Source organism: Aminobacterium colombiense DSM 12261, assembly GCF_000025885.1.
Classification (GTDB): domain Bacteria; phylum Synergistota; class Synergistia; order Synergistales; family Aminobacteriaceae; genus Aminobacterium; species Aminobacterium colombiense.
Genome location: NC_014011.1, coordinates 748,632 through 1,671,377, shown reverse-complemented (window position 1 = coordinate 1,671,377; position 922,746 = coordinate 748,632). Strand labels below are relative to the sequence as shown.

General features: G+C 45.1%; 893 protein-coding genes, 30 tRNA genes, 3 rRNA genes, 3 other RNA genes, 6 pseudogenes and 1 riboswitch (2 of these 936 running past the window's edge). Of the genes and pseudogenes, 669 read left to right on the top strand and 266 right to left on the bottom strand.

Annotated elements, in window-relative coordinates; genetic code table 11:
- The 6 genes and pseudogenes from AMICO_RS08335 to AMICO_RS08310 form a co-directional block, all read right to left on the bottom strand.
- Window positions 1-1,203 carry the 5' portion of a dipeptidase gene (locus AMICO_RS08335; RefSeq protein ID WP_013049012.1) on the bottom strand. The gene continues 441 nt to the left of window position 1, outside the view, so the window shows 1,203 of its 1,644 coding nt (coding positions 1-1,203); its start codon is at window positions 1,201-1,203; its stop codon lies off the left edge, out of view.
- A gap of 56 nt (window positions 1,204-1,259) precedes the next feature.
- A pseudogene (locus AMICO_RS08330) lies at window positions 1,260-2,429 on the bottom strand (succinylglutamate desuccinylase).
- 16 nt (window positions 2,430-2,445) lie between these two features.
- Window positions 2,446-2,610: a hypothetical protein gene (locus AMICO_RS10200; RefSeq protein ID WP_013047591.1), complete on the bottom strand. Its 165-nt coding sequence runs from the start codon at window positions 2,608-2,610 to the stop codon at window positions 2,446-2,448.
- 6 nt (window positions 2,611-2,616) lie between these two features.
- Window positions 2,617-3,945 carry a hypothetical protein gene (locus AMICO_RS08320; protein ID WP_013049009.1) on the bottom strand — a complete coding sequence of 443 codons (1,329 nt, stop codon included), beginning with the start codon at window positions 3,943-3,945 and terminating at the stop codon, window positions 2,617-2,619.
- 70 nt (window positions 3,946-4,015) lie between these two features.
- Window positions 4,016-4,600 carry a DUF6305 family protein gene (locus tag AMICO_RS08315; RefSeq protein WP_013049008.1) on the bottom strand — a complete coding sequence of 195 codons (585 nt, stop codon included), beginning with the start codon at window positions 4,598-4,600 and terminating at the stop codon, window positions 4,016-4,018.
- A gap of 19 nt (window positions 4,601-4,619) precedes the next feature.
- Complete coding sequence (locus tag AMICO_RS08310) at window positions 4,620-6,236, bottom strand: dipeptidase (protein ID WP_013049007.1); 1,617 nt, start codon at window positions 6,234-6,236, stop codon at window positions 4,620-4,622.
- A 322-nt stretch (window positions 6,237-6,558) separates the two neighbouring features.
- On the opposite strand from AMICO_RS08310, the gene rpoD reads away from it, so the two are divergent.
- From rpoD to AMICO_RS08290, 4 genes are all read left to right on the top strand, one after another.
- The gene (gene rpoD / locus AMICO_RS08305) at window positions 6,559-7,692 is read left to right on the top strand and encodes an RNA polymerase sigma factor RpoD (RefSeq protein WP_013049006.1); all 1,134 of its coding nucleotides are present in this window, start codon (window positions 6,559-6,561) and stop codon (window positions 7,690-7,692) included.
- A gap of 77 nt (window positions 7,693-7,769) precedes the next feature.
- On the top strand, window positions 7,770-8,045 hold the full coding sequence (locus tag AMICO_RS08300; protein ID WP_013049005.1) for a PQ-loop domain-containing transporter: 276 nt from the start codon (window positions 7,770-7,772) through the stop codon (window positions 8,043-8,045).
- Between the two features lie 24 nt (window positions 8,046-8,069).
- Entirely contained in the window at window positions 8,070-10,241 is a 2,172-nt protein-coding gene (locus AMICO_RS08295) for a PAS domain S-box protein (RefSeq protein WP_013049004.1), read from the top strand.
- A gap of 14 nt (window positions 10,242-10,255) precedes the next feature.
- Window positions 10,256-10,609, top strand: a complete 354-nt coding sequence (locus AMICO_RS08290; RefSeq protein WP_013049003.1) for a cupin domain-containing protein — start codon at window positions 10,256-10,258, stop codon at window positions 10,607-10,609.
- Window positions 10,610-10,685: 76 nt separating this feature from the next.
- On the opposite strand, the gene AMICO_RS08285 is transcribed toward AMICO_RS08290, so the two are convergent.
- Together AMICO_RS08285 and AMICO_RS08280 are read right to left on the bottom strand one after the other, a co-directional pair.
- Complete coding sequence (locus tag AMICO_RS08285) at window positions 10,686-10,859, bottom strand: DUF362 domain-containing protein (protein WP_013049002.1); 174 nt, start codon at window positions 10,857-10,859, stop codon at window positions 10,686-10,688.
- Between the two features lie 84 nt (window positions 10,860-10,943).
- Window positions 10,944-11,954: an NAD(P)H-dependent glycerol-3-phosphate dehydrogenase gene (locus AMICO_RS08280; protein ID WP_013049001.1), complete on the bottom strand. Its 1,011-nt coding sequence runs from the start codon at window positions 11,952-11,954 to the stop codon at window positions 10,944-10,946.
- A 105-nt stretch (window positions 11,955-12,059) separates the two neighbouring features.
- On the opposite strand from AMICO_RS08280, the gene AMICO_RS08275 reads away from it, so the two are divergent.
- Window positions 12,060-14,444: a diguanylate cyclase gene (locus tag AMICO_RS08275; RefSeq protein ID WP_013049000.1), complete on the top strand. Its 2,385-nt coding sequence runs from the start codon at window positions 12,060-12,062 to the stop codon at window positions 14,442-14,444.
- A 121-nt stretch (window positions 14,445-14,565) separates the two neighbouring features.
- Here the strand turns inward: AMICO_RS08275 and typA are convergent, their stop codons facing one another.
- Window positions 14,566-16,431 carry a translational GTPase TypA gene (typA, locus tag AMICO_RS08270; RefSeq protein WP_013048999.1) on the bottom strand — a complete coding sequence of 622 codons (1,866 nt, stop codon included), beginning with the start codon at window positions 16,429-16,431 and terminating at the stop codon, window positions 14,566-14,568.
- 569 nt (window positions 16,432-17,000) lie between these two features.
- Between typA and prxU the strand changes: the two genes are divergently transcribed.
- Window positions 17,001-17,723: a thioredoxin-dependent peroxiredoxin gene (gene prxU, locus AMICO_RS10325; protein ID WP_013048998.1), complete on the top strand. Its 723-nt coding sequence runs from the start codon at window positions 17,001-17,003 to the stop codon at window positions 17,721-17,723.
- Between the two features lie 416 nt (window positions 17,724-18,139).
- Here prxU and AMICO_RS08255 read toward each other — a convergent pair whose 3' ends face one another.
- From AMICO_RS08255 to AMICO_RS10195, 3 genes are read right to left on the bottom strand one after another with little or no spacing between them, the layout of a single operon-like run.
- Window positions 18,140-18,844 (bottom strand): cytochrome c biogenesis CcdA family protein, encoded by a 705-nt coding sequence (locus AMICO_RS08255; RefSeq protein ID WP_013048997.1) that lies wholly within the window; start codon window positions 18,842-18,844, stop codon window positions 18,140-18,142.
- A gap of 14 nt (window positions 18,845-18,858) precedes the next feature.
- On the bottom strand, window positions 18,859-19,092 hold the full coding sequence (locus AMICO_RS08250) for a thioredoxin family protein (protein WP_041459380.1): 234 nt from the start codon (window positions 19,090-19,092) through the stop codon (window positions 18,859-18,861).
- A 15-nt stretch (window positions 19,093-19,107) separates the two neighbouring features.
- The gene (locus AMICO_RS10195; protein ID WP_169302821.1) at window positions 19,108-19,269 is read right to left on the bottom strand and encodes a hypothetical protein; all 162 of its coding nucleotides are present in this window, start codon (window positions 19,267-19,269) and stop codon (window positions 19,108-19,110) included.
- A 157-nt stretch (window positions 19,270-19,426) separates the two neighbouring features.
- Here AMICO_RS10195 and AMICO_RS08245 point away from each other — a divergent pair, with 157 nt between their 5' ends.
- Complete coding sequence (locus AMICO_RS08245) at window positions 19,427-20,611, top strand: M20 metallopeptidase family protein (RefSeq protein ID WP_013048995.1); 1,185 nt, start codon at window positions 19,427-19,429, stop codon at window positions 20,609-20,611.
- Between the two features lie 18 nt (window positions 20,612-20,629).
- On the opposite strand, the gene AMICO_RS08240 is transcribed toward AMICO_RS08245, so the two are convergent.
- Together AMICO_RS08240 and larB are read right to left on the bottom strand one after the other, a co-directional pair.
- Window positions 20,630-21,850, bottom strand: a complete 1,221-nt coding sequence (locus AMICO_RS08240) for an HD domain-containing protein (RefSeq protein WP_013048994.1) — start codon at window positions 21,848-21,850, stop codon at window positions 20,630-20,632.
- Between the two features lie 132 nt (window positions 21,851-21,982).
- Entirely contained in the window at window positions 21,983-22,738 is a 756-nt protein-coding gene (gene larB / locus AMICO_RS08235) for a nickel pincer cofactor biosynthesis protein LarB (RefSeq protein WP_041459675.1), read from the bottom strand.
- 84 nt (window positions 22,739-22,822) lie between these two features.
- Here larB and AMICO_RS08230 point away from each other — a divergent pair, with 84 nt between their 5' ends.
- Window positions 22,823-23,239, top strand: coding sequence for a hypothetical protein (locus tag AMICO_RS08230; RefSeq protein ID WP_013048992.1), 417 nt, complete (start codon window positions 22,823-22,825; stop codon window positions 23,237-23,239).
- Between the two features lie 84 nt (window positions 23,240-23,323).
- On the opposite strand, the gene AMICO_RS08225 is transcribed toward AMICO_RS08230, so the two are convergent.
- A complete protein-coding gene (locus AMICO_RS08225) occupies window positions 23,324-24,490 on the bottom strand; it encodes a M20 family metallopeptidase (protein ID WP_013048991.1) in 1,167 nt (388 codons plus the stop codon).
- Window positions 24,491-24,628: 138 nt separating this feature from the next.
- On the opposite strand from AMICO_RS08225, the gene AMICO_RS08220 reads away from it, so the two are divergent.
- Entirely contained in the window at window positions 24,629-26,119 is a 1,491-nt protein-coding gene (locus tag AMICO_RS08220) for an AMP-binding protein (protein ID WP_013048990.1), read from the top strand.
- Window positions 26,120-26,182: 63 nt separating this feature from the next.
- Here the strand turns inward: AMICO_RS08220 and AMICO_RS08215 are convergent, their stop codons facing one another.
- A complete protein-coding gene (locus tag AMICO_RS08215; RefSeq protein WP_013048989.1) occupies window positions 26,183-26,656 on the bottom strand; it encodes a ferritin family protein in 474 nt (157 codons plus the stop codon).
- Window positions 26,657-26,797: 141 nt separating this feature from the next.
- On the opposite strand from AMICO_RS08215, the gene AMICO_RS08210 reads away from it, so the two are divergent.
- The 16 genes from AMICO_RS08210 to AMICO_RS08135 all read left to right on the top strand — a co-directional run bounded on the left by AMICO_RS08210 (window position 26,798) and on the right by AMICO_RS08135 (window position 40,504).
- On the top strand, window positions 26,798-27,817 hold the full coding sequence (locus tag AMICO_RS08210; protein ID WP_013048988.1) for a 2-hydroxyacid dehydrogenase: 1,020 nt from the start codon (window positions 26,798-26,800) through the stop codon (window positions 27,815-27,817).
- Between the two features lie 14 nt (window positions 27,818-27,831).
- Entirely contained in the window at window positions 27,832-28,740 is a 909-nt protein-coding gene (locus tag AMICO_RS08205; protein WP_013048987.1) for a DMT family transporter, read from the top strand.
- Window positions 28,741-28,862: 122 nt separating this feature from the next.
- Entirely contained in the window at window positions 28,863-29,648 is a 786-nt protein-coding gene (gene xth / locus AMICO_RS08200) for an exodeoxyribonuclease III (protein WP_013048986.1), read from the top strand.
- 15 nt (window positions 29,649-29,663) lie between these two features.
- Window positions 29,664-30,503: an alpha/beta hydrolase family protein gene (locus AMICO_RS08195; RefSeq protein WP_013048985.1), complete on the top strand. Its 840-nt coding sequence runs from the start codon at window positions 29,664-29,666 to the stop codon at window positions 30,501-30,503.
- Window positions 30,504-30,649: 146 nt separating this feature from the next.
- The gene (locus AMICO_RS08190; RefSeq protein ID WP_013048984.1) at window positions 30,650-31,420 is read left to right on the top strand and encodes an IclR family transcriptional regulator; all 771 of its coding nucleotides are present in this window, start codon (window positions 30,650-30,652) and stop codon (window positions 31,418-31,420) included.
- A 31-nt stretch (window positions 31,421-31,451) separates the two neighbouring features.
- On the top strand, window positions 31,452-32,306 hold the full coding sequence (gene panB, locus AMICO_RS08185; RefSeq protein ID WP_013048983.1) for a 3-methyl-2-oxobutanoate hydroxymethyltransferase: 855 nt from the start codon (window positions 31,452-31,454) through the stop codon (window positions 32,304-32,306).
- A gap of 76 nt (window positions 32,307-32,382) precedes the next feature.
- Complete coding sequence (locus AMICO_RS08180) at window positions 32,383-33,594, top strand: pyridoxal phosphate-dependent aminotransferase (RefSeq protein WP_013048982.1); 1,212 nt, start codon at window positions 32,383-32,385, stop codon at window positions 33,592-33,594.
- Between the two features lie 194 nt (window positions 33,595-33,788).
- Entirely contained in the window at window positions 33,789-34,346 is a 558-nt protein-coding gene (pyrR, locus tag AMICO_RS08175) for a bifunctional pyr operon transcriptional regulator/uracil phosphoribosyltransferase PyrR (protein ID WP_013048981.1), read from the top strand.
- Complete coding sequence (locus AMICO_RS08170; RefSeq protein WP_013048980.1) at window positions 34,346-35,275, top strand: aspartate carbamoyltransferase catalytic subunit; 930 nt, start codon at window positions 34,346-34,348, stop codon at window positions 35,273-35,275. Before pyrR (AMICO_RS08175) ends, AMICO_RS08170 begins: the two co-directional genes overlap by 1 nt.
- Window positions 35,272-36,582: a dihydroorotase gene (locus AMICO_RS08165; protein ID WP_013048979.1), complete on the top strand. Its 1,311-nt coding sequence runs from the start codon at window positions 35,272-35,274 to the stop codon at window positions 36,580-36,582. Before AMICO_RS08170 ends, AMICO_RS08165 begins: the two co-directional genes overlap by 4 nt.
- Complete coding sequence (locus AMICO_RS08160) at window positions 36,569-37,342, top strand: iron-sulfur cluster-binding protein (RefSeq protein ID WP_013048978.1); 774 nt, start codon at window positions 36,569-36,571, stop codon at window positions 37,340-37,342. The genes AMICO_RS08165 and AMICO_RS08160 overlap by 14 nt, the downstream gene beginning before the upstream one ends.
- On the top strand, window positions 37,329-38,264 hold the full coding sequence (locus AMICO_RS08155) for a dihydroorotate dehydrogenase (RefSeq protein ID WP_013048977.1): 936 nt from the start codon (window positions 37,329-37,331) through the stop codon (window positions 38,262-38,264). Before AMICO_RS08160 ends, AMICO_RS08155 begins: the two co-directional genes overlap by 14 nt.
- On the top strand, window positions 38,265-38,987 hold the full coding sequence (pyrF, locus tag AMICO_RS08150; protein ID WP_013048976.1) for an orotidine-5'-phosphate decarboxylase: 723 nt from the start codon (window positions 38,265-38,267) through the stop codon (window positions 38,985-38,987).
- Window positions 38,972-39,550, top strand: coding sequence for an orotate phosphoribosyltransferase (pyrE, locus tag AMICO_RS08145; RefSeq protein WP_013048975.1), 579 nt, complete (start codon window positions 38,972-38,974; stop codon window positions 39,548-39,550). Before pyrF ends, pyrE begins: the two co-directional genes overlap by 16 nt.
- Before the next feature lie 100 nt (window positions 39,551-39,650).
- Entirely contained in the window at window positions 39,651-40,022 is a 372-nt protein-coding gene (locus tag AMICO_RS08140; RefSeq protein ID WP_013048974.1) for a hypothetical protein, read from the top strand.
- A 20-nt stretch (window positions 40,023-40,042) separates the two neighbouring features.
- Window positions 40,043-40,504: a hypothetical protein gene (locus tag AMICO_RS08135; RefSeq protein WP_013048973.1), complete on the top strand. Its 462-nt coding sequence runs from the start codon at window positions 40,043-40,045 to the stop codon at window positions 40,502-40,504.
- An 18-nt stretch (window positions 40,505-40,522) separates the two neighbouring features.
- On the opposite strand, the gene AMICO_RS08130 is transcribed toward AMICO_RS08135, so the two are convergent.
- The gene (locus tag AMICO_RS08130) at window positions 40,523-41,032 is read right to left on the bottom strand and encodes an O-acetyl-ADP-ribose deacetylase (protein ID WP_013048972.1); all 510 of its coding nucleotides are present in this window, start codon (window positions 41,030-41,032) and stop codon (window positions 40,523-40,525) included.
- A gap of 327 nt (window positions 41,033-41,359) precedes the next feature.
- Here AMICO_RS08130 and AMICO_RS08125 point away from each other — a divergent pair, with 327 nt between their 5' ends.
- From AMICO_RS08125 to lpdA, 9 genes are all read left to right on the top strand, one after another.
- Entirely contained in the window at window positions 41,360-41,989 is a 630-nt protein-coding gene (locus AMICO_RS08125; RefSeq protein ID WP_013048971.1) for a GntR family transcriptional regulator, read from the top strand.
- A 59-nt stretch (window positions 41,990-42,048) separates the two neighbouring features.
- Entirely contained in the window at window positions 42,049-43,053 is a 1,005-nt protein-coding gene (locus tag AMICO_RS08120) for a thiamine pyrophosphate-dependent dehydrogenase E1 component subunit alpha (RefSeq protein WP_013048970.1), read from the top strand.
- 15 nt (window positions 43,054-43,068) lie between these two features.
- Complete coding sequence (locus tag AMICO_RS08115) at window positions 43,069-44,040, top strand: alpha-ketoacid dehydrogenase subunit beta (RefSeq protein WP_013048969.1); 972 nt, start codon at window positions 43,069-43,071, stop codon at window positions 44,038-44,040.
- Window positions 44,041-44,055: 15 nt separating this feature from the next.
- Window positions 44,056-44,532 (top strand): PPC domain-containing DNA-binding protein, encoded by a 477-nt coding sequence (locus AMICO_RS09985; RefSeq protein ID WP_013048968.1) that lies wholly within the window; start codon window positions 44,056-44,058, stop codon window positions 44,530-44,532.
- Window positions 44,533-44,666: 134 nt separating this feature from the next.
- Window positions 44,667-45,740: a DctP family TRAP transporter solute-binding subunit gene (locus AMICO_RS08105; RefSeq protein WP_013048967.1), complete on the top strand. Its 1,074-nt coding sequence runs from the start codon at window positions 44,667-44,669 to the stop codon at window positions 45,738-45,740.
- Window positions 45,741-45,806: 66 nt separating this feature from the next.
- The gene (locus tag AMICO_RS08100; RefSeq protein ID WP_013048966.1) at window positions 45,807-46,277 is read left to right on the top strand and encodes a TRAP transporter small permease; all 471 of its coding nucleotides are present in this window, start codon (window positions 45,807-45,809) and stop codon (window positions 46,275-46,277) included.
- A 13-nt stretch (window positions 46,278-46,290) separates the two neighbouring features.
- Window positions 46,291-47,589, top strand: coding sequence for a TRAP transporter large permease (locus tag AMICO_RS08095; RefSeq protein ID WP_211204274.1), 1,299 nt, complete (start codon window positions 46,291-46,293; stop codon window positions 47,587-47,589).
- A 22-nt stretch (window positions 47,590-47,611) separates the two neighbouring features.
- Window positions 47,612-48,868, top strand: a complete 1,257-nt coding sequence (locus AMICO_RS08090; RefSeq protein ID WP_013048964.1) for a dihydrolipoamide acetyltransferase family protein — start codon at window positions 47,612-47,614, stop codon at window positions 48,866-48,868.
- A gap of 27 nt (window positions 48,869-48,895) precedes the next feature.
- A complete protein-coding gene (lpdA, locus tag AMICO_RS08085) occupies window positions 48,896-50,383 on the top strand; it encodes a dihydrolipoyl dehydrogenase (protein WP_013048963.1) in 1,488 nt (495 codons plus the stop codon).
- 49 nt (window positions 50,384-50,432) lie between these two features.
- On the opposite strand, the gene AMICO_RS08080 is transcribed toward lpdA, so the two are convergent.
- From AMICO_RS08080 to AMICO_RS08055, 6 genes are all read right to left on the bottom strand, one after another.
- A complete protein-coding gene (locus tag AMICO_RS08080; protein ID WP_013048962.1) occupies window positions 50,433-51,788 on the bottom strand; it encodes a dihydrolipoyl dehydrogenase family protein in 1,356 nt (451 codons plus the stop codon).
- 82 nt (window positions 51,789-51,870) lie between these two features.
- Entirely contained in the window at window positions 51,871-53,334 is a 1,464-nt protein-coding gene (gcvPB, locus tag AMICO_RS08075) for an aminomethyl-transferring glycine dehydrogenase subunit GcvPB (protein ID WP_013048961.1), read from the bottom strand.
- On the bottom strand, window positions 53,331-54,677 hold the full coding sequence (gcvPA, locus tag AMICO_RS08070) for an aminomethyl-transferring glycine dehydrogenase subunit GcvPA (RefSeq protein ID WP_013048960.1): 1,347 nt from the start codon (window positions 54,675-54,677) through the stop codon (window positions 53,331-53,333). The genes gcvPB and gcvPA overlap by 4 nt, the downstream gene beginning before the upstream one ends.
- 3 nt (window positions 54,678-54,680) lie before the next feature.
- Window positions 54,681-55,082: a glycine cleavage system protein GcvH gene (gcvH, locus tag AMICO_RS08065; RefSeq protein WP_013048959.1), complete on the bottom strand. Its 402-nt coding sequence runs from the start codon at window positions 55,080-55,082 to the stop codon at window positions 54,681-54,683.
- A gap of 23 nt (window positions 55,083-55,105) precedes the next feature.
- Window positions 55,106-56,197: a glycine cleavage system aminomethyltransferase GcvT gene (gcvT, locus tag AMICO_RS08060; protein WP_013048958.1), complete on the bottom strand. Its 1,092-nt coding sequence runs from the start codon at window positions 56,195-56,197 to the stop codon at window positions 55,106-55,108.
- 20 nt (window positions 56,198-56,217) lie between these two features.
- Window positions 56,218-57,225 carry a lipoate--protein ligase gene (locus AMICO_RS08055; protein ID WP_013048957.1) on the bottom strand — a complete coding sequence of 336 codons (1,008 nt, stop codon included), beginning with the start codon at window positions 57,223-57,225 and terminating at the stop codon, window positions 56,218-56,220.
- Window positions 57,226-57,594: 369 nt separating this feature from the next.
- On the opposite strand from AMICO_RS08055, the gene AMICO_RS08050 reads away from it, so the two are divergent.
- The 3 genes from AMICO_RS08050 (at window position 57,595) to AMICO_RS08040 (ending at window position 61,496) form a co-directional block, all read left to right on the top strand.
- Window positions 57,595-58,605: an ABC transporter substrate-binding protein gene (locus AMICO_RS08050; RefSeq protein ID WP_013048956.1), complete on the top strand. Its 1,011-nt coding sequence runs from the start codon at window positions 57,595-57,597 to the stop codon at window positions 58,603-58,605.
- 79 nt (window positions 58,606-58,684) lie between these two features.
- A complete protein-coding gene (locus AMICO_RS08045; RefSeq protein ID WP_013048955.1) occupies window positions 58,685-60,379 on the top strand; it encodes an ABC transporter permease in 1,695 nt (564 codons plus the stop codon).
- 4 nt (window positions 60,380-60,383) lie between these two features.
- A complete protein-coding gene (locus AMICO_RS08040) occupies window positions 60,384-61,496 on the top strand; it encodes an ABC transporter ATP-binding protein (RefSeq protein ID WP_013048954.1) in 1,113 nt (370 codons plus the stop codon).
- Here AMICO_RS08040 and AMICO_RS08035 read toward each other — a convergent pair.
- Together AMICO_RS08035 and AMICO_RS08030 are read right to left on the bottom strand one after the other, a co-directional pair.
- Window positions 61,483-62,472 carry a lipoate--protein ligase gene (locus tag AMICO_RS08035; protein ID WP_013048953.1) on the bottom strand — a complete coding sequence of 330 codons (990 nt, stop codon included), beginning with the start codon at window positions 62,470-62,472 and terminating at the stop codon, window positions 61,483-61,485. The genes AMICO_RS08040 and AMICO_RS08035 overlap by 14 nt on opposite strands.
- Before the next feature lie 52 nt (window positions 62,473-62,524).
- Complete coding sequence (locus AMICO_RS08030) at window positions 62,525-63,316, bottom strand: 3'-5' exonuclease family protein (RefSeq protein WP_013048952.1); 792 nt, start codon at window positions 63,314-63,316, stop codon at window positions 62,525-62,527.
- Between the two features lie 149 nt (window positions 63,317-63,465).
- Here AMICO_RS08030 and AMICO_RS08025 point away from each other — a divergent pair, with 149 nt between their 5' ends.
- On the top strand, window positions 63,466-64,035 hold the full coding sequence (locus AMICO_RS08025) for a uracil-DNA glycosylase (RefSeq protein ID WP_013048951.1): 570 nt from the start codon (window positions 63,466-63,468) through the stop codon (window positions 64,033-64,035).
- 59 nt (window positions 64,036-64,094) lie between these two features.
- Here the strand turns inward: AMICO_RS08025 and AMICO_RS08020 are convergent, their stop codons facing one another.
- From AMICO_RS08020 to AMICO_RS07985, 8 genes are all read right to left on the bottom strand, one after another.
- Window positions 64,095-65,738, bottom strand: coding sequence for a bifunctional metallophosphatase/5'-nucleotidase (locus AMICO_RS08020; protein ID WP_013048950.1), 1,644 nt, complete (start codon window positions 65,736-65,738; stop codon window positions 64,095-64,097).
- A 27-nt stretch (window positions 65,739-65,765) separates the two neighbouring features.
- On the bottom strand, window positions 65,766-66,770 hold the full coding sequence (locus AMICO_RS08015; protein ID WP_013048949.1) for a BMP family lipoprotein: 1,005 nt from the start codon (window positions 66,768-66,770) through the stop codon (window positions 65,766-65,768).
- A 31-nt stretch (window positions 66,771-66,801) separates the two neighbouring features.
- Window positions 66,802-67,662: an ABC transporter permease gene (locus AMICO_RS08010; RefSeq protein WP_013048948.1), complete on the bottom strand. Its 861-nt coding sequence runs from the start codon at window positions 67,660-67,662 to the stop codon at window positions 66,802-66,804.
- A 3-nt stretch (window positions 67,663-67,665) separates the two neighbouring features.
- Window positions 67,666-68,721 (bottom strand): ABC transporter permease, encoded by a 1,056-nt coding sequence (locus tag AMICO_RS08005; RefSeq protein WP_013048947.1) that lies wholly within the window; start codon window positions 68,719-68,721, stop codon window positions 67,666-67,668.
- On the bottom strand, window positions 68,718-70,256 hold the full coding sequence (locus AMICO_RS08000) for an ABC transporter ATP-binding protein (RefSeq protein ID WP_013048946.1): 1,539 nt from the start codon (window positions 70,254-70,256) through the stop codon (window positions 68,718-68,720). Before AMICO_RS08000 ends, AMICO_RS08005 begins: the two co-directional genes overlap by 4 nt.
- 109 nt (window positions 70,257-70,365) lie before the next feature.
- Window positions 70,366-70,518 carry an anaerobic ribonucleoside-triphosphate reductase gene (gene nrdD / locus AMICO_RS10110; RefSeq protein WP_041459668.1) on the bottom strand — a complete coding sequence of 51 codons (153 nt, stop codon included), beginning with the start codon at window positions 70,516-70,518 and terminating at the stop codon, window positions 70,366-70,368.
- A 35-nt stretch (window positions 70,519-70,553) separates the two neighbouring features.
- Window positions 70,554-71,243: an anaerobic ribonucleoside-triphosphate reductase activating protein gene (locus AMICO_RS07990; protein WP_013048945.1), complete on the bottom strand. Its 690-nt coding sequence runs from the start codon at window positions 71,241-71,243 to the stop codon at window positions 70,554-70,556.
- A complete protein-coding gene (locus AMICO_RS07985; RefSeq protein ID WP_013048944.1) occupies window positions 71,240-73,276 on the bottom strand; it encodes a ribonucleoside triphosphate reductase in 2,037 nt (678 codons plus the stop codon). Before AMICO_RS07985 ends, AMICO_RS07990 begins: the two co-directional genes overlap by 4 nt.
- A 226-nt stretch (window positions 73,277-73,502) precedes the next feature.
- Between AMICO_RS07985 and AMICO_RS07980 the strand changes: the two genes are divergently transcribed.
- The 13 genes from AMICO_RS07980 (at window position 73,503) to AMICO_RS07920 (ending at window position 86,948) form a co-directional block, all read left to right on the top strand.
- Entirely contained in the window at window positions 73,503-75,164 is a 1,662-nt protein-coding gene (locus tag AMICO_RS07980) for a phosphoenolpyruvate carboxykinase (ATP) (RefSeq protein ID WP_013048943.1), read from the top strand.
- Window positions 75,165-75,207: 43 nt separating this feature from the next.
- Complete coding sequence (locus tag AMICO_RS07975; protein ID WP_013048942.1) at window positions 75,208-76,587, top strand: MATE family efflux transporter; 1,380 nt, start codon at window positions 75,208-75,210, stop codon at window positions 76,585-76,587.
- A gap of 133 nt (window positions 76,588-76,720) precedes the next feature.
- Window positions 76,721-77,551: an ABC transporter substrate-binding protein gene (locus tag AMICO_RS07970; protein ID WP_013048941.1), complete on the top strand. Its 831-nt coding sequence runs from the start codon at window positions 76,721-76,723 to the stop codon at window positions 77,549-77,551.
- A gap of 41 nt (window positions 77,552-77,592) precedes the next feature.
- Window positions 77,593-78,321 carry an ABC transporter permease gene (locus AMICO_RS07965; protein ID WP_244392398.1) on the top strand — a complete coding sequence of 243 codons (729 nt, stop codon included), beginning with the start codon at window positions 77,593-77,595 and terminating at the stop codon, window positions 78,319-78,321.
- A complete protein-coding gene (locus tag AMICO_RS07960; RefSeq protein WP_013048939.1) occupies window positions 78,318-79,007 on the top strand; it encodes an energy-coupling factor ABC transporter ATP-binding protein in 690 nt (229 codons plus the stop codon). The genes AMICO_RS07965 and AMICO_RS07960 overlap by 4 nt, the downstream gene beginning before the upstream one ends.
- Before the next feature lie 397 nt (window positions 79,008-79,404).
- On the top strand, window positions 79,405-79,875 hold the full coding sequence (nuoE, locus tag AMICO_RS07955) for an NADH-quinone oxidoreductase subunit NuoE (protein ID WP_013048938.1): 471 nt from the start codon (window positions 79,405-79,407) through the stop codon (window positions 79,873-79,875).
- 14 nt (window positions 79,876-79,889) lie between these two features.
- Window positions 79,890-80,258 carry a (2Fe-2S) ferredoxin domain-containing protein gene (locus AMICO_RS07950; protein ID WP_013048937.1) on the top strand — a complete coding sequence of 123 codons (369 nt, stop codon included), beginning with the start codon at window positions 79,890-79,892 and terminating at the stop codon, window positions 80,256-80,258.
- 14 nt (window positions 80,259-80,272) lie between these two features.
- Window positions 80,273-82,066 carry an NADH-quinone oxidoreductase subunit NuoF gene (nuoF, locus tag AMICO_RS07945; protein ID WP_013048936.1) on the top strand — a complete coding sequence of 598 codons (1,794 nt, stop codon included), beginning with the start codon at window positions 80,273-80,275 and terminating at the stop codon, window positions 82,064-82,066.
- A 21-nt stretch (window positions 82,067-82,087) separates the two neighbouring features.
- Window positions 82,088-84,112: an NADH-quinone oxidoreductase subunit G gene (locus AMICO_RS07940; protein ID WP_013048935.1), complete on the top strand. Its 2,025-nt coding sequence runs from the start codon at window positions 82,088-82,090 to the stop codon at window positions 84,110-84,112.
- A 3-nt stretch (window positions 84,113-84,115) separates the two neighbouring features.
- Window positions 84,116-84,655, top strand: a complete 540-nt coding sequence (locus AMICO_RS07935) for an NADH-quinone oxidoreductase subunit B family protein (protein WP_013048934.1) — start codon at window positions 84,116-84,118, stop codon at window positions 84,653-84,655.
- A 21-nt stretch (window positions 84,656-84,676) separates the two neighbouring features.
- Window positions 84,677-86,110, top strand: a complete 1,434-nt coding sequence (locus tag AMICO_RS07930) for a Ni/Fe hydrogenase subunit alpha (protein ID WP_013048933.1) — start codon at window positions 84,677-84,679, stop codon at window positions 86,108-86,110.
- A gap of 92 nt (window positions 86,111-86,202) precedes the next feature.
- The gene (locus AMICO_RS07925; RefSeq protein WP_013048932.1) at window positions 86,203-86,676 is read left to right on the top strand and encodes a hydrogenase maturation protease; all 474 of its coding nucleotides are present in this window, start codon (window positions 86,203-86,205) and stop codon (window positions 86,674-86,676) included.
- Window positions 86,664-86,948 carry a hypothetical protein gene (locus AMICO_RS07920; protein ID WP_013048931.1) on the top strand — a complete coding sequence of 95 codons (285 nt, stop codon included), beginning with the start codon at window positions 86,664-86,666 and terminating at the stop codon, window positions 86,946-86,948. The genes AMICO_RS07925 and AMICO_RS07920 overlap by 13 nt, the downstream gene beginning before the upstream one ends.
- A gap of 89 nt (window positions 86,949-87,037) precedes the next feature.
- Here the strand turns inward: AMICO_RS07920 and AMICO_RS07915 are convergent, their stop codons facing one another.
- Complete coding sequence (locus AMICO_RS07915; protein ID WP_013048930.1) at window positions 87,038-88,171, bottom strand: DUF362 domain-containing protein; 1,134 nt, start codon at window positions 88,169-88,171, stop codon at window positions 87,038-87,040.
- A 245-nt stretch (window positions 88,172-88,416) separates the two neighbouring features.
- Between AMICO_RS07915 and AMICO_RS07910 the strand changes: the two genes are divergently transcribed.
- The 14 genes from AMICO_RS07910 (at window position 88,417) to lepB (AMICO_RS07845) (ending at window position 104,284) form a co-directional block, all read left to right on the top strand.
- Window positions 88,417-89,538 (top strand): sodium ion-translocating decarboxylase subunit beta, encoded by a 1,122-nt coding sequence (locus tag AMICO_RS07910; protein WP_013048929.1) that lies wholly within the window; start codon window positions 88,417-88,419, stop codon window positions 89,536-89,538.
- Window positions 89,539-89,717: 179 nt separating this feature from the next.
- Window positions 89,718-90,131 carry an archease gene (locus AMICO_RS07905; RefSeq protein WP_169302820.1) on the top strand — a complete coding sequence of 138 codons (414 nt, stop codon included), beginning with the start codon at window positions 89,718-89,720 and terminating at the stop codon, window positions 90,129-90,131.
- A 15-nt stretch (window positions 90,132-90,146) separates the two neighbouring features.
- The gene (locus AMICO_RS07900; RefSeq protein WP_013048927.1) at window positions 90,147-91,541 is read left to right on the top strand and encodes an RtcB family protein; all 1,395 of its coding nucleotides are present in this window, start codon (window positions 90,147-90,149) and stop codon (window positions 91,539-91,541) included.
- A 156-nt stretch (window positions 91,542-91,697) separates the two neighbouring features.
- The gene (locus AMICO_RS07895) at window positions 91,698-93,365 is read left to right on the top strand and encodes a formate--tetrahydrofolate ligase (protein ID WP_041459665.1); all 1,668 of its coding nucleotides are present in this window, start codon (window positions 91,698-91,700) and stop codon (window positions 93,363-93,365) included.
- Window positions 93,366-93,385: 20 nt separating this feature from the next.
- On the top strand, window positions 93,386-94,231 hold the full coding sequence (gene folD, locus AMICO_RS07890; protein WP_013048925.1) for a bifunctional methylenetetrahydrofolate dehydrogenase/methenyltetrahydrofolate cyclohydrolase FolD: 846 nt from the start codon (window positions 93,386-93,388) through the stop codon (window positions 94,229-94,231).
- A 149-nt stretch (window positions 94,232-94,380) separates the two neighbouring features.
- Entirely contained in the window at window positions 94,381-95,916 is a 1,536-nt protein-coding gene (locus tag AMICO_RS07885) for a helix-turn-helix domain-containing protein (protein WP_013048924.1), read from the top strand.
- Window positions 95,917-96,023: 107 nt separating this feature from the next.
- Complete coding sequence (locus tag AMICO_RS07880) at window positions 96,024-97,184, top strand: M20 family metallopeptidase (RefSeq protein ID WP_013048923.1); 1,161 nt, start codon at window positions 96,024-96,026, stop codon at window positions 97,182-97,184.
- Between the two features lie 18 nt (window positions 97,185-97,202).
- Entirely contained in the window at window positions 97,203-97,745 is a 543-nt protein-coding gene (locus AMICO_RS07875) for a TRAP transporter small permease (protein WP_013048922.1), read from the top strand.
- A 15-nt stretch (window positions 97,746-97,760) separates the two neighbouring features.
- Window positions 97,761-99,038 (top strand): TRAP transporter large permease, encoded by a 1,278-nt coding sequence (locus AMICO_RS07870; RefSeq protein ID WP_013048921.1) that lies wholly within the window; start codon window positions 97,761-97,763, stop codon window positions 99,036-99,038.
- An 83-nt stretch (window positions 99,039-99,121) separates the two neighbouring features.
- A complete protein-coding gene (locus tag AMICO_RS07865) occupies window positions 99,122-100,165 on the top strand; it encodes a DctP family TRAP transporter solute-binding subunit (protein ID WP_013048920.1) in 1,044 nt (347 codons plus the stop codon).
- An 89-nt stretch (window positions 100,166-100,254) separates the two neighbouring features.
- On the top strand, window positions 100,255-101,175 hold the full coding sequence (gene ftcD, locus AMICO_RS07860; protein WP_013048919.1) for a glutamate formimidoyltransferase: 921 nt from the start codon (window positions 100,255-100,257) through the stop codon (window positions 101,173-101,175).
- A gap of 6 nt (window positions 101,176-101,181) precedes the next feature.
- The gene (locus AMICO_RS07855; protein ID WP_013048918.1) at window positions 101,182-101,805 is read left to right on the top strand and encodes a cyclodeaminase/cyclohydrolase family protein; all 624 of its coding nucleotides are present in this window, start codon (window positions 101,182-101,184) and stop codon (window positions 101,803-101,805) included.
- Between the two features lie 116 nt (window positions 101,806-101,921).
- The gene (locus tag AMICO_RS07850; RefSeq protein ID WP_013048917.1) at window positions 101,922-103,592 is read left to right on the top strand and encodes a formate--tetrahydrofolate ligase; all 1,671 of its coding nucleotides are present in this window, start codon (window positions 101,922-101,924) and stop codon (window positions 103,590-103,592) included.
- A 173-nt stretch (window positions 103,593-103,765) separates the two neighbouring features.
- Window positions 103,766-104,284, top strand: coding sequence for a signal peptidase I (gene lepB, locus AMICO_RS07845; RefSeq protein ID WP_013048916.1), 519 nt, complete (start codon window positions 103,766-103,768; stop codon window positions 104,282-104,284).
- Between the two features lie 90 nt (window positions 104,285-104,374).
- Here lepB (AMICO_RS07845) and AMICO_RS07840 read toward each other — a convergent pair whose 3' ends face one another.
- The gene (locus AMICO_RS07840; RefSeq protein WP_013048915.1) at window positions 104,375-105,397 is read right to left on the bottom strand and encodes an ornithine cyclodeaminase family protein; all 1,023 of its coding nucleotides are present in this window, start codon (window positions 105,395-105,397) and stop codon (window positions 104,375-104,377) included.
- A 486-nt stretch (window positions 105,398-105,883) separates the two neighbouring features.
- Between AMICO_RS07840 and AMICO_RS07835 the strand changes: the two genes are divergently transcribed.
- Window positions 105,884-106,873: a magnesium transporter gene (locus AMICO_RS07835; protein WP_013048914.1), complete on the top strand. Its 990-nt coding sequence runs from the start codon at window positions 105,884-105,886 to the stop codon at window positions 106,871-106,873.
- Between the two features lie 141 nt (window positions 106,874-107,014).
- On the opposite strand, the gene AMICO_RS07830 is transcribed toward AMICO_RS07835, so the two are convergent.
- Window positions 107,015-107,102 (bottom strand) — tRNA-Ser (locus AMICO_RS07830).
- Between the two features lie 137 nt (window positions 107,103-107,239).
- Between AMICO_RS07830 and AMICO_RS10065 the strand changes: the two genes are divergently transcribed.
- The 25 genes from AMICO_RS10065 (at window position 107,240) to AMICO_RS07705 (ending at window position 127,438) form a co-directional block, all read left to right on the top strand.
- Window positions 107,240-107,653, top strand: a complete 414-nt coding sequence (locus tag AMICO_RS10065; RefSeq protein ID WP_244392477.1) for a CoA-binding protein — start codon at window positions 107,240-107,242, stop codon at window positions 107,651-107,653.
- A gap of 144 nt (window positions 107,654-107,797) precedes the next feature.
- Window positions 107,798-108,214, top strand: coding sequence for an acyl-CoA thioesterase (locus tag AMICO_RS07820; protein ID WP_013048912.1), 417 nt, complete (start codon window positions 107,798-107,800; stop codon window positions 108,212-108,214).
- On the top strand, window positions 108,214-110,082 hold the full coding sequence (gene iorA, locus AMICO_RS07815) for an indolepyruvate ferredoxin oxidoreductase subunit alpha (protein ID WP_013048911.1): 1,869 nt from the start codon (window positions 108,214-108,216) through the stop codon (window positions 110,080-110,082). Before AMICO_RS07820 ends, iorA begins: the two co-directional genes overlap by 1 nt.
- A 4-nt stretch (window positions 110,083-110,086) precedes the next feature.
- Window positions 110,087-110,641 carry a 2-oxoacid:acceptor oxidoreductase family protein gene (locus AMICO_RS07810; protein ID WP_013048910.1) on the top strand — a complete coding sequence of 185 codons (555 nt, stop codon included), beginning with the start codon at window positions 110,087-110,089 and terminating at the stop codon, window positions 110,639-110,641.
- Window positions 110,642-110,705: 64 nt separating this feature from the next.
- The gene (locus tag AMICO_RS07805) at window positions 110,706-111,143 is read left to right on the top strand and encodes a hypothetical protein (RefSeq protein WP_148211350.1); all 438 of its coding nucleotides are present in this window, start codon (window positions 110,706-110,708) and stop codon (window positions 111,141-111,143) included.
- A 97-nt stretch (window positions 111,144-111,240) separates the two neighbouring features.
- Window positions 111,241-111,780: a signal peptidase I gene (gene lepB / locus AMICO_RS07800; RefSeq protein WP_013048908.1), complete on the top strand. Its 540-nt coding sequence runs from the start codon at window positions 111,241-111,243 to the stop codon at window positions 111,778-111,780.
- Window position 111,781: 1 nt separating this feature from the next.
- Complete coding sequence (locus AMICO_RS07795; RefSeq protein ID WP_013048907.1) at window positions 111,782-112,618, top strand: YlqF/YawG family GTPase; 837 nt, start codon at window positions 111,782-111,784, stop codon at window positions 112,616-112,618.
- Window positions 112,603-113,190 carry a ribonuclease HII gene (locus AMICO_RS07790; RefSeq protein WP_013048906.1) on the top strand — a complete coding sequence of 196 codons (588 nt, stop codon included), beginning with the start codon at window positions 112,603-112,605 and terminating at the stop codon, window positions 113,188-113,190. Before AMICO_RS07795 ends, AMICO_RS07790 begins: the two co-directional genes overlap by 16 nt.
- A 166-nt stretch (window positions 113,191-113,356) precedes the next feature.
- Complete coding sequence (locus tag AMICO_RS07785) at window positions 113,357-113,728, top strand: YraN family protein (protein ID WP_013048905.1); 372 nt, start codon at window positions 113,357-113,359, stop codon at window positions 113,726-113,728.
- Entirely contained in the window at window positions 113,725-115,227 is a 1,503-nt protein-coding gene (locus AMICO_RS07780) for a YifB family Mg chelatase-like AAA ATPase (RefSeq protein ID WP_013048904.1), read from the top strand. Before AMICO_RS07785 ends, AMICO_RS07780 begins: the two co-directional genes overlap by 4 nt.
- On the top strand, window positions 115,224-116,330 hold the full coding sequence (dprA, locus tag AMICO_RS09980) for a DNA-processing protein DprA (protein ID WP_013048903.1): 1,107 nt from the start codon (window positions 115,224-115,226) through the stop codon (window positions 116,328-116,330). The genes AMICO_RS07780 and dprA overlap by 4 nt, the downstream gene beginning before the upstream one ends.
- A 14-nt stretch (window positions 116,331-116,344) precedes the next feature.
- On the top strand, window positions 116,345-116,617 hold the full coding sequence (locus AMICO_RS07770) for a hypothetical protein (RefSeq protein WP_013048902.1): 273 nt from the start codon (window positions 116,345-116,347) through the stop codon (window positions 116,615-116,617).
- 14 nt (window positions 116,618-116,631) lie between these two features.
- Complete coding sequence (topA, locus tag AMICO_RS07765) at window positions 116,632-118,767, top strand: type I DNA topoisomerase (RefSeq protein ID WP_013048901.1); 2,136 nt, start codon at window positions 116,632-116,634, stop codon at window positions 118,765-118,767.
- 3 nt (window positions 118,768-118,770) lie between these two features.
- Window positions 118,771-120,087 carry a methylenetetrahydrofolate--tRNA-(uracil(54)-C(5))-methyltransferase (FADH(2)-oxidizing) TrmFO gene (gene trmFO, locus AMICO_RS07760; RefSeq protein WP_013048900.1) on the top strand — a complete coding sequence of 439 codons (1,317 nt, stop codon included), beginning with the start codon at window positions 118,771-118,773 and terminating at the stop codon, window positions 120,085-120,087.
- Between the two features lie 194 nt (window positions 120,088-120,281).
- Window positions 120,282-121,169 carry a site-specific tyrosine recombinase/integron integrase gene (xerA, locus tag AMICO_RS07755; RefSeq protein ID WP_041459661.1) on the top strand — a complete coding sequence of 296 codons (888 nt, stop codon included), beginning with the start codon at window positions 120,282-120,284 and terminating at the stop codon, window positions 121,167-121,169.
- The gene (gene hslV, locus AMICO_RS07750; protein WP_013048898.1) at window positions 121,162-121,704 is read left to right on the top strand and encodes an ATP-dependent protease subunit HslV; all 543 of its coding nucleotides are present in this window, start codon (window positions 121,162-121,164) and stop codon (window positions 121,702-121,704) included. Before xerA ends, hslV begins: the two co-directional genes overlap by 8 nt.
- The gene (gene hslU, locus AMICO_RS07745) at window positions 121,701-123,107 is read left to right on the top strand and encodes an ATP-dependent protease ATPase subunit HslU (RefSeq protein WP_013048897.1); all 1,407 of its coding nucleotides are present in this window, start codon (window positions 121,701-121,703) and stop codon (window positions 123,105-123,107) included. Before hslV ends, hslU begins: the two co-directional genes overlap by 4 nt.
- 21 nt (window positions 123,108-123,128) lie before the next feature.
- A complete protein-coding gene (gene codY / locus AMICO_RS07740; RefSeq protein WP_041459378.1) occupies window positions 123,129-123,974 on the top strand; it encodes a GTP-sensing pleiotropic transcriptional regulator CodY in 846 nt (281 codons plus the stop codon).
- Window positions 123,975-124,058: 84 nt separating this feature from the next.
- Window positions 124,059-124,421 (top strand): response regulator, encoded by a 363-nt coding sequence (locus AMICO_RS07735; protein WP_013048895.1) that lies wholly within the window; start codon window positions 124,059-124,061, stop codon window positions 124,419-124,421.
- 182 nt (window positions 124,422-124,603) lie between these two features.
- Window positions 124,604-125,023, top strand: a complete 420-nt coding sequence (locus AMICO_RS07730; protein WP_013048894.1) for a S1 RNA-binding domain-containing protein — start codon at window positions 124,604-124,606, stop codon at window positions 125,021-125,023.
- A 77-nt stretch (window positions 125,024-125,100) separates the two neighbouring features.
- Window positions 125,101-125,652 carry a DUF501 domain-containing protein gene (locus AMICO_RS07725; RefSeq protein WP_169302818.1) on the top strand — a complete coding sequence of 184 codons (552 nt, stop codon included), beginning with the start codon at window positions 125,101-125,103 and terminating at the stop codon, window positions 125,650-125,652.
- On the top strand, window positions 125,633-127,033 hold the full coding sequence (gene argH, locus AMICO_RS07720; RefSeq protein WP_013048892.1) for an argininosuccinate lyase: 1,401 nt from the start codon (window positions 125,633-125,635) through the stop codon (window positions 127,031-127,033). Before AMICO_RS07725 ends, argH begins: the two co-directional genes overlap by 20 nt.
- A 158-nt stretch (window positions 127,034-127,191) precedes the next feature.
- A tRNA-Lys gene (locus tag AMICO_RS07715) sits at window positions 127,192-127,267 on the top strand.
- A 4-nt stretch (window positions 127,268-127,271) separates the two neighbouring features.
- Window positions 127,272-127,347: transfer RNA gene (locus tag AMICO_RS07710), tRNA-Glu, on the top strand.
- 15 nt (window positions 127,348-127,362) lie between these two features.
- A tRNA-Thr gene (locus AMICO_RS07705) sits at window positions 127,363-127,438 on the top strand.
- A gap of 172 nt (window positions 127,439-127,610) precedes the next feature.
- On the opposite strand, the gene AMICO_RS07700 is transcribed toward AMICO_RS07705, so the two are convergent.
- Window positions 127,611-129,635 carry a serine hydrolase domain-containing protein gene (locus AMICO_RS07700; RefSeq protein WP_013048891.1) on the bottom strand — a complete coding sequence of 675 codons (2,025 nt, stop codon included), beginning with the start codon at window positions 129,633-129,635 and terminating at the stop codon, window positions 127,611-127,613.
- Window positions 129,636-130,209: 574 nt separating this feature from the next.
- Here AMICO_RS07700 and cobC point away from each other — a divergent pair.
- From cobC to AMICO_RS07545, 31 genes are all read left to right on the top strand, one after another.
- Window positions 130,210-130,866 (top strand): alpha-ribazole phosphatase, encoded by a 657-nt coding sequence (gene cobC / locus AMICO_RS07695; protein WP_013048890.1) that lies wholly within the window; start codon window positions 130,210-130,212, stop codon window positions 130,864-130,866.
- Between the two features lie 64 nt (window positions 130,867-130,930).
- The gene (locus AMICO_RS07690; RefSeq protein ID WP_013048889.1) at window positions 130,931-131,521 is read left to right on the top strand and encodes a sigma-70 family RNA polymerase sigma factor; all 591 of its coding nucleotides are present in this window, start codon (window positions 130,931-130,933) and stop codon (window positions 131,519-131,521) included.
- A 59-nt stretch (window positions 131,522-131,580) separates the two neighbouring features.
- Entirely contained in the window at window positions 131,581-132,210 is a 630-nt protein-coding gene (locus tag AMICO_RS07685) for a hypothetical protein (RefSeq protein WP_013048888.1), read from the top strand.
- A gap of 32 nt (window positions 132,211-132,242) precedes the next feature.
- On the top strand, window positions 132,243-133,979 hold the full coding sequence (locus AMICO_RS07680) for a BamA/OMP85 family outer membrane protein (RefSeq protein WP_013048887.1): 1,737 nt from the start codon (window positions 132,243-132,245) through the stop codon (window positions 133,977-133,979).
- Window positions 133,980-133,997: 18 nt separating this feature from the next.
- Window positions 133,998-135,242 (top strand): hypothetical protein, encoded by a 1,245-nt coding sequence (locus tag AMICO_RS07675; RefSeq protein WP_013048886.1) that lies wholly within the window; start codon window positions 133,998-134,000, stop codon window positions 135,240-135,242.
- A 13-nt stretch (window positions 135,243-135,255) separates the two neighbouring features.
- The gene (gene lpxD, locus AMICO_RS07670) at window positions 135,256-136,305 is read left to right on the top strand and encodes a UDP-3-O-(3-hydroxymyristoyl)glucosamine N-acyltransferase (protein WP_013048885.1); all 1,050 of its coding nucleotides are present in this window, start codon (window positions 135,256-135,258) and stop codon (window positions 136,303-136,305) included.
- A complete protein-coding gene (gene lpxC, locus AMICO_RS07665) occupies window positions 136,302-137,141 on the top strand; it encodes a UDP-3-O-acyl-N-acetylglucosamine deacetylase (protein ID WP_013048884.1) in 840 nt (279 codons plus the stop codon). Before lpxD ends, lpxC begins: the two co-directional genes overlap by 4 nt.
- A gap of 14 nt (window positions 137,142-137,155) precedes the next feature.
- On the top strand, window positions 137,156-137,614 hold the full coding sequence (fabZ, locus tag AMICO_RS07660; protein ID WP_013048883.1) for a 3-hydroxyacyl-ACP dehydratase FabZ: 459 nt from the start codon (window positions 137,156-137,158) through the stop codon (window positions 137,612-137,614).
- A 2-nt stretch (window positions 137,615-137,616) separates the two neighbouring features.
- A complete protein-coding gene (gene lpxA / locus AMICO_RS07655; RefSeq protein WP_013048882.1) occupies window positions 137,617-138,420 on the top strand; it encodes an acyl-ACP--UDP-N-acetylglucosamine O-acyltransferase in 804 nt (267 codons plus the stop codon).
- The gene (locus tag AMICO_RS07650) at window positions 138,413-138,910 is read left to right on the top strand and encodes a KdsC family phosphatase (RefSeq protein ID WP_041459377.1); all 498 of its coding nucleotides are present in this window, start codon (window positions 138,413-138,415) and stop codon (window positions 138,908-138,910) included. The genes lpxA and AMICO_RS07650 overlap by 8 nt, the downstream gene beginning before the upstream one ends.
- Window positions 138,900-139,997 (top strand): LptF/LptG family permease, encoded by a 1,098-nt coding sequence (locus AMICO_RS07645; protein ID WP_013048880.1) that lies wholly within the window; start codon window positions 138,900-138,902, stop codon window positions 139,995-139,997. Before AMICO_RS07650 ends, AMICO_RS07645 begins: the two co-directional genes overlap by 11 nt.
- Window positions 139,990-140,811: an LpxI family protein gene (locus AMICO_RS07640; RefSeq protein WP_052292815.1), complete on the top strand. Its 822-nt coding sequence runs from the start codon at window positions 139,990-139,992 to the stop codon at window positions 140,809-140,811. Before AMICO_RS07645 ends, AMICO_RS07640 begins: the two co-directional genes overlap by 8 nt.
- On the top strand, window positions 140,796-141,893 hold the full coding sequence (gene lpxB / locus AMICO_RS07635) for a lipid-A-disaccharide synthase (protein WP_013048878.1): 1,098 nt from the start codon (window positions 140,796-140,798) through the stop codon (window positions 141,891-141,893). The genes AMICO_RS07640 and lpxB overlap by 16 nt, the downstream gene beginning before the upstream one ends.
- Window positions 141,890-142,996, top strand: a complete 1,107-nt coding sequence (locus AMICO_RS07630) for a glycosyltransferase family protein (protein ID WP_013048877.1) — start codon at window positions 141,890-141,892, stop codon at window positions 142,994-142,996. Before lpxB ends, AMICO_RS07630 begins: the two co-directional genes overlap by 4 nt.
- Window positions 142,989-144,743: an ABC transporter ATP-binding protein gene (locus AMICO_RS07625; protein ID WP_013048876.1), complete on the top strand. Its 1,755-nt coding sequence runs from the start codon at window positions 142,989-142,991 to the stop codon at window positions 144,741-144,743. Before AMICO_RS07630 ends, AMICO_RS07625 begins: the two co-directional genes overlap by 8 nt.
- The gene (gene lpxK, locus AMICO_RS07620; protein WP_013048875.1) at window positions 144,727-147,000 is read left to right on the top strand and encodes a tetraacyldisaccharide 4'-kinase; all 2,274 of its coding nucleotides are present in this window, start codon (window positions 144,727-144,729) and stop codon (window positions 146,998-147,000) included. Before AMICO_RS07625 ends, lpxK begins: the two co-directional genes overlap by 17 nt.
- Window positions 146,975-147,832, top strand: coding sequence for a 3-deoxy-8-phosphooctulonate synthase (gene kdsA / locus AMICO_RS07615; protein WP_013048874.1), 858 nt, complete (start codon window positions 146,975-146,977; stop codon window positions 147,830-147,832). The genes lpxK and kdsA overlap by 26 nt, the downstream gene beginning before the upstream one ends.
- 3 nt (window positions 147,833-147,835) lie before the next feature.
- Window positions 147,836-148,843, top strand: a complete 1,008-nt coding sequence (locus AMICO_RS07610) for a KpsF/GutQ family sugar-phosphate isomerase (protein ID WP_013048873.1) — start codon at window positions 147,836-147,838, stop codon at window positions 148,841-148,843.
- 46 nt (window positions 148,844-148,889) lie between these two features.
- Window positions 148,890-150,095 carry a 3-deoxy-D-manno-octulosonic acid transferase gene (locus AMICO_RS07605; RefSeq protein ID WP_013048872.1) on the top strand — a complete coding sequence of 402 codons (1,206 nt, stop codon included), beginning with the start codon at window positions 148,890-148,892 and terminating at the stop codon, window positions 150,093-150,095.
- On the top strand, window positions 150,095-151,306 hold the full coding sequence (locus AMICO_RS07600; protein WP_013048871.1) for a deoxyhypusine synthase family protein: 1,212 nt from the start codon (window positions 150,095-150,097) through the stop codon (window positions 151,304-151,306). Before AMICO_RS07605 ends, AMICO_RS07600 begins: the two co-directional genes overlap by 1 nt.
- Window positions 151,303-152,037, top strand: coding sequence for a 3-deoxy-manno-octulosonate cytidylyltransferase (gene kdsB, locus AMICO_RS07595; RefSeq protein WP_013048870.1), 735 nt, complete (start codon window positions 151,303-151,305; stop codon window positions 152,035-152,037). Before AMICO_RS07600 ends, kdsB begins: the two co-directional genes overlap by 4 nt.
- Window positions 152,038-153,168 carry a mitochondrial fission ELM1 family protein gene (locus AMICO_RS07590; RefSeq protein ID WP_083775799.1) on the top strand — a complete coding sequence of 377 codons (1,131 nt, stop codon included), beginning with the start codon at window positions 152,038-152,040 and terminating at the stop codon, window positions 153,166-153,168.
- Window positions 153,165-154,175 carry a glycosyltransferase family 4 protein gene (locus AMICO_RS07585; protein WP_013048868.1) on the top strand — a complete coding sequence of 337 codons (1,011 nt, stop codon included), beginning with the start codon at window positions 153,165-153,167 and terminating at the stop codon, window positions 154,173-154,175. The genes AMICO_RS07590 and AMICO_RS07585 overlap by 4 nt, the downstream gene beginning before the upstream one ends.
- Before the next feature lie 21 nt (window positions 154,176-154,196).
- The gene (locus AMICO_RS07580) at window positions 154,197-155,249 is read left to right on the top strand and encodes a glycosyltransferase family 4 protein (protein ID WP_013048867.1); all 1,053 of its coding nucleotides are present in this window, start codon (window positions 154,197-154,199) and stop codon (window positions 155,247-155,249) included.
- 9 nt (window positions 155,250-155,258) lie between these two features.
- Entirely contained in the window at window positions 155,259-156,260 is a 1,002-nt protein-coding gene (locus AMICO_RS07575; RefSeq protein WP_013048866.1) for a glycosyltransferase family 9 protein, read from the top strand.
- A 30-nt stretch (window positions 156,261-156,290) separates the two neighbouring features.
- Entirely contained in the window at window positions 156,291-157,505 is a 1,215-nt protein-coding gene (locus AMICO_RS07570) for an O-antigen ligase family protein (protein ID WP_013048865.1), read from the top strand.
- A gap of 289 nt (window positions 157,506-157,794) precedes the next feature.
- The gene (locus AMICO_RS07565) at window positions 157,795-159,186 is read left to right on the top strand and encodes an S-layer homology domain-containing protein (protein WP_013048864.1); all 1,392 of its coding nucleotides are present in this window, start codon (window positions 157,795-157,797) and stop codon (window positions 159,184-159,186) included.
- Window positions 159,187-159,420: 234 nt separating this feature from the next.
- The gene (locus tag AMICO_RS07560; protein ID WP_013048863.1) at window positions 159,421-159,948 is read left to right on the top strand and encodes a hypothetical protein; all 528 of its coding nucleotides are present in this window, start codon (window positions 159,421-159,423) and stop codon (window positions 159,946-159,948) included.
- A 94-nt stretch (window positions 159,949-160,042) separates the two neighbouring features.
- Window positions 160,043-160,789, top strand: a complete 747-nt coding sequence (locus tag AMICO_RS07555; protein WP_013048862.1) for a hypothetical protein — start codon at window positions 160,043-160,045, stop codon at window positions 160,787-160,789.
- Between the two features lie 65 nt (window positions 160,790-160,854).
- Window positions 160,855-161,814, top strand: a complete 960-nt coding sequence (pfkA, locus tag AMICO_RS07550; protein WP_013048861.1) for a 6-phosphofructokinase — start codon at window positions 160,855-160,857, stop codon at window positions 161,812-161,814.
- A gap of 2 nt (window positions 161,815-161,816) precedes the next feature.
- Window positions 161,817-162,698 (top strand): DUF4392 domain-containing protein, encoded by an 882-nt coding sequence (locus tag AMICO_RS07545; RefSeq protein WP_013048860.1) that lies wholly within the window; start codon window positions 161,817-161,819, stop codon window positions 162,696-162,698.
- Here the strand turns inward: AMICO_RS07545 and AMICO_RS07540 are convergent.
- Window positions 162,652-163,146 (bottom strand): ECF transporter S component, encoded by a 495-nt coding sequence (locus AMICO_RS07540; protein ID WP_013048859.1) that lies wholly within the window; start codon window positions 163,144-163,146, stop codon window positions 162,652-162,654. The two genes, AMICO_RS07545 and AMICO_RS07540, sit on opposite strands and share 47 nt — an antisense overlap.
- A gap of 194 nt (window positions 163,147-163,340) precedes the next feature.
- On the opposite strand from AMICO_RS07540, the gene AMICO_RS09975 reads away from it, so the two are divergent.
- The 10 genes from AMICO_RS09975 to AMICO_RS07490 all read left to right on the top strand — a co-directional run bounded on the left by AMICO_RS09975 (window position 163,341) and on the right by AMICO_RS07490 (window position 173,957).
- The gene (locus tag AMICO_RS09975; protein ID WP_169302817.1) at window positions 163,341-163,760 is read left to right on the top strand and encodes a hypothetical protein; all 420 of its coding nucleotides are present in this window, start codon (window positions 163,341-163,343) and stop codon (window positions 163,758-163,760) included.
- 25 nt (window positions 163,761-163,785) lie between these two features.
- Entirely contained in the window at window positions 163,786-164,445 is a 660-nt protein-coding gene (fsa, locus tag AMICO_RS07530) for a fructose-6-phosphate aldolase (RefSeq protein WP_013048857.1), read from the top strand.
- Window positions 164,446-164,500: 55 nt separating this feature from the next.
- Window positions 164,501-165,811, top strand: coding sequence for a transcription termination factor Rho (rho, locus tag AMICO_RS07525; RefSeq protein ID WP_041459654.1), 1,311 nt, complete (start codon window positions 164,501-164,503; stop codon window positions 165,809-165,811).
- 35 nt (window positions 165,812-165,846) lie between these two features.
- Window positions 165,847-167,358, top strand: a complete 1,512-nt coding sequence (locus tag AMICO_RS07520) for a peptidoglycan DD-metalloendopeptidase family protein (RefSeq protein ID WP_013048855.1) — start codon at window positions 165,847-165,849, stop codon at window positions 167,356-167,358.
- A gap of 112 nt (window positions 167,359-167,470) precedes the next feature.
- The gene (locus AMICO_RS07515) at window positions 167,471-169,072 is read left to right on the top strand and encodes a CTP synthase (RefSeq protein ID WP_013048854.1); all 1,602 of its coding nucleotides are present in this window, start codon (window positions 167,471-167,473) and stop codon (window positions 169,070-169,072) included.
- Window positions 169,073-169,104: 32 nt separating this feature from the next.
- A complete protein-coding gene (locus AMICO_RS07510) occupies window positions 169,105-170,184 on the top strand; it encodes a hypothetical protein (protein WP_013048853.1) in 1,080 nt (359 codons plus the stop codon).
- Between the two features lie 44 nt (window positions 170,185-170,228).
- On the top strand, window positions 170,229-170,666 hold the full coding sequence (locus AMICO_RS07505) for a hypothetical protein (protein WP_013048852.1): 438 nt from the start codon (window positions 170,229-170,231) through the stop codon (window positions 170,664-170,666).
- A 76-nt stretch (window positions 170,667-170,742) separates the two neighbouring features.
- Entirely contained in the window at window positions 170,743-171,300 is a 558-nt protein-coding gene (locus AMICO_RS07500) for a hypothetical protein (RefSeq protein ID WP_013048851.1), read from the top strand.
- Entirely contained in the window at window positions 171,288-172,958 is a 1,671-nt protein-coding gene (locus tag AMICO_RS07495; RefSeq protein ID WP_013048850.1) for an LPS-assembly protein LptD, read from the top strand. The genes AMICO_RS07500 and AMICO_RS07495 overlap by 13 nt, the downstream gene beginning before the upstream one ends.
- A 42-nt stretch (window positions 172,959-173,000) precedes the next feature.
- Window positions 173,001-173,957 carry a D-alanine--D-alanine ligase family protein gene (locus AMICO_RS07490; protein WP_169302816.1) on the top strand — a complete coding sequence of 319 codons (957 nt, stop codon included), beginning with the start codon at window positions 173,001-173,003 and terminating at the stop codon, window positions 173,955-173,957.
- Between the two features lie 29 nt (window positions 173,958-173,986).
- Here AMICO_RS07490 and greA read toward each other — a convergent pair whose 3' ends face one another.
- The gene (gene greA, locus AMICO_RS07485; RefSeq protein ID WP_013048848.1) at window positions 173,987-174,478 is read right to left on the bottom strand and encodes a transcription elongation factor GreA; all 492 of its coding nucleotides are present in this window, start codon (window positions 174,476-174,478) and stop codon (window positions 173,987-173,989) included.
- A 95-nt stretch (window positions 174,479-174,573) separates the two neighbouring features.
- On the opposite strand from greA, the gene AMICO_RS07480 reads away from it, so the two are divergent.
- From AMICO_RS07480 to AMICO_RS07415, 14 genes are read left to right on the top strand one after another with little or no spacing between them, the layout of a single operon-like run.
- Entirely contained in the window at window positions 174,574-176,301 is a 1,728-nt protein-coding gene (locus tag AMICO_RS07480; protein WP_013048847.1) for a ribonuclease J, read from the top strand.
- Window positions 176,298-177,101, top strand: a complete 804-nt coding sequence (locus AMICO_RS07475) for an undecaprenyl-diphosphate phosphatase (RefSeq protein ID WP_013048846.1) — start codon at window positions 176,298-176,300, stop codon at window positions 177,099-177,101. Before AMICO_RS07480 ends, AMICO_RS07475 begins: the two co-directional genes overlap by 4 nt.
- Before the next feature lie 6 nt (window positions 177,102-177,107).
- Window positions 177,108-177,356, top strand: coding sequence for a DUF4321 domain-containing protein (locus AMICO_RS07470; protein ID WP_013048845.1), 249 nt, complete (start codon window positions 177,108-177,110; stop codon window positions 177,354-177,356).
- Window positions 177,341-177,946 carry a Maf family protein gene (locus AMICO_RS07465; RefSeq protein ID WP_013048844.1) on the top strand — a complete coding sequence of 202 codons (606 nt, stop codon included), beginning with the start codon at window positions 177,341-177,343 and terminating at the stop codon, window positions 177,944-177,946. The genes AMICO_RS07470 and AMICO_RS07465 overlap by 16 nt, the downstream gene beginning before the upstream one ends.
- Window positions 177,943-179,862, top strand: a complete 1,920-nt coding sequence (locus tag AMICO_RS07460) for a DUF5693 family protein (RefSeq protein ID WP_013048843.1) — start codon at window positions 177,943-177,945, stop codon at window positions 179,860-179,862. Before AMICO_RS07465 ends, AMICO_RS07460 begins: the two co-directional genes overlap by 4 nt.
- Window positions 179,859-180,878 (top strand): polysaccharide pyruvyl transferase CsaB, encoded by a 1,020-nt coding sequence (csaB, locus tag AMICO_RS07455; RefSeq protein WP_013048842.1) that lies wholly within the window; start codon window positions 179,859-179,861, stop codon window positions 180,876-180,878. The genes AMICO_RS07460 and csaB overlap by 4 nt, the downstream gene beginning before the upstream one ends.
- Window positions 180,862-181,701 carry a transketolase gene (locus AMICO_RS07450; RefSeq protein WP_013048841.1) on the top strand — a complete coding sequence of 280 codons (840 nt, stop codon included), beginning with the start codon at window positions 180,862-180,864 and terminating at the stop codon, window positions 181,699-181,701. The genes csaB and AMICO_RS07450 overlap by 17 nt, the downstream gene beginning before the upstream one ends.
- Window positions 181,698-182,651, top strand: a complete 954-nt coding sequence (locus AMICO_RS07445; RefSeq protein ID WP_013048840.1) for a transketolase family protein — start codon at window positions 181,698-181,700, stop codon at window positions 182,649-182,651. Before AMICO_RS07450 ends, AMICO_RS07445 begins: the two co-directional genes overlap by 4 nt.
- 2 nt (window positions 182,652-182,653) lie before the next feature.
- Window positions 182,654-183,349, top strand: a complete 696-nt coding sequence (locus AMICO_RS07440) for a cell division ATP-binding protein FtsE (RefSeq protein WP_013048839.1) — start codon at window positions 182,654-182,656, stop codon at window positions 183,347-183,349.
- Window positions 183,336-184,220 (top strand): cell division protein FtsX, encoded by an 885-nt coding sequence (locus tag AMICO_RS07435; RefSeq protein WP_013048838.1) that lies wholly within the window; start codon window positions 183,336-183,338, stop codon window positions 184,218-184,220. The genes AMICO_RS07440 and AMICO_RS07435 overlap by 14 nt, the downstream gene beginning before the upstream one ends.
- A gap of 27 nt (window positions 184,221-184,247) precedes the next feature.
- Window positions 184,248-185,462, top strand: a complete 1,215-nt coding sequence (locus AMICO_RS07430; protein WP_013048837.1) for a murein hydrolase activator EnvC family protein — start codon at window positions 184,248-184,250, stop codon at window positions 185,460-185,462.
- 36 nt (window positions 185,463-185,498) lie between these two features.
- The gene (locus AMICO_RS07425; protein ID WP_013048836.1) at window positions 185,499-186,707 is read left to right on the top strand and encodes a S41 family peptidase; all 1,209 of its coding nucleotides are present in this window, start codon (window positions 185,499-185,501) and stop codon (window positions 186,705-186,707) included.
- Window positions 186,708-186,722: 15 nt separating this feature from the next.
- Entirely contained in the window at window positions 186,723-187,754 is a 1,032-nt protein-coding gene (locus tag AMICO_RS07420; RefSeq protein WP_013048835.1) for a divergent polysaccharide deacetylase family protein, read from the top strand.
- Window positions 187,755-187,756: 2 nt separating this feature from the next.
- Window positions 187,757-189,043 carry an adenylosuccinate synthase gene (locus tag AMICO_RS07415; protein WP_013048834.1) on the top strand — a complete coding sequence of 429 codons (1,287 nt, stop codon included), beginning with the start codon at window positions 187,757-187,759 and terminating at the stop codon, window positions 189,041-189,043.
- A gap of 142 nt (window positions 189,044-189,185) precedes the next feature.
- Here AMICO_RS07415 and AMICO_RS07410 read toward each other — a convergent pair.
- Window positions 189,186-189,260: transfer RNA gene (locus AMICO_RS07410), tRNA-Val, on the bottom strand.
- Window positions 189,261-189,359: 99 nt separating this feature from the next.
- On the opposite strand from AMICO_RS07410, the gene AMICO_RS07405 reads away from it, so the two are divergent.
- Window positions 189,360-189,785 (top strand): hypothetical protein, encoded by a 426-nt coding sequence (locus AMICO_RS07405; RefSeq protein WP_013048833.1) that lies wholly within the window; start codon window positions 189,360-189,362, stop codon window positions 189,783-189,785.
- A 70-nt stretch (window positions 189,786-189,855) separates the two neighbouring features.
- Window positions 189,856-191,478, top strand: a complete 1,623-nt coding sequence (locus AMICO_RS07400) for a carbon starvation CstA family protein (protein WP_013048832.1) — start codon at window positions 189,856-189,858, stop codon at window positions 191,476-191,478.
- 48 nt (window positions 191,479-191,526) lie between these two features.
- On the opposite strand, the gene AMICO_RS07395 is transcribed toward AMICO_RS07400, so the two are convergent.
- Window positions 191,527-191,703, bottom strand: coding sequence for a TFIIB-type zinc ribbon-containing protein (locus tag AMICO_RS07395; RefSeq protein ID WP_013048831.1), 177 nt, complete (start codon window positions 191,701-191,703; stop codon window positions 191,527-191,529).
- 137 nt (window positions 191,704-191,840) lie between these two features.
- Between AMICO_RS07395 and AMICO_RS07390 the strand changes: the two genes are divergently transcribed.
- Genes AMICO_RS07390 through AMICO_RS07380 form a run of 3 tightly spaced genes read left to right on the top strand, consistent with a single transcriptional unit; the run spans window position 191,841 to window position 195,054 of the window.
- Complete coding sequence (locus AMICO_RS07390) at window positions 191,841-193,586, top strand: 2-oxoacid:acceptor oxidoreductase subunit alpha (RefSeq protein WP_013048830.1); 1,746 nt, start codon at window positions 191,841-191,843, stop codon at window positions 193,584-193,586.
- Entirely contained in the window at window positions 193,583-194,443 is an 861-nt protein-coding gene (locus tag AMICO_RS07385) for a thiamine pyrophosphate-dependent enzyme (RefSeq protein ID WP_013048829.1), read from the top strand. Before AMICO_RS07390 ends, AMICO_RS07385 begins: the two co-directional genes overlap by 4 nt.
- A 32-nt stretch (window positions 194,444-194,475) precedes the next feature.
- Window positions 194,476-195,054, top strand: a complete 579-nt coding sequence (locus tag AMICO_RS07380; RefSeq protein ID WP_013048828.1) for a redoxin domain-containing protein — start codon at window positions 194,476-194,478, stop codon at window positions 195,052-195,054.
- A 50-nt stretch (window positions 195,055-195,104) separates the two neighbouring features.
- Here the strand turns inward: AMICO_RS07380 and AMICO_RS07375 are convergent, their stop codons facing one another.
- From AMICO_RS07375 to AMICO_RS07360, 4 genes are all read right to left on the bottom strand, one after another.
- On the bottom strand, window positions 195,105-195,860 hold the full coding sequence (locus AMICO_RS07375) for a hypothetical protein (protein ID WP_013048827.1): 756 nt from the start codon (window positions 195,858-195,860) through the stop codon (window positions 195,105-195,107).
- A gap of 19 nt (window positions 195,861-195,879) precedes the next feature.
- Window positions 195,880-196,371 carry a 2-amino-4-hydroxy-6-hydroxymethyldihydropteridine diphosphokinase gene (gene folK / locus AMICO_RS07370; RefSeq protein ID WP_013048826.1) on the bottom strand — a complete coding sequence of 164 codons (492 nt, stop codon included), beginning with the start codon at window positions 196,369-196,371 and terminating at the stop codon, window positions 195,880-195,882.
- Window positions 196,371-197,594 carry a dihydropteroate synthase gene (gene folP / locus AMICO_RS07365; protein WP_013048825.1) on the bottom strand — a complete coding sequence of 408 codons (1,224 nt, stop codon included), beginning with the start codon at window positions 197,592-197,594 and terminating at the stop codon, window positions 196,371-196,373. Before folP ends, folK begins: the two co-directional genes overlap by 1 nt.
- Window positions 197,595-197,680: 86 nt before the next feature.
- Complete coding sequence (locus tag AMICO_RS07360) at window positions 197,681-198,331, bottom strand: histidine phosphatase family protein (RefSeq protein WP_013048824.1); 651 nt, start codon at window positions 198,329-198,331, stop codon at window positions 197,681-197,683.
- Between the two features lie 179 nt (window positions 198,332-198,510).
- On the opposite strand from AMICO_RS07360, the gene hrcA reads away from it, so the two are divergent.
- From hrcA to AMICO_RS07220, 28 genes are all read left to right on the top strand, one after another.
- Window positions 198,511-199,530 carry a heat-inducible transcriptional repressor HrcA gene (gene hrcA / locus AMICO_RS07355; RefSeq protein ID WP_013048823.1) on the top strand — a complete coding sequence of 340 codons (1,020 nt, stop codon included), beginning with the start codon at window positions 198,511-198,513 and terminating at the stop codon, window positions 199,528-199,530.
- 20 nt (window positions 199,531-199,550) lie between these two features.
- Window positions 199,551-200,162, top strand: coding sequence for a nucleotide exchange factor GrpE (locus AMICO_RS07350; protein WP_013048822.1), 612 nt, complete (start codon window positions 199,551-199,553; stop codon window positions 200,160-200,162).
- Between the two features lie 58 nt (window positions 200,163-200,220).
- Complete coding sequence (gene dnaK, locus AMICO_RS07345; RefSeq protein WP_013048821.1) at window positions 200,221-202,044, top strand: molecular chaperone DnaK; 1,824 nt, start codon at window positions 200,221-200,223, stop codon at window positions 202,042-202,044.
- A gap of 13 nt (window positions 202,045-202,057) precedes the next feature.
- Complete coding sequence (gene dnaJ, locus AMICO_RS07340) at window positions 202,058-203,200, top strand: molecular chaperone DnaJ (protein WP_013048820.1); 1,143 nt, start codon at window positions 202,058-202,060, stop codon at window positions 203,198-203,200.
- 103 nt (window positions 203,201-203,303) lie between these two features.
- A complete protein-coding gene (locus tag AMICO_RS07335; RefSeq protein WP_013048819.1) occupies window positions 203,304-204,170 on the top strand; it encodes a 50S ribosomal protein L11 methyltransferase in 867 nt (288 codons plus the stop codon).
- Window positions 204,167-205,471 (top strand): tRNA (N(6)-L-threonylcarbamoyladenosine(37)-C(2))-methylthiotransferase MtaB, encoded by a 1,305-nt coding sequence (gene mtaB / locus AMICO_RS07330; protein WP_013048818.1) that lies wholly within the window; start codon window positions 204,167-204,169, stop codon window positions 205,469-205,471. Before AMICO_RS07335 ends, mtaB begins: the two co-directional genes overlap by 4 nt.
- A 184-nt stretch (window positions 205,472-205,655) precedes the next feature.
- Window positions 205,656-205,997 carry a histidine triad nucleotide-binding protein gene (locus AMICO_RS07325; protein ID WP_013048817.1) on the top strand — a complete coding sequence of 114 codons (342 nt, stop codon included), beginning with the start codon at window positions 205,656-205,658 and terminating at the stop codon, window positions 205,995-205,997.
- Window positions 205,998-206,031: 34 nt separating this feature from the next.
- Window positions 206,032-206,220: a 30S ribosomal protein S21 gene (gene rpsU, locus AMICO_RS07320; protein ID WP_013048816.1), complete on the top strand. Its 189-nt coding sequence runs from the start codon at window positions 206,032-206,034 to the stop codon at window positions 206,218-206,220.
- A gap of 6 nt (window positions 206,221-206,226) precedes the next feature.
- A complete protein-coding gene (locus AMICO_RS07315; RefSeq protein WP_013048815.1) occupies window positions 206,227-206,691 on the top strand; it encodes a GatB/YqeY domain-containing protein in 465 nt (154 codons plus the stop codon).
- Window positions 206,692-206,762: 71 nt separating this feature from the next.
- On the top strand, window positions 206,763-207,224 hold the full coding sequence (nrdR, locus tag AMICO_RS07310) for a transcriptional regulator NrdR (protein WP_013048814.1): 462 nt from the start codon (window positions 206,763-206,765) through the stop codon (window positions 207,222-207,224).
- 133 nt (window positions 207,225-207,357) lie between these two features.
- Entirely contained in the window at window positions 207,358-208,491 is a 1,134-nt protein-coding gene (locus AMICO_RS07305) for an ABC transporter substrate-binding protein (protein WP_013048813.1), read from the top strand.
- A gap of 95 nt (window positions 208,492-208,586) precedes the next feature.
- Window positions 208,587-209,480 carry a branched-chain amino acid ABC transporter permease gene (locus AMICO_RS07300; protein ID WP_013048812.1) on the top strand — a complete coding sequence of 298 codons (894 nt, stop codon included), beginning with the start codon at window positions 208,587-208,589 and terminating at the stop codon, window positions 209,478-209,480.
- Window positions 209,480-210,526, top strand: coding sequence for a branched-chain amino acid ABC transporter permease (locus tag AMICO_RS07295; protein ID WP_013048811.1), 1,047 nt, complete (start codon window positions 209,480-209,482; stop codon window positions 210,524-210,526). Before AMICO_RS07300 ends, AMICO_RS07295 begins: the two co-directional genes overlap by 1 nt.
- Complete coding sequence (locus tag AMICO_RS07290) at window positions 210,523-211,311, top strand: ABC transporter ATP-binding protein (RefSeq protein ID WP_013048810.1); 789 nt, start codon at window positions 210,523-210,525, stop codon at window positions 211,309-211,311. Before AMICO_RS07295 ends, AMICO_RS07290 begins: the two co-directional genes overlap by 4 nt.
- Window positions 211,304-212,023 carry an ABC transporter ATP-binding protein gene (locus AMICO_RS07285; RefSeq protein ID WP_013048809.1) on the top strand — a complete coding sequence of 240 codons (720 nt, stop codon included), beginning with the start codon at window positions 211,304-211,306 and terminating at the stop codon, window positions 212,021-212,023. Before AMICO_RS07290 ends, AMICO_RS07285 begins: the two co-directional genes overlap by 8 nt.
- Window positions 212,024-212,149: 126 nt before the next feature.
- The gene (gene pgsA / locus AMICO_RS07280) at window positions 212,150-212,719 is read left to right on the top strand and encodes a CDP-diacylglycerol--glycerol-3-phosphate 3-phosphatidyltransferase (protein WP_013048808.1); all 570 of its coding nucleotides are present in this window, start codon (window positions 212,150-212,152) and stop codon (window positions 212,717-212,719) included.
- 16 nt (window positions 212,720-212,735) lie between these two features.
- Window positions 212,736-213,992: a M20 family metallo-hydrolase gene (locus AMICO_RS07275; RefSeq protein WP_013048807.1), complete on the top strand. Its 1,257-nt coding sequence runs from the start codon at window positions 212,736-212,738 to the stop codon at window positions 213,990-213,992.
- Window positions 213,993-214,041: 49 nt separating this feature from the next.
- Window positions 214,042-216,717, top strand: coding sequence for a preprotein translocase subunit SecA (gene secA / locus AMICO_RS07270; protein ID WP_013048806.1), 2,676 nt, complete (start codon window positions 214,042-214,044; stop codon window positions 216,715-216,717).
- A gap of 25 nt (window positions 216,718-216,742) precedes the next feature.
- Window positions 216,743-218,566 (top strand): hypothetical protein, encoded by a 1,824-nt coding sequence (locus AMICO_RS07265; RefSeq protein ID WP_013048805.1) that lies wholly within the window; start codon window positions 216,743-216,745, stop codon window positions 218,564-218,566.
- A gap of 21 nt (window positions 218,567-218,587) precedes the next feature.
- Entirely contained in the window at window positions 218,588-220,264 is a 1,677-nt protein-coding gene (gene argS / locus AMICO_RS07260) for an arginine--tRNA ligase (RefSeq protein WP_013048804.1), read from the top strand.
- A 4-nt stretch (window positions 220,265-220,268) separates the two neighbouring features.
- Window positions 220,269-220,574: a hypothetical protein gene (locus AMICO_RS07255; protein WP_013048803.1), complete on the top strand. Its 306-nt coding sequence runs from the start codon at window positions 220,269-220,271 to the stop codon at window positions 220,572-220,574.
- Between the two features lie 78 nt (window positions 220,575-220,652).
- Entirely contained in the window at window positions 220,653-220,937 is a 285-nt protein-coding gene (gene rpsF / locus AMICO_RS07250) for a 30S ribosomal protein S6 (protein WP_013048802.1), read from the top strand.
- Window positions 220,938-220,949: 12 nt separating this feature from the next.
- Window positions 220,950-221,441 carry a single-stranded DNA-binding protein gene (locus tag AMICO_RS07245; RefSeq protein ID WP_013048801.1) on the top strand — a complete coding sequence of 164 codons (492 nt, stop codon included), beginning with the start codon at window positions 220,950-220,952 and terminating at the stop codon, window positions 221,439-221,441.
- A gap of 15 nt (window positions 221,442-221,456) precedes the next feature.
- Entirely contained in the window at window positions 221,457-221,720 is a 264-nt protein-coding gene (rpsR, locus tag AMICO_RS07240; protein WP_013048800.1) for a 30S ribosomal protein S18, read from the top strand.
- A gap of 90 nt (window positions 221,721-221,810) precedes the next feature.
- Window positions 221,811-222,764: a YybS family protein gene (locus tag AMICO_RS07235; protein WP_013048799.1), complete on the top strand. Its 954-nt coding sequence runs from the start codon at window positions 221,811-221,813 to the stop codon at window positions 222,762-222,764.
- 2 nt (window positions 222,765-222,766) lie between these two features.
- Window positions 222,767-223,213, top strand: coding sequence for a 50S ribosomal protein L9 (gene rplI, locus AMICO_RS07230; RefSeq protein ID WP_013048798.1), 447 nt, complete (start codon window positions 222,767-222,769; stop codon window positions 223,211-223,213).
- Window positions 223,214-223,215: 2 nt separating this feature from the next.
- Window positions 223,216-224,568 carry a replicative DNA helicase gene (gene dnaB, locus AMICO_RS07225; protein WP_013048797.1) on the top strand — a complete coding sequence of 451 codons (1,353 nt, stop codon included), beginning with the start codon at window positions 223,216-223,218 and terminating at the stop codon, window positions 224,566-224,568.
- Window positions 224,569-224,655: 87 nt separating this feature from the next.
- A complete protein-coding gene (locus AMICO_RS07220) occupies window positions 224,656-226,314 on the top strand; it encodes an O-antigen ligase family protein (protein ID WP_169302815.1) in 1,659 nt (552 codons plus the stop codon).
- A gap of 49 nt (window positions 226,315-226,363) precedes the next feature.
- On the opposite strand, the gene AMICO_RS07215 is transcribed toward AMICO_RS07220, so the two are convergent.
- Entirely contained in the window at window positions 226,364-228,475 is a 2,112-nt protein-coding gene (locus tag AMICO_RS07215) for a glutamine synthetase III family protein (protein WP_013048795.1), read from the bottom strand.
- Between the two features lie 322 nt (window positions 228,476-228,797).
- On the opposite strand from AMICO_RS07215, the gene queD reads away from it, so the two are divergent.
- The 11 genes from queD (at window position 228,798) to AMICO_RS07160 (ending at window position 238,391) form a co-directional block, all read left to right on the top strand.
- Window positions 228,798-229,166, top strand: coding sequence for a 6-carboxytetrahydropterin synthase QueD (gene queD, locus AMICO_RS07210; RefSeq protein WP_013048794.1), 369 nt, complete (start codon window positions 228,798-228,800; stop codon window positions 229,164-229,166).
- On the top strand, window positions 229,159-229,944 hold the full coding sequence (folE2, locus tag AMICO_RS07205; RefSeq protein WP_013048793.1) for a GTP cyclohydrolase FolE2: 786 nt from the start codon (window positions 229,159-229,161) through the stop codon (window positions 229,942-229,944). The genes queD and folE2 overlap by 8 nt, the downstream gene beginning before the upstream one ends.
- Window positions 229,941-230,915 (top strand): 2-hydroxyacid dehydrogenase, encoded by a 975-nt coding sequence (locus tag AMICO_RS07200; protein ID WP_013048792.1) that lies wholly within the window; start codon window positions 229,941-229,943, stop codon window positions 230,913-230,915. The genes folE2 and AMICO_RS07200 overlap by 4 nt, the downstream gene beginning before the upstream one ends.
- 3 nt (window positions 230,916-230,918) lie before the next feature.
- A complete protein-coding gene (locus AMICO_RS07195; RefSeq protein ID WP_013048791.1) occupies window positions 230,919-231,848 on the top strand; it encodes an HlyD family efflux transporter periplasmic adaptor subunit in 930 nt (309 codons plus the stop codon).
- A complete protein-coding gene (locus tag AMICO_RS07190; protein WP_013048790.1) occupies window positions 231,842-232,546 on the top strand; it encodes a YggS family pyridoxal phosphate-dependent enzyme in 705 nt (234 codons plus the stop codon). Before AMICO_RS07195 ends, AMICO_RS07190 begins: the two co-directional genes overlap by 7 nt.
- 26 nt (window positions 232,547-232,572) lie before the next feature.
- On the top strand, window positions 232,573-232,974 hold the full coding sequence (gene sepF / locus AMICO_RS07185) for a cell division protein SepF (protein ID WP_013048789.1): 402 nt from the start codon (window positions 232,573-232,575) through the stop codon (window positions 232,972-232,974).
- Window positions 232,967-233,434 carry a DivIVA domain-containing protein gene (locus tag AMICO_RS07180; protein ID WP_013048788.1) on the top strand — a complete coding sequence of 156 codons (468 nt, stop codon included), beginning with the start codon at window positions 232,967-232,969 and terminating at the stop codon, window positions 233,432-233,434. Before sepF ends, AMICO_RS07180 begins: the two co-directional genes overlap by 8 nt.
- 5 nt (window positions 233,435-233,439) lie before the next feature.
- Entirely contained in the window at window positions 233,440-235,527 is a 2,088-nt protein-coding gene (gene recG, locus AMICO_RS07175; protein ID WP_013048787.1) for an ATP-dependent DNA helicase RecG, read from the top strand.
- The gene (locus AMICO_RS07170) at window positions 235,524-235,958 is read left to right on the top strand and encodes a regulatory protein RecX (protein ID WP_013048786.1); all 435 of its coding nucleotides are present in this window, start codon (window positions 235,524-235,526) and stop codon (window positions 235,956-235,958) included. Before recG ends, AMICO_RS07170 begins: the two co-directional genes overlap by 4 nt.
- 90 nt (window positions 235,959-236,048) lie before the next feature.
- Window positions 236,049-237,590 (top strand): ribonuclease Y, encoded by a 1,542-nt coding sequence (gene rny, locus AMICO_RS07165; RefSeq protein WP_013048785.1) that lies wholly within the window; start codon window positions 236,049-236,051, stop codon window positions 237,588-237,590.
- A gap of 12 nt (window positions 237,591-237,602) precedes the next feature.
- Entirely contained in the window at window positions 237,603-238,391 is a 789-nt protein-coding gene (locus AMICO_RS07160; RefSeq protein WP_013048784.1) for a TIGR00282 family metallophosphoesterase, read from the top strand.
- Window positions 238,392-238,461: 70 nt separating this feature from the next.
- Here the strand turns inward: AMICO_RS07160 and hypE are convergent, their stop codons facing one another.
- From hypE to AMICO_RS07145, 3 genes are read right to left on the bottom strand one after another with little or no spacing between them, the layout of a single operon-like run.
- Window positions 238,462-239,388 (bottom strand): hydrogenase expression/formation protein HypE, encoded by a 927-nt coding sequence (hypE, locus tag AMICO_RS07155; RefSeq protein WP_244392475.1) that lies wholly within the window; start codon window positions 239,386-239,388, stop codon window positions 238,462-238,464.
- Between the two features lie 20 nt (window positions 239,389-239,408).
- Complete coding sequence (hypD, locus tag AMICO_RS07150) at window positions 239,409-240,587, bottom strand: hydrogenase formation protein HypD (protein WP_244392394.1); 1,179 nt, start codon at window positions 240,585-240,587, stop codon at window positions 239,409-239,411.
- On the bottom strand, window positions 240,544-240,786 hold the full coding sequence (locus AMICO_RS07145) for a HypC/HybG/HupF family hydrogenase formation chaperone (protein WP_013048781.1): 243 nt from the start codon (window positions 240,784-240,786) through the stop codon (window positions 240,544-240,546). The genes hypD and AMICO_RS07145 overlap by 44 nt, the downstream gene beginning before the upstream one ends.
- A gap of 333 nt (window positions 240,787-241,119) precedes the next feature.
- On the opposite strand from AMICO_RS07145, the gene AMICO_RS07140 reads away from it, so the two are divergent.
- The 16 genes from AMICO_RS07140 (at window position 241,120) to AMICO_RS07055 (ending at window position 258,412) form a co-directional block, all read left to right on the top strand.
- Entirely contained in the window at window positions 241,120-242,457 is a 1,338-nt protein-coding gene (locus tag AMICO_RS07140) for a sodium-dependent transporter (protein ID WP_013048780.1), read from the top strand.
- A 160-nt stretch (window positions 242,458-242,617) separates the two neighbouring features.
- A riboswitch (glycine riboswitch) is annotated at window positions 242,618-242,735 on the top strand.
- A 102-nt stretch (window positions 242,736-242,837) separates the two neighbouring features.
- Entirely contained in the window at window positions 242,838-243,245 is a 408-nt protein-coding gene (locus tag AMICO_RS07135) for a GrdX family protein (protein ID WP_013048779.1), read from the top strand.
- Between the two features lie 79 nt (window positions 243,246-243,324).
- Complete coding sequence (locus AMICO_RS07130) at window positions 243,325-243,642, top strand: thioredoxin family protein (protein ID WP_041459637.1); 318 nt, start codon at window positions 243,325-243,327, stop codon at window positions 243,640-243,642.
- 27 nt (window positions 243,643-243,669) lie between these two features.
- A complete protein-coding gene (locus tag AMICO_RS07125; RefSeq protein WP_013048777.1) occupies window positions 243,670-244,956 on the top strand; it encodes a glycine/sarcosine/betaine reductase component B subunit in 1,287 nt (428 codons plus the stop codon).
- 49 nt (window positions 244,957-245,005) lie between these two features.
- Window positions 245,006-245,482 carry a glycine/sarcosine/betaine reductase complex selenoprotein A gene (grdA, locus tag AMICO_RS07115; RefSeq protein ID WP_083775795.1) on the top strand — a complete coding sequence of 159 codons (477 nt, stop codon included), beginning with the start codon at window positions 245,006-245,008 and terminating at the stop codon, window positions 245,480-245,482.
- A gap of 25 nt (window positions 245,483-245,507) precedes the next feature.
- Window positions 245,508-246,815 (top strand): glycine reductase complex selenoprotein B, encoded by a 1,308-nt coding sequence (gene grdB, locus AMICO_RS07110; RefSeq protein WP_083775794.1) that lies wholly within the window; start codon window positions 245,508-245,510, stop codon window positions 246,813-246,815.
- A gap of 81 nt (window positions 246,816-246,896) precedes the next feature.
- Window positions 246,897-248,426 carry a glycine/sarcosine/betaine reductase complex component C subunit beta gene (grdC, locus tag AMICO_RS07100; RefSeq protein ID WP_013048772.1) on the top strand — a complete coding sequence of 510 codons (1,530 nt, stop codon included), beginning with the start codon at window positions 246,897-246,899 and terminating at the stop codon, window positions 248,424-248,426.
- 19 nt (window positions 248,427-248,445) lie between these two features.
- Window positions 248,446-249,597, top strand: coding sequence for a glycine/sarcosine/betaine reductase complex component C subunit alpha (gene grdD / locus AMICO_RS07095; RefSeq protein ID WP_013048771.1), 1,152 nt, complete (start codon window positions 248,446-248,448; stop codon window positions 249,595-249,597).
- A 269-nt stretch (window positions 249,598-249,866) separates the two neighbouring features.
- A complete protein-coding gene (locus tag AMICO_RS07090) occupies window positions 249,867-251,258 on the top strand; it encodes an alanine/glycine:cation symporter family protein (RefSeq protein ID WP_013048770.1) in 1,392 nt (463 codons plus the stop codon).
- Between the two features lie 109 nt (window positions 251,259-251,367).
- Complete coding sequence (gene alr, locus AMICO_RS07085) at window positions 251,368-252,486, top strand: alanine racemase (RefSeq protein ID WP_013048769.1); 1,119 nt, start codon at window positions 251,368-251,370, stop codon at window positions 252,484-252,486.
- Between the two features lie 132 nt (window positions 252,487-252,618).
- Entirely contained in the window at window positions 252,619-254,565 is a 1,947-nt protein-coding gene (locus tag AMICO_RS07080) for a transketolase (RefSeq protein WP_013048768.1), read from the top strand.
- Window positions 254,566-254,572: 7 nt separating this feature from the next.
- Window positions 254,573-255,124 carry an epoxyqueuosine reductase QueH gene (locus tag AMICO_RS07075; RefSeq protein WP_013048767.1) on the top strand — a complete coding sequence of 184 codons (552 nt, stop codon included), beginning with the start codon at window positions 254,573-254,575 and terminating at the stop codon, window positions 255,122-255,124.
- Window positions 255,125-255,129: 5 nt separating this feature from the next.
- A complete protein-coding gene (locus AMICO_RS07070) occupies window positions 255,130-256,110 on the top strand; it encodes an AIR synthase family protein (RefSeq protein WP_013048766.1) in 981 nt (326 codons plus the stop codon).
- A gap of 15 nt (window positions 256,111-256,125) precedes the next feature.
- Entirely contained in the window at window positions 256,126-257,232 is a 1,107-nt protein-coding gene (locus AMICO_RS07065; RefSeq protein WP_013048765.1) for a M24 family metallopeptidase, read from the top strand.
- Between the two features lie 96 nt (window positions 257,233-257,328).
- On the top strand, window positions 257,329-257,490 hold the full coding sequence (rd, locus tag AMICO_RS07060; protein WP_013048764.1) for a rubredoxin: 162 nt from the start codon (window positions 257,329-257,331) through the stop codon (window positions 257,488-257,490).
- Between the two features lie 166 nt (window positions 257,491-257,656).
- Window positions 257,657-258,412 (top strand): transporter substrate-binding domain-containing protein, encoded by a 756-nt coding sequence (locus AMICO_RS07055; RefSeq protein ID WP_013048763.1) that lies wholly within the window; start codon window positions 257,657-257,659, stop codon window positions 258,410-258,412.
- 79 nt (window positions 258,413-258,491) lie between these two features.
- Here AMICO_RS07055 and AMICO_RS07050 read toward each other — a convergent pair whose 3' ends face one another.
- On the bottom strand, window positions 258,492-258,974 hold the full coding sequence (locus AMICO_RS07050; protein WP_013048762.1) for a hypothetical protein: 483 nt from the start codon (window positions 258,972-258,974) through the stop codon (window positions 258,492-258,494).
- Between the two features lie 154 nt (window positions 258,975-259,128).
- Between AMICO_RS07050 and miaB the strand changes: the two genes are divergently transcribed.
- The 11 genes from miaB (at window position 259,129) to fusA (ending at window position 273,361) form a co-directional block, all read left to right on the top strand.
- On the top strand, window positions 259,129-260,451 hold the full coding sequence (miaB, locus tag AMICO_RS07045; protein WP_013048761.1) for a tRNA (N6-isopentenyl adenosine(37)-C2)-methylthiotransferase MiaB: 1,323 nt from the start codon (window positions 259,129-259,131) through the stop codon (window positions 260,449-260,451).
- Window positions 260,444-261,076, top strand: coding sequence for a helix-hairpin-helix domain-containing protein (locus tag AMICO_RS07040; protein ID WP_013048760.1), 633 nt, complete (start codon window positions 260,444-260,446; stop codon window positions 261,074-261,076). The genes miaB and AMICO_RS07040 overlap by 8 nt, the downstream gene beginning before the upstream one ends.
- Window positions 261,073-262,497, top strand: coding sequence for a ComEC/Rec2 family competence protein (locus AMICO_RS07035; RefSeq protein ID WP_013048759.1), 1,425 nt, complete (start codon window positions 261,073-261,075; stop codon window positions 262,495-262,497). Before AMICO_RS07040 ends, AMICO_RS07035 begins: the two co-directional genes overlap by 4 nt.
- A gap of 35 nt (window positions 262,498-262,532) precedes the next feature.
- The gene (locus AMICO_RS07030) at window positions 262,533-263,300 is read left to right on the top strand and encodes a type III pantothenate kinase (RefSeq protein WP_013048758.1); all 768 of its coding nucleotides are present in this window, start codon (window positions 262,533-262,535) and stop codon (window positions 263,298-263,300) included.
- A complete protein-coding gene (locus AMICO_RS07025) occupies window positions 263,281-264,300 on the top strand; it encodes a tRNA dihydrouridine synthase (RefSeq protein ID WP_013048757.1) in 1,020 nt (339 codons plus the stop codon). Before AMICO_RS07030 ends, AMICO_RS07025 begins: the two co-directional genes overlap by 20 nt.
- Window positions 264,285-265,805: a lysine--tRNA ligase gene (gene lysS / locus AMICO_RS07020; protein ID WP_013048756.1), complete on the top strand. Its 1,521-nt coding sequence runs from the start codon at window positions 264,285-264,287 to the stop codon at window positions 265,803-265,805. The genes AMICO_RS07025 and lysS overlap by 16 nt, the downstream gene beginning before the upstream one ends.
- A gap of 17 nt (window positions 265,806-265,822) precedes the next feature.
- Window positions 265,823-267,877: an NAD-dependent DNA ligase LigA gene (gene ligA, locus AMICO_RS07015; RefSeq protein WP_013048755.1), complete on the top strand. Its 2,055-nt coding sequence runs from the start codon at window positions 265,823-265,825 to the stop codon at window positions 267,875-267,877.
- Between the two features lie 2 nt (window positions 267,878-267,879).
- Window positions 267,880-268,173: an Asp-tRNA(Asn)/Glu-tRNA(Gln) amidotransferase subunit GatC gene (gatC, locus tag AMICO_RS07010; RefSeq protein ID WP_013048754.1), complete on the top strand. Its 294-nt coding sequence runs from the start codon at window positions 267,880-267,882 to the stop codon at window positions 268,171-268,173.
- 1 nt (window position 268,174) lies between these two features.
- Window positions 268,175-269,644, top strand: coding sequence for an Asp-tRNA(Asn)/Glu-tRNA(Gln) amidotransferase subunit GatA (gene gatA, locus AMICO_RS07005; protein ID WP_013048753.1), 1,470 nt, complete (start codon window positions 268,175-268,177; stop codon window positions 269,642-269,644).
- On the top strand, window positions 269,644-271,116 hold the full coding sequence (gatB, locus tag AMICO_RS07000; protein ID WP_013048752.1) for an Asp-tRNA(Asn)/Glu-tRNA(Gln) amidotransferase subunit GatB: 1,473 nt from the start codon (window positions 269,644-269,646) through the stop codon (window positions 271,114-271,116). The genes gatA and gatB overlap by 1 nt, the downstream gene beginning before the upstream one ends.
- A 163-nt stretch (window positions 271,117-271,279) precedes the next feature.
- Complete coding sequence (gene fusA, locus AMICO_RS06995; RefSeq protein WP_013048751.1) at window positions 271,280-273,361, top strand: elongation factor G; 2,082 nt, start codon at window positions 271,280-271,282, stop codon at window positions 273,359-273,361.
- A 113-nt stretch (window positions 273,362-273,474) separates the two neighbouring features.
- On the opposite strand, the gene AMICO_RS06990 is transcribed toward fusA, so the two are convergent.
- From AMICO_RS06990 to AMICO_RS06980, 3 genes are read right to left on the bottom strand one after another with little or no spacing between them, the layout of a single operon-like run.
- Complete coding sequence (locus AMICO_RS06990) at window positions 273,475-273,690, bottom strand: hypothetical protein (RefSeq protein ID WP_013048750.1); 216 nt, start codon at window positions 273,688-273,690, stop codon at window positions 273,475-273,477.
- Window positions 273,691-273,732: 42 nt separating this feature from the next.
- Entirely contained in the window at window positions 273,733-275,148 is a 1,416-nt protein-coding gene (gltA, locus tag AMICO_RS06985) for an NADPH-dependent glutamate synthase (RefSeq protein WP_013048749.1), read from the bottom strand.
- The gene (locus AMICO_RS06980; RefSeq protein WP_013048748.1) at window positions 275,148-275,984 is read right to left on the bottom strand and encodes a sulfide/dihydroorotate dehydrogenase-like FAD/NAD-binding protein; all 837 of its coding nucleotides are present in this window, start codon (window positions 275,982-275,984) and stop codon (window positions 275,148-275,150) included. Before AMICO_RS06980 ends, gltA begins: the two co-directional genes overlap by 1 nt.
- Window positions 275,985-276,247: 263 nt before the next feature.
- Between AMICO_RS06980 and AMICO_RS06975 the strand changes: the two genes are divergently transcribed.
- From AMICO_RS06975 to AMICO_RS06960, 4 genes are all read left to right on the top strand, one after another.
- Window positions 276,248-276,484 carry a glutaredoxin domain-containing protein gene (locus AMICO_RS06975; RefSeq protein ID WP_013048747.1) on the top strand — a complete coding sequence of 79 codons (237 nt, stop codon included), beginning with the start codon at window positions 276,248-276,250 and terminating at the stop codon, window positions 276,482-276,484.
- Window positions 276,485-276,533: 49 nt separating this feature from the next.
- Window positions 276,534-277,931 (top strand): phosphoglucose isomerase-related protein, encoded by a 1,398-nt coding sequence (locus AMICO_RS06970; protein WP_013048746.1) that lies wholly within the window; start codon window positions 276,534-276,536, stop codon window positions 277,929-277,931.
- 71 nt (window positions 277,932-278,002) lie between these two features.
- Window positions 278,003-278,776 (top strand): ABC transporter ATP-binding protein, encoded by a 774-nt coding sequence (locus AMICO_RS06965; protein ID WP_013048745.1) that lies wholly within the window; start codon window positions 278,003-278,005, stop codon window positions 278,774-278,776.
- Window positions 278,760-279,707, top strand: a complete 948-nt coding sequence (locus AMICO_RS06960; RefSeq protein WP_013048744.1) for a SufB/SufD family protein — start codon at window positions 278,760-278,762, stop codon at window positions 279,705-279,707. Before AMICO_RS06965 ends, AMICO_RS06960 begins: the two co-directional genes overlap by 17 nt.
- A gap of 67 nt (window positions 279,708-279,774) precedes the next feature.
- Here the strand turns inward: AMICO_RS06960 and AMICO_RS06955 are convergent, their stop codons facing one another.
- Window positions 279,775-280,554 (bottom strand): tRNA 2-thiocytidine biosynthesis TtcA family protein, encoded by a 780-nt coding sequence (locus tag AMICO_RS06955; RefSeq protein WP_013048743.1) that lies wholly within the window; start codon window positions 280,552-280,554, stop codon window positions 279,775-279,777.
- Window positions 280,555-280,709: 155 nt separating this feature from the next.
- On the opposite strand from AMICO_RS06955, the gene AMICO_RS06950 reads away from it, so the two are divergent.
- From AMICO_RS06950 to AMICO_RS06910, 9 genes are all read left to right on the top strand, one after another.
- On the top strand, window positions 280,710-281,405 hold the full coding sequence (locus AMICO_RS06950; protein ID WP_013048742.1) for a response regulator: 696 nt from the start codon (window positions 280,710-280,712) through the stop codon (window positions 281,403-281,405).
- A gap of 58 nt (window positions 281,406-281,463) precedes the next feature.
- Window positions 281,464-282,036 carry a D-sedoheptulose-7-phosphate isomerase gene (locus AMICO_RS06945; protein ID WP_013048741.1) on the top strand — a complete coding sequence of 191 codons (573 nt, stop codon included), beginning with the start codon at window positions 281,464-281,466 and terminating at the stop codon, window positions 282,034-282,036.
- Entirely contained in the window at window positions 282,029-282,763 is a 735-nt protein-coding gene (locus AMICO_RS06940; RefSeq protein WP_013048740.1) for a nucleotidyltransferase family protein, read from the top strand. The genes AMICO_RS06945 and AMICO_RS06940 overlap by 8 nt, the downstream gene beginning before the upstream one ends.
- A 16-nt stretch (window positions 282,764-282,779) precedes the next feature.
- Complete coding sequence (locus AMICO_RS06935; RefSeq protein WP_013048739.1) at window positions 282,780-283,763, top strand: GDP-mannose 4,6-dehydratase; 984 nt, start codon at window positions 282,780-282,782, stop codon at window positions 283,761-283,763.
- Window positions 283,760-284,362 (top strand): DUF8042 domain-containing protein, encoded by a 603-nt coding sequence (locus AMICO_RS06930; protein ID WP_013048738.1) that lies wholly within the window; start codon window positions 283,760-283,762, stop codon window positions 284,360-284,362. Before AMICO_RS06935 ends, AMICO_RS06930 begins: the two co-directional genes overlap by 4 nt.
- Complete coding sequence (locus AMICO_RS06925; protein ID WP_013048737.1) at window positions 284,356-284,934, top strand: D-glycero-alpha-D-manno-heptose-1,7-bisphosphate 7-phosphatase; 579 nt, start codon at window positions 284,356-284,358, stop codon at window positions 284,932-284,934. Before AMICO_RS06930 ends, AMICO_RS06925 begins: the two co-directional genes overlap by 7 nt.
- A gap of 14 nt (window positions 284,935-284,948) precedes the next feature.
- Window positions 284,949-286,001, top strand: coding sequence for a lysylphosphatidylglycerol synthase transmembrane domain-containing protein (locus AMICO_RS06920; RefSeq protein ID WP_041459635.1), 1,053 nt, complete (start codon window positions 284,949-284,951; stop codon window positions 285,999-286,001).
- Entirely contained in the window at window positions 285,991-286,554 is a 564-nt protein-coding gene (locus AMICO_RS06915; RefSeq protein WP_013048735.1) for a methyltransferase family protein, read from the top strand. The genes AMICO_RS06920 and AMICO_RS06915 overlap by 11 nt, the downstream gene beginning before the upstream one ends.
- Before the next feature lie 372 nt (window positions 286,555-286,926).
- Entirely contained in the window at window positions 286,927-287,970 is a 1,044-nt protein-coding gene (locus tag AMICO_RS06910) for an NAD(P)-dependent alcohol dehydrogenase (protein WP_013048734.1), read from the top strand.
- A 64-nt stretch (window positions 287,971-288,034) separates the two neighbouring features.
- On the opposite strand, the gene AMICO_RS06905 is transcribed toward AMICO_RS06910, so the two are convergent.
- Window positions 288,035-289,276 carry an NAD(P)-dependent malic enzyme gene (locus AMICO_RS06905; protein WP_013048733.1) on the bottom strand — a complete coding sequence of 414 codons (1,242 nt, stop codon included), beginning with the start codon at window positions 289,274-289,276 and terminating at the stop codon, window positions 288,035-288,037.
- A 35-nt stretch (window positions 289,277-289,311) separates the two neighbouring features.
- Entirely contained in the window at window positions 289,312-289,863 is a 552-nt protein-coding gene (locus AMICO_RS06900; RefSeq protein ID WP_013048732.1) for a hydrolase, read from the bottom strand.
- A gap of 131 nt (window positions 289,864-289,994) precedes the next feature.
- On the opposite strand from AMICO_RS06900, the gene AMICO_RS06895 reads away from it, so the two are divergent.
- The 4 genes from AMICO_RS06895 (at window position 289,995) to ssrA (ending at window position 291,697) form a co-directional block, all read left to right on the top strand.
- Window positions 289,995-290,639 carry a hypothetical protein gene (locus AMICO_RS06895; RefSeq protein WP_013048731.1) on the top strand — a complete coding sequence of 215 codons (645 nt, stop codon included), beginning with the start codon at window positions 289,995-289,997 and terminating at the stop codon, window positions 290,637-290,639.
- A 42-nt stretch (window positions 290,640-290,681) separates the two neighbouring features.
- Window positions 290,682-290,759, top strand: a tRNA-Pro gene (locus AMICO_RS06890).
- Between the two features lie 124 nt (window positions 290,760-290,883).
- Window positions 290,884-291,345, top strand: a complete 462-nt coding sequence (gene smpB, locus AMICO_RS06885) for an SsrA-binding protein SmpB (RefSeq protein ID WP_013048730.1) — start codon at window positions 290,884-290,886, stop codon at window positions 291,343-291,345.
- Window positions 291,346-291,697, top strand: a transfer-messenger RNA (tmRNA) gene (gene ssrA / locus AMICO_RS10060).
- A 169-nt stretch (window positions 291,698-291,866) separates the two neighbouring features.
- Here the strand turns inward: ssrA and AMICO_RS06880 are convergent.
- Genes AMICO_RS06880 through AMICO_RS06865 form a run of 4 tightly spaced genes read right to left on the bottom strand, consistent with a single transcriptional unit; the run spans window position 291,867 to window position 295,537 of the window.
- Window positions 291,867-292,577, bottom strand: coding sequence for an ABC transporter ATP-binding protein (locus AMICO_RS06880; protein ID WP_013048729.1), 711 nt, complete (start codon window positions 292,575-292,577; stop codon window positions 291,867-291,869).
- Window position 292,578: 1 nt separating this feature from the next.
- The gene (locus AMICO_RS06875) at window positions 292,579-293,784 is read right to left on the bottom strand and encodes an ABC transporter permease (RefSeq protein WP_013048728.1); all 1,206 of its coding nucleotides are present in this window, start codon (window positions 293,782-293,784) and stop codon (window positions 292,579-292,581) included.
- Complete coding sequence (locus AMICO_RS06870) at window positions 293,781-294,932, bottom strand: efflux RND transporter periplasmic adaptor subunit (RefSeq protein ID WP_013048727.1); 1,152 nt, start codon at window positions 294,930-294,932, stop codon at window positions 293,781-293,783. Before AMICO_RS06870 ends, AMICO_RS06875 begins: the two co-directional genes overlap by 4 nt.
- Window positions 294,929-295,537, bottom strand: a complete 609-nt coding sequence (locus AMICO_RS06865) for a TetR/AcrR family transcriptional regulator (protein ID WP_013048726.1) — start codon at window positions 295,535-295,537, stop codon at window positions 294,929-294,931. The genes AMICO_RS06870 and AMICO_RS06865 overlap by 4 nt, the downstream gene beginning before the upstream one ends.
- A 548-nt stretch (window positions 295,538-296,085) precedes the next feature.
- Here AMICO_RS06865 and AMICO_RS06860 point away from each other — a divergent pair.
- Window positions 296,086-296,829: an SPL family radical SAM protein gene (locus AMICO_RS06860; protein ID WP_013048725.1), complete on the top strand. Its 744-nt coding sequence runs from the start codon at window positions 296,086-296,088 to the stop codon at window positions 296,827-296,829.
- A gap of 224 nt (window positions 296,830-297,053) precedes the next feature.
- On the opposite strand, the gene AMICO_RS06855 is transcribed toward AMICO_RS06860, so the two are convergent.
- Together AMICO_RS06855 and AMICO_RS06850 are read right to left on the bottom strand one after the other, a co-directional pair.
- Window positions 297,054-297,740: a C45 family peptidase gene (locus AMICO_RS06855; RefSeq protein WP_244392392.1), complete on the bottom strand. Its 687-nt coding sequence runs from the start codon at window positions 297,738-297,740 to the stop codon at window positions 297,054-297,056.
- 11 nt (window positions 297,741-297,751) lie between these two features.
- A complete protein-coding gene (locus tag AMICO_RS06850; protein WP_013048723.1) occupies window positions 297,752-298,318 on the bottom strand; it encodes a C45 family peptidase in 567 nt (188 codons plus the stop codon).
- A 746-nt stretch (window positions 298,319-299,064) separates the two neighbouring features.
- Here AMICO_RS06850 and AMICO_RS06845 point away from each other — a divergent pair.
- The 9 genes from AMICO_RS06845 (at window position 299,065) to AMICO_RS06800 (ending at window position 313,044) form a co-directional block, all read left to right on the top strand.
- On the top strand, window positions 299,065-300,093 hold the full coding sequence (locus AMICO_RS06845) for a TRAP transporter substrate-binding protein (RefSeq protein WP_041459372.1): 1,029 nt from the start codon (window positions 299,065-299,067) through the stop codon (window positions 300,091-300,093).
- Between the two features lie 8 nt (window positions 300,094-300,101).
- Window positions 300,102-300,626: a TRAP transporter small permease gene (locus AMICO_RS06840; RefSeq protein ID WP_013048721.1), complete on the top strand. Its 525-nt coding sequence runs from the start codon at window positions 300,102-300,104 to the stop codon at window positions 300,624-300,626.
- A gap of 1 nt (window position 300,627) precedes the next feature.
- The gene (locus tag AMICO_RS06835) at window positions 300,628-301,917 is read left to right on the top strand and encodes a TRAP transporter large permease (RefSeq protein ID WP_013048720.1); all 1,290 of its coding nucleotides are present in this window, start codon (window positions 300,628-300,630) and stop codon (window positions 301,915-301,917) included.
- 12 nt (window positions 301,918-301,929) lie between these two features.
- Window positions 301,930-302,664: a M15 family metallopeptidase gene (locus AMICO_RS06830; RefSeq protein ID WP_013048719.1), complete on the top strand. Its 735-nt coding sequence runs from the start codon at window positions 301,930-301,932 to the stop codon at window positions 302,662-302,664.
- 367 nt (window positions 302,665-303,031) lie between these two features.
- The gene (locus AMICO_RS06825) at window positions 303,032-304,171 is read left to right on the top strand and encodes an MFS transporter (RefSeq protein WP_041459371.1); all 1,140 of its coding nucleotides are present in this window, start codon (window positions 303,032-303,034) and stop codon (window positions 304,169-304,171) included.
- 511 nt (window positions 304,172-304,682) lie between these two features.
- Window positions 304,683-307,880 (top strand): helicase-related protein, encoded by a 3,198-nt coding sequence (locus AMICO_RS06820; RefSeq protein WP_013048717.1) that lies wholly within the window; start codon window positions 304,683-304,685, stop codon window positions 307,878-307,880.
- Complete coding sequence (locus tag AMICO_RS06815; protein ID WP_013048716.1) at window positions 307,877-311,323, top strand: Eco57I restriction-modification methylase domain-containing protein; 3,447 nt, start codon at window positions 307,877-307,879, stop codon at window positions 311,321-311,323. Before AMICO_RS06820 ends, AMICO_RS06815 begins: the two co-directional genes overlap by 4 nt.
- Before the next feature lie 75 nt (window positions 311,324-311,398).
- Window positions 311,399-311,527, top strand: a complete 129-nt coding sequence (locus tag AMICO_RS10390) for a hypothetical protein (protein ID WP_273015597.1) — start codon at window positions 311,399-311,401, stop codon at window positions 311,525-311,527.
- Between the two features lie 395 nt (window positions 311,528-311,922).
- Window positions 311,923-313,044: a HigA family addiction module antitoxin gene (locus AMICO_RS06800; protein ID WP_013048715.1), complete on the top strand. Its 1,122-nt coding sequence runs from the start codon at window positions 311,923-311,925 to the stop codon at window positions 313,042-313,044.
- Window positions 313,045-313,078: 34 nt separating this feature from the next.
- On the opposite strand, the gene AMICO_RS06795 is transcribed toward AMICO_RS06800, so the two are convergent.
- The 3 genes from AMICO_RS06795 to AMICO_RS06785 all read right to left on the bottom strand — a co-directional run bounded on the left by AMICO_RS06795 (window position 313,079) and on the right by AMICO_RS06785 (window position 317,117).
- Window positions 313,079-313,435 (bottom strand): DUF488 domain-containing protein, encoded by a 357-nt coding sequence (locus tag AMICO_RS06795; protein ID WP_013048714.1) that lies wholly within the window; start codon window positions 313,433-313,435, stop codon window positions 313,079-313,081.
- Window positions 313,436-313,534: 99 nt separating this feature from the next.
- On the bottom strand, window positions 313,535-314,704 hold the full coding sequence (locus AMICO_RS06790) for an FprA family A-type flavoprotein (RefSeq protein WP_013048713.1): 1,170 nt from the start codon (window positions 314,702-314,704) through the stop codon (window positions 313,535-313,537).
- 25 nt (window positions 314,705-314,729) lie between these two features.
- Window positions 314,730-317,117 (bottom strand): helicase HerA domain-containing protein, encoded by a 2,388-nt coding sequence (locus AMICO_RS06785; RefSeq protein WP_013048712.1) that lies wholly within the window; start codon window positions 317,115-317,117, stop codon window positions 314,730-314,732.
- 244 nt (window positions 317,118-317,361) lie between these two features.
- Between AMICO_RS06785 and AMICO_RS09970 the strand changes: the two genes are divergently transcribed.
- The 6 genes from AMICO_RS09970 to AMICO_RS06750 all read left to right on the top strand — a co-directional run bounded on the left by AMICO_RS09970 (window position 317,362) and on the right by AMICO_RS06750 (window position 323,721).
- Complete coding sequence (locus tag AMICO_RS09970; protein ID WP_013048711.1) at window positions 317,362-318,519, top strand: hypothetical protein; 1,158 nt, start codon at window positions 317,362-317,364, stop codon at window positions 318,517-318,519.
- 27 nt (window positions 318,520-318,546) lie between these two features.
- Entirely contained in the window at window positions 318,547-319,245 is a 699-nt protein-coding gene (locus tag AMICO_RS06775; protein ID WP_013048710.1) for an ABC transporter ATP-binding protein, read from the top strand.
- Window position 319,246: 1 nt separating this feature from the next.
- Window positions 319,247-320,419, top strand: coding sequence for an ABC transporter permease (locus AMICO_RS06770; protein WP_013048709.1), 1,173 nt, complete (start codon window positions 319,247-319,249; stop codon window positions 320,417-320,419).
- Entirely contained in the window at window positions 320,416-321,690 is a 1,275-nt protein-coding gene (locus AMICO_RS06765) for an ABC transporter permease (RefSeq protein ID WP_013048708.1), read from the top strand. Before AMICO_RS06770 ends, AMICO_RS06765 begins: the two co-directional genes overlap by 4 nt.
- On the top strand, window positions 321,687-322,427 hold the full coding sequence (locus AMICO_RS06760; protein ID WP_013048707.1) for an outer membrane lipoprotein-sorting protein: 741 nt from the start codon (window positions 321,687-321,689) through the stop codon (window positions 322,425-322,427). The genes AMICO_RS06765 and AMICO_RS06760 overlap by 4 nt, the downstream gene beginning before the upstream one ends.
- Before the next feature lie 208 nt (window positions 322,428-322,635).
- On the top strand, window positions 322,636-323,721 hold the full coding sequence (locus tag AMICO_RS06750; protein ID WP_244392390.1) for an Ldh family oxidoreductase: 1,086 nt from the start codon (window positions 322,636-322,638) through the stop codon (window positions 323,719-323,721).
- Between the two features lie 154 nt (window positions 323,722-323,875).
- Here AMICO_RS06750 and AMICO_RS06745 read toward each other — a convergent pair whose 3' ends face one another.
- The gene (locus tag AMICO_RS06745) at window positions 323,876-324,805 is read right to left on the bottom strand and encodes a hydroxymethylglutaryl-CoA lyase (RefSeq protein ID WP_013048705.1); all 930 of its coding nucleotides are present in this window, start codon (window positions 324,803-324,805) and stop codon (window positions 323,876-323,878) included.
- Window positions 324,805-326,001, bottom strand: a complete 1,197-nt coding sequence (locus tag AMICO_RS06740) for a CaiB/BaiF CoA transferase family protein (protein ID WP_013048704.1) — start codon at window positions 325,999-326,001, stop codon at window positions 324,805-324,807. The genes AMICO_RS06745 and AMICO_RS06740 overlap by 1 nt, the downstream gene beginning before the upstream one ends.
- Before the next feature lie 896 nt (window positions 326,002-326,897).
- Here AMICO_RS06740 and AMICO_RS06735 point away from each other — a divergent pair.
- From AMICO_RS06735 to AMICO_RS06710, 6 genes are all read left to right on the top strand, one after another.
- Entirely contained in the window at window positions 326,898-327,578 is a 681-nt protein-coding gene (locus AMICO_RS06735; RefSeq protein ID WP_013048703.1) for a GntR family transcriptional regulator, read from the top strand.
- A gap of 107 nt (window positions 327,579-327,685) precedes the next feature.
- Window positions 327,686-328,678 (top strand): DctP family TRAP transporter solute-binding subunit, encoded by a 993-nt coding sequence (locus AMICO_RS06730; protein ID WP_013048702.1) that lies wholly within the window; start codon window positions 327,686-327,688, stop codon window positions 328,676-328,678.
- 246 nt (window positions 328,679-328,924) lie between these two features.
- Window positions 328,925-329,446 carry a TRAP transporter small permease subunit gene (locus AMICO_RS06725; RefSeq protein WP_013048701.1) on the top strand — a complete coding sequence of 174 codons (522 nt, stop codon included), beginning with the start codon at window positions 328,925-328,927 and terminating at the stop codon, window positions 329,444-329,446.
- On the top strand, window positions 329,440-330,720 hold the full coding sequence (locus AMICO_RS06720) for a TRAP transporter large permease (protein WP_013048700.1): 1,281 nt from the start codon (window positions 329,440-329,442) through the stop codon (window positions 330,718-330,720). The genes AMICO_RS06725 and AMICO_RS06720 overlap by 7 nt, the downstream gene beginning before the upstream one ends.
- Before the next feature lie 54 nt (window positions 330,721-330,774).
- Window positions 330,775-331,629, top strand: coding sequence for an isocitrate lyase/PEP mutase family protein (locus tag AMICO_RS06715; protein WP_244392388.1), 855 nt, complete (start codon window positions 330,775-330,777; stop codon window positions 331,627-331,629).
- Between the two features lie 81 nt (window positions 331,630-331,710).
- Entirely contained in the window at window positions 331,711-332,631 is a 921-nt protein-coding gene (locus AMICO_RS06710; protein ID WP_013048698.1) for an isocitrate lyase/PEP mutase family protein, read from the top strand.
- Window positions 332,632-332,772: 141 nt separating this feature from the next.
- On the opposite strand, the gene AMICO_RS06705 is transcribed toward AMICO_RS06710, so the two are convergent.
- Genes AMICO_RS06705 through AMICO_RS06690 form a run of 4 tightly spaced genes read right to left on the bottom strand, consistent with a single transcriptional unit; the run spans window position 332,773 to window position 335,809 of the window.
- Window positions 332,773-333,717, bottom strand: a complete 945-nt coding sequence (locus AMICO_RS06705; protein WP_013048697.1) for a thiamine pyrophosphate-dependent enzyme — start codon at window positions 333,715-333,717, stop codon at window positions 332,773-332,775.
- Window positions 333,718-333,730: 13 nt separating this feature from the next.
- The gene (gene porA, locus AMICO_RS06700; RefSeq protein ID WP_013048696.1) at window positions 333,731-334,897 is read right to left on the bottom strand and encodes a 2-ketoisovalerate ferredoxin oxidoreductase subunit alpha; all 1,167 of its coding nucleotides are present in this window, start codon (window positions 334,895-334,897) and stop codon (window positions 333,731-333,733) included.
- A 16-nt stretch (window positions 334,898-334,913) separates the two neighbouring features.
- On the bottom strand, window positions 334,914-335,240 hold the full coding sequence (locus AMICO_RS06695) for a 4Fe-4S binding protein (protein WP_013048695.1): 327 nt from the start codon (window positions 335,238-335,240) through the stop codon (window positions 334,914-334,916).
- On the bottom strand, window positions 335,237-335,809 hold the full coding sequence (locus AMICO_RS06690; RefSeq protein ID WP_013048694.1) for a 2-oxoacid:acceptor oxidoreductase family protein: 573 nt from the start codon (window positions 335,807-335,809) through the stop codon (window positions 335,237-335,239). Before AMICO_RS06690 ends, AMICO_RS06695 begins: the two co-directional genes overlap by 4 nt.
- Before the next feature lie 334 nt (window positions 335,810-336,143).
- Here AMICO_RS06690 and AMICO_RS10430 point away from each other — a divergent pair.
- Together AMICO_RS10430 and AMICO_RS10425 are read left to right on the top strand one after the other, a co-directional pair.
- Window positions 336,144-337,243: pseudogene (locus AMICO_RS10430) on the top strand (SulP family inorganic anion transporter); the annotation flags it as partial.
- Complete coding sequence (locus AMICO_RS10425; RefSeq protein ID WP_420794733.1) at window positions 337,232-337,828, top strand: SulP family inorganic anion transporter; 597 nt, start codon at window positions 337,232-337,234, stop codon at window positions 337,826-337,828. The pseudogene AMICO_RS10430 and the gene AMICO_RS10425, both read left to right, overlap by 12 nt.
- 97 nt (window positions 337,829-337,925) lie before the next feature.
- Here AMICO_RS10425 and AMICO_RS06680 read toward each other — a convergent pair whose 3' ends face one another.
- Entirely contained in the window at window positions 337,926-339,005 is a 1,080-nt protein-coding gene (locus tag AMICO_RS06680; protein WP_013048693.1) for a C45 family autoproteolytic acyltransferase/hydrolase, read from the bottom strand.
- Between the two features lie 196 nt (window positions 339,006-339,201).
- On the opposite strand from AMICO_RS06680, the gene AMICO_RS06675 reads away from it, so the two are divergent.
- From AMICO_RS06675 to AMICO_RS06595, 17 genes are all read left to right on the top strand, one after another.
- A complete protein-coding gene (locus AMICO_RS06675; protein WP_013048692.1) occupies window positions 339,202-339,906 on the top strand; it encodes a FadR/GntR family transcriptional regulator in 705 nt (234 codons plus the stop codon).
- Window positions 339,907-339,995: 89 nt separating this feature from the next.
- Window positions 339,996-340,961, top strand: coding sequence for a C-terminal binding protein (locus tag AMICO_RS06670; RefSeq protein WP_083775829.1), 966 nt, complete (start codon window positions 339,996-339,998; stop codon window positions 340,959-340,961).
- Window positions 340,962-340,991: 30 nt separating this feature from the next.
- Window positions 340,992-342,242, top strand: coding sequence for a LeuA family protein (locus AMICO_RS06665; protein WP_013048690.1), 1,251 nt, complete (start codon window positions 340,992-340,994; stop codon window positions 342,240-342,242).
- Window positions 342,243-342,306: 64 nt separating this feature from the next.
- A complete protein-coding gene (locus AMICO_RS06660; RefSeq protein WP_013048689.1) occupies window positions 342,307-343,332 on the top strand; it encodes a TRAP transporter substrate-binding protein in 1,026 nt (341 codons plus the stop codon).
- A gap of 128 nt (window positions 343,333-343,460) precedes the next feature.
- Complete coding sequence (locus tag AMICO_RS06655) at window positions 343,461-343,943, top strand: TRAP transporter small permease (protein ID WP_013048688.1); 483 nt, start codon at window positions 343,461-343,463, stop codon at window positions 343,941-343,943.
- 15 nt (window positions 343,944-343,958) lie between these two features.
- On the top strand, window positions 343,959-345,233 hold the full coding sequence (locus tag AMICO_RS06650; protein ID WP_013048687.1) for a TRAP transporter large permease: 1,275 nt from the start codon (window positions 343,959-343,961) through the stop codon (window positions 345,231-345,233).
- Window positions 345,234-345,284: 51 nt separating this feature from the next.
- Window positions 345,285-346,544 carry a nickel-dependent malate racemase, LarAH6 family gene (larAH6, locus tag AMICO_RS06645; protein ID WP_013048686.1) on the top strand — a complete coding sequence of 420 codons (1,260 nt, stop codon included), beginning with the start codon at window positions 345,285-345,287 and terminating at the stop codon, window positions 346,542-346,544.
- Between the two features lie 512 nt (window positions 346,545-347,056).
- Window positions 347,057-348,232, top strand: coding sequence for an iron-containing alcohol dehydrogenase (locus AMICO_RS06640; protein ID WP_013048685.1), 1,176 nt, complete (start codon window positions 347,057-347,059; stop codon window positions 348,230-348,232).
- 31 nt (window positions 348,233-348,263) lie between these two features.
- The gene (locus AMICO_RS06635) at window positions 348,264-348,932 is read left to right on the top strand and encodes a GntR family transcriptional regulator (protein ID WP_013048684.1); all 669 of its coding nucleotides are present in this window, start codon (window positions 348,264-348,266) and stop codon (window positions 348,930-348,932) included.
- Window positions 348,933-349,009: 77 nt separating this feature from the next.
- The gene (locus AMICO_RS06630) at window positions 349,010-350,005 is read left to right on the top strand and encodes an isocitrate/isopropylmalate dehydrogenase family protein (protein WP_013048683.1); all 996 of its coding nucleotides are present in this window, start codon (window positions 349,010-349,012) and stop codon (window positions 350,003-350,005) included.
- A gap of 46 nt (window positions 350,006-350,051) precedes the next feature.
- Window positions 350,052-350,972, top strand: a complete 921-nt coding sequence (locus AMICO_RS06625) for a fumarylacetoacetate hydrolase family protein (protein ID WP_013048682.1) — start codon at window positions 350,052-350,054, stop codon at window positions 350,970-350,972.
- Window positions 350,973-351,058: 86 nt separating this feature from the next.
- Window positions 351,059-352,039: a tripartite tricarboxylate transporter substrate binding protein gene (locus AMICO_RS06620; protein ID WP_013048681.1), complete on the top strand. Its 981-nt coding sequence runs from the start codon at window positions 351,059-351,061 to the stop codon at window positions 352,037-352,039.
- Window positions 352,040-352,173: 134 nt separating this feature from the next.
- On the top strand, window positions 352,174-352,686 hold the full coding sequence (locus AMICO_RS06615) for a tripartite tricarboxylate transporter TctB family protein (protein WP_013048680.1): 513 nt from the start codon (window positions 352,174-352,176) through the stop codon (window positions 352,684-352,686).
- A gap of 23 nt (window positions 352,687-352,709) precedes the next feature.
- On the top strand, window positions 352,710-354,200 hold the full coding sequence (locus tag AMICO_RS06610) for a tripartite tricarboxylate transporter permease (protein WP_013048679.1): 1,491 nt from the start codon (window positions 352,710-352,712) through the stop codon (window positions 354,198-354,200).
- Between the two features lie 64 nt (window positions 354,201-354,264).
- Entirely contained in the window at window positions 354,265-355,572 is a 1,308-nt protein-coding gene (locus AMICO_RS06605; RefSeq protein ID WP_013048678.1) for a RidA family protein, read from the top strand.
- A gap of 167 nt (window positions 355,573-355,739) precedes the next feature.
- Window positions 355,740-356,108 carry a CidA/LrgA family protein gene (locus tag AMICO_RS06600; protein ID WP_013048677.1) on the top strand — a complete coding sequence of 123 codons (369 nt, stop codon included), beginning with the start codon at window positions 355,740-355,742 and terminating at the stop codon, window positions 356,106-356,108.
- Window positions 356,095-356,811, top strand: coding sequence for an LrgB family protein (locus AMICO_RS06595; RefSeq protein WP_013048676.1), 717 nt, complete (start codon window positions 356,095-356,097; stop codon window positions 356,809-356,811). The genes AMICO_RS06600 and AMICO_RS06595 overlap by 14 nt, the downstream gene beginning before the upstream one ends.
- On the opposite strand, the gene AMICO_RS06590 is transcribed toward AMICO_RS06595, so the two are convergent.
- Window positions 356,806-358,227 carry an MATE family efflux transporter gene (locus tag AMICO_RS06590; protein WP_013048675.1) on the bottom strand — a complete coding sequence of 474 codons (1,422 nt, stop codon included), beginning with the start codon at window positions 358,225-358,227 and terminating at the stop codon, window positions 356,806-356,808. The genes AMICO_RS06595 and AMICO_RS06590 overlap by 6 nt on opposite strands.
- Before the next feature lie 362 nt (window positions 358,228-358,589).
- On the opposite strand from AMICO_RS06590, the gene AMICO_RS06585 reads away from it, so the two are divergent.
- Together AMICO_RS06585 and AMICO_RS06580 are read left to right on the top strand one after the other, a co-directional pair.
- Complete coding sequence (locus AMICO_RS06585) at window positions 358,590-358,826, top strand: zinc ribbon domain-containing protein (RefSeq protein WP_052292813.1); 237 nt, start codon at window positions 358,590-358,592, stop codon at window positions 358,824-358,826.
- A gap of 99 nt (window positions 358,827-358,925) precedes the next feature.
- A complete protein-coding gene (locus AMICO_RS06580; protein WP_013048674.1) occupies window positions 358,926-360,224 on the top strand; it encodes a hemolysin family protein in 1,299 nt (432 codons plus the stop codon).
- A 47-nt stretch (window positions 360,225-360,271) separates the two neighbouring features.
- On the opposite strand, the gene AMICO_RS06575 is transcribed toward AMICO_RS06580, so the two are convergent.
- Window positions 360,272-360,463 (bottom strand): ferredoxin, encoded by a 192-nt coding sequence (locus AMICO_RS06575; RefSeq protein ID WP_013048673.1) that lies wholly within the window; start codon window positions 360,461-360,463, stop codon window positions 360,272-360,274.
- 283 nt (window positions 360,464-360,746) lie between these two features.
- On the opposite strand from AMICO_RS06575, the gene AMICO_RS06570 reads away from it, so the two are divergent.
- Window positions 360,747-362,237, top strand: a complete 1,491-nt coding sequence (locus AMICO_RS06570; RefSeq protein ID WP_041459367.1) for a potassium/proton antiporter — start codon at window positions 360,747-360,749, stop codon at window positions 362,235-362,237.
- 33 nt (window positions 362,238-362,270) lie between these two features.
- Here AMICO_RS06570 and AMICO_RS06565 read toward each other — a convergent pair whose 3' ends face one another.
- The 3 genes from AMICO_RS06565 to AMICO_RS06555 all read right to left on the bottom strand — a co-directional run bounded on the left by AMICO_RS06565 (window position 362,271) and on the right by AMICO_RS06555 (window position 366,298).
- Window positions 362,271-363,722, bottom strand: a complete 1,452-nt coding sequence (locus AMICO_RS06565; RefSeq protein ID WP_013048671.1) for a TrkH family potassium uptake protein — start codon at window positions 363,720-363,722, stop codon at window positions 362,271-362,273.
- 2 nt (window positions 363,723-363,724) lie between these two features.
- Entirely contained in the window at window positions 363,725-365,089 is a 1,365-nt protein-coding gene (gene trkA, locus AMICO_RS06560) for a Trk system potassium transporter TrkA (RefSeq protein ID WP_013048670.1), read from the bottom strand.
- Window positions 365,090-365,248: 159 nt separating this feature from the next.
- The gene (locus AMICO_RS06555) at window positions 365,249-366,298 is read right to left on the bottom strand and encodes a hypothetical protein (protein WP_013048669.1); all 1,050 of its coding nucleotides are present in this window, start codon (window positions 366,296-366,298) and stop codon (window positions 365,249-365,251) included.
- A gap of 256 nt (window positions 366,299-366,554) precedes the next feature.
- Here AMICO_RS06555 and AMICO_RS10420 point away from each other — a divergent pair, with 256 nt between their 5' ends.
- From AMICO_RS10420 to AMICO_RS06510, 9 genes are all read left to right on the top strand, one after another.
- Entirely contained in the window at window positions 366,555-366,818 is a 264-nt protein-coding gene (locus AMICO_RS10420; RefSeq protein ID WP_083775790.1) for an EamA family transporter, read from the top strand.
- A 58-nt stretch (window positions 366,819-366,876) separates the two neighbouring features.
- On the top strand, window positions 366,877-367,704 hold the full coding sequence (locus AMICO_RS06545) for a UDP-2,3-diacylglucosamine diphosphatase (protein WP_013048668.1): 828 nt from the start codon (window positions 366,877-366,879) through the stop codon (window positions 367,702-367,704).
- Between the two features lie 91 nt (window positions 367,705-367,795).
- Window positions 367,796-368,326 carry a chromate transporter gene (locus AMICO_RS06540; RefSeq protein ID WP_013048667.1) on the top strand — a complete coding sequence of 177 codons (531 nt, stop codon included), beginning with the start codon at window positions 367,796-367,798 and terminating at the stop codon, window positions 368,324-368,326.
- Window positions 368,323-368,847, top strand: coding sequence for a chromate transporter (locus AMICO_RS06535; RefSeq protein ID WP_013048666.1), 525 nt, complete (start codon window positions 368,323-368,325; stop codon window positions 368,845-368,847). Before AMICO_RS06540 ends, AMICO_RS06535 begins: the two co-directional genes overlap by 4 nt.
- 50 nt (window positions 368,848-368,897) lie before the next feature.
- On the top strand, window positions 368,898-369,968 hold the full coding sequence (corA, locus tag AMICO_RS06530; protein WP_013048665.1) for a magnesium/cobalt transporter CorA: 1,071 nt from the start codon (window positions 368,898-368,900) through the stop codon (window positions 369,966-369,968).
- Window positions 369,969-370,130: 162 nt separating this feature from the next.
- On the top strand, window positions 370,131-370,868 hold the full coding sequence (locus AMICO_RS06525) for an SIR2 family NAD-dependent protein deacylase (protein WP_013048664.1): 738 nt from the start codon (window positions 370,131-370,133) through the stop codon (window positions 370,866-370,868).
- Window positions 370,869-371,921, top strand: a complete 1,053-nt coding sequence (locus AMICO_RS06520) for a hypothetical protein (protein ID WP_041459365.1) — start codon at window positions 370,869-370,871, stop codon at window positions 371,919-371,921.
- A gap of 42 nt (window positions 371,922-371,963) precedes the next feature.
- Window positions 371,964-373,823: a YgiQ family radical SAM protein gene (locus AMICO_RS06515; protein WP_013048662.1), complete on the top strand. Its 1,860-nt coding sequence runs from the start codon at window positions 371,964-371,966 to the stop codon at window positions 373,821-373,823.
- A gap of 55 nt (window positions 373,824-373,878) precedes the next feature.
- The gene (locus AMICO_RS06510) at window positions 373,879-374,526 is read left to right on the top strand and encodes a hypothetical protein (protein ID WP_148211342.1); all 648 of its coding nucleotides are present in this window, start codon (window positions 373,879-373,881) and stop codon (window positions 374,524-374,526) included.
- Here the strand turns inward: AMICO_RS06510 and AMICO_RS06505 are convergent.
- The gene (locus AMICO_RS06505; protein WP_013048660.1) at window positions 374,510-375,430 is read right to left on the bottom strand and encodes a DMT family transporter; all 921 of its coding nucleotides are present in this window, start codon (window positions 375,428-375,430) and stop codon (window positions 374,510-374,512) included. The genes AMICO_RS06510 and AMICO_RS06505 overlap by 17 nt on opposite strands.
- Window positions 375,431-375,708: 278 nt before the next feature.
- Here AMICO_RS06505 and AMICO_RS06500 point away from each other — a divergent pair, with 278 nt between their 5' ends.
- Genes AMICO_RS06500 through AMICO_RS06435 form a run of 14 tightly spaced genes read left to right on the top strand, consistent with a single transcriptional unit; the run spans window position 375,709 to window position 384,019 of the window.
- Window positions 375,709-376,194, top strand: coding sequence for a Na+/H+ antiporter subunit E (locus tag AMICO_RS06500; RefSeq protein ID WP_013048659.1), 486 nt, complete (start codon window positions 375,709-375,711; stop codon window positions 376,192-376,194).
- 14 nt (window positions 376,195-376,208) lie between these two features.
- Window positions 376,209-376,451: a monovalent cation/H+ antiporter complex subunit F gene (locus AMICO_RS06495; protein WP_041459364.1), complete on the top strand. Its 243-nt coding sequence runs from the start codon at window positions 376,209-376,211 to the stop codon at window positions 376,449-376,451.
- A 1-nt stretch (window position 376,452) separates the two neighbouring features.
- The gene (gene mnhG / locus AMICO_RS06490; RefSeq protein WP_013048657.1) at window positions 376,453-376,836 is read left to right on the top strand and encodes a monovalent cation/H(+) antiporter subunit G; all 384 of its coding nucleotides are present in this window, start codon (window positions 376,453-376,455) and stop codon (window positions 376,834-376,836) included.
- Complete coding sequence (locus tag AMICO_RS06485) at window positions 376,829-377,092, top strand: Na(+)/H(+) antiporter subunit B (protein ID WP_013048656.1); 264 nt, start codon at window positions 376,829-376,831, stop codon at window positions 377,090-377,092. Before mnhG ends, AMICO_RS06485 begins: the two co-directional genes overlap by 8 nt.
- Entirely contained in the window at window positions 377,089-377,361 is a 273-nt protein-coding gene (gene mbhE / locus AMICO_RS06480) for a hydrogen gas-evolving membrane-bound hydrogenase subunit E (protein ID WP_013048655.1), read from the top strand. Before AMICO_RS06485 ends, mbhE begins: the two co-directional genes overlap by 4 nt.
- Window positions 377,358-377,840, top strand: a complete 483-nt coding sequence (locus AMICO_RS06475) for an MnhB domain-containing protein (RefSeq protein WP_013048654.1) — start codon at window positions 377,358-377,360, stop codon at window positions 377,838-377,840. Before mbhE ends, AMICO_RS06475 begins: the two co-directional genes overlap by 4 nt.
- On the top strand, window positions 377,830-378,177 hold the full coding sequence (locus AMICO_RS06470; RefSeq protein ID WP_013048653.1) for a sodium:proton antiporter: 348 nt from the start codon (window positions 377,830-377,832) through the stop codon (window positions 378,175-378,177). The genes AMICO_RS06475 and AMICO_RS06470 overlap by 11 nt, the downstream gene beginning before the upstream one ends.
- Window positions 378,174-379,739: a proton-conducting transporter transmembrane domain-containing protein gene (locus AMICO_RS06465; protein ID WP_013048652.1), complete on the top strand. Its 1,566-nt coding sequence runs from the start codon at window positions 378,174-378,176 to the stop codon at window positions 379,737-379,739. Before AMICO_RS06470 ends, AMICO_RS06465 begins: the two co-directional genes overlap by 4 nt.
- A complete protein-coding gene (gene mbhI, locus AMICO_RS06460; protein WP_013048651.1) occupies window positions 379,739-380,080 on the top strand; it encodes a membrane-bound hydrogenase complex subunit MbhI in 342 nt (113 codons plus the stop codon). Before AMICO_RS06465 ends, mbhI begins: the two co-directional genes overlap by 1 nt.
- A gap of 11 nt (window positions 380,081-380,091) precedes the next feature.
- Window positions 380,092-380,553 (top strand): NADH-quinone oxidoreductase subunit B family protein, encoded by a 462-nt coding sequence (locus AMICO_RS06455; RefSeq protein WP_013048650.1) that lies wholly within the window; start codon window positions 380,092-380,094, stop codon window positions 380,551-380,553.
- Entirely contained in the window at window positions 380,553-381,098 is a 546-nt protein-coding gene (locus AMICO_RS06450; RefSeq protein ID WP_013048649.1) for an NADH-quinone oxidoreductase subunit C, read from the top strand. Before AMICO_RS06455 ends, AMICO_RS06450 begins: the two co-directional genes overlap by 1 nt.
- Before the next feature lie 12 nt (window positions 381,099-381,110).
- Window positions 381,111-382,349: a hydrogenase large subunit gene (locus AMICO_RS06445; protein WP_013048648.1), complete on the top strand. Its 1,239-nt coding sequence runs from the start codon at window positions 381,111-381,113 to the stop codon at window positions 382,347-382,349.
- Entirely contained in the window at window positions 382,346-383,341 is a 996-nt protein-coding gene (locus AMICO_RS06440) for a respiratory chain complex I subunit 1 family protein (RefSeq protein ID WP_013048647.1), read from the top strand. Before AMICO_RS06445 ends, AMICO_RS06440 begins: the two co-directional genes overlap by 4 nt.
- Before the next feature lie 15 nt (window positions 383,342-383,356).
- Window positions 383,357-384,019, top strand: a complete 663-nt coding sequence (locus AMICO_RS06435) for a 4Fe-4S binding protein (protein WP_013048646.1) — start codon at window positions 383,357-383,359, stop codon at window positions 384,017-384,019.
- Window positions 384,020-384,065: 46 nt separating this feature from the next.
- On the opposite strand, the gene gltX (AMICO_RS06430) is transcribed toward AMICO_RS06435, so the two are convergent.
- Complete coding sequence (gltX, locus tag AMICO_RS06430; protein WP_013048645.1) at window positions 384,066-385,385, bottom strand: glutamate--tRNA ligase; 1,320 nt, start codon at window positions 385,383-385,385, stop codon at window positions 384,066-384,068.
- Between the two features lie 130 nt (window positions 385,386-385,515).
- On the opposite strand from gltX (AMICO_RS06430), the gene AMICO_RS06425 reads away from it, so the two are divergent.
- The 6 genes from AMICO_RS06425 (at window position 385,516) to AMICO_RS06400 (ending at window position 392,181) form a co-directional block, all read left to right on the top strand.
- Window positions 385,516-387,138 carry a putative manganese-dependent inorganic diphosphatase gene (locus AMICO_RS06425; protein ID WP_013048644.1) on the top strand — a complete coding sequence of 541 codons (1,623 nt, stop codon included), beginning with the start codon at window positions 385,516-385,518 and terminating at the stop codon, window positions 387,136-387,138.
- Window positions 387,135-389,699, top strand: coding sequence for a DNA polymerase I (gene polA, locus AMICO_RS06420; RefSeq protein WP_013048643.1), 2,565 nt, complete (start codon window positions 387,135-387,137; stop codon window positions 389,697-389,699). The genes AMICO_RS06425 and polA overlap by 4 nt, the downstream gene beginning before the upstream one ends.
- An 87-nt stretch (window positions 389,700-389,786) precedes the next feature.
- Entirely contained in the window at window positions 389,787-390,857 is a 1,071-nt protein-coding gene (locus AMICO_RS06415; protein WP_041459363.1) for a peptidylprolyl isomerase, read from the top strand.
- Window positions 390,858-390,942: 85 nt separating this feature from the next.
- Window positions 390,943-391,032: transfer RNA gene (locus tag AMICO_RS06410), tRNA-Ser, on the top strand.
- Between the two features lie 171 nt (window positions 391,033-391,203).
- A complete protein-coding gene (locus tag AMICO_RS06405; protein ID WP_013048641.1) occupies window positions 391,204-391,593 on the top strand; it encodes a (deoxy)nucleoside triphosphate pyrophosphohydrolase in 390 nt (129 codons plus the stop codon).
- Window positions 391,594-391,671: 78 nt separating this feature from the next.
- A complete protein-coding gene (locus AMICO_RS06400) occupies window positions 391,672-392,181 on the top strand; it encodes a C-GCAxxG-C-C family protein (protein ID WP_013048640.1) in 510 nt (169 codons plus the stop codon).
- 515 nt (window positions 392,182-392,696) lie between these two features.
- On the opposite strand, the gene AMICO_RS06395 is transcribed toward AMICO_RS06400, so the two are convergent.
- Window positions 392,697-393,383, bottom strand: coding sequence for an aspartate/glutamate racemase family protein (locus tag AMICO_RS06395; RefSeq protein ID WP_013048639.1), 687 nt, complete (start codon window positions 393,381-393,383; stop codon window positions 392,697-392,699).
- A 70-nt stretch (window positions 393,384-393,453) separates the two neighbouring features.
- Window positions 393,454-393,687, bottom strand: coding sequence for a hypothetical protein (locus AMICO_RS06390; RefSeq protein ID WP_013048638.1), 234 nt, complete (start codon window positions 393,685-393,687; stop codon window positions 393,454-393,456).
- Window positions 393,688-394,265: 578 nt separating this feature from the next.
- Between AMICO_RS06390 and AMICO_RS06385 the strand changes: the two genes are divergently transcribed.
- Complete coding sequence (locus AMICO_RS06385; RefSeq protein WP_013048637.1) at window positions 394,266-395,303, top strand: type II TA system antitoxin MqsA family protein; 1,038 nt, start codon at window positions 394,266-394,268, stop codon at window positions 395,301-395,303.
- A gap of 118 nt (window positions 395,304-395,421) precedes the next feature.
- Window positions 395,422-395,498, top strand: a tRNA-Arg gene (locus AMICO_RS06380).
- Between the two features lie 348 nt (window positions 395,499-395,846).
- Here AMICO_RS06380 and AMICO_RS06375 read toward each other — a convergent pair.
- Entirely contained in the window at window positions 395,847-396,839 is a 993-nt protein-coding gene (locus AMICO_RS06375) for an ornithine cyclodeaminase family protein (RefSeq protein ID WP_013048636.1), read from the bottom strand.
- 13 nt (window positions 396,840-396,852) lie between these two features.
- Window positions 396,853-397,629, bottom strand: a complete 777-nt coding sequence (locus tag AMICO_RS06370; RefSeq protein ID WP_013048635.1) for a transporter substrate-binding domain-containing protein — start codon at window positions 397,627-397,629, stop codon at window positions 396,853-396,855.
- A 130-nt stretch (window positions 397,630-397,759) separates the two neighbouring features.
- Between AMICO_RS06370 and AMICO_RS06365 the strand changes: the two genes are divergently transcribed.
- Together AMICO_RS06365 and pncA are read left to right on the top strand one after the other, a co-directional pair.
- Window positions 397,760-398,839, top strand: coding sequence for an NAD/NADP-dependent octopine/nopaline dehydrogenase family protein (locus AMICO_RS06365; protein ID WP_013048634.1), 1,080 nt, complete (start codon window positions 397,760-397,762; stop codon window positions 398,837-398,839).
- A gap of 139 nt (window positions 398,840-398,978) precedes the next feature.
- Window positions 398,979-399,560, top strand: coding sequence for a bifunctional nicotinamidase/pyrazinamidase (pncA, locus tag AMICO_RS06360; protein ID WP_013048633.1), 582 nt, complete (start codon window positions 398,979-398,981; stop codon window positions 399,558-399,560).
- 81 nt (window positions 399,561-399,641) lie between these two features.
- Here pncA and feoB (AMICO_RS06355) read toward each other — a convergent pair whose 3' ends face one another.
- The 4 genes from feoB (AMICO_RS06355) to AMICO_RS06340 all read right to left on the bottom strand — a co-directional run bounded on the left by feoB (AMICO_RS06355) (window position 399,642) and on the right by AMICO_RS06340 (window position 402,919).
- Complete coding sequence (feoB, locus tag AMICO_RS06355; protein WP_013048632.1) at window positions 399,642-401,675, bottom strand: ferrous iron transport protein B; 2,034 nt, start codon at window positions 401,673-401,675, stop codon at window positions 399,642-399,644.
- A 2-nt stretch (window positions 401,676-401,677) separates the two neighbouring features.
- Window positions 401,678-401,968, bottom strand: a complete 291-nt coding sequence (locus AMICO_RS06350) for a FeoA family protein (RefSeq protein WP_013048631.1) — start codon at window positions 401,966-401,968, stop codon at window positions 401,678-401,680.
- Window positions 401,969-402,036: 68 nt separating this feature from the next.
- Complete coding sequence (locus AMICO_RS06345) at window positions 402,037-402,258, bottom strand: FeoA family protein (RefSeq protein ID WP_013048630.1); 222 nt, start codon at window positions 402,256-402,258, stop codon at window positions 402,037-402,039.
- Window positions 402,245-402,919, bottom strand: a complete 675-nt coding sequence (locus AMICO_RS06340; protein WP_273312666.1) for a metal-dependent transcriptional regulator — start codon at window positions 402,917-402,919, stop codon at window positions 402,245-402,247. The genes AMICO_RS06345 and AMICO_RS06340 overlap by 14 nt, the downstream gene beginning before the upstream one ends.
- A 290-nt stretch (window positions 402,920-403,209) precedes the next feature.
- Between AMICO_RS06340 and otsB the strand changes: the two genes are divergently transcribed.
- Together otsB and AMICO_RS06330 are read left to right on the top strand one after the other, a co-directional pair.
- Window positions 403,210-404,805, top strand: a complete 1,596-nt coding sequence (gene otsB / locus AMICO_RS06335) for a trehalose-phosphatase (RefSeq protein ID WP_013048628.1) — start codon at window positions 403,210-403,212, stop codon at window positions 404,803-404,805.
- Entirely contained in the window at window positions 404,802-407,213 is a 2,412-nt protein-coding gene (locus AMICO_RS06330; RefSeq protein ID WP_013048627.1) for a glycoside hydrolase family 65 protein, read from the top strand. Before otsB ends, AMICO_RS06330 begins: the two co-directional genes overlap by 4 nt.
- A 91-nt stretch (window positions 407,214-407,304) precedes the next feature.
- Here the strand turns inward: AMICO_RS06330 and AMICO_RS10190 are convergent, their stop codons facing one another.
- Complete coding sequence (locus AMICO_RS10190; protein WP_013048626.1) at window positions 407,305-407,463, bottom strand: hypothetical protein; 159 nt, start codon at window positions 407,461-407,463, stop codon at window positions 407,305-407,307.
- 333 nt (window positions 407,464-407,796) lie between these two features.
- On the opposite strand from AMICO_RS10190, the gene AMICO_RS06325 reads away from it, so the two are divergent.
- The 8 genes from AMICO_RS06325 (at window position 407,797) to AMICO_RS06290 (ending at window position 415,410) form a co-directional block, all read left to right on the top strand.
- Window positions 407,797-408,684 carry an anion permease gene (locus AMICO_RS06325; RefSeq protein ID WP_013048625.1) on the top strand — a complete coding sequence of 296 codons (888 nt, stop codon included), beginning with the start codon at window positions 407,797-407,799 and terminating at the stop codon, window positions 408,682-408,684.
- 131 nt (window positions 408,685-408,815) lie between these two features.
- Entirely contained in the window at window positions 408,816-409,478 is a 663-nt protein-coding gene (locus AMICO_RS06320; RefSeq protein ID WP_013048624.1) for a helix-turn-helix transcriptional regulator, read from the top strand.
- Window positions 409,479-409,576: 98 nt separating this feature from the next.
- Window positions 409,577-410,827: a glycerate kinase type-2 family protein gene (locus tag AMICO_RS06315; RefSeq protein ID WP_013048623.1), complete on the top strand. Its 1,251-nt coding sequence runs from the start codon at window positions 409,577-409,579 to the stop codon at window positions 410,825-410,827.
- A 37-nt stretch (window positions 410,828-410,864) separates the two neighbouring features.
- Entirely contained in the window at window positions 410,865-412,295 is a 1,431-nt protein-coding gene (locus AMICO_RS06310) for an aminopeptidase (RefSeq protein WP_013048622.1), read from the top strand.
- A 110-nt stretch (window positions 412,296-412,405) separates the two neighbouring features.
- Window positions 412,406-413,839 carry an FAD-dependent oxidoreductase gene (locus AMICO_RS06305; RefSeq protein ID WP_013048621.1) on the top strand — a complete coding sequence of 478 codons (1,434 nt, stop codon included), beginning with the start codon at window positions 412,406-412,408 and terminating at the stop codon, window positions 413,837-413,839.
- A 54-nt stretch (window positions 413,840-413,893) separates the two neighbouring features.
- Window positions 413,894-414,085 (top strand): 4-oxalocrotonate tautomerase, encoded by a 192-nt coding sequence (locus AMICO_RS06300; RefSeq protein WP_013048620.1) that lies wholly within the window; start codon window positions 413,894-413,896, stop codon window positions 414,083-414,085.
- Window positions 414,086-414,128: 43 nt separating this feature from the next.
- On the top strand, window positions 414,129-414,437 hold the full coding sequence (locus AMICO_RS06295) for a DUF7990 family protein (protein WP_041459360.1): 309 nt from the start codon (window positions 414,129-414,131) through the stop codon (window positions 414,435-414,437).
- A 16-nt stretch (window positions 414,438-414,453) separates the two neighbouring features.
- Window positions 414,454-415,410 carry an ArsA family ATPase gene (locus AMICO_RS06290; RefSeq protein WP_013048618.1) on the top strand — a complete coding sequence of 319 codons (957 nt, stop codon included), beginning with the start codon at window positions 414,454-414,456 and terminating at the stop codon, window positions 415,408-415,410.
- A 9-nt stretch (window positions 415,411-415,419) separates the two neighbouring features.
- Here the strand turns inward: AMICO_RS06290 and AMICO_RS06285 are convergent, their stop codons facing one another.
- Complete coding sequence (locus tag AMICO_RS06285) at window positions 415,420-415,926, bottom strand: hypothetical protein (protein WP_013048617.1); 507 nt, start codon at window positions 415,924-415,926, stop codon at window positions 415,420-415,422.
- Window positions 415,927-416,018: 92 nt separating this feature from the next.
- Here AMICO_RS06285 and AMICO_RS06280 point away from each other — a divergent pair, with 92 nt between their 5' ends.
- From AMICO_RS06280 to AMICO_RS06240, 9 genes are all read left to right on the top strand, one after another.
- Window positions 416,019-416,459 carry a NanQ anomerase/TabA/YiaL family protein gene (locus AMICO_RS06280; RefSeq protein WP_169302812.1) on the top strand — a complete coding sequence of 147 codons (441 nt, stop codon included), beginning with the start codon at window positions 416,019-416,021 and terminating at the stop codon, window positions 416,457-416,459.
- Window positions 416,460-416,488: 29 nt separating this feature from the next.
- On the top strand, window positions 416,489-418,060 hold the full coding sequence (locus tag AMICO_RS06275; RefSeq protein WP_013048615.1) for a carbon-nitrogen hydrolase family protein: 1,572 nt from the start codon (window positions 416,489-416,491) through the stop codon (window positions 418,058-418,060).
- Window positions 418,061-418,063: 3 nt separating this feature from the next.
- Window positions 418,064-418,534, top strand: a complete 471-nt coding sequence (gene tadA / locus AMICO_RS06270) for a tRNA adenosine(34) deaminase TadA (protein WP_013048614.1) — start codon at window positions 418,064-418,066, stop codon at window positions 418,532-418,534.
- A 127-nt stretch (window positions 418,535-418,661) separates the two neighbouring features.
- On the top strand, window positions 418,662-419,198 hold the full coding sequence (gene rbr / locus AMICO_RS06265) for a rubrerythrin (protein ID WP_013048613.1): 537 nt from the start codon (window positions 418,662-418,664) through the stop codon (window positions 419,196-419,198).
- A 125-nt stretch (window positions 419,199-419,323) separates the two neighbouring features.
- Window positions 419,324-419,416: transfer RNA gene (locus tag AMICO_RS06260), tRNA-Ser, on the top strand.
- A 341-nt stretch (window positions 419,417-419,757) separates the two neighbouring features.
- A complete protein-coding gene (locus tag AMICO_RS06255; RefSeq protein WP_013048612.1) occupies window positions 419,758-420,963 on the top strand; it encodes a YkvI family membrane protein in 1,206 nt (401 codons plus the stop codon).
- Window positions 420,950-422,041 carry a pyridoxal phosphate-dependent aminotransferase gene (locus AMICO_RS06250; protein WP_013048611.1) on the top strand — a complete coding sequence of 364 codons (1,092 nt, stop codon included), beginning with the start codon at window positions 420,950-420,952 and terminating at the stop codon, window positions 422,039-422,041. The genes AMICO_RS06255 and AMICO_RS06250 overlap by 14 nt, the downstream gene beginning before the upstream one ends.
- A 347-nt stretch (window positions 422,042-422,388) precedes the next feature.
- Complete coding sequence (locus AMICO_RS06245) at window positions 422,389-423,894, top strand: L-lactate permease (RefSeq protein ID WP_013048610.1); 1,506 nt, start codon at window positions 422,389-422,391, stop codon at window positions 423,892-423,894.
- Between the two features lie 12 nt (window positions 423,895-423,906).
- Window positions 423,907-425,196 carry a lactate racemase domain-containing protein gene (locus tag AMICO_RS06240; RefSeq protein WP_013048609.1) on the top strand — a complete coding sequence of 430 codons (1,290 nt, stop codon included), beginning with the start codon at window positions 423,907-423,909 and terminating at the stop codon, window positions 425,194-425,196.
- A gap of 23 nt (window positions 425,197-425,219) precedes the next feature.
- Here the strand turns inward: AMICO_RS06240 and AMICO_RS06235 are convergent, their stop codons facing one another.
- Window positions 425,220-426,473 (bottom strand): arginine deiminase, encoded by a 1,254-nt coding sequence (locus AMICO_RS06235; protein WP_013048608.1) that lies wholly within the window; start codon window positions 426,471-426,473, stop codon window positions 425,220-425,222.
- A 171-nt stretch (window positions 426,474-426,644) separates the two neighbouring features.
- Here AMICO_RS06235 and AMICO_RS09965 point away from each other — a divergent pair, with 171 nt between their 5' ends.
- The 3 genes from AMICO_RS09965 to AMICO_RS06220 all read left to right on the top strand — a co-directional run bounded on the left by AMICO_RS09965 (window position 426,645) and on the right by AMICO_RS06220 (window position 427,657).
- The gene (locus AMICO_RS09965) at window positions 426,645-427,103 is read left to right on the top strand and encodes a universal stress protein (RefSeq protein WP_013048607.1); all 459 of its coding nucleotides are present in this window, start codon (window positions 426,645-426,647) and stop codon (window positions 427,101-427,103) included.
- Window positions 427,100-427,456, top strand: a complete 357-nt coding sequence (locus AMICO_RS06225; protein ID WP_013048606.1) for a cupin domain-containing protein — start codon at window positions 427,100-427,102, stop codon at window positions 427,454-427,456. The genes AMICO_RS09965 and AMICO_RS06225 overlap by 4 nt, the downstream gene beginning before the upstream one ends.
- Before the next feature lie 113 nt (window positions 427,457-427,569).
- Window positions 427,570-427,657: transfer RNA gene (locus tag AMICO_RS06220), tRNA-Ser, on the top strand.
- Between the two features lie 45 nt (window positions 427,658-427,702).
- Here the strand turns inward: AMICO_RS06220 and AMICO_RS10185 are convergent.
- Window positions 427,703-428,266 (bottom strand): GGDEF domain-containing protein, encoded by a 564-nt coding sequence (locus AMICO_RS10185; protein WP_169302811.1) that lies wholly within the window; start codon window positions 428,264-428,266, stop codon window positions 427,703-427,705.
- A gap of 812 nt (window positions 428,267-429,078) precedes the next feature.
- Between AMICO_RS10185 and AMICO_RS06210 the strand changes: the two genes are divergently transcribed.
- From AMICO_RS06210 to pepT, 28 genes and pseudogenes are all read left to right on the top strand, one after another.
- Window positions 429,079-429,717 carry a TetR/AcrR family transcriptional regulator gene (locus AMICO_RS06210; RefSeq protein ID WP_013048604.1) on the top strand — a complete coding sequence of 213 codons (639 nt, stop codon included), beginning with the start codon at window positions 429,079-429,081 and terminating at the stop codon, window positions 429,715-429,717.
- On the top strand, window positions 429,714-432,809 hold the full coding sequence (locus AMICO_RS06205; protein ID WP_013048603.1) for an efflux RND transporter permease subunit: 3,096 nt from the start codon (window positions 429,714-429,716) through the stop codon (window positions 432,807-432,809). Before AMICO_RS06210 ends, AMICO_RS06205 begins: the two co-directional genes overlap by 4 nt.
- On the top strand, window positions 432,806-434,107 hold the full coding sequence (locus AMICO_RS06200; RefSeq protein WP_013048602.1) for a TolC family protein: 1,302 nt from the start codon (window positions 432,806-432,808) through the stop codon (window positions 434,105-434,107). The genes AMICO_RS06205 and AMICO_RS06200 overlap by 4 nt, the downstream gene beginning before the upstream one ends.
- A 19-nt stretch (window positions 434,108-434,126) precedes the next feature.
- Window positions 434,127-435,287: an efflux RND transporter periplasmic adaptor subunit gene (locus tag AMICO_RS06195; RefSeq protein WP_013048601.1), complete on the top strand. Its 1,161-nt coding sequence runs from the start codon at window positions 434,127-434,129 to the stop codon at window positions 435,285-435,287.
- Between the two features lie 131 nt (window positions 435,288-435,418).
- Window positions 435,419-437,113, top strand: a complete 1,695-nt coding sequence (locus tag AMICO_RS06190; RefSeq protein WP_013048600.1) for a hypothetical protein — start codon at window positions 435,419-435,421, stop codon at window positions 437,111-437,113.
- Between the two features lie 132 nt (window positions 437,114-437,245).
- Window positions 437,246-438,769 (top strand): aminotransferase family protein, encoded by a 1,524-nt coding sequence (locus AMICO_RS06185; protein WP_244392386.1) that lies wholly within the window; start codon window positions 437,246-437,248, stop codon window positions 438,767-438,769.
- A gap of 35 nt (window positions 438,770-438,804) precedes the next feature.
- Window positions 438,805-439,760, top strand: a pseudogene (locus AMICO_RS06180) (TAXI family TRAP transporter solute-binding subunit).
- A 140-nt stretch (window positions 439,761-439,900) separates the two neighbouring features.
- Window positions 439,901-441,847, top strand: a complete 1,947-nt coding sequence (locus AMICO_RS06175) for a TRAP transporter permease (protein ID WP_013048598.1) — start codon at window positions 439,901-439,903, stop codon at window positions 441,845-441,847.
- A 19-nt stretch (window positions 441,848-441,866) separates the two neighbouring features.
- Window positions 441,867-442,574 carry a CoA transferase subunit A gene (locus AMICO_RS06170; protein ID WP_013048597.1) on the top strand — a complete coding sequence of 236 codons (708 nt, stop codon included), beginning with the start codon at window positions 441,867-441,869 and terminating at the stop codon, window positions 442,572-442,574.
- Window positions 442,558-443,259: a 3-oxoacid CoA-transferase subunit B gene (locus AMICO_RS06165; RefSeq protein ID WP_013048596.1), complete on the top strand. Its 702-nt coding sequence runs from the start codon at window positions 442,558-442,560 to the stop codon at window positions 443,257-443,259. Before AMICO_RS06170 ends, AMICO_RS06165 begins: the two co-directional genes overlap by 17 nt.
- A complete protein-coding gene (locus AMICO_RS06160) occupies window positions 443,256-444,440 on the top strand; it encodes a thiolase family protein (RefSeq protein WP_013048595.1) in 1,185 nt (394 codons plus the stop codon). The genes AMICO_RS06165 and AMICO_RS06160 overlap by 4 nt, the downstream gene beginning before the upstream one ends.
- Before the next feature lie 264 nt (window positions 444,441-444,704).
- Window positions 444,705-445,850, top strand: a complete 1,146-nt coding sequence (locus AMICO_RS06155) for a sensor histidine kinase (RefSeq protein ID WP_013048594.1) — start codon at window positions 444,705-444,707, stop codon at window positions 445,848-445,850.
- Complete coding sequence (locus AMICO_RS06150) at window positions 445,850-446,527, top strand: response regulator transcription factor (RefSeq protein ID WP_013048593.1); 678 nt, start codon at window positions 445,850-445,852, stop codon at window positions 446,525-446,527. The genes AMICO_RS06155 and AMICO_RS06150 overlap by 1 nt, the downstream gene beginning before the upstream one ends.
- A 217-nt stretch (window positions 446,528-446,744) precedes the next feature.
- On the top strand, window positions 446,745-446,906 hold the full coding sequence (locus AMICO_RS06145; RefSeq protein ID WP_013048592.1) for a Flp family type IVb pilin: 162 nt from the start codon (window positions 446,745-446,747) through the stop codon (window positions 446,904-446,906).
- Between the two features lie 45 nt (window positions 446,907-446,951).
- A complete protein-coding gene (locus AMICO_RS06140; RefSeq protein ID WP_244392379.1) occupies window positions 446,952-447,068 on the top strand; it encodes a Flp family type IVb pilin in 117 nt (38 codons plus the stop codon).
- Window positions 447,069-447,153: 85 nt separating this feature from the next.
- Complete coding sequence (locus AMICO_RS06135; protein WP_013048590.1) at window positions 447,154-447,630, top strand: A24 family peptidase; 477 nt, start codon at window positions 447,154-447,156, stop codon at window positions 447,628-447,630.
- Window positions 447,631-447,644: 14 nt separating this feature from the next.
- Window positions 447,645-448,049 (top strand): TadE/TadG family type IV pilus assembly protein, encoded by a 405-nt coding sequence (locus tag AMICO_RS09955; protein ID WP_013048589.1) that lies wholly within the window; start codon window positions 447,645-447,647, stop codon window positions 448,047-448,049.
- A 5-nt stretch (window positions 448,050-448,054) separates the two neighbouring features.
- Complete coding sequence (locus AMICO_RS06125; protein ID WP_013048588.1) at window positions 448,055-449,044, top strand: pilus assembly protein TadG-related protein; 990 nt, start codon at window positions 448,055-448,057, stop codon at window positions 449,042-449,044.
- 15 nt (window positions 449,045-449,059) lie between these two features.
- On the top strand, window positions 449,060-449,926 hold the full coding sequence (gene cpaB / locus AMICO_RS06120) for a Flp pilus assembly protein CpaB (protein ID WP_013048587.1): 867 nt from the start codon (window positions 449,060-449,062) through the stop codon (window positions 449,924-449,926).
- A complete protein-coding gene (locus tag AMICO_RS06115) occupies window positions 449,926-451,080 on the top strand; it encodes a type II and III secretion system protein family protein (RefSeq protein ID WP_013048586.1) in 1,155 nt (384 codons plus the stop codon). Before cpaB ends, AMICO_RS06115 begins: the two co-directional genes overlap by 1 nt.
- Window positions 451,077-452,192 carry a CpaE/TadZ family protein gene (locus AMICO_RS06110; protein WP_013048585.1) on the top strand — a complete coding sequence of 372 codons (1,116 nt, stop codon included), beginning with the start codon at window positions 451,077-451,079 and terminating at the stop codon, window positions 452,190-452,192. The genes AMICO_RS06115 and AMICO_RS06110 overlap by 4 nt, the downstream gene beginning before the upstream one ends.
- Entirely contained in the window at window positions 452,192-453,535 is a 1,344-nt protein-coding gene (locus AMICO_RS06105) for a TadA family conjugal transfer-associated ATPase (protein WP_013048584.1), read from the top strand. Before AMICO_RS06110 ends, AMICO_RS06105 begins: the two co-directional genes overlap by 1 nt.
- A 2-nt stretch (window positions 453,536-453,537) precedes the next feature.
- On the top strand, window positions 453,538-454,467 hold the full coding sequence (locus AMICO_RS06100; protein ID WP_013048583.1) for a type II secretion system F family protein: 930 nt from the start codon (window positions 453,538-453,540) through the stop codon (window positions 454,465-454,467).
- 12 nt (window positions 454,468-454,479) lie between these two features.
- Window positions 454,480-455,370, top strand: coding sequence for a type II secretion system F family protein (locus AMICO_RS06095; protein WP_013048582.1), 891 nt, complete (start codon window positions 454,480-454,482; stop codon window positions 455,368-455,370).
- 37 nt (window positions 455,371-455,407) lie between these two features.
- Entirely contained in the window at window positions 455,408-455,740 is a 333-nt protein-coding gene (locus tag AMICO_RS06090) for a DUF192 domain-containing protein (RefSeq protein WP_211204270.1), read from the top strand.
- A gap of 140 nt (window positions 455,741-455,880) precedes the next feature.
- On the top strand, window positions 455,881-456,747 hold the full coding sequence (locus tag AMICO_RS06085) for a hypothetical protein (protein ID WP_013048580.1): 867 nt from the start codon (window positions 455,881-455,883) through the stop codon (window positions 456,745-456,747).
- A gap of 281 nt (window positions 456,748-457,028) precedes the next feature.
- Entirely contained in the window at window positions 457,029-458,405 is a 1,377-nt protein-coding gene (gene mgtE / locus AMICO_RS06080) for a magnesium transporter (RefSeq protein ID WP_013048579.1), read from the top strand.
- A gap of 87 nt (window positions 458,406-458,492) precedes the next feature.
- A complete protein-coding gene (gene pepT, locus AMICO_RS06075) occupies window positions 458,493-459,728 on the top strand; it encodes a peptidase T (RefSeq protein ID WP_013048578.1) in 1,236 nt (411 codons plus the stop codon).
- A 32-nt stretch (window positions 459,729-459,760) separates the two neighbouring features.
- Here the strand turns inward: pepT and AMICO_RS06070 are convergent, their stop codons facing one another.
- Both AMICO_RS06070 and AMICO_RS10385 read right to left on the bottom strand, forming a co-directional pair.
- Window positions 459,761-460,639: an amidohydrolase gene (locus AMICO_RS06070; RefSeq protein ID WP_274531978.1), complete on the bottom strand. Its 879-nt coding sequence runs from the start codon at window positions 460,637-460,639 to the stop codon at window positions 459,761-459,763.
- A gap of 32 nt (window positions 460,640-460,671) precedes the next feature.
- On the bottom strand, window positions 460,672-461,055 hold the full coding sequence (locus tag AMICO_RS10385) for a zinc-binding metallopeptidase family protein (protein WP_274531977.1): 384 nt from the start codon (window positions 461,053-461,055) through the stop codon (window positions 460,672-460,674).
- Between the two features lie 133 nt (window positions 461,056-461,188).
- Here AMICO_RS10385 and AMICO_RS06065 point away from each other — a divergent pair, with 133 nt between their 5' ends.
- Window positions 461,189-461,641: a YbhB/YbcL family Raf kinase inhibitor-like protein gene (locus AMICO_RS06065; RefSeq protein WP_013048577.1), complete on the top strand. Its 453-nt coding sequence runs from the start codon at window positions 461,189-461,191 to the stop codon at window positions 461,639-461,641.
- Window positions 461,642-461,716: 75 nt separating this feature from the next.
- An RNA gene (gene ffs, locus AMICO_RS10055) (signal recognition particle sRNA small type) lies at window positions 461,717-461,815 on the top strand.
- Between the two features lie 26 nt (window positions 461,816-461,841).
- Here ffs and AMICO_RS06055 read toward each other — a convergent pair.
- The gene (locus AMICO_RS06055; protein ID WP_013048576.1) at window positions 461,842-462,180 is read right to left on the bottom strand and encodes a metal-sensitive transcriptional regulator; all 339 of its coding nucleotides are present in this window, start codon (window positions 462,178-462,180) and stop codon (window positions 461,842-461,844) included.
- Window positions 462,181-462,411: 231 nt separating this feature from the next.
- Between AMICO_RS06055 and rpsB the strand changes: the two genes are divergently transcribed.
- The 4 genes from rpsB to frr all read left to right on the top strand — a co-directional run bounded on the left by rpsB (window position 462,412) and on the right by frr (window position 465,186).
- Window positions 462,412-463,212 (top strand): 30S ribosomal protein S2, encoded by an 801-nt coding sequence (gene rpsB / locus AMICO_RS06050; protein ID WP_013048575.1) that lies wholly within the window; start codon window positions 462,412-462,414, stop codon window positions 463,210-463,212.
- Between the two features lie 21 nt (window positions 463,213-463,233).
- Complete coding sequence (gene tsf, locus AMICO_RS06045) at window positions 463,234-463,830, top strand: translation elongation factor Ts (RefSeq protein WP_013048574.1); 597 nt, start codon at window positions 463,234-463,236, stop codon at window positions 463,828-463,830.
- A 71-nt stretch (window positions 463,831-463,901) separates the two neighbouring features.
- Window positions 463,902-464,633 (top strand): UMP kinase, encoded by a 732-nt coding sequence (pyrH, locus tag AMICO_RS06040; RefSeq protein WP_013048573.1) that lies wholly within the window; start codon window positions 463,902-463,904, stop codon window positions 464,631-464,633.
- Window positions 464,626-465,186 (top strand): ribosome recycling factor, encoded by a 561-nt coding sequence (frr, locus tag AMICO_RS06035; protein ID WP_013048572.1) that lies wholly within the window; start codon window positions 464,626-464,628, stop codon window positions 465,184-465,186. Before pyrH ends, frr begins: the two co-directional genes overlap by 8 nt.
- A gap of 117 nt (window positions 465,187-465,303) precedes the next feature.
- On the opposite strand, the gene AMICO_RS06030 is transcribed toward frr, so the two are convergent.
- Window positions 465,304-466,605: an NCS2 family permease gene (locus AMICO_RS06030; RefSeq protein WP_013048571.1), complete on the bottom strand. Its 1,302-nt coding sequence runs from the start codon at window positions 466,603-466,605 to the stop codon at window positions 465,304-465,306.
- Window positions 466,606-466,848: 243 nt separating this feature from the next.
- Here AMICO_RS06030 and AMICO_RS06025 point away from each other — a divergent pair, with 243 nt between their 5' ends.
- Window positions 466,849-467,814: a 2-hydroxyacid dehydrogenase gene (locus AMICO_RS06025; protein ID WP_013048570.1), complete on the top strand. Its 966-nt coding sequence runs from the start codon at window positions 466,849-466,851 to the stop codon at window positions 467,812-467,814.
- 83 nt (window positions 467,815-467,897) lie between these two features.
- Here AMICO_RS06025 and AMICO_RS06020 read toward each other — a convergent pair whose 3' ends face one another.
- Window positions 467,898-469,088, bottom strand: coding sequence for a pyridoxal phosphate-dependent aminotransferase (locus AMICO_RS06020; RefSeq protein WP_013048569.1), 1,191 nt, complete (start codon window positions 469,086-469,088; stop codon window positions 467,898-467,900).
- Between the two features lie 149 nt (window positions 469,089-469,237).
- Between AMICO_RS06020 and hpf the strand changes: the two genes are divergently transcribed.
- From hpf to AMICO_RS05965, 11 genes are all read left to right on the top strand, one after another.
- Entirely contained in the window at window positions 469,238-469,777 is a 540-nt protein-coding gene (gene hpf / locus AMICO_RS06015; RefSeq protein WP_013048568.1) for a ribosome hibernation-promoting factor, HPF/YfiA family, read from the top strand.
- An 86-nt stretch (window positions 469,778-469,863) separates the two neighbouring features.
- Window positions 469,864-470,226 carry a hydrogenase maturation nickel metallochaperone HypA gene (gene hypA, locus AMICO_RS06010; protein ID WP_013048567.1) on the top strand — a complete coding sequence of 121 codons (363 nt, stop codon included), beginning with the start codon at window positions 469,864-469,866 and terminating at the stop codon, window positions 470,224-470,226.
- Window positions 470,210-470,869, top strand: coding sequence for a hydrogenase nickel incorporation protein HypB (hypB, locus tag AMICO_RS06005; protein WP_013048566.1), 660 nt, complete (start codon window positions 470,210-470,212; stop codon window positions 470,867-470,869). The genes hypA and hypB overlap by 17 nt, the downstream gene beginning before the upstream one ends.
- Complete coding sequence (locus tag AMICO_RS06000; RefSeq protein WP_013048565.1) at window positions 470,866-472,848, top strand: ATP-dependent helicase; 1,983 nt, start codon at window positions 470,866-470,868, stop codon at window positions 472,846-472,848. Before hypB ends, AMICO_RS06000 begins: the two co-directional genes overlap by 4 nt.
- Window positions 472,808-473,689, top strand: a complete 882-nt coding sequence (gene coaE / locus AMICO_RS09950) for a dephospho-CoA kinase (protein ID WP_013048564.1) — start codon at window positions 472,808-472,810, stop codon at window positions 473,687-473,689. The genes AMICO_RS06000 and coaE overlap by 41 nt, the downstream gene beginning before the upstream one ends.
- A complete protein-coding gene (locus tag AMICO_RS05990; RefSeq protein ID WP_013048563.1) occupies window positions 473,686-476,319 on the top strand; it encodes a CBS domain-containing protein in 2,634 nt (877 codons plus the stop codon). The genes coaE and AMICO_RS05990 overlap by 4 nt, the downstream gene beginning before the upstream one ends.
- 22 nt (window positions 476,320-476,341) lie before the next feature.
- Window positions 476,342-476,947, top strand: a complete 606-nt coding sequence (locus AMICO_RS05985; RefSeq protein ID WP_013048562.1) for a site-2 protease family protein — start codon at window positions 476,342-476,344, stop codon at window positions 476,945-476,947.
- Window positions 476,948-476,980: 33 nt separating this feature from the next.
- Window positions 476,981-477,763 (top strand): 5'/3'-nucleotidase SurE, encoded by a 783-nt coding sequence (surE, locus tag AMICO_RS05980; RefSeq protein WP_013048561.1) that lies wholly within the window; start codon window positions 476,981-476,983, stop codon window positions 477,761-477,763.
- Between the two features lie 355 nt (window positions 477,764-478,118).
- On the top strand, window positions 478,119-479,339 hold the full coding sequence (locus tag AMICO_RS05975; RefSeq protein ID WP_013048560.1) for an argininosuccinate synthase: 1,221 nt from the start codon (window positions 478,119-478,121) through the stop codon (window positions 479,337-479,339).
- Between the two features lie 52 nt (window positions 479,340-479,391).
- Entirely contained in the window at window positions 479,392-480,162 is a 771-nt protein-coding gene (locus tag AMICO_RS05970) for a transporter substrate-binding domain-containing protein (RefSeq protein ID WP_013048559.1), read from the top strand.
- Between the two features lie 134 nt (window positions 480,163-480,296).
- Window positions 480,297-480,494, top strand: coding sequence for a hypothetical protein (locus tag AMICO_RS05965; RefSeq protein WP_013048558.1), 198 nt, complete (start codon window positions 480,297-480,299; stop codon window positions 480,492-480,494).
- A gap of 11 nt (window positions 480,495-480,505) precedes the next feature.
- Here the strand turns inward: AMICO_RS05965 and purE are convergent, their stop codons facing one another.
- From purE to purC, 10 genes are read right to left on the bottom strand one after another with little or no spacing between them, the layout of a single operon-like run.
- Entirely contained in the window at window positions 480,506-481,051 is a 546-nt protein-coding gene (gene purE, locus AMICO_RS05960) for a 5-(carboxyamino)imidazole ribonucleotide mutase (RefSeq protein ID WP_013048557.1), read from the bottom strand.
- 11 nt (window positions 481,052-481,062) lie between these two features.
- Window positions 481,063-482,334: a phosphoribosylamine--glycine ligase gene (gene purD, locus AMICO_RS05955; protein WP_013048556.1), complete on the bottom strand. Its 1,272-nt coding sequence runs from the start codon at window positions 482,332-482,334 to the stop codon at window positions 481,063-481,065.
- A gap of 12 nt (window positions 482,335-482,346) precedes the next feature.
- Window positions 482,347-483,876 (bottom strand): bifunctional phosphoribosylaminoimidazolecarboxamide formyltransferase/IMP cyclohydrolase, encoded by a 1,530-nt coding sequence (gene purH, locus AMICO_RS05950; RefSeq protein WP_013048555.1) that lies wholly within the window; start codon window positions 483,874-483,876, stop codon window positions 482,347-482,349.
- Window positions 483,863-484,468 (bottom strand): phosphoribosylglycinamide formyltransferase, encoded by a 606-nt coding sequence (gene purN / locus AMICO_RS05945; RefSeq protein WP_013048554.1) that lies wholly within the window; start codon window positions 484,466-484,468, stop codon window positions 483,863-483,865. The genes purH and purN overlap by 14 nt, the downstream gene beginning before the upstream one ends.
- 2 nt (window positions 484,469-484,470) lie before the next feature.
- Window positions 484,471-485,463, bottom strand: a complete 993-nt coding sequence (gene purM, locus AMICO_RS05940) for a phosphoribosylformylglycinamidine cyclo-ligase (protein WP_013048553.1) — start codon at window positions 485,461-485,463, stop codon at window positions 484,471-484,473.
- Window positions 485,447-486,820 carry an amidophosphoribosyltransferase gene (gene purF / locus AMICO_RS05935; protein ID WP_013048552.1) on the bottom strand — a complete coding sequence of 458 codons (1,374 nt, stop codon included), beginning with the start codon at window positions 486,818-486,820 and terminating at the stop codon, window positions 485,447-485,449. The genes purM and purF overlap by 17 nt, the downstream gene beginning before the upstream one ends.
- On the bottom strand, window positions 486,821-488,974 hold the full coding sequence (gene purL / locus AMICO_RS05930; protein WP_041459608.1) for a phosphoribosylformylglycinamidine synthase subunit PurL: 2,154 nt from the start codon (window positions 488,972-488,974) through the stop codon (window positions 486,821-486,823).
- Complete coding sequence (purQ, locus tag AMICO_RS05925; protein ID WP_013048550.1) at window positions 488,974-489,681, bottom strand: phosphoribosylformylglycinamidine synthase subunit PurQ; 708 nt, start codon at window positions 489,679-489,681, stop codon at window positions 488,974-488,976. Before purQ ends, purL begins: the two co-directional genes overlap by 1 nt.
- 2 nt (window positions 489,682-489,683) lie before the next feature.
- Window positions 489,684-489,935 carry a phosphoribosylformylglycinamidine synthase subunit PurS gene (purS, locus tag AMICO_RS05920; RefSeq protein ID WP_013048549.1) on the bottom strand — a complete coding sequence of 84 codons (252 nt, stop codon included), beginning with the start codon at window positions 489,933-489,935 and terminating at the stop codon, window positions 489,684-489,686.
- Window positions 489,936-490,655, bottom strand: a complete 720-nt coding sequence (purC, locus tag AMICO_RS05915; RefSeq protein WP_013048548.1) for a phosphoribosylaminoimidazolesuccinocarboxamide synthase — start codon at window positions 490,653-490,655, stop codon at window positions 489,936-489,938.
- 350 nt (window positions 490,656-491,005) lie between these two features.
- Here purC and lepA point away from each other — a divergent pair, with 350 nt between their 5' ends.
- The 3 genes from lepA to AMICO_RS05900 are packed head-to-tail and all read left to right on the top strand — an operon-like array spanning window position 491,006 to window position 494,540.
- Window positions 491,006-492,817, top strand: coding sequence for a translation elongation factor 4 (gene lepA / locus AMICO_RS05910; protein WP_013048547.1), 1,812 nt, complete (start codon window positions 491,006-491,008; stop codon window positions 492,815-492,817).
- Entirely contained in the window at window positions 492,814-493,926 is a 1,113-nt protein-coding gene (gene hemW, locus AMICO_RS05905) for a radical SAM family heme chaperone HemW (protein WP_013048546.1), read from the top strand. Before lepA ends, hemW begins: the two co-directional genes overlap by 4 nt.
- Before the next feature lie 41 nt (window positions 493,927-493,967).
- On the top strand, window positions 493,968-494,540 hold the full coding sequence (locus tag AMICO_RS05900; protein WP_013048545.1) for a hypothetical protein: 573 nt from the start codon (window positions 493,968-493,970) through the stop codon (window positions 494,538-494,540).
- A gap of 25 nt (window positions 494,541-494,565) precedes the next feature.
- Here AMICO_RS05900 and yedF read toward each other — a convergent pair whose 3' ends face one another.
- Window positions 494,566-495,153: a sulfurtransferase-like selenium metabolism protein YedF gene (gene yedF / locus AMICO_RS05895; RefSeq protein ID WP_013048544.1), complete on the bottom strand. Its 588-nt coding sequence runs from the start codon at window positions 495,151-495,153 to the stop codon at window positions 494,566-494,568.
- A gap of 198 nt (window positions 495,154-495,351) precedes the next feature.
- Between yedF and selA the strand changes: the two genes are divergently transcribed.
- The 10 genes from selA to AMICO_RS05845 all read left to right on the top strand — a co-directional run bounded on the left by selA (window position 495,352) and on the right by AMICO_RS05845 (window position 503,592).
- Window positions 495,352-496,785 (top strand): L-seryl-tRNA(Sec) selenium transferase, encoded by a 1,434-nt coding sequence (gene selA, locus AMICO_RS05890; RefSeq protein WP_052292810.1) that lies wholly within the window; start codon window positions 495,352-495,354, stop codon window positions 496,783-496,785.
- A complete protein-coding gene (gene selB / locus AMICO_RS05885; protein ID WP_013048542.1) occupies window positions 496,778-498,718 on the top strand; it encodes a selenocysteine-specific translation elongation factor in 1,941 nt (646 codons plus the stop codon). The genes selA and selB overlap by 8 nt, the downstream gene beginning before the upstream one ends.
- A 96-nt stretch (window positions 498,719-498,814) precedes the next feature.
- Window positions 498,815-499,054, top strand: a complete 240-nt coding sequence (locus tag AMICO_RS05880) for a Veg family protein (protein ID WP_013048541.1) — start codon at window positions 498,815-498,817, stop codon at window positions 499,052-499,054.
- An 83-nt stretch (window positions 499,055-499,137) separates the two neighbouring features.
- Window positions 499,138-500,013 (top strand): 4-(cytidine 5'-diphospho)-2-C-methyl-D-erythritol kinase, encoded by an 876-nt coding sequence (locus tag AMICO_RS05875; protein WP_013048540.1) that lies wholly within the window; start codon window positions 499,138-499,140, stop codon window positions 500,011-500,013.
- Window positions 500,010-500,801 (top strand): phosphoribosyltransferase family protein, encoded by a 792-nt coding sequence (locus tag AMICO_RS05870; RefSeq protein WP_013048539.1) that lies wholly within the window; start codon window positions 500,010-500,012, stop codon window positions 500,799-500,801. Before AMICO_RS05875 ends, AMICO_RS05870 begins: the two co-directional genes overlap by 4 nt.
- Window positions 500,802-500,880: 79 nt before the next feature.
- Window positions 500,881-501,063, top strand: coding sequence for a ferredoxin (locus tag AMICO_RS05865; protein ID WP_013048538.1), 183 nt, complete (start codon window positions 500,881-500,883; stop codon window positions 501,061-501,063).
- Window positions 501,064-501,170: 107 nt separating this feature from the next.
- Window positions 501,171-501,247, top strand: a tRNA-Ile gene (locus AMICO_RS05860).
- 166 nt (window positions 501,248-501,413) lie between these two features.
- Complete coding sequence (locus AMICO_RS05855) at window positions 501,414-502,541, top strand: tyrosine-type recombinase/integrase (RefSeq protein ID WP_013048537.1); 1,128 nt, start codon at window positions 501,414-501,416, stop codon at window positions 502,539-502,541.
- A gap of 184 nt (window positions 502,542-502,725) precedes the next feature.
- Window positions 502,726-503,157, top strand: a complete 432-nt coding sequence (locus tag AMICO_RS05850) for a Panacea domain-containing protein (protein ID WP_013048536.1) — start codon at window positions 502,726-502,728, stop codon at window positions 503,155-503,157.
- 9 nt (window positions 503,158-503,166) lie between these two features.
- A complete protein-coding gene (locus AMICO_RS05845) occupies window positions 503,167-503,592 on the top strand; it encodes a hypothetical protein (protein ID WP_013048535.1) in 426 nt (141 codons plus the stop codon).
- A 90-nt stretch (window positions 503,593-503,682) separates the two neighbouring features.
- On the opposite strand, the gene AMICO_RS05840 is transcribed toward AMICO_RS05845, so the two are convergent.
- From AMICO_RS05840 to AMICO_RS10180, 7 genes are all read right to left on the bottom strand, one after another.
- Window positions 503,683-504,585: a DNA adenine methylase gene (locus AMICO_RS05840; protein WP_013048534.1), complete on the bottom strand. Its 903-nt coding sequence runs from the start codon at window positions 504,583-504,585 to the stop codon at window positions 503,683-503,685.
- Window positions 504,586-504,693: 108 nt separating this feature from the next.
- Window positions 504,694-506,385, bottom strand: coding sequence for an ATP-dependent nuclease (locus tag AMICO_RS05835; protein WP_013048533.1), 1,692 nt, complete (start codon window positions 506,383-506,385; stop codon window positions 504,694-504,696).
- A gap of 119 nt (window positions 506,386-506,504) precedes the next feature.
- Complete coding sequence (locus AMICO_RS05830) at window positions 506,505-507,584, bottom strand: endonuclease/exonuclease/phosphatase family protein (RefSeq protein WP_013048532.1); 1,080 nt, start codon at window positions 507,582-507,584, stop codon at window positions 506,505-506,507.
- A gap of 76 nt (window positions 507,585-507,660) precedes the next feature.
- Window positions 507,661-508,200 (bottom strand): hypothetical protein, encoded by a 540-nt coding sequence (locus AMICO_RS05825; RefSeq protein ID WP_013048531.1) that lies wholly within the window; start codon window positions 508,198-508,200, stop codon window positions 507,661-507,663.
- A gap of 29 nt (window positions 508,201-508,229) precedes the next feature.
- Entirely contained in the window at window positions 508,230-508,559 is a 330-nt protein-coding gene (locus AMICO_RS05820) for a LexA family protein (protein ID WP_274531983.1), read from the bottom strand.
- A gap of 6 nt (window positions 508,560-508,565) precedes the next feature.
- A complete protein-coding gene (locus AMICO_RS05815) occupies window positions 508,566-509,984 on the bottom strand; it encodes a PH domain-containing protein (protein WP_013048529.1) in 1,419 nt (472 codons plus the stop codon).
- Window positions 509,985-510,055: 71 nt separating this feature from the next.
- Window positions 510,056-510,736, bottom strand: coding sequence for an XRE family transcriptional regulator (locus AMICO_RS10180; RefSeq protein WP_013048528.1), 681 nt, complete (start codon window positions 510,734-510,736; stop codon window positions 510,056-510,058).
- A 150-nt stretch (window positions 510,737-510,886) separates the two neighbouring features.
- Here AMICO_RS10180 and AMICO_RS05805 point away from each other — a divergent pair, with 150 nt between their 5' ends.
- The 60 genes and pseudogenes from AMICO_RS05805 to AMICO_RS05520 all read left to right on the top strand — a co-directional run bounded on the left by AMICO_RS05805 (window position 510,887) and on the right by AMICO_RS05520 (window position 553,576).
- Window positions 510,887-511,147, top strand: coding sequence for a helix-turn-helix domain-containing protein (locus AMICO_RS05805; protein WP_013048527.1), 261 nt, complete (start codon window positions 510,887-510,889; stop codon window positions 511,145-511,147).
- Between the two features lie 399 nt (window positions 511,148-511,546).
- Window positions 511,547-511,822, top strand: a complete 276-nt coding sequence (locus AMICO_RS05800) for a hypothetical protein (protein WP_013048526.1) — start codon at window positions 511,547-511,549, stop codon at window positions 511,820-511,822.
- Window positions 511,812-512,036, top strand: coding sequence for a hypothetical protein (locus AMICO_RS05795; RefSeq protein WP_013048525.1), 225 nt, complete (start codon window positions 511,812-511,814; stop codon window positions 512,034-512,036). Before AMICO_RS05800 ends, AMICO_RS05795 begins: the two co-directional genes overlap by 11 nt.
- A 2-nt stretch (window positions 512,037-512,038) precedes the next feature.
- Complete coding sequence (locus tag AMICO_RS05790) at window positions 512,039-512,239, top strand: hypothetical protein (protein WP_013048524.1); 201 nt, start codon at window positions 512,039-512,041, stop codon at window positions 512,237-512,239.
- Window positions 512,236-512,391: a hypothetical protein gene (locus AMICO_RS10175; RefSeq protein WP_169302810.1), complete on the top strand. Its 156-nt coding sequence runs from the start codon at window positions 512,236-512,238 to the stop codon at window positions 512,389-512,391. The genes AMICO_RS05790 and AMICO_RS10175 overlap by 4 nt, the downstream gene beginning before the upstream one ends.
- Window positions 512,388-513,161, top strand: a complete 774-nt coding sequence (locus tag AMICO_RS05785) for a phage antirepressor (protein WP_013048522.1) — start codon at window positions 512,388-512,390, stop codon at window positions 513,159-513,161. The genes AMICO_RS10175 and AMICO_RS05785 overlap by 4 nt, the downstream gene beginning before the upstream one ends.
- A 103-nt stretch (window positions 513,162-513,264) precedes the next feature.
- A complete protein-coding gene (locus AMICO_RS10170; protein ID WP_013048521.1) occupies window positions 513,265-513,408 on the top strand; it encodes a hypothetical protein in 144 nt (47 codons plus the stop codon).
- Window positions 513,409-513,418: 10 nt separating this feature from the next.
- Window positions 513,419-513,778, top strand: coding sequence for a DUF4406 domain-containing protein (locus AMICO_RS05780; RefSeq protein WP_013048520.1), 360 nt, complete (start codon window positions 513,419-513,421; stop codon window positions 513,776-513,778).
- Window positions 513,779-513,867: 89 nt separating this feature from the next.
- Entirely contained in the window at window positions 513,868-514,305 is a 438-nt protein-coding gene (dut, locus tag AMICO_RS05775) for a dUTP diphosphatase (RefSeq protein ID WP_013048519.1), read from the top strand.
- A gap of 29 nt (window positions 514,306-514,334) precedes the next feature.
- Window positions 514,335-515,204 carry a helix-turn-helix domain-containing protein gene (locus tag AMICO_RS09940; protein WP_013048518.1) on the top strand — a complete coding sequence of 290 codons (870 nt, stop codon included), beginning with the start codon at window positions 514,335-514,337 and terminating at the stop codon, window positions 515,202-515,204.
- On the top strand, window positions 515,201-516,133 hold the full coding sequence (locus AMICO_RS05765) for an ATP-binding protein (RefSeq protein WP_013048517.1): 933 nt from the start codon (window positions 515,201-515,203) through the stop codon (window positions 516,131-516,133). Before AMICO_RS09940 ends, AMICO_RS05765 begins: the two co-directional genes overlap by 4 nt.
- The gene (locus tag AMICO_RS05760) at window positions 516,126-516,344 is read left to right on the top strand and encodes a response regulator transcription factor (protein WP_041459355.1); all 219 of its coding nucleotides are present in this window, start codon (window positions 516,126-516,128) and stop codon (window positions 516,342-516,344) included. Before AMICO_RS05765 ends, AMICO_RS05760 begins: the two co-directional genes overlap by 8 nt.
- A 5-nt stretch (window positions 516,345-516,349) precedes the next feature.
- Window positions 516,350-516,541 (top strand): Lar family restriction alleviation protein, encoded by a 192-nt coding sequence (locus AMICO_RS05755; RefSeq protein ID WP_013048516.1) that lies wholly within the window; start codon window positions 516,350-516,352, stop codon window positions 516,539-516,541.
- 257 nt (window positions 516,542-516,798) lie between these two features.
- Entirely contained in the window at window positions 516,799-517,227 is a 429-nt protein-coding gene (locus AMICO_RS05750; protein WP_169302809.1) for a hypothetical protein, read from the top strand.
- Window positions 517,228-517,766: 539 nt separating this feature from the next.
- Window positions 517,767-518,414: a tyrosine-type recombinase/integrase gene (locus AMICO_RS05735; protein ID WP_169302808.1), complete on the top strand. Its 648-nt coding sequence runs from the start codon at window positions 517,767-517,769 to the stop codon at window positions 518,412-518,414.
- Between the two features lie 358 nt (window positions 518,415-518,772).
- Window positions 518,773-519,297: a hypothetical protein gene (locus tag AMICO_RS05730; RefSeq protein WP_013048511.1), complete on the top strand. Its 525-nt coding sequence runs from the start codon at window positions 518,773-518,775 to the stop codon at window positions 519,295-519,297.
- Between the two features lie 43 nt (window positions 519,298-519,340).
- Entirely contained in the window at window positions 519,341-521,155 is a 1,815-nt protein-coding gene (locus AMICO_RS05725; RefSeq protein WP_169302807.1) for a terminase gpA endonuclease subunit, read from the top strand.
- An 18-nt stretch (window positions 521,156-521,173) separates the two neighbouring features.
- Complete coding sequence (locus AMICO_RS05720) at window positions 521,174-521,362, top strand: DUF6148 family protein (protein WP_013048509.1); 189 nt, start codon at window positions 521,174-521,176, stop codon at window positions 521,360-521,362.
- Window positions 521,356-522,840 carry a phage portal protein gene (locus AMICO_RS05715; protein WP_013048508.1) on the top strand — a complete coding sequence of 495 codons (1,485 nt, stop codon included), beginning with the start codon at window positions 521,356-521,358 and terminating at the stop codon, window positions 522,838-522,840. The genes AMICO_RS05720 and AMICO_RS05715 overlap by 7 nt, the downstream gene beginning before the upstream one ends.
- Window positions 522,821-524,746: a prohead protease/major capsid protein fusion protein gene (locus AMICO_RS05710; RefSeq protein ID WP_013048507.1), complete on the top strand. Its 1,926-nt coding sequence runs from the start codon at window positions 522,821-522,823 to the stop codon at window positions 524,744-524,746. The genes AMICO_RS05715 and AMICO_RS05710 overlap by 20 nt, the downstream gene beginning before the upstream one ends.
- Before the next feature lie 15 nt (window positions 524,747-524,761).
- Window positions 524,762-525,097: a DUF2190 family protein gene (locus tag AMICO_RS05705; RefSeq protein WP_013048506.1), complete on the top strand. Its 336-nt coding sequence runs from the start codon at window positions 524,762-524,764 to the stop codon at window positions 525,095-525,097.
- Between the two features lie 3 nt (window positions 525,098-525,100).
- Window positions 525,101-525,427 carry a hypothetical protein gene (locus tag AMICO_RS05700; protein WP_013048505.1) on the top strand — a complete coding sequence of 109 codons (327 nt, stop codon included), beginning with the start codon at window positions 525,101-525,103 and terminating at the stop codon, window positions 525,425-525,427.
- Complete coding sequence (locus tag AMICO_RS05695) at window positions 525,424-525,978, top strand: phage tail protein (RefSeq protein WP_013048504.1); 555 nt, start codon at window positions 525,424-525,426, stop codon at window positions 525,976-525,978. The genes AMICO_RS05700 and AMICO_RS05695 overlap by 4 nt, the downstream gene beginning before the upstream one ends.
- The gene (locus AMICO_RS05690) at window positions 525,979-526,422 is read left to right on the top strand and encodes a hypothetical protein (RefSeq protein WP_013048503.1); all 444 of its coding nucleotides are present in this window, start codon (window positions 525,979-525,981) and stop codon (window positions 526,420-526,422) included. It abuts the gene before it with no gap.
- Window positions 526,423-526,707 carry a hypothetical protein gene (locus AMICO_RS05685; RefSeq protein ID WP_013048502.1) on the top strand — a complete coding sequence of 95 codons (285 nt, stop codon included), beginning with the start codon at window positions 526,423-526,425 and terminating at the stop codon, window positions 526,705-526,707. It begins immediately after the preceding gene.
- On the top strand, window positions 526,697-528,145 hold the full coding sequence (locus AMICO_RS05680) for a phage tail sheath family protein (protein WP_013048501.1): 1,449 nt from the start codon (window positions 526,697-526,699) through the stop codon (window positions 528,143-528,145). Before AMICO_RS05685 ends, AMICO_RS05680 begins: the two co-directional genes overlap by 11 nt.
- A 12-nt stretch (window positions 528,146-528,157) precedes the next feature.
- Window positions 528,158-528,682 carry a phage major tail tube protein gene (locus AMICO_RS05675; protein ID WP_013048500.1) on the top strand — a complete coding sequence of 175 codons (525 nt, stop codon included), beginning with the start codon at window positions 528,158-528,160 and terminating at the stop codon, window positions 528,680-528,682.
- Between the two features lie 13 nt (window positions 528,683-528,695).
- Entirely contained in the window at window positions 528,696-528,977 is a 282-nt protein-coding gene (locus tag AMICO_RS05670; protein ID WP_013048499.1) for a phage tail assembly protein, read from the top strand.
- A 150-nt stretch (window positions 528,978-529,127) separates the two neighbouring features.
- Window positions 529,128-531,560: a phage tail tape measure protein gene (locus AMICO_RS09935; RefSeq protein ID WP_013048498.1), complete on the top strand. Its 2,433-nt coding sequence runs from the start codon at window positions 529,128-529,130 to the stop codon at window positions 531,558-531,560.
- On the top strand, window positions 531,553-531,771 hold the full coding sequence (locus tag AMICO_RS05660) for a tail protein X (protein WP_013048497.1): 219 nt from the start codon (window positions 531,553-531,555) through the stop codon (window positions 531,769-531,771). The genes AMICO_RS09935 and AMICO_RS05660 overlap by 8 nt, the downstream gene beginning before the upstream one ends.
- Window positions 531,768-532,781, top strand: coding sequence for a phage late control D family protein (locus AMICO_RS05655; RefSeq protein ID WP_013048496.1), 1,014 nt, complete (start codon window positions 531,768-531,770; stop codon window positions 532,779-532,781). The genes AMICO_RS05660 and AMICO_RS05655 overlap by 4 nt, the downstream gene beginning before the upstream one ends.
- Window positions 532,781-533,233, top strand: a complete 453-nt coding sequence (locus tag AMICO_RS05650; RefSeq protein ID WP_013048495.1) for a phage baseplate assembly protein V — start codon at window positions 532,781-532,783, stop codon at window positions 533,231-533,233. The genes AMICO_RS05655 and AMICO_RS05650 overlap by 1 nt, the downstream gene beginning before the upstream one ends.
- A 37-nt stretch (window positions 533,234-533,270) precedes the next feature.
- A complete protein-coding gene (locus AMICO_RS10315) occupies window positions 533,271-533,450 on the top strand; it encodes a hypothetical protein (protein ID WP_052292809.1) in 180 nt (59 codons plus the stop codon).
- Window positions 533,366-533,539, top strand: a pseudogene (locus AMICO_RS10415) (PAAR domain-containing protein); the annotation flags it as partial. The gene AMICO_RS10315 and the pseudogene AMICO_RS10415, both read left to right, overlap by 85 nt.
- Window positions 533,540-533,545: 6 nt before the next feature.
- Window positions 533,546-533,935, top strand: coding sequence for a phage tail protein (locus AMICO_RS05640; RefSeq protein ID WP_013048493.1), 390 nt, complete (start codon window positions 533,546-533,548; stop codon window positions 533,933-533,935).
- Between the two features lie 3 nt (window positions 533,936-533,938).
- Window positions 533,939-534,259: a GPW/gp25 family protein gene (locus AMICO_RS05635; RefSeq protein ID WP_013048492.1), complete on the top strand. Its 321-nt coding sequence runs from the start codon at window positions 533,939-533,941 to the stop codon at window positions 534,257-534,259.
- Window positions 534,246-535,355, top strand: coding sequence for a baseplate assembly protein (locus tag AMICO_RS05630; protein ID WP_013048491.1), 1,110 nt, complete (start codon window positions 534,246-534,248; stop codon window positions 535,353-535,355). Before AMICO_RS05635 ends, AMICO_RS05630 begins: the two co-directional genes overlap by 14 nt.
- Complete coding sequence (locus AMICO_RS05625; RefSeq protein WP_013048490.1) at window positions 535,348-536,004, top strand: phage tail protein I; 657 nt, start codon at window positions 535,348-535,350, stop codon at window positions 536,002-536,004. The genes AMICO_RS05630 and AMICO_RS05625 overlap by 8 nt, the downstream gene beginning before the upstream one ends.
- Before the next feature lie 11 nt (window positions 536,005-536,015).
- Window positions 536,016-537,701 carry a phage tail protein gene (locus AMICO_RS09925; protein ID WP_013048489.1) on the top strand — a complete coding sequence of 562 codons (1,686 nt, stop codon included), beginning with the start codon at window positions 536,016-536,018 and terminating at the stop codon, window positions 537,699-537,701.
- 133 nt (window positions 537,702-537,834) lie between these two features.
- Window positions 537,835-538,431 (top strand): DUF4376 domain-containing protein, encoded by a 597-nt coding sequence (locus AMICO_RS09920; protein WP_013048488.1) that lies wholly within the window; start codon window positions 537,835-537,837, stop codon window positions 538,429-538,431.
- A 74-nt stretch (window positions 538,432-538,505) separates the two neighbouring features.
- Complete coding sequence (locus AMICO_RS05610) at window positions 538,506-538,883, top strand: YcbK family protein (protein WP_013048487.1); 378 nt, start codon at window positions 538,506-538,508, stop codon at window positions 538,881-538,883.
- A gap of 9 nt (window positions 538,884-538,892) precedes the next feature.
- A complete protein-coding gene (locus AMICO_RS05605) occupies window positions 538,893-539,216 on the top strand; it encodes a phage holin family protein (RefSeq protein ID WP_169302806.1) in 324 nt (107 codons plus the stop codon).
- Between the two features lie 38 nt (window positions 539,217-539,254).
- Complete coding sequence (locus AMICO_RS10105) at window positions 539,255-539,539, top strand: hypothetical protein (RefSeq protein WP_169302805.1); 285 nt, start codon at window positions 539,255-539,257, stop codon at window positions 539,537-539,539.
- Window positions 539,481-539,813 carry a hypothetical protein gene (locus AMICO_RS05600; protein ID WP_013048484.1) on the top strand — a complete coding sequence of 111 codons (333 nt, stop codon included), beginning with the start codon at window positions 539,481-539,483 and terminating at the stop codon, window positions 539,811-539,813. Before AMICO_RS10105 ends, AMICO_RS05600 begins: the two co-directional genes overlap by 59 nt.
- Window positions 539,814-540,408: 595 nt before the next feature.
- Window positions 540,409-541,185 carry a Nif3-like dinuclear metal center hexameric protein gene (locus AMICO_RS05595; protein ID WP_013048481.1) on the top strand — a complete coding sequence of 259 codons (777 nt, stop codon included), beginning with the start codon at window positions 540,409-540,411 and terminating at the stop codon, window positions 541,183-541,185.
- Between the two features lie 59 nt (window positions 541,186-541,244).
- Window positions 541,245-542,240 (top strand): tryptophan--tRNA ligase, encoded by a 996-nt coding sequence (gene trpS, locus AMICO_RS05590; RefSeq protein ID WP_013048480.1) that lies wholly within the window; start codon window positions 541,245-541,247, stop codon window positions 542,238-542,240.
- Window positions 542,241-542,252: 12 nt separating this feature from the next.
- Complete coding sequence (locus AMICO_RS05585; RefSeq protein WP_013048479.1) at window positions 542,253-543,026, top strand: segregation and condensation protein A; 774 nt, start codon at window positions 542,253-542,255, stop codon at window positions 543,024-543,026.
- Window positions 542,998-543,540, top strand: a complete 543-nt coding sequence (scpB, locus tag AMICO_RS05580) for an SMC-Scp complex subunit ScpB (RefSeq protein ID WP_013048478.1) — start codon at window positions 542,998-543,000, stop codon at window positions 543,538-543,540. Before AMICO_RS05585 ends, scpB begins: the two co-directional genes overlap by 29 nt.
- A 3-nt stretch (window positions 543,541-543,543) precedes the next feature.
- Window positions 543,544-544,266 (top strand): pseudouridine synthase, encoded by a 723-nt coding sequence (locus tag AMICO_RS05575; protein ID WP_013048477.1) that lies wholly within the window; start codon window positions 543,544-543,546, stop codon window positions 544,264-544,266.
- A 104-nt stretch (window positions 544,267-544,370) separates the two neighbouring features.
- Complete coding sequence (gene cmk, locus AMICO_RS05570; RefSeq protein WP_013048476.1) at window positions 544,371-545,048, top strand: (d)CMP kinase; 678 nt, start codon at window positions 544,371-544,373, stop codon at window positions 545,046-545,048.
- The gene (locus tag AMICO_RS05565; protein ID WP_013048475.1) at window positions 545,045-545,671 is read left to right on the top strand and encodes a lysophospholipid acyltransferase family protein; all 627 of its coding nucleotides are present in this window, start codon (window positions 545,045-545,047) and stop codon (window positions 545,669-545,671) included. The genes cmk and AMICO_RS05565 overlap by 4 nt, the downstream gene beginning before the upstream one ends.
- Window positions 545,664-546,791, top strand: a complete 1,128-nt coding sequence (gene hflX, locus AMICO_RS05560) for a GTPase HflX (RefSeq protein WP_244392471.1) — start codon at window positions 545,664-545,666, stop codon at window positions 546,789-546,791. Before AMICO_RS05565 ends, hflX begins: the two co-directional genes overlap by 8 nt.
- A 26-nt stretch (window positions 546,792-546,817) precedes the next feature.
- Window positions 546,818-547,702: a YicC/YloC family endoribonuclease gene (locus tag AMICO_RS05555; protein ID WP_013048473.1), complete on the top strand. Its 885-nt coding sequence runs from the start codon at window positions 546,818-546,820 to the stop codon at window positions 547,700-547,702.
- A 5-nt stretch (window positions 547,703-547,707) separates the two neighbouring features.
- Complete coding sequence (locus AMICO_RS05550; RefSeq protein ID WP_013048472.1) at window positions 547,708-547,971, top strand: DUF370 domain-containing protein; 264 nt, start codon at window positions 547,708-547,710, stop codon at window positions 547,969-547,971.
- Window positions 547,955-548,539: a guanylate kinase gene (gmk, locus tag AMICO_RS05545; RefSeq protein WP_041459351.1), complete on the top strand. Its 585-nt coding sequence runs from the start codon at window positions 547,955-547,957 to the stop codon at window positions 548,537-548,539. The genes AMICO_RS05550 and gmk overlap by 17 nt, the downstream gene beginning before the upstream one ends.
- A 15-nt stretch (window positions 548,540-548,554) precedes the next feature.
- The gene (locus AMICO_RS05540) at window positions 548,555-548,806 is read left to right on the top strand and encodes a DNA-directed RNA polymerase subunit omega (protein ID WP_013048470.1); all 252 of its coding nucleotides are present in this window, start codon (window positions 548,555-548,557) and stop codon (window positions 548,804-548,806) included.
- On the top strand, window positions 548,787-550,013 hold the full coding sequence (gene coaBC, locus AMICO_RS05535; RefSeq protein ID WP_041459350.1) for a bifunctional phosphopantothenoylcysteine decarboxylase/phosphopantothenate--cysteine ligase CoaBC: 1,227 nt from the start codon (window positions 548,787-548,789) through the stop codon (window positions 550,011-550,013). Before AMICO_RS05540 ends, coaBC begins: the two co-directional genes overlap by 20 nt.
- A complete protein-coding gene (locus tag AMICO_RS05530; RefSeq protein ID WP_169302804.1) occupies window positions 549,989-551,824 on the top strand; it encodes a primosomal protein N' family DNA-binding protein in 1,836 nt (611 codons plus the stop codon). Before coaBC ends, AMICO_RS05530 begins: the two co-directional genes overlap by 25 nt.
- A 42-nt stretch (window positions 551,825-551,866) precedes the next feature.
- The gene (gene der, locus AMICO_RS05525; protein ID WP_013048467.1) at window positions 551,867-553,177 is read left to right on the top strand and encodes a ribosome biogenesis GTPase Der; all 1,311 of its coding nucleotides are present in this window, start codon (window positions 551,867-551,869) and stop codon (window positions 553,175-553,177) included.
- A gap of 123 nt (window positions 553,178-553,300) precedes the next feature.
- Window positions 553,301-553,576, top strand: coding sequence for an HU family DNA-binding protein (locus AMICO_RS05520; protein ID WP_013048466.1), 276 nt, complete (start codon window positions 553,301-553,303; stop codon window positions 553,574-553,576).
- 32 nt (window positions 553,577-553,608) lie between these two features.
- On the opposite strand, the gene rsmA is transcribed toward AMICO_RS05520, so the two are convergent.
- From rsmA to nifJ, 3 genes are all read right to left on the bottom strand, one after another.
- A complete protein-coding gene (rsmA, locus tag AMICO_RS05515; protein ID WP_013048465.1) occupies window positions 553,609-554,439 on the bottom strand; it encodes a 16S rRNA (adenine(1518)-N(6)/adenine(1519)-N(6))-dimethyltransferase RsmA in 831 nt (276 codons plus the stop codon).
- An 84-nt stretch (window positions 554,440-554,523) separates the two neighbouring features.
- Window positions 554,524-554,601: transfer RNA gene (locus AMICO_RS05510), tRNA-Pro, on the bottom strand.
- 132 nt (window positions 554,602-554,733) lie between these two features.
- On the bottom strand, window positions 554,734-558,294 hold the full coding sequence (gene nifJ / locus AMICO_RS05505; protein ID WP_013048464.1) for a pyruvate:ferredoxin (flavodoxin) oxidoreductase: 3,561 nt from the start codon (window positions 558,292-558,294) through the stop codon (window positions 554,734-554,736).
- A gap of 373 nt (window positions 558,295-558,667) precedes the next feature.
- On the opposite strand from nifJ, the gene trmB reads away from it, so the two are divergent.
- From trmB to coaD, 4 genes are read left to right on the top strand one after another with little or no spacing between them, the layout of a single operon-like run.
- A complete protein-coding gene (trmB, locus tag AMICO_RS05500) occupies window positions 558,668-559,615 on the top strand; it encodes a tRNA (guanosine(46)-N7)-methyltransferase TrmB (RefSeq protein WP_169302803.1) in 948 nt (315 codons plus the stop codon).
- Window positions 559,612-560,010 carry a tRNA (N6-threonylcarbamoyladenosine(37)-N6)-methyltransferase TrmO gene (gene tsaA, locus AMICO_RS05495; protein WP_013048462.1) on the top strand — a complete coding sequence of 133 codons (399 nt, stop codon included), beginning with the start codon at window positions 559,612-559,614 and terminating at the stop codon, window positions 560,008-560,010. Before trmB ends, tsaA begins: the two co-directional genes overlap by 4 nt.
- Window positions 560,007-560,516: an RsmD family RNA methyltransferase gene (locus tag AMICO_RS05490; protein WP_013048461.1), complete on the top strand. Its 510-nt coding sequence runs from the start codon at window positions 560,007-560,009 to the stop codon at window positions 560,514-560,516. Before tsaA ends, AMICO_RS05490 begins: the two co-directional genes overlap by 4 nt.
- Window positions 560,513-561,013: a pantetheine-phosphate adenylyltransferase gene (gene coaD / locus AMICO_RS05485; protein WP_013048460.1), complete on the top strand. Its 501-nt coding sequence runs from the start codon at window positions 560,513-560,515 to the stop codon at window positions 561,011-561,013. Before AMICO_RS05490 ends, coaD begins: the two co-directional genes overlap by 4 nt.
- Here the strand turns inward: coaD and AMICO_RS05480 are convergent.
- A complete protein-coding gene (locus AMICO_RS05480; RefSeq protein ID WP_013048459.1) occupies window positions 561,010-562,245 on the bottom strand; it encodes a tRNA(Met) cytidine acetate ligase in 1,236 nt (411 codons plus the stop codon). The two genes, coaD and AMICO_RS05480, sit on opposite strands and share 4 nt — an antisense overlap.
- A gap of 97 nt (window positions 562,246-562,342) precedes the next feature.
- Here AMICO_RS05480 and AMICO_RS05475 point away from each other — a divergent pair, with 97 nt between their 5' ends.
- The 14 genes from AMICO_RS05475 to AMICO_RS05410 all read left to right on the top strand — a co-directional run bounded on the left by AMICO_RS05475 (window position 562,343) and on the right by AMICO_RS05410 (window position 573,568).
- Window positions 562,343-563,539, top strand: a complete 1,197-nt coding sequence (locus AMICO_RS05475; protein ID WP_013048458.1) for an acetate/propionate family kinase — start codon at window positions 562,343-562,345, stop codon at window positions 563,537-563,539.
- Window positions 563,540-563,563: 24 nt separating this feature from the next.
- Window positions 563,564-564,133 carry a YceD family protein gene (locus AMICO_RS05470; protein WP_013048457.1) on the top strand — a complete coding sequence of 190 codons (570 nt, stop codon included), beginning with the start codon at window positions 563,564-563,566 and terminating at the stop codon, window positions 564,131-564,133.
- Between the two features lie 20 nt (window positions 564,134-564,153).
- A complete protein-coding gene (rpmF, locus tag AMICO_RS05465) occupies window positions 564,154-564,360 on the top strand; it encodes a 50S ribosomal protein L32 (RefSeq protein ID WP_013048456.1) in 207 nt (68 codons plus the stop codon).
- Window positions 564,361-564,520: 160 nt separating this feature from the next.
- Window positions 564,521-565,099 (top strand): transcription factor FapR, encoded by a 579-nt coding sequence (gene fapR / locus AMICO_RS05460; protein ID WP_013048455.1) that lies wholly within the window; start codon window positions 564,521-564,523, stop codon window positions 565,097-565,099.
- A gap of 18 nt (window positions 565,100-565,117) precedes the next feature.
- On the top strand, window positions 565,118-566,116 hold the full coding sequence (gene plsX, locus AMICO_RS05455; RefSeq protein ID WP_013048454.1) for a phosphate acyltransferase PlsX: 999 nt from the start codon (window positions 565,118-565,120) through the stop codon (window positions 566,114-566,116).
- A gap of 7 nt (window positions 566,117-566,123) precedes the next feature.
- Window positions 566,124-567,122 carry a beta-ketoacyl-ACP synthase III gene (locus AMICO_RS05450; RefSeq protein WP_013048453.1) on the top strand — a complete coding sequence of 333 codons (999 nt, stop codon included), beginning with the start codon at window positions 566,124-566,126 and terminating at the stop codon, window positions 567,120-567,122.
- Window positions 567,123-567,132: 10 nt separating this feature from the next.
- A complete protein-coding gene (locus AMICO_RS05445; RefSeq protein WP_013048452.1) occupies window positions 567,133-568,080 on the top strand; it encodes a nitronate monooxygenase in 948 nt (315 codons plus the stop codon).
- Window positions 568,081-568,098: 18 nt separating this feature from the next.
- Entirely contained in the window at window positions 568,099-569,052 is a 954-nt protein-coding gene (gene fabD, locus AMICO_RS05440) for an ACP S-malonyltransferase (protein ID WP_013048451.1), read from the top strand.
- A gap of 1 nt (window position 569,053) precedes the next feature.
- Window positions 569,054-569,794, top strand: a complete 741-nt coding sequence (fabG, locus tag AMICO_RS05435) for a 3-oxoacyl-[acyl-carrier-protein] reductase (RefSeq protein WP_013048450.1) — start codon at window positions 569,054-569,056, stop codon at window positions 569,792-569,794.
- A gap of 46 nt (window positions 569,795-569,840) precedes the next feature.
- Window positions 569,841-570,092 (top strand): acyl carrier protein, encoded by a 252-nt coding sequence (acpP, locus tag AMICO_RS05430; RefSeq protein WP_013048449.1) that lies wholly within the window; start codon window positions 569,841-569,843, stop codon window positions 570,090-570,092.
- A 105-nt stretch (window positions 570,093-570,197) separates the two neighbouring features.
- Window positions 570,198-571,436 carry a beta-ketoacyl-ACP synthase II gene (gene fabF, locus AMICO_RS05425; RefSeq protein ID WP_013048448.1) on the top strand — a complete coding sequence of 413 codons (1,239 nt, stop codon included), beginning with the start codon at window positions 570,198-570,200 and terminating at the stop codon, window positions 571,434-571,436.
- Window positions 571,437-571,440: 4 nt separating this feature from the next.
- Window positions 571,441-572,163, top strand: coding sequence for a ribonuclease III (rnc, locus tag AMICO_RS05420; RefSeq protein ID WP_013048447.1), 723 nt, complete (start codon window positions 571,441-571,443; stop codon window positions 572,161-572,163).
- 21 nt (window positions 572,164-572,184) lie between these two features.
- Window positions 572,185-572,730 (top strand): bifunctional pyr operon transcriptional regulator/uracil phosphoribosyltransferase PyrR, encoded by a 546-nt coding sequence (gene pyrR, locus AMICO_RS05415; RefSeq protein ID WP_013048446.1) that lies wholly within the window; start codon window positions 572,185-572,187, stop codon window positions 572,728-572,730.
- On the top strand, window positions 572,714-573,568 hold the full coding sequence (locus tag AMICO_RS05410) for a hypothetical protein (RefSeq protein WP_013048445.1): 855 nt from the start codon (window positions 572,714-572,716) through the stop codon (window positions 573,566-573,568). The genes pyrR (AMICO_RS05415) and AMICO_RS05410 overlap by 17 nt, the downstream gene beginning before the upstream one ends.
- On the opposite strand, the gene AMICO_RS05405 is transcribed toward AMICO_RS05410, so the two are convergent.
- Complete coding sequence (locus AMICO_RS05405; protein ID WP_013048444.1) at window positions 573,565-574,761, bottom strand: MFS transporter; 1,197 nt, start codon at window positions 574,759-574,761, stop codon at window positions 573,565-573,567. The two genes, AMICO_RS05410 and AMICO_RS05405, sit on opposite strands and share 4 nt — an antisense overlap.
- 75 nt (window positions 574,762-574,836) lie before the next feature.
- Entirely contained in the window at window positions 574,837-575,883 is a 1,047-nt protein-coding gene (gene selD / locus AMICO_RS05400; RefSeq protein ID WP_083775780.1) for a selenide, water dikinase SelD, read from the bottom strand.
- 228 nt (window positions 575,884-576,111) lie between these two features.
- Here selD and prfB point away from each other — a divergent pair.
- From prfB to glpX, 9 genes are all read left to right on the top strand, one after another.
- A protein-coding gene (gene prfB / locus AMICO_RS05395; RefSeq protein WP_013048442.1) for a peptide chain release factor 2 occupies window positions 576,112-577,219 on the top strand; the annotation gives its coding sequence in 2 pieces (ribosomal slippage) (window positions 576,112-576,183 and window positions 576,185-577,219; 1,107 coding nt in all).
- A gap of 29 nt (window positions 577,220-577,248) precedes the next feature.
- Window positions 577,249-579,069 carry a SpoIVB peptidase S55 domain-containing protein gene (locus AMICO_RS05390; RefSeq protein ID WP_013048441.1) on the top strand — a complete coding sequence of 607 codons (1,821 nt, stop codon included), beginning with the start codon at window positions 577,249-577,251 and terminating at the stop codon, window positions 579,067-579,069.
- 2 nt (window positions 579,070-579,071) lie between these two features.
- Window positions 579,072-579,683, top strand: coding sequence for a dTMP kinase (tmk, locus tag AMICO_RS05385; RefSeq protein WP_013048440.1), 612 nt, complete (start codon window positions 579,072-579,074; stop codon window positions 579,681-579,683).
- Window positions 579,680-580,450 (top strand): DNA polymerase III delta subunit-related protein, encoded by a 771-nt coding sequence (locus AMICO_RS05380; protein ID WP_013048439.1) that lies wholly within the window; start codon window positions 579,680-579,682, stop codon window positions 580,448-580,450. Before tmk ends, AMICO_RS05380 begins: the two co-directional genes overlap by 4 nt.
- Window positions 580,428-581,690 carry a PSP1 domain-containing protein gene (locus tag AMICO_RS05375; protein ID WP_169302827.1) on the top strand — a complete coding sequence of 421 codons (1,263 nt, stop codon included), beginning with the start codon at window positions 580,428-580,430 and terminating at the stop codon, window positions 581,688-581,690. Before AMICO_RS05380 ends, AMICO_RS05375 begins: the two co-directional genes overlap by 23 nt.
- Window positions 581,691-581,708: 18 nt before the next feature.
- Window positions 581,709-582,641, top strand: coding sequence for a signal recognition particle-docking protein FtsY (gene ftsY, locus AMICO_RS05370; protein ID WP_013048437.1), 933 nt, complete (start codon window positions 581,709-581,711; stop codon window positions 582,639-582,641).
- Between the two features lie 14 nt (window positions 582,642-582,655).
- The gene (locus AMICO_RS05365) at window positions 582,656-583,180 is read left to right on the top strand and encodes a DUF4416 family protein (RefSeq protein ID WP_013048436.1); all 525 of its coding nucleotides are present in this window, start codon (window positions 582,656-582,658) and stop codon (window positions 583,178-583,180) included.
- A gap of 5 nt (window positions 583,181-583,185) precedes the next feature.
- Entirely contained in the window at window positions 583,186-584,499 is a 1,314-nt protein-coding gene (gene purB / locus AMICO_RS05360) for an adenylosuccinate lyase (protein ID WP_013048435.1), read from the top strand.
- A 17-nt stretch (window positions 584,500-584,516) separates the two neighbouring features.
- The gene (gene glpX / locus AMICO_RS05355) at window positions 584,517-585,524 is read left to right on the top strand and encodes a class II fructose-bisphosphatase (RefSeq protein ID WP_013048434.1); all 1,008 of its coding nucleotides are present in this window, start codon (window positions 584,517-584,519) and stop codon (window positions 585,522-585,524) included.
- Between the two features lie 58 nt (window positions 585,525-585,582).
- On the opposite strand, the gene hypF is transcribed toward glpX, so the two are convergent.
- Window positions 585,583-587,883: a carbamoyltransferase HypF gene (gene hypF / locus AMICO_RS05350; protein ID WP_013048433.1), complete on the bottom strand. Its 2,301-nt coding sequence runs from the start codon at window positions 587,881-587,883 to the stop codon at window positions 585,583-585,585.
- 90 nt (window positions 587,884-587,973) lie between these two features.
- Between hypF and AMICO_RS05345 the strand changes: the two genes are divergently transcribed.
- The 5 genes from AMICO_RS05345 to AMICO_RS05325 are packed head-to-tail and all read left to right on the top strand — an operon-like array spanning window position 587,974 to window position 595,288.
- Window positions 587,974-588,510 (top strand): cob(I)yrinic acid a,c-diamide adenosyltransferase, encoded by a 537-nt coding sequence (locus AMICO_RS05345; protein ID WP_013048432.1) that lies wholly within the window; start codon window positions 587,974-587,976, stop codon window positions 588,508-588,510.
- Between the two features lie 32 nt (window positions 588,511-588,542).
- Window positions 588,543-591,074: a cation-translocating P-type ATPase gene (locus tag AMICO_RS05340; protein WP_013048431.1), complete on the top strand. Its 2,532-nt coding sequence runs from the start codon at window positions 588,543-588,545 to the stop codon at window positions 591,072-591,074.
- Between the two features lie 8 nt (window positions 591,075-591,082).
- Window positions 591,083-592,141, top strand: coding sequence for a tRNA 2-thiouridine(34) synthase MnmA (gene mnmA, locus AMICO_RS05335; RefSeq protein ID WP_013048430.1), 1,059 nt, complete (start codon window positions 591,083-591,085; stop codon window positions 592,139-592,141).
- Window positions 592,132-594,573 carry a Lon protease family protein gene (locus tag AMICO_RS05330; RefSeq protein WP_013048429.1) on the top strand — a complete coding sequence of 814 codons (2,442 nt, stop codon included), beginning with the start codon at window positions 592,132-592,134 and terminating at the stop codon, window positions 594,571-594,573. Before mnmA ends, AMICO_RS05330 begins: the two co-directional genes overlap by 10 nt.
- A complete protein-coding gene (locus AMICO_RS05325; protein WP_148211405.1) occupies window positions 594,548-595,288 on the top strand; it encodes an endonuclease III domain-containing protein in 741 nt (246 codons plus the stop codon). Before AMICO_RS05330 ends, AMICO_RS05325 begins: the two co-directional genes overlap by 26 nt.
- Window positions 595,289-595,304: 16 nt before the next feature.
- Here the strand turns inward: AMICO_RS05325 and AMICO_RS05320 are convergent, their stop codons facing one another.
- Together AMICO_RS05320 and AMICO_RS05315 are read right to left on the bottom strand one after the other, a co-directional pair.
- The gene (locus tag AMICO_RS05320) at window positions 595,305-595,616 is read right to left on the bottom strand and encodes a YerC/YecD family TrpR-related protein (RefSeq protein WP_013048427.1); all 312 of its coding nucleotides are present in this window, start codon (window positions 595,614-595,616) and stop codon (window positions 595,305-595,307) included.
- 18 nt (window positions 595,617-595,634) lie between these two features.
- The gene (locus AMICO_RS05315) at window positions 595,635-596,672 is read right to left on the bottom strand and encodes a pyridoxal phosphate-dependent aminotransferase (RefSeq protein ID WP_013048426.1); all 1,038 of its coding nucleotides are present in this window, start codon (window positions 596,670-596,672) and stop codon (window positions 595,635-595,637) included.
- A gap of 319 nt (window positions 596,673-596,991) precedes the next feature.
- Here AMICO_RS05315 and efp point away from each other — a divergent pair, with 319 nt between their 5' ends.
- From efp to AMICO_RS09910, 30 genes are all read left to right on the top strand, one after another.
- Complete coding sequence (gene efp / locus AMICO_RS05310; RefSeq protein ID WP_013048425.1) at window positions 596,992-597,564, top strand: elongation factor P; 573 nt, start codon at window positions 596,992-596,994, stop codon at window positions 597,562-597,564.
- A 19-nt stretch (window positions 597,565-597,583) separates the two neighbouring features.
- Window positions 597,584-598,003 carry a CD1247 N-terminal domain-containing protein gene (locus AMICO_RS05305; RefSeq protein WP_013048424.1) on the top strand — a complete coding sequence of 140 codons (420 nt, stop codon included), beginning with the start codon at window positions 597,584-597,586 and terminating at the stop codon, window positions 598,001-598,003.
- A 20-nt stretch (window positions 598,004-598,023) separates the two neighbouring features.
- Window positions 598,024-598,569, top strand: coding sequence for an Asp23/Gls24 family envelope stress response protein (locus tag AMICO_RS05300; RefSeq protein WP_013048423.1), 546 nt, complete (start codon window positions 598,024-598,026; stop codon window positions 598,567-598,569).
- Window positions 598,570-598,643: 74 nt separating this feature from the next.
- Window positions 598,644-599,132: a hypothetical protein gene (locus tag AMICO_RS05295; protein ID WP_013048422.1), complete on the top strand. Its 489-nt coding sequence runs from the start codon at window positions 598,644-598,646 to the stop codon at window positions 599,130-599,132.
- A gap of 3 nt (window positions 599,133-599,135) precedes the next feature.
- Window positions 599,136-599,612, top strand: coding sequence for a transcription antitermination factor NusB (nusB, locus tag AMICO_RS05290; RefSeq protein ID WP_013048421.1), 477 nt, complete (start codon window positions 599,136-599,138; stop codon window positions 599,610-599,612).
- On the top strand, window positions 599,569-600,834 hold the full coding sequence (xseA, locus tag AMICO_RS05285) for an exodeoxyribonuclease VII large subunit (protein ID WP_244392371.1): 1,266 nt from the start codon (window positions 599,569-599,571) through the stop codon (window positions 600,832-600,834). Before nusB ends, xseA begins: the two co-directional genes overlap by 44 nt.
- On the top strand, window positions 600,806-601,810 hold the full coding sequence (mtnA, locus tag AMICO_RS05280; protein WP_013048419.1) for an S-methyl-5-thioribose-1-phosphate isomerase: 1,005 nt from the start codon (window positions 600,806-600,808) through the stop codon (window positions 601,808-601,810). The genes xseA and mtnA overlap by 29 nt, the downstream gene beginning before the upstream one ends.
- Window positions 601,811-601,833: 23 nt before the next feature.
- Window positions 601,834-603,075, top strand: a complete 1,242-nt coding sequence (locus AMICO_RS05275; protein ID WP_013048418.1) for an adenosylhomocysteinase — start codon at window positions 601,834-601,836, stop codon at window positions 603,073-603,075.
- 3 nt (window positions 603,076-603,078) lie between these two features.
- Window positions 603,079-604,362: an amidohydrolase gene (locus tag AMICO_RS05270; protein WP_013048417.1), complete on the top strand. Its 1,284-nt coding sequence runs from the start codon at window positions 603,079-603,081 to the stop codon at window positions 604,360-604,362.
- 25 nt (window positions 604,363-604,387) lie between these two features.
- Complete coding sequence (gene alaS / locus AMICO_RS05265; RefSeq protein WP_013048416.1) at window positions 604,388-607,033, top strand: alanine--tRNA ligase; 2,646 nt, start codon at window positions 604,388-604,390, stop codon at window positions 607,031-607,033.
- Entirely contained in the window at window positions 606,993-607,451 is a 459-nt protein-coding gene (ruvX, locus tag AMICO_RS05260; RefSeq protein WP_244392370.1) for a Holliday junction resolvase RuvX, read from the top strand. Before alaS ends, ruvX begins: the two co-directional genes overlap by 41 nt.
- A gap of 27 nt (window positions 607,452-607,478) precedes the next feature.
- Complete coding sequence (gene mutS / locus AMICO_RS05255; RefSeq protein WP_041459581.1) at window positions 607,479-610,031, top strand: DNA mismatch repair protein MutS; 2,553 nt, start codon at window positions 607,479-607,481, stop codon at window positions 610,029-610,031.
- Window positions 610,018-611,739: a DNA mismatch repair endonuclease MutL gene (mutL, locus tag AMICO_RS05250; protein ID WP_013048413.1), complete on the top strand. Its 1,722-nt coding sequence runs from the start codon at window positions 610,018-610,020 to the stop codon at window positions 611,737-611,739. Before mutS ends, mutL begins: the two co-directional genes overlap by 14 nt.
- Window positions 611,736-612,695, top strand: coding sequence for a tRNA (adenosine(37)-N6)-dimethylallyltransferase MiaA (gene miaA / locus AMICO_RS05245; protein WP_013048412.1), 960 nt, complete (start codon window positions 611,736-611,738; stop codon window positions 612,693-612,695). The genes mutL and miaA overlap by 4 nt, the downstream gene beginning before the upstream one ends.
- The gene (ispH, locus tag AMICO_RS05240) at window positions 612,692-613,531 is read left to right on the top strand and encodes a 4-hydroxy-3-methylbut-2-enyl diphosphate reductase (protein WP_013048411.1); all 840 of its coding nucleotides are present in this window, start codon (window positions 612,692-612,694) and stop codon (window positions 613,529-613,531) included. Before miaA ends, ispH begins: the two co-directional genes overlap by 4 nt.
- Window positions 613,532-613,550: 19 nt before the next feature.
- Window positions 613,551-615,062, top strand: coding sequence for a 30S ribosomal protein S1 (locus tag AMICO_RS05235; protein ID WP_013048410.1), 1,512 nt, complete (start codon window positions 613,551-613,553; stop codon window positions 615,060-615,062).
- An 81-nt stretch (window positions 615,063-615,143) separates the two neighbouring features.
- Entirely contained in the window at window positions 615,144-615,638 is a 495-nt protein-coding gene (gene def, locus AMICO_RS05230; RefSeq protein ID WP_013048409.1) for a peptide deformylase, read from the top strand.
- Window positions 615,639-615,640: 2 nt separating this feature from the next.
- A complete protein-coding gene (fmt, locus tag AMICO_RS05225; protein WP_013048408.1) occupies window positions 615,641-616,573 on the top strand; it encodes a methionyl-tRNA formyltransferase in 933 nt (310 codons plus the stop codon).
- Complete coding sequence (locus AMICO_RS05220; protein WP_013048407.1) at window positions 616,566-617,327, top strand: DEAD/DEAH box helicase family protein; 762 nt, start codon at window positions 616,566-616,568, stop codon at window positions 617,325-617,327. The genes fmt and AMICO_RS05220 overlap by 8 nt, the downstream gene beginning before the upstream one ends.
- A gap of 23 nt (window positions 617,328-617,350) precedes the next feature.
- Window positions 617,351-617,569 (top strand): 4Fe-4S dicluster domain-containing protein, encoded by a 219-nt coding sequence (locus tag AMICO_RS05215; protein ID WP_013048406.1) that lies wholly within the window; start codon window positions 617,351-617,353, stop codon window positions 617,567-617,569.
- A gap of 24 nt (window positions 617,570-617,593) precedes the next feature.
- A complete protein-coding gene (gene vorB / locus AMICO_RS05210) occupies window positions 617,594-618,658 on the top strand; it encodes a 3-methyl-2-oxobutanoate dehydrogenase subunit VorB (protein WP_013048405.1) in 1,065 nt (354 codons plus the stop codon).
- 14 nt (window positions 618,659-618,672) lie between these two features.
- On the top strand, window positions 618,673-619,419 hold the full coding sequence (locus AMICO_RS05205) for a thiamine pyrophosphate-dependent enzyme (protein WP_013048404.1): 747 nt from the start codon (window positions 618,673-618,675) through the stop codon (window positions 619,417-619,419).
- A 12-nt stretch (window positions 619,420-619,431) separates the two neighbouring features.
- Entirely contained in the window at window positions 619,432-619,992 is a 561-nt protein-coding gene (locus AMICO_RS05200; protein WP_013048403.1) for a 2-oxoacid:ferredoxin oxidoreductase subunit gamma family protein, read from the top strand.
- A gap of 3 nt (window positions 619,993-619,995) precedes the next feature.
- Window positions 619,996-620,535: an NUDIX hydrolase gene (locus AMICO_RS05195; protein ID WP_013048402.1), complete on the top strand. Its 540-nt coding sequence runs from the start codon at window positions 619,996-619,998 to the stop codon at window positions 620,533-620,535.
- 55 nt (window positions 620,536-620,590) lie between these two features.
- Window positions 620,591-621,475, top strand: a complete 885-nt coding sequence (locus tag AMICO_RS05190) for a tyrosine-type recombinase/integrase (RefSeq protein ID WP_013048401.1) — start codon at window positions 620,591-620,593, stop codon at window positions 621,473-621,475.
- A gap of 17 nt (window positions 621,476-621,492) precedes the next feature.
- Window positions 621,493-622,326 carry a purine-nucleoside phosphorylase gene (locus tag AMICO_RS05185; protein ID WP_013048400.1) on the top strand — a complete coding sequence of 278 codons (834 nt, stop codon included), beginning with the start codon at window positions 621,493-621,495 and terminating at the stop codon, window positions 622,324-622,326.
- Complete coding sequence (locus tag AMICO_RS05180) at window positions 622,319-623,629, top strand: thymidine phosphorylase (protein WP_013048399.1); 1,311 nt, start codon at window positions 622,319-622,321, stop codon at window positions 623,627-623,629. Before AMICO_RS05185 ends, AMICO_RS05180 begins: the two co-directional genes overlap by 8 nt.
- A complete protein-coding gene (locus tag AMICO_RS05175) occupies window positions 623,626-624,558 on the top strand; it encodes a M23 family metallopeptidase (protein WP_013048398.1) in 933 nt (310 codons plus the stop codon). Before AMICO_RS05180 ends, AMICO_RS05175 begins: the two co-directional genes overlap by 4 nt.
- Before the next feature lie 10 nt (window positions 624,559-624,568).
- Window positions 624,569-625,063: an NUDIX hydrolase gene (locus AMICO_RS09915; protein ID WP_013048397.1), complete on the top strand. Its 495-nt coding sequence runs from the start codon at window positions 624,569-624,571 to the stop codon at window positions 625,061-625,063.
- A gap of 12 nt (window positions 625,064-625,075) precedes the next feature.
- Window positions 625,076-625,468, top strand: coding sequence for a translation initiation factor (locus AMICO_RS09910; RefSeq protein ID WP_013048396.1), 393 nt, complete (start codon window positions 625,076-625,078; stop codon window positions 625,466-625,468).
- A 70-nt stretch (window positions 625,469-625,538) separates the two neighbouring features.
- On the opposite strand, the gene AMICO_RS05160 is transcribed toward AMICO_RS09910, so the two are convergent.
- On the bottom strand, window positions 625,539-626,093 hold the full coding sequence (locus AMICO_RS05160) for a rubrerythrin family protein (protein WP_013048395.1): 555 nt from the start codon (window positions 626,091-626,093) through the stop codon (window positions 625,539-625,541).
- Between the two features lie 258 nt (window positions 626,094-626,351).
- Here AMICO_RS05160 and AMICO_RS05155 point away from each other — a divergent pair, with 258 nt between their 5' ends.
- Both AMICO_RS05155 and AMICO_RS05150 read left to right on the top strand, forming a co-directional pair.
- Complete coding sequence (locus AMICO_RS05155) at window positions 626,352-626,555, top strand: hypothetical protein (protein ID WP_013048394.1); 204 nt, start codon at window positions 626,352-626,354, stop codon at window positions 626,553-626,555.
- Between the two features lie 374 nt (window positions 626,556-626,929).
- Window positions 626,930-627,640 (top strand): SAM-dependent methyltransferase, encoded by a 711-nt coding sequence (locus AMICO_RS05150; RefSeq protein WP_013048393.1) that lies wholly within the window; start codon window positions 626,930-626,932, stop codon window positions 627,638-627,640.
- A gap of 178 nt (window positions 627,641-627,818) precedes the next feature.
- Here AMICO_RS05150 and AMICO_RS05145 read toward each other — a convergent pair.
- A tRNA-Sec gene (locus AMICO_RS05145) sits at window positions 627,819-627,917 on the bottom strand.
- Between the two features lie 150 nt (window positions 627,918-628,067).
- Here AMICO_RS05145 and AMICO_RS05140 point away from each other — a divergent pair.
- Both AMICO_RS05140 and AMICO_RS05135 read left to right on the top strand, forming a co-directional pair.
- Window positions 628,068-629,312: a Zn-dependent hydrolase gene (locus tag AMICO_RS05140; RefSeq protein WP_013048392.1), complete on the top strand. Its 1,245-nt coding sequence runs from the start codon at window positions 628,068-628,070 to the stop codon at window positions 629,310-629,312.
- 74 nt (window positions 629,313-629,386) lie between these two features.
- Window positions 629,387-629,875 carry a QueT transporter family protein gene (locus tag AMICO_RS05135; RefSeq protein WP_013048391.1) on the top strand — a complete coding sequence of 163 codons (489 nt, stop codon included), beginning with the start codon at window positions 629,387-629,389 and terminating at the stop codon, window positions 629,873-629,875.
- A 33-nt stretch (window positions 629,876-629,908) separates the two neighbouring features.
- Here the strand turns inward: AMICO_RS05135 and cysS are convergent, their stop codons facing one another.
- Complete coding sequence (gene cysS / locus AMICO_RS05130) at window positions 629,909-631,327, bottom strand: cysteine--tRNA ligase (protein ID WP_013048390.1); 1,419 nt, start codon at window positions 631,325-631,327, stop codon at window positions 629,909-629,911.
- Between the two features lie 100 nt (window positions 631,328-631,427).
- Here cysS and AMICO_RS05125 point away from each other — a divergent pair, with 100 nt between their 5' ends.
- The 35 genes from AMICO_RS05125 (at window position 631,428) to ribF (ending at window position 664,257) form a co-directional block, all read left to right on the top strand.
- Window positions 631,428-632,903: an excinuclease ABC subunit UvrC gene (locus AMICO_RS05125; RefSeq protein ID WP_013048389.1), complete on the top strand. Its 1,476-nt coding sequence runs from the start codon at window positions 631,428-631,430 to the stop codon at window positions 632,901-632,903.
- Complete coding sequence (gene ribD / locus AMICO_RS05120; RefSeq protein WP_013048388.1) at window positions 632,881-633,990, top strand: bifunctional diaminohydroxyphosphoribosylaminopyrimidine deaminase/5-amino-6-(5-phosphoribosylamino)uracil reductase RibD; 1,110 nt, start codon at window positions 632,881-632,883, stop codon at window positions 633,988-633,990. Before AMICO_RS05125 ends, ribD begins: the two co-directional genes overlap by 23 nt.
- A complete protein-coding gene (locus AMICO_RS05115) occupies window positions 633,972-634,631 on the top strand; it encodes a riboflavin synthase (RefSeq protein ID WP_013048387.1) in 660 nt (219 codons plus the stop codon). The genes ribD and AMICO_RS05115 overlap by 19 nt, the downstream gene beginning before the upstream one ends.
- A 32-nt stretch (window positions 634,632-634,663) precedes the next feature.
- The gene (locus AMICO_RS05110; RefSeq protein ID WP_013048386.1) at window positions 634,664-635,905 is read left to right on the top strand and encodes a bifunctional 3,4-dihydroxy-2-butanone-4-phosphate synthase/GTP cyclohydrolase II; all 1,242 of its coding nucleotides are present in this window, start codon (window positions 634,664-634,666) and stop codon (window positions 635,903-635,905) included.
- A gap of 21 nt (window positions 635,906-635,926) precedes the next feature.
- Window positions 635,927-636,412, top strand: a complete 486-nt coding sequence (gene ribH / locus AMICO_RS05105) for a 6,7-dimethyl-8-ribityllumazine synthase (RefSeq protein WP_013048385.1) — start codon at window positions 635,927-635,929, stop codon at window positions 636,410-636,412.
- Window positions 636,412-637,683 carry a serine--tRNA ligase gene (serS, locus tag AMICO_RS05100; protein WP_013048384.1) on the top strand — a complete coding sequence of 424 codons (1,272 nt, stop codon included), beginning with the start codon at window positions 636,412-636,414 and terminating at the stop codon, window positions 637,681-637,683. The genes ribH and serS overlap by 1 nt, the downstream gene beginning before the upstream one ends.
- Window positions 637,684-637,831: 148 nt before the next feature.
- Window positions 637,832-639,013, top strand: a complete 1,182-nt coding sequence (locus AMICO_RS05095; protein ID WP_013048383.1) for a M20 metallopeptidase family protein — start codon at window positions 637,832-637,834, stop codon at window positions 639,011-639,013.
- Window positions 639,014-639,355: 342 nt separating this feature from the next.
- Window positions 639,356-640,936 carry a WecB/TagA/CpsF family glycosyltransferase gene (locus AMICO_RS05090; RefSeq protein ID WP_013048382.1) on the top strand — a complete coding sequence of 527 codons (1,581 nt, stop codon included), beginning with the start codon at window positions 639,356-639,358 and terminating at the stop codon, window positions 640,934-640,936.
- Window positions 640,937-640,943: 7 nt separating this feature from the next.
- Complete coding sequence (locus tag AMICO_RS05085; RefSeq protein ID WP_013048381.1) at window positions 640,944-641,402, top strand: CBS domain-containing protein; 459 nt, start codon at window positions 640,944-640,946, stop codon at window positions 641,400-641,402.
- Window positions 641,395-641,742, top strand: a complete 348-nt coding sequence (locus AMICO_RS05080) for a hypothetical protein (RefSeq protein ID WP_013048380.1) — start codon at window positions 641,395-641,397, stop codon at window positions 641,740-641,742. Before AMICO_RS05085 ends, AMICO_RS05080 begins: the two co-directional genes overlap by 8 nt.
- A 52-nt stretch (window positions 641,743-641,794) precedes the next feature.
- Window positions 641,795-643,702, top strand: a complete 1,908-nt coding sequence (locus AMICO_RS05075) for a V-type ATP synthase subunit I (RefSeq protein ID WP_013048379.1) — start codon at window positions 641,795-641,797, stop codon at window positions 643,700-643,702.
- Complete coding sequence (locus tag AMICO_RS05070) at window positions 643,687-643,905, top strand: ATP synthase subunit C-like protein (RefSeq protein ID WP_013048378.1); 219 nt, start codon at window positions 643,687-643,689, stop codon at window positions 643,903-643,905. Before AMICO_RS05075 ends, AMICO_RS05070 begins: the two co-directional genes overlap by 16 nt.
- A 12-nt stretch (window positions 643,906-643,917) precedes the next feature.
- Complete coding sequence (locus AMICO_RS05065; protein WP_013048377.1) at window positions 643,918-644,556, top strand: V-type ATP synthase subunit E; 639 nt, start codon at window positions 643,918-643,920, stop codon at window positions 644,554-644,556.
- On the top strand, window positions 644,489-645,565 hold the full coding sequence (locus AMICO_RS05060) for a V-type ATPase subunit (RefSeq protein WP_169302802.1): 1,077 nt from the start codon (window positions 644,489-644,491) through the stop codon (window positions 645,563-645,565). Before AMICO_RS05065 ends, AMICO_RS05060 begins: the two co-directional genes overlap by 68 nt.
- 20 nt (window positions 645,566-645,585) lie before the next feature.
- Window positions 645,586-645,852: a V-type ATP synthase subunit F gene (locus AMICO_RS05055; protein WP_013048375.1), complete on the top strand. Its 267-nt coding sequence runs from the start codon at window positions 645,586-645,588 to the stop codon at window positions 645,850-645,852.
- An 11-nt stretch (window positions 645,853-645,863) separates the two neighbouring features.
- Window positions 645,864-647,630 (top strand): V-type ATP synthase subunit A, encoded by a 1,767-nt coding sequence (locus AMICO_RS05050; protein ID WP_013048374.1) that lies wholly within the window; start codon window positions 645,864-645,866, stop codon window positions 647,628-647,630.
- Window positions 647,627-649,006: a V-type ATP synthase subunit B gene (locus AMICO_RS05045; protein WP_013048373.1), complete on the top strand. Its 1,380-nt coding sequence runs from the start codon at window positions 647,627-647,629 to the stop codon at window positions 649,004-649,006. The genes AMICO_RS05050 and AMICO_RS05045 overlap by 4 nt, the downstream gene beginning before the upstream one ends.
- Complete coding sequence (locus AMICO_RS05040; RefSeq protein WP_041459346.1) at window positions 648,999-649,652, top strand: V-type ATP synthase subunit D; 654 nt, start codon at window positions 648,999-649,001, stop codon at window positions 649,650-649,652. Before AMICO_RS05045 ends, AMICO_RS05040 begins: the two co-directional genes overlap by 8 nt.
- Window positions 649,653-649,658: 6 nt before the next feature.
- Window positions 649,659-650,123 (top strand): 23S rRNA (pseudouridine(1915)-N(3))-methyltransferase RlmH, encoded by a 465-nt coding sequence (locus AMICO_RS05035; protein ID WP_013048371.1) that lies wholly within the window; start codon window positions 649,659-649,661, stop codon window positions 650,121-650,123.
- A 26-nt stretch (window positions 650,124-650,149) separates the two neighbouring features.
- Window positions 650,150-650,458, top strand: coding sequence for a YbaB/EbfC family nucleoid-associated protein (locus tag AMICO_RS05030; protein WP_013048370.1), 309 nt, complete (start codon window positions 650,150-650,152; stop codon window positions 650,456-650,458).
- Between the two features lies 1 nt (window position 650,459).
- On the top strand, window positions 650,460-651,074 hold the full coding sequence (gene recR / locus AMICO_RS05025) for a recombination mediator RecR (protein ID WP_013048369.1): 615 nt from the start codon (window positions 650,460-650,462) through the stop codon (window positions 651,072-651,074).
- Between the two features lie 6 nt (window positions 651,075-651,080).
- Complete coding sequence (locus tag AMICO_RS05020; RefSeq protein WP_013048368.1) at window positions 651,081-652,256, top strand: PIN/TRAM domain-containing protein; 1,176 nt, start codon at window positions 651,081-651,083, stop codon at window positions 652,254-652,256.
- On the top strand, window positions 652,253-653,440 hold the full coding sequence (ispF, locus tag AMICO_RS05015) for a 2-C-methyl-D-erythritol 2,4-cyclodiphosphate synthase (protein ID WP_013048367.1): 1,188 nt from the start codon (window positions 652,253-652,255) through the stop codon (window positions 653,438-653,440). The genes AMICO_RS05020 and ispF overlap by 4 nt, the downstream gene beginning before the upstream one ends.
- On the top strand, window positions 653,437-654,846 hold the full coding sequence (gltX, locus tag AMICO_RS05010) for a glutamate--tRNA ligase (protein WP_013048366.1): 1,410 nt from the start codon (window positions 653,437-653,439) through the stop codon (window positions 654,844-654,846). Before ispF ends, gltX (AMICO_RS05010) begins: the two co-directional genes overlap by 4 nt.
- A gap of 24 nt (window positions 654,847-654,870) precedes the next feature.
- Window positions 654,871-656,346 carry an IMP dehydrogenase gene (guaB, locus tag AMICO_RS05005; RefSeq protein ID WP_013048365.1) on the top strand — a complete coding sequence of 492 codons (1,476 nt, stop codon included), beginning with the start codon at window positions 654,871-654,873 and terminating at the stop codon, window positions 656,344-656,346.
- A gap of 184 nt (window positions 656,347-656,530) precedes the next feature.
- A complete protein-coding gene (locus AMICO_RS05000) occupies window positions 656,531-657,010 on the top strand; it encodes a ribosome maturation factor RimP (protein WP_013048364.1) in 480 nt (159 codons plus the stop codon).
- A gap of 15 nt (window positions 657,011-657,025) precedes the next feature.
- Window positions 657,026-658,114 (top strand): transcription termination factor NusA, encoded by a 1,089-nt coding sequence (gene nusA, locus AMICO_RS04995; RefSeq protein ID WP_013048363.1) that lies wholly within the window; start codon window positions 657,026-657,028, stop codon window positions 658,112-658,114.
- Window positions 658,115-658,129: 15 nt separating this feature from the next.
- On the top strand, window positions 658,130-658,408 hold the full coding sequence (rnpM, locus tag AMICO_RS04990; protein WP_013048362.1) for an RNase P modulator RnpM: 279 nt from the start codon (window positions 658,130-658,132) through the stop codon (window positions 658,406-658,408).
- A complete protein-coding gene (locus AMICO_RS04985) occupies window positions 658,405-658,737 on the top strand; it encodes a L7Ae/L30e/S12e/Gadd45 family ribosomal protein (protein ID WP_013048361.1) in 333 nt (110 codons plus the stop codon). The genes rnpM and AMICO_RS04985 overlap by 4 nt, the downstream gene beginning before the upstream one ends.
- Window positions 658,730-660,694 (top strand): translation initiation factor IF-2, encoded by a 1,965-nt coding sequence (gene infB, locus AMICO_RS04980; protein ID WP_013048360.1) that lies wholly within the window; start codon window positions 658,730-658,732, stop codon window positions 660,692-660,694. The genes AMICO_RS04985 and infB overlap by 8 nt, the downstream gene beginning before the upstream one ends.
- Window positions 660,694-661,038 carry a DUF503 domain-containing protein gene (locus AMICO_RS04975; RefSeq protein WP_013048359.1) on the top strand — a complete coding sequence of 115 codons (345 nt, stop codon included), beginning with the start codon at window positions 660,694-660,696 and terminating at the stop codon, window positions 661,036-661,038. Before infB ends, AMICO_RS04975 begins: the two co-directional genes overlap by 1 nt.
- On the top strand, window positions 661,010-661,402 hold the full coding sequence (gene rbfA, locus AMICO_RS04970; RefSeq protein WP_013048358.1) for a 30S ribosome-binding factor RbfA: 393 nt from the start codon (window positions 661,010-661,012) through the stop codon (window positions 661,400-661,402). Before AMICO_RS04975 ends, rbfA begins: the two co-directional genes overlap by 29 nt.
- The gene (locus AMICO_RS04965; protein ID WP_013048357.1) at window positions 661,386-662,375 is read left to right on the top strand and encodes a DHH family phosphoesterase; all 990 of its coding nucleotides are present in this window, start codon (window positions 661,386-661,388) and stop codon (window positions 662,373-662,375) included. Before rbfA ends, AMICO_RS04965 begins: the two co-directional genes overlap by 17 nt.
- Window positions 662,372-663,286: a tRNA pseudouridine(55) synthase TruB gene (gene truB / locus AMICO_RS04960; RefSeq protein ID WP_013048356.1), complete on the top strand. Its 915-nt coding sequence runs from the start codon at window positions 662,372-662,374 to the stop codon at window positions 663,284-663,286. Before AMICO_RS04965 ends, truB begins: the two co-directional genes overlap by 4 nt.
- A 20-nt stretch (window positions 663,287-663,306) precedes the next feature.
- A complete protein-coding gene (ribF, locus tag AMICO_RS04955) occupies window positions 663,307-664,257 on the top strand; it encodes a riboflavin biosynthesis protein RibF (protein WP_013048355.1) in 951 nt (316 codons plus the stop codon).
- On the opposite strand, the gene AMICO_RS04950 is transcribed toward ribF, so the two are convergent.
- The 3 genes from AMICO_RS04950 to AMICO_RS09905 are packed head-to-tail and all read right to left on the bottom strand — an operon-like array spanning window position 664,214 to window position 666,501.
- Window positions 664,214-665,518, bottom strand: coding sequence for a Y-family DNA polymerase (locus AMICO_RS04950; protein WP_013048354.1), 1,305 nt, complete (start codon window positions 665,516-665,518; stop codon window positions 664,214-664,216). The genes ribF and AMICO_RS04950 overlap by 44 nt on opposite strands.
- Complete coding sequence (locus tag AMICO_RS04945) at window positions 665,475-665,774, bottom strand: hypothetical protein (RefSeq protein WP_013048353.1); 300 nt, start codon at window positions 665,772-665,774, stop codon at window positions 665,475-665,477. The genes AMICO_RS04950 and AMICO_RS04945 overlap by 44 nt, the downstream gene beginning before the upstream one ends.
- Before the next feature lie 19 nt (window positions 665,775-665,793).
- On the bottom strand, window positions 665,794-666,501 hold the full coding sequence (locus tag AMICO_RS09905; protein ID WP_013048352.1) for a LexA family protein: 708 nt from the start codon (window positions 666,499-666,501) through the stop codon (window positions 665,794-665,796).
- A 122-nt stretch (window positions 666,502-666,623) separates the two neighbouring features.
- On the opposite strand from AMICO_RS09905, the gene AMICO_RS04935 reads away from it, so the two are divergent.
- The 5 genes from AMICO_RS04935 (at window position 666,624) to AMICO_RS04915 (ending at window position 673,221) form a co-directional block, all read left to right on the top strand.
- Window positions 666,624-666,699, top strand: a tRNA-Arg gene (locus tag AMICO_RS04935).
- 61 nt (window positions 666,700-666,760) lie between these two features.
- Window positions 666,761-667,291 carry a DUF1850 domain-containing protein gene (locus AMICO_RS04930; RefSeq protein ID WP_148211336.1) on the top strand — a complete coding sequence of 177 codons (531 nt, stop codon included), beginning with the start codon at window positions 666,761-666,763 and terminating at the stop codon, window positions 667,289-667,291.
- 57 nt (window positions 667,292-667,348) lie between these two features.
- Window positions 667,349-669,301 (top strand): TRAP transporter permease, encoded by a 1,953-nt coding sequence (locus AMICO_RS04925; RefSeq protein WP_041459570.1) that lies wholly within the window; start codon window positions 667,349-667,351, stop codon window positions 669,299-669,301.
- Between the two features lie 103 nt (window positions 669,302-669,404).
- Window positions 669,405-672,185, top strand: coding sequence for an isoleucine--tRNA ligase (ileS, locus tag AMICO_RS04920; protein WP_013048349.1), 2,781 nt, complete (start codon window positions 669,405-669,407; stop codon window positions 672,183-672,185).
- Between the two features lie 55 nt (window positions 672,186-672,240).
- Window positions 672,241-673,221: an RluA family pseudouridine synthase gene (locus AMICO_RS04915; protein WP_013048348.1), complete on the top strand. Its 981-nt coding sequence runs from the start codon at window positions 672,241-672,243 to the stop codon at window positions 673,219-673,221.
- Here AMICO_RS04915 and AMICO_RS04910 read toward each other — a convergent pair.
- Complete coding sequence (locus tag AMICO_RS04910; protein WP_013048347.1) at window positions 673,151-674,860, bottom strand: Rqc2 family fibronectin-binding protein; 1,710 nt, start codon at window positions 674,858-674,860, stop codon at window positions 673,151-673,153. The two genes, AMICO_RS04915 and AMICO_RS04910, sit on opposite strands and share 71 nt — an antisense overlap.
- 121 nt (window positions 674,861-674,981) lie before the next feature.
- Between AMICO_RS04910 and AMICO_RS04905 the strand changes: the two genes are divergently transcribed.
- From AMICO_RS04905 to AMICO_RS04885, 5 genes are all read left to right on the top strand, one after another.
- Window positions 674,982-675,056: transfer RNA gene (locus AMICO_RS04905), tRNA-Ala, on the top strand.
- Window positions 675,057-675,066: 10 nt separating this feature from the next.
- Window positions 675,067-675,144: transfer RNA gene (locus tag AMICO_RS04900), tRNA-Pro, on the top strand.
- A 112-nt stretch (window positions 675,145-675,256) separates the two neighbouring features.
- Window positions 675,257-675,601: a DUF3870 domain-containing protein gene (locus AMICO_RS04895; RefSeq protein WP_013048346.1), complete on the top strand. Its 345-nt coding sequence runs from the start codon at window positions 675,257-675,259 to the stop codon at window positions 675,599-675,601.
- Between the two features lie 163 nt (window positions 675,602-675,764).
- Window positions 675,765-676,961 (top strand): DUF819 family protein, encoded by a 1,197-nt coding sequence (locus AMICO_RS04890; RefSeq protein WP_013048345.1) that lies wholly within the window; start codon window positions 675,765-675,767, stop codon window positions 676,959-676,961.
- A gap of 43 nt (window positions 676,962-677,004) precedes the next feature.
- A complete protein-coding gene (locus AMICO_RS04885; protein WP_244392366.1) occupies window positions 677,005-678,051 on the top strand; it encodes a dipeptide epimerase in 1,047 nt (348 codons plus the stop codon).
- Window positions 678,052-678,734: 683 nt separating this feature from the next.
- On the opposite strand, the gene AMICO_RS04880 is transcribed toward AMICO_RS04885, so the two are convergent.
- A complete protein-coding gene (locus AMICO_RS04880; protein ID WP_013048342.1) occupies window positions 678,735-679,778 on the bottom strand; it encodes a hypothetical protein in 1,044 nt (347 codons plus the stop codon).
- Between the two features lie 107 nt (window positions 679,779-679,885).
- Here AMICO_RS04880 and AMICO_RS04875 point away from each other — a divergent pair, with 107 nt between their 5' ends.
- From AMICO_RS04875 to AMICO_RS04860, 5 genes are read left to right on the top strand one after another with little or no spacing between them, the layout of a single operon-like run.
- Window positions 679,886-680,107, top strand: coding sequence for a helix-turn-helix domain-containing protein (locus AMICO_RS04875; RefSeq protein WP_013048341.1), 222 nt, complete (start codon window positions 679,886-679,888; stop codon window positions 680,105-680,107).
- Window positions 680,108-680,109: 2 nt separating this feature from the next.
- Entirely contained in the window at window positions 680,110-680,577 is a 468-nt protein-coding gene (locus AMICO_RS04870) for a hypothetical protein (RefSeq protein WP_013048340.1), read from the top strand.
- Complete coding sequence (locus tag AMICO_RS10165; protein WP_013048339.1) at window positions 680,574-680,741, top strand: hypothetical protein; 168 nt, start codon at window positions 680,574-680,576, stop codon at window positions 680,739-680,741. Before AMICO_RS04870 ends, AMICO_RS10165 begins: the two co-directional genes overlap by 4 nt.
- A complete protein-coding gene (locus tag AMICO_RS04865) occupies window positions 680,728-681,555 on the top strand; it encodes an LvrA C-terminal domain-related protein (RefSeq protein WP_013048338.1) in 828 nt (275 codons plus the stop codon). Before AMICO_RS10165 ends, AMICO_RS04865 begins: the two co-directional genes overlap by 14 nt.
- 7 nt (window positions 681,556-681,562) lie before the next feature.
- Complete coding sequence (locus tag AMICO_RS04860) at window positions 681,563-682,753, top strand: DnaB-like helicase C-terminal domain-containing protein (RefSeq protein ID WP_041459345.1); 1,191 nt, start codon at window positions 681,563-681,565, stop codon at window positions 682,751-682,753.
- A 297-nt stretch (window positions 682,754-683,050) separates the two neighbouring features.
- On the opposite strand, the gene AMICO_RS10160 is transcribed toward AMICO_RS04860, so the two are convergent.
- On the bottom strand, window positions 683,051-683,287 hold the full coding sequence (locus AMICO_RS10160; protein WP_169302801.1) for a hypothetical protein: 237 nt from the start codon (window positions 683,285-683,287) through the stop codon (window positions 683,051-683,053).
- Between the two features lie 232 nt (window positions 683,288-683,519).
- Entirely contained in the window at window positions 683,520-684,455 is a 936-nt protein-coding gene (locus AMICO_RS04850) for a tyrosine-type recombinase/integrase (RefSeq protein WP_013048335.1), read from the bottom strand.
- A gap of 193 nt (window positions 684,456-684,648) precedes the next feature.
- Between AMICO_RS04850 and AMICO_RS04845 the strand changes: the two genes are divergently transcribed.
- From AMICO_RS04845 to AMICO_RS04825, 5 genes are all read left to right on the top strand, one after another.
- A tRNA-Gly gene (locus AMICO_RS04845) sits at window positions 684,649-684,725 on the top strand.
- 21 nt (window positions 684,726-684,746) lie between these two features.
- A tRNA-Arg gene (locus tag AMICO_RS04840) sits at window positions 684,747-684,823 on the top strand.
- Window positions 684,824-684,832: 9 nt separating this feature from the next.
- A tRNA-His gene (locus AMICO_RS04835) sits at window positions 684,833-684,909 on the top strand.
- A gap of 17 nt (window positions 684,910-684,926) precedes the next feature.
- Window positions 684,927-685,003, top strand: a tRNA-Arg gene (locus AMICO_RS04830).
- 27 nt (window positions 685,004-685,030) lie between these two features.
- Window positions 685,031-685,106: transfer RNA gene (locus AMICO_RS04825), tRNA-Lys, on the top strand.
- 274 nt (window positions 685,107-685,380) lie between these two features.
- Here AMICO_RS04825 and AMICO_RS04820 read toward each other — a convergent pair.
- Genes AMICO_RS04820 through AMICO_RS04810 form a run of 3 tightly spaced genes read right to left on the bottom strand, consistent with a single transcriptional unit; the run spans window position 685,381 to window position 686,658 of the window.
- On the bottom strand, window positions 685,381-685,845 hold the full coding sequence (locus tag AMICO_RS04820) for a protein-export chaperone SecB (protein ID WP_013048334.1): 465 nt from the start codon (window positions 685,843-685,845) through the stop codon (window positions 685,381-685,383).
- The gene (locus AMICO_RS04815) at window positions 685,814-686,245 is read right to left on the bottom strand and encodes a helix-turn-helix domain-containing protein (protein ID WP_013048333.1); all 432 of its coding nucleotides are present in this window, start codon (window positions 686,243-686,245) and stop codon (window positions 685,814-685,816) included. The genes AMICO_RS04820 and AMICO_RS04815 overlap by 32 nt, the downstream gene beginning before the upstream one ends.
- Window positions 686,246-686,256: 11 nt before the next feature.
- Window positions 686,257-686,658, bottom strand: coding sequence for a type II toxin-antitoxin system RelE/ParE family toxin (locus AMICO_RS04810; protein ID WP_013048332.1), 402 nt, complete (start codon window positions 686,656-686,658; stop codon window positions 686,257-686,259).
- Window positions 686,659-686,826: 168 nt separating this feature from the next.
- Between AMICO_RS04810 and AMICO_RS10380 the strand changes: the two genes are divergently transcribed.
- Window positions 686,827-686,949, top strand: coding sequence for a hypothetical protein (locus tag AMICO_RS10380; RefSeq protein WP_274531981.1), 123 nt, complete (start codon window positions 686,827-686,829; stop codon window positions 686,947-686,949).
- A 380-nt stretch (window positions 686,950-687,329) separates the two neighbouring features.
- Here AMICO_RS10380 and AMICO_RS04805 read toward each other — a convergent pair whose 3' ends face one another.
- Window positions 687,330-688,487, bottom strand: a complete 1,158-nt coding sequence (locus AMICO_RS04805) for a metallophosphoesterase (protein ID WP_013048331.1) — start codon at window positions 688,485-688,487, stop codon at window positions 687,330-687,332.
- A gap of 15 nt (window positions 688,488-688,502) precedes the next feature.
- Window positions 688,503-690,089, bottom strand: a complete 1,587-nt coding sequence (gene cls, locus AMICO_RS04800; RefSeq protein ID WP_013048330.1) for a cardiolipin synthase — start codon at window positions 690,087-690,089, stop codon at window positions 688,503-688,505.
- Window positions 690,090-690,287: 198 nt separating this feature from the next.
- Here cls and AMICO_RS04795 point away from each other — a divergent pair.
- Window positions 690,288-690,372: transfer RNA gene (locus AMICO_RS04795), tRNA-Leu, on the top strand.
- 438 nt (window positions 690,373-690,810) lie between these two features.
- Here AMICO_RS04795 and AMICO_RS04790 read toward each other — a convergent pair.
- Window positions 690,811-691,245: a hypothetical protein gene (locus AMICO_RS04790; protein ID WP_013048329.1), complete on the bottom strand. Its 435-nt coding sequence runs from the start codon at window positions 691,243-691,245 to the stop codon at window positions 690,811-690,813.
- 443 nt (window positions 691,246-691,688) lie between these two features.
- Complete coding sequence (locus tag AMICO_RS04785) at window positions 691,689-692,894, bottom strand: DUF6765 family protein (protein WP_013048328.1); 1,206 nt, start codon at window positions 692,892-692,894, stop codon at window positions 691,689-691,691.
- Between the two features lie 857 nt (window positions 692,895-693,751).
- On the opposite strand from AMICO_RS04785, the gene AMICO_RS10155 reads away from it, so the two are divergent.
- A complete protein-coding gene (locus AMICO_RS10155) occupies window positions 693,752-694,183 on the top strand; it encodes a site-specific integrase (RefSeq protein WP_169302800.1) in 432 nt (143 codons plus the stop codon).
- Between the two features lie 35 nt (window positions 694,184-694,218).
- Window positions 694,219-694,530 (top strand): tyrosine-type recombinase/integrase, encoded by a 312-nt coding sequence (locus AMICO_RS10100; protein ID WP_274531982.1) that lies wholly within the window; start codon window positions 694,219-694,221, stop codon window positions 694,528-694,530.
- Between the two features lie 180 nt (window positions 694,531-694,710).
- On the opposite strand, the gene AMICO_RS04770 is transcribed toward AMICO_RS10100, so the two are convergent.
- Window positions 694,711-695,151, bottom strand: coding sequence for a hypothetical protein (locus AMICO_RS04770; protein WP_148211334.1), 441 nt, complete (start codon window positions 695,149-695,151; stop codon window positions 694,711-694,713).
- A gap of 347 nt (window positions 695,152-695,498) precedes the next feature.
- Between AMICO_RS04770 and AMICO_RS09895 the strand changes: the two genes are divergently transcribed.
- The 6 genes from AMICO_RS09895 (at window position 695,499) to AMICO_RS04740 (ending at window position 700,899) form a co-directional block, all read left to right on the top strand.
- Window positions 695,499-695,993: a tyrosine-type recombinase/integrase gene (locus tag AMICO_RS09895; protein ID WP_052292803.1), complete on the top strand. Its 495-nt coding sequence runs from the start codon at window positions 695,499-695,501 to the stop codon at window positions 695,991-695,993.
- Between the two features lie 632 nt (window positions 695,994-696,625).
- On the top strand, window positions 696,626-697,351 hold the full coding sequence (locus AMICO_RS04760) for a DUF4238 domain-containing protein (protein ID WP_083775774.1): 726 nt from the start codon (window positions 696,626-696,628) through the stop codon (window positions 697,349-697,351).
- On the top strand, window positions 697,336-697,581 hold the full coding sequence (locus AMICO_RS04755) for a hypothetical protein (protein ID WP_041459342.1): 246 nt from the start codon (window positions 697,336-697,338) through the stop codon (window positions 697,579-697,581). Before AMICO_RS04760 ends, AMICO_RS04755 begins: the two co-directional genes overlap by 16 nt.
- Window positions 697,582-697,706: 125 nt before the next feature.
- Entirely contained in the window at window positions 697,707-698,906 is a 1,200-nt protein-coding gene (locus AMICO_RS04750) for an SIR2 family protein (RefSeq protein WP_013048323.1), read from the top strand.
- A gap of 55 nt (window positions 698,907-698,961) precedes the next feature.
- Complete coding sequence (locus AMICO_RS04745; protein ID WP_211204290.1) at window positions 698,962-700,665, top strand: ATP-binding protein; 1,704 nt, start codon at window positions 698,962-698,964, stop codon at window positions 700,663-700,665.
- A 21-nt stretch (window positions 700,666-700,686) separates the two neighbouring features.
- The gene (locus tag AMICO_RS04740; RefSeq protein ID WP_013048321.1) at window positions 700,687-700,899 is read left to right on the top strand and encodes a KTSC domain-containing protein; all 213 of its coding nucleotides are present in this window, start codon (window positions 700,687-700,689) and stop codon (window positions 700,897-700,899) included.
- Between the two features lie 329 nt (window positions 700,900-701,228).
- On the opposite strand, the gene AMICO_RS04735 is transcribed toward AMICO_RS04740, so the two are convergent.
- A complete protein-coding gene (locus AMICO_RS04735; protein ID WP_013048320.1) occupies window positions 701,229-702,734 on the bottom strand; it encodes a glutamate synthase-related protein in 1,506 nt (501 codons plus the stop codon).
- Between the two features lie 662 nt (window positions 702,735-703,396).
- Here AMICO_RS04735 and AMICO_RS04730 point away from each other — a divergent pair.
- Window positions 703,397-704,113, top strand: a complete 717-nt coding sequence (locus AMICO_RS04730) for a PDZ domain-containing protein (RefSeq protein WP_013048319.1) — start codon at window positions 703,397-703,399, stop codon at window positions 704,111-704,113.
- A gap of 165 nt (window positions 704,114-704,278) precedes the next feature.
- On the opposite strand, the gene AMICO_RS04725 is transcribed toward AMICO_RS04730, so the two are convergent.
- Both AMICO_RS04725 and AMICO_RS04720 read right to left on the bottom strand, forming a co-directional pair.
- Window positions 704,279-706,159, bottom strand: a complete 1,881-nt coding sequence (locus AMICO_RS04725) for a TRAP transporter permease (RefSeq protein WP_013048318.1) — start codon at window positions 706,157-706,159, stop codon at window positions 704,279-704,281.
- A 114-nt stretch (window positions 706,160-706,273) separates the two neighbouring features.
- Window positions 706,274-707,260 (bottom strand): TAXI family TRAP transporter solute-binding subunit, encoded by a 987-nt coding sequence (locus tag AMICO_RS04720; RefSeq protein ID WP_013048317.1) that lies wholly within the window; start codon window positions 707,258-707,260, stop codon window positions 706,274-706,276.
- A 251-nt stretch (window positions 707,261-707,511) separates the two neighbouring features.
- Here AMICO_RS04720 and AMICO_RS04715 point away from each other — a divergent pair, with 251 nt between their 5' ends.
- The 12 genes and pseudogenes from AMICO_RS04715 (at window position 707,512) to sdaAA (ending at window position 719,343) form a co-directional block, all read left to right on the top strand.
- Window positions 707,512-708,495: a helix-turn-helix transcriptional regulator gene (locus AMICO_RS04715; protein WP_013048316.1), complete on the top strand. Its 984-nt coding sequence runs from the start codon at window positions 707,512-707,514 to the stop codon at window positions 708,493-708,495.
- 76 nt (window positions 708,496-708,571) lie between these two features.
- Complete coding sequence (locus tag AMICO_RS04710) at window positions 708,572-708,904, top strand: ARPP-1 family domain-containing protein (protein ID WP_013048315.1); 333 nt, start codon at window positions 708,572-708,574, stop codon at window positions 708,902-708,904.
- A gap of 175 nt (window positions 708,905-709,079) precedes the next feature.
- A complete protein-coding gene (locus AMICO_RS04705; RefSeq protein WP_083775773.1) occupies window positions 709,080-710,036 on the top strand; it encodes a MurR/RpiR family transcriptional regulator in 957 nt (318 codons plus the stop codon).
- Window positions 710,037-710,129: 93 nt separating this feature from the next.
- Complete coding sequence (locus AMICO_RS04700; RefSeq protein ID WP_148211331.1) at window positions 710,130-711,119, top strand: ornithine cyclodeaminase family protein; 990 nt, start codon at window positions 710,130-710,132, stop codon at window positions 711,117-711,119.
- Window positions 711,120-711,296: 177 nt separating this feature from the next.
- On the top strand, window positions 711,297-712,217 hold the full coding sequence (gene dctP / locus AMICO_RS04695) for a TRAP transporter substrate-binding protein DctP (protein WP_148211330.1): 921 nt from the start codon (window positions 711,297-711,299) through the stop codon (window positions 712,215-712,217).
- A gap of 102 nt (window positions 712,218-712,319) precedes the next feature.
- On the top strand, window positions 712,320-712,832 hold the full coding sequence (locus AMICO_RS09890) for a TRAP transporter small permease (RefSeq protein ID WP_013048311.1): 513 nt from the start codon (window positions 712,320-712,322) through the stop codon (window positions 712,830-712,832).
- A 72-nt stretch (window positions 712,833-712,904) separates the two neighbouring features.
- The gene (locus AMICO_RS04685) at window positions 712,905-714,203 is read left to right on the top strand and encodes a TRAP transporter large permease (protein WP_013048310.1); all 1,299 of its coding nucleotides are present in this window, start codon (window positions 712,905-712,907) and stop codon (window positions 714,201-714,203) included.
- A 39-nt stretch (window positions 714,204-714,242) separates the two neighbouring features.
- Entirely contained in the window at window positions 714,243-715,541 is a 1,299-nt protein-coding gene (locus AMICO_RS04680) for an L-cysteine desulfidase family protein (protein ID WP_013048309.1), read from the top strand.
- Between the two features lie 77 nt (window positions 715,542-715,618).
- Window positions 715,619-715,996: pseudogene (locus AMICO_RS10240) on the top strand (Rid family detoxifying hydrolase).
- 75 nt (window positions 715,997-716,071) lie between these two features.
- Window positions 716,072-717,340 (top strand): aconitase X, encoded by a 1,269-nt coding sequence (locus AMICO_RS04670; protein WP_013048308.1) that lies wholly within the window; start codon window positions 716,072-716,074, stop codon window positions 717,338-717,340.
- Between the two features lie 2 nt (window positions 717,341-717,342).
- Window positions 717,343-717,756, top strand: a complete 414-nt coding sequence (locus tag AMICO_RS04665) for an aconitase X swivel domain-containing protein (protein WP_013048307.1) — start codon at window positions 717,343-717,345, stop codon at window positions 717,754-717,756.
- A 36-nt stretch (window positions 717,757-717,792) separates the two neighbouring features.
- Complete coding sequence (gene sdaAA / locus AMICO_RS04660; RefSeq protein WP_013048306.1) at window positions 717,793-719,343, top strand: L-serine ammonia-lyase, iron-sulfur-dependent, subunit alpha; 1,551 nt, start codon at window positions 717,793-717,795, stop codon at window positions 719,341-719,343.
- Between the two features lie 55 nt (window positions 719,344-719,398).
- On the opposite strand, the gene AMICO_RS04655 is transcribed toward sdaAA, so the two are convergent.
- Complete coding sequence (locus AMICO_RS04655; protein ID WP_013048305.1) at window positions 719,399-719,872, bottom strand: pyridoxamine 5'-phosphate oxidase family protein; 474 nt, start codon at window positions 719,870-719,872, stop codon at window positions 719,399-719,401.
- Between the two features lie 161 nt (window positions 719,873-720,033).
- Here AMICO_RS04655 and AMICO_RS04650 point away from each other — a divergent pair, with 161 nt between their 5' ends.
- From AMICO_RS04650 to AMICO_RS04630, 5 genes are all read left to right on the top strand, one after another.
- On the top strand, window positions 720,034-720,363 hold the full coding sequence (locus AMICO_RS04650) for a metallopeptidase family protein (protein ID WP_013048304.1): 330 nt from the start codon (window positions 720,034-720,036) through the stop codon (window positions 720,361-720,363).
- A 136-nt stretch (window positions 720,364-720,499) separates the two neighbouring features.
- Window positions 720,500-721,513 (top strand): ABC transporter substrate-binding protein, encoded by a 1,014-nt coding sequence (locus AMICO_RS04645; RefSeq protein WP_052292802.1) that lies wholly within the window; start codon window positions 720,500-720,502, stop codon window positions 721,511-721,513.
- Window positions 721,514-721,556: 43 nt separating this feature from the next.
- Entirely contained in the window at window positions 721,557-723,179 is a 1,623-nt protein-coding gene (locus AMICO_RS04640) for an ABC transporter permease (protein ID WP_052292838.1), read from the top strand.
- 3 nt (window positions 723,180-723,182) lie between these two features.
- Entirely contained in the window at window positions 723,183-724,265 is a 1,083-nt protein-coding gene (locus AMICO_RS04635) for an ABC transporter ATP-binding protein (protein ID WP_013048301.1), read from the top strand.
- Between the two features lie 59 nt (window positions 724,266-724,324).
- Window positions 724,325-725,251, top strand: a complete 927-nt coding sequence (locus tag AMICO_RS04630; RefSeq protein WP_013048300.1) for a DUF4236 domain-containing protein — start codon at window positions 724,325-724,327, stop codon at window positions 725,249-725,251.
- 132 nt (window positions 725,252-725,383) lie between these two features.
- Here AMICO_RS04630 and AMICO_RS04625 read toward each other — a convergent pair whose 3' ends face one another.
- Window positions 725,384-727,330, bottom strand: coding sequence for a DUF2207 domain-containing protein (locus AMICO_RS04625; protein WP_013048299.1), 1,947 nt, complete (start codon window positions 727,328-727,330; stop codon window positions 725,384-725,386).
- Window positions 727,331-727,356: 26 nt separating this feature from the next.
- Window positions 727,357-727,908: a LemA family protein gene (locus AMICO_RS04620; protein ID WP_013048298.1), complete on the bottom strand. Its 552-nt coding sequence runs from the start codon at window positions 727,906-727,908 to the stop codon at window positions 727,357-727,359.
- 208 nt (window positions 727,909-728,116) lie between these two features.
- On the opposite strand from AMICO_RS04620, the gene AMICO_RS09885 reads away from it, so the two are divergent.
- The 35 genes and pseudogenes from AMICO_RS09885 to AMICO_RS04435 all read left to right on the top strand — a co-directional run bounded on the left by AMICO_RS09885 (window position 728,117) and on the right by AMICO_RS04435 (window position 763,573).
- Window positions 728,117-729,268 (top strand): DVU_1551 family NTP transferase, encoded by a 1,152-nt coding sequence (locus AMICO_RS09885; RefSeq protein WP_013048297.1) that lies wholly within the window; start codon window positions 728,117-728,119, stop codon window positions 729,266-729,268.
- Window positions 729,225-729,572, top strand: a complete 348-nt coding sequence (locus tag AMICO_RS04600; protein WP_041459338.1) for a 2Fe-2S iron-sulfur cluster-binding protein — start codon at window positions 729,225-729,227, stop codon at window positions 729,570-729,572. The genes AMICO_RS09885 and AMICO_RS04600 overlap by 44 nt, the downstream gene beginning before the upstream one ends.
- Window positions 729,569-730,894: an amidohydrolase family protein gene (locus tag AMICO_RS04595; protein WP_013048296.1), complete on the top strand. Its 1,326-nt coding sequence runs from the start codon at window positions 729,569-729,571 to the stop codon at window positions 730,892-730,894. Before AMICO_RS04600 ends, AMICO_RS04595 begins: the two co-directional genes overlap by 4 nt.
- 10 nt (window positions 730,895-730,904) lie before the next feature.
- Entirely contained in the window at window positions 730,905-731,036 is a 132-nt protein-coding gene (locus AMICO_RS10375; protein ID WP_273015488.1) for a hypothetical protein, read from the top strand.
- 197 nt (window positions 731,037-731,233) lie between these two features.
- Window positions 731,234-731,437 (top strand): cold-shock protein, encoded by a 204-nt coding sequence (locus AMICO_RS04590; protein WP_013048294.1) that lies wholly within the window; start codon window positions 731,234-731,236, stop codon window positions 731,435-731,437.
- Between the two features lie 246 nt (window positions 731,438-731,683).
- Window positions 731,684-733,054, top strand: coding sequence for a trigger factor (tig, locus tag AMICO_RS04585; RefSeq protein WP_013048293.1), 1,371 nt, complete (start codon window positions 731,684-731,686; stop codon window positions 733,052-733,054).
- 45 nt (window positions 733,055-733,099) lie between these two features.
- A complete protein-coding gene (clpP, locus tag AMICO_RS04580; RefSeq protein ID WP_013048292.1) occupies window positions 733,100-733,681 on the top strand; it encodes an ATP-dependent Clp endopeptidase proteolytic subunit ClpP in 582 nt (193 codons plus the stop codon).
- A 100-nt stretch (window positions 733,682-733,781) separates the two neighbouring features.
- Window positions 733,782-735,071, top strand: a complete 1,290-nt coding sequence (clpX, locus tag AMICO_RS04575) for an ATP-dependent Clp protease ATP-binding subunit ClpX (protein ID WP_013048291.1) — start codon at window positions 733,782-733,784, stop codon at window positions 735,069-735,071.
- Window positions 735,072-737,411, top strand: coding sequence for an endopeptidase La (gene lon, locus AMICO_RS04570; protein WP_013048290.1), 2,340 nt, complete (start codon window positions 735,072-735,074; stop codon window positions 737,409-737,411).
- Window positions 737,412-737,443: 32 nt separating this feature from the next.
- On the top strand, window positions 737,444-738,007 hold the full coding sequence (gene yihA, locus AMICO_RS04565; RefSeq protein WP_244392457.1) for a ribosome biogenesis GTP-binding protein YihA/YsxC: 564 nt from the start codon (window positions 737,444-737,446) through the stop codon (window positions 738,005-738,007).
- A 62-nt stretch (window positions 738,008-738,069) separates the two neighbouring features.
- Complete coding sequence (locus AMICO_RS04560) at window positions 738,070-740,736, top strand: valine--tRNA ligase (protein ID WP_013048288.1); 2,667 nt, start codon at window positions 738,070-738,072, stop codon at window positions 740,734-740,736.
- 3 nt (window positions 740,737-740,739) lie between these two features.
- A complete protein-coding gene (locus AMICO_RS04555; protein WP_013048287.1) occupies window positions 740,740-742,074 on the top strand; it encodes a bifunctional folylpolyglutamate synthase/dihydrofolate synthase in 1,335 nt (444 codons plus the stop codon).
- Complete coding sequence (locus tag AMICO_RS04550) at window positions 742,074-742,844, top strand: purine nucleoside phosphorylase YfiH/LACC1 family protein (RefSeq protein ID WP_013048286.1); 771 nt, start codon at window positions 742,074-742,076, stop codon at window positions 742,842-742,844. Before AMICO_RS04555 ends, AMICO_RS04550 begins: the two co-directional genes overlap by 1 nt.
- Window positions 742,845-742,931: 87 nt before the next feature.
- Window positions 742,932-743,900, top strand: a complete 969-nt coding sequence (locus AMICO_RS04545) for a Gfo/Idh/MocA family protein (protein ID WP_013048285.1) — start codon at window positions 742,932-742,934, stop codon at window positions 743,898-743,900.
- Between the two features lie 192 nt (window positions 743,901-744,092).
- Window positions 744,093-744,293, top strand: coding sequence for a hypothetical protein (locus AMICO_RS04540; RefSeq protein WP_013048284.1), 201 nt, complete (start codon window positions 744,093-744,095; stop codon window positions 744,291-744,293).
- A 43-nt stretch (window positions 744,294-744,336) separates the two neighbouring features.
- On the top strand, window positions 744,337-746,022 hold the full coding sequence (locus AMICO_RS04535; protein ID WP_013048283.1) for an acyl-CoA mutase large subunit family protein: 1,686 nt from the start codon (window positions 744,337-744,339) through the stop codon (window positions 746,020-746,022).
- Between the two features lie 15 nt (window positions 746,023-746,037).
- Window positions 746,038-746,457, top strand: a complete 420-nt coding sequence (locus tag AMICO_RS04530; protein WP_013048282.1) for a cobalamin B12-binding domain-containing protein — start codon at window positions 746,038-746,040, stop codon at window positions 746,455-746,457.
- 2 nt (window positions 746,458-746,459) lie between these two features.
- Window positions 746,460-747,404, top strand: coding sequence for a methylmalonyl Co-A mutase-associated GTPase MeaB (meaB, locus tag AMICO_RS04525; RefSeq protein WP_013048281.1), 945 nt, complete (start codon window positions 746,460-746,462; stop codon window positions 747,402-747,404).
- Window positions 747,405-747,426: 22 nt separating this feature from the next.
- On the top strand, window positions 747,427-748,986 hold the full coding sequence (locus AMICO_RS04520; RefSeq protein WP_013047678.1) for an acyl-CoA carboxylase subunit beta: 1,560 nt from the start codon (window positions 747,427-747,429) through the stop codon (window positions 748,984-748,986).
- An 18-nt stretch (window positions 748,987-749,004) separates the two neighbouring features.
- Complete coding sequence (locus AMICO_RS04515) at window positions 749,005-749,412, top strand: OadG family transporter subunit (RefSeq protein WP_013047679.1); 408 nt, start codon at window positions 749,005-749,007, stop codon at window positions 749,410-749,412.
- A 77-nt stretch (window positions 749,413-749,489) separates the two neighbouring features.
- Window positions 749,490-749,895 (top strand): annotated as a pseudogene (locus AMICO_RS04510) (biotin/lipoyl-containing protein).
- A 22-nt stretch (window positions 749,896-749,917) separates the two neighbouring features.
- Window positions 749,918-751,039 (top strand): sodium ion-translocating decarboxylase subunit beta, encoded by a 1,122-nt coding sequence (locus AMICO_RS04505; RefSeq protein ID WP_013047681.1) that lies wholly within the window; start codon window positions 749,918-749,920, stop codon window positions 751,037-751,039.
- Between the two features lie 135 nt (window positions 751,040-751,174).
- Window positions 751,175-752,272, top strand: a complete 1,098-nt coding sequence (upp, locus tag AMICO_RS04500) for a uracil phosphoribosyltransferase (protein WP_013048279.1) — start codon at window positions 751,175-751,177, stop codon at window positions 752,270-752,272.
- 44 nt (window positions 752,273-752,316) lie between these two features.
- Window positions 752,317-753,174, top strand: coding sequence for a glycosyltransferase family 4 protein (locus AMICO_RS04495; protein ID WP_052292837.1), 858 nt, complete (start codon window positions 752,317-752,319; stop codon window positions 753,172-753,174).
- A 16-nt stretch (window positions 753,175-753,190) separates the two neighbouring features.
- Window positions 753,191-754,321 carry a non-hydrolyzing UDP-N-acetylglucosamine 2-epimerase gene (gene wecB, locus AMICO_RS04490; protein WP_013048277.1) on the top strand — a complete coding sequence of 377 codons (1,131 nt, stop codon included), beginning with the start codon at window positions 753,191-753,193 and terminating at the stop codon, window positions 754,319-754,321.
- Window positions 754,322-754,371: 50 nt separating this feature from the next.
- On the top strand, window positions 754,372-755,679 hold the full coding sequence (gene murA / locus AMICO_RS04485; protein WP_013048276.1) for a UDP-N-acetylglucosamine 1-carboxyvinyltransferase: 1,308 nt from the start codon (window positions 754,372-754,374) through the stop codon (window positions 755,677-755,679).
- A gap of 373 nt (window positions 755,680-756,052) precedes the next feature.
- The gene (locus AMICO_RS04475; protein WP_148211328.1) at window positions 756,053-756,907 is read left to right on the top strand and encodes an Asp23/Gls24 family envelope stress response protein; all 855 of its coding nucleotides are present in this window, start codon (window positions 756,053-756,055) and stop codon (window positions 756,905-756,907) included.
- Window positions 756,904-757,542 (top strand): uracil-DNA glycosylase, encoded by a 639-nt coding sequence (locus AMICO_RS04470; protein WP_013048273.1) that lies wholly within the window; start codon window positions 756,904-756,906, stop codon window positions 757,540-757,542. Before AMICO_RS04475 ends, AMICO_RS04470 begins: the two co-directional genes overlap by 4 nt.
- Window positions 757,543-757,546: 4 nt before the next feature.
- Window positions 757,547-758,233 carry an undecaprenyl pyrophosphate synthase gene (locus AMICO_RS04465; RefSeq protein ID WP_013048272.1) on the top strand — a complete coding sequence of 229 codons (687 nt, stop codon included), beginning with the start codon at window positions 757,547-757,549 and terminating at the stop codon, window positions 758,231-758,233.
- Window positions 758,214-759,038, top strand: a complete 825-nt coding sequence (locus AMICO_RS04460) for a phosphatidate cytidylyltransferase (RefSeq protein WP_013048271.1) — start codon at window positions 758,214-758,216, stop codon at window positions 759,036-759,038. The genes AMICO_RS04465 and AMICO_RS04460 overlap by 20 nt, the downstream gene beginning before the upstream one ends.
- Complete coding sequence (gene dxr / locus AMICO_RS04455) at window positions 759,035-760,237, top strand: 1-deoxy-D-xylulose-5-phosphate reductoisomerase (RefSeq protein ID WP_013048270.1); 1,203 nt, start codon at window positions 759,035-759,037, stop codon at window positions 760,235-760,237. Before AMICO_RS04460 ends, dxr begins: the two co-directional genes overlap by 4 nt.
- A complete protein-coding gene (rseP, locus tag AMICO_RS04450) occupies window positions 760,227-761,264 on the top strand; it encodes an RIP metalloprotease RseP (protein ID WP_013048269.1) in 1,038 nt (345 codons plus the stop codon). The genes dxr and rseP overlap by 11 nt, the downstream gene beginning before the upstream one ends.
- A 17-nt stretch (window positions 761,265-761,281) precedes the next feature.
- Window positions 761,282-762,352, top strand: coding sequence for a (E)-4-hydroxy-3-methylbut-2-enyl-diphosphate synthase (gene ispG, locus AMICO_RS04445; protein WP_013048268.1), 1,071 nt, complete (start codon window positions 761,282-761,284; stop codon window positions 762,350-762,352).
- A 23-nt stretch (window positions 762,353-762,375) separates the two neighbouring features.
- Window positions 762,376-763,326 carry an ornithine carbamoyltransferase gene (argF, locus tag AMICO_RS04440; RefSeq protein WP_013048267.1) on the top strand — a complete coding sequence of 317 codons (951 nt, stop codon included), beginning with the start codon at window positions 762,376-762,378 and terminating at the stop codon, window positions 763,324-763,326.
- A gap of 67 nt (window positions 763,327-763,393) precedes the next feature.
- The gene (locus tag AMICO_RS04435) at window positions 763,394-763,573 is read left to right on the top strand and encodes a TFIIB-type zinc ribbon-containing protein (RefSeq protein WP_041459337.1); all 180 of its coding nucleotides are present in this window, start codon (window positions 763,394-763,396) and stop codon (window positions 763,571-763,573) included.
- 45 nt (window positions 763,574-763,618) lie between these two features.
- Here the strand turns inward: AMICO_RS04435 and nikR are convergent, their stop codons facing one another.
- Entirely contained in the window at window positions 763,619-764,026 is a 408-nt protein-coding gene (gene nikR / locus AMICO_RS04430) for a nickel-responsive transcriptional regulator NikR (protein WP_013048266.1), read from the bottom strand.
- A 208-nt stretch (window positions 764,027-764,234) separates the two neighbouring features.
- Between nikR and nadE the strand changes: the two genes are divergently transcribed.
- From nadE to AMICO_RS04355, 15 genes are read left to right on the top strand one after another with little or no spacing between them, the layout of a single operon-like run.
- Window positions 764,235-764,981, top strand: a complete 747-nt coding sequence (gene nadE / locus AMICO_RS04425; protein ID WP_013048265.1) for an NAD(+) synthase — start codon at window positions 764,235-764,237, stop codon at window positions 764,979-764,981.
- A gap of 33 nt (window positions 764,982-765,014) precedes the next feature.
- Complete coding sequence (locus AMICO_RS04420) at window positions 765,015-765,764, top strand: YebC/PmpR family DNA-binding transcriptional regulator (protein WP_013048264.1); 750 nt, start codon at window positions 765,015-765,017, stop codon at window positions 765,762-765,764.
- Window positions 765,757-766,281 carry a crossover junction endodeoxyribonuclease RuvC gene (gene ruvC, locus AMICO_RS04415; protein WP_013048263.1) on the top strand — a complete coding sequence of 175 codons (525 nt, stop codon included), beginning with the start codon at window positions 765,757-765,759 and terminating at the stop codon, window positions 766,279-766,281. Before AMICO_RS04420 ends, ruvC begins: the two co-directional genes overlap by 8 nt.
- On the top strand, window positions 766,275-766,880 hold the full coding sequence (gene ruvA, locus AMICO_RS04410; RefSeq protein ID WP_013048262.1) for a Holliday junction branch migration protein RuvA: 606 nt from the start codon (window positions 766,275-766,277) through the stop codon (window positions 766,878-766,880). Before ruvC ends, ruvA begins: the two co-directional genes overlap by 7 nt.
- Before the next feature lie 10 nt (window positions 766,881-766,890).
- Window positions 766,891-767,949 carry a Holliday junction branch migration DNA helicase RuvB gene (ruvB, locus tag AMICO_RS04405; protein WP_013048261.1) on the top strand — a complete coding sequence of 353 codons (1,059 nt, stop codon included), beginning with the start codon at window positions 766,891-766,893 and terminating at the stop codon, window positions 767,947-767,949.
- The gene (locus AMICO_RS04400) at window positions 767,937-768,161 is read left to right on the top strand and encodes a DUF2905 domain-containing protein (RefSeq protein WP_013048260.1); all 225 of its coding nucleotides are present in this window, start codon (window positions 767,937-767,939) and stop codon (window positions 768,159-768,161) included. Before ruvB ends, AMICO_RS04400 begins: the two co-directional genes overlap by 13 nt.
- Window positions 768,162-768,193: 32 nt before the next feature.
- Window positions 768,194-769,624, top strand: coding sequence for a SpoIID/LytB domain-containing protein (locus AMICO_RS04395; RefSeq protein ID WP_013048259.1), 1,431 nt, complete (start codon window positions 768,194-768,196; stop codon window positions 769,622-769,624).
- Between the two features lie 17 nt (window positions 769,625-769,641).
- Window positions 769,642-770,691: a tRNA preQ1(34) S-adenosylmethionine ribosyltransferase-isomerase QueA gene (gene queA, locus AMICO_RS04390; protein WP_013048258.1), complete on the top strand. Its 1,050-nt coding sequence runs from the start codon at window positions 769,642-769,644 to the stop codon at window positions 770,689-770,691.
- Between the two features lie 21 nt (window positions 770,692-770,712).
- Window positions 770,713-772,020, top strand: a complete 1,308-nt coding sequence (gene amrA / locus AMICO_RS04385; RefSeq protein ID WP_013048257.1) for an AmmeMemoRadiSam system protein A — start codon at window positions 770,713-770,715, stop codon at window positions 772,018-772,020.
- 2 nt (window positions 772,021-772,022) lie between these two features.
- A complete protein-coding gene (amrS, locus tag AMICO_RS04380; RefSeq protein WP_013048256.1) occupies window positions 772,023-773,012 on the top strand; it encodes an AmmeMemoRadiSam system radical SAM enzyme in 990 nt (329 codons plus the stop codon).
- A gap of 16 nt (window positions 773,013-773,028) precedes the next feature.
- Window positions 773,029-774,033 carry an endolytic transglycosylase MltG gene (gene mltG, locus AMICO_RS04375; RefSeq protein ID WP_013048255.1) on the top strand — a complete coding sequence of 335 codons (1,005 nt, stop codon included), beginning with the start codon at window positions 773,029-773,031 and terminating at the stop codon, window positions 774,031-774,033.
- The gene (locus AMICO_RS04370; RefSeq protein WP_041459336.1) at window positions 774,030-774,308 is read left to right on the top strand and encodes a hypothetical protein; all 279 of its coding nucleotides are present in this window, start codon (window positions 774,030-774,032) and stop codon (window positions 774,306-774,308) included. The genes mltG and AMICO_RS04370 overlap by 4 nt, the downstream gene beginning before the upstream one ends.
- A complete protein-coding gene (locus tag AMICO_RS04365; protein WP_013048254.1) occupies window positions 774,305-775,687 on the top strand; it encodes a TldD/PmbA family protein in 1,383 nt (460 codons plus the stop codon). The genes AMICO_RS04370 and AMICO_RS04365 overlap by 4 nt, the downstream gene beginning before the upstream one ends.
- Window positions 775,674-778,037 (top strand): FtsK/SpoIIIE family DNA translocase, encoded by a 2,364-nt coding sequence (locus AMICO_RS09880; RefSeq protein WP_013048253.1) that lies wholly within the window; start codon window positions 775,674-775,676, stop codon window positions 778,035-778,037. Before AMICO_RS04365 ends, AMICO_RS09880 begins: the two co-directional genes overlap by 14 nt.
- On the top strand, window positions 778,024-778,761 hold the full coding sequence (locus tag AMICO_RS04355) for a thiamine diphosphokinase (protein WP_013048252.1): 738 nt from the start codon (window positions 778,024-778,026) through the stop codon (window positions 778,759-778,761). Before AMICO_RS09880 ends, AMICO_RS04355 begins: the two co-directional genes overlap by 14 nt.
- A 13-nt stretch (window positions 778,762-778,774) precedes the next feature.
- Here AMICO_RS04355 and rpmB read toward each other — a convergent pair whose 3' ends face one another.
- Window positions 778,775-778,969, bottom strand: a complete 195-nt coding sequence (gene rpmB / locus AMICO_RS04350) for a 50S ribosomal protein L28 (protein ID WP_013048251.1) — start codon at window positions 778,967-778,969, stop codon at window positions 778,775-778,777.
- A gap of 103 nt (window positions 778,970-779,072) precedes the next feature.
- Between rpmB and xseB the strand changes: the two genes are divergently transcribed.
- The 13 genes from xseB (at window position 779,073) to rsfS (ending at window position 790,244) form a co-directional block, all read left to right on the top strand.
- Window positions 779,073-779,297: an exodeoxyribonuclease VII small subunit gene (gene xseB, locus AMICO_RS04345; RefSeq protein ID WP_013048250.1), complete on the top strand. Its 225-nt coding sequence runs from the start codon at window positions 779,073-779,075 to the stop codon at window positions 779,295-779,297.
- Entirely contained in the window at window positions 779,287-780,189 is a 903-nt protein-coding gene (locus AMICO_RS04340; protein ID WP_013048249.1) for a polyprenyl synthetase family protein, read from the top strand. Before xseB ends, AMICO_RS04340 begins: the two co-directional genes overlap by 11 nt.
- 30 nt (window positions 780,190-780,219) lie before the next feature.
- Complete coding sequence (gene dxs / locus AMICO_RS04335) at window positions 780,220-782,085, top strand: 1-deoxy-D-xylulose-5-phosphate synthase (RefSeq protein ID WP_013048248.1); 1,866 nt, start codon at window positions 780,220-780,222, stop codon at window positions 782,083-782,085.
- Complete coding sequence (locus tag AMICO_RS04330; protein ID WP_338009586.1) at window positions 782,048-782,869, top strand: TlyA family RNA methyltransferase; 822 nt, start codon at window positions 782,048-782,050, stop codon at window positions 782,867-782,869. The genes dxs and AMICO_RS04330 overlap by 38 nt, the downstream gene beginning before the upstream one ends.
- Before the next feature lie 20 nt (window positions 782,870-782,889).
- Window positions 782,890-783,771, top strand: a complete 882-nt coding sequence (locus AMICO_RS04325; RefSeq protein WP_013048246.1) for an NAD(+)/NADH kinase — start codon at window positions 782,890-782,892, stop codon at window positions 783,769-783,771.
- Window positions 783,772-783,776: 5 nt separating this feature from the next.
- Window positions 783,777-785,429 carry a DNA repair protein RecN gene (locus tag AMICO_RS04320; protein WP_013048245.1) on the top strand — a complete coding sequence of 551 codons (1,653 nt, stop codon included), beginning with the start codon at window positions 783,777-783,779 and terminating at the stop codon, window positions 785,427-785,429.
- A gap of 116 nt (window positions 785,430-785,545) precedes the next feature.
- The gene (gene rplU / locus AMICO_RS04315) at window positions 785,546-785,857 is read left to right on the top strand and encodes a 50S ribosomal protein L21 (RefSeq protein WP_013048244.1); all 312 of its coding nucleotides are present in this window, start codon (window positions 785,546-785,548) and stop codon (window positions 785,855-785,857) included.
- Window positions 785,858-785,883: 26 nt separating this feature from the next.
- On the top strand, window positions 785,884-786,210 hold the full coding sequence (locus AMICO_RS04310) for a ribosomal-processing cysteine protease Prp (RefSeq protein ID WP_013048243.1): 327 nt from the start codon (window positions 785,884-785,886) through the stop codon (window positions 786,208-786,210).
- A complete protein-coding gene (rpmA, locus tag AMICO_RS04305) occupies window positions 786,210-786,491 on the top strand; it encodes a 50S ribosomal protein L27 (RefSeq protein ID WP_013048242.1) in 282 nt (93 codons plus the stop codon). Before AMICO_RS04310 ends, rpmA begins: the two co-directional genes overlap by 1 nt.
- A gap of 110 nt (window positions 786,492-786,601) precedes the next feature.
- A complete protein-coding gene (obgE, locus tag AMICO_RS04300) occupies window positions 786,602-787,918 on the top strand; it encodes a GTPase ObgE (RefSeq protein ID WP_013048241.1) in 1,317 nt (438 codons plus the stop codon).
- Between the two features lie 19 nt (window positions 787,919-787,937).
- Window positions 787,938-788,585 carry a nicotinate-nucleotide adenylyltransferase gene (gene nadD, locus AMICO_RS04295; protein ID WP_013048240.1) on the top strand — a complete coding sequence of 216 codons (648 nt, stop codon included), beginning with the start codon at window positions 787,938-787,940 and terminating at the stop codon, window positions 788,583-788,585.
- Window positions 788,586-788,590: 5 nt separating this feature from the next.
- The gene (locus AMICO_RS04290; RefSeq protein WP_013048239.1) at window positions 788,591-789,865 is read left to right on the top strand and encodes an LCP family protein; all 1,275 of its coding nucleotides are present in this window, start codon (window positions 788,591-788,593) and stop codon (window positions 789,863-789,865) included.
- A 19-nt stretch (window positions 789,866-789,884) separates the two neighbouring features.
- Complete coding sequence (rsfS, locus tag AMICO_RS04285) at window positions 789,885-790,244, top strand: ribosome silencing factor (protein ID WP_013048238.1); 360 nt, start codon at window positions 789,885-789,887, stop codon at window positions 790,242-790,244.
- A 374-nt stretch (window positions 790,245-790,618) separates the two neighbouring features.
- Here the strand turns inward: rsfS and AMICO_RS04280 are convergent, their stop codons facing one another.
- From AMICO_RS04280 to AMICO_RS04025, 53 genes are all read right to left on the bottom strand, one after another.
- Window positions 790,619-791,428 carry a DUF4198 domain-containing protein gene (locus AMICO_RS04280; RefSeq protein ID WP_052292801.1) on the bottom strand — a complete coding sequence of 270 codons (810 nt, stop codon included), beginning with the start codon at window positions 791,426-791,428 and terminating at the stop codon, window positions 790,619-790,621.
- Window positions 791,429-791,559: 131 nt separating this feature from the next.
- A complete protein-coding gene (locus AMICO_RS04275; protein ID WP_013048236.1) occupies window positions 791,560-791,886 on the bottom strand; it encodes a hypothetical protein in 327 nt (108 codons plus the stop codon).
- Window positions 791,883-794,411 carry a ferrous iron transport protein B gene (gene feoB / locus AMICO_RS04270; protein ID WP_041459335.1) on the bottom strand — a complete coding sequence of 843 codons (2,529 nt, stop codon included), beginning with the start codon at window positions 794,409-794,411 and terminating at the stop codon, window positions 791,883-791,885. The genes AMICO_RS04275 and feoB (AMICO_RS04270) overlap by 4 nt, the downstream gene beginning before the upstream one ends.
- Window positions 794,408-794,635: a FeoA family protein gene (locus tag AMICO_RS04265; RefSeq protein WP_244392450.1), complete on the bottom strand. Its 228-nt coding sequence runs from the start codon at window positions 794,633-794,635 to the stop codon at window positions 794,408-794,410. Before AMICO_RS04265 ends, feoB (AMICO_RS04270) begins: the two co-directional genes overlap by 4 nt.
- A gap of 472 nt (window positions 794,636-795,107) precedes the next feature.
- Window positions 795,108-795,920, bottom strand: coding sequence for a triose-phosphate isomerase (gene tpiA, locus AMICO_RS04260; RefSeq protein ID WP_013048235.1), 813 nt, complete (start codon window positions 795,918-795,920; stop codon window positions 795,108-795,110).
- 102 nt (window positions 795,921-796,022) lie between these two features.
- The gene (locus AMICO_RS04255; RefSeq protein WP_013048234.1) at window positions 796,023-797,216 is read right to left on the bottom strand and encodes a phosphoglycerate kinase; all 1,194 of its coding nucleotides are present in this window, start codon (window positions 797,214-797,216) and stop codon (window positions 796,023-796,025) included.
- A gap of 3 nt (window positions 797,217-797,219) precedes the next feature.
- Complete coding sequence (gene gap, locus AMICO_RS04250; RefSeq protein WP_013048233.1) at window positions 797,220-798,239, bottom strand: type I glyceraldehyde-3-phosphate dehydrogenase; 1,020 nt, start codon at window positions 798,237-798,239, stop codon at window positions 797,220-797,222.
- Between the two features lie 66 nt (window positions 798,240-798,305).
- Window positions 798,306-799,202, bottom strand: a complete 897-nt coding sequence (gene whiA, locus AMICO_RS04245; protein WP_013048232.1) for a DNA-binding protein WhiA — start codon at window positions 799,200-799,202, stop codon at window positions 798,306-798,308.
- A gap of 7 nt (window positions 799,203-799,209) precedes the next feature.
- Window positions 799,210-800,322, bottom strand: coding sequence for a gluconeogenesis factor YvcK family protein (locus tag AMICO_RS04240; RefSeq protein ID WP_013048231.1), 1,113 nt, complete (start codon window positions 800,320-800,322; stop codon window positions 799,210-799,212).
- Entirely contained in the window at window positions 800,322-801,212 is an 891-nt protein-coding gene (rapZ, locus tag AMICO_RS04235; protein WP_013048230.1) for an RNase adapter RapZ, read from the bottom strand. The genes AMICO_RS04240 and rapZ overlap by 1 nt, the downstream gene beginning before the upstream one ends.
- Entirely contained in the window at window positions 801,202-802,017 is an 816-nt protein-coding gene (locus tag AMICO_RS09875; RefSeq protein WP_041459334.1) for a MogA/MoaB family molybdenum cofactor biosynthesis protein, read from the bottom strand. Before AMICO_RS09875 ends, rapZ begins: the two co-directional genes overlap by 11 nt.
- Window positions 802,014-802,505: a cyclic pyranopterin monophosphate synthase MoaC gene (moaC, locus tag AMICO_RS04225; RefSeq protein ID WP_013048228.1), complete on the bottom strand. Its 492-nt coding sequence runs from the start codon at window positions 802,503-802,505 to the stop codon at window positions 802,014-802,016. Before moaC ends, AMICO_RS09875 begins: the two co-directional genes overlap by 4 nt.
- 6 nt (window positions 802,506-802,511) lie before the next feature.
- Window positions 802,512-803,489: a GTP 3',8-cyclase MoaA gene (gene moaA, locus AMICO_RS04220; protein WP_013048227.1), complete on the bottom strand. Its 978-nt coding sequence runs from the start codon at window positions 803,487-803,489 to the stop codon at window positions 802,512-802,514.
- Window positions 803,477-805,384 (bottom strand): substrate-binding domain-containing protein, encoded by a 1,908-nt coding sequence (locus AMICO_RS04215; RefSeq protein ID WP_013048226.1) that lies wholly within the window; start codon window positions 805,382-805,384, stop codon window positions 803,477-803,479. The genes moaA and AMICO_RS04215 overlap by 13 nt, the downstream gene beginning before the upstream one ends.
- A complete protein-coding gene (locus tag AMICO_RS04210) occupies window positions 805,378-806,604 on the bottom strand; it encodes a molybdopterin molybdotransferase MoeA (protein WP_013048225.1) in 1,227 nt (408 codons plus the stop codon). The genes AMICO_RS04215 and AMICO_RS04210 overlap by 7 nt, the downstream gene beginning before the upstream one ends.
- Before the next feature lie 15 nt (window positions 806,605-806,619).
- Complete coding sequence (locus AMICO_RS04205) at window positions 806,620-807,291, bottom strand: SPOR domain-containing protein (protein WP_013048224.1); 672 nt, start codon at window positions 807,289-807,291, stop codon at window positions 806,620-806,622.
- Between the two features lie 107 nt (window positions 807,292-807,398).
- On the bottom strand, window positions 807,399-808,562 hold the full coding sequence (ftsZ, locus tag AMICO_RS04200; RefSeq protein WP_013048223.1) for a cell division protein FtsZ: 1,164 nt from the start codon (window positions 808,560-808,562) through the stop codon (window positions 807,399-807,401).
- Window positions 808,563-808,584: 22 nt separating this feature from the next.
- A complete protein-coding gene (gene ftsA, locus AMICO_RS04195) occupies window positions 808,585-809,901 on the bottom strand; it encodes a cell division protein FtsA (RefSeq protein WP_013048222.1) in 1,317 nt (438 codons plus the stop codon).
- 34 nt (window positions 809,902-809,935) lie between these two features.
- Window positions 809,936-810,706: a hypothetical protein gene (locus AMICO_RS04190; protein WP_013048221.1), complete on the bottom strand. Its 771-nt coding sequence runs from the start codon at window positions 810,704-810,706 to the stop codon at window positions 809,936-809,938.
- Window positions 810,707-810,736: 30 nt separating this feature from the next.
- Window positions 810,737-811,636, bottom strand: coding sequence for a UDP-N-acetylmuramate dehydrogenase (gene murB / locus AMICO_RS04185; protein ID WP_013048220.1), 900 nt, complete (start codon window positions 811,634-811,636; stop codon window positions 810,737-810,739).
- A 3-nt stretch (window positions 811,637-811,639) separates the two neighbouring features.
- Window positions 811,640-813,055 carry a UDP-N-acetylmuramate--L-alanine ligase gene (murC, locus tag AMICO_RS04180; RefSeq protein ID WP_013048219.1) on the bottom strand — a complete coding sequence of 472 codons (1,416 nt, stop codon included), beginning with the start codon at window positions 813,053-813,055 and terminating at the stop codon, window positions 811,640-811,642.
- Complete coding sequence (locus tag AMICO_RS04175; protein WP_013048218.1) at window positions 813,056-814,144, bottom strand: UDP-N-acetylglucosamine--N-acetylmuramyl-(pentapeptide) pyrophosphoryl-undecaprenol N-acetylglucosamine transferase; 1,089 nt, start codon at window positions 814,142-814,144, stop codon at window positions 813,056-813,058.
- The gene (locus AMICO_RS04170) at window positions 814,141-815,241 is read right to left on the bottom strand and encodes an FtsW/RodA/SpoVE family cell cycle protein (protein ID WP_013048217.1); all 1,101 of its coding nucleotides are present in this window, start codon (window positions 815,239-815,241) and stop codon (window positions 814,141-814,143) included. The genes AMICO_RS04175 and AMICO_RS04170 overlap by 4 nt, the downstream gene beginning before the upstream one ends.
- Complete coding sequence (gene murD, locus AMICO_RS04165; protein ID WP_013048216.1) at window positions 815,238-816,611, bottom strand: UDP-N-acetylmuramoyl-L-alanine--D-glutamate ligase; 1,374 nt, start codon at window positions 816,609-816,611, stop codon at window positions 815,238-815,240. The genes AMICO_RS04170 and murD overlap by 4 nt, the downstream gene beginning before the upstream one ends.
- Window positions 816,612-816,643: 32 nt before the next feature.
- On the bottom strand, window positions 816,644-817,591 hold the full coding sequence (gene mraY / locus AMICO_RS04160) for a phospho-N-acetylmuramoyl-pentapeptide-transferase (protein WP_013048215.1): 948 nt from the start codon (window positions 817,589-817,591) through the stop codon (window positions 816,644-816,646).
- Window positions 817,588-818,994, bottom strand: a complete 1,407-nt coding sequence (locus AMICO_RS04155; RefSeq protein ID WP_013048214.1) for a UDP-N-acetylmuramoyl-tripeptide--D-alanyl-D-alanine ligase — start codon at window positions 818,992-818,994, stop codon at window positions 817,588-817,590. The genes mraY and AMICO_RS04155 overlap by 4 nt, the downstream gene beginning before the upstream one ends.
- A 1-nt stretch (window position 818,995) precedes the next feature.
- Window positions 818,996-820,498 (bottom strand): UDP-N-acetylmuramoyl-L-alanyl-D-glutamate--2,6-diaminopimelate ligase, encoded by a 1,503-nt coding sequence (locus AMICO_RS04150; RefSeq protein ID WP_013048213.1) that lies wholly within the window; start codon window positions 820,496-820,498, stop codon window positions 818,996-818,998.
- 34 nt (window positions 820,499-820,532) lie between these two features.
- Window positions 820,533-822,191: a peptidoglycan D,D-transpeptidase FtsI family protein gene (locus AMICO_RS04145; protein WP_013048212.1), complete on the bottom strand. Its 1,659-nt coding sequence runs from the start codon at window positions 822,189-822,191 to the stop codon at window positions 820,533-820,535.
- A 48-nt stretch (window positions 822,192-822,239) separates the two neighbouring features.
- Window positions 822,240-822,590, bottom strand: a complete 351-nt coding sequence (locus AMICO_RS04140) for a hypothetical protein (protein WP_169302799.1) — start codon at window positions 822,588-822,590, stop codon at window positions 822,240-822,242.
- Window positions 822,591-822,688: 98 nt separating this feature from the next.
- The gene (gene rsmH, locus AMICO_RS04135) at window positions 822,689-823,591 is read right to left on the bottom strand and encodes a 16S rRNA (cytosine(1402)-N(4))-methyltransferase RsmH (RefSeq protein WP_013048210.1); all 903 of its coding nucleotides are present in this window, start codon (window positions 823,589-823,591) and stop codon (window positions 822,689-822,691) included.
- The gene (gene mraZ, locus AMICO_RS04130) at window positions 823,591-824,016 is read right to left on the bottom strand and encodes a division/cell wall cluster transcriptional repressor MraZ (RefSeq protein ID WP_013048209.1); all 426 of its coding nucleotides are present in this window, start codon (window positions 824,014-824,016) and stop codon (window positions 823,591-823,593) included. The genes rsmH and mraZ overlap by 1 nt, the downstream gene beginning before the upstream one ends.
- Window positions 824,017-824,153: 137 nt before the next feature.
- Window positions 824,154-824,493: RNase P RNA component class A (gene rnpB, locus AMICO_RS10015), an RNA gene on the bottom strand.
- A gap of 81 nt (window positions 824,494-824,574) precedes the next feature.
- Window positions 824,575-825,198: a V-type ATP synthase subunit D gene (locus AMICO_RS04125; RefSeq protein ID WP_013048208.1), complete on the bottom strand. Its 624-nt coding sequence runs from the start codon at window positions 825,196-825,198 to the stop codon at window positions 824,575-824,577.
- Between the two features lie 15 nt (window positions 825,199-825,213).
- Window positions 825,214-826,635, bottom strand: a complete 1,422-nt coding sequence (locus AMICO_RS04120) for a V-type ATP synthase subunit B (RefSeq protein ID WP_013048207.1) — start codon at window positions 826,633-826,635, stop codon at window positions 825,214-825,216.
- Complete coding sequence (locus AMICO_RS04115; RefSeq protein ID WP_013048206.1) at window positions 826,625-828,421, bottom strand: V-type ATP synthase subunit A; 1,797 nt, start codon at window positions 828,419-828,421, stop codon at window positions 826,625-826,627. The genes AMICO_RS04120 and AMICO_RS04115 overlap by 11 nt, the downstream gene beginning before the upstream one ends.
- A 26-nt stretch (window positions 828,422-828,447) precedes the next feature.
- The gene (locus AMICO_RS04110; protein WP_013048205.1) at window positions 828,448-828,786 is read right to left on the bottom strand and encodes a V-type ATP synthase subunit F; all 339 of its coding nucleotides are present in this window, start codon (window positions 828,784-828,786) and stop codon (window positions 828,448-828,450) included.
- Complete coding sequence (locus tag AMICO_RS04105) at window positions 828,779-829,789, bottom strand: V-type ATPase subunit (protein ID WP_013048204.1); 1,011 nt, start codon at window positions 829,787-829,789, stop codon at window positions 828,779-828,781. Before AMICO_RS04105 ends, AMICO_RS04110 begins: the two co-directional genes overlap by 8 nt.
- Window positions 829,790-829,806: 17 nt before the next feature.
- Complete coding sequence (locus tag AMICO_RS04100) at window positions 829,807-830,388, bottom strand: V-type ATP synthase subunit E (RefSeq protein ID WP_013048203.1); 582 nt, start codon at window positions 830,386-830,388, stop codon at window positions 829,807-829,809.
- Window positions 830,389-830,412: 24 nt separating this feature from the next.
- Window positions 830,413-830,889 (bottom strand): V-type ATP synthase subunit K, encoded by a 477-nt coding sequence (locus AMICO_RS04095; RefSeq protein WP_013048202.1) that lies wholly within the window; start codon window positions 830,887-830,889, stop codon window positions 830,413-830,415.
- A gap of 41 nt (window positions 830,890-830,930) precedes the next feature.
- The gene (locus tag AMICO_RS04090) at window positions 830,931-832,937 is read right to left on the bottom strand and encodes a V-type ATP synthase subunit I (protein WP_013048201.1); all 2,007 of its coding nucleotides are present in this window, start codon (window positions 832,935-832,937) and stop codon (window positions 830,931-830,933) included.
- Window positions 832,924-833,250: a cell envelope integrity/translocation protein TolA gene (locus AMICO_RS04085; protein ID WP_013048200.1), complete on the bottom strand. Its 327-nt coding sequence runs from the start codon at window positions 833,248-833,250 to the stop codon at window positions 832,924-832,926. The genes AMICO_RS04090 and AMICO_RS04085 overlap by 14 nt, the downstream gene beginning before the upstream one ends.
- A 217-nt stretch (window positions 833,251-833,467) precedes the next feature.
- Window positions 833,468-833,543 (bottom strand) — tRNA-Gly (locus AMICO_RS04080).
- A 347-nt stretch (window positions 833,544-833,890) separates the two neighbouring features.
- Window positions 833,891-835,285 carry a 23S rRNA (uracil(1939)-C(5))-methyltransferase RlmD gene (gene rlmD / locus AMICO_RS04075; RefSeq protein ID WP_013048199.1) on the bottom strand — a complete coding sequence of 465 codons (1,395 nt, stop codon included), beginning with the start codon at window positions 835,283-835,285 and terminating at the stop codon, window positions 833,891-833,893.
- 78 nt (window positions 835,286-835,363) lie between these two features.
- Window positions 835,364-836,539: a cation:proton antiporter gene (locus AMICO_RS04070; RefSeq protein ID WP_013048198.1), complete on the bottom strand. Its 1,176-nt coding sequence runs from the start codon at window positions 836,537-836,539 to the stop codon at window positions 835,364-835,366.
- A 65-nt stretch (window positions 836,540-836,604) separates the two neighbouring features.
- Window positions 836,605-836,955: a P-II family nitrogen regulator gene (locus tag AMICO_RS04065; RefSeq protein WP_013048197.1), complete on the bottom strand. Its 351-nt coding sequence runs from the start codon at window positions 836,953-836,955 to the stop codon at window positions 836,605-836,607.
- Window positions 836,956-837,093: 138 nt separating this feature from the next.
- Window positions 837,094-837,654, bottom strand: a complete 561-nt coding sequence (locus tag AMICO_RS04060) for a 2-oxoacid:acceptor oxidoreductase family protein (RefSeq protein WP_013048196.1) — start codon at window positions 837,652-837,654, stop codon at window positions 837,094-837,096.
- Window positions 837,647-838,474 carry a 2-oxoacid:ferredoxin oxidoreductase subunit beta gene (locus AMICO_RS04055; RefSeq protein ID WP_013048195.1) on the bottom strand — a complete coding sequence of 276 codons (828 nt, stop codon included), beginning with the start codon at window positions 838,472-838,474 and terminating at the stop codon, window positions 837,647-837,649. Before AMICO_RS04055 ends, AMICO_RS04060 begins: the two co-directional genes overlap by 8 nt.
- Window positions 838,475-839,608: a 2-oxoacid:acceptor oxidoreductase subunit alpha gene (locus tag AMICO_RS04050; RefSeq protein WP_013048194.1), complete on the bottom strand. Its 1,134-nt coding sequence runs from the start codon at window positions 839,606-839,608 to the stop codon at window positions 838,475-838,477. It abuts the gene before it with no gap.
- Complete coding sequence (locus AMICO_RS04045) at window positions 839,601-839,810, bottom strand: 4Fe-4S dicluster domain-containing protein (RefSeq protein ID WP_013048193.1); 210 nt, start codon at window positions 839,808-839,810, stop codon at window positions 839,601-839,603. The genes AMICO_RS04050 and AMICO_RS04045 overlap by 8 nt, the downstream gene beginning before the upstream one ends.
- A gap of 169 nt (window positions 839,811-839,979) precedes the next feature.
- The gene (tsaB, locus tag AMICO_RS04040; RefSeq protein WP_013048192.1) at window positions 839,980-840,705 is read right to left on the bottom strand and encodes a tRNA (adenosine(37)-N6)-threonylcarbamoyltransferase complex dimerization subunit type 1 TsaB; all 726 of its coding nucleotides are present in this window, start codon (window positions 840,703-840,705) and stop codon (window positions 839,980-839,982) included.
- Window positions 840,702-841,202, bottom strand: a complete 501-nt coding sequence (tsaE, locus tag AMICO_RS04035; protein WP_013048191.1) for a tRNA (adenosine(37)-N6)-threonylcarbamoyltransferase complex ATPase subunit type 1 TsaE — start codon at window positions 841,200-841,202, stop codon at window positions 840,702-840,704. Before tsaE ends, tsaB begins: the two co-directional genes overlap by 4 nt.
- Window positions 841,199-842,725: an NAD(P)H-hydrate dehydratase gene (locus tag AMICO_RS04030; protein WP_013048190.1), complete on the bottom strand. Its 1,527-nt coding sequence runs from the start codon at window positions 842,723-842,725 to the stop codon at window positions 841,199-841,201. The genes tsaE and AMICO_RS04030 overlap by 4 nt, the downstream gene beginning before the upstream one ends.
- Complete coding sequence (locus AMICO_RS04025) at window positions 842,709-843,092, bottom strand: holo-ACP synthase (protein ID WP_013048189.1); 384 nt, start codon at window positions 843,090-843,092, stop codon at window positions 842,709-842,711. The genes AMICO_RS04030 and AMICO_RS04025 overlap by 17 nt, the downstream gene beginning before the upstream one ends.
- A gap of 309 nt (window positions 843,093-843,401) precedes the next feature.
- Between AMICO_RS04025 and AMICO_RS04020 the strand changes: the two genes are divergently transcribed.
- Window positions 843,402-844,445 (top strand): serine hydrolase domain-containing protein, encoded by a 1,044-nt coding sequence (locus tag AMICO_RS04020; protein ID WP_013048188.1) that lies wholly within the window; start codon window positions 843,402-843,404, stop codon window positions 844,443-844,445.
- 90 nt (window positions 844,446-844,535) lie between these two features.
- Here the strand turns inward: AMICO_RS04020 and AMICO_RS04015 are convergent, their stop codons facing one another.
- The 5 genes from AMICO_RS04015 to AMICO_RS03995 form a co-directional block, all read right to left on the bottom strand.
- Window positions 844,536-846,053: an ABC transporter substrate-binding protein gene (locus AMICO_RS04015; RefSeq protein WP_013048187.1), complete on the bottom strand. Its 1,518-nt coding sequence runs from the start codon at window positions 846,051-846,053 to the stop codon at window positions 844,536-844,538.
- Between the two features lie 84 nt (window positions 846,054-846,137).
- The gene (locus AMICO_RS04010) at window positions 846,138-847,097 is read right to left on the bottom strand and encodes an ABC transporter ATP-binding protein (RefSeq protein WP_013048186.1); all 960 of its coding nucleotides are present in this window, start codon (window positions 847,095-847,097) and stop codon (window positions 846,138-846,140) included.
- A gap of 86 nt (window positions 847,098-847,183) precedes the next feature.
- Window positions 847,184-848,140, bottom strand: a complete 957-nt coding sequence (locus AMICO_RS04005; protein WP_013048185.1) for an ABC transporter ATP-binding protein — start codon at window positions 848,138-848,140, stop codon at window positions 847,184-847,186.
- 27 nt (window positions 848,141-848,167) lie between these two features.
- Window positions 848,168-849,079 carry an ABC transporter permease gene (locus AMICO_RS04000; RefSeq protein WP_013048184.1) on the bottom strand — a complete coding sequence of 304 codons (912 nt, stop codon included), beginning with the start codon at window positions 849,077-849,079 and terminating at the stop codon, window positions 848,168-848,170.
- A 5-nt stretch (window positions 849,080-849,084) separates the two neighbouring features.
- Window positions 849,085-850,071: an ABC transporter permease gene (locus AMICO_RS03995; protein WP_244392448.1), complete on the bottom strand. Its 987-nt coding sequence runs from the start codon at window positions 850,069-850,071 to the stop codon at window positions 849,085-849,087.
- A 652-nt stretch (window positions 850,072-850,723) separates the two neighbouring features.
- Between AMICO_RS03995 and AMICO_RS10235 the strand changes: the two genes are divergently transcribed.
- A complete protein-coding gene (locus AMICO_RS10235; RefSeq protein WP_244392441.1) occupies window positions 850,724-850,867 on the top strand; it encodes a YibE/F family protein in 144 nt (47 codons plus the stop codon).
- Window positions 850,868-851,100: 233 nt separating this feature from the next.
- Here the strand turns inward: AMICO_RS10235 and AMICO_RS03990 are convergent.
- The 27 genes from AMICO_RS03990 to AMICO_RS03860 form a co-directional block, all read right to left on the bottom strand.
- Window positions 851,101-851,175, bottom strand: a tRNA-Val gene (locus AMICO_RS03990).
- Window positions 851,176-851,238: 63 nt separating this feature from the next.
- A complete protein-coding gene (gene proC / locus AMICO_RS03985; RefSeq protein WP_013048182.1) occupies window positions 851,239-852,054 on the bottom strand; it encodes a pyrroline-5-carboxylate reductase in 816 nt (271 codons plus the stop codon).
- On the bottom strand, window positions 852,044-852,940 hold the full coding sequence (gene rlmB, locus AMICO_RS03980; protein WP_013048181.1) for a 23S rRNA (guanosine(2251)-2'-O)-methyltransferase RlmB: 897 nt from the start codon (window positions 852,938-852,940) through the stop codon (window positions 852,044-852,046). Before rlmB ends, proC begins: the two co-directional genes overlap by 11 nt.
- On the bottom strand, window positions 852,918-855,761 hold the full coding sequence (gene uvrA / locus AMICO_RS03975; RefSeq protein WP_041459332.1) for an excinuclease ABC subunit UvrA: 2,844 nt from the start codon (window positions 855,759-855,761) through the stop codon (window positions 852,918-852,920). Before uvrA ends, rlmB begins: the two co-directional genes overlap by 23 nt.
- Window positions 855,685-857,733: an excinuclease ABC subunit UvrB gene (uvrB, locus tag AMICO_RS03970; RefSeq protein WP_013048179.1), complete on the bottom strand. Its 2,049-nt coding sequence runs from the start codon at window positions 857,731-857,733 to the stop codon at window positions 855,685-855,687. Before uvrB ends, uvrA begins: the two co-directional genes overlap by 77 nt.
- Before the next feature lie 105 nt (window positions 857,734-857,838).
- Window positions 857,839-859,758, bottom strand: a complete 1,920-nt coding sequence (gene ftsH, locus AMICO_RS03965) for an ATP-dependent zinc metalloprotease FtsH (RefSeq protein ID WP_013048178.1) — start codon at window positions 859,756-859,758, stop codon at window positions 857,839-857,841.
- Entirely contained in the window at window positions 859,758-860,336 is a 579-nt protein-coding gene (hpt, locus tag AMICO_RS03960) for a hypoxanthine phosphoribosyltransferase (protein ID WP_013048177.1), read from the bottom strand. Before hpt ends, ftsH begins: the two co-directional genes overlap by 1 nt.
- 1 nt (window position 860,337) lies before the next feature.
- Window positions 860,338-861,750 carry a tRNA lysidine(34) synthetase TilS gene (gene tilS, locus AMICO_RS09870; RefSeq protein ID WP_013048176.1) on the bottom strand — a complete coding sequence of 471 codons (1,413 nt, stop codon included), beginning with the start codon at window positions 861,748-861,750 and terminating at the stop codon, window positions 860,338-860,340.
- A gap of 71 nt (window positions 861,751-861,821) precedes the next feature.
- Window positions 861,822-861,898 (bottom strand) — tRNA-Met (locus AMICO_RS03950).
- Between the two features lie 4 nt (window positions 861,899-861,902).
- A tRNA-Met gene (locus tag AMICO_RS03945) sits at window positions 861,903-861,979 on the bottom strand.
- 40 nt (window positions 861,980-862,019) lie between these two features.
- A tRNA-Leu gene (locus AMICO_RS03940) sits at window positions 862,020-862,108 on the bottom strand.
- A gap of 78 nt (window positions 862,109-862,186) precedes the next feature.
- Complete coding sequence (locus AMICO_RS03935; RefSeq protein ID WP_013048175.1) at window positions 862,187-863,857, bottom strand: type II secretion system protein GspD; 1,671 nt, start codon at window positions 863,855-863,857, stop codon at window positions 862,187-862,189.
- Window positions 863,850-864,392 (bottom strand): hypothetical protein, encoded by a 543-nt coding sequence (locus AMICO_RS03930; protein ID WP_013048174.1) that lies wholly within the window; start codon window positions 864,390-864,392, stop codon window positions 863,850-863,852. Before AMICO_RS03930 ends, AMICO_RS03935 begins: the two co-directional genes overlap by 8 nt.
- Window positions 864,385-864,894: a hypothetical protein gene (locus AMICO_RS03925; protein WP_013048173.1), complete on the bottom strand. Its 510-nt coding sequence runs from the start codon at window positions 864,892-864,894 to the stop codon at window positions 864,385-864,387. Before AMICO_RS03925 ends, AMICO_RS03930 begins: the two co-directional genes overlap by 8 nt.
- Window positions 864,895-864,896: 2 nt before the next feature.
- Window positions 864,897-865,433 carry a hypothetical protein gene (locus AMICO_RS03920; RefSeq protein ID WP_013048172.1) on the bottom strand — a complete coding sequence of 179 codons (537 nt, stop codon included), beginning with the start codon at window positions 865,431-865,433 and terminating at the stop codon, window positions 864,897-864,899.
- Entirely contained in the window at window positions 865,418-866,209 is a 792-nt protein-coding gene (locus AMICO_RS03915) for a hypothetical protein (RefSeq protein ID WP_148211322.1), read from the bottom strand. Before AMICO_RS03915 ends, AMICO_RS03920 begins: the two co-directional genes overlap by 16 nt.
- 129 nt (window positions 866,210-866,338) lie before the next feature.
- Window positions 866,339-866,695: a hypothetical protein gene (locus tag AMICO_RS03910; protein ID WP_169302798.1), complete on the bottom strand. Its 357-nt coding sequence runs from the start codon at window positions 866,693-866,695 to the stop codon at window positions 866,339-866,341.
- 83 nt (window positions 866,696-866,778) lie between these two features.
- Entirely contained in the window at window positions 866,779-867,615 is an 837-nt protein-coding gene (locus AMICO_RS03905) for a hypothetical protein (protein WP_148211321.1), read from the bottom strand.
- Entirely contained in the window at window positions 867,608-867,928 is a 321-nt protein-coding gene (locus AMICO_RS03900; protein WP_013048168.1) for a hypothetical protein, read from the bottom strand. Before AMICO_RS03900 ends, AMICO_RS03905 begins: the two co-directional genes overlap by 8 nt.
- Entirely contained in the window at window positions 867,925-868,374 is a 450-nt protein-coding gene (locus tag AMICO_RS09865; protein ID WP_013048167.1) for a type II secretion system protein, read from the bottom strand. Before AMICO_RS09865 ends, AMICO_RS03900 begins: the two co-directional genes overlap by 4 nt.
- Window positions 868,375-868,389: 15 nt before the next feature.
- Entirely contained in the window at window positions 868,390-869,580 is a 1,191-nt protein-coding gene (locus tag AMICO_RS03890; protein WP_013048166.1) for a type II secretion system F family protein, read from the bottom strand.
- Window positions 869,581-869,596: 16 nt separating this feature from the next.
- Window positions 869,597-870,925, bottom strand: coding sequence for a GspE/PulE family protein (locus tag AMICO_RS03885; protein ID WP_148211319.1), 1,329 nt, complete (start codon window positions 870,923-870,925; stop codon window positions 869,597-869,599).
- A 521-nt stretch (window positions 870,926-871,446) separates the two neighbouring features.
- Window positions 871,447-871,562: ribosomal RNA gene (gene rrf, locus AMICO_RS03880) — 5S ribosomal RNA — on the bottom strand.
- A 62-nt stretch (window positions 871,563-871,624) separates the two neighbouring features.
- Window positions 871,625-874,603, bottom strand: a 23S ribosomal RNA gene (locus tag AMICO_RS03875).
- A gap of 89 nt (window positions 874,604-874,692) precedes the next feature.
- A tRNA-Ala gene (locus AMICO_RS03870) sits at window positions 874,693-874,767 on the bottom strand.
- A gap of 7 nt (window positions 874,768-874,774) precedes the next feature.
- Window positions 874,775-874,851: transfer RNA gene (locus AMICO_RS03865), tRNA-Ile, on the bottom strand.
- A gap of 75 nt (window positions 874,852-874,926) precedes the next feature.
- A 16S ribosomal RNA gene (locus AMICO_RS03860) occupies window positions 874,927-876,458 on the bottom strand.
- The 16S, 23S and 5S rRNA genes sit together here with 2 tRNA genes alongside, the layout of an rRNA operon.
- A 242-nt stretch (window positions 876,459-876,700) precedes the next feature.
- Between AMICO_RS03860 and AMICO_RS03855 the strand changes: the two genes are divergently transcribed.
- Complete coding sequence (locus AMICO_RS03855; RefSeq protein ID WP_013048164.1) at window positions 876,701-879,025, top strand: transglycosylase domain-containing protein; 2,325 nt, start codon at window positions 876,701-876,703, stop codon at window positions 879,023-879,025.
- Between the two features lie 83 nt (window positions 879,026-879,108).
- Here AMICO_RS03855 and ppsA read toward each other — a convergent pair whose 3' ends face one another.
- From ppsA to AMICO_RS03750, 21 genes are all read right to left on the bottom strand, one after another.
- Window positions 879,109-881,484 (bottom strand): phosphoenolpyruvate synthase, encoded by a 2,376-nt coding sequence (ppsA, locus tag AMICO_RS03850; RefSeq protein ID WP_013048163.1) that lies wholly within the window; start codon window positions 881,482-881,484, stop codon window positions 879,109-879,111.
- A gap of 15 nt (window positions 881,485-881,499) precedes the next feature.
- A complete protein-coding gene (gene ppdK, locus AMICO_RS03845; RefSeq protein ID WP_013048162.1) occupies window positions 881,500-884,166 on the bottom strand; it encodes a pyruvate, phosphate dikinase in 2,667 nt (888 codons plus the stop codon).
- A 37-nt stretch (window positions 884,167-884,203) separates the two neighbouring features.
- Window positions 884,204-885,019, bottom strand: coding sequence for a pyruvate, water dikinase regulatory protein (locus AMICO_RS03840; RefSeq protein ID WP_013048161.1), 816 nt, complete (start codon window positions 885,017-885,019; stop codon window positions 884,204-884,206).
- A gap of 5 nt (window positions 885,020-885,024) precedes the next feature.
- Window positions 885,025-885,828, bottom strand: coding sequence for a pyruvate, water dikinase regulatory protein (locus AMICO_RS03835; protein ID WP_013048160.1), 804 nt, complete (start codon window positions 885,826-885,828; stop codon window positions 885,025-885,027).
- 10 nt (window positions 885,829-885,838) lie between these two features.
- Window positions 885,839-887,902 (bottom strand): glycine--tRNA ligase subunit beta, encoded by a 2,064-nt coding sequence (gene glyS, locus AMICO_RS03830; protein WP_013048159.1) that lies wholly within the window; start codon window positions 887,900-887,902, stop codon window positions 885,839-885,841.
- Between the two features lie 22 nt (window positions 887,903-887,924).
- Entirely contained in the window at window positions 887,925-888,803 is an 879-nt protein-coding gene (locus tag AMICO_RS03825; RefSeq protein ID WP_013048158.1) for a glycine--tRNA ligase subunit alpha, read from the bottom strand.
- Window positions 888,804-888,856: 53 nt separating this feature from the next.
- Window positions 888,857-889,585 carry a DNA repair protein RecO gene (recO, locus tag AMICO_RS03820; RefSeq protein WP_013048157.1) on the bottom strand — a complete coding sequence of 243 codons (729 nt, stop codon included), beginning with the start codon at window positions 889,583-889,585 and terminating at the stop codon, window positions 888,857-888,859.
- 9 nt (window positions 889,586-889,594) lie between these two features.
- Entirely contained in the window at window positions 889,595-890,521 is a 927-nt protein-coding gene (gene era / locus AMICO_RS03815) for a GTPase Era (protein WP_013048156.1), read from the bottom strand.
- Window positions 890,518-890,961, bottom strand: a complete 444-nt coding sequence (locus AMICO_RS03810) for a cytidine deaminase (RefSeq protein WP_013048155.1) — start codon at window positions 890,959-890,961, stop codon at window positions 890,518-890,520. Before AMICO_RS03810 ends, era begins: the two co-directional genes overlap by 4 nt.
- A complete protein-coding gene (locus tag AMICO_RS03805) occupies window positions 890,948-892,234 on the bottom strand; it encodes a hemolysin family protein (protein ID WP_013048154.1) in 1,287 nt (428 codons plus the stop codon). The genes AMICO_RS03810 and AMICO_RS03805 overlap by 14 nt, the downstream gene beginning before the upstream one ends.
- 2 nt (window positions 892,235-892,236) lie before the next feature.
- Window positions 892,237-892,773, bottom strand: a complete 537-nt coding sequence (ybeY, locus tag AMICO_RS03800) for an rRNA maturation RNase YbeY (protein WP_013048153.1) — start codon at window positions 892,771-892,773, stop codon at window positions 892,237-892,239.
- 3 nt (window positions 892,774-892,776) lie between these two features.
- Window positions 892,777-894,849: an HD family phosphohydrolase gene (locus AMICO_RS09860; RefSeq protein WP_169302797.1), complete on the bottom strand. Its 2,073-nt coding sequence runs from the start codon at window positions 894,847-894,849 to the stop codon at window positions 892,777-892,779.
- A 19-nt stretch (window positions 894,850-894,868) separates the two neighbouring features.
- Window positions 894,869-895,867, bottom strand: coding sequence for a PhoH family protein (locus tag AMICO_RS03790; protein WP_013048151.1), 999 nt, complete (start codon window positions 895,865-895,867; stop codon window positions 894,869-894,871).
- 16 nt (window positions 895,868-895,883) lie between these two features.
- Window positions 895,884-897,365 (bottom strand): pyruvate carboxylase subunit B, encoded by a 1,482-nt coding sequence (locus tag AMICO_RS03785; protein ID WP_148211318.1) that lies wholly within the window; start codon window positions 897,363-897,365, stop codon window positions 895,884-895,886.
- A gap of 12 nt (window positions 897,366-897,377) precedes the next feature.
- Window positions 897,378-898,223 carry a nucleoside triphosphate pyrophosphohydrolase gene (gene mazG, locus AMICO_RS03780; RefSeq protein WP_013048149.1) on the bottom strand — a complete coding sequence of 282 codons (846 nt, stop codon included), beginning with the start codon at window positions 898,221-898,223 and terminating at the stop codon, window positions 897,378-897,380.
- 2 nt (window positions 898,224-898,225) lie between these two features.
- Window positions 898,226-901,303: a transcription-repair coupling factor gene (mfd, locus tag AMICO_RS03775; protein ID WP_013048148.1), complete on the bottom strand. Its 3,078-nt coding sequence runs from the start codon at window positions 901,301-901,303 to the stop codon at window positions 898,226-898,228.
- A gap of 121 nt (window positions 901,304-901,424) precedes the next feature.
- Complete coding sequence (pth, locus tag AMICO_RS03770; RefSeq protein WP_013048147.1) at window positions 901,425-902,015, bottom strand: aminoacyl-tRNA hydrolase; 591 nt, start codon at window positions 902,013-902,015, stop codon at window positions 901,425-901,427.
- A gap of 6 nt (window positions 902,016-902,021) precedes the next feature.
- Window positions 902,022-902,675 (bottom strand): 50S ribosomal protein L25, encoded by a 654-nt coding sequence (locus AMICO_RS03765; protein ID WP_013048146.1) that lies wholly within the window; start codon window positions 902,673-902,675, stop codon window positions 902,022-902,024.
- A 50-nt stretch (window positions 902,676-902,725) separates the two neighbouring features.
- The gene (locus AMICO_RS03760) at window positions 902,726-903,694 is read right to left on the bottom strand and encodes a ribose-phosphate diphosphokinase (protein ID WP_013048145.1); all 969 of its coding nucleotides are present in this window, start codon (window positions 903,692-903,694) and stop codon (window positions 902,726-902,728) included.
- On the bottom strand, window positions 903,694-905,106 hold the full coding sequence (gene glmU, locus AMICO_RS03755; protein ID WP_041459533.1) for a bifunctional UDP-N-acetylglucosamine diphosphorylase/glucosamine-1-phosphate N-acetyltransferase GlmU: 1,413 nt from the start codon (window positions 905,104-905,106) through the stop codon (window positions 903,694-903,696). Before glmU ends, AMICO_RS03760 begins: the two co-directional genes overlap by 1 nt.
- 70 nt (window positions 905,107-905,176) lie before the next feature.
- A tRNA-Gln gene (locus AMICO_RS03750) sits at window positions 905,177-905,251 on the bottom strand.
- A gap of 166 nt (window positions 905,252-905,417) precedes the next feature.
- Here AMICO_RS03750 and AMICO_RS03745 point away from each other — a divergent pair.
- A complete protein-coding gene (locus AMICO_RS03745) occupies window positions 905,418-905,678 on the top strand; it encodes a hypothetical protein (protein WP_013048143.1) in 261 nt (86 codons plus the stop codon).
- On the opposite strand, the gene ade is transcribed toward AMICO_RS03745, so the two are convergent.
- A complete protein-coding gene (ade, locus tag AMICO_RS03740) occupies window positions 905,649-907,382 on the bottom strand; it encodes an adenine deaminase (RefSeq protein WP_013048142.1) in 1,734 nt (577 codons plus the stop codon). The two genes, AMICO_RS03745 and ade, sit on opposite strands and share 30 nt — an antisense overlap.
- A 73-nt stretch (window positions 907,383-907,455) precedes the next feature.
- Here ade and AMICO_RS03735 point away from each other — a divergent pair, with 73 nt between their 5' ends.
- Complete coding sequence (locus AMICO_RS03735; protein ID WP_013048141.1) at window positions 907,456-908,520, top strand: hypothetical protein; 1,065 nt, start codon at window positions 907,456-907,458, stop codon at window positions 908,518-908,520.
- Between the two features lie 40 nt (window positions 908,521-908,560).
- On the opposite strand, the gene glmS is transcribed toward AMICO_RS03735, so the two are convergent.
- The 10 genes from glmS to dnaE all read right to left on the bottom strand — a co-directional run.
- A complete protein-coding gene (glmS, locus tag AMICO_RS03730) occupies window positions 908,561-910,393 on the bottom strand; it encodes a glutamine--fructose-6-phosphate transaminase (isomerizing) (RefSeq protein WP_013048140.1) in 1,833 nt (610 codons plus the stop codon).
- Between the two features lie 226 nt (window positions 910,394-910,619).
- A complete protein-coding gene (gene galU / locus AMICO_RS03725; RefSeq protein ID WP_013048139.1) occupies window positions 910,620-911,504 on the bottom strand; it encodes a UTP--glucose-1-phosphate uridylyltransferase GalU in 885 nt (294 codons plus the stop codon).
- Window positions 911,505-911,537: 33 nt separating this feature from the next.
- Window positions 911,538-912,914 (bottom strand): phosphoglucosamine mutase, encoded by a 1,377-nt coding sequence (glmM, locus tag AMICO_RS03720; protein WP_013048138.1) that lies wholly within the window; start codon window positions 912,912-912,914, stop codon window positions 911,538-911,540.
- A gap of 17 nt (window positions 912,915-912,931) precedes the next feature.
- Window positions 912,932-914,194: a CdaR family protein gene (locus AMICO_RS03715; RefSeq protein ID WP_041459331.1), complete on the bottom strand. Its 1,263-nt coding sequence runs from the start codon at window positions 914,192-914,194 to the stop codon at window positions 912,932-912,934.
- Entirely contained in the window at window positions 914,185-914,994 is an 810-nt protein-coding gene (gene cdaA / locus AMICO_RS03710; RefSeq protein WP_013048136.1) for a diadenylate cyclase CdaA, read from the bottom strand. Before cdaA ends, AMICO_RS03715 begins: the two co-directional genes overlap by 10 nt.
- A 20-nt stretch (window positions 914,995-915,014) precedes the next feature.
- On the bottom strand, window positions 915,015-916,091 hold the full coding sequence (locus tag AMICO_RS03705) for an alanine racemase (protein ID WP_013048135.1): 1,077 nt from the start codon (window positions 916,089-916,091) through the stop codon (window positions 915,015-915,017).
- A 7-nt stretch (window positions 916,092-916,098) separates the two neighbouring features.
- A complete protein-coding gene (locus AMICO_RS03700) occupies window positions 916,099-916,941 on the bottom strand; it encodes a deoxyribonuclease IV (RefSeq protein ID WP_013048134.1) in 843 nt (280 codons plus the stop codon).
- Complete coding sequence (locus AMICO_RS03695) at window positions 916,932-917,537, bottom strand: NUDIX hydrolase (RefSeq protein WP_013048133.1); 606 nt, start codon at window positions 917,535-917,537, stop codon at window positions 916,932-916,934. The genes AMICO_RS03700 and AMICO_RS03695 overlap by 10 nt, the downstream gene beginning before the upstream one ends.
- Window positions 917,538-917,550: 13 nt before the next feature.
- Window positions 917,551-919,302 carry a pyruvate kinase gene (gene pyk / locus AMICO_RS03690; RefSeq protein WP_041459530.1) on the bottom strand — a complete coding sequence of 584 codons (1,752 nt, stop codon included), beginning with the start codon at window positions 919,300-919,302 and terminating at the stop codon, window positions 917,551-917,553.
- 38 nt (window positions 919,303-919,340) lie between these two features.
- A protein-coding gene (dnaE, locus tag AMICO_RS03685) for a DNA polymerase III subunit alpha (protein WP_013048131.1) crosses the window boundary here: on the bottom strand, window positions 919,341-922,746 show its 3' portion. The gene runs 29 nt beyond the window's last position; the window shows 3,406 of its 3,435 coding nt (coding positions 30-3,435); the start codon falls outside the window, past its right edge; its stop codon occupies window positions 919,341-919,343.

The following is a 922,746-nucleotide window of genomic DNA, read 5'->3' as shown; positions in this document are numbered from 1 at the left end:
AGGCATGTACACTGTAGAATGGGGAGCGTCTTCTCCGAACCACAATATGCCGCCAATAGCATCGGGCAGCCAGTCCCGTGCTTGAGCTACGAAGCTGTAGGAGCAACGGAACATGGATATGGCCCGGGTCCAGTCAACGTTCTGTTTGTCTTCTGGTCGTACACTACTAGGAGTTGGGTAGCGGTTGGGGTTTCCGAAGGGGCCGGCTGCCATTCCCTGAGTGAGATCAAAGCGAGTCTCCTCGAGGTAATCTCGCTTCACAGCCATAAGGTCCCTTACAGAAATCTTCTTGTCAGGTTTTATCATTAGAGGATACATTTCAGCCGCATCTTCTTCGATCTTGAGGGAGGGGGCAAGAAGGCTGATGACTCTCCACTCGCGGCGCTGCTGGTAATAAGGCGTCCCATAGGGGACGGGATTGTATATTTTGTGGAAAACAAATTTTTCGCCCTCTTTCCACCAGCCCATTTCTTTTGCGAAATCTTTTACACTGGAAGAATATATGAAGTTCTCTTTATCATCCCAGTGGATTTCGCCAATTCGGGAACGGTTGGCTGTTACGGTGAAACAATCATCGGGCACGCGCTGGGCAACCCATATGGCGCCGGGCTTGCCGCTTTCAGGGGTCCAAAGGGGACCGGGGCCGCAAATATCGAACATCCAGGCTTCATTTTTGTCGATAACGGTCAAAGTCTCGCCGCCATCGCCATAGCCGTACTTTTCAGCAAGCTCGCCCATAACCTGGATCGCTTCCCGAGCTGTTTTTGCTCTCTGAAGGGCGAAGACCTCAAGCTGCTCGATCATCATCCAGCCAGCGTCACAGAAGTTTTCATCCCGTCCGCTCCAGGTATCTTCGCCTATGATGAGCTGATGTTCATTCATGAAGGGATACCCTACGTGGAAATAGGTGTACGTTTCTTCGGGCTGAGGAATTTCGCCAACCTCGACCAGGGGTTTGTCTGGTCGGGTTCCATGGCATATTTCTTTATAGACAGGAGTCATTTCTCCTGCTTTATGGGTTTCGCCGGGGATGATCCTGACACGGTTATCATACCAGCCGTCACACGTATGAGTTACCATGACAGATCCATCAACAGATGCTTTTTTCCCTACCATAATAGTGGTGCACGCTGATGCCAGCGTGCTGGCGAGGAAAATAGCAAGGGCCGCTATTGTTGCTATCCTGAGCATCCTGGAATTCATACTTTTTCCCTCCTTGTTTAGTAGTGGTGCCATTCCGAAAACCAATTATCTTCTCGCTAATCGTAGAAAACCTTCTCAGGCGGAGCTTGCTTTGGATCATGGAAATATGCTCCCAATGTATTCTCTATAACCTCCGTGTATCCCGGCACCCCTGAAATGACGATAGGACGGTCGGGAGCCTCCAAAGAGTAGAACTCAAGCATCTTCTGGAAGGTCGAGGAATGACGCCCCACCCGCACATCGATGGGCCAGCCCCGCTCGTCGATGGGAGCATAGAGCAACTTATGCTCCCCGGCCTTCATCACAAACTCGTCCCGGCCAGTCATGAGCAGATATTCATCTGTAATGCCACGGATACGGTCTATCATGGGTTCCGCCACCTCAACCAGCAGGGACATGGCGTCCGTATGGTCTCCGATCTCCCGGTGGGAGAGGCCGTGAAGGGCCTGAGGCGAGAACTCCATGCTCAGGGGCACTTCAAAGAGCTCCGCCGTGAGCACCATGGAGGTCATGGCCGCAACAGATTGCCCCTTCTAATGAGTTACGATGGTGTTTTCCACCGGATACTCGAGCTCCGCTTCATGAAGGTCTACGGCCATATCCACCTTCTCCCGGCGTATAAGCTGCGTCATTGCCCATGTCGTGCGCTCGGTAATGGCCCCGTTGGGCCGTCCCGGCCACGTCCGGTTCAAATTCCGTATATCCATATAGGCCAGCATCTGGCGGCTCGGATAGTGGAGGTAGACCTCAGGGTCAGGCCACGAGTCCAGGGGGTTGGTACACCGGTCTCCCATACGGAAACGCTTGTCGCCCCATGACGTCTTTACATGGTAGAAGGCAGGATAGGCTTCTCCCATGCGAGTGCAGGTGGATGCGCTCCGGTTCGCCCTGAGGATCACAAAGAGCCGTCCCTGTTCGACCTTCACGTTTTCGGCAACAAGAGCAGCCGTGAGGTTGGTTGCCGGTTCCTCGGCATGGGTTCCTCCAAAGAGAAAAGCTGTTCCACCGGGCACGCCGCTGTCGAAGACGTACACGTTGCTGTCGTTGGCTGTTCCTTTCAGGCTCGGTTCGTAATCAGAGAGCTTCTTCACTTCTGTTAAAGACGGCGATGGAACCACCGGCTCCATAAAGTGCCTGTGCTCGTAAAAATCTCGCCCGGCTATGGCCGCAAAGACCAGGGCTATGACTAAAGAAAGGATCTTGATGATTTTCAGATTATTTTTCATTCTCCCCACCTCACGTCTACTTCAACCGAAGGAGCCTCAGCACGAAGGGCATGAGGATAATGCAGTAGAGCACCGCGTCCTGGGCTTTTTCTGTCTTGATGAGGTTGTACACTATTGCCCCCCCGAAGAAGAGGGTTATGGCGTAATACAGGTACATAACGATGGTATTTGTAAGTATCATGGTCATCTAGCCTCCAAGAAATGACAATCTGGTGCTGAAGATGAGAAAGAGGGTCCCCAGCATGGCGATGAAGGCCATGGGCACCAGGCAGGCCTTCACAAAATCCTGAAAGTACCGCCCCGTATATCCCAGCTCCATCACTGTGGCCCGTCCCACAACGGCGGTGGGAGGCAGACAGTCGCCCAGAGGCCATATGACGGCCATGGCCGACAGGGCTATGATGGGATCTAAACCCCGCATGTTGAAAAGCATGATGAGGGGCACGCCGATAAGGGGGGCCACCGCATACTGCACCAGCCCTTCCGAAAGGGGGAGGATAATGAAGAGAGTGGCGAAGAGCACGCCCAGGGGAAGGGTGACCACCGCCAGGGAGATGAGCCCCCGGGCTCCGCTCAGGGCCATGATCTGGATCAGGATGCCCACCACCACCATGATCCCAACGAGGGTGGTCAGGTTATGGACGGTTGCGCAGGCGACTGACCAGACATGAAGGCGTTTGGGGCTCAGCAGCACGACGGCAAAGGACGCGACCATGAAAAGCAGGGGCAGCCCCAATACGGGCATGGAGAAAGGCCAGATCCGTCCCGCCAGAACAAGGGCCAGCAGCAGAGCGAAGGGGAAGGTCACCCTGAACCAGCTCTGCCCCTCCTGGACTTCAGGCAGGTTCGCCAGAGCCTTGTCGAGGTCAACCTGTCCCTCTCCCCGTCCCGCAAGCCAGAACATGGAGAAGAGGGCTCCTGCCACTGAAAGGACAAGAAGGGGTTTCCCAAACCCCACATAGGGCATGTTGGCGCCGGCGGCGGCCATCATGGCCCAGAGGTTGATGGGAGGCGCCGCGGCGCTCATGGCCGCTCCCAAAAAGATGATGGCGGCCCGTTTCGTCTCATCCACGCCCATAGCTGAAAGCACTGCTCCCACAAGGGCGCCTACGGTAAGAACCGTTGTCGCTCCCGACCCGGTAAGGGCTCCGGGAAGAAGGAGAACGAAAGTAAGGAGCAGAAGGCAGATTGTTCGTCTTTTGTGGAAGGTAGAAACGATCTTCCGTACAATGAAGGCCACCCCGCCGCTTTCACGAAGAAGGGCCATGAAGAAGGTGGCGGTGAGGAAGATGAGGCAGACGTCAAAGTAGGTGAAGGCCCCTTCCACAATATGCCGGATGGGAAGAATGGATACGGGATTGTGAGGGCTTCCTGTGACGCGGAGCATTACAGAGTGGGCGGCCGCTCCCGCAAGGGCGGCAACGAACATGGAAAGCTCAGTGCTCAGCTTCAAGACCTTCGGGAGAAAGAAGGCCACGGCAATTACAAGTAAAATTACTTCTGCATGTATAAACATGAGGTCATTTCCTTTCTTGATCTCTCGTTGTAGAGGAAACTAGCCCCCGATTCCATCGGGGGCTATGATGCTACTTATTCAATTCCTTCAGGCTTGACCCAATGGAAAGAGCGTCCTTTGCCTCAATAAGAGGCTTGTCATTGTCCTGCGCGAGCTTTGTGAAGTAACCGTCCGGGTTGCTGCCGGCTACGATGAGTATGGCGTCGCCGAGGGGGACTATTTCATCTATGGAAGCCTGGTCAGCGCTGTCCGTCCGCCGGGCCATTCCTTCCACGTGGGCTGTAATGACAACTATGCCTTCAGCTTTGGCGGCTTCGATGAGTTCTTTGCAGCGGGCTATTTCTTTGTTGACGTCTGTGCCCGCGGCTCCCATTCCCTTGCCGCTGGTTCCAGTGGTGACGATGAGGGTCTTATACCCTTTCCCGGCGAGTTCGCTGGCGATAATGGTGTTCTTATTCTCTGCAGGAGTTATCTGAGACTGCATAAGAGACATTTTTACCATGACGGCGCCCGGACTCTGTCCACAGGTTGTTACAATAACAGGAGGTTCAACGGTGGGCATTTCAGCTGCTATTAAAGCCCCAGCAATAGCAAAAAACATAGCGATAAGACATAGTATCGTCATATACAGGAATCTCTTAGGGATTATTTTCATGAAAATCTCCCTCCTTCGGTTATTTTTTCTTGTTGTTGTTATATGCGGATATTAACTGCCAGTTGAGGTCCCACCATGCTTTTTCTGCTTTTTTCATACAGCTTTGCGTATACTCTGTTACATACTCTTGAGCTGCTGCAGGGTCATTTTTAGCGAGGTCAAGGGCTTTTTCATCAATATCAGCCAGCTCCTTGAAAAAAGCTTCTTCAAGAGGTGTCCTGATCTTAACCAGATCTTGTATGGCTTCTTGATAACGATGGTTAACGAGATCATCGGCTAATATAAAAGCCCATTGAGCAGATCCGAGACTAAAAGCATTACGGTCAAAAACCCGCCAGCTCCCAAGGGTTTCTAAAACTCCCGAATAGATTGGGACATAACAGGTAGTATGAGGGTTGTCGTATCCAAACCAGAGCACAGTTCGAACAGGAGCCGGATAACCAGAACGAGCCTGGGAAACAAAACTGTAGGCACAGTCCCATTTTGCTACAGGGCGATTGTATGGAATCTTCAGGAGAGTGCGAAGGTTATTAGTAACAAAGGGAGTGGCAAGGGGGCTTTTGACCATCTTATCGCCTTCCGGCACCAACCAGGCTGCTTCGGCTGACATGTCAAAGGGTGTTCCTTCCATATGACTTCGTAAAAACGTCATTACATCCTGAACAGATAATTTTTTCTGGGGTTTTATGGCGAAGGGATATGACATGGTTTCTGCGTAGGGATCCCATTCCCGGGTTGGGTCAAGTTGACTGTATATGGTGTAGAGACGGTTGCGAATCCACATGGAGGAAAGGGACCAATCATCGTTTCCAGTAAGGGGGGAGTAGGCCAGCTGCCAGATAAAGGGTTTTCCGCTCGCTGGATCGTACCATCCGAGATCAATGGCCGGCTGCATGTAATCCTTAGAGGCTATAAAGTTCGCCGTATCATTTATGTCCACTTCTCGGATGCGGCTCATGTTGGGAACGACAACGACACAATCATCGGGAACTCTTTGAGCAACCCATACTGCCCCAGGTTTACCGCTCTCTGGTGTCCACATCATTCCCGTGCTTCGAATCTCAAAGATCCATGCCTCTTCAGAGTCTGTAATTGTAAGGCATTCTCCCTCACTTCCGCAGGAAGGGAGGAAACCATATTTTTCCCCAAGTTCACCGATGACCTTAATTGCCTCTCGAGCTGTTTTTGCCCTTTGCAGGGCGAAAACTTCAAGCTGTTCAATAGTCATAATAGCTTTAGCATCGGGGCGGAATGTCTTTAATTCATCCTTTTGTCCAACGGTTGTCTCTCCAATGGCGACCCCATGTTCATTCATAAAGGGGTACCCTACGTGGAAGTATGTATAAGTTTCTTCAACTTGTGGTATTTCACCGATTTTTTTGGGCTCGTAGTCTTCTTCCATAATAATGTTCCAAAACACGTCAGCTTTAGTTCCCGCTGGGTGTTTTTTGCCAGGAATTGTGCGAACCCTTGCATCGTAAAAAGCACCGTCAGCTGTATGAGAGGTGATAACAGAACCGTCTGCGGAAGCATTTTTGCCCACTACAATATCTGTGCAACTCTGGGCGGGAAAAGAAGCGACCACAAGGATAAAAATGGAGAAAAGTACCCATTTTGACCACTTTCTGAAACTCATTACTATTCATCTCCTCTCTTATTTGGAGACATAGAAGGTATATAAGAGCGGAATTGGCGAGGATTACGACATGTTTTTTAGAAGAGGATGTTATTTAGATTAAATTAACATTGATTTTAGTGACCTTTATTATACACCAATCAAAAATTTTTGGGCAGATATGATATAATAAACAGGCATTTTAATTTTCAAAAATTCCTTTAGAAAGAGATCAGGCAACAGTGTATATGTGTTGGCCTGTTCTTTTTTTGCGCTTTATTGCTCAAGGAAGAGTATGTATAATATCGTTATGTAATAAAACCAGAGGAGGATAATTCTCTTTATGGAGAGCAAAAATAAGCAGACCAAAAGAGACGCTACAAGAGAAGAACTTGCCACCTACATGGGGAAAGTCCGTGACCTTATCCAGGAAGGCCAGACCAAGGGATTTGTGACTCAGAAAGATATTGAGAAATTTATTCCTGTTGAGTTCTGGAGTGCGGATGTTCTTGAAGACGTTGTTTCAAACCTTATGGAAATGGGGATTGAAGTGACCGAAGAAGAGGGCAAGGAAAGAGCTCAGCATATTGCGGAGGAAGAAGCTCTTGCTCAGCCTGCCGATGGAGAAATCGGGAAGCTGGATGATATTCCTTTGACAGATCCTGTCCGTATGTACTTGAGAGAGATCGGGAAGGTGCCCCTTCTTGAGCCGGCACAGGAAGTGGAGCTTGCAAAGCGAGTGGAGGCAGGGGAAGAAGAGGCGAAGCAACAAATAATAGATGCCAATCTTCGCCTGGTGGTAAGTATTGCCAAAAAATATATAGGACGGGGAATGCTGTTCCTTGATTTGATCCAGGAAGGAAATTTAGGTCTTATCCGGGCTGTTGAGAAATTTGATTATAGAAAGGGCTTTAAATTTAGCACCTATGCTACATGGTGGATTCGCCAGGCAATAACCAGAGCAATTGCGGACCAGGCCAGAACGATCCGGGTACCTGTCCACATGGTGGAAACTATTAATAAAATGGTGAGGGTGTCGAGGCAGCTTGTTCAAAAACTTGGTCGAGAACCTACAGATGAAGAAATTGCGGCAGAAATGGAAATAGAACCGTCTAAAGTAGAGGAGATCAGGCGTATCGCCCAGTTGCCAGTGTCACTTGAAACTCCAATAGGTGAAGAGGAAGACAGCCAGCTTGGGGATTTTATTGAAGACAGGGATTTGCCTAGCCCGGAAGAAGCGGCAGCAAGTCATTTGTTGCATGAGCAGATAGACGAAATGCTTGAGGCCCTTTCAGAGAGGGAACGGGAAGTTCTCCAGTATCGCTTTGGCTTAGAAGATGGCCGTTCCTATACTCTTGAAGAGGTGGGCAAGCGTTTCGGCGTTACACGGGAACGGATTCGCCAAATAGAAGCAAAAGCTTTGCGAAAACTGCGACATCCTAGCCGTAGTAAAAAATTAAGAGATTTTCTTGATTGATAGTTATTAAGTCGCACTTAAGGACGCGCCTTGAAGGCGCGTCTTTTTTGAGCATTTATGCCAAGGAGGGAATATAAGTGGTTATTGGTAAACTTTTCGAAGCTCTCATGGTGGTTTGTTTTGGACTTGCATGGCCAGCATCTATTTATAAGTCATGGAAATCCAGAAGTACTGGTGGTAAAAGTCTGTCTTTTTTAATTATCATTTTAATAGGGTATGCTGCAGGGATTCTTCATGTTATCCTAGACTATGATGGGTTCAACTGGATTATTATTTTATACGGCATGAATGCTATTATGGTGGGAATCGATACATGTTTGTATTTCAGGAACAAAAGGCTTGAAACTCGATAATATAAAGATAAGCAGAGGTGCTTTATGATTGAGTTAGAGCAGAAACTTTCGCAAAAAGAATTGATGCTTCTTGTTGGGGAAGGTTTGGAAAAAGATCCAGCTCTGGAGCGCGTTCTTTTAGAGCGGGATTATTCTATGATCGCTGTTTCTAATCTCGAAGATGCTTCGATAGTGATAAAGCGAAAACCTCCCTTTATAACGTTCGTAAAGCTCTCCCTTGTTACAGACCAGAAAAAATTAGCCCTACTCAAGGGCCCTGAGGATTTTTTCTTCGGAAGAGTTGTTTTCATCGTAGATCTCTTTAGTGATGAGGCCTATCTTTTGGCGCGGGAGATCAAAAGCAGCATTTTTATCTTCCCTCCTTTCGATGGCGAAAAATTACGCTTGCTTTTGAGCACATTGCATCCTGAGAATAAAAACCCCCCGCCTGTCCCTCGCAAAAGCACTCTTAAGAAAAATACTGGTGATATCATACCTATAACACAATGGACACAGGATCTTTCCGCACAAAAGAAGTTTTTAGAAGAAAACATCCCTTTGAAGGCAGAAAAGGATGTACAGGCCTTTTTACTTGAAAACCACCGTCTTCTCCATGCATGCACAGCTCTTACACGTGTTTTAGAGGCAGATAGGAGCACTCTTGACTTCTTTTGCGTTTCGTCCCCGGAGGCTCTTCAGGTTGTTTTTCAAGACTCTTTTTCCAGTAAAAATGCCCATTTTTTTGCGACCCAGTGTGAGGCTCTCTTTGAAGAGAAGAGTTTTTTTCAAAAAAAGATTTTGCTTAACCTCACCGGTAGATCTACCGAATCCCAAATTCTTGTAAGATGGTCAATACCTTTCGATTCAACAGATTACTCGACTGTCCATGTAGTGGCTCTTGATATTTCCACCATTTGTCAAAATCTTAGAGAATTGGAACTTCAGAAGGGAAAATTTGAGAAAATTTTTCAAAGTTCCCCTGCCGGAATAGTCATTTCGGATCCCTCGCTGAAAACCCTTGAGGTAAACAACGCTTTTGTAAAAATGTTTGGGTTTGCCTCTAAAGATGAAGTTATGGGACAATTTCTTGGGGATCTCGTTATACCGCCTAAATATCACGCTCAGTTTCTTTCCATATGTCGAATGGCCCTTGATGGAAAAAGGGTTTTTATAGAAACCCAGCGTCGTCGAAAAGATGGCCGGATAATCGATGTTTTTTTAAATAGCTCCCCTTTGGAAATGCCTGGCGGCATTGCTGCTATCTGCTTTCTCTATATCGATATTTCTGAGAGAAAAAGGGAAGAGATGCTTTTAAAACGAAAACTGAAAATAGAGCAGATGGTTTCTGAAATTTCGGCGGATATTTTGAATTACCCCTCGCTAGAGAGTGCTTTGAGGGGTGCTCTTCCTAAAATGGCGTCATATATCGCAGCTGACCGCGTGAGCCACGTGATTGTGAGGAAAGGGGTCATGCGTTACTCATCAGAATGGTGCCGCCACAATGTTCCCTCTTTAAAAGCTTTGTATGAAGGTGAACGGGAAGCTTTGCCTCTTCAGAAGGATCCCTGGTTCTGCGCAAATCTTGAAACCGGAGACACTTTTAATATAGAATTTGATGAAAAAGCTGGACTAGCAGAAGAAGCCATGGCCATACAAAACTTTATGAGCCGGCATAAAATAGGCTCCTTTCTAGTGATCCCTTACCGTTTTAGGGGAGAGGTGGATGGTTTTATAGTTTTTGAAAAAATTAAAAGTTCTTTCAATTGGACTAATGAGGAAATAGGCCTTTTCAACCTTTTTTCAGAGATGCTCTCCAGCCTTAAGGATAGAGATGCGGCCTACGAAATGCTTCGTCAGGATAGAGAAAAGTATCGCCTTCTTTTTTGGCAGATCAGTGAGCCTTTTATGGTCTTTGACATCATATACGACGAGTTTGGAACCCCATCTGACGTGCGCTTTGTGGAGTTAAATGAACAGGCTAAACGTTTTTTAAAAAAGCATGGATATGATGAAGTGCTGGGCCGCTCTTTTCTTGAGATCTTTCCAGGGGCCGAGAGTGTTTTCAAAGAGAAATTGAATGATGTCATAGCGAAGGAAGAACCCCAAACTTTAAGCTTTTACAATGATCTTTTTAATTGTTCCATGACTATTAGTTATTTCGTTCCCCATAAGGAACAACTCGTTCTTCTTGTTTCTCACACGATGAAAGAGTCATAAAAGGAGGAATAAAAGTGATCATTTGCAAAGATAGGCAACAGAAGCTGAAGAAAGACAATCCTGCTGGAGGTACAGGTTCTCTCCATTGTTTGTATGCTATCCCCAAGGGAGAAGGTTTTTCTGGAAGCTCCTTTTCTATGATTGGAACCATGACCCTTGAACCGGGGGCTTCCATTGGAGCCCATCTGCATGAAAATGACGAGGAGTGCTTCGTTATTTTGTCAGGGGAAGGACTTTACGAAGAAAATGACGGGACATTGCATAAAGTTTGCGCTGGGGACGTGACCCTGACCTTCCGTGGTGAGAGACACGGCTTGAGCAATACAGGTAAAGAGCCCCTTGTTTTTATCGCTATGATCGTTCAATAAGGGAGTAAAAAAGGAGAATCCATTCATGGATTCTCCTATATCCTGCAATTCTATGTGTAATAGACAGGTTCCAGTTTTACTGGGAAATGGCGTTTACCGGGCAGACTGAAACGCAGCTTCCGCACTCAATGCAGGTATCGGCATCAACTTCTGCTTTGCCATCTACCATAGATATAGCTTCCACAGGGCAAGCACCTACACAGGTTTCGCATCCAACGCATGCATCTTTATCAACGACTGCTTTTGCCATTATGTATACCCCCTCTGTTAATTGATATTAGCTTCACAGAGCGGATTATATAATACTTTAATAACGGAGGCAACTCGAAGGCCCTTATGACCAGAAAATAGCAGGTGGATATTCTGGCTTGGGGTCTCGGGTGAGAAGATTCTCAAGTTCCTCCTTCGGAGAAGTACCCTCGTATAATAGTCGATACACAGAGTCGGCTATAGGGAGTTCAACGTCGTACTCACGAGCCAGATGCACTATGGCCCGAACAGTAAAAGCACCCTCGGCAACCTGTCCAAGTATCTTTTTGGCTTCTTCCAGGTTCTTGCCTTCTCCAAGCAGTTTCCCCAGCCTGAAGTTTCTGGAGTGAAAACTATAGCAGGTAACAACCAGATCCCCAACGCCAGCAAGACCTGCCAGTGTGAGGGGATGGGCTCCCATTTTTGCTCCAAGTCTCATGATTTCAGCAAGCCCTCGGCTTACAAGGGCCGCTGTAGCATTATCCCCGAGGTTCATTGCTTTAGCAATTCCAGAAGCAATGGCTATAATGTTTTTTACGGCTCCTCCTATTTCTACACCGGCTACATCGTTGCCAGTATAGACCCTGAACCGCGGCGAATTAAAGAGCCTCTGCCAGTATTGGCAGGTTTCAAAAGAAGATGAAGCCACAATCGTTGCGGTGGGGAAGCCTCTGACAACTTCTTCTGCGTGGCTTGGACCTGAAAGGACGGCGTAGAATGTATCTGGGAAAAAATCCTTTGAAATCTGGCTAATACACTTCAATGTTTCAATTTCAATCCCTTTAGCTACATTGCAAAGGGATATAGGGGGGGTAAATTCTTGCAAAGAGGTGAAAAGAGTGCGAATTGCCTGGGTAGGTACGGCAACAACCCAATTTTTAGAATATGTCGCAGCTTCATCTAATTGCCACGTTGCATAAATACCAGCGGCCAGGGGTATGTCTTTTAAATAATCAGGGTTCATTCTTTTTGAGTTGATGAATTCAGCTTGTTCTTGCCGACGGCACCAGAGGCAGACCTGATGCCCATTGCTGGCCAGAACATGGGCCAGGGCAGTTCCCCAGCTTCCGGCGCCGAAAACAGAAAGAGTTGTCATGTTGCATTCCTCCTTTTAAAATATAAACAAAAATCATATTCTCTAATTACCTTTTTCATTTAATGTTACAATGATAAATAAAAATACTACCTTGGAGGTAGTCTCTTGAAAGATTGGTTAGGCAGTATTCTTTTCCTCCTTGTTTCAGCCGCTGGATTTTTCTTTGGTAAGGGACTAGGCTGCGGAATCTTTCTTTTCCCAGCGACCCTCCTTGTGTTTCTTCTCGCTTTTTCCATATATGGAACAAAAAGAGCGAACGGAATTATGCTTTTATTTGTTTCAGTTTTAGTCCCCGCCCATATTATTTTTTTTCATTTCCCCCTGAGGATAGCTCTTCCATTATATGTCATGATCTTTGCTGTGTACTGTCTTTCGGAATTCCTTCGGCGCCAATCCGCAAAAGAAATGGCGGTCTTCCTTGACTACATTAAGCAGGCTGGCTCTGCCTCAACAATAGAAAAGGTGTGTGTTCCGGCATTGGATCTTATCAAGCGCCTCATGCCGGATAGCGCTCCTGCCGTTGCCCTTTATGACAAAAAAAGAAATCTTTTTCAGATATTAAGCGCTCACGATGAATATACGGGAGAAGGAGTGAGTCCTGACGGAACAGTTCCATTCGAGAACCATGTCTATTCGAGGGTTTTTGTTTCGGGAAAGCCTCTGATCGTAGATGATATTCGATCTCACCCTCCTTACGTAGAAGGGACGCCTGGCGCCCGATCCGGTTTGGTGGTTCCTATCGTCTGGAGAGATCAGAAAAGCGGAGTGATTGTTGTTGAATCGAGGAAACTGGCCCGGTTTTCATCCACAGATCTTCGTGGTCTTCAGTTTTTTGCAGTAATTTTAGGTGAAATTTTAACCCATTTGCAGGTGGAACAGAAATTGGAAGCCAATGTCGCAGAGCTGAAACGGACCAATGAGGCTTTCAGTTCTACACAGAAAGCCCTTTCCAATGCTCTTGACGTGTCGCGGGAACAGAAAGCAAACCTGGAGGTTTTGCTTAAAAAGTTTAGAGACCTTTTTGATATTGTGCAGGGGATGTCCCTTTGTCGTTCCGCGGAAGAGCTTTTCTCCCTTGTATCCTGGCAGCTTTCCCAGAGGCTTGGGTATAAAAACGTATACGTTTTTTCTAGAGAGAGTTTTTCGAAGGAAATAACGCTGCAGACATGGGTGGGAAAACTTCCCGAAGAATTAAAGGATTTGAAAGGACTAGAAAAGGGTATATTGCTTCATGTTCTCGAAACAGGGGAACCTTATCTTGCGACAGATGTTTCAAAGGACTCTCTCTATTTGAATCTTGACAGTGATGTGCGTTGCCAGTTGATAGTTCCTGTTATTTCAAGTAACGGCTTGTGGGGAGCCGTAGCCGTAGATGATGATGTGATAGGCGGCATAACCAATCAGGATCAGGAGCTTTTGGGAGTTATAGCGGCACATATGGCACTTGAGCTTGAAAACAAAGAATCCTTCGCCCGTCTTAACGTGGAAGTGAACCGCCTCAGGACCCTTCTTGACATCGTACAATCTTTTTCAGTAGAGAGGGCCGATTTTGAACAGGTGGCACCCCATGTAGTGCAGATGTTGACATCAGTTTTCAATTATGAAAAAATATCCATTTTTAGAGTGGAGAAGAAAGAAGACGCATCTTTTTTCCTCAGGGCCCTGGCTTCCAACTTTGTAAGTATGGCAGATCTGGACGAGTACTCGCAGAAACTATACGAGAATGGCGGCGGGCTTGTGATCAGGTGCGCTGAAAGGGGAGAGATCATTAATACGCCCAACCTGGCGGCTTCTTCCTATTATGTAAACCTTTCTTCAAAGAGCACCACTTCTCAGCTGGATATTCCGATTCTTTTCGGCGGGGAGGTTTTCGCCGTCATTTCTATGGAAAAAAATAGCCCCTTTGTTAAAAGTGACGAAGGTTTCTTCATGATCCTCTCAAAGCATCTTGCTGCCCTTGTGGCAGTACAGACGGCCATAGAAGAAACGAAAAGAAAAGCCCTTATCGATGATTTGACCCAGCTCTGGAACAGGCGGTTTCTTTCCATGCGTATAGCGGAAGAGCAATCTCGCCACGAACGTTTCGGGGATCCTGCCAGTATGGTTATGATAGATATGGCTAATTTTAAACTGATTAACGATACCTATGGACACCTTGTCGGAGACAAGGTGTTGAAGTCATTTGCCTCTCTTTTAAGTGAGTGTGTGAGGGCTGGCGACATAGCTGGCCGGTTTGGCGGCGATGAATTCCTTTTGATACTGCCGGGGACTGTTCAGAAGCAGGCTTTTCATCTTGTTAAGCGGTTGCAAAGCAGTCTTGAAGCTCTTCATGTGGAAGGAGTGCTCCATAATATTTCAGCTGATTTTGGAGTGGCCACTGTTCCGGAAGACGCGTCTTCTCTTCATGAAGCTTTGAAGATTGCTGACGATAGGATGTACCAGAGTAAAGTAGAAAGAAGACGGCGGCAGGAAGAAAACAAAGGAACTTAGCGTGGCTAGACTCCTTTAAGAGCGGCTCTTCACCATGGCGCAGAAAATAAGGCGCATTGAAGGATCAAGTAAAAAGCCCCCCTCAGATCTTTATTTCTGAGGAGGGCTTCCTTTTGTATTTTTAGCTTGCTTTTTTTGTGGATTTTCTTCGTTCCTGATAATCAAGAACAGCTTTTCTCATTCTTACAGATTGGGGTGTTACTTCCACTAGCTCTTCTTCTGCAATCCACTCCATTGCTTTCTCAAGGGACATTTTACGAGGGACATCCAGCTTGGTTGTCAAGTCTTTTGTCGCTGAGCGGTGGTTCGTAGCCTGCTTCTTTTTAGTTGGGTTGCAGGGCATATCTCCGGGGCGCGAATTTTCTCCCACGATCATTCCCTCATAAACAAGCTCTCCCGGTTCTATGAAAAGGGTTCCCCGTTCCTGGAGGTTCTCAAGCTGGTAACTTGTCGCTTCTCCAGTATCAAGGCTGACGAGGCTTCCTCGATTGCGTGGGGATATGGTGCCGACCCATGGGCCATATCCGGCAAATACGGTATTCATAATGCCAAGGCCTCTCGTGTCTGTAAGAAATTCTCCCCGATACCCAATAAGTCCCCGAGTAGGAATCTGAAAAGAGAGCCGTACGAGACCTGTTTGGGTATTATCCATAGAGACGAGTCGAGCTTTTCTTCGGGAGAGTTTTTCGAATACTACTCCCTGATATTCCTCTGGGACATCAATAGTGAGGTCTTCCATGGGCTCAAATGTTCGTCCATCTTCTTCCCTGGTAATGACTTCCGGTTTGGATACGCAAAATTCGAGACCTTCCCGTCTCATTTCCTCGATGAGAATGGAAAGATGAAGCTCTCCTCGTCCTGACACCTTTACTCCGTCAGGACGCCCAATATCCTCTACCCGAAGAGCGACATTGACATGTTTTTCTCTTTCAAGGCGGGCTTTTAATTGACGCAGAGTAATAGGTTGTCCTTCCTGCCCTGAAAAAGGTCCGGTATTGACCAAAAAGAACATAGATACGGTAGGTTCCTCTATGGCCAGGGGAGGGAGGGTCTTCCCTTCAAGCTCTGGCGAGCAGAAGGTGTCTCCGATGTTGATCTCCTGGGGGCCGGAGATCCAGACGATATCCCCTGCCGATATTTCTTCCACTTCCTGACGCTCTAGTCCTCGCGTAACCCACATTTTTACAGAGCGGGTCTGTTCTTCATCGCAAATCTCCCATTCTTCTCCTCTGAGATTGGGCTTTTTCCATTTTGTGGAGTAACGGATAAAATTTTCACCTTTACGAAGGGTTCCCTGAAGTACTTTACCGCACCCGATTCGCCCAGTGTACTCATTCCACGCAAGGGTACTTACCTGCATGAGAAAGGGAGCATGTAGGTTCACCTTTGGAGCAGGCACATACTCAGCAATAGTTTCGAAGAGGTGCTTCATTCCTTCATGGGCATATTTATTCAGATCTCTGACAGCCCATCCATCCAGGCCTGATCCGTAAAGAACAGGGAAATCCAGCTGCTCTTCTGCGGCTCCTAATTCTATAAAGAGGTCAAAGGTCTGATTTAACGCAGACATGGGGTTGGCGTGAGGGCGGTCCACTTTGTTGATAAAGACAATAGGACGCAGCCCCATGGCCAGAGCTCTCATGAGTACATATCGTGTCTGGGGCATGGGCCCTTCGTTGGCATCGACGAGCAGAAGGACAGAATCAACTGTTGAGAGGACGCGTTCCACTTCTCCAGAAAAGTCAGCGTGTCCCGGAGTGTCTATAATGTTTATCAAATATCCATTCCATTCGACAGTACAATGCTTGGCCCTTATGGTGATGCCTCGCTCTCTTTCAAGTTCATTGCTATCCATAACGCGTTCTTCTATATGGGCCCCTTTTCTAAAGATTTGTGCGGCCTTAAAAATAGAATCGATCAGCGTGGTCTTCCCATGATCAATATGGGCTATAATTGCCAGATTGCGAATTTTTTCAGCTTGAACCATCTATAACAACTCCCTAAAGTATACAGTTTCCTGAAAATAATCAGAAACAAATAAATATTTTACGCCAAATTTCTAAAAACAGCAACCGTAAGAAGCAAATGTTGCCATTTAGACAATATCTCTCTTTGACTGTCTTTTATTTTGTTGTTTAAAGTTTATAAATGAGAAACAAAAGTGGGAATATGAAAATCGCTTCGCAGGCTTTATGCTGGAATAATTGTCAACTGAGTCTGGAATCTATTAATGCCTTGAGCTCTTCCCATGAAGGAATTCCTTCGTAGATTTTCTCTCCTTCCAATATCCATATCGGGACATTGCACCTAATATTATAACGGATATTGTCAATAAATGATTAAGATGTTTCGTGGATTTACCATGGAGACCTCGATTTTATCTCCATAGGATTCTCGTATTTGAAAAATGGGAAATGCCAGAAATGAACGCTGTCGGTAAGAGAAGTGGCAGAGAATTGCAGATAGATCATATCTTTTTGTTATAAAAAGAATTCTTCTAAATAGCCTTTGATTATTGTGATATTATTAAAGAGATTTTTGAGAGGAGGGGAGTAAATGACAGAAAAAAAGAGCGGCTGCACTGTACCTATAGCAAAAATCGAGAAACAGGAATCTCAGAAAGAACAAGTTGAAGCAAAATCCTCACAGAAGGAGGAGGGTAAAATGACCATTATGGTAGGAAGAAAAGCTCCTGACTTCACAGCTCCAGCCTATTATAAAGGAACTTTTACGACCGTTACATTGTCTGATTTCGCAGGCAAATGGGTTTTGCTATGTTTCTATCCAGGAGATTTTACTTTCGTCTGAGCTACTGAAGTGTCAGCAGTTGCTGACAGATATGAAGAAATTAATGGCCTTGGCGTAGAAGTTATTTCCGTAAGTGTGGACAGCCAGTTTGTTCATAAAGTATGGAATGACACAGAGCTTTCGAAAATGGCGGAAGGCGGAGTTCCCTTCCATATGGCTTCAGATGGTGGCGGAAACATAGGGAGCGCCTACGGAGTATATGATTCCGTAGCCGGGGTAGATGTGCGGGGCCGTTTCATTATTGATCCGGACGGCGTTATACAGGCCATGGAGGTTCTTACTCCACCCGTGGGGCGCAATGTAGACGAAATGATTAGGCAAATAAAAGCCTTTCAACTTGTAAGAGAGACTGGTGGATCCCAAGTTACCCCGTCTGGCTGGCAGCCTGGCGGCAAAGTTCTTGAACCAGGTATTGAGCTCGTGGCAAAGGTCTGGCAAAAATGGAATCCACGTGACGTTTACAAGAAGTAATTTGAGTAATAAGGAAGAGCAGAGAAGTAAAGGGGTGCAGTGATCAGCACCCCTTTTATTTTGCTCCCACAGCGTGTAGCGCAAGTGTAATAATTCAAAAATATGCGATAATTACAGTTTTTGCGATCTTTGCCTAGTCTATAGGCTATTTCTTGCCCCTTAGAGCTCCAGGAGAAGCCGTGGAGCTTTTGCGCGTTGCCACAAAGGGGAATAGAATAAAGATGCTTAAAGGATCGGCGAAGGAGGGGATGGGAAAATAAGTGTAATGGAACCTTCTACGTACGAACAACTGAATAGAAGTCGACCTCAGGAAGAAATTCCTGATATATTCCCGGTAGGGAAAGGTTTTCGACGGAATGGTCGAAATGCCAGAAAGTGAAGAGGGGCGCAGAGTAAAATGAGCGTCCCTCTTGGTTTTATTGGGGAACTGTGTATATAAAATAAAGACCAGCCAGGAGAATGAGAACGCCGCAAATGTTATTAACGATAGTGAGCCCTTTTGAGTGTTCATCCCATTGAAGAAATTTAGAAACGAAATCTGCTGATGTTCCGGCAATAACGATGACAGAGCAGTGTCCCAGAGCATAAAACACCACTAGTGAGAGAGCGAAAACTAAATTGACAGCGGCAGTTTTTATGGTTAAGGCCAGCAGAGGGGCTACATAGGCAAAACTACAAGGGCCGAGGGCCAGGCCAGAGACAATTCCAAGAATAAGAGCTCCTGAAAGTCCTCTGTTTTTGCCCGCCTTAATCTCTTTTTGTCCAAACCAGGGAATTTGAATGACTTTGAGAAGGTGGAGGCCGATGAGAAAGAAGACACAGGCCACAATGTAGTTTGTATATTTGCCAATATCTGTCATTAAAATTCCCGTGGAGGTAAGCACCATGCCAACAAGGGCAAGATTAACGAATATTCCACTGGAAAAGGCCAGGGAGATTGTAAAAGCACTAGCACTTTTTTCAGTTCGGGTGCTTTCGATATACCCTACCACAAGGGGAATGGTCACCAAGTTGCAAGGACTTAAGAGTATGCTGAAAACGCCCCATACAAAAGCTGCTGTCAAGGCCAATCCGCTAGAAGCATGGAGGCTGCTGTAAATTGACTCAAATATTTGCTGCATGTTGGCCTCCTCGCCTACTTTGATGTCAGAGTTATTCCATACTCTTCCAATTTTATAATAATCTCTTCCAAAGACAGGTAGCCTACTTCTTTCCCTAAGATGTTACCATTCCCATCTTCAAAAACCAGGGTAGGAACATATCTGACCTCATATTTTTGAGCTAACTCTGAATTTTGCATTACATCTACCCTTTCCACGCGAACCTGATCACCATATTGAGCAGAAAAATCGTCCAAAACTTTGGACATCTGAACACACGCTGGTCAGCCTGCCGCACTAAGATCTATAATGACTGGCAGGGCTGTAGGCGCTTCTGCTATGATCACATTGTGCTCCTTTTGTTGTCTTCCGTTTTCCCGTATGTAAAATGTTCCTCCAATTGCTAGAAGGAGTATTGTAATGATAATAACATTTCGCATTTTCACAGAATATGCACCTCCGTTTTTATGATCTTGATTATACGGGACTTTGGGTACCCGTCAAGGGTATATGATCCCTATTGTAGTCTTTTTTACCGCAAAAATTTGATATGATACCGTAAAAAAGATAATTAATGTTCTTGGAACGGGTGGGAGGCTGGCCATGAGCTTTAAAGAACTGAATTCTTTAGCGCTGGAAAAGAAAGAATATCTTATTGCGTTACGTCGTAGGATCCACGAAAATCCGGAGCTGGACTTTAATTGTGAAAATACGGCAAGGCTTGTCGAGAAGGAACTCGATGACCTTGATATCCGCCACTTCCGAGTGGCGGGAACGGGTGTCGTTGGCGTGCTTCAAGGGGGTAATGGAGGCAAAACCGTAGCCTTTCGGGCGGATATGGATGCTTTGCCGGTTTATGAGGCCACAAAGGCTGTCTATGCTTCAAAAGTAGAAGGACGAATGCATGCGTGTGGACATGATGTTCATACTGCCTCTCTTCTTGGAACAGCATCCCTTCTTGCGGCCATGAGAGAAAAATTCAGTGGAACTGTGAAGTTCTTTTTTCAGCCTGCCGAAGAAACAAATGGCGGAGCTCTCCCCATGATAGAAGAGAAAATAATGGAGGCCCCAAAGGTGGATGCGGTCTTTAGTCTTCATTGTGATCCTGGGTTGGAAGCTGGAACCATTGGCATTGGCTACGGTAAGTTCAGGGCCGCTTCTGATATGTTCCATATAGTTATCCATGGTTCAGGGAGTCATGGAGCTGAGCCCCACAGGGGGATTGATGCGGTGGCTGTAGGATCAGAGATGGTAGGCGCCCTTCAGCACATAGTGAGTCGGCGTACTTCTCCTTTTGACCCTGTGGTGGTTACTGTAGGTTCTTTTCACGCCGGAACGGCAGGAAATATTATTGCGGACAGAGCTGAGATGAGGGGTATTATCCGAACAATGGATCCCGATACCCGGCTCTTTGTTAGAGCGCTCCTGCGCCGTGTCGCCCAGAATATTCCTGATGCTCTGGGTGCTATAGGAGAGATCTCTTTTACAGAAGGGTATCCTAGCCTTGTGAATGATGAGGATATGACACACCTGGTAGCGGCGTGTGGGCGAGAATTGTTGGGGGACGACAGGGTCCACGTGATGAAAGAGCCTAACATGGGAGTTGATGATTTTGCCTATTTTCTTCAAAAAGCGCCGGGATCATATTTTCTTTTAGGTACGGGCAACACAGAAAAGGGATTGGTTCATCCCCTGCACAGCCCTTTTTTCGATGTAGATGAAGCCTGCTTGCCAGTGGGATCAGCGCTAATGGCAGCAGTGGCTCTTCGTTTTCTTGAAGGTAGATAGAATAGTGGCAAAAAAGGATTACCAGAAGAAATCAAAGAGCATTCCCACAGGAAAACCGTAAAGCTTTTTATTGGCGTATCGTGCATAGAGTTTTCGTTTGGCTTCATCCAATGCCGGGGATGTAATGCCTGTCCGCATGGAAAGAGAGGCCTCTACAAAGGCAGAGAACTTATCGCATGCTTCGATAACTCTGCCGTCTATAGGGTTTTGCTCATCATTGTTCAGGGTTTCTTCTATTTCTTCAGACTGAAGAATCTGGGGAGATGAGTTATCTGCGGGCCAAATGCGATTTAAGAATTCATCTTCTGTAAAATAGCGAATCTCCCTTCGCCATTCAAAGGGAATCAAGGGGTAAACTTTTTCTTCCATGGCCTGACGTTCGTATTCCTTAATAAGGTCATCAAGTCCCTCCACTGAGTTTTTTACGGGAGAAATAATATCACGGGTGAGAACCTCTGGAAGGTCGTGGAAAAGCCCACCGAAGAAATCATTGTAGCTTCGCCTGGGACAGGCTCCTATTTCCAGGGCTATAAAATATGAAAGGATAGCAACTATAAGCAGGTGTCCCAGAACAGATGTTTCCGGGATCCTGGGGGTTTGAGCCCAGCGTTTTTGAAAACGCAGCTGCCCCACAAGAGCAATAAAACCATAGATCCCCTTTTCTGTATCAGGGAGTTCACGGTTCATTAACATAGTCTGTACCGCGCCGAGTTCGCGGTGTTCTTCTATTTGCCTGTTTATTTCGTCCTTTGTAGCGTCTATGCCGTAAAGAGGGCGGCTCCATTCGTAAATATAGTCAAATTCCCACTTTGTTGCGAGATAATGGGCTGCCCGCAGTATTTTACGCTCCCGGTTAGAATCGGGATCTGTCAGAAGGTAGTGGCTGAAACGGTTGAAAAGAGCGGGGGAAAGGGCTTCCAGATCGTTTTGCAACCGTTCCACAACCCATAAGTTCAATTTATCCCGTTCTTTTTTATGGGCCATCAGTTTATGGAAAACAGGTGGTTTTATGTCGGTGAGGATAACTCGGTGGAGAAATTCAAAGATACCTCCCTCGATCAAGGATTGCCAATGAAGAGATTTTCCACGATCCTCTTCATGTCGAGCAATAACATAAGCGATGATCATTTTATGGGCCTGTTTTGCCAGCTCTGTAAATTGAACGGGCCGAGGGTGATCGTTCCACCTTTCAATGCTTGCGGCAGCAAATATTTTTTCGATAAGTGACCTGCTGATCATACAGGCGCCACTCCTCCCCATAGAATCATTCATTAATCTTCTGTCCTTCGAATTATAACACTTCGCAGAAGCCTGTTCTTCTCCCCCCTCCCTCTCTTTTCAAGTTTGTCAATTTCTTGCTCCGGAATCAAGTCAGTTGGTGGACTGAAGTACAATTCGCCCGGCGAGATATCCAGCTCCGAGGCCGTTGTCTATATTGACTACCGAAACGCCGGTGGCACAGGAGTTGAGCATGGTTAGCAGGGGAGCTACCCCGCTAAGGTTGGCTCCGTAACCGGTGCTGGTTGGCACTCCTATAACCGGACAGGAAACGAGGCCTGCCAGGACGCTGGGGAGAGCCCCTTCCATTCCTGCCACAGCGACTATTGCCAGGGAGGACTGAAGGGTTTCAATATGGGCAAGCAGACGATGGAGTCCCGCGATGCCGATGTCGTACAGTCGTTTTGGGGCGCACCCCATATATTCTGCTGTTACTGCCGCTTCTTCTGCGACGGGGATGTCGCTGCTTCCTGCGCTGACCACTGTGAGGCCTGTAACAGTTGTTTGTGTTTCCCGGCGTTTTATGCCGATCATCTTGGCCTTTTCGTGGTAGTATGCATCGTGAAGTATAGAGAGAACTACCTCATATTGATGGGGCGCGGCTCGGGAAAAAAGAACATTTTCTTTTGTATTTGCAAGAGCGCGGGCAATATTCTCAAGCTGTTCATCACTTTTGCCTGGACAATATACGATTTCAGCGAAACCCTTACGGAGGGCGCGATGGGTGTCTAGTTTTACCTCTCCCAGATCCTGAAAAGGCAAACTCTTTATTTTCTGGATAAACTGGTCTGTGTCGAGAGTGCCGTCTATCAATTGACGAGTTAGTTTCTTGAGTTCTTGATCATCCATTTTAATCACCAAAACTTTCCTGTTTGGAATATATGCAAATGATTGTACTTGATCTGAAGAGCATAAAACAAGGAGGCGCTTCATATGGCAGAAAAGGTGTTCAGGGCCTTTTCCTTCTTTCATGAATTGAATGAAAGAAAGGATGTGTCTATTTTATGGATACCGCTCCGCGCGGAAAGGATCCGTGTTGCCCCCTATCATTTTTTGCTTCTCGACTATCATCTCATTCCTAGGCAGAACCATTCTCTCGCCAAAGGGTATTGTGACGAGTTCTTTGGCCTTCAGGAATTGACCCTTTTCCGAAAATTTATGACAGAGGAGCGTCAAATTATTGTTGAAGCTGAAGAATACACATTGCCCCTTTTATGGAAAGATGAAAACGAAAATCCTTATTACCCTATTCGATGCCACCCAGATTGGGAAAAAGTTATTTCTGTAAAGGGTAATGAAGTTATAGATCTTCCCTTTGAAGTGGATGGGTACTGGGAGATATTGAAATGAAATAAAGAAGAAATGGCGAAGATGTTTTACCATCTCTTTCTTTGAGGCCGTCCCTTTTAGGGGCGGCCTCTTTTTAATTAGCATTTATGAAAGAAATTCTGCCCTCATTTCTTCGCGAAAAAACGAATCGAGGAAGGTTCGAAGAGCTGCTCGTGCCAAAATACGAGCTCCTGTTTTCAGGGTCTCCCTGGCTTCGGGAGTTGTCACAGCCTCAGCAAAAGCTCTTGTATGGTGAGGCGTTGGCACTTGGGTAATGGCAAGTAACGGCTGAAGGGCGGGACAGTGTTGACTCACATTGCCCATGTCGCTGGAGCCTCCAGGTCCGGGAGCGCTCACTGTATCAACTCCACATTCTTTAAATATTTCTTCCATCATCTCTTCCGCAGTATGGTTTGGACGCATCTCATCAAAACTGAATTCCACATTTTCCCACTGTATCGACGTTTCACTGGCCATAGCCGCGCCTTTCGCGCAGTTAAAAGCTTTTTCCAAAACTCTATCAAGATACGTTCTCTCCATGGCTCTAAAATAAAATTTAGCAGAAGCTCTGTCTGGAACTATATTGGGAGCTTCTCCTCCGTGGGATATGATGCCATGCATTCGAACGGTTGGTTTCACATGCTGTCGAAGCATGTCAATGGCGTGAAAGAAAAGCTGCACCCCATTGAGGGCGTTCCGTCCCTCCCATGGAGCGCCGGCAGCATGGGCAGTTTGCCCCTTAAAAGTAAATTCAATGGCGTCCATGGCCAGGGATCGGTACTGCACATAGTTTGTGGTGTCATTGCAGTGGATCATCATGGCCAGATCCATGGAGTCAAAAACGCCATTTTTTGCAAGTGTGACCTTTGCGCCATTTGTTTCTTCCGAAGGGGTTCCAATGACGTAAAGAATGCCGGGAATTCTTTCAAGGAGCGGAGAGAGGGCGAGCCCGGCAAGCAGGGTCATGCCGCCATGAAGGCAGTGACCACAGCCATGGCCTATTTCAGGCAAAGCGTCATATTCTGCCAGAAGGGCCACAGACGGTCCCCTTTGCCCTCTTTGAGCGTTAAAGGAAGTCGGTATATTGCAGTATGGATAAGTTATTGCGAATCCGCTCTTCTCAAGCATGTCTTTCATTCGCCGGCTTGCTTCGTATTCCTGTCCCCCCAGTTCTGGATGGGAGGCCATGTAGAGGTTCAGATCCCAGACTGGATCTATATTTTTTTCTATGGCTTCGTCAATGAGGTCTGTATAATCACTGTAGTTTTTCATAGAAGCGCCTCCTTTTTATGTAAGAAAATCCTATCATATATTCCTCTTTTGCTCTTCTTGAGATTTCAAAGTAAAATTAGCACTGATTAGCGATGTTTTTGAACTTGGGACTCTTGATCTGGAGAATGGAGGGCTGAGATGGTTATAAGGTTAGAAAATGCAATATGGGACAGGCTTCAAGAAGATTGGGACAAACCGGTCTTGTGGTGGAGCGAAGAGTGGTGGACAGGCCAGAAACTTGGGGAATTGACAATTGAGTGTAAGAAAAAACTTGAAGATGAGGGTTTTGGCAAGGGTCATCGTTTGGCAGTGATGATGCCGAACTCTCCTATGGTTTTGGCACTTTCCCTTGCAGTGTGGTCTTTAGGGGGAGCTATTGTTCCCATTAATACAAAAGCCGGAGTTCCTACTTCCATAGGAATTCTAGAGCTTGTAGATCCCTTTGCTGTTGTGCTTGGTGCCGAAATGGAGGATTTAGAGCAAGCCCTTACAGAACATTCCCTAACCTGGTGTCTCTCTCCTCTCGACGCGCCCTTTACGGCTATTGCCGGGCGTCCTTCTCTGGCTGGAAAAGAAGACCTTGCCGTAATTTTTGCCACGTCAGGGACTACAGGCCTTCCCAAGGCGGTCCCCCTTTCTCATGGGAACCTTATGCATAATGCTCAGACTGTTTTCAAGGAGCTGACAGAACTGAAAGAAGGGGATATCCTTTTGAATGTCCTCCCCAATTTCCATTCCTTTGGTTTCACGGTGGCAGGGCTTATGCCCCTTATCTGCGGCATGAAACAGACAGTATTGCCTTCTTTCATGCCCCCTCATAAAACTCTTGAGACTATATGTGTGTCTCAGACCAATGTGTTGATCATTGTTCCTACAATGTTAACCTTCCTTACCTCTTCCATTGATCATGGAGCTCCTTGCCCAAAGGGTGTGAAGCTTATCGTAAGCGGAGGAGACAGACTCAACGTCCAGCTGGATAAAAAAGTGAAGGATTACTTTGGTGTCGGGGCCCTTGAAGGGTACGGCCTGACAGAGTGTTCTCCAGTTGTTTGTGTCAATCCATCTTATGAGCGGCGCAAGCTCGGGACAGTGGGGCCCTTTATCTCTGGTTACGAATGGCGTTTGACTAACGAAGCAAAAGAAGATGTAACGTTAAAAAGAGAGGGGATCCTATGGGTTAGAGGGGCTTCGGTGACGTCTGAGTACTTTAGAGATCCGGATAAATCCGCAGATCGCTTTGACGGCGACTGGTTCAACACGGGAGACTATGTGCGTATTGATAACGAAGGGTATGTACAGATCCTTGATCGTGTGACGGATATTATCATTGTTGGGGGTTTTAATGTATATCCTCAGGAGGTAGAGGCTATTCTGCAAACTCATCCTGCCGTTGAACAGGCAATTGTTGTGGGTATTCCTCACCAGGTCAATGGAGAAGTGCCCAAGGCGTTTGTAAAAAAAACCCAGGGGATGGATCTGACCCAAAGAGAAGTTATTGAATTCTGCAAGAAACATCTTGCCCACTATAAAGTGCCAAGAAGCGTTGAGTTTATGGATACTTTTCCTCTTTCCAACACGGGGAAGGTGTTACGCCGTCTTCTAAAGAAAGAAGCTTGTACCCGATCATAAATATAAAGGGCGGTCCGGCAATTGTCCTGGACCGCCTTTCTCTCCGAATTTAATTTCAAGTTTCTAAAAAGCTCTGAAACCTACAACGTCTTCCCTTATAGCCATATATCGTTTTTTCGTAATATCCATATGCCCTTTTTCCATATCTTTAAGTTTTCTGAAAATTAGAGCTGCTTCTCCTGAAGATTCTTTTTCTAGGCGCTCATAGAATTCCATGGCTTTCATTTCTGAAAGATAGGCTGCCCCGGCAATCCGCAGAAGGGAGGTGACTTCGCCAAAGTCCTTTGTCTGTACCTTGAGCTCAGGTGAAACGACCATATTGGGATCAATGGGGCACTCCTCTCCATACATTTTCAAATAGAGCTTTCTCAGATCGTCTTCATGGTTTTTTTCCCATTCGGCAAGCTCCAATAGTTCTTTTTTAAGATATTCTTCTGCGACGTGGTTAGCCCAGAGTGTATAAAAGTTTTTAGCCTCGATCTCAGCATGAATCCCGTATCTGAGCGCTTCTTTCATTTCAAAAGATTTCTCACTCATCCAGACCCCTCCTGTCTAAACCAAAACGTTATATTGTAAAGCAATTATACACTTATCATCTTGGTTCTACAATAAAAGCTCATGAGATAGAAATAGTGTATGATCAAAATACCGTAAGTAGTATGGAAAAGGAGGTAAAAGATGGGTAAAAAATTAGACTCAGTCGTCGTTACCTTCTCAGCGAACTCCGAAATCCGTGAGAGAATAGAACATCCCCTTGATTCTTGGGCCCATGTCCTTTATTTAGAAGATTTCCATGGATCTGCAAGGCGGCAGGTGTTACAGAATGCCCATGTACTTCTTTCCTTTTTCTTTAACAAAGAGATCGAGAGGGAAGAGTACGATTTTTTAAAAAAAGTCGGTCTCCTGCAAACAATTTCTACAGGTGTAGATTACCTTCCCTTTTTAGATATCCCTTCCCATATTGCCATAGCCTGTAATGCTGGGGGATGGGCGTACCAGATCGCTGAACATGTATTGGCCATGACCATGGCGCTGGTAAGGCGCTTGGTACCTCTCCATGAGAAATTGGCTCGGGGCGAATTTGATAAGGATACATGGTTGTTAAGAAACCTCAAGGGGATGACAGCGGGTATTGTGGGGTATGGCGGCATAGGCCGCAACACTGCGAATCTCTTCCGGGCGTTGGGAATGAGAATTATGGCCATCAATACCAGTGGCCGAACCCAAGATACAGTAGATTACGTCGGGACGTTAGAAAATTTGCCCTATGTATTGCAAGAAGCCGATGTAGTTGTTTTGACGCTGCCCCTTACAAAGCAGACCAAAGGGCTCATTGGGGGAGAACAACTGTTGATAATGAAAAGAGACGCAATTCTTATTAATGTGGCCAGAGCCCCCCTTATTGTTGAGAAAGATCTCTATGAGCATTTACAGCGGTTTCCAGATTTTCAGGCTGGAGCGGATGTCTGGTGGAATGAACCCACATGGGGGAGGGGCGAGTTTCAATTGAACTATCCATTTTTCGAACTTTCGAACTTCCTTGGATCTCCCCATAACTCAAATTATGTAGCCGGAGCTATGGAGGACGCATGCCAGGCTGCCGCGGAAAATGTACTTCTCTTCCTTCGTGGAGAACCATGGCATGGGAAAATCCGTCGTGGAGACTATATGGATATAGATAAAAAATGTAAATTTTAAGGAGAGGGAGTTTGGTGAGAGGCGGGAATATTAGCCATCAGGAAATGGCAGGATCTCTTCTGGTTCTTTTCGCTGGCGTTTTCTGGGGTACCTCTGGTACGGCACAGGCCTTTGCACCGTCTGGGGCTTCTCCCTTTACTGTGGGAGCTATCCGTATTACAGGCGGAGGCATATTTCTTTTCATCTTGTTGATTTTTCGAAAAGGCCTCTCATGGTTGAAGGGAGGATGCCCCCTAAAGGTTCTTCTTCCCGCATCCTTGGGAATGGCAGGTTTTCAGTTTTTCTTTTTTGTGGCTATTAAAATGACAGGAGTGGCAGTAGGAACAATGGTGGCTGTTGGCGGCGCACCCATGTGGGCAGGTTTGTTGGGTTATATTATTTATAAGGAGCCGCCGGAGAAAATGTGGTATTTTTCCACTTCACTGGCTGTAATAGGGTGTGTTTTGCTGAGTGCCGGCGGGGAAGGTTTACAGACAAGTCTGCCCGGTATTTTTATGGCCTTTTCCGCAGCTTTTTCTTATGCCCTTTGCGGTATGGGGTTGAAAGGCCTTCGATTTCTTTATGGTCCGATAGAAAGTGCCGCTCTTACTCTTTGCGGAGGTTCACTTTTTCTTTTGCCCCTGCTTTTTTTCTTTGATGTTTCCTGGCTGACACAATGGCGTGGAGTGGGTGTTGCGCTCCACCTTGGTATTGTTGCAACAGCCCTGCCTTATTCTCTTTTTTCCATGGGAATTGGAATCGTTCCCGTAGCAAAGGCTTACACCCTTACTCTAACAGAACCCTTGACAGCATGTATCCTGGGAGTGTTGCTTTTGGGTGAACGCCTTTCTTTCACTTCGATTGCCGGAATCTTTTTTATCTTTTCCGGGTTGGCCTTGCTTTCCTTGAAGAAGAAAGGCGAAATTAAAGATAATGGTGGCTAGTTAAATCTCCTTCGGTGGATAGTGTGATTACTCTATAATAAGCGGAGTCAATCAACGTCCCTGCGTTTGTGAAAATAGGTAAAGTGGATATTATTCGAGAAAGGCCGGTGAGAGCGGTGACGATGTTGAAGATTGCTACTTTTAATGTTAATTCAGTTCGGAGCAGAATGCATATATTGTCTCAATGGCTTCATGATAATAGAGTGGATGTTCTCTGTCTGCAAGAAACAAAGACTGAAGACCAGTTCTTTCCAGCCTCAGAATTCGAAGCTCTGGGATATGAGGCGGTTTTTAAAGGTGAAAAGGCTTATAACGGAGTAGCCCTTTTAAGTCTCCATCCCATCATGAATCCCCATTTCGGATTAGAAGATGGAGAAGAGCCTGATCCTGCCACTCGTATCGTGCGGGGAACAGTTCTGGGAGTTCATATAATAAACACCTATGTTCCACAGGGTAAATCTATAGATCATTCCGATTATCAGTACAAAATGCGTTTTTTCGATCGGCTGAAGACCCTTTTTGATAGAGAGTACTCCAAAGCAGACGATCTATTATGGGTAGGCGATATGAATGTTGCCCCTACGGATATAGACGTGACCAATCCTGGTAACAAGAGGGATCATGTTTGCTTTCATGAAGACATAAAAAAGAAGTTTGAAGAAATAAAAGCCTGGGGTTTTATAGACGTCTTTAGAAAATACCGGCCAGGAGAAGGAGAGTTTTCCTTTTTTGATTATAGGGTTAAAAATGCTTTAGAGCGAAATATCGGCTGGAGAATAGACCACATTTTAGCTACTTCTTCCCTTGCCCATCGATCAGAAGACTGTTATGTAGACAGAGGTCCGAGAGGTTGGGAAAAACCTTCTGATCATGCTCCCGTTGTTGGTGCTTTCAATATTGATGAATAGAGTGGTGATTGGCTCATGTATCGTCCCTGTATTGAAATTGATCCTGAAATAGAGGATTGGTGCTATCCTCCGTCTATGGAGGCCCTTGATTTTGTTTCGGAGGGAAGTCACCTTTACGGCGTGATCTATATAGCCCAGGGGATACCTCCTCATCCGACCATTCTGTTTCTTCATGGTTTTCCGGGCACAGAAAAAAATTTAGATCTTGCTCAGGTGCTAAGGCGGGCGGGGTTCAACACCGTGGTTTTCTCATATAGGGGGTGTTGGGGAAGCCAGGGCTTTTATTCTTTTTCCCATGTTATCTCTGACTCTATTAACGCCGTTCGTTACTTGCAAAGTGATTTCGCCCAGAAGAATTATGGGGTAGATCCCGAACGCATTCTCATCTTTGGGCACAGTATGGGTGGGTTTGCCATGGCTAAAGTTGCCGATGCCATGCCGGGTATACGGGACTTTTGTTTTATTTCAGGATGGAATCTTGGATTTGATGGAAAAAATGGTTTAAATGATTCTGAGAGCCAGAAAAAACTTGATCTATTATTGAAACTCGGCGCTCCTCCGCTCCATGGAACCAATAAAGAAGCATTGCTTGAAGAAATTCGCTGTCACTTACATGACTGGGACATAGTGAACTCTGCTTCTTCCTTTATCAACCGCAATATTCTTGTTTTAGGGGCGAAAAACGACAACATCACACCCTTGCGGACAAATCATGCCCCCTTCGTAGAAGCTCTCAGAAAATATAACAATGAAGGGACAAAAGAAATAATAATGAATACGGATCATTCCTACTCTGACTGTCGTGTAGCCCTGGCCGGGCATATTTTAGACTGGCTTGAAAGCCTTGGTTATTGACTGCACCTGATCAAGATTGCTTCCGTGGAATGATTTTTAAAAAGATGCCTTTCGGGGCATTTTTTTATATTTGAATACGAGGTGAGCATGTGATATAATCTCATTATATAAAATAACGTTCTCATGTTATGAGAAGAGGTGATGTGGTGCCTGCTAAGAAATCTGCACCTTCTTTTAAAAGCCTTCATCGTGCCCTGGCTATTCTTTCTAGTTTTTCCTTTAGTCGCCCGAGGCTTTCGGCATCTGATATTGCTTCCTATACGGATATTCCTAAATCTACTGTGCATCGTTTTTTACGAATTTTTGTGGAGCAGGGATTTTTAGAAGAAACAGAGTCACCAGGGCTGTTTGCTCCAGGACTTAAACTTTTTGAGCTTGGGAACATCGTTCATCAAAATCTTGATGTTCGGCTAAGCGCTAAATCTCCTATGGACTGTCTGGCAAAAGCGTACAACACAACAGTGCACTTAGTAATTCGAGACAGGGATGAGGGTGTATACGTAGAAAAAGTGGAGCCAGTGGGGCAACATGTTCATTATTCCAACATTGGCAAACGAATTCCCCTTTATTGTACCGCAGCAGGGAAAATACTTCTTTCAGATTTAACTGATGAGGCTATTTTTAGCCTTCTTCCTTCTCGACTTCCTTCCCTTACCCCCCATACTATTGTGGAAAGGGAAGTTTTGCTCAATGAGATCCATAAGGTGCAAGAAAAGGGCTGGGCGGAAGACAACCAGGAGCTGGAGCTGGGATTGTGCTGCGTAGCTGTGCCTATAAAAGATCATCAGGGACACATCGCGGCCGCCATGAGCACTTCTGGCCTGGCTGCTTCTTTCGGTCCAGAAAGAAAAAGTGAACTTATTAAGGGATTGCAAGGGGCCTCAATGGAAGTTTCAAGGCAGCTTGGCTTTCCCTGATCATTCAAATGAACTAAGGAGGCGAGTAATTATGGCAAAGAAAAAAGGACGTTTGGAATTTGTCAAAATGAAACAGAGTGGCGACAAAGTTGCATGGGTTACAGCTTACGACTTCCCAACGGCTTCATTCGCAGAGCAGGCAGGCATGGACATGATCCTCGTGGGAGACTCTCTCGGGATGGTTGTTCTTGGATACGAAGGTACGATTCCTGTGACTATGGATGACTGCATTCGCCACTGCCAGGCAGTCCGCCGCGGAGCCCCCAACACCTTCTGCGTAGGGGATATGCCCTTTTTGTCCTATCAGATCTCTGATGAAGATGCAGTAAGAAACGCAGGCCGATTTATGAAAGAAGCAGATATGGATGCTGTAAAACTTGAAGGCGGGCGTCGGGTTATCAGCCGTATCAAAGCTCTGGCCGATGCTGGCATTCTGGTAATGGGACATATTGGCCTGACTCCACAGAGCTCTGGTCAGCTTGGCGGATTCAAAGCTCAGGGACGGGATCCCGAGAGCGCAAGAGAGCTGATTAGAGATGCCTTGGCCATACAGGAGGCGGGAGCCTACTCTATACTCCTTGAGGCTATTCCACCAGAGTTGACAGAATATATTGCAAAGAAACTTGAGATTCCTGTGTACTCCATAGGAGCAGGTGCGCCTTGCGACGGCCAGCTTCTGATCTGCGGAGACATGTTAGGTCTTTTTGAGGCTTTCACCCCGAAATTTGTTAAGAAGTATGCTAATTTGGCAGAAGAAGAGATTCGAGCCTTTAAGGAATATGTTGAAGACGTGAAGACTGGAAAATTCCCCACAGATGACCACGTGTACCACATTCTGCCAGGCAAAGAAGAAGAATTTGCTGCCATGCTTAAGGAGTTCGAATAAGAACATACCTATAAGATAGAATAAAGGCGGTCAGGCATTTAATGCGGGGCCGCCTTTATTGAAAAGGAGGAGCTTTATGAAATTCTCTCAGCGGATTTGTTCAATGCAGGCTTCGCCTATCAGGAAACTGGCTCCCTATGCCGCAGAAGCAAAAGAAAAAGGGAAAAAGATATATTTTCTTAATATTGGGCAACCTGATATTAAGACGCCGCAAGCTTTTTTTGATGCGGTAGGGAATTTTAAAAACGAGGTTCTGGCCTACGGTTCTTCTGAAGGCGATACCCGACTCATAGATGCTATTTGTAATTATTATAAAGATTATGGTGTGGAGCTTGGAAGAGAGCATGTGTTCATTACAGCAGGAGCCAGCGAAGCCATTGTCTTCGCCTTTGCGGCTCTTTGTGATCCGGGAGATGAAATATTGGTTCCCGAACCCTTTTACGCCAACTACAATCCTTTTAGCCAATGTGTAAGCGCCAAGATTGTGCCCATTACTACACGGGCAGAAGAAGGGTTCAGGCTCCCATCTGTTGAAAGCATGGAAGAAAAAATTACCCCGCGTACAAAAGCCATAGTTATGTGCCACCCAGGAAACCCAACAGGGATTGTTTACACTAGGGAAGAGATGGAGCGAGTCGCTGCTTTAGCTCGTAAACACGATTTCTTTATCATCGCAGACGAAGTGTACAGGGAGTTTGTGTATAACAATCTTGAGTACGTCAGTTTTGGGAACTTGAAAGATGTGGAAGACCGTGTCGTTATTTTAGATTCCGTTTCAAAGCGATACAGCGCATGCGGCGCCCGGATTGGTTGTGTTATCAGTAAGAATAAGGAGCTTATGGCTCAGATTCTTAAACTTTGCCAAAGCCGCACCAGCCCTCCCACCCTTGACCAGGAAGGTGCCGTTGCCCTTTATTCCACCCCTAAATCCTATCTGCAAGAAGTGAACAAAGAATACGAGAAACGAAGAGACATCATGTACCGGGCACTCAAAGATATGTCAGGTGTGATTTGTGAAGAGCCTAAAGGCGCTTTCTACATGATGGTAAAACTCCCCGTGGACAATGCTGAAAAGTTTATTGTATGGATGCTTCAGGATTTTGATCTTAATGGAGAGACTGTTATGGCGTCTCCAGGTGAGGGCTTTTATGCAACGCCGGGGTTAGGCAGAGACGAAGTCCGCCTGGCCTATGTCTTGAAAGAACAGGATTTGTCCAGGGCGATGGAGATTCTAAAAGCAGGGCTCGAAGCTTACCCTGGAAGAACGGCGCCAGTTATAGCAAACTAGCAAAATTTTTTGTGCAACCGCTTGCATTAAATCTTTTTTCCTGTTACACTTTCTCAGAACATTTGAGGAGGATATGAGTATGACGGGAGTAAGGGGTTTATTCATTGCGGAAAGAAATAGATTGAACAAGGCCATGGGCCGTGAAAACGGCTTGTGGCCTTGTTTTTTGTTCTGTCAGGAAAAGGGGGATGGGAATGGCTCTTATTGAAAAAGCAATTGTTCTGTCAGAAGGAGATATGGAACGCATCCTTCGCCGAATCGCTGTAGAAATAGTGGAAAGGAATAAAGGCCTTGAGGATGTGGTGCTTTTAGGTATTCAGCGTCGAGGCGTTTATTTGGCTGGCCGCCTTCGCAGCATTTTGAAGGAAACAGAGGGAGTAAAGGTTCCCGCTGGAGAGCTTGATATCACCCTCTATCGAGATGACATTACAACATTGCAAGAACAGCCCATCGTGCATAGCACCTCTATTCCGGTAGATATTGCGGGGAAAAAACTTGTTCTTGTTGATGATGTGCTTTATACAGGCCGAACCATACGGGCAGCCCTTGACGCCCTGATGGATCTGGGGCGGCCTGATCGAGTGCAGCTTGTTATCCTCGTAGACCGGGGGCATAGGGAGCTTCCCATTCAGGCGGACTATATAGGTCGAACTGTTCCAACGTCTAAGGCTGAAACAGTTGAGGTTAGGGTCAGGGAGCTTGATGGTGAGGATAAAGTAGTGATTTGTGAAAGAAACGGGGGAGTAGCGTGATGCAGTGGAGGCATAGGCATCTTATTTCTCTTGAAGACTGGACAAGAGAAGAGCTTGAGTTCTTTTTAGGCCAAGCGGACTATATGGAAGAACTGATGAACCGTCCCATAAAAAAAGTTCCCGCTTTGCGAGGGAAGATGATCGTCAATTTCTTCTTTGAAAGTTCTACGCGAACAAGGGTTTCTTTTGAGCTCGCTGAAAAGATGCTTTCGGCAGACGTGGTCAACTGGTCTACTTCGGGATCAAGCGTGAGTAAAGGGGAGACTATGAGGGATACGGCCTGGACCCTTGAAGCCATGGGGGCTGATGCAGTGGTAATACGTCATTCGGCCGTAGGAGCGGCAGACTATCTGGCCAGAAAGCTTCATCGGGCCTCAGTTTTTAACGCGGGAGACGGAACAAATGGACATCCCACCCAGGCTTTATTGGATCTTCACGCGGCACGGCGCCGTTTTGGCAAGCTTGAGGGAAAAAGAATGGCTATTGTTGGCGACGTTCTTCATAGCCGCGTAGCTCGAAGCGACATTCAGGCCTTTAGTAAGATGGGAGTGGAAGTTGTTCTCTCCGGACCTCGTACATTAATGCCTTTGTACCATAACGAACTCGGAGCCGCTTACGAGCCCGATCCTAAAAAGGCCGTTGCAGGAGCCGATATGGTATATCTCCTCAGAATTCAGAAAGAGCGGCAGGAAGAAGGGTTGATACCCTCTATAGACGAATATCACAGACGATATGGAGCTACAGAAGAACTTGTTGCTCTGGCAGATGCCAATGCGGTGGTAATGCATCCTGGTCCCATCAACAGAGAGGTGGAAATAGCCTCATCTGTGGCAGATGGCGATAGGAGCATTATTTTGAAACAGGTTCGAAGCGGTGTCGCAGTTAGAATGGCGCTGCTTTATTTGTGTCTGGGAGGTGTACGCAATTGATCTTACTGAAAAACGCTCGCGTTTTTGATGGAAAAGAACTCAATGAAGAAAGCGCGGATGTATTGCTGAAGGGGACCACAATAGAGAAAATAGCACCTTCTATCAATATGGAGGAAGGAATGCAGGTTATAGATCTTGATGGGAAAATACTTGCCCCAGGGTTTATTGACCTTCATGTACACTTCAGAGATCCTGGTTTTGAATGGCGAGAAGATATAGAGAGCGGTTCGAAGGCCGCCGCCGCTGGAGGGTATACTACGGTTGTAACCATGCCAAACACTGACCCTGCTGTAGATACACCGGCCCTCGTAAAGTACGTATTTGAGAGGGGGCGCCAGGCCGGGGGCGCCAGAGTTTTGCCGGGAGCCTGTGTCAGTAAGGATAGAAAGGGAGAATTGCTGGCAGAACTAGGGCTTTTGCGTGAAGCCGGGGCAGTTCTTTTCACTGAGGATGGCGCCCCGGTTCGTACGTCCAAGCTTCTTCGTACAGCTCTTCTGTACTGTAAAGATATCGGTGCCATCATTATGGAGCACCCGGAGGAAATATCCCTCACCGAAAAGTGCCAGGTCAATGAAGGGCGAATTTCATCTCTGAGCGGCTTGAAAGGTTTTCCCCACTCCGCTGAATATATTGACATTGAGCGTGGAATAGCTTTATGCCGAGAGACAAAAGCCCCAATCCACTTCACCCATGTAAGCACATCTCTTGCTTTCAAGGCCATAGCAGAGGCAAAAAATGAAGGGTTGCCGGTAACGTGTGACGTAACCCCCCATCATCTCTCCCTTGATGAAAACAATGTTATCGTGAGCCGATATCATTCCGTATATAAGGTCAATCCCCCCCTTCGCAGCCGGGAGGATGTAAAAGCTGCGTGGGCAGCAGTAGCTGACGGCACCATTGATGCCATAGTTACCGATCATGCGCCATGGCATGAAAACGAAAAAGACCTCCCTTTCGAAGAGGCCCCCTTTGGCATTGCTTCCCTTGAGTGCTCTGTGGCCGTAGTGCTTGATACATGGCTCAAAATGGGGAAACCTGTTTCTTTGTCCAGAGTCCTTGAACTCTTCACATCCGGACCAGCGGCTATCCTTCCAGAAGAGTGGCGAGGCCTGGGGCATATCGCTGAAGGCGCCGTGGCGGATTTGACGGTTATCGACCTTGACGAATCAAAGGTGGTTGACGTGTCCACCTGGAAAAGCAAGGCCCGCATGACACCATGGAATGGGGAAATCCTGACTGGTTGGCCGGTCATGACCTTCATTGAGGGCCGATTGTTTGATGGGGGAGGGAGTTATGGAGAGAATTGACCATAACGGGACAATTTTAAAGGTAAGACTTATCAGTTCAGAAGTTATAGAAGTGGTGCTTCATTGTCCAGCTGTCGCCCTTTCTGCGAAGCCTGGCCAGTTTGTCATGCTTAGGCTGCGGGGAGTTCTTGACCCCCTGTTAGGGCGTCCTTTCGCTATAGCTGCTACTGAAGCGGAAACTGTGACACTCCTGGTCCAGGTTGTTGGCAAGTTTACACATCTTTTAAAGACACTTCCACCGGGGACAAAAGCGAATTTGCGCGGCCCCATGGGGAACGGGTATCTAGAGAGGCCATCGGATAAAAAAATTATTTTTGTTGCTGGAACAGTGGGGGCTGCCCCCCTTCTTTTTGCCTTGCAGTCTTTTCCTGAGCTTAAGAAAAGGGAGTTTGTTCTTGGAGTTCCAGGAAAGGGCTGGGGAGGTTTTGTCAGTTATGTAGAAGAGAAAACACAAAATATAAAGGTTTGTTCAGACGATGGAACTCTTGGAATCAAAGGAAACGCTCTTGCGGCATTGCCAGAAACCCTTGGTAATAATGAGGAAATATGGGCCTGTGGCCCTCTTCCCATGCTTAAGGCCATGGCCCGGAAGTACATAGAACAGGCAGGTCAGGTGAGGGTCAGCCTTGACATGAAGATGGCTTGCGGTATCGGCGGGTGTCTAGGGTGCGTTATTTCCACTGATAAGGGGCCTAAGCGTGTATGCGTTGATGGTCCTTTTTTCATGGCAAAGGAGGTCGACTGGAATGACATGGAGTAGGCTCTCAGACACTCTAGTTGGCATTCCTCTTAAAACGCCGGTAATTATTGCTTCAGGGGTCTGGCCCTACGATGCGGATCTTTGGGATAAAAACAATCTGGATGGTGTTGGTGCTATTTGCACAAAGGCGGTGAGCAATAAGTCAAGGCGAGGCAATACAGGAGTGAGGGTATGGGAAACATCCTGTGGCCTGTTGAATAGTATCGGTCTTCAAAACACTGGTGTTCACGACTTTCTGCAGAATGCTCTTCCCGTGATCAGAAAAGGTGGAATGCCTTTTTTTGTGAACGTTGTCATGGAAAGTATAGAAGAAACGCAGGAAACTCTGAAGGCCCTGGCTGAACATGATGACATTATTAAAGGAGTAGAATTGAACATATCCTGCCCCAACGTGGATGGCGATGGAATGGCATGGGGAGTTTCTCCGGAAAGTACGGCACAGGCGGTTGCGGCATCCCGATCAGTGTGGCAGGGGTCTCTTCTTGTAAAATTGACTCCCCAGTGCCACGATCCTTATGGCGTCGCACTGGCTGCTGAAGCTTCGGGGGCAGATGGGCTGGTCGTTGCGAACACCTGGCTGGGTATGGCTATTGATATTAATCAGTGCCGGCCTGTTTTTAACAGAACCTTTGCAGGTTTTTCAGGGCCGGCGGTTTTTCCCCTTGCATTACGGCTGGTCTGGCAGGTCTGCGAAGCCACCTCTCTCCCGGTTATTGGCTGCGGGGGTGTTTCCACGTGGCAGGATGCTCTATCTATGATCCTTGCTGGAGCGAGTGCCGTAGAGCTGGGAACAGCTATGTTTGTGCATTCAGATATGCCGCGGTCTATTTGCAAGGGGCTGGATGCCTACCTTGAAGGCCATAAGATTGATCATATTCGTGAATTAAGAGGTAGGGCCCAAGCTCGGAAAGGAGTTTTTTAAATGGAGGAGAAAGGCCAGGAGCGTCTCATATTGGCCCTTGACGTAGAAAACCTGGAGGAAGGCCGTCTTTTGCTTGGGGTTTTACAGGGCGAGCTGCGATACATAAAAATAGGACATCAGCTCTATGCAAAGGGGGGACTCCCCTTTATTAGAGAAGTAATGTCTATGGGCTATAAGGTGTTTCTGGATCTGAAAATGCACGATATTCCCAACACTGTCCGCATGGGGGTTGAGGCTTTGGCCAATGAAGGCATTTGGGCCCTTACCCTTCATGGAGCAGGAGGAGGGGCTATGCTTGAAGAGGCTTGCAACGGCCGGGACAATGTTGGTGGAGAAATGATCCTTTTAGGAGTTACTGTATTGACAAGCATGAATAATGAGCTTTGGCAGGAAGTCACTCCAGGATGTTCTATGGACCATGCCCTTAGAGCCAGATCCACTGTCTGTGCTGAAGCAGGTATTGATGGTCTTGTCTGCTCTCCTCTCGATCTGCCCATTATTAATGAAACGAGGGGGAAAGAGCTTATAAAGGTGGTGCCGGGAATCCGTCCTTCAGCGACAGGGGATGATCAGGCCCGTACAGCGACCCCCAAAGGTGCTATTATAGCAGGAGCAGATTTTCTTGTAGTAGGCCGTCCTATTTTAAAAGCTGAAAATCGTCTGGAAGCTCTACGTAACATACTGAGCGATATAGGGGAGGGGTTGCGATGGAAAGAGGATTAGTAGAAGAGCGTATTCAAGAAATGATGCGCGATAGCGGGGCCCTTCTAGAGGGGCATTTTCTTCTTACTTCTGGTTTGCACAGTGCTTTTTATTTGCAATGCGCCCTTCTTTTACGTTTTCCAGCCTATGCTGCTTTTGCAGGAAAAGAAATAGCCCGCTTAGTTCAAAAACTCCAGCCTACTGTGGTAGTGGCCCCGGCCATTGGTGGACTCATTATTGGCCATGAAGTTGCGAGAGCTTTGGATATCCCGTTCATTTTTTGTGAAAGAGAAGATGGGAAAATGCGTCTTAGACGTTTTCCTTTCCCCGAAAAAGCTGGAGTTGTTGTAGTTGAAGATGTTATCACAACAGGGGGGTCTGTGGAAGAGGTAGGCACCCTCATGGAAGAAAAGGGAGCGAAATGGCTGGCAACGGCTTGCATCGTCAACCGCAGCGGTGGAAAACATATTTTGCCCCATGATCCCCTTTCCCTTTGGAATCTTTCTTTTCCAGTTTATAGTCCGGAAGAGTGTCCCATGTGCTCTAAAGGAATTCCCTGTGTAAAGCCTGGGAGCCGAAAATAAAGAAAAAATCCAAACGATAGAAGATGTTCTCAGTGAAGGATTGGAGACAGAGCCCCAAGCACGTACAATAAATAGACCTTAAAGGAATACGGAGGCTTTTATGAAGAAAAAGCTTTTTATTGCGCTTGTCTGTATTGCCTGTACAGTGGTATTGTTCGTGGGTTTTACAAACAACAAACCAACTGATCGTTTCCAAGAAGGACCAGCAGGAACAGAATTCCTGCTAGCCAGGGCCGATAAAGCTTTAGCTCTGGCCGAAATTGTAAAAAGCGCGGGAGATTCAAATGTAGAAGGGCTTGACGAGGAATCTAAAGAAATCGTACAAACAATATTGCAAGAAGTTGAAAGCAAACGTCAGCAGCTTTTCAATGTGCGGATAAAAGTTTCTCCTGCTGCAGACACGAAACTTCTTCAGGATTTGGAGGAAAAAGTGATTGCCCTTGAAAATGAACTTGCCCCCCTAGTTCACTGATAAGAAAGGAGAAGTATGGAGTGCGGCCAGAAACCCTTGAGATAGCAAGAAGAACAAATAGCGTATTACGACAATACATGAACATTCAGAACGACCTTTTCAAACCTTCTCTTCGAAAATTAATACGTCTTCCCGGGATTTATACCCCCGTAGACTACCAGGGGAATCGTTTGGCCCTCACCGCTATTTCGGTAGAACTTGAGGACATTAAGCGCTCCATAAGGGATTTTCGTCCAGACAATGAATCGGAGGACGGAAAATTTCTCATTCTTCAACGAGCCTATGTTTCAGGAATGGCCAGAGCAGTTTCTTGTGTAAAACTCATAACTGAAAAACTCTATCAAAGAAGTATGGGAAACAAGGAATATTCAAAAAAAGACTATGGAGAAGACATCGAGGTCTTTAAAAAAGTCGAACTAGAATTTCTTGAAATAGGGTTGAAGTTAAACAAAATAATCCATGAGAAACAGCAGAGTCGTTAGTTCTTTAAATTTTAATATTTATTTCGATAGAATTTTGTTGTATAAATCGTAAGCTTCTTGGCTAAAGCATACGAAAATGACCTTTTCCAGTCTTGAGTCTTTTTGGATAAAAGAAGAAACCTCCCTTATGGCTATCTGAGCGGCCTGATCAAAGGGATAACCATAGACCCCGCAGCTTATCGATGGAAATGCAACAGATTTACATCCATTTTCCACGGCCAGTTCGAGACTTTTACGGTAACAGGAGGCCAGCAGATCGGGTTCCCCCTTTGTGCCTCCCCTCCAGACTGGACCTGGTGTATGGATAACGTATCGTGCAGGCAAACGGTAGCCCTTTGTTATCTTTGCATCCCCTGTGGCGCATCCGCCAAGGGTACTGCATTCTTCAAGAAGCTCCGGCCCGGCGGCTCTGTGAATAGCTCCATCAACGCCACCTCCGCCAAGAAGAGTGGTGTTTGCTGCATTAACTATGGCATCAACTTCAACTTTTGTGATATCGCCTTTTAACAATTCAATTTTTTCATTCATAATCCATCCCTCCCGATACAAAATTATATCTCAACATCAATACCTTATGTTATAAGCACTGTTTTCACAGTTAAAGTCAGCCCCTTGCGTCAAAAGGGCAACGGAAAAAGGCCATGAAGACTTTTAAAAGGCGGGACTTGAATTCTTAGAAAAAAAATGAATCTAAACAAAATAATTCATAAGAAATAACACGATTATTAACTCTTTAGATTTTAATGTTCTCTTATTAATTCGTCTTGACATGACATAGGATTCTAGATATTCTTTATAGTGTACAAGTTGTATGTTACTTGTATGCAGGCTTATATCGATAACAGAGGTGAGCTTATGTTAAAAATGAGAAAAAAAGATATAGCCTACGAAAAGATTAAAGAGTTGATTCTCGACAGAGAGTACATGAAAAACCACAATATTTCAGAAAACTTTCTTGCAGAGAAATTAGAGATGAGCAGGACACCTGTCCGTGAGGCCCTGCAAAGGCTGCAAGTGGAGGGCTTCATAGAAATATTCCCCAACCGTGGGATAGCATTGCGAGATGTAACAGTTCTCGAAGCAAACGAAATATTTGATCTGAGAATGGCCATAGAAGAATTTGTCGTTAAAAATGTTTCCCCACTGCTTACAGATAAGCACTTCAGAGAGATAGACCGTAACCTTTCATTTCAAAAGCAAGCAATAGAAAAAGGCGATGTAACGGAGTACCTTCAGTACGATCGTGATTTTCATGATTGCTTTTTGCAAATCTATTCTAATTCCCTCATTATTTTCACAGCCAAACGAGTGCAAGACCGCTTTTTTTCTGTCGGAGTCAATGTGTTAAAAGGTCCTGGAAGTGTAGAACGGTCTTTTCGCCAGCATTGCGAAATTGTAGAGGCTCTTCGCAAAGATGATTCGAAGATGGCTGTTGAAGCTATGCACCTTCATCTGCTCACTGGGAAAAGAAATCTGATGGCCTGATTTTATTTTTTTAAAAAATTATTTCAATATTCAAGACTGTATCGTGAGGAGGGGTCTGTATGCGTGCGGAAGTCGTTCGTAAAGAACCTGCGATTCCAGTCAGAGATTTTGACAAAGAGACCCTTCGATCTCTCTACGAAACGATGGTAAAGATCCGTCATTTTGAAGAGAAGGTCGAAGAGTTCTTTTTTGCTGGTGAAATTCCAGGTTTTGTCCATTTGTACATAGGAGAAGAAGCTGTAGCCGCTGGCGTTATGGCAAACCTGAGAAAAACGGATTATATCCAGAGCACTCATAGGGGACATGGCCATACTATAGCAAAGGGAGCCGATTTAAAGCCTATGATGGCAGAGATCTTCGGAAAAAAATCTGGTTATTGCAAAGGGAAGGGCGGCTCTATGCATATTGCTGATTTTAGCATAGGGATGCTTGGGGCCAATGGAATAGTTGGAGGGGGTTTCACCCTCGCGGCAGGAGCGGCCCTGGCCCAGAAAATGCAAGGAACAGATGGCGTTTCAGTTGTTTTTTTTGGGGACGGAGCTTCAAATCGCGGTACATTCCATGAGGGTATAAATTTGGCAGCGGCCTGGAAACTCCCCGTTATTTTTGTCTGTGAAAATAACCATTGGGCCTCAACAACGCCCTATCATACCACTACAGCAGTTGAAAACATCGCGGATAGGGCGCTTGGTTATGACATACCCGGAGTCATAGTTGATGGGAACGATGTTTTCGCAGTCTATGAAGCGGCCCAAGAGCTTATAGAAAGGGCCAGGCGAGGCAGCGGACCAGCATTGCTGGAGGCCAAAACCTATCGGATCAAAGGCCATTTTGTGGGAGATCCCGAAAAGTACAGAACGAAAGAGGAAGTGCAGAAGGTTTTTGATGAAACAGATCCCATCCCTCGTTTTGAACAGAAAGTAATTGAAGGGGGAGTGATGTCCAAGGAGGAGTTGACAGCCATTGAAGAGGCCGTGAAAAGGTCTGTTGCAGAAGCTGTCGAGTTTGCTCGAAATGCTCCTGAACCTGAGCCTTTCGAACTCTTTGAAGATCTCTATGTATAGGGCGGTGAATGAATAATGAAGATTATCAGCTTTTCTCAGGCGACCCTTGAAGCCATGGAAGAAGAAATGCTTCATGATGAAACCGTCTTCGTCATGGGAGAAGACATTGCCAGGCAGGGTGGCATTTTTGGACAGTTTAAAGGTCTCCCTGACAAATTTGGTACAGAACGAGTTAGAGACACCCCCATCTCTGAAACGGCTATTGTGGGGGCAGCGGTAGGAGCGGCCCTTGCGGGGATGCGTCCTGTTGCAGATATGCATTTCGCTGATTTTATTGGCGTTTGTATGGATGAAGTGTTTAACCAGATGGCCAAGGTCCACTATATGTTTGGAGGACAAAAGACTCTTCCCATGGTTCTTCGGGCTCCAGATGGGCTTATTAATCAGGCTGCGGCTCAGCATTCCCAGAGTGTAGAGGCGTGGTTCCAGCATATTCCGGGATTGAAAGTTGTGATTCCTTCAAATCCAGCCGATGCAAAGGGGCTTCTAAAGTCCGCGATTCGCGATGACAATCCTGTTATTTACTTTGAGCACAAGGCTTTATTCAGCATGAAGGGAGAAGTTCCCGAGGAAGAGTTTTTTACTCCCATAGGAAAGGCGAAAGTCATTAAAGAGGGTACAGATGTAACCCTTGTTTCTTATTCCATGACTATGAATCTGGCTGTCCAGGCAGCGGAAAAGCTTGAAAAAGAGGGAATAAATGTAGAGCTTGTCGACCTAAGAACCATTTCACCTATAGATAAGAAAACGATTTTAAATTCTGTAGCGAAAACGAATCGTCTTGCCATAGCCCACGAAGCGGTAAAGCAGGGTGGCGTTGGTGGTGAGATAGCGGCCATTGTCGCAGAGGAAGGTCTCGACTATCTTGATGCCCCCATCCTTCGAATTGGAGCCCCCTTTACCCCCATTCCCTTTGCCAAACCTTTAGAGCAGGCCTATCGTGTTACTGCCGACAAAATTTATGAGGGCGTAAAGAGCATGATGTAAGGGAGGGATTCAGAAGTGCAGGCCTTTTCCACAGATGTATCAAGAATGATCGTGGCTCGCTTTGGTCCTGATGAAGATATTTTTGAGTCACTAAGGCTCCTTTGCCAGAAAATGGATGTAGAGTCAGGGTGCATCAGCACCATGATAGGCAGTCTTCAATGTGCCACGTTGGTTTGTGTTACAGAGGATTTTCCAGGGGGACAGGCTCGTTACCTTGATCCGGTTCAAATGGCGGGTCCCCTCGAGTTTATCGGTGCTCAGGGGATTATTGGAAGAAATGAGGATGGAGAGATTGATATCCATCTTCATGGTGCTGTGGCAGGAGAGGATATGCATGCTGTTGCGGGGCATTTTGCCCCGTCGGGGAACAATAGAGTGCTCGCTACGGTGGAAGTGGTCATCAGCGTTTTTTCTGATGTGCAAATGCTTCGTTCCTATGATGAAGAAACCGGATTTAATCTTTTTAAAGTGACGGAGAAGAAGCGAGAGTAATGGTTGTTCATTCACATATAGTTCCAAGGCTAACTACCTACATAATGAGCGGGGGTGAAGGCTAGGGAACAGCTAATAGAGGAGCGCTGCGGGCGTGAGGTGTTTTTATTATCCTTAAAACAGGAGGGAAAAGGATGCGTAAGCTGATTGCTTTTTTAACTTTGTGTGTTCTTGTTTGTGGTCTGGCTGTCCCGGCTCTTGCTGCCTATAAAGACGAGTATAAGCTGACTTGCAACGTTGCTGCACAGAGTGCCTGGGGTAAAGGAGCAGGTAAGTTTGCGGAACTGGTGGCAGAGAAGTCTGGCGGTAAAATTAACGTTAAAGTCTACTATTCTGCCCAGCTCATGGCAGGAAAACAGACATCAGAGTTTATGATAGTACGCAATGAAGCGGCTGACTTTGCTCTTTCATCTACCATTAATTGGTCTCCTCAAGCAACAGAGTTGAACCTTTTTGCCCTTCCTTTCTTTATTTCCAGTCAGCCAGATCCCTATAAGGCACTTGACGCCATTGAGGCCGGCAAAGCTGGGAAGTTCATTGCCGATGCTTTGCAGAAAAAAGGTGTTACAGTTCTGGGCTGGGGTGAGAACGGCTTTCGCGAACTCACCAACGGAGTCAAGCCCATTTCCTCGCCCGAGGATATGGCCGGGATGAAAATTCGTGTAGTAGGAAGCCCTCTCTACCTCGATATTTTCAAGGCGCTGGGAGCCAATCCCATCAATATGAACTGGGGAGAAGCTGTAACCGCATTTCAGCAGGGAGTTGTTGATGGGCAAGAGAACCCTGTTAACTCTGTAATCCTTCCATACAAAGTATTCGAATTCCATAAATACCTTACAGATTGGCATTATGTGGTGGATCCCCTTCTGTACGCAGTAAACAACAGGGTGTGGACATCTTTTAGTTCAGAAGATCAGAAAATGATAATGGAGTGTGTGGAAGAAGCTTCCAAATACCAGAAGGCCCTTGCTCGTGTTGGTCTTGACGGTGATATTTCCCTAGCCTATCTCAAGGAGATCAATGAAGTGCCTCAGGTCATAGAACCCTACAAATACCTTGAAGAGCAGGGAATGATGATAACAAGGCTCAGCGCTGACCAGATAAAGGTTTTTGTCGAAAAGACAAAGCCTGTTTACGATACATGGAAAGAGAAAATCGGCAAAGACCTTGTGGAAGCCGCAGAAGCTGATATGGCTTCTGTAAAGTAGTCATACTCTGTAATAAGGAGGAGGAGCGCCTTTCCTCCTCCTTATAAAAAAGGGGTTGTTGGCCTTATGCTAAAAAAACTTTGGGACCACTTCGAAGAGCTTGTCGGCGCTGTGATGCTGATGATTATGGTCAGCATAGCTTTTATCAATGTTGTAACACGGTATTTTATTAAATACCCCTTGTCTTTTACAGAAGAGATAGAGGTCAATCTTTTTGTATGGCTCGTTATGCTTGGAACCTCTATGGCCTTTAAACAGGGGGCTAATTTAAGTATGACCTTTTTTTACGAGCGTTTGGCGCCCAAAAAACGCCTGATTTGCTTTGTTTTCTCTACGGCGGCATCAATTCTGTTTTTTGCTGTTCTTGCCTATTATGGATATGTGGAAGTCATAGATGAAATAGCTTTGGATGTTACTACAGAATCCCTGGATATCCCAGTCTGGATCTATACCATTGCTACTCCTGTTTTTTCGGTGCTCATTATTTTACGGCTTTTGCAGCATTCTATTCAAACCTATAAAGAACATCAGTTTTGAGGGGGCTTATATGATGACTGAAATTCTTAAAGACCCCGCTTTGTGGGCGCTTATTATTTTTGTAATACCCCTTTTGCTCAAGTTTCCAATAGCAGTGGCCCTTGGGGGATCGGCCCTTTTTGTATCGTGGCATTGGAGCCTGGGGCACCAAATGATTTCCTATAACTTTTATGCCGGCATAGCTAAATTCCCCCTTCTGGCCATTCCTTTCTTTATTTTAGCTGGGGTCATTATGGAAAAAGCTGGCATTGCGGTGCGGATCATCAATCTTATAAAGGAACTGGTAGGCTCCGTCACGGGAGGACTCGCGATAGCGACTGTAGGGGTGGCCACCTTCTGGGGAGCGGTCAGCGGCTCTGGCCCAGCAACTGTTGCTGCCCTCGGGTTGATCCTTATCCCCGGAATGGCGGCTGCCGGATACGATAAGGCTTTTTCTGCCGCTGTAGTGTCTGTTTCTTCTGGTCTGGCAATAGTCATTCCGCCAAGCATAGCATTTATTGTGTACGGCGTTGTTACAGAGACGTCAGTCAGCGCTCTTTTTGCGGCTGGTGTTTTCCCGGGTATAGTGGTGGCTCTATTTTTAATGCTTTTTGTTTATTTTATAAGTAAAAAACACGGATATCACGGAGAGCCCCGTGGGGGGAGAGAAAAGCTCTTAAAAGCATTTAAAGAATCATTTTGGGGTTTGTTGACTCCGGTTATTATCCTTGGAGGAATCTACGGAGGTATTTTTACTCCCACGGAAGCCGCGGCTGTCGCTGTTTTTTATGGTCTCTTTGTGGGTGTTTTTGTCTATAGAACCATAACTGTGAGAGTTATGTACGAAATTCTTGTTTCAAGTGTTATCTCCACTGCCGTTGTCATGATCGTCGTTACCTGTGCCGGTCTCTTCTCATGGGTAGGTGCCACAGTAGGGCTTATTGATAAGGCTGCGGATCTCCTTCTAAACCTTTCTGGTAACCCTATGGTTATTTTGTTGCTTATCAATGTTATTTTGCTTTTGGCGGGAATGGTTCTCGATGCCATTTCTATCTACTACGTTTTTCTTCCCATTCTCATACCTATTATGGCTCACTTTGGATGGGATCCTATCTGGTTTGGCGTCGTAATGACGGTTAACCTCGCTATAGGGCAGGTGACACCTCCTGTAGCTGTCAACTTGTATGTGGGAGCCAATATCAGTAAACTCTCTATGGAAGATATCAGTAAACCTGCAATGCCTCTGGTGTTAGCATCCATATTGGCCCTAATTGTAATTACGCTGTTCCCCACGATCTCTACGTTCTTGCCTAAAGCTTTTAATCTTTATTAAGCAATATGGAAGGAGGTTTATTATGGCTACGCTGGTAACCATGCCAAAATTAGGACTCACCATGAACAGCGGTTCTGTCTCTGAGTGGAAAAAAAAGGAAGGGGATGCTGTCAAGAAGGGAGAGATCCTATTTATCGCCGCTACGGATAAATTGACCTTTGATGTAGAATCGCCGGAAGAAGGATTCTTACTGGCCATTATTGTGAATATCAACGAAGAGGTCTCTGTGGGTTCTCCTCTCGCTGTCATAGGAGAAAAAGGTGAAGATTACTCGCCCCTTATAGGTGTTTCTCCAGAGCTGACTTCAAAAGGTTTCATCAAAGCATCCCCCCTGGCGAAAAAAACGGCCAGAGACCTTGGAGTTGATATATCTCAGGTTCATGGGAGCGGGCCAGAGGGGCGTATTGTAAAAAAAGATGTAGTAGCCTTCGCTGAAAGCCCATCTGCCTATGAGAAGGTCAAGGCGTCGCCAATGGCAGAACGTATGGCTGCAGAGCTTGGTGTGGATCTTGCTGCCATTGAGAAGCAGGGGCGTATTATGAAAGAAGATGTCATGACCACTGTTTCCTCTCTTCCATCTCGCATTTTAGCAGAGGACCGTCGTATTCCTCTGTCAAACATGAGGAGGGTCATTGGCGAGAGAATGCTTCTTTCCACAACGTCCATTCCGGCAGTCTCATACAATATGGAAGTTGACTTTACATTTCTTATAGCTTTCAGAAAGAGTGTGAAAGTGGCTGTTTCGAAACAGGGCGTGAAAATCTCTTACAATCATATTTTCATGAAAATATGTGCTCAGGCTCTTATGGAGCATCCCATGGCCAATGCCTCCCTTGAAGGGCAGGAAGTAATTCTTCACGGAAATGCAAATATCGGATTGGCTGTTGCTCTGGAAGGCGGCCTTGTAGTTCCTAATGTGAAGGGGGTTCAAACTAAATCCCTCTCCCAGCTTGCTGTAGAAACAGAAGATCTTGTGGCCAGGGCGCGTGCTAACCAGCTTGAACTGGAAGAGATTCAGGGCGGAACCTTTACTATTACAAATATGGGAATGTTTGGCTTACACAGTTTTACTCCCATAGTGAATCCACCAGAAGCATGTATTTTGGCTATTAATACTATTGTGGATCGTCCAGTAGTCATAGACGGAGAACTTAAGGTTCGCCCTATGGCCATGCTCTCCCTTAGCGCAGACCATCGCCTTCTGGATGGGGCAGATGCCGCTAAATTTCTCGCCAGGATTAAGGAACTTGCAGAAAATCCCTACCTGTTGCTTTTGTAGGGATAAGGAGGAGGTTGGCAGCGGCTTATGGCACATTCTATAACAATGCCGAAACCCGGCTTGACAATGACAGAAGGTCCAGCTCCCATAGCAGAACCCCTTCCTTCTGTTGGAGAGCAAAAGAAACATGTGGTTATCATTGGGGGAGGTCCGGGAGGGTATGTAGCAGCCATTCGCGCTTCTCAGCTGGGCGCCCGTGTGACCCTTGTGGAGAAAAAACGTCTTGGAGGAGTATGCCTTAACGTGGGCTGCATCCCTACAAAGGTTCTTCTACATTCAGTAGAACTTTTTACAGCCATCAAGAAGGCATCCCATCTTGGAATTGTTGCAGAGAAGGTTTCAGTGGATTGGAATGCCCTCATGAAGCGAAAAGAGAAGGTTGTGGATCACCTGACAGGCGGTGTTGGCATTTTACTGAAATCCAATGATGTAGAAGTAATTGATGGCTTCGCGAAGTTTTTATCCCCTCGCTCTGTGGGTGTAAAACTGAAGGATGGCGGGGAAACCAGAATTGAGGCCGATTCTTTTATTATCGCTACAGGATCCGAGCCTGTAATTCCTGCCATACGGGGGTTTGATATTCCAGGTGTTATTACCAGCAATGAGGCCTTAAGCCTGGAAAAAGTGCCTTCGTCAATGGTTGTAGTTGGCGGAGGAGTTATTGGGATGGAGTTTGCATCGATCTATGCTTCTTTGGGAACGAAAGTTACTGTGGTAGAAATGCTGCCAGACATTCTTCTTAATATGGATGAGGAATTGGTTCAGATCATTAAAGGAGTTCTCGCCCGTTCAAAGGTTGTTTTTCACACATCTTCTAAAGTGACAGAAGTAAAGGAGAGGGCGGGCGTGCTGGCAGTCAGCGTTGAAAGTCCTGATGGAACAGTGACCGTAGAGGCCGAAAAGGTGCTTGTATCTGTAGGACGCCGCCCTGTTATCAATGGCCTTGGGCTTGAAAAAGCCGGAGTCATAACAGAGAAGGGGCGTATCCGTGTTGATTCTTATCTCCGCACCAACGTGAGTCACATTTATGGAATAGGTGATTGCGCTTCTCCCATAATGCTGGCTCATGTGGCCTCTCGTGAGGGAATTGTAGCTGCGGAGAACATTATGGGAAGGTCTGTTACCATGGATTATAAAACTGTTCCCAGCGCAATCTACACCTCACCAGAGATAGCGTCGGTCGGGCTCACTGAGAGGCAGGCTCGGGAAAAGGGGTTTAAGGTGAAGGTCGGGCGGTTCCCCCTGGCTAATAACGGAAAGTGCATTATTATGAATGACATTGATGGATTGGTGAAGTACGTGATCCATGAGAAGTACAATGAAATTTTGGGTGTACATATCATAGGGCCAAGGGCCACAGATCTTATTGTGGAGGGAGCTTTGGCCCTTCGTCTGGAGGCCACGGCGGAGGAGATTATTTCTACAATCCATGCCCATCCCACCATAGGAGAAGCTTTGGCAGAAGGGGCTCTGGCAGCCTTGGGGCGGGTTATTCACCTGCCAGCAAAAAAATAGCGCAATGAATAAGCCGGAGGATGTAATTTCCCTCCGGCTTATTCATTGCCTACGAATCTTCTTCAAGGCGGAAAAGGGCATCTTTAAAACATTCAGTAAGGGTTGGGTGGGGGTGGATGGTTCGGGCCACGTCTTTTGCCTTCATTCCCTGGGCTACAGCGAGAGCTGCTTCGCCGATAAGAGAAGAAGCTTCCGGACCTATGATATGGACGCCAAGCAGACGGTCATCTTCCTGAGAAGCAATAACTTTGACAAATCCGTCTGTATTATTGAGGGCCTGTGCCATTCCGTTCCCCAGAAAGTACGCCCTGGCAACCTTTACAGAAATATTGCGGGCCTCAGCTTCGTCTTCCGTTATACCGGCTACAGCGATTTCAGGGTCGCAGAAGACGCACCATGGCACATGGTCAGGATTGATGACATATTCTCTTCCAAGGATATGCTCGATTGCGCTCAATCCGTGATACTCTGCCAGATGGGCGAGCATCATTCCGCCAGTAACGTCTCCGATGGCATATACCCCGGGAACATTTGTTTCCATATGCTTATCTACTTTTATGCCTTTTTTCGAGTATTCTATAGCCGAATCCTCAAGTCCGTACCCATCAAGAATGGGGATCATGCTCGAGGCAAGAATAAGGCGATCGCAGTTGATGTCAACAGCTCCCTTTGGCGTGGTTCCGCAAACCTTGACCTGTTCTCCTTCGAGAAGAGCCTTTTCAGGGGCAAAGTAATCTACCATGGTGATCTTCATCTTCTTGAGGGATTGAATGAGTTTCTTTTTCACATCTTTGTCGGCACGGCGCAGAACCTGGTCTGAGTGTTTAAGGATGGTGACTTCCTTGCCCATGCGTCTTAAGAGAACAGCGAGTTCCACGGCGATAACACCCGCTCCTATGACAGCTACAGATTTTACTTCTTCACAGTCGGGATATTTCCAGAGTTCTGGATAGGTTACAGCGTAATCCCCTGTAATGATGCCAGGGAGGTCTGCCCCTTCAAATTCCATGGCCAGGGAACGGGCACCGGTGGCAATAATAAGGTTTCTCCCTTCAATTTGCCGTATCCCTTCGCTGGTCTGAACTTCTACTATTTGGGTTTCTCCAGTGCTGATGATTTTTCCCGTACCCAGTACGACTTCCACGCCTGACATTTTCATGAGAGTGGAGATTCCACTGTTGAGTTTCTCAACGATTTGCTCTTTATGGTTCCACATTTCTTCAATGGTTCCATGGCCGCCTATGATTCGCGCAAAATATGCTTTTGTAGGAATGCAGCCGCGGTTCAGGCATGTTCCGCCGAGACGGGCTTTTTCTATCATCACTGTTTTTAAACCGTTTCTGGCTGCGAGCTCAGCTGCCTTATTGCCGCCAGGGCCGCCGCCCAAAACAATAACGTCGTACATATGCACACCTCCTGTTCTTAACTTTGAAATAAAATGGACCCGGCGAAATGGTATTCTGCCGGGTCCCCACGACGTACCGGTTTTACTCTGCTGGATTCCAGCGAAGAACTGGTTTTCTTGCGGCCAGGGTTTCGTCAAGCCGTGAAACAATTGTTCCATAAGGTGCTTCTTTGAAGCGTTCAGGATTCTCCTTGGCTTCCTTTGCCACAGAAATCATGGCCTCTATGAAAGAATCCACTTCTTCTTTGCTTTCGCTTTCAGGCGGTTCCACCATGATTGCTTCTTCCACGAGCAACGGGAAATACACTGTTGGCGGGTGGAAGCCATAGTCTATGAGCCGTTTGGCTATATCCAAGGTAGAAACGCCGCTTTCATGGTGCTGTTTTCTCCCTGAAAGCACAAACTCATGTTTGCAAATTCGCTTAAAATCGAGATCGAAGTATTCTTGCAGCTGAACCTGTGCATAGTTTGCGTTAAGCACCGCATTTTCAGCCACAGCCCTCAGTCCGTCTGGTCCCATGGTGCGGATATAGGTATAGGCCCGCACTAAGACGCTGAAGTTCCCGTAAAAGGAACGAACTTTCCCAATGGAAAGGGGGCTGTCATAGTCAAATTCGTAACCATTATCTTTTTTGACTATAGAGGGAACTGGTAAAAAGGGAACGAGTTTTTCACAAACACCCACCGGGCCAGATCCCGGACCGCCTCCGCCATGGGGAGTGCTGAAGGATTTGTGAAGGTTGAGATGGATCACGTCAAATCCCATATCCCCAGGTCGCGTTTTCCCAAGAATGGCGTTGGCGTTGGCTCCATCGTAGTATAAAAGGCCCCCTGCGTCGTGAACGATTTGGGCGATTTCAAGGATGTCTTCTTCGAAGAGACCGAGAGTGTTGGGGTTCGTTAACATGATTCCGGCAATCTCATCTGACATAAGGGCTTTGAGTGCCTCTACGTCAACATTGCCACGTTCATTGGATTTAACCTCAACCACATCAAAACCTGCAACGGCAGAGGACGCTGGATTTGTTCCGTGAGCTGTATCTGGGACGATCATTTTAGTACGTTTTGAGTCTCCACGATGTTCGTGGTAGGCTTTTATGATCATGACCCCTGTTAGCTCTCCGTGGGCTCCTGCCGCAGGCTGAAGAGATACGGCCTTCATTCCTGTGATTTCTGCCAGCATGGCAGAAAGCTCGTACATAAGGGCGAGGGCTCCCTGAACGGTATGAGGGCATTGCAGGGGATGTATCCCAGTGAAGCCAGGCAGATTAGCCATGTCTTCATTGATCTTAGGGTTGTATTTCATAGTGCATGAACCAAGAGGATATAGCCCTTCGTCCACGGCAAAGTTCAATTGAGAAAGGCGAGTGAAGTGACGGACTACATCCACTTCGCTTACTTCAGGTAAGCCGGCTTTCTCTTTCCTCAACATTGCTTCGGGAATGAGTTTTTCAAGCTTCTCTTGTGGGACGTCCATTTCTGGAAGAGAGTAACCTTTTCTTCCAGGAACGCTTGTTTCAAAAATAGGCGGCACAAGTCGAATCATGCCTTATCCCCCCTTGCTATCTTGGCAAAGCGGTGGATTTCTTCTTTGGTCCGTTTCTCAGTAACGGCTACAAGCCAGCTGTTTTTGAGTTCAGGGTAGTCCTTGGAGAGGTCATATCCACCAATGATTCCTTCCTTATAGAGTCGTTTGTTAATTGACACTGGAGCCTCTTCAGGCGTTACTACGAACTCTCTGAAGAAGGGGGCGTCAAAGGCTGATTTAAAGGTTCCGTTTTCTGTAAGAAGTTTCTTCGTATAGGCTGCTTTTTGCAGACATGCATTAGCGACCTCACAAAGTCCTTCTTTGCCCATAAGGCTCATATATATGGCTGCCATAACGATGTTAAGGTTATGGTTAGAGCAGATATTTGATGTGGCTTTTTCTCTGCGAATATGTTGCTCACGAGCCTGAAGGGTCAGAACGTAGGCAGTGTTTCCTTTCCTGTCCAGTGTTTGTCCTACGATTCGTCCTGGCATTTTCCGCATATATTTTTTTGTCACTGCAAAAAAGCCAAAACCAGGACCACCGAAATTCATGGCATTGCCTATGGGCTGTCCGTCACCAATGACCACATCTGCTCCGTAAACTGCGGGTGGCTCAAGGAGAGCAAGGGCCATGAGGTCAGTTGCCACTATAAAAACAGCACCGGCATTCTTGGCCGCTTCCCCTATGGCAGCAAGGTTTTCCAGAACGCCAAAAAAGTTCGGGCTTTGCACGATTACGGCTGCTGTGTTGGATGAAATTTGTTTGTTGAGATCCTCCATGTCAATGCTGCCGTTCTTAAAACCCACCTCTTTGACGGTAAGGTGCTGATAAGGGGCATAGCTCTTAAGAACCTTCCTGCTTTCAGGGTGGACGGATCGAGCAACGAGTACTTCGCTCCTTTTTGTAGAGGCTCCTGCCATAAATGCAGCCTCAGCCATTGCTGAAGCGCCGTCATACATGGAAGCGTTGGACACGTCCATTCCTGTGAGTTCGCAAATCATGGTCTGATACTCAAAAATAGTCTGAAGAGTACCCTGGCTCACTTCTGGCTGGTACGGCGTATAACTTGTAAGGAACTCCTGCCTGCTGACCAGATGGTTGACCACTGTAGGGATAAAGTGATCGTATATTCCAGCGCCAAGGAAATAAGCATATTTGTCCGCGCTGGCATTAGAGGCAGCCATAGAACGAATATGCCTGCCCAGCTCAAGTTCTGAAAGAGCGGAAGGAATGTTTAAATCTTCTTTTAGTTGAATTGATTCAGGGATGTCAGCAAACAGTTCCTGAATAGAGGAAACACCCACTCTATGGAGCATGTCTTTTTGCTGTTCCTCCGTGTTTGGAATATAACGTGCCATAAACTACGCCCCCTCTTTCGTTTCGAGGCTGTCACACAGCTTCTCGTAGGCCTCCCCGTCAAGAAGATTGTCAAGTTCTGAGGTATCGGACATTTCCAATACAACGATCCAGTTGGCGTAAGCGTCTTCATTGAGAAGTTCAGGTGAATCCTCAAGCCCTGAGTTGACTTCTACAACGGTGCCGCTTACAGGAGCGTACACGTCGTTAGCTCCTTTTACTGACTCCACTACGCAAAGGTCGCTGCCTGTTGAAAATTCAGCACCTTCTTCCGGGAGTTCCACATAAACAATGTCACCCATTGCATGTTGCGCGTAGTCTGTAATTCCTATACGAGCCTTGCCGCCTTCAACTTTCACCCATTCGTGACTTTCTGTGTACTTAAGGTCTTTCAATACTTTTGCCATTATCCGTAACCTCCTTTTCTCTTTTACCGTTTGTAGTGTTTTTGATAAAAAGGTCTTTTGATCTTTTTAGCTTTCTTTTCTTTCCCGTGAATAACAATGAACATTTCTTCTTCGTCAGCCGCAGAAGCTTCAACGAGGGCAGAAGCAATGCTCTTATCAAGGCTTGGGGAATAACCACCTGTAGTTACCCTGCCTACGGTTCGTCCCTGAGCTCTGACTTCATACTGCTCTCTGGGAATTCCCTTGTCTATCATTTCAAGGCCGACGATCTTGCGGGGAACGCCGTTTTCCTTGAGTGCGGCAAGAGCATGTCGCCCAATAAATTCTGTGTTGAGCTTCACAAAGAACCCCAACCCCGCCTCTAGAGGGGTAATGTAGGCTGCCAGTTCATGACCGTAGAGGGGGAGGCCAGCTTCAAAGCGAAGGCTATCGCGGCATCCCAGGCCTGCAGGAAGAATACCGAACTCTTCTCCCGCTTTCATTACAGCATCCCATACAGGGGCGCCTTCGTCCCATGGCATGTAAATTTCGAAGCCATCTTCTCCTGTATATCCGGTACGAGACACAAGAGCGTCTACACCTGCCACTTTGACATTCTCAACAAACCGGAAGAACCCCAAGCTGGCAGGATCGAAATTAGCTATCTTTTTCAAAATCTCTTCTGCTTTGGGGCCCTGGAGGGCGAGTTCACTGTACTGAGGAGATAAATTCTCAACAGTTACGCCTTCTGTAACATGGTCGTGGAACCAGAGGACGTCCTTGTCTGTGTTTGAAGCATTGATAACCAAAAAGTAGTTCTCTGTGGAAACCTTATAGACAAGAAGATCGTCTACAACCCCGCCATTGGGGTAGCACATAAAGGTGTAAATGACCTGTCCGTTTTCCATAGCTGTGATATCGTTAGTCATCATGTTCTGAAGCCAGGCTTCAGCTTTGGGTCCCGCGACTCTAACTTCTCCCATGTGGGAAACGTCGAAAAGACCAGCAGCAGATCTAACTCTCTTGTGTTCTTCGACTATACCTGCCGTGTATTGAACAGGAAGTTCCCAACCGCCAAAATCGACCATTTTCCCGCCGTGAGCGAGATGTTTCTCGTAGAATATTGTTCGTCTCACAACCTCACCTCCGTATGATGCTAAAACATATGGGCCCAATCTTTTTCGAGCCAACATGCCATTTCCTGTACCTCCTGGGGCATTGATTCTGGGAAGTTCCTTCTTAATGCCTTGGCAAGAACATCTCCTTGTAAAGGAACTCCCTTTAAAAAGGGAGCAAGGCTTGCTATAAGATCCCCGTCCATGGCATCAGAATATATATGGCACTGAGACACGCTCCCTTCTCTCACATGAAATCCCAACGCTACATGTCCCCAGTCAAAACGGTTTTCAATTTCTACGTCAAAATCTGGAGATAGCCCATATATCCATGAAGGATTACTATATTTTTTATAGAGGGTCTTAACTTCTTCTTTTTTCATGATATCTGAAAGGGAAATATTTTCACCTTCTCCGCCATATTCTTCCAGAAAAGAAGCCTTTATCGCTTTTTTGACCACATCGATAGATAGAGAAGTGTTAAATTCTTTGAGATTTGCAACACGGGATTTGACAGAATCGATCCCTTTCGCCTTTAACTTGGCTGCGGGGGGTTGAAGGTAACGGACCATCCGGTCAATGTCTACATCTATTAATATTGTACCATGATGATATCGCCCAGCTTTGCCTTGGTAAAAAGCATTGCCTGAAACCTTGCGATTTTCTACAAAAATATCATTTCTGCCGCTAAAGGAAGCTGGAATGCCTATGGAGCGAAAGGCAGCAACAAGAACTTTTATATGACGAATGAAGTCGTAACTAAGATGTGAAGCAAGAAAGGTGAAATTCAAATTACCCAAATCGTGATAGACGGCACCACCGCCCGAGAGCCTACGGACTAAAGTTCCCTTCTCTTCTGATAGAAGGCTTGTGCGGCACTCTTTCCAGGCATTCTGGTTTCTTCCGATGACAACGGTATGTTCATTTTGCCAAAGGTAAAGAATTACAGAATGGCTAGAAAGATGTGAGAGAAGATGTTCTTCAATAGCCAGGTTGATCCGTGGATCAACAAAAGGAGATTCAGCAAGAAAAGTCTTAACTTTTAGCATGGCGGTTAGCCCCCTTTGATGTAAAAAGCCCACAACAGAACAATACCTCCGTTGCAGGCTCCGATCCCCTAGAGAGACAAAACTAAAAAACCATCTCCATAACCTGGCCGTTGTTTAGATGATTCATACAGTGTCTCCTCGGCGCCTCATCGAGTCTCTTAGAACATGAAACGAAACTCGAATCGCTCTTATTCAATTTATTACAAGTCTATAAGATATGAGTATATAAAGTCAACAGAATGATGTTTAGATTATATATTCTTTAAGTTATGAAAATTCGCAAGAGATGCAAGGTGCTTTTTCTATGTTATATTGATTTTACCAGAATGAGTAGAGGTAAAAACTAAGGGTATGAGGAGGGATTTGCTAATGAAGAACAGGATTCAGATTTTCACAGTTTTTGCTGTTGTATTAGCAATGCTTTGTATGGTGCCATTCCGTGTTTTTGCCGGAGATCTCATTGTTTACTCAAGTGTGGACGAAGAAAATGCCCGTCATATTCTTGAGGCATTTACAAAAGAGACTGGAATAAAGGTCCAGATGGTTTTTCTATCTTCCGGGCCGGCTCTTAGCCGGATCGAAGCTGAAAAAGCCAACCCCCAGGCCGATGTCTGGTTTGGCGCCCCCAGTGAAAATCACATAGTAGCAAGGGAAAGAGGACTGACAGAGCCTTACGTTTCTTCAGAAGAGAGCCGCCTTGCCGCAAATTTTAAAGATCCGGAAGGGTACTGGCATGCTTTTTATATGAACCCCATTGGCATTGGAGTTCTCCCAGACGAACTGGCTGCCGAAAAGATTCCAGTTCCCCAGTCATGGGAAGATTTGAAGCATGAAGGTTTGAAAGGCATGATTCAAATGCCTTCACCCCAATCCTCCGGCACAGCCTTTGCTATTATGATGACCCTTATAAGCATTTATGGAGAAGATGAAGCCTATGCCTATATGAAAGCTCTTAATCCTAATATCCAGACCTATACGCAGAGCGGAACTGGACCCAGCAAGAACCTTGCTATTAAGGAAGCCAAGGTGGCCATTCAGTTTACCCCCGCTTTCCTGAAACTTGTAGACGAAGGATTCCCGGCAACGGTCATCTTCCCAAAAGAAGGCGTGGGTTATGAGGCGGCAGCCCTGTCCATCATTAAGGGTGTAAAGAATAAAGAAGAAGCCCACAAACTTGTTGACTGGATACTCTCGAAAAAGGGACAGGAGTCTTTAAGCGAAAACAAAACATATTTCTTCCCTGTGCGAAGTGATGTTTCAGCGGGAGAGGGCCTGCCACCCCTTTCTGAGATCAAACTCATCAATTATGACATAGAGAAAGCGGCTCAGGAAAAAAGCCGCCTTATTGATCGTTGGGTAACTGAAGTTCTCGGTCAATAAACAATAAGCGATTCTCATATTGCTATGGTCAACAATAAGGGGCTGGAGAGATCTGGCCCCTTTTTTCAGGAGGTTTTTTATGTCATATATACGTCGAGCTAAGCGGGAACTGCAGCTTCTTTGGCGTGACCCACTTCTTGCTTTTTTAGTGGGTATTGTGGCTTTTGCCCTTATTCTTTTTGTTCTTTTCCCCCTCATTTCTGTGCTGATTAGAAGCTTTCAAACTCAGGAAGGAGCATTTTCCCTCGTTAATTACCGCCGTTTCTTTACTTTTCGTTATCTTAGAAGTGCACTGAGTAATAGCCTTTTTGTAGGAATAGCTACAGGGGTTGCGGGTGTTGCAATTGGATATATAGCAGCCTTTACTATTACGAGGACAGCTATTCCCGGGAAGAAGGTTTTACATATCCTTTTTATTTTACCAATTATTTCCCCGCCCTTTACCAGCTCACTGGCCATATTGATGCTCTTCGGAGCGAATGGCCTTATTACGAAAGGATTATTAGGACTGAAGAATTTCAGTATCTATGGTTTTAAAGGAGTACTCCTTTCTCAGATATTTACCTTTGCTCCTGTAGCGTACCTAACACTGCGTGGGGTTCTTGAATCTCTTAACCCCACGTTGGAGGACGCGGCAATGAATGTAGGTGCTTCTCGCTGGCAGACTTTCTGGAAAGTAACTTTCCCATTGAGTCTACCGGGTATAGCCAGTGCTTTTCTAGTGGTGCTTATTGAGTCCTTAGCCGATTTTGGAAATCCCCTTGTTCTGGCGGGAAGCCGTTTCCCTATGCTTTCCATCCAGGCATATCTCGAGATTACAGGTTCCTTCAATCTTCCCCTGGGAGCGGCCTTAGCTGTTGTGTTGCTTATCCCATCTATAACAGCCTTTGCCATTCAGCGCTATTATCTTGAAAAACGGCAATATACGACCATTACGGGGAAACCTGTAGCTTCATCATCAAAGCTGGTGAGCCGCGGAGCACGAAAATGCCTGCAGACTTTTGTCGCCTTATTCGCTCTATTTGTGCTCCTTTTTTATGGAACGATTTTTCTCGGGGCCATGACTCGTGTTTGGGGATATGACTTTTCTCTTACAGCCAGGCACTTTGCCTATGCCCTGAGTGTAGGGTTTGATACGATAAAAGATACCTTAGTCATTGCTGCTTTGGCGACACCTATTTCTGGGCTTCTTGGCATGCTTATTGCTTTTATGGTGGTTCGCCTCTCTTTTCCTGGAAAAGGAACTTTAGAATTTGTTTCTATTCTTAATTTTGCCGTCCCTGGAACGGTTGTAGGTATTGGATATATTCTTGCTTTTAATAAACCGCCTCTCCTTCTTATTGGGACTCTCGTCATTCTTGTGCTCAATTTCATTTTTCGTTATATCCCTGTGGGAATTCAGTCGGGAGTTGCCGTTTTAAGACAAATAGATCCCACAATAGAAGAGGCGGCACAGAATCTTGGAGCTGATGGTATGACTACTTTTCGAAAAATTACGTTGCCTCTTATAGCACCGGCGTTCTTTTCTGGCCTTGTCTTCGCTTTTGTAAGGGCCATGACGGCCATAAGTGCCGCTATTTTTCTCGTTTCAGCCCGGTGGAACCTTCTCACGGTCCAGATACTCAACGAAGTTGGGTCGGGACGGTTGGGTGTGGCAGCGGCTTTCAGCGTTATTTTGGTGGCGATTGTCCTTGTAGCCATGGTCATTATCAGCCGCCTCGTTTCGGGTCGAGCCGGTGGAATGAAAGCCTTAGAGATATCAAAGGAGCTGTAGCCCTATGGAACTTTACATAAAAAAAATTGTCAAGGATTTTGGCAGTTATGATGATCCCTCCAATCGAGTTCGAGCGGTAGATCGGGTGGACCTTCATGTAAAAGAGGGGGAACTTATCACCCTTTTAGGGCCGAGCGGTTGTGGGAAAACAACGTTGCTTCGAATGATTGCCGGCTTTGAAGATCCCACAGAGGGAGATGTTTTTTTCGGGGATCGAAGGGTCAACGATGTGGCTCCCAACCATAGGAACGCTACCATGGTTTTTCAGTCTTATGCCATCTTTCCTCACCTCAATGTGTATGAGAACATTGCCTTTGGCCTGCGTCTCAAGAAAATGGAGGAGAGCAAAATCCGTGAAAAAATGGAAGGGGTCATTGATCTCGTTGGATTGACGGGGCTGGAATCCCGACAGCCCAGCCAGCTTTCCGGCGGTCAGCAGCAAAGGGTGGCTTTGGCCAGGGCCATTATAATGGAGCCGGCCCTTTTGCTTTTTGATGAACCCCTCTCTAATCTTGACGCAAAATTACGGGAGCAAATGCGTATAGAGATTCGCCATCTTCAGAAACGACTTGGCATTACCAGTGTCTATGTAACCCATGACCAGGCGGAAGCCATGAGTATATCTGATCGAGTGGTAGTCATGAACAAGGGGCGGATAGAGCAGGTGGGAACTCCCATTGAACTTTACGCAAGGCCGTCGAATTCTTTTGTTGCGGCTTTTATAGGAAAGGTCAACTTTATGCCTGCAAAAATAGAGGACAAAAAACATGTCCGCATTGGCTCTTCCCTTTTAGATGTTATGGCTATTCCTGAGGCGTGTCATGTTGGAGATATTGTTATAGCGACCCTTCGTCCCGAAGCGATAGAAATAGATAACATAAAAAGCGATGATGTACACCATGGAGAAGGAAGAATTCTCCGACGTACTTTTTTAGGAACCATAATTGAGTATGAAATTGAGGTTCACAATACGGTTTTTCACGATCATCTTATTGTTCATACTGTGAACCCCATAACGCAGACCCTTTTTGAAGTGGAAGAGGAAGTGTTCATTCGTTTTAAAGAAGAAGCCATACACCTTCTCGATGAGTCGGCATCTTCTTTTAGCCACAAATGAAAGAAACAAGCTCTTCTTTGGGTATGGAGGCGAAATATTTTTCAGTATCAATGGAAGCGAGCCTTTTTCTCAGGGCCTTTTCTTCATAGAGGCAATGTAAAAGATGACCTTCGAAAATATTAAGGTTCTCGTCGCCAAAGAAATCTCCGAAAAAACGACAGCCTGTTATAACCCCGTCTTTTATGTTAAAGCAGGCCTCCACTTTGCCGGCATTGAAACGCCGGCTCTTTTTTTCTGTAAATTCAGGGGATCTTCCCCAATTCCAGCTCCATGTACTGTATTTTTCTTCAATGAGCCTTTCAATGTTTTTACGGTCGTCTTGTGAGAGAAAGTAGGGCTTGAAACCCTCCTTTTTATCCATCTGGCGAAGAATTGCATCTTTAAAGGCTTCAATACTCATAGGGCGGGGAAGCCACTGAAGAATATTGGTAACTCGGCTTTTTACTGATTTAGCGGCTTTAGACTGGAATTTATCTTCTGAAACTTTCAATGCTAAAGAGAGCTTCTCCAGGTCTGAATTAAAGAGAAGGGTTCCATGATGAAGAAGCCTTTTTTTATCCATATGCTGGGCATTTCCAGAGAACTTTAGACCATTGATGGCCAGGTCATTCCGGCTGTTGAATTCAGCATATACCCCAAGGCTTTGCAGCACATCTACGATCGGCTGGGAGTGCTTTTGAAAATCGAAGGGATTGTCTGAATCGTTAGGTACGGCAAAGGTGTAGTTGAGATTTCCAAGATCATGATAGACAGCTCCCCCTCCGGTGATGCGGCGAATGACGTGAAGATTGTTTTCCCTTACAAAAGGCTCATTGACCTCTGCCGCTGTATTTTGAAAGCGCCCGACGATAATTGATGGGCTATTTCGCCATAGCAGCATAAATTTCTCTTTGTACGTTGAGAGAAGAGAGTAAACATATTCTTCAAGAGCAAGGTTGTACCGCGGGTCTGTGCAAATGTTCTCTATATAGTACATGTGAGTACCTCCAGATACTAAAAGTGCGGATAGCCTTTGTCTTTTTCTGACCTTAAACGTTGACTTTATAGTGTAGCGTATATAGATCTATCAGTGAGCGTATATGAAAGGCGTATTCAGTCAAGTTTGCTGAAAGGGCCAGTCCTTCGGCAAATAGAAGTCCGCGAATTACAAAAATATCAGGCGACGTGGGAAGAGGCATGAGGTAGTGTTTTTCCTGGGGTTTAATATAACGGTTTTTATAATGACGGAATGTCACCAGTTCGGGGCGGGAAACCCAGATACGCATGAAAATGCCATACAGTTCAAAACAGTCACTGAGAGAGTAGTGCCCTATTTCGGAAGGAAGAGCGTCTTCTATTGTTTTGACTATAGACGGAGTTTTAAGGTGAGTTATGGTCTTCATTTTCGCTTCATTGAGCCTGGGCCATTTGTACAGTGCGGCATTCTTAGGGTTAGGTATGGCGCACCAGTTCGTAAGGCCGATCATGGAACACCACCATTTCCAGTCTTTTACAGTTTCTCTGGGTAAAAATGACGTATCAAAGGCCAGATTATGTACCACGATTCCTGACACGTGCCACTTTTTCCAGAAAGAAAGAAGGGCGTCCACATCTTCAAGAAAATAGAGGGGATAGGGTTCTGTCTGACGGAACCAATGAATTCTTTCCACTGTCAAACCATGAATCTTTTCAGTGGCATAGTCTGGTGTTTCTGTGGGAAAGTAAAAGCGATTAAAAAAATCACGGATATGTCCTCTGTCATCAAAAACAATGGAGGAAGCTGAGACAACAGAACTTCCCTTCAGTCCGTTCGTTTCGAGGTCAAAGACAGCAAAATTCATGGCCTATCCTCCTTTCTCCAGTGTAGCAATTGATTTTAGCATGGATTACACGAAGCCGTGCCATCCTGTTTACGTACTATAAAAAACATAGTAACCTGAATATGGAAATAGAATTGTGAAAAGTACACGTTTGGAGGGAACAGCTGTCTATGGATGCCTTTTCTTTGCGACAACGTATAGAAGTTTGTGAGAAATGTGAATTATGCGGAATGAGACAGCAGCCTGTTATCGGTGAAGGCTTGGCGGAGTGCAGGGTTATGCTTGTGGGGGAAGCTCCTGGCGCTACAGAAGATGAAACGGGGCGCCCCTTCGTGGGACGGTCAGGGAATCTCCTGTGCCAGCTTATTGAAGAAGCAGGCCTTTCTCGAGAATTCTTTTTCATTACCAATATGGTTAAGTGCCGCCCACCGGAAAATCGAAAACCTACAAAGGATGAGCTGGATGCCTGCCGCCCTTTTTTGGAAGAACAGATACGCCTCCTTTCCCCGTTATTGATTGTAACGGCAGGCAATACGCCCACCCAGTGGTTTCTCAACACGAGGAAAGGGGTTACAGCCCTGCGGGGGCAATATTATCCCTGGGATTTTGAAGGGAGGAAAATAAAGATCCGCCCCCTCTTTCATCCAAGTTATCTGTTGCGGAACAGATCGAGGGAAAAGGGGCGTCCTCTCCATCAGACCCTTTGTGATCTGCGAGAAATAGCTTCCTTTTTGAAATAGAGAAAGGGGCTTGTATGAACGCAAGCCCCTTTATGTTCTCTTTTTTGAGTGAGAACCTATTACTGGAGAATAGTAATGCGTTCCTCAGATTGAAGCTTTATTTCCCCTAGATGGCGGATATATTGGGCCAAACTTTCTACATCCCCTACCTGCATGCTATAGGCTGTGGGAGCCGCCATCTTAAATACGTAATATTTATCGCCCCCTGGAGCAAGCCAGTCGGTAGTCGTCACTGAGTAGACTGTGCCAGGGTTGAGTGGGGCCCATGTTCCGTCATCGTTCTCAACCATAACCTCAACAACCCGATCCCCATTCTCCAAAAGATCCCCATCGTTATTGATCAGAGCGGGTTTTTTCTTGAGATCGTATGAGACCTTCAAACCCGATACCTGTAAGAATCCGCCGGTAGGGGTTCGAAGGTTTCCATCATACCCATCTCCCTCACGAATGAGGGCGGAGGCGGATACTTCTAAAATGTCTCGGATTTGCTCCCCAGTGAGATCAATTCGAACAAGGGTGTTTCCGTAGGGTAACATTTCGTAAAGGGTTTTGTATGAGATTTCTCCGGCGGGGTATACCTTATCGCCGCGGATGCTTCCTCCGTTCATAAGCCCTATCTGGGTCTGACCATTCCAGCGGAGGGAATCGGCGATAAAATTCCCAAGAGGGGCTTCCTTTCCCCTTACCGCTGCCTTTGTGGCGTCAGCATCCTGCGTCATGATCCCTATAGGCTCGCCGAGTTTTTCATCAAGCTTTTCCTGGAAAGGGTTAATGAGCCATGCGACACGCTTATCCATGGGGATGTCGCTGGTGAGCTCCCGCGCTTTCCATGAAGAATTGCCTTCATCAAGCTTGCCATTTTTCACTGCTACTGTGGCGATGCCTATATACCTGCCCATTGAACCGCCATGGGAGACCATTGTTTTCCACCCATTGGGTCCCGTTATTATCTCAGGAGTTTCAAGAAGTGTGTGGGAATGGCCGCCTGTGATGATATGGATGCCTTCTACTGCCTGGGCGATGGCCCGATCTGCGTAGATGCCCACATGGGTCATAGCGACAATGATATCGCATTGCTCCTCATGAAGGATCTTTACCATGTGTTGGGCCTCTTCCTTGAGATCCTGACCTACACGGAAACCGCGGCTGCCCTTGGTGACAGAGAAAAGTTCAGGGGCGATGAGACCGAAGAAACCGATCTTCAGCCCATTGGCAGCGTCTTTGATGACGTATGGGTGATAAAGGTTTTGAAAAGCGGGAAGGTCTGTATGAAGATTCGCTACGGTAAAGGGGAACCGCGCATATCTCATCAAGTCCTCAAGCACTGAAGGGCCGAGATCGAATTCATGATTTCCTAAAGTGGCAATATCAATGCCAGCCAGGTTAAGCCCTCTGATCTCAGCAAGTCCTTTGTAGAAAAAGAAAAGCGGCCCTTCATTGATATCACCCATTTCCAAAGCAAAGACATTGCCGGGATTTTGGGCCTTTTCTTTGCCTATAAGAGTGGAAGCGCGAGCAAGTCCGCCTACTTCAACCTTAACTTTTTCCCCCTTCACTTCTTTGCTGATTGTGTAAGGATAGATGTGGCTATGGATATCATTAAGGGTCATAAGAGTAATGGAGCCGTCAACGGCTAGAGCACCTGCAGAGAGGATGAGGAGAAGACAACACGCTATAAGCCCTCTGACAATTTTTTTCCTCATAACCTCAGCCTCCTTTCATTGATACTCTTATTTATACTCTTCCACAACTATTTTGCCTTCAACAACCTCTTGAGTAAGTTCTTCCAACCGATGCCGCACATCTTCGGGAACGAGCTTCAGAGCACTATCAGACCAGGAGAGCCCCACGCCGTTGTTTTTGAGATCGCAAGAGACAACCTGCCCTCTGGGATAGTTTTCCTCTTTTTTAGCCTTTATGAGGTCGTAAGCCGCGTTATCCAGTCTCTTTAACATGGAGGTGAGAACCACTTCCGGCGCAAGGTATTCCTGAGGAGAATCAACACCTATGGCATAGAAATTAGCTTCTTTAGCCGCGGCGATAACTCCTTCCCCTGTTCCCCCTGCCACCTGGAAGATCACATCTGCGCCATTATGGTACTGGTTCAACGCCATTTCTTTTCCCTTCGCGGGGTCAGACCAGCTCCCCACAAAGCCCGTAAGGACCTCGCAGTCGGGATTGATATATTTTGCGCCCTGTTCATATCCCACAAAGAAGTTGTGAATGACGGGAATGTCTTCTCCCCCCACTGCGCCGATAATGGCTTCCTTATTAACGAGAGGATCGTTTTCACGGGTGGTCATCATTGCCGCCAGAGCTCCTGCCAGGAAACTTCCCTCATTTTCTTTAAAGTCTACGTAAGTGACATGGACTGTTTTGCCAGAAACGTCGAAATAGGCGAAATCTGTGTTGGGAAATTCCGGGGCTACCTGTTCGATGGCATCAATAAATTCAAAGCCGACAACAAGCACAAGGTCAAAGTTTTTGGCGGCAGTTGCCAGATATGGAACATAGTTAGCGGGGTCAAAATTACATTCCACCACTTTCCCTACGATGTCCAGCTCTTTTTTGGCCCGCTCTAGTCCCGCATTGGCAGAGTCATAAAATGACGCGTCGCCTAATTTGTTTGCGATGACAAGGGCGACTTTGATTTTGTCGGCAGCGAGGGCTCCTCCGGATGCTATCCCGAAAAGCAGTAGGCCAGCTAATAAAAGACACCATGTTTTTTTATGCATACCCTATCACCTCATCTATATATATTTGGAATCAGGCTTTTTTAGCCAGTTTCACCCCTTTCCAGTTCTTGAAGACAAGGGCTATAATAACCAGAATATAAGGAAGCATAAGGGCGAGATGGCTTGAGAATCCAAAGGATTGAAGCTCTATTCCCGCGGCTTGAGCAGCCCCGAAGAGAAAAACCCCTACAATGGACCAGAGAAGATTGCCGTCACCAAAGATTACAGCCGCTACAGCGAGCCATCCCCGTCCAGCGCTCATACCGCTTACAAAGGCAACCAAATAGGATGTAGAAAGAAATGCGCCAGCCAATCCCACCATGATTCCATTAATGGCCAAAGCCTTAAAACGAAGGCTGACGGGAGAAATCCCCGCAGCTGAAAGGGCTTCTTCATTTTCTCCTGCCGCTTTAAGACGCATCCCGAAGACTGTTTTAAAATCAACGAACCAGAATATAAAAAAGAGAATAGCTGCCAGGAGGATAAGGAGGGAAAAATTTCCTATGTAGGGCAACGAAATGTCAGGAATACGTACCATCCGCGGATCCCGAAAGCCGCCTTTTACGTGAAAGACGCTCTTCATGAGAAGAATTGAAAGGCTGTCTGCCAGTATGTTGAGGGTCATACCAACTACCCATATATTAGCCCTGAGAAAAACACAAAGCAAGGCAAAAAGCATATTAAAAATAAGTCCCGCCGCCATACCTGAGAGAACGCCGGCAATCCAGCTTTGAAAGAAGTAATTGCCAAGGACGGCAAAAAAAGACGAGATGAGCATAGCCCCTTCCTGGCTTATGTTCAAAACCCCAGTTTGCCGAGTCCATGTTCCGCCGAGGGCAGTGAGGAACAGCGGCGTTGACATCCTGATGGTAGCTCTGAGAAAGTCAAACATGGCTTAATCCTCCCTGATCCTGTTTGCCAGGCGATTAGCTACCGAGATTCCGGCAGTTACAAAAAGCACGGCGCAGCAGACAATGATTGAAACAAGTTCCTGAGGAATGTCTGTGACGAGTTCCATCTGAAGGGCTCCGGAACTCATGATTGAATAAACAAAAGCCGCGAGAATCCCTCCGATAGGGGAGTATGTGACCATCATAGCCAGGATCATGCCTGTCCACGTATACCCTGGAGAAATATTAATGAGGAAACGGTAGTGATCTCCCATAACGAGAAGAGATCCAGCCAGACCGGCGAGGGCCCCGCTCAAAAGCATTGCTGCCATCTGACGATTTCGAACATCTATCCCTCCGTATTTGGCAAAGCGTGTGTTCATTCGGGAGCAGCGCCAATCGTAGCCCCATACAGATAAAACCATGAGCACAGTTACAATAAGAACTGCCCCAAGTGCTACATAGATACCTGTATTGAGGGTTCCAAAAACCTGAAAATGAGAGAAACGCATGGCTTCCGCAATTTTTTCAGTGCTTCCTGCACTTGTCCTTTCGCCAGCGTAGGGACCGGTGGCCAAATATGTAGTAAAGAGAATTGCTATAGAATTAAGCATTATAGTGAGAACGACAATATTGAGGCCTTGATCAAGATGGAGTTTCCCTGGGATCCATGCCCACAAAACCGCGGTTCCTATTCCAGCCGCGAGGCCAAGAGGAATAAGAATAAAGCCAGGAAGCCCGCCAAACTCTATGCCTGCAAAAGCAGCGGCAAAGGCTCCCAGAAACAGCTGTCCCTCGGCGCCGATATTCCACATCCCTCCATAAAAAGCAACAGCGATGCTCATGGTGGAAAGTATGAGGGGAACGGCCCTGGCCAGGGTTGCTAAAAGCGCGCCGGTATCTCCTAAGGCCCCAATGATCATTTCCCTGTAGGCTTCCATAGGGTTTGCTCCATAACAGGAAATGAGCACGGCGCCAATAAGAAGGCTCAAGCCGAAGGACACAAGGATAATGCACTGATCCCGATAACGTATCAGCCAGTCTTTTGAAAAAAGGATCATGATGACGCCTCCTTTCCGCGGACAAAGGAACCCTCCAGCATAAGGCGTCCGACAAGGTTGCGGGAGGCTTCTTTGCGGGGCAGAACGGCTACGATCTCTCCCCTGTTCATAACTGCTATTCTGTCGCTGAGAGAAAGGATTTCGTCGAGATCCGCAGAGATCATCAGAATGGCTTTCCCAGCTCTTCTTAAGGAGAGAAGTCTGTCATGGATAAAGGAGATACCCCCAATATCCACTCCTCTGGTCGGTTGGGATACGAGGAGGAAATCCGGCTGCTGTTCAAGTTCCCTTGCCATTACAAGGCGTTGCATATTCCCGCCGGAGAGAGTTCCTGCCTGTATATTTTCACTTGCCGCCATAATGTTATAGCGTTCCATAAGATGAAGGGCGAATTCTCTGATGGATCGAAAGTTTTGAAAGAAGTTCCTTTTTAAGAAGGGCGGTTTGTATTGATAGCCTAAAAGGGCGTTGTCTTTTAAGGAAGCGAGGGGGGCAAGCCCTGTCTTTATGCGATCTTCCGGGATATAGGCAAGTCCAAGTTTCCGCCGTTTTAGAGGTGGTAAATGTGTTATGTCCCGTTTGCCCATTAAGAGTTGTCCCTCTTTTACAAACCGAAGACCGGAAATAGCTTCTTCCAGCTCACTTTGCCCATTTCCAGTAATGCCCGCAATTCCAACAATTTCCCCTCTATGGACAGTAAGGGTGAGGTTTTTGACCACATCCTTGCCCCTGTCCCCGGAGACGGTCAAACGGGTCATTTCTAAAAAAGGCTTGAGCTCCCTGGAAGGAGTTTCTTCAAGTACCGGTATATGGACGCTGCGGCCTACCATAAGAGAGGCAAGTTCCTCGGAAGTGGCCTCTGAGCGAGGGAGGGTCGCAATATGTTTCCCCTTTCTCATAACGGTAATAACATCGGAAACAGCGAGCACTTCGTTGAGGTTGTGTGCAATGAAAATAATCGTTTTCCCCGCCTTGCGAAACTCTCTGATAATAGAAAAAAGCCCTTCTATCTCTCGGGGAGAAAGAACGGCAGTGGGCTCGTCAAAAATGAGAATTTCAGCTTTTCTGTAAAGAAGTTTCAGTATTTCCACACGCTGCTGTATTCCCACTGGCAATGAGTGGACGGGGGCGAGAGGATCTATATTTAGCCCGTATTGAGCAGAAAGGTGTCTTACGGCCTCTATTGCGCCATGGTGATTGAAGATAAGCCCCCTGGTGGTGGGTTCATCTCCAAGAACTACGTTCTTATAGACAGGGAGGGACGGAACAAGCATAAAGTGCTGATGGACCATTCCAATTCCATATTTCATTGCGTCTCGCGGGGTTTTTATAGTGAGGATTTTATTATCGATCTTGAACTTTCCTGCAGTGGGACTGTAAAGTCCATAGACGCATTTCACTACAGTCGATTTCCCCGCTCCGTTTTCGCCAACAAGAGAATGGACAGTGCCACTGGCAATTTCTAAAGAGAAATCATCGACCGCTCTGAGTGTTCCGAAGGTTTTGGTAAGGCGGGAAATCCATAGCGACGGCATCATGTCCCCTCCACTTCTGGTGGGAAATATTTTTTAAAAGACAATATTATTGTAACACGATTTTAATAGGTTCAAGAATGGGGATGTAAAAAAGCCGCCATATGGCGGCTTAAACGGTAATCTCATCTTTTTTGAGGAGGGTGTCGAAGGTCTTTCTATCTTTGAATTCCTCTCTTTTTCCTTTATTCCATTGTGATATTGGGGTTAAAAAACCCACAACCCGCGAGTATACTTCACATTTAGTCCGTTTTTCTTCACTCATCATTTACAGCCTCCTTTAAAAGGGTAAGACGCTTTCTAGTTTCTGACTCCTACAAAAGCTACATATTTTTCTGCTATTTTCTTGAATCGACTCAGTTCATGAAGAGAGAAGCTTCTTTCTTTTGAGAACTCTTCAGATAGGGTTCTGTAAGACCTGAAATTCTGAATGTAGTAAACCCTTGCCCCTTCTATCATTCTTGCAATCTTTTCCATCTCTTCTTCGTCGGTAAGACCAGGAACCACAGTAGTACGAAATTCCATTGCCACAGAGGTCTTTTTCAGTATTTCGATGGATTGAAGTATTGGTTCAATGGAACCGCCATATCCTGCTGTTACAGGATATTCTTCTGGCGATGCTTTGACATCCATAGCTACATAATCCACGAGGTCTTTTCCAATAAACGATTGAAGTCCCTTGGGGTCGCTGCCATTTGTATCAAGCTTGACGAGAAACCCCATATTTTTCACTTTTTCGATGAAAGGCAAAAGATCTGGCTGCAAGGTAGGTTCTCCTCCAGTGATAACAACGCCGTCAAGCAGCCCGATCCTTCTTTCAAGAAAATTAAAAAAGCCTTCTTCTGAGAGGAAATTTATTTCCCCTCCCTCAACGAGCTCTGGGTTCTGGCAATAAGGGCACCGAAAGTTACACCCTTTGGTGAAAACGACGGCAGCAATCTTTTCGGGATAATCAATGAGGCTCGATGGAACGATCCCTGCAAGAATCACAGCGATTTCACTTCTTCCATATATCCTTTTTCAGCATCACAGTAGGGACAGTATTCGTGGGCCCCCGGTATATACCCGTGGATTGGGCATACGCTAAAGGTTGGTGTGATAGTGAAATAAGGTAGATGAAAATTTTCAGCAATTCTTTTCACTAAACGTTTGGTGCTTTCCCCACTCGGCATACTTTCCCCTAGAAATCCGTGAAAGACGGTTCCGCCGGTATAAAGAGTCTGAAGTTTATCCTGGAGTTCCAGGGCTTCAAAAATATCATCTGTATATCCCACTGGTAATTGACTGGAATTAGTATAGTAGGGGTCAGCCCCTAATTGCCTTACGTTCTCTTCGTTTGCTGCATAGATACTGTTTCCATAGCGTTCTTTATCGAGACGGGCAAAGCGGTAGCTGGTCCCTTCCGCTGGAGTGGCTTCCAGATTGTAAAGATTCCCCGTTTCTTCCTGGAAGTCTGAAAGCCGCTGTCTCATAGCGGTCATGACACGGGTGGCAAAAAACATCCCTTCCGGATCCGCAATGGTTTTCCCCATAAAGTTCAGCAGTGCTTCATTCATTCCATTAATGCCAACGGTATTGAAATGGTTGTTCCAGTATGTTCCAGTTTCTTCTTTTATGGAGCGAAGGTAAAATTTAGAGTAAGGGTATAAATTCGCTTCAGTGAGACGCTCAAGCACTTTTCTTTTTATTTCGAGGCTTTCTTTAGCTATATCCATAAGTTCAAAGGTACGTTCTATAAAGTCATCTTCATTTTTCGAAAGATAGCCGGTTCGAGGCATATTGAGGGTTACTACCCCTATTGAGCCGGTCATAGGGTTCGACCCAAAAAGGCCACCGCCTCTTTTACGTAACTCCCTGTTGTCAAGGCGCAATCGGCAGCACATGGAACGGGCGTCGTCAGGGCTCATATCGGAATTGACAAAGTTCGAGAAATAGGGAATGCCGTAACGTGCAGTCATATCCCACACAGTGTTGAGAACATCGTTATCCCAATGGAAATCTCGAGTAATATTGTACGTTGGAATGGGGAAAGGAAAAACTTTTCCCGTGGCATCCCCTTCAAGCATCACCTCTGCAAAAGCCCTGTTCAGCATATCCATTTCCTTCTGGAATTCGCCGTAGGCCTTATTCATAGCCTTGCCTCCCACTATTGCCGGCAGGCCTTCCAGGATTTTGGGCGGAATAAGGTCCATGGTGATATTTGTAAAGGGAGTTTGGAATCCAACTCGCGTAGGGACATTGAGATTGAAGATGAACTCTTGCAGAGCCTGTTTCACATCTCGATACGTCAGATCATCGTAATAGATAAACGGCGCCAGATAGGTGTCAAAGTTAGAAAAGGCCTGAGCCCCGGCAGATTCTCCCTGCATAGTATAGAAAAAATTAACGATTTGCCCTAACAGGCTTCTAAAGTGTTTAGCAGGTTTGCTGCTCATTTTTGTCTGAACGCCGGTGAAACCGCTGACAAGAAGGTCATACAGATCCCATCCGCAGCAGTATACAGAAAGATTGCTCAGATCGTGAATATGCAGATCTCCTGAAATATGGCGCTCCCTCACCCTTGGGGAATATATTTCCTGAAGCCAGTATTGAGCTGTTAATTCAGAAGCAATATAATTGTTGAGCCCTTGGAGAGAGTAGCTCATATTGCTGTTCTCGTTCACTTTCCAATCTAGCTTTTCAAGATATTTGTTGATCATATCAGCGGCGCTGCCAAGAAGTTTTTTGGTGTCTCTCATTTTGGCATGCTGCTCCCGATAGAGGATATATGCCTTGGCAATAGAGGCATAACCCTTCTCTATGAGGATTTTTTCTACCAGGTCCTGTACTTGTTCTACTGTGGGCACCCCTTCTTCTTTGTAAAAAATTTCAAGAAGGGATACAATTTGGCGAGTTATTTCTTGCCCTACTTCCATAGGGTTCTGGTGATCAACAGCTTTTGCCGCTTTCATTACAGCCGTTGTGATCTTGGATTCGTCAAAGGGGACTTCATGGCCATCTCTTTTTCGTATGCGACGTATCACTTTGGCGGCCTCCTTAATGTTTTAGGTAATACTCGGGCTCAGATTATACCGCCCTTCATAGAAAAAGCCAAACGGAAATATAGGCTATATGGGGTTGTTAAAAATATTATAACTCTATATGTAGGGTTTTGGCTATTGTTTTTTTATTTTTTTCATTTTCTCTTCTGGCCGGAATCGTACGCATATTGTAAGATGGGAAAAACCTTTACTACTAAGGGGTGTTTATATGGCTACTGTAGGAAACTACACCGATAAAGAAACTTTTGGAAAGATATCTTCCAGAATTAGAACCACTATAGAAACGGCATTTTTGAGCAATAACGTACTCCATGTAACAACACCTCGTGAGGCCTATGAGCTGGCTAAAAGAAGTGTCGGGACTATCGAACTGACAGGCATGCCAGTGTATGAACCTGAGTGGCAGGGGCTTTCTAAAGGGTGCAACGTCCTTCTTTTCAATGATGGAGCTGTGGTAGGGCGATGCGCCGCTGCCAGGCGTATCCTTGGCGACCCAGAAGTGTCTCTGGATGAATATGCGGCTAAACTTCGAGAAGCGGTATATCATACCCGATACAGGAATCTCTATGCAGCGGAAGCTGTTATAGGGCTTGAAAAAGATTTTATGGTTCGAGCTCATCTGCTCATTCCTGAAGGTCATGAGAATTTGCTCTATAACTGGATCCTCAACTTCCAGTATATAAATAAGATTTATAGTGAAATGTATAAGGAATCCCATGCCTATCTTGATGGGGATATTTATATCCTGGCTGATCCTGATTGGAAGCATCCTGATCATCCTCTAGGACTTGCCCTTTTCGACCCAGAACATAATTGCGCGGCCATCTTAGGGATGCGCTATTTTGGCGAGTTAAAAAAGGGAACCCTCACGCTGGCATGGGGAACAGCTGTCCGCAACGGTTTCGCTTCCTGCCATGGCGGATTGAAACGGTATAATCTTTCTGGAGACCGTTCTTTTGTAGCAGCTGTCTTTGGATTATCAGGGTCAGGGAAGTCCACTATTACCCATGCACGCCACGAAAATCGCTATGATATAACAGTGCTTCATGACGATGCCTTTGTCATTAACCTGAAAGAGCGATATTCTATCGCCCTGGAACCTTCTTATTTTGATAAAGTACAGGATTATCCAATGGATTGCGAGGATAACAAGTTTATAGTTACCCTTCAGAATTGCGGTGCGGTTCGTAAGGAGAGCGGCTTGGTCTATGCCGTAACTGAAGATCTTAGAAATGGCAACGGGAGGGCTATCAAGTCAAAATTATGGTCTCCAACAAGAGTAGATCGGATTGACGAACCGATAGATGCTATATTCTGGCTCATGAAAGATCCTACTATGCCCCCTGTGCTCAAAATTACTGATCCTGTGCTGGGAGCCGCTATGGGGGCCACATTAGCCACTCGCAGAACAACGGCAGAGCGCCTTGCCCCTGGTGTTGATCCGAACGCTCTAGTGTTTGAGCCCTATGCAAACCCCTTCAGAACCTATCCCTTAGGGGTTGATTACGGCCGCTTTAAGACTCTGCTTGAAAGTGGAGTGGATTGTTATATCTTGAATACAGGAGATTTTATGGGAAAGAAAGTGCAGCCCCGTCATACCCTTTCTATATTAGAATCTATTGTAGAAGGGCGAGTTTCTTTCAGGCCTTTAGGAGCCTTGAGTGCGGTAGAAGTGATGGAAATGGAAGATTTTCCCCTCCACCTTGATGATGTTCAGTATAAAAAAGAAATTACTGCCCGCATAAAAGACAGGGTTGCTTTTGTAAAATCAAGGGAATCGGAGCGTGGAGGGGTAGATAAGCTCCCCCGGGAAGCTCTTGAGGCTTTGCAGAGAATGACAAGGGAACTGGGATATCCGGGAGAAGCTTGATCGACGGAGGCCCCTGTTTTTATCAGTTGGGTAGGAGGACAAGATGGAAAGAGCAAAAAGGATGGGGGAGGATTCAATCCCCCGTCTTCTTTTTCATTTTTCAGGGCCGGCCATTACAGGACTTTTGGCAAATGCCCTCTATAATATAGTAGACCGCATATTCGTCGGCCATGCTGTGGGTCCCACAGGCATAGCCTCCATAGGGGTGGCCTTCCCCTTTATGGTAGCAGTGATTGCGGTGGGGTTGCTCATAGGAGTGGGGTCTTCCGCCCTTATTTCAATTTCTCTTGGAGAAAAAAAGAGGCGGCGGGCTGAAATAGTTTTGGGCAACGCCATTGCCCTTCTCGCCATTGCCAGTATTGTGGGTTTCTTATTAGGCTGGCTTTTCCTCGATGAGATTTTGCGCCTTGGCGGAGCCACCGACCTTTTATTGCCCCACGCTCGGAAATATTTACGGATTATCATTATGGGAATCCCTTTTTCACTCTTCAGCTTTGGTTTTAATTATTTTATCCGGGCAGAAGGCGCTCCCCGTTTTGCCATGATGACTCTTCTCTTAGGCGCAGGCATCAATATTGTTCTCGATGCCGTCATGATCCTTGTATTTGACATGGGTCTTGAGGGAGCGGCTTTTGCCACGATTGTTGCTCAACTCATCGCGGCACTTTGGGCTGTTTCTTTTTTTGCAAGAAAAAAAGGATCATTGCGAATTCGGTTTATACATTTGCGTTTCCGTAAAAACGTGATAAAACGCATTATTTCAATAGGAACGGCGCCTTTTATTCTCGAGGCGGGCTTTACTTTTATTTTGGGAGTTTTAAATCAGACGCTGAAAATCTATGGTGGGGAAATAGCCATATCTGCTCTTGGTATATTTTTTAGTCTTGACTCTCTCTTTTTTCTTCCGGTACTTGGCATAGGAGAAGGAGCCCAGCCCATTATTGGTTATAATTTTGGCGCGAAACAGATAGAGCGGGTGAAGGCCACGATCAAATGGGCTCTCTTTGGGGCTTTATCCTTCTTTGCGTTAAGTTTTATCATGGTATATTTTTTCGCAGAACCTCTTGTCATGATCTTTAACACTACAAGTCCTGAATTGATAAAACTTGCGGCGAGAGGTTTGATGATCTCTTACAGCTGCGTTGTCTTTGCGGGAATTTCCATAGTTGCTTCCTATACTTTTCAGGCTCTGGGCCTGGGACGTCAGAGTCTGTTTCTCAATGTGCTAAGGCATGTCCTTTTCTTTATTCCCCCCATTCTTTTGCTTCCGCCTATGATGGGAACTGATGGGGTGTGGCTGGCATTTCCCATTTCTGATGTAGGAGGAGGGATCCTGGCTTCTTTTTTGTTGCGTCGTGAGTTCAGAGATCTCGATCGGTTCATGCTTAGAGAGGAACCTGAGGGAGAACTGAATCAGGCGTAGTCATTCTTTTTAATTTAACATTAAAATCCTTAACATTGAGTTTCAAAATGGATTGTGGTATGGTGTTTTAACGGAGTTATTTCTATAAAAATAATTAAATTTAATAGAGAAATAACAAGGGGGCAGGATTGTAATGGGTATTCCGCGAAAAAGATTAATGGCGTTGTTTTTGGCCTCGCTAATTATTTTTTCATGCTCTGCTGTCTGGGCAGATGCTCAAGTTTTGAGGATGGCTACAACAACCAGTACTGACAACACGGGATTGCTCGATTATTTAGCTCCTCTTTTCAAAGCAGAAACAGGAATAGAACTGCAGTGGGTTGCTGTTGGCACTGGAAAGGCGCTTGAACTTGGTAAGAATGGCGATGTGGACGTTTTGCTTGTTCATGCTCCAGACACCGAAAAAAAGTATGTTTCAGATGGTTACGGAGTGAACCGACGGGAAACTATGTACAATGATTTCATCATCATCGGCCCTAAAGCTGACCCCGCCAAAATCAAAGGGTTGGAAGCAGTAGAAGCCCTGAATAAGATTGCAAGCTCCGAAACGCCTTTTGCAAGCCGAGGAGACAAGTCTGGTACCCACATAATGGAGATGGATCTTTGGAAAGGCGCGGGGCTGGCCCCCGATAAGGAATCGTGGTATATCCAGACTGGCCAGGGGATGATTAACACCATTAATATAGCGGCAGAACGAAATGCCTATACCATGACTGACCGGGGGACCTTTATTAAATACGAAGATGTGAACAAGGAAAACTCCCCCTTCGCCATCCTCGTAGAAGGAGATGCCGTACTTAGAAATCAGTATAGCGTCATTGCTGTAAACCCCATGCGCTGTGAAAATGTCAAATATGATCTGGCCCTTGAGTTCATAGACTGGATCGTTTCCCCTGAAGTCCAGAAAAAAATTGGAGACTTTACGCTGCTTGGGAAACCGCTCTTTTTCCCCAACGCCCGCTAAAAGAGGATAATATGTGATGAAAAAGCGCTGCCTGACCTGAGGTGGCGCTTTCTTTTATGGGAGGAACAGCTGCCATGGATTACATTTCACAAGGAATTGCCACTGCCTTTCAACTGCTTGCCAGGGGAGATGCCGAAACATGGTCAGCAGTTATTACCACATTGAGGGTCTCTTCCCTTTCTATTCTCATATCTCTTCTCCTTGGAATTCCTGCGGGATTTTTACTTGGAAGCATTTCCTTCCCCGGGAAAAATAGTATTCGAACCCTGGTGGACACCCTTATGGCTCTCCCTACAGTTGTTGTTGGTCTATTGGTCTATTCCCTCATATCAAGAAGGGGGCCACTTGGCGAATTCGGTCTGTTGTTCACTCTTGAAGGAATTGTTATAGGCCAGGTTGTTCTAGGGTTGCCCATAGTGGTGGCTCTTACAGCATCAGCTATTGAAAGCCTGGAAATACAACTGCGTCAGACTCTTCTTACCCTTGGAACAACGAAAAAACAGTTGGTTCTAAGCACCCTGTGGGAGGCTCGATATGCCGTTACTGTTGCTGCTATTACTGCCTACAGCCGGATTATTTCTGAGGTTGGCGTATCTATGATGCTTGGTGGAAACATTAAATGGCATACACGAAGTATAACGACGGCCATGGCCCTTGAGACAGGTAAGGGAGAGTTCGCCATGGGCATAGCTCTTGGAATGGTTCTCTTGTTCATAGTTCTATTGGTCAATCTCTTTCTTGCTGAATTTAAACGGAGGAGCGCGGCATGAAGGCTATGTATCGATTAAAAAACATAAAGCATTTTTATAGTCAGCGGTGTGTTCTCCAGATCCCTTCATTAGAAATAGGGCAGGGGGAAATATTGGGTCTTTTAGGAGCAAATGGCAGCGGCAAGAGTACTTTGCTTCGTATCCTTGCCTTCCTCGAAACACCAACGGAAGGAACGGTCTATTTTAAAAAAGAGCGTGTTGAAACCGTATCAGTGAACTATAGAAGATCTGTGACCCTTTTGCTTCAGAACACCTACCTTTTAAAACGAGCTGTTTGGGAAAATGTGGCCTTTGGTTTGAAAGTCCGAGGAGTAAGGGGCAAAGAGCTAATGAAAAGTATGGAAGAGGCACTATATTTTGTCGGCCTGGCCCCCAGTCAATTTGCAAGAAGAAAGTGGTATGAACTCTCTGGAGGAGAAGCCCAGCGAGTTGCTTTGGCCAGTCGTCTAGCTATAAAACCGGAAGTTTTGCTGCTTGATGAACCTACAGCCAGTGTCGACAGGGTAAGCGCTGAACTTATAAAGCAGGGTGTCAGAATGTGCCGCGAAAAGTGGGGAACCACCCTTGTCCTCGTCAGCCACGATGTCCTTTGGGTAAAAAGCCTGTCAGATCGCCATCTTATCCTCACAGAAGGTGAGCTTTCCACCTCATCCAGCAGTAATAATCCTTTCTTTATGTTCGAGTAGAACAGGACGCGACTCGATATTTTTGAATAATGGACGCAATATACACTTTTCCTTCGGGTTGTACAGTCTTTGCCCATGTGATAGCATGAACGTGAAAATTGAAAACTCCTTTTTTTCTGATTACGACCTCTAAGGGATACATACGAGGGGTATTTAAATGAAGATAAAAACAGTATCCCCTCTAGAAAACAAAAGAGTAAGCCGCTTTCGGAGGGGAGCGGCTTTTATCTATATTTGCGGATTGAGATAAATTGTATAAAAAATACGCAAAGACTTTATCTCCTCAATTTGTGAAAGGGATAACGATTAGTAATAAGTTTCGTTCATATATATGTGATTAACGTTGAGAAATACTTCCCAGAAGCACCAATGGAAGTTCACAACAAGGAGGGGAATCATGTCACAAGTGGAGTTGAAAAAGATCCAGAAAACGCGGGAAATTGTGGCGCCCTGGAAGGGTAAGAAAGGTGGTCTTATTCCGATTCTCCAGGAAGCTCAGCATGAGTTCGGGTATCTTCCCCCAGAGGTGATGGAAACCATTTCCAAAGAACTTAAGATCCCGAAAGCTGAAATTTATGGGGTCGCGACTTTTTATGCTCAGTTCCATTTGAAACCACGAGGTAGACATGTAATTCGAGTTTGTAGAGGAACAGCCTGCCATGTTCGCGGAAGTCTCAAGATCCTTGAGAAAGTGAAAGAACTTACCGGCGTCAGTGAGAACGAGACGACTGATGATTTAAGGTTTACGATTGAGCCAGTCGCCTGCCTTGGCGCATGTGGACTAGCCCCAGTCATGATGGTGGACAGCCAGACCTTTGGACGTCTTGCTCCTGATATGGTGGCTGGAGTACTTGCAAAGTTTGAATAACAAGGAGGACGGCAATGGCTAAAATAACTAATCTGGAAGAACTGAAAAAAATTCGCGAGTCATCGAAGGATTTAACCTCTGCTCGTTCTGAGGGGAAAGTCGTTATTATTGTTGGAATGGGTACGTGCGGTATTGCTGCCGGTGCGCGAGAAATCATGACCGCTATTATGGATGAAATAGAAAAACGGAAACTCAATGAAGTAAATGTCCAAACGACTGGGTGCATTGGCATGTGCCAGGATGAACCTCTCGTAGATGTTATTCGTGACGGGAAACGTATCACCTACGGTAATGTGAAGCCCAGTGACATCCCTGTCATCATCACTGAGCACGTTGTCAATGGTCATATTGTTGAGAAACTGGCCATTGGCAGAGCCGACTAAGGGGGGTAGTGAGGATGCCAATCTATCGTTCGCACGTTCTCATCTGCGGAGGAACAGGATGTACCTCTAGTGGATCTCATGAGGTGATGGACGCATTCCGTGAAGAACTTCGAAACCAGAAGCTTGACAGAGAGGTTCTCATCGTTCCTACAGGCTGCCATGGCATGTGTGAAATGGGTCCAATCGTGGTGGTCTATCCGGAAGGGACCTTTTACTGCCGGGTAAAGGCAGAAGACGTAAAAGAAATTGTAAGTGAACATCTTTTGAAAGGACGAATCGTTCCCAGACTTCTTTATACTGTTTCAGAAGAAGCCCCTAAAGTCCCCCATTATAAAGAGATTCCTTTCTATGGCAAACAGCATCGCATTGCTCTTGAAAATTGTGGTTATATCAACCCGGATAACATTGAGGAATATATTGTCCGCCATGGATACGAAGCATTGGGCAAGGCTTTGACTGAAATGACCCGGGAGCAGGTTATAGAAGAGGTTAAAACGTCGGGATTGAGAGGTCGCGGAGGCGGCGGATTTCCCACCGGACTGAAGTGGAGCTTCTGTGCCAGAGCCCAGGGGGATAAAAAATATGTCATCTGCAACGCTGACGAAGGCGACCCAGGTGCCTTTATGGATCGCTCCATTCTGGAAGGCGACCCCCACTGCGTCATTGAAGGAATGATGATAGGGGCCTATGCCATAGGTGCAGATGAAGGCTATATATACTGCCGTGCTGAATATCCTCTGGCCATCCAGCGCTTAAAGACTGCTATCGAGAAAGCTGAAGCCTATGGACTTCTTGGAAAGAATATTATGGGCACAGATTTCTCATTCATAGTGCATATCAAAGAAGGGGCAGGGGCTTTTGTCTGTGGTGAAGAGACAGCTCTCATGGCCTCTATCGAGGGGCAGCGCGGAATGCCTCGTCCCCGGCCGCCATTTCCGGCCAATAAAGGTTTGTGGGATAAACCCTCGAACATCAACAACGTGGAAACATGGGCAAACATTCCTTATATTATCCTTCATGGCGGCGATCATTATGCTTCAATGGGGACTGAAAAATCAAAGGGGACCAAGGTCTTTGCTCTGACCGGTAAGGTTAAACATACCGGACTTGTGGAAGTTCCCATGGGAATTACCCTAAGGGAGATAATCTTCGATATAGGCGGCGGAATTCTTAATGATAAGAAGTTCAAGGCCGTTCAAATTGGCGGGCCAAGTGGCGGATGTCTCACTGAAGAACATCTTGATCTTCCCGTAAGTTACGAATCCCTCGCAGAGGTTGGCGCCATTATGGGATCCGGCGGTATGGTCGTTATGGATGAAGAAAACTGCATGGTTGACGTTGCTAAATTCTTCCTTGAGTTTACTCAGCGTGAGTCTTGCGGAAAATGTACTCCTTGCCGGGAAGGAACGAAGCAGATGTTGTTGCTTCTCAATAAGATCTCTGAGGGAAAGGGTACGATGGAAGATCTCGACACCCTTCATGATCTGGCGGTTATGGTTAAGGAAATGTCTCTTTGCGGATTGGGACAGACTGCGCCTAACCCCATACTTACAACCCTGCGGTATTTCAGAGATGAATATGTGGCTCACGTAAAAGACAAGAAGTGTCCCGCAGGTGTCTGTTCCGCCCTAATCGAGTACTCCATCGACCAGGACCTTTGCAAGCGCTGTGGTCTGTGTGCCCGTAACTGCCCGGTACATTGTATCCCCGGGGACAGAGCTTCGGGATACACTATCGACACAGAGAGATGTATCCGTTGCGGCACGTGTTTTGAAAAGTGCCCCTTCGGAGCCATTATCAAAGGTTAGAGTGGCAGGGAGGATGCGAATATGAGCGAAATAACTCTTAACATTGACGGAAAGGTTTGTAAGGGTACAGTTGGAGATACGATCCTTGATATAGCCCGTAAAAATGATGTCTATATTCCTACCCTTTGTTATTTAGAGGGTATATCAGCTATAGGTTCATGTCGTATGTGTGTCGTGGAAGTGGAAGGAAGCAACAAGCTGCTGACCTCCTGCACTACTCCCGCCACTGACGGCATGAAGATCCATACTCAAACAGAAAAACTGCGAGCCTACAGATTGCAGATACTTGAACTGCTCTTTGCTGGGCGCAACCATTTCTGTATGTTTTGTTCCCAAAGCGGAGATTGCGAGCTGCAGCGTCTTGCCATCGAGCATGGCATGGATAAAGTGAGATATCCCTATCTCTATTCTGATTTTCATAACGACGCTTCCGACGAAGACCTGCAGGTAGACCATAACCGCTGCATTCTTTGCCTTCGCTGCATCAGGGTTTGTGGTGAGAAAGTAGGAGCCCACACCCTTGATCTGGAAAAACGCGGATGGAATGCCAGCGTAGTATCTGATCTGGGGAAAGTCCTTGGTGAGAGCGATACTTGTGTTTCCTGCGGAGCTTGCGCTCAGGTTTGTCCTACAGGAACGATTACAATCCGGGATTTTGTCTATCGTGGACGCCGTAACGATTGTGACGAAGTAGTGGAAAGCATTTGCCCCCTTTGCCCCATAGGCTGCAAAATCAAAGCCTATGTAAGAACAGGAAGTGTTGCCAGAGTCGAAGGGGCTTCAATTGATACTCCTGACGGCGGACAGCTTTGCCACAAAGGCCGCTGGTGGCTTCCTGAATCTACAGAGAGAGAACGTCTCTCTGTGCCCATGGTCCGTGAGGGTTCAACCTTCCGAGAAGTATCATGGGATGAAGCACTTGACCTTGTTGCCGACAAATTGGGGAGGGCCAAGGCCGCAAATAGAGCGGGAGCACTTATATCCGGGCTTTCCACAGATGAAGAGCTCACAGTTCTTTCTGACTTCTTCCGCAAATCCTTGAAGATGGATAAGGTCGATTGCTTCAATGGAGATGTGCTTCGCGGCTTTGAAGAAGGTTTTCACCCATTTATAAGCCAGGGGGTTCAACCGTTTACAGCAGCCCACAACATACTTGATAGCGATGCAATCATAGTCATTGGCGCTGATCCTCAGAATGAAGCCCCTGTCGTTGCCAGTTATATCCGTGTGGCTACGGTGAAAAATGGAGCCAAACTGATCAATTTCTCGGCCAAGGACAATCCCTTCGAAGGGATTACCGATGTGGATATCCGCATTTCTCCCGAAGTCCTTCACGGGGCCCTTGTTTCCTTTACTGAAGCGGTTGCCGGAAAAGAAGATGCGGAGAACAGAATTTCATCAGTAGCGGATCTTGCCAATATGAAACCGGAAGAAATAGCTATAGCCGCTAAATACCTGGCTGATGCCAAAAAGCCGGTTGTTGTTCTTGGTTCAAGACTGGCCAAACACCCTCAGATAGTTATGGAGGCGGTGAACATGGCCATTACGGCACAAGGCTTCTTCGAAGACGGATTAGCTCTTGTTCCTATGGTTTTGAGCGGGAATAGCCTTGGTGCGTGGAATACAGTTTTGGGCAAAAAAGCGTGGCTTGAAACAGAATACCTTGATTTCCTTTATGTTAGTTCAACAGGCATGGTACCGGAAGATCCCAAGTCATTGGAAGCCGTCAATAAGGCTAGATTTGTAGTAGCACATGTACCCTACATGGTTAGTCCTCTGGTTAACATGGCGGACGTTTTGCTTCCCATGCCAGCCTGGTATGAGAGAAGCGGTCATTTCTGCACATTGGAGGGAGAACGCCGCCGAATGAACATGATTGTTCCCCCAAAAGAAGGGCTTCGTGGGCTTTCGAAGATTTTCCAGGATCTTGCGTCACGGATGGGCGTTTCTCTGGCAACTTCTTCTTCAGCATCGCCCTGTGAAAACGTATTTAAATCACATGTTTCACCTGATAAAGCCCAAGTGGTTTCTTCAGAGGAGGTGTAGGGTATGTCTAAACCGAAGGTAGCAACAGTCTGGCTTGAGGCATGTGCCGGGTGCCATATGTCTTTCCTCGATATTGATGAACGAATAATAAACCTCCTTGATTTGGTGGAAATAACGGCTACGCCCATAACAGACTTTAAAGAATTCCCTGAAGTAACAGTAGGAGTCATTGAGGGAGCTCTAGGGAACGAAGAGGAAGTACATCTAGCTAAAGAGATGAGAAAAAAGTGCAAAATTCTCATTGCATGGGGAGATTGTGCTGTTTTTGGCGGCATTAACTGTATGAGAAACTTTGCGAAAGTAGAGGATGTCCTCAAAGAGGGGTATATAAATACCGTTTCTACGGTGAACCCAAAAGGTATCCTTCCCGGAGAGGATATTCCTAAGCTATTGCCTCACGCAATCCCTGTGGACTATGAAGTAAAAGTTGATGTATACGTTCCAGGGTGTCCTCCGGATGCGGATACGATCTATTATGTTTTCGAGGAAATATTGCAGGGGCGTATCCCCAAAGTGCCGGTAGACATGATGAGGTACGACTAGGGAGCAGGGAGGAGATCGAAAATGTGTGCAGAAAAAGCAAAAACCATTGTTGTTAATCCTGTCTCCCGTATAGAGGGACATGGAAAGATCACGGTGACTTTAAATGAAAAGGGTGAAGTTCATGACGCTCGCTTTCATGTCACTCAGTTCAGGGGATTCGAGGCCTTTACCCAGGGACGGGATTTTCGGGAAATGCCTGTTATTACCCCTCGTATTTGCGGCATTTGCCCGGTAAGCCACCATTTGGCTTCTGCGAAGGCATGTGACGCTATTCTAGGTGTCACCATAACACCTACAGCCCATAAGCTTCGTGAGCTTATGCATATGGGGCAGTTCATTCAGTCCCATGCCCTTTCTTTCTTCCACCTTTCGAGTCCGGACCTGCTTTTTGGCTTTGATGCAGATCCAGCCATACGAAATGTGGCCGGTTTGGTCGCTAAATTCCCGGATTTGGCGGTTATGGGTGTGACCATGCGCAAATTTGGGCAGGAAGTTATAAAAACTCTTGGTGGAAAAAAAGTCCATCCATGGCATAGTATTCCCGGCGGCGTGAACCGCAGTCTGAAAAAAGAAGAACGGGAAACCATTCTGGCGGGGATCCCTAAAATTAAGGAAGACCTCCGCAAGGCACTTGATCTGATCAAAAACTATCTGGCAGAACATGGAGATGACGCAAAGGAGTTTGCCACTCTGGAGACCTCCTATCTTGGCCTAGTTCGCGAAGGAAACCTTGAACTGTACGATGGCCGCATTCGTTTGCGGGGGCCAAGGGGACGTATTACTGATGAATTTAACTCCGAAGAATACGTGAACTTTATTGGCGAGCACGTGGAACCTTGGAGTTATCTGAAGTTCCCCTTCTACAGACCGCTGGAATTTCCCCACGGAAGTTACAGGGTTGGACCTTTGGGACGTGTCAATGCTTGCGATACAATCTCTACTCCAGAGGCTTCTGCCGAATTGGCGGCTTTTAGAAAGCTGACAGATGATGGCATAGTGCACTATACTATGTATTATCACTACGCCAGATTAATTGAGATCATGTATGCAATTGAGCGTATGGAAGAGCTTCTTCACGATGAAGATATTGTAGGAAGCGAACTTAGGATCACATCTAACAGCCTTCAGCCTGAAGGTATCGGTGTCATTGAAGCACCTCGCGGAACCTTGATTCACCACTATCAGGTGAACGAGAAAGGTGCCATTACAAAGGTCAATCTCATTGTGGCCACTGGACACAACAACTATGCCATGAATAAGGGCGTAGAGCTTGTGGCGAAAAAGTACATTCATGGGGAATCTGTGGAGGAAGGCGTACTTAACAGAATGGAACATGTCATTCGTTGTTATGACCCATGCCTCTCTTGCTCAACTCATGCAGTGGGCAGAATGCCTTTGAAGCTGACAGTTGTAGATGTAAATGGACGAGAGATCCGTACCATAGAGAAACACTAAGAGAAGAAGCCTATCTCGTAACCTAAAGGGGATGACAGCGGGGCTGGGGACTTCTTCTGGCCCTGCTGTTTTTTCAAACAAAGGAGTTAAGAATGAAGGTATTCATCGCAGGATTTGGAAATCCTTTTCGTGAAGATGATAGTGTCGGGTTGCAACTTGCCCCCCAAATTGCAGAATGGCTTGAAGAAGAAGGATTTGAGGTTAACCTGTGGATAGGCCAGCAACTTCTTCCAGAATTGGCCTATGACCTTGAAGGCGCTGAGATTGCCCTTTTTATAGACGCTGATATGAGAGAACTTCCTGAAGGGTATATGCTGGAAAACGTTTTATCTGACGCAGCCCTCGAAGGATTGAATATACACTCCATGGGACCGGCCTGGCTGCTATCCCTTATGGATCGCCTTGAGATACCAAAACCTGAAGCATGGCTTCTGTCAATATCAGGGTATTCTTTTGATTTCTCAGAAACCCTTACAGAACAATGTTCTCTAAATGCTCACAAAGCTGAAGAAGCTTTTAAAAAATGGTGGAAGCAAAGAAAGGGAGGCTCATCATGTGTAAAGTAATAACCCCGCAATCATCAGAAGAACATCTTCATGTACATGGTCCATTAGAAGAAGCAGAGCTTCTTAGGGAGACCATCTGTGAAGAATTAGAAGGAATGACAAGTCTTGTGGCCCGTTGGCACGCCGTATCAGGGCATGAGGCAAAACATGCTTTTGTCCATGCTATCGAATCAAAAAAAACAGCTTTAAGAGACTTATGGAAAGCTCTGGAAGAACTGGAAGAAAACCTTTTCTCAGAAGAGAGCGTAGAACATCATCACCACCATCATTAGATCGGGCTAATTACCGGGGAAGAAAGAGAGCAGCCCCAGCATTTCAATGTCTGGAGCTGCTTTTTTGTAACCTATAGAGACTTAAGACACTATTTTTTAAAACTATCCATCAATTTAAGAAGGGCCCCTTTTTGAAATTCTATGGCGTTATTAGGGCATACTTCCTGGCAGCAGAAACAGCGAATGCATTTGTTGTAATTAAAATGGAGTTTCCCGTTCGAATCCAGAATGACGGCATGGGCGGCACAAATTTCTTCACATTTTCGGCATCGAATGCACAGGTCGGGATTTTGAACCGGTCGAGAAACAAGAAAGCGTTTCGAGAAAATATCAAGAAAAGCCGGGATCAGGTGAAGAGAGTCAAGATGAGGTATATCAAAATCATTAAAGGCAAAGGATTCTGGCGTATCGTGGGTAAAAAAGATACAGGGGCTGCTGACAATAAGGTTTCTCCGCTCTGCGGCTCTGTATAAGGGAAAGGATTCGGGAGTTGCGTGAAGAATGCGGCTAATTGCAATATCGAGATTAACTGCATCTTCTGATGCTGCGAGAAGACCTAAAAACCGTGGGGTTCCGTTCCCTGGCCCATGCCCTTCCATGCACCAGATGCCGTCAAGAATTGTAAAGGAGGAAGGGAGGGCCTGATAGATGTCAAGATGAAGTTCAGCAAAAAGGTCTCGATTAAGTCCGACATTGTAATGCCATGAAGCTTTCTGCTGACCTACAACTGTGCCGAATAGATTTTTTACCCCTAAAGTGAGAAGCATTTGAGCGTGGGTCTTAAGTTTAGGCAGATTAATAATAAGGTCTGCTTCTAATGCAAGCCGCGCCAGATCAATACGGTGGAAACGGGCAGAGGAAGAAACAGGTGCGGGTATGGGATCTGTCAGTTCTACTATAGGAATGCCAAGCTCATCGGCCACAGCTTTCATGCCGGTTTTCTCTGCTACGGAAGGAAAACGGTCAAGCCCGGGACTATCTCCTATGACAGGCTTGCCTAACCTGTCGAGAACAGCCTTTGCCGCCGTTTTCACAATTGCGGGGTCTGTAGTAATTCTCTTTTCAGGGGAAGAAGCAGAAAGAAGGTTGGGTTTTAATAGAATAATATCACCTGGGCGGATGGGATTTCCCTTATCAAAATGGAACTGAAAAATATCCTCTATCTTCTGTCGCAACGATGTTTCTTCATAGGTGTTTTGCTTCATAAGCGTAATAGTAACCATATTTTTTCCCCCTATAGATCTTTCTCCATTGACAAAGTATAGGGGTTAGATAGAATATCTTCCAGTATATACTACATCCTGAAGGGGAGTAGCTTGCGAGGGCAGGATCAACATCATGGCTTTACAGCCTGGTCCTGTCGTTGGTGAAGGCCAATAAGCGAGACCTTTGGTGTGGCGAAAGTCATGCTGAAGGTCTTTTTTTATGGCTATTATTTAAGAAGACGAAGACAGGAGAGTGAACTTGGTTGGGATTTATTTTCGAAGGCATTGCGTCGATAACAATTCAGCAAGGGGTCATGATAAGCTTGGGATTATTGCTTATCTATCTGGCAGTGGTGAAAGAGTATGAGCCAGCCTTACTTCTTCCCATGGGTTTTGGAACTATCCTTGTAAACATCCCTCTTACATCGGCTCTGACACAAATTGTTGCAGGGGTTTCTCATCCTGGAGCGTTGTCATTGCTCTTTGATATAGGAATTTCTACCGAACTTTTTCCCCTTCTCATTTTTATAGCAGTAGGGGCCATGATCGACTTTACCCCCCTTTTCCAGTCCCCACTTACGGCTCTTTTTGGTTTCACAGCCCAGGCAGGGATTTTCTTGACCATGGGATTAGCTCTGCTTTTCGGGTTCAATTTGAACGAAGCGGCTTCCATAGGAATTATAGGCGCTGCTGATGGTCCCACTTCTATCTATGTTTCATCCCGTTTCGCTCCCCATCTCCTTGGCCCAATTTCTGTGGCGGCATATTCGTATATGGCTCTTGTCCCTCTTATTCAGCCTCCAGTCATCAAGCTGCTTACAACATCAGAAGAACGCCGCATTCCTATGACCTACACAGAAAAACCCGTTTCAAAAACAGTGAAAGTGCTCTTCCCTCTTGCTGTTACTCTTGGGGCAGGAATATTAGCTCCAGCCTCTGTTTCCCTCATTGGCTTCCTTATGTTTGGCAATCTTCTTCGGGAAAGCGGGGTCGTTGACCGTCTCGCCAAGGGAGCTCAAAACGAACTGGCTAACATTGTAACAATCCTTCTCGGCCTGGGTATTTCCGCTACTCTGACTGCCGACCGTTTTTTGCAGCCTTCAACCCTTGCCATCCTTGCCATGGGACTCGTTGCCTTTATCCTTGATACAGCCGTAGGAGTGCTGTCCGCGCGCTTCATGAACCGCTTCCTTTCTCGAAAGATCAACCCTATGATCGGGGCGGCAGGCATTTCCGCCTTCCCTATGGCAGCGCGGGTGGCTCAGAGGATGGCCTATAATGAAGACAAGAATGTCTTTATTCTTATGCCGGCTGTGGCGGCGAATGTTTCGGGACAGATTGGGTCAGTACTTGCGGGAGGGCTTCTCCTTGCCCTTTTAGGGTAAAAAAGCCATCAACACTAAGCCCCCTCATTTGTTTTTAAAAAAAGATCGCACAAATCCTGATATAATATAGTTATTCACGGCGGATGATCGATGTGGAAGATTTTATTTTTCGCGGAATTTTATGGGCGGCCCTTAAAGTCGCCCTTTTTTATTACTTCTGTCGAGGAGGCGCGTGGTACATGGCTTGGAAAGAGATAGAACATACGGCAGACGTAGGTTTTGAAGTGGAAACTCAGTCTCTTAACGACCTCTTTATAGAGGCTGCCTTTGCTTTATACGGAGTCTGCTATGGAGATATATCTGTTTTAAGGGGCATTCGCCATGGGAGCCATGAAACGATTATGATCGATGGTATCGATCTGGAAGAGCTCATGGTATCGTGGCTAAACGAGCTTATTTATATTTGGGAAAGCAAAAACGTGCTCTTCATCCCTCTCCATGTCAATGTGAAAAGAGGTTCCTGGCATCTTGAGGCTGACGGTCTTTTTGCCGTATATCGCCAGATACAGCTGCCGATCAAAGCCGCGACCTATGGAGGACTGGTCATTCGAGGAGAACCCAGGCCTTTCCTTAGAATTTTCCTGGATGTCTGAATGAGAGGTGAGAGAATGAAAAATCTATTGAAGAGGATGGATAATGTTCGTTTGTTACTAGAAAAAGAGGCTTTCCCGGGCATGGCCGTACCTGGGTTGATCTACGCAGATCACTATATAGAAACCATGCTGGAACAGGATAGTGCTCTTGAGCAGGTTGCCCATGTGGCCTGCCTTCCTGGCATTGTAGGGTATAGCTACGCCATGCCAGACATCCATTGGGGGTATGGCTTCCCCATTGGAGGAGTAGCTGCTTTTGACGTGAATGAAGGAATTATCTCCCCAGGGGGAGTGGGGTACGATATTTCCTGTGGTGTGCGTTTGCTTTCTTCATATATAAAGCTTGCAGATATTAAGCCCGTTTTAGACGCTCTAACAACAGCTCTTTTTTCAGCAGTACCGAGTGGAGTGGGATCTTCGAGCGCAATAAGACTTTCCCTTAAGGATCTTGACGATGTCCTCCGCAAGGGGGCTCGCTGGGCGGTAAAAGAAGGTATGGGAATGCAGGACGACCTGGACCGCACGGAAGAGGGAGGCTGTCTTGACGGAGCTCTATGCGAATTTGTTTCTAGCAGGGCAAAGGAGCGGGGAAAGAATCAGCTGGGAACCCTGGGCTCAGGCAACCATTTTCTTGAGATACAAGTTGTGGATGAAATTTTTGATAAGGCAGCTGCTTCTCAAATGAACCTTGAGTCGGGAAGCATAACTGTGATGATCCATTGCGGCAGCCGCGGCTTGGGGCATCAGGTTTGCGATGACTATTTAAAGGTCATGCGGCGAGCCATGGCAAAATATAAGATTGATGTTCCGGATCGTCAGCTTTGCTGTGCTCCTATACAATCGGAAGAAGGACAGCAGTATATTGGATCGATGAAGGCTGCCGCTAATTTTGCCATGGCGAATCGACAAATAATAGGGTCAGTTGTACGGGATGTCTTCGCCCAGTTTTTCCCAGGAAAGCCTCTTTTCCCTGTCTATGACGTAAGCCATAACATGGCCCATATAGAAAAACATATATGGGAAGGGCGCAAACGTGAGGTTTGTGTCCATCGTAAAGGGGCAACCCGAGCTTTCGAAGGTCAGCCTGTGCTCATTCCAGGCAGCATGGGAACGGCAAGCTACGTTCTGGTGGGGACAAAAAAAGCAGAAATGGAAAGTTTTGCTTCAACTTGCCATGGCGCGGGACGCGTATTGAGCAGAAATGAAGCTGTAAAACGAACGAGAGGACAAAACCTGGTTCGAGAGATGGCTGACCGGGGAGTAACAGTAAAGGCAGATAGTTTCCGTACCTTGGGAGAAGAGATGCCGGAAGCTTACAAAGATATTTCTGCAGTAGTAGAAGTTGTTCATCAGGCTCAATTAAGCCTTAAAGTGGCAAAATTAAAGCCAGTGGCGGTGATAAAGGGGTAGTAACAGTTGCTTAATGGAGAGGCAAAACACAGCTTGCCTCTTTTTTTTTAAATGAGTACAATACGATGGGGATCAAAAAGCATCAAATATATCTATTCATTGCTGTATTGCTGATGATCTTGCATACGGTGAGTAGAGGAGGTAATGCTACGAATGATGCTGAGTGATATTGAGATAGCGCAAAATGCCGAGTTGAAGCCAATTGTAGAGGTGGCTGCGCAGCTGGGAATCAATGAAGATGAGCTTGAGTATTATGGAAAATACAAGGCGAAGGTGACTTATGGTCTTTGGAACAGGATCAAGGATCGCCCCGACGGCAAGCTTGTATTGGTGACGGCCATCACGCCAACGCCAGCTGGAGAAGGCAAGACAACCACAACGGTTGGCCTTGGCCAGGGATTGGCGAAGTTAGGTAAAAGGGTATGCATAGCGCTAAGAGAGCCCTCGCTGGGCCCGAGTTTTGGGGTGAAAGGCGGAGCTGCTGGAGGAGGTTACTCTCAGGTTGTTCCCATGGAAGATATCAACCTTCATTTCACAGGTGATCTTCACGCCATAACATCTGCTCATAACTTGCTTTCCGCCCTGATCGACAACCATCTCCATCAGGGGAACCCATTGAATATCGATCCTCGCCGTGTTGTTTTCCGCCGAGTTGTGGATCTGAACGAACGAGCCCTCCGTCACGTTATCGTTGGCCTGGGAGGCAAAGCTGACGGTGTGCCTCGGGAGTCAGGGTTTGATATCACAGTGGCATCGGAAGTTATGGCCATTCTATGTCTTTCGGCAAACATCAAAGAGTTGAAAGAGCGCCTATCCAAAATTGTTGTGGGCTATACTTATAATGGGACGGTTGTAACGGCAGGAGATCTGAACGCCCATGGTTCTATGGCGGCGTTATTGAAAGACGCATTGAAGCCAAACCTTGTCCAGACCCTGGAGCATGTTCCGGCTTTTGTTCATGGCGGTCCTTTCGCCAATATCGCTCATGGCTGCAACAGCCTTCAGGCGACGAAGTATGGTCTTAAGCTTGCCGATTACTTCATTACGGAAGCAGGTTTTGGCGCGGACCTCGGCGCGGAGAAGTTCTTTGATATAAAATGCCGCATAGGCAATCTTACCCCATCGGCAGTAGTCATTGTGGCTACAGTCCGTGCACTGAAGATGCATGGCGGAGTGGCGAAGAACGAGCTTACCGGGGAAAACCTTGAGGCACTCTCCAAGGGCATCCCGAACCTTGAGAAACATATAGAGAATATGAAGAGGTTTGGAATTCCGGTTGTTGTGGCCATTAACCGTTTCCCCACCGATACTGAGGCCGAATTGGAACTTGTAAAGGAACACTGTGTCGCGTTAGGTGTTCAGCAGGTATTGTCTGAAGTCTGGGCAAAGGGTGGCGAAGGCGGCATTGAGCTTGCGGAACGGGTTCTTGAGGCGGTAGAGAAACCCAACACCTTCCACAAGTTGTATGATGCTTCCTTGAGCCCTAAGGAGAAGATAGAAAAGATAGCCAAAGAAATCTACGGTGCGAAGAGCGTTGCCTATATGGCTCAGGCGGAGAAGGATCTTGAAGAGATCCACCGTCTGGGGAAGGATAACCTGTTGGTATGCATGGGTAAGACCCAGGCATCCATTTCCGATAATCCGGCCCTCATTGGGCGTCCGGAAGGATTTGAACTGACGGTTCGTGAAGTGAGGCTGTCAGCAGGCGCGGGATTCATTGTTCCCATAACTGGATCAATAATGACAATGCCCGGTCTTCCCAAGGTTCCTGCAGCAATGAAGATCGATGTAGATGACGACGGCAATATTACAGGACTGTTCTAGTCAAGGGAGGATCTGTTGTAATGAAAGCTCATATATTGGATGGAAAGAAAGTAGCAGCTGATGTAGTCGCTTCTATCAAAAAAGAAGTGGAAGAAATAAAGGCCCAGGGAAAGCATGTTCCGGGCCTTGCCGTGGTTCTTGTTGGTGAAAACCCAGCATCAAAGGTCTACGTTGGGCAAAAGGAAAAGAAATGCAAGGAAGTGGGTTTCAACTCCTTTCTCCATAAACTGCCTGCGTCTACAACAGAAGAAGAACTGTTGAAGCTTATAGACACTTTGAATAATGACAGGGCGATAGATGGAATTCTTGTTCAGCTTCCTCTTCCAGAACAAATTAATACTGACAAGGTGCTCATGGCAATCGCTCCCTCTAAGGATGTTGATGGATTCCATCCTGTAAATATGGGAAATCTTGTGACAGGACTGCCGGCAGTACATCCCTGCACTCCTAAGGGAATTATGTACATCCTTGATGCCTACAATATAGACATCGAAGGCAAACACGCAGTAGTTGTAGGAAGAAGCAACATTGTAGGTAAACCTATTGCCCATCTTCTTCTTGACCGCAACGCTACTGTTACCATCTGCCACAGCCGTACAAAAGATCTTGCGGCTATCGTACGGCAGGCTGATATCGTTGTGGCAGCGGTGGGACGTCCCCGCATGATCACCGCTTCTATGGTTAAAGAGGGGGCAGTGGTCATTGATGTGGGTATTAACCGCCTTGAAGATGGCCTTGTGGGAGATGTAGACTTTGAAGGGGTCGCTGAAGTGGCCTCCTGGATTACACCAGTACCAGGCGGGGTAGGCCCTCTCACTATTGCGATGCTGCTTCAGAATGCTCTGGAAGCGGGGCTGAAAAAGTAGCGCCCGCCACAACACATACGATTGGCAAGAGAGAAAACGATAGAAGGGTCTCCTTGTAATTAATTGTTAATTATAAGGAGACCCTTTTTTATTCTTTCCTCTTCATGTTACAATACTACAATCTTTTTTTTGAGGAGTGAGATCCTTTTTTGTCTACAGTACGTACGTGTAAGACTCTAGCCAGTTTTCCCCTGCTCGCAGGAGAAAAAGGTCTTGATAAAAAAATAGATAAAGTTATGCTTTTGGATGATGTTAGAACTGGGCGTGAGTTTTCTTTAGGATCCTTCATCGTTGGAAGATGGGCTGGAGATAATGGAAAAAGTGACCTGGTTCTTTTAACAAAAGTTTTTAATTCCGGCGTAGCTGGTGTTGCCTTTCAGGGAAACCTCCCCCTCGAACTTGTTCGTTTGTCAGACGAGCAAGGGATTCCTTTGTTTCACATCTCTTCCGATCACGTGCTCCTCGATGTCCTTTTCGACCTCCGCAATGAATTGGTGGCCGAAGAAAAAGGATTGTATTCTTCCTTTTCGCCCTTTGCCGATATTTTATTGGACGACGGCGACATAGAACGCATTCTCTGGGCCCTCCGTGACGCCATAAAATACGGCGTAGCCTATCGAGACATGATTCAGAAGAAATTGTTCGTCGCTTCTTATTCCGACGAATTCAAAGAACATGTAAAAATATACCCTTTAAAAGAAGTAATGCGGCTTCACGAGCATGTGGAAGTGCGCGTGGGGGGCGCGGTAAGCGGGTACCTTATCCTTAACCGCTCCCATCAGCCCAAGAGAGAGCTCACCATTTTTGAGAGATCCGCAGTGGAAAACACTCTCATTGCGGTGAAGCTTGCCATAGAGAAAAAAATATCAGCTCAGAAGGTAGAGCGAAACTATATCGACGAATTTGTGAGAGACCTAATTTATAACAAAGTACAAAGAATGGAAGAACTAGAGAGCCGGTCGCGGACCTTTGGCTGGAGCCCCGTTAACGGTGTTGTGGCAGTGACCCTTGAAATGATAACCGAGAGCGGCGAATCAGGAGAGAGAGAACTACAGGTTTTCTTTTCCACATTGCGATCCAAATTCCTGGCTTTTTTCCCAAAGTCCATTTATACGTTGTTAACAAAGTCGGTGGTCTTCCTTCTTTCCCCGCCAGATCCGGACAGTGGCGCTAAAACCTTTCAAAATAACATCGTCAAAGTGGCGGAACATTTGAACGAAGAGGCCATGCGAGAGCTTCGGTGCCAAATCCTTGTCTCCGTGGGGGGCTACAAGCCAGATCCGTTAAACACTCATGAGAGCTATCGAGAGGCTATTGGGGCTCAAAGAGTTGCCAAACTCTTATCCCATGCTCAAAATGTGGTGTTTTGGGAATTCTTGGGGGCTATGAAACTGCTCTCCATGATATCCCAAAATCATGAAGCGGCTCTTTTCTGCCATAACATGCTGGATAAAGTTATAGAGCACGATTCGGGATGCAATGGAGAGCTTCTCGAAACGCTCAGGGTTCTAAGCAAGTGCAACTGGAATATTAAGCATGCTTCAGAGGCAATGAAGTTCCATTACAATACAATTAAATACCGGAACAAGAAGATAAACGAACTCCTGAATTTTGATCCTGAAAACAGCGATCATCGCTTTGATATAGCCCTGGCCCTTAAATTATATGACCTTGGCGTATTCTGAGTTTTTGTCAAAACTTGACAAAAAGACGAAATAAAACTTATCAATTTACAATAATGCCCCGAAGGTTTTCATCCTATACAATTCCCACGAAAGGTGGGAGTCTGGTGATGAAAGAAAGTTTTACGTTAAGCGAAACGGTCATCCCTATTCTACAGCAACTTATACGTATACGTACCTCTCAGCCCTCTGGCGATGAGCGTGACGCCGCGATTTATATTTCCTCATTATTCCCGGAAGATCGTGTTGAAAAAAGAATAATAAGTCATGGAAACAATAGGGCTTCACTCATAGTCACTATTCCAGGAATGGATCGGAGTCGGGGTGTTGCCATCTTAGGACACCTTGACACTATACCCGTAGGGGACGCGAAGGAGTGGACCCACTCACCCTTTGGAGCAGAAATCGTGGATGGTCTTATATATGGTCGGGGTTCAGCAGATATGAAAGGCGGCTTGGCCTCGATTATTTTCGCAGCGTTATCCCTCCTTCAGGAAGAGTCCAAGCCTGCCGTGGACATTCTCTTTTGTTTTACGGCTGATGAGGAAGATGGGGGAACAGGGGCACTCTCTCTTGTAGGCGGCGGTTTTTTGGACAAAGTAGAGGAAATTATTATTGTTAAACCCACCAATGGGAAAATAGGGTTGGCTGAACGGGGTGCTATTTGGCTTCGTGTTAAAACTGAAGGAAAATCAGCTCATGCCGCAATGGCTGATGCTCAAATTAACGCTCTTTTTGCTTTTAATAAAATCGCAGAAACTATAAAAGCCTTATTTTCAAATGAAAAGAAACACGATCTTCTCGGTTATACCACGTGTTTAGTAACGTCTCTTCATGCTATAAGCGATCAATGCAACGTTGTTCCACATTATGTGGAAGGTACGTTGGACATCAGAACTCTCCCTAGCGTAGATCATGATTGGCTCTGTCGAGAAATGAATGAATGTGCGAGCTGCGTTGAAAGTGAATGCAGGGATGTTCGTGTTTTTCTGGAAGTCATTCAAAATAGACAGCCAGTGGGCATGGATGAAGGGGCTCCTCTCGTCCAATCATTGAAGAACATTTATCGGGATCTGAATATTCCATGGAAAACTACAGGACTGAATTATTTTACCGATGCTTCTATTCTTATTCCTTCTCTAGGAGTTCCATTTGTAATGTTTGGGCCAGGGGATGAGCTTTTTTTCCATCAACCAGATGAGTATGTACGAATCGACTCTGTTATTCGCATGGGAGAAGTCCTTGCGCTCTATGCGAAAACCAGACAGTGAAAATGGGGGATTTTTATAATGAAATATTTTAGCTTGTTGGATACCCTTTGTGAACGGTTTGAAAGATTCGCTGTTTCCTGGAGCATTATCGTTATGGCGTTCGTAGCCATCGCCAATGTTCTTAGCCGCAACCTTTTAAACCATAGCTTCACGTGGGCTGAAGAGGTAACCCAGTTTACCATTGTCTGGGTCACCTTTGTTGGCATGAGCCATGCGGCGCGAAACGGCGCACACATACGAATGTCGGCCCTTTCCGACTTTTTAGGACCAAAGGCCCGCAAGGTTTTAATGATCATTGTTTGTATTGGGACCGCAGCTCTGATGTTCTATCTGAGCTGGTACGGATACATATATGTAGCCAAGCTTGCCCAGATCAAAAAACAGACGCTAGGTCTTCGCATACCCCTCTATCTAATCATGCTGTGGGTTCCTGTGGGTTTTGTTATGACTGGCGTCCAGTATATATTAGCAGCCATAAAAAATATGACTCATGAAGGGATTTATGTTTCAAAAACTGTACTGGAAGGGCACGCTGAGGACCAAGAGTCCTTCGACTTTTAGGGGGGAAACCTTATTATGCTATTGACTCTTATGGGCACAATGATAATTTTGCTGCTATTGGGATTTCCTATGATGGTGCCCCTTGCAGCGGGAGCGTTCTTAACGCTGATTCTAAACTTTCCGAATGTTAACCCATCAATGCTTATACAGCAGATAATAGGCGGCGTCCAGCCGATCTCTCTTACCGCAGTTCCTATGTTTATTTTAGCTGCGGATATTATGACCTCTGGCGAAATTGCAAATAGGCTGCTGTCATTCGTTGTTAAGATTGTAGGGCATAAAAGAGGCGGGCTTCCTATAGCTACAGCGACAGCCTGTACTCTCTTTGGAGCCGTTTCAGGTTCTACTCAGGCTACAGTTGTTGCCATAGGCGGACCTCTTCGTCCCATGCTTATTAATGCCGGGTATACCCCCTCCTTCTCTACAGCACTCATAATTAATGCAGCTATAATTGCTCTGCTCATTCCACCAAGTATCTATATGATTGTCTATGGCGTTGTAGGTGGAGCCTCTGTAGGCGAGCTCTTTATCGCTGGTGTTGGCCCGGGCCTTCTCATCCTGTTGTTCTTTTCTATCTATTGCTGGTTTATCTCGGGAAAGGAACACAGCATGCAAAGAGCGACCTCCCAAGAAAGGTGGCAAGCGTTTAAAGAAGCCATACTTGGCTTTACCTTCCCCATAATCATTTTTGGAGGCATTTATTCTGGAATATTTAGTCCCACTGAAGCGGCGGCAGTTTCTGTGCTGTACGCTTTCGTTCTTGAATATTTCATCTATAAATCTATAAAGCTGTCAGATATCCCTAAGCTTGCGTTACGAACGGGCATCGTTACGGCTATTGTATTTATCCTTATAGCGGTGGGACAAGCCTTCTCCTGGACAGTCTCCTTTGCCAGAATCCCCAATTTGATTCTTCCCCCGCTGCTGGGAACGGATCCATCTGTTCTTCGTGTTCTGGCTGTTCTCTCCATCGCTTATTTCCTGGGATGTATGTTTGTTGACCCCATTGTGGTAATCATGATCCTCACGCCAATCTTCAAGCCGGCCATAGATGCTACGGGTCTTGATAACGTATTAGTAGGTACAATTGTCACCCTGCAGGCTGCTATTGGGTCTACAACGCCCCCTTTTGGGTGCAATATTTTTACTGCCATAGCGATCTTTAAGCAGAAATATACAGACGTTGTGCGAGGTGTACCTCCGTTTGTGTTCATTCTGATACTGGTGTCCGTCTTGCTTGTGCTTTTCCCTCAAATAGCGTTGTTCTTGCGGGATATGGCAGTTGCTAGATAAATAAAGTAATAGCTGGGGAATGTAGGTAGTTTAGTGTAAGGCATAGAACAATGCCTTAAATTAGTAAACAGGAGGTAATAGCTATGAGGAAATTACGTGTTTTAGCTCTGGTTTTTGCATTTGTTTTCGCGCTCTCTGGTGCGGCTGTAGCAGCCGAGTACAACTGGCGTCTCGCCTGTGAGGAAATTGCAGGAAGTGTTGCTGATCTTTATGCAAACGAGTTTGCCCGTCTTCTCGCTGAGAAATCTAATGGAAGGATTCACCTTGATGTGTACCCTTCAGGTACCCTGGGGACTCCTACAGAAATGTTCGAGCTCTGCCTGAACGGCGCTATTGAATTCGGACTTGTTGGCCCTGGGCAGTGCGGCGCTATTGTTCCAGAAAACCAGATCTTCGCTCTTCAGTTTCTTTTCTCCGATGACGATATGCTCAACGAGAAGGTACTTGCGTCAAGCAAAGCGTTGAATGTCGATCTTGCGGCCAAATATGAAGCAAAGGGGCTCAAAGTACTCTCTTACTTCAGCGAAGGTGCTATGTACTGGTCTTCCAACAAACCCCTCCTTACTCCAGAAGATTTTGCCGGTTTCAAAATTAGGGTTATGCCTTCCGAAATGCTTGTAGAAACTTACAAAGCCTATGGTGCTAACCCAACACCTCTTTCCTTTACAGAACTGTACAGCTCTCTTCAGCTTAATATGGTTGAAGGACAGGAAAATGCTCCTTACATCATTCAGGAAATGAAATTTATGGAAGTCCAGAAATATCTTGTTGCTTCCAAACATAATTACTACATTATGCACAACCTTGCTAATGCCGATTTCTACAACGGCCTGCCCGAAGATATCAAGGCGATTGTAGAAGAGTGCGTTGCCGAGCTTCGTCCCTACGTCTACAAAGTTCAGCAGGAACTCAACGACCAACGTCTCGACATGATGGTCAAAGCCTTTAAGCCTGGCCAGGAGCTTCTTGTTCTTGATCAGGAACAGAGAATGCGCTTCCGTGAAATAGCTAAAAAGGCAGACGAAACGTACTTTAAACTTTCTGGCGACCCCGAGTTTGCGAAAAACCTTCTTGAAACTTTCCGCGCGGAGATGGCTTCGGCAGAAAAGGAACTGGCAGGGAAATAAGCAGGATTCTTCTGAAATATACGGGAGAGAATCCGTATAGCAACATGCAGTTTATTTTAGATTTAAAGAACTGATTGGAGGAACTAGAATTGGCAAAGAAGCAGTATGTACATGCAGTACCTAATTTTAGCAACGGGAGAGACAAGGAGGTTTACGAGGCCGTTGTTGATCAGATTCGCAACGCGAAAGGCGTAAAACTCATAGGCTATTTTCCTGATGCTGACTTTAATAGAACAGTTATTGAGTGCCTTGGAGAGCCAGGGCCTTTGAAAGAAGCGCTTTTAAATATGGCCGCAAAATCCTACGAGCTTATCGATATGGAGAAACAGGAAGGGAAACACCCTCGTATCGGTGCTCAGGATACAATTCCTATTTTCCCTCTTCATAACATTACCCTTGAGGAGTGCACGGCTCTCGCAGAAGAAATTGGCAAGGAAGTTTGGGAGAGATTTCAGGTGCCTGTCTATTTTAGCGGCGAGAATGCCAGAACACCAGAGCGCAGAGAGCTTGCCTACATCCGTAAGGGGCAGTATGAGGGATTGAAAGAGGTTGCCCATACTCCTGAGCGTTGCCCAGACCTTGGTCCTGCAAAACTTCATCCAACAGCAGGTGCTACTATCGTAAGTGCCGCACCTCGCAATCTTGTGGCTGTTAATATGATTTTAAATACAACGGACTTGGAAATTGGCAAGAAAATTGCTAAAATGCTGAGGGGGCCAAGTGGCGGCTTCAGTACAATCCGTGCCGTTGCCTTCAAACCTGATGGTTATGATAATGTCGCGGTTTCCATGAACATGTTTGATTATGTCAACACTCCAGTCTACCGGGCCTTCCAGGTTATTGAAAATGAGGCTAAAAGATATGGACTGTGCATAATTGGAACTCAGTTCTGTGGTACACTTCCTCAGGAAGCCCTTTTGAACTGTGCTCATTATTTCCTTCGAGTTGTAGATTTTGATCCGAACCAGATTTTAGAGAACAATATCCTTGCTCTTGATGATGGGGAGTAGAGTGGTATGTTGGTAGAAATGAATTTACAGGCTTTTGTAAAAGAATTAGCATCTGATTCGCCGGCTCCAGGCGGCGGAAGTGTTGCCGCTCTCTCAGGAGCTTTAGGAGCAGGCCTTATCTCTATGGTTTGTAATTTGACCATTGGTAAGGAAGGATACGAAGCCTATGAATCGGATATGGTTGAGGTGCGGGCAAAGTCAGAGAGCCTCTATGCCAGCTTGCTTGAAAGAATTGATAACGATACAGAAGCCTTCAACAAAGTAATGGCTGCCTTTAAGATGAAAAAAGAGACAGATGAAGATAAAGCTGCTCGAAAGGCTGCCATTCAGAACGCTTTTAAAGGAGCTTGTGATTCTCCTTTTTCTATCGCTGAAGAGTGTCTTGCCGTGATCCGCCTGGCTGATAGTATTGTGGATAAAGGCAATATCAACGCCGTGAGCGACATGGGAGTAGCAGCAGCTCAGGCCCTTGCAGGCCTTGAAGGTGCTGTTATGAATGTGCGGATAAACCTTCCTTCCATCAAAGATGAAGCGTATGTGGAAGAAAAAAAGGCTGCCGTTCAGAAAATGCTTGATGAAGGCATGAGCCTTCGCCAGGCAGTCCAAGAAAAAGTAGACGCCAAGTTATAAGTTATTTTTAAAGCGTTTTCACGTTTGTTCCCTATTAAGGGGCAGAATTAATTCTGCCCCTTAATGTCCTTTATGGGGTATATAAGCTGTAACAAACAGAGGAGGTAGTGCTACTAATGATGCTGAGCGATATTGAAATTGCGCGAAGTGCCAAAATGAAGCCCATCGTTGAGGTGGCCGCGCAGCTGGGAATTGACGAAGAAGAACTGGAGCTTTATGGGAAATATAAGGCTAAGGTAACCTATGGCCTTTGGAATCGGATCAAGGATCGTCCCGATGGCAAACTTGTGCTGGTTACTGCTATTACGCCGACGCCAGCTGGTGAAGGCAAGACTACTACTACAGTAGGATTGGCTCAGGGACTTGCGAAGCTAGGGAAAAAAGTGAGCATCGCCCTTCGGGAGCCCTCACTTGGCCCAAGCTTTGGAGTGAAGGGAGGAGCGGCAGGCGGAGGCTACTCTCAGGTTGTTCCCATGGAAGACATCAACCTTCACTTCACTGGCGACCTTCATGCCATAACGACAGCTCACAACTTGCTAGCAGCCTTGCTTGATAACCATTTGCATCAGGGCAACCCATTGAACATCGACCCGCGCCGAGTTGTTTTCCGCAGAGTTATTGACCTCAATGAACGGGCCCTTCGTTATGTCAATGTTGGTCTGGGCGGCAAAACAAACGGAGTTCCCCGTGAGTCAGGTTTTGATATCACAGTGGCTTCGGAAGTTATGGCTATACTGTGTCTCTCTGAGAGTATTAAAGAACTGAAAGAGCGGCTTGCCCAAATTGTTGTGGCCTATACCTATGATGGCACGGCCGTTACCGCTGGAGATCTGAATGCACAGGGATCTATGGCAGTGGTGCTGAAAGATGCATTGAAGCCCAACCTTGTGCAGACCCTTGAGCACGTTCCGGCCTTTGTCCACGGTGGCCCTTTTGCCAATATTGCCCATGGATGCAACAGCATTCAGGCAACAAAGTATGGGCTTAAACTTTCTGATTATTTTATTACAGAAGCGGGTTTTGGAGCCGACCTCGGCGCAGAGAAGTTTTTTGACATTAAATGCCGTGAGGGAAACCTTCATCCCTCAGCTGTAGTCATAGTGGCCACGGTCCGTGCGCTGAAGATGCACGGCGGAGTAGCGAAGAGCGAACTTACCGGAGAAAACCTTGAGGCACTGTCCAAGGGTATTCCTAACCTTGAGAAGCACATCGAAAACATGCAAGGGTTTGGAGTTCCGGTCGTTGTGGCCATTAACCGTTTCCCCACCGATACAGAAGCTGAACTGAAGCTTGTTCACGAGCGCTGTGCTGCTTTCGGTGTCCCAGTAGCTCTTTCAGAGATCTGGGCAAAGGGAGGCGAAGGCGGAATAGAACTTGCAGAGCGGATTCTTGAAGCGGTAGAGAAACCCAATTCTTTCCACCCGCTTTACGACGTGGCCCAGAGTCCGAAAGAAAAGATCGAAAAAATTGCTAAGGAAATTTACGGAGCGAAGGGTGTCACCTATACAGCTCAGGCGGAAAAGGATCTTGAAGAGATTCACCGACTTGGAAAAGACAATCTTGTAATATGTATGGCGAAAACCCAGGCCTCTATTTCTGACAATCCGGCCCTCATCGGGCGTCCGGAAGGATTCGAACTGACTGTCCGCGAAGTACGACTGTCAGCAGGTGCGGGATTCATTATTGCCATAACCGGATCAATAATGACGATGCCCGGTCTTCCCAAGGTTCCTGCTGCGATGAAGATCGACGTAGATAACGACGGTAATATTACTGGACTATTCTAAGTTGAGATACTAGAATGTTTTTTAGAGGCGATTGGCATCGTTATAATGATGCCAATCGCCTTTTTTTATGTTTTTGTGGTAGTTCTAAGAATTACCGTCAAAAAAACCACTAAAATCTTCTAGGAAGGGATAAAATAGAAGGCATAATACATAATCGAGGTGGAGGTATTTCTATGGCTGTAAAACCCTGGTGGCGCGAGGCCCTCGAAACAGTACTCTGGGCCGTAGCTCTTGCGCTTGTTCTTCGTACCTTTGTCGTTCAATCATACTGGATCCCGAGTGGATCTATGATTCCCACTCTGCAGATACGTGATCGTGTTATGGCTGCAAAGTTCTGGTATCGGTTTTCTGAACCTCAACGGGGCCAAATCGTTGTCTTTAAATTTCCTGATGACCCTAAAAAAGATTTTGTAAAACGGATAATTGGATTGCCAGGGGAAACGGTGGAGATTCGAAATGGGGCAGTGTATGTTAATGGAGAAAATCTTAATGAACCCTATGTGAGGAATCATGATTCAATGTCGATGGAACCAACGATTGTTCCTGAAAAACATTACTTTATGCTTGGAGACAACAGGCCCAACTCATGGGATGGACGTTTCTGGGACCACCGTTTTGTTTCCAGGGATGAACTGAGGGGCCCTGCATTTTTCCGCTTCTGGCCTTTATCTAGAATAGGAATTCCCAAGTAGAAGACAATAGAATGGCGGCAATGGCAAAGCATATAAGGGGCTATAATGAATTATTTGTCCAATTCATTATAGCCCCTTATATTTTAATGACTATTCCCAATAAGGAACCTTCGTGCCAACACCTTGCTCCAGAGCCTTTCTGTATGCACGGGTAACTACGGCTATGTCCTCTATTCCCATACCCACTGCGTTGAAATAGATGGTTTCATTATTGTTTTCGCGCCCAGGCTTTTTACCGTTAATAATCTCTCCGATTTGTGCAGTTATATCTCCATCGGTTATGAGCCCCCTGTCGTACATAAGGGCGACAGTACTGATCTTCCGATGTTTTATGTTCTTCCAGTTATCCACGACGATTTTATCTGCCAGCCTTACGCAGTCATCGGTAAACTCGTAGTCGGCCATGTTCATCATCAGTGCGCCTTTCTTGATCCAGTCTGCATGAACGATGGGCTCAGAGGCGATGGTGACCGTAATGATAATGTCGCTCTTTTTACAGTATTCCCCAGGTTCCTTTACCGCGGTAACTGCCACACCGTATTTTTCGCTCATCTCGTTGGCAAAGGTCTCTGCGCGCTCAAACATGACGTCATTGATATAGACGGTTTTAATGGAAGGACGAGCCAGCAATGCCGCCTCGAGCTGTGTTCTGCTCTGTGCGCCGGCACCGAATATGGTCATTGTGGTCGCATTTTTAACCGAAAGATATTTTACGGCAATTCCGCCAACAGCACCTGTTCGTTTCGCGCTGACTGTGGTGCCGTCAGAAATAGCGACGGGAATCTTGGTGATAGGATCATTCAATATTACAAGAACCGTTGCTCTTGGCAGTCCGATCTTGTAATTCTGAGGGCTGCTTCCAATCCATTTGATGCCAGCCATATCATACTCGCCGCCTATATATCCAGGCATAGCATTAAGTCTGCCTAGAGTGTTTTCATCCTCAATGGTCTTTCCCCATGGCATCACGGCTTTGTCAGGGCACATCGCATCTCCGCTGTCAAAGAGAGAAAGAACTCTTTCCATATCATGCATTACTTCTGACATGTTGTTTGCTGCGAGTTCATTTACTTGTTTATCGCTCAAAAAAAGTATCTCAAGTTTGTTGGTCATCGTGATTAATTCCTTTCTTTGTTCATATAGTTGTGCAGTCTATGTTAGACCGTTTCAAATTGGGAAATAATCTGCTATGCCGTTATTTTTCCAGATTAAAGCTCTTAACAAGTTAATATCCTGTCATCCGTTCATTGATACGCCGTAACTTGCCTACGCACACTGCCTGTTTGTTCTTCTAGCATCTAGTATCTGCCATTTTAGAGTGGTAGTATGAAGTCTGTAAAGGGCCCCTTCACGGCATTTTTATAGGTCATTTCCTCCTTTCTTATAATGATGTGAAGCACATCAATTGTATTACTGCGGTCTCTTTTGCTCTGGCTTAATCAATCTTTTTTATCTATTGGGTGAAGCTTTTTATATATCTTACCCTAATTTTCTTGCAGAATCCTATTGAACCTTTTAAGTATTCTGTAAAAAATCATAGGATAATTGGCTTAGAAGCAAGGGGCGCAATATGAAATATCGTTGATTGGAGGGAAGTTTATGTTATTAAATTCCCAGCTTGTTAACGATCATATAACCTTTGAAACCGCTGCCCAGCATGCTTTCATGCAAGTACCGATTGTGTTGCCCAATCAGAATGCTGGTGAAGTACGCCAGATGATGGCAGGGCGGCAGTATGAGATAGCTAGCCATGTAGTAGTCTGTGGTGAAAAAGGTCTATTCCTTGGTGTTATCAGGATAGAGGACCTATTTGCCGCTCAATGCGAAACTCTCATGGGGGAAATTATGGATCGGAAGGCGCCGGTTGTCGCTCCCGGAGTAGACCAGGAGGTTGCCGCATGGAAAGCTGTCCAGAGCAAGGAGTCTGCCCTCTCGGTTGTAGACCAGAATGGGCTTTTTGTTGGCATTATCCCCCCTCACCGACTTCTTGCTGTTCTGCTAGCAGAACATGAGGAAGACCTATCGCGCTTGGGAGGTTTCACAAGGAGTACTGAAGAGGCTCGCTCCACTAGTGAAGAACCGGTGCAGCGCCGATTTCAGCATCGTGTTCCATGGCTTCTGGTTGGCCTCGGAGGGGCACTGCTTGCGGCAGATTTTGTTGGCTGGTTCGAGGTACAGCTTCAGCAGAATGTAATGCTTGCTTTTTTCATCCCGAGCATTGTTTATCTGGCGGATGCAGTGGGTACTCAAACTGAAACCGTTGTAGTACGGGGGCTTTCGGTAGGTGTTGAAATGAAAAGAATGGTAATGAGAGAACTATTGGCAGGGCTGGCGATTGGTTTGGCTCTGGCCGCGGTAGCGGGTCCATTGGTGTGGTGGCGTTGGGGAATCCCTAGCATTGCTTTATGCGTAGGATTATCGGTTTTCGCCGCCTGTTCCACAGCCACATTGGCAGCTATGATGCTTCCATGCTTGCTGAACACCCTCTCTCTTGACCCTGCCTTTGGAAGCGGGCCTTTGGCAACTGTAGTTCAGGATCTCTTATCTATTCTGAGCTACTTTTGCATTGCGACAGCGCTCTTGAGATAAAAGAAAACAGTCAGTTTGTATTTTGCGGGTTTATTTGCAATTGAAAAGAAAGTGTTTCTAGAGGCAATTAATTCACGCTAAAACAAAATGGGTTATCAAGATTTTTCTGATCGATCTTGATAACCCATAATATTTCTAAAATGGCGGAGGACAGAGGATTCGAACCCCTGGAGGCTTGCACCTCAACTGATTTCAAGTCAGCCGCCATCGACCACTCGGCCAGTCCTCCGCAATGGGCATGTGCCCGGGCATGTATTATACACATTGCTTATGCGGCCGACAACCCTTTTAGTTATAAAGAAAGGATATAATGTAAAGAATTTCTTGCGAACCATAGAGAAACAGAGGGGGATTAATGTGGAGAAAATGGACATAGTAAGGATGTATCTTTGTAAGCCATCTGCTATTGCGATTATAGGAGCCTCCCTGAAGGAAAATAGAATTGTGTATAAGGTTATGAAATATCTCCAGGCAGCTGGACATAGACTTTATCCAGTGAATCCAGCATACAAAGGCCAGATGATACTCGATTGCCCCTGTGCAGGTTCTGTTTCAGATTTATCAGAACCCATTGATATAGTTGTTTTTTTCCTCTCTCCTTCTTTGCAGCAGCCTATAGCTGAAGAACTGGAAGGAAAGAAAGAACACCCCGTTGTCTGGTTTCAGCCAGGAACAGAAAATGCAGCCTTGGAATTATGGCTCAAAGACAAGGGGTTTTCTGTTGTGAACCATGATTGCATAATGGCCGCCCATATCAAGCATTGTAAATTTACTTTGTAAGTTAGAATACTTTATACAAACTTTTTCCAAGCTTTTAATTTTCACACTTTTTGTGTCTATGGTATATAATTCTAGAAAGGACGGTTTTTTTTAATCATCCTGAAATCCTTTGCACATTACTTTTCCGTCTAAGGAGGTTCCTCTTTGTCTCAGGAAGTCACCATTTCTTTACGAGTCCGTTATAGTGAAACAGATCAAATGGGAATTGTGTATTACGCCAACTATCTGACCTGGTTTGAAGTTGGGCGAACCGAGTATTGCCGTATTCTTGGCACCCCTTACTCTCATTGGGAAAAAGAAGGGATTCTTTTGCCTGTGGTAGAAGCTTCCTGCCGCTATAAGGCCTCTGCCCGTTACGATGACCGTATCAATATCACTACATGGGTCGATGAGCTTAAGGTGTCCAGCATACGTTTTAGCTATCGAGTTACGAGGGAAGGAGATGGAAGATTGTTGGCTGAGGGTGCTACTCGTCATGCTTTTATTAATAAAGAGGGGAAACTGCTTAGGGCAAAGCATCCATTTTACACCATGATCCAATCATTTATGGATGAAAAATAATGGAGGTGGCATGTACTGTGAGCACAAAAGCAATACTCTTGGGCAATGAAGCTATAGCTCGCGGTATTGTGGAAGCCGGCTGTGGAGTGGCTACGGCTTATCCAGGAACTCCCTCTTCGGAGATTCTGCCAGCAGTAGCCAAATTTGCAGACGAACTGGGGACTTCCACTGCTGTTGAGTGGGGCGTTAATGAAAAAGTAGCTTTTGAAATGGCGGCATCAGCTGCTTTTTCAGGAGTGCGGTCTTGTGCGATTATGAAGCAGGTGGGCCTTAATGTTGCGGCTGACCCTTTTATGAGCGCAGCCCATTTTGATATGAAAGGCGGAATGTTGCTGGTTGTGGCTGACGATCCGGGCCCCCACAGTTCTCAAACTGAGCAGGACAGTCGGTTTTTTGCATATTTTGCAAAAGTGCCTTGTTTTGACCCTGCTACAGCAGCTGAGGCCAAAGAGATGGTTTTCGATGCATTCGATCTTTCTGAAAAGTACCATATCATCACAATACTCAGGCCGAGCGTTCGTGTAGACCACTGCCGGCAGGATGTAGATCTCAACGAAGTAATCAAGCTTGATAGAGAAATACGGTTCGAAAAAGATCCTGCCCGGTGGGTCTGCCTTCCTGCGAGCGTGCGTATAAATCACCCTAAATTGAATCAGAAGAACGATGAAATCCGGGAAGACTTTGAAACAAAGTATAGCAAATACAATTATGAAGTTCCTGCGAAAGGAAGGGCGAAGCTCGGCATTATCGCTTCTGGCGTTTCCTTTTCTATTGTTGTTGATATTCTTAAAGCAATGGGAAGAGATGACGTTTCTGTATTAAAAATAGGGACTCCCGTTCCTCTCCCTATTAAGATGGTTTCTGATTTCATTGATCGCCATAGCAATGTTCTCGTTCTTGAAGAAACCTACCCGGTTGTGGAGATGCAGCTTCTTGATCGCACGAAGGTTAAAGGCCGATGGAACGGGTATGTGCCGAGAGCAGGAGAGCTTCTGCCGGAAGTAATAGAAGAAATTATTCTTAAATCTCTTGGAGAAGAAAAACAGATAGGTGCCGACAGTGATTTAAAGGCTGCTCTAGAGGATCTTAAAATAACGCCGAGGAAACCGATGCTCTGTCCCGGATGTCCCCATCGAGCGAGTGTCTTTGCTATTCGTCAGGCCATTCCCAGTGCCATCAATCCTTCAGATATTGGCTGCTATACCCTTTCAGTTAACCAGAAAGGGGCAGATGCAGTTATGGATATGGGTGCTTCTGTGACTATGGCGTCGGGACTCTATCTTGCTCATAAGGTGGCAGGTAAAGAACAGCCCATCGTTTCTACCATTGGGGATTCGACCTTTTTCCATATGGGTATTCCTGGGCTTGTCAGTGCCGTTTACAACAAACATGCCTTTGTATTGTGCATCCTCGATAACAGGACCACGGCTATGACAGGAGCTCAGTCTAACCCATCTGTGGGTGAAAAGCTCCGAAAGGGGGACGAGGGCAGGGTTGTAGAAATAGATTCGGTTGTAAGCGGGTGTGGCGTGAATTACGTTAAAACCCTTGAAGCCTATGATGTAGAGGAAGGGAAAAAACTTGTAAAAGATGCGTGGGAGTATGCTAAAGCCCACCAGGAACCAGCGGTGCTTATATTCAAACACCCCTGTATGCTACTGCGGGAAAAACAGGATAAGATTCCTATGAAGGTCGATCCTGAAAAGTGTATTGGATGTAAGTTCTGTATTAATTTCTTTAATTGCCCTGGGCTTGTATTCGATGAAGCCGGTAAGAAGGCATACATCGATGAACGGTTCTGTGTCTCTTGTGGCGTTTGCTCGAAGGTGTGTCCACACGGGGCCATAGTTGCTATGGAGGAGGTGTAGGCCCATGCAATATGTCATCGTAGGTATAGGTGGACAGGGAATTTTGTTTTCCACAAAAGTATTGGGTCATATTGCCATGTCCCGCAACGAAAAAGTTATGGGAAGTGAAGTTCATGGCATGGCTCAGCGTGGTGGGTCTGTTATCAGTCATTTTAAAGTGGGAGATTACCAGAGCCCCCTTGTAAAAACTGGTGAAGCGGACATCCTTCTTGCTTTTGATCAAAATGAAGCCATACGAAACCTTCACTTTCTAAGGGAAGAAGGAAGCCTGTTAGTAAATATTTTTGACGAAAAGGCCCTTGAAAATACCCATCTCAACGAGTATCTTAAAAAGAGAAATATTAAGGTATTCAAAATAAAAGGGTACGATATACTCAAAGAGCACATGGGCGGGAATTTCCTTTTTCTGAACGTTCTTATTCTTGGAGCTCTTTGCGCATGTGACGTAAGCACCGTAAAAATAGACCAGGTTCGACAGGCTATTCAGCAGTTATCCCCAGAAAAATTTGCAGACGCTAACCTCAAGGTATTAAACCTCGGTTACGATGCCATTTTTTAACAAAAAAAGGAGCATTTTGCGAGGGGGCTCTTTTGAGCTCCCTCCCTTTGCTCACCGCGGAACAATGCTTATAGAAGTAATTCTTGTTCTTGCCATCACCCTGGCAATATCAGGGGCAGTAGTTACACGTTTCCGCCCTCTCTCTGTTTTGGGGTCTCCTGAACAACAAGCGCATAAAGAAGCGGAACGCCTTGCTTTATGGTTCGAGTCCCGTCTGTGTAAAGGGAGATTGCAGCAACATTCCTGTGAAATTCGCCTCTTACCGGGAGATCGCCCTGTGGATCAGGTAAGAATCACTTGGGACACAGGAGAAAGGGAGATCTTTGATTCTCGTGGAAAAGCCTGGTTTCAAATGGCATCATTTAATCGCGTGTGTACCTATAGTCCGCGATGGCACACAGTTTCTCCCGCTTTTGCTCTAGAGGTGATGACCGCACCCCAGTCAGGTGAAACAGTTTGTTCAGTCGTTGTTTCCCTTCACAGTTTTATCAGCATTAAATAAAAGTAAAAAATATATTTATTTCTATTGAAATCTTGAAAGCACAGGAGTATAAAAAAACAATTCCAACAGCGCTTTTATAGAAAAGGGGGACAGTTGGATGGCAGAGGGGAAGCCTTGGTGGAGAGAGTTTGTTGAGACTATTTTATGGGCTCTTGTTATCGCTCTTATTTTACGGACTTTTATAGTACAGGCTTTTTGGATTCCCAGCGGATCCATGGTCCCTACCCTTGAGCCGGGAGATAGGGTTCTTGTGGCCAAGTTCTGGTATTCTTTCCGAAAGCCAGAACGTGGAGATATTTTTGTCTTTAAATTTCCCCTCGACCCGAAGCGTGATTTTGTAAAACGAATAATTGGTCTTCCTGGAGACTTCCTCGATGTTAGAGACGGGATCGTTTACATCAATGAAAAGCCCCTTCATGAAAAATATGTGAAGTGGAGAGATGATTTTTCACTTTTCCCAAACATTCTCTTTCCTCAGGTTCCCATAAGAATTCCCGAGGGAAGGTATTTTGCAATGGGGGATAATCGATCGCATTCACAGGACAGTCGTTATTGGGGGTTTGTCCCAGAAGAATATATTCGAGGTCCAGTTTTTTTCCGATACTGGCCTTTTCGCAGAATAGGAGTTGTGCATTAATATGCCACGTACAGTCTGGTACCCGGGCCATATGGCAAAAGGGAAACGCAAATTAGAAGAACTGGTTCAAAAGCTCGATCTTATATTAGAAGTTCGAGATGCGCGGGCTCCTCATCTTACCTCTTCGCCAATGTCAGATCAGCTTTCCAGAATTTGTCCCGTCTACATTGTACTTTCACGAGCAGACCTTGCTGAGGAAGGGGCTACAAAAGCATGGCTTCAGTTTTTTTCGTCTATTAAGCAAAAGGCCTGGGCATTCAATTTTCTTGAGGGGAGAATACAATTATTGCGTCGGGACCTTGCGAAACTTCGGCCTGCTCACCGTGAACTTCGTCTTGCTGTTGTGGGAATCCCCAATGTGGGCAAATCCCTTTTCCTAAACCTTCTAGTAGGTAAAAAACGAGCTCCCGTTGGAGGAGTTCCTGGCATTACCAGGGGGGTTTCATGGTATAAAGGGCAAGATATCCTTGCTGTAGATTCTCCAGGCATTCTTGACCCCCGTTCACATAACGAGGTACACCGCCGCCTTGCCTGGCTCGGCTGCAGCAAAGCGGAAGTTATTGGCGGCACGGATGTCGTAGCACTTTCCCTTATTGAGCATTTAAAAGAGCGAGGACATTGGCATCTTGTTGAAAAAAAGTGGAATATAGAAAATGTGGAAGAAGAGCCACTCGTTACTCTTGAGAAAATAGGCCATCGTTTAGGATGTCTTGTCAGCGGCGGCCGTGTTGATCTTTTATTGGCAGGGCAGCGTTTTCTCGATGCCTTTTCTACGGGTAAACTTGGGCGAATAACATTGGAGTGGCCAGGGGAGCGATATCCATGGGAAATAGAGTAATAGCTGGTGTAGACGAGGCAGGCCGCGGCCCTTTAGCTGGTCCAGTTGTAGCGGCGGCTGTTGTTCTAACACCCTCTCAGCTTGATGCTTTGGCAGCGTTAGGATTAAATGATTCAAAAAAGCTTACGCCCTTAAAGCGTGAAAAAATCTTTAAGGCAATGGTAAGCCTTGGAGTAGCATGGAGAGCCCAGGCTGCTTCCCCTCGGCGTATCGACCAAATGAACATCTTGCAGGCTACCTTATGGGCCATGAGCAGATCAGTGAACAAGTTACCTCACGTTTTTGAGGAAGTCATTGTAGACGGCAGTGTCCTTATCCCCGGGCTTAGGAGTTATCCACAAAAGGCGATACCCAAAGGCGACAGTCTCGTACCAGAAGTGGCGGCAGCCTCTGTTGTAGCTAAAGTTCTTCGAGACAGAGCTATGGTTGCTCTGGATATGGCCTATCCTCAATATAATTTTGCCAAACACAAAGGTTACCCCACAGAGGATCATCGTCGTCGTATTACTGAGTTTGGGCTGTCACCCATTCATCGCAGAAGCTTTACGTGGAAGACTGTTTCTCCTGAGTAATCTGGGGCGTTTTTCTGGCATGGTATTAAGCAACCATCCCGGTTATCCCTAAAAGGATAAATCCTAATCACCAGGGTTAAGCTCATACTGTGAAAGGCGCTGCGGATACAAGGCCGTAGCGCTGTTCTTGCTTTTCAACAACTTGACAAAGGAGATGGATAAAACCATGGATCATGTTGCACTTGGCCGTTGGGGTGAAGAAACAGCCAGTGCGTTCCTTCAGAAAAAGGGGTGGCGCATTATTGAACGTAACGTTTCATTTCCTCGGGGAGAGCTGGACATTGTAGCCATGGATAAAAAAGAACTTGTCATAGTGGAAGTCCGCACCCGATCTGTAGGACGCATTATGCCTCCGGAAGAATCTGTAGGGCCTGTAAAGATCAGGCGACTTATCAGAACCGGCTTTCTTTATATAGATCAGGTTCAATGGTCAGGAATATGGAGAATAGATCTCGTGGGGATCACTTGCCATAATAATATGTCCTCCTATACGGTAAAACATTATTCTGATATTACCAATGGAATGATGTTATCATGAAACCTGTTTACGGCATCACCCTCCAGGGAGTGCGGGCTCTTAAAGTAGAAGTGGAAGTAGAGATAACGGGAGGACTTTTTGTCATTGGTATAGTTGGGCTCCCGGATGCGGCGGTACGGGAATCTCGCGAGAGGGTTCGAGCCGCGTTAAGGAACCTTGATATACCTGTCCGCGGCCGTGTAACCGTCAATCTTGCCCCCGCCGATTGCCCCAAAGAAGGGGCTTTTCTAGATCTTCCCATTGCTATTGGCATCGCTCAACAACTAGGCGTCATTTCACTGCAAAGCCCCACCCTTTTTATGGGGGAACTGTCCCTTGACGGCAGATTGCGAAAAACGAGAGGGGCAGTCCCTGCTGCCTTTTTGGCACGAGACCTTGGAATGCCTCTTTTTGTTCCCAGGGGGAATGCTTTTGAAGTTTCTCTGGTTCCAGGCGTAGAGGCCTATGCCCTGTCAACTCTAAGCCAACTCTTTGATCATCTGCAAGGAGAGGAGATTTTGCTGCCCCTGGAAAAACAGCGTTTGCCTTCGCAGAAAAATATTCCCAATCCAGACCTTGCGGATATCAAAGGACAGGCCGGGGCAAAAAGAGCCTTGGAAATAGCTGCGGCCGGTCATCATAATTTGCTTTTTATCGGATCTCCAGGGAGTGGGAAGACCATGCTTGCCAGAGCAATCCGGGGGATTGTCCCTCCCCTTTCCCATGAAGAGCTCTTAGAAAGCCTTCAGATACACAGCTCAGCAAGGCCAGATTATAAGCCGTCCCTTGAGCCTCCTTTTCATATAGTCCATCCCACAGCGAGCACTGTGGCCATATGCGGCGGAGGAGCCTCCCTGCGTCCAGGAGAAATAAGTCTTGCCCATCGAGGTATACTTTTTTTAGATGAGTTTACGGAGTTTCGACGGGATCTTCTGGAGGCACTGCGGCAGCCCCTTGAAGATGGAAGTATCGTTGTTAGCCGGGCGGCTGGAAGGGTAGAGTTTCCTTGTCGCGTATTGCTTTTGGCAGCATGCAATCCTTGTCCTTGCGGCTGGGCTGGTGACCCGGTGGAGTCATGCAGCTGTTCAGCTTATGAGAAAGAAAGATATAGCAAGCGCCTTTCCGGCCCAATACTTGACCGCATTGACCTGCATGTTTCAGTTCCGCGCCTTCTGCCCAAAGAATTGATTTCTTTTGAAGATCAGAGTGGGGAAGATAGTGAAACTGTCCGCCAAAGGGTGTGTGAGGCAAGGGAAAAACAGCGATTGCGATGGAGAAAGTATGGTTTTCACTGCAATGCTGAACTTCCAGAGCGCATCATTAAAAGAGAGCTCAACCTCGGCACCGACGTTCGCCCATTTTTAATCCGGATGGCAGACAACCTGCGTCTTTCGGGCAGAGGCATAAGCAGGGTTTTAAAAGTGGCCAGGACCATTGCTGATCTTGATAATTCTTCTCGGGTACGGGTTCCGCACATATCAGAAGCTCTCGCCTATAGGGGAGGGGGGGGTTCTTCATGACGCCGCGGCAACAAGCCCTTTTATTGATGAACGCATTGGAAGCAGATAGCCGTTTATGGAATAGGCTGGTTGCCACAGAAGAAAGTATGGAGGCTCTGCTTTCCGCAAATCTCACAGAAGAACAACGGGGAGCTCTTTCACCGGGAGCTTGCGAGCGCATTGTTTCTTTAATTAGGTCTAAATGGGTGAAAAGACAAGAAAATAGATGGCATTCCATGGGGATTCAGGTGCTATATTATGGAGAAAAGGGATACCCCCCTTCTCTCCAGACCATGGAAAATGCCCCCTTGGTTCTTTTTGTACGAGGACGCTCGAGACTTGAAAAACCTATGCTGGCAGTTGTGGGAACTCGCAGAAGTACGTTTTATGGCCAGCAGGTAGCTCGTGCTTTAGGACGTGTTGCGGCTGAGCGGGGTTGCATCTTGTTGAGCGGCGGCGCTCTTGGCATCGATGGGGCGGCTCACGGTGGGTGTCTTGAGTCTGGTGGAGAAACAGCAGTAATTCTGGCTCATGGGCACAACCGTATTTATCCAAGGCAGCATAAGGACCTTTTTAGCAAGATTGTTGGTTCGGGGGCCCTTATTACTGAATATGGGTTAGGGGTTGATGCTAAACCCTGGCATTTCCCGAAACGAAACCGTATTATAGCTGGGTTGGCAGATGTAATTGTTGTGGTTGAGGCTCCTGTTCGAAGCGGAGCCATAGTAACAGCCCAATTGGCCCTTGACCTGGGAAAAGAAATCTGGGCTGTTCCAGGACGTATTGATGAAAAAGTGTGCAAGGGTTCTAACAAACTTCTTTTTGACGGAGCTAACCCCCTTATCGATGTTTCCGATTTTGCTGAAACCCTATGCTCGAAACAGCTTGATCTTTGGGGTTCTGATGTGCGGAAAAACAGGCAAAATCAATTGGATATAACAGAAAAAGAGCAAAAAATTCTCAATCTTTTTCAAATTCATGGAGATCGGACAGTTGACAACCTGTCTGCTGAATGTAAAATGACTGCCGCCGATGTTATCTCTTGCATAAGTCATTTGTCGGCGTTAAATCTTATCTATCAATCTGGGCCCGGTCGCTGGAGGGCCTCTATCGATCCCAAGTAAAGGAGCGTATCGTATTGACGCGATTGGTACATGATCTTGAAAGAATGTTTCTAACTGAAGATGCTCTAGACCTTATACACTACCTTCTTATGACTGAAGAATATCCACGAAAAGTCATAGAAATAGCTATTGAAGATGCCATCATGATCGGACAAATTCGGGGCGGGCATATTGATGCCCCATCTTTTTTGAACATTATTCAGAGGGCTGTCGATTCCAGCCTGGCAAGTTTTGACCTCATGGGTTCTCTTTATGACTCAGTTAAAGGTCAATATTTCGTTCATTAAACAAGGAGGATCTTATGACGAAGAAAGAATCGGGAAAAACCCTTGTTGTTGTTGAGTCTCCTACGAAAGCAAAAACTCTATCGAAAATATTAGGTTCAAAATATACGGTTAAAGCGAGTATAGGCCACATTAAAGATTTGCCTAAAAGCCGTATCGCCATTGATGTGGAGAACAACTTTCAACCTGAATATATTCTTGTAAAAGGTAAAGCCAAGATTAAAAACGAGTTGGTGAAACTAGCCCGGGGAAGTCAAAAGATTTTGCTTGCCTCAGACCCCGACCGGGAAGGAGAAGCTATTGCATGGCATCTTTGCAACATTCTTGATGTTGATCCTCAAACGTTATGCCGCATCCGCTTTTATGAGGTAACTCCAAAGGCTGTTAAAGAAGCTCTTAAAAAACTAGAACCAGTGGATATGAATCGGGTGAATGCTCAACAGGCCAGGCGGGTGCTTGATCGCCTCGTTGGCTATACTCTCAGTCCTCTTCTTTGGAAAAAAATTCGTTATGGTCTTTCTGCCGGCCGGGTTCAATCTGTAGCTCTCAATCTCATCTGTGAACGGGAACGGGAGATAATTAGTTTTGTTCCCTCTGAATACTGGCACATTAGCGTATTGGCCTCATCCCTTGATAAAACGAGGAATTATGATCTGAAAGTGATGAGCTTCAAAAATAAATCTTTCTGGAAAGAAGGCAAGCCTCTTCTTATTTCCAGCTCAGAGCAGGCGGAGAAAATAGCGTCAGATATTGCTAAACAGGAGCTTGTGGTAAAGGAGTATAAGGTCAAGGAAGGGAAAAGAGCCCCCTTGCCCCCTTTTAAGACGAGTACTCTACAGCAGGAAGCCGCTCGCCGCCTGGGTTTTTCTCCTCGCCGGACCATGAGGATTGCTCAGAGTCTTTTTGAAGGTGTCAGCGTACCTGGGCGAGGTCCAGTGGGCCTAATAACCTATATGCGCACTGATAGTCTTCGCATTGCCCCGGATGCCATTAATGGGGCCAGAACCTTTATTTCGGAAAGATATGAGGCAAAATATCTTCCAGCGAAGCCAAACTTCTTTGCGTCAAAGGCGAGAAGCCAGGATGCTCATGAAGCTATCCGGCCTACCGACGTGACATTAACGCCAGAGATATTAAAAAATGTTTTGAATTCCGAACAGCACCGTCTCTATACCCTTATCTGGAACCGTTTTGTCGCTTCTCAGATGGCCTCGGCATTAGTTGCCAATGCCATTCTTGATGTAGCGGCCGGTTCCTATGGTTTGCGCCAGACAGGAGAATCACTTATATTTGATGGCTGGGGAGCGGTATGGCCCCTTGAGTTGAAGGGGGGACAGCTTGATCCAGCACAGCCTGAAGAAACTCTTTTGTGTCAAGAGATTGAAAAAGAACAGCGTTTTACCAAGCCGGCCGCCCGTTATTCCGAAGCGACTCTCATCAAAACCCTTGAGGAAAAGGGAGTTGGCCGCCCATCGACCTATGCCACCATTGTAGAGACCCTTTACGATAGAGGATATGTGGAAAAAAATGAAGAAAAACGTATTGAGCCCACACAGTTGGGTATGACTGTAGATGACTTTTTACTCCAATATTTTGATTCTAAAAGTCAGTCCCCCATAGTTGATACTGGATTTACGGCCCAGATGGAAGAACAGCTCGACCTTATCGAAGAAGATCAACTTCAATGGGTAGAAGTAGTGCGATCCTTTTGGAATGGATTTACTAACACCCTTGAAGAGGCTAAGAAAGCTTCCGCTGTTGAATTGCCTGAACCGGAACCGATCGGTGAGGATTGCCCCGAATGCGGCAAGCCCTTAGTTAAAAAAAGAGGCCGTTTTGGGGAATTCATAGCCTGTTCCGGATACCCGGAATGTCGTTATACCAAGCCAATATTAAAAACTATAGGTGTTAAATGCCCTCTCTGTGGAGAAACAGAGGGTGGGGAAGTAGTTCGGAGAAGAAGTAAAAAAGGGAAATTCTTTTATGGTTGTTCTCGTTACCCTGAATGTAAATATGTTTCATGGAATGAACCAACTGGAGAAAAATGTAAGGAATGTGGCGCTTCTCTCATTCGCAAGAACAAGAAAAGTCTTCCAGAATGCCCTGAGTGTGGCTGGAAGAAAGAAAAAAAGGGCAAAAAGGAGAATAAGTAATATATGAGAAGATCTGATGAGATTCTAATTGTCGGAGGAGGGCTTGCAGGAAGCGAGGCAGCATGGCAGCTGGCTCAAAGGGGTTACTCTGTTTGCCTTGTAGAAATGAGGCCAGTTGCTACCACTCCTGCCCATCAGACCGATATGATGGGCGAGCTGGTATGCAGTAATTCTTTAGGAGCAGATAATTTGACAAGCCCAGCCGGGATATTGAAAGGGGAGTTGCGCTACCTTAACAGCCTTATTATGGAAGCGGCTGATCATTCTTCTGTCCCAGCAGGGAAGGCTCTTGCCGTAGATCGGAATGTCTTTGCTGGCTATATTACAAAAAAACTTTCGGGGCATCCCCAAATTCGAATTGAGCGGCGAGAAATAACTGAGCTGCCTGAAGAGCCTGCCATTATAGCCACAGGCCCCCTTACGAGTCCAATTTTTGCTGAAAGACTTCGGCAAGTGACAGGCCAGGAATATTTTTCTTTTTTTGATGCCATCGCGCCAGTGGTCTTTTATGACACCATTGATATGAATAAGGCCTATCAAGGTGGTCGATATGGTCAGCAAGCAGACTATATCAATTGCCCTATGAATGAAGAAGAGTACATAAAATTTTGCCAGGCCCTCCTAACGGCAGAACAGGCTCCCCGTCATGAGTTTGAAAAAGATGTCCGATATTTTGAGGGATGTCTGCCTGTGGAGGTCATAGCCTCCAGGGGAATTGATACTCTTCGTTTTGGTCCCCTCCGTCCGGTAGGACTTCCAAACCCCTCTACCGGAGCAGAACCCTACGCAGTAGTCCAGCTTCGCCAGGATAACGCAGATGGGACACTCTTCAATCTTGTAGGTTTTCAGACAAGCTTGAAGTGGGGAGAGCAGAATCGGGTTTTCAGAATGATTCCTGGCCTTGAGAACGCGGAGTTTGCCCGTTATGGCGTAATGCATCGGAACATATACGTCAATGCGCCTAAAGTGCTTGACGGTTCCCTTCGTCTGCGAGGGAGCAAGGCGTTGTTCCTTGCTGGGCAGATAACCGGCGTCGAGGGATATCTTGAAAGTACAGCTATGGGACTCGTCGCAGGACTTCACGTGGCTTTCTGTGCAGCCGGTTTGCAAATCCCCCTTTGGCCTAAGGAAACAGCCATTGGTTCCCTTCTTCGATATCTTGCGGAAACCGACCCAAAGGTATTCCATCCCATGAATGTTAACCTGGGCATATTCCCCTCCCTCGATGTTAAAATCCGCCCAAAAAGCTTGCGATGTCAAAAGGTGGGAGAACGAGCCCTCCGCGCCTTGGAAGAATTTGATAAAAACTGTTTGAAATAGGACTTCCCCCCTATTTTCCTAATAGACTATTGTTGTATAATGTATAATAATCAATTCCAATGATTGTTAAACTTTTTCGTTGTTGTATCCTTGGCATTTTTCTGACAATTCAAGTTGCAAAAGTTGCAATTTTATGGCATTCTGATTCTTTAGAAAAGTATCAAGTAGCAGGAAAAGAATGATAAAATATGGTTATGGTTGAAAAGTTATCTTTTGCGCTGGATTATTATTTGGAACAGATGCGTTTTGCCAAAAGTATGTCAATGTATACAATAGAGAATTATGCTGTTGATCTCAATCAGTTTGTCAATTACCTTCTAGAACAGAATGTTACCCTTCTGTCTGAGGTCGATACTCGCATTATTCGAGAATACTTGCGTGTTCTTGCCTCTTTTGGATATGCAAGATCCTCTGTTGCGAGAAAGCTTTCAGCTATAAAAAACTGGTTTGCCTTTCTTGTAGATAAAAAACTGGTGGGGAAGGATCCGGCAAAAAATGTTAAGGGGCCGCGTCTGCCGGGACGGTTGCCTCGCGCGTTAAGTGTTGAGCAGGTATCAAGGCTTATAGAAGTGGGATGTGCAAAGAGCGCTGATCCTCTTCGTGATAAAGCTGTTCTGGAATTGCTCTATGGCTGCGGCCTCAGGATCGGCGAACTAGTGGTCCTTCGCTGGGAAGATATAGATTTTGCGGAGAGATGGGTGCGTGTGCGGGGCAAGGGGAATAAGGAACGCATGATCCCTGTCGGAAAGATGGCTATAAAGGCTCTCTATAACTGGCGAGATAGTTGCCAAATGGGTATTTTTCTTTTTACCGGAGAAGAAGGGAGTCATCTTACAGTTCGAACAGTTGGCAGGATTGTCGATCGAGCCGCTAAACGCGCAGGCCTATCTGGTGTGACGCCCCACATGTTGCGCCATAGTTTTGCCACTCACATGCTTGAAGGAGGCGCCTCTATCCGTGTCGTGCAAGAGTTGTTGGGTCACGAAAGTCTTATCACCACCCAACGGTATCTCACAGTAACGGCCGAGCATTTAAAACAAAGTTATATAGAGGCTTTTCCGAGAACTAGGGGAGATGATTAAGCTGTTTAAAGGAACTACGATTTTATGTGTAAGACAAGAAAATTCAGTGGCAATGGCCGGTGATGGACAGGTTACCCTGGGAGACCAGATTATAAAAGCGGGGGCCCGTAAGGTCCGTCGACTCTATAAAGGCAAGGTTCTCGCCGGTTTCGCGGGAAGCACAGCTGATGCCATGACCCTTTTAGAGCGTTTTGAGGCCAGGCTGGAAGAAAATAGCGGAGATCTAATGAGAGCAGCTGTCTCTTTGGTAAAAGAGTGGCGTTTGGACAGGGCTTTAAGAAAACTTGAGGCTCTTATGCTGGTGGCAGATGAAGAACATACGCTCTTGCTTTCTGGTGCTGGAGATGTCCTCGAGCCTGAAAATAATGTGGCTGCTATTGGATCTGGTGCTGGTTTTGCCTTGGCCGCCGCACGGGCCTTTATGGAGTCCAGTGACAAAAAAGCGTCTGACATAGCTCGCAGGGCCATTGAGATTGCGGCGGATATTTGTATTTATACAGATAAGGAAATAACGGTAGAGGTGATTGGAGAATGATCATTCTGGCCGATGACAAACAGGATCTGACGCCCCGCATGATTGTGGAGTGCCTCGATAGATATATCGTGGGGCAGGAAAAGGCGAAGAGAGCTGTTGCCATAGCTCTTCGTAACAGAATGCGCCGGCGAAATTTGCCCCGGGATCTTGCAAATGAAGTGGCGCCGAAGAATATCCTCATGGTGGGGCCTACAGGTGTAGGAAAAACAGAGATTGCAAGGCGTCTGGCCGATCTCGTTTTGGCCCCATTTGTGAAAGTGGAAGCGACGAAATTTACTGAAGTGGGCTACGTTGGACGGGATGTAGACTCCATGATACGCGACCTCGTAGAAACAGCAGTAGCCATGGTGAAGAGGGTAAAAATAGAAGAAGTTCAAGGTCCTGCAGAGGAACGGGCGGAATGGCGGCTTGTGGATGCCTTGCTGCCACGGCCGGAGCGAAAGACATCTATGCCGGATTTTATGAAAATATTTTCAGGTAAGGAAGCTGAAGAAACGCCGCCTCAGGAAGAAGACACCATCCGGGAGTCTACAAGAAATAAGGTCTATGCCCTTCTTAAGGCTGGAAAGCTTGATGAGCGGGAAGTAGAGCTGGAAGTTGCTGAGAGCGCGTCCATGGGCATTCCTATTCTTGGAGGAGCAGGGATGGATTCCATGGGTATGAATATAAATGAAATGCTGAGTGGATTGCTTCCTAAAAAAACAAAAAAGCGTCGAATGAAAGTATCAGATGGAAAGAAACTCCTACAGGCAGAAGAAGCAGAAAAACTGATAGATATGGAGTCTGTAGCCAGAGAAGCACTGGATAAGGCCCAGGAAGAGGGCATTATATTCATTGATGAGATAGATAAGGTGGTTGCTCGAGGAACTTCCAGCGGTCCTGATGTAAGTCGAGAAGGAGTGCAACGAGACCTTCTCCCTATCGTAGAAGGATCTACCGTGCAGACAAAATACGGCACGGTAAAAACAGATCATATCCTCTTTATTGCAGCAGGGGCATTCTCAAGTGTTAAGCCCTCAGACCTGGTACCGGAACTCCAGGGCCGTTTCCCCATTCGGGTGGAATTGCAGCCCCTTGGGAGAGAAGAGTTGGCCCGCATACTTGTGGAGCCCGAAAACAGTTTAATTAAGCAATATCAGGCACTTTTAAGCACAGAGCGCATTGAAGTGCGGTTTTCAGAAGATGCCATTGAGGAAATAGCGGCAATGGCCGAAAAAATGAATGCTGAGATGGAGAATATAGGAGCCCGGCGACTCCATACCATGGTGGAGCAGCTTCTCGAAGAAATTAGTTTTACTGCGCCAGAGCGGCAAGGTGAAGTGGTTGATATTAACGCTCAGTTTGTAAAGGAGAGGCTTTCGCCTCTTATGGAAGACACAGACTTACGAAAGTATTTGCTTTAAATCATGCAGGAGGGATCGGAAATGGTAAAAAGTGACAAAAAAGTAGCAGAGAATAAGATTGGAATAGTTGATGACCCAGCAATGAAAGATTTGCTTGATAAGACTCGCCAGGTAGGCAGGGCCCTTCAGAGTCGGCGGGAAGGGACGAAACCAGATTATAGCAAACTGGCAAAACTTCTTTGTGAATTCTCAACAGCCAATGTCTATATCATTAACAGAGAAGGGCGGATACTAGTGCATTCATGGGTTAGCGAGTATCATTCAGAAGCAGTGGCGAATTTCCTTGAAAGGGGATATATGCCAGAAAGTTTTGTGGAAAAAATGAACCAGCACAGAGAGTCCATTTTGAGTGAAACAGATGGATATCTTTTCGATGATGAGGTCGCCTCGAAGGAAGCTCCAGAAAAGCATCTATTGTATGTTCCTATCTATAGCGCGGCAGAACGGCTGGGGACATTGCTTCTCGTAAGGTTCTTCAACCCCTTCTACATGAAAGATCTCATTTTGGCAGAATATCTTGCCACTCTCGTAGGTATCGAAATACTCCATGATCGAACACGAAGTATAGAAGAACGGGCGAGAGAACGCCTTGTGGTACAGATGGCTATGCGTGCTCTATCCTACTCCGAAGTAGAGTCTGTAAAGCATATCATCGCAGAGCTTGGAACTTATGAAGGAGTCGTCATTGCAAGCAAAGTGGCGGATCGTGTGGGAGTTACAAGAAGTGTCATTGTAAATGCCTTGAGAAAGCTGGAAAGCGCTGGGATTATCGAAAGCAGAAGCCTTGGCATGAAAGGAACCTTTATTAAGATATTAAGTCCTCTTTTTATAGAAGAACTTGGGATGGTTCTTACCCAGAATAATTAACAATAAAACAGTGAAAGGGGCTGATCAGCCCCTTTCACTGTCCTTTCCCTTTCGAGTGGAGCACAACACAGGAGAGATGAATGCATGGGAAAAAGAGTGCTCGTAGTTGACGACGCCGTTTTTATGAGGATAATACTGAAAGATATTCTTTTAAATAATAATTTTGAGGTTGTAGGAGAAGCTGAGAATGGGAAAGTTGCGGTGGAAGCTTATCAGAGGCTTCATCCTGACATCGTGACAATGGATATATCAATGCCGAAGATGGATGGCATTGATGCGCTCAGGGCCATAAGAGCTTTAGATCCTGAGGCCAAGATTATTATGGTGAGTGCCATGGGACAGCAACCTATGGTCAGAGAGGCGATCAAAGCCGGAGCGCTGGATTTTATTGTGAAGCCTTTTCAGCCGGATCGGGTAGTGGAAGCTTTGAGCAGGGCCTTGGCCTAGATTGTTCCATAGTTCACCAATAGAGGCACGGTATCTATATAATATAAATTGCTTCGAATAAGAATGGGATATTAAAGAGACTGGAACGCCGGTAATTTGGTATAATTCCAAAACAGATCTTTTTTGTCTAACTAGTTTTTAAAAAAGATTTTATATTAGCCTTCTGGAGGGTAGAAAAACTGATGGTAGAAGATAAGAGGAGTGACCAGGCTCCCGTGAGTGTCGGGGATACGGTCGAATGTGAAGTGGAGCAGATCATGCCTTATGGTGCTTTTGTACGCCTTTCCACGGGACAGAGAGCGATGATTCACATTTCAGAACTCTCGTATAGCTATGTTAAGAAAGTGGAAGATGTTCTTGAGGTCGGCAAGAAGGTAACGGCGAAAGTGATCAAGATTGACGAAAAAAACCGGATTGATCTTTCCTTGAAAAAAATGGAAGAACGTCCTCCTGTTGCTCCTTCTGCTCCTAAAGAGACAGAGGATAACTTTGAAAAAAAGCTATCAAATTTCCTAAAAATTAGCGATCAGAAAATAGCGGATCTCAATAGCAAGTTAAATAATGCGAAAGCGAGCAAAAAACGGAGCAAAAGAAGCAAATGACCCGAATAATAACAAAGCAGGGGAGCTTAAGCTCCCCTGCTTTGTATTGGAGCCTTACGAAAGAAGATACTGAAATTGTGAAGCGTCAAATGGTTCATCGCAAGTTTAAAAACGACATCGTGGCAGGAGTAACCTATTACTGCCAATGGGGGGCTCCACAAGTTCTCCTATGCAGGCCAATGGTGAAGAAAAGGCCTTTCCCCACGTCTTTTTGGTTAACGTGTCCCTATCTCATTCAGAAGTGCGGCGAACTTGAATCTCAACAGGGCGTGAAGGCTTTAGAAGAATATCTACAGAAAAGGGTTTCTCTCCATGATTGGGTTCTTTACCATGTGCTTCATATGAATATACGCATGTCCCTTTTTCCTCCGGCCCAAAGAATGTACCTTCAAAAAAGACGGCCTTCATTATGGAAGGCTTTGCGTCGGGGAGGGGTAGGAGGGATTCAGGATAAAAATTCTTTTAAAGTAAAATGTCTTCATCTTCATGTCGCTTCATGGCTAGCGCTGAGAACACACCCTGCCGGAGAGTGGCTTCATCAAAACCTGCAACAGGTTAGCTGCCCCGTTCCAGAGTGCTACCCATGTTTTATAAAAGGAGGGGGAAGGAATGTGGAAAGGGCGCTTTAGTGAAGAAACAGCAGAAATCGTTTTGAACTACACCCAGTCTCTTGATCTGGACTGGTGCCTTGCTCCCTTTGATATCCAGGGGAGCATCGCCCATGGGAGAATGCTTGTTTCTGCCGGTCTTTTGTCCCCTGACGAAGGAGAAAAAATAGAAGGCGGACTTCGTCAGGTCTTACAGGAAATAGAAGAGAAAAGTTTTACCCCCTCTATTGAATTAGAAGATGTGCATATGAACATAGAGCACCGTCTTACCCAATTGCTCGGACCTCTGGGGGCGAAGCTTCATACTGGGCGTAGCCGCAACGACCAGATTGCTACGACGTTGCGCCTTTATTTGCGTGATAGACTGCAAAAGGTTCAACAAGGCATGTTCACCCTTCTTGAGGCTATTCTGGAAAGAGCCCATGCTCATCGCCATATTGTTGTTCCGGGATACACTCACTTGCAGCAGGCTCAGCCAGTAAGCATGGGCCATTACTGGATGTCCCATTTTCAGGCATTTCGAAGGGATTGCATCCGTCTTCGGGCTGCTCTGGGCTCACTGGAAGATTGCCCTCTTGGCGCAGGGGCCCTTGCGGGTTCAACATTGCCTCTTGATCGTTTTTATACTGCAAAGGAGCTTGGATTTAAGAACCCGACGGAGAACAGTCTTGATTCTGTAGCCCATAGAGATTATTTATTTGATTATCACTATTTTGCGGCGGTGTTTGCAATACATTGCAGCAGATTGGCCGAGGATTTTATTATTTACAATAGTCAGGAATTTGGCTGGCTTAAACTTCCTGACGCTTTCTGCACGGGCTCAAGCATGATGCCCCAGAAGAAAAATCCTGACGTATTGGAGCTGACCCGTGGAAGGACAGGACAAATCATAGGACACTTCGTTGATTTGCTTGTTATGCTAAAAGGACTGCCCATGACATATAATCGGGATTTGCAGGAAGATAAACGAGGTCTTCTGGCATCTCTTGCCGTTATTCTCTCGATTATAGAAATTCTGCCAGAGTTTTTGTCTCGTGTAGAAGTTGATGAAAAAAGAGCTGTTTTAGGAATGGAAAATGGTATGATCCTTGCTACCGATGTGGCCGAGTATCTGGTTAAGGAAGGTGTTCCTTTCAGAGACGCTCATTGGAAAGCCGGACAGCTTGTTCGCTATTGTCTCGATAACGGGCGGTCTCTTCTGGATCTGACCCTGTCTGAATGGAAAGCTATTATTCCAGAAGCGAAAGAAGACCTTTTATCCATTCTTTCTCTTAAAGAGAGTGTCGCCAGGCGGCAAACCTATGGAGGAACAGGTTTTATATGTGTAGAGCGGCAAATAGAAGAAGGGGATGGGTGGCTCGCGTATCAAAAGAAGAGAGATAACGCCTGCTCTTCCAGTTGAATATGAAACCAAATAAAGGCAGGCAAAAGCTATTTTACAGGCCGAGATTCCCCTTGTCAGAAAACTTTCAATCCTGAGATTTTTAAAAAGGGCTTGACTTGCGGCGTTTTTTCTGTAGAATAAACCCTTGCGTAACGGCAGTAACAGGTCGAATGCACGAGCCGTTAGCTCAGTCGGCAGAGCACCGGACTTTTAATCCGGGCGTCGTGGGTTCGACTCCCACACGGCTCACCATAGCGGTCCCATCGTCCAGTGGTCTAGGACACAGCCCTTTCAAGGCTGCGACACGGGTTCAAATCCCGTTGGGACCGCCATTTTTCAATTTATCTGCCGGTGTAGCTCAGTTGGTAGAGCAGCGCACTCGTAATGCGCAGGTCGGCGGTTCGAGTCCGCCCGCCGGCTCCAGAGTTAGCATAAGTATGTTCCCCATGTGAACCCTTTCGTTCTCGTAAGCCCTCTGCCGATCCGAAGCATATTGAAGGCGCCATCGCATCTCGCTAAAAAAGCACCCAGAAGTATACTCAGCCAATCGAATTTATTGCCGCCGTTTTTGTTGGAAACGAGAAAAACGGACAAATTACCGCACTATTATCGAAAAAGAATCTCCCGGTTCTCCCGCCAGGAACACCAGGCTTCCCCCGGGTACGGATATTTCGCTGCTGTCTATAATGCTGTCGTAAACTTTCTCTACCTGCCGTCTGGGAAAAATGATCACCCTGCCATTTGCGGGCTTTTCGATGGACATAATTCCTCCTTGTTCGACTTTCCTCCATTCGTTTTCGCCCTCAGATCCGATCACTATGGTATTTTCCCCTGGTACTAGCGTTCCTGCGATATCTTCGCTCGAATAGACGAACTGGATTGCCTTCAAACGGATTGCGCCGTCTTTCTTAAAAAGCTGGATATTGCACTGATCGCGAAAGCCTGTTGCGGCAATTGCCCCAAAATCGGGGGTTTCCACCCTGTTCACTCCAAAGAATTTCACATACCCGGGAAGATCGCCGTACTCTTCAGATTTTACCAACAGATCGTCAGGAAGCTGCGCAAAGGGAGAGGCGTTGCGTATAAGCCAAAACCTGCCGTCCATTACCACCGACAGACTTTCTGGTTTTTCTACTGGATCAATCTTCTGGTACATGGGAATATCTGCCCCGTACTGCGGGACTTCTTCCATGACAAGATAAACTGTCTTTTCTCCCGTGAGAAAGTAATATCGGTAACCAGTTGCAAAATCATGAAATAAGCCTCCGTTGTGAACCAGTGAAAGAATCGGCTTCTCTTTATTCTCTTTCGCTTCTTCGTCTTCCGAAGGAGAAGCGAGGGAGTAGACGTTCAGCGTATGACTCTCATTGTCAAAGATCATGCGAACAGCTTCTTGTGTGTTTACATAGAATCCCGCGAGTTTCAAAAACTCATCGGGAATGGGCTGTGGTTCTGGAGGTTTGACTGGAGAAACCGGTTTCGGTCCGGGGAGCCCCTTGTCCTTCATGAGCGCCTCCATAATACGGTGCGTAGCTTTTGCGGCGCCAGCTTGTCCGGAGTACGTCACTGCAATCGCCAGCCGTTCCTGTGGAAGGATCTGGAGATTGGTTGAATAGAACAAGGTCCCGCCGCTCTTGCCCAGAACCTGGTACCCGTTCTCCCGGTAGGCTGGAAGGAGTGCATAATCCCAACCGAAGGCATCTAAAAGGGCATCCCCCTTCAATAAAGAAGAAAAGGGGGTGGGCTGTTCCTTCAGAACATCCTTTAGCGAGGAATCTGAAAGAATGTTCATTCCGCCGGGGGCAAAACTGTCTCCAAACCGGCAGAGGTCCTCCGGAGTGGAGGAGAGCCCGCCTGCGCCCAGCACCGTAACTACCTCTGGGGGATATTTATTTCCCTCTTCATCGTAGAATTCGGCAATCTTTCCTCCAGTAACGCCAACACTCTCACCCGAGTTCCGCATTTCAAGGGGAGAAAATATCCTTTCGGTGACAAACGAGGCGAATGACTTTCCTGAAACACGCTCAACGATTATCTCGGCCAGGGTAAAACCATCATTGCAGTAAATACTCATTTCACCTGGGGTGTGCTTGAGAACCGCATTCTTCAATGTTTCAAGCAATAGGGTCTGGTGATCCTCGTCAGCCCTGTACCCAAAAACAAATGTGGAGCCAGGCAGGCCTGAAGAATGATTGAAAAGCATCCGCACCGTAATGTCCCGGTATCGGGGGTCCTTCATTACGAATTCAGGTATATGCTTTACCACGGGGTCTTCAAGGCTTAATTTACCATCATCTGCCAGCAGCAGAATTGCTACGGCAGCGAACATTTTGCTCGTCGAACCTATATTGAACCTGGTGTCTCTGTCCACGAGACGGTTAAGTGAGCGGTCTGCCGGTCCGAATCCCTCCGAATACACTATATTGCCCCTGTCCATCACTGCTACCGATGCGGAGTTTCCCCCTCCGGATATAATAGTTTTCCATATTATTTCTCTCGCGGTCGAAACTGTGTTCGGGTAATTAACGACATTGCCAGAACACGGCAAGATGAAGATGAAAAGAATTAATACAACACACGAAAGACTCATAAGAACAGGCAACGCCTTACGGGTTCTCATTAATGTTTCCTCCCTTTCACACGTTTTACTGCTTCAAGTTTGAAATCCTGTGTGTAATATTTGCACCTCTCTAATCTCCACTATATCGTCTCTTTGTACTGTCCATTAATTCGGGGGCTCTGCGATCAGGTATGCCCTTAACCCGAGTTTTCGCATCAAGTGCTTTTTGTGATAGGATGTCTGTAGCAAACGTACTTTATTTTTCTCCACTCATTTCGACCTGGTACGCAATCGGCCTTTTTACTGGTGTCTCCGTTAATTTCATTTTGACACCTTCTATGTATGTCGCATAATACAGCCAAAGTAAAATAAAAACAATAAAAGCGCAAGGCAATTAAAATCTATCTATTTTACGTGGGGATTTTTAAGATGGCTTGCAAATGGCAACGTTCCTCGGCTTGTAATCGCACTTGTAATGCGCAGGTCGGCGGTTCGAATTTGCCCGCTGGCTCCAGGTCCGCAGAGAGAATATAAAAGGCTTTGAGTCTTATTGCTGTTAGAGCAAAAGCCCAAAGCCTTTTTTATTGCGCAACGGTATAATGGCACAGAATGAAAACATAAAAGGGGATTTCAAATGGCACTGAAAAAGCAGATACTATTTATTCGTCACGGACAAACAGATTGGAATAATGAGATGAGGTATCAGGGGCAAAGCGACGTGCCTCTCAATGCGGAAGGCCTTGAGCAGGCTGATCGGGTTTCCCTTCGCCTGGCGGCATCCTTTGAGGCAGATCTTATCGTATCAAGCCCTTTGCTCAGAGCACGACGGACTGCAGAAATAATAGCAGCGCGGCAGAGCTGCAATGTGCTTCACGTGCGTGAAGGCCTAAAAGAAATTGCTTTTGGCGAATGGGAAGGACTTTCTGTCTCAGAGGTTGAAGCGCGGTTTTCTGAAGAGCATAGCCAATGGAGAAAAGATCCTTCAACCCTTGTCCCAAGGAGCGGGGAATCCTTTAACGAGGTTCGACAGCGAGTTGCGGAAATCCTTGATGAAATATTGAAAAGGGATGAAGAACGAATCCTTGTAATAGCCCACGGAGGTTCTATACGTACGGCCCTTGTTGAACTTCTAAAGGTCAGCTCTTCCCTTGTATGGCGTATGCGTCTCGATAATTGTTCTATTTCTTCCATACACGCTTACAGAAGTGTAATGATGCTTTCTTTTCTGAACGATGCTATGCATCTTTACGTACCGAGGGAAATCATTCAACAACTTCCCCTTTCTTCTTAGACAAGATAGAAACTAACTGGTAAAATTCCCATAGTTATGTCTGCATAGGGAGAGGAGGCTTTTTTTGAGCGGGAGATGGGATGAAGAACAGAACCAGTTACGTCTTTCTCCAGAGAAAGAAGAGATGCTTTGGGCCCGTTGTCATTTAGATGACGATGCCCGGGAGGAACTGATTATTTCTTATCGGCCTCTTGTTTTCTGGCTTGCTCAAAAATTCTATGTCTCTCCTTCACTCTACCCCGATTTAATTCAGGAAGGTATGGTTGCGCTTATTAAATCCGTAGATAAATTTGAGCCGGAGCGCCAGCTTAAATTTACCACCTATGCCTTTTACCGCATAAAAGGACAAATGGTTAATTTTCTCCAGAGAAGTGAGGCCAAGGCGCCTATTCCCATGGACGATGAAGACATGAGAATACAAGACAATTTTTCTTATGAGACCTACGATCTCCTTCTTACCCTTTCTCAGGAAATAAAGAATTTACCTGACCGTGAAGGGGAAATAGTAAGGGAGATGTTTTATAAAGGACGCGAGGCAAAAGAGGTTGCTGACAAACAGGATCTTGATATTAGCCACGTATATCGTCTCAGACGAAATGCTGTAGCACGGCTTCGGAGTTGGATTTTTCCCGACCATACCACTAAGAAGACCTAAAAAGTGATAAGTAAAGAGAGGGTTATAATGACGGCAGTGTCTTCAGGAGTGATGGCAGTATGGAAAAACGCATCGCAAGGGTTGTAAGATGGCTTGAAAGGTGTGTTTCTGCGTCAAAAAGCAAAGCGTGGCATAATGCGCTGACAGAAATGGAGTGCGCCAGGGCTGAGCTTGAAGAGGCAAGAAGGGAACTGTGGGAATTGGCTGCGGAAAATGAGCAGCCGAAAAGAAATATGTTTGTTGTTGATTTAAGTCGGGTCGCGGCCCTGGCTATATTTTTCCTGTGTGTTCTTTCTGTCCCCCTTTCGGCTCCCATAGGCAATAGTCAGAGAAACATTGTTATGAATAATGATGATCTTATATTGGAATGGGTAACTTCTGATGAAAAAGCAGTTTTAGCAGGCTTGCGGAAAAGTCTGAGCGAAAGCAACCTTGAAGCTTTAAAAAGAGAGCAAAAAAACGAGTTGGAAAAAATTCCTTTGCCTTCCGCTACAACTGTGTCAAGTTTTAAACTTGTTCCTGTCCAGCCCAAAAAACAGATTTCTTTTGAACCTGAACAGCATGTTTTCCAGGATCAGAAAAAAAGCGATGAAAAACCTGTTGCCCTAGAACGTATTTTGACCCTTATGCAAATTGGGCAAAATGCCTTGCGAGAAGAAGGGCCTGCTATAATCATTAATAGACAATAAAAACTTCACCTTCCCGGAAGGAGAGATTACGTGTGAAACGACCAGTTTTTATATCGATAATGTGTTTCTTTTTTATGATGTTCATGTCTCTGGGAGTTTGGGCTCAAGAGCCTCCTGTCGTTTCGCGGGATGTACGAGGTAATGAGCATGTGGTATCAGAGCACATCCTTTCGGCTACTGGAACGAAAATAGGAGAACCATTAAACCGTGAACAGCTTCAGAAAGATGTAGAGGCAATTTATGAGTTAGGATTTTTTTCTTTTGTAGATGTGGATCTCGCCGTTGTGGAAGGTGGCGTTGGAGTTACCTATGTGGTGAAAGAAAACCCAGTGGTAGATAAAATTGAGTTCTCAGGCAATACTGTTTATAGCGATGAAGATCTGTTAAAACTGGTTTTCACCGCGCCTGGAGCTGTGTTTAACAGGGTCTTTTTCCGTCACGATCTGGAACGCATACAAGAAAAATATCAGAAAGATGGCTACGTCATGACTCGAATTGCCGATGTGCAGATTGAGGGCGGCATTATTAATGTGCAGATTATGGAACCTATTGTAGGTGACATTATTATTCAGGGTAACACAAAGACGAAGAGCTACGTCATAGAGCGCCAGATCAAGGTTAAAAAAGGCGACCTTTTTAATGCCACTGTGCTTCGCCACTCCATTAACAAAATTCAGCAGATGGGCTTTTTTGAAGATGTGAACGTGGGCTTTGAACCTGGAGATACTCCCCTTGCTACAAATGTTGTGGTAACGGTAGAAGAGAAAAAGACAGCTGCTGTTGGGCTTTCCATAAGCCATGGCACTGAAAGCGGCTGGTCAGGCGGACTATCTTATGGAGATTCCAACTGGAGAGGAAAAGGGCACAATGCCGAAGTAGGCTTTGAAACGGGAGATAACGAGCAGTACTGGCTGACATATACAGAGCCCTATATGGATGATATATATTATGCTTGGAAAGTGGGCGCCTACAAGCGTGTATATGAGGAGCGAGGCTTTTACAGAGCGGGAGCAAAGCGCCTTGAATACGATGAGGAACGGGTAGGGTTCTATATTGGCGCCGGTAAAAAGTTCAGTTTCGATCCACGCCTAAGCTGGTATCTGACCCTTGATTGGCATGATGTTGATGTTTCTAATGTCGTAAAACTGCCTGCCGGAACCCAGGAAGACCTTGATGACCTGACCACGGGAACCACCTTTGCCGTTATCGGGACATTGACCTGGAACACGTTAGATGAATACCTCAGTTATTCCAAAGGCCACATTATTGATTTAAGTGTTGAACATGCCCTGGATATGTTGGGCGCTGACTGGACCTACACTAAATATTGGGCCCAGGGTCGCTACTATATTCCTGTCATGGGATTAGGGGATTTTTTGGATTTCAATTTAGGGAAAGAAGACAATCCACCTATTTTCGCTACCCGCATCAAGGCCGGCTTTTCTTCCGGTGTCCTTCCTTCTGCCGAAAGGTATTCTTTAGGGGGATCGAACTCTCTTCGAGGATACGATGGCGGCGAGTTTGAGGGGGATGAAATGTTTCTCGCGAACGTAGAAGCCCGCATTCCTATAGAGAGTGCCTTTGGATTTGTGCTTTTTTACGATATAGGCAATGCGTGGCGTGGAGAAGACAACTTCAGTTTCTCAGATCTTCATGACTCATGGGGTGTGGGGGTAAGAGTGAAAACCCCCCTTGGGAACCTTCGTCTGGATTACGCGCAGGGAGAAGATGAGAACAAGACCCACTTTGGTTTTGGAGAACTTTTCTAAGGGGTGAGATCGCCCATTATGACAAGAAAGAGCAGGGCTGTAGCCGCTGCGTTTCTGGCTGCGGCCCTTCTTTTTATGTCGCTCCCTCTTTACGGAGCCGTTCATATAGAGGGAATGCCGGCATGGATGGCAGAAAGCGCGGAAAAAAGCCTGAGTGCTGTCTGGGGGGAGATGGATACTTCCATCTCTTTGTCAGAGCGCTTTAAGATGCTTACTCTCGTTGCGGACCGATTGCTAACGGGGTACGTGTTCAGGTCGCCTCGTTATCGTAACAACCAAGTTGAAGTAAAAGCCCATGCTGAAGAAGCCCTGGCCTGGGAGGTGGAATTGCAAATGCCATCCCTTCCTTCCCCTGGCGATAAATGGTTTCAGGAGGATACCGTTTCTCTCCCAGCCCTCATCCATTCCCACATCGATGGGGTGCCCCTTGCTGCCCTGGCCTGGGCGGATACGGCATTGAAACGGGAGATACGAAGTCTGACAGAAACCCGTGCTCCAGGTTGGGATATCGCGGTTTTTGTGGAATTGCCGGCAAATGCCAAGTCAAACATCCTTAAAGTTTCCTTTCTTCCGCAACAACCCTTTGTTCTGGCTGTAACCCCATCCGTCCAATCGGGATCCCTCCCTGTTGCATTTCAGTCTGATCTGAAAGATAATTTGCAGTCGGGCCTTTTTCCCATTGTAGGTCTGCCAGTAGAATGGGTTTCCCACCACAAGAACGATATTGAAAAACTGGCAGAAAAAGCCTTGGAAGACCGCAACATAGTGGTCAATTCAAAAGCCAAGGTTAGTGTAGATTTTCGCCCTGCGCAGATCTCACGAGCAGATGCTCTTGTAGAGAGTTCCCGGTTTACTGTTCAGGCGTGGGCAGCCGCCTACGGTGGAACGGATGATAAATATCCCGAGGTGGGACTTCACATAGGCAGAAAATCCCTTCCTGTAAGTGGCTGGGATGTTGAACTTTATGGCGAGTGGATTCTTTCCACCAATGATTTTGATCTTGAAAGTCGCTGGGGGGCGCGGTGGAAGGTTCATCCACGAATGCTCCTAGGGGCAGAACTGGCCTATCCTGGAGGAGAAGTATGGTGGAGATTCTGGTTTACTGGCAAGGTCAAGGAACCCTACGCATGGTGGCGGTTTAGTGAGGATAGTTACAGTAATTTTGGCGTAGGCTATCGAATAAACGAGTTTTTATCTATTGAATTGCATTATGACGAACGTGACGAAGATCAATGGAGTATTCGCGCGGTCGGCAACTTGTAAGGGGGCAGCAAAAGTGGACAAAATATCTGACACACCCATGACTCTTGGTCAGATTGCAGCATATATTGGAGGGAAAGTTATTGGGAACCCTCATATTTCAGTAAAGGGACTTGTTTCTCCCGAAAAAAGCGGAGAAAAGACCTTGAGTGTGGTCTGGGAAGAAAAAGAGCTGGGGATGCTGTCTGCAGAAGCTTTTTTAGCAGCCCCTGAAAAATTTTTTACAGAATCCCGACAAGGTATTGTCACAGAAAAACCCAGGGAAGCCTTTGCAAGGTTGCTTTATCTTTTTAAGATTCCCCAATCCTTCCCTTATGGGATTCATCCCTCAGCGGTGGTTTCTGAAAATGCTCGCATTGCAGATACGGCATATGTCGGGCCTCTTTGTGTTATAGAGGAAAATGCTGTAATTCATGACGAGGCTATTTTGGAAGCTCAGGTTTATGTGGGTGCGCGATGTTCTGTCGGAAAGGGTACGCATATTGAGCCCATGGCAGTGCTTTATGAGAATGTGACCATTGGAGAGAGGGGATTGATCCACAGTGGCGCCATTATAGGGTGCGACGGCTTCGGCATTATTCCATCCTCCCATCCTGATGAGCGCCCGCAGAAAGTGCCTCAGATCGGGGGGGTCGTTATAGACGATGATGTGGAAATAGGGGCTTGTACCACAATTGACAGAGGGACTCTCGACGATACGTATATAGGAAAAGGAACCAAAGTAGACGACCACGTCCATATTGCCCATAACGCTCGCATCGGTGATAATTGCATTGTTGTAGCCATGACGGGCATTGCGGGAAGCGCAGAGATCGGCGAGGGGGTTATATTGGCGGCTCGAAGCGGTGTGCGCGACCACGTTAAGATAGGGAATCGAGCTCAGGTAGCTGCCAATGGCGGAGTCATTAAAGATGTTCCTCCTGGTGAAATAGTATCAGGATTTCCCGCTCGTCCCCATAAAGAGCAATTCAGGGCCCAGGCCCTCTATCTTCGTCTGCCGGAACTTTTTTCGCGAATTAAGGCTTTGGAAAAAAGATTGGCAGAATCCGGGGAAGATTCTAAATGAGCTTTTTGCGCACCATAAAGACCCCTGTTTTTTTTCAAGGGACGGGTCTTCATTCCGGGGAACCGTGCAGGGCAGAAATAATTCCCTTTTACCATAAAAGGGGAATAGTTTTTGAAATTGGAGGCCGCCGCTACCCCTTGAGGGATGCAGTCTTTGAAGGAAGCGGCCGAGGGACGGAAATAATTTTCCCTGATAACACAGTAGTCAGGACCGTAGAACACCTTATGGCAGCCCTTTATGTTTTGGGTATTGGCCAGGCTTTGATCAGGATAAGTGGGCCTGAAATGCCTATTCTTGACGGCGGCTCCCTGACATTTGCGCAGAAGCTCAGCGAGGTGGAACTGGTAGAAACAGAGCATCACGAAGATCCGCTCTGCCTCTTTGTGCCTGTTGTAGAAAGAGATGAGACTCAAAAAAAGATCATCTGTGCATTGCCCGGTGAGGGTCTTTCTATTACCTATGTGATCGAATATGAAAATCCGGTCATCGGCACTGAAATCTATGACTTCAGGGTGACTGCGGAAGGTTTTTTAAAAGAGATAGCTCCATGCCGCACCTTTGCTCTTGAAGAGGAAATGGATACTCTAAAAAAGCGAGGGCTCGCAAAGGGAGGAAGTCTCGACAATGCGGTTCTTGTGACTTCACAAAAGGCGCTAAACAAAAGAGGCCTTTATTTTTCTGATGAATTCGTCCGTCACAAGATTCTTGACCTTATCGGCGATATAGCGTTGTTGGGGCGGCCTTTACATGCCCATATAGTGGCTATTCGAACGGGGCATGACATGCACCTTCGCCTCCTTCGCCGATTAAAACAATTAGAAAGCCGGCAACAATGAAAGGAGATAATATAATGATCGATATTGATAAAATTATGAAAGCCCTTCCACACCGCTATCCATTTCTTCTGGTAGACCGCATCTTGGAAGTAGGGGAAAATCGAGTGGTTGGCCTCAAAAATGTTTCAATTAACGAACCTTTCTTTACCGGCCACTTTCCTGACGAACCGGTGATGCCCGGTGTTCTTATTCTTGAAGCCATGGGGCAAGTGGCGGCCATGATGATCGTTTGCCGACCAAACATGCAAAATATGGTGACATACCTGACAGGAGTGGACAAGGCCCGTTTTCGCCGCCCTGTAAGACCTGGAGATCAGCTCATTACCACAGCTGAAATGGTCAAGTCGCGGGGGCTTATGGGAAAAGTGAAAGCAAGATCGGGAGTCGACGGAGAGCTTGCCGCAGAAGCGGAGTACAGCTTCTTCATGGCAGAGAGGCTTTCCAAGAAAGAAGCTATGGAGGAAAGGATTTAGCCATGTCCGTAACCATTCATCCTACGGCAATAGTATCGCCAAAGGCGGTTCTTGAAGATAATATTGTTGTGGGGCCCTATTGTATTGTGGGAGACCTGGTACATATTGGCGAAAACACCACGCTGGAGGCCTTTGTTCGTATCCTCGATTTCACCCGAATCGGGGCAGGATGCCACATCTATGAAAATTCCATCCTTGGCCGGGAACCGCAGGATAAAAGTTTTGGCAATGAAGAAAGCTGGGTTCATATTGGGGATAGGGTGGTTATTCGAGAAAATGTGACAATACATCGCGCCTGTGGTGAGGGAGCGATTACAGTGGTGGGCGATGACTGCTTCATTATGGAAGGTGTCCATCTGGGCCACAACGTACAGATAGCAAAACGTGTTACCATTGCAAACAAAGCAGGTTTCGCCGGCTACGTTTCTGTGGGAGAGGGTACAGTCGTAGGCGGCCTGGCAGGTTTTCATCAATTTGTCCGGGTTGGCCGCTACTGTATGATAGGGGGTCTGTCGAAAGTTGTGAAAGATGTAGCGCCATTTTTGCTTGTTGACGGCCATCCGGCCCAGGTACACGGTATAAACAGCGTGGGTCTGAAAAGGGCTGGTTTTTCTTCCTCTGACAGGAAAGATATAAAAAATCTATATCGGCATCTTTACCATAGCGGTCTTCCAATCAGAACGGCGGCTCAAAGTCTTGCTGCCGGTGAAAACGCTCTTGCTGCCGAGATCGTTGCATTTGTGGCACAAGCACACCGGGGGCTGGCGCCATGGCCCCATGGTTCTAAAGGAGAGACAGATGATTAAACTCCTTGTTCTTGACGTAGATGGAACTTTGACTGATGGCGGAGTATATCTTGATGGGCGGGGCAACGAGTTTAAACGTTTTGATATACAGGATGGCATGGGCATTTCCCGTCTTCGCCAAGGGGGCGTAGAAGTAGCCATTATAAGCGGCCGTTACTCACCTGCCACAGAAGGGCGGGCAAAAGAGCTTGGCATAGCCCTCCTTCAGAATGGCGTAAAAAATAAATATGAAGCATTGAAAAAACTGGCCTCTGATCTCGCTCTCCCATCCTCTCAGATTGCTTATGCCGGCGATGATGTGAACGATGTTGAATGTCTTCAGTGGGTCGGTCTTGGTTTTGCGGTGGCCAATGCCGTATCAGAGGCCAAAAAGGCGGCAGACAGGGTTACCACCAAAGAGGGCGGCCGGGGCGCTATTCGCGAAGCTGCCGAATACATACTCGCATACAATAAAGAATGGGTAACAGGACGTGGGGATAGTGGGAAATAGAGGAATTCTCGATCGTTTTATATGGAAAGAAATGGCTGGATCCTTTGTTTTTGGCGTCATGGCCTTTACCATGGTGTTTGTAGCGGGCGACCTGCTTTTCCAAATTGCCAGCATGATTATAGAAAAAGGGATATCCATTGGCGTTGTCTTGCGGCTTTTTATCTACAGTTTGCCGGAAGTGATCATTCTGACACTGCCCATGGCGTGTCTGCTCTCGGCACTCCTTACCTTTGGCAAACTTTCTACAAACAGTGAAATAGTGGCGCTGAAAGCCTCCGGAATTTCCTTTCAGCGAATTTTGAAACCTGTCATTGTGGGATCTCTCCTGGTAGGGCTTTCTGCTCTTATCCTTAATGAAACAGTGGTGCCTTTTTCAAATCGTGCCGCGGAAAATCTCATGAGATTCGAAGTGATGCGAGAGAAGCCCTCCGTTCTCAAAGAACAAGTTTTTTTACGGGACGAAAGCAATGGGCAGCTCAACAGGGTTATTTACATAGAAAAGCTTCAGCCTCGAAAAGGAACTATGACCAATGTGCTCGTTCAGGAGTTCGAAAAGGGAAAGCTCAAACGGATAACCGTGGGCAAGACCGGCCTCTGGAAAGATGGAAAATGGTGGATTGATGATGGTGAAGTATTTCAGGTAACGAATGGTGGAAAAGTAGAACTCCTTTTTCGTTTCGAGCGTCAGCAATTCGATCTAAACCTCTCGCCTCAGCAGGTTGAGCAGGCTTCCCGCAAACCGAGTGAAATGAGCGCCCTGGAACTTATGGCCCAGATACGCCTTCTTCAGGCCCAGGGTGGGAACCTTGCGCCGTTGTGGGTTCTCTTCCACCTTCGATTCGCTGTTCCATGGGCGAGCGTTGTTCTCGCCATATTAGGAGCCAGCCTTGGCGTAAGATCCCATAGAACCGGGTCCGGCGTGGGGTTTGGCCTCAGCGTCATGATTGTTTTCGTCTACTATGTAGTGATGTCCCTTTGCAAAGCCTTTGGGGAAACAGAACATATGCCCCCGCTCTTGGCTGCTTGGGTGCCTAACGTCCTCTTTTTGCTTGTAGGAGGATACTTCGCACGAAAGGCGAATGATTAATATGAAAAGAACACTTGCTATTATTGCCGGGGAGGGCTGCCTCCCTGAAATAATTTGTGCCAGGCTTTTCAAAGAGGGAATGCCCCCTTATGTTTTTTCAATGGGAGCGGATATAGAGCGCCTCGCTCCTTTTGCAAGGCAAATTTGGACAGTGGCAACACCTGATCTTGAATGGATTTTGGGTCAGATGCTTTCCCATAAAGTAGAGACCATGATACTGGCAGGTCAGGTTCCCAAAAGTCTCATGTACCAGCGAGAAAACCTCGACGTATTGCTGAAACAGTCTCTTGATGCAGAAAACAACGATGACCACGCTCTTCTCAGTCGTATCGTCCGTACTATAGAAAAAACTGGAATTAAAGTAGCAGGGTACAGACAGATCCTTTCTGATCTCCTCACTCCTGAAGGGCAAGTCTCAGCCCGAGGCCTTTCAGATCAGGAAGCAAAGGATGTAGCCTATGGCTGCTCAATCCTTTTTCATCTTCTGCCCCTTTCTTTTGGCCAGAGCATCGTCATACACAGCGGCGCGGTTGTGGCAGTGGAAGCTATGGAAGGAACAGATGCCATGCTTCAGCGGGCTGGAACATTGGTCCATGGAGGCTCTGTGATAAAAATGATGCGGGCAGACCAGGATGAACGCTTTGATATCCCTGTAGTGGGAACTCATACCCTCCACATGATGGAGAAAGCCGGACAAACCTGCCTGGCTCTCGAAGCCGGCCGTACCCTCATGCTTGAGAAAGAAGCTTTTCTTGAGCTTGCTGCCCGGCTGAACATCGCAGTGGTGGGAGTGCCCCCATGTCTATCTATATAAGTTGCGGCGAACCTTCAGGGGATCACTACGCAGGCTCTATCATCCGGTATCTTCGCAAACAAACTGACGAGCCCATCATGGGGATGCTTGGTCCCAGGGGAGTCGCAGAACAGGGGGAGGCTCTCTGGACAATCGACCAACTGAGTCTTATGGGCAGCACAGATATCCTGGCGGCTATCCCCAGGCTCCTTCGCCTTAAAAATACCATGGTGAAGTTTATTCTCAAAGAGCAGCCCAGGCGGGTCATTGTTATAGACAGCCCGGATTTTCATCTTCCACTTATCCGGTCGCTGCGAAAGAAGGGGTTTGAGAATCCTATTTTCTACGTGGCCCCGCCCACTGTCTGGGCGTGGAGAAAAAAACGAGTCAGGACACTGCGGCGGTATTGCACTCTTCTGCTGCCCCTGCTGCGCTTTGAACACCTCTATTTAACAGAACATGACGTTCCATCCCTTTGGATCGGCCATCCCTTCCTTGATGAGACCAGTTCCTCTGGTGTCACAGAACCGTCAGGCCGAATCATTGCCCTTCTGCCAGGAAGCCGCACTGGGGAAGTGAAAAGGCTGCTGCCCATACTTGTGGAAAGTGCCCGACAATTTCAAAGTATGGGATATGAACCTGTCTTTTCAATTGCCCCAGGCCTTTCTTCTTCTATCCGTGAAAAGATGAAAAGAGACTTGCGAAAGTGGACTCTTTTTGAAGGAAGGGGAAAGGAACTTATGGAACGGAGCCGGATGGTAGTGGGGGCGAGTGGAACAGCCTCCCTTGAGGCCATGATGGCAAACCGTTTCATGATCGTCGTGTATAAAGGGTCATGGCTATCGTGGCGCATCTATAAGAATTTTGTTAAGACTCCCTGGGTTTCGCTTCCTAATATTATGGCCCACGAAACAGTTTATCCCGAGCTTCTGCAAAAAGAGGCCTCTTCTTCCCGTGTTATGGAAGAGGCGATCCTTTATCTTGATGATCCCGAGGTGGAAAAGCAGAAACACGAAGCTCTTATGAGAGGCAGAAAGGATTTGGGAGTGCCTGGAGCTACGGAACTTTGGACTCAGGCTATTCTCAAGGGGGGGCTGCCATGAATTCCGTGACTCTTCTTGTCAATGGCCCGGGCGAACTTTGGGGATGGTGCCGCCCCCTTACGAGAGAACTTAAACGCCGTAATAAAAATGTTACAATCTGGATTCTTCCATGCCAATTTGCCAGTGGGCGGGAAGGTCATGCGGCCATGGCACTGGGAGCGGATGAAGTGAAGGGGCCTTACTCTTCGGCAAATACTTTGCGGGCTATGAACCATCATGAAACTGATGGTATTATTCAACTGGGCGGCGATCTCTTTTTTGGGCGCCATATGGGCCAAAAAGGAAAAGTCCCTCTTTTCTGCTACACTTATGGCCGTAAAAAAGGATTGGAACACTGTAGTGGTGTCTTTACCGCCTTTGAATCCATGGCCCGGTCCATATCTCCTAATGCGGCAGTAGTTGGCGATCTTGTTAAAGAAGGGATCCTTATGGATGACGGCCCTTCTCCCTGGCTGGATAGGCAAGGTCTTAAACTGGTTTTATTCCCGGGAAGCCGCCCTGCCATACGCGCCAAGGCTCTGCCCTATCTTATGGAAGTGGTCTCTTTGCTGCGGGAACAGACAGGGCCGCTTCAGGTTGCAACTCTCCTCTCTCCCTTTTCGAAGGCTGAAGAGCGGGAAACCTGGCGTTCCGCGGGTTTAAACCCGGCGATGGCTGGAACAGGTGTGGTTCTTAAAAATGCGGACATGGCCTTAACCCAGCCTGGAACAAACACCCTTGAGCTTATGCATATGGGAATACCCGCACTCGTTGCCGTTCCCTTCGCTTTTTTGAGGGAAATCCCCATAAGCGGCTTAAAGGGGCTCATTGCATCCTTGCCGATTTTTGGTCCGGCTGTTAAAGAGAAAGTGCTGCGGTGGAAAGCGAATCATAGAACCTCCTACCTGGCGTGGCCTAATCGGCTTTCTCAAAGCCAGATAATGAAGGAAGTAGTTGGAGAACTGAGCTCGAAAGATGTAGTTAGGGAAATAAGCGCCCTCTGGTTCGACCACGAAGAACGGAGAGCCCAGAAAATAAAATTATGCCAGCTATCCGGGCGGTCTATAGAAACACCTTCGAAAAAGTTATGTGACATGATCGAAAGGCTGTGTATCAATGAATAAGAAGCATATTTACGTACGTCTTTTAGAATATACCCGGCCATATTTCCCGAGGCTCTTTGCCGCCCTTGGGTGTATGGTTCTGGCCTCTGTCTTTACTGTCATTCCCCCGTGGCTTTTAAAAAACGTGGTGGACGATGTTCTCATCGCTAAAAAGATGGATGTTCTCAATGTGCTTACCATTGGTCTGGTGCTCCTTTTTACGGGCAAAGGTATCGCTTCCTACGGCCACCAGTATCTTATGAACTGGGTGGGGCAGCATGTGGTCATGGACCTTCGTGTGGGCCTCTACGATCATATGCAGAATCTATCCCTGCGATATATATACGGCAAGCGGGTAGGCGAGCTGATGTCGCGCATCACCAACGATGTCAATGTACTGCAGAACATGGTTACTACTGTCATAGTGGATCTTGTGGTACAGGGCATCACCTTTTTGGGCATGCTTGGGTTCCTCATATATATCAACTGGCGTCTTACCCTTATCACCTTTGCCATTCTGCCCCTGACCTTTTTCATTCTTGACCATGCCTCCAAAAAACTTCGCTTTGTCGGGCATGCGATCCAGGAAGAGCTGGCCAGGCTGTCTGCCATCATTCAGGAAGCCCTGTCGGCCATACGCATCGTGCGTTCCTTTGTGACGGAAGCCATGGAATCTCAACGCTTTAAGGACCAGAACAGAGCGAACTTCAAGGCCCTCATGCATGGAGTGCAGGTACAGGCTGCCCTCTCAGGTGTTATCGAAGTGGTGCTCATTGCGGCCCTTGCCTTAATTCTCTGGATAGGGGGGAGAGATGTTATAAATGAAAAACTCACTCCTGGTGAACTCATCGCCTTCTTGGGATATCTTGGTTTTCTGGTTCACCCTATCCGGGTCTTTACCCGCGTGGTCAGCAGCATGCAGCTGTGCCTGGCTTCGGCGGAACGCATCTTTTCAATTTTTGATACCCCTTGTGAAATACGTTCGCCAGAACATCCCGTTCCCCTGGGAGTCATACAGGGTGCGATCAAAATGGAAGATGTCTGGTTTGCCTATAAAGACGAACAGTGGGTGTTAAAAGGGGTCGCTCTCGAGGTCTGTCCTGGAGAAAGGGTTGCCGTTGTCGGCGAAACAGGCGGCGGGAAATCTACTCTCATGGACCTTATTCCCCGCTTTTATGACCCTTCCCGTGGGAAAGTAAGCGTTGATGGTTGCGATGTGAGAACCCTTGATCTCACAGAACTGCGGAAACAGATTGGCATTGTACCCCAAGACCCGGTTCTCATGAAGGGAAGTCTGGCCTTTAACATCAGCTACGGTTTTCCCCAGGCTACAGAAGAGGATATAGTGAAGGCGGCTCAGATTGCCGGTATCCATACCTTTATAACCAGCCTTCCCGAAGGATATGACACTGAAGTGGGAGAACGGGGAGTTACCCTCAGCGGCGGCCAGAGACAGCGCGTGGCCATAGCTCGTGCCATTATACGGAATCCCCGCATCCTTATTCTTGACGAGGCTACATCATCTCTTGACGTGGCCGTTGAAAGCCAGATACAGGAAGCTATGGAAAAAGCCATGGAAGGCCGAACCTCCTTTGTCATCGCCCACCGCCTGTCCACTGTGCGGAGTGCGGACCGCATTCTTGTCCTCAGTAAGGGGCACATTGTGGAAAGCGGCACCCACGACGAGCTCCTTGAAAAGGGTGGAATCTACCGCCACCTGTACGAGTTGCAATTTGGGGGAGAGAAGAACAATGAAACTCGTCCGTAGTTATCTTGAATGGGCCAGGGGAGAGCGGCAGTTCAGCCCCTGGGCCTTGCTCGTCCCCTTGGCCTGTGTTTCTCAAAGTTTTGCCCGGTCGCGTAATTTTGCCTTCGACCATGGTCTTGTGGCAAGCTATGAACCGCCTATTCCCGTTATCAGTGTAGGAAATATTACCCTTGGCGGAACAAACAAGACGCCTTTCGTAGAAATGCTTTCCCGCCATTTCTACAATATGGGGGTTCGTGTGGGCATTGTAAGCCGGGGTTATGGAGGGCGGACAAGCGAGCCTGTTGTAATAAAGGGTACTTCTTCTGAAAGAGAGATCGTTGGAGACGAGCCCCTCCTTCTGGCCTCCCGTCTTCCCCATGTGCCAGTGGCAGTTTCGAGAGATCGTTTAAAAGACGTGGAAGCCTTGCAGAAACACAATGTGGAACTCATTGTCGCCGATGACGCCTTTCAGCATCGCCGTTTAGGGCGGGATGTGGATATAGTGCTCGTGGACGCCTGCTGCCCCTTCGGAAACGGACGCCTTGTACCGGCGGGCATTTTGAGGGAACCTCCAAAAGCTATTCAAAGGGCCCATATAGTGGTCATAACAAAGGCCGATCAGGTTTCAGAAGATGAGCTGCGAAGCCTCCGCCAGAAGCTTTTGCAATATATTCCGGCAGACCGTCTGTTCACATCGAGGCTGGAACTGCGATGCTGGTCTTTATGGGACGGTTCCTGGCAGGATATGGAAGATTTTACTGTGAAGTCCCTGCCTGTGGTGGCCTTCTCCGCCATTGGAAGCCCGGAAAGTTTTAGGCGGACACTGGACCAGGCAGGTTTGCGCGTGCTCAGGGAACAGCGCTTCAAAGACCACCACCGTTTCGACCTGAGAGATATGGAACGGCTTGCCGCCCTCAAGGAGGAGCTGGGGGCCCGATATCTGGTCTGCACTGAAAAAGACGTCTACAATCTTCCCAAGGAGCCCCTTATCTCTCCTCTTCTTGTGCCTATAATCTCAACAGTCATAGACGAAGAAGACCGTTTCTGGAGTATTGTTGCAGAAAAACTTCGACCTCGGCTGGTAGTGGCCTCCAACGGATATGGAGAAGATGCCATGGGAGCTCTTTTGGCTCAAAAAGTGAAAAAGCGGTTCCCGTGCGCTTACGTTACGTCCTTCCCTATTGTGGGAAAGGGAGAGCAGTACGAGAATGCCGGCATCTCTGTGGACTCTGTACCTTCTGAATCCCCCTCAGGAGGGGTAATCAAATATCACATTTCAGATTTGCTAAAAGATCTGAAATCGGGGCTTGTCCGTCATATATTTTCCCAGCTCAAAGCCTGGAAAAAACTGCGCGGCGAGGTGCGCACCCCTCTCTGTGTTGGAGATGTCTATCTTTTACTTCACACCCTCTGGGGGCAGGGACAACTTCCAGTTCTCGTAGCCACGGCCAAAACCGTCTATCTGAGCGGCCATTGGCGACTTGAGCGGTTTCTTTTAAAACATCGTTGCCGCCGGGTTTGGACACGGGATTCCGAGACCGCTAAAGAGCTTGTACGTTCCCACGCCGACGCGGTGTTTGCGGGGAATCCAATAATGGACCTCACATGTGATAATAATAGTGGATATTTTCAATGGCCCAAAGAAAAGGGAGCCAGGGTGCTTTTGTTGCCGGGCAGCAGACAACGTGCCTATGATGATATGAAAATGCTGCTCGACGCTGTGGAGATCCTTAATAAAAAGACGTCGTGCGTATTTGTGGCAGTTATTGCCCCCTCACTGGACATAGAGCAATTGGTGGCAGCGGCCCCTGGGTGGCGGCTGGCTGACGATGGACGAGGCATTGTAAAGAACGGATTACGGGTATTGTTCTATTTAGGTCCTCTTGTATCAGTCGCAACCGACGCCCATATCCTTATAGGTCTTGGAGGAACGGCTAATCAGGTCTGTGCAGGCCTTGGAGTTCCCGTTGTTTCCATAAGGGAGAAAGGGAAGCTAGTGCAAAAAAAACTTCTTGGAGACTCTGAAATCCTTGTTTCCCCCGATCCACAGGTTCTTGCTGATACGGCTTTCGTCATTCTGTCCGATTCAGAACTTCGTCAATCTATGGGAGAAGAAGGCAAAAAGCGCCTTGGCGGTCCAGGAGCATTAGACAATGTAGTAGAGTATGTGGCACGAGAATACGGTTGGGATCTCCGATGTCGCGTCTATCAGAAAATATCCCGCATTATAAATCAGGGAGATGACATTCATGGTTCATACAGTACCAATTCATAATTTTTTTGTAGGTGGAGAAGCCCTTACAGTCATTGCTGGTCCCTGCTCTCTCGAAAGCCTGGATTTGGGTCTGGAAATAGGGCAGACAGCAAAGGAAATATGTGATCGTCTAGGCATGAACTATATTTTTAAAGCTTCTTATGACAAGGCAAACAGAACTTCCATTCACAGCTATCGCGGTCCAGGCCTTGAAAAAGGCCTTGCCCAGCTGGCAGAGATAAAAGAAAAGCTTTCAGTGCCGGTACTGACCGATATCCATGAGTCATGGCAGGCAGAGCCTGTGGCAGAGGTGGCTGATATCTTGCAGATTCCCGCTTTCCTCTGTCGCCAGACAGACCTTCTCGTAGCTGCCGCCCAGACCCGGCGCGCCCTTCATATAAAGAAAGCCCAGTTCCTGGCCCCCCAAGATATGAAGCAGGTTGTGGAGAAATGCAGAGAAGCGGGAAACGAAAAGATCTTGTTGTGCGAAAGGGGCACCACTATGGGCTATAACCAGCTGGTTGTGGATATGCGTTCTCTTGTTTTGATGCGGAGTCTTGGATGTCCTGTTGTCTTTGATGCCACCCATAGCGTACAGATGCCTGGCGGAAAGGGAACGTCCAGCGGCGGAGACCGGCGTTTTGCCCTTCCCCTGGCAAGGGCTGCTGCCGCTATCGGCATTGACGGCCTCTTTATTGAAACCCACCCTGATCCGGACAAGGCGAAAAGTGACGGACCCAATATGGTCCCCCTTAAAAAACTTGAGTATTTTCTCTTTCAGATAAAAGAAATATGGAATTTTGTAGAAAACACCATCGAAAAGGTAAATCTTGATTGGGCGGAGGAGGCGTAGAAAATGGTCTGTCTTCCCAGAGATCGGGCAGGGATCGATCTCGATGACGAACGGCTGCTTTCCATAGGCCGAGATGTATTAAAACAGGAAGCGAGCGAATTGTTGCGAGTGGCCGACGAAATGGGCCAGGAAATTGTTAAGGCGGCAAGGGTTATTCATTGCAGCAAAGGCCGTCTTGTTGTGATAGGCATGGGCAAATCGGGGCTTATCGGCAGAAAAATAGCGGCAACCCTTGCATCCCTGGGGACGCCGTCTTTCTTTCTTCATGCTGCCGAAGCGTCCCATGGCGACCTCGGCATGGTTTGCAGAGAAGACGTTGGCCTTTTTATCAGCAATAGCGGAAAAACAAAAGAAGTGGTGGCCCTCCTTCCTTTCTTTAGGCGGTTAGGAGCGCCTGTTATATCCATCACTGGCGGAATATCTTCTCCCCTTGCTAAAAACTCTGACATAGTCTTGAACTCAAGTGTCAGCAGGGAAGCGGATCCATTGAATCTGGCCCCGACGAGCAGCACCACTGTACAGCTTGCAATTGGCGATGCCCTTGCAGGCATGGTAACGGAACTCCGGGGGCTTGAAGAAGATGATTTTGCCCTCTTTCACCCAGGGGGTGCCCTTGGCCGAAGGCTTTTGACTAAGGTCGAAGATGTTATGGGATCTGGAGATAAGCTGCCGGTGGTCATCGAGCATGTCAAGGTAAGCGACGCCCTTTTCGAGATGACGAGCAAGGGATACGGGGCAACGCTCATTGTTGACGAAGAGGGAAAACTTGCCGGAATATTTACAGATGGCGATTTGCGTCGCCTTATTGAGCGGTGCGGAGTGGAATGTCTTGAGTCTGATGTGTCCAGTGCCATGACAAAAAATCCTGTCACGCTGGAAGCTGGCCGTTTAGCTGCGGAAGCCGTCCATATAATGGAAGAAAGGGAAATTTCAGTGCTTATTGTTGCGAAGGCAGGCAAGCCCATTGGAATTATTCACCTTCACGAACTGCTTAAAGCGGGGGTGGCCTGATCTGAACTATTCTGCGTACAGGGCCCTCATATCAGCAGCCTATCTCATGGCGTACCCATGGCTGGCGCATAAATACAAAACGGGGCTGAATGAGCGGAAAGCTCTTTATACAGAAGAAAAAAAACAATTGTTTCGTAGAAAAAACCCACTTTGGGTTCATTCCGTTTCAGTAGGAGAGGTTCAATCGGCCTGGCCCCTTCTTCTTGCGGCCCACGAAGATGTTCCGGATCTTCCTGTAGTGTTGTCTACGACAACCGTTACAGGAAAAGATATGGCCCATCAGCTGGTATCAGAACTATTTGACGCCCATATCTATTACCCCTGGGATACTCCGTGGATCGTGGCTCGCGCTCTTGACGCCATACAGCCCAAAGCCTATGTGGTTATAGAAACTGAGATTTGGCCCAATTTGCTCAAAGAGCTGGTAAAACGGCAAATTCCGGCATTTCTTGTGAATGGCCGGTTTTCAGAAACGACATCGTTAAAGGGAAAAAACCACCCGGATTTCTGGCGGAATATTTTTTCATGCTTTACCCGCCTTATGGTTCGCTCAGATAAAGATGAGGAATATCTGCTTTCTTTAGGGCTGGAGCCAGAGAAAATCGCAGTGACGGGAGACTGCAAAGTTGACGCTCTCAGATTGAGGCAAAAAAGTGCGGACTTCAGCTGGGCTAATAAACTTATTGGCCGCCGAAAACCGGTTTTTTTAGCCGGCAGCACCCATACAGGAGAAGATGAAATTGTCCTTGAGGCCTATTCACAGGTCAAAAAGCAAATACCAGAGGCCCGGCTCATCATAGTTCCACGCCATCCCGAACGGGCCGAGGCCGTCACTGCTTCAGCTCAGAAAATTGCCAAGGCGGAGCGCCTCTCTGCTGTAAAAAATGGATGGGACATCCTTATAGTCGATAAAATAGGGGTTCTCTTCGACCTCTACGGTGTTGCTGACAGTGCCTTCGTGGGAGGAAGCCTGGTTCCTAAAGGGGGGCAGAACCTTATGGAGGCCGCAGTCTTCGGCATACCGGTCTGTCATGGTCCGAATATGGAAGATTTTCCCGAAGCGGCAGCAGGTCTGGCAGCACACCATGGGGCAGTAACTGTGCGAAATGCGGAAGAAATGGCTGAATGGTGGCAGAAAAGCCTCTCTCCCTCTATGAGGGAAAGAGTAAAACAGGGAGCGGCACAGTATTTTGAAGGAGTGGGGGGAGCGGCATCCTTATCCTGGAAAGAAATACGTGAGGTGATGGGTTGATGAAAATAAATGAAAAGCTTTTAAATTCCTTTTATCAGGAATTAGACGAAAGATCAAAAGCCAGTCTGGACGAAGCTGTAAAAATAATGACGGCAGTGAAGAAAAAGGGCGGCAAAATAATGGTAGCCACAGGCAGCGGCCCTAACATTCACGAAGGTGTCACCACCCTCATAGCAGAGCTTATGGATAAAGGGATCATTGACGGAGTAACCACCAGCTCGGCCGTTGTGGGGCACGAAATGGCAGGTGCTCTCGATAAGGTAAAAATGAGCAGCGGGACGGAGTTCGGATTTGATGAAAAGTATATGCCTCGGGGAAACGTATTCGAATTTACCCAGCTTACTCCCCAGGAAATGAACACCCTACGGCGCGAAATGGTTCTTGACGAAGAACTGCTTAAACGGGGCGAAGAAATAGATGGCCGCATTGTTTTGAAAGCGGCAGGCAACATGGCTTATCCTATGGGGTTGCGCAACGAAATGCTGGCTGCGGAAATATTGAGCATATGCAAGGTCTATGGCCTTCCCTTCGAAGTTGTTGCCGGATGGGGAGCCGACCGGCGCACCATGATCGGAATTGGCGCTGAAAAGGGGTTGCCTGTTCTCGTCAGCATTCCTCAGATGATAGGAAGCGGCCATGTGGGCATGGCTATTGGCGACAGTATTTCTGTTTTTGAACGGTCACAGAGAGTGGCCAGAATGCTTGATGAGGCCGATGTGATCATCGAATCGGCAGTGGCCCTTACCCAGGAAATCCACGATGGGCCTTTCGAATGCTACACTGGCCATGGCATCTGGTCGTGGTGGAAAGGCCTTCATACCTACAGCCTTAGGGACAAGAAACTCATTCGCATCGATCTTGATGAAAACCTTCGCAAAGCCCAGGATCTGCAGAAACAAAGCGCCATGATACAAGAGGCCATTAACAAGGGATTGCCCAAAACAAAGATCTCTAAAATCCCTTTCCGTATGGAAATGTCGGCCTTTGCCAGGCACGAGGGAAGCATCCCCATCATTGGCGATATTGGTCAGGTGTGGCCTGTCATGGCCTGGCGTGTGGCTCAGGAACTGAATGTTAAACTTGACTTTATGAGCTACTCCCAGGAAACTGAGGATGGCAAAGCCATGAGAGAGTGGATAGTCAGGGAGATTTCCTTCCTTGACCGTGATAAATTACTACAAAAAGCGAAGGAGCATCGTATAAAGCTATGAATATACTAGGCGTAATACCTGCTCGGTACGGATCAACCCGTCTTCCGGGAAAACCCCTTGCCGATATTTGCGGCAAACCTCTTATACAGCATGTTTATGAGAAGGCGTCCAGTTCTTCTCTTGGAGCCTTGATAGTAGCCACTGATGACGAACGGATCATCAAAGCCGTACAGGCCTTCAATGGCAATGCCGTTCTAACTTCAGAAAAACATCCCAACGGAACAAGCCGGGCGGCTGAGGTGGCAGAAAAGATGAATGTGGATTACGTCATCAACATTCAGGGCGATGAACCCCTCCTCGACCCACGCATGATCGATGAGGTGATCCATGCTCTCACAGAGAATGAGGACGTTGTCTCCGCGACCCTTTGCGCCCCCATTCTCGATAAGGCGAGTCTTTCAAACCCCAATGTGGTTAAAGTGGTGAAAGACCGTCGGGACTTCGCACTCTATTTCAGCCGTTCTCCCATCCCCTATATGAGGGTTGAAACAGCCCTTCCAGTGTACGAGCACATAGGGATATACGGCTATCGCAAAGATTTTCTTATGAAATATGTGGAGCTTGAGGCTACGCCTCTTTCTACGGCGGAATCTTTAGAACAGCTCAAGATCCTTGAGCATGGCTACTCTATGAAAGTGGTGGAAACGGCTGTGACCCATCGTGGTCCCAGTGTGGATACCCCCGAAGACCTCGATGCCGTTCGCCGTATCATTGGCTGCTCAAAGGAATAGATGAAAAATATGAAGGGCGGGCCAGGGCTGGTCGTCATCTTAAGCGACGGAATACGGGGCCATCTCTTTCAGAGTAGGGGCATTGCGGGCTGGCTGGCCCAGGAAACGGGGACGATTGTAGAAGAATTGGAGGTTCCCAAAGTATCTGGATTTCGAAAACTTTGCCTTCTTAAACTCAAGGGGCGGCATCTTCCGTCCATGGACAAAAAGAGCCTTGAAGATTGGCTGGCAAAGACTGGCGCCACGCAATTGATGGAGCAGTGTCAGACTCTTTTAACTCGACATAGTGCAGAACCCCATGAAGTGCTTTTTATCTCTGCTGGAAGCGGCACGGCTGCCTTTAACCTCGCTCTTTCCTCTTATTTGGCGGCGAAGAGCTGCGCCCTCATGACGCCATCATTTATTGGCTCAAACCCCTTCGATTTTGCCATTGTGCCTTTACATGACAGGCCGAAAGACATACAAAACGTACTGCCAACCCTTGGGGCGCCGAACTCTATTTTCCCTGAAAAGCTAAAGCAGGCCGCAGAAGAGCTAGCCACGCTGTATCCACAAGAATCACAGGATCGATGGGCCCTGCTCATTGGCGGAGACGATGGGAACTATCGTATTAGCGGACGATGGGTTGAAGAAAATGTGAAACCTATTGTCAGCGCTTCAGCGGCCAAGGGGGCGGATCTGTACATAACCACTTCCCGGCGCACTGCCCAAGACGCTGAAGACGCCCTTGTTCATATGGCGGCGAACCAGCCTCACGTTAAAATGCTGCTTCTCGCGTCCCAAAACCCCCTTAACCCCGTGCCTGGGATGATGGGGTTGTGCAACAGGGTGTTTTGCACAGAGGACTCCGTTTCCATGGTATCTGAAGCTATTACGGCGGGACATCGTGTTATATTGATGGGGGTTGAGCATCGCAAGGGCATTAAGGGAATTCTTCAACAGGTGGCGAGCCCCTTTTATTTATGGGGAATTCCTCGCTTTAACACTCTTTTCGATGCCTTTAAAAAAAAGGGATGTCTTGTTGAGTATTCCCCACAGTTTCTGGAAAGCGGCGAAGGCCTTAAGGGGATTAAAGATTTTAATGAAGCCAGACGGGCGGCTTTATGGATTATAGAGAGGTGGAAAGAATGAAAATCATTCAGCTCCTTCCAGAATTTATAGAGGGGGGAGTGGAGCGCCATGTTCTTGGCCTTTCAAACGAATTGTCAAAAATGGGGCACACCGTTCTAGTTGTTTCCGGCGGTGGAAAACTTCAGGAGAAACTTGAAAATGTGGAACACTGGGCACTTCCCGTGTATCAGAAAAATCCTCTAACAGTCATATACGCAGCGATTAAAATAGCAATGCGGATCAAGAGGGAAGGCTGGGAGCTCATTCACGCCCATTCCAGAGTTCCCGCGTGGATCGCGTGGTGGGCCAGCCGCCTTTCCGGAATTCCATTCATTATTACCGCCCATTCCACTTATTCAAAAAATATGGGTATCGCCCCTTTTAAAAAAGCTTTGGGAGCTATTTCGATCAGCAACTGGGTTCAAGACTATCTGGATCATTACTTGCCTCAAAAAAGAGTCGTTATTTTTAACGGGATGCCGCCCCTTCAAAACCAATGGAAGGGGAGTCTTCAATCGACCCCGTTCTTATTTTTGTTTATCGGCCGTCTGACAAAGATAAAGGGACTTCATATAATAATGGAGGCCTTAAAAGATTGCTCATTCCACGATTGGCGCCTGAACGTCGTGGGAGACGGCCCTCAGAGAGAAGAGCTTGAGACTTTTTGTCACGAAAACCATCTTTCAGAGCGTGTGTCTTTTTATGGTTTTCAAAACAACCCGGATAAATGGATGGCGCAATGTTCGTGCCTGCTTTTTCCGTCACTGTCTGAAGGTATGGGGCTAACGTTAATGAGGGGCATTCAAATGGGAGTGCCTGTTCTTGCTTCAGACCTCCCTCCCGTGAGGGAACTATGTAAAAATCCTGAAGAGCTGATTCCCCCTGGTAAGGTGGAACTATGGAAAAACGGCCTCCTTGAGATACTTAAATCGCGAGAGACAAGGCAACATTTTTTTCAAGAAAAAATATCAGGTGAAAAAGAAATGGCTGAGCGTGTAGCAAGCTTTTATCGTAAGATTATTTTTTAAGTCTGCGCGGGAGTGATTTGTATGAGGGTATTGCACTACGTCAACGAAGGGAACTTATCGTGGGCTATCCCCTGGATTCAACTTATACTAGGCATGCAATCAAAGGGCATTGATAACGTAGTGCTTTGTCCCGGGCAGGGAACACTGTCAGCTCAGTTTCAGGAAAGAGGAATCCCCGTTTTTCCCTACAAGCCCGTTGTTTCCTGGGCTCCATGGGTGTGCCAGGGGTTTGGGCAGCTTTTGAAGCGGCTTTCTCCCGACCTTATCCATACCCGTCTTTTTTCCGCCGCTGTCATAGGCGGATATTGGGGGAAAAAACTTGGAATCCCTGTGGTGGGCACCATAGATTCAAGACCGAAAAGCAAGTATTTTCGCTTTGTAGATAGAACCATTGCTATTTCTTCTTATATCAAAGAGCAAGCCATAGAGAGCGGCATGGATTCGCAAAAGATTGATGTCATTCCTAATGCCATAGATGCTCATTATTATCACAGACCTCCTGGCTTTAACCCCCAAACAGTCAGGGGCAAGTATGCTATAGTCCCAGAAGACAAGATCATTATCGGGGCGGGGCGATTTGTTGATTGGAAGGGTTTTGATGTTCTGATCGAAGCCTTTAAAAAACTTGATCGTGAAGATACATGGTTGTTGTTGGCAGGTACTGGTGAAGAAGAAGAAAAGCTGAAGAACCTCGCTGGTTCAAATCCGCGAATAATCTTTTTGGGCTTTGTCGATGATATTCGCCCCTATTTCTGGGCCGCAGATGTATATGTGTTGCCGTCTCGTTTGCCAGAGCCCTTTGGCCTATCCCTTTTGGAAGCCATGGCATCAGGGTTGCTTTGTGTTGCCACTCATATGGGAGGTCCGCTCGACATGATAACCCACTCCGCAGAGGGCTGGCTGGTTCCGCAAGACAGCGCCGCCTCCATGAAAATCACTCTGGCTCAGGTTTTGGATGCAGATACGGCCACTAAAAACCTTATCCTCGAAAAAGCTAAACAGAAGGTTTCTTCCTTCGATGTAGAAAGAATTTCTTCCCTGTACGCCGGCTATTACAAGTTCTTAGTGAAATAGGAGAAAAATATGCGTATAGACCCTGCTCACATCTCCCGCGTGTTGGTTATAGGTCTTTCATGCATTGGAGACATGTTGCTCTCAATGCCGGGAATTAATAACCTAAAGCATTATTTGCCAAAGGCGCGTTTTACCCTTTGGGCTGGGCCTACCGTTGTCAATGTTTTCAAACATGATCCCATGTGGAGTGATCTGGTTCCCTATGACCGCTGGTCTCCGACATCTGAGTTCTACGGTTTCAAAGGGCGGCTTCGGGCACTTCGTATTATGAGAAAGGGACATTTTGACCTTGTGGTAGACCTTCGTGAAACCCTTATGCCTCTTTTTATCGGGGCCCGTTACGCTCCTCTTCTTCTCTTGAAAAGGCCCTTTTTGCCGAAAACGATTCATGAGGCGGAGCGGGTTATACAGAAGATATATGCTCTGGGAGTCCCTATCGTTTCCCGTTCAATGAGCTATTATGTTCCAGAAGAAGAACGACAGTATGCAGAAGAAACGCTCTTATCTTTTCCTCAAAAAAAGCTCGTAATTGCAAATCCTGGCGGTCGGGAACATAAGCGCTGGCCAGTTGAAAATGTTATAGAGCTTTCTCAAAGGCTTATAGAGAAGCGTCAATGCCTCATTGGAATTATGGGATATACAGAAGAGGAGCAAACCATTGCTTCTCGTATTGTCAAGTCGTTGCCGTCAGACTATACTCTTAATTTGTTTGGGCGTGTTCCCATGCCTCGAATAGCTGCTATATTGCAAAAGGCCGACCTTTTTGTAACCAATGATTCAGGCCCCCTCCACCTGGCAAGCGCTATGGGGACTCCTACTGTGGCAATATATGGGCCTTCTCTCCCCGATAGATTTGGACCATGGGGAAACCGCCATATTGTTCTTCTTCCACAGCTTCCTTGTGCGCCATGTGACGAAGGGAAAAAATGTCTTTTAGGCAATCGTCTTAAATGTCTCGGGCATATAAGTGTGGAAGATGCTTTGCAGGCATGTGACAATCTTTTAAAATAGTTTTCACAACACTTTCAAAGGAGCATTGCAATGGTTGCAGATCGCATTATTGAATTTGGCTTTTTATGGTCTCTTTTCTGGTCCCCCTGGGGGCCTGTCCCAAGATATCTGGGATGGCTTTTGGTGTTTATAGGGCTGGCGCTGAAGGCTATTAAAAGAGAATCGCTGCCGGCTGTATTTGATAGATCGGTTTCCTTTGTGTTTATAGCCCTTCTCATATGGGGAGGAGTTGTCACCTGGTTCGCAAAAAACGACTTTGCTTTATGGGGCCGCGGTTACTCGATGCTCGTGGAGTTTGTTTTTGCGTGCTGGTTGGCTGCCTACGTGTTGCGAAAAGAGAAAAATGTAAATAGATGGGTTCATGTCTGGTACATGACCGTTATTGTTACCATGGCCTTTTCCTTCTTCAAAATAGCCCAGAACCCCCTGGGTGAAGGTGTTTTTTCCAACATCAATTCCCTTGGGCTTTACGTATGCCTTATTTTCCCCTTTGCCCTCTTATATCCAGGCAGCGCCAACATGGTAGAAAAATCCCATATTAAATCCTTTGGTTATATTGCTGTAAGCATCCTGGTTTTTATAGCCCTTATAATAAGTTTTACGACAGCAGCCTGGATGGCCTGTGTCTTTAGCTTGTTTTTCCTCCTTTACTACAGTAAAAGGGTTAGAAAGATAACGGCACTTTTTATTCTTATCTTTATATGTGTCGCGTTAGTAGGGCACGTCACCGCGGACTCTACCTTTAAGAAAGTTTTTCATCGTTTCTCGAAAGAGGTTCAACAAATTACGAGTTTTCATGATATTTCACATTTAACCACAAACAGGTCTGATATATGGCAAGTTGCCTATTATATGGTGAAGGAAAAACCGATTACTGGGTGGGGATGGGGCAGATCCCGAGAAGAATTTCAAGAAGTGAAAAAACGCTACGTTCCGGAAAATCACATAAAGGAAGCCCCTGATGCACATAATATGTATTTAAACTTGTTAATTTACGGAGGGATTCCAACCCTTATAGGAATGCTCTATCTATTTGGGGTTGCTTTGAAAAAAGGGTTTCAGCGTTTTAAAACCGGCGCTGACAAGTGGCGGTGGCTTTTTCTTGTCTGTTGGGTTACAATATTGTTAATACTTTTATACAGTATTGGAGGGGATGTCTTCTCCTTCCGATATAAGGCGGCCGTGTTATTCTGGACTGTTCTCGGATTCAGTCTACAACGGGAGAACTATGGAATTGAGTCTTAGGGCCTATTCCAATCGTAGGGATTTCACGGTAGCATAGTCAGCGAAATTACTGAGTCCTTTGACAATTTGACTTGGTTCACTAGCTTCATTCATCCGTAATAATCTCTGAAGGCAAGAAAGGAGGTGCCGACAACCCCCAGCCAAAAAGAGGGAGCGGATGTTGAGGGCGGAGAAAACACAGTTCTTGAGTGAGGACACCAAAGAAGGAAACGAGGAAACTTCTCACTAGTCTTCCGATAAGAATGTGTGATCCCGCAAATATAAAGACAACCAAGGGGGTTGCACAAATATGAAAAAGATTCTTGCACTCGTAGCAGTAGTAGCATTGGTTGCTTTCGCCGCACCGGCGTTCGCTGCCAATCCTTTCATGGATGTACCTATGAACCATTGGGCCTATGACGCAGTAGGCCAGCTTGCTTCTCGCGGTGTCGTTTCCGGTTATCCCGATGGTTCCTACAAAGGAAACCAGCCCATGACCCGTTATGAAATGGCTTCTCTTGTAGCCCGCTCATTGGCCGTAGTTGACATGGAGAAGGCCAGCAAGCAGGATGTTGAGATGCTGAAGAAACTTGTTGTTGAGTTCAAAGACGAGCTTGACGCACTTGGCGTGAAGGTCGACAAACTCGACGGCAGAGTAGCCGTTCTCGAAGAGAACCTTGGCGGCTGGAAATTCTGGGGCGAATTCCGCTTCGACGCGAAGTTTGCTGATCGGGCAGGCGGCCTTTACACAGATCGCAGCGATGTAGACTTCAACCTGAACCGTTACCGCATCTGGATGAGCAAAAAGGTTGATGATAAAGTTAAGTTCACAGCTCGTCTTGGAAACAACGCAGGAAACGTTTCCTGGCAGCGCTACTGGATCGACGTGGCCCTTCCCTGGGACGTCAATATGATGGCAGGTCTCTGGGCATTCGACTGGGAAGACGACGATGGTCTCTATACAGACAACGATGCCTGGTTCACCGACCGTTCTCTCAATGGTTTCTACTTTGGCAGACCCTTCAGCATGGGCGATTTCGCGATGTATGTTGCACGTAATGACGATCCAGCAGCATTAGATGAATACTATGAGTACGCTGGCCGTGTGAAGTTCAACTTCAACGAGAACTTCTGGATGTCTGGAAACTACATTGCACGCGACTATGATGTAGCTGATGACGAGTCAGTCTGGTGGGCAGCTCTTGGATTCAACTTTAATTCTGACTGGGGATTCAAGGGAGCTTACTACAAACAGGATCTCAATGTTGCCGCTGGCGAAGATAGCCCAGCAGCATGGCAGGCCATTCTTGATGTGAAACAGGCCGCTCTTGGCTTCACTTCTCTTTGGGTTGAATATACAGACTTTGACGAGAACTTTGCAGCATGGACAGATGGCCCGTGGGATAACTACGGTACAGTTACCGGTACAGGCCTTGGCGCATATGACAACATTCTTTTCGTAAGCCTGAACCAGAAATGGAACGACAAGTGGTCAACCTTCCAGCGCTACCTGAGCGGAAGCGCTCGTGCAACAGGTGCGGGCTTTGACGATACAACCAACTGGACCGTTGGCGTGAAGTACTACTACACACCAGCTCTTTCTTTCGAGCTTGCCTATGATAAGATCGAAAATAGCCAGACCCGGACTGCGGCTGCCAACGACGACAACGTCATCAGACTTCGTACCCGCGTAACATTCTAATTGAACTGAAGAACGTTGCTTGTTAATCAAAAGGGTCTCCCGTACGGGAGACCCTTTTTTTATATTTTCTACTTGCAAAAAAAGTGATAATTTAGTACCTTATTAAAGTAGGGTTTTTGTTTTATTAAAGAAATTAAATAATTTAGAGTGTAATTGAGTTGAGCGTACGCGGTAAAAAAGAAGAGCCGACAGCTTTTAGCCGCAAGTATAAAGACAACCGGGGGGTGCGCAACTATGAAAAAGATTTTTGCACTCGCAGCAGTTGTCGCATTGGCCGCTTTCGTCGCACCGACGTTTGCTGCGAGTCTTTCTATAGATGTACCAATGATCCACCGGGGCTATGACTGGGAAGGTGACAATGCCCTTGGGTTCACTTTCCTTTGGCGTGAGTACGTGAATTTTGATGAGTACTTTTATGTTTTGACATCCGGGCCATGGGATGATTATGGCGCGGCGGCATATAATGCAGCCCTTTACTTTGCTGGTGCTCCTGATCTTTATTATAGGGGAGAGTGGGACAATGTATTTTCTGTCCTTTTGACCCGGAAATGGAATAATCAGTGGACGACCTTCCACCGCTATTTTGCGGGCAAAGCCCGCTATGTTGATGCAGAAAACATGAAGAACTGGACCTTTGGCGTTAAATACTACTACACGCCGGGCCTTTCTTTCGAGCTTGCCTATGACAAGATCGAAAACAGCGGGATAACGCCTGGCAAGGATGACAGGGTTATCAGACTTCGTACCGTAGTAACTTTTTAAGGGTCCTTCCGTAATGTGGGGAGGTCCTTTTTTCATGGGCTTTTCCAGTGTATAATGACATTCAGCTTGTGTAGAACCTGAGGAGGGACTTTCTGTGAAGCTAAAAAAATGCCTTGTGTGTATATGTGCTGCCGTGCTTATATTGAGTATTATGGCACCAGGCTTTGCCGATGAGAAGATATTGCGGCGATGGTCGAAGACAAACCATTATAAGGATGATATGGGAAGCGAAGTATGGATTACCGCAACCTATTATGCCGCAGAATATATAGAGGCCCTGGTGCAGAGTGAAGCTAATAAGAATCTGTGGACGTCTGATGAGGCAGAGCAGTATAAATATGAACTTCTGAAGACACTAACTTTAGAAGAGTACATTCCTATTTTTATTGAGTTTGACAATAGGGGGCCGTCCATGCACATGGCGCCTTTTGGCGACCAGCTTACGCTGTGGGTGGGCAAGAACAAACTGAAACCCGTGGACTACGATAAGCGTTTTAACTTTAAGTTGCAGGGCAAGCGTGACGGCTTTATCTATTTCCCCCGGTTTGACGAGAAGGGCAAGCCCATTCTTGAGGGGGTAAAATCCATTCGCCTCGTAGTAAACGGCGGGATTAGTTCTGTGACCATGAGCAAAACCATTGAATATATATGGGATGTGGTGGATGATAACCCCGAGAGGCTCTATGCTGGCAAGGCCGCGGCCCGCCTTGAGCTTGACCGCCTTATAAAGCGTCTTGATGTGCTCAATGGCCAGAAGAAAGACCTTGAAGGACAGCTGGCAGAAGTGGAAGAAGAGTTGCGGCAGGTACAGAAACGTGTGGAAGAGTTGCAGCATCAGTAATATTTTGTGACAATAGGGGACGGCATAGCCGTCCCTTTTTTATTTGTAGAGGAGGAAATGACGACGTGAAAAGGGTTGCAGTGCTCACGAGCGGAGGAGACGCCCCAGGTATGAACGCAGCTATCCGGGCAGTGGTACGAACGGCCATTTATCACCATCTCGAGGCGGTAGGCGTTATGCGGGGGTTTGAAGGGCTGATCGATGGCGATTTCGTGCCTTTGAACAGGGCTTCTGTGGGGGGAATCATCCATAGGGGCGGTACGATTCTTAAGACAGCCCGAAGCGAACGGTTTAAAACAGAGGCTGGATTGGATCGGGCCCTGTTCCAGTTAAAGAATGCGGCAATTGACGGACTTGTCATTATTGGTGGAGACGGATCGTTCAGAGGGGGGCAGAAACTTTACGAAAAAGGGGTTTCTGTCATAGGAGTGCCCGGTACCATCGATAATGACGTGGCGGGCACAGATGAGACCATAGGCTTTGATACGGCCGTTAATACAGCTCTTGAAGCCGTTAAAAAGCTTCGTGATACGGCCAGCAGCCATGATCGGCTTTTTATTGTTGAAGTAATGGGACGGGAAGCGGGCTTTATTGCCCTTGAAGTGGCTGTTGCCAGCGGAGCTGAGTATCTTGTGGTGCCCGAACTGCCTTTCAGCCTGGGGCGCCTCTGCGACAAGCTTCACGATACGAGGGCCCGGGGCAAGACCCACTCCCTTATTATAGTAGCGGAAGGGGCCATGTCTGCGGCGACCCTTCGCAGTGAGCTTAAGGATACGGCAGGATACGATGCAAGGGTTACGGTTTTGGGATATATTCAGCGAGGGGGCAGCCCAACGTCCTTTGACGCCATTCTCGCCTCTCGTATGGGAGCCTTTGCTGTTGAATCCCTTCTTGATGGCAAAAAGGGGATGATGGTGGGGACTGTTGCCCATCAGATGAGTCTCTGTTCTCTCTCCGATTCATGGCAGGTTAACAAAATATTGAGTCCCGAAAAATTGGAACTCGTTGAGAAGCTGAGCATATAAAAATGAAAAACCTCGCTGATCTTTGTTCCCTGGTGGGTGCTGACAAGGGTGGAAGGTCTGCGTCCAGATTATGTAAGCCTCTTTATCTGTCGAAAGCACTGAACCTGCTGGCGGGCTCTTCTTCTGTGGCTATTGTAACGGGGTTCTATATTCCTTCAGCCCGGGCGGCAGAAACCGATGGCCCTTCTGGCGCTGCTGTGCTGGGGCGGGCTCTTGTTTGGTCTGGCCGCTCTGCGGTGATTTTTACCGACCCCCTTTGCAGTTTGGTGGTGGAGGCGGCAAGCAAGGCCATAGATGGACCGCCGGTAGTTGCGGTTTCCACGGCCGAAGAAATAATGGAATATGCCTCTTTTGATGTCTTCATCTATATTGAGCGCCTTGGAAAAACTTCCTCTGGCGGCTATCACAATATGCGGGGAGAGGATATAACCCAATGGACAGCGCCCCTTGATGATGGGATATTTCTTGCTCAGCAGAAAGGAATTCCAGTCCTCGCCGTTGGCGATGGCGGAAATGAGGCGGGGATGGGACTTCTCTTTTCAGAGCTTGCCCGCCTTGTGCCAGAGTATGAAAGCTCTTTATCTGTAACCCAGGCAGACATAGCTTTGCCGGTGGATGTGTCAAATTGGGGAGGATATGCCTTGACAGCCCTTCTTTCTCTACGGGAGTCCCGATGGCTCGGGCAATCATTGCAAGAGGAAGAAGATCTCCTTACGGCGGTTTTTAAGGCAGGGGCTGTGGATGGCGTAACGAAAAGGAGGGAACCCTCTGTTGACGGATTCCCCCTTAATGAACATCTTCGGTTGGTAAATGCCTTACGCGACTGGTGGCAGGCTGCTATGAGTTTGAGAGAAAAGAAGGCTTCAGACGTTTCTCTATCATAGGCGACAACACCAACGCAACGATGGCGCCTATGCCTGTCTGCAGAAGATCGGTGGCCAGCTCCACTGGGGCGGCCTTTGCGCCATAGAGAATGGCGGCCATGGTGGTGTACCCTGTGATCATAACGGAGGCGCCGGCTGCGATGGCAAGAGTCTTATTCTTGTTGCGAAGCTTTCCCGCGACATAACCTTCCAGTCCCTTAATAACAAGGGTAAAGGGGGCCCACAGAGGATAGCCTAAAATGAGATCTGCAATAGAAGCGCCAAGACCCCCGCATAATGCGCCATATCGAGGGCCGAAAATGAGAGCAATAGTGTAGATCACTCCTTCTCCCATGTTAAAATAGAGCCTGAATCCTGGCATGGGAATACTTATGAGGGTTGCCACAGCTACTATGGCGGCCATTACAGCTCCAAAAGAAACACTTGATGCCTGAGATCTTTTTTTCATAACACGATCAGCTCCGTCCTGAGGAGAATGTTTTTATATTGTATAAGTGTATTACCGCTGGTATTAGTACCAGATCAGGCATAATTAACGACATTTCTGGATCTGAATAAAATCTTTTTATATTACGAACTTGTCATATTCGAGGGGCGATGGGTATAATGTCTAGGAATGGGAGATTTTTTCTCCTTCTGGTAATGTCTTGTATTGTGCTTCTTCTCGGCTTTTCCTGTTGGGCTGTTAAACACAATCGGCGAACGGCAGATTCTTCCTTCCAACTCGAGAACATGGTGCTCTGCGACGAAGTGGACGAAAAAATGCGTCCTCTCCATACGGGAACGCAGTTTATGTCTGGAATACGTCAGCTTTGCCTGTGTTTTGACTATAGTCTTGCCAGCAAAAGAAGTGACATTCGAATAAAGTGGTATTATGGAGATCACCTTGTCTATTCAGAAGTTCTTCTGCTTTCTCCAGGAAAGGGATCAAAGGTGTTTTGCCTTTTGCGGGAAGATGGTTCGCCACTGCCCGTTGGAGCCTATGATGTGCGGGTCTGTTACGAGGGAACAGTGTATTCCAGCCTGAATTTCGAAATTTCCAGTTTGGTAAAAGTTCCATAATAAATAGAGTGAAGAGGGGATATAGGTGCAATTTTTCCTTGATACGGCTAATCTTGATGAGTTAAGACAGGCTGCTGCCTGGGGAGTTATATCAGGAGCGACAACAAACCCTTCTCTTGTAGCCAAAGAGGGGGCTGTGGATTTTCATCAGCTGATCCGGACAATTACAGGTATTGTGGAAGGTCCTGTCAGCGCGGAGGTTATAGCAACAGATACGGAAGGTATGATTCGAGAAGGGCTTCAGTTGGCTGCACTCTCGCCTCACGTTGTAGTGAAGATTCCAATGACGCCACAAGGTATGGGAGCTGCTAAGGCGCTTTCAAAAGAAAAGGTTTCTACTAACGTGACCCTGGTGTTTTCACCTCAGCAGGCCCTGCTTGCCGCCGCTGCCGGGGCAACATACGTGAGTCCCTTTGTCGGACGACTTGACGATATCGGCGAAGAGGGTTGCGGTCTTCTTCGAAATATCGCAGATGTGTTTCATATACATTCCATTGCAACAAAAATTATAGCAGCCAGCGTTCGCCATCCAGCCCATGTGCTGGAGGCCGCCCTTGCTGGCGCTCATATTGTGACGGTGCCTTTCAAAGTTATGAAGCAGATGTTCAATCATCCATTAACAGAAAAAGGCTTGCAGCAATTTATTTTAGACTGGGAGGGGTATCGGAAAAGCCATGACAGATAATCAGAATCCAGAGAATAATATTCTCGATGTTATACCTGAGGTGGAGACACCTGAGATGAACGAAACAGAAGCAGAGGCGGAGACCGAAGTGACTGAAACCAAGACAGTCCCGAAACCGAGATATAATTTTGCAAAGCTCTCTTCACAGCTCATAACTGAACTTCGTAAGATAGCAAAAGATATAGGAGTAACCGGCTTCTCTAATCTTCGCAAAGATGATCTCATCATTTCTATACTTACAACACAGGCAGAACAGCTGAATTATCGCTTTGGCGGTGGAACCCTTGAGATATTGAACGAGGGTTACGGTTTTTTGCGGCCAAAGGGATTGTTGCCCAGCGATCACGACATATATGTTTCTGCTTCCCAGATTCGGCGTTTTGGACTTCGCAACGGCGATGTCATCTGGGGAATGGTGAGGCCTCCAAAGGATCAGGAACATTATGAGGCCCTCTTACGGGTAGAAATGGTGAATTTTGCCGATCCTGAAGCCGCACGGAAGAGGCCCCATTTCGGAACCTTAACCCCCATATTCCCCGATTCCAGATTGACGCTAGAGACAGACCCTGACGAAATCTCTACTCGACTGATAGATCTTTTTGCTCCTATAGGAAAGGGGCAGCGTGCCCTTTTGGTTTCTCCCCCCAAGGCAGGGAAAACCACGGTTTTGAAAAAGATAGCTAATGCGGTGACCGTCAACCACCCCGATATCATACTCATGGTGCTGCTTATTGATGAACGCCCTGAAGAAGTTACGGATATGGCCAGATCTGTGGATGGAGAAATAATCGCATCCACCTTTGACCGTCCTGCTGAAGAGCACCTTCGCGTAGCTAATCTCGCCCTTGAAAAAGCGAAAAGGCTTGTGGAGACAGGCAAGGATGTAGTGCTCCTTTTAGACTCCATTACCCGTCTGGCAAGAGCTTCAAACCTGGTTGTTCCTCCTTCTGGGAGAACACTGTCAGGCGGTATGGATCCCGCGGCCCTCTATTTTCCCAAACGATTTTTTGGCGCGGCCAGAAATATAGAAGAGGGCGGGAGTCTCACAGTTATAGGAACAGCTCTCGTGGATACGGGAAGCAGAATGGACGATGTCATTTATGAAGAGTTTAAAGGTACAGGCAACATGGAGCTTCATCTTTCACGAAAACTTGCGGAACAGAGAATATTCCCCGCTGTTGACATTACCAAGTCTGGAACACGCCGGGAAGAGCTGCTTATGGGTGAGGAAGACCTGGGCAGAATCTGGCTTTTACGGCGCAGAATGGTGAATGTGGACGAAGCGGGAGCCTTATCCCTTATCATAGACAAACTGAAGAAATCGCCAACAAACCGAGATTTCTTGTTGACCATTAAGATGGCGTAGTATAGAGTAGTAGGAGTGTTTAAGGAGGGACAAGGATGAAGGATTCTCCAGCCAACAGCAACCACTCTAAGTCTGGCCGTATGGGCTTTATGATTGTTATGCTCCTTATGTTCAGTACGGCCATATTCATCACTGTCTGTGCCAGTAATCGTTCAGCGGGCGTGGCATGGGGAAATCTTCAGGATGACCAGGAAAACAAAGATGATAATGCGCAATTTCCGGCAGGTTTTGTTGTAATAGATATGTCTGGTGCCGTTGCCAATGATATGGATCTCACTGATGAAACCATAGGGATAGGTCCCCTTCCCGAGGAAGAAGGCCTTTCAGACTATGGTTATGGCGGTGAGGTTCTTATGGCCAGCAGTGAAAGTTCTGATTTTGCCACAGATGATGTAGATCCAGAAGTCGATGTCATTGCTCCTGAAGAGGAGAAAGAAGTTAGAGTAGAAAAAGAAAGTGCTGAAAGCGCAGATAAAGCAGAGGGCGCAGAAAAAGCAAAGGTGCCGGAAGGGACAAAAGAAGTCAGTGAGGTTGTCCTTTCTGAAGTCAAGACGAAATGGGAAGAGTATACGGTAAAAGCAGGAGAAACCCTTATAGATATCGCCTCCCGCTATAATGTTACGGTGGAGGATATCACCAAAGCAAACGAGTTGAAAAATCCCAATCGTTTGACGCTCAATCAGAAGCTTCTCATTCCTCATTCACCAGATGATGTGGAGATAGTTCTTGAAGAAGTGAGAACTCGAAAGGCCAGACTGGCAGAGAAACAGCGGAAAGTGAAACCACTGGAGGTGACCACATACACTGTGGCAAATGGGGATAGTCTCTGGTCTATTTCCAACACTTTCAGTCTGGAAATTGATACCCTTTTCGGAAGCAACGACCTAAAGGATCCCAACGTTTTAAAACCTGGAAAGCAGCTGAGGATTCCTAATCAGGATGGAATCTTCTATACTGTGAAAAAGGGAGACACCTTAGATTCCATAGTAAAGAAATTTCAGATTTCGATTGATAAGGTCAAAGAGATCAATGAATCTCGTGTGGATCTTGCGATATTGAAGATCGGTGAAGAGTTGTTTCTTCCCGAAGCCCGTCCAGAAGTTTCAGCCTTTGGTTCTTCTTCTGGCAAGGGATCCTCCTCAAAATCCGGCGCCACATATTCAAGATCTTTCAGATGGCCGGTGGTGGGGCGTATTAACAGTCCCTTCGGGTGGCGGCGTCATCCTATTACCCGCCGTAAAAGTTTTCATACGGGAATCGATATAAAAGCGTCCCGTGGATATCGCATAAGGGCAGCAAAGGATGGACAAGTCGTTTACTCCGGATGGATGGGCGGTTACGGACGTGTTGTGGTGTTAAGTCATGGCCAGGGCTATTCAACCCTTTATGCCCATTGTTCGAGTTTGAGCGTTAAAAAAGGCCAGCGGGTCAGCCAGGGACAGGTGATTGGTCTCGTGGGCACTTCGGGACGGGCTACAGGGCCCCATCTTCACTTTGAAGTGCGAAAAAATAACAGCCCGATAAATCCCTTAAAGGTGCTTCGATAGGCTGGTGGCCCCATGACAAGGGAGTGTAGATTCGATAAACTGGACCAGGGGGTTCTTGCGGCCCTGGTCCATCTTTTTTGATATTTTTATTTCCTAGGCGGAGGATTATTCCATGACAAAGTTTATTTTTGTGACAGGCGGCGTAGTTTCTTCTCTCGGAAAAGGTATTACTGCGGCGTCTTTAGGGGTGTTGTTGAAGAAGAGAGGGTTTAGAGTTTCCATTATTAAACTTGATCCCTATTTGAATGTTGACGCTGGTACAATGAATCCTTTTCAGCACGGAGAGGTTTTTGTTACTGACGATGGGGCTGAAACAGATCTGGACCTCGGCCATTATGAGCGTTTCATAGACGAGTCCCTTTCTGCCGATAACAACGTAACTACGGGAAAGATCTATTCAACAGTCATATCAAAGGAGCGCCACGGCTGTTATCTCGGAGGGACAGTGCAGGTTATTCCCCACATAACAAACGAAATTCAGGATCGAATCCTTAAAGCCGCGGATGACAACGATATAGTTATTGCCGAGATTGGGGGAACTGTGGGGGATATCGAGGGGCAGCCCTTTCTTGAGGCCATTCGCCAGATGGCGACACGTGTTGGACGACAAAATGTTCTGTATTGCCATGTGACCCTTGTTCCCTATCTTGAAGCAGCCAGGGAACTTAAGACCAAACCCACCCAGCATAGTGTGCAGGAACTGAGGCGAATCGGTATTCTTCCCGATATTATAATTTGCCGTTCACACTATCCTATATGTGACGAAATGAAAGAAAAAATCGCACTCTTCTGCAACGTTCCGAAGGAGGCAGTTATCGAAGCTCTTGATGAGCCTACAATTTACCAGGTGCCCCTGAGCCTACAGGCCCAGGAATTCGATCGCCTTGTTATGAGATTGCTCTCCTTTACCAGTACTCTTGAACCCAACCTTGACGATTGGAAGCAAGTTGTAAAAACCTTCTGTGATCCGGAAGGCGAAGTGGAAATAGCTATGGTGGGCAAGTACATTAATCATAAAGATGCCTACTTGAGCGTAGTGGAATCTCTCAACCATGCTGGCATTCAAAACAAGGTGCGGGTTCGAATTCGAGCGGTAGAGGCTGAAGAAATTGAAGAAAAAGGAGCCGAAAAAGTACTGTCAGGAGTCCATGGAGTGATTGTCCCAGGGGGCTTCGGCGCACGGGGCATAGAAGGCAAGATAGAAGCGGCACGTTACGCAAGGGAAAGGCGCATTCCCTATTTGGGGCTTTGCCTTGGCATGCAGGTAGCAGTTGTCGACTTTGCCCGGAATGTCTGCGGCATAAAAGATGCAAGCAGCGCTGAAATAGATGAGTCGGCTGAGCATCAGGTGATCCATCTTATGGAAGAACAGCGCGAGCTGGATGAGATGGGGGGAACCATGCGCCTGGGAGCCTACCCCTGTACCCTTGTTAAAAACACACGTTCTTATGAAGCCTATAATGTAGAGGTAGTAAATGAACGACATCGCCATCGCTACGAATTTAATAACGCCTACCGCCAGAAAATGGAAAAGGCAGGCCTTAAAATAGCGGGAGTATATAAAGAAAAAGATCTTGTAGAGATCGTTGAAATACAAGATCACCCATGGTTTGTGGGGGTGCAGTTTCATCCGGAGTTTCGGTCTAGACCGGTTAAACCCCATCCCCTTTTTGTTGGGTTTATTCGGGCGGCTGTGGATTTGGCGAAAGAATAATTTGATTAAAAAGGTGCGAAGGAGGGACCACAATGAAGAAAATGCTGAAGTTGTCTACGGCGGTAATGGTTCTTATAGTCCTGTTCTTAGGGGTTTCCAGTTCTGCTGTCTGGGCACAGTCCGATGATGGGACATCTACCTTTCAGACGTTGAGTCATATTGAAGATATTTTATACGGCAGAACAAAGTCAGGCGGCTTGATTGAGAGGCTTGGTAATATTGAAAAAGACCTTTTTGGCCGGGAACTGCCAGGAAGCATCGCCGAACGTCAGAGAGCAATTCTTGATTTTCTTGAAAAAGGAACCTCCGGCCAGCCTTCTATGATTTTTAAACTGGGAGTGGCCGAGTGGGCTATTAACCAGAAAGTGGATGCTTATGGTCCGGTAAATAGGCGTGTAGACTCTCTTGAGACCATCCTCGAAGGGACAGCTCATCCAGATAAGCCTGTGGCCATGAGATTGGAACGCATTTTAGGACTCATCCTTTCTGAAAATGTCACGTGGCAAGATGCAGAAATACCTCAGGGACAGGTATTGCGGGTAAAGTTTAAGGATACATTATCCCCGGCAGCTGTTAAAGCAGGTGACAATGTGCACCTGGAACTTGCGGAAGATCTTGTTTCGGGAAGCATGTTGTTGGCTCCAGCTGGCAGTCGCGCTTTAGCCCATGTAGAATCTGTAACAAAGCCTCGAAGTTTCGGACGCCCGGCGGAAATAAAGATTGGAGCGGACACCCTTCTGCCTTTAGGGCCAGAGATGATTGCCCTCACCATCGGAGAGAAGGCAGATAAGGCAACAAAAGCGGAATCTGCTCAGATTGCGGCAGCCGGCACGAGTTTCATAGGGGCCATTCTTCTTGGTCCTGTTGGCCTTGCAGGCGGAATGCTTGTTAGAGGTGATGCGAAAGAAATTGCTGCGGGCACCGAGCTTTTTGTAGAAACAGCAGAAACAGTTCGCATATCGGCCTACCCCGTTCCTGCGGGGCTGCAGGGGATGGTGCGCCCCGCGGCGGTTTCGGAAGAAGGATCATCTGATACGGTGTCGACAAACGAAACTCAGGGAGTAGCAGAGGCACCAGCGACAAATGATGACACGTTAACGCCGATCAACTAATAGTTTCTTACGAGGTGTCGTCAGCAGTGAAGGAGTTGAAGTATATGATGAAATACGGAAAGAAGAAATTGGCGGCTGTGGTTCTGGCCTTCGTTATCTCTTTGTCCGGCATGGCCTGGGCTATAGACCTGGGCGATCTCATTGGAGTAGTGGGCGGAGGGTTTATTGTTTCTCAGGTGGCGGGTCCCCTTAACGATTTCATCAACACTGTCACCTTTAATAAAGGGGCAAAGGTTGAGGGCCATACGAAGGTGGTTCCCATCGTATCTCTTGGTTCTGGAACCCGTATTGGAGCAGCTCAGGTGGCTGGCCCGCGTGGAGAAGCAATACAGAAGACGAAGGCTGTGGCTCAGCTTGAAGTAACTTTTAGAGACAGACTCAGAACGAAGATACTGATCCCTATAGATTCAGAGAACCCTGTGAAGCAATTCAAGAGGGTTCAGGGGGTAGGAGTGTCGGCTATAATTGATTTCAGACTATAATATCCTGAAGAATCGGTAAGCCCTGGGTCGATTTTACATCGGCCGGGGCTGCCATGTTCTGTAGGGGAGGAAAATGATGGCTGGCAGGTTCAGCGGTAAAAAAAAAATCTATATCTTCCTATTGGTTCTTGCTGGCCTTATGGCCTTTTATGGGTGGATAGCCTGGAGAGACCTTCACCTGGATCCTGATTCCATTAAGAAAGTGGTAAAAGAGGGACCAGCTATTGTGGTTGAAAGTCTTTCTATGGAAAAAGAAGTTTCTGGCGGCATATGGCATATCCATGCAGAGCGGACAGAGCGAAAATCCGGTCTCATTGCGGCAGAACAGATTACGGTTACGGGGAAGATCTCTGAGGGCAATCGCTGGAGAGTTATCGCTCCTTCAGGAGTTTTTGATGAGGGCTCTTCAGACGGCGTGTTATATAATCCGGAAGGTGTAACTGAGAGTGAGACCTTTACTGTGAGCTGGGAAGCACCTGAGGCTCAGTGGAACAGCGCCAAGGCAGAATGGATTTTCCCAAAAGGAATTTCGGCCGACCACACTCAGGGAACATTAAGGGGAAACTATGGGCGCGCCACAGAAGATGGTGTATTTTATGTGGAGAAGGGGGCCGCTCTGACGTGGAGAGAATAGCTCGTGGCAGTGCAGTCGGAATAGCATTCATACTGGCCCTCGCTGTTATTATGGCAAAAGGTATCTGCTGGGCTGCACAGCCTTCAGAAGTGTTTCTGGAAGCAGAAACAGTTGCCTACAATGAAAAGGGATCCCTGGCCACCGCTGAAGGGAACGCCTTGCTTCGTTATGGAGCCATTAGAATATATGCCGATTCCATAGATTTTGATATTGCGTCTCAGGAGGCACTGGCGAAAGCGTTGCCTGGCAAAAGCGTCTCTATTATTTCTGGGACACAGAAGCTGTACGGTGAAAGTCTTTTCTACCACCTTCCAACAGAAGAAGGCGTTCTGGAAGGTGCAAAAGGAGAGATGCCGGCAGGTGTGGGGCAATTGTTTGTGCGGGGGGAAAAGCTGGAGTTCGCCCCTACAGAAAAGGCTGCTGAAAAAGGTTGGATCAGCAGCAAGTCAGCCCGCCGAATAAAAGAAAAGGTCACCATTGGAAAATGGAGCGACATCGAGCTGACCACGTGCCCTGAGAAAAATCCCCACTACCGTGTTGTCACAAAAAAACTGACCATTATACCGGGTAAAAGCATTGTAGCTAAAAAACCAAAGGTTTATATAGGAAAATCATATCTTTTTACCTATCCTTTTGACTATGTGGTTAGTCTGAATAAACTTGAATCTGAACTTATGCCCTCTATAGTTTATGATTCAGATAAAGGCGTGGGGTTGGGTTATAGCGGCCCCATTGTCTGGGAAGATGGCGGCGCCCATGTGGGGGCTGTCTTCTGGACGAAAAATAATATGGAATGGACAGTTTCAGCCCATCAGAATCTTGATTTTTTAGGCTTGGATAACGCTTCCTTCTTCGGTGATCTTGAATATTCCTGGGAAGAAACTACCGATGAAGAGACATTCAGGCCTTCCTGGGGGGTAAAAGGCAGCTGGAACGGCTGGTCGGCTAAGGTCTGGTGGTCTCAGCGGGAGGCTCTTAATATAGAAAAGGGCGGCGGTGAAATCTATAAGAACCTTCTTTACCGCGAGCCGGAGATCTATATTTACAGCCCGTCATGGCCACTGATGTCGTGGGTCAACACCAAATGGCGGCTGGTTGGCACCTACGGAAGCTATGAAGAGAGGCGGGGACGTCGAACTCTTGAAGCGGATCGCAGCGGGCTGGGAATAATTGTTTCGGGAGTCGGGAATCCGGCACCAATACGCCCCTTCTGGACCTCAAGTTACTGGCATTATAGTTATGATGGCGGCGACGATGAGCAGAAGATTGCATGGTTATCTCTGGGAGCCGGATACAAACTGGGCTTTTTAGATATGAGGACGGCGTACCGCAGACGGTGGGTAGATGGTAGATCCCCGATGAGATGGGATAACTATGGCGAATTGGAAGAGCTTTATCAGCAATTTGCTTTCCCTATAGGAAGAGACCTCTCTCTTACTGTACGCGGCGCTTATAATATACGCACCGAGAAATGGTTTGAACGTGCCTACATCTTGACATATGACACGAGTGACTGCCTGAAATGGCAGCTTTTTTACCGGGACGACCTGAGTCGGACAAATGACGACTGGGTAAGTATGAAGCTGATCATTAATGCTTTTCCTGACAAGCCCATGGCACTAGGAGATAAAAATCTTTCCAATCCCTTCCCATTTTAGCGGGGGAGCTGTTTGCTGGGTCAACGAAACGAGGATGACATTGTGGATAAAAAGTTGAATGTTGCGGTATTGTATGGCGGGGATGGGCCGGAAAGGGAGGTTTCTCTCAAGAGCGGTGCAGCTGTGGTTTCTGCTTTGGAAGAAGCGGGATTTAAAGTTGTCCCCTTTGACATAACAGATTTGGGTCAACTGTCGGATTTAAGAAAAACAGGTCATATTGATAGTGTTTTTATCGCTCTCCATGGAAGCTGGGGGGAGGATGGCCGAGTGCAGTCAGCACTTGATGCGCTGAGGTTGCCCTACTCCGGGTCAGGGTCTCTTGCCTGTTGCCTCTCTATGGACAAGGCTGCTACGAAGGGGTTGTTGAATCTTTTTGGGGTTCCTACTCCAGAAGGGGTTCTTGTTCTTAAAGGGTCGTCCTTTTCTCTTGAGAAGGCGCGGCATTTTGCGGAAAGGCACCACTCAGTCGTTGTGAAGCCTTGCAATGGTGGAAGTACCCTGGGAGTAACAGTTGTTCATAACAGCCAGGGGCTTTCTGATGCTTTTAACGAGGCCTGGAAATATGATAGTCGATGCGTCATTGAAAAATATATTGATGGGGTGGATCTGGCTGTTACTGTCTGGAAACAGAAAGGGTATCTGGAAGCTTTGCCTGAAGTAATGATTTGCCCGGAAAAAGGGTTTTATGATTACGATTCAAAATACACGCCGGGAAAGACTCGCTATATAGTACCGGCGCCCTTTGATCCTTCAATACGTTCAGATATCCATCAGATGGCCTGCCGTGCCTTTGAAGCTCTTAGTTGCGAAGGATACGCACGTGTGGATTTTAGAGTTGAAGAAAAGGGCACTCCCTGGGTTCTGGAGGTTAATACTGCTCCAGGAATGACAGGAACAAGCCTGACCCCTAAAGCTGCAGCGGCGGCAGGTTATGATTTTCCAGCTTTTCTGTCTCATGTTGTTTGTCTGTCCCTTGAAAAAAAGAGCGCCTGCCGTTAAGTGCGGCAGAGATGCGCCCTCTTAATTGATTACATTACAGCGATGCTGACGATTTTCAGATTCCTTATTCCCCTAGGAACTTTGACCTGGACTTCTTCTCCTATTGTTTTCCCAAAAAGGGCTTTTCCTACGGGACTGGAAGATGAAATGTGATTCATTTTAGGGTCTGCTTCTTCTGAGCCAACGACAGTATATGTGAAAACTTTTTTGTGTGTGATATCTTCTATTGTGACGGTAGTTCCGAGGGTGACACGGCTGGTATCCACATCTGAAGTATCTATTACTTTAGCTTTGCTCAACTGAAATTCTAGCCACGAAATGCGTGATTCTAATTTGGATTGTTCGTCTTTTGCGGCGGCGTACTCTGCGTTTTCGCTTAAATCGCCAAAGGATCTTGCTTCTTCCAGTTGGCGTGATATTTCCGCCCGTCCATCGCTTCTGAGTTCAACAAGCTCGGCAGTGAGCTTTTCGTAGCCGCTTCGTGTCATTACAGGTGCACCATCAAAATCAATTCGACTCAAATTCTCCAACCTCCTTTAGAGGGACGAATCTACAGTAACTTGGAATAATACCAAAAAATGCTGATTATGGCAATAAAAATATTGGAGGTGAATGAATGCCGGATAATAAAAAAGTGCGGCGACGCCCAAGAAAGCAGAAAAAATCGGTACAGCTTAAGGTTTTTGCCCTCGGTGGACTTGGCGAAATTGGTAAAAATATGTATGTATTTCAATATGGAGACGACATTCTCGTTGTGGATGCTGGGCTCATGTTTCCCGACGAAGAGATGTTAGGCATAGATTTTGTCATACCTGATATTTCTTATCTTGAAGAGAATCGCGAAAAAATTAAGGGGATTATTATTACCCACGGCCATGAAGACCATATTGGCGCTCTTCCCTTTGTGTTGCCCCGCCTCAACGTCCCGGTCTATGGAACTCGTCTTACCCTTGGAATGGTGCGCCATAAACTACAGGAGGCAGTGCCCGACTACAATGCTAATTTTGTGGAGGTAAAGGCGGGGGAAGAGGCGGGGCTTGGCAGTTTCAATGTTCAGTTCGTTTCAGTTTGTCACTCCATACCAGATGGTGTGGGGCTAGTCATTCAGACCCCCCAGGGCTGCATTGTACATACAGGGGATTTCAAGCTTGATCCTACCCCCATTGATGGACGGCTCACCGATTACGCGGCTTTTGCCGAAGCTGGGAAAAAGGGCGTTCTTCTCATGCTTTCAGACTCTACCAATGCAGAAAAGAAAGGTTTCACATCATCAGAATTTATTATAGGCGGAACCCTCGATCGTATATTCCGCCTCCATCGGAATAAGCGTATTATTATAGCGGCTTTTGCCAGTAACCTTCACAGGGTGCAGCAGGTTGTGGATGCGGCGAGCCGGTTTAACAGAAAGGTCGCTTTTGTGGGGCGCAGCATGATTAACTACGTAGCCCTTGCGAGAGAGCTTGGCTATCTGTCAGCAGATGATAAGATGATTATCCCTGCGGCTGACGTGTATAAGTATGCGCCGAACCAGGTTGTTGTGATGACTACGGGAAGCCAGGGGGAACCTTTCTCCGGACTTGTTCTTATGAGCAAGGGAGAGCACAAACAGATAGAGCTGAGTGCGCGAGATGTGGTGGCCATTTTTGCCTCTCCCGTGCCGGGTAACGAAAAACTCGTAAGCAGCACTATTAATCGCCTGTTTGCCTGCGGCTGTGAAGTGATCTATGAGGGAGATAAGGAAATACATGTTTCCGGGCACGCCGCCCGGGACGAATTGCGTCTTATGATCAATCTCGTGAGACCCAAATACTTTGTGCCTATCCATGGCGAATACCGGCATCTGGTTCGACACACCCAGATAGCTCAGGAAATGGGAATCTCCCCCAAAAATACATTTGTATTGCAGAATGGCGATGTGCTTGCCATATCAGGCACCAGGGCCCAGGTGCGTGAGCATGTGGCGGCAGGAAGGATCATGGTCGATGGGGTGGCCATGGGAGAACTGGAAGGCAGCATTATGAAAGAACGTCATGAATTGGCAGAAGATGGTTTTATTGTTGTTTCAGCGGTGGTTGATAAATATTTGAATCTCCTTTCTATCCCTTATATAGAAAGCCGAGGATTTATCCACATAGAAGACGCGTCCAGTCTTCATGAAGACCTTCTTGCCGCTATTAAAAGAGTCTTTGAACATTTTGCAAAGAGAAAAAGAGCGGTGGAGAAAGATGTTCTTGAGCTGCGAGTGAAAAGCAGAGTGCGGGATGTGGTGCGTCGGCGCTATGTACATGCAAGACCGATGATTTTACCTATCATAACCATGGTGGAGGAGCGACCTGAAAAATGAGTTTTGAATCGCTTATTCTTGGAATAGTTCAAGGCCTCACAGAGTTTCTTCCTGTAAGCAGCTCTGGCCACCTTGCCCTTCTGCAAAACTTGTGGGGTATCACTGAAAACAGCCTGACCTACGATTTGCTGCTTCACTTTAGTACGATGGTTGCCACGGCCTGCTTCTTTTGGCGAGATATTCTTTATCTCTTCCGTGAGTGGCTTGTTGGTTTTGTTTCCTCTTCTGGTCGTCAGTCAGAAGGTTGGCGCCTGGGGTGGGCCGTTATTTGCGGTACCTTTGTAACGGCATTTATCGGTTTTCCTCTCAAACCTCTTGTTGAGCGCTGGATGGTTGTTCCTTCCCTTGTGGGAGCGGCGCTTCTGGTGACGTCCCTTCTTCTCTGGTATGCTTCCACATTGCCCAGAGGACAGGGGAAAATATCTTTGCTGTCAGGTCTTTTGATCGGAGTGGCTCAGGGGCTGGCAGTTATTCCCGGAATCTCCCGGTCTGGCTCTACCATTGTTATGGGGCTGAAACGGGGTCTATCTCCAGAAGAGGCATTCCGCTTCTCTTTTCTTCTCTCTCTTCCCGCTATTTTGGGGGCAAATATACTCCAAATTATGGATATAACCAAAAATGAAAGTCTGGTAACCCAACTGCCTGATTTCTGGTATGGTGGGGTTATTATAGCTTTTATTTCGGGGTATGGAGCGCTTATCTGTTTGCGAAAGATGGTAACGTTGGGTCGCTGGCGCATATTCGCTTTTTATTGTCTTATTCCTGCCAGCGTGAGTCTTTTGTCGGTTTTATGGAGGTAGGTAGATGTGGCTATTGGAAAGTATAGTTCCAAACGATGGTGGATGCTCATCGTTTCCATAGTAATCGGAACCCTCATCGGAATTTATTTACAGGGATTTGCCTCTACAGCATCGTATTTTCGTAATATAGTATCTGTAGGCTTTAATTTTCGCGACGTGAATCTTGCCGTGATTGATTTTGGCCTGAAATTCTACTTCCACGCTAATTTGGGAACACTGATCGGAGGCATTGCGGGATTGTGGATCATACGATAAAAAAAGTGATATTAGCTTCGGGGAGTCCCCGGCGAAAAGAATTACTGGTGTCCCTGGGATGGCCTTTTGATGTCATAGTTTCAGATGTAGATGAACATTTATTGCCTAAGGAAGACCCCGTGGCTATGGCGAGGCGACTGGCAGAATCAAAAGCCCTATCGGTGTCTGTTGATTTTCCTGAAGCCTACGTAATAGGTTCGGACACTATTGTAACCATCGATGGTCAGGTATTGGGCAAACCGGCTGACAGAGAAGAATCTTTGAAAATGCTCCGTCTGCTGAATGGAAAAACGCACCGTGTCTATTCCGGGGTGGCCTTATGTTCTGGCGACAGGATGTTTTCTGATGTAGAGTGTACGGAGGTGACCTTTCGCCAGCTTGATGAAGATGCCCTGTCGGCCTATGTCGAAAGTGAAGAAGGTCTTGATAAGGCTGGTTCCTATGCCATACAGGGACAGGGCGCCCTTCTTGTACAATCTATTCATGGCTGTTATTTCAACGTGGTCGGGTTGCCTTTATATGCTTTAAGCTGTCTTTTTGAGAAGGCGGGGCTTTCTCTGGCAGATCAGTGGAGGATGAGGGAGAAATGACTTTTACGAAACGCAACTTTACGCTGCTTATTCTTGTGTTGGCCGTTATCTGTGCCGGGCTGGCCCTTACCCCCCGTTGGAAAGGGGAAAAAGAGCATAGAGATGCAGGCATTATTATCGAATATAAAGATGTGCTCTCTCTGGCTCAGAAAAATAGCCAGAGCCCTGAAATAGTCTTTGACCGTCTGAAAGAGGCCGGTGTTTCTGGTCTGATCGTATCCGAAACAGTAGGAAAAGATCTCTCTTCCGGCTCTCTTCCTCTTTATTACGGAACCGTCGCGGGTCTGCCGGACGGTTTGGGGAAAGACCTCCATGAACCCTTTGGCGCGGCCGCTTTATGGATTCCGTCAGACATTACTGCCTCCCAATGGTATGATTCCGCACTTCAGGTGAGGTTTCCGGAGAGCCGCAGATATGTCAAAGAACAAGGAGTTGTCTATGTTCTTCCCCATACTCTAGAGGAACTTTTAGAAACAGGAGTGTTGCCTGATTTTTCGGGACTCCTTTTTGCATCTTCTGCGGGAATTCCTGTCATGTACAGAGTTGCGCCGGTCGCTGTCCCCGATACTCAAAATGAAATGGCCCTTTTAGAAGGGCTTCTTGATAACTTTTCTGCTGTGATTCGAGCCGTTTCTCCTTCCGGGCTTTTTGCTGCCGGTTATCCAGATCTTCGACCACTGGCCGATGTGTTGAAAGAGGCGGGTATACCTGTGGCAATGGTTGAGTTTTCCAGACAATTCGGAGCCCACCAGCTGAATTGGCTTATGTATCCGGGATTGCTTTCCCTTCACAGTGTCACCACCGAAGAGATTATTAGCCGCAGTATTTCTCGTTATACCCTCTATGAGCGGATGATGAGAGCAGCGAAAGAGCGTGGCGTGCGCCTTCTACTCATGCGTCCGTCAGCTATTGAAGCGACTGACGACCCTCTTGCGGCTTTCGAAAAAGAAATCCAGCGTTTATCTCAGGGACTGAGGGGTCAGAAGATAGCGGTACAATGGCCAGACCCTTTCTCATCGTGGAACATGTCCCTATTCGGGGCTATTGCCTGTTCCCTTGTGTTTCTTCTCATGATAGCCCGCTTGGGCGATCGCTTTCAAATTCTTGAAATGACTACGGTCAGCTTCATTCAGACCGCCGCTTTTATTGTTATAGGACTTTTTCTCGGGGTGGGGGTCTGGAAGATCCTTTTCATTGCCAGGATCGTTGCGGCTTTCACCGCGGGGCTGCTTGCTTCTGAGGCCTCTCTTATTGCTCTTGAAGAATGGAAAAAACCTTTAAAAGGCCTTGTGGGTGGGTTTCTCGTCGCCCTTGTTGGCGGCCTTGCCATTGCAGCTCTTTTTAGTTACCCCGTTTACATGTTGAGGCTGCGGACGTTTTCTGGTGTTAAACTGACGTTGTTTTTACCCCTTCTTATCGTCCTTCTCCATGATCTGCGTCGGCGAGTCCACCCAGAATCTTTAAAAGATGTGATTTTCAGACCGCCTCTCTGGGGGGAACTTATGCTTATAGGAGGTCTTCTCGCTGCCGCTGCTATAGTCCTGCTCAGAAGTGGAAATGCCCAGTTTGTTCCTGGTTGGGAAGTGACAATGCGTGACATGCTTGAGAGATTCCTGATAGCTCGTCCAAGGAATAAGGAGCTTTTTGCGGGGTATCCGGCCCTTCTTCTTTGGTATTACTTTAGAAGGAGCCTGTTATGGGAGCGGTATCGTGAAATTTTCAGATTAGTTGCGACCCTGGCCTTTTCATCCCTGGTCAATAGTTTCTGCCATTTCCACACCCCCTTGTATTTTATTCTATGGCGAGAGTTTAATGGGTGGTGGACAGGTATTATTTTAGGAACATTAATGCTTCTTGTCTTCCACTACATCCTTTGCCCCTTTTGGAAACGATGGCGAGGAGTGATTATGGATTGAGCCGTCCCTTCGCAGCAGCTCTTGCAGGGTACTATGGTTTCAACAATTTAGGAGACGAACTTTTAGCAACGTCAGCGATTCATTACCTTGAAAAGAATGGCGTTCCAAGGGAGAGAATAGTAGTGCTCTCTGCCTCCCCTGAGGAAACAGCGTCTTCCTTTGGAACTCATGCGGTGGATCGGTGGAGTTTTCTGGAGGTGTACCGTACCCTTCGACGTTCAGAAGTTCTTCTTTTTGGAGGGGGGGGGCTTTTTCAGGATTCCACAAGTCTCCGATCATGTGTATATTACTGGGGACTCCTTCATATGGCTAGGATAGCAGGGTGTCCTTCGGCAGTTCTGGCCCAATCTATCGGCCCTTTTCGTACCGGGATGGGGGCCTGGCTGGCCCGCAATGCCCTGACCCTCTGCAAGGTCAGAACAGTTCGGGATCAGAGATCGCTTGATGTACTTCACTCCTGGGACCTTGCCGGAGAGCTTGTTCCTGATCTTGTTATGGGGCTGTCCTTTTCTAAACAAGAAAATGCACCTTTGGCATTGCTTGTGAATCTTCGTCCTTGGGAAGGGGATTTATCAGTTCTGACCGCAAAGACTGTGGCACGGTATGCCCGGCAACACGCTCTTCCTGTAATAGGAGTAGGTATGGCGCCTGAGGATGTACAGCTGTTACGATCTTTTTCCGCTTCAGGACTATTGCCCTGTAAAGATATACGCCTTGTGCGAAATTGGAGGGAGATAGAGGAAATCTGGAGTCTGGGAGGACAGGCGGTGGGAATGCGCTTGCATTTTTGCATGATTTCCCTGTTAGCCGGATGTCCAGTTGTCGCAGTTCCTTACGATCCCAAAGTCGAAGCTTTTGCTAAAAATTGGGGGATTCCTCTTCTCAGTAATAAAGACCTGCCCCTTGTTCCATGGCCCGTATCAGGCCTTGAGCGGGTCGCTTACGTCAGGCAGGAATGTGGCCGATCAATGGAAAAAACTTGGAAGGAGATGAGCTTCCATGAAAAAACTTCCTAAGGAAGAACAGGTTTTACTCGAAGAAGCCGCGGCTTTGATTCGGAAAGATGTGGTTCGGATGATCGGGGTTGCCCGTTCTGGCCACATGGCGTCATCCCTTTCTATCGTGGATATAATGGCCTGGCTGTATTGGAAGGTTCTGAAAACGAATTCTGAAAATCCGAACTGGGAGGAGCGGGACAGGCTTGTTTTAAGTAAAGGCCACGGTTGCCCCGCTTTATACTCTGCTCTTGCTAACCGCGGTTTTTTTAGCAGAGATGAACTATGGAATTATAGGCGGCTCGGCGCCATGTTGCAGGGACACCCCCTGGCGAAACGAACGCCAGGGATAGATGCGTCGAGTGGCTCCCTTGGCATGGGGTTAGGTGTGGCGAATGGCATCGCTCTCGGCCTCAGGCTGAGGGGTTCTCAAAGCAGGGTCTTCTGTCTGGCAGGGGATGGGGAATTGCAGGAGGGGGCCATTTGGGAATCCGCTATGTCTGCAGCCCATTATCAGCTTGATAATCTTATTATGATCATAGATCGCAATGAAGTTCAAATGGAAGGCATAGTGGAAAAAATTTTGTCTATCGAGCCTCTTAATGCTAAATTTCAGGCTTTTGGCTGGCATGTTGTTTGTGCCGACGGTCATGATTTTTCAAGTTTGGATTATGCCCTCTCCTGTGGCGTACCAGGCAAGCCTCTGGTCATTATTGCAAAAACGGTAATAGGAAAAGGGGTCTCCTTTCTGGAGGGACAGCTTCTTGACCGGTCGGTTGTTATAACCCGGGATCTTGTAGACAAGGCTCTTGGTGAGCTGGATTCAGGGGGGATGAAGCTATGACGGAAACATTGAACAAGAGCACGCGGGATGCCTATGGGCCAGCGCTTGTGGAACTTGCCGCTCTATATGATGATCTCGTTGTTATAGATGGAGATGTTGGTGCGCCGGCATTCAAAGACGCAGCTCGCAATCTTCGCTCCAACCGTTATTTCAATATGGGTATTGCCGAGCAGAATATGATACTTACTTCCGCAGGTCTGAGCCTCGCTAATTTTCGGGTATTTGTTTCATCATTAGCGTCATTTCTTGTTGGAAGGGCCTATGATGAAATTAGAGAGACTATTGCCATTCCCGGTCTTCCAGTGAAGCTCATAGCTTCTTATGGAGGAGTCACTGTGGGGGAGGACGGCGCTACCCACCAGATGCTTGAAGACATAGCTTTAATGCGAGTTTTGCCTGGTATGGGTGTTTTGGTTCCATCAGATTACAACTCGGCTTTTGCTCTTATTAAAGGGGCGGCAGAACTTAATAGACCGGTTTACATACGTCTTGGGCGTCCCGAATTGCCCCTTTTATACGATAATGACGACGCTAATTTTTCTTTGGGAGGCGGCCGAGTCTTAAAAGAGGGGACAGAAGTGACCATTTGTGCGTGTGGTATTATGGTTCACGAGGCATTGAAGGCAGCAAAAATATTGGCACAGCAGGATCTGTGTGCGGAAGTGATAGACTGTTATAGTGTCAACCCTCTTCCAGCCCAGCAGATATTGGAATCTATCCATCGAACAGGATGCTGTGTAGTAGCGGAAGAGCATTTGCTTCATGGCGGATTGGGCGATGCCATTGCCAGTCTTGTCTGTCGAAGTTACCCTGCTCCGGTTAAATTTGTGGCAGTTGATAACAAGTTTGGGCAAAGCGGAAGAGCCGAAGAATTGCAGGAGTATTATGGCCTCACTTCCAGCCAGATAGTTAGTGCGGCTGTACAGGTATGGACGATGCGCAGGAGGTAAGAATGGATATACGTCTCGCAGGGGTCACTAAAATATTCCAACCGGACATTGTAGCTCTCGAAGATGTCTATCTTTCCATAATGCAGGGAGAATTTGTATACCTTGTGGGAACCACGGGATCTGGAAAAACGACTCTTATGAGGCTTATAACCAGAGAACTCATTCAAACTCGTGGTCAGGTGACCGTTGGTGACCAGAACTTGAGAAAGCTCAGGGCTTCACAGTTGCCCTACTATCGCCGGTATCTTGGCGTTGTCTTTCAGGATTTTAAACTTCTTCCCCATTTGACAGCCTGGGAGAATGTAGCTTTTGTTCTGGAATCCATGGGAATGCCTCGAAGAATGGTACAAAAACGCACCAACGAGGTAGTCGACCAGGTTGGATTGTGGCGACGCCGTTTTTTGTACCCCCCCCAGCTTTCGGGAGGAGAACAGCAGCGGGTGGCGATTGCCAGGGCAATGGCTAACTCTCCCGCTATTTTTATAGCGGACGAGCCTACAGGAAACCTCGACATCCATACGGCAGAGGATGTTATGAGGCTGCTTGTGGCGTTGAATGCCGCCGGAGCCACTGTCATAATGGCCACCCATGATCAATATCTTGTGGATGCCTACCGTCAGAGAGTTGTTGAACTTCAGGAAGGCCGCATTGTCCGAGATGAAGAGAAAGGGAGGTATCTTATAGATGGCGAGCTTTAGATACGCCCTTCGTGATACATTCAGGTTGGTTTTTCGACACTGGGGACTTAGCATTCTTACGCTCATTACCGCAGGGGCAGTGATTTATTTGCTAGGGATGTCCGCTCTTTTTTCTTTGAACGTCCGATCTATGGTATCCAAAGTTGAAAGTGAGCTGGTGGTTCAGGTCTATTTTAAAGAGGGCGGTCAGATTCAGAAAACGGCAGAACAAATTAAAACAATTCCCTATGTAACCTACGCCAAGGCCGTATCTCCCGAGGAAGCCCTTGAGCGTTTACGGGCCAAATTAGGCACCAAGGCCAGGGCAGTAACCCTTTTAGGAGAAAATCCATTGCCATGGAGCGTAGAAGTTAAAGTGAAACGGGCTGGGGATGTGGCTCCTCTTGTTCGAAAACTGACAGCTATGCCTGAAGTTGATGAACTTGTATATGCGGGAAAATTAGCAGAAAAGCTATCTCGCATTTCCCTCATGGTATCTAAAATATCCGTCGTTGTCTTGAGCCTTGCACTGATCATCAGCGCTCTTGTGGTTTATAACACCATCAGGATCTCTTTATATTCCCGTAAAGAAGAGATACAGGTAATGGTATTGGTGGGAGCGACTAAGACATATATTTCTCTCCCCTTTGTCTTGCAGGGCATGATCCTGGGATCTTTGGGAGCGTTACTGGCAGCTCTCGCTGTTGCTGGATCCTATTCGACTGCGAGAGAAGCCATATGGACGACTCTTCCCTTTGTCCAGCTAATTGCCCAGCCGGAATTTCTTTTAAAATTCTACCTGCTCCTTTTGGGAATAGGAACAACCCTAGGCTGGGTTTGCAGCTGGTTTGCAGTGAGTCGTTTTGTGCGTGTGGCAGAAAAACCTCTTTAATGTGAAGGAGAAAGGGGGAGTGATCCCTTGAAGTGCTTCACAAAAAAACTTTTATTCGGTATCCTTCTAGCGGCTTTTTATATTTTTTGTTGTTTAACACCACCTATTTTCGCTCTTACCACTCAGGAGCTTGAACAGCAGATAGCAGAAGAAGAGCGGCGTATGACGATTATTGAACGGAGAGCTGCTTATTACGAAGACCTCATTAAAAAAGCAGGAGAAAAGGAGAGGGGCATCCTCGGCCAGATTACCCAATACGATCAGAAAAAGCAAAAGACAGAACAGCAGATCAAGGTTTTGGAATTAAAGCAGGCCAAGGCACAGCGAAGAATAAAGGAACTGAACGAAGACATAAAAAAAACAGATGCTCGAATAGAGGAAATAAAAGGATATTTGAGAGAGCGTTTTGTTGCCATCTACAAATACGGAGGAATGGCAGAAATAGATCTTCTTTTAACAGCATCAACGGCTCATGAAGCTATGTCTACTTCTATACTTCTTGGTAAAATAGCCAGAGAAGATGAAAATATGATCGATGACCTGGCCCTTAGCCGGGAGAAAATAGAGGCATCTAAAAAGGAACTTGAGGAACAGAAGGCCCTTTTTGAGTCTCAGGAGAAAAAACTGCAGGGCGAACGGAAGCGTTATAAGGCAGAGATAGAGAAAAGAAATGCCCTTTTGGGAAAGTTAAGGAAGGAAAAAGCTCTTCATGAGCAGGCGGCCCGGGAACTTCAGCAGGCCCAGCAGGAAGTAGGAAATACGATTCGCCGTCTTATGCGTCAGAAACAGGAGCTTATTGCCAAAGAACGCGAACGTAATGAGAAGCCTACAAGAGTTATTGCCTATGTCCCTGTCGGGGGACGGCTGGATTGGCCTCTTCGAGGAGAAGTCTCAGAAACCTTTGGCAAGAGGGTTCATCCTGTTTTTAAAACAACGACTATGCATACGGGGATCGATATCAGGGCACCAAGAGGAACAGCGGTAAGAGCAGCAGGTCCCGGAGAAGTTCTCTATGTTGGGTGGCTTCGAGGCTACGGACAGATCATTATTATAGATCATGGCAGGGATTTGAGCACTGTATATGCCCACCTATCCAGCACAGGTGTAGATGAAGGACAGGGAGTGTCAAAGGGGCAAGTGATCGGCCATGTTGGAAGTACCGGGGTGAGTACGGGGCCCCACCTCCATTTCGAAGTGCGTGTTAATGGCGACGCGCGGGATCCGATGAAATATTTGCAATAACCATCTCAGTAACGAGAAAAGGAGCAAAGACATAGCATGTTCAAACGATTAAGAGGCGTTGCCTTCGGACTGATTTTAGGGGTAGTTCTTACAGGAGTTCTTTTGGGAGCCCATGCTTCAGACTTGGAGGATCTGGCCCGTTTCGTGCCTTTCAAACTTGAAAACCTCTGGCTTATAAAGCAGGCCCGGGCTATTATAGAAACTTACCAGATAGATAGCGAAGAAAAGAAAAAAGAAGAAAGGGACCTTGTCTACGGTGCAATGAAAGGCCTTGTTCAGGCCTACGGCGACCCTTATACCCGATTCGTAAGCCCCGAAGAACTGAAGGAAGAAGAGATTGAAATGGAGGGTGAATACGGGGGACTCGGCATTTATCTTGGTCATAGGGATGGAAAGACCTTGGTCATTAGCCCCATAGAAGATACGCCTGCTGACAGGGCCGGATTGAAGCCGGGAGACGAAATAGTCAAGATAGGCGAAGATGTTATTATTGGCTGGGAATCCCAGCAAGTGGTAAAACGTCTTCGTGGCGCGGCAGGTACCTCTGTGATTATCTGGGTGCGCCGCGAGGGCGAAGAAAAATTGCTTCGTTTTGATTTGATGAGAGAAAACATTAAGCTTGTTTCCGTCCGTTCGGAAATGTTTGAAAAAGACACAGGATATATAAGACTTTCACAGTTTAAGCAGAAAACAGGGGATGAAGTGCGATCCGCCATTGTTGAGCTTGAGGGAAAGGGCGCTAAGGGGCTGATCCTTGACCTTCGCAACAATGGTGGCGGCCTTCTAAGCGCTGCAGTGGATGTAAGCGATCTTTTCCTCGATGGGAGCCTGGTGGTGGGAATGGAAGGCCGTGTAGAACGGGCGAACGATAAGCTGTATGCCCGGCCGGGGGTATTGACAGAGCTCCCTCTGGTTGTGTTGATCAACGAAGGCAGTGCGAGCGCATCCGAAATAGTGGCAGGAGCCCTTATGGACCATGAGAGAGCAGTGGTCGTTGGAAAGAAGAGCTTTGGGAAAGGGTCTGTACAAACCCTCTTCAACCTGTCAGACGGTTCGGGGCTTTATGTTACCATAGCTCGATATCACACTCCTTCAAATAAGGTGATAGACAACATCGGCTTGACCCCTCAGATTGCTGTGGAGGGGGAATACAATCCGGATCGCAAAAAGGACGTGCAGTTGAAACGTGCTATAGAAGAGCTCGTGAAGCTTGAAAAAGGAACGTCTCCTTTTTTGAAGAAGTAATCAGAGGAAAAATTTATGGTGAAAAAAAGATGGAAAAAAAGGGGGAGGTCCATTGACCTCCTCTTTATCCTGTCTAGCGTTTTTGTTTTATTTTTAGCTCTTTTTCTTTTAACATCGACTAAACAAGAGAAAAAGCATGATGTGCGGCAAGTGCCGATCCCTATATCATCAGAAAAGAAGACTGAGCCTCTGTCTGCTGATCTATGGAAAGACAAGAAGAGCGTGATGGAATCACAATCTGAGCCTGCATTTGGTTCTGCCTCTAGTGGTGATATTGTTACACACTCTAACTTTGACCGCGAAAAAGAGATTAATACAGAAATCAAGGCAGAGGCAGAAGGTGAGAATAGAGATGAGGGGGAGCCGCTTCCTGTAATTGCTATCGTAATTGATGACTTTGGTTTTTCCTATTCGCTGGCAGAAAAAATTGCGGCTATAGATCTCCCTGTTACGTGGGCCATTATTCCCTATCAACGATTCACTCATGAAACAGCCCGGCTTGCCGCGTCAAAAAATATTCCTTATTTAGTGCACATGCCTATGGAAGCATTGGCAGACAAGTCCCAGGGAGCCTCACTTATAGGAGTTGGTATGTCGGCTCCGGCGCTCTCTAAAGTGGTGCGGGACGTTTTTGCCCTTTTGCCAGGTGCAGTGGGGATGAACAATCACAGAGGCTCGAAAGCCACAAGTGATAAGAAAACAATGGAAGCCTTGATGGAAACCCTTAGGCCATTAGAAAAGGTTTTTGTTGACAGTCGCACCTCTTCGTGTTCTGTTGCCTATGATATGGCCCTTTGTTATGGGATTCCAGCAGTGTATAATTCAGTGTTTCTTGACCATGAAAAAGATATTGAATTTATGAGAAAACAATTTCAGAGGGCGATTACTATCGCGAAGAGAAGAGGATGGGTTTTGGCAATATGCCATAACAGACCTGATACAATCCCTTTTTTACAGGAACTTTGCGATTCTAATATAAACGTCGTAAAATTTGTAACGGTGCCTGAACTTCTCGAAGAAGAAAAGGGCACGATGAGGAGGCCTTGAAAGTGAAAGGACGAGTAGAGATTATTATAGGAGCCCAGTGGGGTGATGAGGGTAAAGGGCGTGTAGTTGACGCTCTGGGGAATCGGGTGGAGGTTTTCGCCCGTTACCAGGGAGGGGCCAACGCCGGGCACACGGTGATTGTCGAAGATGAAAAATACGTATTCCACCTTTTGCCGTCAGGGATGCTTTATCCTTGTAAATTATGTGTAGTGGGAAATGGAGTCGTGGTGGATCCGGAACAGCTCCTTAAGGAGCTCCACACCCTTCAGGAACAGGGAAAAGATAGGGCTCGTCTGATGATAAGCGGGTCGGCTCATGTAGTAATGCCTTACCACAAAATACTTGATAAAGCTGACGAGCAGTTCAGGAGCAAGGATAAAAAGATAGGGACAACGGGACGGGGCATTGGACCCTGTTATGTTGATAAATTCAATCGTTGCGGAATTCGCATTGAAGATCTTTTTGATCCCGATATATTGCGGGAAAAACTTTCCTTTAACCTTGAGCTGAAAAATCTTTTGCTGACGAAAGTCTATAATGCGGAGCCAGTAGCCTTTGATGACATATATGCCCAGGCCCGAGCCTGGGGCAAAGCCCTGGAACCCTATGTTGCCGATGTATCCTTGGCATTGAGGGAAGCGATGCTTGAAGGTAAAGGGATTTTATTCGAAGGAGCCCAGGGAACCCTCCTTGACGTTGATCACGGAACATATCCCTTCGTAACAAGTTCTTCCCCCATTGCTGCTGGAGGCTGTGTAGGATTAGGAGTAGGTCCGTCAGATGTTGACAGGGTTATCGGTGTCGTTAAGGCCTATTGTACAAGGGTGGGGGAAGGCCCCTTCCCTACAGAGGACCTTGGGGACCATGGCCAGACTTTACGGGATAGGGGCGGAGAATATGGTGCGACCACAGGTCGACCACGCCGTTGCGGATGGCTTGATATGGTAGCTCTTAAATACGCAGTGCGTGTAAATGGCATGAGTTCCATAGCTCTCACGAAACTTGATGTTTTGACAGGTTTTGAAAAAATCAAGATATGTACTCATTATGAGGTGAATGGGGAGAAGCATGAAAACTATCTGACGAATACTTCCCTGCTAGCAAAAGCTTCGCCAGTTTACACCACTTTGGACGGCTGGAAAGAGGATATCTCTGGATGCAGAGACTTCGAAAAGCTGCCCGAAGCGGCTCGACGATATGTAGAGTATATAGAAAAAGAAACAGGGGTTCCGGTACAGCTCATAGGCGTTGGGCCAGGGCGAAGCCAAACTATACTCAGAGGTCTTTAATAAAAAGGCTGGATAAAATGCGGACTCCCATATCATATGGGTGTCCGCATTTTATATGTGCGCTATTTTTATAAAAAACTAAAAAAGATAAATATTTCTATCGAAATGGAGTTATAATAAATTAGTACATTTAAAAAAGAAATGGTGGGCGACACAGGGTTCGAACCTGTGACCTCTTCCGTGTGAAGGAAGCGCTCTTCCACTGAGCTAGTCACCCACGACAGAGCGTATTATAGCTGTCTTGCTTCATTATTTCAACCCACAGCGAAAAAAATTATTTGTATGTTGTATAATATTCGCACAGGGGTGATCGTAGATGGTTGACATGTCTTTTTTAGATAAAAGCATGGATTTATGGACCTATTGGGGATTCGAACCCTGGTCTTATAAGCAGATGAAGGGTGTATCTCGAAAGATAACCTTCGTAAAAGATTCCTTTTTAGGAGAAGTCGGCCGATACTACGCATACGACTATGTAGTCTGGGCCCATCAGGGAGTACGTGATGCAGCAGATATCTTTTCTACGTGGAAGCCCTTGCCTGATGTAATGACCCAAAGATTTCTTTTCATCGAACAGATCCCGACCTTTAAAAAGAAAGTCAAAACATTTTTTTGGGGTTTCAGAGGTTTTCTTGAAGTGTATTCTTATGTGCCCGGTGCAGTCTGGGATCCCAAAATTAAAGACCTTGCTCCTTTAGTCAATAAGGCGAAGGACATGGTTAATTCTCAAACTTGGGGGTGATGGCGCCCACAGAATCAGGGATTTGTGCGGATAGTTTTTTATTTCCAAATCTTTTGGGAGGTGAAGAAAAATGTTAGCGATGCTATTTATTTTTTCATTAGTGTTTTTTGCAGTCGTATATCGTATTCATGGACGGTATATGGCTCGAATTTATGACCTTAATGACGATAATCCTACCCCAGCTGAAACTATGTATGATGGCATCGACTACTGTCCTGCCCATCCGGCAGTATTGCTGGGACACCACTTTGCATCCATAGCGGGGGCGGGACCGATTGTTGGCCCCATAACTGCAGCCAGTATGTTTGGGTGGCTCCCGGCGTATTTGTGGTGCCTTCTTGGCTCTGCTTTTCTCGGTGGTCCACATGACATGGGGGCTCTTGTTTCTTCTATGCGCCATAACGGCAAGTCAGTAGGTGAGGTTGTTGACCATTGGGTGGGCAAGCGCGGAAAGTTCTTCTTCCTTGTTTTTACTATTTTAACTCTTATTCTCGTTGTCGCGGTCTTTTTGCAGCTCTCTGCCAATACCTTTGCCGCTGACACTGCTGTTGCCTTTTCGAGTGTTCTTTACATCTTTATGGCTGTTATCTTTGGTGTTCTTGTCTATAAATACAACACTCCCCTCTGGCTTATGACGCTGGTCATGGTACCTGTTGTCATTGGAGCCTGCTGGTACGGAAACTATGCCACCTGGGTTGCGGGGGTTTTCACATACTCTATGCCCACATGGCGATGGATATTGGCTGTTTATATTCTTCTCGCATCTGTATTGCCTGTATGGCTTCTGTTGCAGCCACGGGACTATCTTGCATCATTCTTCCTTTATTTCGCAGTTATTGTTGGGGCTATCGGAATGGTTTTCGGCGGAAAATTCGAAGTTCAGCTCCCCGCTTTCAAAGGATTTGTCGCGGGCGATCAATATATGTGGCCCATGCTTTTTGTCATAGTGGCCTGTGGTGCCATTTCCGGATTTCACTCTCTTGTAGGAAGCGGTACGACTTCAAAACAGCTTCGGCGTGAAACAGACAGCACCCTGGTCGGGTTCGGATCGATGCTTCTTGAGGGGGTTGTGGCTGTCATCGCTATCGGGACAATTATGATTAGCGGGAAAATATTAGAAGGAGGACCCGTTGTTACCTACGCTAACGGCTTTGGCCAATTTGCGGGGCTTCTTGGCATTGATCCAAAAATAGGAGCATCTCTTGGAGGATTGGCCATTAACTCTTTCTTGCTGACATCTCTTGACACGGCAACCCGTCTGACTCGGTATCAGATACAAGAGCTTACGAATATGAAAGTCGATAAATATACGTCAACCATTGTAGCCATAGCTGCCGCCATGGCTTTGCTGCTGGTGAAAACCGTTGGTCCGGATGGAAAAGCAATTCCGGCCTGGGCTGCTATTTGGCCTATGTTTGGAGCGGCGAACCAGCTAGTTGCTGCCCTGGCTCTTTTGGCAGTGGGGGTCTGGGTGGTTAAGGGATTGAAGAAGGATAACTCTTTCCTTATGATTCCCATGTGGTTTATGTTGGCGACTACAGTTGCCGCCTTGCTCTTCATGATCAAAGAAAAACTGACTGGAGTTCCGAACTATCTACTGGTATCCATTTCTATTATCCTTCTAGTCTTGGCTATCCTTATGGTTCGAGAATCCTTCCGCGCTTTAAAAGTAAAAGATGAATCAAAAGCGTAAATAGAAAGGGGTCGGAACTTTCTCTAAAGTTCCGACCCCTCTCATATGTCAATTGTTAGGGCCGCCAACGCTGAATGATTTACTGTTCCAGGATTTGCCTCGTTTTAAAGGCTCTCCTTCTAGTTTCGAAAGATAACGACTTCCGCAATAGACACATTTCATAACGACTTCTGTCGTTTCCAATTCGAATTCTTTTTTGCATTCAAGGCACTTAAACTTGGCCACACACAAACACCTCCGTTTAGATATTCTATGATGGCTTCTCTATTATAGTAGATTTTCTTTTTTCATAAAGTGCTTTAGCCTGAATAGTGTAAACTTGTACTATAACAATATGCCACAAAAGAGAGAGGAGGCGTCACATGAGCAGAATCCCTTTGCGCAAAGCTGCAAAAGATATTTCCATCGTACTGTGCGGAGCTGCTGGACAAGGTGTTCAGACAGTGGAGGAGTTGTTGATAGGAGCTTTTCGGCAAGCGGGGTATAGTGTCTTTGCCAGCAGGGAATATATGTCTCGAGTCAGGGGGGGAAACAATTCTACAGAAATCAGAATATCTTCGTGGCCAATACGGGCCTTTGTTGACCGTATCGACATTCTAATGCCCTTAAGCCCTGGTATTCGCGATAACATTCTGCGACGCATCTCAGAAGAGACGGTGATTATATGCGACAGTAAAGAAATGGGCGGGGAAGGAGAGAGCCTGGGAGGTTCTTTGGTCGATGTAGACATTGTCCAGATTGCCAAGGACATTGGAGGTAGGATTTTTGCAAACTTTGTTGCTGCCGGGGTGATTATAGGCCTTATAGAGGGAGGCCTGGAATGGGCAAAAGGTTTTTGCGACGAGAGATTTGCCGGAAAAAAAGAAGATATCGCGGAAAAGAACAAAATTGCTCTAGAGAGAGGATATGAAGTGGGGCGTGCCCTTGTAAAAGGAGATTCCATACTCCTTCCACCAGAAGCAGTTATGCGTTCAGCTCATAGAGTGGTGATGAATGGCACCGATGCCATTTCTCTGGGGGCTCTTGCCGGAGGATGTTCTTTTATAACAGCCTATCCCATGTCCCCAGCCACGGGAGTTTTAACCTACATGGCACAAAAGGCAGAGGAAATGGGGATTGTTGTAGAACAGGCTGAGGACGAATTAGCAGCGATCAACATGGCTTTAGGGGCTTCCTATGCAGGAGCGAGGGCAATGGTTTCCACTTCAGGAGGCGGTTTTGACCTCATGTGTGAAGGAATTAGCCTGGCGGGAGTGATGGAGTCACCTGTGGTTATACATCTTGCGCAACGTCCTGGCCCGGCTACTGGGATGGCTACTCGAACGGAACAGGGAGATCTGGATGTGGCATTATGCGGGGGCCATGGAGAGTTTCCAAGGGCTGTACTGGCACCAGCCACTCTGGAAGAAGCTTTCAGGTTGGGAGCAAAAGCTTTTTATCTGGCTGAAACATATCAAATTCCTGTGATACTTATGACAGATCAATATTTTCTCAATTCTTATTACGATATCCCCATTCCTGATGTGAAAGCTGCCGTAATCCCCTCTGCGATTATTGAAACGGAAGAAGATTATCGGCGTTATGAAATTACAAGTAACGGCATTTCTCCAAGAGGCATTCCTGGCTATGGCAAAGGCATTGTAGGTGCAGATAGTCACGAACATGATGAGGTCGGACATGTGTATGAAGACTTTGATCTTCGTGAACGTATGGTGCGAAAGCGTTTCAGAAAACTGGAAAAGATGAAGGTTGAAGCGGAAGAGCCATTATTTGTGGGCCCATCGGACTATAGAACTCTTATTATAGGGTGGGGTTCAACTTTTCATATTCTTGAAGAGGCTCTTGATTATATTGGGCGTTCGGATGTGGCTCTCATGCATTTTCAGCAACTTTACCCCCTTCCGGAAAATCTAGGAGAGAGACTTGAACAAGCTCAAAGGATCGTTGTTGTAGAGGGAAATAATAGAGGGCAATTTGCCCGCCTTTTAAAGAGTGAAATTGGCAGGGAGCCAGACTATGTGCTTGGATATTACTCTGGTTTGCAATTTTCAGTAGAACAGATAGCGAGAGATCTGGACTCATGTTTTATAGGGGAGGTGTTGTCGTGAACTCGACAATCTTTGATCTTCCGTCTGCTGATATGTCATGGTGTCCCGGATGTGGAGATTTCCTCATACTTGATGCCTTAAAGATAGCTTTTACAAGGTTGGGATGGAAACCTGCGGATGTGGTTATCGTTACTGGAATTGGACAAGCGGCAAAGACTCCTCATTTTATGAAATGTCATTTTTTCAATGGACTTCACGGCAGGGCACTCTCAAACGCTACAGGAATTAAAGCGGCAAACCCTTTATTGAATGTTGTCGCTATTGGCGGTGATGGCGATATGTATGGAGAAGGAGGAAATCACTTTATCCATACTATTCGAAGAAACCCTGACATTACAAACATTGTTTATGACAACATGGTTTATGGCTTGACAAAAGGTCAGGCGTCCCCAACAAGTTTTCTCGGTTTTAAAACGCCTGTTCAGGTACATGGTGTAATGTCTGTGCCCTTTAATCCCTTAGCTGTGGCCATTGTTCTTGGTGCCACCTTTGTGGCCCGGGCTTTTGCCGGTGATGTAGAAGAAACGGCGTTTCTTATAGAGCAGGCTGTTCAACATAAAGGATATGCTTTGCTTGATATTTTTCAACCATGCGTATCCTTTAACAAGGTGAATACGTATAAGTGGTTTAAAGAGAATACCTATTATATTGGCGACAGCCATAATTCTGCCGATCAGAAAGCAGCCCTGGCTCTGGCCCTTAAAAGTGATAGCTTTCCCCTTGGGGTTCTATATCGCCAGGAAGGCAGAGCTGCCTTTGAAGAGAATATGGACGCTTATAAAGGGGATAAAGCTCCTTTGTTTAAGAGAATGGCAAAAATTAAGACTATTGAAGGTTGTATTACATCTATGGCATAATAGGTGTACTTTTTAAAGGGGGGGAAGTCCATATGCTAGATCTGATCCAGATGGGGTATGAAGGTCCCGATTTTTGTCTGAAAGATCAATTTGGAACATATGTAACCCTTTCTTCGCTAAAAGGAAGAAATATACTGCTTTCATTTCATCCTTTAGCCTGGACAGAGGTCTGTCAAGCCCAGGTTAACTCTATAGATGCTCATATAAAGCTCTTTGAAAGGCTTAACACCCTGCCCTTTGCCCTGAGTGTAGATTCCTTTGCGGCGAAAAAAGCCTGGAGTGATGCCCTTGGCATAAAAAAACTTCAATTTCTTTCTGATTTCTGGCCCCATGGAGATGTTGCCAGGCAATATGGGGTGTTTGTAGAGAAAGAGGGGTTTTCAGCGAGGGTAAATATCATTCTTAATGAGAAGCACGAAGTGATCTTTGCCAAGGGCTACGAATTAGGGGAAGTTCCTAATCTCCGGGAAATAATTTTTCTGCTTAAAGACTACACCCAGACTGAGATCCCTAACCTTGATATGGAGATACAGAGATGTCTGAAAGACGCTGTGGGGAGAACAGTCTGTATGAAGGACAGCCGGTCAAAGGGAATTGACGCCACAAATTAGCGTTACTTAAATACGTATAAGCACAGTGAATCCCCCGGCGCAGCCGGGGGTTAGTTTTGCCAGTTTATGCTGAGAATCTTTTTCCAATTAAAATTAATGATCGCTTCTCTTGAAGGTGATTGCCCCTTCCCCATTTTCTCAAAATCATCATAAAGCCTGCCATAGCACGATCGTATGGTGCTGTTTATTTCAGCTTTGCGAACGAGATCAGCAATGGGCAGAAGCTGGCGATAAACTTCTGGGACGAGGACAAAATTAGGCCCGTCTAGTGTGAGTCCAACAGTGTATACAAAAGTCAGAAGGGGTAATTTGTTTTGTTCCAGGTCTCCCAGTTCAGCATAGGCAGGAAGAGTAGGAGACATGTAAAGAAAGACATCGTCTGGTATGGTTAAATGAAGAGGCAATGAGTCCCAGCGAGACCGTCCTGCCGGCGTGACGGCAAGCCATGCCCTTGGAGTTTCCGTAAGGGCAGTGATCCAGAGGAAATAACTTTTTGTCGTATCAGGATCTGTAAAAGAAAGTTTCCAGATGAGATCTGCGCATAAGTCATTGTCCGCTATAGGTAAACACCAGGTGCTGTCTGTGATTCGCTTGCCCTGAAGGATCTTGAGGGGATGGAGGCCCGCAGGAGATCTAAGCCAGGCCTCTTCTATGATCCCTTTTCTATTCTGAACTGTCAGCGCAAGGGGATGTCCTGGCACTGAGTATACCTGGAGCGGATTTGCCGCTGCCAGGGCAGAGAGAGAAAGAAGAAGGCTAGCTGCCGCTACTATGATGGCAATTCTACAAATCTTCTTACATTGCATAAACGCCAAACACCTCCTGCTACAGACTGGATATTTTTAGCAATGTTTCATCTTGCGAGTGAATATCTTCTGCCAGTTTTTTTACAGAAACCTTCAACAGGGGATGTATCCAATCCGGAGCTATTTGCGCAAGGGGCATAAGAACAAAAGCTCTTTTATGCATTTCCGGGTGGGGAACCTTGAGCGTTGAGCTATCCAGCACTTCACCGTTTTCCAGAAGTAAAAGATCGATATCTATTTCCCGGGGTCCCCATCGCAATCTGTGGACACGTCCCATTTCCTGTTCTATAGACTTTACAACGGAGAGTAACTCTTCAAGATCAAATTTTGTATCAACAACGATACAGGCGTTTAAAAAACGGGGTTGATCTGTCACTCCCATAGGCGCCGTTTCAAAAATGTCACTTTTAGCAATGATGACAACGCCCTTTTCCTTGAGAAGCTGTACTGCTTTCCTCAAGTTATTCATTCGGTCGCCGACGTTGCTTCCAATACCTAGCGCTAGGCGCATCACAATTCTGCCTCCCTTATGGCATCGATCACTTCTAAAACGTCATGGCTTGCCTCTACGTCATGAACCCGCACAAGTTCAACCTTTTCTCCAGCACAATAGGCAGAAACGGCCATGGTCCCATAAAGGCGTGACTCAGGGTTTTCTTTATTAAGGATGTTCTTGATAAATCCTTTCCTTGAATGACCTATAAGAAGTGGGCGCCCAAGACTTCGAAAGGATTGGATAGACTTAAGGATACGGAGATTGTCCTGTAAACGTTTCCCAAATCCGATCCCAGGGTCAATTATAACGCGATCTGCCGAAACCCCCACATTTTCCAGTTCTTGGAGTTTCTTTTCAAAATAATCAATGGATTCTTCAACGACATTGTTGTAAAAAGGATTTGACTGCATGGTTTGGGGTGTGCCTTGGATATGGGACAACACATAGGGAAGCCCTGTTTCGGCAACTGCCTGAAGCATGTCGCTGTCGAGGGTAAACCCTGATATATCATTAATGATATCTGCTCCATTCTCTGCTGCGACCCTTGCGATATTCCCTTTATACGTGTCTACAGAGATAACCTGTTCAGGAAATTTTTTTCTAAGAGCTCGAAGTACTGGGAGCAGACGGCCTTTTTCTTCTGTTTCTGAAATTGGTTCGGATCCGGGTCGGGTAGACTCTGCCCCTATGTCGAGGATATGGGCGCCCGCGTCGATCATTTTTTGAGCCCTTATAAGAATCTCTTCTATGTCGGCAGTGAAAAGCCGGCTGTCTGAGTAAAAGGAATCCGGAGTTATGTTAAGGATGCCCATGATCTTCGTTTTCCCTTTGCCGAGACCAAGGGTGCGGCCGCCTGGCAGGGTAATGTCCCACGCGGCAATATGGCTTTTCCGAAAGGCGGCATAAAGGGCTTTGCGCAGTGTATCGAGTCCCCAGCATGACATGGCTTCCAGCTTGGGGAAGATAGCCTTGTACTGGCCTTCTGTTCCAATTAACAGAACGTCGCTTCTCTTCGTTCTTCCATCAATAACGTTGCGGTGCACTATAGCATCGCCCCCTCGGGCGAGCATTTCCTGCTTTAAATAGGCGGCTGCGCGAAAATCGACCTGGGGGATCCAAAAGGAAAGAACTTCCCTTTTGGGCAAAAAGTACGCCGCGGATCGGGGGTCAGCCCCGATCTTTGCTATTAATGATAAAAGATCGTCGCTATTAAGTATCTTTAATTCGTATGTAGCCAATGCACAGATCCCTTTCTCAGAATATTTTTAAAGAAGGTGAAGCACAAAGATAATAAGTCCTCTTGATGAGGAGGTCAAGAAAAAGGTTAAATCCACTCGGTGACAACCTTCTTTAAATGGGATGTCTGATTTAAACAGAAAAGGCCGTATCCTCGTTTAGGGTCATAGATAAGGACGCTGTATGAAGCGGTGTCCATATGTATTTTCCAGAAATAGGGTACAGGTATTCCCAGACAAGCGGCGATAAGGGGTTTAAGAACAGTGCGGTGGGAAACGAGGACAAAGGTTGTTCCTTCATGTTTTACCACAAGTTCCTTTAGAGCAGCAAAAGATCGCTGCTGTATCTCAATGAGTGTTTCGGCCCCAGGCAGGGCAAGCCTTTCAGGGCTGGTCAACCATATATTCCATTCATGGGAGTATTCAAAAGCAATCTCTGATTTGAGACGTCCTTCCCAGCTGCTAAAATATATATTGTTGAGCCCTTCATGAATCATAACTTCATTCTTGCTGCAGGCGTCAGCTATTTCAGAGGCTGTCTGCCGTGCCCTCAATAGCGGACTCGAATATATAGCCGAAGGGGAGAAGGGGATGATGGCTTTCCCAAGATCTCTTGCCTGTTCCAGCCCCCGTTCATTCAGTGGGTAGTCGATCCGACCCCTGAATCGTTCCTCTCTGTTCCCTTGGCATTCTCCGTGCCGGGCTAAAAGAATTGTCGTATGTTTATATTGGGTAGCCATCATAAAGCCTCCTTATTGTTATCTATGTCAACCTTTATAACAGAAAATTGAAGGAAGAACAAAAAGGTTGACCAGTCTTGACAATACTTCTAAGGGTTGATAATCTACCTTTTGTAAATAGTGAGGCTAGCACTCATTGACACAGAGTGCTAATACACCCTCAAAAGGAGGGGAGATTCATGCTTACCGAGCGGCAACTCGAGATTGTTCTAGCCGTTGTATATGAGTATATCCAGACTGGAGAGCCTGCTGGTTCCAGAACTATTGCCCGTAAATATCTGAGAGGGTGCAGTGCCGCTACTGTTCGTAATGAAATGTACGATCTTGAGCAGATGGGGTACTTCTATCAGCCTCATACTTCTGCAGGGCGTCTTCCTACATCCAGGGCCTATCGCCTTTACGTTGATTCCATATTACATAGAAGAAGGGTTCCCCCAATAGGATTTGAACACTGGCGGAATGGCATAAGCGATCAGAAGCAGGGGATAGAATCCCTTCTTTCATATGCCTCTCAACTTCTCGGTCGTGTTACAAATTATGTGGGAGTGGCTGCTATTTCTTCCCTTCACGAAGTGGAGATACAGAGGGTTGATTTTTTGTGTCTTGGTGGCAATGCCGTTTTGGTCATACTTATTCTCGAAGGCGGGCTTGTCCACCATAATATGGTAACGTTACCTTGCGAACTCTCACAGGATTCTCTGGATGAGCTGGCTAGGCGGATTAACATGGTAGCTGTGGGGCATCCGTGGTCAGAAGTCCGCGAAGTGTTGTACTCTTACGTACTCGAGGGGCTTGAAAAGCTTTCCAGTGCATGCCGTGCCGCAATCCTTCAGATGGACGCCTTATTACAAAAATATAATTACAAGCTCTTTACTGGCGGCGCTCAGCATATTTTAAGCTTGCCGGATTTTCAGGATGTCAGCAAACTTCAGGCCGTGATATCCCTTCTCGAGGAAGAGTCGTCCCTCGTTGAAATGGTGGGGCGATGCTCAGTTGGCGGAGAAGTCTGCGTGACTATCGGGGACGAAAACCCGGAAGTCGGCATGCAAAATTGTTCTGTTCTTATGGTTCCGTCCCGCAAGAGAGGGCGCAAAACTGTTTTGGGCATTATTGGCCCCATGAGAATGGATTATGAAAAAACCATTGCTGTTCTTGAAGCGATGATGGCAGATATTGAAGAAGACGATACGAATTCATAAAATAAGGAGGTTTGTGTTCTATGACCCCTGGAGATAAGGATTTTCAGGCTCAGGATTCTCCTATGGAAGAGGCAGTAGAAAAGGTAGAGACTGCAGAGCTTCCTCAAGAAAAGATCCTTGAAATTGTAACAAGGGAAAAAGAAGAAATGGAAAAAGTTATAGAAGAGCTTAAAAGTGAGAATGAAGCATTGAGAACTGCTGCCGCCTCAGCCAGAGCCGATTTCCATAACTTCAAAAATAGAGTGGATAGAGAAAAGGAACGGTACATTCGTTTGGCTGGAGAGCGGATTGTTTTGCTGCTTTTGCCAGTTCTCGATAACCTCGACAGGGCTTTGAGCCAGTCAGAGAAAACTGAGGAACAGGATATTCGAACGGGAGTTGCTATGGTTCGCCGCCAATTCCTATCGGTGCTTGAGAGTGTTGGGGTTTCTGAGATCCCTACAGAGGGAGAAGTTTTTTCTCCGGCTTGCCACGAGGCCGTAGGAATAGAGGATGTGGAAGATCCTGAAAAAGATGGGATTGTTATATTGGAACTTCAGAAAGGCTACAGAATGGCCGACAAGGTGATTCGAGCCTCCAGAGTTAAGGTTGGCAAATATAGAGGAAACAAAGAAGCGAATCAAGATGCTTAGTATAGAGCTCAATTAAGAATTTCGCAGAAAATTATACTCTTTTCTAGAGGTGATATGTATGTCAAAGGTAGTGGGAATAGACCTAGGAACGACCAACAGCTGTATAGCTGTTAAAGAAGGAGATAACATAACTATTATATCGAATGCGGAGGGGGCGCGAACAACGCCCTCAGTGGTAGCTTTCACTAAGGATGGGGAACGGCTCGTTGGTCAGCTGGCCAAACGGCAGACCATCGTTAATGCGGATCGCACCATCCTTTCTATTAAAAGGGACATGGGAAGTGAAAAAACAGTTCAGATTGACGGCAAAGCCTACACTCCACAGGAGATTTCTGCCATGATACTGCAGAAATTGAAACGGGATGCTGAGGATTATATTGGCGAACCTGTGACAAAGGCAGTTATAACGGTTCCGGCTTATTTTACCGATGCTCAGCGCCAGGCGACGAAGGATGCCGGTACCATTGCCGGACTTGAAGTGCTTCGGATTATCAATGAACCCACCGCGGCAAGCCTTGCCTATGGAGATTCAAAGCAGGGAGAAAGCAAGCTGCTTGTTTTTGACCTGGGCGGCGGAACCTTTGATGTATCCATTCTTGACGTAGGTGAGGGCGTGTGCGAAGTGCTTGCCACCTCCGGCGACAATATGTTGGGCGGCGACGATTGGGATAGTCGTATCGTAGGGTGGATGGTCGCTGAATTCAAGAAGCTGGAAGGCATCGACCTGAAGAATGACCGCATGGCGCTGCAGCGCTTGCGAGAAGCGGCGGAGAAGGCCAAGGTGGAACTTTCCTCCATGCCGGAAACTACCATATCCCTGCCCTTTATTACGGCAAATGAAACTGGGCCTAAACATCTCGAAATGTCCCTTTCCCGGGCCAAGTTCGAAGAGCTGACCCAAGACCTTATGGCCAGGGTGGAAGGCCCTGTAAATCGGGTATTGAGCGATTCTGGCCTTTCCGCAAAGGATTTGGATAAAATATTGCTCGTTGGCGGTTCCACCCGAATGCCCATGGTGCAGAAGAAAATTAAGGATCTTCTTGGCAAAGAACCCACGAAAGGCATCAATCCAGACGAATGTGTTGCGGCTGGCGCCGCTCTTCAGGGTGCTATTATGACGGGAGACCATCATGATATAGTTCTCGTGGACGTAACCCCTCTCTCTTTAGGTCTCGAGACCCTTGGCGGTGTATTTACCAAGATCATCGAACGAAATACAGCCATCCCTACATCACGGAGCCAGGTCTTTACCACTGCGGCTGATAATCAGAACCAGGTAGAGATCTTGGTATTGCAGGGAGAGCGCCCTATGGCGGCAGATAATGTAAAACTTGGAAGCTTTGTGCTCGACGGGATTCCGGCAGCCCCTCGCGGCGTTCCCCAGATAGAAGTGACTTTCAATATCGACACAAACGGAATCCTTAACGTTTCAGCAAAAGATAAAGGCACGGGCAAGGAGCAGCGGATCACCATTCAGTCCTCACGGCTTTCTGATGAAGAAATAGAGAAGATGAAAAGCCAGGCAGCAGAGCACGAAAGTGAAGATAGGGAGAGAATAGAAGCAGCTGAACTCAAAAATGAGGCAGACGGCATAATATATCAGGCAGAAAAACTTATCCGGGATCATGGCGACAAAATCTCAGCTGAAGAGAAGGGCAAGATCAATACCGCTGTTGAAGAGATAAAGAAAGCTCTTGAAAGCGGCGATCTGGAGAAGATGAAAGCTGCCAAGGAAACCTTGATAAAAGAAATTCAGGAGTTTTCTGAGCGGTTGTATAGCCAGGCAAATGCCTCCTCCAGTGCCGAAGGAGAAGGAACTCAGGAAGCTTCAGGCGCCGGAGAGACCGTAGACGCAGAGTTCAGCGATCAGGGTCAGGCGTAAGGGGTGATTTGAAGTGCCATCTCCCGGTACGCAGGAAGATCTATACGAAATACTTGGCGTTCCCCGGGATGCCTCGTCAGCTGATATTAAAAAGGCCTATCGTCAGCTTGTTCGGAAATATCACCCTGATGCAAATCCAGGTAATGCCGATGCTGAGGAGAAATTCAAGAAGATCAATATGGCCTATGAGGTCTTAAGCGACTCTCAGAAGCGTGCCCAGTACGATCAGTTTGGTACTGTGGGCGATATGCCTCCAGGCGGCAGTCCCTTCGATGGTTTTGGCGGTATGGGGGATGTTTTCGGAGATCTCTTTGAAAATATATTCGGTGGGGGAATGGGGCGGCGCCGAGCCGACCCCCGAGCACCCCGCCAAGGCGCGGATCTTGAAATGAGAGTTACAATCAGCCTCAAAGACGCTGCTCTTGGGCTAGATCATGAAGTGGAGATCCCCCGATGGGATAATTGCGCTCGGTGTAACGGAAGCGGCGCAGAACCAGGGACGTCGCCAGAGAGATGTTCACGCTGTGGAGGTACGGGCCAGGTGGAAATTCGCCAGCAAACTCCTTTTGGGCAGTTCGTTTCTGTTTCTCCCTGTCCTGAATGTGGCGGGTCTGGCCAATTTATCAGGAATAAGTGTTCTTCTTGTAACGGCCAGGGACGGACGCGGAACCTCCATCGTGTTAAAGTGAAAATTCCAGCCGGTGTGGACGTTGGCACAAGGTTGCGCATCCATGGTGAAGGCGAGGCTGGCATTAACGGCGGTCCGCCAGGGGATCTTTATCTTGTCGTTAACATAGAAGACCATCCCGTCTTTAAGAGAGACGGGTCAGATCTTCATAAGAAAGAGGCCATTGCTTTTCCAACGGCAGCCCTGGGAGGGATGATTCGCCTGGAAACGTTGATAGATGGGGTAGAGGAATTGGAGGTTCCTTCGGGAACCCAGCCAGGAAAAGTCTTCCGTATTCGCGGCAAAGGAATGCCCAGACTTAGAGGAGGCCGAGGCCGGGGAGACCTGTTCATCCATGTAACGGTAGAAGTTCCCACCCGTCTTACAGAAAAACAAAAAGCGTTGATTGAAGGTTTGGCCAAGGAGATGGAGCTTGAAGTAAAGGACGAAGGTCTGTTTTCTAAGTTTAGAAACCTTTTCGGTTCTTGAGAAAGGGCTGCATTTTTGAATTCTTCGTGGTAGACTCAAAACTTGCCGGGGGGGCCTACGCCTCCCCGTTTTTTACCAAAGTTTTTATAGAGGAGGACGAATTATGGCCGGAGCAGAAAGTTTCTGGTGGTATATAACCCTGGAAGGAGAAACAGGACTTGAAGAGGAAATGGTTTCTCTCGCCGATCTTTCTGGCGGAATAGGCTCTGAAGAGCATGAAAGCCCCGAAAAGATTCTTCTCCGCATCTATTATCGAACCTCCCATGACCTAGGCTACTGGCTTGATGAGCTCAATCGTATTATTGAGCCTCTATCAGGCATAACTGCCGTCGATATGGGGAAAATAGAAAATCGGCAATGGCATACTGAATGGAAAGAGGCTTTTCCTCCTTTGCCGGTAGGGGAGGAGTTTGTTGTCCTCGCACCCTGGCATCGGGGTTCGGAACCCAGGGACCGCATACCGCTTTACATCTATCCTGGCTCCGCATTTGGCACAGGGTATCATGAGAGTACTCAAATAGCTTTGACCCTTTTGGAACGCCATATGAAACCACACTGGGATGTGGCTGATATCGGAACAGGGTCAGGCATTCTCTTTATTGGGGCGATCCGCCTTGGTGCCGGCAAGGTCTATGCGAGGGACCTGGATCCCGCTGTTTTGGACGAAGTGCTGAATAATATGGAGCTGAACGGCATATTCAGAGAAGAAGTAGATTTGAAAGAAGGAGACTTGCTTAAAGATTTTAACCACCAGGTCAACCTGTTAATGGCGAACATTATCATTGAGCCCCTTATTTCGATGGTGCCTCATGTCCCCGCAGTGTTAAAAGATGACGGGATTGCTATTTTTTCAGGACTTCTAGTTAAAGAAAAGATAATGTTTACGGAGGCCATTGGCAAAGCGGGTTTGAAGATCATAGATGAACTTGAACAAAATGAGTGGTGGGGAGTGGCAGTAACCAGAAAATGAAGGGCGCCTTGCAAGGAAAAAAGATCAATATTATGGCCATGGGGTGCCGCTCCAATCAGTCTGAAGCGGATTCCCTGGCCTCCATGTTAAAGAGGACAGGTGCCGAAATAGTGAAGGCGCCGCCCTATGATGCCGCAGTCCTGATCACATGTACTGTGACGGCAATTGCGGATAAAAAAAGTCGCCAGCTTCTCAGGCGGCTGCGAAGGCAATCTCCTGAAGCTCTTCTTGTGGCTACGGGCTGCTGGGCTCAAAAGGCAGACCCTAATCTTGCCCAGCGCCTTGGGGTTGACCTTCTTGTGGGCAACAGGCAGAAATGGCAGATTCCCTCACTGTTGAACCACGCTCTCGGGGAAAAAAGACCATTACCCTTAACTATTGTGAGAAATGATATTCTTCATAGCGAAGAATGGGATCATCTTTTCCAATTCCAGCCCCTTCTTCACAGCAGGGCCTTTGTCAAGATTCAGGACGGATGTAATCATTTTTGTTCCTATTGTGTCATTCCCTTTGTTAGGGGGGAACCTGTAAGCAGGCCATTGAACAGCGTGCTTGAAGAGGTTCGCTCCATAGCGGATTCAGGATGCACTGAAGTTGTACTTACAGGCGTCCATCTCGGTCTCTACGGCCAGTTCGGGGAAGTTTCCCTAGGGGAATTGGTACGACAGGCAGGAGCAATTCCGGGGGTCGAACGTATTCGTTTCGGATCCCTGGAACCCTTTGGGATAAATGACGAATTGCTTTCAGCGCTGGCTGAGACGCCTCAGTTTTGCCCCCATCTCCATCTCCCCCTCCAAAGTGGCGATGACACTGTATTGCAGAGAATGAGACGGGGATACTCTCCATTGGAATATATGGCTTCTGTGGAGAGGGCGCGGCATTATCTCGGCTCTCGAATACATATCAGTACAGATGTTCTTGTGGGTTTTCCAGGAGAGGATGAAAGGGCCTTCGCTAACACCCTGTCTTTTATGAAAGAAGTCGCTTTTGGAAAGGTTCATGTTTTCCCTTACTCCTCTAGAGAGGGGACCAGGGCGGCATCTTTTGATGATCACCTTCCCAGACATGTTGTGCAGGAACGGGTCCATAAGGTCATGGAAATGGGAGAACAGCTTTTTAGAGAATATTGTTCTCAGTGGGTTGGAGAAGAAATTTCTGTGTTCATAGAAGATGCTGCGGAAACTGGATCCACAGGCCTGACCCCCTTTTTTGTGAAAGCGGTTGTTCCCCAAATGGTCTCGCCGGGGCGCATTATAAAAACTTTGACCAGGTCATATGATTCAGAACAACTTTATGGATAGTACTTATTTATAGTTTATGATTAATTTTTGACTGGTATAATAAAGAGTGTAAACGAACTGATTTGTTGAAGTCTTGAAAATTATTTCTTAGTTTGCCTGTTTTAAAGGGAACAGTTTGGGTTAAGTCTATTGTCCAGAAGAAAAATCTAGTATAGAATAACCTGAAGTTGAGAGGTGGGTTTTAGTGAGCAGGAATTGTCTCTTCTGTAAAATAGCCGAAAAAGCTTTGGACGCCCGAATAGTTTATGAAAATTCTAAGGTTATAGCTTTTGAAGATGTTAATCCTCAGGCTCCTGTTCACGTGCTTGTTATTCCCAAAAAGCACGTAGGGTCTGCTGCCGAAGTTCTCGAAGGTGAGGTTTGGGCAGATCTTATGGGAGCAGCAACAGAAGTTGCCCGGGAACTTGATCTGGGTGATGGCGGTTATAGGCTGGTTATTAACTGTGGTGCACAAGCCGGACAAACAATCCCCCACCTTCATGTTCACCTGTTGGCGGGACGATCGTTCCGCTGGCCACCAGGTTAGTCAATGTGGGTGGCATAGAAAGGGGGGATCCTGTATGACAACGATCATTCGGAAAGATAACGAGTCCCTTGAAGATGCGCTCAGGCGCTTCAAGCGTGAGGTTTCGAAAGTTGGAACCCTTCGAGAGGCACGGAAACGTGAGCATTATGAGAAACCGAGCGAAGTGAAAAAAGCAAAGAGGGCCGAAGCGGCCAGAAAACGACGGAGCAGATCCAGGGGGTAAGTTAAGGTGAGCAATCTGTCGGAACGTATTCAGAAAGATCTCGTTGCAGCTATGAAAACAAGACATGAGCTTGAGCTTTCTGTGTTACGAATGTTGAAATCAGAAATACAAAAGGCTCAGACGGAAAAGGGCCGTACGACGGAACTTGCTGACGATGATATTGTTGCCCTTATCCAGCGTCTCATTAAACAGAGACAAGAAGCCGCGGAGCAATATACCGCAGGGGGAGCTGCCGAGCGAGCCGCAGAAGAGTTGCGTGAAGCTGTGTTTCTTGAAACATATCTTCCAGAGCAGCTTTCTGACAAAGAGCTTGATGAAATGATTGAAAGGGCTGCAGCTGCTGTCAAAGCTACGGGTCCCAAGGATATGGGCCGTGTAATGGGCCGTTTAATGGGGGAAATCCGTGGTAGGGCAGAGGGGAAAAGGGTCAAATCCAGGGTCCAATCCTATCTGCAGTCTCTTGTAGATTAGTTCTTCATGTAAAATAAAAGCCGGGTTTGTGCCCGGCTTTTATTTTTACAGATATTGGAGGAGAGTTATCTATGAGATGTCCCAAGTGTGGAGCTATGGAAACTCGGGTAATTGAGACTCGTACCGCGGACGAGGGACGGGTGGTGCGCCGTAGGCGAGAATGCCCTGAATGCCTGGCCCGATTTACAACCTATGAAAAGGTAGAGGAAAAGAGAACGTTGCGGGTCATTAAAAAAAATGGCAGCAGGGAAATTTTCGACCGTGAAAAAATCACTAGAGGAATCAGCAAGGCCTGTGAGAAGCTTCCCGTATCTTTAGAACAGATTGAAGAAGTAGCTTCCAGAATAGAAGAAAGTTTTCGGTCTGGCGGATATGGTGAAATTCCGGTTTCTCTCATAGGGGAGCGAGTAATGGAGGAACTGAAGCAGTTAAATAAGGTTGCCTACGTTCGTTTTGCTTCTGTTTACCGTGAGTTTACAGATCTGTCAAGCTTTCAGCGAGAGATATCCCGGCTTTCCGGGGAAAAAGATTAGCTGCTTTATCATAAGTTACTTCCCAGTGGGAATTTAATCCATTGCCAGACTCAATATTCGTGTATAATTATATAGGCTTTATGTGTCATAGATTCTTTCTCTTTTAATAATATTAAAAGGAGGGGTTTGATTTATGAAGCTGCGAAGGATTGGGTTAGCGTTAGCAATGGTTCTGCTGTTGGGAGGAATGGCCTTTGCTCAAGACACGATTCGCATAGGAGTTTTTCTTCCTCTGACAGGGCAAAATGCTTTTGGCGGCCAGCTTGAGCTGGATGGCGTGAGAATGGCTCACGAAGAAGTCGCGGAAGTGTTAGGCAAGAAAGTAGAACTCATAGTAGTGGATAACAAGTCAGACAAAGTCGAGTCCGCAAATGCGGTAAAAAGACTGATCGAGAAAGAAAAAGTTGTTGCCATTATCGGAACCTATGGATCCTCTCTTGCTATGGCTGGCGGAGAAGTGGCAGAAAAAGCAGGGATCCCCGTTATGGGGACATCTTGTACAAACCCGCTCGTAACCCAGGGTAAAAAATATTATTTCCGCGCATGCTTTATAGATCCCTACCAGGGCGCCGCCGCCGCAACTTATGCTATCAGGGAACTCGGGGCGAAAAAAGCCGCAACTCTCGTTGATGTTTCTAATGACTATAGTGTAGGTTTGGCTGGATTTTTTAAACAGTCCTTTTTGAAATTGGGGGCAGAGATTGTTGCAGAGCTTAAGTACAACACAGGCGACCAGGATTTCACGGCGCAGCTTACAGAAATAATCAGCAAAAAACCTGACATTATGTTTATTCCTTCTTACTTCGCCGAAGGCGCTATCATTATGAAACAGGCTGCCGAACTTGGTGCAGAATTCAAGATCATGGGCGGCGATGCCATGGATAACCCCGAAATAGTCGCTATTGGTGGAGAGGCCGTTGAAGGTTTCATGCACACCACTTTCCCCTATGACCCTTCAATGACTGACATGAACCCCCTCGCGAAACAATTTACCGAAAACTGGAAGAAAGGTCACCCAGACAAAGATCCCAACGTCAATGCCGCTCTTGGATACGATTCCTACCTTTTGGTTATCGACGCTATCAAGCGAGCCGGCGCTGCGGAGCCCGAAGCCATCACCAAGGCTATGGCTGAAACCAAGGATTTCCCGGGTGTAACTGGAAACACTACCATCAACGAAACTCATGATGCTGAAAAAGAAGTGGGTATCGTTATGATCAAGGATGGTAAAAAGACCTTTATCGGAACAGTAAAACCTGAAATGTAATAGTTCCTTTCGTGTTGCTTTTCAGATTATTTTAATTTCTATGAAGGCAGGAAGGAAACCTTTCCTTCCTGCCTTTTCTCAAGGGGGATGTTGCTGTGAGCCTGAATATGTTTATTCAGCATCTATTTAATGCCATTACCCTCGGCTCTCTTTATGGCCTTATAGCAATAGGTTACACCATGGTTTATGGCATCTTGCGACTTATTAACTTCGCCCATGGTGATATTTTTATGCTTGGTGCCTATTTTGTGTTTTTCTCTGTCTCCCTAGCCAAGTTGCCATGGGGTATTGCGGTTGCTCTCGCAGTTATCCTTTCTACGTTCTGCGGGATTCTGGTAGATAGAATTGCCTATCGCCCTCTTCGAAACGCGCCCCGAATATCCGCCCTTATCAGCGCGATTGGCGTTTCCTTCTTTATAGAGAATTTGGGCCTTGTGGTCTTCACAGGTCTGCCGCGACCTGTTGTGCAGCCTGCTTGGCTGGTGAAGATCATTAAGGTGAGTGGAGTTCGTATACTGCCTTTGGCTATAGTTGTTCCGGTCGTTACCTTCTCGCTTGTTTTGGGGTTGCTCTGGATTGTCTATAAAACCAAGCCAGGACTGGCTATGCGGGCCATCTCTAAAGATATTGAAACAACGCGGCTCATGGGGGTTTCGGTGGATAAAGTCATAGCTCTTACCTTTGCCCTAGGTTCAGCTTTGGCAGCGGCTTCAGGGATTATGTGGGCCTTGAGATATCCCCAAATCCACCCATTTATGGGAGTAATTCCAGGATTTAAGGCATTTATAGCTGCTGTTTTTGGTGGCATAGGTTCCATTCAGGGAGCAGTCCTTGGGGGTATGATCCTCGGCATCATTGAGATTATGGTGGTCGCATTCTTCCCCGCTCTTTCTGGATATCGGGATGCTTTTGCCTTTATTCTTCTGATCGTTATCCTCCTCATAAGGCCGACTGGTCTTATGGGGGAGAAGTTGGAGGACAAGATCTGATGGATAAAAAGACGAGAAACTTCATATTGAATTTATGCGGCATTGGTGTGCTGGGTCTTTTCCTTTACTGGGCACAGGGAAATCTGGATGGCTACAAGATACAGGTTCTTAATCTAGTTGCTGTCAATGCTATTCTGGCTCTCAGTCTTAATTTGATTTATGGGTTTACGGGGATGTTTTCCCTTGGCCATGCTGGTTTTATGGCTATTGGCGCCTATGTGTGCGCCATATTGATCTTAAGCCCGGCTCAGAAACAGGCCTTGTGGATTCTGGAACCGATCATATGGCCATTTTCAGTCATAGGCGCGCCTTTTGTTGTTGCAGTCTTTATTGGGGGGCTTATTGCCAGTTTCTTCGGTCTCCTTATCGCTATTCCGGTTTTGCGTCTTGGTGGCGACTATCTTGGTATTGCAACCCTCGGCTTTGCAGAAATTATCCGTGTTGTCTTGACGAACCTGACCCCTATTACAAACGGGGCTCTTGGAATTAAAGGCATTCCGTCCTACGCGAACATTTGGTGGAACTACGGATGGTTGCTCTTTACCCTCTATTTCATGGTTAAGTTTCTCAACAGCAATTTCGGTAATGTTTTGAAGGCCATTCGTGACGATGAGATTGCCGCAAAGAACATGGGTATAGATACTTTTAGGTATAGAGTCATCTCCTTTACCATCGGGGCCTTTTTTGCTGGCATTGGAGGCGCTCTTATGGGAAGCCTCATCACCACCATTGATCCCAAAATGTTTATTTTCTTGCTGACTTTCAACGTGCTCATGATTACTGTCGCTGGGGGGTTGGGGTCTCTTTCCGGGAGTATTCTGGGCAGTTTTATCATTACTATCTTGCTTGAATGGCTCCGTTTTGTCGAAAATCCCCTCACCATAGGATCCTTTGAAATTCCTGGCATTCCGGGGATGCGTATGGTTATTTTCTCCCTCGCTCTGATCTTCATAATCCTCTTCAGGCGGGAAGGCATAATGGGGATGAGAGAGATTACATGGGATGGCATCTTTGCCCGCTTCAACAAAGGGGGGAAGACGGAATGAACCAGCCTAAAGCTGTGCTTGAAACAAAGGGGCTCACCATGTGTTTCGGCGGGTTAACGGCAGTAAACTCTTTTAATATGGCAGTTCCGAAGGGAAGCATTGTTGGGCTGATAGGTCCTAATGGCGCAGGGAAGACTACTGTTTTTAATATGATTACAGGTTTTTATAAGCCCACAGAGGGCAATATCTTCTTCAATGAAGATAATATTACAGGTTTTCCTCCGAACAAGGTATGTGAGTCGGGCATTGCCCGAACATTTCAGAATATACGTCTTTTTTCCAATGAGACGGTTTTGCAGAATGTTATGATAGGCTGCCATGTACGGCAGAAAAGCAAGTGGTGGATGGCTCCTTTCCCAGTGCCATCCATGATTCAGGAAGAGAAGGAAATTCGTGAAAAGTCTATGAAGTTGCTGCAATCTGTGTCTTTGGCTCAAGATGCCAACGTACTTTCGAGCTCTCTGCCTTATGGAGCGCAACGTCGTCTTGAAATAGCCAGGGCTCTCGCCACAGATCCGAGCTTCTTGCTTCTAGATGAACCCGCAGCCGGCATGAACCCACTGGAAACTGTTGACCTCATGTCCTTTATACGCAGAATTCGCGACGAGTTTAATTTAACTATCCTTCTTATCGAACATGATATGAAGGTTGTTATGGGAATTTGTGAATATATCTGGGTTCTTGATTACGGCAAACTCATAGCGGAAGGAAATCCAGACGAGATACAGTCTAACCCTAGGGTTATAGAAGCCTACCTTGGAGAGGAGTACGTGAAAAATGCTTAAAATAGAGGAACTTCACGTTTACTATGGAGGAATTCATGCCGTAAAAGGCATAAGTCTTCATATTCCCAAGGGGAAGATAGTTACGTTGATTGGCGCAAATGGAGCCGGTAAGAGCAGTACTATTCGGAGCATAGCCGGCCTTGTCCGGTCTGCGAAGGGAAAGATTCTCTACACCAGTAATGAAGGGGTTGAGGAGAATATATTAGGGAAGACTCCTGAATTCATAGTAAAAAAAGGCATTGCCATGAGTCCTGAGGGGCGGCGTATCCTTCCCCATCTCACAGTGGAGGAAAACCTTCTTTTAGGTGCTTACATCAGAGATGATAAGGAGGGAATTGAAAAGGATATGGACCACGTGTATTCTCTTTTCCCCCGCCTTAGAGAGAGGGCATGGCAGAAGGGGGGAACCCTATCGGGAGGGGAACAGCAAATGCTTGCCGTGGGCAGAGCTCTTATGAGCCGCCCAGACCTTGTGATGATGGACGAGCCCTCCCTTGGCCTTGCCCCCATGCTTGTTAAGGAAGTTTTTGATATAATTCGGGAAATAAACGCTCAGGGGAAAACAGTTCTTCTTGTTGAGCAAAATGCTTTTGCCGCGTTGAAAGTTGCCCATCATGCTTATATTCTTGAGGTAGGAAGCATTGTTCTCTCTGGCCCGGGCGAGGATTTGCTGAAAAACCCAAGAGTTAAAGAGGCATATCTAGGCGGCTAAGAATAGGTAATATAATATTTACAGCTACAAAGCAGGGGCCGAGTCTTGCCGGCCCCTGCTTTGTGTCATAATATGGAGAAGCGCGGTATGGCGCCGATAATTTGGTTGAGGAGGCGACAAGACTAAATGTCTGCCCTGAATGTTCCGAACATGTTAAGTCTGTTACGAGTTTTTTTGACTCCCTTAGTGGTCATCTTTTTGACCCTAAAAATAAGCACTCCAGTTCTTATCCTTGAAAAACTGGGGGTCGAGGTAAGCTATGGAGACCTTATTGCTGGATTTGTCTTTATTCTTGCGGCTCTCACCGATACTGCCGATGGCTACATTGCCCGTAAGAAAGGCATCGTTACCAATCTTGGCAAATTTATAGACCCTCTGGCGGATAAGATTCTTGTGGTTGCGGCTTTAATCTCCCTCGTAGAATTACAACGTTTACCTGCATGGATAGTGGTGGTCATTATCTCCCGGGATTTTGTTGTTACGGGCATCCGTCTTGTAGCTGCGGCAGAAGGGATAGTTATCGCCGCCTCACCTATGGGTAAACTCAAAACGGTAAGTCAGATCATTGCCATATCGCTGTTAATATTCAATTTTCCAGGGGGGCTCCTCGCTATGTGGGTGGCCATGATTCTCACAGTGTGGTCTGGCATGGAATATCTCATAAAAGGGCGAAACATCATTTTTGACGCTTCGTAAGAAGGTGGATTTCCATATGGGAGAAAATATAGTTGCCTATATAGACAGAATGAAAAATCAAATGGTTGAAAGTCTGGCTCAGCTTATTGGCTTCCCCGCTATCTCTCCTCATGACGGAGGGATAGGAGAGGTGGAAAAAGCGCGCTTTATTGCGAAGCTTCTACTAGAAAAAGGCCTTCCGGAAGCAGAATGGCATAATGCCCCTGATGAGAAGGCGCCAGAAAAGTATCGCCCTAATCTTATAGTGCGTATTCCAGGCAGAACAAAAAAACGCCTTTGGATCATCACACACATGGATGTGGTTCCAGAGGGAGATTCCACCCTTTGGAACACTAGCCCCTTCAAGGCTTCTATAAAAGATGGCCGTATATTTGGGCGGGGCAGCAGTGACAATGGACAAGAGCTCATAGCCAGTATTTTTGCCGCTGCGGCATTGAAAGAGCAGAATATTGTGCCGGAATACGAGGTATGCCTCTGCTTTGTAGCGGATGAAGAGCTGGGCAGTCTATACGGCATACAGTATCTTATCAAAGAAGGGCTTTTCAGTTCAGATGACCTTGTGGTTGTTCCAGATGGTGGAAATGAACAGGGAGATTTTATTGAAGTTGCTGAAAAAAGCATCCTGTGGGTCCAATGGACAGTGACAGGGAAGCAGGTTCATGGAAGTAGGCCTGACCTTGGCCTTAACGCTTGCCGAATTACCAACGAATTTGCCATGAAACTCGATGGGGCCCTCCACGAAGCCTTCCCAGAAAAGAATGAGCTTTTTTCTCCCCCCCTTTCCACTTTTGAGCCTACTCGGCGATTAGCTAACGTGAGCAACGTAAACACTATTCCCGGCAAAGAGGTCTTCTGTCTTGATTGTCGTATACTGCCTTCGATCAATGTAGATGGAGTGTTGAAGGTTATGGAGCATATTGCCCATTCGGAGGAGCAGAAAAGTGGCGCCGAAATCGACATAACCGTACTCCAGCGAACCGATTCCACAAGCCCCACCCCATCTGATGCGCTTGTGGTTAAGCTTCTTTCAGAAGCAGTTAAGGAAGTTTATTCTTTTGCGCCGGTGATAGGCGGAGTAGGGGGCGGGACCTGTGCTGCCTATTTTAGAAAAAATGGCATTCCGGCAGTTGTCTGGGGGCAAGAAGCTGATGTGGCCCATATGCCAAATGAATATTGTGAAATTACCCATCTCGTGAATGAGACAAAAGTTTTTGCCCTTATGATGGCAGGCAGTAAAAATACTTTTGACCCGTTACTCCCGGACGGCATATAATAAACTCTTGTGGAACGATCATCGTATATTATTTATTGAGGTGAAGTAAATGTTGAAAGGCCTAAAGCGCGTTCTTGGTTTAGACCCCAATGAACGGGCGCTGAAAAGATATCGTCAGATAGCTGATGATATCAACGGGCTGGAGCCAGAGTATAGTGCGAAAAGTGATGAAGACCTTCGCTCTTTGGTTGCAGACTTCAAAAGACGAGCTAACGAAGGAGAAAGCCTTGACAATCTTCTTGTAGAGGTTTTTGCCCTTGTAAGGGAAGTTTCAAGGAGAACTCTTGGCCTCCGCCATTTCGACGTACAGCTAATGGGAGGCATGGCTCTTCACGAAGGCAAGATAACAGAAATGAAGACTGGCGAAGGGAAGACACTTGTGGCCACCCTTGCGGTAGTGCTTAATGCCCTTTCCGGCAATGGAGTACATGTGGTTACAGTGAATGACTACCTTGCGAAGCGTGACGCAGAATGGATGGGACCTATCTATCGTTTTCTCGGTCTCTCAGTAAAGTGTATTTATGCTTATATGGATCAGAAAGAAAGAAAAGAAGCGTATCTTTCTGACGTAACTTACGGAACGAACAGTGAGTTTGGCTTCGACTATCTTCGAGATAACATGGCTGTGGCTAAAGATCAGCTTGTCCAGCGGGGGCATCATTTTTGCATTGTTGACGAAGTTGACTCTATTTTGATTGACGAAGCTCGAACCCCTCTTATCATTTCCGGCCCATCAGAAGACAACGTAGAGATGTACACTACTGCGGATCAGATCGCAAGGCAACTCAAAGAGGGTCGGGATTTCGAAAAAGACGAGAAAGAGCGGAACGTAGCCTTTACAGAAGATGGAATAGCTCGCTGTGAGAACTTGCTTAAAATGCCCGGGCTTTTTTCTGATGCTGCCAATTCAGATCTTGCCCACCGAATAGTGCAGGCCGTTAAAGCCCACGTGCTTTTTCAAAAAGACGTTCATTACGTTGTAAAAGATGGGGAAATTATAATCGTAGATGAATTTACCGGCCGGCTAATGTTTGGCCGGCGCTATTCTGATGGGTTGCATCAGGCCATCGAGGCGAAGGAAAAAGTCAGAGTTGGCAGAGAAAGCCAGACTCTTGCCACCATAACTTTGCAGAATTATTTCCGGATGTACAGGAAACTGGCGGGAATGACCGGTACTGCTGTTACTGAATCAGAGGAGTTTAAAGAGATCTATGGTCTGGATGTCATTGTGGTACCTACCAATAAGCCTATGGTGCGAAGCGATTTCCCTGATGTAATCTACCGCACATCCCTTGAAAAATTCCACGCCGTGGCAGAGGAAGTGGAAGAGACCTATAGTAATGGTCAGCCGGTACTTGTGGGAACAACATCCATTGAGAACTCAGAACGCATTAGCAAGTTGCTGAAAGCCCGTAAAATTCCTCACCAGGTCCTGAATGCCAAATATCACGAAAAAGAAGCTCAGATCGTTGCGCAGGCGGGGCGGTTTGGAGCGGTTACCGTGGCGACGAACATGGCTGGCCGAGGTACTGATATTGTATTGGGCGGGAACCCAGATTTCCTGGCAAAAGAAACTCTTCGAAAAGAAGGCAATGTTGAAGATCTGGATCCTTCAAAATATCAGCAGCTTCTTGAAGAGTATCGGCAGATATGCGCTAAAGAACGGGATGAGGTTCTTGATAAAGGCGGTCTCAAGATCATAGGTACGGAGCGTCACGAATCGAGAAGGATTGATAACCAGCTGAGGGGCCGGTCCGGCCGACAGGGAGATCCGGGATCAAGCCGTTTTTATCTCTCCCTTGAAGATGATCTTTTAAGACTCTTTGGTTCCGAGCGTATTCAGGGCATAATGGAAAAATTAGGTATGGAAGAAGGGGAAGCTATAGAACACAACCTTCTTACGAAAGCTATCGAATCGGCCCAGAAGAAAGTGGAGCAAATGCATTTTGATATACGCCGTCAGCTTTTGTCCTACGACAATGTCATGAACCAGCAGCGGGAAGCCGTGTATGGTGAGCGTCATAGAATTCTCGAAGACAAAAACATTATTGACCACACACGGGATGTGGCAACTGGTGTTGTAGATGATGTGCTGAATCATTATTTCCCCGAAGAAGGGGAACCTGAACCAGAGCGGGCGGAAGCGAGGCTAAGGGGACTTTTCGGCCCGGGTTTCGAACCCTATTTAAAAAGTGTTGACAGCAGCCGCCTCTTACCGGAAGTGTCTGAACAGATAAAGCAGGAAGTGGAGTCCCGTTTCATTCGGAAGATAGAGAATCTTGGCCCTTTAGTGGCGGATGAGCTGATGAGATTCATCGTCCTCCATACCCTTGATACGAGCTGGAAAGATCATCTCCTTGCAATGGACGAGCTGAGAAGGGGTATCGGACTGCGAGCCATAGGTCAAAAAGATCCTCTTCTTGAATACCAGTTTGAATCATATAACCTTTTCCAATCTATGATGGGACGGGTGCGAGAGTCTATTTCCGAGCTGGCTTTCAGGGTTACGGTTGTTTCTGAGGAAACTCGCAGAAGTCCTGATCGGCAAAGCCTTAGAGAGAGCAGAGACTTTGCTATGCCAATCCTTTCGAGGGAGGTTCCCGGAGCCGGAGTGGGTACAGAAAAACATCAACCCATACGGAAGGGGCCCAAAGTTGGGCGCAATGATCCTTGTCCGTGCGGCAGCGGCAAAAAGTATAAGTATTGCTGCGGCAAAAATGCCTAATGATAACAAGAGGAGGGTAACGGGTATGGGCCGGAACATTTTAAAAATAGCTTTGAATGTGGCCATTCTGGCGATTTTAGCGGGGACAGTGTTGCTTTCACCAGCTATGGCGGCTTCGGATATTGACATACAGCGACTTGTTCAGGAAGCCCCGGATTTTTCCCTTTATGAAAAGGCGCAAGGTATCGTCTGGTTGAAGGACCACCACTACACATTGCTTGCCGATGGCAGTATGGAAACTGATATCTGCTGGGTAGTGCTTGTGCGGGATACTATTGACCCTTCCTGGCAGGATTGGTCTTTGCCAGCTCCCGAAGGAGGTTCTGTCGAAATTATGAAGGCGGAAGTGTATGATCCTGCTTCCGCTCTGTTGATAAAAACGGCAGAGGTTTCTTCTCAGGAAGTGGAAGGCCGTTCCCTTTATCATGTGCATTTCCCTGCAAGAGATGAAGTTATCTGGGTTCTTTCCTATAGGGTCCGATCTCCTCGAAAACTAGGGGTGGATGGCTATGTGAGAACAGGCCTGACCCTCCCCCTATGGGAGCAGTTCATTACAGTGGATGTGCCCGCTGGTTCATCATTCTCCTGGCTTGCCAGTGAGAACGACGAACCAGTACTCCAGAAACAGGCCGGGCGAGATCGATATCTATGGCATATAGTCAATCGCCCCATATGGCGAGGGACATCTCTTCTAAGCTCTTTCGAACCTTTTATAGCCTTTAGCATGCAGCAGGGGGAAGATGCTTATTATCGCCTTTTTCAGTCAATGGAAGGTGTTACTGTACCCGATGCCCCTGCATCGGTGGTTTCCATAGCAAAAAATGCAAACCATATGAAAGCCGGTAATGAAATTATTCAGTATGTAAAGAATCAGCCGTCCTTTCCGGATTTCGTGGCGGATAATCTTTTGAGGACAGTGATCCCTGAGAAAGGTGCCTGGTCGGATTGGGAAAAGACAATCATTCTCGCCCGATGGCTGCCCCTCGCGGGGTGGCAGGTGAATCTGAAATGGGTTACAGCGGCAGACATTGCAAAGGATACGCCTGTAACCAGGGGTTTTCTTCTAAAGCCGATCCTTGAAGCTTCTATCCCTGGCAGCGGCACTTTCTATTTCGACATTCGGCAGGGGCTTTCTTTGGGCAACACCCCTCCCTCTCTATGGGGCAGCAGGATATGCGGCATTGTTGACAGAAAACTTACATCCGATGTTATTCAGGGAGGCGGCGCAGCGGATCATCGACTTTCCCTTCGCTGGAATCTGAACCTTGACGAGAGCGGTTATCTTTCCGGGCATGCCTCTTTCTTGTTGCGAAACGGATGGGCGGGACTTTTCTTTGGAGGGAAGACACCTGATATTTCAACGGCTGCCTCTATTCTTTCAAACAGCACGGGGCTCCAGTTCGATAGCGGACAAGGGGAAATAAAGAAGCTGAAATATGGCTATGAAATAATCTTCCCCGTAAAGGTGTTTGGAGCGATTACTGGAGCTTCAGGTAAGCAGATGCTGGTAAAGCTTCCAACTTTTACTCCGCGATGCCTGAAGGAACTAGTGACTGTCCGCTCTCCTTTTTCCGTGCAGTTTCCATTTGCTGTAGAGATGGAATATGACCTTCGCATTCCTGATTCCATGAGCGTTCTTGCCCTTCCAGGTACGTCAGGTAAAGATATGGGAAAAGTAAAGTATTATGAAAATCTGACCTATAAAAAGAAAAAACATACAGTGAATGGTAGCGCCAGAGTAGTTGTGTCTGTGGATCGTTTTGATGGTTCCTTGGCCTCTGCCCTTAGCGAATCCCTGCGGCGTTTTGCCGATTTTAATACGAAGACACTGCCCCTGCGTGCAAAGTAAGTCTTTATCGGAGGTGTAAGAATGGCAGATGTATTGCGGACCCTTCGCCAGCTTCTGGATGAAGCGGTCCTATCCATGGCAGAAGAAAAAAATGTTGCAATTGATGATATTCCTGAGTTTGCTATTGAAAAACCGAAAAACGAGGGGCACGGAGATTGGGCAACAAACGCGGCCATGCAGCTGGCGAGAATATTCCATGACAATCCGAGAAAACTGGCCGAGCAAATTGTGAGCCGGTTGGCTGATTGTGATTATTTTACGGCGGTAGAAATTGCCGGTCCAGGTTTTATCAATTTTCGCCTCTCTAAAAAGTGGATGGGGGAAGTTGTAAAAGATATTATTACCCTTGACGATGATTACGGTCGCCAGAATATAGGCGGAGGAGAAAAGGTTCAGGTGGAATTTGTAAGCGCCAATCCTACCGGCCCCCTTCATGTGGGTCATGGTCGGGGTGCCGCTGTTGGTGACATTATTGCAAGGATCCTTGACTTTACCGGGTGGCAGGTGGAGAAAGAATATTATATTAATGATGCCGGATTGCAGATGGAGATTCTGGGGCGTTCAACACAGTCCAGATACTTCAAGCTTCTAAACTGCCCGGAACGTGCTCCATTTCCGGAAGATGCCTATAAAGGCGAGTATATATACGACCTAGCGAGGGAGATCATCGACCAGGAGGGGGACCGTTTCCTTTCTTTGCCCCTTGAAGAGAGCCTCGGTTTCTTTCAGACCTACGCAGCAGGCCGCATCCTGGAAGGCATTAAAAAAGACCTTGCAGATTTTGGCGTTGCATATGATGTCTGGTTTTCAGAGAAGAGTCTCTACGACAGGAATTTAGTTCCCCAGGCTATGGAGATGCTCAATAAACATGGGTACGCCTATGAGGAAGAAGGGGCGCTCTGGTTTAGGGCCACAGCCTTCGGAGATGAAAAGGATCGCGTTCTCATTCGGAATAACGGTGTGCCAACCTATTTCGCCTCAGATATTACCTATCATATGGAAAAATTTAGTCGGGGCTTTCAAAGGGTGATTGACGTTTGGGGAGCTGACCATCATGGATATGTCCCCCGAATGAAAGCGGGAGTGGAGGCTCTGGGCAAGGAAAGAGGAAGTCTTGAAGTCGTACTGATCCAGTTCGTAAATCTTTTGCGAGGCGGCGAACAAGTTGCTATGTCTACCCGTTCAGGACAATTTGTAACATTAAGGGACGTTATGGATGAAGTCGGTGTAGATGCAACGAGATATTTCTTTGTTATGAGGCGGAGCGACAGCCATCTTGATTTTGATCTGGAGCTGGCCAAGCAATCCTCTAATGAAAATCCAGTGTACTATGTTCAGTACGCCCATGCGCGCATTTGCAGCGTTCTCAAAGAGGCAGAAAACAGGCATATCCCAATGCCCGGTCTTGCTGGGTTTAACCCAGAGCTTCTTGTTTCTGACGAAGAGAAAAAACTAGTCAATCGTCTTTCCCTCTTCCCCCAGGAAGTGAAACGGGCTGCTTTGGACCGCGCTCCCCATGTGATTGTAAGTTTTGCCTATGATCTGGCAGCGGACTTTCATTCTTTTTATAATGCCAATCGCATACTTGGGGAACGTCAGGATATTATGGATATGCGGCTTTTGCTTGTGCAAGCATCGAAGTCTGTGCTTTCCCGCTCTTTAAAACTTCTTGGAGTGAGTGCTCCGGAAAGGATGTAAAGGCATGCCGCGGTTACGGTGGGTTCTTTTAACGGTTGTCCTGTTTCTTATAACAGCCATTATGGGAACAGCCTATATCGTGGAACTTCGCGACATACGCCGCCTTTCAGTTTTAGTGGATACCCGAATGAACTATTTAATGGAAAAAAGCCGGACGATCCAGGAATGCCGTGAAAAGATCGAATTTTATAAAACTCAGGAAGGGATGGCCCATCTGGCGAGAGACCAGTATAACCTGGTTTTTCCAGGTGAGCGGATCTATAGAATTGTTGTAACGTCAGATGATACCTTGCCCGAGAATAAACAGTAGCGTATAATACACGGGCATGTGTCCCTGTCTCTTTTTAAGAAAAGAGACCACTTAGACCAAAGGGAGGAGGTGAGTTACGTGCGGCCATACGAAATGATGATTCTTGTCAATGCAGATCTCGAAGAACCTAAAGAAGAGGTTTCTAAAGTGGAAGAGGTCGTACGAAGCCTCGGTGGAGAGCTTTCAAAAACCGATATATGGGGAAAAAGAAAGCTGGCTTATCCAGTAAATGAGCACACCGATGGTTTCTATGCTGTCATGACCTTTAAGCTCAACCCTGACGAAATAACAGAGCTTGAACGATTGCTGAGCTTGCGGCAGAATGTGCACCGGCAGATGATCGTCCGTCTTGACGAAGAATAAGGAGGAGATCTTTTGGCCAGGGGATTCAACAAAGTCATACTTATGGGAAATCTGTCTCGTGATCCTGAAATTCGTTACACTACGTCCAAACAGGCAGTAGCAAGGTTGAACGTAGCTGTTGACCGTCAATGGAAAGGCCGAAGCGGAGAAGTGCAGAACCAGGTCGATTTTATCCCAGTTGTTGTCTGGGGGGCTCAAGCTGAGAACTGCGAACGGTACCTCCGCAAGGGACGTCCGGTTTTGATAGAGGGACGTCTCCAGGTGAGGAGTTACGATGACAAATCAGGTGAACGCCGCTGGATGACCGAGGTAATCGCTGCTTCAGTAATCTTTTTAGGCAGTGCTCCCAGAGATGATGAGAATAAAGGAAGCCCTTATGGTGGAGGAAACGATAATTTTGGAAGTATCCGCGATAAAGGTTTCGGTGGAGAAGAGTTCCCTCTTGACATCTCCGAAATGGGAGAACCTGATTCCGGGGATGATGAAGCAGATATTCCCTTTTAGAGAGGAGGAACAACTATGGCTGTAAGTGGAGGCGCTTCAAAGGGGCCAAGAGCTCCGAGAAGAGGCGGCAAGAGACGGCCAAAGGTTTGTTTTTACTGTGTCGACAAAATTGATTATGTTGACTATAAAGATGTAGAACGCCTGAGGAAGTACATTAGCGAACGAGGCAAGATCATGCCGAGACGAGTTACCGGAAATTGCGCCAAACATCAGCGGCAGCTGACAACAGCAATTAAAAGAGCTCGTTTTATGGCGCTTTTGCCCTACTCTGTAGATTAAACGGCAGAATAATAAGATTTTTCAGGGGGGTGGCCGCGGCTTCTCCCCTTCTTTTTTAAGCACAACTAGTGCGTGAAAGGATGTTTTTGCGTGACACCAACGAGAAGCCTTGTGGAATCATCCCTTCTTGTAGGGCTGGCAGTCGTACTTTTTCTCGCGGCTCAATTTCTTCCTGTCGTCGGAATTGTTTTTTCCTTTCTTTGTCCGGCCCCTCTCGTAGTAATGGGCCTGAGACACGACATAAAAAAGGCCCTTCTTGGTGTAGCTGTAGCTACAGGTCTTATTACGATCTTTATGGGGCCCATAGGTGCGCTGTTCTTTATTCTTGGTTTTGGTGTATTAGGGGTGGGGCTTGGCATTCTTGCAAAACGTTTTACCAGGGGAGTTGAGATTATTCTTTATGGAATACTTCTCTCTCTGGGAAGCAAGTTGCTTCTCATGGTTATCGCGAGCAAAGTAATGGGAGTAAATCCTTTTTCCATAGATCCTGTAGAGGTGGAAACCATGTTCAATAAGATATTCGCCTTCTACGCAGGAAAAGGGCTTTCCCCGGAGACAATTGAATCTATGAAGCAGCAGGTAATGATGTCTCTGAAGATAATTCCCCTTGTTTTTCCCGCACTTCTTACATTAGCCGCCTCTGTTGATTGCTATCTTAGCTACGTCATTAGCAGTGCGGTGATAAGGAGGGTTGGAAGCGGGGTTCTTCCGCCTTTGCCGCCTTTCTCCAACTGGCGGTTCCCAAAAAGTATTTTTTGGGCTCTGCTAGTATCTATGGTTTTTTCTATGGTGGGAATGCAACAAGGGCAGACTAGCCTGCTATTCCGTATGGGGATGAACTTAAAACTCCTTGTCAATATTATTTTTCTACTTCAGGGGTTGTCGGTCATCTGGTATTATCTTTCATTGAAGGGTATAGGGGCTGTTGTTAAATGGATTGCGCTACTACTTATAGTTTTTATCCCATTCCTTTCGAATGTTTCACTGATCCTTGGAGTGGCAGATATGTGGTTTGATTTCAGGTCACGAATCAGGAGGGAATAGCAATGAAGGTGATCTTGAAAGAAGATGTTGCAAAACTTGGCAGTAAAGGCGACCTTATCGAGACATCCGACGGATATGCTCGAAATTACCTTTTTCCAAGAGGTTTGGCGGAAGAGGCAACACCCGCCAAGCTGAAAGAGTGGAAGAAAGTGAAGGAAGCCCGAGAAAGAAAAGAAGAAAAAATGCTGGCCGAAGCTCAGGCAAAAAGCCGGAAGCTTCAAGGGAAGCGGGTTATTGTAAAAGCGAGCGCCGGAGAATCGGGGAAACTTTTTGGAAGCGTAACAAATGGTCATATAGAGGAAGCCCTGAAAAATCAGCTGGATGTATCAATTGATAAGAAAGACATCAGGCTTGATGAAAATATTCGAAATACGGGAAATTATTCCTTTACGGTCAAGCTCTATCAAGGGGTAGAAGCTCGTATGACCGTCAAAGTTGAGGCTGAATAGTAGTGGGTGAAAATATATATAATCGAGTGCCTCCGTCAAGTCTTGAGGCAGAGCGCGCCGTATTAGGGGCTTGCCTTGTTGATAGGGAAGCCCTCAACATGGTGATGGAGACGCTTGTCCCTGATGATTTTTATGATTTAAACCATCGCCTGGCCTTTGATATTATTTGTGATATGGCACAGCGGGATAAACCTGTAGATGCCCTGACCTTCCTGGAAGAGTCAACCAAGCGCGAACTAGTAGAAAAAATCGGAGGGCAGCCCTTTATAGCAGGACTTGTCAACGGTGTGACCACCACTGCAAATGCGGAGTATTATGCCTTGATTGTGAAAGATAAGTCTATACATCGCCGTCTGATCTCTGCTGGAAACACCATTGTTCATCTCGGCTACTCTGAAGAGCGGGAAGTGGACGAGATTCTGGAAGAGGCGGAAAAAGCAGTTTTCGAAATAGCTCAGAAGAGGAACAGAACGAATTTCAGACCCATCTCTGATGTGTTAGGCAAAACATTCCAGATCATAGAAACCCAGTATCGAAAATCCGATCAGGATGTAACCGGTTTTTCTACCGGTTTTTATCAATTCGACAGAATGACAGGAGGCCTGCAGCCTGGCAGCCTTAATATCATAGCTGCCCGTCCCTCTATGGGGAAAACGGCATTGGCCTTGAATATCGCCCAATATGGTGGAGTTGAACGAAAGGAGCCTATCCTCATTTTCAGTCTTGAAATGAGCGCTGAGCAGCTTGTCCAGAGGATGCTCGGATCTGAAGCCAAGGTGAATATTCATGACATTAGAAATGGTTCCTTTGCTGAAAAGGACTGGGAAAAACTTGCCGATGCCGCTGGCCGTCTCTCTCAGGCCCCACTTTTTATAGACGATAGTTCAATGCTTTCCACTCTCGAATTTAGGGCCAGGGCCAGACGGTTCAAATCCCGTTTTGAAAATCTGGGACTCATAGTGGTTGACTACCTTCAGCTCATGAGTTTTGCTCGCCGCATCGATAGCAAACAGCAGGAAGTCGCGGAAATATCGAGGGCCTTAAAGGGAGTGGCTCGTGAGCTTGATGTTCCAGTTATAGCCCTTTCCCAGCTTTCCCGCGCAGTGGAACAGCGAAACGAGAAAATGCCCCAGCTGTCTGACCTTCGCGATAGTGGCGCTATAGAGCAGGACGCCGACTTGGTCATGCTCTTATACCGGCCTGGATATTATGACACGGCAGCCTCTCCAGAAGAAGAAGATAACAGGGCAACCATCCGGATAGCCAAACATCGTAATGGGCCTACAGGCGACGTGAATCTTGTGTTCTTAAAAGAATATACAAGATTTGTAAATGTTGAAAGAACCTTCATGTAGCAGGTCAGTAAGTTGCGAAGACAGGCTATGGATAGAATAAACAAAATGAAAGATCCGTCTTTCTCTAATGAAAGCCCCTCATTTTTAATGGAGGGCTTTTTATTTTCCTGCTTTTTTGCCATGCTCATTTTCCCAAATATGGTTTTCTCAGGCAACCACTGGTTTCAGAGCTTACATCTTCTAAAATGGGTTACGGCTTTTGTTCCCATTGCTCTGATAGTATTGGTTCTTTGGGCCAGTTCTTTTAATAAAAGGGTCGTTTTTTTCTTTTCTGTTGACTTCTTCGCCCTTATATGGCTTGCCTTTTTGGTTTATATAACATTGCAGCCTCTTTGGGTTCCCATATCTTCCCCCCCAACATTCTTGCGAAGCTGGTTCTTCTTCGCCGGGCTTTGGGTTCTTTATGTTGTTGCTTCGAATTTTTTCTCTATGGAGTTTCTCTCTTTTATGTTGTGGGGAAGTGCCATTAGCGGTACTTTGAGCGTTTTTTTCGCAGAATTGCAGCTTCGGGGAATGAATGGCTTCTTTCCTTTTATTCTAGCTACACCAGGACATTACATCGCTAATACCGGTCAACAAAACATGTTAGGGCTGTGGCTGGCTATTTGTGTACTTAACACCATGTATCTTTATATAAAAAAGAAAACTATTGTTTCAGGTATCCCGATCATCATTTTTATGGCGGTGATAGAGTGGGGGCTTTGGAATACCACAAGCCGCTCCGCAATTTTTGGAATTGGGGCGGGCATCATCTTTATGCTGATAATGTCATTGAGGACCCAGTCTAGGGAGATTCAGAAGAAATCTTTAGCAGTGATTCTTATTTTTTTTGTCATACTGGGAGTTACCATTGAAATGAATAAGGGGAGAATAGGGACCCTGAGGCAAAAATTTGCAGATGTTCTTGAGAATCCGGCTTCCGTTGGCAAAAGAGACAGCATCTGGCTTACTTCTTGGTATATGTTTCGATCCCACCCCCTTCAGGGGGTAGGTCTAGGCCAGTATAAATGGCATTATCTAGAAGCTCAGCGCTCTATGCGTGCTCTTCACCCTGAAAAAGCCTGGCAATTCACTTACTGGGCCCATAATGAATACCTTCAGTGGTTATGTGAAACAGGGATTGTGGGGGGATTGTGGCTTTTGCTTCTTGCAGGTTGGTGGCTCTGGAGTTTTGGGGGGATAATATGGAGAAAAATTCGTCTCCCTCATGAGATTTTGTGGGGAACATCTCTTATCGCTCTTATTTTAGGCACAGGTCTATGGACCCGCCCTTTCCATCGTATCGAAAACGTTCTATGGATGGTTGTGGCTTTTGCGATAGCCAATAAGGAGATTCTTGGCACCCAGCCGTTGTTTTCTTTTTTTAGAAAAAGCAAGAAAGCTTTTTTTACTCTGCTTGGCGTGGGTGTCCTTTTGGGGCTTCTATTCCTTGGTCAAGGTATGTACGGGGATTATCTTTTGAGCTCTTCCTTCAATGTTAAGGACGTGGATTTGCAGAGAGACTATCTAGAAAGGGCCGGCAAATCTTTTATGGTGCAAGATCTTGCTCAAAAGCAATTGGCCTATCATTACTTAAATACGGGAGAGCGTCTGCGGAATCCGCAAATGGTCTCCGCGGGGCTCAACCGTCTTTATGATGTTTTTCAACACGAACCTCATGGAAAGGATCTAGGTATCCTTTTAAACTGGGGGCACAGGTTGAATAACGAAACCCTTCTCAATGAACTGTCTCCTTATACCCAATAAAGGGGACAGAAATATATCCATCACTGTCCCCTTTATTACGTTGCCTGGTTTATGAAATGTAAAGCAGATCCCTATAGGTAGGATAGGGCCAGACACTGGCTGCAGTTATAGACTCGGCAGCATCGCACATGCCCCTGATGGCTTCGTACAGGGGCAGGCCCTCTTCGGTGAGTACCTGGGCCTGCTTCTCTATGGGCTTGTCCTGAATGGTTTTGCGCAGGTTGTCAAGGTGTTCAATAGAGGTGAGAAGTCCGCTTTTCAATGTGCAGAGACGTTCGGTAAACCCCATCCAGGGCTGAGTATCAATATTGATCTTGCCCTCAATGGCAGAAAGGGACTGGCCTTCTAAAACTATCTGTTTTGTAAGGGCTGGCAGAATTCCTTCCCATACCATAGAGTGCAAAATTCCCATCTCGATCTCCACAGTCTTTATATATTGTTCAAGTCTTATTTCATAATAGGCTGACGTTTCTCTGTCTGTCATAACATGAAGATCAGATAAAAGTTGACGGTGTTCTGGCACAAGATAGAGGGCCAGGGCCTCAGGCGTAGTGTTGGCAATGGAAAGGCCTCTCCTTCGCGCTTCGTCATGCCACTCCTGGCTATAGGCATTTCCTTCAAAACGGATGTTCCTGCTTTCTTGAGCGGCATATCGAATGGCTTCAAGGGCCGCATCCACCACATCTCCCCCACCAAGGCGCGCTTCGATCCTAGAGCACATCTGGTCAAGCCCCCACGCCCAGATGCTTAAGATCATGGTGAGAGGGCCGGCGATGGATTGCGATGCTCCAGGGGCCCTGAACTCAAATTTGTTGCCGGTAAAGGCTATAGGCGCCGTTCTGTTCCTATCCGTATTGTCAGCCCGAATCTCTGGCAAACGATTGAGTCCCAGGTCTATAAGGCTTTTCCCTGGAAAAGACTCAGGAAGACCCTGTTCGATTCGTTCCATAATCGTGGCAAGGGTGTTTCCAAGATATACGCTCATAATAGGCGGCGGAGCCTCGTGTCCGCCAAGACGGTGCATGTTTCCCGGCGAGGCTATGGATGCCCGAAGCAAAGGGCTGTAGCGGGAAAGCCCAAGAAGAAGAGCGGAAAGAAAGGTCAAAAACTGAATGTTCTTCCGATGGTTGGTAGACGGTTTCAAAACGTTCTTCCCATCGCTGTCCTGTATTGAGAAATTAATATGCTTTCCGCTCCCATTCAGACCAGCGAAAGGTTTTTCATGAAGCAGGAGCATAAGATCGTGGCGGCGGGCCATCTTCCGCATGGTTTCCATAACAAGTTGGTTCTGATCGCAGGCGAGGTTCGCTTCAGAGAATTGAGGGGCAAATTCGAATTGGCAGGGAGCCGCTTCGTTATGGCGAGTGGTGATAACGACCCCAAGACGATAGAGATCGCGCTCTACATCTTCCATATAGGCGAGGACCCTGGGGGGGATGGCTCCAAAATAGTGATCTTCCATCTGTTGCCCTTTAGGGGGTTGGCAGCCAATGATCGTGCGGCCGCAGAATTGAAGATCTGGGCGCTTGCGAGCTCTTTCACCATCCACAAGAAAGTATTCCTGTTCAGCCCCTACCGTAACCTTGGCCCACCGTAATCCGCGGTTCCCAAAAAGCTTGAGAAGACGAAGGGCCCTGCTTTCTACCGCATCGAGAGATTTCATCAGAGGAGTCTTGAGGTCAAGGGGGGTGCCATCGTAGGATATAAAGACAGAGGGGATGCACAGTGTTCCCCCTTTACGGCTAGTGACAACAAATGCTGGACTTGTGGGATCCCAGGCGCTGTATCCTCGCGCTTCAAAGGTGGAGCGAATGCCGCCGGAAGGGAAAGACGAGGCATCCGGTTCACTTTGTACTAATTCCTTTCCCTTAAAAGACTCCATGGGCAGCCCATTTTCATCTGCTGAAAGGAAAGCCATGTGTTTTTCAGCGGTGAGATCTGTGCGGGGGTGGAACCAGTGGGTATAGTGAGTGGCTCCTTTTGATAACGCCCATTCTTTCATGGCAGCTGCCACCATATCCGCAATACTGGCATCTAGTTTCTGCCCAACCTCGATAGATGCGATGAGAGTATCGTATATATCCCTTGGGAGGCGCTCTCTCATGGCTCTTCTGTCAAAAACATACATCCCGAAAATATCCCGCGGCTTATCGTATGGCATCATAATCCCTTCTCACTTATAGAGTGGATATTACAAAAAAATGATGCTGATTTATAGCACCAAAAATAAACGGAGTCAATAGTTTTCATATTTAATGTTTAAAAAATAGATTGGTGCGTATAAAAGGTGGATAAAGAGGTTTTTGGAGTATAAGGAGCTATGATTAATCATGTTATTTGAGAAAATTCATGCTTAAAGAAGAGCCTATGATTTCATGCTTGCCCTGAAAACCATGAAGGTATATTTTCTCAGCGAGGGAGAGGGGGTTTTTTGGTGTAAAATCTAATAGACAATATATTAGAAAGAAAGGAGCTTAGACACAATGCTTCTTAAAAAAGAATTTGTATTCGATGCCGCCCATAACCTAATCCATTACAAGGGGAAGTGCGAAAAACTTCATGGCCATACCTATCGCATGGTAGTGATCATTGAAGGCATACCGGACCATGAAGGCATGGTCATTGATTTCTGTGAAGTTTCTTCCCTCGTTAAAGAGCGGGTCATTTCACGTCTTGACCACGCGTATATCAATGATATTATCCCCCAGCCTTCGGCGGAAAATATTGCGGTATGGGTCTGGAAAGAAATAGAGGGTTTTCTGCGACGACCTAACTGCCATTTGGAGGCAGTAGAAATTTGGGAGACAGCGACCAGTGGAGTAGTCGTTAGAAAGGAAGACATCAATGCGTGACGTGCAGAACGAGCGAGACTCAAGAAAAATTCCCATTGACCTTGTGGGGGTGAGAAACCTCTCTTACCCCATTATAGTTCTCGATAGACAGCAGAATGAGCAGCGAACAGTGGCGGAGATCTCCATGGCTGTTTCCTTGCCCCATCACTATCGGGGCACACATATGAGTCGTTTTATTGAAGTTCTTGAGGAATTCCAGGGGAAAGTGACACTTTCACAAATGGAGCATATTACGGAGCATCTTCGGAAGGTCCTTCACGCAGACCGGGCTGAGATCACTTTTCAATTTCCCTATTTTATGCGCCGTTACGCCCCGGTAACCAATCTTCCAAGTTATTCCCGTTATGATGTGACATTCTGGTCTCAGAAATCGGATACCTTTGATCTTGTGACCACAGTTTCAGTTCCTGTACAGACACTGTGTCCCTGCTCAAAAGAAATCTCTGAGGCGGGTGCCCATAATCAGCGGGGCAGAATAGACATATCAGCCCGCATGAAAAATTTTGTCTGGATCGAAGAGCTTGTTGAAATTGCAGAACGCTGCGGTTCTGCTCCTCTTCACACTTTGCTGAAAAGAGAAGATGAAAAATATGTAACAGAGGAGGCCTATAACAACGCTAAATTCGTAGAAGACGTGCTCCGTGACACGGCCTTGGCACTTGAAGCTGAACCCCGCATATCCTGGTACAAAGTGAGAGTGGTCAGCTCTGAAAGCATTCATAATCACGATGCTTTTGCAGAGCTTGAAAGACATGTGGCTCATGGGGGGTCCATATGAATATACTCTTTGGGGACAAGGCCTTTCTGCGATTGAGGGATAGTCTTTTTCCTGCTTTTAAGGAACATTCTCTGGATGTGGCAGGCGACGGAGAACTCGAGCAGAAACTTCCATGGGCGGATGTGCTTGTCATCCGTCCTATGAATATTACAAAAAGTCTTCTCCAACATGGAACAAACCTTAAAATGGTTCAGCAGTGGGGTGCGGGTGTGGAAGGCCTTAACATTCAGGACTGTACGGATTTGGGCATATATGCCTGCAACATACCATCCAGGGGCACTGGTAATGGGGAAGGAGTTGCAGAAATGGCCATTCTCCATATGATGCTTCTAGGAAGGCGATATCATCGATCCCGAGAAAAACTCTTGGAGGGCAAGGTCTTTACACCTCCAGGGACAGTTCTGTGGGGCAAAAAAGCCTGTGTCATCGGTCTTGGCAATCTGGGACACTGTCTGGTAGAGCGTTTGAAGGGCCTTGGGATGACTGTGGCAGGAGTCAACCGCACCTATAGGGACGAGTTCTTCCAATGGGGCGTAGACACCTTCCACCTTTTGACAGAAATAGAAAAGGCAGTGACTGGATGCCGGTTTGTCATTGTTGCCCTGGCATTGACGCCCGAAACGAGGCATACTATTGGCGAGTCTTTTTTTCAGGCTATGGACAGAGATGCCTTTTTTATTAATGTAGCTCGTGGAGATATTGTGGAACGGGAAGCTTTTGACAAGGCTATCCAAAATCAATGGATTGCCGGGGCGGGGCTTGATGTATTTTGGAACGAGCCGCCCGATATTGCCGACCCCATCCTTCACCATCCTCTCATAACAACTACTCCTCACGTTGGCGGGGTAACAGATGCTTCCTTTCAGGGTGCCGTTGACTTTATAGTAGAAAACATCAAAAGGCTGTCAGATGGACGTGAACCATGTTCTTGTCTCAATGTCCAAGATATTAACAGAAGGAAGACGCTGTAATCGATGAATTTTAATTTTGGGGAAAAAAGAAAAGCCGTTGCCTATGGAGTTATGGTTTTATGTTTTATAACGGCAGCCATATGGGTTTATGGGCTTTGGTGGCGTAATTATGAGGTGACCCACCCTCGTATCACTCAGGCTGTTCCTCATTCTTATGAGGAAGAAATGCCTTTTTCAGGAATGCTTTTATGGGAAGAAATCATTGTAACCACCCCAGTTGGGGGAAATGTGGCCTATACTGTTCCTGAAAGTGGTGGGAGAGTGAGTCAGGGAGATGTCATAGCAACTGTGGGTGAAGAATCACGTCAACAGCTTCGCGCGCCCCTGACAGGCTACTTTGTTCCCGGTCTCGATGGCTTTGAGGGGAGATTAAGTTATCAGTCCCTTTGGGCGGGAGAAGACAGGATTCCCCAAACCCCAGAGCTTTCGCTCTTTTCAATGGGACATACAGCAGAGAGGGGTGGCTTTATTGGAAAGCTTATCCCCATGCCTCAGGAGTTAAGAGCGGTAGGGTATGCGGATTTGACTCCAGCCCTTGATAAACAGTTAAAGCGGGGATTGATATCTTTACGTCGCGGTCCTAAAGACCCTCTGTACCAAGCGGAAGTACGGGTTGTGAGAAAAATGGGACATAGGGTGAAATTATATCTTTCCCTTCCCTTTTTTCCTGTTAATATTGTTAAAAAACGTTCTGTATCGTATCTTATTTCTACAGAAGAGCATGTTGGCGTGTCCATTCCCCAATCTGCTGTCATTTCGCGAGAGGGCAAATTAGGCGTCTTTATTGTGGAGGGAAATTACGCCAGATTTAAAGAGGTCAAAGGCATTCCCCTGACAGATCATCTTTTTTTCATTACAAGTGGACTTCAGCCAGGGAATATCGTTATTCTTAAAGCAGATCATGCCAGGGAGGGCAGAGTAGAGCTATGGTAACTATAGACATACGTAAAAATGTAGAACTTATTCGCAACAGTATCGAGGAAGGCGCTGCCAAAAGTGGGCGCCAGGCTCATGAGATAAAACTTATTGCCATAACAAAAAACCACGCGGTGGAAGAAATGGTAACGGCCATTCGGGATGCTGGCATTATGTACATTGGAGAGAACCGGGTTCAGGAGGCCCAGACAAAAATATGTTCGTGGCCTGAGGAGGTTCAGGCTCAATGGCACCTTGTGGGCCATCTTCAGCGGAACAAGGCGCGGAAGGCCCTTGAAATATTTCATACGATACAGTCATTGGAGTCCGAATCCCTTGCAGAGAGACTGGAACGCATATGTGTAGAAATGAACCGCACCGTCCAGGTGCTGCTAGAGGTAAATACGTCTGGAGAAACATCTAAACATGGTGTTGCGCCAAAGGATGTACAAGCACTTCTTGATTTTGTAATAGAAAAGTGTCCCTCTCTACATGTAGCTGGTTTTATGACCGTCGGCCCCCTTACAGATGATGAAAACAGAGTAAGGGAGGCTTTTGCGCTGCTCAGGAACCTGCGAGATGATCTGAGCTCTTCCACGGGAGTGTCCTTGCCGGAGCTTTCCATGGGTATGAGTGGAGATTTTCAGTGGGCCATTGAGGAGGGTAGTACCATGGTTCGGATCGGGACGGCTATTTTTGGTCCCCGATCATATTGACCGCTCTAATTACAGGAGGTGGTTCAATGTTTGAGCGCCTGATGGCTATGCTGGGGCTTGCCGAATACGACTATGATGATGTGGGGAACGAGGCAGCTCTGGAAGTACCGGTTCGTACCGAAGAAGATCTGGAGGAACGGCAGAAAAGGGTATTAAAAACTCCTCCCACCCAGGCACAAATAGTGATTTGCCGGGGTGAACTCTGCCTTGACCGGAGGGAAGAACTTGGAGAAGCTCTTCATAGAGGACTTATGGTCATTGTGGATTTGCGAAACATGGAACGGGATGTTGGGCAAAGCGTACTTGATTTTTTATGTGGAGTTGCATTTGCAATGCGTGGAGATGTGGTGCGAGTGTCGCCTGGAGTTTTTATAGCTTCTCCGCGTAAGGGGATAACAGAGGAATGGAAGGAGGAACATCGTGCCTGATCTTATAACGGCCCTTGATATTGAAAGTAAGACTTTTTCAAGATCTATTCGCGGGTATGACCCCGATCAGGTTGATGAATTTCTCGATCAAATAGCAGAAACTCTTCGTCTGATGGCTCAGCAGATAACAGACCTGGAGCGGGAAGCCTTGCTCTATGAAGGGCAATTAAAAGAGTATAACAATCTGAAAGACACATTGCAGGAAACTCTTCTTATGGCTCAGAAAAGTGCTGAAGCCAAAACGGAAGCGGCGAAACAGGAGGCCGACGCGATTATTTCTGAAGCTCGGGCCAAAAGTGAGCGCATAGTGTTCGAGGCTATGAACGAGCGGGATCTTCATCGGCGGGAAGCTGCTAGTTTTGCAGACCTGAAGCGGGTATTCAAAGGAGATATGGTGGCTCTTTTATCGAAATTCTCTTCCATACTTAACTCCATTGAAGACAAACCGGAGGAGAGTTAAAGGGAGTGACGGAGAAAAAATTGCATCAGCAGTCTGTGCGCTATATTAAAGGGGTAGGGGCGGTAAGAGAAAAGCAATTGAACCGCCTTGGCATTCAGACTGCTGAAGATTTGATTCTATTTTTCCCACGCCGTTACGAAGACAGAAGAGGTTTAACCTCTTTGGCCAAATTGAGGCCGGAAACCACAGTTTCACTTCTTGTCCGCGTCGTAGCGGTAGAAAAGCGTCAAACATCCAGGAAAGGATTTGTCATTATTCAGGGACTTATGACAGACGGTCAGGATTTTCTTCGCGCAGTCTGGTTCAATAGAAAAGGACTGGAACGCTTGCTTACGCCAGGCAAAGAGGTTGCCTTGTATGGTCCAATAGATTGGAAATACGGACATCTTCAGATCACAAATCCTGAATTTGAAATCATAGAAGAAGGGGAAAGCCCTGAATCTATTGGTCAAGTGGTGCCAATCTATCCACTTACTGCTGGATTGCATCAGCGGTGGTTTCGCAAGCTCATTCGTTTTTGTCTTGATAATAGCCCATTTATTTTTGATCCGTTACCTGATTTTTTACGATTGAAACATGCTTTCCCTCCCCTCTATGACTCTATTCTAGAAATGCATTACCCCCAGGGGCGTGAAAGCTGGAAAAAGGCGAGAGATCGCCTGGCCTATCAGGAGCTCTTTGTGCTTCAGACAGGTATGGCTCTCCGACGAGGAGAGCGGTCCCGTCTGGCTGAAAAAGCTCCAATACTGCCAGAGAGCGGAAGACTGAAAGAGCGTTTCCTGAAAGAAATCTTTCCCTACCCTCTCACGGAAGCTCAGAAGAAAGTTTCTCTAGAAATAAGTCAGGATATGGCCCTTAATATCCCCATGCATCGCCTTCTTCAGGGGGATGTGGGGTCTGGCAAAACAGCAGTAGCTGTTCTGGCCCTCCTTCAAGCTGTGGAGGGAGGGTACCAGGGGGCTTTTATGGCTCCTACAGAAATATTGGCTCAACAACACTACTACAGGTTGCATTCTTTTCTGGAGCCCTTGGGGGTTTCGGTGGTGCTGCTCATAGGTTCTTTGAAAAACAGGGCGAGGGAATTGACATTGCAAAAGATCAGCACAGGTGAGGCCCACGTTGTGGTAGGAACTCACGCCCTGTTTTCTGACCCCGTCACCTTTTCAAATCTAGGGTTTGCCGTCATAGATGAACAGCATCGGTTTGGCGTGCTGCAAAAAAACGCCCTTCGCGCCAAGGGGGCCAATGAGGGGCAAGCTCCTCATATATTGGTCATGACAGCTACGCCTATTCCACGGACCCTCACCCTTTCAGTCTATGGGGATCTTTCTGTTTCAGTCATTGATGAAATGCCGCCAGGCAGAACACCCATACAGACGAGATGGCTTAAGAAAAAAGAAGAGGGACGGTTGTGGGCCTTTATACGGGAGAGGTGCTCCGCCAGGGAAAGGATATACTGGGTTTGCCCTCTCATAGATGAAAGTGAAACCCTTTCAGTGGCTTCGGTAACTGAGAGGTACGAATATCTCAAGAAACTTTTCCCGGATCTGAACGTAGGTCTTTTGCATGGTCAGCTTCCATCGAGTGAAAAAGAAACCATAATGAGGAGTTTTGCGAGGGGGCATCTTGACTTAATCGTTTCTACCACGGTTATTGAAGTAGGAGTTGATGTCCCCCAGGCCACTGTGATGGTCATAGAAGATGCTGATCGTTTTGGTCTCTCCCAACTTCATCAGCTTCGCGGGAGGGTGGGAAGGGGCGGGAACCAGAGCTACTGCGTTCTATTGAGCAATCCAACCACCAGGGAAGGTGTAGAAAGACTCAAGGTTATGTGTGCCACCACCGACGGTTTTAAAATAGCGGAAGCTGATTTGAGGCTTAGGGGACCGGGTGAGGTGTGTGGCGTCAGGCAGCATGGAATTACAGATTTCAGAGTGGCAGATCTCTTAAAGGATCGTTCTCTGCTCGACATGGCTAGAAAAGATGCTTTCAGTCTTGTGGAATGTGACCCTCGCCTTTCTGAAGAACAGGGACTTCTAGATTATGTTTTGAGAACGGTGGGAAAAAACCTTGAATTGGCGGGAATAGCATGAGTGACCGGAATCTTGAAAACTATCTTCAGCGATTGTTAACCCGTGGAGCCTATACATGTTGGCAAATACACGATAAACTCGTAAAAAAGGGTGCAGCTGAAGAAGAAGCGAATAAATTAGTTGAGCAGTACAAAGAATTAGGCTTTCTTGATGATGAAGCTTATAGTATTCTTTTTGTGGCATCCCATAGAGGCTGGGGTGACCGGAAGTTGCGGGATGAGTTGCGCAGGCGAAAGGTGGCTCGCTGCGTGATTGAGAAAGTGCTTGAGGAGGCAGAGTCTGACGAAGTTCAGCGAGCCTGCATCTTAGCAGGAGAATGGAAAGACCATGATATTGACCCTCGTAGAATATGGGGGCGGTTGGTTCGTCGGGGTTTTTCTCCCAGTTCTTGCAGAATTGCTTTAGAAAGGACTTGTGAGCCCTTCTTTTGACCTGTAAAATAGAACCCTCAGCACTACGTGTGCAGTCTCCATTAAATATGACAGCACCTTGATAATAAAATGAGGAGTGATTGGCCAATTATGCAAATTATGACTGCTATTATAGGAATAGCTGCAGGCCTTGCTGCTGGAGTTGCAGCAGGGTTTATGCTTTCAAAAACTATCGGAGCAAAACATCTTGAAAACGCCAAACTAAGGGCAGAAACAATTCTTAAAGAGGCGGTTCAAGAAGGGGAACAGCGTAAACGGGAGAAATTGACAGAGGCCAGGGAAGAATCTTATAAACTTCGCCAGGAACTGGAAAGGGAGAACAAAGAGCGCCGATCGGAGCTGCAGAGAGCAGAACGGCGACTCGAACAAAAAGAAGAGAACCTCGATAAGAAAATTGACCGTATGAGCCATAAGGAAGAAGAGCTTCGCCTCCAAAAGGAGGAAGTGGAGAAGCAGTCGGCAGAAATAGAGCTTATTCGTCTTGAGCAAGTCAAACGCCTTGAAGAAATCGCTGAAATGTCCGGAGAAGACGCTCGTCAGGTTCTATTAAAAGAGACAGAAGAGAATGTCCAGCATGACTTGGGGATGTTGATTAAAGATCTGGAAGAAAAGACACGGCGTGATGCGGATAAGAAAGCTAAAGAAGTGCTCGTAACAGCAATACAGAGGTGTGCGGTTGAGCAGACATCAGAAGTAGCGGTAAGCGTAGTTCCTTTGCCTTCAGATGAAATGAAGGGTCGTATTATCGGACGGGAAGGTCGAAACATCCGTTCTTTTGAAACTCTGACAGGAGTGGACCTCATAGTGGACGATACGCCTGAAGCTGTTACGTTAAGCAGTTTCGATCCAGTGCGAAGAGAAGTAGCCCGTCTTTCACTTGAAAGGCTTGTGGCTGATGGGCGCATTCATCCAGCCCGAATAGAAGAACTTGTTGAAAAAGCGACCAGCGACGTCGAAGAGCAGATTCTTGAAGCAGGAGAAACGGCCCTTCTAGAAACTGGCATTAAAAACATGCACGATGAGTTGGTATGTCTTATTGGCCAGCTTCGATTCCGTTATAGTTATGGGCAAAATGCCCTTCAGCACAGCCTTGAGGTTTCTCACTTATCGGGAATTATAGCAGGAGAACTGGGGCTGGACGAAGAGATGGCCCGACGTGCCGGGTTGCTCCATGACATAGGAAAAGCTGTGGACCATCAGATTGAAGGCCCTCATGCTCTCATTGGATCTGATCTGGCAAAGCGCTACGGAGAAACACCAGAAATCATCAATGCCATAGCTGCCCATCACGAGGATGTGGAGCAGACTTCTGTATATGATGTTATAGTTGCTGCAGCTGATGCGGTGAGCGCATCTCGCCCAGGGGCCAGACGAGAGAGTCTTGATGCGTATATACGCAGACTTGAAAAACTTGAGGAAGTGGCAAAGTCATTTAAAGGGGTAAGCAAGGCCTTTGCCATTCAGGCTGGACGAGAGGTGCGAGTCATTGTTTCACCGAATGTAACGGATGAAGGGGTGGTTTACAAGACGGCCTATGACATTGCTCGAAAGATAGAAGAGGAAATGAAGTATCCCGGTCAGATTAAAGTTACAGTGACCAGGGAGGTTCGGGCAACAGAGTACGCGAAATAGGCCCTTTATGCTATGAGGATACTTTTCGTTGGTGATATTGTAGGGCGGCCGGGACGAAAGATCTTTTCGGCCCTGTTGCCTCTCCTAAGAAAAGAGTTTTCCAAAATTGATTTCGTGATCGTAAACGGAGAAAATGCAGCTGCTGGCAAAGGACTGACCGATAAGATCATGAATGAACTATTTGCTGCCGGGGTGGATGGCATTACCTCTGGCAACCACATATGGGATCGGTCCGATTTCTTTACGGTTCTTGATGGAGAGCCAAGAGTAATAAGACCGGCGAACTATCCTCCGGGATGTCCGGGGTTGGGATGGACCGTTCTTTCTAAGAATGGAATGAAGTTAGGACTCATAAACTTGCAGGGACGGGTCTTTATGCCTGATATAGATTGTCCCTTTCGCAAGGCTGACGAAGTTCTAGAAACGTTTGCAGACGTGCCGGTGCTTGTAGATTTTCATGCAGAGGCCACTTCTGAAAAGCGAGTGTTGGGATTTTATCTGGACGGCAGAGTTTCGGCTTTTCTGGGAACTCACACCCATGTTCAGACAGCTGATGAAGAGATTCTTCCAGGGGGAACGGCCTATATTTCTGACGTGGGGATGACGGGATCCTTTCAAAGCGCCATAGGTATGACACTTGAAAGTGTTCTACCCCGGTTCCTTACGAGTCTTCCATCCCGTTTTCAGGTGGCAAGTGATGACCTCCGTCTCAATGCTGTGATAGTCGATGTGGATAATGAAACAAAAAAGGCTGTGTCAATACAGCGAATAGCCAGGTCCCTTTGTGAAACAGAGGCCTGATGGAAGTAAAATATAAAAAGGGGAACTCTCCAGACTAGGAGAGTTCCCCTTTTTATATTTGTTGCTTTCTTTAGCAAATGCGCGGCAGCATTTCACCAACAGGCATATCCACAACCCTCATTCCGCCTATTTCCGTTTGAAGGGCCACCATCCCTGCGTGATCTTCTGTCACAGTTCCAATAACAGCGGCTTCCTCGCAGAGAGAGCTTTCTCGCAAAAGCCCCAAGGCCCTGTCAGCGTCATCAGGAGCTACCGCAATGGCAGCGCATCCTTCGCAGGCAAGGTAGAGAGGGTCGAAGCCTAGAATATCACAAATTGATTGTACGGCTATCCTTATAGGAATCTGTTTTTCCACCAGGGTGATTCCTATATTGCGCCCTTCTGCCCACTCGCACATAACAGTTCCTAATCCGCCTCGGGTACAATCCCGCATGCACCGCAACCCTTTCAGGGCTAATAAGGGCTTTAAAGCTGGCCAGAGAGGGGCGCAGTCGCTTTTCAGGTTTTCTGGATTGAGATTGAACCGACTGGCGCCTATGGCCGCTCCATGTCGTCCTATGGATGTGCTTGCAATAATCTTATCTCCCGGCTGCAAGCGGTCCATTCCCAAGGATTCTTCCGTAATCTGTTCCCCCACAGCGCAGGTGGTAATGAAAAGACCTTCCACATGCCCTTTAGGAACAACTTTTGTATCACCGGCAACCAGCTGAATGTTAAGATCTTCGCAAATGCGAGCGGCGCTCTTCATATACCGCGAGAGCTCAGCCATGTGAAGTCCTTCCTCTGCGACTACGCTCATGGCTATAAAACGAGGAAGCACCCCTCGTACCGCCAAATCATTGGCACTTCCGCAAATCGCTAGTTCCCCAATATCACCGCCAGGGAAATCCCTGGGAGAAACTGTAAAGCTGTCAATTGTGACGCCAATTTTCCCCCAGATGAGAGCACAATCCTCCAGGTTTGATGTAAGATTCTGCTCAGGGAAAACTGAAAGAATGGTCTGTATTAGATTTTGTGTTAGTCGTCCGCCGCTTCCGTGGCCGAGGGTGACCTTTTCCAGGGGGATGCACCTCCTCTATTATATTTATAATAGGCCGAACATGATCCTTCACTTGAAACCATACATGGGCCCACAGGTGTCATGGGGGTACATGCAGCAGCAAAAAGAGGACATTTCAAGGGGGTTATGTGTCCAGCCAACACATCCCCACAACAACAGCCTGCAGGCGGTTTAGGAGTGGGAATGGTTATTCCAAAGCGAAGAAGGGCATCAAAGGCTGCAAACTCTTCTTTCAGGGCGTATCCGGAAGATGGAATGAGCCCTAATCCCCGCCATCGAGCGGAACAAGGAGTGAAAACTTTTGAAATTAAATCCAGGGCTTTCTGGTTTCCTTCTGGTCTCACTGCTCTGGGGTAGAGAGAATGGAGGGCCGACTCTCCATTTGAATGCTGAAAGACCAGATCCGCTATGGCTAAAAGAATATCCATTGGTTCAAAACCTGCAATGGCACAGGGGACGCCATAGTGATCGGCTAGAAAGCGATAGGCTTTGTGACCTAAAATAACACTTACATGGCCAGGCAGTATAAAACCGTTAATCTTTAGATCAGGGTCTTTGACCAGTTGCTCAAGTACTGGCGGCGTCTGTTTATGATAGACAAGGATTGAAAAGTTTGTGATATTCTTTTCTGCAGCTTCTAGTATGGTTGCGGCAGTGGCAGGAGCTGTCGTTTCAAAACCGACGGCCAGAAAGACGATCTCGCGCTCTGGATTGTCCTCGGCAATTGATAAAGCCTGGGCAGCACTTGTTATAAGCCTGACATCTTTTCCCTCGCTTTTCCGTTCCGAAAGAGAGCCTCGTGTTCCCGGTACGCGAAGCATGTCCCCATATGTTGCCATAGTAATATCAGGCATGTCGAGAAGGTTTATGGCACAATCTATTTCCCCCTGATCTGTTACGCAAACAGGGCATCCCGGTCCAGAGATCAGAGAAAGGTCTGGAGGAAGAACAGAGCGAATGCCAGAGCGAAAAATAGAAACGGTATGAGTGCCGCAAACCTCCATAAAAGTCAGTGGTTTTGTGAGACGCTGGCCGATGGCTTCTATTACATGGTGCGCCGTATAAGAAGCTTTGATCTGGCCGGGCTCCCTATCAAAGGGTGACATGGCTTTTTTCTGAGTAGAGATGTATTTCATTCCAGAGGGCCTGTAATTCTATAGAGTCATTTTCTTCAAGTTTTTCGATGGCAAATCCGGCATGAACAAGCACTGTATCGCCAATATCAGCAGAGTCTATCAAGTCAACGCGAACTTCTACCTGTACAGAACCGGCAGTAGCTAAAACGGTATTATGGTCTAAAATTCTTTCAATAGTGTGGGGAACTGCGAGACACATCTTGCCAATCACTCCTTTCAGTGTATAATTCTACTCCATATTGCCCCTAACGCAATGCACAGAAAAAACAATCGGATATTTCAATCCTATATTTTTCAATGAAGGACTACAATTTTTAACCTCTTGATGTATAATTAAAACACCTTTTATATTTCTTGAATAATGTCAATTTTTGCTATTTTGCATACTTGGCAGTGTTTCTGAAAATTCATGCGGGAGGTGAGGGAGCAAAAAATATCATATTTATTTATAGACGAGTGTCGATGGTTATGAGAGATCACCGGCGCGAGCTGGTGAAAGAGGACCAAATGAAAAAGGGGGGTTATGCGGAACATGAGCAATAATGGAGAAAGAGAACAGTGGGGAAGTAGAATAGGATTTATTCTTGCAGCGGCCGGCTCAGCCGTAGGACTTGGTAACATTTGGAGGTTTCCTTATATTACCGGTCAATATGGTGGTGCGGCCTTTGTTTTTCTTTATGTAGCACTTGTTTTCGTTATCGGTTTCTCAGTTATGCTTGCGGAAATAGCCATAGGTCGTCGTGCCCAGCTCAATGCCGTGGGCTCCTTTAAAAAACTTAAGGGGGGCGCGTGGCCTCTCGTGGGTTGGATGGGTGTTGCAGCCGGGTTTATAATTCTGTCTTATTATGCTGTCATCGGCGGCTGGACCATTAAGTACTTTATTATCACGTGGACGGGGCTTATGGAGGCCGGCGCAGCAGGGAAGGCTGGAGATGTATTTGGTGGTTTTGTTACGAATACGCCCCAGGTCATTCTATACCAGGCCATTTTCATGCTGGCTACCATATGGGTTGTTTATCGCGGCATTGGTGAGGGTATTGAAAAGTACTGCAAAATCTTAATGCCGGCCCTGTTTGGCATTCTTTTGATTCTTATCGTCCGCTCAGTGACTCTTGAAGGGGCCGGGAAGGGATTGGAATTCTATCTTAAACCTGATTTTTCAAAAATTACCGGTGATACGTTCCTGGCAGCTTTGGGGCAGGCGTTCTTCTCACTATCCCTGGGAATGGGATGTATGATCACCTACGGCAGTTATCTGACAAAAGATACTACGATCCCAAGTGCAGTGGGGCAGATTTGCTTCCTTGACACCATGGTGGCCTTACTCGCCGGTCTCGTTATATTTCCGGCTGTTTTTGCCTTTGGCGTGGAAGCGGGAGCGGGTCCCGGCCTGACGTTTGTTACATTGCCGTCTGTCTTTTCGCAAATGCCTGGCGGTCCGATCTGGTCATCACTTTTCTTTATACTCCTGTTCATTGCAGCCTTGACATCTGCCATTTCACTGCTTGAAGTTGTTTCCGCCTACTTTATTGACGAAATGGGATGGGGGCGTCCTAAAGCTGCATGGCTAATGGGACTGGCAATTTTCATACTGGGCATCCCTTCCTCTATATCACTTGCGGGCAACTTGAAGATTGCAGGCAAAGACTTTCTTGACGCCGCGGACTTCTTGGCTTCTAACGTTCTGTTGCCTTTAGGGGGTATGCTGATTGCTCTCTTTGTAGGCTGGGTGTGGACAGAATCAGCCCGAAAAGAGGTTTCCAATGACGGCACATATGAGTTCGGGCTGATGGATGCATGGATTTGGGTTTGCAGAACAATTGCTCCTTTGGCCATTGCTGTTATTTTCTGGAAGGGCTTGAAGTGGTAAAAACCGTTCATATTTAGAGAAAAGATGTGAAGATAACCTGTTGCGGGGAGGGTTAACCCTCCCCGCATTTTGCATAATATAACAAATAGGAAGAAAGTTTTGTGTTTCACAAGCTATTGACTATCATGCCATATAGTGTAGAATCATTACGGATTACCGGAGGAAGGCCGCAAGAGAGTCCTTTTTTACATTAAGTAGAGGGGCGCCGAAGGGGCAATGTTTTCAGGTTTGGGAGCCTGAAAACGGAAACTCTCAGGCAGAAGGATTGTGGCTGGACGGGTCTCTGGAATAGTTAGCCGCCCTTCTTGTAGACGTTGTTCGCTTTGGGGCTATGCGACAGAGATTGTCTAACCTATAGTAGTAATATAGGAGGCAGAACGATGGGTCGCATGCTCCTCGTTACAAATAATAGAACTCTTTGCAAAAGAGTAAAAAATGTCGAATTAGTAGAGGGAACGTCTTTCGACGTTCTTGTTTGTGTCCGCAATTACATCCACAAGGGTTGGTCTCTTTTAACACACCCTCTTTATGGGAATTTGCGTCCCTACCAGCATCCATTTCGCTCCATCCTATTACAGGTTCCGTCTGGGGCATTGCCCAGAAACGTCGATACTTATTCTCTTGAACTTATTGAAAATGCCATTTCCATATATGATTCCTGTAAAGAGAGGATACTTCTAGTTTCGTCTCTCACAGATGAAATGATAGATGATTATTCATTTCTTGATAAGGAACTCATAAAAGAAAGCCTGGAAAAATATTCAATGTTTCTCTCTGCTCATGAATAGGCAGGGATAAATAGGGGTTAGTGTTATCGTAATAGTGAGATTTTTAACAATAGCGGAAAGGAGGTGAGAATGTATGGCAATGGTAGAGTTGACGAAAGATAACTTTGATGCAGAAGTGAAGGGGAGCAGCCTTCCTGTGCTGGTTGACTTCTGGGGCCCTAAATGCGGACCCTGTATGGCTCTTCTTCCCAATGTCCACAAGATGGCAGAAGAGTTTGAAGGAAAAGTTAAGTTCTGTTCCGTCGATGTTTCTCAGAATCGCCGTGTAGCCATCAATTGCAGGGTGATGGGGTTGCCCACATTCCTTTTCTGGAAAAATGGAGAGGAGGTTGCACGTATCAGTGGTGCTGAGGTTACTCTTGAAAAAATCAAAGAAAACGTAGAGAAACTGCTGTAAGCAAATCCGCGAAAGGGGGGGAGTTATTTGAAATTAGAACTCCATAACGTAAAAGTCAATAAACTTGCGTGGGGTGACAAGACGACTGTTAAAGACGGCGTTCTTTATGTCAATAAAGAAGAGCTTTTAGCCAAGCTTTCTGATGACGAACGCCTTGTTAAGGTGGATGTCGATCTTGCCATGCCTGGCGAGAGCGTCCGCATTCTTCCAGTGAAGGATGTTATCGAGCCCCGATGCAAACTTGAGGGTTCCAATGAAGTTTTCCCCGGATTTGTCGGCGATGTAGACACCGTTGGCGAAGGCAAAACCCTCGTTCTGAAAGGTGCTGCCGTTGTGACAACCGGGCAGATCGTCCGTTTCCAGGAAGGCATCATTGATATGATGGGCCCTGGCGCAGAGTACACGCCATATTCCAAGACCAACAACGTTGTGCTTGTCCTTACTCCTGTAGAAGGTCTTGAGAAGCATGATCACGAAGCCGCATGCCGCATGGCCGGCCTTAAGGCAGCTGTCTATCTCGCCCAGAGTTGTACAGAGGTTAAGGCTGATGAAGTGGAGGCTTTTGAGCTTCCGTCCTTAGATAAGGCTATGAATGCATACCCGGAGCTTCCAAAAGTGGCTTACCTTTACATGCTCCAGTCCCAGGGACTTCTTCACGACACCTATGTTTATGGTGTCGACGCTAAAAAGATTCTCCCGACACTTATCAATCCTACAGAGGTCTTTGATGGAGCTATCGTTTCGGGAAACTGCGTTTCCGCCTGTGATAAGAACAACTCCTATGTTCACATGAACAATCCGATTATCAGGGCTATGTTTGATCGGCACGGAAAAGACTTCAATTTCATTGGCTGTATCATTACCAACGAGAACGTTACTCTTGGCGATAAAAAGAGAAGCTCTTCCTACGCAGTCAAGCTTGCCAGAACCCTTGGCGTAGATGGTCTTCTCATTTCCGAAGAAGGTTTTGGTAATCCGGATGCAGACCTTGTTATGAACTGCTGGAAAGCTGAGCGGGCGGGCATCAAGACCACTCTTCTTACAGACGAATATGCCGGACAGGATGGAGCAAGCCAGTCTCTTGCCGATTCCTGCAAAGAGGGGGATGCCTGTGTTACTGCTGGTAACGCCAATGAGGTAATAGTACTTCCTCCCATGGAGAAAGTCATTGGCTTCCCTGAAGAAGCAAATGTCATTGCCGGCGGCTGGCAGGGTTCTCTTGCTGAAGATGGCACGATCACTGTTGAGCTGCAGGCAATTCTTGGCGCAACAAGCGAGCTTGGCTATACAAAGCTTGGGGCCTACACAATCTAATAAGCTATTTAAAAAATTTAAAACAAATATTAAGAAGGAGGTGTGAAGCATGGGCAAATTGGCTGGAAAAAAAGTGCTTTTTCTCGGTGAGCGCGATGGCGTGCCGGGACCTGCCATGGAAGCATGCTTCAAAAACAGCGGCGCTGAGGTTATCTTCTCAGTAACCGAGTGTTTCGTCTGAACGGCTGCAGGAGCCATGGATCTGCAGAACCAGCAGCGTGTTAAAGATGCTGCTGAAAAGTATGGCGCTGAAAACGTTGTGGTCATTCTTGGTTCTTCCGATGCGGAAGGCGCAGAAATTTATGCAGAGACCGTAACGAACGGCGATCCTACATTTGCAGGTCCCTTGGCAGGAGTTCCGTTGGGACTCCCAGTCTACCATGTATTTGAGCAGGAAATTCGTGATGAAGCCGATGAAGCGGCTTGGGAAGATCAAATCAGCATGATGGAGATGGTTCTGGATCCAGAAGCCCTTTCCGCTGCTGTGAAATCTATGAGAGAACAGTTTAGCCAGCATACGCTGTAAATCCTTAATGAAAGGAGGGGGGCATATGACTTACCGTGTCGTTCATTATATAAATCAGTTCTTCGCAGGAATTGGCGGTGAGGAAAAGGCAGACTATCAGCCGGAACTTCGTGAAGGTGTAGTAGGTCCGGGTATGGCCCTTAACGCTGCATTTAAAGGGGAAGCTGAGGTTATTGCTACCGTCATTTGCGGAGATACATACTTTGCTTCCAATATGGAAGAAGCAACAAAAACAATTCTTGATATGGTCAAGCAGTGCAACGCCGATGCTTTTGTAGCTGGCCCGGCATTTAACGCCGGCCGTTACGGCACTGCCTGTGGAGCGATCTGTTCTGCCGTATCTAAGGAGCTGGGTATTCCTGTAGTTTCCGCTATGTACCAGGAAAACCCCGGCGTAGAAATGTACAAAAAGAACCTCTACATTGTGGAAGCTGCCGATAGTGCTCGTGGCATGGGCAAAGCAGTTCCAGCCATGACCGCACTTCTTCTTAAGCAGCTTAGGGGAGAAAAGATCGGTCTTCCCGCAGAAGAGGGTTACCATGAGCGCGGTGTTCGAGTAAACAAGTTCTACGAAAAACTTGCCGCTGAGCGCGCAGTTGATATGTTTGTGGCCAAGCTGCAGGGCGAGCCCTTTACTACAGAGTATCCTATGCCTGTTTTTGATAGGGTTGCGCCTCAACCTGCCGTTAAAGATCTTAAAAATGCCACAATAGCCCTTGTTACTTCCGGCGGCATTTGTCCAAAAGGCAACCCTGATCACATTGAAGCTTCCAGCGCCAGCAAATATGGCGAATACGACATTACCGGAGTAGATGATCTTACAGCTGATGAGTATTGCACTGCTCACGGCGGATATGATGCTACCTACGCAGACCAGGATGCTGACCGTGTTCTTCCCGTGGACGTCTTAAGAGAAATGGAGAAAGCGGGAGTATTCAAGAAGCTTCACAATAAGTTCTATACAACTGTTGGTAACGGAACAGCCGTTGCCAGCGCAAAACGTTTCGGTGCCGAAATTGCTGAAAAACTTAAGAAAGACGGCGTCGACGCGGTTATTTTAACATCCACCTGAGGAACTTGTACTCGTTGCGGTGCAACGATGGTAAAAGAAATTGAACGTGCCGGTTTCCCGGTTGTTCACGTATGTACAATAGTTCCTATTTCTTTAACTGTTGGAGCCAACAGAATAGTACCTGCAATTGCTATTCCTCATCCACTGGGTGACCCAACGAAGCCTTTTGCTGAAGAAAAAGAACTTCGTCGGCACCTTGTAGAGAAAGCTTTAAAGGCCCTTCAGACAGAAATCGACGAACAGACAGTCTTTGCAGACTAGTTTTAACTGTAACAAAGGGCCCAGGGTTCACCCTGGGCCCCTCTATTATAAGAGAATGCGAATGAGGAGGTTTTTGCAGCCATGTCCAGTGTTGGTATTAAAGGTTACGCGTACTGCCTTAACCATGCCCCCGAACTTGGTCTCCATTATGGTAATACCCCTTATGTAGAGAGACACCATCATAAAGGAGAGAGTGAGTTTTTAAAGGCCCTGCCCAACCATATGCAGTCCTTTGAAGATGCAAGGGATTTTGCTCCGAACCAGGCCTATATCGGCGGCATTACCCTTGAAGAGTTTGAGGCGAAGCAGCAGCCCTGGATCGAGAATCGTTTGACAGGGTCTAGCCGTTACGGTAAATTTGGAGAAATCATGCCTGAGGATGAATTCCTTGGACTCATTGATATATGCGACGTATTCGACATCATTTGGCTTGAGAAGGATTTTGCCGCTTCAGTAAAAGAGAAGCTGGCCCAGGATCCTGTTATCAATGAACACGTCCTCGCCAGACTTGAGACTGGCCACGATCTTTCTGAGATTGAGAACGAAGTTGAAAAACATTCAGCTTTGCCCCTTTATTTCAACAACAAAGTAGTGGGATGCGCACGAAGCGGTCACGAAGTGGATGAGTGTCTTTTCCCCTATGTATTGCTCGAGAATATCGCCTGTAAAGCCGGTGGCGTTCTATCCCTTCTTCATTTGTTGAAAAATACGGGAGTTGCTCCAGAAGACATCGATTTTGTTATCGAATGTTCGGAGGAGGCTGCTGGTGATATGAACCAGCGAGGGGGCGGCAATTTTGCCAAGGCCATTGCAGAGATTGCCGGATGCGCCAATGCCAGTGGTTGCGACGTTCGAGGTTTTTGTGCCGGTCCTGTAAATGCCATGCTTACAGCGGCATCACAGGTTGCTTCAGGTCTCCGAAAGAACTGTGTGGTCGTAGCGGGTGGTGCTATTCCCAAGCTGTATATGAACGGCCGCGATCACGTTAAAAAAGACATGCCTGCCCTTGAAGATTGCCTTGGGAACTTTGCAGTTCTTCTCGTTCCTGACGATGGGACAAACCCGGTCATGCGCCTTGATGCCGTAGGGAAACACTCAGTGGGATCAGGAGCTTCTCCCCAGGCTGTTACCTCTGCCCTTGTCTATGAACCCCTTCAACAGCTAGGCATTTCCTTTGCAGATGTGGATAAATACGCTGCCGAACTTCATATTCCTGAAATCACTCTTCCTGCCGGGGCTGGTGATGTCCCCCTTGCCAGCATTAAGATGATCGCAGCTTTGGCAGTGATGAAAAAAGCTATAGAAAAAGCAGATATGATGGATTTTGTAAAAGAGAGAGGCCTTAAAGGCTATGCTCATACGCAGGGACATATTCCATCGGGAGTGCCTTTTGTCGGGCCGGCATGTGAAGCAATTAAGGCGGGAACAATGAAACGGGCCATGATTATCGGTAAAGGAAGTCTATTCCTTGCCCGTTTGACCAATCTGGCTGACGGAGCTTCTTTCTTTATAGAGCCGAGCAGCGGTGGTGCTGGAGCTGCCGTGAGCAAGGAAGATGTGAAAGCGCTGATTCTCGAGGTTCTTTCTGAGATCACGGAAAAGCTCCAGTAAAAGGAGCGAGGTGAGCTGTATGAGTGAGATCAGGCGTCTAGTCGGAGAAGCGCTCTCTGAAATAGTAGAAACTGCTGTAAGTGGCGGACCGCGCATAAGCGTCGGACTTATGGCAACGGGTAGTGAACATGGAGCGGAAGAACTGGCACAAGCCGGTCTTCTGGCTCAGGGACAGTATCCTAACGTTAAAGTTGTAATGATTGGACCGAAATGTGCTGGATATGATGATCTAGAGTGGATCGAAACTCCTAATTGTGATGCGGACGTCGCTTCGGCAATGGAAAAAGCCCTTAAGGAGGGAGTTATCCAAGGGGCAGTGGCCATGCACTATCCTTTCCCCATGGGTGTAACGACCATAGGACGGGTTGTAACACCTGCTAAGGGAAAAGATATGATTATAGCTTCTTCTACCGGTACCACTGCTATACAGAGGGTGGAAGCCATGGTCAGGAATGCCATCTATGGTATAGCGGTGGCAAAATCCATAGGGAAGAGAAATCCCACTGTGGGTATATTGAATGTAGAAGGAGCACAGCTTGTCTTCAGGGCCCTGTGCCAATTAAAAGAAAAGGGGTATGACATTACCTTTGGCACAAGCATTCGGAAAGATGGAGGCTCGGTGCTGAGAGGAAATGACATCCTTGCTGGAGCAGTCGATGTTTGTGTGGCAGATACACTGACGGGAAATGTTCTAATGAAGATGTTTTCTTCTTTCAACTCAGGGGGGACCTATGAAGCTCTTGGGTGGGGGTATGGGCCTTCAGCCGGGGAAGGCTGGCCCCATGTCATCTCTATCATTTCAAGGGCTTCAGGCGCTCCTGTCATAGCCAATGCCCTGGCCTATAATGCTGCTGCTGTTCATGGTAACCTTCCGGCACAAGTAGCTGAGGAAATGGCGAAAGCGAAGCGTGCGGGTTTTGATGACATCATTGCCGGATTGCAGCCCAAGCCTTCAGCCGCGGCTGAGGAGATAGCCCCTCCTCCAGCTGAGCCAACTGACGACGAAATACACGGTATAGATGTTCTTTCAATAGAGGATGCTGTGAGGGTTCTATGGAAAGAAAAGATTTATGCGGAATCAGCCATGGGCTGTACCGGTCCAGTAGTTAAATTGCCAGCAAAATATACGGAGAAAGCAAAAGAGATATTGAAGGCCAACGGATATTTGTAATACATTTGTGGTAATTGTTCAATAAAAACAGGAAAACGGGAAAATGAGAAATCATTATCCCGTTTTTTTTATGCGTAATTTAGTGATATAATTTTATAAGTTTAGATTGTTTTAAATCTAACGAAATGTGGGAGGTGATGTAAAGTTCAGTGTAGCACATGCTTTTCGCTCCTTGGTTAGTGTATCACTTAAAGTGGTGTATTTGCGCAGAGAGAAAGAGTTGTTATAAAATCAGGCTTTCTCTCATGACGAAAGGGGGAATTGCATCAATGGACGCTATTATGAAACTGAACGGAGTTGTTAATGGTATCGTTTGGGGACCGTGGATGCTAACGTTATTAGTGGGAACGGGTGTTTACCTGACTCTGATTCTCGGTTTTCCGCAGATAAGGTATTTTGTTTTTATGTTTAAAGAAGTATTTGGGAACCTTGGAAAAAAGAAAGAGGGAGAGGGAACCATCTCTTCTTTCGCCGCTCTTTCCACAGCTCTTGCCTCCACTATTGGAACCGGTAACATTGCCGGTGTCGCGACAGCCCTCCATTTAGGCGGGCCCGGAGCCCTTTTCTGGATGCTTGTTTCCGCAGTGTTTGGCATGACTACGAAGATGTGTGAAGTCATTCTTGCCGTTCATTTCCGCGAAAGGGATGAGCTGGGGAACTGGCGTGGCGGCACCATGTATATCCTTGAAAAAGGCGCCAAACAAAAATGGCTCGCCTGGCTCTTTGCCCTCTTCGCATTTTTGGCTTCCTTCGGCATAGGCTGCGCTGTTCAGTCCAACTCTACGGCAGAAGGTTTTTTCCTTGGCTTTGGAATTCCTCCAATCTGGACAGGTGTTGCTGTGGCAGTTTTAACAGCCCTTGTTATTGTTGGTGGATTAAAACGAATCTCTGATGTTACAACCTACCTTGTTCCCTTCATGGCTATTTTCTACATTATCGGCGGCATCATCGTTGTCTTTGTTCATATTGGAGAAGTTCCGGCGGCGTTGTCAAGTGCAGTCAAATACGCTTTCAGCGACCCAATGGCCATGCCTGGAGCGGTAGCTGGCTGGACTGTTAAATTAGCTCTGACCAAGGGCATTGCCAGGGGTGTTTTCTCCAACGAAGCTGGCCTGGGATCCGCCCCCATGGTTCACGCTACGGCCATTGTTGACCATCCTGTCCGTCAGGGAATGTATGGTTTGTTCGAGGTATTTGTGGACACCATCGTTATCTGCTCGCTCACATCTTTGGCCATTATTACAAGCGGTGTTCTTACAGGAAAAGCCGAACTGTCCGGTGCACAGCTGACCCTTTCCGCATTCCAGGCAGTTCTTGGCGGAACCGGAACCATGATTCTTTCTATAGGATTGGCTCTTTTTGCTTTCTCGACCATTCTGGGTTGGTATTGGTATTGTGAAACCGCTGGTGAATATATTTTTGGAGCCAGAGCCATTCCCGGAATAAAAATTGTATGGATTATCATCGTATTCCTCGGAGCTGCCGGCGGAACCCTTCTTGGCGACGCTGCTGCGTTCCTAACAAACCTTTGGGACCTTTCTGATACTCTGAATGGACTCATGGCGGCCCCCAACCTCGTGGCTTTGTTGCTGCTTTCGAACGAAATTCGACGCCTTGTCAAAGATTTTGACGCAAAGAAAAAATCCGGAGCGCTTAAATAAACTGAGATTTTGACAAATTTCTCAACTCTTGTATCATGTGAGACAGGGGCGGTAAAACCGCCCCTGTCTCATGTAATAAAAACTAATAAAAGGTTAGGGGGGAATAGCTGTGTTTCTTCGCCCAACGAGGATGGAGGTCAATCTAGCTAACATTCAGTCTAATTTCAAGACGATCCGCCGGCATGTGGGAGCTGGCCCCCAGATCATGGCAGTAGTGAAAGCGGATGCCTATGGTCACGGAGCTGTAGAAGTGGCAAAATCTCTTATCGAGGCGGGCTGTCAGCGTTTTGCAGTAGCTACACCTGATGAAGCGGTAGTGTTGAGAGAAGCGGGGATAAATGACCCTATTTTGGTTCTGGGCCCCTCTCCTTACGACGCGGCATCAGCCTATGTTAAACACGATATTTCAGCAGCCCTTACAGATTTGGTTTTCGCACAAATGATGAGCCGTGAAGCGGTGAATCAGGGTAAAACTGCCTTGCTTCATCTGAAGATCGATACGGGGATGGGGAGAATAGGGTTTTTGCCAGAACAGATTCCAGGCATCATTGATGATATTTTAAAATTGCCCGGCATAAAGATAGAAGGGCTCTTCACTCATTTTGCAACGGCAGATGAGAAACGTCTCGATTATACAAATCAACAGTTTGCCCGTTATATGAAGGTCTATCATTTTCTGGAAAGCAAGGGGGTAAGAGTTCCTTTGCGCCATGTGTGCAATAGCGCAGCCGTGTTGAATTCTCCAGAAAAACATCTTGATGCCGTTAGACCGGGAATTATTCTCTATGGCATGTACCCTTCAAGCGAGTGTATCAGGCCCATAGAGCTTAAACCCACTTTTGAAGTTAAAACGGCCATTGCAGCCGTTAAAGAAATTTCTTCTAATAGCGGTGTGGGCTATGGACTTCGATATATGTCTCGGGGAACAGAAAAAATAGCTGTTTTACCAATAGGGTACGGCGATGGTTTCTCTCGATGCCTTTCTATGAAAGTTCCAGTTCTTGTTCACGGTAAAAGAGTTTCCTTGGTTGGAAATATCTGTATGGATCAGACAATGATCGATGTTACTGACATAGAAGATGTGAAAGTTGGCGATGAGGTGGTAATTGTTGGCCGGCAGGGGGAGGAAGCCATTACACCGGAAGAAATAGCCCCGGCGCGAGGTACCATAAACTATGAAATTCCCATAATGTTCTCAAAGAGGGTCCCCAGGGTCTACATTCGCTGATTACCGTAAAATAATGAGAGTAAAGGCTGCCTCAAAAAAGGGGCAGCCTCTTTTTTACATATAAAGTATGCCGAAATGGAAAAAATGGATATAATCTAACAAGTAATCAGACCAAAGGAGGACTTAAAATCAATGGAGAATAATCTACCGTCTCTTCGCGATTTTTCCGCAGAGTCGTTGAGCCATGGAAACGTAAAACTTCTAGAAGAAGCAGCCCGAAAGGCCCGTATAGACGTTCTCACAATGGTGACCCTTGCAGAAAGCGGCCATCCCGCGGGCTCTCTTTCCAGTTTGGAAATGTATCTGACAACATACGGAGTTGCCAATCTGACCCCAGAAAATTGTAATAGTGTCGATCGTGATTATGTGGTTATCAGCCATGGACATACCTCGCCCGGGGCTTACGCAACATTAGCCGCATGGGGTTTTTTCAAGCCCCTTGATGCCGTTGCCAACTTCAGGTTATGCTCAAGTCCTTTCCAGGGGCACGTGGAGCGAAATGTTCCGGGCATAGACTGGGGGAGCGGGAACCTCGGACAGGGGCTTGCGGCGGGGGTAGGTTTCGCTCTCGCTCAGAAGGCTAGAGCCCACGATGGCCGGGTTTTTGTTTTGATGGGCGATGGGGAGCAGACAAAAGGGCAAGTAGCAGAAGCTCGCCGCATCGCGGCTAAAGAAGGGCTTTCAAATATTACCGCTCTTATCGATTACAATCATATTCAAATCTCTGGCCGCACAGAAGAAGTAATGCCTGTAGATGTGAGAGCTTTGTGGGAAGCTGACGGCTGGGGAGTTTTAGAATGCGACGGCCATTCTTTTGAAGAACTTTACACGGCTTTGCGAGATGGTGTAAATGACGAAGTTCCCACGGTGATAATTTGTCATACTCAAATGGGGAAAGATGTTTCTTATATGGAAGGGGTTCCTGACTATCACGGAAAGGCTCCAAACAGAGACCAGTATGAGAAGGCTGTAAGGGAACTTGGCGGGAACCCAGACTACCTTGAAAAGGCTAAAGCCCGTCGTGGGAACCCTGTCCCTTCAGGGAGGAAGATCGTTACTACGATAAATAACCTCCTTTACGGAGAACCTCGCACCTATGGCAGTGAGAAAAAGACTGACAATAGATCGGCTTTTGGAAACGCTTTGGCAGATGTAGGGACTTTAAATTATAAAAGAGAGGGGAGTATGCCCCTTCTTGTTTTCGATTGCGACCTGGCCGGATCGGTCAAAACATCGGATTTCGCAAAAAACTGTCCGGAATGGTTTGTTCAGACTGGCATACAGGAGCATGCCACGGCTACAACAGCAGGAGCAGCCTCAGTAGCCGGCGTGGCCAGCCTTTGGGCCGGATTCGGCGTGTTCGGTCTGAGTGAAGTGTATAATCAGCAGCGATTGAATGATATTAACAAAACAAACCTCAAACTGGCATTAACCCATGTGGGTCTGGATGTGGGAGAAGACGGTATGACCCACCAGGCCATTGATTACGTTGGCCTGATGCGGAATATGTTTGGATGGAAACTCCTGGTTCCCGCCGACCCCAACCAGACCGACCGGGCTACGCGATGGGCACTCCGCGAGGCAGGAAATGTATGTATCGCCATGGGAAGGAGCAAGCTCCCTGTTATTACCAATGAAGGGGGAGAACCTCTTTTCGCTGGCGACTACTCCTTTGAATATGGAAAGGCCGCCAAGGTTCGGGATGGAGAAGAAGGGGCCATTTTTGCTCTTGGCGCAATGACGTGGAGAGCCCTTGAAGCATGGGAACTCCTCCGAAATAAAGGATTGAACTTCAAACTCTTCTCTGTCGCTACGCCCCTTGAAATAGATCAGAAGGCTCTCGAAGAGGCATCTGCTACTGGCCTCATCCTTTCGGTGGAAGATCATCACTATCATAACGGTTTAGGTGCAAGTCTCGCCTTGGCTATGGCGGAAGGGAATCTCCATGGAAAACTTGTTCCTCTTGGAGTCCGTTCTTATGGCGCTTCTGGCAGGTCAGAAGATGTAGTGGCAGCGATGGGCCTTGATGGAGCAAGCATAGCGGCGAAAGCGGAGGCTTGCTTGAAGGAGAGGAAATAAATATAGGATGAAGAGCCTGTTGCTTCATATTTGCTGTGCTCCAGATGGGACTATTCCATGGACAGCTCTCATAGAAGAAGGATACGATGTAACGGGGTACTTTTATGGCCTTAATATTCATCCTGAAGCAGAATATATACGACGGAAAGAGGCAGTGGAAAAACTTGCCTCTTCCCTGTCGCGACCACTGGCAATAGAACCCTATGACCCTCAGATCTGGTTTAAACGAACGGCCATTCTGGCTTCTGAGCCTGAAGGCGGGGCGCGATGTACGTTATGTTTTGAACTTCAGTTGGAAGGCGCGGCAAAAAAGGCGGCAGAACTCTCTTATTCCTGGTTGTGCACCACGTTGACTATAAGTCCCCACAAGGATCCGGAAAGAATCAATGCTTTGGGAGAGGCCGTAGCAACCCGTTATGGGCTGCGTTGGCTCCACAAGGTATGGAGAAAGAACAATGGTTTTGTGCGGTCCGTCAAGGCAAGTCACGAATTGGGCCTATACCGTCAGAACTATTGCGGCTGTTCTTACAGCGCTAAAACTACAGAAACGAGGAGATGACCTTTATGGAGGACGGACTAAGGAAGTTACCTGTAGGAAAACTTCCACCAGACATTCTTGAACAACATATATTGCAATTCAGCGGAGCCAGTCGACCGGATGTCCTCGTAGGTCCCGGCATAGGCGAAGACGCCTCTCTTATTCGTTTTCCAGAAGGGAAACTTTTAGCTGTTTCTTCTGACCCCATAGTGGGAGCTTCAAAGGGTGCAGGAACCTTTCTCGTCCATATAAATGCAAACGACATTGCCTGCAAAGGCGGTGATCCGGCTTATTTTATCATTACCCTTATTATCCCTGTGGAGCAGGGGCTTCCCTTCGCCAAAATGATCATGGAAGAGATCCATCATGCGTGTAAGAAAATGGGGATCGCAGTGATAGGCGGACATACGGAACTGACAGATCGATATAAAAAACCGGTAGTAGTGGGAACCATGATGGGGCAAACGTCCTATCTTTATCGGGCAACGGATATTTGCGCAGGAGATGGCGTTATCATGACAAAGCATGTAGGGCTTGAAGGAATGTCCATACTTGCCCATGATCGTCCCGACCTTCTCAAGCCTCATTTATCCGATGCAGAAATACAAAGCATCACGTCGTGGATATCCTCTATTTCAGTGTTGAAAGAAGCTGCAGCTGTGCGGGACCTAGCCCGTTTCATGCATGACCCCACAGAGGGGGGGCTTTTCGGAGGTTTGGCGGAAATATGCCGTTTAAGCGGGTTGAATCTTCATCTTGATATGGAGGCTATTCCAATACACCCCTTGACCCGCAAAGTAGGAAAAGCTTTAGGTGCGGATATTTACCACCTTATCTCCTCGGGCGTGCTTGTGGTGGTCGTCCCTGAAGAGAAGATTGAAACGGCCTTGAAGCGACTTGAGGAGAAACAGATTCCAGCAGCTCTTATTGGAAAAATAGTAGAGGAAGGACGAGGAAACTGCGAGCTGGATAGCAAAGAGGAGCTTTGGAGACTCCTTGCCCTGTAGAAGGAGGCGCGATTATTGAGAACAGAAAACATTCTCCGCCGTACAGAAAGGTTGCGAAAGGCCTTTCCTTCTCTTGCCATAGACGGGGTAGTCCTTTTTGTCTTTGAAAGCGCCAACTGGCAGAGTGTCTATTATATTTCCGGGTTTCGCGGAAGCAGTGCAGGCGTTCTTATAACCGAGCAAGAAACCTGTCTTATTACAGATGGCCGCTATATGACCCAAGCCTCTGAGCAATCGCCCTTTACACTGATTCCCCAGGGGCAGCGATCACTGGTCGAGGCCATGGGCGATCTTCTTAAACAAAAAGATTGTAGACGCGTTGGTTTGGAAAAAGAGAAAGTATCAGCCAAAACTTTCGAACAGATCCAGGGTTTTGTAAAGGACGTGGAATGGAAAGATGCTTCTCAACTATTGCCAATGTTGAGGCGCGCAAAAGACAGCGACGAAGCAGATCTGATAAAAAGAGCCGGAATGATAGCTTCAAATGCCTACAGAGCTGTTATCGCTAAGGTCAAAGAGGGAATGACAGAAAAGGAATTTGATGCTCTTCTTGAATACACGGTGAAAAAACTTGGCGCTGAAGGCGGTTGGGGAAATCATGGTTTCATAGTTGCTTCAGGTCCTAGAAGCGCATTACCCCATGGGGTGCCTACAGATAGGAGCTTCCAAAAGGGAGACTGGGTAACCGTTGATTTTGGAGCCTTGGTGGGTGGGTATCTTTCAGACATTACCCGTAATTTCTGTCTCGGAAAGCCAGACACCAGGGCCAGGGAGATAGAGATGGTTTTGCTCAATGCCCATAAAGAAGCTGCTATAGCCTTAAAGCCTGGTGCAAGTGGTAAGGAAATTGATGGAATAGCCCGAAGAATAATTGCGGATGGGGGTTATGGAGAATATTTTACCCACGGTCTTGGCCATGGGCTCGGGTTGGAAATTCATGAAAACCCACGATTATCGCCATTGTCAGAAGATTTTCTTCAGGTTGGCGATGTGATAACAGTAGAACCGGGAATATACATTCCAGGTTTCGGCGGCATGCGTATTGAGGACGATTATCTTATTACAGAGTCAGGAGCGGAGCGGCTGTCAGGGAATTTGGAACAGGGCCTGATCCTTCTCTAACATCTTAATGAGATCCTTTTAGATATTGCATTTTGAAGAGAGTCAAAGATATAATATGGTGGACACTATAGCTATACCATGAAGGAGGGGAAAGGCATGCAAAGGTACGTCTGTACTGTTTGTGGTTATATCTATGATCCTGCAGAAGGAGATCCCGATAACGGAATAGCCCCAGGAACTTCTTTTGAAGACCTTCCGGATGATTGGGTCTGCCCCGTTTGTGCTGTGGAAAAGGATATGTTCGAGCCCGAAGAATAAATTTCAATCTGCCTTGTAAAGAGAAGTCTTTTTAATAAAAAGGAGGGGGAATTGCCCCTCCTTTTTTCTTGACTTCTTCGTTTTATAAACTATAATAGAGCGACGTTAAACAAATGTTTTAATTTTTGAACATATTTAACTTCAGTTTATACGAGGAGGAAAGGTTATGAAGAAATTAGTGGTTCTGCTTGCTTTTATTTTTGTATTTGTAAGTGCTGCTGGTGCTATGGCTGAGTCTGCTCTCGATAAAGACGTAATTCGTGTTGGAACGGAATCCACTTTCCGTCCCTTTGAATTTAGAAATGTCAAGAATGAAGTGGTTGGGTTTGACATCGATCTTATTAATATGGTTGCCGAAAAATTAGGGAAAAAGGTGGAAATTGTAGATGCAGCCTTTGATTCCCTTATTCCTTCACTATTGACTAAAAAAATCGACATTATAGCAGCGGGAATGAGTGCAACAGAAGAGCGGGCCAAGCGTGTTTCTTTCTCCCATGTATATTACATTACACCCTCAGCAGTTGTTGTTAAGGCTGAAGAGACGGGTATAACTGCTGAAGAGGATCTGAAGGGCAAAATTGCTACCGTTCAGATGGGGACGATTCAGGATGTTTATGTAACTCAGCTTGATCTGAAAGAAGTGAAACGTTTTGCAAAAACTGACGACGCCTTCAGGGAAGTCCTTCTTGGCCGGGCAGATTTTGCCGTGGTAGATGGAACGGTAACGAAAGAAAACCTGAAGGAGAACAAAGATTTTACAGGAACGCTCAAACAGGTTTTCGAACTTCGCATTGATAAAGGCATGGCCCTTGCGCTGCGCAAAGACGATCCCCAGTTCCTTGAGGCAGTCAATAAGGCTCTAGATGAACTTAAAGAATCCGGAACTCTTGCCGAACTGGAAAAGAAGTGGATGGAAGAATAAGTTTATCACTGTAAAAATTTTTTAAAGAGAGATAGTTTAAGAGGAGAATCTGCGCATAAGAGCAGTTTCTCCTCTTTTTTTATAAGGTCTTTTCTACTTCAGTGATGACTTTTTTCATTATCGCTATAAGTTCATCTTCAGAAAGGCATTTGCTCTCTACAATGAGGGTGGTCTGTTCAGGAAGACGAACAGAAAGGGCACCGCCTATATGGGGATACCATTCAAGCAAGGCCTCATATTTTTCTACCGAAAGGGTTCGATACGTAGCGCCAAAACCTATAGGACGGTCGTTTGTGTCAATTTGGGCATCTGGGAGGTAAAGATCGCCACTTCCGGTACCGGAGAGCAAAATGACGTCAAAATTTCGTCTGTCTTGTGCGACATAGGATCTTTTCAGCCAGATGCCATAATTTCCTGAGGGAGCTGTCAGAGGCTGAGAAAAAAGGGGGCCGCCTGCCCACCTTTCCAGTTCTGGCAGATCTGTGACTTTTGCCCAACCCGTTCCTGATACGGCCATGAGCGTTATAAGAGTTAAAGTAATAATCTTGCGAAAAAATGTCATTATTTTCCCTTCTTTCATGAATACTTCTTTGTTGCCATTCTATCAAAAAAGTTGTTCCCCTTCCTTTTGTCCATCTTAAAATCATGCTATCATTTTCCAATTTAGTATTTGTCATGTTACAATATTAGAATTTCTATGACCAGGAGGAATACCTGTGTATCGTTTTATTTTAAAAGTATATGGCTGTCAGATGAATGTCTATGATGGCGATAAGCTTCGTACAGCCCTGATCCGGAACGGTTGGCAGGAAACATCAGAAGAGGAAGCGGATATTGTTATTTTCAATGGTTGCAGCATTCGAGCCAAGGCGGAGCATAAAGTGTGGAGTGAACTCGGCCGTTATGGAGAGAGCTGGAGCGATAAAAAGAAACCCTTTGTTGCCGTAACAGGATGCATTGCCCAGCGCCTGGGAAGTGCCATGATGACTCGTTTCCCATGGGTGCGCCTGGTGGGCGGTCCTCGCCATATCGGCGATCTTCCTGAAGCACTTGAGCGTGTAATGGCAGGAGAGAGAGTGAGCCTTCTTGATGAAGACTCAAGGGCTTTTGTAGACCTTGCAGTTCCTCCTATAGAGAGGGTAAATCCATGGAAAGCCTATGTAACCATTGCCCATGGTTGCGATAATTTTTGTACCTATTGTATTGTGCCCTATGTAAGGGGGCGCTTTGTATCCCGCTTTCCTGAAGATATACTTGTGGAAATACGGGGACTTGTAGAGGATGGGGTAAAAGAGATTACCCTTCTCGGACAAAATGTAAATAGTTACGGTCAGGATTTTAAGAATGGTTACACTTTTTCTTCCCTCCTGCGGGATGTAGCCGCCATTGACGGATTGCCTCTTATTCGTTTTGTAACGTCTCATCCAAAGGATTTCACTCCAGATATAGTGGAAGTGATGGCCCATCATCCTAAAATCTGTCCATCGATAAATCTTCCCATTCAATCGGGCAGTGACCGTATTCTGAAAAAAATGAATCGAAAATATACTCTTGCCAAATACAGAGAAACTGTTTCTGTTATCCGAAACGCCCTTCCCGAAGTAGGCCTTACAAGTGACCTTATCGTAGGGTTTCCAGGAGAGACAGAAGAAGATTTTCAGGCTTCTGTAGCTGCATTGCATGAATTTAGGTATGACCTTGTCCATACGGCCGCTTATTCCCCACGGGAAGGAACAGCGGCTTCGACAATGGAAGATCAGATTGACCAGGACGTAAAAATGAAACGGCTCAATACTGTAAACGCGGTACAGTCAGAGATTGCCCTTCAGATAAACCGGGGTCTTGTTGGTAAAAGATATAAAATTCTCATTGATGACTGGGCCCCTAAGGGAGAATCTCTTGTTCAGGGGCGGACACCTGGCGATAAAGTCGTAATAATGGAGGGGACGGAAGAGTTCATTGGCCGGTTTGCCCTGGTTTCCATTACATCTGCAGAAAATTGGTGTCTTCATGGAGAGGTGATTTCGATCATTGATTAATGAAAGAACGAAAGCCCTGCTTTTTTTTGCGGCGGGTGTTCTCTGTCTTGCCTTAGCCGGCCTTCTCATAGTGACCTTTAAGGGACGATGGGAAGCTGGCTCACCTACTGTTGTTGCTGGGGCTCTGCCTGTAACTTCACCAGCAACAAAGGAGTCAGCAGATGCTCTTCCCCAAAGCAGTGAATGGGTAGTATATATTACTGGACACGTACAAAGACCTGGCGTCTACCATGTCTTACCGGCATCAAGGGTTTATCATGCCGTCGATATGGCTGGGGGATTTGCATCATCAGCTGATCCTGAGGCAGTCAACCTTGCCACCCCTCTAGAGGATGGGATGCATATACATGTTCCCGGCAAAGGAGAAGGCGCCGGGCAAAAGCCGGCATCGCCATCGTCGAGGCAGAACTCAGATTCTTCAGCTATGAAAAAAGTAAACATAAACAGAGCTTCAGAAGAAGAGCTGCAGGCTCTTCCTGGAGTAGGGCCTTCCACAGCTGGTTCTATTGTGCGTTATAGAGAATCTCAGGGGTTATTCAATGGGATAGAAGATTTGTTGCGAGTTCGGGGTATAGGCCCGGCTAAATTTGAAAAAATACGTCACATGGTAACAGTGAATCAATGACGGCTCCCGGCAGGATGCCGGCCCTATTCTCTCTTGCCGGCATTTGTCTGGCTCTCTTGGTACTGCAACAGGGAATACCCCTTTTTATCTTTCCCCTTGTAGCCATGTCTGGTACTTTGGCACTCGTTCTCCTTTTTACCACTCAGGAAAAACCAGGCTATTGGAAAGGAGTTACGTTAGTTGTTCTTGTCGCAGGGGTTGGGAGCGCCTACATCTCTTCAAGGCTTTCTACAGATTTTCTTCACCCCGGGGAAACATTTCAAGGGCAAGGGTACATTTTACTCGAGCGCCCCTGGGGGAGAAGACGTGCCCTCCTAATACGAACTAAAAAAGGAACGTTCCTGGCGAAGATACCATCACAACATGGATTTATTGCCGGAGACACTGTAGAGGTAGCTGGAACGATGCTCTCTCTTCCCTCTTCGAAAAAAAGCCGTTCTTTTCATGAAGATAGATACTGGAAGGCGAGAGGGGCGATGGCCGAGATCGTTATAGGCAAGGTAGAGAAAATAGAATCCTGCCGTCAGTTTTCTCTGTCAGGCTGGCGGAATATGCTAGTAAAAAGAATACTCCTGACTCAGCCCCCCCGCACTCGGGGATATCTTGCAGCTGCCTGGACAGGAATGAAATCGCCCTTGCTGAGCAGCCAGCATGAGAGGTGGGGGACAAGCCATCTTCTTGCTGTTTCCGGTTTTCATGTTTCCCTCTTTGTTTCCGGCCTGCTCTTTCTTTTGCGTTCATGCTTAGGAAGAGGATTTATTATTTCTTGGGCAATGTGGGGCTATGTATTGATAGCCGGAGCAGCGCCGAGCGCTCTGAGAGCTGCTTTAATGATGCAAATCGCCCTTATTGGGCGATGTCGCGGCAGGCCGTCGCAAGCTGTCAATACTGTTTCTTTGGCAGGAATGGCCCTCCTTTTTTGGCGCCCATGGTGGTTTTGGGACCTGGGGTGGCAGCTTTCCATGGTGGCTGCTCTTATTATAGCTGCCGCCCTCGAACGGGGCCTTTCCCCTGTGTGGTGGCTGAGTGTGGGGCCAGCTATCTGGGTAACTACCCTTCCATTGGCAGCGCCAATCTTCGGAGATGTGCCTCTGGCCGGCATTGTTACCAATCTTTCTGCCGGACCGGTGTTCGGGGTCCTTTATCCTCTGGCTTCCTTTTTGGCATTGCCTTCCCTTTTGGCTTTGCCATGGGGAAATTGGGCGTCACAAGGGGCGGAAGGACTTTTTATTCTTTGGGAAACCTGGGCAGATTCCATTAGTCGGCTTATTCCGGTCTATGTTCCATGGACTCCCTTCTGGACTGCCTTTGCGGCAGGGCTTCTGCCTCTTTTGATAGCTCGTTCCCTGAGGCTTTCATGGAGGCATTCTCTGGCGGCATCATTGCTGTTACAATGTGTTATGTTATGGATAGTGATGTAATGTTTTAATCAAAACTCCCCTGGGGGGTGACGAGGATGCTGCTTGTTTTAGACGTAGGCAATACAACCACTGTTGTTGGTGTTTATAGTCAAAAAACCCTAATAGTCCATTGGCGCCTTGTTTCTGAAAGGCACACTTCTGATGAATTGGGAATATATTTGCGGAACTTGATGCAATTCGCGTCTATCCCTCATGGAGATATCCATGGGGCGATCTCATCGAGTGTCGTTCCCTCCCTTGACTGTGTCATTCAAGAGGGAGTTTCGCAATATTTCAATGGCATTGAATGTTTGCGAGTTTCCTCCACCCTCGACCTGGGCATGGAAGTGCGCTACGCAGCCCCTCATGAAGTTGGGGCAGACCGTCTGGTCAACGCAGTGGCAGGCCGAGACCGTTACGGAGCACCACTTATCGTTATTGATTTTGGAACGGCCATAACTCTCGACATCATTTCACCAGATGGAGCTTATCTTGGAGGAACTATTTCCCCGGGACTGGTTTCTGGAATGGAAGCTCTTTTCGGTCGTACTGCTAAATTGCCTCAGGTTTCTCTGGAGGCTCCGTTAAATGTTATAGGCAAAAACACCATGGAGTCCATACAGGCTGGACTTATGTACGGAAATGCCGGCCTCGTGGATTTTCTTGTACGTAAAACCTGGGAAAGCCTGGGTACCCGTTGTAAAGTAGTAGCTACCGGCGGTCATGCGGAAGCTATTGCTAAAATATCAGAAACCATTGAAACGGTAGATCAGTGGCTAACGTTGGAAGGATTGCGAATCATATATGAAAGAAACATTTCCTAAGGCGGTAGGCGGCATAACTCTTGAATCTCCTCTTATTTTAGCCCCCATGGCAGGGGTAACCATTCCTCCTTTGAGGCTATTTTTTAGAAAGCTCGGGGCAGCCGCAACCCATACAGAGATGGTAAGTTGCGCGGGGCTGATGCGAAGCAACACTAAATCCGGGAATATGCTCGAGATTTGCCATAAGGAAGAACCTGTGATCCTGCAGCTCTTTGCCGGTGATACGAAAACTCTTTTAACAGCGGCGGAGAAGGCCATGTCAGAAGCGCCTGGCAGATTTGCCGCTCTAGGGATCAACATGGCCTGCCCTATGCCCAAAGTTCTTAAAAAGGGGGCAGGTTCCCGTTTGCTCGAAGACCCAGAAAAAGCGACATCTATGGTGAAATCGCTGAAAGAACTGGGTGCCCCTGTCTGGGTTAAAACCCGAATATATTCGGAGCGGGGATTTTCTATGACGGCGTCATTTTGTGAAAAACTGCTCTCTGCCGGAGCAGATAACGTCTGTGTGCATGGTCGTACCCCTTCCCAGCGGTATGCGGGGGTGGCTAATCGCCAGAGTGTATTTGACCTGGCTGAAACCTTTCCAGATATGATTAGTGCCAGCGGGGATGTTTTTACCCCCCAAGAAGCCTTGGATTATCTGGAAAAAAGATGCGTTTCCGTTTTTATAGCCCGAGGGGCCTTGAAAGATCCATTTATTTTTCCACAGACACTGGCAGCTTTGGGCTTTTCGGTAGATAATAGATTGTTATGTCCTTCAATAGGGTTGCAAATATCTTTGCTTGTTGAGTTGGGGGACCATATAGCAGAAATGGCCAGCCCCAGACTGGCTGAAATTTTGATAAAGCGGCTTCTCTCCGGTATGTTTAAGAGCATTCCTGGAATAGCAGAACTTCGAAGGGACTGCGCATGTCTACATGGCTGGAACGCACTTCGGGATCTCATGAGCGGCTGCGAGCACTATTTCGAAAGGAGAGACATGTTGTGTCGGCCAACTTAGAAATCAAAACAGAAGAAATTGCTCTGCCAGAGGAAGAAATTTTTCGTCAAAGAAAAGAAAAACTGGCAAGGCTAAGAGAAGAGGAGGGCTATGATCCTTTCCTTATAGAGCGATGGGAGCGGTCAGATCTATTGAATGATGTTCGCCAACGCTTTGATCATCTTGAAATAGATGAAGCAGATGAGGATGCAATCCTTTCTGTAGCAGGCCGTGTAATGACCCTCCGCAAACACGGAAAGGCCATGTTTGCGAACCTCCAGGACGAAACAGATACCATGCAGCTTTATTTCCAGCTTAATGCCATGGGAGAAGAAGCTTATGACTTCGCGAAAAAATGGGTGGATAACGGAGATTTTGTTGGCGTTGTCGGCATCCCCTTCAGAACAAGGCGGGGTGAGCTCACAATTCTCGTAAAGGAGAGCACCCTTCTTTCCAAGGTCCTCCGTCCTCTTCCGGAAAAATGGCATGGACTGAAAGACACAGAGGTTCGCTATCGTCAACGGTATCTCGATTTAATGGTTAACACTGATGTAAGGGATACTTTCAGAAAGAGATCCGATATTATTGCTTCTATGAGAAAGACCCTTATAGATCATGGGACTCTGGAAGTTGAAACGCCCATTCTTTCTTTTTTGGCTGGAGGAGCGAATGCCCGTCCCTTCCAGACCTACCATAATGCCCTTGATGCGAACATGTACCTTCGCATTGCTACGGAGCTATACCTCAAACGTCTTGTGGTGGGGATGTTTGGCCGAGTCTTTGAAATTGGCAAAAACTTTAGGAACGAAGGCATTGACACGATGCACAATCCTGAGTTTACTCTCATGGAAGTATATTGGGCCTACGCTGATTACTCCGACATGATGGATCTTACTGAAGAGCTCGTTCGAAATGCGGCGTTGGCAGTTGATGGTCTTGTTGTCAATTATCAGGGAATCGAGCTTGATTTCAGCAAACCCTTCCGCAGGGTGTCCATGCTCAACCTTGTTAAAGAGTATACGGGAATAGACTTTAAAACCATAAAGACTGATGAAGAAGCGCGGAAAATTGCCAATGAAAAGGGAGTGGAGCTCAAGGGCTCGGAGAGCCGGTTTGCAGTACTGAACGAAGTTTTCGAAGCCTACGTAGAAGATAAACTTGTGCAACCTACGTTTGTTATAGGTCACCCCACAGAGATTTCCCCTCTGGCGAAGAGAGATCCTGAAGATCCTGATTACACCCATCGTTTTGAGCTTTTTATTTGTGGTTCAGAAGTGGCAAATGCCTATAGCGAACTGAACGACCCCCTCGATCAGAGAGAGCGTTTCCTTGACCAGCTTCGTAAAAAAGAAGCGGGAGATGAGGAGGCCCACGTTTTCGATGAGGACTTCATTAACGCAATTGAATGCGGCTTGCCTCCTACAGGGGGACTTGGCATAGGGATTGACCGTCTTGTCATGTTCTTAACGGACTCCCGCTCAATACGAGACGTCATTCTCTTCCCAGCCATGCGTCCAAAAGCGTAAAGGGGAGGCTTGTTTCAGTGGATCGGAGGGAAGCTCTGCAACGTATCGAAGCTCTGCGGGAAGAAATCAATCGCCATGCCCATCTCTACTATGTTCTCGATACCCCGGAAATAGCAGACCATGAGTATGATGCTCTCTTCAGGGAATTGGCCTCTTTAGAAGAAGCTTTCCCTGAATTTGACGATCCTGATTCTCCCACACACCGCGTTGGAGGAGCCCCCCTTGACCGTTTCGAGAAAGTGATTCATGAGAGCCCCCTTCTCAGCCTTGATAATGCTTTGTCTAAAGAAGAGGTATGGTCGTTCTGTGACCGTGTCTTTTCTGGGTTGGGACTTGGCAATCTGGAGTATCTTTGCGAACTGAAAATAGATGGTTTGGCTGTTTCTCTTATTTATGAGGATGGTGTTTTTATCCGGGGAGCCACTCGCGGCGATGGGCTGGTAGGGGAAGATGTAACGGCAAACTTGAGAACGATCCGTTCTTTGCCTCTCCGTCTCAGAGAGAAGGTTTCGGGCCGCATGGAAGTCCGCGGAGAAGTGCTGATGACGAGGGAACAGTTTGCGGCGTTGAACCAGGAACGGGAAGAAGGGGGAGAGCTCCTTTTCGCTAATCCGAGAAATGCCGCAGCCGGGAGCCTTCGTCAGCTTGACTCGTCAATTACAGCGTCGAGAAAACTCTCAATCTTTCTCTATTATGTAGCCCATCCCCAGGAGCATGGATTACGGACCCAGCAAGAGGTTCTCCATTGGCTTCAGCATTTGGGATTTCCAGTGCAGAGTGCATGGGGAGTATGCAGCACACGGCAGGATATTGACGCATTTATAGAGGAGTGGCGGGAAAAGCGACTCTCCCTGCCCTATAGTACTGATGGTGTAGTTCTGAAGATTAATCAGGTTGATTTCTGGGAAGATCTGGGCACCACAGCAAAAGCTCCTCGCTGGGCTATTGCTTTTAAATATCCGCCAGAGGAAAAAACAAGCAGAATCCTCGATATAGAGGTTTCTGTGGGCCGCACAGGGACTCTCACTCCAGTGGCCCACCTCGAACCGGTCCATCTTGCCGGAACTGTAGTGAGAAGGGCCAGCTTGCATAATGAGGATGAAATTCGCAGAAAAGATATTCGCATAAAAGATAAAGTAGTTGTTCGTAAAGCAGGTGAGATCATCCCGGAAGTGGTAAGGGTTCTGACAGAGGGACGGGATGGAAATGAAGTTGAGTTCCAGATGCCTGATACATGTCCTGCCTGCGGATCCCATGTCATGCGAATCCCTGGTGAAGTTGCCCTGCGGTGTCCTAACAGGGCGTCGTGCCCGGCCCAGCTTCGTGAAGGAATTGCTCATTTTGCTTCAAGAGCAGCCATGGACATTCGTGGACTGGGAGATAAACTAATTACGCAGCTTGTAGACAGGCAGCTTATTAGGAACATGGCTGACCTTTACACGTTGAAGCGTGAAGACTTGCTTTCCCTGGATAGAATGGGGGAGAAATCTGCTTCAAACCTGTTGGAAGCTTTGAGTGTTTCTAAGAACAGATTTCTTTCAAATCTCATAACGGCTCTGGGAATTCGTCTTGTCGGGAAAAAAGTGGCAGAAATACTTGCCGATCGTTTCCATAGCCTTGATGCTTTATCGTCAGCCCAGGAAGAGGGACTTTCTTCTATAGATGGGGTTGGTCCCAAGATAGCGGCTTCTATAAAGGCTTTTTTTGACGATGAAGCGAACAAAGAGATGATTTCGCGCCTTAAGGACGCTGGAGTTAGGGTGGTAGAAGAAAAAAGCATGTCAAGCGTGGAGGGTCCCCTCGAAGACCAGCGTTTTGTTTTTACAGGTGAACTTCAATCCATGTCCAGGGGAGAGGCTGAAGCCCTTGTAAAGAACCTTGGAGGGGCGAGTTCATCCAGTGTAAGCAAGAAAACGTCGATAGTGGTGGCTGGTCCAGGTGCTGGCAGCAAGCTGCAGAAAGCCAGGGAACTTGGCATAACCATTATAAATGAGGAAGAGTTCTTACAAATGATCCGCCCTTACGAGAGGGTATTTTCGAAACATACGGATAGTATTGAGAAGGAGGAGTGACCATGGCGGTCTCAGCAGATGATATTCGGCATGTTGCGGCCCTTGCCCGTCTTGAAATAACAGAAGACGAAGTTCAGGCCATGCACCAGCATTTCGAAGAAATAATGACTTATTTCAATAGGCTTAATGAACTTGACCTCGAAGGGATAGATGCCTTTGCCCTCAAGGTGGAAGAAAATATTCCGTGGAGAGAAGACAGAGCTATAGACAGCTCTGTACGGGAGGATGTTTTGGCTGAAGCTCCTCATCGTTATGAAGATTTCTTCCGGGTTCCCCGGATAGTGGAGGAGGAGTGACATGAAACTCTATGAACTTTCCGCTGCCCAAATAACCCGAGGCATTCATGAGGGGAAATTCTCAGCCAGTGAGGTCTTTCTATCATGTTTGGCCAGGGCAGAGGTGCTAGAGCCTCAGATATCGGCTATGCTCACTATCACTGAAGAGTCAGGCATGGCCCAGGCCAAGGCTGTAGACGAAGCCGTGGCGTCGGGGAAAAAACTTCCTCCCCTTGCTGGAGTTCCTTTTGTAGTAAAGGACAACATGTGTACCAAGGGAATTCCAACCACCTGCGCCAGTAAAATGCTGATGCAGTGGAAACCTCCCTATAACGCGACAGTTATAGAATTGCTGGCCGAAGCTGGGGCAGTACTTATGGGAAAGACCAACCTCGACGAGTTTGCCATGGGGGGAACTACGGAACACTCTGTTTATGGTGCAACATCCAACCCATGGAAGCTTGACTGCGTCCCAGGCGGCAGTTCAGGCGGAAGCGCAGCTTCTGTTTCCGCAGGATATGTTCCTTTCAGCCTCGGAAGCGATACAGGCGGGTCTATTCGCCAACCAGCCGCTTTTTGCGGTATTTATGGCTTCAAGCCAACATACGGACTTGTAAGCCGACGGGGTCTTGCGGCTTTTGCTTCATCCCTCGACCAGATAGGTCCCTTTGCTCGGACAGTGGAGGATCTGGCCCTCGTACTCAATGCCATCTCTCAGAAAGATGAGCTTGACTCCACATGCAGTTGCCGTCCTCGTCCAGATTATACCAAGGCTCTCAATGCAGAGTCCCTCAAAGGGAGAAGGGTCGGCGTTATAAAAGAAATACAGGAGTATGCCATAGATCCCGAGGTCAGGAAGGCTTTTGATCAGACACTGAAGTTTTGCGAAAGGCAGGGGGCTGAAATTGTCGAGATCACACTTCCCACAATGGTGGAATACGGCTTGCCCTGTTATTACATTCTGGCACTGGCAGAAGCGAGTTCTAACCTGGCTCGCTTTGATGGAGTGCGGTATGGCTTGAGCACCGATGCAGAGTCTCTTCTCGATCTCTATACGAAGACCAGGGCCCAGGGATTTGGCCTTGAAGTCAAACGGCGTATTCTGGTGGGGACCTACGTGTTAAGTTCGGGATACTATGATGCCTACTACCTGGTGGCTCAGAAGGCCAGGCAGCTCATAAAACAGGAGTTTGTAAAAGCCTTTGGCTCCGTGGATACCATACTTCTTCCTACAGCGCCATCACCTGCCTTTAAAAAAGGAGAACTCATCAACGATCCTATCCAGATGTACATGGCCGATATCTTTACATTGCCAGTCAACCTGGCCGGACTTCCAGCCCTCTCTCTTAACGCAGGGTTCTCCGCTGACGGCCGGCCTCTTGGCGTACAGTTTATCGGCCAGTGGTGGGATGAAGAAGGGTTGCTGTCCACAGCTTCCCTGCACGAGAAAACCTTCGGTTGTGCACCTATTGCCCAGGGAGGTGTTCGCTAATGGCTGATTTAACTTTTAAACCTGTAATTGGTCTTGAGATCCACGTACAGCTTGCTACAAAGAGCAAACTCTTCTGCTCTTGCTCCACAGACTATATTGGAGTCGCCCCCAACACGAATGTGTGTCCAGCCTGTTTAGGCTTGCCAGGCAGCCTTCCAGCCCTTAATGCCAAAGCGGTAGAATACGGAGTTAAGGCAGCCTTGGCGCTGAACTGCACTATTAATACAGCTACGCGGTTCCATAGGAAGAATTATTTTTACGCGGATTTGCCCAAAGCCTATCAGATCAGCCAGTATGATCTCCCCATCGCTGAAAAAGGATATGTGGATGTTTCCACAGAAGAAGGGGGAAGTTACCGGATAGGCATCACGAGACTTCACCTTGAAGAGGACGCTGGAAAGCTTGTACATGAGGCATCAGACGGGCGTCTCGTAGGAGCCGATCAGTCTTTTGTGGATTACAACAGAGGCGGCATTCCCCTGGCAGAAATAGTTTCGGAGCCGGACATCCGGTCTGCGGCAGAAGCGAAGGAGTATGTAACACGCCTTCGCCAGCTTGTTCGGTACCTCGGCGTTTCTGATGGCGACATGGAAAAAGGGTCTTTGCGGGTGGATGCCAATATATCAGTCAAATGTTCCGATGGACGATGGGGGAACCGCGCAGAAATAAAGAACCTGAACTCCCTTCGAGCCCTTGAGCGAGCTCTCGAATATGAAATAAAACGACAGAGTCAGCTTTTGGCGGAGGGTGAGGAAATAACTCAGGAAACCCGTCACTGGGATGATGTGGAAGGCGTGACAAGGGCAACCCGAAGCAAAGAGGAAGCGCATGACTACCGCTATTTCCCTGAACCTGACCTTCCCCCTTTGATTCTTCCGGAAGGGTATGTTGAGAAAGTTAGAAACACGTTGCCTGAACTTCCATGGCAGAAGATGGAGCGTTTTATGTCTTCTTATGAGTTGAATGAAACCGATGCCATGATTCTTTCAGAGCATATGGCTCTTGCGGATTTTTATGAAGCTTGCGTCGAGGCCGGTGCAAGCCCCCTTCGAGCTTCTAACTGGGTTCGAACGGAAGTGCTGCGAGTCATGAACGAGCAAAAAATTGATATTACGGAATTTCCAGTAGATGCTGCTGCGCTTGCCCAACTTATCGCAAAAGTTGATGACAACAAAATTTCAACAACTGCTGCGAGAGAAGTTTTTGATACAATGGCGGCAAAGAAGGTCTCTCTTGAGGAAGCCATGAAAATCTGTGGAGTAGAGGAAGGGGGAATTTCTGGCTCCGATCTTGAGAAAATGATACGCAACATCCTTGAAAACAATACTGATGTGGTGGAAACCATCAAGAGCGGCCAGGATAAAAAGGGTAAAAAGCAGAAATTCCTTCAGGGACTCATTATGAAAGAAGCCCGAGGACAGACTGACCCCAGAGAAGCTGCTTCACTTTTGGCGAAACTTCTAGAAGAATAGAGCAGAAAGGGCAGGGAGCCCGTTCCCTGTCCTTCTCTTTATTGACTATCCTTATAGCTATGCGTAAGATGATACGGTGTAAATCAAAACAAAAAATCTGCCGGCTTGCTGTCTGAGTTGCTGAAGTGGTAGCAGTCGGGTGTAATAGAGGAGGTAGTAGGGTATGGGAACGCGCAAACCTGAAGACATTAGAAGTGTTGCCATTGCAGCTCACGGTGGGGCCGGAAAGACATCCCTTGTAGAAGCGATACTCTTCTCAAATGGCGACATAAACCGTATGGGGAATGTCGTAGACGGCAACACCGTCGCAGATTTTGGAGCAGAGGAGCAGAAGCGACAGATTTCCATTAATACTGCACTTGTTACATTGGAGCGGAACGGGAAAAGACTCTATCTTCTCGACACGCCAGGATTCGCTGATTTCATTGGTGAAATGCGTTCAGCTATGAGAGTCTCAGACTCTGCTTTGGCTGTAGTGAGCGGTCTCCATGGTGTAGAAGTCCAGACAGGAAAGGCCTACGAGTATGCTGAGGATTTTTCTATACCGGTTGCTTTCGTAGTAAGCAAGCTTGACCGTGAAAACTCGGACTATGCAAGAACTCTAGACGATATTAAAAAGCAGTTATCTGACAAGGCAGTCCCCTTTTTCCTCCCTATAGGGAAAGAAGCATCATTCAAGGGGGTTGTGGACATATTGAACCAGAAGGCCTATGAGTACGTTACAGATGGGTCAGGTTCATTCAAAGAGATTTCTATCCCTGCAGAGATGGTTGATGAAGTATCAGCTGCCAGGGAATCCCTAATAGAATCCGTTGTAGAAGCTGATGATGAAGTTATGATGATGTATCTCGAAGGAGACGAGATCTCTCATGAGGAAATCGTTAAAGTTGCAAGAAAAGCCATTCGAGAACGTCAGATTTTCCCGGTTCTCCCTGCGTCAGGGACAGCCAATATAGGTGTCCACCAAGTTCTCGATTTCCTGGGCGACATGTTTCCTTCCCCACTGGAATCACGCCCCCGCCAGGCTCTTAAGGGCGATGAAGTTATTAATATCGATCCTGATCCTGAAGCTCCTTTCTCAGCCCTGTGCTTCAAGATCATGGTCGACCCCTATGTAGGAAAACTTTCATATATCAGAGTTAATTCAGGACATCTATCCAGTGACAGCAGTATTTATAATGTTACTCGGGAGGAAGAGGAGCGTATCAGTTCCTTTAAGGCCATGAGGGGTAAAGATGGCCAGGATGAAAAAGAAATCATTCTCGGCGATATCATAGCCATTCCCAAGCTCCACAGCACACAGGTAGGGGATACGCTGGGAGTGAAGAGTACCGCTTATACCTTCCCCCCAATCAAGTTCCCTAGACCCGTCTATAGCGTTGCCGTTATGGCAAAGAGCAGGGCAGATGAAGATAAGCTTTCCAATGCACTCCACAAAATTCTGGAAGAGGACCCCGTTCTTACCTTCGCTAAGAACCCAGAGACAGGAGACAATGTCCTCTCCGGCATGGGTGATATGCATATTGAAATCCTCCTCTCCCGTATCCGTGAAAGATATGGAGTGGAACTTGAAACCAGAACACCTCAGGTTCCCTATAGAGAAACGATCAGAAAGACAGCAGAAGCCCAGGGAAAATATAAGAAACAGACTGGTGGACGGGGACAGTACGGCGATGTCCACATTCGCTACAAACCTCTCGAACGGGGTGCGGGATTTGTATTTGAAGACCAGGTAGTAGGCGGGGCCATCCCCAAGGGCTTTATCCCAGCTGTAGAAAAAGGATTGCGGGAAGCCCTGGTCAAAGGACCTCTGGCTGGATTCCCCACAGTAGACTTCAAAGCAGAGCTTTTCTTCGGGTCTTACCACGATGTAGACAGCTCTGAAATGGCCTTTAAGATAGCGGCTTCCATGTCATTCAAAAAAGGCATTCTTGAAGCCAGCCCTGTACTTCTTGAGCCCATTATGTTAGTTGAAGTCGTTGTTCCGGAAGATTACCTTGGCGACGTCATGGGAGACATGAACAGCCGCCGCGGACGAATTCTTGGAATCGACAGCCATGGCCGTCTGCAGGTGGTTCGAGTTCAGGTTCCCCTTTCTGAAATGTTTAAATACGCCATAGTGCTTCGGTCTATGACCTCCGGAAGAGGTACTTTTACAATGGAATTCGACCATTACGAAGAAGTACCTGGAGATGTTTCTAAGAAAGTTATTGAAGAGCATAAGAAAGAAGAAGAAGAGGAATAAAATAGAACATTTTTCTTAAAAATGGATATAAAGAACCAGGGCCTCGACTTTTAAGTCAAGGCCCTGGTTCTTATTCGGTATGCTTTTTAGCCGAGTTATTTAGAAAAGTAGAGTTATCGGTTTTTCTGATCTTCGCAGAAGAATTTCCACATGGTTGCTTCTGCCAGATCGGGATTGAGCTTTCCTTCAGATAGCACATGTTTCCACGCTCGTTCTGTTAAAGACCCAATATACTTTTCAAAGTCCGAATTGTTACGCCGAGCTGCTATCTCCAATGTCCTTACGCGAAAATCTTCCCATTTTGAAGCCTTTTTCTCATCAATAGACATCTCAGCATCCCTCCTCAGCTTCTGTAAAAGAAGACTTTTCTCTTACTTGCCAGCAGCTTTCTTCTCTGTAATGTACTTGTCTATGGCTTCTGCAGCTTTCTTCCCTGCACCCATGGCAAGAATGACAGTAGCGGCACCTGTTACAATATCTCCGCCGGCGAAGACCCATTCAGGATCTGCCTGGCCCGTTTCGGGATCAGCGTCAATGTAACCTTTTTTGTTGAGCTTCAGCTCTTGGAAGGCACTAAGCAGCACTTTGTTGGGGCCCTGCCCAATAGCTTCGATAATGGTATCTGCTTCGATTGTAAACTCGCTGCCCTTGATTTCCTGAGGCCGTCTGCGGCCAGATGCGTCAGGTTCGCCAAGTTCCATGCGGATGCATTTCACTCCAACTATGTTTCCAGTCTCGCTTCCTACATACTCCACAGGATTGGTAAGCCAGTTGAAAATCACGCCTTCTTCCACTGCATGGTGATATTCTTCGATACGAGCGGGGAGCTCTTCAAGGGAACGGCGATAGACAACCTGAACGCTCTTTGCTCCAAGGCGAAGAGCAGATCTGGCAGCATCCATGGCTACGTTTCCGCCGCCCACAACGACCACTTTTTCAGATTCTTTGGTGGGGGTGTCATATTTGGGGAACTCGTATCCGTGCATAAGGTTTATTCGGGTGAGATACTCGCTTGCGGAATAGACACCATTCAAGCTGGTTCCGGGAACCCCCATAAAGTGAGGAGTTCCAGCTCCTGTAGCGATGTAAACAGCATCGAAATGGCTCTGAAGCTCTTCGATGGTGACGCTTCGTCCTACGGCAACGTTAGTCTCGATCTTCACGCCAAGGGCCTTGATGTTATCTATTTCCCTGCGCACAATAGCTTTGGGAAGACGGAACTCGGGAATACCGTACATCAGCACGCCGCCAGCCGCGTGAAGAGCTTCGTAGACTGTAACCTTGTAGCCCATCTTGGCAAGGTCTCCGGCTACTGTAAGGCTTGAAGGCCCTGATCCCACAACGGCCACATTGCCCTTTGTCTGCTCAGGAACTTTAGGAGCGACCTTGCTGCCATGTTCTGCTTTCCAGTCGGCTATAAACCGCTCCATTTTGCCAATGGAAACAGGTTCGTATCCTTTGATTCTCCCTACAGTACAAACACCTTCACACTGTTTTTCCTGGGGGCAAACACGGCCGCAGACAGCAGGAAGGTTCGTATACTGACTGATAATGTCCCATGATTTCTCAAGGTCCTTTTCTTTAATGGCCTTCAGGAATCCGGGAATATCAATACTGACGGGGCAGCCTTTAATGCAGGGTGCATTCTTGCACTGAAGGCACCGAGCACTTTCGGCCACTGCCTCTTCAATGCTATAGCCAATAACAACGTCGTTAAAATTCTTAATTCGTTCCTCAGCGGACTGCTCAGGAACAGGAAGTCTTTTCGGGGCAATATCTAAAGCCATTACTCTTCACCCATTTCAGCCTTATATTTTTCCAAAGACATTTTCTCTTCGTCTTTGTACTGTCGCATGCGGTTCATAAACTCGTTCCAGTTCACGCCCCAGCCATCGAATTCTGGTCCGTCAACACAGGCGAATCTGATTTGGTCATGAATGGTTACCCGGCAACCGCCACACATACCTGTCCCATCGATCATGATTGGGTTCAATGACACGAACATGGGAATGTCGAGCTCTTTCGCTTTCAATGAGGCGAATTTCATCATGATGGAGGGTCCGATAGCCCATGACTGGTCAATTTTCACTCCGCGTTCAGCAAGCTCCACCATAGCATCGGTAACGACACCCTTCTTACCGGCAGATCCGTCGTCTGTGGTGATGAGAAGCTCATCTGAGTATTTCTCACACTCTTCTTTCATAATGACGAGATCTTTAGTTCTTCCGCCAAGGATCGTGTAAACCTTGTTTCCGGCTTCCTTCAACGCTCTGATAATGGGAAAAAGGGCTGCAATGCCAACTCCGCCTCCGACCATAAGAACAGTACCGTAATTTTTGATCTCGCTGGGCGTCCCCAGAGGGCCAAGAATATCGGTCAAACAGTCTCCCACGTTCATATCGGCGAACTCAGCTGTGGTTTTTCCAACGGTCTGAAAAATCATTCTAATCAGACCCTTCTCTCGGTCATAGTCTGCCACGGTGAGAGGGACACGCTCTCCCTGGGGGTTCGTGCGAATAATGACGAACTGCCCGGGCTTAACATGCCGCGCCACTCTCGGAGCCTCGACCCATACATCGAACTCCTTGGGAACGACAAGCTTTTTTGATATTATTTTGTACACTTTATTTCCTCCTTGTTTGCGAAGATATACTAGGGGTTATGTTATTAGGGGTTATGTTATCTGCTCTCAAGTTGATACATTATATGTTATATTTATTTTGTCAATACAAAATATGTTCCATTGTAACATCAAAAAAGCCCGTTTGTTTGTGGCTTTGTACAAAAATAAAAGACATGCTTTCTGGCTTGACGAATGAAGGGTGGCCTTGTAATATACCTATTAGGGGTATATATAAAAACCGTTCAGACGGAGGGATGTAAATAATGATTAAGGTTTATTCAACACCCACGTGTCCCTGGTGCACAAAAGCCAAGGAGTATCTTACTTCAAAAGGCGTAGAATTTGAAGTCGTTGACGTAGCAAAAGATAGAGAAGCCGCTATGGATATGGTAAAAAGAACCAAGCAGATGGGAGTGCCCGTTGTTCAGTTTGGCGATGTATACATTGTAGGTTTTGACAGAACGGCTATTGACGCTGAACTCGCCAAGATAGGAAAGTAATATGGAAAGGACAACTTTTCTGTCTTAAAAATAAGAGGGAGGGTGTGGTATGAAGAGTTTGCTTAAACTTCATTATGGAGCGGCGTTAGGCGAACATCTGACATCAGGTGTAACGACCTTCCAGGAGCTCCTGAATCTTGCTCCTCTTATTAAAAAGGCAGATGCTTTATTGAAAAGCCGCTCCGAGCTGGAACTTGAAGGTTCGGGGTGGCTTCTTCTTCCCCACAAAAAAGATAAAAAAATCAATGATCTGGCTGCGTGGCTCTCTTCTATGACTGATGTGATTCAGATAGGTATTGGAGGGTCGGCTCTGGGAAACATGATGCTTCATAACGCCCTTTTGCCTCCCTATTGGAATGAGATGAGTCCAACTCTTCCCCGTCCACGTTTCTACATGGCTGATAATGTTGATCCCCAAGAGAATAGAGCCATTTGGGATCGAGTAGACCCCCGCCATACGGCCCTGATCGTTGTCAGCAAGTCTGGCACTACGGCAGAAACTATGGCCAATTTCCTTTTCTTCTGGGAAGAAATGAAACAAACTGTAGGGACAGAGCAGGCCGCTCGCCAGACAATCATTATCACAGACCCTGAAAAAGGGGTACTCAGTGAGTTTGCGAAAGAAAGAGGCTGCGCCGTTTTGCCTGTTCCACCCAATGTAGGGGGGCGCTATTCAGTGCTTTCTCCAGTAGGGCTTCTTTCTGCAGCGGTTCTGGGAGCGGATACAGATAGCCTTCTTGAAGGAGCCCGGAAAATGGCAGACTTTCTTGCAGATGAACATGACATGGAAGGGAATCCTGCCTGGGTCTTTGCCGCCATTTCATGGCTTCATTTTATCCGAAAAAGAAACATGATCGTTTTTATGCCTTATATTGACAGCCTTTCTATGTTGAGCGAATGGTTTGCCCAGCTCTGGGGGGAAAGCCTCGGAAAGGAAGGAAAGGGATCAACGCCAATAAAAGCCCTCGGAACTATCGATCAGCACTCACAATTGCAGCTTTACACAGAAGGCCCTGATGATAAATTATTTTTGCTGTTGCACGTAAGTTCTCTCAAGGAAGATATCGTTATCCCACATGCAGAAGAGAAAAGCCTCGCTTCTCTTTCCTATCTTTTTGGCCAGTCAATGAACATGTTGCGATATTCAGAACAGCTTTCCACGGCGTCATCCCTTGTAAAAGCAGGGCGGCCTGTGCTTTGGCTAGAGATTCCGGAGTTGAATGCATTCTACCTTGGAGCTCTGATCTATCTGTTGGAGTATGCAACAGCTCTTACCGGGTTTATCATGGATATCAACCCATTCGATCAGCCGGGGGTAGAACTTGGCAAAGAGTATACTTTCGCCTTGATGGGAAGGTCTGGGTTCGAAGTACAGGCTCAAGAAGTTGCCCGTTTTTCAAAGAACCTTTCTTCCCGGACTATTACCGTTTCAATAGAGGAAAAGTGATACAATACTCCTGTGTTTTGAGAGGGCAAAATTTCTCGAAGTTAAGTTCATAAAAGAAGGGATTGGGAAACGTGGATACATCTCTCCTCAAAGTTGATTCCATAACGGTGCGTAGAGATAACGCAACCATACTTAAAGATATAAGCTTGCGTGTGGAGTCAGGGGAAGTAACGGGCGTCCTTGGCCGAAATGGGGCCGGAAAATCAAGTCTTGCCTATGCTCTAATGGGGTTGCCAGACTATATTCCTGTGAAGGGCTCTATATCTTTTCTCGGAGAGGACATTACGAGCTGGTCTATAACTGATCGTGCCAAGGCTGGGCTGACATTGGCGTGGCAGATGCCGGCACGGTACGAGGGTATTTCCATACGGGATTATTTGCGTATAGGGCCTCAAAACAGCTCTGAACGGAACCTTGAAGAGGCCATGGATTTTGTACAGATGAGCCCTCTCTTTCTCGATAGAGCCATAGACAAAAGTTTATCAGGCGGGGAGCGCAAAAGAATAGAGTTGGCCTCCATTTACCTTATGAAACCGCGCCTTGCCATTCTTGATGAACCGGATTCGGGAGTAGACCTTCTTGCCTTGAGAGAAGTCTTGGGGCTTTTACGTCTTCTTGCCGACCAAGGGAGCGGCGTTATGGTCATAACCCACCGTGAAGACGTAGCCGCCGGGTGCGACCGATCCTATCTCATGTGTGACGGGCGTATTATTCTCGAGGGAAGCGCAGCTGCCGTGAAGCGATATTTCATGTCTCAGTGTCGCCCCTGCGAAGGCTGCGAGGGAGAGCAGATAAGCCGAAAGGGAGTTCTTAATGAGGTGATGGGCCGTGCCAAAAATCAGTAAAGAATTTCAAGAAATATTAACCATAGCGGCCAGTGTCCCTGGGTACAATTATTTCAACCATCGAAAGGGAGCCTATGCTCTCATCGGCGCAAACAAGGTTGTTGATTATCATGAGGTAGAGGGTGTTCATATCGAAGCCTATGAAACAGAGGACGGGGTAAGGGCTGTTATAGAAGTAGAGGAAGGGACTCGCTTAACAGATCCTGTACATCTTTGCTTCGGCGATGTCCGAAAAGAAGGGCGTCAAATTATAGATAGCCACATCACTGTCGGCCGTGGAGCACATGTTGAATTTTTAGCCCATTGTGTCTTTCCCCATGCGGAAAAGTTTCTTCATGCCATGAAGGGTGTGGTAGAAGTAGGTGAGGGAGCTGACGTAACCTACAAAGAACTTCATTTTCACGGCCCCAAGAGCCAGATGGAGGTTCGTCCTGTCACAGAAGTGAAGGTCGAAAAAGGCGGACGGTATGCAAACGATTTCTCACTTGTCGAAGGAAGGGTAGGCTCTCTCGATATTAAAATCGATATAGATGCCGTGGGAGAAGGAAGCCGAGTAGAATTGACGTCGAAGGTTTACGGCAAGGATGATGACACCGTAAAGATTCAGGATGTGGTAAAGCTTTCTGGACGGAATAGTTCAGCCCTTATAAAAACCAGGACGGTATTGAAGGATCGAAGTGTTGGAAGTTTTCTCGGGATGATAGATGGTGCGGCCCCTGGAGCCAAAGGCCACGTGGATTGCACAGAAGTAGTTCAGGGAGAAGCTGTGGCCGACGCCTCACCAGTGGTAAAGGCATCCCACCCTGAAGCGGAAGTAACCCACGAAGCGGCCATTGGACGTATCGCAGATGATAAAATAGCTGGTCTTATGGCGAAGGGCCTTTCTTCAGACCAGGCCATCGACATGATTGTCTCAGGACTTTTAAAATAAGTATTGAACTGCAAAATCGAACATAAGCAAAGAGCCGCCTCATCCTCAGAGATGGCTCTTTTTCGTCTTATCCCCCGTTATTAGTCTGACTCTCCTGTTCTATCTTCCAGACATCTGAAAGTCGCACTGACGAAAGAGCGTGGATAATGTTCTTTTTAATACTTGGATTCTCTCTCGCAAGGTTTTCTATAAGCATACGGGTTCTGCTTCGCTGAGTATGAAGGGAAAAGGGACATTTATCTTCTGTCACCGGCAAATGTAGCCGCTGGGCCTCCTTCATAATGTCTTTTTCTCCAATATATATAAGGGGCCTGATAACCCACAGGCCGGTTCGGCTCTGCCAGAACTTGGGCTTGAAGCTTTTAAACCGGCCAGTCTGAAAAAGGTTCATGAGCACTGTTTCGGCTACGTCATCAAGGTTATGCCCCAATGCGAGAACATTATACCCACGTTCCACCGCTTCTGAACTTATAATGCCCCGCCGTATGTTGGCACAGAAGCTGCAAGGTGATTTCTCCTCTCTTTTTTTTATTATCTTTGAAATAGGATAAATGGTCACGTAATGTTCTAGGTTAAGGCTGCGGCAGAATTCAGAAAGGGGACGGGTTGCCATCTCTCCGCCTGTAATATCCACAGTGCATGCCCCTAATTCGAAGCGGCGGGGAGACTTTTTTCGAAAGGCGGCCAGGGCAGCGAGGAGAAACAGGCTATCCTTGCCTCCAGAAAGCCCAACAAGTATTCTATCCCCCTCTTCGATCATGGAAAAATCGCCGAGGGCTTTCCCAAATCGTTTGCGCAGCATAGGCTGAAGTTGAAGAACCCGTTTCTCTTGTATGTTGTCTATCATGTTCTCTCTCTCTTTTTCTATTATGGAATGTGGTAATATAATTGGGACTATGGGCCTAGCCTAAAGATGCAATTTTAAAAAATCTTTTCACCGCTATATTTACACTATATCATAGGCGCGAATAGGCTCACAGAGTATTATGCGGAGGTGGAATCATGGATTCTATACGCCTTGTAATAGCGGATGATCATAGACTCTTTAGGGATGGGGTAAAGAAATTATTAGAGTACGAGTCCGATATTGAGGTCATAGGCGAAGCTGGCGATGGAGAAGAAGCTCTTAAGGTTGTACGAGAAAAAAAACCGGATATCCTTCTTTTTGATATAAATATGCCCAAAAAAGATGGAATACAATTAGTCAGAGAACTGAATAGCTTATCTCATGGCATTAAATTTGTTGCCGTTAGTGCTAAAGACGATGAAGACAGTCTTTCAGCCCTTTCTTCTGTAGGAGTTTTAGGCTTTGTCCTCAAGGCATCCGGAAGGGTAGAACTATTATCAGCCATTCGATCTGCCAATCGAAACCAGCCTTATGTAGATCCCCAGGTAGCAGGAAAGCTTCTAACGTCATTTTCAAGACGTAAGGAGGAAAATGACCAGCTCTATGAACTGACCCCCAGAGAAAAAGAGATTCTTTACTGGCTAGCTCAGGGCCTAAGCAATTCTGAAGTGGCAAGTAAAATGGTTCTCTCAGAAAAAACTGTAAAAAACCATGTGAGCCACGTCCTGAAAAAACTTGATTTGCGCGATAGGACCCAAGCCGCTATATTGGCGTGGCGCATAGGCTTTGCCCAGCTTCAGCCTGAATCTTTGCACCAAATAGTAAATGGGGGTGCCTTTATAGAAAGGTAACTTTATTTCACTACGTGGTAGAATAGCCCTCGAAGAAGAGCTGGAGGAGATTGGTTACATGATCGAAAAAGTGCAGAAGCAACTTCAGGAATCGATTAACGTCAAAATTGCGGCTTTATCTTTAGCAGAAAAAGTGGCATCAGCTTCCCAATTGATAATACAAGCGCTATCTCACGGAGGAACCGCTTTCTTTTTGGGGAATGGCGGTTCAGCGGCAGATGCGCAGCATTTAGCAGCAGAACTTGTTGGTCGCTTTGAAAAAAACAGAAAAGCGTTGCGAGCCGTGGCATTAACAACAAACCCCAGCACTATCACAGCCCTTGCTAACGATTACGGATATGAAAATATCTTTCTCAGACAGCTGCAAGCACTGGCCGCGCCAGGAGACATCGTTATTGGAATTTCTACAGGCGGCGCAAGTCCCAATGTAGTCAAAGCTCTGACGTGGGCGAAAGAGAAGGGTATTGAGACAATAGCCATGACTGGTGAAAATGGCGGAGATTTAGCAAGGATCGCTTCTCTTCTTCTTACAGCCCCATCGTCTCACACCCCCCGAATTCAGGAGCTTCACATTACGTGGGGACATATAATCTGCGGTTTAATAGAGGAGGCCCTTTGTTCCAATGGGTGATGAACTTGCTGTTATCCTTGCGGGTGGGCTGGGGACGCGTCTCAGACGTGTCGTATCAGATTGTCCCAAATCCCTTGCCCCAATAGACGGCAAACCTTTCTTGCATTGGCTCTTCCTCTTCCTTCGACAAAAAGGGATAGGTCAATGTGTCTTGCTTCTTGGATATAAATCAGAGCAAATCATTGAGTACTGCCAGAATGGCGAGAAATGGGGGCTCTCTATAGAGTATAGCCTTGAGCCAAAGCCACTTGATAAAGGAGGGGCCTTGCGGTACGCCCTTCCTCTCATTCAAAAAGAGCGTTTTTTATTCCTTAATGGGGATACATTGCTTGACGTAAACATAGAACAAATGTTCTACCAGAGTCGAAAACTTGACTCTGATGTACTCATTGCGTTGCGTAAATGGCCTTCCATAGAAAGAACCGATCCAGTAGAGGTAGACAAACAGAATCGGGTGTTGCGTTTTGGAAACCCTTCCATAAAGGCAGGGTGTGATGGCCATTGGCTTGTAAATGGCGGCATGTATATTGTAAAGCGCTCCATATTGGAACCTCTCCCGGAAGGGCGGCTTTCCTGGGAAAAAAACGTATTGCCCTCATTGCTTAACGACGGGAAGGATGTATATGCTTTTGAAGCGAAGGGATACTTTATCGATATTGGCGTTCCTGAAGATTATGAAAAAAGTCAGATGGAGATTCCTCAGTTCATAAATTCCCTTAGCTCATAAGAAGGTGTTTATAAAAATGGTGACAAGGGTTTTTATTACAGGTATTGGCGGGTTTATTGGCTGCCATCTCTCTGAATTTCTTGCAAAAAAAGGTTGTGAGGTATGGGGTTCTTACTTTCGCCCTACTAACGATATGAGCGTTCCAGCATCTTATGCGAAGGGACTCTTCAATATTGATGTCAGACAGCGCTCCCACCTTGAGGACGCTCTTCAGAAAGTGCGTCCCCATGTCGTATACCACCTTGCGGCTCAAAGTTATCCAATGGTTTCCTATAAAGAACCTGAATATACCGTTGAGTCGAATGTAATGGGCACGTTGAACCTCTTTGAAGCCATGCTTCATCTCGACCTTCGAGGAACACGGGTACTTCTGGCTTCTTCAACGGCTGCATACGGGTTTATAGACCCTTCAGAGGCTCCTGTCACAGAGAGCCAGCCCTTCCGCCCGGCTCATGTCTACGGTATGTCGAAAGCAGCCCAGGACTTGCTGGGGTCTACGTATTTTAATGCCCATGGCCTGGATATTATCCGATTGAGAATTGGAAATTGTGTTGGGCTTCGCCGCACTGGAGAGGTTGTTTCGGATTTTACCCGAAGGCGCGCGCAGATCGACCTTGGTATTATTGGCCCGGAATTTCATGTGGGCAATCTTCATACGAAGCGTGCTTTCCTCGACGTTCGCGATGCAGTAGAGGGGTTTTGGGCCCTTCAGGAAAAAGGGAAAGGCGGCGAAGCTTATAATATCTCCGGTGCAGATGCTGTATCTATGCAGCAACTTCTTGATGTCGTCCTTTCAGGATGTTCGAAATCGGTGCAAGTTGTGCGGGACTTATCTCTAGTCAGATCTGTAGACGAACTTATCTATTGGAATGACCTTTCAAAAATAGAGAGACACACAGGCTGGAAACCTCATCGGGCTTTGAGAGAAACCGTAGAGGACATGATCGAATGGTGGAAAACAGAACTCTCAAAAGCACCAGAAGGGGGGAATAAAGTTTGATTACATCCATTGATGACAAAAGGGTATCTTTACGTTCGAGCAAATCAAGAGATAGGGAAGACCTGCTCAGAGAGGTGAAAGAGATTCTTTCAAATGAAGGAAAAGTGCTTCGCTTCATTGAGGCTGATGGTGTGGCTATAGAAGAGGAAGCATTTAAAGCCCTTCGAGAAATTGTTATGGTCAATTTTATCAGCATATCTGTTCAGGAACTTGTTATGGAATCTCTGGAAAACTCTGAAAAATACCTTATAACAATAATTGACGCTATGGATAAGAGCGCTTGCGCTTTAGAAAAAAAACAGGCAGATGACGCTATGACGGCATTGATAGATGCAGTGGAAGGCATCTGTTGGCAGTTGGAAACCATATACCAATTGCAGATTCTTCTTTCGGTAGAAGAGAGAGAAAGAATGGATGAAGAGTTTGAAGCGCATCGAGAAACTTTGATAGATGGTCTGGAGCGAACTTCGGAATTTATGAAAGAACGGAAGCATGCGGAAGCAGCCGGCATAATACGTGAAAAAATAAACCCATCACTTGATGGCCTCCATTCCTATATAGAAAATCTTCGCTCCCTTGCCCATGGGAAAGCATGGTAGAAAAGATGGTACCGGCTGTCTTTATTGACAGAGACGGAACATTGATAGAGCATGTTCCTTATCTAGACGATCTGAAAAGGATAAAGCTTATCCCTAAAGCTGCTTTAGCTCTTAAAAAAATGAAAGAATTAGGATATCTGCTCGTTGTGGTAACCAACCAGAGCGGTGTAGCAAGAGGTTATTTCGAAGAGGACTTTGTGCAAAAAAGTCACCGGTTTATACAGCGTGAATTAGAGAAAGAAGGAGCTTCTATCGATGCTTTTTATTATTGCCCGCACCATCCGGAAGCAACGATAGGTCGTTACAGGCGGCAGTGTAGATGCCGAAAGCCTTTCCCTGACATGGTGCTTAATGCGGTTGAAGATTTCTCCATAGACTTGAAAAGAAGCTGGATCATAGGGGATAATGAGCCAGATTTTCTTTTAGCCGAGAACACCGGATGTCCCTTTATACTTGTGCGAACAGGTTATGGCGCTGAATTCGAGCAAGAGAGAAGGTGTTCGTCTGTAAAAGTTGTAAATGGGCTCTACGAAGCGGCATGTTATATTGAAAGAGTCCATGGGATTGAATGAGAGGTGTGTCTCCTGTGTCATTACGAAAAGGACTATTGATATTTTTAACATTGACATTTGGAGTCAGCGCCTTGGTTCTTGTATCTAGCGTGGATCAAGGTACTGTCAGAATGCTGTTATCAGCACGGAAGTCTGTTTTGCTTCTCGTCTTTGCTCTTGTGATATGCGCCTGGTGTTGTGATGCCATGCGTTTTTGTGCTATTGCCAAAGCAGCTTCAGAACATATAAGTTTTCGTCTTGGGCTGGTTTTGACCTGGCTCCATTACTTTGGCTGTGCGGTAACGCCCATGCAAAGCGGCGGGGGGCCCTTTCAGGTATTTGTGCTCTATAAAAGGGATATGCCTATAGGAAAGGGAGTGGCAATTACCCTCACCCGCACCCTTCTTACTCTTCTTCTGCTAGGCATAGTGGTGCCTCTAGCCATCCTTTTGGAACCTGAACTTTTGGGCACGGGTCTCTTTATAAAAAGCATCTTCACCTACGTGGCCGTTTTTGTAGGGGTTTCATGGATACTGGTCGTTCTTAGCCTTACGAGGCCAAAGCTTATGAAAAAATGGGGGCAAATACTGACCCTCTGGCTCAAACGTTTTGGTATAGTGAAACGTCTCAAGGTTCTTGCCGTTATCAGACGGATTAATCTTGAGATAGATAATTACAGTGAAAATTTCCGCCTCTTTTTTTCGTCTGGGTTCCCACATTTCATTTGGGCGGTCTTTCTCTCCGCTCTTCATCTTCTTTGTCTCTTCTCCGTCTTGCCCTGCCTGATCTGGGCTGTAGGGCTTCCTGTTCACTATTTGCAGGCCTTCATGGCCCAAGCAGTGTTCATGTTTGTACTCTACTTCGTTCCAACTCCAGGGGCGAGCGGAGTAGCAGAAGGCGGCGGCGCTGCTCTATTTGGACTACTTGTCCCTTGGCATATAGCAGGGGTAATGGCCATTCTCTGGCGTTTTTTTACGGAGTATCTGGCAATTGGCATGGGAGCGGCTGTGGCTATTCATTTTTTAGGATGGGGAGTAAGCGAACAGATCTTTATAGAAGAAAGAGGAAAGTTTGAAAATGACGCGTGATGCCCTTCGTGCCCTCATCTTCAAGTTGCGAGGAGGTTTATGGACGGCACTTTACCTCCTCATATTACTTTTGGCTAGCCCAGAGAAGAGTAGATTGGTCTCGTCACTGCTTCTTGTTGCGTTAGGTCAACTTATACGTTTTTGGGCTTCGGGCTGTATTGTGAAATACAGGGGAGAAAAAGTAGGGGCAGAACAACTTGTGACCTGGGGCCCTTACGCCTTTGTAAGAAACCCTCTCTATGTGGGAAATGGCCTCATTGGCCTTGGATGGGCTCTATTAGCAGGGCCGTTAGTTGTAGCTCTTTTCCTAACCTCATTCTTTCTTATCTATGGGGTATGGATAGTTCCCTACGAAGAATCTTTCCTCGAAAAAAAATTTGGAGAAGCCTACTCCGCGTATTGTCAATCTACAGGCCGTTTTATTCCTTCTTTTTGGCCAGGGGATCGTCTTCATGGACCCTATGACTGGTCCATCGTCTGGAGAAGTGAAAGACACTCTTTATGGATTACCCTTGCGGGGACGGCCCTTCTTCTTTCCCGCTTTAAGTGGTAAAAAAATTTCTTTCAAAAGCTACTTAAACAAACTCAAAATGCATTTAAAACAGCGAGCTCCCAGAGAATTTTCTCTGAGGGCTTTTTGCTTATTTGAGGCTATGTTTTAGTTAGTATGGGTAGTTGCTATCCTTTCTCAATACCGAAAAAAGAAAATAGTTCTCTCCTCTTGAGAATAACTCTCCCCTTTAACTCAAGAACAAGATGGTTAATTCTAAATAAAAACAATAGTAAAATATCTTTTCTATTGTTTTTTATAATATTTAGTCTATAATGACTAAATTAGAAGTGTGTTTAAAAAATCACAAATGAAACATGCCTTTTTACCCCCGTTTAAATTAAAAAGGAGGAATACATTACGAGAGCATTCGCTATGTTAGGTATTGGAAAGACAGGTTGGATTGAAAAAGAAAAACCTGTTGCAGGTCCTTTTGATGCCATAGTTCGTCCCCTTGCGGTATCTCCTTGTACGTCTGATATCCACACTGTTTTTGAAGGGGCTATCGGAGACAGAAAAGATATGATCCTCGGTCACGAAGCAGTTGGGGTAGTGGAAGAAGTTGGGACAGAAGTTAAGGATTTCAAACCGGGAGACAGAGTTATTGTTCCTGCTATTACTCCCGATTGGCGTTCCATAGCTGTACAGCGCGGTTTCCCTCAACATTCAAATGGTCTTCTTGCGGGATGGAAATTTTCTAATTTTAAGGACGGCGTTTTCGCAGAGTTTTTCCATGTTAATGACGCCGATATGAACCTTGCGTTGTTGCCATATGGGATTTCGCCCAAAGCTGCTGTAATGATAACAGACATGGTTACAACTGGATTTCACGGAGTAGAGTTGGCTGAGATCCAATTTGGCATGAGTGTTGTTGTTATTGGAATTGGCCCGGTAGGACTTATGGCTGTGGCTGGGGCGGCTCTTGCTGGCGCAGGTCGTATATTTGCCGTGGGAAGCAGGCCCAAGTGTGTCGAAGTTGCCCAGGCCTATGGCGCTACGGATATCATCAACTATCGGAATGGAGAAATTGTAGATCAGATTATAGAACTGACCCATGGAGAGGGAGTAGACAGAGTAATTGTTGCCGCTCCTGGTATTGACATGATTAAAAAGGGAGTAAAAATGGCTAAACCCGGTTCTGTCATCTCTAACGTCAACTATTTTGGCGAAGGCGAAGATCTTCTCATTCCTCGCATTGAGTGGGGATGCGGCATGGCGCATAAAACCATCCGCGGCGGGCTATGCCCAGGAGGAAGAGTTCGTATGGAAAACTTAGCAAACCTTGTTCAATATGGACGCCTGGATCCTTCTTTGTTGCTTACCCATGAATTTAATAGTTTTGATAAAATGGAAGAAGCGTTGCTACTGATGAAAGACAAACCAAAAGACTTAATTAAACCTGTAGTTGTGTTAGAGTAACTGCTTTTCCCACATAGTTAAAAAAAGAAGGGGGCCTTTTTAACGAGCCTCCTTCTGTCTTAAACTATGCGCGAAGGGAATATCCTCCAAAAAGCCTTTGCCACGTATCATCGTAAATCTTCTTGGGTGGCACCGAACGTCTGGCGAGCCCCTCAGAAATGGCAGATTGCGCCACAGCTTCCGCTACACATGGGGCCGTTTCATCTGAGAAAAGGTCGGGCATAATGTGGTTCTCGTTCATTCGCCGTTTATCAACCACTCCTGAAACAGCCTTCGCGGCAGCCATGAGCACATTCTTATTGAGACCTGTGGCTCGAACGTCGAGAAGTCCCCGTACCAGCCCCGGATAAATGTGAAGGTTTGGCATTGGATTTTTGCATGAGGTAAGACCCATGGCTACTATCCGTGCCCCTGCTGATCGGGCTTCCTCTTCAGTTATTTCAGGGTAAGGCACCGAAAGAGGAAATACTATGGATGAAGAATTCATCCTTTTGATCTGGTCGCAGGAAAACTTTCCCCTGGAGGAAAGGCCAACATACACATCCGCGCCTTCAATTGCATCATCAAGGTTTCCCTTTAATCCCTCAGGATTGACCCGTTCTGACATACTCCGCTGAATAGAGTTCATAGAAGGATTTTGCGGACCGAGAATACCCTTGCTGTTCAGCAAGACAATGTTTTTGACCCCAACATAGAGAAGCATGTCAGTTACAGCAATACCAGCGGCGCCAGCCCCGTGTATGACAACTTTTATATCGCTTATTTTCTTGTCCACTACAGCTAAAGCATTTGTCAGAGCAGCTAAAACCACAGCGGAAGACCCTTGCTGATCGTCAGAAAAGACAGGTATTTCAATAGACTGCAGCGCTTTTACAACGTTTGATATATTTGGGCTTGATACGTCTTCTATATCAATAGCCCCGAAGGTAGGGGCCAGATGTTTTGCCGTTTCGATTATTTCCTCAGCGCTCAGAGCTTCAATACAAATAGGGATAGCACTTATATCTCCGAATTTTTTGAAAAGAAGACACTTCCCCTCAATAACAGGCAGCGCGGCGTGTGGGCCGATATTGCCCATTCCCAAAACAGATGTTCCGTCTGTAATCACCGCCAGGCGATTGTTTCTCCCTGTGTATTCATAGGATCTGTCACGATCTTCCTGTATTTCTGCAGCAGCGTAAGCGCTTCCCTGAACGTAGGTTTCGGCAAGATCTTCTTCATTTCTGATGTTTACTGTGGGGTACATTTTTATTTTACCCCGTGCTCTTCGGTGCAATTCTAATGCTTTCTGCCGTTCCACAGTCACAAAAAGCCCCCCTTTGTAGAAAGCCTCTTACTTTTTTATTTAAAAAGAGGCAGCAACGCTTTAAATTCTGGAGTGCCTGACCGTTCCATTAACTGGTAGAGCACGGTTTCTGTCGGAACGACTATTGCTCCCATTTGTGTCATAGTTCTGAGGGCAAGGTCATGATTGTTCCTGTTGCGGCTTCCGCAGGCATCTGCGGCGACCCAGATGGTAAAACCTGCCTTGATCAGATCCATGACTGTTGCCAGAACACAAATGTGGCTCTCTATACCCCATAGGACAATCTGTTTTTTATCATTCTTTTCTAAAATATCGATGAATCCCTCTTCGTCGCAACAGGAAAAGGTCAATTTCTGAAAAGCGGTTTTTCCCTCAATTTTTTCGAGAAGCTGACGATCTGTGCTTCCCAATCCTTTAGGATACTGCTCTGTGTAAGTGAAGGGAACTTCTAACACTTTTGCTCCTTCTACAAGGCGGAGAGCGTTGGCTTTTATTTCTTCAAATCCATGTATTGCGGGGAGAAGGCGCTCCTGAAGGTCGATCATAAGAAACTGAGTGTTCTTACGAGATAGTTTCAAAGAAGTCATTTCGTTCCTCCTTGTGATAAAAATAATCTTTTATTTGTCAAAGTTTATTGTAATATAAATCGTGTAAACCTACACACTTTATGTTATGCTGTTCATCAACAATATGCAAAGGGTACTTTGGAGGTAGGGGAATGACCAAGCCTAACGGCGAAAACAAAAGGGAACAAGATCAGTGGACAGTAAGGGATGTACTTGTGGCCATGTCTGGAAAGGGATATCCCACCTATCTGCTGAAATTTATAACACATGTCCAGTCTTGGATGGAAGACATACTGGCAGGAGAAGAATTAAGAGACAATGAAAGAGAAATATTGATGCCCTATCTTGAGGAGCCTTTTGAGGTGGATATGGATAACCTCTTTTCTCGCCTTGAGTGGGCCGAAGAATTTGCCGATGTCATCCCATCGATTCACAAACCTAAGGGGCATGACGATGCCATTGTGCTTGCCCTTGGTCCAGCGCAATTTGAGGATGGCATTCGCATGGCCATCGATTACGCATCTCTCTTTGGCCGGGACGTGTGCCAACGGGTATGGCTTGTCTGCGACAGCTATATGCTTTCCGACCTGCTGCGCTATTCTGCCCATATCAAGACCCTCTTCGGGCAGGGCGTGGTCTTCAGGTTTATTATGGTGACTCCGTGGGGCTGGACAGAGATTCCAGTGGGAGACAGCACAAATCCCGGCGGTCGCTTAAATTGGCGTAACTTACGCAAGGGCTCCCAGGAAACATCAAATGGCAACAGCTCTGGCGGAGAGGACGACAGAGCTCATTAGGGGTTTGACGACCTCTTTGGGGCGTGATACAATCTCGCCGTTCGGGGCGTAGCGCAGCCTGGTAAGCGCGCCTGGTTCGGGACCAGGAGGTCGGAGGTTCGAATCCTCTCGCCCCGACCATATAGAAGAATGATCCTGGCTTTTTTGGCCAGGATTTTTTTATTATAACCACCAGTTAAGGGACAAAAAAATAAATTGACTAATACTGACTATTTTGCTAGAATCAGCCGTGGAGGGAAATAATTTGGCCATAGATAAAGTCGCAGTGAATAGAAAAGCCAGGCATGATTACTTTATACTTGACACCTTTGAGTGCGGCATTGTACTCACTGGTACAGAGATAAAGTCGGTGAGAGCCGGCAAGGTCAATTTAAAAGACAGCTTCGCTCTCATTCGAAATGGCGAAATGTGGCTTATTGGCGTACATATTTCCCCTTATGAGAAGGGAAGCTATTATAACCACGAACCAGAAAGGGATCGAAAGCTTCTTGTTCATAAAGCAGAGATAATACGACTGAACAGCAAAATTCGCGAAAAAGGCTTAACCCTCGTGCCCCTTTCCATCTATATAAAAAACGGGCAGCATGCAAAAATAGAGTTGGCACTGGTAAAGGGAAAGGCAGAACACGACAAACGGGACACCATAGCGGAGCGAGATGCAAAACGATCTATGGCGAGAGCCTTGCGGCGAGAAGATAGAGAATAGGGGGGCGACTGGTTTCGACGGCAAGATGGAGGGTCTGGAAGAGCGGGTCGAGGACTCCGCAACCTCGTTAAACGGCGGGACAACAATAAACGTCAACAATAATAATTACGCACTGGCTGCTTAGTTCAGCCACGTCTTCAGTAGATTAGTCACCGGTCTGCTGACAGGCGTCACAATTAGGTGAATGCCTCGCGGAGAGTGCCTCTGGCTCTGTGAGAAAGATAAAGGGGCTAGGGAGCGCGGCATCCTGTTCCTGGGGGGCTGCATCCGACACTAAAACAGGAACTACACTCGTAGAGCTTCCACGGCTGGCCCTTGTCGGACCGGGGTTCAAGTCCCCGCGCCTCCACCAATTATAAAAGACAAACCCGTCTCTCCAGAGTAATTCTCTGGGTAGGCGGGTTTTCTTTCTTCATAAATTTTGGCCCTAGCTTGTGGCCGCTTTTAACGATTGTCTTAGGCTATCGTACGGTGCCGCCGTCACCGGACGTTTTTTAAAATCGCCTGCTACAGAGAAGCTTTTACTCAAAACTGCGCCCTTGACCTTCCTCTTCATAGGTTACTCCGTCACGGATATGATAAATGCGCTTAAAGGTGGGGATTATTTTTTCATCGTGGGTAACGACAATAACAGCAGTCTCGAACCTTTGGGCCATATCGTTCAAGATTCTGATGACCGCCAGCGCACGCTCACTATCAAGGGGGGCAGTCGGTTCATCGGCCAATATTACCGGAGGGCGATTGACCAAACCGCGTGCAATGGCCACTCGTTGTTGTTCGCCACCAGAGAGTTGAGATGGCATAGCCTTGGCGCGGTGCTCCACATCAAGCGCTTTTAACAATTCTATTGCTTGTTGACGCGCTTCGGCGTTAGGTTTCCCCGCCAGCATAGGCAGCAGTGCGACGTTGTCGGTAACATCTAGGAAAGGGATCAGATACGGCGCTTGAAATACAAAGCCGATATGGTCACGACGTAGCGCGCGAAGATCTTTGACCTTCCAGCCATCGTGATAAATAACGTCATCTCCGAGCATCATTTGCCCAGCAGTCGGCTCTATCACAGCACCTAAGCATTTAAGCAACGTACTCTTGCCAGAACCTGAAGGTCCAATCAGCCCAACGACTTCCCCAGGCGCAACGTGCATGTTTACCATCTTCAAAGCGTCAACAGCAGTATCGCCGCTTCCATAGCGTTTTCTCAACCCTGAGATGCGAATGCCTTTACCAGTCATATTAACCTCCTATGGCTTCGGCCGGATCGACCTTAAGAGCGACACGAATGGCTATAATGCTCGACATGACGCAGATCATAATCACGGCGATAAAACCAAGAACTGAGTCGAGAGGCTCCAGCAGCACATATTTGGGAAAAATAGGTGCCATCAACAGAGTCGCCGAGATCTTCCCAACCACAAAACCGATCAAGCCCAAAGCAATAGACTGTTGTACAATCAAACCGACAATGGTGCGATTTTTTGTGCCGATCAGTTTTAACACGGCGATTTCCCTTATTTTGCCAAGTGTCAGCGTGTAGATGATGAAGGCGACAATAACCGAACTCACAATCGAAAGGATCACAAGAAACATCGCGATTTGCTTTGATGAGGTGGCGATCAGCTTGCCGACAAGAATTTCCTCCATCTGACTGCGAGTGTAGACCGTCAAGCGCTTCCAGCGGCGGATCGATTCAGCGACTTCTTCTGGGTCATGACCTGTTTCAACCCGCACCAAAATAGCGTTGACGTAAGGGTTGGTGCTTTGCGAGGCAATAACCGCATCAAGCAAAGCAGGCACTCCAGGCTGGTTGAAAGCCGGGTTTTCAGCTGTTCGTCGGCGCTGTTCTCGTATGGCATCGTTATCCTTTAGAAACTGGGCTTCCTGAGCATCTTTAAGTGGAATAAACACCATGGGATCACCATTGGAAGAAACCATCCTTCTAGTCAGGCCAACCACGGTGTATTGGTTACGTCGAATCTGGATGTGTTCACCAAGTTTAAATCCCGAGGCGATATCGGCAACGGCCTCGTAATGGCTCCGGGTGATCTGACGTCCTGCTACGAGATAAGGCGGCCAGCCTGGTGTTCCTGGTTCTCCGGGTGCGATGCCGGTAACCATGACGCGTACATCTCTTACTTCTTTGCGTACTTGCATGGTGAGGTAGGTGATGTTCGCTGTCTGATCCACGCCCTGCATGCCTCGTATCCCGCGCCAGGTGTCATCGTAGATGCTTGATGATTCAGCGTAAGGACCAAGCGTGTCCTTTTGTACCACCCAGAGATCAGCACCGCTGTTGTCGAGTAGTACCTTAGCGTCATCCACCATGCCGCGATAGATGCCAGCCATGGATAGAGTAACGCCGATCAGCAGGCCAAGCCCCATGGCGGTAAAGACGAACTTTCCCCAGGAGTGCATAATGTCGCGACCTGCCAAATTGATCATTGTGTCACCCCTGGAATATGGTCAACAATGTGAATTCGGCTGTGTTCATTCAATGGGTTTTCGCTGTAGATCACTACCTGGTCGCCAATTTTGAGTCCTTCTCGTACCTGTACGCGGCCCTCCAAATCAGCGATCCCTAGTGAAACTGGTGTAAAGCGAAGATCACCATCTATAACCTGCCACACGCCCAATCTGCCATCAATGTGATGGATAGCGGCATTAGAGATAACTGGCGCTGCCGCAAGCGTTGGCAGGGTAATCGTGACCTCGGCCAGTTCACCGATTGGTGGCATCGGATCAGGAATTTGATCGAATACAACTTTGGCCAATACTTCCTCAGTAACTACGTCTGCCAATGGTTCGACTCGTAGAACACGCCCTGTCTGCATTTCTCCCGCCTGGGAACGTAACCTGATCTGGGCTGATAAACCGGCGGCGAGGCCACGCGCTCGAATTTGATCGAAGCGGACATTGACCCACAGTGAGTACGGGTCGATCAGTTCTACGACAGCCTGGCCAGCAACTACGGTGGTTCCAGGATCGGCATCACGTGATACGATCAATCCGTCAACTGGTGCAATCAGAGACAAATTGCTGCGCTGCGCCTCTAATGCCTCTCGCTCGGAACGTACACGAGATAGCTCCTCACGTGCCCCAGTCAGCGCTGCTTCCGCAACCAACAGTTCTTGTCGTTTAGCGTCTGCCACCTCTTCACTGGTGTAACCCGCTTTAAGTAACTGCTCGTAGCGTAAAGCCTGTGTCTTCGCATAATTCTTACGCACCTGCGCCTCACTTATTTGAGCATTCGCTCGCTTCAGAGTGGCATCTTGAGCCTTGATACGTCCATCAAGATCTACCGGATCCATTTCGCCAAGCACTTGCCCCGCCTTCACATGCTCACCTACGTGTATATCCAAACTTTTGACCCGGCCCGCAAACGTTGGGCCAATCTTGTAAGTGTAACGAGCTTCAATAGTTCCGATGCCGAATAGTGCTGGTGAAAGGCTCTTATTCTCGACTGTGGTCAACACAATAGATACAGGAGCAAGTGGCCCCGAGCGAAAGGCAACATAGACAAAAAGCGCAAACAGAGGCACAAGTATAGATATCAGTGCCAGTGTACGTATTTTGATAGGCAATCTTTTCATAGTGCACTCCTTATGCCCCGCTGGTAGATGGCAAAAACTTTCGGAGCATTGCGGCGCATATGGCTCACATCTCCAGCTATCAACGATTGCATGACCAATCCTTGAATAGAGCCTATGAAGAGAGTAGCCGCAGCTTCGCTATCAAGCTTTTCGTCAAGCTCGCCACAGTTTTTCCCTTGTTCAAACAAATGATTGAGGCGCTCTTTATAACGCAGAGTGAGTGTTTGTGCCATCTGCTTAGGGGCAGTTTCTTCAGAACGTTGCAATTCACTAAATAACATACGTGGAATACCGGGATGCTCTGTTATAAAATCTACATGCGCCATAAACATGCTTTCAAGTGCGCCAAGAGGGGAGGATTTTGCGTCTACCGCCTTTTCGATGCGAGACATTAACCGTTCGGCTACCCATTCCATAACTGCTTGCAAGATAGCATCCTTGTTTGGAAAATGGCGAAAAAGAGCACCCTGAGTCAATCCCATGCGGTTGGCTATGGCAGCTGTGGTAATTTCGCTCGGATTCTGTTCCCCAGCCAACTCGACTACTGCTTCTACCGTCATCGCTCTTCGTTTCTCTTTAGAAAGATATTTGTTTGATGAACTCATATAAACCTCCACAAAGAAAGTAATCAATTACTATCTTTTATCATAAGAAGTAATTTGTCAACCGTTTTTTAAACTATTAATGCTAAAGGGTGGTCTTCTTTACAACCCGCTCTGCACTTTTAGTCTTCAGCTCGTCTTCATTTCTTTCAGTCAGCGGGATAGCATTTTGAGCACGGAGTATAGTCTTTCGCTTTTGCTTCCCCAAGCGAAACTTTCGGTTTGGGTGGGATTGTACCGTTTATTGTAGGAGCCTGGCTTCAAGAGTTGGTGTCGATATGTGGACTTTCAGTCGAGCTTTATGGCAATATTATTGGGTTTATTCTGGTGTTGTGTGGTTGTTTTTTGATTCAGCTTTCTCAAATCCCCTCGTCTCACCAGATAGAGTTCTGTCGTTGATCAAGGTCGTGCGATAATCTTTGCAATAGCAGTTTTTTGTTAGGTGACTTTTGCAAACGGTGAGTGGGGCAATATGGATTGTAAGGGCATGGAATACCCTGACGCAGATTACCTGCCAGCAGCGCAGAACCTATGCAAATAAGGAGGCTTTCATGATTATTCGGGAAATACAAGCCAAGAGCATTCTTTCAGCCTCAAAAATCTACCCCTATGTCATCAACCCCTATGTCGGTTGTCAGCATGCCTGCACCTACTGCTACGCCCGGTATATGAAAAAGTTCACTGGTCACAATGAACCTTGGGGTGCGTTTGTTGATGTGAAGGTTAATGCTGCAGAGTTGCTGCAGAAAGAGATATGTAAGAAAAAGAAGGCGACAGTCTGGATTAGTGGCGTCTGTGACCCATATCAGCCCTTAGAGAGAAGATACAAGCTCACGAGGCAATGTTTGCAGATATTGGTTCGCGAAGACTGGCCTGTAGTGATTCAGACCCGCTCTCCATTGGTCCTTAGGGATATGGACATCCTCAGAGGAGCAAAAAATATAGAAGTAGGGTTCTCCATAACGACCGCAGATGACAGCATAAGAAGATTGTTTGAACCAGCTGCGCCGTCTATACCTGAGCGAATAAACGCTCTTGTAGAATTACATCGGCAGGGAATCCGGACCTATGCGATGATTGCTCCACTTCTTCCGGGTGCGGAAAAACTGATTAACCTGCTGACTGGGACTGTTGATTACATTTTGGTGGATCGTATGAACTACCACTATGCAGACTTTGTCTATAAGAAATATGGTTTAGAAGAGTATATGACAGAGGAATATTTCACCCGGGTAAGCCAGCAGATCAGGTCTGATTGCTTTCGTTTGGGTATTGAGTGCTCGGTAGTGTTCTAAAAGCTGTGCAACGGGCAAGATACGTTTACAGTGTGTGGTTTCAGATCTATGACTGCGATATTACAAATGAACATGGGTGACCATCTTCAAATTATTTAAATTTGCTATCTAAAATTTTCGGTCTTCAGTTCTTTCATATCTGTCCGCGCCGATAAGTTCTTTTGCCTTTTCTTCGAGGGCTGCATTTTGTCGAGGAACAGGTTGGTCAGACGTTACTGCTCACATCATTCAAACAACTTCGATAGATCAACCTTTCCCCAATTGGAATATCCGTAGCTTCGGAAGTACACGACCATGTCTTCGGGAACTGTGATTACCTGGATGACCGTACCGAAAGGCGGCATATAGAGTGCCGCTCCTCCGTCTTCAATCTTTTTGTTCATCATATCTTTGACCATGTCGAGGGTAACACCCGATTGCCATTGGGGGGAAGCGAACAAGCGGTCCAGATTCAATTGTCGATCGTCGTACTGTCCATCGGGAATCTCCACAACCCACCCTTTCCATTCGAGGGGAGTTGGGCGGGCAAAGTTGTTCAGTGCGTAGAGGGCACCATTTTGCTGTTCAAGCACGCGGAATCCAAAAGTGGGAATCTCTACAGATACGGCCCTTTGTTTATCGGCCACCTGAATGATGGAAGACTGGTCAAGTTTAGCCTCTTGCAACCCCCGGACCATTGCTTCCAGCGTACCGTTCTCATGAATCAGGTCGAAAAGTTTCGTAACAACAAAGGTACCATCAGGATTTATGCCTGGATCAGATGCCCCGCCATTGTTCATTTCTACAAATACTCCTGACTCGTTAAATGCTGTTTCAACGTACACCTGCCCGATTGGTCGGATATTGGCAAAACTCTGGCCCTCCTCAGGATTGAACACCACACAGGCAAGGTGTTTGAGATATGGTCGCATGGCATCGGGGGTCATGTCCCAGTTACGGGCGAAGTACAGTTTGCCGTCTGCGGTTCTGGGTGATGAAACTCCCTATTCTCGTTTTGGCCTGGGAGGTTCATGAATTCGAATTCCGGCAACGTATAAAAAGATCCATCAAGCAGTATATGTTCTTCCAAAGTAAGCCCTGATGTTTCAGCCATGCCCGCTAAGAGCTCCTTCATGGGCAGTGAGTATCCTGAATATATTTCGTAAATGCCAGAGATCTGTTTCTTGCAGAGGCCTCTTTTCTCCATGTCGGCTACGATGGAATGGTGAAATTCCTGCAAATTCTTGAAAACCAGAGCGCCGTACTGGCGCCCCATCTGATGCCACGACCCGTTCAGTTGGAGAACGGAATAGCGACCGGTTTTAGTCACGTATGCCCGCCCCCCCTCAAACTCATCGATGAAAATAAGCGCTTCTTTATTTTGAGAGGTTTCCCCCCCATAGGCTGGGGGTAAAAAAGTGTGCAGTGGTGTGAAGGCGTCCATCAATACAAAAGAAAAAAGCAGGATACAGAATATTACGCGCCGTATCATGGAAATGCGAGTGTTCATAAATAATGCCTCCCTTTCAAGTAGTAAGTAATCTTAATTGACCATCTCGCTGAACTACCGCTGTCAGGCATAAATTCATAATAATTTTCTTTTGGCAACGGCACCTTGATACACAAAAAGCATCTAGCTTTGATAGTAACGCATAAAAAGTGCGCTTCTTCTTTTGAAGATATTGTTCCTTTTGTAAAAATAGTGTGGTTAAATTTAGTTGCATAAATTTTATTTGTTGTTTATACTAACACTAATATTGTGCTTTTTTGTGTTAGTATTCCAGATGTGATGCGGCTAATCTGCTAAAAATAGAAATAGAAATTGTATAGGCTATGGGAAAAACGTTGCGTCTGCACTGAGAGAAGAAGAGTTACATTATGAAAAAGTATTTAGCGCATGGATTTTGGGTTGTGGTCTTTCCGAACAAGAACGCCCCATAAGTAATTTATAACGAGAGACTTGAAGTGCCTTTTTGTGCCAAGCTTAATAGGGCAAACTTGTTCAGTAAGGCTGTGCTTTTTCTCTGTCGTATGAATTGTTGGTTGCTGTTATTGTTTATTTTGGCTCATTTGCCTATTTGGCATCCGCAAAAATCTGGTAATTTTCTAGAAAGCTCCAAGAAAACTTTTCTGAGGGTAATTTTGCTCAGAAACTAGTATTCATAGGCTTTTCGTACCTTGGTAGCAGATTAGTTCTGTGCCAGGAGCCAGGTAATCTGCAAAATTTCATTATCATAATGTAGAGGAGTGGTAAATATGAAACGGCTTTTTGTATTAGCACTTAGTATCGTTATGTTGACATGTGGAATGGCTTTTGCGGCAACGGAAATTAAAATGGCCTATACAGGTCCCGCAGATGAGGAGAACAACGGTCTGCACCTTTACGCTGTCAATTTTAAGAAATTTGTCGAAGAAGGAACAAAGGGAGAAATTACTCTAAAACTCTTCCCTGATAGCCAGCTTGGAAACGAAGAAGAACGAATTGAACTTATGTCCAAACAGGGGATGAATCAGCCACTGTTCAACCTTGCGTCCTTTGCTGGTGTTGCCCCCGTTTTCCCTGAGATTTATGCATCGGCTGTTCCCTTTATGTTCGATAGCTATAAGGCCGCTCATTACTTCTTTGACGAGGGCGAATATTGGGCAAAGGCCAAGGAAGAATTCCAGAAGAGAAGCAGTATTGTTTTACTTGAAGCCGTTGAAGAAGGCGGATTCCTTGCTTTCACAAACAATAAGAAAGAAATCAAAAGCCCTAAAGATTTTAAAAACCTTAAATTCCGTGGCATGGATGAAGGACAGGTTGCTCTTTTTGAGGCTTTTGGTGCCAGCGGCACTCCGATTCCATGGACAGAAATCTACATGGCACTCAAAACTGGTGTTGTTGATGGACAGATGAATCCAGCAGTCTACGTTAAGATGGGAAGCCTTTATGAAGTGCAGGATTACCTCACACTCGCAAACATCCAGTATTCTGACCAGTTCCTCGTTGCAAACGGCGATATGTGGAACAGTTTCTCCCCAGAAACAAGAGAAATTATTACAGAAGCGGCCAAAAAAGCTAATGCTCTGAACAGGGTAGCCATGGAAGAGCAGGATGCAGCTTATGTCCAGTTCCTTGTAGATAAAGGGATGAAAGCTTATGCTCCTAACCCTGAAGAAATGGATTCTTTCCGTAACATAGGCCAGCCCGCTTTTGCGAAGTGGCTAAGTGATAAGATGAGCAAGGAGTGGATAGACCTCGCCCTTGAGAGTGCGAAGGTTGCCAACGAAAAAGCAAAGGAGTAATAAATTTCATGACGGATTTTACCCAGAAACCAGGGGTATCCGTTTGGATCACAAGACTGGAACGCCTCAGCGCCTGGGGCGCTGTGGCGTTCCTCACTCTTACGATCGCGGATATTCTGTTTGGTATCTTTCAACGATATTTTACTGGAAGTTCTATGATATGGACCGAGGAAGTTGCTCGTTTTGCGCTTTTATGGCTGGTTATGCTAGGTGCATGCGGCGCCTTTTTGCACGGGGACCATATGACTATCGATTTTGTTATTAAAAAGTTGCCTTTGGCGTTACAGAAACTTGCGTCACAACTGCTTTTTGTCATAACGGCAGGGATATTGTGTCTTATGATATACCTGAGCTACCAAAATGCCATGGGTATGTCGCACATGAAAACCATGGCCCTCAATATTCCCAAAACCTACCCACTTCTATCGATTCCCGTAGGTTTTTTCTTATTGCTTATAGCTGTTGTATTTAAGCATCTTTCCTATGCTTCATCGCACATGTGCGAGGACGCGGAGAAGGAGGTCTCCCCATAATATGAGTTTGATAATGCTGGGTTCTTTCTTCATATTAATGTTTTCAGGGATGCCATTGTATCTATCCCTGGTTACTACAGCACTTACCGGCATAATAGCCTTAGGAGACTGGTCTCTGATCCGAGTGCTTGCACAACAATTCTATGGAGGCATGGACTCCTTTGCTTTAATGGCTATACCATTCTTTGTCCTTACAGGCATTCTGATGAATAAATCAGGATTAACGGATCGTCTGCTGGAATTTAGCCGCCTGCTCGTGGGGTCTGTTCGTGGAGGGTTAGGGTACGTGAATGTTGTAGCAGGAATAGTTCTGGCAGGCGTTAACGGTTCAGCAGCAGCTGATGCCTCCGCGCTAGGAACGCTTCTTATTCCGGCTATGGTCAAGGATGGTTTCTCACCTCCATATGCTGCGGGGTTGACAGCTGGCAGCTCGCTCATAGGTCCGATTATCCCGCCGAGCGTTTTCATGATTATCTACGCCTCAATGACGAATACTTCCATTGGCGGGCTTTTTGCGGCAGGTGTTCTCCCTGGGCTTCTTTTGGGTGGTGCCTTTATGGTTATGAACTATTTCTACTCTCGCAAGAACAATATGCCAATACTAGACTCTAAGGCTATTCGCGCAGAGGCAGGGAAAACTCTCAAAAGATCCTTTAGCGCCATTTTAGCCCCTGTGATTATTATCGGTGGAATAGTGACCGGCATAGTGACGCCCACCGAGTCTGGTGCACTGGCTGTCGCATATTGTCTTATTGTAGGTGTCTTCCTTACACGGGGATTAACCTTAAAGGGCATTTGGGAATCGCTTTATGAAACAGCCCGATTAACCAGCTCCATCTTTCTCATTATGGGCGCCGCTACTATTATAGGATGGCTCCTCAAATGGGATCAGGTGCCCCAGCGCTTTGCCATGTTCCTTACCCAGAGCGGGCTTGTTCAGAGTCCTTTTCTGCTAATGATCGTGTTCTCAGCCATAATCTTCCCCATCGGCATGTTCATGGAGGAAGTTTCCACATTGTCGCTGCTGACACCAATCTTCGCTCCGCTGGCGATAAAGGCTGGAATAGATCCCCTTCATTTTGGAGTGGTGATGACACTCAATGTAACGATAGCATTGATAACGCCTCCCATGGGAGCGTGCAATTATATTGTTGCCGCTATTGGTCGCGTTAAACTCTCGGATGTGTTTATTCACATCTGGCCCTTCATCGGCGTTTCCATGCTTGTGTTGTTAATAATCATCGCATTTCCGCCGATTACGACCTTCATACCGCGGCTGCTTGGTCTTTAGGAGGGACAAGTTATGTATGACAAACCTATTTCACGGTTCGATTTTTCCTTTAGCAAGGCATATACTTTACCCATAGTGGAAAGCGGAGAGCCAGTTGTTCCTGTAGGTCTCTGTCCTGACCGTGTTGTTGTGTTGCAACAATATTATCTCGAGGGCATCAAAGGGGCACTCCCCGAGGCCTACCTTCGAGAAGAAGTTTTTCGAAGGCTAGTATCGGCAGCTAGGAATCTACCAAAGGGTTATCGATTTGTGCTTTTCGATGGATGGAGGCCTGTTAAGCTCCAGAAAGGGCTATTTTCCGCCTATGTGGAAAGACTTCGCTCTGAGTATCCAGATGCCTCAGAGAAAACCCTGCAGGAAATGGCTTCAAAATATGTGGCACTTCCGTCAAAGGATCCAGCACGCCCTTCCCCCCACCTTACAGGTGGAGCAGTGGATTGTACTATCGCTGATGAAGATGGCGTGATGCTTGATATGGGAGCTGACTTTGACGAAACATCTAATCGCTCAAAATCCCGCTGGTTGGAAGATCGCCTCGAAGCTGGTGAAACTCTTTCAGAAAGAGAACTGTTTGTATTGCGCAATCGTCGAATGCTACATGCCGTTATGGAAAAGGCTGGCTTTACAAACTATCCGGAGGAGTGGTGGCACTTCGACTATGGCAATCAGAATTGGGCGTTGATTACTGGAGCAAAAAACGCAATCTACGGGCCAGCTTCTCCGAGATTCGCGTGGAGAACCCCATAATTTTTTAGTATAAGTACATATCGGCATCAGTTCTGGATAAAATTTTTACTATAAAGGCTTAATAGCCCTATATGTTTTTCCTCCTTCAGTTGCGTTTGCAAAACTGAAGGAGGATTTTTTGTGTAATGCTGTTACATACTTTTTTCCCTCGTCTCTGCGATGCAAAAACTAGCCCTTTTTGAAGTGGCAATGTCTTTAAATTCCGGTTGTATCAATTTTTAACAACCAAGTGCAACATCACAGTTCAGGAAACAAGTTAATGAATCAGAATATTTAATCTCTATTATCTGTTAGAATGAAATGGATCTTGTTTTCCAGAATTTGATGTAAACATATTTCCCTGGGATTGGAAGATAAAATGACACAAATGCTGAAATATGCAATTCTTTCACTGTCTCTCCTTACCATCATTTCCACCTCGGCCGTTTCGCCTGCCCTTGCAGAGATGGCAGACTATTTCTCTTCTGCAGAAATTTTTCTCGTTCAACTCGTGGTTGTTCTTCATGCTTTTGCCATTGTTCCCTCTCTTCTTGCGGCCATATGGCTTGCGGAAAGATTTTCAAGAAAAAAAGTACTTCTTGCCGGGTTGCTTACTTTTACCGTATCAGGAATTTTAGGCGGGGCGGTCAGCAACATATATGTTCTTTTAGCACTTCGTTTGATATTAGGTGTTAGCCTTGGAATGGTTGTTCCATTTTCGACTTCTCTGATAGCAGATTTTTTTGATGAGGGAGAAAGGCAGAAAATGCTTGGACTGTCCACATCCCTAAATATGATTGGAGGGATGTTTGCCCTTATTCTTTCCGGTTACCTAACCCTCGTATCATGGAGACTCCCTTTTCTGATCTATCTATGTGGATTGCCGGTCTTCTTCTTAATACTTCGAGCCCTTCCAGATGATCACGGGAAATCACAGAAGGCAACATCGGCATCTGGGAAATTCCCTACCCATGTTTACAAGGTAGCTTTCATAATGCTTCTCTTCAGTATTCTGTTTTTTGTTATAACACCTACCATGGCCCTGTTTCTTAAAAACAATGGATTGGGTGATTCTAGAATGGCTGGCTTTGCCATAGCATTTACAACCCTTTTTGGCGCCATGTCGGGCTTTGTTTTGCCAAGAACCCTTAAAATTACGGGAAGATTCTTTATGCCAGTCATGCTGTTCATAATAAGCGCCGGATTTTTATTCCTTTACTTTTCCACATTCATAGGCATGGTTTTTATCGGGGCATCACTTATAGGATTTTCTAACCGTTCCATATATCCCATATTCTTTTACAAGGCCACTCAGGGAGTGCCTTCGGAATATTCCATCAGAGCTACTGCCATCGTATCGGCCACCATCTATTTGGGGCAATTTTTGGCTCCCATTTTCCAGAAATGTGTAGGAACTCTCTTCCAGAATCCCTCCACTCGATTCCTTTATCTCTTTGTTGCCATTACAACAATTGTCAGTGCGATCTTTGTTCTCCTTAAAATCCTCTTCCAAAAGAAGGCTCTTTAGTCCGTTAGGAAAGCCAGCGGGTACTTAACAAGTAACCTTCTTACGAGTGGCCTGCTTTTTGGCGTTAATGTTTATTTTGAGTTTTTGTGCAGGCTAGGGTGTTGTAGTGTTCTTAGACGTAGAGTAACTGTCAATACAAGAAAAGACAGCAAGAAAAGCAGATACACTTCCGGGATTCATAACACTAAAAATGTAAAAATGGTACAATACAATTAATTTTAATAGTGTTATGTAATTTTCAAAGGTAATTATTGACTGTTCAAGTATGGCAATAAAATGTCGCATGATTATGAAAAATCAATAAGCGTGTCCTATAGAGTCTTGAAATGGGTTTCCATCGCATTGTAAAACTTTAAAAATAATTGCTATAGCAAAGAAAGTTAACGTCATAAAGATCAAGTTTATGAATAATAAGGTTTTGGCCCAAATATTGTTCATTCGAATTATAAAGGTGGTTTTGAATTAGCGTAATTTAATCAAAGAGGCGTGGGTTTAATAAAGGAGAGTAAAAATGAGCACTGACCTTTCTTTTATCACCAACGAAGAAAATCAAAATCTCAAAGAACGGTTCAAGATACTGATCAAGAGCACAGACTTTTTCGATTGTCTGGTGGGCTACTTTTATTCCAGTGGGTTCCATGCTATTTACCCATCCCTCGAGGACACGCAGAAAATAAGAATTCTCATTGGCATTAGCACAAACAGAGAGACATTTAACGTGATGGAAGAAGCGAATAAAGCAACACAGCAATTATTCGACTTTTCCCATGCGGAAACAAAGCAAGAAGTTGAAAATCTTGTGCTGGCAGAAATGGAAGAATCTGAGGATAACAGAAATGTAGAAGAAGGGGTACATAAATTCATAGAATGGATTAAGACAGGTAAGCTTGAGATAAGAGCTTATCCATCAAAGAAGATCCACGCCAAACTTTATATAATGACATTTAGTGAAGACGATAGAGACAGGGGACGGGTTATCACAGGTTCGAGTAATTTTACCCAGGCAGGGCTAGTCGATAATTTAGAGTTCAACGTGGAACTGAAAAACAGAAGCGACTATGAATTCGCGAAAAATAAATTTGATAAATTATGGGCTGACGCTGTCGATGTAAGCGAAAAATATGTACAAACAATCCAGGATAAAACCTGGCTGACTCAAAATGTCACTCCATATGAGTTGTACCTTAAATTTCTTTACGAATATTTCAAAGATGAGCTAAGTCAGACCGATGAGGTTTTTGTAAGGTACCTTCCTCAGGAGTTTAAAAGACTTGAGTACCAGGAACAAGCAGTCTTAAACGCCAAAAAGATTGTGCTGGAATATGGCGGAGTTTTTATCTCGGATGTAGTGGGCCTTGGTAAAACATACATTTCAGCCATGTTGGCAGGGCAGCTTGATGGCAGAACCCTCGTTATTGCCCCTCCAGTGCTTTTAGAAAAGACTAATCCAGGGTCATGGCCCAATGTGTTTTCAGACTTTAGAGTTCCTGCAGACTATGAATCCATTGGTAGACTAGACAATCTTATTGAGAGGGGAACTGAAAAATACACAAACATTATTATTGATGAAGCTCACCGTTTTCGTACAGAAACAACAATAACTTATGAAAAACTAGCAGAAATATGTCGGGGGAAAAGGGTCATTCTTGTTACGGCAACTCCTTATAACAACTCTCCCAAAGACATACTTAGCCTTTTGAAATTATTTCAAAAAGGCCAAAAAAGCACCATTCCTAACTTGCCCAACCTTGAATCTTTTTTTAACAGCCTCGATAAAAAACTTAAACAATTAGATCGCAAAAAAGATTACGATAAATATATTGAAACCGTAAAAGAGAATGCTCGTGAGATACGGAATAAGGTTTTGAAGTATCTCATGGTTCGCCGCACCAGAGCAGAAATTGAAGAATATTTTTCTCGTGATATCAAAGAGCAGGGTTTGAAATTCCCGAAGGTAGCAAAACCAGTCCCTCTATTTTATGAACTTAATGAAAAAGAAGATTTTATTTTTAATAGAACAATTGAACATATCGCCAACCAATTTAAATATGCCCGTTATATGCCCATGCTTTATTACAAAAATGAGCTTAATCAACTTGAAAGACAATCTCAGCGCAACATGGGGCGCTTTATGAAAATACTGCTTGTTAAGCGTCTTGAAAGTAGTTTTTTTGCATTTAGAAATACCGGGCAGAGGTTTCTTAATTCCTACAACATGTTCTTGAAAGAACTGGATGATGGTTTTATCTACGTCAGCAAGAAATATAGCAATAAAATATTTGAACTGCTGGAAAGCGATGACGACGAAGCGTTGCAGAAATTGATAGATGAAGGCAAGGCTGAACGGTATAGCAGTGAAGATTTCAAAGACGAACTAAGAACTGACCTGGAGCATGACCGCGCCATTCTTATGGAAATAAAAAGGTTATGGGAACAGATAGATAGAGACCCAAAACTTCTTAAATTTAAAAAAGAATTATCGACAAATGCCACCTTACAAAAAAATCATCTCATAATTTTTACTGAATCTAAAGAAACCGCCAATTATCTGTTTGAAGAAATCAATAAGGAATATCCTAAAAAGGTCCTTTTATTTACAGGCGATTCGAAAGAAGCCGTTCGAGACAAAGTGATCGCCAATTTTGACGCTCGTGCGCGCTCCAAAAAAGGCGATTATCGCATATTGATATCAACTGAAGTTCTATCGGAAGGTGTAAACTTGCATCGGTCCAATGTGGTAGTTAATTACGACATCCCATGGAACCCAACGCGAATGATGCAGAGAGTGGGCCGAATCAACAGAGTAGATACTCCCTTCGATGTCATTCACACCTTTAATTTCTTTCCCACTACGCAATCCAATGACCAAATTAAGCTTAAAGAAGCAGCGGAAGGCAAAATCAATGCCTTTTTGACTCTTCTTGGTGGTGACGCGGAACTTTTAACAGAAGGCGAACCCATAGGGTCTCATGAACTGTTTGATCGGCTGACATCTGCAAAAACACTGGAAGGCAACGATGAGAGTGAAGAAAGCGAACTCAAATATTTACGGGTCATTCAGGATATTCGAGAAAAGAATGCCGAACTTTTTGAAAGGATAAAACGCTTGCCTAAAAAGGCTCGCACTTCAAAACAGAAGTTTGAATCTGCCGGGTCACTTATAACCTATTTCCGACTGGGAAAGTTGCAAAAGTTCTTTATGTCGAAAGACAAAGATGAAGCGCAAGAACTTGATTTTATGACCGCTGCAAAATTGCTTGAAAGCAATCCAGAGGAAAAAAGAAAGCACATCCCAGGAGAAATATACGACTTGTTAGACAAGAACAAAAATGCCTTTATCGTCGCCACAACAGAAGAAGTAACAAAGCCGCAACGAGGAAAAGGAAAAGATAGTGCCGCCAACATCCTTAAGATTTTAAAGGCAACGATGAGTAATACCCAGAAGTTTACCGAAGACCAGGAGGACTACCTGAGAAAAGTATTCACCCAGCTTGAAGAAGGCGGTCTGCCTAAACAAACCACAAAGAATACGCTCCAAGCGTTGCAATCCCTGCGAAAAGAATTGGTAAATCCTTTAAAGGTTTTGGCCGTGCTTCAGGCAAATGTTCCTGCGGGGCTGCTCGAAAGCCATTATGCAGAGCAAAATCCAGCAGCTTCAGGTAAGCGAGAAGTGATTTTGTCATTATATTTGGCAGGTGAGAAAGAATGAACAAAGAACAGGCGCGGGATATTATCAAAACAACATTTGAGAGTGCTTTTGATAGAAACAAGTTTATATATTTCATCAAAAACCTTTTGAATAGAATAGAGGAGGATCCTTTTAACCTTCATGGTCAGTACATCCGTGATGCCTACAAGCAGCACATCAGAAAATATGAACGGGTAGGAACGTACAGCGATGGCAAAAATCGGATTGATATTCTTATCGTCACTTTACAGAAAGAGAAATCTATTGAGCGTGCCAGGACTGCGCAACGAAATTTTATCGCTGGATACCTCCAGGGAAAATATGGCAGAAAAAGCATAAAAGATGCGGCCCTTGTTGCTTATGTTTCTCCAGAAGAAGAGGACTGGCGCTTTTCTCTGGTCAGAATGGACTATACGTTTAAACAACTACCTTCCGGAAGTGTAAGTGTAAGTGAAGAATTTACTCCAGCCAGGAGATGGTCATTTCTCGTTGGGGTCAATGAAAAAAGCCATACCGCCCAGAGCCGGTTGGTAACCATACTGGCAAATGACGAACATGCCCCCAGCCTTGAAGAGCTGGAAAATGCTTTTGACATAGAAACAGTTACCAAAGAGTTTTTCCTTAAATACCGTGACCTTTTCATCCGCACTAAAGAAGAACTAGACCGCATTGTAAAAAAAGACCTGAAAATCAAAGAAAATTTTGAAGCCAATGGTGTAGATACGGTAAACTTCGCAAAGAAATTGCTTGGCCAAATCGTATTTCTTTACTTTCTTCAGAAAAAAGGCTGGTTCGGTGTTGGGCGCGATGAAGATTGGGGAACTGGTTCCAAGCATTTTCTTCGTGAATTATTTGAGAAAAAACGTTGCCAGTATAACAATTTTTTTAATGATGTTCTGGAGCCTCTCTTCTATGAAGCTTTACGTATTGATCGCAGTTCCTCCGATGATTATTACAGCCGATTTGACTGCAAGATTCCCTTTCTAAATGGTGGTTTATTCGATCCTATCGGCAATTACGATTGGGTACACACTGATATAAACCTCCCTAATACCTTGTTTTCAAATACCAGGAAAACCAGAGAGGGAGATATCGGCGACGGAATTTTAGATATCTTCGATCGCTATAACTTTACCGTGAAGGAAGATGAGCCTCTGGAAAAAGAAGTAGCCATTGATCCGGAACTGCTGGGCAAGACATATGAAAAATTCAATGCAATCCGCCCTGATAATTTCGATGAGTTTAAAAAAGCATTGAAGAGCGGCAAAAGTGGCGAGGAAACCAAGTTTAATAAAAAATTCGGAGTTTATTACACCCCCCGTGAAATTGTTCATTATATGTGCCAGCAAAGTCTCGTTAATTATCTCTATACCGAGCTGAATAAAGAAGCTCCTTACCACGGAAAAGACGGAACTCAAATTTTCGCTTTTGGAAATGAGCAGTTAAATCTGACTGTTGAAGATAGAACCATACCTAAAATAGGCAGGAAAGATATTGAAACTCTTATTTATAGCGGCGAACAGGTTAGACAAAACGAAGCCCGCGTTATAAATGAAGGAAGAGAAACACGTACGTACTCGCACAAAATGCCCGAAGCTATCCGCAATAACGCAGCCCTGATCGATCAGAAGTTAGCAGAGATCACCGTATGCGACCCAGCAGTAGGCTCAGGTGCTTTTCCAGTTGGGATGATGAACGAAATAGTGAGAACACGAAAAGTACTTTCAACGTTCATTCAAGAAGGCCCTCGTACAAAATACAACTTCAAGCGCCACTGTATTGAACACACTCTCTATGGTGTAGATATTGATCCAGGCGCTGTTGAGATTGCTAAATTGCGTCTGTGGCTCTCCCTCATTGTGGATGAAGATGATATGGATGACATTAAACCTCTTCCTAACCTTGATTATAAGATTGTTTGCGGTGATTCTTTATTAGGTTATCCCTATATACCAAGAGGGCTTGACAAAGTGGAAGAGCTCAAGAGGCAGTTTTTTGATGAAGTTGACCCAAATAAAAAACGGAACTTGCGCAATAGGATAGACGAGGCTATCTTCGGCCTTTTCAAAAACACTGAAGGAAACCTTGGTTATAAAGTCACCATAGATTATAAGATCAATTTTTCTGAAGTTTTCAGTCAAAATGGCGGTTTTGATGTTGTAATTGCCAACCCACCATATATTCAACTCCAAAAATTACGAGGTAATCCGCTGCAAAATGCCTATAAGAGTCAAAACTTTGAAGTTCATAATGCCAATGGCGACATATACTGCCTTTTTTATGAAAAAGGCATGGATATACTCAAAAAATGCGGACACCTCGTTTTTATCACTTCCAACAAATGGATGCGTGCTGCCTATGGGGAAAAACTCCGGCGCTTTTTTTTGGAATACAATCCTTTGCAATTAATAGATCTGGGGCCGGGTATTTTTGATTCTGCAACAGTAGATACCAATATATTGATTATCCAAAAAAATAAGAATAAAAATAGTTTGCAAGCAGCAACTCTTTCTCGTGAAGATGATTCTAACCTTAATATCTTGTCAGCTTTACAGACAAACGGTGTGACGTTAAAGGATCTTAGCCAGGATACCTGGTTTATAGGCAGTAATGCAGAGCTAAAGCTAAGAGAGAAAATAGAAAGAATGGGCAAGCCCTTGAGGGAATGGGATGTAAAAATCAATTATGGTATAAAAACAGGTCTTAACGAAGCTTTTATTATTGACACGGCAACCCGTGACCGGCTTGTTGCGGAAGACCCCAAAAGTGCAGAAATTCTAAAGCCAATATTAAGGGGACGGGATATCAAACGGTATAGCTATGAGTGGGCGGGATTGTGGTTGATAGCAACATTTCCATCTTTACATTTAGATATCGAAGAATACCCTGCTGTTAAGAATTATCTGCTCAATAATTTTGATATTCGACAACTAGAGCAATCCGGTAAAAAATACCCCAAACTGAACATCAACGCTCGTAAATTAACGAATAACAAGTGGTTTGAAACACAAGATACTATTGCGTATTACTCTGAATTTGAGAAAGAGAAGGTTGTTTGGATTGAGCTTGTTGATGAAGGGCGTTTTTCTTGTGTTGAAAGTGGAATCTATACAGAAGCAACAACATTTTTGATGACACATTCGAGATCCAAATATTTGGCGGGATGTTTGAACTCATCTCTTATAAACTGGTATTTTGATACGATTTGCGCCTCTTCAGGAACAGGAACTAACAGATGGAAAAAAATATACGTGGAGCTTCTACCAGTCCTTCCGATTATTCCTCAAAACAGTTCTGTTATAGATAAGATAGAAGAGTTAACGGACGAAATATTAACCGCTAAAAAACAAATCATAAGTGTTGATACACAGGAGCTGGAAAAACAAATCGATCAGCTCGTCTATAAACTCTACGACCTTACCCCTCAAGAAATAGCCATTGTGGAAGGAAGCGGCTCTTTATAACTAATTACGAAGATCTGAAAAGATCAGTTATGAGGCATACCTAATGTCGCAAGAAAAAATAGAGGAGGGGCATTGATGATTAATAGCGACAGTTTGGTTGCTGTTATTGTTGCCTGTAAACAATACTTTCCTGAGCACTGGACAGATGAAAAGTATGATGGGCGGGAATCAAATCAGTGTAAAAACACTCGATTTAAACACTGATTTTAAGAATATTAAACTGCGGCTGGATAAGATTATCGAGGCACACTTAGAAGTGTCTAAAGAGGTAATATAGTAACCAATATGTTTGTTGAGTCGCTCCATATCCATATATTCCTTGAGCCCCATTTCGTCGATGCCATGCGGCAAAATATTGCCGCATCAGCGCTAGGGCCAAATTCCCATTTGGGAAGTTTCAACGCCCCCTCTTGTTTTGTTTTCTCAGAGATCGTTTTATTATTCCAATGGCGTGAATCTATAGCCAAGTTTTGAAATAGTCTTTTACATGTCTGTGCTTTTTTTATGATAAAATATATAAGAAAATATTACCAAATAGGTAATAAAAGTTGGTTGGAAAATGATAAAAGTGGTGGAGATTTTGGAGGTGAGTCCTCATTATGAGTAAAACTAAAATTATCGATGCGAGCAGAATAGAATATGGTGATATTTTAGCTTTTCATCCGGGTTGCTACTTGAAAGAACTAATTGATGATATGGAAATAACACAGGATGAATTTGCAAAAAGGGTGGGGACATCTCCAAAACATTTGAGTAATGTCTTGGCCGGGTCAGCTTCTTTATCTGAAAACCTGGCGATGAAGTTATCCATAATGCTTGGTACGAGTGCAGGTCTATGGTTAAATTTGCAAGCTAAATACGAAGAGAAATGTATCGAAATCGAAGAAGAAAAGAAATTAGAAGAAGAAAAAGAATATGCCAAAATGATTCAATATAAGTATTTTGCGGCATTAGGTGTAGTGCCAGAAGAGAGAAGAGTTACAGAGAAGATAAAGAATCTTTGTAAGTACTTTAAGATATCCTCTCTTTCTCTATTGAGCCAAGAGCATTTCCTAGTCGATTTTAGAAACAACATTGAGAATCCAAATATAAAAAATAGGGTTAATTCCAATGCATGGCTCCAGACGGCTATAAATATTGGAAAAGAAATCGATGTGGCCCCATATGATAAAAAGAAACTGGAATCTAAAATTCCAGAAATAAGAACGATGACTATAAAAGACCCTCAAGTATTTTATCCAAGGCTAAATGGAATTTTCAAATCTTGTGGCGTTGCGTTTGTAACCTTGCCTCATCTGCCATCTTCTGGAATACATGGAGCAGTGAAGTGGTACAACGATCAAAAAGTGTTGTTAGCAATAAGCGATAGGTTGAAATCATCTGATATTTTCTGGTTTTCTTTATTTCATGAGATAAAACATGTTTTACAACGAAGAAAAACGATGACTATAGTGACAGAAGATAGTATGTCTCAGACGGGGAATTTGATTCGGAAATTAGAAGCTGAAGCAGATGAATTCGCAAGGGAGACTCTCATCCCTAGGGGAAAATATCTTGAGTACGTACAATCTCGGATTTTTACTGAGCAGAGCATAAAACGATTTGCCGAAATGATTGATGTACACCCGGGTATTGTGCTTGGAAGACTGCAAAAAGATGAGTATGTGCATTATAGCAAATTTAATTATTTAAAAACAAAATATACGATAATTTTCACCTAGCTCAAGGAGTACGCCATTAGGCAAGGTTTTTCTTTTATTTCATGCTCATCCGCTCCACATACTCTTTCAACACAGTTGCGTTGTTTTGTTCATTGTTTTTTGAGCTGTAGAGCAGGGTTACTTTTTCAGATTTTGCGCGAATTACAAGGGCACGAAGGGTGTCATGCTGGTTTTCTAGCTCTTCTATGTATTGCTTTTCAAAATCCTCCCAGCTAAGGTCTCCGCTGTGGAAAGCCTTGCGAAGGCTGTTAGATGGGGCGACTTCCTTCATCCATTCATCCACTTTTGCCTTTTCTTTTGATAGGCCTCTGGGCCACAGGCGATCCACAAGAATGCGGTATCCATCATTGACATCTGGCTCTTCATAGATTCTTTTCAGCGATATAACCATGTTCTTCCTCCTGGTGTTGAAGTGCTTGCTTTAAAAAGGAGGCCGCACCACTGGCTCATGCGGCCTCTATCTACGCGCTGTTTTGCAAGCAGGTTTTGTCTATAGCTGTGAGTGTTTCTCCTTTATTTTGTCGGCAAGGGCATCTAATGCTTTCAGGTCTTCTTTCCGTGGGAAGCCTTTGCACATGATGGTGTCGAGCACTTCTACCTTCAGATTCGGAATTAATCCGGCGATCTGTTCCACCGCTTTGGTTCCCCAGCCGTAGGAACCGATAATAGCCGCATATTTAACCTTTGGTTTTAATGCGTTGGCGAGCTGGGTTACAGAGAAGACCACAGGATGAGGCCCGTAGTGCACTGTCGGCGTTCCGATTACGATGGTGGCAGCGTCCACCAGGGCCATGGCAAGCTTGCCAATATCCGTTGAGGACAACTCGAATTTCTCAACTTTGATACCCCGCTCCGCTAGAGAGCTTACAAGGTAATCCACCATTCTTTCTGTGCTTCCATGCATAGAGATGTAGGGGATTACCACTTTGTTAGAGACCTTGTCAGAAATCCAGTCGCGATAATGGTCGAGGATGCATTGGGGCTTATCGTAGATTGGGCCGTGGCTGGGGGCGATAAGCTCAAAGTCGAGATTCTCGATCTTTTCCATGTTTTTTCTGATTATTGTGTGGAAGGGCATCATAATCTCCGCATAGTAGCGTTTTGCAGCCTCGCACACATAGGGGTCGTCCCCTGCGTAGAGGTCTGATGTCGCAAGATGGGATCCGAAGAAGTCGCAGGTAAAAAGAATCTTTTCCTCCTTCAGGTATGTAACCATGGTTTCAGGCCAATGGACCCAGGGGGTGTAAATAAAGGTCAGGTTGCGGTCTCCCAGTGATAGGGTTTCGCCATCTTCAACGATTTTGATTCTTTCTCCGGCAACGCATAGGTGATCGATGAGCAACTCTTTGGCTTTCTGTGAACAGACCAGTTTTGCCTCAGGGTATTTTTCAAGAATCACAGGAATGGATCCAGAATGGTCCTGTTCGGCATGATGGGATATAAGATAGTCAATATGGGGAATATCCTTCAGCTGTTCAAGCAGAATATCTACTTTGGCAGGGTCTACTGTGTCGATTAGGGCTGTCTTTTCAGATCCCTGAACAAAGTAGACGTTATAACTGGTTCCGTCGGGAAGGGGGATTAGAGAATCGAAAAGTCTTCTGTTCCAGTCAATTGCTCCCATCCATTGAACTCTGTCGCTTATGTTCCTCGGCTTCATAGGCACTACCTCCCTTTCTCTTTTCTCAGTTTTCTATTTCCACAGGAACCCAGGCGAGCCCAAAGACCTTGATGTTAATATTGGTGCTTTGGGGACGGACAAGATGTTCCTGGGTTGCCTCCCTGTATTTCTCCATGCTTTCTGTAAGTTTCTCTATTTCTTCATTCAAACTTGCTTCAAGAGCGGCTAATTGTTCTTGTATGAATTGGGTTTTTTCTTCGGCTCTTGCTATGTCCATCTTTTCTTTTCTGAGCCTGCCCGCTTTTGAAAGGGCGGAGCCCATTCTATAAGTGGAAGTGGCAGTAAGGCTTTTTCTGCCGAGCAGAGCGCTTGCAATGGCTGAGCCAAAGGATATGACAGTATCGATGTTTCTGTTCTTGGCCTGTTCGCTTTCTCTTGCAATGGCCTGTTCTGCCGCCATGAGCTGTTTTTGGAGGGTCGCCATTTTACTGTCATATTTTTTTCTTAGTTTTTCAATTTCCATATCCCTTTTTTCTCTCAGGGCTTCCTCAACCCGTATTTCAAAATCCCCTCTGCCCTCTCCGGGTGAACTGGCAAGCTTCAAAGACTGATTTTTGAAGATTACAAGAGGTTTATTCTGACGTATCCATCGTTGAAAGGCTTTTTCCCACTTTTTATAATTGCTGGGATTAGCCATAGCTGCCGGAAGCTCAAGAAACTTCAATTGCTCGTTGCCCTCTCTGCAAAGATCCCCCTCATCAAGTTCAAGGGCGTTCTCCCAGTTTGGTTCAAGGGTATTGTGTGGGGCTTCTGCCCCCAATAGGCAGGCGATTCTTTCTTCAATGCCCAGTTTTGGGTTCGAATAGTAAATGTCACCGCTACCTACGATAAAGGGTTTATATGCCCAGGAATCGGATGTGACAGGAAGATCAACAAAGAATTCATTGACATCAGGTGAGATGGCCGGCTTAACAGGGGAGGTGTATCCTTTTACGCCTCTGGTTCTTTCCATGGCCGGTTTAGCCCCTTCAACATGGGGTTCTTCTTTTCTTTCTTCCATAATAGAAGATATCTGCTCCCGGGTGAGCGGCCCTCTGAGATATGACATGGCCCATCGTGAAGTAAAAATAGAAGGGCTGTTTTCGTGAACATTGTTGAGGAGGAACTCTCTTTTCTTCAAACCCGTTATGGCCTTGTCGAGAAATTGGCGGTCATACCCTGACGCATTTTCGAGCCGCTCCAACCCTTCGAGTACGCGGTCTTTATCTCGCTGGGTCTGAAGGCGCCCTATAAACCAGGTTCCTATGTTTGAAAGTCCTTTGTAATCCAGATCCACGGGGTTCTGGGTAGCTAAAACAACTCCGATACCGAAGGCCCTAGCTTGCTTGAGCAGGGTGATGAGAGGTTTTTTTGAAGGTGGTTCTTTTACGGGAGGCATATACCCAAATACCTCATCAATGTAAAGAATGGCTCGAAGGCTTGGGGTTCCGGTCTGAGTTCGCATCCACCCGACTATTTCGTTGAGGACCATGGAAATAAAGAACATTCTTTCGTTGTCAGAGAGGTGTGAAACTGTAAATATCGAGGCCCGGGGCTTCCCTTCGGGAGAGTGAAGGAAGCTGCCTATTTCAAGGGGAACTCCGGTCATCCATTGGTTAAAGGCTGGGGACGCCAATATCTGGTTCAGAGCAAGTGCCAGTTTGAACCGCTCGCTTGGGGGGTAAAAGGTGTCTGTGGGCATAACTCCAATTTGGGCAAAAGGAGGGGTCTGAATTCCATTTATGATCATTGGCAAATCTACATCTTTGCCGTTTCTCCAGCTTTGCTCAAATATCTTTGATATGAGAAGGTGTTCCCTTCCGGAGAGGGGGTCAGATTCAATGTTTAGAAGAGAGAGGAGTGTGGATGTAGTGTTTTGAACCTTTTCTAAAAAAAGGTCATGATCGTTGATGATTTTTTCAGAGGGGCATCTGAAAGACCCGAGCACGTTTACTTTTATGCCAGAATTGCTTCCCGGAGTATAGATACTGAAGCTGACAGATTCCCTCATCTTTTTTATTCTGTCACCGTCTATTCCCCACCCGGCAAGGCCCTTTTTCCATTTTTCTGCCTCCCTGGCAGCATATTCAGAAGGGGGAAAACCTTCTGCAGTCGCATTTTCTATGTTGATCCATGGCAGAAAATCTTCTGACCGCTGTTCTGGAAATGATAGAAGAAGGTTGGTAATGTCCCCTTTGGGGTCGATGGCTATTACGGGAATGTTATCCATGAGGGCTTCTTCCAGAAGGGCTATGCCAAGGCCGGTCTTTCCGCTGCCTGTCATCCCTATGATCATTCCATGGGTTGTCAGGTCCTTTGAATCATAAAGCACTAAATTATCGCTCACTTTACCACTTTGGGGTTCTATTTCTTTCCCCAGATAGAATTTGCCCATGAGTTCGAAGTTTTCCATCATCATCCCTCCTGTTACTCCAATGTCTATGCACTACTATAATCTATTTCTCTAATATTTATTATAAAGTACCATATTTATATCAGTTAACAAAGTTTGCACAAGATGGTTTCAGAGTGATATTCTTACATAAACAATTCTCTGTGCTATGTCTTGTACGTTGAACGGCACAACTCTTCATATCCGCCTCGTGTATATCCTTTAAAGATCTTGCCTGCAAATTAAATAGGAGGGTCTTGTGTGCATGAAATCCTTAAAGAAGCTTTTTTCAGATAGAAAAGATAAGCGAAGATATATGAGAACAACGCTTGTTTTTGTGCTTCTTTTTGTTTCGCCTCTTCACTTTGCCTCCGTTAACGCTTTTGAACATCAAGGGCAGGTCTCCCTCTGGGGAGTTTATAATGACAACATAGACGGGCAAATGGGGTTCAGATATATTCCTGAGGTGACCTGGAGCGGGAGTATTAGCGATGCGCTTACGATTGATGCCCTTCTTTCCCTGGATATTCATACGCACACCACCTTCGATTCATTTAAAGAGGTGGGGGATAATTTTGACGTAGATTTGTACCGAGCTTGGGGGCGATTATCCGGCGATCGATACGAGGTGCGCCTTGGTCTTCAGAGGATAAATTTCGGACCGGCCCGCATACTCCGTTCTCTCAAATGGTTTGATCAGCTTGATCCGCGAGATCCATTGAATATTACAGATGGTGTATATGCCCTTCTTGGCCGATACTACTTTCTCAACAACTCGAACATCTGGATATGGGGGCTATACGGCAATGATGATCTAAAAGGGCTGGAAACCTTTAAAACAGATGGGGATAGGGTGGAGTATGGCTTCAGGTATGAGTTTCCTGTTCCAAAGGGGGAAATGGCTTTTACGTACCACAACAGACGGGTTGATAAACACTGGTGGAGTAGAATTCAGCCAGACATACTTATGGGCGGAGTGGAGAACCGTTATGCTATAGACGGCAGCTTTGATATTGGCATAGGCTTATGGTTCGAAGCTGCTTTCAGTGAGTTAAAAAAGGATTCCAGTCATTCCCTTTGGACGAGGCATCTCACTATTGGGGCCGACTATACCTTCGATATTGGCCCGGGCGTTCACATTCTCGGGGAACATTATTTGCGATCCACTGGTAGCGGTATAAGGGAACTGGAAACCGACTCTCGAATATCGGCAATCTCAGTGGATTTCAGCACGAGTGTTCTCGATACCATTACACTCATTGCATATTATGACTGGCAAAAAGACGAGCTGTACCCCAACCTGAGCTGGCAGCGCACCTACGACGACTGGCTTATAAACGTAACTGCCTTTCACAATAGCTGTGATACTGAGAGCGTTTACTCCGGAACAGGCATAATGTGCACTATATTGTATAATTATTAACGTACGTGGCATAAAGGGGGTCTGTTGATGCCGATAGTGAATATAAAAGAGCTGACAAAGAGGTATCCTATGGGGGATCATACGTTTACGGCTCTCAGCAGCGTCGATCTCGAATTTAAAAAGGGTGAATTCTGCGGATTGATTGGGCCCAGCGGCTCTGGCAAGACTACGCTGTTAAACATTATTGGCGCTCTTGATGCTCCCTCAGAGGGCAGCGTTGTTGTCATAGACAGGAATGTAGAAAACTTGTCCCATAAGGAATCCGCTCAATTGCGGAACCACCATATCGGTTTTATTTTTCAGACGTACAACCTTTTTCCTGTCTATAACGTTTACGAAAATATAGAATTTCCCCTATTGCTTCTTAAAATACCTCAAAAGGAAAGGAAGGAAAAGATATTTGATGCCCTGGAGTGGCTTGGCTTGACAGACAAGATCGATTCGAGGCCTTCGCAGCTTTCTGGAGGGGAGTGTCAGCGGGTGGCGGTGGCCAGGGCCGTAGTGAAACGACCAGAATTGATCTTAGCTGATGAACCTACCGCTAATCTCGACAGTGAAAACTCTTACAATATTTTGGAAATGATGGTGAGGCTCAACAAAGAACTTGAAACCACCTTTATTTTTGCCACCCATGATGAAAAGGTGATGAAATATCTCAGGAGGAAGATCCATTTGTTCGATGGACGGGTCGCGCAGGATGAAATAATTTCTGAAGGAGCCCACTAGGATGCTTGGCGCGAAACTGGCGTTCAGAAACATTAAAGAGGCTGGCCTCAGAACGTGGCTCAATGTGGCTGTTCTTGCCCTGACATTTATTGTTATCGTGGGCTTTCAGGGCCTCTACACAGGCATTCTTGCCCAAAGTTCCAGAGCTATGATTGAAGATGAGGTGGCTGGGGGGCAATACTGGCACCAGAATTACGATCCATACGATGTGCTGTCCATTGATGATGGCCACGGCATTGTCCCAAATGGTCTGGTGCAAATGATAGAAAATAAAAAAGCTGTGCCCATCCTTATCCGTCAGGCGACGATCTATCTTTTGGGGCGAGCCCAGGCTGCGGAGCTTAGAGGCATCGAGCCTTCACAGACAATTTTAAACATTCCTTCCCACACCCTTTATGGTAAAGAGGGCGAATTGCCCATCCTTATAGGTAAAAGAATGGCGAAGAACAAAAACCTTTCCATTGGCGACTATGTGACAATACGCTGGAGGGATGTTCACGGAACCTTTGATGCCATGGAAGGGAGAGTAGTGCACATTATGGACACTCAGGTTCCCACTATTGATAGCGGAATCTTGTGGGTGCCCCTTGAAGAGCTGCGTCAAATGACGGCTTCGGAGAATGAAGCCTCTATAGTCGTCGTTAGCCGGAATATCGACCAGATAGAAACGTTCCCCCCATGGCATTTTAATACGCAGGCCTTTTTAATAAGAGACCTTACCGAAATGATAAAGACGAAACGAATTTCCGCCTCAATTATTTACATAATTTTGTTATTCCTGGGCATGCTCGCAATTTTTGATACACAGGTGCTCTCTATCTTCAGGCGAAAAAAGGAGATTGGAACATTAATAGCCTTAGGCATGACAAGAATGCAGGTAGTTATGCTTTTTACTATGGAAGGCGTGATTCAGGGAGTGCTGGCGATTTGCGTTTCATTGATTTTCGGAATGCCTCTTTTATCTTTCCTCTCTGAAAAGGGGCTGTCTATACCCCAGATAGTAGAGGGATATGGTTTCGCCCTTTCAGATAAACTTTACCCCATATACTCAGCAGAGCTTGTTTTAGGAACAATGGTCTTTCTTATGGTGATCGTAACGATTATCAGCTTTTTGCCCTCGAGCAAAATCGCAAAGCTCCAGCCCACAGAAGCGTTAAAGGGGAAAATATCATGATTATTTTTATTCTGAAGGGATTAATGAGAGACCGATCACGCAGCCTGTTCCCCGTTCTTATGGTCACCGCCGGGGTTTTCTTAACTGTATTCCTCTACTGTTTCATGGAAGGAGCCATGGGGGATTTGATAAGCTCCACGGCGAAGTTTGATACGGGCCATGTAAAGGTTATGACAAAAGCATACAAAGAACTCTCAGACCAGATCCCCAATGATTTGGCCATCATGGGAGTAGAAGACCTGCTCTCTTGGCTGAAAAACAATGAAGAGAACATGTTATGGACTGCGAGAATTCGTTTTGGAGGGCTTCTTGATATCCCAGACGAAAGGGGAGAAACGAAGGCTCAGGGTCCCGCCTTTGGCCTGGGAATAGATCTTTTTGGCGAAAACACTCCCGAAAAGGAACTTTTCAATATAGAGAAATCCATTGTGCGAGGCCATTACCCCAGCCAGCCAAACGAAATATTGATAAGCGATGAATTTGCAAAAAAACTTGGTGTGGATATAGGCGGCACCGTGACCCTTATTGGATCAACCATGTATGGATCTATGGCATTTTATAACTTTAAAGTTGCCGGGACGGTGTTTTTCGGCATGATTCCCATGGATAGAGGCACTGTAATCGCTGATATCAGAGATGTGCAAAATGCCCTTGACATGGCGGATAGCGCAAGTGAAATCGTGGGGTATACGCAGGATATGCTTTACTCAAATGATCGTATGAAAAAGGTGGCTCAGCGGTTTAATAAGGAATTTGCAAGGGAAGATAATGATTTTTCTCCTCTAATGACATCCCTTGGTCAGCAGGATAATTTTGAGGAATACTTGCGATATGCTGGAGCCGTAGCAAGTATTATTGTTGGTATTTTTGTTTTGGCCATGTCTATTGTTCTTTGGAACTCTGGTTTGATGAATGGCCTGCGTCGATACGGAGAAATTGGGGTTCGCCTTGCCATGGGTGAATCGAAGGGGCATTTATACCGCGGGATGATAGTTGAATCATTGATCATTGGGCTCATAGGGTCAATTTTAGGAACCGCTTTAGGACTCGCCATTTCGTATTACATGCAATACACGGGAATAGACTTTGGTGAAATGATGCCTAAATCCAGCATGTTCATATCAAATGTCATACGAGCCCAGGTGACGCCAGCCAGTTACATTATAGGATTCTTGCCGGGAGTTTTTGCCTCTGTTCTGGGGGCCATGTTTGCTGGCATAGGCATCTATAAGAGAGAAACGGCCCAACTTATTAAGGAGCTGGAAATATGAAGAAATTGATCCTTTTGTTATTACTGATAACCCACTGTGCCATTGCCTACGGAGAAGAGCTTTCCGGCATTGGCATTCTTGAGAAAGTGGATGCTAACTATATTGCCGATAACCGGAAGGTTATAAGCACCATGATCGTAAAGGGAAGTAGAGGCATGCGAACCATGCAGGCCCAATCCTGGGTGCAGGGTATGGATAAGGCGTTCAGCGAATTCCTTTCCCCTCCTAGGGACGAGGGGACAAAAATGCTCAAGCTTGGCGATGAACTATGGATATATACGCCAACCACAGACCGTACAATTAAAATAGCAGGCCATATGCTCAGGCGTTCTTTGATGGGGTCCGATATATCTTATGAAGATTATATGGAGGATCCCAAATTGAGTAATTTGTATGACGTTGAGCTCGTTGGTGAAGAGAGTTTCAGCAATCGAGACTGTTATGTTCTTGATCTCATTGCCAAAGAAGAAGGGTTGTCGTACCATTCTCGAAAATTGTGGGTAGATAAAGAAAACTATCTTCCTCTGAGAGAGGATCGTTTTGCCAAAAGTGGCAAACTATTAAAAACCTTTTTGATTGACGAGGTTTTCAAAGTTCAAGATCGGTGGTATCCCAAGAAGGCTACGGTTAAAGATGCCCTGGCCTCAGGTGAGGGTACGGAATTTATCATAGAGGCTATTGAATTTAACGTTGAAATACCTGACTACATCTTCTCTAAGGCATCATTGCGAAAATAGCCAGAACGTGGTTAGTGGCAATCTATCCCAAAGGAGAGAAAATAAGGGATGACATTGACAAGGGCCAGGTGATGATGAATCCACGAAGAAAGCTTTTGAAAAACTTGTTGGTTTACCTGATCGCCCAGAAATTCTGGCCTAGGGGCAAGGATATTCTACGAACGTTGAAACCAAAGGGGCGAATTCCCTTCCAGAGGAGGCATAAATGATGAAGTTGAAAAAAGTTGATGCTCAGACGTTGCTTGAATTTACCACTGAAGTTCTTAAATCTTTTGGCTACCCGCAGGCCCAGGCTGATATAACCGCAAAGGTTTTGGTTGAAGCTGACGCGAGGGGCATCCCTTCTCATGGGGTTGCGCGCCTTGCGATGTATAAGAGAAATGTAGCGGGAGGATCCGCCAGGCCAGCAGCAGAACCTGAAGTTATTCATGAAACCCCCGTTTCTCTTTCTGTAGACGGGAAACATGGAATAGGACCCTATATATCAAAGTTTACTATGGAGAAGTGCCTGAAAAAGGGGCTTGAATCAGGAGTCTGTTTTGGTTCTGTAAAAGATTCCAACCATTTTGGGATAGCTGGTTATTGGGCTGATATGGCGACATCCCGCAACATGATAGGCATGGCCTTCACGAACACTCTTAAATGCGGCATTGTAACAGGGGGAAGAGAAAGGCTTCTTGGAACAAACCCTATAGCGGTAGCTATACCGAGAGATAATAAAGAATCATTCCTTCTCGATATGGCCACCACAACAGTTGCTCACGGAAAGATTGAAGTGTATGGCAGACGGAAGAAGGAGATGCCTATTGGCTGGGCCGTGGATGAGTATGGTAAAAACTCATCTGATGCCCGTCATATTGAAGATCTTATTCTCTCTAAAGAGCCTTTTGGAGGGCAATTATACCTTGGCGGAGAGGGCGAGATGTTAGGCGGTCACAAAGGATATGGCCTTGCTCTTCTTGTAGAGCTGTTGTGTTCAGGTCTTTCTCTTGGAACCTGGAGCAGGTACACTTTCCAAGGTGGGGAAGGGTCAGGAACCGCCCATTTCTTTGCAGTTTTCAGACTTGATTTGTTTGGAGATGCGGAAAAAATTAAAAAGCATGTTGATTCTATTCTTACTGAAATTCAGAACAGTGAAAGAGCACCGGGCTATGACAGAATCTACGTTCACGGAGAAAAAGAATGGGGGAACAGGGCTGTTTCTATAAAGGATGGAGTTCCTCTTGATGCAGCTACGTGCACTCTTCTTGAGGGCTTTGCCAAGGACTACAACATACCCAGCCTCTTTAATTAAAACCTGCATATACGAAAATAGAAAGCAAGTTAAAGAGCCCAGCCGATTAACAGCGGCTGGGCTCTTTTGCACGTATCTATACAGTGAAAGTCCGGAATGGGGCTAGCCGCCCCATCCTGTTCGTTTTTACCAAGTGTTCTGGATTACATCGTATCTATAATTGACGGCAACTATCGCTTTCTTTCCCGACACTGCTTGCCGAAAGATGACTCATTATTTTAAGGCCATAAGCCTTCATATTCCTTGCAGCAGAAATTACTTTTAGAAGATCAACGTTAGTATGGACACCAATTTTCTCTAAGAAATTGACCAAGTCTTCTGTGGCAACATTTCCAGCAGCGCCAGGAGCAAAGGGACATCCACCCAGTCCTCCTGCAGCAGAATCAAAACAGTTGAATCCCAGATGCAAGGCTGCTAGAGTGTTCACCAATGCCATTCCATGGGTGTCATGAAGGTGAAGGAAGAATGGATAGTTTCCGTATTTTCCTCTGATTTTTGAAAGTGTCGTAGTCACTTCGAATGGATTAGCAGTTCCGATAGTGTCAGCAAGTGTAATTCCATGCACTCCTATTTCGAATATGGCATCGAGAACCCTGATCACGTTATCTGGATCAACGGCGCCTTCAAAGGGGCATTCAAATGCGGTAGCAACAGAAACGCATAGTTTGGTTTCTCCTTTTATTGCTGCTACCCTTTTGAGCTCTTCTAGAGATTCGGCTACGGTTCTCTTGGTGTTTGCTTTGTTGTGAGATTCACTGGCAGACAGTACAAAGTTGATCCAGTCAGGGTTAACTTTAAGAGCGTTTTCGGCGCCTCTAAGGTTAGGAATAAGCACTACAGAATCTACTTTGTCCTTCCATCTCTTGTTGAACTCTTCCATTACATCCGCTGCGTCTGCCATTTGAGGGATGGCTTTAGGGCTTACAAAGGATGTAACCTCCATTATTGAAATTCCAGTTTCAACCAAGGTGTTTATGAATTTTACCTTATCTTCTGTAGGTATGAAGTCCCTAACACTTTGAAAACCGTCTCTCGGACATACTTCACGAATGGTTGCCGAATGGGGGATCTGCTTGTCCATCATTAAAGAACACCTTTCCCTTCTAATTCTTTGACCTTTTCAATATCAAGGCCAAGAAGTTCTTCTAGTATCTCGGCATTATGCTGCCCAAGGAGAGGAGAGTGAGTTCTTATCGAGGTGGGGGTATCCGAAAGCTTAATATGGCTTCCAGTTATCGTCAGCTCTCCCGCTATCGGATGGTTAGTTTTAACAAACATTTCCCGGTCTCCCGCTATGTGGGGGTCATTTACGATTTTATCTATAGTCATTATGGGAGCGCAAGGAATTCCAGCCTTATTTATTAAGTCAAATGCTTCTTGGACAGTATGTTTCATGGTCCATTCTTCGACAATAACCTTGAGTTCTTCGTGTTTCCCCACACGGTCTTTGACTTCAAGGTATTCTGGGGCTTCTGCCAACTCAGGTTTTCCTATTACCTGACAAAGACTTTGCCATAGTTTATTGTTAGCAGCTCCGATTACAAGACTACCGTCGGAAGCCTTGAAGGAATCGTAAGGATAAGTAGACTCGTAACGATTGCCAATTCTTTGTGGAACCCTTCCTTCAACAAGATAAATCATGTTAATGATCTCGAGGCTCGCTACTGCAGAGTCTACAAGGGCGATATCGACTTTCTGGCCTATCCCAGTTATATTTCTTGAATTGACTGCAGCAAGAATGCCAATAGCACAGGAAAGGCCTGCCAAAACATCTCCCATTGCAGTTCCTGTACGGGTCGGTTCTCCTCCAGGCCATCCAGTAGTGCTCATAAGACCGCTCATAGCTTGGGCTATGATGTCATATCCAGGGCGCATTTTGTATGGCCCTGTATGCCCAAATCCAGAAATAGCGGCATAAATGATGCGTGGGTTGACTTCTTTCAGAGTTTCATAACCGATACCTAGTTTTTCCATTGTGCCGGGACGAAAATTTTCTGTCACAATGTCTGCTTTCTTGACCATTTTAAGAAAGAGTTCTTTCCCCACAGGATCTTTAAGATTAAGAGTCATTCCCCTTTTATTTCTGTTAAGGTTTATATAATAGGCACTTTCACCCTTTTGAAAGGGGCCCATAAAACGAGTATCATCACCTCGACCTGCTTGCTCGATCTTTATAACATCTGCCCCCATGTCGGCAAGCATCATTGTGCAGAAAGGCCCAGCCAATACCCTCGTGAGATCTAGTACCTTCAGATTTGTTAGTGCACCTTTTACCCCCATTAAATTTCCACACCCTTTCAGTAATATTTACAGTACAAGTTTCATTTTAAAAACATAGAAAAGCATTCATTCTCCTCGGAAATTGAACTAGTGAAATTTAAGGTAATATTCTTTCCTCACAATCTAAATGTTTCATAAAAAACGCATCCGATTTTAATGCTCGAAAGGTAAACTCTCACGGGAAACTAGTTTTTATTGAGGTTGTTGGCAATCATATTTTCATGAAGGAAGTAATCGCATTGCTTTGCGATGGCTAGTATAAAGTTTTTGCTTGTTTTAAGGTGATCTGCAATCTCGCGGGCAATGGTTTAATCTTCCAGGAAAGAAATTTTTGCTAATAAAAACCTCAGGTAGATCCAGTCACCGCTTTTGTTGATAGTCGACAAAATTATATATCTATATTCTTTTTTGTCAATTAAGTCGAACAAGGAATATTATGCATTTCACCTATCTATCATGAAAATAAAGCTAGCTGATGATAATGAGGATACGCTCTATGATTGAGATGCACGAGCTCTTTTAACTCAGATGTCTTCTAGTTTCTTTGTTTTTTACTACATCGCGTATATTTATATTTTGTAATGATAATCTGCTAATTAGATTCTCTAAACGATGCGTGCTAAATGACAATAATAATAGGAAAAATAAAAACCAGGGTTTTCTTTTTTAGTCGTCAAATTTTATTTTAAGAAGTTATTTAGAGTATATGTCGACACTATAGGCAAAAAACGGTAATTTTTGTTTCTTATCCTGCTGTTTTAGCGGTGTTTTGAAGTTATAAAAGCGCTTTTTAGCCCTAGTTGCAAAGGATCCCTTATTGCTGTATATTAAACATAATAGTAGTTAACTGTCGACTAATTGTAATTATATCGAGGCTTGTAAGGAGTAGAAATTATATGGTCAATAAAAAATGCGGTTCTGATGAAACGATTACATCTCAAGTGGTGAATTACATAAGAAATCAAATTCTTGTCTCAAAGAAGTATAAAAAGGGGGACAAGATAGTTGAGTCCAAAATCGCAGAAAAATTTAATATTAGCCGAGCTCCGGTAAGGGAGGCTCTTCGTCGTCTCGAGAGTCATGGTCTGGTAACCACCATTCCTCGAAGAGGAGCCTTTGTCAGTGCTTTTTCCGTGGAAGAAATGGAAGAGATTTATGGCTTGCGTTACCTTTTGGAAGGGAGCATATATGAGGCTTTGGTTAAAAAAGAACTTCTGAAAGAATCGGATTTCAGTTATCTCTCATGGCTCATTGACCAAATGGTGAAAATAGCACGATCTGAGATGACACCTGATGAAAAGGTTTTGGCCTTTTTTAAAAAAGATATAGAGTTCCATTACTTCACATGGCTCAAAGCAGAACGCCCTCGGACAATGAATATTCTGTCTGACTTGTATCATCAGCTGGAATTGGGAATGCTTGACGATCTTAGCAATGAAAAAAACCTTGAGGAAGCTGCTCGTAATCATTATAAAATCTTGGAATTCTTAAAAAGTGGGGAGCTCGAAAAACTTAATGAGAGCAGATCCTGGAGTCTTTTTGCAAGAAGGATAGAAAACATTAAATCCAAAGGTTAATTTTGTTTGCGAACGTCGAAAGATATTGGCAGTTAACAAGAGTTCATATGTTATAGGAGAGTATCGCTATTTTGAACAAGGAATAAAATAATGGAGGTGTAAGGAAAATGAAACTTGGGAGATTTTTTTCAACAGCTATTGTAGTAGCACTAATTATGACTTTTTGTGCTTTTCCAGCAATGGCGGCGGCATGGAGACTTTCCAACCAGCTTCCACCATCACACTTCATCTCCGAGGGTATGGATTGCTTTGCCCAGAAAGTTGCAGAGTACTCCAATGGAAAAATGAAAGTCGAGGTTTTTCACTCAGCACAGCTTTTTAAGGATACTGAGATCGTAGAAGCTGTTCAAGAAGGACTTGTTGAGCTGGCCTTGGTACCAGTCAACAAGTGGTCAGGGATGGTTCTCGCAGCTGATGTTTTTGAGATGCCCTTCATTTTCAAAGATCTTGACTCCCCCAAAAAGTTCATAGAGAGCGGTGCAGGAGATATTCTTGACAATGAATTTATGGGCAAGGGAGCAAAGGTTGTTTTTTGGGTAGATTACGGTCTTGTCCAATTCTATAACAGCAAGCGTCCACTAGCGAAACCTGCTGATTTTGCTGGTCTTAAAATAAGAACCTTTAGCAAGGGGACAGCTGATACAGTAAAGGCTCTGGGCGGTATCCCCGCAGTGATGAGCTCTTCTGAAATGTATATGGCTCTTCAGAGAGGCACCGTTGATGGTGCCACCACAGGAATGCCTGCTGCTGTTTCAAGAAAAATATTTGAAGTTCAGAAGTATATGACCCTTGCGAACTATACTACTGCCCAGTTTTTCGTCCAGGCGAACTTGGAATGGTGGGATTCACTTAAGGATGAAGAAAAGGAAGTTCTCCTTAAAGCCGGGGAAGATGCGGCCACATTTATCCGTGGATCAATAACTGCAGCTGAAGAGAAAGCCTATAACGTTATTAAAGATGGTGGAGTTCAGATTTACGAGCTCAATGATGAGGAAAGAGCAGTTTTCATGAAAGCGACAGAGCCTGTAAGGGATGCCTTTGTTAAGGAAACTGGCGAAGTCGGTAAAAAACTCATGGAAATCGTAGCATCCCTTGACTAACAGCAACGAAAATAAATTTTTAAAGTAAAAACTTTAGCATCATTTTAGTGAAGGGAGAAGGGTGCACAACCTTCTCCCTTCACTAAAACATAATGTTCTACCTTTTATTTGTAAAAATGAGGGGAACTTGAATTTAATAGAGTATTAAGATCAAGTTTGTTAGGTTGAGAAATTCTTGACATCCAAAGGTTCAATGGTGTTTTTGTTTTTCAGAAAATTATTTTCAGTAAGACAGGGGGAGTAGTCTTGTTCTCATCTTTAAAAAAACTTGCAGAAAGGTTAAATCTCCTGATTGGATACAGCAGCGGTTTAGGTATTCTGCTAATGGGGATCATCCTTTTTTATGAAGTTGTAGCAAGGTACGTCTTCAACTCACCAACTATTTGGGCACAAGAAATATCAGTTTTTATCTTCATGTGGACTATGTTAGCAGGTGCTGCCTATACGCTGCAAGTAGGCAAACATGTACGGATAGATCTCTTAGTCATTAGATTTTCAGAAAAGACTCAAAATTACCTTGAATTCTTTACTAGTATCATGGGAATGCTCTTTTCTGCTTATGTAACATTACAGGGTTTTGAAATGTTGAAGGTTACGCTTAAATATAATAAGTTGTCAGCGACGCCGCTGAGAGTTCCACTGTGGATTCCTCAACTTGCCCTTCCTGTGGGATTCGGCCTTCTCACTCTTCAGTTCATAATAATCTTAGGCGCTAAATTTCCTACCTTTAGCGGACATGAAAAAAAGGAGGGGGAAAATCAATGCTAAATTTCCTCTTGGTTATAGGCCTTCTTCTTATAATTCTTTTTATGGGACTTCCTGTTGCTTTCTCTCTGGGCTCTACTTCTGTTTTGCTTATATTTCTTTATAGTCTTCCTACCAAGATTGTTGGAACTACAATGTTTTCAGGCATGGAAAGCTTTACCCTTTTGTCCATACCTTTGTTTATTCTGATGAGCCAAATTCTTTTGGATGGAAGGGTCGGAGATGACCTTTTTGAAGTAATGAATGCCTGGGTCAGACATCTTCCTGGGGGACTTGCCGTTGCCACTATCCTTGCCTGTGCTTTCTTTTCAGCCATAACAGGGTCAGGTGCAGCAACAGCTGCTACCATTGGAATGGTGGCATATCCAGCAATGATAGAGAGAGGGTACGATAAAAAATTTACTTTGGGACTTCTTGCTGCCGGGGGAACACTGGGTATTCTGATCCCCCCAAGTATTCCTATGATTCTCTATGGTGCAATTACTGAGGAATCTGTGGGAAAGCTTTTCATTGCAGGAGTGATACCTGGGCTCGTGCTGACCGCCATTTTTGTTATTTATGCTGTAATAAAAAGCATGAGGGGAGGCTTTACTCCCATGGAGAGAACCAGCTGGCCTGAAAGATTAGCGGTAACTCGAAAGAATATCTGGGGAATTTTTCTTCCGATACTTATCATCGGTGGTATCTATAGTGGGATTTTTACCCCCACCGAAGCTGCATCAGTAGGTTTAATCTACAGCCTTATCATTACCGTAGTGATTTACAAAACTATAAAATTGAAGGAACTACCCGAAATCTGTCTGAAATCGGTGGGTACTTCCTGTATGATTGCAGTCATAATTGCTGCAGCAGTCCTCTTTGGTAAGGTCATGACAATGCTTATGATACCGCAAAAATTGACTCAGTTAATTATAGAGAACAATTTGTCGCCTCTTATGTTCATTCTCGCTATGAACCTGTTTATGATAGTACTAGGGATGATACTTGAAACAGTTTCTATCATTTTACTTACCATGCCTTTGGTCACTCCCATTCTCTTTGCTTTGAATATTGACCCAATCTGGTATGCTGTTATCCTCACCATAAACATGACCATGGCATTGATAACACCTCCCGTAGGGATGAATCTTTACGTTATAAATGGTCTGCGCGATGACATCTGCATGTCAGACATCATCCAGGGAGTATGGCCCTTCATCATACTCATGGCATTCATGTTGCTACTTTCTATAGCATTCCCGCAAATGAGTCTCTGGTTGCCATCAATAATGCATTAAGTCAGGAAGTGGACAGGTGATGTAGTTTTGAAAAAGGAAAATAGCAGAATCAGATTGAGGAAACTTCTTTCCAGAAAAGAAATATTAGTAGTTCCTGGTGTACATGATGGACTAACTGCCAGGATAGTTGAAATAGAGGGTTTTAATGCTCTCTATATGACGGGTTACGGAACTTCTGCGAGCATGTTGGGCAAACCTGATGTGGGATTACTTACCTTAACCGAGATGGCGGCAAGGGCATCTCGACTTGTAGATGCTGTGGATATCCCAGTCATAGCAGATGCGGATACAGGTTATGGCAATGCCGTGAATGTGACCAGAACTGTAAGGGAATATGAAAAAGCTGGTGTTGCATGCCTGCAGTTGGAAGACCAGGTAGCACCCAAGAAGTGTGGTCATATGCTGGGTAGGGAGATAATATCAATTGAAGAGATGACAGGAAAGATAAAAGCAGCCTGTGACGCCAGACAGGATGATGAGCTTTTGATTATGGCTCGAACTGATGCCAGAACCAGTTTTGGCATCAAAGAAGCGATAGAAAGAGGCAAAGCCTACGAAGAAGCTGGCGCAGATATTATTTTTATTGAATCTCCTGAAACAGAAGAGGAAATGAAACAAATTACTTCCAGTTTTTCTGTTCCTGTTCTCGCTAATATGGTGGAACATGGCCGTACCCCATTTCTTCCAGTATCTGCGCTCGAAGAAATAGGTTATGATCTGGTAATTTTCCCTGTGACCTCTACCTATGTCATAGCAAAGGCAGTGTCAGAAGTAATGAAAGTCCTTAAAGAAACGGGGTCTACGGGAAATATAGTAGATAAGATGATAGCCTTTGAAGAGTTCAACAAACTTATCGGATTACCTGCTATTTGTGAAATAGAGAAACGATACTCCACCGAAGGGAAATAGCAGCGGACAATTAATCTTCTGGGTGATTGCTCAACTTTTGAGGATTAGCTACGAAAAAATCAACTGGATGGAGGAGTAGCCATGAAAAAATCAACATTACTCAGAAAGAGGCTTAAGGAATCTCGGGCTATTTTAGCACCAGGGGTCTATGATTCGCTAAGTGCCAGAATATGTGAAATGGTTGGATTTGAAGCTCTTCAGCATTCGGGATACGGTACAGCTGCTGCGACATTGGGACAGCCTGACATTGGACTTCTCACTCTTTCCGAAATGACTTCTCAGGTCAGAGCCATAGCAAGAGCTGTCAATATTCCTGTGGTTGGTGATTCTGATAATGGTTTTGGAAATGCCATCAATGCCTATCGTACGGTACAGGAGTATATAGCAGCAGGGGCGGCAGGGCTTTTTATGGAGGATCAGGTTGCCCCAAAAAGATGTGGACACATGGAAGGCAAACAAGTGATCTCGTATGAAGAAATGGAGGGCAAGCTCCGGGCTGCCATGGATGCAAAAAAGGATCTTGATCCCGATTTTGTGATTATATACCGGACAGATGCCATTGCAGTTAATGGGTACCAAGATGCACTTACCAGAGCTAAGAGAGCCGCTGATTTTGGAGTGGATATGGTGTTTGTTGAAGCCCTGGAAACACGCGACCAGATCGAGAAAACGGCCGTAGAGCTTAGGGGCATTCCTCTAATGCTTAACCTCATAGAAGGAGGCAAAACACCCCTCATCCCAATAGAGGAAGCAGAGGAGATGGGGTATAAATGGGTTGTACCTGCTCTTTCTACCCTTTATTCAGCAGCAAAGGGTATGTTTGATGTGATGAGTGAAATCAAAGAAAAAGGAGTATCCGATCGATACCTTGATAAACTTATATCGTTTAGGGAATTTGCAGAAGTGGTTAACCTTGAGTACATCAGAAAAATGGAAGAAGAGTATCTTCCTAAAAGTGTAATTGAGGAAAAATACCACGGCAAAGAGAAGATAGTAGGATAAGAGGCCCTTGTTTAAAGGAATCAATTGAGCTAAGCCAAAGGCTTGAGCAGCCCAGGGAGCAAGTTAAAGAGCCCAACCGATTAACAGCGGCTGGGCTCTTACGTTAAATCAGATTGCTTCTTTTTTGTATGGAAATATTAGCTAATCCTGAGGTTCCCAGGTTTCTTTGCAGCGGTCGAGGATGTACTCCCAGTCCTTCTCTATATCGGCTTGGGCCTGTTCTAGAAGGGCTTTGGACTTCTCACCTTTAAAGAGGTGGGAATATCGTCCCTGAGGTTTCAGGAATTCCTCTACAGGTACCCGTTTTTTAGGCTTGTATGAGAGTTTCCATTCTCCGTCAATAACCTCATAAATGGGCCAGAAACGAGTATCAGCGGCTTTTTTGCAGATATCTCCCTGAAGGGCGGGATCGATTCTCCAGAAAAGAACACATGGAACAAGAATATTTACAAAAGCTGGTCCTGGAGTTTCAATAGCCCTCTTAACCTTGGCGGCTACATCCATGTGATTGAACAACGTTGTCTGAGCCACGTAAGGGACATGGTGGGCCGCTGCGATGCTTGTAAGATCTTTGGGCTTTTGCAGTTTGCCGGGAATGACGCTGCCTGCTGGAGAAGTGGTGGCATTGGCTCCTCGAGGCGTGGCGCTGCTTCGCTGGGCTCCAGTGTTCATATACCCCTGGTTGTTGTAGCAAATGTAGGTAAAGTCATGACCTCTTTCGAGGGCACCTGAAAGGGACTGAAGTCCAATATCGTAGGTTCCGCCATCGCCGCCAAAAGCGACGAACTTGATCTCTTTGTCTATTTTCCCTCTCTTCTTCAGAGCCTGATAGGCTGCTTCTACGCCAGAAACTCCAGCTCCGGCATTTTCAAAAGCCGTGTGAATCCATGGCACGCGCCAGGCGCTAAAGGGGTACACAGTTGTAGAAACCTCAAGGCATCCAGTAGCGTTAACCACTACGAGGGGGAAATCTACTCCCATGAGTCCCTGGTGTACAGCCGTAGGGGCTCCGCAACCAGGGCACATGCGGTGTCCCTGTGTCATAGGGCTTTTTTTATGAACAACATCTTTTATTCTTATACTCATCTTCGTTATCCCCCTATTCTAGAAGGCCGATGTAGTGCTCTTCGGGCGAAATGTTGCCATTTATGAGGTCCATAAAGATATTCTCAGCATACTGTGGGAAGAAATCCCTTCCGCCAAGGCCATATATGCAGCTGTTGGTGGGGATTAATTCTCCGGCAGCGTAGAGGGCGCTTCTGACCTCTGCCGCAAGTGGCGCGGTTCCGCCTAAGCTCAGGCTTCTGTCAAGAACAGCAACCGCTTTTTTACCCTTAAGGGCAGCAGCTATTGCTTCAGTGGGGAAGGGGCGGAACATGCGAATACGAAGGCACCCTACCTTGTGTCCCTTTTCCCTCATTTCATCTACCACATCTTTCACTGCTCCTGATGCAGAGGACATGACAACAATTACGTAATCGGCATCATCGGTTTTGTAGCAGTCGATCATGGGGTAGTAGCGGCCAGATATGGCTTCATATTCCTTTGCAATTCCGTCATAAAGCTCAAGGGCTTTTTTGTTTGCTTCGATCTGCTGACGCTTGATCTCAAAATAATACTCGGACATGGCAAAGGATCCGTATGTTACTGGATTTTCAATATCAAGCAATGGGTTTATGGGGGTCCGTTCTCCAATGAATTTCTTTACAGTTTCATCGTCCAGGTACTCCACAGGTTCGAAACCATGGCTGGTAATAAAGCCGTCCTGGCAGACAAATACGGGAGTAAGAACATCATTGTTCTCACTGAGCCGTATGGCCATAAAGGCTGAATCGTATACTTCCTGAGCATCTTCGCAGTATAGGTGTATCCACCCATAATCCCGTTGGGCCATGCTATCGCTGTGGTCGCAGTGGATATTTATGGGGGCTCCTACGCTTCTGTTCACTAGCCCAAAGACTATGGGGGTTCTGAAGCAACCCGCAATAGGGAATATTTCGTGCATGAGCGCTACGCCATTTGCGCTTGAAGCTGTCATGACACGAGCTCCCGCAGCTGAGGCCGTTACACAGGCAGTGATGGCAGAGTGCTCACTTTCTACTGTAACAAAGTTTGTGTCGACCTCGCCGTTGGCTACAAATTCTGCGAATTTCATGATGATATCTGTTGAAGGCGTGATGGGATATGCCGCAACGACGTCCGGATTTATCTGGCGCATTGCTTCAGCAAAAGCCCAGTTTCCTGATGTAATTTCTTTACGAGGCATCTTCTTCTGCTCCCTTCTACGCAAACTCGGCCTCAGGCCGCATCTCTATGGCCTTTTTGGGGCACACCTGGGCGCAAATTCCGCAGCCCTTACAGTAGAAGTAGTCGACACCCGTTACTTTTCCATTTTCATCGGTTGTAATGGAACGGTCCGGGCACTGAACCCAGCAAAGCATGCATGATATACACTCATCTTCATTCCATACGGGACGAATGCTTCTCCATTGGCCAGTTTCAACGTTTTCGGCCGAAGCTCCGTAAGCAATTCCTCCCATGGGAACATCCTGCCATTTTTTGGGTTTGCCTACATCCTTCATCTCTTTCCAATTCTTGCAGCCGCTCATCCGATCTGTACCTCCTCATAGCCCCTCCGGATGGCTCGGAGATTGGCGGATAGTACCTTTTCAGGCAATTTAGCCATTTTGTGCGCGAAGTGTTCAACGAATGCTTGAATGGGAACCTCTGTAAAGATATGAGCAAAGGTTCCAAGCATAGGAGCGTTGGGGCGGTTTTGACCAAACTCCTCCAGGGTGATCTTGGTTGCATCGATAGTGATAACCTTGACTGCATCTGGAAGGCCGAGTTTCTTCTTAATATCAGCTGGAGACATGGGGGTGTTGATAAGGTAGATTGTGTTATTATCACATCCTTCGGTTGGGCGGGCAGCATCGAGCAATGTTGGGTCTATGACTGCTACCACGTTAGGATTCTGTACACCGCAGCGTTTGCGGATAGGCTGGTCAGACACCCGGTTATAAGCTTTCATGGGTGCTCCCTGGCGTTCCGCCCCGTACTCGGGAAAGGACTGCACAAATTTCCCGGCCCCGAACAACACCTCGGAGAGTATGGCTGAGCCAGACTTGGCTCCCTGGCCTCCTCGTCCATGCCACCTGATCTCAATGGCCTGAGGCATTACTGCATCACTCCTTTCAAGTATTCATAAAATAGAGTTTAGTATGGCAATTTGATTGCGTCAACTCAAGTAATAAAAAAGTATTATCAGATAATGATAATTTCGTGCTGTGTTTCTCTTAAAAACAAATGTCGGTCTGTGTATAGGCAAGTGGTTCCGGGCGGTAGTTAATATAAAAAGAAATTTGACAGAACAATTTAGATTTAAGACAAATAAACATGTCTTTTTTAGAAATTACCATTGATTTTGGCGCTGTTGATGTTAAACTGATAGTGGCTTTTATTTGGGCCTGTGCCCTGCCTACCGCTTATTCCAGAAGGCCAAATCTATTTAAATGAAAAGGAAGATTGATGTGTATACGCCGAAGCTCTTGAGTGAATTGAAGCAATACTCTCGCGAGAAGGCTGTTGCCGATCTTTTTGCGGGAATTACTGTTGGCATTGTGGCCCTTCCGCTGGCTATGGCTTTTGCAATTCTAGCGGGTTGCCTCCTGAGAGAGGCTTGTTTACAGCTATTGTAGCAGGTTTTCTGATTTCTGCTCTTGGGGGGAGCAGTGTGCAGATAGGTGGTCCAACCGGTGCTTTTGTAGTGCTTGTATCTGCCGTCGCCACTGAATATGGTTATTCCGGGCTGGCACTTTGCACTCTTATAGCGGGAGTTTTCCTCATATTGTTTGGTGTGTTTCGCATGGGCGGTTTTATTAAATTTATTCCTTTCCCCGTAACTACCGGTTTTACAACGGGCATTGCAGTAGTCATTTTTTCCACTCAGATTTGCGATCTTTTAGGTCTCAATGTTGAAAATGTCCCAGCGGAGTTTTTACTGAAGTGGCAAGTTTATCTGAAGAACCTGGGTTCTTTTGATCCTCAAACTGTGGCAATAGGGTTTGGAACCATTCTTGTAATTGTGATGGTGCGGCGTTTTTGGCCCAAGCTGCCTGCCATGCTCATAGGCATGATTGCAGCAACAGCTCTTGCTTCCGCTCTCCATTTGGATGTGGCGACAATAGGAAGCCGCTTCGGAGATTTGCCCCGCATGTTGCCTGCTCCTTCATTACCAAAGTTCGAACTTGCCCAAATCGGACTTTTAGTGAAACCAGCCTTTACTATTGCCTTGCTGGCGGCAATTGAGTCTCTTTTATCTGCCACAGTAGCTGATGGAATGATAGGCGGGCGCCATAAGCCCAATGCAGAACTTATAGCTCAGGGTGTTGCTAATATTGGCAGCGTTTTATTTGGAGGCATTCCAGCCACTGGCGCCATTGCCAGAACGGCTACAAACGTAAAAAGCGGTGCTAAGACTCCTGTGGCCGGAATCATACATTCCATTGTCCTTGCCCTCCTGCTTTTGCTGTGCGCTCCCATCGCCAAGCTTATTCCTCTTTCGGCTTTAGCGGGCATTCTTGTCGTGGTCAGCTACAACATGAGCGAACTTCATCACTTTGTTTCAATTTTTAAAGGTCCGAAAAGTGATGCTTTTGTCTTGGTTCTGACCTTTGCCCTTACAGTTCTTGTTGACCTGACAGTGGCTGTTCAGGTTGGGGTAGTTATGGCTTCTCTTCTTTTTATCTGGAGAATGTCGGAGATTACCGATGTGAGCATGATTACCAAAGAAGTACGAGGAGAAGAGGATTTTGGAGATGATCCCAATGCCATAGCTTTAAGAAAAGTGCCGGTTGGAGTAGAGGTCTTTGAAGTGAACGGCCCCTTCTTCTTTGGCATGGTTAATGAATTCAAAAATGCCCTGCGCAATCTGGAAAAACCGGTTCCTGTACTTATTATTCGAACAAGAAAGGTTTCAGCAATAGATGCGACAGCTATTCATGTTTTACGAGAGCTTTATCATAGATGCCAGAAAGAAAAAACGCAGCTTATTTTTTCAGGAGTTCAGCCGCAGCCTAGAAGGGCCTTCAGACGATCAGGCTTTATAGAAGAGGTAGGGGCAGAAAATTTTTGCGAGGATATTGATGAGGCCTTAATGCGGGCCCGAGCAGTGCTGGGTCTCGCAAAGGGGTATTAGGTCTAGGAGCAAATTAATTGGTATTTCTCAAATAAATAAGGACAGGTTCGGTAAAAATCAACCGAGCCTGTCCTTATTTAGATCTCCGTTAACAGTATTATTTTTTAAAACTGTATGAGCAAAATTCGCTCGTGCACGGGTTGCTATCACTGATCCATAAGGTTCTCTCCATGAGATTCATTATGATAGAGTATACCGATGCCAGCTGTTTACCCTCTGGATCTCTAGGATCTTCGTGCCTGCATATGGCATCAGGCGCATTTTTGTGGTCTGATAAAAATCTTTGGCACAACTTTTGGTCTACAGAATCAACTTTTTCATTAAGTAGCACATTGATCCTGCCAAGCCTGTGAAAGGTGTCTGGCAATATGACTTTGCCATGGTCTTTTTCTTTACATATGATGTTAGGAGAAAGAAAGTGATTAGTGTGGGCCAGGTATCCCTTTTCTGCGTAGAGCACCCCGAAATCTGAAGGGGCGGATTCAATGTTTATAATTTCCCCCTCAGCAGTCCCTACTAAAAAATTCCCGGAGCTAGCCCGTTCTGCTCTGGCTACAGCTTCGACAGCATCACCTAAAGTGGGGGAACTCATAATCTCTCTCAGCAAAATATGAATAGGGACTCCAGGTTTCCCTTTGCCTGTTGAAAGGGCGTTGAAGCAAACGCCGATACCAGCGGAGTTTAACCCCTTGCCGCTTATAATGCCAGCTTCAGCAATCAATAAAAGTTGTGGCAGAGGTTCTTCCTGTTTAATTTGCAGAATGACTAGTGTATCTCCCTGTCTTCGAATCCAATCCCAGTTTTGACACACGTAAGCAACACCATCTTTTGAAATGGAGGAAGAAACTCCGAAGGCTGTGCACCCATCGAGTGTATTGTCGAGAACAATTTCGCTTCTGGAGTTTAAGGTGACAATGTCGTCAAAATGCAAAATTGCCCCTTCAGCGATGCCTTTCATTTCTTCTATAAGCTGTGGGCTGTATTCTGCTATAAATGGTATGTAGCTTCTGGCTCTTTCTTTCGCCTCCTCCCAGCTCATTCCGGAAAAGGTTTTAAACATAAAAGAGTAATTCGAAATGCTTTTTCGAATAAGATTGGAACATTCTTTTCCGTATATCCTTCCTCTCTCAAAAGGATTTCCCTCGAGCTGTATAAACGGATATCCAGTTTTGGTCATAGGCTGTAACCCCCCCATATAAATAGTGTTTTTATTCCCCCATTTGACAATAATTAATTTGTGGCGTAAATTTATACAAGTTCGTGGTCTGACCTCTTACCACTAACGAAATTTATAAATATAATAGCATTTTTAAAAAAATATTGAAGTTCAAATGTTTTAAAAAGTCATTCACGTATTTGTAGGAGTGGTAGAGATGGGAATTTCTTTTACAAAAATTAATCGACAATCTGTTACAGAAAGTATAGTAGAGGCTTTTAAACAAAAGATACTTAACGGAGAGATTTCTTCTGGAGACAAACTACCCTCCGAAAGAGATTTGGTAGAGAGCTTTGGGGTTAGCAGAGCATCTGTACGAGAGGCGTTGAGAGCTCTCAGGTATATGGGCGTGTTAGAAGTCCACAGCGGAGAGGGGACTTTTCTGACCGAAAACATCTCACTTCTCTCTGATCATTTTAAAATTTCTCTTCTTCTTAAGCAGTGCTCTGTAAGGGAACTTGTAGAAGCGAGAAAAATAATAGAGTGTGAAACAGTATCTCTTGCAACGATAAGATCTTCTAAGGAAGAGAAAGAGGCCTTGAAAAAGCTGCATAAGTACGCGATGACGCTTGTAGACGATGAACAGCCTTTTTTGAAAGCGGATTTTGCTTTTCATGAAAAAATAGCAGAGATGAGCCAGAACATGGTGCTTGTTGAAATGTTGAATGCTACCCGAGATTTAACTCTTTCAGAAAATATGTATGTCATTGAGCGTGAAGGACAAATTAAGCGAGCATTGGATTTTCACTCCTCAATACTCTATTACATTCTTTCTTTTGATGCAGATAACGCACAGAAAGCCATGCTCGCTCATTTGGAAGATATAGAACGTTCTATAAGGGACCTTGTTAGCAGACATTGATCTCAGTTGTTAATGGAGGTGGGACAGGGAAACTTGTATTAGTCGTAGGGTAAAAGAAAAAATGCTGTGATGAAGGAGGGACAATGCTTTTGGCTAATTTCAAGGTTTTCATGACAGATACTATTTTCCCCGACTCAGTCATTGAAGAAGAGGAGTTGGCTAAAATAGGCGCGCAACTTCAAATTTCCTCTGACAAAACATCGTCGGCTTTCATAACTGAAGGGCATGATTGCGATGCAATGCTGGTGGTATACGCACCGGTGGGCGAAGAGGTGATTCGCAAGCTCGATAAGTGCAGGATCATTGTACGAACGGGAATAGGGGTCAACAATATAGATGTGGACGCAGCTACCGAAAAAAAGATTATGGTATGTAATGTCCCTGACTATTGTATAGAAGAGGTCGCAGATCATACCATAGCCTTATTCCTTTCAGGGATAAGAAAGGTTTCCTATCTCAACCAGAAAGTCAAAGGCGGCCAATGGGATGTAACACTCGCGAAGCCGGTTCCCCGTTTGAGAGGGAAAAAATATGGAGTTCTTGGCTGCGGTGCCATAGGCAGAGAAGTAGCCACGAGAGCTCAGGCTTTTGGAATGGATATATACGGGTACGATCCGTACCTCTCTGATGAGAGATTGAGCTCCCTGGGCATTACGCGCGTTGCAAGCATCGAAGAAATTTTTTCAACTGTTGATTTTTTCTCGCTTCATATGCCTCTTACAGAAGAAACACATCATCTTATCAATGAATCAACCCTTTCTCTTATGAAACCTTCTACTTTTTTTGTTAATACTTCGAGAGGGCCTCTTGTAAATCAAAAAGATCTTTATCAGGCTTTAGTTGAAAAGCGTATAGCGGGAGCTGCCCTTGATGTGCTGGAAACAGAGCCTCCTGAGGCACCTTTTGCTCTTGCCGGGCTGGACAACATCATTCTTACCCCTCACGCAGCTTTCTATTCAAATGAGTCTGAAATAGAGTTAAGACGAAAGGCAGCCAAGGAAATAGTAAGAGCATTGACAGGCAATAATCCCAAAAACTGGGTAAATAAATTTTAATCATACTTTTTATGAGGAGGAGCTAAGACTATGACAGTAAAATTCAACAATTCTCCCACTCCTTGGAAGACAGATCTATGGTACACGAGCCCCTGGAACTTTTCAGAAGAGGCAAGGAAGGGGTTCGACTTTTCTAAGAAAATTCAGTTTCATGATGTTTCCCTTCGTGACGGTGAACAGCAATCAGGGCTCATCTTCACTAAAGATCAAAAAGTTGCTTTAGCTGAAAAGCTGGCAGAAGTAGGTATTCACAGAATAGAAGCTGGTATGCCCGCAGTTTCAGATCAAGATGAAGGGGCAATCAAAGAGATAGTTAGGCGCAACCTTGGTCCAGAAATCTTTGCTTTCGCCCGCTGTATGAAAGATGATGTGAAAAGAGCTCTTGATTGTGGTGTTAAGAGCATTGTCATGGAAGTTCCGACAAGTGATCATCTGTTGAAATATGCCTATAGGTGGGAAGTTCAGAAGGCTATAGACGTATCCATAGAGTCCACCCTCTATGCTCGTGATAATGGGATGTACGTTTCTTTCTTCACTATAGATGGAACAAGAACAGGCATCGATGAGTACCTCGATTTGATAGAGCTCATTGCAGAAAATGGCCATATGGACGAACTCACAGTAGTAGATACTATGGGTGGGCTTATGCCCCAGGCCGTCCCCTTCCTTATAAAGAAAGTAAAAGAGCGAATTTCAGATAAACCCATAGGCATCCATTTTCATGATGATTTTGGCCTTGGTGCAGCGAATACCCTTGCCGGCCTTGCAGCTGGAGCAGATATTGCCCATACAACTATCTCCGGCATCGGAGAGCGGGCGGGGAACGCTCCTTACGAAGATGTGGCTCTCTCCCTTCTGACCATGTACGGAGTGGATACAGGTTTGAAGTACAATAAATTCTATCCACTTTCTCAATATCTCCAGAGTATTTCTGGTCTTAAAGTTCGTCAGAACAGGGGAATCGTAGGCGAAAATGTGTCTGACATTGAATCAGGAATTGTGGCGGGATGGTTTAAAAATGCCAATGATGAGGCTCCCCTTGAGCTTTCTCCTTATCTCTACAGTTTGACAGGACATCCAGACGCAAAGGTTACTATTGGAAAGATGAGCGGCATTCCAACTGTTGACATCTATCTTGATAAATTGGGACTCGATGTAAAAGACGCTGATGTGAAGCTGGAAATAGTTAATGCCATAAAAGCAAAAGCTTTCGAAAAGAGCGCTCTTTTGACTGAGCAGGAGTTTGAGGAAATAGCACGGAACATTATTGATAAGGCGTAATAGCACGGTAATAGCACGGTACAAAGGACTACGTTTTTACTATTTCTTGGAGGTGGAGGAAGTAATGTTTAAAAAAGGGATTAGTATGTTGTCAGTCTTAGTACTTGTTATTTGCGTATGTGTTTTTGCAGTGGGTACAGCTGCAGAGGCAGCTAAAACAATCACTATCAAATTTGCCCACAACGGTAATACTATTCCGGAAGATCCCCAGAATATCGCTTGTGCAAAGTTTAAGGAAATGGTAGAGGAAAAGTCAGGCGGAACCCTTAAGGTAGAGCTTTACCCTGCAGGCCAGCTTGGCGACGCCAGAACCATAGTTGAAGGCGTGCAAATGGGAACCATTGAGATCGGTGACATTGAGAATGGCCCTATGGGGCGTTTTGTTCCAGAAGCAATGCTTTGGGATTTACCCTTTATATTCCGTGATATAGACCATGCCCATAAGGTGCTCGATGGCGAACTTGGCCAGATGGTACAGGAGAAATATGTAGGCGTAGGCATTAGACACCTTGCCTACAATGACGGCGGTTTCAGATATTTTACAAACAATGCAAGACCTATTAACACCATGGCTGACATTAAAGGACTCAAGATTCGTGTTATGGAAAGCAAGGTCATGATAGATACTCTTGCTGCTTTTGGCGCATCTCCCGTGCCCATGGCTTTTGGAGAACTCTATACGGCTCTTCAGCAAGGTGTTGTTGATGGACAGGAAAACCCTCTTAACCTTATTTTCAGCCAGAGATTCTATGAAGTACAGAAATATCTTTCTCTGAGCGGCCACTTCTATTACCCAAGGCAGTATATTGCTTCCGAAAATTGGTGGAAAACTCTGAGCGACGAACATAAGAAAATTATTGCCGAGAGTGCAAAGATCGCATGTGACATTCAGAGAGAAGAGCTGGCAAAGTATGAAGTAGCCATGAGAACGGTATTGAAAGAAAAAGGCATGGAGATCAATGAAGTTGATAAAACCGATTTCATCGAGACAGCCCAGACGAAACTGTACCCCTCCTATTACAGTGTTGTAGGGGGCGGGGATGAAGCTTACGGCAAAGAGCTTATAGAAAAGATCAACAACACGAAGTAAAACATTTCACTTATAGGGGGCTGTCGTTACTGTGTCAGTCCCCTGATTTCTAATTAACCGCGCTTTTATTTACTGTATCTAAAATGGTTGTCAAAACAATGTTCCTGAATATTACGAGGTGGTTTCCCATGTCTCATAGAGAACAAAGGCTCCCTTTTAGCATGAGTTACCTAGTGAAATGGTTTCTCGCCATTCTTATGATTGGCATCACCTTTTTGACCTTTTACCAAGTTGTTATGCGTTATGTTTTTAATAATGCTCCATCATGGGCAGAAGAATTAGTCCGGTTTTTGTTTATATGGTGTACTTTCATAGCAGCAGCTATTGGTATAGAAGAAAAAATTCATATAGGAATAGATGTAGTAGTTAACCTTCTTCCCTCTAAAATACAGAAAAGTGTAGAGATTCTTGTATATGCGGCCCTTATAGTCTTTTCCGGCTACCTCATTTACTACGGCTGGAAAATATCTCTAACAACGAAGAATCAGCCATCCCCTGCTCTGGGACTGCCTATGTTCTGGGTGTATCTTTCCATTCCTGTTGCAGGTTGTTTAAATATTTATTACTGTCTAAAACAAATGCGCAAAAACTTCAGTCAAATTGTCGAGTAGAGGGAGGGGAAAACCTTGTTATCTGCTTTAATTATTTCGCTTGTTGTTTGTTTCATTGCCAATGTCCCAATAGGTTTTTCTTTGGGGATAGCATCCTTGGCGAGTCTCATAGCTTCTGGAAGTATGCCCATAGTGCTTATTCCCCAGAGAATGGTAGCCGGAGCGAATTCCTTCCCCTTGTTAGCCATCCCTTTCTTTATGTTAGCTGGCGCCATAATGGAGCGAGGTGGCGTGTCAAAGCGCATAGTATCTCTCGCTAGCACTTTGGTTGGACACATTACGGGAGGATTGGCAGCCGTTTCCATCGTGGCCTGTACTTTTTTTGCTGCTATTTCCGGGTCTACGCCAGCTACCGCCGCTGCTGTGGGTAGCTTGACGATTCCGGAAATGGAGAAGCGGGGATATGATAAATCTTACGCTTCAGCGGTAGTGGCGGCAGCTGCTTGTCTTGGAGTTATTATTCCTCCAAGTATCACTATGGTCGTTTTTGGCACAGTGGCGAATGTTTCAGTAGGACAGCTTTTAATAGGAGGAATTATTCCAGGAATCTTTCTTTCCCTTCTTTTATTAGGTATGAACAGAATTCAGTCAAAAAGGCTAGGGTACCCTACGGAAGAAAAGAAATCATGGACCGAAAGAAAAATCTCTTTTGTAGAAGCCATCTGGGGGCTTTTAATGCCTGTTATTATTCTTGGCGGCATTATGACGGGTATCTTTACTCCAACTGAATCCGCAGCTATAGCAGTTGTTTATGGCCTATTTGTCAGTTGCTTCATATACAAAGAGCTGACATGGAAAGATATTATGCCTATTTTTTATAAAGCCGCTCTCAATTCTGCAATGATCATGATTCTGATTGCCGCAGCCAACCCTTTTGGGTGGCTAATGACGATTAAACAAGTTCCACAGCTTTTTTCATCGGCTATTCTTGGTTTCTCTACTAACCCCATAGTAATTTATGCGTTAATGCTCATAATCTATCTTATCCTCGGAACATTTATGGAAACGGCAGCAATTATACTCCTTGTGGTTCCTATATTTGCACCTATTGCTTCTCAGCTGGGTTTCGATATGGTTCAATTCGGTGTCGTTACAGTTATTTCGCTGGCTATTGGAATGGCAACTCCGCCTGTTGGCATCTCTCTTTTTGCCACTTGTGCGATTAGTGATATTTCTATAGGTCAGATTACAGTAAAAGTCATTCCATTTTTACTTGTTTTAGTTTTAGGGCTTTTTATTTTGGCCTATGTTCCGGCGATTACTACCTTTTTACCGAGCCTTCTTTTTTAAAGGGTGTTAGAAAAGAAATCTGGAAAATATAAAGAAGGGGGGACGAAAGACTTGTTATTAAAATATGGAAAGGGTTCTCTGTGTTTAAACATGGAGGAACTTGTTCAAGCTAACATCATTACCGCCAATGAACGGCCAGGCGTAAAATCTCCAATTCAATTAGTGCGTGAGAGACTTAAGGCTCCTTTGGGAACCCTGCCTCTTTCCCATATTGTGCGAAACAAAAAGCCTGAAAAGGTTGTTATTGTGGTAAATGATCTTACCCGGCCCACTCCAAATGACATACTTCTTCCCCCTATTCTTGAAACACTCCACAGAGAAGGTGTGAAAGAAGACCAGGTCACTTTTTTGGTAGCTACGGGGATACACGAACCGCACACCGTTGAGCAGAACAAACAAATATTCGGAGAAAACCTTGTTGAAAGGTACCGTTTTATTTCTCATGATTGTGACAGCGAAAATGTAAAAAACCTTGGAGCGACGTCTTACGGCACTCCTATTTTCATCAATAGCGAGGTTTTTGAAGCAGATCTTCTTATTTCAGTTGGCGTAATTCTTCCCCATTATTTTGCAGGTTTTTCAGGAGGGAGAAAATCCATTCTGCCAGGAGTGGCTTCAAGGGAAACGATAGAATTAAATCATTCTAGAATGGTGGAACTGCTCGATTCCATGCCGCCGTTGGAAACAAACCCCCTTAGCATTGAAATGGTGGAAGGGGCTCGTTTGGCAGGTCTGGATTTTATTGTTAATGTAGTTCCAAACAGCCAAAAAGAAATAGTTGAAGTAGTTGCGGGAGACTTTGAAAAAGCATGGCTTGAAGGCGTAAAAATTTCTGCGGAAATGTACGAGATTCCATTGCCAGAGGAAGTAGATGTGACATTTGTTTCTTGCGGGGGTTTCCCCAGGGACATAAACATGTACCAGGCACAAAAGGCTCTGGACCATGCAGACCGCATCACAAAAAAGGGCGGAACGATCGTTTTGTTAGCGGAATGTCCCATGGGGTTCGGAGAAGAAACCTTTGAAAATTTTCTGAGGATGTCTCGTACGCCAATGGAAGTAATAGAGAAAATACGTCAAAAATTTGTTTTAGGCGGTCACAAGGCGTTTGGTATTGCCCGCGTTGCTTTGAATAAGGAGATTTTGCTGATTTCCAATTTTGATCAGCAGCAAACAGCCATGTTATTTGCTCAAAAAGTCAATGACCTCGACGAAGCTCTTTCATTCGTAAAAAACAAACATGGATTTTCTTTTAGCAGTGTGGTTATGCCTGTGGGGAGTCTTACTGTCCCTATGATTGGAGTGTTGTAGCTTTATTACTATCACTCCGCACTGGTTTACGCCATTATTAAAGAGCTGGAGTAGCCTTCTATGATTTTCGTTTCACCAGAAGACTCCATCCTTTTTTGCTGAGGAGCTATAAACTCTTTAAAGTTTTTTTCCAAGATGGTTTATGTTGTTCCCGCGTTCCAGAAACCCTCAGGGAGAATACTCTCCCGGTTGCAAACCTGAATACATCCTTGCCGATAATGAGACGGCATATCTGGAAAACTGTTTGATGTCAAAGCAGCCGCCAACTCCTAAACGTCAATGCTTCCGCATGCGCAATCCCAATAAAATTCCTGAGTAAATTAGTAGTGTAATCCCTCTTATATACGCTTCTTGGCTCTGCAAGACTTCATCAACTTGACAACGAGATCGTACATAATGTACAATATTCCACGTTGAACGCAGCACTGTGAGAAATTTATAACAAAGGAATCTAAAAATATCCCCAAAAAACGATTTTATTTAAAAAACTATTTAATTAAGGAGGAGTTCATATGTGGAAAAATATCGCTTTTGTGACGCCTGACATTGCTTTTGGCATAGATTCCGTCAACAGTGTCGCAGAAAAAGTGAAAAGTCTTAATGGTAAAAGGGTTCTCGTTGTAACGGGGCCATCAGTAAAATCAGCAGGGATTCTTGATAAGGTGCTTGCCCCAATTAAAAGTGAAAAAATCGATTATGATGTGAACGTGCTCCAACGTTCCACAACAGAGCCAACTACAGATTTGGCAGAGGCTGTTGCAAAGATAGTTTCAGACGGCGGCTTCGATGTGGTTATCGGCGTAGGCGGCGGTAGTATTCTTGATGTAGCTAAAATGTCCTCAGCCCTTACGACGAATCCAGGAAAAACAAGAGAGTATTTTGGACGGAACAAAGTAAAGCACAAAGGGCGCCCCACTATTATGATTCCAACAACCGCAGGAACAGGGTCTGAAATCACGAAGCACGCTATATTTTTAGACCAGGAGAACAATGTAAAAAAAGCAGTAGCTTCCGATGCTCTTCTTCCTAACGTAGCAATTGTTGACCCGATGCTTACAGTATCTAGCCCCCGTAATGTCACTAGTGCCTCCGGATTTGATGCCTGGCTTCATGCTGCAGAACCCTTTGTTTCCAAGAGAACCAATCCTATTACAGATGCACTGGCTCTTGAAGCGGTGCGTATTATCACAAAATCCCTTGGCGTTGCTTGGTCAGATCCTAATGATATAGATGCGCGCTACCAGATGTCTCTCGGTTCCCTTATGGCGGGCATGGTATTAAATAATGCCGGGACAAGCCTGGTACACGCTCTGGCCTATCCCATCGGCGGAGAGTACCACGTGGTTCATGGTGTTTCATTAAGCGTTTTGCTTACCTCCTGCTTTAATGCCATTTCTGCCTCTAAGGGAAGGCGTCTTATGCTTCTCGCAGAAGCTATGGGCGAAAATATGGAAGGGCTTTCTGTTCGAGAGGGAGTAGAAGTTGCCCTGGATGCAATGGCTGCCTTTATGAAGAGTGTGGAAATGCCCATTAGCTTAACGGAGGTGGGTATTACAGATCGCACCGCAGTAGGAAGATGGGCAGAGGCAGGCTGGCAGGAGCGTCGTCTTTTGGGTCGATGTGCACGCGATTTGACTGTTGAGGATATTGCCAAGATATACACAGAGGCCTTTGACGCTCGTATTTAAGTAAAAAACTTAAATGATAAGGAGTAATAAAATGGGGACACAGCAGATTCCTGAGATTTTGCAAATTGCACGCCGCATTACAGATGTTACTCGAGAGAAGATCCTTGATGGCGAAATAGAGGAGGGCCAGCGCCTTACAGAATCGTTTTTGGCAGATATGTTTGGGGTAAGCAGGTCACCAATCAGAGAAGCGTTGAGAATGTTGGCCCATGAGGGGTTTGTTGAACTTTTACCCTATCGTGGCGCAAGGGTTTCTGTAATACGCCTTAAAAATGTTCATGAACATTATCAGCTCAAAGCCATGCTGGATGGCTACGGTTGTTATGCAGCAGCTCAGAAGCTCACTGAAGAGGATTTTGCGACTCTAGCCAATAACATCGAAGAATCCCGTTGTTACATCGAAGAAGGTGACTTTGAGGGGATGGTTTCTGCCAATACGGCCTTCCATAGCCTGATTATAGAGTCAATAGATAACAGCCTTTTATCTCAATACTACAACAGCATTTCACAAAATCTCAGGAGATATGCGGAACTTTCCCTTGGCAACATTGATCGATGGGGAGATGTGATAGATGGCCATAAGGCTATTTATGATGCATTGCTCAATAAGGATGCAGTCGGAGCGTTTGAAGCGGCAAACAAGCATGCCTTTGAAGCCATGGATCGCGTTACACATCAGATCGGCAAGAAAAATAAATAAATTGTTGTTTTAGTGCTCTTTTGCGCACAACGATGTGTGCAAACGTTTTTGGAAAAACATAAGAAGAGGAGAACGATATGACGCGTATTACCTTGATACCAGGGGATGGAATAGGCCCAGAAGTAGTTAATGCAGCCCGCCAAGTCGTTGATGCCCTCAAGCTGGGGATAGAGTGGGAAGAAGTTGCAGCCGGACAGGTAGCAGTGCCGGAATACGGCGAACCGGTTCCCGAAAAAGCCCTGGAGTCTATTCGTCGCAACAAGGTTGCACTTAAGGGTCCCCTTACAAACATTGTGGGGGAGGGATTTAGAAGCCCCAACGTAACGTTAAGAGTCAAGTTGGATCTTTACGCCAACATCCGCCACGCCAAGTACTACGAAGGCGTACGTTCCAACTTTAAAGATCTCGACCTTATCGTTGTACGTGAAAGCACGGAAGACACCTATGCCGGGCAAGAACAGATGCTTAGTGACGACGTAGCTGTAGCCCTGAAATTCATAACAAAAAAAGGCTCGGAGCGGGTAGTTCGTAAGGCTTTTGAGTATGCCATCGCCAATGGGCGAAAAAAAGTAACGGCTTCAGTAAAACCCAATATCTTAAAACTTACTGATGGTCTTTTTCTGAAGACAGCCAGAGAAGTTGCGAAAGATTATCCTCAAATCGAATTCGACGAGGTAATCATTGATGCTCTGTGTATGAGATTGGTACTAATGCCGGAAGCATTTGATGTCATGGTTATGCCCAATGTCTACGGCGACATGGTTTCCGACCTTACAGCAGGTCTTGTGGGTGGCCTTGGTGTGGGGCCAGGAGTGAACTACGGAGATGATATCGCTGTCTTTGAGTCTGTGCATGGGAGTGTTCCCAAATATGCCGGTCAAGACAGAATCAATCCAACCGCTATGATTCTTTCTGCTTGTCTCATGCTTCGCCATCTTGGTTATAGCGAAGGAGCAGACCGAGTGGAGAATGCAGTGGCCACCGTAATAAGGGAAGGCAAGGTTGTAACCCGAGATCTTGGTGGAACTGCGAAAACATCAGAGATGACACAGGCCATAATCCACGCATTGTAATCTGTGATCTAGCCGACATTTAAGATACCGATTAGGAGGTTTGAGCATGCGTTTAGTAACTTTCCAGAAATGTAATACCAACAGACTAGGTGCGCTTGTGGGAGACAAAGTTATCGATCTTAATCTTGCCTACGCCAAACAGCTGTGCAAAGAAGGAGATCCCACTCCCCAGGTAGTAGCGGACGCCCTTTTGCCGTCAGATATGAAGCGTTTTCTCACGAGAGAAGAGAGGGGTATGGATCTTGCCCGTAAAGTGCTTGAGGGCACCATAGATGATAAGGCGGTTTTTGAGCGTTCTGAAGTAAAGCTTATGGCACCTATCACTGATCCAGGAAAAATAATTTGCCTTTCCCACAACTATGTAGATTTTATCGAAGAGACAGGTGTTCCCACACCTGCAGCGCCAAGAATTTTCTCAAAGTATCAGAACAGTGTGTGTGGTCCAGAAGATTGCATTATTAAACCAGATGCCACAGATGAGCTTGGCTATGAAGTTGAAGTGGCCTTTGTGGTCGGCAAACCTGCTCGTTATGTATCTGAGGAAGATGCTTATGACTATATTGCAGGATACACCATCTTCAATGACGTTTCGGCCAGTGATATTACCACCCTCGACAAACAGGTCTTAAGAGGAAAAACCTTTGATACTTTCGCCCCCATGGGGCCTACCCTTGTCACACCAGATGAAGTAGCTGATCCTATGGATCTGAACTTTAAACTCTGGGTAAATGACAAGCAGCTGCAGAGTTCCAATACTAAGAATTTGCTCTATGGAATTCCCAAACTTGTAGCTTTCCTTTCTGAGGTTTTCACCCTTGAACCAGGCGATGTGGTCGCAACTGGAACCCCTGGCGGAATTGCTAAGTTCAGCAAGAATCCCACCCACATGTTCCCCGGCGATGTTTGCCGTATAGAATGCGATGTCCTTGGCGTTCTTGAAAACAAGATTGTTGCGGAGAAAAGATAGGATTAACCGAATAAGATCATTTAGCTTGTTCCCCTGGCTACTATGAAAGCTTTTAGGCTTCTAAATAACTAAGGAGGGAATAAAGAATGGTAAAGAAAAGAGCGTTTGTCGCTGTATTGGTTATGTTTGTTTTTTCCCTGATGTTCGCTGTTTGCGTTGAACCTGCCATGGCAGCTGGAAAGTCAAATTATCCCAGTAAGCCGATAAAGTGGATAGTAATGTGGCAAGCAGGGGGCGGTGGAGACACTGCTAGCAGAATCTATACGAAGTATCTGGAGCAGATTCTTGGACAGAAGATTGTTGTGGAAAACATCACTGGTGGTGGCGGAAGTATAGGATACGCCGCAGCCAAAAATGCCAGACCTGATGGATATACCCTCGTTGTTGTCCAGGGAGATTTACCCAAGTATAAGCCAATGAACCTCGCTCCCCTTGATATCAGTGATTTCGATGTTATAGGAAGTTTCTGCTATCAGTCTCCTGTTCTAGTGGCACAGAGCAAATCACACTGGAACACAGCAATGGACTTCGCTGAAGAAGCAAAGAAGAATCCTGACAAGATGACCATGGGTGTTTCTGATATAGGCGGAAGCCACCATCAGCCGCTGTTGTTGTGGATGGATCAGGCTGGATTCAGCGCCAAAGCCATAGCGCATGACGGCTCTCCAGCAATGAACGCTGCAATACTGGGTGGACATGTGGATGTAGTCAGCTCTTACATTAGACCCGCCATTCCCTACGTTAATGATGGTGTACTGAAGTTTATCGGTTATTTTGGCAGCGAAAGACACCCTGACTTCCCTGACGTTCCGACATTTAAAGAGCTTGGTTATGACATCGTATGGGAAATTCCTTACGGCATCGGCGGTCCCAAGGGACTTCCTGAGGACGTAAAAAAAATTCTTGAAGAAGCCAACAAGAAGGTATGGGAAATTCCTGAGTTCAGAGCAGAGCTTGAAAAGCTGGGACAGTCTGTTTACAAAAAGGATAGTGCGGCATACACAGAGCATCTCTACAAGATGCAGGAAAACATAACCAAGGCTTTAAGTTTGATGCAGAGCAAGTAGCCTTTGACAATAAGCAGTTACAAAAGGGGATTCGATGATTAAAAATGATCTCTTTTAGTACGTAAACCTATATAGGCCTGCCTGGCCTTGGCAGAGGTATAGGCAGGCCTACTTGGTAAGAATGAGGTGTTACCATGACTATTATCGCGGAGTGGGCTGTAGCTCTTTTAACATTCTTTGTAAGTTTGATATTTTTTGTGCAGACATTTAGTTTTCCTGTTATTAACGCAGATCCGGGCGGTCTCGCTCTTTTTCCGAGAGTTTTTTCCATTTTTACAGGATCTGGGGCACTCCTTCTTATGATATCACTTTTCAAAAATAATGGCGGATTCTCTTTTGTTTTAGATAGCTTAAGCAAGCTAAACGTGGTCTGGAAAAAAGATGCTTTAGATGAAGAATCGATTCTAATTCGTAATACAGCCTACGCTTTTTTACTTTGCTTAATATATCCGGCTCTTATTATCACCATAGGTTTTTTGCCTTCAACGATCATTTTCATATTCCTCATAATGAGAGTGCTTGGCAGCAAGATGTTAAATAGTACTTTATTTAGCGTCGCTTTAGGTGGCGGCTTGTATTACATCTTCGCCATTGTCGTAGGGGTTTACCTTCCAACAGGCAAGCTTTGGGAATATTTTTTGAATTGATCTAAGAAGAGAGGTTTTTAAAAATGGATGGCATGATCACACAGGCTTTAGGGATAATATTTCAACCAACCCAAATTTTACTTCTTGTTGGATCGGTGTTTTCCGGCATAATGGTCGGTGCTGCTCCAGGTCTTACTTCGACCATAGCTATCGGATTGTTGATTCCATTAACATTTACGATGTCAAAATATTCGGCTTTCATTATGATGTGCGGCATCTATTGCGGCAGCATATATGGAGGATCCATAACGGCTATTCTAATGAACATTCCAGGAACACCGACAGCGGCCGTGACAGCGATGGAAGGGTGGCCTATGACCCAAAAAGGCGAGGGTGGCACCGCATTAGGGTTAGCTACATATAGTTCATCTTTTGGTGGAATTTTCAGTTGTATTATCCTCATTTTTCTTTCGTTAAAGTTGGCACGGATTGCGACTCTTTTTGCAGGACCGGAGTATTTTTCTCTTTGTCTTCTCGCCATAATAGTAGTATTTACCATGTCATGTAAATCGGTTCTCAAAGGTTTTATTGCAGCGTCCTTCGGTTTGCTGCTTTCTACAGTTGGGCTAGACTTAATCTGTCCTTTCCCAAGATTTACCTTCGGCATTCAAGAACTCACTATAGGTATTCCTGAGGTTCCGGCAACTATAGGGTTATTATGTGTTGCAGAAGCATTCAGAATGGTGGGGCGCCCCGCTGCTTCTAATATTGTAAGGTATAAAGTGACAGGAGTTTTCTCTGCGTACAAATACTTGCCTAAAATGTGGTTTAATATTTTGAGATCCAGTATTATTGGAACAGTAATTGGCATACTGCCGGGGCTGGGAGCAACCATGGCTTCTTTTATGGCTTATGGTGAGGCTAAAAGGGCTTCTAAAAATCCCGAGGAGTTTTGCAAAGGCTCTAAGGAAGGTGTTGTGGCAAGCGAAAGCGCAAATAATTCTGTAACAGGTGGTGCCTTGGTCCCCATGCTAACACTGGGAATTCCAGGTGATTCCAATACCCTGATGATGATGGGTGCTATGCTGATCCACGGATTGGTCCCAGGACCAAGCCTGTTTCGTGACCAGCTGGATTTGGTTTACGTTATCTTTTTAGCGATGATGATCTCTAATGTGTTGCTTTTGTTGATGGGGTTGTTTTTAGCTAATTTTATAGGCAAGCTAGCCACGATGGTGGATAACAAATATATGATCCCCTTTGTTTTAGTCCTCTCAATAGTAGGTCCCTCTATAAGCTACGGTCACGTTTACTATTTCTGGCTCTCCATTGTTTTCGGACTCATTGGTTACTTTTTTGAAAAAGGCGGTTTCCCTGTTCTATCAGTGGCAATGGCCCTGGTTTTAGGTCCAATTATGGAAAAAAGCCTACGAGCATCTTTGATGTTGCCAGATGCTGGTATAAAGATATTTTTTACCAGACCTTATTCTCTGGCCTTTATAGTAACGGCTATCCTATTCTTAGTATTTAGTGTGAGACGAGAAATAAAAAGTAGGAGATGTGAAGCAGCTTGATGGGTTCTTTCCATTATTACTGACATCTGAAAATTGCCACATAGCAAGAGAAAGGAGAATTTATATGGATGACACAAAGAAGAAAACATTGGAATTTTTGTCCCCTGTCGAAATTGCTAAAGGAAAAATACAGTATGCCCAGGCAATAAAAGCCGGTAACTGGATTTTTGCGACGGGGCATATGGCTACTGATTTTAAACAGGGACTTTCTCCGGAGGTACACAACCCTCGTCTTCCGAGGTCAGGCAAACCTAAAAATGAAAAGGAAACGGATTTCATTTTCAACAGACTCAAATCCTTGCTTTCTAGTGCGGGAAGCGGCATGTCTAACGTAGTACGAGTAGATCAGTACTATACTACCTGGAAAGCAGTAGACCCATATCATGTTGGGAGGAAAGCGGCCTTTGGTGATTATATTCCTCCAAGCACTTCTATTTTGCAAAAGGGCCTTCTTATTAATAATGCAGATATAGAGGTAGAGATGATCGCGGTTGTTCCCAGCGAGGATTTCTCTGTTGAAGCTATTAACCCACCTGAGATAGATGCGCCGGCCTCTTCCGGATATGCTCCGGCAGTGCGTGCAGGTGACTTTATTTTTGTAGCGGGAATGATGGCGACAAGTGGTAAAGGAAGAAATGAGTGCATACCGCCGGAAGCACGTCCTGTACCTGGTTATCTCTGGCGGGGCAAGCAGATAAAACTAGAGACTGAGTATATTATTAAGCACAGACTAGAGCCAGCATTGCGAGCAAGCGGTTCATCCCTTGGCAATATCGTTAAGGCTCAGGTATATATGCGAGACATAGAAGATTTCCCCGCCTTTAGAGAAGTTTGGAATAAGTATTTCCCTGAAAACCCGCCGGTAACAACACTTATTCCTACAGCTACTCCAGGCTTCGCAATTTCTGAAGCGGCAATAGAAATTACAGTTTTGGCTCTTGCTGATGGCGGAAAAACCAAAAAAGAGATCATCAAGCACGATGTCTTTACAGGATATGAAGATCAGACAGTAGCGATCAGAGCAGGGGATCTTCTCTTTATTACTGGTCTTATGGCCGCTGATGAGAATGGTCTTGCTCCAGGATGCGAGATTGATCCCAGACAGCCCTATTTTGGTTCTTCTGCTCAGTGTCAGATGGAGCATATTCTGAACAACGCAGAAAAGATTTGCCAGGCAGCAGGAACTTCTTTGAAAAATGTGGTCCGCATCCAACAGTTCCACACTGATCTTAACGAATTCTACCCTGCTTACCAGAGTTGGCAAAATTGTTTACCAGGGCAGGCCCTGCCTTTTTCAGCAGTTGAAGTTCCCGCTCCGTTGCCAATTCCCGGGTGCACAATTTTGACTGATCTCTGGGTTTACGCACCGTAATTTTCTGGGGTTTGACAGAACATTTAGATCAAAGTTCTTTTTTATGTTTCCGGGGAGACTTTTCTTCCCGGAAACATTTTTATCGGTAACCATAGAAAAATTTTATGGTGCGGACACGTATTTATATGTACAATCTGACGGAATTTTAGGTTTAAGGGGGGATTGCCTTGAATCTTTTACGGCAAATGTTCATTGTATGCGTCATTTTCTTTATTGGTCAAAGTATTCAGGTCTTATCAGGTATTCCCATTCCTGGAAGTGTTATAGGGATGATACTTTTATTTGCCCTTATGTACTGTAACGTTATTTCTGTTGAATCGTTAAAGGACCTGGCGGACTTTTGCCTGGGAAATCTCGCGTTTTTCTTTGTGCCTGTTGTTGTCGGTGTGGTAGCGGCCAAAGAAAAAATACTTGATGTTGTTCCACAGCTAATTTTCATAATTGTTCTTTCTACGTCTCTTGTTATGGTAGCAACGGGCATAACAGCACAGTACCTTCTTCGAAGAAAAGAGGAAAAGTCCAGTGGCAGTCTTTAAAGAAATATTTCAAACCCCTCTTTTTGCCATAGTTCTTACCATTGGCACTTATCTTTTGGGGTGCTGGATTCGTGACAAAGCAAGATTTGTCCTCTTGCCTCCAGTAGTATTTTCATCTCTAGTGATCGGTATCACTCTGACATTTACTGACTACAGCTATGAAGAATATAGGCGCGGTGGAGATATTATCGCTATGTTGCTTGGTCCGATTACTGTTCTCTTAGCTGTGCCCATATACCGTGAATTGTCACGATTAAAAGCTATTCTGAAACCGATAATGCTTTCTATAGTTGCAGGGGTTCTCACTTCTTTTGTCTGTATTTGGTTTTTATGCTGTTTTTTAAATCTTAACAATGATTTTTTTCTGTCTCTGGTTCCTAAATCTGTGACAGCCCCTATAGGAATCGAAATAGCCCGCATTATTGAGGGTATAGTTCCTGTTACAGTGTTTTCTATTATTATTACGGGAGTAACTGGTGCTATTCTGGCGCCCATCCTTTGTAAAATAGCTGGGATTCATCATCCGATTGCTCGAGGTCTGGCCATTGGGTCTAGTTCTCATGCTATAGGGACGAGCCGGGCTTTCGAGATGGGAGAGACAGAGGGTGCCTTCAGCAGCCTTGCTACAGGCCTTTGTGGCGTTGTTACTGTAATTGTGGTGCCTCTTCTCTTGTGGGTTATTCCATTCTTTAAAATGTTATGAGAAGCGTGATTCTGAAGTGGGAACACCCTTTTGTGGGAAAAGCTCTCTTTTTTCTCCTAGTTTTTTGTAGATTTGGTCAGAGCGTATCAGTTTTAATGGAGAGTTCGGCATAAAGAGTGCGAGTGCAAGGATGAATGTAGCGAGCTCCGCTAATGGAACAGCCATATATATCCCCTTGTTGCCAAGGAAAAGAGGAAGTATATATAGCAGCGTTGCTGGTGCCACGAGACTTCTCGATATGGCGATAAATGCTGAGTGTACCGGCTTTTGCATAGCAGTAAAATATGAAGAAAAGACGATATTGATTCCAATAAGCAAAAAAGCTGGCCAGAAGTGAGCTATAAAATCACGGGCAATGCATATTGTTATTTCTGCTTCTGAGTTTGTAAAAAGCTTAATCATTGAGTTTGGCATCAGAAGTAGAATGCTCACAATAAGGATACCTAAAAAAGTAACTGTTCCGCCTGCTATCCATAAGAACCCCTTGATTCGCTTAGCTTTTCCAGCACCAAAATTTTTACTGATAATTGGCTGTATGGCATCGCTGATACCATAACATGCCATAGAGCCAAGGTAGAGAATGTAGTTGACAATTGTATAAGCTGCAACACCGGCTACCCCTAAACGCCTGATCATGATTCTGTTAAAGAGGAACGTAAGAAATCCAGCTGAAATTTCGTTGGCAAATTCAGAGAACCCGTTATAGGCAGCTCGAATAATTTCTTTCCATGAGCCTCCTCGCATATTAAAGCGCAATTTCCCCTTTTTTTGTAGAAAATGGGAGAACAGCATGCAGAGAAGGGTAATTTGGGAGAATCCTGTTGCGAAAGCAGCTCCCTGTATACCCCAATGTAGTTTTACGACAAAAAGCCAATCAAGGGAAATATTTACTATGGCACCTACTGTCATAGCAACAGCAGCAAGAAGCGGTCTGCCGTCAACTCTTACGAAATATGAAAGACAAATTCCTGTAACTGAAAAAGGGATAAATAGGGTTAAAATTGATGTATAAGTGCGCACAGATGGAGCAATGGCAGGGCTTGCACCCAGGAGTACAACTAATAGGTCAACTCCTATTGTTGCTGTGAAACAGACCCCCACCGCGAAAAGGAGGGTCGCTAGAAGAGTTTTTGTAAAAATGGCCGATGCCGTCTGAACATCGCCGGCTCCGAGATATTTGCCGCAGGAAACTGATCCTCCAATACCCATCATAAACGCCACTCCTCCCACAAAAATGACAAAGGGGAGTGTCAGCGTTACTGTAGCCAAGGCAACCTCGCCATCCATGTTCCCTAGAAAAGCGGCATCGATGGCGCTGGCCGAGGAAACCGCCAGCATTCCTATGACCGTCAGCGAGGAATAGTATAGGAATACCGAGAAAATACTCCCTCGCAGCGGATCGAATGTGTATTTCAATATTTTCTACATCCTTTCTGGGAAATACAAAGAAAAGAAATCTGTTTAGTGGATACAACGCAATTGAATGTAAATATCTATTTCATTATATACAAAAAACTATTATACGTGAAATGTAGAAAAATTCAACCGAAGGCCTTCTACAGGAGGTTAATCGTAGGGTACGCCTAAAAACTTGATAATGCTTTCTACCCTTGCCGCAGGAAATGGAGTTAGAGGGAGTTTTACAAATACAAAAATAGGGGAAAAAATAAAAAGGCAAGAGTGGCAATACATAAGTTGTGCTACTATTATTGCTCATATTAAAGCATAATTTTTATTTATTAAAGGAGGTGGTGCCATGAAAAAGGTTTGTCAAAGTTGTGGAATGCCTCTTGAAGACCCCCTCTCTTCTAGGTTCGGAAAGAAACGGAAGCCTTTCCCATAACTATTGTATTTATTGTTACAGAAACGGGGCTTTTGAGCAGCCGGGTATAACTATAGACGAGATGATAGAAAAGTGTATCCTCTTCATGGTGGCTGAGGGTTTCGATAAAGAAGAAGCACGGCAAATGCTTTCTGAGTTTTTACTAGGGCTCCGCAGGTGGCGAAGTCACTAATCAACAAATAGAACAATAAGTAACATTATCTCTTAATGTTCTGTTATTATACTCATAGTAAAATTATAGCCTTATAGCCTGAAATGGAGGTTTTTTTTAGTGGCTGAGAGTTCCGTAATACTGTTCGCTCTATTTTTTATTTTTATGTTCATCCTTTCAGCTTTTTTTTCAGCAAGCGAGACAGCTTATTCCAGTGTTAATAAAATACGTCTTAAACGGTTTGTAGAAGAGGGACGTAAAGGCTCTAAAAAGGCACTCGACCTTGCAAAGGATTTCAATAAAACGATTTCTGCGATCCTCATTGGCGGGAATATCGTTGATATTGTCATGACCTCTGCGGCGGCAGGCATCCTTTCTGTTTTGATGGGACCTATCGGTGTGGTTTATGCAACACTTCTTATGACTGTTCTCATCATCCTTTTTGGAGAAATCCTTCCCAAGGCTTTTGTGAAGGATAAGGCTGAAAACTTTGCTCTCGGTGCTGCTGCCTGGGTGTATTTTTTTGTTTTTCTTCTTTCTCCCCTTACATGGCTTACAACAAATCTGTCTAATTACTTGCGGGGCAAAAGCAGAACAGCCGCTTTGCCCAGCGTCACACATGATGAATTGTTAAGTATTGTAGAAACCATGGGAGAAGAAGGAGAGTTGCCTGAGGTCGAAAAGGATATTATAGGAAACGCAGTGAATTTCTCTGAGATAGAAGTCTGTGAAATACAGACTCCACGAGTGGACCTGTTTGCGTTAAATGTGAATGAGCCCCTCGAGAATGTAAAAAATCTTATGCTGAAGAATCATTATTCCCGTGTTCCAATATATGAAGGAACCTTCGACAATATCATTGGCATTCTCAACGAAAAAGATTTTCTGAACCATTATATCAATGACAAGCATGTTGACCTTCGTTCTATTATGGCTCCGCCACTGCTGATAGCAGGCAGCGCCACCTTAATGGACGCATTAAAGATGTTGCAAAGAAATAAAGCCCACCTTGCCATTGTTTTAGATGAATATGGCGGTACATCCGGGATTATTACCCTTGAAGATATTTTAGAGGAGCTAGTAGGCGAAATATACGATGAACACGACGATTTCAAGGAATATTATACCCAGGTAGAAGAAAATATCTATCTAGCGAGCGGTGATGCCTACCTGGAAGAACTCTTTGAAAAGTTTCTCCGGATGCCCTACGCCCCTGAAAGTGAATCCAGTACGTTGAGCGGGTGGCTTTTTGAACAGTTCAAGACTTTGCCAGCAGTTGGGGCTGCCCTTGAGTGGGGGCCTCTTCGCTTTGAGGTTGTAAAAGTAATGGGCCAGCGCATAGACAAGGTGCGTATTGTTAAAAATCCCAATTACACTTTTGATGAAGAAGGGGAAGACGATAGCGTTTTAATGTTATGAAAAGGGAGGCAGTATAACGCTGCCTCCCTGCAAAATATTCAGTCCATTTATTCTTCTATGTGGATTGCTTCTACAGGGCACTGATCCGCCGCATCGCGAGTGCAGCCTTCGGATGATTGAGGAACGGGCTCTATTTTTGAAAAAGCCTTGCCATTCTCATCTAGTTCAAAAACAGAATCACACAGAGAAACACATAACCCGCACCCGATGCACATATCTAGATCAACATATGCTTTCATAAGTTTTCCTCCTTTGTGTTATGCTATTTCCCTTAACAAAGTTGCTCTCAGTGTCCTTTATAATATTATTAAAGCATGATTTTTACAATAATATCAAGCGGAAAGGCCAGGTGGGAGCCTTTCCGCTTTCTTGAGGAGAATCAACGGACTGAAGTGTCCATATTGTGAAGTACAATATACTTATCTATCTCACAAGTGCGTAACACGAAATAATAAAAAAGTAACACGTATATATTACAGGTTTCCCGTAAAATGGTCAACTGAAGAATGTTTTTTTGAGGTGATGAAAGTGTTTGATCTGCCATTGATATTTCTTGTAACATCAATACTCCTTCTATTAAGCATATTTTCGAGCAAACTGGCAGAACGGTTTGGTTTCCCCGCTCTTTTGACCTTCCTCGCAATTGGAATGCTGGCTGGCTCTGATGGTCCGGGAGGTATTCAATTCGATAATGCAGCTGCGGCCAACATGGTAGGCAGCGTAGCCCTTGCTTTTATTCTTTTTGCTGGAGGTCTTGACACTCATTGGTATAACATTAAACCGGTATTAGTGAGAGGTGTTGTCATGGCTACTATTGGAGTAGCCTTGTCAGCTATTGTTATGGGGCTCTTTGTTTGCTGCATACTGGGCTTTTCATGGCAAGATGGCTTGCTATTAGGTTCTATAGTGTCTTCAACAGACGCAGCTGCTGTTTTTGCTGTGCTTCGCTCTCGAAGGGTCAGCTTGAGAGACAATCTGCGCTCTCTTTTAGAGTTCGAATCTGGAAGCAACGACCCCATGGCGATTTTTTTAACCCTCGCCGTACTTCAGGTTATTTCTCAAAACACCATGAGCTGGACAGAGCTTCTTCCAAGGTTTGTAGTACAAATGATTTTCGGGGGAGTGGCAGGTTGGTTGTTAGGCAGAGGAGCAGCAAGGCTTATGAACCGGATTCGTCTGGATTACGAAGGGCTCTATCCTGTCCTTGGAGCTAGCATAGTTCTCTTGACCTATGGTCTTATTGAAAAAATGGGCGGAAATGGTTTTTTAGCAGTCTATGTATGTGGTCTTATATTAGGAAATAGCGATTTTATTTATAAAAAAAGCCTGATTCGTTTTCACGATAGCATGGGATGGTTGATGCAGATTATCATGTTTTTAGTTTTAGGGCTGCTCGTTTTTCCCTCCCATTTGCCACGTGTGGCCAAAGATGGGCTTTTGAGCGCGGCTTTTCTAATGGTTGTGGCGCGCCCTGTGGTTACTTATTTGACACTTATTGGAAGTTCCTTTTCTTTTAGCGAGCGAACCCTGGCGGCATGGGCTGGTTTGAGAGGGGCTGTTCCTATCGTTTTAGCAACTTTCCCCCTTCTTTTGGGCCATCCCAAGTCTAATGAGATATTCAATATGGTTTTCTTTATTGTATTAACGTCAGTTTTGCTTCAAGGCATGACTCTCATGCCCCTTGCCCGTTTTTTAAAGGTGGACAAACCCTTAGAGTATCGTCCGAGATACCCTTTGGAATTTGACAAAACCGAAAATGATGTACGAAACGAAACGCGAGAGCTTGATATTCTTCCTGGAACAGCAGTGGTAGGGAAAACTATAGGAGAGTTGCACTTTCCTCCAGGTGCTTTAATTCTCCTCGTGAGAAGAGATAAAAACTTTCTTGTCCCTCGTGGGCAAACTGTATTAGAGCCATATGATACGCTGCTTGTGTTGGGAGAGCCAGAGGCACTGAAGAAGGCACGAGAAGTGATAACAAGACGGGAGATTGACAACGAAAACGAAATATGAAAAAAGCCCGGCTCCTTTATGTCGGGCTCATTTCTATCGCCTCCACGTTGCTGGAACACATAAAATAAGGACGGTGTAAAGTTCTAGTCGCCCCAAGAGCATACAGAAGGATAGAATCCATTTGCCTATATCAGGGATCAGGGCGTAATTCTTAGTTGGCCCGACAATGGCCAATCCCGGGCCGATGTTTCCAAGGGTAGCTGCTACGCTTGATATAGCAGATACTAAGTCTAACCCAAGGCCAGTCATAAGCAGAGTCGCTAAGGTGAAAAGGCCAATATAAAGAAGAAAAAAAGCTGTTATGGAGCCCACTATTTCTTTAGAGAGTGTCCGATCCCCAATTTTGGTATGGATAATGGCTTTGGGATGAAGTAATCTATAAAGTTCTGTATAGGCGTGGCGAACAAGAACCATTATACGTAAGTTTTTGATGCCGCCACTTGTGGATCCTGCACATCCTCCGATAAACATAAGTATAAGAAGCAAAAACTGAGTAAAAATAGGCCAGAGTTCATAATCAGCAGTGACGAAGCCTGTTGTTGTAATAATACTAACGACCTGGAAGGCAGCATATCTTAAAGCTTCAAATATGTTGCTATAAATCCCTTTTCTTAGAAGAAGGATAGTAATAATGAAGGTGCAGCATGTCGTGATAGAAAAATAGACACGAAACTCACCGTCTTTCCACCATGCATCCCATTTCCCTTGAAGAAAATGATAATGAAGGGCAAAGTTACTGCCGGCCAAAAACATAAAAATGGTAATGACCCAGTCGATATAGGCACTTCCATAATGGGCGACGCTTGCATTTTTAGGAGAAAAACCAGCTGTAGCCATGGTTCCGAAAGTGTGGGTCAGAGCATCAAATAGGTTCATTCCTCCAAAGAGTAATAAAATAGACTGCAGTGCAGAAAGAAAAATATAAACCCCCCATAGAAGTAGAGCCGTTTGTTGAATACGAGGTGTCATCTTTTCAGGGATAGGTCCGGGAACTTCAGCTTTATAGAGTTCCATTCCACCCACTCCAATAAAGGGTAAAATAGCAAGGCTGAGAACTATAATTCCCATTCCGCCAAGCCAATGGGTAAGATCACGCCAAAAGAGAATGCCTCTTGGTTCTGCTTCAATATTTGTGAGTATAGAGGCGCCGGTAGTGGTAAATCCCGACATGGCTTCAAAAAAAGCATCAGTAAATGTTGCGGCAGTCCCATTTAAAAGATAAGGAAGACCTCCGATAATCGAGGCTGTAACCCATGAAAGAGTTACAACGGCAAAGGCCTCTCGTATTCCAATGTCTTGAAACGAATCTTGCCTGCCCCATATATAGAGGAAGGCTGCAATTAAAAAACCAATGGCGATTGACACTGAAAAAGCCTTAACATCCGGGGTTCCGTCAAGAAATGCCCAGAAAAGTGGCCAGAACATAAAAATCGAGATCATAGCAGATAGGAGGGCAAGTACCCGTGCCACGAGCCGGAGTTTCATCGTTACTTTACTCCAAGCTTTTCTACTGCCAAGGGCATCATCTCGGAAGAGGCGAATATAGTCACGAGGTCTCCTTCATGTAAAATAGTATTACCGATAGGGACGAAGACCTCCCTGCCACGGCGTACAAGGGCAAAGAGCATTCCTTTAGGCAGATTCATTTCTGCCAATGAAAGACCAGAAAGCGAGCTTCCTGCTGGAAGATGAGCCTCAAGCATTTCTGCGTCAACCTTATCGAGAAGTGAAAGCGTACCTGCTCCTGAGGGGTATCGAACGTAGCTCATAATTACGGATGCGAGAGCCTGGTTAGGATTTACCATGGAGTCCACCGAGATGTAATTATCAAGGCGCATATACATTTGTTTTCGGACGACGGCTATGGTTTTTTTAGCCCCCAATGCTTTTCCAACAACTCCTAAAAGAATGTTGGCTTCATCGCTTTCGGTTGCGGTAACGAGGCCATCCGCTTCTTCTATACCTTCCTGTCTGAGGAGCGTTTCATCGGCGCCATCTCCGCACAACACAAGGGTGCGCTGCAATTCGGTGGCTATGCGTTCGCACTTTTCTTTGTTATGGTCAACAAGATGGATGTCCACATTTCTATATTGGGATTCGAGACGATGTGCAACCTGAAATCCCAGCTTTCCTCCGCCGATTATAAACACCCGGCGAAGGGGAGTACTCTTTTTTCCTGTAAAAACTTCTTCCAGCTTCCAAACCTGGTCTTTTCTTGTGACTGTGAAACACAGATCTCCTTCTTGTAAAATATTGTCGCCATATGGCACAAAACCCTTGCCATTACGCTTCACGTACACAATGATAGCTGTAACATGAGGGTATCGAACACGGAGCTGTTTCAAACTAGCACCTGCGAGAGGTGATTTAAGGGCAATGGGGAATGCGTAAATGCCGGCGACCCCTTCGAGAAGTTCTGCTGTTTCCACTGCAGAACTGACTGTAAGAAGCTCTATGATTTGGCGTGAAACAGATCTTTCTGGAGAGCTCATTACGTCAATTCCCAAGTCTCGTGCCCACGTTGGGCTGTCTGTGTACTCCAATCCCCGCGCTCTCGAAATAACTCGTTTTACGCCTGCCCTTTTGGCGATCCAGCAAGCCATAATATTCACTTCATCGCGATTGGTACACGCAACAAGAATATCTACAGAACAACCAGCAACTACACCGGCTTCTTCTAGTACGGAAGGACGGGAACCATTCCCTCGTATCGTGATAACATCAAGCTCATTGTCTACTTTTAGTGCTCTTTCTTCGTCTTCTTCTATAACAGTAATACCATGACCTTCAGTGGAGAGGCTTTTCGCAACGTGATACCCAACTTCTCCTGCTCCTACTATAACTATACGCATAAAATAATCCCTGCTTCCAAAATATTCTGAGTACCCCCAAGCCATACTATCAAAGCTTTGAAGAAACGCAACCATTATAAAGCTGACCTTCAAGGTCAGCTTTATAACAACGTATAATATCGCTTGTCAGGTTTAATGCCAATACCTCTTAGGTTGTTTTTAGGTAGGAATGAGCCAATAGGAATATTCGGGAACCATGCCCTCAAATACACGGAGAACCCTCTCTGTAGCATTTTTACCCGCATGTTTTGAAAAAAGATTCCCCATATCGCTTATTGTGCTTCGCAAAAGCTGTTCAGAATAGAGAAGAGCCTGGAGTCTTCTGAAGAGAAGAGCTGCAAGCCGTCCTATTTTTTCAAGAGGAAGTTTTCCATAGAGAATATACAAATTGCGAAGAGCTCCACTTAACCATGATGGATCTTGATGTTTTGTGCCTTTACTTAGAATGGCTTCGATAACCGTTGTCTTCACGCTGTCAAAAGGAGCTTTCAGATATTCATTAACCTGAGGGAAAACGAATCCTGCCAAATAATAAACCGATGCCACAGAGAGCATCTCAAGAGTAGTTTTTTGTCTTTTACTTTGAGAAGAGTCGAGAATTAAACCTAAAGGTACACATCTTGTTTGCTGGTGGAGCAGCGATGAACTGGCAAAAATGCGCCCATGCAGTGATGCCATATGGGCAGTTGTCCACCCCGTGTTATTTTCCTTGATATGCCAAAAAAGCTCATTAGATTCAGGAATGTCAAGATAAATGCTGGCATAATGCCCCCATTTCCATGAAGGCACAGAATCCCAGGGTAAGTGGGGCGCAGACTCTCTGGTAGAAGCGGTAACGATTTCTTGTTGCGATATTTTCATGAATTGACGTTCGGGGAGAGTGTCATATAAATAAGGGAAAGCTGTTTCGCCCATTGCTGAGAGCACTAAATGCCATCGTCGAGCTCCTTCTTCAGGTGTTTCGCGACTTTCCGGATTTGTCAGCAGCGTGCAATGAAAAAGAGTGGTTATAATTTGTTTCCAATTAATAGGGGGTTCACAAACAGAAGAAACAGATGGGAGGCCTAATTCCTGGCCAAGGGATGGAAGCCATACTGTTGCATCGTGAATTACCGATTCTACTATATCTTGGCGTAACAAAAAATCTATCCTGGAGCTTAGATCAAGAGCCTTCTTTACCAAATCTGGAGGGTATTTGGAATAAAGCACTCTTACACTCACCTCCGTTACAGCACTTTATAGTGCGCTTATACTATGCCATATTTTTAGCAGAAAGAGAAGAGAGACAGATTGGATTTATATCGTATCATGTATTTTTTCGCCTTTTTTGTGATAGCTACCTATAGGGTTGGCCTGGCAGCGCTAATCCTGTTGTCATTGTTAATACTATTCCTATCTGGATTGCCCTTTATTGCTTACATATACCTCTCACTGTTATAGTATGGCAGCGGTTCTTTTGTAGTTATTGGTCCTGATAAAAGGTCATCCTTTTACAGGATTTCCTTTTTCCACATGGGGGGCTTTGCGAGGAATGGCTCTTATCCCCCAAATTCTTGGGCATAGCTGCTATAATTGGACGTTACGTTACCTCAACCCAGGGAGCGTTTCTGTCGCGCTTTTAGGGGAATCTCTTAGGAGCTCATTTTTAGCTTGGCTTTTGTGGAGAGAAAACATCCACACAATCACCATAATTGGTGGTATTCTTATTTTGTTGGGAATGAAACAATAAGTTTAGATTAGAACTGTTCGATTCAGAGCAGATACGACTTTTAAAAAGGGGCGAAGCGATGCATTATCGTACAATTTTTGTTTCTGACGTTCATCTTGGATCTAAATGGAGCAAAGTCGACCAGTTAGCGGCCTTCCTTTCCTCTTCTTTTTGTGACCGCCTTTATTTAGTGGGGGACATTATAGATGGCTGGAAATTCAGACACGAAGCCTTAAAAACTCGTTCTTCCCACTATATTCTCCAGTTGCTTCTTAAACTGTCTGAAAAAACAGAGGTCTTCTATATCCCTGGGAACCATGATGATTTTCTTAAGGAATTTAGCGGACGAACTCTTGGTGGGATACATATCCTTGAAAGAGTTTTTCATACAGCTGCGGATGGACGACGATATTTGATTACCCATGGAGACGAATTTGACATTGTATCAAAATATACACAATGGTTGGCAAGAATTGGGGACGCAGCTTACGAAACATCACTTTGGTTGAATGATGGCCTTAGCCGCTTGTTTCTTTCTGATAATTCAAAATGGTCGCTATCGAGAAGGGCAAAAAGGACAGTAAAGGAATTTGTAAAGTACATAAGCGGATACGAAAGAAAGATCACGGAAACCGCAGAGAAATATAATGTGGAAGGCATTATTTGCGGACATATCCATCGCCCTGTCATGAAGAAGATTGGAGCCCTTCTTTACTGCAATACTGGAGACTGGCTTGAAAGCTGTTCTGCTGTTGTCGAAACACAGGATGGAAGTATCAAACCCCTTTTGTGGCAACAGATACGAAGTCAGGCTCAAACCCTTTTTGATGGGAATGGCAATCTCGGGTTGCCAGCGTTTCCCTTTACAGAGATACCCTTGCCCTTTTTAAGCTGTAAAAGTCGTTAAATTTATGTACAATGCCTCTAGAGGCTATTCATGATTTTTTTGCTTTTGACATGAATGGTGCCGAAACGGAGGAAAGGATTGACGCATTACTATGACACCGTGGCAGCTGTTTAAAATGTTTTTTAAAATTAGTTCCGTAACATTTGGAGGCGGCGTAGTTATCCTTGGCATGGCAGAAACTGAAGTTCGCAAACGAGGTGACATGTCTGAACAGGATTTATTGGACATAGTGAGCCTATCCGCGGCAATGCCAGGGCCTATAGCTGTATCATCCTCTTTTCTTATAGGGAAGCATTATAGTGGTATTAGGGGCGCGTTCATGGCAGTTTTAGGGGTTTTAGTTCCTCCTTTTACTATTATTTTGCTCCTTTCGAACCTTGTGTTGAAGTATCACAACTCCCCTGCATTAAAGGCTTTTTTCCTTGGCGTTATTTGTGCAGTAGCTGCGCTATTGGTCAATGTTGTAGTCCGACAACTGAAATCCATTCTTCTTCCTGATCTCTTGAATTTAGTCCCCTATGCCTTCGTTATCCTTTTAATGGTCTTCTTTAATATCCACCCACTTTTTGCTGTGGCTGGGGGGGTAGCCATTCAATGGCTTAGAAAGGAGAAAAAGTCGTGAAGCTTCTATTGCTCGCCCTGGCCTTTGCCCGTATTGGGATAGGGGCCTTTGGTGGCGGTATTTCAACCATCCCTCTTATAGAGCATGAACTTGTCATGAATTATGGCTGGTTGACTCTCGAAGAGTTCAATCAGGTTTTGGCCTTAGCCCAGGTCACTCCAGGACCTATTGCCATCAATGCCGCGACCTTCGTAGGATATCATCAGGCTGGTGTTTTAGGTTCTCTTATAGCAACTCTTTCTGTTGCTTCAGCGCCTCTTCTTATCTTGTTTTTAGTTCTTCTCATGATGAAGAAAAGTTCCGACGAGAAAGTTGATCATTTTAAAAGATCGTTGCGTCCAGCAGTGGGAGCTCTATTGACTCTTGCAGTGGTTCCTCTTTTAAAAACCGCTCTTTCCCAGTGGCAGACGGCCGCTCTGTTTTGTTTGGGCCTTGTTCTTTTTCAGCTTCGTATATTTAAAAATAACCCCCCTCTTCTTTTTATACTCTTTGGTCTGGCCGGACTTCTTATTTTTCAATAAGATTTAGGAGCCGCATCTGTCCCTGGATAACTGACAAAGGGGAGATACTAATGACACAAAAGCTAAAGAAGCATCGCCGTTCTGACAAGGCGGGGCTTCCGCCTGGGAGCCTTATCCATGTTGGAGAGAAAAAAATGGGTGATGTTGCGTTGCATTTGATGCGATATGGTGTGGATGTTTTAGATGAGAGGTCTTTATCCGACTTTCATGATTATGAAAGAAAAGATTCAGCAGGGGTAATAGACTGGCTTGATGTAGTGGGGCTTCATGAAGCGCCACTTATCGAAGAGATTGGCGAAACTTTTTCTATCCACCCGCTTGTTCTTGAAGATATTCTTAATACAGAGCAACGACCCAAAACAGACGAATATGAAGATTTTTTGTATGTCGTTCTTAAGATGCTCGACATTGATGAGCAAACAGGAGACCTCACCATAGAACAAGTTAGCTTCATACTGAAAGATAATCTCGTAATATCCTTTCAAGAGCGTATTGGGGATGTTTTTGAACCCGTCCGGGAACGAATACGTAGTACAGCAGGGCGCTTTAGACGTCTTGGTGCCGATTACCTTCTTTATGCCCTCATGGACTCAGTTGTTGACCGTTATTTTGTTATTTTGGAACGTCTGGGAGAGCAGATAGAGGATACAGAAGACCTTCTGCTAGCTCATCCTGACCAGGAAACGGTTCGTTCAATTTATAAAATGAAACGGGAACTTTTGATATTAAGACATGCCGTATGGCCTCTCCGGGAAGCTGTAAATACTATTCGTAAAACTGAAAGCTCCCTTATCCAGCTCCAAACCCGAACCTATTTCGGTGATCTTTACGATCATGTCATTCAAAACATAGACACTGTGGAAAATTTCAGAGAAACAGTTTCTGGAATGCTTGACCTCTATCTTTCCTCCTTAAGCAACCGTATGAACGATGTGATGAAAGTTCTTACGGTCATTGCCACTCTCTTTATTCCCCTAACCTTTATAGTAGGTATCTATGGGATGAATTTTAAATACATGCCAGAACTTGAGTGGAAATTGGGATACCCATTCGTATGGGTAATAATGGGCTTTATTGCTTTTGCCATGATCTATTTGTTTAAGAGAAAGAAGTGGTTATGAATCTATGGGGAGCTATCGATAGAGTTCTTTCTCCGGCAGAAGTTTCACTATGGCTGGTGGTTGGTTAGCTGATTATCACCGCGCGTATCTTTGCGGCTAATACCCCGGCATGAACCACATGCTTGCATCACGAGAAGAAGATAATTCTTAGGAGGGATGGGTATGAACCAATATAAAAAAATTGCGGAATGTCTGGGCAGCGCTCATCACCTCGTTATTTTTTCAGGTGCGGGGATGAGCACCTCATCGGGTTTGCCTGATTTCAGATCTTCCCAGGGGCTATGGTCTCGTTATAACCCAATGGCATTGGCGTCTATAGACGCGATGGAAAACAATAGAGAAGCCTTTCTGGATTTTTACCGATATCGTATCAATGCTTTGAAGAATGCCTCGCCGAATCTTGGTCACTGCATATTGTCAAAGTGGGAAGAAGAAAACCTTCTCCAAGGCATAATAACCCAGAATGTTGACGGGTTTCACCAGGAAGCTGGCTGTAGGAATGTTGTAGAGCTCCATGGCACCCTTAGGAAAGCGAGGTGTAGCCGCTGTAAAAATGAATTTCCTTCTGAGCTCTTATTAACAGAAGAGCTTTGCCCGGACTGCAAGGGCATCCTTCGCCCAGGAGTGGTCCTTTTTGGTGAAATGTTGCCCGATACTCCTATGAAGCGGGCTCATGAACTTTCATTAAAAAGTGATGTATTTATGGTTCTGGGATCATCCTTAAATGTTTCACCTGCTAATTTTTTCCCTTTAGAGGCCCATGAGGCAGGAGCTAAACTTATTATTCTCAACAGAGAACCCACCCAATATGACTCTATGGCATCTTTTGTAGTTCGTGAAAACCTTGTGGATGCTTTAGAAAGAATTCAACAGATAATGCATAGAGAGGGGGGCCATTAAGTGATTAACGTCATTAGAAAAGGAGCTCCGATGCTTGTTCTTAAAGGAGATAAAGTGCGGATTGTACAATGGCTTCAACAAAATTTCGATGTTGAACTTTTTTCCGCTAATGAAAGATCCTTTGAAGAAACACTGGCATCTGTTGAAGAGAGCAGGGCAGTTTTGCTTGTCAGCGATTTGAAGGTTTGCACCGAGACTCTCCCAGTTGTTCTAGTTACCATGAATCACCCCGACAAAATACTGGAGCGTATTATTAACGAAAAAGCTACAGATGTATTTGAATATGTAGAACGATTGCCCAGGGTCATTTTCTTTAGAGTATTTGGTGACTATCGCACAGTGTTAAAGGAAATTCAGAATGACTTTGGCGGCCGGTGTGAGCAGGTATCTTCAGATCTAATTTTTCTTTCAGAGACTAGCGGCGTTCCTGTTTGTTTTACAGAAAAGTCTTTAAAACATGGTTTGGCATTTAAAGAGGGAGATCTTTTTGAAGAAGCTCTTTTTATAGACATGCCCTTTGAAGAGCTCTTTAAACGGCTGAACAACAGAGCTTTTCACTATTTCAATGCTGGTCTGGGCAGCCGCGATTGGAACGTCATGGAAATTCGAGTTTATGATGCAAACAAGCAGTACTGGCTTCACTCTCGACGACTAAGGCTGACTTTGGAAGGACTGGAAGTCAGCATTACCATCGGAGAGGGATGGGGCAAAGATTATGCGCACATTCTCATGCCTGTACCGGTCTATTGCATACGCATATTGACCTTCCTTGACTCAGGAATGGTAAAAAGGGCCCTCATGGGGCTTGAATATACAGAAACAGGAGAGCGGTTTGTCGACCTCGATCTTTACTTCAACAGGAAAAAAATATCGTGGGGAGAGATTCCAGGGGGGGAAGACGTGCCTAGAAGTGAACGGGAAAGACCGCGGACAGCCCTGGCAATGGCATTTAGAAAAGAGGTAATGACGGCTCTCGACGAAGAAGAGCGTTTGGAAATACAAAACATTGAGCGGGCGATTCTTGAGAAACTACCCAAAAAGGACGATGAGTGATTATAATATTCTATTCCAAATATTTTTTGAGGAGAGGTTTTTTTGACGCATTCCTTTTTACCAGTATCGCAAAAAGATATGGAGCAAAGAGACTGGGACATCCTTGATTTCCTTTTCATAAGTGCTGATGCCTATGTAGATCATCCTAGTTTCGGCCATGCTATTATAACGCGCATCCTTGATAATGCAGGCTTTAAGGTAGGTATTATACCGCAGCCAGAGTGGCGTGACACGAAGGACTTCGCCAGGTTGGGACGCCCTCGATTGGGGGTGCTTGTTTCAGCTGGCAACCTTGACTCAATGCTGAACAAACTGACAGCTTCTAAAAAAAGCAGAAGCACGGACAGTTATTCCCCTGGAGGAAAGGCTGGGCAGCGCCCAGACCGAGCGACTATAGCCTACTGCAATCGTATTCGTGAACTTTGGGGAAACATCCCTCTTATAATCGGCGGGATAGAAGCGAGTTTGCGCCGGTTTGCCCACTATGATTACTGGTCAGATGCTGTTCGTCGTTCCATCCTTATTGATAGCCAGGCTGATTTGCTGGTGTATGGAATGGGAGAGAAGCAGATCATCCAGATCGCAGAGTTATTGAAAAAGGGGATACCGGTTTCAGAAATACGGGATATACATGGAACTTGCTATAAAAACCAGAGTATTGAAAGACTTTGGAATTATGAAGAATGTCCTTCTTTCGAATCTGTTGTGAGTGATAAGGCGGCCTTTGCTGAAGCTTTTCGCATTCAGTACATTGAACAGGATCCAGTGAGAGGGAAAACGGTAGTACAGCGCCATGATACTTTCTACGTTATTCAGAATCCACCGGCTGCACCCTTGAGCACATCAGAGCTTGATTCTGTTTATCAGCTTCCCTACACACGCACATGGCATCCCATGTATGAAAAGGACGGAGGAGTGCCAGCTCTCAAGGAAGTGGAGTTCAGCCTCACTACTCACCGAGGATGTTTTGGAAGCTGTGCTTTTTGCGCCATAACGTCTCATCAGGGCCGAATAATTCAGAGTCGTTCAGAAGAATCTATCATGGACGAGGCCATCCTCCTGACGAAGCTCCCTGGTTTTAAGGGATACATTCACGATGTTGGGGGGCCCACTGCGAATTTCAACCGACCGTCGTGCGATGATCAGCTCCTGCGAGGAACATGTAAGAACAAACAGTGCATTGGCCCTGTTCCATGCGGGAACTTGCGTGTAGACCATGAAGGCTACTTAGAGCTATTGCACGAGCTTAGAACGTTACCAGGTGTCAAAAAGGTCTTTATACGATCTGGAATTCGCTTCGATTACCTTCTAGCGGATAAAAAGAGCAGTAGACGCTTTCTCGAGGAGCTTTGCAGGTATCACGTAAGTGGCCAGTTAAAAGTGGCTCCGGAGCATGTTTCTGAGAATGTGCTCGCGTTAATGGGCAAATCAGGGAAACATGTATATGAACAATTTATGAAGGAATACGAGAATATGAATAAGAAACTGGGGAAAAAACAGTATCTTGTGCCATATTTTATTTCCAGCCATCCCGGGGCTGGTTTGAAAGAAGCAATAGAACTGGCAGAATTTGTTCGAGATCTGAACTTCATGCCTGAACAGGTTCAGGATTTTATCCCAACCCCCGGAAGCCTGGCAACCTGCATGTATTACACAGGAATCAACCCATTAACAAAGGAAGCGGTGTATGTACCTAAAAGCAGCCATGAAAGAAAATTGCAAAGGGCGTTGTTGCAATATCGTAACCCTTCTAACCATCGTTTTGTGCGAGAAGCATTAAAGATTGCCGGTCGTGAAGATCTTATAGGCTGGGGCGAAAAATGTCTTGTCCCGCCAGAAAAAAAAGAATCAAGAGAAAGACAAGAAAGGCGCGAGAAAGGCAAGTCTAAGAGGAGGCACTAGAGAGATGAAGAGATTTTCCTTTCTTTTGGCTTGTGCCCTTGCTTTTATTGGGGCCATGACTGGAAGTTTATTATATTTGAACGTGAGAGAAAATCTAAAAGTTTCAGAAAACGACTCTCCACTGCTTCATCTTTCTGAAACCCTCCCTATCATGTCCCCTACCACAAAAATGACTGCTCCTGCCTCAAACCAGAAGCCTTCTTCTAACATAGTAGCCACTCCGGTTAAAAGAGAAGGAACTCCGGTTTCGCCCAAAAAAAAGCAACAGATACCCCTAAAGGTGGATATAAAACATCCATCACAGCCCGAGGTTCTTCCAAAGCAAAAATCAAGGGAAGAAGAATTGCGGGAAATACAGGCTCAGATAAAACCAAAGAAAGCTTCGAAGGAGAATGTGGTTTCCCTTCCCGTAGTTGACGATATTCTGGAAGAAGGGCAGAAGCTCAAAGAATCCATTGAAGAGGAAGCCAAAGAGACAATGCAGGGAACCCTTGACTTCATCCCGGGAATAGATGCCGAGATCTCGGATGCCGAACTTGATGTTAGGGGGGATAAAATAGGGTTCACCTTTACCATTCCGGCAGATCGAGTGAAATTAATTGGTGAACTACCACCAGAGGAAAAGAAAGCAAAAGTTGTATCAGACGATGTTGTTTCAGATGATGTTGCATCTTGCGATATATCATCTAAAGATAGAAAATAGTCTTGATAATTTGCAGTTTTCCCAATAAAGTAGGACCAGTTTCAGTGAGTAAGACGGCAATCAGGATTAAAAAACATCCCAAAACCATAGGGATAGTAAAAACTTCACCAAGTATCAAAACGCTGGAAAGTGCTCCAAATACAGATTCTAGGCTAAGTAGGATCGCAGCATGGGTTGAAGGTGTAAATTTTTGAGCTGCATTTTGAATGGAAAGGGCAAATACAGTACAGAAGAGAACTGTGAAAGCGATACTCCACCATGCGCTTGATGCAATGGAACCGGGCCATTCTTCAAATAACAGGGCACAGGCAAAGCTCAGGAGCGCTGTAGTTCCAATCTGAAGAGTGGCAAGCACTAGCGGATCCATCTTGGAAGCAAACATTTCGATTGCCAGAATATGACACGCGAAGAAAATAGCGCAGGCAAAAGTCAGTAGGTCACCTTTGTTAAAAGTAGAGAGTGTATCACCGTTGCCTTGAAGAGTGAGAAGGGCCATCCCCGCAAGGCAAATGAGGGATGCAACGAAAGAGAGGTAGCCGGGAAAAATTTTTTTGAGTCCCCACGAAAGAAATGGAACGATTACAACATAGGTAGCGGTTATAAAAGCCTGTTTGCCGGGAGAAGTGAATGTCAGCCCGATTGTTTGTGTAGCGAAGCCGAGAAAGAGGAAAACCCCTATTAAAAGACCCGCTTTAAGGTTGGCAGCCGTAAGCTTTCGCAAACGCTTTTTGAAGATGATGGCCATAAGAATGAAAGAGGCTGTGAATCGAAGGGCCAGCAGCCAGAAGGGGGAAAAACTAACGAGGGCATCTTTCATAGCTACAAATCCTACGCCCCAGAACAATGCTATGAGGACAAGGGCTCCATCAGCGATAAGTACTTTATAACGGTTTAACCAGGGCATAGACGACACTCCCATAAATATTTTCCTACAGGGCAGGACTTTAGAGTATATCAGAGTATATCATAAAAACCTTATCACCATAGATATTATAAACTATAGATTAAATAGATCAATTAATTTAGAAAACTAAAGGGAATAAGACATATAAAAAAATAACCAATCACGTCGATGAGAGGGTTCTTACTTTTGAGTGAAAGGAACTTTCATTTACAATTTAAAGTTGAATGGAGTATAATGTATGCCAATTGAATATACTTTACGTAGAGGGGGTGTAAACATTGTTTGTTTTTGTCGCATCCTTATCAATGTATCTTCTGCTTGTTTGGTCTGGAGGCAGCATACCTGTGTTTGAGGTAGGTATAGGAGTTGTTCTTGCTACTGTTCTCGCATTCGCCTTTCATTCATGGAACCCCACAAAATCTTTCAGTTTCAAAATTTTGAATCCTCTTCATTGGCTTACCTTTATCTATTACATCTGTGTACCTTTTGCGATAGGACTCATCAAAGCCAACTTCGATGTCGCAATGCGAGTCGTTACGGGACATATCAATCCAGGGATAGTCAAACTGGAGCCAGGCCTGAAAACTGATCTGGCAAAAATGATCCTTGCAGATTCTATTACGTTAACTCCAGGAACACTTACAGTGGATGTAGACGATGACGGGGCCTATTATATCCACTGGATCAATGTTCTTGATGTGTCTCCTAAGGAGGAGCAGGTGTATGGTTCTTTTGCACGTTGGGCAAGGAGGTTAGCGGATTGAGTACTCAACTATTGATGTGGGGAGCTGCAGTTTTGGGTATATTGGCCGTTGTAATTTTTGGCCGTCTCATCGCCGGACCTACAATACCTGATCGAGCTGTCGCTTTAGATACAGTAAATACTCTGGTGGTGGCTATTATGGTCTTGTTGTCAGCGGTGTACGATTCTGTGGTCATGATCGATGTAGCCATTGTTTATGCAGCCCTTTCCTTTGTAGGGACCATGTTCATTGCCCGTTTTATAGAGGGAGGGATGTAGCGTGGCTGCTGAGCAGTATGTCGTTGGTATTCTTGTAATTATAGGGCTTATTTTCAATACTCTCGGTGCAATTTCTTTGTATCGATTCCCAGATGTCTATACGAGGCTTCATGGGGCTACGAAATGTACAACATTTGGCAGCATCTTTATGTCGCTTGGTGTTGTGGCTTATGCAGCCTTTCGCATGTATCAAGGTGGGGGGAGCCGTTTTGCAGTTCTCATTATTCACGCTCTTATAGCTGTTATGGTGCTTCTTATTACGAATGCGACTGGGGCACATGCCATAGCGCGAGCAGCCCATAGAAGCGGCATTTTACCTAAGATGGCAGTGGTAGACCGTCTGGCTGAGGCAGAAGAGCGTAAAGGTGGTGTTGTCAGTGAGTGAAGTTTTCCATATAGCTATACTCACGTTGCTCGTTATTTCGGCTTTTTTTGCCATCTGGTTTCGCGACCTTTTGTCGTCGGTTATTTCCCTTGGTGTTTTCAGTTTGATACTGGCTATTGAATTTTACCTCTTGCGAGCCCCAGATGTAGCCATAGCAGAGGCAGGCATAGGTGCAGGGCTGAGCACGGCCATCTATCTTATCGCCTTGAGGGGTTGCGGAAAAGCTCGGACTAAAACCGGGGGTGACATGCGATGAAGAAGACACTCTTTGTAATAGCGGCTCTTATTCTCAGCGGTTTGGTCTGGGGAGCTCTCGATACCATTCATCCCTTTGGTGAACCGGGCCAGGTAGCTATGGATAATTATTTTCTGGAACACGCAATGGCAGATCGTTCTGCTGAAAATGCCGTCACATCCATTGTTTTTGATTTTCGAGGGTTTGATACTCTTGGCGAAGCTGCTGTCCTTTTCACAGCGGCAACTTCCGTCTTAGCTCTTTTCAGGGAAGGGGGCAAAAAGAAATGAAGCCTCTATCAGTAGTTGTTCGAACGGGCTGCGATATTTTCGCCTGGTTTATGGTCGTGTTCGGATCCTACGTGATTATTCATGGAGTTATGACTCCCGGCGGAGGATTTCAGGGAGGAGCAGTGGCGGCCACTTTTATTGCTCTTCTGCTTGTTGCCTATGGTTGGAAAAGACTCAAAAACTGGCTTAACGAGGGCATCTATAATGGAATGATAGGCTTTGGCCTTCTAAGCTTTATAGTTTTGGGATTTATGGGAATGCCCACTTCCTTCTTTTATAACTTTATTTCTATTCCTGCGGCGGAAGTGGCGAAGTCGGGCCATGGTATTTTTCATCCTTCAGGAACTATAGCATTGATGAACCTTGCGGTGGGGTTTGAGGTGGTTGGAGAATTATCCCTTCTCATTATTCACATGTTCAAGGGCACACGCCTCTTCGATACCTACGAGATAGGAGGGGAAAGCGGCCATGATCGGTAATGCCCCTTTTTTTGTAGTTGGCGTGCTGTTTCTCATAGGGCTTGTTGCCGTTTTGACAGAAAGGAACCTGTTTAAAATAGCCATTGGCATCAGTGTTATTGAATCGGCAACGAATATGTTTCTCATTGTGCTCGGTTATAGAACCGGCGGCTCAATTCCTGTGAGATATCTTGCAGGCGGGGAGAAATTCATGGTTTTGCCCACCCCCCAGGCTTTAACTCTGACGGCCATCGTTATTGCTTTGGCGACAACAGCTCTCATGCTTTCGCTCTTGATGCTGATCTATCGCCATTATGGAACTTTGAATATTGACGAAATACGGAGGTTGCGAGGATGAACTGGCAAGAACACCTTCCAGCATTAATATTGGCCATCCCTCTTCTTGGGGCCTTCGCAACGCCTCTATTTTCATTAGGCGGAAAGACGCTGCGAAACGTTTGGATGGTCAGTCTTTCGTTTTTAACGTTGGTTTTAGCATTTTTAATTTGGAAGTCTGTTACGGCCAACGGCGTGATGGTCTATGTGATGGGAGGGGAACAGACTACTCTCACCCTTCCTTCTGGTATGGCTTATCCCATAAGGATTATTCTTGAGATAGATGCGTTCAGCGCATTTATGGCGTTGGCCGGCAGTATCGTTTCCTTTGCCGGTGCACTCTATTCAGTCCATTTTATGGATCGCTTTTCGGGTATGAGCCGTTTTACATCTCTCTATTTTCTTCTGACAGCAGGAATGCTGGGTCTTATGGTTACTGGAGACCTTTTCAACTTTTTTGTATTTCTCGAAATAGCTTCTGCGGCATCCTTCGGTCTTATCGCCTTCTGGAGAGATCGGCCCGAAGCCGTTGAGGCAAGCTTAAAATATATGCTGGTATCCCAGCTTGCAGCGATGATGGTGCTTATAGCCATCGGCATGCTTTATGGACGCTACAATGTCCTGAATATGGCAGGAGTGGCCCATATGCTTCAGCTTGGCGTTGTGGAAAAGAGCGTCTTGGCATTCCTTGTAGCAGCGCTGGCAATGAAGTGCGGAACTTTCCCCATGCATATGTGGATGCCAGATGCCTATGCAGAAGCTCCGGCAGGAGTCACATGCCTTCTCGTTGCAGTAAGCCAGGCATCATTTTATGGCTTGATGAGAGTTTGCTTTAGCTTGTATGGCGCCACACTCGGCAGCACTTTTGTTCCCTGGGTAATTGTTATTCTTGGAACTGCTTCCATGTTCTTCGGCGTTTCAATGGCTGTAGTTCAGCACGAAGTGAAACGTCTCATGGGATATCACTCCATCTCCCAGGTAGGGTACATGCTTTTGGCTCTTGGCGTAGGTCTGTTGGCGCTGAGAAGCCCTCAGGCTATGGCCGATTATGGGTTTACTGCTATGAAAGGCGGTATCTACCATATCTTTAACTACACCATGTATAAGGCCCTGCTCTTCTTGACCGCAGGAGCTCTTTACTATGCCACCGGAACAAGGGATTTAAACAAACTCGGGGGTTTGGCTCGGAAAATGCCTTATACCACATTTATGTTTGCCATTGCGGCCGCGGCCATTTCAGGACTTCCGCCTTTCAATGGTTTTGTATCGAAATTACTTATCTACGAGTCAGTTTTCGCAATACATCCGTTCTTGGCAGTGGCTGCCCTTGTAACATCTGTGCTTACCTTGGCATCTTTCGTAAAGGTTTTTCAGACCGCCTATCTGGGGCCGGAAAAAGCCTGCTACGCAACGGTAAAAGAAGTTCCCACCAGCATGATTGTGGGCATGGCCGTTTTAACGGTGGCAATTATTGGTCTTTCCCTTTTCCCCACATGGGCTCTTTCCCATTTAGTGGAGCCAGCGGCTAAGGCTCTTGTGGATCAGGGCGGGTTTATACAAGCAGTTATGGGAGGTGGGCTGTAATGTGGAATAAGGTCTTCACAGGATTTGGTTATTGGGATGTCATATCCTGGCTGATCTTCTTTTTTATCGCCTCCTTTTTTGCTCTCTGGCTTCGTTCAGTAGGGCGGCGTGACTATAAAGAAGGAACAGAGCAGGATGAGATTTATTGGTCTGGTAACGTCGTCCCTGAAGATGGGGCGGAAATTTCTGTGCCGGCCAGTTCTTCCTACTGGGGATTTAGAAAAGCACTGGAACCTTACTACAAGGTTTTGATCTCCATGCATAGCGGCCATATGCGCGACTATATGGGATATTTTGTGCTTTCCGCCGCAGTGATAGCTGCGCTGATCCTCGTGGTTTAGGAGGCTGAAAGATGAGGCTAGAAAAATATCTTGAAGTGTTGCCCAAATCCCTTTGGGTTATGACATGTAACTCCGGATCATGTAACGGATGTGACATCGAAATTGTCGCCACAATCAGCCCCCGTTATGATATAGAGCGCTTTGGCATGAAACTTGTTGGAACGCCCCGGCATGCTGATGTGTTAGTGGTTACAGGCCCGGTAACGAAGTATATGAAGGATCGGCTGCTGCGAATCTATAACCAGATACCGGATCCTAAGGTTGTAGTTGTTGTTGGGAACTGTGGCGCATCTGGGGATGTTTTCTATAAATCCTATAGCCTTGAGGGCCCAGTCGATAACATTATTCCAGTGGATGTATATGTCCATGGCTGCCCTCCACGCCCAGAAGCCATTATAGAAGGAGTGGCGAAGGCTGTCTTGAAGCTGGAATCAAAGCGGGAAGAACTGCTTAAGGCAGGTGTTGATAAATAATGAAGACTCCAATGAACTACGCACAGAACGCTCTTCCTCTTGAAAACGTTCTCTCATCTCTTCGAGATTCCTTTGGTGAGAATGTGGTGAAAGACGTGAGAGAATACCGTGCCGGAAATGATCAGGCAGTGATCTACAACCAAATATGGCTGACCACATCAAGAGAGAAGTTTCTTGAGTTGGTGGAGTTTCTTTTCGGGTTCGATTTCCTTCATTTCCACGTACTCTCAGGCAATGACGATGGTGATGTTGTGTCATTGAATTATCACTTCAGTCTTTTCAGGGTAGCGGGTCGCGATAAAAGATTGGGTGTAACAGTGAGCGTGGCAATTCCTAAATCTGACCTCGTCATGCCCTCTCTCTTCAAAACCATTCCGGGAGTAGAGTATAGCGAACGGGAAATGCGTGAAATGTTGGGAATAGATTTTGAAGGACTTCAGAACAAGGCTCTTGTCTTTCTTCCCGAAGACTGGGATGAGTCGATTAAACCGTGGCGCAGAGACGAAACAGGTCCTGATGCTGAACACCTTCGGGAACTCTCTTAGGAGGGGACGATTATGGCGAGTGGAAAAACTCAGACATACAAAGTGCCGATAGGTCCTGTCCATGTAGGGTTGAAAGAACCCATTACAGCATGGCTCGACCTTGACGGAGAAAAAATAGTAGACGCAAGGGTTCGTCCCGGTGCTATTCACAGAGGAATAGAGTTTATGGCACGTGAGCGAAACCCTATTCAGATAATTTATCTTGCAGAGCGGATCTGTGGAATTTGTTCTTTCAGCCATATTACTGCCTTTTTAAGGGCAGTGGAAGATGCCGCTCAAATACAAGTTCCTCCCAGAGCCCAGTATATTCGGGCCCTGGTGCTTGAACTTGAACGAGTCCACTCTCATGCTCTGTGGGCTGGAGTGGCATGTTACAGCATTGGATTTGACTCCGCATTTCACCTTGGCATGGTGCTTCGTGAAAAGGTTATGGATGTCCTCGAATCCTACACTGGGAACCGCGTAAATTATGGTGTTGGCACTGTCGGCGGTGTCCGATGGGACCTTACCCCGGAAACAGTCCGCGTGATCAAAGAAATGATCCAGTTTTATCGGGACGAACTGGGAGCATTTTACGATGTGGTAACAGAGGATCCAGTGGCTCATGCCAGAATGCGCAACGTTGGAATTCTTACATACGAAGAGGCTATGCGCTACTGCGCCCTTGGGCCTACTGCCCGGGCTAGCGGGGTGAGGTGCGACCTTCGCTGGTCTTCACCCTATGAAGCCTATGCCGACCTCGATGTAAAACCTGTGGTACCCCAGGATTATTTTGGAAAGGCCTATGGCGACGTTTTTGACCGCTTCCTCGTGCGGGTTCTTGAGCTCTACCAATCTCTTGACATTCTTGAAAAGATTATCGAAGGACTTCCAGAGGGAGACATCGTTTTTGAGAAAAGCCTTGTGAAAGTGCTGAATATTCTAAAGGCTGCTGATGGAGAAGGATGGAGTTCTATTGAAGCTCCCCGTGGAGATGATACTCACGTAGTACAACTGAAAGGCGGCCAGGAGAACGTCTATTGGTGGAAAGTGAGAGCCCCGACCTATTCCAACGCTGTTTCATGGCCAATAATGTTCCGCAACAACGAATTGGCCGATGCCCCTCTTATTATTAATAGCATTGATCCATGTATCTCCTGTATGGAAAGAACCCTTATCACTGGAAATAGTGAAAAGGCCGGACAGGTCTACTCGAAAAATCAGCTGTTGGAAATGAGCAGAGAAAAGACGAGGAGGCTGAAGAAGGCATGATTATCAACGTAGTAATGAAACTAGTGGCAGGCATTGCCCTAATGTTGCTCGTATCAGTTGTGGCCATTCTCTTTGATGGGGCAGACCGGGTTATCCATGCCAGAATGCAACGGCGGTGGGGACCGCCTCTTTTTCAGCCTTTTTACGACATTCTGAAATTGCTTGGAAAAGAAAATATCGTTCCCAGAAGAGCAGTGAAATGGGCATTTAACGGAGCCCCTTGGGTTGCCGCGTCAACTATGTTGTTGCTATTTCTTTATATCCCTATCGGCTCTTTGCCGCCCATACTTGGAACTGAGGGCGATTTGATTCTTGTTATCTATCTTCTCGGTCTTGCCGGTGTCGCCATGGCCATAGGAGGATTTGCCAGTGGAAACCCCATTGCCAACGTTGGCGCCCAGCGTGAGATGATTCTCATGATGAGCTATGAGCTGCCCTTGGCAGTAGTTGTCACAACAATGGCCTGGGTAGCCTACAAGCATGGCATTCCAGGACAGCCCTTTAGCCTTGAAACCTTTGTGGGAATGCCTCTCTGGGGCATAGTGGGCAAAATGGGACTTCTTGGTCTTCTATGTCTTTTTGCTGCCTTGCTCATGGTGGTTCCTGGCGAAACAGGAAAGGGCTTTATGGACATTCCTGAAGCGAAGACAGAGATTCTTGAGGGACTCATTATAGAATACTCGGGCACAAATCTGGCGTTATTTAAAATTACTTTTGCCTTGAGGGCCCTGGCCATGTCAGCGATCATAGTGGCCTTGTTCCTTCCTTGGTCCCTTGGAAAGGTCCTTAGCCTTACAGGGCCGCTGCTTTTTGTTGTTGACTTTCTCTGGTTCTGGGTCAAAGTCTTTGCGGTGCAGGTCTTTGGCGTTACATTTATCAGAACAGCCTTTGGGCGACTGAAAATATGGCAGGCTTCCCAGTTCTACTGGGTTAAAATTGCTGGTCTTTCTTTGGCCGGCATGATTCTCTTGTCTATTGATGTAATCCTTTAAGGGAGGGGGATGACCATGCTTAACAGAATGTCGTTACAGCTTTTGCGCCAATGGGTGGACAAAGTTTTTACAAACCCCTTCCCGGTGCCTTCTATGCCTGACTCTCTTACTGCCGCACTGAAAGCAGCGGAGGAGGGAAAAATAAAACTCAATCCGCCTATTGAGCCCCAGGGCTATTTTCGCGGTCGGCTCGATTATGACAAGGAACGCTGTATAGGGTGCAAGCTCTGTATTCGCGTGTGTCCCGCGAATGCCATAGAGTTTCTTGAGGAAGAAAAGAAAATACAGATCCACGTAGATCGTTGCTGCTTCTGCGCTCAATGCACTGAAATTTGCCCGGTGAAGTGCCTCTCCATGTCGAAGGAGTATTTGATATCTTCTTACGATCGGAAGGCTCAAATAGTTCGCGATTCGGGCCCAACAAAGAAAAAGGAAGAAGACATTGTAGTTGAAAGCGCAGTGAAGTATGAAGTAGACGAGGAAAAGTGCATTGGATGTACAAAATGCGCTAGAAACTGCCCCGTCAACGCAATTAGCGGGGAGTTGAAAAAGCCCCATGTCATAGACAAGGAAAAGTGTGTGGGATGCGGCAAATGTGCCGAACTTTGTCCGAAGGATGCGATCCATCAGGTCGAAGTTGCTGCTCAGGCAGCCAAAGCGGCACCGGAAGAAAAATAAGATATCCAGAAATAACTTAGGGGGCTTCAAGCCCCCCTAAGTTATTTTACGGGTTTACAAATCCATAATAGGCCAGTCGTTCTTTTACTTCATCCCGACCCAGATGTTCCGCCACTTCAAAAATCCCAGGACTTACTTTTACGCCTGTCAAAGCCCATCGTAATGGCATGGCAAGATTTTTCATCTTAACGTCTTTTTCATTAGACCAGCTACGGGCAAATTCTTCCATAGATTCAGCCTTCCAGGAATCAAGCTTCAGTAGATCCCCAAAAAAGTTCTTAAGAATGCCCTTATCCTCTTCCGACACGTCGCTTCCATCGTATCTATTTTTCACTGGCTCAAAAGAGACAAAGTAATCGGAGTATTCGGCGAGCTCTTTGGTTGTTCTTCCACGTCCGCCCATAAGCTCGAGAGCCTGGGCAAGATATTCCCTTGAATGCTTTTCAACAGGCAACATCGCTTCTTTCCAGAAGGGTTCCACCATTTCCAGGCGAACCATGGGGTCAAGCTCCTTGAGATGCTCCTGATTGATAAAGTTGAGTTTGTCCATGTCGAAGACAGCAGCACGCTTTGTGACCCTTTTAAGATCAAAAAGCTTAATGGCCTCTTCTCTGGAAAAGACTTCCCTGTCATCTCCAGGAGACCAGCCCAGGATTGCGAGGAAGTTGAACACAGAATCTGGCATATATCCCAGATCGCGATACTCATATACGCTTGTAGCGCCATGACGTTTAGAAAGTTTTTTCTTATCTTTTCCAAGAATCATGGGGAGGTGGGCAAATTGGGGTTCTTCCCACCCCAGCGCCTTATAAATGAGCAGCTGTTTGGGGGTGTTTGAAATATGGTCCTCCCCTCGTATGACGTAATTAATGCCCATGGTGTAATCATCGATGACCACAGCGTAGTTGTAAGTAGGCATGCCGTCGCTTTTGATCATGACAATATCTTTCAGTGTTTCGCTTCTAACTTCGATTCGGCCGTAAACAATATCGTCAAAAGCAAGGGATATCCCTTCTGGTACCTTGTAGATTATCGCGGGGCCCTCAGTGTAGGCTTTGCCCTCATCAAGAAGCTGCTGCGCGTATTTATGGTAGATTTCCAGCCGTTCTGACTGGCGATAAGGACCGTAAGGGCCTCCTATATCAGGGCCTTCGTCCCAGTCCAGACCCATCCATGTCATCCCAGCCATAATGGTCTCTTCATATTCCTTCGTAGAACGTTCGCGGTCGGTATCTTCTATGCGAAGAATGAACTTTCCACCTGTATGCCTGGCCCAAAGCCAGTTGAACAACGCCGTATGCCCTCCACCGATATGCAAGGCGCCTGTGGGGCTTGGGGCAAAACGGACACGTGCTTCCTTGTTCATTTCTAAATTGCCTCCTCACATCAAATTTCATCAACGCAGCTATTATACATGTTCTTAATATATTTCTCCCAAACTTCTTTCAATAATATAATATAAGAGCAAATTATTCCTCCATGGGAGGAGGTTCGAAATGAATACTATTTATGTTATGGGGCATAAAAATCCTGATACTGACTCTATCTGTTCTGCAATAGCCTACAGCTACTTTAAGAGGATCATTTCCCCCCAAAACAACTACTCTCCGGTTAGACTTGGGCCTGTAAACAATGAAACAGGGTTTGTCCTTGATTATTTCAAGGAACCGGTTCCTGAGCTGATCGAAAACCTTTACACCCAGCTCTCTGACATAGCTTTCGATGAGCCTGTTTCAGTTAAAAAAGAAACGCCCCTATCCGATGTTTGGAACATTATGGGTAAAAACATTACAAATACGGTCAATGTAGTGGATGAAGAAGGCTTTTTCATTGGACTTGTGACAGTAGGAGACATAGCAAGAGCAAGCCTTGAAATATCAGAAGACCTTTCAAGAGTGGCTATTCCCCTTGAAAACATAGAGCGCACCCTCGACGGCCAGATTTTGTGTTCTTACAAAAAAACCTTCAGCGGCAACATTCTCGTGGCTGCAATGGAGTTGGCGACTTTGGAAAGACGACTTGATGAGAAAACACTCATCATCGTAGACGATCGAGAAGATGTGCAGATCTCAGTTTTGAAGAAAGAAGTCCACACTCTTATAATAACAGGGGGTTCAAAGGTTTCAGACCAAGTTTTAAATCTGGCTAAAGAGAAAAAAGTCAACCTTATCACAGTGCCATACCATACTTTCACAACAGTTAAGCGTATTGGGCAAAGCATACCAGTTCAGTATGTAGCAAAATCTCAATCACTCATTACCTTCAGTCTTCAAGAAGAGGTTGATGACGCAAAAGAGATTATGCTTAAACATAAATATCGTCAGTTCCCAATACTCGACAATAAAATTCCTGTAGGAATGTTATCACGCCGGAACCTTCTCAATATTACCGGGAAAAAGGTAATATTGGTTGACCATAACGAAGAGTCACAATCTGCAGAAGGTCTGGAGCAGGCTCAAATACTTGAAGTTATTGACCACCATAGAATAGGGAGTATAGAAACGCTATATCCTATTGTTTTTATAAATCGCCCTGTAGGATGTACTGCGACTATTGTATATGGCTTTTACAGAGACAACGGGATAAAGCCGCCATCGTCAATTGCCGGGCTTATGTGTGCGGCCATCATCTCTGATACTCTTATGTTCAAATCGCCCACTAGCAGCACTCAGGATAGAGAAGCCGCCCAGGAGCTTGCAACAATTGCAGGTATGGATATCGAGACATTCTCCCGCTCCATGTTTGAGGCGGGGACCTCTCTTGAGGGGAAATCTGCAGAAGAGATATTCTTTACAGATTTTAAAATTTTTGATGTTGCTGATTTTAAGGTCGGCATCAGTCAGGTGTTTTTCTATAATACGGAGCGTTCTTTTCATAGAAAAGCCCTTCTCGATTTTATGAAACAGCGAAAATTCCAGGGAAGCTATGATATGCTTCTTCTTATGCTTACTGATATTATTAATGAAGGTTCAGAAATTTTGTACGTAGGAAACCATGAAGAATTTCTTTCCAGCGCATTCGGAGTGCCAATAAGCGGCGGAAGCTTTTATTTGCCCAAGGTCATTTCGAGAAAAAAGCAGGTAATACCACAGTTGTTAGAAGCAATAAAAAGGAGTTGAATACCCTGAAAGATAAAACGGTACTTCTTGTAGACGGCCATGCCCTTGCCTTTCGTGCCTTTTATGCATTGCCTGAACTGACGGCGCCAGATGGAACGCCAACAAACGCGATCCTTGGCTTTATCAACATGATGTTCAAAACTATAGATGACTGCCACCCTGACATGACAGCCGTTGTTTTCGACGCTCCAGGAGCTACGTTCAGGCACGAGATCTACCCGGAATATAAAATGGGACGTCGCCCTACACCTGAAGAGTACAAGGTGCAAGTTCCCTTGCTGCAGCAAGTGGTACGGGCTATGGGCATTAAAGTAGTGGTGAAAGAAGGGGTAGAGGCTGACGATGTCATCGCCTCGGCGGTGTGCGGCGCCGCAAGGCTTGGTGTAAAGGTTATCGCTCTTACTTCAGATAAGGATATTCTTCAGGTGCTTCAGCCTGGAGTTCGAATCATCCGCCCCATAAAAGGGGTCTCGACTTTTACGGAATACAATGAGGCCTCCTTTGAAGAGGAATGGGGTTTCCCTCCCACTGTCATGCCAGACTACTTAGCCCTTCTAGGTGACGCAGTGGATAATATACCGGGAGTTCCGGGAGTGGGAGAAAAAACAGCAAAAAAACTACTCTCACAATACGTATCACTCGAAGATATTTATGACCACCTTGATGAACTAAAGCCAGGGCTGCAAAAAAAGTTTATAGAAGCGAAGGAAACGGCGTTTAAAAGTCGCGAGCTGATACGTTTAAAGTGCGATCTCCCCTTAACTGTGGAAGAGTTCACGCAGACAGAAGTGAACTTTGAATCCTTTGAAGAGCTCTGCCGGCGTCTGGGCCTGCACAAGATTCTGGAGCGGGTTAGAAAATCGGGGGAATACGAAACAACGAAGGAAGAGGTTCAGCTTGAAATAGGCGAAGCAGTGGAGGGCAACCTGGCGGAAATCCTGCATGAAAAAGAATTGGCCTTTTACTGTCTTCCTGAGGGTTTTTACCCCATGAAGCTGGAAAAGGCCCGTATTGCCCTGCGGGCCCAGAGCGGAAGCTACTGGCATGGCGTCGTAAATGCTCATGCCGCACCAGCTTCCCTTCTTGAGTGGCTAAAGACAGGTAATGTCATAACTTCTGATTATAAAATGATGCAGGGTTTTTTTAAAGAAGACGCTCCTTTAAGTGACCGTGTGTGGGATGCCCAAATCGCCCACTATTTACTGCACCCCGACGCAAAATCCCACGGTCCAGAAAGCTGGGCCGCAGAAAGCATAGCGGATCCAGTGGAAATCGCAGGGCAGCTCTGGAGAGTAAAAAATGACTTAAGCAGCAATATCGCTCAGTATCAAGGCCTGGATAAGCTCATGCGAGATGTTGAGATCCCACTTATTCCAGTGTTATGGCGTATGGAAACGTGGGGGATAGGCCTTAATAGAGAATCCTTCAATGGTCTGGATTCAGACCTTGAAATAAGAATTGTTGAAATAGAAGATACCATAGCAGAAAAGGGCGGAGAACGGATAAATCTCAACTCGCCGAAACAGGTGGCCTGGCTTCTTTTTGAAAAATTGAACATGCCGCCTATAAAAGAAACAAAAACAGGGTACTCCACCGACGTTACCGTTCTTGAAGAACTTGTTAAAATGGGGCTCCCCGAGAAAGAAGTGCCGGAACTTATACTTGAACACCGCGAGCTTTCTAAAATGCGATCTGGCTTTGTTCATCCCCTTGTGAGTGCCGCTGATGAAAATACAGACCTGATCCACGGTACTTTCGAATCCACTTCTACCGGAACAGGACGCCTGAGCAGCCGAGACCCCAACCTGCAGAACCTGCCAGCCTTTGGACAATGGTCCACCCGTCTTAAAGAGGGGCTCGTTCCTCATAAGGACGGAAACATATTTGTAGCCGCAGACTATTCTCAGGTGGAACTTCGAGTTTTAGCCCATCTCTGTGATGAGAAACGTTTAAAAGAAGCCTTTGAAGCACGGCGTGATATCCATACAGAAACAGCATCCTGGATCTTTAATGTAAATCCCCAGATGGTAACGCCGGAACTTCGCCGTTTCGCGAAAGTTGTAAACTTCGGCCTTCTTTATGGCATGAGTTCTTTTGGCCTGGCAAGCCGCCTAGGCATCGGACAGCAAGAGGCAGGAGATATTATTAACAGGTACTTTAGGGCCCTCCCGAAGGTTCGGGATTATATTGAAAAAAGCTATCAGGACGCCAGGAAACGTGGTTATGCTGTTACAGACTTCGGCAGAATCCGTCCGCTGGATGAAGTTTCTGTGAACCCGCGGGATCGAGGAGCCTTGAAACGTATCGCAGTAAACACCCCTATTCAGGGAACAGCTGCTGATATTGCCAGAATGGCCATGATCAAATTTTATAAGCATTTTGAGAAACGGCAGAATGTTCATCTTGTTTTGCAAATTCACGACTCTCTCGTTTGTGAGTGTGCAGCAGAAGAAAAAGAAGCTGTCGTAAAAGATTTGACAGACATTATGGAATCAGCGGCCACGCTATCTGTACCCCTTAAAGTAGAAGCAACCTGGGGGCATTCTCTGGCAGAAGTCTAGGTTTTTACGTAGCCTTATTAGTCGAATATATGTTAGAATACGCCGTTAGCATTGGTTTATGTCAAGGGAGGCAGATGTGCTTTGTTAATGCGTTCATTAAGGGAAAATATGCGTTGGATCATGTTTGGTTTTGTCGTTATTTTTGTGCTCTCAATTTTTGGGATGTATGGCTTCAGCGGGCGGCAGCGAGCTCCAAAGGGAGAAGGGGTACAAGATTACGCAGTTGCTGAGATAGACGGCAAAAAAGTTATGCGTTCAACCTTAGAAGCAAACGTAATGAACTATGTAGAGAGAAACAATGTAAAAGACGTTTCATCCAATGATTTGATGGCGATCCGTCAGGCTGTTCTTGACGGCATGATCATAGAAACAGAGCTGGCCAAAGCTGTTGAAAGCAGGGGAGTTAAAGCTTCTGATCAGGAAATTGACGATGTTATCAAGCAGATAAGCAACCAGTTTCCTACAATAGAGGCCTTCCAGAAGCATCTCTCCGACAATGACATCAAGATGGATGCCTTGAGAGCCAATATAGGCACCCAGCTTTCTCAACAGAAGGTTGTTGAGCAGGCTGCGAGCACAGTTGTGGTGACCCCTGAAGAAGTTCAGGAATTCTACGACAAAGGCAAGGATGCTTTCTTTAGCCGGCCGGCAGGGCGAAAGGTTGTTTATGCCCGTTTCAGCAATAAAGAAGCGGCAGACAAAATCTACGAAGAGCTAAAAAAAGACGGCTCCAAGTGGGATGCCCTGCTGGAAGAGGTAACTTCAGAAGACAAGAAAGAAAGCATTGGCTATGAAGCTCCAGTCTTTGTTCCTGAGTCAGGCATGCAGGATAAATTCGAAACGCTGAAAGACCTCTCTGTTGGCCAGGTAGCTCCTCCCATCGAGATTACGAGCAACGACATAATGGTTGTTCTCAATAAAGAAGTTCTTGAAGCGAGCACTGTTTCCTTTGATGAAGTCAGCAACGATATCAAAGCTCTGCTGACGAATCAGAAGAACGAAGAAGCCCAGATGAAATTTGTCAGCGAACTTAAAGAAAATGCGAAAGTTGTTATTCTGGATGAATCTATTTTCCCAAAACCAGTAGAAGAAACACAAGAAGCGGAAAACACAACTCAGCCAGTCGCAGATGAGCAGAAAGAAGAGAAAAAAGACTAATAGGAAGACTACATAACAAGAAATAAAAGTTTGAAAAAGCTTGACAGAACTAGGTTCCCTTAATAGAATAGTTCCCGCAGTCTAAGGAGAGATGGCCGAGTGGTCGAAGGCGCTCGCCTGCTAAGTGAGTGGGGCTTTGCCGCCCCCGAGGGTTCGAATCCCTCTCTCTCCGCCATTTAATATAAAGCTACAAAAGCTCAGGCTCTTAAAAGCCTGGGCTTTTCTTTTTGTCTTTAGTACTTCCTTTATATATTTGTTATGATAATAATTATCGTAGGGGCAATAACAAGCTATTAACGGAACTTAACCGACCAAGCAACATGTCTAACTACAATAGGAGCCCAAAATGTCTGAACGAAAAAAAGTTACAGCAGCCGTGATCTTCAAAAACGGAAAAGTTTTAGTAGCGCAACGTAGTCCTGAAAGCTCTCTCCCAAACAAGTGGGAATTTCCAGGCGGCAAAATGGAAGAAAATGAAACTCCGGAAGATTGCCTTAAAAGAGAAATTCAGGAAGAGCTCAATATTGACATTAAAGTCAAAGAATACCTCTGCTCATCGTTTTTTGATTACAACCATATTTCTATAGAACTCATGGCCTATACGTGTGAATGGCAGTCTGGCAAACTTAAAAATAATGAACACCAGGCCCTGTCGTGGCTCAATCCAGAAGAGTTAAGGGGACTTGACATGGCCCCCGCAGATTGGCCCATAGTGGAATTTATTTTAAAGTCGTAATGGGTGGTTGCATGCGCTGGCTTTGTTTGCAGCCTACAAACATGACACATAAGAAGATCTAAACAGGAGGGACCATTCATGGAAGCAAAGGACCTCGAACTGTTACAAGTTAAAGCTTCTGAACTGGCAGCGAAATATGAGCGAGAATATGGCGGCTGTTCCCAGTGTGTGCTTGCCGCCATAAAGGAAACTATTGGTGGAATTAGTGATGATGTGTTTAAGGCTGCGACTGGTTTGTCCGGTGGCATAGGGCTGACAGGCAATTCATGCGGTGCTCTTACAGGCGGTGTAATGGCATTGAGTTGTCATCTTGGCCGTGATTATGCTCATTTTTCTGATCCTGGCGGAGAACGTTTCAAAAGCTTCCGTTTAGCAGATAAACTACAGAGTAAATTTGAAGAGGAATTCGGAACTTCAGAGTGTAAAGGCATTCAAACAAAAATAATGGGCAGATCCTTTGATTTAAGGATTCCTGATGAAAAGGCCGCTTTTTTAGAAGCTGGCGGTCATGATGACAAGTGCCCGTCAGTTTGTGCTAAGGCAGCAGCTTATGTAATTGAAATCCTGCACGAAGAAAACCTGATTTAGGAATGGTGCTTAATAAGCTGAAGAGCGATTACGGTATGCAACACAAAAAAGCTCCGCCTGGCTCGATGCAGCCGGGCTATACTTGCCCGGTGAAGGAGCCTTGCGGGGCTTGAGGACTACCAGTCCTCAACGCAAATTGTAAAAACAGAGGCCGATCTTGTCAAACTAAAACGACAATTTCCATCTTTTTATCAAGCTGAAGCCCGCGGCTTCTGTGACTGGAGCGGTAAGTTCTAGCATTAGATAGGCTTTCTGGTTCTACCCGGGGGGCAAATAGTTATGGTCCATATTTGTGCAAACTTTTTTCTCTTTCATAAGTATTCCTCCTCCTTTTTTTAATCTCAGATGTTTTTCATTTCTAAAAACCGCCTTTGCTACGTTTTTATCAACTATATTTTTAGTGTAACAATGAGCAGCGACAACTTATGTCAGTGCAGTGAATATCCCCAAATAAAAAGTCGCATCGGTCTTTTTTGACCATGCGACTTTCTCTCTATCTCTGTTATATGTGCCACTCAAGCAGCTAGCGAAAATTCCAAAGCAGCTTTAGCATGTAATGTTAATGTATCCAACAGCTTTAGATGAGAGTGTTCCTGATTTAACAACAATGGGAGTTCGGTACATCCCAAAATAACTCCTTCAACATTATAACTACTAATAATTTCCAGCATTCTGGATCTGGTCTTTTCTGAAAATCTATTAATCACCAGTTCTTGAAATATAATTGAATTTATCTCGTCTTGATGATTTTCCGTTGGTGTTATCACTTCAATATCGTATTTTTCAAGCCCATCTTGATAAAATCTCCCCTGCATAGTGTATTTAATCCCAGTTAGTAAAACCTTTTTAAGGTTGAGCTCAACTGCTTTTTTTGCTGTCGTTTCAACTATGCTTATTATCGGGAGTTCAACTTTTTCTACGACCTTATCAAAAACTGAATGGGGAGAATTTGCTGCCATAATTGCAAAATCGGCTCCTGCACTTTCTAATGATTTGATTCCTTTAACTATGTAGTCGATGTATTCTTCAGTTCTTCTTTCATTCTCAAGGTCAGTAAAGTATTGAAAATCTAAGCTCTTGATAACCATTTCGGGGTAATAATAGTCCTTGTTCCGTTCATAATACAAATCAGTGATCGTTTTGTAATATTGTATTGTGGACGCTAAGCTTATTCCTCCAAGTATTCCAATACTTTTCTTCATTATCTATCCTCCGGATTTTGCAGTTTTTTAACGTCTTAATTTGGGTGGCTCCTTCAAAGAAAAAGGCCTTTTATGGCTTCTCCTCAACTATAATTCGGTATTCACATGACGTTTGATTAATAAGATTTTTTAGAAGCTCTGAGGGATCGGCTCCGTAAATGGCAGTTTTTTCTCTCGTTCCTTCCTCTGTGTTGCTTTGATAAAGCACGAATTTTTTGCCTTCTTGAATAGCGTAATACCAGGTAAAAGTTTTGCCTTCGCTATCTATTTTTCTGTAAATGGTGGAGTCCTTTTTGTTTGCCATAAAGATCACCTCCTAAGATATTCATAAGTATAGGATAACATGATTTGAAAGTACTGAAAAAGAACACAAGACTGTCAACAGTAAACATGAGACACTATTTCTTGTTTGACCAAGTATAAATAGTGGCATATAGTTTACATCAAAAGATAACATCAATTGATGTAAGATGGTGAGTGCTATTTCTGACCCATTACCAGTAGTTTTATTTCTTTTACATGCTAAGCGAGCTCTTATATCAGAGGAAACAGGGAAATTATACCTAGAGAAAAGAACGAAGTTTTTTTAAGGAAGTACTTATTGCGATTCCAAGATGTGTATGATCTTTGTCTAAAGTTGACACCGCATGATTACTATTCGTTTCCAGTAGAAGATGACAACTTAAAATATCCAGGCAAAGTGTGCGTCTTTAAAATTGTTACAGAAATTCATTCCGATCAAGTAAAGATGTATGTCAAACTTAAGCTAAGTCCAGATTGTAAGCATTGTAAGGTTTTATCTTTTCATGAATTTGACGAATTTTAAAGAAAAGGGTAACCAAGCTTTAAGTTTTTGAAGTGTAATAGGGAGGGAGCTATATTATGCTTAAATATGAATGTTCGAAATGTGGGCGAACTTTCTCAAAGAAAATTTTAAGAGCATTCACAAAAATATTTGAAATAAAAGGGGAAAAAATTAAGGTTAGTTCCAATATCCATTTTTGCCCTTATTGCAATGAGCCTATTGGCGACAAGCTCTACGCTGCTTTGCTTGACAAAGCATACGAAGAGTATAGGAAGAGAAATGATCTTATGTCTGCTGCTGATGTTGTGGATATTCGAAAGCGTTATAAATTATCACAATCGCTTTTTGCGCGTTCTCTTGGTATTGGAGAAGCTTCTCTTCAGAGATATGAAAAAGGTTCTATTCCAAACCAATCGGTACATACTATTTTAGAGTTAGCGAAAAACCCAGATTCCTATTTACAAATTTTAAACCAACATAAATCTCTAATGTCTGTGGCAGACTACGAAAAAGTAAAAAGCGCTATTATTAGTGCAATGGAAACTAGCATTGATTGTTCTTCTGAGAAGGCTAGGTATTTGGAGTGTGAAATTTGTGGGACTGATAAACAACCTAATTTATTAAATGGATTTCAGGCGTTTTCTCTTGAAAAGCTCAAGTGGGTCGTAGTTTATCTTCTCTCTAAGATGGGGGAAAGGGTATCATATTTGAAACTGAATAAACTCTTATTCTACTGTGACTTTTATGCCTTTAAAACCTTAACTCGCTCTATTACAGGGCTTCAGTATGTTAATATGCAATATGGCCCTGTTCCTGGAGGAGCATTCAGTTACACGATATATGAATATTTAAATGAAGTTGGTGCCTTAGATATCGATATAATTGAATGTGAGGATGAAAAAACTCAACATTGGATTTTGCTTCCTCAAAATTCTTCGCATTGTGGTCTTTTGTCTGAGCAAGAAAAGAAACTTATTGATGAGGTTTTAGAGGCGTTGGGCCCTCTAAAAGGGAAAGAGTTAACTAACCTATCACATGAAGAAATTGCTTATACTAAGACTTCTAATAAACAAAAAATATCATATGAATATGCACTTGATTTAAAAGCTATCTAAATGGTGGCCTATGGGATAGTGCAGGGTTTTTTATAATGGAAGAAAATGAGGTAAAATATTCCCTAAAGGTTGCATGAATGCCTGTTCCGTGGTAATATTTCCTGCGTTCAAGATATACGTGCCAGTAGCTCAGGTGGATAGAGCGTCGGTCTACGGAACCGAAGGTCACGGGTTCGAATCCTGTCTGGCACGCCATTTGGATATCACCGCTCTTTTTTAAAGAGCGGTTTTTTTGTTGTCTAAAAATGAAGACCGAAACATTGCAACTGATGAATAACTTTCACTAGCGCAAAAGGCTGTCGTTGATTAATGCAAACACGTGACAAGAGGGTACGTAAATGCCTTAGCTCTCCATATGGATGGGTGAAAGCCCCTATCCAAGCTTTGCTATTTAGTAAGCCTCTTAGGCCAAAACGTATTCCAAGTTTTATCTTTCGACATAAAAAGCAGCCCCCTTTCGAGGGCTGTCGAGGACTTGTTGTTTTAATGGTATGAAAAGAGAATGATGTTATTTGAGCAAAATAGCAAGGTTAAATGAAATAATTATATAGCGAAATTAAATGTGTCTCCTATCCCTTCCTTTTCCGCTCGCTGTAAAACAACTGATGCCACAGCAACATCCATAGCACCTGTCCCAATAGGAACACAAAGAACGCGAGAAGAGGACGAAGCAGTGAGCTTTTTTGCACCTACTGACAATTCCCCCAACGTAGCCGTAATATCCTCTTGCGACACTTTGCCAGCTTCTGCGAGATCCTTTAATGCCCCGCGGTGAAGGCACTGCGCCACATGGTCTACAACAATGTAATCCGCAGTCAAAAGAGTCTCATCTTCGCACTCCTTATAAGACCCCATGGGGAAGAGCACTGTTCCAGGTTCAAACCACGTTTTTTTAAAGAAGCCATCTTTTGCATGAGTTACAGTTATAACGGCATGACCTTGAGCTGCCTCTTGAGGTTGGGTGCAAATCGTGATTTTCCCCGAGATCTTGCTGCCCATCTCTTCCGCAAATAGTTTTGCAGATTCAGGTGCAACATCATATATTTTTAATTCGTCTATATCGAAAACTTCTGAAATAGCGGCTATTTGGGTGCGCCCCTGAACTCCTGCTCCAAAAAGCCCCACTGTTAATGATTTTTGTTCCGGATAAAGATATTTTAAAGCGACAGCTGTTTGGGCGCCGGTTCTCATGTTTGTTATCAGGGTACCGTCGAGAACTCCAGTAAAGATGCCATTTCTTGGGTTGACTAATACAATGATAGCGCTTACATAAGGCAACCCCTGCTTAGGGTTATCCATCCAGCCTCCTGCCCATTTGATGCCGGCTGTATCTACCCATCCTACATATGCAGGCATAGAGTTTATATCTGCGTGATAGGGGGGATATGGAGAACTTTCGCCTAAATCCAATGTTCCTTTCGTTGGGTTTATTACAGTTCCTTCTCCCATACCTTTATATGTTTTATCAATTATTTCTACGACATCATGCATCGTAATCATTTTGCTTATTTGAGATTGACACAACAACCGAGCCATTTTTTACTTCCCCTTAGTCTATCTGATATTTTTTCTTGAGCCCTAAAAGCTCCCCGCTCTTTTTCATTTCATCCAGAACTTTGTTGAGAGCTTCCTGAAAAGTCGTGTCACCTTTCGGAATAGCTAAGGCAATGCCTTCCCCTTGTTTATGTATAAAGTTTCGAAAAGCAATTTTCAACGTGCTGCCAAAGGCGTCGTTATTTCTAAGGTATGCATTGGCTACTGTAAGATTAACAACACAAAAATCTGATCGTCCCAATAAGACTTCCCTCAAAGCATCGTCATTTTTCTGAAAACGTTTAATTTCTTTTGGAAGTTTCGTATTAGTAATAAAGATATCTTGCGCTGTTCCGATTTGAACGGTAGCTACTTTGTCTGCAAGATCCTCTATTTTAGATATGGATTCATCATCTGATTTTGTAACAAAGGCATTTTCAATTTCATAGTAAACATCGGAAAAATCAACCTTTTTTCTGCGCTCTTCCGTATTTGTCATTCCCGCGGCAATCATATCAATTTTTCCGGTAAGCAAAGCAGGAATAAGGCCGTCAAAAGACATGTCAACAAGTTCTACGTCCTTACCTAAATGAGCTCCAAGAGCTTTAACGACATCGATGTCATATCCTACAATTTCATTTTTCTCACTTCTGTACTCGAAGGGGGGGTAAGTTGCCTCTGTCCCCACACGGATCACGGTACGATCCATTACCGATTTCGCGGCTAAAGAGGGAGCAGCAACGATTAAAGACATAATCACACTCAATATGAAAATTTTTGATGTTTTCAACATTTGTAGCGCCTCCATATATGATAGTATATTTTTTGCTATGAAACGGAAGAAGTGCTTATTATAACTTAATTTTATTTTATAGTCTATGAGTGTAATTCGGTTTATTAGTTTTAAAATGGAGGCTTTAACGATGACTAGAATAACAGTGCTTGGAGCAGGGAACGGCGGGCAAGCCCTCGCAGGAGATCTTGCCTCACAGGATTTTGAAGTAACACTTTTTGAGCACCCTCAACTAGAGCATAAAATAGCAGATTTGAAAAAAAGTAAAACCATCACTTTAACAGGAATAATGGAGAAAAAGGGGCATCTTGCCAACGTAACGACAAGTGCTGAAGAAGCTATAAAAGGAGCCGATATTATTTACTTTCTTGCTCCGAGTTTCGCTCAAAAACCAATTTTGGAATCAATAGCTCCTTATATAGAAGACAATCAAAAACTTGTACTTATGCCAGGGAATTTTGGTTCACTCGTTTTCAGAAGCTACCTTAAGAAAATAGGAAATACTACATCTTTGAAAATGGCAGAAGCCGACACCATGCCCTATGCATGTCGTTTGGAAGCACTTGGAAGAGTCAACATATGGGGTATAAAACAGCATCTTTCCATAGCTACTCTGCCTGGAAATCAGACTGAAACTTTTATATCTCAAATACAACAGGCCTTTCCTATACAATTAAAAGCAGCTCCTAACGTCATAGCTATAGGTTTATATAATACAAATATGATTCTCCACTGTCCCACTATGATTATGAACGCGGGAAGAATCGAGTCCGAAAACGGCAATTTTAGATTTTACGGTGATGGCATGACAGAATCTGTCTGTAGCGTTATGGAAGCGATGGATCGGGAACGCATGTTCATTGGGGAAGCACTTGGAATAGATCTACTGTCGACTATGGACGATATGAAGAAACTATATAACCTTGAGGGAAAAACTTTAAGAGAAACTATTTTGAATAACAGCGTTTACTGTGGTCACGGAACGGATGCACCAACTTCAATGAATTACAGATATCTCATAGAAGATGTGCCCTATCTTCTCGTTCCTGTTTCGGCCTTGGCACAAAAATTAGGAATTGCCGCTCCTACAATTAATAGCATCATTCATTTATCAAGCGTCGTAAATGGTCAAAACTATTTTGAGACAGGAGTAGGACTAAAAGAACTTGGTCTGGAAAACGTTTCTGTAGAAGAAATGCGCACATTGTAAGTTTTATATCCTTATAAAAAATCGTTATATATCACTATAAAAAATCTAATCCTGTCTGGAACGCCATATTGAAGTTACATTGCCGAAGTGATTCGCTTCGGCTTTTTTATTTTATAATAACAGGAGAGGTGATGACCCTATGGCTATTACAACTGGAGATGCGCTTATTGTAGTAGATGTTCAGAATGATTTCTGTGAAGGGGGATCGTTAGCTGTTCCTGGCGGGGAGGATGTTGTGCCTGTGATTAATGGCCTTGTTCAATATTGTGAAAGCCGCCAAATCCCCATGTTTTTCTCCAGAGATTGGCATCCAGAGAACCATATAAGTTTTAAGGAACAAGGGGGACCGTGGCCGCCCCATTGTGTTCAGGGACAGAAGGGGGCAGCCTTTCATCCCGAACTGTACATTCCTTCAAGTGCAGCGGTTATAAGCAAGGCGGCTAGCCCGGATAAAGATGCCTATTCTGCTTTTGACGGCACTGAATTATTGGAAATGCTCAGGGACCAGTCTATTTTAAGGGTGTTTATCTGTGGCCTTGCAACAGATTATTGTGTAAAAAGCACCGCCCTTGATGCCTTGAAAGAAGGTTTTGAGGTTTTCATAGTTACAGATGGGATAAAGGGCGTAAATGTTCAGCCTGATGACAGCAGCCGTGCTCTTGAAGAGCTTGATCAGCAGGGGGCCTGGCTTACCACAAGTTACGAGGCGGTGGAGTTTTAAATAAGTAAAGAGGCCTCGAAAGAGGCCTCTTTACTTATGCTGGGTTTGAGAGGATTGGTGCTTTAAAACATTTTATTCGTTTTATGACAAACCGAGTAGCAACTGCCCTCCCTGATAAACGATAACGGCGGCGCCATATGCTATGAGAGTAGTGTATGCGATCATAAAGAAGGTCCATTTCCAACTGTTCGTTTCCCGTTTAAAAGCCGCTACGGCAGCGATACACGGAACATAGAGCAGTGTCATTACAAGAAAAGCATAAGCGCTTAAGGGAGAGAAAAGGGCTGGCAATGCTGATGCAAGACCTGCTTCGCCTCCAGCTAGTAATGTTCCGAGAGTTCCTACCACAATCTCTTTTGCAAAAAAGCCGAAGAAGAGTGCTACGCCAGCCTGCCAGAAACCGAACCCCGCAGGAGCAAATAGAGGAGCCAGCATGTCTCCAATACGGCCGACAATGCTTTCGTGAGAGCCATACTCAACTCCAAGAGGGAGGCTAGCCATAACCCAAACGATAATAACGGCTCCAAAAATAACAGTCCCAGCTTTTTTCAAAAACAGACTGGCACGCTCCCAGGCGCTCTTTAATACAGAACCAGCCTGGGGCAGGTGATATGGGGGCAGTTCCATTACAAATTGTGACGATTCTCCTTTAAAAAGAGTACTGCCCAACACCTTGGCTGAAATGACAGCTATTGCAATTCCAAGTACGTACAACGAAAATACAATGGTTCCAGCATGGTTGCCAAAAAATATACCTGCAAAAAGCAAATATACAGGAAGTCGGGCAGAGCAGCTCATAAAAGGAAGAACCAAAAGAGTAATCATGCGGTCGCGGGGGCGTTCCAGAACGCGGGTAGCCATAATAGAGGGGACATTACAGCCGAAGCCCATTAGCATGGGTATAAAACTCTTTCCGTGCAGGCCCATTGCTCTCATAATTCTGTCCATAACAAAGGCACCTCGTGCCATATAGCCAGAATCTTCAAGAATGGCGATAAAGGCAAAGAGGACCATTATATGTGGAAAAAAGACTACAATTGACCCTACACCTCCAATAACGCCGTCTGCCACAAAACTTCCCGCAAAAAGTGGAAACCCGGCAGTTTCCATTAAAAATGCGATTCTTTCTCCCAGTGCCGAAATAGTTCCGTCGAGATAATCCGCAATAGGGTCACCTACTGCGTAAGTGAAGCGAAACATGAACCAAGTAATAATAAGAAATATGGGCAATCCCCAAATCTTATGGGTTACAATTCGGTCTATTTTGTCAGAGGGAGACAGATTTTTCTTTAAAGAAAGATTTCGTTCTGCGACTTTTTGTGTAATGGCGGAAATGAAATTCCAGCGCCGTTCTATAACGGCGGTTAAGAGATCGTAGCCAAGCTCCAGTTCCAGACGTTCGTTTTCTTCTTCCACAATGGCCGTAACCTCTTTTGCTTCTCCTAATTTTTCAAGCATGGAGATAATCAAAGGATCCCCTTCTGCTATTTTTATGGAGGCTAAACGACGATCAATGTTTGCTTCTCTCAGCAGTGCAGAACTTACGTTTTTTGCTATCCTGTCCAAAGATTGCTCTACCTTCTCGCCATAAGGTATGGCAAGAAGAGATAGGGAAACGCCATTTTCAAATCTGTCCTTCACTCTTTTAACAAGGTCCTCTAAGCCTTTTCTCTCTCTGGCCACAGTGGGAACAACTGGAACTCCCAACGCTTTTTCCAGTTTCTCGCGATGGATACGGATGCCCTTGTTTTCTGCAACATCAGCCATGTTTAACGCTATGATCAGAGGCTGCCCGGCTTCGAGCATTTGCACCACAAGATAGAGGCTTCTTTCTAGATTTGAAGCATCTACCACAGTGATGGCAAGTTCAGGTTTTTCTTTAATGAGGAATTCAGACGCTACCTGTTCATCTATGGAAGCAGCTCCCAGGCTATAAATTCCTGGCAAATCAACGAGAGTAAAGTTCATTCCCTCGTAGGAAAAATGCCCTTCTTTTCGCTCAACGGTAACTCCAGGCCAGTTCCCAACATGCTGTCTGGAGCCTGTCAAAAGATTGAACAAACTTGTTTTTCCTGTATTAGGATTGCCGGCCAAAGCCAGAGTTATGTTGCCCATAGTTAATGACACCCCCAACATGTTTTGCAATTACCGTCGCAACCACCCAATTCGATTTTCCTCACCAGAATACTTTCAGCTTCATATACTCTAAGGCTCAGTTCATAGCCACGAAATGAAACAGATATAGGGTCGTTCAGGGGGGCCTTTCGTTGTATTAAGAGCTCAGTTCCCGGCACAAGGCCCATTTCCAGCATTTTCCGTTTCAGTTCAGGATTCCCATCAATACGAAAAACGATAGCAAGACTACCCGCTGGCAATTCGCTGAGTAGAACTAACTTTGGAGTACCCATATCTCCACCTCTTTGTTTGATTGGTAAAACATTTAAAATGATAAAAAAAAGAGCGGTGCTCTTTTAGGCTAAATTTCCCTGACAAAAATGCGATTCCCCACGCCCTGTCCAAGGGCAAGACGAGTTTCGCCTATTTTAAGCAAAAATGGGCCGCCGCCCGTACGCAAAACAGTAAACACAGAACCCGGCAATAGGCCTAATTCTGCCATCCTTTTGCGAAACGACATTCCTCCCGCGAGATTTTCAACCTTTACAACTGCGCCTTCTCTAACGAAACTAAGTGGCATCATGGCTTTCATTCTCCTTTTTTCGCCGTACCCACACAGTCGCGGCTTCACTACGCCGTAGCGCAAGATTTCTGCCCCCAATCTCAAATTCCAGTGGATCTCCAAGGGGAGATGTTTTTAAAAATGTAATTTCTGTTCCAGGGACAAGGCCCATTTCCATAAGTCGTTTTCTGAGCAAACCGTTTGAAGTTACTCGATTTACAATACCCTTCATGCCTGGTTTCAGTGCGACAAGAGGAGTGGGAAGTCTGGAAGGGTCATCCATTTCAACGCGCAGTTCTTTAAACCACGCGGCTCCTTCCCTCAAAGCCTGACAAAAATAATCTGTCAGGGCAAATAACCTGCCATCGGTTTCGCTATCCATTTCATGCTCCATAATACATGCCAGATTTTGAGCCTTTTCTTTGTCAAAACCGAGAATTTCAGTAAAGAGAAAAGAAAGATGAGCATGCCGTCTATAAATATTCAATGCCTGTTCTCTGCCTTTTTCTGTTAGAGCTACAGAGCCGTATCTCTCGTGGTCGAGCATGTCAGCCTCTACAAGTTTTTTTATAGCGGAAACCACAGTGCCCTTCGTGACGTCCAGACGTTCAGAGAGGAGTGTTACAGTGGCTTCGTCACCATGCATTTCAAGGGCAAAAATTTCTTCAAGATAATCTTCTATTCTTGACGATACGATGGCAATCTTCCCCTTTTCTTGTTATTTCGAGAAGAGTTTAACTGGTCAAACTCTTTGTGTCAAGTCTATAAGACATTGAATGCCATTAAAGTCAGGAATGATGTCGTCTCCAAACAGAAAAAATTTCATATGGTAGAGAGCAAATATACAGTGTAAAGTGCCAGTCAGTTTATATGCGTTTTTACTTCACCACTCTTTGCGTTACAATGTATATATAATCTGTTTTGATGCTCACGCTTTTCTGCTGAGAAGTCACTCCGAATAGGAGGATGACCATGAGGATGAATAAAGAATTATTCAACATTAGCAGAAGGGATTTCGATGCATTGCTTTTTGATCTCGATGGTGTCATAACGAAAACCGCCCAAATTCATTCCCTTTCGTGGAAAAAACTCTTTGATGATTATATATCCGCAACAGACCGCATTCCTGAAAAAGACAAGCGGCCCTTCGATTTGAAATATGATTACCGTACCTATGTAGATGGAAAGCCACGTTATGAAGGGGTGAAGTCCTTCCTTGAGTCAAGGGGGATACTATTGCCTTATGGAGAACCTGAAGACTCGCCTGAAGAGGAAACCATTTGCGGATTGGGCAATCGTAAAAATAAATACTTCCGTAATTTTTTGAAGAAAAATAGGGTAGCGCTCCACCATGGGGCGCGGGAACTTTTACTCCTTCTAAAACAGAAAGGGTTTAAAACCGCTGTGGTTACTTCGAGCAAAAATTGTTCCATAGTATTGAAAGCTGCAGGTCTTGAAAATCTTTTCGATGTGCAGGTCGATGGTCGTATTGCAGCTCACCTGAAATTGAAGGGCAAACCTGCTCCCGACACGTTTCTTGAAGCGAGCACTCAGCTTTATGTAAAGCCGAAGCGATCGATCGTTTTTGAAGATGCCCTTGCTGGCATAGAGGCAGGAAGAGCTGGAAACTTTGGATGTGTCATTGGTGTAGATAGAGGAGGACAGAAAAAAGCTCTTGAAGAAAGGGGAGCCGATTTGGTTATAGACGACCTGGCTGCGCTGGCAGTAGAGGGGGAAACAGTAGTCGTTACCCAGACTATGGGGGAAATTCCATCTGCCATGATGCTCCTGCCATACATAGAAGAAAAACTCCAGTCTCATAATTTTTTTGTTGCGCTTGATTACGATGGAACCTTAACACCCATTGTAGAAAGGCCTGAAATGGCACTTCTTTCCCCAGAAATGCGAGTGACCTTAAAGAGGCTTGCCGAACAATATCCTGTTGCCATCATAAGTGGTCGAGACGTGAGGGACATTAAGAACTTTATCAAGCTTCACACTGTTATTTATGCAGGAAGCCACGGTTTCGATATTTCAAGCCCGCCTGGCATGAACCTCGATTTTCAGATTGGAAGAGAATATCTTCCCATATTGGACAGGGTTCAACGATCCCTCGAAAAAAGTGTTGAAAAGATAGAAGGAGCCCTTCTTGAACGAAAAAAATTTTCACTGGCTCTTCATTATCGCTTAGTTGCCGAAAGTCGCGTCAAGGATGTTGAGTCTCTGGTAGACAAAGTTCTGGACCATGAACCTAAACTGAGGAAGGGGCTGGGGAAAAAGGTTTTTGAACTTAAGCCCGATCTTGACTGGGATAAGGGACGGGCTCTTATCTGGCTCATAGAAGCCATGGGTTTGGAAGTTGAGAAAACACTTCCTCTTTATATTGGAGATGACATAACTGATGAAGATGCTTTCAAAACTCTGCAAAGCATAGGAATAGGCATTGTGGTAAAGGATGGAGAAAGAAAGAGAGAGTCAATGGCAGAGTATTGTCTGGAGGATACAACTGAAGTTAGAGAATTCCTGCAAAAGTTAGTGAAACTCCCCTCAAAAGGAGGAAGGTCATGACCTCCTGGAATCTTACATATACAGGTCTTGATCCCGAAAAGGAAAAACTCCGTGAAACCCTCTGCACTCTTGGCAACGGCTACTTTGCCACGCGGGGAGCTTGCGCTGAAAATGGGGCTGATTCAATCCATTATCCGGGAACCTATTTGGCTGGTGGGTATAACAGGCTTAAAACGGAAATAGCTGGGAAAATCATTGAAAATGAGGATTTGGTCAACCTTCCCAACTGGTTGCCGCTGAGTTTTCGTATGAATGGCGGCGAATGGTTCCATATAGAATCTGTTGAAATACTTTCTTACGAACAAAAATTAAATATAAGGTCAGGCATCCTTTGTAGGGTGATTCACTTTCGCGACCAGCAGGGGAGAAAAACTGTTCTGATGAATCGAAGGGTAGTTCATATGGGCAATCCGCATTTGGCCGGACAGGAGACTGTAATAAGAGCGGAAAACTGGTCTGGAGAAATAGAATTTCTCACGGCTCTGGATGGGAAAGTGATAAATGGAGGTGTTCCACGTTATCAATCTTTGTCAAATCGGCATCTTGATCCTCTTTGCGAAGAAGAAATAAACAAGGAAAGCATCTTGTTGAAAGTTCAGACAAACCAGTCTGAACTTCGAATAGCAGAGGCAGCAAGAACTCAAATTTTTAAAAACGGAGATTTCGTCAATCCTGAAAGATACTGCATAAAGGAACCTGGATATATCGGCCAAACCTTTTCAATGGAAATGGCAGAAGGGGATGAAATACGTCTAGAAAAGATAGTAAGTCTCTACACATCGAGGGATAAAGGGATGTCGGAATGTGGTTGTCAGGCAAAAATTGCGGTGGTGGAGGCGGATTCCTTCGAAGAGATTTTGAAAAGCCATGCTCTCGCGTGGGAACATCTCTGGCATCGATTTGAGATAGATTACTATCCTGCAGATCCTCAAAAAGGAAAGAGAACGTCTCGGATATTGCGCCTTTATACCTTCCACCTCCTTCAAACCACGTCCAGACACTCCATGGATCTCGATGTGGGTGTTCCCAGCAGGGGATGGCACGGCGAAGCTTACAGAGGGCATATTTTCTGGGACGAGATATTTATTTTTCCTATGCTTAACTTTAGAATGCCGGAAATAACCCGTTCACTTCTCATGTATAGGTATCGCAGACTCGATAAAGCTCGTAAGGCTGCTCAGGAGTTGGGGCATAGAGGGGCCATGTACCCCTGGCAGAGCGGAAGTAGCGGCAGGGAAGAAACTCAGAAACTTCATCTAAACCCGAAATCGGGAAGATGGAACCCTGACAATTCCCATCTTCAACGGCACGTAAACGCCGCATTGGCGTATAACATCTGGCAGTATTATCAGGTTACGGAAGATCTTGAATTTCTTTCCTTTTACGGAGCAGAAATGTTTATAGAGATCGCCCGTTTTTGGGCAAGCAAAACGACATTCAACAAAGAGATTGGACGGTACGAGATTCTTGGAATAATGGGTCCTGACGAATATCACGATGCCTATCCGGGAGCAAACGAACCAGGGCTTAACAATAACTCATACACTAATATTATGACTGTCTGGATACTGAACCGGGCTCTTGAAATATGGAACCTTCTTCCTGAAACGGATCGTAATCCTCTTTGCGAAAAAATAGGTTTTTCAGAAGAAGAAAGGGAGCACTGGAAAAATATTGCCCGAAAGATGAAGATCGTTTTTCATAAAGACGGTATTCTGAGTCAGTTTGAGGGGTATGAACAGCTAGAGGAGTTTGATTGGGAAGAATATAAAAAAAAATATGGGAACATCCAGAGGCTTGATCGTATTTTGGAAGCGGAAGGGGATTCGCCCAACAGATACAAGGTTTCTAAACAGGCAGACGTACTCATGCTTTTCTACCTCTTTTCAGCGGAAGAATTAAGGAGTATTTTTAAACAACTGGGATATGCTTTTAAATATGAGACAATCCCTCAAAATATCAATTATTACCTTAAACGTACGTCCCATGGCTCTACACTGAGCAGGGTGGTGCACTCGTGGGTGCTGGCAAGGTCAAATAGAAGCGGATCCTGGGAGCTCTTTTTAGAAGCTCTTGAAAGTGACGTAGCTGATATACAAGGAGGGACGACTCCGGAGGGAATCCATTTAGGAGCCATGGCGGGGACTGTGGACATTCTTCAGCGGGCCTATACCGGTATTGAGGCTCGTGGTGGCATTCTTTACTTCAATCCCGCCATCCCCCCTGAACTTGGTGAACTTCATATGCATATCCGATATCGAAGTTACCCTATGGAAATTACAATTACTCCAGAAAAACTAACCATTAAAACTTTTCCAAGTCCAAAAGGATATATAAAGATAGCTTTCCGTAGCAAAACAAAAAAAATCAAAGTTGATTGTGGAGAAATCTTAGAATTCAAAATTTAGTTTAATAAAGCCGACAGACCTCCAAATCGGAAGTCTGTCGGCGGGTATTTTTAAAGAAACAATGATGTCCCTCTAAATCAGCATGTTGTTCCTAGATAGAAGCGGTGCTTCTTAGAACCTGAAGCCCACGGGAAGTACGAAGCATAATTCGTTCCACAACATGTCCGTTGTGAAGCTCGACTGCTTCTAAACGACCCTCAGGGGTTATCCAGAAGGGGACTTCATTAACGTAAACAAGTTTCTTACTCATAAAAATAAACCCTCACCTTTCTTACAAATTCCGATATAAGCGACACATGCGGTATGACGTTTCGGTACCATCGTGACTGCATGGCGGGAAGTGCCGCAAAATAAAAAAGGCCGTTCCAACTTTCCAGAACGGCCTTTTAAACTTTTCTGGTTAGAATACAGCTCATATTATACCACACATTGAAAATTCCCTTTTAAAAGTTGAAATAGGCATCTAAAAGCATGTCATGGCTAACAAGCAAAAAAGTGTTATATTGACAATTATGTTGAATTTATATAAGATGCCTTGCGAACGCAGTGATTGGCGGTGCTATCACTTAAAATGGAGGGCAAAATGGTCGGAGTGCTGCTCGTATTAATTACTCTTGTGAATGGTCTTTATGCTTTCAAGTTTGCCGCAGATTTTTTGAAACACAAAAAAGATGCATGGGCAGAACCGGGAAACAATGTTTTTCTGGCATTATGGGGGGCTATCACGTTTTTTCTTGCAACTTTTGGTATTTCTGATTTTGCCCTCTCCACGATTTTGTATCGGGCTAGAAAACTTACAAGCGATTCGAAACTTCCCGGAACATTAAATACCCAATGTGCCATTCCAGTAGCGATAATGGCCCTCGCTTATATTTCTACCATTCGAGTGGATACGGTAACACTTATTTCATGTATTGTGGCCCAGATGCTTGGAGCTTATATCTGCCCTCGTTTTGCAGTAAAATTTCCAGCAGAGACAATCAGGACTTTTATGGGAGTAGGGTTTGTTTTAACTTCTGTGTTAATTTTGGCTGGAAAGTTCAATATAATTCCTTTAGGCGGAGATGCTACCGGTCTTTCCGGAGTTAAGCTTGGCATAGCTTGGGTTCTCCTCTTTGTGTTTGGAGCTTTGAATAATGTGGGAGTCGGGTCTTGTGCCCCCACGATGGCAACAATTTATGCTCTTGGCGTGAATCCGGCAGCAGTATTTCCCATAATGATGGGGGCGTGTACATTCTCTGTTCCTATGGGTGCTATGGAGTTTATTCGCCTAGGACAATACGGGCGTAAAATCACACTTTTCTCAAGCATTTTCGGTGTTGCAGGTGTTCTCGCCGCTGTATCTATTGTTAAAAGTTTGAACCTTGCTGTCCTTCAGTGGATTGCTGCCGGTGTCGTTCTTTATTCTGGCGCGTCAATGCTCTATGAGGAATTTTTTAAAAGGAAAAACTATTGTGAAAGCAGGGTCTGAGAGATCGTTACATAATGTTGTTAATATCCCTGGATGTCTTGTGTAATAGAAAAGAATGCCATGATACAATGTGGGGCGGAGAATTCCGCCCTTTTTTGTTGGGCAGGTACGCAGAAAGGCAGGGTGCTGTAATGAAACAAAAGTGCCATCCTCTGTTGCTTCCACTTATACCAGTTGTACAAATGTTAGATCGGACTTTGGGGATTGATTACGAGATTGTGCTTCATGATGTTTCAGGTCCAAAGCATAAAATAGTAGCTATAGCTCATGGAGAACTAACGGGACGTACAGAACAATCTCCCCTTACTGAGTTTGGCACCAGCTTGCGAGAAAATGACGAATATAAAGATGTGGATTTTATTGCGAATTACCCTTCCAGTGCCTCTGACGGCCGCCCTATGCGTTCGAGCGTAACGCTGATACGTGACAAAAGAAATAAGGTTGTTGGTTTGTTTTGTATAAATTACGATATGACTCGAGCACGAATGCTGAAAAACCTTTCTGAAGAACTGACTAGAATTGTTCCTTTATCATCCTCATCCGGAGCTTCAGTTGAGACTCTTGTGCCAACTTCTGACTCGCTGCTTAAAAAAATGATTGACGAGACAAGGGCTCAGCGTGGCGGAAGACCACTTCGCTATACGACCAAACAAGAGAAACTTGAGATCATCCAGTCTCTTGAGGAAAAGGGTTTTTTCAGGTTGAAAAGAGCTGTCGATACATTGTGCAAAGAACTTGGGAAGAGCCGTTTTACTATATATGGATATTTAAGAGAGATAAGAAAAAGCAAATAGTTTTCTAGTTTGATGAGGAAGCTTTGGCTCTTTATCAGAATTGTCTATGATGATGACGTGAACCCACCCTGCAATAACTCACATCAGGAGGTTTGGCTATGTCTCTTCACCGTGATGTCATGCATATTATTCACCACGCTATTGACGCAGTGTTGCCAGAACATGCTGTAAAGGAGCAGCTGCGAAAAAAGCCTTGTGAAGGGCGGGTTATCCTCGTTTCAATAGGCAAAGCCGCGTGGCGTATGGCAAGGGCTGCCGTAGATGTTTTAGGTGATCAGGTAGCGAAGGGTGTCGTAATAACGAAATATGAGCATAGCCAGGGGCCAATAAAAAAACTTTCTATATGGGAAGCTGGTCATCCTTTGCCAGATGAAAACTCTCTCAAGGCCACTTCTGAAGCCCTTGAAATAACAGAAAATCTTTCACCCCGCGATCAGGTGCTTTTTTTAGTATCAGGGGGCGGTTCAGCCCTTTTTGAAAAACCGAAAGAGGGGGTTTCACTCAAGGATTTTGTTGATATTACAGATCAGATGCTTCGCTGCGGGGCTAATATTGTGGAAATAAACATGATCCGAAAGCGTCTTTCCGCTGTAAAGGGTGGGAGGTTCGCTCAATGGGTAAACCCTGCTAAAGTATATACTATCGTGCTTTCCGATGTGCTAGGTGACCGGCTTGATAGTATCGCCTCCGGGCCAGCCTGCCCGGATGTTACAACTTCCAGAGAAACCCTGGATATTTTGGTTCGATATAATCTCACAATGCCTTCCAGACTTTTAAGGGTACTTGAAGAAGAAACCCCTAAAGACCTCAATAACGTAGAAACCTTTATCACTGGAAGCGTAACAACGCTTTGTGAAAAGGCTGCTGAAAAAGCCACAGAATTAGGGTATAAGACACTGATACTCACAACAACTCTTAGTTGTGAAGCTAAAGATGCGGGAGCTTTCTTAGCCTCAATAGCCAGGGAGGAATCAGAGCATTCCCGCCCCCTCCAACCGCCTTGCGCCATTATTTTAGGGGGGGAAACTGTCGTTCACGTGAAAGGAAAGGGGAAAGGCGGACGTAACCAGGAAATAGCTCTTGCTGCTGCTCTTGAGATGCAGAATATAGCTGGTGTCGTGCTTGTTTCAGTAGGCTCTGATGGTACAGATGGTCCTACAGACGCAGCAGGAGGGATCGTGGATGGAACAACGGCAGAAGAAATACGGCAGAGTGGATTCGACCCCCTTGCCCTTCTCGAGAATAACGATGCATACCATGCCCTTCAAAGAGTGGACGCACTCGTAAAAACAGGTCCTACTGGCACGAATGTCAACGACCTCACAGTGCTGCTAGTGAAAGATGTATAATAAATAACAATATTTATTAAGGCAGGAGGCTTAAAATTTGAGCAATCGAGATATAGAAGCAAAATATCGTGAAAAAGGCTTTTACTCTTTCTCCAGCGCCTGGGAAAAACTTCAGGAAGAGGAGAAAAAACAGGTATTCGCCTTAGCTGAAGACTATAAGCATTTTCTTGATAACGGGAAAATTGAACGGGAATGTGTGGAGCAAATCGTTTCCATGGCACGTATTGCCGGTTTTGTGGAGCTTGAAGAAATGATTAAAGCTGGCCGGCAATTAGAACCTGGCATAAAAGTGATGGCTGTAAACAGAAACAAAGCGGTAGCCTTGTTCGTTATAGGCGAAAAACCCTTATCAGAGGGCCTTCGCATCGTGGGGAGTCATATTGATTCTCCCCGTCTTGACCTGAAACCTCAGCCCCTTTATGAAGATTCGGGAATGGCCTTGCTCAAGACTCATTATTACGGGGGAATAAAAAAATATCAGTGGGCTACGCTGCCTTTGGCGATACATGGGGTTTTTGCTAAAAAAGATGGGACTCTTGTCCACCTCAACATAGGAGAAAAAGAAGATGATCCTCTCTTTGTTATTAGTGACATTCTCCCGCACTTGGGAAAATCCCAGGCATCGAAAAAAATGAGCGACGGAATTTCGGGGGAGGATCTGAATGTTATCATTGGCCACATCCCGGTAGAAGATGCCGATATTAAAGAAAAGGTCAAACTTGGTGTTTTGCAAATCCTTGCCAGGGAATACGGGGTTGATGAAGCAGATTTTACATCAGCAGAAATAGAGATCGTACCTGCGGGGAAAGCTCGCGACGCTGGTCTTGACCGTGGTCTCATTCTTGGGTATGGCCATGATGATCGATCCTGTGCTTTCGCTTCTTTGCGCGCCATCCTTGAGGTGGAACACCCTCTCTATACAGCATCAGCTCTTTTTGTTGATAAAGAAGAGATTGGCAGTATGGGAAGCACGGGGATGGAGTCTGTTTTTTATGAAAACACCGTGGCTGAACTGGTAGCCTTGGGAAGTGAGAACTATTCAGAGCTTTTACTTCGCCGTGCCTTTAGCAACAGCAAGGTTCTTTCTGCCGATGTTGATGGAGCTTTCGACCCAACGTATCCGGAACCCTTTGACAAACGAAACTCCTCTCTCATGGGGAATGGCGTGGTCATACTCAAATACACAGGCAGTCGAGGTAAATATGGATCCAACGATGCCAGTGCTGAATTTATGGCCTTTGTACGCGGCCTCTACGATGAGAACAACGTAGTATGGCAAACTGGTGAGCTGGGAAAAGTTGATGAAGGAGGCGGTGGAACCATTGCCTACATTCTTGCAAACAGGGGAGCCGACGTTATTGACTGCGGCGTTCCAGTACTTTCCATGCATGCTCCATGGGAACTGATCAGCAAAGTGGATTTGTTCATGGCATGGAAAGGATACAGAGCCTTTCTTCAGTCGAAATAAAGCTAGTGGCCCGGTTCTGGACCGGGCTTTTTTGTAGCCTCTTGATATACCCCACCATGGTATGTTAGAATCGGTATATTAAATTGTCTGATTATTGTGGAGGTGGAGTAATGTTAACATTAAGAAAAAGAGTGCTTATTATCGGAGGAGGTCCTGGAGGAAGATTCTCTTATATGACACTTCGACGCATGGGTGAAAAGAGCCTCTCAATTGTGATGAACGAGGATCCTACAGTTATTTGTTCTCTTCCTTATGGCGTTGGAAGAAAACTTATTCCAGGTGGTCCTGAAGAAGAAGTTGTTGATTTGGCTAACTCGGACCGTTTGCCTCCTGAGATTGTCGAGGATGCTATTCGTGGTGTCGTAACTGAACTGGACGCAGAGAACCATATAGCGAGGGGAACGAGTACAGAGGGTCCCTTTGAAATTCATTTTGAAAAAGTACTGCTCGCGCCTGGGGCTGTCCCCTGGCTTCCTTCCGTAAAGGGGCTTTTATCAGATAAGGAAGGTTACATGCGAGATCTGACAGAAATTATGGTTGGGAGCGAATACGTTTCTAAAGAGAAACTAGCTGAAAATATCTTCGTTATGCGTGGTGCGGATGATGCCCGCGCACTTGATGCCTTTGCGGAAAAGAGCGATCAGGCTGTTGTCGTAGGCAGTGGGGCCATAGGCCTTGAAGTTGTGGAGGCTCTTCACGATAGAGGACTTGCCGTTACTTTAGTAGAGGCTCTGCCTCATCTTATCGCGGCAATGGATATGGATATGGCAGGGAAGGTCAGCGAACGTCTTTCTGAATGGGGAGTCTCAATTTATAAAAACATACAGCTGACAGAAGTCAGATCAGACAGGGTTGTGCTCTCAGATGGCACGGAGATAAAGACTGACGGCGTTGTTTTTGCGACAGGTGTTCGTCCTAACGTTAAGTTAGCTCGAAGTGCAGAACTCTCTATTGAGCGGGGGATAGTAGTCAACGAAAAAATGCAGTCATCACATCCCGATATATATGTTGTTGGCGACGCTGCTCAAATCAGCGATGCTGTTACGGGACGTCCTATTTTGCCTCTTATTGGCACTCTTGCTATGCGTCAGGGACTTGTCGCCTCTGCCAATATTATGGGAAAAGAAATGTTTTTGCCGCCTGCAACGGTCTGGGGTCTGAGTGCCATTTTCGATCTTCATTGGGGAAGTGTGGGGTGGACAGAGGAATTGGCAAATACGTTGGGTATCCAGGTTTTTTCCATCACATTGCCCTATCATACTCGAGAAAAGGCTATGGTGAACGGAAAGGAAGGACTCTGGAAAGTTGTTGTTTCTGCATCTGACGAAAAAGGACTGAAAAAGGGACAAATTATAGGGTTCCAAGTTGTTATTGATGGAGAATCACCACTCTTTTTAACGGAACGTTTTATCGATATCATTACCAGAAGGGAAACTGTTTCTGGACTATTTTCTCATTATTTTGTCCATTCTCCTTATCATAATACTGTTGAAGATCCTTATCTTATGCTGCTTTTTGCTGCCCAAGAAGCTATGGCTCATTAAAAAAGGTATAATACATAACAGTTTTGAATTTATATTCAAAAAGGAGGAAACACTATGCCAATCGTTAACGTGCATCTTTTTGAAGGCAGAACATTGGAGCAAAAACGGCGTCTTGTGGATGAGGTTACCAAGGCTATTTGCAATAGTATCGAAGTGCCGGCAGATGCTGTCCGAATCATTCTTATGGAAATGGAAAGAACAGACTTTGCTGTAGGTGGCGTACTCGCTTCAGACAAAAATAAGTAGTTAGTAATATAAGAAATAGAGCTTTTCTATCGGGGTGTCCATAATGTTTAGTGAAGAGAACGAAAAAAAGAATGACAAACTTCTTTCGAAAGCTCTTTTCTGGGCAAGAGCCTTTACTCACGGAACTTTTGTAGACAAGAGAATGGCTGTTGTTCGAAAAGAAGCCTTTGATGTAAATGATAATCTGATGCTACTCCTTTTTGGTGATTTTTTAGGCATTCCCAACCCTATTTCCTACTACATGCTCGAGGTTCTTCCTTATTTTGCAGAAGACCTTATCGCATGGGAGCGGAGAATGCAAAATCGCAAGTTTATAATTGCTGAAAAGGCGGCTCAATACGACTTCGATTAAGGGAGGCTCTTTTTCGATGGTTCATCATGTGAAAAGGCAGTTTGTTTTTTTTGGGGGGAAGGGCGGAACTGGAAAAACGACATGTGCCGCGGCCTATGCATACGCTCTTTCAAGACTAGGAATAAAAACACTTGTGGTTTCTACAGATCCAGCCCATTCCCTTGCCGATGCTTTCAATAGGCCTATCGGCCTGGATGTCATTCCTGTGGCAGAAAATCTTTGGGGAATAGAAATTGATGCCGAAGAAGAAGCAAAAAAGTATATGAAGGCCATTCAGGATAAAATGCTTCACATCGTCAGCGCCGTAATCGTTGAAGAGATAAAACGCCAGATAGAGATAGCCTATATGTCTCCCGGCGCAGAGGAAGCGGCAATTTTTGATAAATTCATTGAACTAATGGAATCCATAGGTAATCCTTACGACGTTATTGTTTTTGACACAGCTCCAACAGGTCACACATTGCGGCTTATAACCCTGCCAGAAATACTTGGAATTTGGATAGAGCATTTGATTGAAAAGCGTGCCAATGCCATGGAACTCATGAAAGTTGCTGCAAAATACGACAAAGACCTTCAGGAAAAGATAAAGGAAGACCCCATCATCGATACGCTTCAGGCGAGGCGTGACAAATTTGCTTTGGCCAGAAAGATATTGACGGATAAAAAAAATACGGCTTTTTATTTTGTTCTTAATGCAGAAAAGCTCCCCATTATAGAAACAAAGCGGGCCATTGAAATATTGCAAAAACATGACATTGGAATAGGGGGAGTTATTGTAAATAAAGTTATTCCTGAGGAGGCAGGTCCATTTTTCGAAAAGCGCCGAGTTGACCAAGAACAGTATCTAAAACAGATCGACGAGATGTTTGGTGGTTTCGGCGTTGCTCGTATCCCCCTTTTAGATTCTGATATAAAGGGCATAGAGCAACTTAGCGAGATAGCTCCTCTCATCTTAAAGCTGGATGAAATGTAGCAGCGTTTGTTATGATTCCGAATAAGAAGGGGCCAATTCTCTGATTTCAGAAATGCCTTGAGAGGCCCACTTTTCGTTAATAGAAGCGTAGAAAGGCTGGTTGTCTATTACACGTCCCCAGTGGTAGGGTGCATTTGTAGCAGGAAGCATAGCGCCGTTATAGATTACATAATCTTCGTATATGAGCCACGTAAGGGCCTGGTTTTCTACAATGCCGCAATCGCACATATTGAGATTTGCATCGTATTTTTCCCAGCGTTCAGCCCCCTGGGAGTTTCCATAAAAGACAAAAGAGTTCCCGTCTTCTTTAAGGGCAATAAGTGCGTGATGAAGATCAGGATCTATAAAAAGATGGTGGATACCCCAAAAAGGGGGATTGTAAATGGTTAAACGTTTATTACGGCTCCATTCTATTGTTTTACTGGCGTGACGTGATCTGGTCACTATGTCGTGAGCAGAAAGAGGCACCATAGGTTTGGTACGAATTCCAAAAACACGAAAAATCTTTGAAAGCATGACAACGCTCCTTTCCATTTTGATTCAAAAAATATTGTACCATCATCCAAGCCGTAAGCCTTGAAGAGGGAGTGGTGATATTGATATTTGATATGTTAAATAATGCATCCACATATTTTTGTTTAGGAGAACGGTTTCGAAAAGCTTTTGAATTTCTTGATAACCTCATTCCGGCTTCTTTGGAAAATGGCAAATATGAGATAGATGGGCCATCAGTCTTTGCCATCATACAGTCAGCAACCACAAAGCCTAAGGAAGCGCAAGTGTGGGAAGCCCATAAAAAATATGCAGATATACAATGTCTGTTGTCAGGGGAGGAGTGGTTAGGATATGCTCCTCTTAAAACTATGGAAGAGGCTCTTGCTTACGATGCTGTTCGGGATTTTGCCCTTTATGATGGAGACGGGGAATATTTTCAGACAAAGCCCGGTATGTTTGTAATTTTCTTTCCACATGATGTTCATAAGGGATGTATAACTCAGATGAGACCTGCTAGAATTCGTAAAATAGTTGTTAAGGTTGAGCTCCCATAGCAAGACTATATAAAAAGGAGTGAGACAGAATGTTTGAGGTAGCCTGTATCCAGCTGGAAGCCCGGGATGTGAGTCAGTATGAGCAGACGGAGAAAGAAATCCTGGAATGGATAGATAGTCTTTGCAGCGAAGAGAAAGTGGATCTTCTCGTTTTTCCAGAATGTGCCTGGCCAGCCTATTTTCTTAGAGAGAACGAAGAGGCTGCGGAACTTGCCCTTAAGCGAACGCCGAATTTTATGAAAGAAGTGGCCCAGAGGGCTGCTCATTACAGAGTTCACATTGCCATGGGGCTCTATGTCCAGGAAAACGGCCTGTTACGAAACGCTGGTTTTCTATGGGGGCCTGAAGGTGAAATACTAGGACGCGTCTACAAGTCGAATCTTTGGCATTTTGACCGCAAGTTTATTGAAGCCGGCGAACTTTTTTCTGTCATTGACACTTCTTTGGGAAAGCTTGGCATGATGATATGCGCTGATGGCCGCGCTCCGGAAATAGCCCGCATATTAGCAGAAAAGGGCGCCGAAGTAATTATAGACATGGCAAACCTTGTCTCCTCAGCCTCTAGTACCACCCTTTTGATGAACCCACAGATAGAGTATATGCTCCCAGTCCGGGCCTTTGAGAATGGGGTCTGGATTATTTTATGTGATAAAGTCGGGCTCGAAGCATATTCTATAATGAATACAGGACGAAGTTGTGTCATCAATCCTTTGGGACACGTTATAGGATCTTCACCTTCCGACACGCCGGAAGCTCTCATAGCCACAGTAGACACAGAAATGGCATCCTATCCACTGCCTGATAAAGAAAACCGATGCTTCGCCCGTCTTACTGACCCTACAGAAAAGTTGCCTGTAACCTCTCTAATGGCAAAACCAATGGTTTTAGCTGAAACAGGAGCGGTTTGCTCCGCAGCCCATTTTTCAGCAGAAACAGCGGATCATTATGTAGCTATGGCCTCCCGCATGATCAGGGTATTGCAAGATCAGGACGCATCCCTGATCTCCCTCCCCGATTGCGGCAAAAAAGCTGATTTTGACGAAGTGGTCCACAAACTGCGCCCCTTGCTTAATCCGAAAGTGGTTGTCTGCGTAGGAGGCCTTGCGGAAATAGACGGTCATAAGAAGCGAGCCGCCATAGCGTTTTCGAAGGACAACACCTACGGCCCTATCTTTTTAGATAAGGCTTGTCGACCCGTAGTCTTTTCCACGGAAGCAGGACGTATAGGGCTTGTCATCGAAGAAGAGATGTTCTTGCCGGAAGTTGCCAGAAGCATGATGTTGGAGGGAGTGCAGGTACTTTTCTGGGCTGACGCCAAACGTCACGCAATGACCGAGAAAATAGCGCGATGCAGGGCAGCAGAAAATAGAGTGTTTTTAATTCGGGCAGGTTGTGGGGATAAAGAAGATAATTCTTTTATAGTTTCCCCTACGGGAAACATATGCGCTATAACTGTTCCAGGAATGGACCAGAGCGCTTCTGCCTATTGTCTTCTCGGAGAGGCCTATAGCAAGACCGTCATTACAGGGACAGATGTTGTTCTGGGAAGACTTCCCCATGCCTATAAAGAATTAAGGAATACGAGTCGAAAGGAAGAGTAAAGCGTGATTCATAGCGACACCGACATCTTTTTTATGAATATGGCTCTTGACGAAGCTCGAAAAGCGGCAGAGCATGGAGAAGTACCAGTTGCGGCGTTAGTGGTTAGGAATAATGAAGTTATAGGGAAGGGTAGCAACAGTAAACATCTGGATCCCACAGCCCACGCTGAAATAATTGCTATTCGAGAAGCCACGGAAAGGCTGGGGACATGGAACTTAAGGGGATCTACCCTTTATGTTACGCTGGAACCGTGCCCCATGTGCGCAGGCGCTATAGTGCTGTCTAGAATAAAATGTCTTGTCTACGGAGCAGCGGACCCCCGGGCCGGCGCTTGCGGAACACTTTATAATATAGTGCAAGACTCTCGTCTGAATCACAGGTGCGAGGTTATAAAAGGGGTATTGGCTCAGGAAAGCGCCAATCTTCTTTGGGATTACTTTAAAAAGCGTCGTCAGAATTCGAGCGCCCCATGACCATAATCAGGCGCGCGAATTTGTTGTTTTCTAACAGAATCAAGGTTTGAATAAAAGATGTTAATATTCTATAATAAATATGATTTTAACAAAAAAGAAGGGTAATTACACAGAAGGAGGAATAACGATGGACTTGAAAGGATCTAAAACTGAGGCGAATTTGAGAGAAGCATTTGCCGGAGAATCTCAGGCGAGAAACAAGTATTCCTATTATGCATCTAAAGCAAAAAAAGAGGGGCTGAATCAAATAGCGGCCTTTTTTGAAGAAACAGCAAACAACGAAAAAGAACATGCAAAGATCTGGTTTAAGCTTTTGCATGATGGAATTCCTTCAACAGAGCAAAATTTGAAAGATGCAGCTGAGGGCGAAAATTACGAGTGGACTGATATGTACGCAAGATTTGCTGCGGAAGCCGAAGAAGAAGGATTTACGAAAATTGCATATTTGTTTAAGGCTGTAGCAAAAATTGAAAAAGAGCATGAGGAACGATATCTGAAGCTCCTAAAAAACCTGAAAGAAGAAAAGATTTTTGTGCGGGAAGAGAAACAGGTTTGGCATTGTGCCAACTGCGGCCACATCCATTGTGGTGAAAAGGCCCCCGAAGTATGCCCTGTTTGTGATCATCCTCAGGCTTATTTTGAGATCAAAGCGGAAAACTACTAATAGAGAGAAAGTGAATAAAACAGGGGCCGCCTTTAAAGCGGCCTCTATTTAATTAAATTTTGAACAGTTCCCCTTATCTGGACATCTATATTTAAAATCGCTATAATGCTCACGTCAACGCAACCGGAGGGGTGGCCGAGTGGTCGAAGGCGGTCGACTCGAAATCGATTAGGCGGCTCATACCCGTCTCGTGGGTTCAAATCCCACCCTCTCCGCCAGAGAATATTACGGGCACATCGCCGTGCCCGTTTTTTATGGGGAAAGTGCTTGACGCCCCCATGGAAAAATGATATGGTTCCTAACCATGAAGAATATAGAGAAAACTCAAGAAACATTATCGATAAACCGCTTTTTCCTTTATTGGTTTAGCGTGGGTCCCTCACCTGGGATCGACGCTTAATTGCGTTGGTCTTTTAGGGCGGGGCCCCTTTTTTCTATGAGAGGGGCCCCGCCCTTTTTTTATATTTTTATATCTCGGGGGTGGAAAGGAGCAGAGATATGGAGCCCCCATTTCAAGAAACAGAGTTTTAATTATTTTCTTAAGAGGACGGTGAAAAAGATGAAAAAGGATGCCCCAAAGGGTTCTATCATCTCAAAATTACTGGATATTACGCAGGTCAAATGGTTTAGCCGATGGCTGATGATTGGGTTTTTATGTCAGTCTGTGCTTATTGGCGGCGGATACGCAACAGGCAGGGAGCTTGTTGAATTCTTCATGATGAACGGACTTGCCGAGGGTTTATACGGCATGGTAGTTTCTACTGTTTGTTTTGCTCTTGTAGGCATCCTTACCTTTGATTATGCTCGCAAATTTCGTCTGTACAATTACCGCAGCTTCTTTAAGAGCCTACTTCCTGGCTCAACCTGGCTTGTTTTTGAAGCGGGATATATCTTCCTGGTGGTTCTTGTGGGCGGCATTTTATCCTCTGCGGCTGGAACCATTCTTCAGCAATGGTTTGGCATTTCCTACTGGGTTGGCGTAACTGTCCTTCTTGTAGGTACTTCCATTCTCCTGTTTGCCGGAGGAAAAGTAATTTCAACCATTCTTTCATACTGGTCATTCTTCCTGTATGCCGTAATGTTTATTTTCCTTGTAGCTACAGTTCGACACTTTGGAATGGATGGGGTTTTTGGCAGTTTTATTCGAGACCATGGTGTCGCGACAAGTTCAAATTGGCTTATGGGGGGCATAAAATACACCCTTTACAATATGGTCTCATTTCTTCTGGTGCTGTATGCGTTACAAGATATAATAAAAACAAGACGGGATGCTGTCATCAACGGCATAGTGGCTTCAATCCTTATGATGATTCCTGCCTTTATCGAATACCTTGCCATGGCTCCTGTTTTTCCGGCAGTTCTGGAGGAGTCGGTTCCTATCTTTGGCATTCTTAAAGGCCACCTTGGAGGGGGAGTTCTTCTTTCTGCCTATGTGTTGATGCTTTTTGGAACAAGTATAGAAACAATTACGGGTTTTGTACACGGACTCAATGAGCGGATCAATTCGGTTTACCAGGAAAAGGGAGGAGAGATGTCTCCGAAGATGAGAGGTGTTGTAGGGCTTGCCGTTTTAGTGGTTTGCTTCATCTGTGCCAAGGCCGGTCTTGTCGCTCTCATAGCTCGCGGTTATTCTTTCATGGCGTGGTATTTTCTTGCGGTGATGGTTATTCCTCTGGCTACTGTAGGGCTTATGAGGCTGCGTGGCAAAGAGATGCCGGCAGTTCCTGATAAATTTGAGGAGGCGAAAGTGCATGTGGAACCCTAAAGTAAAACCCCACCTCAAAGATTTTGAGCGGGGGAGTTACATTCACGAAGCTCACTATCCTGTAGTCCTTAATTGCAATGGCCTGGAGTCGACATTGCCTCACGTTCCGGGGGTCGAAGAATTCATTCGCAATTTTGACTGGGTTTCAAATATGTGGAAAACGGGGGATACTTCTTACAAAACCCTTTTGGAAGAAATATGTCATTACTGGAAAGACTTTGCAGACATAAGAGAAGATCAGGTAAAAGTTGGTTATGGTTCCATGCAGGTATTAGAAAGGATCAACAAGGTGTTTCTTGATGATCGTTCTTCAGTATTGGGCTATATTCCTCAGTTTGTAGAATATATTACTGAAGTGCGGGTCACCGGGGCTCGCTTCGAAGGCATTGCCATGAACCCTGAAGACAATTTCAGTTTTCATGTGGACCCATTGCTTGGCGCGTTGAATGAAGGGCATACCCTGCTCTATGTAGATAACCCTAATAATCCCACAGGGCAGCTTATCCCTCTTGACCAGATAGAAGCACTTGTAGCCAGGGCCCATAAACTTGGAGTCATTGTCATAGTGGATGAGGCCTATTGTGATTATGCTCCGAAAGAAGCGTCGGCCATGCAGCTTGTGCCGAGATATGAGAACGTAATTGTGACTCGAACATTGACAAAAGGATTTCACTTTGCTGGAACTCGTGTGGGCTATGGGGTGTTTAGCGGAAATCTTGGAAAATTCTACGATAAAGGCGACCTCCCCTTCCCAATGCCCTCAGTAAGCGCCCTTTTAGCACGGGAAGCCCTGCGAGGCGGGACTCTTCTCGAAACAGTGCGTAAATTGATAGGGGAACAGAAAGAAGTACTCGTTTCCGGACTCAAAGAAAGAGGATATAGAGTGGCAACTACATATAACAGCTGCCCCATATCTCTCGTTTCTGTTTCAGATCGAGATGTTCATTTGGGAGAAGTTTTTGCTTCAAAGGGAATCGACGTAAGGTCTGGTGAAGATTACCCAAATCTGGGCAAGAATTATGTCAGGATCGCTACGCCTGAAAAAGCTTCAGACCTCTTTGCCTGTCTGGATCGATAAGCCAGCAAAGTATCCATGGGAGAAAGTCCTTTTAATTCAAGACTTTACAAAAACTCAAAGCTTTGGTAACATCTCGTGTCATTGCATCAGAACAGTTTGCTTAAAAAAAGGAGGAAACGGACCGTGAGAGAAGCAACGATATTAATAGTTCTTATTCTTATACTCGTGCTCATTATTACATGTCGGTCCTATCCTCGGGCGACAGTTCTGTGACGCATGGGCTGTTGAGAGGTCGGGACCTTAAGGTCCCGGCCTCTTTTTTTATACCCAAATATCCCGGGAAGATATATGGAGTACTCCGCAGCTACGATTACACTATTTCAAAAGAGAATTGGAGGAAGTATTCTATGAATTTTTTACTCGCATTGCTGCCTATTGCAATTATTATTGTTGGAATGGCAGGTCTTAACTACTCTTCGAAAGTCGTTGCTCCTGTTAGCTGGATAGTCGCTCTTTTTCTTGGGTTTCTGGTTTTTAAATCCCCGGTAGAAGCACTTTTGCTTACTAGCTGGAATGGTTTTCTCGATGGAATTAGAATCGTATGGCTTATATTTGCGGCCTTTACTCTCCTGATCATAATGGTGGATTCGAAAGCTATGGATTCTATTAAGCAAGGGCTTTCTCACGTCACTCGGGATAAAAGGCTCATGGTATTATTTTTAGCCATTCCCTTTGGAACATTTCTTGAAGGCGCTGCAGGTGCCGGTGCACCGGCAGCTCTGGCAGCCCCCTTCCTTGTAGGTCTCGGAATGGATCCCGTTATTGCAGCCGCAGCTTGCCTTATTGGCAACTCGTGCCCAGTATGCTGGGGTGGGGCAGGTGTTACAACAGTGGTTGGCTCAGGTGCTGCCGGTCTTGACTTTGTTCCTGTTTCTGCCATGACCGGTCGCTTTATGGCCCTGGGCTACTTGTTGCTTCCTGTTCTTATTATCGGATTTGTCTTCGGTAAAAAGGCCTTCAAGGGCATTTGGAAGGATATTGTTGTCATGGGCCTCATGATGGGAAGCATTAACTTCACCATGAGCAACTTTCTGATTTCCGTTACAGAACTGACCAGTTTGATCGGAGGAATGACTGGGACCTTCTTGTTTGGAGCATATCTCTGGTTCAGAAAAGACGCGGCAATGCCGGAAGAGTATAGATTTAACTCTCAGAATGAATCCCTATCAGAAGAAACCTCTGAAGAAAGGAGTTCCCAACTCAGCTTTATTCGTTCATTGTTGCCCTATCTCATCTTGAGTGCGTTACTTGTCGTTGTCCGTCTTTCATTCCCCTTGAAAACTCTTGTTTCTTTTGGCGGCGGCTACACTGTCTGGGTAGGTACAGTTATTTTAGCAAGTGCCTTTGTTGCTTCATTTATATTAGGGTATAGCCAATTTTTTGTATCATCCGCTGTAAAAGCTTTCAAACGGGTTATCCCGGCACTTGTTGCTATGGGGTTGCTTCTTGCCATGGTGAATTGTATGAAACTTTCTGGGCAGATAAGCACTCTGGCTGTCACCTTTGCAACCATTGCCCGTTTCTTCTATCCCGCAGTGGCAGTGCTCATCGGTCAGATTGGAAGCTTTGTTACAGGAACGAACCTCGGGTCCAATCTGATGTTTAATCCATTACACGTAGAAGCGGTTAAGAATCTTTCCATCAATGTTCTTCCTGTGGTTGCAGCGCAGAACACGGGGGGAGCTATTGGCAACATGATATGTCCAAACAACGTGGTAGCAGTGTGTGCTTGTGTAGCCATTTTGGGTCGTGAAGGGGAAGTGATGCGAAAAACCCTTATTCCTTCCTTCTGTTTCTTTCTCTTCTTCGGATCCTTAGCCATGTTCTACACATATGTTATTTTTCCTGCATGAGGAGGAGTATTGATGTATTCGAGCACCATAAAATATGGAAAAGGAGATGTAGCTTTTTCGATTCCCCGGAAGAACCTTCTCGGTGTTATCGATAGCGAACCCCTTGAATCTATCGGTACTGAAGAAGAAGTGACACGCCACGCTCTTGAGAATCCTATAGGTTCACCCAGATTGGGTGAGCTCGTAAAACCGGGAGAAACAGTTTGTATTGTAGTATCTGATGTAACCAGGGCCTGGCAGAGGATGTGGGTATATTTACCATTTATAGTAGAAGAACTTAATAGGGCAGGAGTGCGGGACGAAGATATACTTTTTCTCAGCTCTACGGGAACCCACAGAGAGCAGACGGCAGAGGAACATGCCTTGTTGCTGGGGCCGGAATTATCGAAAAGATTTTCTGTAACCGACCACCGTTGTCTGGCTCATGAAGACATGGTTCATGTTGGGACAACATCCTATGGGACAGCCGTACATTTGAACAAAAAGGCCCTGGAGTGCGACCATATTGTTGTGACTGGCGCCATAGTCTACCATTTTATGGCTGGGTGGGGCGGAGGCCGCAAAGGTATTCTCCCTGGCATTTCTTCCTACGAGACCATAATGGCTAATCACGCTCTGGCGCTTGACCCAGTTCCTGGAAATGGCCGGAATATGAACAGCAGATCGGGGAATTTTGAGAACAACCTCATGCACCTGGATATGATGGAAGCTACAGCTATGGTGCACCCGACCTTTATGCTCAACGCTATCCCTGGAAACGATGGCAAAATAGCCTTCGCTGTAGCGGGAGACTGGCAAGAAGCATTTTACGAAGGGGCCAGGATAGTTGATAAAAAAGATGGAGTTACTATCCCAGAGTTGGCTGACCTTGTTGTTGCAACGGCTGGGGGCTACCCTAAAGATATTAACTTTTATCAAACATCAAAAACCATCTTTAACGCTATGGAAGCGGCTCCCCATGGCGGATCCATGATAGTGTTGAGCGCGTGCAATGAAGGCTACGGCAATGATGAAGTTCAGTTCATGCTTCAAGAATTTCCTAACACAGTGGAACGGGAAAAGGAAGTCCGCCGTGAATTTACCATTGCAAAATATGTAGGCTATACAATCGGATATGTGGCTGAAAACTGGGATTTCTATATGGTGACTGAAATGCCTCCTTCTAAATTTGAGGGAACGGGCATTACCGTTGTAAAGACTCTTGATGAAGCCCTCGATATGGTCTACCAAAAACGGGGAACCAATCTGAAAACATGGCTCATGCCCCATGGTGCCAACACTTTGCCTAAACTGAAAAAATAAAAAATAGGAGGGCGCAAGCCCTCCTAAATATCGTCTCTCCAGAGAGGCATGGTGGAGCAGCGGGGGCCCCCTCCCCCTTTGACCAGCTCGTCAGCTTCCACGGCTACTACATCTATTCCGCCTTTTTCAAGGGCCTTCATAGTCGCTACATTTCGATCCCATATACAGACTTTACCCGGCTCAAGGTTGAAAGTGTTTCCTCCAGAGCCAGCTCTCTGTTCTGAAAAGGCAACGGCTTCGCTTTCATCCCCTCCCACCTTGATAATACGTATACTATCAAGTTTCAACACTTTTTTAATAGCGCCGAAAAGAGAGCTTTCCCGTTTGACATGAAGCCTCCCCCCCTTGCCGCGGGTAATATGAAGCACAGTGATCTTCTTTTCTATATAAGGAAAGAAAAGAAAGGCATCATAATCAATCATATTGAGGAACATGTCAACATGCACAGTCAACCCTATGGAATCTGTAGAGCTCAGTCTCGGATTTTCGAACATCAGTGCCAGCACATCCGTGATCGCTCCATCTTCCATTGTCCTTTGTGCGATCTTTTCGATAGAAGCTGGGTGGGTTCGTTCATTAATGCCAATAATAAATACGTTGGGGCTATAACAATGGACGTTTCCTCCCTCTACAGGGGTAGCATCATCAGGATCTTCTCCATACCAGGTTTTAAATTCCAAATTTCGAAATTCAGGATGATGTTTAAAAATAGCTCGAATACAATAGGGCTCTTTAATTCGATCCCGATTAAACATATTGCCGTAAACAATGCCGTTTCCCAGCACAGCGGCGGGATCTCTTGAATAGAGTACATTAGACATGGGGAAGAGGCACCACTCATTTTTCTTATCCACCAGGTCTACAAGGGAAACCTCTCCGGCTGCTTTATTAAGCTCATCTTTTGTTATACCAAATAACAACTGGTCTACAAGTTTAGGAGCAGAGAGACCTAAAAGATACTCTTGCAATACGTCCATAGTCTGCCTTGTAATAAAGGATTCTTCAGTTTGAACCAGTTGAGAGATAAGCTCCTTTTTTACTTTCGAAACAGAAAGGATCTTTCGCAAAAGATCTTCCATTAGAAAAACTCTGGCTCCAAATTTTTCTACTGTGGCAACCCATTTCTTATGCTCGTCTTCCGCTTTATGGGGGCTTGGAACGGCGTCCCATGCGAGAGCACCGATATTAAGGGGAGTGCATCGTTCGATGCCTTTCCCAGGAGGTTGCATAATGACGGCACGAAGCTTCCCAATCTCTGAGTTAACCTGTATTTTCATTCCCGTTACCTCCGCCTGTTTCCTCTTCAATTCTAATTTGTTGACCATGAGAAAGACTATCACTCTTTGTTCTGTTCGGCAACGAAATAATGAAAATATTTCTTAGCATACATCATTGCAAAATTCTCTATATTTAGTTTATAATACTTCTAACCGAAAGGAGGGATGAATATGAAAAAAGCTTTGGTAGCTATCGACCAGAGTCAAAACAGTCAGTCACTTATTAGTTACGCCTTTCGTTTTGCTGAGAAAAATAGTATTGAGCGCTTGGATTTTATTCATGTCGTAACTCGTATTGATCTGACCATACCAGGCTATGTAGACTATCCTCCTCACTATAATGAAGATTCTATCCGCCAGTCGTTCCTCAACATGATTGAAAAGGGCATGAGGGAGTCAGGGGCTTCTGCCACACCCTTTGAGTTTGTGCTGGCCACTGGAACACCATACGAAGAGATTTTGAGGATGGCAGAAAAAAATAAATATGAACTAATACTCATCGGCCATCGGGGACTGAGCAATCTTGAACGCTTCTTCATTGGAAGCGTAGCGGCTAAGGTTGTGCGTCATGCTCCGTGTAATATTCTTGTCCACCTTCCGAAGGAAACAGAGGAACCGGCGAAAACATGATAATACGATCGAGTCAAATAGAAGAACTTGAGAGCCATCCTCTTTTTGGCGTTTTAGATGGGGTAGGAAGCCGCACCATTTCCCCTGACGAATTTTATGAAGAAAGTAATTTTCATGAAATAAGCTGGGTGGAAATGGAGCCTCGTGCTCTGATTCCAGAGCACGAGCATGAAGGGTGTGAAGAAATTAAGATTATCATATATGGCATTGGTATGTACACTGAAGGTAAGCAGAAAGAACGGGTGGGTGCCGGAGATGTGATTCTGACAGAGAAGGGATTAAGGCATTCCTTGGAAAATATTGGCAGTTACCCGTTAGTATATATTGCTATTTCTTCAAAGTGTAATGGATAAACACCCCCTCCATTCAACGTGGGCAGACGGTGGCAGGGCCGATCTGCCCATTTTTTTACAGGGGGGTAGCAAAATTTTGAAGAAATTGTTATAATACCCAGCGTTGCCGATAGGGAGAAGTGGCCGAGTGGTCGAAGGCGGGCGCTTGGAGAGCGTCTGAACCGCGAGGTTCCGTGAGTTCGAATCTCACCTTCTCCGCCATGAATATTAAAAGCTGCCTCAATGGGCAGCTTTTTTTATGTCTTATTACCACACTATTGTATTTTTCCCCAGCTTTTTGGCTTCATAGAGCAGCGTGTCTGCTCGTTGGATGAGACTTTGCGCCGAATCATCTTTTTTAAGAGTGGCTACGCCTCCGCTTATGGATAAAAGATCGTTTCGTGTTCCTTGAAGACGTTCCAGCAAGTTTTTCCGAAAACGCTCGCTACACGTTACGGCAGATTCCAAATTTGTCTCAGGGAGGATAACCAGAAATTCATCCCCACCGTATCGACCAAGAATGTCTGTATTCCTAAAGGTTAATATCATGGTTTGGGCAACCCGCAAAATAACCACGTCTCCTTCCTGATGTCCAAATGTATCATTTACGTTTTTGAACCCGTCCAGATCGAATATTCCTACGGATAGGGGAGAATCGTAGCGAAATGCCCTTCGTATTTCTTCTTCGAGACGCTGACATATGTGTTTATGGTTATAAAGCCCTGTCATGCTGTCCCTTATAGAAAGGTCCTTTAATGTCTCAAGTTGTTCCTCTATGATCTTTCCGTCTAGGAAAGTCCTTGTTTTTAATTGAAAACTGATTCTCGACACTATGAAGGCTATCACAACCGCACCTGTCGAAATTAAGATGTGGTTTTGTATAACTGAAGTATTGCTTTGCACGTAAAAAAGAGTACCGACAAAAAAACCATGAGCAATTAGTAAAATACTCAATATGGTAGGGAGAGGTACGTAGAAAAAAGAAGCTGCACAAAAGAGTATGATTAGGTATTCAGAAATAGCTTCAGTATAGAACTGATTTGTCAAACTTAGAGATGCAGAAAAAATAAGGATATCCAAAAGGAATAAAAATTCAATGCGTGGAGAATAGGGGGGTCTTTCTATATATCTTCTTTTATTCAGAAACGCAATAAAAGGGAAAATAAAGAACACCACGCAATAAAGAGCACCATACAGAGGCAAGTATCGATCGGATCCGACCTTATAGACATGGATTGTATCAGCAAAAATAAGGACAAGGCCCAAGCAGCAAAAAATAAAAATATGATTAATGTTCTTCTGCCACAGAAAAAAATCAAACTCGCTTCGGTATTTAGCGTCAATTGATTGTTTGTTAATTCCCATCATTTAGTCTTTTAACATTCCTCTTCTTTTTTTATATTAATTTTATATTGAACATCCATTCTACACAAAAAAATGAAATTTTAAAAGATTAAATTGATAGGAAACGATCATAGTGTTCCATTTTTCGTGGTTATTAGAAATAGTATTGTTTCTGTTCAATGGAATCCATGAAATCCTTCCTTGACTGTGGCAAAAAACCCCTTTATAATACCATTTGTCGTAATATGACTGATTAGTCATATTAATGGATTGTTAGTCAACGGGCAGGGAGGGTTTATATGTCCCGAATTCAATCAAAGAAAAAAGAAGTTATCAGTGAACTAATGAGAGAAACCGTATATAAAGCGGCCCGTTCTGTCATAGAGCAGTATGGCTGGACTGGTACTACCATGGATCGAGTAGCCTCTGAGGCTGGCATAGCTAAGGGAACGGTTTACAACTATTTTAAAAATAAGCGCGAACTTATGATGGTGGTTATGGAGAAAAATATTGAACCTATAAATGAGCAAGTTATTACTATAGTTCAGAGAAAAAAGTTCTCCACGATGAAAGACACCTTATCAGCCATTGTTGAAACTGTCATTGTAGAGCTGATTAGAAATAAGAAAATAATATCGGCTATGATACTGGCCTTTCATGAGGATGGTGAACTTCGGCGAAAATTTGATCCACGGTCCCACCCCTACCAAAATGTGAGGGAAGTTATACATAAAGTAATCTCTCAGGGCGTTAATAATGGAGAATTCAGGCCCATAGATCCGAATTTGGCAGAAGCCATGGTCAATTCTCTTTTCTCAGGAATTTCCCGCCAGATAGCTCTGGGCGATATTGATATATCAAAGGAAGAAGTGGCCAGGGATGTTGCATCTTTTGTTTTGCGCGGTCTACTCGCTCCGGTTGAAGGAGGAACACTATGAAGGTTACAGATATCTCTTTACGCAGGCCAGTTACAGTTTTAATAGGAACCTTTGCTCTTATTTTCTTCGGAATCCTGGCTATGAGAAATATGGGAATGGAACGAATTCCAGACGTGGACTTCCCAGTTGTTGCTGTTTCAACAACAATGGTGGGGGCGAGCCCTACAGTTATAGATAACGACATAACTGACGTCCTCGAGGAAAAACTGAACACCATCTCCGGCATTGAAAATATCCGATCAAACAGCTACGAAGGCCGCTCTCTCGTTATAGTCGAATTTGAGCTGGGCCGGAACATTGACGCTGCGGCCGCTGACGTTCGCGATAAGGTGAATCTCGCCATATCAGATTTGCCGACAGAGGCCGAAACGCCCATAGTTCAGAAGTTCAACGCTGGTGATAGTCCAGTCATAACTTTAGGTGTAATGGGAACGGCGCCCTACAAGATACAGTCTCATTTTGCTGATAAAGTGATGAAGGAACACCTTCAGACTGTAGATGGGGTGGGCAGCGTTGAAACCATAGGCCTTCGAGAGCGTGAGGTCAGAATATGGCTTGACCCAGCTCTTTTAGAATCCCGCAATCTTACGGTTAAAGATATAAAAGATGCCATTAAAGATAAACACGTTGAACTTCCCGCGGGGCGTCTTGAGTCAGAACGCAGAGAACTCAGCATTCGTCTTGAAGGGGAATATGCTTCTGTTCAAGAATTGGAGGAACTTCCCATTGTTTCTAGGAATGGAGCTGTTATCCGCCTTCGAGACGTGGCGAGAGTAGAAGACGGCTACGAAGATCTTCGCTCAATTGCCACTTATAATGGGGAACCGGTTATTTTGCTTGAAATTCGAAAACAACGAGGAGCAAATGAGGTTTTTTTAGCGGATGGTGTGTATAGAGAGCTAGACTCCCTTAACAAGTTGGTTCCAGAGGGAGTAAAAATAGAAATGTTGGATGATACGTCAGGATTTATTCGCAAATCCATGGCTGGTGTTTTAAGTGACACCCTCATAGGCATAGGGCTCTGCTCGCTGATTATGCTTTTCTTTTTGCGTACCATACGCGCTACTTTTGTAACTGTAGTAACCATCCCTGTGTGTTTGCTTGGAAGCCTCATTGTCCTTAGAGCACTCGGGATTACTATCAATAACTTGAGCATGATGGGGCTGTCTTTGGCTGTGGGTATGGTTGTAGACGCCACTACAGTTGTTCTGGAAAATATTCACCGTCATCTTGAAAACGGGAAATTGCCCATGCAGGCAGCTTCTGAAGGAACCAGCGAAGTTGGATTTTCTGTTTTAGCTGGTGCGGCTACAACAATTTGTGTTTTCGCACCGATAGCGTCTATGGGAGGCATTATCGGACGATTCTTCTATGCTTTTGGAATTACAGTGGTTATGACCATCGTGATTTCTCTTGTTCTTTCCTTGACTCTTACACCTTTCCTTTGCTCTCGTATTCTGCGGAAAGATCATCCTGGCAAAATAGCCCTCAGAATAGAAGCATTTTTAGTGCGCCTTGAAGAAGCCTATAAAAAAGGGCTGGCTTTTTCTTTAAAGCACCGATTCATTGTGTTAGGGGCTGCTGCAGGGATATTTGCCCTGGGAATTTTTATTGCTGGATTCTTGGGAACAGGCTTTTTCCCCAGCGAAGATAGGGGAAGCTTTTCTATCAACTTTGAACTTCCTGCGGGAGCCTCTCTTGCGGAAAGCAGAAAATTCATGTCTGAACTGGGCGTCGCTGTCCGAGACCACGCTGAGGTGGCTTATACTTACGGAACCATTGGCTCTGGTATTGGTCAGGAAGTGAATAAGGGGAAACTGGCCGTTACGTTAATTCCCCGAAACCAGCGCGCTACATCTACAGAAATTATGGGTAAAATGAGAAAACAATTCTCCAACTATAAGGACGTAGAACTTACCTACGGAACGTGGAGTTCAGATATTACCCTTACTCTTGTAGGGCAAGATACAGAACAGCTTGACAGAGTGGCACAGAAAGTTAAAAAAGATCTTGAGCAGGATGGAAGGCTTACTGACATATCCACAGACGTAAGGCTTGACAGTCCCCGTATAAACGTCGGGATAAACAGGGGACTTGCTGATGAATTGAATGTGAACATACGGGATCTTTCCCAGGAAATACAGGCCTATTTTGGTGGTGTGAAGGCCGGAATATTTAAAGATGGCGGCTATCGTTACGATATCCGTTTAAAAGCGGAAGAGGGGTACCGACGGAACATACAGGATATTCAAAACATCGCCTTTAAAGATGGCAACAAAAACCTCATTAAAGCCCCAGGGCTCATTAAGGTTGAGGAGGGGCGAGGTCCAACCCTTGTTAAACGTTATGATAGACAGCGTTCTCTTACTATCAGCGCCAATACCGCGGGAATATCATCTGGAGAAGGAATGACTCTCGTTATGGGAACCTTTAGGAAATATGCGCCCACCGATGGTAGCATAAGAATTGTTCCCACAGGAATGTCCAAGCACATGAAGAGTAATTTTAAAGAACTCTTTATGGCTCTCGCCATTGCCATTATACTGGTCTACATGGTTATGGCGGTACAATTTGAATCCTTTATGTACCCTTTTATGGTTATGTTTTCATTGCCTCTTGCCACCACAGGGGTCTTTGGCATTTTGCTTCTTGCCGGCATAGAACTAGACATGATGAGTATGATGGGGATCATTCTTCTTGTTGGCATTGTTGTGAATAACGCTATCATTCTTGTCGACTTCGCCAACCAGCGGAAAGCCTCAGGGTGTGACCGCAGAACAGCTATGCAGGAAGCGGCCCCCCTTCGTCTCCGTCCCATCCTTATGACAGCTCTTTCTACCTCCATTGCGGCTGTGCCTATAGCTCTCGGACTGAGTGAAGGAGGAGAAATACGCCAGCCAATGTCTACTGCGGTTATTGGGGGAATGCTCACATCGACATTTTTAACGTTGTTCGTTATTCCTGCGGTCTATGTCATTCTGGGAGACGTTAAAGAAAAAGCGGCTCAGGTAGCCATGAGTGTTTTTAAAGAAAAAACATCTGCCGTACAGATAAAAGAACCTGGCGCGAATTTGAGTGGAGGGGAAAAATGAGACGCATACAGAAAATAATTATAATAAGTATGGTGTTGCTGTTTATAGGCGGCTCCTTATGGGCGGCTGCAAGCGAAGACACAGTATTGACATTAGAGAAAGCCCTTTCTGTGGCCAAAGAGCAGAACCTTGACATCCTCTCTGCCCAGCAGGAACTTGTCCGTGCGAAAGGCAAACTGACAGAAGCCAGGGCTGGAGGTCTTCCATCCCTTAATCTGGGAGCAGGTTATACCCGCCGTGAAAAACCTGACCTGGCAGGCAATGATGAAGAAAATATTTTTGGCGCTGCTTTAACTTTGACTCAGCCCCTCTATCAGGGCGGAAAGATTAGGGCAGGAAAGCAGCAGGCATCAATAGAAATACAGCAGGCAGAGTACTATTATGTTGAAATAGCTGAACAGGTTGCCCTTAACGTATATAACCGCTTCTATGCAGTTCTTCTTGAGAAAGAGAATGTAAAAACAGCTGAAGATGCCTTTGCTTTTGCCGAAAAATATCTGGATGAAGTCAAGAAAAAACATGTTTTGGGACTAGCGACAGGCTTAGAAATAACGAGGGCGGAAAAGCAACAGGCAGAAAGTAGAACGGCCCTGATCCGGGCCCGTAACAACCTTGAAGTAGCGAAGATCAACCTTCTTGAATTGCTAAATGTTAAACTCGATACATCCTATACAATTGAAGGAAATCTTTCTTACGCGCCTGTTGCTGGGCAGCCTGAAGAGTCGTTGAAAAAGGCCCTCGCCTACCGCCCAGACTACCAGCGGGCAAAATTGCAGGTAGATGTTCAGGATCAGCAGATAAGAATTGCCCAGAGCGGATTAAAGCCCTCCGCGTCTGTTTCGGGATCTTATCGGTATGATGACCCGGAACAGGCCTACTATGAGAGCGGCGACACATGGCAGGTTCGCCTCACTGTAGATATTCCTGTTATGGATAGCGGCCTTACCCATGGACGGATCGTACAGCAGAAAGCTCTGAGAGAGCAAACCATGAGGAACGTAGAAAAGAAAGAAGAAAGTATTCGATCTGAAGTGAGCAGCGTCTATCTTGACCTTAAAACAGCTGCACAAGTTTTAGAGGAAGCCAAGTTAAATCTGAAGCTTGCTGAAGAAACACTGCGTCTTGCAGAGGTTGGTTACAGAGAAGGGGTGGGTATCCAGTTGGATGTTTTGGATGCCAGGGCGTCATTGACCCAGGCGCGGCGTGAGTACTCGGCGGCTGTTAAGGATTACGCTTTTGCTATTGTGCGTTTGCGCAAGGCAGAAGGGGTACTAACCGAAGAACCAGTTCTTCCTTAGATATGGGAGTGATCATTCTATGAAGTTTACAAAGAAACTGCTTATACTTGTTACCATCATAGTTGCTTTGGGCGGACTGTCTCTCTTCGGTCCATTAAAAAAGAAACCGGAAGCATCTCAAGACGGGTCTTCTGCCCTTCCAGCCGCGGCTAAGGTTTCTGTTATCACGGTAGAAAAAACGCCCTTATTGCGCAAAGGTTTTGAAGAAAACAGCACTATAGAAGCCATAGAGCGAGTTGTTGTGTATCCCAAGGTTACCGGGCGCCTTGAGTTTTTTCATGTCCGCCAGGGTGACCCTATAGAAAAAGGTCAGGTTGTCGCCGTTCTTGACCATAGAGATATCGACGCTCAAATTGCCTCGCTAAAAGCAAGAATAGCTGTGGCAGAAGCTCAGGTAGCAGAGGCAAGAGCCGCATTGAATAACGCGAAAACAGAACGTGAACGTTATGAGCGTCTGTTAAAGGAAGGTTTTTCAACCCAACAGCAGCTTGATAATAAAGTAACAGCCTATCTCCAGGCAGAAGCGCGGTACAAGCTTTCTGAAGCCACTGTTCTTCAGACTCGCTCTGAACTCAAGAATCTCGAAGTAACACTCTCTGAGTATTATATTAAGTCTCCCATAACAGGAACGGTGCTCAACGACTATGCTCATACCACCGGCGCAATGATGGGGCCATCCCTCGCTGTAGTGGAGATTGCCAACGTAGAAACGTTGAAGGCAGTTGTCAAAGTTCCAGAAGCAAGGGCCATTGGTCTGGAAAAGGGTATGAAGGGCTGGATCAGAAGCGATGGCCTTGGCGATAAAGTTTTTGAAGGGGCTATTGAGCGGATAAGCCCTTTCGTAAAAGAAGACACACGGACAGTTCAGGTTGAAGTCTATGTTGTCAATGGCCAAAACGGTTCCCGCCTTGTGCCTGGTATGTTCGCTCGAGTCTTTATCGTTCGCCAGGAAGCAGAAAACGCTTTGGTGGTTCCAGTGGATGCGGTGATAAAGGAAAGTGAAGCAAAAGTACTCCTCGTTAAAGACGGGAAGATTAAAGAAACGCCGGTAAAAATAGGGATAGAAACAGATTCCGTTCTTCAGATAACTGAAGGGGTTGCGGAAGGAGATATAGTTGTTATTTCTGGAGGCCGTCTTCTCAAGGATGGAGATGCAGTTGAGGTGTCACAGCAGGAATAAACTGCGGCTATTCTCTAACAGAGATAGGGATAACAGCGTAAAGCTCCCCGGGAAGATTTTACTAGCCTTTTCGGGGAGCTTTGCTGTAATATGGAGTACCATCAAAAGTATCGGAGGTTTAAAACAGAACAATGAAACGGTTCATATCTCTTCTCGTCATGTTTATCTGTGCTGCTTCTTTTTTCATCGGGCCTTGTGCGGAAGGGGCTGTAACACTTAAAGATGAAAAATCCTACGACCCCCTGGAAGTTTTACAGGCCTTGAACTATTGCACCTACTCGCTGAGTAAAATTGTTTCTTTCAACGATCGTGTCGTTCTATCTTTTGAGTACGACAACATCATCAACAACCTGAACCTCAACGCCATTACTGACGAAGAGATTGTAAAGCTTATGGCAAAGCTTATGGATACCCTAAAAGATGAGATTATATCTGAGCGAAAACGGGAACGTATCGAAAAAAGCTACCAAAAAAGGCTTGAGCGAACCCTTTATAATTTTCTATCAGGAGTGAATGTATCTCCTCAGAGTGTGGTTTCAGCCGCTGTAAGCGCTGTTTCTTCCATGGGGTCCATGTATGTAAACTATCAGAGGCGGATAGAGGAGTATATGGATGAAAGCGAAGAAATAATCGAGGCCCTTGACGATGAAAAACTCAATGTCATTAACTCCATACGCAAAGACATGCTCACAGCTTCGTGGTCTATTATTAAAAAGTACAATATCGATGACCAATATCGCTTAACTGAAAAACAGATCAATGAATTTGTTGAAAATGTAAAGTCGAATCCGGCAGAGATGCAGCATCGAAAACTTGAGCGGCTTTTGCAGGATAACCCTGCCTTTGAATACTTTCCTCCCTTCTGGTATTACTATTCTCTAACGAGAGAGGAAGATGAAGTATTTGTCCTTGACTGTCTTAACAGGTTTTTACAGACCCAGCGTCCCATATTCAGAAGAGATATCTTATGGGCCAGCGTTCTCATGGAGCGCGTTCGTTTACAAAAAGAAACAGACAGTCAAAGTATAAGAGCGGACCTTGAAGAGATTATTCGTCAATCGAATAACTCGGACTGGCAGAATTTTCTTTTTGTCGGTTTAGCCTACACGAAACTGGGAATGGTCGATGAAGCCCGCAGAAACTTGCAGCGCAACATTGATAACGGGTACGAGGTATCACTTAACAGCCGGTTGCTTGCCGAAATTTTGCTGGATACAGGCGATCAGCTGCAATTTGAGGAGACCATGAAAAAAATGCTCTCTGATACCCGCGTATCAAACAGCGATAAATTATATCTCATCGGACGATGCCGAAATGTAACCTATCTCAACAGGTTCAAGGAGGAAATATCGGAAATACGGCTTTCAGCAGTGAATGAGGCAGCAGCCACAGAGTTGGTAAGCCCTACCTACCTTCTCACTATACCGAACAAATGGCTGGTAGAGGATGCTCCTTTTGATGTGAGACTTTTCAATGAGAACATAGACCGATCCTACCACTTCGAGTCCATCGACGACCCCGCCCTTGTTATCAGCACTAAAAAGAAAAGAGTCGCTATTAAGTTTCCCGAAACAGGCCATACCATAGCGAGGAAACCGGAAAAGGGAATAACGGTGAATATAAAACACCCCCTTATTGATATGACCCTCATATACGAACTGGAAAAGAAAGATATAGGGAGGGCGGCTAAGACTTTAATAGAAGCAGCGGTTCCCTTTTATTCAGAGGTTTTGGGAAATTACCGGCTAAAAGAAGTTGCTTTTATGGATGAACGGTATATCTTTACGGCGAAAGGAATTCTTGCTGAGAGTAAAGACAATAAATAGCTCCACAATTAGATGGAATAATTAAAGGACCGCCCCAATAGGCGGTCCTTTTTGTATTTTTAATCTATTGCAAATTGACAAACTATAAAGAAGACTCTATTATTGACGAAGGCAAAACTTCATAACAATAACATGAAAGTAGTTCGCACTTCTTTTTTATCCATTATCCGTTATCCATTATGCTCCCTTCCTTCTGCCTCATCGAATGTCAATTGTAACCATAAGGCTTTTTCTCTGTGGGTTCCGGCCGGACTACAACAGAGATCCTGCGAGAGTAATTTAAAAAACAGAGAGGGGATGGTTTGTGTGCCGGAATATGGGCCTATGATTCCTCGTAGCTACAAAACGGCCCTCAGAAAGGCAGTTCGAGGTGAAGGGATGTACCTCTTCGATGAAGAAGGTAAAGCCTATATCGATGGCTGCTGCGGGGCGTTGCTTTCGAGCGTGGGGCATGGCAATAAAGAGATAGCTGACGCTATATACAAACAGCTTACAACTCTTGAGTTTGCCCACCCTTCCCGATGGTATAACGATGCGACCATGGAAGCGTCAAAAGAAGTAGCGTCTATTACCCCTGACGGGCTCAACTATGTCTGGCTCGTCAGCGGCGGAAGCGAAGCCATTGAATCTGCTTTGAAGCTGGCCAGACAATATTTTGTGGAGCGGGATGGAGAGGGCTCTTCTAAGTATGTCATGATAGCCCGTTGGAACTCCTATCATGGGAGTACTATTGGAACTATGGGATTAGCAGGCAGCATGGCTCGGCGAAGAACGTTCTTTCCGCTCTATCAGGATCATCCCAAAATAGCATCCCATTATTGCTACCGATGCCCCTATGGTCTTTCTTACCCTTCCTGTGATCTTAGGTGTGCCCATGCCCTGGAACATGAAATAAGAAGAATAGGGCAACAATATGTGGCAGCTTTTGTGGCTGAACCCATTGTTGGCTCCACCGTTGGCGCCTTGCACCCGCCAAAAGAATATTGGCCCATCGTTAGGGATATTTGTTCCAGATACGATGTGCTGCTTATTGCCGATGAAATTATGACGGGTATAGGCCGCACTGGTAAAAATTTCTGCCTGAACCATTGGAATGTGACGCCAGACATGATTTGTTCCGCAAAGGCCTTATCTGGAGGGTACTCCCCGGTAGGCGCCCTTATAGCAAAAGATGAAATTGTTGAATCTCTAAAAAAAGGCAGCGGAGCTTTTCAGCATGGTCATACCTACAACGCGAACCCGGTAACTGCCGCAGCTGTAACTGCAACCCTCCGTTTGATCAAACGGGAAAAACTTGTTGAAAATGCAGCTTTACAGGGAGAGCGGTTCTACAAAAAACTAGAGACACTGTATCAAATACCCATCGTTGGTGAAGTTCGCGGAATGGGTCTTATGAGAGGAATTGAAATCGTGGCGAACCAGAGTACCAAAGAAGCTTTTTCCACTTCTGTAAATGCGGCTGGCGTAGTTACAGGCGAATGTTTCAAGGAAGGGCTTGTGATTTACCCCGGCCGGGGACAAATCGATGGAATAGAGGGAGACCAGTTCCTGGTGGCTCCTCCTCTTACTGTTACAGAGAGTGAGATCGACGAAATCTTTATGCGTCTAGAAAGAGGGCTGAGGTCAGCAAGCGATAAATTGCTGTCTGGGAAATAAGAGTGGAGTGAACCAAGTAAAAGGAGGGTCCTTATATGAAGAAAAAATGGTTGGTCTTGGTAGCGGTTCTGGCTCTCGTGGCATTTGGCTCGGCAGCTGCGGCTGTCACCTTTGTCACTATTGGGTCAGGCGGAGTGGGAGGAACATACTACCCTCTGGGCGGGGCCATGGCAGAAATTTTGTCAAAGGCCGATATTGGTGTCAAGGCGACCTCTCGTTCAACGGCAGCTTCTAAAGAGAACTGCCGCCTTGTAGCTTCAGGAAAGGCCCAAATAGGCATGTCTATGGGCTCCACTTTGTATCAGGCCATACGGGCGTAGAAGCTTTTGAGCAGGATGGCAAACTTCCTCTTCGCATTCTTATGCATATGTATCCTGCCCCCCAGCATCTTGTGACCACGACTAAAACCGGTATTAAGTCCTTTGAAGACATAAAGGGGAAAAAAGTTTCTCTGGGAGCTCCAGGCGGCGGTGATCAGATATTGAGCCATATTATTTTGAACGCGGCAGGCATAGACCCAGATAAAGACATTCATAAACAGCAGCTGACCCAGCCGGAAGGAGTTATGGCGCTGAAGGACGGAAACGTTGACGCAGTCTTCTGGAACTTTGCGGCTCCCGGTTCGGCGGCCGTTCTTGAAGTAGCAGCAGTTCGTGATATTGTAATGATTCCCCTTCCTAAGGAAGTGGTAGATAAAGTTGTGGAAAAGAATCCTTTCCTCTTCCCCTATATCATAACTAAAGGCACCTATCCTGATATTAAAGAAGATATTCTCACAGTTGCTGATGGCAACTTCCTTGTGGTTCACGAGGATATGCCAGAAGAGCTTGGGTACAACCTTGTAAAAACAATTATAGAGAATAATAAGGCATTTATGGATATTACACAGCAGGCTGCTCACTTTGTACCCGAAGAGGCCAGTGTGGGAATAATACCCTTTACAACAGGATCGGTGAAATTCTTCAAGGAAAAAGGCATAGAGGTGAAATAAGTCTCTTTTGAGCGGGAGAGGTTAACCTCCTGGCCGGGCGTTAACATCTACAGGGCCAGTAACGGTGAAATAAGTCTCTTTTGAGCGGGAGAGGTTAACCTCTCCCGCATCAATGAGACGAAATTGGGGAGGGAAACTCAATGACGAATTCTTCAACATCAACGTCGCAGGATGTTCAGCCAGTAGATGTGGATGCGAAGAAAAGAGAACTCCATGGCTGGCAGTATTGGATTGTAGCTGCTCTGGCCTTGTCGGCATCTGTTTTTCACCTCTATACGGCTGTTTTTGGGTTGCGTTCAGCAATGTACCAGCGAAGCATCCACTGGCTCTTTATGGGAGGGCTTATGTTCCTTCTATATCCAGTGAGTAAAAACAGGCCTAAGAATCGCATTGATTGGTGGGACTGGGTTTTCGCCGGGCTGCTTATAGCAGGATGTCTCAATATTATTCTTAACTGGGAAGTCATTACCATGAGGGAGGGAGCACCAATAACCTCAGATATATATTGGGGCACTATTATGATCTTGCTTGTTCTTGAAGGAACAAGAAGAGCTATGGGGCTGCCCTTGCCTATCATGGCTACGATTGCGCTGGCATATGCTTTTCTTGGTCCCTATTTTCCAGGCATCCTGTCCCATGGCGGATTTGCCCTTGATGAAATAGCTCCTTTTCAGTATTTGCGCACTGACGGAATATTTGGTGTTCCCCTGGGGGTATCTGCCTCCTTTATATTCCTTTTTGTTTTGTTTGGAGCGGTTCTTAGCGTTTCCGGGGCGGGGCAATTTTTTATTGACCTCTCCATCGCCCTAACAGGAAAAAGCCGTGGCGGCCCTGCCAAGGCGGCAGTTGTTGCCAGTGCTCTTATGGGAACCGTTTCCGGCAGTTCTGTAGCTAACACCGTTACGACTGGTGCTTTTACCATACCTCTCATGAAGACGGCCGGATATCGGTCTGAGTTTGCAGGCGCCATAGTTGCGGCAGCCTCTACTGGAGGACAAGTTATGCCTCCCGTTATGGGAGCGGCGGCCTTTATTATGGCCCAGTTCTTAGGCATTTCCTATTGGGATATTGTTATAGCCGCGGCTATTCCTGCGGCACTATACTTTTTTTCCATATGGGCTATGGTTCACTTCAGAGCCGGCAAAAGAGGAATCAGGGCCATGACCGATGAAGAAGTTCCCAAAATAGGGCCTGTATTGCGGGAAGGCTGGCATCTGCTAATTCCTATCATTACCCTTGTCCTTTTTCTTGCCACTGGGTATTCCGCGGTAAAAGCAGTTTTCTGGTCTATCGTCTGTCTTGTCGGAGCATCATGGTTAGGAGATGAAAAATACCGTATGACTCCCAAACGAGTTCTCAACTCACTTATTGATGGGGCCATCGGAGCTGTTGATGTTGCGGCAGCCTGTGCCTGTTCAGGAATAGTCATTGGCGTTATCGGGATCACCGGTGTAGGTCTAGCATTTTCATCATTTGTCATGAGCCTATCCCATGGGATACTTCCTCTGGCCCTTGTCTTAACCATGATCGGCTCAATTATCCTTGGCATGGGTGTGCCTACCACTGCCCAGTACATTATTACATCGACTCTGGCAGCGCCGGCATTGGCTCAAATGGGCGTTCCCATGATGTCTGCCCACCTATTCTGCCTATACTTTGGAGTACTGGCAGACGTGACACCCCCTGTCGCCCTTGCCACTTATGCCGCGGCGGGTATTGCCCGTTCCAATGCCATTAAAACTGGATTTACGGCCCTTGTCGTTGCTGTCGCAGGTTTTATAGTTCCCTATATGTTTGTGTATAACAGCTATCTTCTCTTTCAGGGCAGTTTAATCAAAATTGTTTTGGGCTGCGCTACGGCCTTTTTGGGAATCATTGGATTGGCGGCAGGCGTTCAGGGGTTTTTTGTTACCCATCTTGCCCTCTGGGGGCGGGCGGCTCTTCTTTCGGTTCCATTGCTGCTGATCCATCCTTCTCTTATATCGAATTGTTTAGCCGTGGGAATTATAGCGCTTATGTTTGTTATACAGAAACGAAGAGCAGCACAAGTTGTCTCTCCCGTGCTCGAAGAAAATCCGGAACAATAATGAAAGGGAGGTTCGGCAAATGCCCAAAAAAACCATTAAACCTGTTATGTCGGCAGAAGAAGCAGTTCGTTTTGTCAAGCCAGGCGCCTCTTTGATGGTCGGCGGATTCAACTATGGTGGTGTGCCTTACACTCTGGTTGATGCCCTGGTTGCTGCTGATGTGCGGGACTTGCATCTCATAGCCAACGATACCTTATATGCCAACGATAAATTTCCCCAAGGAGTGGGACACGGCAAACTTGTAGTTAATGGCCAGGTGCGTAAAGTAACCGCTTCTCACATTGGGCTCAACAGGGAAACCCAGCGCCTTTTCAACGAAGACAAAATGGAACTTGAGCTTGTCCCTCAGGGAAGTTTTGTAGAGCGCATTCGTGCTGGTGGGTTTGGCCTGGGAGGCATTCTGACGCCGACGGGTGTCGGCACATGTTATGAAGAAGGCAAGCAAACAATAGAAGTGGAGGGGAAAAAATATATTCTTGAGCTTCCGCTGCGTGCCGACATAGCTTTTATTCGTGCTTACAAGGCAGACAGATGGGGGAATTTGACCTATTTTGGAACGAACAGGAACTTCAACCCGGCTATGGCTACGGCCGCGGACATTGTTATAGCAGAAGTTGATTCCATTGTGCGTGAGGGTGAAATAGATCCCAATGACGTAGTTACTCCTGGAATCCTCATAGATATCCTTGTGCTGAAAGGAGATGGATACTATGCTTCCAGAACTTGATGAAAAGATTGTACGGGAACGAATTGCCAAGCGGATAGCCCTTGATTTCGATAACGGCGCGGTTGTCAATCTGGGCATAGGTATTCCAACACTCGTTTCAGATTATATTCCTGACAATGTACGGGTCATCATGCAGACTGAAAACGGTGTAGTTGGAGCAGGCCCCTCTCCAGAAGAGCCTGATCTGCGCTTCATTGGCGCAGGCGGACGGGGCCTCAGCCTTATCGACGGTTCTTCTATTGTGGCGAGTGAAGTCAGCTTTGGCCTCATTCGCGGAGGCCATCTGGATGCTACGGTACTCGGCGCTCTGGAGGTGGATCAGGAGGGGAATCTGGCAAACTGGTGGATTCCTGGCAAGCTGGTTCCCGGAATGGGAGGCGCCATGGACCTTGTCACTGGTGCCAGAGCTGTCTACGTTGCTACAACCCACACTGATAAAAAAGGCCGGCCCAAGCTCGTCAAGAAATGCTCTCTTCCCCTTACTGGCGCCGGGGTTGTTTCTACCATAGTTACAGAATACTGTGTTGTTCGAAAACAAAGTGGACGGATGGTTTTAACAGAAATAGCCCCTGGTGTAAACCTCGAGGAATTGCTGGCCAACACGGGAATGGAGTTAGAGGTAAGCAGCGATCTTTGCTTGATGAAAGGAACCGAAGAAGAAGTGTGCGAGGAGGCATCCAAATGACAAAAGCTGTTATTCTGAGCGCTTGCCGCACTCCAGGCGGAAAATATGGCGGCTCCCTTAAACCTTTTGAAGCAACGGATCTGGGCGGAAAAGCCATTGCAGAAGCTGTTAAGCGTTCTGGTATAGCTACAGATGATATTGGAGAGGTCATTATGGGGAATGGCTGGCAAGCCGGAGTGGGAGCAAACCCCGCCCGTATTGCCATGGTTAAGGCAAACCTGCCTCAAAACATACCGGCCTTCACAGTGAATAAACGTTGCGGATCAAGTTTGCGAACCATTATGCTTATGTCCGACCGGGCAAGGCTTGGCGACATTAAGGCCGGAGTGGCTGGAGGCATGGAAAGTGCCTCTAATACGCCTTACCTCCTCCCCGAAGCCCGATGGGGCCATCGAATGGGAGAAAAAAAGGTGCTGGATGTACTCCATCAGGACGGATTTATTTGCCCTGTGGCGGGAGATTTAATGGGAACGCTGACAGAGCGCCTTGTTGAGGAATATAACATTACAAGGCAGGAACAAGATGAATATGCTCTATCAAGTCATATGAAAGCAGTGGAAGCAATGGAAAAAAAACTCTTTGCCGAAGAAACCGTCCCCCTTATCATTCGAGATCGAAAAAAAGGCGAAATTGCCATCGATAGCGAAGAAATACCCAGAAAAGATACCACCATAGAAGCCCTTGGGCGTCTCCCTGCCATTTTTAAACAAGGGGGAACGATCACGGCCGGAAGCAGTTCCGCTTTATGCGATGCGGGAAGCGCAGTAGTTGTGGCAAACGAAGAGTGGGCGAAAAACGAAGGTCACGCGCCTATGGCGCGAATCTTAGGGTATGCCAGCGCTGCCCTTGACGCGGACCGTTTCGGCATCGCTCCCACCCTTGCCATGCCTTTAGCTCTGGAAATGGCAAAAATGACCATAAACGATATGGACCTTATCGAAATTAATGAAGCCTTTGCGGCCCAGATCATCGCCTGTCATCGGGTCATGCCCCTCGACATGCAAAAACTGAACATACACGGCGGAGCTATTGCGCTCGGCCATCCTATAGGGGCATCGGGGGCCCGAATTTTGACAACCCTTCTCTATGCCCTTAAAAATACCGACAAAGAGTTCGGAATCGCAAGCGCGTGTATTGGAGGAGGGCAGGCTGCCGCTATAGTGGTGCAACGTTTAAATTAAAAAATAAAATTAAACCCATCTATTTAATAAATAGGTGATTTCTCGCGCAAGGCTCCCATTATCTGCTATGATGGGAGCCTTTGTCATAGCTAAAAATTCTTGATATAATAAATTTTATATGATTAATTATCCCGATTATTAAAGATTAAACCCCCTTGTATGCTGGGTAAAAAGAACTAGAAAATGTATGATTTCCCTTGCATATAGAATGCATTTTTATTAAAATAAGATAAATTTTCCCGTTACATGGGTGGAGGAGCCTTTATGAGTGAAGATTCATTCCATGCAAAGTTAAAAAGCATCTACGATAAAGTCTGTAAATATGTGGCGTTAAACCTGTCGAATGTTTCAGTGATTCGTCAACAGGAGTTGCTGAAACTTAAAGAAGTGCGTGAAAAACTTGACTCCAATCAAAAAGACATTGATTATCTTCAACTATCTTCAACAAAAATTGATTCAGCCTTCAAAGCTGCCCAGCAAGAGCTTGTTGAAGCCATGGAAGAAGAGGATTCCGCAGCAGAACTCGCGGCTTACGAAAAAGCAGACACGTTGCGAAAAAAACTTTCAACTCACCAAGAGCGCGAGCAGAACCTGAAACTTCAGCGAAGCTTTCTTCTAAAAGAAGAAAATGGTGTAAAAGAGTTCCTCAGCAGAAGTGAAGATATGGCAAACAAGTTTCGTCTTATCCTTGAGTTTTTACAGGATCAGGGAATTAAAGCCATGTCAGACAGCGACACTGAAAAAAACATAAAACTCCTCTCTGCCGCTTTTAGCCTGGCAGAGCTTGACAGCCGATTTTTAGCCCGCAATCTTCACGATGGGTCTGCCCAAAAGCTTTCTGGGGCCATAATGCTTTGTGAGCTTGCAGAGCGATATTTAGAAGCTAGAAAAATAAAAGAAGCCCAGATAGAGCTTGGTAAGGTTAAAACACAAATGCAAGAGGCAATTTTTGATATTAGAACCCTTCTTTTTCAGATACACCCACAGGGTCTTGAAGAAGGGTTGGATGTAGCTCTTGAACGATATGCAAAGCAGGCTTGTGACCGATATGGCGTGGATATATCTTTTCAAACAGATGGCAACATTACAGGCCTCTCCATGATATTGCGAAGCAATCTTTTCAGAGTTATTCATCAGGCCCTGGATAACGCCATACAAAGAGGCGCCGCCAAAAAAGTAGATATAAGCCTCAGTGCCAAGTCTGATGGGTTTAGCGCCCGTATCGCTGATAACGGTAAGGGCTTTGATGTGGCTAAGGCGAAAACGATTGCCCAGGAACGAGGCTCTTACGGCCTGACAAATATGGAAGAACGACTCCGTCTTTTTGGAGGAAAGCTTACTATCGATAGCTCTCCTGGCAACGGCACTGTCATTTTAATGAGTGTTCCTATTCCGGAGGATGATAGGTAATGAAAAAAATTACAGTTGTCTTAGCCGATGACCACAGTCTTTTTCGGGAGAGCATCCGGAAAATTCTTGACATGGAAGACGACATAGAGGTTGTTGGTGAGGCGCGGGATGGTCTTGAGGCCATAGATGTGGTGAAAAAAACCGCTCCCCACGTGGTAATGCTTGATATACGCATGCCCAGAGCCGATGGCATCGAGGTGGTAACCACTCTTCGAAAAGAAGGATGTAAAAGTGCCTTTGTTGTTATAACGGCCCTTGATGCTGAAAATCAGATAACTCGTGTATCGAGGGCTGGGATAGAAGGGTATGTATTAAAATCTTCAGGTTTGGCAGAGCTTCTTTACGCCTTGCGTACGGTAGCTAGCGGAGAGCGGTACGTTGATCCCCTGATAGCCTCAAAGCTCCTTAAATCCTTTTCTCCCCATGCTGAATTTAAATCAAAGATTGAAACACTTACAATTAAGGAAAAAGAAGTTCTCTATTGGGTATCCCATGGCCTTTCTTCACGAGAGGTAGGGCGGCGTATGATTCTTTCAAACAAGACAGTACAGAACCATATGTGCCAGATATTGAAGAAACTGGATGTGCAGGAAAAGAGCCAGGCCATCGCACTGGCCTGGAAGTGGGGATTGACAGAACACCCCCCAACAGAAGATGAAGAGGCAGTAAGCAATTGAATTGAAACAGACAGGCATGTTTTATTTCAATAGAGGCTTAATTATGTTAAAATCGGGAAAATTTCCCAATGTAGTGTATGGAAAATCCCCCTTTTTTAATGAGTTTCACTTTTTCTCTATGATTCTTAAGTTACCGTTAAATCTAAAATGAAACGTGTATTATAATCCCAGTACAGTAGAAAAAATATAGCAGAAATAAATAAGGGAGGTAATATAAATGTTGAAAAGACTTCGTAACCTTGTAACAGATGAGGAAGGCCAGGGAATGGTGGAGTATGGGCTCCTTTTAGCATTAATTGCGGTTGTTGTAATTGCGGCGCTTCTAACCTTAGGTCCAAAGGTCGCAGGGATTTTCACTGAAGTCGAAGGGAAACTCTGATAGGCGGTAGTGTTGTTTTTTTTTACGGATGAGGGTGGCCAAGGATTGGCGGAGTATGGTGTTATTCTAGCTTTAATATCTGTTGCAGCTGTAGTAGTGCTTTCTCTCATTGGCCCAAAAGTTCTCCAGCTTTTCACTAACGCTAACAGTGTTTTGCCCTAGTGACCGTAAGGAGAATATTTTAGCGACGTGCTTTAAAGAAAGGGCAGGGAATCCTGCCCTTTCTTTCTAAAACTGGAGTGATTCTATGGAATGGGTGACGCTGGCAGTTCTTTGCTGGGCAGGCTTTTACGATCTGAAATATAAGAAGGTACCGAACTGGCTCACTTATGGTTTGCTGCTGGCGGCGATTCTCTTTCATAGTTTTTATGGCGCTGTCTCTATGTCTCTATTCGGGGCCGGGATAGGTCTGGGATGGTTTTTAATTCCATACCTGCTGGGAGGCATGGGCGCAGGCGACGTAAAGCTTCTGGCCGCCGCGGGTGCGATGGCTGCATGGCCGGGAGCGCTCTATGTGGTTTTGTACTCTTCGGTAGCAGGCGGGATAGTGGTAATTGCCCTAACCTTAAAACGCGTGGATTTCCAAGATTTTTGGGTGGCCCTCGCCGGGGGGCCACGCAGGTTTTTTAAAAGCATTTGGATGTCAGGGCGTGAACGACGTAAAGAAAAAGTGCCCTATGCTCTGGCAATAGCAATTGGGTACGCAATATATCTCCTGCTGTGAGCGGGGGTGATGGGATGAGGATGTTAGAGGTTTTGAAAAAAAGAAGCCGAGGGCAGGCTATTGTTGAGTTTGCGCTGGTGCTGCCTCTTTTGCTTGTTCTTGTAATGGGGATAATAGATTTTGGGTTGATAATGCAGCAGTATCTTACGCTGAACCAAGGAGCCCGAGAAGGGGCCCGCATGGCCTCTGTGGGCGGTTCAGCAGCAGATGTAACATCCAGAGTAGAAGAGATTCTGGCCGTACGGTGGACCAGTGCAGAGGTTTCTGTGAATGTTACAGAGACCGATAAAGGGTCTTATAAAGAGTCTGTGGTAACGGTGCAGGCTCCTGTAGCTTTTTTGACGCCCTTGGGGGCCTTTGTAGAAGGGTTGACTTCTAACTGGCAGGCCCACGCTTCGGCGTCTTTCAGGGTGGAGTGATAGCTATGAGAAGAGAGAATAGAAAAGAATTAAAGCGAAGCAGGGGAGCCGTTCTGGTCTGGGTTGCGGCCTCCATGGTGGTTTTGCTTGGGGCGGGTGCCCTTTCTCTTGATTATGGCCGTCTTGTTGTGGCTCGCTGGCGCCTTCAGACAGCAGTGGATGCGGGAAGCCTTGCGGGGGCCTGGGAGCTTGGAAACAAATCAGCAAGCCAGGCTCTTCGGGAAGCCAGCGCCGCACAAGTTGCCGGCTCTGTTGCCAGCGACAATAAAAGCGAGGGCGCCTACGCCGTGGATTTTCCCGATGCAGATACATGCCATGTTGAAGGGCAAGAAACTATAGCCATGACCTTTGCCCGCATCTTAGGGGTTAACGAGAGTACCGTTTTGGCAGAGGCGGCGGCACGGCTTTCTGGCGCGGGGTCAGCAAAAGGGCTTCGACCCTTTGGTATTCAGAGCCAGGATTTTGTGTTTGGAGACCAATATCTTTTAAAGATAGGCCCCCACGATGAAACCTCCAACGGCAATTTCCACGCATTGGCCCTTGGGGGGAAGGGGGCGAACAATTACCGTGAAAAAATTAAATATGGATATGATGGCGTTATATCCATTGGAGATACGATTACGACAGAACCGGGTAATATGTCCGGCCCTACAGAAGATGGCATCGATTATGTTGTTGCCCTTGAGATCATTAAAGAAGGCATAGAGTATATCCTTGACCAGTCGGGTCACATTTCGTGGGATTGGTATGCCTCCCACCTAGACGACCTTTATGCGAGCCCTCGTCTAATCCTTGTTCCCATTGTTGATAATTGGGAAGTCCACGGGCGGGATACCGTTGAGGTGGTTGGGTTTGCCAGCTTCTTTCTTGAGGGAGTAGAAGGCTCGGGAAAAAATTCTAGAGTTGTGGGGCGGTTTGTTGAAAGGGTTATACCGGGCAGCTCTGGAGGAGGAAGCACCGAGTTTGGCGGCTATTCTGTCAGTTTAATACAATGAGAGTGAGGTGAGGACGTGAAAAAACGCGGCATTTTTTTAATCGTTTCTCTGTTGTTGGGAATTATGGCGGGGCTTTTGGTATATCAGCAGATACGCAGCTATAAATTAAAGATAGCCCGGGCTGAAAGAGAGCTTGTTTCTGTGGTAGTGGCCGCACGTCCCAAGGATGCTTTTTCTATTATCACGGCAGAAGACGTGAAAGTTGTTCGCATGCCACGAAGCAGCATTCCGACAGGTGAGGTTCTGTCTCTTGATGAAGTGGTTGGAAAGGCATCTATGCTGGCCCTTTCTGAAGGAGACCCTGTTCTTAAAGGCAAACTTTCTTTAGATCCTGAAAAATTGGGAGTGGCCTTCCAGCTTCCTGATGGGCGCGTGGCCATTGCCTTGCCCATTGATGAAGTGATAGCGGCGGGAGGGCTCCTTCGTCCGGGGGATTACGTTGATGTATTCCATGTCTATCGTGAAAAAGATGCGGTGAGCCCCACTTCCCGCCTTCTTCTCTCACGGGTGAAAGTTCTTGCCCTTGGCGGCGTTCTCACCCGAAAAGAGGAAAAAGAGGGAACGAAAGAAAAAGAAATGCTCGCCAGGTCAGCTGTGGTAGAAGTTTCTCCTGAAGAGGCAGCAGTAGCCGCATGGGCCCAGAGCCTGGGAAGCGTATGGCTGGCCCTGCGTCCTGCCAATGAAGAGACTTTGACTCCCGCAGTGGTCTATAAGGGGCCTGAAGTTTCTCCTGAGCCTCAGAAGGCAGCAGCCCAATCTGCCCCTCCAAAACCGGCTGCGAAAAGAAGCGTCAGGGCTGTTCCTCAAGGTTGGAAAATAGAAATGATACAACCTGGAAATGTATCCACAGTAACTGTATCTCCTGATGGGAGGTCTCGCTGATGGCTTGCCTTAAAAGAAAACTATGGGTGTTTTTTGCCGTTGTGTTTTTAACAGTTGTGGTGGGCGCCCTTCCTGTATTGGCGGCTACCTATCATCTTGATGTGGGCGACAGCGCGGTGCTGAAATACCAGAATGTCAAGCGAATGTCGGTGGGAAATCCAGACGTGCTTGATGCCATTCCCCTTGATAACAACCAGGTACTGCTCACAGGCAAGGTAGAAGGGGGTGCGGCCCTTATTGTCTGGGATGCCGCGGGCATGCATATGGAGAAAATTCTTGTCCACCCTTCCATAGAGGCCCCTTCCTGGGAACTTAAGGAGCTGCTTCAAGCCGAAAACATAGATGTTACAGTTCGGGGAGGCGCCGTAGTCCTCGAGGGAAAGGTAAAAACCCCTCGGGACAGGCTTCGCGCAGTGGCCATTGCCGGTGCTTTTGGCGAAAAGGTTATAAATCTTCTCGAAGTGGATAGCGCTCCCCAGATAAAGCTGAGGGCCGTGGTGATGGAAGTGAAGAAGAAGGATGGCGATGCCCTTGGCATGAAACGTCTTGAAGGTCAGGAGGGTACTTTCTGGGGGATTTTTGATTTAACGCCCGACACAGGCCATATGCTCGATTACACTAAAGGCGCTCACTATTCTGCCAAAATCAATGCCTGGATCAATGCCCTTGTTGAGAACAAAGAGGCGAAGATCTTAAGCAGGCCCTATCTTACTACATTGAGTGGCGAAGAGGCTTCCCTTAATGTTGGCGGGGAAATTCCCGTGCCGGTAGGTGTAGATAACAACGAAATCAAGATTGAATGGAAGCCCTATGGTGTCATTATGAAATTTACCCCCGAACTTGACGGAATCGGCGAGATCTGGCTGACTTTTGAAGCCGAAGTGAGCGAAATAGATTGGGAGAATGCCATTGAAACCCAGGGCATTAAGATTCCCGCCATACGAACAAGAAAAATTGCCAACAAAGTGCGCCTTGGCCACAACGAATCCCTTGTGGTTGGAGGCCTTCTCGACAATAAGCAGTCAAAGCTCGTTAAAAAGATACCCTTATTAGGGGATATTCCCATTATTGGCGAACTCTTCAAGAGCCGGGAGTTCACCAACGATGAAACTGAACTCGTAATCACGGTAACGCCGGAGGTGGTGGCCCTATGATTCGGGTTTACGTTGTAGATGACGATGCTGTTACAAGAGATGTGATTCGGGGCATGATCCAGATAGAGCCGGATATGGAAATCATCGGCGAGAGCGACTGTCTTGAAGGTGTTATAGAAACGGTCACTCGCCTCAGGCCTTCTGTTTTGCTTCTCGATCTTCAGCTGCCCGACGGCGACGGTACGGATTTGGCAGAAAAACTGGCCCATATGCCCGGCGCGCCAGGGGTTATTATGATGTCTGTACAAAAAGACGTGGCCTTTTTGCGAAAGGCCATGCAGGCAGGTGCCAGAGATTATCTGTTAAAGCCCTTCGCCAGCGGCGAACTGGTGGATTCTATTAGGCGCGTAAATACAGAAACCCTTTCTAAAGGGGGAACCCGCCAGGCAGAGCGTATTGCTGTATTAAGCTGCCGCGGCGGGGCGGGAGGGTCGTCTTTTTCTATATCCCTTGCCTTGCAGCTTGCTTCTATGGGCAAGAGAACAGCATTGATAGACGGCGATCTCTATATGGGAGATGTGGCTTTTCTGCTCAATACCCCCTATGAGTTGAACTGGACCAGCTGGGCTAACGAATGTCTGAGCGGAACTGTTGATGGCGAAAGATATTTGGCCCTTGGCCCAAAGGATCTTATGATTATGCCGACAGCCAAGAACCCTGTACAGGCGGAACTGGTAAAATCCGGCATGGGGGACCGCCTTATAGAGTCTCTTTCTGACCGGTTCGATTATATTGTTGTTGACCTCCACCGAAACTTTGGAGATATAACCATTGAATTGGCAGAAGGATGCCAGCGGATCTGGCTCGTTACAGATTGCAGCTGCACCGGCGTTAAAAATCTCCACTTAGTGACAGGTTTGCTCGATCAGCTGAGAATATCGTGGATAGAGCGGGGGGTTATTGTTAATAAGGCGGAGCGGGAAGACCGGTCTATTGTAGAAAAGATACAAAGGGAATATGGTGTAAAGGGTTTGCTTCCCTTTGACGAAAAGCTTGAAAAGGGTTGGCTGAAGGGAGAGCCCCTTATTTTAAGCCAGCCCCGGTCTCCCTACTCTAAAGTCATACGAGAGATAGCCTCAGAGCTTGTTGGTAAGGAGAAGGTGAGCCTTTAATGAGCCTCTTACGACGGATTGCTGGAAATACGGGGGGAGACAGGCGGGGACGGGGAAGCGTGTCAGAGCTCTACCGCGAAACCCATCGCCGAATTCTCTCCCGTCTGGCCGATGAGATAGATATGGAAGAGGTTGCCTCGAAGCCCGATTGGGGAAAATCCCCTCTCGTTAAAGAGCAGATCACCCTTGAAATACAAGCTATGCTCGAAGAGGTAAAGGGCCTCAATGCCTTAGAGATCAACCGCCTTCACGATGATCTTTTGAACGAGGTCTTCGGGTACGGCCCCATTCAGCCCTTGCTCGATGACGACACAGTGACAGAAATAATGGTGAATGGCTGCGAGCAGGTTTTTGTAGAGCGGTGGGGCAAAATCGAGCCTACCGATGTGTTTTTTAATAACGATAATCACATACGGCGTATTATCGACAAAATAGTGGCACCTCTGGGGCGGCGCATTGATGAGGCCTCCCCCATGGTGGATGCCCGCCTGCCCGACGGTTCCCGTGTCAACGCGGTGATTCCTCCTGTTTCTATTGATGGGCCCACGTTGACGGTGCGAAAGTTCAGACGAGAGCCATTTACAGCCCAGGACCTCATTGCCCTAGGCACTCTTTCTGATGAGTCTGTGAGCTTTTTGCGGGTTGCCACAGAGGCTCGATATAACATTATTGTTACAGGGGGAACAGGTTCAGGTAAAACCACCACCCTTAATGTGCTTTCAAGCTTTATACCAAACAGAGAGCGTATTGTTACCATTGAAGACGCGGCAGAGCTGAGTATGCAGCAGGATCACGTAGTGCGTATGGAATCCCGTCCCGTTAATATAGAGGGTACGGGGGCCATAACCATTCGCATGCTTGTTCGCAACTCTCTGCGCATGAGGCCCGATCGTATTATAGTGGGTGAGTGCCGCGGTGAAGAGGCCTTTGATATGCTTCAGGCCATGAACACGGGCCACGACGGTTCTCTGACCACGCTCCACGCCAATTCCCCCCGGGACGTACTCTCTCGTCTTGAGAGCATGGTTCTCATGGCTGGGATGGAGCTTCCCGTCCGCGCCATACGAGAACAAATATCCTCCGGTATCGACCTCATTGTTCATCAGGAGCGATTAAAGGACGGAACCCGCCGCGTTACTTCCATATCTGAAATTACAGGTATGGAAGGAGACACCATCCAGATGCAGGATCTGTTTTTGTTCAATCATCAGGGGTTCGATGACGCGGGAAGAATACGGGGTAACCTCGATCCCACGGGTATTCAGCCTCATCGCAGCTATAAGTTTGATATGGCTGGCGTGGCTTTGCCCAGCGACATGTTGAGGTCTAGAAGGGGGATCTGACCATGGGAGGGATGTTGTTTGCTCTCATCATAGGGCTGCTTCTATTTTTAATGGTCTGGATTCTTTTCTTTGTCATGGTGGGAGAAGAAAAAGACCAGATGACACGAACTGAAGCCTGGTTTTTTTCAGACCGAGCGGGGAAGCAGACGAGTGAGAAAAAAACTGGGGGCAGGCCCTTTGCCCCTGATAACTTTCAAAAAAAGTTTGAGGCAGAGCTGAGCAAAGCCGACCTCCCTTTAAAGTTTCATGAAGCTTTGCTGACTTGGCTTGGCCTTATTATAGTTGTGCCTTTTTTGCTTTTTCTTCTTCGCGGCGCCTTCGGCCTGGCTGTAGGCATAGTGGTTGCGATAATTGTTCCCGTAATTATAACCAGGGTGCGAAAACAGCGCCGTCTGCAGCGCTTTGAGCGCCAGATTCCCCCCATGCTCGATATGGTTTCTTCGGGCTTGAGGGCAGGTTTTAGTTTTTTGCAATCCTTGCAGAATGCCGGGGCTCAGATAGAAGCGCCGCTGGGAGATACATTGCAGCAGGTAGTGGCAGAAATTTCTCTGGGGCTTGACCTCGAAGATGTACTCAATAGGTGGGTAGAACGGGTAGGAAGCCTAGACCTCGAGCTGGCCGTGACCTCTATATTGATTCAAAGAGAAATTGGGGGAAACCTGGCCAAAATTTTGGAAAACATTGCCAGGGTTATGCGGGATCGCCAGGATGTGGCAGCTCAAATGAAAGCTTTGACGTCTCAGGGACGTTTAGAAGGCCTTATTGTTTCTCTTCTGCCTGTGGCCATGGCAGTGATTATAAACTTGTTAAGCCCGGGATACTTAAGTCCTTTGTTTTCTACACAAAAAGGGCAAGTAATGCTGGGGACAGCAATATTTTTTGCCTTTATAGGCATTCTGGTCATTCAGCGCATAGTGAGACCTCGATACTAGGGAGGTGGCGGAATGGATCTTTTGGTTATTGTTTTTATAGTGATGGTTATAGTGCTGGGAGTTTTTCTTATATTGAATGTTATTTCTCCCGAAAAGGAAGACTCCTTTGACAGGGCCCTTCGTTTTGCAGAAGAGTGGGACGATGAAACAGCCTCCTTTAGAGAGCGGGTGGTAGACCCTCTGCGGGCAAAGATCAGCCGCATTGGCCGCTTTTTCTTTCCCCAGGAGGCCATTGCCCGTATGGACCGATACTGCCTTTTGGCCGGCCGCCCCAGAGGGTTGCGGGGAGAAGTTTTGGCCGGGCTGAAGGTTTCTTTTGCCCTTATTTTGGCAATGGTTTCTTTTTTTCTTATTCCTGATCCCTTTCGCATCTCAGGGGCTATTATTTTAGGAGCTCTGGGATATATGATTCCGGGCCTCTGGATTACCAACAAGGGAAAACAGCGCCAGGTTGAGGCGCGTAATCAGCTTCCCGACGTTATGGATCTTATGGTGGTGAGCGTTGAGGCCGGTCTTGGCCTTGACGCGGCCATGTCTCGCGTGGCAGACCGTCTTCGCGGTCCCATGGGTGAAAACTTCGCCCGGGCCCTTCACGAAATAAGTTTGGGAGAGAGCCGTCAGGCTGCCTTTCGCGGCATTATGGAGCGGCTGCCAATTGAGGAGGTGCGCCACTTCATAGCAAGTCTCATTCAGGCAGAAGAGCTGGGAGTGGCCGTAAGTGAAGTGCTTCGAAGCCAGGCCGGAACCCTTAAACGGCTGCGAAGGCTCAAGGCGGAGGAGCATGCCCGCAAGGCTCCCATTAAAATATTGTTCCCCATGATCCTTTTTATTTTTCCGTCTCTTTTTGTGGTTATTTTAGGGCCGGCCTTTTTGTCTATTATGGAGACCCTTGCTAAAAAATAAGATGGCTATGATAAGCCCAAGGAATAGGGCTCAATTATTGAATCTTACTGATGAGGAGGAAAATCTTCTTTTCTTCCCTCTTTTTTATGCCGGTTCTTTTTGGCGCCGTTTTCGGGGGCTTATGTTCTGCCCCCCCAAAAAGGGCTATGGCTTAATTTTGGTTCCCTGTAATTCCATCCACACTTTTTTTATGCGGTTTTCCCTTGATGTGTTCTTTCTTGACGAGATGGGACGGGTTCTAGATATTCGCTGGAACCTCGCCCCCTGGAGAATGGCTGTGTGCCGCGGCGCCCGCATGGTTGTTGAGTGTCCAACGGGCCATATTCCTCATGAAAAGGTGTCTATTGGGTCGCGGCTTACTTTTCATTAACGGCTGTTTTTATTGATTTTTGGCCTCCTTTTTAACACCAAATAATATTTCTTCACATTCTCTTTGTTGCCCCCTTTTCAAATAAGAAAAGTAGTTTATAATGTGCGCACATAACGTTATACCAGAGGATGGTGAGTCTCATGACGACCGGAACGAGAGAAACACTGAAAGAGCTTTCTCTGGACCTTGTGCGGAAGTATATGGAAGAGACAAACTTCGAAAACATTACACTTATTGAGGGAGCGACCATTGTCCATAACATCTACGGAGAAGGAGAGATTGTGCAAGCGGAAGTTTCTGAAAAGGGAGTTTCGTACCTTCATATCGAATTTAAGGATCCTTCGAGCACCGCTCCTCTCGTTAAAAAGTTTCCAGTGAAAAATGTTGTAGAAGCCTTCTTTTCCCGTCTTCATATTTCCCCAGAGCTTTATTCGAAGATTTGCCCCGATCGGCCATGTGAAAGGGGAGAAAAAAAGTCACCTCTCGAAGAGCGGTCTGTTCATTCCAGAGTGCTTGACACGGCACTCTCCAATGGCAACGGCAAATCCCGCCAGGAAATTTTAAGGGAGTGTCGGGCAGGGGATACGGTTTACTTTGTTGTCGAAGAAGACCATATTTTCGTTGTGACAGGGCAGCAAGAGCAGATAGGGACATTGCCAAGGGAAGTGGCAGAGTTCATATTCCCGGCTCTGGAAAAAGATTTGCCTGTGGAGGCCATAATTACGAGCATCCCCAGAGAGGGGACGCCTAGAAAACGAGGGTGTCGCCTCGAAGTGTATCTGGACGTGCCAGGGCGGGAAAAACCCACTCTTAAAGTTCTTGCAGAAAAGAATCGCACAGCAGAAAGAGCATCTCAAAGTGATGAAAACGAGATTCTCAGTCCAGAGGAGCGGTCATGGAACGATATGGGCGTGGATATTGACGAAATGAGTGATGAAGAGGTTGATGTGGATATCGACCCATGGGAAGGCTACGGTGGATATGAGGATTCCAGTTACGATTCGTAGTTAAGGAAGCATTCTAGGGGCTGCCAGCGTGGCAGCCCCTAGTTTTATATGAAAGTTGCAATATTAATGGATTTGGTTACAATGGGTAGGGTTACAGGTTGACTTATCACATTACAAGGAGGTTCGTTCCATGGATGACGTCCCTAGTAGCAGGGAATGTTTAAAATTTATTACGTCTTTCAGGCAGGCCTCCTCCTTTCAGTATCGCTGATTTTTCACTCGTGAACAGCCACACTCTTTTTCGGAGGCCTGATGATGGGCTCTGAATAGGAGTGATACCAATGAATATTTCGTTGACACAAGCTCTGCAGAGTTTTCTGCTGAGCAAAGATTTTTCTTTGATCAAAGAATTTTGTCTTTCTGCTCACCCAGCGATCGTTGCTGATTTTTTATCTTCCCTTGAGCCTCAGGAAATATGGTCGGTGCTCTCTGCTCTCGATCCTCATAAAAGAGCAGAGGTTTTTTGTCAGATCGATGAAGACAGCCAGGTTGCTTTGGCCAACCGCCTGTCCCGTCTTGACCTGGCGGCTCTTGTAACCGACATGTCTCCAGATGATAGAGCTGATCTATTCAGACTGTTGCCCCATGCCACCCAGGAAATGCTGCTTCCAGCCCTTGCCCAGGCAGAAAGGGATGATATCAGGCGACTTGTTTCATACGAAGAGGGAACGTGCGGATCTGTTATGACATCCGACTATGCGGCCCTGACAGAGGGAATAACAGTGGCACAGGCCATTGAGGAACTGCGCAAGGAGGCTCCTGATAGAGAAACCATTTATTACGTCTATATTTTAGGGGAGGATCGCAAACTTCTGGGCTTCGTCTCTCTAAAAGATCTCATAGTTTCTAATCCTGCTCTCAAGGTCTCAGATATTATGCATCGGGATCTTATTTTTGCCCATGTAACGGAAGACCAGGAAGAAGGGGCTCGAAAAATAGCAAAGTACGATCTTATTGCCCTGCCAGTTGTAAATGATGCGGGCTCACTGGTCGGAATTATTACCCATGACGATGCCATTGACATTATTAACCAGGAGCATACGGAAGACATTGAAAAACTCATGGCTATTGGCGGCCGCCACGAAGTGGCATCCTATTTGAAAACTCCGGCATTGGACCACTTTAAAAACAGGGTTCTATGGGTTGTTGGCTTGGCGGCCATCGGCCTTATATCGGGAATGGTAATTCATCGGTTTGAAGCCACATTGGCTCATTTTATGATTTTGGCTCTCTACCTTCCCATGCTTACAGATAGTGGGGGTAATACAGGAAGCCAGGCTGCCACGGTGATCATACGGGCCTTGGCATTGCGTGACCTCCACCTGGAGGATATTTTTAAAGTACTATTCAAGGAATTGAAAGTATCATTGATGCTGGGGGCCGTTCTTGGGGCGCTTTCTTATGGGAAGGTTCTGTTTTTATCAAGAAGCCTGGCTATTCCGGGAGATATGACCTTATCAATGATAGCTCTGGCTATAGCCCTTGCTCTGGCCATACAGGTGATAACATCCACCCTTATAGGGGCGGCTCTTCCCATGGGAGCGGCAGCCCTGGGGTGTGACCCGGCCATTGTTGCGAGTCCGGCCCTGACAACGATAGTTGATATTACCGGACTACTAATTTATTTTAATGTAGCTCGTTTTGTCTTAGGACTCTGATGTGGTGCCAGGTCTTGAATTTTTGCATACCCATAGGGGTACGCAAAAATTCAGGACCTGGCACCATTCAAAAGGGGGAAGGAGCATATGTCTTCTGTGGTTAAACGTTTTTTACATTACACTGCATTTGATACCCAGTCTGTGGAAGGGACTGGCCTTGTTCCCAGCTCTGGAGGGCAGTTTCTTCTCGCTCATGACGTGGCTGAAGAGATGAAAACAATGGGGATGATGGATGTTTCTGTAGATGGCCATGCCTATGTCATGGGAACACTTCCGGCCAATACTGCCAAAAAAAAAGTACCGACTGTTGGATTTATAGCCCATCTTGATACATCAACTGAAATATCCGGCGCCAATGTAAAGGCGAGAGTGGTCTCCAATTATGACGGGGGCGACATCTTGTTGAACGAAGAACAGAACGTGGTGCTGTCCCCAAAGGATTTCCCCGAGCTGGAAAGCTACAAGGGAGAAGACCTTATCGTTACAGATGGAACAACTCTTCTGGGTGTGGATGATAAGGGGGGAATGGCTCAAATAATGACGGCAGTGGAGTATCTTATTGCCCATCCAGAGATAGAACACGGGGCTGTTAAAATATGTTTCACTCCAGATGAAGAAATTGGGCACCAGGCCGCGTACCTTGACATAGAAGCCTTTGGCGCTGATTTCGCATACACTGTTGACGGCGGGCCTGTGGGGGAGTTGAACTATGAAACCTTTAACGGGGCGAAGGCTGTCATTACCATCCATGGCAGAAACGTTCATCCGGGAACGGCGAAGGGAAAAATGATAAATGCCGCTCTAATAGGGGCTGAATGCGTTTCGATGTTCCCCCAAAAGGAGACTCCTGCGGAAACAGAGAATTACGAGGGCTTTTACCATCTCCTCTCTTTCAGGGGGGATGTGGAGAAAGCTGAGCTTGAATATATTATTCGTGATCATGATGTGGAAAGGTTTGAAGAGCGTAAGGCCTTTGTAAAAGAGACAATTCTTAGTCTACAGCAGAAATATGGTTTTCGTGTTATAGGTTGTTCTCTGCGCGACCAATATTACAATATGGCGGGAAAGATCAGGGGGGCCATGTATATTGTTGAAATTGCTGAAAAGGCCATGAAAAAAGCGGGCGTGAATCCCACGGTGGTTCCTGTTCGCGGGGGAACTGACGGCTCAAGCCTTTCGCAGCGGGGCCTTTTAACTCCCAACCTTTTTACAGGCGGCCATAATTACCATGGGCGCTTTGAATACGTACCGGTATTTGCCCTTGAAAAAGGAGTAGAAGTGATAGTAAATATTATAGCAAACATCTGTGGTGCCAGGTCTTGAATTTGTGCATACGTACATGGGTATGCACAAATTCAAGACCTGGCACCATTTTTCGCTATGGCCTGAAGGGTTTTGAATATAAGGTCAACTCCAATGAAAAGAGACCTTTCGTCGAAGTCGAAATACTCGTTATGATGTCCGGCGGTGAGATTAGATCCCACTATTATATAGGTTGCCTGGCCGCCAAGGTTTTGAACCCGTTTCATCATCCACGTAGCGTCATCGCTGCCTTCTGCTGCGGCAGTTTTTTCTATTTCTGTTATTCCATCTACTTTAACGGCTTCATTGGCGATGATGTCTACTATTTTATTGCTGCTGCGTGCAGTCGTAGCTGCTCCTGTTTCATAGACGACACTTTCAACACCGTACATTTTAGCTGCTCCATCGATAATCTCCCTTGCTCTGCTGTACATATAGGTTTCTATTTCTTCAGTTGCTCCCCTTGTTTCCACTTTCATAAATGCATTGGGAGGAACGACGTTACGACCCTCTCCAGCTTGCAGCACTCCCACGTTTATACGGCTTATCCCTTTACCATGGGGTGCTATGGCATGCATGTTTAAAGCGGCAGCACAGGCGGCAAGAAGGGCGTTTCTTCCATTTTCAGGAGCGGCGCCGGCATGGGCGGAAACACCTGTATAGCGAACGTCAAACTTAGTAGTGCAGAGAAAACCTTGCGCTCCAGCAGTAACTTCGCCTGTTGGGTGGGACATGCCAAGGTGTATTGCGATAAAGTAGTCACAATCATCTAGAATGCCTTTGTCTGCCATGGCCTTAGCCCCTCTCACCCCTTCTTCCGCAGGCTGAAAGATAAGCTTGTATGTTCCTGTTAGAGAGTTGCTATGTTCTATAATAAGCTCGGCGATGCCTAGTCCCATGGCAGCGTGACCATCATGGCCGCATGCATGCATGGCTCCGTCATGTACCGAAGCAAAACCTTCTTTTACCGGGCGGTGGCCGGATCCTTTGTTTCTGTAATATCCACGGCGTCTAAATCGAAACGGAGCGCTACAGTGGGGCCAGATCGTTTCGTATCCAGAACCGCCATCACTCCGGGATGACGTTCCATTTTATCTATCCATTCTTTTATCGCCCCTTGCCGGATGGCTCTCCCTATGTGGTGGTCGATGATGTTTTCATCAGGTCTTCCCATAACTGAGGTGAAATCGAAGATGGAAGAACCAAAAAGTAGATCTTTATAGCCCATTTTGTAAAGATATTCAGCGATAAGTGATGCTGTCCTGAACTCAGACCAAGCTGTTTCGGGATATTTGTGAAAATCACGGCGATAAAAAAGCACTTTTTTTTCTAGTTCCTGAGAGATCACTATTACACCTCCGTAAGTAAAGAAATTGTCCTATCACGGCGATACAGTTAATCATACCTTTTAAATTTAAATTATGGTGTTTTCATATCTCTCGTCTATAATTATATTTATGATAGAAAGGGGGAAGGAAGAGGTGAAACTTACAAGTTCCAGTTTTAATCATGGAGAGATGATTCCCCGACATCACGGGCGAGGATTTGATAACAGCGCTCCCTCCCTGTGCTGGGAGGATGTACCAGTTGAAACTCGCACTTTCGCTCTTGTGTGCAGAGACCCCGATGCCCTTGCCGGTACATGGACACACTGGGTTGTTTATAATATTCCTGCTGAACGATGCTGCCTTCCGTCGGATCTGGGACGCGCTATCGAAACATCAGATGGCATACGACAGGGGCTGAATAGCTGGGGTGAGTCAGGGTATGATGGACCCCAACCGCCATCAGGTGTGCATCGTTATTATTTTACACTCTACGCCCTCGATGAGGAGCTTGATCTAAAGGGTGGAGCCCCATTGCATGTTCTTGAAGAGACTATGGAAGGGCATGTGCTTGCCAAAACTGAGCTGATGGGGCGTTTTAGTAAGTAGGCAGACCTTTAGGGGCTGCAGGTTGCCAGCATTTCAAAAGGCTGTTACAATACCTTTCGGCGGTCTTCTCCGGGAGATTCAGCCCTGTGCGGCGAAACACCGTGAACCCTGTCAGGCCCGGGAGGGAGCAGCAGTAAGCGGAGCGTTTTGGGTGCCACAGGAAGCTGGATCTCCCGGAGAAGACCGCTTTTATACGCAGCTTATTCTTCTTTTTCCTGCTCCTGGTCTTCTGTAAATACCATGCCGGCAGGAGCTATGTCGATGAGAGCCTCGAGGAGTTTTTCCAGGTTGCCAATGTCGGGATCCTTTGCTTCGTGGACGCATTGGTTAATGTAATTCTTCAATATCTCAATGCAAGCCTTCTGCATGGCCTTGCGTGCGGCAGAGAGCTGAAGAAGAACCTCATAGCAGGGTTTTTCTTCGATAATCATTCTCTGAATGCCGCGTAATTGGCCTTCTATGCGGCGCAATCTGTTGAGCATTGCTTTTCCGGTAGGAGACATGTTGTCCAGCTTGTTGATAAGGGAATTTTTAGTCATGGATTATCCTCCTTGAAACTATTGTTTAGTAACTTTACTCTCCAAACAATACAGGGTATACCCTTTTTCTGCAACAGTTGAAGGGCGTTCATAAAATGTGATATACTTTCCGTTGGCCCATATCACACACATAAACTGATGGAAGTGGGGGTGCCTTTGAGCTGCGAAGGTTCCACTTCCAAGGGATGTTTGTGGAGGGAATAAGAAACCAATTATGTAGGAGGGGTTATTATGTCAGTAGTAAGTATGAAGCAGCTTCTTGAGTGTGGCGTCCATTTCGGTCACCAGACGAGACGTTGGAATCCGAAGATGAAACCATACATCTTCACAGAGAGAAATGGCGTTTATATTATCGATTTGCAGAAAACTGTTCGGGGCCTTGAAAAAGCCTATGCTTTCGTTCGTGAGATAGCTCAGAATAATGGTTCTCTTCTCTTTGTCGGAACAAAACGACAGGCACAGGATACTATTCGTGAAGAGGCGGAGCGCAGCGGCCAGTACTTTATCAATCAGCGGTGGCTTGGCGGCCTTTTAACGAATTTCTCCACTATCCGCAAACGTGTAACCCGCATGGTAGAACTTCGTAAGATGGCGGCAGAAGATAATTGGAGCAATCTTCCTAAAAAAGAGGTTGCCCTTCTTAAAAAAGAGCTGGCTAAACTTGAGAAATATCTCAGTGGAATTGCCGGAATGAAAAATGTTCCCGATGCGCTGTTCCTCATTGACCCCCGGAGAGAGGAAATTGCCATTCTTGAAGCGAAGAAGTTGGGTATCCCCGTAATAGCTATTGTAGATACCAACTGTGATCCTGAAATGATAGATTACCCCATTCCCGGTAACGACGATGCGATTCGCGCAATTAAATTGATTTCTGGCCTTATGGCAGATGCCATGATCGAAGGCCGTCAGGGTGAAGATGCTGATGTAAAGAAAGTCGTTGAAGAAGGGGAAGAAGTGACGGATGAAGACATTATTTCCGTGCGAGAGCGGCTCCACGAAGTTTATGACGATACTGAAGAAGTAGAAGAATAATTAAGGGAGGACGTATTGAGCATGGCAGCGATTAGTGCATCTGCAGTAAAAGAACTAAGAGAGCGTACCGGAGCAGGTATGATGGATTGTAAACACGCTTTGGCAGAAACAAAGGGTGATATGGAAAAGGCGATTGACTATCTTCGTGAGAAGGGGATAGCAAAGGCTGCAAAGAAGGCAAGCCGCAGCGCCAAGGATGGAAGGGTCTTCTGTTATATTCATACCAATGCCAAGATTGCCTCAATGGTGGAGTTAAACTGTGAAACTGACTTTGTGGCGAAAACAGATGAGTTCCAGGAGCTTGGCCACGAGCTTGCGATGCAGGTGGCGGCTTCCGCGCCGTTGTTTGTTTCTTCAGAAGAAGTGCCTGAAGATGTTGTAGAAAGAGAAAAAGAAATTTATCGGCAGCAGGCTCTTGAAGAAGGCAAGCCTGCGAATATTGTGGACAGAATTGCTGAAGGAAAAGTGCAGAAGTATTTTGAAACATCATGCCTTCTTGATCAGGCCTATATTCGCGATGGCGATAAAAAAATAAACGATCTTATAATCGAACATATTGCTAAACTGGGTGAGAACATTAAAGTAGGACGAATCGCCCGTTTCGCGATCGGCGAGTAATAATTACAGGGGCGAGGCCAAAAGAGACCTCGCCTTTTTTTTGCCTTAATATTCTGTTGGAGGGGTATGCCATGGTAAAAAGGGTGTTGCTAAAACTCTCTGGAGAAGTATTGGCCGGCTCGAAAAGTTTCGGTCTTGATTTAGAAGCAATACATTCGATTTGTGAAGAAATTGCAGAAGTAGCACGTACGGGAGTAGAGATTGCCATGGTTGTTGGCGGCGGTAATATGCTTCGTGGCAGAGATGTTCAAACCATGGGCATAGAGAGAGCTCAGGCTGATTCTATGGGAATGCTGGCTACGGTCATAAACGCTCTGGCATTGCAGGATGTACTTGAAAAGCTGGGGGTGCCCACCCGGGTACAGACAGCCATTGAGATGAGGCAGCTAGCGGAGCCTTACATAAGAAGAAAGGCCATTCGGCACCTTGAAAAGGGACGGATTGTTATTTTTGCCGGGGGGACCGGGTCTCCTTATTTCTCCACAGATACGGCTGCTGCCCTACGGGCGGCGGAGGTTGACGCAGATTGTTTGTTGAAAGCGACGAAGGTAGATGGTATATATAGTGCGGATCCTGAAAAAAACCCCGATGCCGTGCTTTTGCATAAAATTACCTACATGGAAGCTCTAAAGCAGCAGCTCGAAATAATGGATGCGGCGGCTTTTTCCTTGTGTATGGAAAACCGTATTCCAATAGTGGTTCTTAATGTCCTTAAAAAAGGCAATTTACATAATTTTCTGGTTGATGGGAAAAAGATTGGAACAATAGTTTCGACAGGGGAGGAGGAAGTATACAGTGCCTAAAGAAGCTATAAAAACCATGAGTGAGAAAATGGAGAAGGTCATCGAGCATCTCAAAGAGGAATTTATCAGTATCAGAACAGGTAGAGCACACCCAGGTCTGGTAAACGACATCAGGGTTGACTACTATGGAAGCCAGACTCCCATTAAGCAGTTGGCGACAGTTTCCGTTCCTGAAGCGCGGCAAATTCTGATTGCTCCTTTTGATAGGTCTATTCTTAAAGGGATTGAAAAGGCCATTCAGGCATCTTCTCTTGGCATTAATCCCCAGAACGATGGAGAGAACATTCGTCTTACCCTTCCCGAACTAACAAAGGAACGGCGTATTGAGCTCTCTAAGGTTGTATCAAAATACGCTGAAGAGGCCAGGATCGCTGTTCGTAACATTCGAAGGGAAGTAAACGACACACTGAAAAAGATGGAGAAAGATTCTGTTATCAGCGAGGACGAACAGAGGAAATATACAAAAGATGTTCAGGATATAACAGACGACTTCATCAAAAAGATTGACGAAGTGCTTAAAGTGAAAGAAAAAGAAATTATTGAGGGAGACTAGCCACGATTCACTGTTTTTATTTCAAGGGCCCCCGTCGAGATACTGGATCGATCGACGGGGGCCCTTGTTATCCCTTTCAGTTTTGAAACCGCAACAGCTTAGTTGATAGCCAGTCTGTTAAAAGAATATCTCCTTGAGGATAAATACCACAAAGAGGAAGACCATCATGGGACTGATTTGATATTTGCGCCCGGTGAAAAACTTTACTATGACAAAACTGATTACTCCGAATTCGATTCCTGCCGCAATACTGTAGCTGAATGGCATAGTAAAAATAGCGATACAGGCTGGAACGAGGTCTGTCCACTCGGTAAAATCAAATTGTTTTAAGCTCATCATCATAAAGATGCCAACCATAACAAGGGCAGGGCCCGTAGCACAGGCGGGAACAATGGCAACTAATGGGCTGAAGAAGAGAGCTAAAATAAAAAGGACTGCCGTTACAAGAGCGGTGAGACCTGTCCGGCCTCCCTGTTCTACGCCGCTGGCGCTTTCTACATATGATGTAACTGTTGATGTTCCCAGAATGGCGCCGGCTGCGGTTCCAATAGCGTCGGCAAGAAGAGCTTCTTTTGCTCTGGGAAGGTTACCCTCGGCATCGAGCATTCCTGCTCTGTGGGTTACGCCTACAAGGGTTCCAACTGTGTCAAAGAAATCTACAAAGAAAAAGGTAAAGACAACTATCCAGAAGTTGGGGTTCAGAATAGAAGAAAAGTCAAGTTTTGCGAATATGGGGGCAATAGATGGCGGCATTGAAATGAGGCCGTTAGGCATGTTTGTAACACCTAGTGGGATACTTGCCGCAGTAATGATGAGTATGCCCCAGAGGATGGCTCCTCTGATTCGCCGGGCTTCCATGGTGACCATTATGAAGAAGCCGAGGATGGCTAAGAGGGCAGTGGGGGTTTTCAAATTGCCCATGCCCACCAGAACAGCATCGTTGTTAACAATAATGCCAGCGCTTTGAAGGCCGATAAATGTAATAAACAAGCCGATACCTGTAGAGATGCCTATCTTTAGGGATGTTGGGATGGCGTTGACCACTTCTTCGCGAAGACGTGTTAATGTAAGGAGTATGAAAATGACGCCTTCAGTGAATATGGCGGCCAAGGCGGTTTGCCAGCTGATCCCCATTCCAAGGACTACTCCGAAGGCAAAGAAGGCATTAAGCCCCATGCCTACTGAAAGAGCAATGGGGTAGTTGGCTAGGAATGCCATGAGAAGAGTGGCAAAAGCGCTTGCGAGGCATGTGGCGGTCATTACGGGACCGAAAGGCATTCCTGCACTTTCCATAATACTTGGATTGACGAAAATAATATACGCCATTGTCATAAAGGTCGTTATCCCCGCCAAAATTTCAGTACGCACGTCACTTCCTGCTTCCCGCACTTTAAAACGTTTTTCAAGCCATGAAGCCATGGTTTTACAACCTCCTGTTTCATTGTTTTAATATGATAAGAACAGTGGGAAGTATAATCCATACTTATATAAAATTCAATGAGCTAAAGTACATTTGTGTCATCAAACAGGATAACATCATCCCCAAAGGGGATAAAGAAATGTCTGACCAGTCAGCAGATATGGGCAAAGGTGAAAATGTGAAATATTTTACCTGCTAGAATATTATCATAACCTTTAGCGAATAATTAGGAGGTGGATTTATTGGCTTTGCCTAAAGTATATGTCACCCAAAGGATTTTAAAAGAGGGAATGGACCTTCTCAATGGACATGTGGATTATAAAATGTGGAGAGGGGAGGGAGCCCCAGATCGCGCAACTCTGTTACGGGAGGTTCAGGACGTGGAAGGGCTTCTTTCAATGCCGGCAAACGCAATTGACGACGAGCTTTTTTCCCATGCTCCAAAACTGAAAGTTGTGAGTCAGCACGCGGTAGGATTTGATAATATCGATATTGAAGCGGCAAAACGTCATGGGATCATGATCTGCAATACCCCTGATGTTTTAACTGACGCCACTGCTGATCTGGCTTTCACTTTGTTGTTGGCAGCAGCGCGCCGCCTCGTGGAGTGCAGCGAGTATTTGAGGAGAGGCCAGTGGACTACCTGGTATCCGGATATGTGGCTTGGAATGGATACAGCTGGCAAGAAACTTGGCATTGTGGGCTTTGGACAAATTGGGCAAGCAGTGGCCAGGCGGGCAAAGGGTTTTGGCATGTCCATCTGTTACTATAATCCATCAGCGAAGCCAGCGGCGGAAAAAGAGTTGGGAGCCCAGAGGGTTTCACTAGATAAATTGCTTCAAACGTCTGATTATGTGACCCTTCACTGCCCTTTGAAGGATGAAACGCGCAGTCTCATTGGAGAGCGAGAGCTGCGAATGATGAAACCTACAGCGATTCTGGTGAATACTTCCCGCGGCCTGGTGGTGGATCAAAAGGCCTTGTGTAAGGCTTTGTCAGAAAAATGGATATGGGCTGCAGGCCTCGATGTTTTTGCAAAGGAGCCGGTACCTTTGGACGAGCCCCTCCTTACCCTTCCGAACGTGACAGTTATGCCCCATATGGGAAGTGCCACGTACGATTCCAGGGGGGGCATGAGCCGCCTTGCCGCGCAAAACTTGATTGATGCCCTGGAAGGACGGCAACCGCTTTATGTGGTAAACCCATAATAATTAAAGGGCAGGGACTCTCTTTTTTGAGAAAGCTCCTGCCCCATCTTTTTTCACGCTATTTGCGAACCTATGGTTTCAGTTTATTTAATTTCCTCAAGAAATTCTTTGAGGCGCCCCATTCCCTCCGTAATTTCTTCTGTTGAGTTCGAATAGGAGATGCGCATATATCCAGGCACCATAAAGGCTGTTCCTGGTACGCCCGCTACATACTTGCTGTCGAGAAGGGCTGAGCAGAAAGAGCTATCATCTGTGATAAGTGTATTCCCGTGTTTTTTGCCAAAGGTCTTCTCTATATTGATCCATACATAGAAGGCGCCCTGAGGTTCCTGAAAGGTGATGAGCGGCATATCTTTAAGAAGACTGACAGCAAGGTCTTTCCGTTTGCTGAATTGACTGTGCATGGCGATTACATCATTGTTTGCCTCTCGAAGGGCTCCCACCGCCGCCCATTGGGCCACAGAACAGGCATTGGATGTAAGGTGCCCCTGAAAAGAACCCATAGTGGCTATTATCTCTGTGGGGCCGAGAGCATAGCCTATGCGCCAGCCAGTCATGGCGAAGGCCTTGCTTACGCCGTTTACGATGATGGTCAAATCTTTGGCTTCTGGGCAAAGATTGAGGATCTGGTGGTGTCTGGCATGGCCATAGACAAGGCGTTCATATATTTCGTCATAGATGATGACAATGTTTTTTTCCACGGCAAGTTCCGCGAGTCCTTTAAGGGTTTTCTCGTCGTAGACAGCGCCGGTAGGGTTGTTTGGCGTATTGAGCATCATGCATCGTGTTCGCGGAGTGATGGCTTGGCGTACTACGTCGAGGTTGGGAACATACCCGGTGCTTGATGTGTCTATGAGCACTTCTTTTCCTTCAAAAAGGCGAATCTGTTCCACATAGCTCACCCATGCCGGAGTAAAAACTAGAACTTCATCGCCTGGATCTACAATGCAGCCTAGGGCTTCATAGAGAAGAGGCTTGGCGCCTGCCCCTACAAGAACCTGATTGCTTTCGTATGTAAGTCCAAAGTGATTCTTGTAGTATGAACATACAGCTTCCTTAAGTTCAGGAATGCCTGCTGCGGGGGTGTAGTGGGTTTGCTCTCTTTCCATTGCCTCTTCTGCATATCGCAGAGCCGAAGAAGGAGAAGGAAAATCCGGTTCACCGGCACCAAAGGAAATTATAGGTTTTCCCTCCCGTTTGAGTGCTTTAGCCTTTGCTGTGACAACAAGGGTCGCGGAGGGTTCCATTCTCTTTGCCCGTTGGGAAATATGCATAGAATATCAACTCCTGATTTTTATAGTAAGTCACTGTATAGGATATTATACTGGTCTCTGCTTCTTAAGTCAGCCAGTGCTTGTTTATTGCTCATATCATGGGGCAATGTTAGAATAAACAGGAATAGAGCAAGATTGGAGGGATGTATATGGACGTACGCTTTGTAGCACGAAATGCTGTAATTGACGACGAGCTCAGAAGTTACATGAGGGAGAAGGTTTCGAAATTAGGCAAGTTTTTTAACCGGATCCTTGATAACCAAGTGCTTGTGAGTTTCGGTCGCGGGATGCACAACGTTGAAATTACCTCCAACGCGAATGGTGTGATTATGCGAAGCGAGGAGAGTGCTCCTGATATGCGAAAAGCCTTTGACAAGGCTTTGAAGAATATTGAGCGTCAGATCAAACGGCATAACGATTATCTCAAAGACAGGGCCCTGTTGCGGACCCGTGATATATCCTTTAATCTCGAGGGCTTTGTGGAAACTGAGCCGTTGCTCCCAGCGGAAGAAGAGATAGTGAAGACCAAACGGTTTCCTCTTCGTCCTATGACGGCCAAAGAGGCGACAATGCAGATGGAGCTTCTGGGCCATGAGTTCTTTCTTTTCAAAAACGTAGAGACTGGTTTAGTTAATGTGGTGTATAAAAGGAAAAACGGTGGTTTTGGACTGATCGAGCCTTTAGAGTAACAACTGAAAGGTTTTCTGTGAAGGTACAGAAGGCCCCCCTTTGGGGGCCTTTTTTTCTGTAGGTGTTGTTGTTAGGGGGAGTACCAATGCATGAAATGTCTCTTGTGGAGTCTGTGATTGAATCTCTTCTTGAGTTGAAAGGCCAGCACGGCTGGAAACGGATAGAGAAAGTAACCCTTCATGTCGGAGCCATGCGTCAGGTCATTCCTGATGTTATGATGTTTGCCTATGAGGTGGCAACAGAAGGGACTCCCCTTGAAGGTTCTCGTATGGAAATTAAGCAAATACCCATGGGCTTTCAATGCAAGGGTTGCCTTAAAGAATGGGGAGAGGATCAAATGGATTTTATTTGCCCTTTCTGTGGAAGTTACGAAGTAAATGTTCTATCTGGTATGGAACTGGATATAGAGTCTGTGGAGGTGGAAGAGGACCATGGCGAAAGTATATAAAATAAGGCAGTCTGTTATGGCCGCCGATGAAGAATTTGCCCGCCGGATGAGGGATGAAAGCCATCACCGTGGCATTCTTGTGATCAATATTATTGGTTCCCCCGGAGCTGGAAAGACCACCCTTCTCGAAGCTACAAAAAAGGCGGCCTCCTTCAGGTTTGCCGTTATCGAAGGAGATATTGCCACATCGCGAGATGCCGAGCGGTTGTCTAAACTGGGAGTTCCTGCTATTCAGATAAATACCCATGGGGGCTGCCATCTCGAAGCGAATCTTGTGAGTAAGGCTTTTAAAGAGCTTCCTCTTGAAGATCTTGATGTTATTTTTATAGAGAATGTAGGGAATTTAGTGTGCCCCGCGGAATTTGATATCGGCGAAGATATGAAGGTCGCGGTGAGCAGCGTTCCAGAAGGTGCTGATAAACCCCTCAAATACCCCCACCTTTTTTCTGAGGCAAAGGCAGTGCTGCTGACAAAAATGGATCTGGCCCCCTACGTCCCCTTCGATATGGATCTCTACAAAAATGATTTGCAGCATCTGAACCCGCGTGTGGAATGTATAGAAATAGAAGCTTTGAACGGAAAAGGGATTGACCGATGGGTGTCACTAGTTGAAACATGGTTGAAGGAGAAACGTTCTGTATGAGTGTAGCTGATTCTATTTTAGATAAACTGAACCCAAGGCAGCAAGAGGCAGTGCGTTATTGTGATGGGCCACTCCTTGTACTGGCAGGGGCGGGGAGTGGTAAAACCCGTGTCTTAGCCCATAAAATAGCTTATCTCATCGAGAAGGGGTACGCTTCACCCAAGGGCATTTTAGCTGTGACCTTTACAAACAAAGCAGCCAGGGAAATGGGGGAGAGAGTGCAGGCCTTGGTCGGAGCCAAGGCTTCGGCAATGCAGGTAAGCACCTTCCATTCTTTTGGTCTCCACTTTCTTTTTCGCAATAGCGACCAGCTGGAATTTCTCGGTCTCAGAAAAGGCTTTGCCATCTTTGACCGGAACGATAGCCGTTCTCTTGTAAAGAAAATTATGGAGGATCTAAAGCTTGATCCAAAACAGATAGATCCGACCAACGTCCTTGACCATATTTCAAAGGCTAAAACAGAAGGAAACCATAAAACCCTTGAGCCTGTAGGTCTTGAAGGAATAGAACATGAGGTCTATAGAAAATATCATGACGAACTTCGCAGGCAGAATGCTGTAGATTTTGACGACCTTCTTATTTTGCCTCTTCACCTTCTTATGGTTGACGAAAAACTTCGTGAGCAAGAGCAATCCCGTCTGGACTGGATTCTTGTTGATGAATATCAGGACGTTAACAAACCCCAGTATTTCTTGCTTCGCAGACTTATTGGGACAAAAGGAAATATTATGGTAGTAGGCGACCCTGATCAGTCTATTTATGGTTGGCGGGGAGCCGATATGACCATGATTCTTAATTTTGAGAAAGATTTCCCGGCGGCCAAGGTGGTAGTTCTTGATCAGAACTATCGGTCTACAGGAAATATATTAAAAGCGGCCAATGCAGTTATTATCAGCAACGAACGCAGAAGGAAAAAGAACCTCTGGACAGCAAGGGATATGGGAGAAAAAATTTATGTCCTCCTCGCCCCTAACGAATACCAGGAGGCAGATTTTATTTTATCTGAGATGCATAGACTTCATAATTTCTGCGGGTACAGGTATGGGGACATGGCGGTATTGTATCGGATAAATGCCATGAGCCGCATATACGAACAAAAATGCATAGAAAAAGGGGTTCCATATCGAGTTGTGCGAGGCACCGCTTTCTATGATCGTAAAGAGATTAAAGATGTGCTTTCATTTATGCGTTTGGCTGTGAATCCTCTCGATGGCGCCTCATTAGGAAGAATAGCAAACGTTCCGACCCGTGGGATTGGTAAGAAAAGCCAGGAAAAGCTTATGGAGGGCCTTGGGGCCATTCCTGAAATGGAAGCTGAACAGCTATGGAGAGCTGTGGCCGATGGAAAAGATCTGGGGTTGACGGGAAAAGCCAAGATTGGTGCGATGGAATTAGGCCGTCATATGTTTAATATTATAAAAAGATCAGGTAGTTTTCATGATGTTCTTCTTTATATTCTTGATAGTATAGAATATGAGGATCAGTTGAAAAAAGACGACCCCGAAGGATGGGAAGAGCGGGTAGAAAATATACGTGAGTTAGGCTCTTTGGTCACTAGTGGTGGTGATCTCGCGGAGGTTCTGGCTGAAGTAGCCCTTTTTACAGACCTTGAAACTACAGATATGGATGATCTTGAAGCTGTGAACTTCCTTACCCTCCACGCAGCCAAAGGACTCGAGTTCCCAGTAGTATTTCTTGTGGGGCTCGAAGAAGCGATCTTCCCTCATTTTAAATGTCTTGAGGTTCAGGAAAGTCTCGAAGAAGAACGGCGTCTGTGCTATGTTGGTATGACTCGGGCTGAAGAGAAACTTTATATGTCTGGCGCCCGGAGTCGACGCCTTTTTGGCACAGTGTTCCGTAATGGGCTTTCCCGGTTCTTATGGGAGATTCCAGACGGAAATAAAAATGTTGATGATCGAGGCGAGGAGGAGAGGACCAATGCTGGTTTTGGGAGTGACAGGAGACGTTGGGGCTGGTAAGTCAACTGTAAGCCAAATCTGGAAAAGCCTTGGCGCTACTATTATCGATGCCGATGCATTAGCCCATGAGGCGTGGAAAGACACCACAGTGCTTCGTAGGGCAAGTGAGCGTTGGGGAACCCAGGTCCTTCTTGGAAATGGCCATATAAATCCGTCGGTGGTGGCCTCCATTGTTTTCTCCGATATGACGGAGTATGAATGGGTTTGTGACATGATCCATCCATTTGTCCGTATCGAAATGGAACGGAAAGTTGCCTCTCTACAAGGATGGGTTATAGCGGAGATTCCCCTTCTTTTTGAAAACAGGATTCCCTGGTGGGTCGATCTCTCTGTTTACGTAACAGCCCCCCTTGATCTTCGCCTAGCAAGAAACGAAGTGCGGGGATGGAACAAAGAAGAAATAGAACGTCGCGAACGTTTTCTCCGTAACGCTGAAGAAAAGCGCGCTGAAGCCGATCTGGTTATACGCAATGATAGCTCAATTGACACTCTTGAACAGAGTCTGAGCCGATATGCGGCCTTATTTAAGAAAATGGCCGCTCTTTGCGAAATAAGAGGCTATTCTTCCGATGAACTTGTTATACGGAAGGCCGCCATACGATTAGGAGCCTCTGGTCAGGTCACAAGAATTGAAATAGTGCCCTTGACAAACGCTCTGGTTCGAGGCGGTTCCCTTTCTATGAACAAAAGATATATGATGAGGGCCTATTCATGTGAGTTTTATTGGGCCTTTGTTGAAAGGACATTGACAGAAGAGGGACTTGAAGAAACTGAGCTTATTTCGATTCGCCGCCTTTCTCGCTCTCTTCGGAACGAGCTAGTGGAGGAGATCATTGGGTGAAAGTAATAACGAGTCATATGGGAAATGATTTTGATTCCATCGCAAGTATGGTAGCGGCGTCTAAATTATACCCCGACGCTGTCCTTTCCCTGTCTGGTTCCACGAGCCGGACGGTGCGGGATTTCTTGAGGAAATTTCCGCAGCGCTGGCCAATTGTGACTCCTCGCAAAGTGCGTAAGGATGAAGTTACTCAGCTGATTATCGTCGATACTCGGTCTCGATCCCGGATTGGTCCCTATGTTACATTGCTTGGGCGCAAAGATGTTTCGGTTCATGTGTACGATCACCACCCTCCCTCTTTCGACGATATTGATGGAGAACTTATGGTCATAGACCCCGTTGGGGCCACTACCACCTTACTTGTAGAGATTCTTCTTGAACGGCAGATACCAATTACACCCCATGAAGCGACCCTTTTTGCCATGGGAATTTACGAAGACACAGGAGGCTTAACCTTTGGCGGCACGACGGAGAGGGACTTTCATGCCATCTCCAGACTCAAAGAGTTAGGAGCCGATCTGACAATCATCCCTTCCCATATAGAGATGAGCTTCTCTGCCCCTGAGCGGCGAATTCTTGATCTCCTTATCGAGAACGCCTGGGTTCGTTATATAAACGGCGCTCGGGTAGTTCTTTCATACACATCTTCCCCTGTATATGTGGACGGCCTTTCTCTCTTCGTTCATCGACTTAGAGATTATTTTGCCGCAGAGATAGCCATTGCGGCTGTCCGCATGGAGAAGAGAACCTATGTAGTGGCGCGAAGCCACGAGAGCATTCTGGATGTATCGAAGTTTCTCGCCCATCTCGGTGGAGGGGGACATCCCCAGGCCGCCTCTGTGACTTTGCATAATGTGCGCCCTCTATCTATACTGGAAAGTCTTGAAAAAAAGCTGGAGGAATCCATTCAGCCCCGTATCAAAGTGGAAGATATAATGACTAGCCCAGTTATGGCTGTGGAGCCGGATTCTTCGGTGAATGATGCCTACAGGACCATGATAAGGTATGGTCACTCCGCCCTCCCAGTTGTTTATGGAGAAAAGGTCAAGGGCATCATTACCAGGAAAGACCTTGACAAGGCCCAGCTTCACGGTTTTGGCCTGGCTCTCGTGAGGGAATTTATGACGGAGGGCGTTATTTCAGTATCAAAAGAAGCTTCCATAGCAGAGGCCCATCGGATTCTTGTTTTTCACAATATAGGCCGTCTTCCTGTGCTTGACGGCCATGTTTTGGTCGGGATAGTGACCCGTACAGATCTCATCCGGGCTCTCTATCCAGAATCCCTCCCCCCTGAAGAAAGAAAGATAGCTCCAGAGATGCCGTGGACAGATAACCTGGAACATCTTTTAAAAGAAACTCTTACTCCGCGCCAGTATGAAATTCTTATTTATCTGGGAAAGGAAGCTCAGTCTCTCGGCATGAAAGCCTATATCGTTGGAGGTATTGTGAGGGATATTATGCTTGGCAGAGAGAGCCTTGACCTTGATGTGGTTGTAGAAGGAAACGCAGTGGATTTCTTGAAAAGCATAAATCAGGAAGGGTGTCACATATCGTTGCACGAGCGTTATAAGACAGGTTCCCTCATTTTTTCTGATGGCATGAAAGTTGATGTGGCCACAGCCCGTCGCGAGTTCTACGAGTACCCATTGGCCCAGCCCAGGGTATCCAGCGATTCCCTAAAGCATGATTTGTATCGTAGAGACTTTACCATTAACGCTATGGCTGTTTCCATAACCCCTGATTCCTGGGGAACTCTTATCGATTACTTCGGCGGACGAAGGGACTTGAATAAAAAAACACTGAAAGTACTCCATAACCTGAGTTTTGTTGAAGATCCCACAAGGGTCATCCGGGGCATACGTCTTGAGCAGCGTCTTAATTTTCACTTGGAAGATAATACTCTTCGCCTTTTGCATAGTTGTTTAAAAGGCGGTCTTCTGGCCCGGCTTTCAGGTTATCGTCTTCGCAGCGAACTTGAATTGACCATGCAGGAAAAGGCTCCTTTCCCTGCGTTAAAGCGGATGGCCGAACTCGGTGTATGGGATATTCTCTTTCCCGGATTACGTATTGGAAAGACAGCTGTGCGGACTATTCGCCGTCTTTCTGCTTTTCTTGCCCGTATATCAAGAGATTTTCCTGACTTCAGAGGATATGAATGGCTGGCGTTTCTCGCTGCCCTAGCCATAGAATCTCATGAAACAGTTCAGTTTGCTATTCTTGACCGTTTGAGTCTGGCACCAAGAGAACGGGATATCATGGTACAATCCCTTGACGGCCTTCGTGCGGCAGAGCAGGATCTGGGAGGTCGAACCCTTGTAAAGAACTCTGAAATTTATGGTTATCTCCGTGAGATATCGCCTGTAACGGCCTTGTTCTGGAGCGCTGCTACGGAACGCTGGCGGGTGAGGCGTCGGATTCTTTCTTACTTGACTCGCCTTTATAGAACTAAGAGCCACCTGACAGGTCGCGATCTGATAGAGATGGGGTACAGGGGGGGGCCTCAGATCGGAGAGATTTTATCTCAGCTGAGAGATCGTTGTTTAAACGAAGAACTGACTACCCTCGAAGAGGAAGTAGCCTGGATAAAAAACAACTTCCCCTTAGAGTTGCGACAAACAAAGCGCCATTGAATATATAAGGAGTGTGAGAGCTATGTTCCATTTTCCATCCCTTCCTGAATTATTATTAAGCCTCCCTGCCGTATTATGGGCCATAACATTCCATGAATTTTGCCATGGCTATATGGCCTATCTTTTAGGAGACCCTACGGCTGAAAGAGCAGGCCGTTTATCCCTCAACCCCCTGGCCCATCTCGACCCCGTAGGGGCGCTGATGCTTCTTGTTTTTCGTTTTGGATGGGCAAAACCGGTCCCCATAGATACGCGCTATTTTAAGAAGCCCAGGCGTGATCTTTTTCTTGTTTCCATTGCCGGTGTAACAGGGAATATTCTGACCGCTTTTGCAATAGGACTGCTTATACGTCTTTTCCCGAGTTTCTTTTTGGGAAATTCCGCCCTCCGTCTCTTTATGTTCCTCATGGTGGCTATCAATGTGGGGCTGGCGGTGTTTAATCTGATCCCAATTCCTCCCCTCGACGGTTCGAAGATTCTGTATGTTCTTCTACCGCCGCAGTGGCTTGAAAAATATTTTTGGCTCGAACAGTATGGGTTTATTATTCTCATGGTTCTTCTTGCCCTAGGAGTTATTCAGGCCTTTATGAACCCCATTGTCTTTTTGTTGATACGTTGGATTCTATAATCAGTGTAGAGTGAGAAGAGAGGATGAGAGATAGTGAAATTACTTTTAACGAATGACGATGGAGTATTTGCACCAGGACTTATGACCATGGCAGCTCACCTCGCTGATAAGGGATATTCATGGGCCGTAGTGGCTCCAGATCGTGAAAGAAGCAGTGTGGGACACGCTATAACCTTGACCCGCCCCCTTCGTCTGTGGAGTGTGAGCCAGGGACTTTATCCCGAGGGACAGAATGTGAACGCTTGCGACGGCACTCCATCGGATTGCGTTGTTTTGGGAATAGAGGAAGTGCAGCCTGAAACAGATATGGTTATTTCGGGAATCAACAGCGGCCCTAATGTGGGAGATGACCTGACCTATTCCGGCACTGTTTCGGCAGCTATGGAAGGGGTCATTATGGGATGCCCGTCAATAGCGGTGTCGTTGAATTGCAGCAGCCGTGATGATACCTGCCATTACAGAACAGCCGCCGTCGTAGTGGAAAAAATATTGAAAGTCATTGAGAAAGAACCGCTGGAAGAAGGAGTATTGCTCAATGTAAATGTTCCTAATCTCTCCTTAACCTTATTGAGAGGCGTCAAGGTTACCCGTAAAGGGGTGCGTCTTTACGAAGGGAAAGTTACGAAACTTCGAGATCCCCACGGACGGGCATATTATTGGGTTTCAGGCCGGCCGGAAGACCAGCTTGTGGAAGGCTGCGACGTCTGGGCTCTGGCCAATGGTTATGTCTCTATAACGCCAGTCCATATGGACATGACTCACTATCCGTCACTGGAGCGATACAGCGAGAACGGACTTCAAAAAATAAACTTTTAGTTACTTTAAAAAAAAATAGTTGACAAAGGTTCATTGACGTGTATAATCTTCTGCTATAAATAATAAGCAGTTGCGACACGGCAATGAAAGGGAAGAGTAATCCCTCCGCTATTCAACAGAGAGAAAAGGTCATCGGCTGAAAGCCTTTTCAGAATATGGGGGAAGAATAGAGCCCTTGAGCCGGCCTCGAAGAAAGACATTTTTGTCAAGTAGAGGCAAGAGAGCGGGCAAAGGGAAGGGAACATTACATCTTTTGCCAATAAGGGTGGCACCGCGGGTATCAGACCCGTCCCTGGTTGTACTGGGGACGGGTCTGTTTATTTTTTAGGGATGTTGGAAAGGGGAGTTCTTGAAAATGTTAGATAAGAAAAAGGTAGTTCTCGCGTATAGTGGGGGGCTTGACACATCGGTGGCCACTATGTGGCTCAAGGAACAGGGGTATGAGGTTATTACCATGACCGCCGACGTGGGTCAGCAGGTGGATCTTGAAGCTGCCAAACAGAAGGCACTTAAAAGCGGCGCTTCCAAGGCCTATGTTATGGATCTGAAACAGGAGTTCGTTAAAGAGTTTGTTTGGCCTGCCTTAAAGGCGAATGCCATGTATCAGGGGACCTACCCCTTGAATTCAGCTCTTTCCCGTCCGCTAATTGCCAAAGTTATGGCTATGGTGGCAAAAAAAGAGAACGCGGGAGCCGTGGCCCATGGTTGTACCGGAAAAGGGCAGGATCAGGTGCGAATCGAAGTGTGCACCAATGCGCTAAACCCCGAACTTGACGTTTTGGCCCCTGTGCGAGACTGGCATTTTAGCCGAGAGGCAGAGATGGAGTATGCCCAGGCCCACGACATCCCTGTGATGGCTACTACAGCTTCTCCATACAGTATAGATGAGAACATCTGGGGCCGCTCTATAGAATGCGGCATTTTGGAGGATCCGTGGAACGAACCCCCTGCAGACGCATATACCCTGACAGTGGACCCATGGAATGCCCCAGACCACCAGGAGTTTGTGGAGATAACTTTTGAAAAGGGAATTCCCGTTGCTTTAAATGGCGAAGCAATGGATGGCCCTTCATTGATTCAGACGCTGAACGAGCAGGCTGGTAAACATGGAGTAGGAAGGATCGACATGGTGGAAGACCGGCTTGTAGGCTTTAAGAGCCGGGAAGTCTATGAGTGTCCTGCGGCCATGACTCTTATTGCCGCCCATAAGGCTCTTGAAACTCTGACCCTTGATAAAAAAGTTTTAGCTTCTAAAAAAGAGCTGGAGGTGAAGTATGCGGAACTGACCTATGAAGGATATTGGTACTCTCCTTTGAAAGAGGCAATTGATTCTTTTGTAGATACAACTCAGGAATATGTAAACGGTGTTGTTAAGGTCAGGTTCTATAAAGGTCAGGCAGTGGTACGGGGGATGAAATCGCCCAACTCCATATACCAGCAAAATCTGGCCACCTACTCAGAGGGCGACGCATTCGATCACGCAGCGGCTGTCGGGTTTATCAAGATATGGGGACTTCCTGTAAAAACATGGAAACAGGTTCACAAAGACAAAATGCCAGTTGAAATCTTTTGCTAATGGTGCCAGGTCTTGAATTTTTGCATACCCCCCGGGGGGAGGAGAGATGGTAATGAAAAAGAGTGTAGTGCTAGTAATGTTTTTTGCGCTTCTGTTAGGGGTTGTCGGGGGTCCGGCATTTGGAGCAGGGTCCGTTATGGAGAAGGACACGGTGATTATTGGGACTTCCGGTTCCTACCCTCCCTTTGAGTTTCATGATAAAACGGGGGCTCTGGTCGGTTTTGACATAGATCTTGCCAATGAAGTGGTTGCTCGCCTTGGCAAAAAGGCGGAGTGGGTGGACATGGCCTTTGATGGGGTTATTCCTTCACTTCTGACCGGGAAGATCGATATGATCGCGGCGTGCCTGAGCATCACTGAAGAACGAAGCAAGAAGGTCGCTTTCTCTACTCCTTATATGGTGAGCCTCAGTGCCTTTGTGCTCAATAAGGATAGCGGTGAAATGGCAACCCTTGAAGACCTTAAAGGAAAGACTGTTGCCGTTCAGCTTGGAACGACGCAGGATGTATATATTTCAGAAGTGGAAGGAGTCACGGTAAAGCAGTTTCCAAAGCTGAACGATGCTGTTCGAGAGGTGACTCTTAAACGTGCCGACGCTTCTCTCATGGACGAAACCGTAGCTGAAACATATATAAACAGCGAAGAGTTCAAGGGGCAGCTTAAAAAATCCTTTACAGTGGAGTTGAAGGGTGCCAAGCAGGCTTTGGCCGTAAGCCAAAACGACCCTGCTTTTCTGGAGGCTGTAAATAAAATTGTGGTTCAGCTTCAGGAGGAAGGGTTTATCTCTGAACTCCACAAGAAATGGAACACTAAAAAGGAGTAGGTTTCTCTACTTTATGAGCATAAGAATGAGGGTGCCAGTAAATAGCTGGCACCCTTTTATTTTGCGGACATTTTTAAAAGCTGTACAATAGAGAAAATGTTTTTCTCATTATTCCCGAAAGGATGGGTCGATAAATGGCAGAAGAAAAAAGGTTGCCCCCCCGTGGGAAAATAATTATTGCATTAACCATTTTCGTTATGGTCATTTTTCTTTTAACTGCTTTCCTCGGCAGAGAAACAGTAGGAACTCTTTTTCAGGGAAAACTACGGTACTTCTGGATTATAGTACTTCTTGCCATAGGCTATTTTGCAGCCCATGACAACAGGCGTTGAATCTTGTCAAGTTAAGACAATGGACGGAACATCAAAAATGCCTCTGCAGGCGCGTTAGGTAAATCCACAATGGTTTCGCGGCCCTGCTGGATTTTTTGCGCTTCCTCTTCCCTAAAGAGAGTTAACTGCTTTCTTATCTCTTCATTCTTTCTGGCCAATATGCGGAGGGCTAGAAGAGAGGCGTTTTTTGAGCCGTCGATGCCAGTGGAAGCCACAGGAACCCCTGGGGGCATCTGGGCAATAGAGAGAAGGGCATCAAGACCGCCAAGGGTTCCTGCAGAGACGGGAACACCTATTACCGGCAGAAGGGTATGAGCCGCTAACACGCCAGGCAGCGCCGCCGACAAACCGGCTATGGCTATAATGACCTCAAGGCCTCTATCCTCGGCGAGAGCTGCATACTGGGCCGCATCTTCGGGGGTTCTGTGGGCTGACGCAATAGTCACTTCAAAAGGAACATTGAATTGGTTCAGAATCTCCGCAGCTTTATGGGCAGCTGGAAGATCAGATTTAGACCCCAACACAATTCCTATCTGTGGTGTTTTCTCCTCACTCATAGAATACCTCCTTATCGCGCTTTGGCCGCAATATCTTTACGATAATGAGCTCCCGTAAAGTGTATCTTCCTAACACTTTTGTACGATTGTTCGAGGGCTTCCTCCAGGGTTTTTCCAAGGCCCACTACATTGAGCACCCTTCCTCCCGCAGTGACGATCTCATCCTTTTCATTCAAGGCAGTTCCGGCATGAAACACTAGAACCTTGCCAGTGGCAGCGGCTTCATCAAGGCCGGTGATAGGATAACCTTTTGTGTAGGCACCGGGATAACCTTCAGAAGTCATCACCACATCCACAGCCCACTGGGTGGAATGAATTTTCGGCAGAGACCGCAGGTTCCCATCGCATGTTGCCATTATGAGCTGGGCGAAGTCAACATTTAATGTGGGTAAAACCACTTCTGCCTCTGGATCTCCGAAACGCACATTATATTCCACGACACGGGGACTTCCGTCCGGATCAATCATCAATCCGAAATAGAGAACGCCGCAGTAGGAAATATTTTCAGATCGCAGCCCCGAAAACGTAGGGGAAATTACAGTTTCCTCTACCCGGCGCAGCAGATCTTCATCTACCCAGGGGACAGGGCAGTAGGCCCCCATTCCGCCAGTATTGGGACCTTGATCATGGTCAAAGACCCTTTTGTGATCCTGGCTGCCCGGCAATATACGATAGTTTTTTCCATCGCTCACGCATAGGATGGTTAGTTCCAGGCCGGGCATAAAATCCTCAATAATGATTTTCTCTCCAGAGGTTCCCAGCTCTTTTTTGACAAGAAGATTGGAAATGACAGCCAGGGCTTCTTCTCTTGTCTGAAGAACGAATGCCCCTTTCCCCGCCGCAAGACCGTCTGCCTTTACAACGAAAGGCGCCTGACGCTTATTGAGAGCCGCCTCTCCTTCTTCTATGGAGAGGCAGACATCGAAGGGGGCCGTTGGAATAGAGTGACGTGCCATGAACTCTTTGGCGAAGATCTTGCTTCCTTCCAGAGACGCACCTTCCCTTCCAGGGCCGAAAACTTTAAAGCCGTTCTTGCGCAAAAGGTCGGAGGCCCCTACGACGAGGGGAGCCTCAGGGCCTACTATAATGTAATCCGGCTGAATTTTTTTGGCCAGGGCCAGTATCTCTTTCTTGTTTTCTACAGAGGCGCTGTGCAATGTAGCCAAATCTTTCATCCCTGGATTACCCGGGGCGGCATGCAATTCATTGACTTTTTCAGATTGAGAAAGAGCCCAGACGAGGGCGTGTTCCCGACCGCCGCTTCCAATCACAAGAAAATTCACAGGGCTCCCTCCTTAATGACGGAATGTGCGCCAGCCGCTAATGAACATGCTGAGTCCCAGCTCTTCCGCCCTTTTAAAGACTTCGTCATCTCGTACCGATCCGCCAGGTTGAATAATAGCCTTGATACCAGCTTTGGCTGCTGCTTCTACGCCATCTGGAAAGGGGAAAAAAGCATCGCTGCCCATCACGGCGCCTTTTGCTTTTTCCTTAGCCTGGTTTGTGGCAAAATCTACAGCGAATACACGACTGCAAAACCCCATGCCTATTCCCACGGCTTCACCATCTTTTATTATGGCTACAGCATTACTCTTTGAAAGACAGGCAACCTTCCATGCGAGGAGCATGTCTTTCCAGAGATCGTCCCTTCGTGGTCCAATCCATGTTCCCTTATCAGGGTTGGGAAGAGGGGGTAAAATGTCCTGCTGTACAAGGAAGCCGCTCCATGTGCTGGTAATTTGCCAGGGGAGCACTTTGCCGCCTTTCCATTTCAGAATGCGCAGTGAGGGTTTATCCTTTTTTAGGAACTCTAAGGCCTCATCTTCCCCATCTGGAACGAGAAGTACTTCTGTAAAATGCTGTGAAACAGCGAGAGCTGTTTCCATATCCAGAGGGCGGGAAAAGCCCACAACGCCACCAAAGGCGGAAAGTGGATCACACCTGAAGGCCTTTTCGTAGGCTTCTTTCAATGTTGATCCATAGGCCATTCCGCAGGGTGTCGTATGTTTAATGACAAGCGCCCCCGGCCCATCCTGAAGCAGGGCAGCTCCCCTCATGGCGCAATCGAGATCAAGTATGTTGTTATATGAAAGAGGTTTCCCCCCAAGCTGCACCCATGGCAGTTTCTTCATAGGAGGAAGATAGAGGGCCGCCTCCTGATGAGGGTTTTCTCCATAGCGGAGATCTTGTTCCTTTTTCAGGGGGATAGTGAGCTCTTTTTTCATTTCAGGCTCAACGCCGAGTTCAGAAGAAAGCCCTTCCACGATAGCGCCATCATAGGCGGCCGTATGAGCGAAGGCTTTCAAAGCAAGGCTCTGACGGGTGAGAAGGGTGACGTTGCCTTCCGCATCTAGCTCTTCCAGTATTTGTTCATAGTCTAAAGGGTCGGTCAGTATAATGACATGAGGGTAATTTTTAGCCCCGGCACGGATAAGAGTAACCCCGCCAATATCAATGTTTTCAAGGAGTTCGTCTATATTAGCCCCTCTTTGGGCCACTTCCTGGAAGGGGTAAAGATTGCAGACCACCATATCTATTAAAGGTATCTTAAAAGTTTCTATGTCCCTCAGATCTCCGTCCACATGGCGGCGGGCAAGAATTCCGCCTGAAATAAAGGGATGGAGGGTCTTGACCCTGCCTCCTAAAATGTGGGGGAATCCTGTGAGATCAGAAACTTCTATGACATTTATACCTGCTTCCTGCAGCTTTTTGGCAGTACCAGAGCTGGAAACGATCTCCCAGCCTCTTTCTATAAGTTTCTTTGCAAAATCTTCTACTCCCTGTTTGTCAAAAACAGAAATAAGAGCTCTTTTAGTTGCTGTCATCTATTGCTCTCCTCCCTTGAAAAGAATATGCGCCTTGGAATAGCTTTTTAAGTGTTTGCCAATAGAGATCATATTCTACCTCATGGATCTTTTTTACAAGATAATCAAGGGTGTCTTCTTTTTCAATAGTAACGGCTTTTTGAGAAAGAATAATACCAGTATCCACTCCGCTGTCCACTAAATGGACCGTCACCCCTGTTACTCTTACGCCATAGTCCCAGGCATCCCTGGCCCCATTTGTTCCTGGGAAGGAAGGAAGAAGGGCCGGATGTATATTAACGATTTTCCGTTCCCATTTCCTCACAAACCTGGGTGAAAGGATTTTCATAAAGCCTGCGAGGACGATCCATTCAACATCACGGGAACAACAGAGATCATGCAATACCTTTTCTGCTTTGTCTCTCCCCTCTGTTCCATAGGGAAGCAGCACTGTTTCGAGCCCCTCACTCTGGGCATATTGCAAGCCTAATGCGACAGGATTATCGCTTGCTACAAAAGAAATTTCACAGGAAAGGTCATGGCTCTTAACTCTCTTATTGATTTCAGCCATATTGGTTCCTGTTCCAGAGATGAGGATAGCGATACGGGGCATGACTAGTAAACTTCTCCGAATATCACAGGTTTTTCGCCTTCTCTGGTCAGAAAGCCAACAATGCCATCCGCATCAGAAGGAGAAACTATGAAGCTGTATCCAATACCAAGGTTAAATACATGACGCATTTCTTTTTCTTCTACGCCTGCCTCAGAGATCACCTGGAAAACTGCAGGACGTTCCCATGCTGAAAAATCCACATGGAGCGATAGCCCCGAAGGTAAAACCCTCTGTATGTTCTCTTCCAGCCCGCCGCCGGTAATATGGGCCATCCCGTGGATCTGGTGTCTTTCTATGGTTTTTAAAGCAATTCTTGGGTAGAGGCGAGTTGGACGAAGAAGGGCCTTTGACAACGATTCCCCCAGCTGGGGAAGAAAGGTGTCTATGGGCAGGGCCCTTTCCCCTTCCAGAAGTACTTTCCTCACAAGGCTATAGCCGTTGCTATGGATGCCAGAGCTTGGCAGACCGACGAGAACGTCTCCTTTTTCTATGGAACGCCCATCTATCAGCTTTGAAGCCGATACGATGCCGACAGAAAAACCTGCGAGATCAAAGCCGGTTTCAGGGTAGACTCCCGGCATTTCCGCTGTTTCTCCTCCGAGAAGGGCGCAGCCGCTTTCTATACAGGCTTCTGCCGCGCTTTTAACAATTGGTGCGAGCACGTCTTGGTCTAAGCGCCCACATGCAATATAGTCCAGAAAGAAGAGAGGTTTGGCGCCGCAGGTGATGAGGTCATTAACATTCATGGCCACCAGATCCTGGCCAAGGCCGCTGTAATCAGAGGCCAGTTTGGCAACTTCCAGTTTTGTTCCTACGCCGTCACAGCAGCCGGCAAGCATCAGATCATCGCTTATTTTGTAAAGGCCGCTAAATCCTCCAATTCCACCTACCACGTTAGGATCTCTTGGTAGGGTCGACATAATGCGGCCGATGGTACGAACCCACTCATTGCCGCCTTCAATGTCAACACCGGCTTCTTTATAGCTCAAGCTCATCCTGAGTTTCTCCTTCCATATATTCTCCCGTAAAACATGCGGTACAGAGTTCGTTACGGGGTAATCCGATGGCCTGGACAAGATCGTCAACAGTAATATATTCCAGGGAATCGGCTCCTATAATTTTCTCCAACTCCTTAATATTCATACGGGCAGCGGCCAATTCAACACGGCTTGGCGTATCGATCCCGTAGTAACAGGGGAAACAGACGGGAGGAGAAGAGATCCGTACATGGACTTCTTTTGCTCCCCCCGCTCGGATCATGGCTATGATGCGCTGACTTGTTGTTCCCCGTACGATAGAATCGTCGATAACTACGATCTTGCGATCTTTGATCAGATCATGTATAGGGTTCAATTTGATACGGACCCCAAGTTCTCTGACTCTCTGTGTAGGGTTAATAAAGGTTCGTCCCACATATCGGTTTCGTACGATGGCCTTTTCATAGGGGAGAGTGCTTCCTTCCGCAAATCCCATAGAAGCGATGGTTCCGCTATCCGGCATCCCTGTGACCATGTTTGCGGAAAGACATGGAGCTCTTTTAGCCAGGCAGTGCCCCAGTGCTTTGCGGACAGCGTAAACAGAACGACCTGCCAGGATGCTGTCGGGGCGGGCGAAATAAACATATTCGAAGGAGCACTGATAATGACACTTGGTCTGAACAGGAATTCTAATGCTTTTTATCTCATCCTTGTCAATAACCACCACTTCGCCAGGCGCGACTTCTCGAAGTGCTTTCGCCCCTACAAGGTCCAGTGCGCATGTTTCAGAAGAAACATATATGATACGATCGCGCTGTCCAATGACCAGGGGGCGGAACCCCCATGGGTCCCGCGCAGCTACCAATTTCCCGTCGAGAATCATAACCAGGGAATAGGCGCCCTTGAGCCGCCTCAGAGAGTCGACAAAAGCATCGATCATGGGTTTATGGGGCTGATGAGCCATGAGGTGTAGCAACACTTCAGTATCAGTAAGGGAGTGGAAAATAGCCCCCCTGTTTTCAAGGTATTGTTTCAGTGCTTCGGCGTTTGTAATGTTGCCGTTATGGGCGACAGCAACAGAACCTCTGGAATTGCTGGCGGTAAGGGGCTGAATGTTTCTTGGGTCGGAACCACCCGCAGTGGAATACCGTACATGCCCAATTGCACATCGAGTGTCTATTTTAGCCAAAGCTTCCTGATCAAGGGCGAGGTGGACCAGCCCATTTCCCTTTTGAGTTCTTATTGCGTTGTTGTCATCTACCCAGGCAACACCTGCTGATTCCTGCCCCCGATGCTGAAGGGCATAAAGACCGAGATACACATCTTCAAGGACAGGCCCTCCATTTTGGGTAAACGCACCGAAGACACCGCACATTTAACGCCCCTCCCAACGCTCAGTGAGAACCGGGACTGGAAGATCGAATATATTTTCGAGTGTTAGATAGTTTCCACCAATCTGACCGAGTTCCACAAAGGGAAATCCATTCCATACTAACCTGAACTGCACCACTTTGTCTGAAGGGACAGCGTAGAGGGCTCGCGGAGTGCCTTCTCCGAAGAGAAAAACATCCATGCGGGTTGGGAAGGGCATCCTCATCGCCGCTCCAAGACCGGTCATTACGGCTTCTTTTACCAGTGCCGCTGCCAGCCCGCCGCCAGCGATGGGTCGACCGCTATGGGCAAGCTGCTGCCGCGCTGTTTTAAGGGCGCGAAGGGAAAAATCCGTCTCTATTTCTGGGGTGAAGGGCAGTGGCCGCCCCATTGTCTTTCCAGTAGCCTGCAAGAGATACTGGCTGCCGTCCAGAGGAGCATTCATCGCACCAACGAGAAAAAGATGATCCCCTTCCTGCCAGGTGCCGCTTCTAAGATAATGGTCAGGTGAATCTATAACCCCTACGGTTCCCACAACAGGGGTTGGAAGAATGCGCTGAGTTGAACTTTCATTGTAAAGGCTCACATTACCGGAAACCACAGGGCACTCCAGGTTTTTACAGCAATCTGACATTCCGTGGACAACCTCTTCCAGCTCCCAATATTGCTCAGGCTTTTCCGGTGAAGGGAAGTTCAGACAGTCTGTGAGGCCAAGGGGAGTAGCTCCTGCCACGGCCAGCGCTCTGATGGAGCGGGCAACAGTTTCGGCTCCGCCGCGGTAGGGGTCGAGGTAGCATTTCCATGGGTCGGATTCCATTGTCATGGCTATGAGACGACCGGTTTCCTTTATTCTGATAACACTGACTGGCGCCCCCGGTCCCTGAACAGTATTGGCCTGGACCATCTGGTCGTATTGTTCATATATCCACCGTCTGCTTCGAAGAGATGGAGATGTTACAAGATCAAGTACGGCCTTATTGAAATCTTCTGGCATGGGCAGATCTTCCAGATCGAATTCCCATCTTTTTTCAAGGTCTCCCGGACGTTTTGAGGGCCAGTGTATGGATGGGCAACGGTCTCCAATAAGGGAGGCTGGCATTTGAGCCACAACTTCGGAGTTCCACAGGATGGTGTACTGATCTCCGGGGATGGTTTCTCCGATATCGGTACAGTCAAGCCCCCACTTAGAAGCAACAGCAGCTACCTCGTCATAATCTTCTGGCTCGACGATAAGGAGCATTCTCTCTTGGGATTCTGATAAGGCAATTTCCCAAGGGGTCATTCCTTCTTCTCGAAGAGGAACCTTATCGAAATGGAGGATCATGCCAACGCCGCTCTTAGCAGCTATTTCGCTGGAAGAAGACGTAATGCCGGCGGCTCCCATGTCCTGCATGCTGACAATAAGTTTTTTATCTCTGAGTTCAAGACAGGCTTCGATCAGCAGCTTTTCTGTAAAAGGGTCTCCGATCTGTATGGAAGGGCGGCTTGACTTCGTGTCGTCCGAAAGCTCGGCTGATGCAAAAGCTGCGCCAGCTATTCCATCCCTTCCCGTTTTAGAACCAAGGATCAGAACTCGAAGGCCGGGTCTGGCTGTTTTAGAACTTACAAGCTGGTCAAGGCGGACAAGGCCAAGATTAAAAGCGTTGACGAGGGGATTATCGGTATAGCAGGAATCATATACAGTTTTTCCTCCTACTGTGGGAACTCCAACAGGGTTGCCGTAACCGCCCACTCCTTCCACGATTCCCTGTGAAAGTGTCTGCGTTCTCCTGTTTTCAGGATCGCCAAAGAAAAGACCGTCCATAGATGCGGCAGGTCTGGCACCAAGAGCAAGGACATCACGGATGATGCCGCCTACGCCAGTGGCTGCTCCCTGGTAGGGCGCAACGGCAGAGGGATGGTTATGGCTCTCTACTTTAAAGGCTGCTCCCCATCCATTGCCAGCGTCGACTACGCCAGCATTTTCACCGGGGCCAAGGATGACTTTTTCTCCAGTGGTGGGAAAATTGCGCAGAAGATGTTTCGTCGATTTATAGCTGCAGTGTTCTGACCACATAACTCCCATGATACGAAGTTCGTTTTCGTTGGGTTCACGGCCAAGAACGCGTTTTATCTCTTCATATTCTTCCTGTCTCAATCCAGCCAGGCGATAGTCCATCATCTGACACCTTCCTTTTTGATCCATGCTTTGATCGATTGCCACATTACAGCTCCGTCGTCTCCGCCTAAAAGCAGTTCGCTGGCTCGTTCCGGGTGAGGCATAAGACCTAAGATATTTCCTTTTTCATTGGTAATCCCTGCAATATGGTGTAAAGCTCCGTTTGGGTTGTGCTGCTCAGCTATTTCTCCATCGCGGGAAGCATATCTGAACACCACCTGATTATTTTTTTCCAGTACTTTCAAATCTTCTTCCGGAAGATAAAAAAGCCCTTCATGATGGGCGATGGGGAACTGAACTATCTGTCCTTTAGAGTAGCGAAGGGTAAAGGGTGTGTCATTGCGTTCTACCTTCAAATAACAGGGGCTGCAGATAAAACGAAGAAATTTGTTCGCAAGAAGCACTCCAGGCAGAAGACCGGCCTCTGTAAGTATCTGAAAACCGTTACAAATACCAAGAAGGAGCCCCCCCTTTTCAGAATACTCACGAATGGCATCCATAATTGGAGAGCGTGCAGCCATAGCGCCAGTGCGAAGATAGTCACCGTAGGAGTAGCCTCCTGGCAGAACAACAAGATCCGTGTTTGCTGGCAGGTTCTTTTCTTTATGCCACACAGTTTCTACTGTGGCCTGAACTACATGGCGCAGGGCATAGACTACGTCCTGGTCGCAGTTGCTTCCAGGAAAGACCACTACACATGCTTTCACGGCTATGCCTCCACTGAAATAATGGTAAATTCCTCAATAAGGGAATTTACAAGAAGATCATCACACATCTTTTCCACTTGCTGACGTGCCTCTTCTGCCGTGTCGCTATTGATCAATAGCTGGATATAGCGTCCAATGCGCACGTTTTTTACAGAAGAATACCCTAAAGATAAAAGGGAGCCGGCAACGGCTTTTCCCGGAGAATCAAGCACCTCTTCTTTTGGATAGACTAAAAGTTTTACGTTAAAGGTCATTTAATTTGCCTCCTTTTCAGAAATACGACGCCAGATCTCTCTGTATGCGCCTAGAACATCGCCAAGATCTTTCCGGAATCTGTCTTTGTCAAGTTTTTTCATTGTGGTCTTATCCCAAAAACGGCAGGTGTCTGGTGACATTTCGTCGGCCAGAAGAATAGTGCCATTTGCATCCACCCCGAACTCAAGCTTGAAATCCACCAGAATGATATTCAGAGTGTCAAAATAGGCACTCATCAGTGTATTGACTTTCAAAGATGTTTCTTTCATAAAGGAAATTTGTTCTTTTGTAGCCCAGCCAAAGAGTTCGGCATGGTCTTCAAGGATAAGGGGATCGCCGAGCTGGTCATTTTTGTAATAGAATTCTATTAGGGGACGGGGGAGACGGATGTTTTCTTCGATGCCAAGGCGTTTGCAAAGGGTTCCGGTGGTAATGTTCCGAACCACGACTTCGACGGGAAGGATTCTTACTTTTTTTACAATCTGGTGAGTATCGTCAATTTTCTGGATAAAATGGTTCGGTATGCCATTTTCGTTCATATACTCGAAAAGAGAAGCACTAATAGCGTTGTTGAGGGAACCTTTCCCTTCAATAGAATCCTTTTTCAGGGCATTGAACGCCGTGAGGTCATTTTTGTACTCTACAATAATCATATTTGGATCATCTGTTTTGTACATTTTTTTGGCTTTTCCTTCATATAAAAGCTCTTTTTTTACCATGTAAGGCACCTCCAAAAAGGGTATATGCTTACATTATTATTCTTAGCCTGAAAAATGTCAACCTTTACCTCTTCTGTTTCGAGAGATTGCGAAAGGGCGTTTATGTATGGGAAAAAAGGCTTCCCAGCCTTTTTATTGTCTCTGTCTGATGGCAAGTCAGAGGCATTATCAAGAAATATGTTTGGAATGTCTTTTCGGGTATAATGTCATTTGTTTCTGTATAATATATGTTCATCTATAATTGTAGAATGGTGGTTTGTAATAATTATAGTGTATATGGTTCGGAATTTTGTTAAAAATGAAGAGACAACTGCCTTCGAAAGAGGAGAAGCGGAGGGAATAGTTTAAATATGAGTCTTTCTAGAATACGCAACTTTTGTATTATCGCCCATATTGACCATGGGAAGTCAACGCTGGCCGACCGTCTTATTGAATATACAGGGACGGTGGAAATTAGAAAAATGAAGGCTCAGCTTCTTGATTCCCTTGATCTGGAGCGAGAACGGGGAATAACCATCAAACTTGTGCCGGTGAGAATGAGTTATAAGAGTAAGGACGGCAACGAATACATACTGAATCTGATCGACACCCCAGGACACGTGGATTTTACCTACGAAGTGTCCAGGTCTATTGCGTCCTGTGAAGGGGCTCTGCTTGTGGTTGATGCATCCCAGGGCGTGGAAGCCCAGACGGTGGCCAATGCCTATATGGCGGTAGACCAGGGGCTTGAAATAATACCGGTCATCAACAAAATTGACCTTCCATCAGCCCACCCGGAATCGGTTCAAAAAGAAATAGAGGAAGTTGTCGGTATAGACGCTGATGGCGCTATTTTAGCAAGCGCCAAGGAAGGAATAGGCATACAGGATATTCTTGAACGGATTGTAGCCCAGGTTCCGGCACCAGAAGGAGATACGGAAGCCCCCCTTCAGGCGTTGATCTTCGACTCCGTTTATAACAATTATCGTGGTGTTATCTGTTATGTCAGGGTTGTAAATGGCACCATTACGGCTGGTCAGAATGTTCGTTTCATGGTGACGGGCTCGTCTTATCAAATAGAGGAAGTGGGAGTTTTCAGACCTCTTTTCGAACCTGTGGAAACCCTTTCAGCCGGGGAAGTGGGGTATGTCATAGCCAATATCAAAACAGTAGCTGAGGCCCATGTGGGAGATACTATTACTGATTATGAGAAACCAGCGGTCAAACAATTGCCAGGGTACAAGAAGGTAAAGCCAGTTGTTTTCTGCGGATTTTACCCTGTGGAGAGAGATGATTATCCTCAGCTTCGTGATGCCCTTGAAAAACTGACCCTAAACGACTCATCCATTACCTTCGAGCCAGAATCTTCCGAGGCCCTTGGATTTGGCTTCAGATGCGGCTTTCTGGGACTATTGCACATGGACGTGGCGAAAGAGCGTCTGCACAGAGAATTTGGCGTAGATCTTGTGGCTACCGCTCCTAACGTTCTATATGAAATAACTACAAAAGAGGGAGATATTATAGAGGCCCACCGACCTTCGGATTTTCCCGACATATCAGAAATTGAAGAGGTGCGCGAGCCCATTATTCGCCTTACAACCTTTTTGCCCTCAGAGTTTGTAGGGAAAGCTATGCAGCTTTGCCAGGATAAGCGTGGAAACTACGTATCCATGGATTATCTTTCCCCGGAGAGGGTTCGTTTAGTCTATGATTTGCCCTTAGCCGAATTTATACTTGATTTTCATGATAAACTAAAATCACAAACTCGGGGTTTTGCATCACTCGATTACGACTATCGCGGGTATAGTGCGGCAGACCTGGTGCGCGTAGACGTGCTTATCAGCGGAGAAGCAGCCGATGCCTTTTCATTTATTTGTCACAAAGATGCGGCATTTCATCGGGGACAGGCAGTGGTAAGAAAACTGAAAGAGCTTATTCCACGACAGCTTTTTGAGGTGCCGATCCAGGCGTCTGTAGGACGAAGAGTTATCGTTCGGCAGAATGTTAAAGCCCTTCGTAAAGATGTTTTGGCTAAATGTTATGGCGGAGATATTTCTCGAAAGAGAAAACTGCTTGAAAAACAGAAGGAAGGAAAAAAACGAATGAAGCAGTTGGGGAAGGTTTCAATTCCTCAGGAAGCGTTCCTTGCTTTTCTCAAGGTTGATGAGGAGGATGAACAATAGACCCCCTTTCTGTTTATCTTCATGTTCCTTTTTGTTCTGTAAAATGTCCCTATTGTGCTTTTTATAGCCAGAGAGGGACAGACGATGAAAAAGATGCTTATGTTCGATCTATAGAGAAGGAGTTGCGGTGGTGGGATCGCCAATATGGCGAAAAGCCCCTTATCCATACTTTATATGTAGGGGGGGGCACTCCCACGTGCCTTTCGGTATTGCAGTGGCAGAGACTTATAGAATCCCTTGTGACCCACCTTGAACGTTGTTTGGATACAGAAATTTCAATCGAGGCCAATCCTGAATCTCTCTCAGTGGAGCATATGGCTTTGTGGAAGGATTGGGGTGTAACAAGGGTTAGTCTAGGGATACAAAGTCTATGGGACGATGAACTTCTATGGCTAAAAAGGCATCATACCGCAACACGGGCTCTATGGGCTGTTGATCAGCTTTTGAAATATGGTTTTAATGTAAGCGGCGACCTCATGTTCGGACTTGCAGGCCAGTCTCTTAAAAAATGGCATCACTCCCTTTCTGGTCTGGTCCATTCAGGAGTATCGCACCTTTCGATCTACCAGCTTTCTATAGAAGAGGGCTCTGTCTGGGGGAAAATGCCTCCTTCCGGTCTGCAGAATGGATATGGTCATTATCGATGGTCTCAGTGGTATCTGGAAGAAAAAGGCTTTTCTCAATATGAGATTGCGAGCTTTGCCAAACCTGGCTGTGAGTGTCGTCACAATCAAGCGTACTGGTTCCAAAAGAACGTATTGCCCCTCGGCCCTTCGGCGTGGGGCTATAATGATGGGGTCCGTTTCTGGAATGTAAGAACCCTAGCTGAGTACGTGGACAGGATATCTCAAGATAAATCTGCAGTAGAGGGGAAAGAGTGCCTCGACTTAGAAAAAAGGGGTAGAGAATTTGCTGTACTAGCTTTGCGAACTTCTCAGGGTATTGATATCTCTCTTTTTACACAGCGGTTTGGGGATAAACTCTTTAATAGCATCCTCAGTGATCTGCAAAATGTGCCAGAAGATTGCCTTCTCATGAACGGGACGTCTCTGGCTCTCTCCAGAAAGGGTATGAGAGTGGCCAACGCTATATGGTCGCTCATTATCTAGCTCCAAAAATACAATAAGTTTAGGAAGGAAGGAAGAGGACAGTGTATTGGTTGCTGAAATTTTCTAACGCTAACGAAGACTTATTTCAACATCTCTTATTTGAGATCCCCCGGTTTTATGCAGAAAAAACCAGGCCGCCCAAAGGCTATGAGTTGGAAGTGGAGAAAGATCTCAGGAACTATCTCGATTACGTATCTGAGGTGTCATCATCCTATGTGTATTGCATAAAAAACATGTTGAGAGTTTATGCGGCGGATGATCAAAGTGGACTCCTCGTTCTATTGGTGGGGAATGAAGCGGAAAAACTAGGAGTATGGCTGGAGAACGACGAGCTTGTCCATAAATCATCCACAGTGTTGGGCCCATTGACAGAAGTTCCCGAAATGGATTGGGCGGTTATGGGCATAACCTTTCCCGGCTGGCTGGTTATTTTTGATGAAACAGCCCCTCATACGAGCAGAGACGAGACTGGTGAAGATTTCGAGATCGTTTATGTTCCGGAGGTCGAGAAGTACAAAGATTTATTTGAAGCTCTCACTCCAGAAAAAAATACGGAAGAGGCCGCGTCCCTTCTTTTAAACATGGTGTTCAGCTCTCTTCCGTTACGGCTCTAAAGCAATGCTGGATGATCAGGCAACTCTAAAAGGATATTACTTTTGCGGCTTTAAGCAGAGTGTCAGTGATTTCAAACATGTTTGAAATAGTGCCTACGCCAACGTTATCCGTTATTCCAAAATGATTGGTACATGTGCCGCACACGAGCACTGTCGTTCCCTTTGCTGCTATTTCTTGAAGGTGCTCGCATGTGGGTGTTCCTTTGTTGGCAAGCTTAACGCCTTCGTTCATAAGGGCTATGGATGCAGGTGGAACTTCGAGCTGGGCAAGAGTTCCTAAAAAGCCTTTGATGAGAACTTCTCCAAGCTCTGCGTCTTTTCCGCCCAGAATGATTCGGGTGATCAAAATCGCTGTTTTGTTGTCCTGGGCTTGTACTAGGGTAGGAACAGGAGAAAGGTTCCCCTGTGCCTTGGCTTCTATAATTATGTGGCCTTCTTCATCCCGGAGGGACATGGAAAATCCCTGTTTTGAAAGAAAACGCTGTACATTCGATGCGGCTACAGGGTTGTCAAGATAAATAACAAGGTCCCTTTCTCCTTTTTCTACGGCCTCCTTAGTCATCATGACCGGCTGGGGGCATGCTTTTCCTCGGGCATCAATTTTCTTTGTCATTGTTGTTTCCTCCATTCTTGTTATATGGGCTGCGGCAAGGGAAGCTTTATGAATTTATGTTTGCCTCCTTGCGCGGTTAATCTTCATTATCGGTTAGAATAGTGCCTATATAGAGAGCGATACAGTTTTTAGGAATAATAATTATAATGTATCCCATTCTCTTGTTTTTTTCTAGTTTATAGATGAAAGGCATAGACGATGCCATTAGGAAGGCAGGGAGCTGCGGTGGAATCAAATAAGAACAAAATTTTAAAAAATCTTCCCGCAATGGACGAGTTGCTGAGTGAGCCATGGGTTCTTTTTTACGAGGAGCAGCTGGGGCGAGAAATGGTTAAAAATGTGTTTTCTTCTATTTTGGCGGAAACGCGAAAAGCCGTTCTCCATGACGAAGCAGTAGAAACATCCATAGACGGAATTAATCAAAGAGCAATTGCTGTTTTGAAAGGGCGAGTTGCTCTCAGTTTACAGCCTATAGTGAACGCCACTGGGGTGGTTGTGCACACTAATCTGGGACGCTCCTGCCTGCCTATTGAGGCCGTGGAAGCAGTTTGTCAGGTTGCGGCGCGCTATAACACCCTTGAGTTTGATCTAAAAGAAGGCAAAAGAGGGCAGCGTAACGCCCATGTAGAATGGCTCCTTTGTCAGTTTACAGGCGCAGAAGCTGCTGTTGTTGTGAATAATAATGCGGGAGCTGTCCTTTTATGCCTGGCGGCTCTGGCAAGGGAAAAAGAAGTTATTGTTTCACGGGGAGAACTGGTGGAGATAGGTGGTTCCTTCAGAATCCCGGATATTATGGCCTTTTCAGGGGCTAGGTTAGTAGAAGTTGGCGCTACAAACCGTACCCATCTGAAAGACTATGGGCAGGCATTTACAGATGAAACATCCATGGTACTGAAGGTGCACCCTTCAAACTTCAGAATCGAGGGGTTCACTTCCTCTGTGCCTCGGGAAGAACTGAGCCATTTGGCCCAGGAAAAAAACGTAATCTTTATGGAGGATTTGGGAAGCGGGGTTCTTATAGACCTTTCTCCGTGGGGACTTTGCGGAGAACCCACTGTAAAGGATTGTATTATGGCGGGAGTGGATCTCGTCACCTTTTCAGGAGACAAGATGCTGGGAGGTCCCCAAATAGGAGCGGTTGTGGGCAAAAAAAGCCTCATTGACAGACTTCGCACCTATCCTCTTTTGCGTGCGTTGCGTGTAGACAAGATGACGCTGGCCGCCTTTGAAAAAGTTCTTCGAATGTATTTGCAGGGGCGATGGAATGAAATTCCCACATTGAGCATGCTTACATTAAAGGTGGAAGATCTCAGGAAAAAAGCCCAGGCTCTACGCCGTAAGATCAAAAAAACCTTTCCCCATCTGGAGCCAGCCGTGGTCGAAGTAAACGATGCTGTTGGCGGGGGGGCCTTCCCGGTAACCAGGCTTAAAGGATATGGGGTGGCATTGAAAATTCAACACATTGGAAGTGCCGGCACTCTTCAGACCCTGTTGCGTCAGGCAGAGATGCCTATAGTTGCGGGAGCCAGTGAAGACTCTCTGATCTTTCATGTGAGGACTCTGATGGACAAAGATGATGAGCGGATTCTTCAGGGGCTGGCGTGGCTGCTGGAGGTGAAGAAAGGTGAATGAGAAGGAAATATCTCTCGTTCTAGGGACAGCCGGCCATATCGATCACGGAAAGACTACTCTGGTAAAGGCGCTGACGGGGGTAAGTTGTGATAGGCTGAACGAAGAGAAAAAGAGAGGCATAACCATAGAATTGGGCTTTGCCCCTCTTAAGCTTCATGATGGCCGCGTTGTGAGCATAGTAGATGTGCCAGGACATGAGAAGTTTATTCGTCAAATGGTGGCCGGCGCGTCAGGCATTGATGCCGTTATGCTTGTTGTGGCTGCAGATGAGGGAGTTATGCCCCAGACACGAGAGCATTTGGCCATTCTCAATCTTCTTGGAGTGCATGACGGAGTCATTGTCATTTCTAAGGCTGATCTGGTTGATGAAGAGCTTTTGGAGCTTGCTATTGCCGACGTTACTGATTTTGTGCAAGGTACTTTTCTTGAGGGGAAGGTGGTAGTCCCCGTTTCATCAGTGACAAATAAAAATATTCCCCTTCTTATGGAGGAATTAGCTAAATTAATAGATAGGGTTCAGCCTCGTACAAGGCGGGGACCTTTTTTTATGCCCATAGACAGGGCCTTTCCCATTTCAGGCTTTGGAACGGTCGTTACCGGTACGGCCTATAAGGGGCAAGTAGGGCCCGGGATGGAAGTTTCAATTCTTCCCGCAGATCAGGATGTACGGGTTCGAAGTGTACAGGTGCACAGTCATACTGTGGATGTTGCCTGGGCTGGCCAGCGTGTAGCCATGAGTCTGTCGGGCGTTTCTTTAGATGAGCTGATTCGTGGAGATGTAGTTTGTGCCCGTGATGTTTACAGAGAGACCAGATGTTTCGATGTTGAACTTTCTCTTCTCACCTCCTTTTCGGAACCCTTAAAGCATTGGCAGCGGGTACGCCTTCATGTTGGGACGGCTGATGTGATTGCCCGGGTTTCACTTTTTGATAAAACGTCTCTTTTACCTGGGGAATCAGCTGTTGCTCAATTGGTTATGGAAGAAGGCGTTGTGGCCACCATAGATCAGCGATTTGTCATTCGTTTCTACAGTCCGCTGGTAACCATCGGCGGCGGAAGAATCCTCTTTGCTTACGGTAAAAAACCCAAGGGGAAAGGGGCTAAAGGTGCTTATAAACAGTGTCTTGAAGAGTTGCGTGACGCAAAGGGGCCAAAAGAAAGAATGGAAATTCTGGTGCGTTTCCATGGAAGCATTTCCAGAGAAAATATCCTTGTGGATTTGCAGGAACTTCCCGCTGATGTGGACGAAATGGCTCGTCAGCTGCAAAAGGATAACAAGATAGTTCTGCTGGCCTCGGGGGTGGATTGCTATATGTCTCAGGATACCTTCGCCCACTACCAGCATGATATTGCTGCCTTCTTGAAAGCATTTCACGAAGAACGCCCTCACCAGGCTGGCGCAATGATCGACGATATACTTACTGGCCCCCTTAAAAGTATAGAGAGAAAAACGGCTCGTTTGTTGATCGACTTCATGGCGCAGAAAAATATTTTTGTTATTGATAGCAACATGATGCGCTTGCCTGATTTTGTTCCTCAGGACGACAGCGCTTTCTTTAAAAAGCTTGACGAGTTCAAGATTTTTTGCGGGAACCTTGAATTTCAGCTGCCCCTTATAGATGAGCTGCAGCATGGTCTTTCCATGGGAGAAAAGGAATTCTCTCTTTTCTTGAAGGATTTACGGGAACGGGGGGAGGCCTTCGTTATTGGCGGAAAGTTTGTTTTGGCGAAAGATGTAGAGGAGAAGTTTATTACAATTGTTAAAGAGATCAAAGATGACATCACTATCGCTGCAGTTCGTGATATAACTGGAAGCAGCAGAAAATTCGTTCTTCCCCTTCTCGAGTATTTGGATGCCAGGGGGTATACTCGTCGAGTGGGGGAGAAACGAGTCTTGCTTCTTCATAAACTGGAACAAAAAAGTCAAAAATAAGGTAACAAAATTGCAAGACTCCAGCCATATTGTTTGTGTTTTTTGCATTTTTGTGTTATAATTCGTGAAACTTATTTATAATAGAGGTGACCCTGGATGGCTGGAAATCTTGCCTCAATTCGTGAGCAAGTAGCATTGTACAAGGGAATGCGCGTGAAGTACCGGACATCCAAAGGACGTCGCAAAATTGAAGAGAAACAGGGAGTTGTTCTTGAGGTTTATCCGAATCTATTTACCCTCTATGTGGAGTCTCAAGACAGTAAGGTTTCGTTCAGTTATGCGGAACTACTAACAAAAGAAGTAGAATTAGAGCCTATGTCCGGTAACAATACATAATAAACCTTGTAATGCAACAAAACCCTGGCGTTCAACACGCCGGGGTATTTTTTTGCCTGCTGTGGGATATGGAGGTCGATAATATGCAATATACCCTTTCTTCTGATGGGAAATTAAACCTCACCTTGAGAATTACAGAAAAAAGGGGAGATGGCTATCATAACCTGGTCTCCCTGTTTTTACGTTTACCGGCGATGGAGTCATTGACAATTTCTACATATAAAGATAATAATGTCAGGGAAATTGCCACAACTGGCCATATCGTCATAGATGGGAAAAATATTGTAGAAAAGACAATAGAGTGTCTTGAAAGTAAAGGATGGAGTCTTCCTGGTTTACATGTTGCCCTCGCTAAGCAGATCCCGCCTGGAACAGGGTTGGGGGCTGGAAGCGGCAATGCGGCTTCTTTCTTGCGATGGGCTCGGCTTTTCGAAGGAAGCGAAGTGACTTCCGATATTCTTGAAAAGATCGGTTCAGATGTTTCCTTCCTTTACAGCAGATCTTTCCTTTCCCTTGTTGTGGGAAAAGGAGAAAAATCAGCTTGCAGAGGGCCGTTGCCGCCCATGCAGATAGTTGTCGCCATCCCTGGGTGGGGGGTGTCTACGTCCCTTGCCTACGCAGGTGTAGATGCCTTTTACGGAGTGGATAAGGGGGGCAGTTTCCCCTGTAATGAGTGGACTGGCCTGGCAGAGGTGGAAAAAATCTACCAAAGTCTTCTGAGGGGAGAAAATGTAGGGTTTCTACCCAATGATTTTTATCCTTGGCTGGCGGAACAACATCCTGAATATGAAGCTTTTTTTAATGAATGTGAGAGTTCCAATGCATTGGGCTATGGGTTGTCTGGCAGCGGAAGCAGTGTTTTCGCCTTGTTCCCGGCAAATGGTAAACCGGTTAAGCTCTCACAATTTGAAAAGATGGAATGGATCCAACAAATCTTATTTTGGAGTGATGATCGTTGAAAGGACAGAGAACGGAACGTCTCATCAGGACTGTATGCCGTTTTTTGACAACGCCGTCTCGGCAAATTTCACTCACAGCTCTTTCGAACGATTTTGGCGTTTCAAAAACTGTTATAAGTGATGACGTGGTACTGATTGATTCGGCGCTGACCCAGGAAGGTCTTGGGGGCATACAGGTAGACAGAGGCCGTACAGGCGGAGCTTCATTTATCCCCTCTATGTCTGAAAATGTAAAAGGCCAGCTTTTTTTGGAGATCAAAGACCTGCTTTCCCAAGAGGATCGAATTTTACCCGGCGGGCTTATTTATTACAGCGATATTCTGTTTAATCCCTATTATGCGTCACGTCTTGGGCTTATTATGGCGACGTATTTCCAGGCAACGAAACCTGATATCGTTATGACAACTGAAGTTAAGGGAATTCCTCTGGGGCTCTTTACTGCCCATGCTCTCGGCGTTCCCCTTGCAGTTTGCCGGTTCCGCAACCGTCCCAGTGATGGTTCTGCCGTAGCCGTTCATTTCCCGACAAAAACAGGGGAAGTGAGAGCAATGTATATGGGAACAAAGCAACTGGAACGTGGCAGCAGAGTCTTGATAGTTGACGATTTTATGAGGGGCGGAAGCACAGCGGCGGGGATGCTGCTTGTTGCCAAAGAATTTGGCGCAGAAGTATGCGGCATAGGAGTTTTCCTTGCTTCTGCGGAACCAGAGATAAAGGCTGTGTCTGACTATACAGCTTTATTCAGCCTGAAAAGTATGGGTAAGTCTACTCCGGAAGTGGCTTTTTGAAAATAAGTTTGAGGACAAAGTTTGACTCATGCATCGACCTGATATAAAATCCTGCTTCAGGAGGAGGTGACCGGTCTTCATGCGTGTAAGTCTCGATCAAAATGAGTGCATCGGTTGCGGTGTGTGCGCTCAGATTTGCCCCGAGGTGTTTTCTTTAGATGAAGATGCCGGGGTTGCAAAGGTAATGAAGCCGGAAGGTGCAGAATGTGCTAAGGATGCAGCAGATAGCTGTCCAGTAGCCTGCATAACAGTAGAGGAATAGATTCTCTTTGGCTGGAATCCCCCTTTTTAATTGCTAAAGGGTAATTTTGACGAAGCAGGGGTTGCAATTAGAGGGGGAAGGGGCGTATAATGGTCAGCGTTCTTTTAGGGCCTATAGCTCAAGTGGCTAGAGCCACCGGCTCATAACCGGAAGGTTCCTGGTTCGAGTCCAGGTAGGCCCACCAAGACTATTAGTATCAAGTATTCATAGAGAAGAAGAACCCCGTAAAATACGGGGTTCTTCTTGTTTCTGGCACCTTCTCATAATACGATAAACCTATATCTATTCTTATCAATACCGTATAATGAACCGTATAAAACGTAGTTTTGTTATACGGTGAGGTGACCAAAATGGCATTAACAGAGCTTCAATGCAGGCAGGCAAAGCCGAGAGAGAAGATTTATACTATCTCTGATGGCAATGGGCTGATTCTTGAAATCCGCCCAAGCGGGAAAAAATATTGGATTTCTCGCATTTGGGAGAATGGAAAAGAGAGAAGAAGATCTCTTGGCAGTTTCCCTGATACTTCAGCACGTGAGGCCCGTCTAAGAAATATTGAGTTACGAACCTCCTTTACCCCCTCTTCAGAAGATTCTTTCAACACTGTAATAGATGAATGGCTCGAAAACAGGGTTGATGGGCGGCTTGCTCCCGGGTATGCCCGCGTTATACGGTTGCGATTGAATAAATTTATACGGCCTTCCTTGGGTAATCTCTCCATATCGGATATTTCCTCTGCAAAAATACTTTCCGTTTGCCGATCCATCGAAGAAACAGGAATAATTGAGACGGCCCACAGAGTACGTCAAATAATTGGGCAGGTCTTTCGTTACGCTATTGCAACAGGTCGAGCCGAAAATGATCTCACCTCAGCTCTTACTGGTGCGCTAAAACAGGCCCCAGTACGCCACCATGCAACGATAACTGACAAAGAAGGTATAAGAGCCCTAATTCAAGGTATGAAAGCGTACAGTGGCATTGTGGTGCGTCATGCGCTCTTCTTTTCAATTTACACCTTTTGTCGCCCTGGTGAGGTAAGATCAGCGGAATGGTCAGAAATAGACTGGGATAAAAGCGAATGGAGAATCCCTGGGGAAAAGATGAAAATGAAACGTCCGCACATTGTTCCTCTTTGCAGTCAGTGCATTGAAACTATAGAAAGCCTCAAGCAATTTACAGGCCACCAGAAGTGGTTATTCCCTTCCGCTCGCAACGATGGGCGTTGCATGAGTGAAAATACGGTAAGAATTGCCCTCAGAACAATGGGGTTTGAAAACGAAGATATAACGCCGCATGGATTCAGGGGAATGGCCAGTACGATTTTAAATGAAAATGGCTGGCCATCTGATGTAATTGAGCGCCAGTTAGCCCATATAGAACGGAATGCGGTGCGGGCAGCGTACAACCACGCCGAGTATTTGGATCAGCGTCGCGAGATGATGCAGTGGTGGGGGGACTGGTTGGAAGAGTTAAGTTGAGTGAGAGCCCAAGGGGGTACATTGGGGACTAATGCGGTCTAATAGGGTTTGACTTCTTCTTTAATATAGGGATAATATGTAACTATACACATAAACATCTTGCGAGTTTATATCAGTTGAGTTGTATTTTGAGTATTATTTGGGCTTATTTTGTCTTTCTTACAGAGGGAAGGGGGGATTCCTAATGGCTTCAGTTTTTGATGTTGCAAAGTATATTTTAGAAAAATACGGGGCGGTTTCTGCTATGAAGCTGCAGAAGCTCGTGTATTATTCTCAAGCATGGAGTCTTGTTTGGGACGATGACCCTCTTTTTGACGAAGAGATTGAAGCTTGGGCCAATGGTCCTGTTGTGCGGGAATTATATGAAAAACATAGAGGAATATTTAAGGTTCACGTTGACATGATGTCTGGTTGTTCTGGCAATCTTACAGACAATGAAAAAGATACTATTAATATCGTCTGTGACTTTTATAACAAGAAAAATGCTCAGGAACTTAGCGATATGACCCACCAAGAAGGACCCTGGAAGGACGCAAGGTTTGGGCTCGAAGAAAGAGAGCGTGGCTCTAGAATTATCTCAAAAGAGTCAATGGCAGAGTATTATAGTAGCCTGTAACATAAAATCATGGCAAAAGAAAAAAAGATTAAAACTCAAAGTGTATCGCGTTACCCCAAAGAAGTTCGCTCAAAAGCTTATAGTTACTCCTCTGAAAGAATATGCTGGCAGTTTTCTACAATGGATCTTGATGGACCTTTCAAATTCTGCGGTCTACGTCCTGAGACATGGGCGAAAATATTGTCAGTCATGAAGGAATGGGACAGAAAAACATGGGCAGAAATATTGGATGATCGGGACCACAGTATTTCAATAGATGCACTTAGCAATAGAGCAGTAAAAAGGTTAGAAGAACTCGAACGAGATGACATAGATGGTATTTGTTCTCTACATATTGGTGGGAAGTCGCGTTTAATAGGAGTAAGAGATAGATATGTTTTTCAAGTTCTTTGGTGGGATTCGAATCATGAAGTTTGCCCATCTCACAAAAAATAGATTTAAACTAGAGATCATTAATAAATGGCTACATTTAGTTTAGTAACGAATTGAAATTCTAAAAAAGTAGTGGAGGAATTGAAATAAAAACTAGTTGCAATGGTTTGCAGCTATAACATTTCTCATGCAGCCAAAGGAAGATTCTTTTTGACGAATGTCATTAGGTAGAGTAAGCCCATTAGAAAAAGCCATAAATTCATGGCCAACTTCTTTTATCTGCGCTGTATAGTTAAGGGAATATGTAATTGCCCGATAGTTGCTATAAAGCTTACGAACTTCAGGAACGTTGTCATAAGATATAATCCACGGGTATTTTAGTTTATGAATGTAATTAGACAACATAGCATGATCTTCTGGCTGATAAAAATTGTCGTAAAGTCCGGCACCTTTTTCATAATATGGGGGGTCTAAATAGAAAAAATAAGGTTCAGAATCCTTCTTATGTTTAAATGTTTTAAGGAGCTCTACCGCATCCATGCGGGAAAGGGTTATTTGATCTCTTCGATTTGCAATTCTTTGGATGCGATTAATGAGATTCTTTTTTTGGAAGCGTGCATTTAACTTCCATTCCCCAGATTGATTTTTCCCTCCAATAACACCGCCCTTAATGATACCTGAACGGTTTGTTCGATTAAGAAAGAACGTTGAGAAAGCAAGCTCTAGAGAACCAGAAAGATCTTCTGCATGAGATTGAATAGCCTTTTGTCTATGCCACTCTCCAATGGTAATAGGAGTGTCTTGTACTAAGCGGCAAAAGTTATCTGTATTATTCAAGACAGCATGCCAGAAACTGTATATTGAAGCGTTTAGGTCATTTATATGAATACAAGAAGCGTGCTCTTCAAAAAGTAATTGGAGAGCAAGTCCGGCACCCCCGGCATAGGGTTCGATATAGTGGCATCCTTTGAGATTGTTAACCTCTAAAAGATTTTTCATGAACTTAATAAGTTTGCGTTTCCCTCCAGGATAGCGAAGGGGTGTGTAAAAGGCCAAGTAACCACCTTCCTAAAAAATTAATCACGAACATCATATATGAAATGTAAAATTTTGGCCAGTACTTATTTCCTTTGAAAAGAGCGTGGACGTTTGGTCGTTTTGTGTCTACCTTGTTCTTGATAATGCATTAATTCTTTCTATTTTGTTTGGATTTAATCCGTGAAAAGGTGCGGTTTTCTTATACATAGAGATTAAATTATCATAAAATGTTAGTATTTGGGCTCTGTTATTATCATCATGTAGCCAGTGTCTAAAAATTAAATTAAAAAAGGTTTCATGTCTCGAAAATACTTTTTTGTTTAACGCTCTTTCTACCCCATGTATGCTTTTGCCTCCAGCTCTATGTTCATTTATCGTAGTTTGAATATTGCCAATATCATGGAGAATGTTCTCTCTAAAATAAAGTCTAGTGTAGCCTAAGTTTACAGGGGTTCCATTATCTGCAAAAAAGGAATCGTTATTTTCATAGAGTTGAATGGCATATGTCATTGCCATTTTTTCAGGTGATTTTTCCCCTGGCAAGCAGATTATATTTTGATTCATTCCAGCAGAACCGTTTTGATCTCCGTCTAATATGCAGATCGATTGCAATGTAGATTTAAGCAAATAGTTATCATTAAATATGTTCTTTAAATCCTTTGCTCCTAAGCAAGCTTCCACTAAATGAAAGTAATTTCTAATTGCTTCAAATGATTGAGTTTCTTCGTTTTCTGCTAAATACTCAAAAAGAATCTTTAGGAATGTTTTAGCTTCTTCGTCTTCTGTAAATACAGGGATTTTCTTCCCTAAGTATATTTCATTTTCAGAGATGTTGTGAAGGTACATCTTTATTTTGTATATATCAGGCGTTTCCATATTAAAAACGCTTTCAATATTATCTAATAAATAAATAACATTATATTTTCTTGCTAGGGCGAACTCAATTAAGGACAGACTATGAGAAGTACATATAATTTGTATCTTGTATCTATTTGAGTAGTCTTCGAAGAGCTTTAAAAGTTTATATAAAATAGAGGGGTGTAATGTTGCGTCGATCTCATCTACTAAAAGTATACTGGTTACCTCATGTGAAAGAGCTGTAGCTTCATAATAATATTTCAGTGAAATAATGGCAGTAAGCAATATAAAAAGATTGTCTTCTCCTGCCGAAATAGTATTAGAATCAATTCCTTCTACGTCGCTTATAAAATCCGCTCTTGTTTTGAAATCGCCCATTTGTTGAGGGGAGGATGATTCTATAGAAATTCCAGTAAAATCTTCATAAAAAGTCTTTATTTCATCTTGATAAGTAGAAGGAAGTTCTCCTTTAACTCCTCTAATTGCTTCATCATTCTGGAACTCCCCGAATGGGAATAAGCGTCCTAACCCTAAGTAGATGACAGGGCAAAAGGGAAGAGTATCACCTCGATTTTTCCCATAGTAGGGTTTTATTGCATACCTGTTATTTGCTTTAGAGTTGTGTTTTCTAAATTCTAAAGAGGGATGATCGTAATATTCTACAGTAAATAAAGTTCCTTTTACTTGGTTGGCAGGATCATTATACGTTTTATCACCTTTAGTTAATGTTTCTATTTTAGGATTAATTAATTTGTTAACTTTTTTTATCGCTGTTAGACAAGAAGCATCAGTAACCCAGGGGCATCCCTTGTTTACCTCTTGGAAAGAGTTGCTAACTATATGCAGTAAGGATGTTTTGCAAGTGCCATTTGTTCCTGAAAGAATATTGATACCTTGAGAGAAAACAAGAGACAGATCTTCCATTTTTCGATATTTTCTTATATCTATTTGTTTAACCATAGATATCACTCCTGCTCGTATGTTGATTCAACTGCTCTAGAAATTTAAACAGACTTATTTTTTAATAAATTATATATATTGTCCTAATAACATGTTTTCATAATATATGCGTTTACTCATTACCTTGGCGGGCGGCACCTTGAACATGGTGTATAGCCTTTCGCTTTCGCCTCAGCCAAGGTAATCGGAATTTTACTCTTTCTAAGACTTGAACATCCTGATGTATGGTATTTTTTGCCTGTTTTCGTGATGTAAACGATAGTGTTGCCTGACAGAGGAGAGGCTTCAGCGATAGAGTAGCTTCCAGCAGAGTCTGAGGCGAGTACTTTCTGTCGTTTTACCACTTGGGGTGCGATAATTCCCCCTACAGCTACAGAAGGCATTTGCCCATCAAGGGAAAGCACGACTATATCGTGGTCAGGGTGCTGGGTGCTTTTTGTCGAGCGTGAAGCAATAGCAGTTTCTACTTTATATAAGGTCCACGATGCAGTTTTTCCCACATTAGTGAATCCGATGTAATCAAGGTTGCTATTCATATTGTCGTAGCTGTAATGACCTTCGCCAAGGCCTGATAAGGGGAAAGATGTTCCGGAAGGGGTGTTGGTATTGTAGTCTCCAAGGATGAATACGGGGCCTTTTAGAGTTGTAACAAGTTTGTTGATTCCAGCTATCTGGGCTTGACGCTTCGCTTTGTTGTATCGTTCTGCCCGCTCTTTATCATCTTTGCCCCTGATGCTCTGGCTTTTGAGATGAACGTTTACCAGGGTGAACCGACGGTTTCCCTCTTTATCTAAAAATGTGCCCACAAGGTGGGGCCGGTCATTTAACCTGTAGCTTTTCCCTTCGAAACGGAAAGAGGCATTTGCTCCATAGGCTGATGGCCCATCTAATAGCTTTATGGTTGCGGTGTCCCAAAGAAAATAGAGGTTTTGTCTTCCTCCGGTGTCGTTTCCTGCATATTTCCATCCAGGCAGAAATTTGGTTACAAAAAACCGCATAGTAGCATCCCCTTCAATCTCTTGAAGGGCTAAGACATTCGCTTGAGATGTAGTTATGGTTTTGGCGAGAGAGGAGCAGTGGGAGGGCGAGTAGGCATTTTTACCCGAAACGTTGAAATACTCGATATTGAAGGTCCCTATTGAAAGTGCCATTGCTTGACTGGCGATACTTAAAAAAACTACTGCAAGAACACTGGTCACGATAGAACGAATACGAATTCGAATTCGAATTATGATCAGGCCCCTTTGTAATATTTTTGTGTTGTAAGTTTCTAAATTATTTCCTTATCTCCCATTTAATAGAATCAGTAAGTCTATCGTAATGTGCTTTCCCAAAGATACGAACAAGGTTTTTGCCTGTTACGCCTTTTTCTTTTTTAGCTACTACTGTTCGTATAAAAACAGATGGATCACAAGGATCGATTTCATTTTCCATTAAAATATCTATTGCCGTTTTTACTATTCTTTTCCCCGTTATCTCAATAACATTGGTAGATGTTGGCATTTCGTCAAAATAAAACCACATGCGAATAACATCATTTTTTATTTCTTCGATTTCGATTGTTCCTTTAGGGAAGTATGGCAACTTATGTGCTCTTTCTGTAAGCATAGAGTTAAAAAGGTCTGGGTCGATAGTTATTATAGGTTCCCTGGTAGGTGTAGGAGCTTTAGGTAGCTCTGAAGCAACTTCTAGTGGTACAGTTTGCTCTTGTTTAGATCTTTCTTGGTTCTTTTCTTCTGGCAACATTGCAGTAGTGAAAATAGCAAGGAATACTAAGCCTAGAAAAATGAATAACCATTTTTTCTTTTTAGACATTAATAAAAACTCCTTTCGCTAAAAATCTATTAGATCCCCTTTCTTGGTTCTGCTGTTAAACGTGTCACCTTCCCTACTATGCAAAAGAGCCCGAGCTCTATATCTTCTTTTGTAAAAACCATAGGCTTATACTGAGGGGCTGCTGAACGGATTTCAACAGAACCGTCAGCCTTATTAAAATACACCCACTTTATTGCCCATTCGTTTTGGCGGCCAAAACACACTAATGCCGTATCACCGTCATAAACTTCTTCTGCAGGATTCACGACGACTGTACTTCTGTCGGGAATTCCTGCGCCTTCCATAGAGTCCCCCTCTACAAAGACGGCAAAAGGATGTTTATCGGCATCTACAGAAATTGCTCCTTAATCTAGCCACCCGGCTTGAACCATCAGCAATGCCGCCGTTTCCGAAACACTGAGTTTTTCTTCGCTGGAACGGAACACTTCATCTATGGCCACCGCCATTTCTTCAGCGTATTTTTTTACCTCATGGAGCAAAGATGGCATATTCTTCTTGGGAGGAAGGCTAATATTCAACGTGTCGTCTTCGTAAAGCTTTAAAAGATAGTCGGCGCAAGTTGCTATCCTGTTCTGGTGAGAAGCTTCCAGCCATTCATCGGAAGATGAAGAGTGAAGTGTGCCGCACTGATACCATTCCTTGCCGACCTCTTCCTTGGGGATATAATAGCCGTCCTTGGCGTATTTCTCCTCATTGGGGCCTCTCCAGCCCATGATGTTTGCCTCAAAGAGTATATCCGCCTCTTCTTTTTCTGAAATACCATATTCTTTTCGTAGGCTTTCAATGGCTTTATCTTCCTTGCCGGGTGTGTCCTCTAGAAACATACGTTCTATCAGAACTTTGTTGGAATAATATTCTTTTCGCTTGTTCTCCGGCAACTTATTAACGGTGTACTTTTCCGGATCAGAAAAATAAAAAGGAGCAAACTCAACTTCACCGCTTCCATTTCCTTTATCGTCAATGTCAATAGTTGCGGCGGTTACAACGCTATAATCTTCAGTTTTGTCATGATATGCGTGCACCCACACTCTATCAACTTTTTCATCCTTCTTTACCTTCTTGGCAACATCCGTCATAACTTCCGTTAGCTGCTCTTTCGTAAGCCCAAGCGGAACGGTAATTTTTACTGCACGTCTTGAGTAAGTAGGCATATCGGCATTACTAATTGCCAGCAACTCGTAATTTTCTTTAGGTGCATCAGGGATTAGTGAAACTAAAGCGGTGAATGCAAACAAAACAATGATGGCAACAACTAACCATTTCTTTTTCGATTTTTGGGGGGATTCCTTTTGGTTTTGCGAAGGTCGGGGTATATTTGGCTGTTCTGTATTTATGGATACTTCTATATCGGATTTAGGTTGTGGGGGAGTGTATTCTTCTTTCCTCATGGCATGCTCAATAGCGTCTTTAATATTAGTGGCATTCGTTATTATGTTAGTTATTTTTTGTTTCTTACCGCTTATATAAATATCTATAGAGCCCGTGAGCATCCCCTTCACGGGGCCTACAGAGTCTATTTTTTCTATCAAAATCTCATTTGTAATAATTTTGGAAGTTATAGTTTTGCGAAGGAAAATTATTCTACGTGGTGAGACGACCAAAGTACCTAAATTATTTTCATAAGCTGCTTTTGATATTGCCCAAAGGGGTTCATTTTCTGAAAGGATTTCTTCTAGTGCTTTAATTTCCTTTTTATTTTTAAAAGCATCCCAAGCTCCTATCTTACGTAGTTCGTTTTCAAGATACTCGCTATTAACCGACATAATATCCTCCTTGTTTTTTATAAAAATATTAAGTCATGATGCTTTAAATTCCTCTCCTTGGAGCTGCTGTTTTAAAACCTTCCATGTCCCGGCGTACTATGAATTGCGATAACCTTCCCTCTAATTTCAAAGAGTCCGCTATCAAACTCCTCTTTAGAAATTTCCCGATTGTCGTCTTCTGAATCAGAGAATATTTCAAAGTTCCCATTGGGTTTGAAAATAACTTTCTTGATAGCTAATCGGCCATAGTAACAAATCAGGCAAACATCAAAAGACTCAAGATGTTCCCGTGGATTAATAAAAACGACTGAACCGCTAGGAATTCCAAATCCTTCCATGGAAACACCATCCGTGTGAATTGCGTAGGGGGGACGATTAGGATCGTATTCGCCTATTTCCCGCCTAGATAAAACAAGTATTTTTTCAGGTTCGCAAGTAGTATCCATGTCGATCATGCCAGCTCCACAACAAGCTGTTTGCTCAGGAGAGATCAAAGCAACAGGGATTAGGTCGTAGTCTTTAAAAATGTTGTCTTTTCCTATTTGGATTGGATTATCTGTTTCACCCATAAGGTAGGCTATGGAAACCTCAAGGCTTCTGGAAAGTTTATGTACATTTTCTCCAGTAGGGAAATAGCGATCTTTCTCCCAATCTACAATTGTTGTCTTCGCAACTCCGACGTTATCTGCTAGTTGCTGTTGTGTCCATCCTTTTGCCTTACGTAGACGGCGTATTTCTTCTCCTGAGATCATCCGATCACCTCCTTTATGTCAAGTACAGGCTACTTATAAAATTAAATTAAGTCAAGACAAGTTATATTGAATATATTAGTTGCCTACACTTGACTTTTCACGATAATTAATATAATATTCAAGCAGACTAGAACAAAAGGAGGTGAGGATATGGGATTTGGTGAAATAATAAAGACATCTAGGTTGCGTATGGGGCTAACTCAAGAGGGTTTGAGTAGAAAAGTAGGGTGTACACGAACTACCGTGTGTGATTGGGAAAAAGAAAAGTATCCTCCTACAGATGCTAAAAATATAGCTGCACTTGAACAAACACTTGGTTTTGAGACCGGATATCTTTACTCCATTTTATACGGAAACCCTACACCCCTCCGCAGGAAAGAGAGCTCAGCGGCTTCAGCTTCCATCGAATAAATGATCTTGCGGAGGCAATCCAAGCAGTTCAGATACTTTATAAAACCTGTGACACCCCGGAAGAGGTAACAGTAATATTTCAAGACCTTTTAGCAAATGGAGAAGCAAACTCAGAGAAAGGTATTCAGTTTATAAACGCTATATGCGCTCTCGGGAAGTACATTGAGATTCTTTCAAGAATAAAAGTAAAGCGGGCAGAAAATATTTAACACTTTTTGTTTTTTGAGCGACATCAGCACACTGATATAGGTAGGCACCTTGACAATTCGGAGGCCGAACCGTTTCAGGCCTGCAATAGAGAGACGGCATACCGAGCGGAAGGGGAGTAGCGCGAGTTCGCCATGAGGCCCCTACGATCGCCAAGATGGTGTGCGATAAGAGAAGGGAGGGGGTTGTGGCGTGGGCATAGATGAGCACATAAAAAAGCTTGTACAGGTCGAAGTGCAGAAGGCTGTCAGCGCGGCTGTTTCAAAACTACAGCCGGAGCCTCCAACTGAAAAAATAGAACCAACCTGGCTTACTGCAAAAGACTTTTGTGCGTATTACGGGGTTGCGCGTTCCACCTTGCAACGTATGAAAGAACAAGATCGCGTTGATGTTTTGTATGGCGGAGGGCGCATGGTGCGTTACAGATGGAAAACAAAATTTGGGAGGGCAGAAGAAAATGTTTCTTAAACATTCAACAAGAAAGTTTTTTGAACTGCTCGCTAAGTCTGGAGTAGTCAGCGGTCCATATTATTTCAAGGGAATCTGGTTCGCGAAAAGGGAGGCATCCAGTCTTCTCAGCGCCATTTGCGGGGCTGATGAGCGGAAAAGGCTCAGCGCAAGATATCAAGATATATCAATCAGAGACGTTCAAAAACTTTCAGCTTTCGTGGAAGAGGCATAGCAATGGTTGAGGTGGTGTGGCTTTCGAAAGAAAGAAATTTGACAGATTTAAGCGATGCCATAGAGCTTCAACGAGCTCACGTTGACCATGCTTCCAGGAACCACAAGAGATTCAATGACCTTGAAAGCAAACGGAGAATCAGGAAGGAGATCCTCCACCTGATTTACCTCGAAGCCAAGGCGGTGAAGGTGTGTCAGGCATGAAGCTAGAAGTCAATGAAGCCGTCGTTAGATTGTTAAATTATCGAGGCCAAAAACTTAAGGGGGTAATTTTACAACGAACCGAAGAGAACGCCAGGGCAAGAGCAGCCATATCAGAAGCTTGCGCAATACTCCGTAAGGAGGTGAGTGGATGAAGGGGCTACAGATCTTTGAGTTCGAGAATCAAGATGTGCGGGTGCGCATTGATGAGGCGGGGAATCCGTGGTGGGTTGCCAGGGACGTATGTGATGTGTTGGGATACAGCAATGCAAGGGACGCTGTAAACAATCACGTCAGAATTAAACATAGAGATGCTGTCGCAATTCCCGACGCCATGGGACGAAATCAACTTACCTCGGTTATATCTGAGCCAGGTCTTTATTCCCTGGTATTACGTTCAAAGCTTCCTTCGGCCGTAAGGTTTCAAGACTGGGTTACAGAAGAAGTTCTTCCCGCCATACGCAAGCATAGCGCCTACCTAACTCCACAAAAAATAGAAGAAGTTTTATGCAACCCTGACACGATTATCCGGTTGGCGACTGACCTTAAAAAAGAACGTGAGCAACGGTTGCGACTTGCTTCGAAGGTGAGGGAAGATGCTCCAAAAGTGATCTTTGCTGAGAGTGTTTCGGCGTCACATACGTCAATTCTTGTAGGAGATCTAGCTAAATTATTACGTCAAAACGGCATTCAGATGGGGCAGAACAGGTTGTTTGATTGGCTGAGACGCAGAGGCTATCTCATAAAGTCCGGAAGCAGCAGAAACATGCCTACCCAACGGGCCATGGAGCTGGGGCTGTTTGAGATCAAAGAGCGAACCATTAATAATCCTGATGGGAGCGTGAGAATTACCAGAACGCCAAAGGTAACCGGGAAGGGGCAAATATACTTTGCAAATATATTTCTGAACGAGGTGTCGGCATGAGAAACTTGCAAATAAATAGACCCGACCTTTCGGTCGGGCATCGCGAAGCTCAAGGCTGGGAGCAGCAACTCCCGGCCTCATTTTAGCATAAGGAAGTGACGATATGAGGCCAGGCATAAAAAAGCTTGTTCTATTACTCGCTTTTATAGCAGGTGTTTTCACGTGCCTTGTAAGAGAAGGTGTGTTTGAGCAGAAAACAAAGCTTCCCCAGATAGGGGAAATAAAACAACAACAATGGTTAGGGTAAAGGTGATCACATGAAAAAAATTTATATAGCTCATCCACTGCGAGGTAAAAACGCTGATATAGAAACTGTTTTTGAGAACAACATCACTGTAGACACCATATGCCAGAACCTCTCTGCGATTGTAGAAAACAAAGATATTCTGATTCTTTCTCCAGTCCACGCCTTTAGTTTTGTTTCAGCCGTTGGAGATCAAAAATGGGTTTTAGGCCAGTGTCGCAAGATGCTGTCTTTGGCAGATGAGATTTGGGTATTCGGCGACTGGGAAAACTCCGAAGGCTGCAAAATTGAGATAGAACATGCTAAGAAGTTGAATATCCCCATTATCTTTCATGGCAGCGAAACAAAGGATTTGTACGAATGCCTAGCGTAGAATATGAAATTTTCGCTGCCGTAGGGAAATATAAAGACAAAACTGGCCAAACTTTTCTTGAGATGCGTAAAGCCTGAGGAGGTTTAACTATGGACAATCTTAGAATCGTTGTTGAGGACGAACTTTTTATACCAAAAAGAAAAAATACCGGCGACGCTGGTGCAGACATTAAAAGTGCTGTAGATGTTGTTATTCAACCCGGGGAAGCTTGCAACATTCCGGCAGGCTTTAAGATCGCCATTCCGTATCAATATGGAGGTTTTATTTTTCCCAGGAGCGGTTTGGCCTATAAGCACGGAATACGCCTCTGTAACGGAGTAGGCGTTATAGATCACCAGTATCGTGGGGAAGTAATGCTTCCTCTTCGGAACGATGGTATGAAACCCTTTGCCATACAGCGTGGAGATCGGCTAGCTCAGCTTGTTATTCTCAAAGTGAAACTGCCCGGCTTTGTAGTTGTAGATGCACTGGATGAAACCGAGCGTGGAGAGGGCGGTTTTGGCAGTACAGGGGTGAGGGGCGAGTAAGGAAACATGCAAAAGAAGAGGTGAAGAAAGTGGCAGATCAAACACTGCTGAATGATGGCCGTGATTTTTGGTGGGCTTGTGTAGATATTTGCGTTATTCAAGATAAAAACCTTTCCCCTGTTGACAAGACAGTTTACGCGGTTCTTTGCACCTTTGCCTCTGTAAATGGCAGGAAGTGCTTTCCGAAAGTGGCCACTATAGCAGAAAATGCGGGGTGCTCGATTCGTGCAGTACAAGAGAGCCTGAAAACTCTTGAGGCGAAAGGGTATTTAGAACGTAACGCTCGATATAAAGAGAAGCAGCAGTTGTCTTCGGAATATGTCATTATCGGTCATAGAAGGGGTGCACCACATGCAGGGGTGCAGGAGGTGCACCAGGGGGGTGCACCAAACGTAGTACCGGAACTAGAACCATATGAACTATATACTTCTCTTTCAGAGAAGGAAGAAAAGCCCTCTGACGAGGATCTTCCGTCACAGGAAAACAACGAAATAGCAGAGCAGGAAAATACAGAATTCGTTGATATTGACGATGTTCCACAGGTGATGCGCCCGTCCGTGGAATATTTCTTGCTCAAAACGGGCAGAAAGGGAATCACTTCAGGAGAGCTTTTCGCAGTCAAAACCCTCGAAAAAATCCATGTCCCCGCGCGGGTGAACCAAGAGATTGGGAAGGCTGTTGCCAGGTACGAGAAAAAGAAAAGGCTGCTGAGCACTCTCACTCTTGAATATATCTACGAGAGTTTGAAATACCAGACTTCGGGGAAAAGCAAATCAAAGGCACGAAAAACACAAGTCAAAGATCCCTACGAAGAGCAACGGGCAGCGGATCTCAAAGAGTGGGAAAAACAGCAACAGGCAGCTCTTATTGAAAAATATGGAGGTGAGCCTGAGCCATGACGGAAGCGGCAAGGAGTATCGATGTTCTTTTGTCAGCGTACCAGCCCCACGCCTTAGAGCAGTCGCGAGAAAGAGCCCTTGATTACGTTCGCCGCCTTCTCAATGACCCATTTTTAAAACAGTCAGATTTATACGGCTCAACAGTTGATTTTCTAGCTGCGATGGAGCAAGAGGGCTACTGCGCAAATTGTCCTGGCCTTGGCGCATGCAAATACCGCGGGCTGCGCTGGGCTGTTTCGGGGGAAAGTCTCTTCGGCCGGCAGGTTTTGGTGGCAGGGATTGGAAACTGCAGCGATCGTGAGAAACATGAGCTGCAGAAAAAGACAGAGCAGCTGATTAAGACGAGCAAGATTCCAGATGCCATGGAGCGCTGCAGTTTCGAGACATTCCAGACTGTTGGCGATCCTGTGATCAGAACGGCAAAGGGCCTAGCCATGGCGTGCGTGGAAGATGGAAGCTCTCTTATTTTAGGCGGGGGAACAGGAGTAGGGAAGACACACCTGGCCATTGCAATGATTCAAGAGCTTACCGCCAAGGGAAAAAGCGCTGTTTTTGTGCCAGTGGTTGAAATTCTAGACGAAATTCGAGCGGGGTTTGACGAAGGAACGGCGTACAAGATTCAGCAGGCCGTAAAAGATGCCGATTGTGTGGCCATCGATGATTTAGGGGCACAACGAAAAGATAAAAGCTGGGTAGACGAGCGACTTTTTTCCCTCATCGACGCTCGATACAGGTCTGGAAAGCAAACGATTATTACTACAAATGCATGTTCAATGTCGCAGCTGAAAGAAATGTTAGGAGAACACGGTACGAGAATCGTTTCCAGGCTTACAGAGATGGCGCAGCCCCTGTTTATCAAGGCACGGGATTTCAGAACGCGTAAAAACGTTCAGCAGAAGCTGCCTGTAGGAAGAAATCGCAATGCGTAGACGTGATCCCCTTTTTGAGCTCACACCACGCGAGAAAGAAATATTTTTTCTCATCACAAAACAAGGGCTGTTGTATGTAGACATAGCTACAATGTTGGGCATTTCGTATAAAACAGTGAAACATCATGCCTGTCAGATTCTAGTAAAACTTGAGATCACGTCTCGGTTTGAGCTGGCGGTCTGGGCGTGGCGAAATGGAATAGTGAGGTGAGAACGATGAGTGACCACAAACCCTGCCCGTTCTGCGGGGGGGAGGCAAAAATTTGCAAACAAAAAATATCTCTGAGCAAAGTGGAAGAGTACTGTGTTTTTAATGTCTACTGTATGGCTTGTAAGGCCAGAATTAAGGCTGCCAAAGAATACGATATAGCATGGAGTCTCTGGGATAGGAGGGCTGGAAATGGCTAAGGTTTTAATCATCATGCTAAAGTCATGGGCAAGTTTAAGTATTGCTTACACTGTCATTGGAACTATTTATGATCATAAGGCAACATTTTCCTAGGCATGAAGCTTGCAAGTGTTTTAACGCCTATCTTTGCCGCTTTGTGGGCTCTAGTCAGCTAAAAAATAAATCAAATACAAACCAGAGGAGGGCCAATATGAACGAAGTAGATAAACTCGCAGCTATAGTAGAGCTACTCGTCAGCTACCATCCGTCAGGTTTAATGATTCTCCTGGGCGAACGGCCCCCTCTGAGCGCCCAGCAATGGGCGAGCCTAGTCCAGTCAATCCAGGCTGTGCCAGATATAGAAAGAGTCGATGCGAGCGTTAACATCGATGGGTTCTTCAACCAGGTAGCGGTTGGAGATTCAATCATTTCGTTTATAGAAAAACTAGGGTCGTGGGATGTCGTTGTCGAGGCAGTTCAGTCTTTTCGAAGAATTTTCCCGTCAGATTGGAATCTATTTGTTGAGCATATCCGCTTTGTATCAAACCCTCTAGCTTCAAGGCTTCACGATAGCATGTTGTGTCGTATTGCAAGTAAATACGGAGTTGATGCAAAAACTGTGACGCGTCGTCGCAAATTGGTGCCTGTAACGATAGCCCGCGAAGCGATAGGAGGTTTCCAGATAGCGTTGTTTGGAGATTTTTAATACAAAGTACACCTTTCTCGTATTATGGGGGGTTGCAGGAATAGGATTAATAGATTTGATCAATATCCCATCGTTACACCTTTTGTTTGGGGTGTCTTTGTATGCCTCAGTAAGCTGTTCGGTGCGTACGTGCTGGAAAATAATTAACTATTCCCACAACCTACTCATAGCAAAATACAAAGTAAAGAAGATGATGGAGGAAAAGAAAAAACAAAAACTCTAATAATTCCTTGAACTCAAAGTCCCTGATAATCCGTTGATATTCCCTTGATGTTCCGCTGATAATCTTTTAAACACTGTTAAAATGGTAGTATGGAAATAAATACGGAAGGCCCTGGCAGAAACTGTCGGGGCCTTTTTTATTGAGAGGTGAGCCTGATGTTCGCCATATGGGGAATACCTGAACACAAACGCGTAAGGATTGGAGTTTCGAACGCGCGTATTTCCTCTATCCCCTTTGGTGCTGAGATTATTGCCCTTGTAGAGCCTTGCGATGTGCGATTGATGAGGCGGTGGTGTGAACGAAGGGCGAAACGAAGGTGGTCAATAGAAAAAATAAGGCAGGCGTGTGGTGGGCGATGAACACAGTTCAACCGCTTAAAGATCGAAAACAAATCAAAGCGATGCTCAAATATCTTCATAAGAAAAATTTTAGAGATTACGGTTGGGTTTTTATGGGAATACACGTTGGGTTGCGGATAACGGATCTTCTAAAACTAAAAGTGAAAGATGTTCTTGTTGAAAAGCCTGGGGGCAGAAGGCAGATTCGAACACACATAAACATAAAAGAAAACAAGACAAGAAAAACCCGTCTCATAAAGATAAATAATCCCGTCAGAGATTTTTTAAGAGAATATCTAACACCTTTTAAAGAAGCTGAGATGGAATATCCTCTTTTTATTTCACGCAAGAGAAACAAAGATGGAAGTCTTAGAAGCATCACCAGGCAAACAGCGTACGCAATTCTTAAAGAGGCAAAAGAGGCCTGCGGAATAGAAGAATCAGTAGGAACACACACTATACGTAAAACATGGGGATACTGGGCTTATAAAACTACAAAAGATATAGCTGCCATACAAGAGATATATGGCCACAACTCAGCAAAGGACACGCTTCGCTACATTTGCGTTGATCAAGTCCAGAAGGATTTTATCTATGAAAGTGTTACCTTCCAGGGAATTAAATAAGCGATATAAATAAGTTTTTTAATAAACGCAAAATTAAGGCATTTATAACTGGCAACAAAGCCTGTGTTCATGCGGCTCGAAGTTGTAGTTGGCGAATGTTACAGAACATAAGTTATGTCAGATTCATATAAGAGGACTTCTGAAACTTTAAGGCCTTCGTAAAGCCCGTTGTTGAGCAGGTTTAGGGGGTTTTGGGTCCTTCCTGGAGAAAAAGACTAAGGCGGGTAACCGACCGCGATGATTCCCTTGGTAAAATTATGAAAAAGGGGTTAAATGTAAAACAACGATAACTTAATCATTAAATATTTTTAGGGTCATTAAACTAAAGTTTACAGTTGGGTGGAGGTGTACAAATAAAATGCCAAAAGCCAACATTAAGGTTCTTAATGATGATGAAATCTTGCTTTCGACAAAACGCTGTTCGGCCTTTTTTGGCGTTTCACCAAAAACCCTGCTTGAATGGCGAAAGATGGGGTGTCCTCAAAGATCTAGGGGATGGTGGGATCCTGAAGCAGTGTTGCGTTGGAGGACGCAAGTAACGTCTAAAGATGGTGAAGTTGAAGAAGAGAATTGGGTCGCATTAAAAACAAAAGCAGATGCCTTATATAAACAGGCAAAGGCTTCACAAGAAGAAATTCGGCTGCAAGAGCTGAAGGGTCTTTACATGAAAAAAGAAGAAGTCTATTTGGAGTGGGCTAATAGATTAGCTGTTTGCAAGGCAAATATGTTTACATGGTCACGTACACTTGCTCCTATAGTGATTGGTCGTAGTTTGCGCGAAATAGAGAAAATAATCTACGACGAAACATATTTACTATGGGAACAATACTACCGAGAGGGGCCGTTCACACCTCGAAACGCAGAGGGTGAGAGCGTTGCCTAATTGGTCATATCAAGAATTATCAGTAGCTCGGCCCCCTGAACGAATGACGGTTTCGGAATGGGCAGACCGTTTTAGGGTTTTAGATCGCCGAATATCTGCTAAGCCAGGACCGTGGCGCACTAGCTTTACTCCATATTTGAAAGATGTTATGGATTACTGGACCAATCCAGAAATAGAAGAAATAGTGATCTGTAAAGCAGCCCAAAGCGGCGGTACTGAAGCCGCTCTAAATTGCTTAGGATATTCAATAGACCAAGATCCAAGCTCCGCACTAATCGTTTACCCTTCTCTTGAAATTGCGGAGTGGACGAGTGAAAATCGTATTCAGCCGATGGTTGAAGCCTCAGCTCGGCTGCGTGAGAAGTATTTGCATCATGAATCAGATCGCTTGGAGCTGCAGTTCCCAGGAATGTACCTCGTGTTGGCCGGCGCAAATAGTGCTGCAAGTTTGGCTAGCCGGCCAGTTAGATATCTTATCTTCGATGAAATTGATAAATACCCGCCTTTTAGCGGAAAAGAAGCAAGTCCCCTGAAGCTTGGCAAGGAGAGGACGAAATCTTTCAGTAGCAACAGAAAGATACTTTATATTTCTACTCCTACTTTGAGTAATAAGGGAATCTGGCTATACATGAGATCCAGCGATTTAATTTTGCGTTATTACGTGCCATGCCCTCATTGCGGGCACCTCCAAAAGCTTCGTTTTCCTCAAATAAAATGGCCTGAAGAACTAACGAAAACATATGACAAGCTTGGTGACAATCTTGAAGAGCGTCGGAGAATAGGTCAACAGATTAGAGACTCAGCCTGGTATGAATGTGAGCATTGCACGAAGCCTATATATGACAAAAATAAACCCGAAATGTTATTGAAAGGAAAGTGGCGCCCAGATGAAAAAGCGACTGGTCCGGTGCGAAGAGTCGCTTTTCATTGGAATTCCCTATATGCACCAATGCTTACATTTGGAGATGTCGCCGCCGAGTTCATGAGTAGTAAAAATTTATCTGAAACCCTTATGAACTTTGTCAACTCATGGCTGGCAGAACCATGGGAAGAAAAAGCAGCAGCCCTTAAAAGCGATGTTGTGTTGAAAGCTGCATGGACTCACTCCAGAGGGATTGTTCCGAAGGGGACCCTTGTTCTTACAGCTGGTGTAGACATTCAAAAAGGGCATATGTTTTACGTTGTTCGAGCATGGGGAGAACGCCTTACTTCATGGCTCGTTGATTATGGTCGGTGCGAAAATTGGCGCGAGGTAGAAGACGTTGTGGTAAACAGGCAATATAGAGCTGAAGACAGAGGAGACCCGTTTCAGGTAAAACTTGCCATGATAGATAGTGGCTACAGAACGGATGAAGTTTATGACTTTTGTGCGATATTTTCCGATGTGTGCAAGCCGGTAAAGGGATCTTCCAAGCCACTTCGAGCTCCTTATTCTGTTTCAACCATAGATAAAGATGAATTCGGTGGCTTAAAGCTTTGGATAGCAGATGGAGATTACTACAAGAGTCTGATTCATGGGAGGTTGCGAAAAGAGCCTGGTAGCTATGGATCTTGGATGATCTTTAAAAACTGTCCTCGCGAATATGCTGATCAGATTTGTGCTGAGCGTAAAATTACGCTCTATGACCAGAGAACGAAACGAACCCGGGAGGTGTGGGAGCCTATTTCTCAACACGCACAAAACCACTTTTTAGATGCTGAAGTTTATGCTGCCGTTGCAGCAGATGTGTTGGGTGTTCGTTATTTATCAGCAGAGGAAAGGGAGGGTTTTCTCGAGTTCTCGCACTACGAGCAAGAAAGCAATAGACAACCCGACGAATGGATCCCGCGAACCGAGGGGGGATGGTTACGAGTTTAAGTAGAAAGGAGGGCGTCCATGACGTATGAAGAGGAGCTTGCTCTTTATGAAGCCGCTTTGCGCGCGATACTGGCAGGGCAAGAGTACCAAATAGGAACTATGCGGCTTAAAAGGGCAAATATTGATTATGTGCAGAATAGAATTGACTACTTACGCCAGCAAGTTGCGATGCAGTCTACAGGGTCAAGGACATACGTGTCATGGTAAGAAAGGCTGAAGAAATAAAACCTAATTTAGTAGATCGCGTTATATCGTGGTTTAGCCCTGAAAAGGCATATTATCGTATGGCCTATAGACATGCTGAACAAGAGATGCGCAACTACAATGCAGCAAGGCGAGATCGTTTCGGCAGTGGCTGGGAACCAGTAAACCAAAAGCCAGAAGAAACAGATGCAGCTTTTCGAGACCGAATAAAGGCAAGGGCAAGAGATCTTGAACGCAATAGCGAAATTGGGAATAGTGTGTTGCTTGCTCTTGAGCGGAACGTGATAGGACAGGGGATACGCCCCCAAGCCCGAATAAAAAACGAAGATGGTTCAGACAATGAAGATCTGAATAAGCGCCTTGAAGATCTTTGGGAAGAATGGGCTTATAAATGTGAGGTTACAGGACAAAACACATTTTACGAATTACAAAACATGGCACTTAGGCGCATGATCGTAGACGGCGACACGTTGGCCTTAAATGTTTATGATACGAGCGATTTCCCGTTTAAATTGCAGATGCTTGAATCTGATGCTCTCGACACCTTCCACTCTTATGCAAAAAACAAACGTGTCTTTTCTGGGGTAGAAGTTAACGCTCAGTACAAGCCCTTAGCCTATTGGATCTATGAAGACGAGCTTTCCCTGCCTTTAAGAGGACGAAACTTTACTTCTAAGCGTATTCCGGCTGATCGTATTTTACACTTGTTCATTAAGAAACGCCCTCAGCAGGTCAGAGGCATGTCGTATTTTGCGCCGATTATGGGACGTGTACGCGATATGGATGAATATCTCGATGCTGAGCTTATGGCTAGTCGAATAGCGGCATGTTTCGCAGCTTTTATTAAAACAAAAGCTCCTGGGGATCGGATAGGCAGACAGTCAAAAACAGTTGATGGAAAGCGCAGAGAAACTTTAGAGCCTGGAATTATGGAATATCTGCTTCCCGGCGAAGACGTTTCTTTTTCTGATCCGCCACGACCAAACACAAAAGCAAATGAATTTATTCAGATGCAACTGCGCCTTTCCGGTGCGGGGGTCGGTCAGTCATACGAGATGATCTCGCGCGATGTATCGCAGGTGAATTATTCCAGTGCCCGGCAAGCGCACCTTGAAGATAGACAAGGCTTTAGGGTCTTACAGCAATTTATAAAAGATCATTTCTGTAGGCCGATATGGCCAGAATTTGTAACCGCTTGTGTATTAGCTGGCAAGGTACGTATTCCTGATTATTTTTCGAACATGAGCCGATACACAAAGTCTGTATGGATTACCCCAGGCTGGCAGTGGGTAGACCCTCTAAAAGAGGCCGCAGGAACTCAGAAAGAGCTTGATATGGGTATCACATCGTTATCTGAAATATGTGCAGCCAGAGGTAAGGATTGGCAAGAAATACTTGACCAGATATGCCGTGAGCAGGAATACGTAGAAAAAATAGGGTTAAAAAAGGAGGGTGGCTCGGTTGCCAAAATTAGCAAATAGACAAGAAAAAGAACGGTTAAAAGAAACTTCGTTGTATAGAGAATGTTTAATCGAAGAAAGCAACATTGATGAGAGCTCTCGGACGGTAGAACTCTCATTTTCGTCTGAGGCAATAGTGATTAGAAAGGGATGGTTTTCTTCATGGCGTGAAGTGTTGGGACATGATGAAGACAATGTTGACTTAACACGCATAAACGAAATGGGGGTGTTGTTGTGGAATCATAGGAGCGACGTTCCTATAGGTGCAATAGAGTCTGCGTGGCATGATAAAAATGACCGCAAGTGCAGAGCCAAGGTTTGCTTTGATGATGACGAGGAAAGTGAAAAAATTTTTAGGAAGGTCGTAAACAATACCCTTAAAGGTGTTTCTGTCGGTTACCGTGTAACAAATTGGGAAATAGTTGATGAAGGTGGAACAAGCACATGTGGCCGATTCACAGGGCCTTGCGAGATAGCGAGAAAGTGGGAACCGCTCGAAATCAGCATAGTGTCTGTTCCAGCAGATGCAACTGTTGGTGTAGGTAGAAGTTTAGATGAGGAGGGGGATAACGCAATGCCAAAGCCTAACGAGAGAGCGGATGTAGTAGAGAGAGTCTCACCAGAAGATATAGACCGCGTAACAAGAGATGAGCGTGTTCGCACTGCGGAAATATTGGCGATGGGGCAAAGATTTGAAATGGATCTCAGCGAGCATATCCGATCTGGCGATTCGGTGGAAATGGTTCGGAAGATAGTCATGGATAAGCTCGCAGAAGAAAGAAAAGCAGTAACGCCTGCCGTTGTTACCTTAGATGAAAAAGAAAAGTTCAGAGCTGCAGCACAAGATGCACTGTGCATTCGCGGTGGTGTCAAATTTGAAAGCGACCTTGCGCCAGGCGCGAAAGAGCTCAGGAGTTTTTCTTTGCGAGAGCTTGCGCGTGAGGCTCTGGCTAGGGCTGGGGAGAGCACTAAGGGCGACATGATGGAGATGATAGGCAGGGCTCTCACCACTTCTGATTTACCTGTTATTTTGGGCAATACGGCCAATTTAAGTCTTATGGAGGGCTGGGAGAACGAAGAAGAAACTTGGCCTGTCTGGGTTGATGATACTGGTGTCGTCAGCGACTTTAAGATACACACAGCGGCCCGAGTTGGTGAATTATCTGAGCTGGATGAAATTCCTGAAGGCGGGGAATACAGGTATGGCGAACGAGCTGAGACCTTCGAACAGTATCAGGTAGCAAAGTTTGGGAAGTTGTTCGCCGTTACGCGAGAAGCTATTGTAAATGACGATATCGCAGCCCTTACAGATATTCCTCGACAGATGGGGGAATCAGCACGTCGTAAACTGGGTGATATTGCATATACAGCGCTGACCAGTAATCCAAAGATGGGTGATGGAAAAACCCTCTTCCATTTAGACCATGGCAACCTTATGACAGCGGCAACTATTAGCTTTACGAATTTCGAAACCACAATTGAGGCACTTGGCCTAGCTATTGCAGCCATGAAGGGGCAAAAAGACGTTGGCGGCAAGCAGAGTCTCAACATCAGGCCGACATTTTTCATAGCACCTGTGGCTCTAGAGGCAACTGCACGGAGGTTCTTTGCCCAGGAACAATCCCCAATGACGATTACGTTAGATACTGGGGCAAGTGTAGCGATGGGGAATGGCGCAAATCCGTATGCCAAAGATTACTTTACCTTGGTGTTTGATCCGAGGCTTGATGATGCAAGCGCAAACGCATGGTATTTGGCGGCCCGTAAAGGGAAATCCGTTCGCATGTACTTTTTGAACGGTGTGAAGGCCCCATACCTAGAGCAAAGATACGGTTGGTCGGTTGATGGTACAGAGTACAAGGTACGCATAGAAGCTGGCGCGAAAGCTGTTGATTGGCGTGGCCTTGTTAAAAATCCTGGCGCGTAGATAGGGGGTGTTCTCATGAGTAAAGAGGCTACGTTTTTGCAAGCGGGAAAGGTGATAAATTGGACTAATAGTACCGAAGCTAATGTCGCGGTAGGTGAAGTTATACCTCTTACAAGTATTGTTGGGGTTGCTGTGACCAACATTCCGATTGGAGCTATCGGAGCGGTATCTTTGGAAGGCATTTACCAAATGCCAGCAGATAAAACAACAACGTTTGCTGTAGGAGACAAACTATATTGGGATGCCACTGCCGGAAATCTCACAAAAACTGATACTGCAAATGTGTATGCTGGTATATGTGTCGAGCCTAAGAACGATTCTACAGAAACTGCACTAGTAAAGCTGGGATAAACGGTGTCTGGATTTAAAGATTTTGTCCAGAGTGATTTATCTACTTTCTTCAATTCCTCAGAGTTCGCAACGTCCCATGCAATAAATGGCAAAGAAATACTTTGCGTGATTGATGAAAGCCTCATACACGAGCGCCGCCTACAGTCAAGAGCAGAAGCTGTAGACGGCGTTTTTTCTAAAGAGATAATTCTTTATGTTAAAACTGTTGACATTGAATGTGAACCCTTACGAGGAGAAGAGTTCAGGCTGGACGGATCTCTTTTTTTTGTAGAGGAAGTCGGGCATATTGGCGGTGTTTTAGAGATTACATTGGTGGCGAATGAATCATGATCGATTTAAACGCAGAAAATGTAGAGCATGCAAAAAAAGCATTAGCGGGAATTAAGGGAGGGGCCGAAAAGGCCCTTTCCCGCTCTTTGAATAAGGCAGTAAAAGGAATTAGAACGGACGCTGTTCGGTCGGCGCGAGAAGAATATGTTGCTAAGGCAAAAGATATACGGAGTACGATTCGTCTTTCAAGCTCAAAACCTAATACGTTAAGAGTTAGCGCAGTCTCAAGAGGCCAGCGGATTGACCTTTACAAGTTCAAGATCCGTAAACAGAACGCAAAACAAAAACGGCCGGTGATGGTGCAAGTTAAAAACGATGGAACCATGAAGCCTTTGTTCCGAGCTTTTGTTGCGACTATGAAAAGTGGCCATACCAGCATTTTCGAGCGTGTCGGGAAAAAGCAACTTCCAATAGTCGCCCTAACAGGTCCGGCTGCTCCGACAATGATTGGCTCAGAAGCAGTTCGTACGTCTATAGAAGAAAATGCCTTGCGACGTTTTGAAAAAGAGCTCGACCATCAAATCATCTACTTAATGGAAGGAGGCCGTTAAATGAACGATCTTGTAGATTCAATTTGTGCGTTTCTAGGTGCTGTCATTAAAAATTATTCACTTGAAACAAACCAAAAAACCACAAAGGCTCCGCAAGTCGTCGCTGGTTGGCTTCCTTCCAAAAGATCGAGCGACATCCCCGATTTCCCTTATGTCATTGTACGAGCTTCAGAAGGCAAAGACTCTGAAGAAATGGCCACTGTTACGGTAAAAATACTGGTTGGCACATATGCGGAAGATCCGAACGGATTCCGGGATGTTCTGAACATCATGGAACGAATTCGCATTGCATTTGGAGAGCAGCGTGTTTTAGAGAAAAAATATAGGATGGAATACCCTTTTTCGTGGCGGTTGTTTGATGACCAGCCATATCCTGAATGGGCTGGTGAAATTACAACAACGTGGGTTGTGCCACTTCCACAGGAAATAACCGAGGTGATGTAAATGTCAAAAAAACGAGACAAGAAAACTCTACCTGAAATTGATTCAGTTGTTTATTGCGGGCCGAACTTACCAGGAGGTAGCCTAGCTCAATTTACAGTGTTTCAAGGTGGAATACCTCCCCATGTAAAAAAAATGGTAGAAAAAACTCCAGCGATTGGAGCTCTTATTGTTCCAATCAAAGATTTGAGCAACACTCGAAAAAAAATCAATGAACAAGGGACAAAAGAAAATCTTCTATACAGACAGGCAAAAGCTCATATGAGAGGTGATGAGGATGTCGTATAAACATGGCGTTTATGTTTCTGAGATTCCAACTGCCATTGTTCCACCAGTAAGAAGCGATGCGGCTCTGCCTGTCGTTATTGGCTCAGCTCCAGTGAATTTATCTTTAGATGGCAAGGGTAAGGTAAACGAGCCGGTTCTTTGCTACTCTTATCAAGAAGCTGTGCAAGCATTAGGCTATTCTGCAAACTGGAAAGATTACACGCTCTGTGAGTTTATATATTCGCAGTTTGCCTTATACGCCGTTGGGCCAGTTGTGCTTATAAACGTGCTAGACCCAGTGACCCATAAATCTTCAGTGCCAACAGAATCTGTAACATTAAATGCAGACGGCGAAGCCATTTTGAAAAATAAAGGCGTTCTCTTGTCTTCTGTTGTTATTAAAACCGATGCCACAACAAATAAGCTTAATACGGATTACGTTTTATCATTTAATAATGAAGAAGAGTGTGTTATTTCCCGTATACCTACAGGAACAATCACCGAAGGAGCTACTCTTACAGTTGAGTACGATTATCTTGACCCTTCTGCTGTTGCTTCGACGGATATTGTTGGAGGAGTAGACATAGCGACAGGTAAAAAGAAAGGCCTTGAGCTTATTAATGAGATATTCCCTCGATTTAGATTAATACCTGGTCAGATTGTCGCTCCTGGTTGGAGCGATGATCCCGTTGTTGCAGCAGTCATGACGGCAAAGGCAAGCAATATTAACGAACACTTCAAAGCCATTGCTATAACGGATATCCCGACAGATGAGGTAACTCTATATACAGATGTTGCTGCATGGAAGAACACGAACAATTATATGGACAAGCTTCAAGTTGTATGTTGGCCAAAGCTCAAATTAGGAGACAAGACTTTCCACATGAGCACTCATGTAGCTGGTGTTATTTGCAAAACAGACGCAGATAACGAAGACATTCCGTACATGAGCCCATCTAATAAGTCTTTCCAAGCAAATAGTGTTGTTTTGGACTCTGGGGAAGAAGTTTGGCTTGGGCCAGACCAGGCAGCCTATTTAAATGGGCAAGGTGTTGTGACAGGATTAAACTTTATTGGCGGTTGGAAGTGTTGGGGAAATAGAACTGGTGTTTACCCCTCTGTAACAGATCCCAAAGATGCATTTATACCACTACGACGCATGTTTAACTGGATAGGGAATACGTTAGTTCAAACCTTTTGGCAGAAGGTGGATTATCCCATCAACAAGCGGCTAATAGAAACAATAGTCGATTCAGCGAACATCTGGTTAAACGGATTGTCTGCGCGGCAATTTATTTTGGGTGGGCGAGTAGAGTTTTTGCAAGAAGAAAACCCTACTACGGACCTCATGGACGGTATAGTGAAATTCCACGTTTACATCACACCTCCTACTCCTGCCCGTGAAATAGATTTCCTTCTTGAATATGACCCGGCATATTTACAAACACTGTTTGCTTAGGAGGTCAGATAAATGAGTAACCCAGTACCTGAAAAACTAATAAATTTTAGAGTGTATCTAGAAGGTTCAATTGATTTACTTGGCGTTGCGGATGTTGAACTACCATCGCTAGAAGCCATGACAGAGACTGTTAAGGGCGCAGGCATTGCCGGAGAGGTAGATTCACCAGTGCTCGGGCACTTTGGCTCTATGGGCGTTACCTTAAACTGGAGGACTCTTACAGAGAAAGCAACTACCCTAGCAAAACAAAGAGCGCATGCGCTAGATTTACGTGGATCTGTTCAGGTTTATAATGCTGCCTCAGGAGAATACAAAACAACACCTATAAAGTTAGCCATCAGAGGTATTCCTAAAACTATCGGTTTGGGAAAGTTTGACGTTGGAACAACTTCTGATTCTAGTGTTGAATTTGAAGTCGTATACCTTAAGCTTTGGTATGACGGGGTTCCTCGAATAGAAATCGATAAGTTTAACTATATTTGTGTAATAGATGAAGAAGACTACCTAGCTTCTGTGAGAGAAGATTTAGGTCTGTAAGGAGTGGGTGAATATGAAACATGAATTGAATAAGCCTCTTACATTTGAGGGGAAAGAATATAAAGATATCAATGTTCCCCTAGAATCCCTAACCGGTGATGATATTGTTGTGGCGGAGAGGGAGTTTGTGGCCACGGGTAATGCTGCTGGAGTTGCAGAGACATCAAAGGCTTTTCAGGCTTATGTGGCAGCAAGGGCAGCGAAGGTTCCAGTTGAGCTCATCCTTTCTCTAGGAGCTAAGGATTTTACGGCTATAACATTGCAGGTGCAGAATTTTTTGCTAATGCAGGACTAGCCAAGAACGCCAGCAACCAGATCCGCGATATTGTAACTCAACTTGCCATATCATCTTCAACTTCTATAGCATTTTGGCTCAATGTCCCCCTTCGTGAACTACCAGCATGGGCTGAATCATTAAAAAAAGCACTGCCAAGGGTGTGATAGCATGGCAAAAATTTATGAGTTAGCTTTTCAGTTAGATGGGAAGCTAAAAAGCTCGTTTAATAAGTCTATGCTGACAGCAACTGGGGCTTTGCAAAATCTTAACAAAGAGGTTTCTGTTCTTAACAAGGTTCAAGCGGAAATAGGTAACTTTAAAAAGCTTGGATCTCAGGTGACAGAAACCTCTTTGCAATTTCGTAATGCGAAGGCAGATTTAGAGCGTCTCGCACGCGAAATAAAAAACACCCAAAACCCTAGCAAGGCACTCACGCAAGATTATGAACGGGCGAAAAAAAAGGTTTCTGAATTAAGTACAAAGCTTAAAGGGCAGAAAGAAGATTTTAAGTGCTCGGCTGAATCTATGAAAGCTGCTGGAATATCTACAAAGAACTTGAGCGCAGATACCGCTAAACTAGCGGCTCAAATAGAGAAGGCTACTCGGGCACAAAAAAACCTCCAAGCCACAAGGGGAGCAATAGAAGCAAACCGTGAAAGAACATCAAAACTTCGAGGTCAGCTTTTTGACGCTACGGCAATGGCAATTGCAGTAGGAGCACCTGTGCGTGTCGCGATGAATTTTGAGGCTACCATGTCTGAGGTGGGAGGCATTATGGATGCATCCGCCCAGGAAATGCAGGCTCTTAGTGTTGAGGCTAAACGGTTAGGGCGGGATACTGTTTTTTCTGCATCTCAAGCTGGCGAGGGCATGAAATTTTTAGGCATGGCAGGATTCAAGGTAAATGAAGTATTAGCAGCCATGCCTGGTATGCTGGATTTGGCTTCTGCAGGCCAACTCGATTTAGCGCAAACTGCTGATATCGCATCAAACATATTGTCAGGATTTAGTCTTAAGGCAAAAGAAATGGGTCGAGTGGGCGATGTTTTAGCGAAAACAGCCACAACATCAAACACTAACATTATCCAACTAGGCGATGCTATGAAATACATAGCTCCAGTTGCTTCTGCTATGGGAATCTCTATGGAAGAATCTTCGGCGATGGTAGGACTGCTCGGAAACGTTGGTATTCAGGGGTCGCAAGCCGGAACAACGCTAAGATCAGCTATTGTAAAGATCGCAAAACCATCAAAAGAAGCGTCTGATGCATTGGAATCACTTGGCCTATCGACAATGGATGCTCAGGGGAATTTGCGATCACTCCCGGCTATTTTGAAAGATATTGCACAAAAAACAGAAGGGATGGGGAGTGCTCAGAGAGCTGCTTTTATAGCTACTTTATTTGGTCAGGAAGCAGTCGCTGGCATGACAGAGCTTATTAAACAATCATCGACCGGAGCCGGAGCCTTGGATGAATATATCTTGCAAATTCAAAACGCAGAAGGCGCGGCGCAAAAGATGGCAAAAACATTTACTAGCAATGCCAAGGGGGCTATAACAAAATTTAGATCTGCTATGGAGTCTATTTCAATTTCTGTTGGAAATACTCTTTTACCGACAATAGCAGCTTTGGCATCTAGAGCTGCTACTGTTGTTTCGTTTGTTTCTATGGGGGCAGAAAAATTTCCTACCCTTACTAAAGTTGTTGTGGGCCTGGTTGCGGGGCTCATGGCATTACGAATTATTACTATAGGCACTTCTTATGCTTGGTCTCTTTTGTACGGAGGTTTCTTACAGGGGAAACTAGCATTGCAGACTCTTCAAGCTCTTTTAACCTCATCTCAGGTTAAGATGAAGCTAGTTACTATTGCTACTAAAGCTTGGTCAGGCGCCCAGTGGTTATTGAATGCGGCGATGAATGCAAATCCAATAGGCTTGTTGATTATGGGTGTTACTGCGTTAGTAGCTGCTGGGGTCATCTTATATAAAAACTGGGATGTCATAGCCGCTAAGTTTGGAGCTTTTGCAAATGGTATAAGAGAAAAATGTGCAGCTCTTGTAAGTTTCATAAAATCAATCCCAGCAAAAATCCTTAGTATTTTCAACTTTGACCTATCTGAGTCTGGAAGGGCCTTGATACAGACTTTTGTCGCAGGCGTAAAGAGCGCGGCCTCAGCGCCGGTCGAAGCTGTTAAAGGGGTGCTTTCTCGTGTCCGGAAGCTTCTGCCATTTTCCGACGCTAAGGAAGGACCTTTATCTCACCTAACGGAATCTGGGCAAGCGATAATGAAAACACTAGCCCAGGGTGCCAGGTCTGTTCCTCAAAGCACCTTGAGCACCCCATTAGAAGCAACACTTGGCCGTTCATTCAGCGATAGCATGAAAGGTTTTTTAGGGGATGCGGCATCAGCACCGACAATGCGCGATGGAGGATCTCATAACAACATAACGATAAACTATTCGCCTGTCATTCGTATCTCAACGAGTGAAACGCGAGACACCCGGCAAGATGTTGAAAGAGCTGTTGCCTCTGGTAACGACGATTTACTTGAAAAGATGCGAAAGATGTTTGATAACGAGAGGAGGCTAAGTTATGTCTAAATACAAGACGGTTCAGGGTGACACATGGGACCTCATTGCCTTAAAGACATGTGGGGACGAGCATTTTATGTCAGATATTATCGAAGCTAATCCCCAACATAGAGAAACAGTTTTTTTTAGTGAGGGGGTAGATATCAAAATACCTGACGTCAGTAAAAAATACAGGTTGCCAGACTCTATGCCTCCTTGGAAAAGGAAGAGACTTTTATGAAGAGTCGACGGACAGCGGTTTCCCTATTATACGAAGGTACTGATATTAGCGCAGACATTTCTGCCTTCCTTCTCTCAATTACATATACGGACAATGCGCATGGAAAAGCTGACGATATAACAATTATCCTACAAGATAAAAAGGAGCTTTGGAGAGGAGGGTGGATGCCTCAAAAAGGAGCAACTATTAATGTATCTTTTAAGACAAAAAATTGGAGAGCCGTTGGTGATGAAAAGATACTTCCTTGCGGCTCTTTTTCTATTGATGAGATTACATTATCTGGTCCACCTGGGGTTGTTGAAATAAAAGCTATTTCAATTCCTGGGAAAAGTTCATTGCAAAATGAGAAGAAAAATCGATCATGGGAAAACATTTCTCTTTCAGGCATTGCTGGAGATATCGCTAAAAATAATAGGGTTGAGCTTTTATACGATGCAGTTGATTCTTTATATGAGAGACGCGATCAGCGAGATGAATCTGACCTAGCTTTTCTTCAGAGACTTTGCGAAGAAGCCGGATGTTTATTAAAGGTAACAGATGAGAAAGTGGTTATTTTCGAAGAGCAGGCATATGAGCAAAAAGACGCGGCTCTAGTTATTAAAAGCGAACTTAGCTATGTAGAGCGTTACTCCTTTTCATCGAGTTTAGTCGATATTTTCGCTAAATGTACTGTGAAATACTATGACTCTGTAAAGAAAGAAGAACAAACTTATACATACACCGTTCCAGATGCTGAAGAAGGCCAGACGCTGGTGATAAATAAGCGTGTCGAATCTTTAGCCGAGGCTATGGATTTGGCACAAAAAGAGCTTAGGAAAAAAAATAAAAAGCAGGCAACGAGCAGTATTACGTTAGGTGGAGATCCGCGCATTGTCGCAGGTATCAATGTTGAATTTAGTGGCTGGGGGCATTTCGACGGTAAATATTTTATTGACAAAGCAGTGCATTCATATCAACAGGGAGGCTATTTAACTGCTTTGGAAGCTCACCGGGTGTTGGAGGGGTACTAATGTTCGACTATTATCAAGCCCTCATGGATATAGAGGAACGACTAAATAATATTTTGCGTGTAGGGACGATTTCATCAGCTAATGCCGAAGAAGGCACCGTTCGAGTGCTTTTCCGTGATAAAGACAGCATGGTAAGCTACGATTTACCTGTTCTAGTGAGGCAGACCTTGCGCAATAAAGACTATTTTATACCCGATGTTGGAGAGCAAGTGTTATGCGTTTTTTTGCCCAATGGTATGGAACAAGGTTTCTGTCTAGGGGCTATGTATAACGCAAAAGACAAGCCAACGATCGGTGACCCCAATAAACGCCGCATAGATTTTGAGGATGGTACATGGATTGAGCATGATCGTAGCAGTGGAGCTACGACGGTGCATTCCACAGGAGATATCGTAATTGAGAGCGAAAGTTATATAACGCTTCAGGCACCTCGAATTGATTTAAACCCTTAAGGAGGTGAAGATGTGCCTGCTGCAACTAGGTTAGGAGATGTTTGTACCGGCCATGGCTGATGGCCATCTCGGCCTTCGGTTGAAGGATCTCCTAATGTTTTTGTTAATGGCAAAGCATGGCATAGACAAGGCGATGCTTGGGCTGAGCATTGTTGCCCTGATATTCCAGAGTGCCATGCGTCTGTGTTGGCGTCTGGTAGTTCGTCTGTGTTTATAAATGGCAAAGAAGCCGGAAGAGTTGGAGATCCTATAGCGTGTGGATCTTCCGTTGCTATAGGATCAAATAACGTTTTTGCAGGGGGGTAACTCTAAATGATAGGCTACCTTGGAGATGTGGTTTTTGAAACGTCAGCCGATAAAGTGAGAACCCCTGAAAACTTTCAAAGGCAAGGTGATGCGCGATTTGGCACGCACGAAGTGGCAGGCCAAAAGCCTGTATTGGAGTTTATGGGGCCAGGTTTAGATTCAGTTACGATGACAATTTCTCTTAGGGCCTCTCTAGGTGTAAATCCACGGGGTGAAATAGGTAGGTTGCGCGACATGAGAGACGATGGCATTTATGCACCTCTCATTTTAGCTGGAAGACCGTTGGGGACATTTGTTATAGAGAGCATAAACGAAACATGGTCACAAATTGATAATCATGGACATTTACTTCGGGCTACTGTTGATTTGACTTTACGCGAATATGTGGAGGAATAAACAATGGAATATGAGGTGATCGGAGCACAAGGTGCAATTGATTTTGGGCCTAAAACGGAGGTTGCAGAAGTTTTACAAAACATTCGTACTATCCTCACTACGATGAAATATTCTGTTCCACTTGATCGCGAATTTGGACTCAGTGCAACCATGCTTGACGAGCCAATACCCAAGGCTCAGGCGGCGTTGTCAGCTGAAATTGTTAGCGCAATTCAAAAGTTTGAACCCAGAGCGAAAGTAACGTTTGTAGGTTTCGTTGAAAGCGACCATTATGACGGCATTCTAATTCCGAAAGTGAAGGTGAGAATTCGTGACACTACCTAACATAGATTTTACGGAAAAATCTACAGCCGAGGTAGAGGCTGAGGTTTTTGCGAAATATGAACAAACAGCAGGCCGGATTCTCGCAAAGGGGGATCCGGTCAGACTTTTCTTGGAGGCTGTGGCGGCTGTTATAGCGCAACAGCGTGTAATCATTGATTTTTCAGCGAAGCAAAATTTGCTGGCTTATTCTACAGGAGATTATCTCGATCATTTGGGTGACAGGCAGGGGGTGGTGAGGCTTCCTGAACAGCCGTCAATGGCCACAGTCCGTTTTTCGTTGCCCATAGCTCAAACATTCGCCGTTTCTATACCTCAGGGAACTCGCGTCACTTCGGGTGGCAGTGTCTTTTTCGCAACGCAGGAAGCCCTCGAAATAACCCCAGGAGCAACGTATGTTGACGCTGTCGTTACCTGTACCCAGAGCGGTTCAATCGGGAATGGTTTTGCAATAGGGCAGATCAGTAAACTGGTGGATCCTCTTCCGTATATCTCAAAAGTGGAAAATATAACTGCTTCCACGGGTGGTGTTGATGAAGAATCAGATGATAATTTTAGATTGCGTATAAGGCAAGCTATGGAAAGGTACTCTGTTGCAGGGCCTCGACTTGCCTATGATTTCTGGGCACGTACTGCACACCAGGGAATAATTGACGTGTCGGTAAGATCTCCTGCTGCGGGAGAAGTTGAAATAAGGCCGTTGATGGAGGGAGGGGAACTCCCCAGTTCCGAAATACTTGATGAGGTTTTGAGTATTTGCTCAGCTGACGATGTGCGACCGCTGACAGATCAGGTGACCGTTTTAGCCCCGGAGCAAATTACCTATTCCGTTGACTGCACATATTTCATAGATCGCGTAGAAGCTATCTCTATTTCTGCGATACAGGCTCAGGTGGCAACTGCCGTAGGGGAATATATTGCATGGCAGAAAGCGAAATTGGGCAGAGATATTAACCCCTCGGCGCTTATCAAGCGTGTGATGGATGCCGGGGCAAAGCGGGTCGAAGTGTCAAACCCTATATATACAGCGTTAGAAGCGTGGCAAGTAGCTAAAGAAAACAGCGTGACCATCAATTACGGAGGGCTCGAAGATGGTTAGTGCCGGGTTGAAAGATCTTATCCCTGGAAGCATTGCTGAAGATCCTCAGGTGGAAGCCGCGGTTTTAGCGTTAGATGGCCAACTTGCCGATATTAATTCCCATTTGATTCAAACCATCATCTTGCCGCGCATCGACGAGTTGTCTGAAGCGATTCTAGATTTATTACTGTGGGAGTTTCATATCACCCTTGATGAGGGTGCGGGGGTGGCCGTTTCGGTTGAAGAGAAAAGAGATCTTGTTCGAAGGGCTGTTGAGATACATCGTCTGAAAGGAACGAAAGCGGCGCTGCTTCGCATTTTCGAAATGCTCTCCATGTGTGGAGTTATTTCCGAATGGTATGAATACGGTGGGGAGCCGTACAAATTCAAGGTAGAGATTCTTGAGCTTAGCGAGCGTGGACTTGATGAGCAGACCTATGTGCTTTTAGAGCGACTAATAGATGAGTACAAGAACGTTCGTTCGTGGCTCGACGAGTTGAATGTATATCTTACTGTACGGGGTGTGGTTCCTAAAGTTGCAATGGCAAGCCTCTTTGGTGAAGAAATTACAGTTTATCCGTACAACGTGACGGAAGTTGAGAGTGCAGTATTTTGGCGATGGGGCATTGGAGCCCAAGTTGTTGAAACTGTTACGGTTTATCCGCTTTAGGAGGTGGTGATATGGCTGAAAACTTTTATACGATTTTAACAAATACGGGAAAAGCTAAACTGGCTAACGCCCAAGCACTTGGAACGACGGTGCAGTTTTCTTCCATAGCTGTTGGAGATGGATCTGGAAATTATTACGACCCTACTGAGTCACAAACGGCCCTTAAAAATGAGGTGTGGCGTGGGGCAATAAATCAGATAAAAACGGATAGTGAAAATCCCAACTGGATTGTTGTTGAAGTTGTGATTCCTACGACAACGGGAGGTTTTACAGTTCGGGAAGCTGGAATTATTGACTCGGAAGGCGATGTTATTGCCATAGGCAAATACCCGGCTACATACAAGCCAGCTTTGGCTGAGGGATCTGGAAAAGATCTTTATATTCGGATGATTTTAGAGGTGTCGAACGCGTCTGCAATTACGTTGAAGATTGACCCTGCTGTTGTGCTGTCAACGCGTGGGTATGTCGATGACAGTATTTCAACCCATAATATCGACTCCTCAGCTCACAATAACTTGCCCTACCTCAAAACCTCCGAGGTAGTGGTGTCTCCAGAACCGAACAAGGTTTTAAAGCTCGATGCGGCGGGGAAACTCCCAGGTGACATTACTGGCAATGCGGCCACATCAAGTCTTGCGGTAAATGCGACATACTGGAACGGCAGGCGCCTTCTAGACAAAGCTTCGACAACACAACCTATTGGCCTTGTCCTTGTTGAACCAGGCGGCGGAGCGGGTTTTTGGGATTGGGTGGATTTAGACGGTAACCCTGTAATGCCACCACCTGGGTATTTCTCAAGCCGGCCGGAATATCAGATCTCTGTATCTACGGTCGACGATCAGGCTATGGTGGAAATTTCCCAGTTTTATTTCCTGGTAAAAACGTTGCCATCTGGGCCATATGCAGGCAAGCAGGCTCGATTTGTCAACAAAACTGCTTTTTCTGGCGCAAAATTGCATCCAGCTTTTCTCAACGGTGGCGTAGAAATAAGTTCCTTTTATATAGGCGCTTATGAGGCTTTTGATGATGGCGGAACAAAAGCAGGCAGTAGCATAAAAAAACCGCCTCTCGTCATCATAGATTTTCCAACGATGGTATCACGGTGTAATGCACGAAATGCGAGTGGCGTAACGGGATTTTCACTCATAAACATCTATCAGATCGCTGCTATACAAATGCTAGCGCATGTAGAAATGGGAACAACAGACTCACAATCTGTTTTCGGCAGGGGAAATTGCGATTCGCTAGTGCCTTATGCCTCGGGCGGATGGGCGCTCAGCACCGGATATACAAATGCCATATGGCGAGGCATACACGAACTTTGGGGAAACACGTGGTGCATGGTGCAAGGGCTTGAAAATCGAGATGGAGCTATTTGGGTGTGGGATTCGGGAGGGGGCAAATCTTTTGTTAACACAGGGGAGGTTTTTCCCAATAGTGGGTATCCAACCGAGATGCATGTTGCTTCTGGGGCCAACTTTGATTTGAGCGCGTTATACCTTCCAAAGACTACTATTTCATCGCAAGACAATGGTACATACAGCGATTATTTCTGGATTACAAAAGATGGTACAAAGGTGTGCTACTACGGCGGCGGCTGGTACTATGGCTCGCAGGCTGGCCTGTTCTACCTGAATTTGGGCACCGCTGCGTCGAATTCGAGCAGCATCAGCGGTGGCCGTCTCGCAAAGGTTTAGAATTTTGAACACTGAACATTTGAACCCTGAATTCTCCGCGATAGCGGAGAATAAACGGTATAAATCTTTGCAACAGCATGAGAAGCGCCATGTCGGCGCTCAAATATCTTGACTATGAAGGGAGAAAGCGAAAATGAGGAGAATCATTATCCCAGCAGGCGCTATGCCTGCGGCGGAAATAGAAATCCCCTATAGCGAGCAGGGGGAGTACACGCTTTTTTATGCAGCGAATAGATATATTGTTGTGGATTCCGTAGGCAATTGCTCTACTGGAATACCCGATGAAATGAAGCTTCTAGAAGTGCTTCTCACAGGCAAAACTGGAAAACACGTTATTTTTGCGGCAGATGAAATTACAGGGTATGAAATAACAGATGCAACGGAAGAAGATGTATTGCTCTTTATGAGGCCTAAAAAGCTACTTGAGATAGCAAGTGCACGTTGGGCAGAGGAAACAGCCGGTATCTCGGTAAACGGGCTAAAAATAAAAACTGATAGAGAGAGCCAGGCAATGATCACTGGTGCAGCCCTGCAGGAAATCGACGACCCTACGTACTCGTGTCAATGGAAAACAGAAGGCGGTTTTGTGACGCTTGTCGCAGACGAGATCAAAGCTGTTGCAAAGGCTGTAAGGGCACATGTTCAGGCCTGTTTTGATAAAGAGGCCGTATTGATAGCCCAAGTAGAAGCAGTTACTACAGAAGAGGAACTGAATCTAATCAAGTGGTAAGAGAATAGCTAAATTAAACACTCAAGAGGTTGCCCACACGGCAGCCTCTTTTTTTATGGAGAGGAGGGAGACACATGCTTTCAGAGCACTTTAGCAGAACTGAACTTGCATGCCGTTGTGGGTGTGATAGGTGCGATATCAAACCGAAACTCTTGAGCCTTTTAGAAAAAATCCGCTCCTTGGTAGGAACGCCAATCTTCATCAATTCCGGCTACCGTTGCCCTACGCATAACAAACGCATTGGCGGGGTTCCAAATAGCTGGCACACGCAGGGCGTAGCCGCGGATATTCGCCAAGCAAAATATTCTAACAATGTTTTTCATTCAAAGGTTCTTCGGGCATACAAAGATGGGAAACTTTCTGAATTGGGAGGACTCGGGCTTTATAACGGTCGTATACACGTAGATGTACACAAACCTAAAGACGGGCATTTGCGGCAGTGGAGAGGGTGAGAAAATTTGTTGGGCGAAGGAAAACTTGCAGAGCAAATAACGCGGCTCTTAACGCCGGTAGCACTCGCTGTTTTTGGAGGAATAGCTCACGGGCTTAATTGCAAGCAAGAAGAATTTTCGTGGTGGTTCTTTTTTACAGGAATTATCACCTCTGCTTTCGTAGGCATCTGTGTGTTTTACGTGCTCGATGGAGTCTCTATCCCTCAAGGATTCAAAAGTGCCTCAATTGCTATTTCTGGATATTCCTCTCATGAAGTTTTGCAAGTTCTCAAGAAGCGGGTTTTGAAATCTTTGGCAGGAAGGGTTGAGAGAGAATGTTCGAGCGGAAAATAAACTTTGTTTTTTGGGGAATAATTTTAGTTGGCATTCTCTTGGCAGTTTGGATAATTACACCGCTCTTTAAAACTCCCAAGTTGCCTAAGACTCTAATAAATACAGATTTAAAGGCTGATCAACTACAAAAAGAAATCGAAGCTTTGGGAGAAAAAATAAACGAATTGGAAACAGCCACTCGAAAAGAGGTGAGGGTGATCCGTGAAAAAACTGCGCAAGAAGTTCGTTCTCTTCCTGGCAGTTCTATCGCTAACGAGCTTAATGATGAGCTCGCAAAGTTTCGGGGCATGGGAGTACGTTCCAGCAGGATGGACGACTCCTGAAGCGGGGTTTTGGGGGAATGAGGCCGACGGTCGGGATACTCTTACAGCAATTCGAGCATACAGGATAGAATCGCAAGCTTGGGAAAAAGCTTACGAAAATCTTAGGGGCGAGATCCTTAGTTATCAGGAAAGCACAAAAGAGCAACTAGAGGATCTCAAAAAGCAGCTAGATGCAGAAAGAAACGCCTGGAAGAAAGAGATGCAAAGCGATCAAGCGAAAAACAGACTCTATATTTTACTGGCCCTTGGCGTAGGGTATATGGCTGGTAATTAAGGAGGTTCCGAAATGACTAGCTTTTTGGCCTTTGTTGGCGGAATGGCATGCGGAGCAATAGTAACCGTGTTTATTTTATTTCTATTGGCATTTAAAGACGGTATGCCGGGATATCCATAAAGGAGGGGATTTTATGAGTTTGGGGTTGATTTTTACTTTGATAGTTATAGGTAGCTTTATATATAAGGATAAAAAAGGAAAGTGGCCCTGGGATAAAAAATCAAAATAAACGACCCGCCAGAATGCGTTTTAAGAATATATTTGTGGCTCATAGGTATAAATCATCGTCCAAGTCATACTAAGGCAACTACGGCTCTATTTGGTTGCAAATCTACAAAAAAGACTAAACAGTACACGCCCCCCTTAAATTGTGCTAAAATCTAGCAAATACTTAAAATGAATTCTATTACAATGATAGTCAAGACCGTATAACAAACCGTATAACGGCTAGCGAGAAAGTGGGCATTCATGGCATTTTATAGGAGATTTCGAGTCCAGGTAGGCCCACCATTGAAGGTTAATGCCGTTTCCCTGTAGGAAGCGGCATTTTTTATATAGTTTGATTGCCGTAAAGTAGGAACTTGGAGGTGAAAAGATGCTAGTAATTGATATTATAAATCATATCAATACCTTTGCTCCCCTGAGTCTTGCAGAACCATGGGATAATGTTGGTCTTATGGTAGGAAGCTCGCAGTGGAGGGCTTCAAAAATAGGAGTGGCCCTGGATCCAGACGTACATGTTTTAGAAGAGGCTAGAGGTGAAAAATGTGATTGTCTCGTGGTGCATCACCCTCTTATTTTCTCGCCGCTGAAAACTATCGATCTTGAAAGCCCTGTCTCTCTGGTTATTCAGAAGGCCCTTGAGTATGGTATAGCTGTCATCAGCGTGCACACTAACTGGGACAAGGCGCGTGAAGGCGTTAATGTACAGCTTGCAAGACCTTTGCTGAAAGAGAGCTTTCTCCCTTTGCTTCCAATGGAAAACTCTGAGGGGCTTGGGGCATGGGGATCTTTGCTAAAACCTTGTTCCCTGCAAAATTTGATGGTTAAGCTTCGCAATGACTGGAATCTGTCATGGGTGACCGGATATGGGGAACCAGATAGAATTGTGAAGACTGCTGCCCTCTGCGGCGGATCCGGTGGTGATCTCTGGACTGCCGCCCTTGATAAGGGCGCTGACGTCTATATTACCGCTGACATGAAGTATCATCAGATCTTGGATGCATGCTCTTTGGGCATGGCCCTTTGTGTTGTGGATCACGGCGAAATGGAGCGATATTCGTTGGCCGCCCTTTGCAGGCTGATGGCCCTCTCTAATCTTCCTGTAGTACAACTTAAAGATAAAGGCCCTAACAGACTTCAAATCGAGTAAAATAACAGTAGTCAAAGATTATTTTTTAATTTTATTTCAAATAAATGAGGTGGAGAAACATGGCAAAAAGAGTTTTCAGCGGCATGCGACCTACAGGAAAACTTCATTTGGGCCATTTGGCCGGGGCTCTAACAAATTGGGTGCGCCTTCAGAACGAATACGAATGTCTTTACTGTATTGTTGACTGGCATGCTTTGATGTCTGATTACGCAGATAGCAGCAGGATTCGAAAAAACTGCAAGGAGGTTCTTTTAGATTGGCTTGCGGCTGGTCTTGACCCTGAAAAGAGTACAATTTTTGTGCAGTCTCATGTTCCCCAGCATGCTGAGCTCCATTTGGCTTTATCCATGATAACCCCTCTTGGCTGGCTTCAGCGGAATCCAACCTACAAAGAGCAGATATTAAACATACAGAATAAAGACTTAGGTACCTATGCTTTTTTGGGTTATCCAGTTCTTATGGCATCAGATATTCTTCTTTACAAGGCAGAGATGGTTCCGGTAGGGGAGGATCAGAGCGCCCATCTTGAGATCAGTAGAGAGCTGGCCCGTCGTTTCAATAATTTTTATGGAGAAATACTCCCTGAGCCGCAAATGCTTTTGACACCGACTCCCAAGGTACCAGGTACAGACGGTCGAAAAATGAGCAAATCTTATGGAAACAGCATAGATATAGCTGACTCTCCAGAAGAAATGTGGAATAAGATTCGGACCATGATTACAGATCCCGCTAGAGAGCGCAGAACAGATCCTGGGGATCCGGAAAAATGCCCAGTCTGGGATCTGCACAAAGTTTTTAATGATGACAAGGAACAGCATAAAGAAATTATAAAAGGATGTACTACAGCGGGAATAGGGTGCGTTCAGTGTAAAAAAATGCTTATGGAGCATGTAAAGCGGGTGATGGAACCTATCCATGAGCGACGCCGATATTACGAATCCCATTCTGAGAACTTGAGGAATATCATACTGGCTGGCGCAGAAAGAGCACAGATTTTAGCTCAGCAAACCATCGACGAGATAGTAAATTCTATTGGTTTTGTCCCCAGGGGATAGGGGAGATAGAGTGTGGAAAAAGGGACCTTCCCCCTCCAGGTGGAGATAGAGGGATTTTCAGGGCCTTTAGATCTTCTTTGTTATCTCGTAGAGAGTCGCCAGTTTGAAGCCACTCAGATAAAGGTTTCAGACCTGGTTAATATTTACGGGGCCTATCTGTCCCATTCTAAAAAGGTGTCTATATATGTGGTGGCAGAGTTTCTTTCCCTTGCAGCAGGGCTGGTTCTTGAAAAGATTATGGCGCTATTGCCTGGTCAGCATAAGACTGATGGGGAAGAAAGCTCCCCTCCCGAAGATCCTATTTCTGAAGAAGAATTGTTGGGGCACCTTTTGCGGTACAGACCCTATCGTGAGGCAGCTTTTCGCCTTATAGAAAAAAAAGAGGAGCAGGACAATCTCTTTAAGAGAGCAGCTGCTGTTGAGGAAGTCCCATCTTACGACCTGGGAGATCTTTACAGTTTAAGCCATCTCTGGTGGCAGCTGATCGCTGCCCATAGCAGAAAAGAGCCAATGTCGAATATAGAAAAACAATCCATTGGAAACTGGCGGGGAATTCCTGCGGCAGTGCCTGAAGAAATACAAATCGACAGAAAAATAGAAGAGCTCAGGGCGTATTTAGAAGATCATTCCTCTTTATCCCTTTCTCACGTTCTCAAAGGGACTTCCACTCGTTCTGTTCTTGTGGTTACGATCCTGGCTCTTCTGGAAATGGCTAGGACTGGACTCATATCCATTACACAAAAGGAGTTGTTTGGAGATGTTATCATCTCTAGCCAAACACGTTGAGGTTCTCCTTTTTGTCGCTGTTACACCTGTGTCGGAGAAGGAACTGTCTATGCATTTGGATGAATCTCTGGAAGCTGTATGCTCAGCGTTAGGAGAGCTTTCAGACCATTATGCCCAGGATCATGGAATTACCCTGCGAAAAGTGGCAGAGGGTTGGGAACTATGCACAGACCCTGAGTTTGCCGAAACCGTGGCTATTTTCAGAGAAACGGCATTACGTCAAAAAGTGCGGTTAAGCCGCGCAGCTGTTGAAAGTCTTGCTGTAATAGCCTATAACCAGCCAGTTACGAGGGCGGAAATTGAAGAAATCAGAGGGGTCAGGTGTGAACGGGTACTTGAAACCCTTCTTTCCCATGGCCTTATACGTATTGCGGGGCGAAGGCGAGGGACAGGATCTCCCTTGCTTTACAGGACTACCGAAACTTTTCTTGAACATTTTGGTCTTGAGTCAATAGCGGAACTTCCCACTCTCGAAGAAGTGGAAGAATACAGTGTGGAGGAGAGCGAACACTAACCAATGGCAATTAGATTGAACAAGTATCTTGCTTCATGCGGCCTTGCATCCCGCAGAAAGGTAGAAGAGTTTGTCTTATCAGGCCGCGTAGCCTTGAATGGAAGGGTTGTCCGCGATCTCTCTACCACAGTAGAAGAAACGGACACAGTAACCCTTGACGGAAAAGAAGTATCTCCGGAGAGCAGGGTCTACATAGTAATGAATAAACCTCAGGGGGTCGTTTGTGCGGTGGAAGACCGCTTTGACATGACAGTGATCGATGTTCTCCCCCCCGCCTACTCAAAGTTTCGTCTTTTTCCGGTAGGGCGTCTTGATAAAGAAAGCGAAGGATTGCTCGTCTTAACGAACGACGGGGATTTCGCTCACTTTCTTATGCACCCTTCGTCAAATATAAAAAGAGATTACGAGGTACTGTTAAACGAAGAGTTGACGGTAGAAAAAATGAAGTTGTGGCTTAAGGGCTTTGAAATAGAAGGGGGATTTGTACGCCCCCTTTCCGTCCAACCACTTTGCAGACCACCTTATGGCCGATGGGTCACAGTATCGATCACTGAGGGTCAGAAAAGAGAGGTTCGTTTAATGGCTGAGCATCTAGGGTATAAGGTAATGGTGCTTATTCGGCGTAGAATTGGTAGAATGGAGTTGCGAAATCTTAATAAAGGACAAACTGTAAAGCTTTCTCAAGACGAACTTTTAAAGAAAATAGAGCGTGGCGGTATCGTCTAAATCTCGTAATGAAATGGGGAAAACTTTCCAACATGAAGGATTTCATGTCTGCGCACATATGCTGCAGCGTATGCTTCTTTGAAGAGATGGGAGAATTGCAATCAATGATAATGAAAAATCTTGTTGTTGCGATTGACGGACCAGCGGGGGCAGGCAAAAGCTCTGTTGCAAAAAAAGTAGCAGAACTTCTAGGGTTGGATTATCTTGACACAGGCGCGATCTACAGGGCATTGGCCTTTTATTTGAACGCTATGGGTTTCGAACCAGTAGAAAGCCCTTATCTGACGGAAATTCTTTCTAAGATCAAAGTTTCTCTGAGCGATGGCTGTGTTTATATTAACGGTGCAGACGTAACTGAACATATTCGTTCTCCAAGGGTTGATAGTATTGTTTCTAGCTATGCCGCTCTGCCGACAGTCAGGCGCTGTCTGCTTTCCATTCAGCGTGAGCAGGCAGAAGAAGGGGGGCTAGTAGCTGATGGAAGAGATATGGGTACTGTGGTCTTCCCTGACGCAACTATTAAAATATACCTTACCGCCAGTGACAGCGTCCGTGCGAAAAGACGGCACTTGCAGCTGTTAGAGCGGGGAGAAAAAGTATCATTTGATGAGGTGCTGCGACAGATCCAGAATCGTGACCAGTTTGATTCAAATCGCGAAATAGCGCCATTGTGCCAGGCTTCAGATGCAATTTTTGTTGATACGTCTTCTATGACAGAGGATGAAGTTGTTGATTATCTTGTTCGATTAGTAAAGGAAAATAGCAATCAGGTGGTTCTATGAGGCACTTATTTTATACACTGACAAAAATATTCTGCTTTATTGTTCTTAAGCTTTATAATCGTCTTTCTGTTCGCTGGCTCGCGAGTTTGCCCAAAGAAGATCCTGTAATTGTAGTGGCTAACCATTGCAGCAACCTTGACCCAATCATAATAGGGGCTTTATTTCCAAGACGCTTGCGATATCTGGCCAAATCAGAACTTTTTTCAACCTTGGGGATGAGTCTGCTAATACGGACACTGGGGGCCATTCCTGTAAAGAAACAGGATCTGCAAAGTGCAGGAGCAGCCCTGAAAGCCTTTTTGGACTTATTGGAAAAAGGAGAAAATGTGCTTCTTTTTCCAGAAGGAGCCAGATCCCTTAATGGCAAACTTCAGCCCTTGCAAGGAGGGGTAGCGTTAATCGCCATGAAGAGCGGTGCGCCAGTTATCCCTGCCTTTATTAAAGGGAGCTTCGAGTCCATGCCTCCCGGAGCGAGTTTTGTACGGCCGAACCGCATCCAAGTGACTTTCGGCGAGGCCATCTACCCCAGGGAATTGGAGACAGGCCTGTCTGCCAAAGATAGCCGGCAACAGTTTTTGGATAGAGTGTACGAGGCTTTAGAAAATCTTGAAAAGAGTGATTGACATAGACGGCGGGGCGCGTCATCAACGAGCAGTTGTTGCTGCTCTCGATATACCTGCCCAGGACTATACCCCGCGAATCCTTTTAGACGAGCTGAAGATGCTTCTTGTAAATCTGAACATAGATGTGGCAGGTGAGGTTATTCAAAGAAGAGACAAGCCTGACCCAGCCTATATGCTGGGCAAGGGAAAGGCAGAAGAGAGCGCCCTCTTTTGTAAAGAGGTAAAGGCGGATCTGTTCGTTTGCAACGAACAGCTTACTCCGGGACAACGGCTGAATTTGCAGCAAATATTAGGGATTGAGATCTGGGATCGTCCTTTTGTCATTATGAAAATATTTGAGAGAAGGGCGAGAACAACAGAGGCCCGTTTGCAGATAGAGCTGGCCATGTGCCAATACGAAATACCACATCTGAAAGGTTTAGGGCGCCAAATGTCCCGGCTTGGAGCAGGCATAGGTACCCGTGGCCCAGGCGAAACGGAATTTGAGCGCCATCGCCGCAAACTCGAACGACGGGTGCGGGATATTAACGAGAGGCTCGTAAAGGTTAGGAAGAGGAGGACATTCCAACGGTATAGACGTGAAAAAGCGGGAATACCGACTGTAGCACTGACCGGTTATACAAATAGTGGGAAATCTACTCTTTTACAGCAATTGAGTCATGGACGAAACTTGTATGTTGCGGACCAGCTCTTTTCAACTCTTGACACATACGTTCGCAAGGTTGAACTTTCAGATGGACATGATGTGCTTGTTTCTGACACTGTTGGGTTTATACGGGACCTTCCTCCTGCTCTCATTGCTGCTTTCCGAACAACCCTTGAGGAAATTTCAGTATCGTCACTCATTCTCCTCGTTCTTGATGGGAGTATGCCAGATGTAATGGAAACACTTGATGTGGTGGAGGAAACTTTGTCTGATATTGGGGCAGGAGCCATACCTCGCCTCATCGTTTTGAATAAAATAGACAAAATAGATCTTTCATTGATTCCTTTTCTTCAAACTCGCCTTCAAGGCAGAAGCAAAGCTAAAGTGCTTCCTATTTGCGCTCTGTCAGGAGTAGGCGTAACAGAACTATTGCAAGAAGTGGAGTATCAGCTGTTTAATAAGATGGCAAAGTAGCTCCAAAATAGATGGGAGGATTTATAGTGCTGTTGAGCATGACAGGTTTTAGCCGGGAAAGCCAGACATTTTCATGGGGAACGCTCTCAGTGGAAATGTCTACAATTAATCATAGGTATCAGGATATCTCCATACGGCTGCCAAGGGAGCTTTCATATTGCGAGCCGTCGCTGAACAATAGATTAAGACAATCTATAAGGCGGGGAAAGATAAGACTTAGTGTAGAAGTTACATGGTCTTCTGATCTTCGTGCGGTTTCTCTTGACGGGCAAATTCTTGAAAACTACTATCATCAGATAAAGGGATTGCAGGAAAAATTGGGAAATCAAGAAGCTATACGACTAGAGTCGTTGCTTAATTTGCCGGGGGTTACTGATTCAGCTTCTGGGCGGGAATCTCTAGAGGAAGATATAGAGAAATCCCTTGATTCTATGGTGGCAAAAGCAGTGGATTCCTTGCAGAAGATGCGTCAGACCGAAGGGAAAGATCTGGAACTGGATATCAAAACCAATTTAGAGAGTTTCTCGTCTTTGACAGGCCAGATTTTACAGCAATGGGAGAAGGCCCGAGATAGTGCCGTTGAAGAAACGCGAGAACGGATCAAAAAAATATTTGAAGACAATGGCCCTGCGGTTGAAGAAAGCAGGATAGCTCAGGAAATTGCTCTCATAGCTGATAAATGGGACATATCAGAAGAATTGGCTCGCGCACAGAGCCATATTGAAAAATTCCAGACAGTGTTGAACAGCCCATCTTCAGAAGGACGGAAAATGGATTTTTTGATTCAGGAAATGAACAGAGAAGTGAACACTGTTGCATCTAAAGTAACGAACGCAGAAATACGATGGCTTGCGGTGGAAGCTAAGACAGCTCTAGAGCGAATACGAGAACAAGTACAGAATGTGGAGTGATTGGGATGTCTTATCGTTTAGTTCACATAGGGTTTGGTAATATGATTGTGGCAGAAAGGATTGTAGCGATTATCCATCCAAACTCTGCTCCGATCAAACGCTTGAAAGAAGAAGCAAAAGACCAGGGCCGTCTGATCGACGCGACTCAGGGGAGAAAAACGCGTGCTATTCTTGTTACAGATAGCAATCATGTTGTGCTTTCTGCCATTCAGCCTGAAACCATTGTAAATCGATTTGAGGAAGAGCCAGATAATGAAGAAAACAAGTAAGAGGGGGAAGTTGTTTGTAATTTCCGGCCCAAGTGGCGCAGGAAAGGGGACAGTGAGAAAAGCTCTTTTCGAACAGATGCCAGATCTCGTATATTCTATTTCATGCACCACCCGCCAACCAAGGGACGGGGAGAGGGATGGTGTGGATTATCGTTTTTTGAGTGAAGAAGAATTTAAAAAATTGGTCGAAGAGAAAAAATTTCTTGAATGGGCAGTTGTTCATGAGCATTTGTACGGGACTCTAAAGTCTGACGTGGAAAAAGTTCTTGAGGCTGGAGTCGATGTTGTTTTGGAGATAGATGTGCAAGGGGCTCTTCAGGTAAAAAATGCTTTTGATGACTCAGTGCTTATATTTATCATGCCCCCATCTAAAGAGGAGCTGGAACGGAGGCTTCGCAACAGAGGGACTGAAGAAGAGGATACAGTGCAGCTTCGTCTGAGCAATGCCCTTAAAGAAATGGAAAAAATGCATATGTATGATTATGTTGTAGTAAATGATTCTGTTCTTCGCGCGGCCCTGGAAATAAAACGTATTATTGCAAGTTACAACCTTGAGTGCTGTTTATAGAATGGAGGTTTAAGTATGAAATTTTACGATATAGATTATTTAGAAAAAAGAGCTGGCATTACCAATAAATATCTATTGACGGTTATTGTGGCAAATTGGTCTCGCTATATTAGCGAACAGAAAAGCCGTGTTCTCGAAGAAGATCTTGAGCAATACCTGTCGGTTGCTATGGATGATATTGCGAAAGAACGGGTCAAGCTCAGAATCCCAGCATCACGGGCTAAAGGAGTGCTTCCCGGTGGCTACGATGTTGACGTGGAAAAATAAAAGACGAGTAGTTCTTGGAATTACAGGCGGTATTGCCGCATATAAGGGGCCAGAGATACTTCGAGCCCTTCAAAGGGCAGGTTGTGAAGTTGAAGTGGTATTGACAGAAGGAGCCGAGTCTTTTGTCAGCCCAATGGTGCTTTCCACGTTGGCCGGCAGACGGACTTGGACCCAAGACGATTTTCTTTCGCAGGAGAAGGGTTGGGAAATACCTCACATAAATTTGGCGGACTGGGCTGAGCTTGTCATTATAGCACCCTGTACTGCCGAAACCCTTGCCCGTCTTGTTCAGGGGCGGGGGGAAAGCCTTCTTGACGCTACGGTTCTCGCTACGAAGGCTCCAGTGCTTCTTTTTCCTGCTATGAACAGCCATATGCTTGAGCATCCAGCAACAGTGAGAAATATAAAAGAGGCAAGGGCCATGAGCTATACGGTTGTTGATCCTGATGAAGGAAGCCTTGCCTGTGGGTATGAAGGAAAGGGACGTCTGCCTGCCCCTTCTGTTATTGTTGAGGAAGCATGGCGTGCTCTTTCTCCCCGAAAGGATTTTGCTGGTGTTTCTGTTCTTGTTACGGCTGGCCCCACATGGGAATTTATTGACCCAGTCCGTTTTATAAGTAACCCAAGCAGTGGGAAAATGGGTTTTGCTCTTGCTAGAACGGCATGGTATCGAGGAGCCGATGTAACTCTTGTTTCAGGACCTGTTTCCCTCCCGACTCCCCATGGGATAACGTACTGTCCCGTAAAATCTGCCATGGACATGTATAAGGCTGTTATCGAAAAAATGGATTTCGCGAAAATTATCATAAAATCTGCCGCAGTGAGTGATTACAGGGCTGCTTCTATTGAAATGGAAAAGATGAAAAGAGAAGGGAAAGATACCTTGACCCTTAATCTGGTGCAAAATCCAGATATTGCCGCAGAAGTAGGAGCCCGCAAATCTCCCGACCAGATACTTGTGGGATTTGCCGCGGAGAGCAGCCATCTTGTAGAACATGCAAAGGAAAAAATGTTACGAAAGAATCTGGATCTTATAGTAGCAAACGATATTACGGCAACAGATGCCGGATTTGCCGTTGATACCAATAGGGTAAAGATCATAAAAAAGGCTGGAGATTGGCACGAACTTGTAGGCACCAAAGAAGAAGTTGCCTGGGGGGTCTTGAATACGGTTAGTGAAATGTGCCAAAAGGAAGAGAACAGGTGACACTGATCGATGTCATTGTGCCTGGGCCATGGTGGAATCCTCTAACTTATGAACATGAAGAAGCTGTACCTGCCGGAAATCGTGTACAGGTCCCAGTAGGACCTGCTAAAAGGGTTGGTTTTTCTCTGGGAGTTTCCTCTGTCACTTCCAATAAGAGTGGAGCATATCGTATTCGCACGATCAATAAAGTACTTGATACGGCGGCCCCCTTACCCCGCGACCTCTGGATTTTAAGCCGCTGGATAGGCGTCAATTTTTATTGCGGACAGGGCGAAGCTCTGCGCGTTATGTCCCCATCTCAGCTTATGAAGGGGGAAGAAGTGCCTCCTGCAGCTCCTTGGGAATGTCTTTGGGAGAGCAGAGCCTTTAAGGATAATTATTATTATTTCCCCGAAGACCAGGAAAGACATGCAAGATACCTTAAAATTTTACAGGAGCATCCCGGCCCGGCTATCCTGCTCTTTCCAGAAAGGGCTTTAGCCGAGTTTTTTTACTCTTTTCTGGAAACGGAGGGTGTCGAAAACATTTTTCTTTGGCCATCTGTTGGGGGTAAAAAATTATGGGAGGCGTGGAATAGAACCCGCAGTGGAGAGCATAAGATCATCATCGGCGGACCGGGTGCCATCTTTGCCCCCTTGCCGGATCCCCAGCTTATACTTGTTGATGAAGAGAGCAGCCCGGCCTATCGTATGCAGGCTGCGCCGTTGCTCCATATCCGCTCAATAGCCATGCAGCGGGCTCGCATAGCCAACAGTTCCCTATTTCTCTGTGGGCGGTTGCCATCTTCTAAGGTATCTCTTTATAAAATGCCGGAAGAGCACGGTACTTCCATGGGAAATCGTCTTATATTCGTAGATATGAACCGAGCTTCGAGACCCTCTTTTCCAGGCATAACTTCCTCGTTTCCCTTAAGTGATGCTTTAGTTCGAGAGTCGATGAGCTGTTTAAAAGAGAGAAAAGCTGCATTGTGGATTCTCGATCGGAAAGGGTACGCGGGTGAAATCACCTGCGAAGAGTGCGGTGGCACTCTCATCTGTCATTCTTGCGGGGTAGCTTTGCGGGCTGAGGAAGAAGCATCCCGGCTTGTTTGCCCTCTATGCGGCTATAGCACGGTTTTTCCTCGGGAATGCCCTAAATGCAGGGGGCTGCTGCTTAGTGGGAAGCGCCCAGGTCTGGAAATAGTTTATAAAGTAGCCCAGGCACTATGTGGAGAGGCTTTCCCAGTGGTAGAATGGCATGCAGAAAAAAATACGAGTAAGAAAGCCTTTCAAAAAGTCTGTACAGTTTTGGCAGGAGGGGGCATAGTCGTTGGATCACGGGCTGCCATCTCTCTTTGTGATGCTGTGAATGTCGGGATGGTAGGATGGATAGATGCAGATGCAGAAGCGCGCAAGATCTTATATCGCTCCAGGTTTGATGCTTATCGAATGGTGTTAGAGTCGGCCTGGCGCGGAACCAATCCTTCAGAGCGCAAGGTAGTGATTCAATCTCGCAGGCCAGGAAGCGGTTGGCAGAGAGGGCTAAAATATGGTTGGAAAGCATTTTGGCGCAGAGAGCTGAAGGAACGAGAAGAGTATGGTTTCCCGCCTTTTAATATGTTAGCTGAAATTACCCCACCATCGGGGAAGAAGGAAGCTTTGCTTCAATATTTAGTGGACGAGAACCTTACTATTATGGACCCTGGAGGTGAACAAAATTCACTGTGGGCTTTCATCCAGCGACCTCAGAAATTAAAGAAAGCTCTTGAACCATGGTTCAATATATCGAAGTCTAGGGAAGGTTTTCCAAGTGTCTCTCTTTGGATTGATTAAAATGATGGAGAAGAAATGCATTAAAGGAGGAAATCAAAGACGATGCCCATAATAGCTATAGTGGGAAGACCCAATGTGGGGAAGTCTTCGCTATTCAATAGAATCTTGGGACGACGGGAAGCAATCGTGGATGATATGCCAGGAGTTACCCGCGACCGTATCTATGGAGAAACTGAGTGGAAAGGAAGACAATTCTATATTGTAGACACAGGAGGCCTTCTCGTTCGAGATGAACATCCTCTTGTTGAAGGTATAAGAAAACAAGCCACTCTCGCTATTGAGGAAAGCCACGTCATATTGTTTGTTATTGATGGCTTCAATGGCCCCAACTGGATGGATGAAGACGTAGCTCATATTCTCAGGCGATCTGGCAAACCTGTTATTGTGGTTGCAAACAAGCTGGATGACGGCATTCATGAGGATAGGGTCTACGATGCCTATTCTCTTGGGTTTGAGCATGTGGTGGGGATTAGTGCGCTCCACAAGCGTTATATTGATGATCTTATGGACATGGCTGTGTCTCTTCTTCCTTCAGATGAAGAGGAGGAACGGGATCCTGAGGAAATAAGAGTTTCAATCGTAGGCCGTCCCAATGTGGGGAAATCAAGCCTGGTCAATGCATTAGCAGGGAGCGATCGTGTTTTAGTAAGCGATATCCCAGGAACTACGAGAGATGCCACAGACACTGTTATCGAGATGAAAGAGGGTAAATTCCGTTTTATAGATACGGCTGGACTTCGCAAGAAAAGCCGCATTGACAGCGACATTGAATATTATTCTTTTGTAAGAACATTGCAGGCGGTGGATCGGAGTGATGTCGCCCTGCTCGTCATGGATGCTTCCGAACCCACAACAGATCAGGATAAAAAAATGGCGGCTCAAGTTATCGAGAAGGGGAAGGGGTTAATCCTTCTTATTAACAAATGGGACACCTTAGAAGCAGCAGACAAGCTGGGGGATGAAATGAGAAAAAGAGTACGGGATGAAATGCCCTTTCTCTCCCATGCCCCCTTGCTGTTTGTTTCAGCTTTGACAAAAAGAGGGCTAAACAAACTAACACAAACAATTAAAAACGTTCAAGAAAATAGAAGTAGAAGAATAGGGACTACTGAACTGAACCGTCTTATAAGGGATGTGCTGGCCTTTCAGACTTTGCCCACAAGCCGCAAAGGGAGAGTCTTAAAAATTTATTACTGTACTCAGACGAGCATAGAGCCTCCTACGTTTGTGTTCTTTGTAAATGACCCAGAAATTGTCAGTCAGTCATTTAACAAGCATATTGAGAACAAAATAAGAGAAATGGATACTTTTGATGGAACCCCTTTGCGTCTCTACTGGCGTGTGAAGCAGTAATTCTATAAATATAGTGAAATTAGGGCTTGACCGCAGTGCCAGTTACTGGTAATAATAAAACGACGCGAAGCTTGTCAATTACATACCTTTATATTAAATTAAAAGAAAAGGAGGTAATTAAGGGTGACAAAGACAGATCTTGTTAACGCAGTAGCTAAAGCAACAGGGCTGAACAAGCGCGAGGCAGGTGCCGCAGTAGGTGCGGTGCTGCAGGCTATTGAGAATTCTCTGGCCAAGGGTGATAAAGTACAGCTTGTTGGTTTTGGTACCTTCGAGGTTCGCGAAAGAGCGGCTAGAGAAGGAAGAAACCCTCAGGATCCTAAAAAAGTCATTAAGATTCCAGCGAAGAAGGTTCCCGTCTTTAGGCCAGGCAAGGCTCTTAAGGAAAAAGTGGAATAGGAATTTTTGTTTTATTATTAAAGAAGAGGCCCCTAAAAGGGGCCTCTCTCTTTTTCAATGCTATTTAACATATGCCAGAGTTCAAGCCACTGTTTTCCTGTAAGATTCTCTGCCCGAAGGGAGGGATTGAAATGGAGGGCAGAAAAGGCATCAATAAGGTGGTTTTTGCTGACGCCATTTCGAGAGGCAGAGTTAATCAGTGTTTTCCTCCTCTGGGCAAAGGAAGCCCGAAGGAGGGTCCTCCAGTTTTTCTGCCGGGGCAGATCAAAGTTCCTTTGTACCTTTATCTCAATTACAGCGGAATCTACTGCAGGTTGAGGATAAAAAGCCTGAGGCGGAACCTTCCTTAATATTTTTCGTTCTCCCATAATCTCAAGGGTGATCCCAAGGGGATATCTATCCTTGGTATTAGGGGAAGCGTTTAAACGAAGAGCAGCTTCTCGCTGAACCATTAAGATCATCGAATGTAAACCTTTGCCAGCAAAGGCTTCTAGAAGCCTCCAGATAAGAGGTGTTGTTATATTGTAGGGGATATTGGCGACAACCTTAGTTGGGGCAGCTGGTAATTTGGTTTCGTAATCAAAAGTAACCGCGTCATCCCAGATAATAGAAAGCCTCGGTCTGAATTCTTCTTCTAGAGGGTCGAGATGAGTGTGAAGTGTCTTATCGATTTCGAGGGCAAATATACGGCTGCATGGAGAAAGAGCGAGCTCTCTTGTTAAAACCCCTTGACCGGCCCCTATTTCCAAAAGAATGTCAGACTCATCTATGGCAGCCCATTTAACTATCTGCCCTAGAATATTTCTATCCGTAAGAAAGTTTTGCCCTAAACTAGATTTGTGTTTAAATGTTTGATCCTTCATATAACTTTCGTTGCCCTTTCTAAACTAAAAACCATAATGTCTACAAAACAAAAAAGCGGGGTAAATACCCCGCTTACTTATCCATGGTCGGGACGAGAGGATTCGAACCTCCGACCACCTGCACCCCATGCAGGTGCGCTAGCCAGGCTGCGCTACGTCCCGATGACTTGGGTATTTTACCTAATATACCAGTGAAGGTCAAGCTTTCATGGCGTCTTTCTATTATACATTCTCTGTAAAGCAATAAAAAAGGCCGCCCGCTGAGGAACGGCCTTTTGCTTGATTATTTATGGGTTATGCTTCTGTTTTAACAGCTTCTTTTCCCATTTCAGCAAGCTGTTTGTAAGATTCATATCTATCCTTGGCGTCTTCCGCCGCCTTCTCGAAGAGAGACTCAGCGACATCCGGGAAGGATTTAGCCAGAGAAGCGTATCGAACCTCGCTCATAAGGAACTCTTTGAAGTCTGCCTTGGGTTCCTTGGAGTCAAGAACGAAGGGGTTCTTGCCAGCTTCTTTGAGGAGCGGGTTGAAACGATACAGGTGCCAGTATCCCGCCTCAACAGCCTTTTTCTCCTGAGCCTGGGATTTGCCCATGCCAACCTTAATGCCGTGATTGATGCATGGAGCGTAGCCGATGATGAGGGAAGGTCCGTTATAGGCTTCAGCTTCAGTAATAGCCTTCATAAGCTGGTTCTTATCTGCTCCCATAGCTACCTGGGCAACATAGACATAGCCATAGGTCATGGCGATATGGCCGAGGTCCTTTTTCTTGACCCTCTTGCCGGAAGCAGCGAATTTAGCTACAGCGGCGGTAGGAGTGGCTTTTGAGGACTGTCCGCCTGTATTCGAGTAAACTTCAGTGTCGAATACAAATACGTTTACGTCTTCGCCAGAGGCGAGAACGTGGTCAAGTCCGCCAAATCCGATGTCATATGCCCAGCCGTCGCCGCCGAAGATCCACACAGACTTTTTCACAAGATAGTCTTTGCTCTCGGCTATTTTGGCGAGCAGCGCATTTGCTTCGGCGTTTCCAAGGTCTTTGTCAAGAATGGCATAAACCTTTTCAGCTGTCACCTTGGACTTATCTCCGTCATTTTTATTTTCAAGCCACTCTTCAAAAACAGCTTTAACATCCGCGGGGATGTCAAGGGCGAGCAGTTTTCTGACACTTTCCGCAAGGGCCTTCACGCTGTTCTTGACGGAAAGATACATGCCGTATCCATATTCAGCGTTATCTTCGAAGAGGGAGTTGCCCCATGCTGGGCCCTGACCCTTTGCGTTCTTTGTGTAGGGCATGCTTGGAGCAGAGCCGCCCCAGATGGAGGAGCAACCTGTGGCGTTAGCGATGAGCATGCGATCACCGTAAAGCTGGGTGATCAGTTTGGCATAGGGTGTTTCTCCGCAGCCAGCACACGCGCCGGAAAACTCGAACAGCGGCTGAGAGAACTGACTCCCCTTCACAGTGCTCTTGTTGGTGAGATGTGACTTGTCTGTTACTGTGACAGAGTAATCCCAGTTGGGAACTTCCGCCTCTGTCTGAGAGGCGAGAGGTTTCATTTCAAGAGCGCTTACGGGGCAGATGTCTACGCAGTTTCCGCAGCCAAGGCAGTCAAGGGAAGAAACCTGCATGCGGAAGGAAAGTCCCGCAAATTCTTTGCCCTTGGCTTCAACTGTAGCGAAGGTCGCAGGTGCATTTTTCTTTTCTTCTTCATCAAGAAGAACCGGGCGGATGGCTGCGTGGGGGCAGACCATAGCGCACTGGTTGCACTGGATGCATTTGTCTTTGAGCCACTCAGGAATATTAACGGCTACGCCGCGTTTTTCGTATGCGGATGTCCCTGAGGGGAAGCTACCGTCTTCTCTGCCTAAGAATGCGCTGACAGGAAGTTTGTCGCCTTCCTGGCGGTTGATAACGTCACAGACGTTTTTAATGAAATCAGGTCTGTCGCTATCTTTGCTACAGCCACAGCAGCTCTCTTCTGCATTTTCCCAGCTTGCAGGAACGTCTATTTTAATAAGGGCGCCTATTCCTGCATCTACTGCTTTGTAGTTCATCTCAACGATCTTTTCACCCTTCAGACCATATGTTTCTAAAATGGCATCCTTCATATATTTCACGGCATCGTCAAGAGGAATGACTTTGGCCAGTTTGAAGAAGGCTGACTGCATGATCATATTGATTCTGTTGCCTAGGCCAATTTCCATTCCGAGGTCAATGCCGTTTAGTACGTATAGTTCTATTTCATTTTCGGCAAGATATTTCTTTACATTTCCAGGAAGGTTCTTTTCAAGTTCTTCTAAGGTTGTCCACTGGGTATTAAGAAGGAATGTCCCGCCTTTTTTAAGACCGGCAAGAACGTCGTAAAGGTAAACGTACTCCTGTTTGTGGCAAGCGATGAAGTCCGCTTCGTCAATGAGATAGGTAGAACGAATCGGTTTTTTCCCGAAACGAAGGTGGGAGATCGTTACGCCGCCAGATTTTTTAGAATCATAGGCGAAATATCCCTGAGCGTACATGTCAGTGTTATCGCCGATGATCTTAATGGAGTTTTTATTAGCGCCTACAGTACCGTCAGAGCCAAGTCCCCAGAACTTGCAGCGGATGGTTCCTTCAGGAGCTGCATTAATGTTTTCGTTCACTTCAAGGGAAGTGTGGGTTACATCATCAACGATACCAATGGTAAAGTGGTTTCTGGGCTCATCTGCCTTCAGATTATCAAATACTGCCTTGATCTGTGCTGGAGTAGTATCTTTAGAACCAAGGCCATAGCGGCCACCAACGATAACCGGTCTATCTGCTCTATCGTAGAAAAGCGTACAGACATCTTCGTAAAGAGGTTCGCCAAGTGCGCCCTGTTCTTTCGTTCTGTCGAGTACGGCAATTTTTTTGACTGAGTTGGGAAGAACGTTGAAGAAGTATTTTGCGGAGAAAGGTCGATACAGGTGTACAGCTATAACTCCCACTTTCTCTCCTCTTGCGTTAAGGTAATCCACTGTTTCTTCTGCAGCCATGCAGGCTGAACCCATAAGAACGATTATGCGGTCTGCGTCAGGTGCTCCGTAGTAGTTAAAGGGATGATATTCTCTTCCTGTTATTTTTTTTATTTCCTGCATGTAGCCTTCAACGATGTCAGGAAGGTCTGTGTAGAATCTGTTTGCCGCTTCTTTGGCCTGGAAGTAAATATCTGGGTTCTGTGCGGTACCTTTCTGATAAGGACGCTCCGGGTTTAACCCACGGGCTTTAAAGCGTTTTATCGCATCCCAGTCAACAATTTTAGCCAGATCGTCATAGTTCATAACTTCGACTTTTTGAATCTCATGAGAAGTCCTGAACCCGTCAAAAAAGTTAACGAAGGGAATGCTTGCCTTAATGGAAGCAAGGTGTGCAACTCCTGTCAGGTCCATAACTTCCTGTACACTACCAGAAGCGAGGAATCCGAAACCGGTAGCGCGGCATGCTGTCACGTCGCTGTGGTCACCAAAGATTGAAAGAGCGTGACCTGCTACAGCCCTGGCAGTAACATCAAAAACCCCCGGCAAAAGTTCGCCGGCAATTTTATACATGTTGGGAAGCATTAACAAGAGTCCCTGTGAAGCTGTGAAGGTTGTCGTTAAAGAACCTGCCGAAAGAGAACCGTGTACTGCACCTGCTGCGCCAGCTTCTGATTGAAGCTCAACCACATCAACTGTTCTGCCAAAAATATTTTTCAAACCATGTGCTGCCCACTCATCAATCTCTTCTGCCATAGGAGAAGAAGGAGTGATGGGATAGATAGCAGCAACCTCAGTGAACGCGTAGGAAACATGCGCTGCCGCGGTGTTTCCATCCATCGTCTTCCACTGCTTAGCCACCATTCATGTACCCCCTCTGTTTTTTTCAATAAAGAGCCCTTATACTTCTGGTATCCCAGAATAATTGTGTCTCTATTGAAATATAATAACAATTAATTGCTAAAAATAAGTTCAGGAGAAGGAAAAACATTTGTAAAAACCCATATTTAAAAACTTTATTTCCATTAAAACGATGGTAAAACCAGACCTTCTTTTGTGTTTGATATTATCATAATGAAAGGTGCTGTCAATGTTGTAGTAGCTACAAAATGTTATAGTAATAACAAATGGTAGATACATTTTCTTAGTATGTCAACGCTGCATTTAATGAAAAGACTGCTATAATTTATTTGCTTTTTTACGAGTGTGAATTAAGGTTGAGGAGGCGTTGATGCCTGTGGATTCAGTAGCGTTAGAGAATGTGATTGTTCGGCCAGAAGGTATAGATATTCCCTTTGACCTATCATCCTATGGTACAGGAAAACATGTGGTAGAAATAGGCTTTGGCAACGGGGAGTTTCCGGTATATATGGCCCGTTCCCATGGGGAAGATACTTTTTGGGGTATAGAGGTTTCTCAGACCTGCGTGTTAAAAGCGGCAAAAAGAATACGAAACCTTGGAATAAAAAATTTATTTCTCATGTGCGGCGATGCGCGTTTTCTGCTTCGAGAATGTTTTCAGGATGAAACTATTCATAAAGTATATATGAACTTCCCATGTCCATGGCCTAAATCCCGCCATGGAAAGCGGCGAGTAACATACTCGGGCTTTGCGGATATGCTTGCCGCCGTTCTTTGTCGTGGCGGTGTTTTTGAACTGGTAACCGACGAAGAGTGGTATGCAGATGAAGTCAAAGCCGTTCTCTCTGATCATCAGGCCCTTGCCCTTTATGCTTACGAGAAGAATCCCCACCGTTCAGTAACTACGAAGTACGAAAGAAAATGGCTTGCCCAGGGAAAAGATATCTTCCTCGTCCAGATAGAGAAGAAAGAAAAATTTACTGTAGATCGCCTCATCAAGGAGGAAAATGTTATGCACACAAAAATTGGAAACGTTACCTGGACTCCCTCTCAACTTCAAGTCCTTAATGGATTAGAGGGGAAAGCGGGGGATTGCCATTGGACCTATAAGAATTATTACATGTCTTCAGGGGAGTCCTTTTTGCTGGAAACAATAGCTTCTGATGGAGGCTTCGAGCAACGCTTCTTTTTAAAGTTAGTTAAAGGGGAAAAAGAGACCCTTATTAAACTTGACCCTAATTGTACTGCTTTTCGTACCCCTGCATTGAAACAATCTATATATTGTCTGGCAGAGCATCTTTCACAGGCAAAGGACCATTCATGAAAGGTTTTGCATTAAGCCCTGTGGGGGTTGTACGATCCTCAATGAAGAATCCTGTTTCTCCTGACATGTTCAAAGATCATGAGTCTCGTATCGTTCTTGATTCCTTCTATCTTCCAGCTTTCGAAGATTTAAAGGATCCACAGGATATTCTGGTTATTTTCCGCTTTCATAGGTCTTCATCCTTTCCTTTTGTGGTCCATCCAAGAGGAGATGCCAGCCGTCCCTTACGGGGGGTTTTTTCCACATGTTCCCCCCGTCGTCCAAATTTTCTTGGGGCTACTCGTTGCCGCCTGGTCAGAAGAGAAGGAGCGGTGCTTGTTGTTAAAGGGCTTGATGCTATTGACGGAACCCCGGTCCTTGACATTAAACCTTTTGTCATGGAGAGTTCCAAATGAAAGATGTTCGTCCCACTTCATCTAAGGTCCTTCAGGCTTTGTTTAATATTTTGGGGCCCCTTCATGGTTTGACCTTCCTTGATCTCTTCGCCGGAACAGGTAGGGTGGGGCTTGAGGCCTATGAGCGTGGAGCGTTTGCTGTGGTTGAAGTGGAATTACTGCAAAAAAGGGCTGCAGCTATCCGTAAAAACATAAGAATAGGCATGGAGAATAACTATATTGTACTTTCTATGGATATTCGAAGGGCCCTCCAGTGGCTAGAGAAGAAAAACTACTCTTTTGATATTATTTTCGCAGATCCTCCTTACGAAGAAGGATGGCCTAGAAAGATCCTTCAGTTGTTAAAAGAGAGAAATTCTATAATCAAAAATGAAGGAGATATTATTATAGAACATTCTATTCATGAACCTCTTGATATACTTGAAGGAGATTTTGTAGTGATTGATCGTCGCACTTACGGAGACACCATACTCACCTTTCTAAAAAAGAAGGAGGCCATTTCATGAGACGCCCCATGCGAGCTGTCTATCCAGGTTCTTTCGACCCCATTACCAATGGGCACATCTACATTGCAGAGCGAGCGGCAGCTCTTTTTGACGAACTCGTAGTAAGTGTGTTGCTTAACCCTCAAAAAAAGGCAACGTTTAGTGTGGAGGAGCGGCAGGCCATGGCGAGAGAGGCTCTAAGCCATTTACCTAATGTCAAAGTGAGTTTCTTTGAGGGGCTTCTTGTAGATTTTTCGCGGCAAGAGAGAAGCCGTGTCATTATACGCGGCCTCCGGGCTCTTTCTGATTTCGAGTATGAATTTCAGCTTGCGCTTATGAATAGGCAGCTTGCCCCAGATATAGAAACCCTTTTTATTGTGACTGACGCAAAGTATTCCTATCTTTCAAGCCATGCCGTTAAAGAGATCTTCCACTTTGGAGGACCCATTCAGGAAATGGTGCCTCCGGGAGTGTATAGGCGGCTTCGAGAACGTTTTCCGAGACCCTTCCATAGTTAATTAAGGTCAAGGAAGGAGCTCTCTGTCTGAAGAGGCTTTGCCTTTATTTCCTGGTTGAATAGAGGAGATGGGACAAGATGCTCCCACAATATGGAGGCAAAGTGTTCCAGTTGTAGGAGCCGGCTTCCAATCCCCTGGGAGGGCGGCATGTGCCCCCTTGTTATAATAGGTAGTGTAGACCTTTTTCTCATATCCCTCAGCATTTTCTGCCCCTTTTGTGAAAATCCGAGTACGCGAATATATTGAGGGCCTAATCGCTGCCATGCTCTGTTCTCCCAATGGGAGATACCTAATAGGTAATGGATTGCGAGGCGCTGGAGCGTCCCCATGGTATAGCGCTTAGAGGTGCCCTTTGAAATGAATTCTTTCCATGAAGAACTCGTGGCAGCTAGCTTGAGAAATAGATTTTCAAGCCCTTCTTTCATTTCCGCCGTACGAGAAATTTCTTCCTGTGAGCTCCGCAGAAGGCTTGTCTGAAGGAAGGGCCAGAGATTTTGGGCAGAAAAAACGATCCTTCCTTCCTCCAAGGTTCTTTCAAGGACCAGACGGGAGTAGAGGGGGAGGGCCATGTGTACATCAGAGATCCTTCCATCACTATATGCTTTTCTGATGGCAGATGCGCTGGCCCATTTGCCGCAGCTCTTTTCATCATGGAAATCCGCCCCCTTCCTCTCTATGGGAAGGGGCTGGAAGGGGTATCCCTTTTTTCTGGAGTGGAGAAGGTAGGCCAGAGCGAGAGAATTGTTGGGGAGAGAAAGAATGGAACCAGATAATGGGATCATTTCATCCATAGCCATTGCTCGCGCTTTTACATATGAGTACCCTTTATCCAGATAACGGCGGAGTTGTCTCTTGAAAGGATCAGGTTCGTGAATTAGAATGTCAAGGATTGCAGACAAATCACTGCAATGATTTTCCATGCCAAAAGATAGATGGGTAACAGTGTGGCATGCTGCCAGAATATCTACCGCTCCTGCGGCGAAAACTCCGGCATTATGGCACGAGAAAAAAACTGGCAGTTCTAAGACAATATCTGCTCCTGCCTGAAGGGCCAGGGCAGTGCGCTGCCATTTATCAATAAAAGAGGGTTCTCCTCTTTGGGTGAAGTGGGAAGAGAGAACAACAACTATTCCTGAAGCTTCTGCTCTTCGAGCAGCCTCTTCCAATTGGAATACATGCCCATTATGCAGTGGGTTATACTCTGCGATGATGCCAACAATGTTGTTGCTCATGGTTTATCACACTTTCTTAAAGTTATATGATCTATATATTTATAAAGATACCCTGTAGAATTCTATCAGGTCAAGAAGAGGGAGGAATCTAGAAACAATGAAAATACTAGTTCTTAATTGCGGAAGCTCGTCTTTAAAGTATCAGCTTTTTGATATGGAAACAGAGGCCGTTCTAGCCAAGGGGCTGGTAGAGCGTATTGGGATTGAAGGTTCTCGTATTAAGCATTCTAAGACTGGAATGGATCCTGTAATTAAAAACATTGAAATTAATAACCACAAAGTAGCTATCAAACATGTACTTGAGGCCTTGCTCAGCACAGAACACGGTGTGCTGAAAAGTCTAGACGAGCTCAATGCGGTCGGACATAGGGTAGTTCATGCGGGAGAGAAGTTCGCCTATTCTGTCATGATAAACAAAGAAGTTATCGATGCTCTTCAGGAATGTGTGCCTCTTGCCCCTCTTCATAATCCGGCAAATCTTATGGGCATCGAAGCTATGCAGGAAGCTCTTCCCAATGTTCCTCAGGTTGGTGTTTTTGATACAGCTTTCCATCAGACAATGCCGGGTCGGGCATTTATGTACGGAGTCCCATATCACTACTATGAAAAGTATAAAGTTCGCCGATATGGTTTTCATGGAACAAGCCATTTCTATGTTTCCTACAGAGCGGCTGAGTTTTTAGGGAGAGATGTTAAAGATCTGAAGATTGTAACATGCCATTTAGGGAATGGAAGTTCCATTACGGCTGTCGATGGCGGCAAATCCATCGACACAAGCATGGGTTTCAGCCCGCTTCCCGGCGTTATTATGGGAACTCGCGCCGGAGATGTCGACCCCCAGCTTCTTACGTTCCTTGCTGAGCAGGAAGATATTGACCCGAAAGCAATGAATCATATTCTGAACAAAGAAAGCGGCCTTCTTGGCATTTCAGGAATAAGCAGCGATCTTCGGGACATAGAAGAAGAAGCGGCGAAGGGAAATAAACGGGCAGAGCTTGCTGAATCCATGCTCTATTACGGCATTAAAAAGTATGTTGGCGCCTATGCCGCAGCTATGGGCGGTATAGATGCGCTTGTATTTACTGCTGGAATTGGAGAAAATAGTGCCAGGGCCAGAGAAATGGTTTGTAAGAATATGGAATTCCTTGGCATTAAGATCGATTCAGAGAAGAATAATGTCCGAGGGAAAGAAGCGGTAATCAGCACCGACGATTCCAGAGTCAAGGTGCTTGTCATCCCCACAAACGAAGAGCTTGTTATTGCCCGTGATACCAGGGATATAGTATCAAAGTAAGAGAAGACGGGAGGATGGTGCAGCATGGCGATAACTGATCTGCCTTCTGACTGGTCGTTCTGGATTCTTCTTCCAGATCGAGAGGAAGGTCCGGAAGTTGTAGATGCTTCCTGGAATGTGGAACTCAAGGAGCCGTTATTTTTTGCTCAGGAAGAATTTACTTTTATTTCTCCATTTCAGGTCAACGCTCATGCGCGCTGGGCTGATCAGTCAGTTATGGTTGAAATAGATCTAGAGGCAACGATTTCAGTTCCCTGTGTTCGCTGTCTTGAGCTAACAGATATTGCATTACGGACGCATTTCATGTATCTTTACTCTTTGCGGGATTTTGTATCGTCAGGTCGTGAACAGGAAGCTGACGAACATATAGTGCTTGTGGATTCTTTAGAAAACAGACTGGATATTACTCCCCAGGTGTGGGAGAGTCTTATTTTAAGCCTTCCGCTCCATCCCCTTTGCAGAGAGGAGTGCAAGGGGCTTTGTCCTATTTGCGGAGCATCTCTTAACGAAGGGGACTGCGGCTGTAACCGCCAGGCTATAGATCCCAGGCTCTCAGACCTGTTGAAAATGAAAGAAGACGATTTGGAAGCTTAAAGAAAAGGAGGGGAACTGATATGGCAACGCCGAAAAGCAGAGTTTCTCATGCACGTACCCATAAAAGAAAAGCAAATTGGCTTGGATCTGCCTCTATGCCAGGTCTTACTACGTGCCCTCATTGCGGTGAAATGATCATGACCTACAGAGCTTGTCCCGAGTGTGGTTATTATCGTAGCCGTAAGGTTATTAAGACAACAGCTGAAGAAACAGTGGAAGAGGCCTAAAAGGCATATATAAAACCCTTAGAAATTTCTAAGAAAGTTTATAACGGAGAGGAAATTGCTCTCCGTTATTTTTTTCTTGACCTCCCTTGAGAAACATATTATACTGACCAAGTCATCAGATCAGATGTTGGTACCTGGTCATAAGTAAGATTGGAGGTCGTTGGTAATTCGTTCAAAAAAGAAGAAACAACGGCAAGGGAAATTATTAAAACTCCTAGAGCAAAATCCGCTTTATACGGATAAAGAATTGGCTGATGCCTTGTCAGCTAGTGTTAGCACTATTCGCCTTGATCGAGCTCTCCTTGGTGTGCCAGAATTGAGAGAGCGCACCATAAATATGGCTCAGCGTGCTACGAGCAAGCTGCGCTCATTAAAACAAAGTGAAGTGGTAGGCGATCTTCTCGAACTTGAGCCCAATAAATGGGCTTTATCAGTTCTTCAGACAAAAAAAGAGATGGCTTTCCGCCATACAGATTATGTATGTGATCATTATATATACTCCCAGGCGAGTTCAATAGCGATTGCTGTCGTTGAAGCAGATATGGTTATAATCGATTCAATGAGAGGCGAGTATAAAAGCCACGCCAAAGTTGGGGACGTACTGATCGCACGCGCTAAAGTCGGTGTTCATAAAGACAACAAATATATAGTCAGTGTCAGGACTCGGGTAGGAGATCAAGAAATTTTTGTCGGCCGTTTTATCGCTGTGGTCATCGACTCCCTCGAGATGAAGAGTTAAGAGGGGAGGCAATTTGCCATGTTGTTGGCTCTTGATGCAATGGGGGGAGACAATGCTCCACATGAGCCCTGTAAAGGGGCTATTTTAGCCTGTAGGGAATTTAGCGATCTTGAAATCATTCTTGTGGGAAATCGTGCACAAATTGAACCTATTATAGATCAGGCGGCTGATGATGTACGCCGAAGACTTTCTGTGGTCCATACGGAAGAATATATTTCCATGGATGAACATCCGAGCAGAAGCATACGACAAAAACGACATTCCAGCCTCCGGCTGGCCATGGAAATGGCTAGAAGCGGTGAAGCCCAGGGGTGTGTTTCAGCTGGGAACACGGGGGCTATCGTTGCTGGTGGTGTTCTTGTCGTAGGTCGTATATCCGGAATTGACCGCCCCGCATTAGGAGTGGCCATGCCGACTCTGAATAAATATACTTTCCTTTTAGATGTGGGAGCTACTGTTCGAGCAAAGCCTATTAATCTTTATCAATTCGCTTTAATGGGTAATATCTACTCAAAATATATCTTAGGGGTGCCTTCCCCAGAAATAGCTCTGCTTTCTAATGGTTCTGAAGATATTAAGGGAGACGAAGTTATAGCAAGCGCAAAGGAAATGTTAAAAGTTAGCTCCTTAAATTTTACAGGATACGTGGAAGGTGACGAAGTTCCTTTCAGTAAGGCTGATGTTGTGGTTTGTGATGGATTTTCTGGAAACGTGGTCTTGAAATTTGCTGAGGGCGTTATTCAGGCTGTTTATTCAATTGCCAAAGAAGAGATGGGACGAAGAATATTGCCTAAAATAGGCATGGTTTTCATGGTCCCCATGCTTAAAAGTTTATGGGGCCGGTTCGATTACGAAAAGCATGGAGGAACACCTCTTCTCGGCGTAAAAGGAGTTGTAATTAAAGCTCATGGCCGTTCGAAAGCCCCAGCTGTTGCGAGTGCGATTAGAGTGGCGAGAAACTTTGTTCTGCAAAAGGGCGTCGAACATATAACGAATGAGCTTCACAAGGAGGTTTAATTATATTATGGGGCAGTTTCATGGTCGTGATGTCGCTATTCTTGGAACGGGAATGTATGTTCCAGAAAAAACATTGACAAACGACGATCTTTCAAAAATAGTCGATACGAGTGATGAGTGGATACAGGAGCGTTCAGGTATTCGGGAGAGACATATCGCATCAGAAGGAGAATTGACAAGCGATTTAGCGTATAAAGCTTCTTTAGCGGCTCTTGAAAAAAGCGGCGTATCACCATCTGAACTAGACATGGTCATTGTGGCGACAAACTCCCCGGATACGGTGTTTCCTGGAGTAGCACCTAAAGTGCAGGGAAAACTAAATGCTTCTCGTGCTGGAGCCTTTGACCTCCAGTCTGGATGCACAGGGTGTGTGTATGCTCTTACTGTGGCTGCAACCGGCATTTCCTGCGGGCTTTGGGACAAGGTTCTAGTTGTGGGAGCAGAAGTGCTTTCCAGAATTATAAATTGGCAGGATCGCAATACGTGTGTGCTTTTCGGAGATGGTGCCGGAGCGGTAGTTCTTGGTTCAGCCCATGCTGGGCAAGGTCGGTTTATCTCATCTGATCTTAGGTCAGACGGAACAAAGTCAGACCTCATTATTTTCCCTGGTGGGGTTGTTGAAAATCCAGCCTCAGAAAAGACCCTTAAAGAGGGTTTGCATTATGTCCATATGAAAGGGAACGAGGTCTTTAAGTTTGTGAACCAGGTTATTCCAACCTTTTTAAAGGAGTTTGTTCGAGCTGAAAATATTCAACCGGCAGAAATCGATTGGTGGCTGTTCCATCAGGCCAATCTTCGCATAGTAGACGGAGTGATGAAGCGCCTTGATGCTGAACCTGAAAAAACATGGATAAATCTTGATCGTTACGGAAACACATCTGCGGCTTCTATTTTTCTTGTCCTTGCCGAACTTTTTGAGAGCGGGCAAGTGAAAAAAGGACATAAAATGGTGTTGACAAGTTTTGGAGCGGGCATGACATACGGCTCTATACTGTATGAGATGTGAGGTGAAAATTTTGGTTTGGGAAAATAGAGTAACGCGAATTCTTGGGGTGAAATATCCACTCATACAGGGAGGCATGGCCTGGGTAGCAAATTCGGCCCTTGCCGCAGCTGTGAGCAATGGCGGAGGGATAGGACTTATCGGGGCAGCTAATATGCCTCCAGAAATTCTCGACCAGGAACTCGTGCGGATAAGGCAGCTTACAGATAAGCCTTTTGGGCTCAATATTATGCTTATGTCTCCTACCGCGGATGATGCACTGGAACTTGCAGAAAAACACCGTGTCCCCATAGTGACCACTGGTGCGGGAAGTCCGGGGAAAGTTATCGATAGATTAAAACCTCTCGGGACGGTAGTTATCCCTGTTGTCGCATCAGTAGCTCAGGCTAAACGGGTGGAAAAACAAGGTGCTGACGCTGTTGTGGCAGAAGGAACAGAAGCGGGGGGACACGTTGGAGATACGACTACGATGGTTCTCGTGCCTCAAGTAGTGGATGCACTTGGAATTCCAGTTATAGCGGCAGGTGGAATAGCGGATGGACGTGGAGTAGCCGCCGCTTTCTGTCTTGGCGCTGAGGGAGTTCAGGTGGGAACCAGGATGGTATGCTGTTCTGAGTGTTCAGTTCATCAGAATTACAAAGAGGCTATTATAAAGGCTCGTGACAGAAGCAATGTAGTAACGGGTAGGCCTACCGGGCACCCTGTACGTTGTCTAAAAAATAAACTAACATCACGTTTTGAAGAACTTGAATCAGCAGGAGCATCAATAGAGGAAATAGAAAAACTTGGCACTGGAAGGCTGAGGGCGGCGGTGGTTAATGGCGACGTTGAGTGGGGGTCTCTTATGGCCGGGCAAAGCTCTGCCATGATCAATGACATTAAACCAGCTGCGGAAATTATACATGCCATGTTTGACGAAGCTGCTGGCGTTATAGCTAAGCTCCCTCATTTTGTGTTTTAGGGAAACGAGGTGTCTACTGTGAGATATGCTCTGGTTTTTCCTGGCCAAGGGGCTCAGGAAGTCGGTATGGGGAAAAGTTTATATGATACTTTTGATGCCGCACGAGACGTTTTTCAAAAAGCTGACCATGCCCTCAATTTCAAATTAAGCCAGCTCATATTTGAAGGACCCGAAGAGAAATTGACCCTTACGGCTTTTACTCAACCTGCTATTTTAACTGCAAGCATTGCCGCATATAGGGTTTTGACAGAGAGCATGGGTGTATCGTTAAAGCCGGCATTTCTTGCGGGACACAGCCTTGGAGAATATACGGCCCTTGTTGCCGCAGGAGCCCTTTCCCTGGAAGATGGAGTTCGCCTAGTCCATTTGCGAGGATCCCTGATGCAGGAGGCTGTTCCTGAGGGTAAGGGGGCAATGGCTGCCCTCATAGGGCTAGAGCCTGATGTGGTCGAAGAGGTTTGCCGAAGGGTTGCTCCGAACAAAGAATGCCAGGCCGCGAATTTCAATTCTCCTGGGCAGGTAGTTATTTCCGGAGAAACATCTTTTGTAGAAAAGGCGGTTGAAGAGGCGAAGGTCCAGGGAGCGCGTAAAGCCGTTATGTTGAAGGTGAGTGCTCCCTTCCATAGCAATTTGATGGTGCCCGTAGCGGATCAGTTGCAAAAGGCTTTTGAAAAATGCCAGTGGAATCTTCCACACTGCCCCATAGTTGCTAATGTTTCGGCCCAGCCTGTTTTTACAGTGGAAGATATTCAAAAGGCACTTTTTCATCAGACCTATAGTCCTGTCCTATGGGCAGATTCGGTTTTATATATGGCTTCACAAGAAGTTGACACTTACCTGGAATTAGGTCCAGGAACAGTTCTGGCTGGACTTATTAAAAGATGCCAGAAGGGGCTGAAAACCTATTCGGCTATGAATGAAGAGGATTTGCGGATTATAGCCGCTCTGTTTAACGAGGGAGGTGCCGCGTAAAATGTCTGGAAGGGTTGCTCTTGTAACAGGAGGTGGACGGGGCATAGGGAGTGCTATTGCACTGGAACTTGCCTCTCGAGGGAATAATGTAGCCATTAGTTATAACAGAAGCGAAAACGAAGCGATGAAAATATGTGAAAAAATGTCAACCTTTGGCGTTAAGAGCCTGGCGGTAAAATGTAACGTTACATTTGCAGATCAGGTAGAGGCTCTGTTTTCAGAGATTGAAAAAGAGCTTGGGCCTGTGGAAATACTTGTTAACAACGCAGGTGTAACCCGGGACAATCTTCTTATGCGCATGAAGGATGATGATTGGGATAGCGTTATTTCAGCCAATCTGACATCCGTATATCGCTGTTCTAAACAGGCCCTTAAGAAAATGGTAAAAGCCAGGTGGGGGCGAATAATTAATATTTCATCAGTTGTAGGGCTCATTGGAAACCCCGGCCAGTCAAACTACTGTGCTTCAAAGGCAGGCATAATAGGCTTTTCAAAGGCTATTGCAAGAGAATACGGAGGGAGGGGCATTACAGTCAATGCCATAGCACCGGGATTTATTGAAACAGATATGACCGCTATCTTGAAAGAAGAGATAAAACAGATTATGCTGTCTCAGATCCCACTGAATAGAGTAGGAATACCCGAGGATATAGCGAAAGCTGCAGCTTTTTTTGCCAGTGATGATGCAGCATATATTACAGGACAGGTGTTAGCCGTCGATGGCGGCATGACCATGTGTTAAAGACATTTTATATTTGAATTAAGAGTTTGGAAGGGGGTGAAAGAGAATGAAGAAAGACGAAGTAATTGCCCATCTGAAAGAAATAATCATCGATAGACTAGACGTAGAAGAAAGCCAGATCGTCCCTGAGGCATCCTTTGTAGAAGATCTTGGGGCAGATTCTCTTGACATTGTTGAGCTCATTATGGGTATAGAGGAAGAGTTTGACATCGAGATTCCTGATGAGGATGCAGAAAAGCTCACTTCCGTAGGGGAAGCTATGAAGTATACCCTCGATAAGCTTGGAGTGGAAGAATAAACACAATAAATGCATCGTAAAGGCCGGAGGGGAAAGATTTTAACATCCTCCGGCCTTCCAAAACAATGAAACGCCCTATCCCTGAACGGTGAGGAGTGACATAATTTGAGAAGGGTAGTTATCACAGGGCTTGGTCTTGTCAGCCCAATCGCGAATGGTAGGGAAAACTTTTGGCAGGCTCTTAAAGAAGGGAAAAACGGAGTTTTACCTTTTTCCACATTTGATGCCAGTGATCTCCCGGTAACCTTTGGCGCCGAGATAAAAGATTTTGACCCAACACTTTGGCTTGACAAAAAAGAGGCAAAACGATCGGATCGGGTAATTCATTTTGCCGTTGCTGCTGCAGATCTTGCAGTTGAGGATGCCCATCTGGATGTAACGAGCCTGGATTCGAATAGATTCGGAGTTTATATTGGAACAGGTCAGGGGGGTATTGAAACCACATTTAACAACTTTCAGACCCTTATTGAAAAAGGACCAAGACGGGTAAGTCCCTTCTTTATCCCTATGATGATCAGTAATATGTCAACGGCCTATGTGGCTATCAGATATGGTGCCAAGGGCCCCAATATGTGTGTTGTTACAGCTTGTGCCACTGGAACGAATAGCATTGGCGAAGCATATTACTCCATATTGCGTGATGATGCTGACATTATTCTAGCTGGAGGGACAGAAGCAGCCCTTCGTTCCATAAGCATAGCTGGTTTTGCGGCAATGAAAGCTCTCTCTACTCGAAATGACGAACCAGAACGCGCATCTCGTCCTTTTGATAAGGATCGTGACGGGTTCGTTATGGGAGAAGGGGCAGGGGTTCTTGTTTTAGAAGAGCTCGAGCATGCCAAAAAAAGAGGAGCTACGATCTATGGCGAGATAGTGGGATATGGCTCTACATGCGATGCGAGCCACATAACGGCGCCAGACCCCCAGGGTGATGGAGCTGTAAGAGCTATGCGCCAGGCCATGCGTCAGGCAAAATGGCTTCCTGAAGATGTAGACTATATCAATGCCCATGGGACATCGACAGAGCTCAATGATAAAATGGAAGCCATGGCAATAAATACTGTTTTTGGCGACCATACGCCGAAAGTTCACGTTAACTCAACAAAATCTATGATAGGACACTGTTTGGGAGCAGCAGGAGCCCTTGAAACCATAGCCGCAATCCAGACAATTGCAGAGGGAGTTATTCATCCAACAAGAAACTATGAAACTCCAGATCCAGAGTGCGCTATTAATGTTGTGGGGACAGAGGCCGTTTCTAAAGATGTCGCCCGTCTTCTCGTTAATAGCTTTGGTTTTGGCGGGCATAACGCAGTTGTAGCAATCCAGAAATTCGAGGGGTAAAATTTTGAAAGGGAGCTTATCAGAGAGGGAGCAATGGTGGCAACGAGAGCTTGCCTCCTTCCAGGAACGGTTAGGGTACCTTTTTTCAAAAAAGGAAATTCTCCAGGAGGCCCTAACCCATGCTTCTTATGCACATGAAAAGGGCCTCCATTTTCATAACGAGCGTTTAGAGTTTTTGGGAGACGCTGTTCTTGAATTAATTGTTTCAGCTAATCTTTTTAACGGATATCCTGATGTTGACGAGGGTACCCTCACTCGATACCGTTCAAATCTTGTTTGCAAAAATGCATTATCAGTATGGGGAAAATCCATAGGGTTGCCACAGATCATCCGTTTGGGAAAGGGCCTAGAACAGCAAGGAGCGAGTGCGTCTATAATTGCTGATACGTCTGAAGCTGTATTAGGTGCAGTTTTTTCAGATGGCGGATTTGCGGCAGCCCAAAACGTTGTGCGGAGATATCTTTTTTTCCAATCGAACATTAACGCTTATGACAAGAATAGCGACCCAAAATCTCTCATACAGGAAGAAACACAAAAAAGAGGTTTAGGGCAGCCCTGTTATGTGGTTATTTCAACAGAAGGCCCCCCTCACATGCCGATTTTTACAGTTCAGCTTAAAATAGATGGGCAGCTTTACGGGAGCGGCCAGGGGCATTCTATTAAAGTAGCGGAAACTCTAGCGGCGCAGCGAGCGTTGAAACAGGTAGGTTTGGGGTGTAAAAAATAACCATTATGGAGGGCCTTGGAAATGCTCAGGGAAAAAGCAATAATTATGAACAGCGACGATATGGAAAGGGTTTTCAAACGAATCGTCAATGAAATTATTGAAAAAAACAGAGGAACAGAGAATATAGCTTTAGTAGGTATTCAAAGACGCGGCGTTTTTTTGGCCAAGCATCTCCAGAATTTGTTTAAAAAACAGGAAAAGGTAAAAATACCTGCTGGCGAACTTGACATAACGCTTTACAGGGATGACCTCACCCTCCTTCATGAACAGCCGGTTGTTCAAAGCACGTCTATTCCCTTCGATGTGAACGGAGCAAAAGTGGTTTTAGTGGATGATGTGATCTACACGGGACGAACAGTCCGCGCTGCCCTCGACGCCCTTATGGATTTAGGGCGCCCATCAGTTGTTCAGCTGGCTGTCCTTATTGATCGTGGGCATAGGGAGCTTCCAATCCAGCCTGATTATTGCGGCAAAAAGGTTCCCACATCTTCCAACGAAATAGTGGAAGTACGTGTAGAAGAAATAGATGGCAAGAATGACGTGGTTATCTGTGAAAAAGAAAGCTAACCCAGGAATTTCTCGGTTTCGAAAGGGTGCGGCAAGATTTTTGCTGTTGCTCTTCTGTCTGTTTTCCTTTTCTTCCGAAGTCTTTGCCATGGACGTATGGATAACTTCTCCATGGCTTTCTGTAGTTGCTAATTTTATGGGAGGTGTTTTCATCAATGTTAAGCCATTAGGCCAATGGGCAGAAGATGGTGGAATAAATAAGCTTTCTATAAAAAAAGTTCCCGCTGGCAGCCATTTTATTGCTTTAGATTATGATGAGGCACTGAAATATGGCATCCAGTCATCTCAGAAGAATCTTTTTGTTCTATATACACATCTGCCTTTTTCTTACGAAGAGGCGGACACATATTTTACAGACCCATCAGTCCTCCCTTTTATAGCACAAAGGATTATGAACATTTTTTCGAGTCTTGATCATGAACATTACTTTTTCTATCAACGTCGGCTGGCCGAGTTCCAAGGGCGTCTTGAGAGTACTGTCCTTCTTGGACGGCAGTTGCTAAAAGGGAAAAAGGTTTTCAACCTCTCCAAGGGCTTCGTTGAGTTTTTACGTGCAGCGCAATGCGAGATTCTTCATCCAGAGGATGAGCTTTGGAAGGAGTGGGCCAAAGGAGACTCTCTGGATGGCCTTAAACAAAAAATCGAGGAATGCCGAAAGAACAACGTCCCGGTGCTATTTGATATGAAAAGCCCGGTCTCTATTCATAAAGTGCTTTTAGAGAGTAAAAGCCTTGGTGTTGTCCTATTGGAATATCCTGATATTGGACAAGATATTATTCTTTCTCTGTACGATCAATACTTGGCGATTTGGAACGCGGCTTCCTCGGGTGGAAGTTAATCAACGTTTTCCACAGTAGATACTTCTTTCTTTTTTATAAGAAAGAGGAAGGGAATTGTGGCTGAAAAAATAAAAACAGCTAACACATGGAAGGGACTGAGAGAAAGAGTTGATTGAACTACAAAACCATTGAGAACTGGGCCGGTCATCAAGCCGAGACTAAAGAAAATGTTAAATACACCCATGGTCCTGCCGCTGCCAAACATGAAACTGTTTTCTGCAGCGATAGCTGCAAGGGATGGCGACGAAAGAGCATGTCCTACGCCGAAAATTACACTTGCCACTGTGAGTCCTATGAAAGTATTGAAAAAAGGAATGATCATAAAAACTATCCCCGAAATGATACCCCCTATGATGATCAGGTTATACCGGGATATCTTGTCTGCGAGTTTCCCGAAATATCTTTGCAGTACACCAGTTGTAAGAGAGTTCAGAGATAATATTATTCCTATTTGTGAGAAGGATAGGGACAAACCGGCCGCCATAAGGGGAATGGCCATGAGCATTGTGCCCCGACACATGGCAAAGCAGAATTGGTAATAAAAACATGTACGAAGGGCAGAGTTCCTTATCATTCCACCAATAGAAGAAAGCATTTGGCCGCTGGAAGAAGGTTTGGCAGTCAGCTCTACGGGGAGTTTTTTGATAACCATAACTAGAGCTAAAGCAGTGAGAGCTGTCATAAAGTAAAAAGGAACATGCCACCCGAAATGGTCTGTAAGGACACCACTGATAAGGGGACCAAAACCAATCCCCAGAAAATGCGCTCCCTGCAAGGTGCCGAAAAAGACTCCCTCTTTACCCTTTTCCGCAATATCCGCACCTATAGCCATAGCAATAGGAACGACAAAGGCGGAGCCAAGTCCGTGGAAAAAACGGATCGTAATAAGGGATTCAGTTGTTTCCGCATGAATATAAGCCAAAGATGCTAGTGAATAGACTAGCAAACCGGCACTTAGCAAACGTTTTCTATCAAAACGTTCTGCAAGTTCACTGCTTAGTATCATTCCCCCAGTTCTTGCAAAAGGGAAAGTTCCGAATATTAACCCCATGAGGATTCCGCTTGCACCAAGCTTTGATGCGTAAATCGGCAAAATAGGGCTGATAACTCCAACTCCGAGCATTGCACAGAAAAGCGCCAAGGAAAGAGTCAATAAAATGTAGCTATGATGAGATGATAAAGTTTTGCGCATAGAGTAGAGCCCCTTTGAAACTCCCTCATTTTAATGAGGGAGTTTAATTAAAAGTCATGCTATAGTCTTATATTACTAAACGTTATGGACAATTTCAATCTGTCCCTGCCCTTTCTTGAAATAACCGATACATTCAGTTTTTTCGAAACCAGCTTCTTTTAAAGCGGCTATCACCGCCGGCACATGATCTTTGTGAACGGAGAGAAGCAATCCGCCTGATGTCTGGGCATCATAAAGCATGTCGACCCTTTCTTCCTGCAAAGTTTCAATTTCGACAACACTATTCTCGTACTGGATTCTGTTGTTATACGTTCCTGCAGGTACGAGCCCGCTCTCTGCCAGCTCTATGACCCCGGGAAGAAGAGGAACATTATGAAGGCCGAGACATAGATTCAGTTCTTTGGTTGAAAGCATATCAAGGGCATGACCTATTAGGCCAAAACCTGTTACATCTGTACAGGCATGAACCTCATCAAGAAGGTGCTGCGGAAGAACAAGGGGAACATTGTTCAGTGTTGTCATCCAGCGTATGGCTTCCTCTGGTCCCATAGGATCTTCGATCATGTCCGCTTTGATTCCAGTAGCTATAACGCCTGTCCCTACCGGCTTTGTCAGTATTAGGGCGTCTTCTGGCATGGATCCTATAACTTGCCATGGATGATCTCTGGACACTTCTCCATACACCGCAAGGCCATATTTAGGTTCATCGTCTTCTACACTATGGCCTCCTACTAGAAAAGCCCCTGCTTCCCTGACTTTTGCGTAGCCGCCTTCCAGAACTTGCCGCAATACCTCTATATCAAGTTTTTTAACAGGGAAGCCCACGATATTTAGGGCCACTATCGGACGTCCACCCATGGCGAAAACATCGCTTATGGAGTTGCACGCAGCGATTTCCCCCCATTTTCTTGGGTTATCCACAATAGGTGTTATAAAATCCAGGGTCAATATGCCAAGACGCTTCTGATCAATGATCCAAAGAGCCGCATCTTCTCCTGATGCCCATGTCGAAATAATACGGTCATCTTTTACGGGAGGGAGATCCCGCAAAATCTTTTCCAGGTCCGCCGGACCTATTTTGGCTGCTCAGCCACTTGTTTTAGAGAGTTCTGTTAATCGCATAGCGCGAAGGCCTCCTTTGATGTTTAAACGCAATAATAATTATAACAAAAAGACATAGCTTTCTTAAAGAGGCACCTCTATTAAAAGGTGCACTTTATATGGTGGATATTTAGTATGTTTTATCTTTACAATTCTTTGGAATAAAAGCAATTACAGCTCAATCAGAATGTTATAATAAAATGCTTGAAGAAAATTATACAGCATTTTGTAAAGGGGGCATTTGGAATTATGGCAACAATTCCAAACTCTACAGTATTGGAGGAACTGCGTTCCTTAAAAGATGAACTGCAGGAAAGTCTTTGACCTGCCCATTTTGGAGATAAAAATACAAGAACTGGAAGAAAAGACTTTAAAACCGGATTTCTGGGGAAGTGATGAGGCAAGGAAAGTAACACAGGAATTGGCTCGCTATCAGGACAAACTTGATTCCTGGAAGAAGATAGCCGAAGACTATGAGGATCTTGAAATCATAGAAGAGATGCTTAAGGAAGAAGAAGACAGAGAGCTTCAAAAGGATTTTGAGCAGAAAGCATTTTCCCTTAAAAAAGAAATAGAACGCCAGCAGCTTATTGAGCTTCTGAGTGAAGATTATGACCAGGGCAATGCTATTGTGTCTGTCCATGCAGGATCAGGCGGTCTGGATTCCCAGGATTGGGCAGAAATGCTTTATAGGATGTATGCGCGATGGATGGAACAGAATGACTTTCGTGTAAAGGTACTCGACTTGATCAAAGATTCAGAAGGCGGAATTAGCAACGTTACATTACTTGTTGAAGGTAGCTATGCCTATGGGTATTTAAAGTCTGAAAAGGGTGTTCATCGTCTCGTCAGGATTTCGCCCTTTGATTCAGCGGGGAGACGTCATACGAGTTTTGCTTCTGTGGATATTGTTCCTGAACTTCCTGAAGATGAAGACATAGAGATACGGACTGAAGACTTGCGGATCGATACCTACCGATCAAGCGGAGCTGGCGGCCAGCATGTCAACATGACTGACTCAGCAGTTCGTATAACCCATTTCCCCTCCGGTATTGTGGTAAGCTGCCAGAATGAGCGTTCTCAGCATATGAATAAAGCTGTGGCAATGCAGGTTCTGAAGAGCAAGCTCTATGAGAGGGCCATTGAAGAGCGAAGAAACGAAATGGATACCATTATAGGAGAGAAAAAAGAAATAAGCTGGGGGAGTCAGATCCGTTCATATGTCCTTCACCCCTATACCCTCGTCAAAGATCACAGGACTGGAGAGGAAACGGGGAATGTGCAGGCCGTGCTAGATGGAGATATTGACGACTTCATAATGGCCTACTTGCGTTGGAAGAAACTTGGCAGCAAATAGCGAATAGAGTGGTTAGGAGGAGGATAGTCTTGATAGAACGTTATGTACGAAGCAAAGTTTCCGTTGGCATTGTTTCCATTTTAATTTTACTCACAATATTAATAGAAACAGGTTTTGCCTCTTCAGTTTCTTTTGCTTCATCTGTACCAATTCTTCCTCTCAGTGAGATCAAGCCGGGAATGAAAGGGGAAGCTTTGACCGTTATTCAAGGTGAAGATGTAGTATCCTTTCCCATAGAGATAATAAGCGTAGTCCCCCAGCTTGAAAGCAGGCCGCGCCATTTGATTATGGTACGTGCTGGCGGTGATATTATAAAAAAGACAGGGGGCATTGCGGCAGGGATGAGCGGAAGCCCTGTTTATATCAATAAAAAACTCATAGGAGCAATAGGATACGGTTTTAATTTTAGCGAGCATGATATTGGGTACGTAACCCCTATAGAAGATATGATGTCTATTTGGGAATGGCCAGATGAAAGACAGAAACTTCCACAACTATCGGTTTTTCCTCCGGAAGAACATGAACTTGAACTGGAACAAGAAAAAGAGGATGAAAAGGAAAATGAGATTACAGGGTTGATCAAAAAAGCAGCTCCCCTTCAAGTTGGTGGAGTCAGCCAGAGGACAGCAGATCGTCTTGGGACCTTTCTGGGAGGAAAGGCAGTCCTTGCCGGAGGATTAAATGGCGAGGGACAACTGGTAGACTACAGCAGTCAGTTGGTCCCAGGGGAGGCGGTAGGGGTTCTTCTGGCATGGGGTGACGTAACAGTTGGAACTATTGGTACTGTAACATCCATTGATGAAAAGGGGCGTTTTTTAGCTTTCGGGCATCCTTTTCTACAGAAAGGCGTTGTAGCCTTCCCTGCCACAAAAGTTCAGGTACATAATGTCATCCCGAGTTTGGAAAGTCCATTTAAAGTGGGCAGCTTCTCGCGAATTATAGGAACGGTGACTCAGGATCGAGCAGAGGCTGTTGGTGGCCAAGTAGGTTACTTTACTCCATCTGTGGATGCCTCCTTTCGTTTTAGGGATATTGATCGAAACCAGAGAGACTTAAAGCGGTTCCATATCGTATCAGATCCCTTTGTGAACTCTGATATGACATCAACCCTTTTTACGGGCTTGATTGACCGCCTATGGGGAAGAATTGGAGAAGGGACGGCAAGGATTTCTCTGCAGATAGAGGGGTTTGGCCTCCCAAAAGGGTGGACTCGAAGTAACATGTTCTTTTCAGACAAAGATATTGGCGATGAAGCTCTTAGCGAGATTAGAGAAATAATGAAAGCGATCTCCCTGAATCCTTATAAGGAGGTCTATCCGCTGGGCTTTCACCTCGCTGTGGAGATAACACAAAAACCCAACGTTATATATATTGAGGGCCTGGAAGTTGAAGGTGAAACCTTTCTCCCAGGTGAAAAGGTTCCTGTGGAAATAACATTGCGTCCCTACCGGGGAGAACAGACAAAAAAGAAATTTGAACTGATGGTGCCCCAAAATGCTGCCGGATCAGTTGAGGTCGCGGTGCGTGGCGGTGGAATCATGCCCCTTGAAGAAGAGGCTATTGTCCAGGGGTGGAAGTCTATTGATAATTTTGACCAGATGCTGAAAGAAATTAACGCTCTTGAAACTAACAATGAGGTTATATTAGAACTGAACTATGATAAAGTTCCTGATGATGGAGCGAAGCCGGGGCCAACAAAAGAAGATCGTGAGCTTTTGAGTCAGACCAAGGAAAGAAGGCTTGACGAGGGGACATTGCGCATCTTTAAAACAGATTATGTGGTGGAAGGCCTCCTTCGTGAAATAATACAGGTAGAACCACAAGAAAATGATGCCAAGGAAAGGAAATAACGATGTTTATAACCCTTGAGGGGATTGACGGTTGCGGCAAAAGCACCCAGGCAGCCTTTTTAAAAGAACAGTTGCAACAGAAGAAAAAGGAGCCTGTGCTCTGGACTCGTGAGCCGGGAGGATGGGTTCATGGAGATTTTGTGCGAACACTTCTTTTGGAGAAGGATCTACGCCACGAACTAAGCGAGCTGTTCCTTTTTGTAATTGATCGCTGTGAACATGTGAGTCAGGTTATATCTCCAGCCCTTTCGTGCGGCCAGATTGTTTTATGTGAGCGTTATACCGACTCCACTCGAGCCTACCAGATCTGGGGAAGAGGCTTGCCGGAAGAGAAAGTAGAAGACCTTTTCGCATGGTGTTCTTTCCCCGAACCTGATCTTACATTATGGATAGACACGCCCCTTCCCGTGGCAATAAACAGGATAAAAACCACAAGGGGGCATTTTGATCGCATAGAGTCCGAAACAGACGGGTTCCTTAACAGGGTTTGTGAAGGATATAAAGAGCTTTCAAAGCGTTTCCCCCATAGGATAGTGCGAATAGACGGTTCGCAGCCAACCGAGGAAGTATCGGCACAGATATGGAAAGTTGTGGAGGTCCATCTATCGAAATGAACGAAAAAGAAACATGTTTCGTGACATCAAGCCTAATGTGGTCTGAACTGAAAAAAGCTTTGGAGGGAAATCGGTTTCCACAGAGCTTGGCGCTGTCAGCGCCTAAGCAGTATCATGAAAAGATAGCAATTGATATTGCCCGGCTTCTCCTATGTGAAAAGAAGAATGCATGCGGACAGTGTCTCTCGTGCTGTTCCTGGCACGAGAAAACCCACCCTGATCTCGTCCTTTCGGGTTCCTTAGAAAAGGCGCCTACCATCAGCGAGTGCAGGGAGATAGCAGTAGAACTTTCTCTTTATCCGGTGGTTGCCTCTTGTCGGCTTGTAGTTATTCAGTCAGCGGACACTCTATTACTTCCAGCTGCCAATAGCATGTTGAAAATAGTTGAAGAACCGCCAGAACACGGAGTTATTCTTTTCCTTTTGGAAAATGACAAATTTTTACCAACACTAAAGAGCCGATGCTGGAATCTCGCTTTAGCTCATGAAGAACGCTTTGAGCCAGAAGAAATTCCATCAGCAGAGAGAAGCTGGAAAAAATGGCTTGAAAGTGGGGAAACTATGACTATAGAAGAGTTGGAGAAACAACTTCATTGTTGGGAAACATGGGCCATTGAAGAGGGACAAGCCTCTCTTGCTGCCCGGGTCGATAGGTTACGTCTCATATGTGAAAGCCGCAAACTTCCACAGGGGATGGTGCTTGATCTTATATTATTATCACTCAAGGAGGGTTTTGCGTTTGAACATGTATTTGACAATCTTTGGTAAACCAAGATACCTAGGTTTAGTAAACATAGAAGACACAGCCTTCACCCCGGAAAAAGGGGAAAAAATTGTTGCTGAAACAATGAGAGGGATAGAACTGGCTATTGTGGGCGGCCCAATTTCTGAAGAGCAGGAGGACCGCTATCGAAATACATGTTGCGAGGATCTCTGCGATGGACAGCCCAAGGGTGGGGAACCTATGTTGCAAAATATCTCTTTTGTACGCACTGCGACGGAAGAGGATGAAGAGATGGCACAAACTCAGCGGGAAGAAGAGGAAGCTATTCTTGTTAAGGCGAGAGAGCTTCTTTCCCAGCATGACCTATCTATGAAGTTGGTAGATGTTGAATATTTATTAGACCGCAAAAAACTTTTTTTCTATTTCACATCAGAACAGAGGGTGGATTTCAGGGCCTATGTTCGTGACCTTGCTCGGGAATTTAAAACGCGGATAGAACTTCGCCAAATTGGAGTTCGTGATGAAGCTAAAACTGTGCGCGGCCTGGGGCCATGCGGAAGAGAATGTTGTTGCGGATATTGGCTGCATAAATTTGATCCCATTTGTATAAAAATGGTAAAAGAGCAAAATCTTGCCCTTAACCCCACCAAAATATCTGGCGTTTGTGGGCGGCTCATGTGTTGTATGGCCTATGAACATCAGATGTACGGGTGTCTTTGGAAGGATCTTCCCAATCCTGGAGCGAAGATTAAAGCTCCTCAAGGTGTTTATATTATACTTGGCGTCGACCTGGCCCATAGCGCTTTTCGAGCAAGGACTCCCGAAGGGACTGAAGTACTAGTATCTGTAAAAGACTTTGAAAACTTCAAGGAAACGGTCATGAAGGGTGAAAACTGGGAATCGTCTATTCTCGAAACCCCTTCCCTTTTACCAGAAGAGGGAGTGCTCGTTGCATTCAATCATGATATAGAAGAAGAACGTTTGGCAGCGACAGTCCTTACAGATGCAGAAGCCTTTAAACCTGCAGATGTTCAGGAAGAGGACGAAAATATAAAAGAGAAAAAAGAAAGGCATAGAGGAAAAGAAGAAAATAATGCCAGAAATAAAAAGAAACGGAAACGCAAAAAGAAACCACAGTCTGGGAGTGGTGGGGCGGAGGGGAAAAAAGAAAAAAACCCCCGAAACAAAATAACCCGTTCGGGAGAAGAACGGAGCCGTCCCCGAAACAAACGGCCCTTGAGAAAAAAAAGGCCGGAAAAAACAGATACGTCTAAAGACGATTAGTGGTGTGAGGTGGAGCGAATGTTTCTTTGGAGTAAATTAAAAGATAGCCTGAAAGAGGTAAAAAATCGTTGGAGCGGCGGGTTGGTTTCACTTTTTTCAGGCTCCACAATAGATGAAGAATTTTGGGACAGCCTAGAAGAAATTCTTATATCTGGCGACGTAGGTATTGATCTTACAGAAGAATTGATCGAAGAGCTTCAAAAAACTGTGAAGCGGGAAGGCCTGAAAACGCCTGACCAGCTAATAGCGTATTTTATCGACTTAGTGACAGAACGCCTTGTAGCTGTTGATGGAATGGGCAAGGAAATTGTCCTTGACAAATCACCTAAAGTCATCGTGCTCGTGGGAGTGAATGGCAGTGGTAAGACTACTACTGCTGCAAAATTAGCGGAACAGTTCCATCGACAGGGTAAAAAGGTTATTTTAGGCGCAGCCGATACCTTTAGAGCTGCTGCTATCGATCAACTGAAAATATGGGGTGAGCGTACGGGAAGCCGCGTTATTGCCCAGCAGCAGGGAAGCGATTCTGCCGCAGTCGCTTATGATGCCCTTCAGGCAGCTCGGGCTTCTGGAGCGGATGTTTTGATTATCGATACAGCAGGAAGGCTTCATTCAAAACATAATCTGATGGAGGAACTTACAAAGATTGTCCGTGTTATTGAGCGCGAAGTGGGGCGGGATTCTATGGAAAACCTTCTAGTGCTTGATGCCGTTATGGGGCAGAATGGATTTGCCCAGGCCGAATCATTCCATAAGGCTCTCAGCCTGAATGGAGTGATTTTGTCGAAATATGACAACACTGCAAAAGGTGGCGTCATCCTTGCCATAGCCCACCGTCTTGCTTTGCCGATCAGATATATAGGTCTTGGCGAAAGTGTGGATGATCTGAGGCTGTTTGAACCCCAGGAATTTGTGCGGGCGTTGCTTGAAAATAACGGAAATAACGTATAAAAGGAGTCCTCTGTATGTTTTATCCAGTGAAATTGATCACGGGAGTTCTGTACCCTGACGAGAGATGGCGAGAATGGGTAATAGAAAAAGTTACTGCGGTTTGGGGCGAGATTGACGCAGAGAGTGAACCTGTTCCTTTTGATCTTACAAATTATTACCATGACATAGCTCCAACTCTCTATCGGCAGTTTCTTTCTTTTAAGGGACTTCGCCACGGAGGAGATATTGTCCGATGGAAAAAAGAGAGCTGTTCTATTGAAGAAGAGAGCAGCAAGGCATTTGAAAACCGAACCATACGAACTGTGAATATTGATCCGGGGTATGTCAATGGAGCTAGGCTTGTGCTGGCTTCCACTAAGGACCATGCCCATCGTATTTATATTTCTGATGGGATTTTTGCAGAGGTCACAATGAGATACCGCTTTAAGCGGTGGGTTCCCTTTGATTATACGTTCCCTGATTTTGCCAGTGGGCGTTATGATGCTTTTCTGTTGAAAGCCAGGGATATCTGGTCTAAGGAAATGTCGGAGAGGAGATAACGTTCATGATTGATAGATATGAAACTCCATTGATGAAAAAAATTTGGTCTGATGATAACAAATATAAAACGTGGCTCCAGGTAGAACTGGCTGTATGTAAAGCCTGGACGGAAGATGGGCTCATTCCTCGGGAAGCCCTGGAAGAAATTGAAAAAAAAGCAGATTTCGATATAGAGAGGATTTACGAGATAGAAAATCAGGTTCATCATGACATGATCGCCTTTGTTTCAGCGGTGGCAGAAAAAGTTGGCCCCTGCGGCCGTTTCATTCATTTAGGCCTCACTAGCAGTGATGTGCTTGATACAGCTTCATCATTATTGCTTAAAGAATCACTTGACGTTGTCATAATAGAGGTAGACAGACTTCTTTCTTTCATATGGAAACGCGCGGTTGAACACAAATATACCCCCTGTGTTGGGCGAACCCACGGAATTCACGCTGAACCCATGACCTTTGGATTGAAACTTTTAAATTGGTATTATGAACTGCTTCGAGACAAACAACGTCTGGGACAAGCCAGGGAGCAGATCAGCTACGGTAAGATTTCTGGTGCCGTAGGTACTTATGCCCATTGCCCCACCCGCATAGAAAGGCGTGTCTGCGAAATTCTTGATCTTCAGCCTGCGGCGATATCAACCCAGATTCTTCAGCGGGATCGACATGCTCATGTCATGAATGCTCTGGCCCTTCTTGGCGCAGCTATTGAACGCATGGCCGTGGAGGTTCGTCACCTTCAACGGACAGAAGTTCTTGAAGCTCTCGAACCTTTTGGCAAAAAGCAAAAAGGTTCTTCAGCCATGCCCCATAAAAGAAACCCGATCCTTTGCGAAAGGCTTACGGGAATGGCCCGTTTGTTGAGGGGATACGCCGCAGCTGCCATGGAGAATGTGGCTCTCTGGCATGAAAGGGATATCAGTCATTCTTCCGTAGAGAGGATAATCTGGCCGGATGCCTTCCATCTCATTACTTATATGCTGCAGAAAATGTCCCAGATTGTGGAAGGCCTTGACGTAGAACCTGAAAATATGATGGCCAACCTTAAAAAGATGAAGGGGCTTGTTTTTAGTCAGAGGGTTTTGCTTGAACTTGTTGAAAAGTTTGGGCTGGCTCGGGAAGAAGCTTACGCAGTGGTACAGGAAAATGCTATGAAATGCTGGCGCGGAGAAGGAACCTTTGCAGACCTTCTATGGGCTGACAATAGAGTTAATCAATATATTTTAAGGGAAGAACTTGATAGCCTATTCCACATTGACTACTATTTGAGTGCTGTAGATGAGGTCTTTTCAAGATTTACTGAACCGTCTCAGATTCAAGAATAAGATTAGGAGGATAAATTATGGCGATTCCAGAACGAAATCTGGCTCTTGAACTGGTGCGAGGAACAGAGGCTGCTGCTATGGCTGCCGGCCGTTGGATGGGCAGGGGAGATAAGAACGAAGCTGATGGGGCTGCCGTTACAGCTATGCGCTATATGCTGAATACGATAGCTATGGATGGGACCGTAGTCATAGGAGAGGGAGAAAAAGACGAGGCTCCCATGCTTTTCAATGGCGAACGCCTGGGTTCCGGGGTTTCCCCCGAAGTGGATATTGCCGTTGATCCCATAGATGGCACCCGCCTAACGGCCATGGGGCTTCCTGGTGCAATTAGCGTAGTGGCCCTTTCTGAAAAAGGAACCATGTATGATCCCCGGAATATTTTTTACATGAACAAACTAGCTACCGGTCCCGATGCGGCCGGAGTCATAGATATAGAGGCTCCCATCGAAGAGAATATTAAGAGGGTAGCTAAAAAGAAAGCTAAATCTGTTGGAGACGTAACAGTTGTTGTTCTAGATCGACCCCGTCACGATGAGATAAAAAGCCGCATACGCCAAATAGGGGCACGTATAAAGCTGATTCCGGATGGAGATGTGGCAGGAGCTCTTTTGACTTGCAAGGAAGAGGGTGGCGCAGACCTTCTCGTAGGGATAGGAGGCTCTCCGGAGGCTGTTATTACTGCTTGTGCCATTAAATGTCTTGGGGGTAATATGCAGTGCAAACTTTGGGTAAGGGATGAGAAGGAAGCTGAAGAGAGCAGGGCCATGGGGCTTGATCTTGATGCTGTGCTTACCCTAGACGACCTCGTTAAAGGAGACAATGTCTTCTTTGCTGCCACTGGCGTTACAGACGGTGATTTCTTGAAGGGGGTTCGTTATGAAGGGCGTCGCATTCGTACCTTCTCTATGGTAATGCGCTCGAAAAGCGGTACTGTGCGATATGTAGAGGCCATTCATCACCCTAAAAAACTATGTACTATCAGTGGCATAGACTATGCACCTGAATATGAGGCTAACCATCAATAAGAAACATTTATTTTGAATGAAACTGTAAAGGGGCTGTTTCTGACGAAGCAGCTCCTTTTTATTGCCCACTCTGCACATATTCAAGACCTGGCACTGCCCAGTGGGCCATGCCTATGGCCGCTTGTCCCACAGAAACGTTCTCATCGTTTGGAGAAAGCAGATGATGGGTAAGTGGGAGAAGTCCCCTTCTGCGAAGATAGGAAAGAGTCAGAACCAGGAGCCTCCTGTTCTGCCACACTCCGCCTGATAGGGCTACGTGTTTTATCCCGGTTCGCTCAGAGATGCGCAAACACAGGTTAGCCGTGCCAAGAGCAAGCCCTCCATGGAATGCGGCTGCAAGGGATTCCTTTCTATGGTGTTGGCGGTTTTCTACCATCCATTTCAATGCGGGACGCCAGTCCAAAGACAAAAAATCGTCCTTTTCCAGAATTTCAAAGGGAGCAATAGATTCTCCTTTCGCATGTCCTTCGAGCTCCATTGCCGCCTGTCCATCGTAGGAAATGTCGGTGCAGAAACCCAATAGAGCGGATACACCGTCAAAGAAACGTCCGCAAGAAGTGGTTATAGGGGAAGCATTCATTATAGCGAGCAGACTCGGTAGCAGACTCTTCTTTTCAGGCCAAATTTGACCAGAAAGCGCTATTGCCTCTTCATTTCCCAGGGTTAATGTTAAAAGAGCCAGGCCGTATCTCCACGGTTCAAGCACAGCCTTTTCTCCCCCTGGAAGTGGGCAAGGCAGCAGTGAGCCCTTACGCTCATAGGATTTCATATCTGCCACTAAAAATTCTCCACCCCATATCGTTCCGTCATCTCCATACCCGGTGCCATCAAAGATTGCTCCTATAGTCGGTTCTTCCCTGCGATTTTCAAGAAGGCATGCTGCCATATGGGCATGGTGATGCTGTACTCCAAGAGTTGCATTAAAGGGTCTTTTTATCACCTTTCGGGCGAGTGGACCAGAAATATATTGGGGGTGAAGATCGTAGACAAGATATTCTGGGTGCAAATTATAAAGCTTAAGAAAATGCTCTAATGCCTTTTTATAATAGACTATTGTCCCTATCTGTTTGAGATCGCCTAGATATTGTCCTGGGAAGATGGTGTTATCCTGGGTCAGTGTAAATGTGGATTTCATCTCCGCCCCTGCAGCAATTATTACTGGTCCCTTATGAAGAGATGCAAGGGGGATAGGAACAAATCCTCTAGCCCGGCGCAGCACTATGTACTCTTGCCCCTGGGATGCAATGACAGAATCATCGATGGCCATGTGGATATCCCGATTGTGCATAAGGAAAAAGTCAGCGAGGTCAGAAAGGGACGCCTGGGCTTCGTTGTTATCAGAAATAATGGGGGCGTCACTCATGTTGGCGCTTGTCATAATAAGGGCATCGAAGTGCTCTAGCAACAAATGGTGAAGGGGTGTGTAGGGCAACATGATGCCAAGGGCATTCTGTCCAGGGGCCACCAATGGAGACAGACCGCTATTTCTCTTGGCGGGGCACAAAACAATTGGTCGTTTTGAGGATGTAAGAAGTTTTTCTGCTGTCCCTGTCAGATAGACAAGTTGTTTGGCCCGAGCAAGATCTGAAACCATTAAAGCGAAGGGTTTGTCTTTTCTGTTTTTACGTCGCCTCAGCTTTTGCGTAGCCTCACTATTGAAAGGGTCACAGGCGAGATGGAACCCTCCTAGCCCTTTAATGGCAGCTGTTTCCCCTTTTTTTAACCGTGAGCAGCAGATCTGAAGGGCCTCTTCACCCTCGGCCGCGACCCTGCCGTTTTTATCAATGAGGTAGAGAGAGGGGCCGCAATCGAAACAGGCGTTAGGTTGTGCGTGATATCTTCGATCAGATGACCGAGTATACTCAAAATGACATTGAGGGCACATAGCAAAAGATCTCATGGTGGTAGATGGTCTGTCATAAGGTAGATCTTCTATGATGGTGTATCGGGGCCCACAGTTAGTGCAATTGATAAAGGGATACCGATACCGCCTGTTTGATGGGTCTCTCATTTCTCTGAGACAATCATTGCAGGTAGCGATATCAGGAGGTATAAGCACCCGTTGATGTTCAAGACGCAGACTTTTTTCTATAACAAAGTTTCCCTTTTCTTCACAACTGTCCTCCTGAAAAAGCAGGTCTATAGATGATATGTGGGAGGCCTCAGGTTTTTCTTTTTGTAGTCTTTGAAGGTAAGCTTCGATTTGGGTTTGGGAACCTTGCAACTTTATGACAACCCCATCGGAGGTGTTCTTGACTGAGCCGCCAAGCCCCATGTCTTCGGCCAGTCGGGCACAAAATGGCCGAAAACCTACTCCCTGTACTATTCCTGTAACAAGAAAAGTCGAGATATTGTGCATTGACAAACCTCCGTTCTCAAGGCATTTTAAAACAGAGAAAGCTTTGGCTCAAGGGCCAAATATATGAAATAAAGGAGCTTTGCCATCAAAATGGGTAAAAATACAGTGGTCAGGCGTTTTGTTCAGGTCTATATGGGCGATGGGAAAGGGAAGACAACTGCTGCTCTAGGACTAGCAATAAGAGCTGCGGGATGGAACATGAAAGTCGGGATCATTCAATTTATGAAGGGCTGGCCCCAATATGGAGAACTTGCCAGTTTAGCCCGCTTCCCAGAGATTCAATTGGTTCAGACAGGACGCCCTGATTTTGTTAAAAAGGGCTCCCCTTTGCAATTTGATATAGAAGAAGCCCAACGAGGGCTCGAACTGGCAAAAAAATGGATTGAAAAAGGACTTTTTGATATTGTTATTTTAGATGAAATAAACGTTGCCCTTGACTACGAACTTGTCGAACTGGATCAAGTTATAGACATTCTTAAAAAGCGCCCTCCCTTCGTGGAAGTGGTGTTGACAGGGCGGAATCCGCCAGTAGCCTTGCTGGAATACGCTGATCTGATAACTGAAATGAAAGAAATTCGCCATCCTTTTCAGAAGGGGATAACGGGTCGACGGGGCATTGAATACTAAGGGGCTTGGGATGGAGAAAGGAAGACAGTTACATGAATAGGAATCCTCACGCTGCATCAGCAGAGCATCTTATGAACGAACTCGGGACACTTCCCGAGGGGGGGCTAAACGACAGGCAGGCCGCACTGGCCCTGGAAAAGTACGGTGCGAATGTACTGGAAGAAACGGAAACCGTTCCATGGTGGAAAATTTTATTACGGCAGTTTACCACATCTATGGTCTATCTTCTGACAGCGGCTGCCATTATCAGTTTTGTGATGAAAGAAACTCTCGATGGAAGTGCGATAGTTGTGGTAATCATTATTAATGGGGTTATTGGTTTTCTTACAGAATACAGGGCAGAACGGGCTTTGCAAGCTTTGAAAGCCATGACATCTCCCCATTGCCGTGTGTTGAGGAATGGCCGGCCCGCATTGATTCAATCGAAGGACGTGGTTCCTGGTGATATTTTAATTCTGGAAGCTGGGGATGTGATTCCGGCAGACGGACGGCTTTTTAAAATATCTAACTTTATGGTGAACGAAGCAGCCTTGACGGGAGAATCCATGCCCATCGAAAAAATAACAGAAACTTTGGCATATGAAACATTGCTTCCTGACCGAAAGAATTGCGTATATGCCGGGACGAGCGTTGTAAAAGGCACTGCTCGAGCTCTGGTCTTCAATACTGGTATGGATAGCGAAATAGGGCGAATCGGGAAAATGCTGCAGCATGTGGCCGCTCAGTCTACACCCTTAGAAGAACGTCTGGCAAGATTCAGTCAATTCCTTATCTGGGCAACCCTTGCCATAGCGACAATCATTGTAGGGATAGGCATCTTTCAGGGGCGAGGCTTTGTTTCTATGCTTGAAACCGGCATTGCTCTAGCAGTAGCGGCAGTTCCAGAAGGTCTTCCCTTTGTTGCCACCATGACCCTGGCCCTCGGCGTTCATAGAATGGCCAAAATCAATGCACTGGTACGGAATCTTGCATCGGTAGAGACCCTGGGTTCCACCACTGTAATCTGTACAGATAAAACGGGCACCCTCACTATGAATAACATGACAGTTCGAACGGCAGAGCTTGTCCATCCTTTGGCAAGTTCTCTTTTTCTTCGAACAGCGGTACTCTGTAACGATGCTGTTCTTTCAAAGGACGAAGGAATTGGCGACCCTATGGAAGTAGCTCTTTTGCGCTATGCGGGAGAGGACATCGTGTCTTTACGAAAAAGCTTTCCTCGGATAAAGGAAGAACCCTTCGATTCTCAAGCTATGAGAATGGTTACATGGCATGAGAATGGGGTCGCAGTGAAAGGGGCTCCAGAGCGGATACTGAATGATTCCAGCGCTATCTGGTCTGAAGAAGGTGCGATCCCCCTCACCGAAGAATCGCGGGAGGAATGGTATGCCAAGGTAAGGGAGCTTGCTTCAAAAGGAATGCGTACCATAGCGATGGCTTGGGGTTCCTCATTGGAAGACCTTGTTTTTTTAGGAGTGGCGGGAATAGATGATCCCCCTAGAGAAGAAGTGCCCGAAGCAGTATCTCTGTGCCATAAGGCCGGCATACACGTTATTATGATAACGGGAGACCATCGTGTTACCGCGGAAGCCATAGCTCAGGAGATTGGTATATTAAAAGATACCCACAAGACGTCTCTGACAGGTGCAGATCTCGAAAGGATGTCGGAAGATGAAATTGCTGCCCAGGCTGGTCAAGTGGCAGTTGTGGCAAGAGTTGCGCCGGAACATAAGTTAAAAATAGTGAAGGGACTTCAAAAAGCGGGAGAAGTCGTTGCCATGACAGGTGACGGAGTGAACGATGCCGTAGCGTTGAAGCAGGCGGATGTTGGGATTGCCATGGGCATTCAGGGAACGGAAGTGAGTAAGGAGGCATCTGACATTATTCTGCAGGACGATCGGTTCAATACTATAGTGGAAGCTGTAAAAGAAGGCCGCCGCATTTTTGATAATATTCGAAAAGCCATACTCTTTTTACTTTGCTGCAACATGAGCGAGGTCTTGACAGTCTTCATCAGCATTATAATGAAACTGCCGGCTATACTCATTCCCCTTCAGATTCTCTGGATCAATCTAGTAACAGATGTTTTGCCGGCCCTCGCTCTTTCTCTTGATTCTGCAGAGCCAGGCATTATGGACCGTAAGCCTAAAAGCAGAGATGAAGGTATAATTACAGGAACCCACAAGATATTGATTCTTTTCTACAGTGTGGTTATCACTTCCGGTGTTTTTGCGGCGTATTACTGGTCTCTCTGGTATCATAAAGGAGATTTTGTAAGGGCAACAGAGATCAGTTTCCATACTTTGGTTCTGGCTCAGCTCTTTTTTGTCGTAAGTGTGCGGAAGCAGAGCCTTTTCAGATACCCATCGCAATTATGGCAGAATCTGTGGCTCTTGTGTGGAATAGCTTTATCCATATCACTTCAAATTAGTATTACGTACATTCCTCTTTTTCAGGAGGTATTAAGAATTGTCCCCCTTCAACTGGAAGAGTGGGGGATAGTTTTCTGTGCGGCGCTTCTTCCAACTTTAATTGCCCAGTTGCGTAAGTTCATTACAGAATTCTAGGTGAAAAAATGAAGAAAAAAGTTCTCGTAGGGATGAGTGGCGGTCTTGATAGCGCAGTCACATCTCTTCTTTTAAAAAAACAGGGGTATGAGGTAGTGGGAGTTTTTTTCGCCCTTTCAGGAGCAGATGAAAGCGTTGCTGAAAGACAGGCCGCAGATCTGGCCCAGAAACTTGACATAAAATTCGAAGTTTACGATGGCCGGGAACTCTTTCAAAAAAACGTGTTAACGAAACTTCTTTCTGCTTATGAGAAGGGAATGACGCCCAATCCATGTATTCTTTGTAACCCTTCTGTCAAGTTTAAACTCTTGTTTTTTCTTGCAGAGCAAAAAGCTATTCCATACGTTGCTACAGGCCATTATGCCCGTATAGTGGAGGAAGAAAGCGGGCCTGCCATAGCACGCGGAGTTGACGAAAAAAAAGACCAAAGTTACATGTTGTATCGCCTTCCTCGGGAGTGGCTGAGTTCTATTGTTTTTCCCCTTGGCGATCTTCGCAAGGAGGAAGTTCGGGAGATAGCCAAGTCGTTTTTGCCAGAGTGGGTGGTTCAAAAAAAGGAGAGTCAGGATGTTTGTTTTGCGCCGGAAGGTCTTGACGATTTTTTAAATTTTCATTTGAGTGATAAGAAGACATGCCAGCCGGGCAGTATTATGGATGAAAGCGGCAAAGAAATCGGAACTCACAACGGGTTGTGGCGTTACACCATCGGGCAGCGGAAAGGTTTAGGTTTGCCTGGGGGTCCTTGGTTTGTAGTTTCTAAAAATATAGTTCATAATATTTTGCGTGTCTCACGTAAAAAGGAGCTTTCTTCTTTGCGTATTTGGTGTGAAGCACCCGTGATGTATCGCTATTTAACTGAAGGAGCTTTTTACATGGCTGAGCATAGATACAGAACTCGCCCCTTTTCAGTAATGATAGAGAGTGTGACGGAACAAGCCATGGTGGTTAGAGGAGTGGAAATTTGTCCAGTTGTAGCTCCAGGACAATCCCTCGTTCTGTATAATAAAGACGTTGTTTGTGGCGGAGGAATTATTATCTCATCGGAGGAGGTGTCCCCGTGTCAGTAATCAATAAAAACAAACTACCTTTAGAGAAACTGAGGAAAAGAACTGATATTAGCGCCCTTTCCTTTAAAACAACAGATGATATAGAATGTCTGGAAAAATTTATTGGACAAGAGAGGGCAGTGCAAGCTATTTCCTTTGGTTTGTCTGTGGAAAGTAAAGGTTATAACATCTTTGTTCTTGGAAATCCAGGGAGTGGCCGCACGAGCTACTCTCTTCAGCGACTTCATGAAAGTGCCAAAGAGAAACCAGCGCCAGATGACTGGATCTACGCATATAATTTTAGTGATCCCAGTCGACCGCTGGCCATAAATTTACCAGCGGGAAAAGGAAAGGAAATGGGATCTGCATTCGAAGAACTGCTGAGTGAGCTTAAAATAGCGATCAGTAAAGCCTTCGAGAAGAGCCAGTATGAAGATGCCAAAGCCCAGCTTGTAAAAAACTTTCAGGAGCAGGTCAATGGGCTTATGGAAGAGGTGCGGGCCTGGGCAGGTGAGAAAGGCTTCGCTCTTAAACGAACTCCTCAGGGCTTTGTCAATATTCCTATGATCGAAGAAACTACGGAATCAGGTGATGTGTCTAAAAGAGAATTGCAGCAGGAGGAATTTGAATCTCTCTCTGAAGAGAAACAGAAGGAATTGCAGGGAAAATCAGAAGAGATCTCTCAAAGGACTCTCGACACCCTGCGTAAAATCCGTGATCTTGAAAAAGCCTTAAAAGAAGAGATTGGCAAACTGGAAGCGGAAATTTGCCGTTCCGCTATTACCCCCTACCTGCAGGATGTTAAAGAAAAGTATGGAACCACTGAGATCCTCTGCAAGTGGATCGATGCCCTGGCCGAAGATATTATCAGCAACTTCAATATATTCGTTGCGGCAGCAAAAGACGAATCAACGGAAATAGACTTCAGCCGGTACACCATAAATGTCTTTGTAGCCAATGACCCTGAAAACGGCGTGCCTGTGATTTGGGAAACCAACCCCACTTATTATAATCTGACAGGTAAAGTGGAGTATGAAAGCCGTCAAGGCTACCTTTACACTGACTTCCATAAGATTGTATCTGGCGCCTTTCAGAAGGCAAATGGCGGATATCTCGTGCTTGATGCTGAAAAGGTACTTCTCAACTTCATGTCCTGGGAAGCGTTGAAGCGTGCTCTTAGAACAGGAGAAGCGACCATTGAAAACCTTGGGGAGCAGTATGGGGCAATTCCCATTTCCTCCCTTCGACCTCAGCCTATTCCAATTAACGTTAAGGTTGTTATGGTGGGAACGCCCTATCTCTACGCTTTGTTGCAATATTACGATCCCGAGTTCCTTAAGATGTTTAAGATCAAGGCCGAATTTGATAGGGATATGCCGCGTACTTTTGAATCAGAGCAGCAGATGGCCCAATTTATCTGTGGTTTCGTACGTAATGAGGGGAAAATACCATTCACTGTAAAAGCGGTTGCGGAGGTTATAGAATGGGCAGGTCGTCTGGCAGAGCATCAGAATCGTGTAACAACGGAATTCAATAAGATAATAGAGGTTATTGTAGAAGCCACGGCATGGGCTCTTTCTGAGAATGCGACTCTCGTTGAAGATCGTCACGTTTATAAGGCCATAGAAGAAAAAAGATTTCGAAGCAACCTTATTCAGGAGCGTATCCAGAGAGCCTATGAAGAGGGAGTTATCAATATTCAGACGGAAGGCTCCCTGGTAGGGCAGATCAACGGACTTTCTGTTATCGATCTGAGGGATTATGCTTTCGGACACCCCTCGCGGATCACGTCAAATGTCTACATGGGGCAGGAAGGCATTGTAAATATTGAGCGAGAAGTGAAATTAACGGGGCCTATCCATAATAAGGGGCTAATGATTCTTACCAGCTACCTTGGAAGGAAATATGCTCAGGACATGCCTCTTTCCCTCTCAGCTCGTATAGCTTTTGAGCAGACCTATGGAGAGATTGAGGGGGATAGCGCATCCTCTACCGAGTTATACTGCCTGCTTTCAGCTCTCTCCGGCCTCCCGCTGCGGCAGGATATAGCGGTGACGGGCTCTGTGGACCAGTTTGGGAATGTGCAGGCCATAGGGGGAGTAAATGAGAAAATAGAAGGATTCTACAGGTACTGTGAGCATCGTGGCCTGACGGGAACTCAGGGTGTCATGATCCCGGCGCCCAATACTATTCACTTAATGTTAAGCCAGAATGTGCTGGATGCCGTAGAAAAGGGTCAATTCCATATCTGGGCAGTGGAAACTATTGACCAGGGGGTAGAGATCCTTACAGGTAAACCGGCAGGAGTGCCTGACGAAAAGGGTGCGTATCCTGAGGATTCCGTGCATGGTCTTGTGAAAAAGCAGCTTGTTACGTGGATGGAAGAAGCCGCGAAGCTGAAGAAGAAATATGGTGCGTCATCAGAGAATGAGAAAGACACCTCAAAAGCTTGACCGGGGGAGCCCATTGAAGGAAAAAGCTTGCAAATCTCTCCCAAATTCGTTTCATGTCGCTAAAGTTTTAGATCGTCTTGAACTTTGCTGGAATATGGAGAAAAATCCTCCGGATCTTCGCCATGAAGAGCCTTTGGATGGGCTCATATTAACCCTTCTGTCCCAGAATACGAACGATAGGAACAGAGACAGGGCTTACGAGAGTTTAAGACAACTATACCCAACGTGGGAAGAAGTTGCACAGGCTGATACTGAACGAATAAAAGAAGCCATACGGGTCGCAGGTCTATCCGATATCAAATCGAAAAGAATAAAAGAAATTCTTGTAGCTGTACAAGACGCATTTGGCAGCTACTCCATAAAAGAGCTTCGAAAGCGTGGCCGCGAACAGGCAAGGGCTTTTCTTTTCAAATTGCCTGGAGTGGGGGCAAAAACTGTGGCATGTGTGCTGCTATTTGATCTCGGGTATCCTGCTTTCCCAGTAGACACCCATATCCACCGATTTTCTAAGAGGATTGGCTGGGCCCATGATCGTTGTAAACCAGAAGAAATAGAAGGAATGTTAGAGCAGGTAGTTCCAGAAGAGCGTTACCTGGGTGGCCACATTAATATCATTACCCACGGAAGAAATATCTGTCTCGCAAGGCAGCCCCGATGCGATAAATGTTCTGTAAACGACTTATGTGCTTTTGTAATAAATGGAGAAGTGCAATAGGCGGCCTTCTGGCCGCCTATTGCACTTCTTTTGTTTCCTCGGATTTTTTGAGGTTTCCCAAGACAGCGCGATATCCGTCTGCTCCGTACTCGAGAAACTTTTTTACTCGGCTTATGGTTGCAGTGCTCGCTCCGGTTTGTTGCGCAATTTGAGGATAGGTGTATCCTTCGTCGAGAAGTCTAGCCACTTCAAGGCGTTGTGCCAAGGCACGTATTTCCCCAATGGTAGCTACGTCTTCGAGAAACCCATACATTTCATCAACAGAGTTTAACGAGAGCAGCGCTTCGCAAAGTTGATCTGTTAACCGATCTTTCCACTTTTCTGACATATACTCCTTACCTCCTCGTTATTCAAAACGTTTTGATAGTCGAGAAAGGCAATCTAGCACCTTTTCCATCTCGCTGGAGAGGCCAATTGAAACTCGAATCCAACTATCATCTTCATGGGATATCTTGAAAAACTTGACTGCTACATTGTTTTCTTCAAAAAACCGCTGCAAAAACTTTTTCTCTTCAGGAATATGAAGCAACACGAAGTTAGCTTCACTCGGATAAATTTTAAGCCATGGGAATCGTGAACATTGATCAATAAAAGAGTCTCTGATTTTTATAAGTTCCATCTTTCGATTTTCAAATAATTGGGGATACTTCAGAACTATTTGAACTATAGCAGCAGTAAGCTGATTGACGTTAAAAGGGCTTTTTATAGTATTTAGAGCGTGGGCTACTGTGGGATCACAGATGCCGTAGCCAAAACGAATACCTGCCAACCCCCATGCTTTGGAGAGAGTTTTAAGAATTACAGTATTCGGAGGCATTTCTTTCGTCTGGAGGGATTGCAAAAAGGTTTTCTGAGCAAATTCCCCATAAGCTTCATCAATCACTGTAATTCCCTCGTTGTTTTCTATAACCTCTCTAAGGAACTGTTGCGGCAAATTTTTACCGGTGGGGTTATTGGGTGAATCTATAAGGACTAGGGCCGGTCTTTCACTTTTGACCTTCTCTAAGAAAAGGCCTGTGTCAAAAGAGCAATCCTTATCGCCCATATCGATGGGCACTGTTACATGACGGGCATGAAAGACCTTGCATAAGTGGGCATATTCTGAAAAAGAAGGAGAAAAAGAAAGAATGGTCGCGTTTGGCCCTGCGTACGCGGCAAACAGAAGCCAGAGAACCTCGTCTCCACCGTTTCCTAAAATATAGTTTTTAGGTGAAAAACCTGTTAATATTCGCAGCGACTCCTTAATTTCTCCATACGATGCGTCGGGGTATCTATTTATTTCTGTATGTACAAGAGCAGAAAAGATTTCCTTTTGAATAAAATCTGGAATGGAAAAGGGATTCTCGTTTTTATCGAGACGGATCATTTGTTTGAAAGATGACATCTTAAGACCCCACTTCTTTGCAGCTTTATCTAATTAAAGGATAAAACTCTTAATTTATAACGCAGTCTATCATGGTGATAAATACCTGTCAACAGATGGGCATAGGCGCGAAATGCATGCAATGCATAATAAGTTTCATGGATAAATTATTTAGGTGATGTGGCATAATATACATAAGAAGAGCTATCATAGCAAATACTTATAAAAAAGCGGCTTTAACAGAAAGTGTCACTTCTACACTTTGCATCTATAGCGTTTATGCTGTATCCTTACTGCATGTGTATAACAAGCTCTGATATTACTAGGAGGTAAGAAATGCATGAGTCAAGTTATTGACACCAGTGATTTTTATTCGGGCATAAAAGTGAAGTGGCAAGATGGAATATGGGAAATAATAGATTACCAGCATCATAAAATGGGCCGCGGTGGAGCTGTTATTCGCACAAAACTTAGAAATGTCGAAACAGGATCTTCTGTAGAGACGACATTCCGTTCCGGAGAAAAATTTGAAAGAGTCATTTATGACGAGAAAGCAGCGCAGTTTCTTTACCAGGAAGGGGACAGCTACGTTTTCATGGATATGGGAACCTATGATCAGCTCTATATCCATAAAGATGTGCTCGGGGATGCAATTAATTATTTGACTGACAACCTGGAAGTACAGATTGAGTATTTTGAAGAACGAGTAATGGGAATCGATCTCCCCAAAAGCGTGGAGTTGCAAGTTATAGACACTCCTCCTGGATACAAGGGGGATACTGTTTCCAGCGGAGGGAAACCGGCGACACTGGAAACAGGAATAACAATTACAGTGCCAATTTTTATAAACATTGGAGACACAGTGGTTGTTGATACCCGTTCTGGAGAATATCTCGAACGGGCTAAAAAATGAGAATCTGGGAGGGCAAACTATGAGCGCAAAAGAAAAGATAGCATATCTGAAGGGCTTGTTGGCTGGGCTTAACATGAAGGATGAAACTGCAGCTAAAGCGTTTAGCTCGGTTACTGAAGCTCTTGAAGCTCTTGCAGATGAAATTGAAGAGCATGCAGCGCTAATTGAAGAGCAGCAGGATCTTTATGAAGAGCTTGAAGACGATTTCTCTCTTCTTGACGAGGACCTTGATACTTTAGAACGATCCTTTGCAGAGTTCATGGGTGAAGATTTTGAAGAAACCGACGAAGAAGAGAATGAATTTGATGAAGCCTATGAGTCTGTAGCATGCCCGAAATGCGGACATGTTTTTTACTACCAGCCGGAAATGTATGAAGAAGGCGAAGCTCTTCAATGCCCTGACTGTGGAGAGACCTTTGCCCAACCAGCTGAGGAGTAAGCTAAAAAGGAGGGTTAGTGATGGATGAAGTTCATAACACCCTGGACCTGGAATCTCAGGAGCAAGAAAAAGAACCAGAAGGAGCAATAGAAGAACAGACAATGGCTGCTGAAGAGCGTTCTGTTCAGGGGAGTGTTCATATAGCAGAAGATGTCATCACTGAACTAGCCCGAAAAACGTTATCTCTTGTCCCTGGGGTGCAACCGGCAAATCCAGGGCTAGCCTCTAAATTAGGGTTAGTAGGACGCAAAGCTATTGACGGGATAAAGGTTTCTGTTGAAGAGAACGTAACTCCACCCCTTATAACTGTGGATGTGTTCGTACTGGTAAAATACGGGCTTCGTATTCCTGATGTGGCTTGGGATCTTCAGGAGGCAGTAAAAAACAATCTCGAACAGTATACTGGTTATGCAGTGAAAGCTGTCAATGTCAATGTGCAGGGAATATTTATTAATGATCGCCCGGCAGAGAATGTTGTTGCCGATACAGAAAAACTAGCTTCAGATAAGATTCCTACCAAAGAAGATTTTACTTCAGGAATTGATGTTGACGCTGAGCCTAAATAGAATTAGTTCTTACTATAAGATTGACAGGCCGGCCATTGTGGCCGGCCTGTCTTTAATCCCGGGGGTGGTTAAAAGTGTATCTTTTTTGGAAAAGTACAGCCCTTGGAAGTCTCAGTCTTTCTAGGGAAGGGATAACAGAATTTATAAATTCCTTGCTTTTGCCTTCCTATGCATGCAAAGAAGTAGCCCTTTCCAGAGCAGAGAATTCGTTGTATATTGTTTTATCGTTGCCTCATCCCCATAATACTCTCGAAGTTAAGATGCTAGAGGAGAAAATTTCAGCGTCTTGTAATGAAATGGGATTAGGTGCCCATATTTCGTGGACTGAAGAAAAGCAGCCCATAGAACCTAGGGTTTTTCCAGAAATCTTAAAAAACCCCTTGTCATGGACTGTGGGAGCAGCGGGGCTAACGGCCCTTATCCATATGCGCATAAGAGGTGTTCTGTGGACAATAGTAGTGGGTGCGCTGACTTTTGTGATAGCTCGATTCCTTCTTTCTGAAAATGGGCAGATTTTGTTGCACCGATTCATCAATCGTGTTAAACAGATCATTAGGAGGTAAATGTTGACTAAGAACATCCTTCCTCAAAAAAGACGCAGATCTCGTGAAATTGCGATACAGATTTTATATGCCCTCGATATTCGCAATAGTGAAAAGGTAAATGAAATGTTCTCACTCTATCCATTTGGAGATGAGGAGCCAGATGTTGTTTCTTATGCTTCTCTTCTTGTTAAAGGAGTGTGGGAAGCGCGCTTTGAAATTGATACCCTTATACGCAAACATGTAGTAGGGTGGAGGCCTGAGCGAATGGTGGCCGTTGATCGCGCCGCCCTCCGTCTCGCTATTTATGAAGGGATTATAAAACAGATGATCCCTGTACCTGTGGCCATCTCTGAAGCCGTGGAGCTGGCGAAAACCTTTGGAACAGACGAGTCAGGCCGATTTGTCAATGGAGTACTCGGCAAAATTGTACGTGCTCTTTCACCATCGGTAAAGGATGAGGAAAATGCAGGGGACAAACCTTCCAAAACTCTCAGTTGACGAGGTAACAAACCGCATTCAAGGACTATTTTTTTCTGATCCGGTACTACAGAACCTTATAGTTGTGGGCGAAATAGTTGAAATTAAAAAGCATACAAGCGGCCATGTTTATTTTACTTTATCAGGGGATGAAGGGCGGTTATCATGTGTTCTTTTCAAGAATGATGCTGCTCGTGTTCCTGAGTGGCCCCGAAAAGGGGATGAAGTGTGGGCGGAAGGCCGTGTTGGAGTGTATCCTCCCAGGGGGAGCTATCAGCTCTATGTACGCCGTCTTACCCCTCAAGGAATAGGGGCTGCGGCTCGTGCCAGGGAAGAATTACGCTTGCGGCTTGATAAAGAGGGGCTTTTTGACCCTCGCTTAAAAAGAAAACTTCCCGCTTATCCGCAGAAAGTGGCAGTAATCACTTCCTCGACAGGGGCTGCTATAAAAGATGTGCTGAAGGTGTCACGTAATCGTTTTCCCCAATGTTCTATTGTGATTGTCCCTTGTCTTGTTCAGGGTTACGACGCGCCGGAAGAAATATTTTCTGCCTTCGTGCAGATCAGGCCTCTCATAGATGTTGACGCAGTGATGCTTGTGAGGGGAGGGGGAAGTCGCGATGATCTCAACCCTTTCGATGACGAAAGGGTTATCCGCGCCATACGGTCATGTCCTGTCCCAGTGATAACTGGAGTAGGACATGAAACAGACACGACCTTAAGCGATTTGGCTGCTGATGTCGCTGCTTCTACACCTTCAGCAGCGGCAGAGCGTCTTTTCCCCGACCACATAGACCTCATTCGTCACGTAGATTTTTTCTCATCTTCTTTGTCTAGAACCATGCAGACGGATATTAGAAAGAAAAAAGATAACCTCGCTCATTTCCAACAGCTCATGTTTACTCACTCTTCCAGAATGGTGGAAAGAGGGGCTAAAATCCTCCAGGAAAATAAAAGACATATGGATCTTCTAATGAAAACCCTCCTGGAAGGGAGAAAACAGGCACTATCATCTGTAGCAGGCGCACTTAATGCCCTTTCTCCCTTATCCATCCTTGGAAGAGGATTTATAAGCTGTACAAAGGAAGAAGGAGAAGTGGTAACCTCTGTAGATCAGCTTGAGATTCGGGAAAAACTCATTCTTTCCTTTATAGATGGACGATCAAATGTGCGGGTAGAAAAGATAACAAAAACTGGAGAAAAGGACGAAGACCATGCTGCCTTGTCCGGTCTGCTGGAATAACCAAGAAAAAAACCTCTGCGTTTTAGACCAGAGGCTTCTTCCCTGGGAAGTGTCTTTTATATTTTGCAACACTTGTGAAGATGTGGCGCAAGCAATAGAAAGCCTGGCAGTTCGCGGCGCCCCGGCCATAGGAGTTGCGGCAGCCTATGGGGTGGCACTTGGGGCACGAAAGGGAAAGTTAGAAGTAGAAAGAGCCATAGAAAGGCTTTCCAGAACGAGACCAACTGCTGTAAATCTATTCTGGGCTCTGGATCGAATGTCACAAATTGCGGCGGGAACAGAAGAAGAGAAACTCTTTTCGTGTTTGCTTAATGAAGCCCACGCCATTCGGGAAGAAGATATTGCTATAAATCGTCAGATCGGCACTTTGGGTCAGAGCCTTCTTCCCAGGGATGGCATAGTTTTAACTCACTGCAATGCTGGTTCTCTTGCCACTGCAGGTTATGGTACAGCATTGGGAGTAATTCGTGCAGCACGGGAACATGGTAAAAATATAAAGGTCTATGCTGATGAAACCCGTCCGGTCTTTCAAGGGGCTCGCCTTACCGCATGGGAACTGCTTGAGGAGGGGTTTGATGTTACTGTAATATGTGACAATATGGCAGGTGCTCTTATGCAAAAACAGGCTGTTGCCGCTGTTTTGGTAGGAGCCGATAGAATTGCATTGAATGGTGATACAGCTAATAAAATTGGCACTTATTCCCTCGCTATTCTGGCCCGCTATCACTCAGTGCCCTTTTATGTGGTTGCGCCAACGTCGACCATAGATAAGGAGGCCTGCGAGGGGTCTTGCATTGAAATTGAAGAAAGGGACGGCAGCGAGGTGCGGGAGCCTGCCGGCCATCCTCTGATCCCAGAGTCATTTCCTGTTTGGAACCCGGCCTTCGATGTAACCCCACATACACTAATACAAGCAATCGTCACAGAAAAAGGGGTTCTGACTCCGCCCTTTCTTGAAAAGATCATTGATATATAAAATTTTTAGGGAGGAAATACCCCATGGAAAACCGCATTGCAGATGTGAACCTTGCACCAGCAGGGATGAAAAAGATTACATGGGCATGGCAATTTATGCCAGTGCTTCGAACTCTTTCCAAGGACTACGTTCCTAAGGCTCCTTTACATGGACTGAAACTGGCGGCATGCCTGCATCTCGAAGCAAAGACAGCATGTTTGCTTATAACTCTTCATAAACTCGGGGCAGAGGTCTGGGCTGCAGGGAGTAATCCCCTTTCAACCCAGGATGATGTCTGTGCTGCCCTCGTGGAAAAGGGGGTTCACGTTTTTAGCCATTATGGAATGTCAACAAAAGAATATTATGATAACCTACGTTCAGTTCTTAGAATTGCCCCTGATATTATTATCGATGACGGAGCTGATCTCGTAGCTACTCTTCATACAGAATTCCCTCAGCTCATTTCTTTGGTGCGGGGAGGTTCTGAAGAGACAACTACCGGCGTTAAGCGTCTCAAGGCCATGGAGGAAGACGGCACACTAAAATTTCCCATGATTGCCGTAAATGATGCCTACAGCAAGTATCTTTTCGACAATCGTTACGGGACAGGGCAATCGGTGATGGATGGCCTTATGCGTACCACCAATATGCTCATTGCCGGCAAAAGGGTTGTTGTGGCAGGGTATGGATGGTGCGGCAGGGGGGTAGCCATGCGGGCACAGAGCATGGGGGCCTCTGTTATTGTCGTGGAAGTAGATCCTCACCGTGCCTTTGAAGCTCTGATGGATGGCCATCAGGTTATGAACATGGAAGAAGCAGCCTCCCTTGGGGACATTTTCCTAACCCTTACAGGGAATACACAGGTTATCAGAAAAGAGCATTTTCAGCACATGAAAAGTGGTGCGATTCTTGCCAACGCAGGCCATTTCGATGTGGAGATAAGTAAGCGCGACCTCTCAGAAATGGCTCGTTCCATTGAATCTACCAGGCAGAATATTGAAACCTATGAACTGCGCGATGGGCGGTTTCTTCATCTTTTAGGAGAAGGACGTCTTGTGAATCTGGCTTGTGCAGACGGACATCCCATAGAAATCATGGACCTGAGCTTCGCCCTTCAACTTGAGTCCGCACTTCATATTTCTCGCATCTCCCTTCCTGCCGGAGTGCACCCAGTTCCTGAAGAAATAGACAGGAGTGTCATGGAAGTAAAGTTGGCGTCTCTTGGTATTTCGCTGGAAAAGTTAACTGAGGAGCAAGAGCTTTATATGAAAAGCTGGGAGGAATAATGAATGTCAACCTACCTCTTTCAAAACACATACATTTACGATGGACAAATGGAACGAGGCCTGCGCTGCGATGTGCTCGTAGAGAATGGGGTAATTTCTAAAATAGAAGCTCCTAACACCATCGACGATGGCCATGTCTCCCTTATTGACTGTAACGGGGAAAAACTACTTCTTCCCGGTTTTGTTAATGGTCACACCCATGCGGCCATGTCCCTTTTACGGGGACTTGGCGAAGAAACGCCTTTGATGTCGTGGTTGAAAGAACAGATTTGGCCAGTGGAAGCCCGCCTTACACCGGAATATATTTATTGGGGAACGGCATTGGCCCTTTTAGAAATGGCTTCCTGCGGGGTAACATGTTTTGGCGATATGTATTTTGAAATGGATCAGGTGGCTCAAGTTTCTTTGGCCATGGGAATGAAATGCGCTCTTTCCAGAGGCCTCATCGGTGAAGATCAGAAGAGGGTCGATGAGAACCTGAAACTTATCGATGATTGGCATGGAAAGAAAGGACTTCTCTCTGTGCAGCTAGGTCCCCATGCTCCCTATACTGTCCCCATGAATGCCATGAAAAAAATAAGTGAGCTGGCTTTAGAAAGGAACGTAGGAATCCACACCCATTTTCTTGAAACTGAATGGGAACGGCAGTACCTGAGAGACGAACTTCATTGTCAGCCAGTGGAATATCTGGAAAAGACAGGATTGCTTAATACTCCAAGAACCATACTTGCCCACGGAGTATGGTTCTTGCCAGAGGAACTTCCATTGTTAAAAGATTCCAATATAACCATAGTTCATAATCCTAATAGCAATTTAAAATTGGGAAGCGGCATTATGCCTCTTCCTGAAATGATCGATCAGGGTATTTCTGTTTCCCTCGGCACGGATGGCGCCGCCAGCAACAACCGGCTCGATATATGGGAAGAAATGCGTCATGGGGCCCTTATTCATAAAGGTGTTCGCCATGACCCTACAATAATAAAAGCGAAACAAATTTTGACCATGGCAACTTTGAATGGAGCCCGTGGACTGGGCTTTGAAAAAACGGGACTTATCCGCGAAACTTGGGATGCTGACCTCGTTCTCATCGATCTTGATCGCCCTCACTATCTCGGCTTTGACGTAGAGACCCTTCCCGTATATATTGTTTACGCAGGCTCTTCTACCGATGTTGAAGCGACAATGGTAAAAGGGCAGTGGGTTTATTTTAATGGGGAATTCCCCAGTGTGGATCGAGAAGAAATTTTGAAACAAGCGGCTCAGGCAAGAAAAGCTTTAATCTCTTGAGAGTTGAGAAAGAAGGGAAAAATATATGCGTTGGCGAACAGGAAAAGAAATACGTTCTCTTTTCATTGATTTTTGGGAATCGAAGGGAAGCAAGCATTATCCGAGTTTCTCCTTAATTCCTAATGATCCTTCTTTACTTTTTACCATTGCGGGGATGGTCCCTTTCAAACCATACTATCTTGGTATTCAACAGCCGGAATTTACACGAGCGGTGACATCTCAGAAGTGTGTACGGACAAATGATATCGAAAATGTAGGGCGAACCGCTCGTCATCATACTTTTTTCGAAATGCTTGGTAATTTCAGTTGGGGTGATTATTTTAAAAAAGAAGCTATAACGTGGGGCTGGGAGTTTCTGACGGAAGTGATAGGACTCGAACCTGAGCGGCTATACGCAACGATCTATAAAGATGACGAAGAAGCATATTCTGTGTGGAGGAACGAGGTTGGCCTCCCGGAAAATAAGATCTATCGTTTCGACAAGGATGAAAATTTCTGGTTTATGGGAAACACCGGTCCTTGCGGCCCCTGTTCCGAAATCATTTATGATCAGGGCCCGGAATTTTCCTGCGGCAAGCCTACTTGTGACGTTGGCTGTAATTGTGACCGCTATCTTGAGATTTGGAACCTTGTTTTTACCCAATTTGATCTTCAGGAAGACGGCACCCTGGTTCCACTCCCGAAAAAGAACATTGATACCGGTATGGGGCTAGAACGTTTAACATCCATAGTGCAGCGTGTACGAACCGATTTTGAAACTGATCTCTTTAAACCGCTCATAGATCATATTTGCGCCATGACAGGCGTGACCTACGGTTCTTCTCCATCTCATAACCTTGCGGTACGGGTCATAGCCGACCATATCCGCTCTGTTGCCTTCATGATTGCCGATGGCATTTTGCCAGCGAACGATGGACGAGGCTACGTGCTGCGCCGACTTATCAGGAGGGCAGCTCGTTATGGAAAGCTTATTGGTCTTGACCGGCCATTTCTTCTCGAACTCTTCCCCGATGTGTTAGATCTCATGGCCGATCCCTACAGGGAGCTTCTTGATAACCGCCCCATGATAGAACAGATTGTGAGCATGGAGGAAAAACGCTTTGGAAGGACTCTTCAACAGGGAACAGAACTTATAGAACAGGAAATTTCCAGACTGAGGCTACGTCATGTAGACGCTCTTTCGGGAACAATTGCCTTTGAACTATACGATACCTACGGATTTCCTCTTGAACTCACAACTGAAATTTGTGCTGAAAATGACATTAAAGTGGATGAAGCAGGATTTCACGTAGAAATGGAGAAACAGAGAGAGCGGGCTCGGGCTTCGAGCAAACAATTAAGCAGCGAAATGAAAGGTGATGTTTACTCTCAAATTGCTGCTGAAAAGGGACAAACTTCTTTTGAGGGCTATGTGCTTTCTGAACTGGACACAGAAGTTGTAGCTCTTATAAAAGATGGACAGCCTGTTGATTTTCTTTCTGAAGGTGAAAGTGGAGAGGCAGTATTAAAAGTATCTCCATTCTACGCTGAACGGGGCGGAGAGATTGGGGATCAGGGGCTTCTTTCCGCGGCGGGCGTTAAGGTTTGTGTAACTGACACCACATCTGAAACAGCTGATCTTATTGTTCATAGAGTAACAGTTCTTGAAGGCGTCCTTACAGAAGGTCTTGCCGTCCATGCTTCTGTTGATAAAGAGAAAAGGGAATCCATACGAAGAAACCACACAGCAACCCACCTTCTTCATGAAGCTTTGTCACAGGTTCTTGGAAGCCATGTTCGTCAGGCGGGCTCCCTTGTAAACGAAGCCTTGCTTCGCTTCGATTTTACCCATTTCGAATCCATGACAAGAGAACAGATTGCAGCTGTGGAAGATATGGTCAATAGGCAAATCCTCAAGAACATTCCTCTTGAAACAATAGAAAGCGACCTTGAACAGGCAAGAGAGATGGGAGCGAAAGCTCTCTTTGATGAGAAATACGGAGATATTGTACGGGTTGTACGTATAAAAGATTTCTCTACTGAATTATGCGGCGGCCTCCACGTGGATGCCACTGGCGATATTGGCGCCTTCAAGATCATAAAAGAAGAGGGCATTGGATCTGGAACCAGGAGGATTACCGCATTGACTGGACTTAATGCCTTCCGTGCCTTCCAAAACTCTTTTAGAGTAGTAGAAGACCTTTGCAATGTTCTGACATTAACCACAGATGAACTGGTTTCCCATGTCGAGAATATGCAGGCGGAAATAAAGGGATTAGGCAGAAAGATCGACGAGCTTAAACTGAACAATCTTGCAGCAGCCATAGATGAATCAGTGAAAAAAGAAATTCTGTCCAACGGAACGTCCATTTTTCAGGGGAGTTTTAAGGGTGTTTCAGCTGACATGCTGCGTGAACTTTGCGATCGTATCAAGGTAAAAAATAAGAACATAGTTATTGTCTTAGCAAGCCAGATCTCAGAAGAAAATGTTTTGATAGTTGCCATGGCTGATGACGAAGCCATGAAGGCGGGGGCCCATGCCGGGAAAATCGTAAAAGAAGTAGCGGTTATTCTAGGCGGTGGCGGCGGCGGTAAGCCTGCTATAGCTCAGGCCGGCGGCAAAAAACCTGAGAAAATAGACGAGGCCTTTCATGCGTTGCGAGGGATCGTTGAAAAACAGATGGGAGTGTGACATGGGCCGAATTCTTGCCCTTGATATTGGCGAAAAAAGGATAGGAATGGCTGTTTCCGATCCCCTGGGGTGTTTCGCCCAGGGGGTCGGTTTCATCCCCATGAATAAGGAATGGCTTTTAAAACTAGACGAAAGTCTCATCTCTCTAAATGTAGAAATGCTGTTAATCGGCAACCCCCTCCGCACTAATGGAACAGCTGGCCCTGAAACCGACAAGATAAAAAACATTGCGGCAGAACTGAAAATAAGATATCCTCACATTTCTATAGTATTATGGGACGAGAGGTTCACAACATCCATAGCTCAACAGGTGCTTCTCGAAGGGAATGTGTCGCGAAAAAAAAGAAAAGAAAAGGTGGATCAGCTTGCAGCGGCCCTTATTCTTCAGAATTATCTTGACCATACGAGAGGTGTTTAGCTTTTGATACTTCCTCCCAATGTAAAAATGACCCCCATGCTTTCTCAATATGTGGAATGGAAGAAGAAATACCCTGATTGTCTTCTATTCTTTCGGATGGGGGATTTTTATGAAATGTTTTTTGAAGACGCGCAGAAGGCGTCTGAAATACTCGATATAGCCTTGACGAGCAGAGACCCTTCCAAGAGTATTCCTATGGCTGGCGTTCCGTTCCATGCTGTGGACAATTACCTTGGAAAACTTGTTAAAGCAGGTTATAAAGTAGCTATTTGTGAGCAGGTAAGCGTCCCAGACGGAAAAAGCCTTGTAGACCGCAGGGTTATTCGCATTGTAACTCCCGGAACCTATGTCCCTGAAGAGGCAGGGGAAGAGGGACGTCTAGCCTCGATAAACCTCTTAAATGATGACACTATCGCTTTAGCCATGCTTTCTGTAAATACTGGATGTCTCGAGGCAGGAGTATTGAAGAAAGAAGAGGCTCTGTCACTTATTACCGGTTTTAATCCAGGAGAGGTTCTTATTCCAGATACGATCAAAAGAGAGGATCTTCCTGTGGAACTGCAAAACTTTTTTATCCTCCAAAGAACAAAAGAGCAGTTTACCCCTGACGGGGCTGCCCGCTGGCTGTGCAAGATCTTTAATGTTCCTGCTTTATCGGTTTTTGGCCTCGAAGAAGGGGCTTTTGATACAGGGTGTGCGGGAGCGGTTCTTCATTACCTTGAAGAAACCCAGTTTGGGGCTATACAGCATGTGACGCGAATATATCCCTTGCGCGAGAAACATTTTTTACATCTTGATGTCGCCTCTCAACAGAACCTGGAACTTGTCAGCGGCGATGGCCCTACTTTATATTCAGTGCTGAATAAATGTAAAAATCCAATGGGGCGGAGGCTTCTCAGGGAGTGGATACTTCGCCCTCTTCTTGATCAAGATGCAATCAACAAGAGACAGAACGGTGTTGAATTTCTTGTACAGGATCCTGTTGTGCGGCAAAAGCTTCAAAATTTGCTGGGGGAATGTCGAGACATAGAACGGGCATCTTCCAGGCTGAGCCTTGGCACAGGAAATCCCAGGGACCTGGCAGCCATTCGTGACACTTTGCTTCTTATTCCTCTTGTTTATGGGTATTGTAAATCTTCACCACTGGAAAAGTTCATATCATCCGATAACAGTTTGGAGACACTCTCCACCCTGCTGGCTTCTGCCCTGTGCGATGAAGTCCCTCGCCATTTGCATAATGGGGACGTAATTCGCACCGGTTTTAATAGCGAGCTCGATTCGTGGAGAGAATTGCGGGAGCATGGCGACCAGTGGCTTGATCAATATTTGGAAAAAGAGAAAGCCAAAACGGATATTCCCAAACTGAAAGTGGGAAGTAATAAGATTTTCGGCTACTATTTAGAAATCAGCAAAGGCAACCTTGACAAGGTGCCGGAAAATTACATTCGCAAACAGACCTTGGTTTCGGCTGAACGTTTTATTACTCCTGAACTTAAGGAGTTTGAAGAAAAAATGGCAGCATCTGAACAGGAAATAGCCAGCTTAGAATCGAAGATCTACGCAGATCTTGTTCAGCACACCTTGGAACACGTACAAAAAATACAAGATGGGGCTGCTATGCTCAGCTGTATTGATGTTCTTGCTTCACTTGCTCAGGTTGCCTGGGAGCGAAACTATATCCGCCCACAAATAAATAACGGTTTGAATCTGAAAATAGAAGGCGGCCGCCATCCAGTCATAGAAGCCACATTTCTAGATCTGCCATTTGTTCCCAACGATATCGTTCTTGATGGGGACGAAGAGAGGATAGCCTTGATTACCGGGCCAAACATGGCAGGCAAGTCTACCTATTTGCGAATGGCCGCATTGCTTGTCATCATGGCTCAGATGGGGGCATTTATCCCAGCTGCCGAGGCCTCCATGGGATTGATGGACAGGGTCTTTACCCGTATAGGGGCTCGTGACGAGCTCTCTCGCGGTAACAGCACATTTATGGTGGAAATGATAGAAACAGCTAATATACTCCACAATGTAACGGATAGAAGCATTGTGGTGCTGGATGAAATCGGGCGTGGCACTTCTACCTATGATGGGATGAGCATCGCATGGGCTGTGCTTGAATATCTTGATCATGGGTGCGGCTCCAAACCGAAAGTTCTTTTTGCCACCCATTACCATGAGCTTGTGGCGTTGGAAGATCATCTTAATGGTCTTAAAAATTTGAGTATGGCCGTTCATGAAGGAGAAAGGGGCATCTCATTCTTGTATAAAGTAGTTGATGGGCCAGCTGACCGTTCATATGGCATTGAGGTTGCCCGTTTGGCCGGCATTCCTCCAGCAGTGCTGAAAAGGGCCTTCCATTTGCTCGAAACCTTTGAGCGCGCCGATGAGGTAAAGCCATCGGGCGGAGTTATGGAAACATCCCAGCAAATACAGCTTTTCCCTGTTTCAAGTCAGGCTATAATAGAGGAGCTTGCGGCAATTGACCCCAACAAAATGACTCCCTTCAGGGCGTTAGAGATGATGTATAAAATCACTGATCAATGCAGAGAGGAGCTACAGTCTCATGGCAATACTTAAACTTCCCCGTGAAGTTGCTCTCAAAATAGCGGCTGGGGAAGTTGTGGAACGCCCAGTGTCGGTAGTGAAGGAAGCGCTGGAAAACTCTCTTGACGCCCATTCGTCTCGCATCCTGGTAACTTTAACTGAAGGGGGAAAGTCCTCCATCGTTGTTGAAGATAATGGTAACGGCATCCTATGGCAGGAAATGCCCCTGGTCATTACTCGGTATGCCACTAGCAAAATAGCAACTGTTAATGACCTGAGCAATATTAAGACATTAGGATATCGTGGTGAAGCTATTGCCAGTATTGCCGCTGTGAGCAGAATAGACCTTCGAAGCAAAGCTAAAGGAGCCGCCGAAGGAGGACTTCTAAAGGCGGAGGGGGGCAGTATTGTCTGTCATGAACAGCTGCCATGGAAAGAAGGGACCCGCCTGCAGGTGGATGACCTTTTTTTCAATTTCCCGGCACGTAAGAAATTTCTGCGAAGCAACCTTTCCGAATTGAGGAAAATATCTGCGTTAATGCGAGACTTTGGAGCAGCCTACCCTGCAGTGTTATTCAGTCTCTATCATAATGGCAATAAAATATTTGAAACTCAGGGCACTGGGGATCGTGCCGCCGTTCTTCGTTCATTATGGGGGGCCTCTCCTGAAACGCGGTCCACAACAGTCTCATGCGGATCAATAAAGCTTGAGTGCTGGTGGCAGTCCACTCCTGGACGCCAAAAAAACATAATTACCTCCTTTGTTAACGGAAGAATTGTATCTGACCCGTTGATACGTGGAGCGGCTTCTGCAGCCTGTAAGGATTTTTCTGGAAATTGGATGTTCTTTTTTACTCTTCCCCCGGAACTTGTGGATGTTAATATCCATCCGGCAAAGGCAGAAGTACGTTTTAGATATCCTGCCGAAATTTTCGAGGCGGTGAAAGCGGCGAGTCTGGATTTGCAGAACAGGCCGACCAGGCTCTCTTTCCCTTCTTTTTGGGAAGGGAAAGAACTGAAGGAATTTGTTGCGCCTCATTTACATCGACAAGCACTTCCGCAACGAGAAGAAGGACAGGATCTATTTTCCAGAGTTTCATCCCCGGAACTTTTAGAAGAAGTGAAAATTGAAAGTTGGGGGGAAAAAAGTGTCTTTTCCCCAGATGAGTCAAAGATATTTTTCATAGCTCAAATGGCTGCAGGGTACCTTCTGTTTGAGAAAAACGGGCAGCTCATTATTATGGATCCTCATGCGGCTCACGAGCGCATAGAATATGAAAAAGTCTTATCCAGAATGAAATCTGAGCAATTTCCATCTCAAAAGTTGAATCCGCCGCTTCTCATCCCACCAACTCTTGCCTCTGAAGTTGAGGAGTATGGAGTGGAGTTGGAAAAGGCAGGTTTTATTTTTGAAATTGAAGAAGGACAAAGCATGCTTTCTGCTTCCCCCGCTCTTCCCATTGAAGGAAGAGAGGGACCTCTCTTTCTCTTAAGGACGGCAATTTTGACATGGAATGAAACTGGTTCTCGAGCTATGGATGATGTGATTTGGAAAAAATGGGCTACAATTGCCTGCAAACGAGCGGTAAAACTTACAACCCATTGCAATGCTGCAGAAGCATTACACCTTTATGCAGCACTGCAGTTCTGTGAAAATCCTTCTGTTTGCCCTCACGGCCGGCCGACAACACTCGTACTAGATAAATATGAAATCGAACAATTTTTCGGGAGGGAAAAATGATGAAGGGGAAGCTGCCAATTCTTGCTATTATTGGCCCCACAGCAGTGGGGAAAACCAAATTAAGCTTAGAAATAGCAGAAACGTTAAAGGCCGAGGTCATCTCTGTGGATTCAAGACAAGTCTATCGATATATGAATGTGGGTACTGATAAAGTAACCTTCCAGACAAGGCAGCACATTTTACATCATATGCTTGATGTGGTGGATCCTGACGAAGTTTTTTCTGCTGCAGATTTTGTGGACAAAAGCATGGCGGCGATTGAGCGAATCATGAATCGGGGGAAAATTCCCCTTTTTGTGGGAGGAACACCTTTTTATTACCATGCGCTTTTTGAAGGAGTTCTGACGAAAGACCTTCCTAGGGATAGAAAACTCACTGATGAACTTGAAAAGTTTGCATCAAAACATGGAAACCAGGCTCTTCATGACCAACTGAGCGCGATTGATCCGAAAAGAGCCTCACAGCTTCATGTTAACGATGTGCGTCGTGTAAGCCGGGCTATTGAAATTTACAAGTTAACAGGACAAAATGCTACATGGTGGTATTCCTCCGAAGAAAAAAGAAAAGGATATTATGATGTGCTTTATTTAGGGTTGAATAGGCCTAGACTACTTCTTTTCGACGCTATAGAGAAACGTGTCCATCAACAGTTCGATGGAGGCTTTATAGAAGAAGTGGAATGGCTTTTACATCATGGTTTTGATGAGCGGTTTCCATCCATGCAGGGTTTCGGATATAAGGAAATATCACTTTATCTTCGTGGGAAATTAACAAAAGAAGAAGCTGTCGAAGGAGACATAAGCGCAACTAAAAAGTTTTGCAGAAGACAAATGACCTGGTTTAAAAAGTTTTTGCCAACTCTGTGGTATGATATTTCTGCTTACAAAGAAGATGATTTGAAGCGAAATGTTTTAGAAGCCTGTTTAAGGCATCTTGAAAGGGGCAACGAAATCTGAAGCAAATAATAGTTGCTGACCCTACGGGTTTTTGTTTTGGCGTTCGCAGAGCTATAGAAACCCTTGAAAAAATATTGAGCGATGAAGGCCCCATATATTCTCTCGGCATGCCCATACATAATCCACAGGAGGTTGAGAGACTTGCGAAGAAGGGCCTTGTTGTTGTTGACTCCCCCGATATGATTCCCCCGTTATCCCGTATCTTTATTCGCGCCCATGGGATATCATCAGAACTCTTTTCCACTCTTCAAAAACACTCCATTCACATAGTAGATGGGACATGTCCATTTGTTAAAAAAGCTCAGGAGCGAATAAAGCTTCTTGCTCGGGAAGGATATAAAATTTGTATCATCGGTAACGGGAATCACCCAGAAATAAAAGCTCTTCAGGGGATAGTTGAGGGCAAGGCTACAGTCATAGAAAAAAAAGAGGACGTCACAGAGATTGGTAAAACTGCTAAATTAGGAGTAATATCACAGACAACACAGGATAGTAAGGTTTTTGCAGCCATTGTTTCAGAGCTCGCGCTCAGAACTCAGGAAATGCGCGTCTATAACACGATTTGCAATGCAACTCGTGAACGACAAGATGCCACTCGCAAGCTAGCTCAATTTGTAGATGGTATTATAGTAGTGGGGGGCAGGAACAGCGCAAATACAGGGAAGCTGTATGATATAGCCCGCTTTTCCGGAATTGACGTTGTGTGGATAGAACACGCTGAAGAATTGGACAGGAGGTGGTTATCAGGTAAGGCGCGAGTAGGAATCACAGCCGGGGCCAGTACTCCGGATTGGCTGATTAGTCAGCTTAAAAATACATTGTCATCACGCAGGTAGCCAAGGGGGATGGAAGGTTATGATGGAAGAAATGAATAATGATGTTAAAACAACCGAAAATTTCGAAAATATGGATATGGAATCCATGCTCGAGAAATATGCGGGAGAGGAAATTCACAAAGGGAAAGTTGTAACAGGGACAATTGTTGGAGCAAATGAAGATGGTTGGCTCGTGGATGTAGGATATAAGTGTGAAGGTTTTCTTCCTCGAAGAGAGTGGACTCATAAAATATTAGTTGAAGAGGAAGAAGAGCCCTCAATTAATGATGAAATTCAAGTGCAGGTCATCAATATACGCCACGGAGAAGATGCTCAGCTTCTGGTAAGCCGCTGGCGCTGTGAATTTGACAGGCGTTGGGCTGAGTTGGAATCCTTTGTTTCTTCTCACGATCTTATTTCAGTGAGAGGGATACGCAAGGTTAAGGGCGGATTGATGGTCAACTGCTTTAATCTCGAAGGGTTTATTCCTATTTCCCATCTTGCTGAAGAGGGACGAGGGGTGAACCCCGGTAAATTTGTGGGAGAAGTCTTTGATGTAAAACTTTTGGAGAAAGACCGACGCAAGAGACGTCTTGTCCTTTCAAGAAGAATGCTTGTTGAAGAAGCAGTAGAGGAGCAGCGGAATAAATTTTATACAACAGTTTCAGAGGGAGACATTCTTGAGGGCAGGGTAAGCAGCATTACATCTTTCGGCGCTTTTATCAATCTTGGCCCCATCGATGGTCTTGTTCACATTAGCGAGCTTTCATGGAAGCGCAATGTAAAACCGAAAGAAGTTGTTAAAAAAGGTGAAACCGTAAAGGTAAAGGTTATTGGTATAGAGCAGGAAAACAACCGTGTTTCCCTCAGCATAAAACAAACCCAGCCAGATCCCTGGAGCATTGTAGAAGAAAACTGGAAAATTGGGGACAAAGCTTCTGGTGTAGTTACAAATGTCACAGACTTTGGGGCTTTTGTAGAAGTGGGGCCTGGCATTGAAGGGCTTATCCATATTGGTGACCTTAGCTGGGCGCGTATTAAACATCCACGTGATGTCCTTAAAAAGGGCCAGAATGTAGAAGTTGTGGTTCTTGATGTGGATGCGGAGAAAAAACGTATGAGCCTCGGCTACAAACAGCTTAATGACCCTTGGACAGGAATAGAGGAAAGATATACCAAAGGACAGGATATTACTGTTAAAGTTGTCAGGCTGGCTGATTTCGGTGCCTTTGTAGAAGTGGAAGAAGGCGTTGAGGGGCTCATCCATATCTCTCAACTGAGCACAAAACGTGTAGACAAGCCCGAAGACGTATTGTCTGAAGGCGAGGAAGTTTTAGCGCGGGTCATTGAAATTAATCCTGCAGAGCGAAGAATGAGACTAAGTATTAGCGCTCTCTTCGAAGAAGAGATTCGTAAGAATCGAGAAGAAGAGAAAAAGAAACGTCTCGCTCAGAAAGCAGAAGAGAGCAGGCAAAAACAGCAGCCAACATTCCATGAAGAAGAGCCCTCGATTACTATCGGGGATGTCTTGAAAGACTTTCTTAATCGCTAAATAAAGGGAAGGGCTGCTGGAACCAGCAGCCCTTTTTAGTGAATAAAATTTTGAAAAGTCTTAATTTAGAGGAGCAAGATCTTGAAAAAATTTCTGATTCGAACCTATCCAGATCCTGTTTTGCGAAAAGAAACAGAAGCCATAGACCTGTTTGATTCAAAACTAATGGATCTCATTGAAGAAATGAAGGTTATTATGCTTGAATCGGACGGTGTAGGACTTGCAGCCCCCCAAGTGGGCGTATCAAAAAAGCTGGCAATTGTATATTATGATGAAACTCTTTATGTCCTCATTAACCCCATCCTTTTAAAAGCCGATGGCGAGCAGGTTAGTGAAGAGGGGTGCCTGAGTTTCCCGGGAATATTCGGGAATGTTCTTCGCCCCCGTCATGTAGTAATTGAGGCTTATAATGAACATGGGGAGAAACTGACAATAGAAGCTGAAGATTTTCTTGCCCGAGCTTTTCTTCATGAGATGGACCATCTTGAAGGGAGGCTTTTGATCGACCATTTTTCTCCCTTGAAAAAGAATATCATACGGAAAAGAATGAGACAGCATGCAAAGGATGAACGCTAATAATGAAGATATGGTTTATAGGAACGGGTTCATTTGCGGCTTTTTGCCTTGAACATCTTGTTTCGAAATGTAATATGCATTTTGATCGAATTATTACTGGCATGCCTAAGCGTGGAGGCAGAGGGATGGGGGAAAGACCTTCATATGTAGAAGAAACAGCGACAAAATTGAACAGATCCGTTTTTCGGACAGATAAACTTTCAAAAGACGAGGAACTAAAAAGAGTTCTTCTCGAATCTCCACCCCATTGCGTCATCGTTGTTGATTTTGGACAGAAGGTCCAGGAACCATTTTTAAGCACCCCCTTATGGGGCTGCCTCAACATCCACCCCTCCATTCTACCTCAATATCGAGGTGCCGCTCCCATCCAGAGAGCCTTGATGGATGGACAAAAAGCAACAGGTGTGACAGTGTTTAGACTGGTGGAGGAAATGGACGCTGGGCCCGTTCTCGGACAGACCCAAATAGAGATAGGGCCAGATGAAACCTCGGGGGACCTATTTCAGAGGTTAGCGGAAGAGGGTAGCAATTTACTGAAAGTAGTTGTAAAATCTTGTAATGAGGGTACTAATATAACAACGTTACAAAATTCTAAATTAGTTACATATGCTTCAAAAATAGAAAAAAGAGAAACTCAGCTTTCTTGGAGTTTTGATGCACAGAGATTCCACAACACGGTTCGAGCTCTGAATCCCCAACCGGGGGCCTTTATTTTTTATAAAAAACGCAGGCTTAAAATTTGGAAAACATCTGTTTGTGAAGGGACAGGAAAACCAGGCGAAGTACTTGGTTTTATAGAAGGGAATCCTCTCGTAGCATTGCAAGAAGGCGCAGTTCTTCTTCTTGAGGTTCAGCCAGAAGGCCGCCGAGTTCAATCAGGTTCAGAATGGAGCAGAGGCATTCGTTTAAAGAAGGGGGACAACTTTGTTGAATAACAGACTTACTCTTCTTGCTAGTTTAATTCGCCTTTATGAATGGCCAAAAGCTGTAGCGGTTACAGGTGCCCTCGGTTCAGGAAAAACCGAATGGGTTTTGAATATGGCCCTTGCCCTTTTAGAGGCTGGGGAGAAAGTAACGATTGCTGATATTGACATTATTAATCCATATTTTTGTATACGTCAGGTAAGCGACGTTCTTGAAAAAAAGGGGCTATCTGTCATAACCATGCCTGAACAAGCGAAATGGCTTGATATGTCCCTTGTAACACCCAAGGTGGACTGGGCTCTCCATGATGAAAGTACACGCCTCCTTATGGATATAGGAGGGGATGCAGAAGGGGCCTTGGCACTAAAGCAATTTGAACCTATTATCAAAAAAGTTGGTTATCGGCTTATCCTTGTAGTAAACGCGTTTCGCCCTCAGACCGCCAGCGTAACAAGAATCCAGAAAATGATGAAAAAAATGGAGAGTATTTGCGGGCTGGAAGTGGGTGCTCTTATAAGTAATTCTCACCTTATGCATGAAACAACAGTCCACGATGCTATAGAAGGAATAAAAACCGTCTATGATGCTGGGCAGAACCTCGATCTGCCAGTTCTTTATGCAGGTGTTAATCCGTCGTTAGTTCCTGATGTAAAAAGAGTCTTGGGAGAGGGATACCCTGTCCCGATATGGCCTCTCTCGAGATATATGCTTCTTCCATGGGAAGATGGTTTTATGTGGTCGCGTCAGACTGAAGAGTCGAACTAAATGGGGAAGGGGTGTGTCACGTAATGGCAAAAGGACGTATTAACGTTCTTGAAGAGTATTGCAAGAGTTGTGGGCTTTGTGTCGCTGCCTGTCCTGTCAAAGTTCTGCGAATATCAGAAAAAATTAATAGCAGAGGGCATAGGCCGGTTGAGCAATTCAAAGAAGGATGTATTGGGTGCGCAATGTGTGCAACCTCATGTCCTGACGCAGCGATCGAAGTATTTAAGGTCGTTGAAGGCTAACGTTTTCTGGAGGTGGAAAATCTAATGGGACGCGTACTGATGAAAGGAACTGAAGCCATTGCAGAGGCAGCCATACAGGCTGGCTGCAAATTTTTCTTTGGTTACCCTATTACACCGCAAAATGAAATTCCCGAATACATGTCAGCCCATCTGCCAGAGATTGGCGGAACCTTCGTGCAAGCTGAAAGTGAAGTGGCGGCCAGTTATATGATCATGGGAGGCGGTGCAACTGGTCATAAGGTTATGACAACATCGTCCAGTCCTGGAATCTCTCTCATGTCAGAAGGAATAACCTATATGGCTGGAGCTGAAATCCCAGTTGTTATTGTAAATGTTATGCGAGGAGGGCCAGGCCTTGGTGGGATCCTACCATCCCAGGCAGATTATTTACAGGCTACCAAGGGTGGCGGGAATGGCGATTACAACTTGATAGTAATGGCCCCAAGCACCCTACAAGAAGCGGTCGATATTACACAGGAATCATTTGAGCTTGCTTTGCGTTACCGCAATCCCGTGCTTATTCTTGCCGACGGCTTTATGGGGCAGATGATGGAAGCTGTTGAAATAAAACCCTACGTCGATAAGGATGTACCAGATATTTCTGAATGGGCATTGGGATACATGGGAGAAAGAGGCGGGAAACGAAGTTCACTTAAAAGCTTGTATCTCTCTCCGGAAGCCCTTGAGAACCACAATAAAGATCTTCAGAAGAAATATGCTTTAATAAAAGAAAGAGAGTCTCGATGTGAAAGCTATATGACTGAGGACGCAGAATTGGTCATAGCAGCTTATGGAACAACAGCCCGTATCTCTCGTTCTGTTATCAACAATCTTAGAGAACAAGGTCACAAGGTCGGTCTGATTAGGCCCATCACCCTATGGCCCTATCCTTACGCAGACTTTGCAAAGCTGCCTAAGACCGTAAAGAATATTCTTGTGGCAGAAATGAACTGCGGACAAATGGTGGACGATGTGAAAGTTGCAACCGGATGTAAAATCCCAGTTAGTTTCTATGGTCGATCCGGCGGCATGTCACCTTCCGTAAAAGAAATTGAACAGCAGTGCAGAAATTTGCTCGGCCTGGAGTAGGGAGGGATAATGCGATGAAAGAAGTAAAGGTATATGAACGCCCTAAAGCATGGATGCCTGAAGTACATACCCACTATTGTCCTGGCTGCGGACATGGCATAGCCCACCGTCTTGTCTGTGAGATCATCGATGAGCTTAATATTCAAAAGGATACTATCGGAGTAGCGCCAGTGGGATGCGCCGCCATGATGTACGATTATATAGATACAGATTTTTGCGAGGCGGGACATGGAAGAGCTCCGGCAGTGGCAACAGGGTTGAAACGTGTTCGTCCAGATAAGGTAGTTTTTACCTATCAGGGAGATGGGGACCTTGCCTCTATTGGAACAGCAGAAATTATCCATGCCGCGAACAGGGGCGAAAATATTACTGTTGTTTTTATCAATAATGCCATTTACGGCATGACAGGCGGCCAGATGGCACCAACAACTCTTATAGGCCAGAGAGCGACAACCTGTCCTCTGGGAAGAGACCCCAAAGTCAGCGGCTATCCCATACGGGTTTGCGAGCTTTTGAGCTCACTTGCTACTCCTGGCTACATAGAGAGGGTTACAGTGGCACAGCCTAAATATATAATCAGAGCAAAACAGGCCCTGAAAAAAGCTTTCCAGTATCAAATCGATAAGAAGGGGTTTTCCTTCGTTGAAATTCTCTCATCCTGCCCTACTAATTGGGGAATGAGACCCGTGGAAGCTTTTGAATGGACTGTGAATTCAATGATGCCCTACTATCCCCTTGGTCTGTTTAAGGATTACGAGTAGGAGGCAGACACAATGACTGTTAAATATGATAGAAGCCTCATCGCGGCGGGATTTGGCGGACAAGGTGTAATGGTGCTTGGCCAGTTGGTAGCATATACTGGCATAGCCCAGGGACTTCATGTAACGTGGATTCCATCCTACGGCCCTGAGATGCGAGGCGGTACAGCAAACTGCGGTGTTGTTCTAAGCAGTGAAGAAATTGCGTCTCCTGTTGTCGCGGAAGCCGATGCTGTTGTTATTATGAACCAGCCCTCTCTTACCAAATTTGTAAAATCAGTCAGGGAAGGCGGAGTTCTTATATACAATAGTGATCTTGTGACATATGAGAATCCCCGCACTGACATTAAGATTATTGCTGTTCCGGCTAACTCAGTAGCAGCAGAGCTAGGCAGCGACAAAGTGGCTAATATTGTTGCTTTGGGGGCCTTAGTCGAAGCTACAGGAATTGTTGAAGAAGAAACGTGTATCGAAACAATAAAAGATAAATTGGGGAAAAGGAAACCACAATTTCTTCCAATGAACCTCGAGGCTTTTGCTAAAGGGAAGGAAATTGCGAGAAAGATTCTAGGTTGATAAATGAATTCCGTCGAAAAAGTTCTATCACGAAATGTCGTCTATAGAGGAAAGATCCTTGACCTTAGAGTGGATAATGTCCGTTTATCCTCTGGCAAAAGAGTAGTACGAGAAGTGGTAGAACATGAACCGGCAGTAGCGGTAATTCCTTTGACAAGTGACAAAGAAGTACTGCTGGTTAAGCAATTTCGCTATGCCCTTGAACAAAAAATACTTGAGATTCCGGCAGGGATAGTTGAAGAAGGCGAAACATTTAAAGACACGGCCATTAGGGAGCTTCAGGAAGAAATAGGATATTACCCCGGAGAACTGATGGAAATTGGGCGATTTTTCACTTCCCCAGGGTTCAGTGACGAAGTTCTTGTCATCTTTCTTGCCCTAGATCTCTGCCCGTCATCTCTTGAACAAGATGATGATGAAGAAATTGTAGTAGAAACTGTAAGTGTGGATGATATCCCCAGGCTATTGAAAGATGGATCCATTCGGGACTGTAAAACTTTTGGAGCCCTATCCTGGCTCTTAAATTACCTCAAAGACTCATAAATAACTTAGCAGGAGGAAGGGGCTGGCATAACCAGCCCTTTTTTAATAATATCCCATGGTAAAGTTTGAATACGACCAATTGCTTGATGATTTTCTTGATTATCTCTTTCTTGAAAGAGGATGCAGTGAAAACACGATCTTGGCCTATAATCGTGATATCAAGGCCTGGCTGGATTTTTGCGATAAAAATGATCAACCAGCCTACCCCCCCAATCAAACTTATTTAGAAAGATATCAGCGATCCTTACACGAAGAAGGTAAAAAGCGTTCTTCCCAGCAGCGTGCAATTGCATCCCTTCGTTCATGGCTGCGATATCTCGACAGTGAAAAATTGGTGGAAGAAGAAGTTACATTGCCAACCCTCCCTTTAAAGGGGGACAGCCTGCCTCATATATTAAATGAGGGAGAAGTGGAGAGAATTTTTGAGGCCTGTTCTGGTAACTCCTTTCTGGCTCTTCGTGACAGAGCGATTCTTGAAACTGCCTATGGTTGCGGGTTGAGAGCAAGTGAGCTTTGTACTATCTGTTTGAGAGATATAGATTTCTCAGGCCGGACACTGCGAATCTTTGGCAAGGGTGGGAAAGAGCGAATAATCCCCTTCCTTGGAGAAGTCAGCCGCCGCGTAGGTTTTTACATGGAAAAAGCACGTCCAGATGCACATGTTCAGGAATTATTTATTTCTAAGACTGGAAATCCCCTAAGACGAGAGGATATATGGAGGATTGTAAAAAAGAGAGGAGCTGCGGCAGGAATTTCCTCCTCCCGACTTTTTCCTCATATTTTGCGCCATTCATTTGCTACTCATTTATTGCGGCGAGGAATGGATCTCCGTACCCTCCAGGAGTTGTTAGGGCATGCTACCATAGCTACCACTGAAAAATATGTTCATTTTGACCTGGAGCTTCGGGACATATATGATAAGACTCATCCACGAGCTTAATTTCGGAGGTGTCTCTTATGGAATACAATAAAAAAGTAGCGGAAGCACTCTCATACATAAGCGAGAGGGTTTCTACAACCCCTAAAGCTGTGCTTGTTTTAGGTTCCGGTCTCGGAGGTCTTGCTGACTCCATTAAAGATCCTATCGTTATCCCTTATACGGAAATTCCTCACTGGCCACTTTCCACTGCCCCAGGCCACGCGGGCCGACTGGTCTTTGGCTTTTTGGATAATGTTTACGTTGCCGTTATGCAGGGCAGAATGCATTTTTACGAAGGTTATTCAATGAAAGACATCACATTCCCAGTGAGAGTTTTTGGTGAATGGGGAATTTCTTGTTATATAGCCAGCAATGCTTCTGGCGGGATCAATCTCGCATACTTGCCTGGCGACATGGTTGTGCTTTATGACCACATCAACTATATGGGAACTAACCCTCTCATTGGGACTGTTTTCTCAGAAAAAGAAGAACGCTTCCCTGACATGTCATATACATATGACAGGGAACTTCTTGATATGGCAGAAGCATCTGCAAGAGAAAACAATCTTACAGTTCGCCGGGGAGTATATATTGCCTTTACAGGCCCTTCCTACGAAACCCCCGCAGAGATACGGATGGCCAGGACGTTAGGGGCCGACGTGGTGGGCATGTCTACAGTACCGGAGACAATAGTCGCTCATTCAATGGGCATGCGGGTCTTTGCAGTTTCTTGTGTAGCTAACTATGCTGCTGGAGTTACCTCTCAGAAATTGTCAGAAGAGGAAGTTATTCGTGAAATGGAAAAGGCAACGGGAAAATTGACAATTCTATTGAAGGGCCTTTTGCGCAAAATAGGTGAGGAACATGTTTGATATTCTCTCTTTCCTCGAAGAGAAAAGAGACGGTATGGTTCATAAAGCTGCGGATATCGAAACTTTTGTAAATCAGTTTCATCAGGGAACCATTCCGGATTATCAGGTCAGTGCCTGGCTTACGTCTGTTTATCATAAGGGGCTGAGCACTGAAGAGCTTAAAACTCTAACACTAGCTTTGGCTCATTCTGGCCACGTTGTATCCTTCCCTCAAGGTTTTAAAGCGGCAGACAAGCACAGTACAGGAGGAGTAGGAGATAAAACCACACTTGTGGTAGTTCCTCTTGTAGCAGCTTCAGGAGTTTCAGTAGCTAAACTTTCAGGGCGTGGCCTTGGTTTTACAGGTGGAACGGTGGACAAACTGGAAGCCATTCCAGGGATGAACGTACATCTTTCTACAGAAGCCTTTATGAACCAGGTACACAGAATAGGATGCGCAATTTCTGGCCACTCGCTGGAGCTAGCTCCTGCCGAAGGAAAGTTTTATGCGCTGAGGGATGTGACGGCTACCGTTCCTTCTCTTCCTCTCATATGCAGCAGCATAGTCAGTAAAAAAATAGCTGGGGGAGCGTCAAGCTTTGTTTTTGATGTCAAATGCGGAAGAGGTGCCTTTATGCAAACCTTCTCTGGGGCACGTGACCTGGCCGAAGCTCTTGTTTCTCTTTCCGCATCGTTGGGACGTCCCAGCATGGCCGTAATAAGCGCAATGGACCAACCTCTTGGGAAATGGGTAGGAAACAGCATGGAAGTGTACGAAGCCATCCGTGTTCTTCAGGGAGCGGGGCCATCTGACACAGAAACGCTGTCTCTCAATCTTGCTGGAACCATGATTTATCTAGGTGGAAAAGCAACGTCGCTGGCAGAAGGAATAGAAATGTCACAAAATACCCTTAAAAGCGGAAAAGCTTTGGAGAAATTCAAGGAGCTCATAATTGCTCAACAGGGAGACGGGGCAGTATGCGACTCCCCTGAGAAGGTTCTAAAACCAGCCGAAAAAAAATATACAGTCTTTGCTTCAGAATCTGGTTTTGTGAGTGATCTTAACGCCCGGTCCATAGGAGAGGGCGTAAAACGCATAGGGGGTGGGCGCACTCGCCAAGAAGAACATATTGACTTGAAAGTTGCTGTCCATCTTATCGCTAAAATAGGGGATTATGTAGAAAAAGGCGACCCGCTGCTGGACATCTATTATTCAAAGGAAGAGAAGCTTCAACAGGCGATCTTTTACTTTGAGCATGCTGTAACTCTTCAGAGCATCAAACCTTTAGACCAAAACCTTATTATGGAGATAGTAGCCTCATGACTAAATTCTTTGCGCCGCGATTTAAACAACTTTTTTGCGGCCTCTTGATCCTTATGCTTCTGACTTTTGGGAAGGTGGCCTACGGAGGAGAGATCAAGGTGTCTTTCCCCCCTTCAGTGGAAGTAGGAATGCCCTTTATTATTCACTTGAAAACGTCGCAACTGCCACTGGAAGGAAAAGCCTACTGGTGCGGACAACAGATACCTATTCACTTTTCTGAAAAAACCTCTTACTCTCAGTCTCTGCTCATGGGGACGAGCGCTAAAACAGCATCTCCAGGGCGGGCTACCTTTCGTATGGAGTTCTTTATGAACGGAAAAGAGGAGAAGTTTGCAGTGCCTGTAGAAATTCTGGCTAAAAGCTATCCTCGCGAGCTTCTTACGCTGCCTGAAAAAATGGTTGTGCCACCCCGTCACGAACTCGTCAGAATAAAAGAGGAGCAAAGAGTAGTTCGGCAAACATTACTCGATATCCGACAAGAGCGATTTTGGGATTTGCCTTTTTTAAAACCTGTTGACAGTATGATAACAAGCACTTATGGTAAAAGGCGAGTCCTCAATGGAAAACCTTCTAACCCTCATACGGGAATAGACTTACGGGCGTCAGCGGGAACAGACGTTTATGCAGCGGCAGACGGAATTGTAACTCTTGTCGCTGAACACTATTTCAGCGGGCATGTTATATATATTAATTCAGGCTCTGGAGTTGTTTCTCTATATTGTCACTTATCGAAGCCACTGGTTCAGGCAGGAGAGCATGTCAGGAGGGGGGATCTCATCGCTAAGAGTGGAGTTTCAGGACGTATTACAGGGCCTCATCTTCATTTTGGGATGGCACTTCAAGGACAACTTGTCGATCCAATGCCACTTTTTACGACAGGGGAAAAAGAACTCTCTAAAAAAAATAAGGAGCAGGTGTTTAGATGGTAGGAGGAACCCCATGAGTTGCGAACACTACGGAAACAACACAATCATTGTTTTTTGCTTTATTATCGACAAAGATAAAATTCTTTTAATCCGCAGAACAAAAGAACCCTATGCAAATACCCTTACTGTGCCTGGAGGCAAGAAAGAACATGGAGAGAGTCTTTCCCAGGCATGCATTCGAGAAGTTGAGGAAGAGACAGGGCTGACGCCGTGTTCTCTTGAACTTGCTGGTATGGTTCATAATTACCAGGAAAACAACCCTCAAGAAACTCTCACTTTTTACTTTACTTGCCGTTCATATTCAGGTGACTTGAAGAGTGGTGAAGAGGGGGTAGTTGAATGGTATGACATTGATGAAAGCTTTACCCTCCATGACATGAATCTCTTTTATCTGCAAATTGCCCCCTTTGTCTTCTCAAGAAAAAAATTCCCCTTTGAGGGACAAATAGTGCTCTCGGAAAAAGGAGATATCATACGATCAACAATAGATTATTTAAAAGCCTTATAAGGACGATGTGAAATGGCACGTTTTAAGAAAAATAAACACTCTCTTGAAGAAGAGGAATTATATAACACGGCTTTTCGTGATGTTTTTAAAAGAACTGCTTATGAATCCGATCATCATGAAAAGAAAGAACCCAAGAAGGATACAGCTTCTTCTTTTAAAACTACTCTCTCAGGCAAAGTCGCAATAAGGATCGAAAGAAAGGGAAGAGGGGGCAAAACAGTTACTCTTGTTGAGACTGCCAGCGGAACCCTTGAGGAAAAAGATTTACTCGCAAAATATCTGCGGAAACAGTTAGGATGTGGAAGCAGCATCGAAAATGAAACAATAATGGTTCAGGGTGACCAAAGAGAAAGAATCAAAGCCCTTCTTGAAAAAGAAGGAGTTAAGAGAATATCAATCTCATAAAAAGAGGGGCCTCATAATGTTCCGCTAGAGGTGCACTTCATCGAGGCCCTTCTTTTGTTCTTTTATTTATTCAGAATTTCTGGTATTTCTCTTTGGCAAGTCCGCACACGGGACATTTATCTGGTGCTTCATTGAGAATTGTATGCCCGCAGACAGGACAAACAAGAACAGCTTTCAACTCTAGGTCAATGCCGCCCTTTGCCGCTGCTTGAGCCTTTGAAAAAAGCTTGGAATGAATTTTTTCTGCTTCTAAAGCATAGGTAAAGGATCTTGCCGCATCCTTTTCCCCCTGGAATTTAGCTGTTTCCAGATAGACTGGGTACATTTGATCAACTTCAAAATCTTCGCCTATAATGGCTCCGATAAGATTTTCTGCTGTCACCTTGTTCCCAAAAACCCCCCCTGCCATCACAGAGTTGTCTGCTACATTGCCATTAAGCACTGTAAAATGGTTTCTTGCATGAACCCACTCCGCATAGGCTATGGCTTCAAAAAGTTTTGCGATATTGGGGAAGCCTTCTTTTCGAGCTATTTCTCCCCATATAAGATATCGCATGTGAGCCATGCTTTCGCCGCCATAAGCGGAACGCAAAAACTCTATTGTCATAGCATTTTTGACACTCATCTCTCCTAACCTCCTTGATATTTAGTATACCAATGGGGCCAAAAAACAGGGTGACTTTAATAATATCACAGCATGAGAAAAGAAACACCTCTCAAGTTAAAAGGTTAGAAAATAAAAGATTAAAAAAATTCACCTACACGAACCTTGAAATTTTATTAAATAACTGTACAATATTAATAATAGTACGGTGTGTTTCTATAACCTCAGAAACGAACTATTCCCAAGGTGTTCGAAATATTATATATAGGAGGAAATGGGATGAAGAAGACAGTATTTCTTCTCACGCTTTTATTCTTTGGGGTCATATTATTTTCAGGCATTACTTTTTCAAATTCAGCAGAAATAGCGATGCAAAAAGGTAATGAAGCCAGAGTTAGAGGAGATATTCAGACAGCTGCAAAGTGGTATTGCCAGGCAGGGCACGAAAGATTCACAAAAGCACAGCGTAATCTCGGGTTTTAAATACGAACAGCCAGTTTACCAATGTTATTTAAAACTATGTTGAAGGAGAATATATTTATATCCCTCGTAAGGAATGTAATAAAAAGGTGTGAGGAGAAGTAAAGAAGACTAAGAAAACTATAGTTGCTCGTAAGCTGAAAATATTCGCAAAGTGCAAACACGAAGTAACTGTGGAGCAACGTGCAAAATTGCATTGTCTTTTTTCTAAGACGATCTATAAGATAATAAGAAATACTGAATGTAACTCTTGATGAAAAGAGCCATGAGATTGAATCTTGTGGCTTTTGTTTGTTTCAGAAACATGAAGGAGGTCTTCCTTTTTCTCAGTAGGTGGTATAAAGAAATAACCCCGTAGATAAGAGAGGAGTGTAAAAATGGGAACCAAAAGAGAAAATTTATTTACTAGGGAATTCTTGCTTCAGAACATGATGGGGCCCAATTGTGTCAGAATTCTTGAAGAGCTTTTGGCATCAGTAGAATTACATTCGGAGATGCGTGTCTTAGATTTGGGTTGCGGCAGAGGACTAACGTCAATTTTTCTAGCAGGGATATATGATGTTGAAGTATTTGCTACAGACCTATGGATTAATGCGACAGAAAATTATGAGCGGTTCAAACTTGTTCAGCTTGATCATAAAATTATTCCAATTCATGCAGATGCTCACGAATTGCCCTATGCTAAAGGTTTTTTTGATGCGATCATTAGTATAGATGCATATCATTATTTTGGTGCTAAAAGAAGCTTCTTGGACGAATATATAGTTCCTTTGACTAAAAAAGGCGGCATTATAGCAGTTGCCATTCCTGGATTGCAAAAAGATTTTTTTAATGATGTTCCTGAGGTATTGAAACCTTATTGGCAAGATGAAGACATGAATTTTTATTCAAGAAGTTGGTGGCGTTCTTTATGGGAAGAGTCTAAGAAGGTGAAAATAGAGCAGAGCCTATCTTTGTCTTGTCATAAAAATGCATGGGAAGATTGGTTAGAATGTGACAATCCATACGCGAAAAGAGATATAGAAATGATGAAGGCTGAAAATAACCAATATTTTGACACCATAGGGTTAATAGCAACAGTAAAATGAATAGCATATCGATAATGTTGCATATAAAAGCCAAAGACAAACTTTTAATGTCCACATTTTATACTGTTTAACTACACTGTGGTAAGTGTGTGTAGCAAAGTGTTTATAAGGCTTTAAGGGTGCAAATTCCAGTAATCGGCTTCTGAAAAGTCTGTAATAGCAAGGCTCCGTAAAAAAATGGCGGAGGCGTGTGAGAATCGAACTCACCAAAGACAGCCAATGCCGCCTCTCGGCCGGGTTTGAAGCCCGGGGGCCTCACCAGAGACCACTCGCCTCCATAGACAATTGATAATTCTAAAGGTGAATATGAAAAAAGTCCACCCGTAGATTTACGTTTTGGTTAAGTATGCGGGGTTTAACTCTCCAACTACATGTGGCATAATTTTCTTGCACATGTTCATGAAACAACAGAAAGGAGAGAATGAAAATGCTTGAAAGCAAAATTTCAAGAATTCAGCGTGATATAGAAACCATGGCTCAATATACAGCCACACCTGGTAATGGAATGACACGGCTTTCCTTTACTGAAGAAGATAGAAAAACTAGAGCATACATTTGTTCTGAAATGGGAAAGGCGGGGCTGCATGTTTATACAGATGCGGCAGGCAGCATCTGTGGGCGAAGAGATGGCGTTGGTGAGGGAGCTCCAATTGTAATGATCGGTTCTCACTTTGATTCAGTAAAAAATGGCGGGAACTTTGATGGGCCTGCTGGAGTTGCGGCAGCCCTGGAAGTAGCAAGGATTCTTCATGAAAATAATATTTCCACAGAAAACCCTATTGAGTTTGTAGCTATGATCGAAGAGGAAGGCACACGATTTGGCGCAGGCCTTTACGGTAGCAGAGCCATGGCTGGACAAGTATCTAATAATGAAATAAAAACATTTCGTGATGCTAATGGCATTTCTCTTGAAAAAGCTCTTCAGGACTTTGGCCTCGACCCTCTTAAAGTAAAAGACGCTGTTCGTAACCCTGAAGACTTAAAGGCCTTTATTGAGCTTCATATCGAGCAGGGTCCAGTGCTTGAGTCTGAAACCCTTGATGCGGGTTTTGTGAGCACCATAGTTGGTATAACTCGATTTGATATAGAAATTGAGGGGCGGGCAGATCATGCGGGAACAACTCCCATGCACATGAGAAAAGATGCCCTTCTGGCTTCTCTTGAAGTGGCAAAGACAGTGCACGATGTTGCCTATGCTAAAGGGGAAGGAACTGTGGGAACTGTAGGTATAATGCAGATCTATCCAGGAGGCGCCAACATTGTTCCTGGAAAAGCATTTTTCACTGTTGATATCCGCTCTGTGGAGCAACGCAATATAGAAGATATTGTGAAAGAGATGAAAAAAACACTGGAATTAGTATCCGCCCGCATGGGGGTTTCCGTTCATATGGAGAGGAAAATCTCGGTTCCGCCTATTCACCTCGATAAAAAAATACGGGGTATCTTTGAGCAGGAAGCAAACCATAGAGGAATTAGTTATCGCACTATGGTGAGTGGTGCCGGCCACGATGCCATGATTATGGCAAGTTTAACCAGGGTCGGTCTTCTCTTCGTGCCCAGTAAAGGTGGTAGAAGTCACTGTCCCGAAGAGTGGACAGATTATGAGCAGCTGAAAAAAGGTGTAGATATTGCGCTTGGCACCATTTTAAAATTGGCCGAAGCCAATATATAAAGAGTATCTCTTTCGGCCCGATAGGTTTGGGAATCATTTCCAGGCCCTTAATCTTTCTAAAGGAGATTTGTTTAATGAATGAAAGGATGAAAGAATTTTTAACGATTAAAAACATAGTAATTTCGGCTCTCATAGCTGCTATATACGCTACAGTAACCATAATTCTGGCTCCCATCTCTTATGGCCCAATACAAGTTAGAGTGTCAGAAGCCCTGACACTTTTGCCCTATCTCTGGCCGCAGGCCATACCCGGACTCTTCATAGGCTGCCTTATAGCCAATTTTGCCGGGGGCTTCGGCATCATCGATGTAGTCTTTGGGAGCGCAGCGACCCTTATAGCGGCCATAATTACAAGCCGCATGCCCACTCCCTATCTCGCCGCAGTTCCACCGGTAGTGGTTAATAGCCTTGTGGTGGGGGGATATCTGTCGATTCTAGCAAAAATGCCCTTTATTTATACGGCCCTTTATGTGGGACTTGGCGAAATTGTTGCGTGCGCTTTTCTTGGCATTCCATTGATTATTTTTCTTGAGAAAAAATATGGAAAAGAAAAGCGGGAGTAATTATAGCTCCCGCTTAAAGTCTTTGTCCCTTTGTTAGGACAGCTGCTTCTTCCATTTGGTTCCTTCGGGGGTATCTTCAAGGATGATACCCTTTTCTGCTAATTGGTCTCGTATGGCATCTGACTTTGCAAAGTCCCTTGCCTTACGCGCAGCGGTGCGTTCTTCTATCATGGATTCTATTTCAGAAGTATCCAATTCTTCCTTCTCTGATTCAAGACCCATGATGCCCATAATCCCATCGATTTTTGTAAAGAATGTTTGGGCAGCTTTGCAAACTTTAAAATCGATTGAACTGTTATCTTTAAGATACGTATTTATCAGGCGAACAACTTCGAAAACCGAACCCAAAGCTCCTGCTGTGTTAAAATCGTCGTTCATTTCTTCATAGAATTTTGTTTCAGCCTGTTTAATCTCGCTAAGGAATGCTTCTGTATCATCCTTTTCTTTCTGTTCCCGAGACTGAAGGGCATACTCAAGGTCTGTCCAGCAATTGCGCAGCCGCTCTACGGCACCTGTCGCCTGATTCAGCCCTTCCTCTGAAAAATTAATGGGGGAACGATAATGGGCACTCAGCATAAAGTAGCGAATAGCGAGGGGAGAGTACTTCTTCCGAGCATTTCGTACAGTAAGGAAGTTTCCCAGGGATTTCGACATTTTTTCCTTGTCTATCAATAGATATCCATTATGGAGCCAAAATCGCACAAACTGCATTCCAGTGGCGGCTTCTGCCTGTGCTACCTCATTTTCGTGATGGGGGAAGATAAGGTCGCTTCCGCCAGAGTGGATATCGAAAGTGTTTCCTAAATACTTAGTCGACATAACGCTGCACTCAATATGCCATCCCGGACGTCCCAGACCCCATGGACTTTCCCATGCGGGCTCTCCAGGTTTCTGGGCTTTCCACAGGGCAAAATCAAGGGGATGACGTTTTTGTTCGTTCACATCTATACGTGAGCCTGATTGTAAGTCTTCTATACTCTGTTTTGACAACTTGCCATATCCCGGAAAACTTTCGACACTGAAAAAAACGTCCCCGTCCACAACGTATGCATGTCCCTTATCAATAAGAGTTTGAACCACTTCTACAATCTCTTTCATATGATCAGTAGCTCGAGGATAAATGTCGGCCCGCCGAACACCCAGAGCATCAGCATCTTCAAAATATTCTTTGATGAAAGCATCTGCCAATTCTTTAACGGTGATGCCTTCTTCGTTGGCCCTATTGATCATCTTGTCATCAATATCGGTAAAGTTCTGGACGAAAACTACTTTGTAGCCAATGTCCTCAAGATACCTGCGGAATACATCGAAAACAATAAATGGGCGAGCATTTCCTATATGGAAAAAATCGTATACTGTTGGCCCACAACTATAAAAGCCCACCTCTCCCTCTTTTAAAGGGATGAAAGGTTCTTTTTTTCGCGTTAAATCGTTATAGAGCATTAAACTCACTCTATTCACCTCCGTTTGTTAGAATACATTATAATATGGAGTCATATAAAAGGAAGATAGAGCTTAGAAACCATATTATACTTCATATAATGGTGATCTAATGATAAACCAAAAATTGAAAAATACGATAAGAAATCTTCCCCTTCGCCCTGGGGTTTATATCATGCGCGACGAGGAAGGGAAAGTAATATACGTAGGCAAAGCAAAATCCCTTCGAAAAAGAGTGTCGTCTTATTTTAGACATGAGGGTTTTGCTTCTCCCCGTTTGCGTAAACTTGTAGAAAGCATTGCTGATATATCTGTTATACGAACTGAAACAGAAGCGGAGGCCCTTATTGTAGAGTCACGCCTTATTAAAAAATACAAGCCCTTTTTCAATATAGATCTCAAAATGAATGAACGCTACCCTTATATTAAAATAACGGATGACGCGTTCCCGCGGCTTGTAATTACCCGGCATAAGGATGACGACGGCGCAACATATCTAGGTCCCTTTATCAGCGCAAAAGATGTTAGGGCGCTTTTAAGAGTGGCTGAACGTTATTTCCCCCTTCGGAGTTGTAAGGCAGAAGTGAAGCCAGATAAGAAAAAAAGGCCCTGTCTCAATTATTCCCTTGGAAGATGTCTTGCACCTTGTGCAGCACTTTGCAGTGAAACAGAGTACAGAGAAAGGGTTGACGATGTTATTCTGCTTTTAACAGGACAATCTTCCGAACTTGTAGAACGAATACGAAAGCGGATGGAAGAAGCCGCGCACTCCCTTGATTTTGAAAAAGCTGCACGCCACCGTGATGCTATTAGCGCCATATGGCGCCTCTCCCGTCAACGGATATCTTCTAGTCTTCGCGAGGATATCGATAGTGAAACATGGGAAGCTCTGAATAAATTGCAGTGCCTTCTCCATATGGATACCCTTCCATGGCGAATCGACGGATTTGATATTTCCCATATGGCTGGTCACGAAACCTATGGTGTCGTAGTGGTCTTTGAACAAGGGGTTTCGAACCCCTCTCTATACAGGCGATTTAAAGTACGGACCGTTGAAGGTATCGATGATTTTCGATCTATTGAAGAAGTTGTAAAACGTCGCTATAGCAAGATGCTTGAAAATAACGAACCTCTTCCTCAGCTTATTCTCATAGATGGCGGCCCTATACAGCTGGAGTTTGCGAAAAAAGCCCTTTCTGAATTGAAAATGGAAAAGATACCTGCCATTTCCCTGGCGAAAAGGGAGGAACTGATATACCATAACGAAAAAGAACCGCCAATTCGTCTTGATTGGACAGATCCGGTCCTTCGCCTTTTACAACGTGTTCGTGATGAATCCCATCGCTTTGCCATTAAGAGCCATAGGCGAGGAAGGGGCATGGTTTTGACGCGTTCGGTGCTGGAAGAAATCCCTGGAGTAGGCAAACACATGGCTGCTTCTCTTCTTTCCTCGTTCGGCAGCGTCAAAAAAATAGCTGTACTAACTCCTGAGGAGCTGATGCAAGTTAAAGGGATAGGTCCGGTTTTAGCCAAAAATATAGCTGCATTTTTCAGAGGTGAAGACAATGAGTCTGAAACAGAGGCGTGACGACGAATATTATATGAGACGGGCTATAAGTCTCGCACGCCGCGGGACGGGGCAGACATCTCCCAATCCGCTGGTAGGCTGTGTCATTGTAAAAGAGGATACAATTGTAGCGGAGGGATATCATAGATCCTATGGAATGCCTCACGCGGAAGTAGAGGCTTTACAGCGCGCGGGAGATGGCGCGAAAGGTGCCACTGTCTATGTCAATCTTGAGCCATGCGCTCATTTTGGTAAAACTCCTCCCTGCGCTCCACAATTAGCGAGATCTAAAGTAAGTCGGGTTGTTATAGGGATGGTTGATCCCAATGCAGTTGTAAATGGGAAAGGAGTTGAAATACTCCGATCGAACCAACTCATCACAGAAACAGGTGTTCTTGAAGACGAGTGCAAATGGGTGAATAGAGGATTCATTCGGAGGGTGAGGGATCAGCGCCCTTGGTTCACCTTAAAATCTGCCTCGACTATAGATGGACAAATAGCTCTTCCCAACGGAGAAAGCCAATGGATCACATCGGAAGAATCTCGGAATAAGGCTCATTTGTTACGGGCGGAGCATGACGGCATTATGGTTGGGGTAGGAACGGTGCTTCGCGATGACCCCTCTCTTACAGTTCGCCATACCGTTGGGAGGTCACCTATTCGGATTGTGGTGGACACCATGCTTCGCACACCAGCAGATGCTGCTATTTTAAGGGGTGATGGAGCCATCATTCTGGCGGGTATTTCTGCTCAAAAAATGGGTAAACACGATCAGCTCTCTAAAGCAGGGGCAGAAATCTATTATCTTCCTGAAAAAAACAATCGAGTCGACCTTAGAAGCGCGGCTATCATACTGGGAGAACGGGGACTTAATTCTGTTCTTGTCGAAGGCGGGGCAACTTTGGCTTCGGCTTTTATCCAGGAAAAGCTGATAGATGGCCTATCTCTTTTTATTGCACCAACTATAATGGGACAGGGAATTTCTCTTTTTAAAGAAATTGTAGTACCATCTTTGGACAAGCTTATTCGTTTTAGAGTGCTTAACATGTCGAGAACGGGGCGGGATATATGGATAGAGGGGGTTCCAGAATGTTCACCGGACTTATAGAGTGCATAGGGAAGCTCGTATCTATAACACCTGCAGATGATGTGGTTCGTCTAAAAATAGAAGCACCGATGATTGCTTCAGAACTTGTTCTTGGCCAATCTGTTGCAGTTTCAGGAGCGTGTGTTACTGTTACGTCCCATGATAATAGATCTTTCACTGCTGATATAATGCCAGAAACACAGAAACGGACGAAATTCCGTTTATTAAAAACAGGTAGTTCCGTTAATTTGGAAAGAGCCCTTATGGCGGGCGGTCGTTTCGATGGTCATATAGTCAGTGGTCATATTGATGGGACAGGTGCTGTTGCTGAAATTATTTCTATGGGAACGACCAGGATCATGCGTATAGAGGCAGAGAAAGATATTATTGATATGATTGTAGTAAAAGGTTCTGTAACCCTTGATGGCGTCAGTCTCACTGTTATAGATGTGACGCAAAACTGGTTTTCAGTAGGTCTTATCCCAGTGACACTTGCTGGTTGCACCCTTGGCACAGTGCGGGAAGGTGAAATAATCAACATTGAAACAGACATTTTAGGCAAATATGTATTAAAATTTATGAATTACCTGAAAGATGAAAAAATCACCACGTCTTCAGCAGATATCACCATTGAGCGTCTGAGAGAGATAGGTTGGAGTTAAATTATCTGAAAGAGGAAAGGATCGGGGCATTTATGAGCGAGCGAAGGGAGCAATTTTTTAGTTCAATAGATGAAGCTATTGAGGATATAAAGAATGGTAAGATGGTTATTGTAGTTGATGACGATAACCGAGAAAATGAGGGCGATTTGGTGGTTGCAGCGGAAATGGCCACCACAGAGATTATCAACTTCATGGTAAGAGAGGCCAGAGGGCTTGTGTGCGTACCTATCACTGCTGAAAGGGCCCAATGCTTGGATCTTGAATTAATGGCAAAAGACAATACAGACCGTCACGGAACGGCTTTTCTTGTCAGTGTCGATGCCAGGGAAGGAACCACCACAGGTATTTCTGCGGCAGAACGAGCGATTACAGCCCGGCTTCTTGCTGATCCAAACACAAAATCGGAGGACTTCTTGCGGCCTGGACATATGTTCCCACTGGCAGCGCGCAAGGGTGGAGTTCTAAAACGAGCTGGACATACAGAGGCTGCAGTAGATCTTACACGGCTTGCTGGTCTGTATCCCGCGGGGGTTATCTGTGAAATCATGAACCAAGATGGCAGTATGGCCCGTCTGCCTCAGCTTTTGAAGTTTGCTGAAGCTCATGACATCCGCATTATCTCTATTGAAGAGTTGATTCGATATAGAAGTTGTAGGGAACAACTTGTGGAAAAAGTAGCCGAAGTTAAACTCCCCACAGCCTATGGTGACTTTATTGCCCATGCCTACCATGATGTTTTGGATGAAGATCAGGACCGTGTCCACATTGCCCTTGTAAAGGGCGAGGTGCGAGAGGCAGAAGATGTTCTTGTTCGGGTACACTCCGAATGTTTAACAGGAGATGTTTTTGGATCTTTGCGGTGCGATTGTGGGCCACAGCTTCATTCAGCCATGACAAGAATCGAAGAAGAGGGCCGCGGCGTGGTTCTCTATATGCGTCAAGAAGGGCGAGGCATAGGGATCGTTAATAAATTAAAAGCCTACCAACTTCAGGAAAAAGGCCTCGATACCGTGGAAGCCAATGAGGCCCTTGGGTATGAAGCAGATTTGAGAGATTACGGGGTTGGAGCACAGATCTTGAGAGATCTTGGATTAAGTTCCATTCGCCTGATGACCAACAACCCCCGAAAAGTAGTGGGGCTGGAGGGATATGGCCTTAAAATTACAGAACGAGTATCACTTGTAATAGAACCCAACGAATTCAATCAGCGTTATTTGAACACAAAAGAAGAGAAGCTGGGACACTTGCTTCATCTAAAAGATATTCTCCGATAGAAAAAGGGGGGGAACGTACGAATGAAGATATCAGAGGGAAAACTTATTGGAACTGGTTTAAAGGTCTGTATAATAGCTTCACGCTTTAATGAGCTCATTACGTCAAAGTTGATCGAAGGGGCAAAAGACATTTTATTGCGTCATGAAGTTTCACATCAAAACATCGAAATTATTTGGGTTCCCGGTGCTTGGGAACTTCCCCTGGTCGCTCAGGAGGCGGCCCTTTCAGGCCGGTTTGATGGCATTATTGCTCTTGGAGCTGTTATTAGAGGTGATACACCCCATTTTGAATATGTATCCTCCGAAATGGCAAAAGGTCTCGCAACAGTAGGACTCTCACATAGAACACCTATCTCCTTTGGTGTTTTGACATGTGACACCCTTGAGCAGGCTCTTCTACGTGCTGGTAGCAAAGCTGGAAATAAAGGAGCTGAGTCAGCTCTGGCTTTCATAGAAACAGCTAATCTCTTAAAGGTACTCAGAACGGGAAAGGAGCAGGAAGATTAATGCTTGAAATCAAATGGATACGTAACAACATTGAAGAAGTGAAAGCATTTCTGGTAAACAGAAATAACGATTTCGATGTGGACAGGATAGTGATTCTTGATGAGGAAAAGAGATCCCTGCTCACTGAAACTGAAAATCTAAAAGCCCAGAGAAACGAAGGTTCCCGTAAAGTTGCAGAGGCGAAGGCTTCCGGTCAGGATGCCGATGTCCTTATGGAAGAAATGAAAAATCTTGGGCAGATGGTAAAGGAAAAAGACAGCAAGATTGCGGAAATAGACCAGGAGCTGCAGTCCTTGCTGCTCCAGATGCCTAATCGCCCTCATGACTCCGTTCCTGTGGGTAAAGATGAAAATGACAACATGGAAGTTCGAAAATGGGGCACCCCAAAAGAATTTGTCTTTGAGCCTCAGGCTCACTGGGACATCGGGGAAAAGCTTGGAATTCTTGACTTTGAAAAGGGTGTTTCTCTTGCGGAAAGCCGTTTTACTGTCCTTAAAGGTGCTGGCGCCCGTCTTGAAAGAGCCCTGATTAATTTTATGCTCGACCTTCACACAGAACACCATGGATATAAAGAGATACAGCCCCCCTTTATGGTTTCATCACAGACTATGCAGGGCACTGGCCAGCTTCCCAAATTTGCGGAAGACTTATACAAATGTGAGGGAGAAGACCTCTGGCTTATCCCGACTGCAGAAGTTCCTTTAACCAATCTTCATAGTGGGGAAATTCTCCCTGAAGAAGTTTTGCCTCTATATTACACAGCCTACACACCTTGCTTTAGAAAAGAAGCAGGAAGCTACGGCAGGGATGTAAGAGGAATGATGCGTCAGCATCAGTTCGACAAAGTAGAACTTGTCAAAATAAGCAAACCGGAGAATAGTTATGATGAGCTTGAAAAACTTACAGCTAATGCAGAGGAAGTTCTGCAGAAACTGGGGCTCCCCTACAGGGTTATTACGCTTTGCACAGGAGATATGGGCTTTGGCGCAAGCAAAACCTATGACCTTGAAGTTTGGCTTCCCTTCCAGGATAAATACCGTGAAATCAGCTCTTGCAGTAATTGTGAGGATTTCCAGGCGAGGAGAATGGGAACCCGCTATAAGCCTGCCGATGGAGGAAGGCCGCGTTATGTACACACCCTTAACGGATCTGGTATTGCTGTAGGCAGAACCTTGATCGCAGTTCTCGAGAACTACCAGAGAGAAGATGGTTCTGTGGAAATTCCGGAGGCACTCGTTCCCTATATGGGCGGAATGAAAGAAATACGGTGAAGCGTGGAAGAGGTAACCCATAGGAGAAACTACCTTGTGGGTAGTCTCAAACAAATAAAGTAACAAATAAAGAGCATTGGCGTTGACGGTCAATGCTCTTTCACACCTTTACTTGTGGGCATAGATAATAAGACTAGGGGGCTATGGGATGAAACTACTGGATCATAAAATAGCCGCAATTAAAGATGAGCTGGTAACTATCAGGAAAGATTTGCACAGTTATCCGGAGCTTGGTTTCCAGGAGTTTCGTACCGCCGCAAAAGTGGCGAATTACATGGAAAAGCTAGGTTTTGAAGTGAAAACTGGCATAGGAGAAACTGGTGTTATAGGTCTTCTACGAGGTAAAAACGATGGTTTCACCATTGGGTTGAGAGCTTGTCTGGATGCGCTGGCCATTGAAGAACAATCCGGTGTAGAATATTCTTCTAAAAACAGAGGAATCATGCATGCCTGCGGACATGATGGTAATATGGCGATTGTATTGGGAGCTGCCAAAATATTGTCTCAGTACAAGGATAAACTAAATGGAAATGTGAAGTTCATTTTTCAGCCGGCAGAAGAAGATACAGGCGGCGCGGCCGAAATCATTAAGGCGGGCGGACTGAAATCCCCCGATGTGGATGCCATTGTTACTCTTCATAACTGGCCGGGACTCAAGCAAGGTGTTATGGCGGTTAAATCGGGCCCCGTAATGGCTTCCAGTGATATCTTTCAACTAAAAATAATTGGAACACCCGGACATGGCGCATGGCCCCATTTGGCAGTTGATCCGATTGTTGTTGCTTCTGATGTAATTTCTCAGCTTCAACACATCATTAGTCGAGAGATTGATCCTCTTGAAACAGCGGCAATTACCATTGGGAAGATTAGCGGCGGAACGGCTGTAAACATCATTCCAGAAGCCGTAACCTTAGACGGGACCGTTCGTGCCTTTGATCCTAAAGTGCGTGATTTTATTCAAATCCGCATAGAAGAGATAGTTAAGGGTATTACTCAAGCAGCTCGCGCAGCATTTGAAATAACCTATGACCGCATAATGCCGCCAGTCAACAACGATGCTTGTCTGACAGCCCAGGTTTACGAAATTCTAAAGAAAGCACTTGAGCCAGACATGGTAACCGATAACTTTACTCCAGTAATGGGGTGTGAGGAGTTTGCTTTGTTTCAGGAACAGATACCGGGCCTTTTTCTCTATATAGGAAATGATATGGAAGGATACGATATGATACCGATACATGCTCCCAACTATGTTTTCAATGATGAGATACTTGTTATAGGTGTAAAGGCACTGTGTGAAATTGTATTTGGCTTTAACAAGATCAGCGAGTGACTTTGCACTGTTTTTCTTGTAGTCATCTTCAGAATCAGCTTACATTGATGAATATGCTTCCTCAATGTGTTAATCTAATAGATAACCTTTTATTTTTTTAAGGAAATAGTGCAAAAGCACTGTAAAATTGATAAAATATCTCAATGAGCTTCTTTATAATTACTCTTGAGGAAAGGTGGGCTTGTCATAGTCAACGTAAAATCTCTACTATTCGAGATTGATCTCTATGTCTTCATGTTCATACTCGTCTTCGCATGCTTTCTCTTTCAAAGACTATGCAGGCGTTCCCTGGAGAATAGCCAATATAACTATTTGAGAGACATACTGCTCATTGGAGCTTGGATGGTTAGCGGCATATGGTCAGGGGATCCTGAGATCACACTCATTACAGGAACAGCAGTTATCGCGGCTGTAGTGGGGATGTATCAGCATGTCTACCCTCAGAAAAAGATACGCTGGATCTATTTTTTACTAGGCGTTCTTTTCGCTGTATCGGGTCCTAAAATAACTTTTTTAGGATTACCTCAGGGAGAGTATCTTTATTTGAATGATTTTATTTCAGTAGCTCTCACAGGCGCATGGCTTGCGGTTTTCCCCATTCTTATACAGGAACTGGACAACATCCCCGGCATGGCTGGCCACCTTCTTGCCGTGACATTCTCAATTTTGCTGGCAGCTACAGTCATGTCAGGTCAATATTTGCCAGATGCTTTTTATACAAGTTTGACTGGTCTTTTGCTTCTTGGCGTGTTCTGGAGCCGTCATGGCCATATGTATCGCCGCCTGGGAGAATCCCTCTCCGCCTTTTGGGGGGTTCTTGTAGCTGGCACATCCCTTCTTGGCGTGAGTAAAGGAATAACATTTAGCACCATGATGGCGCTCCCTCTAGGGCTTTTTGCCATCCCCTTGATGGAAACGTCCCTTCATTTTGCCAGTATGGCGCTTTCAGCCAACCCTAAAGGTGCCATGGTTATCTATCGCAGCCTTATTGGGAAAGGCATAGACCACCCAAGTGCTGTAAAATTCATTACCTCTATTTGTGCATTGGTAGGTGCTGTTATCGCTATGTTTCAGCTTACTGCAGGACAACAGACAGTCTTTTTCGTAAGTGTATTGGTCTTTTTTGCGGGCTTGACAATGATCCCCGTATTCTCAAGGCTTATGTCTCTGAAAACTCCAAGTGGGGAGCGCCCTGAATTATGGGGTGTCGCTCTCGACAATGTATCCATGAACTATGCCGTGGCAAAAGTCCACTCCCTTCTTATTCAAAATACGGGGTGTTCCCTTATCACCACTGTAAATTCGTTGGCCGTGCAGACGGCAGTGAAGGATCAGGAGTATAAAGAGATAGTTTCTCACTCAGCCCTTACCCTGGCAGACGGAACAGGATTAATCTGGGCATTGCGTTTCCTTGGGAAACCCATTCAGGAACGTATTACGGGCATTGATTTTTTGCTTCAGCTTTGTCGTACAGCAAGTGCTGAAGAATGGCCAGTCTATTTGCTTGGGGGAAAACCTGATATTGCGGATCAAGCGGCGAAAAAACTTCAGGCTCTCTATCCTGGGCTAAAAGTAGCTGGAGTTCAACATGGCTATTTTTCGGCTGCTGAAGAAAAAAGGATTATAGAAGAAATTCGACAGAACGGGACACGTCTTCTTTTTGTAGGAATGGGAATTCCACGTCAGGAAAAATGGATCCATGCCCATCGTCAAGAGTTAGGTGACCTGATAGCCATTGGTGTAGGAGGGTCATTTGACGTCATTTCAGGGAACCTTTCCCGTGCTCCTCTCTTTATTCAAAAAGCAGGTCTGGAATGGTTATATCGCCTTATTCAGGAACCTTGGCGTTGGAAAAGGGACCTGGACCTCTTTGCTTTTGCTGTCAGGGTTTTGCTAACGAAACTGGGTATAGTGAGGAGGTAGCAGCACATTGAACACGTGTGCCGGGGAACTAATGCATCGTGATCTTACTGCCGTTATGGAAGAAGATCTGATACAGGATGCTGTTCACATCCTTTACAGTCATAATTTATCAGGCATACCTGTTGTAAAAGAAGATTGGGAGCTTGTGGGCTATCTTTCGGAGACTGATATATTGCAGGCAGCTATTCCCACATATTTGGAAATACTTGCTCAGAGTTCTTTTTTAAATAACGGGGAGATTCATCTTGTTGACCGTTTCAAAAATTTAGGTAAAAAGGTAGTAAGGGAATTTATGACAAAAAACCCCTATTCAGTACCCCCTTCTGCCAGCCTCATGACTGTGGCTGATCTCATGTTGAGAAAAAAAATAAAGAGGCTTCCCGTTGTTGAAGGGAACAAGCTTATAGGAATTATCAATCGAGAGGCTTTCTGCGAGTATGTGATGGAGGAACGGGATAGTGAATAACTTCGAAGTTCAATCTGTGGAGAAACAAATAGATGAATTTCGTTTAAAACTTGAAGAAGAATATGAACATGAAGAACAAAATCTTCTGGAACAAAAGAAAAGAGCATTAGCTCGTCTAGAGGAAATGGAAAAGGCTACGATTCAACAAGTTGAGGATGAGTGGAAAGACAGAGAAGTGAAAGTTGCCTTTCAAACAGAAGAATATGAGAAAGAACTTCGCTCTGTTCTCTCACAACTTATAGAGAAGGTGAACAGCTCTATAGGTTTAGGCAACTTAATAGATGAAGGGATAAATGCTGTTGCTGTAGTCGAAAGGAAAAAAGCAAACAACGGCAATTAAGAAAATAGAAGACTGAGGAGGCGGGTGGGCTGAGAGAAAGGAAGATACTCTCTTGATACGTGATATGCTCAGATTTGCCATATGGGGTGTTTCAAGCCGCAAAACCGAAATAATAGAGTCTTTACATGATTTCGGGGTTCTTCATCTTGATTTTCCAAGGTCGACGGATATGTCGACACCTCATCTTGACAAACTGCGACTATTGAGGGGAAAGCTGTTGGGGATGTTAGAATCCCTTGAGTGGAAAGAGTGGGCTAGTCTGAAAGACAGCGATATTGAACATGCCCGAAAAAGCATGCGCCTGCCTCTTGACGAAATAATTTCAGAAGTAAACGAAAGCCTTGATCAGTTTTCAGATCGTCTCATTTCCACCCTTAACGAAAGAAATTCTTTGCAAGAGCTGCATCACAAACTAAAAAGATCCCAAGATATCCTCTTTCATTTTCATTCCTTTATCAAAGAAGAAACAAGTCAAGGAGTTTTTGTTTCCTTATGGTGGGTTGAAAGAGAGAATATTCCTGAAATTCTATCTACTCTTCGCAACGAAATTGTTCAGGCAACACCAGCTAAAGACAGAGAATATCTTCGCCACCATTCCTATCGCCACAGCGGCGATGAAACCTTACTTGCAATCAGTGTATTAGGTCAGGATGCGGATGTTGTTTCTAGAGTGCTTGTTTCCTATGATGCCATACGCTGGAAAGCTCCAGCCGGATTCGAACGGGAAGTTCTTTTAGATTCTGTTGATGCAATAAAAGAAGAAATAAGCGTGATCCCTCGCCGCCTTGAAGAATTGCAGGTGAACTTAAGGGAAACAGCCCTCACTTGGGGACCAAAATTCGCAGCCCTTTATATACTTGCCGATGAGAAACTAGAAGCGCTTCTCGTTGAAAATGCGGCCCATTCCCTTGATGACGCCTTTCTTATAGAAGGGTGGATCCCTGGAGATGAACTTGAGCTCACCGTAGTTCGTCTCAAAGAGCAGTTTGGGGGAAATGTTTTTATCCAATGGCGCTATCCTTCTGCAGAGGAGTGGAACTATGTGCCCACATCCCTCTCAAATCGAGCCCTTTTTAAGCCTTTCGAGATTTTTCTAAAACTTTTACAACCTCCGCGTTATAAAACCGCTGATCCTACAGCTGTGATCGCCCTGTTTTTCCCGTTTTTCGCGGGTTGTATGGTTGGAGATATGGGGTACGGAGCGCTTATTTTGCTTTTAGGGCTTTGGCTCTACGGTAAAAAGAAAAAAAAGATACTCTCTAATGTGGGATATATTTTTATCTTCTTAGCTTTTTGGAGCATCTTTTGGGGGGCCGCTTACGGCGAGTTCTTTGGCGACCTCGCCCATCGTCTTTTTCACTTGAACCCCTTATGGCTCGAGCGCTCCCATGCAGTTATGCCCGTTATGATATTTACAGTGGTTTTGGGCGCTGCTCATATCATTTTGGGACTGTTGATAGGGTTCTATGAAGGGGTGAAAACTAAGAACAGGCATGTCTGGATGGAGAAAGCTGGAAACCTTCTTGTTATCTTCGCTCTGATCTGTGCTTTAGTAGGGCTTAAAGGCTGGCTGCCAGAGAGCTTTTTTACTATGGCAATTTCTCTATTAATTTTAGGCCTTGTTTTTCTTATTGCTGGTGGCGGCATAGGAGGACTTGTTGAGTCCTTCGGATCACTAGGGAATATTTTAAGTTACGTACGCATTGCGGCCATAGGACTATCATCCGCCATACTTGCTCTTGTCGCTTCAAAATTCGTAGATGTCTTTGGTCTTTCTATTTTAGGATTGTTTTTGGCTCTTTGTATCCATTTGCTAAATTTTGTTTTGGCCATAGGCGGGTCGAGCATACACGCAGCCCGGTTACATTACGTGGAGTTCATGGGCAAATTTTACGTAGGTGGCGGTAAAAATTACAGACCGTTTTCACGGAGGAGGGAACTTCGATGGAAAAAGGAATAATAGCACTAGCAGCTGCCTTAGCTGTTGGAATCCCTGCATTTGCCACAGCTATGGCTCAGGCGAAAATAGGCAGCGCTGGGGCAGGGACCATTGCTGAGAAACCAGAAACTGCCGGTGTCATGATTATCCTTGAAGCAATTCCAGAGACCATGGTCATCCTTGGGTTTGTTGTTGCTATTATGTTGATTTTACAATTTGCCTAGGTGGAGAGATCCTTGGGGAATTTTTTGCAGAATCAGGACCTGACTCTTTTTATTGAGGCCCTGAAAAAAGAGCACGATGAAAAAATTGATAGTTTGAGAAAAAAGACTGAGAACGACATTGCCGATGCCATATCATCAAGGCGAAGTGATGTGGAAATTCGTATTGCCCAAATGCGGAACCTTCATAAAGAAAGGGCGCAAAGGCTTTTAGAGAAGAATAAGAAGAGAGTACACAATCGCCTTCGGAAAGAATTTCTTGATGAATATAACAACATAGTGGCGGAGGTGGTGCGAAGAGTCACTACACGTCTAAGTGAGTTACGACAAGATCCTGAGCTGTATGGGGTCATAATGAAAAATTTACTGGATGAGGCTCTTGAATTTTGCCCCATCCCATGTGTTATTTTTGTTCATGCTGGAGATGAAATTTTTTTCACCCACGATCGCGGAGTGGTCATAAAAGCCGATAAAACCATGGAGCGATGGGGTGGCTGTATGGTGATGTCAGAAAAGGGTGACTTTATTGTTGATAACACCTTTAGAACAAGATGGGAAAAATTTGAGCCTGTCATTACGAGGAAAATTGCAGCACAGGCTAACCAAATTCTTCGGGAAGCAGAGTTTCTCTCACGAAAATTACGGCTATCTTAACGCCTGTCTTCGGGGGAGGACGTCGAGGCTCTTCAAGACTGAAGACTATAGCATCATTGCTCGCGGGACATTGCAGTCACTTGAACAGTTTTTGCTTGAAAGTCACTATGGTGAAAGTTTGCGTCTTAAATTGGTAACATCCCGCGGGGGGCCATTGCGCAGAATAGAGGCAGCAATTGCTCATGAGGTCAATCTTCAGCTGCGATTTGTTCAGGAAAAAGCCGAAGGAGAAGCAAAAGAACTATTAGGAGTGGTCTTGGCCCGTTCTGATTTAATGAACGGGCGCATCCTTTTGCGAGCTCTCCATACTGGGAGTAAAAACGGCGAAGAACCCCAATGGCACAATTATGGCAACCTTACCGAAGGTTTTTATAGTGATCTATGGAAAAACACTAAAACAGCAACAGACATAATTGAGGGGTGCAGGGCTTTGGGGCATCCTTATGCGCTGGCCATAGCAGCTTCTTTTGCAGAACTGGATCAATCAGGCAATCTCGTCAGAGCTGAAAGGATGCTTCTACTTTCAATGCTCGATCTTTTCTGGAAGAAAGTAGGTCAGTTTGACTCGGGCAACAGCAGGCTTCTTCAGGAATACCTGGAGCGATCTATTGATATGTGGAATTTAGGAATATGGCTTCGACAAAGATATGGACAGGTTTCTACAGTAGAGGCTACTAAAATGTATCTTCAAAACGGGCGATGGATATTCATAGAAAAACTTTCAAAAACAACGATCCTATCTGAGGTCGTTCAAGGAACACCCTGGCAGGGGATTATAAAACCGATAGAAAACAACAAACCACAAGAATTTCAACGGGCCTTATTTGTTCAGTTTATGAAATGGCAATCAGATCTTTTCAGGGCTGATCCCCTCGGTGTGGCCGTGGGTTTGGGATTTATTGCTAAATATCTTATAGAATGGCAGAACCTAAGTCTTTTAGCTGTGGGACTCTCGCTAGGGCTCTCTGAAAAAGAATTAGAATCTCGTCTTATTCCTATACATAGTTGACCATGAGGAAGTGAAAGGCAATGACTTTTCAGGAGAAAAGAGCGCTTGTTCTTGGGCGGCAGCTTTTTATTGATCTCTGGGGCCTCGAGGGATTCGAAGGGGTTCTTTGTGAAAAACCATCTGATATTCAGCATATCTTTAGAGAGCTGCTTGACGAATCCATTGCATTTGTTCTTGTAGAAGAGAGTTGGTTTAGGAATTTGCCTGATACTTACAGAAAAAGGCTGGCAAAAACGCAAAAGCCTGTCTGGATCCCTTTCCCATCCCTTGAAATAGAAACGGACTGAGGTGAAAAATAATGGGAGTAGCTTCTTCTGGAAACATAACGGGCATATCCGGCCCAGTTATAGGGGCTGTAACATATACCCCCATAAAAATGTTCGAGGTGGCCTATATTGGCCATAGCAAACTTCTAGGAGAGGTTATCAGGATCAAGGGGGACCGTGTGGATATTCAGGTCTATGAAGATACAAGCGGCTTGACAAAAGGAGAACCTGTAATATTTACAGGTGAACTGTTAGCGGTAGATCTTGGGCCGGGCATCCTTGGTAGCGTTTTTGACGGCATTGGCCGCCCTTTAGAAATTTTGGGCAAAGATAGCATCTATTTAAAGAAAGGCATACATCTCCCCGCTATAGATTCTAGAAAAAAATGGTATTTTACTCCTTCAATAAAAGAGGGAGAAATTGTTACTCCGGGAACATTTATAGGTTACGTGTTTGAAGGCTCTTTCCTTCAGCACAGGATCATGGCTCCCCCCTATATAGAGCCGGCAAAAGTTGTTTGGGTTGCTTCTGAGGAAAACTATACCATTGAGGATAGTATTTGCCGTCTTGAAAATGGAGTTGAACTTACAATGAAACAACGATGGGAAGTACGACGCCCTCGCCCAGTCTTAAGCCGCCTTTCCTTTGACGCCCCACTTCTGACAGGGCAGCGAATACTTGACACCTTATTTCCCATTGCCATAGGAGGAGCAGCAGTGCTTCCAGGAGGATTTGGCACTGGAAAGACTGTTACGCAGCAATCCCTCGCTAAATGGTGTAATGCCGAAATTATTATATATATAGGCTGTGGAGAGCGAGGCAATGAAATGACAGAGGTCCTTGAAGAGTTTCCAGAGCTTAGCGACCCTTTCCATAACGCTCCTCTTATGGAAAGGATGGTCTTAATTGCCAACACTTCTAATATGCCGGTAGCAGCTAGAGAAGCTAGTGTCTATCTGGGCATGACCCTGGCTGAATATTTCAGGGACATGGGCTATAACACTGCAATTATGGCTGACTCAACCTCACGATGGGCAGAAGCGCTTCGGGAAATTGGTGGCCGACTTGAAGAAATGCCGGGAGAAGAAGGATATCCAGCCTATCTGGGAACACGTCTTGCTCAATATTATGAACGCGCTGGCAGAGCGAAATTGTTGGGGCTTCCGGAACGAGAAGGGTCAGTGACTGTTATCAATGCAGTTTCTCCAGCGGGTGGGGATTTCTCTGAGCCTGTTACTCAGGCAAGCCTTCGCCTGTCAGGGGCCTTTTGGGCCCTTGATAAACGACTGGCCCAGCAGCGTCATTTCCCAGCTATTAACTGGCAGCAGAGTTACACTCTTTACGAAGGGAGTCTTGCTTCTGTATTTGAGAGGGAGCTTGGATCTCAATGGAAAGTTTTAAAAAGTTATCTGAAGGAAATGCTTGATCGGGAAAAAGTGCTCACTGACCTTGTTCAGCTCGTTGGGAGAGATGGCCTTTCTGAGGAAGATAAATGGCTATTAGCCCATGTGGAAACCATAAAAGTAGTCTTCTTACAACAAAATGCCTATAGTGATGCAGATGCAAGTTGCTCTATGAAGAAGCAATTTATACTTCTGAAGCTACTTTATGACCTGGATAATTTAATGCGGCAGCGTATAGAATCAGGGCTTCTATATGACCAGGTGGCCGACTACCCCTTACGAGTCGAATTGTTGCGCTTGAGGGAAAAGCCAGAAATAGAACTTGAGCAACAGGGTAATCAGTGGCTTAAGAACTTTGATGATAAGCTCGAAAGTCTGGTGGTGATTCCAGAATGAGACTTGCCCTTGAAGGCTATCGTTCGGTTTTCGGAATAGCAGGGCCCCTTATTTTTGTTTCGGGCATAAGAGAAGCAGGATATAGTGAGCTTGTGCGCATAGAGACACCTTATGGCTTGCGTTCAGGCCAGATTTTGCAAATTCAGGATGATATATGCGTCATTCAGGTCTTTGACGGGACTATGGGGCTCAATACTGGTGAAACAACAGTTTGGCTTGAGCGGGATGTAGTGAAAATGCCGGTGGGACTCTCCCTTGTAGGCCAGGTACTGAACGGAAGGGGACGATCTATTGACGGCACCCCTCTTTCTTTTATAGATAAAGATTTGCCTATAACAGGAATGCCTATCAATCCGGTGCGGCGGACGAGTCCTAATGCGTATGTAGAAACGGGGATATCCTCAATTGACATGATGAATACCCTTGTACGAGGTCAGAAACTTCCGATATTCTCTGGTTCAGGCCTTCCTGCTAATGAGATAGCAGCTCAAATAGTACAGCAGGCCGCAGTTCCAGGTCGCGAAACTGATTTTCTTGTTATTTTCGCTGCCATGGGGATTACTCGGCGAGAGGCGCGGTATTTTATTGATACTTTCGAATCGACAGGTGCCATTAATAATGGCATTTTCTTTATGAACCTGGCCAGCGATTCTGCAGTAGAAAGATTGCTTACACCTCGTATGGCCCTAACCGCAGCTGAATATTTTGCCTTTGAAAAAGGATACGATGTTCTCGTAATTATGACAGACATGCTTTACTATTGTGAGTCTCTGCGAGAAATAAGCGCGGCTCGCGAAGAAGTGCCAGGCCGACGAGGATATCCAGGATATATGTATTCGGACCTGGCTGAAATCTATGAGCGGGCAGGGTGTGTAGAAAATTGCCAGGGAAGTATTACTCAAATTCCAATTATAACCATGCCGGATGATGATATGACCCACCCTGTCGTAGACCTTTCCGGCTATATTACAGAGGGACAAATTGTTCTTGACCGGGGTATTCATGATAGAGGAGCCTATCCTCCCATTAATGTTCTTCCGAGTTTAAGCAGGCTGATGAATAAGGGGATAGGCAAAGGGAAGACCTTTGATTATCACCGGGCTCTCGCAGATCAGCTCTATGCATCTTATGCCAGGGCTCTGGAACTTTCTCGCCTTCGTTTAATAGTCGGTGATGACGGCCTCACTGAAACGGAGCATCTCTACATAAAATTTGGGGAAAATTTTGAAAGGAATTTCGTTAATCAGAGACACATTCATAGGACTATTGCAGAGTCTGTCAATGTTGCGTGGCAATGTCTATCTGAGCTTCCGGTGAGAGAACTTTACCGCTTGCCTGAGCATTATATAACAGAGAAATTGGGGCGCCATGAGTAAGGGAATGCGGCCGCCCACAAGAGAGCAGCTTCTGGATATTAGGCGGCAAATGGGCACAGTACAGTACGGCAAACAGCTTCTGGAGAAAAAAAGAGACGCGCTCCTCCGAGCAATTGAGGAGGACCGCCGCAAATTTAAAGAGCTTGACAAGCTCTTTAGAGAACAGATAAAGCATCTATCTTTTGTCTATGCACTGGTCCGCATGTATGAGGGGCAGACTGTTATGCAACTTTTAAAGCCGGATGCCGGAACTTTGAAAGTAATTTCCAAACGCCATACCCTTATGGGTTGTCGCTTTACTCAGTTTCAACCTGGAAAGGGCCGCGGCTCTCCCCTTACCGGGCTTTCTTACGACCCGGCAATGACTTCTCTTTATCTAGACGAACTGCTTAGTGAAATGAAGAAGATCGAAGAAAGAATATGGACTTATATTAACTTGAAGGCAAAATTAGCTTCTCTTGAGAAAGAACTGTCAAAAACCATGATGAAGATAAACACGTTACAATATATACTTCTTCCTGAGTTAAAACAGGAAGAGAGCAGAATACGTGACATTCTCTCAGAAAGAGAACGTCAAGAGCGTTACGCAATAAAGAAACTTTCAAAAAAGAAGAAAGGAAAGGGATATTCCCCTATTGCAAAGTGATTGGTAATGAAAATAGTTATAATAACTGTAGGGCAGCCTAGAAATCAAAATATAGCGGAATTGATCAATGAATACTCGAAACGCTGTCGACCCTTTATGCCTCTGGAGTTTGAACATGTTCCGGAAGCACGGGGGGCTTCTGCTCCTGAAAAAGCAATAGAGCAAGAATCTGATGGGCTTCTCAAGCGAATCAAGAATCGGGATTATCTTGTTCTCTTAGATGAGAAGGGAGAGCAATTTACCAGCGTGGCCTTCTCTCAATGGGTGTATAGATCTATAGGAGAAGTGAGAGGGCGGTTGGTCTTTGTTATAGGCGGTTCCCATGGGGTTGCTGAAAGGGTAAAGAAGCGCAGTCAGGTGAAAATAGCTCTTTCTATGTTGACGTTTCCCCACGAATTGTGTTTACTTTTTCTTACAGAACAATTATATCGGGCTATCGCCATTCATGAAGGAATGTCGTATCATCATTAATTATTCAAGAAGGGAAGTCGAGCACTATGAAAATGGATAAACTTATGAAACAAGCTCAAAAAATGCAAGCACAAATGATGAAAATGCAAGAGGAACTTGCTCATGAAAGAGTAGAAGGCAATGCTGGCGGAGGAATGGTCAAAGTTATCGCGAATGGGCAAGGAGACATTGTTTCTGTAAAAATAGAAAAAGAAGTTGTTGATCCTGAAGATATAGAAATGCTTGAAGACCTCGTCCTAGCCGCTGTTTCAGATGCTCTCAAGAACAGCAGAGAGCTAGCCAACTCAAAAATGGGGCAATTTTCAGGGGCTCTTGGATCATTGGGGATAATGTAACGTGGCCCTTCCAGAACCACTTTTGCAACTTGTTACTCTCTTAAAAAGACTACCGGGAGTGGGAGAAAAAAGCGCCCGGCGCATGGCATTTTTCATTATTCAGCAGCCAGGCTCTTATCCAGAAGAATTAGCGATAGCTCTTCATGGATTAAAAGAACGTTTGTGTGAATGCTCTAAATGCGGAAATATAACAGATGTTGATCCATGCTCTATTTGTACAGACCCCTTACGGGAAAGACAGACTCTTTGCGTTGTTGAGACAGCTGAGGATCTGTTGAGCATGGAGCAGGCAGGGATATATAATGGATTGTACCATGTGTTAAAAGGGAAAATATCACCACTGGATGGGGAAGATCTTCCTCCTTCAGAATACGAGCGGTTAAAAGAGCGTATTATAAATACACGAGTAAAGGAGGTTATTATAGCAACGAATCCCAGGGTAGAGGGCGACCTTACTTTTTATTCTCTTTTTTCTGAGCTCGAAGATCTTGATGTGAAGATTAGCCGCCTTGCCTATGGACTTCCTGTGGGGGGAAGTATAGAATTTGCCGACAGAATTACACTGCATGCAGCGTTTGAGTCACGTGTTGACGTAAGAAAGAATAAGAGGAGGTGAGGGTGTATGACAGACGGCTTTAACAACATGATCAAAAGATTGTGTAGAATGCTTATGATGGTTTTCTTTGGGATAGCAGGATATCAGATAGCCATGTTGGCCATGCCCTTTATTCCTGCACCTGTATCAGAAGTTTTTCGTTTATGGATGCCCGGCTGGTTGGCGAAAGAGATTTTCTTTGTGGTAGCCTGTGTAGCCATATTTGCCCTCATAGGGTGGGCAATAACGCCTTTGCTGCTTAAAGGACTTGGCTTTATTGGGGCCTTATTTGAATTTCACCTCAAAGGGTTGAGCTGGCAAGACATTTCTTCTGCAATATTAGGTCTTATTGTCGGTCTATTGATCGCCAATCTAATAGCTGTTCCATTTTTTGATTTACCTGTTGGAAGCTACATTGCTGTGGTACTGAACATTGTTCTAGGATACCTTGGCGCTAGAATTTTTTGGAAACGGCAAGAGGATATAAGAGGAGTCTTTAATTTAGGAGCCCTTAAAGAGCGCTTGACGACTAGGAAAATTCGGGGTAAAAAGGGCGTTGCCGGTGAAGAGATATTAGAAGAGGAATGGTGCCCTCCAAGAAAGATTCTCGATACTAGCGTAATCATTGACGGCCGAATTCTCGACATTGCCCGAACGGGTTTTATGGAAGGAGTCCTTGTCTTACCTCGCTTTATATTATTAGAACTGCAAGCCGTAGCGGATTCAACTGATCCAGCCCGCAGGACAAGGGGAAGAAGGGGACTTGATGTTGTAAATGAGCTACAAAAACTTTCGACCCTTGAAGTTGAAATTATGGAAGTGACGCTGAAACAATTGAAAGTTGAAACTGTGGATAGCGGGCTCGTGGCTCTTGCCCAGCAAATAGGCGGAGAAATATTAACCACTGATTATAATCTTAATAAGATAGCGCAGATCCAGGGTGTCACAGTTCTCAACGTAAACGATCTTGCCAATGCCTTGAAACCTATGCTTTTGCCAGGAGAATCCATAATAGTTGATGTCATACGGGAAGGTAAGGAACCCCATCAGGGTGTTGGCTACCTCGATGATGGAACCATGCTTGTCGTTGAGGATGGAGAGGAATATGTGGGTAAACGAGTAGAAGTAGTTGTTACTTCTATGCTTCAGACCTCAGCTGGGCGTATGGTCTTCGGACGAATTCGCCGAGAGGTTCGGGTATGAAACGGTTTTCCTTCATTATAGTGGCTGCAGGTTTGGGAGAGCGCATGGGTGGCTCTCCCAAACAATTTCGTAGGCTAGGAGGGAAACCTCTGTGGCAATGGAGTTTTTTTACGGCCTGGGAGCTATTTAAGAAAAAGGCCATCCATGAAATAGTTCTCGTTGTTCCGCTCTTTGCTGTAGAGCAGATAAGAAAGGAAGTTGCCGTATTGAGTGGCTCTTCTCAAAACTGTACTGTAACCGCAGGAGGGCTGAGCCGCACAGAATCTGTGAGAAATGGACTCAAAGGGGCGGGTTGTGAGTACGTTTTGGTTCATGACGCAGCCAGGCCGTTCTTATCAGTAAACCTTTGTCATAGAATTATAGAGGCTATGGATTCGGAATGTGGTGTCATTCCAGTATTGCCGATTACCGATGCCCTTAAGAAGGTTGAAACGATACAAAATCAGGAAGCCATTTTGTCTCTGTCAAGGGAAAATCTATATATAACCCAGACTCCTCAGGCCTTTCCACGGTGTGGTTTATTGACCGTCTTGAAAGGAGAAGATGATTCCTATAGGGACGAAGCAGAAGCATGGCTAAAATTTAAAGGGTCTCTAAAAAAAGTAGAAGGGGATTCCTTCAACATGAAAATAACATACCCGCAGGACTTTCAAATGGCTGAAATGCTCATGGGAAATAAAAAAGAATACCGCACCGGACAAGGGTTCGATATCCATCCCCTTACTCCCTCCAGGATTCTAGTTCTCGGTGGGGTTACAATAGACTCCCCCTTAGGCCTTGAAGGCCACTCTGATGGGGATGTTATAACTCATGCTGTAATGGACGCACTTTTGGGAGCTGCTGGTCTTCCCGACATAGGCATACTCTTCCCAGCGTCAGAGCCATCCTATAAGGATGCCTATTCTTTCGATCTGCTAAAAGAAGTGGCAACGCTGCTTCAACGTGACAGATGGAATATTGAGTGGGTTGATGTTACCCTGCAAGCCCAGGTTCCGCCTTTGGCTTCTTATATAGACGTTATTGTAGAAAAGTTACAGAGTGGGCTGTGCCATTGCGGCGATAAGAAGCTGATAGTTCATCTTAAAGTGAAATCCGGTGAGCTTATAGGGCCGGTAGGAAATGCACAATGTATGATTTGTACTGCAACGGCGACTCTTTCTCGCAATGGGAGGTTTAATGAATGATACGCACACGTTTTGCTCCCTCGCCAACGGGATTGCTCCACATTGGGGGAGCACGGACAGCTCTTTTTAATTGGCTGTTTGCTAAAAAAAACAGAGGGCAATTTATTCTGAGAATAGAAGATACTGATCAGGAACGATCAAGGCACGAATACGCTGAAATGCTCAATGAAGATCTTACGTGGCTTGGCCTTTGTTCTGATGAAAACCCGTGGTCCGGCGGTTCCTATGGCCCCTATACTCAAAGTCAACGCTTTGAATATTACGAGCACTATTTAAAAATACTTAAAGAAAAAGGGGCTATATATCCCTGTTTCTGTACTCCTGAACAGCTGGCGGAAGATCGTCGGCAACAGTTGGAGAAAAGCAAACCCCCTCGCTATGAAGGGCGTTGCCGCTTCCTTTCCACCGAAGAAATCGGCGAAAAAATAGCTAAGGGCGAACGTCCCTGCTGGCGGTTTGCAGTGCCGGAATCAGGATTCTTTGTATTGAGTGACCTTATCCATGGGGACATTTCTTTTGATTATGCAGAAATCGGTGATTTTGTAGTTCAGCGATCTGATAATTGGCCTACCTATCTTTTTACTGCAGCTCTGGACGACGCCCTTATGCATATTACCCATGTAATTCGCGGTGACGAGCATATTAAAAATGCTGTACTGCAAATTCTTATACAAAAAGCCCTGGGTTTACCTTCCCCTTTTTTCGGCCATGTTCCAATGATAGTGAGCATGGATAGACAAAAATTAAGTAAGCGGACGGGAGCGGACGCTATTAGGGAATTTAGGGAGAAAGGATATTTGCCAGAAGCTCTCATAGCATATCTCTCTACTTTAAGCTGGGCGCCGGATTCATCCGTCAATCTTTTGGACAAGGAAGAAATCATCATGGCGTTTTCTCTTGAAAGAATAGCCTCATCGTCGCCTGTCCACGATGAAACACATCTAGACCACTGGCAATCACAGGCTTTGAGGGCAAGAGGGCCACAATGGCTTCTTGAAGAATTTATAAAGCTAGACTCATCAATAACAGCTAAGATTCTCGCAATGAACCTCCGGTTTTTACATTTATTACTCGAAGATATTTCGGGGGCTTGCCTTACAGTCCTTGAAGTTTTAGAATCTTCCAAATGGCTTTTTGACTCTCCTGATTTGAGCGAAGTAAAAGAAAATTTATCACCAGAGTGGAAGCCTGAAATTATTGAGATACTTCGCCAGACACAAGAATGGGAACCTGCCATTCTTGACAAGACTCTCCGAAGTTGGCAAAAGGGAAAAAAGCTGAAGGGGAAGGAGTTTTTTCATCCATTGAGACTTCTTCTGTCGGGAGAAGAAAAAGGGCCGGCAATTCCTTTGGAAATGGCGGCATTAGGGAGATCAGAAACTCTTCGACGGCTTGAAAGAGCATAGAGAAATGAAAGAGGAGGTTATTTCATGTCAATAGAAAACAAATTTGTACCCTATGAAGGGTTTACCTTTGATGATGTGCTTCTTGAACCTGGTTACAGTGAGGTTCTTCCATCACTGGTTGATGTAAGTACCTACCTTACACCTGATATTCAGATGAACGCCCCTATATGTAGCGCAGCTATGGATACTGTCACAGATGGTCGTCTTGCCATAGCTATTGCGCGAGAAGGCGGTCTAGGCGTTGTTCATAGAAATATGCCCATAGAGAGACAGGCAAAAGAAGTGGATATGGTTAAACGTTCAGAGGCAGGAATTATCGTCGATCCTTTTTTTCTTCATCCGCAAGATAAGGTTAAGCAGGCAGTGGAGCTCATGGAGCACTACCACATATCAGGGGTTCCTATTGTAGACCATAGCCAGAAACTTGTTGGAATTATAACAAACAGGGATCTTCGTTTTGTTACAAACTTTGAACAGGACATCTCGGCCTTAATGACACATGAGCGTCTTATTACGGGTCCAGAAGGAACGACTCTTGAAGAAGCTAAAGACATTTTGATGCGGCATAAGATAGAAAAATTGCCTCTCGTTGATAAAAACAACAAACTTAAAGGGCTCATCACTATAAAAGACATTCAAAAAGTAAAGGACTTTCCTAGCGCGTGCAAGGATGGTCATGGACGCCTTCGTGTTGGAGCCGCAGTGGGAACAGGCGCTGATGTCTTCGAAAGAGCAGAGGCCCTTATAAAGTGTGGTGTAGACCTTATAGTTGTAGATACGGCCCACGGACATTCGTCTAAAGTGCTTCAGACTATTAGAGAAATACGCAGAAAAAATAAGGACATCCCCCTTATTGGTGGGAATATTGCTACGGCCGAAGCTGCCATAGCACTCATTGACTCAGGTGTAGATGCAGTAAAAGTAGGAGTTGGGCCTGGTTCTATCTGTACAACGCGAGTTATCGCAGGAATTGGAGTCCCGCAGCTTTCAGCTGTTTTCAATGTTGCCAAGGTCGCCCATGAGCGAGGTAGAAAAGTAATAGCAGATGGAGGCATTCGTTATTCTGGAGATATCGTAAAAGCTTTGGCTGGTGGGGCAGACAGCGTGATGATAGGTTCGCTTTTTGCCGGCACAGAAGAAAGCCCCGGAGAGGTTGTTATCTACAGGGGACGGTCTTTTAAGAGCTATCGTGGCATGGGTTCTCTGGGAGCAATGAAAGAAGGATGTAGCAAAGACAGATATTTTCAGGAAAGCGCTACTGCCGAAAAACTTGTTCCAGAAGGCATCGAAGGGCTTGCTCCTCATAAGGGTCCCTTAGGAGCGGTAGTTTACCAGCTCGTAGGCGGCTTGAGAGCCGGAATGGGATACGTAGGGGCAAAGACCATTGAAGATCTGCATAAAATAGCACGTTTTGTCAAAATAACGCCGTCGTCAGTCAAGGAAAGCCATCCTCACGATGTGGTCGTAACAAAGGAGGCCCCAAACTACTGGATTGAATAGGGGCTGTGTCTTTAGTGCGCCGTTGCCATTTGTTTTATAGTATTGTAAAAAAAACATAAAACGTGCTATACTATGCAACAGTACGTGATGTGCGTGACGTTATGTGTGTATTTTCCAAAGAGTGGGTTTCGCCCACTCTTTGTTTTTTGTTTAACGCTCAAAGGCTACAAAGGGGGAGAAGATCGTGTCTAAACCATTATTTGATAAAGAAAAACTATCTGCTTCTCTTCGCCAGATTGTCGAAAGTTTGGGATATGAATGCGTGGGAGTAGTTTTTGCTCAGGAATCAAAAAACCTTTATGTTAAAGTCTATATTGATGTGCTCGGCGGCATTACTGTAAAAGATTGTGAAACAGTATCTCGCAGTCTCAGCCGTTATCTTGATGAAAACGACTCCGCTCTTCCAGATCGTTATTTTCTTGAAGTAGGGTCTGCTGGGTTGGACAGGCCTCTTTTTTCCCTTGATGACTATGCCCGATTTGCTGGCAAAAAGGTAAAAATTCGCTGTCAAACATTGGTAGAGGGGCGGAAACGCTTTACCGGGACAATACTTTCAGTGGACAATGCAACAAAAACTGTATGCGTTCAACTGGAAGAATCAGATCAAAAAGTAGAAATTCCCTTTGCTTCTATTCAAAAAGGGAACCTTGTTTACGACCAATAGAGGAGGAGGAGTACTATGCAGCTTGGGCGTGATTTCGTCCGTGCATTGAAACAGTTAACGGCGGAACGGGGGCTGACCTCAGAGGTCATAGCGTCAAGTCTGGAGGCGGCGCTTATTTCAGCGTATAAAAAATATCAGGGTGGAGACAGAAATGTCGAAGTCCATATCGATCTTGAAAGTGGAAATGTTTCTATCTATGAAGTAAGGCTTGTGGTAGATGAAGTAGACAACCCTGATGCTCAAATCAGTCTTATAGATGTTCAAAAGCTTGGGTTTACAGATGTGGAAGTGAATGAGTATGTAAGAATAGAAAAAAACCCTGAGAACTTTGGACGTATAGCTGCGCAGACTGCCAGGCAGGTTATTATTCAAAAACTTAAGGATGCAGAACGACAAATTATTTTCGAAGAGTTTTCCGGTCGAGTAGGAGACCTTGTCAATGGAATCATTTTTAAATCCGAAAACGATCAGGTTCTTGTGCGTCTAAATGACCGAACAGAAGCGATTTTGCCGAAGGAAGAGCGTGTTATCAATGAAAAATACACTCCTGGCGAACGACTTAAGTTCTATCTCCTTGATGTGCGTCAAACGACACGGGGTCCTAGAATAGTCGTTTCCAGAACCCACCCGGGATTACTGCGTAAACTTCTTGAGCTTGAAGTGCCTGAGATTCAGGAAGGGATCATTGAAATAAAAAGCATTGTCAGGGAAGCTGGTACCAGAGCTAAGGTAGCGGTTCAAACCCTGGATATTAATGTGGATCCGGTTGGCGCCTGTGTAGGAAATAATGGAGCTCGTATCAAATCTATCAGCCAAGAGCTTTCAGGAGAAAAAATAGATGTTATCATATGGAGCAGCGATCCTTTAATTTTTGTTCGCAACTCGCTGTCGCCTGCAAAAATTGTAAAGATAGAACCGATTCTTGAGCAGGATAAGGCTGTTACTGTATATGCAAGACCGGATCAGCTCTCCCTTGCTATTGGCAAGGCTGGCCAAAATGTGCGTCTGGCAGCACGGTTAACAAGCTGGAAAATAGATATCAAGGCGCTGGAGCCAGAGCGCATGCCTACACTGCAGGATATTTTTCAGGATATTATAGAGTAAGAGGAGTTGTCCTCTATGGCAGATGAAAAGCGCAGAAGGCCAAGAACTTGCATAGGCTGTCTCTCTGAAAGCCCGAAGAAAACCCTAATTCGAATTGTTCGGTCTCCTGATGGTATAGTAACTATCGACAGAACAGGCAAGAAACCGGGGCGGGGAGCGTATCTTTGCCTGGATATGGAATGCATAGAGAAGGCCCGAAAAAAGAATTCTTTGGCCAGAGCGTTGCGTTGTACGGTGGATAATTCTATTTATGATGAGTTAATTGCCATAGTAGAAGGAGAGCAAGGTCGTTGATAGAACAAGAGCTTTTTTCTGTTCTCGGGTTGGCTCGCAGAGCTGGCCTGCTCATAATAGGGGTAGATGAAATAAATAAAAAATTAAAAAAAAATAAAGAGGGGCTCCTCGTCCTTTTGGCTTCTGATGCTTCTTCTAGTGTTAAGCGAAGCGTAACAGCCAAAATGGCGGAAGGGCAAAGTATTTTAATCAACATACCCCTCACTTGCGGAGAGGTATCAAGGGCCATAGGAACCACGAGTACGCAAATTGTGGCATTGTCACGAAGAAGTGGACTTGGGGAGAAAATACAAGCCCTGCTAGCGGAAGGGGGAAATATGCTTGAGTAAAATAAGAGTTTATGAATTAGCCAAGATGTTAGAAATAAGCAACAAAGATTTACTGACAATGCTAGAGGATCTTGGCATTGACGCTAAAACTCACATGAGCTCTATCGATAACGACGCAGCACAACTTGTTGAAGAGACTATACGCAAAAAAGAAGCTAAACAACCACCTAAAACACAGAAAGAGGAAACAAAGGTGAAGGAAAAACAAACCATACGTGTTCGAGAAGCAGCAACTGTTAAAGAGGTTGCTCAAGTAATTGATGTTCCAGTAGCAGAAGCGGTGAAAGCCCTTTTAGATTTAGGAATCATGGCGCCAGCGGGAGCTCAAGTGGATGAAACTATTCTTATAGCCTTGGGTGAAGCGTATGGTATTGATTTTGAATATGAAGAACCGGAAGAAGAGAAAGTCGCAACTGGCAGGCCCGTTTTTCATGGGAAGCACATGGAACCCAGACCACCAATTGTTACGGTAATGGGACATGTTGACCACGGGAAGACCACGCTGCTTGACTATATCAGGCAGACAAATATTACTGCTCGTGAAGCCGGGGGCATTACTCAGCACATTGGAGCTTCCACTGTGACATATGAGGGAAAGAACATCGTTTTTCTTGACACTCCAGGGCACGAAGCTTTCACAGCCATGCGGGCACGAGGCGCCCAGGCTACGGATATAGCCATACTTGTTGTAGCTGCCGATGATGGCCTTATGCCCCAGACAAAAGAAGCGATCAACCATGCCCGTGCGGCAGGCGTGCCCATAGTAGTGGCCGTTAATAAAATAGATAAACCCGCAGCACGTCCTGACAGGGTGAGACAACAGCTTTCCGATGTTGGTCTTGTTCCAGAAGAGTGGGGCGGAGACTCAATCATGGTTGATGTTTCTGCTAAGACTGGCGAAGGCATTCCACATCTTTTAGAGATGGTGCTTCTTGTTGCAGAAATGGAAGAGCTTCGGGCTGATCCCACAGTTACACCGGAAGGAATAGTAATTGAAGCGAATCTTGATAAAGGCAAGGGGCCTGTCGCTACAGTGATAGTTCAGCAGGGGACTCTTCGCAAAGGAGATATTATTCTTCTCGACACAACGTGGGGAAAGATAAGAGCTATGCTCGACTCTCGCGGACGGCAGTTTCTAAAAGCCGGGCCAAGCACTCCTGTGGAGATTTTGGGGCTCACTTCTGTCCCACAGCCAGGCGAACACTTCGTACGGGTGGACAATGAAAAAAGCGCAAGGGATGAGATATCAAAAAGAGAACAGGAAAAACGCGAAAGTGAAAACGTGACTGCGAAACGTCTCACCCTTGAAGAGCTTTACTCTCAGTTGAAAGAGGGAGAAATCCCTCAGCTTAATCTTCTGGTTAAAACTGACGTACAGGGAACAAACGAGGCTCTGTGTGCTGCTTTGGAGAAGATGGGAACTAATGAGGTGGGTATTAATATTATTCACCGCGGTGTCGGCCGCATAGCTGAGTCGGATATAATGCTCGCGACTGCCTCTAATGCTGTGGTTATCGGTTTTAACGTCAGACCTGACAAAAATGCTGAGAGGATTGCTGAAGTAGAGGGTGTTCAAATCCGACTGTACAATGTCATCTATGACGTTGTTGATGATGTAAAGGCAGCTCTGGAAGGAATGCTTACCCCCACAATTAAAGAAGAAGAATTGGGGCAGGCAGAGATCAGACAGGTTTTTAAGGTGCCTAAGGCTGGTAAAATTGCTGGCTGCTATGTTACTGAAGGCATGATTAAGCGTAATTGCAGGGTGAGGATTATCCGGGATGGGGTTGTAATATGGACTGGAAGTCTGGCTAACTTGCGACGCTTTAAAGACGAAGCAAAAGAAGTGAAAGCAGGTTATGAATGCGGCATGAGCTTTACCAACTACCAGGACTTTAGAGAAGGCGATGTTGTTGAAGCCTATGAACTCGTGGAGGAAAAACGATATCTCGAATAATGAAAAATAACGAGAGCATATTGCCCTATGTAGGTTTTTTTCAGGTACAAATAGATATTCCAGCATGTCGAAGTGTAAAAGAACGACGGCAGGTTGTAAGGTCCCTTATCGACAAGATTCGTCGCCGGTGGAATGTTTCAGCTATTGATTTGGGGCCGGAAAATAGATGGGATCAGGCCTATCTTGCCTTTTCTCTCGTCGGGACTTCTTATGGGATGTGTAAGGATCGTATAGAAGCCCTGAAAAATTTCCTGGAACGAGAAGAGGAAATGGCGACGTTTAATATTATTCATTTCTGGCAAGAGGTAGATGCTTATGGCGACTTATCGGATGCAGAGGATTAACAAACAGCTTCAGCGAGAAATTTGTTTGCTTTTGGAGTATAAGATAAAAAATGATGTGGCAAAGGATGCTATTATTACAGAAGTATCTTGTTCAAAAGACCTTGAAGTTGCTACAGTCTTTTTTGTCACTCTCGATCAGAAGCAGCGTAAGGCTGTGCTTAAGGCCTTAGAGAGCGTAGCTGGTCCAATCCGCTCTTTGCTTGGGAAACGGCTACGTCTTCGACAGATACCGGAGATACGTTTTGAAATAGATTCTTCAGTGGACTATGGACGGCGTATTGATGCGCTTTTAGACAGTATCAAAGAAAGCAGCAACAATGAATTATCGGCCGAGGATGATCAAATAGATGAATTTGGAGAGTAGTATTACCCTTCAGGAAATATTTTCTCTTTTAAGTTCATTTCGCACGTGGATTATTCTTACTCATCAAAAACCAGACGGCGACGCTGTGGGGGCGGCATCATCACTTGCTGTATACGGAATGGAGCACGGTAAAAATATTCGTTGGGGAGGGGTAGACCCTCTCCCTACAACGTATTCCTTTTTGCCTTTGGCAGATCAGTACGAAATCTTCCCCCATATAAACGAACTATTGCCCTTCCCTGAAAAAACTGCGGTCATCTCCCTCGACACGAGCAACCTGGAACGTTCGGTGCCAGGTCTTGAAATTGTGCAGGGGAAGCATCCAATCTTTAATATTGATCACCACGGTGACAATACACGGTATGGCGATTATAACTATATTGATGAGAGCGCTTCTTCGTTAGGAGAGATCCTTTGGCATATGTTCCATCTTGCCAATGCTCAATATGACTACAATACTGCCATGGGACTTTACACAGCTATCATCACAGATAGTGGGAAGTTTTCGTTTTCTTCTACATCCCCCCGAACCCACCAGGCAGCAGCCGAACTGCTTCAGAAGGGGGTTTCTCCCTCAGATCTTAATCATAAGATTTTCTATAGCCAGCCTGTAGAAAGCGTGCATTTGTGGGGAAAGGCTTTTGCAAGAGTTCAGCTCATAGTCGATGATAGGGCCTCTCTCTCGTGGCTCTCTCTTCAGGATTTCTCTCAACTTGGGTCTTCGCCTGCTGATACGGAGGGTCTGGTTAATGAACTGCTGCGAGTTAAAGGAGCAGAGTTTGCTGTTCTCCTTGTAGAGGAACAAGATCAGGTAAGAGTAAGCCTTCGTTCCCGGGGGGATATCTCAGCCCGTGAAATTGCTCAACAATTTGGTGGGGGCGGGCATATTCAGGCTGCAGGGTGTCATATAGAAGCTGCTCTCACCGAAGCCATTGCTATTATCACTGAGTCTGTGAAAGAGGCAATGCAATGATAGAAGGTCTTCTCCTTCTTAATAAGCCAAGAGGGTTACGAAGTGCTCAGTGCGTTTCTGCTTTTCGGCATAAACTTCCACAAAAAATAAAAGTGGGTCATGGCGGAACTCTTGATTCCACGGCTGATGGCCTTCTTGTTCTTCTTGCAGGAGCGGCTACACGACTTTCAAACTACGTTATGATGTTGCCTAAAGAATATATGGTGACGATACAATTAGGAACGACGACAGATACCCTTGACTATGACGGTACCGTAACGGCTACCTATCCCTTTCGTCATATTCAGGATAAAGACATAGACAGGATATTACCGGCTTTTCTGGGCATGCGAATGCAGAAACCACCAGTTATATCGGCTATTAAGCTTAATGGGAAGCGGGCATCTGACCTTAAACGAAAGGGGATTGAACCCCAAATATCTCCGCGTCCAGTAACAATAACCAGTATTCTGCGTACTTCCACTATCTCAGAAGAGGGGCAAGTTTCGTTTTTTATTAAATGCCACAAAGGGACCTATATACGAAGCATAGTCAGAGATCTTGGTTATATGCTAGGATGTGGAGCTATTGTGGGGGAACTAACTAGATTAAAAACTGGGCTGCTGTCTTTAGACCAGGCCATTTCTTTTGAAGAGTTAGAAACTGCAGCAGAACAAGATATAGACAAACACATAATGTCTATAGGAGAATTTATAAGACATTTCACGGTCTTTTCCGGAGACGATCAAACGGAGAATGACCTAAAAAACGGGATGTTTATTTCAATTAGAAAACTGCATTGCGAATCTCGTGGTCAGGTACCCACAGAAGTAGTTGTCTGTTTTACCGGCAGGGATCTGATCTCTTTAGGCGTGTTTGTAAAAAAAGAAAACAATATTTTCTTTAAGCCGCAAACTAATCTTTTTCTCTAGAACAATAAGAGGGGTAGGCAATGATTCAGGTTATAGGCGCTTTTGACGGTTTTCATAAGGGGCATCAATTGCTTCTGAAAGAAGCTGAACGTCTCTCTGTGGAACAAAACGACACTTGGGGAGTAGTAACTTTTACCCCTCATCCCCAGTATGTGTTTAATCCAGATCGTCTTTTTTTGCTTTTTACAGAGGCTGAAAAGCGACAGATAGCTTCAGCCCTTCATATTCAAAATATTCTATGGATGCCCTTTGATCAGTATATTGCGGCTCTGAACCCTCTGGACTTTCTGCGCAGGCTCGAAAGCCAAACATCAGTAACCGGAATTGTTGTTGGAGAGAATTTCCGTTTTGGAGCTGGCCGAAAGGGTGACATAGCTTTTTTACGGCAATATTGCAAGAAGAAAAACATTCTTTTCTCTCCTGTCCCAACTCTTGAAATAGATGGTTTGGCAGTAAGCAGCACTGTAATACGGAGTGAAGTTCTTTCTGGGCGGATGCAAATGGCCAAGTATTTGTTAGGCTACCCTTTCTTCTTATATGAAACCGTAGTGCATGGTCACCATCGAGGAAGAGAGCTAGGGTTCCCTACTGCTAACCTTACTGTTCCTGACCATAAAATCATCCCGCCAAGCGGCACCTATGCCGCGACCGTTATAATAGACGGTTCCTTTCATCCTGGAGCCCTCAACATCGGATCGAATCCCACATTTACAGATGTAAAAGGGTTAAGGATAGAAGTACATATCCCGGGTTTTTCAGATGATCTTTACAACAAAAAAATAATGGTATTCATCGAAGAATATCTGAGGAGCGAAAAACGTTTTTCGAACCGCCAAGCATTGGCAAAGCAGCTTTCTCGGGATTCAGAAATTGCGGTGACGCTCTTCGAAGAAAACACAGAAAGGGAAAACCCTTTTTACAGACGTTTTAGTCAGCAGTTTCTACATAAGGAACATCTTCCCATCGAGTAGTATAAGCAGGAGATTTCAAGTTTGAGCGAGGGGCCCATTCCTTTCCCTCATTGAAATGAAGAATCGCAGGTGAAATAATTTTTTCCCCCACATTCTCGTTTATGGCGTCCACTACATCCATCAAGGTCTGCTTTTTATCTGCGTCATCGCCTTCGTCCTTGGCAAAAAGATACCTTTGCATATAGCTGCGGGACGATAGATCTTCTAAAGTAACGCCGGCCTTCGTGTAGTAATATCCAGGTTTGTAAATCCTGTCCAGCCCCAACAGGGCCAACTTTATGAGCTGGGGTGTATAGTTTGTAGGGTAGGGAGCTGGAATGCTGACACTGTTGGAATAGTAAGGGGTCAGAAAAGGATTTGTCGTAATATATACGCTTATAGCTCCGGCCAGGGCCTTTTCCTGACGAAGACGAATTCCTGCTGATGAAACAAAATGAGTAATAGCTGCTGCGATCCCATCAACATCTTTAATCTCTCTCCCAAAAGAGCGGGAAACCTGAAGGGTTTTCTGCAAGGTTTCAGCTTCCTTTATTTTGATACAGGGAATCCCCCTGAGCTCCCATGCCGTTTTCACCCCTGGCATGCCTATTATCTTCATAATTCTTTCATCTCGAACATCACGCAGCTCCCTTGCCGTACGTATCCTATGTTTTCCCAGGCGCATAGCCAGTTGTTTCCCTATGCCCCAGATATTACCTACAGGTACTCTCTCGAGGAAGTTTGTCATTTCTTCAGAAGCTAAAGACAGAAGGCTGTAACAACCCCCTGTTTCTTCGTGTTTCTTTCCATATTCAGCGGCAAGTTTTGTCAAAGTCTTAGAGGAGGCAGCACCAATGGAAACCGGAATTCCAACCCACTGATAGACTTGCTTGTGAATCTGGGCCATTTTTTCTTCTATATGAGCATAACTTGACAAATCAAAGGTCAAAAAGGCTTCGTCTATAGAATATACTTCTACGGTTGGAGCATTATCTTTCATAACAGCTATAACTCGGGAAGAAATATCCTGGTAGAGTTCAAAATTACTGGAAAAAACGGCAATCCCATAATGGCGGCATGCTTTTTCTACTTGGAAGAATGGCACTCCCATGGGAATCCCTAATGCTTTAGCCTCATTTGATCGTGACACAACACAACCATCATTGCTTGATAGAACTATTACCGGCTTCTTTTGCAGATCAGGCCTGTAAATTCTCTCGCATGAAACAAAAAAATTATTACAATCGCACAGAACTATTGGCTTTACTGCCACATGCTTCATGACAAATCCACGTCACAACACCCCATACTTGTTCATTATCAACTCGTTCGCTAAAGGTGATTCGCTGAAATCCCTGACTTTCATTGTAAATAATGACGCTGTCTCCGTTGGAAGGAGATACAGATCGATCGACGATGCAAATAGCCCCGTTTTCTTTGAATAAAAATGCTGCGGGAGGGGTAGGAATAAGAATTCCCAGCAGTTCATCGTGGATTGACCGTATTTTCCCATCCGATCTGGTAAATTGTATTCCCATACGTATACTCCCCAATCCTTTAAATTCCCCTTTTGGGGATAACACTTACAACCATAACCTTTCCGCATATCCTAAAAAAATCGATATTCCCAGCCTCCGCTTCTTGTTCTATTTCTTCTTTCGTAATAATGATTGGGGGGTATTTGGCAGGATTTGAAGAGCGCAACTCCACACGGTCGTTATATTCGTAATACCACTTTACAGCTAAATCTCCCCGCCGCCCCCACTTCACTAATACAGCGTCGCCATTGTAAATGGGTTCTTCCGGATTCACGGAAATTCGGGCTCCATCGGGAATTCCCGCTTCCTGCATGCTGTCACCTTCAACTTTTATAGCATAAGGGCATTTTCCCCCTATCCGCCCTATATCGTCTTTGCCCACTATCAAAGTAGCACAAAAATCGGGTTCTATGCCTTCCATATCACCAAAGCCCCATCCAGCACAGGCAACAAAAGAGGAGTCAAGCAAAGGAACCGCTATAACGGCTTCCTTATCAATGTCCCGAGCATAATATTTGCCGCTTCCATTTTTTTTCTCCCCCATAAGGTAGGCTACACTTGTTTCCAAGACATCAGCAAGGATGGAGAGGTGGAAAACATCTGGGAATCGCCGTTCTTTTTCCCAGCGGAGAATTGTATGAAAAGATACCCCTAGCTTTTCAGCTAGTTCTAATTGTGTTAATCCTCGTTTTACTCTTAATTCGGATAGTCTTTTCCCAGAAAACATGCCATCGCCTCCTTTTTCCTCTCTATATACTATCCAATTAGCTATAAAAGACAAGGGGGAATTTAAAATAAAGCATATTGCACGAAAAAGTACCTCATGATAACATTATCGCCGTCCCGAGCGGGCCTGTAGCTCAGGGGATAGAGCAACGGCCTCCTAAGCCGTAGGTCGGCCGTTCGAATCGGCCCAGGTCCGCCATATTATTGTCCTTTCAGTTGCCAATTAACGTTGAAAACAGGTATAATCCTCTTTGTGGGTTATGAGTCTGAAAAGACTGAAAATCAGGGAGGGGGTAAGAACGTCGAAACGTTGGACCTCGAACATCCTTATATCACTCATTCTTTTTTCTGCCTTTTATCTTCTTTTTATACCAGTGCATTTTCTTTCTTTTCGAACCCAGGATTGGGAACTCTGTTCAGCGCTAGCCCCCTCTGGAGTCGAAATAAAAACTGGTTACATTCATTCTGTGGAAAAAACTCCAGTGGAAGATGTTTATGTGTTGTCAGGCCCTCGTCTTTGGCTTTGGGAGGAGCGTTTTCGTTCTCATAATGCTGGCCTCCCTACAGAACCACCTCCACGAGGGCGATTTTTGTTGCAGAAAGATTGGATGGTTATTCGGGGAAGTCCTTACACATGGGAAGTTTTACGTATTCGTATAGGCGACGATGAATTAGGCAAAAACTGGGTTTATTCCTCAACAACTGGAAAGCTTGATTTATATCAACTTATACCCAATAACGTTTTTTACATTGAAGTGACACAAGTCCCACTGCTTTTCAGAAAAAGATAATTATTTGATAAATTACATACTGACTGGAGGTGGAGATTTTTGGGCGACGTGAACAATATGCCAAATGAAAAAACAGGAGCAGCTCAAAATTCAGAAATCAATCTAGACGAACTTAGACGTCAGTTTGACACTGAAGCCAGGTATCGTGATCTTTTAGGATGGCAGGGGATACTTATTACTGCCATTGCTGTAGCCATGTCACTTTTTCATTTTTATACGTCTGGTTTCGGTTTGCTATTGGCTATGAAACAGGGGTCTTTGCACCTGGCCTTTGTTCTAGTTCTTGTTTTTTTATTGTATCCTGCCCGAGAAACAAGCAGAAGAGACGGCATTCCATTGTACGATTTTATACTGGCGGCCCTTGCTGCATTTGCGACTCTTTATATTTTCTTTGAGTTTGAAGACCTTGTGAATAGGGCTGGTTTGCCAACGACCATGGATATCATTGTTGGTTTTATGGGTATTATTCTCTTGTTGGAAGCAACGCGCAGAGTGTCAAGTCCAGTGTTGCCCTGTATCGCTATTTTCTTCCTTTTTTATTGTTATTTTGGGCGCCATTTCCCACAAATGTTTCAGCATCGAGGGTTTAATATCCAAAGGATTATTAACCACATGTATCTAGGAACAGAGGGTGTATTTGGCATTCCCTTGGGAGTATCCGCTACTTTTGTGTTTATGTTCATTTTGTTTGGATCTGTATTGGAACAAACAGGTATGGGGCGGTTCATTATCGATCTGGCCATGGCAATGGCAGGTGGGGCTACTGGTGGGCCTGCCAAGGTCGCTGTTCTAAGCTCAGGTTTTATGGGCTCAATTTCAGGATCCTCTGTGGCAAATGTCTGTACTACGGGAATGTTCACTATTCCTTTGATGAAAAGTGTTGGATATAAGCCCCACTTTGCCGGAGCAGTAGAAGCGGTGGCTTCAACAGGAGGACAAATAATGCCTCCTGTTATGGGAGCAGCTGCCTTCATTATGGCTCAGTTTATGGGTGTTCCTTATGTTCAGGTAGCTCTTGCGGCAGTAGTTCCGGCCCTTCTTTATTATTTTGCGGTTATGGTTCAGGTACACTTTGAAGCGACACGCCTCGGACTCCTGGGGCTTCCAAAGGAAAAACTCCCAAGCCTTTTGAAACTTTTGAAGGCTAAAGGGCATCTTTTACTGCCCCTTTTTGGTATAGTGTATTTTTTACTAGCAGGATTTACTCCACTGAAGGCTGCTTATAATGGGATAATAATCAGCATAGCCGTATCTTTTCTGAATAAGGAAACGAGGCTTACGCCGAAAAAACTAAAACTAGCACTCGAAAATGGCGCAAAAGGAGCTCTTGGCGTAGCCTGTGCATGTGGCACAGTCGGTATTATTGTAGGAACAGCTACGTTAACAGGTTTGGGATTGAGAATAGCGAGTGCCATTGTTGCTATAGCCGGAGGGAAGCTCTTGGCAACATTGCTTCTTACAATGGTAGCCTGTATTCTCCTTGGAGCAGGTCTTCCCACAACAGCTAACTTTATAGTCACAAGCACTATGGCGGCTCCAGCGCTCTTCAAACTGGGGGTCCCGCCCATGGCAGCATACATGTTCGTTCTTTATTTTGGCATAGCGGCTGACCTTAGTCCCCCTGTAGCTCTTGCTGCCTATGCCGGTGCTGGCATTGCGGGCGCAGAACCAATGCGTACAGGGATAACAGCTGTTAAACTGGCGCTGGCTGGGTTTATTGTTCCTTTTATCTATGTTTATAATCCAATGCTTGTGCTTGTTGACTTTAAACCATTCCCCTTTATTTTAGCGGTTGTCACTGCTGTTTTGGGTGTATTTTTACTAGGGATGGCTACTATTGGATTCTATAAAACTTCAATGGCCTGGTGGAAGAGGATTATTTCCCTGGGCGGTGCTCTAGGTCTATTGATCCCTGGCTGGCAAACAGATGTCATAGGATTGATTATCCTCATAGGTATCCATATACTTCAGGTTAGAAAAGCAAAGAAAGAAGCCGGGACGACAGAGTAACATTTTACAAGTTTTCAACTTGTGCTAAAATCAACAGGTTACGAATTTGCCGTCTCTGTTTTTTGGAGACGGCCTTTTCCTATTTGAAAGGAGGTACATAACATTGGCTACAGACTACAAGGATACACTTAAGCTTCCCCAAACGTCTTTCCCGATGAGAGCTAATCTCGCTAAGAGAGAGCCTGAATATCTTGATTTCTGGAAAGACATCGATATTTACCACAAAATGTTAAAAAAACAGGAGGGGAAAGAGTCCTTCATTCTTCATGACGGACCTCCCTATGCAAATGGGAACATACATATTGGAACAGCATTCAATAAAATCCTGAAAGATTTTATTCCCAAATACAAAATTATGAAGGGATATTATTCCCCTTATGTCCCCGGATGGGATACTCATGGCCTTCCAATAGAACTTCATGTTCTCAAGAGCCACGGCATTACAAAAGATGCCATTGACCCTGTAGAGCTTCGAGAGAAATGCACTAAATATGCCTATGAATATCTTGACATTCAGCGAAATGAATTTATCCGCTTGGGTGTAGTGGGTGACTGGGAGAACCCTTATGTAACTCTTCATTCGGAATATGAGGCCGCTCAACTAGGAGCTTTTGCCGACATGGTTGAATTGGGGCTTGTATACAAAGGACACAAGCCAGTGTACTGGTGCACTGATTGCCAGACAGCGCTCGCTGCTGCTGAAATAGAATACTGGGATGAAACATCTCCTTCTATTTTCGTTGCCTATTCAATGCCTGAAATTGGCGATTCCATTGAGGTTTTAAAGGGGCGGGATGTAAATGTAGTGGTATGGACAACAACCCCCTGGACTCTCCCTGCCAGTATGGCTGTAGCCCTTGGCCCAGGCTACGACTATGTTTTTGTAGAAAGTGGAGACAAGGTATATCTTCTGGCAGAAGCCCTTCTTGAAGCTGTTACAAAGGAAATAGGCCTGGAATTCGGTGAAATTCTGTTTCGTTGCAAAGGGAGAGAACTTGAGCACGCTAAAGCTATTCACCCATTCTATCCTGATAGGACAACCCCTTTGCTTCTTGCTGATTATGTCATGCTCGATACGGGAACTGGCTGTGTTCACACTGCACCCGGCCACGGCGTAGAAGACTATGAAACTGGTGTTCGGTATGGAATAGAGATCTATAACCCCGTGGATGGTAGCGGCTACTTCTTGCCCAAAACACCCATAGTTGGTGGTCTTTCCCTCGACGATGGGGCAAATAAAGTTCTTGCCCTTCTTGCTGAAACCGGAAGACTCCTTGGAAAGGTTAAAATCAAACACTCCTATCCCCATTGCTGGAGATGTAAACGTCCCATTATATTCAGGTCTACAGAGCAATGGTTCATAGCTGTTTCCAAGTTCAGGCAGGAAACCCTCGACATTATTGAGAAGGGTGTACGTTGGATTCCTGACTGGGGAAAGGATCGCATTTACAACATGGTACGAGACCGTTCCGACTGGTGCATCAGCAGACAGCGAGTATGGGGTGTTCCGATTCCAGCATTTTACTGTAAGGAATGTGGCGAACTCATCCTCAAACCCGAATTGATCCGGGCTGTTCAGGCTAAAGTGAAAGAAGAGGGATCAAGTGTCTGGTGGAAACTGTCCCCTGAAGAGCTTCTTGGAAACCTGGCGCAGTGCCCGACTTGCGGAAGCCGCCATCTTGTGAAAGATACCAACATTATGGACGTATGGTTCGATTCAGGCGTAAGCCATTTTTCAGTTCTAGAAACAAGACCTGAACTTAAATGGCCTGCTGACATGTACCTGGAAGGAAGCGACCAGCATCGCGGTTGGTTCCAGACATCGCTCTTGACATCAGTTGCGATACGTAAAAAGGCCCCATATAGAAATGTTCTCACTCACGGATTTATTGTTGACGGGGAAGGGAAAAAGATGTCTAAATCCCTTGGGAACGTCGTTCGTCCTCAGGAAGTGGTAGACAAATATGGTGCAGATATACTAAGACTTTGGGTGGCCTCTACAGACTACAGAAACGATATCCGAATCTCAGAAGGTATTATCAAGAGCCTCACAGAGTCTTATCGCCGCATTCGTAATACGGCTCGTTATCTTCTTGGCAACCTTGTGGATTTTGATCCAGCGAAAGACACAGTTCCTTATAATGAGCTTCTTGAAATCGATAAATGGATTTTATCGAAATTGAATCAAGTTGTAGATCGAGCGACCCATGGCTTCGACGAATATGAATTCCATGTGCCTACATTTGTAATTCACCAGTTCTGCGTTACAGAGCTGAGCTCCTTCTTCCTCGATGTAAGCAAAGACCGCCTCTATGCAGATGAAACGGATTCAATATCAAGGCGAGGCTGCCAGACAGCTATGTGGCAAGTTCTCCTTACATTGACCCGCATGTTGGCACCTATTCTCAGCTTCACTGCAGAAGAGATCTGGCAGGAAATGATAAAGATAGACGCCCGTCTTCCAGAAAGCGTATTCCTTTCAGACTGGCCTGAAATTGAAAAAAAACATATTGCACCAGAACTCGAAGATAAATGGGATCGGGTGCTAACGGTCAGAGGAGCTGTCAGCCGTGCCCTTGAGTCAGCAAGAACGTCGGACATTATTGGACATTCCCTTGAAGCAAGGGTGGAAGTTAAGATATCAAAAGACTATGACCATTCCCTTTTCACTCCAGAAGAGTGGGGCATGTTTGCTATTGTTTCTGACTTTAAATGGGTAGAAGAAACTGGAAATCTGGCCATTACATGGCAAGATGAAGAAACAGGTTTGACTGTGGCAGTGGACAAGGCGAAGGGAGAAAAATGCCCTCGTTGCTGGAAATACTCAGAGGATGTAGATGCTCGGGGACTGTGTCCTCGCTGTGCCGAAGTAATAAAAGACTAACAATGCCAAGGGGCGGAGCTCGTTTCCGCCCCTGTTTTTTAGAAAAGGGATAAAAATGGTAGACAAAGAACGTGGCGAATTTTTCGAAGAGCAGGAAGAAAACATAGAACATAAAGTTACCCTTACACCACAAGGGGATGAAGAAGGCAAGCGAATTGATGCGTTCCTTGCCGAAGAGCTTGGTCTGACTCGAAGCTACGTTCAAAAACTGATTCGTCTGGGCAACGTGGAAATTTCAGGAATTCGACGCGCTCTGAAACCTGCCCTTAAAGTTACGGCAGAAATGGCTATACATATAGTGGTTCCCCCTGCTGAAACTCTGGAAATTGAGCCAGAACCGGTAAAATTCGGGATCATTTACGAAGACCCCTATATTATTGTTGTCAATAAACCAGCAGGCCTCGTTGTTCATCCTGCTCCCGGCAACTGGCATGGGACCCTTGTCCATGGCTTATTGTATAAATACCGAGACATGAGAAAATTCGATGAAGAGGTTCGCCCAGGAATTGTCCATCGCCTCGACAGCGGCACCTCTGGCCTTCTTGTTGTTGCTCGAACCCCAAAGATCTTACAGAACCTCCAAAACCAGTTTCGAAGCCGCTCTGTGGAGAAAAAATACCTTGCTCTCAGCTGCGGAAAACTTCGAAAGGCCGCAGGCTTTATAGAAGAACCCATAGGTCGAAGCCAACGGAACAGACTCATGATGACAGTAACAGACACGGGGCGCCCTGCATTGACAGAATATCGCATTCTCTGGACACACCAAAAGTATAGCTTTATTGAATGCACCCTTCATACAGGCCGTACCCATCAGATTCGGGTGCACCTCAAACATAGGGGGTGCCCTATTGTGGGCGATGGCCTCTACGGCACAAAACAAAGTCTGCAAAGAACACCAGGCAGGATGTTTCTTCATGCATGGAAATTGGCTTTTGATCATCCCATAAATGGAAGTCGAATGAGTTTCAGAGCCTGTCTCCCTCAGGAATTATCTCTTTTTCTGAAAAATATTCTTTCCACAGGTCAGGGTCAATAATAATCGTTTCAGGGTGGGTATAGGTTACATGAGCTATACCGCTGCCGGAAATATGGCGCACATGTTTTCGTTCCGTATAATCCACCTGAACCCTTGTTGAATGGCGGCCTTTACTAAAGAACGCGGCCAGTGATGCCGCTAACGTCAGCAAATCTGTACCCTCCAAATCTTCCTTTGTTCCTTCTGGCCGTTTAATAACTACATGGGAGCCAGGCAATTCGTGAACATGAAGCCAGATATCTTCCTGAGACGCCTCTTGGAATGTTACGTAACGGTTTCCTCTGGCATTAAGTCCTACAAGAAGAATGGCATCTTCATAAAACAAGCGAAGATGAGGTGGTCGCGTCGCTTCTTTCTTTGCTTTCTTCCCCTTTTTCTTCTTAGCAGGTGCCAACCATTCTCGAATATCACGACAAAGAGTATCTATAAGAGACGGAATCTCTAGCTCCTCTATAATTTCTAACTGATCCTCAAGTTCTGATATGCGCCCCTCAAGCGCTGTTATATTCTGTTCTATCTCTTCAAGATCGCCTTTTGCCTTCTTGTATTTCTTAAAATAGAGAGAAGCATTATCTGAAGCAGATCTATTGGGATCTAGTGGAATCTCCACAGTTATTTCCCCTTCGTCATTCCATCCCGAAAGAGACACGTTATCGGCTCTGGATGAAATAGAGTAAAGGTTGGCTAGCAACAATTCCCCACATGTTCTGTACCATGTCGCCTTTAGTGATTCGTTTTTTTGCTTCTCAACTCCTTTAAGATGCCGTTCAAGTGACTTTATCTCCCGCTTTACAATTTTCATTGTTTCTTTTTTTATCCGTTCGCTTCTGTCACGAATAAAGGGATCAACCACAAACATCTTTGACGCTATAAGGGCCTTGTTTTCCCCCACAGATGCCATATCTTCCAAGGAAAGGGGAAATATTGTTATATAACTGTTGTGCTTCTGTATGAGGCCTTTTGAAGGCTTCGTTTCTTCATATATCTTTCGAATGTTTACAGCCCACTCAAATGGGGAAAGATGGTGCCAGTAGTCTTTCATATAAGATCTCAGCCCTCGGCCAATGCCTTTCACCTGCATCATATCTTCAAGAGATGCCTCTGGCGACAGTTCTAATGGAGACGGTCCCTGCAGGGGAGGCGGCGTCACATAGGGGTGAGATGGCACAATGGTTCTGTAGCGGTTTATCTCAGGATGAATATGTTTTACACAGTCAATGATCACTTTGTTTTCATCGAGAAGGATAATATTGCTATTCCTATCCATAAACTCTAAAATCAGTGTTCTCTCGACATCGAAACCGGCCCCAACCTTACGTGAAAAGTTGAGAGCGATGATCCTGTCATAATCCACCTGCTTTACGGCAGTTACTTCTCCTTTGACCACATGGCTTTTCAGTGCATCTACGAACCTGTGTTTGCCGTCCGAAAAACGTTTTACCTGATCAAGCTCATTTTCACTGAGAAGGCAGCATCCAGAACTTTGAGGATGCCAGCTTATAAATAGTGAAAGGGGAATAGAAGAAAACCGCATCGCTAGCCAATTTTCAGCTCCCTCTACCCGAAAAAGGCGTTGGCCAGAAAGGATTTCATCAAGTTCTTCTGCCCATTGATGTACAAATTCTGCTCCATATATCATGATATATTTTCCTTTCTTTTTATAATAGAATAATAGATACAAACTATCGCGAGAGCAAGTATTCCGCTAAAAGCTTGACAAGTGCTGCTGCGATCATTACAATATTCGCCGTTGATCATGTGGGGCTGTAGCGCAGGGGGAGCGCGCTTCCTTCGCACGGAAGAGGCCGGGGGTTCAAATCCCCCCAGCTCCACCAGTGCTTAAACCGGGGCGTAGCGCAGTCTGGTTAGCGCACCTGCTTTGGGAGCAGGGGGTCGAAGGTTCGAATCCTTTCGCCCCGACCATTTTAGATAAGGGGGAAGCTGCAAATATGCAGTTTCCCCCTTTTTTTGTATAAAATCTAATGCTCCGGGGCGAAGGTAGACAAATTTTATTAGAACATGATAGAATTTCATCATGTCAAATTATGTTAAATATCCGGAGAATTCCATCCTTATAGTGGGGAATTCGCAAACAACAAGTTTTAATCCGATCAATCAGCAATTTGGAGCTTTCTTCATATCTTTCATTCTGTTGAAAGACAGTGAGGAAATTATTGATTGTGGCGTTTCCATGACTCTTAAAGTAACAGAGAGGTTTGTTCAGGAGGTCTTTTTAGGGCGCCGTCTTGTTCAGGATGAAGAAGTAATTGTTTCAAATGTTCTGACACGATATTTCGGGTCTTCCCAAAAAGCTATTATAGCAGCATACCGAGATGCAATAAAAAAGTATAAAGAGGTTACCGCCTTAAAGAAAGTTTAATAGGGAAAGGCTGCTTCGTCCTTAAGTTCGTTTGAGTTTGGCTCACGGATGTCAGGGGATGAAATCCAGCGGTTACCGGCGTATATGCGTCGGCAGCTGCTGGATTTTTTTATGTAAAGGCTCTAAATATAGGCCTAATATTTCATTTTGAGGAGGGGTTGCAGTGATAACCCAGGGTTTCGCGTATTTTGCTTTCTTGTTTTGCTTCGCAGGAATCGTTTCAACCTTAGAAATGAAGTACAAGAACTCTACCTTTTTTAAGTATGTACCAACTCCTGTCATTCTCTACGTTTCTTGTATGATCTTTGCTACCTTCGGTCTATGGGAGAACAATGACAGTATCAAGGCTACCTACCGAGTAATAAGAGGAAATCTTATCCCCGCAATGATTTTTATCATGTTATTACGGTGCGACATAAGAAAGATTCTCAAATTAGGGCCTCGCATGCTTATTGGTTTCTTTTCTGCGACTTTTACCATCATGATAGGCTTCGTAGTGATGTTTTTCCTCATGAAAAATGGTTTCCCTGGAGAATCGTGGAAGACCTGGGGAGCTTTAGCTGGAAGCTGGATTGGCGGCACAGCCAATATGGTAGCTATCCAGGGTGCATTGGGTATTAGCGACTCTTCTATGGGATACACTCTTCTGGTGGATAACGTAAACTATTCTATTTGGGTGATTCTACTTCTTGCAAGCGTTCCTTACGCACGGTTTTTTAATAAATGGACAAAGACCGATACTTCTACCATCGATTCTGTAGGAATGATGCTATCTGAAATGCAAGATAACGCTCGCACAAAAATGGAAACAGGAGACTTGGTACTCTTGGTAGGTTCCGGACTTTTTGTTTCTGCTCTATCAAGTTACGGTGCTTCAGTTTTATCGCCTATGCTAATCAATATTTTTGGCAAAAGCGACTTTCTGTCTGTGAGCACGGTTACCATCATAATAGCCACATTCCTTGGCATCATATGCGCCATGACTCCTATGAACAGCATTCCTGGCTCATCTCCAGTTTCTGTTACCATGCTTTATATTATTATCTGCCTCATTGCTTCCCGGGCTTCCTTCAAAGAGCTTACAGATGCTCCTTACTATCTGGCGGCGGGATTTGTTGTCTTGGGAATCCACGCATTGCTCATGGCTATCATAGCTAAAATTATCAAACTTGATCTTTTTACATGCGCCGTGGCAAGTCTTGCTAATATAGGGGCTGTTGCCGCTGCTCCTATTATTGCCGCTGCATATAAAGAAACCTTGGTGCCAATAGGTGTTCTTATGGCTCTTATGGGGTATGTAGTAGGTACATGGGGAGGACTTTTCGTCGCCAAAGTTCTTTCAATAATCGCGGGAGTTTAAAATGAGGATTCAAGATATTTATCTGAGACAACTGTCTATCCCCTTGAAAAAAACTTTTAAAACGGCCTTGAGATCCGTCTCAGAAGTAACAACCAATGTGGTGGTAATTGAAACAGACAACGGAGTTTGCGGATATGGGGAGGCACCTCCCACGGCGGTTATAACGGGAGACACTAATGGTGCCATTCATGGTGCCATTCAGGAGCGGATACGCCCTCTTCTAATAGGCAAAGATATTGACGATCTGGGGGCAATCCTTGATGTTGTAGATCGCGCTATATTACATAACACTTCGGCCAAAGCAGCAATAGATATAGCCCTTCATGATCTGTGGGGGAAAATGCTGAATCAGCCTCTCTACGCCCTTTTAGGCGGAATAAAACGAAAAGTGGTCACAGACTATACTATTAGTGTGAATGCCCCCGATGAAATGGTGAAAGACAGTCTTGAAGCCGTAGGGGAGGGGTACACAGCCCTCAAAATCAAAGTGGGTACTGATTTCCATCAGGATATGGTCCGTCTAAAAGAAATTCGCTCAGCGGTAGGGGATAAGATATTGTTGCGGGTAGACGCAAACCAGGGGTGGACACCCAAGGAAGCCATTCGCATCATTCATTTTATGGAAGATAACGGTCTAAATATTGAACTGGTAGAGCAGCCGGTTATTGCTTATGATTTTGAAGGCCTGAAAATGGTAACCGACACAGTAAACACCCTGATTCTTGCTGATGAAGCAGTATTTTCTCCCCGAGATGCCCTTACTCTCCTTACTATGAGGGCTGCGGATCTACTCAACATAAAACTTATGAAGACGGGCGGCATTCGCAATGCTCTTGCCATTTGTGCCATGGCTCGCTCCTCTGGGGTAGAGTGCATGATCGGTGCCATGATGGAAAGTAAAATCAGCGTAACGGCAGCATGTCATCTTGCCACTGCCATGTCTGTTATCACCAGAGCTGATCTAGACCCGCCTATTTTATGTTCAGCAGATCCAGTGGAAGGTGGCGCCCAATACGATGGCCCGGCAATCACTCTTTCAAAAGGACCTGGGCTTGGCATTACTAAAATCAATGGGCTTAAACCGGTGTAGCATGTTCATTAAACAAATTAAGAGCAGCGGGGCTACCCCCGCTGCCTCAAATATTATAAGGAGACCAACGCGATCTTTTTTGTTAAAACCAGGTTTGAGATGCTCAACCCTGGTTAGCATTACCTCGGAAAGGCCGTAATATTCGACCAGCAGAGCACAACTTAGCAACTTTGCATCCTCCGATAGCTTGTAGAACGTTTTGAAGCACCAGAGCCATAAAAACCGCTTCTTTAAAAGTTCAAACATAAAAAGAGCAAAGTCCTTCAAAAAATATAACAGTAGAACTTAAATAAGTCACAAAAAATGGTTGCAGGAATGCTGGTCATATGGTAGTATTTCCCGTGCTGAACGAAAGAACTTCGTTGCAACGAGCGGGAATAGCTCAGTTGGCTAGAGCGATGGCCTTCCAAGCCGTAGGTAGATAGAATGTGTCGGGAATCCAGTTATACCAAGGGTTCCCGTTTTTTTATGCCTTTCTGGAGCGTTGGTCTTCTGACATTTTCAAGGTTCATTTTTCAAAGTTAATAATCCTATTTTCCGCCAGTGCTGTAATGTAAGGGGTTTGTACTGAATTAACCCGTAAAAGACGTACCTTACATTAAGGAGCGTGGGCGGGTAAATCTCCATGACACATGCCCCAAGTCAACGGCGTGGAACCTTCCATATGTGTTCGCAAGTTTGCCCTAGGCTTTTTCAGGAGGTCGTCCCCGTTGCCCTGGTTCTCTCCCTGCCTTGATTGCCTTTTTATCTCTTGTGTTTTTTTCGTAAACGCTTCTGTAGCAATCGTCATAGCCTGATTTTTGCTCTTTTTTCCCATCCACCCTATGAAGCCATATATCTTGATTTAGCGGGAAGCCAAATCTTATTTTATCTTCGTCACTCAATACTTTTATTTTTGTCATAACAGATTCAGAGCCATACTTGCCACATTTAAAACATCTGTGATATTTGCTTTTTGAAGAAAAGAGACTTGCTAATTGGTCGATAGCTAATGGAACCAAACCTACAGTGAGGATTGCTACCTCATTATTGCCTCTATCCCATAATTGTCGGATAGAGGGGAATTGTCGCCATAGTTCATTAATCTTTCCAATTGCTTCTTTAAATATTTCTTTATTCTTTTTGCTATAAGAGAGATATTGTTCGTGCAAAGCGATAGTTTCACTCATTCCACAAGCAAGGTTTACCCATTCCGCAAGACTGCCACATATCAGCAAAGGGGCATTGTCATGTTTCTCTATCTTAGGGTTCATTGGCTGGACGACATCGTTACAAAACTCCTGACACGTCATCATAAAGGTAATGACCCTTTCTATTGCGACGTCGTACCACGTAACTTTTTCGGGGTAGAGTGAAGTATATCCCTCACTCTTTTTTATAAAATCGCCCAATGTTTCCTTTATTGTTAGTGTGGGCGATTCTTCTATATATTTCTTAAAAAGATCAGAAAGGCTTTCCCGTTGGACTTGATCAGCTTTTGACGAAGAGGAAGAGCGAAAAGAGTTATAAGCCTGAAACATCTCATAATCTTTTCTTAGTTGGGTGGGATTTGGGGCAAGGTTCGCTATTCGCTGAAACAAGGGCGGAATTTCTTCTAAAAGTGCATTTTCAGGTATCTTGGCTTCCTCATTTATGAAGTCGTAATAACCAGAGACAAGGACCCAACCGGCCTTTATCAAACACCATTCTGAAAGCATTTTCCTATATTGCAAGACGAACCCTTCCATAGTTTTTAGTCTCCTTAAATCACTCAATAAAATACGTAATGTTATTGTCCTAATTAAATAGTAGCATGACTATGAACGCAAAACAACTAGGAAAAGGAGGCTAAAAAATGGTAACAGGACTTTTAGTTTTAATGAGAAAGAAGGGCATAAAAAATATTGAGTTAGCGAGGCATATTGGGGCTGGCGAAGCTCAGGTTAGCCACTGGAAGGCTGGCAGAACCTATATACCCCCAAAGCACCACAAGACCCTTGCTGAATTCCTTAGGGTTCCCATCGAGGAGGTCGTTGATCTGAAAACGAACCTGCCTAAATTCGTAGAGGAGGGGTAGTCATGATGAAAGGAAAAAGCTGTGGGTGTTCCAGCACCCACAGCTTCAAAAAAGGAAGACCTATTTTTGTCACGTACAAAGGGAAAATCCGAATCATCGGACAAATTTATGATAACACGTTTTTCAGGAAGTGCAAAAGCCATCAACTTTTATGGAAGTATGGGGGGAGCCTTGGAGTAGACGAGCCCGTAATCAGGCAGCTAAAGGCCCAAAAGGTGAAATTCCTTTGCGTTGAAGTTACAGACCAAAAGAAAAAATATCGTATCTCCTTGGAGGCCTTTTTACTGCAAGCCCAAACGCAACCCTTTTACGGGGTAACCCGCTATCACGTCCCTTTCAGCCGGTGGGAAGATCTAGGCGGGCCCCAAAGAGACAAGGAAGCGAAGAGGGAACCACGTTATGAGCAGGGCTTGCTTTTTCAGGATAGCTTTTGGAACAGGCAAGGATATGAGTTGGGGCGGTTGACGTGAGTGGAAACGGCTACTCCCTCATTGAAACTATGGCAATGAGTGCTTTCATTACGAAGAATACCCTTACCCTCAGGAGTCCAAACGGAACTGCGATAGTTTACGGGGAAGATTTCCAGCGTTTAAAGCAAGCCTTGATAGAAGGTGAACAATATGAAATGGATTAAGCACAATGTGACGGCGACACGAAACAGCAAGGAACTATCTATATTTTTATCTGAAACAGGGCTTGAGGGATACGGCTTCTACTGGAGGGTGCTTGAAATTATCGCTGAACAAATAGACGCTGATAACATCAGTGACACGGTAACCTTCCCGCTAAAAACATGGTGCAAACTCATCGGAAACAGACCGCAAACGATACGGAAACTGGCAGTTATAAGTGGCGTTTTAGGTGTGTTTGAGGTTGGTTTTGAAAAAGAATACGATATTGAAATGCTTAAAATAGGATGTCCCCATATCCTTAAGATTGCTGATGAATACACAGCTAGAGTACTAAAACAAGGGGTATCAAAAGGGGGTAAAAATCGGGACAGTATCGGGAGAGTGTCGGGAGAAAGTCCTTCTAGAATAGATAAGAATATAACAGAGAAGAAAAATGATCCTTTCTCATCAGAAAACGATGAGCGACTTTCTAAAACCATTTCCCTAAAAGAGGAAAAGAAAGAGCAGGAGCACCGAATAAAGCAATACTTTGACCAGTTCTGGAAGGCTTACCCTAGGAAGGTTGGGAAACAGCAGGCACGGAAAAAGTTTACTTCCCTTCTCAAGAATGCTTTCAAAAAAGGGACTGTAGAAAGAGATCTTGCTAATCTAGAAGTCCATCTACAAAAATATCTATCCAGTGTTCAAGAAACAGATCTAAAGTATGTCAAGCATCCGGCAACGTGGCTGAACAGCGAAGACTTCACGGAACCGCCGGAAAATGACGGAGCGGTCAAGGAACAAAAGAAGCTTGTTGCCGTTGAAGGATGGGGGTAAATGAATAATGGAGCCTGTCTTGATGTTCGAAGATAAGAATGTTCTGAATATGCTTGCCCAATATAACGAAGTATTCAAAGATGACCCCGCCACGAAACAGGAAATGGTCATAACCCTTCTTTGTGACATGGGGGAAAGCCTCTTCCAGAAGGGAGCCGACCCCTTGGACATTCTCCCCATGGTGCAGGAGCAGGCAGAACATTACAAACGGCTGAAGTATATCGACCCCGTTAACCCGGAACTCTTAGCTAATCGGCTAGGGGAAAGACTGACGGAACTCTATAGCAAGGTTAAGCCTCTTCCGGAAGGAGATCCTTTGAGGATTTTCAGCCGGGTTGAGAATGACGTTAAAAGTTGGAACGATGATTACACATTCAGGCTTGGCATACGGAGACTTGATACAGCTTTTGATGGCGTATACCCTGGAGAAATGCTCAACCTTGCGGGGGCTCAGGGTTCCCTGAAAACAAGCCTTGCCCTTCATGGTGCGGTCAACTTTCTTCAAGGTAACCCTGAAAGACGGGTTCTCTTCTTCTCCCTGGACATGTCAAAGGAAGAAACAACGCAACGGCTTTTCATGAGGGAGCTTGAGGTATCGACAAATGCACTTCACGGGCTCATCAAGGTTAATTCTCCCCGTATCCGGGAAGCAAGGGAAGGAATGAAGAAGCATCTTAACCGGCTTGAGGTCGTGGGAGAAGAAAGCGGTCAGCGGTGGACAATAGACAGACTGGAAAAACATGTGGCGTTGCGTATCCCCTCTTTGGTTGTCATAGACTACCTGACCCTTCTCAAACGACCCGGACAAAGCGACTTAGAAGCGGTGGAGGAGGTCATGCCACGGCTTAAGACGCTGACCCAACGGTTAAAAATACGAACTCTCATATTAAGCCAGCTTGGGAGAGCGTCAAAGCTTGACCAGCGGAAAGGGGCGACAGGAGGACATGCGAAGGGTGGCGGTATCGTCGAGGAACTGGTTCATAGCGAGATAGAGATACAGAAAGATGGGCTTGATAAAAACGGACAGCCTCGGCTTATCGCAACCATAACAAAAGCCAGGCACGGGACAAAAGGAAGCTTTGAGCTTGAGTACATAGGGCACTGCATGAAGTTTACGGGCAAGTCCAGAAGGGTGGAGTATGCCACGGAACAGAAACAGATATTTGTTGCTAATGGAGAGTTCGGGTATGGGCTTTAAGAATCTAAGCCATACAATAACCTGAAGAAACCTGAACCTAATAAAACCTAAAAAACATGACAAAACCATACAAAAAAACTGTCAAAAATAACGGGCTAGCCGTGATAGAGACAAGGTTTACGTGAAATAGGACTGTTAGCTGAAAGGTCGATGTTACGACTAGATAAAACTAGGGGCAAATTGAACTTCAGATAGCGTGTAAAGCCTGTAATAATCACGGCTGGGTGGTTAAGGGGAAACTATAAGCAGGGTAAGTAAAAGAGGGTTAGGGAAAAATCCAACCCTCTTTTATGATTTCTAGAAAAAAAGGTGATAGTGGTCGGGATTGATGATATTCCTAAAAAGCTTTTCATCGTAAAGGACGATATTATCCCTCATCAATCGGTCAAGTTCTTCTCCAGCTTTGTAAGGCTTCATCGAGTGAAGGTTATCAAACCAGACATGCGGTTCAATGTGAACCCAAACTTCACTATTTTCATAAATCAACAGTGTAGAGCCATCATCGTATTTCCTTTCAATGCCTTTCATTTTCACAGGTTCATATGCTTTTATAGTATCCCTTCTTCCTTTGTATGTTTTGTAGCTCTTTTGAAGCTTGAAGCGATTAGCAATTAATTTTTCTCTCTTCCACAGGCGACAAAGTAAAAATGACCGCTTAAGACACTCCACAAGTCCCACTACTTTTCAAAAAGGCAGGAGCTATCATCTAAAGGATATAAATTGAACCTGGGGCATTCTAGGGGCTCCTGGGGCGATATCTGGGGCTCTAGTCCCTTATCTTCCCGAGTCTTTGTCGTTTAGGGAATAATGCATTGACCGGGCTTGCCAGTTCGTGTTGTTCCTCAAGGTCAGACTGGGCAAGGGCTACATATATCTTTGTGGTGTCGAGGTTGTCATGTCCCATAATCCGTTGAAGGGCAAAGGTGTTGCCGTTGTTCCTCAAGAAGTAGAGGGCGAACAGGTGACGCAAGCTGTAAGGCGTAATGTCAGCCCCTATCTTTTCTCCATACCCTTTGACAGTGTGATACCACGAATTGACACGGAGGGGTTGCCCGTCCCGTGAGCAGAAGAGAGGGGCGTTTCTCCATTCCTTGGGGCGTATGGAAACAAGCTTCATGATGGCTTGTGCTGTCTGGTCAGATATGGGCAAGGTTCGCTGTACCCTTGTCTTGGCTGTTTCAGCACGAACGACAACGACCCGGGCGGGAATGGAAACATCTTCAACACGGAGGGAAAGGGCTTCCCGGGGGCGTATCCCCGTGTCAAGAGAGAGCAGGAGCAGGGCGTAACTCCTTAAGCCCGTATATGTGCTTTGGTCAGGGAGTGCGAGAAGGGCCTTCACAACGTCGGGGCTATGCTGGGCTATCTTTGGCTGGGCTTTGCGACTCCGTATCCCGCTACAGGGGTTGCTGTATAGTATCCCTTCGTTGACAGTCCATCGGAAAAAGCACCTGAGGTACTTCAATACCATATTGTGATACCCCGGGCTTCGTTCGAGTGACATATACTCAAGAACGCAACGTTTAGCCTTGTCGGGGTTCAACCCCTCAGGGTAGGCGGTAAAGAACCGTGTTAGATGGTATCGATAATCCTTAACGGTTCGAGGGGCTAGTCCGTCAGCCTTCCTTGTCAAAACATACCGTTCTACGACTTGTTGCCATGTTTCTTCAGTTTTAAAGAGCCTTGCCACGTTTCCAGACATAAGGAATCCCTCCCATTAAAAGAGAATTCCTTGAAAATGTCAGGTGGGCTTTTTCAGGCTTAAAAATGTAGTGCGATTCTAGAGCGACGGCCTATGTAGATTTTTTACTAAATAAGTCACAAAAAATGGTTGCAGGAATGCTGGTCATATGGTAGTATTTCCCGTGCTGAACGAAAGAACTTCGTTGCAACGAGCGGGAATAGCTCAGTTGGCTAGAGCGATGGCCTTCCAAGCCGTAGGTCGCGGGTTCGAATCCCGTTTCCCGCTCCATTTATTTAGACGCGTTCGTATGCGCCTGTAGCTCAGTCGGATAGAGCAACGGCCTTCTAAGCCGTGGGTCGCGGGTTCGAATCCTGCCGGGCGCGCCACTTGACACGGTGAGCGTAGCTCAATTGGTTAGAGTGCTGGACTGTGGCTCCAGTGGTTGGGGGTTCAAGTCCCCTCGCTCACCCCATTTAAAAATTGCGGTACGCGCCCGTAGCTCAGTTGGATAGAGCGACGGACTTCGGATCCGTAGGCCGCGGGTTCGAATCCTGCCGGGCGCACCATTTTAAAATAAATAGAATGTTTATCGTGGACCGTTAGCTCAATCGGCAGAGCACCTGACTCTTAATCAGGGGGTTACAGGTTCGATTCCTGTACGGTCCACCATTTCATGCCTTGAAATAGACAAAATCAGTAATAGTCAACTTTTCGCCTAGTTTTACCTCTGAACGAGAAACTTCTGAAAACATCTTACACGGTTTTGAAACAAAAACATCCGTCTACTTTTTTAATGAGTATGGTTGTCCAAATACTGTAATTGAGCGGCAGTTAGCTCAATTTGAATGTTGATAACAAAAGCAAAAGCCTAGTGCGAAAATCACGCTAGGCTTAAATGTTTTAGTATAAATTATACGGATTAATTATTGGCCAAATCTGTTTCTTATTCGTTTGGAGATTCAGGTGTTAAGGATCCTTCCTCCGTTCCTGGCACAAAAGAAATAGGTTTGAGGATATAAGGTGGAGAATAGGGACCGATTCCTGTTATAGTTTGGAGCATATTTCTAACGCCACTATAAAGGATACTTAACCCCGTAATGACTAACCTTTCTTCAAAGGCTTTCCTTTCTTTTTCACCAGGAGGAAATCCATTGCTCCATTTGAAGATGCCTACAGCTGCTATACTGAATTTATAATAGTAGTGCTCTGACTTTTCATCTTCATTCGATATAACTCGAAGAAAAACCTGAAATGTTCCAGAATTATCAAGAGGCGTATGAGAATAATTTACATTACAGTCAGGGACTACTTTTTTCTTTTTCTTTCCTGGCGGAAAAGCCTTAAATACTATCTCTGGGAAAAAATAATGATCGATTTCAAGCGGCACCGGGACATTCATTATGTTCATAAAATTTCTCCCCATGATTTTTCATTAATGGCACAAGAACGGTCTCATCACTGCTTCCCCATAACACGGGAACGACTTCATGTGCGTTTGTTAATCCTTGCCAATTAAAATCTGATACAGGTTCGATGTCTTCAATTTTTAAGGAAATCTTGGAATCAAGGGCAAGACAAAGTTGTATCATAGTTTTCAATGTAAAATTTGAAGAATTGGAATTAATAACTTTACTGATATATGCTTCCGATTTCCCCAAACGCTTTCCTAACTCCTTTTGTGAAATCCCTTTTGCTTCAATCGTTGCAATAAGAGAATTCAAGAAATCGAGTCTTAAATCTTCCATCCAATAGTCAACTGATTTTCTAGCCTTCTCGAAGGCTTTCTTAAACCTTCTTCCGTATTCCATGTTTAATCACCTCATTTAAACACTATGGCCCCAGATTCTTTTGCTTTTAAGTAATCCTCCCTAGCTTTTATTGCCCTATCCCTTTCAGCTTTTGGAGTTTTTTTCTGCTTTTTTACGAAGACATGGGAACAGATAATTAACTTTCCCTCATCGTAAAACCAGGGAATTCTATATGGGCCACTCTTAAATTGCCAAATTTCAGGAGCAATGGAGTGGCAACATATCGTTACAAGCTTTGGATCTTTTGCAGCAAGGTCGATTTGTCTCATTAATTTAATTCTGCTTCTTTCCCACCTAGAATTAGGAGGCATCCATTCTTCAGAAAAGAAAAAAGTACAATCAAGATCATCATTATTAGGCATAACAATTCCACAAACAGTGAAATTTCCTTTAACGATGATCTCTAATATCATTTTATTAACCTATAAGTTAAGTAAATTATGGTGTACCTCTTTATATTTGTCAAGTTCTCATTACACCTTATTGGATAACCCTTATTTAAGGTAGGGGAATAGTAGGCCAACTTCTTCACGCTCATATTGTTGAAAGGGGTAAAGTAATAATAATCTTTAGGTGGTTTTATGAGCCACGATTTCGTTTCTGTAATTTCACCATTTTCAACAATAGTTATCCCAAGAATAGATGGGCTGCATCTTTTCTCATTTGCTGCTTCAAAATCTATGGCAGAAAAACTGGTTATCTAAATAACCCCCTCTTGTAATAAAAGCGCATTAACTGCGAGACTCCTCACAATGACTTATTTTGATAAATATTTCCATGATCTAATTTTACGTTCGGAATAAGAGGGTCAATTTTTTATATTAAAAATACGTTTGCAAAACGCGTAAGTGCAGAATGTTGAAATAATAGCATACAAAGTAGTAGGATCATATCTTTTAACTATGTGAGAACTTTCGGTGGGTTGTTATCATCATTAACTGCAAATCGTATGTGTTTCAGGCTTCTTTGCGGAAAGCCATATAACCATATCTTACGCCGACGTAGTTAATATTAAATACAGGTTACTTATAAATCTCGTAGAAGTCAAGACAAGTTAGATAAAACATGTTAATAGCTGCTTATACTATATACGGTCCACCATTTCATGCCTTGAAACCAGGTCGATTACGGTCAACTCAGGAAAAGCAAAGATTCGCACAGGCGGCCCCCATGTACCGGTGCCGCGGCTTACATAGAGCCATGAGCCCTTTCCCAAATCCATAAGTCCCGCAGTATGCTTATAAAAAAGCCATGTAAATACCATAAAAGGGAAGAGTTGTCCCCGATGCACATGTCCGGAAAGCTGCAAATCAAACTTCCCAACGGCATCGCGATGAATAAGGGGCCTGTGTTTTAAGAGTAAAGTAAATGTTGGCGTCTGATGCGAGTCTCTCAATAGCTGGCTTTCGTCCACTTCCGGTTGCCCCAGAATAAAATGTCCGCCTGGATCATCTACTCCGGCTATGCTAATAGGACCAATATTCACGACGGAGCCCCGCAGCACCTGAAACCCCGCTCTCCCAGTGAAATCCAGTGCATGTTCTATCCCTGCATAAAATTCATGATTTCCAGTTACTGCATATTTCCCATAAGGCGGATTGTAGTGAAGCATCATTTGAGAAATTGTTTCTACATCTTCAATTTCGCCATCTAAAAGATCCCCAGTCGAAACAATGACATCTGGATTTTCTTCTTGAATCTGTTTCATGATCTGTCGCAACATTTTCTTATTGATTAATATGCCAAGATGCAGGTCGGATATCTGTAAAATCCTAAAATTACTAATGTCATCAGGCAGCTTGTCTGTTTCTAGTTGAACACGGATGATACGAACTTTCATGCTCTCTCTGTAACCGTAAAAGCAGAGGATTAAAGCCACGCCTGCGGCTATCCATAACTCGCCGAAAGGGGAAAAGGGGAAATGCATCGTGGGCAAAAAGTAGAGAATGGCGTCAAAAACAATTGATGCAAAAATAAAGTAAAAGCCAAAAGCGATGCCTGTTACTCCCATCCATGCCAGAAGCGTATGTATTTCACAGAGTAGGGGAGAAGACCAGCGGGCTGGAATGACAGAGACTAATATCAACACAGTTCCGCAACCCCATGCCAAAACAACGCTTTCCCAGGAAAAGGGCGGCATATTTTTTAGCTGGAAGTAAAAATATAAAAAGTAAGAAAGGGCAGCATACAGAGCTATATAGGCAGCTATAACGCCACCCTCTGACCTTTTGATTCTTGTCAAAAAACTCATACTCCTTTACAACAGAGCCGACCAAAGCCTCCCAAGAGACTCTCGCACCTTATCATAAACGGGGCGCTGAGAATGAGTGCGCAAATCAAGCTCTACGCATTCTTTGAGGTCTTCTAGAAATTGTATTTCAAAATCCTTAGTTTTAGAACGACTATATATGAACGCCTGAATCTCAAAATTGATATCTAAACTACGGTTATCCAGGTTAGTGGTTCCTACAGAAACCCATTTCCCATCTACCATAACGATCTTCGAGTGAATAAATCCGTTTGCGTAGGTATATATTCTCACTCCGGCGCGAAGCATGTCATCAATATTTGATCGGGTTGCCCAAAAAACCACTTTATGATCAGGACGGGAGGGGAGAATAATACGCACATCAACACCGCTTAACGCTGCTGTTACCAATGCCATTTTCAAGCTATCATCCGGGACCAGGTAAGGTGTGGTTATCCAGACTCTTTTACGGGCCGCAGTAATAAGGAAAAAGTACCCTTGCAATATTGAGCGCCAGTCGGAATCTGGACCGCTCGCGGCAATTTGAAGAGGTAAAACAACATCAGGCAGGGCATTGCTATCCCAGAATGTTTCTGTTTCAGGCAGACTATGCCCGGTACAAAAAAACCAGTCGTTTAAAAAAATCTCATGAACACAGGCTACGGCTTCACCTTGGATGCGAATATGGGTATCCCGCCAAAAACCCATACGGGGGTCAAGGCCACGATAGGTATCGCCTATATTCAGGCCTCCGGTAAAAGCGACTTTTCCGTCGACCACAACTATTTTTCTGTGGTTGCGAAAATTTAAATCTCGACGGATCATGGGAAACGAAACAGGCAAAAATGGCTCGGCGTCAATTCCCTGCTGCCTCAGTTCCTTCACAAAACGGCGTCCCAACCGCCAGCTTCCGACGCTATCATATATAACCCGTATCTTAACCCCTTCCCTTGCCTTCTTTCGAAGGATTTCAAAGAGAGCAGACCCTGTTTCGTCATTTGATATAGAAAAGTATTCCAAGTGTATGTATCGCTTGGCCTCTTCTAAAGCTTCACGAATTGCTGGAAAAACCTCATCACCATTTAATAGCATGTCTACTATATTGTGGTAGGTGAGCCGACCGTGAGATGTTAATTCTAGAAGAGAAACAAGGCGTGAGGGTATTTCTTCGTTTTCCACATCCAACGGTGGTAAAAACGTTTCTCTATGGATAGAACGGTAAAAACGTTTTTTCTTATACCGTTTAAAAATGGCTCTCCGCTTGGGATCCGGCCCTAAAAGAAAGTAAAACAAAAACCCTATCACAGGAACAAGTATCAAGGCCAAAAGCCAGGCTATTGTGCGATCAGGGTTCTTCTCTTCCATAAAAATAACTCCCGCTGCGGTAATAATGTAGAGAGTGAAAATATAGGGCACATAGTCAAGAAAGATTTTCCAGCCCATCCTGGCTAATCTGAGAAGAGTAGGAAGAACAGCAATTTCCCCTTCCACCGTTTTTATAGCAAGGTACTCTATGTTTATCCATATCCACGGAATAGAGAAGACAAGAGCAAGCACAAATATTGTAAAAAGCAGGGCTTTTAAGGAAAAACGCAATAAGGCTCCTCCTTTCTCAAACTTAACTTTGAACGTTATGATTATAGCTGATAAAGAACTTGTTCAGAACACACTTCACTGCTTGCATAAGAGACATCAAAAGAAAGGGCTATGAGTTTCTAACGCTAATGTTGCCAATAGAAAAAGATGATGCTATGATAACGCACTGAACATCAAGGATACGACCTTTCAATATGTGCGAGAGTGGCGGAATTGGTATACGCGCTGGACTTAGGATCCAGTGGTTTCGGCCGTAGGGGTTCGAGTCCCCTCTCTCGCACCATTTCATTTCTAAAACGAATCTATTGGAAATCCCTACAGTTACAGTCCTTTACTTAATGGCTACCGATATGATGTAAGACCTGTCGAGTTTTGCCTCTTGCAACCGCGGAGCTAATACTTTTAACGTGCCCTTCTCGTGAATTAGATCGAAAATTTTCGCAACAACAAAAGTACCATAGGAATTCATGCTTGGGTCGGGAGCCCAACATTATTCATTTGTGCAAATATTGCCTACGCATTAAAAAATGTTTTAACGCAAACATGTCTGATTGCTTTCGTTTAGGTGTTGAGTGCTCGGTAGTATTCTAAAAGTTGCAACGGTTAAGTTTTTGTTAATTTAAGTATATACATACACTGGAACAGGCAATATGCGTTTACAGTTTGTGGTTTAAGATCTATGACTGCGATATCACAAATGAACACTGGTGATCATCTTCAATTATTTAAATTTGCTGTCTAAAACTTTCCAACTATCGCCGCCCAACCACATGATTTTGATGTAATAATGTGTTCGTATCATGGCCCCAAAAGAATTCTGACTGTCAACATAAGAATAGAGCTTCCATGTCTTCACATCGACACGCTCAGCTTTAAGGCTTGAAATTCTGGCAAACTTAGCTGTCCGTGGGGCAATAAGATTATATCTTACAAAATCTTTTGCGAATTCATACGCTATTTCTTTGCTATCACAAGGCCTCCATTTAGGTCTTGTGTTTTTGGATGTGGATGTGGATGTGGATGTTGATGTTGTTTCATTTGATGTAGTTCTATTGGCGCATCGGTATATGACTATTTTCAATCCAAACACATCAATATAAGTGGCAATGTTGAAACTAATAATGTTAGTATTTACGGTTATGATAGAGGTTGTCACATGTCAGGATCTCCGAATAGTTTATACGATTATGGCAATGGTGCACATATTTAATTAAATATGAAGGGCATTCAATTTAGCGGTTATGACTACCATACCGGTAGCCGCTTTAGTGGTAACGTGAATGAAAATTCCATTTCTATTTATGACTATGAAACTTCTTCACATTATAGCTACACCGTTTAAGAGGATAAACGCCCTTCAACTATGTGACCTGCTCCTCTAAAAGTGATCCAGAAGAAATACGATAAATTTGCTGCATTTTAATACAGCCAAGTCTATTCCGGGCTTGGCTTTTTTCATGTGCGCCCATGCTAGGCGCACATGAAAAAGTGGCTCCAACCTATCGATAGGCTGGAGGCATTTCGTATTTCCTAAGTTGTCAGTTGAAAAGCCATCTGCAGATAACACTTCCTGGAAAGATCGTATTACTTAAACCATCCCTACCCACAGATCATCCCATACTTTTGTAACAGTTTATGAATAAAGAAATCTTTGTATTTCCTGGCAGCATCATGGAATAATTTCCAGTCTGAAGAGAGAAAACCATCTTTTCTTGAGTAGGTTTCCTTTAAGCTGGGGTGATAAGGTCTACCGTAAAGCAAAAAGCAATTAAATCTCTTCTTGTCAAAAAGGCGAGACTTTTTAGGTTCAATTTCAACGGCTGCATCGAACCATTCTTTTCTATCATACTCTAATGAATCTAACGGTCTATTAAGTATAGTGAATCCGAATTCTCCAGTCTCGATAGCCTTTATCCAATTATTGTTTCTCTTTTCAAGGGTACCCTCATATGAAAAGCACTCGTGTAATGGCTCCTTGATATCCTTCCAGTCAATAATGGGTTTTGTTATGTGATGTCTTAGTCCTTGCCTTGAAAACAGGTCTTGTAACTGTCCGTAAATAGCGTTGCTTGCCTCAAGATAGATTCCCACATTATCTCGTTCAAGATGCTGATAGGAATAGCGATGATAATATTTCCACTTCCGATGAGGTTCATCAGGTAATGTATAAACTTGACAATGACCCATCTTCATCAGTTCGAATTTATTCAGCAGGTAATTTTTGAGTCGTTGCATTCTTCCACATACTTGATCAAATGTAGTCTCTCCAGGTTCATATGGGACGAAACACTGATCTGTTTTATTCCAGACTTTGACATGATTTGCATCATTCATCTTGTTTCCTTTTTCGAACTTGAACAACGCAGAAAAGTCCTGGTGAGCCCAGGTGTCAGCATAGGCATGTAAAGCTATTCCCAGTGAGTGTAAGAAATCTGGTTCTTTCTTTTGCTGGTACACATGCTCGAAGACCTCTTGCGATACTTCGCTATTTGCAGTGCAGAGCATTCTATGCCTGAATGGAACACTTCCATCAGGATTCCTTCTATCCTGCCTGTTGCCTGGAATGAAATGGAAGGTTCCGTATATCTCATACTGGGTTTTGAGGTTGAGAATATTGGGATGAACATATTTGTGAGCTGTCATCTGTTGTTGAAAACGCCCACCTTCCTTGAATTCCAGTTCATGTCCGTATTTTGCATCGTCAACCTGTTGCGATGAATAAGCTATTATCTTTGCCTTGTCATGAGGTAAGCCATTGCATCTGCATAAGACATAGGTCGTGTAAAAGTGAAAATCCTCTTGCATATGTATCACCATCCTTAATTGATAATCCAAGAGCAAAGAAAGGAGTGATCATCTATGCTTCGTCGCAAATCTCTCAAATCCAGGTCTTAATGAATATCTTTTTCCAGGCAAAAAAAGGAAATGCATATGATCAGATTTTCATTGCTATTCATTTTCACTACTGTTCTGATTGGAACTTGAAGAAGAATCTTGAGAAGTATTGCCTGTATTATTGCTCGTGCAATTCTCTGGCCTCAGATTTTCAAGTCCGGCAAGGCTTTTTCTTTCCACTTTTGGGTTGTTGCTATTCCTTGTATTCGAATTGTCACTCAAGAGTCATACCTCCCTAGATAATTTACTTTAAAGCCGAAATTATTCCGGCCAAACAAAAACCAATAACTCCCAAAACGAACGACATTTTAGATCTCTTGTCATACTGTACAAGCTTTAAGCTTAATCTCGGGTCTTGGTTATCGTGCAATAGATTTTCGATATGATCAGTATTTTTTAAATATATGGTGAGACAAATCCAGATACACGCTCCAAAGCCGAAGAAAGAGATAACACAAGAAGCAAGTATCCACCAAGAACTGGGCTTGATAGTAGACAGTATTGTTACTAATAAAGCTATTCCTAATGAAGAAAGACTGATCAAGGTCTTGTCATATTCCATATTCGAATCAATCCAAGCATGTAACAGTACGGAGTAATATGAAACGTTTTTTTCTTCGAATTCTTTTTCCTTAACCAACATATCACCTTCTCTTCAATATTTATGAAAGGAGTGTTCATCCATGCCGCGCCTCAAATCACTTAAATCAAAGCCACAACAGGTATCTTCCACCTGGACCGAAGCAATGAGCCAGTTCCTGTCATTCATGCGTGCTCAGGGCCTTTCAGATAGAACTATCTACGATTACGACTGTCACATCACAGCCTTCTTTACTGCCTATCCGGATGCCTGGAGTAATGATAAACTCAAACCTTCATTGCTTTCCTATCTATCAAGACCCGTAATGCCCGAAACCTACAACCTCCGTCTTGTCTACCTTAGACACTTCTTCGATTGGTGCATCATGGAAGACTTCCTGCGGTCCAACCCCACAAATAGACTTACAAGGCGCAGAGAAGAACCACGCATCGTCAATATACCGATCCATATATTGCAAAGCCTGCTCAAGCAGCCAGATCCACGAACTGCGGGGCCATGCAGTTATACTTCTTACTCTCGACACTGGAATAAGATGTCTTTCATTACTGCAAGGAGTTATAAACCTGGATGCCCTGGAAGTATATGTAAGAGCCCGTAACCGCCAGACCCGAGCAATGGGACGACGAAGTACCTATCTTCTGCACATGGGAAGCTGGGTTCATGAAGACGGAGACATGGTCGCAGCGTATGAACATGTACTCAAAGCAAATTGGTTTCAAGGTACAGCCTTACGATCTAAGACACTCTTTCACTCTTAACTTTCTTCGTAACGGTGGAAACGTATTTGTACTTCAACGGTTAATGGGCCACTGTACACTGGATATGACGAAGAGATATCTGGCGTTGACCCAGGAAGATATACAGAAACAGCATGCCAAGGCGAGTCCGGTGAATATGCTTGAATGTGGGATGTCAGGAAGACTGGGACGGGTTGGTGGAAGGTAATACCCCTGGAGTCCATTAAAATATTAAGTCACAGTGAGAGAATATGCAAGGAAATGGAAGAGGGGGAGTAAATGTTGATTGAAAAGACATAGGATCCGGCAGTGTTGGAAGTCTGCTGGATCCTTCTTCTTTCCAGATGGTCCGGAATTGATTAAAAGCGAGAGAAAATCCTAATAATAATCATTCGCATTCACTGGCGGCATCACAAGCAGAGCTTTCAGCATAAGATGCCTCGTTCATAGCTTTTCGGGCATAATATTGTGCATCATCATATTCCGAAGACTGATAGGCTTGTCTTGAATATCGATATGCGGAATAAGCATATGATGCTGCGTCTTCAGTATGCATAATCGCATCATCCATGTTAGCACCGTAAAGTTCATCGATAGCCAAGCCACAATAAGATTCTGATTCTTCAGCAGCTCGCATAGCTTTTCGAGAATAATATTGGATTTCTTCAAGGTCAGATGCGTAATAATAAGCTTTTCTTGCATAAGAGCAGGCTTCCTGAGCGGCACTAGCAGCTTGATATAAATAATCTTGCGCATCAGATACATTGGCATGAGCAGGGATGGAACATAAGAGGACAAGAAACATAATACAGAATAATTTCCTCATCAAGCGATCACCTTCCTATTAAGAAAACTACTTCAAAACTGCGTCCACAAGAATATTAAGTCACAGTGAAAGAGGATGCAAGGAAGAGGTTGGAGGTTCAGGTAACACAATCTAGTTTTGTTGCATTTTCAAATATGCCACAAGCTCAGTGATTTCATAGGTTTGTGGCATATTCTTGTCTTGATAACAGCAAGCGTATGATTCTTAAAGTAACACAACTGAAATAATTACTATTCGCATTACATTTCGCAGGAGGTGCCATAGATAGAATTTGTACAGCCTATAAGGGATCGAAAGGTCATAGAACGCATAAAGAAGATTCTCAAGAACCATAAAGCGAGAGATTACTTGTGTTATTCGTGCTTGGTATCAATTCGGGACTGAGAGTGTCTGATCTGCTTGCGCTGAAGGTATCTGATGTGATTGATGACAGAGGCAATGTAAGGGATCGTATCAGCATGCGTGAAAAGAAAACAGGTAAATCGAAAGACTTTCCCATTGGTAAAAATGCTAGGAAGGCCATTCAGGAATACATGGAGAATGTTGAAACTGAAAGTGAATTGCCACTGTTCCAGTCCAAGAAAGGAAATGGAGCTATCACAAGGGTACAGGCTTACAGAATATTGAATGAAGCTGCCAGAACTGTTGGTATCAGAAGGCCGCTGAACAAGGTAATGCTTGTGCGCAAAATACCCCTGGCGTACATGTGGTTTAACCTTCCTGCTACAAAAGCAAATGGTGAAGAAATTCTGCGAATGAGAAGCTTAGTGAGTAAACGAATAACAGTCAGCTTGATAGGAAAAGCACTGAAATTATCAAGAGATTGGAAATCCAAGGAGGAGTAATAATATTTTAGGTATTGGTTTTCTTAGACGTCTGAATTTTCTCAAGACAATCTTTATCCATAATGTTACTAATAATTCACCATAGCATTCTCCATAATCTCAACCCTAAAGATAAAAACATTTAGGGTATGTCAAAAAATCGTCAGCACCTAAAAGTATCCATAAACTGATGAATTTGGATTTGACAATGTAGCATTTGCAATGCTTTAAGTAGGCCTAGTGTTTCCACGCGCCTCCACCATATGATAACGAACAGTCAATAGAAAGCATTCTTTTGGTTGCTTTCAAAATTTTAAAAATATGAATATTCCCGGCCAAGTTCCATAGAATGATTGGATCAATATCCAAAACCTATATGTAAAATCGTAGAATTTATCTAAAAGCGTCTTCAGTAACTTGATCATGTGTAATATCAAGTTTTTTCTTAATAATATGTGTTTTTATGGTACACTTAATCGTGTAAGACAAAATCATCCGGTAGGGAAGCTTATAATCGGTGACATTTCAAATGAGATGTAAAGAAACGAACTATTAACTTGTTAGGCATGATAAACCATATGAGTGAATTGCATATAAAAAATCATTTTGTGCCAGAGTGTTATTTAAAAAGATGAGCAGATTCTAATCATCAGATTTGTCTTTATCGTACACTTGTTAGTCATGACACCGTTCCTGTATGGAAGAAATGCTCTGTTGCTGCAATTGCTTACCATAAACACTTGTATACCCGTATGGTATCAGGGGAAGAATCAGACGAATTTGAAAGGTGGTTAGACAGCGAGTATGAAACCCCTGCCAACAGAGCTCTTGAGAAAGTTGTATCAAACCAGAGGCTGACTGTTAATGATTGGCAAGTATTGATAAAATTTCTTGCTGCACAAGATGTTAGAACTCCTGCAAGGTTATATGAACATTTGAAACGTAGCAGGGAATCACTACAGGAAGCATTAGAAAACACATTACAAGTGCTGAAAGAAAAACTTGAATGTGATGAAAAAATTGATGGTGCTAACCTTAAAGTAACTAATCAAACAGCTTCTCTCTTGCCGCTGAGAGTGACAACGGAATCTTCTTCAGGTGAGAAAGAAGTAACTATAAAAGCAGAAACATATATAGGCCGAGGCACGTGGCTTTTCTCAATCAGGCATTTGCTTGAGAATACGTTTAAAGTTTTGCTTAATCATAAATGGACAATTGTTAAACCTGCAAAGGGTTTTAAATGGTTTACTAGCGACAATCCAGTTGTAAAACTAAACTTCACAAATTCACAAAATTATGATCTGAAAGGCGGGTGGGGTAACCCGAAGGGTAACATTTTTTCCCAATCAGTCCCAAACATGCAATGTTTGTCCAGATAGGCGATAAACCAATGCAAAAGGGAACTATATTGTCTGTTGATAAGACAGTATTTTTTAGGAAAATCATAGCAGAAAATGCAAACAGAATGATTTTTGCAGATAGCTTCGATAATGAAAATGAGAAAATTTTACCGAGATCTGTAGATAGTATTCAATATAAAAAAGAACAAGCTGAATTAAAAAAATGGCATGATCTTAATAAACAATCAGAACTGGAATATTATAAGTAATGACCTAACCAACGGCTGCACTGGACTGCAGGGGCCGCACGTCCGTGGTAGCTTGTTAGCCAATCTGGCCCGAGCCTGAGTTATGTGCAAGTGTGACAATTACACACCTATAAGGAGATAAATGAATGGTCAAATTTAATCTCGTAAGAGAAATTCGAGAACTAAAGAACCAGCTCTCTTATTCTAAAAAATATGGCTTCTTTTTTGGGGCTGGTACATCTTGTGCTTTAGGAGTCCCCAATATAGCTACTTTGACAACAGGTGTAGAAAGCGCTCTACAAGATGACCAACAAGCTAATTTTAAGAAAATCAAAGATGAACTTGATTCTATATACCCAGACAAAACTATAAATATTGAAGACATTCTTAACCAGTTGCGGCAAATCAGATCAATAACTGGAGAAAGAGGTGATAAAAGTTATTTAGATATAAGTGGAGAATTAGCAACAGATCTTGATAATGAAATTTGCAAACAAATATATGAAATAATAAGCAAAAGCGAAGAGACTGTCGATCTTTCAAATACCAAGAAATTCTTTGCTTGGTTAAATATGCAGAACAGGGACTTTTCAAAAGAAATCTTCACATCCAATTATGATTTAATTATTGAGAAATCCTTAGAGGCAATACGTACCCCATACTTTGATGGATTCGTTGGATCTTATGAACCGTTTTTCTGGCCTGAAAGTATAGATAGATTTGTAGAAAAATCAGATTTAACACAGAATTGGATTCGGCTATGGAAGATACATGGTTCTTTTAGTTGGTTTTGGAAAAAAAATAGTGATTGCAATCCTCATAATATAGTCCGCGTTGGGAAAATCTCAGACATTAAAAATTTAGATAATGAGCTTGTTATTTATCCATCTAAGGAAAAATACGATTCTTCCCAAAAACAACCATTTGTCGCTTATTTTGATCGATTCAAAAATTTCCTCTTAGGCGGAGAACGTCTTTTTATCTTTACTGGATATTCATTTTCCGATCAGCATATCAACGAAATAGCATTCAATTCACTAAGACAAAATAATCGATTATTTATTTTGGTTTTCTTTTACCAAGATTCAGAAGTGGAGGAATTATATAAGGTATCCTCGCCATTTCTAAATTTGACTGTTTTTGGACCAACTAAAGCAATTATCAACGGAACACTTGGTGAATGGGAGTATAAAGAAGACGACTTGAACCAAAATGACAAATCAGAGAGTTATTGGGATGAGACAAATAATTGTTTAAAGCTCGGCGATTTTAATCATTTCATAAATTTCCTAATCACAAACTCCGGGAAAAAAGAAAACATCGAGGTAATTGCAAGTGGACAGTGAAATAACATACCTCGGGAAAATAATTAGGGTGGACTCAAGCACTGTCGAGGTCGAGGTGTCGGATGATATCCCTTCCGCTGCACCAATAATTAATGGTCGTTTGTACAAAATTGGACAGATAGGTACTTTTGTAAAAATGCCAATGGGCAATATTACAACCTATGGAATAGTATCTTCTGTTAGCAATACCCCAGGGAAAAGTGATGAAAATATAATAGGTCAAATTGTTGGGTCTCGTTTTTTGAGTGTCCAGCTTGTTGGAGAAAAAATTGGCGATGATGATTTTGAGAAGGGCATTGGTACCTACCCAACAATTAACGATGAGGTTCACTTGGTAATTGAAAAAGACTTGTTTGACATATATGGGGGAAAAGATGCTGGCTCTATTGAAATAGGGAAACACTCTTCTTCGGATAATTTGAGTGTCTATGTTGATATCCATAAACTGATATTACGGCATTGCGCCATTTTAGGTTCAACAGGTAGTGGGAAGTCAAATACTACTGTTAGCATACTAAGAGCAATATTAAACGATTATGATGGCTCAAGAGTGATTTTAATTGACCCACATGGTGAATATGCTTCTGCCTTTCCTAGTGCAAAAGTTTTCAGAATAAATGCCCCTTCTAACCCTTTATATATCCCGTTTTGGTTGATGAATTTTGATGAATTAGCCTTTTTTCTTGTTGGTGCGAAGCCGACTGATGATCAGAGGGTAGAGTATCGTTTATTACGAGAGTTAATAACAACATTTAAGAAGGAAAACTGTAAACTAAAGTCAGGTGATGTGACTCAAGAGTTTATTACTGCGGATTCTCCAATTCCTTTTAGTGCCCGTAAATTATGGTATGAAATGAATTGGTGGCTGAATGCAAGTTTTGAATCGACAAAAAAAGATGAACAAAAGCGAGAGACTAAATATGAAATAAATAAAGGTGATTATGAAAATCTTATTGGAGCAGAATTTACCTCCCATTTGACTACGGCCAACAATCAACCCCCACATGTAAGCCAGCATAAAGATTTTTACTCATATGAAAAAAAGCTTTTAGCACGTCTTAAAGATTCCAGATTTAATTTTATGTTTCACCCTGGTGATTACAAAGATGCATCATCCTCAAAAGACTTGCATAATTTGTTGAATGAATGGATAGGCAGTGAAAACAAATTGGCCATACTTGATCTTAGCGGAGTCCCTTTTGAAGTATTGGATATTGCGATTGGATTGATTACAAGATTTGTCTATGACAGCATGTATTGGGGAAAATATGAGTCTTATACTGGAAAAAATCGCCCGCTCTTGCTTGCTTACGAAGAAGCCCATACTTATTTAAACAAGAATGATAATAACAGTTATTCGAAAAACGCTGTTGAACGAATTTTTAAAGAAGGTCGGAAGTTTGGGGTTGGGGCATTAGTCATATCTCAAAGACCTTCTGAAATTTCAGAAACCATCCTTGCTCAAGTTGGAACGCTAATAGCTTTACGTTTAACAAATTCAGGGGATCAATCTATTGTTAAATCATCATCTCCAGACAATTTAAATAGTTTGATAGACTTGTTGCCTTCTTTGCGGATTGGTGAGGCTGTTATTGTTGGTGAATCAATCAAGATACCATCCAGAATAAGAGTAAAACTGAACAATCCAAGACCGACGAGTGAAGACCCCAAACTTGTAGAGTGTTGGAGTAAAAAATATGAGCCCTCTGAGGAAAATTACAAATCTGTAGTAACTAAAATAAGAGAGCAAAAAATATAACTCTTAAAAAAGGTGGTATTTATGGACAGACAAAATGTTAATTCATCAATAATTCGAAGCATTGGCTATGATGCAAACAATTCTACCCTTGAAATTGAATTCAATAGTGGTCCAGTTTGGCAATATTTTGATTTTCCTGAATCACTTTGGCTTGAGTTTGAAGCCTCAGAATCAAAAGGGCATTTTTTTCGTCTAAAGATAAAAAATCAATACTCTGAATCAAGAGTAGGATAATATCACATAACAAATGGCTAAAGAGCGACCACAACTGCCGCTATGCGACAGTTGTGGCGCCTTAGTCAATTGTTTTCTTATGGACAAAAATCTGAGAAAGGTTTGTGCAAAGAAGTTGTACAAAATGAACCTCTACTAAAAAATGAGCCCTGCATTTTCAAGGAGTTATGGTGTCAGTCATAGTTTTCATGCGCCTCCACTTCATAAATAAAATCAGCCAGCAGAAGATTTTCTGCTGGCTGCTGTTTCTATGTATTAAATCTTACCGATTAAGGATCTAAACTACACCCAAATAGGGGAAGTGCAGTAAAAGAGCTTTTCCCTCTTATTTAACCCATAAGATCGCTTGCGTAGTATGTAAGCGGAATCAAATCGCTCCTGTCAAAATATTTTAGATCGAACTTACGGTTTAAAGCAGCAAAATGTCTCAGGCCAAATGCCAATTTATTGAGATAGGAGAAAACTCCAATTGCTCCTGTAGAGAAGTTGTCAGCTTCTTTTCCATATATCCCTCTGAGGTCAGCGAGATCATGAAAAACCTCATCTACAGTACTGCCAAATTTCTTGAAGAATTCGGGCGTTCTGCCTGCTTTTATCTCGTCTCCAATTGTCTTTCCTGTCATGGCTGCTGCCATAGAGGCACGACAGACACCAATAGCATTAATAAATCCATCTCCATATGCAAGAGACTTGAATATCTGATCTTCACTGGCAAAACCACCAGTCATGACCATTGCAGGAAGAACCTTGCCCTGTTTTTGTAGTTTTGCACAGATATCTACGACAACTTTTTCAAGCAAAATTGTCGGGAGAGACCATTCATTCATCATCTTCGAGGGGCTATAGCCTGAACCACCGCCAGCGCCATCAAATGTTACCATGTCAACTCTGTTTTCCACTGCCATATTGATTACACGTTCCACATCAGACGGATCGAAACCAGCCATTTTGAAGTAGACGTTTTTCATCCCCATGGCGCGTAGTTCAGAAATCCGTTTTGACATTGATTCTTCCGTCCACATCGGCAGTCTTCCGTAAGTGTAAAAATTAGGACAACAACCCTTTTCCTTAAGTTCTATTATTTTAGGATCAAATGGATTGGGAAATACAAGAGCTCCGCACTCAACTTTTTTTACGGCCTCGTCATAGTCCTTAATCCTGTTGGCCGGTTGAGTTCCCTTGGCACCCTGACCGAACTTAAATTCCAGAGCCTCAAAGCCATATTTGTTCAAAGCTATTTCAGGAACGCCCATAAGGTGGTCATCGACGTTGCACTGAAGCACCATCTGCCCGACTCCTCGATAATATTTATAAAAGCTATCATGGATTTTTTGAAGCATAGGGAACGATGAAATTTTACCGTTCTCTATTTTCAGTTCATCGTCTTTGTTCCTTGCATCTTCCCCTATCATGCAGGTAACTCCTGCCATAGCAGCGCCACCAAAATAATCAACCCAGTTCATTTTTATTAAAGCGGGCAAAACAATAGGCAGATCCAGCTTTATTTTATTATCATTACCATATTCAGAAGCCAGATTAACGTTAAATATCTCAGCATGTTCATAATCAGCCTCTGTCCCTATGGCGCCAAAAGCACGACCGTTTATGTTGAAATGAGAAAAATCTACTGGATAATCCTTTTCCGACGCAATCTGATTAGGGCCTGTAGTTGTGGGATAAACAGACATCTTTCCCAGAACTGCTGCCTGACCAATCTCACAAGTTCCCAAACATTTATCTGCACACAAAGAACACATTCCTGACTGAGGAGAAATATACTTACTTCTGTTTCTTGCTGCCGTAAAGCCTGAACTTAAACTTGGTGAAAATGACATAAAAAAACCTCCCCTTAAAAATTTTACCCTATCTCTTATATAACCTCTGTTTTGGTTAGAGCTATTGTATCACCTGAATTATATTGTGTGATCCATAAAGTACTCATCTTACCGCCTAATTCTTTCAATATTAATAATTTCTGTTCAATAAGCAATTTTGCAATTCCTTGTCTTGATATTTCGATATAAAAATTAGACCTAATCCGTACCAATCTGAAGTACAGTATGCCGCAAAACGCTGGAATTTCTGTCTCACACTAGAGATGTTCTTCAAAAATAACGTTTTGTCTCTGTTTGTAGAACTTTACTTGTAAAAAGGAGTGTTAGTAGTATTGTTGTGTGAGTAGAATTAATTTTTTGTTTGTCAAATCCAAATTCAGGAGTGGACAGAAATAGGATTGAGTCTCTATAATGCTGTAAATTTCACAGAGCTAAAGTGGGATGAGATGAAAGGTTGAAAAAAGCCATACTATGATTAACAATATGAAATTTCTTTTCAGCAATGCCTCCTAACGCTCTAATAAAGAGTTGATAAGATTAGAACGCACCTATAAACCAGCTGATAAAGCCACAAACATCTGTTATTGAGAGCCCCCATAAACTGTCGGTCTGCCTCCTTAAAATGTTTTGAATAGCAAGGTTTAAATAAAGGAGGTAAAGAGATGAAACGTATTCTTGGAATGCTTCTTATCATATTAACCTTATTGATAGTTATGGCATCATCTTCCTTCGCCGCTAAACTCTATACTACGACAATCCATGAAACAACAGTGGAAGAAGTGCAAGACATGATTTTAGAAGTCATGACTGGCAAAAATTTTACAGTTGATGAAGTAGACAAATACAAAATTATAGTTGCAAAGAATTTTGGTGATGGGTTTTGGGTGACATCACAGCTATGCAAGGTAAAATTCAACATGTTAGAGCGTGACGGGAACATCAAGTTGATGGTTAGTGAAACGGAGTTAGTGCAGGGTCAACTTGCACGTCAACGATCAATCGACCATCTTATTCCTCTTATTAAAGAAATTCGCAATAAAATTGACGGAACACCAATGGATCAGATTGCCAGCGAAGCCGTTAATCAACTTCCTGGCTCTGGAAATGAACGGCAAAAAGCTCTTGGGATTATTCTAGGAGATAAAAATGGTGAGGGATACATTCTTATTCCAAAAGTAGAACCTGGGAGCTTAGCTGCAGATGAAGGTCTGCTGCCTAAAGACATCATTATTGAAGTCAACGGCCGTAGTACCAAAGAAATGGAAAGCAGCGCTCTAAAATCTTACCTGGCGAATAAATTTGCAGCAAATGCTTCAATCATGCTTTTTTATAATCGGAATGACACGACAGAAATGGTTATTTTAAAACAACAAATGTAGCTCTCTCTTTTTAAAATTTAAAAAACAGCAGTGCATTTTAAGAATAAGATCAACAAGGTGATAGAGCTTTTAAAACAATTTCTGCCATTGGCAGTATAAAACTGGGCGGCTCAAGGGCCGCCCATACTGTTTATTATGCGTATAGAGTTTGTTATGTTAGTCAGGTCAGCAAGTAACTTCAACAACTTTCGGCTTGGATAGCATAAAAAGAAACACTGTGAATACCACACTGGCCATTGAAAGCAATGGATGATGATATAGTGCAGCCAAAGCTGAGATGGCAAAAGCTGTTCTGTGCCATAAGGGCAGAGGACCACGGGCATAACCTGTCAAAGCGAAAGCGATGCCGGTAAGAGCTCCTATTCCGCTTATGAGAGACGTTAAGTTCTCTGTAAGTACGCCCTGAAGTATAAGACCTGGATCGTAGCAGAAAGCGAAGGGTACAATAAATGCTAAGATACCCAGTTTACAAGCAGCAAAACCGGTTTTGTTAGGCGATGAGTCCGCAATAGATGCAGCAGCATAAGCGGCCAGTGCTACTGGCGGCGTAATGTTGGAAACAATGGCGTAATAGAACACGAAGAGATGTGCCGCTATTGGAAGAAAACCCATCTTAACGAGGGCGGGAACACCTAACGCCGCACCGAGAATGTAGGCGCTGGTTGTAGGCAGTCCCATGCCAAGAATAAGGGAAACCAGAGCGATCAAAATAAGCGCCAGCAGTGAGTTTCCGCGGGCAATGCTGATAACAGCACTGACGAACTTAAAACCGATACCTGAAAGAGCTACCGATCCAACCACCAATCCAGCAGAGGCACATGCCGTACAGATAATGGGGATGTTTTCAGATCCATCATGTATGGCTTCAAGAACCTTTTTGGGTCCCATACGCAGGGTTGGATTAATAAGCGACAAAGCCCAAGCCAAAGTTATGCCGGCAATGGCCCCATACATGGGGGTATATCCAAGCAAAAGCATATAAACAAGCAGAACAACGGGAGACATCATATACAGTCGCTTGAATACAGCTTTTTTAGAGGGCAGCTCATCAGCTGGAAGCCCTTTAAGCCCGTCTTTGACTGCAGTAAGGTGAACCATCAGAAGAACAGCGCCATAGTAGAAGAGTGAGGGGAGAATAGCGGCAACCATAATCTTATTGAACGGAACCCCTAAGAGGGCTGCCATAACGAATGCGCCGGCGCCCATGATAGGAGGCATAATCTGTCCCCCGGCACTGGCAACAGCTTCTACGGCTCCGGCAAAATGAGGTTGGTAGCCAATACGCTTCATTAGTGGGATGGTAAAAGAGCCTGTGGCATAGACGTTGGCCACAGCTGATCCAGATATGGAACCGAACAGGGCCGAACTAACCACAGCTATCTTAGCAGGTCCCCCAGCTGCAGTTCCGGTAAAGGCCTGCGCAAATTCCATGAAATATTCGCCGACGCCGCTTTTCTCAAGGAAACCGCCAAAAATAAGGAAGATCATTACAAAGGTTGCGGAAACCCCCAGCGACGAAGAGAAAATCCCCTCATCTGTTAGGAACATACCCTCGATAATTCTGTCGAATTCTGTAGGCACTCCTCTAAGTACAGAGGGAAGAAAACTGGCATCACATACGTAAGTATAAACTGTAAAGACTAATGCTACGATCACAAGGGGCAGCCCTACGATGCGCCGAGTTGCTTCCAGAAGAAGCACGATCAACATGGTGCCAAGTATGAGCTGGGCAGTGGTGAGTTCATCAACTCCCTGCATACGCATCATGAGTTGGTCATAATTAATCATGATGTATAGGCCAGGAGCCGCGGAAGCAGCAGCAAGAATCCAATCATACCAGGGCACTGTTGTATCAGGAAGCTGGTCTTTTTTAAAGGGGACAAGGGGATAGAGCACAAAGGCCATAGGCAGCACCCACGTTAAGTGAATTGCCCTTTGGAGAAAGGCCTCAAAGGTACCAAATACAGCAGTATAAAGATGGAAGAAACCCATAGCAAGGACATAGACATATAATGCCTTTGCTACAAAACCGTCAAGTTTTCTCATGAAATGGAACCCTCCTTGACAAATAAATCGAAACGATACAGAGACATAAACGACAAAGGCGGGCTTGATGCCCGCCTTATTGGTTTTGAGTGTGCATAAAAAAGTTCTTTTAGGCTATTTCTTGGCGGCCTCTGTCCAGTATTTTATTGCTCCTGCATGGCTCTTGATAGGATCTCCAGGAATCGCCGTTGCGGGATTCAGTTCTTTTATGTCCACCACTGCCTTGGAAAGGGATTCCTGATTCTCATGCATTGTTTTGCAGAGGTCGTAAACCATTTTTTCGTCGAGGTCGTTGCGTACCACTATGCAGGTGTAGTCTCCCACAACCTTTACAGGTGTATCTTTAACGGATTTGTAGATGCCGGGATCTACTGTAAAGGTTACAGTACCGTAATCGGCACCAACTTTATCAAGGGTTTCCTGTTCCATTCCAAGTATCACAATATCAGTCTGGCTCTCTACCTGCATAACGATGGAGGCGACCTTGCCTACTGAGAAGGCAAAAATATCAATATGTTTGTCTGCGATAAGATCTGCGCCGTCAGAGTAGGAGGCATATTCTACAGAGCCACCCCATTCCTTCAGGGCCTTGCGATAGTCAAGCCCAAAGCCAGATTTAAAAATACCGTTGATAATAAACTCGGAGCCTGTACCGGTCTTAAGAGTTGCAAAACGTGTTGGGATCTTGCGGGCAACCAAATCATCAAGGGACTTAATGTTATGTTTTTCTACGAAATCTTTGCGGGCGAGGAAATATGTGTACTGTGTATAGAGGTTAGCAAGTATAGTAGCATTTTTAACCTGCTCTTCGAAGGGAGCGCCAGCGCCTTTTTGGGCTACGGCAACCATGGACGTGTTAGAAAAACCGAAATCACCTTTACCCTTATCAGCGTTGATGATGTTGGCCACGGCACCACCGGTAATGCTAGTGGTGGGAACAGTTTTCTGAGACCATAGGTCAGCAAGAGCACCACCCAGGGCAAACCAGTTACCACCCGGCGGTCCCGCCATAAAACGCAGCTGATCAGGCGTGTCAGCAGCAACCATTGAAGCGGAAAACACACAGGTCAAGGCAAGGAGTAAAATAACGAATTTTTTCAAACGAAACCCTCCCTTATAATTTTTAGAAAATGAAAACATAAACCCAGCTCATTCTGCGTACACCTTTAATATTTAATATATCTATCTTCAAAGATATTGTCAAATTTGATGTATAATTTACAGATGAATGTATTTAAATAAATACAATTGTTTTAAAATTTAAAATACGGTTGCATCCATATAATGAAAAAATAATAGATGAATTGCACTTTAAGGTTTTCTTTGAACTATAATAAAAAGGAGGGGTAATCTTGCCCAGAGACCTGAGCTCCGTGAGACTTTCCCGCCTAAATAACCTTGTTCTTGCTTTTTACTCCACGCCTCGGATGAGTAAGAGAGAAATAATAACCCGCCTTGAGTACTCTAGTGATCGGACCTTTGAACGAGACCTTGCCTACCTCCGAGATGAATACGCGGTAGACATTTCTTACAACCGAAACACTAGTCAGTATGTTTTTTATGGCCGGGGGAAGTTTCTTGTCTCCACAGCATTGACAGAAAGAGAAGTTACATCTATGGCAGCAGGCCTTAAAATGGCTGCCCATTTTTTGCCACATCTGGAAGATGCCTGCACAGAACTTTGGGGAAAACTGAAAGGAGTTCTTCCTGAGGATATTCCTGAGAAAGGAGAGCAGCTTGCCCTTTCTACTGTAGTAGCTCTTCCTGTTTCTTTCATGGACTCTGCTGTATTTGAAACACTTTTTAACGCTATACAAGAGAAAAAAACTGTCAGACTCAGGTACTGTTCTCCTTACGGGGACGGTGCTCCTAGAGAACATGAAATTTGCCCCTGGGGAATGTACTTCCGTGCTCATGCCTGGTATTTATGGGCTTGGAGCTGTAGCAAAAATAGCCCTATGACTCTCAGGATTGGGCGAATCTCTTCTATAGTAGCTTACGGAACGCCTCCATATGTTGAGCCGCCAGAGAATTTTGATGTTGGAGATTATGCTTCTTCTGCGTGGTATGGTTGTACAGGAGAAGGAATCCATGACGTTTCGTTGAAGATTGAACCACCCCTCGCAGCTGTAGTAGCGGAAACCACCTGGCATCCTACCCAAAAGATAGAAGAAAATGAAGATGGTTCCATCATATTGTCGGCAACGGTGCCTAATCTTGGCGATGTTGCACGATGGGTAATGGCCAGCGCTCCCTATGCCAAAGCGCTCGAGCCCACAGAACTGAAAACTCAGCTTTATGAACTAGGGACAAGCATAGTAAATAGCCATAGTTGATAACACACATAACCTGTCGCCCTGAGTCCTTAAAATGGTTTGTAAATGGATAGAGCCATTAAGAGGAGGTTTTTTAATGGTTTTTTCGGCGATGGAAACATTAAACAAATTTGAGATTGGCGAAATACAGGATAAGAAAACCAAAAAAAGAATAACTAAAGAACGTGCCAGGCTTTTTTTACAATCCATCGTTGAAGCTGAGGAAACAAAACATCCTTCTGTAAGCTGCGGACACGACTATCGCTACGAAGGAACACAAGTAATAGCCTCTGCTCTCGTTGGGGGAAAGGAACTTATTCATCTGACTGCTTTTTCTATCGATCAAAGCAGCTCTCTCAGCAAAAAAACCAAGAGAAGGCTGACACGTTATCGAAACAGGATGGAACTGAGGAGGTTCAACAACGAGTAGGCAGTGGCACATAAATAGGGTAACAATCAATAGAAGACGTGGTGGTAAGCCTTCCTTTTGTGGGGCACTATCACGTCTTCGTTATGTTTGAAGAAGAGAAGCTTATGCTAAAAATCACTTAGCTGAAAATTTATGGCTATTTGTGCGAAAATAAAAACATATCTTGACAGTTTTCATGTGGGGTAGTATAAATAATGAAGAGCTAAATTTCATTATATTTTTAAAAGGTGGAAAATTATTCATGATAAATTCGGAAAGTGTTTCCGTTCTTGATCAATTAAAGAAAATCTCATCGTCTTTAAGTCCTAAACTAAGAAAATTGGCAGAATACGTTGCTGGAAATTACGTAAAAAGCGCATTTATGAATGCTGCAACTTTGGCATATAACTCTGGAGTAAGTGAATCTACTGTAACGAGGTTCGTAGCGATTCTGGGATATTCAGGATATTCCGATTTTCAGTCAGCATGTCAGGCTATGGTTCAAAACCATATTTCAACCCTTGAAAAATACCCACTAGATGCTTCAGGGAAAAGTAGCCTAGACATATACCGTCAAGTGATGTCAATGGAAGCTCAAATGTTAAGCAGGGCTTCTGAGATAATTTCGAAAGATGTTATGGATACTATCGTTGATTTAATATATGAAGCTTCTGATGTGGTCATTGTTGGAACAGTAGCTAATGTTTGTCTTGCTGAATATGCTAATTATTTTCTTAGCATCCTTGGCCCGAACGTTCACAAAATAACCCGGTTGGATATTGAAAGTTTAATGAAAATTCGGAAAATGCCGCCCAAAACAGTGGCAATGGTTTTCAGTTTCCCACGATATTCCAAGCCTACACAAGATATTCTTGAATACCTAAAAGCAAAAGAAATCCCTATAATTGGTTTTACAGATAGCGTAGCTTCACCAATAATTCCTTTCATAAAGTACCCTCTAATAATTCCACAGCAGTACATTACTTTTATTGACCCATTTGGTGCGGTAATGGCTCTAATTCATGCGTTGTTCACAGGGGTCTATCTCAAGGACAAAGATGCTTCTCAAAATAAGGTTAAACAGTTTGACTCTTATTGTAAGTCTCAAAACTTTTTGATTAGGAAAGAGATTAATGTTGTCGATTTAATTTAATCTCATTTATGTATTTTTATTATAACTATTGAATACTCGCGAGCGCTTGCCTTGTATTGAAACATATAAAACGTAGAGGGGATGATGTTGCATATGAAAATACCTGAGGTGCTATGGCTATCACAGGAAGAAGTAGCAAGTCTCGGACTATCAATGAGAAGCATAATTGATGCCGTAGATGAAGGATTGAAGTTGAAGGGCGAAGGGAAAGTGGAACTCCCAGCAAAAATAGGTGTGCATGCGAGGAAAGATTGCTACATTCACGCTATGCCTTGCTGGGTTGGCGGCGACATCGATGTAATGGGAATTAAGTGGGCAGCTGGCTATCCAAGTAATCAGGCCAAAGGTCTTCCTTACATTAATGGTATATGGTGCATGAATGATTGTGAAACAGGACTTCTTAAAGCCGTCATGGATGCAAACTGGATAACTGCATGGAGGACAGGAGCAGCTTCCGGTGTATGCGCAAGATATATGGCAAATCCTGAATCAGAAGTTATTTCAATTATTGGCTTAGGTGTACAAGGAAGAACTAACTTATTGGCTATGAAAGAAGTTCTTCCCAAACTAAAAGAAGTTAAGATTTACGATATTTTCCCCGAACAGGTTAAACGATATGAAGAAATTCTTTCTCCGCAACTCCCAGGAGTTACATTTGTCCCCTGCAAAGACGTAGAAGCAACTGTTAAAAATGCTGACGTAGTAATTACCTGTGCTCCTATCGTTGAAAATCCGGAGCGCTTTGTCCGTTCTTCTTGGCTTAAAGATGATGTACTAGCTATTGCTGTGGATTATGATTCATCTCTCGATGCTGACATAATGACAGGTGGCGTTTTTGTATGTGATGATAGAAATCAGTATCTGGAAACCCAGAGCTGGTCCTCTTATTTTCATGGCGGATATCCAACTTCTGAACAGATCTATGCTGATATGGGAGAAATTTGCGCAGGTATAAAGGCTCCCGTTACTAGTGGCAGACGGGGAGCAGTCCTTATGGGAATTGCAAGCCATGATATCATGACCGGTCGGCTTCTATATCAAATGGCAGTAGATAAAGGAGTAGGAACCTGGCTAAAAATTTAAGCATTAAAAAAAGATTTTTCTGCTTTTGTGCTTAGCAGTACGTTTATAAAACAACAAAAATAGGGAGGGTGAATAGGTTTGACCAAGAAGCGAAATTGGCCGAAATTGTTAGTGTTGTGTATACTGTGTGTATTTGTCCTCTGTTGCACAAGTGCTCCTTCCGAAGCTGCTAAAAAAATGAGAATTAGAATGGCGGGGCAAAGCTCCGTAGATCACCAGGCTACCATTCACCAAAAGGAATTTGCAGAAACAATTGGGCAAGCTACTGATGGGCGTATCGAAATCAGGGTTTATCCTGCCAACCAATTGGGCGACTACACGCAGGTTTATGAAGAAGTGGTAAAAGGCAGTATAGAAATGGCTTTGATATCTGTCCCGAGCCAGTTCGATCAAAGGCTTGAACTCACATATTTCCCCTATCTGCTGGAAAATTATGAGCAGGTAAAGGAAGCATATGCTCCAGGTGGTTTCCTTTACGATATTCTTGAGGGCCTTCATGATAATTTAGGAGTTAAACTTCTGGGATTTAACATTGAGGGATTTGGCGGGTTCGGAACAACGAAACCAGCAGAAGACCCTGCTAATCCTGATGTAAAGAAAACCGTATTAATACGGGTCCCTCCGATGGATGTCTTTAAGTTATCGACAGAAGCCATGGGGTTCCCAACAGTCTCCATTCCTTACGCTGAAACATATACAGCTCTTCAAACTGGAGTGTGCGAAGGTTGGACTGGTGGACCTCCCGTGCTTACCTGGCTTAACTACAGGGACGTTATAAAATATTACTATCAGTATAATTGTTACCTAGAAACTGAGAGTTGGCTTATAAACAAAGATTTTTGGAACAAGCTTAGTGCTGAAGATCAGAAATTGTTCTTGGATACGGCCCAAGTTCTTCAGTTGAAGAGTGTCGCAGTTTCAGAAAAAGAGGACAAAGAATATCTTACGAAACTCAAAGATTTTGGCATGGAAGTAACAACATTTTCCAGTGAAGAACTCGCCACAGTGGCAGCTAAAGTTCGAGAAGTAGCTTGGCCGAAGCTGGAAAAAAGAGTATCACCTGAGATCATGTCAAAACTGAGAGAGCAATATCAATAAGTATGTTAGAAACTATACAAGTCTAAGAGGTAGGTCTTTGACCTACCTCTTATTTAATACCCAAATAAACGTTTAATGATCGTTGAAGGGGGACTGAAGACTTTGGAGAAAAAAAGAGGTGGCATTATCTGGAATGGTTTATTGGCTTTGCAGCGGAATATCATGTTTTACTTCAGTTTAATCATAGCAGTTTCTATAACTATAGGAGCAATGCTTCGTTACGTTTTTAAAACAAACCTTTATGGCATGGAAGAAATTATTTCCATTTTTGCCTTTTGGCTTTACTTTGTTGGTGGAGCTTATGGCGCTTTCGAAGATAGTCATATTAAAGCAGATGTTGTCTCGTCTTTTGTAACGAATCAGAAACTTCAATCAACTTTAATCGCCTTTAGCACAGGAGTTACTGCCTTTTTTTGTTTTGTTGGTATTTATTTGGCATGGGGCATGCTTAGTTTTTCTTTTCTCAGGGGGACACAAACACCCGTTTGGCGCATTCCTCTATGGGTTCCCCAGGGGTCAGTTTTCTTAGGCTTTGTCCTTATGGCCTTTTATTTCAGCATTCACTTTAAAGACCACTTTAAAAAAGCGAAAGAGATTTACATGGGGCGTATTTAAACCTTAACACGTTCACGAAAGGGCAAAATTGAAACAACAGTACCTTTAACTGAATTTAAGGAGGCTGTTTTTATGTTACTCACGGCGATACTATTGCTTGTTATCACTCTGATAATAGGACTCCCAGTCCCCTTCGCCTTTTTTACATCAGCTCTATGGATTATTGCGGCAGGTTTTTATAATCCAGATTTTCTTTTTACTCATGGCTATAACTCCATTGGATCTATAGTTTTACTTGCCATACCATTATTTATTATGGCCGGAGGTCTTATGGAAAGAGGAAATATTGCGGAGAGTCTTATAAATCTGATTGATTTGTTTGTGGGAAGAATAAAAGGAGGGCTCGGAGCTGTAGCTGTTGTTGCTTGCGCAGTTTTTGGATCAATAACAGGGAGTTCTTCTGCAACATTAACTTGTATTGGTTCAATCATGTTTCCACGCCTAAAGGAAACGGGTTATCCGCTGGGATATACAGCTGCTTTGTTAGCTAGCGCTTCAGTCCTCGGGATTTTAATTCCTCCAAGCACTTTGATGATCCTTTTCTCCTGGGTTGGGGGGCAATCTGTTCTAGCCTGTTTTCTTGCCACCTTGATACCAGGAATAATTCTAACAACTATGATGGCTCTTTATAATATTTGGGTACTTAGGAATAATGACAACCTTGTAGTTTCAGAGAAACTCAACGCTGAACAATTCAAGAAGGCCTTTGCGCAAAGGACGTACCACGCATTTCCTGCTCTTTTAATGCCAATATTTATTCTTGGCGGTATATATGGCGGATTCGTTACTCCGACAGAAGCAGCCGCTGTGTCTGCTGTCTATGCTATTCCTATAGGCTTTTGGGTTTATAAAGGTCTAACTATGAAAAATTTCAAAGAAGTAATAGTGGAATCTGCAACTACTACCGGCGTAATTATGATCATGCTGTTTTCAGTAATGATGCTTAGCAGATTGTACATCATGGAAGATCTCCCGACGAAGATACTCAACCTTTTACAGAGTGTAACCTCTAGTAAGTTTGGCATTTTGTTAATGCTTAATATCTTTATGATAATCATGGGGATGCTCATGGATGACTGTAGTGCCACTATGCTTTGCACACCCATACTTCTCCCTATAGCAATCAAAGTAGGCGTTCATCCTATTCATTTTGCTGCTATTTTGGGTGTAAACATAGGCATGGGTAATATTACCCCACCCACAGCGCCTCTTTTATATCTTGCAGGGAGGCTTAACGGAGCTAGGGTAGATCAATCCTTAAAACCCACATTACAATTACTTCTTTTTTGTTGGCTACCGGCGCTTCTCTTGACAACCTACGTACCCTTTTTATCTTTGGCACTTCCTCGTCTGCTTCTAGGGATAAAATAAAAATGTTTTGCGGCGTATAGATTTAGCTTGGAGGGGAAAATGACATCGAAACTTTTACTGGAAATTTTAAAAGAACACACGTTTTTAACTGTAGGATGTACAGATCCAGTTGCTGTGGGACTGTCTGCTGCATTTGCTTATAAAGCTATAGGAGGCGAAATATTTAGTGTAGATGTCATCATGGATAAAAACATCTATAAAGATGCTATTTCCGTTGGCATTCCCGGGACAATGAAAACTGGGTTGGATCTAGCAGTATCACTTTCTGTTCTTTTTGGTAATCCTGAAAATGGTCTTCGCTTGCTGAAAGATGTAGACAAACAGTGTGTTGTGAAGGCCGAAAAGTTTCTCTCAAACCACAAAATTTCCTTTTCCCTTAACGAAGAAGTAGAGGGAATATACATTAAATCCATTGTGAAAACATCAAAAGGAATAGCCACTGCGTTGATACGCAATTCTCACGACAATATCGTTGAGATAACTGTAAACCAAAAAATTACTTATTCAAAAAGATACTCATCAGCACCAAAAGACTCCTTTAACAAACTGGGCTGCATAGCGAACCTTACAGTTGAGGATATTTTCAAATTTATAAAAGAAATTGATTCGAAGGAGATAGCTTTTTTAAATCAAGGCATTCAAACCAACCTAAAGGCTGCACAGATCGGCGAAAAAAAGCGAGTGGGATTAGGAGTGGGCAAGCTGTACCAGGAAATGATAGAGAAAAGGTATTTACCTGATGATGTTAGCAGTCGCGTCAAACAAAAAGTCGGTGCCGCAGCAGACGCAAGAATGTCGGGGATGAATGTTCCAATATACGGCTGCTTTGGTAGTGGAAACCATGGAATAACTCTTTTCATAACAATGGGAATGATGGCAGAGCACCTCAAAATTAGCAAAGAAGAAACTTCGAGGGCTTTGTCGATAGCTCTCCTCATTATAGGAGTTATTAAGACAAGGACAGGAATTTTGACACCCCATTGCGGATGTTCCGTTGCCGCAGGGGCAGGAGCTGCATCTGGCATTGCCTACATGCTTGGCGGAAAAGAAAAGGAAGTGGAAAATACGGTGCATCTTATGCTTGCAAATTTGACAGGGATGCTCTGTGACGGAGCAAAATATGGCTGCGCTTTAAAAATGGCAACTTCTGCTGGTGCCGCTATAGAATGTGCATATATGGCAATGCTGAATGCGAAAGTCCCTGGTAATAATGGCATAGTCGGTTGGAACATGAAACAAACTATGGATAATCTCAAAATCATAACAGAGTATGGCATGAAGAATATCGATAAATCCGTGCTAGCAATACTTTTAAAGTTGCCTTATTTTGAAAATTAAATATTTTAAACAAGACAAGCTGCGCATTAAGAACTTCCTTTTCAAAATTTGAACACAACTGTATAGGGGGAGTTCATATGAGAAAAGCAGTTATTACAAAAAATGCTCCTGCAGCTTCTGGTCCTTATTCCATTGGGGTAATGGCAGAAAATTTTCTTTTTGTTTCAGGACAAATCCCCATGAATCCTTCAGGAAAACTTGTAGACGGAGATATTTAGGCCCAGACCAGGCAGGTAATGGAAAATATTAAGGCTATTCTTGAGGACTCCGGCTATTCTAAGCAAGACTTCGTCAAAGCCTCAGTATACGCAACTAGCATCGAAGATTTTACCAAAATCAATGAGATCTGTTCAGAATACACTAACGAAGTTTTCCCTGCAAGAGTTTTTGTAGAGGTGTCTGCCCTTGCCCTTGGGTTTTCTGTAGAAATAGATGCCATTTTTTACAAGAAATAAAACTATTGCGAGTTTAGCCTATGATATGACCTATTGTTTGTTCATTGTGCTGAAATACAGAGGAGGTCACAATAATTGAACTTGACTGACAAAGAAAAACGGATGTTGGATGGGTCAGAAGGAATATTAAAGCAAAAGGCCATGGAGAATGTGGTGAAATATGCCCATGTACTTGGGGCAGAGAAACTTTGCATTGTTACAAAGGCCCATCTTTTCTGCGGTTCTCATTCGTATATGCGTGCAGTAAATTCGGATGATATAGATGAAATCATCTCGGAGATGCACTTCTGTTCCTCAAAAAAAGTTCTTTTGGATAGGGTTGAATGCTATGCGCAGGCAGATGTAGGTCCTATGTGTCCTTACAACTGGAAAAAGATGGGCGTTTCAGACGAAGAACATGAGAACAATATGAAATATCTTAAAAGATATCTTGATGCCGGCGTCCAGCTCGTGGGCTCGTGTGTTCCTTATATGTTGGGATTTATACCCCTTATGGGTGAACATTATGTGACTAGTGAATCTCACGCCGTCCTCATGATGAACTCCCTTTGGGGAGCTTGCGGACAAGCTGATGGCCTTGAAGCAGGATTTTGGTCTGCCGTATGTGGAAGAACTCCGCTATGGGGACTCCATATAATGGAAAACAGGAAAGGAACCCATGTCTTCGATATAGAATGTGCCACAGAAACAGTCTATGATTGGGATATACTGGGATACACTATAGGCCGAAAGACACCCACCCATTCCATACCAGTTCTCAGAAAGGGATTCCAGAGACCAGACATGACGAAGCTTAAATCTTCTTTTGCCTCTATGGCAACCACTGGAGGCCCTGAAATATGCCATATTGTGGGAGTAACACCTGAAGCAAGAACCCTTGAAGATGCCCTTGGAGGAAATGCGCCCTTGGATATTATTACGATAACAGAGCGAGACATTGAAGAATCCCTTAGCATGCTCTGTGAGACAGGCCGAGCAAAATTGGACTATATCAGTCTTGGCTGCCCTCATTACACCATAGAGCAAATGATGATTGCGGCAAACTTTCTAAAAGGGAAGAAGGTACATTCGAACACTGTTCTTCACATATGGACCGCTGCGCCTATAAAAGAAACGGCTGACCGGTGCGGATACACAGAGATCATTGAGAGAGCTGGGGGGATAGTCCTCACCAGCAGTTGTCCACTCACCAGTGAAAAGAAACCAGATGGTGCCGTTACTATGGCATTCGATTCAGGTAAACAGGCTCACTACATAAAGCCAGGAAGTGGTGCAAAGGTTTACTTTGGTTCAATGGAAGATTGCCTGAAGTCAGCTATCAGTGGTTACTGGGAGGGCAGATAGACATGGAAAAAATCATTATGCGAGGTAGAAGCGCCATAGGTGGAGTGGCAGAAGGCATAGCTATGGTAAGTAGGGAGACCATTCAGGGCTGGAGTGGGGTAGACGATAAAACAGGCATTGTTATAGAAAAAGGTCATCCTTTTGAGGGCATGAGCATTAAGGGAGCAGTACTTGTCCTTTCCGGGGGGAAGGGGTCGAATGGATGGTCATGTCATTTTCACGCAGCTCGCGTAGGAGGAATAGGGCCAGCAGCTTTGATATTCCCTAAAATGGATTCTCGCACAGGTGTTGCAGCTGTTGTTACAGGGGTACCTACAGTTACGGACCTGGAACAAGATCCTTTTGAAATAATTAGAACAGGGGATCTGGTTAGAGTCAACGGCGATAATGGAACTGTTGAAATTACCAGAAACTAAATTGCCTAATTTAATTAATTTATAGGGAGAAACGAAATGAAGCATAGCATTTTAAACGATGTTTTAGGTCCAGTAATGCGGGGCCCGTCCAGCTCTCATACTGCTGCATCCTACAGAATCGCAGCAATTGCACGATCTTTGTTAAAGAGCAGTTTAAAGGAGGTAATATTCACCTTCGACAGGGAGGGTTCCTATGGAGAAGTTTTTCGCCAGCAGGGAAGTGATCTTGCCTTTGCCGCAGGAGCATTAGGATGGGACATAACAGACTCCCGGTTTGAAGATGTTCTAGGGATTGCGCAAAGAAAAGGCAAATTAATTCTATTTCAGATAGATGATATTTCTGACTCAAATCATCCTAATGAAGTACTCGTTTCTATGGCGGGAACTGGAGGAGATAGTGTGGAACTTCTTGCCCGCTCTGTGGGTGGAGGAGCTATAGTCATAACAAAGATCGATGGTTGGCCAGTCTGGATAACAGGCGACTCGCATGACCTTTTCATCGTAACTAATTCTGAGGGAAAGGACTCCCTCCTTCTAAAGATTGAAGAACATAACCGAAATGAGCGTTCAGTTACCATTCATGAGAGAGATGGCCAATTTCTCATCCATATTGCCTATCTGCGTCGGCCAGTAAAGGAAATATTGAAGAACTTAGAGAGCATGACAGGAGTCCTATCTCTAAAGATATCCTGCCCCGTTGTTTATGCATGCCCAGGGGAACCGCTTTTCACCAGTGCAAAGGAGTTATTAAAAATCGTGGGTGAAAAGGGGAAAAGTCTCGCAGATGCCTCTCTTTCTTATGAATCGCAGATGCTCAAACTTCCGGAGGAAGAAATCTGGGCGGAGATGTCTAGCCGTTTAGAAATAATGGAAGAAGCAGCCAGGGCGGGAATAGAAGACCACCCCTTTGAAATGAAGCTTATTCGTCCTAGTGCAGGCAAAATCTATAAAGCGGAAATTGAAGGGAAACTTCCTATAGGGGGGCTTCATAGCCAAGCTATGGCGCGAGCATTGGGCGTAATGCATGTCAACGCATCAAAAGGAATAATTTGTGCAGCCCCTACAGCGGGGTCCAGCGGAGTAATACCTGGAGTAATCCTTACACTGGCAGAAAGATTTAGACTTTCCAGAGAAGAAAAGATAAGGGCGCTGTTTACAGCATCTGCAATAGGTCTCATCGTAGCCATACGTGCAACATTTTCAGCAGAAGTGGCTGGTTGCCAAGCAGAGATAGGTGTAGCTGGAGCTATGGCTAGCGCTGCGGTGGTAGAGGTTGCTGGTGGAAGTCCGGAACAGGCATTGGATGCGGCAAGTATTTTTTTACAGAATAGTCTTGGATCTATATGTGATCCCGTTCAGGGTTTTGTTGAAATCCCTTGTCATACCCGCAATGGGGTAGCAGCTTCATCTGCCTTCGTTTGCGCTGACATAGTTATGGGAGGATATTTTAATCCCCTTCCCTTTGATGAAGTCGTGGACGCTATGTATTCTGTTGGGAAATTACTGCCGCGAGAGCTGAGATGTACAGCTAAGGGAGGCCTTTCCATTTGCCCTAGTGGATGCGCTCTCCCTCTTCTCAGTAAATAATTTTACATCTCCTATTATCTTCTTGAAATAGCGGATCCCATTTGGGATCCGCTATTTATGCCTTTTCTTTTCTAGCCTTCCCAGTAATCCTTTCAACAGTAATGCCTATAACTTTTGTTTTATCGGAAGCTCGTTTTATATATTCCCTCCCTTCAGAGATATGCTCCGGTGAATATTTCCCAATGAGGGCAATCAGCGCGATTTCTTTTTCATCCCCTTTTACTTCTTTAGCCCTTCCAAAGGCTATGACACTCTCGTAGTTTGTAGTGAACTTTTCTGGCACTACTTCAGCTTTGCCCACCACACAAATTGAAACTTTATCGTTGTAAGCAATGTTTTCAAGTTTATGCCCTTCAATCGCACAGTGAAAATAAATGGAGTCATTTATAAAAACATAGTGGAGAGGTACTCCATAACAATATCCATCCCGTGAAAGAGTAGAAAGCACCATATAATTTCCCTCTTCAAGCAGTGCCAGAGCCTCTATATTAGAAAGTTCCCTGTCTTTACGTCTCATTTCTTTAAACATGGGGGCACATCCTCCTCTTTGTGATGAAGGAACACAAACTTTTTATCTAATGTTAAATTTGTAGAATATTAAGGGTAACTCTATCTTCCTAAAGTGGCATTGTCAAGATTAACGAGGGGATAGGATATAATTTTTAAAAATCCTTCTGGAGGCATTCAGACATGAATATTAATAAGTTTCGTGAAACGGCAAATAATATAATGGAAGGATTGCCAGAAGAGCTTTTTAAGCAACTTAACGGAGGAATCATTGTTCTTGACGAGAAAAAAGAAGATGGCGAGTGTCTAGTGATGGGAGAGTATGTGGAGGACCCATTCTTGGGGAAAACCATTCTACTTTATTACGGATCTTTTGTTGAGGATCTGGAAGACGCTTCGTTCAAGGAATGGGCAGAGGAGATAGAAGACACCATAATACATGAACTTCGTCACCATATAGAATCTCTGGCCGGTGTAGATTACCTTTCTGACGAGGAGAAGTTGGAACCCTAGGCATAAAAGAACAACTGGTATGCCTCACGATAGGACCACTTTGTTTTTTATTTAATGCAAATCTGGATATGGAGGGCTGTGTCAATAACAAGTATATTTATTTTAATAAATTTGCTAATGGGGAAGTGAGAGAAACATGAAAAAGTACACTTTTTGGGGTAGGATTGCTGCTTTTGCCATAGGAGGAATAATGATTTTCTCCGGCTTTGCCATGGCAGCTGAACAAGCTCTCAATGCCTATACCATATGGTCAGAGCGATATGCTAACGCAGTATTTAGCGCTTTTACAGAAGACACCGGAATTAAGGTGAACTGGATGCGATTTTCTTCTGGCGAAGTACAGGCCAGGCTAGAGGCTGAAAAGGGCAATCCTCAGGTGGACGTTGTTTTTGGCAACATGGCTGAAGCCTTCGTGAGCGGAACTCCCAAAGGTCTTTTCGAACCTTATATACCTCAGGGGGCCGAACCTATTCCCGCTAAATTTAAAGATCCTGACGGCTATTGGACAGGCGTTGCAATTGACCCTATATGTTTTATGTTCAATACAAAATTCCTGAAAGATCATGGCCTGGAAGCACCTGCTTCGTGGGAAGATCTTACCAATCCCGCCTATAAGAACCAACTGCAAATGGCCGATGCCAGAACATCTGGAACCGCCATGTACCGCATACTGAGCCTCATACAGGCCATGGGCGAGGATAAAGCATACGAATACCAGAAAAAGTTAAACGAAAATGTTCAGGTCTATACGAAAAGCGGCGCTGGCGGAGCTTTGCCAATAGGTAGGGGACAGGCAGCTGGAGGAATATTCTTTCTCGTAGACGCTTTGGAGATGCAGCAGAAAGGCTACGATGTAACTATCAGCTATCCAAAAGATGGGGTAGTTGCTGGCATCGAAGCTATGGCCCTGGTAAAGGGAGCTAAACAGCCGGAACTTGCGAAAAAGTTTCTTGATTGGGCCTCTACAGAAAGAATGCAGAGGATTTACGAAAAGAGTCAAATCAATCTGATTCCCAGCAATCCTGAAGTACAAATTTCTAATCCTGGTTTAGATATGTCAAAGGTGAATGTGCTGCCGCTAGATATTAAATGGGCCGGGGAAAACCGCGATCGGCTGGTGGAGCGCTGGGTCGATGAAGTTCTCAAATAACAATAAGCTTACGAAAAGGCTCGATCTCCCATTAACGCCTTTTATGATGGTGTTATGGGCCCTATTGGGCCTTTTTGTACTATATCCTCTGGCACGCCTCATGTACATGGTCTTTACCATCGATGGGGCTGCCAGCTTTACCAACTTTACACAGGTGTTTACAAACTGGTACAACCGCAAGGCTTTTTTTAACAGTCTTATTTTGGCAACTTCCGTAGCGGCAGGCGGAACCCTGGTAGGCTTCATTTTCGCCTTCGCGGAGACCAGGCTTTCTTTACCTGTTTTTATCAAGTGGTTTATTGGAGCTGTAGTTGTTCTGCCTTTTGTTTCCCCTCCTTTTACGAGCAGTATCGCTCTCACCCTGGTGCTGGGGCCGAATGGACTGCTGTTAAACTTTTTGGGCATACCGGATTTCAACATATATGGATTCTTGGGAACGTGGATAGCTGAAACGCTGACGTACTTTCCCGTAGCTTTCTTAACTCTGGCTGCCGTACTTAGGGCTATTGATCCTAATTTGGAGGATGCGGCTATGAGCATGGGCAGCTCACGGTGGCGAACATTTCGCACGGTTACTTTGCCTCTCAGTGCCCCAGGCCTGGCTAATGCCTTTTTACTTCTTTTTGGCAGCTCATTGGCAGATTTTGCCACCCCCCTCGTTATGGCTGGTCATACATTTCCTGTGCTGACCACGCAGGCATACCTTCAGATAACTGGAATGTATGACTTGCGTGGGGGAGCGGCTATTTCATTTGTATTGTTGATACCAGCAGTTTTGGTCTATCTTTTACAGCACTACTGGGTAGAACGCCGCAGTTACGTTACGGTAACTGGGAAGGTAGGAATTCGTACTACTCCCAAGGGAGCCAGTGGTTTTATTGAAATTCTTATTTTGGCTTTTATTTTTTTAGTAACGATCTTTATCATTTTTCTGTATTCCATTATATTTCTGGGTTCCTTAGTTAATGTCTGGGGTGTAGACAATAGTTTTACTCTTGAAAATTATGTTTATGTTTTTACTGTGGGGCTAAAGGCAGTTAAAGATACGGTTATCATTGCAATTGCTTCTACACTTGTTGGCAGCGTAATAGGCGTTGCTATAGGATATCTTGTGAGCCTGAAAGACCTTCCCTGGCGCAAGACTCTGGAGTTTACTTCGCTTCTAAACTACGTTTTACCAGGAACAGTGATCGGAATAGCTTATGTCATCGCCTTTAACTCTGGTCCAATTGTTTTAACAGGAACAATGTCTATTATTGTAGCCCTTTGCGTCTTTCGCTATGATGCCACTGGAATTCGAGCTACAATAGCATCGCTGCAACAAATTGATAAGTCTATGGAAGAAGCATCTCTTAGTCTTGGCGCATCCAGGCTGACGACCTTTTTTAGAGTCACTCTCCCGCTGATCATTCCTGCTGTCACAACAGGAATGCGCTATCTGTTTGTTGTTTCCATGACAGCGGTAAGTGCTACTATTTTTTTAGTATCTGTCCGCTGGAGCCTGTTGACCATTCGTATTCTGGAGTGTATTACTGAACTGCTCTTTGCACAAGCTGCAGCATTCTCTGTGGTTCTTGTGCTTATAGTTTTTATAGCTATCGGGATTATATCTGTTATGTTTCGTATAGCCTATCCTGATTATGTCTGCCAGACAAGGAGGCCATAGCGAATGTCTCTTTCTATTTCTCTCACCCATTTAACAAAGATATTCACCAAAGGAAAGGAATCTTTTAAAGCAGTAGATGATGTCCACCTCGACATAGATGCGGGCGAACTGATAACATTTCTGGGTCCTTCCGGTTGCGGCAAGACCACGATCCTCAGAATGATCGCCGGCTTTGAAAAACCTACTGAGGGGCAAGTGCTAATAGGAGGACGAGACATTACACATCTGGCAGTGAACAAAAGAGACATCGGCTTTGTTTTTCAAAACTACGCCCTTTTTCCCCACATGAGTATTTTTGACAATGTTGCCTACGGTCTGAAAGTGAGGGGACTTTCTCGCAAAGAAGCGGAGCTAAAGGTCAAAGAGGTCTTAAATCTGGTGGGATTAATTGGAGTAGATGAGCGCTTTCCTCACCAGCTTTCGGGGGGGGAACAGCAGCGTGTAGCTTTAGCGCGAGTTCTCGTTATTGACCCCAGGGTTCTTCTTATGGATGAGCCCCTTTCCAATCTGGATGCAAAACTAAGAATATATATGAGGGCAGAGATCCGGAAGATCCAGAAAAAACTTGGAATAACGTGTATCCATGTTACCCATGATCAGAAAGAGGCCCTTACCATAGCTGACCGGATTGTAGTTTTGAACAAAGGGAAAATAGAACAGGTCGCTGCTCCTTTTGAGCTATATGCCAATCCAGCCACCCTTTTTGTCGCCGATTTTATCGGCCAGGCCAATATTTTCAAAGGACAGGTTGAAGCCCTTTCAGAAGAAAAAATAGATGTTTTTATCTATAATCGCATCGTAACAGTTAACTACAAATCTAACTGTAGTTTTAAAATAGGAGATGAAGTGGCGCTCATCGTAAGACCCGAAGCTGTAAGCCTGGGACAGTCTGAAAAATCAATGCTGAGCGGGCAAGTTCTTAGCTCAGTTTTCGTAGGGGATAGGATAGAGTACAATATTGAGATTAAATCAGGTCAGCTTGTCCATGCCTTTGTACCCTATAGTCACGACAGCACTATTTTCCCAGAGGGAAGCAGAGTGGGGCTGCTTATCGACCCTGAAGATGTATTAGCCCTTCCACTTTAGCGAGGTTGAATGACTGGATGGGATGTGCTATGTTAAAAACATTAAAGGGAGGAGATGAAATGGGCTTCCGTTTTTTTAGACGTTTCAGGATTGCTCCTGGCATTGCCATTAATTTGAGCAAAACAGGAATTTCGGCCTCTTTAGGCCCCAAGGGGGCAAAAGTAACCCTTGGACGACGCGGCACTAGAACTACAATTGGGTTGCCCGGGACAGGGCTTTACTACACAACCTTACACTCAGGTAAAAAAAGAGCTTCACCAAAATCCAAAAAACCAGCAACACCTCAGTATGAATCTCTTACACGAGAAGAAATTATCAAAAAGAAGCTAACCCTCAATTTTTTAAGCAGGCTTTTTTTACCTAAATCAGAAGAAAACTTTGTTGACGGGCTAAAGGCCTTTTTGGAAAAAGATGAAAAGAGAGCTTTAGCTTGTTTTCAAAAGTCATTAAACCTTCCTGACTCAGCTTTTATGGCCGGCCTCATTCTCCTGAACAACGACAATCCCCAACAAGCCATTATTGCTTTTCACCACGTGCAGAACAAAATTGACCTTCTCGGATCTCTTTTTAAAAAAATTGGCATCTATATGTCCCTATACTTACCTTTAACAGAAGAGATGCAAGTGGAGATATGGCCCGATAATAGAGGTCTGTATCTTGCTTTAATAGAAGCCAAGCAACGACTGGCGAAGCATGACGAAGCCATCATGTTGTTGAGAAAAATCGTAGATGAATCCCCAAATGATATAGCCTTTCGTCTTTCATTAGCCGAATTGCTCGCAGATGCTTCTGAAAGAGAAGAAAAATCTCATGGTATTTATAAAGAAATTGTAGCCCTAAGCAATAATGTTGAGAACGAGACAGCCCTGCACAGTGCTTTGTTGTTTTACAGGGGGAAGGCCCTCTATTATCTTGGATACCATACTTTAGCACGTAACACTCTGACTACAGCCCTTGGACGAAAAAAAGGCAGGCCCAGAGAGTAGCTCACTGCGATAAGATATGAGCGTGCACGAGTATACGAGGCATTGGGACAAAAGAAAAGAGCCCAAAACGAATTCGAAATCGTAAATGAGGAACGCAAAGTTCTTGACCTTATCAATCGATAGAAAAAAGCATTACCAGCCCCCACCGCCCCCGCCACCCCCGCCGCCTCCGGAAAGGCCTCTGCCGCCACTCCCGCTTTTTGAGCCGGGAGCAACGGAAGCCGACGCTATGGATGAAGCAATGGAGGAAGCCATATTAGCCATTGCTCTGCCAGTGTAAAGGTCGGAGATATCTGTTCCCGTATACCACTCAGGGTGATAGTCGCTTTCTTGGAGAATACTATCGAATCGGTTCGCCCAGGTATCAGCTGTGTCAAGGGCAAAGGCGTAAGGGAGCAAGCGTTCGAATATTTCAGGTGTTTCCTGTGGAGGGTGGAACATTTCAAGACGATAACGCTCAGCAGTGCCCATATACATGGCAAGCCCGTCAACTTCCCCTAGAACGTCATTTCCTTTCTCTGAGCGAATTGTCATAAGCTTGCGAAAGAGGAGAATCATAACAACAGTCGCTAATATGGGAATAAGTATGTACCAACTCTTTTTGTTCAGCCCAAGAAAGAAAAATTGAGCGATGCCTGCAAAGAATAAGATTGGGAAGAGTGTGGCAAAGATTTTCTTCATGATTTGCCCTCTTTCCCTCCAAATATTCCAGACTGACAGAATAACAGACCCTACTATGGAAAATATAAACGTTCCTGCTACAGAAAAAACAGCCATTTCTGCCTGGCCGCCCCACCCAAGCAACAGATAAATAATGGCAGGAATAATAAATCCTGCCGCCCATGGTAAGGTATTCTTTGAAAAAAGAGGTTTGGCGGCCTGTCGATAGTATTTCAACAGTTTAGTTCTGGCTCTGCTGAGAATCTTATGGTTGTTCTGTCTGAGAAGGAGCTCGATTCTGCCTTCATCAAAAAGAGCGGAAATAAGAATGTCCTCTTCAATGGAGCGTTTTTTTCGGGAAAGCTGTTCCTGATTTAGCTTCAGCGAGTATCGTTTCCCAGCTAAAGAAGAAGAAAAAGATACGACTTTCTTCATCAAATCGCTGTTTCCTAAAAGGCCAAGTCGTTTTACCGATTCTTCGAAGGTCAATTCTTCTATCACTATAAAGCCCCTCACAGCAAGATTAAGTATTTCTGCCGTAAAACAGGCGTTATCCATGCCCAGACGTTTCACATATCTCATAAACCCTGGGCCAATCCCTTTGGTAGGTGTAAAAAGGGGGATGACTGGTTTTCGAGGAGGGTCATTTCCCCAACGATGCCACGCTGCAGCATAATATGCCAATAAAAGCAGGGGGGCGCCGATGAAAAACCAGATTCCATATCTATCAAAAAAAGTGTATCTCAAGAGGGGGTTAGGCGGGGTTACAATACCTTTCGGCCATGTATAGGCCACAGTCAGCCCTTCTCTGGGAGCAAGGCTTCTTGTTGTCTGCACCGATCCATCAGAAAGGAGCTGAGCATCTTTTCCCGTGGCCCCTTGATATCCCGTATAAATGTCCACTGATGAAAAAGACACCTTTTGGGGAAGGGAAATGGAAAATCGCACCTTTCGTATGGGGAAACCCCAATCATTACCGGTAACGTTCCAGTAAAGCTCATCATGTTTTTCATAGAAACCAACCTGACCAGTAGTTACATAGATAAGAGAGTAAGTTTGTTCTCCAAAGGGAACTCTTCTATTGGGATCGCCAAGATAAATACGAACGCCGTTAGAGCGGGATTCTGTTCTGTATGGAACTTTCTTGCCGTTAAGCAAAGCTCCTTTAACAAAAAAACCTACCCTAACGATTTTGCCAGAAGTATCTCTGTAGATCGTTGGGAAATCTCGGTAAATTCCCCGTTGAATTTGTTTTCCCTCTGCCCATACAGTGATATCCTCACGAACCTCGAGGGAGGCATCTACCTTGACAGTCGCATAAGAAGAAAACGATAGAATGACTTCCTCTGCTCCAGCAGAGTTTGTAAGAAAAATTAAAAACAAAAAGATGAGCAAAAAAAGCCGGTGAAAACTCTTCATGGCGAAGCCTCCCAGACCGCAAAGAATTAGAAGGACACCTTCGGTGTTGTTCGCTCTTCCTCAGCAGTTTCAAAATAATCCGCTTTCTCATAGCCAAATCTTTTTGCAACGAGCACAGCAGGAAAGGTTTCAATGGCAATGTTATAATCCCTTGCAGCCCCGTTATAATACCGGCGAGCCATTTGTATATCGTTTTCCAGGGAGGTTAACTGCTCCTGAAGCTGATGAAAGTTCGAGCTTGCCTGAAGGGCAGGGTAGTTCTCCGCTACTGCAAAGAGGGTTTTGAGGGCGCCGGTAAGCATGTTTTCCGACTCCGCCCGTTCGCTCACTGTATGTGCTCTAGTGATAGCCGCCCGCGCTTCTGTAACCCGTTCAAAAACCTCTTTCTCATGAGTTGCGTATCCTTTTACTGTTTCCACGAGGTTAGGGATGAGATCAAACCGCCTCTTAAGCTGCACATCAATGCCGCTCCACGCCTCATTCTTCAAGTTAGACATTCGTACAAGTCTGTTGTATATGGAAACTACCCAAAAAACGATAAGAGCGACGAGAAGAAGAATCGAAAGTATTACCACCATGTGTATTCCCCCCCTTGATACTTAACTTAAGAAATATAGACCTTTTGACCATTCTACATCAAAAGAGCTCATTAACGTCTGATGAGATTACATGTAAAATTTTAATCATTTTTTCGTAATATGCTGGGAATAATTAAAAGTTTCTATTGTCTTCACTATATGGACTCCGTATAATGATAAATAAATCATAACCTTCCAGGAGGGATGCATGTCTAACACAACCCCTGAATTTGCAGCTGTTATATTGGCAGCAGGCGCATCTACCCGCATGAAGCAATGTAAACCTCTGCTCACTATAGAAAAGCAAAACATGCTAAGCCGCCTTGTAACAACATATAGAGTTGCCCGTGTTTTTCGTGTTTTCGTTGTAACGGGCGCCTATCGAGAACATGTTGAAAGAGAATGCTCACGACTTGCCTGCTCTGTAGTCTATAATGAAGACTATGAAAAAGGCATGTACAGCTCGGTGCTGAAGGGCATCCGATCCCTGCCTTCTGACATTACAGCCTTTTTTCTACACCCTTCAGATATTCCCCTGGTACGCCCAAGCACCATTCGTTTTCTTTGTGAACACTGGAAAGATTCTTTAAGCGTTCTTTCCCCAGTTTTAAAGGGGGAAAAGGGACACCCGCCTCTTATATCAGCAAAATTAGTGCCTTCTATTCTGGCGTGGTCTGGATATAGGGGCTTAGCGGGGCTCTTGCAACAGTATGCTGATTCTTTTATGCAAATCAACATTCCAGACCACTTTATCCATCTTGACATAGATACTCCTGACGATTATCGAAAAGCACAACGGGCATGGAGCGCACGTAATATCCCTACACTAGAGGAATGCGAAGAACTTTTTCGTCTGGCGCAGACACCTCAGAAGATCATAGAACATTGCCGCGTTGTGGAACAGATGGCTCGCCATATTGCCCTCTCTATTTCTTCTTTTCAGCCCTGCCGCTTTTTATTAGCAGAAAGAGCCGCCCTTTTACACGATATCTGCCGTGAATCCCCCAAGCATGATATTGTTGGCAGCGCTTTTCTTGCGAATTTTGGATTCGATGAAGTAGCAGAGATCGTTAAGCACCATATGGACCTTCCTGAAGAAGCATCTCTAGAAGCCAAGATTGTCTACCTTGCAGACAAAATAGTTAAAGATTTTAATGTGGTTTCCCTTCAGGATAGAATTGAGGAGACGACTCAAAAATTTAAGGGTGGGAAAGCTGAAAGACAGGGATTGGCACGTCTTCGCAAAGCCTTGGACATTCAAAGAGAATTCGAAAACTTGACAGAAGGTGGCCTCGAGTTAGGGGAGGGGAGTAGCAATGAACGGGACCTTCGTCATAAATGGGAAAAAGAGAGAACTTAATTTTACAGATGAAACGATCCTTCTTGATCTTTTAAGGTCAGCAAAACACACTGAAGTTCACTGTGGCTGCAGTGAGAGCAGCTGTGTCTGCTGCACTGTTCTTCTTAACGGACGCCCTGTAAGTTCATGTGATGTAGATGGTCCGTATAGGGCAAAATCTGCAGCCGAAATAGGGATCAATGGCACGGCACCTGCCATTGCTAACGCCATATACGATGCAGTCGGAGTCAGGCTTTATGATCTTCCTTTTACCCCTGAAAAAGTTTTAGTCGCACTAAAAAGGCATAAGAGGGTGATTTTATGATGAAGAAACAGATCATAGCCAACGGCCCTCTTACAGACGGTGATATTTTTTATCCCTCCGGGGCTCTTCTCATAGTGAATGGCAAAATAGCAGAGGTTGCAACATGTGAATCCATGAGGCGCAAATGGCCCGATACCCCCGTAATAGACGTTGAAGGACGACTTATCGTCCCAGGAATGACCAACTTTCATCATCACCTTTACTCGTCACTTGCCGTTGGATTACGCCCTCGTGGAGAAACTACGTCTTTTCTGGGAATCCTGGAAAATCTGTGGTGGCCCCTTGATTATCTACTTGACGAGGAGTCTATTTATTTTTCAGCGTTATACGGTATTTTGCGTTCAATACAATGCGGTATTACAACAATCTTTGACCACCATGCGTCTTTGGGACACATTAGAGGAAGTCTCAGTTTAATTGGCCGCGCTTTTAGAGAGGCTGGAATTAGGGGGGTACTCTCTTTCGAGATTTCGGACAGGGCCGGGAAAAACACCATAGACCAGCAACTTGAAGAGAATATATCTTTTTGGGAAAGCCATCAGAGGGATCCATTTCTCCATGGAATGTTAGGCCTTCATGCGAATTTTACCCTTTCTGAAGATACTCTTAGAAAGGTAAAGGAGGCAAAACCCCGCAATCTTCACATTCATATTCATTGCGGAGAAGGGGAAGAGGACCTTGCCTATTGTCAGCAGTTAGGATATAGGGGACCAATCCATCGTCTTGCATCCTTTAATCTTTTGAGCCGGGATTCTCTTCTCATCCACTGCATCCATTTAACAGAGGATGATTATGCTATTCTGAAAAACATTTCTCCGTGGGTGGTTACGAATCCTGATTCTAATGAAAACAACAGAGTGGGAGAAATGAACCGCCAACGGATTACAAAATTTGTCATAGGAACAGACGGCATGTCACCAGATATTTTGGCTTCTTTGCGAAACTATGCCATTACAGCAAAGGACGCACCAGAGCCTTTTGAGCGCCTTGAAAGGACCTTCTGGGGCTGGTCCCGCCTCGTTAAAAGAAATACGTGGGGCTTCCAGGGAGTGTTTGCTCATGACGAGCCGGCCGACATCACCGTTCTCAACTACAAGCCTGTAACACCCATCCATGAATCCAACATTATGGGGCATCTTATTCATGGTGCTCAACGAAGTCATGCTTATTTAACCATGTGCAATGGAAATATATTATGGAAGGACGGGTCATTCTCTTCTCTTAACGAGGGGCTCATTTTTAACAATGTACGCCTGGTTGCTGAAAAACTCCATAAGCGTTTTTCCTCCGCAAAAAGGGAGGGATTCCCGTGGTGGAAGTAAAAAGAACTATATGCGACGTTCTTTTACAAACTTCGTTCCTATGGCAGCAGAAAGCATGTCTGCTTTTTTTGAACGGTTGCACGCTGTTGAAAAGTTCATTGAAGGCCAGATCTTGTCTTTAAAGCAGGAGAAGAAGCCATGAAGAACATCAATCCACGCAAATCTTCAGCCTTCAAAAAAGAAATTGCACAAAAACTGCTGGAGCGTTTTCTTAACAACGTTAATATTCCATAAAAACTGTATTTACGAATACTTGACAGTCATTTGTAAATACTTTATTGTAACGGTGCTGATAGGCGCCATCAGTAATACAAGCTTAAAATTTTAGGAGGCAGTATTTTGACAACTCAGGGAACAGTCAAATGGTTTAATGCGTCAAAAGGGTATGGCTTCATCACTACCGACGAAGGCAAAGACATTTTTGTTCATTTCAGCGCAATTCAGACCGAAGGCTTCAAAACCCTCGAGGAAGGCCAAAGGGTCTCTTTTGAGATCGTAGAGGGGCCTAAAGGCGAGCAAGCGGCTAACGTAGAAAAAATCTAGTTTATTTATCCAGCATTCTTCTATTTCGATGGGAATAAAGGCAGCACTTTAACCCGTGCTGCCTTTTTATTTTTGTTATAAAATTTTTAGCTATATCTTTACAATTCGTAAAGGAAACATGTACAATGCATAGCGGTTTAAAAAGGCAGACCTGAAAATTTCTTTGGGTCTGCCCTTCTAAGTTTGTACTTTTTAATGTGCTATACTACGGCATGTCGTCTGCCAGTTGAAAGGGGTTGCTAAAGTATGAGATCCGAGCTTGTATCTCAGGAAAAGAATTTCGTCACTATAAAGGTAGAGTTAGAGGTCACAGAATTTCAAAAAAGCATAAATATGACTGTTCGTGAACTGACCCAGAAAATAAATGTTCCAGGCTTCCGAAAGGGGAAAGTCCCTCGTAATATTTTGGAGATGAGAGTTGGAAAAGAGGGTATCCTTATAGAAGCCCTTGAATCTATTATGCCTGATACCATTGACCAGATCGTTAAAGATTATGAATTAGACCTTATCGACCAGCCAGAAATGGAAATAGAAAAGCTCGAAGAGGGAAAGGATGTTCTTCTCACTTTGACTTTTGAGGTTGCGCCTGAAGTTAAACTGCCTGAGCTTGAAACCATTGAGATAGAAAAATTAAAGGTTAACGTCACTGACGAAATGGTGGATGAAGCAATCAAGAACATGCAGAAACAAAATGCGGAACACGAAAAAGTTGACCGGGCCGTAGAAGATGACGATGTTGTGGAAATAGAATACGTTACAAACGTTCTTGACGAAGAAGGGGAAATTATAAAATCCCATGAACCGGCAACAGTCAATGTAGATCTTGGCCTTCAGGATTTGAGACCTGGAATTAAAGAGGCACTAAAAGGGCATGTCGCCAACGAAAAAGTTGAAGCAACTGTTCAGGTAGAAGAGGACTATGCTGATCCAGAGGTTGCGGGAAGAGAGATTCGGTACGATATGTCTATCAAAGAAATAAAGGTAAAGAAATTACCGCCATTGGAAGCGGCTTTCTTTGAAAAGACCTTAGGGCATTCTGTAGACAGTGAAGAAGCTTTTCGTGAAGAGGTAAAGAATCGCCTGGTGGACCGCATGACCCAAGAAAGCGATACCATGGCTGAAAATGCAGCTGTTGCAAAAGTGGCAGATAAAACGGAAGTTGAGCTTCCAGAAACTTTGATTAATCGACAGATTGAGCATATTAAAAAGGAAGACACTGAAAATGCGCAAAAAAGATTTAACAAGACCATGGAAGAAATTTTAGCAGAATCTGGAATGGAACTGGAAGATTATGAAAGCAGAGTTAAAGACCAGGCAGAGCGGGCAGTTCGTCAGTATCTTGTTCTCGATGCTCTTTCAGAATCCTTTGATATTTCCATTGAAAAAGAGGACTTTGAATCTGAAGTAGAACCCCTTGCAACAGCGTATAATATAAGCACCGATACTTTGTTGAGATCAGTATTTAAAGATCAGAACAGAGTTATGGAAATGGGGAGCCGGATCCGTTACAAAAAGACAACGAAAGAGCTTTTGAGCAAAGTTTCCATTAAAGAAGTGGAAAAATTTTCGTCCTTGGAAAAAAACACTGAAGAGGACATCGCAGAACAGGCCGAATAGAACGATCTGTCTTTGAAGTATTAGTAAGATAGGTGGTGAAAATACATGCTTATACCTATGGTTATAGAACAGTCTGGAAGAGGGGAGCGGGCGTATGATATTTACAGCCGTCTTCTAAAAGATAGGATTATCTTTTTGGGACAAGAAATTGATGATCCCATAGCAAACACTGTTGTTGCCCAGCTTCTTTTTCTTGAAAGCGAAGACCCAGATAAAGATATACATCTTTATATCAACAGCCCTGGAGGAGTGATTTCTTCTGGACTTGCTATCTACGACACGATGCAATATATCAAAAGTCCTGTATCCACGATCTGCATTGGACAGGCAGCAAGCATGGCTGCTGTACTTCTCGCAGGAGGTGCGCCTGGTAAACGGATCGCTCTGCCTAACGCAAGAGTTATGATCCATCAGCCCCTTGGAGGCGCTCATGGACAAGCGACAGATATTGAAATTCATGCAAAAGAAATTCTCAAGATTAGAGAAAAGATCAATGATATACTTGTCAAACACACGGGGCAAACTCGAAAAAGAATTAAGGCTGATACGGACAGAGACTTTTACATGTCAGCTGCAGAAGCGCTTGAATACAGCATCATCGATAAGGTCATCGAATCTAGAGTTTAGATTTTCCCAGAGTTTCTGCCTGCGGATTTCGACAAGGGAGCCCGTGTATTGGTGCTCCCTTCTTTCTGTTTCACGCCCCCGGCTTTAAGGAGGTTTGTGTATGTTTAAATTTGAAGACAAAGGTAAAGGGGAAAATAAAGGCACCCTGCGTTGTTCTTTTTGCGGGAAGGAACAAAATGAGGTAAGAAAACTTATCGCTGGGCCAGGTGTCTACATTTGCGATGAGTGCATCCACTTGTGCAATCTAATTCTAAATGATGAAGTTGGCGGCGACTCTGTCAAGGGAAGCGACGTTTTCAACGTGTCCTTAAAAGACACTCCTAAACCCGCTGAGGTTAAGAAGTTTCTCGACCAGTACGTTATTGGACAGGAAGACGCAAAAAAAATCCTTTCCGTAGCCGTATACAATCATTTTAAGCGAATTAGCACCATGAGCGAAGAGAATGATGACATTGAGCTGCAAAAGAGCAATGTCTTACTTATAGGGCCAACAGGTTCTGGCAAAACCCTTTTAGCACAAAGCCTAGCCAAAAAATTGAATGTTCCCTTTGCCATGGCCGACGCTACAACCCTTACTGAAGCCGGATACGTGGGTGAAGACGTAGAAAATATTCTTGTTCGCCTTTTGCAGGCCGCAGACTATGATATTCAAGCGGCGGAGCGAGGAATTATCTACATAGATGAGCTTGATAAGATAACACGAAAGTCTGAGTCTGCTTCGATAACACGAGACGTTTCTGGAGAAGGGGTACAACAGGCATTGTTAAAGATTCTGGAAGGGACACTTTCCAATGTTCCTCCTAAGGGCGGACGAAAACATCCATACCAGGACTTCATACAGATGGATACGTCTAATATCCTTTTTATCTGCGGCGGGGCCTTTGCAGGAATTGAAGAGGTTATAGGGCGAAGAGTCAATAAGAAGATGATTGGTTTTGGCGGGGATATTCTCAGCGTGAAAGAGCACCGAAACTATGAGCTAATGCGTCAGGTGCAGCCTGAAGACCTTATGGCTTTTGGATTTATCCCCGAACTCATAGGACGTCTTCCCGTTGTTGTTCCGCTCGAAGAATTAGATGATGATGCCCTGGCTCGTATTCTTGTGGAGCCCAAGAATGCTCTGATCCGGCAATATCAAAAAACCTTTGAAATAGAGGGTGTGAAACTTTTCTTCGAACAGGACGCTATCAAGGCCATAGCGAAAGAGGCGCGCAAGAAAAACACCGGCGCACGTGGCCTAAGATCCATCATGGAATATCTCATGCTTGATCTTATGTATGAAATACCTTCACGCTCCAATGAAGTGGAGAAGATTATTATTACAAAAGAAGTGGTCGAAAAAGGAGCTTCTCCCATAATAAAAATTAAGGGGCAAGAGGAGGTAGCATAAGTGACAATAACGGAATCGGTACAGGCAGAACGATGTTATATTCTGCCTGTACGTGATCTTGTTCTTTTCCCAGGGGTCATAGTCCCTCTATATATAGGAAGACCCCGCTCATTAAAAACGATTGAAAAAGCAAGTATTGAAGATAAACCCCTTTTTGTTGTAGCTCAAAAAGATTTAACAACAGAAGAACCTATGTCTGAAGATATCTACACCATAGGAACACTATGCAAAGTGCTTCAAATGATTCGCATCCCCGATGGCACAGTAAAAATTCTTGTAGAAGGAAAACAGCGGGGGCGTATCAGGGAATTTTTTGAAGACGAAGAAACCTTTCAGGGTAATATTGCAATCGTGCAGTGGGTTTCAGCACTTCCAGAAAACATGGAAGCGCTGAAACGGAGTGTTCTTGAGCTTTTCGAAAAGTACGTGTCAATAAATGCAAAAATTCCAAAAGAGGTTATCGTTTCACTTGCAAACATTGAGCACCCCTGCGATATTGCAGATGTGGTTGCGTCTCATTTGAAAATAAAAACAGAAAAGAAACAAAAACTATTGAGTATCACTAATCCAGAAAAATATATTAAGCTTCTCATCAAAATTTTGATGGAAGAAATAGAGCTGATGGAGCTAGAGCAATCGATACAGGAACAAGTACGTCAAAAAATGGAAAAGGGGCACCGTGAATATTACCTTAGAGAGCAACTGAAAATCATTCAAACGGAACTGGGAGAAGAGGATTTTTCATCAGAAACAGAAAATCTTCTTAAAAAAATAGCAGAATCTGAGATGCCGGAAGAAGTCTGCAAGAAAGCCCGTATTGAAGTTGACAGGCTCTCAAAAATGCCTCCTATTTCTTCTGAAGCCAGTGTATTACGTACCTACCTGGATTGGCTTCTGGCATTACCTTGGAATACCTATACAGAAGAAAACCTGGATATTACAAAGGCACAAAGAATACTCGATGAAGATCATTATGGCCTTGTAAAGGTTAAAGAACGCATTCTTGAGTTTTTGGCGGTTCGTCAATTGGCAGGAAAAGAGGCGAAAGGACAGGTTCTCTGTTTTGTAGGACCTCCTGGAGTAGGAAAAACTTCTCTCGCGCAATCCATAGCGCGGGCCCTTGGACGCCGCTTTGTTAACTTTTCTCTTGGCGGAGTACGGGATGAAGCGGAAATACGCGGTCATCGCCGAACCTACGTGGGAGCTCAACCAGGGCGAATCATACAGAAAATGAGACAAGCTGGCACTAAAAATCCTATTATGCTAATGGATGAGATCGATAAGATCGGACAGGATTTTAGAGGCGATCCCGCATCAGCTCTTTTAGAGGTTCTTGATCCGGCGCAAAATAGCAATTTTACTGATCATTATATCGAATCGGCATTTGACCTGAGCAATGTAATTTTTATCACTACTGCCAATGTAACCCATACTATCCCTGCACCATTGCTGGACAGAATGGAAGTTATCCGATTGCCGGGGTATGTTGCCGAAGAAAAAATTCACATAGCGAAGAAGCATCTGCTGCCTAAGCTGTTCAAAGAACATGGATTGACAGACAAAATGATAAGCATTACTTCGAAAACAGTGGAGAAAACTATTAGGGATTACACGCGGGAAGCAGGAGTTCGCAATCTTCAAAGGAGCCTGGCCACTCTCTGTAGAAAGGTAACGCTTAAAATAGTAAGAGAGGGAAAAGACTCTACCCTTAAAAAGATTACAATAGGGGTAAAAGACCTGAAGGATTATTTGGGAGCGCCACGGCTCTACGATGTGCAGCTTCCTCAAAACAAACAAAAAGGCACGGTTGTGGGTCTTGCATGGACTGAAAGCGGCGGAGATGTCCTCGTTATCGAAGCCGTTGCCATGTCTGGAAAGGGCGATATTATACTCACTGGCAATTTGGGGAATATTATGCAGGAATCAGCTCAGACGGCTCTTGGCTTTCTGCGAGCCCGTAGCGCCGAACTAGGTCTGGACCACATAAACTGGAAAAACCAGGATATACATATTCATGTTCCAGAGGGAGCAATTCCAAAAGATGGGCCATCTGCAGGCATAACCATGGCTGTAGTCATGCTTTCAGCTTTGAGCAGCAGACAGGTGCTTCCAGGGATAGCAATGACGGGTGAAATCTCTCTTCAGGGAAAAGTTCTGCCGGTAGGGGGCATTCGAGAAAAGATTCTGGCTGCAAAACGTCAAAAAATTAGCAACATTATTATTCCTGGCGCCAACCGCATAGATGTAGAGGAAATGGAGCAGTGGGTCACTAAGGGGCTCTCCTTCTATTTTGTTGACAATGTGTCAGAAGTTTTTGACATAGCTCTGGAGCGGAGGTAGAAATGGCTCAGCGCTGGAAAGCACAGCTCGCAATGACTGCATTTAAAGAAGACCAGTTTCCACCCCAGACTCTTCCTGAGGTGGCTTTTGTGGGGCGTTCGAATGTAGGCAAATCAATGTTGCTTAATGCCCTTATGGAACGGAAATTAGCTCATGTCGGTTCTACGCCAGGAAAAACCAGAAGTGTCAACTTCTACAAAATAGAAGCGGAAGTTGACTTTTTTCTAGTGGATCTTCCAGGCTATGGATACGCAGCCCGAGGCTTCAAAGAAAAAGAAAAATGGGCAAAGCTAATTGAACAATACATTACACAAAGAGAAACATTGCAGCTTCTTGTTCATTTGGTAGATTTTCGCCACGGTTTGCTGAAAAACGATCAAGAGCTGCAAGAATGGATTTCTCAAATAGGCATTCCATCCCTTGTTGTATTTACAAAAGCCGACAAGATTTCGAAGGGGCGACATAAGGGGATGCTGCATTCTTATATCAGGAAGGGACTCAAATCCATAGAAGTTCCCTTTATAGTTTCAGCTCAGGACAAGTCAGGAGTAGGAGAATTCCGTCAATTTCTGACACAATATCTTAATAGAGGGTAAATACTTGATTTTAATTTTCAGATAAGTTTACCGATATAGAAATAATGGAGGGGAGACTTTCAATGGCAATCCGTACAAAAGAAATAGCAAAGACTTACGATCCAACGCCCATTGAGGATAAATGGTATTCATGGTGGTTAGAGTCAGGGCTCTTCCATGCTGAAGTTGACACAACGAAAGAAGCCTTTTCAATAGTCATACCGCCTCCGAACGTTACCGGCTCCCTTCATATGGGGCATGCTTTCAACAATACTTTTCAGGACATCGTTTGTCGATATAAACGGATGAACGGTTTTAATGTTCTGTGGCTGCCTGGTACAGACCACGCTGGTATTGCCACACAGAATGTGGTAGAGCGGGAACTTGCAAAAGATGGCATATCGAGACACGATCTGGGCAGGGAAGAATTTGTCAACAAGGTTTGGGAATGGAAAGAAGAATACGGAAGCAGAATCATAGAACAGATGAAGAAGCTAGGGAACTCATGTGATTGGGAAAGAGAACGGTTTACTCTCGACGAAGGTCTCTCCCAGGCCGTACGAACTGTTTTTGTCAGACTTTATAAAAAAGGCCTTATTTACAAGGGGCGCTACATCATTAACTGGTGCCCACGCTGCCATACGGCTCTTTCCGACATTGAGGTTGAGCATGAAGATCTGAAAGGCTGCCTTTATTATGTGAAATATCCCTTTGTAGAAGGAGAAGGGTATCTTCTTGTAGCAACAACCCGCCCTGAAACTATTTTAGGGGACGTTGCTATTGCAGTTCATCCTCGGGCCGAAAAGTACCGCCACATGATAGGAAGGAAGGTTTGTGTACCTCTTACAGATCGAGAAGTGCCCATTATTGAAGATATCATGGTCGATCCGGAATTTGGAACTGGCTGCGTGAAAATAACGCCTGCCCATGACCCTAACGACTTCTTAGTAGGTCAACGGCACAACCTCGAGCAAATTCAGGTTATCGATGCCGACGGATTCATGAATGAAAATGCCCCCGCCTATAAAGGGCTTTCTATTTTAGAAGCACGGGAACGAGCTGTGGAAGATCTTAAAGCTCAGGGCCTCATAGAAAAGATAGAAGAGATCGACCATTCTGTCGGCCACTGTTACCGTTGTCACACCGTAGTAGAGCCCTATCTTTCTGAACAGTGGTTCGTTAAAGCCAAGCCATTAGCAGACGCGGGGATTGAAGCCGTGGAAAAGGGAGATATCACATGGATTCCTGAACAATGGCAAAAAATCTACTACCAATGGATGGAAAACATTCGTGACTGGTGCATATCGCGCCAGCTATGGTGGGGCCATCGTATCCCGGCATGGACATGCGCGGAATGCGGTCACATAACTGTTTCTGAAGAAGATCCTACCCATTGTGAAAAATGTGGAAGCGCTCGCATCCAACAGGACGAGGACGTTCTTGATACGTGGTTCAGCAGCGCTCTGTGGCCTTTTTCCACTCTGGGGTGGCCAGAGAAAACCGAAGAACTCAATTATTTCTATCCTACATCCTTACTGGTAACAGCCTTTGATATCATCTTCTTCTGGGTAGCCCGCATGATTATGATGGGTCTTGAGTTTATGGAAAACGAGCCTTTCAAAGAGGTCTACATACATGCCCTTATCCGTGATGAGGAAGGCCAGAAGATGAGTAAATCAAAGGGGAACGTCATAGACCCCCTCACAATGATCGATAAATACGGAGCAGATGCTCTTCGTCTCACCCTTGCGGCGTTGACTGTTCAGGGGCGGGATATTCTATTAAGCACAAACAAAATTGAAACCTACCGCCTCTTTATGAACAAGCTTTGGAATGCCAGCAGGTTTGCCTTAATAAATCTAGAGGAAAACTGCTCTGAAAAACCGCTTCCGGATAAAGGCGAGCTTAGACTTCATGACCAGTGGATCCTTACACGCACACAGCAAGTGACAGAGCAGATTACAAGGCTTCTCGACGGTTATTTTATTGGGGAAGCAGCCCGAATGCTATACGACTTCATTTGGGGCGATCTGTGCGACTGGTACCTCGAAATGTCTAAACCTGCGTTGAAGGGAGATGAAGGGGAGTCACGGGTTAAAAATACCCAGGCAATAGTAGAATATGTCTTTAAAACAGTACTGAAGCTCATCCATCCCTTTATACCTTTTGCTACAGAGGAACTGTGGCACACATTTGGATTCAGCGATGACTCAATTGAACGTTCAGAGTGGCCAAAAGCATCTTCAGCTCTAATTTTTAACAATGCTTTGTCTGAAATGGGAACCCTTCAAGAAATAATTCGTATAATCAGAAACTTACGGGCAGAGGCAAGGGTAGCACCTCAGCAAAAAGTCGAGCGGGTTATTCTTCAGACAGATGATGATGCTTTAAAGGCACTCGTATCTGCAAATATGGATATGATCTCACTCCTTGCGAAGGTAGAGAGAGTTGATATTATTTCAGATAGCGACAAAAAACCTCATGGATGCCTCGCCTCAGTTATGACCAATGGGGAAATCAGTCTGGAAGTGGGAAGCCTGCTTGACATCAAAGCTGAGATTGAGCGCCTGGAACAGGAACTCAAGAGTGTTGAAAAGGATATAGATAAAATGGAGAAGAAACTGGCCAATGAAAACTTCACATCCAAAGCTCCTCAAGAGGTTGTGGATAAAGAACGAGGCCGTCTTGAGGAAAACAAAAACCACCACCAGCGAATCGCGGACAATATAAGCAGCTTGAAAAGGTCGTAGAATATGAGCATTAGAACTCTTTACGAAAAAGTAGAAAATGAATTAATAAGCGCTTCAAGCCCTGGAATACATCCAGGCTTGGAGCGTATTTCCAAGTTGCTAGAACTGTTAGGCCATCCGGAAAGTGCCTTCCCGGCAATACATGTTGTCGGAACAAATGGAAAAGGATCTACCTCAGCCTATGTAGAATCAATTTTGCGATCATCTGGAATGCATGTCGCGCTTTATACAAGCCCCCACCTTGTACATATGGGGGAGCGGCTCCTTCTTGACGGAAAAATGCTTTCCCCTGAAACATGGAAAAAGGCCGCGCGAAAGGTTATAAAAACCATAGGTCAAGACAAGAGGCTCTCAGAGGATCCCCCTACATTTTTTGAAGTTTTTACTGCCGCTGCCTTTGTCATCATAGCGGATTCCCAAGTGGATGCCGCTGTTATAGAAGCGGGGATGGGGGGAAGGCTTGACGCCTCAAACACTCTAACAAAGGTTCTAATCACCATTATCACTTCCATATCAAAAGACCATATGGACTTTTTAGGTGACACTCTAGAAGCCATTGCTATGGAAAAGTTTGCCGTCATTCGTCCAGGCGTACCGGCAGTTTTCGCGGGGGGCGCTCCTTCATTATGTACCTTGTTCGCGAAAGAGTGTCAGAAAAAGGGAGCACCAGGGGTAGTATTGCCTCATGCATATTCATTTACAACTAAAGGACTTTCCATTAAAGGAGCTACATTCACCCTTCATGGCAAAGACGGCATTGTGGAATATACTGACCTGCACACCCCATTGCTCGGTGTCCACCAGGTATCTAACAGCAGTCTCGCTGTAGCCTCTATGGATATTTTAAAAAGGGAGCTAAGCCAGATAACAGAGCAAACCATACGTCAGGGTTTAACACAGACCCACTGGCGGGGACGAATGGAGCTTCTTCCAACCCATCCTCCTATCATGCTGGATGGAGCTCATAATGACGATGGTATTGCCCGCCTTGTAGAGAGCCTGAACGCTCTGGAAATAAACGGGAGTAAAGTAAGATTGACTATAGTCTATGGATCCATGAAAGATAAAGAGCATAATGTGGCGTTGCACCGATTAAGTCAGTTGCAGCCACAGCTTATTTGCACTGAAGTCCCTGGCATGGAGCGCTCGGCTAAAGCTTCCGCATTACAAGAGGAAGCGGCTTTATATAAATGGGCTAATGAACCAGAGGGCATTGCAGATCCAGTGGAAGCACTTCAAAAGGCGCAGAAAAACAGTGACATTATAGTCTGCTGCGGAAGCCTTTATCTTATTGGATATGTACAGACCCATATGGCAGAAGGAGCTCGTTTTTTATAATGACCGCACGAAACTTCTCTCTTGATGAGAAAGAGGGGCATTATATTCTTGAATATCTCTGCCCAGAGGAAAAGGCCTTTTTTAAAGCCAGGTTATTTATGAAAGGCAGCCTTATAGGAAAGGCCATGGGGGATCCGGCTCTTAGCAGGAAAGCAGTGGCTTCTCTTTCAAAAGAAGAAACTTCACAAAAGAAGCTTTTAGCCCCTAAACAAAATCACGGGACCCGTATTCTCACAGAAAGAGAAGAATATTGCCTGCCTGAACGACCGTTTGCAGATGGGGTTTTTTTAAAAAGCACCCTCTATGAAGGGAGTCTTCGTTTTGCAGATTGTGTGCCGGTCATATTGGCATCTCCAGTTCCCCATCCATGGCTGATGCTGCTTCATTCAGGGTTTAAGGGAACTGTACAAAATATTGTAAAAAACAGCCTGGTAAACCTTGACCAAAAAATGAATTTGGACTTCAATCGTATCTATGCATGGATCGGTCCTGGCATCAGTAAAACATTTTATTTTAGAAAAGATGATGAATGGTCACTGCTCGGGCAGAAAGAACTTTCCTCCGCCCATTGGCAAAAGGAAGGGGAGCGTGTATATTTTGATCTGCCTGGCGCCCTTGAAAGCCAATTGCTGGAAAATGAACTATTAGAAGGACATATTACCACTATCCCTCTTTGTTCATATAAAGATCGGCAATATTGTTATTCCTATCGGAGAAAGGACATCAAAGAGAGGATGTTCCTATTAGCTTCTCTGATAATCGATAAATAACAGATACCACTTTCTCTATTTTTTACGTGACAATAAAGAAAGAGGCTTATAACGCAACATTGAAAAAGTTACAAGGAGTGATCCTAAATGGACCTACAACGAGTAGGGGTAATAGGAGTGGGACACCTAGGACAGCACCACGCTAGATTATATACCGAACTTCTCGGCACACAGCTTGTGGGAGTAGTTGATGAGAACGAAGCACGCGCAGCTGCTATCGGAGATAATCTTGGGGTTCCTTATTACACAAATTTCGAAGAATTTATCAAGAAAGCACGGCCAGATGCAGTAAGTGTTGTAGTTCCAACAAGTCTTCATTATGAGATAGCAAAGAAAGCTCTGGAAAACGGAATTCATGTTCTTATAGAAAAACCAGTGACAACAACAGTGAGAGAAGCGGAAGACCTGCTTAACGTGGCTGCAAAAAGAGATCTCGTTCTCCAAGTAGGTCATGTGGAACGTTTTAACAGCGCTGTACAATATACATCTAAGATAGTTCATGAACCCCTCTTTCTTCAGTCGCGCCGACTCGGACCCTTTTCTTCCCGAATCAGCGACGTGGGGGTTGTCCTTGATTTAATGATCCATGATATTGATATTATTCTTTCACTAGTGCATTCGGAGATCGACTCCATCTCCGCAACAGGAAGATGTATACGAACAAACCATGAAGATGTTGCTTCTGCGCAGATATCTTTCAAAAATGGAGCAATGGCCCATATTTTAGTAAGCCGCGTTTCAGAGCGCCGTCTTAGACAGCTTGAAATAATGGAACCAGAGCGATATCTAACCATAAACTATGAAACGCAGGATGTTTCAATCAACAGATGCGTACGTCATGAGAATGGCACACTTGTGGAAGTTATAGAACATCCAGTATTCCCCAAGAGCGAGCCTCTTAAGCTGGAACTTCAGCATTTTGTTACATGTGTACGAGAAGGGAAGCAGCCCCTAGTAGGGATAATGGACGGCAAACGTGCCCTCGAAGTCGCCATTTCAGTTCTCAAACAAATTCATCTAAGCGAAGGGAAAGAAGAATCGATCATCTCGCAATAAAGATGCCCCTCCTAAGGCCGGTGAAATGTTTTTCTCCGGCCTTATTTTTTATGTATTTAAATAGAAATATATTTTTATCATTTTTATTTCAATGTTATTATGTTCACAATGCATTATTGTTGTGTTTTTGTGGTTTTATATAATATATGCTTCGCTCAATTTTGATAAAATATTAATTAGTGAGGGATTCTTATGCCAACTGAAAATATAAATGCGCTTATAGCTCTTGCTATGTTTGTTGGGGCTCTTTTTGTTGCTAGACTCGTTGTTAAAATAGGTAAAGGAGAACTTCCTGGCGGTGCTATATGGGTTGTTTATCTTCGAATGCTTCTTGGATTTTTATTGGCAGGAGCAATTATATTAGGTTTTTATTCTTTTGCAGGGATAAAATAAAAATTGGAAAGAATGAGACTTTTTATTTGGGAGGCGAAGTACCATGACTGAAGAAAAGAAAAAAATCCCTGAACTTTTTGAACTTAGAAAAAAGTATGAGGGGAAAGTTGAAAAAGTGTTAGAAAAGCGGCCTGAACGACGAAAAGAATTCCGCACAGGTGGAAATCTTCCTTTAAACCGCGTTTATGACCCAACTGACCTAGAAGAATTTGATTATGCAAGAGACTTAAACTATCCAGGGCAGTACCCCTTTACTCGAGGCGTGCAACCTACGCTTTATAGGGGCCGTCTGTGGACAATGCGTCAGTACGCAGGATTTGCAACTGCAGAAGAGTCCAATGAACGGTATAGATATCTTCTCTCCCAGGGAACTACAGGTCTATCTGTAGCTTTCGACCTTCCTACCCAAATTGGATATGACTCTGACCACCCTATGGCACAGGGGGAATGCGGGAAAGTGGGAGTAGCCATTGATAGCCTTGCCGATATGGAAATCCTTTTCGACAAAATTCCTCTTGATAGGGTTTCTACTTCCATGACAATCAATGCTCCCGCAAGTGTGTTACTCGCCATGTACATTTGTGTTGGAGAAAAACAGGGCGTTTCCATGAGTGATCTTTCTGGTACTATACAAAACGATATTTTAAAAGAATACATAGCCCGAGGCACCTATATTTTCCCCCCAAAACCCTCTATGCGTTTGATAACTGATATATTTGAATTCTGCAGCCATAATGTCCCTAAATGGAATACTATTTCTATTTCCGGTTATCACATTCGGGAGGCCGGCAGCACGGCGGCACAAGAAGTCGCCTTCACATTAGCCGACGGTATCGCTTATGTAGAAGCAGCAAGCAAAAAGGGGCTGGATCCAAACGTGTTCGGCAAGCGCCTTTCCTTCTTCTTCAATGCTCATAACGATTTTTTGGAAGAAGTAGCGAAATTCAGGGCAGCCCGAAGAATGTGGGCCCAGATAATGAAAGGACGCTTTGGAGTAACCGATCCTAAAGCTCAGATGCTTCGTTTCCACACTCAGACCGCAGGTTGCACCCTCACTGCTCAGCAACCGGAGAATAATATAGTCAGGGTCACCATTCAGGCCCTCGCAGCAGTTCTGGGCGGAACCCAGTCCCTCCACACCAACAGCATGGATGAGGCTTTGGCCCTTCCTTCCGAAAAGAGCGTTGGCATCGCTCTTAAGACCCAGCAGATCATTGGCTATGAATCAGGCGTTGCGAACACAGTGGATCCTCTTGCGGGAAGCTACGTTGTTGAAAATTTGACGAACGAAATTCAGAAAAGAGCAGAAGAGTATATCGGGCAAATAGATGAAATGGGCGGCATGCTCGCTGCTATAGAAAAGGGTTATGTCCAGAAACATATTCAGGATTCAGCCTACACGTACCAGAGAGCTATTGAAAGCCAAGACTCCATTGTCGTCGGAGTGAACAAATTCCAGTTAGAAGATGAGAAGATAGATATGAAGCTTCTCAAGGTCGATGAATCAGTGGGAGAACGCCAAATCGAGAAACTTCGAAAGATGAAAGAAAGCAGAGACAACATAAAGGTGCAAAGCACCCTTGATGAAATACGAAAAGCAGCTCGGGATGAATCCATTAACACGATGCCTCTTATTATCGATGCTGTACGCAATTATGCGACTGAAGGCGAAATTTGTGGCGTATTGAGAGAAGAATTCGGAGAATACACAGAAAATATTATTTTGTAAGTGGAGGAATGAGCTATGGCTGTAAAAAAGATACGAGTTGTAATAGCAAAACCAGGCCTCGATGGTCATGACAGGGGAGCGAAAGTTGTAGCCAGGGCCCTCCGTGACGCAGGCATGGAAGTTATTTATACCGGGCTTCGTCAAACTCCTGAACAGATTGTAGATACAGCGATACAGGAAGACGCTGACGCTATAGGAATAAGCATTCTATCGGGCGCTCACAGCTTCTATTTTTCTAAAATCATTAACCTTCTTAAAGAGAATAATGCGAGCGATATTATTGTCTTTGGCGGAGGAGTCATTCCTGAAAGTGATATTCCTGCTCTTATTGAAATGGGAGCCGGAGCCATCTTCGGCCCTGGAACGCCAACTTCAGTATGTGCAGAGTGGCTTGAAAAGGCCGTTGCTGAAAAAAAACAGAAAGAGACTGTTTAGCTGTGACACTTCTTGCTGAAAAGGCTTTACATGGTGATATCAGAGCTTTAGCGCGCATTATTTCTCTTGTAGAAAATGAGGCGCCCGAATCAGAAGAAATTATGAAATATCTCTATCCTCATACCGGTAAGGCCCTGGTCATAGGGATAACAGGAAGCCCGGGCGCTGGGAAAAGCACATTGGTCGATAAACTAATCCTTGAGTTCAGGAAGAAGAAAAAAACAGTTGGAATCATCGCCGTAGATCCCTCTAGTCCTTTTAGCGGAGGAGCAATTCTAGCAGACAGAATTCGTATGCAACGTCACGCTAACGATCCGGACGTATATATTAGAAGCATGGGGACGCGAGGTTCACTAGGCGGCGTCAGCAGGAGCACCAGAGAAGCCGTTAAAATATTAGACGCTTGCGGCAAAGACGTTGTCATTATTGAAACAGTAGGGGTAGGCCAGTCTGAAATAGATATAGTGAAACTGGCAGACACTGTCTGTCTTGTGCTTGTGCCCGGCATGGGTGATGACATTCAGATAATGAAAGCGGGCATTATGGAAATAGCAGACATCTTTGTAGTGAACAAGGCAGACAGACCAGGAGCAGAAAAAATAGAAACTGAAGTAAAGCTTATGCTTGACTTGATCGGAAAAACAGACTGGTTTCCACCTATTCATATGACCGTAGCGGAAAAAGGAGATGGGGTAGCTGAGTTAGTAGAAGGCATCGAGAAACATGGGGCTTTTCTAAAGCAAAGCATTCACGGCATAAAGAAACAAAAACGCAAACTTGCAGAGGAAATAAAAGACATACTCAGCCGTGACATCGCAAAAAATGTGGAAAAAGCCTGGGAACGTCAGGGAACTGACGACAAAATCGAAGCCATCTTAGGTAAGGAACTAGACCCCTATACCGTTGCGCAAAATATATTGAACAACATAGTCACAAATGAAGGATAAACTGAGAGGGGGCAGTTGAGACATGACGAACCGAAGCATTGACGAGCTATGCGCGGATCTTGAGCGCAAGCGTGCGCAGGCCCGCGAAGGCGGTGGTCCCAAGTCGATAGAGAAGCAGCGAGGCAAAGGCAAGGGTACCGCACGTGATCGTATAGCCGGGCTTCTTGACGAGGGGACCTTTGTAGAGCTTGACGAGCAGGTGGTTCACCGGTGCGGGCGATTTGGTCTTGGAGAGACCTCTTTTCCCGGCGACGGTGTGGTCACAGGTTTTGGTGAGATAGACGGGAGGCGTGTATACGTTTTCAGCCAGGATTTCACAGTTCTTGGCGGGAGTCTTGGCGAGATGCACGCGGGCAAGATCTGCAAGGTCATGGACCTTGCCATGAAGAACGGCTCTCCAGTGGTTGGTATCAATGACAGCGGCGGCGCCCGCATTCAGGAGGCGGTAGACGCTCTCAACGGGTACGGCGACATTTTTTTCCGGAACACCATTGCCAGCGGAGTGGTGCCTCAGCTCTCCGTCATCATGGGCCCCACCGCCGGGGGAGCGGTGTACAGCCCGGCTCTCACGGACTATATTTTCATGGTTGAGAAGACGGGCATCATGCACATCACGGGTCCGGCGGTCATCAAGGCAGTCACGGGAGAGGAAGTGACCAGCGAAGCCCTTGGTGGTTCTCAGGCTCATAACACCAAGAGCGGCAACGCCCACTTCACGGCCCGGAGCGAGGAAGAATGCTTTGTCCAGGTTCGCAAGCTTCTGAGCTACCTTCCGAGCAACAACGTAGACGACGCTCCGTGGAAGGAACCGTCAGACGACCCGCTCCGGCTGGTGCCAGAACTTAGGAACGTTGTTCCCACCAACCCCAACAAGGGTTACCGTGTTCACGACGTTATCGGCAAGGTTGTAGACGACGGCGACTTTTTTGAAGTCCAGGCCCTCTGGGCCATGAACATGGTCACCGGCTACGGTCGGGTTGGAGGACAGGTAGTGGGCATCATCGCCAACCAGGCCTCGACCCTTGCGGGGTGTCTTGACATCAACGCCTCTGACAAGGCGAGCCGTTTCATACGGCACTGCGACGCCTTCAACATCCCTCTGCTCACCTTTGTAGACGTTCCCGGATATCTTCCTGGCACCGAGCAGGAATGGGGCGGCATCATCCGCCACGGCGCCAAGCTTCTTTACGCCTACAGCGAGGCCACCGTTCCCATGGTCACGGTGGTTCTTCGTAAAGCCTACGGCGGCGCCTACCTTGGCATGTGCTCCAAGGCCCTTGGGGCGGACATGGTTTTGGCGTGGCCCCAGGCGGAGATTGCCGTCATGGGGGCTGAGGGAGCGGCCAACATCGTCTTCCGGAAAGAGATAGAAAAGGCCGAAGACCAGATGAGCGAACGGAACAAAAAGATCGAGGAATACCGAGAAGCCTTCGCCAACCCTTACGTGGCGGCAGAGCGCGGCTTTGTGGACCGGGTCATATTGCCAGAGGAAACCCGCCGTGAGATCTACCTTGCCCTTCAGGGTACGGCGAACAAGCGGGAGCTTCGTCCCCGCCGCAAACACGGCGTCATGCCTCATTAGATGGGAGGGGCGATAGACGTGACCAATCTGCACACCTATTTTGAAACGGGTTTCAGCGGGCCGTTGACCCTGTGCTTCATTGCCTTTTCAGCGGTTTTTATGGTTCTTGGGGGCTTGACGGCCATCATCTACGCCATCAAGTATTTTGGGGGTGTCAAGAAGGCGTCACCGCCGTCCCAGCCTCCGGCACCCCGTGAGAAAGCCCCCGCGGCGCCGGCAGTGACAGGCGCGGAGACAGGGGATAAGGGAAAGATCGTGGCGGCCATCGCCGCGGCTCTTCTGGAGGCCACGGGGCAGCCCTGCCGGATCACCGAGATTCGTCCCGCGTCGGGCCCGCATCGCCGGCCCGTTTTGAGCCTCTGGAGATCGAGCGCTATCATGGAAGGCCTCGAAAGCCTGAACAACACGAACTGGTCCAGCCGTTAGGGACCAGGGGGAGCCTATAGAATAGATAGAGACGAGAAATGAATCATGACATCACAGCAAGGTGGAGGGGAAGATAAATGAGCAAAAGATATAGAGTGACAGTGGATGGAACAAGCTACGACGTAACAGTGGAAGACCTTGGCGGGGCTTCAGCCCCTGTATCGGTGGCGGCACCAGCTCCGTCGGCGGCACCAGCAGCCCCTCGCCCCAGTGGCCCCGGCTCCGGCACCAGCCCCCGTGGCAGCGGCGCCGGCTCCGTCGGCAGAGGGCGGCACCGTCATCGCGGCCCCCATGCCGGGCAAGATCCTTCGGGTCAGCGTAAGCGTTGGAACGGCGGTGAACGCCGGAGACGTTCTCCTCATCCTCGAAGCCATGAAGATGGAGAATGAGATATCCGCTCCGTCCGCCGGCACAGTGAAAGAGGTCCGGGCGCGGGAAGGAGACAGCGTCAACTCCGGAGACGCCCTGGTAGTCCTCGGCTAAGCCGAAGGAGGTACGGGCGAACATGGAAATTTATGCAAACTCATTAGGAATGATCCTTCGCTCCTCAGGTTTCGCGGGCCTTACGTGGGGGAACATGGTCATGCTGCTGGTGGCCTTCATCATGCTCTACCTGGCCATCGTGAAGGGATTTGAACCCCTGCTGCTGGTTCCCATCGGATTTGGATGCCTGCTGGTCAACCTGCCCCTTTCGGGTATCATGGACGAGGGAGGCTTTTTGCGTTATGTCTTTTTCGGAACAGAACATGAGATCTACCCCGTGATCATCTTCATGGGTATAGGCGCGCTGACAGACTTCGCGCCCCTTCTGGCCAACCCCATCACCTTCCTTCTGGGAGCGGCGGCCCAGCTGGGTGTCTTCATCGCCCTGTTCGGCGCGCTGCTTCTCGGCTTCAACGTGAAGGAGGCGGCGTCCATCGCCATCATAGGCGGTGCCGACGGCCCCACAAGCATCTACCTCACCGTGAAGCTGGCCCCCCAGATCCTGGGGGCTGTGGCGGTGGCCGCCTACAGCTACATGTCCCTGGTCCCCCTGATCCAGCCGCCGGTGATCCGTCTGCTCACCACCAAGGCGGACCGGGGTATCCGGATGGATCAGCTCCGCCCCGTCTCCAAGCTTGAACGGGTGCTCTTCCCCATCGTGTGCACCGTGTCGGCAGGGCTGCTTCTTCCCTCGTCGGTGCCCCTGATCGGAACCCTCATGTTCGGGAACCTCCTTCGGGAGTGCGGGGTGACAGAACGGTTGAACCAGGCGGCTCAGAACGAAATCCTGAACGCCACCACCATCTTCCTCGGCCTGTCGGTGGGAGCCACCATGAGCGCGGAATATTTCCTCACCATGGGAACCATCAAGATCATCGTCCTCGGCCTCGTGGCCTTCGTCTTCAGCACCGCCGGAGGCGTCGTGCTGGGTCAGGCCATGAAAGTGATAAGCGGGGGAAAGATCAACCCCATGATCGGGGCGGCGGGAGTGTCGGCGGTCCCCATGGCCGCCAGGGTGGTGCAGCGCATGTGCCAAAAAGAACACCCCGGCAACTTCCTCCTCATGCATGCCATGGGACCTAATGTGGCCGGCGTCATCGGAACTGCTGTGGCTGCAGCCGTCATGCTTACACTGTTGAGCTAAAATGGCTTGTTTTAGAAATAATTTTTCTAAAGCATGAGAAAAAGAAGTCTTTCCCGTTTTTATGCGGGAAAGACTTCTTTTTACGTGTTATTATATTGCGGGTTTTAAAAAAAGGTACGTGGGGGGTTAATAGAAATGAAAATTGCTATAGGCTCAGACCACGCTGGATTTCCCGTAAAATCCGCCCTAAAGGCCCATCTTTGCGAAAAAGGGCATGAGGTTATTGATTTTGGGACAGACAGCGATAGTGTTTCGTGTGATTATCCTGATGTGGCTTTTGCTGTTGCTCAAAGTGTTGCAGCAAGGGAAGCGGAGCGCGGTATTCTCGTTTGCGGCAGCGGTATAGGGATGTCAATTGCTGCAAATAAGGTTCCGGGAGCTTACGCAGCTCTATGCAACACACCAGAACTCGCAGTTTTAAGCAGACAACATAACAACGCTAATATTCTCTCTCTGGGTGGACGGATTATCTCTGAACTCCAGGCTTATGAAATAGCCGACCTCTGGCTTGATACTAATTTTAAAGGGAATCGTCATGAGCGTAGGGTAAGTAAAATAAAACAATTCGAAGAAAAACTTGCCCCTACATACTCAAGTAGCGGCGAAGGACGAATAGTCATTCTCGATCACCCACTTGTCCGACACAAAGTAAGTATTATTCGTGATAAAAACACGTCGGTAAAAGAATTTAGAGAACTCGTGCAAGAAATCGCAGGACTTATGGTCTATGAAATTACACGTAACCTGCCCCTTGTAAAAATAGAAATAGAAACCCCTATAGAGAAAACCATCGGTTATACCCTCGAAGGGAAAAAATTGGCAATCGTTCCTGTGCTTCGGGCCGGACTTGGGATGGTAGACGGAATTCTGCAAGTCATCCCCAATGCCAAAGTTGGACACATTGGCCTGTACCGCGACCCCGAAACCCTAGAGCCCGTTGAATATTATTGCAAACTACCAAGTGATATTAACGAACGTGATATATTTATACTTGATCCGATGCTGGCAACAGGGGGATCTGCAGCAGCAGCCATCAGCCTTGTTAAGTCAAGAGGCGCACGCAAGGTAACCCTTGTCTGCCTAATTGCTGCACCAGAGGGTGTGGAACGAGTTCACCAAGCCCATCCAGACGTGGATATTTATGCCGCAGCCCTTGATAATTACCTCAATGATCATGGATATATTGTACCTGGTCTGGGTGATGCCGGTGATAGACTCTTTGGAACCAAGTAAATCGGTGTGCAGCTGTGCTTCGCCTTATATTTATATGTATTCTTATGATGGGGTGGGGAGCCGGAATGACCCCCCTCTCCATGAAATTATCCAATAGGTATAGAATTCTCGACGTCCCTGGAGGAAGAAAGATTCACTTGGGCAATATTCCCAGGGGCGCAGGTATTGTTTTATGGATGGGCTATTTATTATGGATTCTTCTTTGTGCCCCCGAAAACTTCTTTCTCAAGCTTTTATCAATAGGCGCAACTATTGTTTTTCTTTGCGGCTACTGGGATGATATAAAACCATTAAACCCGAAGATTAGATTGATCCTGCATCTTTTTGCCGCCGCCTTTGTGCTTTTGCCTTTTAATATACCCTTTTCTCATCGGGTATTGCTCATAGTCTGGATTGCCGGTGTAACAAGCGCCTACAATATTATAGACGGGTTAAACGGGCTTTGTCTCTTTATGTTTGTAATCGCGGCTCTTACGGCATCCCGGTTTGGAACTCCTGAAATCTGGTGGCCAATAGCAGCCGTGGCAGTAGGAGTTCTACACTGGAATTTTCCTCAAGCCAGAACGTTTCTCGGAGATGGGGGCAGCACTCTATTAGGTTATCTTTTTGCTTCGCAGCTTATTTTCAGTTTTTATCAAAGCGGAAATTATTCTCGCATCTCCTCTAGTGAGCTAGCTTTATTGCTGTTACTATGGGGTGGTGTCCCAGTTGTCGATACTCTTGCCTCCATCCTTCGCAGGATTATAGAACGCAGATCACCCTTTATGCCTGACCGTGGACACCTGCACCATAGATTGCTTGATCGCGGGTTGTCGTCAATAGCCACTCTGAGCATCATGGCACTTCTTCAATGGGTTTTGCTTGAGCTGGGAATGTTCTTTTATGGACGGTTCACTTTGTAAGGTCAAGGAGGAAAAAATGACTCGCACTATTATTTGCGTTATAGGAACAAGACCCGAAGCCATAAAAATGGCGCCGGTCATTCTTACTTTGAAAAAAAACACTGCCTACCGAACCCTTGTCCTCGCAACGGGACAACATTCTGATATGCTTGATCAGGCACTTTCTTTTTTTGACATACATGCCGATGAAAATTTACATATTATGAAAGCTCGCCAAACTCTTGACCATATTACCTCCCGTGTTCTCGTTGGCACTGGTGAGATTTACGATAAAGAAAAACCTGACCTTGTCTTAGTCCATGGCGACACAACGACAACCCTGGGCGCATCAATGTCAGCATTTTACAGAAAAATCCCAGTAGGACATGTAGAAGCGGGGCTGCGCAGCGGGAATCTTGAGCAGCCTTTCCCAGAAGAAGCTAATCGAGTTATTACAGATCGCCTGGCAACGCTTTTCTTTGCCCCCACAGATAGGGCGAAGCACAATCTACTTTCTGAAAACGTAGCGGAAGAACGTATTTTTGTAACGGGAAATACTGTAATAGACGCTCTTGCCTGGACCCTTAGGCAAAATCGAGGCCATGCCCCGCAAAAAGAGTATTCTTTGCCCGAGGATGCGCCTCTTATCCTTATGACAGCTCACCGAAGAGAATCATGGGGCGAACCGCTAAAAGAAATATGCAAGGCAATTAAACATCTTTTAACCGAGCTCCCTCATGTTTATTTTTTAATTCCACTCCATAAAAACCCTGCGGTGAGAGATGTCATAAGATCTTGTCTTGGCAAAAGTGAGCGGGTTATTTTTACAGATCCCCTTAATTACCCAGATTTTGTACAGGCAATGAACCGTAGTTATCTTATACTGAGCGATAGTGGAGGCGTTCAGGAGGAAGCCTCGTTCCTGAAGAAACCAGTACTTATCATGAGAAATCTTTCTGAACGGCCAGAAGCTATTGATGAGGGAACCGGAATTCTGGTGGGAACAGATAAGGAAAAAATTATTTTTGAAACACTTCGGCTTTTCTCTAATAAGAGGGAATATGATAATCTTGTTGCTGGAAGTAAAAGTCCTTTTGGAGATGGAACTGCCGCAGAAAAAATAGAAAAACATATTTTCAATTTCTTTAATCCATGGAATATCGTTTAAAATAGATGCAATTTATTTGTGCCTTTATATTGTGACCAGGAGTGATCGCAGTGGACTATAAAATGAAAATTACAGGTGGAGTTCCTCTTCGTGGGAAAATAGAAGCTCAGGGAGCTAAGAATGCCGCTCTCCCCATAATGGCAGCTTCTCTTCTTCTTAAAAGCGGAACCCTCAATATACACAAAGTTCCTCGTCTCCATGATGTTTTAACTATGGCAGATCTTTTGCGGGGACTCGGTGCTGAGATCCAATATGAAAAAGGAGAAATGTCTATCTCTATTCCCGAAGATCTCTCTTGGGAAACCCCATCCAATCTAGTACGTAAAATGCGTGCTTCATCATTGGTTCTTGGTCCTCTTCTGGCCCGTTGCGGACGTGCAGTCTTACCTTTGCCAGGCGGCTGTTCCATAGGAAGCCGTCCTATTGACCTTCATCTGAAAGGCCTTTCCCGTATGGGAGCATCAATTGATTTGGTTCATGGTGCTGTTCATGCTACTGCAAACGGATTGAAAGGTTGTCGTATCTATCTTGATTTTCCCTCTGTCGGTGCAACAGAAAATCTTCTTATGGCAGCTGTCTTTGCAGAAGGGGAAACCGTTTTGGAAAACACTGCGCGAGAACCGGAAATTACTAATCTTGTTCAAACGTTGAAGTCAATGGGAGCTAGTATTGAAGAGGAAGGAACCGGGGTTATTCGAATTAAAGGCGTAGACGAACTTCACGATGCAGAAACGATAGTTATCCCTGACCGTATAGAAACTTGCACCTACATTTTGGCTAGTATTATGTCAGGTGGAGAAATTGAGATCGAGAATGTCATACCCCAACATATCGATTCTCTTATTGCAAAATTAGAAGAGGGCGGAGCATCTTTCACAGTAAAGAATGATTCTGTTATTGTTCACCCTATAAACCGGCTAAAGGCCGTTTCGCTGAAAACCATGCCCTACCCGGGCTTCCCAACAGACTTACAGCCTCAGATTATGGCTACTCTTGCCCTCGCCGATGGAGCGAGCGTGATCCAGGAAGGAGTCTTTCAGGCACGTTTTCTTCATGTAAGCGAGCTTAACCGCATGGGAGCTAGAATAGAGTTGCAGGGCAACACCGCTGTGGTTACAGGGGTTGAGCACCTTGTGGGAGCCGATGTAAGCGCTACGGATTTAAGAGCTGGAGCGGCCCTCATCCTTGCAGGTCTGGCCGCAAAGGACGAAACCTGCGTATACCATATAGGCCATGTGTGGCGTGGGTATGAAGATATGGACAAGAAACTCCAGCAGCTGGGAGGACAGGTTGAAATTATGCCTACAGAATCTGTGGGGACAAAGGTCAACGGAGCTGTCATGAAGGAAGACTCCTAATCAGTGCTCGTTTTCAAACTGCTGAAAGTTTATTTTGACTTAGGATATAACACCTCGTTACGGGATGAGAAGGAATCTTCATCCCGTTTTACGTATGTTATTAAAGAAAAACTTGAATGGTACCTGTTCTTTAAAACAGTGTCCTGGCAGAGAGATAAGAAAATTGGGTTTATACAGCTCTTAAACACTTCAAGCAAAGAAGCCATGGCATGGAACTAAATTAAACCAAATTTCACCAAATTGCTCTAATACTGGTAAAATTAGTATCAAGAGATCAAGCCGACAATTTCTCTTGCAGGGACTTCATCAGGAAAACCGCAGGGGTAATTTGACCTGTTAAAACGAACATTTCCTGACTATATTGAACAGGGTGATGAATAAATTGGATTCAACAACAGCTAGAAACTCTCTTCAAATGATACATGTTATAGCTTTCGTAGGACCGGCTGGTACAGGTAAAAGTCAAAGGGCCCAGTACGTAGCGACAGATAATAACGTTGATTATATTATAGATGACGGGCTGGTTATTGCGCGTGGCAGAATTATGACAGGGAAAAGTGCCAAGTCAGAAAAGAATCTTGTAAGAGCCATTCGTCGTGCCCTCTTCGAATTTCCCGAACATAGAGAAGAAGTTGTTTCTTTTCTAGAAAAACAGGCGCCCTGTACCGTGATGATCATAGCTACTTCAACGGCTATGGCTTTAAAGATCGTGCGTATCCTCAATCTTCCTCAGCCAGAAAGATTTATCCATATAGGTGATGTGGCATCAGCAGAGGACATTAAAAGCGCACGTAAAGAGCGTTTGACCAAAGGTCAGCACGTCATTCCTGTGTCAAGGGCTCAAATAAGACGAAACTTTGCCGGCAAGCTTGTGGGGCATCTTCGAGACCTTTTCAAAACAGTTGACAAGGAAGAAGGGGAACGTACCATCGTGCGCCCTCCTTTTAATTTTTACGGAGAACTAAGCATTGAACCTCAGGCCATTATAGATATTGTGAGATATCTTACAGAACGGACCGGACAGGTAAGGGCCATTCAGGATATTAAAGTCCGCCCTATCGATGATGCCATAGAAATAACAGTAACGGTAACCTTATCCCTTGGAGCTGTCACCTTTCGCACTATAGGGGAGAGAATACGCTGGAAAAGCGCCAAGGCCGTACGGTATTTTACAGGCATGGACATTAGAGAAGTTAACGTTTTGATAAATGGAGTGTTCATAGAATGACAGAAAAAAGATGCTACATTCCAACTGGAGAAGATATAAAAGAAGCACAGAAACTTGCGTGGAAAGAATTAATACAGCAAATATCCTCATGCGGCAAATGCGGATTGCACAAAACAAGAGTATCTACAGTTCCTGGTGAAGGAAACACAAAAACACATTTGATGCTTGTAGGGGAAGGTCCTGGAGAAGAGGAGGACGAACAAGGCAAACCTTTTGTCGGCAAAGCTGGACAGCTTTTAACGAAAATATTAAAAGCCGCGGGCATTTCCAGAAAAGATGTATATATAACCAATGTGGTCAAATGCCGCCCCCCCCACAATAGGGTTCCTGCAATTGAGGAAATGATGACTTGCAATATGTATCTGGAGGCCCAAATAGCCCTTATCCGCCCATCTATTATCTTGTGTCTTGGGAATACCCCAACTAAGTGGTTTCTCAAAACATCTGAGGGTATAAGCAATCTTCGGGGAAGATGGTTCAAATGGAGGGGAATTGATCTCATGCCAATTTTTCATCCTAGTTATCTTCTGAGAAATGAATCTAGAAAAAAAGGCAGTCCTAAAGACCTGACATGGCAGGATATTCGCGCTGTAAAAGAGAAATTAGACCAATTATCCCCCAGGGAGGGCCAATGACAACATGTCACTTAAACATATAGCTATCATTATGGATGGAAATGGGAGATGGGCAAAAAAGCGCCATCTTCCTCGACTGTTGGGCCATCGTGCGGGGGTTAAAGCAGTGGAACGCACAGTTAGAGCGGCAGCGGATTTTGGCATTCCTTATCTTTCGCTATACGCCTTCTCTACAGAGAACTGGAAGCGGCCAAAAACCGAAGTAAAAGGACTTATGTCCCTTTTTCGATATTACATTAATAAAAAAGTGCAGGAACTTGTAAAGGAAGATGTTCGCCTTCGCTTCGCAGGAAGGACAAAGGAGTTACCGAAAGACATTCAAGAAATTATCCATGAGGCAGAAAATGAAACAGAAAAAGGACAACGCCTTCAGCTTATCGTTTGTTTGAACTATGGCGGCCGACAAGAAATAGTGGATGCAGTTCAAAAGTTACTAAAAGATGGATATAAAGGAAAGGTCACAGAAGAAACCATACGATCTTATCTATATTTGCCTGATCTTCCAGACCCTGATCTAATTATTCGGACGAGCGGAGAATATCGTCTCAGTAATTTTTGGCTTTGGGAAGGAAGTTATAGCGAATTCTACTTTTCATCCCTGTTATGGCCCGATTTCAACAAAGAGGCATTGCAAGAAGCTATACTTTCCTACGAAAAGAGGGATCGACGTTATGGCGGCATTCAACGATAAAACTAAGGAGCTCGCAATACGCGCTTCTAGCGGGCTCATTCTCGCATCTATCATACTCGCGTCTATTTTTCTTGGAGGCAATTACTGGTTTGCTGTTGCGTCACTGATAGGTCTTCTCTCTTTATGGGAATTCTATCAGCTTCTATCAAAAAAATTTCGTGTCTCCAAAGGAATTGGACTTTTAGCAGGGGGCCTTATATTACTTGCCTCTGCAGAACATTTTCGTCCTATTTCTATTTTAATGGTTTTGACATTAACCACTTTTATATTGCTGCTGATCGAAATTTTGCGCCGGCAGTTTTCCCATTCCAGCTACGCTATATGGAATTTAGGCGGAACCCTTTCCGGCCTTATTTATATTATCTTCCCCTGGAGCTTTATGGTCCTTTTACGAGCCCTTCCCCTCGGGAAACTTTTGCTTTTCACTCTCTTTTTTTGTACATGGAGTTGCGATGTAGCGGCCTACCTTGTAGGATCACAGTGGGGGAAAAACAAGTTTTGTGAAGCAGTCAGCCCTAAAAAGACATGGGAGGGCTTCGGCGGAGGAGTAGGGGGCAGCATTCTTGCTTCGGTATTTATAGCCTATTACAGCGCTATGCCTCCATTTCCATTTCTATATATTGGGATAATATGTGGGTTCGCCGGGCAATTGGGGGATCTTGGGGAGTCTCTTATAAAAAGAGAAGCGGAAGTGAAAGACAGCGGCCAGCTTATACCAGGCCATGGAGGGGTACTTGATCGTTTTGACAGCATTCTTATTAATGGAACCCTTACATTCTTTCTGTTTGGAGTGATTCTTGGTTGAGCAAAAATCCTTGCCATATAGCTCTTATAGGCGCAACTGGCAGTGTGGGGTCGTCTGTTCTCGATATTTGCAGGGCCTTCCCCGAAAAATTTAAGATAATTTTTCTTGTAGCTCATCGCAATGCCCTAAAAATGAACGATCTCATTCATGAGTTTCATCCAATAGGAGCTGCCCTGACAGATCGGGAAGCAGCTTCAATTTTGCGTACACTTCAAAGTGAAGTATCTGTTTATGAAACAGATGATGACCTGGAATATATTGTAACTCACCCCGAAATAGATCATGTCGTCTTTGCGTCCTCAGGCACAGCAGCTATTAAAGCCCTTCAAAAAGCCCTTCTGGCTGATAAGAACGTTTCTCTGGCCAATAAAGAAAGTATTGTAGTAGCCGCACCATGGGTTATGCCCCTGGTGCGGCGCACAGATCAGCTTCGTCCACTTGATAGCGAACATAATGCCATATGGCAATGCCTTCAAGGAGAGGACAAAGAAACTGTAGAAGAAATTTACCTCACTGCGTCCGGCGGTCCATTCAGAACTTACGATCAGAAAGCTCTAAGGCATGTCACTCCTGAAATGGCACTGGCTCATCCTGTATGGGATATGGGATACAAGGTGAGTATAGACAGTGCCACCCTTATGAATAAAGGCATAGAGATAATAGAGGCTATGTATTTATTTGATCTAGAACATACTCAGGTAAAAGCCGTTATTTGTCCCGGCTCGATTGTCCATGGTATTGTACGTTTTACAGACGGCACTCTTAAAATGGCCGCCTCTACTCCAGACATGCGCCTTGCCGCGGCAACTGCGTTAAGTTACCCAGGACGTTTGCGTTTATCCGCATTGCCTCAGATTATGCCTCTTTCAGTCCATTCCCTTACGGTACAATTCTATCCACCAGACGAAAAGTTATTTCCTTGTCTGGCTCTCGCTAAGGAAGCAGCGCGGAAAAAAGGTCCCTATCCGTCCCTTCTCGTGGGAGCTGATGAAGTAGCAGTTGACGCTTTTTTAAGAAGAGAAATAAGTTTTACGCAAATTTCCCTAGTGATAGAGCAGGTTCTATCGAGTTATAATGATAATGCACCACAAACCCTTGAAGAAAGCCTTATAATTTTAGAAAGAGGGAGAGAGAGGGCCCGAGCATTGATAAGAAGTGCCGGCAGGTGCGGCAAGGAGAGAAAATCTTATGATCGTTAGTGTATTATCCTTTCTTTTAGTCATCGGTATTTGCGTTGTCACTCACGAATATGGACACTATAGAACCGCAAAGGCCTGCGGAGTTCAGGTTCACGAGTTTGCCTTCGGGATGGGTCCGGTACTTTGGCAAAAGAAGGGACGGGAGACCTTGTGGTCAATAAGGGCCTTCCCTGTAGGAGGGTTTGTCCGTCTTGCCGGAATGGACGAGGAGCAACCGGGTGAAGAGGTTAAAGAAGGGAAAGGCTTCAACGATAAAAAAGCATGGCAGCGCTTTTTTATTCTTTTAAATGGACCTTTGGTCAATATCCTTCTGGCCATGGCTCTAACAGCTATATTCCTTTCTGCCCATGGGGTCATCGATATGAGCTCTCCAGTAGTAGGGGACATTATGGAAAATCTGCCTGCTCAACACATTGAGCTACAACCAGGTGATATTATACGAACTGTTAATGGCGTACACGTTTCAGATTGGCCCAGCATGGCTAAAGCTATTCGTGATGAGGCAAAAGAGGGCCCCGTTACCCTTGAAATTGAAAGGGGCGGACAGTTGCTCTTAAAGGAAGTCGCAATACCGTATTCAGCAAAATATGGGGCGCAATTACTGGGCATTCGGCCACCAATGATGCGTTATGGCCTTTTATCGGCCTGGACCAACGCCTTTTCTTACACAGTGAACATGAGTGTAGAAATGATACAAGGGATCGTCAGATGGGTTCTGCAGGCCCAGGACGTGGACGTTTCCGGCCCTATTGGCATTGCCACTATGGCAGGAGAGGCCGCAAAACAGGGCATATGGCCCTTTATTTCTTTCCTATCCCTCATTAACCTTAATCTGGGGCTAATAAACCTTTTCCCTTTTCCAGCCCTCGACGGTGGGCGCCTTGTTTTTATAGTGGGGGAAATAGTTACTAAAAAGCGCCTTCCCGAACGTATTGAAAACTTCATTCATCTTGCTGGATTTATATTGCTGATCACATTGATTCTTTTTATAACATGGAAAGACATCAGCAAAATTTTTAATCTGTAGTATATTGAGGAATTGTTATGAGTATGGAATATCGCCATGTAAAAATAAAGGATCTAAAAATAGGACAAAACGCCCCTGTGCGGGTTGAAAGCATGCTTAAAGAGCCTCTATCAGCCTACAACGAGGCTCTGGGGCAATGCAAGGCATTACAGGATGCGGGATGCGAGCTTCTTCGCGTAGCTTTTCCCCATGCAGATCTGAAGGGAGAGCTTTCACAATTAAATATAGATTTAGATATACCTGTAATGGCGGATATCCACTTTGACCCCGACCTGGCAATAGCAGCTATAGATGCCGGATGCCCCGCTATTCGAATTAATCCTGGGAACATGCCGCCTTTCAAGCTGCAGAAACTAATAGAAGTAGCCCTTGAAAGAGACATCGTTATAAGGGTAGGGGCTAATAGCGGTTCAATTAATTATCGCCAATTGCTGGAAGCTCAGGGAGACCGTGCATTGGCCCTGGTAATAGCAGTAGAGGAACAGTTAAATTTATTGCTAAAAGAAAACTTTGGGCGTATTATCCTTTCTGCAAAATCAACAGATGTGAAAGAAACTGTCAGGGCCAATCTTATGTTGAGTGAAAAATACCCCCATTTCCCTCTCCATATAGGAATAACAGAAGCAGGCCCCGGCATGACAGGTCTCGTTCGCAGTGCAGCTGGAATAGGCCTTATGCTCGCTCAGGGGGTGGGAAACACAATAAGGGTCAGTCTGACAGACGATCCAGTGGCCGAGGTGGAGGCCGGATACGAGATTTTGCGTTCTCTTGGTTTGAGAGAGCATGGAGTACACCTCATTTCCTGCCCGACCTGCGGCCGGCGCCGTATTAATGTTGCCTCAATAGTCGAACGCATAAAACCTTTTTTAAAAGATTTCCCTGATGGTCTGACCGTTGCTGTTATGGGATGTGAGGTCAACGGCCCTCAGGAAGCAAAAAGTGCGGACATCGGTATTGCGGGATCGCCTTCCGGAATGATTTTGTTTACAAAGGGACATGTTGTGGGGGAGTGCTCTCTTGATGAAATGCCCCACAAATTAGTATTATTAGTGGAATCGTTGAAGAAAAACAGAGAAATAGATAAATAAGGATAAAGAGGGGAGAGACAGCTATGCCATTGAGTCTCAAGGGAAGACATTTTTTGACACTGAAAGATTTTACAGAACAGGAAATTTATTATCTCCTTGATCTTGCTATTCAATTAAAAGCTAAAAAAAGAGCCGGCATCCGAGGAAATTTACTTCAAGGGAAAAACATTGCCCTCCTCTTCGAAAAATCTTCGACTCGCACCCGCTGTGCTTTTACAGTAGCATGTATAGATGAAGGGGGACACGCTGAGTACCTTGGCAAAAACGATATCCATCTAGGCGGCAAGGAAGATGTCAAGGACACTGCCCGCGTCTTGGGAAGAATGTTTGACGGCATTGAATATAGGGGTTTTAAACAGTCTTTCGTTGAAGAGCTGGCTGCCTATGCTGGCGTTCCCGTCTGGAACGGCCTCACTGATACATATCACCCCACCCAGATCCTTGCTGATTTTTTGACTTTACAAGAAAATTTTGGAACGAATCTTCAGGGACTTCGCCTTGTATATGCTGGAGACGGCAGGAATAACATGGCCAATTCTCTTATGATAGGCTCCGCAAAACTTGGACTCCATTTTGTTATTTGTTCTCCCTCCACTCTTTTCCCTGAAAGAGAACTTTATGCTGAATGCCAGGCAATGGCAGCAAAAACTGGAGGAAGCATTTCCCTTATAGAAGACCCAAATGAAGCCGTTGTTGGCGCTCACGCAATCTATACTGACGTTTGGGCTTCCATGGGAGAAGAAGCCCAGCAAGCAGAGAGAGAAGCGTTACTACGGCCTTATCAGGTCAATGCCCAGCTCATGAAAGCTACAAAAAGGAATGATACAATTTTCCTCCATTGCTTACCGGCTTACAAAGAGAAGGAAGTAACAGAAGAGGTTTTTGAGTCAAGGGCATCAAAAGTTTTTGATGAGGCTGAAAACCGCCTCCACTCTATTAAAGCTGTGATAGTGGCCACAATAGGAAACTTGTAATTCTCTTGATAAATAAACCCCTGTGGGGTATGATGTCAGTAAGAATGAATGGTTAGGAGGAATACATTTGGAACAAACAAAGAGGGTTTTTCGTTGTGCTTCCTGCGGAAAGATTTTTGAGCAAGAGGGCAGAGATTCTTCCATTAAGTGCCCTGAGTGCAGGGGGAAAATCCTCATTCTATTAGAAGGGGAAACTCTTGGCAAAAAAGGGTGCGGAGGATCCTGCGGATCCTGCTCATCTGGCTGAGGTGTTTAATAAGTGAGGGGCGGCAGGATGCCGCCCTTTTTTCATTTACACTGTCGTTGTAATAACAGGATCTGCCGTATTAATGCCTTTGATGGAAGAAATAGCCTTTACGAATTCCCGAATCTCTTTGGCAGAACCACGTAAAACAATGGCCTCGAGGCAATGGGCATGATCAAGATGAACATGGGATGTACAGACAATGACATCCCCAAAATCGTGTTGAACATTGGTCAGCTCTGCAGAAACATCATGGGAATGATGGTCATAAAGAATAGTGAGCGTTCCAAAAACTGTCCCAGCACCTTCTTCCCATCGGTTTCTTGAAATAGACTGTCTGATGAGTTGCCGTAATGCATTTGATCGATTAGGCATTCCTGACCTTTTTATCCAATGGTCAAACTCTTCCAGCAATGACTCTGGTACAGCGACCCCAAACCTTACTAGTTTCTCCAATGCTAAGCAGCCCCCTCATATTGTCTTGGTTGACACCATTATAAATGATAAAAAAGGATTCTAACTCTTGAATAAATCTGTGATCACGCGGTGGTTTCATGTTAAAATTGGTAGTCTTGCCCCTTTATGCAGATGTCCCTGTCCTCTGATGAAGGGCTATATATGCTAGAATGAGATAAAACGGAGAAGGAAGGAAAGTGAATTTATAATGAAAACATATGTTCGCTCTCCGGAAACAATTGTTGCCGCTATAGAAAAATGGCTGGAGGAAAAAGCATCTGCGGCAAAGGCTAAGGGTTGTGTTGTTGGTCTAAGCGGGGGAATAGATTCTGCCCTTGTAGCTGTACTTTTAAGAAGGGCTTTTGGCACCAATATGCTTGGAGTCATAATGCCATGCCATAGCCTTTCAGAAGACCAGCAGGATGCGGAAAAATTAATAGAACTGTTTTCCATCCCATCCACTGTAGTAGACATTACCGCCACCTATGACACCCTTGTTCAACGTCTTAAAGAGACTAATGTCTACATTAACCCTTTAGCCCTAGCGAACATTAAACCGAGGCTAAGGATGACAACCCTTTATGCCCTTGCTCAATCAATGGGTTACCTTGTCTGCGGAACCAGTAACAAAGCAGAGATTGTTGCCGGCTACTTCACCAAGCATGGCGACTCAGGTGCAGACATCTGGCCTTTGGGGGATCTTTTGAAAGAAGAAGTTCGAGAAACCTCCACATTTCTAGGGATACCTGAGGAAATTGTTTACAAGCCCCCTTCAGCAGGCCTCTGGAAAGGACAAACTGACGAAGCAGAAATGGGTCTTACCTATGATGAGATAGATTCATATATTGCAACAGGAAACGTAAAAGAGGAAGTTAGGAAACGCATAGAAGAACGCTACCGCGGCTCAGCCCACAAACGGGAGCTGCCGCCGGTTTGTATTATACCGAAAAAATAATGAATTAGAATTTTATAGAAGAGGTGATTGTTCGTGTCCGGACATTCAAAATGGGCAAATATAAAACATAGGAAAGCTGCCCAAGACGCAAAGAGGGGAAATCTTTTTCAAAAATTGGTACGAGCTATTATTGTTGCCGCTAAAGAAGGTGGCGGAGATCCTTCGATGAATGTTCGTCTTAAAACGGCTATAGATAGAGCCAAAGCCGCAAGTGTACCAAACGACAACATCACACGAGCCATAAAAAGAGGTACAGGAGAAATCGACGGAGCTTCCTACGAAGAGATTACATATGAAGGCTATGGTTCCAACGGTGTCGCGCTGATGATTGAAGCTCTGACCGATAACCGCAATCGTACTGCCGCTGATGTACGAGCCCTTCTCGCAAGGGGTGGCGGATCTCTTGGCGAATCAGGCTGTGTGGCATGGATGTTTGAAAGGAAGGGCGTTATCGAGGTCAAAGGAGAAAACATTGACGAAGAAACTATTATGCTTGCCTGCCTGGAAGCGGGAGCTGAAGATTTTGAAGAGATAGAAGGCGGATATACTGTCTATACCTCGCCCGCCGCACTCAGTGATGTACAGGCAGCCCTTGAAGCCGCTGGGTATGAAGTGGCCAGCGCGGAGTCTGAAATGGTTCCTAACAACACCGTTGCTGTTGATACTGTTGAGCATGCGCAAAAAATCTTGAGGCTGCTCGAAAATCTTGAAGATCATGATGACGTTCAGAATGTTTATGCAAACTTCGACATTCCAGACGAAATTATGGAACAAATTGAGTAATAAAGCTTCTATCTCCTGTATCGGGATTGATCCTGGTTTAGGCCGTTTAGGATTTGCGTTGGTTAGAAAGGAAGGCCATTCCTTCTTCGCAGAGGAGTTTGGCTGCATTGAAACTCCCGCTAAAACCGATATTTCTCTGCGGCTCGAAATGATTTACAACAAACTTGGGGAGCGGATTCAATGCTGCTCCCCAGATTTTATGTCAGTGGAAAAACTTTTTTTCGGCAGAAATACAACCACTGCAGAATATGTGTGGCAGGCCCGTGGCATAGTTCTGCTTTTGGCATCTCAATATAAATTGCCTGTTTATGAACCCAAACCATCTCAAATAAAGGTTGCTGTTTGCGGTTTTGGCTCTGCTGATAAAAAACAAGTGCAAAGAATGGTACAGCGCATGCTGAATCTCAAGGAAATTCCAAAACCTGACGATGCGGCTGATGCTATAGCCATAGCCCTTACAGGCATAGCCCTTCATTCTTACAGCAAAAAAGCGAAAGCGGGTGGATTTTTATGTTGAGAAGTCTCGAAGGGAAAGTTCTCCATATCGGCGAAGAAAACGTTATACTTGATGTAAACGGCCTTGGTTTTGACATACTCTGTTCAGGAAGCGCACTTCGGCTATGTGAAGACAATGAAACCATACGCCTCACAACCTACCTGCAGGTCTCTGAAAATGGCGCGACTCTCTTTGGCTTTTCCAGTGAGCAGGAACGGGAAGTTTTTATAAAGCTATTAACGGTAAAGGGGGTAGGAGGCCGAGTGGGGCTGGCCGTACTGAGAACACTTTCTCCAACTCAGGTAATACGCTCAGTTGCAACTTCCGACACAGACACTTTTCTTCAGGTTCCTGGAGTTGGGAAGAAAACCGCTGAACGACTATGTTTTGAACTGAAACGCCATTTATCGGAAGAGATGCTTGCCGAATTTGCAGAAGAAGAGGTTCCGTCCATATTGGTTAAAAACACAGTAGCGGCAGCCCTTCGATCTCTCGGATTTACACAAAACGAGGTCTATAGCGTTATGAATCGTCTAAAAAGAGAAATGGGATCTGAGTTTGACACAACAAAAGAGGACATTCTGCTTAAAAGAGCCCTTCGTGAGCTGAAAAGAAACTGAGGTGAAAAGCGTGACAGAAGAAAGAACGAACTTTTTCGACCTTCAGAAAAAAGATTTTGAAGAAGAGCTCACTCTTCGCCCATCAAGTCTACAGGATTTTGTTGGACAGCAAAAACTTAAAGATAAGCTATCAATATATGTTCAAGCGGCTCGACAACGAAAAGAAGCCCTTGACCATATTCTTTTTTATGGCCCTCCAGGTTTGGGGAAAACGACCCTGGCTGGAATCATCGCCCATGAAATGGGGGGACAGCTCCGAGTTACCACGGGGCCAGCTTTGGAAAAAGCTGGCGATATTGCCGCGATTTTATCGAATCTAGAACCTTTTGATGTGCTTTTTATTGACGAGATACATAGACTCCCTGCAAATGTTGAAGAGATTCTTTATCCAAGCATGGAGGATTTTAGCCTCCATATCATTGTTGGGAAGGGGCCATTGGCCAATAACATCTGTTTGACCCTTCCGCCCTTCACCCTTGTAGGGGCAACAACACGACTTGGACTGCTCACTTCGCCCCTTCGGGCGCGGTTTGGCATAGTAGAGCAACTGGCTCTCTACAATGTAGACGAAACTTCCGAAATAGTTCAAAGAGGCGCAAAGGTTCTGGGAATTGAAATTGAAGAGGAAGCCGCCTATGAAATAGCGCGAAGGTCTCGAGGAACACCGCGGGTGGCTATCAGATTGCTTAAAAGGGTAAGGGACGTCGCAGAGGTTCGTCAATCCCCTTCTATCAATACAGCAGTAGCATCTGTTGCCTTGAATATGCTCGGCCTGGATACCCTTGGCCTTGATGACGGCGACCGACGGATACTGCAGGTTATTGTTGAACTTTTCGATGGGGGACCAGTTGGCCTTTCAACAATAGCAGCCGCATTGAACGAAGAAGGTCAGACTATCGAGGATATTTATGAACCCTACCTTATTCAGAAAGGGCTGATAGAACGAACGCCACGAGGGAGAAAGGCCACACGAAATGGTTATCTTTACCTAGGCAAGAACCCTCCTGAAACATTAAACGATCAACTAGAGCTTTATCAAGAGGAGGAATCTGGCATATGCAAGGAGTAGGCAAACTTCTTATTTCTATGGGGATTATACTTTGTATCGCCGGAGTTGTTGTCCTCTTTTTAGGCAGGTTCAATATTCCACTGGGGAAGCTGCCTGGAGACATTACCTATACTCGAAAAAACGTGACAGTCTTTGCCCCTATTACAACTATGCTGGTTGTCAGCGTTGTTTTAACGATTGTATTGAATATTATTGGACGGTGGATGAAATAACAACAAAAGAGAGAAGGAGGAGCCACTCTCCCATGAAACGAATGATCTGGATCATCTTTTTATTAATACTCGCTGGGGGCAGCTTTTCAGATGCCCCCCTAATAAGCAGCTCCCGTGCAGAAGCAGAACCCAACCCCATAAGAGTTGGCGTGGGAATAGGTCTTTCACAGACAACCATTTCGGCGAAGTCTCCAATCATCTTGAAAGACGGCAACGGTAAAAAATTTCGGGCAAACAATAATATTACTATTGGATACGCAAGCAAAAATACAGTTAAGATTGGCAAACATTCTCTTAAACTTCCTCTGGAGTTAAGCTCTAAAGGCTTCTTAAAATTCAACAAAGTAGAGTACAGAGGCATTATTCGCATTCTCAGCAATGGCAACTCCTTTAATGTGGTCAATGTGTTAGACGTAGAAGACTACTTGAGAGGTGTTCTAAAAATGGAAACAAATCCTGCCTGGCATCTTGAGGCTTTAAAGGCTCAGGCTGTCATCTCTCGAACCTATGCTTTAAAGAACAGGGGGAAATATGGGAGTAAGGGATTTGATCTCACGGCAACCCCAAACTGCCAGGTCTATCGGGGAGTCAATGCTGAAACTTCCAGAACGGACCAGGCCATTAAAGAAACAAAAGGCGTTGTCGTAGTTTATGGTTCTGATTTAGCCCTTACCCCCTTTCATTCAGACAGTGGGGGCGCCACTGCCAATGTTGCTGAAGTATGGAGCAGTTCCATTCCATACTTGAGAGGTGTCAAGGAAGCCGCTTCCTATGATTCTCCCTATTCATCGTGGAATCTCACTCTCTCTTCACAGCAAATCCAGGAAGCACTCAATAAAACTGGAGCAAACGTCGGAGATGTCATAGATCTCCAAGTGAATCAGCGGGATGCTTTTGGCCGCCCTGTAACCCTTATAGCAAAGGGGAGCCATGGTACGAAGGAGATAAAGACACATCAATTCCGAATGGCTGTCGGCCCGACACAATTAAGAAGCACCTTCTTCACTATTAATGGGGAGACTGGCAGTTCCACAATCCAAGGGCCTCAACGCAATACTTCAACTGGGAGCCAGCCCACGTCATTAAAAAAAGAAGACCTTGGAGACATTAATGGCCCTATGACTTGGGAAGAAGAGCAGAGCCTCATCACATTGACACAGCAAGGTGCTTTTTCCGCTAATGAAATGATAGACATGCTTATGCACCCAGAAAAGAAAAAGACATATCTTTTGCAAGTATTAAAGAAGGGCACCCAACAAAAAGCAGCCGGGGCGCCATCTAAAGTTTCTGCCCAGAGCTCTTCAAGAAGACCATCTAAGGGAACCTTTGTTTTTTCTGGCAAGGGCTGGGGGCACGGTGTGGGCCTTTCACAATGGGGAGCCAAGAGTCTCGCTGAGCAGGGGTGGAAATATGCTAAAATACTTCAGCATTACTACCCAGGTACAAATCTTAAACAACGATAAGAAGGCGATGACGGTTTATGGTACCAAACCTTTACGACATAGAATCTTATGCTTATGATCTTCCTGAAGGTCGTATTGCGCAAACTCCTGCCTCTCCTCGCAATCATTCGAGACTTCTTGTGCTCGATAAGAACAGCGGAACTATGATTCATTCTCGCTTTTACGAACTTCATCGTTTTTTGAAGGAAGGAGATGTCATAGTCTTAAACGACACGCGAGTTATTCCCGCCCGCCTCTTTGGCGTTAAAGAAAAGGGCAGTGCCCGAGCTGAAATACTGCTTCTCAAGCCGCTGGACGGACTGTGGAAAAGATGGGAAGCACTGGTTCGGCCGGGAAGGCGGCTTAGACCAGGAAGTATCGTTATCGTCAGGGAAGACATACCGGTACAGGTACAGGAAGCATTAGCTGATGGAGTTCGTGTTGTCCGATTCCCAGAAGAATGTAATGTGCTGTCTTTGCTGGAAGAAGTGGGAGAGATTCCTTTTCCGCCCTACATAAAAAGCACCACGGCTACAGCACTAGACTATCAAACCGTTTTTGCAAAACGCAACGGATCGTCCGCAGCACCCACAGCAAGTTTGCACTTTACAGAAAATCAGCTGAGGGATCTTGAGGATAAACATGGCATAACTTTTGCCTGGGTTACTCTTCATGTTGGCTTAGGTACTTTCAGACCTGTTCAGGAAGAAGACATTCGTCAACACGTAATTCATGAAGAATATTGCGAGGTACCAGAGGAAACAGCGGCTCTCATACGAAAAGCCAAAGAAGAGGGTCGCAGGATTATCGCTTCAGGCACTACTGTTGCAAGGACATTGGAGAGCATGGCAACCCATGATGAAAACGTTGTCCAGTACGGTAGAAAAAACACTTCTCTTTTTATCTATCCTGCTTACCAATTCTCAGTAATTGACGGTCTTATTACAAACTTTCATCTTCCCAGAAGTACCCTTCTTATGCTTGTAGCCGCTTTAGCGGGGTACGACAATATTATGGAGGTCTATGAAACAGCAGTGAAAATGGGGTATCGTTTCTTCTCTTTTGGAGATGCCATGCTGATACAGTAAGATAAGGAGGGTGGTGCTGCTATGTGGAAATGGGCTTGTCTCGTTCCTCATCCGCCTATCATTATTCCGGAAGTTGGGCGTGGCAATGAAAAAGAAGCTGTTCGTACTATTCAAGGCATGTCTGATCTGACACAAAGGCTTGAAAAAGAGAAGCCGGATATTCTCTTTTTACTTTCTCCCCATGCTCCTTACACTCGGGGACTTTTGTTTCTTGAAGCTCAGCTCTATAAAGGGGATCTTTCATTATTTGGTGTTCCTGAAATTTCAATGCAAATTAACGGCAACGAAGAAAAAACAGAGTTAATAAGCAACTATCTCAAACAAAGTGTACCAGTGGAAGTCATAAAAGAAAAGAAAGGGCATCTTGATCATGCTTCCCTTGTCCCCCTATACTTTTTTTATAAAAAATGGGGTTCTTTGCCCAACCTCATTTTGGCTAATCCTATAGGGCTGACCCTTGAGGAATCGGCTAAAGTCGGGGAAATGCTTCATCAATTCCGTGACGCCCTTCAATGGGGACTTGTTGCTAGCGGCGATCTTTCTCATCGAGTTAAACCTGGCGCCCCAGCCGGATATTCACCTCTTGGCGCATTCTTTGATGAACAGGTAGTTCGCGCAATTCAACACTCTGATCCAGATCTTCTTCTCAGTTTGCCTATGAGAACCATTGAAGAAGCCGGGGAATGCGGCCTGCGGTCAGTACTCATCTTTCTTGGTCTTTCTGGCCATACGACAAAACTTCTCTCTTATGAAGCGCCCTTTGGAGTCGGCTATGCTGTAGCTCTAGCCATCCCCCAAAAGACCTACCCAGGGCTAGCTCGTAAAACCATAGAAATGTATGTAAAAGAAAAACGGAAACCGACAAAAGATGAGCAAAAGTCTTGGTCTCCAGAAGAAGCACTAGACCAGAAGGGAGCCTGCTTCGTTTCTTTAAAAACAAAAGAAGGTCATCTGCGAGGGTGTATTGGCACTATTCTTTCGTCATATTCATCCCTTTCGGAAGAAGTAATAGAAAACGCTATTGCAGCTGCGTCAGAAGACCCCCGTTTTGCGCCGGTGGAACAAGAAGAATTAAAAAATATCGTCGTTTCTGTGGATATACTTTCAGAGCCAGAAAAAATTGATTCAGAAAATGACCTGGATCCTAAACGATATGGAGTCATCGTTTCCAAGGGAATGAGAAAAGGGGTTCTTCTGCCGGATCTTGAGGGAGTGGATAGTGTAGAAAAGCAATTGACCATCGCTTCCCAGAAAGCTGGAATCTTTTCTCTTGACAATGTAACCATATATCGATTCACGGTACAGCGCTTCCCAGAAAGAAGGGACTGACCATGGCTTACGAAGCATCCTGGTGGCATAAAGAAGGAGGCACTGTTGTCTGCGATCTTTGTTTTCACCACTGTTCTTTAAGGTATGGCCAAAAAGGCTTTTGCGGCGTACGGATGAACCAGAAAGACAAGGGGCTTGTCAGCCTAAACTATGGTTTTGTATCCTCTGTAGGCATTGATCCAGTAGAAAAAAAACCTCTTTTTCACTGGAATCCAGGTACTTCCATTCTTTCTTTAGGAAGCATCGGGTGTAATATGCGCTGTCAATTTTGTCAGAACTGGCAGATATCCACATGTTCTGACACTGTTTCTCTTTCTTTTCTTCTGCCTTCTGAGCTGGTTGACATTGCAAAAAAAGAAAATATAAAATCTGTCGCCTTTACATATAATGAACCTTTTATCTGGTACGAATATGTGCTCGAATCAGCTATCAAACTTAAAAAAGAGGGCTTTTCTGTAGTGGTTGTTTCAAATGGCATGATCAACCCAGAGCCCTTGCAAGAACTGCTTCCATACATAGATGGAGCAAATATTGATATAAAGGCCTTTGATCCTCAAACGTATTCCTTTCTTGGCGGCGACCTTAGAAGTGCAAAAAGAACAGTGGAAGCTATGGTTGAAGCTCATGTTCATGTGGAACTTACAAGCCTCATCGTTCCAGGAATTCACAACGATGTCCTATGGCTGGAGCCTCTTGCTCAATGGGCGGCTTCCGTGTCCCCCAATATAGTTTTGCATATTTCCAGATATTTCCCCAGTTACAAATGGCATCGCCCAGCGACACCTCTGAACATGTTGAATGAAGCAAAAGAACGGGCAGCTCAATATTTGCCCTTTGTTTATCTAGGTAATATTGATACTCCAGCAGTCACTCTCTGCCCCAACTGCGGGGCAGCAGTCATAGAACGCCATGGATATAAGACACACATTATAAACCTGGATGAAAAAGGCAACTGTTCGCTGTGTGGAAATCATATAGTTACCCTTACTTAAAAAGGAGAGCGAGAGCATGGATAAATTCATTGATGGTCTGTTATTCCTTATTGTCTCTATCTATATTGTTTTTATTAGCATGCAATCACCTCAATGGTGGGATGAACAGTTTCCCTTAGGGAGAGGGGAGCCTGTTTCTGTGCTCGTGCTGCCAAGCCAAACCGCAAGAGAAATCGCTTCCAAGTTTCAGGACGCTGGTGTTGTAGAGAATTCGAAGGAGCTTGCATTTTGGATGAGTCGGTTAGGCATTGACCGAAAAATTAAAACTGGTATGTATTCCATACGCAAAGGTTCACCATGGGAAGTAGCAAGACAGTTGGGAAAAGCCACTCCTTTTCAGGATAAAATGACTTTAATTCCCGGATCTGATATTTTTTCCATCGCTGAGCAATTTCAATTGACAGAAGCAAAAGAACTGGCTTCCCTTCTTCTGAAGGACGAGTTTTTTGATAATTCTCTTCTGTCATTACTCCCTGCCGATGCAGAAACACGGGCTGCTTTTTTACTTCCAGACACATATAATGTAGCACAAACATCCCCTGAAGCCTTGATACAGGCTGGAACGGCTCTATGGTGGAAAAAGTTCGGTGACCGTGTAAAGGGCAACTCTCCTCAGGAAGTTACAGATTTAGCAATACTGGCCTCCCTCATTGAACGGGAAGCTAAAAGAGACGAAGAGCGTGCACTTATAGCAGGAGTCATTCAAAACAGGCTCAAGATAAAGATGCCTCTGCAAATCGATGCAACAGTTGTCTATGCCTGGAAAAGGGAGGGGGAGGTTCTTCAGCGAGTGCTTTACAAGCATCTGGAAGTGGAATCCCCTTATAATACCTATAAAAAACTAGGACTTCCTCCCACTGCAATCTGTGTACCTTCCAAGGCCTCATGGGAAGCGGCATTAGTCCCAGAAAAAACTGAGTATCTCTATTATGTAGCAAGGAAAAACGGCGAACATATCTTTGCTAAAACATACAAGGATCATTTGGCCAACATTCGAAAGATACGGGGCGAAAAACAATGAAAGAAAAGGCAAATACCCCTTCTGATATGATACAGCTTATCCTTTCGACAAATCCTGCATTCATAGTTCTTATAAGCTGGATAGTATCTGAATACGATGGGATTGGATTTATACGTACAGACGACCCTCAAAAAGGAATTCTATCGTTCTTTTGCCCCTATGAAAGAGCAGAAGAAGGGAGAATACTTATGAAAAAGCTCTCGGAAGAGGGAATTCCTGTTAAGATAGAAGAGATAAAAGAATTCGAGAAAAGAGAGGAAGAAGACGAAGTATGAGCCATTTGGCGCTAAAAGAAGCACTAGAATCACTCCATCGTCATGACATAGATTTTGCAGATTTATTTTTTGAATCCTCTTCATTCCATAGCTCTTCTTTTGAAGATAAAACTATGGAAGAAATTAGCACTTCCCTCAGGGAAGGGGTAGGGGCAAGGATATTATTCAATGATTTGACATCTTTTGCCCATATGCCAGGTGTAACGCTCAAAGACGGCCTGACCGCACTGCAGGAAGCAGCTTTAAATATGGGGATTATCATCCCATCAACAACTTTGGATAACAACCTTCTCGAAAGAGTTGTAAGAGAAGTAATCCCTCCCCAACCAGCGGACCAGAAGTTTTTCCATTATATCGACCAGGCTCTTCGGCAAAAAAGCTCTCTTGTGACTCAAGTTTCCATAAACTATACCCTTTCATCCCGTCAGATCGCTATCATTAACGATAAAGGCGAACTGAGAAAAGACGAAAGGGCCTATACAAGCTTTAGTGTAGAGGTTGTAGTAGAAAAAGAGGAACAGATACAGACAGGATATGAAAGTGCGGCAAGGGCAGAATCTCCTGATCTCTTTTGGCAACACCACGATCCAGACGCCCTCGCTCAAAGGGCCCTCGATGAGGCTCTATTGATGCTGGACGCTCCTGATTGCCCTGCAGGGACAATGCCTGTTTTGCTTTCCGGAGAAGCAGGCGGAACTCTTATTCATGAAGCTTGCGGCCATGGACTGGAAGCAGACATTATTCAAAAGGACTACTCCGTGTATCGCAATAAACTGGGAGAAAAAGTGGCGAGCCCTCTTGTGACCATGATTGACGACGGCACTATTTCAGGACTCTATGGCAGCTATTCTATCGATGATGAAGGGATGCCGGCAAAGCGAACAGTTCTCATAGAAAACGGGATTTTAAAGGCGTACTTGACAGATATGGTCTCATCAAAGAAAGATAATTTACCTCTTTCAGGCAATGGACGGCGGAGTTCATACAGAAATCCGCCTATCCCCCGCATGAGCAATACCTTTATTCTTCCAGGAAACAATGAACCTGAAGAAATGATCAAAGGCATAGATTATGGCCTGTATGTAAAGAGGATGGGTGGAGGAGAAGTAAACCCTACAACAGGAGATTTTGTTTTTCAGGTGACGGAGGGTTATCTTATTCAAAGGGGGAGCATAATCCATCCTGTAAAGGGTGCTCTTCTCACAGGAAATGGGCCGGAAGCCCTTATGGATATAGTAGGGGTAGGAAAAGATCTGCATTTTCTTCCAGGCACATGCGGCAAAGCTGGTCAATCAGTTCCAGTGACAGATGGACAACCATCACTGCTTATAAAAAAGATGACAGTTGGAGGAAGCTCGACAGACCATGAAACTCTTTAACTTTAAAAAGGGGAAAAAACGCGGACGCCCTAAACAAAAAAATGAAGAACGACAAAGAATTCGCGAGGATAGAATTCGCCGCCTGGCGAAGGGGATGCGTCTGTTTTTTTTCTTTTTACTTATTGGCGATATCTACGTCATAGCGTCTCTTTTCTCTTTTTGGACAGGAGAATTCGGTCTGTTCATTCGACAAATTCTTACACAAAGAGGGGGAGGGGCCGTTCTTATTATTCTCATATTCGGCGCTTATGTCTGTCTTTCCATTTTGTTGCATCGAAAGATCCAGCAGCTGGCAGTACAGACGTTGGCCACACTCTTTCTCTTTACGGCAGGCGCGCTCGTATTAGGCCTTCTGGAACGATTAAACGGCCCATCAGTATGGGGCGTACTGAAGCCTGGTTTTTTTGGACAAAACCTGACACAGTTCTTTTTAGTCAATGGAGGTTTTTTTGGAACTCTCCTTTTCTGCTTTGCAGCTCTTTTTACATCTACCGTTCTTTATGGTTTTATAAAAACAAGAACTATTTTAGCTTTCGGGCGAACCGTGCTAAGCGGCATTACGAATCTCCGGCCTTCAGAATCTAAAAAAACTGTGCAAATTGAAAATGAAAGTAACACAAATGCCTCAGCAGATGAAAGAACAGCCGCTATGGAAGCTGAGGAGACTACAGAAACTGATAAAGAAAACATTGCCGAATACGAAGATCTGCCAGTCATTACAACTTTTGAAAGAACTTCTTCCTTCGAGAGAACTTATGGCAAAGAAGATGGACATCTTGATAGCGAAACTAAAAAAGACGTGGACTTATCACCAAATGTTCGAATGATATTGAAAGAGGAAGACTCTACTGACGTAGAAGGAGAAGCGTTGCCTGAAATCGATATAAAGAAAGAAGACATGAAAGAAGAAATAACCGCAGGGAAATTCCCGCCCCCCCTGGAACTTTTTGGAGCTCCTGAGCCGCCAGAGCAGGATCTAGGAGAACAAAAAGCCAAGGAGCAGGCGGAGGCTATTATATCCACATTAGCCGACTTTGACGTACAGGCAGAACTGGCAGAAATAGTTATCGGCCCCACAGTCATTCAGTTTCAAGTACAGCTCGCGCCAGGAATAAAAGTTAGTAAAATTGCAGGATTGGCAAATGATCTTGCTGTAGCACTTGCTGTCCCTGCCTTACGGGTAGAAGCACCTATTCCGGGAAAACCCTATGTAGGAATAGAGATTCCCAACCCTAAACGGAGAGGTGTACTGTTAAGACGAATTCTTGAATCGCAAGCCTTTGAACAAGCCGACTACAACCTTCCACTGCCAATGGGAGTACGAGTCGACTCAAGGCCCCTTATTATCGGTCTGGAAGATTTGCCCCACCTTCTTGTTGCGGGAACGACAGGTTCGGGAAAAAGCGTATTTGTAAATAGCTGTATCGCAGGACTTTGCTATTGTCGTAAACCGGAAGAACTCAGATTGCTTATGATCGACCCCAAACGGGTTGAGCTCAGCATTTATGAGCATTTGCCCCACATGTTGGCCAAACCTGTGACATCTCCTAAAAAAGCTATTCAAGCCTTGGCATGGGCAGTACGGGAGATGGAGCAGAGATACGACATTTTTGCAAAAGCTCGGGTTCGAAATCTGGCGGGATACAACGAAAAAGCAATACCCAAAGACAGGCTCCCACACATAGTCATAATAGTGGATGAGCTTGCAGATCTGATGTTTACCGCTCAAAAAGACGTGGAAGACTATATTTGCCGGCTTGCGCAAATGGCAAGGGCTACAGGTATCCATCTTTTGCTCGCTACTCAGCGACCATCTGTAAATGTGGTTACAGGGCTTATTAAAGCGAATATCCCAGCCCGTGTCGCATTTACATTGCCATCTCAGGCGGATTCCAGAACTATCATTGATGTTTCCGGAGCAGAAAAACTTCTAGGGAAAGGGGATATGCTTTTTGTCAGCCCCAGGTTCCCCAAGCCGGTGCGCCTCCAATCTCCCTATATAGAAGATGGCAAATCCCTTGAATTCATCAATTATATGAAGGCTCTTTTTGGTAAACCGGAGTATATTGATATAGAAGAACAGGGGGGGAGCAGTGGAGATGGCTCTGGTGCCGACTCTCCTTTTACTGATGATCCTCTGCTCGAAGAAGCTATGCAAATTATCCTTGACTCTGGCATCGCCTCAGCAAGCCGCCTGCAGAGGCAGCTCCGTATAGGTTTTACTCGGGCCGCCCGCCTTATAGACACAATGGAACAGCTTGGGATCGTAGGGCCTCCTGAAGGTTCTAAGCCGCGTGAAATTCTTGTAGATGATCAAAGGGCACTGGAGATTTTAGATGAACACATCTAAAACTGGGATTTTTCACTTAAATGGCTGGAAGCTGCGTTCAAGCCGTTTTAACAAAGTTCCGACCATCCTTCTCATAGCAGGTGGGCGAGCACCTTCAGTGGAGTGGCTTGTGCAGACTGCCTCGCTTTTTGACGAAATCTGGTGCGCTGACGCGGGAATCGACATATGCAAGAAGACCGGCATTGTGCCCCATTACCTTGTAGGAGACAGTGACAGCAGCTCTCTAGAAGGGAGGACATGGGCTGAAAAAATGGGGGTTCATATAGAAACATATCCTGTAGATAAGGAATATACTGACCTTCAGCTTACACTTAGAAGAATAGGCGAAACCTATTCTTCGCCGGAAGTTGTACTTACAGGATGTTGGGGAGGCCGTCTTGACCATACCTGGAGCAATATTTTTTCTGCCCTATGGGCTGAAGACTGGGGTGTTCATATTCGAAGCCTCTGTGACGACAAGGAAGCGCTCTTTATTCTTCAGGGAGCAGAGCAGGTTTCTTTCTGTTTTAATAGACCCGAACCAGAGATAATATCCCTATTCGCTTTGGAAGAAAAGGTGGAAGGTGTATCTATTCGGGGAACTCGCTGGGAACTGGAAAATGTTTCCCTTGAAATGGCGCGGCCTTATGCTATAAGCAACAGGCTCGAAAAAAGCAGAGAGGATTACGTTGAAATCTCAGTAGACAAAGGAAGACTTGCAGTGTATCTTTACTGGACAGAATAAAAAAGCGGGCTGACTATACAGCCCGCTTGACTTTGCCAGATTTAAGGCATTTTGTACAAATTTTCATGCGTCGTGTTTCGCCAGCGCCAAGATCAACCTTCACATTCTGCAGATTGACAAGCCAACGTCTTCTTGTATGACGATTGGAATGGCTGACAGCGTTTCCTGTAACAGGTCCGCGGCCGCAACATTCACAAACTCTAGCCATTGATTTTCCGCCTCCTCCGAAGGAAATAATGTTCGAACAGGTGGATTTTATCACAGGTTAGGCAGGTAGAGCAATTGTTCTATGTAAAAAAGGGGGATCAATTATGAATTTCAGTCAGAAATTAGATGAAATACAAAAGATCGTACATACATTAGAAAAAGATGAACTGCCTCTTGAAGCAGCCCTGGAGCTGTTTGAGCAGGGCGTGAGCCTCGTAAAAGAATGCCAGGTCTATTTAACACAAGCCGAGCAAAAAATTTTTCTTCTAACCAACTCTGGAAAAGAAGAGCCGTTGAACATGGAGCTCAAAGAAAACAATGATGAATGACATGGTAAAAAGAGAGCTTGAAAAAAACCGAGTATGGTTTGAGGACCACCTTAACTCTCTGTGTTCATCAAGACCTGAAAACATTCCCCCCCGGCTTTGGGAATCCATGACATACTCTCTTCAGGCAGGGGGAAAAAGACTTCGTCCCATATTATGTGTCAAAGCAGCAGAATCAGTAGGAGGGGAAAAAGAAAAGGTTCTTCCCATGGCATTAGCGCTGGAAATGGTTCATACCGCTTCTTTAATACACGATGATCTTCCGGCCATGGATAATGATTCTCTTAGACGGGGAAAACCCACAAACCATATGATCTATGGCGACGCATTGGCTATTCTTGCTGGTGACGCCCTCCTGGCATGGGCCTTTGAATATTCTCTTAAAGGGCTCATGGATAGAGGAGTGCCCCCTTCTTCAATAGTTCAGGCGCTTTCTATTTTTGCCCAGGCAGTAGGACCTTCCGGAATATGTGGTGGGCAAGTTCTCGATACCGACCCCGCAAGCTTTACTTCGTCACTTTCCTTTGTAGCCAACATTGCTCTACAAAAGACAGCTGTGCTTCTTCAGGCATCATTGGTTACGGGAGCTATTCTGGGAGGAGCTTCTCAAGAAATAGCGGGAGCCTTTGGAAAATACGGACGCCATTTGGGTTTGGCGTTCCAGATTGTTGACGATATACTAGATGTAACGTCTTCACCAGAAGAACTGGGGAAAACTCCCGGTAAAGATGCGGCGCAACAAAAAATTACGTTTGTCACACAGTTCGGATTGGAAGAGGCTCGTAAAATGGCTTTAAAAGAAAGTAAAGAGGCTGCAGAATCTCTCTTTATGCTAGGTTCCTCAGCAGTTTTTTTCCAAAAACTGGCTCTCTCCCTTTCCAAACGAAGTCGTTGACGTCGTAAAGGAGGCAACACTGCAAAGATCATGCGAATTTTGAACAAACTGACAGACTATCGTGATCTAAAAGATATGTCCCGCGGAGCCCTGGATTTTTTATGCCAGGATATACGGGAAGAGATTATACGAGTTGTAACCAAAAACGGGGGACATCTAGCATCGTCTCTTGGCGCCGTTGAACTTATCGTGGCACTATTGCGGCAATTCAACCCCCTTGAAGATAGAATTATTTTCGACGTAGGACATCAGGCCTACGCTTATAAGATTCTCACTGATAGAAAAGATCAGTTTGCCACCCTTCGTCAATGGGGTGGAATAAGCGGCTTTCCCAAGCGTGAAGAAAGCCCCTGTGACCATTTCAACGTTGGACATAGCAGTACTTCCTTATCCGCTGCCCTAGGGTACTGTAAAGCCCGTGATATTCAGAACCAAAAGCACCATGTGGTGGCTGTCATTGGCGATGGAGCTCTTTTGAATGGATTGTCCTTTGAAGCCTTAAACTACACAAAAGACGCCCATACCAAAGTGATATACATACTGAATGATAACAAAATGTCCATCGGCCATCGTGTTGGAGGCTTTGCATCTCATTTGGCCAAATTAAGCTCTAGCCAGGCATATAACAGCTTGAAGAAATATATTAAAGAATCCTGCGCCTCTATACCTCAGGGTCAGTCAATAGAAAATGTTTTGGCTAAATTTAAGGACCATATAAAATCCCTGGTGAAACCTGACAATATCTTTGACGAACTTGATATCAATTATTGGGGCCCCTTTGACGGACATAACATAGAGGAAATGGAAACGGTTCTTAAAATGGCAAAAAGCTATCATAAGTCCGTACTGATCCATGTAGTGACGAAAAAGGGGAAAGGGCTTCCCTGTGCTGAAAAACATCCTGATACCTATCATGGAGTACCTGTAAATGGATTTGTAAAAAAAACTACAGGTACAAGCTGGAGTGCTTCCGCTACTGAAGTATTATGCTCAATGGCAGAAAAGGATTCCCGTATAGTCTGTCTCACAGCAGCCATGAAGAATGGAACCCGCCTCGATGAATTTGCCCTCCGTTTTCCCGACCGTTTCTTTGATGTGGGAATAGCCGAAGAGCACATGCTTACCATGGCGGCCGGGATGGCGGCCGGTGGGCTCAGACCGGTTGTGTTCATCTATTCCACCTTTCTTCAAAGGGCTATGGATCAGCTGGCCCACGATATCGCCCTTCAAGATCTCCCTGTGGTCATAGCCGTGGATAGAGGAGGCCTTGTCGGTGAAGACGGGGAAACGCATCAGGGACTTTTTGATATTGCCTGGTGCAAAACTATACCTAACGTAAATATGCTTATTCCTAGAGACAGGATAGATCTCGAAAAAGCCTTTCAGTTCGGCCTGGCTCACCATAAGCCAACAATCATCCGATATTCAAGGGGAATTGCCCCGGAAGCAATAATTCGTCATGAGACAACGCCGGCACTATCCCCTTTTCAGAGTGAAATCCTGATGGATGGTAAGGAGTGGACCCTTATAGGGATGGGGGCGACCATTGATCTCTGCCTGAAAAGCCGGGAAAGGGCCATAGAGGAAGGAGTACCAGCCCCATCTGTTATGGACCTTCGATGTGCCAAACCCCTGGACTGGACCACCCTTGACAAAACCCTCCAAAAGGATAACCTCGTAATCATTTTGGAAGAGGGGTATAAATTCGGCGGGGTAGGCGAAGCCATTGCGTCCAGAAGCGCAGAATTCGCTTTTAAAGCCCGTGTTCTCCCTTTAGGGATCCCCGATCTCTTCGTTCCTCACGGAACACCCGCAATTCAAAGAGAATACTGCGGCTTAACGTATCAGAGAGTGGTGAATTGTTATAAAGAAGAAGCTCAAAGAAAGAGTCGATAAACTTATTGTAGAAAGAAAACTGGCTGCAACAAGGGCGAAGGCTCAGGCTCTTATTCTGGAAGGCAAGGTCTTCTCGTCCCAGCAAAAAATTGATAAAGCTGGAACCTTGCTTCCGGAAGACGCACCTCTTGAAATAAGAACAAACGAGAGTGAATGGGTGAGCAGAGGCGCCTATAAACTTCTACGGGCTCTTGAGGTTTTTTCTGTGGATCCGAAAGGCAAGGTTTGCATGGATTTGGGAGCGTCTACCGGTGGTTTTACAGATGTTCTTCTTGCTAGAGGGGCCCGTCGAGTTTACGCAGTGGATGTGGGCTATGGCCAGTTAGCCTGGAAATTGCGAAACGATTCAAGAGTGGTCGTTATGGAACGAACTAACGCCCGCTATTTGCAGCGGGAGCATTTTGATGAGCCTCTGGACATGGTGACCATTGATGCTTCCTTTATTTCATTGAAGCTCCTCCTCCCTGTAGTTGACAGTCTTATTTCAAAGGGAGGAAGTATAATATGTCTTGTAAAACCACAGTTCGAGGCAGGGAAAGACCGCCTTGGTAAGGGTGGAATCGTTCGAAAGCCCGAAATTCATAAAGATATTCTCACGGAGGTTGCATTTTTTATAGAAGAACAAACAACATTGCGGCTTAAGGGAGCTACATGGTCTCCCATAAAAGGGCCAAAAGGAAACATAGAGTTTTTATTCTACCTGCAAAAAAATGGGCATGGGAATTCTCATGCCATTGATTTTGATACACTAGTAGAAGAAAGCCATAGAACTCTTATAAATTGAGAAGAAAGGGAAGAGAATTGATGGAAAAGAAGATTGGCATGCTCGTCAACACACAAAAGAAAGGTGCACTCGATATGGCCAACCGTCTTGTTCAATGGGGGAAAAAGAAAGGAATAGTTTTTCTCTTTCCACCCCACGAAGCTTCCATATTGGGGGTGCAAGCGACTCCTGACGACGTATGGAAATCCACAATAGACTTCGCTGTGGTTATTGGCGGTGATGGTACCTTTCTACGGGCAAGCCGATATATACTCAATCACTCTATTTCCCTATATGGTATTAATCTCGGACACCTAGGATTTCTAGCTTGCGGGAAACCAGAAGAAGCCGAAGCTGACCTGGAACAGATTTTACGTGAAGAATACGCACTGCAGCAGCATCGTATCCTTGAGGGAATTATCTGGAGGGAAGGACGGCGCAAGCATACGCTCTATGCCCTCAACGATCTCGTTCTTACCAAAGGGGCCTTTGCCAGAGTCATTACTATAGAAATCCGCATAGACAATCGTTATTTCAATATGTTACCGGCAGATGGCGTTATTGTTTCCACTCCTACAGGTTCAACCGCGTACGCTCTTTCAGCGGGAGGGCCCATTGTGCCTCCCCATGTTCCTTGTATGGTGCTTGCTCCCATCTGTGCCCACACCTTATATGCCCGTCCCGTTATCGTAGGAGAAAATGACGTTATCAGCCTCATCCCTCGTGGAACCCATCGTGACCTTATGCTAACCCAGGATGGGCAGCTTGGATATGAGATTTTGCCAGGAGACCGTATCGAGCTTTCTCTTTCCCGAGATAAAGTTGTCAATGTCGTGACACTGCCTCAAAGAACATACTTTGATCTCCTACAGGAAAAGCTAAAGTGGGGACAAGGTATCGAGCGAAACGAAAACAAGGAGTGAGGCCGGTGCTCGAAGAGCTTTCGTTACGAAATATAGGAGGGCTGGATTCTGCCCACCTACACTTTAAGGGGCGTTTTATAGCCATTACTGGTGAAAGCGGCGCGGGGAAAAGCAGCATTGTGAGGGCTCTGGAGTTTGCCAGTGGCAAAAGGGCCCAATCTGAGCTGATTCGGGCCGGTGAGGAAGAAGCAGAAGTAATTGCCCTTTTTTTCTGCCCTAGAACCCTTCAGTTACCAGAAGAGATAAGCTCTGAAGAGGGAAACCTCTTTTTAAAACGAGTCTTTACAAGAAATGGACGAGGAAAGACCTTCATACAGGGAAAACTTTTTCCTCTCTCACTTTTTAATGAAGTGGCAGCACCCCTATTGCGCATACAAAGCCAGTTCGCACAACTTGAGCTTCTTGATTCAGACAGACAACGGGACATACTCGACAGTTATGGCGGCGAAGAAATAATTTGTCTGAAAAACGAATTACGTTCCGTCTTTTCTAATGCTCTGTTGAAAGAGAAAGAGCTGCGGTCCGTAGAAAAGAAACAAAAGGAAGTTATAGATCGATATGAGAATGCCAATTCGATCCTTCAGTCCTTTAAGAGCATTTCTCCTGAATCCAACAGCGAGGCGATATGGGAGGGACGTCTTGAAAGGATATCTAAAAGCATAGATGAACATACCAAACTAGAGCAGATACTCGCGCGGTTAACAGGAGGAAAAACTGGGGAGGGCATCGCTGACTCTATAGAGAACCTGTGCCTCGAGTTGACTCAGATTATTTCCCCTGATACGGAAAAGGGCTCTAAATATCAAGAGCTGGGGAACAATGCCCTTGTCTTCTTACAGAAACTTTCCCAAAGTTTAACCGTTCTTTTATCAGAACAATCACTTTCGGATCTTTATGCCGAGCAGGAAGAAATTGAAAATAAATTAGGAACGCTGCGAAAGCTTAAGCGTTTGGCAGGCGTCAGGACCCTTGAAGAACTTACCAACTATTGCAAAGAGGCTGAAATGAACCTGACATGGCTCAATGAGAGCTATCGGCGCTCAGAGCAAAGTGGAGCAGAAGCAAAGAAACTGAGAAGAGAAGCGAGCAGACTGGCACTTGAGCTCAGAAAGAAGAGGGAAAGAACAGCCCGTTCCCTTGAAGAAGCTGTCAACCATTCTCTCCGGGACATGGCCATGGAGGATATAACATTTTCAATAACCCTCTCAGACCTTGGCAAGATTAAAAGTACCGGTGCTGATGAAATCTCGTTTTTAATGGCAAGCGGAATGATGCCTCCTGGACCGGTAATGAAAATAGCCTCAGGAGGGGAGTTGAGCAGGCTGTTGTTAGCTTTGCAACTGGCCCTTCCTGATAGCCAACTTCCTGGAACCCTCGTATTTGATGAGGTTGAAGCTGGGCTGGGGGGGAAAGCCGCGGTTTTAGCCGGATACAAGCTCAAACAACTTGCAGAAAAGTGCCGGGTAATATTAATCACCCATGAAGCTACTATAGCGGCATTAGCTGAACAACACTTTGTAGTGGCCCGACAGGAAAATAAAAGCTTTATTAAAGAAATAGAAAAGGACGAGCGGGTACTTGAGATTGCCAGGATGCTTTCAGGAAACACAACTCTTCTTGAAGCCCAGGAGCATGCCGGTAAACTTCTATCTCAATAGTTGACTTCTTATTCGAAGAAACGTACAATGCTAAAGCTTATGTATAAATAACGCTTGGGATAGGTTTAAAAGCGAAAGCTACCTACACATACCCAGCGGGAGGAGGACATTTCTTAATGTATGCTATTGTAGAAACAGGTGGGAAACAGTATAGGGTAGAGTCTGGAGACGTAGTGCGTATCGAAAGCCTTCACGTAGATGAAGGGGCATCTCTGGTCTTTGATAAGATTCTTATGGTATCTAATGACAGTGAAGTTCAGGTGGGGACACCTTATCTTTCTGACGCAACAGTAAATGCTACTGTCGTTCGGCACGGAAGAGCCCCAAAGATTCTTGTCTTCAAGTATAAAAGCAAGAAGAATTACCGACGGATGAGGGGACATCGTCAGAATTTTACAGAAGTTAAAATCGACTCCATCAACGCCTAGATAAGGCGTAACGATCTCTCACAGTTATGACAATTATTACTATTACAAGACAAAGCGGGGAGATCGTTTCAGTGGAAGCAATGGGGCACTCTGGATACGCTAAAGCAGGAAGTGACATTGTTTGTGCAGGAATATCAGCACTTGTTCAAGCTTTAGCAGTGGGAATCAAAGAGGTGGCCTGCGTCGAGAAAGCTTCTTTTTTAGTGGATGAAGAAAACGCCACCATAAAAATATGGTGGCCCAGAACCGAAAAAAAAGAGATACAGGTGCTGGCTGAAACAATAGTTTTATCTCTAAAGACAATTTCTGAAAGTTATGCCGGTTATGTTAAATTTATGGAGGTGCGAAAATAATGCGTATCAATTTTTTTGATCTGCAGTTCTTTGCTCATAAAAAGGGTCAGGGAAGCACAACAAACGGCCGAGACAGCATTGGCAAACGGCTTGGAATAAAGAAATACGCAGGGGAAGTAGTGAAAGGCGGAAATATCCTTGTTCGTCAGCGCGGGACAAAAGTCCATCCTGGCTTGAATGTGGGGCGCGGTAAGGATGACACTCTTTTTGCTCTTTCAGCAGGAGTTGTGAAATATCATACAAAAGGTGACAGAAAATTTGTTTCTATAGAAACTATGTAACCCTTATGACGGTAAATTTTATGTCATTTAAGTTTATATTTTGTATATAAAAACAAGGGCCTTGCAGATTGGCCCTTGTTTTTCATTAGAACACCGGATGGTGGTAAAGTATGAAATTTGTTGATCTAGTACGTATTATGGTCAGAGCCGGACGAGGCGGAAACGGCTGCATTAGCTTTCGCCGTGAGAAGTTTGTCCCAAAAGGCGGCCCAGATGGAGCTAACGGCGGCAACGGTGGGAATATCATTCTCAAAGCAGTAGAGGGCATTCATACCTTAGCTGACTTCGAATTTGAAAAGAAATTTAGAGCAGAACATGGTGAACCTGGACAAGGACAAAAGAAAGTCGGTAAGACTGGCAAAGACCTTATTATTCTCGTCCCCTGTGGTACTATAGTATACGATGAGAATACTGGCGAACCACTCGCCGACCTTGTAGAACCTGGCGACCAGGTAGTAGCAGCAAAGGGAGGCAGGGGAGGCAGAGGGAATATGCATTTTGCAACCTCTATGAGAAGGGTTCCAAGATTCGCAGAAAAAGGCGATGAAGGAGAAGAAAGAAACCTGCGGCTTGAACTCAAACTCATTGCGGATGTGGGATTAGTAGGCCTTCCTAATGCAGGAAAATCAAGTCTTTTGGCCGCAATTTCCAATGCGCGGCCTAAGATAGCTGGATACCCCTTTACAACACTTTCTCCTAATTTGGGGATCCTTGCGGTAGATGACGATCGAATTGTAGTTGCAGATGTGCCTGGACTAATAGAAGGCGCGCATGAGAATAAAGGGCTGGGTATATATTTTCTCCGCCATATAGAGCGGACCCGCGTGCTTATTCATGTTCTCGACCTAAGTGTGGGCACCCCAGAGGATGTGCTTTACCAATGGGAAGTCATTTGCAGTGAATTTAAAGCCTATAAGGAAAGTCTTCTAGAAAGGCCTTATATGGTGGTGGGCAACAAGATAGATATAGAGCGAGGCCATGAAAATGCCCCAGCTATAGAGTCTTTTATGAAAGCCAGGAATATCCCCTATTACAACACAAGTGCCATTACTGGCGAAGGAATAGCCGAGTTTATGGGAAATATCGTAGCACTGTGCAGAGAACATACCAGGCCTCACAGCGAGATACGTCTATTTGAAACTCTGGAACACCCAGAAGAAAGAGCTGCAACTTCAAGAAGGAGATTTGAAAAGGCCCGTGTTGTCAAACTTGATGATGACGCTGGATTCAGAGTCATCCATGAAGGACTGGAAAAAATACTGAAGCGTTACGATTTTGAACAGGACGACGCGTTGTATCATTTCGCAAGGCTTCTCAAAAAATATCGTATTGAAGAGCTTTTGGAAAAAGAAGGTGCCAAAGAAGGAGATACAGTGGTTATAGGGGAAATAGAATTCGAATACCAACCCGAACAGGTTCAAGAGTAAAAGCGGGAGGACAATGCTTGTGAATTTGGACGGACATGTGATTCGAACTAGAAAAATAGGAATAATGGGTGGGACATTCGATCCCATCCATTATGGACATCTTCTGGCAGCGGAAGAAACCTTTTTTGCGTTGGGTCTTGATGAGGTAATATTTGTCCCTACCGGAGATCCACCACATAAACGCATGAAGGGCGTTTCCTTAGCGGAAGATCGCTATACTATGACACTATTGGCAACGCTTGCCAATCCTCATTTCAAACTGTCGAGGATTGAAATTGACCGCAAAGAGTCTAGCCATACAGTAGACACGTTGCGGGAGATGCGCCATTGGTACGCACCGGATAGCGTTCAGTTTTTCTTTATTACTGGCCTTGATGCCGTGCTAAACATCACTACATGGAAAGAATACAAGACTCTTCCTACGTTATGCAAGATTGTTGCAGTTAATAGACCAGGCTACCAAACAGAAAAATTGGGGTTACTTCCTGATCTATTGCCAGAAGAGTTTAAAGGACATGTTATACCTCTTGAAACGCCTCTTCTTTCCATTTCCAGCACAGAAATTAGGAAACGCATTGAAAGCGGAAAAAACATACGCTATTTAGTGCCGGAGCTTGTAGAACGGTATATCTATAAAAAAGGTCTATACAAAAGGATTGGGCGGTGAGTGGAATGAAAATCACCAAAATCGCGTTAATTGCCACTTTAGCTGTACTTTCAATAGGAGCAGGTGTTTTCTTTCGACTGCAGAACATTGTTGCCCCTCAACCAGAACATATAAAAGAAAGTATTTCCTATGACAAGGAAACTGGGAATATAAATGTTCTCGTAGTAGGCATTGATGATGTGGAAGGAGGACATCGCTCTGATACCATTGGACTTGCGACCATTGACATAGACGATAAAATTGTTCGTTTCATGTCTCTCCCAAGAGATACACGAGTACAAATCCCGGGGCATGGCTGGCAAAAACTCAATCACGCCTATGCTTACGGTGGAACTGACCTGTTACGGCAAACCATTATCAATTATCTTGGTCTTCCAATTAATTATCATGTACTGGTCAACTATGAAAGCTTCCCTAAAATAGTTGACATGATTGGTGGAGTAGAGATCAACGTGGAAAAAAGACTATACTATCAGGATAAGGCAGGAAAACTTTTCATCAATATACCTAAAGGACTGCGACAAATGAACGGAAAGACAGCCCTTGAATATGTACGTTTTAGAAATGATGCCTTGGGAGATATTGGAAGAGTGCAGCGACAACAGCAATTTATCAAAGCAGTCATGAAGAAGGTACAATCACCAGAGATGCTGCCAAAGCTGCCAGACTTCGCAAAGGAGATCCTTAATCTCGTCAATACGAACATGACAATGACCCAGGCAGTACAGTTGACTTCCTATCTCAGAGATATAAATACTCAAAATATGGCATTTTTTACATTGCCAGGAAAAGCCGCTTATATATCTAATGTAAGCTACTGGCTTGGAGACCTCGCTGCGGCATCAACGTTACTCAGCGGCCCGTTGCCTGGAGAAGAAAGTGCCGCAGAAGAAGCCGCAACTCAAACAGCAGCTATACAGACAGTAGAAGAACAGAACTTAATGGAACTTGTAAAAAAGCTGAACATGCCTATAGCTATTCTTAACGGAGACGGGCAAGCGGGACTAGGCAAGACAGCATCTTCCTATTTCCAAAAAGCCGGAATTGACGTCGCCTATGTAGGAAATGCCAAACATTATGACTACCATTATTCAAGCATACAATACCCGACCAAAAAGGGCGATGAAGCACAGCAAAACGCAAATATACTCAAAGAGATCTGTGGTATTTCGAATCAGCTTGTACAAGTAAACGAAACAATAGCCCACGTAACGCTTGTACTTGGACACGATAAGGATACAATATTAAATAGAGTAAAGAACATTACAACAAAACAGTAAAGGGAGGGATCATCCGCGAATGAGTGATAAAAAGGAGTTAGTGAACCAATATATGTTTTTACTTGACGCTCTGGCCGATAAAAGGGGCCTAGATATTACCCTGATGGATCTTGGGGAAAAATCAACCATATCAGATACCTTTATACTCGTGACGGCCAATTCAGATATTCATATGGGAACCCTGCTAAACGCGACAGAAGAAGCACTCGACAAAAAAGGGGTGTCATCGATTATAGAAGGACGCAACAGCACCCAGTGGTGCCTGATAGATGCGGGAAACATTGTTATTCATATATTTAGCCGCAAGGGACGAGAATTTTATCATTTAGAAAAGGTCTGGGGAGATTGTCCTTCTTATTCATACGAATATCTTGACTAATAAAATTTAAAGCTCAATTTTTTTCTTAAAAGAATTATAAGTAGAAATTGAAGCTCAAAGAGCAAAGAGATCCGTAAACTACCTGCGGATCTCTTTTTTATTATTTTTAACAAGAGCTAAATGAGGAGAGAAGTAAAGGAGTGTAGTTTTAGATAGTGTCATATAATGTATCTTATGTTGCGTAAAAGGTCGTTTTAAAGTCATAATCGGTACGCTTTTTAAACTTTTGACATTTTCGCTAAATAGGCCCTTTTTGCCAATTATTTCTCTCTATTTATACTTAAACAACAAGCCAAGCACAAAATTGCACTTTTCTTCGTGCTCGGCTTGTTGTTAGAAGGAATAGAGGGGATAGATTGAAACTATGCTTTATGTTACTTCATATCTCTGGCCTGAACCCAGATAACAGCATCTTGACTTAACTCCTTGCCTTCATGTGTATTCTTAGGCCCTACACCGAGGGCCGCAAATCCCCACCAGCCTTTACGAGGAATGCCGAAGGTGAAACAACCATTTGCATCGGCTTTAATCGTCATCGTAACAAATGCATCCTGTGGAGCTTCTACATGGGCTTCTTTTGCAAAACTGTTTTTATCCATAAGTGGTTCATGATTTAAATATTCAACTTCAATTTCGGCAAAAGGAACGGGATTGCCTTCGCTTTTGACAATACCTCTAAATACATTTCCTGTCCAAAGTGCATAGGGTTTGTCAAGGGGAACTATTTCAGCCGGAAGTCCCATTTCTCCATCCCAATCCGTAGGAATTCCGGCAACATTAACTACAACTTTTGTCATTTGCTGGATGTAGGCATCCTCCTGTGCTTCGAAATAAGGAGCTGGGATGAGACAAAATACAAAATCTCCCATACCTCTAAGCTTGTAAGACCGTTCAAAAGCTTTTTCACTATTAGTAAGGCTTGTCCAGGTAATCTGTTTAGTTTCTTTGAGCAAATTTGTCTTTTTTTCTTTGTGAACCACATAAAATGCTTCAGGCTGCTCCATTTTCATAGTATGGCCAGCTTCAAAGGGATGGGTAAACACTAGTTTAAGATCAATATCCCCGCCTTTTTCAAGGGCACTCTCGGAAGTATACACCATTTGAAAGTGCGCAAAGGCCGGAAGAGCAAAAACACAAACCATGATACCTGTTAAAAGTGCTTTGGTTGCATTCTTTATCATCATCATTTTCTCTCCTTTGCTTTGTCAATCACAACTATTAACGATATAATCTTTGGTGTTCTATGCACGGTTTTACTCATTTTCAAGTGGCCGCTACCAAGGAAACGAGCGCCGTTTCCTTGGTAGCGCTTTTTTCAGTCTGTGATATCCTCACCTTTTACTTCAACAATGTGACCTGGACCTGCGTCAAAAACTACAACAAAAGGAACGTCTGGCTTTTCAAAACAGAACTCACTCAACTCATCCATTTTTCCTTCTATAAGAACTTCTCCATCACTATCCTGGACCGTCATTTTTACTCCTGTTGCAGACGAACCATCGGAAAACCCGCCTTCACATGTAATTGTTCCGTCTCCATTCAAGTAGCAATAGCACATAGGAGTGTGTGCCAAAGCTCCCGTACTCATTACAAACGACGCAAACAATGCCATTATTAAAGCTGCTAATATTTTTCGTCTCATGCGTCAATCACCTCCTTCCCCAATAAACCTTCATCAGTATATTCATCAAAAACTGTTCCTTTTATTTTCCCCAAGAGGAACGCTGTCAATAAAACCAGCCCATAAAAAACAAACATCGCTTGTTTCCCTGTTAGGCCTAAAAACATTCCTCCCGTGTAAACAATAGTTGCCAAAACAGTGCCTAATATGATGGGATATCCTAAAGCGATAAACGCCCATTTCCACCCACCAGCTTCAACTTTAACCATGAGAAGGGCTGCAATACATGGCGGATACATGGCCATAAAAATCATTAACGCCAAGGCATGAAGAGAAGTAAATCCTGCTTCTTGCTCTTTCATGCTTTCTTCAAGAGTTTGTCCTTCCTCTCGCGGTTGATAAAGCATCCCAAGAGTAGCAACACTGCTCTCTTTTGCCGCCAGGGAACTTAAAAGAGCTACGTTGACTTTCCAGTTAAAGCCAGCAAAACGTGTTATTGGCTCTAAGGCTTTTCCCGTTATGCCCAGAAAACTCTTATGCAACGTTTCATCTTTCATTTCCATCAATAAAATAGCCCTGTCTCGTTTCATCTGTTTAAAGGCTTTGCTAAAAGCTTTGCCTCCTTTTCCCTTTGCATTTAACAAGGGATAGGCATCTGGATAACGTTCTTCAAATTTTTTTTCAAATTTTTCTTTTCTTGCATCAGAGGCATTTAAAAGTACCCGTTTCTGATTTTTATAGCGCTCTTCAACAGCAAGATAACGAACAATATTTGATTCAGAACGAAGCTGTTCATAAAAGGGCGTCCCTTCAATTCGAGAAAGAAAAGAAACGTTTATCTGTTCTGCCCGATTTCTATAGTCACTTTTTCGCTCTTCATTTAGAGAAGGATAATTTGTCAAAAAGAAAACTACAACGGCGACGATCATAATGATTGTGATAACTTTTTTTACAAACAACCAGGTTCTTTCCACAGATCTCACAACAACACCACGTACAGTGGGAATATGATAAGGCGGCATTTCGAGCACAAAGGGTGAGCTGGGTCTGTTTTTAAGCAAAGTCAACGTTAAAATTTTGGCTACAGAAAGAGCTAAAATAATAGTAATCGTTGAAATGAAGAACATGGCTGTAGCTTTTTCTTTCGCGAAATAAATACTGACAAGCAGTGTATAGAGGGGAACCTTGGCCAAACAATTCATTAGAGGTACAACAAGAATTGTAGCCAGCCTTGCTTTTTCATCAGCTATAACACGAGTTGCCATGACACCAGGAACAGCACATCCGCCTACAAAAACGCCACCCAGGATAAGAGGCAAAGTCGATTGCCCATGTAATCCAAAACGTCTAAAAAGTTTGTCTAGAATAAAAGCCATTCTCGGCATGTACCCCACGTCTTCGAGAACTGCGATCAGCGCAAAAAGCACTAAGAAAATAGGAATATAAATTAGCACGGAATTTATACTCGTAATTACATTTAATACAAGGATGCGTATGAGCGGTTCCTGGAAAAAACTGCCCGTGGGAAGAAATACCTCTACAGCATTACGAAATCCTTCGAGAAAAGGTATCATATAGTTTGTCAGTTTATATCCCTGTACAATAGACAACTCATACAAAAGGTAAATAATGCCGGCCAGAATAAGAGGACCCCAAATTCTGCTGCATACAAGCCTGTCGATTCTGTCTGTTAATGTAACAGAAACTTCCTTCGTTCTTATAACACAACTCTTTTCTATTTTTTCGGCAGCAATATGTCGTCTGAAGGCAATAAATCCTCTTGGAGTGTCATCGTGTTTTTTTTCAAAGTCCTCAACAACACTTTCCACAAAGGTCAACACTTTTTCGGGATCAGAGCAGTTATTTAATACTATTTTTTTTGCTACCTCATCTTCTTCAAGCAACTTTATTGCCAGCCATCTAAAAGGCACCTTGAAGAAGCTTTCTCTGATAGCTTCTTCAAGCCTCAATGAAAGGTCATCAAGATAGGGAGCAAGAACTCCGTAATCCACTTCAAAAACATCTTTACTCTCTTGTTTTCGCACTGTGCTTGAAGCTTCAAGGATGCTATCTTTTAACTCTTTTTTACCTTGCCCCTTATTGCCAACTGTTGTAACAACAGGAATATTCAATGCTTTCGCGAAGGCATCAGCATCAATCTTAAGCCCTCTCTTTTCAGCAACATCAACCATATTAAGGGCGATCAGGATCGGGGCTCCTATTTCTAAAAGCTGAAACGTAAGATAAAGGTGCCGTTTTAAATTTGAAGCATCGACAACATTCACGACAAGAGAGGGAGTCTGTTCTAAAATATAATCCCTTGCAATGCGCTCTTCTTCTGAATAGGAGGAAAGGCTATATGTGCCAGGCAAGTCAGTTAGAAGTGTTTTCCGGTTTTGCCAAGTAAATGAACCTGTTTTTATAGATACAGTTGCGCCTGGATAATTTGCGACAAACTGCCGCCCGCCAGTAAGCATGTTAAAGATTGTCGATTTACCGCAATTTGGCTGGCCAGCTAAAGCAATATGCATTTTTTCATGACTCATTGCTTCTCTACCTCCACAAATCTTGCCTCCTCATGCCGAATAGTAACGTGATGTCCATCTACTTTTATTTCTACAGGATCGACAAGAGGTGCGTTACGAATGACATGCACTTCCACTCCTGGGAAAAAACCGAGATCCATTAACCGTTGCCCTATTACGCCCCGAGCTCTGTTTTTACGAATTACTCCATGCTCGCCAGGCCGTAATTCATTCAAAGTAATCATGCCTTCAAGACCTGTCGTAAATGTTCTATGTGACCAATAAAACTTCCATAAAAAATGCCAACTCGCATAAAATGTTCCTCCTAACCTATAAGTTCTTCACATTCATACACATTTGATGGCCCAAAAAGTTAATTTTGTGATTGTTTACAGGATAAATAATATATGAGATTTTTAATTCTGAAGACAATGCACAATTTCTTTCTCATACTATGTCAATGTTGTGTGAAGAATACATACCCGCATTCCTTTTATATATTCGTAGAGCCTACCTGAGATTGCACTGAGGCAAGTATGTAGAATTTAAAAGCAGCAACGTAAACACCGCCTTAATGTTTTATCTATCAAACATAAAGAATTATACTCCGGCATGTTTGATTGGTCAAACATGCCGGAGGGAAACAATGTAGGCCCAGAATAAAATTCTGGGCCTACATTAACCAATCGTATTTATAAAAGATTTGTGAATTATTTTTTATCCTCTATGAAGTGATTCGTGAATAATTTCAAGCATAGAGTCTGCTGTAATGGACGCTCCGCCAATAAGGGCTCCATCAATATCAGGTTCTTCAAGAAGGCTCGCAACATTTGCTGCTTTTACACTGCCGCCATAAAGTATATGGACGTCTCGATGTCCCTCCCCTTCAATGTCTATATTACCGTAATTACATAAAAGTGTGCGGGCATAGGAACATGCTTCTTCTGCATTTTCAGGGCTGGCTGTACGGCCTGTGCCTATGGCCCAAACAGGTTCGTATGCCCAAATTGTTTTTTTGATCTCTTCTTTTGTAAGGCCATTGACGGCCTTAAGAATTTGCCGCTCTATTACTTCAAAGGTTAAATCGGACTCCCTCTCCGAAAGAGTCTCTCCAAAACAAAGAACAGGTGTTAAACCATGATGGAGAGCCGCCTGCAATTTTTTATGAATAAGGTCGTCTGTTTCACCCATTATGTGCCTTCGCTCACTGTGGCCAATGAGGACATGACTACATCCCGTTTCTTTAAGCATTGGGAGTGAAATTTCGCCAGTAAACGCCCCTTTATCTTCATAAAAGCCATTTTGTCCCCCGAGAAAAATCCCTTTTTTAACGTTTTGAGCAAGAATTTCTGCGCCTACATACAGTGAAGTAAAAGGTGGGAAAATACAAACCTCTAAAAAACTTCTTTCCAGCTGGTCACAAATGACTGCGTCCTCACATATCTGCGCGGTGAGATCTTTAAAGAATATTTTCGTTTCTTCCAGGCCGTTGTTCATTTTCCAGTTTCCAAAAAGAAATATCTTTTTCACAGGAAAAAACTCCTTCCTTTTTGATCTTCTTTTAAAATTGAGACGGGAGCTTTTGGCTTCCCGTCTCCTCTAGTTGCGATCTATCTTTTATCTGGCCTTCGCTTATTGTGTTTCTAATAGAGGTTCAATGCCGGGCAATATTTTCCCTTCACAAAATTCCAGGCTTGCGCCGCCCCCGGTCGAAACGTGGGTTACCTTTTCTGAAAATCCTAATTTCTTGACAGCTGAGGCCGTATCCCCGCCACCCACTACGGTTACGCCACCATTTTTTGTACATTTTTCTACCGCTTCTGCAACAAGACGGGTTCCTTCTGCAAGAACAGGGTTTTCGAATACGCCCATGGGACCGTTCCAAAGGATCGTTTTGGCCTTTTCAATATATGAAGCAAACAAAGCGGCTGTTTCTTTGCCAATATCAAGCCCCATATCAGAAGGAGAAATCTCATTTACAGAAACCTCTTTTCTGGGAGCGTCACTTTCTAAAGAATCAGCCACAGCTGTATCCACTGGAAGTACAATATCTACGCCTATCTCTTTGGCCTTATTCAGCATTTGACGAGCAAAATCTGCCTTGTCCTCTTCATAGAGGGAATGTCCGATATTTTTACCCTGAACGGCAAGGAAAGTATAGGCCATGCCGCCGCCAATAAGAATTGCCGACACTTTGGTGAGAAGGTGGTCAATTACTTTTATCTTATCTGATACTTTCGCTCCACCAAGAATCAATACAAAAGGTTTCTCAGGGGCCTCGCTTACAGCACTGAGCATTTCAATCTCTCTGGATATGAGATGCCCGGAAAAGGAGGGAAGGTATTCCATTACACCTCTTGTTGAAGCATGAGCCCTATGAGAAGCGCTAAAAGCGTCCATTACAAATACCTCAAAGGGATGTGCGAGTTTTTTTGCAAAATCAGAATCGTTCTTTTCCTCTTCTAGGTAAAACCGGGAGTTCTCCAAAAGAATGACCGTACCAGCAGGGGCAGAGTCTACCGCGTTTTTTACTTTCTCTCCAATGACGTCATCTACAAAAGTCACAGGGCATCCCAAGGCACTCTCAATCTTTTCTACAACATGGCTTAAAGACAGGGAATCAACCCTTTTACCCTTCGGGCGTCCTAAGTGAGAAACAAGGGTAACTTTTGCTCCCCAATCAAGAAGCTGGCGAATAGTGGCAACGTGAGCATTAATTCTTGTCACGTCAGTAACTATCCCATCTTTTAAAGGAACATTGAAGTCTACCCGCATGAGTACCTTTTTATTTTCTACATCTTGACGAGAGAATTCTCGTAGCTTCATTCCTTACAGCCCTTTCTTGATCATATAGTTTACAAGATCAATACAACGGCAGGTGTAGCCCCACTCGTTATCGTACCAGACCAAGATTTTTACCATGTTGCCAATAGACATGGTATGCCGGGCTGCAAAGATAGAAGAGTGCTGATCTCCGATAAAATCAGAGGAGACCAGATCGTCTTCTTCATACACCACATAATGGTTCATGTCGCCTGCTGCTCGTTTTTTCACCGCCTCGTTTACTTCCTGGGCTGATACTTCTTTGTTAAGTTCAGCAACAAGGTCTACAACTGAAACGTCAGGAGTGGGAACACGAAGGGCTATACCGTTCAACTTGCCTTTGAGCTCGGGAATGACAAGTCCAATCGCTTTAGCTGCTCCAGTAGATGTGGGAACCATGGAGAGAGCTGCAGCTCGGCCGCGGTGGAGTTTCTTATGGGAAGAATCCATCAATTTCTGATCATTTGTATAGGCATGGGTAGTTGTCATAAGGCCTCGGGCTATACCGAACTCTTCGTTGAGGATCTTCGCCACAGGAGCGAGACAGTTTGTAGTACATGATGCATTTGAGACCACATGATCCTTTTCAGGGTCATAAAGACCTTCATTAACGCCCATGACAAAAGTAGGGATCCCTTCTCCACTTCCCGGCGCTGTTATAACAACTTTCTTCGCTCCCGCTTTTAAATGTGTCTGAGCTCCTTCGAGATCCTTAAAGATGCCTGAAGACTCTATCACGATGTCAACTCCAAGATCGCCCCAGTTTAATTCAGAAGGATCCTTATGGGCTAGAACTTTTACCCTGTTGCCATTGACGATGAGATCGTCTCCATCAACCTGAACCTCGCCGGGGAAACGGCGGTGGATGGAATCGTATTTAAACATATAAGCCCTCTGTTCGGGGGTTGTACGGCTATTTGTCGCCACTATCTCAAAAAGACCCTCCTGGTCATATTGATACATAGCACGTAAAGCAAGTCTTCCAATGCGGCCAAAACCATTGATAGCAACTCTAACCTTCTTCATTATGCAGCACCCTTTCTATATATACATTGTAATAAATTCTAATAAAATATTATTTCTCGAAACTTATTATATACCGTGAGGCAATTGCTCAGCCATTTCCTTTAGCTTTTGCCAACGGTATTTGACAGTACTTTTACTTACTGGTTTTGAAAGTAATTGTCCCAACTCTGTCAAAGTAGCGCTAGGATATTGCATCCGTGTTTCTATAAGCTCTTTCAAAGGTTCTGGCAAAGTCGCCCAGACCTTTTCGTTCTGAAAGACTTTAGCTATTTCGAGCTGCCACTCAGCAGCCTCAAGAGTTTTTCGTATGTTGGAAGCATCGCAATTCACAAGTCTATTCGCTCTGTCACGCATAGCCCGAACAATGGCCTTTTCCTCTAATTTCAAAGATGTATCAAAAAGTTTAAAGTTGCTTAGCAATGTAACAATTTTCTCTTGATCTCGTAAAAGCAATTCATATTGTTCGTCCACCATACGCTTGCCCATGGGGAAATGATTGTTTTTCAAAAGGGATAAGACCATGTCCATCAATCTATAGAACCTGAAGCGGAAGGCAAGGTAATATCCGCTTTTAGGCACATATAAAGAGCCGCAATTTCCCCATACTCCCCGCAGCCATGCCCAATCATTTTTTCTTTTAGCGTTTTCTCCCCAGACAACAACTTCAGCTATTAGTGTTTGGGGAATGGAAAGAGTTACGTTTCCCTTAAAACTGGCTGGAACGTTAAGGATCGTTGGCAGTTCAACTCTCTGCCCCCATCGGGAATGGGACCAAATTCTTCTTAAACGCCGGAATACCCATAGTCGCCGCCCTGAAAGGATAACTAATCGTTCCTTTGTTAAAAATTCAGGTGACGCAGGCATAAGTCCCCAAAGGACTCCTGCTACTTCTGAATCTGCATTTGTACTGGAAACAGGAGAGAAAACCCATTCGTCCCACATCGTTTCACTAATGCTCTTCATGGCGTGGTTACACTTCTTTCAAATCTCTGCATATTCTCATAAGAGTTTCTGAAAGGGCCTGCCCATCATGGCGGACCACAGATTCTTCATAGACCTTAACGTAATTTCCTTCAATAATATGACAGCCTTTTTCCAGAATCCTTTCCCGTTGAGATTCATCTAAATATAATGGAACCGCTCCTTCATTGAGATAGGCCTGAAGAAGGGCTTCCGGTATCGACCCGTTATTGACCACCACATAATCCGGAACTGCCTTCACCGCTCTTTCGACCCATTCTAAGTGGTGCAGTATATTCATTCCATCTGTTTCTCCTGGCTGAGACATAAGATTGGCAACGTAAACTCTGGGAAGAGGCGATTCCTGAATTTTCTGGGCAACTTTCGGCAAAAGCAAGTTCGGTAATACACTGGTAAAAAGACTTCCTGGCCCCATAACAATAAGATCTGCTTCCTCTATGGCCCGTATCACATCAGTAAGTGGCCGGGCGTCTTGTGGCTCAAGCCATATATCCTTCAAATTTTTTCCGCAGGAAGAAATTTGCAGTTCCCCACGGCATAGCTGCCCGTCCACTGTTTCAGCTATAAGGGAAACCGCTTCAGTTGTTACCGGTAAAACCTTACCTCGAATGGCGAGAAGATGATTCATTTCTTCTACGGCAACACGGAAGTCGCCGGAAAGCTCTGTAACTGCCAAAAGAATGAGGTTCCCAAGGCTATGGCCGGAAAGATCTCCTCTATCGAATCTAAAATCAAGAATATTGCGAAGGGCATTATCATTTTCTGCCAGGGCAACAATACAGTTTCGAACATCCCCTGGGGGGAGAACGCCCCATTCCTGCCGCAAACGGCCGGAACTTCCTCCCTCATCTGTGACAGCCACTACTGCTGTAATGTTTCTTGTGAAAGATTTAAGCCCCAAAAGCAAGGTAGAAAGTCCCGTTCCACCGCCAACAGCTACAATGTGAGGCCCCATGGACAGTCTATACTCTACTACCTTTGCCATAACATCTTTTTTAGGAGAAGGACGAAAAAGACTTACTTTCCTATTTTTAAAAGAGAGAACAAACAAGGTTAGAAAAGCTGTGATTAATCCTAGGAGATATGCTATGCGCCAATCCATTACTCTCCCACCTGGCCTCGTTCTATATCCCTGTGCCTTACCACACACCGCACGCCCTTTTTACTATAATATTCAGAAAGCCACTCCACCACTGCTACTGAGCGATGCTGGCCACCGGTGCAACCCACAGCTATATGAAAGGGTGATTTCCCTGATGAAAGGTAGACAGGAATGAGAAAATCCAAAAACTCATAACAACGGGCAAGAAATAGGCGTGTTTCCTCAGGGGTTGAAATATAGCTTTGGACATCGGGATCCTTTCCCGTTAGATGGCTGAGTAGAGGAACATAGTGAGGGTTCACTAAAAATCGCACATCCAGCATGAAATCACTATCCTGTGGAATCCCGTATTTGAAACCAAAGGACGAGAATACTACGGACGCAGTAGCTTCAGTCCGTATAAATTCAGCTATGAGACGATCTTTGAGACCTCGTATGGAGAGCCCAGATGTATCAAGTACCACATCAGCATATTCCCTCACTGGAGCCAATAAGGCTCTTTCTTTCTGGATGCCCTCGAGAACAGGTATATGGTCTCCCAGCGGATGTCTCCTTCTTGTTGTTTCAAAACGCCGTACTAGGCTTTCATCAGAGGAATCCAGAAAAAGAACCTGTACAAGAGGGATGGTCCCTTTAAGAGAATCAACGACAGAAAAAAGGTCATTAAGAAGCCGTCCCCCCCTAACGTCGACAACGGCTGCAAGTCCTTCCTGCACTGCCGCCCGGTGTTGGGAAAGGAGCTCCAGAAGCTGCGGCAACAATGCTGGAGGGATATTATCAACGGCAAATAGCCCCTGATCTTCCAGGATGTTCAATACCGTCGATTTTCCGGCTCCTGACATCCCCGTAATAATAAGACACCGGCGAACTCTGTTATTCTTAATGTCCACATTCCTTCTCCCAATCTCGTAGTATTTCAACGCCGTGTCTCAGCACTGGGACAACGGCCTCAAAGCACTCAAGAGCCCCCTTCTGACTTCCAGGAACAGCAATAATCAGGCTTTTCCCTCTTGTTACAGCAAGCCCCCTGGAAAGAATAGACCGAGGTGTATAGTAAACCGTACGACTTCGCATAAACTCCCCTATTCCCGGGATTTTCCTATGGGCTACGGCCTCCAGAGCTTCTGGCGTTACATCTCGCTCTGATAGACCCGTACCTCCTGTCACCAGAATAAGATGAAGATCCTTCTGGTCGACCCAGTGGCGGAGCTTTTTTTCTATGGTTTCCTTTTCATCGGGAACAATGGACTGTTCCTCTACGATGCCGCCAATGAGAATTACCGCTCTGGATAAAGCAGGACCAGCAGTGTCATCCCTTAAACCCTGACTTGCTTTATCACTCACCGTTAAAACACCAACACGCAGTGATCTCCATGTTTCTATTTCCGAAGATACAGAAATAAAACCACTTTGCTGCACAGAAAGTTCCCACTGAGAAGGGGCGTGTTGTCTTTCTATACGAAGCAACACGTCACTTTCTGCAAAGGCCAACAAATTCCCTATCTCCAGATCTTTAAGAAGGGAGACCCGTAAGATACAGGCCGCACCTTCATAAGCAGGCATATCTCCTGGCTTTACTATGAAAAGAGTGGCCAGGTTCCCATTAACAGAAGATTGACCATCTCCTCGCTTGTTGACATAGCATATTCCATACTCACGCCGATCCTCATTACTCAAAATACCGAGAAGTTTCATTCATGCTCCTCCTCTGAAACCCTATAATCTCCACTTTTGCCCCCAATTTTATGAAGCAATCGCACATTTTGTATCACCATACCCTTATCTATGCCTTTACACATATCATAAACTGTGAGGGCTGCTGCCATTACGCCAGTAAGAGCTTCCATTTCTACTCCAGTTACACCTTTCGAAGCCGCATTGCACGTTATCTTAATCCTGTTTTCTTTAGGCAACAGCTCACAGTGGATCTCTACCTTGTCAAGACTTATATTATGACAGAGGGGGATAAGTTCCGAAGCTTTTTTTGCAGCCATTATTCCTGCAACTTCCGCAACTTTCATTACATCTCCCTTATCTGTGGTTCCCGAAAAAAGGGCGTCTCGAATAGTTTGAGGCAATAAAACCACTCCCTCGGCAAGAGCCTCGCGTGCAGTCCTTTCTTTTCCGCCAACATCGACCATTCGCGGGTGTCCAAGGTCATCAAGGTGGGAAAATGGCTCCATGTCAAATTACCCTCCAATCCGAGACATATGTTCATCTCCCGACTCCATATCAAGCCATCGTCGGGGTTTCATCTTAATTGCCTCTATAATACCCTTTTTTACCATTTCTTCATCCCGTTCTCGTAATGCATTGCTAATGTTAACCCCCTTTTGGCTAAAAAGACATGGTAGAACTTGCCCTGTAGACGTTATGCGGAGACGATTGCATGTATCGCAAAAATGATGGGTTACCGCAGCTATAACTCCAAGACGTTGCCCTGTCAGAGTATTCACTAGATAGCGGGCAGGACCTGCATTATCTTTACTTTCTGAGGTGTCGTCCCGCCAACTGTTTGCATCCGGAAGGGATGAAAGGATGTCATCTGCGGAAATAAAACGGTTGTAATTCCAAACATCCCCATGAAGGGGCATAAACTCTATGAGACGAAGCAATACTCCTTCCCTCTCTGCAAATAATAAAAGATCGCCTATCTCATCTTCGTTAAACCCATTTATCAATACGGTGTTGAGTTTCACTATAGTGTCGCTATGAATGGCTACTGACCTGATTCCCCGAATAACATCCTGAACGTTGCCGGTGCCTGTTATGAGTTTAAATTTTTGCGGGTCCAGGGTATCAAGACTTATATTTATACTTTCAAGTTTAAGGGATAAAATATCATCTGCTACAGATGCAAGCATTGACCCATTGGTAGTAACGGAAAGGGCCGCCTGCGGGAATTCCTCTCGCACTTTTTTAAGGAATAAAGGAAACCCCTTTCTTACAAAAGGCTCCCCGCCAGTAAAACGAAGCTTGCCTGCTCCCATATTGGCAAGGACATTACAAAGGAATAATAAGTCTTCATATCGAAGGATATTTCTATGGTCGATCCACTTAATGCCTTCACGAGGCATGCAGTACTGACATCTGAAGTTACAGCGATCTGTTACTGAAATACGAATGTAATGCAGGATTCGACCGAAGGAATCCTTCAGGAGTTCCATCGATATCCCCCTAACTTATCTACGTCCCGCCTCCACTCTGGATCGTCCAGGGCATCCATAAGAGCCTGAATGCATGGATGATCTTCATATTCCTGGGGGTAAACAAGCTCGTAAGGCTCTTCTGTTATAGGAATAAAATCAAGGCCGAGAGCATCAGCAGCAGCCTTAATGCCCAGTGCAGCATCTGCTACCCCCGAAGCAATACGATTTGCGGCATCGAAATGGGTAGTAGCCTGAATTGAATATCCATTAACATCAGAAACAGCTATCCCCTTTTCTTGCAAAAGAACATCGAGGAGCACACGAGTGCCCGCCCCTGGTTGACGATTTATAAATCTAACTCCTTTTTCTGCCAGGTCTTCAATAGTTAAAACATGAAGGGGATTACCAGGTGCCACAAGGATCCCCTGTTTTCTGTAAAAGAGCAAGCGACGTTTCCACTGCTTCCCGTTAGAAAGTTTTTCAATGTATGTGTTGTTATACGATCCTTTTTCTGGATCAAGAAGGTGGCAAGCCGCAATATGACACTCGCCCCTTGCCAATGCAGACAAACCGCCAAGACTCCCAACTGAACGATAGATAAGCTCACCACCCCTTTTATGCACATAGGATCCCAGACGTTCAAAAGCGGGGTCATTCGATCCTTGGAAAAGAAGACGGCGAGTCCAATCTATTTTGCGAGTCAGCCATACTTTTAAGTTCGTTCCAGCCGGACACTCTGCCACAGGCCTGGGCAAAAGGGCAAAACCATCTGCCTCGGACATGGTCCACATGGTACTAGAGCCTGACGAGAGAGGAAATACCCTTTTCTCTCCCTGCAAGGCTATTGCCTTTATCCGCAGCCATTCATTTCGGCCGGGTACAGACGAACAGGGAGTCAGAAGCTTCATTGTTTCTTCTGTTTCCGCACCCATAGCCTGTTTAAGAACTGTGGCTTCATCGAAATTCCCTTCTGCTAAAAGCTGGAGGAGGGGCAAAACAAGGGTCCATAAAACAACAGCTGTTGACATTGGAAATCCAGGAAGATCTACCACAGGTTTTCCCTTCACCTTCGCTGCCATTGCTGGACGCCCTGGTTTCATCAAAAGCCAGTGGAAAAGCATGGTGCCTTCTTCAGAAAGGATAGTCGATGTATAGTCCTTTTCTCCTTTGGCGGAACCTGCCCCTACAAGAAGAAGGTCATAATCCTCCACCCCATTGAGAATGCTTTTGCGGATGATTTGAGGGTCATCTGGCAGTGGACCTGTTACATCGAGGGGGAATCCCCAACGGTGGAAATAAGCTTTCAACATGGTAGAATTGCTCTCTACTACCTTTCCGCAGACTGCTCCCTCACTTAACCATGTCTTGCCAGAAACTATTTCATCACCAGTTGGAATATACAGTGTTCTAGGTTTGCTCCACACAGGAACGAAAGAATACCCCGACGCAAGAAAGAGTGCCGCTAATGCAGGAGAAATTTTGTCTCCGGCACGAGCTATTATTTGTCCACATGTCACATCTTCCCCTACTGGACGAATATTATCTCCCATTGAAAGAGTTTTATATACGGCTAATTTCCCGTCTTTCACAGAGGAATCCTCAACCATTAAGACTCCGTCATATTCGAGAGACACAGCCATCCCGGTATTAATCCACTGGTATTCCTCTCTATCAAGAAACACTGGCGTTGCCGAAGACGCATTTGCTGTCTTTTTAGTAGAAAGAGCGTAACCATCCACAGCTGAGGCGCTAAAATGAGGTACATTCCTCTTCGAAAAAACATCCTCTGCTAGAATTAGATCTGTACATTCATCTACGGGGACATTGCTCTTTTTGTGAAGAGAAGAGAAATTCTGTCTAAAAACCAACCATGCTTCTTCAATGGAAACATGTTCCCTCCATTTTTTCACCATGGTATAAACTCCACCCTTTCTCCCTGGCGAACTGTTTCTACCTCCTCACCCAAACGAATAAGTCCATCTGAATGGTTTAGGGCTCCTACATACCCTGATTTAGCCAGGATGGGAACAACCCGATTATCCCGCAGCGCTGCGGGATAAAATTTTTCTATACCTGTACACCCTATGATATCAGTTGTTGTCTCTAAGGAAAATGCGCTTTTCTTGGATATTCTTCCTGCAATGAGGTCAAGAAGGGGAATAAGCAGAACTTTTGCCGCTACCATACAGGAAAGAGGGTGACCTGGGAGTCCCATTACTAATTTCTTCTCTTTTAATGAGCCTGCTATTAAAACAGGCTTGCCTGGCGACATTCGAACCCCTCGTACAATTAATCCTGGTGTTGCCAACGTTTCGAGCACTTCAGAACAATAATCCCTGACACTCACTGAAGAACCTCCACTAATGAGGATCACGTCAAATGCATGAAGAGCTTCATATAAAGCGTTCTGTAAAGCCTCTTTTGTATCTCGTATAATTCCTAAAGATGTCACATCATACCCCTGATCTTTGAGAAAAGACCAAAGTACCCAGCTATTTACATCTCGAATGCACCCGGGGGGCAATGGATCTGTTTTAGCCTCCATTATTTCGTCCCCCGTGCTAAATATGCCTATTTTAAGGTTCAGACAAGGCACTAGGATTTGCCCCATGGTAGCAAGAATGCCCAGGGTTTTAAAAGATACTCTGTCGCCGCGACAAAGCACTTTTTCTCCCAAGGAAATTTCTTCCCCTTTATAAATTACATTTTCTCCCCTCTGCGCCCCTTTGCGAACCTCTATCCAAGGGCCGCTTGTTGCTGTATCTTCGAGCATAACTACACTATCAGCGCCCTTTGGCAAAATTCCTCCTGTATGGATAGCCATCGTTTCCCCTGGATTAAGAACCTTGTCCGGCACCTTTCCCATAGGAATTTCACCAATCAAATTCAGATAAACTGGATAAGAAGAAGTTGCCCCTGAAATGTCTTCACTTAGGACCGCATAACCATCCCGCAAACTTCTTGTGAAAGGAGGAGATTCTATCGAAGATATTATATCTTCGGCAAGGAAACCACCTAGACACTGCTCAATATTTTGAAGGTCAAAAGAAAGGTCCCACGGGAAACGTAGGACCTCAGATACTTTAAGGATACTTTCTAACCGATCTGTTAAATTTTCAACAAAACCGGACATTTCCTTTCTCCTTTTCTATCGCAGACGAACGACAAGAACAGGATGGCCTGCCTGCTTTAATTGATTTGCCTGTTTGTCAGCTTCACCTCTTTCATTTCCAGCCCAGACTGTCACTCTGTAAAAAGTGCTGTTGCTGACAAGAGCCTTGGACACAAAGGCCTTATACCCTTCTTTTTCAACTTTTTCCTTTAAGCGGTTCGCCGATTCATTGCTCTTAAAAGAGCCTATCTGGACACCCCAGGCACTATTCTCCACTCCCCCAGTTATGAGTTTCCCATCATGAGCTGGAGCAGCCATGACCACTTTTGCGCTTTCAGCAGTTACAGCAGCAGGTTTCTGCGTTCCGCCTTCCGATGCGGTCTGGGGGGTAACAGGTGCTGCAACCTGGGGAGCAGTTGGAGCTGTAGATCCCGCCACTGGAACAGCATTTTCAGCTTTGTCAGGTGCGGCTTTAGGGGGCTCATCAGCTGTAGATGCGACTGTTGAAGATGGGGCCGCCGTCGTAGTCGTTTTTTCATGAACTATAACCGGCTTATGTTGTTCCCGAGAAGGCTCTGAAAGAAAAAAGAATTTGATGCCCACAATTAAGAGACCTACAGCTATGAGTCCAATAATAGGAAGCATCAGGTCTCCAAAGGGAAGCATCGGTTTTTTGTCTCTCTGCCTGCGATTCTCACGTGCTGACATGGGAAAACCTCCTGTTTTTTCAGTTCTACAAGAAGAAACGGGCAAGAGCCATCTTAAAACGGCCCCCGCCCGTTGTTGTGTTTAAATAAAATTCCCTTTGACGAGGGTTATTTTGAGGAACGTGACGACCTTCTGATAATTGAAGGAACATCATAGGTGTTTTTGGGAACGCCGCTCATGGTAAATAAATCTTCTTCTGGAGCTGAAACAACTTCGGCCTCCTCTAAGACAACACCTGGAGAACGCAAAGTTGTTTTACTGGTACTTACCGCTTTCGCTGTTCTTGCTGGGGGACGTCGATCTTTTTCAGAAGAGAATCCTGTCGCAATGACAGTTATTTTCATCCGATCTTCCATAGATTCATCAATGGTGTGCCCCCAGATTACTGTGGCATCTTCATCTGCAGTTCCCTTTATCACTTCTGCTGCCAGCTGGATTTCGTGGATACCAATATCACTGCTGCCAGTTATATTAAAGAGTATTCCCTTTGCGCCATCCATAGGAGTGGCCATAAGCGGACTATTAATAGCAGCTTTTGCCGCAGTTTCAGCCCTATTATCCCCATGTCCCTCACCAATCCCCATAATAGCGGAACCTGCATTTTTCATGACAGTCCTCACGTCAGCGAAGTCAACGTTTATAAGGCTGGGCTTTAAGATAAGATCTGTCACTCCCTGAACCGCCTGACGTAACACTTCATCTGCAAGCTTAAAGGCTTCTGTCAGACCTGTTTTTTTATCCGCAATTTCAAGGAGACGATCGTTTTCTACCACAAGAAGAGCATCTACTTTCTCTTTAAGGATTGCCGTGCCATCGTTAGCATAATTCCTTCTTCTCTTCCCTTCAAAAGAGAAAGGGTTCGTTACTACCGCAACAACAAGAGCTCCTGACTCCTTTGCTATTTCTGCGATAACAGGAGTCGCACCTGTTCCCGTTCCGCCCCCCATGCCGGCTGTAAGGAAAACCATGTCTGCGCCTGAAATGAGCTGTCGTATCTCTTCTATAGACTCTTTCGCTGCCTCTGATCCCACGTCTGGGTCAGCACCAGCACCAAGCCCTCGAGTAAGTTCTCTTCCCAAAATGACTCTTGTTTTCGTTTCAGAAAGCCCGAGAGCTGCCATATCTGTATTAGCAGCAATGCATTCCACACCCTCAATGCCATTTCGGATAATGTGATTTAAAGCATTACCGCCACCGCCTCCAACCCCAATAACTTTAATATTTTCCCGATGAGGCCGTGTCGCATTGTCTATCTGAAAAACATGCTCCATTCCGCATCCACCCCACAATACATCAGAAAAGTTCTTTAATCGATTTCTTCACCATCTCGAGGAAATGGCGAAAGCCTTCCCCCCCGCTTGCGCTTTTAGTGTTTCTCTGTTGTCCTCCTCTTTTTGCTGCCATGTAGGCAGACATTCCTCCTGATCGAAGAACCTCAATTGGCGCTTCGATATACCGATAGGGGTTCCGCTCTTTATTCATAATATATCTAATGATTCCGGAAGAAGTGGTGTACTCACAATCATTCCGCCCAGGAGGCATTTGAAAACTATCAAGGGGATCAGCAATACGAACTGGCAAATTCATCACTTCAGTAGTGAAAGTTTCAATCCCGCCTGTTTTAGCTACACCGCCCGAAAGTACAATCCCCGCTGGAAACATATGAACATTCTGGTCGGAAAAGGTCTTTAACACATGATCAACAAAAAGCTCTTCAAGACGGCAAGAAACCACATCAACAGCCTCTGAAACCTCAAGAAGCTTTGTTCGTCCCCGCGCTTCAACTTCTACCGTATCATCATTTTCATCGAGAATAAGAGAAATCTGATGTTTGATGTTTTCAGCTTTGCTGATAGGAATTTTAAGCACATAAGCTAGATCATTAGTTATATGGTCTCCGCCAATGGGGATAACTGTAAGTCGGACAGGACGTCCGTCAGAAAAGAGAGCCACTCCGGTTGTGCCTCCTCCAACGCAGAGGGAAACCGCACCGGTACGTGTTTCTTCATCCGTAAGGGAACCAAGGGCGCTAGCCAGAGATTTAATCACAAGTCCGTTGACATTCAATCCTGCGCTCTCAACACAATTAATAATATTCTGTATAACAGATGTAGGTACGATCACTGACTGCAGTTCAATTTCCAGACGTATTCCCGTCATTCCAAGGGGATCATCTATACCGCTGTTTCCATCAAGGGAGTATTTTACTGGGATGGTATGGAGAGTCACGCGATTTGAAGGAACCGAAAGCTCACTCTGGGCCGCTTCAATAACACGCTCAATGTCCTGGATGCCTACTTGTCGAGGTACTCGCCCCAAGGAAACCATACCTCTCGACGTTATACTTGTAGCGTCAATGCCACTAAAAGCCACAGTCGCCTCGTCGATTTCGAAACCAACCATTTTTTCAGCATCCTGTACTGCCATCCGTACAGCTTGCACCGCCTGTTCCAGGTTTACAATAAGTCCCTTGCGGATACCCAAAGAAGGAGCTGAGCCAATACCTATAATCTGGGCATCCTGGAAACGGGAATCCCTTTCCGCTACAACAACTGCTATTTTACTGGTACCTAGATCCAGCCCCACTATTATTTCTGGCTCTGTGTACACTTTATTCCCGCTCCCTTCCTACGATCGATCAAATTCATAGCGTTTTAACCACTATCTTATTCCCATAGGTCGCGTCTATCTCTACAATTTCATTGCCAGAAGGCAGATCTTTCATAACCTTTGGTAATGCCTGTGATATAACTGGCCACCTCTCTGTATCCTCATCAAGATAAATACTTATAAAACGTTTTTCCCATTTTACTTCAATTGTGAAGCTGTAGCTACCTGCTTTTCTTCCAAGCTCAACTTTCTTGATTGGCGCACCCCAGTTATTTTTTCTGATTTCTTCGACCCAGTTTTTGAGAGAACTGAGAGGCAAAGCACTTTGAAAGATAACTCGGCCTGGCTCTCCTGCGCCATCTATAGGAATTGGAAGACTATCTTTTAAATTCCATACTGGAACGTCAATATCCACATTATTTCCATAGATGTACTTGCTTGCGACGCTATCTCCATCCCATATTCTGCCATCTCTTGACATGTACCAGCGTGTCCCTTTTTGCACCAAAACGATCCAAACATCCAGGGGTTGTGCGGATACCTGTATATCCCTAAAAGAACGAAACTTTATTGATAAATCAACAGGAATTTCCCGTTCAATCTTCTCTTTTACCTTATCCCGGCAGAAAAAGACAGCGGGACAGAAACGTAAATAATCCGAACTGAAATGACTCCAGAACACTTGTTCAGAATAGGGGTCAGGAAGATGTAATTCCATACGTTGTGAAGATAGCAATAAAAAATTGGATTCGACGCAATACACTATCCCCAATATCAAAAAAAGGAGTAATAGCAAGCGTTTCACATGCAACCTCCTCTACTTTCCACTTCATGTTCAAAAGCCCCTCACTTCAAGCTCTAGAACATACCCCGTCTTCTCAAACACTCTTCTTCGGCACTCTTCTATCAGAGCCCAGATGTCCGCTGCCTTAGCATCACCCATATTGAGAATGAAGTTGGCATGGGCCTCAGATACTATGGCACCGCCTACTCGAAGTCCCTTGCAGCCGCATTCATCTAACAGCTTCCCGGCACTCTCGCCGTCAGGATTTTTGAAAATACATCCGGCACTTTTAAAACCACGAGGCTGGGATTTTCTTTTTTGCAAAAAATTATCAGCCTTTTCTTTCACCCAATATGGATCTTTTGCCTGTAAACGCAAACCACACGCTGTCACTATATAGTTTCTTTCCTGAAGAACTGATCGTCGGTAGCCCCAGGGCAATTCTTCTTTCTTAAAACGAAGCACCTCTCCACTCTCATCTACAACTTCAACCCATTGTATTACATCTGAAACAGTTTCTCCTTGAACACCTGCATTTCCTATGATAGCGCCGCCTACAGTTCCAGGAATCCCGATACCAAACTCCATTCCGCTAAAACCATAGCGTAACCCGAAAGAAACAAGGACTCCTAGAGAAACTCCGGTCCCAACTTCTATGTCTACCTCATTGTTCTTTCTAAAAAGAGAAAAGGATGATAGGTATTTTGTACAAAGGACGAAACCCTTTATGTCGCCATCTGAAATTATAAGATTGCTTCCTCCTCCTATAATATTGAGCGAAGTATCCTCTTTCATTTTTACAAGAGTCACAAGATCTTGTGTAGAAGCAGGCCAGATACAAACATCAGCACTACCCCCCACACCAAAGGTTGTAAGGGGCGAAAGAGGAAAATGTTCTCTCACAGGTCCCGCTATACTTCGTTTCAATAATGCGACATTGCAGGGGGTCATTTCTTAAACCACCCGTTTCTCCTTCACTTCAACAAGCATCTCACCTACCGCGGAAACATCTCCCGCCCCTACCGTAACGACAACGTCTCCCTCTTCCATAGATTCTTTGAGAAGGGCGACAGCATCATACATATCGGAGCAAAGAATACAGTTCTTGTACTGGCGAAGCTGCAGTTCGGAGTAAATAAGATTGGAATCAATACCTTCTATGGGTTCCTCATCTGCCCCATAGACTGGTAATAGAAAAAGCCTATCCGCCAGGAGCAGAACATCTGCAAAATCCTTGTACATAGCGGCTGTACGGGAAAAGCGATGGGGCTGAAAAACAACATTAAGTCGTCTTTCTGGAAACATTTGGGATAGAGTGTTCAGAGTCGCCGCTATTTCCCGTGGATGGTGACCGTAGTCATCATAAATGTCCATACCATTTGTAGAACCAATATACTGTAACCGTCGTTTTGCCCCCCGGAAAGTTTTCAGGGTCTTTTTAATCAAAGGGAAGGGAACTTCAAGACGATCTGCTACTACACAAGCTGCCAGCGCATTCATTATATTGTGATCTCCAGAAACTGAAAGTTTAACTTCGTCTACAAACTTCCCATTTTTTGCCACAGAAAAGGAAACTCCGCCGCCAGGGACATGTTCAACGTTATAAGCGCCCCAATCCCAGGCACTGCCCCAACCATAGGTGATTACTTCATTTTTAAGATGATTTTCATCAAGTATCCTTGTCAATCCCACATCTTCACCGCAAAGGACAACTACACCGTCATCTTTAGGATTAACTAAGAACCTACCAAAGGCTTCAATTACACTATCAAAAGTAGGATAATGGTTCACATGATCCCAATCAGCATTTGTTAAAACAGCTATGTTGGGATGAAACCCTTCAAAAGAACCGTCGCTTTCATCAAGTTCTGCAACCATATAGGGACCCTCTCCAAGTTTAGCGTTCACTCCTATATCGCAAAGTTCGCCACCTATAGCTAATGTAGGGCTCAACCCGGACTGCTCAAGGATGAGAGCGATCATGGATGAGGTTGTGGTTTTGCCGTGAGTTCCAGCGATGCCAATCCCATATTGGGAATCGAATATCCAGCTCAGCACTTCTCCTCTTTTAGCTGTGGGGATACCCCTCCTTTTGGCATGAAGGAGCTCCTCGTTATCTTCTGGAATAGCACTGCTATAAACAATTAGGTCTGGGGAAAAATCATCAAGATGCTCTTTACCGTGATGAAGAACAAAGCCAATATTATCCTGAATTACTTTATCCACATATGACGTCCAATTCACATCGCACCCACTTACATCGTATCCAAGATCTTTCAGCAAGAGGGCGAGTCCGCTCATGCCTGCCCCGCCTATACCCATGAGGTGAATTCTGTTAATTCCCTTTAAGTTTGATATTATTAAGTCCAATCACAGACTCTCCCTTCGCATTAACGAGATTAGAACATCCCAGATCCTTTCACAACTACGATCTTCAAATCCCCTCTGAGATCTCTCGTCAAGCTTCGTACCATTATCGACTTTCGAAACACAATCAATGAGATGGTGTTTTAATTCAAATACAGAGGCCTGCTCATCCCATACGAAATTTCCCATAGTTTCTTTCTCAAATAGCACGGCATTCCGCACTTGGTGACCATCAGAAGCGCCACGCCAGGGGACAATAAGCGATGGGATGTTAAGAACCATGAGTTCGGATAAGGTAGAAGCCCCTGCTCGCGCTATAACAGCATCGACAACCGAATAGATTATAGACATATCCCACTGTCTTTCAACAGCTATAAGAGTATTTATATCGGGACATCGTCCTTTTCCTCCCACTACTAGAAAAGTAACGTTTTTGAGATCAGGCGCAGATGCCAATTCACATATAGTTTTAAAAAGTGGCGAGCTCGTTAATGACCCACTAAGCACCCCAACAATAGCGCCCTTTGGAAAATCAACCCCTGTATATAGTTTACCCCAAGCTTCTATACGGTCAACCTTTTTAAACTTACGAATTGGAATTCCAACATAATTAAATTGATCCTTTTCTAAAGGGCGGCACTCTTGCCATCCAGAGAGCACGGGAATACCAAATTTCTTTGCTAAACGAGTTACTTTCCCGGCTACAGAATTTTGCTCATGAATAACCAGCGGTATCCTATGTAATAAACACGCTAGCATAGGTGGAAAAGAAACATATCCGCCAAAAAGGACACAAACATCGGGACGATCTTCCCTGATCAGGGAAACGGACTGCAAAAAAGCGGAAAAAAGACTCCCCAATCGGCGAATGACCTTCCCTGCTTTTAAAACCCCAAGGGGAGAGCCTTCTATGGGCAATACCGTTGGGGCAATGTTATTCTGACTGAATATTTCCCATTCCAGGGGCCTTGAACCACAGATATATTCTATTTTTACGTTCTTCATTTCTCTTTCTTCGATCCATTGCCCAAGAGAAATAGCTGGAAAAATGTGTCCTCCTGTTCCTCCCGCTACAAAAAACAATTTTTTCATGACTGTGCACCTGCAATCTCTTTTGTTATACGAACAATGAGACCGGCTCGTACCCACATCATTAACAGAGAGCTCCCCCCGTAACTTATAAAAGGCAAGGGCATTCCAGTAAGTGGCATTAATTTCAAAACTCCTCCTACATTAATGAAGAAAGGAACTAGTACTGATATCACAAGCCCCCATAAAAGGGTTCTCATAAAGGGGTCTTGCGCCTGTCTGTATATTTTGTAACACCTAACAACCCAGATAGTAAAAAGGAAAACCACTAGACCAGTTCCAATAAATCCAAACTCCTCACCTATTGCAGCAAATATATAGTCCGTATGTGCTGCCGGAAGATAGTTCATTTTCTGAAGGCCTTTCCCTATTCCAACTCCAATAAGTCCGCCGTTCGCAAAGGCGACAAGGCCCTGTATAACCTGGAAACCACTGTCAAGGGGCTCTTTCCATGGATCAAGAAATGCTACATATCTACGAAGACGATAGCTTTCTTTTATTAATATGGGGAAAAGGAGAGATATACCCCCAATACCAATAATCAAAGGGTAGCACCATCCTTGATTTTCCACTTGGATTCCCATACAAATCACAGCCAGAAGAAGCATTCCTCCTATGTCCGGCTGCATTAGAAGAGGCAGGGCAGAGAAAAAAATCATTGCCATTGTTATAGTCCAAAACTTCCTAGATGAAGAAAGCTCTGATCGAGTGAGGCATTTAGATAAATGAATAACCGTAGCCAAGAGTAAAAGCTCTAAAGGTTGAAATTGAAGGGCTCCTACATCTATCCAGCGTTTTGCTCCCCCTGCCTCTATTCCCAGTCCCGGTATTAGAGTGCTAAAGGAGAGGAGGAAACCAAACACCCAGAGAGGGCCGCTCACTTTCTTCCATAGTGAAATGGGAAGCAAGTACATGATAAACATGGCACAAAGCCCTAAAAAGCTCCACTGAACCTGTTTGAACCCAATAATAAAAGGAGATCCCCACGATTCCATAGATTGTGGCGAAGTGAGAGATACTATCATAACGATTCCCAAACAGTTCAGCACAAGAGGAATGATCCAAAGAAGAGGATCCACGCGCTGTGCCTTCTCGCTCACAACAATCCTCCGTATTTATTGACAAGGTGCTGGAAATGTTCCCCCCTCTTCTTATAACTGGGGTACATATCCCAACTTGTGCACGCTGGCGAAAGAAGGACGGTTTCGCCTGGAAGAGAAAGAGCCATCGCTGCTTTCACAGCATCTTCCATGGAATCAACTTCAATATGCCGCGCAAAGCCTGCCCCCTCAAGAGCAGTAACGATAGGCTTCTTTTCTGCCCCAAGAACAATAGCGACTCTGGCTTCTTTTTTTACCGCTTCCGCAAGGGGAGAGTAATCCTCTCCTTTCCCCTGACCGCCAAGAATAACAACCTTGGGGCCATGTATTGAAGTTAAGGCAGTTGCACTTGCCGCCACATTCGTCCCTTTTGAATCATCAATATAACGAACGCCATTAATTTCAGCCACAAAAGTGCACCGATGAGGAAGAGGTATAAAATCCGAAAGTTGTTTTGTAAGGTTCGAACAAGGAACGCCCCCGAGAATGAGAGCAGAAGCAGTCATAGCTAAATTTTCAAGGTTATGCCGCCCGATAAGATCCACATCTCTATAATCAAAAAGTAATTCTTTTTTGTTGTAGGAAAGCCAGGCTTCCTGTTCTCCCATGCAAATATAGGCATCTGTCTTATGAACCGGCTCCTGCCCTTCCCAATAAAGAGAAGCAACAGCCGATTTGCCCGAGAGTTGAAGAGCGTCGACGTCTCTGTTTTGAACCACGGCCCAATGCCCCGGTTCCTGCAAACGGACAAGACGCGCCTTTGCTTTCAAATAATTCGTGAAAGAACCATGCCAATCTATATGATCAGGTGCCAAATTAGTCACTATAGCTACGTGGCTTTTTAGGAGATGGGCCCAGTAAAGTTGGAAACTGCTCAATTCAATCACTATAAAATCCAAATTCTGACTGGCATGCAAAGAAAGAGGGTTTCCGATATTTCCAGCCACAGCCGTCTTGTATCCGTATTTTTTCAGAAGATGACCAATAAGCATTGTGGTCGTGCTTTTTCCATTACTCCCCGTTACCCCAATAACTTTCCCTTTTATATGGGGAGCAACAAAATCAATTTCTCCAATTACCGGTATTCCTCTACCCTGAGCCTTTTTAACGACGGAAGCTTGAGGAGAAATACCTGAACTGACAACAATACAATCCGCATCTAGTGCTCTTAAGCTATTCCCTCCAACTTCCCACTGAATGTCCTGTAATTTAAAAGCCTCTTCTACTTCGGGAGAAAGAGTGTCCTTTTTTTCTGTCACAAAGACATGGGCTCCAAGGGTTTTTGCTAATATCGCAAGCCCCTTTCCACTTACTCCAGCACCAAGAATTGTAATCTTTTTCCCGGCTATATCCTGGTTGCTTTCCTTCATAACCATGCCTTCTTTCAAGCGAATTCTTCAGCTCACCACTGTAAAAAAATGTAAATTAAGGCCCATGCGCCAAGTCCATGAATAAGCCAGAAGCGTGTTACGATCTGGATTTCGCTCCATCCCGAAAGTTCAAAATGATGATGAAGGGGACTCATCTTAAAGACCTTTCTTTTAAATTTATGTATAGCTACAAGTTGTATGGATACTGAAAGTATTTCTATACCAAACAAAAAACCTAATGGGATAACAGCAATTATAAAATCACTAAAGACACATAGAGAAACAAGCATTCCTGCCAAAAAATGGGATCCCACATCACCCATAAAAACTGCTGCAGGGTAGGCATTATACCAAAGGAAAGCCAGACTCATAGAGAGAGTGCCAAGTGCGCAACCCCGTACAGCCGAATTTCCAGGAAACCATGTTAAAAACATTACAAGAGAAATGATCGTAGCGCCAATAGCCAGCCCATCAAGCCCATCAGTTACATTTACAGCGTTAAGCATTCCGATAGTTAGGATAGCTAAAAAAGGAACGGCAAACCACCATGGAAGCAGAACTCCTGGACAAAGGCTCACTCCCTGCTTCCATGACATTAGAATAGCCCAGGGGACAACAATAATAATCTGAATGACAAGCTTAACAAGACTCGGGAACCCCTCACTGCTGCGGCTCTTAAATTTGATCCAGTCGTCAGCAAATCCTATTAAGGCAGCCCCCCAGGGCAAAAGCCATATTATAAAGACATCCCAAAAAGCGGCCCATCCCATCACAACTATGACTATAAGGGTTATAAGAGAAGCTAATATAAACATAACCCCACCCATAGAAGGCGTTTTGCTTTTCGTTTCAATATGATTTTGTGGCCCATATTCCTTTTGTACCTGGGTCATATTCCAGCAATTAGAACGTTCTATCCAATCTCTTTCTAAGAAAAATGCACATAGAAAAACAACACCGAAGAGAAAAAGCGAATTCACGACTCTTGCCCCTCCATAAGAATTAATACGACTTTTTCCAGATGGTGGCTATGGGACCCTTTGATGAGCACCCCATCCCCAGACCTTATCATTTTAGCCAGTTCTACAGCAAAGGATTGCACTTTTGATACAATAACTATTTTACTCCGTTCATGTTCTGGCATTTTCTCCAGCGGCACTTTCCATTCTTCTCCTACTAGGAAAAGAGCATCTAAAAAATGAGTGCTCCTTAATATTTCTTCATGAAGTACGCTTTCTTCCTTCCCTAACTCTTTCATACTGCCAAGGATCGCCAATTTGCGCCCCTTGACCTCTACAGTGGAAAAGGTGTTCAAAGATGCTTTCATGGAAGAGGGATTGGCATTATATGAATCATCAATGATGACCGCTCCAGCTCTTGTTGAAAAGACCCTTCCTCTGCCTGGAAGTGAAGTCATGGTCTCCAGGTTTCTCAATGCCTCTTCAAGAGGGTACCCCAACTCCCTATAAAGGGTTAAAGCGTAAACTAGAGAAAGGGAATTATGGGTTCCCCATAGGCCGCAATACAGATCTGAAATAACGCCATCTTCCCATCGAATTGTAGTTTTTAGGCGTGGCAGATTTTCTACCAAATCAAAAGTAGATTGGCAAATTCGAACTTCGCCCTTTCGAACTCCTACTCCAATCTTCTTGCAGGTTCCATAAACTTGTCCTGCTGCATTGGCGAGGTTTTCATTATCAGCATTAAAAATGAGGGTTTTTAAATGAGGAGACCTGGTAATCTCCATTTTGGCTGCTATAACTCCTTCCAATGTTACCAAACCTTCCAGATGGGCAGAGCTTACTTCTGTAATAATGCACCTTGTTGGAGGAAAATACTGAACCATCTCTTCTATTTCCCCAGGTTTATTTGTTCCCATCTCCAGTATGAGGACATTCGTCCCTGCCGGCATCGCAAGGATTGTAAGAGAGCATCCGATGAGAGTGTTAAAACTTTTCTCAGCACCGAAAACAAGTGGCATTCCCTCAAAGCATTTCTTTAATACTTCTCTTGTGGTAGTTTTGCCCACACTTCCTGTAATAGCTATCACTTCATCTGGCAAACACGCAGAAAGATAAGCCGAAGCCATGCGTGCTAAATCCACAACAGAGTCATTCACTTCAATAACTGCTCTATCCCGAATTGACAGTCCTTGGGGGATCCGTCCTTTTTCAGCAATGATGAGAGAAGCCCCCTGATGTAAAGCATCCTTAATATAATCGTGCCCATCTTCAGCATTGCCGCGTATCGCTACAAAAGCAGCTCCCGGCCGAACTTCTCTGCTGTCGGCAGTAAAAAAGTCTGGAAGGATAATGTCTTCTCCCCACCACGAAGCACCGATAGATTCCGCCAGATCAGAAACTTTCCATAACTGCCATTTCACTTTATCTCCACCTCAATCCCACATCTAGGGCCCACTGCTGAATAGCATGCGAGTCATTGTATTCTATTTTGTTATTATCCATAACAATAAAACGTTCGGGCCCTTTACCTGTCACGACAACCACGTCACCGGGCTTAGCCATGGAGAGAGCGGTCCGAACTGCTTCATTCCGATCTAAAATGCGGTAATGGGGTGGAGCTTCAACAACACTTGCTATGCCCTGTTCTATTGCTTCCGCTATTTTAGCAGGATCCTCACTCCGCGAATTATCCATGGTTACAATAATTATATCGGCTAGCCTGGCTGCAACTTGCCCTAAAAGCGGGCGGTTGGCCTGGTACCTTTCGCCTCCATGGCCAAAAACAGAAATAATTTTACCATGGCAAACCTCTCTCAGGGCAGAGAGGACATTTTCTAAAGCATCTGGTGTGTGCGCATAGTCCACCACTCCACAAACTTCGTTCTCAAAAAAGTACTTTTCCAATCGGCCAGGAACCTGGGGCATAGACTCTAGCCCTTTCTTTATAACAAGGGGGGCTACTCCCATTTTATAGCAAATAGCCATAGCGCCTAAAGCATTGTATATATTGAAACGTCCTGTTAAAGGCAAAGTAATATCTATGGGGTCTGAGTTGAAAAACTGCACTTTCATAGAAAGCTCCGATAGTGTCATATAAAAATTCTGAAGTTGCACGTCGTGGTGTCTTGTGGAGTCTAGACCAAAAGAAAGGCATTTCTTTCCATAGATTCTGAGCAGCCTTCTACCATATTCATCGTCACTATTCACTGCCCCACACCAATTTTCTGAAACATACTCTTCGAAGAGCTTTTTCTTTGCCTCAAAATAATGCTCCATATCTTTATGGTAATCAAGATGTTCTGGGGTTAAATTGGTAAAGACCATCCCTTGGAAAAGACAACCATTTAAGCGCCCCTGGTTTGCCCCGTGGGAAGAGGCTTCCATAATAACGCTTGTACAGCCATTTCTTTTCATGCGGGCAATAAGTCTTTGAACGTCACAGCTTTCAGGGGTTGTCCGATCTGCCTCCTGCTCCTTTTCCCCATCTGCATAGACAATAGTCCCCATCAATCCGCACTTTTCACCAGCTTCTTCAAGTATGCTTCGGATCATATATGAAGACGTAGTTTTACCATTAGTACCAGTAATGCCGTATAAAGAAACTTGTTTAGATGGAAAACCATACACAGCTGCCGCGGCAAACCCCATAGCCCAACGGGAGTTTTCAACTATAATCTGCGGCACTTGGAGAGGTAGGGCATGCTGGCAAAGCAAAACCGCTGCTCCTCTTTGCACTGCATCTGAAGCGAAACTATGCCCATCATGTTTTTCACCTGGGATGCAACAAAAAAGGCTGTTCTCTTCACATTGGTGGCTCTTATTAAACACGTCCCAGAGAACAAGAGATGGATTTGAAATGTTTCGTGCCTCTTTTAACAAGTTTTTTTCTTTTAAGGCCTTGAGAACCAACTGTAAAGTCGACATAAATTATATATGCCCCTCTCTATCACTTGTCTTTCTACAGGTTAAGCAAAGCCATATCTTCTACTATTGCTTTGAAAACCGGCCCTGCCACATCGCCGCCATAATATCTGCCTTTAGATGGCTCTCCTATAACTATGAGCATGACATACTGTGGAGAATCGTAAGGCCAAAACCCCACAAACGAGGCGACCCACTTTTTTTTCGCATAGACCCCTTTTTCTGCTACCTGTGCTGTTCCCGTTTTTCCTGCGACAGAAGTTACAGCAGTATTCGCCGACCTGCCAGTGCCATTAATCACGGCTTCTCTCATTATCTTTCTCAGCCAGGCTGCTATAGCTGGAGTCACCACTGTTCGAACATTTTCTCTCTGTCCTTTATACACAGTTTTTCCTTTCGTATCTGTTACTTCTGCCACAATGTAAGGACGCAAAAGCTCCCCCCCATTTACTATGGCATTTATAGCGGTGAGAAGGTGAAGAGGTGTTACCCCTATTCCTTGTCCTATAGCAATATTTGCTGGTACAACTCCTCTCCACTGGTCAGGGGAAGGTAAAAGTCCTGCTTCTGCTCCATTGAGCTCTATGCCCGGAGTCTGGCCAAACCCCCATTCTTTAAGGCAGTTGTACATATTAAAAGGGCGAATACGTAATCCTATTTGAGCCATTCCAACATTGGAAGATTTTACCACGATATCCCCTAAAGAGAGTTTTCCCCAGCTATGATTTCCTGACTCGGAAATAGACCCATCAGCAACCTTGATCTTATGAGGAGTTTTTATGATTTCTGAGGGATACGTTGCCTTCCTCTCAAGAGCAATCGCAACGACAATGGGTTTAAAGGTTGATCCTGGCTCATATACCCGGCTCACGGCATTATTAAATATTTTTTTTGTGTCAAGCAGCTCTGTCCTATTGTTAGGATCAAAAGTTGGCATGCTGGATAGGGCTAGAATTTCCCCTGTATGCGGGTTCATGCAAATAGCAGTTCCCCAGTGCGCATTATGCTGATCTACTGCTTCCTGAAGACGTCGCTCAACGATGTACTGAATTCGCATGTCCATGGTAAGTCGAACTTTTCCTTTGTGCTCTATTTTTTCAAGGTCCGACAACCTAGTAGAAACATCAATGGCACGGCCTGAAATATCTTTAATAAAAAGCCTTATTCCCGGGGGAGAATATAGGGCCTGATCCCAAACGAATTCAATTCCAGAAAGTCCCCTATCGTCAATATCACAAAAGCCTAAAACATGTGAAGAGAGATTGTTTTGGGGGTAAATGCGTTTTTTTTCTTGCAGTCTGTAAAGACCAGGTAATCTCAATGCTGCAATAGCATTAGCATCTTCCTGATTGAGTTTCCGTGCCACCCAATGAAAGCGCCCAGATAAAGGAGACGAAAATTTTTTAATTGTTGCAGAAGGAAGATGTTTGTTTAGTGCCTGTGCATTTGAAGGGTCCCAAAAAGCCGGGTCAATAAAAAAACTATAGGCTGGCACCGACATAGATAAAGGGTTACCATAAATATCAACAATAGATCCTCTGGTTGTACTAACAGGAACTTCACTCCAGTACTGCCTTTGTGCCTGGCGGACTACTCTGCTGTCGGGCAGACAATGAACAAAAAAAAGACGAACCAGAACCGTCGTAAAAGCGATAAATACTGCGAACCAAGGGTTAAAAAAAAAGGTTTTTTTCATCTTATCGTTTCCATATTACTTTATTAACTACAAAGGACAAGAATACTACTATTCTTTAGCAGTAGCTTGGGACGAGAACAAAGAAAAGAGAAATCCCAGCCGATGCTCTCTCCGGACAGAAGAAGCCATAGTTTTCTGAGATTGGTGTAAAGGGGGAGACATCGCTACGTGAACTTTCTCGCTACGGACATTTGCTATCATACCTAATTTTTTCTGTGAATATCCGTAAATCGCTTCCGGAGATGTAAGAGTGGAAAGTGCACGCCGCATATCTACCTCTTGCATTTCGTAGCTTTCTATTTGCAAATTAATTTCATTAAGACGGGCCTCAAGCCTGTTAGCGTAAAGTCTCAAAACTCCTAATCCTACAAATGAAACTACCATAATAAAAACAAACACCACAAAATACGGACTTACTTTTACCTTTGAATCACATCTTAGGTCCCATGCCTGAGTGTTATACACGGTCAATCCACCTCCCCTTTAGAACTTTCTCTCTAATACTTTTTCCTAAAAGCACGAAGTTTTGCGCTTCTTGCCTTGTAATTCTTTTCTACTTCTTCTTCAGATGGTTTTAAAGGCCGCCTTGTTAAAAGATCACCATGATCTGATGTTTTCCAGTCCTTCATTGCATACTTAACTATACGGTCCTCAAGTGAATGGTAGCTAACAACTACAATAACCCCTCCGGGAGCAAGGCTCTCGAGTGCCCCTTGAAGCCCCTTTTCAAGCTCCTGGAGTTCATCATTTACAAAAATGCGTAATGCCTGAAAAACTTTTCGAGCAGGATGCCCTCCCATTTTTCGCTGCACAGGAGCCGGTAGCGATGACCTGATAGCTTCTACCAGCTGAAATGTCCGCTGTATTGGCCCATTTTTTTCGCGAAATCTTACTATGCCGGTGGCAATGCGCCTTGAATATCGCTCTTCTCCATATTTCCAGAAAATATCGGCAAGCTCTTTTTCTGAAAAGGTATTTACTATTTGTGCAGCTGAATATCCGCTTTCTCCAGAAGTTCCTTCCATTCTCATATCCAATGGACCGTCATTCTGAAAAGAAAAACCCCGTTCTGGCGAACTAAGCTGGAGATTAGAAACCCCTAAATCGAAAACTATTCCATCTGGTTCTGCATTTTCCTTTGATAACACCATTGCAATAGCACTAAAGGGACTATTGTAGATATGCACCCGCTCTGCAAAGGAGACGAGCCGTTTTTGAGCTAAAGAAATAGCTTGTTCGTCTCTATCAATGCCTACTAACAGCGTTGCCGGAAAAACATTCAGTATTTCTTCTGCGTAACCCCCTAACCCCAAGGTGGCATCCACTATCATTTGAGGAGATTCTACATTTTTTAAACTTTCAATGACTTCCTTTAACATAACAGGAATATGTTCTACCATTAGAATCCCTCTATCTCTTCCGCAATAGCAGGTAGCGCTTCCATGACCTGCAGGCTATACTCATCCCATAGCTGTTTATCCCAAAGCTCTATGTGATCGCTGACTCCAACAAAAAGAGCATCTGACTGAAGATTTGCATGATCCCGCAGAAGTTGGGGAATCAATATTCGACCGGCATTATCTATTGGAAGTTCGTGGGCACTTGCTAACATGACGCGCATGAGACCTCTCGATTTACTTTTAGAGAAAGGAAGTTCTTGAAGTTTCTCCAGGACTCGGCTCCAATGGTTCATCGGGTAGATTGATACACATTGGTCAATGCCTATAGTGGCAACCACACACTGGCCTAACTCCTGCCGAAACTTTGCAGGAAGGACTGTTCTCCCTTTTGAATCGACCTTGTGTTCATAGGTTCCCATTAGCATGGGGACTCCTCCCACTTTATGACATTTCCCTCCACTTTCTCCCACATTAACACCCTTTTAAAAAAATAAATAAGCCCTAAGACCCCTGTTTAATACTTAAATATGGGTCTTAGGGCTTATCTTCATTAATTTAAAATAAAAGGAGCATTTTATAAGCCGGGTTCTGTGTAAAAGATAATCATTTATCTGGGAAGGACTTTACAGTACTTCTCAAGCGACCGTACCCAGGGGTCAGCGGGCAGCCTCATCCCCCTCTATTCGGTCTTGCTCCAAGCGGGGTTTGCCAAGCGTACCAGTCACCTGGCACCTGGTGGGCTCTTACCCCACCCTTTCACCCTTACTTCTCGAAAGAAGCGGTATATCTCTGTGGCACTTTCCTTTGGTTCGCACCAACTGGACGTTATCCAGCGCTTTGCCCTGCGGAGCCCGGACTTTCCTCCACACCATTAAAGGCACAGCGATTATCTAAAATACTCCTTTTTTATTTTAGCACGATTTAAAGATAGTTGTTCTTTAAAAGCTTAGAGAGCAGAGGGTTAACCCTCTGCTCTCTAAAGTTTAGTGCGATCGTACAATATCTTTGATCTTCATCAACCGGCTAAGAGTGGAGCGTTCTTGCTCATCGAGCTTCATAGTTATATAACGAATTGTTTCGTTAAAGTTTGGAATCATTACGTGCTCAAGAGCATTGACACGGCGTCTTGTTTTTTCAATCTCAGATGCCATAAGGCGAATAGCCTTTTCTTTGGCTGCGAGTGCGATGAGCCTCGGGAGCAATATTGAGAACCTTTCAAGGGCTACATCAAGACTCCCCTGAGTGGTGGCAAGACCATAGCTAAAGGATTCCCCTTCTTGTTCCACTGTGTATTCCGGCACAACAACGCTCATAACATTTTTTCTTGCAACGCTGATATTACAGTGCGTACCTGAGATCATAAGCGCCTGTTCCAGCATCACTGGCAACGTCTGGGCACGAGCCAGAAGAAAACTACGATAACATGCCATCAATTCTGACTCTAACTCCTCGCGAAGTGCCTTTGCTTCTCGAGCTCGTTCAAGGAATGCTTTTATTAAAGCATCTTGTTTGTCTTTAAGAAGCTTATGCCCGCGTTTTGCAACAACAAGACGTTTTTTGAGACGTGACAGCTCCATCCGGTTGGGGTTGACGTTCAACCGAGCCATATTTCGTCCCCCCCTTTACTCTGTAGCAGAAACTGCTTCTTTGTTTGTCTCCTCTACGTGCAGCCTCGGGTTGAGATATTTCTCGATATACGCATCTCGGACACGTTTTAGTTCCTTGACTGGTATCATGGTCAACAGGTCCCAGCCTAATTCAAGAGTTTCTTTTACTGTACGGTTTTCATACTCTCCCTGTCGCACATACGTATCCTCAAACTTATCTGCAAAACTCGCAAAGGCTTTATCTTCTTCTGTCAAAGCACCTTCACCAAGAATGACAGCAAGTTCTTTTGCCTCTTTTCCACGAGCATAGGCCGCAAAAAGCTGGTTCATAAGGTCTGCATGGTCTTCTCTTGTCTTTTCTCTACCGATACCCTTATCTTTCAGACGAGAAAGAGACGGCATTACGTCCACTGGCGGGTAAATGCCTTTTCTGTGAAGACCGCGGCTTAATATGATCTGCCCCTCTGTTATATACCCTGTAAGGTCAGGAATAGGGTGAGTCTTGTCGTCTTCAGGCATAGTCAGGATAGGGATCTGTGTAATAGAGCCTTTTTTGCCCTTCAGACGGCCAGCTCTCTCATACATGGTAGCAAGGTCAGTGTAAAGATATCCAGGATAGCCCCGCCGACCCGGAACTTCTTTTCGTGCGGCGGATATTTCACGCAGAGCTTCGCAATAGTTCGTCAAGTCTGTCAGGATGACAACAACATGCATGTCCTGTTCGAAAGCAAGGTATTCTGCGGCTGTCAAAGCAAGACGAGGAGTGGTAATACGCTCTATTGCAGGGTCATCCGCCAAGTTAACAAACATTACAGTTCTCTGGATAGCACCTGTTCTTCTAAAGTCCTCCATGAAAAAAGACGCTTCTTCGAAGGTGATACCCATGGCTGCGAAGACTACTGCGAAATCTTCGTGACCACTGATAACTGTTGCTTGACGAGCTATTTGGGCTGCCATTCGGTTATGGGGCAACCCGCTTCCCGAAAAGATAGGAAGCTTCTGTCCACGAACCATGGGATTCATTCCGTCAATTGTAGAAATTCCGGTCTGAATAAACTCAGAAGGATAGTCCCTAGAAAAGGGATTCATAGGCATACCGTTAATATCCAGCTTTGCATCAGGAAGGATCGGAGCTCCCCCATCGATGGGCTCGCCGCGTCCATTAAAAATACGCCCCAACATATCTCGGCTCACAGGAAGGGTAAGAACCTTGCCAAGAAAGCGCAATTTCGTATTCTTAATATCAATGCCGTCCGTTCCTTCAAACACCTGAACAAGAGCTCTGTCAGACGTTATTTCAAGAACTCGGCCTCGGCGCATCTCGCCACTTGCCAGTTCTATCTCTACAAGCTCGTCATAGCGCACATCCTTGGTTTTTTCTACAACCAGGAGCGGGCCAGACAATTCTGTGATGGTACTATACTCTTTAGGCAGCATCACTATCGCCCCCCACTGGTATTAGTGCGTTGATCTCCGCTTTCATATCTCCATCAAGATTATCAAGCTGAGAGATCTCTTTTTCGTCAATATAGCGCATTCGTGCTATTTTTTCCCGTACTGGCAAATTGAACACTTCACTCATTGAAGCTCCCCGTTTCAGAGCATCCATGCCAAGGTGATGGAAAATAAGAATATTCTTCAACATCTTGAACTGCTTTTCCATAGAAGCGTATGTGTCCACTTCATGGAAGGCGTTCTGGTGAAGAAAGTCTTCTCTCAATGACTTCGAAGTCTCAAGAACCATACGTTCTTCCTTGGAAAGAGCGTCAACTCCAACGAGGCGCACTATTTCGCGAAGTTGATCTTCCTCTTCCAGAAGGGACATGCCCTCTACGCGCAGTGCGCTCCATTCATCGTCAAACTGAGAATCCCAATATTTATCGAGAGTGTCAGTGTACAGAGAGTAGCTGAGAAGCCAGTTAATTGCCGGGAAGTGACGCTGGTAAGCCAGACTTGCGTCAAGACCCCAGAAAACCTTTGTAACGCGAAGAGTATTCTGGCTAACAGGCTCAGAAAGGTCACCGCCAGGAGGTGAAACTGCTCCAATGGCTGTAACCGATCCTTCTCTTCCGTCGGAACCAAGGCAAATAGCCCGGCCGGCTCTCTCATAGAAAGAGGCAAGACGTGTCCCCAGATAGGCAGGATAACCTTCCTCGCCAGGCATCTCTTCAAGTCGTCCTGACATTTCTCTGAGAGCTTCTGCCCAGCGGCTTGTTGAGTCTGCCATCAAGGCCACAGAGTACCCCATATCACGATAATATTCGGCCATTGTTATAGCTGTGTAAATGCTTGCTTCCCGTGCTGCAACAGGCATATTAGAAGTGTTCGCGATAAGAACAGTACGTTTCATCAATGGCTCCCCTGATCGTGGGTCTTCCAGCTCAGGAAATTCAAGGAGAACGTCTGTCATCTCGTTTCCACGTTCGCCACACCCTACATAAACAACGATATCCGACTCAGCCCATTTTGCCAGCTGGTGCTGGATGACGGTCTTTCCTGAACCAAAGGGGCCTGGAACACAAGCTGTCCCACCTTTAGCTATAGGGAAGAAAGCGTCAACTACCCTCTGTCCTGTTGTCAGAGGAATAATAGGTGGCAAGCGTCGAGCCACTGGTCTTGGTTTACGGACAGGCCAGCGCTGTAACATAACTACGTTCTTCTCTTCACCGCTTTCATTCTTAATAACAGCGATTGTTTCTATAACTGTAAATTCGCCTTCCTTAATTTCAGAAACTGTTCCTTCTACGCCATAGGGAACCAGAATGTGATGTTCGACAAGGACCGTTTCTTTTACAGTTCCTAGAATATCCCCCGCATGAACTCTATCTCCGGCCTTGACTCGAGGTTCAAATTTCCACTTCTTATTTCTATCAATGGCTGGAACATCTATACCACGAGAAATAAAGTGGCTCTTCGCAGCATCTTCAATGAGGTTCAAAGGACGCTGTACTCCGTCATAAAATTGCTCTATAATTCCGGGTCCCAACTCGACGCTAAGGGGTTCTCCAGTACTTACGACAGGTTCACCAGGCATAAGGCCAGATGTTTCTTCATAGGCCTGAATCGAAGCTAAATCACCTTTTAATTCGATAATTTCACCGACAAGCCCTATATTGCCCACTCGTACCACGTCGTACATACTGGCGCCATACATACCCTTCGCGACGACGAGCGGTCCGGATATTTTTTCTATGGTCCCTCTAATGACCTTTTCCGTGGCCACAATCAATCGCCTCCAGCATAAAAAGTCTATTTCACAGCAAAGATATCCATCCCAACAGCCCGTTCCACACTATTGCGGATAGATTCTAATCCTGCTCCAGAACTGCCTTTAAGCCCTGGGATAGGTAACACGCTTACAGGGTATTCCTCGTTGATCTCTTCTACCATAGACATGTATTTTACGAAGAGAAACTCCTGTATAAAAACAACCGCATACTTCTCTTTGGCCAGCCGCAGAAGAAGAGATTCAAAGGTGTTGCTTTCTTCTTCAGAAATAACGAAAGGCCTGACTCCCACTGCCTGAAAAGGAAGAACGGTTTCGTATTCGCCTATGGCTGCCATAGGTTGGTTCATATCTCTAGCCACGACGCATCAACCTCCTCGTCAGGTCCATGTCCATGCCATTTGCCACAGAAACAAGAGCAATTCTCAGATTTTTTGCTTCTATCTCTTTTCTCCATAAATAGCTTAAGACATTTTCGGGAGCAAAAGCACCATACTTTGCTGTCTCCAGGATTCTTGTTATGTAATCATCCAGAACCTTCTCCATTTCTACCAGAAGAGCGTTCATGTCTGATCCGTCCTGTACATTGGACAGTACTTTTCCAATGTCAGCGTAAGAAAGAACCCTGATCCAGCCTTCCACTGGTTCAGAAAGTATTGCTAACAGTCTTTCGATCGACACAAAGCCACCATTGTGAAGATAGGGTTCAACTGTTGCAGTGTCTTTGTCCATTCTTTTCAGGCGAAGCATATTTCGCAAATTTTCTGCGTCTATTTTGCCCCGCACCCACAAAAGAGGAGTATCGAATTCCAGTTTACGGGCCATCTTCAACATCTCCTGGAACAGAATCTCGTCTAGGTAACACTCTACCTCAAGAATGTTGCGAGTCTGTTCCCAGAGAGCGAGGGCTCTTGGGAAAACACTATGAAGGCTATAAGGCAGCAATCTGAAATCTTCTGACTCCACAGCCATAATGAGATCATCTGTAGGAATGTTTCCCAAAGATGTTAAAAGTTCAAAGCGACGTTCCCCACTTTCGCGCTGAAGAATCTGGCTTTTTAAAAGAACTTTCACATTATGAAAATCATAAGGCAACCTGCACATCTCAACCAACGCAGAGTCTGGTGCAAATTTAGAAACCTCTTTATAAACATAATTCAGCTCAGACTCTATAGCCTTATCAAATTCCGCGTTTGTCTTAAGTTCAACAAGCCAGGACGCATAGACTGTTTCTCCGAGAACCTTCATGGCGCTATCAAGGTCTTCACAATCGATGAGTCTCTGCAGCACGCTATCATCGAGAAGGCGGCTTTCCATAGCCCGCAGGCGTGCAACTGTATATCCATACCGCACTGCTGTAGCCATGCTGCCTCACCCCCCGTCTACTCTGAGAACAGCCGTTTTGCAACGTCTGCCTCGATATCTTCTCTACTCCACGTAATCAGCATGTCAAAAACACAGTCTGTGTCTATATCCCCTTTCCTGAGAATAAAACCACCAGAAAAAGGGGATGCTGATTTTTCTAAAGAGAGAGATGTCTTATGTTTTTCGTTATACCTCTTAAGCCACTCTTCGTTGAGGTTTTTCTCTTTTGGTGAAACAAGAAGGAATTCATCACCAGTCTCGACTGCTTTCTCGAGAAGAGCCTCACAGAAGGCCAAATACTTATCAGCAGGAAGAGAAGCTAAAGTTTTCAATGCTTCGTTAAAAGCAAGGGCTATAAGATCCTGCTGAGCTCCCAACATGATTTTCTTAACATCGAGGTTAGCAACTATTTCGCGCCGCTTGAGTATTTCCGGCTTTTCTGTGTTAAACCGCTCAATATAAGATGCATCGATTTTCTGGATTTCAGCATCAGCGTCTTTTTGAATTTTATCTGCTTCCAGTCTTGCGTTCTCAAAAATTTTTTCGGCTTCTTTCTTTGCGTCTGCCTCGATTTTTATCTTTATATCAGCCAAAGACATTACCATTCACCTCTGACTCAACGGTTAAATCTGAATTCCGTTGAGCAGAATAATGCTCATAAGAAGAGAAAGCACAGCATACGTTTCAACCATGGCAGGCAGAATAACAGCCTTACCGGTTTCTTCAGGTCTTTTAGCAATCATCTGAATACATGCCGCAGAGGTCTTCCCCTGAGCAATGGCAGAAAAATATCCACCTATCGCAACTGGAAGACACGCAAACATGATGCCAAGTCCCTGCCACACGTTTAAATCAACAGTTGCTCCGCCAAGAAGGCCTATTTTCAAGATTGCAAAAAAAGCAATAAGAAGACCATAGATGCCCTGGGTTCCTGGCAATGCCTGAAGTAACAAAACCAGACCAAACTTACCTGGATCCTCAGTCATTACACCAGCACCTGCCTCACCTGCAATGCCAACGCCTATTGCTGATCCTGCCCCTGCAAAACCTGCGGCTAGAGCCGCACCAAAAACTGACAACATAATTCCGAGAAGATTCATACTTACAAACACTCCCCTCATTCTATGAGCTTTATATGCTATTAAGATTTTTTTGTTTCTGAAATAGAAACAAAATGAGTTTTATACGTTAGCGGCATAAAACTTCTCCCGCCACCAGAGTAGAATTTACTGAAAAACTCAACGTACTGGAGACGTAAAGAGTGAACAAACGCGCCTAGCACATTAACTGCAACGCTAAACAAGTGCCCCCCTAAAATAAGGACAAGGGCTATAATCCACCCTACAAAAGGAATCCCTCCAGCGAGACCTGCCAACATATTGATTATGGAAGCTATAGCTGCGGAGGCAAGGCCAAGAGCAAGCAGTCGGCTATAGCTCAGCACATCCCCAAGATACGATGTCACATTGTATAGGCTGAGTACACCAGAAATGGCCTTTTGCGCTATGCCCGTTTTTGCCCTTCCTTGAGTAAGCACAAGCACTGCCGCTCCAAATAGAGCTAGCGTTTTACCCATACTGCCCACACTGCTGGATAAATTCCCGCTCACGCCCCCGCCTACAAGCAAGAGACCAACAAGGAAAACAATCCAACCGCCCTGGTCAGCAAATGCTCCCATGTAATCCTTTTTGCGAAGACAGTCAAAAAAGGATATGAAAAGACCGAAGAATAGCTGAACTACGCCCAATGCAAGAGAAACGAACAAAATAGACATCGGGTCGTCCATGGGATTGATCAACACTGGGATATTTTTGAGAGGACGCAAAAACTTAAATACCCCAAAGACATCGATCAGATCACCAAACCAGCTCCCTGTCAAAGCTCCCACTATGACTGTCGCAACTCCTGATAGAACAAATAAATTAAAAAATTGCTTAGTACCTTGAGGCATCCGCTTGAACTTCTTCAAAAAGAAAACGAAAAAGCCAAGCATAACCAGCCCATAGCCTCCATCCCCCAGGCACATGCCAAAGAAAACAAAAAAGAAGGGGGCAAGAAATGCTGTAGGGTCAAGTTCGCCATATTGAGGAACTCCATAAAGTTTGGTAAGGGTCTCAAAAGGAAGATTCCATCCCTTATTGACTAAAAGCGTTGGGGGTTCATCCTCTGGGGCAGGATCTGAAACTACCATCTCGAGGACAGATTCGTACGGGGCAAGCTCTGCTTTTAATTTTTTAACAGAATCTGCAGGTGCCCATGCCTTAAGGATTACTGTCTTTTCTGTGAACTTGCTGCTTCCTAGTGCTTCATAACGAGATTTTAGAATGTTCCAGTAATCGCTTAAAGCTCTTACTGTAGGAACCCATTCTTCCGCAACTTTTGAAACTTCTCCCAGGATTTTGTCTTCTTCCTGCTCTAAAGCTTCGCGCCGGGCATCAAAATTCACAAGTTCTTCCCCAACACTAAGAGTTAGATGGCCTGGGATATCGACGCGTGAAAGACTAAACTTTGAACACATATCCAGAGCTTTCTGCTCCAGATCCCTTCGATAGAAAATTGCCACCCACGCCTCTTTGTCTTTTTCCCCAAAAGAAGCGGTAAAACACTCCCCATTTTCACGAAGAACATCTGCAATTGCCTGTTTGCAGCTGGCCACATTGTCAACAGGCATAGTCCCAACAACACCCTTAACCGTCTGTGTCCCGTTAGATAAAAGATCCAAATCATAGGGCAACTCGGTAAGGTGGGAAAGAATAGATTTTGCCCCCTCAATTTGTGTAATCTCTGAGTGAATTTCTACAAGCCTACGTTCACGTGTACGCATTTCTTCCGCAAAATTCTTTATTTCTGTCTGCTCTGAAAGGTCTTCCAAATCTTGTACAGAATAGTTCGGCCGTTCACCCAAGGCTCGTGCCATAGGGCTAACGCTATCATTGAAATATGGTTCTAAAAAACGCAGAAGAAATCGTATTTCGCTGAGTAAACTATCGATATGTTGTAGACGAGACGGTGAATGATCCTCTGAATCATCCATATCCTGCCGAGAAATAATTTCGCAGGAACCTGCTTTCTGAAGGATGGCCAGCACATCCTCTATTACTGAGTTGTGAATATAAAATTCGAGTTTGTTAATTCTAGCCACGGCCATATCTAGCCATCACCTCTTCCGCAATCCAGGCAGCGGTCTTATTAACACGCCCCTGATGGCTATTTGTAAATGCTTTAGCACCTTCTTTTCCCTTTCGGACTATTTCCCCCGCCCTAGCTTCAGCCTCCTCTTCGACTTTCTGCAAATTGTCACGATATTTTCGGAAGGCCTGTTGTCTAGTTTCTTTGATTCGAACTTCTGCTTCATTTTTGGCTTCACTTATCAAACGTGCCGCTTCATTCTTTGCATCTTTGACTATCTGTTTCGCATCTGATTCTGCCTTTTTGATTTCATCGGCCAAGTTAGTTGCCATGCCATCCACCCCCCTTCCCCACTACAAGAAAGTATTCATCAGCGTAGGCTATAATCGGGTACAAAGCCGGAGTTATTGTAATACTCATAAAAATTTGTGTCAAACTTAGCAAATTATCAAATTTATTTAAGGCATAATAGCATCAAATAATAGCACTGATGGTTACGTTCTATATTTATCTGGATTGTTTGTTGGGGGGATTCTCTTTGAAATAAGCTGGAGCGGACAACGGGATTCGAACCCGCGACCCTTAGCTTGGGAAGCTAATGCTCTACCAGCTGAGCTATGTCCGCACCATCGATGAGACATTATAAACGCGTAATCCCCTTTTTGCAATACCTCGTTATGCTAATGAGTCCACTATGATATGATACCAATTAAAATGATTCGTGTCGTATTAACCTTAAAAGAAAGACGAAACTGACCCTTTCTCGAATAATTAAGAATATGCCGTAATTCCATAACTTTTATCTTCATCTATCCCCCAAAATGGGAAAACACTTCATCAATAACATAACAGCCACCAGGGCAAGTTGCTTAGATTTTATGACGGCCGGCGAACAGCAAAAAGCCACCCTAAAGCATCGCTCCCGCGGGTGGCTATTACTCTGAAATCCCTATTTTCCAAGGCTTTTTTGTTTTACTTCTTATCAACATGTTCCAGCAACGCTACGCACTCGACGTGGACAGTCTGGGGAAACATGTCGAAAGGCTGGAGTTTCTCCAAACGGTATCCCCCTTCATAAAGCAACGCAATATCCCTGGCTAAAGTAGCTGGATTACATGCAACGTAAAGTATTTGTTGCGGTTTCCACTCTAAAATGCGTTGAATGACCTGTCGGTTGCAGCCACTGCGTGGAGGGTCCAGAATCACAGAATTAAATGGCCCGTCTAAATGAAAAATAACATCTTCAGCCCTGCCAGTATGAGGAGATACGTTATGAAAATCGTTAAGCTCCAGATTTTTCCTCATAGCTTCTACAGCACTCGGCCAATCCTCAACTGTCACTAAATTATCAAATTTTGAGGCCAGAAAAAGAGATAATGCCCCTACTCCAGAATACAATTCAAGAGCCCTTCCCTGCCCTTTATCCGAAAAGCAGTTGGCACTATATGTAAAAAGCCGCGCTGCCTGATAACTGTTAACCTGAAAAAATGCCGTACCATCAAAATGAAACTCTTTAGAATTAAGAAACTCTCTCAGCCACTCGCGTCCCTGAACGCTCCTCGAATTCTGCCCCAGTATTGTGTTTCCAGGAGAGATATTCTTGTTTTCTAAAATTCCTACAAAGGAAAACTCTGGAAACTGAAAGCTTTGCCACTGTTGCTCTACTCTTTTCATTTCTGAAGAAGAAAGGCTTTTGCGTACGACAAGGCATGCTAATAATTCTTTGGAAAAACTGCCACACCTGAAAATAACGTGACGCAACAGACCCGAATGTTTTTTTTCATCGTATGGGGGCAGATTTATGCACTCTAAAGAATCTATAAAGTAACTCAACATATGATTAAGAGCTGGTTCCAGAACGGGGCACGTGTCTATAGGAATAATAGAATGGCTGCGCCTTCTAAAAAAACCTATATCAGTCTTGCCTGCGTTGTTTCGCACGGGGAAGGATGCCTTGTTTCGGTATCCCCATTCTTTTGGACTTGCAATGCAAGGTGCCAAAATATTTCTGACGGGAATATGAGCCACGCGAGAAAAAGCTTCTTCTACAATTGTTCTTTTGATTTCAAGTTGTTTATCATAAGAACAGTGCTGAAGCTGACAACCGCCACATTGTCCATACCAGGAACATAACGGCGTAACCCGCTGAGGATGGGGCGCTATTATTTCCTGTATCTCACCAATAGCGTAATCCCTCTTCTTTTTTGTTACTCTGACCCTGATCTCTTCTTCCGGCAGGGCTCCTGGAACAAAGTAAACAAGACCATCTTTGGGGCGTCGAGCGATGCCGCTCCCGTCACTGCTAATGGTTTCAATTTTAAGGTTAATTATTTCATCATGCCCGCAGGGATGAAACTGATTCAACACTTTTGCATCCTTCCCAAACTCCTTTTTCTTAACATGGGCACTGGCTCTGCCTCATTATTAAATTCCCCTACGTATTTATTAGGACTCTTTTATCTCCCCTGCCATTACTAAGGCCTGCTTAGCGATTACAGGACCGAAAAGCTCATATATTACAGTTGACCCAAGTATAATATTACGCAATGCAACCCCCATACCAGGGAGGGTTTGTTCTGCTAAAAGAGAGAGGCCTATAGCAACACCAGCCTGAGGCACAAGGGTCAGCCCAAGATATTTTTGTACAGTTGGAGGCGAATTGGTCATTCGAGCTCCAGCATATGCTCCTAAAATTTTCCCTATTACACGAAAAACAACATATCCAACCCCTATGAGACCCACTTTAGGCAACATTCCCAGCTGCAAATCCGCACCTGAGATAGTAAAAAAAGCAAGAAAAATTGGAGGCGTGAAACGATCTACTACAGAGAGGACTCTGTCACAAGAATAAACCAGATTTGAAACTACAGCCCCAATCATCATCGCTACGAAGAGAGACGAAAGTCCGAATTTCGACGCAAGACCTATGCCTAAAAAAATACAGCCTATCGTCAGAGAAAGAAGTGCATCCTCCCCCTTAACGCGCCCCGACATAAACGAAAGGAAGAGTCCCAGAACCAGACCAAGAAGCAATGAGAAAAAAACTTCGTTGAAGACTCTCAAAACAACAGATGCCATGGGAATAGCAGAATTATTGGAAACAAGGGATTCTGCGAAAGCCACCGCAACACCAAAAGCAAGAATGGCAACTGCATCATCCATAGCAACTACGGGCAGAAGAGTATCTACTAATACCCCTTTGGCCTTGTATTGCCTTATGACAAGAATGGTGGCAGCAGGAGCCGTAGCTGCCGCTATGGATCCAAGAACAAGACTGAAATGAAGGGGCTGGTGGAAAACAAATATCATGGCTAACGTCACAGCAAAAACCGCACATAAGGATTCCATGAGAGTAATCCATACAACTGACAACCCGATTTTTCGAATATGCTTCAAGTTAAACTCACTGCCTATACTATAGGCAATAAAACCTAAAGCTACTTCTGAAACAATAAAAAAAGATGACACCACTTCTTTGGGAATCAACTTTCCAAGAGAAGGTCCTATAACAATTCCTGCCAAAATATACCCTGTCACATTTGGAAGTCTCAGCTTCCTTGTAACTTTAGCCATAAAAATTCCAGCAAGAAGAACAAGGGCGAAATAATACAAAACATGCACAGAAAAAGACTCTCCTTAAATTATATTTTGTGACCTCGTAAAGAAAAGAAAAACAGAGTGGATGATTAGTTACGATGGTTGGAAGCAAGGCCCTCAACGCAATTAACAGGTATGGTAAATAGTATTCCAACATCAGGCTTAGAAAGATCTTCTACTACTCTTTTAACGGCATCTATGGCCGGTTGGACTTGTTCATCCTCTAAAACAACAAAAATGGTTTTATTGTAGGGATACTGATCGTTAATCAGCATCTTAATGGAACCAAAAAGAGGAATTTTATCGATATCCTCATGAAGAACACGTGCCATCCCCTTACTGTCAATAATGGTAGCCCCTCGAACACCTATGTTAATAAACTCCTTAAAAAGACTTTCAACCTTGTCTACCTTATTAAGTACTATAACAAGCATCTGCATCGCATACACTCCTAACATTGGTCGTAATTCTATATATAATACATCAAAAATGAAAAAGACCAGCTGATATTATTTCACCAGCTGGTCATTCTGCCCGGAAAACCCGCGCAGTCCTGCTTCTATCGAGGGGTGTGTTGATTACAAATGTAAGCTTTTTTTGAACACCTGGTAGCCTTCATCGAAAGCTTTTGCGTTCAGTTCTTTTGTTCCTGCTGGTACTTTTTCCAATATAGCTTTCTTTACAGACTCAGGCCGGACAATATTTTCAAGCTCGAGAACTCGAGCTACTGCCCCCAGGGCCACCATATTCGTTACAAGCTCACGCCCAAGCTGTTCCCGGGCAATTCTAGAAATTGGCAACTGATATATATAGGCATCTACCTGTGGAAAATCTGTGACAAAGCTGTCATCAAAAATTATTCTTCCGCCAGGAAGTGTATCGGCTGAAAACTCTTCACAAGCCTGCTGGGTCAAGATCACCTGCAGATTTGGTCTTGTTACTTTTGGATAATCTATAGGTACTGTAGAAATAACAACCTCGGCCTTGGATTTGCCGCCTCTAGCTTCAGGACCATAAGACTGTGTCTGCACTACATAGAGGTTCTCCTCATACAGGGCCGCAGCTTCTCCTGCAATAACAGCAGCAAGAATTATCCCCTGCCCGCCTGAACCGGCAAAACGGATCTCATACCTACTCATGATCCTTCCCCCTTACTCTTTCTATGAGAGAGAGATACTGCTCTGTATATTCGGGAATGTCTTTATTAACAAATTCTCCCACTACTATTTTCCCTGCGAGTTCCTCAGAAGACATGTTTTTGGATCTCGCCAAAGTTACGGTGTTTTCCTTGAAATAATTAATGTTATCGATTGGGGTACGCCGTTTGTTTCTTCGTCCAAATTGAGTATGGCAGCTCGAAACGATCTCAATAACAGCAAACCCTTTTTTCTTTATGCCATTTGCAATATATTGTTCAGCCATTTTCGGGTTGGCAATAGTTGCCCTTGCTACATAAGAGGCACCGGCGCCTTCTGCCAGCCGACAAATATCAAAGGCCGGGTCTATTGCCCCGTATGGAGTTGTAGTTGCCAAAGCCCCCTGGGGAGTGGTAGGAGAAGCTTGTCCTCCTGTCATTCCATAGATATTGTTATTCATTACAATGGCTGTAATATCGATGTTGCGTCTACACGCATGAATAAAGTGGTTCCCTCCTATGGCCGAGCAATCACCATCTCCCATAACGTCAACAACAGTAAGGGAAGGATTCGCTAATTTAATTCCTGTGGCAAAAGCAAGAGAACGGCCATGGGTAGTATGCACTGTACAAGCATCTATATAGCCTGGCATACGACTTGAACAACCTATTCCTGACGCAATCACTGTCTGGCTTTTTTTCTTATCTAACTCTACGAGAGCACGAAGCAAGGCATGCATAATAATCCCGTGTCCGCATCCTGGACACCAGATGTGGGGGAAGAAACGCGTCCTCAGCCAGCTCATAACGTCTTGACTCGGCATCTACGCCACCTCCTCAATAGCGGAAAGGATGTCTTCAGGGTGGAAAAGTTCTCCGTTCACTAGATTTAGAGGAACCACCTTGGCTTTCCCGTGCACTGCCCGCTCCACTTCCAGAACCATTTGTCCGCAGTTAAGCTCAGGAACAATGATGGTTCTTGTTTTACGGGCAAGGCGCTCTATCTCCTTATCAGGGAAAGGCCAAAGGGTAATAGGTCTAAAGTAGCCAGCACGGAGCCCTCTGCTGCGGGCCTCTCTTACCGCGCGCAAACTCGATCGTGCAACGCTTCCGAAGGAAAGCACTATAACATCGGCGTCATCCACATTTTCGGTCTCATACTCTACGATGTCATCTCTGAAACGATCCACTTTTCTCATAAGACGAAGCATTTTTCTTTCTATTTCTTCTGAATTATTTGTAGGGAACCCCCAGTCGTTATGGGTTAAACCTGTCACATGCCAGGTATAGCCATCCCCAAAGGAAGCCATGCAGGGCAAATCGTCTTGAGGGTCTGGGCGATAGGGTACAAACTTCTCAGGAACATCCACAGGGCGCTTTCTGTTTACCACAGGATAAGACCCTGGCTCCGGGAGAACTATTTTCTCCCGCATATGCCCTAAGACTTCATCGCTCATAATAAGGACAGGCTGTCTAAAGCGTTCAGCAGCGTTAAAGGCTCTGATAGCCAGCTCAAAACACTCTTGCACAGAAGATGGAGAATAACAAATGGTAGCGTGGTCTCCATGAGTTCCCCAACGTGCTTGCATAACATCTTGCTGGCTTATCTTCGTAGGAACGCCAGTAGAAGGGCCACCTCGCATTACATCAACTACCACAATGGGAATTTCTGCCATATATGCAAGCCCCAAATTCTCTTGTTTTAAAGAAAAACCTGGCCCTGATGTTGCCGTCAACGTTTTCTTGCCTGCGATAGAGGCTCCAATAACAGCCGCTACACCTGCAATTTCATCTTCCATCTGAATAAAACGACCATTAAGACGTGGTAGCTCACTCGCCATAATTTCCGCTATTTCTGATGAAGGTGTAATTGGATACCCAGCAAAAAAGCGACAACCGGCCGCTAGCGCGCCATAAGCTAACGCTTCATTCCCCTGCCAAAAACGAACCTCAGGCATCCTCTTTTCCCTCCTTTACCGTCACTGCAAAATCCGGACAAATATTTTCACACTGTCTGCAACCAATACAATCTTCGATTCTTTCGACTTGAGCTTTACGCTGATCGTCAAAACCTAAGACTTTTTTAGGACATATTTCGATGCATAATCCACAACCTTTGCACCAAGCCCTATTAATAATTACTTCATGTTTTTTGGGCAAAACCTACACCTCCCAAAGAGATAAGGATTCATAATAATAGATTTTTTGATTTTAAAAAATCGAACAGATCAAGCATATAGTTTTCGGTTTTTTTATTCAAGCTCTTATTGATATTTATCTTTTTTCTTTTTGTTTTTATAAGAAATAAAAAAGATAAATATTATTAGCATTATAGAGCGGTTTGTATATTAAAAACCGCTCTATTTTTTAATTTAAACGTTCCAAAATCTGGCTCCCGAAGGTAAAGGGGACGTATTTTGTCTGGTTTCTTAGCCCTCTCTTTCCACTTATGCCCTAACAATGCCAAAGTTCCCCCCGAAACTGTTCCTTGCACTAAAGGAAATGGGCTTGTTCTTCCTCCTTCAGAAAAAAGAGCGGACACTCTCTCCAAATCATCACAAATGCTGCATAAGGTTTTTTTGTTTTGCAATCCACGAGATTTTACTATGATTTCTTCTGCCGTAAAAAAAGCGGGGCTCCAGACTTCTTCAAAAACATTATCTTCCATTCTGTAGGCACCGCCATACACTCCCCCACGTCCTGCCCAAATCAAAGGAATTGTAGTAAGTCCAAGCTTCGAAGCAGGATATCCCATGGCTTCAAGTGTTGAAATAGGAATAACTGGCACTCCCAATCCTTTTGCGAGACCACAGCCATAAGCCAACCCTACTCTAATTCCTGTAAAGTAGCCTGGCCCAATGGTCATAGCGACTGCGGAAATATCTGAAATCTCTATCCCCAAAGAAGAAATGAGCGTTTCAACAAGAATGGGCAACTTGCTCCCTTGATTTCTTCCTATGTTCATATTCATCTCTGCTGCTACTTTGCCATTGATAGAAACACCTATGTTTGTCCATCGAGTACAGCAGTCAACACCTAAAACAACATAATTCATTGGCCTATCTCCCCAATATCTTTAAGTAAAAGTTCCATCGTTTTTACAGCTTTTTCGCCTTCAGCTTTAAAAGAAATGCGACGTACCGTTTCGCTGTCTCTACAAAAGTAAAGTTTCCATAGGTCTTTAGTTGGCTGTTCCGCAAGGCGATCAGGCCATTCAATAACCAATACAAAGCCGTCATCTGCGTATTCACAGAGACCAAGCTCGTATTCATCTCCCCTCTCGAGGCGGTACAAATCTACATGGGCAAGGGGCAAACGCCCTTCATATTCATTGATAAGTGTGAAGGAAGGACTTCGAACTCCCCGAGCCCCCAAACCATCTCCAAGCCCTTTAACAAGAACTGTTTTTCCTGCTCCTAGGTCACCATAGAGCAAAATAGTCAACCCTGAATAAACATGACGAGCCATACATTCACCGATGAGCCTCGTCTGTTCTGGCGAAAATGAGGTAATTTCCATACTGTCCGCTTTTTCTTCCTTTTTATTAATCAATGTTTCGTCTTCTCCTTCTCTCTTAAAGAACAAAGCACTGAAGGAATTCCCATGGCTATTTCCCGCGCTAGTATACCATCTATCCCTTTTCTCTCAGCAAGAAATTGTCCTGCCTTGCCATGGATCCATACACCAAGAGACGCACTGTCTAATAAAGAAATTTGTTGAGCTAAAAATGTCCCTATCACACCAGAAAGGATATCTCCTGACCCTGGGACAGACAGCTCTGGTCCACCCTCACGAATTATTACTGTTCTGCTTATAGTATCAATTACAGTTCCATGCCCTTTCAAAACAACGCAACCCCATTGCCGAGCCAGCTCCTTTGCTGCGTAAAGGCGCGAGGATGCCACATCCTTCGCCGTTAAGCCAAGCAATCTGGCTGCCTCTCCTTCGTGAGGGGTTATGATAACATCATTGCGTTTTTTTAAATAGCTTTTTAATTCATTAAGCCAAAAGATGCCATCGCCATCAACCAATAGAGGATGGCGCCATTCATTCCATATACATTCAAACAGGGAGGCACCATGACTGTCCCTTCCAAGACCAGGTCCGACAACAGCAGCCGTACCGCGTTCCGACCAGCAAAGCAGATCCTGGGGATTCTCTCGTTTCATTGGGTGAAAAACAGCTTCCGGCAAAAAGGAGATCCCTTCCCGGCAAACATCATCAGTACTGGCCACGATGACTACTCCACAGCCGCTTTTAAGAGCTCCCAGAGCAGATAAAAGCGGAGCGCCTCTATAGTGCTCGCTGCCTCCCACTACGAGGAGTGTTCCTCTCCCCCCTTTATGAAGGTCCAACTTTCTTTCAGGAAGAGTAGCTATTGCGTCCTCTTCCTCCCAAAGAGTTGCGCAAGGAAGAGAAGGCAGTACTTCGTGAGGGGGAACTCCTATGGAAACGATTTCGATCTTACCAGCTTTAGCAGCAGCCGGCATTGCAGCAAGTCCCGTCTTCATAGCAAGCATGGTAATAGTCGCAACCGATGCCACACAGGGAGAATAGACTTCCCCTGTTTCAGCATTTATGCCGCTAGGAATATCAATAGAAACTATATTATTTCGCCCTTCAAGGAGCTCTATGATCCGTCGAATTTCTCCTTGTGGAGAACCCTTGCTGCCTGTTCCTAGCAGGCAATCTATAACAACGTGGCTTTCTGACATTAGGGATGTGATCTCTTCTACTGTCATTTCCTCCGTGATACGGATGGGGGTGCTCATTTCTTTTAATATTTCAAGGTTCTGCAAAGCGTCGCCCTTTATTTTCTCAGGAGCCCCTGCTAAAAGGACTATTGGTAGAAGCCCTCTTATTGCAAAGTGTCGCGCCATAACATAACCATCACCCCCATTATTACCGGGGCCAGCAAGGATAAGGAACCTCTCTGCTTGCGGGAAAAGACGTTGAACACACAAAGAGGCTTCAAGTCCCGCATTTTCCATAAGTACAATACCTGGAACCTTGAACTTTCCTATGGCCATGGAATCTGCTTCTCTAATCGTTGTGGGATCATAGAGATCTATCATGACTTGACACCTCCACAATTATAAAGGCAATGGCATAATCGCCATCATGGGAAAGACTGATGTGGACTTTCAACTTCTGTTCATCCATCCACTGCTCTATGTTGGCAGAAAAGCAGGGAACGGGCCCCTCAGGGGTTCTATGAAGCCACATCCCCTGCAATACAACTTTAAAAAAATCAAGGCCTGCTGCTTTCGCAAAAGCTTCACGGGCTGCGAAAGATGCCGCAAGGTGGCGGGCAGGATTAGCCTTTTTCATGGCATAATCACGCTCTTCTTCATGAAAAACCCGTTTCAAAAAGTGTTCATCCTGAAGGAGCCTCTCTATGCGGGAGATTCGACAAAGATCCACTCCTACGCCTCTAATCATATAAGATCTCCTCCTCTTTCGATTCATTTATACCACGCCACAGAAGAATTCGCTTTAATAAAACAAAAAAGCAGCCAAATGAATAACCCTATTATTTTTATAAGCCTCATGAGACAGATCTTTTCTTTTGTGAATAATTGGAGTAGTATGTTTTTTGCGTACAAGTGAATCATATAACGAACTCAACCATGTAATTTTTCTCTCCAAGGCTGTGGTGACAAAGGGGACAATTATTCCACATCTTATCACTACAATAGCAAATATTTGGGGAGCACAAGGGGTGGCTTGCGAAATGAGAGGGGAACAGAAATGGATGATACACAGATCAAATCAATGCTCCATCAAGTTGTAAGTTCTGTTGTTACCCAAAAATACATTTACGGAGCTGTTTTTTATGTATCATCTGATGACAACAGCATCGACGCAATTAGTGCTGCTGGAGATATACAAGAAGACAGCCGATATTTTATCGCCAGCATAAATAAGCTTTTTGTATCCTCAATTATTCTAAGATTGGTAACGAGAAGCAAATTAAGCTTGCATGATAAAATTTCAAAACACCTTCCAGATGAGATCATTCAGAGATTACATATTCACAAAGGCAAGGACTATTCTTATGACCTTTCCATCATCCATCTCATGTCCCAAACCTCAGGGCTCCCCTGTTATCTGCTCGATAGACAAGCCAATGGGAAAAAGGCAATGACCGAGCTAGAAGCAGGTTTCGACCAACCCTGGCCAATAGATAAAGTCATTCAAGAAATAAAAAGGATGAAAACACACTTTCCTCCAGGAGAAAAAGGCAAAGCAAAATATATCGATACAAACCATCAAATTTTGGGTCTCATTGTAGAAGCCGTTACTGGAGATCCTGTCAATATAGTCCTAAACCGTCTCTTTCAAGAACTAAGACTCACACAAACGTATGTATATGAAAATGGTAAAACAGAAAAATTTGTCCCCATTCGGCATAGATCGACAACAATGCACATCCCAAATTTTCTCAACTCTACTCAAAATGATATTATTTCCACTGCAAAGGACCAAATGACGTTTTTAAAAGCATTCTTTAGCGGATATTTTTTTCAAAAAGAAAGGTTAAATGAACTGGAGAAGTGGAATAATATATTTTCCCCCTTTCAATATGGCATCGGAATACAAAAGTTTTCTTTGTCTCGTCTCCTCTCACCATTTCACCCTGTACCTTATATGGTTGGGCACTGCGGTTCTACTGGTTCTGTAGCGTTTTATGTCCCCGATAAGAAGCTTTACATAACGGGAACGATAAACCAACAAGCAAAACCGAATGTGGCATTTCAAACCATGATAAAAATCATACAAGCATTAAGGTAAGGCACCACTCGAACAGCGGGAGCCCGTGTATTGTACACGGGCTCCCGCTGTATTAAACTAAAAAACAATATGGCTTATAGTTATTATTTACTACTCTACATAAACAACAGCATTCTGGTATTCATGAGCGCCAATTCTGCTTAACTGTATCCCCTCAATATTTTTTGTTGCGCCAAGTACTTTTATTTCATTATATATAGGAATAACAGGAGTTTCTTCGTTTTGAATTTCAAACATTCTCGTGAGCAGAACATCACGCTCTGCCTCATCCGTGGTTACAAGCCATTTATAATAAGCTTCATCATAATCTGCATTGCTAAACCTAGAGCTGTTGCGAAGCATTCCTGTGGGAAGGATGTTGGATAATGTAAATTCAACATGCCCACTATTACAGGAGTAGAAATGCAATGACATTCCGTATTCGTCCCCAGCATTAAGGCGTGAATCAATAGTATTTGCATCTTGAACAAGCACTTTAGCCTTTATATTAATATCTGCCAACTGATCCTGAACAATCTGGCTTAGTTCAGAGTAATCCTGAATTGCACTTGTCCAAATTTCTGTTTCAAAGCCGTCAGGATAACCAGCCTCTGCCATCAAAGCTTTAGCCTTTTCAAGATTATAAACATGGGGTACCTTTACTTCCTTATATTCAATGGCAACATCTGGAACAACAGCGTATGCCACTTTTCCATAGCCATACAAAAGACTGTCAACTATAAGCTGTTTATCTATCGCATACTCCATTGCCTGTCGAACAAGCTTGTTTTTTAAAGGCGTAGAAGATTGAGTGTTAACGTAAAACATCACTATTTTCATGGAGGGGGTACTTAAAAATTGCAAATCAGGGTTATCTTTGATCTTATCAATATCGATATAGGGAATCTCATATGCCACATCTATCCCGCCAGTTTCAAGCAAAATGGTCCGCTGTCCTGCTTCAGGAACTATCTTCATTGTAAGATACTTAGTTTTTGCAGGTCCACCCCAATAATCATCAAACCGCTCAAGTGTATAATGATCGCCCGTAACGTATTCCTTCATCTTGTATGGACCACAACCAATTGGATGTGACGCAAAATATTCAGCTCCATGAGCCTCAAAGTAATCCTTTGGCATAATACCCCATCCAGGATCAGTTAATTGATAGATAAACGAGGGGTGTGGCGTGCTAAAATGGACAATAAGGGTGTTATCGTCCACGATTTCCAATTTGTTCACATCTATATAGGTGGTAAAGCCGCCCCCGCGAATAGCTCTCTGCTCAAAGGTAAACACAACATCTTTCGCAGTAAGCACGTCCCCATTATGAAATTTTACGTTCTTTCTAAGGTTAAACTGAAGTCTAAGGTCGTCCAACCACTCATAACTTTCCGCCAAAGCAAATTGCACTTTCATATCACTATCATAAGTTAAGAGTGTGTCATACATATGGTTTGTAAGAGAGAACGCTCTTTCCTGAGTTCCATAGCAAGGGTTCATAGTAGTTAGATCAGCACTCTGAGCAAAAACAATCTCTTCTTTGATTTTACGACTACTAGCATCAACAGAAGCGGCTGGAGCAAACAAAATACAAACGGCCAAAATGATAAATACAAATTTCTTCATAGGTGTCCCTCCTAATATTTCGTAATAAAAAACGGTAGAAAACTTTTCCCCCCATCTCATAATTAATGGTCCCCAAAAACACTCCTAACCAAACACATGGCATGACACAAAATGCCCTGGTTCAACTTCTCTTAGACTTAACTTTTTTGCTTCACAATCATCTTTTGCAAAAACACAACGTTTAGCAAATCTACATCCGTCAGGGACATTGATAGGAGAAGTAATCTCTCCCCTGCAAACAATTCGATTCATTTTTATATCTGGATCGGGAATAGGGATAGCAGACAAAAGAGTTTTAGTATAAGGATGAACAGGATTTTTAAATAATTTCTTAGAATCAGCTAACTCTACTACCTGTCCCAAATACATCACCATGATATTTGTGGACAAATGCTTAACAACACTGAGATCATGAGTTATAAATAAATATGTTAATCCAAACTGGACTTGGAGATCCTGTATCAGATTTAAAATCTGAGCTTGTATAGAAACGTCTAAAGCAGACACTGGCTCATCACAAACAATAAATTTAGGATTCAAAGTCAAAGCACGTGCAATACCAATCCGTTGACGTCTTCCACCATCTAATTCATGAGGGTAAGAATTCGCAAATCTTTTGGCAAGACCGACTAAATCCATCGTTTGGTCAACTTTTTTCTGTATCTTATCCTTTTCACTGGATTTATAGACACCTTGTATAATTAATGGCGCCGCAATAGATTGACTAACCGTCATCCTTGGATTTAACGATGCATAGGGGTCCTGAAAAATTATTTGCATTTGGGATCTCATTTTTTTCATCTTAGCTTTGTTGAATTTTAATACATCTTCTCCGTCAAAGAAGACTGTTCCAGATGTCGGCTCGCAAAGCCTTAAAACCGCGCGACCAAGTGTTGATTTTCCACATCCTGACTCTCCTACTACTCCAAGCGTCTCGCCTTCTTTAATAGAAAACGAGACATCGTCAACAGCAAACAATGTTCCGTAAGGAGTGTAAAAATGTTTTTTTAGATGATCTACTTTTAAAAGAGTGTCATTACTCATAAAACCACATCCTAGCCTTTATTTCATCGATCTCATTAACCGTGATTGTCTATCTTGGGACCTTTGAAACCTTAGTATTCTATGCGCTAACTATACCAACATCTAACAAAATGCTCACCGTCAATATGAGTCACAGCAGGGGATTCATGCTTGCATTTTTCTGTCGCCAACTTACATCTAGGCCAAAAGTTGCATCCCTTAGGTAAGTTCATGGGATCAGGCATCAATCCATCAATTGGATTTAGACGATTCTCTTCAATACCAATCTTAGGTATTGAATTCATTAACCCTATGGTATATGGATGTCTCATGTTTTTGAATATTTCATGAACTGTTCCGTACTCTACTATTTCACCAGCATAAATCACGGCTGCTTTTTCGCAAGTCTGCGCAACTATCCCTAAATCATGAGTTATGAGTATCGTAGCCATATTAAATTTCTTTTTTAACTCATTCATCATTTCCAGAACTTGAGCCTGTATAGTGACGTCTAAAGCGGTAGTAGGTTCATCTGCAATAAGCACCTTGGGATTACATGCCAGTGCCATAGCAATAACAACGCGCTGTTTCATTCCTCCAGAAAATTGGTGTGGGTAATCGCTCATTCGAACTGGATCAATACCGACTAACTCCATCATTTCTGATGCTTTCTTTGTTGCCTTTGCTGATGAAACATGCATGTGCGTTTTGATGGCTTCCGCTATTTGATCTCCCACTATCATAATGGGGTTTAAGGATGTCATCGGGTCTTGAAAAATCATAGAGACTTGTTCACCACGAACTTTTCTGATTTCAGAACTCGTCATACCTAAAATATCTTTATTTTTATAAAGTATCGTTCCTGACTCAATATGACCGGGAGGGGTAGGTATAATTCTCATAATGCTTTTAGCTAACGTTGTTTTGCCTGCTCCTGTTTCCCCAACAATCCCTAAAGTCACACCTTCATCTAAATCAAGATCAATCCCATTAAGAGCTTCAACAGTACCATCTTCAGTTTCATAACTCACTCTTAGGTTCCTTATTTCAAGTATTTTTCCCATAATGCTCATTCCTTACCTTATGATAGTTTATTTTTTCATTTTGGGGTCTAAAGCATCGCGTAGTCCATCACCAAATAAATTGAAAGCAACTACCGTAATTACTAAAAAAAGCCCAGGGAAAACCGAGATGTGCCATGCATGACGCATATAAACCTTAGCTGATGTAAGAATGGCTCCCCACTCGGGAGTTGGCGGTTGAATTCCTAACCCTATATATGACAACCCCGCCACAAGTAATATGGACGTACCAATCTGAAGTGTAAACTGAACAAGAATAGGAGCCATGGCATTAGGAAGTATGTACTGCAGAATTATAGTAAAATCGTTAGCCCCTACAGCCCGCGCTGCCTCAATAAATTCTTTTTCTTTAACAGACATAATAGCTGCTCTGGAAATACGCGAAAAAGCGGCCATACGCGAAACGCCAAGTGCTATTAACAAGTTAACTGTGTTTGCGCCAAGTGCTGCCACAATTGCCATAGCAAGTAAAATGAACGGACATGCCATAAAAATATCCATTATGCGCATGATAATGTTATCTATTTTCCCGCCATAGAATCCAGCCACTATCCCCAGCGGACCACCCATCAAAAATGATAATGTTACAGCACTGAATCCAAGCATTAACGAATACTTCGTGCCCCATAGGATCCTTAAAAACACATCCCTACCAAACTCATCACATCCAAATATATGATGCAAGCTTGGTTTCGCTAATTTATTTCTCAAATTTTGCTTAATAATGTACTCATTATAAATAGAGTTGTCAGTAAAGAAATCTATTGCAACGACTGCGGCGACTATCAAAAGTAGTGTGGCGATAATAAATAAACCAACCATGGCCCTTTTATTGTACTTAAACTGGCGCCAGGCCTGCTGAAGCAAAGTTCTGTCTCGTTCGGATTGATGTGGTTTAGTTAATGTGATATTAGCATTCATTACTATTACCTCTTGGCTTTGTATTGTGATTTGATCCGTGGATCGACATACGCATAAAGTAAATCTACAAATAAATTAATGAACGTGGAAAAAACCGACAACATAACGACTGAAGCTAATATAGAAGGTGTATCCAGAAAACTAATCGACTCAACAATAAATCTGCCAACTCCAGGCCACGCAAAAATTGACTCCGTAACGACCGATCCCCCGAGTAAACTACCGAAATTAATTCCGATGATTGTGAGTATGGGGATTAACGCATTCGGAAGCATGTGTTTGATAGTTATGGCCGTTTCTTTTAATCCCTTTGCTCTTGCAGTATCAATATAATCTTGACGCACAACTTCTAACATTGACGCTCGGGTTGTTCGTGCTATTACCGCTAAGGTATTGGTAGAAAGGGTAAATGCCGGAAGTATAAGGCTTTTCAACATGCCAAGAAAACCAGTCTGCATCCCAGCGGCTGGAAGAATTCCGAGCATTAACGAAAAAACAAGAACTAAGATTAACCCCATCCAAAAAACCGGGGAGGCGGCCAAAAATAACGTTACTACCATCACGATATTATCAAAGGTGGAATATTGTTTTATTGCTGAGATGATCCCCACCGGTATTCCTATTATTATAGCTATAAAAACTGCTGAGGCTGCTAGTATCATGGTGTTTTTCAACCTTATAATTATTTGAGAGGAGATTTCCAAATTATTTCTATATGATGTGCCGAGATCCCCTCGAATCGCATTAACAATGAATCTGCCATACCTAACCAAAAAAGGGTCATTAAGGCCCATTTTTTCTCTAATATTTTGAAGATCAATTTCCGTAGCGTCATTTCCCGCAATTATTCTTGCCGGATCACCAGGTGTGAAATTCATAATAGCAAACACAAGGAATGTAGCTCCGAGTAAAACGGGGATAACAAATATGAATCTTTTTAAAATATATCTTATCATGCCAATACCTTCCTTTATTGGCGCATCAACAAGCATAACGGTGACGAAATTAATCATCGTCAGCGTGACACGCCACGTTTATGTGATAGTTAGCAAATCGTTAAGTATAACCTACTCTCTATTTGAGCAATTGGAAATCACTCTTTTCGCAAGGGGGTCTCTTTACTTGTATTATTACGGAGTCGCATCAACGGCTCTATACAATTTTCGCCAACAACTCCATCATGATGTGAGGCAGGGATAGAAACACATCATTCGAGTCGAAATATTTAATATTGCGAGTAAATCAAGATTCTAAAGTAAGACTACTATAATTTATTTTTTTGTCAAATTTAACAGCATTGATCAACGACTCAAGAGTCAAGTCTTAATACTGCTGTAAATTTGTTTCCGGTTAAATATGGGTTCATACGACCAGAATCATCGGGTTATCTTTGCCTGTAGCTTGAAAACTGTTTCGCTGAGCTTTCTACAGGAGCGGAATGGCCTCCCTGTATTCCTTCATGTTCGGATACATCGCCGAACAGCTTTTCCCCTTAAACGGATCTCCTCGTTGAGCCTCTGTATCATGTTGGCGCTCCTGAATCTTTTACAGTATTTCTTTGGAAGTACGTAAGTAATAGCACCTACCAGAAAAAAGGAGCAGACGGCCTCTGAAAGATCTCTCTCGCGTGCTGTTATCGGAACTATGACGACTACTCTTTTGCTGGCCTACTTTGGTGGATATTTAACGTTGCTTATGTTGTTTGCAAGACAGAATACAGTTTTTGTACGGGTTATAAATTATAGAATGATTGCGGCAAAAATACTGAGAACTATGGCTGGAGTATAGGCTTAGTTTTGATTTCACCTATTACCGCTGTGATTACCGGATGGATATATTCTTACGATGTAGAGACACTTAAAGATAGGGTCAGGTGTCCTTTGAAAAAATACAAGGTAATGTACAAAGTCTATAGCTTCTTTAATACTTTCTAAGTGTTGCCACGGCAAACCGATATGAGTACATGTGGAGTCTGGACAAAAAAGGGTCCCGGCATTATGCCGGGACCCTTGTATTCTCAATGGTGGGTGGTAGAGGAATTGAACCTCTGACCTCTTCCGCGTCAAGGAAGCGTTCTCCCCCTGAACTAACCACCCAACGACTCGGTATTCTACAGGTCTAAGTGCGAAATGTCAATAACTGCAAGACAATCAAAACCCCTACTTCTTTTTGTTGGTCTTTTGCTCCCCTAATTCCTTACCGCGTCGGGTTGCCTCTGCAATAGCCCGGATAAAGGACGCACGGACCGCTCCTTCCTCCAATTCATAAAGCCCTTCGATAGTGGTACCACCAGGGGTAACCACACCATCTTTCAGTTCCGCTGGATGTTTTCCTGTTTCCAAAACAAGTTTTGCTGCCCCGATCATCGTCGCGGCAGAGGCCTTTAGTGCCAAATCTTTCGGAATTCCAACTCGGAGGCCCCCGTAGGTCAATGCCTCAAGCACTGTAAACATATAGGCGGGCCCTGATCCTGAAATGCCCGTTATGGCGTCAAGATTTGGCTCTGCTGTTTCTTCACTTTCTCCAAGAAGGCCGAAAAGAAGTTTGGTTTTTTTCATATCTTCTTCTGTCACATTTTCAGAAGGCGTATAGGCCGTAAAAGCAGCATTAACAGCGGCACATATATTTGTCATTCCCCGAATCCATCTTGCATGGGGGGCTGCTTCTGCAAGCTGCTCTAACCGAATACCCGCTGCCATAGAAAAACATAGCTTGTTTGTCAGATTTTGCGCCAGAGAAGCCACCACGGGAAGTTGAATATGAGGCTTCAGCGCAAAAACCACCACGTCTGCCCTTGCTATAGCTTCGTTGCTTTCCTCATAACAAATACCCAGTTCTTCGAGGGATTCCACCTTTTGTCTATCTTTGTCGTAGGCTATGACTGTGCAATTTTCCTTCACCCATCCCCTGGCCACAGAACTGCCAAGCATTCCCGCTCCGATAACAGCAATGGTACATCTTTTTTTATTCACCATGAACATCTACTCCTTTTGCCCTGGCCCACTCAAACATTCCTAAGGCAGCAGCGACACCTGCATTGAGCGAACCTGTTTTCCCTGTTATAGGGATGCGAAGCAACATGTCGCACCGCTGGGCAACGAGACGGGACAAACCCTCACCTTCTGCTCCAACAACAAGTGAGGACTTGTCTGGGTATGTTGCCCCCCAAAGGGATTGGGGCGCATTATGGTCAAGTCCCACCACCCAGAAGCCTTCCTCCTGAAGCCGGGTTATCGTCTGTGCAATATTCGTTACGGATATCATGGGCACTCGCAACGCTGCCCCAGCACTCACTTTCACTACCGTTCCGCCAGGTAAGGCCGAGCGGCGTTTTGAATAAACAACAGCCGTAGCTCCAGCAGCCTCTGACGTACGTATAATAGCTCCCAAGTTGTGAGGGTCAAGTATGTGATCAAGAACTACAAGAAGAATCGGCCCTTCCTTTGTTTTTAAGGTGGGTAGAAAATCTTCCATATCCAGTTGTTCCACCATTGTTATTTTTGCCACTGCCCCCTGGTGGTTCTCTCCGGGGCACATTTCATCAACCAAAGTTGACGCCACTTTTTGAAAAGGGACCTTAGTAGAACGGGCAAGGGTCATTACTTCTCCTGAAAAGGAAGGATGGGCCCTTTCTGAGATCCAGACTTTTAAACATTTCTGTGGTGAGTATTGGAGAAGATCTAAAACTGGCTGGCGTCCCCATATAAGATCTTCATCAATTTGTTTCCTCACATCTGGCATTTTGATATAAGGTTTCTTGCCATATGGTTTCTGATTCTCTCTCTTTTTATTCTCCATTTTTCTACTATATGGTTTTTTGCTATCTGGCTTACTATTATCACGACGCTGTTTTGCGCTCATAGTGGTCCTCCCTTTCAAGCTGCCTGGCATATTCCTGAAGATAGGCAGAAGTATACCCTTGTCTGCTTTTGATTATTTCTTCTGGCGTTCCCTGGGTTACTATAGAACCGCCCTCCATTCCTCCCTCGGGGCCTAGATCGATAATATAATCTGACGATAGAAGTACATCCAGATTATGCTCGATGGTCACCACAGTATTTCCCTGATCCACGATGCGATGGAGAATGTGAAGCAACTTCTTCACATCTGTATAAAATAAACCTGTTGTTGGTTCGTCGAGAAGATACAGAGTAGGACCGGTGAAGCGTTTACTCAGCTCTTTTGCAAGTTTAACCCGTTGTGCTTCTCCCCCGCTCAAGGTGAGGGCCGATTGACCAAGACGAATATATCCGAGACCTGCTTCTTGAATTAAGGCCAGTTTTGATGCAATGCGGGGAATTTCCTTAAAAAACTCAAAAGCATCATCTACTGTCATATTCAAAACATCAGCAATGTTTCTCCCTTTATAACGAACTTCAAGAGTTTCTCTGTTATACCTTGTTCCTCCGCAAACCTCACAGTCCACGTAAACATCGGGCAAAAAAAGCATGGAAACTTTAACAGATCCAGCTCCGCTGCAAGCTTCACATCGTCCACCCCTTACGTTGAAACTAAACCTGCCAGGTGCATATCCACGTATTTTTGATTCTGGAAGCTCTGCAAAAAGTTCGCGGATGAGAGTAAAGAGACCTGTGTATGTTGCTGGATTTGACCTTGGAGTTCTACCAATTGGACTTTGATCCACAAGCACCACATTTCTAAATTGCTCTGCCCCATCAATGCTTAGATGTTTCCCGGCTCTCTCTCTGAAATCTTTGTCCAGAATACGTTTCATACCCTTATATAGCACATCATACAAGAGGCTGCTCTTTCCAGATCCCGAGACTCCGCTGATGCAGGAGAAAACACGTGAAGGTATTGCTACATCAATTTCCTTAAGGTTGTGATGGGCAACCTTCCGTAATGTGAGCCAATGAGAAGTATTACGCACATCTCTTCTTCTAATACATCCTGAAACTTCCCCTCGCAAATAGGGACCAGTTAAAGCATTGGTATTGAGCACCTCTTCAGCTGTTCCTGCATTAACAATTTCTCCACCCTGCTCTCCTGCACCAGGCCCCATTTCTACAATAGCGTCAGCTGCAAGCATTGTTTCACGATCATGTTCCACGACTACTACAGTGTTGCCAAGATCTCGAATGGAGCGAAGGGTACGCAAAAGACGATCGGTATCTCTGGAATGAAGGCCAATGGTCGGTTCATCAAGAACGTAGAGAACCCCGCTGAGCTTTGAACCTATCTGAGTAGCCAAACGAATACGCTGACTCTCACCGCCACTTAAAGTATCTGCGCGACGCATAAGGGACAGATATCCAACGCCCACATCGACAAGAAAAGAGAGTCTCTTTTCAAGCTCTATCATCACTTGACCCATAATTTTTTGTTCATTTTCAGTGAATTCCATTTCTTTAAGCACGGGTAACAGTCTATCCACAGGCATTTCCACCAGCTCATCAATAGTGTGGTGGTTTAATTGAACCATAAGAGCTTCAGGACGTAGACGGTAACCATGACATGTTTGACATATATCTTCCACACGATATCCGGCTAACTCTTCTAGGACGTTCTCAGATTCCGTTTCATTCCATCTCCCTTCCAGCCATGGAAGGAGCCCCTCATATCGCCCCATATACTGATGCCGTTCTCCGCGGTCAGAGAAGAACATGGGAAGTCTTTCATCGCTCCCATAAAGGATAAAGTTCTGCACATTCTTTGGCAGCGTTCCATATGGCTGAGTCAAATCCCATTCTTTCGACTGAGAGAAAGTGTACAGCTTTCTCAGCATGTAGTGCTTTTTTTTCCAGGGAAGAAGAGCGCCCTCTTCCACTGAGCGGACGGGGTCTATGGCATGCTCTTCAGAAAAGTGTTCGTGGCTGCCAAGACCAGAACAATCAGGGCAGGCTCCGTAAGGGTTATTAAAGGAAAATAACCGTGGCTCTATTTCCGGAAGGGAGATGCCACAGTCAGGACAGGCATAGTTTTCTGTGAGAAGCTGCTCCTTTCCCCCCTCTGTGACAAGGAGCACATACCCTCCAGAGAGGCTCAAGGCTGCCTCTACAGCTTCGCTAATACGCCCTTTCCGGTCGTCCAGGACTTTCAGTCGATCAATTACCACTTCAATAGTGTGTCTTTTATTCTTATCAAGGGCAATCTCTTCTTCTAACCAGTAAATAGTTCCATCCACCCTTACGCGCATGAATCCCTTCTCCCTATTTTGGGCAAAAAGATTTTTAAACTCCCCTTTTTTCCCTCGAACCTGGGGGGAAAGAATTTCAAGCCGCTGGTCCGGGTAGTTCCTGAATATAACGTCTACAATTTCATCAAGGGAATAACGAATGACGGCCTTCCCGCACGATGGGCAGTATGGAACTCCTAGCCTACCATACAAAAGTCTCAGATAGTCATAAATCTCCGTTACGGTACCCACTGTTGAGCGAGGGTTATGGGATGTACCTTTCTGTTCTATTGAAATAGCTGGAGATAATCCTGAAATGTCATCCACATCAGGTTTTTTTTGTATACCTAAAAATTGTCGGGCATAGGCAGAAAGGGATTCTACATACCGGCGCTGACCCTCTGCATATAGTGTATCAAAAGCCAGGGATGACTTCCCGGAACCTGATGGCCCTGTAATAACCACAAGTTTATTTTTTGGAAGTGTTACGTTTATATTTTTGAGATTGTGCTCTCTTGCTCCTCTTATGCTGATAAGATGCAACACGCTGCCACTCCTTCCCTTTTGAGTCTGTCAATATATCACGAATTTGCGCGGCTTTTTCAAAATCAAGTTTTTCTACTGCTTCCCACATGAGGCGTTCTAGATCACTATGGGTGTATTCCTGAACTTCTTTTGTTCTTTTCCCCCTGCGGCTCTCTAATTTTACAGCATCGGAAGTAAATTCTTCTGGAAGAAGGTTTTGTACTGTTTTACTAATAGTTTGAGGTATAATGCCATGCTTTTCATTGAAAAGCATCTGTATTTCTCTTCGCCTGCGAGTCTCTTGTACAGAAGTCCTAATACTCTCTGTTTCCACATCGGCATAAAGTACAACTTGCCCCCGCGTGTTTCTCGCCGCTCGCCCCATGATCTGTATAAGCGACCGATGAGAACGGAGAAAGCCTTCTCTGTCAGCATCAAGGATAGCCACCAGCGACACCTCAGGAAGATCCATCCCCTCTCTCAGCAGGTTAATACCAACAAGAATAGAAACTTCTCCGCTTCGAAGATCACGTATGAGTTCTGCTCGCTCAAAAGCATTTAATTCCGAATGGATATATTTTACTTTGAACTGCAGATCTGCCAAGTATTCAGCTAGATCTTCTGATGATTTTTTTGTTAATGTCGTTACAAGTGCCCGTTCTCCCCTTGCTGTGATACCTCGCAGTCTATCAACGAGATCATCAACCTGTCCAGTTGCAGGACTCACCACTACCTCAGGATCCACCACTCCAGTGGGCCGAATTATCTGTTCCGCTACACAGGTGGAAACTTCTCGTTCCCAATCCCCAGGAGTAGCTGAGATAAAAATAACTTGACGAAGATATTTTTTAAACTCCCTCCAGTTGAGAGGTCTATTGTCAAGACATGAAGGGAGGCGAAAACCATTTTCCACGAGGGTAGTCTTCCTGGCCCTATCTCCGTTATACATGCCCCTCACCTGAGGAAGGGTAATGTGAGACTCATCTATTACCATAATAAAATCATCGGGGAAGAAATCAAGAAGAGTTCCAGGGGGTTCTCCAGGATTGCGGCCATCAAGATATCGCGAGTAATTCTCTATGCCTGAGCAGTAGCCCACTTCTGCAAGCATCTCCATATCATATCGGGTCCTCATCTCTAAACGTTGTGCCTCGAGAAGTTTCCCCTGTTTTTTCAATAGGTGAAGCTGCTCATCAAGTTCCTGCTGTATTTGCCCCATAGCTTTATCTATGGCATCTCGACTTGTAACATAATGCTGGGCAGGGAAAATAGAAGCTTTAGGAAGCTGTTTCAGTGTATGGCCACTCACGGGATCAATTTCATCAATGCGTTCAATTTCATCGTCAAAAAAAGCGACTCTGAGTGCCGTTTCACTATAGGATGGATAGATTTCAAGAACATCTCCTCGTGCCCTGAACTTTCCTGCTTCAAGAAGCATGTCATTCCGAGCGTAATAATTATCTATTAGCCGCTCCATAAAACCTCTACGATCCCATTTTTCCCCCACAGCAAAGGGAAATATAACTTCTTCGTACATTTCCTTTTTTCCAAGGCCATAGATACAAGATACGCTAGCTACAACAATAACATCCCTTCGTTCAACAAGAGCTTTCGTTGCTGCAAGACGCAATTTCTCTATACGGTCATTGATAGAGGCATCTTTTTCTATATAAGTGTCACTCGAGGGAATATAGGCTTCCGGCTGGTAATAATCATAATAACTTACAAAATAATGGACAGCATTGTGGGGGAAAAATGTTTTAAACTCAGTATAAAGTTGTGCTGCCAATGTTTTATTATGAGCCAGAACAAGAACGGGACGATCAAACTGGGCCAGTACATTTGCCACAGTAAAGGTTTTTCCACTCCCCGTAACTCCTAAGAGAGTTTGGAAACGTGTTCCATTTTTAAGGGATTCAACAAGTTTTTCTATAGCTTCAGGCTGATCTCCAGAAGGTCCCCAATCTGCTTTCAAATTAAAAATTCCAGACATGACGTTTCAACTCCTCTTGTTACCCCTCTAGTCTATCATTCGTTAGAAAAGTAAAAAAGCGTGCCCACAAAAGCGGGCACGCTTAGAGATTATCAGATGGTACTGTTATGCAAGATTACTTGCCACTTCAGGCTTCGTACTTCCCTTTCGTCTCAACTCTTCTTTTTTGCTCTCTTTAACGTCGCCATGGAGCAATCTTTCTTCCTGCTCTTCGGTCTCTTCTTCTGTAACGAAACCCAGAAGTTCATCAAGTTCTTTCCCTTCAATGACTTCTTTTTCTAGAAGGGTCTCAGCGACCATTTCGACCTGCTCTTTCTTTTCTGTCAGAATCTGCTTGGCCTTTTCGTAGCAGCCGTCAATAATGGCCTTTACTTCTTGGTCTATCATGTATGCAACATTATCACTATAGTTTTTATCGTCCGCGATGTCCCGCCCCAAAAAGACTTCCTGATGTTTATGTCCTAACTTCACGAGACCAAGAGCATCGCTCATGCCAAATTCCGTTACCATCCTTCTTGCAATTTGAGTAGCTCTGTCAAGATCGTTCCCAGCACCAGTAGTCACGTCACCAAAAGTGAGCTCTTCTGCCACACGGCCTCCCAGAAGTACTGTAATCTGATTTGTCAGTTCCGTCTTGGACATTAGGAAACGATCCTCATCAGGCAGCTGAAGCGTATACCCTAAAGCCATATGACCTCGCGGTATAATCGATATCTTATGTACGGGATCACAATTGGGCAAATACTTCGCCACCAAAGCGTGCCCTGTTTCATGAAACGCGATGATCCTTCGCTCTTTGTCGCTAACAAGGCGACTCTTACGCTCAGGTCCAGCGATTACACGATCTATCCCTTCTTCAAACTCAGCCATGGTAATGAGGCTTTTGCCAGCTCTAGCTGCCAAAAGGGCCGCTTCATTGACGAGGTTCGCAAGATCCGCTCCCACAAAACCAGGGGTTCTACGAGCCACTACCCCCAGATCCACATCATCGGCTATCTTCTTGTTCCTCACATGGACAGCCAATATTTCTTCTCTTCCTTTTACATCTGGGCGATCCACGACAATGTGACGATCGAAACGTCCCGGCCGTAAAAGCGCAGGATCAAGGATATCCGGCCTGTTTGTGGCTGCGATGAGAATAATCCCCGTAGACTCATCAAATCCATCCAGTTCAACCAAAAGCTGGTTCAGCGTCTGCTCCCTTTCATCGTGACCGCCACCAAGACCAGCCCCACGATGACGGCCCACAGCATCCATTTCGTCTATAAAAATAATACATGGCTGATATTTCCGTGCCTGCTCGAAAAGATCCCGAACTCGGGCTGCGCCAACACCTACGAACATTTCTACAAAGTCCGAGCCGCTCACACTGAAGAAAGGAACATCGGCCTCTCCTGCGGCAGCGCGAGCCAACAATGTTTTCCCCGTACCAGGAGGTCCGAGAAGAAGCACTCCCTTAGGCACTTTCGCCCCTAAGGCCCTGAATTTTCCCGGATCTCGAAGAAACTGGATGACCTCACTCAGTTCTTCTTTGGACTCATCGCATCCAGCCACGTCGTCAAAGGTGACTTTAGGACGGTTATCAAGAAAAAGCTTCGCCTTGCTTTTTGCGAAATTCATGACCTTCCCCCCGCCACCCTGCATGTTGTAGAGGAAGAATATCCACACTCCTATTAACAGCAACGTAGGGAAGAAAGAAGAAATCATTGTCGCCCACCATGGGGTTTTCTGTGGTGGTTCTACCTGGACATTAACATTTTTCCCTGCTATTTCTTTAGCAAGATCTCCTGTCCCTACAACCTCAGCCTGAAAACTTCTGCCGTCAATAAAGCGGCCGGATACGGTGTTTTCTTTTATCGTAACGCTTTTAATTTGTCCTGTATCTACTGCAGTCAGGAACTCGGAGTACGTGATTACTTCCGCCTGCTGTGGACTTTGAGCTGGTGATAAGAAAACGTTTACAAGGCTTACTACAAGTACTACGAGAATCAGGTACAACCCGAGATTCTTGATCAATCGGCCCACTAAATATCGCCGCCTCTCATTGATTTTCCCTCTTCGGGGCTATTCATATATATATCAACCATATGGATCGATGGCAAGTTCCGCCATTTCCCTGCATAGTCCAGACCATACCCCACTACGAACTTATCAGGGATGTCAAATCCTTTATAATCTACATTGACCGGTACCTTGCGCCGTTCCTCTTTGTCAAGCAACACACACACCCGTATACTCTCCGGTTCTCGCTCTCCCATCATACGAATGAGATAAGACAAGGTTAAACCACTATCCACAATATCCTCTACGATCAACACGTTTTTTCCCCTTATGTTTATATCAATATCCTTCGTTATTTTAACAATACCACTCGTTTTGGTGGAATCACCATAGGAAGAAACTGCCATAAAGTCCATGACTACGTCTACATCTTGATCTATGTAACGGATAAGATCTGAAAGGAAAATAACCGCACCTTTCAATATGCCTATTGTAACAAGCTCTTTCCCAGCATAATCTTTGCTTATCTGTTTAGCAAGTTCCTTTACCCTACGATGTATAACTTCATCTGACAGAAGTATGTCTGAAACAACATATTCCATTCTATTGTACTCCCTCCAGCGCCGATGCCACAGGCTCAAGCCTCAAAATTATCTGTGCTCCTCCATGATACGCTTTGTCAGAAAAAGTGCCTTCAAAAGGTATCCACTGCCATTTTTCACTTTTTGAAAAAACCGGCCATATTTTCTGTAACCACCAGGGTATTTTTTTCATTTTCCTATTTTTCAGGCTAGAAGACTCACTATCTGCAGGTGAAACAATGAGGCTGCTCCCCAACTCCAAAGGGAAAGCCTCTTGAAACCTTCCTGTAGAAGACGTCAAGGATCCTGAAAAGTGCTGTTTCTTTTCCCAATGCACCTTCCAGTAGCCCCATAAAAACACACCCCTGTCTCCTTTAAAAACAATCTCTTTAGATATAGCGTGAGTATTATACAAGAGTTTTGGGTTTATCCATACCATAAAACCTGAACCACAACAAATAAAAGCTTTATTTTCCCATTGAAATAACCACCGACCAGAAGTTTTTAAAGTTGCAATCAGGGATGTAAGGCGATTCCTTGTCAATGTTTTAAGACTCAAATTTCTTCCAATAGCCCGAATAAACCAAGCCTGTTCCTGCTCTGAGAGGGAACGAACAAATGAAAGTGTGGTCCCATACATAGAGAAAGGAACATTTTCTTTGCCCCATTGAACAAGCAACTCTCCCTGCTTCTCTTCACGTCGGCGGAATTCCTGCATATCCTGAGCGAAATCGACAAAATGTTGACGCGTAGAGGAATTTATTGTTCTTTCAAGCAATGGAATAATTTCATGACGGATGCGGTTCCTGACGTAGGTTGTGTCAAGGTTTGTAGGGTCTTCTCTCCAACAAATTCCGCGAGCCTGCAAAAGACGCCTTAAGTCTTCTCGCCACCATCCAGAGAGGGGGCGTATAAATTGTCCCCGGACCTCGGGTATGCCTACAAGTCCGAAGGGACCTGACCCACGGCAAAGATTGAATAACAGTGTTTCTGCTATATCATCAGCTGTATGGCCAAGCGCAACAACTGTTGCTCCTTCTGAAGCCGCTATCTGCTCAAAAAAATCGTAGCGAACCCTTCGCGCTCCTTCTTCTAGACTCTCACCCTTGCGTAAAAGGCGTGGGACAACAACATGCTCTATCTCGAATTCGCAACCCCATGCCTCTGCAAGCTTTTTTACGAAAGCCGCGTCTTCTATTGAACTTCTTTCTCTAATGCCATGCTCCAAATGAGCCACGATAACCTTTCCAGGCCAGAATTGCACAAAGAACCAGAGCAGAGCAACAGAGTCACTGCCACCAGAAACGGCAACTACAGCTGGTCCTATCTTTTCTGCCCAGCCCTGTTTTCTGGCTACAGCCCAGAATTGATCCCTCAAATATGGAAGTGATAATTCATATGGAAGTTGTTTTTCTAAACCTTTCATTTCAACCATTCAGCCACCTCCCAGAAAAGAGGTGAAACAAAAATGGCGGGAGATGGGTCCCCCGCCTATGAATTCATATTTGGTGGCGGTGACTGGAATCGAACCAGTGACACTGCGGGTATGAACCGCATGCTCTAGCCATCTGAGCTACACCGCCAAATTGGTTGCGGGGGCAGGATTTGAACCTGCGACCTTCGGGTTATGAGCCCGACGAGCTTCCTGACTGCTCCACCCCGCGATCTATATAGACATAACTAAAACCCAAATTAAGTACATTGTGGTGCCGGACGCGGGACTCGAACCCGCACGGACTTTTCTGTCCCCAGGATTTTAAGTCCCGTGCGTCTACCTATTCCGCCAGCCCGGCCAGCACTCAGACATTATAAGGAGCTCTTTAAGTTCTGTCAAGGGATTGACTACATGTCGTTGTAAGCGGCCCATGTAATCATGTCTGTATAGACAGTATATGGGGTATAACAATTATAATCACTTCGTTCTTTTCTTTTTCTGTATACTGAGTCGAAAACAACGAACCTAAAATGGGAATATCCCCAAGAAGGGGAAACTTATATTGGTTTCCCCTTTTTAGTTCTTTAAATAATCCTCCTATGACGAAAGGCTCCCCATCTCGAACTCGCACCTGGGTTTCCACTTGCCTTGTACTTGTCTCCGGATATGTTTCGCCTCTGGCTCCCTCCCTCCATGAAACAACCTCACCCGTTTTTATAACAAGCTTAATAGTTATGATCTCATCCCTTCCTACAAAAGGAGTTATTTCAAGTTGAGGCCCTACTTCCTCTGAAACATATGTAGGATTGCCCGCCTCATCACGTGTCGATACGTATGGATACTTTTGAACAAGCTGTATTCTTGCCTTCGTTCCCTCGATAGTTATAACTGACGGCTCTGCAAGAATGTGCCCCTTTTCTTCCTTTTCAAGGGTTGATATTAAGGCGTCCAATTTTTTTACTGTACCAGAAAGGGAAGTTATGTCTTCACCAAACATCCCTTCGCTGTAAGAATCACTGTACCCTATTCGACCAGGAGTCCCTCTGCCTTTATATTCCAGCATCCAGTGTTTATAAATTGATTCCAGGCACGACGCAACCTCATGTGAGGCGCGGTCTGCTATCTCAACAATCCTGGCCTCGATCATAACCTGCTTCCCTGGACGGTCTATAAGTTCAACGTATCGCTCCACTTTCAGAAGTTGCTCTCTATCAGCAGTTACATAAAGAGTGTTTAATCTTTCATCTTCCACAATTTTTTGAACCCCAGTAGCCTGTTTGACCATTTTTGCGGTGCTAGCGATATCGCTGTAGGCCAGCCTGAAAGATTTTGTTTCTGTCAAACCTAATATTTCCCCTAAATTTTCTTTTTTTCCAACCCAAAGAGTTTTGTCGCCCAAAGCAACAAATCGGAGGTCATTCGAACGGAGGAGATAAAAAAAAGCCTGGCTGGCTGAAATTTCTTTTAAAATTATTGTGGTTTTTCTCTCGGGGACGGAATCATCCAAGATAAGGTTCATATCCCAATATTCGGCAAAGAGGCGAAAAGCGTCAGGCAGCAAAACATCGCGAAGAGAAAGAGAGACAGACTCAGAGGCCATTTTTTCGGATATAGGCAAAAATGCTCCTTCCCCTGATTGCAACTCATGATATTGTCTTTTCCCCCTATAAGAGCCTTGCTCCTCTGCCCCCTCTCTTTGCAATGTAAAACACCAACTGGAGGACCGCTTTTCCCCATCGGCTTTATGGAGATTAAGTTTTAATCCTGTTTTGTGCAAGACGCTCATTTCTATGTATCCTTCTTTCTGCATGACATTGATGCTTAACAGAAGTGGCCCTTCATAATCACGATTCCATGTGGTAGAGGGAAGAACAACATTTCTCCACTTCAAAATTGTTTTTTGTTTATTTATCTCCACTATTTCTGGTTTAGGCAAATTTTGTCCCCCAACATAAACGGTGACCTTATCATGCTGAGCTTGCTCTACAGATACACCTGTCATAGTTCCCTTCTCCGTTCCATAAAGCTGACTGTTCTTTACAACGCACAAAAGCACTATCAATATGAACGTTCCCCAAATACGAAGAAGGAGGCGATTTCTATTCATTAGACGTTCCTCCTATTTTCAATTTCTGGGTACATTTTTGTTCTATTTCTAAATTCATAACATCTAGTGAAATATGTATCACTTTTACTTTTCCGTCATATAGAACATCCCCTTCTTTCACGAGAAGTCCTTTTTCTCCGCCTTCCTCGTCAAGAAGGGAAAATCTACCCGTTTGACCTACTATAACCCCTTTAAGAATCAAAGGTGTCTCTAAGTCTTCTTCTATGGCGTCTGTTTCTTTTGCATCATGAAAAAATGGAGTACTCCTGCGGGGGACAGCAAAGAGCAAAGAAGAATCCTCATCTTTTTTAGGCACCTGGGTTCCCTCAAGAGCTGCCTGCAGGTTTCTGGCAAGTTTTATATTATATTCATGCTGCGCTAAAGTGGTCTCGTCCATAGATAAAGTATGTGTTTCGCTGTAAGGAGCAAGAGATAAAGAGGGCAACCATACACTTATGCAGCAAATAAAACAACAAATTCCTGCTAGAAAAAAAGCTGAAATGGCAATTTTTATAAAAAAATGTTTTTTAGACATTCTTCTCGTCCTTCTTTTTGCACTCTAAATAAAGTTTTAGACGATCTCCGTTTTCACCTTTGGAGAGCTCTCCTGAATGAATGAGGAATGGTGAACTGGAAGCCTCAAGTTCCTCTATAAAGGAAACACACTCGCGATAAGGGCCTTCTGCACTTAAAATAACAACTTCACCTGCAGAAGAATCTTGTCGCAGATCTAAAAGAATCAGGCTACATTTATCGGTGATATCAGATAGCCACTCTAGAGAGGATTTTCTCTCTCCTAAACAAGACTGTGTTATTTCTTTTTCATGGCGGGCCAGAACTTCCTTAAAAAGGTTGTTGTCTTTAAGCAAAAGGGAAGCGTCATTTTGTATATGCTGTTCTTTTTCTAAAAGCCTGGTAATTTTATTTTTCATGAAACGCAGATCGTTACACAAAAAACATAGCCCTATAACTATACAAAGTACGGCTAGGATACCTGCACTATAGAAGGACAGAAAAATAATTCTCTGTCTTTTCATAACTATTCCTCCAATTTAACGAAAAGCAATCTTAATTTAAAATTGGATCGTTCTCCATTTTTAGAAAAATGCGGATAGTTTATGTCCTGAAGGTAAAGATTTTTATACAACTCTTCTCCCCAAATAAAAATCTCCCTACCCTCGCCTTCCCCACTGAGGAGCATTTCTTCTCTTTTAAATTGTATTTGGTCTAACACAACACTATCTGGAATGGAATTTATCAAAAACCGCAACACTTCTGAATGGTTATTTTTGTGGCAACTTGATGCCTCAAGACGTAAAGAACATGTTTTAATGAGATCTTTCTGTTTCATTGCCAAGTTCTTTTTAACAGACAAAACCTTATTTATATTTTGCCTTTTCGCCGCTATTTGACTGTCAAGTTCTATTGCCTTCTGATGGCAACAATAAATAGCCCCCCCTCCTGTCAGCAAGAAACATGCCAATAAAGCTGTAAAACCCCATTTATTTATACGGAAGAGTAATGAAGCATGACCACCTTTATAATAAGAGCGTAGCAAATCTAATTTAATGTCCATTGCAACTCTCTCAATGCCAGGCCAAAGGGGATTTCCCACCCTTTAAGCGACAAGGCATGGCCTTTTATATTCCACATATGATTGAGAGGGGGCAGTTCTTTCATTTCCGGAGCCATTCTTTTTCTTATTTCCAATGCAGTTCCGCTCTCCCCTCCTGCCCAAAACCAATGGTTGTCTTTGAGTAAAAGACTATCTATTCCAATACTCTCATCGTCCATACTCAGAACTGACGAAACTGTGTCTGTAAAAATATACTCTTCCTCAGAAACCATTAGCCTGTGGAGAATTGTACCGTCTGCGTAAAAAAGAGTAACCGGCCTGTAATCTGATCCATAGGGCCCCCCTACACCTCTTAAAAGACTAACTTGGGGAGGCTCTATACATGCAGCACCTATGCGAGAATGATGCAATATCCTTAAAAAGCGCTTAATAACCAGGTTTAGGGCCGCTGAAACGAGAAGGCTTACTTTTGGGGCAGAAGATCTCTCGTTGCTTTCGTAACGGAAACTATCACAACATATTTTGTCCCATGCCACTTTAAAACGTCGTTTAACCTCCCATTCTAATGCTTTCTCCAGCTCTCTTTGTGGCAATTCTGGAAAGTGTAGCGTTTCAAGAAATATATGGGTAATGGGAAGAGTACAGTTAATCAATACATTTTTGGGAAAGGAAGCTTCTTCCACTAGGTTTTTTAAAAGCTTCACCCAATCAAAAAAAGATTCAAATAGACTCGTTTCTTCAGGGACCGGATACTCTATCTTTTTTTTAACACTCAAATGCCCTTTCTCCCAACCTAGAACCACACACCGGACCCACGATTTTTCAACAGACAGACCTGCTAAGGGAATTTTCTTTTTTGAATGCTGAGAAAAAATTTTATGCATTGCTTTTCTTTCCCACCTTTATTATTCGTTGATCAAATAAAATGACCACTCTTTATCAGCATTTGAAAAACAATCAATAACGCATCCCACCGAGTAACTGATGTTTTTTAGAGAAGCTTTTGAACTGATAAGGTATATTATTCTGTCTTTTTGCGAGGATATTAAGAAAGAAATATTAGTTATGACATCAACATCATTTATCTGGAATGCTTTGATATAAGATGGCATTTGCTCATTGACAACTGCTTCATTTACACCTTCTAATTCCGGAAAATTTTTTTCTAGCCAGCTGGAAACTGCCGTTATTCCAGAAACTGCTGCGTGATGAAGTCTGATTGTTCTTTCGAGGTTTTGGATTACTGATATTTTCTCTGTCATTAAAGTATAAAAACATGGAAGACACGCAAGTAGAACAGACATGAAAATAAGCACAAAAATTAACACAAAACCCCTTCTTGTCCTTATATGTTTCGAGCGTGAAATGCCGTTACCACCTTTGATCTTTTACCTCTGCTTTCTATCTCTATGCACACTTCTAAAACTCCTTCCTGCTTATGATAAGTGAATTCCATACGAGAAATTCCGTTAACCACCGGCTGTGCACTCTGCTTAGTAACATCATGAAAATAAAGGGCATCCATTCCTTCCCGGGGACCTCTTTTCACATAGAACCTCGATGCACGTAAAAAGTGCAGAAAGGAGCCAATAGGAATTGATTCAACGTCTTGTGCGGACTCTGCAAGTTTTACCTTTGTCCCTGAAATATACGCCACCCTAAAGGGTCGCGTTGCTCCTGGAAAAACAACCCAATTGAGAGTCTTCCTCGCTTTACCACCATACGTAGGCTCCACTTTGCTTGACTTTGGCACACCTGAGAGGGTTACTTCCTGTAGAGAGGGAGCAATTGATATCACTTTTAAAAGAGATGGAAGGGTATAAACACATCTCAATTCATTTCCCCAATCTTTATTCATGATCTCTGCATCAAAATTCGGAACCACATTCAACGCCCTCCCCCAATGAGCAATAGAGGTGACTTCCTCAAAGAGCTTTTCGAAGTCGAGAGAAGCTGGAATGCCTTGCCCTGCATTGAGAATTTGAGGCATCATTATAGAAAAGACATGAGAAACTTTTACTTCCATATTATGGCCACGGGATATGTAAGACCTTAACAATACTACCCTTTGTACCCCCTGAAAAAAAATCCCTCCAAGGATAAGCGAAACACAAAGGGCTATTATTACTTCTATAAGAGTTCGGCCAGGCGAGAAGACGATCTTGCCCTTCTGGTTACTCACGCCAAAGAGTAATCTCATAGATAGGCTTATCCCCATTGGGAAGACACGGATCCAATGCCATGACATGAACTGTTTTTATGTTCTCTTCCAGTGTGCTTTCTTCTTTTAATTTTAGGCCGTTACAAAGCTCTATTGGCAAATTGCTCTCCGCTCGATAGTGAGCTGCGAGACTTGCCATGAAATATCTATTGCCTGTTGTGAGGGTTACTCCCAATACATATAAAAATCGCCATACTCCTGTCAATAAAAATAAGGCGATCATTACGCTTGTAAGGATTTCTGGCAAAGATACACCTTTTGACTTTTTTATCATTGAACCTTTAACCATACCCATTTCCCAGTTTCGCTGTCATAAGAGGTTATTGGCGGAGCAGCTGTTAGAGAACTGTAAAGTCCGCTCTCTGATGAATGTTTAGCAAGTCGAAGGAGTACCTTTTTATCAAGGGGGCCTGTCCCCACATAAATTGAATCTTCTTCTTCACAAATTGAATATTTCCCATTCAAGAGACTAGAATCAAGAAAAGGATCGAGAAGAGTTATATCTGAAAGGACTCCGTCTAGGTCTTCTTCATCAACGGAATACATAATATAAGCAAACCTTATTGAGTTTAGATCGGAAAGGACACGGACAGCTTTTGCCGAAGCAATGGTTCTAGTGGCTGCGATAACCACTCCTCCAGAAAGAAGGCCGATAACCATAAGCACAACAAGCAGTTCAATCAAAGAAAATCCTTTTTCTTTTCGAGTGCTCAATTTCACTCTTACAGCTCCTTTCTAAAATAATGAGATTCTTTGAAAAGCATTTAATAACGGGAAAAACAACATACCCACGAAGATAAGAACAATACCGCCAAGGGAAAAAATCATTATGGGCTCGGCGAGTACCTCAATTCTCTTCATTCTGTCTTGCGCCTCCTCTTTAAGGCGATCACTGACAAGTGGCAAAGTTTGTCTTAGTGTTCCTGATTTTTCAGAAAGAGACAAAATACGCACTATAAGAGGACTAAAAAAATCTTCCTGGAAACGCAAAGATTCCCCTAAGGACAGGCCTTTTTCAACATTCTCTGCTACAGTAAAAAAGCTTCTTTCTACTTTTTTATTCCCTGTCACAGATCCCGAAAGCTTTATAGCTTCAAGAAGAGGCACGCCAGAATTCAGGAGAGCAGCGAGTGTTTGAAAACTCCTTGAGAGAAAGACTTCTTTCCAAAGCTTATTTTTAGAAATTATCTTATCCCACAGAGACTTTTTTAAAAAACAATTTGTAAAAGAAAGCATTCCCAAAACGCCGCATATGATCCCTATCCCAACGGTAAGAAAGAACTTCGAGAAAGAAAGAAACAAACGAGTCGAGGCAGGAAGAGCTATGCCCAAATCGGCTAAAACCGCTTCTATTTGTGGAAAAACCTTAAAGAACAGAATGTTCAGCACAACCACACTAACAATCGCAACAAAAGCAGGATAAACCAACGCGCCAATAAGTTTCTTTCTAAAAACCCTCCTTTGCATGAAGTAAGAAGAAAGATAACGCAACATCTTTAAGAGCTCTCCGCTTTCTTCTCCTGCGCTCACCATAGCTAAAACTCCCGGAGGCCAGTCTCCGCTCAGCCCAAGACTTTCGCTAAAGGATTTTCCTCCTCTCAATTCATCTTGGATTTTTTGCAAAATGGAACGCAAAGTTGCCTGGGGCAATTCACTTTCCATTATGTAAAGGGAGTCAGACAAAGTTCCTCCCATGGAAATCATCGCCGATAAATGGGTGAAGAATAAACATAGCTCTTCTAGCGAAAGATTTTTTCTTCCCGATGGGAAGAACCTCATGTTTTCATTTTTTTTCTTTCCTTGTAGAGATACAACAATAAGTCCCCTTTCAAAAAGCATAGAAAGGGCCTCATATTGAGAACCAGCCTCTAAACTCCCTTTTATCTTTTCCCCCCTAGCTGTACGAGCAGAATAGGAATAAAGCATTTATTTAACCACCTCGTTAAATCCCCGTCCTTCCAGAAGAAATGCTTAAAATCTCTTCATAGGTAGTAAGTCCCCTTTCAACTTTAAGCATGCCATTTTCTACGAGAGTTCTCATCCCTTCTTTGCGTGCTTGAGTACGTATCTTTTGAACTGGGGCTTTGTGAAGCAAAAGCTCTTGCACTCTCTCAGTTATAGGGAGATATTCAAACACCCCCACCCTTCCGTGAAATCCCCTCCCCCCACAATAAGAGCACCCCACAGGACTGTTTGAATCCGGTTTTTTACAGAGAGGACATAATAATCGAATAAGTCGCTGGGAAACAACTGCTTTAAGTGAAGAGACAATTAAGAAAGGCGGAACTCCCATCTCTATGAGCCTTAAAGGAGCATTAGCCGCATCGTCAGTGTGCAAAGTTGAAAGGACCAGGTGACCAGTAAGTGCTGCCCGCATTACAAGATGGGCAGTTTCAGAATCTCGAATTTCTCCAACAAGGATAATATCTGGATCCTGGCGAAGTAACGAGCGCAAGACCACTTCAAAAGTTCGACCTGCCCTTTCATCGACCTCAACCTGATTTATACCTTCGTGGAATCTCTCTACCGGATCTTCAATGGTCGTCACATTAAGAGTAAGGGCGTTTACTTGCTTTATCAGCGCATGCAGTGTGGTAGACTTTCCACTCCCTGTGGGGCCAGTCACCAATATAAGCCCTTCCTTTTGAGAAAGAAGCTTTTCAAGAAGTTCCAAGTCTCTTTGCTCAAATCCTAATTGGTAAATGTTATCGGGAATTTTGGAAGAATCGAGGAGGCGCAAAGCAATTTTTTCGCCATCTACGGTAGGAAGTGATGATACACGTACGTCTAAAAAATCTTGTGAACCAGTCTTTATGTTAAATTGGCCATCTTGAGGACGCCTTTTATCAGAAATATCCATAGATGCCATTATCTTAATTCGCGAAATTATAGCAGGATGAAAATCCAATGAAAAGGAGTAAACAGCACGACAATATCCATCGATGCGAAACCTTACCCTGCTCCATGCCGACAACCCCTCTATATGAATGTCAGAAGCGCCATTTTTTGCGGCCTCATTAATTATACGATCTACAAAATCTACAATATCCTTTGCGGGAAAGGCTGCGTCATAAGCATCTGCATTGGTAAGATGAAGCATGTCAATGCAAGAGCGAATACTCGTAAGTGGTGATAAAAAGGGAACTATCCTTACTCCTGTTTTTTTGAATCCTTTTTTCAAGTCACTGGAGAAGAAAGGGTCAAAAAGAGCGATAGCCAAAAGTTTCTCCTTCTCAGAAAAGGCAATGGGAATGATTCCTAAGGCACTCATTTCTTTTAAAGAAAAAAACTGTGTACCTTTTATAAATATAGGAAACAAGGGAAGATAAGCTTGCGGAATCTGCGTCGCTGCTTTTATGCAAGACAAGATTTCATCTTCTTTATCAGGAAAGTGTTGCAATAGTAGGCGAGCAAGTGGAAAAGGCTTTTTTATATTAATCTCAAAAGTACTTCTTTTCTCAATAAAAAATTTAAATTCCTTATGTTGCAAAAGAAGAGCATAAAACTTTTGCCATATATTCTCTGAATTTAGAACAACCAATAAGCATCACCACAAATATATTTTATAGTCAAAAATGTCACAATGACCATACCATAGATATTTGTGTCTTTCAGATGCAAAAAAAGCGATCTCAAAGAATAGGATAGAAAAGTTAACATTTAGTGCTATTTTTTATCTTCTAACGTCATGTAAGCTTGCATTTGCTAAGAAAAGAAGGGGAAAGGAGGGTTTGTATTAGTTTAAAGGGGTTCTTCAAAGAAAGGAAAACAGATGAAGGCATAAAAAAAGATCCCTGGCGGCGACCTACTCTCCCACAGATAGCCTCTGCAGTACCATGGGCGCTGGAGGGCTTAACGTCCGGGTTCGGCATGGAACCGGGTGTGGCCCCTCCGCTGTGACCACCAGAGATCTCAAATCTACTCTTTCGCACAACAACACAGAAATGAGGGAAGAAATTCAAGGGAAAATGAGAATAAGGCCTCGGCGTATTAGTACCGGTCAGCTCAAAGCCTCTCAGCTCGTACACTTCCGGCCTATCAATCCTGTCATCTTCAGGACGCCTTACTTCCCTATCGGAATGGGGTATCTCATCTTGGAGGCGGCTTCCCGCTTAGATGCCTTCAGCGGTTATCCGACCCGAACATAGCTACCCGGCTTATGCAGCGGGCGCTACAACCGGTACACCAGAGGTTCGTCCACTTCGGTCCTCTCGTACTAGAAGCAGATCTCCTCAAATACCCTACGCCTATGGTGGATAGGGACCGAACTGTCTCACGACGTTCTAAACCCAGCTCACGTACCGCTTTAATGGGCGAACAGACCAACCCTTGGGACCTGCTTCAGCCCCAGGATGCGACGAGCCGACATCGAGGTGCCAAACCCTGCCGTCGATAGGAACTCTCGGGCAGGATCAGCCTGTTATCCCCGGGGTAGCTTTTATCCGTTGAGCGACGGCCCTTCCACTCGGTACCGCCGGATCACTAAGACCAACTTTCGTTCCTGTTCGAAACGTCTCTCTCACAGTCAAGCCACCTTATACCTTTGCGCTCTCTATGGGCGGTTTCCATACGCCCTGAGGTGACCTTTGCGCGCCTCCGTTACTCTTTAGGAGGCGACCGCCCCAGTCAAACTGCCCACCTGACACTGTCCTGCCAGCCGATTCAGACTAAACAGTTAGAACTTCAGCATGTCAAGGGTGGTATCCCAACAGCGGCTCCCGCAAAGCTGACGCCCTGCGTTCTATGCCTCCCACCTATCCTGTACATGACAGACCAAAATCCAATATCAGGCTACAGTAAAGCTCCACGGGGTCTTTCCGTCCCACCACAGGTAACTGGCGTCTTTACCAGTACCACAATTTCACCGGGTCCCTCGTTGAGACAGTGCTCAGATCGTTACACCATTCGTGCAGGTCGGAACTTACCCGACAAGGAATTTCGCTACCTTAGGACCGTTATAGTTACGGCCGCCGTTTACTGGGGCTTCATTTCAAAGCGTCGCTTGCGCTAACCTCTCCATTTAACCTTCCAGCACCGGGCAGGTGTCAGTCCCTATACTTCGGCTTACGCCTTATGCAGAGACCTGTGTTTTTAGTAAACAGTCGCCTGAGCCTGGTTTCTGCGACCACCCTTAGCTCCATATGATTTACACTTCACCAGAGTGGCACCCCTTCTCCCTAGGTTACGGGGTCAACTTGCAGAGTTCCTTAACGAGGGTTTTCCCGCTCACCTGAGCCTTCTCAGCTAGCCCACCTGCGTCGGTTTCGGGTACGGGCAGCCTATACCTCCCTAGAGGCTTTTCTCGACAGCCGAGCTTCAATGACTTCGATCCCGTGGGATCTCCCCATCAGACCTCAGAAATAGCGCCTCGGATTTGCCTGAAGCGCCTTCCTACATCCTTGGACCGGGTATTCCATCACCCGGAGCACCTAGCTTTCTGTGTCACCCCTTCAGTTATAACGGCATAGGCCGGGGCAGGAATGTCTACCTGCTGTCCATCGACTACGCTCTTCAGCCTCGTCTTAGGTCCCGCCTAACCCTGGGAGGATGAACCTTCCCCAGGAAACCTTGGGCTTTCGGTGAGTACGTTTCTCACGCACTTCGCGTTACTCATGCCGACATTCTCACTTCCATACAGTCCACGCGACCTCGCGGTTCGGCTTCACCCCGTATGGAACGCTCCCCTACCGATATATACTCACTAGCACATATCCCGCAGCTTCGGCAGTATGCTTAGCCCCCTACATTTTCGGCGCAAAAGTCCTCGACCAGTGAGCTGTTACGCACTCTTTAAAGGGTGGCTGCTTCTAAGCCAACCTCCTGGCTGTCCAGGCACTCTCACATCCTTGCCACACTTAGCATACACTTAGGGACCTTAGCTGACGGTCTGGGCTGTTTCCCTCACGACCACGGACCTTCTCACCCGTAGTCTCACTCCCGCAATACAGATATGGTATTCGAAGTTTGGTTGAATTTGGTAGGACCCCAGTCCCCCGCATCCATCCAGAGCTCTACCCCCATATCTGAACTCGCAAGGCTGCACCTCAATGCATATCGGGGAGAACCAGCTATCACCGCACTCGATTAGCTTTTCACTCCGATCCACAGCTCATCCAAATCTTTTTCAACAGATACTGGTTCGGTCCTCCATCCGGCTTCACCCGGACTTCAACCTGGCCATGGATAGATCGTACGGCTTCGGGTCTATTAAACGAAACTAACGCCCTATTAAGACTCGGTTTCCCTACGGCTACAGTGCTAACGCACCTTAACCTCGCTACGTCTAATAACTCGTCGGCTCATTTTACAAAAGGCACACCGTCACGCTCATAACATCGCTGCCACTCGCGCTCCGATTGCTTGTAGGCACACGGGTTCAGGTCTATTTCACTCCCCGCCAGGGGTGCTTTTCACCTTTCCCTCTCGGTACTGATTCTCTATCGGTCACCAGCAGTATTTAGCCTTGGATGATGGTCCACCCTGATTCAACCGGAATTCCACGTGCTCCGGCCTACTCGGGAGATCCTCTCAGAGGTCGTTACCTGTCGCCTACTGGGCTATCACCTTCTATGGCCTGCTTTCCCAACACAGTTCGGCTAGATAACAACTTTGTAACTCCAACGCCAGCCTGCGGGCTGACATGAGGATTCCCACAACCCCGACAACACAACGACCGCAGCCTTACATGCCATCGGTTTAGGCTATTCCCCTTTCGCTCACCACTACTCAGGGAATCTCTTCGATTTCTCTTCCTCCGGCTACTGAGATGTTTCACTTCGCCGGGTTCCATCCACTTATGGACGCCTGGATTCCTCCAGGCAGGTTGCCCCATTCGGACATCTGCGGGTCAAAGGCCGCTTGCGCCTATCCGCAGCTTTTCGCAGCTTGCCACGTCCTTCGTCGGCTGCTGGTGCCAAGGCATTCACCGTATGCCCTTTATACCTTATTCTACTTACTTTCCCTCGATTACTTCCCTCTATTCCTATGTCAAGGTGCAAAAGCGAAACTATATAACATGCACATATAAGTGACTACAAATGGTGGAGATGATCGGATTTGAACCGACGACTTCCTGCGTGCAAGGCAGGCGCTCTCCCACTGAGCTACATCCCCATAAAAATGGTGGGCCGAAGAGGAGTCGAACCTCTGACCTCACGGTTATCAGCCGTGTGCTCTAACCAACTGAGCTATCGGCCCATCACAAGATGGAAAAACAGTGCGCAAACTAAAGCATAGCATAGCTTTATCTAAAAAGCTATTATTTCTCCTTAGAAAGGAGGTGATCCAGCCGCACCTTCCGGTACGGCTACCTTGTTACGACTTCACCCCCCTCACCAGACACACCTTAGACGGATCCTTCCTCGAAAGGTTAAGCCTCCGGCTTCGGGTGCACCCAACTCGGGTGGTGTGACGGGCGGTGTGTACAAGGCCCGGGAACGTATTCACCGCGGCTTGGCTGATCCGCGATTACTAGCGATTCCTCCTTCATGCAGTCGAGTTGCAGACTGCAATCCGAACTGAGACCGACTTTGTGGGATCCGCATACCTTCGCAGGCTAGCTTCCCGCTGTATCGGCCATTGTAGCACGTGTGTCGCCCTAGGCATAAGGGCCATGATGACTTGACGTCATCCCCACCTTCCTCCAGCTTGTCGCTGGCAGTCCATCCAGAGTCCCCGACTTCACTCGATGGTAACTGGATGCAGGGGTTGCGCTCGTTGCGGGACTTAACCCAACATCTCACGACACGAGCTGACGACAGCCATGCAGCACCTGTGTACGCTCCTTGCCCGAAGGCTAGGTCCTTCTCCTTTCAGATCCGTACCACGTACATGTCAAACCTAGGTAAGGTTCTTCGGTTTGCATCGAATTAAACCACGTGCTCCACCGCTTGTGCGGGCCCCCGTCAATTCCTTTGAGTTTCAATCTTGCGACCGTACTCCCCAGGCGGAATGCTTATCGCGTTAACTCCGGCACGGATGCCTCTCGACACCCACACCTAGCATTCATCGTTTACGGCCAGGACTACCGGGGTATCTAATCCCGTTCGCTCCCCTGGCTTTCGCGCCTCAGCGTCAGTTGCTGGCCAGTAAGCCGCCTTCGCCACTGGTGTTCTTCCCGATATCTACGCATTTCACCGCTACACCGGGAATTCCGCCTACCTCTCCAGCACTCTAGATACCCAGTTTCAACCGCATCCATGAGTTGAGCCCATGACTTTAACAGCTGACTTAAATATCCGCCTGCGCGCCCTTTACGCCCAGTAATTCCGGACAACGCTCGTCCCCTACGTATTACCGCGGCTGCTGGCACGTAGTTAGCCGGGACTTCCTCGTATGGTACCGTCACTTCCTTCTTCCCATACAACAGAGGTTTACGACCCAAAGGCCTTCTTCCCTCACGCGGCGTCGCTGGGTCAGGCTTCCGCCCATTGCCCAATATTCCCCACTGCTGCCTCCCGTAGGAGTCTGGACCGTATCTCAGTTCCAGTGTGGCCGGTCGCCCTCTCAGGCCGGCTACCCGTCATCGCCTTGGTGAGCACTTACCTCACCAACTAGCTGATAGGACATGAGCCACTCCTTCAGCGGATCGCTCCTTTCACCTCTCGGCATATGGGGTATTAGCAGCCGTTTCCAACTGTTGTCCCCCTCTGAAGGGCAGGTTCTCATGCATTACTCACCCGTCCGCTACTAAACAAATATATCCACCACTCCGAAAAGTCGCTTCAATATCCGTCCCGTTCAACTTGCATGTGTTAAGCACGCCGCCAGCGTTCGTCCTGAGCCAGGATCAAACTCTCCATAAATTTCTTAAATGGCTCGCTTTACATCTGCGCACTGTATTCTCTTTTCAAGCTTCGTAATGATCGCTGCCCTAACTGGCAACGGCGAAAAATATACCATGCCTTTGAAGGGAATGCAAGCCCTTTTTAAAGTTTTTATAAAAATTCTTTTGAGATGATATAATTTCTCCGTCAATGAACAAGATGCAGTCTCCTGAAAATACATTTATACTAGGTAACATGTTGTTTGGAGGAGGTTTTTAAATATGACGAGAAAAGAACCCGAATCAAACGCTGCAAAGCGTGACGGGAAACAACCCCCACAATCTGGCGGTTTATATCTTATCCGAAAAGTACTTTTTTTAGTTCTATTGGTAATGGCGGCAGGCATTGCCGTTGTTTTTGTTTTTGGAGCTCTTTATATAAAAGAAATATCTGAAGAGCTCCCGACAACATCGCAAATACTTGCTCACAAAGAAAACGTGGCAAGTACGGTTTATGACAGAGATAACGAGATTATAGCACGATTATTTACGGAGAATAGAAAACCTGTGCAATTGAAAGATATTTCTCCGTGGATACTGAAATGTACTTTAGCTGCAGAGGATTCCTCTTTTTATCAGCATGGCGGGATAAGAGTTACTGCCATTGGAAGAGCATTAATGGTTGATATTCTCCATCGAGGAGCCCGCCAGGGAGGTAGCACTATTACACAGCAATTAGCTCGTAATCTCTTCTTATCCCAGGAAAAGACCATTAAAAGGAAAGCAAAGGAGATTATGCTCGCCATTCGCATGGAACAGCTTTTCTCGAAGGATAAGATCCTTGAAATGTATCTCAATACCATATATTTTGGACATGGCGCCTGGGGGATAGAAACAGCAGCTAAAACTTATTTTGGTAAGGAATCAAGAAATCTTACCCTCTCTGAATCTGCTGTTATCGCAGGTCTAATAGCTGCTCCAGAACGGTATAGCCCACTCAACAATATAAATAACGCCAAAAAACGCCAAGGGTATGTCCTCGGCCGTTTAATAGACCTCGGATGGATCGATAGTGAAACAAAAGAAAAAGCATATATTGAAGAAATTAACTTAAAGCATGTCCCAAATAAAGTTACGGAATTTAACAAGGCCCCTTATTTTATTTCACACTTGCTCATTAATCACCTCCTCCCTACCTATGGAGCTGATCTTGTATATAGCGGCGGTATGGAGATATACACAACCATTGACCTGGATCTGCAGGAAAAAGCTGATAATGCGATCAAGATGTTGAAAAGCCAAGGGGCTCTTGTTGCACTGGATCCTCTCACAGGAGAAGTTTTAGCCCTCACGGGAGGAAAAGATTTTTCAACAAGCAAATTTAACAGGGTTACTCAGGCTTATCGTCAGCCTGGCTCTGCCTTTAAACCCTTCGTCTTTGCTGCTGCTCTGGAAAAAGGCATTATGCCTACTGATCATTTTCTTGATGCACCTCTCTCATATGATGTCCCGGGAGAAGAAAAAACATGGGAGCCTGGCAACTATGGCCAAAAATTTCACGGGGAAGTGACCGTTCTCGACGCTCTCATTCATTCTTATAATACAGTGGCGGTACGCATGGCCGACATTACAGGTGTTAGCAATATTATAAAGATGGCACGAAGCACAGGAATTACTTCTCCCCATTTGCCTCATGATTTATCGATTGCTCTTGGAACCGCAAGTGTAACACCATTAGAAATGGCTACGGCCTTTTCAACTTTTGCCAACGGAGGTCATGTTGTTTCTCCTTTGATGATACGTGAAATTCGATCAGGGAATGGAGACGTGCTTGAATTCCATAAGCCAGAGATACGAGAAGGGATCTCTCCTGTCACCGCAACTGTTATTCGCTCTCTCATGGAAGATGCGGTTCGAGCTGGTACAGGAAGAAATGCCCTTATCCCCGGATGGGAAACTTTCGGTAAAACTGGAACTACAAATGAGTATAGTGACGCATGGTTTGCAGGAGGTGTTCCTGGCCTTGTCACTATTGTCTATGCAGGAAATGACGACCATAAAGCCCTTGGTAGAAATGCAACTGGAAGTGCTATTGCAGTACCAGTGTGGAAGAGTTTTATGAGCGAGGCTGTTAAAGTGCTTCACCTTCCGCAGGCCTTTGATATCCCTCAGGGTCTTGCAGTAGAAGCTGTTCGAGTATGCAGGCAAACTGGTTTTTTAGCCGCTCCTGGCTGTTCAGCCGCAACCTTGCTTCTGCCAGCGGGATCGACTCCTACAACCACATGTCCTATCCATGGAGGAGATATCTTTGCCTGTCAAAATGACTCCTTGGCTCCAAGACTTTATCTTCTTCCTCAAGACGAGGAACATTACTATACTTATGCCAAATTCCCAGATGGAGATATTCCTTTCTCTCTCGCCGGTTCCGATATAGAGGTGAAGGTGTCTTCAACTGTTGAGGAAAAATCGCAACTATCGCACAAACCAGCACAAAAATCAGTTATCCCTGTTGGAGAGCAAGATCCGTACAAGGACGATCCCAGCCCTGCCCAAACAATCGAGGAACGCTACCAGGACCTTCTAAAGCAATACGGCATTACAAACTAAAGCCGTATAAAAGATGCGACTCAAAAATTAAAAGGGCAAAACCGAAAAACTCGGTTCTGCCCTTTTTTCTATGAATGTCTATTCTATCTGTTTCGAATACTGTTAAGAATAATACGCTGCTCTACTCCTGCTACGAGCTTTCTCGTATAGGCTACAGTATCAGGATTGACACTCATGCTGTCTATTCCTTCTCTTACAAGGAACTCGGCAAAATCCGGATAGAGAGATGGCCCTTGTCCACAGATGGAGCATGTTTTCCCATGCTTATGCGCCGCTTGGATCAATGTGCGAATAGCACGCTGCACTGCAATGTTCCTTTCATCAAAGTATCCCATGTTGTTCAATATGCCTGAATCTCTGTCAACTCCCATTACGAGCTGTGTCAGGTCGTTACTTCCAATGCTGAAACCATCAACCATCTGGGCAAATTCCTCCGCAGCAAACACAACTGACGGAACTTCTGCCATGATCCAGATTTTAAACGAAGAACTCCTCTCCAAACCTTCGGAACAAAGGATATTCATGACACTTTCAAGCTCCCATGTAGTTCGAACGAAAGGAAGCATCATCCAGACGTTTATGAGGCCGTACTCTTCCCTGACTTTGCGCATTGCCTGACATTCAAGTCTGAACCCCGCTTCATATTCAGAGGAAATGTACCGAGAAACACCACGCCAGCCAATCATTGGGTTGTTCTCTACAGGCTCAACTTCTTCCCCGCCTTTAAGCCCTCTGAACTCATTTGTTCTGAAATCACTCATGCGCACTACGACTGGACGGGGGTAAATAGCCTGGGCCACTGTGGTTATTCCCTCAGACATTTTATCTACAAGAAGCTTTCCCTGCCCTGTCTTAACAAGATACATAGGATGTATACCAACCATATTGGTAAATATAAATTCCGTACGCATTAACCCTATCCCATCAAAGGGGAGGTTCTTATATCTGTCAATTATAGAAGGCTCGCCCAGATTCATGTAAATTTTTGTTCCTGTAATAGGCGCTAACTGATGTACGAGCTCTTCTATCGGAAGAGCTTGAGCACCTGGTGAAACTAGAGTAGCTTTTTCCGCTTCTTTCTTTTCGGGTACAACGTTACCTTCAAAGACAACGCCACGAGTAGCATCAACTGTAACAAGCACCCCTTCTGCAAGTACTGCCGTCCCGTTTTTCGAACCTACTATACAGGGAATGCCCAGTTCTCTTGAAACGATGGCGGCATGGCACGTTCGTCCACCTTCGTCGGTCACGACGGCTGCAGCTTTTCGCATAGCAGGAACCATGTCAGGATTAGTCATCCCCGTTACAAGGATGTCGCCATCTTTTACCCTCGCTATCTCATTTATATCCTCGATAACGATAACTTTTCCAACTGCGGTCCCTGGAGATGCCGCCAGACCTCTTGCCAAAACATTCAACTTTGTTTCTTTTGGGGTTGTGTTCTGATCCACAGAACTCTCTCCTTTAGCTAAAGTTGTAATAGGACGGGCCTGCAGAATATATAGTTCCTTTGTATCTTGGTCGAGAGCCCACTCTATATCCTGAGGAGCGTTATAAAGGGACTCTATTGTTTTTCCAGCTTTGCCAAGGGTTATTATTTCCATATCTGTAAGGCACTGCATCTTTACCTTATCCGGCCCAAGAAAATCTTTAACCGCAACTTTTGCAGTGCCTATATCTCCATCTTTTTCGACGATCATGGTGTTCTTTTCAGATATTGTTTTCTCCACTACATCGAGATGATCTTTCTCCAGTATAAATTCATCTGGAGTAACAACTCCAGAGACAACAGCTTCTCCGAGTCCCCAACTTGCGTTGATCATAATTTGATTGAGGTCATTGGAAACAGGATTAGCTGTAAATAGAACACCAGACTTCTCGCTTCTAACCATTTTTTGTACTACAGCGCTCAAGGCTACTTCAAAGTGATTGAAGTCCTGTTTTTCCCGATAATAGGTCGCTCGAGCTGTCCAAAGGGAGGCCCAGCATTTCTGAACATGTTTTAAAACTTCTTCTGCTCCTCGAATATGAAGGTAGGTATCCTGCTGTCCCGCAAAAGAAGCATCTGGCAAATCTTCAGCTGTCGCAGAACTTCGGACTGCAACCTGTACATTTTCCAATCCAGTTTTTTGGGCAAGCTGAGCATAGGCTTTTTTTACTTCTTTTTCAATTTCTTTGGGAAAGGGCGCTTCCATAATAAGCTTTCTGATCTCTCCGCATTTTTCAGAAAGGTCATCTGTGTTTTCAAAATCAATGTTGCGAATTATGTTCTCTATGGATGCATTGAGGCCAGAAATTCTGATAAAATCCCTGTAAGCTCCAGCAATTACACAAAACCCCGGAGGGACAGCAACCCCATTCTGAGTCAATTCACCGAGATTTGCTCCCTTTCCTCCTACAAGTGGTATGTCGTTGCGATTAACTTCCGAAAACCACCTGATATACTTATATGTTCCCATCTTACTGCCTCCTCGTTAATTAATGAAGCCCAGCGCAGCCTGAGCAGCTGCCAGTCTTGCCACTGGTATCCTGAAGGGCGAACAGCTGACATAGTTAAGGCCGATAATATGACAAAAGGCAATACTTTCTGGATTACCGCCATGTTCGCCACAAATGCCCAAAGACATGTTTTGTCGTGTTTCTCTCGCTTTTTTAACGCAAAGACGCATCATCTCTCCAACGCCTTCTCGATCAAGGGTATGAAAGGGATTCTCCTGCAATATGCCTTTCTGTAAATAGGCCCGTAGGAACTTGGACTCCGCATCATCCCTTGAATACGCAAAAACCGCTTGTGTCAAATCATTCGTTCCAAAACTAAAAAAATCTGCAACTTTCGCTATTTTATCAGCAACCAATACTGAATGGGGAACTTCTATCATGCTTCCTACTTTGTAGTCAACAATTATCCCTGTACTCTTATAGTACTCTTCGGCAATTCTGTCTACCATTTCGCGGAATATTTCCATTTCTTCAGAGAGACCGACAAGAGGTATCATTATTTCTGGGAAAACAGCTTTTCTTTCTCCTAGAACTAAAAGAGCTGCTTCAAAAATAGCGCGAATCTGTGCTTCATAAATTTCAGGATGCAAGATACCAAGCCGACACCCTCTGAATCCCATCATAGGATTGATTTCTTTAAGCATCTCAATTTTTTTGAGCACTGCTTCCATTTCTAAAATTTTTTTCTTCTGTGCTGGGGATTCCTTTTCCCTTTGCATCTCGAACAACTGCTGTCGTATAACATTTTCTTTTGGGAGAAATTCATGGAGAGGCGGGTCTAACAGGCGAATGATAACAGGGCAGCCGCTCATCTCCCTAAAAATATCAGCAAAATCATTTTTCTGCATTTCCTTTAAAAGTTCAAGGTCTTTAAGGCGACTTTCTTTATCCGGAGCCATTATCATATGCTCCATAACAGGAAGTCGATCCTGGGCCATAAACATGTGCTCCGTCCGACACAAACCAATTCCCTTAGCACCAAACTCCCTCGCTCTTCGGGCATCTTCGGGAGTATCAGCATTCGCCCATACCTCTAAAGAGGCCGCCTCGTCTGCCCATTGAAGAAAAACGGAGAGCTCTTTGGTAATTTTTGCGTCTACAAGGGGGGCTTCTCCTGCATAAACTCTACCATTGCTTCCATCTACTGTAATAATATCCCCCTCTTTGAGGATCAGGCTTTCTCCGTAAAGAACCTTTTCATCCACATCAATGAAAAGCTCTTCGCAACCGCTTACGCAAGGTTTACCCATACCTCTGGCAACAACAGCAGCATGGCTTGTCATTCCGCCACGACTTGTTACCACACCTTCCGCGACAGCCAATCCATGAATATCATCTGGACTCGTTTCAGGGCGTACAAGAATAACATTCTTTCCCTCATCATTCCACTGTACTGCTGCCTCTGGAGAAAACACTATCATGCCTGAACATGCTCCTGGTGACGCTGGCAACCCCTCTGCTACAAGAGGCACATCCACCTGGCTGCCTATCTGTTTGTGAAGAAGAAGTTCTGCTTCCCTTGGCGTAACTCTAGTTAAAGCTTCACTTTTACCTATAAGGTTTTCCTGAACCATATCATGAGCAATCCTCACTGCTGCTTCTGCTGATCGTTTACCACTTCTTGTTTGAAGAATGTAGAGCTTACGGTTTTCAATAGTAAACTCTACATCCTGCATATCCTTATAAAACCTTTCTAAAGACCCTGTGATATCAACCAGCTGATTAAACATGTCAGCCATCATATAGCGCAATTCTGATATGGGGATAGGGGTTCGTACTCCCGCAACTACATCTTCTCCCTGAGCATTAATGAGAAATTCCCCATAAAGGTCTGCAGAACCATCGGAAGGGTTTCGTGTAAAACATACACCTGTGCCGCACTGCTCGTTAAGATTTCCAAAAACCATTGAGACTATACTAACAGCAGTCCCTAAATTATGTGGAATACTATGAAGATTGCGATATGTAATAGCTCTTGGGTTGTTCCAGCTCTTAAAAACAGCGGCAAGAGCCATTTTTAACTGCTTCCATGGGTCATATGGGAAAGAAGAATGAGTGTGGGATTCATAAATGTGAAGGTAGGCCGCAACAATTTCTTCAAGGATCTGGGCAGGAATTTGATAATCATATAGTAAATTATTTTTTTTCTTGGCTTCATCGAGAACTTTTTCAAAAAGATCAGGACTCAAACCAGCAACAACTTCACCGAACATTTGAATCAGTCGCCTGTAGCTATCGAGAGCAAATCTTCTGTTTTGAGAGGCTTCTGCCATATACTCCAACGTATCCCGATTGAGTCCAAGGTTGAGTACGGAGTCCATCATGCCTGGCATAGAAACTGGGGCACCAGACCTCACCGAAACCAGAAGGGGAGTGGGGCCACTGCCCCATTTTTTGCCCGTTTTAGCCTCCATTCTGAGAATTGCTTTCTGTATATCCGGCCAAATTTTGTCCACTAAAAAACTTTCCCCTTCTAAAAATTCTACACAGGCTTTAGTTGTCACAATGAATCCGGGAGGGACAGGCATTCCATTCTGTACCATTTGAGAAAGATTGGCCCCTTTACTGCCAAGAAGGTCCTTCATTGTGGCGTTTCCTTCTTCAAAATCATAAACATACTTGTTGAGTACTTTATCTCTCATAGCATTACTCACCTCCTCGTCTAAATATTGGAGGGATCTAATGTCTGATGTAAGCTAATATCTCTTGTGCGGTCTCTTCAAGGGCACGATCCGTAACGTCAAAAACTCTTACGCCGAGTGCTTTCATGATTGAATCTGCATACGCCAGTTCCTCATAAACCTTGGCTATCTGAGCGTAGTCGGAACCTTCTGAATCAAGACCTAACATAACGAGCCTTTTAAGACGGATATCTATGAGAGCCTTTGGATCTATAGTTAAACCTATGATCCGAGAAGAATCCACTTCAAATAATTCTTCAGGGGGAGCAAGATCAGGGATCAAAGGAATGTTCGCTGTTTTAATGCCCTTATGGGCAAGATACATTGAAAGAGGGGTTTTACACGTTCTTGAAACTCCAATAATAATAAGATCAGCTTCAGGAAGAAGATGGGTGTTGCTGCCATCATCACAGCTGATGGTAAACTCAACCGCTTTGACCCGTTTAAAATACTCTTCGTCCATAACATGGGAAAGCCCTGGCTTCTCAAGAGGCTCTTTATCCAGAATATCAGAAAGAGTGTTGAGCAGCGGTCCAAAAACATCTATAACATCAACGTTCAAGGAGTCGCTATTTTCAATGACCCAATGGCGCACAATCTTATCTACAAATGTACAAATGACAATGGCGTGTTTAGAAGATGCAATCTCCAGCATTTCCCTTGCCTTATCTATATTGTTAATGTAGCGAAAACGGCGTAATTTTACACTCTGGGGGTCAAATTGACTTGATGCAGCCCGTGCCACGCTTTCCGCCGTTTCTCCGGTAAAATCGGAAACCACAAAAACTTCAACCTGTTTTTTCATGTCGTGCATATATTCTACCCCCGAAGAAGATCCATTATTTCCTGTGCGTTCTCTTCTACTGCCCGACCCGTTACATCATAGATGCGACAGCCAAGCTGCGACATTATATTACTGGCGTACTCTAATTCTCGTCTGACTCTCTCCCTGTTAGCATAGGCTGAAGCTGCCGGATCAAGCCCTAGAAGCTTCAGCCTTTCCTCTCGTATTTGTATTAACTTTAAAGGATCTATAACTAAGCCAATGAGTCGCTCTTTGGGAACGGAGAAAACCTCTTGGGGAGGATCTACTTCTGGTATTAGCGGAATATTGGCCACTTTGAATCCCCGATTCGCAATATACATTGAAAGAGGCGTTTTCCCCGTTCGGGAAACTCCCAATATAACAAGATCCGCTATGGGAAGAGCCGGTGGGTTTCGTCCATCATCACACTGTATAGCAAATTCAACAGCCTTAACCCGCCTGAAATACTCTTCATCCATACGGCGATTCAGTCCCGGCGATTCCAAGGGGTCCTCCCCCAGCCTCAACTCGAGAAGTTCTAATAGGGAACCAAGAAGATCCACAAAAGGTATCCCCAATTTCTGAGCTCTTAGGGCCATTGACCGCCTTAAATTCCTATTCACCAGAGTACACACAACAACAGGGCGGGCAAGCGCCGCCTGTTGTAAAATGTCCTTCACCTTTTCTTCTGAGTCTACATAGCGAAATCGGGTAACCTGACTAAAGGAAGACTCGAACTGACTCATAGCTGAGTGAGAAACATGTTCCGCTGTTTCTCCTGTAGAGTCTGAAACTATAAACAATGACAGAGAGCTCATTTTCCCCCTCCTAGTTCTTCAGGACACCCAGATCTCCAACTTCTTTGAAAATACTATTACAGCGAGAAAGTAAGGCTAATCTATTCTGCCTGATGTCAAGGTCGTTATCCATAATCATAACATCGTCAAAGAAAGCCGTGATACGTGGAGAAAGCCTCGATAGTAGAACCATCAGTTCGTCCCAATCATATCTTTCCAAAGCATCCTCTACTAATGGTGTCATTTCATTCATTTCTATAAACAGCTCATTTTCCACATTTTTCTGAAAAAGCTCCTGGGCGATATCTTTGGAGTACTCTTCTGCCTTTGATAAGATATTTCTAACCCGTACCGCTGCTGTAACAAGGTCCACAAACCATTCTTCATTCTTCACCTTATTAACAACATTTAAAAAGTGAAGGGCCTGGAAAGGTTTGCGTCCAACAACTGAAATAGCCAACGTCACAAGATCGTGCTCATAGCCCTTTTCTTTTAGTTGTACATGAAGCCGCTGTTCAAAAAAACTCCTGGATTGCTCTAGTATCTTTTCAGGCACCTCGAAATTTTGTCCTGCTTGAGAGATAAGATCCGCAATATCTACATCCAGATCGACTCCCCAGATAATCTCGTTAATACATCGTGCTGCCCGTCTGAGAGCATAGGGATCTTGGGAACCTGTGGGCTGAAGACCTACCTTGTGGCAATTTACAATAACAAAAATTCGTTCTGCTATGCCAAGTATTGCTCCTATGATATCTGATGGGACAGTGTCGCCAGCGGACTTTGGGAGATATTGTTCATAAATAGCTTTTGCGACTCTTTCCGGCTCCCCATTACGAAGGGCATATTCACGCCCCATAATTCCCTGAAGTTCTGGGAACTCATACACCATATTGGTCAACAAATCGCATTTTGAGAGTAAGGCAGCTCTGTCTACAAGTTTAGCCTCATCTAAAAACCCAAGTTTTTCACAAAGATATTTCGCCAGTTTCTGGGTTGCTTTGATTTTATCGTAAAGGGACCCTAGTTTTTCCTGGTAAACAATGCTCTTTAACCCCTCTATACATCCCGCAAGAGGTTTTTTCAGATCTTCCGCCCAGAAAAATGCGGCGTCTTCGAGCCTTGCCCGCAATACCCGTTCATTTCCTTCACGCACTACCCCCATATTCGTAGCCCTGTTATTACTTACCCCTACAAAGAAAGGCATAAGTTTGCCGTTTTCACTTCGTACAGGAAAGTATTTTTGATGTTTTTTCATACTTATCGTCAATACTTCCTCTGGTATATCGAGAAATTTCTTGTCAAAAGAACCATAAAAGGGAATCGGAAACTCTACAAGATACAGGTTTTCATCAACGAGCTCAGGGTCAAGTTCTACTTTGCCCCCAATTTCTTTCTCGAGGGCGGTTATGCCCGAAATCATTTTTTGTTTTCGTTTTTCCTGATCGAGGATAACATAATTATCGTATAGCTTTTCCATAAATTCTGACGCATCGGCAACATCAATGCTCCTGGATCCCATAAAGCGATGGCCCCTAGTTGTTCGGCCACTTTCTATGCCGCCATAAGTAAAGGGAACTATTTCTTTATCGAGAAGGGCAACGATCCAACGAATAGGTCTGGCAAATTTTATTGTCGGATCAAGCCAATACATATTCTTAGGAAAAACAATCTGGCCCATAATATTAGTTAGTATTTGAGGAAGCAAATTTTGAACAGGGTTCCCCTGTTCAGAAATGACTGCGAAGGCATAACGCACCCCATCTACTTCCTTATGGGTTAATTCTTCGTAGTTAACCCCCTTGCTCTTAGCAAATCCTATGGCAGCTTTAGTTGGGTTTCCATTGGCGTCAAAGGCTGACTCCCATGTCGGCCCCTTATAGGTCATTATTTTATCTTCCTGGTTTTCCTGAACATCCCTAATAGTAAGAGCTATGCGGCGAGGAGTTCCATATGCCCCTATCCGTCCATGCTTAATGCGGGCTGTTTCAAATTCTTTTTCAGCGTAACTTACGATGGTTTCTAATGCGTCAGGAAGAAAGCGTGATGGAATTTCTTCAGTTCCTATTTCAAGTAAAAGATTTTTATATGCCATGACTCTTCACCTCTTCCATGGTCTAGCGAGAAAATTTATTCATAAAAGGATAGTTCATCTCTTTGCGGCTTCCCGCATATCTTTCACAGCAAAGACTCGCAAGGGCCCGAATACGGGAGATGTAGCCTGTTCGTTCCGTTACACTAATAGCATTCCTTGCATCCAGAAGATTGAAAGTGTGGGAACACTTCAGTACATAATCATAAGCAGGAAGTACATACCCTTCAGCAAGGATATGATTCGCCTCCGCTTCATACATGGTAAAAAGTTTAAAAAGCATATCCGTGTCTGCTATTTCAAAATTATAGTGAGAAAACTCCACTTCATCCCAATGGTGAATATCTCCGTATGTTACATTATCAACCCAGGCAAGATCATATACATTCTCCACTTTCTGTACGAACATGGCTATACGCTCAATGCCATAGGTCAGCTCCGCAGGAACCAGAGCCATATCTACACCACCAACCTGCTGAAAATAGGTAAACTGAGTCACTTCCATTCCATCAAGCCAAACTTCCCAGCCCAGCCCCCAGGCCCCTACGGTTGGAGATTCCCAATCGTCTTCAACAAAACGGATATCATGTTCTTGGGGCTCTATGCCTAGGGCACCAAGGCTGGCAAGATAGATCTCCTGAATGTTTTCAGGCGCTGGTTGAACAATAACCTGATACTGATAATAATGCTGCAACCTATTGGGATTTTCACCGTAACGTCCGTCTGTAGGTCTTCTAGAAGGCTCAACGTATGCAACTTTCCATGGTTCGGGGCCAAGTACCCGTAGAGCAGTTGCGGGATTCATAGTTCCAGCCCCAACTTCTATGTCATATGGTTGTTGTATAACACATCCCTGTTCAGCCCAAAAACGTTCGAGACGGAAAATAATTTCTTGAAAGTTCACATAAAAAACCTCCCTCGCGATAAAACCTTTTATCTTTGTAGGATTGTCTATTTTTAACAACTTCTGTCAAGAATCATCTTTAAACGTCCAATCTGCGTTTTCCAGAAAGCTTTCTCTGTACCATCTGAAGGAGCTCCTTGAGAAGAAAAAGAAATAAGATTTCGGCGGGGCAGCATGGCCGCCGCCTGAAGAAGTCTCAGCTCTTTCGAAGCAATCATTGAACTGCCCCCGTTTGAACTACAGTTTTGGCAAAGAAACCCTGAATCAGACCAATAAACAGCGTCTTTTAAAGCAACTCCACACTGTTCACATTTTGATAGATCAGGAGCCTCTCCACGTATATAAAGCCACCTCCACAGCAGCCGCCAAGAAAGAAATAGTGGATTGGCACCCTCGCACAAAGAACGCATAGTCCAATACAAAAGAATCAAAACATCATCTTCAGCCACGCCGGAACAGGTGTAGCGAGAAACCATTCTATTCCATTCCAAAGCTGAATGAAGCTTTTCAGGATCAAGGCGTAACGTCCACATGTCATCTTTCACATCTATGGTCTTTAAATAAAGATGTTTAGGCCCTTTATAAAGATTAAATGACCCCCATGTCAATGGTTCTGTCGCGCCACCAAACCGACCCCTTCCACGAGCGGACCCTGGTGCCTGGACCCATACGGGGCCAACTCCTTTGAGGAAAAGGTGTAGGGAGATATCGCCTTCTGCGCTAATCCTACGACGCAGCACCACTCCAGAACTGCGAAAAAGTCCTTGGGTTAAAAAATCCACAGCAACGTATCACCTTTCTATATACCCCATTCTCCAAAGCTCACCTTCAGATTTACGCCAAGCTGGCCTAACCTTTATCCAAAGGTCAAGAAAAACCCTATGACCCGTCATTGTTTCTATATCAGAACGGGCTAAGCTTCCAATTTTTTTTATTTTACTCCCCTTTTTCCCTATAAGGATAGTCTTCTGCCCTTCTCTTTCTACAACAAGATTGGCACGAATATAAAGAACGTCCCTTTCTGGATATTCGTCTGGACTTTTGTATTCTTCCACTTCTACAGCAACACTATGAGGGACCTCTTCATGGGTAAGCAGCAATACCTTTTCCCGTATAATCTCACCCGCTAAAAAACGTTCCGGACGGTCAGTAAGAATTTCTTCATCGTACCATGGGAACCCGGCCGGGAGTTTATCTTTAAGAATTTGTACAAGTTTGTCTATATTGTAACCTTTCTTAGCTGAAACACCTAAGGCACCAACTATAGGCAACTTTTCTTTAAAAAGAGACGCTACGGCCATAAGTCTTCTTTCACTTTGCTGGACCTGGTCTATTTTATTAACTACAAGGAAAATTGGGGTGGAAACTTCTTGGAGTATCTCGATGATCCTATCGTCTTCCGGCGAAATTGAGATGTCATCAACTTCTACCACATACAGGATAAGGTCTGCATTTTCTAGGGAACGAACGGCAGCCTTTACAAGGGCTTCGCCCAGCTTGTGACGAGGCCTATGGATCCCTGGAGTATCTGTAAAAACTATCTGCATTTCAGGCTCATTATATATGCCATGAATAGCATTTCTCGTCGTCTGCGGTTTCTCCGAGACAATAGACACCTTGTAAGCAAGAATATTGTTAAGCAACGATGATTTCCCTACATTGGGGCGCCCGACAATGGGCACCACTCCAAACTTAAAGTTCATTGCAGCTTCTCTCATTCGTCCTTCATGCCCTCTCTGCTAAAAGGATATGGGAGAAGATTTCGCAGCAACATCGTCTCTGCTTTATTATTTTCCTTTTCAAAAACAAGGATCATATCCGGATTAAATTCCCACATAACCTGCAAACACGCCCCACAGGGATAGCAGGGGGTACCTATTTTCCCCACAATGGCGATGGCCTGGGGATCCTTTTTCCCCAAAGCTACCATCTGAGCTATTACATTCCGCTCGGCACAAAGGGCCATACCATAAGATGCGTTTTCTACATTGCAACCTTTGATAACCTCATTATTTCCAAGAAGTAGAGCCGCCCCCACAGGGAAATGGGAATAAGGGCTATATGAATAATATTGAGCCTCTCTTGCCTCTTTAAGCAGTCTAAGAGGCGAAATTGCGCTGAAAGCCCACTTAGGGCTCTTGTCTTCAGTCTTCTTCATTTTCTTCGTCCTTTAATAGCACTTCGTGAAACCTCAAAAGCTTTATCCTGTGATCTTCCACATCAAGAACTTCTATTTCCCATTTTCCATATTGAAGAAGTGCCCCTTTTTCAGGGAATCCCCCTGTTAATGAGAGAACCAGACCTCCCACACTTTCTGCATCTTCTGATTCAAAAGGATAGGCAAGGGTTTCACTTAAGTCTTCCAGGCTCACATTGGCCTGTACAAGATAATTCCCACCCGTTTCTTTGAGAACCGGCGCTGTTTCAAAATCGTACTCATCTTGAATTTCTCCAACTATCTCTTCAAGCAGGTCTTCAAGAGTAACAAGTCCAGCCGTTCCGCCATATTCGTCAACTACGATAGCCATATGTACCCTTCTATTTTTCATTATGTTAAAAACATCAACGATTTTCATAGTTTCCGGAACAAAAAGAGCATCTCTTTTCAGTTTTGATACAGGCTCGTCAATCTTTCCAGAAAAGAGATAGGGGATGGCATCTTTCGCATAAAGAATCCCTACAATATCATCCAGGCTCTCATCGAAGACAGGAATTCTTGAATGTCCATACTCCTGAAAAATAGCCACTGAATCTCCGATGCTTGCATCGTTTGCTATAGCGTTTATATCAGTTCTAGGAACCATAATCTCGTAAACACGAGTTTCTTCAAAAGAGATGATTCCATGGATCATCTTTCGCTCCACTGCCTCAAGGACACCTGAAGCTTCTCCTATATTCACCATTTGCTCTATTTCTTCCCTTGTCACAAAGGTATGCTGCATGCGGAGATCTACACCGAAAAGAAGACCAAGCACCCGCACAAGTCGGTTCATAATCCAGATGAAGGGAGAGAAAACCACTCCAAGCAACCTAAGGATGGGAAGAGTAAAGATCAATATAGCCTCTGATTTTATGATAGCAATGCTTTTAGGTAAAACCTCGCCGAAGATAACAATGACAACGGTCATTATTATAACGGCCCAGAGCACTCCTCTATGGCCAAAAAGAAGAATCGCCAGGGAAGTGGCAACAGCGCTGGCCGCAATATTAACAAGATTATTTGAAACAAGAGTAATCGTGAGAGCACGTTGGACATCTCCTACAAGCCACTGAAAAAAACGGCGCTGATATGGGTGGCGTTCTTGAAGCGCTAGCAGTTTACCTCTCCCTGCTGCGGTTATAGCCGTTTCTGCGCTGCTAAAGAATGCGGAACAAATTATAAGGAAGAGGAGAAAGATCAAAGCTTTAATAGCAGATGCAGGAATATCCACTATCAAATCAATCCTCCTTCAATGGGGGAGTCACTTTGAATCTTATTGAGAGCCAAAAGCCATTCGTCACGAATTATTGATTGGAGAGACCACATCATCTCCTGTTTTTCGACGGTATCATGGTCTATACCTAAGAGGTGAAGAAAACCGTGGGCTACTATCAGGTACAGCTCTTCTATATACGAAACGTTGTTTTGCCTTGCATTCTCCCTGACCACTTCTTCACAAATGAGTATGTCGCCCAAAGGAAGCATCTCCCATCCGCTGGGGGGGCAAAACTCTTCTCCCTCTTCCCACATGGGGAAAGAAAGGACATCTGTTGGCTGGTCTATTCCTCTGTATTCCCTATTAATTTCCTGCATTTCCGTGGTTGAAACTATAGAAATAGATACTTCTGCTTGCTGGTTTTCGTATCTCCCCTGAAAAAGACGCTGAACAACCCGCTCCAACACTTCCTCACAGCCCTCAAGTTTTCTGAGGGCCCTAATACTTTCGGATTCTCCATCATCCACACTGTCTAAGCATAAATGAACCTTCACGTATTACTCCTCCTGTTTGCTTTGAGAATTCTCCCCGCCCTCACCCTGGCTGGGAGTTGGGCTTTGACTACTCTCGTCTGACGATTGTATTTCTTTAACCTTACGGCCATGATAAACTGATTGAAGGGCATAGATCAAGGCCTCTTTTATTTCTGCTAAATCTTTTAAAGTAAAATCAACATCGTCAAGCTGTCCCTCGACTACTTTAGACTCAACGACGCCAGATATAACCTTTTCCAGGTCTTGTATCCCCGAAATATTTCGCCGATCTGCTCGGACAGCTGCTTCTACCGAATCTGCCAGCATTAACAATGCCGTTTCCCTGCTAGAGGGTCTTGGCCCAGGATAACAAAATTGCTCTCGAGGTAATTTCTCCCCCTGAGAACTTGATTTGCGGAAAAAATAAGAAAGACATGTAGTCCCATGATGTTCCGCTATAAACTGACGGAGCTTTCCTGGCAAATTATATTCCTCCGCAATTTCCAAACCCTCTCGTACATGGGCGATGATAACAAGGGCAGAAAGAGACGGAGTTAGCTCATCATGAACATTTTCACCTTCCATTTGATTTTCAACAAAAAAGTGAGGACGCCTTAGCTTGCCTATATCGTGATAATACGCACCTGCTCTAACAAGGTATGCATTCATGCCAAGTCTATCTGCTGCAGTTTCTGCCAATGTCCCCACCATTAGAGAATGATGGTATGTGCCCGGAGCCTCTATCTGGAGTTTTTTCAACAATGGCTGAGTCGGATATGAAAGCTCCATAAGGCGCAGAGGTGACATTATATCAAAAAAGTTTTCCCAGATGGGCAGGAAAGCAATGACCACCGTACCCCATAAGGCCTCTCCTAGACAAGCAAACAAAAACACCTGCCATGACATTTCTAGTGCAATGGTCCATCGCGCTAACATTCCAGCAAAGACAGGAAGCAAGCCTGCGATAAAAAGCTGTCTCCATAAATGGCTTCTGGAGTGAACGTCTTTTAAGAAAAAAGGCCCCGTCATAGCTGCCACCAGGCCCATAAAACTCACAAGAACTATTCCTGATGTTGAGAAGGATGTCAGTAGAATAGAGGCTATAATAGACGCCCCAAAAACAACCTGGAAACCAAGAGTAAAGGGCAGAACAAGATATACCCAACCTGACAAAGTAATAATAGCCACTCCCCGGGCTCCCAACAGACCAGAAATGTATTCAGCAAACCAATAGGCCCCTACTATACAAGCAATATATATTTCGTTTGTTTCATATTTTTGTCGACCTCCTGCAGCAAAAGCCGGCAACTGTATCCAAAAAGGCCAGCAAAGGATTAGTAGAGCAGAAAAAAGAAGGATCTTCCATGGGAATTGCTGCTGAAGATATCCTTGTGATAGAAGAATACGAGAGAGCTGAGGAGTTATGATCTTTCCCTTTTCTACGATAACATCCCCAACCTTGAGATACTGCTCTATTGGTTTGAGGCTTGCGGCCAGATCATTACGAAGCCCCTGTGTTAGCTCTTCGTCAATTTTAACCGCAGGTCGAAGGACAGCTTCCAGAATCTGATAGATAAGATTATTCATCTCTGCCGGGAAGTTCAATTCTTCAATTTTCCCCCAAAGCTTTTCTGGGGCAGGAGTCGCAAATTCGTCACCATTGTTTTCTTTTATAAGAAACTGGAAACCGATAGTTGCAACTGCTTTGAGAGTTGTTTGTCTCCTTCGTTCTGGCATCTCTTGTAAAATGGCAATAAGATCCTTAGGAATCATGGCGCCCTGAAAGTCTCCTGCTTCAAGAGATTTAAGCTGGGATGTCATAGTGTTTATGGCTTCTGTATCCTTAACAAGGACTCCTGATATAGTGCTTTCAACACGGCTGCGAAGAAGATTTGTCTTCTCTTCATCAATATATTTCATAGGGGATATGGCAAGATAAGTACGAGGGGCAGGATGACCCTGTACAAAGCCGGCCCGCCCGCCATCAAAGAACCACCGCGCAAGAATAAGAAGGACCGCAAAAAAAAGAAGCAAGAACACGGAAGTCAAACGAAAGACATCTTCCTTCATCGATATTCTTGAGCTTATTCGATTCATTTTTTTAAAAATATTCAAATTACTGCTTCCTATTTTCATATTCTTCATACGCCCTAACCACTCGTTGTACTATTTCGTGGCGTACCACATCGCGGTTGGTAAGCTCAAGAAAGGCAATTCCTTTTATCCCCTCCAGAATTTCTCTCACTTGAATTAAGCCTGACTTTTTCCCAGAAGGGAGATCTATCTGGGTAATATCTCCTGTCACCACTGCCTTAGATCCGAAACCAAGACGGGTTAAAAACATTTTCATCTGCTCAGGCGTTGTATTCTGAGCCTCATCGAGAATGATAAAACTATCATTCAAGGTCCTTCCTCTCATGTAAGCAAGGGGAGCTATTTCTATAACATTTTTATCTATATATCGCAAAAAACGCTCTGGCGAAAAAAGATCGTAAAAAGCATCATAAAGAGGCCGAACGTAAGGCTCAACTTTTTCTCTAAGATCCCCTGGCAAATATCCAAGACTTTCACCAGCTTCCACTGCTGGACGCACAAGAACAATGCGACTGATGGCTCCAGCTTTTAACATGGCCACTCCATGACATACGGCCAGGTATGTCTTGCCTGTTCCTGCCGGGCCTATAGCAAAAACGATATCGTGAGCACGCATAGCCTCTATGTACAGTTTCTGGCCACCCGTCTTAGGGCGAACAGGCTTGCCTCTCGCTGTTGTACAAATAACATCATTGTAGAGGGGGGCAAGATCTGCCTTCCCCTCCACAGCGATCATATCCATACCATACCGAACATCAGCAACTAATATTTGATGCCCCTGTTTTGCCACCTTAAAAAGTTCTTCAAGGTAACGAAATACAGTCTGAACAACGTCATTATCAGGCCCTTGTACCGTGATTTGCTCTCCTCGAACTACAAGACGCACGGGAAAACGTTCTTCAATAACACGAAAGTTTTCATCGTTATTTCCTGCAAGGCGTTCCATAATATCCTGATCAGAAACCACCATTGTCTGAGAATAGGTGCCCATTTCCGACTCTTTCAAATGATTTTCATTCATATATTTTTCTAATCCTCTATACGGGATAACCGGTTCCATCAACTAGTGTTTCAAGACCGATATCCCTTTTTGTTTTTTGAGCATATTTTTTCATTAGGAAATCTTTGGCTACTGCCGGGAATAATGCGTAAGAAAGTGCGTCTTCCGGCTGAAGAGCCCATGCTTCCACTGCCTTTTTCGCTTCTTCCATTTCTGGTTCAATTTTTTCTCCGGGACGGCATGTGATGGGCATTTCATCCCCTATGGCTTTCTTTCTAATTTCAGGATCAACTTCTGCCGGGGGTTTGCCGTAGTATCCCATGAGATAGCTTCGCACTTCTTTCGGTATAATTTTCCAGCGCTCCCCTACTAAGACGTTGAGAGTAGCCTGAGTCCCCACAAGCTGGCTCGTCGGCGTTACGAGTGGGGGGTAACCCATCTCTTTGCGGACACGGGGTACTTCTTGCAACACCTCATCGAGTCTATTCATCGCGTTCTGCTCTTTCAGCTGACTTTCGAGATTAGAGTACATTCCTCCAGGAATCTGATATATAAGAACATTCACGTCTACTGCTGTCAAGCTCACAAAGATATCTTTATATTTTTCGCGAATCTGTTTAAAGTGATTGGCTACTGGTACAAGCTTCTCCAGTTTCATTCCTGTATCATAAGGACCGCCGGCCAACGCTGCTACCAGAGATTCCGTAGGAGGCTGGCTTGTCCCCATAGAGAATGGGGATATGGCGCAATCTACCACGTCTGCACCAGCTTCAATAGAAGCTAGATAAGCCATAGATGCCATGCCGCTCGTGTAATGAGAGTGGACCTGAACTGGGAGTCCTGTATTCTTTTTAATGGCTTTTACCAGTTTAGAGGCATCTACTGGACTTAAGAGACCTGCCATATCTTTTATGCAGATAGAATCTGCACCCATCTCTTTCATCTTGACTGAAAGGTCTGCAAATGCTGTTAAAGTGTGAACGGGAGAGAGGGTGTAGGAAATTGAAAGTTGCAGGTGGGCCCCTTCTTTTTTCACCTGATCTGCTGCAACTTCCATATTTCTCAAGTCATTAAGAGCATCAAATATTCGAATGATATCAAGACCATTTCCTACTGCTCTCTTTACAAATTCCCGCACAGTATCATCTGCATAATGCCTATATCCTACAATATTTTGCCCCCTCAGAAGCATCTGGAGCTTCGTTTTCTTAAACATTTTACGAAGCCCTCTTAACCTTTCCCAGGGATCTTCATCAAGGAAACGCATGCATGAATCGAAAGTAGCGCCACCCCAAACCTCAAGAGAGTGGTACCCTATTTCATCCATCATCTCAGCTACAGGGAGCATATCTTCTATACGCATCCTTGTAGCCATAAGAGATTGATGGGCATCTCTCAATGCCGTTTCAGTTACGCGCACCTTCGGAACATTCAAGTTCTCAACCTTTCCAACCTTTGCGCTTCTCTCATTCTTCCCGATTTTGACCGTGTTTTTACCCTTTTCTTCATTCATTATCATTCACAGCCCCCATTACTGTAATGATGAATCGCAAGCCTTTTTTGGCCGCTTCGTTGAAACGGTAAAATTCTTCGCCTTATCCCATAGAACTTCGAGCTCTTGTAAACCATAATCAGACCATTCTTTTCCTTCTTTATGAATCATTATTTCTACCTGACGAAAACGATACTCGAACTTCCTGTTTGCACGCTGTAAGGCTACATCCGGGTTCACTCCCAAATGTCTGGAAAGATTAACTACAGCAAAGAACAGGTCGCCTATCTCTTCCTCCATCTCCTGTTGTTGCTCTCGCAAAGTAGCCACTTCCACTTCCCTTAACTCTTCACTTACCTTTCCAAGAAGAGGAGCAATATCACCTTTCTCCCAATCAAAACCAACATGAGAAACTTTAGATTGAATTCTGTATGCTTTTAATAAAGGCGGCAAACTCTCGGGAATTCCCGCCAAAATTGAGGTATCGTCACGTTTTTGGGTCGATTTTTCGCGAACCTTGATTTTCTCCCAATTCACAAGAACATCAGCGCTTCCTCTCACATTAACATCGCCAAAAACGTGAGGATGCCTTCGTATGAGCTTATCACAAATTTCAGATATTACATCTTTAATGTCAAAGAAGCCCTTTTCTTGAGCAAGCTGAGCAACAAAAACAATCTGAAGCAAAACATCTCCCGCTTCTTCCCGTATTTCGTCTTTATCCTGCTGAGTAATGGCTTCTACCAGTTCATATGCTTCTTCTATTATATGACTTCTCAAGCTTTCAAAGGTTTGTTCCCTATCCCAAGGGCAACCTTCAGGAGACCTAAGCCGCGACATAATCTCCACAAGTTGTCCGAGTAAAAAGTTCTCTGTGATATCCATATTTACCCCCCATTTTTTTTAGCATTTTTATAAAGAAGAGACCAAATCGCTTCTGATAAGTCGCTCATTCCTTTATAACCCCCTGGACCAATAATACGATCTGTTGTTCTGATCCATCCTTTAAAGCTGCATAGCCTTTGGTGTATTCGATCATTTTTTATTATGACTATAGTCTTATCACTCCCTGATACTACAGAAGCTAGACCTGCAGAAGCTCCAGAAATCCTTACAATTACTGTATCGATAAGGTATGTCAGAGAATCTGGAAGGGGGCCAAAACGATCTCGTATTTCCTTCCTTAACTGGTTCAACTCCTTCGAGTCATTGCTTTTCAGCAACCGCCTGTAAAGAGTAATACGTATGGTATCCTGAGGAATATATGTCGAGGGAATAGTCCCTGAAAGCTCACTATCTACCGGCGTTTCAGAAAAAAGCTCTCCCCGGATCCGGGCTATTTCCTCCTCAAGCATTTTATAATAAAAACGATAACCTACACGCTCATCCTGTCCATGTTGTGACACTCCTATAATATCGCCACTTCCCCTTATCTGCAGATCCTGGAGGGCTAAGCTATAACCCGATCCTATGTCTGAAAAGGCAGATATAGCCTCGAAACGTTCCATTGTTTCTTTCTGTAGAGGCATAGTTTCAGGGTAAAGGAAATAAGCGTATGCACCTTCTTCCCTCCGTCCAACCCGTCCCCTGAGCTGATACATCTGCGCAAGACCAAGTTCTTGAGCGTCATCAACGATAAGGGTATTAGCCCTAGGGATGTCAAGACCACTTTCTACAATAGTCGTACACACGAGAATGTCCAGGTTGCCATTGTAAAAATCTAACATTGTTCTTTCAAGATCTTTTTCAGCCATCTGTCCATGGGCCATACTTATTCTAGCCTCTGGAAACATTATTTTCAGTTCTTCGTATTTTCCCTTAAGGCGATTAATCCGGTTAGACACAAAGAAAACCTGTCCCCCTCTATTTAATTCTTGCAACACAGCCCGGTGGATAAGATTCTTTTTTCTTGGCCCCACCATTGTTAAGACTGGTACCCTGTTATAAGGAGGAGTTGAAATTATAGAAAAACTTCGCAATCCACGTAATGAAAGAGATAAGGTCCGCGGAATGGGAGTCGCGGAAAGCGTTAAAACGTCTAGTCCCTCCCTTGTATCTTTAAGCTTTTCTTTATGCATAACCCCGAAACGATGCTCTTCATCGATAATTAGAAGTCCGAGATCTTTAAATTCAATGTCTTTCTGGAGCAAACGCTGTGTCCCAATAAGAATATCCACCAGCCCTTTTTTAGTGTCTTCTAAAATACGTTTTTGCCTCGATGTTGAAACAAAGCGTGATAAAACCTCAACTCTAATAGGAAAACCCGCCATACGGCTTCGAAAAGTATGATAGTGTTGTTGTGCGAGAATTGTAGTAGGCACAAGTACTACTACCTGCTTCCCTGCTTCTGATGCCTTAAAAGCAGCACGCATAGCAATTTCTGTTTTCCCGAACCCCACATCTCCTACTAATAGTCTGTCCATAGGATGTGAGCTTTCCATATCCTGCAATATCTCTTGCTCCGCACGAAGCTGATCTGGCGTTTCAACGTAGGGGAAAGCCTCTACAAAGTGTCTATAAATCTCTGATGCCACTGGGAAAGCATATCCTTTTAAGAGTTCCCTGCGAGCATAAAGACGAACGAGATTCTTTACTTCTTCTCTTACTCGTTCTCTTGTTTTTTCAACTGCCTTTTTCCATCGTGTCCCCCGTAAAGAGTCAAGCACTGTTTCTGCAGTTGCTTCTTCGGGCAGGGGATCTATCTTATAAATTTGCATAAAGGGTACAAGCAACCTTTGTTTATTGGCAAACTCAAGAATTAGAGAATCAAATCGTTCCCCTCCTGAGGCAACCTCTTCTACCCCCCTGTACACCGCTACACCATAATCTTCGTGAACTACTAACTGATTTTCGGTAAGGCGTTCTTTCCAGTCCATAGGGAGAGCTCTCCATGGCTTGCTGTGTGGAGAGAGACTGAGCCCCCCTATTTCAAAATCTGAGATTAATACTATTTTTCGATATTCATCTATAAATCCCTTTGAAAGTGACCCCTTATGAAAAACGAGCTTGTCCTTTAGGTCATTATCATTTTGAAGGGAGGTTCCCGAGGAAATAAGATGGATAGAATAACCTTCTTGCCTCCAGTACTGACAATTCCATCGGAATTTATCCATATCTCCCCTGAAATGGGGGCACTCCTGGATAGGCAATGCTAGTCGAGAACGGGCAACAGCCGCGCTAATACGAATTTTAGGTTTATTTGTAAGTAGAGACAATGAAAAATCAGGCCACGTGCTGAGGGAGGAAACTTCCGCCTTGTGTCGCAGATCCTCCCATAGCCATCGGTATGACTCCGCTTTATTCTCAATTTGCGAGGGCTCGAAAAGCACTGTATGGCAAGAGTCTGGAATCATTTCTTCCAGTTTTTTCTCGCGGGCCGCCGTTATGCTATGGATCTCTATTTCATCAAGGGTTGCGGCACTCATCTGGCTTTGGGGATGAAAGGAACGAATGCTTTCGACTATTTCATCAAAGAACTCTATCCGAATCGGAAGAGCATAGGCAGGATCATAGATATCTACAATAAACCCTCTAACAACATATTGTCCTGGGGTCCACACAAGATCGACTCGTTCATACCCGGCGACTTCTAGCCAACGAAGAAGACGTCCCCTTTCCTCACCCATTTCCCTTCTTAATGGGAAAACACCTTCTCCTGTTAAGAAAGGGGAAAGCAACCCTCCTGGAGAAGTAGCAAGGATGCCTTTTTCTTGTTTCCACTTAGATAGAGTTTCTCCTCTTTGCAAGAGCAAAGATTTATTACGTACCCCCTCAACACTGAGAGGGAGTTCATAAAGAAGTCGAACTATCTCCCCTTCCCATAGATTTTCAAAGTCTGATACAAAATCCTCAGCTTGGCGTTGATCTGAAAAAACCACAAGAAGAGGCACAGAAGCCCCACCTAATATCCACGCGCGTGCTCCTCCATCGACAGGGAGATGTACCTGCTCCCCACTCTTCCACATTTCATCTCTAATATCCCAAAGCAAACTTGTTGTTTTATTCCATGCGTCAAAGACAGAAATGAGAATCCACCCTTATTTTCGTTTATAACAACAATGGCGAGACTGAGTCTCGCCATTGTGATCAACTTTCGCCTGATCCGGTTTTGTCCCTGTTATTTATCTGACTCATGGCTGTTTGAATTTCTTCCATGAGCCAAAGCTCCACCGCATTTGCAGCCTTCTCTATAACATCAGGCAACAAAGACCGTTCTTCTGGAAGAAAAGTCCCTATGACCCACGACACCATATCCCGTTCTGCCGGAGCAGCTCCCACGCCTACTCGGAGCCGTGGGACCCCGAGGGTTCTTAAAGCTCCCAAAACTGAAGCAAGACCATTATGGCCTCCAGCTGAACCTTTCGTTCTTAACCGCAATTGTCCGAAAGGAAGAGCCGCGTCATCGCTTATGACAAGAGTCTCTTCAGGTAAAATCTGGTAATAATGGCAAACTTGAGCTACTGATCTTCCGCTAAGATTCATAAATGTAAGGGGTTTAAGCAACAGGCATTTTTCGCCTTTAATAAATAATGGCCCCCATACCATGCCCTCAAATCTTAATGAGGCATTCCCAGCAGAATATCGACTGCATAAACGGTCAAGAACCATCCAGCCTATATTATGCCGCGTTAAAGCATACTCTACCCCAGGGTTACCAAGGCCAACAATAAGTCGCAAAAGAAACTACTCCTCTTCCTCCTTAGCCTTACCCTTAGCCACTACTTCCACTTCTCCAGCCTCTACTTCTTCTTCCTCTTCTTCAACTTCAGCCTTGGGTTGAGCTACAGTAACAACCAACTCTTCCAAATCTACCAGGATATCGGCGCTTTTTGGAAGGGCTAGATCTTTCACTGAAAAACCTTCTCCCACATTTAACCCTGAAACATCAATAGAAACAGAATTTGGTATTTCCGTTGGCAACACTTCAATCTCAACTTCATATAGAAGCTGCTCAATAATGCCACCATGTTTTAATCCAACACAATCTTCTCTGCCCTCAAGGACTACGGGGATATTCACCGCTATTTTATGTCCTTTCAGAAGCTGGATAAAATCAATATGAATAATCTCGTTATTAAGAAGATTCCTCTGTATATTTCTCATCAGGCACATCTCTTCCCTGCCATTAGGAAGGGATGCGTTAAAACGCACTGTTTCCCAGTGGCCAGAACGAATGACCGCAGCTATATCTGACGCCTTTACTTTCACAGTAACGGCATCCCTGTATTCTGGACCATAAAAAACTGCCGGGACATAGCCCGTAGGTCTTAGTTTCTTGACAGCCTGCTTTCCCTTCTCGTTTCTCTCCTCAAGAACAATCTTAACCATGTCCGCCATCTACAAACATCCTCCTTTTAAAAAACAAATCGCCAACATAAGCAACGTTTTTAACTGAACAAGCTGCTTACAGATCGATCGCTGTGCACTCGCGCTATTGCCTCTGCAAAGAGCGGAGCAATAGATAACTGTGTAATTTTATCTAAGTTTTTGCTTTCAGGCAATGGAATCGTGTCTGTAAGAATAACGCTGTCAATTTCTGCTTTTTCCAATCTTTCAAGAGCTGGACCAGAAAGAACACCATGGGTGGCACAAGCATAGACTTTTTGTGCTCCACGCTCTTTCAAAGCTGCAGCAGCGTTGCAAATCGTGCCGGCTGTATCGATGATATCGTCTATAAGAATAGCTACTTTACCTTCAACATCACCAATAATTTCCATTACCTCACAAAGATTCGCCACATCATGGGAGCGACGCTTGTCGACAATAGCGAGATCCGCATTTAACGTCACAGCAAAACGACGAGCCCTAACGACTCCACCTACATCTGGAGCTACAACCACTACTTCTTCTCTCTTTATCTCACTGGGGAAATTCTCTTTGAAGTAATTCGCCAAGAGAGGAACGCCAGTCAGGTGGTCTACAGGAATATCAAAAAAACCCTGGATCTGTCCAGCATGGAGATCTGCTGTTATAAGGCGGGATGCGCCACTATGCTCAAGAAGGTCTGCCACAAGTTTAGCAGAAATAGGATCTCTAGCCTTTGTTTTTCGATCCTGGCGGGCATACCCAAAATAAGGCGTGACCACATTAATTCGGTAGGCAGAGGCTCGCTTCAGTGCATCTAGCATTATAAAAAGCTGCATAAGGTGTTCATTAACAGGATTGCATGTGGGCTGAACCACAAAGACATCCGCTCCCCGAACACTCTCTTCAATGGAAAGTCCCAGCTCTCCATCAGAAAATCGGTAATGTTTGGCCCGAGAAAGCTCTACACCCAGTTCCGCACAGATTCTTCTGGCGAATTCCGGATGGGCTGTTCCCGAAAAAATCTTCAGTTCCCTGGAACTGGAACCCATCACTCTTTACCCCCTTCTTTTCTGCTGCCTTCACGGCGCAAAACCCATCCCTCGATATTTTTCTGTTTAGCTCGAGCAACAGCAAGGGCCCCTTCTGGGACATCCTTAGTAATTACTGATCCTGCCGCTGTGTAAGAGTCATCACCAAGAGTTACCGGTGCAACTAACATTGTATTACTTCCCACAAAACATCGATCACCAATGTGAGTGGGATTTTTGGCAACACCGTCATAATTACATGTTATTGTTCCTGCGCCTATGTTCACTTTGCTGCCAATTACGCCATCTCCTATATAGGAAAGATGGGGCACTTTGCTGCCGGAACCAATTGAGCTTTTTTTAATTTCCACGAATTTACCCACAAAAGCGCCCTCACCAATATGAGAGTTCTCTCTTATATAGGTGAACGGTCCAATTGTAGCATGGTCTTCTATTTCACTTGAAGCTATAGAGACAAAATTTATAATGTTAACATCTCTGCCAATTTTAGAGTTACGAATAAGAGAATGACTTCCCACACGGGTCCCTTCGCCAACACTTGTGTCCCCATACATCTGAACAAAAGGATCGATCCATATGTCCCCCTCAAGCTTTACACGGGGGCCCACAAAGATACTCGCGGGATCTGCGCATTTCACTCCTTTGTCCATCCAGTAATTTAAAATCCTAGTTCGCAAAATAGATGTTACTTCAGAAAGGTGGATGGGGCTATTGACTCCCTGAAAGTCTACGCCGTTGTTAAAACAAACAGCATCTACTTTCTTTTCCTGCTTGCAGAGAAGCTCCACTACATCAGGTAAATAATATTCTCCCTGGGCATTTTCATTTGCAAGCAAATCAATGTTTGAAAGAAGATCTGTGGATCTGAAAAGATATATGCCACTGTTAACTTCGTTTATTTTCTTTATTTCTTCTGATGCATCCTTTTCTTCAATTATAGACAATCCTTTTCCACTTCTCACCACTCGGCCATACCCATCAGGATTCTGAGTTGTAAAACTTGCAAAGGTGCAAGCACCTAGGGAATTAACATGTGTTTTAATAAGATCAGCAAGAATGTCGCTTCTGAGAAGGGGGGCATCGCCTGGAATTATAAGGACATCTGAAAAAGAGCGCCACCATTCCCTTGCTATTTGAACAGCGTGACCTGTCCCCAGCTGTTCATGTTGCCATATAGACCGCACACCAGGCCAATGCAGGGCCATGTAAGATTCCACCAACGCACCTTCATGCCCAACAACGACCGCACTCCCGTCAGATCCTGCCTCCAGAGCCGTCTGGAGAGAATAAAAAAGGAGAGGTTCTTCGAGAACAGGTTGGAGTACTTTAGGAAGGCTGCTTTTCATTCTCGTACCCTTTCCCGCAGCGAGAATCAAAACACCCACTGTTCGACGTTTCGTCACTTCCCCCATCACCTTCTTTTCATCAGTGGTAAAACACAAAAGAGGGGAACCGTAGGTCCCCCCTTGCTTGAGTCTTAAATGGCTGGGGTGGCTGGATTCGAACCAGCGATCACGGATCCAAAGTCCGCCGCCTTGCCGTCTTGGCTACACCCCAGTATGAACGCCGGTAAATATACTAACAGAGGTTCCCATCATGTCAAGGAGGGAGTTGCAATTTTTCAAATGTGCCTATAAGCAAAACACCACTTCAATTGAATGTCAATACATCAAAAAAGCTCTATACTTAATAAAAACTATAACCTTTTAAGGAGAAGCGCCTTATGATAAACCCTTTTGATTTCTCTCTGATACAGGCAAAAACACTTCTTATCATAGTGCTAATCATGTTTTCTCTCACCGTTCCCCTTGGTGCTGTAGCCTTCAGGTCTGGTAATAAGAGATTGATCACTACAACGTGGGTACTGTTCGTTGGTGGTCTTCTTGTTATATCGCTGTATCTTCTGCTTTATGTAGGATGGTGGATAGCCTGGTCCCCTCTTTTACCTGTCCTGCTAATTATCCTCATCATCTACAAAAAATGACATGAGTCCTCCCCTGTTTAAATCCACATACCCTTGATCTGTTATTTTCAATTCAGGAATGACACTCAAAGAAAGAAAGCTCATCGCCATAAAAGGATGGGTCATTGGAGTGCCAAGATCTCTGGCTGCCTTCTCTACCTCTTCTATAGCCTGAATTACATCAAGGGCATTCCCATCGCACATAAGGCCACCCACAGGCAGCGAAAGAGAAGCCATAACTTGATCTTCAAATGCGACAACAAGTCCGCCTCCTAAACGCCTAAGTTCATTTAAAGCGCTAACAATGGAACTATCATCCATACCTGCAGCGATAAAATTATGAGCGTCATGGGCTACTGAAGAAGCCAGTGCTCCTTTATTTAACCCCAGGCCTTTCACGAAACCTGAAAAAAAACGTTTGCTACCGCTATTTTTGTCTACTACCACTATCTTGGCTAGGTCTCTTTCGCTATCGGCAATAACCTCTGCTCTTCGAACAGTAGGCGTTTCTATGCAATGCTCAGTTACTACTTGTCCTTTTATAAGGCCCACAACACGTATTTTCTTATCCCTTGATGATCGTATAGATAGTTCCTCCCTGGAGGGGATATAAAGCGCTTTGACTGCTGTAGGATAGCACTTGTCCCGTTCAAAAGGAGTATTCAACACTTCACCATTGCGTACTGTCCATTTCCCCTTCTTCCATACATGAATAACATTGCACCTCTCAAGGGAGTCGATCAACACGAGATCAGCACTATATCCAGGTGCTATTGCACCTCTATCAAACAGTTTAAAATAACAGGCTGGCGAAAGGGTGACCATTCTAAGGGCGGCAAGGGGGGAAAGACCTTCTTGCACCGCAAGCCGTATAATACCATCTAGATGCCCCTTCGTGTGAATATGTTTAGCAGTAAGATCGTCACTTACAAACATGGCGCGAGAAGAACGCGCCTCATTTTCAATGATCAACGGCAAAAGTTCCGCTAAATTGTGTTCTGTTGCTCCTTGGCGAATCATAAGCCACATGCCCCGCCGCAATTTTTCCAAGCCTTCATCCCGAGTTGCGCTTTCATGATCACTAGAACAACCACTCAGCAAATAGGCACAAAGCTCCTTACCAGTAACTCCAGGAGCATGGCCACTCTTTACCACATCCCATGAAGCAAGTAATTTGCTCCACATTCCTTCATCCCCGTTTATAACAGCGGGGTAGTTCATTACTTCACCTAGAGCGGTACACCACCCTTGTTCATAGGAACTTTTAATAGCCCAGGCATCTAGCTCTTCATGAGGCGTTTCAAAAGGAGAGGCCGGAACACAGGAAGGTGCTAAAAAGAAAATATCCAAGGGGACGTTGAGAGACTCTCGATACATAAACTCAAGCCCATCCATTCCGCATGTATTTGCTATTTCGTGGGGATCAGCCATAACGGTGGTTGTCCCTCGAAGCAAAACCATTTCGGCAAAACCTGCCGGCGTAAGCATTGTACTCTCAATATGGCAATGTCCCTCTATAAAACCAGGAGCAAGGACCGTCCCAGAAGCATCCACCTCTTCTTTACCCGAATATCCTTCTCCAATTCCGGCAATCGTCCCGCCGTATAAAGCTACGTCTTTTTTTTCATATTCGAGGGTAAAAACATTTGCGACTCTTGCATTCTTAATCACCAAATCCGCAGGAAATTCACCTTTTGCAATTGCTAGCATTTTTTTAATATCCACGAAGCGCTCCTCCTATTTAGGTCAAAAGACACTTATAATAGTTGCTACAAAGATAAAGAAAGAAGGGATTCCCATGTATATTCATAAACGTGCTGCGCATCTGTTCCTGATATTATCCGCTTTGCTTGCCTTTCAGTCACTTCCTGCTGTGGCTTCCCCTATATTCACCATCTACATCCCATGTGAAATAGACTCTTCCGCCTATGTTTTGCTGCCTGACAACTCCCGCAAAGATGTTGGCATAGTGGTCTCTCTACCTCAGGCAAGCCGATGGCCAAGCTATACGGCCAGTCAATGGGGAGAAGAGGGAACCGTATGTGCTTCTGCTGTAAATGCCATACATTTACTTTGTTCTGTTGAGGAGGGGAAAGGACGTACCATCAGTATTCTACCAGAAACGACAATAGCTCCAGCAGCAGGAAAACAAACCTTTTTTTCTATTAAGTCTGATGGCGGCAAAGGCATTTTCGGAGGATGGGCGCCCACAGTGGGAACCCCTGTCTATATCCTAAGACCAGAGGGAAGCCAGGAACGGCTTTCTTCTGATAAATTACCTGGACATGGCGACACGCTGGTCATCCCAGTGGAAGAAAAGGATCTCACCTTCTTAATAGATATAGAGAATCGCCCTGGAGGGCGAATTATAGCATGGGACACCATGGGCGCACATATTATTGCCAGGGTTATTCGACCAGTTTACGGTGTAGGGCGCTTCGAAGGAACTTTTTTCCAGAAAGGAAGCCGCATAAGGGCAAATCATACGGGAGTTATTGATGTTAGCACCTCTCCCTATGGGGAGATCGGCGGTTTTCAGATTCTGCCCCTTTTCCATGCGGACTCTAAAGAAATGTCTTCGGCCTGGAAATTAACCCAATGGATGATCATCGCTTCAGAGAATGGAGATACACTCGTAGGGGAAGGCCCTCTTTTTTCAGGGGGGATGGTACCTGGAAGCCAGCTTTCCGATGTATTATGGAATATGTGGTCTACTTACGGTCGACGTCCCCTTATTATGTGCAGAATTAATGGGGGGGGCTGGCAGTTTTTGCCAGAACGTACGGGAAGAAACGATGAGGCATTGATTAATATTACCCATATCCGCCTCTATTACCCCTTTACAAAAGAACTAAACAAGTAAAAAAAGGAGCTTGTGAAAGAAACACAGGCTCCTTTTCAACTTATTCCACCGTTACACTTTTAGCCAAGTTTCGTGGCCGGTCTATGTCACAGCCTCTGGCACGAGCAATATAGTAGGCAAAAATCTGCAAGGGTACAACAGCCAGGAAAGGGTATAGTTCATGGTCCGTTGAGGGAATATAAAAAACGTCATTGGCAACATCTTTCATGTTACTATCACCCTGAGTAGCAATAGCAATGACGGGAGATTTACGGGCTCGCACTTCCACCACATTAGAAAAAAGTTTCTCATAAAGACTATCCTGAGGGGCGATAATCACTACGGGAATATCGCTTTCAAGCATAGCAATGGGACCATGCTTCAATTCACCGGCAGCGAAGGCCTCGGCATGAATATAAGAAATTTCCTTAAGTTTCAGGGCTCCTTCATGAGCTAAAGGGAAAGAACGTCCTCTGCCCAGATAAAGAAAATCCCGGGATGAAGCATACTTTTCCGCTATAGGCTTAAGCATTTCCTGCCGCTCGAGTATCTCCTCTATCTGATAGGGTAATTTTAATAGACCTTTCACGAGCCGTCCCTCTTCCTCAGAGGATAGAGCCCCCGACAGCTTGGCCATGTATATTCCAAGGAGATAAAGCACTGCCAGCTGTCCAGTAAAGGTCTTTGTCGCGGCGACACCAATCTCTGGACCGGCCTTTAAAAGCAATACGTGATCCACTTCACGGGCAAGAGATGAGCCTAGACCGTTTGTAATAGCAAGACACAAGGCACCTTTACTCTTTGCCAATCGTTCAGCGGCGAGAGTATCAGCTGTTTCTCCCGATTGAGACACAAAAATCGCTAGTACATCCTCTCCCAAGTGTATAGACCTTTGACGATATTCAGAGGCAATTTCCACCCTTATGTCTATGGGAAGCATCCCCTCCATGAGGCGTTCCGCGACAAGAGACGCATAATAGGATGTTCCGCACGCCACAATATGAATCTTCTTTATCTTTGCAAAAGATTCTTGACTCCAGCCAAGTTCTTTTGAAAAATCTACTGCCTCTCCTTTTATACGATCACCCATAGTGTTCCTTAAAACCGCTCCTTGTTCATTGATCTCTTTCAACATGAAGTGAGGGTAGCCGCCCTTATCCACCATTGAAAGATCCCAGTCGACTCTCTGAGAGCTTTTTTCGAGGGAAACACCTTTATCACTCCAGAAGTTTATACCCTGTGGAGTGAGGCGAGCGATATCGCCATCATTCATATAAAATATATCCTGAGTGTAAGGAAGCAACGCCGGAACATCGGAAGCACAAAATGCTTCTCCCTTTCCCCTCCCCACCACAAGGGGAGATCCTTTTCTCACGCAATACAGGGTGTCAGAGTCTTTTTTTAAAAGAATGGCAAGGGCAAAAGACCCTCGCAGTCTTTCGTAAATGGACACAAGAGAGGCGATCATATCGCCCTTAACACTGTAAATTTGAGATATGAGCTTTGCCACTACCTCAGTATCAGTTTCTGTAACAAACTCTACTCCCTGACCAATCAGCTCTTCTCTCAGCTCCTTGTAGTTCTCTATGATTCCATTATGGACAAGAACAACCTGCCCCCGCTCATCTCTGTGGGGATGAGCATTAATCACAGAAACCCCGCCATGGGTAGCCCAACGTGTATGTCCAATGCCCAAGTGTCCTTCAACATGACGAGCAGACACAATATCCTCAAGCTGCTGAACTTTTCCTATTTCTTTTAGTATCTGAACCTCACTGCCGTTGTTCACTGCAATACCGGCAGAATCATATCCTCTGTATTCCAACCGTTTCATACCATCTAGAAGAATATCAGCTGCATTACGAAACCCTACATACCCAACTATTCCGCACACAGGATCAGTGCACCGCCTTTCCAACAGGCAAAAGAAGACCTGTTGCTCTTTTTGTCCCAGAAATCACTTCCTGGATTTGTAGAGCAATTTTTGGGTTCGGTCTTCTGAACCCCAGGGGCATCCGCCGAATTTTCGATACTCCCCCGCCCTCGTCAACTGGAATCCCAGTCCTGGCGCTCACGAGACAAGCCGCATATTACAATTGGTTAAAAACACATGGAGATTTTTATTTACCTTCCCCCTTTTTATACTCTTCTACAACTTGCAGTACTATATCACGTAAAGACGGATCTTTCAGGGCCAATTCAACATTTGCCTGCAACCATCCCTTTTGCGTACCACAATCCAGTCTCCTTCCTTTATAAACAACACCCCATAAAGGCTCTTCCTTTGCTAACTGGATAAGACCATCGGTGAGCTGTATTTCTCCCCCTGCCCCTGGTTTTACCTCTTTAAGAATGGAGAAGATTCGAGGAGAGAGGACATATCGTCCCATTATAGCCAAATTACTGGGAGCGCACCCCTTTACCGGTTTTTCTACCAGATTGTGAACTTGAAAGACCCTTGCATGAATTCTCTCAGCTTCAACTATTCCATACCGGGAGGTGTCTTCATCTGAAACCGTCTCTAAGGCAATAACACTACCTCCCAAACTTTCATGTACCTCTATTAATTGAGCCAGCACTGAGGGCTGAGCAATCATTACATCATCAGGAAGAATAACGCCAAAATAGTCACCACCGCATAGAGATTCCCCGCAGAGGACTGCATGGCCAAGCCCCAAAGGTTCGGCCTGCCGCGTAAATATAAAGCGGGCCATTTGGGGAATTTGGCGAATAAGATTTAAAAGTTCCTTTTTACCTCGCTCTGCCAGTGTCTTTTCCAAGTCCCAAGTTCGATCAAAATAATCTTCGATGGAACGTTTGGATCGACTTGAAATCATGACCATTTCAGTACAGCCCGCATCTATTGCTTCTTCCACCCCATAGGAAAGGATAGGCCTGTTAACGAGGGGCAGCATTTCTTTAGGAACGTCTTTCGTGGCAGGAAGAAAGCGGGTTCCTAACCCTGCAACTGGGAAAAGGCATTTAGAAACTATCTGCTTTTGCATCCTTTCCACTCCCTTTCTACCTAAGTCAAAAAACTAACAGCACTTCATCTGTATCTGATCAACAAGATCTTTTGAAATGTCTTCCATTAATTTAGGATCTTTTGCCTCAACCAGAACCCTCATAAGTGGTTCTGTCCCTGAGGCGCGGATGAGTACTCGTCCTTGTCCCATAAGTTTCCGGTTTGCTTCCTGGGATATGTCAGTTATAAATGTGGGGTCTATAACACTATTTCGACATACCTCCACATTCCTCAAAAGCTGAGGGTACCTATCAAAACGGTCAACAAGAGAGTCAATATCTTCTCCCATTTCCTCGCAGGCTTTCATAAAAACAAAACCAGTACAAATCCCATCACCAGTAGATGTGAACTCTCGAATAATAATATGGCCGGACTGTTCCCCCCCTAGATAAGCGCCACGATACTTCATCATTTCTAAGACGTATCTATCACCTACAGGGCAGCGAAAGACTCCGATATTATGCTTTTTTAAATGTTCCTCAAGGGAGAGATTGCTCATGACCGTAGCGACAACACCATTCCCTAATTTGCCTTTTCCCGCCAGCCATCGCGCAAGAACCCATAGAATAATATCGCCGTCAAGAATCCTACCTTGAGAATCAGTTAAGAGAACGCGGTCAGCGTCCCCATCGTAGGCAACTCCCACTTTGGCTCCGCTATTCTTCACTTGGGTGGCAATATAGGCCATGTTCATAACGCCTACACCTTCGTTGATATTAAGGCCATCTGGCACGTCACCAGAGATTTGCCATTTATGGTTCCCAACTATATCATCAATAATGTGCAAAATAGGAGCAGAAGCCCCATGAGCACAATCAAAAGCAAGAGTTTCACATGACATGGATGAAGACGAAATAAGACTTGCCAGCCATTGGGCATATACTAGAGCTATATCCTTTCTTTCCTGCACTTCTCCGATGGAAGCCCCTGTAGGGCGCCAATCATCAATTAAATCATCGCCAAGATAGTCTTCGATAGCAGCCTCTGCATCGTCATTAAGCTTGTGACCTTCGTTGTTCAGAAATTTAATTCCATTGTATTCAGCAGGGTTATGAGATGCGCTTATTACCACTCCGCCTTGAGCCTTTATATGCTTCACAGCAAAACTTACACCCGGCGTAGGAATAACACCAAGAGTCAACACCTGCGCTCCAGCCGAGAGCATGCCTGCCACTAATGCATCTTCAAGCATTTTTCCCGATCTGCGAGTATCTCTCCCCACGACAATCCTTGGACGGGGAACTCCTCTTTCCGTCAAATACAGTACATATGACCGCCCGAGACGCAACGCCATTTCTGGAGTCATTACTCCTCTGTTTGCCACATCTCTAACACCATCTGTACCGAAAAGACAACGCACTTTCTTCTCACTTTCCTCCAAGCCTTTCACCTTCCCCGCCTCCCTAATTATTCCACTTCAGCACGTACTGTAACCCGAGAGGGGTCAACTTTGACCACGTGAATACTTTTTGAAGTGTTTCTTATCTGTACTGGAACCATTAGTTTTCTTGAAACAATATTTGTCACGTTAACGTAAGGCTCGATAGGGAAATTTGTTTCGTTTATTTTTTCCACTTCAGATGGAATCCCTTCTATGGTTATGTTAACAGTGGTGGGCTCAACACTCCACCCCGGATAGATGCTATTTCCTTCAACTTCCACAGCAACATTGTTAAGGAGTTTAGACACAGTATAGGGTTTTAGAAGAATATTAACACGCACTGAAGAAGCTCCCGTATATTTTAATGACGAGTCTTCTAAAGGTTTCAATGGGACAACCATGCTTTGTTCTTGAGAAAGGCCCGTAATGTCGATAGTTTCCGTTTCAAGGCGCGAGAGAGAGCCCAAGCTAGGATAGGGACCTTCTACCTCCACTTCGGAAGGCTCTACCACAATGGCTTTCACAGAATAATCAGAATCCGGCTTGCCCACTACCTGCACGTTGACAGGAACTTTCTTTTTCGGAAGCCCCTGGGCTAGTACTGCCATAAGCTTTACTTGTCCGGGATCAATGGTCACTTCGTCTTCAAACCCTTGAGACTTGATAATTTCCACAGGAACTGTTATTTCTTCCCCGCTTTTCAGCTGGTCAAAGGTTGGAGAAACGCGAACACTTTCGATCCGAGCCAGGTCTTTCTCCACACCTTTTACAGTTATATCTTTAGGGGTAACATGGACAGACTCAAGATAAAGCCCCGATGGCAAGCCATCTTTTACTGTTACTTCCACAGGAACAACCCGTTCTACGTATCGCACCATCTCCATTGCGATCTGTGACGGATTAATACCTACCAATTTGACATCTTTTGGAACAATGGCCCTTACAGCCAAACGATACTTCCCAAGGGAAAGTCCTTTTGCGTCTACTTCACAGATAATGCTCCCTTGTTGGAGGCTGTCTAATACCCGTCGACTTCCTGAAACACTTATCTCTACAGTTTTCGCCTCTGTCTTTAATATGGTCTGAGGAGGGACATTCAAAAAATCCACCTGGCATTTAAATGTTTTCACTATTTCATTTGCCCGATCTCCTGACACATAAAACCAGAGAAGAACGGCAATGACAATAGATATTATTCTTAAAAAATTAGGGGATGAAAGAAGTGTGTCTATTTTTCTTCTTACAGGCGACATGGTAGTAAAACTCCCTTCTTCGCGGTCTATTGCCACAGAGAACGTATCTCTTCCTGTATTCTGTCCAGAAAAGAACGCCTTTCATTCTCTTCCGCTCCAAAATAATGCATAAGAAGCTTATACACCTGGTTATCCTTCAGATTTCTTGAAAGATGTCCATTAATGGCAAGGGAAATCTCTCCTCGTTCTTCTGAAACAACAAGGGCAATAGCATCTGATACTTCCGTTACTCCTAGAGCTGCGCGATGGCGAGTCCCAATCCACCTTGAAAGATTTGTATTTTCAGTCAGAGGCAAGTAGGTCCCAGCAGAAAGGATCATATCCCGATCTATGATCACTGCTCCGTCATGAAGAGGATTATCTGGCCAAAATATGGCAATGATCAGTTCTTGAGAAACTTCTGCGTTTAATCTCACCGCAGTGCTCCAGAAATCTCTCAATCCTGTTTCCCTCTGTAATACTAAAAGAGCTCCAATCTTCTGCCCTTTTAAATATCCAAGAGCCCTTGTAATTTCCTGACTGAGAGCTTCTGCTTTCTTTTGTGCTCTTTTTCTCCTCCAGATATTTCCTCTTCCCAGTTCTTCCAGCATTCGCCGAAGCTCTGGTTGGAAAACTATAGGGATAGCGATGATCAAAACACCGAGGACCTTTCCCAAAAACCAAGAAAGGGTTCGAAGATCAAGAACGCGTGCGAGAGAAGCCACTACTCCAAGAACAAGCAATCCTTTAACAAGCTGCATTGCCCTTGTACCCACCAGCAACAGCAGCAAACGGTGGATAATCACCGTTATAATAATAATATCAAGAATATCGTGCCATCGAAAAAAATCGAGCATGTCAACCCTCCCACGCTATTTTACTTTATAACATGGATAGAAACATACGGAGACGTTGTCAAAGCAAGCAAAGCACTATATTTGACTGAGAAATGCACCTTATCGCCCACATGTAATGTTCTGCCATATTTCTCTGCATCCAGCACCATATGATCGCTAGAAGCGCCTAAAATTTCGATGCCCTCTTCAAGAGGAGAAAGTCCTTCTATTCTGGCATCCTGTTTTCCTATAGCTGAAATAGCTCTCAACCGCACTCCTCGGTCAACAAAAGAGGGGATATTTCCAAAAGCATCTGCTGCTATTTCTCCCAGGGGGAAACTTGGTTTTCTTTTAACTTCTATGATCTCTGTCTCAAGAATCACTGTTTGTTGTTTTAAAAAAGGCAGAGGCCTTCCGCCGGAAGAATCTGTTCCCAGCAATATGGCCTCGCCAATACGCAATGCATTTACATTAGACGGCATAGTGCCATCTTCAATAAGGGCCAGAGAGGACGTGCTCCCTCCTGAACAGACTTTTAAAGGGTAACCTAAAAGGCTCTCCAGTTCTTTTTCGAGAACACCCAGTTCCTCTAGTTTTTCCATGGAAGGGCGGACGCCGCCAAAGCAGCCAAAATTCACACCCACTCCCATGCATCTCACGCGTTGACATCCCTTTAGAATCTTGCCGATTTGCTCTAGCTCATCAGGCCAAATGCCTTCTCTTAAATCTCCAAGATCTATCATAAGCAAAACGAGATGATCTTTCTTTTGAAAAACACTTTCATGGTCAAGAGCACGAATTGTTTCGGACATAGACACCACAGAGGAATCTCCATACTCCACTACTTCAGGAATTTCGCTCATCATGGGCGGGCGAAGCATCATAACAGGAACGGAAAGACGCATTTCCTTTTTTAATCGGTATAAATTCTTTATTCGGCTGTCAGCAATACCTTCACAACCGCTTTCAACCATCACATGGACAATGTCTCCCTGGGCACAGGCTCCCTTTGCCACACCATATACTCCAATATTCCACTGCCTGCATAATGAAACAATTTGCGCTGCATTGTAAGCTATTTTGTCGCAGAAGACTATAAGACGAGGGTAAATGCCCATGTCTTTGTTATCCTCCTCTTAGCTTGCGAAGTATAGCTAAATTGCCTTTATTCCCGCAACCACCCTGTGGAGTTTCTAAAAGTGCCGGAACTGCATTCCACCGCTGGTCATTCACTATAAAAGAAAAAGGCAACAATCCTAAATCTCCTTCTCCTATGTGCTGGTGTTTATCAAGATGGCTGTTGCGGCCATAGACGCTATCATTTAAATGCCAACAGCCGATTCTTTCAAGCCCTATCTTATCCAGAACAGATGCTACAAAGCGCTCATATGCCTCAAGAGACCGTAATTCATATCCAGAAGCAAAGAGATGGCACGTATCAAGACATACTCCGACCCTTTCATTCTTTGGGAAGTTATGGAGTATGGATTTCATTTCGACAAGAGAACTCCCAAGGACACTGCCTTGTCCCGCCATAGTTTCAAGTAGGATACGCACTCTCATATTTGAAGTTTTATCCAAAACCTGCTGCAAACTATCTATTAGCTTTTCCACCCCTTCTTCTCTGGGACGGCCACGAGAAGAACCTGGATGAACTACAAGGTCATCAATTCCAAGCATATCACAGCGCTCAATTTCCTCAATAAGGGCTACTATGCTTTTTTTTCGCATATCATCAGGAGAAGCCAGATTTATAAGATAGGAAGCATGGACCACAACTTTACGAATAGAACTATTACGCCATGCGTAAAGAAACCTCTCCGCGCGAGCCATAGAAATAGGGGCACAATGCCATTGAATCTGATTTTTGCTAAACATCTGTATAGCTTCACATTCAAGCTCTTCTCCTCGCTCTATAGCTTTCTCCAGACCGCCGGCAATAGAAATATGGGCGCCAATCAGAGGCATAAATTAATTTCTCCTTTACGAACCATAGTGATGAAGTAACGTAAGATATAAGCTGTTACTCCCCAGACGACCTTTCCGTTCGGAAGATCATAACAGGGGGTTTCGGTCACATTGCCACCATGCTCTAACCTGTAAGAACGAGGCACCTCAGGTATATCATCCAGACTCATAAACGCCGTACTGGCCACTTCCTTTGGCTCGATCAGCAAACTGGAGCTTAAAGACTCGTCAACAATAATTCCTACTACGGGATAGACTGTAAAACCACTCGATATGGCTCGATGAGGATCTAAGAGATATAGAGGCCTTATGTTTTCCCGTTTAAGGCCTATCTCTTCTTCAGTTTCTCTTAAAGCAGTTTCGAGGGGCCCTTTGTCATAGCGTTCTCTCTCACCGCCGGGGAAACACATTTCACCACCATGATGCTTCAAATTTAACTGGCGCTCCAAGAAAAGAATTTCAAGTTTTTTCCCTGTCTTGAAAAGTGGGATAAGGACAGCACTCAATCGTCCTTTCCCCGAAGGGGCTACTGTTTCCCATGAAGGGAAGGATGACGGTATATTACAGTTTCGCACGGTTACATTGTTCATACTCATACAACACAGCTCCTCACGCTCTTAAATGAACACTCCCAGCGTATATTACTCCACGGAAGCCATCTACAGTAACAGACATGCCATCATGCAAAATAGAAAGAGCGTTATTAGCGCTTACAACACAAGGAATTCCAAGTTCTAAAGCAACTATAGCTGCATGACTTGTTAGCCCGCCATGTTCCGTAATAATAGCAACAGCCTTTCTCATAGCAGGTAAGAAGTCCCTGTCTGTTTCTGAAACAACTAGAATATCTCCCTCTTCCATTTTACCAAGGGCCTCTTCTGCGGTACGAGCCGTTTTAATAACACCAAATGCTTCTTTCTTCAAGAGGGAAAGGCCTTTCACTAGAATTTTGCCTACTGTATGAACCTGTAGCATATTCGTCGTTCCAGGAATGCCCATAGGGACCCCTGCTGTTACTACAACGAGATCCCCTTCCTTGAGAAGTCCTTTTTTGAAGCTTGCCGTAAAGGCATTTGCCACTGCTTCATCCTGATCTTTAATATTCTCAACTAAGAGAGGTTCTACACCCCAATAGAGAGAAAGCTCTCTCCAAGTACGAACAACTGGTGTAGCTCCTATGATCAGACATGGCGGACGATGTTTGCTCACCATCTGGGCAGTGCTGCCGCTCCTTGTTAATGACACAATAGCTGCCGCCCCCATTTCACGAGCAACTGCCACGGATGCCCCGCTTACAGCATCTGGGATGCCCGTGCTTAATTGTTTTCGATGAAGGGGATGTTGCCAGAGTTCAAGTTCTTTCTCTACTCGAGCAACAATACGCTGCATAGTTTCAACGGCACGCAGGGGGTATGCCCCCTTTGCTGTTTCACCAGAAAGCATTACAGCATCAGTTCCATCAAGTACTGCATTCGCCACATCACTGGCCTCTGCTCTCGTTGGACGAGGATTCCTAATCATGGAATCAAGCATCTGAGTAGCAACGATCACAGCTTTGCCTTTTGAGCGGCAAAGGTCAATAATCTCTTTTTGAACAAGGGGAACTTCTTCTGTTGGGATCTCTACACCTAGATCGCCCCTGGCAATCATAACCCCATCCACCACTTCAAGAATTTCCAATATGGCATTAACGGCCTGGCGAGTTTCAATCTTTGCGATAATCTTCATGGCGCCGCCCGCATCTTCTATTATCTTCCGTACTTCCATAATATCCTTTTGATTTTTGACAAAGGATACTGCTATATAATCCATTTCGTTTTCAAGACCCCAGCAAATATCCTTATGATCTTTTTCTGAAAGTGCGGGAAGAGAGATAGAAGCTCCCGGAATATTGACGCCCTTCCTTTCACCCAGTTCTCCGCCTACAACGACCTGACAAAAAACATCAAGTCCCTCTACACTAGTTACTTTGAGATGCAGGGTGCCATCATCAATGTATATATCCTGCCCTACATTTACTTCTGAAGGAAGACTGGGGTAATTAACATATACCTCTTTAGAATCTCCCACTACGTCCCTTGTTGTTAGAATAATCTTCTGGTCTTTTATCAGCACAATAAATCCTTCTTTTAAGGTTCCGGTACGGATTTCCGGTCCTTTCGTATCAAGAAGGGTCGCTATGGGCTTGCCTATTTCTTTTTCAGCTTTTCTGACAAGATCAAGACGAGCTTTGTGTTCTTCGTATGCTCCGTGACTAAAATTAAAGCGGGCGACATTCATGCCAGCTTCAGCCATGGAACAAAGCATTTCATATGTAGAACAAGCTGGGCCAATAGTACAGACTATTTTCACTTTCTTCATTTTTATGACCCCTTCCATCACATAAGCTATATGGTCACTCAACAAAAAACCTCATAAGCTTCTTCAGGAAGCGCTGGAGCTAAACCCTTAGATTTAATCGTAGGCCCATCTACCTTTATCCCTGAAAGAAGGATTACTACGCTTCCTACTCCATTTCGAATCTCTAACAACACCTGAGAACGTCCAGGAAAGTCCTTCAAAGAGCGTATAAAATTTTTCATTGAATTCGGTTGCAATAACGTTCCATCGAGAACTATCTTAACAAAAGGTGGCATTTTTCCCTGTATGGCCTGGAAAGAAACAATCTCCTTTGCTATGATGTTCCCTGACCCTCTTTCATCAAGAGTCCCACGAATAATGCAGATCTCCCCTGGCTCTATCTGGTCTTTTATAGAAGACCAAATCTTAGGAAAGCATATAACCTCCAGTTTTGACTCTGCATCTTCCACCTCAAGGATTCCCATGGGATCTCCCCGTTTTGTATATTTTTCATGGACGGAAAGAATCATTCCGCCTATCTGAGGAAAAAGATTTCTGCTCCTCCAGTATTTAAGATTGGAGATGCTGCATGTACTATATCTACTGACCAGCGTTTCATGCTGAGTAAAGGGATGGCCGCTAATATATAGCCCCACCACTTCTTTTTCCATGTCGAGACGTTCATAAATAGCATAATCTTCTATATCAGGAAGTTCCGGTTCAAGATCCCCACTCTCAGAATCTTCATCTAAAAGACTTAGGAGGGAACATTGGTTTTTCTCCTCGCCCTTCCTCTGAGCTAAAGCCACAAAATCAGGAAGAGCTGAAATAAGCTGGCGTCTATTCGAGTTAAGGCCATCAAAGGCTCCTGCTTTAATAAGATTTTCTATTACAGATTTGTTTACAACCCTCAAATCAACACGACATAAAAAGTTCCATAGCGAAGAAAATTCACCGCCACATTCCCGTGCCGCAATAATAGCTTCTACTGCCCCGTGACCTGCCTTCGCAACGGCTCCCAATCCGAACCGAACTACTTCGTCTACTGCGGCAAAAGACTCCATGGAAGAGTTGACATCTGGGGGCAAAACCTCTATGCCAGAATTTCTTACTTCGCGAATATAGCGAGCCATTACATCTTTTTTTGAACCTATTTGACTTGTTAGATAGGCAGCCATGAATTCTGGCTGAAAGTTTGCTTTCAAATAGGCTGTCTGATAACTGATCAAAGCGTAAGCTGCACTATGGGACTTGTTAAAACCATACCCTGCAAATTCCTGGATGATATCAAAGATTTCTTCTGCTTTTCGAGCCGGAACGTTATGTTGGGCACAACCATCAGCGAACATCTTTCGCTGCTGCTGCATTACTTCCACTTTCTTTTTCCCCATGGCTCGACGCAATAGATCGGCCTCTCCTAGGGAATATCCAGCTAGACAGGCCGCACTTTGCATTACTTGTTCCTGATAAAGGATAACCCCATAGGTTTCTTTCAATACTTCTGACAGCTCAGGGTGGAGATACTCAACTACAGCCCGTCCATGTTTGCGCTCAATATACTGATCAACCATCCCACTGCCCAAAGGACCTGGCCGATACAGAGCAAGGACGGCAATGAGATCCTCAAAACAATCCGGTTTTATCTTACGAAGCAATTGTCGCATTCCTGTGGATTCAAGCTGGAAAACACCGAGTGTGTTTCCCCTTTGTAACATTTCATAGGTCAAATTGTCATTAAGGGGAATTTTATTAAGGTCTGGCGGCGTTTTGCCATTTAACTTGATATTGTTTATAGCCTCTTCCAAAACAGACAGCGTCTTCAGACCCAAGAAATCCATCTTTACAAGTCCCAGCTTCTCCAGAGGCTCCATGGGAAACTGTGTCACAATCTGGTTTTCCCCAATCCTTCGCACTGGCACCAGATCTGTAATTGGCATAGGGGTAATAACCACGCCTGCTGCATGCTGAGAACAGTGGCGGGCAAGGCCCTCTATCTTAGAAGCGCTGTCAAGAAGCCGACTTACCGCCAAGTCTTTATGGGTGAGGTTGCGAAGGTCCTCGCTTTGATCCAGAGCCTCCGGGATTGACCTTGCTCCATCTGGAATAAGCTTAGCAACAACATCCACATCACTGTAGGGCATCCCCAATGCTCTTCCCACATCTCTAATAGCTGCTTTGCTTTTCATTCGATCAAAGGTTATTATCTGTGCAACTCTATCTACACCATATTTTTCAGCAATGTATTGAAGAAGCTCTTCCCTCCCCTTATCAGAAACATCCGTATCTATATCAGGCATACTGACACGCTCTGGATTAAGGAAACGTTCAAAAAGAAGATTGTATTTCAGAGGGTCCAGTTCAGTAATCCTTAAGCTATATGCAACAAGAGATCCAGCGGCAGAACCTCTTCCCGGACCAATTGGAATATCTCGATCCTTCGCTGCTCTTATAATGCTGGCCACGATAAGAAAGTATCCCGCAAACCCCATTTTTTTAATAACCTTCAGCTCGTAATCAAGGCGTTTTTTATATTCCTCTGGCACATTATCCTTATGAAGACGCTGTTTAAGACCTGCCATTGCTTCTTTTTCAAGATTCGACTCAAGAGTTTCACCTTCTGGAAGGTCAAAGCTTGGGAGTTTATAATCTCTCGTACCGAGGTCAAATTTCAGAGAACAACGCTCTGCTATAGCGAGGGTGTTATCAAGAGCATCCGGTAATTCAGCTCCAAAGAGACTGTCCATCTCTTCAGGAGACCGAAGATAAAAATCATTTGTTGAAAAAGACATTCGATCGGGGTCGTTTATGGTCGCCCCAGTCTGAACGCATAGAAGTATTTCATGCCAGTCGTAGTCTTCTTTATTCAAGTAATGAGCATCATTGGTGGCAACAAGATTAAAATTGTTTTTTCTTGCCATTTGGACGAGGGACCTATTGACCACAGCCTGTTCAGGTATGGCATTGTACATAATCTCTAGAAAAAAATTGTCTTCCCCCATAATGTCCCGATACATATGCGCCTTTGCCAAGGCATCATTCTCTTTACCCTGAAGGATCAGCGATGGAATTTCTCCCGCAAGACAAGCAGACGAAGCAATGATCCCCTGACTATACTGAGTAAGAAGATCGTAATCTATTCGTGGTCTATAATAAAAACCATCTGTATTGGCAATAGAAACGAGCTTAATTAAATTGTTATATCCTTGCTGGTTCTCAGCCAAAAGGAGAAGGTGAAAATTTCTCCCCTTTTTTTCTCTAGATGTGTGTCCTTCTGGATCAACATAGACTTCACAACCTACAATAGGTTTAATGCCTGCTGCAAGGCATCTATCATAAAACTCTATAGCGCCATACATTGCCCCATGATCGGTAAGAGCCACTGCTGGCATGCCCCAGGAAGCAACCCTCTCAGCCAATTCTCCACAGCGAATGGCTCCATCGAGAAGGCTATACTCACTATGAACA

Excerpts from the sequence above, each read along its gene's own strand:
- AMICO_RS05785 (WP_013048522.1), top strand. The coding sequence starts at position 512,388 with ATGAAGGGGCTACAGATCTTTGAGTTCGAGAATCAAGATGTGCGGGTG.
- lpxA (WP_013048882.1), top strand. The coding sequence starts at position 137,617 with ATGTCCGTAACCATTCATCCTACGGCAATAGTATCGCCAAAGGCGGTT.
- AMICO_RS06165 (WP_013048596.1), top strand. The coding sequence starts at position 442,558 with ATGCTTCCAGAACTTGATGAAAAGATTGTACGGGAACGAATTGCCAAG.
- lpxK (WP_013048875.1), top strand. The coding sequence starts at position 144,727 with ATGAAACTCGTCCGTAGTTATCTTGAATGGGCCAGGGGAGAGCGGCAG.
- AMICO_RS07600 (WP_013048871.1), top strand. The coding sequence starts at position 150,095 with ATGAAAATAAATGAAAAGCTTTTAAATTCCTTTTATCAGGAATTAGAC.
- AMICO_RS07700 (WP_013048891.1), bottom strand. The coding sequence starts at position 129,635 with ATGAGAACCCGTAAGGCGTTGCCTGTTCTTATGAGTCTTTCGTGTGTT.
- AMICO_RS08245 (WP_013048995.1), top strand. The coding sequence starts at position 19,427 with ATGAGCTTTAAAGAACTGAATTCTTTAGCGCTGGAAAAGAAAGAATAT.
- AMICO_RS07850 (WP_013048917.1), top strand. The coding sequence starts at position 101,922 with ATGATGCTGAGCGATATTGAAATTGCGCGAAGTGCCAAAATGAAGCCC.
- argS (WP_013048804.1), top strand. The coding sequence starts at position 218,588 with ATGGCAGATGTATTGCGGACCCTTCGCCAGCTTCTGGATGAAGCGGTC.
- AMICO_RS08020 (WP_013048950.1), bottom strand. The coding sequence starts at position 65,738 with ATGAGGAAAAAAATTGTCAGAGGGCTTATAGCGTGTTGTCTTCTCCTC.
- AMICO_RS06100 (WP_013048583.1), top strand. The coding sequence starts at position 453,538 with ATGGGAGGGATGTTGTTTGCTCTCATCATAGGGCTGCTTCTATTTTTA.
- AMICO_RS06845 (WP_041459372.1), top strand. The coding sequence starts at position 299,065 with ATGAAACGGCTTTTTGTATTAGCACTTAGTATCGTTATGTTGACATGT.
- AMICO_RS06795 (WP_013048714.1), bottom strand. The coding sequence starts at position 313,435 with ATGGTTATATCGCTGAAAAGAATCTATGAAGAGCCAGATGTCAATGAT.
- cdaA (WP_013048136.1), bottom strand. The coding sequence starts at position 914,994 with ATGCTCGATTTTTTTCGATGGCACGATATTCTTGATATTATTATTATA.
- AMICO_RS08195 (WP_013048985.1), top strand. The coding sequence starts at position 29,664 with ATGTATCGTCCCTGTATTGAAATTGATCCTGAAATAGAGGATTGGTGC.
- AMICO_RS04325 (WP_013048246.1), top strand. The coding sequence starts at position 782,890 with ATGGAAAAGAAGATTGGCATGCTCGTCAACACACAAAAGAAAGGTGCA.
- AMICO_RS04145 (WP_013048212.1), bottom strand. The coding sequence starts at position 822,191 with ATGAAAAAAACCTTTTTTTTTAACCCTTGGTTCGCAGTATTTATCGCT.
- AMICO_RS05635 (WP_013048492.1), top strand. The coding sequence starts at position 533,939 with ATGGAATATGAGGTGATCGGAGCACAAGGTGCAATTGATTTTGGGCCT.
- AMICO_RS06145 (WP_013048592.1), top strand. The coding sequence starts at position 446,745 with ATGTTGAAAAGACTTCGTAACCTTGTAACAGATGAGGAAGGCCAGGGA.
- AMICO_RS05320 (WP_013048427.1), bottom strand. The coding sequence starts at position 595,616 with ATGTCAGAAAAGTGGAAAGATCGGTTAACAGATCAACTTTGCGAAGCG.
- AMICO_RS03890 (WP_013048166.1), bottom strand. The coding sequence starts at position 869,580 with ATGCTTTATTCCTATTCTGCTCGTACAGCTAGGGGGGAAAAGATAAAA.
- AMICO_RS07480 (WP_013048847.1), top strand. The coding sequence starts at position 174,574 with ATGCCGGATAATAAAAAAGTGCGGCGACGCCCAAGAAAGCAGAAAAAA.
- rpsR (WP_013048800.1), top strand. The coding sequence starts at position 221,457 with ATGGCTGTAAGTGGAGGCGCTTCAAAGGGGCCAAGAGCTCCGAGAAGA.
- AMICO_RS03785 (WP_148211318.1), bottom strand. The coding sequence starts at position 897,365 with ATGATAATGAATGAAGAAAAGGGTAAAAACACGGTCAAAATCGGGAAG.
- mraZ (WP_013048209.1), bottom strand. The coding sequence starts at position 824,016 with ATGCTAATGGGAACCTATGAACACAAGGTCGATTCAAAAGGGAGAACA.
- AMICO_RS03790 (WP_013048151.1), bottom strand. The coding sequence starts at position 895,867 with ATGAATGAAAATCATTTGAAAGAGTCGGAAATGGGCACCTATTCTCAG.
- AMICO_RS06735 (WP_013048703.1), top strand. The coding sequence starts at position 326,898 with ATGGTCAATAAAAAATGCGGTTCTGATGAAACGATTACATCTCAAGTG.
- AMICO_RS05865 (WP_013048538.1), top strand. The coding sequence starts at position 500,881 with ATGCGTGTAAGTCTCGATCAAAATGAGTGCATCGGTTGCGGTGTGTGC.
- AMICO_RS07880 (WP_013048923.1), top strand. The coding sequence starts at position 96,024 with ATGAAAGAAAGTTTTACGTTAAGCGAAACGGTCATCCCTATTCTACAG.
- AMICO_RS05815 (WP_013048529.1), bottom strand. The coding sequence starts at position 509,984 with ATGTCGGTTAATAGCGAGTATCTTGAAAACGAACTACGTAAGATAGGA.
- AMICO_RS08225 (WP_013048991.1), bottom strand. The coding sequence starts at position 24,490 with ATGAAAAACTACAGTGATTATACAGACCTCATTGACGAAGCCATAGAA.
- AMICO_RS06475 (WP_013048654.1), top strand. The coding sequence starts at position 377,358 with ATGAAGCCTCTATCAGTAGTTGTTCGAACGGGCTGCGATATTTTCGCC.
- AMICO_RS08045 (WP_013048955.1), top strand. The coding sequence starts at position 58,685 with ATGTCATATATACGTCGAGCTAAGCGGGAACTGCAGCTTCTTTGGCGT.
- AMICO_RS06275 (WP_013048615.1), top strand. The coding sequence starts at position 416,489 with ATGTTTGAGGTAGCCTGTATCCAGCTGGAAGCCCGGGATGTGAGTCAG.
- AMICO_RS08090 (WP_013048964.1), top strand. The coding sequence starts at position 47,612 with ATGGCTACGCTGGTAACCATGCCAAAATTAGGACTCACCATGAACAGC.
- AMICO_RS05375 (WP_169302827.1), top strand. The coding sequence starts at position 580,428 with ATGTATTTGACAATCTTTGGTAAACCAAGATACCTAGGTTTAGTAAAC.
- AMICO_RS06245 (WP_013048610.1), top strand. The coding sequence starts at position 422,389 with ATGAATTTTTTACTCGCATTGCTGCCTATTGCAATTATTATTGTTGGA.
- AMICO_RS07145 (WP_013048781.1), bottom strand. The coding sequence starts at position 240,786 with ATGTGTCTCGCAGTTCCCCACACTATTGAAAGAATTTTAGACCATAAT.
- nuoE (WP_013048938.1), top strand. The coding sequence starts at position 79,405 with ATGTCACAAGTGGAGTTGAAAAAGATCCAGAAAACGCGGGAAATTGTG.
- cobC (WP_013048890.1), top strand. The coding sequence starts at position 130,210 with ATGGCACTGAAAAAGCAGATACTATTTATTCGTCACGGACAAACAGAT.
- AMICO_RS07195 (WP_013048791.1), top strand. The coding sequence starts at position 230,919 with ATGAATTTTAATTTTGGGGAAAAAAGAAAAGCCGTTGCCTATGGAGTT.
- AMICO_RS10155 (WP_169302800.1), top strand. The coding sequence starts at position 693,752 with ATGCGTGCTCAGGGCCTTTCAGATAGAACTATCTACGATTACGACTGT.
- AMICO_RS07440 (WP_013048839.1), top strand. The coding sequence starts at position 182,654 with ATGGATATACGTCTCGCAGGGGTCACTAAAATATTCCAACCGGACATT.
- AMICO_RS06505 (WP_013048660.1), bottom strand. The coding sequence starts at position 375,430 with ATGCCCTGGTTAAACCGTTATAAAGTACTTATCGCTGATGGAGCCCTT.
- AMICO_RS06000 (WP_013048565.1), top strand. The coding sequence starts at position 470,866 with ATGAGTGTAGCTGATTCTATTTTAGATAAACTGAACCCAAGGCAGCAA.
- acpP (WP_013048449.1), top strand. The coding sequence starts at position 569,841 with ATGAAGAAAGACGAAGTAATTGCCCATCTGAAAGAAATAATCATCGAT.
- dctP (WP_148211330.1), top strand. The coding sequence starts at position 711,297 with ATGAGAATTAGAATGGCGGGGCAAAGCTCCGTAGATCACCAGGCTACC.
- AMICO_RS03925 (WP_013048173.1), bottom strand. The coding sequence starts at position 864,894 with ATGAAAAGACAGAGAATTATTTTTCTGTCCTTCTATAGTGCAGGTATC.
- AMICO_RS04470 (WP_013048273.1), top strand. The coding sequence starts at position 756,904 with ATGACAGAAAAAAGATGCTACATTCCAACTGGAGAAGATATAAAAGAA.
- AMICO_RS04240 (WP_013048231.1), bottom strand. The coding sequence starts at position 800,322 with ATGGATTGGCGCATAGCATATCTCCTAGGATTAATCACAGCTTTTCTA.
- gatB (WP_013048752.1), top strand. The coding sequence starts at position 269,644 with ATGGCTGATTTAACTTTTAAACCTGTAATTGGTCTTGAGATCCACGTA.
- AMICO_RS06680 (WP_013048693.1), bottom strand. The coding sequence starts at position 339,005 with ATGACCAAAACTGGATATCCGTTTATACAGCTCGAGGGAAATCCTTTT.
- AMICO_RS07135 (WP_013048779.1), top strand. The coding sequence starts at position 242,838 with ATGGGTCGCATGCTCCTCGTTACAAATAATAGAACTCTTTGCAAAAGA.
- AMICO_RS05705 (WP_013048506.1), top strand. The coding sequence starts at position 524,762 with ATGAGTAAAGAGGCTACGTTTTTGCAAGCGGGAAAGGTGATAAATTGG.
- ribH (WP_013048385.1), top strand. The coding sequence starts at position 635,927 with ATGAAGATATCAGAGGGAAAACTTATTGGAACTGGTTTAAAGGTCTGT.
- AMICO_RS06020 (WP_013048569.1), bottom strand. The coding sequence starts at position 469,088 with ATGCATATTTCCCAACGGGCAAAGAGAATGGAACCCTCCGCGACCCTT.
- AMICO_RS08155 (WP_013048977.1), top strand. The coding sequence starts at position 37,329 with ATGACATGGAGTAGGCTCTCAGACACTCTAGTTGGCATTCCTCTTAAA.
- gcvPA (WP_013048960.1), bottom strand. The coding sequence starts at position 54,677 with ATGGCACGTTATATTCCAAACACGGAGGAACAGCAAAAAGACATGCTC.
- AMICO_RS06390 (WP_013048638.1), bottom strand. The coding sequence starts at position 393,687 with ATGGCAAACAAAAAGGACTCCACCATTTACAGAAAAATAGATAGCGAA.
- AMICO_RS07035 (WP_013048759.1), top strand. The coding sequence starts at position 261,073 with ATGACGGCTCCCGGCAGGATGCCGGCCCTATTCTCTCTTGCCGGCATT.
- AMICO_RS03900 (WP_013048168.1), bottom strand. The coding sequence starts at position 867,928 with ATGATAAAAAAGTCAAAAGGTGTATCTTTGCCAGAAATCCTTACAAGC.
- AMICO_RS05450 (WP_013048453.1), top strand. The coding sequence starts at position 566,124 with ATGGGGCAGTTTCATGGTCGTGATGTCGCTATTCTTGGAACGGGAATG.
- AMICO_RS06315 (WP_013048623.1), top strand. The coding sequence starts at position 409,577 with ATGTCTCTTCACCGTGATGTCATGCATATTATTCACCACGCTATTGAC.
- AMICO_RS06720 (WP_013048700.1), top strand. The coding sequence starts at position 329,440 with ATGCTAAATTTCCTCTTGGTTATAGGCCTTCTTCTTATAATTCTTTTT.
- AMICO_RS04000 (WP_013048184.1), bottom strand. The coding sequence starts at position 849,079 with ATGAATGCTAATATCACATTAACTAAACCACATCAATCCGAACGAGAC.
- glyS (WP_013048159.1), bottom strand. The coding sequence starts at position 887,902 with ATGGCATATAAAAATCTTTTACTTGAAATAGGAACTGAAGAAATTCCA.
- AMICO_RS04640 (WP_052292838.1), top strand. The coding sequence starts at position 721,557 with ATGATGGTGTTATGGGCCCTATTGGGCCTTTTTGTACTATATCCTCTG.
- AMICO_RS06170 (WP_013048597.1), top strand. The coding sequence starts at position 441,867 with ATGCCCAAAAAAACCATTAAACCTGTTATGTCGGCAGAAGAAGCAGTT.
- whiA (WP_013048232.1), bottom strand. The coding sequence starts at position 799,202 with ATGAAGAGCATTAGTGAAACGATGTGGGACGAATGGGTTTTCTCTCCT.
- AMICO_RS04680 (WP_013048309.1), top strand. The coding sequence starts at position 714,243 with ATGACATCGAAACTTTTACTGGAAATTTTAAAAGAACACACGTTTTTA.
- gatC (WP_013048754.1), top strand. The coding sequence starts at position 267,880 with ATGGCGGTCTCAGCAGATGATATTCGGCATGTTGCGGCCCTTGCCCGT.
- AMICO_RS07590 (WP_083775799.1), top strand. The coding sequence starts at position 152,038 with ATGAAAAATATGAAGGGCGGGCCAGGGCTGGTCGTCATCTTAAGCGAC.
- AMICO_RS05595 (WP_013048481.1), top strand. The coding sequence starts at position 540,409 with ATGCTAGTAATTGATATTATAAATCATATCAATACCTTTGCTCCCCTG.
- AMICO_RS05115 (WP_013048387.1), top strand. The coding sequence starts at position 633,972 with ATGTTCACCGGACTTATAGAGTGCATAGGGAAGCTCGTATCTATAACA.
- serS (WP_013048384.1), top strand. The coding sequence starts at position 636,412 with ATGCTTGAAATCAAATGGATACGTAACAACATTGAAGAAGTGAAAGCA.
- plsX (WP_013048454.1), top strand. The coding sequence starts at position 565,118 with ATGTTGTTGGCTCTTGATGCAATGGGGGGAGACAATGCTCCACATGAG.
- AMICO_RS06150 (WP_013048593.1), top strand. The coding sequence starts at position 445,850 with ATGAAAAAAATTACAGTTGTCTTAGCCGATGACCACAGTCTTTTTCGG.
- AMICO_RS04460 (WP_013048271.1), top strand. The coding sequence starts at position 758,214 with ATGGCGGCATTCAACGATAAAACTAAGGAGCTCGCAATACGCGCTTCT.
- AMICO_RS04915 (WP_013048348.1), top strand. The coding sequence starts at position 672,241 with ATGGTAGACAAAGAACGTGGCGAATTTTTCGAAGAGCAGGAAGAAAAC.
- AMICO_RS07445 (WP_013048840.1), top strand. The coding sequence starts at position 181,698 with ATGACGGAAACATTGAACAAGAGCACGCGGGATGCCTATGGGCCAGCG.
- AMICO_RS07475 (WP_013048846.1), top strand. The coding sequence starts at position 176,298 with ATGAGTTTTGAATCGCTTATTCTTGGAATAGTTCAAGGCCTCACAGAG.
- AMICO_RS05070 (WP_013048378.1), top strand. The coding sequence starts at position 643,687 with ATGGAAAAAGGAATAATAGCACTAGCAGCTGCCTTAGCTGTTGGAATC.
- AMICO_RS04370 (WP_041459336.1), top strand. The coding sequence starts at position 774,030 with ATGAAAGAAAAGGCAAATACCCCTTCTGATATGATACAGCTTATCCTT.
- AMICO_RS06540 (WP_013048667.1), top strand. The coding sequence starts at position 367,796 with ATGACACCGTGGCAGCTGTTTAAAATGTTTTTTAAAATTAGTTCCGTA.
- AMICO_RS10065 (WP_244392477.1), top strand. The coding sequence starts at position 107,240 with ATGGACATAGTAAGGATGTATCTTTGTAAGCCATCTGCTATTGCGATT.
- AMICO_RS08280 (WP_013049001.1), bottom strand. The coding sequence starts at position 11,954 with ATGACAACTCTTTCTGTTTTCGGCGCCGGAAGCTGGGGAACTGCCCTG.
- AMICO_RS08095 (WP_211204274.1), top strand. The coding sequence starts at position 46,291 with ATGACTGAAATTCTTAAAGACCCCGCTTTGTGGGCGCTTATTATTTTT.
- lpdA (WP_013048963.1), top strand. The coding sequence starts at position 48,896 with ATGGCACATTCTATAACAATGCCGAAACCCGGCTTGACAATGACAGAA.
- hypA (WP_013048567.1), top strand. The coding sequence starts at position 469,864 with ATGCATGAAATGTCTCTTGTGGAGTCTGTGATTGAATCTCTTCTTGAG.
- AMICO_RS05825 (WP_013048531.1), bottom strand. The coding sequence starts at position 508,200 with ATGTCTAAAAAGAAAAAATGGTTATTCATTTTTCTAGGCTTAGTATTC.
- trkA (WP_013048670.1), bottom strand. The coding sequence starts at position 365,089 with ATGCGTATAGTTATAGTAGGAGCAGGAGAAGTTGGGTATCACGTTGCG.
- AMICO_RS03765 (WP_013048146.1), bottom strand. The coding sequence starts at position 902,675 with ATGGCGGACATGGTTAAGATTGTTCTTGAGGAGAGAAACGAGAAGGGA.
- AMICO_RS04725 (WP_013048318.1), bottom strand. The coding sequence starts at position 706,159 with ATGAGAAAACTTGACGGTTTTGTAGCAAAGGCATTATATGTCTATGTC.
- AMICO_RS06345 (WP_013048630.1), bottom strand. The coding sequence starts at position 402,258 with ATGATGCCACTTAGTTTCGTTAGAGAAGGCGCAGTTGTAAAGGTTGAA.
- vorB (WP_013048405.1), top strand. The coding sequence starts at position 617,594 with ATGGGACGCGTACTGATGAAAGGAACTGAAGCCATTGCAGAGGCAGCC.
- AMICO_RS06255 (WP_013048612.1), top strand. The coding sequence starts at position 419,758 with ATGAAAAAGGATGCCCCAAAGGGTTCTATCATCTCAAAATTACTGGAT.
- AMICO_RS06400 (WP_013048640.1), top strand. The coding sequence starts at position 391,672 with ATGGAAGCAAAGGACCTCGAACTGTTACAAGTTAAAGCTTCTGAACTG.
- AMICO_RS04810 (WP_013048332.1), bottom strand. The coding sequence starts at position 686,658 with ATGATATTAGAGATCATCGTTAAAGGAAATTTCACTGTTTGTGGAATT.
- AMICO_RS05270 (WP_013048417.1), top strand. The coding sequence starts at position 603,079 with ATGTCAACCTACCTCTTTCAAAACACATACATTTACGATGGACAAATG.
- AMICO_RS05275 (WP_013048418.1), top strand. The coding sequence starts at position 601,834 with ATGGAAAACCGCATTGCAGATGTGAACCTTGCACCAGCAGGGATGAAA.
- kdsA (WP_013048874.1), top strand. The coding sequence starts at position 146,975 with ATGGTTCATACAGTACCAATTCATAATTTTTTTGTAGGTGGAGAAGCC.
- AMICO_RS03885 (WP_148211319.1), bottom strand. The coding sequence starts at position 870,925 with ATGAGTGCCTTAGGAATCATTCCCATTGCCTTTTCTGAGAAGGAGAAA.
- AMICO_RS05795 (WP_013048525.1), top strand. The coding sequence starts at position 511,812 with ATGTTTCTTAAACATTCAACAAGAAAGTTTTTTGAACTGCTCGCTAAG.
- AMICO_RS06875 (WP_013048728.1), bottom strand. The coding sequence starts at position 293,784 with ATGATCAATTTGGCAGGTCGCGACATTATGCACTCCTGGGGAAAGTTC.
- grdD (WP_013048771.1), top strand. The coding sequence starts at position 248,446 with ATGAGTGAGATCAGGCGTCTAGTCGGAGAAGCGCTCTCTGAAATAGTA.
- AMICO_RS09935 (WP_013048498.1), top strand. The coding sequence starts at position 529,128 with ATGGCAAAAATTTATGAGTTAGCTTTTCAGTTAGATGGGAAGCTAAAA.
- AMICO_RS06815 (WP_013048716.1), top strand. The coding sequence starts at position 307,877 with ATGAACAAAGAACAGGCGCGGGATATTATCAAAACAACATTTGAGAGT.
- iorA (WP_013048911.1), top strand. The coding sequence starts at position 108,214 with ATGGAGGTGGCATGTACTGTGAGCACAAAAGCAATACTCTTGGGCAAT.
- AMICO_RS06160 (WP_013048595.1), top strand. The coding sequence starts at position 443,256 with ATGACAAAAGCTGTTATTCTGAGCGCTTGCCGCACTCCAGGCGGAAAA.
- AMICO_RS05125 (WP_013048389.1), top strand. The coding sequence starts at position 631,428 with ATGATAAACCAAAAATTGAAAAATACGATAAGAAATCTTCCCCTTCGC.
- queD (WP_013048794.1), top strand. The coding sequence starts at position 228,798 with ATGCTTCTTAAAAAAGAATTTGTATTCGATGCCGCCCATAACCTAATC.
- AMICO_RS04520 (WP_013047678.1), top strand. The coding sequence starts at position 747,427 with ATGACGAACCGAAGCATTGACGAGCTATGCGCGGATCTTGAGCGCAAG.
- AMICO_RS06610 (WP_013048679.1), top strand. The coding sequence starts at position 352,710 with ATGGATGGCATGATCACACAGGCTTTAGGGATAATATTTCAACCAACC.
- AMICO_RS05640 (WP_013048493.1), top strand. The coding sequence starts at position 533,546 with ATGATAGGCTACCTTGGAGATGTGGTTTTTGAAACGTCAGCCGATAAA.
- folE2 (WP_013048793.1), top strand. The coding sequence starts at position 229,159 with ATGCGTGACGTGCAGAACGAGCGAGACTCAAGAAAAATTCCCATTGAC.
- AMICO_RS10390 (WP_273015597.1), top strand. The coding sequence starts at position 311,399 with ATGATTAATAGCGACAGTTTGGTTGCTGTTATTGTTGCCTGTAAACAA.
- AMICO_RS04740 (WP_013048321.1), top strand. The coding sequence starts at position 700,687 with ATGGACAGACAAAATGTTAATTCATCAATAATTCGAAGCATTGGCTAT.
- AMICO_RS06510 (WP_148211342.1), top strand. The coding sequence starts at position 373,879 with ATGACTGGAAGTTTATTATATTTGAACGTGAGAGAAAATCTAAAAGTT.
- AMICO_RS06750 (WP_244392390.1), top strand. The coding sequence starts at position 322,636 with ATGAAGTTGAAAAAAGTTGATGCTCAGACGTTGCTTGAATTTACCACT.
- AMICO_RS07075 (WP_013048767.1), top strand. The coding sequence starts at position 254,573 with ATGAAGAGCCTGTTGCTTCATATTTGCTGTGCTCCAGATGGGACTATT.
- AMICO_RS08160 (WP_013048978.1), top strand. The coding sequence starts at position 36,569 with ATGGAGAGAATTGACCATAACGGGACAATTTTAAAGGTAAGACTTATC.
- AMICO_RS04175 (WP_013048218.1), bottom strand. The coding sequence starts at position 814,144 with ATGAAAAAATTGTTTTTTGTAGCGGGAGGAACAGGAGGACACATTTTT.
- AMICO_RS04550 (WP_013048286.1), top strand. The coding sequence starts at position 742,074 with ATGACCGCACGAAACTTCTCTCTTGATGAGAAAGAGGGGCATTATATT.
- AMICO_RS06925 (WP_013048737.1), top strand. The coding sequence starts at position 284,356 with ATGGTAGAAAAGATGGTACCGGCTGTCTTTATTGACAGAGACGGAACA.
- AMICO_RS05760 (WP_041459355.1), top strand. The coding sequence starts at position 516,126 with ATGCGTAGACGTGATCCCCTTTTTGAGCTCACACCACGCGAGAAAGAA.
- AMICO_RS08000 (WP_013048946.1), bottom strand. The coding sequence starts at position 70,256 with ATGCCGTCGCTATGGATTTCCCGCCTTACCAAAACCTTCGGAACACTC.
- AMICO_RS04020 (WP_013048188.1), top strand. The coding sequence starts at position 843,402 with ATGGATGATACACAGATCAAATCAATGCTCCATCAAGTTGTAAGTTCT.
- feoB (WP_013048632.1), bottom strand. The coding sequence starts at position 401,675 with ATGGGCAACATAACTCTGGCTTTGGCCGGCAATCCTAATACAGGAAAA.
- AMICO_RS04880 (WP_013048342.1), bottom strand. The coding sequence starts at position 679,778 with ATGGAAGGGTTCGTCTTGCAATATAGGAAAATGCTTTCAGAATGGTGT.
- ribF (WP_013048355.1), top strand. The coding sequence starts at position 663,307 with ATGATTCAGGTTATAGGCGCTTTTGACGGTTTTCATAAGGGGCATCAA.
- rsfS (WP_013048238.1), top strand. The coding sequence starts at position 789,885 with ATGAGTGATAAAAAGGAGTTAGTGAACCAATATATGTTTTTACTTGAC.
- AMICO_RS04865 (WP_013048338.1), top strand. The coding sequence starts at position 680,728 with ATGAAATGGATTAAGCACAATGTGACGGCGACACGAAACAGCAAGGAA.
- mfd (WP_013048148.1), bottom strand. The coding sequence starts at position 901,303 with ATGTGGAAGAGTGGGGAGCAGGTACATCTCCCTGTCGATGGAGGAGCA.
- AMICO_RS08170 (WP_013048980.1), top strand. The coding sequence starts at position 34,346 with ATGCAGTGGAGGCATAGGCATCTTATTTCTCTTGAAGACTGGACAAGA.
- AMICO_RS08315 (WP_013049008.1), bottom strand. The coding sequence starts at position 4,600 with ATGAAAATAATCCCTAAGAGATTCCTGTATATGACGATACTATGTCTT.
- AMICO_RS06790 (WP_013048713.1), bottom strand. The coding sequence starts at position 314,704 with ATGAAGCCGAGGAACATAAGCGACAGAGTTCAATGGATGGGAGCAATT.
- AMICO_RS07080 (WP_013048768.1), top strand. The coding sequence starts at position 252,619 with ATGGAGAATAATCTACCGTCTCTTCGCGATTTTTCCGCAGAGTCGTTG.
- pyrF (WP_013048976.1), top strand. The coding sequence starts at position 38,265 with ATGGAGGAGAAAGGCCAGGAGCGTCTCATATTGGCCCTTGACGTAGAA.
- AMICO_RS06855 (WP_244392392.1), bottom strand. The coding sequence starts at position 297,740 with ATGCGACCATATCTCAAACACCTTGCCTGTGTGGTGTTCAATCCTGAG.
- AMICO_RS04355 (WP_013048252.1), top strand. The coding sequence starts at position 778,024 with ATGAACACATCTAAAACTGGGATTTTTCACTTAAATGGCTGGAAGCTG.
- pyrR (WP_013048981.1), top strand. The coding sequence starts at position 33,789 with ATGGCTCTTATTGAAAAAGCAATTGTTCTGTCAGAAGGAGATATGGAA.
- AMICO_RS06870 (WP_013048727.1), bottom strand. The coding sequence starts at position 294,932 with ATGAAAAGATTGCCTATCAAAATACGTACACTGGCACTGATATCTATA.
- proC (WP_013048182.1), bottom strand. The coding sequence starts at position 852,054 with ATGGTGAATAAAAAAAGATGTACCATTGCTGTTATCGGAGCGGGAATG.
- AMICO_RS04875 (WP_013048341.1), top strand. The coding sequence starts at position 679,886 with ATGGTAACAGGACTTTTAGTTTTAATGAGAAAGAAGGGCATAAAAAAT.
- AMICO_RS05565 (WP_013048475.1), top strand. The coding sequence starts at position 545,045 with ATGAGGCACTTATTTTATACACTGACAAAAATATTCTGCTTTATTGTT.
- AMICO_RS07650 (WP_041459377.1), top strand. The coding sequence starts at position 138,413 with ATGATTAAACTCCTTGTTCTTGACGTAGATGGAACTTTGACTGATGGC.
- AMICO_RS04895 (WP_013048346.1), top strand. The coding sequence starts at position 675,257 with ATGTCAAATTATGTTAAATATCCGGAGAATTCCATCCTTATAGTGGGG.
- trmFO (WP_013048900.1), top strand. The coding sequence starts at position 118,771 with ATGAGAAGATCTGATGAGATTCTAATTGTCGGAGGAGGGCTTGCAGGA.
- AMICO_RS06865 (WP_013048726.1), bottom strand. The coding sequence starts at position 295,537 with ATGAGTTCATCAAACAAATATCTTTCTAAAGAGAAACGAAGAGCGATG.
- AMICO_RS08285 (WP_013049002.1), bottom strand. The coding sequence starts at position 10,859 with ATGGCAAAAGCAGTCGTTGATAAAGATGCATGCGTTGGATGCGAAACC.
- lepA (WP_013048547.1), top strand. The coding sequence starts at position 491,006 with ATGAGTCTTTCTAGAATACGCAACTTTTGTATTATCGCCCATATTGAC.
- rpmB (WP_013048251.1), bottom strand. The coding sequence starts at position 778,969 with ATGGCTAGAGTTTGTGAATGTTGCGGCCGCGGACCTGTTACAGGAAAC.
- scpB (WP_013048478.1), top strand. The coding sequence starts at position 542,998 with ATGTTATCATCTCTAGCCAAACACGTTGAGGTTCTCCTTTTTGTCGCT.
- nuoF (WP_013048936.1), top strand. The coding sequence starts at position 80,273 with ATGCCAATCTATCGTTCGCACGTTCTCATCTGCGGAGGAACAGGATGT.
- AMICO_RS07275 (WP_013048807.1), top strand. The coding sequence starts at position 212,736 with ATGGGAGAAAATATAGTTGCCTATATAGACAGAATGAAAAATCAAATG.
- AMICO_RS05720 (WP_013048509.1), top strand. The coding sequence starts at position 521,174 with ATGACGTATGAAGAGGAGCTTGCTCTTTATGAAGCCGCTTTGCGCGCG.
- AMICO_RS06665 (WP_013048690.1), top strand. The coding sequence starts at position 340,992 with ATGACAGTAAAATTCAACAATTCTCCCACTCCTTGGAAGACAGATCTA.
- tsf (WP_013048574.1), top strand. The coding sequence starts at position 463,234 with ATGGCAGCGATTAGTGCATCTGCAGTAAAAGAACTAAGAGAGCGTACC.
- AMICO_RS06695 (WP_013048695.1), bottom strand. The coding sequence starts at position 335,240 with ATGAGCGGCTGCAAGAATTGGAAAGAGATGAAGGATGTAGGCAAACCC.
- AMICO_RS06135 (WP_013048590.1), top strand. The coding sequence starts at position 447,154 with ATGGAATGGGTGACGCTGGCAGTTCTTTGCTGGGCAGGCTTTTACGAT.
- ispG (WP_013048268.1), top strand. The coding sequence starts at position 761,282 with ATGAGTATGGAATATCGCCATGTAAAAATAAAGGATCTAAAAATAGGA.
- AMICO_RS04060 (WP_013048196.1), bottom strand. The coding sequence starts at position 837,654 with ATGAGTAGGTATGAGATCCGTTTTGCCGGTTCAGGCGGGCAGGGGATA.
- AMICO_RS06320 (WP_013048624.1), top strand. The coding sequence starts at position 408,816 with ATGAAACAAAAGTGCCATCCTCTGTTGCTTCCACTTATACCAGTTGTA.
- AMICO_RS06605 (WP_013048678.1), top strand. The coding sequence starts at position 354,265 with ATGGATGACACAAAGAAGAAAACATTGGAATTTTTGTCCCCTGTCGAA.
- mbhI (WP_013048651.1), top strand. The coding sequence starts at position 379,739 with ATGTGGAATAAGGTCTTCACAGGATTTGGTTATTGGGATGTCATATCC.
- AMICO_RS04600 (WP_041459338.1), top strand. The coding sequence starts at position 729,225 with ATGAACGGGACCTTCGTCATAAATGGGAAAAAGAGAGAACTTAATTTT.
- AMICO_RS06525 (WP_013048664.1), top strand. The coding sequence starts at position 370,131 with ATGAACCAATATAAAAAAATTGCGGAATGTCTGGGCAGCGCTCATCAC.
- der (WP_013048467.1), top strand. The coding sequence starts at position 551,867 with ATGCCCATAATAGCTATAGTGGGAAGACCCAATGTGGGGAAGTCTTCG.
- AMICO_RS06630 (WP_013048683.1), top strand. The coding sequence starts at position 349,010 with ATGACGCGTATTACCTTGATACCAGGGGATGGAATAGGCCCAGAAGTA.
- AMICO_RS06765 (WP_013048708.1), top strand. The coding sequence starts at position 320,416 with ATGATTATTTTTATTCTGAAGGGATTAATGAGAGACCGATCACGCAGC.
- hpt (WP_013048177.1), bottom strand. The coding sequence starts at position 860,336 with ATGGAATATGTTGTTTCAGACATACTTCTGTCAGATGAAGTTATACAT.
- AMICO_RS06190 (WP_013048600.1), top strand. The coding sequence starts at position 435,419 with ATGAAACGGTTCATATCTCTTCTCGTCATGTTTATCTGTGCTGCTTCT.
- AMICO_RS06280 (WP_169302812.1), top strand. The coding sequence starts at position 416,019 with ATGTTAAATAATGCATCCACATATTTTTGTTTAGGAGAACGGTTTCGA.
- AMICO_RS07285 (WP_013048809.1), top strand. The coding sequence starts at position 211,304 with ATGCTTAAAATAGAGGAACTTCACGTTTACTATGGAGGAATTCATGCC.
- AMICO_RS06915 (WP_013048735.1), top strand. The coding sequence starts at position 285,991 with ATGACGCGTGATGCCCTTCGTGCCCTCATCTTCAAGTTGCGAGGAGGT.
- AMICO_RS05365 (WP_013048436.1), top strand. The coding sequence starts at position 582,656 with ATGTTTTATCCAGTGAAATTGATCACGGGAGTTCTGTACCCTGACGAG.
- AMICO_RS04215 (WP_013048226.1), bottom strand. The coding sequence starts at position 805,384 with ATGGTGAAAAAATGGAGGGAACATGTTTCCATTGAAGAAGCATGGTTG.
- AMICO_RS07510 (WP_013048853.1), top strand. The coding sequence starts at position 169,105 with ATGAAGAAAATGCTGAAGTTGTCTACGGCGGTAATGGTTCTTATAGTC.
- AMICO_RS06185 (WP_244392386.1), top strand. The coding sequence starts at position 437,246 with ATGAAAGTAGTTCGCACTTCTTTTTTATCCATTATCCGTTATCCATTA.
- AMICO_RS04050 (WP_013048194.1), bottom strand. The coding sequence starts at position 839,608 with ATGCCTGAGGTTCGTTTTTGGCAGGGGAATGAAGCGTTAGCTTATGGC.
- AMICO_RS09955 (WP_013048589.1), top strand. The coding sequence starts at position 447,645 with ATGAGGATGTTAGAGGTTTTGAAAAAAAGAAGCCGAGGGCAGGCTATT.
- AMICO_RS07675 (WP_013048886.1), top strand. The coding sequence starts at position 133,998 with ATGACAAGAAAGAGCAGGGCTGTAGCCGCTGCGTTTCTGGCTGCGGCC.
- AMICO_RS07360 (WP_013048824.1), bottom strand. The coding sequence starts at position 198,331 with ATGGCTACCCAATATAAACATACGACAATTCTTTTAGCCCGGCACGGA.
- grdC (WP_013048772.1), top strand. The coding sequence starts at position 246,897 with ATGTCCAGTGTTGGTATTAAAGGTTACGCGTACTGCCTTAACCATGCC.
- argH (WP_013048892.1), top strand. The coding sequence starts at position 125,633 with ATGTGGAAAGGGCGCTTTAGTGAAGAAACAGCAGAAATCGTTTTGAAC.
- AMICO_RS05090 (WP_013048382.1), top strand. The coding sequence starts at position 639,356 with ATGGTTAGCGGCATATGGTCAGGGGATCCTGAGATCACACTCATTACA.
- AMICO_RS05490 (WP_013048461.1), top strand. The coding sequence starts at position 560,007 with ATGAAAGATGTTCGTCCCACTTCATCTAAGGTCCTTCAGGCTTTGTTT.
- glmU (WP_041459533.1), bottom strand. The coding sequence starts at position 905,106 with ATGGGGGAAGTGACGAAACGTCGAACAGTGGGTGTTTTGATTCTCGCT.
- rsmH (WP_013048210.1), bottom strand. The coding sequence starts at position 823,591 with ATGGTAGAACATATTCCTGTTATGTTAAAGGAAGTCATTGAAAGTTTA.
- AMICO_RS05845 (WP_013048535.1), top strand. The coding sequence starts at position 503,167 with ATGGCAAAAGAAAAAAAGATTAAAACTCAAAGTGTATCGCGTTACCCC.
- pyk (WP_041459530.1), bottom strand. The coding sequence starts at position 919,302 with ATGAAGAAAGTGAAAATAGTCTGTACTATTGGCCCAGCTTGTTCTACA.
- purB (WP_013048435.1), top strand. The coding sequence starts at position 583,186 with ATGATTGATAGATATGAAACTCCATTGATGAAAAAAATTTGGTCTGAT.
- AMICO_RS07050 (WP_013048762.1), bottom strand. The coding sequence starts at position 258,974 with ATGACATTTTTTCGCAAGATTATTACTTTAACTCTTATAACGCTCATG.
- queA (WP_013048258.1), top strand. The coding sequence starts at position 769,642 with ATGGTACCAAACCTTTACGACATAGAATCTTATGCTTATGATCTTCCT.
- porA (WP_013048696.1), bottom strand. The coding sequence starts at position 334,897 with ATGCCTCGTAAAGAAATTACATCAGGAAACTGGGCTTTTGCTGAAGCA.
- rho (WP_041459654.1), top strand. The coding sequence starts at position 164,501 with ATGAACGAAACAGAAGCAGAGGCGGAGACCGAAGTGACTGAAACCAAG.
- glpX (WP_013048434.1), top strand. The coding sequence starts at position 584,517 with ATGGCGATTCCAGAACGAAATCTGGCTCTTGAACTGGTGCGAGGAACA.
- AMICO_RS04910 (WP_013048347.1), bottom strand. The coding sequence starts at position 674,860 with ATGATATATGGAGCAGAATTTGTACATCAATGGGCAGAAGAACTTGAT.
- hpf (WP_013048568.1), top strand. The coding sequence starts at position 469,238 with ATGGACGTACGCTTTGTAGCACGAAATGCTGTAATTGACGACGAGCTC.
- AMICO_RS07785 (WP_013048905.1), top strand. The coding sequence starts at position 113,357 with ATGGATCATGTTGCACTTGGCCGTTGGGGTGAAGAAACAGCCAGTGCG.
- rpsU (WP_013048816.1), top strand. The coding sequence starts at position 206,032 with ATGACAACGATCATTCGGAAAGATAACGAGTCCCTTGAAGATGCGCTC.
- AMICO_RS07565 (WP_013048864.1), top strand. The coding sequence starts at position 157,795 with ATGAAAAAGATTCTTGCACTCGTAGCAGTAGTAGCATTGGTTGCTTTC.
- AMICO_RS07905 (WP_169302820.1), top strand. The coding sequence starts at position 89,718 with ATGGCTTGGAAAGAGATAGAACATACGGCAGACGTAGGTTTTGAAGTG.
- ribD (WP_013048388.1), top strand. The coding sequence starts at position 632,881 with ATGAGTCTGAAACAGAGGCGTGACGACGAATATTATATGAGACGGGCT.
- AMICO_RS07460 (WP_013048843.1), top strand. The coding sequence starts at position 177,943 with ATGACTTTTACGAAACGCAACTTTACGCTGCTTATTCTTGTGTTGGCC.
- AMICO_RS07790 (WP_013048906.1), top strand. The coding sequence starts at position 112,603 with ATGGGAAATAGAGTAATAGCTGGTGTAGACGAGGCAGGCCGCGGCCCT.
- AMICO_RS07640 (WP_052292815.1), top strand. The coding sequence starts at position 139,990 with ATGATTAATATGAAAAGAACACTTGCTATTATTGCCGGGGAGGGCTGC.
- AMICO_RS06225 (WP_013048606.1), top strand. The coding sequence starts at position 427,100 with ATGATAATACGATCGAGTCAAATAGAAGAACTTGAGAGCCATCCTCTT.
- AMICO_RS10200 (WP_013047591.1), bottom strand. The coding sequence starts at position 2,610 with ATGATACTTACAAATACCATCGTTATGTACCTGTATTACGCCATAACC.
- rplI (WP_013048798.1), top strand. The coding sequence starts at position 222,767 with ATGAAGGTGATCTTGAAAGAAGATGTTGCAAAACTTGGCAGTAAAGGC.
- AMICO_RS05205 (WP_013048404.1), top strand. The coding sequence starts at position 618,673 with ATGAAAGAAGTAAAGGTATATGAACGCCCTAAAGCATGGATGCCTGAA.
- AMICO_RS05150 (WP_013048393.1), top strand. The coding sequence starts at position 626,930 with ATGGGAACCAAAAGAGAAAATTTATTTACTAGGGAATTCTTGCTTCAG.
- moaA (WP_013048227.1), bottom strand. The coding sequence starts at position 803,489 with ATGGAACTCCTGAAGGATTCCTTCGGTCGAATCCTGCATTACATTCGT.
- AMICO_RS07190 (WP_013048790.1), top strand. The coding sequence starts at position 231,842 with ATGGTAACTATAGACATACGTAAAAATGTAGAACTTATTCGCAACAGT.
- moaC (WP_013048228.1), bottom strand. The coding sequence starts at position 802,505 with ATGGAGCCATTTTCCCACCTTGATGACCTTGGACACCCGCGAATGGTC.
- nrdR (WP_013048814.1), top strand. The coding sequence starts at position 206,763 with ATGAGATGTCCCAAGTGTGGAGCTATGGAAACTCGGGTAATTGAGACT.
- AMICO_RS06290 (WP_013048618.1), top strand. The coding sequence starts at position 414,454 with ATGGTTCATCATGTGAAAAGGCAGTTTGTTTTTTTTGGGGGGAAGGGC.
- AMICO_RS05175 (WP_013048398.1), top strand. The coding sequence starts at position 623,626 with ATGACTAAATTCTTTGCGCCGCGATTTAAACAACTTTTTTGCGGCCTC.
- AMICO_RS07435 (WP_013048838.1), top strand. The coding sequence starts at position 183,336 with ATGGCGAGCTTTAGATACGCCCTTCGTGATACATTCAGGTTGGTTTTT.
- AMICO_RS07515 (WP_013048854.1), top strand. The coding sequence starts at position 167,471 with ATGACAAAGTTTATTTTTGTGACAGGCGGCGTAGTTTCTTCTCTCGGA.
- corA (WP_013048665.1), top strand. The coding sequence starts at position 368,898 with ATGACACAAAAGCTAAAGAAGCATCGCCGTTCTGACAAGGCGGGGCTT.
- hypB (WP_013048566.1), top strand. The coding sequence starts at position 470,210 with ATGGCGAAAGTATATAAAATAAGGCAGTCTGTTATGGCCGCCGATGAA.
- AMICO_RS06110 (WP_013048585.1), top strand. The coding sequence starts at position 451,077 with ATGATTCGGGTTTACGTTGTAGATGACGATGCTGTTACAAGAGATGTG.
- AMICO_RS04635 (WP_013048301.1), top strand. The coding sequence starts at position 723,183 with ATGTCTCTTTCTATTTCTCTCACCCATTTAACAAAGATATTCACCAAA.
- AMICO_RS04815 (WP_013048333.1), bottom strand. The coding sequence starts at position 686,245 with ATGGAATACGGAAGAAGGTTTAAGAAAGCCTTCGAGAAGGCTAGAAAA.
- AMICO_RS08040 (WP_013048954.1), top strand. The coding sequence starts at position 60,384 with ATGGAACTTTACATAAAAAAAATTGTCAAGGATTTTGGCAGTTATGAT.
- AMICO_RS06450 (WP_013048649.1), top strand. The coding sequence starts at position 380,553 with ATGAAGACTCCAATGAACTACGCACAGAACGCTCTTCCTCTTGAAAAC.
- xseA (WP_244392371.1), top strand. The coding sequence starts at position 599,569 with ATGAGGAAAATGCAGGGGACAAACCTTCCAAAACTCTCAGTTGACGAG.
- AMICO_RS03930 (WP_013048174.1), bottom strand. The coding sequence starts at position 864,392 with ATGTCTAAAAAACATTTTTTTATAAAAATTGCCATTTCAGCTTTTTTT.
- fabZ (WP_013048883.1), top strand. The coding sequence starts at position 137,156 with ATGATCGATATTGATAAAATTATGAAAGCCCTTCCACACCGCTATCCA.
- AMICO_RS08220 (WP_013048990.1), top strand. The coding sequence starts at position 24,629 with ATGGTTATAAGGTTAGAAAATGCAATATGGGACAGGCTTCAAGAAGAT.
- AMICO_RS05790 (WP_013048524.1), top strand. The coding sequence starts at position 512,039 with ATGGTTGAGGTGGTGTGGCTTTCGAAAGAAAGAAATTTGACAGATTTA.
- mbhE (WP_013048655.1), top strand. The coding sequence starts at position 377,089 with ATGAAGAAGACACTCTTTGTAATAGCGGCTCTTATTCTCAGCGGTTTG.
- AMICO_RS06975 (WP_013048747.1), top strand. The coding sequence starts at position 276,248 with ATGATTAAGGTTTATTCAACACCCACGTGTCCCTGGTGCACAAAAGCC.
- fusA (WP_013048751.1), top strand. The coding sequence starts at position 271,280 with ATGGGAACGCGCAAACCTGAAGACATTAGAAGTGTTGCCATTGCAGCT.
- AMICO_RS06415 (WP_041459363.1), top strand. The coding sequence starts at position 389,787 with ATGCGTTCATTAAGGGAAAATATGCGTTGGATCATGTTTGGTTTTGTC.
- AMICO_RS03935 (WP_013048175.1), bottom strand. The coding sequence starts at position 863,857 with ATGAATAGAAATCGCCTCCTTCTTCGTATTTGGGGAACGTTCATATTG.
- hslU (WP_013048897.1), top strand. The coding sequence starts at position 121,701 with ATGATCATTCTGGCCGATGACAAACAGGATCTGACGCCCCGCATGATT.
- AMICO_RS04755 (WP_041459342.1), top strand. The coding sequence starts at position 697,336 with ATGTTTGTCCAGATAGGCGATAAACCAATGCAAAAGGGAACTATATTG.
- purE (WP_013048557.1), bottom strand. The coding sequence starts at position 481,051 with ATGAGTGAGGAGAAAACACCACAGATAGGAATTGTGTTGGGGTCTAAA.
- AMICO_RS07580 (WP_013048867.1), top strand. The coding sequence starts at position 154,197 with ATGAGGGTATTGCACTACGTCAACGAAGGGAACTTATCGTGGGCTATC.
- AMICO_RS04730 (WP_013048319.1), top strand. The coding sequence starts at position 703,397 with ATGAAACGTATTCTTGGAATGCTTCTTATCATATTAACCTTATTGATA.
- AMICO_RS04555 (WP_013048287.1), top strand. The coding sequence starts at position 740,740 with ATGAGCATTAGAACTCTTTACGAAAAAGTAGAAAATGAATTAATAAGC.
- AMICO_RS06745 (WP_013048705.1), bottom strand. The coding sequence starts at position 324,805 with ATGATGGACAAGCAGATCCCCCATTCGGCAACCATTCGTGAAGTATGT.
- AMICO_RS06030 (WP_013048571.1), bottom strand. The coding sequence starts at position 466,605 with ATGGCTTCATGGCTTGAAAAACGTTTTAAAGTGCGGGAAGCAGGAAGT.
- AMICO_RS04400 (WP_013048260.1), top strand. The coding sequence starts at position 767,937 with ATGCAAGGAGTAGGCAAACTTCTTATTTCTATGGGGATTATACTTTGT.
- AMICO_RS08320 (WP_013049009.1), bottom strand. The coding sequence starts at position 3,945 with ATGTTTATACATGCAGAAGTAATTTTACTTGTAATTGCCGTGGCCTTC.
- AMICO_RS08255 (WP_013048997.1), bottom strand. The coding sequence starts at position 18,844 with ATGCAGCAAATATTTGAGTCAATTTACAGCAGCCTCCATGCTTCTAGC.
- AMICO_RS06625 (WP_013048682.1), top strand. The coding sequence starts at position 350,052 with ATGCGTTTAGTAACTTTCCAGAAATGTAATACCAACAGACTAGGTGCG.
- AMICO_RS06990 (WP_013048750.1), bottom strand. The coding sequence starts at position 273,690 with ATGTCTATTGATGAGAAAAAGGCTTCAAAATGGGAAGATTTTCGCGTA.
- AMICO_RS07140 (WP_013048780.1), top strand. The coding sequence starts at position 241,120 with ATGAGCAATAATGGAGAAAGAGAACAGTGGGGAAGTAGAATAGGATTT.
- hypF (WP_013048433.1), bottom strand. The coding sequence starts at position 587,883 with ATGCACAATATCTCGACTTTTCTTGTTACAGGAATAGTACAGGGAGTA.
- AMICO_RS05780 (WP_013048520.1), top strand. The coding sequence starts at position 513,419 with ATGAAAAAAATTTATATAGCTCATCCACTGCGAGGTAAAAACGCTGAT.
- mltG (WP_013048255.1), top strand. The coding sequence starts at position 773,029 with ATGGATAAATTCATTGATGGTCTGTTATTCCTTATTGTCTCTATCTAT.
- gatA (WP_013048753.1), top strand. The coding sequence starts at position 268,175 with ATGAAACTCTATGAACTTTCCGCTGCCCAAATAACCCGAGGCATTCAT.
- AMICO_RS08230 (WP_013048992.1), top strand. The coding sequence starts at position 22,823 with ATGGCAGAAAAGGTGTTCAGGGCCTTTTCCTTCTTTCATGAATTGAAT.
- AMICO_RS07290 (WP_013048810.1), top strand. The coding sequence starts at position 210,523 with ATGAACCAGCCTAAAGCTGTGCTTGAAACAAAGGGGCTCACCATGTGT.
- AMICO_RS03695 (WP_013048133.1), bottom strand. The coding sequence starts at position 917,537 with ATGAGTATGAACAATGTAACCGTGCGAAACTGTAATATACCGTCATCC.
- AMICO_RS07030 (WP_013048758.1), top strand. The coding sequence starts at position 262,533 with ATGCTGCTTGTTTTAGACGTAGGCAATACAACCACTGTTGTTGGTGTT.
- AMICO_RS04365 (WP_013048254.1), top strand. The coding sequence starts at position 774,305 with ATGAGCCATTTGGCGCTAAAAGAAGCACTAGAATCACTCCATCGTCAT.
- AMICO_RS04085 (WP_013048200.1), bottom strand. The coding sequence starts at position 833,250 with ATGGCAACTAACTTGGCCGATGAAATCAAAAAGGCAGAATCAGATGCG.
- ftsY (WP_013048437.1), top strand. The coding sequence starts at position 581,709 with ATGTTTCTTTGGAGTAAATTAAAAGATAGCCTGAAAGAGGTAAAAAAT.
- AMICO_RS06825 (WP_041459371.1), top strand. The coding sequence starts at position 303,032 with ATGCTGAAATATGCAATTCTTTCACTGTCTCTCCTTACCATCATTTCC.
- AMICO_RS10380 (WP_274531981.1), top strand. The coding sequence starts at position 686,827 with ATGAGCCACGATTTCGTTTCTGTAATTTCACCATTTTCAACAATAGTT.
- AMICO_RS07840 (WP_013048915.1), bottom strand. The coding sequence starts at position 105,397 with ATGACCAACAAACTTGAGATACTTTTTTTGAGCGATAAACAAGTAAAT.
- AMICO_RS07335 (WP_013048819.1), top strand. The coding sequence starts at position 203,304 with ATGGCCGGAGCAGAAAGTTTCTGGTGGTATATAACCCTGGAAGGAGAA.
- AMICO_RS06155 (WP_013048594.1), top strand. The coding sequence starts at position 444,705 with ATGAGTGAAGATTCATTCCATGCAAAGTTAAAAAGCATCTACGATAAA.
- kdsB (WP_013048870.1), top strand. The coding sequence starts at position 151,303 with ATGAATATACTAGGCGTAATACCTGCTCGGTACGGATCAACCCGTCTT.
- AMICO_RS04105 (WP_013048204.1), bottom strand. The coding sequence starts at position 829,789 with ATGGCTACAGCAGTGCGGTATGGATATACAGTTGCACGCCTGCGGGCT.
- AMICO_RS03835 (WP_013048160.1), bottom strand. The coding sequence starts at position 885,828 with ATGAGCTCTCTGTCATTGTTTATAGTTTCAGACTCTACAGGAGAAACA.
- AMICO_RS09905 (WP_013048352.1), bottom strand. The coding sequence starts at position 666,501 with ATGTTTTCTGGGAAAAGACTATCCGAATTAAGAGTAAAACGAGGATTA.
- AMICO_RS03995 (WP_244392448.1), bottom strand. The coding sequence starts at position 850,071 with ATGCTTGTTGATGCGCCAATAAAGGAAGGTATTGGCATGATAAGATAT.
- AMICO_RS06285 (WP_013048617.1), bottom strand. The coding sequence starts at position 415,926 with ATGCTTTCAAAGATTTTTCGTGTTTTTGGAATTCGTACCAAACCTATG.
- AMICO_RS10315 (WP_052292809.1), top strand. The coding sequence starts at position 533,271 with ATGTTTGTACCGGCCATGGCTGATGGCCATCTCGGCCTTCGGTTGAAG.
- selA (WP_052292810.1), top strand. The coding sequence starts at position 495,352 with ATGCCATTAGGAAGGCAGGGAGCTGCGGTGGAATCAAATAAGAACAAA.
- AMICO_RS07070 (WP_013048766.1), top strand. The coding sequence starts at position 255,130 with ATGGAGGACGGACTAAGGAAGTTACCTGTAGGAAAACTTCCACCAGAC.
- AMICO_RS07920 (WP_013048931.1), top strand. The coding sequence starts at position 86,664 with ATGTGTAAAGTAATAACCCCGCAATCATCAGAAGAACATCTTCATGTA.
- AMICO_RS07405 (WP_013048833.1), top strand. The coding sequence starts at position 189,360 with ATGGTTGACATGTCTTTTTTAGATAAAAGCATGGATTTATGGACCTAT.
- AMICO_RS06240 (WP_013048609.1), top strand. The coding sequence starts at position 423,907 with ATGTATTCGAGCACCATAAAATATGGAAAAGGAGATGTAGCTTTTTCG.
- AMICO_RS05185 (WP_013048400.1), top strand. The coding sequence starts at position 621,493 with ATGGAATACAATAAAAAAGTAGCGGAAGCACTCTCATACATAAGCGAG.
- AMICO_RS06705 (WP_013048697.1), bottom strand. The coding sequence starts at position 333,717 with ATGAGTATAAGAATAAAAGATGTTGTTCATAAAAAAAGCCCTATGACA.
- AMICO_RS04265 (WP_244392450.1), bottom strand. The coding sequence starts at position 794,635 with ATGATTACTTTGAATGAATTACGGCCTGGCGAGCATGGAGTAATTCGT.
- AMICO_RS07855 (WP_013048918.1), top strand. The coding sequence starts at position 101,182 with ATGTTGGTAGAAATGAATTTACAGGCTTTTGTAAAAGAATTAGCATCT.
- AMICO_RS05215 (WP_013048406.1), top strand. The coding sequence starts at position 617,351 with ATGGCAAAAGGACGTATTAACGTTCTTGAAGAGTATTGCAAGAGTTGT.
- AMICO_RS06655 (WP_013048688.1), top strand. The coding sequence starts at position 343,461 with ATGTCTCATAGAGAACAAAGGCTCCCTTTTAGCATGAGTTACCTAGTG.
- purL (WP_041459608.1), bottom strand. The coding sequence starts at position 488,974 with ATGGACTATCGCCTGGCTGGATTGAGACAGGAAGAATATGAAGAGATA.
- AMICO_RS04595 (WP_013048296.1), top strand. The coding sequence starts at position 729,569 with ATGATGAAGAAACAGATCATAGCCAACGGCCCTCTTACAGACGGTGAT.
- AMICO_RS10375 (WP_273015488.1), top strand. The coding sequence starts at position 730,905 with ATGCGACGTTCTTTTACAAACTTCGTTCCTATGGCAGCAGAAAGCATG.
- AMICO_RS07810 (WP_013048910.1), top strand. The coding sequence starts at position 110,087 with ATGCAATATGTCATCGTAGGTATAGGTGGACAGGGAATTTTGTTTTCC.
- AMICO_RS08240 (WP_013048994.1), bottom strand. The coding sequence starts at position 21,850 with ATGATCAGCAGGTCACTTATCGAAAAAATATTTGCTGCCGCAAGCATT.
- AMICO_RS07505 (WP_013048852.1), top strand. The coding sequence starts at position 170,229 with ATGATGAAATACGGAAAGAAGAAATTGGCGGCTGTGGTTCTGGCCTTC.
- yedF (WP_013048544.1), bottom strand. The coding sequence starts at position 495,153 with ATGACAAAGAAAATTGATGCCCGAGGAAAAGCATGCCCCCAGCCGGTC.
- AMICO_RS05850 (WP_013048536.1), top strand. The coding sequence starts at position 502,726 with ATGGCTTCAGTTTTTGATGTTGCAAAGTATATTTTAGAAAAATACGGG.
- efp (WP_013048425.1), top strand. The coding sequence starts at position 596,992 with ATGAGTCAAGTTATTGACACCAGTGATTTTTATTCGGGCATAAAAGTG.
- AMICO_RS04100 (WP_013048203.1), bottom strand. The coding sequence starts at position 830,388 with ATGTCTTTGGCTGATATAAAGATAAAAATCGAGGCAGACGCAAAGAAA.
- AMICO_RS06730 (WP_013048702.1), top strand. The coding sequence starts at position 327,686 with ATGAAACTTGGGAGATTTTTTTCAACAGCTATTGTAGTAGCACTAATT.
- AMICO_RS04005 (WP_013048185.1), bottom strand. The coding sequence starts at position 848,140 with ATGGGAAAAATACTTGAAATAAGGAACCTAAGAGTGAGTTATGAAACT.
- AMICO_RS07935 (WP_013048934.1), top strand. The coding sequence starts at position 84,116 with ATGTCTAAACCGAAGGTAGCAACAGTCTGGCTTGAGGCATGTGCCGGG.
- AMICO_RS04750 (WP_013048323.1), top strand. The coding sequence starts at position 697,707 with ATGGTCAAATTTAATCTCGTAAGAGAAATTCGAGAACTAAAGAACCAG.
- AMICO_RS07545 (WP_013048860.1), top strand. The coding sequence starts at position 161,817 with ATGAAAAACCTCGCTGATCTTTGTTCCCTGGTGGGTGCTGACAAGGGT.
- purS (WP_013048549.1), bottom strand. The coding sequence starts at position 489,935 with ATGACCTTTAACGTAAAACTTTTAGTCTATCCAAAAGAAGAGGTGCTT.
- AMICO_RS04505 (WP_013047681.1), top strand. The coding sequence starts at position 749,918 with ATGGAAATTTATGCAAACTCATTAGGAATGATCCTTCGCTCCTCAGGT.
- dprA (WP_013048903.1), top strand. The coding sequence starts at position 115,224 with ATGACGCCGCGGCAACAAGCCCTTTTATTGATGAACGCATTGGAAGCA.
- rpsB (WP_013048575.1), top strand. The coding sequence starts at position 462,412 with ATGTCAGTAGTAAGTATGAAGCAGCTTCTTGAGTGTGGCGTCCATTTC.
- uvrB (WP_013048179.1), bottom strand. The coding sequence starts at position 857,733 with ATGTCTGGAATTTTTAATTTGAAAGCAGATTGGGGACCTTCTGGAGAT.
- AMICO_RS04870 (WP_013048340.1), top strand. The coding sequence starts at position 680,110 with ATGATGAAAGGAAAAAGCTGTGGGTGTTCCAGCACCCACAGCTTCAAA.
- AMICO_RS05675 (WP_013048500.1), top strand. The coding sequence starts at position 528,158 with ATGAGTAACCCAGTACCTGAAAAACTAATAAATTTTAGAGTGTATCTA.
- AMICO_RS06620 (WP_013048681.1), top strand. The coding sequence starts at position 351,059 with ATGGTAAAGAAAAGAGCGTTTGTCGCTGTATTGGTTATGTTTGTTTTT.
- AMICO_RS07960 (WP_013048939.1), top strand. The coding sequence starts at position 78,318 with ATGAAGGCTATGTATCGATTAAAAAACATAAAGCATTTTTATAGTCAG.
- galU (WP_013048139.1), bottom strand. The coding sequence starts at position 911,504 with ATGCAAAAGCAGATAGTTTCTAAATGCCTTTTCCCAGTTGCAGGGTTA.
- AMICO_RS04030 (WP_013048190.1), bottom strand. The coding sequence starts at position 842,725 with ATGATAGATCTCTATGATCCCACAACGATTAGAGAAGCAGATTCCATG.
- AMICO_RS05550 (WP_013048472.1), top strand. The coding sequence starts at position 547,708 with ATGTCTTATCGTTTAGTTCACATAGGGTTTGGTAATATGATTGTGGCA.
- AMICO_RS06935 (WP_013048739.1), top strand. The coding sequence starts at position 282,780 with ATGGTGACAAGGGTTTTTATTACAGGTATTGGCGGGTTTATTGGCTGC.
- AMICO_RS09970 (WP_013048711.1), top strand. The coding sequence starts at position 317,362 with ATGAAATCCTTAAAGAAGCTTTTTTCAGATAGAAAAGATAAGCGAAGA.
- AMICO_RS06455 (WP_013048650.1), top strand. The coding sequence starts at position 380,092 with ATGAGGCTAGAAAAATATCTTGAAGTGTTGCCCAAATCCCTTTGGGTT.
- AMICO_RS09920 (WP_013048488.1), top strand. The coding sequence starts at position 537,835 with ATGAGGAGAATCATTATCCCAGCAGGCGCTATGCCTGCGGCGGAAATA.
- AMICO_RS06615 (WP_013048680.1), top strand. The coding sequence starts at position 352,174 with ATGACTATTATCGCGGAGTGGGCTGTAGCTCTTTTAACATTCTTTGTA.
- AMICO_RS06330 (WP_013048627.1), top strand. The coding sequence starts at position 404,802 with ATGACCTCCTGGAATCTTACATATACAGGTCTTGATCCCGAAAAGGAA.
- AMICO_RS05730 (WP_013048511.1), top strand. The coding sequence starts at position 518,773 with ATGCCAAAAGCCAACATTAAGGTTCTTAATGATGATGAAATCTTGCTT.
- rbfA (WP_013048358.1), top strand. The coding sequence starts at position 661,010 with ATGGCGACTTATCGGATGCAGAGGATTAACAAACAGCTTCAGCGAGAA.
- AMICO_RS03745 (WP_013048143.1), top strand. The coding sequence starts at position 905,418 with ATGATAAACCCTTTTGATTTCTCTCTGATACAGGCAAAAACACTTCTT.
- AMICO_RS07610 (WP_013048873.1), top strand. The coding sequence starts at position 147,836 with ATGGTCTGTCTTCCCAGAGATCGGGCAGGGATCGATCTCGATGACGAA.
- era (WP_013048156.1), bottom strand. The coding sequence starts at position 890,521 with ATGAGAGAAGCTGCAATGAACTTTAAGTTTGGAGTGGTGCCCATTGTC.
- dxs (WP_013048248.1), top strand. The coding sequence starts at position 780,220 with ATGCGAATTTTGAACAAACTGACAGACTATCGTGATCTAAAAGATATG.
- AMICO_RS06635 (WP_013048684.1), top strand. The coding sequence starts at position 348,264 with ATGGGGACACAGCAGATTCCTGAGATTTTGCAAATTGCACGCCGCATT.
- AMICO_RS07805 (WP_148211350.1), top strand. The coding sequence starts at position 110,706 with ATGCTTATAGAAGTAATTCTTGTTCTTGCCATCACCCTGGCAATATCA.
- AMICO_RS10170 (WP_013048521.1), top strand. The coding sequence starts at position 513,265 with ATGAGGCCAGGCATAAAAAAGCTTGTTCTATTACTCGCTTTTATAGCA.
- AMICO_RS04280 (WP_052292801.1), bottom strand. The coding sequence starts at position 791,428 with ATGATGATAAAGAATGCAACCAAAGCACTTTTAACAGGTATCATGGTT.
- AMICO_RS07220 (WP_169302815.1), top strand. The coding sequence starts at position 224,656 with ATGGAGGGCTTTTTATTTTCCTGCTTTTTTGCCATGCTCATTTTCCCA.
- AMICO_RS09885 (WP_013048297.1), top strand. The coding sequence starts at position 728,117 with ATGTCTAACACAACCCCTGAATTTGCAGCTGTTATATTGGCAGCAGGC.
- AMICO_RS03810 (WP_013048155.1), bottom strand. The coding sequence starts at position 890,961 with ATGAAGAAGACTGAAGACAAGAGCCCTAAGTGGGCTTTCAGCGCAATT.
- AMICO_RS06305 (WP_013048621.1), top strand. The coding sequence starts at position 412,406 with ATGTTAACATTAAGAAAAAGAGTGCTTATTATCGGAGGAGGTCCTGGA.
- AMICO_RS07255 (WP_013048803.1), top strand. The coding sequence starts at position 220,269 with ATGCCGCGGTTACGGTGGGTTCTTTTAACGGTTGTCCTGTTTCTTATA.
- AMICO_RS06820 (WP_013048717.1), top strand. The coding sequence starts at position 304,683 with ATGAGCACTGACCTTTCTTTTATCACCAACGAAGAAAATCAAAATCTC.
- gltX (WP_013048366.1), top strand. The coding sequence starts at position 653,437 with ATGATACGCACACGTTTTGCTCCCTCGCCAACGGGATTGCTCCACATT.
- AMICO_RS06350 (WP_013048631.1), bottom strand. The coding sequence starts at position 401,968 with ATGGGTACTCCAAAGTTAGTTCTACTCAGCGAATTGCCAGCGGGTAGT.
- rbr (WP_013048613.1), top strand. The coding sequence starts at position 418,662 with ATGGACTTGAAAGGATCTAAAACTGAGGCGAATTTGAGAGAAGCATTT.
- obgE (WP_013048241.1), top strand. The coding sequence starts at position 786,602 with ATGAAATTTGTTGATCTAGTACGTATTATGGTCAGAGCCGGACGAGGC.
- AMICO_RS07780 (WP_013048904.1), top strand. The coding sequence starts at position 113,725 with ATGAAACCTGTTTACGGCATCACCCTCCAGGGAGTGCGGGCTCTTAAA.
- AMICO_RS06470 (WP_013048653.1), top strand. The coding sequence starts at position 377,830 with ATGATCGGTAATGCCCCTTTTTTTGTAGTTGGCGTGCTGTTTCTCATA.
- AMICO_RS05305 (WP_013048424.1), top strand. The coding sequence starts at position 597,584 with ATGAGCGCAAAAGAAAAGATAGCATATCTGAAGGGCTTGTTGGCTGGG.
- ppsA (WP_013048163.1), bottom strand. The coding sequence starts at position 881,484 with ATGGGAACATATAAGTATATCAGGTGGTTTTCGGAAGTTAATCGCAAC.
- AMICO_RS04850 (WP_013048335.1), bottom strand. The coding sequence starts at position 684,455 with ATGTCTGGAAACGTGGCAAGGCTCTTTAAAACTGAAGAAACATGGCAA.
- AMICO_RS08035 (WP_013048953.1), bottom strand. The coding sequence starts at position 62,472 with ATGTACTATATAGAGAACATTTGCACAGACCCGCGGTACAACCTTGCT.
- mtaB (WP_013048818.1), top strand. The coding sequence starts at position 204,167 with ATGAAGGGCGCCTTGCAAGGAAAAAAGATCAATATTATGGCCATGGGG.
- AMICO_RS07520 (WP_013048855.1), top strand. The coding sequence starts at position 165,847 with ATGAAGGATTCTCCAGCCAACAGCAACCACTCTAAGTCTGGCCGTATG.
- pepT (WP_013048578.1), top strand. The coding sequence starts at position 458,493 with ATGTCTTCTGTGGTTAAACGTTTTTTACATTACACTGCATTTGATACC.
- AMICO_RS07930 (WP_013048933.1), top strand. The coding sequence starts at position 84,677 with ATGTGTGCAGAAAAAGCAAAAACCATTGTTGTTAATCCTGTCTCCCGT.
- AMICO_RS05055 (WP_013048375.1), top strand. The coding sequence starts at position 645,586 with ATGACTTTTCAGGAGAAAAGAGCGCTTGTTCTTGGGCGGCAGCTTTTT.
- AMICO_RS07685 (WP_013048888.1), top strand. The coding sequence starts at position 131,581 with ATGGAAAAACGCATCGCAAGGGTTGTAAGATGGCTTGAAAGGTGTGTT.
- AMICO_RS06385 (WP_013048637.1), top strand. The coding sequence starts at position 394,266 with ATGCTTAAATATGAATGTTCGAAATGTGGGCGAACTTTCTCAAAGAAA.
- AMICO_RS05200 (WP_013048403.1), top strand. The coding sequence starts at position 619,432 with ATGACTGTTAAATATGATAGAAGCCTCATCGCGGCGGGATTTGGCGGA.
- AMICO_RS07570 (WP_013048865.1), top strand. The coding sequence starts at position 156,291 with ATGGTTGCAGATCGCATTATTGAATTTGGCTTTTTATGGTCTCTTTTC.
- AMICO_RS06085 (WP_013048580.1), top strand. The coding sequence starts at position 455,881 with ATGACGACCGGAACGAGAGAAACACTGAAAGAGCTTTCTCTGGACCTT.
- mnmA (WP_013048430.1), top strand. The coding sequence starts at position 591,083 with ATGAAGAAAAAAGTTCTCGTAGGGATGAGTGGCGGTCTTGATAGCGCA.
- AMICO_RS05480 (WP_013048459.1), bottom strand. The coding sequence starts at position 562,245 with ATGAGCAACAACATTGTTGGCATCATCGCAGAGTATAACCCACTGCAT.
- AMICO_RS07295 (WP_013048811.1), top strand. The coding sequence starts at position 209,480 with ATGGATAAAAAGACGAGAAACTTCATATTGAATTTATGCGGCATTGGT.
- upp (WP_013048279.1), top strand. The coding sequence starts at position 751,175 with ATGAAAATTGCTATAGGCTCAGACCACGCTGGATTTCCCGTAAAATCC.
- AMICO_RS06880 (WP_013048729.1), bottom strand. The coding sequence starts at position 292,577 with ATGACTGGTAAAGGCATTCGCATCTCAGGGTTGAGAAAACGCTATGGA.
- AMICO_RS05235 (WP_013048410.1), top strand. The coding sequence starts at position 613,551 with ATGATGGAAGAAATGAATAATGATGTTAAAACAACCGAAAATTTCGAA.
- AMICO_RS04820 (WP_013048334.1), bottom strand. The coding sequence starts at position 685,845 with ATGAACATAATGAATGTCCCGGTGCCGCTTGAAATCGATCATTATTTT.
- AMICO_RS04495 (WP_052292837.1), top strand. The coding sequence starts at position 752,317 with ATGATGGGGTGGGGAGCCGGAATGACCCCCCTCTCCATGAAATTATCC.
- AMICO_RS08055 (WP_013048957.1), bottom strand. The coding sequence starts at position 57,225 with ATGCTAAAAGTTAAGACTTTTCTTGCTGAATCTCCTTTTGTTGATCCA.
- AMICO_RS08080 (WP_013048962.1), bottom strand. The coding sequence starts at position 51,788 with ATGTACGACGTTATTGTTTTGGGCGGCGGCCCTGGCGGCAATAAGGCA.
- AMICO_RS07980 (WP_013048943.1), top strand. The coding sequence starts at position 73,503 with ATGGCTACTGTAGGAAACTACACCGATAAAGAAACTTTTGGAAAGATA.
- wecB (WP_013048277.1), top strand. The coding sequence starts at position 753,191 with ATGACTCGCACTATTATTTGCGTTATAGGAACAAGACCCGAAGCCATA.
- AMICO_RS06740 (WP_013048704.1), bottom strand. The coding sequence starts at position 326,001 with ATGGGGGTAAAAGGTGCACTAACAAATCTGAAGGTACTAGATCTCACG.
- AMICO_RS06365 (WP_013048634.1), top strand. The coding sequence starts at position 397,760 with ATGACTAGAATAACAGTGCTTGGAGCAGGGAACGGCGGGCAAGCCCTC.
- coaE (WP_013048564.1), top strand. The coding sequence starts at position 472,808 with ATGCTGGTTTTGGGAGTGACAGGAGACGTTGGGGCTGGTAAGTCAACT.
- AMICO_RS06205 (WP_013048603.1), top strand. The coding sequence starts at position 429,714 with ATGAAGGTTACAGATATCTCTTTACGCAGGCCAGTTACAGTTTTAATA.
- purC (WP_013048548.1), bottom strand. The coding sequence starts at position 490,655 with ATGGTAAAAAAAGAGCTTTTATATGAAGGAAAAGCCAAAAAAATGTAC.
- AMICO_RS06070 (WP_274531978.1), bottom strand. The coding sequence starts at position 460,639 with ATGCATGCATGCGGCCATGATGGTCACGCTGCCATGGGACTAGGCATC.
- AMICO_RS05155 (WP_013048394.1), top strand. The coding sequence starts at position 626,352 with ATGAAGAAGACAGTATTTCTTCTCACGCTTTTATTCTTTGGGGTCATA.
- AMICO_RS08010 (WP_013048948.1), bottom strand. The coding sequence starts at position 67,662 with ATGTTTGACTTTCTCAGAGCTACCATCAGGATGTCAACGCCGCTGTTC.
- dnaK (WP_013048821.1), top strand. The coding sequence starts at position 200,221 with ATGTCAAAGGTAGTGGGAATAGACCTAGGAACGACCAACAGCTGTATA.
- AMICO_RS03840 (WP_013048161.1), bottom strand. The coding sequence starts at position 885,019 with ATGCACGACATGAAAAAACAGGTTGAAGTTTTTGTGGTTTCCGATTTT.
- xerA (WP_041459661.1), top strand. The coding sequence starts at position 120,282 with ATGGTTGAAAAGTTATCTTTTGCGCTGGATTATTATTTGGAACAGATG.
- AMICO_RS07585 (WP_013048868.1), top strand. The coding sequence starts at position 153,165 with ATGAAAATCATTCAGCTCCTTCCAGAATTTATAGAGGGGGGAGTGGAG.
- AMICO_RS05575 (WP_013048477.1), top strand. The coding sequence starts at position 543,544 with ATGGCAATTAGATTGAACAAGTATCTTGCTTCATGCGGCCTTGCATCC.
- AMICO_RS09915 (WP_013048397.1), top strand. The coding sequence starts at position 624,569 with ATGAGTTGCGAACACTACGGAAACAACACAATCATTGTTTTTTGCTTT.
- clpX (WP_013048291.1), top strand. The coding sequence starts at position 733,782 with ATGTTTAAATTTGAAGACAAAGGTAAAGGGGAAAATAAAGGCACCCTG.
- trpS (WP_013048480.1), top strand. The coding sequence starts at position 541,245 with ATGGCAAAAAGAGTTTTCAGCGGCATGCGACCTACAGGAAAACTTCAT.
- rseP (WP_013048269.1), top strand. The coding sequence starts at position 760,227 with ATGATCGTTAGTGTATTATCCTTTCTTTTAGTCATCGGTATTTGCGTT.
- AMICO_RS09910 (WP_013048396.1), top strand. The coding sequence starts at position 625,076 with ATGGCACGTTTTAAGAAAAATAAACACTCTCTTGAAGAAGAGGAATTA.
- AMICO_RS05135 (WP_013048391.1), top strand. The coding sequence starts at position 629,387 with ATGAATGAAAGGATGAAAGAATTTTTAACGATTAAAAACATAGTAATT.
- AMICO_RS04620 (WP_013048298.1), bottom strand. The coding sequence starts at position 727,908 with ATGGTGGTAATACTTTCGATTCTTCTTCTCGTCGCTCTTATCGTTTTT.
- gcvPB (WP_013048961.1), bottom strand. The coding sequence starts at position 53,334 with ATGATTCGACTTGTGCCGCCTATTTTTGAAACAAGCGTTCCTGGAAGA.
- gap (WP_013048233.1), bottom strand. The coding sequence starts at position 798,239 with ATGAAGAAGGTTAGAGTTGCTATCAATGGTTTTGGCCGCATTGGAAGA.
- AMICO_RS10190 (WP_013048626.1), bottom strand. The coding sequence starts at position 407,463 with ATGAGTAAGAAACTTGTTTACGTTAATGAAGTCCCCTTCTGGATAACC.
- rnpM (WP_013048362.1), top strand. The coding sequence starts at position 658,130 with ATGGCAGATGAAAAGCGCAGAAGGCCAAGAACTTGCATAGGCTGTCTC.
- AMICO_RS04025 (WP_013048189.1), bottom strand. The coding sequence starts at position 843,092 with ATGATTAGAGGCGTAGGAGTGGATCTTTGTCGAATCTCCCGCATAGAG.
- AMICO_RS06325 (WP_013048625.1), top strand. The coding sequence starts at position 407,797 with ATGGTCGGAGTGCTGCTCGTATTAATTACTCTTGTGAATGGTCTTTAT.
- coaBC (WP_041459350.1), top strand. The coding sequence starts at position 548,787 with ATGTTGACGTGGAAAAATAAAAGACGAGTAGTTCTTGGAATTACAGGC.
- rny (WP_013048785.1), top strand. The coding sequence starts at position 236,049 with ATGCAAATTATGACTGCTATTATAGGAATAGCTGCAGGCCTTGCTGCT.
- AMICO_RS06115 (WP_013048586.1), top strand. The coding sequence starts at position 449,926 with ATGGCTTGCCTTAAAAGAAAACTATGGGTGTTTTTTGCCGTTGTGTTT.
- AMICO_RS06055 (WP_013048576.1), bottom strand. The coding sequence starts at position 462,180 with ATGACTAAAAATTCCCTTATCAACAAGCTGGACAACATGTCTCCTACC.
- AMICO_RS06425 (WP_013048644.1), top strand. The coding sequence starts at position 385,516 with ATGAATACTATTTATGTTATGGGGCATAAAAATCCTGATACTGACTCT.
- AMICO_RS07215 (WP_013048795.1), bottom strand. The coding sequence starts at position 228,475 with ATGCCATACGATAAGCCGCGGGATATTTTCGGGATGTATGTTTTTGAC.
- AMICO_RS07835 (WP_013048914.1), top strand. The coding sequence starts at position 105,884 with ATGTTATTAAATTCCCAGCTTGTTAACGATCATATAACCTTTGAAACC.
- AMICO_RS06405 (WP_013048641.1), top strand. The coding sequence starts at position 391,204 with ATGTCTGAACGAAAAAAAGTTACAGCAGCCGTGATCTTCAAAAACGGA.
- fabG (WP_013048450.1), top strand. The coding sequence starts at position 569,054 with ATGTCTGGAAGGGTTGCTCTTGTAACAGGAGGTGGACGGGGCATAGGG.
- AMICO_RS04205 (WP_013048224.1), bottom strand. The coding sequence starts at position 807,291 with ATGTCAGCACGTGAGAATCGCAGGCAGAGAGACAAAAAACCGATGCTT.
- AMICO_RS09975 (WP_169302817.1), top strand. The coding sequence starts at position 163,341 with ATGTCTTGTATTGTGCTTCTTCTCGGCTTTTCCTGTTGGGCTGTTAAA.
- AMICO_RS07265 (WP_013048805.1), top strand. The coding sequence starts at position 216,743 with ATGGGCCGGAACATTTTAAAAATAGCTTTGAATGTGGCCATTCTGGCG.
- tsaA (WP_013048462.1), top strand. The coding sequence starts at position 559,612 with ATGAAAGGTTTTGCATTAAGCCCTGTGGGGGTTGTACGATCCTCAATG.
- AMICO_RS04930 (WP_148211336.1), top strand. The coding sequence starts at position 666,761 with ATGAGTCTGAAAAGACTGAAAATCAGGGAGGGGGTAAGAACGTCGAAA.
- AMICO_RS08250 (WP_041459380.1), bottom strand. The coding sequence starts at position 19,092 with ATGTCCAAAGTTTTGGACGATTTTTCTGCTCAATATGGTGATCAGGTT.
- gltA (WP_013048749.1), bottom strand. The coding sequence starts at position 275,148 with ATGGCTTTAGATATTGCCCCGAAAAGACTTCCTGTTCCTGAGCAGTCC.
- AMICO_RS04710 (WP_013048315.1), top strand. The coding sequence starts at position 708,572 with ATGGTTTTTTCGGCGATGGAAACATTAAACAAATTTGAGATTGGCGAA.
- AMICO_RS06570 (WP_041459367.1), top strand. The coding sequence starts at position 360,747 with ATGAAAGTGTTTGATCTGCCATTGATATTTCTTGTAACATCAATACTC.
- purM (WP_013048553.1), bottom strand. The coding sequence starts at position 485,463 with ATGAGCTTGAGCTATAAAGAAGCCGGTGTTGACATTGAAGGCGGCAAT.
- AMICO_RS04065 (WP_013048197.1), bottom strand. The coding sequence starts at position 836,955 with ATGCAGATGCTTGTTATAGTACTTAATAAGGTAGACAAGGTTGAAAGT.
- AMICO_RS07950 (WP_013048937.1), top strand. The coding sequence starts at position 79,890 with ATGGCTAAAATAACTAATCTGGAAGAACTGAAAAAAATTCGCGAGTCA.
- nadE (WP_013048265.1), top strand. The coding sequence starts at position 764,235 with ATGAAAACATATGTTCGCTCTCCGGAAACAATTGTTGCCGCTATAGAA.
- AMICO_RS08180 (WP_013048982.1), top strand. The coding sequence starts at position 32,383 with ATGAAATTCTCTCAGCGGATTTGTTCAATGCAGGCTTCGCCTATCAGG.
- alaS (WP_013048416.1), top strand. The coding sequence starts at position 604,388 with ATGCGTTGGCGAACAGGAAAAGAAATACGTTCTCTTTTCATTGATTTT.
- lpxC (WP_013048884.1), top strand. The coding sequence starts at position 136,302 with ATGAGCTTTTTGCGCACCATAAAGACCCCTGTTTTTTTTCAAGGGACG.
- AMICO_RS06175 (WP_013048598.1), top strand. The coding sequence starts at position 439,901 with ATGACGAATTCTTCAACATCAACGTCGCAGGATGTTCAGCCAGTAGAT.
- gcvH (WP_013048959.1), bottom strand. The coding sequence starts at position 55,082 with ATGGCAAAAGTATTGAAAGACCTTAAGTACACAGAAAGTCACGAATGG.
- AMICO_RS06860 (WP_013048725.1), top strand. The coding sequence starts at position 296,086 with ATGATTATTCGGGAAATACAAGCCAAGAGCATTCTTTCAGCCTCAAAA.
- AMICO_RS06785 (WP_013048712.1), bottom strand. The coding sequence starts at position 317,117 with ATGGAAAACTTCGAACTCATGGGCAAATTCTATCTGGGGAAAGAAATA.
- amrA (WP_013048257.1), top strand. The coding sequence starts at position 770,713 with ATGTGGAAATGGGCTTGTCTCGTTCCTCATCCGCCTATCATTATTCCG.
- feoB (WP_041459335.1), bottom strand. The coding sequence starts at position 794,411 with ATGAGTCATGAAAAAATGCATATTGCTTTAGCTGGCCAGCCAAATTGC.
- AMICO_RS04275 (WP_013048236.1), bottom strand. The coding sequence starts at position 791,886 with ATGAGACGAAAAATATTAGCAGCTTTAATAATGGCATTGTTTGCGTCG.
- AMICO_RS06660 (WP_013048689.1), top strand. The coding sequence starts at position 342,307 with ATGTTTAAAAAAGGGATTAGTATGTTGTCAGTCTTAGTACTTGTTATT.
- lpxB (WP_013048878.1), top strand. The coding sequence starts at position 140,796 with ATGTCTATCTATATAAGTTGCGGCGAACCTTCAGGGGATCACTACGCA.
- AMICO_RS03910 (WP_169302798.1), bottom strand. The coding sequence starts at position 866,695 with ATGACAGAGAAAATATCAGTAATCCAAAACCTCGAAAGAACAATCAGA.
- AMICO_RS05325 (WP_148211405.1), top strand. The coding sequence starts at position 594,548 with ATGAGAAAGACACCTCAAAAGCTTGACCGGGGGAGCCCATTGAAGGAA.
- AMICO_RS05470 (WP_013048457.1), top strand. The coding sequence starts at position 563,564 with ATGGCGATAACTGATCTGCCTTCTGACTGGTCGTTCTGGATTCTTCTT.
- rpoD (WP_013049006.1), top strand. The coding sequence starts at position 6,559 with ATGGAGAGCAAAAATAAGCAGACCAAAAGAGACGCTACAAGAGAAGAA.
- rplU (WP_013048244.1), top strand. The coding sequence starts at position 785,546 with ATGTATGCTATTGTAGAAACAGGTGGGAAACAGTATAGGGTAGAGTCT.
- mgtE (WP_013048579.1), top strand. The coding sequence starts at position 457,029 with ATGAATATTTCGTTGACACAAGCTCTGCAGAGTTTTCTGCTGAGCAAA.
- AMICO_RS08030 (WP_013048952.1), bottom strand. The coding sequence starts at position 63,316 with ATGAATTTTGCTGTCTTTGACCTCGAAACGAACGGACTGAAGGGAAGT.
- AMICO_RS06565 (WP_013048671.1), bottom strand. The coding sequence starts at position 363,722 with ATGAAACTCCGGCTCGTGGCACGGGTACTTGCCCTCCTATCTGCTATG.
- AMICO_RS03855 (WP_013048164.1), top strand. The coding sequence starts at position 876,701 with ATGACGAGAAAAGAACCCGAATCAAACGCTGCAAAGCGTGACGGGAAA.
- AMICO_RS05660 (WP_013048497.1), top strand. The coding sequence starts at position 531,553 with ATGTCTAAATACAAGACGGTTCAGGGTGACACATGGGACCTCATTGCC.
- pncA (WP_013048633.1), top strand. The coding sequence starts at position 398,979 with ATGGCTATTACAACTGGAGATGCGCTTATTGTAGTAGATGTTCAGAAT.
- AMICO_RS06640 (WP_013048685.1), top strand. The coding sequence starts at position 347,057 with ATGTGGAAAAATATCGCTTTTGTGACGCCTGACATTGCTTTTGGCATA.
- AMICO_RS04210 (WP_013048225.1), bottom strand. The coding sequence starts at position 806,604 with ATGTCCGGTTTTGTTGAAAATTTAACAGATCGGTTAGAAAGTATCCTT.
- tig (WP_013048293.1), top strand. The coding sequence starts at position 731,684 with ATGAGATCCGAGCTTGTATCTCAGGAAAAGAATTTCGTCACTATAAAG.
- mtnA (WP_013048419.1), top strand. The coding sequence starts at position 600,806 with ATGCTGCCTTGTCCGGTCTGCTGGAATAACCAAGAAAAAAACCTCTGC.
- AMICO_RS05805 (WP_013048527.1), top strand. The coding sequence starts at position 510,887 with ATGGGATTTGGTGAAATAATAAAGACATCTAGGTTGCGTATGGGGCTA.
- AMICO_RS05600 (WP_013048484.1), top strand. The coding sequence starts at position 539,481 with ATGAGCTCGCAAAGTTTCGGGGCATGGGAGTACGTTCCAGCAGGATGG.
- AMICO_RS05625 (WP_013048490.1), top strand. The coding sequence starts at position 535,348 with ATGGTTAGTGCCGGGTTGAAAGATCTTATCCCTGGAAGCATTGCTGAA.
- AMICO_RS06440 (WP_013048647.1), top strand. The coding sequence starts at position 382,346 with ATGATTATCAACGTAGTAATGAAACTAGTGGCAGGCATTGCCCTAATG.
- AMICO_RS04925 (WP_041459570.1), top strand. The coding sequence starts at position 667,349 with ATGCCAAATGAAAAAACAGGAGCAGCTCAAAATTCAGAAATCAATCTA.
- AMICO_RS07915 (WP_013048930.1), bottom strand. The coding sequence starts at position 88,171 with ATGGTTACTATTACGCTTATGAAGCAAAACACCTATGAAGAAACATCG.
- AMICO_RS06895 (WP_013048731.1), top strand. The coding sequence starts at position 289,995 with ATGACCAAGCCTAACGGCGAAAACAAAAGGGAACAAGATCAGTGGACA.
- AMICO_RS06195 (WP_013048601.1), top strand. The coding sequence starts at position 434,127 with ATGAAGTTTACAAAGAAACTGCTTATACTTGTTACCATCATAGTTGCT.
- murB (WP_013048220.1), bottom strand. The coding sequence starts at position 811,636 with ATGACCCCCTGCAATGTCGCATTATTGAAACGAAGTATAGCGGGACCT.
- AMICO_RS06760 (WP_013048707.1), top strand. The coding sequence starts at position 321,687 with ATGAAGAAATTGATCCTTTTGTTATTACTGATAACCCACTGTGCCATT.
- AMICO_RS06955 (WP_013048743.1), bottom strand. The coding sequence starts at position 280,554 with ATGATAGACAACATACAAGAGAAACGGGTTCTTCAACTTCAGCCTATG.
- AMICO_RS07605 (WP_013048872.1), top strand. The coding sequence starts at position 148,890 with ATGGCGTACCCATGGCTGGCGCATAAATACAAAACGGGGCTGAATGAG.
- AMICO_RS07425 (WP_013048836.1), top strand. The coding sequence starts at position 185,499 with ATGTTCAAACGATTAAGAGGCGTTGCCTTCGGACTGATTTTAGGGGTA.
- AMICO_RS10425 (WP_420794733.1), top strand. The coding sequence starts at position 337,232 with ATGAGCGAACTTCATCACTTTGTTTCAATTTTTAAAGGTCCGAAAAGT.
- AMICO_RS05160 (WP_013048395.1), bottom strand. The coding sequence starts at position 626,093 with ATGAGTGTCAAAAATGCTATGACAATAGAGTTTTTGCGTTCCGCTTAT.
- AMICO_RS05040 (WP_041459346.1), top strand. The coding sequence starts at position 648,999 with ATGAGTAAGGGAATGCGGCCGCCCACAAGAGAGCAGCTTCTGGATATT.
- AMICO_RS07200 (WP_013048792.1), top strand. The coding sequence starts at position 229,941 with ATGAATATACTCTTTGGGGACAAGGCCTTTCTGCGATTGAGGGATAGT.
- AMICO_RS04950 (WP_013048354.1), bottom strand. The coding sequence starts at position 665,518 with ATGAAGCATGTGGCAGTAAAGCCAATAGTTCTGTGCGATTGTAATAAT.
- AMICO_RS05750 (WP_169302809.1), top strand. The coding sequence starts at position 516,799 with ATGATTCTCCTGGGCGAACGGCCCCCTCTGAGCGCCCAGCAATGGGCG.
- AMICO_RS05970 (WP_013048559.1), top strand. The coding sequence starts at position 479,392 with ATGAAAAAGAGTGTAGTGCTAGTAATGTTTTTTGCGCTTCTGTTAGGG.
- AMICO_RS04125 (WP_013048208.1), bottom strand. The coding sequence starts at position 825,198 with ATGGCTCGGTTGAACGTCAACCCCAACCGGATGGAGCTGTCACGTCTC.
- AMICO_RS06575 (WP_013048673.1), bottom strand. The coding sequence starts at position 360,463 with ATGAAAGCATATGTTGATCTAGATATGTGCATCGGGTGCGGGTTATGT.
- AMICO_RS06830 (WP_013048719.1), top strand. The coding sequence starts at position 301,930 with ATGTATGACAAACCTATTTCACGGTTCGATTTTTCCTTTAGCAAGGCA.
- AMICO_RS07350 (WP_013048822.1), top strand. The coding sequence starts at position 199,551 with ATGACCCCTGGAGATAAGGATTTTCAGGCTCAGGATTCTCCTATGGAA.
- AMICO_RS06095 (WP_013048582.1), top strand. The coding sequence starts at position 454,480 with ATGGATCTTTTGGTTATTGTTTTTATAGTGATGGTTATAGTGCTGGGA.
- AMICO_RS07540 (WP_013048859.1), bottom strand. The coding sequence starts at position 163,146 with ATGAAAAAAAGATCTCAGGCATCAAGTGTTTCTTTTGGAGCTGTAATG.
- AMICO_RS04735 (WP_013048320.1), bottom strand. The coding sequence starts at position 702,734 with ATGTCATTTTCACCAAGTTTAAGTTCAGGCTTTACGGCAGCAAGAAAC.
- folK (WP_013048826.1), bottom strand. The coding sequence starts at position 196,371 with ATGCGCCTAGCGCTAGGTATTGGAAGCAACGTCGGCGACCGAATGAAT.
- AMICO_RS04340 (WP_013048249.1), top strand. The coding sequence starts at position 779,287 with ATGATGAATGACATGGTAAAAAGAGAGCTTGAAAAAAACCGAGTATGG.
- nusA (WP_013048363.1), top strand. The coding sequence starts at position 657,026 with ATGCAGCTTGGGCGTGATTTCGTCCGTGCATTGAAACAGTTAACGGCG.
- AMICO_RS05765 (WP_013048517.1), top strand. The coding sequence starts at position 515,201 with ATGACGGAAGCGGCAAGGAGTATCGATGTTCTTTTGTCAGCGTACCAG.
- coaD (WP_013048460.1), top strand. The coding sequence starts at position 560,513 with ATGAGACGCCCCATGCGAGCTGTCTATCCAGGTTCTTTCGACCCCATT.
- AMICO_RS05095 (WP_013048383.1), top strand. The coding sequence starts at position 637,832 with ATGAAACTACTGGATCATAAAATAGCCGCAATTAAAGATGAGCTGGTA.
- AMICO_RS04860 (WP_041459345.1), top strand. The coding sequence starts at position 681,563 with ATGGAGCCTGTCTTGATGTTCGAAGATAAGAATGTTCTGAATATGCTT.
- AMICO_RS07900 (WP_013048927.1), top strand. The coding sequence starts at position 90,147 with ATGAAAAATCTATTGAAGAGGATGGATAATGTTCGTTTGTTACTAGAA.
- AMICO_RS07975 (WP_013048942.1), top strand. The coding sequence starts at position 75,208 with ATGGAAAGAGCAAAAAGGATGGGGGAGGATTCAATCCCCCGTCTTCTT.
- AMICO_RS05985 (WP_013048562.1), top strand. The coding sequence starts at position 476,342 with ATGTTCCATTTTCCATCCCTTCCTGAATTATTATTAAGCCTCCCTGCC.
- AMICO_RS04535 (WP_013048283.1), top strand. The coding sequence starts at position 744,337 with ATGACTGAAGAAAAGAAAAAAATCCCTGAACTTTTTGAACTTAGAAAA.
- AMICO_RS06900 (WP_013048732.1), bottom strand. The coding sequence starts at position 289,863 with ATGACTTCTTTGAAACTATCTCGTAAGAACACTCAGTTTCTTATGATC.
- AMICO_RS07055 (WP_013048763.1), top strand. The coding sequence starts at position 257,657 with ATGAAGAAATTAGTGGTTCTGCTTGCTTTTATTTTTGTATTTGTAAGT.
- folD (WP_013048925.1), top strand. The coding sequence starts at position 93,386 with ATGAAAGCTCATATATTGGATGGAAAGAAAGTAGCAGCTGATGTAGTC.
- AMICO_RS07895 (WP_041459665.1), top strand. The coding sequence starts at position 91,698 with ATGCTGAGTGATATTGAGATAGCGCAAAATGCCGAGTTGAAGCCAATT.
- pyrH (WP_013048573.1), top strand. The coding sequence starts at position 463,902 with ATGGTAAAAAGGGTGTTGCTAAAACTCTCTGGAGAAGTATTGGCCGGC.
- AMICO_RS06300 (WP_013048620.1), top strand. The coding sequence starts at position 413,894 with ATGCCAATCGTTAACGTGCATCTTTTTGAAGGCAGAACATTGGAGCAA.
- AMICO_RS07925 (WP_013048932.1), top strand. The coding sequence starts at position 86,203 with ATGAAGGTATTCATCGCAGGATTTGGAAATCCTTTTCGTGAAGATGAT.
- AMICO_RS04700 (WP_148211331.1), top strand. The coding sequence starts at position 710,130 with ATGAAAATACCTGAGGTGCTATGGCTATCACAGGAAGAAGTAGCAAGT.
- purF (WP_013048552.1), bottom strand. The coding sequence starts at position 486,820 with ATGTGCGGTGTCTTCGGTGCGTTTACCCAAAATGGAGGGCCTGTCCTT.
- hypD (WP_244392394.1), bottom strand. The coding sequence starts at position 240,587 with ATGAAATACATCTCTACTCAGAAAAAAGCCATGTCACCCTTTGATAGG.
- AMICO_RS07305 (WP_013048813.1), top strand. The coding sequence starts at position 207,358 with ATGAAGCTGCGAAGGATTGGGTTAGCGTTAGCAATGGTTCTGCTGTTG.
- AMICO_RS07380 (WP_013048828.1), top strand. The coding sequence starts at position 194,476 with ATGCTAGATCTGATCCAGATGGGGTATGAAGGTCCCGATTTTTGTCTG.
- miaA (WP_013048412.1), top strand. The coding sequence starts at position 611,736 with ATGATGAAGGGGAAGCTGCCAATTCTTGCTATTATTGGCCCCACAGCA.
- secA (WP_013048806.1), top strand. The coding sequence starts at position 214,042 with ATGTTGAAAGGCCTAAAGCGCGTTCTTGGTTTAGACCCCAATGAACGG.
- AMICO_RS08210 (WP_013048988.1), top strand. The coding sequence starts at position 26,798 with ATGGGTAAAAAATTAGACTCAGTCGTCGTTACCTTCTCAGCGAACTCC.
- ppdK (WP_013048162.1), bottom strand. The coding sequence starts at position 884,166 with ATGAGAGATAAAGTACTCAACAAGTATGTTTATGATTTTGAAGAAGGA.
- AMICO_RS04055 (WP_013048195.1), bottom strand. The coding sequence starts at position 838,474 with ATGCCGAGTCAAGACGTTATGAGCTGGCTGAGGACGCGTTTCTTCCCC.
- AMICO_RS05715 (WP_013048508.1), top strand. The coding sequence starts at position 521,356 with ATGGTAAGAAAGGCTGAAGAAATAAAACCTAATTTAGTAGATCGCGTT.
- AMICO_RS04650 (WP_013048304.1), top strand. The coding sequence starts at position 720,034 with ATGAATATTAATAAGTTTCGTGAAACGGCAAATAATATAATGGAAGGA.
- AMICO_RS04665 (WP_013048307.1), top strand. The coding sequence starts at position 717,343 with ATGGAAAAAATCATTATGCGAGGTAGAAGCGCCATAGGTGGAGTGGCA.
- AMICO_RS05680 (WP_013048501.1), top strand. The coding sequence starts at position 526,697 with ATGTCGTATAAACATGGCGTTTATGTTTCTGAGATTCCAACTGCCATT.
- AMICO_RS04015 (WP_013048187.1), bottom strand. The coding sequence starts at position 846,053 with ATGAAGAAATTTGTATTTATCATTTTGGCCGTTTGTATTTTGTTTGCT.
- pgsA (WP_013048808.1), top strand. The coding sequence starts at position 212,150 with ATGTCTGCCCTGAATGTTCCGAACATGTTAAGTCTGTTACGAGTTTTT.
- panB (WP_013048983.1), top strand. The coding sequence starts at position 31,452 with ATGGCAAAGAAAAAAGGACGTTTGGAATTTGTCAAAATGAAACAGAGT.
- AMICO_RS05695 (WP_013048504.1), top strand. The coding sequence starts at position 525,424 with ATGATCGATTTAAACGCAGAAAATGTAGAGCATGCAAAAAAAGCATTA.
- AMICO_RS05340 (WP_013048431.1), top strand. The coding sequence starts at position 588,543 with ATGAATAGGAATCCTCACGCTGCATCAGCAGAGCATCTTATGAACGAA.
- AMICO_RS07865 (WP_013048920.1), top strand. The coding sequence starts at position 99,122 with ATGAGGAAATTACGTGTTTTAGCTCTGGTTTTTGCATTTGTTTTCGCG.
- AMICO_RS05610 (WP_013048487.1), top strand. The coding sequence starts at position 538,506 with ATGCTTTCAGAGCACTTTAGCAGAACTGAACTTGCATGCCGTTGTGGG.
- AMICO_RS06125 (WP_013048588.1), top strand. The coding sequence starts at position 448,055 with ATGAGAAGAGAGAATAGAAAAGAATTAAAGCGAAGCAGGGGAGCCGTT.
- AMICO_RS06940 (WP_013048740.1), top strand. The coding sequence starts at position 282,029 with ATGGGTGATGAACTTGCTGTTATCCTTGCGGGTGGGCTGGGGACGCGT.
- AMICO_RS09965 (WP_013048607.1), top strand. The coding sequence starts at position 426,645 with ATGAAAAAAGCTTTGGTAGCTATCGACCAGAGTCAAAACAGTCAGTCA.
- AMICO_RS07025 (WP_013048757.1), top strand. The coding sequence starts at position 263,281 with ATGAAAGAAACATTTCCTAAGGCGGTAGGCGGCATAACTCTTGAATCT.
- AMICO_RS07970 (WP_013048941.1), top strand. The coding sequence starts at position 76,721 with ATGGGTATTCCGCGAAAAAGATTAATGGCGTTGTTTTTGGCCTCGCTA.
- AMICO_RS04655 (WP_013048305.1), bottom strand. The coding sequence starts at position 719,872 with ATGTTTAAAGAAATGAGACGTAAAGACAGGGAACTTTCTAATATAGAG.
- AMICO_RS04010 (WP_013048186.1), bottom strand. The coding sequence starts at position 847,097 with ATGAGTAATGACACTCTTTTAAAAGTAGATCATCTAAAAAAACATTTT.
- AMICO_RS04395 (WP_013048259.1), top strand. The coding sequence starts at position 768,194 with ATGAAACGAATGATCTGGATCATCTTTTTATTAATACTCGCTGGGGGC.
- AMICO_RS05035 (WP_013048371.1), top strand. The coding sequence starts at position 649,659 with ATGAAAATAGTTATAATAACTGTAGGGCAGCCTAGAAATCAAAATATA.
- AMICO_RS05875 (WP_013048540.1), top strand. The coding sequence starts at position 499,138 with ATGCAATATACCCTTTCTTCTGATGGGAAATTAAACCTCACCTTGAGA.
- AMICO_RS04090 (WP_013048201.1), bottom strand. The coding sequence starts at position 832,937 with ATGGCCGTGGCTAGAATTAACAAACTCGAATTTTATATTCACAACTCA.
- AMICO_RS06970 (WP_013048746.1), top strand. The coding sequence starts at position 276,534 with ATGAAGAGTTTGCTTAAACTTCATTATGGAGCGGCGTTAGGCGAACAT.
- topA (WP_013048901.1), top strand. The coding sequence starts at position 116,632 with ATGACGAAGAAAGAATCGGGAAAAACCCTTGTTGTTGTTGAGTCTCCT.
- AMICO_RS07870 (WP_013048921.1), top strand. The coding sequence starts at position 97,761 with ATGCTATTGACTCTTATGGGCACAATGATAATTTTGCTGCTATTGGGA.
- AMICO_RS05045 (WP_013048373.1), top strand. The coding sequence starts at position 647,627 with ATGAGACTTGCCCTTGAAGGCTATCGTTCGGTTTTCGGAATAGCAGGG.
- fmt (WP_013048408.1), top strand. The coding sequence starts at position 615,641 with ATGAAGATATGGTTTATAGGAACGGGTTCATTTGCGGCTTTTTGCCTT.
- AMICO_RS07090 (WP_013048770.1), top strand. The coding sequence starts at position 249,867 with ATGGACGCTATTATGAAACTGAACGGAGTTGTTAATGGTATCGTTTGG.
- AMICO_RS08100 (WP_013048966.1), top strand. The coding sequence starts at position 45,807 with ATGCTAAAAAAACTTTGGGACCACTTCGAAGAGCTTGTCGGCGCTGTG.
- AMICO_RS08050 (WP_013048956.1), top strand. The coding sequence starts at position 57,595 with ATGAAGAACAGGATTCAGATTTTCACAGTTTTTGCTGTTGTATTAGCA.
- AMICO_RS08125 (WP_013048971.1), top strand. The coding sequence starts at position 41,360 with ATGTTAAAAATGAGAAAAAAAGATATAGCCTACGAAAAGATTAAAGAG.
- AMICO_RS08115 (WP_013048969.1), top strand. The coding sequence starts at position 43,069 with ATGAAGATTATCAGCTTTTCTCAGGCGACCCTTGAAGCCATGGAAGAA.
- rsmA (WP_013048465.1), bottom strand. The coding sequence starts at position 554,439 with ATGAAGGATCAAACATTTAAACACAAATCTAGTTTAGGGCAAAACTTT.
- AMICO_RS10175 (WP_169302810.1), top strand. The coding sequence starts at position 512,236 with ATGAAGCTAGAAGTCAATGAAGCCGTCGTTAGATTGTTAAATTATCGA.
- AMICO_RS09860 (WP_169302797.1), bottom strand. The coding sequence starts at position 894,849 with ATGAATCGAATAAGCTCAAGAATATCGATGAAGGAAGATGTCTTTCGT.
- AMICO_RS06465 (WP_013048652.1), top strand. The coding sequence starts at position 378,174 with ATGAACTGGCAAGAACACCTTCCAGCATTAATATTGGCCATCCCTCTT.
- AMICO_RS08295 (WP_013049004.1), top strand. The coding sequence starts at position 8,070 with ATGATTGAGTTAGAGCAGAAACTTTCGCAAAAAGAATTGATGCTTCTT.
- truB (WP_013048356.1), top strand. The coding sequence starts at position 662,372 with ATGATAGAAGGTCTTCTCCTTCTTAATAAGCCAAGAGGGTTACGAAGT.
- ruvX (WP_244392370.1), top strand. The coding sequence starts at position 606,993 with ATGCGTTGCGAGGGATCGTTGAAAAACAGATGGGAGTGTGACATGGGC.
- AMICO_RS06800 (WP_013048715.1), top strand. The coding sequence starts at position 311,923 with ATGAGTAAAACTAAAATTATCGATGCGAGCAGAATAGAATATGGTGAT.
- AMICO_RS06200 (WP_013048602.1), top strand. The coding sequence starts at position 432,806 with ATGAGACGCATACAGAAAATAATTATAATAAGTATGGTGTTGCTGTTT.
- AMICO_RS07400 (WP_013048832.1), top strand. The coding sequence starts at position 189,856 with ATGTTAGCGATGCTATTTATTTTTTCATTAGTGTTTTTTGCAGTCGTA.
- AMICO_RS07170 (WP_013048786.1), top strand. The coding sequence starts at position 235,524 with ATGAGTGACCGGAATCTTGAAAACTATCTTCAGCGATTGTTAACCCGT.
- AMICO_RS07450 (WP_013048841.1), top strand. The coding sequence starts at position 180,862 with ATGAAAAAACTTCCTAAGGAAGAACAGGTTTTACTCGAAGAAGCCGCG.
- rpmF (WP_013048456.1), top strand. The coding sequence starts at position 564,154 with ATGGCAACGCCGAAAAGCAGAGTTTCTCATGCACGTACCCATAAAAGA.
- AMICO_RS08005 (WP_013048947.1), bottom strand. The coding sequence starts at position 68,721 with ATGATCCTTTTTTCAAAAGACTGGCTGATACGTTATCGGGATCAGTGC.
- AMICO_RS08120 (WP_013048970.1), top strand. The coding sequence starts at position 42,049 with ATGCGTGCGGAAGTCGTTCGTAAAGAACCTGCGATTCCAGTCAGAGAT.
- AMICO_RS04475 (WP_148211328.1), top strand. The coding sequence starts at position 756,053 with ATGAATAAATTGGATTCAACAACAGCTAGAAACTCTCTTCAAATGATA.
- AMICO_RS09925 (WP_013048489.1), top strand. The coding sequence starts at position 536,016 with ATGGCTGAAAACTTTTATACGATTTTAACAAATACGGGAAAAGCTAAA.
- AMICO_RS05110 (WP_013048386.1), top strand. The coding sequence starts at position 634,664 with ATGAGCGAGCGAAGGGAGCAATTTTTTAGTTCAATAGATGAAGCTATT.
- AMICO_RS04310 (WP_013048243.1), top strand. The coding sequence starts at position 785,884 with ATGACAATTATTACTATTACAAGACAAAGCGGGGAGATCGTTTCAGTG.
- AMICO_RS07420 (WP_013048835.1), top strand. The coding sequence starts at position 186,723 with ATGGTGAAAAAAAGATGGAAAAAAAGGGGGAGGTCCATTGACCTCCTC.
- AMICO_RS06690 (WP_013048694.1), bottom strand. The coding sequence starts at position 335,809 with ATGCCTCAGGCCATTGAGATCAGGTGGCATGGACGAGGAGGCCAGGGA.
- pyrE (WP_013048975.1), top strand. The coding sequence starts at position 38,972 with ATGGAAAGAGGATTAGTAGAAGAGCGTATTCAAGAAATGATGCGCGAT.
- tmk (WP_013048440.1), top strand. The coding sequence starts at position 579,072 with ATGTTTATAACCCTTGAGGGGATTGACGGTTGCGGCAAAAGCACCCAG.
- AMICO_RS06950 (WP_013048742.1), top strand. The coding sequence starts at position 280,710 with ATGGATTCTATACGCCTTGTAATAGCGGATGATCATAGACTCTTTAGG.
- gmk (WP_041459351.1), top strand. The coding sequence starts at position 547,955 with ATGAAGAAAACAAGTAAGAGGGGGAAGTTGTTTGTAATTTCCGGCCCA.
- AMICO_RS06710 (WP_013048698.1), top strand. The coding sequence starts at position 331,711 with ATGAAAAAATCAACATTACTCAGAAAGAGGCTTAAGGAATCTCGGGCT.
- AMICO_RS04785 (WP_013048328.1), bottom strand. The coding sequence starts at position 692,894 with ATGCAAGAGGATTTTCACTTTTACACGACCTATGTCTTATGCAGATGC.
- AMICO_RS08215 (WP_013048989.1), bottom strand. The coding sequence starts at position 26,656 with ATGAGTGAGAAATCTTTTGAAATGAAAGAAGCGCTCAGATACGGGATT.
- AMICO_RS05690 (WP_013048503.1), top strand. The coding sequence starts at position 525,979 with ATGAACGATCTTGTAGATTCAATTTGTGCGTTTCTAGGTGCTGTCATT.
- AMICO_RS06775 (WP_013048710.1), top strand. The coding sequence starts at position 318,547 with ATGCCGATAGTGAATATAAAAGAGCTGACAAAGAGGTATCCTATGGGG.
- AMICO_RS04625 (WP_013048299.1), bottom strand. The coding sequence starts at position 727,330 with ATGAAGAGTTTTCACCGGCTTTTTTTGCTCATCTTTTTGTTTTTAATT.
- AMICO_RS04975 (WP_013048359.1), top strand. The coding sequence starts at position 660,694 with ATGAAAAATAACGAGAGCATATTGCCCTATGTAGGTTTTTTTCAGGTA.
- codY (WP_041459378.1), top strand. The coding sequence starts at position 123,129 with ATGGTAAAAAGTGACAAAAAAGTAGCAGAGAATAAGATTGGAATAGTT.
- AMICO_RS03735 (WP_013048141.1), top strand. The coding sequence starts at position 907,456 with ATGTATATTCATAAACGTGCTGCGCATCTGTTCCTGATATTATCCGCT.
- AMICO_RS05030 (WP_013048370.1), top strand. The coding sequence starts at position 650,150 with ATGAAAATGGATAAACTTATGAAACAAGCTCAAAAAATGCAAGCACAA.
- AMICO_RS06235 (WP_013048608.1), bottom strand. The coding sequence starts at position 426,473 with ATGAAAATACAGGTTAACTCAGAGATTGGGAAGCTTCGTGCCGTCATT.
- nifJ (WP_013048464.1), bottom strand. The coding sequence starts at position 558,294 with ATGGTGGCTAAGCAGTGGAAGACGATGGATGGAAACACCGCGGCAGCG.
- AMICO_RS03700 (WP_013048134.1), bottom strand. The coding sequence starts at position 916,941 with ATGCCTCTGATTGGCGCCCATATTTCTATTGCCGGCGGTCTGGAGAAA.
- AMICO_RS03920 (WP_013048172.1), bottom strand. The coding sequence starts at position 865,433 with ATGGACATTAAATTAGATTTGCTACGCTCTTATTATAAAGGTGGTCAT.
- AMICO_RS05650 (WP_013048495.1), top strand. The coding sequence starts at position 532,781 with ATGTTCGACTATTATCAAGCCCTCATGGATATAGAGGAACGACTAAAT.
- AMICO_RS06210 (WP_013048604.1), top strand. The coding sequence starts at position 429,079 with ATGTCCCGAATTCAATCAAAGAAAAAAGAAGTTATCAGTGAACTAATG.
- AMICO_RS04685 (WP_013048310.1), top strand. The coding sequence starts at position 712,905 with ATGTTACTCACGGCGATACTATTGCTTGTTATCACTCTGATAATAGGA.
- mutS (WP_041459581.1), top strand. The coding sequence starts at position 607,479 with ATGACCCCCATGCTTTCTCAATATGTGGAATGGAAGAAGAAATACCCT.
- AMICO_RS06395 (WP_013048639.1), bottom strand. The coding sequence starts at position 393,383 with ATGAAGAAAAGTATTGGAATACTTGGAGGAATAAGCTTAGCGTCCACA.
- AMICO_RS07390 (WP_013048830.1), top strand. The coding sequence starts at position 191,841 with ATGAGCAGAATCCCTTTGCGCAAAGCTGCAAAAGATATTTCCATCGTA.
- AMICO_RS06495 (WP_041459364.1), top strand. The coding sequence starts at position 376,209 with ATGTGGGGAGCTGCAGTTTTGGGTATATTGGCCGTTGTAATTTTTGGC.
- AMICO_RS08310 (WP_013049007.1), bottom strand. The coding sequence starts at position 6,236 with ATGAGTTTCAGAAAGTGGTCAAAATGGGTACTTTTCTCCATTTTTATC.
- AMICO_RS05180 (WP_013048399.1), top strand. The coding sequence starts at position 622,319 with ATGTTTGATATTCTCTCTTTCCTCGAAGAGAAAAGAGACGGTATGGTT.
- AMICO_RS04465 (WP_013048272.1), top strand. The coding sequence starts at position 757,547 with ATGTCACTTAAACATATAGCTATCATTATGGATGGAAATGGGAGATGG.
- AMICO_RS04290 (WP_013048239.1), top strand. The coding sequence starts at position 788,591 with ATGAAAATCACCAAAATCGCGTTAATTGCCACTTTAGCTGTACTTTCA.
- AMICO_RS06375 (WP_013048636.1), bottom strand. The coding sequence starts at position 396,839 with ATGGCTCGGTTGTTGTGTCAATCTCAAATAAGCAAAATGATTACGATG.
- AMICO_RS05050 (WP_013048374.1), top strand. The coding sequence starts at position 645,864 with ATGGGAGTAGCTTCTTCTGGAAACATAACGGGCATATCCGGCCCAGTT.
- AMICO_RS07625 (WP_013048876.1), top strand. The coding sequence starts at position 142,989 with ATGAATAAGAAGCATATTTACGTACGTCTTTTAGAATATACCCGGCCA.
- typA (WP_013048999.1), bottom strand. The coding sequence starts at position 16,431 with ATGGTTCAAGCTGAAAAAATTCGCAATCTGGCAATTATAGCCCATATT.
- AMICO_RS04150 (WP_013048213.1), bottom strand. The coding sequence starts at position 820,498 with ATGTCGACTTTACAGTTGGTTCTCAAGGCCTTAAAAGAAAAAAACTTG.
- AMICO_RS04530 (WP_013048282.1), top strand. The coding sequence starts at position 746,038 with ATGGCTGTAAAAAAGATACGAGTTGTAATAGCAAAACCAGGCCTCGAT.
- AMICO_RS05380 (WP_013048439.1), top strand. The coding sequence starts at position 579,680 with ATGAACGAAAAAGAAACATGTTTCGTGACATCAAGCCTAATGTGGTCT.
- AMICO_RS08140 (WP_013048974.1), top strand. The coding sequence starts at position 39,651 with ATGAAGAAAAAGCTTTTTATTGCGCTTGTCTGTATTGCCTGTACAGTG.
- murD (WP_013048216.1), bottom strand. The coding sequence starts at position 816,611 with ATGAAGGAAAGCAACCAGGATATAGCCGGGAAAAAGATTACAATTCTT.
- AMICO_RS06945 (WP_013048741.1), top strand. The coding sequence starts at position 281,464 with ATGATCGAAAAAGTGCAGAAGCAACTTCAGGAATCGATTAACGTCAAA.
- AMICO_RS04945 (WP_013048353.1), bottom strand. The coding sequence starts at position 665,774 with ATGGGAATACAATTTACCAGATCGGATGGGAAAATACGGTCAATCCAC.
- AMICO_RS08025 (WP_013048951.1), top strand. The coding sequence starts at position 63,466 with ATGGATGCCTTTTCTTTGCGACAACGTATAGAAGTTTGTGAGAAATGT.
- AMICO_RS04540 (WP_013048284.1), top strand. The coding sequence starts at position 744,093 with ATGCCAACTGAAAATATAAATGCGCTTATAGCTCTTGCTATGTTTGTT.
- AMICO_RS05725 (WP_169302807.1), top strand. The coding sequence starts at position 519,341 with ATGACGGTTTCGGAATGGGCAGACCGTTTTAGGGTTTTAGATCGCCGA.
- AMICO_RS05345 (WP_013048432.1), top strand. The coding sequence starts at position 587,974 with ATGGGTAAAAATACAGTGGTCAGGCGTTTTGTTCAGGTCTATATGGGC.
- AMICO_RS05190 (WP_013048401.1), top strand. The coding sequence starts at position 620,591 with ATGGTAAAGTTTGAATACGACCAATTGCTTGATGATTTTCTTGATTAT.
- dut (WP_013048519.1), top strand. The coding sequence starts at position 513,868 with ATGGACAATCTTAGAATCGTTGTTGAGGACGAACTTTTTATACCAAAA.
- AMICO_RS10180 (WP_013048528.1), bottom strand. The coding sequence starts at position 510,736 with ATGATCTCAGGAGAAGAAATACGCCGTCTACGTAAGGCAAAAGGATGG.
- purH (WP_013048555.1), bottom strand. The coding sequence starts at position 483,876 with ATGACAGCAACTAAAAGAGCTCTTATTTCTGTTTTTGACAAACAGGGA.
- AMICO_RS05140 (WP_013048392.1), top strand. The coding sequence starts at position 628,068 with ATGCTTGAAAGCAAAATTTCAAGAATTCAGCGTGATATAGAAACCATG.
- AMICO_RS09875 (WP_041459334.1), bottom strand. The coding sequence starts at position 802,017 with ATGAAACTTCTCGGTATTTTGAGTAATGAGGATCGGCGTGAGTATGGA.
- sdaAA (WP_013048306.1), top strand. The coding sequence starts at position 717,793 with ATGAAGCATAGCATTTTAAACGATGTTTTAGGTCCAGTAATGCGGGGC.
- mutL (WP_013048413.1), top strand. The coding sequence starts at position 610,018 with ATGGCAATACTTAAACTTCCCCGTGAAGTTGCTCTCAAAATAGCGGCT.
- AMICO_RS05475 (WP_013048458.1), top strand. The coding sequence starts at position 562,343 with ATGAAAATACTAGTTCTTAATTGCGGAAGCTCGTCTTTAAAGTATCAG.
- AMICO_RS05540 (WP_013048470.1), top strand. The coding sequence starts at position 548,555 with ATGAAATTTTACGATATAGATTATTTAGAAAAAAGAGCTGGCATTACC.
- tsaB (WP_013048192.1), bottom strand. The coding sequence starts at position 840,705 with ATGAATTATGTTGTTTTAGGTGTTGACTGCTGTACTCGATGGACAAAC.
- AMICO_RS05315 (WP_013048426.1), bottom strand. The coding sequence starts at position 596,672 with ATGTCATCTTTCAAACAAATGATCCGTCTCGATAAAAACGAGAATCCC.
- AMICO_RS07730 (WP_013048894.1), top strand. The coding sequence starts at position 124,604 with ATGGTAGAAGATAAGAGGAGTGACCAGGCTCCCGTGAGTGTCGGGGAT.
- otsB (WP_013048628.1), top strand. The coding sequence starts at position 403,210 with ATGAGGATGAATAAAGAATTATTCAACATTAGCAGAAGGGATTTCGAT.
- hrcA (WP_013048823.1), top strand. The coding sequence starts at position 198,511 with ATGCTTACCGAGCGGCAACTCGAGATTGTTCTAGCCGTTGTATATGAG.
- AMICO_RS03760 (WP_013048145.1), bottom strand. The coding sequence starts at position 903,694 with ATGGGTTCCAGTTCCAGGGAACTGAAGATTTTTTCGGGAACAGCCCAT.
- AMICO_RS05755 (WP_013048516.1), top strand. The coding sequence starts at position 516,350 with ATGAGTGACCACAAACCCTGCCCGTTCTGCGGGGGGGAGGCAAAAATT.
- hslV (WP_013048898.1), top strand. The coding sequence starts at position 121,162 with ATGATTAAGCTGTTTAAAGGAACTACGATTTTATGTGTAAGACAAGAA.
- AMICO_RS05965 (WP_013048558.1), top strand. The coding sequence starts at position 480,297 with ATGGCAGAAGAAAAAAGGTTGCCCCCCCGTGGGAAAATAATTATTGCA.
- rd (WP_013048764.1), top strand. The coding sequence starts at position 257,329 with ATGCAAAGGTACGTCTGTACTGTTTGTGGTTATATCTATGATCCTGCA.
- larB (WP_041459675.1), bottom strand. The coding sequence starts at position 22,738 with ATGGATGATCAAGAACTCAAGAAACTAACTCGTCAATTGATAGACGGC.
- AMICO_RS06545 (WP_013048668.1), top strand. The coding sequence starts at position 366,877 with ATGCATTATCGTACAATTTTTGTTTCTGACGTTCATCTTGGATCTAAA.
- AMICO_RS04545 (WP_013048285.1), top strand. The coding sequence starts at position 742,932 with ATGGACCTACAACGAGTAGGGGTAATAGGAGTGGGACACCTAGGACAG.
- AMICO_RS05835 (WP_013048533.1), bottom strand. The coding sequence starts at position 506,385 with ATGGTTAAACAAATAGATATAAGAAAATATCGAAAAATGGAAGATCTG.
- AMICO_RS07630 (WP_013048877.1), top strand. The coding sequence starts at position 141,890 with ATGAATTCCGTGACTCTTCTTGTCAATGGCCCGGGCGAACTTTGGGGA.
- clpP (WP_013048292.1), top strand. The coding sequence starts at position 733,100 with ATGCTTATACCTATGGTTATAGAACAGTCTGGAAGAGGGGAGCGGGCG.
- AMICO_RS05670 (WP_013048499.1), top strand. The coding sequence starts at position 528,696 with ATGAAACATGAATTGAATAAGCCTCTTACATTTGAGGGGAAAGAATAT.
- AMICO_RS08015 (WP_013048949.1), bottom strand. The coding sequence starts at position 66,770 with ATGCATAAAAAAACATGGTGTCTTTTATTAGCTGGCCTACTGCTTTTC.
- AMICO_RS07875 (WP_013048922.1), top strand. The coding sequence starts at position 97,203 with ATGAAATATTTTAGCTTGTTGGATACCCTTTGTGAACGGTTTGAAAGA.
- AMICO_RS07160 (WP_013048784.1), top strand. The coding sequence starts at position 237,603 with ATGAGGATACTTTTCGTTGGTGATATTGTAGGGCGGCCGGGACGAAAG.
- yihA (WP_244392457.1), top strand. The coding sequence starts at position 737,444 with ATGACTGCATTTAAAGAAGACCAGTTTCCACCCCAGACTCTTCCTGAG.
- nrdD (WP_041459668.1), bottom strand. The coding sequence starts at position 70,518 with ATGAGTGAAGAAAAACGGACTAAATGTGAAGTATACTCGCGGGTTGTG.
- AMICO_RS05195 (WP_013048402.1), top strand. The coding sequence starts at position 619,996 with ATGAATTCCGTCGAAAAAGTTCTATCACGAAATGTCGTCTATAGAGGA.
- purN (WP_013048554.1), bottom strand. The coding sequence starts at position 484,468 with ATGCCCCGTATCGCTATCCTCATCTCTGGAACAGGAACCAATATGGCT.
- tilS (WP_013048176.1), bottom strand. The coding sequence starts at position 861,750 with ATGGTTGAAATGAAAGGTTTAGAAAAACAACTTCCATATGAATTATCA.
- cmk (WP_013048476.1), top strand. The coding sequence starts at position 544,371 with ATGATAATGAAAAATCTTGTTGTTGCGATTGACGGACCAGCGGGGGCA.
- AMICO_RS07795 (WP_013048907.1), top strand. The coding sequence starts at position 111,782 with ATGCCACGTACAGTCTGGTACCCGGGCCATATGGCAAAAGGGAAACGC.
- xseB (WP_013048250.1), top strand. The coding sequence starts at position 779,073 with ATGAATTTCAGTCAGAAATTAGATGAAATACAAAAGATCGTACATACA.
- AMICO_RS09880 (WP_013048253.1), top strand. The coding sequence starts at position 775,674 with ATGAAACTCTTTAACTTTAAAAAGGGGAAAAAACGCGGACGCCCTAAA.
- gltX (WP_013048645.1), bottom strand. The coding sequence starts at position 385,385 with ATGAACAAGGAAGCACGTGTCCGTTTTGCCCCAAGCCCCACAGGCGCC.
- AMICO_RS06840 (WP_013048721.1), top strand. The coding sequence starts at position 300,102 with ATGACGGATTTTACCCAGAAACCAGGGGTATCCGTTTGGATCACAAGA.
- AMICO_RS03705 (WP_013048135.1), bottom strand. The coding sequence starts at position 916,091 with ATGGGCATTTACCCTCGTCTTATAGTCTTCTGCGACAAAATAGCTTAC.
- AMICO_RS07375 (WP_013048827.1), bottom strand. The coding sequence starts at position 195,860 with ATGCAATGTAAGAAGATTTGTAGAATTGCCATCATAGTAGCGGCAGCT.
- AMICO_RS05855 (WP_013048537.1), top strand. The coding sequence starts at position 501,414 with ATGGCATTAACAGAGCTTCAATGCAGGCAGGCAAAGCCGAGAGAGAAG.
- AMICO_RS05880 (WP_013048541.1), top strand. The coding sequence starts at position 498,815 with ATGGCTGGAAATCTTGCCTCAATTCGTGAGCAAGTAGCATTGTACAAG.
- AMICO_RS06370 (WP_013048635.1), bottom strand. The coding sequence starts at position 397,629 with ATGTTGAAAACATCAAAAATTTTCATATTGAGTGTGATTATGTCTTTA.
- AMICO_RS08130 (WP_013048972.1), bottom strand. The coding sequence starts at position 41,032 with ATGAATGAAAAAATTGAATTGTTAAAAGGCGATATCACAAAAGTTGAA.
- AMICO_RS04095 (WP_013048202.1), bottom strand. The coding sequence starts at position 830,889 with ATGAATCTTCTCGGAATTATGTTGTCAGTTTTTGGTGCGGCTCTAGCC.
- AMICO_RS04560 (WP_013048288.1), top strand. The coding sequence starts at position 738,070 with ATGGCAATCCGTACAAAAGAAATAGCAAAGACTTACGATCCAACGCCC.
- lepB (WP_013048916.1), top strand. The coding sequence starts at position 103,766 with ATGGCTGTAAAACCCTGGTGGCGCGAGGCCCTCGAAACAGTACTCTGG.
- AMICO_RS05020 (WP_013048368.1), top strand. The coding sequence starts at position 651,081 with ATGACAGACGGCTTTAACAACATGATCAAAAGATTGTGTAGAATGCTT.
- lepB (WP_013048908.1), top strand. The coding sequence starts at position 111,241 with ATGGCAGAGGGGAAGCCTTGGTGGAGAGAGTTTGTTGAGACTATTTTA.
- AMICO_RS06835 (WP_013048720.1), top strand. The coding sequence starts at position 300,628 with ATGAGTTTGATAATGCTGGGTTCTTTCTTCATATTAATGTTTTCAGGG.
- AMICO_RS06435 (WP_013048646.1), top strand. The coding sequence starts at position 383,357 with ATGCTTAACAGAATGTCGTTACAGCTTTTGCGCCAATGGGTGGACAAA.
- amrS (WP_013048256.1), top strand. The coding sequence starts at position 772,023 with ATGGCTTACGAAGCATCCTGGTGGCATAAAGAAGGAGGCACTGTTGTC.
- rpmA (WP_013048242.1), top strand. The coding sequence starts at position 786,210 with ATGCGTATCAATTTTTTTGATCTGCAGTTCTTTGCTCATAAAAAGGGT.
- AMICO_RS04705 (WP_083775773.1), top strand. The coding sequence starts at position 709,080 with ATGTGGGGTAGTATAAATAATGAAGAGCTAAATTTCATTATATTTTTA.
- AMICO_RS07940 (WP_013048935.1), top strand. The coding sequence starts at position 82,088 with ATGAGCGAAATAACTCTTAACATTGACGGAAAGGTTTGTAAGGGTACA.
- AMICO_RS07575 (WP_013048866.1), top strand. The coding sequence starts at position 155,259 with ATGCGTATAGACCCTGCTCACATCTCCCGCGTGTTGGTTATAGGTCTT.
- AMICO_RS07130 (WP_041459637.1), top strand. The coding sequence starts at position 243,325 with ATGGTAGAGTTGACGAAAGATAACTTTGATGCAGAAGTGAAGGGGAGC.
- ruvA (WP_013048262.1), top strand. The coding sequence starts at position 766,275 with ATGTTGAGAAGTCTCGAAGGGAAAGTTCTCCATATCGGCGAAGAAAAC.
- argF (WP_013048267.1), top strand. The coding sequence starts at position 762,376 with ATGCCATTGAGTCTCAAGGGAAGACATTTTTTGACACTGAAAGATTTT.
- AMICO_RS06910 (WP_013048734.1), top strand. The coding sequence starts at position 286,927 with ATGTTAGGTATTGGAAAGACAGGTTGGATTGAAAAAGAAAAACCTGTT.
- AMICO_RS08105 (WP_013048967.1), top strand. The coding sequence starts at position 44,667 with ATGCGTAAGCTGATTGCTTTTTTAACTTTGTGTGTTCTTGTTTGTGGT.
- AMICO_RS07500 (WP_013048851.1), top strand. The coding sequence starts at position 170,743 with ATGGCTGGCAGGTTCAGCGGTAAAAAAAAAATCTATATCTTCCTATTG.
- AMICO_RS06105 (WP_013048584.1), top strand. The coding sequence starts at position 452,192 with ATGAGCCTCTTACGACGGATTGCTGGAAATACGGGGGGAGACAGGCGG.
- AMICO_RS04120 (WP_013048207.1), bottom strand. The coding sequence starts at position 826,635 with ATGCTGCCTAAAGAGTATAGTACCATCACAGAATTGTCTGGCCCGCTC.
- ftsZ (WP_013048223.1), bottom strand. The coding sequence starts at position 808,562 with ATGGAGCATGTTTTTCAGATAGACAATGCGACACGGCCTCATCGGGAA.
- AMICO_RS05300 (WP_013048423.1), top strand. The coding sequence starts at position 598,024 with ATGGATGAAGTTCATAACACCCTGGACCTGGAATCTCAGGAGCAAGAA.
- AMICO_RS07735 (WP_013048895.1), top strand. The coding sequence starts at position 124,059 with ATGGGAAAAAGAGTGCTCGTAGTTGACGACGCCGTTTTTATGAGGATA.
- AMICO_RS05405 (WP_013048444.1), bottom strand. The coding sequence starts at position 574,761 with ATGCGCAAAACTTTATCATCTCATCATAGCTACATTTTATTGACTCTT.
- guaB (WP_013048365.1), top strand. The coding sequence starts at position 654,871 with ATGTCAATAGAAAACAAATTTGTACCCTATGAAGGGTTTACCTTTGAT.
- AMICO_RS06770 (WP_013048709.1), top strand. The coding sequence starts at position 319,247 with ATGCTTGGCGCGAAACTGGCGTTCAGAAACATTAAAGAGGCTGGCCTC.
- xth (WP_013048986.1), top strand. The coding sequence starts at position 28,863 with ATGTTGAAGATTGCTACTTTTAATGTTAATTCAGTTCGGAGCAGAATG.
- AMICO_RS06445 (WP_013048648.1), top strand. The coding sequence starts at position 381,111 with ATGGCGAGTGGAAAAACTCAGACATACAAAGTGCCGATAGGTCCTGTC.
- ispF (WP_013048367.1), top strand. The coding sequence starts at position 652,253 with ATGAAACGGTTTTCCTTCATTATAGTGGCTGCAGGTTTGGGAGAGCGC.
- AMICO_RS10235 (WP_244392441.1), top strand. The coding sequence starts at position 850,724 with ATGACGACTACTCTTTTGCTGGCCTACTTTGGTGGATATTTAACGTTG.
- sepF (WP_013048789.1), top strand. The coding sequence starts at position 232,573 with ATGTTTGAGCGCCTGATGGCTATGCTGGGGCTTGCCGAATACGACTAT.
- AMICO_RS04965 (WP_013048357.1), top strand. The coding sequence starts at position 661,386 with ATGAATTTGGAGAGTAGTATTACCCTTCAGGAAATATTTTCTCTTTTA.
- AMICO_RS06850 (WP_013048723.1), bottom strand. The coding sequence starts at position 298,318 with ATGAACACTCGCATTTCCATGATACGGCGCGTAATATTCTGTATCCTG.
- AMICO_RS05685 (WP_013048502.1), top strand. The coding sequence starts at position 526,423 with ATGTCAAAAAAACGAGACAAGAAAACTCTACCTGAAATTGATTCAGTT.
- mazG (WP_013048149.1), bottom strand. The coding sequence starts at position 898,223 with ATGGATATCACAGAGAACTTTTTACTCGGACAACTTGTGGAGATTATG.
- AMICO_RS06675 (WP_013048692.1), top strand. The coding sequence starts at position 339,202 with ATGGGAATTTCTTTTACAAAAATTAATCGACAATCTGTTACAGAAAGT.
- AMICO_RS05655 (WP_013048496.1), top strand. The coding sequence starts at position 531,768 with ATGAAGAGTCGACGGACAGCGGTTTCCCTATTATACGAAGGTACTGAT.
- rlmB (WP_013048181.1), bottom strand. The coding sequence starts at position 852,940 with ATGAGCGCAAAACAGCGTCGTGATAATAGTAAGCCAGATAGCAAAAAA.
- AMICO_RS04255 (WP_013048234.1), bottom strand. The coding sequence starts at position 797,216 with ATGAAGCTACGAGAATTCTCTCGTCAAGATGTAGAAAATAAAAAGGTA.
- AMICO_RS07560 (WP_013048863.1), top strand. The coding sequence starts at position 159,421 with ATGAAAAAGATTTTTGCACTCGCAGCAGTTGTCGCATTGGCCGCTTTC.
- AMICO_RS06295 (WP_041459360.1), top strand. The coding sequence starts at position 414,129 with ATGTTTAGTGAAGAGAACGAAAAAAAGAATGACAAACTTCTTTCGAAA.
- pyrR (WP_013048446.1), top strand. The coding sequence starts at position 572,185 with ATGCTCAGGGAAAAAGCAATAATTATGAACAGCGACGATATGGAAAGG.
- AMICO_RS04630 (WP_013048300.1), top strand. The coding sequence starts at position 724,325 with ATGGGCTTCCGTTTTTTTAGACGTTTCAGGATTGCTCCTGGCATTGCC.
- AMICO_RS06250 (WP_013048611.1), top strand. The coding sequence starts at position 420,950 with ATGTGGAACCCTAAAGTAAAACCCCACCTCAAAGATTTTGAGCGGGGG.
- AMICO_RS04645 (WP_052292802.1), top strand. The coding sequence starts at position 720,500 with ATGAAAAAGTACACTTTTTGGGGTAGGATTGCTGCTTTTGCCATAGGA.
- AMICO_RS05975 (WP_013048560.1), top strand. The coding sequence starts at position 478,119 with ATGTTAGATAAGAAAAAGGTAGTTCTCGCGTATAGTGGGGGGCTTGAC.